The sequence below is a fragment of the Streptomyces sp. NBC_01474 genome, from assembly GCF_035918215.1.
GTDB lineage: Bacteria > Actinomycetota > Actinomycetes > Streptomycetales > Streptomycetaceae > Streptomyces > Streptomyces aureus.
Genome location: NZ_CP109449.1, coordinates 5,671,536 through 6,397,500, shown reverse-complemented (window position 1 = coordinate 6,397,500; position 725,965 = coordinate 5,671,536). Strand labels below are relative to the sequence as shown.

Here is a 725,965-nt window from a genome sequence, read left to right as displayed (position 1 = left end):
GAATAATCCCCACGATTCACTGCGTCCTCGCTAGTGCGCCTCACCCCGGTGTGGGAGTGAGGACTTTTTCAAAGGAACCTCCAACCCACCAAAGGTGGGCCGGGGTTGTCAATCTGGCGTTGACTTTTGGCACGCTGTTGAGTTCTCAAGGAACGGACGCTTCCTTTGTACTCACCCGAGAGACTCTCTCAGGCTTTCCTCCGGGCAGTTTCCCTTCGGTCTTGCGTTTCCGACTCTATCAGACTCTTTCGTGTCCGATTTCCTCGGTGCCTTTCAGGTTTCCGCTCCGGCCTTTCGGCTTTTCGCGTTTCCCTTTCCGGCGGTTCCGACTTTATCAGAAGTTCTCGGCCGGATTGACCGGCGTTCATTTTCCGATTTATCGGGGGTGCGCTTCTGGAGAAGAATTCTCGGAAGCGAGCTAGACCCTAGTCGTTGCGGGTGACTCTGTCGAATCCCAGGCAACTGTTCAAATCTACCTCCCCAGACCGTCAGTGTCAACGGCTTTTTTGGGGCGAGGAGGAGACTAGCAGGTCAGACGCCGTGAACGCACATCAGGCGGCGGTGGGTACGGAGGCACTGCGCTCCGCCTTGTCCAGGTCTCCCGTCTCGCCGGCGCGAGCCGCTCTGCCGCCGAGCACGTAGACGTAGACGAGAAAGGCCAGCTCGGCGAGGACTCCGATGGTGATGCGGGCCCAGGTCGGCAAGCCCGAAGGGGTGACGAAGCCTTCGATGGCGCCCGAGATGAAGAGGATGAGCGCCAGGCCGATCGCCATACCCAGGGCGGCGCGGCCTTCCTCGGCGAGGGCCGCGCGGCGGGTTCGGGGGCCCGGGTCGATGAGGGTCCAGCCGAGGCGCAGGCCCGTACCGGCCGCTACGAAGACCGCCGTCAGTTCCAGGAGGCCGTGCGGCAGGACCAGGCCCAGGAAGGTGTCGAGGCGGCCGGCCGAGGACATCAGGCCGATGCCCACGCCCAGGTTCAGCATGTTCTGGAAGAGGATCCAGAGGACCGGGAGGCCCAGGAAGATGCCCAGGACCAGGCACATGGCGGCCGCCTGGGCGTTGTTCGTCCACACCTGGGCGGCGAAAGAGGCTGCGGGGTGGCTGGAGTAATAGGTCTCGTACTGGCCGCCCGGGCGCGTGAGGTCGCGCAGTTCGGACGGGGCGGCGATCGACGCCTGAACTTCGGGGTGCGTTCCTATCCACCAGCCCAGGAGGGCGGCTATCGCGGTGGAGAGCAGTGCGGTGGGGACCCACCAGTGGCGGGAGCGGTAGACCGCCGCGGGGAAGCCTTGGGTCAGGAAGCGGGTCACGTCGCGCCAGGAGGCGCGGCGGGTGCCTGTCACGGCACTACGCGCGCGTGCCACCAGTTGTGTGAGGCGGCCGGATATCTGGGGGTCCGGGGCGCTGGACTGGATCAGGGAGAGGTGGGTCGCGGCTCGCTGGTAGAGGGTGACGAGTTCGTCGGCTTCGGCGCCGCTGAGGCGGCGTCGGCGGCGCAGCAGCGCGTCCAGGCGGTCCCACTCGGCTCGGTGGGCGGACACGAAGACGTCGAGGTCCATCGGGTCGGCTGCTCCTCGGCTGCTGTTGTTGTGGCTACCTCTGCGGCGCGATGTGCCCTCAGCTTGGCAGACTGGCGGTTCCGAGGGCAGGGCAGGGAAGGACGGCCGGCGTGAGTGAGCTTGTGACGGGCGAGGCGGTGGCTCTTGAGCTGCGCCCCGCGAAGCTGCCCAGTCGGGCATTGGCGGTGGTCATCGATCTCATCGTGGCGTTCACCGTGTACATCGTGGTGACGATGGGGATCGTGGCGTCCACCGCTTCCCTGGACGATGCGGCGGCCGCGGCTGTGGCGGTAGCGACGTTCGTGCTGGTGCTTGTCGGGGTGCCGATCGCGGTGGAGACGCTGAGCCATGGGCGTTCGCTGGGCAAGCTGGCGTGCGGGCTTCGTGTGGTGCGGGACGACGGGGGGCCGATCCGGTTCCGGCATGCGCTGGTGCGCGGGGCCGTCGGGGTCGTGGAGATCCTCATGACGTTCGGGGTGGTCGCGTGCATCGCGTCGCTGGTGTCCGAGCGGGGGCGGCGGCTCGGGGACGTGTTCGCGGGGACGCTCGTCGTGCGGGAACGGGTGCCGGCAGGGCCGGCGCGGTTCGTGCCTCCGCCGCCTCCGTGGCTGGTGGGGCGGTTCGCCGGGCTCGATCTGTCGGGGGTGCCGGACGGGCTGTGGCTGGCGGTCCGGTCGTATCTGACGCGTATGGGGCAGCTGGATCCGCAGGTGGGCTGGGCGATGGCGGAGCGGCTTGCCGGTGATCTGGCGGCGTGTACGGGGGCTCCGGCGCCGCGGGATGTGCCGCCTGCGGCGTATTTGGCCGCGGTGGTGCATGAGCGGCAGTCGCGGGACGCGCAGCGGGCTTTCGGCGGCGGGGCGGTGGGGGTGGCTCCGGTCGGGGTGGGTCCGGTGGGTGGGCCGGGTCCGGTGTATCCGGGTGCCGGGGCGCCGGTTGGGCAGCCTGTGGGTCCGGCTGTCGCGGCGGCTCCTCCCACTCTCGATGTCGCGCCTGCGCGTCCTCGCGAGGACGAGGGGCCGGGTACGGGTTTCGTGCCGCCTGCCTGACGCGGGTCCGCCGTCTCTCAGGCGAAGGTCGAGGGCGGGGATTCGAGGTGTTCGAGCTCGATGCCGGGGGCGGCGAGCACCACGTCGCCGGCTAGGTGGACGGCCTGTCGTTCCCCCGTGTCCAGGTCTGTGACCTGGTATTCGTCGACGTTCAGGGGGCCGGTGTCAGTGGCGTGTGTTTCTGTTTTCAGCAGGGCCCAGGACTGGTCGAGGGTGAGGGGGGCCAGGACGGGGTCGGTGAAGCGGACCAGGCGGACGCGGGTCGCGGGGGAAGCGGGGGTGAGGCGCAGCAGGCGTGCGGTGGCGACGAGGAAGGCAGGCGAGGTGCCGGTGAAGGCGTGGGCGGGGGCATTCCCCTCGGTGGCGTAGGTGCCGGTGGGGTCGGTGCGTACCCAGGTGACGCCGTCGATGGCTGCTCCTCGTACCTGCCAGCTCGCCGCGTTGAGTTCGAGGCGGATGGGGCGGCCGAGTTCGTCGATGGCCAGGTCGACGGAGCCGGAGTGCTCGCCGGAGGGGGTGATGGTCTGGGAGACGTAGCGCCAGCCGGAGGGGCCGGGGGCGCAGTGGAAGTGTTCTTCGCCGAGGGGGGTGTGGTCGTGGGTGTCGTGGAGCGAATAGCGGCCGCGGGGCATGGGGGCTCTCGAGGTCCTTCGGGGTCGTGCGGACGTCGGATGGTGCGGGATGCCGGGCCGGTACGGGGCAGGCCCCCCGCACCGGAGTGCGAGGGGCCTGCGTAGCACCGGGGTCCGCTCGGGATCAGTAGCGGTAGTGGTCCGGCTTGTACGGGCCGTCGACCTCTACGCCGATGTACGAGGCCTGCTCCGGGCGCAGCGTCGTCAGCTTCACGCCGAGGGCGTCGAGGTGGAGACGGGCGACCTTCTCGTCGAGGTGCTTGGGGAGCACGTAGACGTCGGTCGGGTACTCGTCGGGCTTCGTGAACAGCTCGATCTGGGCCAGGGTCTGGTCCGCGAACGAGTTGGACATGACGAAGGACGGGTGGCCCGTCGCGTTGCCCAGGTTCAGGAGGCGGCCCTCGGAAAGGACGATGAGGACCTTGCCGTCGGGGAACTTCCAGGTGTGGACCTGCGGCTTGACCTCGTCCTTGACGATGCCGGGGATCTGCGCGAGGCCGGCCATGTCGATCTCGTTGTCGAAGTGGCCGATGTTGCCCACGATCGCCTGGTGCTTCATCTTGGCCATGTCCGAGGCCATGATGATGTCCTTGTTGCCGGTCGTGGTGACGAAGATGTCGGCCTTGTCGACGACATCGTCGAGCGTCGCGACCTGGTAGCCGTCCATCGCCGCCTGCAGCGCGCAGATCGGGTCGATCTCGGTGATGATCACGCGGGCGCCCTGGCCGCGCAGCGACTCGGCGCAGCCCTTGCCCACGTCGCCGTAGCCGCAGACGACGGCGGTCTTGCCGCCGATGAGGACGTCGGTGGCGCGGTTGATGCCGTCGATGAGGGAGTGGCGGCAGCCGTACTTGTTGTCGAACTTCGACTTCGTGACGGCGTCGTTCACGTTGATCGCCGGGAACAGCAGGGTGCCGTCGCGGTACATCTCGTAGAGGCGGTGGACGCCGGTCGTGGTCTCCTCGGTCACGCCGCGGATCTCCGAGGCGAGCTGGGTCCACTTCTGCGAGCCGTCGGTGATGGTGCGGTTGAGGAGCTCGAGGATGACGCGGTGCTCGTCCGACTCGGCGGTGTCGGCCGAGGGGACCTTGCCGTCCTTCTCGTACTGGACGCCGTTGTGGACGAGGAGGGTGGCGTCACCGCCGTCGTCCAGGATCATGTTCGGGCCGCCGGTGGGGGTGTTCGGCCAGGTCAGGGCCTGCTCCGTGCACCACCAGTACTCGTCGAGGGTCTCGCCCTTCCAGGCGAAGACCGGGACGCCCTGGGGGTTGTCCGGGGTGCCGTTCGGGCCGACGGCGATGGCCGCGGCGGCGTGGTCCTGGGTGGAGAAGATGTTGCAGGAGGCCCAGCGGACCTCGGCGCCGAGGGCGACGAGGGTCTCGATGAGGACGGCGGTCTGCACCGTCATGTGCAGGGAGCCGGTGATGCGGGCGCCGGCGAGCGGCTGCGTGGCGGCGTATTCCTTGCGGATGGACATCAGGCCGGGCATCTCGTGCTCGGCGAGGGTGATCTCCTTGCGGCCGAAGTCGGCCAGGGAGAGATCGGCGACCTTGAAGTCCTGGTCCTGCCGATTGTCGACAGTCGTCATAGGGAGCTTGCTCCTCGTGGTGGTGGGTCGAGGTGGGCATGGCTGGTCTGCGGCGATGGACATACGAGTGCCCGGCGCTCGCAGCGCAGTCCGTCGGAGGCCCTCTCTCCCTCGGCCGGCCCGTCGTGCGGGCCGCCCGACCGCCATCAGCAGCGACGTCTGGCTCAGTGACGAATCTACACCGATCGGCCCAGCCGGACCCAGCCCGCCTCCGGGTCCGGCGGTGAGCGGGGAGGTCAGTTGGCGTCCGGGCCCGGGCTGTCGGGGGCCGAGTTGTCCGGGGTCGGGCTGTCCGGGGTCTTGGCCGGGTTGGTGCCGGTGGAGGCGGCCGCCTCGTTGTAGATGTCCGGTTCGAGGTAGATCACACGGGCGATCGGGACGGCCTCGCGGATGCGGGCCTCCGCGGCGTTGATGGCGTTGGCGACCTCGGTGGCCGTGTCGTCGTGCTGGACGGCGATCTTGGCGGCGACGAGGAGTTCCTCGGGGCCGAGGTGGAGGGTGCGCATGTGGATGACGCCGGTGACGGTGTCTCCGTCGACGAGCGCGGTCTCGATCTTCTTGACGTCGTCGATGCCCGCGGCCTCGCCCAGGAGCAGCGACTTGGTCTCGGCGGCCAGCACGAGCGCGATGGCGATGAGCAGGATGCCGATGCACAGGGTGCCGATGCCGTCCCAGAGGCCGTCGTCGGTGGCGAGGGCGAGGCCGGTGCCGGCGAGCGCGAGGACGAGACCGATCAGCGCGCCGAAGTCCTCGAGGAGGACGACGGGCAGCTCGGGTGCCTTGGCGCGGCGGATGAACTGGGACCAGGTGAGCTTGCCGCGCAGCTCGTTGGACTCCTTGATGGCGGTGCGGAACGAGAAGCCCTCGGCGATGATCGCGAAGACGAGGACGCCGATCGGCCAGTACCAGTTCTCGAGCGCGTGCGGGTGCTTGATCTTCTCGTAGCCCTCGTAGACGGCGAACATGCCGCCGACCGAGAAGAGGACGATGGAGACGAGGAAGGCGTAGATGTAGCGCTCGCGGCCGTAGCCGAAGGGGTGTTGCGGGGTCGCCTCGCGTTGAGCCTTCTTGCCGCCGAGCAGGAGGAGGCCCTGGTTGCCGGAGTCGGCGAGCGAGTGGACGCTCTCGGCGAGCATCGAGGACGAGCCGCTGAAGAGGAACGCCACGAATTTCGCCACCGCGATCGCGAGGTTGGCGGCGAGTGCCGCCACGATCGCTTTTGTGCCGCCTGAAGCGCTCATGTGTTCCCGATGTCCCTTCGTACGCCGTCCCGGTCCTGGTCGTACGGATCTGTCCGCGTACGCCGTCCCGGGCTTTGCCCACCCTTTGCGGTGGGTCATTGTTGCAGCCCGGGACGGCTGGGGCGCGTCAGGCCACCACGGTTGCCCGGAAGAGCGTGCCGACTCCGGACACTTCGGCCTTTTCGCCTGCGGGGACGAACACCGACTGCCCTGCGGTGAGGGCGAGTTCACCGGCGTGGACGGTGCCCGCGGTGCAGAGCAGGATCTGCGGGGTCCCGGCGGTCACGTCGTGCGGGGCTGCGCCCTCGGGCAGGACGTGGCGGGAGAGGCGGAATTCGTCGATGGGGGTCGCGTAGACCTCTTCGCCGTCGGGGGACGCCTCGGGGCGGAGGATGCCGGGGTCGGTGGCCTCGAAGCGGACGATGCGCAGGAGTTCGGGGACGTCGACGTGCTTGGGGGTGAGGCCGCAGCGCAGGACGTTGTCCGAGTTGGCCATGATTTCCACGCCGAGGCCGTCGATGTAGGCGTGCGGGACGCCGGCGCCGAGGAAGAGGGCCTCCCCGGGGTTGAGGCGGACGTGGTTGAGCAGCATGGCGGCGATGACGCCGGGGTCGCCGGGGTAGTGGTGGGCGAGCCCGGCGTAGGGCGCGTAGTCGCCGCCGAGGCGGTCAGCTGCGGCCTCGGCCTCGGTGACCGTGGTGGCCATCTCCGCGGGGTCCGCGCTCAGTACGGCCGTCAGGACCTCGCGCAGCGCGGCCTCTTCGGGGTGGGCGCGCAGCAGGTCTGCGTAGGGCTTGAGGGAGTCGACGCCGAGTCCTTCGATGAGGCGTGCGGCCTCTTCGGGGGCGCGGAATCCGCACAGGCCCTCGAACGGCGTGAGGGCACAGATCAGTTCGGGCTTGTGGTTGGCGTCCTTGTAGTTGCGGTGCGGGGCGTCTATGGGGACGCCGGCGCGCTCTTCGGCCTCGTACCCCTCCTTGGCCTGGGCGAGGTCGGGGTGGACCTGGAGGGAGAGCGGGGCGCCCGCGGCGAGGAGTTTGAGGAGGAAGGGGAGGCGGGGGCCGAACTTCGCGACGGCCTGCGGGCCGAGTTCACGCTGGGGGGCCTGGTCGATCACCTCGTTGAGCGCGCCGCGCCCGGTCTGTGAGGGGGCTCCCGGGTGGGCGCCCATCCACATCTCGGCCTGCGGCTCGCCCGTCGGCTCGGCACCGATGAGGTGCGGGATGGCGGTGGTCGAGCCCCAGGCATAGGGGCGGACGGTGTTGGTGAGGCGGTCCATCAGGTGTTCTTCTCCGTACGCGGGTCAGGGGCCGGCCGGTGTTCGGACCGGCCGGTTCCACGTCATGCGCCCGAGGCGAGCGCGAGGTAAACGGCGGCGAAATCCGTGACGGCGATCAGTTCGGCGAGGGTTTCCAGTTCGTCGCCCTCTTCGGGTTCGAGCTCGCTGATCGGGGTGTCGTGGCCGAGGGCCAGCTCGCGGGCGGCGGGCGCGGCGGTGAGGCCGCCGGGCCGGTCGCGCAGGAGGACGACACGGACGCGCATCGGCTGTTCCTCGTCGACCCGGTCGCGGAAGAAGTCGTCGGGGTCGGCTCCGCCCGCGAGGTCGCCGAGGAGGAGGCGGCCGTGCGCGGGGAGCGCTCCGGGCAGGTCGGATGCGAGGGCCGGGCGGCCGGCGAGTTCGGCGAGCGCGGCGGCGAAGCGGCGGCCTGCCGGGCCCGCGGCGTGCCCTTCGGTCCAGATCAGGGGCAGCGCGTCGGCGAGCTCGGCGGCGAGGGTCTTGGCGGGGTTGCTGTAGGTCGCGATGGCGGGGCCGCAGCGCTCGGCGGTGCGGTCGAGGCGGTCGGCGACCTTCTCCAGGGTCTCGGCCGGCGCGGAGAGCAGGCCGGTGCGGTCCAGGAGGGAGAGCAGCGGGGTGAGCAGGGCCCACAGGGCGCCGGGTGCGGAGGCCGCGGCGGGTTCGTCCTCCTCGTAGGGGGCGGTCGCCATCGGTACGAACAGGCCGTGTGCCCCGGCGACGGCGTCGCTCAGGGGGGCGCCCGCGGGGCTGACGGCGACGATGGTGCAGCCACGCCGGTAGGCCTGCTCGACGAGGAGGCCTAGGCCCGGTTCGGTGCCGTCGGTGGTCGCGATCAGGAGCAGGTCCACGGGGCCCGCCCAGCCGGGCAGCTCCCAGCGCAGGGCGCCCGCGGCGGGGGCGACTCCGGTGGGGCGCAGTCGGGCGACGGGGCAGGAGGCGCCGGCGAGCCTGTTGAGCAGGTCGGCGACGCAGGTGGCGGCGAGGCCGGGTCCGGCGAAGAGGACGGCGCGCGGGCGGCCGTCCGGTTTGAGCTGGGTGATCCCGGCCTCCGCGGCGTGCCGGACCGCGGTGCGGACGCGGGCGCCGGCCTCGGCGGCGCCGCGCAGGAGTCCGCGGCGGTCGACCCTGGTGAGGGCCTCGGGGGCGTCGAGCAGCGTTTCGTCGAGCATGGTGTCAGCCTCCGGGACGGCCCGTGCGGGGCCTGGGGGTGGGACCTATGCGGGGCGGCGGGCCTCGTCCACGAGGAGTACGGGGATGCCGTCGCGGATCGGGTAGGCGAGGCCGCAGTCCGATCCGGTGCAGAGCAGCTCGGCGTCCGCCTCCTTGAGGGGGGCGTGGCAGGCCGGGCAGGCGAGGATCTCCAGGAGGCCGGCTTCGAGCGGCATGGGGTGTCCCTTCGGCAGTGTGAATGTGTGTGCGTGCGGCCTGGTCAGCGTACCGCCGGGGGCGGGGGCACGGCTGCTCGGACGGGGTTCCCGGCGGGTGTGGCCGTGGTCAGGCCCTGATGATCGCCAGGACCTCGTCGCGGATCTTGGTCATCGTGGCTTCGTCCCTGGCCTCCGCGTTCAGTCGGAGGAGGGGCTCGGTGTTGGACGGGCGGACGTTGAACCACCAGTCCGCGGAGGTGATCGTCAGGCCGTCGAGTTCGTCGTGCGTGATGCCGTCCCGGCCGGCGTACTCGGTCTTGATCGCGGCGAGGCGGGCGCCCTGGTCGTCGACCGTGGAGTTGATCTCGCCGGAGCCGCTGTAGCGGTCGTACTCGGCGACCAGGGCGGACAGGGCGCCGCTCTGGCCGCCGAGGGCGGCGAGGACGTGGAGCGCGGCGAGCATGCCCGTGTCCGCGTTCCAGAAGTCGCGGAAGTAGTAGTGCGCCGAGTGCTCGCCGCCGAAGATCGCTCCGGAGGTGGCCATCTCCTGCTTGATGAAGGAGTGGCCCACGCGCGTGCGTACCGGTGTGCCGCCGTGCTCCTTGACCACCTCGGGGACGGACCAGGAGGTGATCAGGTTGTGGATGATCGTGCCCGTGCCGCCGTTCCTCGCCAGTTCGCGGGAGGCGACGAGGGCGGTGACGGCGGACGGGGAGACGGGATCGCCGTGCTCGTCGACGACGAAGCAGCGGTCCGCGTCGCCGTCGAAGGCGAGGCCGAGGTCGGCGCCCTCCTCGCGGACGCGCTTTTGGAGGTCCACGAGGTTCGCCGGGTCGAGCGGGTTGGCCTCGTGGTTGGGGAACGTGCCGTCGAGCTCGAAGTACATCGGGACGAGGTCGAGCGGCAGGCCCGCGAAGACGGTCGGGACGGTGTGTCCGCCCATGCCGTTGCCCGCGTCGACGACGACCTTCAGGTGGCGGATCTCCGTGAGGTCGACGAGGGAGCGCAGGTAGGCCGCGTAGTCGTCGAGGGTGTCGCGCCGGGTGAGGGTGCCCGCCTTCACGGCGGTCTCGGGGGCGCCCGTCTCCAGCCACTTCTCGGCCAGTTCGCGGATCTCCGCCAGGCCCGTGTCCTGTCCGACGGGGGCGGCGCCGGCGCGGCACATCTTGATGCCGTTGTACTGGGCCGGGTTGTGCGAGGCCGTGAACATCGCGCCGGGCAGGCCGAGCGCGCCCGACGCGTAGTACAGCTGGTCGGTGGAGCACAGGCCGATCTCGGTCACGTCGGCGCCGAGGGCGGCGGCGCCGCGCGCGAAGGCCCGGGTGAGGCCGGGTGACGAGGGCCGCATGTCGTGTCCCACGACGATGGCCGCGGCGTCCGTGACGCGCACGAAGGCGGCACCGAACAGCTCGGCGAGGTGCTCGTCCCACTGGTCCGGGACCACTCCGCGTACGTCGTACGCCTTGACGATCTGCGACAGATCAGCAGCCACGGTCACCCAACTCTCCTGAAGTCCGCTTCGGACAGCACAAACTACCCGTACGGACCGACAGTCAGCTGTCAGGGCAGCATCCAGCCCAGGACCGGGGAGCTCTGCGCCATCACGATCAGGCACATCACGAGCAGCAGTCCCGCGCTCCACGGCAGCACCTTGCGCAACAGGTCCCCCTCCTTGCCCGCGAGCCCGACGGCGGCGCACGCGATGGTGAGGTTCTGCGGCGAGATCATCTTGCCGAGGACGCCGCCCGAGCTGTTCGCGGCGGCGAGCAGCTCGGGGGACAGGCCCGACTGCTGGGCGGCGGTGACCTGGAGTGCGCCGAACAGGGCGTTGGCGGAGGTGTCGGATCCGGAGACGGCGACGCCGAACCAGCCGAGTACGGGCGACAGGAACGCGAGGCCCGCACCGGCCGCGGCGACGAAGTGCCCGATGGTGGCGGCCTGCCCGGACAGGTTCATGACGTAGGCGAGGGCCAGGACGCTCGTCACGGTGAGGATCGCGAAGCGCAGCTCGTACACGGTCGCCAGCCACTCGCGTACGGCCACGCGCGCGTGGACGCCGATGACGGCGGCCGTGATCGCGCCGGCGAGGAGGACGAGGGTGCCGCCGGTGGAGACGAGCGGCAGGGTGAAGACGTTGCCGCCGACGGGCTTGCCCTCGGGGTTCGCGACGTTCAGGAAGGGCCAGTCGAAGACGCGTGTCGCCTGGGCGATCCAGTCCTTGACCGCGGGGATCTGCGCGATCGAGAAGATGACGACGATGAGCGCGTACGGGGCGTAGGCGCGCAGGACCTCGGGCCGCGGGTCGTCCTGGTCGAGCTCCTCGCTGCGTACGCCGGTCAGGACGGCGGCGCGTACGGGTTCGGCGGCGGGCCTGCGCGCGTGCGGCACGGCGACGAGGGCGCCCGCGCCGATGAGCGCGGCCCCGATGTCGGCGAGCTGTGCGGAGACGTAGTTCGAGGCGGCGAACTGGGCGGCGGCGAAGGCGACTCCGCAGGCGAGGGCGGGTATCCAGGTCTCGCGCAGGCCGCGCCGCCCGTCCACGAGCCAGACGAGGATGAGCGGCACCAGCAGGGCGAGCAGCGGTGTCTGACGGCCCACCACGGAGGCGACGGAGTCGAGCGGGAGCCCGGTGACCTGGGCGAGGGTGACGACGGGGGTGCCCATCGCGCCGAAGGCCACGGGCGCGGTGTTGGCGACGAGGGCGACGACGGCCGCCTTCACGGGGTCGAAGCCGAGCGCGACGAGCATCACGGAGCAGATCGCGACGGGTGCCCCGAATCCGGCGAGCGCCTCCAGCAGGGCGCCGAAGCAGAACGCGATGACGAGGGCCTGGATGCGCGGGTCGTCGGACAGCCGCCCGAAGGAGCGGCGCAGGATGTCGAAGTGCCGGGTGCGGACGGTCATCCGGTACACCCACAGGGCGTTGACGACGATCCACATGATGGGGAAGAGCCCGAAGAGCACCCCCTGTGCGGCGCTCGACACGGTCTGGCCGACGGGCATCCCGTAGGCGAGGCAGGCGACGAGGGCGGCCACGGCGAGCCCGACGAGGCCCGCGAGGTGGGCCTTCATGCGGACGGCGCCGAGCAGGACGAGCACGGTGACCAGGGGCAGGGTCGCGACTAGTGCGGACAGACCGAGCGATCCGGCCACCGGTTCAAGCTGCTGGACGAACACGGGCGCCTCCCGGGGCTCTGGGTGGCGAAATTGTTGTGTCCGCAACAAACTCAGGTCAATGAGTGGGACGAAGGAGATTCCGTAAAGGGGAAACCGAAGTCCGAATCCGGCCGCCGGCCCGGCTACCGGGTGGGGGTCCGGCTCAGTTGTCCGGTGAGCGCAGCACCCGCAGATGGCCGCGGCGTGCGACCTCCATCGGGTCCGCCGTGCGGGGGCCCGAGCCGCCCGCCTCGGCCGCGCGCTCCTGCGGGCGGGCCGCCTCACGCACGGCGTTCGCCAGGGCCTCCAGATCGTCGCCGCTGGGGCGCGAGGGGCCGGAGGTGTCGGCGAGCCGGACGACCTCCCACCCGCGCGGGGCGGTGAGGCGCTCGGAGTGCTCGGCGCACAGGTCGTAGCAGTGGGGTTCGGCGTAGGTGGCGAGGGGGCCGAGGACCGCGGTCGAGTCGGCGTAGACGTACGTCAGCGTCGCGACGGCGGGACGGCCGCAAGCGGTGCGCGAACAGCGACGTACAGGGCTCACAGCGATGGACGGTACCGCACTCTTGAGCGGGCCGCGACGACTCCCCGGGAGGTCACCCCACCGTGTCGTGGTGCGCAGCGGCGCACACAGGGTTCCGGGAGCGCCCCGCTGACCTGCGCGGACCGGGGGTGGTACGCCCCGCGCCCCTGGTGCGCGTGGTCACCGGGCGGGGCAAATACCGACAGGAGCCGCGCGGTCACCGGTCCGGGAGGGATGCCGAATCGCGCCCAAGTTTGGCTTGATCGGTCAGGAAGCGACATGCCGGTTCCGTGCGGGCCACCGCGGGCGGGTGCGTGCGCGGGAGGACTACGCTGCGTCAGTGATGGAGAACCCCGTACCGCCCCCCGCCGCAGAGCCGAAGCCTCCCCGCCGCCGCGACCGGCACGGCAGGGGCATGCGAGGGCCCGTCGCCCCTCCTCAGGTCCCGCTCTCCGCGAGCCGGGCCGCGGGGTTCGCGGATCTGGTGCAGGACTCCGTGGAGCGGCTCGAGCGGCGCTTCCCGCAGCTCGCCGACATCGATTTCCTCATCCTCGATGTGCCCTCGGTCGGCACGGCCGGCGAGGGCTGGAGCGACGAGTCGGTGACCCTGGGTTCCACGATCGCGGCGCGTGAGGGGCACCCCGCGCGCGTGGTCGTCTACCGTCGCCCGGTCGAGATCCGCACCAAGGGCCGCGACGAGCGCGCGGCCCTTGTGCACGAGGTCGTGGTCGAGCAGGTCGCCGAACTCCTCGGCCTGTCCCCGGAGACGGTCGATCCGCGCTACGGCGACGAGGAGTGACCCGGCGGACCGGGTCACGTCGAGATCACTTCTGCAGTACCGACAGATCCTGGTCCGCGTGCGGCACCGAGACCGTCCCCCGGTCGTCCGGGAGCGTCTGGACCGTGAACATGGGGACGCCTGGGACGTCGGCGTCGGACACGTCCAGCATCCGCGAGCCGTAGACCTCCCCGCCCGACACCTGCTCCACCGTCAGCGCGTACGACCCCTTGAGCCCCGCCGGGACCGGCGGCCGCACGGACATCGTCGTGCCGCCCTTCACGGTGTACGTCTTCGTGACCGGGGTCCCGCCCTCGGTACCCGCCGACGCCGTCACCTTGACCGTGCCCGCCGCGCCCGGCGCCGTCAGCGACAGCGTCGAGCCCTTCGCGCGGTTGTCGGCGACGGTCGCCCGCGCGCCGACGGGCCGGGTCGCCGGGATGAACGCCGACTCCTGGTCGGCGCCCTTGCCGCGCACGACGCGCAGGGCGGCCACGACCGGGGCCGAGTCGCCCGTGGGCGTCAGGACGAGGGAGCCGGCCTCGCCGCGTGTCACGTCGCCGAGGTCGACGGCGGCCGTCATCCCCGACTTCATGTGCAGGCTCTCGTGCCCGGCCGGGGTGATGCGGCCGGTCGGGGTGGCCAGTTGGATCTTCAGGTCCGCGTCGTTGTCGCCGGGCGTGAAGGCGACCAGGCGCACGCTCGTGGCGTCCTTCGGGATGCCGGGCAGGACGACCGTGCCCGCGGGGTCCGCGGACGCCGGGAGCCAGTCGCCGCCGAGCTTGTCGTCCGCGGCGAGGACGGCGGCGGCGACCCGGCCGCTGCGGGCCGTCACGTGGAGCGTGACGTTCGTCTGCGGCTTGTCGGTGAGGGTGGACAGCAGGACCGGCACGCTGGAGTGCGGCTGGACCTGGATGCCCTCGCCCACATCGGACTTGATGGCACCGTTCGCCCCGTACAGCTGGACGTCGACGACTGCTGCCGAGTCGTCCGGGTTCGTGAGGTGGATGTAGTCGCTGCGCTCCTTGGCGGTGGAGGCGCCCGGGAACCAGAAGTCCGTGTCCGGCGCCGAGCAGTTCACCCCGAGAAGACCGCGGCCGGTGCCGGCGGCCACCTCCGTCGTCTGCTGCACGGTCCAGCCGGGCGCGAGATTCCCGTCGGCGCTCCCCACGAGCGCGGGCGACTCGGCGCCCGACGACTCACCGGCGACGGGCTTGCCCGGCTTCAGCGGGGACAGCACCGGCTTGTCGGCCTTGCCTTTGCCGCTCCCGGTGCCGTCCGTCAGCTCGCGCGTGGCCGGCGACAGGGCGGCCTTGCCCGAACTGCCCGACCCCTTCGAGGCCGGTGTGTACGAGGTGTACACGGTCTCGGCGAGGTCCGACGTGCTCGGCGCGGGGCACAACAGGCTGGAGCGCTCCACCGGCAGCCGCGCGGCCGCCTTCGCGGAGTCGCCGCCGCCGGGCGCGGTGGCCGCCGCGAAACCGGTGACGGCTGCGAGGGCCGCGGCCGCGGCGATCAGGGACAGGGTGGTGCGGTTCACTGCTGGCTCCCGTCGGGGCGCTCACTGTCGGTGCCGTGCGGCGGCTGCGCGGGCGGCTGCGGCTGCTCGTACGGGGCGTCGTAGGCCTGCTCCCCGTACTGCTGCTGGGCGTTGTACGTGTCCCCGTAGGCGTACGGGTCGTACTGGCCGGCCTGGTAGGGGTCCGCCTGATAGGGATCCGCCTGCTGGGTCGGGTCGTACGTGCCCTGATAGGCGCCGCCCTGGTACTGCTGCTGATCGCCCGCGGGGTACTGGCCGTAGTCGTCGGCCGCGTACGTGGGGGTGTCCCACTCGCCGTACGACGGCTGCTGCGGCACACCGGCCGCGGCGAGCTCCTCCTCCGAGGGCGGCGGGGGTACCGCGCCGTCCGTGTCCTCGGCCGCGGCCTGTTCGGCCTCCGCCTGGGCGCGCAGGCGGCGGGCCCTGCGGCCCTCGCCCTCGACGGCCTGCGCGGGCACGACGGGCTCCTCGGGGAGGTCGTCGTCCACGTCCCTGCGCCGGCCCGGCAGCGCGAGCACCACTAGGACGAGAGCGAGCACGCCCTGCGCCCACAGCCAGGCCGCGTGCGAGATCGGCGCGTCGAACGTGACGTCCAGGCGGCCACCCGTGGCGGGCAGTTCGAAGCCCTGCGCCCAGCCGTCGACGGTCGTCTTCGTCAGGGGCGCGCCGTCCAGCGTCGCCGTCCAGCCCTCGTCGGCCGTGTCGGCGATGCGCAGGACGCGGCCGGCCTTGCCCTCGGGGATCTTCGTGTGCAGTTCGACGGGGCCCGCGGCGACGGGCTGCGGCTCGTCGGACCCGGACACGATCGCGGCGCGGGAGACCTGCCGGTCCACGCGCCACAGGGCGGTGCCGTCCTGCTGGCTGAGCCGGGACAGGCCGGGCGTGGAGTCGAGGACGCGGCTCATCTGCCGGGGCGCGCCCGCCCGCACGAGGACGTAGCGCACGGCGAAGCCGCCGAGCTGGTCGGCCTGGTCGGCGCCGGAGCCGGCGACGAGGTTGGCGACGACCTTGTCGAGCTTCTTGTTGCTGCCGCCCGCCTCGGTCAGTTCGGCGTCACCGAGGCGCGCGCCGGCGCCGCGCACCAGGGTGTACGACACCCTGGCGGCCGAGTCGCTGTCCATGACGAGGGTGCGGGCCTGGTCCTGGGTGTCGCTCTCCTCGGCGACGAACGCGGGCACCTGGGTGGGGTCGCGGCGCTCCAGGGGGCCGTCGGCCCCGCGGATCATCCAGCCCGCCGCGGCGAGGAGCGGTCCGGCCACCGCGGCGAACGCGATGAGGGCCGCCACCGGCTGCCGCCAGCCGAAGCTCTGCTCGGCCACGCGCGAGCGTGCCCCGTCGGCGCCGAGCACGGCGGCGGCGAGGAGGGCGATGCCGTAGACGAGGGTCGCGGGCCCGGCCCAGGCCGAGCTGTTCGACAGGGCCGCGAAGACCAGGGCCACCAGGGCGATCGCCCAGGCGGTGAGGACGGCGGCACGGCGCTCGGTACGCAGGAGCGCGGCGAGCCCGGCGAGGACGATGCCGATGAGCAGCAGTCCGCCGAGGGTGCCGGAGCCGCCGGGCGAGGCGCCGAGCAGGCCGAGTGCGGACGCCGACCCCTTCCCGTACGGAAGGCCCGCCTCCTTGAAGAAGCCGAACGGAAGCAGCGTCAGCGACCAGGGCGCGAGGATCAGGAGCGGGGTGCCGAGCGCGGCCAGGAAGCGGAGCCCGTACGCGGTGATGTCGCCGCGGCGCACCGCGAGGAGCGCGATGCCGAGGACGAGCGCGATCGGCCACACGATGGGCGTGAAGGCCGTCGTGAGGGTCAGCAGGAGGGCGTACGCCCAGGTGGCGCGCCAGCTGCCGCGCGCCCCCGCGTGGTTCATCAAGCCGCTGGCGGACAACCCCGCGCGCGCGATGAGCGGCAGCACGATCGCAAGGACCGCGGTGCCGATCCGGCCGCCGGCGAGCGCGCCGGTGGCGGCGGGCAGGAAGGCGTACGCGACCGAGGCCCACGCGCGCAGCAGGCGCGAGGTGACCAGGGGGCGCGAGGCGAAGTAGGCGGTGAAGCCGGCGAGCGGCACCGAGCAGACGAGGAGCACGGTGACGGCGAGTCCGGTCGAGCCGAACAGGAGCGTGGAGAACGCGGCGACGAGCGCCAGGTACGGCGGCGCGGACTGGGTGCCGCCCGTGCCGGCCGCGTGCCAGCCGTCGAGATAGCGCGACCACAGGGCGGACGCGTCACCCGGAGCGGGCAGCAGCGCGCCGCCCGCGAGCGCCCCGCCGCCGAGCAGCGCGCGGCAGGCGATGAGCGACACGAACAGCAGCACCACGAAGAGCACCGGTCCCGGCTTGCGGGCGATGCGCTTGAGACGGGCGAACTGCTCGATCTCCAGGAAGTCCGCGTCGTCCCCGCCGGGGCCGGACTCGACGGCGCTGCCGTGCCGTCCCGCGGCGTTGATCTCGGGGTCGGACGCGCCGAAGACGCTGCCCGCGACCTGCTCGACGGTGAGCCGGACCGTGGCGCCCGGCGGCGGGAAGAGCGGCCGCAGTTCCTTGGCGTCGACCACTCCCTTGCCGCGCCTGCGGCGGGCCGCGAGGATCCGCTCGGGCCGCAGCAGGGTGCCGAGGAGTCCGGTGATCTCGTCGAGCGCCTGGCCGGGAACCTTGCCGACCAGGTACGCGAGCGTACGCGCGAGCGTGCCGATGACGAGGCGCAGGAGCACCCAGGGCAGCACGGCCGTAGGGGCGTTGACGAGCAGGGTGTAGACGGCGCCGGCCTTGTCGACCTTGTGCGGCGACGTCGCCGTGCGGCCCACGCAGTCGACGGTGCGGCGCTCGCGCGAGGAGGCCTCCGCGTGCCGGACGACGGCGTCGGGGGCGATGACGACGCGGTGCCCGGCGGCCTGGGCGCGCCAGCACAGGTCGACGTCGTCGCGCATCAGGGGCAGCCTGCGGTCGAACCCGCCGAGCTGTTCGAAGACATCGCGCCGGATCAGCATGCCGGCGGTGGACACGGACAGGACGGGTCGCACGTGGTCGTGCTGCCCCTGGTCCTGCTCGCGGCGGTCGAGGCCGGTCCAGCGGCGCCCCGAGTTGGCGATGGAGACGCCGACCTCGAGGAGCTGCCTGCGGTCGTACCAGCCGAGCAGCTTGGGTCCGACGACGGCGACCTCGTTGCCGATCTCGCGCTCGTTCTCGACGACGCGCAGGAGTTCGGCGAGCGCGTCGGGCTCGGGCGCGCAGTCGTCGTGCAGGAGCCACAGCCACTGCTCGGGCTCGCCGTGCGGCAACTCCGGCATGTCGTAGGCGTCGTCGCGCCAGCTCCGGCTGACGGGGTCCCAGCCGCTGGGGCGCTTGAGGTACGGCAGCTCCTCCTGGGTCAGCACTCCCGCGGTGCGCGCCGCTTCGTCGACGGCCTGGCCGAAGCCGGTACGGCGGGCCAGGTGGAGAACGCGCTCGTCGCCGATGGCGTCGGCGATCAGCGTGGCGGAGGCGTCCGCGCTGCCGGTGTCGGCCGCTACGGCGCTCTGTACGGGGCGCTCCTGGCCGAGCAGTCCTGACAGGACGTCGGGCAGCCAGCGTGCTCCGTCGTGGGAGACGAGCACGGCGGTGACGACATGTCTGGGGAACTCGGGTGGCCTGGCCGGGTCTGGCCCTGCGGCGTGCCCCGGGTTGAACGCGGCTGCGGCAGTGTCGAATTGGCCTGCCGAATGGCTGTGCACGGACATCGAGGTACGGGCCCCGGTTCGTTGGACTGCGGTGGACGCCTGTGCCCCGCGGGGCGCTGGGTCGTCTCGGACGGGGCCCCACACTAACGGCTGACAACAACGGCGGCCCGCCCCCTGTGGACAACCCAGGGCGACGGGCCGATCGCTACGCGGAAAAGAGTCTTCGGACGGCGTCCTTGCTGCGGTCCTCGGTGCGGCCCCGGCTCCGGTCCCGGCTGCGGGCCTTGGTTCGGGGCTTCGTGCGGCCTTGCGGCGTTCCGCAGTCTTTGTCGCCTCAGACCGCGGCCTTCTTCAGGCGGCGCCGCTCCCGCTCCGAGAGGCCGCCCCAGATGCCGAACCGCTCGTCGTTGGCGAGTGCGTACTCGAGGCACTCGGACCTGACCTCGCAGGCGAGGCAGACCTTCTTGGCCTCCCGGGTGGAGCCGCCCTTCTCCGGGAAGAAGGACTCGGGGTCGGTCTGGGCGCACAGTGCGCGCTCCTGCCAGCCGAGTTCCTCTTCCGCGTCCTCGACCAGCAGTTGCTGAAACGACTCGGTCATAGTGCGCCCCTCGTCCGTCTGTGCGTCCCCGTGATGCTGCCGTCACCGATTTCGGCTGAACGACACGAGTGAAATTACAAGTGTGCCGATACGAGCCAGTCAAGCCGAGATCTGCTATTGGGTCCCTTATTCACTCTGCGGAACCAAGGGTATGCGGAAAGTGTTCAAATCGGCCTAAATCTTGACACTTGCCAGAGGCCCATCCCGGCCGTCGCTCCCCCAAGAGCTCCGGCAGACCTCACGCGGGCCTCTGCAAGGAAGGACGCCTCGGGCGTTGATCTCGTTCCGGGAGCGGCGCCGGAGCGTTCCGGATCACATTCGGATCACGGGAACGCGACGGCGTTTGCACGCCCGGTTGATGCGCCATGTGTCCCGGCCGGAAGGTGAACAAACCTTTCGCCTGGCAGGGTAACCGGATGAGGTGAAACATATCCCACAATCCGGACACCTAGTTGACAGAGGAGGAATGAACCGGTGTCCTGGTGGGCATGCTCGCGAACTTGGCGCTTTCCGTGACCCGACCCGGGTCCCTCGGTGCTGCCCACGCGCGCTGTCGCTGTTGCTGTCCCAGCTGTTGAGCCCACCGCGCTCCGGCTGAATCCCCTCGCTCCACTCCCCCGGCAGTTCACCTGTGCCGGGCGCCGTCAAGCGACATCCCCCAGCACACCGCACTCCGCCGAGGAACCCCCATACCCATGAACAGCAACAGCGACCTCCAGATCGCCGGCGACATCCTCGAAGTACCCCACCTGCTCCAGCCCGCGCGCGAGCACCCGGCCACCGTCGCCGAGTTCGCCGGCCTGGCCCGCACCATCGCCGCCGACCGCGGCCGGTGGGAACACCTCGTCGAGTACGACGCCACCAGCCGCTGGTACCACCGCCTGCAGACAGGTCCCGGCTACGAGGTCTGGCTCCTGTCCTGGGTGCCCGGACAGGGCAGCGGACTGCACGACCACGGCCGCTCCTCCGGGATACTGACCGTCCTCCAGGGCGAGCTGACGGAGCGTTCGGAGCGCGGCTCCCGCACCCTCGCGCCCGGCGCACAGCGCGTCTTCGCCCCCGGCTACGTCCACGAGGTCGTCAACGACGCGCTGGAACCCGCCGTCAGTCTCCACGTGTACTACCCCGGCCTCACCGAGATGCCCATGCACGCCCCCCGCTGCGTCAGCGACGCCACGCGAGATGCCGTGACCGCCTGACGAACTGTCGTACCCGCCTGCGATGCTGGACACATGCGCATTGTGGTTCTGGCAGGCGGCATCGGTGGTGCCCGGTTCCTTCGCGGTCTCAAGCAGGCGGCACCGGACGACGCGGTCATCACGGTCATCGGCAACACCGGGGACGACATCCATCTCTTCGGCCTGAAGGTCTGTCCCGACCTCGACACGGTGATGTACACGCTCGGCGGCGGCATCAACGAGGAGCAGGGCTGGGGGCGTACGGACGAGACGTATCTGGTCAAGGAGGAGCTCGCCGCGTACGGGGTGGGGCCCGAGTGGTTCGGTCTCGGCGACCGGGACTTCGCGACCCACATCGTCCGTACGCAGATGCTGGACGCCGGCTATCCGCTCAGCGCGGTCACCGAGGCGCTGTGCGAGCGCTGGAAGCCAGGCGTGCGGCTCATCCCGATGTCCGACGACCGCATCGAGACCCATGTCGCGGTGACCCTCGACGGGGAGCGCCGGGCCGTGCACTTCCAGGAGTACTGGGTGAAGCTGCGGGCCTCCGTGGACGCGCACGCGGTGGTGCCCGTCGGCGCCGAGCAGGCCAAGCCCGCGCCGGGTGTCCTGGAGGCCATCGCCGAAGCGGACGTCATCCTCTTCCCGCCGTCCAACCCCATCGTCAGCGTCGGGACCATCCTCGCCGTGCCCGGCATCCGCGAGGCCATCGCCGAAGCCGGTGTGCCCGTCGTCGGGCTTTCGCCCATCGTCGGGGACGCGCCCGTGCGCGGCATGGCCGACAAGGTCCTCGCCGCCGTCGGCGTCGACTCGACGGCCGCCGCGGTCGCCGAGCACTACGGGTCGGGACTGCTCGACGGGTGGCTCGTCGACACGGTGGACGCGGGCACCGTGGAGCGCGTCGAGGCGGCGGGCATCCGCTGCCGCGCGGTGCCGCTGATGATGTCCGACCTGGACGCGACGACGCAGATGGCGCGTGAGGCGCTCACGCTCGCGGAGGAGGTCCGCGCGTGAGTGACGCTCCCTCCTTCCGCGCCTGGGCACTCCCCGGCATTCCCGAGGTCCGGGAGGGCGACGACCTCGCCAAGCTGATCGCCACCGCCGAGGCCGGCCTCGTCGACGGGGACGTACTGCTCGTCACCTCGAAGATCGTCAGCAAGGCCGAGGGCCGGATCGTCGAGGCCACCGACCGCGAGGCGGCCATAGACGCCGAGACCGTACGCGTCGTCGCGCGCCGCGGCACCCTGCGCATCGTCGAGAACAAGCTGGGCCTGGTCATGGCCGCCGCCGGCGTCGACGCGTCGAACACGCCCGCGGGCACCGTGCTGCTGCTCCCGGAGGACCCCGACGCGTCCGCCGCGGCGATCCGGGACGGGCTGCGGGACGCGCTCGGCGTGGACGTCGGGGTCGTCGTCACGGACACCTTCGGCCGCCCCTGGCGCAACGGCCTGACCGATGTCGCCATCGGCGCCGCGGGCGTGCACGTCCTCGACGACCTGCGCGGCGGCACGGACGCGTACGGCAATCCGCTCAGCGCCACCGTCGTCGCCACGGCGGACGAGCTGGCCGCCGCCGGGGACCTGGTGAAGGGCAAGGCGGCCGGGCTGCCCGTCGCCGTCGTGCGCGGGCTCGCGCACGTGGTGGGCGAGGGCACCGGCGCGCGTGAGCTGGTGCGCGTCGCGCGTGACGACATGTTCCGGCTCGGCACGTCCGAGGCCGTACGGGAGGCCGTGACGCAGCGGCGTACGGTGCGGGCGTTCACGGACGAGCCGGTCGACCCGGGAGCCGTACGGCGCGCGGTCGCCGCGGCCGTGACCGCGCCCGCCCCGCACCACACGACGCCCTGGCGGTTCGTGCTCCTGGAGTCGCAGGACTCGCGGGTCCGGCTGCTCGACGCGATGCGGGACGCGTGGGTGGAGGACCTGCGGCGCGACGGCAAGAGCGAGGAGTCCGTCGCCAAGCGCGTGCGCCGCGGTGACGTGCTGCGCCGGGCGCCGTATCTGGTCGTGCCGTGCTTGGTGATGGACGGGTCGCACACGTACGGGCACGCGCGGCGGGACGCCGCCGAGCGGGAGATGTTCGTGGTCGCGGCCGGTGCGGGCGTGCAGAACTTCCTGGTCGCGCTCGCCGGTGAGCGGCTCGGCTCCGCGTGGGTGTCGTCGACGATGTTCTGCCGCGATGTCGTGCGCGAGGCGCTCGGGCTTCCGCAGGAGTGGGACCCGATGGGCGCCGTGGCCGTGGGGCACGCGGCCGCCGCCCCGGCCGAGCGCCCGGCGCGTGACGCCGGTGACTTCGTGGTCGTGCGCTAGGAGAGCGGCTACCAGTCGGCGATGTTCGTACGGCGCATCTTCGGCTGTCTGCGCGGGGGTGTGCGGCCGCTGAGGAGGATGAGGCGGGCCGCGCGGTGGCGCTGGCCCTGCTCCTCGTACGGGGCGAGGAGCCGCAGCATCTCCGCGTCGTCGGCGTCGCGGTTGCCGGCGAGGGCGTAGCCGACGATGCCGGGCAGGTGGACGTCGCCGGTCGTCACGGCGTCGGCGGCGCCGTTGCTGCGCTGGACCGTCTCGGCGGAGGTCCAGGGGCCGATGCCGGGGATCAGTTCGAGGCGGGCGCGGGCGTCGGCCGGGGTCATCGCCGCGGCCTCCTCCATACGCCGGGCCACCTTGACGGCCCGCAGGATGGTCGAGGCCCGCTTGTTGTCGACGCCCGCGCGGTGCCACTCCCAGGACGGGATGAGAGACCAGACGCGCGGCTCCGGCATGACGTGGAGACCGAGCCCGGCGGTGGGGCCGGGCGCCGGGGTGCCGTACGTACGGAGCAGGATGCGCCAGGCGCGGTACGCCTCATCCGTCGTGATCTTCTGTTCCAGGATCGACGGAATCAGCGATTCCATGACCAGACCCGTACGCAGCAGGCGCAGTCCCGGCCGGTGGTGGCGGGCGTGGGCGAGGAGCCTGTGGCGCGGCTCGAACGCCTCGGGCTCGTCCAAATCACCGAGAAGTGCCGGGAGTTGGGCAAGGAGCCAGGTCGCGCCGGGGCCCCACGCCTCCGCCTCGATGACTCCGCCGCGCAGGGCCACGTGCAGGGTGCCGGGGCCTTCGGGGGTGCGGGTGGCCCGCCAGACCGAGCCGTCCGGTGTGACACGGAAGGCGGGGTCGGCCGGCCCCCGGCGCAGCGGGCCCAGGGTCAGGCCCAGGTCGAACGGGCCCCTCGGTAGCCAGCGACGGGTGTGCACCTCGGTCGCCGGGCGCGGCACGACGGCTCGGGGCACGACGGCCCTGGGCACGACGGTCTCGCCGCCGCGCACCGTGGTGCGCGTGGGGCGGGGGGCGTATCGGCCGGCCAAGGGGTCCTCGTCGGGTGGTGGGGTGCTCCTTGCAGCGTAGGGGGTCGGGCTCGCCGGCCCCTACTGGTCCGAGGAGAAGCGCACCGCCGCCGCCGGGATACGGGCGTCGCACCACACCCGTACGCCCGACTGGAGTTCGTTGTCCGCGCCGACCGTCGCGCCGTCGCCGATCACCGCGCCCGTCAGGACCGTGCGGGCGCCCACGTGGGCGCCGTGGCCGATCAGGGAGTCGGTGACGACCGCGCCCGCCTCGACCGTCGCGCCCGCGAGGATCGCGCTGCCCGAGATGCGGGCGCCCTCGCCGACCGTCGCGTTCTCGCAGACGACCGTGCCGCCCGTGAGCTTCGCGCCGGGGGCGACGGAGGCGGTGGGCAGCGTGAGGCTGTCGCCGCGCCGGCCGGGGACCGCCGGGGACGGCGCGCGGCCGAGCACGAGGTCGGCGGAGCCGCGCACGAAGGCCTGGGGGGTGCCCAGGTCCAGCCAGTACGTGGAGTCGACCATGCCCTGGAGGTGGGCGCCGGACGCGAGCAGGCCGGGGAACGTCTCGCGTTCCACGGAGACGGGGCGGCCCGTCGGGATCGTGTCGATGACCGAGCGGCGGAACACGTAGGCGCCCGCGTTGATCTGGTCGGTGACGATCTCCTCGGGCGTCTGGGGCTTCTCCAGGAAGGCCTGGACCCGGCCCGTCGCGTCCGTGGGGACCAGACCGAACGCCCGCGGGTCCTCGACCCGGGACAGGTGCAGGGAGACGTCCGCGCCGGTGGTCTCGTGCTCGTGCACCAGGGCGCGGATGTCGAGGCCGGTGAGGATGTCGCCGTTGAAGATGAGGACCGGGTCGTCGGGTCCCGAGTGGAGCCGGGACGCGACGTTGCGGATCGCGCCGCCGGTACCGAGGGGCTCCTCCTCGGTGACGTACTCCAGATGCAGTCCGAGGCGTGAGCCGTCACCGAAGTACGGCTCGAAGACCTCGGCGAGATACGAGGTGGCGAGCACGATGTGCTCGACGCCCGCGGCTCTCGCCCGGGCCAGCTGGTGGGTGAGGAACGGGACGCCCGCCGCCGGGACCATCGGCTTGGGTGTGTTCACGGTGAGCGGTCGCAGTCGGGTGCCCTTGCCGCCGACCAGGAGGATCGCTTCTGTCACCTGTCGTCTCTGCTTCCTGCTGGGGCCGGTCGAACTGCCTTTCGGCCGGCCAGTGTATGCAGACTGTGCGGTGCGGCCGGGCGTCAGCGGCCCTGGAGACTGGCCGATGTGGACCGGGCGGTGCCGAGCTTGTTGTAGAGGAGGCGCCCCGGACACTCGGTCGCGTAGCCGTCCCGGTGCCCCGAGATCACGTTCAGCCGTACGCTCTTTCCCTTGCGGTACAGATTGCCACCGGCTGACGTGAGATATGTCTTGCCGCTCGGATTCACCCCGTAGAGCCCAAGCTTCCAGGCCGCCAGACGGGCGAGGCCCTTCACCGCGGCGGCCGACGGCTTCGAGGTGCCGAAGGTGCCGAGCACCGCGACTCCCATGCTGTTCGTGTTGAACCCGAGGGTGTGGGCGCCCTTGACCGGCTTCGCCACGCCACCGGCACGGCCCTCGTAGATGTTGCCGCACTTGTCGACGAGGAAGTTGTAGCCGATGTCGCGCCACCCCAGGCTCTTCACGTGGTAGCGGTAGATACCGCGGATGAGTGAAGGGGCTTGCGAGCAGGTGTAGTTGTTGCCCGTGGCGCTGTGGTGCACGAAGGCCGCCTTGACCTTCGTGGTGTAGGCGAAGGTGCGCTCGCGCAGCGTCTCGTCGGCGCCCCAGCCCTTGCGCGTGACGATGCGCGGGCGCGGGCCGATGTAGGGGCTGACCTTCGCGTCGGCCTCACCGCCGCGGGCCTCGATCAGTTCGCTCTCGGTCTCCTTCTTGCCGAGGGCGGGGACGGCGTCCGCGCCGAGCGGGGCCAGGTCCGCGTTGACGGCGGAGGCAGCCGCCGACTCTGCGGTCAGCGCTCCGGTGCGGGGGCCCTCGGCGGGGGCGCCGCCGGGCGGGGGCTCGTCGCCGGGGTCGACCAGTTCGAGGCGCAGACCCTTGGGCAGAGCGGCCTGAGCGGCGGAGTTCGCGGCGGGCGCGGCGGCCTGGTGCGCCGGGGCGGCCTGGGGACGCACGCGCACCTCGACGCCGTCGGAGGCGCCGACCCACAGCGGGGCCGTGGAGCCGCGCAGCCGGCCCGAGTCGTGCTCGGCCGTCCCGGGGTCGGGGGCGTGGTCGCCGTTGTGGGTCTCCAGCTCCTGCCAGCCGGACCAGCGGGCGGTGCCCGTGGCGCGCGTACGCACCTGAACGCGGCCCTCCAGCGCGGCGGCCGGGTCGTCCCAGACGACGCCGACGAGGGAGAAGGGGTGCACATCACGCTGCGTCAGACCCTGTTCGCCCGGGGCGCGCAGGCCGCGGTCGCGGGGCAGCACGGACAGGGGCAGCGACTGGGTGCTGCCGGATATGGCTCCGGCGGTCAGGGCCCTGGCGGCCGAAGGGGTCGTGGCTGCCCCGACTCCGGAAGACAGGGCGAGCGGAAGGGACAGGGCGGCCGCACACGCGACGCCGATCGAGGAAGCTATGAATCCACGCATGCCAACGATCGTGGACATAGCCGTACATATCTGTCCATCGGGAAGTGTCATTGGTGGACAGGGGAATTGACGGCTCATCGGGCCGACACGACGTCGAGGTTCCCCCGTCCGGCCGCACGGCACCGCACGCCCCGCGTACCCTTGCGCCCGTGAACGCCACCGACCGCACCCCCGCCGACCTGCTGCGATCCGCGCTCGCCGCCGATCCAGGACGCCCACTGGTGACCTTCTACGACGACGCCACGGGCGAACGCGTCGAACTGTCCGTGGCCACCTTCGCCAACTGGGTGGCCAAGACCGCCAATCTCCTCCAGGGCGACCTCGCCGCACAGCCCGGCGACCGGCTCGCGCTGCTGCTGCCCGCGCACTGGCAGAGCGCCGTGTGGCTGCTCGCGTGCGCGTCGGTCGGAGTCGTCGCCGACGTCGACGGCGACCCGGCCGCCGCCGACCTCGTCGTCAGCGGCCCCGACTCGCTGGAGCGGGCGCGCGCCTGTTCCGGCGAGCGGGTGGCGCTCGCCCTGCGTCCGCTCGGCGGCCGCTTCCCGCAGCCTCCGGAGGGCTTCGCCGACTACGCGGTCGAGGTGCCGGGGCAGGGCGACCGGTTCGCTCCGTTCTCGCCGGTGGACCCGGAGGAGCCCGCGCTCGTCGTCGCGGGGGCCGAGCTCACCGGCGCCGAGGTCGTCGAGAAGGCGCGGGCCGACGCCACGGACCTCGGCCTGACGGGCCCCGGCTCGCGCCTGCTGTCCGGACTCCCGTACGACACCTGGCGCGGTCTGAGCGCGGGCCTGTACGCGCCGCTCGCCACCGGCGGTTCCGTCGTCCTGTGCCGCCACCTCGACGGCCTGGACCAGGAGTCCCTGGCCAAGCGGGTGGAGAACGAGCGGGTCTCGGCGACCGCGCGCTGAGACACCCGGGCCGGCGTCACCCGTTCGGCCCTGTCCACCCCTGGGCCGCCGGGCCCCGGGCCCCGTGCCGGGCGATGGTCGAAGGGGCGCACCTGCGCACCGTCGTCGTCATGAGGGGTGGACTCACGTGACCGAATCCGCAGGCCCGCCCCCTGAACCGCGGCACCCCGGCGACGACGACGCGGCGGGGCCGGCCACGCACGGGCCGGGCGCGGGCTCGTCCCCCACGGGGGCGGGCACGGCCCGGCGGCGCCGGCGCTGGCTGCGGTACACGGCGATCGGCGTCGGCGTCGTGGTGCTCGCCGCGGGCGGCACCGGCTGGGCGGTCTACGAGAAGCTCCAGGGGAACATCACCGAGGACACCGACGCGGCCGCCGAGCTCGCCCGCTACGAGAAGGAGCGGCCCACCTCGCTCGTGCGCGGCGCGCAGAACATCCTGCTGATCGGCTCCGACTCTCGGGCCGGCGCCGGCAACCGCAAGTACGGCCGCGACTCGGGCACCCAGCGCTCGGACACGACGATCCTGCTGCACATATCCGCCGACCACAAAAGAGCCCTCGCGGTCTCGCTGCCCCGCGACCTGATGGTGGACATACCGAGCTGCCGCACGCGCAAGGGCACCCGCAGCGGCCCCATGTTCGCGATGTTCAACTACGCCTTCGAGCAGGGCGGTTCGGCCTGCACGATCCGTACGGTCGAGAAGCTCACCGGCATCCGCGTCGACCACCACATGATCGTCGACTTCAGCGGGTTCAAGGACATGGTCGACGCCGTGGACGGCGTCGCGGTCTGCCTGACGGAGCCCATGAACGACCGCGCGGCACACCTGAAGCTGCCCGCGGGCAAGCAGACGCTCAACGGCGAGCAGGCGCTCGGCTACGTGCGGGCCCGCAAGAGCCTCGGCAACGGCAGCGACACCGACCGGATGGACCGCCAGCAGCAGTTCCTCGGCGCCCTGGTGAACAAGGTGCAGAGCAACCAGGTGCTGCTCAACCCGACGAAGCTGTACCCCGTGCTCGACGCGGCCACCTCCTCCCTGACCACGGACCCCGGGCTCGCCAGTCTGCGCGGTCTCTACAACCTCGTACGCGGAATGCGGGACATTCCGACCGAACACGTCCAATTCCTGACGGTGCCGCGGCGCAGTTACATCTACAACGCCAACCGCGACCAACTCGTCCAGCCCGCGGCCGAGCAGCTCTTCACGCAACTGCGCACCGACGCCCCCGTGGTGGTCGCCAAAAAGACCCCGAAGGAGAGTTCCGCCCAGAGTTCCTCCGACGGCTCCGGCGAGGACGGCTCGGACACGGACAACATGGCGTACGAGCACGACGGATACGACGACGGGAAGCCCGGCGACCCCTCCGTGTTGTCCGGTTCCTCCCCCAGTCCGGCACCCACATTCCGCGGCAACACGGCCGCCCAGGATGCCTGTGGGTAAAGCGATACCCAAGGGGTTCGCGCCACGTCCAAAGAAATAGGACGGATTGCCCAGTTGTAGGGGAGTGGAATTTGTCACCGCCGTCGCTCGACGCTGAACTGGGCGGATAGTGTGAGCGATCCGGTGCACCCGGCCAATGCCGGTCGCGCACTGATTACCGACTGACCGAGCGCCTTCTTGAGGGGGACAAGGCGCCGCGTGGCCCCGACGGAGGATGCAGACAACCGTGGACGCGCAAGGCCGTGGGCGGGCGGACAACATCGACCCCGCAGACCAGTGGGTACTCAACCCGAACACCGGCGATTACGAACTGCGACTGAACCCTTCCTCTGGGCAGTCGGCCGTACCCGGACCTCGCAGGCCTTCCCAACGCCCCACCGGGCAACGGGGACGGACCGGGCAGAACGGGCAGAACGGCAGGACCCGCGAGGAACAGGACAGCCGCGAGGTACCCGGCCAGCGCAGGCGGCGGGCCCCGCAGCCGGAGCCGGCCGGCAGGCGCCGGTCGAGGCCGAAGAAGAAGTCGCGGGCGAAGAAGGCGCTTCTGTGGACGGGCGGCACGATGGCCTTCGTCCTGGTCGCCGCCGTGGGCGGGGCGTACCTGTACCTCCGCCATCTCGACGGCAACATCAACACCACCGACGTCGTGGGCGCCAAGAACGGCTTCAGCAAGGACGAGGCCTTCAACCTGCTCATCATCGGCACGGACAAGCGCACCGGGAAGGGCAACGAGGGCTACGGCGACAAGGGCAGCGTCGGCCACGCCGACACCAACATCCTGCTCCATGTCTCCAAAGACCGTACGAACGCGACCGCGTTGAGCATTCCCCGCGACCTCATCGTGGACATCCCGGCATGCCAGGTGCGTGACAAGGACGGCTCGCTCAGGACGATCGACGGCACGCCGGACCAGCGCTTCAACACCAGCCTCGGCCAGGACGACCGGGACCCGGGCTGCACCATGGAGACCGTCAAGAAGGTCACGGGCATCACCCCCGACCACTTCATGATGGCCGACTTCAACGCGGTGAAGACGCTGTCGAGCGCGGTGGGCGGTGTCGACGTCTGCGTCGCCAAGCCCGTCGACGACGCGGAGTCGCACCTCAAGCTGCCGAAGGGCCACAGCGTCGTCGAGGGCGAACAGGCCCTCGCCTTCCTGCGCACCCGGCACAGCTTCGGCAACCAGGGTGACCTCGACCGCATCAAGGTGCAGCAGCAGTTCCTCGGATCGCTGGCGCGCAAGATGAGTTCGGGCGACACCCTGACCAGCCCCACCAAGCTGACGAGCCTCGCGGAGGCGGCCACCAAGGCCCTCACCGTCGACAAGGGGATAGGCAGCCTCAGCCACCTCAAGGACATCGCGCTCGAGCTGAAGAAGGTGCCGCCGAAGAACATCTCCTTCATCACGACGCCGGTCATCGACAACCCTGCCGACGGAGTCGTCCACAAGACGGTCATCGTCAACCCGACGCTCGCGCCCCAGGTCTTCTCGATGATCAAGAACGACGTCTCGCTGACGGAGACGAAGAAGAAGGAGAAGGCCGCCGAGGCCGCCAAGCTCAAGGGCCCGAAGTCCGCCGCCTCCGACGTGCGCGTCGACATCTACAACGGCAGCGAGACCGTGGGTGCCGCGCAGCAGACCCTCACCTGGCTCCAGAACAACGAGGGCGTCACGAAGTCCACCCAGCTGGGCAACGCGCCGAAGAAGCTGTCGAAGACGACCCTCGAGTACTCTCCCGACCAGGCCGACCAGGCGCGGCGGCTGGCCGACATCATGGGGCTGCCGGCCTCCGCGCTGAAGCCCGGCAAGAGCGAGAAGAACGATCAGGGCCTGCCGGCCATGATCCTCACGCTCGGTGGTGACTTCCAGAGCGCCGGCACACCCATCGCCGCTCCGTCGAAGGCTCCGGACAACGTCGAGAAATCGACGGCTGACAAGACTGTGTGCGCCAAGTGACCAACCTCGGCCGCCTCTTGACTGTCTAACAGACAGGATCGGGGCGGCCGACGTGTAGGCCGGGGCGGGGAGGGGTGGGGCATGAGGCAGAGCAGTGTGCGCGGCGACGGGCCGCGAGCACGGGTCCGTCAGCGAGGCAACGCGGTCGGCCCGGGCAGGGTCGGCCCGCCGCGCGAGGCCGGGGGGCCGGAGCGCGGACAGGGCCAGGACAAGGGGCAGGGTGACGGCGGCAGGCCGCGCGGTCACCGGCGCGCCGGCGCGCGCCCGCGGCGCCGCAGACACCGGATACTGCGCTGGTTCTCGATCACCCTCGCCGTACTGACGGTCGGCACCGCGGGAGCGGGCTACCTCTGGTACCAGCATCTCAACAGCAACATCAAGACGGACAAGCTCAACATCGGTGAGCACCATGCGGCGAAGCCGACGCCGAATGCGGCGGGCCAGACCCCGCTGAACATCCTGCTGATCGGCTCGGACGCGCGGGACTCCAAGGCCAACCAGAAACTCGGCGGCGCCAAGGACACCTTCGGCGGCGTGCCGCTCGCGGACGTGCAGATGCTGGTCCACCTCTCCGCGGACCGCAGCAACATGTCGGTGGTGAGCATGCCGCGCGACACCCTGCTCAAGCTGCCGAAGTGCACCGACCCGAAGACGGGCACGGAGTACCCGGCCACGGTGGGGCGGCAGATGACGAACGAGTCGCTCGGCCGCGGCGGCCCCGGCTGCACGGTGGCCACCTGGGAACTGCTGACCGGCATCCACATCGACCACTTCATGATGGTCGACTTCGCGGGCGTGGTCTCCATGGCGGACGCCATCGGCGGCGTACCGGTGTGCGTCGACGCCAACATCTACTCCAAGGACCGCCTCGGCCACGGCTCGGGCCTGAAACTGGCCAAGGGCACCCACCCGGTCAAGGGCAAGCAGGCCCTGCAGTGGCTGCGCACGCGCTACGGCTTCGAGGACGGCAGCGACATCGCGCGCACCAAGGCGCAGCACATGTACATGAACTCGATGGTGCGCCAGATGCGGGAGAACGCGACCATCACCAACCCCGGCAAGCTGCGCAGCCTCGCCGAGGAGGCCACGAGGGCGCTCCACGTCGACGAGGGCCTCGACACGGTCAAGAAGCTCTACGACCTCAGCAACGAGCTGAAGAAGCCGGCGCCGAAACGCATCACGATGACGACGATGCCGTTCGTGTACGTGGGCGCGCGCGTGGCCCCGAAGCCGGGCGACGCGGACAAGCTGTTCCGGCTCGTGCGCGAGGACGTGGCCCTGGACGGCAAGGACAAGAAGAAGGCGCCGCCCAAGGAGTCGGACGATCCGGCGGCGGCCGACGGCGAGATCGCGGTGCAGGTGCAGAACGGCACACGGACGGCGGAGCTGCCCGCGGCGTCGGGCCGGGCCGGCACGGTGGCGCAGATCCTGACCGCGAAGGGCTTCACGAAGGCGTCCGCCGACCAGTCGCAGTCACTGAGCGAGGAGAAGACGGTCATCCGCTTTCCCAGCGTCGATCTGGAGGGCGATGCCCAGCGGGTCGCCAAGTCCCTTGGTATTCCGCTGGACTCGGTGAAGAAGTCGACCGATGTCTCCGGGGTGACGCTCGTCGTGGGCGACGACTGGCGGGAGGGCAACACCTACCCGAAGTCCTCGAAGGACGACGACACCACCCCGGACACGGCGCTGGCGCTGAACGGTTCGGACACGAAGGCCTGTATGAAGGTGAACAAGAACTTCACCTGGTGACGCGTGCTCCGGGGCCGACGGACTCGGCCCCGGAGAGACCGGCCTCTCAGAGACCGGCCCCCTCAGAGACCGGGGAAGAAGCTCACGCCTCGCTGAGTACGGCCGGGCGCCGCGACGCGATGACCCTCTTCGCGAGGGAGCGCGGGCTGGTCAGGAAGCCCCAGCCCCACGACATGTGCATCGTGGCGAGCGCGACCGGGATCTGCAGGCGCGCCTTCAGGGGCAGCCCCTTGCCAGCCGGCACCGAACCGGCCGCGATGGCCGCCAGGTAGCCGCCGGGGATCACGAAGCCCCACGGCGTCACGAGCACGCCCACGACGACACCCGCGGCGATCGCGCACACGGCGACCGGCGGCGCGAGGTAGCGCAGGTTGATCGAGCCCGAGTGGTAGCGGGCGACGACGTGGCGCCAGCGACCGTAGTCCTTGTACTGCTTGGCGAGCGCCTTCACGCTGGGCCGCGGCCGGTACGAGACCTTCAGCTCGGGCGAGAACCAGATCAGGCCGCCGGCCTCGCGGATGCGGAAGTTCAGCTCCCAGTCCTGGGCGCGGATGAACTCGACGTTGTAGCCGCCCTGCCGCTCAAGGGCCTCGCGCCGGAAGACACCGAGGTAGACGGTCTCGGCGGCCTGCGCCTCACCGCCCGTGTGGAACGCGGCATTGCCGACGCCTATCTTCGAGGTCATCGCGGCGGCGACGGCCTTCTCCCAGTCGTTCGTGCCCTGGGCGTGCATGATGCCGCCGACGTTCATCGCGCCGGTCCCCTCCAGGAGGCGGACGGCGGTGGCGATGTAGCCCTGCGAGAGCGCGGCGTGCCCGTCGACGCGGACGACGACCGGGTGACGGGACGCCTTGATCGCGGCGTTCAGCGCGGCGGGGGTGCGGCCCGTCGGGTTGGCCACGGTGTGGACGCGGGGGTCTTCGGCGACGAGCTGTGCGGCGATCTCGTCCGTGCGGTCGGTGGACGGGCCGAGGGCGACCACGACCTCCATCTCGCCGTCGTACTCCTGCGCCAGGATCGCCTCGACGGCCTCACGCAGATGCCGCTCCTCGTTGAGGACGGGCATGATCACCGATACGGGCGGAAGCTGCTTGTCGGAATTCGCGTTCATCAGGCGTCACGTTACCGCTAATGGGGGACACCGGCGCGCGCCGCCGTGGTCGCTACCGCGGGCAGGAGATCGTATCGGCCTACGGTGCTCGCGATCCCACGCCCACCTTCTCGGAGGTGTCCCCCACGTGCCCAGTCCGCCGACCCGATCCCCCGCACGCCCACCACGTCCCCCACGGCAGGAGCGCGGCCGTCCCCCCGTGCCCGCCCCCGTACGGAGGAAGAAGTCCCGGTGGGCCATGCGGGTGGCAACGACGGTCTCGGTCACGGTCCTCGCGGCCGCCGGGATCGGGCACGCGGTCGTCACCGGCCTCGACACCGAGATCAACCGCATCGACCCCTTCAAGGACATGAAGAACCGGCCCTCCGGCGGTCACGGGATGAACGTGCTGCTCGTGGGCACCGACGGCCGCGACAAGATCACCCCGGCGGAGAAGAAGAAGTACCGGCTGGGCGGCGCGCCCTGTCACTGCACGGACACGATCATGATCGTGCACCTCTCCGCCGACCGGGACCGCGCGAGCATCGTCAGCCTGCCCCGGGACTCGTACGCCGAGATCCCCTCGCACACCGACCAGACGACGGGCCAGCTGCACCACCAGCACCCGGTGAAGATCAACGCGGCGTATGCGGAGGGCGGGCCCCATCTGACCGTGCGCACCGTCGAGCACATGACCGGCGTGAAGATCGACCACTATCTCGAGGTCGACTTCACCAGCTTCATGAAGACGGTGGACGTGCTCGGCGGCGTCGAGATCTGCACGGCCAAGCCGCTCAAGGACTCGTACACCGGGCTCGACATGGCCGTCGGCACACACACGCTCGACGGCGGCCAGGCCCTCCAGTACGTGCGCGCCCGGCACACCGACGGGGCGGGCGACCTGGGCCGGATGCAGCGCCAGCAGCGCTTCCTCGCCGCGCTCATCGCGAAGACCACGTCGTCCGGGGTGCTCCTGAACCCGGTCAAGTTCCGTGATGTGGCTCACACCCTGCTCAGCTCCGTGCGCGCGGACCGGGAGTTCGGCACGGACCAGATGGTCGAGCTCGGGCAGGCGATGCGGAGGTTCTCACCGTCGTCCTCGGAGTTCACGACCGTGCCGATCGGCAACGTCAGCTTCCCGGTCCAGGGCATCGGCTCGACGGTGAAGTGGGATCCGGTGAAGTCCGGGAAGCTGTTCGAGGCGCTGCGCGAGGACAAGCCGCTCGCCGTGCACCACAAGAACAAGAAGGAGACGGTCGTCGGCGTCGCCCCGCAGCAGATCCGCGTCCAGGTCGAGAACGGCACGATGACACCGGGTCTCGGCAGGAAGGTGGACGCGGGGCTGCGGGCGACGGGGTTCCGCACGAGCGGTACGCCGATGAACGCGGCGCAGCGCACCGCCCAGCACACCGTGGTTCTCTACGACCCGCGCTGGGACCGGTCGGCGAAGGCGCTGGCGACGGCGCTGCCCGGCGCGCAGCTCCAGGCCGTGAACGGACAGGGCGCGGTACTGAAGGTGGTGGCGGGCCCCGACTTCAAGGCGGTCAGCGCGGTGCGGGCCGAGGACGACCGCCAGGGCCAGTTCGGGGCGGTCACCGGGGACCAGGTCGCGTGCGGTTGACGCCCCGCCGCCGCCGAGCAAAAGGGCCTGGTCCTGGGCCTAGTCCTCGATGCCGTCGGCCGCGCGCTGCTCCCGCAGTTCCTTGATCGCGCGGCGGCGCGCGAGCCGGTGCTGGCGGCGGATCTGGGCCTCCTGGTAGCGCCGCTTGTCGCGCTCGCTCTCCGGGAGCACGGGCGGCACCGAGCGGGGCTTGCCGTCGGCGTCGACCGCGGCGAACACGAGATACGCGGAGCCGACCTGCTGGGCCGGCGTCGACTCGTTCCAGCGTTCGGCGAGGACCCGGACCCCGACCTCCATGGAGGTGCGGCCCGTCCAGTTGACCTGTGCCTTCACATGGACCAGGTCGCCCACACGCACCGGCTCCAGGAAGACCATCTCGTCCATCGAGGCGGTGACGGCGGGTCCGCCCGAGTGCCGTCCGGCCACGGCGCCCGCCGAGTCGTCGACCAGTTTCATGATCACGCCACCATGTACCGTTCCGAGCAGGTTGGTGTCGTTGTGGGTCATGATGTGCGACAACGTCGTACGGGAAGCTGAGGTCGGCTTACCCGGAATTTCGGATTCCGTGCCGCGGGCCTGGTCTGTCATGGCCTCCACCTTATGCCGGGCAGGACACGGGCTGCTTTGTGTCAGCTCTGCAACAGCCCTGGCCCGATTCGCTACCCACCCTTGTGGGGCACACAGCCCAGGACTGCACACTGGGGCCATGAACGATTGGCCAGAGGGTTGGGGCGACAGTCAGGGCGGCGGCGACCGCGGTTACGGTCGCGGCAGTGCCAGCGCGCGCCCCGAGGGCGCCCGCGCGATGCCGCATGTGCAGCGCGGACAGGGCGGCGGCCCCCGCCGCTCCGCGCCGCCCCGGCCCACGGTCCCGGCGCAGCCCTCGTACGGCGAGGGCTACGGGGACCAGTACGACAGCGGCTACAACACCGGCCAGGTCTACGGCGGTGGCGGCGGACGCGGCGGCGGCTACGTACCGAACGACAACGATCCGGCCGACGGGTACGCGCCCCCGCGTCCGCGGCCGAACTGGCGCCGGCGCATCAAGTGGGCCGTCCTCACCCTCGTCGTCGTGTTCGTCGGTGTGAGCATCGGCACGTACTTCTGGGCCGACTCCAAGCTCCACCGTGACGTCGACCTCGCCAAGGTCATAGACAGGCCCGAGACGGGCCAGGGCACGAACTACCTCATCGTCGGCACCGACAGCCGGGCCGGAATGTCCGACGCGGAGAAGAAGAAGCTGCACACCGGGTCCGCCGAGGGCAAGCGCACGGACACGATGATGATCCTGCACACCGGCGACAACGGCAGCACGATGATCTCCCTGCCGCGTGACTCGAACGTCACCATCCCGTCCTACAAGGGCTCGGACTCCGGCAAGCTCTACCCGAACCAGGGCCGCCAGGTGAAGCTCAACGCCGCCTACGCGGAGGACGGCCCCGAACTGCTCGTTCGGACCGTCGAGTTCAACACCGGGCTGCACATCGACCACTACGCGGAGATCGGCTTCGGCGGCTTCGCGAAGATCGTGGACGCGGTCGGCGGCGTCGAGATGAACCTGAAGGAGGGCTTCAAGGACAAGTGGTCCGGAGCCGACTTCCAGAAGGGCAAGCAGACGCTGAACGGCCAGCAGGCCCTGGCCTTCGTCCGTACGCGCCACGCGTTCGCGGCGAGCGACCTCCAGCGCACCAAGAACCAGCAGGCGTTCCTGTCGGCGCTGGCCCACCAGGTGGCCACCCCGTCGACGGTCATGAACCCGTTCAAGCTCTACCCGACGATGGGCGCGGGCCTCGACTCGCTCGTCGTCGACAAGGACATGAGCCTGTGGGACCTGGGCTCGATGTTCTTCGCCATGAAGGGCGTCACGGGCGGCGACGGCAAGTCGATGAACATGCCGGTCTCCGGCTCCGTCAACGGCAACCTCGTCTGGGACAAGACCAAGGTCAAGCAACTGGTGGGCGAGCTCAAGAACGACGAGACCGTGACGGTCTCGGGCAACTGACGCGAGAGACGGGGCAGTTGGCCGGTTCGGATCTCCGGCTCAGGCCGGCTGCCCCGGTCCTCCCCGGCCGTTCAGCTGTATCGTGCCGCGCTGCCGGGCGGTGTCGAACATCGAACGGTCGACCGCGGGGCGGGGCGCCGGAGCGGCCGCGATCAGCTTGATCGTCTCGCGTCCGGCGAGCGCGGTCTGCCACTGCCCGAGATCGGGCCGGCTCCCGTAGGGACCGGCCGCGCGGGCCCAGAGGCCGCGCACCGCCGCCTCGCGCCGGTCGTCGAGGACGCCGGAGAGCGGCACCATCGGCCGGCCCGGATGCGCGTACGGGTCCCGCATCAGCACCCGCCCGATCATCAGTGACGCCTTGTACCGGTCGCTGTCGACGGTGGCCGTCCCGGCCGGGGCGAGCGGGTCGTGCCAGTCAGGGGTGTCCGCCTGGTCGAGCACGGCGGGCCGGCCGACGAGCCGGATGCCGTCGCAGTCGAGCAGGAAGACGGCGGGCTCGGGCGTGAGGGTCCACAGCACATTGGCCTGCGACAGGTCACCGACCACGAGCCCCGCCGCGTGCAGCCGCCCGAACAGCCCGGCCAGGGCGACGGCGATCCCGAGCCGGGCATCCGGCTCCGGCTGCGGCACCGCCTGCCAGGCCGCCTTGGGCTCACGGAGCAGATAGGACAGCTCGATGAGCTTCGTATCGCCTCTGGGCGTGCGCCAGTTGGTCGTCGCCGGCGCCCTGCGCATCAGGAACCCGGTGACCGTCCCCGCGTCGAGGACCCTGCACAGCGGCCACGCGGTCTCCGCGTCGAGGCGTTCCCTGTCGGCGGCGGCAAGAGCCTGACGGTACGCCACCAGGGCCGCCAGGGAGGATCCATCGACCTTGTGCGGCTCGCGGTAGCTCTTGTAGAGGAGGTCACCGGGGCCGCCGACCGCGTGCACCTCGCCCTGCCCGCCGTCCCCCGTCTTGCCGAGCAACTTGAGCCCGCTGTACGGGAGATCGGCGCCGTTGTGGAACGTCACTGCGCCTCCCCGTGCTCCCACAGGACGACGGCGGTGCGATCGTCGTCGTAGGACTTGACCCGGTACTGGAACTGCCAGAGGAAGTCGGCCGGCGCCGGGACCTCGTCGCCGTTCCACGCCTCGGCGAGGAAGTCCCGCATACCGGCGTCGCCCGCCAGCGGGGACGACAGGCCGTCCGTGCTGAGGACGAGGACGTCGCCGGCGTGCGCGTGGAGCAGGCGCGTCACGGCGCTGCGGGCGCGCGGCAGCGCCGCGGTGCGCGTGTCGATGACGTCGCTGTCCTTGTCGCCGTCGGCGTCTGTCACGACGTCCAGGTGCCAGTAGCCGCGGCGCAGCAGGGCCGTGCCGCCGTCCCCGACCGCCAGGAAGCCGCGGGTGCGTATGCGCGGGTCGAGCGGGACCAACAGGATCCGCAGTGTGGTGGCGAAGGCGTCCGGGCGCTCGCCGTGCTGCAACGCGAGGTCGCCCAGCAGGTTGCCGATCTGGCGCACCACGTCGTCGGCCGTGCGCTGGAACCGCTCGGCGTCGCCGGTGCGGATCGACTCGTGCAGGGACGTGGAGCGGTCGAGGTAGCGCGCGGCCAGGCGGCAGGCCTCGTTGGACCCGACGTGTGAGCGCGGGGCCGAGCCCACTCCGTCGGCGACCGCGAGCATCAGCAGCTCACCGCCGTGCTCGTCGCCACCGACGCGGGTCACGCACAGCGCGTCCTGCCGCGGCTCCCCGGCATAGCGGTGCGAGTCCCCGCGTACGGAGGCGGCGCGGACGCTCAGTCCCGGGTACGCGGCACCGTCGAGGACGATGTCCGGCAGCACGGCCGCCGCCAGGTCCCCTGTCACGGCGGGCAGTCCCTGCGGGACGGGCGGATAGCTCGGCGCCTTCGGACCGCTGTGGGCGGGCGCGCCGAGAGCGGGGACGGGAGATGAGGTGAGGGCCGGACCGTCGGCGCCCTGCACCGACGCCGGCAGCTCATAGTCGTCCCGCACCGCCGGGGCGCCGTCCGACACCACGAAGCCGTGCGGGTCGGTCGGCGTCCAGTGCCGCCGGGCCGCTTCCTCGCTCTCGTTCATCCGCGTACGCCCTTCGCTCACAGCTTGTCGAGGGAGACGGTGGAGAAGCCCGGGACGGTCTCGTCCACGGCCAGGGTGAAACCGCTCCCGCCGTCGGCCGGGATGCTGCTCGCCGACCGGACGATGGAACGGGTCAGGCTGGAGGCGAACTCCCGCAGGGCCTTCGCCGGTGACACGGTCGAGTCCTGCTGCATGAACGCGCGGAAGTTCGCCACCTGCCCGATCGTCGAGGCCTCCGCGTCACCGATCCCGAAAGCGATGATCTTCGGGGCGTACTTCGAGCCGAGCAGGTCCTTGTGGTCCTGCTCCCAGCCGTCGTCGGTCGGAATGCCGTCGGACAGGAAGAACGCGACCGGCCGGTACACCTCGTGCCCCTGCGCCTTCAGCGACGCGACGTCCGCCTCGACACAGCGCAGGAGCTCGCGGAAGGCCGCGCCGTACGACGTCAGTCCGCCCGCGGCGAGCGCCGGGACCTCCTCGATGTCGCTCAGGTCGACCAGGGGTTGCAGCACCTTCGCGTCGTCGGAGAAACCGATCAGGCAGAACCGGGTCTTGTCGGCGACCGTCGGATTGGTGCTGATCTCGTGGTGAAGCTCGGGCAATGCGCTGTTGATCGCCTCGATCGGGTCCCCCGTCATCGAGCCCGACTCGTCGCACAGCAGGTAGAACGGCAGAATCTGCATGGCCTCGTGCCTCCGGAAAGCCTGTCGTCAGTTCGCGTAGGTGTAGAAGTAGATCTCGATGTCGGCATGGCCCCCGGTGGCCGCGCCCTTCCAGAAGTCGCGGGTGGTCGCGTTCCTGAACATGTCCGGACGGGCCTTCGTCAGCAGCGAGTTGACCTGGTGGGCGTACGCGCCGCCGGCGCCCGGGTCGCTGTTGCGGCCGAAGGTGAGGACGAACGCCGCCTGCCGTCCCCGGTACTTCTCCGTCACCGCGCGCAGCCGCTCCTCGATACGGTCCCGGTCCCCCTGAGCGGCGTCGATGGACACCTTGACGGGCGTACGGGTCACCGCGCGCGGGCCCTTGTGCTCGGGGCTCTTCGACGGTGCGGGCTTCCCGCTCGCGGACGCCGAGGGCGTCGGTCGGGCCTCCGCGGCCTGGGGGTCGCCCTGGTCGCCCATCGCGACGAGCGCGAGGACCAGCAGCATGTCGGCGAAGAGCCAGCCCGCCAGGTGCAGCGGGTTGAACCCGCGCGCCCTCATCCCGCGGAGCCCGGCCGGCCCGGCACCGCGTCCTCGACGGAGTGCCCCCTGGCCTCACCCGCGTCGCCGGGCTTGCCGAGATCCACACCGCGCGCGGGCCACGACGGTACGGGCTGCGCCGGCGGCGCGCCCTCCGGCGGCCGGGGGACGGGCAGACCGACTCCCCCGGAGGTCTGCACCACCGCCACCAGCTGCGCGAACTTCTCGGCGGTCTCGCGCAGGGCACCGGTCTGCTGGGCCATCGCCCGCACCACGGTCCGGGTCTCCTGCGCGGCGCTCTGGGAGTCCCGCACGGCGTCCTGCGTCTCCTCCGCCACCTTCCGGGACTCCCGTACCGACTCCTCGGCGGCGGCGAAGAGCCGCGCGGACTCCTCCGCGGCTGCGTCAAGGCGCCCCAGAACCTGCGCCGACACATCGGCGGCGACCTCGACGCCGGTCGTGAACGACCGCTGCGAGGCGGCGAGTACGGTCACGGAGTCCTCGACGCGCTCCCCGGCCCTGCCGAGGCTGTCGCGGACCTCGCCGTTCACGGCCCGGACCTCCTCCAGCGCCTCGCGCACCATCGCGCCGCTGCCGCTGACGGCCGTCTCGATCCGTCCGGCAGCCTCCTCCAGCGGCCGTACGGAGGTGCCGACCGCGCCCAGCTGGCGCTCCGCCTCCTTGAGGGCCGCGCCGACCGTCTCGGCGGCGGCGGCGAGTTCGGCGTTGGTCTTCGCGGCCCGGTTGCCGAGCCGGGTCAGCGTCTTGGCTGCCCCCGTCAGTTCGGCGGCGAACCTGACCGGGGACGACATCCTGTGTTCGTTGAGGACGAGCTGGGCACGGCTGAGGGCCGGCACCAGACGCGCCATCAGCTGCTCGGCGGCACGGCGCGCGGCCTCCTCTCGACGGTCGACCGCCGCCTTGCGGAAGCTGTGCACGAGCGCCAGCGCGAACAGCACGCGATCGCGACCGTCGCGCTCATCGCGACCGTGCCGAAGGTGTAGAGCCCGGCGAGGTGCCCCTCGAACCCGGACTGCCACAGCTGGAGGAAGGGCCGCGCCGCGGCCTTCGGGTTGTCGCCCGTAAGGGCCCCGTACGCGCTGGACGCCTGGGTCAGACCGTGCCAGGTGAACAGCAGCGGCAGGAAGACCAGCGCGCCGAGCCCGGCCTCCAGCCAGCCCCACGCCTTGTGTTCGACGGCCGGGTCGACCGCCACGCTCTCGGGCCGCCCGTACGCGGCGAGCAGGTCGAGGTCGGCCCAGGTACCGAGGCCGTCGGTGTCCGCGGCACGCAACGCCTTGGCAAGCGCCTGGAGCTCCTCGGCTCTCGGTGCGAGCCCGCCCTCGTCGGCCAGGTCACCGATCCGCTGGCCGACCACGTGCCGGTCCGTCAGGCCCCCCATGACCATCCCCCAACTCCCTTGTAAGCACCGGGAGTGCGCGTCACGAGCCGGCCCGCAGGTACGGCGGCCCCCCGGCCCCACGCGGCCCGCGCCCCTCGGGGCGCGACCACAGGCGCACAGCGTACGACACACGTCACAGACCGCGTACGGTCCTTGCCGCATTGGGAGTTGGTGAGATCGGCCGGGCGTAGAACAGCCCCCGGCGCGGCGCCGGGGGCTGTTTCAGAGGTCTGGACTACGGCAGGTTGCGCGCCATGACGATGCGCTGGACCTGGTTCGTGCCTTCGTAGATCTGCGTGATCTTCGCGTCGCGCATCATGCGCTCGACCGGGTAGTCGCGGGTGTAGCCGTAGCCGCCGAGGAGCTGGACGGCGTCCGTGGTGACCTCCATGGCGACGTCCGAGGCGAAGCACTTGGCCGCGGCGCCCTGGAAGGTGAGGTCCGCGTCGCCTCGCTCCGACTTGGCCGCGGCCTGGTAGGTCAGGGCGCGGGCGGCCTCGATCTTCATGGCCATGTCGGCGAGCATGAACTGGATGCCCTGGAAGTCGGCGATCGGCTTGCCGAACTGCTTGCGCTCCTTGACGTAGCCCTTGGCGTAGTCGAGGGCGCCCTGGGCGATGCCGAGGGCCTGCGCCGCGATGGTGACGCGGGTGTGGTCCAGGGTCTTCATCGCCGTGGCGAAGCCGGTGCCCTCTTCCCCGATCATGCGGTCCGCGGGGATGCGGACGTTGTCGAGGTAGACCTCGCGCGTCGGGGAACCCTTGATGCCGAGCTTCCTCTCCGGGGCGCCGAAGGAGACGCCCTCGTCGGACTTCTCGACGACGAAGGCGGAGATGCCCTTCGAGCGCTTGGTCGGGTCGGTGACGGCCATGACCGTGTAGTACTCGGAGGCGCCGGCGTTGGTGATCCAGCGCTTCACGCCGTTGAGGACCCAGAAGTCGCCGTCGCGGACCGCACGCGTCTTCATGCCCGCCGCGTCCGAACCCGCGTCCGGCTCGGAGAGGCAGTACGAGAACATGCCCTCGCCCTTGGCGAGCGGCGTCATGTACTTCTTCTTCAGTTCCTCGGAGCCGGAGAGGATGACGGGCAGCGAGCCCAGCTTGTTCACGGCCGGGATGAGGGAGGAGCTGGCGCAGACGCGGGCCACCTCCTCGATCACGATGACGGTCGCGAGGGCGTCGGCCCCGGCGCCGCCGTAGGACTCCGGTACGTGCACCGCCTGGAGGTCGTTGGCGACCAGTGCGTCGAGGGCCTCCTGCGGGAAACGCGCCTCCTCGTCCACCGCCGCGGCGAACGGCGCGATCTTCGCCTCGCACAGAGCCCGCACGGACTCGCGGAGCATGTCGTGCTCTTCGGCCGGACGGTACAGGTCGAATTCGGGCGAACCTGCCAAGGTGACTCACGCTCCAAGGACGCTAATTACCGTTAAGTAACCCAAATTTTATGCCTCTGCCCACCTAAGGGATACGTGAGCTACGCGACAGGGGAAACGTGCCCTGTGAGGGGCCGTGCCACGCCCGACTATGCTCGGGGCCGCACTGCAGCCGTACACCTCTGGAGCTCCCATGGCCTTGAAGATCACCGTGATCGGCACCGGCTACCTCGGCGCCACGCACGCCGCCGCCATGGCCGAACTCGGCTTCGAGGTGCTCGGGCTCGATGTCGTGCCCGAGAAGATCGAGATGCTCACGCGGGGCGAGGTCCCCATGTACGAGCCCGGTCTCGAGGAGCTGCTGCGCAAGCACGTCGCCGGCATCGAGGGGTCGACCGGGCGGCTGCGCTTCACCATGGACTGGGCCGAGGTCGCCGAGTTCGGTGACGTCCACTTCGTGTGCGTGAACACCCCGCAGAAGCACGGCGAGTACGCCTGCGACATGAGTTACGTCGACGCCGCGGTGGAGTCACTGGCCGAGCACCTGGCCAAGCCGGCGCTCGTCGTCGGCAAGTCGACCGTGCCCGTCGGCAGCGCCGAGCGGCTCGCGGCCCGCATCCTGGAGCTGGCGCCCGCGGGCGGCGAGGTCGAGCTGGCCTGGAACCCGGAGTTCCTGCGCGAGGGCTTCGCCGTGCAGGACACGCTGCACCCGGACCGGATCGTGGTCGGCGTGCGCAGCGACCTCGCCGAGAAGACCCTGCGCGAGGTGTACGCGACGCCGGTCGGGCAGGGCTCGCCGTTCGTGGTGACGGACTTCCCGACGGCCGAGCTGGTCAAGACGGCCGCCAACTCGTTCCTCGCGACGAAGATCTCCTTCATCAACGCGATGGCCGAGGTGTGCGAGGCCGCGGGCGGTGACGTCGCGAAGCTCGCCGAGGCGATCGGCTACGACGAGCGGATCGGGTCCAAGTTCCTGCGGGCCGGGATCGGCTTCGGCGGCGGCTGTCTGCCCAAGGACATCCGCGCGTTCATGGCGCGAGCCGGTGAGCTGGGCGCCGACCAGGCGCTGACGTTCCTGCGCGAGATCGACTCCATCAACATGCGGCGCCGCGGCCAGATGGTCGAGATGACCCGCGAGGCGCTCGGCGGCGGCTCGTTCCTGGGCAAGCGGGTCGCAGTGCTCGGTGCCACGTTCAAGCCGGACTCCGACGACGTACGGGACTCCCCCGCGCTGAACGTGGCCGGGCAGATCCACCTCCAGGGCGGCCAGGTCACGGTCTACGACCCGAAGGGCATGGACAACGCGCGGCGCCTGTTCCCCACGCTCGGCTACGCGGAGTCCGCCGAGGCGGCCGTGCGGGGCGCGGACGTGGTGCTGCACCTGACGGAGTGGCGCGAGTTCCGCGAGCTGGACCCGGCGGCGCTCGGTGACCTGGCCGGCACGCGGCTGATCCTCGACGGGCGCAACGCGCTGGACCCGGTGCTGTGGCGCAAGGCGGGCTGGACGTACCGGGCGATGGGCCGCCCGGCTGCCTGAGCCTCTATTTCGCGCGGTAGCGGCGCATCTTCGCGCGCGCTCCGCACACCGCCATCGAGCACCAGCGACCGCGGCCCGCCGGGCTGCGGTCGTAGTACACCCAGTGGCAGTCGGGGGCCTCGCAGGCCTTCAGGCGGGGCCAGGTGCCGTCCGCGTGCGCCTGGGCGATCGCCGCCGCGACGCGCGAGACGAGAGCGTGCGGGTCCGCCGGCGCGAGAGAGGCCGAGCCGTCCGTCGCGTCGACGGCGACCAGGAGCGGGGCCTCCGCGAGCAGCCGGTGCAGGGGTGTCACCGAGCGATGGGGGGCGTGCCCGCCGTGTGCGAGGCAGGCGACGCGCAGTGATTCGCGCAGTTCGCGCGCCGGTTCCGTCTCCTCCTGAGTGAGGCCGAGGGCCCCGCGCCCCTTCTCCGTGTCGAGTGCGTCGGCGCCCGTCTCGATGTCGAGGGTGTTCACCAGGGCCTGGATCAGGGCCAGTCCCCCGGGTGCGGGCACGCGGTCATTCATGGTTGCGACGTTACCTCTACTGCGGGAGCATGCAGTAACGCGGTTACCTCTTGAAGTCCTCTATGGGTAACCCTCACACCGAGGAGATGTCATGGCTCTCGCCACGCTGGGTGTCGTCGTCCTGGACTGTCCCGAACCGCGCGCGCTCGCCGATTTCTACGCGGAGGTGCTCGGCGGCGAAGTGACGAGCGACGACGGCACATGGGTCGACCTGGAGGTGCCGGGCGGCCGACCGCTCGCGTTCCAGGCGGCACCCGACTTCGAGCCGCCGGCCTGGCCCGCGCGCGACCGGCCGCAGCAGTTCCATCTGGACCTCACGGTCGAGGACCTCGACACGGCGGAGAAGGGCGTCCTGGCCCTGGGCGCGAGGGTCCTCGACGCGGAGGACCGCTCGCGCACCTGGCGGGTCTACGCGGACCCGGCGGGGCACCCGTTCTGCCTGTGCGCCTGCTGAGTCCGCTCCCCCGCGCACCCTTCAGGTGTCGAGGCGTTCGCTCCTCGCCGTCGACGGCGGGCGGCGCAGCGCGGCAGCCCGTGCCGCGAACTCCGTCTCGCGCAGCACGCGCTGGACGTTGCCCCACGTGAGCTGTGCCAGATCTGACTCCGGCCAGCCACGCTCGATCAGTTCCGCGATGAGGTACGGAAAGCGCGAGACGGCGGCGAGGCCGTCCGGGTGCACGGCTCCGGTGTCGTACGCGCCGCAGAGGCCGACGGACTGCGGGCCCGCCACCCGTCTCACACCCCTCGGTCGGTGAGGAGAGCTCGGCGAGCTCGCCCACCTCGGCGGTGGCGGTCAGTTCGTCCTGCAGGTCTGCCATGGCAAAGCTCCGGGCGTCGACGGTGTCGGCAGTGACGTTCACCGTCACATGGCCCGCACCCACCTGGTGGGCGACGCGTTCGGGCGACACCTCGGGCCGCGCAAACCTCCGGAGCGGCATCACTCCGGAGGTTTCCGCAGGTCGCCCGGCCGTCGAGCCAGGTCGCCCGGCCGTCGAGCCCGGTCGCTCAGCCGTCGAGCTGGTCGAGCGTCGCGTTCGACGGGCCGCGCCGCGCCTGCTCGTCGCGGGCCACGTCCTCCGCCGCACCGAGGACCCGTACCGCGTTCTGCCAGGTCAGCTTGGCGAGGTCGGCGTCCGACCAGCCGCGGTCGACGAGCTCCGCGATCAGGTTCGGGTAGCCCGAGACGTCACCGAGGCCGTCCGGCAGGAACGCCGTGCCGTCGTAGTCGCCGCCGATGCCGATGTGGTCGACGCCGGCGACCTCGCGCATGTGGTCGAGGTGGTCGGCGACCGTGGAGACGGTGGCGACCGGGCGCGGGTGCTCCTCCTCGAAGGCGCCGTGGAGCTTCATGGCCTCCGCCGACGTGTCCAGGTGGTGGAAGCCGTGCGCGCGCAGGTTGTCGTCCGCGGCGGCCGTCCAGTCGACGGCGGCCTGGAGGACGAACTTCGGCACGAACGTGGCCATCGCGACGCCGCCGTTCGCGGGCAGCCGCTCCAGGACGTCGTCCGGGATGTTGCGCGGGTGGTCGCACACGGCGCGCGCGGACGAGTGGGAGAAGATCACCGGCGCGACCGACGTGTCGAGCGCGGCCCGCATCGTGGTCGCCGCCACGTGCGAGAGGTCGACGAGCATGCCGGCCCGGTTCATCTCCCGCACGACCTCGTGGCCGAAGGGCGAGAGCCCGCCGACGCCCGGCTCGTCCGTCGCCGAGTCCGCCCACGCGATGTTGTCGTTGTGCGTGAGCGTCATGTAGCGCACACCCAGGGTGTGCAGCGCGCGCAGCGTGGCCAGCGAGTTGTCGATGGAGTGGCCGCCCTCGGCGCCCATGAGGGACGCGATACGGCCCTCGGTGCGGGCGGCCTCCATGTCGGCGGCCGTCAGCGCGCGGCGCAGGTCGGCCGGATAGCGCTCGATCAGCTGCTGGACGCAGTCGATCTGCTCCAGGGTGGCGCTGACGGCCACGTCGCCGGCCATGTCGGAGCGCACGTACACGGACCAGAACTGCGCGCCGACCCCGCCGGCCCGCAGCCGGGCCAGGTCGGTGTGCAGATGCGCGCTCTGGTCGACGGCGATGTCCCGCGCGTCGATGTCGTACGCGACCTGCTCGCGCAGTGCCCACGGCAGGTCGTTGTGGCCGTCGACGACGGGGAAGTCGGCGAGTATCGCGCGGGCCCGCTCCAGGGAGGTGGTCATCGGGTCACTTCCCGAAGCCGAAGCCGGACGCGCCCTCGACCTTGGCGCGCAGTCGCTTGCCCTTCTCCGTGGCCTGGTCGTTCAGCTCCTGCTGGAACTCCCGCATGCGGCCGAGGAGTTCCTCGTCGTGGGTGGCGAGGATACGGGCCGCGAGCAGGCCCGCGTTGCGCGCGCCGCCGACGGAGACGGTGGCGACGGGGACGCCCGCGGGCATCTGCACGATGGACAGCAGGCTGTCCATGCCGTCGAGGTACTTCAGCGGGACCGGGACGCCGATGACGGGCAGCGGGGTCACGGAGGCGAGCATGCCCGGCAGGTGGGCGGCTCCCCCGGCACCCGCGATGATCGCCTTGAGGCCGCGGCCGTCGGCGTTCTCGCCGTACGCGATCATCTCGCGCGGCATGCGGTGCGCGGAGACGACATCCACCTCGTAGGGGATCTCGAACTCGTCGAGAGCCTGGGCGGCGGCCTCCATGACGGGCCAGTCGGAGTCGGAACCCATGACAATGCCAACGACAGGGGACGTGCTCATTCGGTGATCGTTCCTCTGAGGTAGCCGGCTGCGTGACGGGCGCGCTCCAGCACGTCGTCCAGGTCGTCGCCGTAGGTGTTGACGTGGCCCACCTTGCGTCCGGGCTTCACGTCCTTGCCGTACATGTGGATCTTGAGCTTCGGGTCGCGGGCCATGCAGTGCAAGTACGCGGAGTACATGTCCGGGTAGTCGCCGCCGAGGACGTTGCACATGACCGTCCAGGGGGCGCGCGGGCGCGGGTCGCCGAGGGGGAGGTCGAGGACGGCGCGGACGTGGTTCGCGAACTGCGAGGTCACGGCCCCGTCCTGGGTCCAGTGGCCGGAGTTGTGCGGGCGCATCGCCAGTTCGTTGACGAGGATGCGGCCGTCGCGGGTCTCGAAGAGTTCCACCGCGAGGTGCCCGACGACACCGAGCTCCTTCGCGATGCCGAGGGCCAGCTGTTCGGCGCGCAGGGCGAGATCCTCGTCGAGGCCGGGGGCGGGCGCGATCACCGTGTCGCACACGCCGTCGACCTGCTGGGACTCGACGACGGGGTAGGCCACGGCCTGGCCGTGCGGGGAGCGGACGACATTGGCCGCGAGCTCCCGTACGAAGTCGACCTTCTCCTCCGCCAGGACGGGGACGCCGGCCTTGAAGGGCTCGGCCGCGTCCTCCAGGGACCGTACGAACCACACCCCCTTCCCGTCGTAGCCGCCGCGCACCGTCTTGAGGATCACGGGGAACCCGTCACTGGTGGAATCGCCGCCAGGGACGCCCTCCGTCGCGAAGGCCGCCACGTCGGCGGGGTCCTTCACCATGCGGTGGCGCGGACAGGGAGCACCGATCTGCGTGAGCTTCGCGCGCATCACACCCTTGTCCTGGGCGTGCACCAGAGCATCGGGTCCGGGGCGCACAGGGATGCCGTCCGCCTCCAGGGCCCGCAGGTGCTCCGTGGGCACGTGCTCGTGATCGAAGGTGATCACGTCACAGCCCCGCGCGAAGTCACGCAGCGTGTCCAGGTCGCGATAGTCGCCTATGACGACATCGCTGACCACCTGCGCCGCGGAATCCTGAGGAGTGTCACTGAGGAGCTTGAACTTGATGCCGAGCGGGATGCCCGCCTCGTGTGTCATACGAGCGAGCTGCCCCCCGCCGACCATGCCGACTACCGGGAACGTCACACCCCCAGGGTATCGGCCGCCCCGCGGTGCCAGGATTACCGGCGTCCCCAGGCGCCCGACCAGCCGCCTGGTTAGCATGACGGGGTCGATATATCGGAATCTACGGGGGCTGGGGCAAGCACGATGAACGGACCTGCCACATGGCGTGCGCGGCTCGACCAGCTCGGCCGTGAGGTCGCCAAGTTCGGTGCCGTGGGCGCGCTCGGGACCCTGGTGAATTTCGGCGTCTCCAACTTTCTGTGGCACACCACGAACCTCCAGGCCGTGCGGGCCAACATCATCGCCACGGTCATCGCCATCGCCGTCAACTACGTGGGGTTCCGCTACTTCACCTACCGTGACCGCGACAAGAGCGGCCGGACGCGGGAGCTGTCGCTCTTCCTGGCGTTCAGCGCGGTCGGCCTGGTGATCGAGAACGGCGTCCTGTACGTGGCGATCTACGGCTTCGGCTGGGAAAGCTCGCTCCAGCGCAACATCTTCAAAGTCATCGGCATCGGCATCGCGACGCTGTTCCGCTTCTGGTCGTACCGCACGTGGGTCTTCAAGACCCTGCCCGGCCACGAGACCGCCACGCGGGCTGAATCGTTCCTGGAGACCCGGGACGGCCGGGACGGGCCGGAGGGGCGCGAGGACCGCCGCTCCGACGTGCAGCGCACCCACCGCTGACCGGGCCGGGTCCGCTCACCGACCAGCCGGCCGGTCATCAGCCGACTGGCCGACTGGTCAGCTAGCGGACCGTCTCGGGCCCGTCACCGGGCGCCGGCTTCTTCAGCGGCGTACGCGACAGGAACAGCCCGAACACCGGCGGGTTCGTCTGGAGCATCTCCAGGCGGCCGCCGTCCGCCTCGGCCAGGTCGCGGGCGACCGCGAGGCCGATGCCCGTCGAGTTGCGGCCGCTGATGGTCCGCTCGAAGATCCGCGCACCCAGATCTCCCGGCACCCCCGGCCCCTCGTCCGTGACCTCGACGACGGCCTGGTTGCCGGTGACGCGGGTGCGCAGCGCGACGGTGCCGCCGCCGTGCATGAGCGAGTTCTCGATCAGCGCGGCAAGGACCTGGGCGACGGCGCCCGGAGTGCCCACGGCCTTCAGATGCCGCTTGCCCGAGGAGACGATGGCGCGGCCGGCGCTGCGGTAGGCCGGGCGCCACTCCTCCAGCTGCTGCTTGATGACCTCGTCCAGGTCGAAGGAGACCGCGGACCCGGTACGCGGGTCGCGCGAGTTGGTCAGCAGCCGCTCCACGACGTCCGTGAGGCGCTCGACCTGCGCGAGCGCGATCGTCGCCTCCTCCTTCACCGTGTCCAGGTCGTCGGTGACGGTGATCTCCTCCAGACGCATGGAGAGCGCCGTGAGGGGCGTACGGAGCTGGTGCGAGGCGTCGGCGGCCAGGCGCCGCTCGGCGGTCAGCATGCGGGCGATCCGCTCGGCGCTGGAGTCGAGGACGTCGGCGACCCGGTCCAGCTCGGTCACCCCGTAGCGGCGGTGGCGGGGGCGGGGGTCGCCCGAGCCGAGGCGCTCCGCGGTGGAGGCGAGGTCGGTGAGCGGGGACGTGAGCCGGTTGGCCTGGCGTACGGCGAGCAGGACCGCGGCGATGACGGCGAGCAGCGCCACCCCGGCGATGATCAGCAGGGTGCGGCCGACCTCGCGGGTGACGGAGGAGCGCGGCTCCTCGACGGTGACCGTCTCGCCCTTCTCGCCCTTGGCGGTGGCCTGGATGACTTCCCCTGCGGGGCGCTCACCGATCTCGATGGGGGTGCGCCCCGGCAGCTCGATCCTGGCGTACCGGTCGGGGCCGACCTGGTTCCGCAGGATCGCGCCGGTGACCTGTTCGTCACCGAGGAGCCGGCTGTCGACGATGCTGACGAGCCGGACCGCCTCGGAGTCCACCCGCTCCTGGGCGCTGTTGGTGATCGTGCGGGTCTCGACGATGACGAGCGAGACCCCGAAGACAGCGATCACGACGAGCACGACGGCGAGCGTGGAGTTGATCAGACGGCGGCGCATAGCTGTACCAGTACGTCAGCTCTTCTCGAAACGGAAGCCGACGCCGCGCACCGTGGCGATGTAGCGGGGATTGGCGGCGTCGTCGCCGAGCTTCTTGCGCAGCCAGGAGATGTGCATGTCGAGGGTCTTCGTCGAGGACCACCAGGTGGTGTCCCAGACCTCGCGCATCAACTGGTCGCGGGTGACGACTCGGCCGGCGTCGCGCACCAGGACCCGCAGCAGGTCGAACTCCTTGGCGGTGAGCTGGAGTTCCTCGTCGCCCATCCACGCGCGGTGCGACTCGACGTCGATGCGGACGCCGTGCGTGGCGGGCGGCTGCTGGGGCTCGGCGGCGCCGCGGCGCAGCAGCGCCCGTACACGGGCGAGCAGTTCGGCGAGGCGGAACGGCTTGGTGACGTAGTCGTCGGCGCCGGCGTCCAGGCCGACGACGGTGTCCACCTCGTCGGCGCGGGCGGTCAGGATGAGGACGGGCACCGTGTGCCCCTCGGCGCGCATCCGCCGGGCGACCTCGAGGCCGTCCATGCCGGGCAGCCCCAGGTCGAGTACGACGAGGTCGATGCTGCCCTGAAGTCCGGCGTCGAGCGCGGTCGGGCCGTCCTCACGCACTTCGACCTCGTAACCCTCCCTGCGCAGGGCACGGGCCAGTGGCTCCGAGATGGACGCGTCGTCCTCGGCGAGCAGTACACGGGTCATGCAGTGATGGTAGTCCGCGCCGGACCGCGGCCGGGGGGCGATCCACCAGGGCCGTGACCCGGCCGGGCGGGCCTGCGGCTGTGGGATGAGATCCTGGCGGGCGCCTTCGAATCCGCGCGAACGGTTCCGTCGAGACCTGTGATCCATGTCTCAAGTCCTTCCATATGCCGCACTGTGGTGTCGTATGGTGAATCAACGCCTGATGCACTAAAGAACGACCTTTGAGCGCACTGCGCTGCGAAGGTCTCTTTCATGTGTGAGCTGGTTACCGCCAGCGTTGAAGGAATGACCTGTGGGCCGGACCCCGGACGCTAAGACGCGCACGGGGTGTGGATCCCGGAACAGCCGTACCTGGCCTCCGTAAGCGTCTTCGCACGCGGAGGCGATCCCCTGTGGGCGTGGGGAAGAGGACGGCATGTTGCGGTGCCGGCCACCCCCCTCACTGGCCGCGCGGTCACCCACGACCCGCGACCCGTACCAGCAAGGAACTTCCATGGCGACCAGCCTGACGAAGGAATCCACCGGGGCACCCTCCGGCGGCAAGACCTTCTTCGGCCACCCTCGCGGTCTGGCCACTCTGTTCATGACCGAGATGTGGGAGCGTTTCTCCTACTACGGCATGCGCGCCCTGCTTCCGCTGTACCTGGTGGCCCCCGAGGGGCTCGGCCTCGACGCTGCCACCGCGATCGCCATCTACTCCGTCTACGTCTCGACGGTGTACCTGCTCGCCATGCCCGGCGGCTGGTTCGGCGACCGCGTGTGGGGTCCGCGCAAGACGACCGCGATCGCCGGTGCGGTGATCATGGTTGGTCACCTGCTGCTGGCCGTCCCGTCGAACGGCGTCTTCTACGTCGGTCTGCTCTTCGTGGCCGTCGGTTCGGGTCTGCTGAAGTCCAACATCTCGACGATGGTCGGCCACCTGTACAACGGCCCGGACGACCCGCGCCGTGACGGCGGCTTCACCGTCTTCTACATGGGCATCAACCTCGGTGCGTTCGCCGCGCCGCTGGTCATCGGCACCGTCGGCCAGAACGTGAACTGGCACATCGGCTTCGCGCTCGCCGCGGTCGGCATGGCGATCGGCCTCGGCCAGTTCCTGCTGGGCACCCGCCACCTGTCGGAGAAGTCGTCGGTCGTCCCGAAGCCGCTGGACGCCGCCGAGCGCGCCGCCACGCTGAAGAAGTCGATGATCTGGCTGCTCATCGCGGTCGTCTTCTACGGCATCGTCGTGGGCACCGGCACCTACACCCTGAACTGGGTGATGGTCCCGCTCATGCTGATCGGCCTGATCGTCCCGATCATGGTCCTCGGCCGCATCAAGCGCGACAAGGAACTGACGAGCGCCGAGCAGTCGAAGGTCTCCGGCTACATCTGGTTCTTCGTCGCCGCCGCCGTCTTCTGGATGATCTACGACCAGGGTGGCTCGACCCTGTCGATCTTCGCCGACAGCCACGCCAACACGAGCGTCTTCGGCTGGGACTTCCCGGTCTCCTGGTTCCAGTCCGTGAACCCGGTGATCATCATGGCGCTGGCCCCGGTCGCCGCCATGATCTGGCTGGCGCTGGCCCGCAAGGGCAAGGAGCCGAGCACGGTCACCAAGTTCTCGCTGGGTCTGGCCCTCATCGGTATCTCCTTCTTCGTCTTCCTGCTGCCGCTGACGGCCGCGGGCGACGGCAAGGTCAGCCCCTGGTGGCTCGTCCTGATCTACTTCGTCCAGACGGTCGGCGAGCTGACGCTCTCCCCGGTCGGCCTCTCGGTGACCACCAAGATGGCCCCGGCGAAGTACGGCTCCCAGATGATGGGTGTCTGGTTCCTCGCGGTGACGGCGGGCGACGCGGTGACGGGTCTGCTCTCCACCTACGGCGCCGACCTCAACGGCTCGGGCGTCGTGGCCCTGGAGGCCGCACTCGCGGTGATCGCGGGTGGCGCGGTCTTCATGTACCGCAAGAAGGTCAAGGAGCTCATGGGCGACGTCCACTAGTCGCTCCGCTCTGCCGGCAGGCATCTGATCGGCCTGTGGACATCTGAAGGGCCGCCGCACCGGATTCGGTGCGGCGGCCCTTCGGCGTTACGGGGTGTGCCCGGTCAGCGCAGTCGCGCCCGCCGCTTCGGCAGGAACGTGAAGACCGCTCCACCCAGGAGGATCACCGTGCCTGCCACCAGGCCGAGGGCCCGCAGGATGCCGTCGTTCGAGGAGCCCGTTTCCGCGAGGCCGCCGGACGTGTCCGAGCCGCCCGCCGAGCCGGAGCCCGAGCCGCCGGCCGCGCCGCCCGGCTGGGCCGCCGTGTCGATCTCCAGGGAGACCTCCGTCTTCGACGGGGTGCAGGTCGTCGTCGTGCCGAGGGCCTTCACCGTGAGGACTCCGGGCGACAGGGTCGACTTGCCGTCGGCGCCCGGCTTGTAGGTACCCGTCAGGTCGGGGATGTTGATGGGCTCACCGGACTTGATGGGCTCCTTGTTCGTGGGGCCCTCCACATGCACCGTGCCCTTGTCGGCGCCGCCCAGCTTCACCTCCATCGACGGCTTGACCGAGTCCGCGGGGATGTCGGCCGGGCTGTCCATGACGGACTTCTTGAACTGGACCGTGAGGCCGTAGTTCCCGCCGTCCTTCTTGGCGTTGATCTGCACCGGCGAGGTGGCGTCCTTGTCGCCGATCGGTGTCTTGCACTTGTAGGGGATCTGGACTTCCTTGCCGGTGAAGTCGCTCTTCCCGCTGCCGCCGGTGTCACCGCCACCGGAGCTGGAGCCGCTGGTGGGAGTGGCGCCGGCGCTGCCTGTCGGCAGACCCGTGGGGAGCCCGGTGGGAAGCCCCGTCGGCACGCCCGTGGGCAGGCCCGTCGGGAGACCCGTGGGCAGCCCGCCTGTGGTGCCGCCCGCGTCGGTGACCTTGATGGTCGCGCCGGGCTTCACGGTCTCCTTGGGCGAGCACTTGGTGTCCGTCGAGATCGGCTTGCTGACGTTGATGTTGTACTTGTCAGGGGTCAGCGTCACCTCGCCGGGCGCCGTCAGCTTGATCTTGCCCTTCATGTCGGAGAGCACCATCGGGCTGTTCTTCTTGATCGGCGGGTTGGAGCGGGCGCCCTCCACCGCCAGGTCCGCGGTCTGCGCGCCGCCCACCTTCACCGTGCCCGTCGGCTTGACGGTGTCCTTGTCCAGGTCGAGGACGTCAGGGTTGTTCGAGGCGGCCTGTGTCGTCTTCCAGACGACCTCGACCTCGTCCCCCACCTTCGCCTCGGCGGGCGCCGTGATCTCCACCTTGGTCGTGCCCTCCACGGGGGGCAGGCCGGAGATCGAGGGCGGGATGCACTCGGTCTTGTACGCGACTTCGGCGGCCTGTGCCGGTGCGGCGGCGAGCAGGAGGCCCGCACCGCCCAGCATCAGGGCGACGCCGGCCGCGCTCACTCTCCGTTGGGTGCTCACGTGTTTCCCTTCGTTGTCGGGCTGTTGTCTGACGGTGCGGAGAGCTGACCGGCCGGTGCGCCCGGATCGGTGTCCGGGGTGAACCAGGGCAGGGCCGTAGTGGTGTGGGTGCCGGTTCCCGTGGTGTCGCGCGGCGGGCTCGCGGCGCGCCGGGAGGACTCGGGCAGGCGCAGCTTCGGTACGCGCGCGGCCAGTTCGGGAAAGTGCAGCGCGCCCCGGTGCCGGCCCGCGCCGCCGGAGCGCCGAGGGCGTACGCGGTCGACGACGGCCATCCCGATCCGGAACACGGCGGCCGGTACGACGACGCAGAGCAGGATCCAGAAGAGCGTCACGCCCCAGGGGCGGCCGACGCCCCACGGCTGCTCGGCGAGGACCTTGCCGCCGAACTTGAGGGAGACCAGGTAGTTGCCGTGTGCCCCCGAGGTGAGCTCGACGGGTAGCTTGATCTGCGCCTTCCTGCCGGGGTCGATCGTGCCGCGCCACTGCTGGTCCTCCCACTGCGGGGCGAACACGCCGTGGGAAGTGCCGACCTGGAAGACCGGGTCCTTGAGGGGGGCCGAGCCGACGTTGCCCACGGTGAAGACGAAGGTGCGCGACGCCGGGGCGCCGAACCAGGTCAGGACGCCGCTCGAACCGTCGAGCCGGGTGTCGGTGAGGACGGACAGCTTGCCGGCGCCCGACTGCGCGGGGAGCGCCTTGACCGGATGGCCCGCGACCTCGAGCACCGCGTCCGCCTGCGCCTTGTCGCCGGTGACGGTCGCCACGTGGACGACGCACGGGCAGGGCACGGGCGGCTCGGCGACCGGGAGCTTCTTGCTGAAGGTGCCCTTGTCCCCGGTGGTGACGGCGCGGCCGTCGGCGTTGGCGCAGGAGTTCGTGCCGCCGATGACTCCCCTGCCGGGTTCGGACTGACCGCAGATCAGCATCATGAGCAGCGTCCTGGGACGCCAGCCCGAGCCGCCGACGGTGATCGAACCGCCCGTGCCCGCCTGGGACTTGGAGAGGGTGACGACCGGCCCCTCGGCGGCGGAGGCGGCCTGCAGCGGCAGGGCGGCGAGGCCGAGCGCGGTGACGAGGACGAGCGCTGCCGCCCACAGCCGGGGCCCGCAGCGGTGGCGGCGGTTCATGACCAACTCCCTTGGATCTCTTGGCTCCCGTGGTTCCCGCTGTTCGCGCCGTTCTCGCTGCTCTCGCTGTTCTTGCCGTTCTTGCCGTTCCCGGCATGGCCACCGGTCGAATGCCGCCGTCGGCGTACGAACCAGAAGGCCGCGCCCCCGGCGGCCAGGATCACGGCGCACGTTCCGGCGACCGCCGCCCACGGCACGAACCGCTTCGTCGCCGTCGCCTCGTCGTGCGCTCCGCCCCCGGCCGTGACCGTGAGCCGCACCCGGACCGAGTCGAGGGCGGGGGCGTTCTTCCAGGGCTCGCTGAGGGTGACGCGTCGGCCCGGCAGCAGCTCGACCGGCAGGGTGCGCGGGCGCCGGTCGAGCGCCCGGCCGAGTACGCCGTCGGCGCGCACGGCGAGCCTCGGGGTCAGGACGGTGTTGCCGCGGTTGACGAGGTCGTACGAGATCCGGCCGCCGGCGACCCGGACCCGCTCGACGGTGAGCGCCGAGAGGGTGGGGCCGCTGACCCGCAGATGGACGCTGACCCCGGAGTCCCGCCCGTTCGCGCTCGCCACGACGGCGCCCGGGTGGTCGCCGGGCGTGGCGTCGGCCGGGACGGTGACGGTGAAGGGCACCTCGGCGCGGGTGCGCGCCGGGATCTTCACCTCGCGCCGGGCGAAGGTGATCCACGCGCCCGTGTCGGTCGACCTCGCGCGCAGGGAGAGGGCGCCGGTGCCGGTGTTGTCGGCGTCGGCGCCACGCAGCCGTACGGTCAGGGGGCGGCTGCCGGGGTTGGTGACGGCCACCTCGTCCTGGAGCACGGTGCCGGGCACCCCCTCCGCGTAGAAGTAGGGGCGCCCGTCCTGCGCGGGTCTGGTGCCGCCGCCGGCCGACGGCGAGACGGACCAGGCGGGCGCCGTGCCGGCCGCGGCCGCCGGGACCCCCGCCCCCGCGGTCAGCAGGACGGCGGCCCCGCACAGCGCGCGCAGGCGGGCGCGGGCCCGGGCCCGGGGACTGGACGGCATCGGCGGCTCCAGGTCGTCGCGTACGGATGTCGGACGGGCACGGCCGCCGAGGTCAGCGCGCCGCCTGGTTACGCCGCGTCAGCCACAGCACGCCCGCGGCGCCCGCGAGCAGCACCGTGCCGCCGAGGGTGCCGAGCGCGATCGCGGAGTCCTCGGGTCCCGTCTGCGGCAGTTCGCCGCCGGACGGGGTGCTCTGCGAGCCGCCCGAAGTGCCGCCACCCCCGGCCGACTTGACGTCCAGGGTCAGTGACGGCTTCGGGCTGTTCGCGGGTGTGCACGTGGTCGTGGTGCCGAGCGCCTTGATGGTGAGGACACCCGCCGTGAAGGTGACCTTGCCGCTCTTCGCCGGGGTGTAGGTGCCCGACAGGTCGCTGATCTTGATGGGGGTGTTGGCGGGGACCGCTTCCGCGTTCGGCGGCCCGGACACCGGCAGGGAGCCGGTCTCCGCGCCCCCCAGTTTGATGACGGCGCTGGGCTTCATGGCGCCCTTGCCGAGCTCGACCGGGCTGGACGAGACGCCCTTCTGGAAGGACATGGTGATCTTGTAGCCGCTGCCGCTCTTCACGCCCTTGATGTCGATCGGGGAGACCGCTCCCTTGTTCCCGATCGGCGTCTTGCACTGGTAGTTGACGTCCTGCACATCGGCCTGGGCTGCGGGGGCGGCCATCAGCACCCCGGAGCCGGCCAGGGCCGCGGCCAGCGCGAGCGCTGCCGTTCGCTTCTGGTACGTCCGGTACGACACCTCGAGTTCCCCTCATGCCGGGAGTTCCTGAGTTGCACGCGCCAAGTTACTGACGGCACATCAGATTGGGCGCTCAAGGTACGCCGGGGACCTTGTCGAGGGAAGACATAAGTGCGCGCCGGATCCGAAGGGATCCGGCGCGTGCGAAGAGACGTGCGAACCCGGGGTAACCCCAGGCCCCCCAAGGGCTCCCGTCAGGCGGGTGCCCCGACTTCGGCCCACACGGTCTTGCCGGGGAGGCCTGCGGTCCTGACGACCCCCCAGTCCACGCACAGGCGCTGCACGATGAACATCCCGTGCCCTCCGGGGCGGCCGGCGCGGTGCGGGGTCCGGGGCGCAGGCTGTCCGGACCCCCGGTCGGAGACCTCGATGCGCAGCACCTTGCCGTCGCAGGAGATGCGCAGCTCCTCGGGGCCCTCTGCGTGCAGACAGGCATTGGTGACCAGCTCGGAGACGACGAGCAGGACATCCTCGGCGGCGGCCCGCCGGTCGGCGGTGTCCGCCGGCATCCAGCCCCACGCGTGCAGCGCCTCGCGGGTGAAGTCACGGGCCAGGGGGACGATGCCGGCCGCCCCGACCAGGTTCAGCCTGCGGCTCTGGTGCCCGGCTGCCCGCCCGACGTCGACGGGGGGCAGACCTGGCGTGCCACCGGTTTCGCCGGCGGCTTCCGGCTCCGGGCCGCGGTCGCCCGGCGAGTAAGGCCGGGTGGTGCCCATCAGCACTTCACCTCACCGAGACTCTTGACGTGTGATGTGTGGAAAAGATCCGCCGTGGCGGCGTGGTCCGGCGTGGGACCCAGCATGTCTCCTGCCCGACCGATCCGTGAGAACACCCACTTGTTCGGCATGGCTGGTGTGACGCTGGTAACGCCTCGATCACGTAGAGACAACTGACGCGTAACTTCCGTGCTTCACCTGCGTACGCGTCCCGTCAGTCGTCGAGAGCCGCGCTCAGCGACTCATGGACGGTGAAGACGGCTTCCGCGCCGGTGATCTCGAAGACCCGGGCCACCACGGGCAGCATCCCGGCCAGATGGACTCCGCCGCCGGCGGCCTCCGCCTTGAGACGGGCACCGAGCAGCACATTGAGCCCGGTCGAATCACAGAACTCGAGCCGTGAGCAGTCGATCACCAACCGTGAGAATCCGGCGGTGAGACAGCTCTCCAGGGGTTCTCGCAATAGATCGGCGGTGTGGTGATCCAGCTCACCCGCCGGAGTCACGACGGCGCTGACGCCCTCTTCCCGCACCTCGACCAGAAGCCGGCCCCGATGCGCGCTGCCGACTGTCCCGCGGTCCATGACGTCTCTCTCTTCCGAGTCTGCTCGACCGTCGTGGCTGTTCATTGACGCCCTCGAACACTACGCCTTCAGTATGCCCTCCGGTACCCGAACAACCCCTAGGAATCGGACATTTACGCACAGAACGCACTTGCGGGCGGAGCGTAAAAGCGGGTAGGCCTAGTAAGGACAGCTATCGACCACGGCCGGCTTTGGAGGCGCCGCACACCGTAGTGCACGTATTGGCACCGGCAGCCATATGCCGAGAACGATGGAGGACATCATGTCACCCCGGCTCGACGAATCGCGTACTGACCAGGCGTCGACGTCGACACCCCCACCGGAACACGAGGCCTTCGACAACCTGGCCGGCCTGCCGGAGATCCCGCCTTTCGACGAGGTGGGCCCCGTGGATGCCCGGGCCCTGTCCAAAACGCTTTTCGAACGGCTGGAGTCCCTCGAAGAGGGCACCCACGAGTATTCGTATGTCCGCAACACGCTGGTTGAACTCAATCTCGCCCTGGTGAAGTTCGCGGCGTCCCGGTTCCGCTCCCGCAGCGAGCCGATGGAGGACATCATCCAGGTCGGCACGATCGGCCTGATCAAGGCGATCGACCGCTTCGAGCTGAGCCGCGGCGTCGAGTTCCCCACGTTCGCGATGCCGACCATCGTCGGCGAGATCAAGCGCTTCTTCCGTGACACGTCCTGGTCGGTCCGCGTTCCGCGGCGGCTCCAGGAGCTTCGTCTCGACCTTGCCAAGGCGGGCGACGAACTCGCCCAGCAGTTCGACCGCGCACCGACGGTGGGCGAGCTCGCCGAGCGCCTGGGCATCACGAACGACGAGGTCGTCGAGGGCATGGCCGCCTCCAACGCCTACACGGCCAGCTCCCTGGACGCACAGCCCGAGGAGGACGACTCCGAGGGCGCCCTCGCGGACCGCATCGGGTACGAGGACCACGGACTCGAGGGCATCGAGTACGTCGAGTCCCTGAAGCCCCTGATCGCCGAACTCCCGTCCCGGGACCGGAAGATCCTCTCCCTGCGCTTCGTCGCCAACATGACGCAGTCGGAGATCGGTGAGGAGCTGGGCATCTCCCAGATGCACGTGTCCCGGCTGCTGTCGCGCACGCTGGTACGCCTGCGCAAGGGCCTCACGCTCGAGGAATAGCCGTCACGCCTGAGCCATGACCTCCGTCGCCTCCGCGCACGCAGCGCGGAGGCGACGTGTGTCACGGCTCAGGCGGCGCGTACTCCGCGCCGCCAGACCGCCGACACCAGCGGCACGCCCGGCCGGTACGCCAGGTGCACATGGCTCGGCGCGTCGAGCAGGGCCAGGTCCGCGTACGCGCCCGGCGCCACGCGGCCGATGTCGTCGCGGCGCAGCGCCCGCGCGCCACCCGCCGTCGCGGACCAGATCGCCTCGTCCGGCGTCATCCCCATGTCCCGTACGGCCAGGGCGATGCAGAACGGCACCGAGGACGTGAAGGACGAGCCCGGGTTGCAGTCCGTGGACAGCGCCACGGTCGCTCCCGCGTCCAGGAGGCGGCGGGCGTCGGGCCACTCGGCGCGCGTGGAGAACTCGGCGCCGGGCAGCAGCGTGGCGACCGTCGCGCTGTTGGCGAGGGCGTCGACGTCCGCGTCCGTGAGGTGCGTGCAGTGGTCGGCGCTCGCCGCGTCGAGTTCGACGGCGAGCTGGACCCCGGGGCCGTGGCCGAGCTGGTTCGCGTGGACGCGGGGGTGCAGGCCGCGGGCCTTGCCGGCCGTGAGGATCGCGCGGGCCTGGTCGCCGTCGAAGGCGCCCTTCTCGCAGAAGACGTCGACCCAGCGGGCGTGCGGGGCGCAGGCGTCCAGCATCTCGCCGGTGACGAGCGCGACGTAGGCGGCCGGGTCGTCCGCGTAGTCCGGCGACACGATGTGCGCGCCGAGGTAGGTGACCTCGTCGGTGTGCCGCGCCGCGATGCGCAGCGCCCTCTCCTCGTCTTCGGTGGTCAGCCCGTAGCCCGACTTCGTCTCGAACGTCGTCGTGCCCTGGCGCAGCGCCTCGGCGAGGTAGTGCGTGAGGTTCGCCTCCAGCTCCGCGTCCGTGGCGGCGCGGGTGGCCGCGACCGTCGTACGGATGCCTCCGGCGGAGTAACTGCGGCCCGACATACGGGCGTTGAACTCCTGGGTGCGGTCGCCCGCGAACACCAGGTGGGAGTGCGAGTCGACGAAGCCGGGGATGACGGCGCGGCCCTCGGCGTCGTGGGTGGCGTCGGCGGCGGGGGCCTTCGCCTGCGGCCCCACCCAGACGATCCGGTCGCCCTCGACGACCACCGCCGCGTTCTCGATGAGCCCGAGCGGGCTGTCGCCGTGGGCCGGGTCGTTGGTGACCAGGGAGCCGATGTTGGTGATGACGGTGGTGGTCATGGTTCCTCTCCGTGGGTGGAAAATCCTCAAACGCCGGAGGGCTGTCGTGTCAGCCCGTCCGGCGTTCGAGGACATTCGGGAAGAGGCGGGCTGAGGGAGAGGGGACAGCCTTACGCCCGCAGCGCCCCGATCGCCGCGGCCAGCGCCCCGGGGACGTCTCCGACCAGCTCGTGCCGGCCGTCACGGACGATGTGCCGGCCGCCCACGACCGTGTGCCGCACGTCCGCGGCCGACGCCGCGAACACCGCCGTCTCCGCCCCGAGGCGCGGCACCGGGCCCGCCGTCCGTACGGAGTCCAGCGCGACCGTCGTGAGGTCGGCGAGGGCCCCGCGTTCGATCCGGCCGGCGTCGTTCCAGCCGAGCGCCGCGTGACCGTCGGCCGTGGCGGCGCGCAGCAGCGCCGCCGCCGTCCAGTGGCCCCGCGTCCGCGTGCGCAGCCGCTCGTTCAGCTCCATCGCCCGCGCCTCTTCGAAGAGGTCGATGACGGCGTGGCTGTCCGAGCCCAGGGAGAGCGGTGAGCCCTCCTTCTGGAGGGCGACGGCGGGACCGATGCCGTCGGCCAGGTCGCGTTCCGTGGTGGGGCACATGCACGTGCCCGTCCCGGAACCGCCGAGCAGGGCGATGTCCTCGTCGGTGAGGTGCGTGTTGTGGACGCCCGTGGTGTTCGGGCCGAGCACGCCGTGGTCCGCGAGGAGCCGGGTCGGCGTGCAGTCGTGCGCGGCCAGGCACGCCTCGTTCTCCGCGGTCTGCTCGGAGAGGTGGACGTGCAGGGGCGCGCCGCGCGTCCCCGCCCACTCGGCGACCGTGTCGAGCTGGTCCGCGGGGACGGCCCGCACGGAGTGGATCGCCGCGCCGATGCGCGCGTGGTCGCGGTCCTTGAGGAGCGTGGCCCGCTCGGCCCACGCCTCGGTGGTGCCGTCGGAGAAGCGCCGCTGGTGGCGGTCCGGCTCCTTGCCGAAGCCCGACGAGACATACGCCGTGTCGAGGAGCGTGATGCGGATGCCGGCCTCGGCGGCCGCCGCGATCAGGGCCTCGCCCATCGCGTTGGGGTCGTCGTACGGGGTGCCGTCCGGCGCGTGGTGCAGATAGTGGAACTCGCCGACGGTGGTGATCCCGGCGAGCGCCATCTCCGCGTACACCGCCCTGGCCAGCGCGTGATACGTGTCCGGGGTCAGCCGGTCCGCGACCGAGTACATGACCTCGCGCCACGTCCAGAACGTGCCCGAGCCCACCTGGACGGTGGAGCGCAGGGCGCGGTGGAAGGCGTGGCTGTGGGCGTTGGCCAGGCCGGGGACGGTCAGACCGCGCAGAACGGTCGCGCCGGGGGGCGGGGTGTCGACGCCGGTGCGCACGTCCGCGATGCGGCCGTCCTGCGACACCTCGACGACCACGCCCGGCTCGACCTCCGGGTCGAGCCAGGCATGCTCCAGCCAGTACGTCACCTGCACGCCAAGCCCTCCAGTACGTCGGCGAGTGCGCTCACTCCGGCGAGGCAGTCGTCCTCCGCGGCGTGTTCGGCCGGGGAGTGCGAGACGCCCGTGGGGTTGCGCACGAACAGCATGGCGGTCGGCACGGAGTCCGCGAGGATTCCGGCGTCGTGTCCCGCGCCGGTGCCGAGCACCGGGACGGTGAGCTGGTCGTCGGTGCCGAGGATGCGGCCGAGCTCGTCGCGCAGCGCGTGGTCGAACTCGACGACCGGCGTGAACGACTCGCGCACGGTCTCCAGGTCGATGCCGTGCGCGTCGGCGTACTCGCGGGCCGCCTTCTCGACGGCCGTGACGACCGTGTCGAGGGTCTGCTGGTCGGCGGCGCGGGAGTCGAGCCAGCCGCGGACCAGGGACGGGATGGCGTTGACGCCGTTCGGCTCGACGGAGATCTTGCCGAACGTGGCGACGGCGCCCGCGAGTTCCGCCTCGCGGCGGGCCGCGAGGACGGTCTGCGCGTACGACAGCATCGGGTCGCGGCGGTCCACGAGACGCGTGGTGCCCGCGTGGTTGGCCTCGCCGCGGAAGTCGAAGCGCCAGCGGCCGTGCGGCCAGATCGCGCTCGCGATGCCCACGGCGTCGCCGGACAGGTCCAGGGCACGCCCCTGCTCCACGTGCAGCTCGACGAAGGCGCCGATGCGCGCGAGCCGCTCGGGGTCGGGGCCGATCGTCTCCGGGTCGTGGCCCGCCCGCTCCATGGCCTGCGGGAGGCTGACGCCGTCGCCGTCCCGCAGCTGCGCCGCCTGCTCCGGGGTGAGCCGGCCCGCGGTGAGGCGGGAGCCGACACAGGCCAGGCCGAACCGGGCCCCCTCCTCGTCACCGAAGTTGGTGAGGGCGAGGGGGCGGGTGAACTCCGCTCCCCTGCGGCGGAGTTCGTCGAGGGCGGCGAAGGACGACACGACCCCGAGGGGCCCGTCGAACGCGCCGCCGTCCGGTACGGAGTCCAGGTGGGAGCCCGTGACGACGGCGTCCCCCGCGGCGGGGTCGCCGAGCCAGGCCCACTGGTTGCCGTTGCGGTCGAGTTCGTAGGTCAGGCCGCGGGACTCGGCCTGGTCCTTGAACCAGGCCCGGCAGTCGGTGTCGGCGGCGGTCCAGGCGAAGCGTCGGTAGCCGCCGCTCTCGTTGTTGCGGCCGATGGGCGCGAGGTCGCGCCACATCTCGCCGAAGGAAGCACTCGTCACGCGTCGTCACCCTCGCGCATCGGCACCCGCACCCCGCGCTCGGCCGCGACGTCGGCCGCGTGCTCGTAGCCCGCGTCGACGTGACGGATGACGCCCATGCCGGGGTCGTTGGTCAGGACGCGCTCGATCTTCTGCGCGGCCAGCTCGGTGCCGTCGGCGACGCACACCTGGCCGGCGTGGATGGAGCGGCCCATGCCGACGCCGCCGCCGTGGTGGATGGAGACCCAGGAGGCGCCGGAGGCCGTGTTGACCAGGGCGTTGAGCAGCGGCCAGTCGGCGATGGCGTCGGAGCCGTCCTTCATCGCCTCGGTCTCGCGGTACGGGGAGGCGACCGAGCCGGAGTCGAGGTGGTCACGGCCGATGGCGACCGGGGCGGAGAGCTCACCGGAGGCGACCATCTCGTTGAACTTCAGACCGGCCAGGTGGCGTTCGCCGTAGCCGAGCCAGCAGATACGCGCCGGGAGACCCTCGAAGGCGATCCGCTCGCCGGCCATGTCGATCCAGCGGTGCAGGTGCTTGTTCTCCGGGAACAGCTCCTTGATCGCCTTGTCCGTCTTGGCGATGTCCTCCGGGTCGCCGGACAGGGCGGCCCAGCGGAACGGGCCGAGGCCCTCCTCGAACAGCGGGCGGATGTGCGCCGGGACGAAGCCGGGGAAGTCGAAGGCGCGCTCGCAGCCGGCCTTGCGGGCCTCGTCGCGGATGGAGTTGCCGTAGTCGAAGACCTCGGCACCCTTGTCGAGGAAGCCGAGCATGGCCTCGACATGGAGGCGCATCGAGTGGCGCGCCTTGTCGGTGAAGCCGGCCGGGTCGGCCTCGCGCTCCTTGTCCCAGTCCTCGACCGAGATGCCGACGGGCAGGTAGGCCAGCGGGTCGTGGGCGGAGGTCTGGTCGGTGACGATGTCGATCGGGGCCTCGCGGCGCAGCAGCTCCGGGAAGATCTCGGCGGCGTTGCCGACGACGCCGATGGACAGGCCGCGGCGCTCGTCGCGGGCCTGGACCGCGAGCTCCAGGGCGTGGTCCAGGTTGTCGGCCTTGACGTCCAGGTAGCGGGTGCCGATGCGGCGGTCGATGCGGGTCTCGTCGACGTCGACACAGATCGCGACGCCCTCGTTCATCGTCACGGCGAGGGGCTGGGCGCCGCCCATGCCGCCGACGCCGGCGGTGAGGGTGATCGTGCCGGCGAGAGTGCCGTTGAACTTCTTGCGGGCGACCGCGCCGAAGGTCTCGTACGTGCCCTGGACGATGCCCTGCGAGCCGATGTAGATCCACGAGCCGGCCGTCATCTGGCCGTACATGGTGAGGCCCTCGGCCTCCAGCTTGCGGAACTCCTCCCAGTTGGCCCAGTCGCCCACCAGGTTGGAGTTGGCGAGCAGCACGCGCGGCGCCCACTCGCTGGTGCGCATGACACCGACCGGCTTGCCGGACTGCACGAGGAGGGTCTCGTCCGACTTCAGCGTCTTCAGCGTGCGCACGATCGCGTCGTACGCCTCCCAGGACCGGGCCGCCTTGCCGGTGCCCCCGTAGACGACCAGCTTGTCGGGGTACTCGGCGACCTCTGCGTCGAGGTTGTTCATGAGCATCCGCAGGGCACCCTCCTGCTGCCATCCCAGGGTGTTCAGTTCCGTACCGCGCGGGGCTCGTACGGGGCGGGGTCCTGACATGGCTGCCTCCTAGAAACTGTTGCCGTAGTTATTCACATCCTGGCGTTCTGAATAGAGCTAGTCAATACATCTCGGCGGCCGGTTGCCGTGGCGGCGCGCCGGGCATGGGTGATTACCTGGTCACAGAGATCTTCAGGAGGTCCGGCGGGCAACGCTCCAAAGGCGCTGCCGGGGCTCCGGGAGGGCCGCGCGGAGGAGCTTCCTCCGGGTAGGGCGGTGCCTCGACTCCCGCGACTATCAGGCCGGTTGGCGGATTTTAGTCGCTCCGCGCATGTTCCACTGGAAAATGCCAGAACCCTCACCTGGCCTCCGTACGTTGCGTAGCGTCGTGCACACGGCCGAACGTCACGTACGGGAGGAGTCCGGTGTGCCCGGAATCGACGAGTGCCTGCTGGAAGCCATGCGGCTGCCCGGTGCGCGGGGTGCCTCCGTGGTCGACTGGACCAGCGGACTCGCCCTCGGCACCGTCGGGGACTCGCCGAACGGGGACCACGAGGCGACCGCGGCGGAGGCCGCCGAGCTGGCCCGGATGACGGCCGAGCACCGCGCCTTCGCACCCGCAGGCGGCGCCGACTGGTCCGCCGGCGAGCCGCCGGTCGAGGACGTCATCGTCACCAGCCGGGACGGCTATCACGTACTGCGCTTCGTGCGGACCACGTTCGACAGCAGCGTCTTCCTCCATCTCTGGCTCGACCGGGAACAGGGCAACCTGGCGCTGTCCCGCATCCGGCTCGGCGAGATGGCGGACCGGCTGGTGCTCGGGTGACCACGACGGCGGCGGCCAGGGCCGAGGGCCGCACCACGACACCGGCCGGGGTCTCCCCCATGCTGCGCCGCCTCGCCGAGGAGCGGGCCACCGGCGCCCTGCTGCGCGACCGCGGCACGCTCTACCTCGCCGACGGACAGGTCGTGCACGCCGAGAGCCCCGCGACGCCGGGCATCGACGTCCTGCTCACCACCGGCGGCGCCCTGCACCCCGACGGCTGGTGGGAGGCCGTCGACGCGGCCGGGACACGGCAGCGGGTCGGCCGGTACCTCGTGGAGAGCGGCCGGCTCACCGACGGGGCGCTCGAACTGTGCCATCTGGGCGCCCTCTACGACGCCGCGTTCTTCGCACTCGCGCCCAGCGGCGCTCCGGCCCGCTTCCGCTACGGCGCCGCCCACTGGTTCGGCACCGTCCACCCCGTCTCCGTCGCGTCCGTGGAGGCCGAGACGCTGCGCCGGCGCGAGCTGCTGCACGGCATCTGGCCCGACGCCGCCGCCGACACCGCACCCCTCGAACGGGGCGGCGGCCACAGCCCCGCGGTCCCGCCCCGCCAGCGCGCCGTGCTCGCCCTGGTCGACGGGGCGCGCACCGCGGCCGACATCTCCCACGTCCTCGGCAGGCCCGCCTTCCACACCCTGGTGGATCTGCGCAGGCTCGCCGCCGCCGGCCTCGTACGGGCTGCGGCGCCGCGTCCGCTGCCGCCCCCGGCCACGCCCGCCTGGGCGGGCGCGGCGTCGACCGACCCCGATGTCGCCCTGTTACGCCGCCTCAGAGACGCGCTGGAGGCCCTGTGAGACGCGCGCTCCGCCAGCGTGCCGAGAGGAGACAGCTGATGACGGCCGAGGCCGAAGTCCTCGAAGAACTGCACCGGTTGAGAGCCCGCGTGCCCCGCCTCACGGGTGCGCTCGCGGCAGGTGTCGACGGGCTCGTCCTCGCCCACGACACCCCGGGCGTGGAGGCCGAGGGCATCGCCGCGCTCACCGCCGCCTCGCTCGGTGTGGCCCTGCGCATGGCCGACGCGACGGGGCGCGGTGACCTCCGCGAACTCCTCGTGCGCGGCACGCACGGCTATGTGGCCACCTACGCCGCCGGCCCGTCCGCGGTCCTGACGCTGCTCGCGGACGACCAGGTCAGCGTCGGCCGCCTGCACCTGGAGGGCCGCCGCAGCGGGGCGCGTATCGGCGAACTCGTGGCGGACGTCCTGACACCCGTCGAACCGCCCGCGCCCGACCGGCGCCAGCCCCGGCCGTCGACCCGGCAGCAGCGGCTGCCCACCCGCCCCGTACCGCCCCAGTCCGCTTCCTGAACGAAACCACCGCACACGCGATCCCCCGAAAGGACCGACCATGGCCAACACCGAAGCCGCCCTCAAGGACGCCGTCACCTCGATCGAAGGCGCCGCCGCCGCCGCGCTCGTCGACTACACGAGCGGCATGGCGCTCGGCACCATCGGCGGCACCAAGGACTTCGACCTCGAAGTGGCCGCCGCCGGCAACACCGACGTCGTACGGGCCAAGCTCCGCACCATGGAGCACCTCGGCCTCAAGGACGAGATCGAGGACATCCTGATCACGCTCGGCACCCAGTACCACCTGATCCGCCTGCTGTCGGGGCGCTCAGGCAACGGCCTCTTCCTCTACCTGGTCCTCGACAAGAGCCGCGCCAATCTGGCGATGGCACGCCACCAGCTGAAGAAGATCGAGGCCGAGCTCGAGGTCTGAGCCTCCCGCCGCCCGGAGCGCCGCGCCCCGCCGGGCGCGGCGCTGGCGGTAACGGGTCTCAGTCCTCCCAGTCCGACGTCTCGCGCTGCTTGCGCGTCGCCCCGAAGCGCGGCATCCACCGCACCGCGTGCAGCGCGTTCACCCCGACGATGCCCGTCCAGGCGATCAGCAGGCCGGGCAGATCAGCGTTGACGACGGCGATCGCGGACAGCGGGATGGCGAGGACCAGGGAGACGATGCCGAAGCCGAAGCGCTCGCCCCAGCTGTCGCCGTCGCCGCTCGGGGAGCGCGCGCCCCGGGCGACGACCATCTGCTGCTCCGCCAGCTGCCGCCGCACGCGGCGGTCCACGGCACCGTCGAGGCGCTGCTCGACCTTGTCCAGGAACGAGTCGACGAGCGCGGACTCGTACTCTTCGCCGAGTTCCCTGCGTGCGTGCAGGGTGGCGTCGAGTTCCTTCTTGAGTTCGGCGTCACGGGCTTCCATACCGGCCAACGTTACGGAGCCGGCGCCGCCGTGACAGTGGGGCTAACCCCCCTCTTGTCCCTGGGCCGTGCCCTACTCGGCCGCCACCGGCTCACGCAGCGTCCGCTCGGGGATGTGCGCCGTGTTGCGCCGGGCCACGGCCCAGTACAGGACGGCCGGCACCACGAGCCCCACGATCCAGGAGATGTCGGCGCCGCCGAGCGGCCCGACGAGCGGACCCGTGTAGAAGGCCGTGGCGAGGAACGGGAGCTGGGCCAGGAGCCCGACGCCGTACACGGTGAGCGCGTCCCAGCGCCAGGCGCCGTAGCGCCCGTGCGGGTCGGAGAGGGCCGGGATGTCGTACCGCTCCTTGGAGATCAGGTAGTAGTCGACCAGGTTGATCGCCGACCAGGGCGTGAAGAACGTCAGCAGGAACAGCAGGAAGTCCTTGAAGGACGACAGGAAGCTGTCCTTGCCGACCAGCGCGACCGCCGTGCCCGCGATCATGATCAGCGCGATGTACGCGGCCCTGGCGCGCTGCGAGAGGACCTTCTGCCCGCGGAATCCGCTGACGCTCGTCACCATCGACATGAAGCCGCCGTACGTGTTGAGCACGTTGATGGTCAGCTTGCCGAGCGCGATCACGAAGTACAGGAACGAGGCGATGATCCCGGCGCCGCCGAGGCCGACCACGTAACTGACCTGGTTATCGAGGAACTTCGCGCCCGCCGTCGCCGCGACGAGGACGCCGAACGTCATCGACCACTGCGAGCCGATCGCCGACCCTGACAGCGTCCACCAGAACGTGGACTTCGCCGACGTCGTGCGGGGCAGATAGCGCGAGTAGTCCGCGACGTACGGGCCGAAGGCGAGCTGCCAGGACGCGGAGAGCGAGATGGCGAGCAGGAACATCGGGGCGTCGAAGTGCGCATCGTGCAGCAGCGCGGACAGGTCGACCCGGTCCAGGAGCCGGATGCCGAGGTAGACGAAGGCGATCGCGCACACGATGCTGGCGACCCGGCCGAGCGCGTGGATGACGCGGTAGCCGACGGTCGCCATCGCCCCGGTGACCAGGGCGAACACGACGATGCCCGTGGTGTCCCCGGTGTGCGTGAGCTCGCCGACGGCCTGCCCGGCGAGCACGCTGCCGCTGGCGAAGAACCCGACGTACATCAGGATCACCAGGAGCAGCGGGACGACCGCGCCGCGCACACCGAACTGGGCGCGGGACTGGATCATCTGCGGCAGGCCGAGCCTGGGGCCCTGCGCCGAGTGCAGCGCCATGACGGCGCCGCCCAGCAGGTTGCCGACGACGAGACCGACGAGCGACCAGACCACGTCGCCGCCGAAGACGACGGCGAGCGCGCCCGTCACGACGGCGGTGATCTGGAGGTTCGCGCCGAGCCAGAGCGTGAACTGCGAGAACGCCGTTCCGTGGCGTTCCGCGTCGGGTACTACGTCGATGGAGCGGCGCTCCACGAGTGCTTCGGCCATGATCCGACTCTCCTTCAGCCCTTGCTGATCCCGTGCTGACGCGCGTACGCGTCGGCGACGTCCTGGGGATCCTTCTTGTCCTTGTCCACCTGCCGGTTGAGCTCGGTGAGCTGCTCCGTCGTCAGTACGTTGCCCAGGCGCGCGAGCGCCTTGCGGACCGTCGAGTCGGCCTTGCGGTCGGCGACGAGCGGGACGACGTGCTGGCCGGGGACGAGGTTCTTGGGGTCGGTGAGGACGACCCAGTGGTTGTCGACGATGTCCGTGTCGGTGGTGAAGAGGTTCGCCACGTCGACGTCGCCCTTCTTCAGGGCGCCCTTGACCAGCGGCCCCGACGAGTCGAGGGACTTGAACTCCTTGAACTCGACGCCGTACACGTCCTTCAGGCCGACCGCGCCGACCTGGCGCTTCTTCACCTCGGGGGCGGCGCCGATGACGAGCTTGCCGTTGTGGTTCGCCAGGTCGGCGAGCGAGGTCAGCTTGTACTTCCTGGCCGTCTCGCGGGTGACGACGAACGCGTCGGAGTCCTCCGCCAGGCCGTAGGGCAGGATCTGCAGGCCCTTGGGCAGGGCGACGGCGAGGGCGTTCTGCATCTCGCCCTCCTCGGTGGCCGTCGACTTCGGGTCGAGGTAGTGCAGGAGGGCGCCCTGGTACTCGGGGAGCAGGTCGATGTCCCCGCCCTCGAGGGCGGGGATGAGGATCTCGCGGGTGCCGAGGTTGGGGCGGACCTTCGTCTTCACGCCGGCCGCTTCGAGAGCGGCCGCGTACAGGTAGCCGAGCACCTGGTTCTCGGTGAAGTTGGCGGTGCCGATGGTGACGCCGTTCTTGCTGGAGCCGCCGCCCCCGCCGCCCGAGCCCTGGCCGTCGAGAGAGGTGATGCCGCCGCCGCATGCGGCGAGCGCGGGGACGGAGGCTGCGGCGAACAGGCCGCCGATGACAGTCCTGCGGTTCATCTTGCGTGCTCCTAGGCCGACTTGGCGGGGCGGTGGCGGAAGAGGGCGCGCTGCAGTGCGGAGAGCGCGAGGTCGAGTACCACGGCGACGACCGCCACGAGGACGGCACCGCCGAGCACCTGCACGAGGTCGCGCTGGGCGAGCCCGTCGAAGACGTAGCGACCGAGGCCGCCGAAGGAGACGTACGCGGCGATGGTCGCCGTGGCGACGACCTGGATCAGGGCGAGCCGCAGGCCGGTCATGATCAGGGGCATCGCGAGCGGCAGCTCGACCTGGAACAGGACCTGGTGGCCGCGCATGCCCTGGCCGCGCGCCGCGTCCTTGACCTCCGGGTCGACGGCGCTCATGCCCGCGTACGTGTTGGTGACGATCGACGGGACCGCGAGGGCCACGAGCGCGATGTAGACCGGCCACATGGACAGGCCGCTCGCCAGGAAGACGAGGACGACCAGGCCGACGGTCGGCAGCGCGCGGCCGAAGCTGGACAGGTTGATCGCGAGGAACGCGCCGCGCCCGGTGTGGCCGATGAGCAGGCCGAGCGGCAGGGCGATGACGGCCGCGATGAGCGTGGCGAGCAGCGAGTACTGCAGGTGCTCGGCGAGGCGGTGCCCGATGCCGTCGGGGCCCGCCCACTGGTCGGCGTCGACCAGCCACGCGCCGAGGTTCTTGAAGAGCTCGTACATCTCAGGCACTCCTCCGGCGGCGGGTCCAGGGGGTCAGCACGTACTGCACGGCGACGAGGACCGCGTCCGCGGCGAGCGCGAGGAGCAGGGTCAGCACGACGCCGGCGATGACCGGGGTCGGGAAGTTGCGCTGGAACCCGTCGGTGAACAGCTGGCCGAGCCCGCCGTCGCCGATGTACGTCGCCACGGAGACCAGGGAGATCGCCATGACGGTCGCGATGCGCACCCCGGCCATGATCACCGGCAGGGCGAGCGGCAGTTCGACGGTGAGCAGGGTGCGCAGCGGGCGCGTCCCCATGGCCTTCGCGGCCTCCTTGGTCTTCGCCGGCACCGAGTCGAGGCCCTCGACGGTGTTCCGCAGGAGCACCACGAGCGTGTAGATCGTCAGGCCGATGACCGTGGTGGTGCGGGTGAGACCGGAGACCGGGAGCAGCAGGACGAACACCGCGATCGACGGGATCGTGAACAGGACGTTCGAGAACCCGAGCAGGAAGCCGCGCAGCGGCTTGACGCGATGGGCGACGACGGCGAGCGGCAGCGAGATGACCAGGCCCAGCACGACGGCGGAGAGCGCCGCCTGGAGGTGCGAGAGCGTGAGCGTGGTGAGGTCGGAGGTGTGCTCCGATATCCAGGACCAGTCGATGGTCATGAGGCCACGTCCGTGTCCTCGTGGACGGCGGTGTCACTGGTGTCGCCGGCGTTCTCGGGGGTGTCCAGGCGGGTGCCGGCGGCTATGTGGGCGAGGCCCGCGCGGTCGTGGATCTCGTCGCGGGACGTGACGCCGGTCAGGACCCCGTCGGCGTCGACCCGGGCCACGAGGCCGCCGGGCGCCGCGATCGACTCGTTCAGCGCCGACAGGAGCGAGTCCGAGTCCCGCAGCGGGCGCACCGGCACCTCGGCGGAGGTGCCCTCGTCGCGCCACAGCAGCGGCTTGCGGGCCGCGTCGAGGACCAGTTCCCAGCCGGTGCCCTCGGGGGCCGGCCCCTGGCCGACGTCCGCGAGCGTGGTCAGGGACAGCAGCTTCAGGCCGCGCTCGGCGCCCAGGAAGTCGGCGACGAAGTCGTCCGCGGGGCGGGCGAGCAGCTCGGCGGGCGGCGCGCACTGCACGAGGTGACCGCCCGTGCGGAAGACGGCTATCCGGTCGCCGAGCCGCACGGCCTCGTCGATGTCGTGCGTGACGAAGACGATGGTCTTGTTCAACTCCTGCTGAAGACGCAGGAGTTCGTCCTGGAGCTGCGTACGCACGACGGGGTCGACCGCGCCGAACGGCTCGTCCATGAGCAGCACCGGCGGGTCGGCTGCGAGCGCGCGGGCCACGCCGACGCGCTGCTGCTGGCCGCCGGAGAGCTGGTGCGGGTAGCGCTTGCCGGCCTCGGCGGTGAGGCCGACGGTCTCCAGGAGCTCGGCCGCCCTCGCCCGCGCCTTGCGCCGGCCCCAGCCGAGCAGGAGCGGCACGGTCGCGATGTTGTCGAGGACGGTGCGGTGCGGGAAGAGGCCCGACTGCTGGATGACGTACCCGATGGAGCGGCGCAGCTCGGCCGCGTCCTGCTCAAGGACGTCGCGGCCGCCGACGCGGATGGTGCCGGAGGTCGGGTCGACCATCCGATTGATCATCCGCAGACTGGTCGTCTTCCCGCAACCGGAAGACCCGACGAAGACGGTCACGCCCCCTTCCGGCATGTCGAGCGTCAGGTCGTGCACTGCCGTCGTGCCGTTCGGGAAGCGTTTGTGGACCGTATCGAACTGGATCATGTGGAGTCCCCTTGCCCGGGCTGCATATCGTCATGCAGAGTTCTCTGTATCTGAATAAGTTGTCAATGCCCCGGCACACATCGCCAGGTAAATCGCTGGTTAACGCGGCCGAGGAACGAGACAAGACGTCCGGTTAAGGAGGGTTTGGCGCATCATGTCGTCTCACATCGCGGACACCGCGGGTAAGCCCCGCATGACGGCCCCCCAGCGTCCCACGCCCGTCGTCGTGCTCGACGGCCACGGGCTCCCCGTGCCCGACGTCGTCCGGCTGGCCGACTCCGCCGCCAGACCCGTCCCCGGCACCGACGCCATGAAGCGCGTCGAGGAGTCCTGGAACGCCGCCCGCGAGATCGCAGCCTGGGGCCGCGTCTACGGCCGCTCCACCGGCGTCGGCGCGAACCGGAACGAGGACGTGCCCACCGAGGCCGCCGCCGACCACGGCCTGCGCCTGCTGCGCAGCCACGCCGGCGCCATCGGTGAAGAGCTCCCCGCACGCCAGGTCCGCGCCATGCTCGCCGTCCGCGCCAACCAGCTCCTCGCCGGCGGCGCGGGACTACGTCCCACCGTCGTGACGGCCCTGTGCGAAGCCCTGGAGACCGGCGCCCACCCGGTCGTCAACGAATTCGGCTCCGTCGGCACCGGCGACATCGCCGCCCTCGCCCAGATGGGCCTCGCCCTCGCCGGCGAACACCCCTGGCGCGGCGACGGCGCCCCCGAGGCCCAGCCCCTCGACAACAACGACGCCCTCGCCCTCATCAGCAGCAACGCCCTCACCCTCGGCCAGTCCGCCCTCGCCCTCCACGAACTGCGCGACCTGATCTCCGCCACCCAACTCGTCGCCGCACTCTCCCTGCTGGCCGTCGACGGCTCCTACGAGGCGTACGCCCTGCCCGTCCACGAGGCCCGCCACCACCGCGGCTCGTACGACGTCGCCGCACGCATGCGCGCCATCCTCGGCGCCCCCGAACGCCCCACCCCGCCCCTCGGCCGCATCCAGGACCCGTACGGCTTCCGCTGCGTCCCCCAGATCCACGGCCCCGCCCAGGACGCCGCCGACGCCCTCGAAGACGTACTCACCGTCGAGATCAACGCCGCCGCCGAGAACCCCCTCATCTCCCCCCAGGACATGGCCGCCTACCACCACGGCGGTTTCTACATGGCCCAACTCGCCCTGGCGCTCGACCACTTCAGGCTCGCCATCGCCCAGGTCGCCCGGCTCTCCACCTCACGCCTGTCCACCCTCAACGAACCCTCCTACACCCGCCTGCGCCCCTTCCTCGCCGACGGCGAGGCCGCCTCGTCGGGCGTGATGATCCTCGAATACGCGGCCGGAGCGGCCCTCGGCGACCTGCGCGCCTTCGCCGCCCCCGCGTCGCTCGGCCACGCGGTCCTCTCCCGCGGCGTCGAGGAACAGGCCAGCTTCGCGTCCCTCGCCGCCCGCCAGACCCTGCGCGTCTGCGACGCCTACCGCCTCGTCGTGGGCTGCGAACTCGTCGCCGCGGTACGGGCGTTGCGCCAGCGCGACATGCGCCCCGAGCCCGAACTCCCGGTCGGCCGCGCCTTCGCCCTAGCGGATTCGGTCCTCGACCCCGACGCCACCGACCGCCCCCTGACGGAAGATGTCACCCGGGCGGCGGGGCTCCTGGACAGCTTCACCCGCATCGCCGACGGAACAGACGGACCGGCCGCGACATCCACCGCGGCCGGATCAGACCGCCCTGGGGGGACGGAATGAACGACAGCCCAGCCGCACGACTGCAACAGCTCTTCGAGGTTCACCGCCTGACACCCACTCAGCGCCGCATCGCGCACTGCATGGTGCGCCGCGCCGCCGACGTCCCGTTCCTCTCCTCCGTGGAACTCGCCGAACTCGCCGGGGTCAGCCAGCCGTCCGTGACCCGCTTCGCCGTGGCACTCGGCTTCGACGGCTACCCCGCCCTGCGCAAACACCTGCGCGAGGTCGCCCCCGTCGAACCCACCACGCCCGCATCGGCCAACGAGTACCAGCAGGCCGTCGAGGCCGAGATCGAGAACCTCCGCCACCTCGCGCAGCTCCTCGCCGACCCCGCCCCCATCGAACGCGCGGGACGCCTCCTCGCCGCCTCCCGCCCGCTCCCCGTCCTCGGCCTGCGCGCCGCCGCCTCCCAGGCCTACGGCTTCTCGTACTTCGCGGCGAAGGTCCACCCCGACGTACGGCTCCTCGACGAGGGCGGCACGATGCTCGCCGACCGCGTGGACGCCGCCGTCCGCGCCGGAGCCACCGCCCTCCTCTGCTTCGCGCTGCCCCGCCACCCCAAGGAGGTCGTCGACGCGCTCGCCTACGCCAAGTCGGCCGGCCTCGCCGTGGTCACCGTCGCCGACTCGGCCTTCGCCCCCGTCGCCAAGCACTCGGACCTGCTCCTGCCCGCCGCGGTCGGCGAGGGCCTCGCCTTCGACACGGCGTGCTCACCGATGCTGCTCGGCCGCGTACTCCTGGAAGCGATGTGCGACAACCTGCCCGAGGCGCAGGCCCGCCTGGAGGAATTCGACGTACGCGCCGCGGAGCGGGGCCTGTTCGCCGAATAGAGGAGTGTGGCGCGGGGACCGCCGCACCCCCGCGAACGGGGGGCGGGACGACGGCGGTCCCCGCGAAGGACACGGAACCGGGTCAGGACCGGGTCACCGCGTCCGCAGGCGTCCATGGAGGTCCGGGAGCCGCTCCGGAGGTCCTTGACGCCGCTACGGTGCCGGCCTGGGCGGGGAGCCGCTCCCACCCCTGCCGACACCCACCAATGTGCCGGACCCGTGTTAAGCGGGTGCTGCGCGCACGTGTCGCGCTCGTACCGATTGCACGAACCCGCTCCGCCTTACTTCCCGCCGCTCTTCGCGAGGAAGGCCAAGAGGTCCTGACGGCTCACCACACCCTTGGGCTTGCCCTCCACCAGGACGATCGCCGCGTCCGCGGAGCCGAGCACGGACATCAGGTCCTCCACCGGCTCACCCGAGCCGACCTGCGGCAGCGGGGACGACATGTGCTTCTCCAGCGGGTCGCCGAGCGAGGCGCGCTGCGTGAACAGGGCGTCGAGCAGCTCCCGTTCGACGACGGAGCCGATGACCTCGGCCGCCATCACGTCCGGGTGTCCGGCTCCCGGCTTCACGATGGGCATCTGCGAGACGCCGTACTCGCGCAGCACCTCGATGGCCTCGCCGACGGTCTCCTCCGGGTGCATGTGGACGAGCGACGGCAGCGCGCCGCCCTCCTTGTCCTGGAGGACGTCGCCCACGCGCGCGCTCGTGCCCGTGTCGGCGAGGAAGCCGTAGTCGGCCATCCACTCGTCGTTGAAGATCTTGCTGAGGTAGCCGCGGCCGCTGTCCGGGAGGAGGACCACCACCACGTCGTCCGGGCCGAGGCGTTCGGCGACGCGGAGGGCCGCCACCACCGCCATGCCGCAGGAGCCGCCCACGAGGAGGCCCTCCTCCTTGGCGAGGCGGCGGGTCATCTGGAAGGAGTCCTTGTCGGAGACCGCGACGATCTCGTCCGCGACCGTGCGGTCGTACGCCGTCGGCCAGAAGTCCTCGCCCACGCCCTCCACGAGGTACGGGCGCCCGGAGCCGCCGGAGTACACGGAGCCCTCCGGGTCGGCGCCGATGACCTGTACGCGGCCCTCGCTCACGTCCTTCAGATAGCGGCCGGTCCCGGAGATCGTGCCTCCCGTGCCGACGCCCGCCACGAAGTGCGTGATCTCGCCCTCCGTCTGCTCCCACAGCTCGGGGCCGGTGGAGTGATAGTGCGAGAGGGGGTTGTTGGGGTTGGAGTACTGGTCCGGCTTCCAGGCGCCGGGCGTCTCACGCACCAGCCGGTCGGAGACGTTGTAGTACGAGTCCGGGTGCTCCGGGTCCACGGCCGTCGGGCAGACGACGACCTCCGCGCCGTACGCCCGCAGCACGTTGATCTTGTCCGTGGAGACCTTGTCGGGGCACACGAAGATGCACTTGTACCCCTTCTGCTGCGCCACGATGGCCAGGCCCACGCCCGTGTTGCCGCTGGTCGGCTCCACGATCGTGCCGCCGGGCTCGAGGGCACCGCTCTCCTCCGCCGCCTCGATCATGCGCAGGGCGATGCGGTCCTTCACCGAACCGCCGGGGTTGAAGTACTCGACCTTGGCCAGGACGGTCGCCTGAATGCCTTCGGTCACGCTGTTGAGCCTGACGAGCGGGGTGTTGCCGACGAGGCTGATCATCGAGTCGTGGAATTGCACCGTTGTCTCCGGGCTGCGATGGATCTGTGAGGGATCCGCGATGTGATGTGCGGTCAGCGTAAGCCGAGTGCCGCCGCTTCATCGCCTGTTGCGATTGGCCGACGGTGCTTACGGGGCAATGACTGGATGTACGGCTGAAAAGGACTACGCAGAGGCAGGTGGCTGCGACGTATGTCGAGGGCGAGGGTGGCACGGCGGATCGCCGCGGGCGCGGCGTACGGCGGCGGCGGGATCGGTCTGGTCGGCGCGGCCGCGGTCGGTCTGCTGATCGCGGAGGTCCAGCTGGCGAAGCGGCAGGTGGGCAACCACGGCAGGGGAAGCGTTCAGGTCCCGTCGGCGAACGGTCTGTACGGGAGGGTGTTCGCCGAGCGCCAGGGCACCGAGGTGGCGGAGACCGAGCCGCTGCGGTTCGCGATGCTGGGGGACTCGACGGCGGCGGGGCAGGGTGTGCACCGGGCCCGGCAGACGCCGGCCGCGCTGCTTGCGTCGGGGCTCTCGGCGGTGGCCGAGCGGCCCGTGGAGATGCGCAACGTGGCTCTGCCGGGGGCCATGTCCGACGATCTGGACCGCCAGGTCGCGGTGATCCTGTCGGATCCGGACTGGGTGCCGGACGTGTGTGTCGTGATGATCGGCGCGAACGACGTGACGCACCGGATGCCGGCGACCCGCTCGGTGCGTCATCTGTCGGCGGCGGTGCGCAGGCTCCGGACGGCGGGTGCGGAGGTGGTCGTGGGGACGTGCCCGGATCTGGGCACGATCGAGCCGGTGAACCAGCCGCTGCGGTATCTGGCGCGGCGGGCCTCGCGGCAGCTGGCGGCGGCGCAGACGATCGGCGCGGTGGAGCAGGGCGGGCGCACGGTGTCGCTGGGTGACCTGCTCGGCCCGGAGTTCCTGGCCAACCCGCGGGAGCTGTTCGGCCCCGACAACTACCACCCGTCGGCCGAGGGCTATGCGACGGCGGCGATGGCGGTGCTGCCGACGCTGTGCGCGTCGCTGGGCCTGTGGCCGGAGGAGGAGCGTCCGGACGTGTCGCGGCGCGAGGGATTCCTGCCGGTGGCCAGGGCTGCGGCCCAGGCGGCGGAAGAGGGCGGCACGGAGGTCACGGCGGCGATGCCTACGGGTCCGAGGGGACCTTGGGCGTTGCTGAAGCGCCGCAGGCGCCGGCGGGTGACGACCCAGGACCCGGCGCCGCTGAACCTCTGACCCGTCCGGGAGCGAGGTCCGGGGCGGAGCCCTCGTGCCCTGGACCCCGCTCCCGGGCCGGAGAACCGCTACCCGGACATCGCCCTGAGCAAGCGCTTAGAAAAATGCGGCAGGCATCACACGCGCACACCGGTGACCTGGACTGTACGTACAGGTAACTTCCCTCACGGTCCTGCCTTTAGCTCGTAGGCGAATAGCTCGTACGTAGACCTCTTGGAGCCGTGATGCCCGAAGCCGTGATCGTCTCGACCGCCCGCTCCCCCATCGGCCGCGCTTTCAAGGGGTCCCTCAAGGACCTGCGCCCGGACGATCTGACCGCCACGATCATCCAGGCCGCGCTGGCCAAGGTCCCCGAGCTCGACCCGCGGGACATCGACGACCTGATGCTCGGCTGCGGTCTGCCCGGCGGCGAGCAGGGCAACAACCTGGGCCGCATCGTGGCCGTGCAGATGGGCATGGACCACCTGCCGGGATGTACGGTCACCCGCTACTGCTCCTCGTCCCTGCAGACCAGCCGCATGGCGCTGCACGCCATCAAGGCCGGCGAGGGTGACGTCTTCATCTCGGCCGGCGTCGAGATGGTGTCGCGCTTCGTGAAGGGCAACTCGGACTCGCTGCCGGACACGCACAACCCGCTGTTCGCCGACGCGGAGGCCCGTACGGCCGCCGTCGCCGAGTCCGAGGGCGCGTCCTGGCACGACCCGCGCGAGGACGGCCTCGTACCGGACGCGTACATCGCGATGGGCCAGACCGCCGAGAACCTGGCGCGGACGAAGGGCGTCACGCGCGCGGACATGGACGCGTTCGGTGTGCGTTCGCAGAACCTGGCCGAGCAGGCCATCAAGAACGGCTTCTGGGAGCGGGAGATCACCCCGGTCACCACCCCCGACGGCACGGTCGTCTCGCAGGACGACGGCCCGCGCGCGGGTGTCACCCTGGAGGGCGTCTCGGGCCTGAAGCCGGTCTTCCGCCCCGACGGCCTGGTCACGGCCGCGAACTGCTGCCCGCTCAACGACGGCGCCGCGGCCCTCGTGATCATGTCCGACACGAAGGCCCGCGAGCTCGGTCTGACGCCGCTCGCCCGCATCGTCTCCACCGGCGTCTCGGGCCTGTCCCCCGAGATCATGGGCCTCGGCCCGGTCGAGGCGTCGAAGCAGGCGCTGAAGCGCGCCGGCCTCGGCATCGGCGACATCGACCTGGTCGAGATCAACGAGGCGTTCGCCGCGCAGGTCATCCCCTCCGCGCGCGACCTCGGCATCGACGAGGACAAGCTGAACATCAACGGTGGCGCGATCGCCGTGGGTCACCCCTTCGGCATGACGGGCGCCCGCATCACCGGCACCCTGATCAACAGCCTCCAGTTCCACGACAAGCAGTTCGGTCTGGAGACCATGTGCGTCGGCGGTGGCCAGGGCATGGCGATGGTCATCGAGCGCCTCAGCTGAGCTGACGACCCCGGGGCCGGGTTGCGCCTCTGCTGAATCGTGATCCAATCTCCCCCAGGATGTGACGTATCTCCTGGGGGAGACGGTTCTTGCAGGTCAGCAGGGTTCCCAGGGCATAACACCCCGAAACACCCGGCCAAATAACTGTCCATTTCGTGACGTAATGCACTGACAGCGGGATGGTCCAGGCTTCAAGCTGATGTAGGAAGTCGGGGGTCGACTTGAAACCGGGAGTACGTCAGTGAGCGCCATGCCTCTTGCTCTGCTCATCGCCACGGCCGCCGCCACGGCCGTGGGCGCCGCTGCCCTGCACACCGTCCACGGACTGCGCAGGCAGATCACCGAACTGCGGGACGAGCTCGCCCATGACCGCGCCGTCGGCGCCGGTCGTGGCGTGCCCGCCGCGCGCACCACGCCCGACACGGAGGAGATACGCGCGGCCGTCGCCGACGCACTCGCGGAGGAGCGGGAGCGCGAGCTCGCCGAAGCGCGTGCCTTCTGGGCCGCGCAGGAGGCGCGGGACGCCTCCGACACGCCGTCCGTGCTCGGTGGCGCGCTGGGCCTCGGTGACGATCTGTTCATGCCGCGCCAGGCCGATTTCGCGGGCCTGGAGCCGGGTCTCGCGGCGGGCCTCGAGCCCGTGGTGGAGCCGGCCGACGCGGGCGCCGACGAGTTCTCCGGGGAGTCCGCGGAGCTCGCGGCCGCCCGTCGCCGTCACCCCTCGCACCCCGACTTCGTGCCGGTGCAGTCGCCCGTCTCGGGCGGAAGCAGCGACCACGAGCGGACGGTGACGTGTCTGGAGGAGCTGGCCGACGCCCGCACCGCCCTGGCCGATGTGCGCCCGGGCCCGCTGGGCACGCTCGACGTGTACGTCTTCGTGGACGGCACCACGCTCTGCATGACCCCCGGCCACCGCGAGACCGCGGAGCAGCTGGCCGCGGCGCTGCGCGAGGGCGAGTCCCCGGTGCTGCTGGGCGGCTCGGGTGTCTCGGGCGCGTACGCGCTCACGTTCGCCTGCGGCCGCGAGAACGTCTACATCCTGGCCGACCGGGTCATAGCCTCCGTCTGAGCACCCCCGCTCGGCTTCCGCCCCCACCCATCGAAGAACGCGCCGGGTCGGCTCACACCCCGGCGCGTTTCTGTGCCTCCTCGACGAGCGTGAGCGCCTCGCCCAGTTGGGTGGGGTTCTGAAGGACGACGGACAGGTCGCGTGCGGCGACGGTGATCTGGTCGGCCCCGGCGAACATCCCGGCGTCCGGCATCTCCCGTACGGGTCCCTCGGGGTCCTCCAGGCGCTGCGCCCACGCGGACAGTTCCCTGGCGAGGGCGAGCGCCTCGGCGGCGGCCCCCCGCTGGAGCCTGCTCTGCGGCGCGGCGCGCAGCCGGTCGGCGAATCGGTCCACTGCGTCCGTCAACGGCGTCGTATCGAGCATGCCGCGACCCTATGCGCCTTCCCTCGACTGTTGCCAACAACCGAACGCTCAGGCACGGTGGCCTGAAGGACCGGCTACATCGCAACGCGTCCGGAGGCGCCGATGTCCCAAGTGTTCTCGCAGGAGACCCACCAGAATCTGTTGGCTCGCATCCCCCACTGCACCGGTCGTGAGATCTCCGACTGGCTGCGCACCGTCGAGGAAGGCCCCTGCTTCCTCCGCTTCGAAGACAAGGTCAGCTGGCTGCGCGGGGAGCACGAACTCGCGTACGGCCATGCCAAGGCGATCATCCACGAGTACGACCTGCGGCGGGCCGCCCGCCGCCTGGGCTGAGCGTTCCACCCCCGACCCCATCGTCCCCACGACAGCCGCAATCATGAAAAAAGGGCCCGCACACCGATGGTGCGCGGGCCCTTTCAGGTCTGACTGCCGGGTGATCAGTCGTTGCCCTGCAGGATCGCGATGAGGCGCAGGAACTCGAGGTAGATCCACACGAGCGTCATCGTCAGGCCGAAGGCGGCGAGCCAGGCCTCCTCGCGCGGGGCGCCGTACGCGATGCCGTCCTCGACCTGCTTGAAGTCGAGGGCCAGGAAGCACGCGCCGAGCAGCACGCCGATGATGCCGAAGACGATGCCCAGGCCGCCGCTGCGGAAGCCGAGGCCGTCACCGCCGCCGAAGACGGCGAACAGCAGGTTCACCGCCATGAGCAGGATGAAGCCCATGGCCGCGGCCATCACGAAGCCGTAGAAGCGCCGGTTGACGCGGATCCAGCCGGCCTTGTACGCGACGAGGACGGCCACGAAGACCGCCATCGTGCCGAGCACGGCCTGCATGGCCGCGCCGCTCGCGATGTAGTTGTCGACGATGCTCGACAGGACGCCGAGGAAGACACCCTCGAGCGCCGCGTACGCCAGGATGAGCGGCGGCGACGCCTTGCGCTTGAACGACTGGACGAGGCCCAGCACCATCGCGACGAGGCCTGCGCCGATCGCGATGCCGTACGACTTGTTGATGTTCGCGGTGTCGACCGGCAGCAGCGCCCAGGCGAGCGCGGCCGTCAGGACGAGGACACCGAGCGTGGTGGCGGTGCGCATGACGACGTCGTCCATCGTCATACGGCCGGTGGTGGCCGGGGCCTGCGGCGGAGCGCCGTACTGCAGGTCCTGCTGGGCGTAAGGGTTCTGCGCGTACGGGTTGTTGCCGGCGTAGGCGTTGCCCTGTGTGCCGACTGCGGGTCCCCCGGCCTGCGGCTGCGCGTTGAAGCCCGCGTAGCCGTTGTCGCGGCTGAACCCCCGTCGCGAGAAGACCGGGTTACTGCTCCTCATCTCACTCCTCCATAGCCACCCTGCGCGGCCTTGGCTCAAGGGTAATAGGCAGGCAAAGACCCCAGCCTAGTGCTCAGGGAGGATCTTTCCCATCCTGTTACCCGAAACGTCCGGGGCATGCCCGGTGTTCCGCCGAACGAGGGGCACCAGGGAGATGGCGACGGCGCCGAGGACCGCGGCCGCGGCGAAGGTGGTGAAGCCGAGGCCCGCGTTGCCTCCGGCAACGACCGCGCCGCCCAGCCAGGGGCCGACGACGGCTCCGGTGCGGCCCACGCCCGTGATCCAGCCGAGGCCGGTGGCGCGCTGGCCGGGCGTGTACACGGACGGGGCGGCCGCGTAGACCATGACCTGGGCGGAGAACAGCCAGACGCCGGTGACGAAGACCAGGGCGTACGCGACGCCGAGCGGCAGGTGGGCGCGGAGCAGGAAGGCGCCGCAGGCGGTCAGGACGAACCAGAGCGCGGACACCTTGACCGCGCCGAACCGGTCGGCGGCGCGGCCCGCGACGAGCATGCCGACGATCCCGCCCGCGTTGATCACCATGAGGAAGGTGACGGACGAGGAGAGCGAGTAGCCGGAGGCGCGCATCAGCTCGGGCAGCCAGGTGGAGACGCCGTAGACGAGGAGCAGGCCGGCGAAGGAGGCGACCCACAGGAGCGGGGTCGCGGCCCGGGTACCGGGTGCGAAGAGCGAGGCGACGGCGGCGAAGCGGCCCTTGGCGCCGGCGGCGGGGGCCTCGGCGCGGGTCGGCTCGGGCAGCCCGTAGCGGGCGGCGACGGCGCTCGCGTCGGCGGTACGCCCCTTGGCGAACAGGACGGCCGGGGATTCGGGCAGCCACTTCAGGACGAGGGGGACGGCGATGACGGCCGGGATGACGCCCGTCCAGAAGACGACGCGCCAGCCGTGGTCGGGGCCGAGCGCGAGGCCGAGGCCCGTCGCGACCATGCCGCCGGCGTGGTACGAGGTCATCATCAGGCCGGTGGCGAGGGCGGCCCTGCGGGGCGGGGCGAACTCGGCGACGATCGCGAGCCCGATCGGCATCAGGCCGCCGAGTCCGAGCCCGGCGAGGAAGCGGCCCCCGCCGAAGACGGCGGCGCTCGGGGCGAGCGCGCACACGGCGGAGCCGGCGGAGAAGAGGGCGACGGAGCCGGTGACCATCGGCTTGCGGCCGAGCCAGTCGGTGAGTGTGCCGCAGCCGAGTGCGCCGATCAGCATGCCGAACGTGGTCCAGGAGCCGATCGTGCCGGCGGTGGACGCGGTGAAGCCGAAGCCCTTGTCGTCGAGGAGGTGCGGCATGACGGCGCCGTAGATGTTGACGTCCATGCCGTCGAAGAAGACGACGAGCCAGCACAGAGCGATGACGGGGGCGACGGCCCTGAAGGTGCGGGGCGGCGAGGGTATGGCGGTGCCGTGGGAGGTGTCGGGGGACATGAGCACTCACTTCGTCGTGGGTACGCGGGGACGGGTGTGCGGCGGTACGTGGACGGGACTCAGTCGAGGGGGAAGCCCGTGTAGCCCTCTGCGAGGTCGGACTCGGCGGCGCGCGAGGCCGTGATCCGGTCGAGGCGGGCGCGCTGGATGCGGTCGTCGAAGGGCGTCGCGTCGGGGGCGCGGTGCAGCATCGTCGTCATCGCGTACGAGAACCGCTCGGCCTGCCAGACGCGGCGCAGGCAGGTCTGCGAATAGGCGTCGAGGAGCTCGGTGGAGCCGGTCTCGTGGCGGTGGGTCAGGGCGCGGGCGAAGGTGACGACGTCGCCGACGGCGAGGTTGAGGCCCTTGGCGCCCGTCGGCGGGACGATGTGGGCGGCGTCCCCGGCGAGGAAGAGCCGTCCGTGGCGCATCGGCTCGTGGACGTAACTCCTCATCGGGGTGACGGACTTGGAGGTGATGGGGCCGCGCTCCAGCTTCCAGCCGTCCGAGGTCTCCAGGCGGCGGTCGAGCTCGTCCCAGATCTCCTCATCGCTCCAGTCGTCGGCGTTCGTGCCCTCGGGGACTTGGAGGTAGGCGCGCGACACGGACGGGGAGCGCATGGACAGGAGGGCGAAGCCGCGGTCGTGGCGGGCGTAGATCAATTCGTCGTGGGACGGGGCGACATCGGCGAGGATGCCGAGCCAGCCGAAGGGGTACGTGCGCTCGAAGACCTGGGAGACGTCGGCGGGTACGGCCTTGCGGCCCACGCCCCATGAGCCGTCGCAGGCGACGACGTAGTCGCAGTCGAGGACGTCCTCGCGGCCCTCGTGGCGGAAGCGGACGCTCGGGCTCTCGGTCTCGGCACCCTCGACGGCCAGCGCCTCCGCCTCGAAGAGCAGCGGGCCTCCCTCGGCGAGCTGGAGGGCGATGAGGTCCTTGCACACCTCGGTCTGGGCGTAGACCATGACCGACCTGCCGCCCGTCAGGGCGGGGAAGTCGACGCGGTGGCGGCGCTTGTCGAAGCGCAGCTCGATGCCGTCGTGCGGGAGGCCCTCGCGGTCCATGCGCTCCGCCACGCCCGCCTCGCGCAGTACGTCGACGGTGCCCTGCTCCAGGATCCCGGCGCGCTGGCGCTGTTCGACGTACGCGCGGTCGCGGCCCTCCAGGACGACGGAGTCGATTCCGGCGTTGTGCAGGAGCCGGGCGAGGAGCAGTCCGGCGGGGCCCGCTCCGATGATGCCGACGGTGGTGCGCATGGGTACCTTCTTTTTCGCTCAGCCTTGTTCGCGTGGTGAACTTTCGTTCATAATGTGCTCAGCGGAGTCTCCGCCCGGCTCGAACCGCTGTCAACGGTCCCGAGCGGAGAAAACGGCCACTGGACTCCGGAGGGCACGAAAAAACGCCGCGGCGATCGGATGCGATCGACACGCGGCGACAGGAAGCGGCTCAGAAATGATGTGGTTCGAGAGCGAGGAGGAGAAGCGGGAGGTGCCCGGAACCGGACTTGAACCGGTACGCCCGCGAAGGGGCAGCGAGGTTTAAGCTCGCCGTGTCTGCATTCCACCATCCGGGCAGGCCGTGGGCTCCGCAACGAGGTTCCGAGCCTATCGGGACAGATCCCCCGAACAGCGGAACGCCCGCTCGATGTTGTCTTATTTTATTGGCGCCTGAGGGTGCATCAGACCACGGTAGCCGCCATCCGCACATGCCGCAGGCCCTTCCACGCCCCTCGGCGCCCTCGTCCCCGTCACCGTGGATTGACGGGATTTCACCTCCCGCGGTGATCTTCGCTCTCAGGGTCCCGGGTCATCCCCAGGTATGACCCGGGCGGCCCCGGTCCCCCCGAAGTCGCCCCCAGGAACCGGAACAGCGGCTGACTTCACGGCCCGAGACGGCCACGACGATGGAGAGGTCCCCCCAACGGGACCCCGTCCCCACCCGTCGACCGACAGGAGCCCCCTTCCGTGACCACCACCCCCATCGCCGGCAAGGCCACCGCAGTGGCCGCGCGCGCCACGGATCTGTCCAAGGTCTACGGACAGGGCGAGACCCAGGTGGTCGCGCTCGACCGGGTCTCCGTCGACTTCCGGCAGGCCGAGTTCACCGCGATCATGGGCCCGTCCGGGTCCGGCAAGTCGACCCTGATGCACTGCGTAGCCGGCCTCGACAACTTCTCGTCGGGCTCCGTGCGCATCGGCGACACCGAGCTCGGGTCCCTCAAGGACAAGCAGCTCACCAAGCTCCGCCGGGACAAGATCGGCTTCATCTTCCAGGCGTTCAACCTGCTGCCCACCCTGACGGCCCTGGAGAACATCACGCTCCCCATGGACATCGCGGGCCGCAAGGCTGACAAGCAGTGGCTGGAGAACGTGATCACGATGGTGGGCCTGTCCGACCGGCTCGCCCACCGGCCCTCGGAGCTCTCCGGCGGCCAGCAGCAGCGCGTGGCCGTCGCCCGTGCCCTCGCCTCCCGGCCCGAGATCATCTTCGGTGACGAGCCGACCGGAAACCTGGACTCGCGCTCCGGCGCCGAGGTCCTCGGCTTCCTGCGCAACTCCGTGCGCGAGCTGGGCCAGACCGTCGTCATGGTCACCCACGACCCGGTCGCCGCCGCCTACGCGGACCGCGTGATCTTCCTCGCCGACGGCCGCGTCGTCGACGAGGTGTACGCCCCGACCGCCGACTCGGTCCTGGACCGTATGCCGCGTTCTTCCGGGGGGTCCCCCCGGACCCCCGAGTTCGACGCCGAGGGACGCACGAGCTGACGCCCGCCCGCACAGTCGCCGCCCCGCCGCCCCACCGCCTCGTCGCCGTACTCCTGGACTGAGAAACCCCATGTTCCGTACCGCCTTGCGCAATGTGTTCGCGCACAAGGCCAGGCTCCTGATGACCGTGCTCGCCGTCATGCTCGGCGTCGCCTTCGTCTCCGGCACCCTGGTCTTCACCAACACCATCTCCGACGCCTTCCAGAAGAGCTCCGCCAAGGGCTTCGACCAGGTCGACGTCGCCGTCACGCCCAAGACCGCCGAGTCGAAGGGCGACCGGGTCGCCAAGGCCCCGAAGCTCACGCAGGCCACCCTCGACCGGGCCGCGAAGACACCCGGCGCCGCCTCCGCCATCGGCGTCGTCAGCGGCTTCGCGGCCGTCGCCGACAAGGACGGCAAGCTCGTCGGCAACGGCTTCTCCACCCAGGGCGCCAACTACTGGGGCGACCGCGACCCGCGCTACCCGCTCAAGAGCGGCAAGGCGCCCAGCGGCAAGGGCGAGGTCGCGCTCGACTCGCGGACCGCGAAGCGCGCGGGCTACAAGGTCGGCGACACCGTACGGATGTCCATCGACGGGCCCGTCCTGACGCCCACCGTCACCGGCATCTTCACCACCGAGGACGGCAACGTCGCGGCCGGCGGCAGCCTCGCCCTGTTCGACACGGCGACCGCGCAGCAGCTCCTGCACAAGCAGGGCAGTTACGACGAGATCGACGTCAAGGCCGCGGCGGGCACCGGCCAGGCCACCCTGCAGAGCGCCCTCGACAAGGCCCTGCCGAAGGGGCAGGCCGAGACCACGACCGGCAAGCAGCTCGCCGACGACCAGGCCGAGCAGATCTCGTCCAGCATGAGCTCGATGAAGTCGAGCCTGCTGGTGTTCGCCGGTATCGCGCTCTTCGTCGGCGTCTTCATCATCGCCAACACGTTCACGATGCTCGTCGCCCAGCGCACCAAGGAACTCGCGCTCATGCGGGCCGTCGGCGCCTCGCGCAGGCAGGTCACGCGCTCCGTCCTCGCGGAGGCGTTCGTGGTCGGCGCGGTCGCGGCCGTCACCGGTCTGGCGGCGGGCATCGGCATCGGCGCCGGGATGCGCTCCCTGATGGGCGCGACCGACGCGCAGATCCCCGACGGGCCGCTCGTGGTCTCGCCCGGCACGGTCGTCACGTCCCTCGTGGTCGGTGTCGTCATCACCATGCTGGCCGCGTGGCTGCCGGGCCGCCGCGCCGCGAAGATCCCGCCGGTCGCGGCGATGAGCAGCGTGCACGCCACGGCGACCACCCGCTCCCTCGTCGTACGGAACACGATCGGCGCGCTGTTCGCGGCGGCCGGCATCGCCTCCTCCCTGTACGCGACGACGATGAGCGACGGCACCTCGGCGCAGGCCCCCCTGGGCCTCGGCGCGGGCCTCCTCGTGATCGGCGTCTTCATCCTCACCCCGCTGCTGTCCCGCCCGCTGATCGCGGCCGCGGGACCGGTCCTGCGCGTCTTCGGGATCTCCGGCAAGCTGGCCCGCCAGAACGCCGTCCGCAACCCGCGCCGCACCGCCGCGACCGCCTCCGCCCTGATGATCGGCCTCACGCTGATCACCGGCATGACGGTCATCGCGGGCAGCGCCCAGCAGGCCATCGACAAGATGGCGTCGTCCGCCCTCAAGGCCGACTACGTCGTCTCCATGGCGAACATGAACTCCCTGTCCCCGGAGGTCGCCGGCAAGCTCGCCGAGGTCGACGGCGTCACCGCCACCAGCGGCCTGGGCAACTCGCCCTCGCGCATCGACGGGAAGACCGAGTTCCTGACCGGTGTCAACGGCGCGACCATCGGCTCACTGACCGATCTCAAGGTCGACAGCGGCATCTTCCGGATCGGCGGCCGTGACGTCGTCGTGGACGACAAGACCGCGAAGGACCACGGCTGGCGCACCGGCTCGACGTTCACCACGAACTTCGAGGACGGCAAGAAGCAGCAGCTGACCGTCGCCGGGGTCTACGAAGGCAACGACATGATGCGCGGCATCATGCTGGACTCCGCCGTCCTGACCCCGCATGTCACGGACCCGTCCGACATGCAGGTCATGGTGAAGACCGACGGCGGCACGTCCGCCGCCGCCAAGGACCGGATCGAGAAGGCGCTCGGCGACAACCCGGCGATCCTCGTCCAGGACAAGCAGGACATCTCCAACGCGATCTCGAAGATGTTCACGCTGATGCTGAACATGCTCTACGGCCTGCTCGCCATGGCGGTCATCGTCGCCGTCCTCGGCGTCATCAACACCCTCGCCATGTCGGTGTTCGAGCGCTCGCAGGAGATCGGCATGCTGCGCGCGATCGGCCTCGACCGCAAGGGCATCAAGCGCATGGTGCGCCTGGAGTCCCTGGTGATCTCGCTGTTCGGCGGTGTGCTCGGCGTCGGCCTCGGCGTGTTCTTCGGCTGGGCGGCCGGCCGGCTCATGGCGATGACCCTGTCGACGTACGAGCTGGTCCTGCCCTGGGGCCGGATCGGGATCTTCCTCGCCCTGGCCGCCCTCGTCGGCATCCTGGCGGCCCTGTGGCCGGCCCGCCGCGCGGCCCGGCTGAACATGCTCGCGGCCATCAAGTCGGAGTAGCGGGACGGGGGATGGGGCGCACCGGCCGAGTGCCGATGCGCCCCATCCGTGTGTCCGGGCCGTCAGTTCCAGGTACGCGCCCGCAGGGGCATACCCGGGTCGCCCGACAGGGGCGTCTTCACGGCGAGGATCTGGTTCACCCCGATCTTGTTGCGCTCGAAGCTCAGCGCGCACGCGGCCATGTACAGGCGCCAGATGCGGGCCCGGCCGGGGCTCGTGAACTTCACGGCCGCGGGCCAGCCCGCCTCCAGGTTGGCCACCCAGCGGCGCAGGGTGAGCGCGTAGTGCTCCCGGATCGCCTCCAGGTCCCTGACCTCGAACCCGGCCCGCTCCAGGAGCCCGGTGGTCGTGCCGACCGGCGCGAGTTCCCCGTCCGGGAAGACGTACGCGTCGATGAACTCGTCGACCTCGTACGTCGACTCGTCCTTCTGGGGGCGCCGGCCGATCTGGTGGTTGAGGAGCCTGCCGCCCGTCTTGAGAAGGGCGTAGAGCGCCTCGGCGTACTCCAGGTACCGCTCGGAGCCGACGTGTTCGGCCATGCCGATGGACGAGATCGCGTCGAAGGGGCCGTCGCGCACGTCGCGGTAGTCCTGGACCCGGATCTCCACCCGGTCGGTGAGCCCCTCCTCGGCGACCCGCTTACGGGCGTACGCGGCCTGCTCCTGCGAGAGGGTGACGCCGACGACGCTGACGCCGTACTCGCGGGCGGCGTGGATGGCCATGGAGCCCCAGCCGCAGCCGACGTCGAGCAGGCGCTGACCGGGCGCCAGGCCGAGCTTGCGGGAGACGAGTTCGAGCTTGTCGCGCTGGGCGTCCTCGAGGGTGCCGTCCGGCGAGTCCCAGTACGCGCACGAGTAGACCATCGAGGGGCCGAGGACCAGCTCGTAGAAGTCGTTTCCGACGTCGTAGTGGTGGCTGATGGCCCGTCGGTCGCTGCCCTTGGTGTGCAGATGCAGGCGGCCGCGCCTGCGCATCTCCTCGCCCGGCGGCGCGGGCGGCAGGAAGGGCGCGGCGAGCTTGACCAGCTCGGCGACGGCGGCCCTGACCCTGGGCTCCTTCAGGGCCTCGACGAGGCTCCTGCCGTCCCCCTCGGGGCGCTCCCAGATGAGCCCGGCCATCCGGCCGAGGGCGTCGTACAGATCGCCCTCCACGTCCAGGTCACCGGCCACCCAGGCGCGGGCCAGGCCGAGTTCTCCCGGCTTCCACAACAGGCGGCGCAGGGCGCGGCGGTTGCGTACGACGAGAATGGGTCCGGCGGGCGGCCCGGCCTCCGAACCGTCCCAGGCGCGAAGCCTTACGGGAAGCGGTACTCCGAGTAGCTGTTCGGCGAGGTTCTTCAGCCGCTGTGCGGCGTCCTGCATGGCGCACACCTCCGTAATGGGAGACGATCCCGGAATCGTCCAACACCACGTAAACACCAACGGAGCGCTCTCGCAGTCCCGTTACTGCGTTACGGATCGGCAAAATACATGTAGCCGCCACGTATATCGATGGACCGGAGTGCCGGCCGGGCGGATCCGGGAACGCCGAAGGGGCGCTCGCACCACGGATGGCGAGCGCCCCTTCAGGGGTGTTACTGGACCGGGGTCAGGAGGCCTTGGCCTTCTCCTCGACCTTCGGAGCCTCGGCCGGGGTCGGGGCCGGCGCCGGCTTGGCGGCCTCGTAGAACTCCTCGCGCGGAGTCTCCAGGGCACCGAGCGCGGTGATGTCGCGCTTCTGGAACATGTTGATCGTCCACTCGGCGATCACACGGATCTTGCGGTTGTACGTCGGCATGGCGAGCCCGTGGTAGCCACGGTGCATGTACCAGGCGAGACGGCCCTTGAGCTTGATCTTCATCTTGCCCATGACGATCATCGCGACGCCCTTGTGCAGGCCGAGACCCGCGACCGCGCCCTTGTTGCTGTGGCTGTACTCCTTCTGCGGGAAGCCCCGCATGCCGGAGACCACGTTGTCGCCGAGGACCTTGGCCTGACGCATGGCGTGCTGCGCGTTCGGCGGGCACCAGGCGTTCTCGTTGCCCGCCTTGCGGCCGACGAGGTCCGGGACCTGGGCGTTGTCGCCCGCGGCCCAGATGTAGTCCGAGCCCGCGACCTGGAGGGTGGCCTGGGTGTCCACGTGGCCACGCGGGCCGAGCGGGAGACCGAAGCGCGCGAGGGCCGGGTTCGGCTTGACGCCGGCGGTCCACACGATGGTGTTGGCGTCGACCTCGAGGCCGTTGCTGAGCACCACGTGACCGTCGACGCAGGACGGCATGGTGGTCTTCAGGTAGACCTCGATGCCACGGGATTCCAGGTGCTTCCTGCCGTACACGCCGAGCTCGGGGCCGACCTCGGGCAGCACCTTGTCGGCGGCGTCGACGAGCACGAAGCGCATGTCCTCGCGCTTCACGTTCTTGTAGAACTTGGCCGCGTCGCGCGCCAGGTCCTCGACCTCACCGATCGTCTCGGCGCCCGCGAAGCCACCGCCGACGAACACGAAGGTGAGCGCCTTGCGGCGGATCTCCTCGTCGTTCGTGGACTCGGCCTTGTCGAGCTGCTCGAGCACGTGGTTGCGCAGGCCGATGGCCTCCTCTACACCCTTCATACCGATGCCGACCTCGGCGAGGCCCGGCGTCGGGAAGGTGCGGGAGACCGCGCCGAGCGCGATCACCAGATAGTCGAAGGGAACCTCGTACGCCTCGCCGACGAGCGGGGCGACCGTGGCGACCTTGCGGTCCTGGTCGATGGTGGTGACCCGGCCGGTGAGAATCTCGGCTCCGGGCACAGCGCGTCGCAGCGGGACGACGACGTTGCGCGGCGAGATGCTGCCGGCGGCGGTTTCGGGGAGGAAGGGCTGGTAAGTCATGTACGAGCGCGGGTCCACGACCGTGACGGTCGCTTCCGCATAACGCATCTTCTTGAGAATGCGTCGTGCTGCGTACAGGCCTACGTACCCACCGCCTACTACGAGGATCCTGGGACGCTCCGTGGTGCTCATGCCATCGAGTATCCACCCGTCCGGAGGGGGTCGCTCGTGCGCCCCTTCACAAGCATGGGCGGGGCCTCTGCTACACTCCGCCGCCCACGTGACCGAGGTCATGGCCCTGGCAGGGAACCACGGTATGACGCCGGTCGTTTCACACCCCTCTTGAGCTGCCGCTCCGGGCATTCGGCGGGGGTGGACCACTCATCCGGTTCATCCGCCCGCAACAAGCTTGGAACGCCCCGCGTGGCAGCCGCCAGAGCCCGAAGACCCCCTCCCACGGGCCATCTGGCCCGGAACCTTGCCCCATGAGGCCGAATTCCTTGTGAAGAACTTCACGAACTTTCCCGACGGGGTGTCGCCGCAGCGTGTCGCCCCCCTCCTCGACCGCGCTCAGACGACGTCCTGAGCGCTCAGGGGAGTCAGCCACGGGCGGTACCGGCAGCTCGGAAGGGGGGCCGGGAAGGGGTCGGGAAAAGGCCTGGACCGGGCCGGGAACGGGCTAGGCGATCGACCAGGCGATGCCGTCGAGGATGTCGTGCTCGCTCACCACGACCTCCTTGGCCCCGATCCACTCCATGATCAGGCGCAGCACCAGCGCACCGGAGGCGATGACGTCGACGCGGCCCGGGTGGATGACCGGGTTCAGGGAGCGCTGGTCGTGCGTGGACGTCATCAGCCAGTCCGTGAGCTCGGCGACGCGCTCGTAGGAGATACGGGAGTGGTGGATGGCCACCGAGTCGTACTCGGTCAGGCCGAGCGCGAGCGCGGCGACCGTCGTCACGGAACCGGCGAGACCCACGAGGGTGCGGGCCGCGGTCAGCGGGACGGTCTGCGTCACGAGGTCGAGGGCCTCGACGATGTCCTCGCGGATGGCCTCGATCTGCGCGGGCGTCGGCGGGTCGGTGACCTGGCCGTCCTCCCCCATGAGGTGGCGCTCCGTCATACGGACGCAGCCGATGTCGACGGAGCGCGCCGCCACGACCGTGTCCTCGCCGACGACGAACTCCGTCGAGCCGCCGCCGATGTCCACGACCAGGTAGGGCCTGTCGAGGTCGGCCCGGCCCGTCAGCTCCTTCGTCGCCCCGGTGAAGGAGAACTCGGCCTCCTGGTCACCGGTGATGACCTCGGGTTCGACGCCCAGGATGTCCATGACCCCGCGCACGAAGTCGTCCCGGTTCTCGGCGTCGCGGGACGCGGAGGTGGCCACGAAGCGGATCTTCTCGGCGCCGTGTGCCTTGATGACCTCGGCGTACTCGCGGCAGGCCGCGAAGGTGCGCTCCAGCGCCTCGGGCGCGAGGCGTCCCGTGCGGTCCACGCCCTGCCCGAGCCGCACGATCGTCATGCGGCGGTCCAGTTCGACGAGTTCACCCGTGGTGGGGTCGGCGTCGGCGACGAGCAGCCGGATCGAGTTCGTGCCGCAGTCGACGGCGGCGACCCTGGTCACTCGCTCTCCTCGGGCGCGGCCGACACGCAGGGACCCTTCGCCCACCACTCGGGCAGCATCGCGATGGCCTCGTCGCCGAGCGGGTTCACGCCCGGGCCCGCGGCCAGGGAGTGGCCGACCAGGACGTGCAGGCACTTCACCCGGTCCGGCATGCCGCCCGCGCTCGGGAAGCCCTCGAGGACCTCGATGGCGTCGCGGCGCGCGATGTAGTCCTCGTGCGCCTTGCGGTACGCGTCCGCGAGCTCGGGGTCCGTCTGAAGGCGCTCCGTCATCTCCTTCATGACGCCGTTCGCCTCCAGCGTGCCGATCGCGGACGCGGCGCGCGGGCACGTGAGGTAGTACGTCGTCGGGAAGGGCGTGCCGTCCTCGAGGCGCGGCGCCGTCTCGACCACGTCCGGGTTTCCGCACGGGCAGCGGTGCGCGATGGCCCGCAGGCCGCGCGGCGGGCGGCCGAGCTGCTCCTTGAACGCCTGGATGTCGGCGTCCGTGGGCGCGGTCGGCTCGGTCTGGGGCGGGGGCGTGTCCATGCCTGGGGGCTTTCCTTCAGTGAACTTCGGTGGGGGTACTGCGGATTCGGGATTCGGGGCTTCGGGCTTCGGTGAGCGCGGGTCAGTTGTCGGGGCGGTCGGCCTTGTCGACGCCGTCCCAGACATTCGAGTACCAGGGCCGGCCCTTGGCGTCCCCCTCGGAGCGGGTGCGCTTCGCCGCGTCGGGGTCGCGCGCGACGTAGCCGGTCTCGCCCGGCATCACCAGGTGGAGCCGGTCGCGGATCCGCTGCTCGGCGTACGAGTCGTCCTGCCAGCGTGCCTTCTCGTCACGCAGCCTGTCGACCCTGCTCTGGGCCTCCTGCTGCCGGCGCTGGAGGTCGGCGATCTCCCCGCGCTGGGAGACGTACTGCCTTATGGGGTAGGCGAGCGCGACGACCAGGGTGCACAGGACGAGGGCCAGGAGTGCCGCCCGGCCGGTGAGGCGGGAGCGGCGGGCCTGGCGTCTGGTCTGGGAGCGGTAGACGCGCTCGGCGGTCTGCTCGCCGAGCAGACGCAGCCGGGTCGCGGTGGAGAACCGGTCACGGTCCCTGTCCCGGACTCTCCCGGCCATGTTCGCGCCTCCCCTTTACGTGCGTACGTCCCCGCACACGGTACGGGACCGGGTGCGGGGACGTACGTACGACGCTTCCTAAGGCAGTGCCTTACGGGTGTGCTCAGCCCTTGAAGCGGGGGAATGCGCTGCGGCCGGCGTAGACCGCGGCGTCGTCGAGGATCTCCTCGATGCGCAGGAGCTGGTTGTACTTGGCGACGCGGTCCGAGCGGGCCGGGGCGCCGGTCTTGATCTGGCCGCAGTTCACCGCGACGGCGAGGTCGGCGATCGTGACGTCCTCGGTCTCGCCGGAGCGGTGGGACATCATGCACTTGAAGCCGTTGCGCTGGGCCATCTCGACGGCGTCCAGGGTCTCGGTCAGCGAACCGATCTGGTTGACCTTGACGAGCAGGGCGTTGGCGGAGCCCTCCTCGATGCCGCGGGCGAGGCGCTCGGGGTTGGTGACGAAGAGGTCGTCGCCGACGATCTGGACCTTGTCGCCCAGCTTCTCGGTGATGACGTTCCAGCCGGCCCAGTCGTCCTCGTACAGCGGGTCCTCGATGGAGACCAGCGGGTACGCGGAGACGAGCTCCTCGTAGTACTCGGTCATCTCGGCGGCCGAGCGGGACTTGCCCTCGAACTCGTACTTGCCGTCCTTGTAGAACTCGGACGCGGCGACGTCGAGCGCGAGCGCGATCTGCTCGCCGGGGACGTAACCGGCCTGCTTGATGGCCTCGACGATGAGGTCGAGGGCCTCGCGGTTCGAGCCGAGGTTCGGGGCGAAGCCGCCCTCGTCGCCCAGGCCGGTGGACAGACCCTTGGTCTTCAGCACCTTCTTGAGGGTGTGGTAGACCTCGGCGCCCCAGCGAAGGGCCTCGGAGAAGGACTCCGCGCCGATCGGCGCGATCATGAACTCCTGGATGTCGACGTTGGAGTCGGCGTGCGACCCACCGTTGAGGATGTTCATCATCGGGACGGGCAGCAGGTGCGCGTTCGGACCGCCGAGGTAGCGGAACAGCGGCAGGTCGCTGGCCTCGGAGGCGGCGTGCGCGACGGCGAGGGAGACGCCGAGGATGGCGTTGGCGCCGAGCGAGCCCTTGTTGTCGGTGGCGTCCAGGTCGAACATCGCCTGGTCGATCAGGCGCTGCTCGGTGGCGTCGTAGCCGACGAGCTCCGGGCCGATCTGCTCGATGACGGCGAGGACGGCCTTCTCGACACCCTTGCCCTGGTAGCGGTTCGGGTCACCGTCGCGGAGTTCGATGGCCTCGAACGCGCCGGTGGACGCACCGGACGGGACAGCGGCACGACCGGTGCTGCCGTCGTCGAGGCCGACCTCGACCTCGACCGTGGGGTTGCCTCGGGAGTCCAGGATTTCCCGGGCTACGACGACGTCGATGGACGGCACGAGCATCTCCTTCTGGGATGTGACGCAACTACGCCGGGCCGCATGGTCCGGCAACACCTGAGCCTAACCGGCTCCGGGCCTCAGACCAGCCGACCGACCGGCCCGTGGACAAACCGAGAGCGAATTGTTTCCGAACGGAACAAAAAGCCCCGGCCGACAACGGACGAAAGCCCAGGGCCTCTCACGCACCAAAACCCCGCCCCGGGTGCGACGGGGGAATGCGCACCCGGGGCGGGGAGTCTTGGGGGCCTGGCGTGGTACCGGTCGTCCGCCGAAAGCCGGTACCCGAGCGGCCTGAGGGCCGCCGCCCTCCTCTATTACTTACTTGAGGTGGAGCTGCTGGCCCGGGTAGATCAGGTCGGCGTCCTCGACGATGTCCTTGTTCAGCTTGAAGAGCTTCGCCCAGCCGCCCTTGGTGTGGTGCGCCTCGGCGATGGTGCTGAGGGTGTCGCCGGCCTTCACCTTGTACTCGCCGTCACCCTTCTCGACCTTCTTGCCGGCCGGGGTCTCGACGGTCTTCTTCGACTGCTGCTTCGGGGCGGCAGGCGTCGTGCGCTCCTGGCTGCGGGTGGTCGGCTGCTCGGCCTTGCGCTCCGGCTGCGGGGCGGCGGCCGGGGCGGAGCCGGTCGAGGCGGCGGACAGGCCCACGCCGCAGCTCGGCCAGGCACCCTTGCCCTGGCTGGCCAGGACCTTCTCGGCGACGGCTATCTGCTGCGCCTTGGAGGCCTTGTCGGCGGTGGAGGCGTAGGCGGTGCCGCCGTACGCGGCCCACGTGGACGAGGAGAACTGGAGGCCGCCGTAGTAGCCGTTGCCCGTGTTGATCGACCAGTTGCCGCCGGCCTCGCACTGCGCGACCGCGTCCCACTCGGAGGCGGTGGCGGCGGAGGCGCCGGTGGCACCCATCAGCGGGACGGCGACAGCGGCACCGGCGACACCGGCGAGCGTGGCGACACGGACGGCCTTGGACGGGCGGCGGTGCTTGCCCTTGCTGGAAAACAGCATCGAGAGATCCCCTCACCGACGCCTACGAGGTGAGCTGTCGGGTTCGGGCCGGATGAGTGCCCGGTCGCACGTCCTGCGTGCGACTTAACCCCAAGCCGGTCGTTCGGCCGTCTCTCGACGGCCGGGGCCGGCACTTACCTTGGGTCCCCCGCTCCTGCCTACGGCGCTTACGCGACGACTGTTCCCGTACGGACATTGGCAGGATTCGGCGTGACATCCGACGGGGCCCGCTGTGGCGAGCGGTGATGACCGTAAGCAGTGGATCGCCCGAATTTCAAAGACGATCAGGGCCTTGAGACCCATCTCTCACTCTCGCCAAAGCGGACATTCGGCCCGAACTCCCGCTACTTTTCGCCCGATTCGAGCCCAAGATCCAGACTCTGACCAGGAAGGATGAGGTCGGGATCGGCGCCGACCGTCTTCTTGTTCTCGGCGTACAGAGCGGCCCATCCGCCGTCCACGTCATGGGTGTCGGCGATGTCCCAGAGGTTGTCGCCGGCGCGCACGGTATAGGCGCCTTCGTCCGCATTCGCTCCCTTGCGCCCGCTTTCACCACCGCGCGAGGCGTGGCGGCCCGAGCTGTCGTCGGCACGCGAGGAGCCCGTGGCGTCGTCCTCGGCGGCGCCGCCGCGGTGCCGGCCGGAGGCGGGCGGAGTGGCGGAGTCCGGGCTGCCGGAGGCCTCCGACGAGGGCGCACCGGGGGTCGAAGTCGAGCCGTCCCGGCCGGACTTGTCACCCTTGACGTCATCCACGGTGTTACCCGAGGTATCGCCCGAGTTGTCGTGATTCTTCTCTCGGGAGTCGCCCTTCGCGCCCGAGGACACGGAGTCCGCCGGCTCGTCGCTCGCGTCATCCTTCGTGGTGTCGCCGTTCGCCGCGTCGTCACTGCCGGAGTCGCCGGCGGACGCGGACGGGGTCGGCAGGGCCGCGCCGGGATCGACCTTGGCCGCCGCGTCGTCCGTCGTGAGGCCCGAGGTGACCGAACAGACCGGCCACGCCCGCGGACCCTGGTCGGCGAGGACCTTCTCGGCGACGGCTATCTGCTGCGAGCGGCTCGCCTGGTCGGCGCGCGGCGCGAAGTCGAGGCCGCCGTAGTCCTCCCAGATCTCCTGCGAGAACTGGAGCCCGCCGTAATAGCCGTTGCCCGCATCGGCGCTCCAGGAGCCGCCGCTCTCGCACTCGGCGAGCTTGTCCCACGTGGCCGTCGACGCGGCGCTCGCGCTGGTCGCGCCGAGCAGGGGAATCGCGATGGCGGAGCCGGCCACTCCCGCGGCGACGATGAGCGCGGGAGCCTGGCGGGGGCGACGGTGACGACCGTTCCCGGTGAGCATGGAGGCGCCTTTCGGGGGCTCGGGGAATGCTGCGGCGGGTGGTGCCGCGATGACTGGTGAACGTAGCGGGAGTCGAACGCTTGTCACAAGTCGATGCAGCCGAGATCACATGAAAGTCACAGTCTTGACGGACCGTCAGTTACGGGGCTTCGTCCGGGCCCTCCTGATGCGGCGTGAACTCGACCGGAAGCGTGCGCAATCCCCGCATGATGAGCCCGCCGCGCCAGCGCAAATCGGCAGGATCCCCCGCGAGTCGCAGGTCCGGAAGACGCGTCAGAAGCGTCGCCAGGGCGGTCTGCCCCTCGAGGCGCGCGAGCGGGGCGCCGAGGCAGTAGTGGATGCCGTGCCCGTATCCGAGGTGCTGATTGTCACGCCGGGAGAGGTCGAGGGTGTCGGGCTCGTCGAAGCGCGCCGGATCACGGTCGGCGGCGGCGAGCACGACGAGGACGGGGTCACCGGCGGCGATGTCCTGCCCTCCGACGGTCAGCGGTTCGGTCGCGAAGCGCCACGTGGCGAGCTCCACGGGGCCGTCGTAGCGCAGGAGTTCCTCGATTCCGGTCTCCAGAAGGCCGGGTTCGTCGGCGCCGGGGGCCAGCGACCGCTGGAGCCGCTCGCGCTGCTCGGGGTGGGTGAGCAGGGCGTACGTGCCGTTGCCGATCAAGTTGACCGTGGTCTCGAACCCTGCGAACAAAAGGATGAAGGCCATGGCGGCGGCCTCGTTCTCCGTGAGGTGCTCGCCGTGGTCGGAGGCGCGGATGAGGCCGGAGATGAGGTCGTCGCCCGGGTCGTTGCGCTTGCGGTGGATGAGTTCGGCCAGATAGCCACGCATCTTCTTGACGGAGCGCGCGACGCCCCCGCGCGGGCCCCCGCCGTGGCGGATCATCATGCCCGCCCAGTCGCGGAAGTCGTCCTGATCCTCGCGCGGGACGCCCAGCAGGTCGCAGATCGCGTAGATGGGGAGCGGGAAGGCGAAGTCGTGGATCAGGTCGGCCTCGCCCTCAGTGGCGAACCGGTCGATGAGCTGGTCCGTCAACTCCTGCACGCGGGGGGCGAATTCGGCCACGCGGCGCGGGGTGAACGCCTTCGAGACGAGGCGGCGCAGGCGGGTGTGGTCCGGCGGGTCGATGTTGAGCAGATGGGTCATCAGCTCGGCCTTGCGTTCGCCCGGAATGCCGGTCTTGCCCTTGGCGTGGGCAGGCTCGTCATGGTGCGCCGGATTCTTGGACAGGCGCTGGTCGGCCAGTGCCTGCTTCGCGTCCGCGTACCGCGTGACCAGCCAGGCCTCGACACCGCTGGGGAGCGTCGTGCGGTGAACGGGCGAGTGCTCGCGCAGCCAGGCGTAGGCAGGGTACGGATCAGTGGCGAACTCCCAGGTGAAGAGTTCGGGAGCGGTGCGCTGCGCGGGCTTGTCGGTCACGCCTCGACGGTATCCGGCCCGGGACGCCCCCTCCTGCCGGACCCCGCCGCGGACACGACCTAGGCCAGCCCCTCCGCCGCCCGGATCGCGTCCCGGTACGCACGGGCCGCCGCGCGCAGCGCCGCTTCCGGGTCGACGCCGTCGGCCTCGGCGCTCAGGGCGAGCGTCAGCAGTTCGTAGCCGACGCCCTCGCCGCCCGGCGCCGGCACGTCGAGGCCGGCCGTGCGGACCCGGGATCCCAGCTTCGCCGCGAGCGCGAGGCCGGGCTGTCCCACCGGCACCCCGTCCGTGACGGACTCGCGCTGCTTCTCGACGGCCTTCGTACGCAGCCAGTGCTCCTTCACGTCCTCCGGCGTGAGCGCCGTGTCGTCGCCGAAGACGTGCGGGTGACGGTGGATGAGCTTCTCGACGATGCCGCCGGCGACATCGTCCACGGAGAACGCCTCGTCCCCTTCCTCACCGGAGGCCTCCTCGGCGATCCGGGCGTGGAAGACGACCTGGAGGAGCACGTCCCCGAGCTCCTCGCGCAGCTCGTCCCGGTCGCCGTCCTCGATCGCCTCGACGAGTTCGTACGCCTCCTCGATCGCGTACTTCGCCAGGCCCTTGTGGGTCTGCTGCGAGGACCACGGGCACTCGCGGCGGATGCGGTCCATGACCTGGACCAGATCGAGGAGGCGGGCGCCCGGCAGGTCGTAGGAGGCGGGGAGCAGTTCCAGGTCGGGCATCGCGACACGGCCCGAGCCGGCGAGCGCGGCCAGGCCGTCGGTCAGGCGCCGGTCGCCCTCGGCGGTGGCGACGACCACGACGGTGCGGCCCCCGGCACAGGCGTCGACGAGCTCGTGGGCCGTCGGGGCCGCCTCCCGCACCTCGATACCTGCCTCCCGCAGATACGGCAGCTGTGGGTGCGCGGCGTCGGCGCACAGGACCTCGTCGGCGGCGTGCAGGAGCTGCCAGGCCGACCAGGACAGCAGGCCGGGGGCGACGCGGTGGCTGGTGGTGAGCAGGACGATGCGGCCGGTCGGGGCGGCGTCGGGTGCGTTCTCGGCGTTCACGCCTCGAACGTAACCCAGGCCGCCTGCCGCGCCCTACGCCGTCTGCTCGTCCCCCGTCTTCGGGGACGTGACCTCGCGCACCCACGGCGTCTTCGCGTCGGCGCGGCCGTGGCTCTTGGCGATGTCCCAGGTGCCGTAGCGCGGGTTCAGGTCGACGTGCAGCTCCTTGGAGGCCTGGTCGAGCGCCTTCCAGAAGGGGGCCTGGTCGCTCGCGGACTGGGACTGCATGTTCGCGCCGACCTTCTGGGCGAGGCCCATGACCTCGAGGTCGGTGCGGGCGCTGTCCGCGATGCGCTCGGGCGCGATGTTGTACTGCTCGAGCAGGGCGAGCCGCATCTGCCGGACGCCGCCGGCCTGCTGCGCCATCGCGGCTACCCGCTCCTGGATCTGCCTGCGGCTCACCCCGACGCCCGCGTCGGCGGCCGCGCGGTGCAGGACCCGGTCGAAGACCATGGAGTGCAGCGTGTTCCGGGTGAGGCTGCCGGACTTGGCGATGGCCTGCTCGTACTGCTGGTCGTCCTTGGTGGCGGTCTGCTGGGCGTCACGCACCTCGTTCACCCGGTTCTCCAGCTGGGAGACGGTGATGCGGTCACTGCCCACGACGGCCGCGGCGCCGGGATGCGCGTCGTCGCCGCAGGCGGTGAGGAGGGGGACCGCGGCTACGGCGGCGGCGGAGAGGACGAGCGCGGTGCGGCGGCTGTTGCGGCGATGCAAGGTGGGCCTCCCTGCGAAGAGTTTGTGCGTCGGTGCACAAAGTCCGGCGGTGATCGATGTTAGGCAGTGGCCGAGCTCTCGGCCACCTATTCGACCCAACGATTCGCCGGGAGTTGAGGCACTCCCCCGCGCCCGGCCCGCCCCGGCTCAGCCCCGGACCTGCCCCAGCCACTGCAAGGTGCGGCGGATTTCGGCCGGGAACGGGTGTCCCGGCCCGTGGAGACGCTCCGCGTCGTGCAGGAGACGTACGAGGGTGTCGTGCGCGGCGGCCCGGTCGCCGAGCGCGAGGAGCAAGTGGCCGATGCGGCGCCGGACTTCGAGGGGCAACGTGATGTCCGTCGTCGCGTACTGGTTCTGGTAGTACGGGAGCAGTGCCCGGTATTCGGCGAGCGCGGCGGCCGGTTCGCCGAGCTGTTCCAGGCACTGCGCGGCCTCGTAGCGGAACTGGAGGGACTGCGGGTCGGCCTGGCCCGCCTCGGCGGAGCGCTCGTCGGCGAGGTGGCGCAGCTCGGGCAGGGCGCGGCGGTACTGGCCGTCGTCCATGAGCGTCGCGGCGTACTGCTTGCGCAGGGTCCGGACGACCGGTGAGTGCTCGCCGTGCTGGGCCGCGGCGGCGGGCAGGATCGCGCCGAGGATGTCGACGGCCTGCGTGATGCGGCCCTCGCCGAGCAGGCGCTTGACCTCGTCGACGGCGCCCGCGACGTCCGGCTTGTCGGTGTGGGGCGTGGGCGCGGCGGGCTGCGGGGCGGGGGTGCGGGCGCGGTCGGGCCAGGGGGCGTGCGGGCGCAGGAAGGGGCGGGTCGGGTCGAGGGGACCGCCGCTCGGTACGCCGCGCGCGGGCAGCAGCGGGAGCAGGGCCTCGTACGTCTCCTGCGCGGAGGCGGGCCGGTGCTGCGGGTCCTTGGCGAGCAGGCGCAGGACGAGCGCCTCCAGGGGTTCGGGGACCTCGGGGCGCAGGCGGCGGACCGGCAGGGGCGGCTCGTAGAGGTGGCGGTGCAGGACGCCGAGGGCCGTGGAGCCCGCGAACGGGACGTCTCCGCTGAGGAGTTCGTGCAGCAGCACCCCGAGCGCGTACAGGTCCGTGTAGGGGCCCACCGCGCCGCCCATGGCCTGTTCGGGCGCCATGTAGGCGGGGCTGCCGATGGGGGAGCCGGTGTGGGTGAGGCGGGTGGTGTCGGTGTCGAGCACGGAGGCGACGCCGAGGTCGAGGACGGTGACGGTGCCGTCCTGCTTGACCATCACGTTCCGCGGCTTGAGGTCGCGGTGCACGATCGGCACGGCGTGCACCGCGCACAGGACGGCGCACAGCTGGGCCGCGACGGAGACCGCCCACTGCCACGGGTAGGGGTCGTGTTCGGCGAGGTGGTCGGAGAGGTCGGCCCCGTCCACGTACTGCATGACGAGGTAGAGGTCCTCGCCCTGGGTGCCCGCGTCGTGGACGGTGACCAGGCCGGGGTGGTCGACCTGGGCCGTGACGCGGCACTCGCGCACGAAGCGGCGGCGCAGCTCGTCGGCCTCCTGGCCGGCGACGCGGTCGGGGCGCAGCAGCTTCACGGCGACGCGCCGGTCGAGCCGCTGGTCGTACGCCGTCCAGACCTGGCCCATGCCGCCCTGGCCGATGAGGGTGGACAGCTCGTAGCGCCCGGCGACGAGTTGTCCGCCGGACGCGTTCAGGGGGTGGGTCACCGTCCGCCTTCCTGCTTTCGCAGGTAGTCGCTGAGTTCGTCGAGTTCCGCGCGGACCTGGTCGATGCGGTGGGGCGGCGGCGCCTGGGGCTGCGGGGCGGGGGTGGGCACGGGTGTGGGGGCCGGGCCCGCGGTCTGGGTCAGCTGGTCGTGCACGGGCGGCGTGGAGGGCGGCGCGTAGTGCTGCGCCTGCGGATACCCGTACGCGGGTTGCTGGAGCGGGGGTTGCTGGAGCGGCTGCTGCTGCGGGTGGTACCCGCTCGCGTAGCCGCCGTAGAACCCGAGGCGCCCTTTGCGGCAGTGGAGGATGTCGGCGACGAGGTAGTACAAGACGACTCCGGCGAGCGTGATCAGAAGCATCATCATGCCCGCGTCGCCGCGCCACGTCGTGAAATCGTCGACGCCCGGGTCCGTGGCGAGCAGCGCGACCGTGCCGACCTGGAGCGCGGCGACGGACGCGAAGATGATCCAGTCCGTCCTGCTGCGCGTCGTCAGCGCGAGGCGCAGCAGCGCCGCCCACGCGAGGAAGCCGATGCTCAGCACGGCGAGCGCCACGAACAGGACGCGCAACCCGATCTGCACGCCATGCGACGGGCGCTGTGGCGGTGGCATGTAGCCCTGGCCGTGCATGGTTTCTCCTGCTGCTCCTGCTGACGGACCCTTTGTGTGTCGAGCGTATAGGCCGACTCCGACAACCCGCGCCGGGTTGTACGGAACCGTTGTCGTACGGATGTCAAACGCGTCACTCGGGGCCGAGTGTGCCGTCCGTCAGTCCGTCGTGCAGGCCCTGCACGAGTTGTTCGCCGAGGCGCGCGGCCTGGCGCAGGGCGTCCTCGAACCCGGCCAGGGCGCGGAAGCGTTCGCCGTAGCGGCGCTGGTCGGCGAGTGGCAGGCGCGGGAGTTGGAGGCGGCGCACGTCCAGGCGCGTCGCGGTGGACGCAAAGCTGCTGGCCTGCCGGTTGTTGGCGGTGCCGCGCAGGAACCCGGCGAGGAACCAGGGGTCGAGCGCGGCCCGGTCGGGGCGCAGCAGCGTCAGGCCGCGGCCGAGCGCGGAGCCCGCGGTGGCCTCGTCGACGACACGGACGACCGCCCCGCCGCCCGCCAGCGGCACGACGACGTCGCCCGCCTCGACGAGTACGGGCTCCTCGTCGCCGCCCTGGGGTGAGCCGGAGGGTGCGGTGCCGGCGAGGACGTCGTGGTCGGTGAGGACGGGCACGCGCGCGGAACCGCCGGTGGCGGGCCCCGATGCCGCTGCGACCGCCGTGGCGGTCCGCACCAACAGGGCGCCCGCGCGGGCGAGTTCACCCACCGTCGTCTGGGGCCAGCGGGCCGGGCTCTGCGCGGCGGGCGGGGTGTCGGGGGCGCGGTCGGCGGTGAGGCGCAGGGTGTCGCCGAGGCGGGTGCGGACCGCGGCGAGCTCCTCGGCGCCGCCGGCCGCGGCCGGGGGCGGCAGCCGGCGCGCGGGCGCGAGGTCGACCTCGTCGTCGAGCAGTTCGATCACGGGCACGGAGCGGGCGACGCCGGGCAGTTCCTCGATCGTGCCGTCGCGGTCGAAGGGCCGCCAGGCGTCGAGGACGGCCTGCTGGACCTGCTCCCACGGCAGCCTGTCGCGTCCGTCACCGGAGCCCGCCGGGCCGCCCCCGGTCGTCTCGACGAGGAGGAGTTCCGGCGCGGGCGGTGTGCCGGCGCCGGGCCTGCGCAGGACCCACAGGTGCAGCGGGATGTTGTTGGGCGGGACGGAGCCCGCGGGCAGGGCGATCACGGCACGCAGGGCGCCGCGGCGCAGCAGGTCGGCGCGGATACGGCGGCCCGAGCGGCGGGAGGCGGCGGCGGGAGGCATCAGCAGGACGGCGGTGCCGCCGTCGCGCAGACGGGCCAACGCGTGCTGGATCCAGGCGAGTTCGGACTCGGTGCGGGCCGGGAAGCCGTACTCCCAGCGCGCGTCGTAGGCGAGTTCGTCGTGGCCCCAGTTGCGTTCGTTGAACGGCGGGTGGGCGAGCACGGCGTCGGCGCGGACGTCGGGGAACGCGTCGGCGCGCAGGGTGTCGCCGGCCGCGGTGCGCACGGTGGCGCCGTCGGCGGCCGGGGTGCCGAGCGCGAGACGGAGCGCGGTGAGGGCGGCGAGGTCGGGGGCGCTGTCCTGGCCGTAGAGGCGCTGGTCAGGCTCGGGTGAGAGGTCGCGCACGGCGCGCAGCAGGGCGCCGGTGCCGCAGGCCGGGTCGAGGACGGTGCGGGCGGGTCCGGCGAGGGCGGCCATGAGCTGGGCGGGGCCCGCGGGCGTGAGCGTGTACTGGCGCGGGTTGGCGTCGAGATGACGGCCGAGCAGGAACTCGTACGTCTGGCGGGCGCCCAGTTCCGCGGCGAGTTCGGCGGCGCCGCGCAGCAGCGGGACGGAGGGCAGGAGCCCGGTGTCGGGCAGGCGCACGGCGCGCTCGTCGCGGGGGCCGAAGCGGCGGTTCAGGACGTCGTCGAGGGCGGCCGGGAGGCGCTGGGCGAGGTGCTCGTCGGAGACCGCGGCGAGTTCGAGCCAGTCGGTGGGCCGGTCGTGCACGAGGAGCAGGGCGCAGCCGGCGTGCAGGAGTGCGACGCCGGGGCCCGCGGGGTGCCCGGCGAGTTGCTGCCAGACGCGTTCGCGCAGCGGGACCTCGGCGAGCTTGCCCTGCTCGCGCAGCCAGTTCTCGACATCGGTGAGGGCGAAGGAGGGGCTGGTCTCGCTCCCGCCGACGGGCTTGGGGAAGTCGGGGTGGCGGCGGCGCCAGTTGCTGACGGCGGCGCGTCCGACCCCCGCGAGCCGGGCGATCCCGGCCGCGGTCACTTCTGTGGCGTTGTCCTGCACCCGGCGTGCTCCCCTCGGCTCCCCACATGACTGTTGCGCCGAGCATACCCGCGAGCACGTAAGCGCCCCATTCACGGCCGTGTACACACTCGACTCCGTAAATCGTGTTGACTCGGTTCACAAGCTCTGCTCTTATTGACCCATCGAAACAAGCGGTCGCCGGAATCGAGGGGCCGCCTTCTGTTGGGGGGATCAGCCATGGGCATGAAGACCAAGGTCGCGCTGGGTGCGGTCGTCGGGATCGTCGTCATCGGCGTCGTATCGGCCAACTCCGGCGACAACGGCGACAACGGAGGGAAGGGCGGCGGCACCTCCGCCGCCGCGGACAAGAACGCGGGCGGCTCCGGCGGCAAGGCGGCCGGCAAGGGCGACGACGCCGCCAAGTCCGACGCCGGTGACAAGGGCGCTTCGAAGGCCTCGCAGGCCGAGCAGTTCAAGGCCTTCGTGGCGAAGAACGGCACGCCCAAGGAGAAGGACGCCGTCGCCCACGTCCTCAAGGTCCAGGGCGCCGACCAGCAGAACGACATCCTCGACAGCGCCGACGTCTACACCGACTTCACCGGCGGCCTGATGGGCGAGGGCTCCGGCCCCTCCAAGCTGATCGCCTCCGCGTTCGCGGACTGGAAGGACAGCAAGAACGGCCTCGTCACGGTCTACGACGCCGACGGCGAGATCATCACCAACGGCAACTTCTGACGGCCGTGCACCACCGCTCCGCCTCCACCACCTCAACCACCTCCCGGAGGAGAACTCCCATGCGTCGCAGCACACTTGCCGCCCTCTGCCTCACCGCCGTCACGGCCACCCTCTCGCTCACCGCGTGCGGGACCGGCGGCCCCGGCGACGCCGCGGGCCCGGGCGACAAGCCCAAGGCCCCCTTCGCCGACCTGTCGGGACCGCAGATCGCCAACAAGGCGATGAAGGCCACCCGCGGCGCCTCGTCCCTCACCATCAAGGGCAACGCGGCCGACGGGGACGGCGGGCAGATCGCCCTCGACGTCGCCCTCGACAAGAAGGGCGACTGCGCCGGCTCGATGGGCATGAAGGGACAGGGCAAGGTCGACCTGATCAAGACGGGCCCGACCATGTACCTCAAGTCCGACGAGGCGTTCCTGCGCGCGCAGAGCGAGGGCGAGTCCAAGGCGGACACCGACGCCGTCGTGAAGATGCTCGCGGGCCGCTGGATGAAGTCGAAGGCGGACAGCCCCGACACCAAGGACATGGCGGACTTCTGCGACCTCGACTCGATGCTCGCCGAGTTCAAGAGCAATGACACCCTCGCCCGCAAGGGCAGGGCGACGACGGTCGACGGCACCCCCGCGTTCACGGTCACCGAGACCGACGGCAAGGACGAGTACACGCTCTACGTCGCGACCGAGGGCAAGCCGTACGTGCTCAAGCTCGTCACCAAGTCCGCCAAGGAGCCGGGCGCGCTCACGTTCTCGGACTACGACAAGCCGGTCGAGGCAGCGCCGCCGGCCGACAAGGACATCGTCGACCTGGACAAGATGGGCGGCTGACCGGGCCCGAAGGCTCAGCGCGCGTGGAAGCGATCCGGCGCCGACGTCGGGTTGCCGCCCGTGGGCAGCGCCTGGTCCGGGCAGGTCGACAGCACCCGCTTCATGGCGTCCCGCTCACCGGCCGTCACCCACAGCCCGTACTTCTTCTTCACGGCGACCTGCCCGGCGACATACGTGCACCGGTACCCCTTGCGGGGCGGCAGCCAGGTCGCCGTATCGCCCTCGCCCTTGCTGCGATTGGGGCCCGCGTCGACCGCGAGGAGGTTGAGCGGGTCGTTGGCCAGGGCGATGCGCTTGCTCGGGTCCCACTTCTGGGCGCCCTTCTGCCAGGCGTCGGAGAGGGCCACCAGATGGTCGATGTCGACCTGACTGCGGCCGCGCGCGAACGCGATCTCCTTGCCGGTGTACGGGTCGGACGCGAGCGTCCCCGACACGACCGTGCAGCGCCCGTCGCGGAACTTCACCCCCGTCAGGTCCCGCTTGAGTATGTCGTCCCGGGTGTCGCAGCCGTTCGAATCGGTGTCGGCCCAGGCGCTGCCGAAGCGGCCCCGGTCGTAACCGGTCTTGGGCGCCCGCCCCTTGACGGCCAGCGAGTTCACGGCGTCGAGCGCACCGCCCGCCTTGTACTCGGGCCCGGACCCCGACTCGCCCTGCTGCTCCACGGTGCATCCGGTGGCGGCGGCCACGGTCACCAGTACGGCGGCGACGGCCCGCCCAGCGCCTCGCATCACGACGCTCCCCCCTGCTAGTCCGGCTTCGGTGTCACCGTATCGGGTGAGCGCGCCCGTCACCCGGGCGCACCGGGGCGCGCTCAGGCAGCCGCCTTCCCGTCGCCCCTCCCGGTCACGCCTTCCCGGGCCCGTCCCGGTCACGCATTTCCGAACGCACCTTCTCGGGCCCGTCCCGCGAGACTCTACGAACCGAGGATCGACGTCAGGAACTCCCCCACCCAGCCCAGGAGTTCGCGTCCGACCAGCGGCTTGCCGCCCACCTTCGCGGTCTTCGGGCGCGGGACGAGTACCTGGTGCGCCGCCGCCTTGATGACCGTTCCCGGGTAGAGGCGCTTGAGGCGCAGCTCCTGCGACTCCCTCAGCTCCACGGGGGCGAAGCGGATGTTGTTGCCCTGGAGGACGATCTCGCCGACGCCGCACGCCCGCGCGAACATGCGCAGACCGGCGACGAGCAGCAGGTTCTCGACCGGCTCGGGCAGCTTGCCGTAGCGGTCGGTGAGCTCCTCACGGACCGCCTTGACGTCCGCTTCCGTGTTCACGGAGGCGATGGCGCGGTAGGCCTGCAGCCTGAGCCGCTCACCCGGCGCGTAGTCGTGCGGGACGTGCGCGTCGACCGGGAGCTCGATCTTGACCTCCAGGGGCGGCTCCTCCTCGACGCCGCCCTCGACGGCGGCCCGGTAGTCGGCCACCGCCTCGCCGACCATGCGGATGTAGAGGTCGAAGCCGACGCCCGCGATGTGGCCCGACTGCTCACCGCCGAGCAGGTTGCCCGCTCCGCGGATCTCCAGGTCCTTCATCGCCACGTACATGCCCGCGCCCATCTCCGTGTGCTGGGCGATGGTGGCGAGACGCTCGTGCGCGGTCTCGGTCAGCGGCTTCTCCGGCGGGTACAGGAAGTACGCGTATCCGCGCTCGCGGCCTCGGCCGACGCGGCCGCGCAGCTGGTGGAGCTGGCTGAGGCCGAAGTTGTCGCCGCGCTCGACGATCAACGTGTTCGCATTGGAGATGTCGATGCCCGACTCGACGATCGTCGTCGAGACGAGGACGTCGAACTTCTTCTCCCAGAAGTCCACGACCACCTGTTCCAGGGCCTGTTCGGACATCTGGCCGTGGGCCGTCGCGATGCGCGCCTCGGGGATGATGTCGCGCAGGCGGGCCGCCGCGCGGTCGATGGACTCGACGCGGTTGTGGATGTAGAAGACCTGGCCCTCGCGCAGCAGTTCACGGCGGACGGCCGCGCCGATCTGCTTCTCCTCGTACGGGCCCACGAAGGTGAGCACCGGGTGGCGCTCCTCGGGCGGCGTGGTGATCGTCGACATCTCGCGGATGCCGGTGACGGCCATTTCGAGCGTACGGGGGATGGGGGTCGCGGACATCGTGAGGACGTCGACGTTCGCGCGGAGCTTCTTCAGCTGCTCCTTGTGCTCGACGCCGAAGCGCTGCTCCTCGTCGACGATGACGAGGCCGAGGTCCTTGAACTTCGTCTCGGAGGAGAACAGGCGGTGCGTACCGATGACGATGTCGACCGCCCCGTCGCGCAGGCCCTCCAGGGTGGCCTTCGACTCGGTCTCGGTCTGGAAGCGCGACAGTGCCCGTACGTTCACGGGGAACTGGGAGTAGCGCTCGGAGAACGTGCCGAAGTGCTGCTGGACGAGGAGGGTCGTGGGCACGAGGACCGCGACCTGCTTGCCGTCCTGGACGGCCTTGAAGGCCGCGCGAACAGCGATCTCTGTTTTGCCGTAGCCGACGTCGCCGCAGATCAGGCGGTCCATCGGGACCGTCTTCTCCATGTCCTCCTTGACCTCGGCGATGGTCGTGAGCTGGTCGGGCGTCTCCACGTACGGGAAGGCGTCCTCCAGCTCGCGCTGCCAGGGCGTGTCCGGGCCGAAGGAGTGGCCGGGCGCCGCCATGCGCGCCGAGTACAGCTTGATCAGGTCCGCGGCGATCTCCTTGACCGCCTTCTTCGCGCGGGCCTTCGTCTTCGTCCAGTCCGCGCCGCCCAGCCGGTGCAGCGTCGGGGCCTCACCGCCGACGTACTTGGTGATCTGCTCCAGCTGGTCGGTGGGGATGTAGAGGCGGTCGCCGGGCTGGCCGCGCTTGGCGGGCGCGTACTCGACGACGAGGTACTCGCGGGTCGCGCCCTGGACCGTGCGCTGCACCATCTCGATGTAGCGGCCCACGCCGTGCTGCTCGTGGACGATGTAGTCGCCGGACTCGAGGGTGAGCGGGTCGATCGTCTTGCGGCGGCGGGCCGGCATGCGCTGGCCGTCCTTGCCCGCCGCCTTCTGGCCGGTCAGGTCGGTCTCGGTGAGGACCGCCAGCTTCAGGGCCGGGTCCACGAAGCCGTAGTCGATGGAGCCGCAGGAGACCTGCACGACCGCCGGGGTGAGCTCGGTGAGGTCCTGGTCGAGGCGGGCCGGGACTCCTTCGCCGCCGAGCACCTCGACGGTGCGGGCGGCGGGGCCGTGGGCCTCGGTGACGTAGACGGTGCGCCAGCCGTCGGACAGCCAGCCCTTGGTGTCGGCGAGCGCCCGCGCGGTGTCGCCGCGGTACGTCTCCGGGGCGTGCATGCCGAGCTTCAGGGTGTCCGAGCCCAGCTCCTCGTCGGCCGCGAACGGGGACACCGACCACCACATCATGTCCAGCTCGCGGGCCCGGTCGCGGACGTCGGCGATGGACCGCAGGGACGCCGCGTCCACGTCGATGGGGGCCTCGCCGCCGCCTGCCGTGGCCGCCCACGACGCCTGGAGGAACTCCTGCGACGTGGCCACCAGGTCGGCCGCGCGCGTGCGCACCCGCTCCGGGTCGCACACCACGGCCATGGAGCCCTCGGGCAGCACGTCGACCAACAGCTCCATGTCGTCGACGAGGACCGGGGCGAGGGACTCCATGCCCTCGACCGCGATGCCCTCGGCGATCTTGCCGAGGAGTTCACCCAGCTCGGGGTGTTCCTCGGCGAGGGCGGCGGCGCGCTCGCGCACCTGGTCGGTGAGCAGCAGCTCACGGCAGGGCGGCGCCCACAGGCCATGCTCGGCGACCTCCAGGGAGCGCTGGTCGGCGACCTTGAAGTAGCGGATCTCCTCGACGTCGTCGCCCCAGAACTCGATGCGCAGGGGGTGTTCCTCGGTCGGCGGGAAGACGTCGAGGATGCCGCCGCGCACGGCGAACTCGCCCCGCTTCTCGACGAGTTCGACCCGGGAGTAGGCGGCTGCCGCCAGCGACTCGACGATCTCGTTCAGATCGGCGCTCTGTCCGGTGCTCAGCGCCACGGGCTCCAGGTCGCCGAGCCCCTTGACCTGCGGCTGGAGCACGGACCTGACGGGGGCGACGACGACGGAGACCGGTCCGGTCTCGGGGTCGTCGGTGCGGGGGTGCGCGAGACGGCGCAGGACGGCGAGGCGGCGGCCCACGGTGTCGGAGCGCGGGGAGAGCCGCTCGTGCGGGAGCGTCTCCCACGAGGGGTATTCGACGATGCCGTCCGGCGGCAGCAGCGAGCGCAGCGCGGCGGCCAGATCCTCGGCCTCCCGTCCGGTGGCGGTCACGGCCAGCACGGTCCGCCCGGTCCGCCGCGCGAGAGCGGCCACCGCGAAGGGCCGCGCGGCGGGCGGGCCGACGAGGTCGACGTGGGGGCGGTGCCCGTCGGTGGCGGCCTTCACCGCTTCGGCGAGCGCCGGGTCTCGTACTACGGCGTCCAGCAGACCGTGCAGGCTCATGAAGGGCTTCCATCCCGGGGAGTGGGCAACGCGAACCGCCCGACACGTCGAACGGGCCGGGGGTCTCCCAGACTACGACGCGCCGCCGACACCCGCGTGCGGATCATTCGCGGATCACATCCATGGTCCCCAGGGCGCACGGCGGCCCCGGAGTGTCCGGGAAGGACACTCCGGGGCCGCCGGCCTCGTTCCCCCGTTCGCATCGCCCCGCGCAGCTACTCCGTGGCGATCGCGTTCAGTACGTTCATCCGGCCCGCCCGGAACGCCGGGATCAGGGCGGCGAACAGGCCCACGAAGGCCGAGCCGATGAAGACGCCGATGATCGTCGGCCAGGGGATCTCCAGGACGTCCAGGCCCTCCAGGGCGAGGAGCTTCTGGGCGGTCGCGCCCCAGCCCATGCCCAGCCCGAGGCCGAGGAGGGCGCCGAAGAGGGCGATGACCACCGACTCCAGGCGGATCATGCGGCGCAGCTGCCGGCGCGAGAGGCCGATGGCCCGCATCAGGCCGATCTCACGGGTGCGCTCCACCACGGACAGGGCCAGCGTGTTCACGACGCCCAGGACCGCCACGATGATCGCGAGGGCCAGCAGGCCGTAGATCATGTTGAGGAGCTGGCCGATCTGGTCCTTCAGGGTCTGCTTGTAGTCGGTCTGGTCCTTGACGTGGACCGTCGGGTCGGACGCGACCGACGACTTCAGTGCCTTGTAGGCCTGGTCGGCCTTGCCGGCGTCCGCCTTGGCGAACATCATCCCGTTGAGCGGCAGCCGGTCGGCGGGCAGGTACCGCTCGGCGGTCGTGAGGTTGATGTACATCGCGCCCTTGTCGAACGTGGTGTCGTCCGACGTGATCGCCGCGATCTTCAGGTCGGCGGTACGGCCGCGCTCGAACGCGACGTTCATGGTGTCGCCGACCTTGAGGTGGTTCTTCTCGGCGAACTCCGAGCCGACCGACATCGCGTTCTTCCCGTACGCCGCCGACAGCTCACCGGCGGTCGTCTCGCGCCGCAGGTCCTGGGCGTAGGTGGGCGTCGCGGCGACGAGCGACTCGTCCTCCTTCGCACCGTCCGGCGTGGTCAGCTTCGTCTTGACGAACTTGACCTCCGTGACATGGGAGACGTACGGGGCCTTTTTCAGGGCCTCGGCGGCCTGCGGCTTCAGCCCGTTCTGTCCCTCGATGATGAAGTCGGCGCCGACGGACCTGTCGAGCTCGCTGGTGGCCGAGGCGACCATCGAGGAGCCGACGACGGACAGGCAGGCGACGAGCGCGAGGCCGATCATCAGGGCCGCGCCGGTGGCGCCTGTGCGGCGCGGGTTGCGCAGCGCGTTGCGCTCGGCCATGCGGCCGACGGAGCCGAACATCCGCAGGAGTACGGCGCTGATGACGCGCACCACACCGCCCGCGAGCAGCGGTCCGACGACGACGAACCCGATGAGCGTGGCGACGATGCCGACGCCGAGCCACAGGGAGCCCTCGCTCGCCTCGGCGGCCTGCGTGGCGGTGTAGAGCGCGAAGCCGCCACCGCCCGTGAGGACGAGACCGATCAGGGCGCGGACCAGGCCGGCCTTGACGTCGGCGGGGGTGCCGGCGTCCCTGAGGGCCGCCATCGGCGAGACCTTGCCCGCGCGGCGGGCCGGAACGTAGGCGGCGAAGACGGTGACGACGGTGCCGAGGAGCAGCCCGACCACGGGGGTCGTCCACCGGACGGTCAGGTCGTCGGTGGACAGGTCCATGCCCGCCGCGGACATCATCTTCATCAGGCCGACGGCGAGTCCGACGCCCGCGCCGACGCCGATGACCGACCCGAAGACGCCGAGCAGCAGCGCCTCGACGAGGACCGAGCGGTTGACCTGCTTGCGGCTCGACCCGATGGCGCGCATCAGGCCGATCTCGCGGGTCCGCTGGGCGACCAGCATGGAGAACGTGTTGATGATCAGGAAGATACCGACGAGGAAGGCGATCCCGGCGAAGCCGAGCATGGCGTACTTGATGACGTCCATGAACTCGCCGACGTCCTTGCGGTTGGCGTCCGCGGCTTCCTTCTGCGTCTGGAACTTGTACGGGCCGTCGAGGGACGCCGCGACGTTCTTCTTGAGGACGCTGTCGCTGACGCCGGTGGCGGCGGCGACGTTGATCTGGGTGAACCGGCCGCTCCGGCCGATGAGTTCGCGCTGGGCGGTGGCCGTGTCGAAGTAGACGACGGCGGCACCGGGGTTGGTCACCTTGAAGGAGGCGATGCCGACGATCTTCGCCCTGAAGTCACCGGTGGCCGCGATGGTGCGCAGCTCGTCGCCCATCTTCAGGTGGTGCTTCTTCGCCGTGTCGGAGTCGACCATGACCTCGGTGGGCCCGCGCGGGGCGTGGCCTGAGGTGATGTCCATGGAACGCAGGTCGTTGCGCGTCCAGTTGCCCGCGATCGTGGGGGCGCCGTTCTCGGAGCCCATGTTCTTGTTGTCCGCGTTCACGACGGTCACGTTCATCGAACTGACCGCGCCCTCGGCCGACTTGACGCCGTCGGCCCGCTCGACCTGCGTGAGGGCGGAGGCCGGCAGCGACTCGGGGCGCCCGGTGTCGCTGCCCTCGCTCTTGGCGGCCTTCGGGCTGACGGTCACGTCGGACGACGTCGCAGCGAACAGCTTGTCGAACGTCGTGTCCATCGTGTCGGTGAAGACGAGCGTGCCGCACACGAACGCCACCGACAGCAGGACCGCGACGGCCGAGAGGGCCATGCGTCCCTTGTGCGCGAAGAAGTTGCGCAGGGAGGTCTTCATCACGGTGTTCGCGCTCATGACGTGCGCCCCCGCGCGTCGAAGTCCTTCATGCGGTCGAGGACGGCGTCCGCGGTGGGGCGGAGCATCTCGTCGACGATGCGGCCGTCCGCGAGGTACAGCACCCGGTCCGCGTACGAGGCGGCGACCGGGTCGTGGGTGACCATCACGATGGTCTGGCCGAGCTCGTCGACGGACTGCCGCAGGAAGCCGAGCACTTCGGCGCCGGCGCGGGAGTCCAGGTTTCCGGTCGGCTCGTCACCGAAGATGATCTCCGGCCGGGCGGCGAGTGCGCGGGCCACGGCGACGCGCTGCTGCTGTCCGCCGGAGAGCTCGGCGGGCCGGTGCTTCAGGCGCTCGGCCAGGCCCACGGTCCGCACGACGCGGTCCAGCCACTGGTTGTCCGCCTTGCGGCCCGCGATGTCCATGGGAAGCGTGATGTTCTCGAGCGCGTTCAGCGTCGGCAGCAGGTTGAACGCCTGGAAGATGAAGCCGATCCGGTCCCGGCGCAGCTGCGTGAGCTTCTTGTCCTTGAGGCCGGTGATCTCGGTCTCGTCCAGGTAGATCTGCCCCGACGTGACGTTGTCGAGCCCGGCGAGGCAGTGCATGAGCGTGGACTTGCCGGACCCCGAGGGGCCCATGATCGCGGTGAACTGGCCGCGGGCGATGTCCACATCGACGTGGTCGAGCGCGACGACCCGGGTCTCGCCCGAGCCGTAGGCCTTGACGACCTGACGCGCCCGCGCGGCGACGGCCGTTTGCCCTCCAGTGCCCCCGGTCCTGGGAATGGTCACAGCCGTTGTCACGGTAAGTCTCCTATGTCGGTCATGCGGAATATCGGGTGTGTGCAACGCACTTCAGGTCTGAGCCCGGAGGGCGGTGAGGTCTCTGCGACGTGCTTCAGTCTGGTGGCGGGAGGTACCCCGGCGCGCTGGTGTAGGTCACCCTCTTTCCCGGGGGAAAACCCCACCCCTTGAAGGTAGGAAGAACCCCCCACCCCTCTCGTCCTCCGGGGGTACGAACCGTCCCCTGTCCGCAGTACGGAGGTCCCCCTAGGGGGAGTCCACCCAACGGTGGAGCACCTCTCAGGGTTCGCTCCACCTTCCTGCGCAGTCGCGCTGCGCCCTCCCGCCCCCGCAGGGTCAGGTGAGAAGGTGTCGGGGGCGAGATAGATGCAGGGGGAAGGAATCCGGTGGGCGGCGCGACAACGCAGGCGGGCAAGGGGAAGGACCGGCGCCGGGGCGCGGTCGTCGCCGCGCTGATGCTCTCCATGGCACTGGCGGCACTCGACTCCACCATCGTCTCCACGGCGGTCCCGCAGATCGTCGGCGACCTCGGCGGCTTCTCCGTCTTCTCCTGGCTCTTCTCCGGCTACCTGCTCGCCGTCACCGTCACGCTGCCGGTCTACGGGAAACTGTCCGACACCTTCGGCCGCAAGCCCGTCCTCATCGGCGGCAGCGTCCTCTTCCTCGTCGGATCGGTCCTGTGCGCGGGCTCCTGGAACATGGGCGCGCTCATCGCCTTCCGCGTCGTCCAGGGCCTGGGCGGCGGCGCCATCCAGGGCACCATCCAGACCCTCGCCGCCGACCTCTACCCGCTCAAGGAACGCCCGCGCATCCAGGCCAGGCTGTCGACGGTGTGGGCGACCTCGTCCGTCGCGGGCCCCGCACTCGGCGGACTGCTCGCCTCGTACGCGGGCTGGCGCTGGATCTTCCTGATCAACGTGCCCGTCGGCGCGATCGCCCTCTGGCTCGTCGTGCGCCATCTCCACGAACCGGTACGGGAGAAGGGGCCGCGCGCCCGCATCGACTGGGCCGGCGCGCTCACCGTGTTCGCGTGCGGCGGGGTGCTCCTGACCGCGCTCGTGCAGGGCGGCGTCGCCTGGGACTGGCTCTCGGCTCCGTCGATCGCCATGTTCGGTACGGGAGTCGCGCTGATCGGCGCCGTCGTCGCCATCGAGCGGCGGGCCGTCGAACCGATCATCCCCGGCTGGGTCTGGCGCCGGCGCACCATCGCCGCCGTCAACCTCGCGCTCGGCGCGCTGGGCCTCCTGATGGTCGCGCCGACCGTGTTCGTGCCCACGTACGCGCAGGCCGTCCTCGGACTCGCGCCCATGGCCGCCGGGTTCGTGCTCTCCGTGATGACGCTGAGCTGGCCCGTCTCCGCGGCCCTCAGCCAGCACGTGTACCGCAGGATCGGCTTCCGCAACACGGCCGTCGTCGGCATCGCGGCCGCGCTCCTCATCCTGCTCGCGTTCCCGATGCTGCCCTATCCCGGGGCCGCCTGGCAGCCCGCGCTGGTCATGCTGCTGCTCGGCGCGGCGCTCGGACTCTTCCAACTACCCCTGATCGTCGGGGTCCAGTCGACCGTCGGGTGGGCCGAGCGCGGCACGACGACCGCGTCCGTCCTGTTCTGCCGGCAGATAGGCCAGACGGTCGGCGCCGCGCTGTTCGGCGCCGTCGCCAACACCGTGCTCGCCGGGCGCCTGGGCGGCGCGGGGTCCCTCGACTCGGTGGCCAAGGCCCTGCAGGACCCCGCCTCCGTGGCCGACCCGGACCGGCTGCGGCGGGCCGTGGCGGCGGCCGTCGACTCGGTCTACGTGGGCGCCGCGTGCGCGGCCGCGCTCGCGCTGATCGCCCTGCTGTGCCTCGCGCCGCGACGTTTCCCGGTGCTCGACCAGGACGGCGAGGGGGGCGGCGAGCGGCCGGGTGAGGCGACATCAGGGGCCGCCGGCAACTCAGCCGGCTCACAAGATGCGCATCAGCATCACTCACCCTCCTCACAACGAACCGACTGAACAGTTCGCGAGAACCGTCGCGGAAAGCGCCTACCTACGAGTAACGTTCCGGCTCCCCCCTCGCTCCCTGCGTCCGCAATCCCCGGCGGACCCAAGCCGCGCAAGGAGAACCGGGATGTCCGACACACCGCACCGCTCATATTCCGACCCCCAGAACGAGCCATGGCAGGCCCCCTTCCCCACGGGCCGGAGCCAGTACGGAAACCAGAACCGGCACGGGTACCAGCAGCCACAGCAGCCGTACTCGCAACAGCAGCCGCACCCGCAACAACCGCCGCACCCGCAACAGCAGCCCGACCCCGCCCTCACCTATCCCTGGGCACCCCCTCCCCCACCACCCGCGCCCACGCACCGGCTCCCGCGCCACCCCGCGCTCGGCCACCACAGCGACCTGCGACTGCTGCGCAGCGCCTACCGCTGGCAACGGCGCGTCGCCACGCTCACCGCCCTCGGCTACTTCACCCTCTTCCTCGTCCTGTCGGCGTTCGCGCCCTCCCTGATGACGAGCACGCTCCCCGGCGGCTTCTCCACCGGCCTCTTCCTCGGCCTGTGCCAGCTCCCGGTGACCGCGCTCGCGCTCTGGCTCTACGAGTACACCGCCCGCCGCCGAGTCGACCCACTCGCCCACCGGCTGCGCAGACAAGCCGAGTTGGACCAGCGTCCGGCTCCCGGAACGGCCGGGGGAAACTTCCGATGACGGACTTCAGCAGCTCGGCCCAGGGCATGTCCCTGGTCGCCTTCACCGCGGTCGCCACCATCACGCTGCTCCTGTGCGTCATGACCGGCCCCGACCGCGACAACCTCGACGAGTTCTACACCGGCTTCGGCTCCCTCACCCCGATGCGCAACGGCCTCGCCATCGCGGGCGACTACATCTCCGCGGGGACCGTCCTCGGCACCGGCGGCATCATCGCGCTCACCGGTTACGACGGGATCGTCCTCGCCCTGAGCACGTCCCTGTCCCTGATGCTCCTGATGTTCCTGCTGGCCGAACCCCTGCGCAACGCGGGCAGGTTCACCATGGGCGACGTGATCGCCCGCCGCCTGCCAGGACGCGCCGTACGCATCACCGCCTGCGCCGCCACCCTCGCGGCACTGCTCCCGCTGATGCTCGTCCAACTGGCGGGCGCCGGTGACCTGCTGGCGTTCGTCCTCGGCTTCACCAGCGAGGGGTTCAAGACGGGCTGCGTCATCGCGCTCGGCGCCCTGATGATCAGCTACGCGGCGATCGGCGGCATGAAGGGCACCGCCCTCATCCAGATCATGAAGACCGTGATGCTGCTCGGATCGGGTCTGACCGTCGCCCTCCTGATCCTGTACCGCTTCGACTGGAACCCCGGCGCCCTCGCCTCACAGGCCGCGCAGGCCAGCGGCGTGGGCAACGCCTTCCTGCACTCGGGCCTCCAGTTCGCCGGCACGGCCAACCCCCGCCTGGACATGATCAGTTCGGAGCTGACCGTCGTCCTGGGCGGCGCGTGCCTGCCCCACGTCACGATGCGCATGTACACGGCGCGCAGCGCGCGTGAGGTGCGCCGCTCGATGTCCTGGGCGGTGTCGGCGGTCGGCCTCTTCGTCCTGATCATCACCATCGTCGGGTTCGGCGCGACGGCGTTCCTCGGCCGGGCCGCCGTCGCGGCGGCCGACCCGCAGGGCAACACCGCGTATCTGCTCGGGGCGCGGGCCGCGTTCGGCGCGGATGCCTCCACGGCGGAGACGCTGGTGTTCACCACGGTCACCACGGCGCTCTTCCTCACGCTGCTCGCCTCGGTCGCCGGAATGATCCTGGCCTGTGCCAACTCCCTCGCGCACGACGTCTTCGCGCACCGCAAGGCGCCGCTCACCGCCCGCAAGGAGATGACGCTGGCCCGCGTCTCGGCGCTGTCCGTCGGCGTGCCCGCGATCCTCCTGGCCACGTTCGTCCAGCACTACAACCTCCAGCCGCTGGTCACGCTGTCGTTCTGCCTGGGCGCCTCGGCGCTCGCGCCCGCGCTCGTCTACAGCCTGTTCTGGCGCCGCTACACGAGTACGGGCCTGCTGTGGACGCTGCTCGGCGGCACGGCGTCCTGCCTCGTCCTGATGACGGGCACCAACCTGGTGTCGGGCTCGCCCACCTCGGCGTTCCCCGGCCAGGACTTCAACTGGTTCCCCTTCACCACGACGGGCATCGTCTCGATCCCGCTGGGCTTCCTCTTCGGCTGGCTCGGCACGCTGGCCTCCGGCCGCCGAACGGCCGACGGCCAACGCCGCCAGTACGAGGCGGTGGAGGCGTGGATCCTGGCGGGCGCGACGCGGCAGGTCCCGAAGGGGGAGGACGGGTAGGCCCGCCACGGTCCACGCGCCCGGCTACGACGCCCCGCCGGCGGGGTTGCGGCCCGTGAGCGTGGCCAGAGTGGTGCGGACGTGTTCCATGTGGGCGCGGACCTCGTCCCACTTCTCGCCGTGCGCGCGCAGCACCCGCTCCGTCTCGCGGCCCGCGCCCTCCTCGTGCAGGGTCGCCTCCGCGAGGAGCTCCGCGGCGCGGGCCTCGGCGTCCTCCTCGCCGTGCCGGGCCGACTCCTCCGTCTCGGCGAACGCCCGCCGCGCCTCGGACAGCCGCCCGTCGGCCAGTTCCAGGCGCTCCGCCTCGCGCGCGTCCGCCGCCGCCTCCTGCCCGGCGATCTCCCGCTCGGCCTCGTCCCTCCGCTCGGCGTGGTCCTTCTCCTGCGCGGCGAGGGTCGCCGCGGTCAGCTCCCGCACGTCGTCCAGCGCGGCGAGCGCTTCCTCGCGCCGTTCCTTCGCCTCGTCACGTGCGGCGACGCGGACCCCGTCGGCCGTGGCCCGGCCGGCGCCCAGCCGCTCGTCGGCCCACTGCCCGGCCTCGGCCAGTACGGCGTCGGCCGCGGCGCAGGCCGCCTCACGCGTCTCCCGCGCGTGGGCCTCCGCGTCCTGCGTGATCCGCCGGACGTCGTCGGCGGCAGCCGCCCGTACCCCGTCCGCCTCCTCCTCGGCGAGGGCGAGGATCTCGCGGGCGCGGTCGCCGAGGGACTCGTACGTCTGCGGGGCGAGCTGCGTCACGGCCAGCCGCAGCCGCTGCGCCTCGGCCTCCAGCTCCTCGACCTCGGCGGTCAGCCGGGCGACGCGCTCACGGGCGTCGTCGCGGCCCTGGGACAGCTCGGCGGCCAGCGCGTCCACCTGCCCGGGACGGTAGCCGCGGCCCCGTCCCGTGACGAAGCCATGGGGCGACACCGACGCACCGCTGCTCATCCTTGATTCCCCTCTTCGCCTCTTCGGCTCTCCTACCCGGCACCCGGCCGGGCTGAAGCGCTCAAATCAAGACACTCCGCCCAACCCACTCGACAAGGATGCGCCAAATACTGCCGAAAGTCGGAATCGAGAGCCTTGAGGGCGAGGCAGGTCACACTCCGCCCGAAAGAGGAGAGGCGCGCGACCGATACGGTCGCGCGCCTCTCCAGTACCTCTGTACGCGGGTTACAGCAGGCCGTCCCACATCTGCTCGAGCAGCACCGACCACCAGCCCTCCGGCGACGCGAGCGCCGCCGGGTCGACAGCGGCCAGCTGCGCCTGGAAGTCGACGGTCCAGCGGCCCGCCTGCTCCTGGTTGAGCCCGAACCGCAGCGGCCACATCCGGCCGAGCACCGCGAGGCTGCGCGCGAACTCGGGCAGGCCCGTGTTCACGAACTGCGGCGGCACCGGCGCACCGCCGGGACCCGCCTCCACCGGCACGGCCACGATGTTCGCCGTGCCGTACTGGACACAGATCGCCCGCCCGAAGTCACTGCCCATCACGAGGTACGAACCCGCGTCCGACGCGGGCTGCGCCCCCCGCTCCTGCGCCAGCTCGGCAAGCGTCGGCACCGGGCGGCCCGGCTGGGCCTGCGCCCAGAAGAACGGCCCGAAGTCGGCGGGCAGCCCCGCCACGACGAGGGTGTGCGCCACGATGTCCGGCACGCCCTGACGGGACACGGCCCGCTGGTCGAACCGGAACACCCCGGGACCGAACGCCGCGGCCAGCTCATGCCCGATCGCCTCCGGCGGAACCGGCGGCATCGGCTGCGCGGGCGGCAGCGGCGCACGCACCGGCGCGAGCCGCGCCGGACCGTCCGCCACCTGGTGCAGCTCACCCTGGTGCGCGATCAGTTGCTGCATACCCTGCTGGCGCGACGCGTGGTCCCTGCCGTACGGGGCGATGGACGTGATCCTGGCCTGCGGCCACTGCTCACGGATCATGCGGGCGCAGTACGCACCCGGCAGCTCGCAGGACTCCAGCTCCGTGTGCAGCTCCAGGACCTGGTCCGGCGGGATGTTCATGCCGCGCAGCTCATGGAAGATCTGCCACTCCGGGTGCGGCGTACCGGGCGCCGAGCGGCGGATGAGCTGCTGCTCGGAGCCGTCGGGCGCGCGGTAGCGCAGCACTGCCTGATAGCCGGGCCCGACGGTCGGCTGACCCGTGGGCTGCGGATACCCGTACGAGGCCGGGGGCGGACCCCCCGGAACCTGCTGCCCGGGCATCGGCGGCGGCATCGGCATACCGCCCGGCGCCTGCGGCGGCGCGGGAGGAGGCATGCCGGGACCGACCTGACCGGGACCGGCCAGCATCGTCGCGGCGTGATGGACACCACCACCGGGAGCACCAGGCGCACCGGGTGCCGCCGGCGGGGGCGGCGTGCCGGGACCGGCCGGTCCCGGCTGGGCCAGCATCGTCGCGGCATGGTGCACACCACCGGGCGGCGTCCCCCCGGGCGGGCCGGGAGGCTGCGGCGCGCCGGGGACGCCGGGCGGACCAGGAGGCTGCGGCGCGCCGGGGACGCCGGGCGGACCAGGAGGCTGCGGCGCGCCGGGAGTTCCAGGGGCACCGGGCGGCTTGGGAGCACCGGGGCCACCCAAGCTCGGGTCGGCCAGCATCGTCGCGGCATGGTGCACACCGCCGGGCGGCGTACCACCCGGGGCGGGCGGCGCCTCGGGCCCGTCGGGGCCGAGCTGAGACACGAGCTGCGTCGGAACGTAGCCGCCCGCCGGGGTACCCGGAGCGCCGGGCCCCGAGGGACGCGCACCGGGAGCGCCCGGGGCACCGGGCGGCGGCGGAGTCGTCGCGCCGCCACCGCGCGCACCGCGGGGCGGACCCTGCGCCTTGCTGGTCGCGGCGTCGGCGATGTCACCGGCCCCGGGCGCGAGCGGCCGCCCGGGCGCGCCCTGCCCACCCGGCGGCGGAGTCTGCTGCGCACCGGCACCCTGCGGATAGCCGTACGCGTCGGGAACACCCGGCGGCGGCGTCTGCTGCCGGCCCGGACCCTGCGGGTAGCCGTACGTGGGCGGCGGAGTCTGCGGCACACCGCCCTGTGAACTCCCGGGCGCCTGCGGCACGTTGGGCGGGGGCGGAGTGCCAGGCCCCTGCGGGTAGCCGTAGTTCGGCGGGGCGCCGGGCGGCGTCTGCTGCGCACCGGCACCCTGCGGATAGCCGTACGCGTCGGGAACACCCGGCGGCGGGGTACCCGGAGCGGCGGGAGCCGGCCCGTCGACCGCCGGGGCCACCGCCGTACGCGGAAGCCTGCTGCCGCCCGACATCAGCGCCGTCTTGGCCTCCGGCGCGGCGGTGGGCGCAGGCACGTCGCCCTCGTCCGCCAGCGGCGGCGCGAACACCGTCGCCGGAGGCGCGACCGAGCGGTCCTCCTCCTCGTCCGCGTTCGTGTCCGTACCGGCCCACGGGGTAGCCCCGGAAGGCGCCGCGGGCGAGGCGGGCCACGGCGTCGCACCACTGCCCGCGTCGGCGGCCACCGGCGCCGGGGCGGCCGGCCCAGGCACGGACGCCCCCGACCCCGTACCGGGGACGGCACCAGAAGACGCGCCAGACCCGCCGGCCGAAGACGCATCCCCCCGCCGATCCGGAATACCCAGCTTGTCCGCCGCCTCCTGGAGCCACTCCGGAGGGCTCAACAAGAACGACGTCTGATTCAGGTCCACCCGCTCCGGCGGCGCGTCCGCCGGCTCCGGCGAAGCCTCCGGCAGCCCGTACTCCTCCTCGTACCGCCGGATCACCTCACCCACCGGCAGACCCGGCCACAACGAGGCGTCCCCGCTGTCGCGCGCGATGACGAGCCGCTGCCGCCCGCCGTCGGACACCGGACCGCCCTCGCGGTCCTCGGCCCACACCACGAACCCCAGCTCGAACTCCCGCACCCGCACCTCACGGTGCTGATAGCCGGGCACATCGCCGTTGATCCACTCTTCGGCGCGCTCCTGCGCCTGCGCGAACGTCACCATCGGACACTCACCCCTCGTCCGGGACAGTCGAAGCAGCCGGCACGGCCGCGCCCGAGGCGTCGACCGCACTCGCGAAACCGCCGTCCACCATCAGGTTCGCCACCGTCTCCAGCTCCGGCGGATTGCCCGCGAGCCGGGCCAGGAACGCGTCGAAGTCGTCACCGCACGGCAGCAGCAGACGCTCCACCCGCTCCGCGACCGACCAGCCGGCCGTGTCCGCGCCGTCCCGCGCGTCGTCGTACGCGCAGAACCACACCGAACCCGCCCGGTCACCCTTGACCTTCACGGCGAGAATGCCGCCCTGCACGAACCCGACACCCAGATAGTCCTTGGTCAGGTGATCACGCAGACACTTGTTGACGTACACCAGATCGTTGACCGCGGCCTCGTCCCGCACCGTGAAGAACGGCTGGTCCACCAGAAGCCCCAACTCGGCGTCCAGCGCCGCCCCCACCGGAGCGCACCCGCCCGCCGCCTTCAGGAACGCCCGGTACGCGCCCGGCAACCGGTACCCCAGATCCTCCTCGGCACCGAGAACCTGCTGCTCCGTCACCGCCACCGACGACTTCGGCAGCCCGAAGTGCGCCGGCCGCGTCTCCTGCAACGGACGCGTCCCCCGCTTGCCGTGATCCACCGCCGCCGTCGCGAGACCGCCGTGATGCCGCAGCAGCGCCTTCACCTCGACCGGGACCAACTCCATGCGACGACTGCCCGGCACGTGATGCCAGGTCCAGCCGTGCGGCGTCGCCACCGGCACGATCGTGTCCCACAAGTCATGCCCGGCGGCGGCCATCGCCGCGTTCGCCGACACATAGTCCGTCAACCGCAGCTCATCGACCCCGAACCCCTCCGGGGGCTCGGCGATCTCCGCCGCGGCACGCGCGTAGGCCGAAAAATCCGGATAGCCGTTCCCGTCGATCCGTACGCCCCTGGGATGGCGCGCTGCACGGACCGGGTCCGGGAAGTGCACGACCTGCCCGGCGTAGGCCGCGTTCGGCGGCGCGGCTTGCTGCCCGAGCCGACCTGTCGTCATGGCGGTTGCCCCCTGCGGCACTGTTATGGATCGCGGATAGCGACAGCCTATGCGGTTGTACGACACCGGTCACCGGCCCTCCGGTTCCATGACCAGCAGTCACCCCACCGTGACGATGAGCCCACGCTCCCGCGTGTCGCCGCGCCCCAGCTTCCGCACCACCGGCCGCATTTGGCAGTCTGTGCACGCAACCCGGGGGATTGCAGGAGGGGAAGCGCCACATGCAGAGCAGCACCGCACCGTCATCCGACACAGCCGTCGTTCCGTCCCAGGAGCCCGACACCGGGCACCCGGCCACCGCCGACGGCGCCTCCGGCGACCCACGCGTCGGCTGGAGCAGCGCCGAGGACGCGCCCGCCCCGGCCCTGCGCCAGCGCCGCGACGGCATCCTGCCCACCGTCGCCGCCGCCCTCTCCGTCCGCGGCGCCACACTGACCAGCACCGCCGCCCGCGGCGAACACGCCCCCGCCCTGCACCCCCTCGTCCAGGACTTCCTCGACACCCTCACCAGCGCCCAGCGCGACCGCTTCACCGGACGCTGCGCCGAAACGATCCTCATCTCCCGCCACCTCACGGCCGCCGACGAGGAACGCTCCAAACGCGCCCGCCGCAAACCCATGACCAACGGCGAAGCCCGCAAAACCCTCAAACACGCCAAACTCACCACCCGCCGCATCCGCGAGGACGGCGACCCCTTGCACGGCGGCTTCGCCCGCCCCTGCCGCGCCTGCGCCGCACTCACCGCTCACTTCGGCGTCCACGTCGTGGACCCGGCCACGGACACCACCGACTGACCGGAACCGGCGCACTGCAGCACCCAACGCACGACCGCAGGCAGCAGCAGAACAGGACGAGGCCACCCCACATGACCGCCGACCGCACCCGCTTCACCGCCCCCGTCGACGCAGCACTGCGCGCCGCCGGCTGGCAGCCCGGACGCTGGGACATCAAACAGGCCGAATTCTGGGCCGACGCCCTGCGCACCCACGTATCCCCCGCCGGCCACCGCCACACCGTCTTCCCCGCCGCCGTCGAGGCCTGGGCCGAATTCGGCGGCCTCCACCTCACCCCGCAGGGCCCCGGCCGCCAGATAGCCCCCGCCCAGCCCCACCTCGACCCGCTCCACGGCCTCCACATGGCCCGCACCCTCGGCGACCTCGGCCGCGCCCTCGACACCGAGGTCTGCCCCCTCGGCGCCGAATCCGGCTCCGAAGCCCTCCTCGCCATCGACACCGAAGGCCGCGTCTACGCCCTCGACCACAGCGGCGACTGGTACCTCGGCCCCGGCATCGACCACGCCCTGGAAACCCTCGTCAACGGCACCCAGCCGACCCGCCTGACCGCGACATAGCCCCACACGCACGCGCCGAACCCGGCCACAGCGCACCGGCACACGACAGACAGCCACAGCGCAGCCTCGGGGCCGCGAGACCCCGAGACCCCACCGGCCGCCACGCGCCTACGAGACGCGAGGGGACGTGCCGGGATGTGCGCGCGGAGCCACCAGCACCACACGCGGATGGCATGGGCCCGGCGACGAAGCCCCGTAGAACAGCGAGCACGTACATCCCGGCGCGGCCCCGCCATGACCGACACCCGGCGCGGACCACCGCCCGCGAGGGGAAAACCCACAGCCTCAAGCGCCCACAAGCAGCGGCGCAGCCCTACACCCGCACCCCCTAAGCCGCGGGCAACACAGCCGACACCCGATACCCACCCGCATCGGTCGGCCCGCACACGAAGACCCCGCCCAGGCCCGTCACCCGCTCCTTCATGCCGACGAGCCCGTTCCCCCCGCTCGGCAACCGCACATCCGACGCCGGATCCGCGTCCGGCGGCGGCTCGTTCTCCACCTGCATCGCGATCTCCGACACCCGGTGAGCCAGCCGCACATACGTCTTCGCGCCCGCCGCATGCTTGTGCACGTTCGTCAGCGCCTCCTGCACCACCCGGTACGCGGCCTGCTCCACCGCCGCGACATACGACCGCATATCGCCCTCGACGAGCAGCTCCACCACCATGCCCGCAGCCCGCGACTGCCCCACCAGCTCATCGAGATCACCCAGAGACGGCCCGTCCTCGTCATCGACGGCACGCGACGCCGCAGCCGCGGCCGCCACCCCCACCGCCGCCAACGGCACCGCAGCGCCCGGCTCACGCCCGCCACCACCGGACCGCATCACACCGAGCATCTCCCGCAACTCGGTCAACGCCTGCCGCCCCATGTCCCCGACCAGCGCCGCGTTCTTCACGGCCTTCTCCGGATCCTTACGGGCCACCGCCTGCAACGCCGCCGCATGCACCACCATCAGACTCACCCGGTGCGCCACCACGTCATGCATCTCCCGTGCGATCCGCGTCCGCTCCTCACCCCGCGCCCACTCGGCCCGCTCCTCCGCGCGCTCCGCGAGCAACTGAAGCTCCCGCTCCAGCGAATCGTTCCGCTCCCGCAGACTCTCCATGAGACGCCGCCGCGCACCGACATAAAGCCCCAGCAGCAACGGCGGAGCGGTCACACCCAACGACGTCGTGATGGCGACGAACGGAACGAACCAGTCCCCCACCCGCACGAGATTCCCGTGCCCCATGTCCTGCTGCGCCCGCACCACCGACACGATCAGCGTCCCGACGAACGACATCCCCGCCAGGGCCCCGATGATCCGCCGCGGCATCTCGGACGCGGCCAGCGTGTAGAGACCCACCACGCTCAGCAGCACACCCATCCGGGCCGGAGTCACCGCGACCCCGACCAGCACCACCGCGATCGGCCACCGCCGCCGCAGCACCAGCATGGCCCCGGCAAGCACACCGAAAACAACGCCCACGGCCGCCGGCACCCCGGCGTCCCGCGCGAACCCGACCCCTTCCACCCCGCACTCCGCCGCCGACGCGACGGCCAGCCCGACATCGAGCACGGCACTACGCCGCCGCTCCCACCACCACGGCCCCCCGGCCGCCCGGTGCATTTCCCCCGTCGTGGTCATGTCGTCCAGCCTACGGGCGCGAGGTGCCCGATTTCCGGTGAGTTTCCGCGCCGCCCTTCACCACAGTCCGCGTTCGAACAGAAGCGAAACCAACCGGCATCCCTCGAACTGTTGGCCCATATGCAAATACGACCCACCCGAGCTCATCCCGAACGAGCCTGCGCCTATGACACAGACCACAGGCAAATACACGGACTTCGAGGGACTGCGGGAACGGGCGGTGGCGCTGCGACGCGAGGGGTTGAGCCTTCGGCAGATCGCCGACGAACTGGGGGTGCGCAGCAAGGAGACCTTGAGCCGCCTCGTCAGGGGCGAACCTCCGGCCGAGCGGGAACCAGCGCCCCAACGCAAAAAATGATCTACGGGCTCAGGCGCGGGACCTGCGTCGACTGGGACGGACGTACAACGAGATCCAGGCCGAGCTGGGCTGCTCGAAGAGCTCGGTCTCGCTCTGGGTACGGGACATGCCCAGACCCGAGGCCAAGTGCACGCCCGAGGAGCAGCGCGCCCGCATGAATGCGGGCCTCGCCCAGCTGCGCGCCACTCAGGAGAGCGAGCGCCAGGAGACGAAGCGTGAGGCCGCAGAAGCGGTCGGCCCTCTCTCCGATCGCGAACTCTTCCTGACCGGCGTCGCTCTCTACTGGGCCGAAGGCGCCAAGAGCAAGTCCTATCGCCGCTCCGAGGTGCTTCAGTTCATCAACAGCGACCCCGACGTGATCCGGCTCTTCGTGCGCCGGCTCGAGGTGCTCGGCGTCACCGCCGACCGCCTGACACTGTGCGTCAGCATTCACGAGTCGGCCGACACTGCCGCAGCGGAGACACACTGGGCGGAAGTTGTCGGCGTCGACGCTTCCGCATTCAGCAAGCCCACGATCAAGAAACACAACCCTCGAACCGTCCGGAAGAACACCGGCGAGAACTACCACGGCTGCCTCGTGATCTATGTCCGCCAAAGCGCCGAGTTGTACCGTCGCATGGAAGGCACTTGGTACGGCATAGTGTTGGGAGCCCGGCCGACAGCCTGACGAAATGTCCGACTTAGGCCGTTTCCATCCCCCGTGGTGTAATTGGCAGCACTGTGGCTTTTGGTGCCATCTGTCCGGGTTCAAGTCCTGGCGGGGGAGCTCACGGAGTGGCGCGGCCCGGCGGGCCCGCAAGGCCCGCCCCCATTTCGCGCCCACAACGCCCCGGTATCCTGCGGATGTCCACCCCACACAGCATCCGAAGCCGAAGGGCCACCCGTGAGCGCCAATTGCCCGGCCGCCGTCGTCGTTCTTGCAGCGGGTGAGGGCACCCGTATGAAGTCGGCCACACCCAAAGTCCTGCACGAGATCAGTGGCCGCTCCCTCGTCGGGCATGTGCTCGCCGCCGCGCGGGAGTTGAGTCCCGAGAACCTGGTCGTCGTCGTGGGTCACGAGCGGGACCGGGTGCGTGAGCACCTCGCCGGGATCGATCCGGACGCCCGTACCGCCGTGCAGGAGCAGCAGAACGGCACGGGGCATGCCGTGCGCATGGGGCTCGAGGAGCTCGGTGGCGCTGTCGACGGCACGGTGATCGTGGTGTGCGGTGACACGCCGCTGCTGACCGGCGAGACGCTGAAGCACCTGTCGGCGACGCACACCGGTGACGGCAATGCGGTGACGGTGCTGACGGCCGAGGTTCCGGATGCGACCGGTTACGGCCGGATCGTGCGGGACGGTGCGTCGGGTGAAGTGACGGCGATCGTGGAGCACAAGGACGCGAGTGAGTCGCAGCATGCGATTCGTGAGATCAACTCGGGTGTGTTCGCGTTCGACGGTGCGCTGCTGGCGGATGCGCTGGGCAAGGTGCGTACGGACAACAGTCAGGGCGAGGAGTACCTGACGGATGTGCTGGGGATTCTGCGGGAGGCCGGGCACCGTGTGGGTGCTTCGGTGGCGGCGGATCACCGTGAGATCGCGGGTATCAACAACCGTGTGCAGTTGGCGGAGGCGCGTCGGACGCTGAACGAGCGCCTCCTTGAGCGGGCGATGCTCGCGGGTGTGACGATCGTGGATCCGGCGTCGACGTGGGTCGATGTGACGGTGGGGTTCGAGCGGGACGCGATCGTGCATCCGGGTACGCAGCTGCTGGGTGAGTCGTGGCTGGGTGAGGGTGCCGAGGTGGGGCCGAACACGCGGCTGAGGGACACGAAGGTCGGTGCGGGGGCGCGGGTCGACAACACGGTGGCGGACGGTGCCGAGGTGGGCGAGGGGGCGTCGGTGGGTCCGTTCGCGTATCTGCGGCCGGGTACGCGGCTGGGTGTGAAGGCCAAGATCGGTACGTACGTGGAGACGAAGAACTCGACGATCGGTGAGGGTACGAAGGTGCCGCATCTGTCGTACGTGGGGGACGCGACGATCGGTGACTTCACGAACATCGGTGCCGCGAGTGTGTTCGTGAACTACGACGGCGAGAGCAAGCACCACACGACTGTCGGGTCGCATTGCAAGACGGGTTCGGACAACATGTTTGTGGCGCCTGTCACGGTCGGGGACGGTGCGTACACCGCTGCGGGGTCTGTGATCACGAAGGATGTGCCGGCGGGTTCGCTGGCCGTGGCCCGTGGCCAGCAGCGGAATATCGAGGGTTGGGTGGCCCGTAAGCGTCCGGGGAGTGCGGCTGCGAAGGCGGCTGAGGAAGCGTCCCGGGAAGCCGGCAGCGAAGGCTGACCGGAAACAGGTGCGTCCGACACGGCGTACCGTGATAGGTGCACACGATTCGGCTGCCTCGCTGCTAATGGGACGAGCGGGCGCAGCGGCGGAAGAACGCGTCTGAGGAGACAAGTGCTGTGAGCGGGATCAAGACGACCGGCGAGAAGAAACTGATGCTCTTCTCCGGCCGCGCCCACCCCGAGCTTGCCGAGGAGGTCGCGCACGCTCTCGGTGTCGGGATCGTTCCGACCAAGGCATTCGATTTCGCCAATGGCGAGATCTATGTCCGCTATCAGGAGTCCGCTCGCGGCGCCGACTGCTTCCTGATTCAGAGCCACACGGCTCCGATCAACAAGTGGATCATGGAGCAGCTCATCATGATCGACGCGCTGAAGCGTGCGTCGGCCCGCTCCATCACGGTGATTGTGCCGTTCTACGGTTACGCCCGTCAGGACAAGAAGCACCGTGGACGTGAACCGATTTCGGCGCGTCTGGTGGCGGACCTGATGAAGACGGCGGGTGCGGACCGCATTCTGACGGTGGATCTGCACACGGACCAGATCCAGGGCTTCTTCGACGGCCCGGTCGACCACCTGTTCGCGCTGCCGATCCTGGCGGACTACGTGGGGGCGAAGGTCGACCGCGACAAGCTGACCGTCGTCTCTCCCGACGCCGGCCGCGTGCGCGTCGCCGACCGCTGGTGCGACCGCCTCGGCGCGCCGCTGGCGATCGTGCACAAGCGTCGTGACAAGGACGTGGCGAACCAGGTCACCGTGCACGAGGTCGTCGGTGATGTGAAGGGCCGCGTGTGTGTCCTGGTCGACGACATGATCGACACGGGTGGCACGATCTGTGCCGCGGCGGACGCGCTGTTCGCGCATGGTGCGGAGGACGTCATCGTGACGGCGACACACGGTGTGCTTTCGGGTCCGGCGGCGGACCGTCTGAAGAACTCGAAGGTGAGCGAGTTCGTCTTCACGGACACGCTGCCGACGCCGGGTGAGCTGGAGCTGGACAAGATCACGGTGCTGTCGATCGCGCCGACGATCGCGCGTGCGGTGCGTGAGGTCTTCGAGGACGGTTCGGTGACGAGCCTGTTCGAGGAGCAGGCGTAGTCGCACTGAGGCTCTTCTAGATCGATTTTGGGGCGGCCTTCCCGCCGGGTAGACTCACGGAGTTGCTCGGCGAGGGAGGCCGCACTGTTATGTGCGGCGGTCCGTTATCGACGCGCTCTTCGTAGCAGGCCCGTTCGTGGCCGGGTGACCACCTTTCCCCTTTTCTACGAGGAGTGCACATGGCTGAGATCAAGCTTGCCGCCGAGATCCGTACCGAGTTCGGCAAGGGTGCTTCCCGCGCCATCCGCCGTGAGAGCAAGGTTCCCGGTGTCATCTACGGTCACGGCGCCGAGCCGGTTCACGTGACGCTGCCGGGCCACGAGCTGCTGCTCGCCCTGCGTACCGCGAACGTCCTGCTGTCCCTGGACATCGACGGCAAGACCGAGCTGGCGATCCCGAAGGCCGTCCAGCGTGACGCCATCAAGGGTTACCTGGTCCACGTCGACCTCCTCACCGTCAAGAAGGGCGAGAAGGTCACGGTCGAGGTTGCGGTCGAGACCGAGGGTGACCTGGCTCCGGGCAGCTTCCTCGTCGAGAACGTGCTGAACACGCTCTCCGTCGAGACCGAGGCCACGCACATCCCGACCTCCGTCACCGTGTCCATCGCGGGCCTGGAGGGCGGCGACGCCATCCACGCCAAGGACGTCACGCTGCCGTCCGGTACGACCCTGGTCACGGACCCCGACGCGGTCGTCATCCAGATCCTGGCCGCGCAGGCCGAGGAGCCGGCTGCCGAGACCGAGGCCGAGGGCGCCGAGGCCTGAGCCGTACGCTCTGCTTGACGGGGTGGCGGGCCACTGCGGCCCGCCACCCCGTTTTTTCATGTTCGTGTCCGTCTGTTGTACGTGAGGAGACGCGGTCCCGATGACGACCGATGCCACTGCCCCCTGGCTCATCGTGGGTCTCGGGAACCCCGGGCCCGAGTACGCGATGAACCGGCACAACGTGGGCTTCATGGTGGCCGATCTGCTCGCGGAGCGGATCGGCGGCAAGTTCAAGCGGGCCGGCAAGGCTCAGGCGCAGGTGCTCGAGGGGCGGATCGGTGCGCCGGGTCCGCAGAACCGCCGGGTGATCCTGGCGAAGCCGATGTCGTTCATGAACGTGTCGGGTGGTCCGGTGACGGGTCTGCGGGACTTCTACAAGGTGCCGGTCGGCAACATCGTGGCGATCCATGACGAGCTGGACATCGACTACGGAACGATGCGGCTGAAGCTGGGCGGTGGCGACAACGGGCACAACGGTCTGAAGTCGATCACGAAGTCGATGGGTGCGGACTATCACCGGGTGCGGTTCGGGATCGGGCGTCCGCCGGGGCGTATGCAGGTCGCGGACTTCGTTCTGAAGGACTTCTCGTCGACGGAGCGCAAGGAGCTGGACTACCTGGTGGACCGGGCGGCGGACTCGGTGGAGTGTCTGGTCACGGAGGGCCTGGAGCGGGCGCAGAGCGCGTACAACTCCTGAGTTCACCGGGCATCTCGACAGGTCACGGGGCATCTCGCCCGGGGCCTGCCGGCTCTTCTTGACTCCTCGCGGGGCCATGGCCAAGGATCGCCGCCATGCTCTCGTACACCCGGCGGGCCGCGATGACGGTCGTGGCCCTGCTGATCCTGATCGCGGGCGTCCGGGCGTCCTGGGCGTCGGCTCAGCACGTGATGCTCGCCAAGGGCCGTGAGCGCGGCACGATGACGGTGACGCGGTGCACCGACGACACGTGCACCGGCCCTTACGCGCCCCTGTCGCCGGGTTCGCAGCCCCGCGACCGCGTCGTCATCGACCGGTCGATCGCGGAGAAGAAGGGCGCGCGTATCCCCGTGGTGGTGAAGCCCGGGACGGGCGAGGTGGTGCGGACGGGGGCCGCGGGGTTCTTCCACGCGTGGGTTCCCCTGGGCGGTGCGCTGCTGCTGGCCGCCGTGGTGATCGCGGGCGGGCTGCGTCTGACGCGCTGGGCATGGGTGACGGCAGCCACCGGGGTCGCGTTGCTGAGTGCCGCGTTCGCGACGCTCACCTGGTGAACTGCCGTCGTCCATCGTCCGGTCGGAGTGATCAGCCCGTGTTGCGCAGGCCCGCCGCCACTCCGTTCACGGTGAGCAGGAGCGCCCGCCCGAGCAGCGGGTCCGGCTCGGAGCCGGCGGCCGCGTCGTCACGCTGGCGCTTGAGCAGGGCCACCTGGAGGTACGAGATCGGGTCCAGGTAGGCGTCGCGGATCGAGAAGGTCTGCTGGAGCACCGGTTGCGTGTCCAGGAGTTCCTGGCCGCCGGTGATGCGCAGCACCTCTCGTACGGTCAGCTCGTGCTCCGCCTCGATGTCGGCGAAGACGTGCTTGAGCTCGTCGGGGACGAGCGTGTCGACGTAGTGGCGGGCGATCCGCAGGTCCGTCTTGGCGAGCGTCATCTCGACGTTCGACAGGAAGTTGCGGAAGAAGTGCCACTGCTCGCTCATCTCGTCGAGCACGCTGCCGAGACCGGCCTCGCGCAGCGCCTTGAGTCCGGAGCCGACGCCGAACCAGCCGGGCACGATCTGCCGCGACTGGGTCCAGCCGAACACCCACGGGATGGCGCGCAGGCCGTCGAGCGAGACGCCCGAGCCGGGGCGGCGGGAGGGCCGGGAGCCGAGGTGCAGATCGGCGAGCTGGTCGACCGGCGTGGAGGCGAGGAAGTACGTCGGCAGGTCCGGGTCCTCGACCAGCTTGCGGTACGCGGCGTGCGCGGCGTCGGAGACGACGTCCATGGCCGCGTCCCAGCGGGCGAGGGCCTCGTCGGACTGGCGGGGCGCGGTGTGCAGGGCGGATGCCTGGAGGGTGGCGGCGACGGTCAGTTCGAGGTTCTCGCGGGCCAGGGACGGCACGAGGTACTTGTCGGAGATGACCTCGCCCTGCTCGGTCACCTTGATCTCGCCCTCGAGGGTGCCCCACGGCTGGGCGAGGATCGCGTCGTGCGAGGGGCCGCCGCCGCGGCCGACGGTGCCGCCGCGGCCGTGGAAGAGGCGCAGGCGCACGCCGTAGCGGTGGGCGACGTCGCGCAGTCGGCGCTGGGCGCGGTGGATCTCCCACTGGGAGGTGGTGATGCCGCCGAACTTGGAGGAGTCCGAGTAGCCGAGCATGACTTCCTGGACGTCGCCGCGCAGGGCGACGAGGCGCCGGTAGGACGGGTCGGCGAGCATCTCGTCGAGGATGACGTCGGCGGCGCGCAGCTCGTCGGTGGTCTCCAGGAGCGGCACGATGCCGATCTTGGCCCAGCCGCCGTGCAGGTCGACGAGTCCGGCCTCGCGGGCGAGGACGGCGGCGGCGAACACGTCGTCGGCGCCCTGGCACATCGAGATGATGTACGACTCGATGACCTCGGGTCCGAAGACGTCGAGGGCGCGCTTGACGGTGTGGAAGACGCCGAGGGTCTTCTCGCCCGCGGCGTCGAGGGGGGCGGGCGAGGGGGCGAGGGGCCTGCGGGACCTGAGTTCCTTGGCGAGGAGCTTCTGGCGGTACTCGCGGGGCATGTCGGCGTAGCGCCAGGACTCCTCGCCGAGCCGGTCGAAGAGCTGGCCGAGGGCGTGGTGGTGGGCGTCGGCGTGCTCGCGTACGTCCATGGTGGCCAGCTGGAGGCCGAACGCGGCGAGCGTGCGGATGGTGCGGTTCATCCGGCCGTCGGCGAACAGTGCGCCGCGGTGCTCGCGCAGGGACGTCTGGATGAGCGTGAGGTCCTGGAGGAGCTCGCCGGTGCCGAGGTAGTCGCGGCCGTCCACGTGCGCGGTGCCCCTGGCGAGGCGCTCCTTGGTGTTCTCCAGCTTCTGCCGGATGCAGGTGGCCTTGAGCCGGTAGGGCTCCTCGGCGTTGAGGCGCTTGTAGCGGGGGCTGATCTCCGGGAGGCGCTCCAGGTCGTTCTGGAGGGAGGCGAGGAGTTCCTCGGTGGCGCCGGTGTAGCGGATCGAGTTCGACAGGAAGCCGCGCAGCTCGTCGATGAGCTCCAGGGCGTCGTTGATGCCGTGCTCGTGCTGGAGGATCAGGACGTCCCAGGTGACGGCGGGGGTGACGTTCGGGTTGCCGTCGCGGTCGCCGCCGATCCAGGTGCCGAAGGTGAGGGGGCGGGTGGCGGCGGGCAGGGTGACGCCGACGCGCTCCAGCTCGGCGGTGAGGTCCTCGAGGACGTCACCGACGGCGCCGGCGTGCAGCTCGTCGAGGTAGTAGATCGCGTTGCGTGCCTCGTCGGTGGGCTCGGGCCGCACGACGCGCAGTTCGTCGGTCTGCCACACCAGGTCGATGTTCTCGGCGAGGCGGGTGTCGTAGCGGCGGCGGTCGGCCTCGATGACGGGGGTCTCGAGAAGTGCGGCGACGCGGCGCAGCTTGTTGAGGACGGAGCGCCGGGCGGCCTCGGTCGGGTGGGCGGTGAACACCGGCCGTACGTTCAGGTTCCGGACCGTTTCGCGCAGGTGGTCGGCGTCGGCGTCCTTGAGGCGGTCGGCGGTGCGGGCGAGGAGGCCGCCCTCGGCGGCGCGACGGGCGCGCAGCTCGCGGCCTCGGTGGACCTGCTCGGTCACGTTCGCCAGATGGAAGTACGTCGAGAAGGCGCGGACCAGCTTGGCCGCGGTCTCCAGTTCCGTGTCGCCGAGCAGGCGGGCGGCGGCTTCGCCGTCCTCCCGGGTGAGGCGGCGGACCTTCTCGACCAGTTCGAGGAGCTCGGGGCCCTCCTGGCGTACGAGTGTCTCGCCGAGGAGGTCGCCGAGTCGGCGGATGTCGGCGCGCAGCTCGGCGCTGGAGGTGGCCTCACGGCTCTGGTCGTCGGCACTGCTCACAGGTGCGGCTCCTTGCAGTGTTGAAGCACGTCTGGGAGGGAAACCCGGGATCCGGGTATGAGTTCCCGGGTGGAGATACAGAGCGGACCGCGCTGTCCGACCGTTTCCAAGGATAGGTGTCCGCCCGGTCGGGCCGTTTCCGGGCCTCTTGCCGCTGGCCTGCGCGCTGCCATACTTACGACGCCGTAGGTTACGCACGCGTAGTAAAAGTTCTCCGTACACCCCCCAGCACCACATCCCCGTTCTCGACCCTCGACCCCACAGGGGACGCCCCATGACACCAAGCCCCGATCTGATCGATGACGCCCCGGACGCGTCGTCGAGTGACTCGACCGGCGCTCCGCTGCCCTCCGCCACGCTCGGCGGTGAGCAGAAGCGTTCGCTGGAGCAGCTTGCGCTGCTGCTCTTCATCACCGTCCCGTTCCTGGCGCTGGTCGCGGCGGTGCCGCTGGCCTGGGGCTGGGGTGTGAGCTGGCTCGACCTCGGCCTGATGGTGTTCTTCTACTACCTGGGCTGCCACGGCATCACGATCGGCTTCCACCGGTATTTCACGCACGGTTCCTTCAAGGCGAAGCGGCCGCTGCGGATCGCGCTGGCCGTCGCCGGCTCGATGGCGGTCGAGGGTCCTCTCGTGCGCTGGGTGGCGGATCACCGCAAGCACCACAAGTTCTCCGACGCGGAGGGTGACCCGCACTCGCCGTGGCGGTTCGGCGAGACTCTGCCCGCGCTGATGAAGGGCTTGTGGTGGGCGCATATCGCCTGGATGTTCGATGAAGAGCAGACGTCGCAGGAGAAGTACGCACCCGATCTGGTGAACGATCCCGCCATAAGGGCGATCTCGCGCCAGTTCATTTTCTGGACGATGCTCTCGCTGGCTCTGCCGGCGCTGATCGGCGGTCTGGCGACGATGTCGTGGTGGGGCGCGTTCACCGGGTTCTTCTGGGGCTCGCTGGTACGGGTGGCGCTTCTGCACCACGTCACGTGGTCGATCAACTCGATCTGCCACGCGGTGGGCAAGCGCCCGTTCAAGTCGCGTGACAAGTCCGGCAACGTGTGGTGGCTGGCGGTCCTGTCGTGCGGCGAGTCGTGGCACAACCTGCACCACGCGGACCCGACGTCGGCGCGGCACGGTGTCATGCGCGGCCAGGTGGACTCGTCCGCGCGGCTGATCCGCTGGTTCGAGCAGCTGGGCTGGGCGCATGACGTGCGCTGGCCTTCGAAGGAGCGGATCGCCTCCCGCCGCAAGCCGCAGGCCGCTGACGCGGCATGATGGAACACGTGGCGACCGATCCGAACACTGCGAGCCCAGCCGGCAACAACAAGCCCCGGCGCGCGCGCCGCACCCGGATGACCGGTGCGGAACGCCGCCAGCAACTGCTCGAGATCGGTCGCACCCTCTTCGCCGCGAAGGGCTTCGAGGGCACGTCGGTGGAGGAGATCGCGGCCAAGGCCGGGGTCTCCAAGCCGGTGGTGTACGAGCACTTCGGCGGCAAGGAGGGCCTGTACGCGGTCGTCGTGGACCGTGAGATGCGCCAGCTCCTCGACATGGTGACCGGCTCGCTGACGGCCGGGCATCCGCGGGAACTGTGCGAGCAGGCCGCCTTCGCGCTCCTCGACTACATCGAGGAGTACACGGACGGCTTCCGCATCCTCGTCCGCGACTCCCCCATCCCGCAGTCCACGGGCTCTTTCGCCTCGCTGATCTCCGACATCGCGACACAGGTCGAGGACATCCTGGGCCGCGAGTTCAAGAACCGCGGCTTCGACCCGAAGCTGGCGCCGCTGTACGCGCAGGCGCTGGTCGGCATGGTCGCCCTGACGGGCCAGTGGTGGCTGGACGCCCGTAAGCCGGAGAAGGCCGAGGTCGCGGCGCACCTGGTGAATCTGGCGTGGCACGGCCTGGACGGCATGGAGGCGAACCCGCACCTGATCGGGCGGCGCAAGGCTTAGACCGCGTCGCGGTCCGGGACTTCGCCGTCACTTCTGGTAGCCGAGGATGGTCATCATCCCGGATTCGGAGTGGTACTGGTTGTGGCAGTGGAGCATCCACAGGCCCGGATTGTCGGCGTTGAAGTCGATGACGAGTTTGCGGTGCGGTCGCACGTAGGCGGTGTCCTTGCGGGCTCCGCATGCGTCGATGCCACTGAGGGCGAAGGTATGGCCGTGCAGGTGCACGGGGTGCCACATGTCGGTGGTGTTGATGAGGGCCAGGCGGACCCGCTCGTCCTCCCGGATCGGGCGGCGTTGCTCGATGGAGTAGGGGCGGTGATCGAAGCCCCAGTCGAATCTCCTCATGCCGCCGGTCAGCTTGATGCGCATCTCGCGGTCCGGCCGGCGGTCGCTGAGGGCTACGGAATCCTGGGGCACGAGGCGTGTGGCCGGCACGATCCGGCCGTCGAGCTCCTGCGGATGTACGCCGGGCCCGGGGGCGCCCCCGCTGCCGGTGCGCAGGACGGCCAGGGCTTTCGCGCCCTTGCCCTCGGCCAGCGCGACCAGCGGGAACACCCCGTCCTGTGCGGTGATCAGCACGTCGTAGCGTTCGGCCATGCCGAGCAGCAACGCGTCCGTCTCCATGGGTTCGACCGGGTAGCCGTCGGTGTGCGTCACCGTCATCGTGTGGCCACCCAGTGCCACCCGGAAGGCCGTGTCGCCTCCGGCGTTGATGATGCGCAGCCGGACGCGGTCCCCGGGGCGGGCCCGGAAGACCGAAGGAGCCTGCGCGATGCGGCCGTTGACCAGGTAGAACGGGTAGTCGACATTGCCGCCCGCACTGTGCAGCAGACGGCTGCCGGAGTGCCGTAGGACGCGGTCGGGGCCGGCGGGCCTGCCGCGGCCCGAGGTGTGCGCGCCGCCGGACCTGTCGCGACCGGAACCGTCACCCTCGGCGCCCTCCCCCATGTCCATGCCCATTCGCGCGCTGCCGTGGTGCAGCTGTGCGAGCACGCCGTCCGGGGTGGAGCCGCCCACGCCGTCGACCCAGTCGTCGAGGACGACTACCCACTCCTTGTCGTAGGACAAGGGCTCACTGGGGTCCTCGACGATCAGCGGGGCGTACAGACCGCGGTCGAGTTGCAGTCCCGAGTGCGAGTGCATCCAGTACGTGCCCGGGTGCGTCACGGCGAAGCGGTAGTGGAAGTCCGCGCCGGGCTGGATCGAGTTCTGGGTCAGGCCCGGTACGCCGTCCATGTCGCAGCGCATTCGGACGCCGTGCGAGTGCAGGGTCGTCACCACGGGCAGGTGGTTGGCGAGCGTGAGATCGAGGACGTCGCCCGCGGTGATGCGGACCTCCCTGCCGGGCAGCGAGTCGCCGTACGCCCATGACCTGACGGTCGGCCCGCCGAGGTCGAGGGACGTCTCGGCGGCGGTGAGCGTGTACCTGCGGAGGGGGCCGGACCCACGGGCCCGCTCGGCAGCGAGGACCTCGGGATCGGACGGGTTCACGTATCCCTCGGGCCCCTTGGGGACGAAGGGGCGTCCGCCGTGATCCGAGAGGCCGGTCCGCGTGTGCGAACCGGCCTCGGGACGGGGAGCGGACTCCGGGTGAGGAGTCAACCCGGAGTGAGGAGCCGCGGAGTCGGCCCCGGAACCGGAACAGGCTGACAGGGCTGCCGAACCGACGGCCGCGAGCGAGGCAGCGATCACGTTGCGTCGCGTATGTGTATTCATAACCAAATAACACATGCTTCGCGATGATATGTCCGTGCACCGAGGCGGCGTGTCCCGCCACCGGACCGGGTCTCGGCTCACGCAGGCTCAGGGCGCGATCGGTTCGAGGAATTCGAGCCGGTTGCCCACCGGGTCGTCGGCGTAGAACCGGCGGTGACCCGGCAGGTCCCCGTCCCAGGTGATCCGCACACCGTGCGCCGCGAGCCGCGCCGCGTAGGCCTCGATCCCCGTGACCCGCAGCCCCGGGTGGGCCTTGCGGGCCGGCCGGAAGTCCCGCTCGATCCCCAGGTGCAGGCGCACCTGGCCCGCTTCGAACCAGCAGCCGCCGCGCGCCGCCAGCGCCGGGGGCTTCGGCGTCTGAGTCATCCCGAGCGCGTCCCCGTAGAACCGGCGCAGCGCGTCCTCCGATCCCGCGGGGGCGGCGAGCTGTACGTGGTCCAGGGCCCGGAGCATCAGGCGTCGGCCGGCTTGCGGGCCACCGCGAAGAGGCGGCGGAAGGGGAAGACCGTGCCGTGGGGTGTCGCGGGGTAGGCGGTGCGGAGCAGGGCGCGGTAGGCGGTCAGGAATGCGTCGGTGGCCTCCGGATCGTCCGCGAGGGCGGTCAGGACGGGGCGCAGGCCCGTGCCCTTGACCCAGTCGAGGACGGGGTCCTCGCCCTGGAGGAGATGCAGATACGTCGTCTCCCAGACGTCCGCGTGGCAGCCGAGCGCGGTGAGCTCGTTCAGGTACTGCTCCGGGGTGTGGACGGCGTCCGCGTGGCGCAGGGTGTCGCCGAGCCGGTCCCGCCACCGCGCCGACTGTGCGAGTTCGCGCATGAGGACGTGGCTGGGGGCGTCGAAGTTGCCGGGGACCTGGAAGGCGAAGGTGCCACCGGGGGTGAGGCCGGCGAGCCACTCGGGGAAGCGGCCCGTGTGGCCGGGGACCCACTGGAGCAGGGCGTTGGAGACGATCAGGTCGAAGGGCTCGCCGGGGGTCCAGGTGGCCGCGTCGGCTGGGGCGAAGTCGAGCAGGTCGGTAGCGTGGGCGGCGGCCTTCTCCAGCATCTGCGGGGAGTTGTCGTAGCCGGTGATCCTGGCCTTCGGCCAGCGCTCGGCGAGCAGGGCGGTGACGTTGCCGGCGCCGCAGCCGAGGTCGGCGATCCTCGCGGGGGCGCCCTGGACGCGGGCGAGGAGATCGGCGAAGGGGCGTGTGCGGTGGTCCGCGTGCCGGAGATACTGCTGGGGGTCCCAGGTGGGTGCGCTCATGGCGGCCAGGATCCTCCCGGATTTATCTCGATGTCAAGATAGTTGAATTCAAGAGACTTCATGTCGAGGGACCCACTAGACTGATCGTCATGGAGGACGAGGTCGACCGGCTGGTCGCAGCGTGGCGTCGAGAGCGCCCTGACCTCGACGTGGAGCCCCTCGAGGTGCTCAGTCGGGTCAGCAGGCTGGCGCGTCATCTTGACCGGGCCCGGCGCCTGGCGTTCGCCGAGCACCAGTTGGAGCCGTGGGAGTTCGACGTACTGACGTCCCTGCGGCGGGCCGGCGCCCCCTACCAGCTCTCCCCCGGACAGCTCCTCACGCAGACCCTCGTCACCTCCGGCACGATGACGAACCGCATCGACCGGCTCGCCAAGAAGGGTCTCGTCGAGCGCCTCCCCGACCCGAGTGACCGGCGGGGCGTCCTCGTCCGGCTGACGACCGAGGGGCAGGACCGCGCCGACCAGGCACTCGCCGGCCTCCTCGCACAGGAGCGGGCGATCCTCGCGGAGCTGTCCCGCACCCAGCGCGGTGAACTGGCGGGCCTGCTGCGGCAGTTGACCGCGCCGTTCGACAACATCCCCGGCTAGGGCCCCAGCCGTACGCGTTCCCCTACGACGCCGCTTCCAGGTCCGCGGGCCCGACCCCGGCCCTGCGCGCCAGAGCCACCGCCGCGAGCGTGGAGTGCACCCCGAGCTTGCCGAGCACGTTCTGCATGTGCGTACGGACCGTGTGCGGGGACAGGAAGAGGCGCTCGGCGACCGCCTTGCGGCCGAGACCCGCGACCATGCAGCGCAGCACCTCGCGCTCCCGCGGCGTCAGGGACTCCACCAGGCGCTCCGAATCGGTGCGGTGCTTGCGGGCCGCGGTCAGCTCCCGCAGGACGCTGGTGAGCAAGGCGGGCGGCAGATGCGTCTCGTCGCGCAGGACGCCCCGGATGACCGTGAGCAGCCGCGAGAGCGAGCAGTCCTTGGCGACCCAGCCGGAGGCGCCCGCCTGGAGCGCGAGCGCCGCGCGGCGCGGGTCGTCCTTCTCGGCGAGGACCACCGTCCGGACGGTGGGCTGGCCCGAACGGACGCCCGCCACCAGGGAGATCCCGTCGACCAGGCCGTCCTGGCCGGGCGCCGCGTCGGGCACGGCCATCGCCGGGCGCGGGCCGTGCAGGGCCGCCCCCAGGTCGGCGTCCACGAGGAGGACGTCGAAACGGCGCCCTTCCGCAGCCGCGCGGTCCATGCAGCGCAGTGCGGCGGGGCCGCTGCCGGCCGCGGACACGTCCACGTCGGGCTCGGCGGCGAGAGCCGCGGCGAGCGACTCGGCGAAGATGCGGTGGTCGTCGACGACCAGGACTCGGATGCGAACCACGTGTATAACCCCCTCCCCCAAGCTCCTCGCGGAGCAGGGGATTCCCCGGCGCCGGGAGGCTGTCCGGCACGGGTACGGCGCCCGAAGAGGCAGGTCGACGCGGTCGCACGGCCGCCGCCGTACTCGTACCGCCACCCCCACTCCGGGCGCGTACCCGGCTGTCTCGCCCCCTGAACAGCACCGGCCCCCACCGGCGCTGCCCCTCAGAGTAGGGCTGCGCGCCAGGAGCGGAAGGCAATTTGCAGAACTGATTGGCCCGCGCGTTTATGGTGAGGCGTATGTTTCGTATTGAGACAGAAGTCGACAAACAGCGGCGCGATCTTCTTCACTTCCGGCTGCGTGAGGCGAATACCGCGGCGTCGGCGGAGCTCAGGTCGCTGCGCGGAACGTCCGAGGACCGCGAAGTTCCGCTCCAGGTATGGGCGTTGGACGAGAGCGGCGAGATCGCCGGCGGCCTGGACGGACACACCTGGGCGACCTGGCTCCACGTGAACCTGCTCTGGGTGGACGACCGCCACCGCACGAAGGGCCTGGGCTCCCGCCTCCTCGCAGAGGCTGAACGCATCGCCCACGAGGACCGCGCCTGCCGCGGCGCCCGAGTGGAGACCTGGGACTTCCAAGCACCGGGCTTCTACCGCCAGCACGGCTACGAGCTGGTGTGCGTGATCCCCGACTACCCGCCAGGTATCAAGGAGTTCACCCTCACCAAGCGGCTCGACTGAACACACCCGGCCCACCCGAGGAGACCTGGGCCCGTGCGCGGAGCGCACTATGAGACACAGCCAAGCGCCTGGCTTCTACCGCCAGCACGGCTACGAACTCGTGTGCGTGATCCCCGACTACCCGCCAGGGATCAAGGAGTTCACCGAGTTCACCCTCACAAGCGGCTCGGCTGATCCCCGGCCGTCCGCCGGGGATCAGGGAGCTCGCACCTACGAAGCCGCTGGAGTGAGTCTGTGGGCTCCTGCTGACGGGACCGCCGGGAAGACTCGTGGCGCCGTGCAGCCCGCCGCGGCGAACGCCTCTGTGATCGACTTCGTCACCGCGTCCGCGTCCGGTTCCTCCACCAGGACGATCGCCGAGCCGCCGAAGCCGCCGCCGGTCATCCGGGCGCCGAGCGCGCCCGCCGCGTTCGCGGTGTCGACGACCAGGTCCAGCTCGGCGCAGGAGATGCGCAGGTCGTCGCGGAGCGAGACGTGGCCCTCGGTGAGGACCGGGCCGATCGCCCGTACGTCGCCGGCGTCGAGGAGCTCGATGACCCGCTCGACGCGGTGGTCGTCGCAGACGATGTGGCGGACGTAGCGCACGATCCGCTCGTCGGTGAGGTCCGTCAGCTCGGCGAGCGCTTGAGGCAGTTCGGCGTAGGACACGTCGCGCAGGTGGGAGACGCCGAGCGCGCGGGCGCCCTCTTCGCAGCCCGCGCGGCGCTCCGCGTACGCGCCGTCGCCGAGCTCGTGCTTGACGCGGGTGTCGACGACGAGGAGCTGGAGGCCGTGGGCGGCCAGGTCGAAGGGGACCTGGCGGACGGACAGGTCGCGGCAGTCCAGGTGCAGGGCGTGGCCCTCGGTGGCGCACGCGGACGCCATCTGGTCCATGATCCCGCAGGGCACGCGCACGAAGTCGTTCTCCGCACGCTGCGCGATCCGCGCCAGCTCGGGCCCGGTGAGCCCCAGTTCGAACAGGTCGTTGAGCGCGAGCGCCGTGACGACCTCGAGCGCGGCCGACGAGGACAGGCCCGCGCCGGTCGGCACGGTCGACGCGAGGTGGATGTCGGCGCCGGTGACGGTGTGCCCGGCCTCGCGCAGCGCCCATACGACGCCCGCCAGGTACGCGGCCCAGCCGCCCTGCCCGAACTCGGAGAGCGGGGTCAGTTCGTCGGCCCGCAGTTCGGCGATCGGCGCGTCGATGTCCGCGGAGTGCAGCCGCAGGATGCCGTCGGTACGGCGCGCGACGGCGGCCACCGCGGTGTGCGGCAGCGCGAGCGGCATCACGAAGCCCTCGTTGAAGTCGGTGTACTCGCCGATGAGGTTCACGCGTCCGGGCGCGGCCCAGACTCCCTCGGGCTCGTATCCGTACAGTTCGCTGAACTGCGAGGCGACGGACATGACTTACCCCTCCTGGCGTGCCTGGGCGAAGGCCCAGGCGTCGGCGACGATTCCCGCGAGGTCCGCGCGGGACGGGTTCCAGCCGAGGCGCTCGCGCGCGGTGGCGGCCGAGGCGACGAGGACGGCCGGGTCGCCGCCGCGGCGCGGGGCGGTGACCTCGGGGATCGGGTGGCCGGTCACCTGGCGGACGGTCTCGATGACCTCGCGCACGGAGAAGCCGTTGCCGTTGCCGAGGTTGCAGATGAGGTGCTCGGCGGGGCGGGCGGCGTCCAGGGCGAGCAGGTGGGCCTCGGCGAGGTCGGCGACGTGGATGTAGTCGCGCACGCACGTGCCGTCGGGCGTCGGGTAGTCGTCGCCGTATACGGAGATCGCGTCGCGCCGGCCCTGGGCGACCTGGAGGACGAGCGGGATGAGGTGCGACTCGGGGTCGTGGCGCTCGCCGCAGCTGCCGTAGGCGCCCGCCACGTTGAAGTAGCGCAGCGACACGGCGGCCAGCCCGTGCGCGGCCGCCTCCCCGGTGATCATGTGGTCGACGGCGAGCTTGGAGGCGCCGTACGGCGAGGTGGGGGCGGTGGGGTCGGACTCGGTGATGGGGGTGCTGACGGGCTCCCCGTACGTCGCCGCGGTGGAGGAGAAGACGAGCTTGCGGACGTCCGCCGAGCGCATCGCGGCGAGCAGCGCCATGGTGCCGCCGACGTTGTTGTCCCAGTACTTCTCGGGCTTCACGACGGACTCGCCGACCTGGGAGAACGCGGCGAAGTGCAGGACGGCGTCGAAGGACGGGTCGAGCCACTTGGCTGCGTCGCGGATGTCGCCCTCGACGAACGTCACCCCTGCGGGCACGCCCTCACGGAAGCCGGTCGAGAGGTTGTCGAGCACGGTGACGTCGTGCCCCGCCTCGACCAGGTGCTGCGCGACCACGCTGCCCACATATCCCGCGCCGCCGGTGACCAGGTACTTCCCGCTCATGTACTCGCTACCTCTCGCAGTCTCTCGGCCGCGGTCTCCGGCGGCACGTCGTTGATGAACACGCTCATGCCGGATTCGGAACCCGCGAGAAACTTCAGCTTGCCGGAAGTGCGGCGGATGGTGAAAAGCTCGAGGTGGAGCGCGAAGTCGTCCCGCTGGACGCCGGGGAAGTCGTCCAGGGTGCCGAACGGCGCCTGGTGCCAGGCGGCGATGTACGGCGTCGGGGACTCCCCCGTTCCGAAGAGCCGGTCGAAGCGCCTCAAGAGTTCCAGATAAACCTGGGGGAACTCTGTGCGCGCGCCGTCGTCGAGGGCGAGCAGGTCGGGCACGCGGCGCTTGGGGTAGAGGTGCACCTCGTAGGGCCAGTGGGCCGCGTACGGGACGAAGGCCACCCAGTGGTCGCCCTCGAGGACGACCCGCTCGCCGGCGCGCTCCTCGGCGAGTACGTCGTCGAAGAGGTTGCGGCCGCCGGTCTGCTCCTTGTGCTCGGCGAGCGAGCGCAGCATGAGGGCGGTGCGCGGCGTGGTGAACGGGTAGCCGTAGATCTGGCCGTGCGGGTGGCCGAGGGTGACGCCGATCTCGGCGCCCCGGTTCTCGAAGCAGAACACCTGCTCCACGGAGTCCAGGTGGGACAGCTCGGCGGTGCGGTCGGTCCAGGCCTCCAGGACGAGCCCGGCCTGTTCCTCGGTGAGGTCGGCGAAGGACGACGTGTGGTCGGAGGTGAAGCAGACGACCTCGCAGCGGCCGGCGTCCCCGGCGAGCGAGGGGAAGCGGTTCTCGAAGACCGCCACGTCGTACGAGGAGTCGGGGATCTCGCTGAGCCGGTCGTCCTCGGACGGGCACAGGGGGCACTCGTCGGCCGGCGGGTGGTAGGTGCGGCCCTGGCGGTGCGAGGCGATGGCGACGCTGTCCCCGAGGAGGGGGTCGCGGCGGATCTGCGAGGAGGAGGCGACGGGGTCCAGCGGACGCCGGTCCACCGCGTCCCGCACGACGTCGTCACGCGAGTCGTAGTAGATGAGCTCGCGACCGTCGGCAAGCCGGGTCGACGTCTTCTTCACGTCCGATGCTCCTCATTCGCATCAACTCAACATAATCAAACATAACAAAGCACGCTTCAACGGGATGGTCAAGGCCACGGACGCATCCTTCCGTGCGTGACGTGTCACTCGCATCACAATCAAACAAAGAACCTCAGCGGAAGTGTTCATTTATTGAACATAGACGCGTAGGTTCCGGTCTGATCAGTTCGCGCAACGAAGCGAGTTCTCCATGCTGTCCCCCACACAAACCCTGGCCGCGGGGCTCCGGCTGCCCACCAACGGCCTCGACTACGCGATCCTGGCGATCTACTTCGCCGTGGTCCTCGGCATCGGGTTCGCCGCCCGGCGCTCCGTGAAGACCAGCCTCGACTTCTTCCTCTCGGGCCGCTCCCTGCCCGCCTGGGTGACCGGTCTGGCGTTCGTCGCGGCCAACCTGGGCGCCACCGAGATCCTCGGCATGGCGGCGACCGGCGCGCAGTACGGCGTCTCGGTCGTCCACTGGTACTGGATCGGCGCCATCCCGGCGATGGTCTTCCTGGGCCTCGTGATGATGCCCTTCTATTACCGCTCCAAGGTGCGCTCGGTCCCCGAGTACCTGCTCCAGCGGTTCGACAAGAGCGCGCACCTGCTGAGCTCCATACTCTTCGCCTTCGCGGCGATCCTGATCGCGGGCGTGAACCTGTACGCCCTGTCGATCGTCGTGGAGGCGCTGCTCGGCTGGCCGCAGTGGCTGGCGATCGTCGTCGCGGGTCTGTTCGTGCTCGCGTACATCACCATCGGCGGACTCTCCTCGGCGATCTACAACGAGGTCCTCCAGTTCTTCGTGATCCTCGCCGCGCTCATCCCCCTCTGCATCATCGGCCTCAAGCGGGTCGGCGGCTGGGGTGGCATGACCGACTCCCTGAAGAGCGCGCACGGCGACAACTTCCTCTCCGCCTGGGGCGGTACGGGCATCGGTGAGGCCAACCCGCTCGGCGCGAACTGGCTGACGATCATCCTCGGCCTGGGCTTCGTGCTCTCCTTCGGCTACTGGACGACGAACTTCGCCGAGGTGCAGCGCGCCCTGTCCGCGAAGAACCTCTCCGCCGCCCAGCGCACCCCGCTCATCGCCGCGTTCCCGAAGATCTTCATCGTCTTCCTGGTGATGATCCCGGGCATGGTCGCCGCGGTGCTCGTTCCGAAGATCGGCATGGCCGGTTCGGGCCTGACGTACAACGACGCGATCCCCTACCTGATGCAGGAGCTGCTGCCCAACGGCGTGCTCGGCATCGCGGTGACCGGTCTGCTCGCCGCGTTCATGGCGGGCATGGCGGCGAACGTGTCGTCCTTCAACACCGTGTTCACGTACGACATCTGGGCCAAGTACGTGAAGACCGGCAAGCCCGACGCGTACTACCTGAAGTTCGGCCGCCTCATCACGGCCGTCGGTGTCCTCGCGTCGATCGGCACGGCGTTCATCGCCTCGTCGTTCTCGAACATCATGGGCTATCTCCAGACGCTGTTCTCGTTCTTCAACGTCCCGATGTTCGTCGTCTTCATCATCGGCATGTTCTGGAAGCGCGCCTCGGTGAAGTCCGGCGTGTGGGGCCTGCTCGCGGGCACCACCGCCGCGATGGTCAACTACTTCTGGATCTACAAGCAGGGCGTCATCGACATCCCGACCGACCAGGGCGCCAACTTCGTGTCCGCGATCGTCGGCTTCGTCGCCGGTGCGGTCGTCATGGTCGTCGTCACCCTGTTCACCGCGCCCAAGCCGGAGGCCGAGCTCGCGGGCCTCGTGTACGGGACGACGGCGCCGGGCCTGGAGGAGCCGCCCGCCGAGGGCGACGACGCCTGGTACCGCAAGCCCGCGCTGCTCGGCTGGGGCGCGATCGTCCTCGCCGCACTGTGCTACGTCCCCTTCTCCCTCTGATCGGAGGCGCGATCAACCATGTCTGAACTCCACAACGAAGTAACCGAGTTGGAGCGCAAGTCCGCGACCGCGGCGCGGCTCTTCGACATCCGGCGCATCATCGGCGGACTGTTCGCGGTCTACGGGGTCATCGTCACGATCGCCGGCATCACGGCGTCCGACGCGGACCTGAAGAAGGCCGAGAACATCAACATCAACCTGTGGACGGGCCTCGGCATGCTCGCCCTCGGGCTGTTCTTCCTGGTGTGGCTGAAGCTGCGGCCGACGGCCCCGCCGACGCCCGACGCCGCCGAGTAACCAGCGCGCCAGGGGCCGGAGTTCACCGCACAGGTGACTCCGGCCCCTGCGGCATGCCGGGGTGGTCGGGGTGGCTCGTCACCTGCACCGGCCCCGCCCGGTCGAGGAGCCCCGTGCGCGCGGCCAGCGCCGCCGCCTCCAGCCGCGAGCCGACCCCCAGCTTCATCAGGACACGCTGCACATGCGTACGGGCCGTGCTCGGGGCGATGCCCATGCCGGCCGCGATCAGCCGGGTGTCCTCGCCGTCCCCGACCCGCATCAGGACCTCGACCTCGCGCGGCGTCAGCATCTGCAGGAGCCGCTGCCCCTCGTCGTCGGGCTGCGCGGCCGGATTGAGCAGCTCGCTGAAGGCCCCCTGCAGCAGCTGCGGCGCCACGGCCGCCTCTCCCGCCCGGGCCTTCATGAGGGCGCGCTCGACCCCCTCGATCCGCTCGTCGTGCCGTACGTAGCCGGAGGCGCCGGCCGCGAACGCCGCCGCGATCCCGCGCGGTGACGGCACGGGCCCGAGGACGACCACCGCCACCTGCGGGCGCTCCCGCTTGATGCGCACGATCGGGTCGAAGATGCCCGGCTCCGCGGGCGTCGCCGTACCGATGAGACAGACCTCGGGCGCCCTCGAGATCACCAGCTCGGCCGCTCCCGCGGCGGGCGCGGCCGCCGCGAGCACCCGGTGCCCGCGCAGCTTGAGAGCCGAGGCGAGCGCCTCGGCGAGCAGTCGATGGTCGTCGACCACCATGAGCCGCACACCCATAGAGTCATCCCCCCACATCCCCGGGATCCCGTGGGACCCCCAGAACCCCCTTGATGCGGAAAGCCCCCCGACTCCCCGACCTCCTCCATCTCCCGGAAGCTACACGCTCGTTCGGCGTTGCGCTTCCCCTACGGGTGAGAAGTGACCCGGAATGCCGGAATCTCCCGGCGGGCGGCGCATATGCCGACGGCCCCGCACCCTGTCCCCAGGTTCTAGTGGTCGTTGCAACACCCCAGTTCAAGGGGTGCGATGGACTTCGAGATTCGGGAGGACCGGGGTAAGTCTCGGGGTCCCAGAGCCCTGGTTCGTGAGCGGGAGGAATACTTCCGGCTCATGGACCAGGGCCTGACCAGCTATGACGCGTGCCGGATCGTGGGGATCAACTACCGGACCGGCAAACGCTGGCGGAACGGCCGGAACGCGAGGGGCACGACGGGGACCTATCCGGCGGTGCGTCGTCCCTTGCCTACTCAGGGACCGTCGCGTTACCTGCGCCAGGACGACCGGCTTTTCATCGCCGACCGGCTGCAGGAACGCGCGTCCGTCCGCCGGATAGCAGCTGAGCTGGGCCGCAGCCCGTCCACCATCAGCCGGGAGATACGCCGCAACAGCGCCACCGATTCCCGCGGCAACAGGCACTACCGTCCGCACGCCGCCCAGGTCAGCGCTGACGAGCGCCGCCCACGCCCCAAGCCGGGGAAGATCGGCTGCAATCCCGAACTGCGCGCCTTCATCCAGGACCGCCTGAATCTGCGCTGGAGCCCGGAACAGGTCTGCCAGGCTTTGCGGACACGGTTCCCGAGCCGGCCGGAGATGCACGTGGTCCACGAGACGATCTACCAGGCGCTCTACATTCAGGGCCGGGGTGAACTGCGCCGTGAGCTGGCCCGGGCCCTGCGCACCGGGCGAGCCCGCCGCAAGCCGCGCCGTCAGGCCCAGCAACGGCAGAAGCGGTTCATCGACCCCATGGTGATGATCAGCGACCGGCCGGCCGAGGCCGAGGACCGGGCCGTTCCCGGTCACTGGCTGGGCGATCTCATCATCGGCAAAGACGGCGGCTCCGCGATCGGCACCCTGGTCGAGCGAGCGACCCGCTATGTGATGCTGCTGCACCTGCCCCAGGGCCGCAGCGCCGAGCACGTCCGCGACGCACTGGTCGACACCGTCCAGACGTTGCCCAGTCACCTGGTGCGGTCCCTGACCTGGGACCAGGGATCGGAGATGGCCGCCCACGCCTCCTTCACCGTCGCCACCGGCATACCGGTCTACTTCTGCGACCCGGCCAGCCCCTGGCAGCGTGGATCGAACGAGAACGCCAACGGCCTGCTACGGCAGTACTTTCCGAAAGGCACCGACCTCGCGGTCCACCCCCACGAACACCTCACCGCCATCGCCGCAGAACTCAACGGTCGCCCACGCAAAACGCTCGGCTGGGAAACCCCAGCCGAGCGTCTGCATAAACTGCTCACGACCTGATCAACCGACCGTGTGTTGCAACGATCCCTGGAATCTGCCGTCCGGGTGCGGGGCCGTCGCGTGGCCGCGGTGAGCGGCCCGGAGTCACTTCGCCGCGAAGACCACGGCCTCGTACTCCTTCTCGTCCGCCGAGTACGGCTTGGAGATCAGTTCCTTGCCCATGGCCAGCCTGCCGTCGGTGTAGAGCAGTTCGGACTGGGTGGGGGTCATGCTGCTGATGACACTGGTCACGGCCTCCGTCGCCGGAGTGACCAGGAGCGTCTTCTGCTTCAGCGTCTTCGGGTCGATCGTGACGATCTCGGCACCCTTGTCGTAGGGGCCGTCCTTGTACGCCAGGACGTTCCCGCCGTCCATGCGGACCGGGAAGAGCGTGTACTCGCCGCCGTCGACGCGGTCGCCGGTGAGCCGGCCGTTCGCCAGGGAGAACGACACGATCTCGTTGGTCTGGCCGGACGCGCCGCCGCCGTCGTGCTCGCGGGTCGGCATGTAGACGCGGTCGTTGCCGACCGTGATGCCACGGCAGCCGTGCATCTCGCCGACCTCGCAGTCGAAGTCGTACCGGTCCTTCTCCAGCGAGACCTTGGCGCGCAGCTTGCCGGTGTCGTCGAGGGAGAACAGGTCCGACATCTCGACCTCCTCGCCGGTGGCGATCACGAAGGTGACCGGCTTGGTGGAGACGACGGAGATGACGTTCACGTCGGCCGGGATCTTGTAGGTCCACTTCGGCTTGCCCGTCGCCGGGTCGAGGAGCTGCACCTGGTGCTTCTCGTCGCCGTAGTCACCGCACTTGCGCACGGCGACCAGCTGCTCGCCGCCGCGGTAGCCGACGTCCTCGCAGGAGCCGGTCTGCGGCTGCCACAGGATCTTGCCCGACTTGATGTCGAAGGCCGCGCCGCCGTCGTAGCCGCCGCCGACCGCCAGCGTGGAGCCGGTGATCGACAGTTCCTTGAACGGGATGTCACGCCCGCCGCTGCCGACGCTCTTCGTCCACAGCTTCTTGCCCGTGTCGACGTTGAAGACCGTGATCTTGGTGCACGGCTGGTATTCGTACTCCTTGGGCTTGCGCGGGGCCGCCTCGCTGATGACCGCGCTCAGGCCGTCCTGGGTGACCTCGGGGGCGCCGCCGCACGTCTGGCCGGGCAGCGGGAGCGTCCAGGACCTCTTGCCGGTGTCCGCGGCGTAGCCGTTGATCTCGCCCACACCCGCCTTGGCGTACGTCGTGTCCGTGAGCCAGGAGCCCTTGGTGCTGAACACCTCGTCCTTGGGCACCTCGTGCTGGGGCAGCTGGAAGAGGACCTGGGAGCTGGTGTTCCCCGGGACCTTCTCCTTGCTCGCGCCGCCGGTGGTGGTGCCGCCGGAGCCGCCCTTGTCCCCGCCGTCGCCCTTGCCGCCGGTGCCACCGGTCGGGCCCGCGGTGCTGGCGTCGATCTTGTCGCCACCGGACGAGGCCGAGTACCAGACGCCGCCGCCGATGATCAGGGCGACCGCGACGACAGCGCCGATGATGATCATCATCTGGGAGCTGATCTTCTTGCCGGCGCCGCCGCCCGCCGCCTGCATGGGCGTGGTGACCGGCGGCGGGTAGGCGCCGTACTGCGGCGGCTGCTGGCCCGGGTAGCCGTAGCCCTGCGGGGGCGTCGGCGGCTGGCCCTGGGGGGCCTGCGGGTAACCGTAGTTGGGGGCCGGCGGCTGCGGGTGGCCGTAGCCGCCGGGCGGGCCCTGCGGCGGCGTCGGCGGCTGGGCCGGAGGCGGCGTCTGGGGCGCCTGCGGGTAGCCGTAGCCGGGCTGCTGCCCGGGCGGGGGCGGCGGCGTGGGCGCGCCGAACCCTCCGGGCGGGGGGTCCTGCGGAGCGCCGAACCCTCCGGGCGGCGGGTCCTGCGGCTTGCCGAAGCCCACCGGCGGCGGGCCCTGCGGCGGCTCGTTGGGCGGCTGGGGCGGCTGCGTCATGACGTCTGTACCTCGGGTGACGGGGAGAAGGAGCGGGCGGCGGTGCGGTGGGCGGTCACTGGGGCTGCGGCGGTCACTTGCCGTACGCCAGCATCAGTTTCTCCTCGCCCTTGGCGGTGCCGGACAGACGCGTCGTGGAGATGTAGAAGCGCCCGTCGACGTAGTCGATCGCCTTGGAGTAGAAGCCGTTCTCGATCTGCGCGGTTCCCGCCGGGTTCTGCAGCAGCGTCTTCGGCGTGTGCGAGCCCGCCGTCGCGATCGACACGACCCGGCCTCCGGCGTCGTACGAGGCGTTGACGTAGGCGATCACCGCGCCGCCCGAGGTCTTCAGCGGCAGCATGTTCTGCGCCACCGGCGACTTCGCGCGCCAGCGCTCCTTGCCGGTCTCCAGGCTGATCGCGACGACCTCGTTGGCGGTGCCGCTGGTGGCCTTGGTCGGCAGGTACAGGGTGTTGGTGTCGGCCGCGACGCCCGTGCAGCCCTGGAGGTCACGGTCGAGGATCGCCCAGCCGCACTCGGGCGCGAAGTCCTCGTCGACCGAGACCTCGGAACGCACCGCGCTGCTGCCGTTCTTCAGCGTGGTGATGTTCCACTTCTTCTTGTCCTCGTTGGTGAGGTAGAGGACGACCGGCGAGACGGAGTAGGCGCGGGCGACCTTCCAGCCCTTGGGGAACGGCTTGGTCCACTTCGCCTTGCCCGTCGCCGGGTCCAGCTCCTGGATCTCGTCGTGCTCCTTGTCCGTGGAGGCTCCGCACGAGGAGACGGCCAGGAGGCGCTCACCGCCGGCGAACGCGCCGGGGAAGCAGGCCGCGCCGTACTTCTTCTTCTCGAAGAGCTGCTTGCCGTCGCTGACGCTCAGGCCGAGGCCGGACATCTGGCGGCCGACCATCAACGTGCTGCCCGCGTACGTGAGTTCGACGCCGGTACCGGTGCCGTCGAAGAGGTCCCCCTCGGGGATCTTCTTCTCCCAGTCCTTCTTGCCGGTCTTCAGGTCGATCTGCTGGACCTGGTTGCACTTGGCCCGGTCGGTGACACCGCTCATGTACGCGAGGGCGACCTTGTCGTCGTCCGACTTCTGCACGCTGGCGCCGCAGATCTTGTGCGGCAGCGTGATCGTCGGCCAACTCGGCTTGCCGTCCGAGATGTTGTACGCGACGAGCTCGTTGTAGACCGCCTTCGCGGCGAGCGTGTCGGTGACCCACATGCCGGGCGCGTCCGCGCCGTCGCCGGGGGCCTTGGGCGCCGTCTTGTACCAGAGGACCTTCGACTCACCGGCCTGGCGGCCCGCGTTGAGATCCTCCTTGCCGTCGCGTCCGTCACCGGAGCCGTCACCCGGGTCGACCGGCGCGGAACCGGTGGGCTTGGGGTCCTGGCTCTTGTCGGCGACGGGGTCCTTCTTCTTGTCGTCACCGCCGCCCACGACCGCCCACACCACACCGCCGGCGATCACGACGACGGCCACCGCGGCGGCCACGATGATCCCGGTCCGGCCCTTGAAGGGATTCTTGCCGCCGCCGCCCGGGGCCGCGGGGCCACCGGGGAACGGGGGCTGCTGCTGGGGGTAGCCGTACTGGGGCTGCTGCCCGTAGGGGCCGGGCTGCTGCGCGCCGTACGGGCCGGGCTGCTGCGGAGGCGGACCGTAGGGCCCCGGCTGCTGCTGCGGCTGACCGTAGGGACCCGGCTGCTGGGGCTGACCGTAGGGGCCGCCCTGCGGGGGCTGACCGTACGGGCCCGGCTGCTGCGGGTAGCCGTATCCGGGCTGCGGGGCCGGCGGCGTCTGCGGCGGCTGCCCCGGAGGCTGCGGCGGCTGGGCCGGCGGCTGCTGTGGATCCTGTGGTGCTCCGAAGCCGCCTTGCGGCGGCTGATTGGGCGGCTGAGTCATCAGCGCTCCCCCCGTCTTCACTGATGTGTCTGCTCGCCTGGTCGATTTCAGGACGTTCTCTGGTCGTTCTCAGGCAATTCCCAGAGCGACCTTTCTATCACCCTGTGCAGTAGCACATCGGGCCGGTCGCTCCCCTGTTCCCAAGGGAGCACCGGCCCGTGATGGGTCTGTTACTGGAGCTTCACGCGTCCTCCGCGAGCTCGAGCCAGCGCATCTCCAACTCCTCGCGCTCCCCGACCAGTTCACGCAGCTCCGCGTCCAGCTTGGCCACCTTCGCGAAGTCCGTGGCGTTGTCGGCAATCTGTGCGTGCAGCTTGGTCTCCTTCTCGGACATCTTGTCCATCTGCCGCTCGATCTTCTGGAGTTCCTTCTTCGCGGCACGGGCGTCCGCGGCGGACACCGTCTTCTCCGGCGCGCCCGCGGCGGGAGCCGGGGCGGCGGCCGTCATCGAGGCGGCGACAGCCTCCTCCATGCGGCGGCGGCGCTCCAGGTACTCGTCGATGCCGCGCGGCAGCATCCGCAGCGCGGCGTCGCCGAGCAGGGCGAACACGCGGTCCGTGGTGCGCTCGATGAAGAACCGGTCGTGGGAGATCACGACCATGGAGCCGGGCCAGCCGTCGAGGAGGTCCTCCAGCTGCGTGAGGGTCTCGATGTCGAGGTCGTTCGTCGGCTCGTCGAGGAAGAGGACGTTCGGCTCGTCCATGAGCAGGCGCAGGATCTGGAGGCGGCGGCGCTCACCGCCGGAGAGGTCACCGACGGGCGTCCACTGCTTCTCCTTGTTGAAGCCGAAGGTCTCGCAGAGCTGGCCCGCGGTCATCTCACGGCCCTTGCCGAGGTCGACACGGTCGCGGACCTGCTGCACGGCCTGGATGACGCGCAGTTCGGGGTTGAGCTCGGCGACCTCCTGGGAGAGGTAGGCGAGCTTCACGGTCTTGCCGACGGCGACGCGGCCCGCCGCGGGCTGCTCCTCGCCGTCGGTGCGGGCGGCCTGCGCCATGGCGCGCAGCAGGGAGGTCTTGCCCGCGCCGTTCACACCGACGAGGCCGATGCGGTCGCCGGGGCCGAGCTGCCAGGTCAGGTGCTTGAGGAGCACCTTGGGACCGGCCTGCACGGTGACGTCCTCGAGGTCGAAGACCGTCTTGCCGAGCCGGGAGCTGGCGAACTTCATCAGCTCGCTCTTGTCGCGCGGCTCCGGCACGTCGGCGATGAGCTCGTTGGCGGCCTCGATGCGGTAGCGGGGCTTGGAGGTGCGGGCCGGGGCGCCGCGGCGCAGCCAGGCCAGCTCCTTGCGCATCAGGTTCTGCCGCTTGGTCTCCTCGGTCGCCGCGATGCGCTCGCGCTCGGCGCGTGCGAAGACGTAGTCGCTGTAGCCGCCCTCGTACTCGAAGACGTCGCCCTTCTGCACGTCCCACATGCGGGTGCAGACCTGGTCGAGGAACCAGCGGTCGTGGGTCACGCAGACGAGGGCGGAGCGGCGGGCCTGGAGGTGCCTCGCCAGCCAGGAGATGCCCTCGACGTCGAGGTGGTTGGTGGGCTCGTCGAGGACGATCAGGTCGGGCTCGCCGATGAGGAGCTTGGCGAGGGCGATGCGGCGGCGCTCGCCGCCGGACAGCGGCGCGATGACCGTGTCGAGGCCCTGTGGGAAGCCGGGCAGGTCGAGTCCGCCGAAGAGACCGGTGAGCACGTCGCGGATCTTGGCGTTGCCCGCCCACTCGTGGTCGGCGAGGTCGCCGATGACCTCGTGCCGGACGGTCGCCTCGGGGTCGAGGGAGTCGTGCTGCGTGAGGACGCCGAGGCGCAGGCCACCGCTGTGGGTGACGCGGCCGGTGTCGGCCTCCTCCAGCTTGGCGAGCATCCGGATGAGGGTGGTCTTGCCGTCGCCGTTACGCCCGACGACACCGATCCTGTCCCCCTCGGACACGCCGAGCGATACGCCGTCGAGCAGGGCACGGGTGCCGTACACCTTGCTGACTGCCTCGACATTGACCAGGTTGACTGCCATTTCGCTCCTGACAAGGGGGTGGATCAGTCTTCCAGCGTAGTCGCCGCGAGGGATCGGCCGGCCTGCGCCTTCGTTGTGACAGCTCGGACACGGGCGGGACGGACGGGGGTGCGGGGTGCGGGTGCCGCGACGGCTTGCGCTGTGCGACGCCACGCCCCATGCCGAGAAGTTCGCGACGGCCGCGTTCAGGGCCTTCGTGCGGCGCGCCGTCGAGCGGCACGGCTGCGGGGGCCTGCGCCTGCCCGGCTGAGCACCGCGGCGACCTCGCGCGGCCGCGCCACCCTGCCCTGCCAGCCGCCACCGGCGGGCGGAGGCAGGAGGTGGCCGCGGGTGGCGAGCGCGGAGTGCAGCCCGACGAGGGCGATCGCGCCGAGCGGTACAAGGACCTGCCCCCGGCCGATACGTCGTCTGCGGCGCCGGCGCCCGGCGCTCGTGATGTCGGTGGTCATGGGGACCACGGTGCCGCAGCGCCCGTTGCGGCCGACAGCGCGGACGTACTCAGTTACCCGTGAGTACGTCCGGCTGCGTCAGCGCTGGACGACCGTCGCGCCCTGCGCCGGAGACGTCGTGACCCGCACGGAGCGACAGGTGCCGGACGCCGTGAGGGCGGCGGCGACCGCCCGCGCCGACTCCTCGTCCGCGCAGAGGAACGCCGTGGTCGGGCCCGAGCCGGAGACGAGGCCCGCGAGGGCGCCCGCCGCCGTGCCCGCGTCGAGGGTGTCCTTCAGCGCGGGGAACAGGGAGAGCGCGGCAGGCTGGAGGTCGTTCGTGAGCGTCGCGGCCAGCGCGCTCGCGTCGCCGCGACGCAGCGCGTCGAGCAGGGCGGGCGAGGCCTCCGGCTCGAGGATCGCGCGCCCCTGTGCGAGGCGGTCGAACTCGCCGTAGACGGCGGGCGTCGAGAGCCCTCCGTCGGCGGCCGCGAACACCCACCGGAACTCGCCGCCCACGTCCAGGAGTTGAAGCTTCTCGCCGCGTCCGGTGCCGAGCGCCGCCCCGCCGACCAGACTGAACGGCACATCGCTGCCCAACTCGGCGCAGATGTCGAGGAGTTCGTCCCGGGTGGCACCGGTTCCCCACAGTGCGTCGCAGGCCACGAGCGCGCCTGCGGCGTCCGCAGAGCCGCCCGCCATGCCGCCGGCGACGGGGATGTCCTTGTCGATGTGGAGGTGGACGCGGGGCTCGATCCCGTACCGCTCGCCCAGCGCGATCGCGGCGCGGGCCGCGAGGTTGGTGCGGTCCAGCGGGACCTGGTCCGCGCCGGGGCCCTCGCAGGTGAGGGTCAGCTCGTCGGCGGCGGTCGCCGTGACGTCGTCGTGGAGGCCGACGGCGAGGAAGACGTTGGCGAGGCCGTGGAAGCCGTCGGGGCGGGCGGCGCCCACCGCGAGCTGGACGTTGACCTTCGCGGGGACCCGTACCGTCACGCTCACTGCTTGTTCTCCGCGATCCGCGCGAACTCCTCGACCGTGATGGCCTCGCCGCGCGCCTGCGGGGAGACACCGGCCGCGACCAGGGCGGCCTCGGCGGCGGCGGCCGATCCGGCCCAGCCGGACAGGGCGGCGCGCAGGGTCTTGCGGCGCTGGGCGAAAGCGGCGTCGACCACGGCGAAGACCTCGCGCTTGGAGGCGGTCGTCGCCACCGGCTCGGTGCGCCGGACCAGGGCCACAAGACCGCTGTCGACGTTCGGCGCGGGCCAGAAGACGTTCCGGCCGATGGAGCCGGCGCGCTTCACGTCCGCGTACCAGTTGGCCTTGACCGACGGGACGCCGTAGACCTTCGAGCCGGGGGCTGCCGCGAGGCGGTCGGCGACCTCGGCCTGCACCATGACGAGCGTGCGCTCGATGGTGGGGAACGTGTCGAGCATGTGCAGCAGGACCGGCACGGCGACGTTGTAGGGCAGGTTCGCGACGAGCGCCGTGGGCGCGGGGCCCGGCAGTTCGCGTACCTGCATCGCGTCGGAGTGGACGAGCGCGAAGGCGTCCTTCTTCTGCGGGAGGCGGGCCTCGATCGTCGCGGGCAGCGCGGCGGCGAGCACGTCGTCGATCTCGACGGCGGTGACATGGGCCGCCGCCTCCAGGAGCGCCAGGGTCAGCGAGCCGAGGCCGGGGCCTACCTCGACGACGTTGTCCTCGGGGGTGACCTGCGCGGTGCGGACGATGCGGCGGACCGTGTTGGCGTCGATGACGAAGTTCTGGCCGCGCTGTTTCGTGGGCCGCACGCCCAGGGCTGCCGCCAGTTCGCGGATGTCGGCGGGGCCAAGCAGGGGGCCCTGGGGGTCAGTGGTGCTCACGGTCTCAGGGTACGGGGCGCCGCGGCCGGGTCCCGACCGGACCGCGGGCCCCCGCACCACCCCGGCTACCCGTGCAGGCGGCCACCGCAGTGCGGCCACGGGCTCGCGCCGCGCCGCACGTACAGCTTCTTCGCCCGGTACGTCTGCTCGGAGGCGGACGCGTCCTGGGGCCGGCCGCCGCCGCCCAGGCTGCGCCAGGTCTGTACGTCGAACTGGTAGAGGCCGCCGTAGGTGCCGGTGGAGTCGGTCGCGCCGGGGCGCCCGCCGGACTCGCACCGGGCGAGTTCGCTCCAGTGCAGGCCGTCGGCACCGGCGACGGAGGACGGCGGGGGCTTGGTGCCGACCTTCACGAGCCGGCTGCGGGGCTCACGCACGACCTCGGCACTCAGGCGACGCGGCTTCTGCCTGACGCCGTTGACGGTGCGCAGGGCGTAGGTGACGCGCCGGGCGCCCTGGCGGCCCGCCCGTTCGACGACCTCGGTGCCGCGGAACAGGGTCGGGTCCAGGATGCGCTCCACGACGTACGCGATGACCTCCTCGCGCACCTCCCTGCTGCCCTTGATGCGCATGACGCTGATCGTCTGTCCGTCGCGCGGGAAGCTGTCCTGCGGCACGGACGTGGTGTCCTGGCCGTGCAGCGAGATGCCCGCCTCGTCGACGGCGTCCCGGACGGTGGCGGCGTTGGTGCGGATGGTGCGCTCGCGGCCGTCGGCCATGACCGTGACGCTGCGTTCGGTGCGGACGTCGAGCGCGAGGCCGTCGCCGGCGATGCGGCGCGAGCGGGACGTGGAGAGGTAGGCGCCCTCGGCGCGGACGCCGAGCTGGTGCAGGGCGCCGTCGACGGTGGCCGAGGTGGTCCACACCTTGCGGCGCTCCCCGTCGAGGGTGAGGTGGACGAGCCTGCCGTAGCGCACGGCGACCTCGTCGCCGCTGGACAGGGCGGTCCCGGGGGCGGGGGCGACGACATCGTGCGGGCCGACGTCGACGCCCTCGTCGGCGAGCAGCTCGCTGACGTCGTCCGCGAAGGTGTGCAGGGTGCGCGGCCTGCCGTCGACGCTGAGCTGGATCGTCTTGTCGGCGGCGACGAAGGCGGTGGTTCCGCCGGCCAGGAACGCGACGACGAGGGCCTGCGGCAGCAGGCGCCTGAGGGTCTCGGGCCGTTCGGGCCGTTTCCTGCGCCGGGCCGCTCTGCGGGCCTCGGCGCGCCCCGCGGTCTGCGGGGCGGGGTCTGCGGCCGGGGCGGACGGGCGCGGCAGCAGCGCTTCGGGCACGGGCCAGGCGGGCTGGGTCTCCATCGACTCGTAGCCGGGGCGGTAGGTGTCCGCGTGCGGGTGCGGGCCGGGCGGTGGTTCGTATGTTCCGAGCGCGACGAGCGTTTCCTGCGGCTCATACGTCCCGTACGGCGAATTGCTCACGACGACGCTCCTGGGTCCGGATCGGCGAGGAGAACCTAGCGGAGCGATCGTCACTCTCCAAAGCGGCGCGACTACGCTGTGTCGCGGCTCATTTCCGGCCCTCCCCTCCCGGCGCCGCCCCGGGGGCGCTGCCGGTCAGTAAGCGAAGGCGCGGGCCGTGTTGGCGGAGACGGCCGCCGCGAGGGTGTCCTCGTCGAGGCCCTTCACCGCGGCCATCGCGCGCAGCGTGACCGGAATGAGATACGGGGCGTTAGGCCGTCCGCGGTAGGGCGCGGGGGTCAGGAACGGTGCGTCGGTCTCGACCAGGACGAGCTCGCGCGGGGCGGCCACGAGCGCGTCGCGCAGGGGCTGCGCGTTCTTGAAGGTGATGTTCCCGGCGAACGACATGAAGTAGCCGTTCTCTGCGCAGATCCGGGCCATTTCGGCATCTCCGGAGTAGCAGTGGAAGACGGTGCGCTCGGGAGCGCCCTCCTCCTTGAGGATGCGCAGCACGTCGTCATGGGCGTCGCGGTCGTGAATCACGAGCGCCTTGCCGTGCCGCTTGGCGATCTCGATGTGGGCACGGAAGGAGCGCTCCTGCGCGGCGATGCCTTCAGGTCCCGTACGGAAGTGGTCGAGTCCGGTCTCGCCGACGCCCTTCACGTGCGGGAGGGCCGCGAGCCGGTCGATCTCCGCGAGCGCCTCGTCGAGGGCGGCGTCACCGCCGGCCGGCCGCTCGCCCTGCCGCGACCAGCCGTCGGGGTCGCCGAGGACGATGCGGGGCGCTTCGTTCGGGTGCAGCGCGACGGTGGCGTGCACGCTCGGGTGCGCGGCCGCGGTGTCGGCGGCCCAGCGGGAACCGTTCACGTCGCAACCGACCTGGACGACGGTCGTCACACCCACCGACGCGGCCTTGGCGAGGCCCTCCTCCACCGTGCCCGACTGCATGTCGAGATGGGTGTGCGAGTCGGCGACCGGCACCGCGAGGGGCGCGGGCAGCGGCGGCGGGGTGACGTCCTTCGAACGGTCAGAGCTCATGCCCCGATCCTACGAAGCCGGGGTCGGTGGGGTCGTCGGGGTCCGGTCGCGGTCCGGTGGGTGATCAGCCGGTGATCAGTCGGTCTTGCGGTTCTGGAAGGGGTGCAGCAGGTCGGAGAGGTGCCAGTGGTGTTCCTTCGCGGGGTGCTCGTCGCCCTCGCCCTGCTCCGCCGGCATGATCCCCTCGCGTTGCATCACGCCGCGGATCGACGAGACCCGCCCCGCCCTCATGATCCGTACGACATGGCCGCCGCAGTTCTGGCACGTGGGCCGGGTCAGCGGCGACGGGACACGCTCGCCGCCCGCCACGTACATCACGAATTCCGCGCCGTCGCCGTCGATGTGGTGCTCGATCTCGAAACTCTGCTCCCAACCGTGACCGCACCGCATGCAGGCGAAGGCGTACGACTCGTGGGCGATGGCTGTGGCCGCGCTCCGGTTCGGTATCTGGGGTGCGGCAGCACCGGTCGGGGTCGGTACGGCGCCTGCGATCTCACTCATGCCTGCTCCTCTTGCCCTCTGGACAAGGCACTTCGGGGCGGGGCATTACATCCGCCCTGAAGCGTGGGACGGGTGCGTCCCTTCAACCAGTGGACGCTTCTCCCGGCGCGATCGCATCAGGCCTGTCGACTATTGGATCCGATTTGGCCTTTCCTTATCGGAAGGGGCCCGATGCGCGGCCTGCGCTTTGCCTTTCACGATAGTCCTTTGCTCCCCGATGGGGCGCCCCGTGCGGCATTCTTTGCCGCGACCACGGCATCGAAGACCTCACGCTTGGGTAGCCCGGCCTCGGCGGCCACGGCGGCGATGGCTTCCTTTCGCCGCTCCCCCGCCTCCTCGCGCACCTGCACCCTGCGTACCAGCTCGGACGCGTCGAGTGACTCCGCGCCCTTTTCCGGGGCACCCTCCACGACGACGGTGATTTCGCCGCGTACGCCTTCCGCGGCCCATTTCGCGAGTTCCCCGAGCGGGCCCCGCTTCACTTCCTCGTATGTTTTGGTGAGCTCGCGGCACACGGCCGCCCGGCGATCGGCGCCGAATGCCTCCGCCATCGCGGCGAGGGTGTCGTCGAGGCGGTGCGGGGCCTCGAAATAGACGAGAGTGCGGCGTTCCTCCGCCACTTCCCGCAGCCGGCCCATGCGCTCGCCGGCCTTGCGGGGCAGGAAGCCCTCGAAGCAGAACCGGTCGACGGGCAGCCCGGACAGCGCGAGCGCGGTCAGCACGGCGGACGGCCCCGGCACGGCGGTGACCTTGATGTCCCGCTCGACGGCGGCCGCGACGAGCCGGTACCCCGGGTCGGACACGGACGGCATGCCCGCGTCGGTCACGAGCAGCACCCGGGCCCCGCCCGCGAGCGCCTCGACCAGTTCGGGCGTACGGGCGGACTCGTTCCCCTCGAAGTACGACACGACGCGCCCGCCCGGGGTCACCCCGAGCGCCTGCGTCAGGCGCCGCAGCCTGCGGGTGTCCTCGGCGGCGATGACGTCGGCGTCGGCCAGCTCCTTGCTGAGCCGGGGCGGCGCGTCCGACACGTCTCCGATGGGCGTGCCCGCGAGCACGAGCGTTCCGGGGGAATCTGGGCTTGATGTCACGGATCCATCCTCGCAGGGGCGGGGCGGGCCGACACGTCCCGCCCCGGGGCCGGCCGACTCGGCGGGGCCGCACACGGGACTCGCACAGTGACGTTCCCTACGATGGCGCGGTGACCAGTACTGCGTCCTCGCCGCACTCGCCCTCGACCAGCGCCCCGCCGGGCCAGAACCCCGGCGAGGCGCGGCAGCCGTCGACGTGGGAGCGCCGGCTGCGGCGGTTCGGTCACGTGGCGCGGCCCAGGGGTGACGTGGGCACGCGGCTCGTGCCGCCGTACGCGCCGCCTTCGTCGCGGGTGTGGGCGACCCTCGGTCTCTCCGACAGCCTCGCGCGGGGCGTGACCCGCTGGTCGGGCTGGCTCGGTCCGCTGCTCGTGACGCTGATCGCGGGCCTGATGCGGTTCTGGCATCTCGGCAGCCCCAAGGCCGTGATATTCGACGAGACGTACTACGCGAAGGACGCGTGGGCGCTGATCCACCGCGGCTTCGAGGTCAACTGGGACAAGAACGCCAACGATCTGATCCTGAAGACCGGCGGCCATGTGCCGCTCCCGCACGACGCCGCGTACGTCGTGCATCCGCCGGTCGGCAAGTACGTCATCGGGATCGGTGAGTGGCTGTTCGGTTTCGATCCGTTCGGCTGGCGGTTCATGACCGCGGTGCTCGGCACGCTGTGTGTGTTCCTGGTGTGCCGCATCGGGCGGCGGCTGTTCCGCTCGACGTTCCTCGGCTGCCTGGCCGGTCTGCTGCTCGCCGTGGACGGCCTCGCGTTCGTGATGAGCCGCACGGCGCTGCTCGACTCGGTCCTCGTGTTCTTCGTCGTCGCCGCGTTCGGCTGCCTGGTCGTGGACCGTGACAAGGCGCGCGGGAAGCTGGCCGCCGCGCTCCCGAGGGGCGAGGACGGCGTGCCGCGCCCCGACGCGCACATCGCCGAGACGCTGCGCCTGGGCTGGCGCCCGTGGCGGCTGCTCGCCGGTCTGTGCCTGGGGCTCGCCGCGGGCACGAAGTGGAACGGCTTCATCTACCTGGCCGCGTTCGGCGTGCTGACGGTCCTGTGGGACGTCGGCGCGCGCCGCGTCGCCGGGGCCGGCCGGCCGTACGTCACCGTGCTCAAGCGGGACCTCGGCTGGGCGTTCCTGTCGACGGTGCCGGTCGCGGTCGCCACGTACGTCCTGTCCTGGCTCGGCTGGATCCTTTCTCCTGCCGACGGGACCGGCGGCTACTTCCGCAACTGGGCGGCGACCGACGGCCGGGGCGGCTCCTGGACCTGGCTGTTCCCCGACTGGGTGCGCAGCCTGTGGCACTACGAGCACGAGGTCTACAAGTTCAACGTGGGGCTCAGCTCCCCGCACATCTACCAGTCGAACCCGTGGAGCTGGCTCGTCGACGGCAGGCCGGTCTCGTACTTCTACGAGTCCCCGCTGCCCGGCAAGGACGGCTGCCCGGCCGGCGCGGGCGACAAGTGCGCCCGCGAGGTCCTGGCACTCGGCACCCCGCTGCTGTGGTGGGCGGCGGCGTTCGCCGTGCTCTATCTGCTGTGGCGCTGGTTCTTCCGCCGCGACTGGCGGGCGGGCGCCATCACGTGCGCGATCGCCGCGGGCTATCTGCCCTGGTTCAACTACCAGGAACGCACGATCTTCTTCTTCTACGCGGTCGTTTTTGTGCCCTTCCTGTGTCTCGGCGTCGCGATGCTGGTCGGCGCGATCCTGGGGCCACCGGGGTCCGGGGAGCGGCGCAGAGTCGTGGGCGCGGCGAGCGCCGGCGTGCTCGTCCTGCTGATCGTGTGGAACTTCGTGTACTTCTGGCCGATCTACACCGGTCAGGCGATCCCGTTCAGCTCCTGGCAGTCCCGGATGTGGCTGGACTCCTGGGTCTGACCTCGGACGTCCCGCCCCCTCGCAAGCGGTCTCCGTTCGGACAAGTTCGGACAACATCTGCGCACTCCCGTCACACCGGGCCCGGCCGCCGCCTAAAGTTCCCCACCGGAACCTGGGGAGGGGACGCAGCATGCGCAAGGGGGCCAAGGCGGCTGTGATCGGCGGGGTGTTCGCCATCATGGTCGGGGGCGCGGGATACGGCGCGTACAACGTGGTGACGGCCGTGACCGGTTCGGGCGGATCGAGTACGGCGGGGGCACCCTCGCCCCGCAGGACCGGGCCGCCGACGGCGGACGAGATCAAGGACGTGTCGCAGAAGTTCCTCGCGGCGTGGGCGAAGTCCGACCCGGACTCCGCGTCGCACTACACGAACAACGCGGAGGCGGCGCTCTCGGCGCTGACCGGCTGGCACGACGACGCGCACATCACGCAGACCACACTGACGGCGGGAGCGCCTTCGGGGGCCGAGGTGCCGTTCAAGGTGAAGGCCACGGTGTCGTTCGAGGGGAAGAAGAAGACCCTCTCGTACGACTCGTCGCTGAAGGTCGTGCGGGGGCTCAACACCGGCCGGGCGCTGGTCGACTGGCAGGCTGCCGTCGTGCATCCGGACATGCGCAGGGGCGACACCCTCGTCACGGGTGAGGCCTCGGCGCCGCCCATCGAGGCCGTGGACCGCTCGGGCGCCGTCCTGACGAAGGAGAAGTACCCCTCGCTCGGGCCGATCCTGGACCAGCTGCGCGAGAAGTACGGCGACACGGCCGGCGGCCGCGCGGGTGTGGAGACGTACATCCAGCGCGAGAGCGAGGACGCCGGCACCAAGACGCTGCTCACGCTGGTGAAGGGCAAGGCCGGCGCGCTGCGCACGACGCTCAGCGCCACCGCGCAGGCGGCGGCCGAGCGGGCCGTGAAGAGCTTCGACGAGTCGTCCGTGGTGGCCGTGCAGCCGAGCACGGGTCAGGTCCTCGCGGTCGCCAACCACCGCCAGGACGGCTTCAACGCCGCCTTCCAGGGCGAGCAGGCCCCCGGCTCCACGATGAAGGTCATCACCGCGGCGATGCTCATCGACAACGGTGTCGCCTCGGTCAACAGCCCCGCGCCCTGCACGGACACCGCGACCTGGCAGAGCCAGACCTTCCACAACCTGCCGGGCATGAAGGCCAACGAGGGCGCCAACCTCGCGGACAGTTTCGCCCGCTCCTGCAACACCGCGTTCGTGAAGCTCATCGACGAGAAGCCGCTGACGGACGAGTCGTTGACGCGCGAGGCGCAGGACCGTTTCGGTCTCGGCCAGGACAACTGGAAGACCGGCATCGCGTCGGCGGACGGCAAGATCCCGCCGTCCGGCGGCCCCGACCGCGCGGCCAACGCCATCGGGCAGGGCCAGATCCAGATGAACCCGCTGAACATGGCGTCCGTCACGGCGACCGCGAAGACGGGTGTCTTCCGGCAGCCGGTGATCGTGCCGCGCTCCCTCGACGACCGGGAACTCGCCACCGCCCGCGGCCTCGCGCCCAGCACTGCCGCGCAGCTGCGGCAGATGATGTACCGCACCGCGACGCTCGGCACCGCCGCGCAGGTCATGGCGGGTCTCGGCCCCGACATCGGCGCCAAGACCGGCTCGGCGGAGGTCACCGGACAGACCAAGTCGAACAGCTGGTTCACCGGCTACCGCGGGGACGTCGCGGCGGCCGCTGTCACCGAGGAGGGCGGCCACGGCGGCGACGCCGCGGGCCCGATCGTGGCGGCGGTGCTACGGGCGGGTAGCTGAGCCGCCGTAGGGGGCACCTGGCAAGACGCCTTAGTCTGAGCCGTCCGCGAGGAACCCAGTGGACCGGGCAGACAGGCAACGACGGAGGACCGGTGGGCAGCAGAGGCAGGCAACCCGAGCGCAAGAAGGCGAACGCGGCCGTGATCGGTGGCGTGGTCGCCGTCGTGGTGCTCGGCGCCGGGGTCAGCGCCTACGCCCTCTTCAGTGGCGACTCGGACTCATCGACCGCCGCCGACGACAAGCCCCACGTCAAGACGGGCCCCGTCACCCCGGCCGAGGTCCGCACCGCGGCCGACCGGTTCCTGACGGCGTGGGCCGCGGGCGACACCGCGAAGGCGGCGGCCGCCACGGACGACGCCACCGCGGCGACGGCCGCCCTCACCTCGTACCGCAAGGACGCCCATCTGTCCGGGGTGAAGCTGACGCCGGGGAAGCGTGCCGGGGCCAGGATGCCGTTCGCGGTGTCGGCGAACGTCTCGTACGGGGGAACGTCGAAGCCGTTCGCCTACGGCTCCGAACTGACCGTCGTACGGCGGGTCAAGGACGGCAAGCCGCTCGTCGAGTGGCAGGCGTCCGTCGTGCACCCGGACCTCAAGGACGGTGACCGGCTCGTCACGGGCGCGGCCGGCGACCCCCCGATCAAGGCGACGGACCGCTCGGGGAACGAGCTGACCGCGGCCAAGTACCCCTCGCTCGGCACCGTGATCGACGGGCTGCGCGAGAAGTACGGCAAGAAGGCCGGCGGCACGGCGGGCATCGAGCTGCGCGTCGTCCACAAGGACAGCGGCAAGAAGAGCGAGCACACGCCCGACAAGACGCTCGTCACCCTCTCCAAGGGCACGCCCGGCACCCTGCGCACGACGATCAGCCCGACGTCCCAGGCCGTCGCCGAACGCGAGGTCGCCAAGCGGGAGAAGGCCGCGGTCGTCACCATCAAGCCGTCGACCGGGGAGATCCTCGCGGTCGCCAACTCCCGCCCCGAAGGCTTCAACACGGCCTTCCAGGGCTCCCTCGCGCCCGGTTCCACGATGAAGATCGTGACGTCGTCCATGCTCCTGGAGAAGAACCTCGCGGGCGTCGACAAGAAGCACCCGTGCCCCAAGTACGTGACGTACGGCGGCTGGAAGTTCCAGAACGACGACAAGTTCGAGATCAAGGACGGCACCTTCCGCGCCAGTTTCGCGCGCTCCTGCAACACGGCCTTCATCAGCCAGGCCAAGAAGCTGGACGACGGCGATCTGACGAAGCAGGCCCAGGAGGTCTTCGGGCTCGGCCGCGACAACTGGTCGATCGGCGTGCCCAGCTTCGACGGCGCGGTCCCGGTGCAGTCGCAGGCGCAGATGGCGGCCTCGCTGATCGGTCAGGGCGGGGTGCGGATGAATCCGCTCAACATGGCGTCGGTCGTCGCCACCGCCGAGACGGGCGAGTTCAAGCAGCCCTACCTCGTCTCGCCCGACGTCGACCACCGCACGCTCGCCACGGCCTCCCGCAAGCTGTCCCCGTCGACCGTGAGCGCCCTGCGCGATCTGCTGCACTACACGGCGGTCGCCGGTACGGCGGTCGAGCCGATGTCGGGGCTCGGCACCGACATGGGCGCGAAGACCGGCTCGGCGGAGGTCGACGGGCAGAAGAAGCCGAACGGCTGGTTCACGGCCTGGCGCGGCGACCTGGCCTCGGCGGCGGTCGTCCAGCAGGGCGGCCACGGCGGTGACTCGGCGGGTCCCGTGGTGCGGCAGATGCTGCTCGCCGGGGACTGACGGCGGGGCCGATACCTGGTCGCGTGGTGGGTACACCGGGCGCTACGGTGCGGCCATGAGCACCCCGGAATCCGCTGCATCCGCCGCCACGGCCGCCACGGCCGCGCACCCCCGTTTCGCCGAAGCCCTCGCCGGGCTGGGCCTGGCCGACGTGCTCCCGCTCGTCCGCCGCTTCCCAGAGGCGACCAGGACCGCGCAGGAGGCGGCGGCCGCGATCGGCTGCGAACTCAGCCAGATCTGCAAGTCGTTGATCTTCGCGGCGGACAACGTGCCGGTGCTCGTCCTGATGGACGGTTCGTCGCGGGTGGACGTGGAGCTGGTCCGGCGCGAGCTGGGCGCCGAAAAGGTCACCCGCGCCAAGGCGGACGTCGTGCGCGCGGCGACAGGGTACGCGATCGGCGGCATCCCGCCCTTCGGGCACGCCACCAGGACGCGGGTCCTCGCCGACCGTTCGCTCCTCGACCACGACACCGTGTGGGCCGCCGCCGGCACCCCGTACGCCGTGTTCCCCATGGACCCCAAGTCGCTGGTCGCACACGCCGGAGCGGCCCTCGTGGACGTGCGCGAGAGCACTCAGTGACCCCTGTGGTCGCGGCGGCCGTGCTCCTCGCGGCCGTCACGCACGCCAGCTGGAACGCGATCGCCCACCACATCACCGACAAGCTGGTCGGCTTCACGCTGATCTCGGGCGGCGGCGCGCTCATCGGGCTCGTGTGCGCGCCGTTCGTGCCTTTCCCGCACGCCGCGGCCTGGCCGTACCTGATCTTCTCCGCCCTCCTCCACGTCGCCTACTACGCCCTGCTCATGCGGTCGTTCAAGCTCGGCGACTTCGGCCAGGCGTACCCGATCGCGCGCGGCACGGCGCCGCTCGTGGTGACGGTGCTCGCGGCGGTGTTCGCGGGCGAGATCCCCGACGGCTGGCAGGCGGCGGGTGTCGCGGTCTCGTGCGCGGGCCTGACCGGGCTCGCCCTGTGGGGCATACGGGGCTCGGGGCGCAGGCCCGACTGGGCGGCCGTGGGGGCGGCCGTCGCGACGGGCGTGTCCATCGCCGCGTACACCGTGGTGGACGGCCTCGGCGTGCGCGCCTCCGGGAACTCGCTCGGCTACATCGCGTGGCTGATGATGCTCGGCTGCCTCGGCGTCCCGGTGTACGCGGCCTGGACGTGGCGCGGCGAACTGACCGCCCGCCTGCGACCGTTCGCGGCGGTCGGGCTGCTCGGCGCGGCGCTGTCCGTGTCCGCGTACGGGCTCGTCCTGTGGGCACAGACGCGCGCGGACCTCGCCCCGATCTCGGCGCTGCGCGAATCGTCGATCATCGTGGGCGCGGCGATCGGGACGGTGTTCTTCAAGGAGCGGTTCGGTACGCCGCGCATGGTGGCGGCGGGGCTGATGGTGGCGGGGATCGGGCTGATGCTGCACACCGCCGGCTGAGCGGGGACGTTACTGGAGCTGCGCGCGGAATCCCAGGTTCGCCGAGGTCAGGCCGCCGTCGACCGGGAGTGTGACCCTGTACCCCTCGAAGCGCCTCATGCGCCGACGCTACCCGGCGCCGGCCCGGGCGACACGGGGGCTATGCGGCGAGAGAGGAGCGCACGGCCCGCACCAGCGCCTGGGCGCGCGGGTCGGCGGTGACGCCCTTCTGCTGACCGTTCGTGACGTATCCGAAGGCGATCCCGGACTCGGGGTCCGCGAAGCCGAGCGCGCCACCCCGGCCGGGGTGGCCGAAGGAGCCGGGGCCGAGGAGAGGGGAGGCGACGCCGTGGAGCATGTAGCCGAGTCCGAAGCGGGTCGGGACGACGAGGACGCGGTCGGCGCCCGAGGACGCCTCGGCGCGGGCCGCCTCCACGGTGGCGGGCGTGAACAGGCGGGCGCCGCCGTCCACTTCGCCGATCAGGGACGCGTAGAAGCGGGAGAGTCCCTCCGCCGTGGCGACGCCGTTCGAGGCGGGCAGCTCTGCCGCGCGGTAGGCCGGGTCGTTCTCGTCGGGCGCGGGGTGGATGGCGCCGAAGGCGCGGCGGGTCAGGGAGTCGGGGTCGGTGTACGCGTCGGCGACGTTCCTCTTGGGGCGGGTGCGCAGGCCGCCGGGCGCGGCCGGCGGTTCGACGGGTCCGACGAGACCGGCCCGGTGCGCCTCGGCATCGGGCAGCCCGACCCAGAGGTCGGCGCCGACGGGGGCGGCTATGCGCTCGGCGATCCAGGCGCCGACGGTGCGGCCGGTGACGCGGCGCACGAGCTCGCCGGTGAGCCAGCTGTAGGTCTGCGCGTGGTAGCCGTGGTCGGTGCCGGGTTCCCAGGCGGGGGCCTGGGCGGCGACGGCCGCGGCGCCGGTGTCGGGGTCGGCGGCCTCGGCCGGGGTCAGCGGGCGGTCGAGCGCGGGAACGCCGGCGCGGTGCGCGAGGACGTCGCGGACGCGGACGTGCTCCTTGCCGTGCTCCTTGAACTCGGGCCAGTAGGCGCCGACCGGCGCGTCCAGGTCGAGCTCTCCTCGCTGGTGCAGGAGGAGCAGCGCGGCGGCGGCCACGCCCTTCGTGGCGGAACGCATGATCTGGGCGGTGCCGCGCTCCCAGGGGGCGCCGCCGCTCACGTCGCGGGTGCCGGCCCACAGGTCCACGACCTTGTGCCCGTCGCGGTGGACGACCACGGCCGCGCCGCGCTCGCCGAGCGCCTCGAAGTTGTGGGCGAAAGCTTCCCTGACCGCTTCGAACCCGGTGGCCACTGTGCCGTTCATGTCACTCACCTTGCGTGCAACAGCCATGGATCGTTGGGGATTCCTCGGCCGCTCAGACCTTCACGGACTTCGGGTCGAAGCCGAAGGGGAGCTCCAGGCGGTGTGCGCGCATGAGGTCCTCGTCGGCGAGGAGGTCGCCGGTCGTCCCGTCGGCCGCGATCACGCCCTCGCTGAGGATCACCGAGCGCGGGCAGAGTTCGAGCGCGTACGGCAGATCGTGCGTGACCATCAGGACGGTGACGTCCAACGACCGCAGGATGTCGGCGAGTTCGCGGCGCGAGGCCGGGTCGAGGTTCGACGACGGCTCGTCCAGGACGAGGATCTCGGGCTCCATGACGAGGACGGTGGCGACCGCGACGCGGCGGCGCTGCCCGAAGGAGAGGTGGTGCGGCGGCCGGTCGGCGAAGTCGGCCATGCCGACCTGGGCCAGGGCCTTGTGCACGCGGGCCTCGAGTTCGGGCCCCTTCACCCCGGCCGCGGCGGGCCCGAAGGCCACGTCCTCGCGGACGGTCGGCATGAAGAGCTGGTCATCGGGGTCCTGGAAGACGATGCCGACCTTGCGCCGGATCTCGGCCATGTGCCGCTTGCCGACGGGCAGACCTGCGACGGTCACGGTGCCGGCGCCGCCGGTGAGGATGCCGTTGAGATGCAGTACGAGGGTCGTCTTGCCCGCGCCGTTGGGCCCGAGCAGGGCGACGCGCTCACCGCGGCCGATGGTCAGGTCGACGCCGAAGAGGGCCTGGTGACCATCGGGGTAGGCGTAGGCGAGGCCGCTGACCTCGAGCGAGGCAAGGGAGAGCGGGGCGGGGGAAACAGTCACAGCAGCCATCCCAGCAGACAGACGACAAGAGCGGCACAGGGGAGGGTGAGGGCGTACGACCATTGCGCGCGGGACGCGCTCACGTCGTCGATGACGGGCATCGATCCGGCGTACCCGCGGCTGACCATGGCCATATGCACGCGCTCACCGCGCTCGTAGGAGCGGATGAAGAGGGCGCCCGCGGACTTGGCGAGGACGCCCCAGTGCTTCACGCCGCTCGCCTCGAAGCCGCGCGACTCCCGGGCGATCTTCATGCGGCGCATCTCGTCGGTGATCACATCGCCGTAGCGGATCATGAACGACGCGATCTGGACGAGGAGCGGCGGCAGCCTGAGCCGTTGCAGGCCGAGGAGCAGCTCGCGCAGCTCGGTCGTGGAGGCGAGCAGGACGGACGCGGCGACGCCGAGGGTGCCCTTGGCGAGGACGTTCCAGGCGCCCCACAGACCGTTGACGCTGAGGGACATTCCGAGGACGTCGACGCGCTCGCCCTGCGCCACGAACGGCATGAGGACGGCGAAGGCGACGAACGGGATCTCGATGAGGAGCCGCTTGAGGAGGAAGGCGGCCGGGACCCTGGCCGCGTACGCGACGGCCGCGAGCAGGACCGCGTACAGGGCGAACGCCCACATCGCCTCGCGGGGCGTGGAGACGACCACGATCACGAAGCAGAAGACGGCGGCGAGCTTGGTGTGCGGCGGCAGGCCGTGCACGGGCGAATGCCCGTGCCGGTAGAGCTTGTGCGCGTGCCCCGCACCCATGTCAGACGGTCTCCGTGATCTGGCTCGGGGAGGTGTCCGCGGTGCGGCGCCTGCGCAGCACCCAGAAGATGCCGCTGCCCGCGACGACGGTGACGCCGACGCCGATCACGCCGGCCAGGCCGCCGGAGAGCCGGGCGTCGCCGACGTCCTTGACGCCGTACCCGGCGAGCGGGGAGCCGTCGGAGGCGTGCTTCTCGGTCTTCTTGTCGATGCCCTTGTCGTGGGCGACCTTCTCCAGGCCGTCCGGGTTGGCGGAGGCGTAGAAGGAGACGAAGCCGGCGAGGACGAGGGAGGTGACGAGGCCGGTGATCCAGACCTTGCGGTGGGAGCCGCGGGCGGCGACGGGTGCGGGCGCGGTGCCCGGGGCGTCGACGAGTTCGCCGGCCACACGGAGCTTGAGCGGCCGGTGCAGGCCGCGGGCGCCGTACACGAGGTCGGGGCGCACGGCGACGACGGCGCCGACGGTCAGCGCGGTGATGACGGCCTCGCCGATGCCGATGAGGACGTGCACGCCGACCATGGCGGTGGCGACCTTGCCGATCGAGACGTCGGTGGTGCCGCCGATCGCGTAGATCAGGGTGAAGACGACGGCCGCGGCCGGTACGGACAGGAGCGCCGCGACGAAGGAGGCGACGGTGATGGAGCGTCGCCCCCGGGGCAGCACCTTCACCAGGCCGCGGAAGACGAGGTAGGCGACGACGGTCGTGGTGATCGCCATGTCGGTGATGTTCACGCCGAGCGCGGTCAGGCCGCCGTCGGCGAAGAGCACGCCCTGCATCAGGAGCACCACGGACACACACAGGACTCCGGTATAGGGGCCGACGAGTATCGCGGCCAGCGCGCCGCCCAGGAGGTGCCCGCTGGTGCCTGCGGCGACGGGGAAGTTGAGCATCTGCACGGCGAAGATGAACGCGGCGACGAGGCCCGCGAGCGGGGCCGTGCGCTCGTCGAGTTCGCGCCGCGCGCCCCGGAGGCTGACGGCCACGGCGCCCGCGGCGACGACACCCGCGGCCGCCGAGACAGGGGCGTTGATGAATCCGTCGGGGACATGCATGAGTGAGGGCTCCGCTTCGGGGCACGCGACAGGTTTGGTGACCGTCCGATGATAGTGCCTTGTTGCGAACCGCTTGCAAGAGCGTCGTGGACACGATTAACCCCGAAGCTGCCCCTGAACGCATAGCCGCACATATGACTTATATGGGACATTAGATGACAGCACGCACAAAAAGACGACGAGGAGTCCCCGATGTCTGACGTCGAGCAGTACGCACGCGCCCGCCTCGTCAAGGACTCCCCCGACGAGGCGCCGGCCGTCCCCGCAGTCCTGAGTTACGACGGACGCGTCCACGTCACCGTCCCCGAAGAGGGCGACTGGTACTTCCCCCGCGAACTCCTGGAGCAGGGGCTGCGCGCGCCGACCACCGTGGGCGACATCCACATCTGGCCCTGCGGCCGCGTCCAGGCCGTCATGGAGTTCCACTCGCCGAAAGGGGTGGCGGTCGTGCAGTTCGAGAAGAAGGCGCTGGTGCGCTTCCTTCGCCGGACGTACACGACCGCCACCCCGGTGGCTCACTGAGAGCCCTCGAACTCCCGGTCAGGAATGGGACCCGGTCACACGCGGGCCAGTTCCCGGTCCTCCTCCGCGGGGTCGCCGCCGCCTGAGGCCGTCTTCAGGCCCTCGCCCTCGACGTCCACGTTCGGCAGGATCCGGTCGAGCCACTTCGGCAGCCACCACGCCCGCTTGCCGAGCAGCGCGAGCACGGCCGGCACGATCGTCATGCGCACCAGGAACGCGTCGAAGAAGACCGCGATCGCGAGTCCGAAGCCGATCATCTTGACCATCTGCTCGCTGGAGCCGATGAAGCCCGCGAACACGGCGATCATGATGACGGCCGCGGCCGTGACCACCCGGGCCCCGTGCCGGAACCCGGTGACGATGGCCTGCGCGGGCCGCTCCCCATGGACGTACGCCTCCCGCATGCGGGTCACGAGGAAGACCTCGTAGTCCATCGCGAGGCCGAAGACCACACCCACCATGAAGATCGGCATCATCGACATGATCGGCCCGGTCTGCTGCACGCCGAACAGCGAGCCGAGCCAGCCCCACTGGTAGACCGCGACGACGGCGCCGAGCGCGGCGACCACCGAGAGTAGGAAGCCGAGCGCCGCCTTCAGCGGGACCAGGACCGACCGGAAGACCACCATCAGGAGCAGGAACGCCAGGCCGACGACGAGCGCCAGGTACGGCACGAGCGCGTCGTTCAGCTTCTGCGACACGTCGATGTTCATGGCGGTGGTGCCGGTGACGAGGACCTCGGCGCGGGTGTCCGCCTTGATGTCCGCACCCTTGTCGCGGATCGTGTGGACGACGTCCTCGGTCTGCGTGGAGCTGGGCTTGGACGACGGCACGACGGTGATCGTCGCCGTGTCACCGGCCTGGTTGAACGCGGGCGGGGTGACTGTCTTGACGCCGTCGGTCGCCGCGATGTCCTTGGAGACGCGGGCGACCGCGTCCTTCGGGTCCTGCGAGTGCTTCACGTCGACGACCGCCACCAGCGGACCGTTGAAGCCGGGCCCGAAGCCCTCGGAGAGCAGGTCGTACGCCTTGCGCTGCGTGGTGTCCGTGGGCTGGACCCCGTCGTCGGGCAGGCCAAGCTCCAGCGAGGACACCGGCACGGCCATCACGCCGAGCCCGACCACCGCGGTGAGCAGCACGGCCACCGGCCGGCGCAGCACGAAGCTCGCCCAGCGCGTGCCCATGTTCGTCTTCGGCTCGGGCTTCTTCTCGGCGGCCAGGACCTTACGGGCCTTGCGGCCGTGGACCCGCTTGCCGGCGTAGCCGAGCAGCGCCGGGATGAGGGTGAGCGCGATGAGGACGGCGATGGCGACCGTGCCCGCGGCCGCGATGCCCATCTTCGTCAGCATCGGGATGTTGACGACGGCGAGCCCGACGAGTGCGATGACGACGGTCAGACCGGCGAAGACCACCGCGGACCCCGCGGTGCCGACGGCCCGTCCGGCCGCCTCCTCGCGGTCGCGGCCCTCGGCCAGTTCGGCGCGGAAGCGGGAGACGATGAACAGCGCGTAGTCGATGCCGACCGCGAGGCCGATCATCATGGCCAGCGTCGAGGTGGTGGTGCCCAGGTCGAGCGCGTTGGCGAGCGCGGTGATCGACGAGACGCCGATGCCGACGCCGATCAGGGCGGTGAGCAGCGGAAGCCCGGCCGCGACTAGCGAGCCGAAGGTGATCACGAGGACCACGGCGGCGATCGCCACACCGATGATCTCCGTGGCCCCGGTCTCCGGCATGGCCTGGAGCGCGTCACCGCCGACCTCGACGGTCAGCCCGGAGTCGCGCGCCTCGTCGACGGTCTTCTGGAGCGCGCCCCGGTCGGTGTCCGTCAGCTCCATCGAGGAGACCTTGTAGGAGACCGAGGAGTACGCGATCGTGCCGTCCTTGCTGACGGTCTTCGCGACGAACGGGTCGGCCGCGGCGGCGACCTCCTTCGAACCGGACTTGAGGTCCGCGACGGTCTTGGTGACCTCGGCCTTGTTGGCCGCGGACGTGATCTTCTCGCCGTCGGGCGCCTGGAAGACGACGCGCGCGGTGGCGCCGTCGGCGCTGGAGCCCGGGAAGCGCTGGTCGAGCAGGTCGAAGGCCTTCTGGGCCTCCGTGCCCGGGATGGAGAAGGAACTGGAGGCCGCCGTGGGCGCGGAGGCGGCGCCCACCCCCGCGAGGGTGAGCAGCGCCACCCAGATCAGGGCGACGAAGTGCCGCCTGCGGAAGGCGAGCTTGCCGAGTTTGTAGAGGAACGTGGCCACGAGGGCGTACTCCCGGTCAGTCGTATGGGGGCAGGGGTGATCAGCCCGACGACGTGAGCGGTCGCGTCAGGTGCTCGGGTGGGACGGGTCTTGGGTGGAGAGGGGTCAGGCGCCGAGAGCGGGGAGGACCACGGCGTCGATGTACGAGGTGACGAAGGCCTGGGTGGGCGGCTGTTCGTCGATGAGGGTCCGCGCCGTGAAGGCGCCGACGATCATATGGAGGACGTAGTCGAGTGCCGGATTGTCCGCACGGATCTCGCCCCGGTCGACGGCGCGCCCCAGCACATGCCGGAGCTCCTCCATCTCGGGCTCGATCAGCAGCTCGCGGAAAGCACGCAGGAGATCCGGGTTCTCGTGGACCGCCATGGCCAGGCCCCGCATCAGGGCGGATCCCTGGGCCATCTCGCAGTCGTCCTCACGGAGGACCAGTTCGTGGAAGTCGCCCCGCAGCGACCCGGTGTCGATCTCGCTCAGGCGCGACGGCTTCTGGTGCCGCAGCGCTTTCACGACCAGCTCGGCCTTGCTGCCCCACTGGCGGTAGAGCGTGGCCTTGCTCGACCGGGTGCGGGCGGCCACGGCGTCCATGGTCAGGGCGTCGTAACCGACCTCTCGGAGCAGTTCGAGCACGGCGCCGTACAGCTCGGCCTCGCGCTCGGGCGTGATCCGGCTGCGGCGCGTCGTCGCGGCTTCAGCCATGGGGCACTCCTGTTCCGGTCCGGACGGTGTGTACGAAACCGTTTCGTACAGAAGTACTGTACGGCCGCCCTTAACGAAACGAAACCGTTTCGTACGTGTCCTGTGCCACAAGCCACGAGAGGAAACGGGGCAGCCCACAAGTTGCCGGGGCCCGTGGAGCGGAAAAGCATGGGTGGGTGAGCGACAACGCGTACCTGCGGTTTCCCCATCTGCACGAGGACCGGCTCTGCTTCGAGACCGAGGACGACCTCTGGGTCGCCCCGCTCGACGGACGGGGCCGGGCCTGGCGGGTCACGGTGGACCGGACCAAGGTGAGCAGCCCGCGGTTCTCGCCGGACGGCCACCACATCGCGTACACGACCTGGCGCAGCCTGGACCCTGAGATCCATCTCGCGCCGGTGGACGGCGGCCCCGCCCGGCGGCTCACCTACTGGGGCAGTACGGACACCCGGGTCCGCGGCTGGACACCGCCCGACAAGGACGGGCGGACCGACATCCTCGCCGTGGCCTCGCACGGCCAGCCCTTCTCGTACTTCACCTGGGCCTACGACGTCCCCACCGACGGCTCTCCCGGCGGCAGGCTGCCCTGGGGCCCGGTCTCCGACATCGCGGTCGCCGAGTTCGACGGCGAGCGCAGGACCCTGCTCCTGACCGGCACCGCCCCGCACGATCCGGCCGCCTGGAAGCGGTACCGGGGCGGCGCCCAGGGCCGCCTGTGGCTGCACGGCGAGCAGCTCGTCGCCGACCTGGACGGGCATCTGGAGGCACCGATGTTCGTGGCGGGACGCATCGCGTTCCTCTCCGACCACCAGGGCATCGGCAATGTGTACTCCTGCCTGCCCGACGGCTCCGACCTGCGCCGCCACTCCGACCACGACGCGTTCTACGCCCGCAACGCCTCCAGCGACGGAACCCGGATCGTCTACCAGTGCGCCGGCGACCTCTGGATCATCGACGATCTCTCCGCCGGCTCCGTGCCGCGCAAGCTGGACGTGCGCCTCGGCGGCCCGCGCGTCGGGCGCCGCCCCTACCAGGTGCCGGCCGCCCTCCACGTCGACGGGCTCTCCGTCGACGAGACGGGCCGGGCCAGCGCCGTCGTCGTACGCGGCAGCCTGTACTGGCTCACCCACCGCGACGGCCCCGCCCGGACCATCGCCGACAACCCGGGCGTGCGGGTCAGGCAGCCCGAGATGCTCGGCTCCGGCGGGCAGGTTGCGTACGTCACCGACGCGGAGGGCGAGGACACGGTCGAGATCTCGTACCTCCCGCGCGCGAGCGGTGAGCGCGAGCCGCGCCGCCTCGCGTCCGGGGAGCTCGGACGGGTCCTCGAAATGGTCAGCGACCCGGACGGCGAGCGCCTCGCCATCGCGTCGGACGACGGCCGCCTCCTCCTCATCGACACGACCGAGGAGGAAGCAGAGGAAGAAGCAGGAGCAGAACAGACCGGCGGCGAGGTCACCGAGCTGATCCGGTCGATCAACGGACCCGTGCGCGACCTGGCGTTCTCGCCGGACGGCGCCTGGCTCACCTGGTCCCACCCGGGCATCGGGCGCTCCCTGCGGCAGATCAAGATGGCCCGGATCAAGGACCGGACGATCATCGACGTCACCAACGGCCGCTTCGAGGACGAGAATCCGGTCTTCACGCGCGACGGCCGCTATCTCGCCTTCCTCTCCTGGCGCGGCTTCGACCCGGTGTACGACGTGCACACCGGCGACCTGTCCTTCCCGCTCGGCTGCCGCCCGTACCTGGTGCCGCTGTCGTCGGCGACGCCCTCCCCGTTCGCCCTGTCGCCCCACGGGCGCACGGCCGCCGGCGGGCTCGACCCGACCGAGGACTCGGGGGCCGACGGGACTCCGAGCGTGGAGATCGAGGGTCTGGCGGACCGTGTCGTGCCGTTTCCCGTCTCGGCGTCCAAGTACTCGGCGCTCCATCCCGTCTCGGGCGGCGGCCTCGTGTGGCTGCGCTGGCCGATCTCCGGCGCGCTCGGCGAGACCTTCGTCAACCCGGCCGACACCTCGGGCCGACCCACCCTGGAGCACTTCAACCTCACCAAGGGCAAGAAGACCGAACTGGTCACCCACCTCGACTGGTTCGCGGTCAGCGGCGACGGGACGCGCCTGGTCGTCGTCGACGAGGGCGAGCTGCAGGCCGTCCCCTCCACGGAGGCCGGCGACAGCGACTCCACGGTCTGGATCGACCTGCGCCGCATCCTGCACGAGGTGGACCCGGCCGCCGAGTGGCGCGGCGCGTACGAGGAGGCCGGGCGCATCATCCGCGCCTACTACTGGGACCCGAAGATGTGCCACATCGACTGGGACGCGATCCTCGCCCAGTACCGGCCGCTCGTCGAACGGGTCGCGTCCCCCGACGAGTTCGCCGACCTGCTGCGCGAGGTGCTCGGCGAACTCTGCACGTCGCACGCCTACGTCTCCGCCGCCCGCCGCAACGAGGGCCCGCCCCACTACCAGCGCGCCCAGGGCCTCCTCGGCGCCAACTTCGTGCACCGCGACGAGGGCTGGCAGCTCGTCCGCGTCCTGCCCGGCGACTCGTCCGACTCCAAGGCGCGCTCCCCGCTGGCCGGCAGCGGCATCCGCGAGGGCGCCGTCCTCACGCATGTCGACGGGCGCCCGGTCGACCCGGTCGCCGGCCCCTACCCGCTGCTCGCGGGCTCGGGCGGCACGACGGTCGAGCTGACGTTCCGGCCCGCGGAGGGCGAGGGCAGCCCCCGCCGCGTCGCGGTCGTCCCCCTCATCGACGAGCGCCCGCTGCGCTACCAGGACTGGGTCGCCAAGCGCCGCGCGGTCGTACGGGAGCTGAGCGGCGGCAAGTGCGGCTACCTGCACATCCCCGACATGGGCGGCTCCGGCTGGGCGCAGTTCAACCGCGACGTGCGCATGGAGGTCTCCCGGCCCGCCCTGATCGTCGACGTACGCGGCAACGCGGGCGGCCACATCAGCGAGCTGGTCATCGAGAAGCTCACGCGCAAGATCCTCGGCTGGGACCTGACGCGCAACGCCCAGCCCGTCTCGTACGCGTCGAACGCCCCGCGCGGTCCGGTCGTCGCCCTGGCCGACGAGGCGACCTCGTCCGACGGCGACATGATCACTGCGGCGTTCAAGCTCCTCGGGCTCGGCCCGGTCGTGGGCCAGCGCACCTGGGGCGGCGTCGTCGGCATGACGGGCCGCCACAAACTCGGCGACGGCACGGTCATCACGGTCCCGATGAACGCGGCCTGGTTCCCCGAGTACGGCTGGTCGGTCGAGAACAAGGGCGTCGAACCGGACATCGAGGCCCTGCGCACCCCCTTGGACTGGGCGGAGGGCCGCCACGCCCAGCTCGACGACGCGGTCTATCTGGCCCTGGACCTCTTGGTGGCCTCCCCGGCCAAAACTCCCCCGGACTACACGAACACCCCGAACCACGCCCGCCCCGAGCTCCCGCCGCGCTGACCCGCACAGGCCCCGCCCGCGCTGACCGCACAAGCACGCCCACGCCGACCCGCACAAGCACGCCGCACAGGCCCCGCCACGCCGACCCGCGCGCGCAGCCGACCCGCACAAGTACGAGGGCCACCCGGCGTCCCGGGTGGCCCTCGTACGACTGGCTCAGCGAAGCGAAGCGTCAGGCGTCGTAGTCCTGGTCGAACCTGTCCTGCGCTTCCTGTCGCCGCCGCTCGGAGTCCTCGGACTGCGAGCCACGCTCACGCATGCTGTCCTGAGTCTGCGAAGAGCGCTCACTCGCCTCGTCCCGGCGGTCCCGGCCTTGACCGGACCGCTTCTTGGCCTGGTCGGCGAGCTGCTCAGCCTTGTCCTGGAACTGGTCCTTCATGCCCATGCGATTTCACTCCCGTTTTTGGGTGAGGGGGTCGGGCCTCGACCAGAGTTACACGCTGGGACAGAGCACGCATTTCGATCAGTAACGGACCGTGCCCGACCCCTAAAACCGCAGGTCAGAGCAGCTGAGTGACCGTCAGCCGCCCCTGACCGATTCGTCGGCGGCGCCGCCCGCCCCGACAAGCCCCGTCGAGACACTGCCCAGGCGCGGCTCGAACCGCCGCATCTCACGCTGCCCGACCGCCCCGATGACCCCGGGCAGATATCCGCGGATGCCCTGCATGCCCCGCAGCCACCACTGCGCGTACACATGGCTGGAGCGCCGCTCGATGCCCGCGACGATCCGGTCCACGGCCGGGCCCAGCGGATACGTCTTGTTCGACGGCCACGGCAGCCGCTGCCGCAGCTCGCGCATCACGTCGTCCTGGTCGGCGCCGCGCACCATGTCGGTGTCGGTCCACGACAGGTACCCGACGCCGACCCGCACGCCCTTGTAGCCGACCTCGGCGCGCAGGCTGTGCGCGTACGCCTCGACGCCCGACTTCGACGCGCAGTACGCGGTCATCATGGGCGCCGGCGTGATCGCGGCGAGCGACGCGATCTGGAGCAGATACCCGCGGCTCTCCATGAGCACCGGCAGGAACGCCCGCGCCGTGACAGCGGACCCGATCAGGTTGACCTCGATGACGCGGCGCCAGGCGACCGGGTCGGAGTCGAGGAACGGGCCGCCGTTGGCGACGCCCGCGTTCGCGACGACGATGTCGACCTTGCCGAAGCGCTGCTTGACCTCGGCGGCGACCTGCGCCATCGCCACATGGTCGGTGACGTCGGCGTGCCAGAAGTCGCTGTCGGTGTCGAGGCGTTCCGACACCGCCTTCAGCTCGTCCGGCTCCAGACCGACCAGCGCGATCCTGGCGCCGCGCGCCGCCAGCTTGCGCGCGAGCAGCTCCCCCACGCCGCGCGCGGCACCCGTGACGACCGCTACCTGTCCTTCGAGACTGACCCTGCTCATGCGGATGCCGCTCCCTTCAACTCGTCGTTCGTCTCGTCGTTCGTGACGTACCCGGCCAGTTCGCGGATGCGCTCGGTGACCAGGTCGGGCGCTTCGACGGGCGTCATGTGCCCGAGCCCGGTGAGTTCGGTGAGCCCCACGCACTCCGGCAGCGTCGCAGCCAGGCGCCGCGCGTGCACGACGGGCGTGAGCCGGTCGGCCGTACCGGCGATGACCGCTGTGGGCACCCGCAACTCGGCCACGCCCTCGTCGAGTTCGAGCTCGGCGAGGACGTGCGACCAGTGGTGGCGCACCTTCGTCGGGCAGGCGTGCACGATCCGCGCGCAGGCCTCGACCTTGTCCGGCGACGACCCCGCGCCCATGGTCGCGTAGCGCAGGACCTTCTTGCCGAGCGGCGTGACCGGCCCGAGCGGGGCCCGCGCGCCGAGCACGGCCGTCGTGATCCGGGTCCGCAGCCGCCCGGGCCTCAGCGGCAGCACGGTCGACTCGGCCACCAGGTGCGAACTGCCCGTGCTGCACAGCAGGACCGCGGCCGCGTGCTCACGGAACTTCGGCCGCCGCGACGCGGCCATCATCGTCATGCCGCCCATGGAGTGCCCGGCGAGCACGGCCTTCTCCCCCGGCGCGAGCGTCGCGCCGAGCACGGCCTCCAGGTCGTCGGCGAGCATCTCCGTCGAGTACGGGGCCTGCGCCGCGGGGCTGCGACCGTGGCCGCGCTGGTCGTACGCGACCACCCGGTGGTCAGCGGCAAGAGAACGTATCTGCGCGGCCCAGAACGCGGTCGAGCACGTCCACCCGTGGGCGAGCACCACGGTGGGCGCCGCGGCATTGTCGACGGTTCCGTGCACCTCGACGTGCAGCCGGGCGCCGTCGGCGGAGACCGCCGTCAGCTCACGCGCGGCCGCCGGCGGCGCGTAGGGTCCGCTCACCACATGCATCAGCCTGCTCATGCCGCTCCCGCCTCCACCTTGCCGCCACGGCCCTTCTTCGTACGTGCTGCGGGTACCGCTTCCGGCTTGGCCGCCGGCGCCCTGACCACCTCGTACTCGCCGAGGTCGACCCGGCGCGTGGCGGACCGGAACTCGGTCGTCGTGCCCGGCCACAGCGTGGTGTTCACGCCGCTCTCGTCGAGGTACCAGCTGCTGCAGCCGCCGGAGCTCCACACTGTGCGCTCCATCCGGTCCTGCACGCGGCGGTTCCACGCGTTCACCGCCGAGGCGCGCGGGTCGAGGGCGACGCGGCCCCCGAGCACGTCCAACTGGCGTACGTAGTCGGCCAGATAGTTCAGCTGGGACTCGATCATCAGGATCATCGAGGAGTTGCCGAGGCCGGTGTTCGGCCCGATGACGGTCATGAAGTTCGGGAACCCGGCCGCGGTCGCGCCGCGCAGCGCCTTCATGCCGTCCTTCCAGGACTCCATGAGCGTGTGCCCCTCGGCGCCCACGACCCGGTCGGCGATCGGCATGTCCGTGACGTGGAAGCCGGTGCTGAAGACGATCGCGTCGACCTCGACCTCGCTCCCGTCGGTGGCGACGAGCGTGGAGCCGCGGATCTCGCTGAGCCCGGAGGCCACGACGTCGACATTCGGCTGCGCGAGCGCCGGGTAGTAGGCGTTGGACAGCAGGATGCGCTTGCAGCCGATGCGGTAGTTCGGGGTGAGCTTGGCGCGCAGGGCCGGGTCCTTGATCGACCGGTGGATGTTGCGCTTGGCGAGCTGCTCGACCAGGCCCAGCTCGTTGGGCCGCTTCGTGAACGCCTGTACCTGGAGCTCGCGGATGCCCCACAGCAGGCCGCGGCGGGCCTGTGTGGTGAACGGCAACTGGCGGTGCAGCCAGCGCTCGGCGCCGGTGATCGCGCGGTCGGCGCGCGGCATCACCCACGGCGGGGTGCGCTGGAAGAGGGTCAGCTGCGCCACGTCCGGCTGGATGGCCGGCACGATCTGGATGGCGGAGGCGCCGGTGCCGATCACGGCGACGCGCTTGCCGCGCAGGTCGTAGTCGTGGTCCCAGCGCGCGGAGTGGAAGACCTTGCCGGGGAAGGCGTCGAGGCCCTTGATGTCCGGCACCTTCGGGTCGGACAGCGGGCCGGTCGCGGAGATGACGACGTCGGCGGTGAGCGTCCCCTGCGACGTCTCGACCTCCCACCACAACTCCTCGGTGTCCCAGCGCGCCTGCTGCACCTCGTGGTCGAAGCGGATGTGCGGGCGCAGCCGGAAGGTGTCGGCGACGCGCTCCAGGTACTCGCGGATGTGCTCCTGGCCGGAGAAGGTGCGTGGCCAGTCGGCGTTGGGCGCGAAGGAGAAGGAGTACAGGTGGGAGGGTACGTCGCACGCGCACCCCGGGTAGCTGTTGTCGCGCCAGGTGCCGCCCACGGCGCCCGCCCGCTCCAGGACCACGAAGTCGGTGATGCCTTCGCGCCGCAGCCGGACCGCGGCCCCCAGGCCGCCGAACCCGGACCCGATCACCGCCACCCGTACGTGCTCATGCTCGTGCTCAGTCATCCCGGCGCCTCCCTAGCCGCACGACCCTGCCAGTGAACACTGGCGCAATGGGGAGAGTAGAGCAGCCGCGTACTGATGGGTAGGGGGCGGGGCCACGAAAGTTACCGGCGGTACAACATAGGGTTCTCACGTGGCGAAGGAAGCGGCGAAAGCATCCGTGGAAGAAGCGGCGAAAGAGGCGGCGAAAGGCACCGGCACCCGGGAGTTCCGCATGGAGGAGCTCGCACGGGAGGCCGGCATCACCGTGCGCACCCTGCGCTTCTACCGCGAACGCAAGCTCATCCCGCCCCCGCGCCGCGAGGGCCGCATCGCCTGGTACGACGAGAGCCATCTGGCCCGCCTGCGCACCATCGCCGCCCTCCTCGAACGCGGCCACACCCTCAGCGGCATCGCCGAACTCTCCGAGGCCTTCGACCGTGGCCGCGACGTCGGCGAACTCCTCGGCCTCGGCGAACCGTCCGAGGAGACCCCTGTCCGCCTCACCCCCGAGGAACTGGCCGACTACTTCGCGGGCCAGGTCACCCCGGAAAACCTCGAAGCCGCGATGGACCTCGGCTACGTCGGCGTGGACGGCGAGGAGATCGTCCACGTCAGCCGGCGCCTGCTCGACGTGTCGGCCGCCCTGGTCCGCGAGGGCGTCCCGCTCGCCGACGTCCTCTCGGCCGCCAAACGCGTCCGCGCCCACGCGGAGGACCTGGCCGAACTCTTCACCGACCTGGTCCTCTCGCACGCCACGGAAGACGACCTCCAGCGCCTGCGCCCGCTCGCCAAGAGCGTGGTCGAGGCGGAACTGTCCCTGGCCCTGGACCGCGCCCTGGCCAAGAAACCCGGAGAGTGAGCAGCCGCGCCGCCTACCTCGGCAACCACCAACGCGCCTTGTAGATCCCGCCGTTGACGAGGGTGTACGAGCCCGGCGGCCGGTGCACGCCCACCCTCGTCGTCCACCACGTCTCACCCAGGCCGCTCTCCGGCACCGTACTGAGCGCCTGCCCGGTCCGCGGATCGTCCCCGATCGACTTCACCCCGGGCCGCACGATCTCGGCCGCACCGGCGAAGTCCTGCACGAAGGCCCCGCCCGCGATGTCGTACTGGAACACGGAAGCGCTCGTGGTCACCCACAGCCGCCCCGGGTGCCCCGCCACCGGGAACAGGTCGTGCCCGCCGGGCGACTTCCCCGGCTTGGCGACCGGCAGCCCCACCGACGACAGCCGCGTCAGCGCGGGCCGCACCCGACTGCCACCCACCCGGTACACGACCAGCTCGTCGTCGCCCAGCGCCCACAGCACCTCACGCCGGGCGTCCCAGTGCAGCCCGTGCGCACCCTTCAGCGCCACCTCGGCGAACCGCTGGGCGTGCGGGCCGAGCGACGCGGCGTAGAGCCTGACGAGCGCCCCCGTACTGCACGCGACGGCCACGTTCCCGTCCGGCAGGATCTCGATGCTGTGGGGGTTGAGGAGATCGTCGCCGGGCCCGAGCGTCGCACCCCAGTACCGCCGCCCCGACGGATACGAGACGACGGCCGCGAACCCGAAGGACGCCGCGGTCAGCAGATACGTCCGCCCGCGATGAACCCGGACCTTCGCCTCGGCGGGGTACACCCAGCTCTCGTCCGGCACGAGATCCCGATAGCGCGGGTCCCCGACGGGCGAGAACTGCCACCGCACACAGGACGGATCGACCGCCGGATCCCAGACGGTCCGCCCCGGATCGAGCACGAGGATCCGCTTGCTCGCCTGCTCGGTGACCATGACCGCGGGTGCCCCCGAGGCCACCGCGCGAGCCGCCCCCGGCGCCACCACAGCCGCAACCCCGGCCCCGGCGGCCCCGAGCAGCACACGACGCCTGGAAGGAAGAACGGACATGAAGTCCCCCCGCAACGTTGCCAGTTGACCACTCGGACCACTCGTCACGCACACGCCGAAATCTGCCACGCCGCTCGGACGCGGGGACAGCCCTCTACCGGACTTTGTGGCGCGGGCCTGCTCGCGCCTCAGAGGCCTACTCGTAGACGACGGTCACCGGCGCGTGGTCCGACCACCGCTCGTCATGCGTGGCGGCCCGCTCGACGAACCCCTTGACCGCCCGCCCGGCGAGCCCCGGCGTCGAAAGGTGGTAGTCGATCCTCCACCCTGAATCATTGTCGAAAGCCCGCCCCCGGTACGACCACCACGAGTACGGGCCCTCCTCGTCGGGGTGCAGGGAGCGCACCACGTCGACGTAGCCGCCGTCTGCCTCGTCGAGGACCTGCCCGAGCCAGTCACGCTCCTCGGGGAGGAAGCCGGAGTTCTTCTTGTTGGACTTCCAGTTCTTGAGGTCGGCCTCGCGGTGGGCGATGTTCCAGTCGCCGCACACGAGCACCTCGCGACCCTCGGCGGCGGCCCGCTCGCGCAGGCCCTTCAGATAGGCCAGGAACTCGCCCATGAAGCGGATCTTCTCGTCCTGACGCTCGGTCCCGACCTCGCCGGAGGGCAGATAGAGGCTGGCGACGACGACGCCGGGGAGGTCCACCTCCACGTACCGCCCGCTCCCGTCGAACTCCTCGGACCCGAAGCCGATCTGTACGCGCTCCGGCTCACGGCGTGTGTAGAGCGACACACCGGCCCGCCCCTTCGCGCCGGCGGGGGCGTGCACGACGTGCCACCCCTCGGGCTCGCGCACCTCGTCGGGCAGCTGCTGGGGCTCCGCCCGCACCTCCTGGAGGCACAGGACATCCGCGGAGGTCCCGGCCAGCCACTCCACGAAGCCCTTCTTGGCGGCGGCCCGCAGTCCGTTCACGTTGACACTCGTCACAGTCAGCACCGGGGCACCATACCGGCACACTTGAAAGGACAGCCGCATTCACCAGCATAGAGATACGATACTCAGCATGACTATTCAGCCCATGGCGCCCACCCTCCAGCGCGTCTCCTTCGGGCACCCCGACGCGATCAAGCTGAACGACCGCGTCCAGCTCGAATACGCCGAGCGCTACGGCGACGACGGCGACGTCACCCCGCTCGACCCGACGATGTTCGACGCCCCGCGCGGCCTCTACCTGATCGCGTACGACGACGGGGGCACCCCGCTCGCCACCGGCGGCTGGCGCACCCAGGAGCAGAACGACGAGGGATATTCGGACGGCGACGCCGAGCTGAAGAGGATGTACGTCACACCCGAGGCCCGGGGGCTGGGTCTGGCCCGGCGCATACTCGCGGCCCTGGAGGACGACGCCCGCGCCGCCGGCCGTTCCCGCATGGTCCTGGAGACGGGCCTCAAGCAGCCGGAGGCCATCGCTCTCTACGCGTCGAGCGGCTACACGCCCTGCAACAAGTTCGGCCACTACCGCTTCGAGGAACTGAGCCGCTGCTTCGCCAAGGCCCTGTGACGCGCGCGACATCACGGAAAGGGCGCCACGGGGGAGGGAGCGAGCAGGCAAGGCAAGAGCCCCACCGGACGAATCCGGTGGGGCTCTTAATTGCGGTGGGCCGTTCGCGGGTGGGGCTGACCTGCACCTACGGAGGCTCCGTTCTGACCTTTCCCAACCACTCGGAGATCATTTCCCGACCATGTGTACGGCACACCTACAGAGGTCTACACGCTCGTCGGCGCGGCAGCGCCCAGGATTTGCAGAGCCTGCGGATGGCCCTGTTCGGCGAGGGCACGTACCACCTTGCCCACCGCTGCGTCGGTGACCTCGTGTTCCCAGATCCGTATGGGCACCAACCCCATCCGGACGAGGCGGGTGGCCGTATCGGTGTCCCGTCGAACGTTGCCCTCGAACTTTTCGCGCCACCACTCCGCATTGTGCACCGGCACGTGCATGTGCTGCGGGCAGGCATGCCAGAAGCACCCCCTGCACGAACACCACGGTGCGCCACCACGAACGTCAGGTCCGAACGTCGACGACGCATGCCCGGAAGCGGCAGGTCAACGCGATAGCGGAAGCCCAGCGCATGCAACGCCCGTCTCAGCGCCATCTCCAGAGCGGTGTTCCGGCTGCTCTGCGCCAACATCACACGCCGTACGTTGGCGCCCTTCGGCTCAGGAACTCCGGATCGGCACACTCCATCTCCCATATGGGCACCAACTCCAGCACCGCGGAGTTCGTCACCATCCCTGACGGTAGTGCGCGCGGGCCTCACTGGAACATCGGCAACAGCACACCAGTTTGTGACCACGGGCTGGGCCGGAGCGCGGAGACACACTGGCTACAACGCGCTGTGCTGGACCACACCCGGGCAGCCTCAATCCGTACGGGTCGGCTGAACCGACGCACCGCCGGACCCGGATCACGGTAGCGAGGGCACCACGAACTCGGGTCCCATTGCGGCAGATTACTGGGCAAGGACCGTATCTACGCACGGAAGATGCGTAAGAATGGCGGCCCGCGATCACGATTCGTTGAACGGTATTGGGGGCGGAGCGTGGGAGGGGATTTCGCGACGGACCGGGTGGGTCGATGCTTCCCTGCCGTTGACCGCAGGGAGTCGATCGTCGTGTGCGGTTCCAAGCGCCCCTCGGGCGACTCGAGGTTCCATGCCTGAGTCCGTGGCGGCCCAACCGGCGGCAGAGCCCGCTGCCAGAGCGGTGAGGGCCCGGCATGGAGCAGTTCGCGCCTGGACGTCGCCGCGGGCCGCTATCCGCTTTCGGTGGAGCGGCACGTGATGCGCATGGTCGATCGGTTGGTGGATGGCAGGTCGAAGACTGCCGCGGGGCAGTGTGCCCTGTTGGAGCGGCGCAACGCTCTTCGGCTATGCGGCGATGGATCAGCCGCGGCCATTCCTCGCCTGGCCCACCGCGAGACCGAACTCGTGAAAGTCAGGCTCGGGGATAGGCCGCACATGTCACTGGATTTCTGCACACAAGGCTGTGCGCAGTGCAAGTTGTCCTCTTCGTGAGGTGCAACGGATCTGGAGGGGAAATAGTGAACCACGCGGCAGACGAGCTCGAACCGTCTCGGCTCCAGAAGGCCGTCGAGATGATCGCCATCACGCCGGAGGCGGCCACTGAGCTCGTGGGCGGTTACCGTGCGACATTCGAGGCCAAGTTCAAGCGGGAGCCCAAGAGTCTGGAGGACAAGCGCCGGATCGCTTCCAAGATCATTGGCCGGTACTCCAAACTTTCGGCAGCCGCTGGAGCGGTCACCGCAGCCCCGAGCGTCATTCCGGGGGTCGGGACGGCGGTCGCAGTCTTGGGTGGCGGTGTCACTGATATCGCCGTGGTGCTCAAGCTCCAGGTCGACATGTGCATGTGCCTGGTTGAGGTGTACGAGACCGAGCTGAGCAGTGAGGACAAGAAGCACCTCGCCTTCGTGCTCGCGTTGGCGGGTTCGGCAGAACAGATGGCGGCGAAGGGCGGCAAGGCAGCGGTCCTGAAGATCGCCGAGAAGCTGGTCTACCAGTACCTGCGAGGCCCCGCCTTGATCACGATCAAGCAGTTGTTCAAGCGGATATCCATCACCTTCACCCAGAAGGCTATGGCTAAGGCGATACCAGCCGGCGTAGGTGTCGCTTTCAGTAGCTCAACCAACTACGTCCTGACGACGGTGGTGGGCAAGGTCGCCGTCGCCGTCCTGGCCAAAGATGTGAAGTAGCAACGCTGCATCGGATCCGGTACCGCCGACTCAGTTGCCAGACCGGACCAGCCCTTATCACGAACGCTTTCCACGTCCGCGTGGACCGAGCCGAGATGCTCCACCGCGAATTGCCCCGCCACTGAATCGCAGCCATCACACACGGTCAACGACCTCGTGACCGCCTATTCAGCGATCCCACCGTCCCGACGGCCTTCTCAGCCTGACGAACCCGTTAAGACCGGCACCCACCCGGCGCAACGGCCTGGCCCTCTCTTGCCCAACCCCCAAAAAAGCTACGCCCACCGAACACAACGTCCTCGACAGAGAACTGCCGAGGACTCATGCAAAATCGGTGTTAGCGCTGTCACCTAATTGGTCACGCGCCCTCGAAGATCGCTCGAACACGGGTGAGAAGTCCAGTCCACTCGCGGGCGAGCATCGCCTCAAGCTGCACCTCGAGCTCTTGACGGGCAGCGTGCTGGAACCACTTGCGATTGTGATCCAAGATGCGCTTGCGGTATCCGGGCCCCTTCCCCCATTCCTCCGCACTATCATGCCAGAGGTGAGGATCCTGTTTAAACTGCTCTCGATAGAGAGTGACACTGGCGAGTTGAATTCTACGCAGGAGTTCTTCGTAAGCTGTAGTCAACAGTCGTGAGGCTTGTGCCAACAATTCTCCAGCTCCAGAATGAGAGACGCATAGCATCTCATTTGTGCTCGTGAATCCAGTGACCACGTCCTGCAGTGCTTCCACTGCAAGCCGACGGGCCCCGTGGCCGAGTTGGTGTGAATAACTCAGCGACCGCCACTCACCCTCGCGGTGGACTGCCGCATTCACCGTGCTGACGTGGGCTGAAGCGATTTCGTCAAGCAAGTCGTCGTGGACGTGACCATCAAACTTTACCGGTGCCGAATTCAGATCGATCCAAATAGACAGTTGTCGGCCTGCTTCGCGCTGAACTTCTTGCACTTGTTCCTTCTCGACGTTGTCAAGCAGGCTCTGAGCTTGCATCAGAACGTTACACAATTGCCTCTTGAACTCGCCGCGGGTATGCAGTACTCGCCCACGAAGGAACTCTTTAAGCCGGGCAGGATCATCTTCAAAGGCATTGAAAAAGTCGATGGGTAGATCACTCAAGCGATAGGCATTGAGCGCCGCGCTGACCTGCTCCCGCTTAAGTTCATACCCTTCCTCATTCGACTCGACGAGGAGCCCTGATTCATCTTTTACCGCCGCCGCCTCATCGGGACGCGGCAAGACGAGGACACCACAGTTTGACTCGATCTGCCTATTGTCGATCTCCCGCGCCCGCTTGAGCAAGTGCTGAACCGAAGGCCCCGGGGCCTCATTGAACCCAGAACACAAGATCGCAACCGTGTGCGGGTCCTCCAGGTGTGATTCCAGATCGGCCCGTGCAGTTAGCTGATCAATTCCCCTCGTGTCAATCATGCTAATTTCGAGGTCCTCGATCTGCACCAGATTCGGAACGATGAGATCGATGCGAGCGGGAAGGGAAAACTCTGGGTGTCGGCCATTATTAATCTGCTCAAACGTGGCCTTCATCCATTCCAGAGGGTTCGAGGCGAGCGAGGGCTGGAACCACTCTTCGCGTCGGTCCCTTCGATGAAGGCCCATCCTCGTCAGCACTTCGACCACGAGGTCTCGCTTGGACGACGTCTCGGCTGCAAGTGTCTTTGCTGGGTCCGTGCGCTTTCCTTCGGCGTCTTTAGACCTCTTTCGCTGAAGGCCTGCCATGTTGCGAATCGCGCGCTCGATCTCCCGTGGAACGGCCTGGACCGTCTCGCCATCGGTCGATTCGGTCGAGGTGTGATTCGCCTGCAGCAACTGATCAACGAAGTCAGTCACATCGGCACGGATGTCGTCGTGTGTGCGTGGTACGACAATGACGCCGTACCCGGGTCCGGTGCCGAGGTGCACCTCGCACAACGTGACGCCTCCAGCACCTGCCTCGAGAACAGGCACTGGGCGCCCCTGACGGCCTGGTACCTCAAGCGCTGTCGCTCGGCAGATTGCTGTCGACTTGCCGATTCCGATGTTGCCGATGAAGGCGATTCGGTGTTCACGACGGAGCAGAAGCTCCGCACGGTGACAGATCTCTTCGACATATTCCTTCAGTCGCTGCTGGAAGGCCGGGTGCGCGTGGGGCACGACGGAGAGTTCAGCCAAGGACACAGCGCGTTGCTCGGCCTCCCACAGTAGGTACTGATCCGGATGGTCGAGCGCCGGGCGCGGGAGGTGCTTCCAGGTCCGTTCAAGAGTGGCCGCCAATTCTGAGGCTTCCTGAGTACCAATAGCCGCCAGGAGGGCCTGGAGTTCATCGTCAGCGACGGCACGTTCGCCGGCCTCGATCCGCGAGAGAACTGCCTGACTCCAGGCAACCTGCCGAGCCAATTCTGCCTGCTTCATTCCGGTTCGCTCGCGCAGTTGAGCTAGCCGATGACCGAGCTGCACAGCGCCTACGTCTCCAGTGACCGACACAAGTCCCCCAAGATAGGTTGCAACAAGCTTTCAGCAACGTTGCTACAACCACACCAGATAGCCAATCAACTTGCCTAGCTTTGAAGGAAATTGAGGCAGATCCGCACACGGCGTGATATGGCGCCTCGAGGGAAGTCGCCCCATCGACCGAACGCGTCGTCGAAGCGGCCCACTCCAGCCCTGGCGCGCCGAAGGAACGACGGGGAGCGTCGGTGACTACTCACTGGTGAGCATGACAAAACGCACGGACTCAGCAAGGACCTTGCCGGCTCCCTCCTCGTCCCCGGTACGTGCGGCGAGGGTGGCTTCGGCCAAGCGGGGCGGGAGAGCTTCTCCAAACTTGAGGCCACGAACCGCGCTGCCGTCGACCTCGGGCAGGCACAGCCCCGTCCCTGTACCAGTGAGGGCGACCTGCCAGCCCTCACTGGTGAGGTCTTCGCGGAGCTTGATCCACTGGTCGTTGACACGCCGACGCGGGGCCACGACGGAGGCCATCGAGGCGGCCAGGGTGGCGTTGGCGCGGTGGCCGGCCCAGGTCCACCAGCGGATGTCGCCGTCGGTGTGCCGGGTGATGACTGTCCCTCCGGGGTGGACGCTGTGCAAGTACGTGTCCCGCGCCTCGGCGAGCTGGGCCGTGGCCCTCTTGGTCAGGCGCACTGGCGGGTCCTCGCCGAGGAGGACGTCTCGAGCGGCCCGGGTGAGGGCGAACGAGCGGATCCGGTCCGCGCCGAAACCGTTCCATCGGGCGCGTCCGCCCCCGTCGGTCGGTTCCACAAAGCAGCGCTTGCGGCGCCAGTCGATATACGTCACCAGCCAGTTGCGGCCCGCGAGCAATAGTTTGCGGGGGCCCTCGATCTCTTCTGTCAGCAGGTCGGGGTCGGTGCGGCCGATCTCGGACCGACCGTTAAGGACGGTGAACTCGGGCGGGGCTGTAAAAACGGCCGTCAGGTTCATGAAGTGGCGGTGCCCGTAACGGCGTTCGGCTTCCGGACCGACGAACAGCAGCCCACCGTCCTGGTCCAGATACCCCTGCTCCACGAGGTGACGTACGACGGGGGCTGCTCCCGGCCCGAAAGGCCCGATGCCGCCCCACCACTCCTGCCACAGGTTCTCGCCCACCCGGTGCTCCTGCAGGCACAGAGCCAGGAGCTGCTGGGCAACCAAGTGGCGCGGCTCGGGAGGAGCGACGACTGTTTCCACCCAGCCGCGGGACCACTGCAGGAGGAGCGCAGCCGCGGAGAGCAGGCCTTCGGCGTCGAGCGCGAGGAAGAGGCAGTTGCGTGCGGTGCCGGGGCGGCGGCCGGTACGCCCGAGACGCTGAAGGAAGGAGGCGACGGTTGCCGGTGCGTCGAGCTGGATAACTCGGTCCAGGTCTCCGACGTCGATGCCCAGTTCCAGCGTGCTGGTGGACACGATCACACAGTCTCGGGCTTCGGCGAACGCGGTTTCGGCGCGCCGCCGCTCGTCCACGGAAAGAGAGGCGTGGGACAGGAATGTCGTCACGCCCTTCAGCCGCAGTTGCTCGCCCAGCTCCTCGACGGTGCGGCGGCTCTCGCAGAAAACCAGCCTCTTCTCGCCTCGGTGCAGGGCCGCGATGACGGTGGCGGCGTTCGCGACGGATCCGACGTAGTCGAGTTCGATGTCGCCGGGGGGCGGCGCGAGGGGAGCCGCTCCGTCCGCCGGTCGTTCGCGAAGGTGGGGCGCGACCACCCGGGCCGGGCGGCGGCCGTGTCCGGAGCCCTGGAGCCACGCCAGCAGTTCGTCGGGGTTGCCGACCGTCGCGGACAGACCGATCCGCTGGAGGGGGTGGCCAACGACGCGGCTCAGGCGCTCCAGTACGGCCAGCAGGTGCCAGCCCCGGTCGTCACCCGCGAAGGCGTGCACCTCGTCGACCACGACAGCGTTCAGCCCCGAGAAGAAGGCCTGGTGGTCGACATGCGTGCTGACCAGCATCGACTCCAGCGACTCGGGAGTGGTGAGGAGGATGTCCGGGCGCTGCGCGAGGATGCGGCGCCGTTTGCCGGTAGTGATGTCGCCGTGCCAGAGCGAGGCCGTGCGGCCCAGCCAGTCCGCGTACGTCTCCAGGCGGGGGTGGAGGTTGTTGAGCAGGGCCTTGAGCGGGCACACGTAGAGCACGCTGGTGCCCTTCCAGCCGCGCCGGTTCATACGGGTGAGCAGCGGGAAGGCTGCGGCTTCGGTCTTTCCGCCTGCGGTGGGCGCCAGCAGTACCGCGTCCTCGCCGCTGAGGAGCGCCTCGACGGCCTCTTCCTGCAGGGCACGCAGGGAGCGCCAGCCGAGGGTGTTGACGATGTGGTGGCCGAGAACGGGGTCGAGGAGATCGAAGGGGTCGGCCGATTCCGTCATGGCAGATCCAGTTCGATGTCTCCCGCGCCGGTGGCCGCGCTGCGTTCGGTCTCATTCAGCTCGGAACTGCTCAGAGTGAGGGCGTAGTGGGCGCGTGGATCGAATTCCTCGAACTCGTCGACCCTGTCCATCACATCGGCGACGAGCTTGCGCAGGTACAGGCGCGGGGCGATACCGACCTTCCCTCCGAGCGACCCGGTGACCGCGCGGGCCAGTTCCCCGAGGTAAGCGTCGTCGACGCGCGCGGCCAGCCGTTCGGGGTGGCGGGCTGCCCCTGCATAGACGTCGCGCACTTTGGCGCCCAGTTCGGCCAGGGACTCCAGGTCGAAGCCTGCCAGGCGCAGTTGTACGGCGCGCGGGGAGTCGAAGCGGGGATCGGTGGTGAAGTCAGTGGCGAGGCGCTGGGCGAGAGGCGCGAGACGTTGGACGCCTTGCTGACCGTCGTAGAAGGCGGGGGTGCCGGTGATGACGAGGAACAGGCCAGGGAAGCGTCCGGCGTCGATCTCGTCGAGAAGCTGGCGGAGCGCGTTGAGGGACTTCTCGCGTACGTCGCCGCGCACCCGTTGCAGGGTTTCGACTTCGTCGAGTACGAGCAGGAGGCCGGGGTGCCCGCAGTCCCGCAGGACGGTGAGAAGCCCCTGGAGGAACCCGAGGGCGCCGAAGTGGTCGAGGTCGCCCCGGATACCCGCGGCGCGTTTCGCGGAGGCGGCCACGGACTTCTGGCCGCCGAGCCAGGCGATGAGCGCCTCGGCCCGGGCGCCGTCGCCCGCGGCAACGGCCTGGCGGTAGCCACGCAGCGCAGCGGAGAAGGCCGGTGTGGTGCGGGCGACATCGGCGAGGCGGCGCTCCAGCAGTTCGTCGACGGCCTCGGCCAGAGCGTCCTCGTCGTCCTCGGAGATGTCACCTCCGTCGAGGACTTCTTCCTCCAGCGCGTAGAACCAGGAGTCGATCACCGACCGGAGGGCGGAGGGCTGGTGGGTTGCGGTGGTGAGGCGTTCGGTGAGCCTGCGGTAGACAGTCTCCAGCCGGTGCAGCGGGGTCTCGGTCTCGGAGATCTGCACTTCGCTGACGGCGAGACCGCGCCGCTTGGCGCGTTCGGCGAGCCAGCGGGCGAAGAAGGTCTTGCCGGAGCCGTACTCGCCGCGCAGGGCGTGGAAGGCGGAGCCGCCGCGGGCGACGGTACCCAGGTCGTCGTCGAGAGTGGCTTCGAAGCGGTTCAGGCCTACGGCGAACAGTCCGAGCCCGGACTGTGGCACCGTTCCGCGCCGCAGGGCGTCGATCACGTCGCGCCGGCGTGCCGTGCTGATCTCCGAGGCCTCGGTGGTCATGCGGCGCCCCCAAGGAACTGCTGCTGAAGCAGAGACTTGTCGAGCTGAACGGTCCGCCCGGATTCGATGAGCTGGAGTACGGGGTATCCGTCGATGTTCAGCAGCCGCTCCAGGACGGTCACGAAGCGCTCCGGGTTGCGCTGCGACTTGCCGGTGGCGGCCTGTGCGGCGGCGGCCACCGCGCCCGGGGAGAGCTTTCCGCCTGCTGCGAGCAGGGCATCGAGAACTGCGGCGACGGCCTTCTCCGTCGGGGCGAGACGGACGAACTCACGCTGCGCCTTGAACAGGGTGGACTGCACGGCCTGTTCGCCGAGCGTGCCCTGTCCGGGCAGCATGAAGATGCCTTCGCCCTGCGGGGCCTGCGCCGTCTTCCTTCCGCGCGGCTTTTCTGCGGGGGCTGCGGAGCCGGCCGGCACGGGCGCGGCGTCGCCGCCGCCTCGCCACCAGTTCGGAGCGGTGCGTTCCGCGGGCAGCAGTGTCCAGCCGGCCGGGATCAGTTCGGCGGACGGGACGACGGTGATCACGGGAACGGTGACCTCTGCGAGAGCGGCACCGCCGTGGTATCCGGCCTGTCTGCCGGTGTAGCGCAGATCGTCCCGCCAGGCGGCGATGATCTGTCCGCCGCCCGCGAGGACACGGGGGCCTGCCAGTGTGATCTCCCCCTGCTGCGGGGTACCGGTGCGCCAGCGGGCGCCTCCCACCCCTTCTGCATCGGTCTGCTGGTAGCCGCGCGGGGTGCGGTCCAGGACATGGCCGTGGTCGGAGACGAGGACGACGGGGCGGCCGTAGTCGCGTGCCGCGTTGAGCAGGTCGGAGAGTTTGGCGATGTCGCCGATGTTCCACCGGCCGCGGGCGCCTTCGCGGCCGTCTGCCAGCGCGTCGTCGATGGTGTTGACGACGACGGCGACGACGGCGTCGGACGCGAGGGTGTCCAGCAGTTCGGGGGCCAGGCGGTGTCCCGGTGGTCCTTCGTAGCCGCCCTTGTGGAAGAGGTGGGCGACACGGTGACGCTTGCGCCAGAACGTGACGAACCCGGTGCGTTCCACGCTCTGCCCGCCCTGGGCTGGTTCGCCGCTCAGGAGTGATGCCCTGCTGATCGTGGTGAGGGACGGCAGCATGGATACGGCCGCTTGGCGGGCCGCCTCCTTGCCGGGGCGTGGCTTGGGGATCACTTCGGTCCACACCCTGCGGTCCAGTTCACCGGCGAGCTGGACGGCGACGTCCGCGCTCATGCCGTCGAGCACGAGGATGAGCGGCCGGCCTCCGTCGCGGGCGAGCGGCGCCACTGCTTCGGCGAGCACGTTCTCGATGAGGAGCGCGCCCCCGGTCGACTGCTGGGACGCGATCTCCGTCCAGTCGGCGAGGGTGTGGGCGAATTCCTCGTCGAGGAGGGTGCGCCGCTCGCGGACTGCCCCTATCAGCCGGTGGTAGGCCTCGCCGACGGCGGTGTCGAGTGAAGTGTCGCCCTCGGACAGGATTCCGACGGCCAGGTCGGCCCAGCCCGCCGAGGCCATGTGCTCCTGCACGGCCTGGCCCGTCGACCCCGTCTTCGCCATCGGTGCGTTGAGCCAGCGCACCAGGCGTACGGCGGTGCGTGCCATGTCCGTGGACTCGGCGTTCAGCTCGGAGAGCTGGTGTTCGGTGAGTTCACGCAGGGCGGTCTCGGCGTGCGCGACATCGCCGTCGAGGGTGGCGGCGAGTGCGCGCAGCCTGGCGCGGTAGCCGGAAGGCAGCATGCGGTCGGTGCCGATGAGCGGGCTGAGCCGGGCGTCGGCGGCGAGCTGATCGGCCCGGTCGAGTACAGCGAGGACGCGGCTGCGCGCCTCGGTCCCGTGCGCACTGTTACTTTCGGCCTGGGCGATCCAGCGGGTGACGACTCCGGTCGCGGCGTCGGCGAAGGGCCGCAACGCGTCGAAGGAGGCGAGGGCCGAGCCGTACAGGGTGCCCAGGGCGAATCCGGCGGCCTCCGCCGAGGAGGCGGCGAGCGCCGCCGATGCGAGCGCGCCCAGCGGAAGTGCGTCGGCACCTCGCTGGTCGGCGGCCAGCGCGAGGAGTGTGGGCGCGGCCGGCCCGACGGTCTCCTCCAGCCACTCGCTGAGGCCGGCTCGTTCGGCAGCCGGCAGTGCGGCGAACAGGACAGGTCCTGCGCCGGTTCGTGTCCAGGCGAAAAGCGTGTCGGCGTCGAAGTCCAGGGTGTCGGATGTGGTGTCGCCGAGTCCGAGCCGGGCGGCGAGCAGGGCCCGTACGGCACGGTCGCGGGTGAGTACGGCTCCGCTGCGCGGCCAGTGATCCGCGGGTTCGGCTTCGAGCAGGGCGTCCAGGAGCCACTTCTCGCCGGCCATCCGGGCGTCGAGATCCGCGGCGCCGAAGAGCTGCTTGACGACGTCCGCCGGGTCGACGGCGAGGGAACGCCTGCGTACGGCGTGGGCGCGTAGGTCCCAGCCGATCTGGTCGGCGGGGACCGCGCCGGTGACGACGAGGACGCTGTCGCCATCCGGGTCCTCCTGGGACCGGTGGCGCTGCCAAGCGTCGACGATGCCTAGCGGGGAGTTCTGCTCGGTGATGCGCACCTGGCGCTTGCGTCCGTTGATCTGGACGGTGAACTCGGTTTCCCTGTCCCCTCCTTCGTAGGTGGCGTCGACCAGGACCAGTCTCCGGCCCTCCGCGTGCGGGAGTTCACTCTCCAGGAGCACCTCGATGGCGCGTCGGCCGGCGGCGGGGCGTACGGCCATCAGTTGCCCTCTTCCGCGTTCTGCTCGTCGCCGTTCTTCACCGCACGCCAGATGATCTCCACCGAGGTGTCCGGGTGGATGGCGCGGAACTGCTCGATCTCCGCGCGAACGGCGCCCAGCTCGTCGCTGAGCAGTGACTCCAGCGGGGAGGGGCCGGAGGCAATGACCCGACGGGCGGACTGTGTGCCCGGGCCGGCCTCTCCCTGTGGCTGCTGGGGCTTCGGCACCGCCGGGGGGAGTGCGGGGTCGGAAGACACGGGCGGGTTCCCGTGCTGCGAAAGGGGAATCCGGTCCGGCCCGGGAACAGGGGACGGCGGCTGAGGGGCCGCTTGCTCCACATGAAGGGCCGCCTCCACGATGGCCATACCGGTCTCCGGGACGCCGCCGAGCACGGGTACCAGCGAGCGCTCGAACTCGGAGGCCCGGGCCGCCTCGGCGACCTGGGTCAGCAGCCGGCGTGCCCGGTCGCCCAGGCTGTCGTCGCGGTCGCTGAGGCGCCGGACGTTCTTGAGGACCCGCCAGGCCGCGTCGGCGTCGTCCAGGGCCTGAAGCACCGCTTCCGCGGTGGTCATGGTGTGGGCCAGGTCCCGGTCCGGGGTCTCGTAGGAGAGACCGGAGAGTTCCCGGACGAGGGCGGTCGCGTCGCTGCCGTGACGGCTGAGCCGGGCGAGCACCCCAGCGGCCTCGCGCAGCATCGCCGTACGCGGGGCGGGGGCGTCGCCGTCGAGGCCCAGCAGCGACGCGTGCTGGTCCAGTGAGGCACGGACCCCCGTCACGAAATTCTCGTACTCCGCAGCCTTGTCCCGGACCTCTTCGGCGAGCTTGTTGACGTTCCGGGCGAACAGGGCGGGCTTGGCACGGGCTCCGAAGAGCCGCCCGGCGCGGTCCCGGGCGCGGGCGTACTCCTCCTCGCTGGGCAGCGGCTGGGAGCGCAGCGCCCAGCCGGGGCCGATCGCGGCGAACTCGGGTGCGGCGGTCTCCGGGCCGGAGTGATACACCCAGGCGCGGTCATCGAGCAGCGCGTAGGCGGCGATCAGAAGGTTCGTCGTCTGCTTGTCGAGGCCGTCGTAGCCGAGGTCCTTGGTGATCCAGCCGCGGATATCCTCGACGTTGAGCGGCCCGCGTTCCTTGTGCTGGGCGGCGGCCTGCTTGATACGGGTGCGCCAGTCGGCACGCAGCACGAGCGGGCCGTCATGGACGGTGCCGAGCTCCAGGGGTTCCACGATGCGTTTGACGGTCTTCAGCTGGTGGCTGTCGACCTCCGCCCGTCCGCCTTCGTCCATGGCCCGGGTGATCCACTCCAGGGCCGTCCGCAGCTCACCCGTGGTGACGGCTTTGCGCTGGCCGCTGTGGTGGGGGCCGAAGTCGGGGTGCTTGGGGTACAGCGCGGCGAGCAACCCTCCGGCGAGGTGCAGCGCGTTGTCGGCGAACGGCTTCCCGCCCTCCGGCTGGGGGCGCGGGAAGCGGGGGTCCATGCAGAGCACATGACGCCCCTCCACCACTTCGGCGGCCCTGGTTCCGTCCTTGACCTCAGCGATCCCGTACACCTCGGCGAGCGCGCCGGTGAGGGTCCGGGTGAGGGTCTCGCGGCCGACCTCCAACTGACGGCGGGCCTTGGCCCGGTCGTCCGGCGGATAGTTGCGGGTGTAGTCGGCAAGCCGGTCGCGCTCCAGCAGGAAGTTGATCCGCATGAGCCGGCCGAGCTGGGCCTTGCGCTGCTCGGAGAAGAAGTCGGGCAGCCAGACGAGGGTGGCGGCGGTGTACCCGTCCCTGATGAGTTCGACCACGCGCTGGTAGTCGTCGGTGGGGTACTTGCCGTCGTCATCGAAGGGGTAGTCGATGACGAAGCGGATGTTGCCCGGGGTAGCCGGTGCGAACTGTTCGTCCGACAGGTCGCGCGGGTCGCGTACGTTGCCGAACACGAACTCCGCGGTGCGCCGGGTTCCGTGCCAGATGATCTCCTTCTCGGGGACGAGTTGGCCTTCCCTGACGCCGAGCTCCTCCCACAGCCTGTCCCGCAGCCACACCCGGCGCACGCCCGACCTGTCCTCGCCGGCGACGGCGTCGAGGAGGGGTTCGACGTCCAGGTCAGACAGGTGCAGGGAGAAGACGGGGTCGGTGTCGCCCTCTGCGCGCAGTTCAGTGGGGTACTCGCCCTGCAGGGCCCGCATCCGGTCGATGACCTTCTGCCCGACGGGCACGGTCCGCGACCGTACGGAGCCGTGGTTGAGGGCAGCGAGCCGGGTCCCGGTGAGGCGGCGCAGCGCGGGCACGTCGGGGGCGAGCGCGGCCAGCAGCAGGGTCTTGACGAAACGGTCGTCGGCGAGGAAGTCGGGGTGGTCGTCCCGTCCGTACTTCTCCAGCAGGTGGAGGCGGGCCTTGGCGTGGAAACGCTGGGCCGCCTCCGACTCGTGCTTCAGTTTGTCGGTGAAGGCCGCCCCGGTCCCGTCGATCAGGACGTCCCACAGGTCGCCGAGCGGGATCAGCTGCCCGAGCTGGGCGTTGGCGTTCTTCTCCAGGAGCTGCTGGACGAGCTTGAGGCCGGTCCGTTCGCGCTGGAGGGCGCCGGAGAGGGCGACGAGGACGTTCAGCAGGGCGGGCGAGAGCGGGTAGACGGTCCGGAAGTCGTCCCAGCCCGCGTGGGTGGCACCGCCGTCGTCCAGCAGGACGTCCTTCACCAGCGGGCTGAACCGGTCGACTCCCTCGAAGGCGGCGTCCAGCGCGTGCTCGTGCCCGGCCCGGGGCTTGAGCACCCGCTCCTTGATGATCTCCGGAAGGTTGCGGTCCTCCAGGTCGACGACGGTGACGCGCTCCTTGAGGTACTCCAGCGCCTGCTCCATGTTCTGCACGTCGGAGCCCAGGATGTCGGAGCCGACCAGCTGGGAGAGGTCGCGCTGGCGGGAGATGAAGGAGACGATCGGCACCGGCCGGTTCGGGTTGCTGGACTCAATCAGCTTGACGAGTTTCTGGATCTCGTCGTTGACGAAGGTCCGCTCCCGCATTCGGGCCTGCAGCCACAGGATCAGTTCGTCGAGGAAGAGCACCACGCCGTCGTAGCCGAGCGACTGGGCGTGCACGCTCATGGCACTGAGGCCGTCGTCCAGGGACACGTACGCGGCCGCGTCGCCCCGGATGCTGTCCGCGTACGCCTTCATGGGCCCGCTGACCAGGGCGGACACCAGTTGTCCCCGACGCTCGTCCCCGTCTGGCGCGGCGAAAGCCGCGTCGAGCTCCGCAGAGGTCCACGCGGTGTCGGCAACGGCCCCGATCGGGCTCAGCCCGTCCTCGTCGTCCACTGCAGGCCCGGTGCCGGTCCCGGCGGTGGGCAGCAGCCTAGCGAAGGCGTCGTCCCCGAGGGAGGCCCGCAGGTTGCGGGCGTCGGACAGCAACGAGTCCGCCTTGAACACCAGCGCCGTGGGCGCCTCGGGGTGCCGTTCGCGGACCGTCTTGACGTATCCCCCGAGCAGCGCCGAGTCCAGGTTGGCGGCCCCGACCAGGTGGTAGGGGACCATCAGGAACTTCTTCCCGCGCAGCCACTCGTCGTGCTCGGCGACCACCTCGCGCAGCCGGGGCTTGGTGCGGGTGGCGGGCTCACCGTTGAGCACGGCGTGCAGCACGCTCAGGAAGTGGCTCTTACCGGCTCCGAACGAACCGTGCAGGTAGGCGGCGTACGAGCTGTTTTTCCGCACGGCACCACGGATCAGCTTCAGCGCGGTGTCGAACTGCTCCTGCAGCTGCGGGGTGACGACGTACTCGTCGACCGTGCCTGCGGAGGACCCTGTGAAGCCCTTCGACAGTTCGATCTTGAAGTCGCCGGCGTGGATGTCCTCCTTGATGTCGAGGACGTCCCTCAGCACGATGTTGCTGCCCCTGGCCATCAGCCGCTCCCGCTCCCCAAAACATCCCGCCCGGCCGCCGCAGTCGGACACACAGCGGAGTCACGCTGTCACTCGCGTCCCGAACATCCACCCCCTCCATCCTGCCAGCTCGGATGTGCGGGCGGAGCAGTGCGGAACAGAGCGGATCAGCGAGGCGGAATAGAGCCCGAGCGATTCCCGCCAACGCCGGCACTCGACTACCCGAGCTCCTGTTCACTCAGTTGCCCGAAGGAACGGCGCTTGAGCTGTTGCAGCTCCCTCCCCAGGAGCGCCACGGAGAACGACTCCTGGTCCGCGGACAGCGTGACCGCCCCTGGAGGTGGGCGCTGTTCGTGCGGATGGCTCGCGCGGCTGACACGTCTTTACGCACATGTGGGCGGGTCCGGATTCCGGTCCCGCCCACATGTGCGTGATAAGGACTTACTTGGCGGCCTTCTTGAGGCCGCCTCGCCTCTTATCGGGGCGCCAGTCACGCAGGTCGGACTCGGAAAGGTGGCGTTCGGTACGGCCCAGGTTGAGGGCGCTCTGGAACTCCTCGGCCGGGTTACCGTCCCACTCCGCGTCGAACTCGTCGTACCACTGGTGCACCCAGGGCATGGCCTCCTGGAGACCAGCGAGAAGGGGCACGAAGCGGGGGTCATCCTTCGGCCAGCCGTCCTTCTCCACACGGTCATGGACGAGGTTGGCCAGGGTCTCGGCCTGCTCCCGGTGGTTCCAGCCGGCCCAACCGAGCAGGAGAGACTGATCGTTGTCGGTGGACGCGTCCGGGTAGGAGATGAACCGCTCCTTGGGGACATCGAGCTTTCCCCGGTTCGACCAGTAGGAGTGCCTTAGGAAGTCGGCGCCCGTGTACTTCGGCGGGACCGTGATGTCGAGCCGCTGCCCGGTACGGTCCTCCTCGCGCTGGTGCTCCCAGACCTGCTCCCACTGCACGCGCTTGCGGAGACCAGTCTCCTTGTAGCGCAGGACGCTGAGGTACGGGACGTGCTCGGGCTCGATCACAGCGGCGAGCACGGTCGCCAGGGAGGCGTCCCGCTTGCCGAGGTGGTCGGCCGCATAGATGGCGGCGACGGACTGGACGTCCTCGTCATGGCGGAGGGCGTCGGCGAGCTGGCTCACGGTAAGGGGGCGCGGGGACGTGAACTCGTCGCGCTCCTCGAACCACAGGTCCTTGCGCTCGGCAGCGTCGAGCAGCCAGGCACGCAGGGCGGCGGCTTCGCGCTTCTCCCAGGGTTCAGTAGACCAGCGGCGCTTGTATTCGGGGCGCTCGATGAGTCGGATGTCCTTGTGGGACTCGATGAGGTCGAGGCGGGCCTGGACGACGTTCTTGTAGGCGTCGGGCCATTCGGCGGGAATCTCGGTGATCGGCGTGGAGCGGTGCCTCTCGAACCAGGTGGTCTCGGCCTCCTCGTCGCGCACTCTGCGCGCTAGCGCAATCTCGAACGCACGCTGTCCGAGAGCTAGCTGTGGCACGTCGGCATCGGTCAGTTCGGCGGGCTCACGGGGGAGCGTGGTCCGGGCAACCTCTACCGGCGTGAGGAGGCCATAGGCCTCGTAGACGGTCCAGTCCAGTTCCTCCTGCACCCCCATCATCCGGGCACGGATCGCGACCTGCTCGGCCCGCGCCGCGCCGAGCGCGGCACGAGTCGGGACGGTGTCAGACGCAAGAGCTGATGGCTCGTACGTAGCTAGCTTCTGGGCTAGGGCATCGAGTTCCCGGCCATACACGAGCGGAAGTAGAGCGGGCAGCGGGAACTCCTGGAGCTTGGTTCCAGTGAATTCATAAAATCGCTCCCAATCATCGCTGGTAAATCCCCCTCCTTCGCCACGAATTCCCTTATCATGGCTCACCTGCTTCAGCCAGAAGCAGGCCGTTGAGGAATTCAGAACCCCCAGCAGCTCCAGATACTGCTCCTCACTAGCCCCCTCAGGAAACTTGACGACTGGCGCGGTACGAATACACGCTACTTCATTTTGAACGAGCGAGAAATTGTTATGCGTAGAAACAAACGGGTAGGTCAGGAAAATGGGAGGCTTCAACCTTCGGAAATAAAACTCCCGGAATTCCATCCACGAGATGCCCTCAATATCCTGCACCGCGATACCGAAACGTTTTCGTGAATTGAGAGTGGCTCGCGTTCGCCACAGGCGGCGGTACATCGGGTGCTTGTCACCGAAAGCGACTGGCTCAAAATCATCATCATAGGGCCACAGGACTACATCCTCCGAGCGGACACCAAAGTCACGGACAAGCTCGCCGGAAACCAGCGCGCGAGAGGGGAGCTCGGGCTCCCGGGCGACCGTTGCCCGGGGAACGACGAAGGAATCGTCGTCGCCTGTGATGCTGACGAACCCCAAATCGTCGGTGAGGGCAATGAGCCGACGTTCGGCAGCAGAGCCGATCTTCTCGAAGAGGCCGCCTGCGCCACCTCCAGACAGCGACCATGGAAAGACTGCAAGACGGCGCCTCTCCAAGTCCTCCACCGAAACCCAATCCGACTCGCTCCCCGCCCTCCCCACCTGCTTAACGATCGCCTGCCACACCAGCCCCCGCGCCGCATCATCCGGCTGACTCGGCTCCCCCCGCACGCCCAGCACGGCCCGGATCTTGTCCGCCTGCAACTGGTTCTGGTTCCGCCCAGCCAGAATGGCCGTCGGCGTCCCGTGCCCCGGGATAAAGGCCCCCGACGTGTCGATCACGTGCGTCAGGTCCACCTTCGGGAAGAACTCCTCGATCAGCTTCTTCCCGAACTCCCGCTTCATGAAAGAGTTCGCGGTGATCTGCCCCGTGAAGCCACCAGTGCGCTCGCCACCGCCCGCCCGTACCGCAAGCTCGAAGATCCGCTGGGCGAACGGCACCGACAGGGCGTACTGGCGGTAGCAAGCGCTGTACGCAGCCTTGTAGTTGGCATTCTCCTGCTTGTCCTTCACCGTGATATACGGCGGATTCGCCACCACCACGTGGTACGTCCCCCGCCCGAGCAGGTCCACGTCCCGTGCGTACTCCTGCGCGTCCTCTGTGCGGTAGTAGAACGTCTCCCGCTCCGCGAACAGCGACTCCGTGACGCTCTCCGCCCCCCGGCCGTGCAGCAGCGAGTCCCCCACTGCCACGCGGATCGGCATCTCCGGGGCGCCGCGCAACTCCCTTACGCCGCACTCCTTCAGTGCCGCCACCAGCAGGCGGAAACGGGCGATGGACGCCGCGAACGGGTTCTTGTCCGCGCCGTGGACCGACTCCAGGGCGCGGCGGATCAGGACCCAGTCGTCCGTGCCGGGCTCCATCTCGCGCCACTTTGCCAGGACGCGCGCGAACATTCCGAGCAGGAAGTGGCCCGAGCCGCAGGCCGGGTCGATGCAGCGCAGGCCGCGGACCTCGCCGTCCGTGAGTTCGCCGTGCCAGCCGTCCGGCCTGTGCTTCCAGACCGGGTCGAGGCCGAACTCCTCAATCGCCGGGTCCAGCGTCAGATCGAGGATGAACTCCTCGACGAACACCGGGGTCTGGAGCAGGGCGTACGTCTTGCGGGCGTGCTCGGAGAGGTCTTGGTACAGGTCGCCGAGGAAGCGGGTGTTCAGCTCGGGGTCGGAGAAGTCGTAGCGGACCTCACCGTCCGCACCGCGTTCGCGCCAGAACGCCAGCAGCCGGGTCGCCGCCTCGTAGGACGGCGTGACCTCCCACAGCGGGTTGTGACGGCGGTCGAAGAGGCCGGCCGCGGTCGTGTGCTCGTCGGCGAGGGCGCCGAACGACTCCGTGAGCCAGTCGCGGTCGTTCAGCTCGGGGCTGCGCCGGAAGAAGTCGTCGTGACGGTCCTGCGCCTCCGCCAGGCGCTCCCCAGGGCCGGAGAGCCAGGCGTCGGGGGTCAGGCCGTTGTCCTCGCTGAAGCGGACGAAGACGCAGGCCAGAATCCAGGCTGCCGCGATCTGCACCACACGCTCGTCACGCCACGTCTCGTACGGGGAGCCGGTGCGTTCGGACAACAGGGCGCGGTCGTACTCGGCGTGCAGGGCCGTCGCGTACTCCTGCTCCGACTCCGTGCGCTCCCTGAGGTCCTCCTGCAGAAGCACGACCTGCCGTTGCAGGTCCTTGAGCAGGGCAGCCTGGTCGAGCGACCCGGCCCTCGTACGGTCTTCCTCGGACGACACCGGCGGAACCTCTCCCATCCCTGACGAGCCTGCCGTGACCTCACGGCATATGCGTACGCATACGCGTACGCATACGCGGAGTATGCATACCGCCATCCTGCCAGCCCGGACAGGGCTCCCGGGAGCTGAGGCCCGCAGCCGTCACCCCGCCGACATCGGCACCCCGCCCCGACGCCCCACCCGGAACGCGATCCGGTACACATCCGGCAGGTCCAGGCGCACGTCGCTGCGGCGGCTCATCACGCCCAGGGCGATCAGTTCCTCGATCAGGCGGGGAAGGTCGTCGGGGTGACGGGGGCCGGTGCGGACGTGGTCGGGGCCGTCGGTCTGTGCGTACCGGGCGGACTCGCCGTGCAAGGCGGCGGGCAGCCCGTGCTCCTTCCACACCTCGATCACCCTGGCCTCCTCGATGGGGACCTGGCAGCCGCTGAGCGGCTCTATGGCCAGCTTCACCCACGGGGTGTCCTCGCTGACCTCGTACACCCGGGTCTCCGAGGCCGCCTGCACCCCCTTGCGGATGGCTTCGTGGTGCAGGGCCCGGTTGTGGGACGGGCGCTCGGAGCGGGTCGCTTCGGCCGCTGTGCTCAGGGCGTGCAGGAAGCTGCGGGGGCTGACCTGCTCTCGACCGTCCATGAGGTGGTTGGGGAGCCAGGTGTAGGGCCGTCCCTTGCGGAAGTTCGCGCCCATGTAGGGATCGGCGATCTGCTCGAACAGCTCGGTCTGCGCCCGCTCCTCGTTGCGAAGCGCCATCGGCGGTACGTACCGCAGTCCGCCGGCGTCCTCCCAGCCGCCGGTGAGCTTGCGGAAGCGTTCCGACGGCTCGGCCCCCTCGTTGCCCATGCAGTGGAAGAGGAGGCCGAACAGGTCGGTCTGCGACCACTCGAGCCGTGCCGCGTTGCCGGAGAGCTTGGAGGCGTCGGGGAAGTGGTGTTTCGCGCCGTCGAACATGTCCGGCCGGATGAATACCTTGAAGCGGATGTTCCGCGTGCCGAACCGCATCTGAAGAGCAAGCTGGAGAATGCCTGCGACCAGCCGGTCGGCCTGCTCTCGCTCGCCGTGCAGGTGCTCCAGGGCGTCGAAGAGGAGCAGGTGGACGGTGTTCTCCTCGTGCGCCTGCTGGTCGGCCTGCTCGATGGTGCGCTGGGCCTGGCCGGGGTTCATCCGCACCCAGGCGACCTTGTCGCTCCACTCGGGCAGATCCCGCAGCTCAGGCTGGCCCAGCGCGGTCAGCAGCACCGTGTACCAGATCTCGTACGGCGGTGTGCCGGCCTCGATCAGGGACCGCAGGATGAACTGCCCAGGGTAGCGGGCGGAGTTCAGGTCCATACCGTGGCCTGGGGCGACGTTCAGTCTCCGCAGGCGTGCGATGCGGTACTCGTCGGCCGCGAAGCCCCGCAGGTCGCCGTCGAGCAGCGAGCGGTACCAGAACGTCTTGCCGACGCCCCGCCCGCCCTGCACCACTGTGTTGTCGACGTAGAGGGCGGTGCGGTGCGCGTCCGGCATGAACAGGGTGTGCGCGGTCGGCCGCCGAGTGTCGGCCTCCGTGGCGTCCCGCAACGCGTCCGACAGCAGGTCGCGGTACTCGCGCGCGGTGAGCGGATCGGTCATCGCGTCCCTTCCTCGTCGCCGGGGCCGGCCGTGATCAGCCGGACGGCGGTGTCCAGGAATTCACCGTACGCGGCCTTGACGAACGCGCGGTCCTGCCAGTTGCGGGAGTCGCCCGCGCCCAGTCCCACCAAGCCGGGCTCGAAGAGGACGGGGATCGGGTGGTGCGGAGCCGAGTCATCCTTCTCGCTCGGCGCGAATGCGTATCGGGCACCCTCATCCGCCGCGCTGGGCGGCTCCCCCGGCGCCAGCTCGTCGTAGAGCGCGGTGAAGCACTCGTACGAACGGGCCGTGAAGGCGTCCAGATAGTCGTCCATAGAGTGGTGCACGGTGTCCGGCACCATCGACGCGACCATGCGGAGCTTCTCGCGGATGTCCGGGGCCCGGCCCGAGGACTGCCAGGCCGCGAAGAGGTCGCCGTAGCCCGCCCAGGTCTGGGCGCTGTCCGCACCAAAGAGGAGCGCGAGGTCGCACAGGCGGGAGATGGTGACGGCGGCCACGTCGTGGATACCGGCCCGGCTGTCCAGGAGCACCACGTCAGGCCGACGGCCGCTGTCCCCGAGCGTCACCGCCCTCTCGCAAGCCTCGACCGCGTCGGCCAGTCGGTCGGCGAAGGAGGAGCCCGGGAGATCGGCGTAGACGCGGTTGAGCTTGTCGACGTACGCGTACGGGACTCCGTCCGTCCCCTGCCCGCGCGCGGGCGCCACCCACAGTTCGCCGCTGCGGCTGCGCGGGGCGTAACCGGTACGGGTCACCAGCTCCAGCCCGTCGGCACTGCCCACGGCAGCCTCGACGAGATGGTCCACGATCCCGTTGCGGGGCAGCCCGTTCGGGCCCGCGAGCAGTGGGCCCGCTCCCGGGGACTCCAGGTCAAGGTCGACGACGAGCACGATGTTGCCGTCGTCGGCCAGCCTGCGGGCCAGCATCGCGGTCGCCGTCGTGCGGCCCACACCACCCTTGAAGCCGTACAGGGCAGTGCGATGGGTGCGGGTGCCGTCGACCTCGGGCCCGGGTGTGGACACATTGGCCCAGTCCTCGCCGACCACGGTGTTGTCGAGGAGCCGGACGCTGCCCGCGCCGCCGGAGGGGCGCAGGGTGTCGGGCGCCGCTCGCTTGGAGTTCAGCAGGGCGTCGGCGGTGATCATCTGCGAGGCGAGGGTGAGCGGGCGGCCCGTGACGTAAGGGGTGAGCTGCTCGACCAGTGCGGCGTGCCAGCGTTCGCGCCGGTTCTCGTCCACCGACTGCTCGCGGTCGTCGACGATCAGGGTGAACCGTCCCCGCACGTCCCTCACGAGCAGCACCATGAACTCCTCGTCGGCCACGGAGCGGGCGAGGGAGAGGGCAAGCGGTCCGGCTTCGTCGAAGCGGACGGGGGTGGTGCGGGGGCTCATGACAGGCTTCCGTTGATCAGGGCGGACTCGTGCAGGCCGACGATGGCGCGGGTCGCTTCGTAGAGCGCCGCGACCGTCTCCTCGGTGATGTGCTCGCAGTGCAGGTAGCGGTCCTGCTCGCTCCAGTTCCCGAAGGCGTCGAGGTGGTTCTCCAGAGCGACGAGCAGTTGATTGCCCAGCTGGCCGTGGGCAAGCACCGCCAGGTCAGTCTCGGTCCAGGGCAGGTGCCCGTACTCCTGCGTCCCCCCGGTCTCTTTACGTATCCAAGGCATCTTGGCCGGTTTGCCATTCGGCTTGGGGTCCAAGCTCGCCTCGGTGAAGAGCAGCAAGAGGCTCTTGAGCGCACACTCCGCAGCGAAGCCGAGATGGTGGTCCGCGTTGGGCCACCTGCCGTCGTCCTGGAGGTACTCGGCATCCCGGAAGTGGCGCTCTGCGGCGCTGGCGAAGTGGTCCTCTACCGAACGGTTCGACACCCTGGGGATCATATGGTGATCGCGCAGGTGCGGGGTGAGGGTTCGTCAACGCAACTTCAACTGCTCACGAAGGCACGTCACTTGGGCCGGGATAGCGCGCTCGACGCCGGAGGCCTCCGCGGGTGCCGGATCCGTGGCGGGGTCCTGCGCGGGTCCCGACGCTCAGGTCCCGAGGCCCAAGACTCGGGCCGGGCCCCTCCGCGTACCCACGAAGGAGTGAACGGAGCCTGTCAAAGCTCGGATACCGGCGCTTGGGCCTCGAAGCCCGGGGCCCGAGCTCCGGGGACGGGACCCTCTCCGCAGCTGGCAAGGGCGGCGAGGGATCGCTACGCCACCGCCTCCGCCCGCAACTCCTTCAGCGACAGCCCGTCCAGTACGGCCCACTCGCTCGCCCGGTCCACGACATCGACCGTGCGTCCGTCCAGCGCCGGTGTCGCGTGCGCGTCCTCCGCCGGTACGAGCAGCCACAGGCCGTGCGGGGCGTCCGCGGGACGCCGGGCGGCCTCCTGCAACGCGACGAGGAGCCCGCGGCCTCCGGCCTCCCAGTAGCGGGCGGCCATACCGGCCTGATGAGCCAGGAGCACCGTGCGCGGACCCGCCTGCTCGGCGAGCGCGGTGACGCGTTCAGTCACGCGCTCCGCCGCGAGACGGGTGTAGGACGCGAGCGCAGCACCGATGATCCCGGTGGCCGCGAACTTCGCGTCCGCCTTCAGCAGCGCGGGCCACCGCACCCCCTGTTCCTCGGCCAGTTCGCGCATCGCGGTGAGGAACAGCTCGTCGAGCGAGACCGGAACCACTCCGTAGCGAACAGCCAACCTGGTGGCCAGACCCGGGAGTTCCGCACCCTTGAACGTCAGCGCCAGGAAGCCGCCTCGCCTACGAGCGGTGTCCAGCCGTGCGGCGAGCACCTGGCGGGGGTCCCGCCCCTTCGCCAGGTCGCCCTGCGCTGCGGCGATCAGAGTGCCCGTGCTGGTGAGCGCCGAAACGGACACCTCGTGACGGCTCCCCCGCGGCTCCGGGGCGCGCGGCAGGAAACGCTTGCGCTGCGCCACGTATTCGAGCGGGAAGTCCGCCTGCGTCAGGGCCTCCGCCAACTCGACGTACGTGGTGTCGGCCAGGACCGCCAGACCGGGGAACCGGGAGCGGACCCGGGCCAGCAGATCGGTAGTGGAGATGCCGACGTGGGCCCGCACCCCGGCAGGCGCTTGCGAGATCCGCAGGGCACGCGGCAGATCGAGATCCAGCGGAAAGAGCTCCAGCCGCGGGGAGAAACCAACGCCACGGGCCAGGGCCGCGGCAAGCTCCACCAACCGCGTATCGGCCGGCGGCACTATTCCGTCAGGCGCCTTCACCGCGCGCAGCTCACGCAGCACGGTCGCCCGGCCCGGCAGCGGGTCCCGGTACGCCACCGCCGTCGCGGCCTCGCCGAGGCGTGCCGCGTACTCGGCCAGCTCGACCGGCGTCGGGTCATCAGCGCCCGGCTGGTCCTCCAGCGCCAGGACGACGCGCCCCGCACGCCGTAGCACGGCCAGCCTGGCCGGGGCCTCGACCGCGGCACCACCCGTGTCATCGGGCCGTCTGCGGGCCTCGGTCTCAGCCGCCGCACGGACCACGGCGAGCGCCATGCCCAGGGTGTCGGCGGGACTGGCGTCCCCCGCACCGTGCCGGGCACGCAACTCGGTCGCGAGCTCCTCGGCCGTCATGACCCTGCCCTGCTCGGCCAGGATCGTCACCAGCTCGTCGCGGATACGGCCGAGCCACGGCAGGAGCGCCCACTGCTCGATCGCGGCGAGCTGGTTCTTCGAAACAGTGGTCTGGCTGACACCTAGCGCCTTCGCGATGGCCGACTGGGCGGGCCATGGCTCCAGCAGCTCGGCGTCCGGAAGCTGAAGGGTGGCACGTACGACGTCGGGCCGCGGCTTGGTGCGGCTGTTGCCCTGCGCCGGAGCGAGGCGGGTCACCAGCGTGTCCACCGACTCCAGCGCAACCTCGGGAGCGTCCGCGGCGACCGGAGCGAGTGCCTTGGGCGCGGGCTTCCTGCGCAGGTCGTGCGTCCACTGACGGTGGCGCCGGTTGAGTTCCTTACGGATCACGTTGCCCGCGCCACGGGCGCGGGAGATCGTGTGGGGCGGGATGTCCAGCAGCGCGTCGACCGTGGCCGCACCCAGCCCGGCCGCGACGGAGACGGCCCGCGGCGACAGCCCGGCGGCCTCCAGCGGAGTCGTCAGGCCCGCAGCTGCGGCCGCCTGTTCGCGTGCGTCCTCGACGTCCTCGGCGTTCACACCGACGGTGGCCGGAGTGGTCGCCGGGCGGGCCGAGTCCGCCGTCCGGAACAACTGCCGCCATGCCTCAGTCATCTGGCGCAGGCTGTCGTAGCGCTCCTCTACGTCCCGGTGCAGGGCGCGCTCGAAGAAGGCGGTCAGCCCGTCGCTGAGTGCCGGATCGAACAGTTCACGCGCCACGTACAGCGTGGCGTCGAGGACGGTGCGCGGGTCACCCTGGCCGTCCCCCCACACCGGGCGTTCACCGGACGCCATCTCGTGCAGGGTCACGGCGGCGGCGTACCACTCGGCGTGATCATCGTAACGAGCCCGGCGGCTGTCACCCAGAAACGGATCGAGATAGCCGCGCGTGCCCGCGTGGACGTCCTGGTCGGGGGCGTTCGCCAGCGAGAAGTCGAACAGCATCAGCTGCCAGGAACCGTCACTGCGCTTGAACAGCCCCAGGTTGTCCGGCTTGATGTCCCGGTGGCGCACCCCACGGGCGGCGAGACTGTCCAGCGCGTCGAGGAGGTCGTTCCCGAACCGCTCCAGCTGGTCGTACCCCAGCGCCCCCTGACCGCGCAGCCGGGAACCGAGGCTGACCGGGTCCTGGTCACCCGGTGGGCGGAATCCACCGGCGTACTCGATCTCCAGGACGGTACGGCCGGCCACCTCGCGGGGCTCCGCGAGCAGCTTCGCGATGTGGCCGCCGCCCACCTCCTTGAGCGCCTCCGCCTCAGCGAACAGACGGGAGCCCTTCTCATGGTCCAGGGCGACCTTGAAGACACGCGGGAAATCCTGATCGGCCGGCCCATCGGCCTCCATGCGCCGCACGAGAAGCGCACGTGCGGTGGCTCCGGTGCCCAGCACCCGGGTGACCGTCCAAATGCCGTCCAGCGGCTGGCCGGGCTGTACGGTCAGCGGATCCGCGACCACACCCCCCGGCTGGTCGGCCGGTGCGTCATCGGCCTCCGCGGCATCCAGGAGACGCAGGAAGTCGTCGGGCGACGAGAGCCGCTCCTGCAGGTCGGCGGCGGTCGACTGGAAGACCACATCGTCCAGGGCGGCCGAGACGCTGTCCGCCACCGCGTACGGGTGCAGTCCGCCCTCGGCGGCCAGCCGGTCGACCAGGGTGCTGCGCCGGTCCGCGGGCGGGCGGCCGGTCAGCAGGAGGTAGGCGAGGCTGCCCAGGCCGAAGACGTCGAGGTCGACAGGATCGGCGAACTCCTGATCCGTCTCGGGGGCGAGATACACCTGGGCGATGTCCGCGATCAGGCCGGCATCCAGCGGTGTGTCCCCGAGCGACCGGTGCAGAGACGTCTCAAAGTCGCGGGCCGCGGTCTGCCAGTCCGCGATACGCAGGACCGGTTCGCTGCCGTCCTCCCGCGCGGAGACGTACACCGAGCGGGCGGAGAGGGCACGGTGGTAGAGCGACCGATTGTGGGCGTAACGCACGGCCTCGGCCAGCTGCCGCACCAGATCCAGGCGGACCGACGGAGTGAGCCGGCCCCCGTACGCGTCCAAGTAGGCGTCCAGACGCAGATCCGCCTCACGGTGCCGGAACAGGATCGCCGGGCCGCCCTGGTGCTCGTAGATCTGCACGGCCTGCACGATGCCGCGGTGGTTGATGCCCTGCAGCACCTGGTACTCGCGGCGGGCCGCCCGGTCAACGCGGCGCCGCTGCTGCCCGGAGGCGGCCTCGCCGGCCAGATAGATCCTGACCCGGCCAGCTTCCTGGACCAGGCCGTCGTCGCGTACGGCGAGACGGTCCTCCCATCCGGGCCCGGCATCCAGGGCCCGCGGCTCCAGGCGCCAGCCGTCCCCGAAGCGGAGATGAGCCGTCGACTGACTGACGCCGATGCGCTTCATCAGCCTCTCGAGCAACTGGCTATCCTGCGGGGTGACCCGCCGGCTCTCCCGCTCGGGCGGCAGTGCCAGCAGACCGTCCCAGATGCCCGGCAGCCCGCTCGCACCGTCATTGCGCCCGAAGACCGCCGTGCGCTGGAACTCGTCCAGCTCGCTCACCAGGTCCGCGTCATGGAGGAAGACCGCAGGCTTGATGTACGGAATGCGCTTCGGGTCCTCCTTCATGGCCCGCGCGGCCCGCTCCAGCCGGCCCTTGAGCTCCTTGGCCTTGAGATCGGTGAGATGCAGCGGGTTCTTCAAGGTCCGCACCCGGTCGGCGTGGAACTGCCACGTGTCCCCGTGGTTCACCACCCGCCCCGGGTGCCCCTTCAGCTCCACCAGATACAGACCGCCCGGCACGGCGATCAGCAGGTCGCACTCGTTGACCCGGCCGGAGTCCGCCGTGAACTGAAACGTCGCCCACGCCCGGTACGGCTCGGCCCTCGGCATCAACTGCCGGACGTGATCAAGCCCTTCCTGCTCCCACCGGAAGCCGGAACGACGTGGCTGGTACCAGTGCTCACGTGGCGCAGGAGGACCCGACTTCGGAGCGGGCGGCCGCGGAGCTGACGTCACCGGAAGACCTCCTGGGGTCTGATTGGCGTGGGCGCGGACAGGGGCGGAAAGCGCCTTCGACGCGGCCAGCCTTCGTACGGCTCGGCGAGCCCCACCACACGGTCACCACGCCCATCCCTCGGCGCCCCGACCGGCATCCTAGTCGTCCGGCTGCACAGTTCAGGAGCCCTCGGCGGACTGCCGAGGACCGCTGGGTACGGCGCGGAGCCGGGGCCCCAGGCGCAGGTCATCCATGGCGCACAAGACCGTCAACCGGGACCGGCATTCCAGACGAGAGCCCAAATAGCCTGCGCGCACCAGCATGTGGCGAGGGCATCACCAAGCCGGCTGTCCCAGGGGGCGAGGAGCCCGCTTCCCCATCTCTCCGGAGTGCCGGTGGCGAGCGCAAACATCCCCATGACGCCAAAGAGCCCCTGCCGGGTTCCCAGGCAGGGGCTCTGAGCTGCGGTGGCGCGTTCGCGACCGCTTGAAACAGGGACTGGTGACAGACCTACTTCTTCGTCAGCACCATCCGCCATCCAGTCCAGCCTGCTGGCTATTCATATAGCCAGCACCGATGGTAATTCCATGCATCTCCCCGGACCCCGCTTTCATCGCACAGTGACTCTCGTCGTGATCGATGCACACGAGCGTGTAGCCCTCTTTCCACTCTTTGATTCCGTCCACAAGCACTGGGCCTTGCCCCACGCCCCGGTCCGGCTGGTCGAGTCCTACACCGAGGCCGCCCTGAGGCTGGGAACGCGTTGCTTCAGCGGCTCGGCCATCCGATGGGGTCCAGTTGTCGGACGAAGATGGGCCACCGTTCCCTCGAGCAGCGAGCCACGGGTGCGGATGGAGGAGCATGTGTTCCTCACTCGCGCCAGGGCACCCTTGGCCTCCAACTCGACCCACGGAGGAGGGCGGTCTGGGCCGGCTGTCGTGTGGGCAGCACGAGCGATGCTCTCGTCACTCCTGCAGGAGCCCCACCTCGACAGCACGGCGACCCTGATCGACGGCTACCTCGACGGCTGGCTGCCCGACGGTCCAATCACCCTTGATTGAGCTGCATGTTGGCGCTCACCTGCACGAGTCCCCATCGGCGTCGCAAGGCCAGTCCACCAACCGCACCCCCGGAACCAAAAGACCCGTGCGGCGCCGCCCCCACGGGGCGCAGAGAAGGACGAACGCTCCTAGCGGGCATCCCCACTGCGGTTACGCAAGCCCCCTTCGACGCAATGGTTTGCGCGCCCCCCTCTTGCGTGGGTGAGATTCAGCAAGGGGTCCCGCGATGGCACACGGTGGCTCTAGAGTGACGCTTGCATGCAAGGTTGCGGGCGGATCCGCGCACAACAACGGTTGGGCGTAAGGGGTTTGATGGGAGGTCAGCAATGAGCGAGATGCTCTTCCATCGTCTCGACGCGGAGGAACACGCCGCTCGGGAGTTGGTTGCCCGGCTGCGCGCTGAGATCGCCGAGACCGAGGAGCGGCTGGCGGCACTTGCAATCACGCGGCGCACTGCAGCGCAACTCCTCGAAGAGGTACCCCCTAAGAAGCCAACTGCGAGTGGGGGATCAGCAGAAAGCAGCAGGAGGGTTCATGCTCGGTCCTCCACGGATGGCGCTTCAGAACCCGCCGAGTCGGACCCCGACAGGCAGCCAGGTCCACAGCGGCACAGGACGGACGAGCGGCAGGTCTCGAAGCCCTCTGGTCAGCTGACCGAGCTGAACCGGAAGGTAGTCACTGTGGTGGGCTCGGCAGATCGACCGCTGAGCCCCAAGGACGTAGTCATCCCCCTCGTCGACAAGAGTGCGCCTCGAGCAGAGATCGAGCGGATGCGTCACCGCCTCAACCGCCTGGTGGATAAGGGGTATCTGAAGCAGGTCGGACCGGGCCTGTACATCGGGGCGGAGGTGGATCAATAAGTAGCAGCGCCTAGCAGCACGTCCGTTGCCGTGAAGGATCAGCACGGCGTTGGACGGTGAATTGGTGGTGCCGCCAAGGGATCAGTCTCGGCGGCACCGAGCATGTGAGTCCGGTTAGGGGCTTCTGCATGCCGTTTTTGAGGGTAGCCCACCGTCGGGCCACCTGTGGCGTGCTGAGCCCAATCCGTCCTGCCTGCACAGATGACGTGCGGGTTTCGGAGGTTCAGCAATGCATCGATCCCGGATCCTTGGTACCCGGGTAGAGACCCACGCCGAGCCCGTCCTCCAGACGGCTCAACGTGGCTACGTCCGGCCAGCTACTGCCGGCGAGCAGATTCGCGACCGCTTGACGGTTGACGCCGCTGAGAGCGGCGACGCCTCGCAGCCCCAGCCCTTGAAGGGTCATTTGCCTGGCCAGAGCTTGTGCGACCGCCTGCACCACCCTGGCCTGGGGCTGGTCAACGAACGTCGACTCGGGCCAGTTCTCCGGGTCCCGAGCCAGCTCCCGCGGCGGCCTACTACGGCCTCGCCCTCCGGTCATGCGCATGCGCTCCTGACTGTCGAAGTGCACACTCACGAAACAGATGGCCACTTGTGTAGCCATTTTTCGTGGTGTGTTCCTTTGGAGACGGCTATGAGCGGCGCGATCCTCGGCTACCAGCCGTTGGAAAAGCCATCCGAGTGGCCCTTGGTCGCCGATGGCGTTCGCATGGTGGCCGCCGCGACCTGCGATTCCGTCCCATATCCGGTGCCGAAAGTGATGCTGGCTCTTTCCGGTCTGGCTATGTACGCCGAGCGCGTCGGCATTGCCCGCGACCCGCTGGCCTGGCTGGCGCCAGAGATGATGACGCGTTACCTGCTCGCACGGACGAAACTCGAAGGCAGTTCCGTCCAGACGTACCGGAGCATCCTCCTGCGCATCCGCGAGGCTTTGCTGTGGTTGGAGTACGGCCAGCAGCCCACGCCCCGAATGAGCGCCAAGCGCCAGCGAACAGCCCCGTACACCCCGCCTGAACTCGCCCGCTACCTGATGTGGGCCCGCACGCTGCCCCCTACGTCCCCCCTCGGGGGCAGCGCCCTGGCCCTGCTGGCCCTCGGCGCCGGCTGCGGACTGGCACGCCGCGAGGTACTGGCCACCCGCGGCACCGACATCACCGTGCTGCCGTCGGACGCGGTGGTAGTCGCAGTGCCAGGCAGCGACCGGCTGGTGGTCTGCCGAGCGATGTGGGAGGAGGCCCTCGCCGCAAGGGCGTGTGCTGCCGGCGACGGATACCTGTTCCTGCCCCAACGCCAGGTCGCCGACCCTAAGAACGGTGTGTCCAACTGGGCCGAGCGAACTCTGAAGGGTGCATCGGGGCTTCCCGAACTGAAGCTGGCCCGGCTGCGCAGCAGCTGGATCGTTGAGCTCCTGCGCCAACGTGTCCCAGAAGATGTCATCGCCACGGCAGCTGGCATGAAGTCGACCGCCGCCCTGGCCCCCTACCGGGCGTCGGTCCCCCCGCTCACCACTGCGGCCACCGCCCGCATGCTGCGCGGCTCGGCATGAGAACTCCCGCCGACGACCCCCGCTATCAGCCTGGCAACGGTCGCCCTCGCCGCCCGTACCCGCGCTCACACGAGCCGTCCGAGATGGCCGACAGCAAGGTCATGAAGCTTCGGCGCACGCTCCATCAGAGCGGCGTCATGGAGATGATCGAGGCACAGTTTGCAGGACTCCCGGGCCCGCCCGGATACCCCGTCCGTCTGGTTCTGCTCGGTCTGGTCTGCGCGAGCTACGAGAGAACCAGTGGAAACCTCGACGACGCCTTCGAGATCATGACGTTCGGCATCAGCGAGCGGCTGCGCGCCCACCTCGCCATTCCGACCTGCGACATCGAGGACCAGGACGCGGTCAACGCGCTTTACAACCGCTTCCACCGCGCCTGGACTCGCATGAACCGGCTGCTGGACGCTGCACCGCACCAGCGCCGCAGTCGGCTTCCCAGGGCGGCAGGCCGCAAAGTGGCCGCTCAGTGGAACGGTGAACACGGACAGCCCGCTCTCCGCCGTCTGGAAGAACTCGCCAACCGGCTGGTCACCGCCCCTGTCCGCATCGCCTTCGTGAAAGGTCTGATGCGTCACTGGCGCGGCGACACTGCGATCGACACCACCTGCGTGCCAACTTGGGCCCGTCCCCACACACGCAAGCGCTCCGCTCTGGAGGCGAGCGCAAACTGGCATTACAAGGGGGGCGGCGACCGGGAGTTCGGCTACAGCGCCACGCTCGCCATCGCGGCCCACGCCGACCCGGACCGAGCCGGCCGCTACCCACAGCTGATCCTCGGCATGGTGCTGCACACGCCAGAGAAGGAAATGTGCCGCCACGCCCACTACGTCAGCGCTGTGCTGGCGCAGCTCACCGAGCTCCGTGGCTTCACGGCGGCCGACCGCGCCTACACCAAGCTCCTCCCCGAGAACTTCCACCGGCCGATGCGCGCCCTTGGCTACATGCCCGTGCTCGACTTCACTGAGCCACAGGTCACTTCCGCCAAGGCGGAAGGCCATCACCAGGGCGCGATCACGAAAGTCGGCCGACTCTTCTGCCCCCTCACGCCACGCCGCTTGCTCGACCTGTACTCGCAGATCCGCAGCGCCAAGAACGAGCGTGAACGCATCCCGCTTCGAGAGCGGCTGCAGGAGATCGAGGCCTACGCACTCACCCGTAAGGACACACTCGACGATCGCGGAACCGAGCGGTTCGCCTGCCCCATTACCAAGCTCAACTGCCCTTGGGCACAGGAGCGTGAGGGCCGCGGAACACCGCCGAAGAAGGGGCCCGTACCGGTCGTCATCAACCTCGATGCCCACAGGGAGCGCACCGCACACCCCGCCAGCCGGCCCACCGTAGAGCCCCCAACCCTGCCGCTCGCCGAACGCCCCAAATGTTGCCGCCAGTCCTCCGTCGCCGTGCAGGCGCACGTCATGCCCCGCACGCGCCAGGAGCTGCCTTGGCAGACGCCCTCCTGGGCCCTGGCCTACCAGACGTTGCGTGCTCACATCGAAGGTGGCAACGGGCGGCTGAAGTCCGTCGACTCCGCCCTGCACGCCCGCGAGAGACGCCAGCCCCGTGGCCGTGTCGCCCAGACCCTCCTGTCCGCCATCACCGTCATGGTCCACAACATCAAGGAACTCGAGCAGTATCTGGCCGCCAGCAAGCAGAGCGCGATCACCGGCCTCGACCTCGAGCCGAACGATGTCCTTCTGCCCTACCCGACGATCAGCTTGACGGTCCCGCCCCGCCCTCAGGTGCTGAGCCGCAGCCCCTGAGCGGGCACGTTCCGGATAATTGAAGATCGACACGTCGCGAGACCGCAGGAGCCTGCCTCCACACCTGCGGTCCCCGCGGCATGTCCACATCCCGACCCCCGGTCCGCTCCAACGCGGACCGCCGCGCTTCCCGGCGGCCCGGCAGGCTGACTTTCACACAAGCAGGAGCTCAAACGGCGAGATCCCGGTCAGACGGTGACCGTCTGACCGGGATCTCGTGAACCGTTCCGGGATGAACCCGTGAACGGCCCTTGCGGTGGACCTGTGGGGATTTGAACCCCAGACCCCCTCGATGCGAACGAGGTGCGCTACCAGACTGCGCCACAGGCCCTTGCAACGAGTGAAACTCTAGCATCCCGATCGGGGTGCTCGGAAATCCGTTCCTGGCTGGTCAGCCAGGGTGGCCCCGGACGGGTCTCACTCGTTGGCCGCGCGGGGGCGGCCGCCGTCGTCGTACTGATCGAAGAGCGGGGTGCGGCCGCGCTCGCGCGAGCGGCGCGCGGAGGCGGCCCGGCGGGCGTCACAGCGCTCGTCCCCGATCCCGTCCGCGCCGTCGCACTCCTCGGACGCCGCCGCCGGCTCCTCGCCGGTGTGCCGGTCCGGCTCCTGCTGCGCCGCGCCCGCCGTGCTGGAGCGGGCCGAGCTCCACGCGTCGGGGGCGCCGAGGTCGACGCTGCCCGCGGCGCGCGGGGCGACCGGGGCGGTCACATACGTCGGCAGCGGCACCGGGACCGGGTCCCAGCTGTCGCCGTGACCGGGGCGGCGCTGCCGCTCGCGCTGCTGGTCGACCCACTCGGCGTGGTCGGTCTGCTCGACGAGCGCGCGCCGGTCGGCTGCGAGCGCCTCGAGACCGGGGTCGGTCTCCACCTCTGGCGCAGGCCCCTCTTCGGCCTCCTCCGCGGCGGCCCGGCCCGCGGCGGGCTGGCGCCTGCGGGGCTGCCGTTCGCGCAGCCGCTGCGCCGCGACCTCGGCCTGGCGCCGGTCCATCGTGTACGCGAAGCGCCGCCGCTCCTGGGCCCGCAGATAGAAGATGTACGAGCTGAGCAGCACGGCGGGCACCGCGGGTGCCCACAGGAACGCGAGCCCGCCGACGGCGGCGACGACCGCGCCGGCCGTGAAGGCGAGGAAGAGCATGACGGTCGTGCGGCGCCTGCGCGCGAGCACCTTGGAGCGGCGGGCACGGGCGGCGGCGTCCGCCGAGGCGGCCTGTCGCTCGGCCGCGGACCGGTCGGACGGCTGCCGGTCCGACTGCTGGCGGTCGGGGCCCGGGCGTCCGGTTGCCGACCTGCCGTTCGTGTGCGTGTCGTTGGCGGGCCGGTCGCGGTTCGGCCGGTCGTGCGCCTGCTGGTCGTGGGGGGTCCGGGCGGAGACCTGGCGGTCGGGTGCCTGCCGGGCGGGCGAGGTCCTGAGCCGGGGCTCGGGGCGGGACTCGGATCCGGGGTGCCGCTCGTGGCGGGCGTCCCGGTTCTCGTTCCTGCGCTCCCCGCGGACCGGAGGCGCGGCGAAGGCCCGGACGTCCACCGAGTCGGTGGCCGCGTCCGGGACGGACGGGTCGCTGCGCTGCTCCTCCCCTTCGGGCGAGCGCGTCTGCAGGTCCTTGGCGTATCGGCGCTCCATGCCCGCCCGTCCGGACAGCAGCCGGATGGCGGTACTGAAGCGTTCCGTCGGACGGGCCTCGTTCAGCTCGTCCTGCCTACGGAGCCACATCGGCACCAAGTAGGCGGCCCAGGCCCCGACGATGACTGCGTAGATGAGGCCGCTGCTGCTCACGCCTCACACGGTAGAGGGGTTTGCATGGGGGCATCCGCCAATTGAGCCGGTGTGTCGCACGATCTGGCTGATATTTCGAGCTTTTTTTCCGACTGAGGCATCAACGCGCCACCCGTCGAGCGAATTTAATGCCTGCGGCGGGCGATCCCCGATCAATTTCGAACACTTATTTCATTTTGGCGATGTGCCGGGCCGCCCCGCGGTGTTCGGACCACCCGGACCAGCGGCGTTGCCGCCACGCTTGCGACGCCAGCGGCTCAGGAGGCCTTCCGGGACCTCCTCCGCGGTGAGCGCGAAGACGAGATGGTCGCGCCATCCGCCGTCGATGTGGAGATAGCGGGGCCGCAGCCCTTCCTCGCGGAATCCGAGTTTTTCGACGACCCGGCGGCTCGGCCCGTTCTCCGGGCGAATACAGACCTCGATACGGTGCAGGCCCACCGTGCGGAAGCAGTGGTCGACCGCGAGCGCCACCGCCGTCGGCATCACGCCGCGCCCGGCCACCGACTCGTCGACCCAGTAGCCGACATGGCCCGAACACATCGAGCCCCAGGTGATCCCCGCCACCGTCAACTGCCCGACCATGCGCCCCTGGTACTCGATGACGAAGGGCAGCATGCGCCCCGCGTTCGCCTCGGCGCGCAGATGGCGGACCATCTGACGGTAGGTCGGACGGTGGGCGATGGGTCCGCTGGGCGTGGGCGGCGGGATGGTCGCTTCCCAGGGGCGCAGCCAGTCGCGGTTGCGGCGGTTGACCTCGCGCCAGGCCCGTTGGTCGCGCAGTTTTATCGGGCGCAGGCAGACGTCACCGTCCGTCAGCTCGACCGGCCAGGATGGGCTGTTCAGCTCGCACCCCCGTCAGGTCTGGGGTGGTCGCCGCCGCGCAGCTGGTCGACGGCGTGGGTCAGCAGGGTGCCGAGTACGGCGAGGCCGTCCTTGACGCCGCCGGACGACCCGGGCAGGTTCACGATCAGGGTGCGTCCCGCGACGCCGGCGAGGCCCCGGGAGAGCGCGGCCGTGGGCACCTTCTCGCGTCCGAACGCGCGGATGGCCTCGGGGATGCCGGGCACCTCGTGGTCGAGCACGCTGCGGGTGGCCTCGGGGGTCCGGTCGGTGGGCGAGATGCCGGTGCCGCCGGTGGTGAGGATGACGTCGTACCCGGCGTCGACACCGGCCCGCAGCGCCTCGGCCACCGGGTCCCCGTCGGGCACGACCTGCGGTCCGTCGACCTGGAAGCCCATGGCTTCGAGGCCCTTCGCGATCCGGGGGCCGCCCGTGTCGGCGTAGACCCCGGCGGCGGCACGGTTGGAGGCGGTGACGACCAGGGCGCGGTAGGGGCTCATTCCCCGGCCTCCGGGCGGGTCCAGTGGCCCGACTTGCCGCCCGTCTTCTCCTCGACGCGTACGTCCGTGATGACGGCGCCCTTGTCGACGGCCTTCACCATGTCGATCACCGTGAGCGCGGCCACCGAGACGGCCGTCAGGGCCTCCATCTCGACGCCCGTGCGGTCGGTGGTCTTCACCGTGGCCAGGATCTCGACCGCGTCGTCGGCGACGGACAGGTCCAGTTTCACTCCGGACACCGCCAGCGGGTGGCAGAGCGGGATGAGGTCGGGGGTGCGCTTGGCACCCATGATTCCGGCGATGCGCGCCGTGGCGAGGGCGTCGCCCTTGGGCACTCCCTCACCGCGCAGCAGCTCCACCACGCGGGGCGATACGAGGACGCGGCCGCTGGCACGGGCGGTGCGCGCGGTCACGTCCTTGGCGGACACGTCGACCATGCGGGCCGCGCCCGCCTCGTCGATATGCGTCAGTCGGTCCTGCGAACTGCTCATGGTGCTCTGGCGCTCCCGGTCCGTGGGCCGCGCGGTGCGGCGCGCGGCCTGTTGTGCGCGACACGGTATCGCGCGAACGGAGCGCTCAGCCGAGGAGGACCACGTCCACTTCCGCACCGGGCTCGGCCGACGTGGTCTTCTCGGGCAGGACGATCAGCGCGTCCGCGTGGGCGAGCGCGGCGACGAGGTGGGATCCGGAGCCCCCCACAGGGGTGACGGTCCCGGCCTCGGCGTCGTACGTCCCGCGCAGGAACTGGCGTCGTCCCGCGGGCGAGCTGAGTGCCTTGGCCGACTTCAGGACCGCGCGGGCCGACGGCCGGTGGACGTCCGCGGCGGGCAGGCCCATGAGCGTGCGCACCGCGGGGCGTACGAACAGCTCGAAGGAGACGTACGAGGAGACGGGGTTGCCCGGCAAGGCGAGGAGCGGGGTGTGCTCGGGGCCGATGGTGCCGAAGCCCTGGGGCTTGCCCGGCTGCATGGCGAGCTTGCGGAACTCGACGCCGCTGCCGGCTCCGATGCCGGTCTCGTCCTCGGAGTCGCCGACGGAGGTCAGCGCCTCCTTCACGACGTCGTACGCGCCGACGCTGACTCCGCCCGTGGTGACGATGAGGTCGGCGCGGATCAGCTGGTCCTCGATGGTGGAGCGCAGTGTCTCCGCGTCGTCGGCGACCGCGCCGACGCGGTACGCGATCGCTCCGGCGTCGCGGGCGGCGGCGGTGAGGGCGAAGCTGTTGGAATCGTAGATCTGGCCCTCGGCCAACTCCTCGCCCGGCTGGACGAGTTCGCTGCCGGTGGACATGACGACGACGCGCGGGCGCGGGCGCACGCGTACGGTGCCGCGGCCGATCGCGGCGAGGAGGGCGATCTGGGGCGGTCCGAGGACCGTGCCGGCCTCCAGCGCGCGGTCGCCCGCCTTCACGTCGCTGCCCTTGGCGCGCACGTGCGCGCGCGCCTCGGCGGGGCGGTGCACACGGACCTCGCCGGAGGCACCCTCGGGGGCGGCGCTGTGGGCGCGCATCCCGGAGACCGGGCCCTCGCCCAGGCCGCCGTCGGTCCACTCGACGGGGACGACGGCCTCGGCGCCGGGCGGGAGCGGGGCGCCGGTCATGATGCGGGCGGCCTGGCCCGGCCCGACGCGGAGCGGCCGGGCCTGGCCCGCGGCGACGTCCCCCACGACCGTGAGCACCGCGGGGAAGTCCTCGCTCGCGCCCGCCACGTCGGCGGCCCTGACCGCGTACCCGTCCATCGAGCTGTTGTCGAAGGGGGGCAGCGAGAGGGGCACCGTGATGTCCTCGACGAGGACGCAGCCCTGTGCGTCGAGGAGCTGGAGCTCGATGGGCTCCAGCGGGCGGACCGTGGCGAGGATGTCCTCCAGGTGCTCCGCCACCGACCAGACGTGCTGCTGACCGGTGACGTGCGTGGTCGTGCTGCTCAAGGTGCTACATCTCCTCGGTGACGTAACTGCGAAGCCAGGCGCGGAAGTCCGGGCCCAGGTCCTCACGTTCGCACGCGAGTCTGACAATGGCACGCAGATAGTCGCCACGGTCTCCGGTGTCATACCGGCGGCCCTTGAAGACGACGCCGTGGACGGGGCCGCCGGCCTTCTCGTCGTCGGTGAGCTGCTGGAGGGCGTCGGTGAGCTGGATCTCGCCGCCGCGGCCCGGCTCGGTCCGGCGGAGTATCTCGAAGATCGCGGGGTCGAGGACGTAGCGGCCGATGATCGCGTAGTTCGACGGGGCGTCCGCGGGGTCGGGCTTCTCGACGAGGCCGGTGATCTTGACGACGTCGCCGTCCTCGGTCGCCTCGACGGCGGCACAGCCGTAGAGGTGGATCTGCGAGGGCTCGACCTCCATGAGGGCGATGACGCTGCCGCCGCGCTGCTCCTGGACGTCGACCATGCGGGCGAGCAGGGGGTCACGCGGGTCGATCAGGTCGTCGCCGAGGAGGACCGCGAAGGGCTCCTGGCCGACGTGGGGAGCCGCGCACAGGACGGCGTGACCGAGGCCCCTGGGGTCGCCCTGGCGGACGTAGTGCATGGTCGCGAGGTCGCTGGACTCCTGGACCTTGGCGAGGCGGCCGGCGTCGCCCTTCTTCTGGAGAGCCGACTCGAGCTCGTAGTTGCGGTCGAAGTGGTCCTCCAGGGGCCGCTTGTTGCGGCCTGTGATCATGAGTACGTCGTCGAGGCCGGCGGACACGGCTTCCTCGACGACGTACTGGATCGCCGGCTTGTCGACGACCGGCAGCATCTCCTTGGGCGTTGCTTTGGTGGCCGGCAGGAACCGGGTGCCGAGGCCCGCGGCGGGGATGACAGCCTTGCTGATCCTGGGGTGCAACTCAGTCATGCGGTGAACCATATCCGTAGCGTCTGGGCGGAAGATTTGCTTCCAGTTAAGTTGATGCCTATATGAGGGGTTTGTGAGCTGGCTATGTGTTTGTCAAAGGCTGACAAGAACGCGTTGCGGGCAGAACTCCTCCAGGTGAGATCGGGGTTGCCCGCCGATGACGTCGAGACGGCGGCCGGGGCGCTCGCCCGCCAGGCGCTTGAACTTCCCGAGCTGGCCGGGGCGCGGACCGTCGCCGCTTACGTCTCCGTCGGCCGGGAACCGGGCACGCGCGCGCTGCTCGACGCGCTCCACGCGCGCGGGGTACGCGTCCTGCTTCCCGTGCTCCTCGACGACAACGACTTGGACTGGGGCTCCTACGACGGACAGGGGTCCCTCGCGCGCGTGCAACATGCGGGAAAGATGGCCCTGTTGGAGCCCTCCGGGGAGCCGCTCGGCACCGAGGCCGTCGTGGAGGCCGACGTGGTGCTGCTGCCGGGCCTCGCGGTCGACGGGCGCGGCATGCGGCTCGGCCGCGGTGGCGGCTCGTACGACAGGGTCCTCGCGCGCCTCGAGCGCGCGGACGCGGATCCGGCGCTCGTGGTGCTCCTGTACGACGGCGAGGTCGTGGAGCGCGTCCCCGAGGAGCCGCACGACCGTCCCGTGCACGCCGTGGTGACGCCTTCGGCCGTGCGCCGCTTCCGGTGAACCGTCTGCCCCGGTGACATGAAAGGGCCCTCCACGCGCGTGCGTGGAGGGCCCTTTCATGCGGTGTCGCCCGTTGTCACGGCCGCAGCACCAGGGTGTCCTTCGTGTTCGCGACGACCGCCTTCTCCGAGGAGACCCACGGGAGGAGGTCGCCCTTGGACCACTTCTCGGTCTGGTCGGTGTAGTGCGCGCTGAACGCGTGCCCCGAGGCTCCGGTGAGGTTGATCCACTTGGACTTGTCGAGGTCCGCGAGGTTGACCACCATGCGCATCGACGGGACCCAGATGACGCCGTAGCCGCCGGCCGCGTTCCAGCCGGTCGCGTCCACGGCCGCCTCGCCGCCGCCGAGCTTCCACGGGCCGCGGTTGAGCACGTACTGGAGCCAGCCGGGCCCGTCGGTGCCGAGGGTCTGGTTCTTCAGGCTCAGCTGGTGCAGCCGGCCCCAGCTCCAGGTGTCGATGTCCTTGCCGAGCTTGGCCGTGACGTCCCAGCGCGCGTCCTCCATGGCCCGCGCGAACAGCTGGTCGCGGGTCTTGGTCTCGGCGTCGGTGCGGGTGGCCGGGGCCTTCCACCAGTCGTTGTTCTCATCGTTGATGATCTTGCGGACGACCTCGAACCAGCGGTCGCCGCCGTCCGGCTGCGCCGAGTCCGCGTCGCGCTCGCCGCACTCGCGCACCCGGCGGTCCTCGTCCGCCGGGCCGGTGTCACCGGCCGGCTCGACGCTCAGGCACTGGCCCTTGACCCGCAGCTCCTTGGGGAGCTTGTTGCCGAAGGACAGCTTGAGGATGTTGCGCCAGACCGAGTTGAAGTACGCGGCGGCGGCCGAGTCCGGGTTCTGGGTGTAGTCCCAGTTCTCCAGGAGCTTCTGCGCCTCACGGACGTACTTGTCCGAGACATCGATCTTGAGCAGCTTGGGCACGAGCAGCTTGGCGATCTCGCTGCTGTTGTCCATCTGCATGGTGCGCATGTCGTCGGTGGAGATCTTGCCGCCGCCGGCGATCTTCGACTCGATCAGATCGGTGATGCGCTGGCTGCGCGTGCCGTAACCCCAGTCGGAGGTGAGGTGGTACGGGTACTTGTCCTTGTCGATGACGGCCTGGTTGGCGGTCACGATGTAGCCGCGTTTGGGGTTGTACTCGTACGGCAGCGCGGACTGCGGGATGTAGCTCTTCCAGCGGTACGCGGCGTCCCAGCCGGGGGCGGGCAGCGAGCCGTCGCCCTTGCCGCGGACCGGGATCTTGCCGGGCGCCTGGTAGCCGATGTTGCCCTTGGTGTCGGCGTAGATCAGGTTCTGCGAGGGCACCTCGAAGTCGGCGGCTGCCTTGCGGAAGTGCGTCCAGTCCTTCGCCTTGTCCAGCTCGAACACGGCGTCCATGGACTTGCCGGGGGTCAGCGCGGTCCAGCGCAGCGAGACCCCGTAGCCGTCGCCCCGGTCGGGGGCGGCCGCGTCGACCTTCGCCTTCTTGCCGACCTTGACCAGCTCGTCGTCCCGGTCGGAGATCAGCGGACCGTTGTTGGTCTCGCGGACGGTGATGGTCTTGTCGTCGCCGCCGGCGACCTTGATGGTCTCCTTGCGGGTCTTGAACGGGACCGTCTTGCCGTCGTACTGGTACCCGCCGCCGCTGTTCAGCTTCTCCAGGTACAGGTCGGTGACGTCGGCGCCGAGGTTCGTCATGCCCCAGGAGATGTCCTGGTTGTGGCCGATGATCACGCCGGGCATCCCGGCGAACGTGTAGCCCGTGACGTCGTACTGGCACGAGGGAGACAGGCTCCGGCAGTGCAGGCCCATCTGGTACCAGACCGACGGGAGCTGCGGCGACAGGTGCGGGTCGTTGGCGAGCAGCGGCTTCCCGGTGATGGTGTGCGCTCCGGAGACCACCCACGAGTTGGAGCCGATGCCGTTGCCGTTCGGGCCGACGGCCGCGGGGACCTGGTCCAGGGCGTCGGAGAGCCCGGTCAGCTGACTCTGGAGGCCGTCGGGGGCCTCGGTGTTGCCGGCGAGACCGGTGCCGGTGGCGCCTTCCGTGCTGGTACCGGCGCCGGTGGAGGTACCCGTTCCGGTGCTCGTACCCGTACCCGTACCCGTGCCGGTTTGATTTCCGGACCCGCCGGAACCCTCCCCGTAGGAGTCGGTCGCGCTGTCGTAGGAGCCCGACCGGACGATCGCCTTGTTCCGGTCGTACGGGTAGTCCGGGTACAGGTCCGCGATCTGCTGCGGGCCGAGGCGGCTCGTCATCAGGGAGCGGTCGATCTCTTCCTGCATGTTGCCGCGCAGGTCCCACGCCATCGCCTTGAGCCAGGCCACGGAGTCGGCCGGCGTCCACTTCTGCGGCGCGTAGTCGTTGGTGAACCCGAGCGCCGCGTACTCGACGGAGATGTCCGCGCCGTCCTTGCCGGCGAGGTAGGCGTTGACTCCCTTGGCGTACGCCTGGAGGTACTTCTTCGTCTCGGGCGAGAGCTTGGAGTCGTACTCCTTCTGCGCCACCCGGTGCCAGCCGAGCGTCCGCAGGAACTCATCGGTCTTGACCTGGCTCTTGCCGAACATCTCCGAGAGCCGGCCGGAGGTCATATGGCGGCGGACGTCCATCTCCCAGAAGCGGTCCTGCGCCTGCACATAGCCCTGGGCCATGAACAGGTCCTCGTCGGACGAGGCATAGACCTGAGGGATCCCGTAGGAGTCCCGTTTCACGTCCACTGGACCGGAGAGCCCGTCGAGCTTGATCGAGCCCTTCGTCTGCGGGAGGGAGGCACGCACGGTACTGACGCTCCAGTACGTGCCGTAGCCGATGCCCGCGACAATGGCCAGAACCAGCACGATCACGATCAGTCGGGCTCTGCGGCCCTTCTTCTTGCCGGACGAATGGCCGGAAGAGGCGTTGGTGTTCGAGGGCATCGCTGTCCTTGCTGTCCTTCGCGAGCGGCAGAGCGGGCTGCAGGCGGGCTGTGGGGTCACGGAGCGCTGGAGCAACCATAGGCGCAGGGCACGGCGGCCTCGGACGCGGTGTCAAGAACCCGGGGCCCCAAACCGCCCGAGGTCACCCTGGACGGCGTCAAGAAAGCGTTAACGATTAGGTAAGGTAATGAAGTACCTGGTCGTTCCGCGGCGTCCCGTACACCCGTACGGGCCCTCCCGTACGGCCTTCGGAGGAAGGAAACAGCCCCTGACTGTCCACCACCTCAACCAGCTCCTGCTCGTCTGTTCGCTGGTCCTGCTGATCGCCGTGGCCGCCGTGCGCATCTCCTCGCGCAGCGGTCTGCCGAGCCTGCTCCTCTACCTCGGCATCGGGGTGGCCATGGGTCAGGACGGCATCGGCAACGTGTCGTTCAGCAACGCCGAGCTGACGCAGGTCATCGGCTACGCGGCCCTCGTCGTGATCCTGGCCGAGGGCGGCCTCGGCACGAAGTGGAAAGAGATCGAACCGGCGCTGCCGGCCGCCGTCATGCTGTCGCTGGTCGGAGTCGCCGTCAGCGTGGGCGTGACGGCCGCCGGGGCGCACTACGTCGTGGGCCTGGAGTGGCGGCAGGCGCTCATCATCGGCGCGGTGGTGTCCTCGACGGACGCCGCGGCCGTCTTCTCCGTGCTGCGCAAGGTGCCGCTGCCGTCCCGCGTGACGGGCGTCCTGGAGGCCGAGTCCGGCTTCAACGACGCCCCTGTGGTGATCCTGGTGGTGGCCTTCTCCACGGCCGGACCCGTCGAGCACTGGTACGCCCTCATCGGCGAGATCGCTCTCGAACTCGCGATCGGCGCCGCGATCGGGATCGCGGTGGGCTGGCTCGGCTCCTTCGGCCTGCGGCACGTCGCGCTGCCCGCCTCCGGCCTCTACCCGATCGCCGTCATGGCCATCGCCGTCACCGCGTACGCCGCCGGAGCCATGGCCCACGGCAGCGGGTTCCTCGCCGTCTACCTCGCCTCGATGGTCCTCGGCAACGCGAAACTGCCGCACTGGCCCGCCACGCGCGGCTTCGCCGAAGGGCTCGGCTGGATCGCGCAGATCGGCATGTTCGTCCTGCTCGGCCTGCTCGTCACCCCGCACGACCTCGTGGACGACGCATGGCCCGCGATCGTCATCGGCCTCGTCCTGACGATGGTGGCGCGCCCCCTCAGTGTCGTCCTGAGCCTTCTGCCGTTCCGGATGCCCTGGCAGGAGAAGGCCCTCATGTCCTGGGCCGGACTGCGCGGCGCGGTGCCCATCATCCTGGCGACCATCCCGATGGTGAACGGCGTCGAGGACAGCACCCGGATCTTCAACATCGTCTTCGTCCTCGTAGTCGTCTACACGCTCATCCAGGGACCGACCCTGCCCTGGCTCGCCCGGAAGCTGCGGCTCGGCAGCGACTCCGCGTCCGCCGCCGACCTCGGCATCGAATCGGCGCCCCTGGAGCGACTGCGCGGACATCTGTTGTCCGTGACCATCCCCGAGGAGTCCCGGATGCACGGCGTCGAGGTCAGCGAGCTGCGGATGCCCTCGGGCGCCGCCGTCACGCTCGTCGTGCGCGAGAAGCAGTCCTTCGTACCGCTGCCGACGACCGTCCTGCGGCACGGCGACGAACTGCTCGTGGTGGCGACGGACCAGGTGCGGGACGAGGCCGAGGCCCGGCTGCGAGCCGTGGCACAGGGCGGCAAGCTCGCCGGATGGCTCTCGGGGAACGGGGCCCCGGGGCGCGGACGGCGGGCTCAGTAGGCGGGGAGCCGGGACTCCGGGCGGGAACTTGGGCGCCTGGGCGGGAGCGAGGACGCCGGGTCGGGAACTTGGGCGCCTGGGCGGGAGCGAGGACGCCGGGTCGGGAACTTGGGTGCCGGGGCAGAAGCCAGGGCTCCTTGCGGGAGCCGGGACTCCTTGCGGGAGCCGGCGGGTGGATGGCGGGCCGATTGCCGGTGGATGAAGTTCCGCTACGCGGAAGAAAGCGGCCCGTCCGACCGTTAGCATGGTCGGTACACACTTGAAGTTCCACCGACTCTGCCTGATGTAGAGCCGGCGCGACCGCAAAGCGGCCGCGGTTCCCTTGCATACCCTGCATGGCCCAGGCCCTCCTGGCGCGGACCCCGGTATCACTCGGTTCCCGGCGCATGAGGACGGCTCTCGGCGCACCCCACCGGGTCAGCGCTACCAGGCGGCAGAAAGGCAAGGGCCGTGCCAGAGAATTACACGGCCACGGTCACCGACAAGCGCCCCGGATACGGGCAGCTGCTGCGCACCCGCGGCGCCTGGACGTTCCTGCTCCCCGGCTTCGCCGCCCGGCAGCCGTTCGCGATGCTCACCATCTCGACGGTCCTGCTCGTGCAGCACACCACCGGCTCGTACGGCACCGCCGGAGCCGTCTCCGCCACCACCGGCGTCTCCATGGCGCTGTTCGCCCCCTTCACGGGCAAGCTCGCCGACCGCTTCGGGCAGCGCGCCGTCCTCGTGCCCGGCGTCCTGCTGCACACGGCGTCCGTGCTCCTGCTGACGCTGCTCGCGCTCAGCGACGCCCCCCTGTGGGCCCTGTTCGTCGCTGCGGTCCCGACCGGCGCCTCCACGCCGCAGATCGGGCCCATGGTGCGGGCCCGCTGGGGCGTCAAGCTCCAGGGCTCGCCCCTGATGACCACGGCCGCCGCCTTCGAGTCGGTCACGGACGAGTTCACGTTCGTGCTCGGCCCGCTGTTCGCGACCGCTCTGTGCACCGGCGTGCACCCCGCCGCCGGTCTCGTCACGGAGGCGTCCCTGACGCTCGTGGGCGGCTTCCTGTTCGCCGCGCAGCGCGGCACGCAGCCCCGGCCCTCGCGGTCCGCGGGCGACGTCCACGCACGCGTGGAGCATGTTTCCGCACTCCGCGTCCCCGGCGTGCGCGTCCTGATCGTGGCGTTCCTCGGCATCGGCTCCGTCTTCGGCGGCATGCAGGTCGCCCTGGCCGCCTTCACCGAGTCGATCGGCGAGCCGGGCCTGAACGGTGTCCTGTACGGGACGTTCGCCGCGGGCAACATGCTCTCCGGCATCGTCTGCGGAGCCGTCGCCTGGAAGATCGCGCCCCAGCGCCGCCTCCTGCTCGCCTACACCGCCCTCGCCGTGACCGCCTCCGGCCTCTGGGCCGCGCAGTCCGTTCTCCTGCTCGCCGGGATCGGCCTGCTGGTGGGCACGTGCATCGCCCCGGCCCTGATCACCGGGTACACGCTCGTCGAGAAGCTGGTCCCCCCGACCGCCCGCACCGAGGCCTTCACATGGCTCACGGGCGCGGTCGCGCTCGGCCAGGCAGCGGCCGTCACGGTCGCCGGCCAGCTGGAGGACCACCTCTGGGACGGCGCCGGATTCCTCGTCCCGATGGGCGGCACGGTGCTCGCCCTGCTGCTCCTGGCGACCCTGCGATCCCGGCTCGTCCCGCCGTCGACAGGCCTGACCGTGGCGCGTGGCGTCGGTCACCGAGTGCCCGTGTCAGTGGACTGATCTCGCGGAATACGTCACTATGGATTGTCGTTAGCACTCATCGAGTGAGAGTGCCAGGAGGAAGCAAGTGCCGACGTACCAGTACCAGTGCACCGAATGCGGCGAGGGCCTCGAGGCGGTGCAGAAGTTCACCGATGACGCCCTGACCGTGTGCCCCAGCTGTGACGGACGCCTCAAGAAGGTGTTCTCGGCGGTCGGCATCGTCTTCAAGGGATCGGGCTTCTACCGCAACGACAGCCGCGGCTCCTCGTCGAGCAGCTCGCCGGCGTCGTCGGCGGCGAAGTCGGCCTCGGACACGAAGTCTTCGTCCTCGGACTCCAAGTCGTCCGGGTCGTCGTCCTCCACGTCGACGTCCTCGGCCTCCGCTTCGTCTTCTTCTTCGAGCTCGTCCTCGAGCTCTTCCGCCGCGTAAGGCCGCTCGGCCGCTTCGGCCAAGTTCTTACGGAACCCTGTCGTCCTCCGACGACGGGGTTTTCGGCGTTCCCGGGCGGATACTGTGCCGGACATGGCGAATACAGTTCCGGGCACGGCTAACACGGCGAACACACGGGTCACGGCCGAGATCGGCGTCATCGGCGGCTCCGGCTTCTACTCGTTCCTGGACGACGTGACCGAGGTCCAGGTCGACACCCCGTACGGAGCGCCGAGCGACTCTCTGTTCCTCGGCGGGATCGCGGGCCGCAAGGTCGCCTTTCTGCCCCGCCACGGCCGCGGCCACCATCTGCCGCCGCACCGCATCAACTACCGCGCCAACCTCTGGGCCCTGCGCTCCGTGGGCGTCCGGCAGGTCCTCGGCCCCTGCGCCGTGGGCGGCCTTCGGCCCGAGTTCGGACCGGGGACGCTTCTGGTGCCGGACCAGTTCGTGGACCGGACGAAGGCTCGTGCGCAGACGTACTTCGACGGGGAGCCGCTGGCGGACGGGACCGTGCCGAACGTGGTGCATGTGTCGCCCGCCGACCCGTACTGCCCGGCCGGGCGCCGGGTCGCCGTGAAGGCGGCGCGCGGCCGCGACTGGGAGCCGGTGGACGGCGGGACGCTCGTGGTCGTCGAGGGGCCACGGTTCTCGACCCGCGCCGAATCCCGCTGGCATGCCTCTCAGGGGTGGTCGGTGGTCGGCATGACCGGGCACCCCGAGGCGATGCTCGCGCGTGAACTCGAGCTCTGCTACACGTCGTTGACCCTCGTCACCGACCTCGACGCGGGCGCCGAATCGGGCGAGGGCGTGTCGCACCACGAGGTTCTCCAGGTCTTCGCCGCCAATGTGGACCGGCTGCGGACGGTGCTCTTCGACGCGGTGGCGGGGCTGCCGACAGAGGGCGAGCGGGACTGCCTGTGCGTGAGGGCGCTCGGGGGGATGGACCCGGGGATCGTGCTGCCGTAGCCGCGTACTGAACGGTGTTGGCCGGTGCTGGCCGGTGCTGGCCGGTGCTGGCCGGTGCTGGCCGGTGCTGGCCGGTGCTGAACTTCGCCTTCGGGTGAGGGAGTTGTCCACAACCGGCGAGTAGTGCACGGGGCTCAGCGGGAATCTGCGCGGGCCTGGATCGTGGAGCGCGAGGCGAGCTTTCGAGCTTGCGCGTTCCGAGGCTTCTCGATGTTCTCCGATGCCTCTCGATCCAGGTGGTGGTCGCCCATGTCCCCGTTCAGCACTCCCCCGACGTGCGAGGTCCCGCATTTCGCGCCGCTGCGGGTGCGCGGTGGGCGGTGGCGGCCACGGCGTGCGGGCCGGCACCGGCGGCGGGCGGTCGCCGCGGGGCTCGCCGTGACGGCGGCGGTGCTGGTGGCCGCGGGGCCGTCGGGGGCGGGGTCCTCCGGTTCCGGGTCCTCAGGCGCGGGATCCTCAGGCTCCGAGATCTCGGGCTCCGGGCGGGAGCGGGTGCGGCGGTCGGTCGTGACGGTGTCCGCGCCGGTGCGGATCGCGGACGCGGCGGCGGTGCGGCTGCTGCGGCCCGGTGACCGGGTCGACGTGGTGGCGGCGGGGCCGGGAGCCGGTGACGGGCAGGAATCCGGGGGCCGGGGCGGCAGGGTCGTCGCGGCGGGGGCGCGGGTCAGTTCCGTTCCGGATTCCGCGGAGTCGGCGGAGTCCGCCGGCGAAGTTGCCGCGGAGGGCGGCGCTCTGGTCGTCCTGTCCGTGCCCCGAGAGACGGCGGCGCGGCTCGCCGGGGCCGGTGCCACCTCGCGGCTGGCGGTGACCCTGTGGTGATCGATTTCGGGTGCCCGGACGGGCCGGTCCGCACGGTTTCGAAGTCAAGTCCCTCGTTCGAGTTGGCGAATTGGACAGGCCGGCCAGGCGCTGTCGTAGGTTGCGGAGCTGTTTGCTCCACATCCTGCACAAGTGAAGAGAGGCCTTCTGGTGAGCGAGAAGAAGAAGCCGAGTCTGTGGGAGGGCTTCAAGGCCTTCTTGATGCGCGGCAATGTGATCGACCTTGCGGTCGCCGTCGTCATCGGAGCCGCGTTCACCAACATCGTGAACTCCGTCGTGAAGGGCGTCATCAACCCACTGGTCGGCGCGTTCGGCACGAAGGACCTGAACGGCTACACGTCGTGCCTGAAGGGCACCTGCCCGGGCGACGACGGCATCGAGATCCTGTGGGGCTCGGTACTCAGCGCCACCCTCACGTTCCTGATCACGGCCGCGGTCGTGTACTTCCTGATGGTGCTGCCGATGGCCAAGTACCTCGCCAGGAAGGCGGCCCGGGATGCCGCGAAGGAAGGCGCCGCGGAGGTCGTGGAGCTGTCCGAGCTGGAGGTCCTGAAGGAGATCCGCGACGCCCTGGTGGCGCAGCGCGGCTCTGGGCACAGCGAGCAGTAGCCGCGGCTCAGAGGTGGTGGGGCGGCTTCTCGTCGAGGAAGCGTGCCAGGTCGGCGGCGCTGTCGCTGCCGAGAGTGGGCCGCTCGCCCCACCCTTGGTCCGTGTCGTCCGAGGACTGCGTGCTCAGCGGATCGTCGAAGACCAGCGCGCTCTTCGGATCGCGCGGTTCGGGGTCGGGGGCGGTGCTCATGCCCCCAGCGTACGTCCGTCGGGGGGCGGGGCGTCAGGAGCGGGGTGCGGAGGTGCGGAGGTACAGGGGTACAGGGGTACGGAGGTACAGGGGAGCGGGCCGCTCGGGTCGTCGGCCGCTCGGGTCGTGGGGGCAGCTGGGGGATACGGCGCCCTTGCGGACCTAGAACGACCAGCAGACGCCGATGGACGTGGCCGTAGGAGCCCACGAAGCACCGCAGTTAGCTGGTCACGGCGAAGTTCGCGGACATCGCCGGCGGGCATCGTGGCCGCGCTCACCGTCGCCGTGGGCGTGAACATCACGCCCGCAGGGCGTGCGCGGAGGCGGTCCCCGGGCCCAACTCGCGTGATACGCATGCCGTATGACGACGCCCACGCGCAATGCCCTGACCGATGTCTCCGGCCTGCGGGTCGGTCATGCCACCCGCGCCGGCGAAGGCGGCTGGCTGACCGGGACGACGGTGGTGCTCGCGCCCGAGGGCGGGATGACCGCCGCTGTGGACGTGCGAGGCGGCGGCCCGGGCACGAAGGAGACGGACGCGCTCGACCCGCGCAATGTGGTCCGGTATATCGACGCGGTGACCCTGACGGGCGGCAGCGCCTACGGCCTGGACGCCGCGTCGGGTGTCATGGCGTGGCTGGAGGAGCAGGGCCGGGGCGTACGTGTGGGGGCCGGGCCGCGCGAGGTGGTGCCTGTCGTCCCCACCGCGTGCGTCTTCGATCTGGGGCGCGGAGGGGAGTTCCGGGCCAGGCCCGACGCGGCGACGGGCCGCGCGGCGGTGGAGGCGGCGGCCGCCTCCGCGCCGGGCTCGCCTGTCGCGGAGGGCTCGGTGGGCGCGGGCACGGGCGCGGTGATCGGCGGGCTGAAGGGCGGCGTGGGCACGGCGAGCACGGTGCTCGACTCGGGGGTGACGGTCGCGGCGCTGGTAGTGGCCAACGCGGTGGGCTCCGCGGTCGATCCGGCGACGGGCGCGCTCTATGGGCGGTTCTTCGCCCCGGACCGGGCCGACGCGCGGGACGGCGGACCCCACCCGCACTCGCACCCGTATCCGTACCCCTCGCCGGAGACGCACGCGGCGGCGCAGGAACGGATCGCGCGGACCAAGGAGGAGGCCGCCGGACAGGCGCCGCCGATGAACACCACGCTCGCCGTCGTCGCCACGGACGCGGTGCTCACCCGCTCCCAGGCGCACAAGCTCGCGGGCACCTCGCACGACGGCATCGCGCGCGCCGTCCGTCCGGTGCACCTCCTCAACGACGGGGACACCGTCTTCGCCGTCGCGACCGGTACGCGCCCGCTCGACGAGGCCAACCCCCTAGCGCTGAACGACATCCTCGCGGCGGGCGCGGACATGGTGACACGGGCGATCGTGCGGGCGGTGCTCGCGGCGGAGTCGGTGCGGGGGCCGGGCGGGACGTTCCTCTCGTACGGGGATCTGTACGGGAGTTGAGGCACGGGCGCCCACCACCCGGGGGCGCGCCAAGGCACACGGAACACACGTCCCACGGAGCACGCGGCTCACGGAACTCATGACTCACGAAGCCCAGGATTCACGTAGCGCCCGGCCCGTCCGGTTCCTGGCGTGACCTGTGTCTCCGTTCACATCTTCCCGAAGGAACCTTTACGGTCAGTTCGCCCTCTCTACACGCACTGGAGTAACTGACGAATCATGGAGTATCTCGTGACAACCCCGGACACAGCCGCGCACCAGCAGCACCCCCGGCAGCCCGAGCAGGGCCGCAGGCGTACCGCGCGGCGGGTCCTGGTGGCGACGGCCGCGGTCGCCGTCGGCGCGCTCGCACTCACCGCCTGCGGCGGCAGCGCCGACGCGGAGAACGCCGATGGCAAGAACGGCGACACCAAGGCCAAGGGCTCGTCCGCCGCGCAGATCACGATCTCGGCCAAGGACGGCTCGACGGGGGCGTCCATCAACGCGACGGGCGTGAAGGTCGAGTCCGGCAAGCTCACCGACGTGAAGATGACGGAGCCCGACAGCGGGAAGACCGTGCCGGGCTCCCTCACCGCCAACGGTTCGACGTGGAAGCCCAAGGAACAGCTCGAGCGCGGGACGAAGTACCGCATCTCGGCCACCGCCAAGGATTCCGACGGCCGTACGGCAGCCGCCAACTCGATCTTCACCACGGTCACCACGTCGGGCAGCTTCATCGGCACGTACACGCCGGACGGCGGCACCACCGTCGGCGTCGGCATGCCGGTCTCGTTCACCTTCGACAAGGCGATCACGAACAAGAAGGCCGTGCAGTCGCACATCACGGTCTCCTCCAGCAGCGGCCAGCAGATCGTGGGCCACTGGTTCGGCGCGCAGCGGCTCGACTTCCGCCCCGAGGAGTACTGGAAGGCCGGTTCCAAGGTCACGATGAAGATCGACCTGGACGGCGTGCAGGGCGCGAACGGCGTGACGGGCGTCCAGAACAAGACGGTCAGCTTCACCGTGGGCCGCTCCCAGGTCTCCACGGTCGACGTCAACACCCAGACGATGACGGTCGTACGGGACGGCAAGACGATCAAGACGATCCCGATCTCGGCCGGCAGCGCACAGCACACCACGTACAACGGGCAGATGGTGATCTCCGAGAAGTTCGTGCAGACCCGGATGAACGGGTCGACGGTCGGTTTCGGCGGCGAGTACGACATCCCTGATGTCCCGCACGCGATGCGCCTGTCCTCGTCCGGCACGTTCATCCACGGCAACTACTGGTACCCGAAGGGCAATCCGCCCTTCGGCCGCTCCGGCACCAGCCACGGCTGCATCGGCCTCGCGGACGTCCAGGGCGCGGGCGGCGCGACGATCGCCAAGTGGTTCTACGACAACTCGCTCGTCGGCGACGTGGTGACCGTCAAGCACTCCCCCGACACCACCATCGCGCCCGACAACGGCCTCAACGGCTGGAACATGTCGTGGAGCCAGTGGACGGCGGGCAGCACCGTCTGACGGGCTCATCAGGACGGGCCGCGCGGGAACTTCCCCGCGCGGCCCGTTCGTTTCTGATTTCGAGGACATGATGTCCGACCTAGGGGCTACGGTATGCACCCACAAGGTGACATGTAGCAACGCCGGGAGATGCCTTGAGCGTTCCGTACGACACCGCAGCGTACGAGCCACCCGAGTCGCACGAGTCGCATCAGCCGGACGGCACGCACCAGCCGGATGAGCACCTCGGGCGCCTGCTGGGCCGGGCCCTGAACTCCTTCGAGCTGCCCGACGAGGTCCTCGCCCGCCTCGACTGCGCGCTCGCGTACGACAGTTCGCTGCACTCCGCACACCACAGCGCGGGCCTGCACCGCGAGACGTACCGGCACACGTGGCTGCTCGCGGACGGCAGCGCGCTCACCCTGTGGGAGCTCGTCCACAACACGATGCCCGGGCGGGGGACCCAGCACGAGGTGTACACGTCGGAGGAGGACCTCCACCTGGCGACGGACCGCCTCCCGCTGCCCCGCGAGGCCGCCCCCGACTTCGAGCTGCCGCTCCAGGTCCCGTCGATCCCCGAGCCGCGCCGCAGTTACGCGGCCGACGGCTCGGCGGACCACGCCCGCCGCCTGCTGCGCCGCGCGGAGAACGAGGACCGCCCGGGACCCGACACGGCCCGGCTCCTGCACACCGCCTACGCGCACCAGATCACGCAGGCGTTCGGCCGCCCGCGCCTCGGCTTCACGCTGTACGAGCACGCGTTCCTGCTGCACGACGGCAGCGAGATCAGTCTCTGGGAGATCGAGCACACGGCGACGCCGGACGGCCGTCACATGTGCGAGGTGTACGCCACGCAGGACGAGGCCCGCGCGGCGATGCAGCGCCGCGCCACCGACCGCTCCCGCCCCAGCTGCGGCTAGCTTTACAAGCGCCGGCCGCGGCCGGCGACTAACGGCGGCTGAACTGTCGTACCAGGCCCGCGAACGCGTCGCGCTCGTCCGGCGTCAGCGGCACGGACTCCTGGGCGGGCGGACCGCCCTGGACCGGCAGCGAGGCGAGGGGCTGCTCGGCGCCCCAGCCCACATGGCGCACCAGCCGGACGAGACCCACCACCCACACCACGGTGGCGGCCGCGAGGAACGCCACGCCTATCTGCTGGAAGTACGACAGGTGTTCAGGCATGGGCCCAGTCAACACCACGGTCCCGGACTTTGGCCCCGGACCGTGACGTATCTCGCATGAGCGGACAGTTCCGAACTACAGGGGGCAACCGGCATCTTCGGCTCCTCTTCCCTCTCGGCAACCGCCAGCGGGACCACGGAATCCAAATAATGCTCTCGAAGGGGTGTCGGGACAGCACGTAAATGCGCGGTCAACGAAATAAAGGTCACCTATGCGCACTTCTATCCAGCGGCCATCCAGCCGTCCTGATCGGCGTGCACACTGAAGATCATTACTGAAGGTCGCGCAATCCGTGATGGATGCCGTGACTCTCGGCATCCGCCGCCGCTGGTCTCCGGGAGCGCCATGCGGCGGAACCAAAATCAAGTCGAAGCCCTTGACCGCCTCTCACGCACGACGGACCCGAAGCGCCTCGCGCGTCTCTTGCCGGGGTGCGACGATAGAACGACTCAGTTCACTCACGGCTTTCGGGGTGATGAGGATGATGAAGGCAGCATTGCGGAGTGTCAGCATTGTCGCCGCAGCCGCCTGCTGTTTTGCGCTCGGTGAATGGAGCGCATCAGCGAGTGAGTCAGGTGCCCTGCCACAGAAGTCGCAGGCCGCACCGACGAAGTCGACACTTCGGTGTTATGCGACGCGCAGCAGTCCGGAAGCGATCACCTGCTACCGGTTTTCCGCGAAGGCCGAGTTCAGGCACGGCGACATGGTCTATGTGCCGATGCTCATCCAGGTGCCTGCGCCTGCACATCCGCCGTCCGTGACTATCGTCAACAGCCTGAACGACGTTCGGCCCGAGTAACACGGTTCGGGCGGCCGACCCAGTGGCGAAACGCCGGGGGTGCCGGGGCCGGTGCCCGTACTTGGCGGAGTCGGCGAGCGTCTCCGTAGCCGTACAGGCACAAGAGCCCGGCCTCCTCGCGGAGAACCGGGCCCTTCGGGGTACCTACCGTGCCTGCGGCACCTGCGGCCCCTACTGACCCATCACGTACTTGACCGTCGGGCCCGTGGTCCAGCCGCCGTCCACGGCGAGCTCGGCGCCGGTGACGTACGAGGAGTCGTCCGAGAGCAGGAACACGGCCGCCTTGGCGATCTCGTCCGCCTCGCCGACGCGGCCCATCGGAGTGTTCGGGTAGCCGCCGTCGCCCTGCTGAATGCCGAGCTGGGCCGTCATCGGGGTGTAGATCATGCCGGGATGCACGGAGTTGACGCGGATCTTCGCCGTACCCTGCTCGACCGCGGCGAGCTTGGTCAGGCCGCGCACGCCCCACTTGGAGGCGCCGTAGGAGCCGGTGAGGGCGAGGCCCATGAGGCCGGCGGCGGAGGAGATGTTGACGATGGAGCCGCCGCCGTTGTCCTTCATCGCGTTGATGGCCGTCTTCATGCCGATGAAGACGCCGGTGAGGTTGATGTCGAGGACCTTGCGGAAGTGCTCGACGGTCTCCGTCTCCAGGGGCTGGCCCGTGGAGATGCCCGCGTTGTTGACCAGGCCGTCGATCCCGCCGAACTCGGCGATGGCGAACGCGGCGACGGCCGTCCAGTCCTCCTCCGACGTCACGTCGTGCCGCATGAAGCGGGCGCGCTCGCCGAGCCCCGCGGCGAGGGCCTTGCCCTCGTCCTCCAGGACGTCGGTGACGACGACGTTGGCACCGGCCTCGACGGCGCGGCGCGCTGTCTCGGCGCCGATGCCGCGGGCTCCGCCGGTGACAAGGACGGTCTTGCCGGTGAGGTTGTTCATGGGTGCTCCAGAAGAAGTCGAGGGAGAAGTCGAGGGTGGAACAGGGGAGTTCAGGGGATGCGGGCGCGGACGGGGGCTAGGCCGGGGCCCAGGGGAAGTCGCCGAGCGACGCGAGGCACCGCGCGGCGAGCGCCGCGGGCCCGAGCTCCCCGCCGGCCGGGGCGTCGCTCGTGGCCCAGGTCTCCACGCCTACGCGAATGGCCGTGCAGGCGACCCCGGCGGCCAGGCGCAGGGCGAGTGACGGGGGTACCCCCGTGTCACCCCCGCCCCCCACCCGCTCCTCAAGGGCCGCCAGCAACGTGGCTTCCGACGCGTGGCAGGCGGTGCCCCACACCGCTTGCAGCGCCGGGCTCTCCGCCGCCATGCGCAGCAGGGACCTGACCCACTCCAGGGATTCCACGTTCGCCGCGTCGTCCGCGGTGAGCGACCGGGCGACCGCGTGCCGCAGCGCCTCGGGCACGGAGAGTGCAGCCGGGGCGTCACGCACGGCCTCCGCCCACTGCTGGGCTCCCGCGGCGAAGAGCGGGGCGACCGCTTCTTCCTTGGTCGCGAAGTAGCGGTAGAAGGTGCGCGGGGCGACCCCCGCGGCGCGGGCGATGTCCTCGGCGCGGGTGGCGCGCAGGCCGTCCTCCACGAAGAGCGCCGCCGCTGTGCGGGCGATGTCCAGGCGGGTGGCGGCCTTGCGTCGTTCCGTCAGCGTCTCAGTCGTAGAGCTACCTGGCATGAAGTCATGGTATGCCTATGTGGCAGAATCTGCCACCGATCTGGCGTGCAACCAAGGGGTGGGCGAGAGCAGTGCGGCGGCGACGTTTCCTTCTTCAGACGGCCGGGCTCGCCGGCGCCGCGGCCTACGGGCTCAGCGGCTGCGGTTCCGGCTCGTCGAAGTCCTCCCTCGACCTGATGGTGGCGAGCTACGACCAGAGCGTCGGTTCCGCGATCGGAGACCAGTGGGACCAGGTCGTCAAGGCGTACAAGAAGGTGAAGCCGGACGTCACGGTGCATGTCGAGCGGATCCCGTTCGCCAAGCTGGACCGGACCCTCGCCCAGCGGGTGAAGGACGGCAAGGCGCCCGACATCGCGCAGTCCAACGCCTTCGCGACGTTCGCCGACCAGCGCAAGCTCTACCCGGTGTCGGAGCTCTTCGACATCCCCACCCAGGCCGACTTCACGCAGTCGTTCGCCCAGGCGGGCACGGCGCACTACGTCCAGTACGGCATCCCGTTCATGGCGAGCACCCCGCGCCTCTTCTGCAACACGACACTCTTCGAGCGCGCGGGCATCTCCGCGCCCGGCTCGTGGGACGAACTGCACTCCGCGGCAAAGGCGTTGAAGGCCATCGACGTGACGACGCCCTACGGCCTCCAGCTCGGCCCCGAGGCCGCCGAGGACGAGGCGCTCGCCTGGCTGCTGGCCGGCGGTGGCACCTACGCGGGCGTCACCGGCTACGACTTCGCGACCAGCAGCAACATCGCGACGCTGACCTGGCTGCGCGACCGCCTCGTCGGCGAGGGCCTGGCCGGCGCCGCGCCCCAGCTCCTCGACCGGACGGCCGCGTACGAGCAGTTCCTGCGCGGGCAGATCGGCATGATGATCGCCCACCCGGTCCTGATGAACGCGGCCGACGAGGCGAAGGTCCCGTACGCGCACGCGGCGTTCCCGCAGCGGGACGGGGGCGCGGCGGCACCGCTCGGGCTGAGCGACTGGCTGCTCGCGTTCAAGCAGAACGGCCGCAGGGCCGAGTGTGGCGAGTTCCTGACGTACCTCTACAGCCGTAAGTCGGCCCGGACGTACGGGGGCGGCCAGGCGGCGCTGCCCGTGACGGCGTCCGCGTCGGACTCCCTGCGCTCCGACCCGGCGCAGCGCCCGCTGTGGAAGTTCATCGACCAGATGCCGCGGGCGGAGTTCCAGCCGGTGAACCAGGCGTCCTGGCCCGACGTGCGGGCCGCGATCCGCGAGGACATCGGCTCGGCGGTCGTCCGGGGCGGCAACCCGCGCGCGGTGCTCCAGGCTCTGGACACGAAGGCGAACCGCGCGGAGATCCGCACGGCCGGCTGAACAACGAGCTGGAACGGAGAGTGGGCGGGCCCCCGCGCCATTGCGCGAGGGCCCGCCCACTCGAAGTCCCGCGGGAACTAGACCAGTTCCGGCGCCTTCTCCACCGGTCCGGCCTCCGGGTCCGCCTCCTGCGCGCCCCCTTCGACGTGCTGCGCGGGCCGCCCCGGCAGCGCGAACATCAGCAGGAAGATCACGGCGAGCACGCCGACGACGTACCACAGCGAGTTGCTGAACGCGTCGGTGAACGCCTGCCCGACCTCGGTCGGCGCGAGGTGGTCGCCGATCGTCCCGAAGAACACCACGGAGACCAGGCCGAGCCCGAGCGCCGTACCCATCTGCTGCGTGGTGTTGATCAGCCCGGACGCCGAACCGGCGTGCTCGCGCGGCACGTCGGAGAGCACCGCGTCGGTCAGCGGGGCGACGATGAGGCCCATGCCGACGCCCATCACGACGAGCGGCAGCGCCATCTGCCAGGACGTGATCCCGGCGCCGTAACGCCCGGCCTCCCAGATGTAGATCAGCAGTCCGGCGATCATCGCCAGCGCGCCGGTCTGGAGCACCTTGCGCCCGAACCTCGGCACGAGCTTCTGCACCGAGATCCCGGCCGCAGCCGACACGGCGATGGAGAACGGCACCCCGGTCAGACCCGCGTGCAGCGCCGTCCACCCGAGGCCGACCTGCATGTACATCGTCCACACCAGGAAGAACACGCCGAGCGCGACACCGAAGACGACCTGCACGGCGATACCGGCGGCGAAGCTCTTCACCTTGAACAGGGACAGCTCGACCAGCGGCGAACCGTCGCGCCGCGTCTTGTACTTCTCGTACACGACGAGCGCGCCGAAGACGAGGACGCTGGAGCCCATCACGACGTGGCCCCACACGGGCCAGCCCAGCTCGCGGCCACGCGTCAGCGGATAGATCAGCATGAGCAGGCCGAGCGTGACCAGCACGACGCCGACGAGGTCGAGCTTGAGGGCGCGGGGCGCCTTGGACTCGCTGATGAACCTGCGGCCGAGGAGCAGTCCGGCGATGCCGACCGGCAGGTTGATCAGGAAGATCGGGCGCCATTCGAGACCGAACAGATTCCACTCGGTGAGCAGCGCGCCGAGCAGCGGGCCGGAGACCGCGCCCAGGCCGACGATCATGCCGAAGAGGCCGAAGACCTTGCCGCGCTCCTCCGCGGGGAACGTGGCGTGCACGATCGACAGGACCTGGGGCACCATCATCGCGGCCATGCCGCCCTGGAGGATGCGCGAGGCGACCAGCATCTCGGGGTTCGCGGCGAAGCCGCAGAGCGCCGAGGCGAGCGTGAAGCCGGCGATCCCTACCAGGAAGAGCCGCTTGCGGCCGTAGATGTCACCGAGCCGCCCGCCGGTGATCAGGCCCGCGGCGAACGCCAGCGCGTATCCGGCGGTGATCCACTGGATCTGGCTCACGGTGGCGCCCGCGTCGCGCTGGATGGACGGGATCGCGATGTTGACGATCGTGACGTCGACCAGGTCCATGAAGGCGGCGGTCATCACGATGGCCAGGGCGAACCAACGTCGCCTGTCGGGGGTGGTCACGGGTGAAGTCATACGAGGAGACTAGGAGGCATGTAGGTCACACCATGTCCTACATGGCGCGCACCCTGGAATCTCCCGATAACGAATGCGCCGCGAAAGTCACGAGCGAGGGCGCCGCGAGCGGGACGGACACGACAACGGGACGCGAACGAGAGGGGACGCACCATGACCACCGACACCCCGGCCCGGCTGCTTCAACTGCTCTCCCTGCTTCAGACCCCGCGCGAGTGGCCCGGCGGCGAGCTCGCCGCGCGCCTGAGCGTCTCCCGGCGCACGGTGCGCCGGGACGTGGACCGGCTGCGTGATCTCGGCTATCCGGTGCAGGCGTCGATGGGCGCGGAGGGCGGCTACCGGCTGGTCGCGGGCAAGGCGCTGCCCCCGCTGGTCCTGGACGACGAGGAGGCGGTGGCGATCGCGGTCGGCCTGCGGGCCGGGGCGGGGCACGCCGTCGAGGGCGTGGAGGAGGCGTCCGTACGGGCCCTCGCCAAGCTGGAACAGGTGCTGCCCTCGCGTCTGCGGCACCGGGTCTCCACGCTCCAGGCCGCCACGATGCCGCTGACCGGCGGGGACGGCGCGTCCATCGCGACGGAGACGCTCACGGTCCTCGCGTCGGCGACGGCGGGGCAGGAGCGGCTGCGGTTCCGCTACCGCTCGGGCGACGGCACGGAGTCACGCCGTCTGACGGAGCCGTACCGGATGGTGTCCACGGGGCGGCGCTGGTATCTGGTGGCGTACGACATCGACCGGGACGACTGGCGCACCTTCCGTGTGGACCGGGTCGAGGAGCCGTTCGCCACGGGTGCGCGATTCGTTCCGCGGGAGCTGCCGACGGGGGACGCGGCGGAGTATCTGCGGCGGTCCATGTCGGGGCGCGGCAGGCCCTCGTACGACATCGACGTGACGTTCGAAGCGCCGGCGGACTTCGTGGTGGCGCGGCTGCCCTCGGCGCTGGGCGCGCCCGAGGCGCAGCCCGACGGGACCTGCCGGCTGCGCGCGACGGCGACCGACTCGGTGGAGTGGCTGGCGCTGCGGCTCGCGCTGGTGGACTGCGAGTTCACGGTGCACGGGCCGGTGGAACTGGCGGACTATCTAAGAGAGTTGAGCAGCCGTCTGGCCCGCGCCACGGACGGGCCGGTGACATCCGGCCCGTCCGGCGCCTGACGACGAGTGGCGCGGGGGTCCGGGGGCAGCGCCCCCGGAACCTCACGCGGCGGCATCGAACCCGGTGTCCCGAGCCAGCTTCTTCAGCTCGAGAAGAGCGTGCTTCTCGATCTGCCGGATCCGCTCGCGGGTCAGCCCGTGCTCCTTGCCGACCTCCGTGAGCGTGCGCTCACGGCCGTCGTCGATCCCGTACCGCATCTTGATGATGGACGCCGTGCGCTGGTCGAGGCGTCCGATGAGGTCGTCCAGCTCCTCGCTGCGCAGCAGCGTGAGGACGGACTGCTCGGGCGACACGGCGGACGTGTCCTCCAGGAGGTCGCCGAACTGGGTCTCGCCCTCGTCGTCCACCGGCATGTTCAGCGAGACCGGGTCGCGGGCCCAGTCCAGGACGTCGACGACGCGCGCGGGCTTGGATTCGAGCTCGGCGGCGATCTCCTCGGGCTCGGGATCCCGCCCGTTCTTCCGGTTGAACTCGCGCTGCACGCGCCGGATGCGCCCCAGCTCCTCCACCAGGTGGACGGGGAGCCGGATCGTGCGCGACTGGTCGGCTATCGAGCGCGTGATGGCCTGCCGGATCCACCACGTCGCGTACGTGGAGAACTTGAAGCCCTTGCGGTAGTCGAACTTCTCGACCGCGCGCACCAGGCCCGCGTTCCCCTCCTGGATGAGGTCGAGGAGCGGGAGACCGCTCCTCGGGTATCGCCGCGCGACGGCCACGACCAGGCGCAGATTGGACTTGATGAAGACGTCCTTGGCCCGCTCACCCGCGGCGACGAGCGCTTCGAGTTCCTCGCGGGACGCCTTGCCCGCGGCTTCGCTCTCCGCCTCGCCGCCGAGGATCTGCCGGGCGTACACGCCCGCCTCGATGGTCTGGGAAAGTTCGACTTCCTTGGCAGCGTCCAGCAGCGGTGTACGCGCGATCTCGTCGAGGTACATGCCGACCAGGTCGCGGTCGGCGATCTCGCCGCCTACGGCGCGAACACTGCGTCCGCCGTCGGTCTCGCCGGAGACGGCGGACTTACGACGGGCGACGGCACGGGTTGCCATGCGTGCTCCCTTGCGATGGTGGGCGGGGGCCTGCGGTGGACAGGTCCTGTGGTCCTGTGGTGTGGCACACCCTCCCGGGTGCCCTGCATCCGATGGAAACAACGACTGGAATCCGGACAGAATTCCCAAGCTGACCATCGATTTTCGTGATCATGCAGTACCCTGTGCCACCACCGGCCGGATACGGGGAGGCCCACAGCGTGACGGAGTCCACAGAAGTGCTGGTCAGGCCGGGCGGCGAAGCGGATCTCGACGCTCTCACCGACCTCTACAACCACTATGTGCGTGAGACGCCGATCACCTTTGACACGGCCGTCTTCACCCCGCAGGAGCGCCGTCCTTGGCTGCTCTCCCACCTTGAAGACGGCCGGCACCTGCTGCTGGTTGCCCAGGAGCGCGATTCCGGCCGCATCCTCGGCTACGCGACCTCGGGCCCCTTCCGCGCGAAGGCGGCGTACGACACCTCGGTGGAGGTCAGCGTCTACTGCGCGCCCGACTCGGGCGGCCGCGGCATCGGCACCCTGCTCTACGACGCGCTCTTCAAGGCGCTCGCGGACCAGGACGTCCACCGCGCGTATGCGGGCATCACCCAGCCGAACGAGGCCTCGGCCCGCCTGCACGCCCGATTCGGCTTCACCCACGTCGGCACGTACCGCGAGGTCGGCCGCAAGTTCGACCGCTACTGGGACGTGACCTGGTACGAGAAGCCGCTGAACGGGGTCTGAGCGGCGCGGGTGAGTGCGCCTGTCGGCCCGGGTTCGGAGGAGCCCCCGAAGGGGCGCGGGGAACCGCGCGACCAGCCCCCGCAGCCCTTGACCCGGCCACTCACCGACCGAACTGCACCGACCGCTTCGCCAGCCCCATCCAGAACCCGTCGATCACGCTCCGCTGCGCGTCCAGCTCACCGGCCTGGTCCGCCGCCCCCATCGCCACGAACAGTGGCGCGAAGTGTTCGGTCCGAGGGTGCGCCAGCGCACCCGCCGGGGACTTGTGGGTGAAGTCGAGCAGACCGTCCACGTCGCCGCTCTCCAGGGCGCGGTGCCCCCAGTCGTCGAACTCCGCCGACCAGGCCGGGATCCCGCCCTGCCGCAGCGCGGCGAGGTTGTGCGTGAAGAAGCCCGAGCCGACGATCAGGACCCCTTCGTCACGCAGCGGCGCGAGCTTGCGTCCGATGTCCATCAGCTTCTGCGGGTCGAGCGTCGGCATGGAGATCTGCAGGACCGGGATGTCGGCCCCGGGGTACATCTCGACGAGCGGGACGTACGCGCCGTGGTCGAGGCCGCGGTCCGGGATGTCCTGGACGGGGGTGCCGGGCCCGCGCAGCAGCTTCCGTACGGAATCCGCCAGTTCGGGGGCGCCGGGGGCCTCGTACCGCACCTGGTAGTAGTGCTCGGGGAAGCCCCAGAAGTCGTACACGAGCGGCACGGTCTCGGTGGCGCCGAGGGCGAGCGGGGCCTCCTCCCAGTGCGCGGAGACCATCAGGATCGCCCTGGGGCGCGGCAGTTCGGCCGACCACGCGGCGAGCTGGCCGGTCCACAGGTCGTCGTCGGCGAGCGGCGGCGCGCCGTGGCTGAGATAGAGGGCGGGCATACGCATGGCGACACTCCTGGATGACGTGACCCTGGATTGCTTGAAGTCTCAAGCTATGCCAACAGGGTAGCTCCGGGTTGTTTAATCTTCAAGAAGGAGGTACGTACAGTGGAACCCATGACGACGGCACGCACCCAAGCCCCTCGCTGGCTCTCGGACGAGGAACAGCGCACCTGGCAGGCGTATCTCCATGCGACCACGCTGCTGGAGGACCACCTCGACCGCCAACTCCAGCGGGACGCGGGCATGCCGCACATCTACTACGGGCTGCTCGTCCAGCTCTCCGAGGCGCCGCGCCGGCGTCTGCGCATGACCGAGCTGGCCATGAACGCGAAGATCACCCGCTCCCGCCTCTCCCACGCCGTCGCGCGCCTGGAGAAGAACGGCTGGGTGCGCCGCGAGGACTGCCCCTCCGACAAGCGCGGCCAGCTGGCGTGCCTCACGGACGAGGGGTACGAGGTCCTGACGCGGACGGCGCCCGGTCATGTCAGCGCCGTCCGGCAGGCGCTCTTCGACCGCCTCTCCCCGGAACAGCAGAAGTCCCTCGGCGAGATCATGAGGATCGTCGCCGAGGGACTTCAGCCGAAGGAGGCGGGGGCGGATCTCCCCTGGCTCCGGTAGTGCCCTGCGTCTTCTACGGGGTCAGTGCGCGATCACCGGGATCTGCACCTCGTCCTGAGCGCCCTCCGTGGAGCCGGAGGCCTTCGGGGCGGCGCTGCCCGGGACACCCGTGTTGATGAGGGTGAGGGCGATCGTCGCCGCCGCGGCCAGGATGCCGACGGCCCACCAGATGGCGTGGGTGTAGCCGTTCACCATGGCCTGCGCCTGGAGGAGCTTGGGGTTGGTGGCGCCGGCCGCGTGCGCGGCGACGTAGGCGGTGGTCGCCGACGCGGCGATCGTGTTCAGCAGGGCCGTGCCGATCGCGCCGCCGACCTGCTGCGAGGTGTTGACCATCGCGGAGGCGACACCGGCGTCACGCGGCTCGACACCGTGCGTGGCCAGGGACATGGCGGGCATGAACGCCGTACCCATACCGAGGCCGAGCAGCAGCTGCGCCGGCAGGATCAGGAACGGGTACGAGGAGTCGATCTCCAGCTGCGTCAGGATCAGCATGCCGAGCGCGGCGAGCAGGAAGCCGGGACCCATGAGCAGCCGCGGGCGGACCCGGGTCATCAGCCGGGCGCCGATCTGCGTGGAGCCCGTGATCATGCCGACGATCATCGGCAGGAACGCGAAGCCGGTGGTCACCGGCGAGTATCCGCGTACGACCTGGAGGTAGTACGTCAGGAAGAGGAACAGGCCGAACATCGAGATGACGGCGAGACCGAGCGACATGTAGACGCCGCCGCGGTTGCGGTCGAGCAGGACGCGCAGCGGCAGCAGCGGCGAGCGGACCCTGGACTCGGTGAACACGAACGCGAGCAGCAGCACGGCGGAGGCCACGAACATGCCGACCGTCGTGGCGTCGGACCAGCCGTTGGACTCGGCGCGCGTGAAGCCGTACACGAGGGAGACCAGGCCGAGGGTCGACAGGACGACGCCCGGGATGTCGAGCGACGAGCGGTTGCGGGAGCCGGCCGGCTCACGGATGACGAAGTAGGCGCCCGCGGCCGCGACGATCGCGAACGGGATGTTCACGAAGAACGTCCAGCGCCAGTCCAGGTACTCGGTGAGGAAGCCGCCGAGGATCAGGCCGACGGCGCCGCCGCCACCGGCGATCGCACCGTAGATGCCGAACGCCTTGGCGCGCTCCTTGGCGTCGGTGAACATCACCGCGAGCAGGGAGAGCGCGGCGGGCGCGAGCAGCGCGCCGAACACGCCCTGGAGGGCGCGGGCGCCGAGCATCATCGCCTCGCCCTGGGCCGCGCCGCCGAGCGCGGACGCGAAGGCGAAGCCGAGCAGGCCGGTGACGAAGGTCCGCTTACGGCCCCACATGTCGGCGATCCGGCCGCCGAACAGGAGCAGTCCGCCGAAGGCGAGCGCGTAGGCCGTGATGACCCACTGCTTGTTTCCGTCGGAGATGCCGAGGTCCTGCTGGGCCCACGGCAGCGCGATGTTCACGATGGTCGCGTCGAGCACGACCATCAACTGGGCGAGCGCGATGAAGACGAGCGCCTTCCAGCGCATGGGGTCTGCCTTGGGCAGATCTATTTTTGGCAAGGGGGTAGCCACGACGGCACTCCAAGTCTCAAATAAGCGTGAAATATCGGGTGTTACGGAAGCTGCTGAGGATGCTTGTGGGCTCCGCCGACGAGCCGGCGACGGCGGGGCGCGGGATGGATCAGGCCTGCCGGAGGTCCTCCAGAGTCGCGGGCGCTCCCGGAAGCTCCGAGCGGGCCGGTGCCATCAGGCCGTCGAGGAACAGCTGCAGATGACGGTGGACGAAGCGGTCGATGTCCAGGCAGGCGATGCCGGGCAGCGGCCGGGTGAGCTGGGAGAGGGCGACCATCAGATCCCCGACGGCGATGTCGGTGCGCAGCTGACCGGCCGCGCGGGCCCGCTCCATGAGGCCCTCGGTGCCGGCCTCGAGCCGGTCGCGGGCGGCCAGCAGATCGGGATGGTCCTTGTCGAAGCCGGCCGTGAGCATCGGGCACAGGGCGCCGATCCGCTCGTCGGCGGCCGCGTGCACGAACGTGCGCAGGGCGCCGAAGGACGCGTCCGGATCGGCGTCCGCGACGGCGAGCGCCCGTTCGGCGTGTTCGGTGACGCTGTCCATGACGGAGAGGACGACGTGCCGGAGCAGGTCGGCCCGGTCCGCGAAGTGCCGGTAGACCGTGGCGTTGCCGACGCCCGCGCGGCGGGCGATCTCGTCGATCGGCACCTCGGCCCCGAACTCGACGACCATCTCGCGGGCGGCGGCGACGATCCGCTCCCGGTTGCGCAGGGCGTCGGCACGCGGCTTGGGCACGCGCTTTCCCGTCGCGGGTGCGGTGGTGGCTGCGGCGCTCACGATTCTGGCTCCTTCCGGCGGACGTTGCGGTCATTCTCCGTTGCCTGCAAGTTCCGGGGAGTCGCTCCCCGTTTCGTGCGGACGTAGGGCTAAACGGGGAAGGTGTCCCCGGTTATTTCCCGCCATTCGTGTGACCTGAGTCACGCCTTCGAAAAACCCCACGATCGGCGCACCCAGCGAGCGACCCGGCACACCCCGTCACAGGGTGATCGAAGGACGCAGCCCGCTCCCGGAGCTGCCGGGGACCGAGGGCGAGGCGATCTCATTGCGGCACCGCATACGCAGGGCCCGGCGCAGCGCGGGGCTCGCGGGGCTCGCCGCCGTGGCCCTCGCCGTCACCACCTCTGCGAGTACGGGCCGCTTCATGGAACAGTCCCCGTCCACGTCCAGCTCGGGCTCCACGTCCCTGTCCCGGCCGGCCGCGCTGAACCCCTGCATGATCCAGGGCCCAGTGGCCGTACAGATGTCGGAGAGCATGCCCACACAGGCGGGTTACGCCCGCTCCACGGGCACCGTCCACGCTCTGAACCTCATGGTCGACTTCCCCGACGCCCGCGGCCAGGGCACCGCGCTCGACCGCCTCGGCGAGTTCTTCCCGCAGACCCAGGACTGGTTCCGCACCGCGTCGTACGGGAAGCTCGACTACCGCCCGGAGGCGCCGATCCGGCACTGGCTGCACATGCCGAAGACGTTCGCCGCGTACGGGATAGAACGGGGGGCGCCCTTCGACCCCGGCTACCGCGACCTCATCGACGACATCGTGGCCAAGGCCGACCCGGACGTGGACTTCCGCGACTACGACCTGGTCAACATCCTGGTCACCCCGAACGCCGGCCCCTCGGCCCTGGACACGGTGCTGTCCGTGACGTTCGCCGGCAACCACGATGCGCCGATCGCCGACGGCGTCCCGATCGCCAACGCGTCGTTCGTCTACAGCCGCCAGGACGACGGCTCCGGTTCGTACGCCGAGACCGGCTACCGCGTACTCCCCCACGAGAACGGCCACACCTTCGGCCTGCCCGACCTCTACACCCAGGACGGCGGCGGCGCCGTCGGCCACTGGGACATCATGAGCGAGGACTGGGGGGCCGACAACGACCTCCTCGGCTGGCACAAGTGGAAGCTCGGCTGGCTCGGGGACGACCAGATCAGCTGCGCGTCGGCGCACGGCACGAGCGAGCACGTACTCTCCCCGCTCGGCCGCCGGGGTGGCCTGAAGCTCACCTTCGTACCGCTCACCGCCAAGACCGGGTACGCGATCGAGGTCCGCACGCGCGCGGGCAACGACGAGGCCGTGTGCCGGCCCGGCGTCCTCATCTACCGGGTCGACGCCGGAGTCGACACCGGCGACGGCCCGATCACCGTCGAGGACGCCACCAAGGACAGCGGCGGCTGCACCCGCAGCCCGAACGTCCACGCGGAACTCTCCGACGCCGCCTTCACCCCCGGCGAGACCTTCAAGGACCCCAGGACCGGGGTGAAGATCAAGATCGCGGGGACGGATCCGAAGGGGGACTACCGGGTGCTGGTCACGCGGAAGTGACCTGGCCTAGGCGGGGGCAGCCGGGGTACCCGGCGCCGGGCGGACGGCCTCCCCCACCGGCCCGCGCAGTTCCCGCTTCAGGAGCTTGCCCGTGGCGTTGCGCGGGAGCGGGGCGTCCCGCAGGAGCACGTGCGCCGGGACCTTGAACGCCGCGAGCGACTTAGCGACGTGCGCCCTGACCGCGTCGGCGTCCAGCTCCGACCCGGGCCGCACCTGCACGACCGCGGCGACCTCCTCGCCGAGCACGGGGTGCGGCACGCCGAGCACCGCCGCGTCGAGGACGTCCGGATGGTCGTGCAGGACGGCCTCCACCTCCACGCAGTACACGTTCTCGCCACCCCGGATCACCATGTCCTTGATCCGGTCGACCACGCTGACCCGCCCGTCCCGCAGCGTCGCCAGATCCCCGGTTCTGAACCAGCCGTCCGGCGCGAACGCCGCGGCCGTCGCCGCCTCGTCGCGCCAGTACCCACGGATCACCGACTGCCCGCGCAGCCACAGCTCCCCCACCTCGCCGTCGGCGACAGCCTCGCCGCCGGGCCCGGCGACCCGCACCTCCACGGCGGGCGCGGGCCTGCCCACGCTCTCCGGGTGGGCCCGGTACTCCGCACCGAAGTTGGCGGTGACCCCGCCGAGCGTCTCGGTGAGCCCGTATCCGTTACGGGGCTCCACGCGCTCCCCGAACCGCTCGGTGAGCCGGGCCACCAGGTCGGGCCGCGCGGCCGCGCCCCCGGTGTTGAACATGGCGAGCGTCGGCATCTCGTCGCCCGCGGCCTCGGCGGCTTCCAGGAGTTGCAGCGCGGTCGCGGGCACACCGCCGTAGTTGGTGATCCCGTGCTCCCGGATCGCCTGGAGCGCCTTGACCGCGTCCCACTTGCGCAGCAGGACGAGCGTGCCGCCCGCCGCCATCGCCGCGTAGAACCCGGTGAACGCGGCGACATGGAAGAAGGGGAAGGTGAGCAGCGCGACGGGCGCGGGCCCCTGCCCGGGAATCTGCCCGCGCCGCAGAGCCGAAAGCGCCGCGAAATAACGGGGGTTGGCGATGGCACCGACATGTGCGCGGTGCGTGGCGACGGCCCCCTTGGGCCGCCCGGTCGTCCCGGAGGTGTAGATGATGGTGGCGTCGTCGTCGGGTGTTACGTCGATGTCGGGCGGCCCGAGCGCGGGATCGGCGGCGGGCAGGTCCTCGTACCGCTCGACGCGGTCGCCGGGGAGGTCGCCGTCGTGATGGAAGACAAGGGTCCAAGGCCGACCCACCCCCTCCCTCTCCTCCAGCCACGGCTGGACGCGCTCCAGCCGCTCGCCGTCGACGAGGAGCACGCCTGGCTCGCAGTCGTCGAGGGCGTACGTGAACTCGCCGGCGGTCCACCAGGCGTTCAGCGGAACGGCGACCAGGCCCGCCAGCTGGGCGGCCCAGAAGGCGATCTGCCACTCGGGGTGGTTGCGCATGGCGACCACGGCGCGGTCGCCGGGCCGCAGTCCGTACACGTCCACGAACCGGCGGGCGAGAGCGGACGCCTCGGCGAAGAACTCCCCGTAGGTGAGCCGCCCGCTCCCGGCGATCAGGAAGGGCGTGTCCCCGTAGGCCCAGGTCGTCTCGACGAACTCACGCAGGGTCCGCGGCCCGTCGGCGTACTCGAGCCCACCGCTCTCGCTGCGTACGACGGCGAAGGGTGCACCGGGTGAGGTGAGCAGGTCGACAGCGGGGTCGGCGGGTTGCGGCTCCATGGACAAGGCCCCTTCCAACTGGCCGGACACGATCTACAGGCGTTCACGATCCGCAGGCGTTACGGACGCTACGTCGCCGGTGACGCGTGCCACAGGGGGATCCGGAGATTTCCGCGAGTCCTCCTGCGTCGGCCACCTCGACGCGCCCCGGAACCGTCCTCGGCCCGGACCGCGAAACACGAGCGAGCCCCGACGATCGCATCCGCTACCCTGTCAGTGGTCGCACGCCTTCGTAGCTCAGGGGATAGAGCACCGCTCTCCTAAAGCGGGTGTCGCAGGTTCGAATCCTGCCGGGGGCACCGACAGAAGGGCCAGTTCGGAGGCTTGATCCTCTCGAACTGGCCCTTCGTCATGATCGCGGCCGTGCCACACACGTGCCCCAAGGTCCGCTACGAGTCCGCGTCACCTCGCGCCTTGCGGATCATCGATCCGAGCCGGTCGGCGATCTCCCGGTCACGACCGCTGACCATGTGCTGATAGATCATCCTCCGGGCGGGCCCACGGAGCACGAGGTCAGAACACGTCGTGGCTGGGGCGGTCGGACCAAGCCCGCCCCCCCCGGCCCCTCTCGGCCTGACGTGATCAAAAATGCGGGGCCGAACCATGCCGAAGCCCTGGGAGCCCACCCGACACAACAGCCGGATCGCTCACCTGCCTGCCAACGCCCCGACAAGCCAAGCGGTCCGGCGGGCGAACCGCCGGACCGCTATGGAAGATCAAGACTTGAAGGTGACGATGTAGACGGGGCTGTTAGAGCTGCCCTCGTTGTGCACTACCGGACAGGACGTCTTCTGCTCGCTGTGCTTGGTCTTGACCTGAATTCCGCAGAAGGGCGAATCGTCCCAGTTGAGCGTGTTGATGTTGCTGAGTACGGGGATGTTGTCCCCCCCGTTACCGGTGTCAGCGCTGGCCGCGCCGATGCCGGCGAAGAGGATTCCGCAGGTGGCCACGGCCACCGCTGCAAGCTTCTGGACGTTCCTCATATGTTCTCCTCCGCTGCTCTGCCCCAGATCGGGCAGACACCTGAAGAACAGTGCGCAAAAAGGATCGGAGCGTAACGTCATTCACGCTTTGATCACTCCTACAGCCGTACAAATCACGAAGCTGCTGGACGAACCGAGCGGGCAAGAGGCGTCGTTGCCCGTCGCGCCTGGCGTGACGCTGCTCAAGGCGGTGAGGTGTGCACCTGTCTGCTCGTGATCGATTCTCCGGGCTGTACGTGGATTGCCTGCAGATTGACGACGAATCAGAGCGAGTGCGCGGATACCTCACGTTCCACTCATGCGGTTGTGGCGGTCCCGGCTACCAGCCGCGGTCGACTGCAGAAATCCGGGAGCGACGCCGGGCGGCGAAACGGCTCGGGCTGCCGGAACAGACGACACTCAAGCGCTACCGGCCCCTGGGTGGGCCCAGCTCGGTGAGGTCGTACTCGCGGCAGGTTTCGCACGTCAGAGCCGCAGTCGCCTCACCTCGCTCCTCGCTCCTCGCTCCTCGCTCCTAAAGCGGGGTGTCGCAGGTTCGGATCCTGCCGGGGGCACCAGCCAAAAGGCCACCTACCGATCTTGGTAGGTGGCCTTTGACATCCAGGTCTGACATCAACGCGGGTGGCTCAGTATCCGCCGTATCCGCCGTATCCGCCGTATCCACCGGGTACGCCCACCACGACGATGGCTACGCCACCGTAACCGTTGGCGTAGCCGTAGCCGTTGTCGTAGCCGTACCCGTTGGCGTAGCCGTAGCCGTACCCGTTGTCGTAGCCATAGCCGTAGCCGTTGTCGTAGCAGTCATCCCACCAGCCGCACCGGTCGTAGGAGTGGCTGGCCGCGGAGGCCGTGTGGGCAGGGGCGGCCGCAGCCACCCCTGCGGCACCAACAGCGGCGCCACCAGCCAGCATCACACCGGCGGCGGCTACAGCGAGGGGACGCTTGATATGAGGTGCGCGCATGAGTCTCTACCTTTCCTTCCGCCACCGAGAATCGAAGGCGGGTGGCCACAGCGCATGCAAGCCATACGGTGCGGTTCGCAGAGGTCACAGTCCTGAGTGGGAGCACGTCCCGCCGCTCATTGGTTCCGGTCTTTCCGGAATTCCGCCCGGGCGTGCCCCCGGTTGCGACTCTCACAGACTTCACGTTAGTAGCACATACCCTCTCCAGCATCTTGAGTGGAAGTCTGCTCAATTCCGCAGGTCAGCGGTCGGCGGTCAGGCCCGAGCCATGACGTCCCCCCTGACGCCGTCCCTCTTCGACGGTGACGCCCCAGAGCCCACACCACCCGCATGGAGTATGGGCAGAGAAGCGTCGGAGGCGACTTCCTTCTCTCAGAAACGCGCACGACGTCGCACCACCTCCGCACCATCTGCGGCGGAGAACCACGGTCACCAGCGGTCAACCCCACCGAGGCGCGAAGCGGCATTGACGCTGGGCGCGGATGGCGCTGCTGGGTCACTCGTGGGGCGCTCAACTGGCATTGCAGTACGCGCTGGAGCCTCCCGACCGCGTGAGCGAGCCGGCCTACGTGTCCGGCACCGGGATCGATCAGGACTCGACCCGGCACGCGGCGTACATGCAGAACCTGCGCGCCGATTGCGGGGCCCACCTGGGTCGCTGGGAAGACTTGCCCAGGTGGCCGGCTCTTGCCAATCCGTACGTAGGTCGCCTGGGCGCTGCGCGCTGCCGGCCCGTGAAACGGCCCATGGCCGAGCAGGCGAGCCCCCATCTGAGAGGCGATTGGCAGTAGTTGGCCATCGGCTGTGCGGGCCCCCGCCGTCGCCGCGTCTTGGTCAGCTCGTCTTTCAACGCCGGCTCGGGTTCGTCGAGAAGGGGCGGCTGCGCGATCGAGTGCTCCACGGCAGTCGCCGTCACGATCTCGTTCTGCTGGGGATGCCGGGGCAGGAGTTCACCCCCGGTCATCGGACGTGAGGCGGTTCCCCTGCTTCACGCGGTCAGGACGTCCTCGTAGCGGGCGTGGGCGACCACCGCGCGTACCGCTTCGTCGACGCTCTCCAGGCCCGAGGAGATCTCGTCCGTGGTGAAGATCCGGCCGGGGCGGACCCGTGCGTAGGCGCTCCAGGTTCCCGTGCGGGACGAGATGACGTAGCCGACCGGGTAGCCGCCGGGAAGGCCGTCGTCCACGCAGACGTACACCACCTCGGCGGCGTCGCTCCGTTCCACGCTGAGGAAGAGTCCGCGTCCTTTCAGCATGCGCTCCACAGGGCTGCTCGCTGCTTGCATGTTCCGCTCCTTCCGCAGGGGCGGCGGCCGTTCCCCGGCTACGGCCGCCGCCGGTCCAGCGCACCCCGACCGCCGGTGAACTCCCGGAGATCGATGGGCACTTGCAAACCATCGCGGCACACGCTGCAATGCCGATGAAATTCTGATGATGCGCGGATCGGGCGCTCGGTGAGCGTGGAGCGGAGGCTGCGGGTCGGCGACGGCTCTCGTCGGGCGGTTCGGCTCACCGTGCTCGGGCCGGTGCGTGCCTGGCGCGGCGGTACGCCGCTGCCGCTCGGCCCCGTCCGGCGGCAGGCGGTCCTGGCGGCGCCGGCTCTGCGGCCCGAATTCCTCGTCAGCCACGAGCAGTTGCCCGACGGTGTCCGGGGCGCCGGTCCCCCGAACTCCGGTCGCAAGGTACTGCCCAGCTACGTCTGCGCGCTACGCCAGGCCCTCGACGCCGAGAGCGCCGGCCCGGCCCCGCGCAGCCCCTGATCCGCGGGGAGCACGGCCACCGGGCGCAATGCACCGACGGCCCCGGGCGACGGTGACCCGTCCGGTCATCGAGCCGCGATCCCAAGTTCCTACGCGGCCTTCCCCACCGCCGGCTCGATGTTCTGGTTGGCGTGGAACAGGTTGTTCGGGTCGTACTTGCGCTTGACCTCCGCCAGGCGGTCGTAGTTGTGGCGGTACGTCGCCTGGACGCGGTCCTGGTGCTCGTCCTCGCCGATGTAGTTCACGTAGGCGCCGCCCATCGAGTACGGGTGCAGGTCGTGCCAGTACGCCCTCGCCCACTGCTTGACCACATCCGCGTTCGCCGGGTCCGGGTCGATCCCCGCGATGACGCCCGACCAGACCGCTTCCCGGTAGCCCCAGGCCGTCGCGTCCTCGGAGACCCGGGCCGCGGCCGCGTTCACCGGGTAGAGGTGCATCGTCGACAGCGCGGTGGGGAGGTTCTCGGCGAACTTGACGTGTACGTCGATCGCCTCGTCCGTGATGCGGTCGAAGAAGTCGCCGCGCCAGTACCACTGCAGGCCCTTGGGGAGCATCTCGTCGAACATGGTCTGCAGCGCCGGGTACGGCATCGGTGCCGTGAACCGGAAGGCGGGCGGGCCCGCTTCCTCCACCGCCGCGATCGCCTCGTCCGTGCGGGCCAGGTCTCCCGTCCAGCACCACACCACCCCGCACATCTTCTTGCCGTGGATCTCCTCGGGGAAGGGCGGTCCCGGCGGCACGGCCAGCACGGCGAAGAAGCCGTTCAGGTCCTCGGGTGCCTGCGGCAGGAACTCCCGGTACCACTCCAGGACTTCACGTGTCTTCTCGACCGGCCACAGTGTCAGCGCGACGCCCACCGTGTGCACCGGATGCAGCTGGAACTTGAACGCGGTGACGATGCCGAAGTTGCCGCCGCCACCCCTCACCGCCCAGAACAGGTCGGAGTGTTCGGTCTCGTTCGCCGTGACGAAGCTGCCGTCCGCGAGGACCATGTCCACGCCGAGGAGGCTGTCGATCGTCAGGCCGTACTTGCGCGTCAGGTGGCCGTGGCCGCCACCGAGGGTCAGGCCGCCGATGCCGGTCGTCGACATGATTCCGGCGGGTATCCCCAGGCCGAACGCGTGCGCCGCGTGGTCCAGGTCGCGCAGTTGGCTGCCGCCGCCCACCCACGCCGTCTTCTGCGCGGGGTCCACGCGCACCCAGCGCATCGGTGACAGATCGATCGTGATCGCGTCGTCGACGAGGCACAGGCCGCCGCCGCTGTGGCCGCCGCCGCGGACGGCGAGTTCCAGTCCGTGGTCGCGGATGAAGTCGACCGCCGTCATGACGTCCGCCGCGTCCGAGCAGCGCACCATCGCGGTCGGCTGCCGGTCGATCATCCCGTTGTAGATCTTGCGCGCCTCGTCGTACTCCGGGTCGCCCTGCGCAATGACCGGGCCACGCAGCTCGGTTCGCATCAGGCCGACGACGTCCGTGGCAGTCGGGTCCGTGGCGGTGGAGTCCGGGGCAGGGGTGCCGGTATCGGTACCGGTGTCGGTCTCGTTCATGGCGCTCTCCTCGACGGGACGCATCGCTGGGCGGACCGCTGTCCCCCCGTCCCGTCTCCCCGCCTCTCGGCGGGCGTCGGTGAGCGGTTCGTGCGCCGGCGCGCGGGCACCCCCGTCAGCCACGGACACACCTCATCGAGCGCCGGCTGACACTTCAAGGATCCGCCCGCCCGGCAGGCCCCGCAATCGCGGAGCACCATGAAGACATGGACGGAGCGGACCAACTCATGAACGGACCTGACGGTCTCGGTGGCGTCAGTCGTCCCGGCCGGCTCGCCGCCCCCGGCGAAGGCATCACGCCCGATGAGCTCGCGCTCGCCGCACGTAATCACGGCCTCCCCCTCGAAGCCCTCCGCTACGACGTCACCCCGCCCGGCCTGCACTACGTCCTCGTCCACTACGACATCCCGGACGCGAGCGCCGACGACTGGCGGCTCGCGGTCGACGGCCTGGTCAGGACGCCGCTGACCCTCGACCTGGCGGCCCTGAGGTCCCTGCCCGCCGTCACCCGCCGCGTCACTCTGGAGTGCGCGGGCAACGGGCGCGCCCTGCTCACGCCCCGGCCGGTCAGCCAGCCCTGGCTGGTCGAGGCGGTCGGCACCGCGGACTGGACCGGCGTGCCGCTGCGCGTCCTCCTCGACGAGGCCGGGGTGGACGACGGCGCCGTCGAGGCCGTCTTCACCGGCGCCGACCACGGGGTCGAGCGCGGCGTCGAGCAGGACTACCGGCGCAGCCTGCCCGTCGCGGTGGCCGCGGGTGACGTCCTCGTCGCGTACGCGATGAACGGCGCTCCGCTGCCCCCGCAGCACGGCTACCCGCTGCGGCTCGTCGTCCCCGGCTGGTACGGCATGGCGCATGTGAAGTGGCTGCGCGGGATCACCCTCGTCGACGCCCCCTTCGACGGGTTCCAGCAGGCCGTCGCGTACCGCTTCCGCTGGAATGCCGACGATCCCGGCGAGCCCGTCACCCGGATCCTGCCGCGCGCCCTGATGATCCCGCCCGGGTTCCCCGACTTCATGTCGCGGGCCCGCGTCGTCCGCCCGGGGCCGGTACTCCTCGAAGGCCGGGCCTGGTCCGGGTACGGACCCGTGACCAGGGTCGACGTGACCACGGACGACGGCGCCACGTGGAGCGACGCCACGCTGGACCCGGCGGACGACGACCCGTCGGACGGGCACGCGGCGGCCTGGCGCCACTGGCACGCCACGTGGACCGCCGCGCCCGGCAGCCACGTCCTCGGCGCCCGCGCCACCGACGCCACCGGCCGCACCCAGCCGCTCACCCAGCCGTGGAACCGCGGCGGCTTCGCCAACAACCTCGTCCAGCGCATCCCTGTCCACTGCCTCTGACGGCCGGTCCGGTCACGCCGGTACCGTCACCGCCGAGGCCGTCACCGCCGGTACCGTCACGGACGGGGCCGGATCCAAGGAACCTGGCGCTTCACCAGGAACCACTCCGCCGCCGTCTCCGGGCGCTCGCCCGAGTCGTGGCGGGCCAACGGGTCGTGGTGGACGCGGTCGGGCGGTACGCGGTGCAGCATGGCCAGTTGGGTCTCCACCGTGTCGACCATGGCCGGGGGGCCGCTGACGTACACGTGCGGCCACTCGGCGGGCGCGTGGCGCAGGCTCTGCGCGGTGGCGTAACGCGTCAGTTCCCGCAGGAGCGTCGCGTCCGCGTCGGGCCGGTCACGCGCGGGCAGGGCGCCGGCCAGGCGCAGCCACGGGTGCGCGCCGCCGAGGAGTTCCAGGACGCCGCGGTCGTACACGTCGTCTTCCGTGCGGGCGCCGATGAGCACCGTGGCGGTCGCGGAGCCGCGGCGGACGGCGAACTCCTCGATCAGCGCCTTGATCTGCGCCCAGCCCGTCCCCCCGGCGACGAAGAGCAGCTCCCCCTGCGGGGCTTTCGGGAGCGTCGTCGTGCCCAGTGGCGGGCCGAGGCGGACGGTGCCTCCCGGGGCGACCTCGTCGACCAGGGCGCCGCTCAGGAGGCCGCCCTCGACGCGGCGTATGTGGAAGTCGAGGGTGCCGTCGGCGCGCGGGGCGTTCGCGATCGAGTAGGGGCGCCAGACCTGCGGCACCTCGGGGGCCGTCAGCGTCGCGTACTGGCCCGGTACGAAGGGGTACGGCCGGTCCGGGCGCACGGTGAGGACGGCGATGTCCTCGGCGCGGCGCTCGTGGCGGAGCACCTCCGCGTTCCACCAGGCCGGTTCCGACTCCGGCACGGACTCCGCTCCGGCGATCATGATCTTGGAGATGAGTTCGTACGCCGCGCGCCAGGCGGCCTCCGTCCTGGGCGTCCACGCGCTGCCCGAGAAGAACTTCAGGGTCGCTATCAGGCTGCGCCCGACGGCCGGGTAGTGCTCGGTGCGGGCCCCGAACTTGCGGTGGTCGAAGCCGAGCGTGCGCAGGTGGCCGACGAGGGCGTCGGTGTCCTCCAGGTTCAGGATCGCCGTGGTCAGCGCGGCGAAGAGGCGGTCGCGCTGTTCCTCCATGCGCTCCGGGAACATGGCCCGTAGACCCGGGTTGTGTTTGAACAGATGGGCGTAGAAGTACTTGGTCAGCGCGTCGGCCCGGCGTTCCACAACCGCGAGACTGGAGCGGATCAGGGCCGGGTTCAGGGCGGCGTACGGTCTGGTGCCGGTACTCGTCGTCACTGGCCGGGGCCTCCATTCCACGATCAGGCCGGAGGCCTACGCACGGGCGCCATCCGGACGCCGCGCCCCTATCCTGAGGCAGCATGCAGGGGGACGCGGGAGCAACCGGAGAATTCAGGGGCGGCCGATGACGGCGTCCTCCGGTCCGCTGTTCGTCATGCCGCCTCCGGACGGGCCGCGGGACGCCTGGGTCACGCTGCCCGACGAGGGGCCCGATCCGACGGCGCTGCCCGAGGTCAGGCCGCGCGACGACCGGGGCCGGGCCGAGGGTCCCGTCGAAGCCGCCCTGGAACAGGGCGAGTTACTGGCCGGGCAGTATCAGGTCGTACGGCGTCTCGGGCGCGGCGGCATGGGCGACGTATATCTCGCGCTCGACAGGAAGGTCGACGACCGCGAGGTCGCCCTGAAGACCCTGCGGCCTGAACAACTCGCCCCGAAACTGGGCTCGTTGGAGGACGAGCGGCAGGCGTTCGCCGACCTCCACCACGAGGGGATCATCCCCGTCTTCAACTACGGCCGCCACGCCCGCGTCGGCCCCTTCCTCGTCCTGCCGTACGTGGACGGGCTCAACCTCGACGAGATCCGCGCACTGGCCCTGCACGACCCGGACCGGTTCGGCGGCGCCCGCTTCCACGAGTTCGTGCTCGCGTACGGGCTGCGCGTCCTGTCCGCACTCGACCATCTGCACGCGCGGCCCGGACCCCGCAAGGTGTACGGCGACCTGAAGCCGCAGAACGTGATGCACGACGGCGCCACCACCAAGGTCATCGACGTGGGATCCATCCGCGAGGAAGGCGCGCCCGGCCTGACGACCGAGGGCTTCCGCGCGCCGAACGTGCCGCTCGCCCCGCCCGCCCTGTCCGGCGCGTCCGCCCCGCGCGACGACCTGTTCAGCCTGGGCGAGACGCTGCGCACGCTGAGCGGACTCGGCTTCGGACCCCACTCGCTGGCCGAACTCGGCGCCCTGGACCGGATGCACGACGGCGACCCGGTGACGGCGCAGGCCGCCGCGCTGACCACGACCCCGGCCCCGGAAGGCCTCGGCCTCGTCTCGCTGGCCCGCGCCCTGCGCCGCGCCACCCGCCCCGAACCGGCCGAGCGGTACGCGGACGCGGACGAGATGGCGGACCAACTGCGCGGTGTCTTCCGGGAGTTGCGATCACTGCGGACCGGGCAGGAGACGTTCGAGCCGTCGCCGCTCTTCATGCAGTCGCCGTACGCCCTGGACGGAGCGCTCGGGGTCGCGCCGGTCCTGCCCCGGTGGGCGACGCCCGCCGGGGGCGTCCCGCCCGCCCCGCTGCACGAGCCGCCGTCCGCCGCCGATGCCGCGGCCCGTCTGCCCGTGCCGCGCCCCGACCCGCACGACGCCCACCACGACGGCCTCAGCCGCCTCGCCGACGCCGACCCCGCCGCGCTCCTCCAGCACACCGGTGACTGGCGGGACTCCCCCGAGGTGCGGCTCCTGCGGTGCAGGCTCCGGCTGCGCGTCGCCGTACGGGCCGAACGCGCGGAGGGCGAAGGGCCGGACCTGGCGTCCGCCGCCGAGGAGCTGCGCGGCGCGGTCGACGGCATCGGGCGCGAACTGTCCCGGCACGACTGGCGCATCGACTGGCACCGCGGCCTCCTCGACCTCGCCTCCGGCGACGTGGCGTCCGCGCGCGACTACTTCGACCAGGTCTACGGCGCCATCCCCGGCGAGTACGCGCCCAAGCTCGCCCTCGGCCACTGCGCCGAGCGGCTCGGCCACTGGCACGAGGCGCTGACCTTCTACGAGGCCGTACGGCTGCGCAACCCCTCGCTCGGCAGCGCGGCGTTCGGCGCGGCACGGGCCCGCCTCGCGCTCGGGGGCGCCACCCCCGACGCGCATGCCATCGAGGCGCTCGACGCGGTGCCGCAGCACTCGCGCCACCGCACCGGCGCGCGCACCGCGACGGTGCGAGTCGCCGTCGGGTACGCGACGACGGCCGACGGGCTGCGCACCGCGCTCACCAGGCTCGCCCGCCTCTTCAACGAGCACGGGCTCACCGACGAACAGGCCCGCGTACGGATGAAGGCCGAGGTGTGGGAGGCCGCGCAGCGCCTCGTGGCGGACGGGACGGTGGGGGCCGAGGCGCTCGGGCGGCTCTCGGAGGCGGCGGCCCGGCGCGACCAGGACGCGCGGGACGTGGGCGGACGGCTCGAATTCCCGGACGAGGACATCACGTTGAGGCGTCAGCTCTCGCAGTTCTACCGGGCGCTCGCCCGGCAGGCCGCCCGCTCCGACAGCCCGCACGCCGAGGCCGTCGCCGAACGCCTCCTGGACCGCGCCTACTTGGTCAGGCCCCTCGGGCTGTGGCACCGCCGGGCCCGGTCCCGGCCGCCCTTCCTGCGGCCCTGGCCCACCGGACGGCGACCGGCGGCGGACCGGTGACGTCCGTCCGGGGGCGGTCCCGGCGGGCAGGGGCGTCGGCGAAGCGTTTCGCCCGCGCCGCGCTCAAGGGCGCGCGCATGCTGTGGCGGTACGCGTGGGCCCCGCCGGTGCGGGCCACGGACCGGCCGGGCCCACGGGCCGCGGACCCGCCCCGCAACCGCGCCTACCTCCACGACCGGCTCGTCGCCCTCCCCCTCCTCGCCGCCGTCGCCTTCGCCGGACTCGGCTTCACCGCCACGTCCCTGCGCGACGACTCCGCCGAGATCCGCACCCACATCGCACCCGCGCTGCGCGACCTGGCCGACGCGCGGATCTCGCTGCGGATCGCCCAGCGGGAGGCCGAGGTGAGCCTCGACGCCGGGGACGCCGTCGAGCTGAGCGGGCTCACCCCCCGTTACGGCTCCCGGATCACCGGCGCCGCCCAGGACCTCAGCCAGGTCGCGCGCAGCGGCGCCCTGACCGCCGCCGAGCGCCAGGAACTCGACGTCGTCTCGGGCCTCGTCGACGGCTACGAGCGCTGGATCGCCTGGGCCCAGACGAACGTCTCCGACGAGTCCCTGCGCAAGGCCGGACTCTCGTACGCCCAGAGCATGCTCTGCTCACCCGATCCCGGCGATCCCTACGAACCCGCCACCGCCCGCTACGCCACCTACCCCCGCTGCGCACCCGTCACCGGCAGCGAGGCGACGACCGTCGTCGACCGCATCTCGGACCTCGAACGCGCCCTGCGCGACCGCCTGGAGGCGCGCGCCGCGCTCGGTCCCGCCGCCGTCACCGCCGCCGCCGTGTCGGCCCTCGCGTTCGTGCTGCTGATCGCCGGCCTGTGGCGCACCCTGCGCTTCCTGCGGGTCCGCTTCCGCATCTCGGCCAGCGTGCCGCTCCTCGCCGCCGCGCTGCCGCTGCTCGCCGTGCCCGCGATCGCCCTCGACGGGCTGTACGCGTACACCGCCCAGGAGGACACCGTGCCGATCGCCCGCAGCCTGTACGCGGTGACCTCGCCGGCCACCGAGGTCGCCGTCGAGGAGCACCGCATCGACCCGCCCGGTGACACCGCCGTCGTCACGCTCGCCGACTTGATGGACGACGTCCTGGACGACGGCCGGCTCGCCGCCGTCGACGGGGTGGCCCCCTGGGTGGCGCCCGCCGGTCTGCTCGTCGCCGCCGTCACCGGCGTCACCCTCCACGCCTACCGGCGCGAGTATCTGCTCGTGGGGCGCCCGGGGACCGCCGTATGAGGCGCCGGTCCAGGGTGCTCCGCCTCGCGCTCGCCGCCTGCCTGCTGGCCCTCGCCGCGCTCACCGGCGGCTGCGCGGGCGGCGACGCGCACCGGACCGTCGTCGTGCTCGGGCCGTGGACCGGACCCGAGGGCGCCGCGTTCGAGGACGCCCTCGCCCGCCTGTCGCACCGCAGCGGTCACCACTACGTCTACAAGGGCACCCGCTCCCTGCGCGAGACCCTCGTCGCGCAGCTGGAGGCCGGCGCCCCGCCCGACGTCGCGATCCTCAACAGCATCGGAGAGCTCACCGAGTACGCGGCCGAAGGCAAACTCGAACCGCTGTCCCCACAGGCCGCCGAACGCGGCTACCCGCCCTGGTCCCCCACCCTCACCCTCGACGGCAGGCACCGCACCTACTGGGTGCCGCTGCGGGTCAACCTCAAGAGCGTGGTGTGGAGCAAGCGCGCCACCGGGACCAAGGCGCCCGACTGGTGCGTGGGCATGGCCGCGCAGGCCACCTCCGGATGGCCCGGCACCGACTGGATCGAGGACATCCTCCTCCACCAGGCGGGCCCCGACACGTACACGCGGTGGGCCACCGGCCGCCTCGACTGGAAGCACGACCCGGCCGTGCGCCGCGCCTTCACGACCTGGTCCGAGATCCTCGGCCCACGGTCGCCGAAGTCCGTCGAACGCTCCTTGACCATGTCGTTCGAGGGCACACCCGACCCCGAGCACCCGAACGCCCCCAAGCGCGGACTCCTCGGCGGCTCCCTCCCGGGCTGCACCCACGAACACCAGGGCTCCTTCATCCGCTCCCTCTACCCCGGCGCCATGGCCGACAACACCCTGCGCGTGGAGCCGGCCGCCCGGTTCCTGCACGGGCGGGCCGCGTACAAGGACACGTACGAGGTGTCGGGCGACATGGCCGCCGTGCTCACCGACAACCCGGCGGCACAGGACCTTGTGACGCTCCTGACCAGCGAGGACGGCCGTAAGACCTGGTCACGGTCCACCGACGCGCACCTGCGGCCCTTCTTTCCCGACGCGACCGACCCCCGACCGGACGACCCGACCGGCCGGGCCGTCGCCTCGTATCTGACCCACGACGCGGACACCCTGTGCTTCGACGCGTCGGACGTCATGCCGCCCGTGCTGCGCGACGCGTTCTACCGGGCCGTCCTGACGTACTTCCAGGACCCGCGGACGGGGACGCTCGACACGCTCCTCGGGCAGCTGGAGACCGTCCGCAGCCAGATCGCCGGAACACCGTCGGGCCGGTCGGGACGGGTGCACGCGCCGGACGACATCTGCGCGTCGCCGGGCGGCTAGCGGCGTCGGACTCCGACTGCACTGCGTAGATTTGCCGCAAACATCAGGGGCGCGTCAACCAACTCTCGGGCCACGGCTAGCGTCTTTCCGAACACAATTGCCCGTCCGACCGGAACGGAACGCCGCAGTGGCCTCTGCCGAACTGTCTCCACCCCCTGCCGCACGCGCGCGCCGGTCCCCGGACATCCCCGAGCCCTGGCACGGCCGGCACCGTACCGCCCTGCTCGTCACCGCCTGCATACTGCCGCTGCACGTCCTGTGGCTGGCGTTCCTCGCGACCGGCGGCGGCGACCTCGCGGCACAGGTGGCGTGGGCCGAGTTCGCCAAGATGTACCCGGGCTCCGCGTACAACCTGTTCTGGTACGGCGGCCTCCACATCGCCAACTACAGCCTCATCTCGCCCTATCTGATGGCACTGTTCGGCGTCGTCCCCGTCACGCTCCTGTCCGGTGTCTCGTCCACCTGGCTCGCCGCGTCGATCGTCGAGCGCACCGGCATCCGAAGACCTCTGTGGCCGGCCCTCGTGGTCGGGTTCTCGCTGTGGTGCCAGGTCGTGTCGGGGCGCTCCACGTTCATGCTGGGCGTGGCCTTCGGACTCGGCGCCGTCCTCGCGCACATGAACGGCCGGCGCGTCGTCATCGCCACGGTGTGCGCCGCGCTGTCCACGATGGCGAGCCCCGTCGCCGGGCTCTTCCTCGTCGTGGCCGGCGCCGCGTGGCTCCTGGACCGGCAGTGGGGCAAGGCCCTGTCGCTGCTCCTGCCGCCGGTCCTCATCGTGGGCGTGACGACCTGGCTGTTCCCGTTCAAGGGTGAACAGCCCATGCCGTTCGGGCGGATCTTCCCGCCCCTCATCCTGTGCGCGGTCGTCCTGCTGTGCGCGCCCCGCGCCTGGCGCGTGGCACGCCTCGGCACCGGCGTGTACGCGCTCGGCGTGGTGCTCACCTATCTGATCGCCACCCCGATCGGCACGAACGTGGAGCGGCTCACGGAGATCGTGGGGCCCGCGCTGCTCCTCGCCGCCGTGATGAACCGGAACCGCGGGCCCCGCTACGACGGCAGACTCGGCGGGTTCTTCCCGCCCCACCGGCAGCGCGTGATGTGCATCGTCGCCATCGTCCTCTCCCTGGGCTGGCTGTCCGGCAAGACCATCGCCGATGTCGTCGCCAACACCGAGGTCCCCGAGTGGGCGATCAAGACCGACGGCGTCGTCTCCACGCTCAAGAAGCTCGGCGCCGAACGCACCCGCGTCGAGGTCGTCCCCGCCCGCGACCACCGCGAGGCGGCCGTCCTCGCGCCCTACATCAACATGGCGCGCGGCTGGAACCGGCAGGCCGACGTCGAGCGCGGGCGGCTCTTCTACGAGGGACACGGCGGCACCGACGTACCCGAGGGCGCCTTCTCCTCCGCCTCGTACCACGCCTGGCTCTCCGAGTGGGCCGTCGGCTTCGTCGTCGTCTACAACGGCGAGCCTGACGGCCCCGCGGAGCTGGAGCACAAGCTGGTGTCCAGTGAACCGGACTACCTCGAATCGGTGTGGCAGGACACCAACTGGCGGATCTACCGCGTGAAGAACGCGGTGCCGCTGGTGGACGCGCCCGGCTCGGTGGCCCGCTCCGACGGCGCCAACCTCGTCGTACGGATGCCGAAGGCCGGCTCGATCATCGTGCGGATCGCGTACTCGCCGTGGCTGTGGGCGGACAACGGGTGCCTGCGCGAGGAGGGCGAGTTCACGCGCCTGACGGTGAAGGAGCCGGGCGACGTCCGGATCAGCTCGCAGTACGGGGGGCCGTCCGGCAAGACGGCACCCAAGTGCGAGCCGCAGAAGACGAAGTGAGCGGTCCTCCTACGGAAGCGCCCCCACGGCTGTGTGCCGTGGGGGCGCTTCTGCGTGGGGCCGGCCGGTAGGTCAGCCGACGCGGGTGAGCTTCTCGCCGAAGCCGGGTTCGGCCAGGTCCTTCTGGAGGGCGACCGGGACGGTGACCGCACCGCCCGAACCGTCTCCGACCTTCAGCTCGCCGACCTGCGTACCGGCCTTCGCGCTGTGCGGGATGGCTGCGCCCTTGGCGCCGTCCGCCAGCTCCAGCTTCACCGTCAGGCCCGCCCAGCCGACCGCCGAGACGTTCTTCGTCACCACGACCGGGGTCTGGCCGCCGAGCCCGTCGTCCACGTAGCCGACGACGTCGCCCTTCTTCAGGATCGTCGACGCCTTCACGGCGTCCTGCGCCGCGAGCATCGCCGTCTTGCTGACCGCGTTCACGGTGTCGATGATCGGCGCCCGGTGCTGCCCGAGGATCGCGCCGACGACCGTCACGGTCTCGCCGCCGGCGTCCTTCGTCGCGGCGAAGAGCAGGTTGCCGCCGGCCTTGGTCGTCGAACCGGTCTTCACGCCGACCGCGTTGTTGTACGGGACGAGGCGGTTGTAGTTCTGCCACGTCTTGCCCGACGGGTCCTTCCACGTCGGCAGCTTGGTGATGTCCATCAGTGCCTGGATCTTCACCAGCTCGTTGCCGAGCTTGACCTGGTCCTGAGCGGTGGAGACGGTCGTCTCCTTCAGCCCGGACGGGTCCGTGTACGTCGTGCCGGTCATGCCGAGGTCCTTGGCGGTGGCGTTCATCTTCTTGACGAACGCCTCCTCGGAACCGGCGTCCCAACGGGCCAGCAGCCGCGCGACGTTGTTCGCGGACGGAATCATGATGGCCGAAAGGGCGTCCTTCTGGCTGAGCTTGTCGCCCTCCTTGACGGTGTTCAGCGTCGACTCGCCCTCGGAGTCGTAGCCGCCCTCCTTCTCCGCCTTCGCGTCCACGTCGATGGACGGACCGTCCTTGCCCGGCTGCAGAGGGTGGTCCTTGAGCACGACGTACGCCGTCATGGCCTTGGCCACGGACCCGATCGGTACGGGCTTCTGCTCGCCGAACCGGTCCATCGAGCCGATGCCGCTGACGTCCATCGAGCCCTGGCCCTCGGCCGGCCACGGCAGCGAGACCTTGTCCCCGTCGAACGCGAACGTCGACTTGGCGGTCAGCGCCAGCGTGGGCGCGGGCAGCGGTCGGACAGCCTGTACGACCGCAAACACGACGGCGAGCAGCAGGACGATCGGCGTCCAGATCTTGACCCTGCGCACGGCTGTGCGGACCGGGGTCTCCGCGGGCGGCGGCGTGTTCGTGAGCTCGGCCAGGAGGTCGAGCGGGGGCAGCGGTGGGAGCGGCTGCTGGGTGGTGCGCTCGGGCCCGACGTAGGGCTTCGCGGGCGGCGGAGCGGTGGGCTGCGCCTTGGGCTTGGCCGGGGTGCCCGAGTCGAGCCCCTTGAGGGGCACGAACTTGCTGGTGCGCTCGGCATCGGACTCGGCCTTGCCCGCACCGGCGGGCTTGGACCCGAGCGACTTGAGCATCTGGGTCGGCTGATCGACGGGCGGCTTGACGGCCTTGAAGACGGCGGTGGCCTGGTCGACGGGGGGCTTGGCATCGCCACCGGCGGGCTTCGCGTCGGCGGGCGTCTTGGCCGCGTCGGACGGCTTGGCGTCGGCCTTCGCATCGTCGGACGGCTTGGCGTCAGCCTTCACGTCGTCGGCCGACTTGGCGTCGGCGGGCGCCTTGACCTCGCCGGACGGCTTCGCGTCGGCGGGCGTCTTGGCCGCGTCGGACGGCTTGGCGTCAGCCTTCACGTCGTCGGACGGCTCGGCGTCGGCAGGCGCCTTGACCTCGCCGGACGGCTTCGCGTCAGCCTTCGCATCGTCGGACGGCTCCGCGTCAGCCTTCACGTCGTCGGACGGCTTCGCGTCGGCGTCGGGCGCCTCGGCTTCCGGTGCCTCAGGGGCATCGGCCGGCTCGGCGTCGTCGCTGGTTGCCTCGGGGGCGTCAGCCGATTCGGCGTCCGCGTCGTCGCCGCCGGACCCCTCGCGGGCGTCCGTGGCCTCGGCGTCGGCCGAGTCCTCAGCGGCGTCGGCCACGGCGTCATCGCCGTCGCCGTCGTCCTCCGCCGCGTCCGACGCTGTGTCTGCCGCCTCCGGCTCGTCCGCCTCGGACGCCTCCGCGGCACTCTCCGCCACGTCAGCGGCGCCGTCACCGGCCGCCTCGGGCCCGTCGGCGGAGCCGTCCCGCGGACCGGACACCCAGGCCGCCACAGCGGCACGCAGGCGCGCGTCGCCCGCCTCGTCGCCGGAACCCGGCTCCGTACCGTCCCCGGAACCCGCCTCGGGCTCCGAGTCCGCCCCGGGCTCCGATGCCAATTCCGATTCCGAACCGGAAGCCGAGCCCGAGTCCCCCGCGGCGGAGGCATCCGCGTCCGAATCCGAATCCGAGCCCGCCGGGGAATTCTCCGCCGAACCCGAACCCGAACCCGATTCCGTCGCCGCCGGAACGTCCCGGACGGAGAACACCGCCGTCGCCTGATCGACCCGGTCCGGCGACTGCCTCGCCATCGCGAGCCTCGGGTCCCGTTCCTCCGGGATCGGTCCTCCCGACGACTCCTGCTGCTTCGACCTGTCGGGGGTCCCCGCCACCGATGCCTCCTCGCTACGCGCCACGCGCTACGCCGCTGCTGTCCGAACCATGTACCAGTGTCCTGTGTGGGGGCTTCACCCAGGTGGTAGACGAGAACGACATACCTACTGGTTCCCGCACAAAGCACCCACGCACCCTCGACAGACCAATGTGAGAGGGGTCACCCTGTCATTCATCCACGCGGGGAGGCATGGATGGGCAGGAGCCGCAGAACAATTCCGGAGGAGCTTCTGCTGCTCGCTCTGGACCCGGCCACGGGTACCACAGCGCAGCCGCAGTCGCTCGACCTAGGTCTGGCCGGAGCACAGCTAGTAGAGCTGGCGCTGGCCGGACGGATAGCCCCAGACGGGGATCGTATCGCCGTGGTGGCACCACGGCCGACCGGAGATCCGACTTTGGACTGCGCACTGGAGTTGCTGCGAAGGCGCGGCACCCCGGTACGCGCGGTGCACTGGATCGGCGGGCCCCGACTGGGGTTGCGCCAGACGTATCTCTCTCATCTGGAAAGGTGCGGCATGGTCCATGCCGTGGCCGGCCAGATGTGCGGGGTGCTGCCGACGACTCGCTACCAGGCGACGGAGACGGCCATCAGCCGGGAGATCAAGTCCCGGCTGGACACCGCGATCCGTACCGGCGTACCGCCGGACCCACGGACCGCGGCGCTCGCCGCACTGGCCCACGCGGTCGGACTCGGCAAGCACCTGTATCCGGGGAACGAGGGACGATCGTCCCGCTCCCGGCTGCGGGACCTGATCAGGCACGACCCCATGGGCGGCCTCGTGGCGCACGCCGTGATGGACGTCCAGAACGGTGTGGCCGCTCAGCCACGCCGCAGCCCGGCCCCGCCGGGCAGGGGAGCGCCGGAGCCCGGCAGGGTTCCGATGCAGCCGCATCACGGGCCGATGGCCCGCGCCGTGGCGCACTGAGCACCGCACCAACTGAACAGCCCGCACCGCAACAGCGCCGCACCGCAGTCCCCAAAGACCGGTCCGGGAGCCGCTGAGCCGCGCGGGGTGCCGGATCCGGACGTCGGGACGACGACACGGACCGGCGCCCCGCGCGGCCGCATGTCCGGCCACGCCGCCCCAAGTCCGCCCGCACGTCCGGCCGCACGCCCAACTGTCGTGTCCGCTGCGCATATCCGCCGTTTCCCAGCGGTATGAAGCCCAGGGTGGCAATCTGCTGAGCAGCAGATTCGCAAGATACGCAAAGAATCACAGAGGCACGCAGCCGGAGGTGCACGTCCCGTGGCGTCCAATGTCAATCCCACCGTCAGGCGACGCCGGTTGGGCCAGGAGCTGCGCCGGCTCCGCGAGCTCAAAGGCATGACCGCCGAAGAGGTGGCAGAGCGGCTCCTGGTCTCACAGTCGAAGATCAGCAGGCTCGAGAACGGGCGGCGCAGCATCAGCCAGCGCGACGTCCGCGACCTGTGCGGGGTCTACGAGGTCGAGGACCACCGCATCGTCGACTCGCTCATGCAAATGGCCAAGGACTCCCGCCAGCAGGGCTGGTGGCACTCCTTCGGCGACATCCCGTACAGCGTCTACATCGGGCTGGAGACGGATGCGGCGAGCCTGCGCGTCTACGATCCGCAGGTCGTGCCCGGTCTGCTGCAGACCCGGGCGTACGCGGAGACACTGATCACGGGCGCGCTCCCGGAGACCATGCCGACCGACATCGACAAGCGGGTCCAGGTCCGCCTCCGCCGCCAGGAGCGCATCGCGGCCCCGGACAACCCGCTGCGGCTGTGGACCGTGCTCGACGAGTCGGCGCTGCGCCGCGTCGTCGGCAGCCGCGCCGTCATGCGCGAGCAGCTGGAGCACCTGGTCGAGCAGTCGCAGCTGCCCCATGTGACCGTGCAGGTCATTCCGTTCGACATGGGCGCACACCCGGGCCTGAACGGCCAGTACGCGATTCTGGAGTTCCCGGACGCCGCGGATTCGAGCGTCGTCTACATCGAGGGCGTCACCAGTGATCTCTACCTGGAAAAGGCCAACGATGTACAGAAGTACAGCGTGATGTACGAGCATCTGCGGGCACAGGCGCTGAATGTGGAACAATCCCGACAGTTCATCGCGAAGATCGCCCAGGATTACGCGCTCCAGGAAGCCCTCTAGGGCGCCGCAGAGGGGGCCCCTAGGCGGTCCAGAGGGACAGAATCCGCCCCGCGCGAGAAAAGTGCCGCACGGTACACCTTCGCCGCGGCGGGGCGGAAGACCCGCTGGAATATGCCATCCGGTCGAGTGAACGGCCTCTTCGCGCACCGATGTTGGCGAGTAGCGTCGATCACGCCATCAAGTACCACGTTGGCGCAAACCGCTTCACAGGAGCGGTGGCAGCAATTCGACCACTGGCTAGACCGGAGCAAAAAATGGCAATTCAGCAGGGCGGCACGAATTCCTGGACCAAGTCCTCCTATTCGACGGGGAACGGCGCGTGCGTCGAGGTCAAGTCCCCCCTCCTGGCCGCGATCGCGGTGCGGGACTCGAAGGCCCCCGAGGGGCCCTCGATCGGCTTCGCCCCCGATTCATGGAACTCCTTCGTGACCGAGGTCGGCCGGGGCGCCTTCGACGCCGCCTGAGGCATCGGAGAGCTCCCCATCACAGCCCAGCACCAACTCAGCATCACAGCACCATTTCGGCACCAACAGAGCACCACAGCGGTACTGAAAGAGCCCTCTCGACTGGCCCGCCGTCCTGGCCGAGGGGGCTCGGCTTTTTCACCGGATCACCCGCGCAGCCGGTCCACGTACGTGTCGGTGCCGGGGATCGTCGGGATGAACGGCGCCACCAGCTCGACGCGGCCGAGGCCCGACTCGTGAACGGCCGCGTCCAGACCCGTGAAGTGGTCCTCCCAGCAGAGGGCCGGGTCCGCCTCCAGGAACCACAGCAGGGTGAGGCGGGTGTCGACGCCCTCGACCTGCTTCACGTACGACATCCGGTCGCCCGGCAGCGGCGTCGGGCGGAAGACCGTGACCATCGCCGCCGGTGAGCCGGCCAGCCGCTTCGGCAGGTGCCGCGAGCGCAGCCACTCCAGCAACTCGTCGCGCCGCTCGGGTCCTTCGGCGTCGATGACCTCCACGACCAGACCCCGGTAGGGGTGGTCGAGGGCGTGGTAGTCGCGCGGTCCGGCCGCCCCGTCCCGGTACACGGTCGCCGCGTGGTCCTGGAACGCGGTGAAGACGTGCGTGCGGTCCTGATAGACGCGCCCGTCCCGGTTGAGCCGCTTGTTGATGCCGACGGTCCACTTCATGTGGTCGTCGTAGCGGCCGTCGGTGATCCAGTACGTGGAGATGTAGCAGCCCGCGGTGACCGGCTGCGCGACCGCCGACTTCTCCGGGTAGCGCAGAAGCTGGAGTTCGCGCGTGGCCACCCAGCGGCGCCCCGAGTTCATCCAGGGCATCGCCATCGCGCCGGCGTAGTAGTGGTCGTCCTCGTACCAGCGGTTGTACGCGTACTCATGGCCGGGGTGCGGCTCGACCATGGTGATCAGGGCGTGCCCGGGGCGCACCCCGTACGGGCCGACCGATGCCAGCTCCGCGTACACCTCACTCCTCGTGTCCTCGCTCACGACGCTCCCCTTCCTTCCTCCACCGGACGGGCCTACTCTGACGCCCCGTCAGAAGAACTGCCATAGCCGGGAGGCGACCGGATGCTCCTGAACGGAAAGACAGTGGTCGTGTCGGGGGTCGGGGCCGGGCTCGGCCACCAGGTCGCCGCGGCCGTGGTGCGCGACGGCGGCAACGCCGTGCTGGGCGCGCGCACGGAGGCGAACCTCGCCAAGTCGGCCGCCCAGATCGACCCGGACGGTACGCACACCGCGTACGCGGCGACGGACATCACCGACGAGAGCCAGTGCGAGGCGCTCGCGGGGCTCGCGCGCGAGCGGTTCGGCGGGGTCGACGCCGTGGTCCATGTCGCCGCCTGGGACAGCTACTTCGGCGGCCTGGAGGACGCGGACTTCTCGACGTGGCAGCAGGTCATCGACGTGAACCTGCTGGGCACGCTGCGCATGACCCGGGCCTGCCTGCCCGCGCTCAAGGAGGGCGGCGGCTCCGTCGTCGTCATCGGCACACAGTCGGCCGTCGCCGCGCCCTCCCAGGTGTGGCAGGCGGCGTACGCGGCCTCGAAGGGCGCGCTGACCTCGGCCATGTACTCCATGGCCCGCGAGCTCGGCCCGCACCGCATCCGGGTCAACACCGTGCTGCCCGGCTGGATGTGGGGGCCGCCGGTCGAGGCGTACGTCCAGTTCACCGCGCACACCGAGGGCGTGTCGCAGGACGAGGTCCTGGGGCGGCTCACCGAGCGGATGGCGCTGCCCGAACTGGCCACGGACGGGGACGTGGCGGACGCCGCCGTGTTCCTCGCCTCCGACCGGGCGCGGGCCATCACCGGCCAGTCGCTTCTGGTCAACGCGGGTGAGCTGATGCGGTAGTTCCGCACCACAAGCCAGGATCCGACCGCACGGCGCCCACCGCCGTGCGGTCCTTTTTGCCCCCATCTCAATTCATAGACATGAACACAGGTCAATAAGTAGAACGATTTTACTGTCCCTTGACCCTCCGGTGCGTTGTCCTGGCCCTTCGGCTCCCCACACCATGAACGGCGTTCATAAGTAGGACCAGACCCCTGGAGGGGGCTCAATGAACAGTCTCGACTGGGCCGTGCTCATCGGCTATTTCGGCGTGATGATCGCGATCGGCGTCTGGTCCCACAAACGCGTGGACAACGTCTCCGACTTCTTCACCGCCGGCGGCAAGATGCCCTGGTGGCTGTCCGGCATCTCGCACCACATGTCCGGCTACAGCGCCGTCATGTTCACCGGATACGCCGGCATCGCGTACACCTACGGCGTGACGTCCTTCGTCACGTGGTCGTTCCCGATCGCGCTCGGCATCGCCATCGGCGCGAAGCTGTTCGCGCCGCGTGTCAACCGGCTGCGGTCACGGCTGCACGTGGCGTCGCCGCTCGAATACCTCAAGAACCGTTACAACCTGGGCACCCAGCAGGCCCTCGCCTGGTCCGGCATGCTCCTGAAGATCGTGGACGTGGCCGCCAAGTGGGCCGCCATCGCCACCCTGTTGTCCGTCTTCACCGGCATCTCCATCAACCAGGGCATCCTGATCACCGGCGTCATCACGGCGATCTACTGCACCATCGGCGGACTGTGGGCCGACGCGCTGACCGAGCTGGGGCAGTTCATCATCCAGCTCATCGCCGGTGTCGCCATGTTCGTCGCCGTCGTCTCCAAGCTCGGCCCGTTCGGGGGCATCTTCGGCGTCTGGGACGAGCCCGAGCTCGCGGGCCACGGCAAGCCGCTCGTCGGCCCGTACGGCACGGTGTTCCTGCTGGCGTTCCTCTTCATCAAGCTCTTCGAGTACAACGGCGGCATGCTCAACCAGGCCCAGCGCTACATGGCCACCGGCTCCGCCCGCGAGGCCACGCGCTCGGCCCGCCTCTCGGCGATCCTGTGGCTGGTCTGGCCCGTCGTCCTCTTCTTCCCCATGTGGGTGTCGCCGCTCCTGGTGCACGCGCAGAAGCCGGACGGTTCGGACTCGTACGGCCTGATGACCGAACAGCTTCTGCCGCACGGCCTGTTGGGCCTGGTCATCGTCGGCTTCTTCTCGCACACGATGGCCATGTGCTCCTCCGACGCGAACGCCATCGCCGCCGTCTTCACCCGTGACGTGGCGCCCGCGGTCTCGGAGAAGGCGAAGGAGCAGTGGGTCGGGAACAAGGGGCTGCTCGCCGCCCGCCTCACCACGGTGATCTTCCTCGGTCTGTCCATGGCGGTGGCCACCCAGGTCAACTCGCCCACGTTCAAGGACATCATCACCGTCGTCATCAAGTGGGTCGCGGGCCTGATGGGTCCGATCGCGATCCCGATGATGCTGGGTCTGCTGCGCACCTTCCGCAAGTCCGGCCCCACGGCGGCGCTCACCAGCTGGGCCGCGGGTCTGCTCGCCTTCTGGCTGGTCAACTACCCGATCAGCTGGAACGTCGAGGGCGGGGTGCCGCTCGAGTACCAGGTGTCGATCCCGCTGGCCGTCTCGCTCGTGCTCTACATCCTCATCGGCTACCTCAAGCCGGAGGACACCCCGGAGCGGGACGCGCTCATCGAGCGCATCAACACGGACGACGACGGGTCCACCGGGGCGGCGGCGGTTCCCGCGCCGGCGGAGCCGCAGGACGGGGCGGTCGGCTCGCAGCCGCCCGGCCGGCTCTCGTAACGCTTGTTCCTCACCGGGCGCCGGGCGGGCTGATCACAGCCTGTCCGGCGCTTCGGCTTTCACGCCCGCGGATAGCGGGCCAGCCACCCCGGCGACGAGGCCGCGGGGCTGTGCAGGGCGGGCCCCTGCGTCATCTCCATCGCGAAGTCGTCGGCGAGCTCCAGGACCGTGGGGCGGCCCTCCAGCTCGGTCACCCAGCCCGGCGGCAGCGCGGTCTCCCCGTGCAGCGCGCCGAGCAGGCCCCCGCACAGCGCGCCGGTCGCCTCGGACGGGCCGCCGTGGTTCACCGCGAGACACAGTCCGTGCCGTATGTCCTCGCCCACGAGGGCGCAGTACACCGCCACGGCGAGCACGCCCTCCGCGAGCCCGTCACCCACGAGTTCGTCGACGCGGGCGGCCGACGGCATGCCCTGGCGGACCGCGCCGAGCGCGTGCTTGAGCGCGTCCGTGACCGGCTGGTGCCCCGGGCGCGCGGCCAGCAGGACGAGGACGCGCTGCACCGCGCCGTCCAGGCTCTCGCCTCGCGCGAGTCCGTGCACCACGACCGCGTACGCACCCGCGCAGAGGTAGGCCGCGGGGGCGCCGTGCGTCTGGACCGCGCACTCGGCGGCGAGCTGGAAGACGAGCTGCGGCTCCCAGCCGACGAGCAGCCCGAACGGGGCCGAGCGGGCGGCCGCCGCGGATCCGGCGGCGGCCACGTTCTTCGGCTTGTCCAGGGTCCCCATGACGTCGTTGCCGAGTCCGAGGAGGCAGTCGCGGGACGGGCCGCGGCGCGAGTACAGCCACTCCTCGCGGGCCAGCCAGCCGTCCTCCTTGCGCCGCTCGTCCGGGCCCCAGTCACGCTGGGTCGCCGCCCAGCGGAGATAGGCGCGGTGCACGTCGGTCGGGGGATGCCAGGCGCCCGTGTCGCGCCGCACCTGCGCCCTTATCAGGCCGTCCACCGTGAAGAGGGCCTGCTGGGTCGCGGCGGTGACTGCGCCTCGGCGCCCGTACGCGGGAGCGAGGTCCGTCAGTCCCTGCGGACCGTGCGCGGCCCTGACCTCCTCGAGGGAGAGCTCGGCGAGCGGCGCCCCGAGGGCGTCGCCGAGCGCGGCCCCGATGAGCGTGCCGCGGACCCGGCTGCGGAAATCCTGCTGCTCGGCGCGGCCCCATACGGCCGATGAGGGTCCCCCCTGCTGGGGGGTCAGTGAGGCTGCCACGGGGAGCTCTCCCCTCCGGGTCTCGTTACGCGTGCGACGACTGCGCAGCACTGTAATCGACGGGGCGTACACGGTTGAGAGCCGAAGCGGCACAGGCGAAGTCGCCCTTGAGATCAATTCACCCGCTTTTCTTCCGCAAACCGGACGATGTCCCGGGACGCGGCCCGGGAACCCGCGGCGCGCCGTCGCTCGACGGCCACCCGACGCCACGCTCCTGACCGCCATCACCATGCCGCGCGACACGGTGATGGACGACTACCTGGCCGGCAACACGTACCGCGCGAAGGAGAACGCGGCGGCGCTCGCCGCGATGCCGCTCGCGCAGGCCGCCGTGTACAAGCCGATGCCGGACGTCCGCCCCGAGTACCTGAACTCGGGCTTCCAGGACGTGACGAGCCGCTACGGCACGTTCGACCGCTACCTGGACAAGGCCCTCGGCCACCGCGACGTACGCGACCTTCGCGAGGACCTGCCGGTCGGCTGACGGACGCCCCTCTGTGTTCAGGCGCCCGTTCGGGACGCACATCCCGAACGAGGGCCTCCGCAGGCCCTGTTACAGGCTTGGGACGTACGTACTCCGGGGCGCGTACAACGTTTTCCTTCGGCGGCCCGTCTTTCTCCACGTAACCAAGAACACCCCCACAGGACACCAAGAAGGATGGGAACAGTGCGCCGCACACTCGTCACAGCTCTCGCCGTCACCGCGCTCGCCGTGCCGCTCGGCCTCGTATCCGCCGCCGGTACCGCCGCCGCTGCCACACCCGTTCCGCCTCGCGTCCCCGCCACCGACTTCAATCACGACGGGTACCAGGACCTCGTGCTCGGGGCGCCGGGCGCGACCGTGTCCGGCAAGGAGAACGCCGGGGCCGTCTCCGTGGTCTACGGCGGGAAGAACGGGCCGGACATCGCACACGCCAAGGTCCTCACCCGCTCCACCACCGGGATACCCGGGGCCGCCGAGGAGGGCGGTTACTTCGGGGAGCGCGTCACCAGCGGGGACCTCGACGGGGACTCGTACACCGACCTCGTCGTCGCCGGGCTCGGCGGCGCGCCGAGCGTCGTGCTGTGGGGTTCGGCCGCCGGGCTGAGCGGGCAGGGCAGTGTCGCGCTGCCCACGTCGACCGGGATGTTCGCCGTCGGCGACTTCAACGGCGACGGGCACCGCGACCTCGTCACCGACGACTACCCTCGCAGCGACGACCCGGACGACGACGCCGCCGGGATGACCATCTCCTACGGCCCCTTCGACCGCGCGAGCGGCAAGCCGGCGAGCCAGGACTCCATCGCCACGAGCCAGACCTTCGGGCCCGCCGACATCGTCGTCGGCGACATGACCGGGGACGGCGCCGACGACATCGTGACGAGCCACGGCTTCGAGGAGTCCGCGTACGCCAGCAAGTTCTGGAAGGGCGGCAAGTCCGGTGTCAGCCACACCGCGAAGTCGCTGACGTCGTCGTTCCGCGGCACCGTCGGTGACGTCGACGGTGACGGGTACGGCGACCTCGTCGTCCACGACATCGGCGACAACTACGAGGACATCCCGTACGAGAAGGGCACCGTCCTCGTCATGTACGGGACCGCGGACGGGCCGTCCACGACCCGCACGAAGACCATCACGCAGGACACGGCCGGCGTGCCCGGGGTCGGCGAGAGCGGCGACATGTTCGGCACCGACCTCTCCGCCGGTGACGTGAACGGCGACGGTTACGCGGACATCGCCGTCGGCGTGCCCGGCGAGGCCATCGGCACCATCAAGGGCGCCGGCAGCGTCGTCCTGCTCAAGGGCGGCCGCGGCGGCCTGTCCGGCACGGGCTCGCAGGCCTTCAACCAGTCCACGACCGCGGTGCCCGGCGCCTCGGAGAAGGGCGACGGCTTCGGCCAGAAGGTCCTCCTGTCCGACCTGAACGGCGACGGCAAGGCCGACCTGACGGCCACCGCTCCCCTGGAGGACGGCACGTACACCGACTCCGGCGCCGCCTGGGTGCTGCGCGGGGCCACCGGCGGGCTCACCACGAGCGGCATCACGTCGTTCGGCGCGGCCGCCGTCCATGTCCCCGAGAAGAACGCCCAGTTGGGGCAGGACCTCATCGGACACTGACGGACGGGGGTGGGTGAGCCCATGGGTTCACCCACCCCCTCGCGCATGATCCCGCTCAGTCCCCCAGCACCGGCAGCAGTTCCGGCAGGTGGCCGTCGGAGGCCGTCGCCGCGTGCTGCCGCTCCAGCGGGACCTCCCCGTACAGCGTCGTGCGCGGCTTCGCCGGGCGGCCCGCTTCCTCCGCGATCGTGACGAGGTCCTTGATGGAGCGGTACGAGCCGTAACTGGAGCCCGCCATCCGGGAGATGGTCTCCTCCATCAGCGTGCCGCCCAGGTCGTTCGCCCCCGAGCGCAGCATCTCCGCGGCGCCCTCCGTGCCCAGCTTGACCCAGCTCGTCTGGATGTTCGGGATGTGGGGATGCAGGAGGACGCGCGCCATGGCGGTGACGGCCCTGTTGTCGCGGGTCGTCGGGCCCGGACGCGCGATGCCCGCCAGATAGACCGGCGCGTTGGTGTGGATGAACGGGAGCGTCACGAACTCCGTGAAGCCGCCCACGTTTTTGGACAGGGCGGCCTGCTGGATGCCGGCCAGCGTGCGGAAGTGGCCGAGCCAGTGGCGGGGCTGGTCCACATGCCCGTACATCATCGTCGACGACGAGCGGATGCCCAGCTCGTGGGCCGTCGTGATGACCTCGGTCCACGTCGCCGTGGGGAGCTTGCCCTTGGTGAGGACCCAGCGGACCTCGTCGTCGAGGATCTCGGCCGCCGTGCCGGGGATGGAGTCGAGGCCGGCCTCCTTCGCCGCGGTGAGCCAGTCCCGGATCGACATGCCCGTGCGCGTCGCGCCGTTCACCACCTCCATCGGGGAGAACGCGTGCACATGCATGCCGGGGACGCGCTCCTTCACCGCCTTCGCGATGTCGAAGTAGGCCGTGCCCGGCAGGTCGGGGTGGATGCCGCCCTGCATGCACACCTCGACCGCGCCCACGTCCCACGCCTGCTCGGCCCGGTCGGCGACCTGGGAGAGCGAGAGCGTGTACGCGTCCGCGTCCGTGCGGCGCTGCGCGAAGGCGCAGAAGCGGCAGCCGGTGTAGCAGACGTTCGTGAAGTTGATGTTCCTCGTGACGATGTACGTGACGTCGTCGCCGTTGACCGTCTTGCGGATGTCGTCCGCGACGCGGCAGAGGGCGTCGAGCGCCGGGCCGTCCGCGTGCAGCAGGGCGAGCGCCTCGTCGTCGGTGAGCTTCGTCGGGTCGTCGGCCGCCGTCGCGAGCGCGGCGCGCACGTCGCCGTCGATGCGCTGCGGGACCATGCCGGGCGCGGCCTGCTCACGCAGCGCCTCCCAGTCGCCGTACACGTCGTCGAAGTCGTCACGCCGGTCGGACGTGCGGCCCGTCGTGTCGATGGTGCGGTGCAGGTCCGTGCGGCCGGTGGCGGTGAACCCCTCGTCGGGCTCCTGCCAGGGCAGGCCCTCGGGGCGCGCGTCCTCGTCGGCGAGGCCGGTGTCGGCGGAGGCGAGGGCCCGCACGTGCGGCAGGAGACGCGGGTCGAGCCACGGCTCGCCGCGCTCGATGAACTCCGGGTAGATCGTGAGGCGTTCGCGCAGCTCGAAGCCCGCTTCGCCCGTCTTCGCGGCGAGCTCGTCGATGTGCGGCCAGGGGCGCTCGGGGTTCACGTGGTCCGGGGTCAGCGGCGACACCCCGCCCCAGTCGTCGATGCCGGCGCCGATCAGGAGCGCGTACTCCTCGTCGACCAGGTTCGGCGGGGCCTGGATGCGGGCGGAGGGGCCGAGGATGTGGCGGGCGACCGCGATGCACGCGGCGAGCTCCTCCAGCTCGGCGTCCGGCATGCCGCGCATCGCCGTGTCCGGCTTGGCCCGGAAGTTCTGGACGATGACTTCCTGGATGCCGTGGTAGCTGCGCTGGATGCGGCGCAGCTGGAAGAGGGAGTCGGCGCGCTCCTCGTAGGACTCGCCGATGCCGATGAGGACGCCGGTGGTGAACGGGACGTTCGACCGGCCCGCGTCCTCCAGGACCCGCAGGCGGACGGCGGGTTCCTTGTCGGGCGAGCCGTGGTGCGGGCCGCCCGGCTCGGACCACAGGCGCGTCGCCGTCGTCTCCAGCATCATGCCCATGGACGGCGCGACCGGCTTGAGGCGCTGGAGATCGGTCCATGTCATGACACCGGGGTTGAGGTGCGGGAGCAGTCCGGTCTCCTCCAGGACCCGGATCGCCATGGCGCGCACATAGGCGAGCGTGTCGTCGTACCCGTGCGCGTCCAGCCACTCGCGGGCCTCGGGCCAGCGGTCCTCGGGCCGGTCGCCGAGCGTGAACAGCGCCTCCTTGCAGCCCATCTCGGCGCCGCGGCGGGCGATGTCGAGGACCTCGTCCGGCGACAGGTACATCCCGTGGCCGTCCCGGCGCAGCTTGCCGGGGACGGTCACGAACGTGCAGTAGTGGCATTTGTCCCGGCACAGCCGGGTCAGCGGGATGAAAACCTTCTTCGAGTAGGTGATGACGCCCGGGCGGCCCGCGGCCTTCAGGCCCGCGTCGCGCACGCGCGCGGCGGACGCCGTCAGGTCCCGCAGGTCGTCGCCGCGGGCCTGGAGCAGGACCGCCGCCTCGGCCGTGTCGAGGGCAACGCCGTCGCGGGACCGCTTCAACGCGCGGCGCATCGCGTTGGCAGTGGGTCGTACAGCCTCCGGATCAGTCATGCTCCCGAGGATACGAGCGCCCACCGACGACGTCTGCGCCGCGCTGACGTGCGTGGGATCACGCGACGTACACGTTTCACCTGCGCCCCGCGCCGCCCCTTACAGGTACTGCTCGTACTCGTCGAGGATCTTGAGGACCGATGTCTCGTCCGCCGGGGGCAGTTGGAGGACGACCTCGTCGATGCCGAGCTCCGCGTAGTGCGCGAGCTTGCCCGGGCTCGGCAGGACCGCGTACGGGACGACGTGCAGGTCCGCCGGGTCGCGGCCCGCCTCCTCCCAGCCGGCCCGCAGCACGGGCATCGACTCGGTCAGGCCGCGCCCGCCGATGGGCAGCCAGCCGTCGGCGTACTCGGTGATGTGCGCGAACAGCTTCGGGCCCGCCGCTCCCCCGATCAGCGTGCGGGGCGCGCCGCCCACCGGCTTCGGGTAGGCGTGGCTGGCCCGCACCGACACTCCGAACTCCCCGTCGTACGCGGTCGGTTCCTGCGCCCACAGGGCCCGCATGAGGCCCATCCGCTCCCAGCCGAGCTCGCGCCGCGTGCGCCATTCGACGCCGTGGTCGGCGGCCTCCTCGACGTTCCAGCCGAAGCCGAGACCGAGCGTGAAACGGCCGCCGGAGAGGTGGTCGAGGGTGGCGATCTGCTTCGCCAGGTCGATGGGGTCGTGCTGGGCGATCAGCGTGATGCCGGTGCCGAGCCCGAGCCGCTCGGTGACGGCGGCGGCCTGCCCGAGCGCGACGAACGGGTCGAGGGTTCGGCCGTACTCGGCGGGCAGGTCACCCCCGGCCGGATACTGCGTCGCCCGCTCCACCGGAATGTGTGTGTGCTCGGGCAGATACAGCCCGGCGAACCCGCGTTGTTCCAGTTCACGCGCGAGCCGCACGGGCGTGATGGTCTCGTCGGTCAGGAAAATCGTGGTCGAGATCCGCATGGGGCATTACTACCGGCCCGCCCCTCAGGAGTCCATGGACTCCCCGGGCGGACAGACGTAAGACTCCGATCCCCTTCCCTTACAGGGGAGTTCACGGCTCAATACCAGAGTTGCATGCACCACCCACGTCACAGACGGAACGTCACAGGACCCTGGGAGCCGCAGCATGTGCGAGGACGACCACACCACGACCGGCATGGGCAGACGCGCGCTGTTCGTGACGGGAGCGGCCACCGCGCTTACGTTGAGCAGTGTGAGCTTCGCGAGCGCGGCCGACGGCCGCACACCGGCGGACGGAACGAAGGCTACGAAGACCGTGAGGGGGACGCTGCCGCCCGGCGCGCCCGACTTCGTGTACGTGCCGGTCGAGGTGCCGCGCGGGGTCCGCGAGATCCACGTCGCGTACACCTACACGAAGGCGACCGTCCCGGCCGGCACGCAGAACAACGCCCTGGACATCGGGGTGTTCGACGAACGGGGCACCGAGCTCGGCGGGAAGGGCTTCCGCGGCTGGTCGGGCGGCGCGCGCACCGAGTTCTTCGTACGGGCGGACGACGCGACGCCCGGCTACATCCCCGGGCCGGTCCGCGCGGGCACCTGGCACATCGCGCTCGGCCCGTACACGGTGGCGCCCGAGGGCCTCCCGTACGAGCTGACCGTCACGCTCACGTACGGCGAGCAGAGTCAGACGCCTCGCCCGGTGTACCCGCCCTCGCGCGCCAAGGGCCGGGGCCGTGCCTGGTACCGCGGGGACTGCCACATCCACTCGTGGTTCTCGGACGGCAGGCGCACGCCCGCCGAGATCGCGGCGCTCGCGCGCGCGGCGGGCCTGGACTTCATCAACTCGTCCGACCACAACACGCACTCGTCGCACGCCCACTGGGCCGACCAGGCGGGCGACGACCTGCTCATCATGCTGGGCGAGGAGATCACGACCCGTAACGGGCACGTGGTGGCGCTCGGCACGGACCCGGGCACGTTCGTCGACTGGCGCTACCGCGCCCGCGACAACCGCTTCGGCACGTACGCGCGCGAGGTCCGCCGGGCCGGCGGCCTGGTCGTGCCGGCGCATCCGCACGCCACCTGCATCGGCTGCAACTGGAAGTTCGGCTTCGGTGAGGCGGACGCCGTCGAGGTGTGGAACGGCCCGTACACGCCGGACGACGAGATCTCCCTGGCCGACTGGGACAACACGCTGGTGGCGTCCGCGCGGGGTTCGCGTCGGTGGATCCCCGCGATGGGCAACAGCGACGCCCACCGCGACCCGGACCGCATCGGCGGCCCGCAGACGGTGGTCCTCGCCGACGACCTGACCCGGGAGGCCATCCAGGCGGGCATCAAGGCGGGCCGCTCGTACGTCGCCGAGTCGAAGTCCGTCGAGCTGACGTTCACGGCGTCCGGCTCGCGCGGTGAGCACGCGGGCATCGGCGAGCGCCTCCCCGTGGACCCCGACGCGCCGGTCACCGTCCGCCTCGAGGTCAAGGGCGCCCCGGGCTGCACGCTCCACGTGGTCACGGACCAGGGCACGCTGTTCACGTCGCCGGCGCTCCCCGAGTCCGGGTCGGGCACGGCCGAGTGGCGCACGACGGCGTCGTACGCGGCCTATGTACGGGCCGAGGTCCGGCACGCGCCGACGGTCCCGGGCCTGCCGGGGGCGCTCACGGCGTTCACGAACCCGGTGTTCCTCGGCAAGTAGGCCAGGCCTGATCCGAACGAAAGGCCCTAGTCCTCGACGACCAGCACCGGCGTCTCCCGCGTCAGCACCTCGCCGCGGAAGAACGCCGGGCTGCGCCGCCCCATCACGAGCATGATCACGAAGCCGACGAGCAGCAGGCCGACGCCGATCACGAAGACGGAGCCGACGCCGAGGACGGAGGAGCCACTGCCGTACGCCGGGTTCCACATGTCGACGAGGGTCTTCACGAACACGGCGGACAGCAGGACGCCGCCGAGGACCGGGAAGAGGGCCTTGAAGAAGAAGTCCCGGGGCGAGCGCAGCAGCTCGGAGCGGAAGTACCAGGCGCAGGCGAACGCCGTGAGCGCGTAGTAGAAGCAGATCATGAGGCCGAGCGCGTAGATCGTGTCGACGAGGACGTGCTCGGAGACCAGCGTCATGACCGTGTAGAACACGCCGGTGGCGACGCCCGCGGTGACCGTGGCGCGGCCCGGGGTCTTGAAGCGCGGGTGGACGCGGGCGTAGGAGGCGGGCAGCGCCTCGTACGTCGCCATGGCGAGGACCGTGCGGGCGACCGGGATGAACGTGGTCTGCAGGCTGGCCGCGGCCGAGGCGAGGACGGCGACGAAGAGCAGGATGCCGAGGGTGGGGCCCATGACAGGGCCGGCGAGGGCGGCGAAGACGTTGTCGGACGTCGCGGGGTTGGCGAGACCGAGGCCCTTGCCGCCGGAGCCGACGACCATCTGGGCGGCGACGCCGGTCGCGAGGTAGGAGCCGACGAGGACGACCATCGCGATGAGGGCGGCGCGGCCGGGCGTCTTCTCGCTGCCGATGGTCTCCTCGTTCGCGGTGAGGCAGGTGTCCCAGCCCCAGTACATGAAGATCGACAGGGACAGGCCCGCGGTGAACGCGCCGAACGACTTCACCGAGAACGGGTCGAGCCACGTCCAGGAGAACGGCACGGACGTGGGGAAGTCCGCCGATCCCGCCTTGACGACGGCCATCACGACGAACACGGCGAGCACGACGAGCTGGAGGCCAACCAGGGTGAACTGGACGCCCTTCGTCGCCGTCATGCCGCGGTAGCTGATCGCGGTCGCGGCGGCGATCAGGGCGAGACAGGTGACGATGTGGACGGCCTTGTTGTCGTCCAGGGCGCCGATGGACGTGTTGCCGGTGATCTCGCCCGCGAGGAGCCAGAAGTACGACGTCGCGACGCCGGCCAGGTTGGACAGCACGATGATCGTCGCGATGACGAGGCCCCAGCCGCACATCCAGCCCACGCGCGGGCCGAAGGCCTTCACGGTCCACGTGAAGGACGTGCCGCAGTCCGGCATGGCCTTGTTCAGCTCGCGGTACGCGAAGGCGACGAGCAGCATCGGCAGGAATCCGGCCAGGAACACGGCGGGCATCTGGAGGCCGACCTCGCCGGAGGTGGAGCCGAGCGTCGAGGTCAGGCAGTAGACGGGCGCCACGGTCGAGATTCCGATGACCGCGCTGCCGACCAGCCCGACGGAATTCCCGCCGAGGCCCTTGCTGCGGACGCCCCCGTCGGGGGCGCCGCCTGCCGTGTCGTGGGCAGCCTCTGTCGGCCGCGCGTCCAGCTGAGTCATGAACAGGACGTTAAATGCTGCGGTTTCCGCATAAGGGGGACAAGAGATGAAACCGGCCACCTTTGAATCGATGGCTGATTCACGTAACTATCCCACGCCCTCAAGGCATCTTCAGGTTAACCCCATTCATCGGAAGGAATTACCGACGACGTCCGATATTCGGTAATCGCAGCAGCGCCCGATTTGCCGGGTTCAAAATTTTCCGTGTGATGTTTCCGGCGGTTACCCCGCCATCCCCCGCCGTCACCCCTGCCACACGATCGACTGGAGCTCGCTGTAGGCGTGCAGCGCGTACGAACCCACGTCCCGACCCACCCCGCTCTGCTTGAATCCGCCGAACGGCGCCTCCATGTTCCGGCCGACCGTGTTCACGCCGACCCCGCCGGCCCGCAGCCGCCGAGCCACGCGGAACGCCCGCGCCACGTCCCCCGACCACACGTAGTCGATGAGCCCGTACTCGCTGTCGTTGGCGAGGGCCACCCCCTCCTCCTCGTCGTCGAAGGGCACCACCACCACGACCGGGCCGAAGATCTCCTCCCGCACGACCCGCATGTCGTTCGTGCAGTCCGCGAGAAGCGTCGGGGCGACGTAGAAACCCTTGTCGAGAGCGGGCCGCTCGCCGCCCGCGACGACCCGCGCCCCCTCCTTGCGGCCCAGCTCGACGTACGACTCGACGCGGTCGCGGTGCGCCGCCGAGATCACCGGCCCGACGACCGTCCCCCGCGCCCTCGGATCGCCCACCTTCATGTAGCCGACGTACTCGGCCAGCTTCGAGACGAGCGCGTCGTACACCCTGCGCTGCGCGATCACCCGCGTCGGCGCCGTGCAGATCTGCCCGCTGTAGAAGGCGTACGTCGTGCCGATCCCCGATACCGCCGAGGCGAGACCCACCTCGTCCAGGTCGTCGAAGACGAGCGCCGCGCCCTTCCCGCCCAGCTCCATCAGCTGCCGCTTCATGCCGCGCCCGCACACCTCGCCGATGCGCCGGCCGACCGCGGTGGAGCCGGTGAAGCTGACCATGTCGACGTCCGGCGAGTCGACGGCCGCCTCGCCCACGTCCACAGCCGTCCCGCTGACCACGTTCACCACACCGGGCGGCGCCCCCGCCTCCTCCAGAGCGGCCGCCATCCGGTACACCGACAGCGGGTCCTGCGGGGCAGGCTTCACGACGACCGTGTTCCCCATGGCGAGCGCGGGCGCGACCTTGCCGGCCGGATTCGCCCACGGGTTGTTGTACGACGTGATGCAGGTGACGACGCCGACGGGCTGCCGTACGGCGAGCGCCCCGAGCACGCCCGCCTTCCCCATGGGTCCCGCCTCGTTGATCTGCGGCGGCAGCCCCTGCTCGACCGGTTCGAGCGCGCCCTTCGCATAGCGGCGGAACCGCGCCACCCCCACCGCGACCTGCATCCCGCGCGCGGTCCCGCTCGTCGCGCCGCTCTCCGCCTGCGCGAGCTCCGCGTTCGCCGCGAAGTCGCGCTGCATCACGTCGGCGGCCCGGTCAAGGATCGCGGCGCGCTCCTCCGGCTTCGTACGCGACCACGAGGCGAAGGCCTCGCGGGCCGCCGACGCCGCGTCGTGAACCTGCGCGCGGGACGCCTCGGGGGCGAGCCCGACGACCTCCTCCGACGCGGGGTCGACGACCTCGTAGTGCCCACCGTCCGGCTCGGTCCACTCGCCGCCGATGAACAGCCTCTGCGCGCCCGTCATTCGGTGCCGTCCGAGGTCTCACTCGCCGCGCCCCGGACCGCCTTCTCGTCCGGCCGTGGGTCCAGGGATTGCCCCCCGGGAAGCTGCAGCGTGCTCACCGTCCTGGTGTCACGTCCGGACCGCAGCACGGTGCCGGGCACGGCCCCCGTCACGACGTCCTCGCGGATGACCTCGACGCCGTTGACCCAAACGGCGTTGATGCCGATCGCCTTCGAGTCGAGGCGCGGGCTGTCGCCGGGCAGGTCGTGGACGAGGGTGGCCTTGCCCGCGTCGATCCGCTCCGGGTCGAACAGGACGAGGTCCGCGTGCCAGCCCTCCTCGATCCGGCCGCGTTCACGCAGCCCGAAGAGCCGCGCCGGATCGTCGGTGAGCATCTTCACCGCCTCCTCGATCCCGGCCAGCTTCCGCCCGCGCAGACAGTCCCCGAGGAAGCGCGTCGTGTACGGCGCTCCGCACATCCGGTCCAGGTGAGCCCCCGCGTCGGACCCGCCGAGCAGCACGTCCTCGTGGCTCCAGGTCTCGGCGCGCAGAGCCCACGAGTCCGGGTCGTTGTCGCTGGGCATGGGCCAAAGCACCGTCCGCAGCCGGTCGTTGGCGCAGATCTCGACGATGCACTCGAAGGGTTCCTGGCCGCGCTCGGCCGCGATGTCGTTCACCACGCGCCCGGTCAGGCCCTCGTTCGCCTCCGAGTACGTGTCGCCGATGACGTACCGCCCGAAGTGGGCGAGCCGCCGGAAGACGCCGGCCTCCTTGCTGCCCGCGCGCCGCAGCATCTCCGCTCGCACGTCCGGGTCGCGGAGCTTCGCGATCCGCTCGTCGACGGGCAGGGAGAGGACCTCGCCCCAGCCGGGGATGAGGTTGAGGGCGCAGAACGTGCCGAGCGACATGTTCATGGGGGTCAGGATCGGCATGGTCAGCGCGACGATCCGGCCGCCCGCCTTGCGGGCCCGCTCGCTGGGGATCAGCTGGCGCGGCACCCGCTCGGGGACGGCCGCGTCGATGGTGAGGACGTTCCAGTTCAGGGGCCGCCCGGCGGCCGCGCTCATCTCGACGAACAGGTCGATCTCGTCGTCGCTGAACTGGTCGAGGCACCCGGCGACGATCGCCTCGATCTGGGTGCCCTCGTGCTCGGCGACGGCCCGGCTCAGCGCGAGCAGCTCCTCGGGCCGCGCGTGCCGCGACGCGACCGGCTGCCCGTCGCCGTCCGAGTGCGTGGACGACTGGGTGGTGGAGAACCCCCACGCTCCCGCGTCCATGGCCTCGTGGAACAGGGCGAGCATCTGCTCCAGCTGCTCGGGCGTCGGCTGCCCGCCGACCGCGTCCGCGCCCATCACGTACCGGCGCAGCGCACAGTGCCCGACCATGAAGCCGGCGTTGACGGCGATCCGCCCGTCGAGGGCGTCGAGATACTCACCGAACGAGTTCCACGTCCAGGGCGCGCCCTCCTCCAGCGCGACCAGCGACATGCCCTCGACCTTGGACATCATCCGGCGCGTGTAGTCGGCGTCCTCGGGCCGCTCCGGGTGCAGCGGGGCGAGCGTGAAGCCGCAGTTGCCGCCCGCGACGGTCGTCACCCCGTGGTTCAGGGACGGCGTCGCGTACGGGTCCCAGAACAGCTGGGCGTCGTAGTGGGTGTGGGGGTCGACGAAGCCGGGGGCGAGGATCCGCCCGCGCGCGTCCTCGCTGCCCGCGGCGGGCTCGGTCACGGCCCCCGGCTCGGCGATGACGGCGATACGCCCGTCGCGTATCCCCACGTCGGCGACGTAGGCGGGGGCTCCCGTCCCGTCGACTACGGTCGCTCCTTTGATCAGGTGGTCGAGCACGAGGTCGTCCCCCTCCTGAAGGGTGAGTACTGGCGAGTTCGCGTGGGTCCGGGGTGCGGCCGCCGGTTCGGCCCGTCCGGCGCTTGAGGACGAGCCCGAAGGGCGACAGGGGGTCCGGGGCACAGCCCCGTGTCGGTCACCCATGACCCGCAACCCCAGGGGCCCCGGCCCCCGTCCGGGAAAGGAGGGGCCGGGGCGGTCCATGGGCCGGGCGGGATCAGACGGCCTCACGGAAGCGCGTCGTCCGGTGCACCGGATCCGTGTCGATCTTCGGGATGACGTGCTCGCCGATCAGCTTGATCGACTGGAGCGTGTCCTCCTTGGAGATGCCGATCGGCATGCCGAACGACAGCTGGTCGGCGCCCGCCTGCTCCCAGCGCTTGCACTGCGTGAGCACCTCGTCCGGGTCGCCGCAGATCAGCAGCTCCTCGGCGATGAGGAGTTCGATGATCTCCTCGTTGAACTCGGGCAGCGTCTCGGGCCACACGGGGAAGCCCTCGGGGCGCGGGAACGTGTCGTGGTAGCGGAAGACGAGCGACTGGAGGTAGTGCAGCCCGCCGGTCGCGGCGATCCGTACGGCCTCCGCGTGGGTCGGCGCGCAGATCGCGGTGGAGGTCACCATGACGTTGTCGTTGACGAACGCCCCGACGGGCTCCGCCTTGCCGATGTTCGACTTGTACTGGTCGAGCACCCATTCCATGTCGGAGACCTTCTGGACGCTGAAGCCCAGGACGCCGAGGCCCTTCCTGGCGGCCATCGCGTACGAGGGCGGGGAGCCGGCCGCGTACCACATGGCGGGGTGCGCCTTCCCGTACGGCTTGGGGAAGATCTTGCGCGGCGGCAGCTGCCAGTGCTTGCCCTTGAACCCGACGTACTCCTCCTGGAGCCACATCTTCGGGAACTCGGCGATGGTCTCTTCCCAGATCTCCTTCGTGTAGTTCATGTCGGTGACGCCGGGGATGAAGCCGAGGATCTCGTGGCTGCCCGCGCCGCGCCCGCTGCCGAACTCATGCCGCCCCTCGCTGAGATGGTCGAGCATGGCGACCTTCTCGGCGACCTTCACGGGGTGGTTGACCGGGGCGAGCGGGTTGAAGATGCCGGAGCCGAGGTGGATGCGTTCGGTGGCGTGGGCGAGGTAGCCGAGGAAGACGTCGTTGGCGGAGAGGTGCGAGTACTCCTCCAGGAAGTGGTGCTCGGACGCCCAGGCGTACTTGAAGCCCGACTTGTCCGCCTGGATGACGTACTCGGTCTCCTCCATCAGCGCCTTGTGCTCGGCGAGCGGGTCGGTCTCGGCCCGCTTGCCCACATATCCCTGTACAAAGAGCCCGAATTCCAAGGAGGTTCACCGTCCCCTGTCTGTGACCGGCGGCTGCGTCAGAAGCTCCTGCGCTCTTTCTGACGTACCGTCAGATTCGATGTGCCGACTGTTTCACCGTGCCCGTACAGCGTCAATACCTGATGCAGCGTCAGATCTTGTGGGATCACAGCACGCTGACGCCCGCCAGCCACCCGCCGTCGATGACGAACGGCTGGCCCGTGATGTACGCGGAGTCCTCCTGCGAGGTCAGGAACAGCGCGAGCCGCGCCACCTCCTCGGGCTGCCCGACCCGCCCCAGCGGCACGAGCTTGCGGTACAGCTCGTCGAGCGCCTGCGAGGCCTCCTCGGTGTCCGCGCCCGGGTCCAGCTGCGAGGGATTGCTCATGGCGGTGTCGATGGCACCGGGGCACACGGCGTTCACGCGGATCTTCTTCGCGGCCAGCTCAAGGGCCGCCACCTTCGTCAGCCCCACGATCGCGTGCTTGGTGGCGGTGTACGCGCCGACGTACGCCATGCCCGTCACACCCGTATAGGAGGCCGTGTTCACGATCGTGCCCCCGCCGGCGGCCTCGATCTCGGGCGCGACGGTCTTGATCCCGAGGAAGGCACCCACCTGGTTGACCTGGATGATCTGCTGGAACTCGTCCAGGGGCGTGCTGACCAGCTCGTTGAACCGCAGGATCCCGGCGTTGTTCACGAGCCCGTCGATCTTCCCGTACGCCTTCTTCGCGGCGGCGACGGCGGCCGCCCAGTCGTCCTCGCGGCTCACGTCCAGATGGACGTAGAGCCCGCCTATCTCCTTGGCGAGCGCCTCGCCCTGGTCGTCGAGGACATCCCCGAGCACCACCTTGGCGCCCTCCGCGGCGAACAGCCGCGCCTCCTGCTCGCCCTGCCCGCGCGCCGCGCCCGTGATGACGACGACGCGCCCGTCCAGCTTGCCCATGCCGGTACTCCTAGTCTTTGAGGTGCCTAGTCGTTCAGGTGCACGGCGACGTCGGCGGCGAACGCCGCCATCTGGTCGGTGAGCTCACCGAGACTCCGGGAGCGGAACCGGACCTGGATCTGGTCCACGCCCATCGCGCCGTACGCGCGCAGCGACTCGGCGAGGGCCTGCGGGGCGCCGGACAGGGTGCGCCGCCCGACGTGCCACGCGGGTACGCCCACGTACAGGGGCTCGGCGATCGCTCCCACGGTCACGGGAGCCTCGATGCCCGCCTCCTCCCGCAGCCGCTTCAACTTCGCTATCTGTCCGGGCAGTTGCTCGCGGCTGTCCCCCTGCGGCAGCCAGCCGTCCCCCTTCACGGCGGCGCGGCGCACCGCCGGGGCCGAGGAACCGCCCACCCACACGGGGACCCGGCTCTGCGCGGGACGCGGCCGCTGCCCGAGCCCCTCGAAGGCGTATCGCTCCCCCTTGAACGACGGATACTCCTCCGGCCCGAGCGCCGCCTTCAGCGCGTCCACGGCCTCGTCGAGCACGGCCCCGCGCCGCGCGAAGTCGACCCCGAGCGCCTCGAACTCCTCCTGTACGTGACCTGCCCCTACCCCGAGGATCAGCCGGCCCCCGGAGAGATGGTCGAGGGTGGCGTACTGCTTGGCGGTGGCCAGCGGATGGCGCAGGCCGATGATCGCGACGTGGCTCATGAGGCGCACGTTCTCGGTGATGCCCGCGAGGTACGCGAGCGTGGCCACCGGGTCGTACCAGGTGGTGCTCATCGCGTCGGCGAGGCGGCGCGGGATGGCGACGTGGTCGCAGCAGGCGATGTAGTCGAAACCGGTGCGGTCGGCGGTGCGGGCGATCTCGGCGAGGTCGGCGGCGCCGGCCCCGGCCTCCCAGCTCTCCGCATACATCGTGGACTGGGACTGGACCGGGAGCTGGATGCCGTAGGTCAGACGCCCCGGCGCCCGGCCGCTCACCGCTGTCCCGCCCAGAGTCCGTCGTCGGTCAGCCCCAGCAGGTCGATGGCGTTGCCGCGCACGATGCGCTCGACGGCCTCCGCGTCCAGGTGCCCCATCTGAGCCTCGCCGACCTCCTTGGACTTCGGCCAGGTGGAGTCGGAGTGCGGGTAGTCGGTCTCGTAGAGCACGTTCGCGACGCCGATCGCGTCGAGGTTCTTGAGGCCGAACGCGTCGTCGAAGAAGCAGCCGTGGACGTGGTCGGCGAAGTACTCGGAGGGCCGCTTGCGGACCTTGTCGGCGACGCCGCCCCAGCCGCGGTTCTCCTCCCAGACGACGTCCGCGCGCTCCAGGATGTACGGGATCCAGCCGATCTGGCCCTCCGCGTACATGATCTTCAGGTTCGGGAAGCGCTCGAACTTGCCGCTCATCAGCCAGTCGACCATCGAGAAGCAGCAGTTGGCGAAGGTGATGGTCGAGCCGACGGCGGGCGGCGCGTCGGGCGAGGTCGACGGCATCCTGCTGGACGACCCGATGTGCATCGCGATGACGGTGCCGGTCTCGTCGCAGGCACGCAGGAAGGGGTCCCACTCGTCCGTGTGGACGGACGGCAGGCCCAGGTGCGGCGGTATCTCGGAGAAGGCGACGGCACGTACGCCCCGGGCGGCGTTGCGCCGCACCTCCGCCGCGGCGAGCTCGGCGTCCCACAGCGGGACGAGGGTGAGCGGTATGAGCCGCCCCTGGGCCTGCGGCCCGCACCACTCCTCCACCATCCAGTCGTTGTACGCGCGCACGCCGAGCAGCCCGAGTTCACGGTTCTTGGCCTCGGTGAACGTCTGCCCGCAAAAGCGCGGGAAGGTGGGGAAACAGAGCGCGGACTGGACGTGGTTGACGTCCATGTCGGCGAGGCGGGCGGGCACGTCGTACGAGCCCGGACGCATCTGCTCGTACGTGATGACCTCGAGCCTGATCTCGTCACGGTCGTAGCCGACGGCGGTGTCGAGGCGGGTGAGGGGCCGGTGCAGGTCCTCGTAGACCCACCAGTCGCCTATCGGCCCCTCGCCCCCGGGCGCGCCCATGACCGGCGCGAACTTGCCGCCCAGGAACGTCATTTCCTTCAGGGGCGCGCGCACGATGCGCGGACCCTCGTCCCGGTATTTGGCCGGGAGGCGGTCCTGCCAGACGCCGGGCGGTTCCACAGTGTGGTCATCCACCGAAATGATCCGGGGGAAGCCCTGCGGGCTCTCCTTGGTCTCCTTGGTCTCCATGTCGACCACGGTAGCGCCCATCTGACGACCCGTCAGCTCTCCGGACAGCGGGGACCTGAGGTGAGGTGTCTGTGATGGCTGTCTCGCGTGGCTGACGCATCCGCCATGAACAAGGCAAACTGGCCTCGTCGTCTTTGGATCCGACGCGTGCGGCAGGGGGCAGCGATGGACGGTGTACCGCGAGTACCGGAGCAGCGGTACGCCGGGACCTCCAAAAGCACCGGGAGCAGTGAGCTGCCCGAGGCCACGGAAGTCCCGGCGGGCCTGCGCTTCAGTGTGCTCGGCCCGGTGCGCGCCTGGCGCGGCGACGAGCCCCTGACCACGGGCTCTCCCCAGCAGCGCGCCCTGCTCGCGGCACTCCTGCTGCGCGAGGGACGCACCGCGACCGCCGCCGAGCTGATCGACGCCCTGTGGGGCGACGAACCCCCGTCGCAGGCCCTCGCCGCCGTCCGTACGTACGCCTCCCGACTGCGCAAGATCCTCGACCCCGGCGTCCTCGTCAGCGAGTCCGGCGGTTACGCGATCCGCTCCGTGAGCGGCGACGCGCTCGACCTGGCCGCGGCGGAGGCGCTGCGCTCCGACGCGGAGAAGGCCCGGGGCGCCGGGGACCTGTGCAAGGCACGCGAGCTGGTCAGCCGGGCGCTGGCCCTGTGGGACGGCGAGCCTCTCGCCAACATCCCCGGCCCCTACGCCGAGACCCAGCGCGCCCGCCTGGAGGAATGGCGCCTCGGCCTCCTCGAATCCCGCCTCGACATGGACCTGGAGCAGGGCTGCCACGCGGAGGCGGTCTCCGAACTCACCGCCCTCACCGCCGCCCACCCCCTGCGCGAACGCCTGCGCGAGCTCCTCATGCTGGCCCTCTACCGCTCCGGCCGCCAGGCCGAGGCCCTCGCCGTCTACGCCGACACGCGCCGTCTCCTCGCCGACGAACTCGGCGTCGACCCGCGCCACGGCCTCGCCGAACTCCAGCAGCGCATCCTCCAGGCGGACCCGGCACTCGCGGAACCGTCCGCCCCGACGGCGGAACCCTCGGCGAGCCCACTCCGCCCCGCGCAACTCCCGGCGACGGTCCCGGACTTCACCGGCCGGGCGTCATTCGTGACCGAACTGCGCGACATCCTGTCGTCCGCCTCCTCCCCCGACGGGGAGGGCCAGGTCATGGCGGTGTCGGCGGTGGCCGGAATCGGCGGCGTAGGAAAGACGACGCTCGCCGTCCACGTGGCCCACGCCGCCCGCCCGTCCTTCCCCGACGGCCAGCTGTACGTCGACCTCCAGGGCGCCGGCCCGCGCGCGGCGGAACCGGAGACGGTCCTCGGCTCGTTCCTGCGGGCACTCGGCACAGCCGACTCCGCGATCCCGGACTCCCTGGAAGAACGCTCGGCGCTCTACCGTTCCACGCTCGACGGCCGCCGCGTCCTGATCCTCCTGGACAACGCCCGCGACGCCGCCCAGGTCCGCCCTCTGCTCCCCGGCACGGAAGGCTGCGCCGCGCTCATCACGGGCCGCGTCCGCATGGTCGACCTGGTGGGCGCGCATCTCGTGGACCTCGACGTGATGTCGCCGGAGGAAGCGCTCCAGCTCTTCACGAAGATCGTGGGCGCGGAACGGGTGGCCTCCGAGCGGGAGGCGGCCCTCGACGTGGTCGCCGCGTGCGGATTCCTCCCCCTCGCCATCCGTATCGCGGCGTCGCGCCTGGCGGCGCGGCGCACATGGACGGTCTCGGTCCTCGCGGCGAAGCTCGCCGACGAGCGCCGCCGCCTCGACGAACTCCAGGCGGGCGACCTGGCGGTCAAGGCGACGTTCGAACTGGGCTACGGCCAGCTGGAGCCGGCCCAGGCCCGCGCCTTCCGCCTCCTGGGCCTGGCAGACGGCCCGGACATCTCCCTGGCGGCGGCAGCAGCGGTCCTGGACCTCCCGGTCGAGCCGACGGAGGACCTCCTGGAGTCCTTGGTCGACACGTCCCTCCTGGAGTCCGCGGCCCCCGGCCGCTACCGCTACCACGACTTGGTCCGCCTCTACGCGCGTGCGTGCGCCGAGCGGGACGAGCTGCCTCCGGAGGAGCGGGAGGCGGCGATGTCCCGGCTGCTGGACTTCTATCTGGCTACCGCGGCCAGGGTTTATGCGATTGAGCGGCCGGGGGATCGGACGGTGGATCACCTGGAGGCGACCCGCCACCCGGGCCAGGAATTCACGGACGACAGCACGGCATTGGACTGGCTGCACGCGGAGGCGGCTTGCATTCTGGCTTGCGTTCAGCAGTCGCTGGGGGCACCGACGCTCCGCAGGGCGGTCGACCTTCTGTTGGCGGCGAAGGATCTGACCGAGTCCGGAGCGAGCTCGCTGCGCTACGAGTCCGCGACGGTGGCCGCACGGGATGCTGCCCACGCAGCAGGCGAGGCACGGGCGGAGGGACGCGCCCGAGTCACACTCACCCAAGTACTCATCGCCTCCGGCCGGTTCGAGGAAGCCAGTGTGGAAGCAGCCACTGCGACCGCCCTCAAGGAGGCGGCGGATGATCCGTGGCTCAGCGCCAACGCACCGAATGAGCAGGGCATCATCGCCATCTGCAAGAACGAGCATGCCGAGGGAGAGGCCTACCTCCTCAAGGCGATCGAGGCCTTCCGCGACGACGGCAACCGTCCGGGTGAGGCAAGCGCCCTGTGCAATCTCTCCCGCGTCCTGGTCTCCATGGGCCGTGCCGAGCCGGCTATCGAACTGGTCGCGCAAGGCATGGCGATCTACGACGAGTTGGGTCTGACACTGCGTCTCGCCAACGCGCGCTATGCCCTGGGGATCGCCCTTAACTACGCGGGGCGACAGTCCGATGCCTTGGAGCAGCTCTCAGAGGCGCTGAAGGTATTCGTGGAAAACCGACAACGCCTCTGGGAAGGGACTACGCACTTCCGATTGGCACAGGTCCATCTCTCCTCCGGCCGTTCGGCACAGGCCGCGCAGCATGCCGAACAGGCGCTGGCCACCGGCTGTATAGGCGGTGACTGGATGCGTGCCAACGTTCTGACGCTCCTCGGGCGCTCCCTCGACAGCCTCCGGCAGGCCGACCGTGCGCGGGCCTGCTGGCGCGAGGCGCTGAGTATTCACGAGGCGGCCGGCGCGTCCGAAGTCGCGGATCTGCGCAGCCTTTTGTCCCCGCCCATCGCCGCCTGACCTCCCCAGGACTGGGCGTTCATCGAACGTTTATGGCGCACTGCCACTCTCAACTCATCGAGCCGTCGCGTCGGGGGGCAGACGGATCGCCATGGGCCCCACAGATATGGTGAGCGGCCCCAGGAACGCCCGTTCGGAGACCCACGGGGGAGTCGCTGAACGGGCGTTCCGCATCCCACTGCACCACCCAGTCCAGCAGGAGGTCTCGACCATGAGCGCAGAGAAGAAGAACGAGGAAATCACCACCCTGGACAGCCACGCGCCTGCCCCGCCGGCCGACGGCCCCATCACCACGATGGACAGCCACGCGCCCGCGCCGCCGGTCGACGAGACCATCACGACGAAGGACAGCCACGCGCCGGCTCCGCCCAAGGACGCCTAAGACTTTCTTCCCGACGGGGATCGGCCGCGGCGGCGCGGAGGGGGAGCCGTCGCGGCCGAGTCATGTCCGGGCGGGGTGAGCGACTCGCTCAGGCCAAACTCCTGCAGAAACTGTTCGATTTCATCGAATATCCATCTCCAGCCACTAGCGTCACTTGATGTCCGAATGACCACTCGCATCACAGGAGTTGCCATGACGCACACCAAGAGGATCCTCGTCACCGCTGCCATGGTCGTCGGCGTGGCAGCCGGCGCGGCTACTCCGGCACTGGCGGACCAGCACTCGCCCGTGCCCCCGCAGGACAGCCACGCCACGTTTGTGCCGCTGGACAACCACGCCCCGGTTGCGCCGCAGGACAGCCACGCGACCTGATCCAGCACCTCTCGATGGGTCCGAGCTCACCGAGCTCGGCCCCATCGTCGTGTCCGCGCCCTAAGCGCGGGGCGCCCCGAAGCGCGCCAGGTAGTGCCACACCTTCTTGACCGACTGCGGGTCATGGCGGCCGTCGCGGGCCGCATCTCCGATGATGCGGGGGTCGAGTACACCGCCGACGGCAATCCGCGCCGCCAGCTCGATGTACTCCTGGCCTCGGTAGTCCGGGTGACGGCGGAGTTCCTCGACCGCTAGACGGAAGCCGCCGTGCCACTCCACCGGGCAGCCGAGGCGCAGCGCCGCGGCCTCGACCGGGGAGTCGCGGTAGCACGGGTCCAGGACCACCGCCTCCACATGGCGGTTCAGCCGGACCGGCCCGTGCACCTGGGCCTCGATGTAGTCGTCCAGGTCGTCCCGGCTGTCCGCCAGGGCGAGGTCGATGAGCCCCATACGGTCGGCGACACCGAAGTCCGACGGCTCAAGGAAACTGTCCGGATAGCAGAACGTCGTCCGCCTCACCGTCTCGGCCCTGAGCCGAAAATGGGCCGACCCGAACCGCGGCGCCCCTCCGACCGCCTTACGACGGAAGTTCAACGCCCCGTAGACAGGCCGCTCTTGAGCCGGTGCCTCGTCGTACGAACCGTCGAAGATCCGGCTCTCCCAGCGCCACCGGTCCCCTCCGGGATGCGCGGTCAGGCCGCCATTGCTCGTACCCGTGACGAACTGTGAACGGTAGAGGCCGTCGTCGGCCAGTGCGTCCAGGATCGGCTTACCGTGCAGCAGGCGGTCCGGGTGGAAGTTGAGCGTCACCCGCAGCGCCGGATCAAGCGGAGGGCCCGACGCCACTGACGCGACATGGCGAAGGGCCCGTTCCTGCGGTTTCCGGAAGGCCTCGGAGCTCATCCGGGCAGTGTTCCCCACGCCACTCAACCGGCGCACGTGGATTCCGTCGCGCGGTAGTGGCGGTAGTAGGGCCGCGTCAGCGGCTCGTCGGACACGTCGACCCGGTAGTCCGCCGCCGCCTCGCGTGCGTAAGGGCTGCGGGGCCGCGCACGCGGGGGCGACGCCACTGACCTCGCCCCCGGCGCCGGAACGGCCCGGCGCCGAGTGCCCCCGCCCGGCAGCAACCACGCGAGCAATCGCCCCAGCAAGGTAAGCAGCACTACGCCTCCCCCGCTCCGACCTCACACCACACCGTCTTCGACGCCGCGCCCTGTTCCACGCCCCATCGCCGCGCCACCGCGTCGAGCAGTACGAGGCCCCGCCCCGACTCGTCCTCCCCCGTCGCGTGCAGGAGCACGGGGAGCACGCGTGGGTCGGGGTCCGTGACCTCGACCCGGATCCCGACGCCCTCCACCCGCGCCACCCGCACACGAACCGGCGTCCCCTCCCCCACATGCCGAATCACGTTCCCCAGCAACTCGCTTACACAGAGCTGCACTTCGGGGCACGCGACACCCAAGTGCCCCCGTACCGCCCGGCGCATCTCCGGCACGGCTTTCGGGACGGCGAGCAACTCGACCTCCAGGCCAGACGGGGTCACTACCTTCGCGCCGACGGCGGTGGGGGGTTGGCGATGCATGCGTACGCCCTTCCTGTCGAGTGCATTCCGTGATGAATCAGTCACACAGTGACGCGAGGCGGCGTAGCGTGAAAGGGGTTTGGGTTACGCAGAGCAACTGACAAACGGTGGTGGTGAGTCGTGTCCTCTCGCAAGGACCCCGACGCGTCGGCGAACGTCCCCTCGTTCTACGGCGCCGAGTTGCGCTTCAAGAGGGAACTGGCGGAGCTCACCCTCGAACAACTGGCGGAGGGAAGCTTCCGTGGGGTTCCGTTTCTCAGCCAGATCGAGCGCGGCGAACGCCGTATGCCTCTGGACCTGGCCAGGCACGTCGACGAGAAGCTTGACACCGACGGCTTTTTCCAAAGGCGTTGTGAAGATGCACGCAAGGCCCGGCAGTCGGGGCACGCGGAGTACTTCGCTGACGTCGCCGAGATGGAACAGCATGCGGAGACCATCGAGGACTGGGCTCCGATGATCGTGCCTGGGTTGTTGCAGACCGAGGCGTACGCCATGGCCGTCGTGCACACCTCCCTGCCGTGGCTACGGCCAGAGACCGGCGAGAACCAGGTCAGCGCCCGTATGAAGCGGGCGAAGCTCTGGGAGCGTGAGGACCACCCGACGTTCTGGGGAATCGTTCACGAGTCGGTGATCCGAAACCCACTGCTGCCGCCCGGCGAGATGGCTGAGCAGTTGGAGCACATCGTGCGTGTGGTCCGATCCACGCAGAGCGTTTTACAGGTCCTTCCGCAAACTGCGGCCGCTCACCCCATGATGATGGGCATGATCCGGGTCATGACTTTCCCGGACGCTCCGCCCGTGGTGTACACGGAGGGTCTCCACAGCGGCCAACTCATCGACTATCCAGCCCTCGTGAAGGACTATCGCAGGTCGTACGATCTGCTCAGGGCCGCCGCTCTGCCGCCGGCGGCGTCCCTCGCCCTGATCGAGGAAGCGGCTGAGGACTACCGAGATGGCAAGTAACGAGTTCGACTTGAGCGCCGCGCGCTGGAGGAAGAGCAGCTACAGCAACGGCAGCGGCGGCGAATGCGTCGAGATCGCCGAAGCCTTTCCCGGCGCCGCCCACTGGACGAAGAGCACCTACAGCAACGGCGACGGCGGGAACTGCGTCGAAGTAGCCCAAGGCCACTCCGCCCTCGTGCCCGTCCGGGACTCGAAGACCGCTCGCTCCGGCGGCCCCGTCCTCCTCTTCCGCACCCCGGCCTGGGCCGCCTTCGTATCCGACCTGAAGCGCTGACCCGGCACGGCCACACACAGGCAGATCCCGGCCACCCCACCCCCGCCCACAGCGCACACCCCTGACCCAAATCCGCCAATCCCACCCCGCCAGCCAGCCAGCCACGCAGGCCCCACCCACCCGGCGCCCGCCTCACGCGCTGGTTATCCACAGGCCCGAGCGCCACATCCCCCGCTCCGGCAGAGTCATCTCATGGCGGGGACGGAGTTGCGGGCGTTGGCGCGGGGCGGGGTGTTGCTCACCTCGGCCGCGCTGGAAGCCGGGTGGGCGGGGCGTACGCTCACGCGGCGGTTGCGTGACGAAGGGTGGGTTCGGCTGCGCGCCGGGGCGTGGGGCGAGCCCGGGCGGAGGCCCGACCTGCCGATACGGCTGCGCGCCGTACAACTGCTCAAGCCGGGGCTCGTCGTCAGTCACCGCAGCGCCGCAGCGCTCTGGCGGATCGAGACCCTCACTCCCGCGCGCGGCGCCCACACCCTGCACTTCACCGACCCCGGGCTCACACTCCGCCGGGAGGGTACGGGGGTGCGCGTGCACCGGATGCCCCTCGCGGCGAGCGAGATCGCGGTCCGATGGGGGCTGCGCGTCACGCACGTGAATCGCACCGTCGCCGACCTGCTCCGGGCAGGCGGTCCTACGGACGACGCGCTGGTCGCCGTCGAGTCGGCGCTCACCCGGCGCACGGTGGGCCGAGTGCGCCGGGCCCCGCTCACGACCGCCGCCGCGCTCGCCGCAGAACTGGACGCGCCGCTGCTCGGGGCGTCCCGGGCGCGGGGCCGGCTGAAGCTCGTGGACCCCGGTGCCGGGTCCCCCGCCGAGACCGTCGCCCGCCTGCGCCTGCACGACGCCGGCCTACGGCCCGAGAGCCAGGTGGAAGTACGCACGCCGGACGGGCGGCGCCGCTTCCTGGACTTCCTGTTCCGGGCGGAAGGGCTCGCCGTCGAGATCGAGGGCTACGCGTACCACGGCTCCCGAGAAGCCCACCGGCGGGACATCGACCGCTTCAACCAGGTCCTCCAGTGCCCGGAGGTCCGCCTCCTCCTGCGCTGCACCGCCGCCGACGTGTTCCAGCGGCCCGAGCGGATGATCGAGGAGATCCGTGCCGCCCTCGGCTAGCTGCCGACTACCGTGACTTACCGGCCCGCAGCTCCCCCTTCACCACCTTCCCGCTCGCGTTGCGCGGAAGTTCGGCCAGGAACTCCACCTCTCGCGGCACCTTGTAGTTCGCCATCTCGCGGCGGGACCAGGCGATCAGGTCGTCGGCCGTGAGGACGGAACCCGGGCGCCGTACGACGTATGCCTTGCCGACCTCCCCCAGCCGCCCGTCCGGGACGCCGATCACGGCGACGTCGGCCACGTGCGGGTGGAGGCCGAGGAGCTGCTCTATCTCGGCCGGGTACGCGTTGAAGCCGCCGACGATGAACATGTCCTTGATGCGGTCGGTGATACGAAGGTTCCCCGAGTCGGACAGGACCCCCACGTCGCCCGTGCGCAGCCAGCCGTCCTCGGTGAACGCCTCACGTGTCGAGTCCTCGTCCTCGAAGTAGCCGCTCATGACGTTGAACCCCCTGACCAGGACCTCGCCGGGTTCGCCGGGGCCGGGCGAGTCCACACGCACCTCCGTGCCGGGTATCGCCCGGCCGGACGTCGACGCGATCACCGACGCCTCGTCGCCGCGGCGGCACATCGTCACGATGCCGCTCGCCTCGGAGAGGCCGTACGCCGTCAGGACCGTGCCCACACCGAGTTCCCCGCGCAGGCGTTCCACCAGTTGCAGGGGGACCACCGCCGCTCCCGTCACCACCAGGCGTAGGGCCGACAGGTCGTGGGCGGTGCGGTTCGGGTGGTCCAGGATCGACTGGTGGAGCGTGGGCGGGCCGGGGAGGACGGAGATGCGTTCGGCGGCGATGTTGGCGAGGACCGTGTCCACGTTGAAAACTGGCTGCGGGACCATGGTCGCGCCGCGCATCAGGCAGGCGATGATGCCCGCCTTGTAGCCGAAGGTGTGGAAGAACGGGTTCACGATCAGGTAGCGGTCGCCTTCGCGCAGGCCGGCCAGGTCGGACCAGATCGCGTAGCCGCGCAGGGTCTGGGCGTGGGTGATCACCGCGCCTTTGGGGCGGCCCGTGGTGCCCGAGGTGAAGATGATGTCGGAGGGGGAGACCGGGGCGATTCCCGCCGCGCGGGCCCGGACCGTCTCGCCCGAGACGCCCTCGCCGCCCGCCAGGAAGTCCTTCCAGGTCCGCCAGACGCGCGGGTCCTCGTGATCGGATGAGGTGTCAGGGGCCGTGTCGGAGAGGACGACCACCTGTTCCAGGCAGGGGAGTTCGGCGTTGGCCCGGCGCAGGGACGCCACGTAGGACGTGCCGAGGAACGTGCCCGTGACGAAGAGGAGCTTCGCGCGGGAACGGGCCAGGACGTAGGCCGCCTCCGCTCCCTTGAAGCGGGTGTTGAGGGGGACGAGGACCGCGCCCGCGCTCACGGCGCCGAGGGCGGAGACGATCCAGTCGAGGGTGTTGGGCGCCCAGACCGCGACCCGGTCGCCGGGTTCGACGCCGCTCGCGATGCACGCGGCGGCGGCCCGTTCGACGCGGTCGCCGAGTTCCGCGTACGAGATGCGCGTACGGCCCTCGACGACGGCCTCACGCTCCCCGTACCGTTCGGCTGCCGTATGCACCAGTTGGGGAACGGTGCCCCACTCCAGGTCCCCGCGCATCGCACGACCTCCACACCTGTAGCCGACCCGTAGCTGACTATCCGTCAGATTAACGGTAGCCTGACGCGCTGTCAGCAGACGGGACGATCGTGGTGGCATCACGGCGTGCGGAGGTGGCTTGCGATGGCGGGGCTCAAGGACGCGACGGCCATAGTGGGGATCGGGCAGACGGCCTTCGGCAAACAACTCCCGGAGAGCGAAAAGACTTTGGCCTGCCGGGCCATCCTCGGCGCGCTCGACGACGCGGGTATCGCGCCTTCCGAGGTCGACGCCTTCGCCTCGTACACGATGGAGGAGACCGACGAGGTCGAGGTCGCCAAGGCCGTCGGCGCGGGGGACGTGACCTTCTTCAGCAAGGTGGGGTTCGGGGGCGGCGGATCGTGCGCGACCGTCGCGCATCTGGCCGCCGCCGTCGCCACCGGGCAGGCGAGCGTCGGGGTCGCGTGGCGGTCGCGCAAGCGGGGGTCGGGGCCGCGTCCGTGGAAGAACACGGCGGTCCAGCTGCCGACGCCGGCACAGTGGACCCGCCCGTACGGGCTGCTGCGCCCCGCCGACGAGATAGCGATGCTCGCGCGGCGCTACATGCACGAGTACGGGGCGACCAGGGACCACCTCTTCAACGTCGCGCTCGCCTGCCGCAACCGCGCCAACCAGAACCCGGCCGCGATGATGTACGAGCGGCCGCTGACGCGCGACATGTATATGACGGCCCGCATGATCAGCGAGCCGCTCTGCCTCTTCGACAACTGCCTTGAGACCGACGGCGCGTTGGCGTGCGTCATCGTCTCCGCCGAGCGGGCGCGCGACTGCCGCCAGAAGCCGGTGTACGTGCACTCGGTCGCGCAGGGGCTGCCGTCCCAGCACCACGGGATGGTCAACTACTGGAACGACGATCCACTGACGGGGCCGGCGTGGACCGCGGCCCGACACCTCTGGAAACAGGCGGACTTCGGACCGGAGGACGTGGACGTCGCGCAGATCTACGACGCGTTCACGCCGCTGATCCCGCTGTCCCTGGAGGGCTACGGGTTCTGCGGGCGCGGCGAGGGCGGCGCGTTCACGGAGGGCGGGGCGCTGGAGATCGGCGGACGGCTGCCGCTCAACACCGGTGGGGGCGGGCTCAGCGAGGCGTACGTCCACGGTTTCAACCTGATCAACGAGGGCGTGAAACAACTGCGCGGCATCAGCACGGCGCAGGTACCGGGCGCGGGGACGTGCCTGGTGACGGCGGGCGAGGGGGTTCCTACGTCGGCCTTGCTGCTGCGGGGGGCGTGACTTTGTCGCTGCGGGGCGGCGTGGCCACTGCTGTTGCCGCGGCCGGGGCAGTTGCCGCGGCGGGGCAGTTGCCGCGGCCGGGGCAGTTGCCGTAGCCGCTGCCGCCGCCCTGGCGGAGTTGGACTCACCCATGACAAAAAGGGAAGTTGGATTGACCAATGACAGAATCTGAAATCTGTTATCTGTCACCTGTCATCGATGACGACGGTGCACCCTTCTGGCACTACGCCGCCCAGTCCCAACTCCGCATACAGGCCTGCGCCTCTGCCACCTGCGGTGAGCTGCGCTTCCCGCCTCGGCCCTGCTGCCCGCACTGCGGGTCGTTCGAGAGTGAGTGGCGGCTCATGAGCGGGCGGGGGCGGATCTGGTCCTACGTCGTCCCGCATCCGCCGCTGCTGCCCGCGTACGCCGCCGTCGCCCCGTACAACGCGATCATCGTCGAGCTGGCGGACGCGCCCCGGATCCGGCTCGTCGGGAATCTGGTCGCCTCCGCCGACGCGGCCCTGAACTCCGTCGACCCCGGACGGCTGCGCATCGGCGCGAAGGTGCAGGTCGTCTTCACCGACGTGGACGGCGTGACGATGCCCCGCTGGGTTCTGGAGCGGCCGTGAGCGTGCGCGTCGAGACCGACAAGGAGACCGGGGTCGCCGTCGTCACCCTCGACCGGCCCGAACGCCACAACGCGATCGACCTGGCGACCGTCGATGAACTCACCGCCGCCTGGCGGGGGTTCAGGTTCGACGACTCGGTGCGCGCCGTCGTCATCACCGGCGCCGGCGAGCGGGCCTTCTGTACGGGCATCGACCGCGACGCCGAGGTGCCGCAGCCGCAGTCCCCGTACAGCATCGACGATCCGCTCGTCGCGGTCGGGCCCAAGACCAACGATCTGTGGAAGCCCGTCGTCGCCGCCGTCAACGGGATGGCGTGCGGCGGGGCGTTCTATCTCATCGGCGAGAGCGAGTTCGTCGTCGCCGACGAGAGCGCCACGTTCTTCGACCCGCATACGAGCTACGGCATGGTCAGCGCCTACGAGACCATCCACCTCGCACAGCGCATGCCGTTCGGCGAGGTGGCACGGATGGCGCTCATGGGGACCGCCGAACGGATCTCGGCCCGGCGCGCGTACGAGACCGGGCTCGTTTCCGAACTGACCGCGCCCGGCGGCGCGTTGGCGGCATCGGTACGCTGCGCCGAGACGATCGCGTCGTATCCGACCGAGGCCGTGCAGGGCACGGTGCGGGCGGTGTGGGCGGCCAAGGAGGCGGCGCGCACGCAGGCCCTCGCGCACGCGCCGCAGTTGATCGCCCTGGGCAATCTGTCTCCGGAGCGGCAGGCCGAGCTGTTCTCCGCGCGGCGGCCGGGCGGGTTCCGGGTGCGGTGACCGACGGCGGGGAAGCAGGGCCTCAGCTCGGGGCCGGGGCTCCGTCGAGCCGGCAGTGGTCGATGGACTGGAGCAGGTCCGCGCCGCCGCCGGGCCTCACCTTGGCGATCTTCGTGCCGTTGGCCGGGACGGTGACGGACGTGGTGCCGTCGATGACGGTGATGTCGCTCGCGTCCTGGAAGTGAAGGGTGAGGTTGTAGCGGCCGTCCCGGCTGCCGCGGTTCCTGAGCTCGACGGACGCGTACGCGGAGTCCTTGCCCGCACACGTGAGGACCTTCGCCGTGATGTCGGCGCTCCGGCCGCTCCCCGAGGTGCTGGAGGTGCTGGGAGTGCGGGTGGGACGCCTGTTGTAGCTGCTGCCGCCTGACGTGTAGCCCGAGGAGCCCGAGCCGGAGCTGCCGTACGAGTCGTCGTCATCGTCGTAACTCGAACCGCCTGTCGTGCTCGACGACGATCCGCTGTGATTCTGCTTCGAGCTGGAGCAGCCGCCTCCGCTGCTGCTACTGCTGCTGTGTCCCCTGCTCTTGGACGACCCGTGACCGCGGCCCGTCGAGAATCCGGTCAGTGCGAGTACGACCACGGCCGCCAGTGCCGTGAGCTTCAACCCTCGTCGCAGCATCCTTCTGCTCCCCCGAAAATATGGTGATCCTTGCGTTCCTTTTGGCGACCCGACACCGTAGCAGCGCCGCGTGGCGAGGGGTGTGGTCCCGGCGTAGCGTCGGGACCGAGAGCCGAACCGGGCCGGACTCAGGAGGCTGCGCATGGTCCGCAACGTCCTTGGGTCGATCCTCGCTCTCATCGGAGCGACGGCCGCCGTTTCCAGCCCCTTCCGTGCGTGGTACGACGGCCGTCACGGGCGCTATTACCGTCTCGGTGACCTGTTCACGGGTGCCGGAGTGACCGACGCGCGCGCGGCGTTGCTCGGTTCCCTCCTCCTGCCGTTCGTGGTGGCCGCCGCGGCGACGCTGATCGGGATCGCGCTGCGGTCGCGGCTGCTCGTCGCGTTCGCGGGCGTGGTGGTGCTCGCCTTCGCCGTGCTGTGGATGGTGCGGGTGGGGCAGGCCGAGGGGCGGATGGTGGTGGCCGGTGACGGTTCCGGGCTCGGGCTCGGAGTGGCCGGCGCGGTCGTCGGCGGCGCACTGCTGCTGCTCGGTGCGGCCGTGATGAGCGGGCGGCAGAAGCGGCAGCCCGAGTACGCGGACCAGGGGTACGCCGGTGACAGCGGCCCGGAGCCCACGCACTTCACCGACCCGGTGCCTCCCCCGGCGCCCACGCTCGACGGGCCCCAGCACACGCTGGAGGGCCCGATGCAGCCGTACGCCGAGCAGCCCCCGTACCCGGATCCCCCTTACGAGGAGCCCCCGTACGAGGAGGGGCAGCAGGGGCACCCGGGTGGGCAGCCCGGCGACAAGCCCTAGCGCGCCGAAGCCGTCCCGGTGCCCTTTTCCGCGTCCAGCGCGTACACGCAGCGGTCCTTGCTGCACGCGTACACCACGCCGTCCTTGACCACGGGTGCGCCGGTGATCTCGCCGCCCGTGGCGAGCTTCCAGCGGAGGCGGCCGTCGTCGGCCTTGAGGGTGTAGAGCAGGTGGTCGGTGGCGCCGAAGTGGATGCGGTTGTCGGCGACCACGGGTGAGCCGACGACCTCGCCGCCCGCCTGGAAGCGCCACTTGGGCGTGCCGGTGACGGCGTCGAGGGTGTAGAGGCCCTGGCCGCTGCCCACGTGGACGTGGCCGTGCGAGACGAGGACCGGTTCGATGGAGGAGGGGCGGGGCTCCGTCGCGATGCGCCAGCGGTCGCGGCCGTCGGTGGCGTCGAGGGCGTAGACGGTGCCGAGATGGTCGGCGAGGTAGACGCCGCCGCCGGTGACGGCGGGTCCGGGGGCGAAGGCGGGCGGGCAGAGGAACACGGCGGGCGCCTCGAAGTGCCAGCGGACATGGCCGCTCACGACGTCGACGGCCAGGACGCGGGTGCCGGCGGCCACGTAGACGTAGCCGTCGGAGGCCTGGGTGAGACGGACGGGGACGCCGCCGCAGGAGGCCGCGTCGCCGATCGGGTACGACCAGCGCTCCTCGCCGGTACGGGCCTCCAGCGCGCGCAGCCGGGCGTCCTGCCAGACGTAGACGGTGCCGTCGTGGATGACGGGTCCGGCCTCGGGGGACTCGAAGTCGGTCTGGGCGCCGGTGATCTCCCACAGCTTGTCGCCGTTGACGGCTTCCCAGGCCTGGACGCCGCCGCCGCGGGTGCCGGTGACGACGGTGCCGCGGTCGGCCTTGAGGGAGTACACCCAGGCGTCGGTCTGGAGCCGCCACAGGTCGTGTCCCTCGCGGGCGTCGAGCGCGTAGAGGGTGGGGCCGTCGGAGGCGTGGATCCGGCCGTCGGCGACGGCCATGGACCAGGCGACGTCGCGCGTCTTGAAGCGGCGGCGGCCGGTGGACACGTCGAGCGCGTGTACCTCGAAAGAGGTCACGTAGACGAGGTCGCCGGCCACGGACGGGGTGCCCCACACGTCGTTCGACATGCGGAAGCGCCATGGGCGCCAGGCGGCGCCCGCCTCGGGGGCCGGGGCGGGGACCACGGGATCGGGGGTGCCGTTGACGCCGGTCTTGGGGCGGGACCAGGACGCGGCGAGGCCGGCGTCGGCGGGCGGTGCCTTCACGGCGGCGGCGCGGGCGTCGGCGACACGGGGGCCGGGGCCGATCGGGACCTTTGCCCCGGCCAGGCGCACGGGTCCGGCGTCGGGTGCGAGGCCCGCGGTGGCGGCGACCGGTGGGGGTACGGGCGCGGGGCGCCAGCCGCCGGTGCCGGGGGCGTGGGACGGGGGCGGGCCGGGGGGCTGCGCGGGCATGGCCGGCATGGGGCCGGGGCCGGGGCCGCCGCCGTGCACGCCACGGCCGCCGCTGCCGCCGCGGCCGCCGCGGCCGGGACCGCTGCTCTTGACCGGGGGCCGTCCGCCCCTGCGTTCCTCGATGAGCGCGACGGAGCGCTCGGGAAGCCAGGCGGACGCGGTGCCGCTGTCGTCGCTGCCGGAGCCGAAGAGGTGCGGGGCGAGCTGGGCCTGGAGGTCCGCGGGCGAGGGCCGCAGCGGGGCCTCCATCTTCATGCAGGACTCGATGAGGGGCCGCAGTTCGGCGGGCAGTCCTTCGATGTCGGGGCCTTCGCGCAGCAGCATGAAGACGGTCTCGACGGGGTTGGCGCCGTGGAAGGGGGCGTGTCCGGTGGCGGCGAAGACGAGGGTGGAGCCGAGGGAGAAGACGTCGGAGGCCCCGGTGACGCTCCGGGAGTCCTTGGCCTGCTCGGGCGACATGTAGGCGGGGGTGCCGACGGCGACGTTCGTCATGGTCAGGCGGGTGTTGGAGACGCCGGAGGCGATACCGAAGTCGATGACGCGGGGGCCGTCCTCGACGACGAGCACGTTCGACGGCTTCAGGTCGCGGTGGACGAGGCCCGCGCCGTGGATGGACTGGAGGGCCTCGGCGATTCCGGCGGCGAGCCAGCGCACCGCCTGGGCCGGCAGCGGCCCGCACTCGTTCACTATTTCTTCGAGGGAGGGCGCGGGGACGTAGGCGGTGGCGAGCCACGGCACGGCGGCGCGCGGGTCGGCGTCGACGACGGCTGCCGTGTAGAAGCCGGATACGGCGCGGGCCGCCTCGACCTCGCGGGTGAAGCGGACGCGGAAGAGCTGGTCCTCGGCGAGTTCGGTCCGCACGGTCTTGATCGCCACGCGCCGGCCGGAGGCCGAGCGCGCGAGATAGACGAGTCCCATGCCGCCGGCGCCGAGCCGTCCGAGGACCTCGAACGGGCCGATCCGCCTCGGATCGTGCTGCGTCAGCTGATCCACCACTTGCCTGCCTCCCCGTACGGGACCGGGTCGCTGTGCACAGTCCCCGCTCAGCGTCTCACCACCGAAGCGCTACGGCGGCACGCACCCCGATTCTTCCTGTACGGGCCTCCGGTTGCGAACCCGGGGGCAAATCGGGGTGTCACGGGAGAGGTGCCGCATTACGGGTGGATTCCGCGGGAGCGGGAGGGGCCGGGAGGGAAGCGGGAGGGGCCCCTTCAGCCCTGGTGGACGGCGAAGGCGGCGCCCTGGTTGTCGGTGAGGACGGCCACGCGTCCGTACGGGGTGTCGAACGGTTCTTCCTTCACGCGGCCGCCGAGGCGGGTGGTGGCGTCGGCCGTGGCCTCGCAGTCGGTGACGGCGAAGTGGACGAGGAAGCGGGCCGGGGCGTTACCGGCGGCGGAGATGCCGAGGTCAGCGGCGCCCTGCCGCAGGACCGAAGCGTAGAAGGGGGCGACGGTCGTCCTGTCGCGTGCGTGGAGCTCTGTGCGGCGGAACGTCCCGGGTTCCCCCTGGGTCTCGAAGCCGGTGTGGGTGCCGGCCTGCCAGAGGCCGAAGACGGTTCCTTCGGGGTCGGCGGCGAGCGCCATGGTGCCGAAGGGGCCGATGGAGAGGGGTTCGACGAGGAGGTGTCCGCCGCAGCCCCTTACGGCGGAGGCGGCGGTCTCGGCGTCGCGGGCCTTGAAGTAGACGGTCCAGCCGGTGGGCGTGCGCCCGTCGCGGTCCGGGGTGAGGGCTGCGACGTTCCTTCCGTCGCGGTAGGCCTGGGTGTAGTAGCCGTACTCGGCACCCGCGCCCTCGTCGAAGGTCCAGCCGAAGAGGTCGCCGTAGAAGCGCTTGCCCGACTCCACGTCGGGGAGCGCGGCGTCGGCCCAGCAGGGGGCGCCCTCGGCGAACTCCATCGGCGTGCGTCCTTCCTGTTCACCTGCCGTACGCGGGCGTGCCGTCCGTCACTGCGGGGAGGGGTGTCCCCTGGGTGGCAGGGTGTCGCGTCCGGGGGCCGGCGGCACAGCCAATTCGAACACTTGGCCAATTTTATCCACCGGGTTTTCCACAGGCTGTTGATAACTTCTGCGACCCCACCGGCCCCCACATGCGCAAAAGCCCCGGGCGACCCCTCATCAACCCATGTGCCGGAGCCCTCAACCCCATTTGCAGTCGGCCGAATCGCGCTCCGATCACCCCTCGGTAAGCTGACGGCATGACAGGACAAGTACGTACCGTCGACGGCCGCGTGGCCGGACGGCGTGGTCAGGCGACGCGTCAGAAGCTGCTGGAGTGCCTCGGCGAGATGCTCAGCTCCTCGCCCTACCGGGACGTCAAAGTCATTGATGTGGCCCGGAAGGCAGGCACTTCACCGGCGACCTTCTACCAGTATTTCCCGGACGTCGAGGGCGCCGTTCTGGAGATCGCCGAGCAAATGGCCACGGAGGGCGCCGGGTTGACCCAGCTCCTCGAGGGCCGCTCATGGGTCGGCAAGGCCGGCTGGCAGACCTCGCAGGAACTCGTCGACGGATTCCTCGAGTTCTGGCGGAAGAACGATGCGATCCTGCGCGTCGTCGACCTCGGCGCGGCCGAGGGCGACAAGCGCTTCTACAAGATCCGCATGAAGATCCTGAACTCCGTGAACAACTCCCTTACGGATACGGTCAAGGAGCTCCAGGCCAAGGGCAAGGTCGACAAGGACGTGAGCCCCGCCGCGATGGCCGGCTCGCTCGTCGCGATGCTCGCGGCGGTGGCCTCGCATCAGAAGGGCTTCCAGACCTGGGGCGTCAAGCAGGCCGAACTCAAGCCCAATCTGGCCCTGTTGGTGCACCTTGGCGTCACCGGCAAGAAGCCGACGAAGTAGCCCTGGAGCGGTCCTTCGGGGTTTTCCAGTTCCTGTCGAGCAGCGGCGGTTCGCGTGTCACGTGAGCCGCCGCTGTTGCAGTTCCCTCCCCGGGTCCGCCCTATCGGCGTTCCAGCCGGAAGAGCCTGATCTCCCGTTCCACCCTCGCCTGGTACGTCGCGTACGGCGGCCAGAACTTCAGCACCGCCGCCCAGGCCTCCTCCCGCTCCGCGGAGTCGAGCAGCCGCGCGGTGACCGGGATGTCCTCGCCCTTCCAGTTGATGTCGGCGTCCGGATGGGCCAGCAGGTTCGCCGTCCAGGCGGGATGTCCCGGGCGGCCGAAGTTGGACCCGATCAGCAGCCAGGTGCCGGCCCCCTGCTCGGGCATGCAGGCGAGTGGCGTACGCCGTGGGAGTCCGCTTTTCGCGCCCTGCGCCGTCAGGATGACCCCCGGCAGCATCTGCGCGCTGAGCAGCACCTTTCCCCGGGTGAGCCGGTGCACGGTGCGGTCCATCGCGGGGATGAAGTGGGGGGCGACGCGGGCGAAGGCGCGGGTCGACGAGACCTTCTGCAGAAGTCTCACTCCAGGTGGTGCCATCAGGCCGTCGCCTCCTGACGGGTGAAGAGCTCGGCGGATTCCGCGGCGCGTGCGCGCAGCAGGTGGACGGGGCCGAAGAGCAGTTCGTCTCCGGTCGCGCGCTTGAGGTAGAGGTGGGCGTCGTGCTCCCAGGTGAAGCCGATGCCGCCGTGCAGCTGGACGGCCTCGGACGCGGCGGTGCGCAGGGCTTCCAGGGCCTGGGCGAGGGCGAGGCCGCCCGTCCGCTCCCCGCTCCCGGAGCCCGCCGCCCAGGCCGCGTAGTACGCCGCGGAGCGCGCCGCCTGCACCTGGACGTAGACGTCCGCGAGGCGGTGCTTGACCGCCTGGAAGGAGCCGATGGGCCGCCCGAACTGTTCGCGCCGGCGCACGTGCTCGACGGTCCGTTCCAGGGCGCGCTCGGCGGCGCCGACGGCTTCCGCGGCGAGTACGGTCGCGGCCGCGTCACCCATGGCCGCCAGAGCCGCGGCCCCCTCGCCGCCCTCGCCGGAGCCCAGCAACTCGGCTGCCACGTCCCGTAGTTCGACCCGGGCGCGGGGACGTGTCTCGTCGAGGGACGTCCGGCGGGTCCTGACGACTCCCTGCGCGTCGCCGTGCACGAGGAAGAGCAGGGTGCGTGAGCGGGCGAAGCCGCCGGTGTGCGCGGCGACGATCAGGAGGCCGGCGCTGTGTCCGTCGAGGACCTGGTCGGCCTGTCCGTACAGGCGCCAGCCACCGTCATGCCGGTCGTCCTGCCTGGCCTGGACGCCGCCCGCGCGGCCGCCGCCCGACCAGTCGCCGCGGTTGTCGCCGGTCAGGCCGAGGGCGGTGGCGAGAGCCTCACCGGGCACGGCGAGCGTCGCGGTCAGGGCGCCCGACGCGATGCGGGGCAGCAGTTCGGCGCGCTGTGCCTCGGTGCCGAGGGCGAGGACGAGCGGGGCGGCGAGCGCCGCGGTGGCGACGAGCGGGGAGGGGGCCAGGGCGCCGCCCGACTCCTCGCAGGCCAGGGCGAGTTCGGTGATTCCGCAGCCGACTCCGCCGTATCGCTCGGGGAGCGCCAGGCCGGGCAGGCCGAGTTCGCCGCCGAGAGCCGACCACAGGGCCGGGTCGTAGCCGGCGGGGGTGGCGACGGCGGCCTTGACGTCTTCGGGGCCGCAGCGTTTGTTCATGAGTTCGTGCAGGGTGCGGCGGATCTCGTCCTGTTCCGCGGTGAAGGCGGCGTCCATACGGGCTCCTCCCCTGGGGCCCGGCGACCCCGGAACCCCTGTTCTGACGGTGCGTCATGCTAGGGCGGCGAGGTCGGGAAGCACAGAGATGTGCACAGAGAGAGCGTCTGGCGGATCCGGGGATCTGATGTACCGTCAGATTCATGACTGCCGCACTTCACGGTTCCCGCCGGGTCGCCATCGCCGGCATCGCCCTCTCCGACTGCGGCCGCGTGGACGAGGCCACTCCGTACGCCCTGCACGCCCAGGCCGCCCGCCGCGCCGTTGCCGACGCCGGGCTCCCCCCCGATGTCGTCGACGGGTTCGCCAGCGCGGGCCTCGGGACCCTCGCCCCGGTCGAGGTCGCCGAGTATCTCGGCCTCAAGCCCCGCTGGGTGGAGTCGACTTCGGTCGGCGGCTCCACCTGGGAGGTCATGGCGGCGCACGCCGCGGACGCCATCGCCCAGGGCCATGCGCGCGCCGTCCTGCTCGTCTACGGGTCGACGGCCCGCTCCGACGTCAAGGCCGGGCGACGCACGTCGAACCTGAGCTTCGGCGCCCGCGGACCGCTCCAGTTCGAGGTGCCGTACGGGCACTCGCTGATCGCCAAGTACGCGATGGCGGCGCGGCGCCACATGCACGAGTACGGCACGACCCTGGAGCAGCTCGCCGAGGTCGCCGTGCAGGCGCGGGCGAACGCGGCGCTGAACCCGGAGGCGATGTTCCGCGATCCCGTCACCGTGGACGACGTGCTCGACGGGCCGATGATCGCGGACCCGTTCACGAAACTGCACTGCTGCATACGCTCGGACGGCGGCGCCGCCGTGCTGCTCGTCGCCGAGGACCTGCTGCCCGACTGCGCCAAGTCACCGGTGTGGGTGCTCGGTTCGGGGGAGTACGTGTCGCACACGACGATGTCCGAGTGGGACGACTTCACCGTGTCCCCGGCGGCGGTCAGCGGGAAGCTCGCCTTCGAGCGGGCGGGCGTCACACCCGACGAGATCGACCTCGCGGAGATCTACGACGCCTTCACCTACATGACGCTGGTGACGCTGGAGGATCTGGGGTTCTGCGCGAAGGGCGAGGGCGGATCGTTCGCGGAGAAGGGGCGGCTGCTGCGGGACGGCGGGCTCCCGACGAACACGGACGGCGGCGGCCTTTCGGCCCAGCACCCGGGAATGCGCGGGCTGTTCCTGCTGGTGGAGGCGGTGCGGCAGCTGCGGGGCGAGGCCGGGGAGCGCCAGGTGCGCAAGGCGGGCGGGCGGCTTCCGAGGCTCGCGGTGGCGTCCGGCACGGGCGGATGGTTCTGCTCGTCGGGGACGGTGGTGCTCGGTACGTCCTGAGGCCGCGTCCATAAGAAACCGTAAATCGGCACAATAAATTTGCAATTTCAATAAACCGATCCCGGACCGCTCAGGTTCCGCGTCATAAACGACCCGGAACCTGTTATTTCGGATGCACAGTTTCCGTAGGGCATGAACCTGAGTAGGGTGCTCCCCGTCGTCCGTACGGAAAAGCAGAACAGTGGCAGGGGAGCATGACCGCCGGCTCGTTCGAAGGACAGTACGTCTGGCATCCCGCCGCCGACGACCGAGAGCTGGCCAGGGCCTGCACGGATTTACGGGCGGGCCGCTACTTCGGCGCGCACTCGGTACTCAAGGAGACCCACGGCGACTTCGGACTGCGCGCCCACCGCTCCCTCGTGCTGGCCTCCGTCGCCGCCGACTCCGACCTCACCGAACGCTGGCTCGAGGAGGAGCCCGGCCCCGACGCCGCCCTGCTGTGGGCGCGTGTCGCCGTGTTCCGGACCCTGCGCGCCGCCCAGTCGCACGACCGGCGCATCGGTGCGCTGGGCCGGATAGCGCTCGCCGCCTGCGACCGGGCCGCGGACCTCGCGCCCAAGGACCCCACCCCGTGGGCCGCCCGGCTCTCCCTGGCCCGCCTCCAGCGGCCCCGCGACCGTGCGCCGCAGGGCCTGCTCACCGAACCCCGCGGCCCCTGGGCCCAGTTCGAACACGTCACGCGCCTCGACCCCTGGCACCGCGAGGCCCACCACCAGTTCCTGGCGTTCTTCTTCACCCGGCACGGCGGCAGCGCGAACGCGGCCTGGGACGTGGCCGCGTATCTGAGCCAGCGCGCCCCGGCCTCGTCCCCGCTGCGCCTGCTGCCCCTGGTCACCCTCGTCGAGGGCCACAACCCGGCGCACCTCCTCGCGGAGCACACCTGGGACCAGCCGCAGTGGAAGGCGACGGCGCTCGGCGCGTACCGGAACTGGCTGCCGCAGGTGCCCGGTTACCGCTTCACGCCGGTCCTCGACCTGGCGTATCTGGCGCACGCGCTGCACATGGCCCAGTGCGCCTTCGAGGCGCGGGCGGTGTTCACGGCCATGGGCCCGTACGCGTCCCGGATGCCGTGGAGCGTCTTCGGCGACCCCGAGGAACAGCTCAGCAGGGCGCGGCGTGCGTGCGGCCTGCCGGTCCCCCACAGCACCTGACCGCCGCCGCCCCACAGGTTTCGGAAATTCCCCCACACCGGAAGGCCGAGGTTGTGTCCGACCCCCTGACCAGCGCACCCACTCCCCCCACGTCCCCCACCAGATCCGGGCGGCCCTCCGCCGCGCTCGACGACGACGCGACGCTGCACGCGATGGGCTACCCGCGGAAGCTGACCCGGCGCTTCAAGGCGTTCGACAATTTCGCGATTTCCTTCACGATCATCAACATCATCTCCGGCATCTTCTCCTCCTTCGGGTTCGGAATGAACGCCGGCGGGCCGCGCATTCTCGTGTTCGGCTGGATAGCCGTCGCGGCCATGGTGCTTTTCGTCGGAGCGTCGATGGCCGAAATTGCATCGGCGTATCCGACGAGCGGGGCGCTCTATTTCTCCGCGGGAAAGCTGGCGAAACGGCACAAGGGCGCCTGGTCCTGGTACACGGGCTGGCTGAATTTCGTGGGGCAGGTCGGCGGCACCGCGGCGACGGGCTACGCGGCGGCGACGTTCATCCAGGCGTTCCTCGTCATGCAGTGGCCGTCGTACCACGCGACGGCGCAGCAGACGGTCCTCATCACGGCGGTGATCCTGCTGCTCCAGGCGCTCGCCAACACGTACACGGTGCAGCTGGTGGCGCTGGTCAACCGGATCTCCGTGTGGTGGCTCCTCGTCGGCATGGTGGTCATCGTGGTCGCGCTGATCGCCGTACCGGACCATCACCAGTCGGCGTCGGTCGTCACGCAGTTCACCAACAACACCGGCTTCTCCAACGGGATTTACGCGGCTCTGCTCGGCCTCCTCGTGACCAGCTGGACGTTCACCGGCTTCGACGGCAGTTTCCACATGTCGGAGGAGACGGTCCAGGCGACGGTCAACGCGCCGAAGGGCATCATGCGGTCGATCGGCTACTCCGCCGTCACCGGCCTGATCCTCATGCTGGCCCTTGTCTTCGCGATCGGCGACTACGCGGCGCAGGCGAGCGCGTCGGCGCCGCCCGTGCAGATCCTCATCGACGCGCTCGGCATGACGACCGCGAAGCTCCTGCTGCTGATCGTGATCGGCTCGATGCTGTTCTGCGGCCTGGCCAACATGACGAGCAACACCCGCCAGATCTTCGCCTTCTCGCGTGACGGCGCCATGCCGGGCTCGCGCTGGTGGCACTCGGTCTCCTCGCGTACGCGCACGCCCGTGAAGGCCGTGTGGCTCGCGGCGGCCTGCTCGCTGGTCCTCGTGGTGCCGGGCTGGTGGTCGCACACGGCGTTCACCGCGATCGTGAGCGTCAACGTCGTGGGTCTCTACCTCGCGTACGCCGTTCCGATCTATCTGCGCCTGCGCCACGACGACTTCCAGCAGGGGCCGTGGAACCTGGGCCGCTGGGGCAAGCCGGTGGCCGCGGTCGCGGTGGTCTGGATCGTGGCGAGCAGCGTCCTGTTCATGCTGCCGCAGGCGTCCCCGATCAACGCGACATCGTTCAACTACGCGCCGATCGCGCTGGTCGCCGTCCTCGTGATCGCGACGGTGTGGTGGTTCGCGACGGCCCGCCGCCGCTTCCAGGGACCGGTCAGTTACGGCAGCCCGGACGAGGTCGCGGCGATGGACCTGATCTGACAGGCCTCGCCTGACGGGCTTCACTCATCTGGCGTACGGGTCGCCCCGCCTTCCGGACCCACCGGTCGGCGGGGCGATCGCGTCCACCGCCAGAATCGGTGCATGCCGGAACTGCGAGAGATCCTGAAGTCCCTGCGCGTCTGGGACACCGAACTGCCCGGGTTCGACCCGTCCGCGGCCCCGTCCGCCCCGCTGCCGCTCTTCGTCGAGTGGTTCGCCGAGGCCGTCGCCGCGGGCCAGTCAGAACCGCACACCCCGTCCCTCGCCACGGTGGACGGCGACGGACTGCCCGACGTCCGTACCGTGATGCTGCACGGCGCCGACGAGGACGGCTTCCACTTCGCGTCCCACGCGGGCAGCGCCAAGGGCCGCCAGCTCGCGGCGCACCCGCAGGCCGCGCTCGGCTTCTACTGGCCGGCGCAGGGCCGCCAGATCCGCGTACGCGGTGATGTCACCACCCAGTCGCCCGAGGTGAGCCAGGCCGACCTCCACGTCCGCTCGACGGGAGCGCTGGCGGCGGCCCTGGTCGGCCACCAGAGTGAGGTCCTCGGCTCGCAGGAGGAACTGGAGTCGGCCTCGGCCGCCGCCTGGGAGCACGCGCAGGCCGACCCGAAGGCCCCCGCCCCGACCTGGACGGCCTACGCGCTGGCGCCGCGCGAGGTGGAGTTCTTCCAGGGCGACGCCCGCCGCCGCCACATCCGCCTCAGGTACCGCGCCACGGAGGCGGGCTGGGTACGGGAGCTGCTCTGGCCGTGACGCGGGCGGCTCACGCCGGCCGGGGCTCGGGGTCCGAGGCGAGGCGGGCGTGCAGGTGCGCGTCACGGAAGGCGTCCTGCCGCCCCGCCTCGAACATCGCGCCCCGCAGCGTGCCCTCGTACCGGTATCCGCCGCGCTCGGCGACCCGGCAGGACACCTCGTGCCCGAGGGCGTGCCCCAGTTCGAGCCGGTGGAGGCCGAGTTCACCGAACGCCAGCCGCGAGGCGAGGCTCAGCGCACGCGTCGCGACCCCGCGCCCCCGGGCCTCGGGCAGCACCCAGTAGCCGACGTGTGCGGTGCTGAACTCGGGAATGATCATGTTGACTCCGACGTGCCCGAGCACCTCCCCCGTGCTCTCGTCGGTGACGCAGCAGGACACGGATTCGCCGCTCGCCAGCGCCTCCTGGCGTGAGCGCAGGTACGCATGGGCGCCGGCGAGGTCGTCGACCGGGGTGAGCGGGGTGTTCCAGCGCCGGAACTCGGGGTCGCCGAGCCCGCGCAGCACCGCGGCGGCGTCCCCTTCGTCCCCGGCCCGCCAGCCCCGCAGAAGGAGTCCGTGGCCGCGTATCTGAGGGGTGTCGGTCATGAGCGTCAGCCGTTCTCAGGTGCGGTGAAGGTGTGGACGGCGAAGTCCCGCACGGGACGGTAGCCGATGCGCTGGTACAGGCCGTTGCTGGTCGCGTTGGCGAGGTCGGTGAAGAGGAGCACCTCGCTCGCGCCCGCGGCCCGGGCGGCGCGGCTGACCTCGGCGGTGACCGCTCCCGCGTAACCGCGGCCGCGCAGCTCCTTCGGTGTGTACACGGGCGCGACCCGGACCGCTCCGGCGGCCTCACGGGTCACGCCGGCCATGGAGACGGGCACGCCGTCCGCGGTCTCCCAGAGGGTGACGCCGCCGTACGAGATCCGCTCGTCGGCCCATTCCTCCGAGCCCGAGGCGCCGCCCGGAGTGCCGGCGTCCGCGGCGAACTCGTTGTGCCACCGGACCAGCAGCTCCCGGTCCGCCCCGGTGGCGACGCGGGGCCGCCCGGCGGGTGCGGACAGTGGCGGGGTCAGGTCCCCGAGCCGGTACAGGCGCTGCTCGATGGCGCGGTGGGCCCGCGCTCCCGTGCGGGACTGCCAGGCGTCGGCGAAGGCGGCAGAGGCCGCGTCGACCCCGAACACGCCGGTCACCGGCCGCCCCTGGAGCGCGACGGCGAGAGCGTCCGCCTGGTCCCGGTCCAGGGGGCTGACATGGAGCCGGAAGGGCTTCGTCCACAGGAACGTCCCGCTCACGCCGCCGTCCGGCCCGTACAGCACGCCGAAGAGCTGTCCCTGCGCCCCGTACACCGACGGCCCCCGTTCCCGCAGGCTCGCGGTGACGCTGAGGACGACCGTGTGCAGGGCGGGCTCGGCGCGCAGGTAGTCGCCCGCGCGGGCGAGGAAGTCGTCGACGTCAGCGGTGAGGTGCCAGCCGGGCACGGGGCTCTCTGTCATGACCGCATGGTGCCGCCCGTCCCCTCACGTCCGCGAGCGAAATACGGGAACGGAGAAGCCCTCGACCTGACGGAAGGTGACCTCCAACGGCATTCCCACGCGCAGATCGTCGCCCTCGGTAGCCACGATCTCCGTCATCATCCGCGGGCCCTCCGCGAGGTCGACGACGGCCGCGATGTACGGGGTGCGGGTGCCGAAGGGCGGCAGGTCGTTCCGGTGGACGACGGACCAGGTGTAGAGGACGGCCGTCCCGGACGCCCGCTCCCACACCACGTCCTCGCTCCAGCAGTGCGGGCAGAACTCGCGCGGATAGTGATGGGCCCGCCCGCACGCGCGGCAGCGGCGGAGCAGCAGCGTCCCGTCGGCGGCCGCGTCCCAGTAGGGGCGGGTGAAGGCGTCGGGCTCGGGGAGGTCGAACCGTACGGTCGCGGGAAGAGTCACAGGAACAGTCCGATCGCCGCGTCGAGGGACCATGCCTGCCAGGACATGGCGAAGAGCGCCACGAGCGAGATGAGGGCCATCATCGCGTTCTGTCCCTGCTCGGCCCAGTCGTGGATCATCAGGACCAGGTACAGGAGGTTCAGGAGCAGCCCGCCGATGAGGGCCACAGGTGTCAGCAGGCCCACCACGAGCCCGAGGCCCAGGGCCAGTTCGGCGTAGACGACGATGTACGCCATCACTTTCGGCCGGGGGGTGACGACCGCGCCGAAGCCGCTGCGTACGGCGTTCCACCGGTGCTTCGCGGCGACGTCGGCGGCCCAGGCGATGCCGGTGCCCCGCTCGAACCAGCCCTTCTTGTCCTTGTGCCGCCAGCTCTCCAGCCACCACAGTCCGAGGCCTATGCGCAGCACGGCCAGCCATTCGACGCCGTCGAGCCAGATCGAGTCCACGACCGGGGCCCTCCTCTCCGTTTCTGACGGAACGTCAGTTCAGCGCACGCGAGGGCGCTGACGCAAGGGGCGTACGCCGTGATGAATTCGCAACCGATTCCGGCCTTGACCGAGACCCATCAAATCGAACCGTGATTACGCTCGCACTCATGGTCACCGAGCCCGCGCCCGCCGCACGCACCCAGGACCGCCCCGTGTACGTCATCGGGGGCGGCCCGGGCGGCCTCGCCGCGGCCGCGGCGCTGCGCGAGCGGGGCGTACGGGCCGTGATCCTGGAGAAGTCGGAGCACGTCGGGGCTTCCTGGCGCCGCCACTACGACCGCCTCCACCTGCACACCACCCGCAAGCTCTCCGGGCTCCCCGGCCTCGCGATCCCGCGCCGCTTCGGCCGCTGGGTGTCCCGCGACGACGTCGTGCGCTACCTGGAGAAGTACGCCGAGTTCCACCAGCTGGAGATCGTCACGGGCGTGGCGGTCTCCCGCGTGGAGCGCACGGAGGACGGCTGGCTCGTACGCGCCTCGGGCGGTCGCGAACTGGCCGCGAGCGCCGTCGTGGTCGCCACGGGCTACAACCACACCCCCCGCCTGCCCGACTGGCCGGGCCGCCCCTCGTACGCGGGCGAGCTCCTCCACGCGGGCGACTACCGCAACGCCAAGCCCTACGCGGGCCGCGACGTGCTCGTCGTCGGCGTCGGCAACACGGGCGCCGAGATCGCCGTGGACCTGGCCGAGGGCGGCGCGTCCCGCGTCAGGCTCGCGGTCCGTACGGCGCCCCACATCGTGCGCCGGTCCACCGCGGGCTGGCCCGCGCAGCGGACCGGCATCCTGTGCCGCAGGCTGCCCGTGGCGATCGTGGACCGCCTGGCCCGCCCCATGGCGAAGCTCAGCGTGCCCGACCTGACGGAACAGGGCCTGCCCAGACCCACGACCGGCCTCTACTCGCGGGTGCGCGAAGGCGCGATCCCCGTGCAGGACGTCGGCCTGATCGACGCCGTCCGCACGGGCAAGGTCGAACCGGTCGCGGCCGTCGAGTCGTTCGAGGACGGCAAGGTGGTCCTCGCGGACGGCACGCACATCGCCCCCGACGCGGTGATCGCGGCGACGGGTTACCGCCGCGCGCTGGAGGACCTGGTGGGTCACCTCGGCGTCCTGGACGCCCGGGGCCGCCCGACCACGCACGGCCGGCGGACGGACCCCGCCGCGCCCGGCCTCCACTTCACCGGGTACACGAACCCGATCAGCGGCATGTTCCGCGAACTGGCCCTGGACGCACGGAAGATCGCGAAGGCCGTCGCGGGCTGACCCCGGCCACCGCCGTCCCGTCACCTGCACGCACGCAGGGCGTCATCCGCCCGCGTCCCGTCCATCACATCCGCCCACAGTGGCCACATCCCGCCGTTCCAACCCGCCCGCCCGCGGGAACACCCGTAACAGCCTTTGCGTGCAGCCCTGTTCCTGACACAGCGTCAGTTCAGTAATCTGACACTACGTCAGTTAGTGAGCACCAGTCGAGGAGCGGGCGGACCCGATGCTTGGATCGACATACGGCACCCTGACCACCGACCCCCGCCGGGCCCGCACGATCGCCTGCGGAGAGCAGCCGGCACCTGCCGTGCACGGCAGGACGGACGACCTGGACGTGAGCGGCAGGCCACTGCACCGCGAGGTGCCCGACCTGGACCGTTTCTTCCGGCCCGAATCGATAGCGGTCATCGGCGCGTCCGATGCCGAGGGCCGCCCGAACACGGGCATCACGCGCCAGCTGATCGCGTGGGCGGAGCGCGTGGGCGCCCGCCTCCACCCCGTGCACCCCACCCGTGAGACCGTCTTCGGCATTCCGTGCTCGCCGGGCGTCTCCGCACTGCCCGAACCCGTCGACCTCGCCGTACTCCTCATCTCGGACCCGCTGCCGGTCATTGAGGAACTGGCCCAGGCCAAGGTGAAGTTCGCGGTGGCGTTCGCGTCGGGCTTCGCGGAGACCGGCGAGGAAGGGGCGGCCGCGCAGTCGTCCCTGTCCGCGGCGGTCGCCCGCTCGGGCATGCGGCTGCTGGGCCCGAACACGAACCTGAACGCGTTCTCCGAGTTCCGCGACGACCTCGAAGGACCGGCGATCGCCCTCATCACGCAGTCGGGCCACCAGGGCCGCCCCCTCTACACGATGCAGGAGCTGGGCGTACGGCTCTCGCACTGGGCACCCACGGGCAACGAGGCGGATCTGGAGACGGCGGACTTCATCTCGTACTTCGCCGAGCAGCCCGAGGTCGGGGCGATCGCGTGCTACGTGGAAGGCCTGAAAGACGGCCGCGGGTTCCTCCTCGCGGCGGACCGCGCGGCGCGGGGCGGCGTACCCGTCGTGGCCGTCAAGGTCGGCCGGACCGAGACGGGCGCCCGCATGGCGGCCTCGCACACGGGCAAGCTGACCGGAGCGGACACGGTGGTGGACGCGGCGATGCGGCAGTTCGGCGTGATCAGGGTCGACGGACTCGACGAGCTCCAGGACACCGCGGCCCTGCTGGCCCGGGCCCGGCCCCCGCGGGCGGACGGCGTGGCGGTCTACTCGATATCGGGCGGCACCGGCGCCCACTTCGCCGACCTGGCCACCCGCGCGGGCCTGACCCTGCCCTCGCTGTCCGAGGCGAAGCAGCAGGAGCTCCACCAGTGGATCCCGGAGTACCTCAACGTCGCGAACCCGATCGACAACGGCGGCCACCCGGTGGGTGACTGGCGCGGCCCCAAGATCATCGAGTCGATCCTCCAGGACCCGTCCATAGGCGTCCTGATCTGCCCGATCACCGGCCCGTTCCCGCCGATGAGCGACAAACTGGCCCGCGACCTGGCGGAGGCGGCGGAGCGCACGGACAAGCTGATCTGTGTCGTCTGGGGCTCGCCGCTGGGCACCGAGGACGCCTACCGCGAGACGCTCCTCGGCTCCTCGCGCCTCGCGACGTTCCGCACATTCGGGAACTGCATCACGGCCGTCCGCGCCTATCTGGACCACCACCGCTTCACCGCCGCCTACCGCTCCCCGTTCACCGATGCGCCCCGCACGCCCTCCCCCTCCTTCCGCAAGGCGCAGGCCCTCATGCGCCCAGGCCGCCAGCTCAGCGAGCACGCCGCGAAGCAGCTCCTGCGCGCGTACGGCATCCGCGTACCGCGCGAGCAGCTCGTGACCAGCGCCGCGGCGGCGGTACGGGCGGCCGGGCAGGTCGGCTACCCCGTCGTCATGAAGGCGTCCGGCGCGCGGCTGGCCCACAAGTCGGACCTGGGCCTGGTCAAGGTCGGCCTGACCTCGGCCAGTCAGGTCAGGGACGCCTACCGGGAACTCACCGACATCGCCCGCTACGAGGGCCTCGACCTGGACGGCGTCCTGGTCTGCCAGATGGTCGAGCGGGGCGTCGAGATGGTCGTCGGGGTCACCCAGGACGACCTGTTCGGCCCGACGGTGACGGTGGGCCTGGGCGGCGTACTCGTGGAGGTGCTGCGGGACACGGCGGTGAGGGTGCCGCCGTTCGCCGAGGACCAGGCGCGGGCGATGCTCGACGAACTACGGGGCAGGCCCCTCCTGGACGGGATGCGGGGGGCGCCGCCCGTGGACCTGGACGCGCTGGTGGAGGTCGTCCTGCGGGTCCAGCGCATGGCCCTCGAACTGGGCGACGAACTCGCCGAGTTGGACATCAACCCGCTCATGGTGCTCCCCCGGGGCCAGGGCGCCGTGGCGCTCGACGCGCTCGCCGTCTGCCACTGAGATCCGCCGGTACCGTCCGCCGCCCGCGCCCGCCTGCGAACAGGGAAGAAGAGGTCATGTCCGCCACCATCGAGTGCACGACCGCCGACGCCGTCACCTGGATCACGCTCAATCGCCCCGAGGCCATGAACGCGCTGACCTGGGACCAGCGCGAGGAGATCATCGGCATTCTGAACAGCGCCTCGGCGGATCCGGACGTGCGCGCCGTCGTCATCACGGCGACCGGCAGGGGCTTCTGCGCCGGCGCGGATCTGCGGGGCGCTCCGGCCACCGGGCCCCGCGTGCCCGGCGACGTCGCCCGCACGATCCGGCTCGGCGCTCAGCGTCTGATCGCGGCGGTCATGGACTGCGAGAAGCCGGTCGTCGCGGCGGTCAACGGGACGGCGGCCGGCATCGGCGCGCATCTGGCGTTCGCCTGCGATCTGGTGCTCGCGGCGGAGTCGGCCCGGTTCATCGAGGTCTTCGCGCGCCGCGGGCTGGTCCCGGACGGGGGCGGCGCCTATCTGCTGCCGCGCCTGATCGGGCCGCAGCGGGCCAAGGAGCTGATGTTCTTCGGCGACGCGCTCTCCTCGGCGGACGCGGAACGCCTGGGCCTCGTCAACCGCACGGTCCCGGACGGGGAGCTGCGCAAGACGGCCCAGGAGTGGGCGGCGCGCCTGGCGAACGGCCCGACCCGGGCCATCGCCATGACCAAACAGCTGGTCAACGCCTCCCTGGAGTCGGACCGCGCGACGGCGTTCGCGGCGGAGGCGACGGCACAGGAGATCAACATGACGACGGCGGACGCGCAGGAGGGCGTCGCCTCCTTCAAGGAGCGTCGCGACCCGACGTACAGGGGCCGGTAGCTTTCCCACAACTGGCCGCCGTCATCGAATTCGGCCCCACCACTTCCTATCTGACACGTCGTCAGCTTCAATCGTAGGTGTGATGGGACACGCAGGAATGGCAGCGACGGTGGTCAGGTACCTCCGGTCGGTCGGTGCGCCCACGTCGGCCGAGCCGGTGGACGCACTGCCGCGTCCGGAGCTACGGGCCGTGGGCGAGGACGAGCGGGCGCCACTGGACCCCGGCGAGTTCCGCCGCGTCCTCGGGCACTTCGCCACCGGCGTCACCGTCGTCACGGCGCCGTCCCCGCACCCCGGCGCTCCACCCGCGGGCTTCGCCTGCCAGTCCTTCTCCTCGCTCTCCCTGGACCCGCCACTGGTGGCGTTCATGGTGGCCCGTACGTCCACGACCTGGCCGCGCATCGCGAGCGCCGGCGTCTTCTGCGTGAACGTACTGGGCGCGGACCAGGGCGCGCTGTGCCGGTCCTTCGCCGCGCGCGGCACGGACAAGTTCGCGGGCGTCGAGCACGACGCGGCGCCCGTGACGGGCTCGCCGCGGATCGCGGGCGCGCCCGCGTGGGTCGACTGCACGATCCACGCCGTCCACACGGGCGGGGACCACCTCATCGTGGTGGGCCGGGTGGAGGCGCTCGGGACGGGGGACGGCGAGGCGCCCCCGCTGCTGTTCCACAAGGGCGCGTTCGGCCGCTTCGAGCACTGATCAGGCGAGTCCGGCCACCAGGCCCGCATCGGCATCGGCGTGACGGCGACGGATGACCAGCGCCATCAGGGCCGCCGCGGCGCACAGCGCGCCGGACGCGTACCAGACGACGTCGTACGAGCCGAACGTGTCACGGGCGACGCCGCCGAGGAAGGCCACGAGCGCGGCACCCACCTGGTGCGAGGCGAGCACCCATCCGAACACGATCGCGCTGTCCTCTCCGTAGTGCTCACGGCACAGGGCCAGGGTGGGCGGCACGGTGGCGACCCAGTCGAGCCCGTAGAAGACGATGAAGAAGATCATCGGCGGGTGGACCGACGGCGCGAGGAGCATGGGCAGGAACAGCAGGGAGATCCCGCGCAGCGCGTAGTACACCGCGAGCAGCCGTCGCGCGTCGAAGCGGTCGGTGAACCAGCCCGACGCCACCGTTCCGACGACGTCGAAGACCCCCACCACCGCCAGCAGCGAGGCTGCCGCGGTGATCGGCATCCCGTGGTCGTGCGCAGCCGGCACGAAGTGTGTCTGGACGAGCCCGTTCGTGGAGGCGCCGCAGATCGCGAAGGTCCCGGCGAGCAGCCAGAAGGGCCCTGTGCGGACGGCCTTGAACAGCACGCCCACGGTGCGGCGGGCGGCCCCGGTGACGGGCGGCGGCTTCTCGACGAACTCCTCGGAGCCGTACGGGGTGGTGCCCACGTCGGCCGGGTGGTCGCGCAGCAGCAGCCACACGAACGGCACGACGGCGAGCGCCGCGAGCGCCACCGTCACGGCCGCCGGCCGCCACTTGTGCGCCTCGACGATCCACGAGAGCAAGGGCAGGAAGATGAGCTGCCCCGAAGCGGACGCGGCCGTGAGGATGCCGGTCACGAGCCCGCGCCGGGCGGTGAACCAGCGGTTGGTGACGGTCGCGGCGAACGCGAGGGCCATCGAGCCGGAGCCGAGCCCGACGAGCAGGCCCCAGCACAGCAGGAGCTGCCACGCCGAGTCCATCCACACGGTCAGGCCGGAGCCGGCCGCGATGACGACCAGGGCGACGGCGACCACGCGCCGGATACCGAACCGGTCCATCAGGGCGGCGGCGAAGGGCGCGGTCAGCCCGTACAGCGCGAGGTTGATGGAGACGGCGAGCCCGATGGTGCCGCGGGACCAGCCGAACTCCTCGTTCAGCGGGTCGATCAGCAGCCCCGGCAGGGACCGGAAGGCGGCGGCGCCGATGATCGTCACGAAGGTGACGACGGCGACGAACCAGGCGCGGTGGATACGAGGACGGGAGGCGCCCGCGCCGGGCGGGCCGTCGGCCGCGGTGGTCGGTGTCATGTCCCTTGTGTGCGTCACAGCAGACAGCATCGGATCACCGGCCCACCCCGGACGAGTGGCCCGAAAGACAGCCTTCGCTAGGATCGGGCCATACACTCGGAGCCATGCCCGAGACTCCCGCAGCCCGCACCCGGCGCCCCCACCGCGTGGTCGTCCTGGCCCTCGACGGCGTGCTCCCCTTCGAACTCGGCATCACCCAGCGCATCTTCACCCGCGCCAAGGACCCCGAGGGCCGGTCACTGTACGAGGTCGTGACGTGCTCGGTCAGGGAACCCGGCCCCGTGGAGACGGACGCCGACTTCGCCGTCCTGATCAGGAACGGCCCGGAGGCGCTCGCGACCGCGGACACGGTGGTCGTGCCCGCGTCGTACGAGCACGGCCCCGTCCTCGACGAGGGCGTACTCACCGACGAGCTGGCGGCGGCTTTCGCACAGGTCAGGCCCGGTACGCGGATGGTGTCGATCTGCACCGGCAGCTACGTTCTCGCCGCGGCGGGCTATCTGGACGGGCGCCCGGCGACCACGCACTGGGCGTCGGCGGAGCACTTCCAGCGGCTCTTCCCCAAGATCAAGGTCGACGCCGACGTCCTCTACATCGACGACGGGGACGTCCTGACGTCGGCCGGGGTCGCCGCGGGCATCGACCTCTGCCTGCACCTGGTCCGCCGCGACCACGGCACGGCGGTGGCCAACGAGGTGGCCCGCCGCACCGTCGTCCCGCCCCACCGCGACGGCGGACAGGCCCAGTACATCCACCGCCCCGTCCCCGAATCCCAGCTCGCGACCACGACCAAGGCCCGCGCCTGGGCCCTCGCCCGCCTCCATGAACCGCTCCAGCTGCGGGACCTGGCCGCCCAGGAGGCGATGTCGGTCCGCACCTTCACGCGCCGTTTCCGCGAGGAGGCCGGCGTCAGCCCGGGCCAGTGGCTCACCCAGCAGCGGGTGGAGCGGGCCAGACACCTGCTGGAGTCGAGCGACCTGTCGATGGACCAGGTGGCGCGCGAGTCGGGCTTCGGCACGGCGCAGTCGATGAGGCAGCACCTCCAGACGGCGCTGGGCGTGACCCCCACGGCCTACCGCCGCACGTTCCACGCGACGAACACGCACGGCGGCGGCGCGTAAGCAGGTCCCCCGGGTCAGAACACAAGCACGCCCCGCGCCACCCTCCCCTGCTGCGCGTCCTCCGCCGCCTTCGCGAAGTCCTCGACCGGGTAAGTCTCCGTGACCAGCTCGTCGAGCAGCAGCCGGCCCTGGCGGTACAGGTCGGCGTAGAGCCTGATGTCGCGCTGGGGCCGCGAGGAGCCGTAGCGGCAGCCCAGGATGGACTTGTCGAGGAAGAGCGAGGCGACGACGAAGGACGCCTCCGCGTCGGCGCCCGGCATGCCGAGGAGTACGGCCTGGCCGTGCCGGTCGAGGAGGTCGACGGCCTGCCGGACCAGCTCGACGCGGCCGACGCACTCGAAGACGTGGTCGGCGCCGTGCGGCAGGACCTCCCTGACCCCGTCGGCCGAGGTCAGGAAGTCGGTCGCGCCGAACTGCCGTGCCACCGCCTCCTTGTCGGGGTTCGCGTCGACGGCGACGATCCGCGAAGCGCCCGCGATCCGGGCCCCCTGGAGCACGTTGAGGCCGATGCCGCCGGTCCCGATGACGACGACGGTGTCGCCCTGGCCGACGCGCGCCCGGTTGAGGACGGCCCCGACGCCGGTCAGCACCCCGCACCCCATGAGCGCGGCCGACGTCAGCGGGATCTCCGCGGGGATCGGCACGGCCTGCACCGCCTTCACGACGGTCCGTTCGGCGAACGAGGAGTTAGCGGCGAACTGGTAGAGCGGCGTGCCACCCCGCGAGAACGGCTGCGTGGGCCTCCCGATCGCCTTGCGGCACATGGTCGGCCGCCCCCGGTCGCAGTCCGCGCAGGCGCCGCAGTTGGCGAGCGTGGACAGCGCCACATGGTCCCCGGGCGACACATGCGTGACGCCCGGGCCGACGGCCTCCACGACCCCCGCGCCCTCGTGCCCGAGCACGACCGGCGCCGGGAACGGGATGGTCCCGTCGATCACCGACAGATCGCTGTGGCACAGCCCCGCGGCCGCGACGTCGACGAGCACCTCCCCCGGCCCCGGATCGCGTATCTCGAGATCGTCGACCACGTCGGCCCGGACCCCGTCGAACACGACACCCCTCATGACGACTCCCTCGTCTCCCTGGGCAGCCCGAGCACGCGCTCGGCGATGATGTTGCGCTGGATCTCGTCCGAGCCGCCGTAGATCGTGTCGGCCCGGCTGAAGAGGAACAGCCGCTGTGCGGCGTCGAGTTCGTACGTACGGTCAGGCGTCCAGTCCCCGGGCCCGGCGGCGGCGAGCGCGCCCCGCGCCTGGAGGGCGAGCTCGCCGAGGCGCTGGTGCCAGCGGCCCCACAGGAGCTTGGCGACGCTCGGGGCGCCCGGGTCCTGCGCGCCGCCGAGCGTGCGCAGCGCGTTGCACCGCATGACGCGCAGCTCGGCCCACTGCCGCACGAGGCGGTCCCTGAACAGCGGGTCCTCGGCCGCGCCCGTACGCACCGCGGTCCGTACGACCTCGGCGAGTTCGGCGGCGAAGCCGATCTGCTGGGCGAGCGTCGAGACACCGCGCTCCAGGGCGAGCAGCCCCATGGCGACCCGCCAGCCGTTCCCCTCACCGCCGACGACGTGCTCCACGCGCGCGTGCGCCCCGTCGAAGAACACCTCGTTGAACTCGCTCGTGCCGGTCAGCTGCCGGATGGGCCGCACCTCGATCCGGCCCGGCTGGTCCATCGGCACGAGGAGGAACGACAGGCCGTGATGGCGCCGCGAGCCCGCCTCGGTGCGCGCGAGCACGAAGCACCAGTCGGCCTCGTGCGCGAGCGACGTCCACACCTTCTGCCCGGTCACGCGGTACGTGTCACCGTCGCGCACGGCGGTCGTGCGCAGGTTCGCGAGGTCGGAACCGGCGCCGGGCTCGCTGTACCCCTGGCACCACAGCTCCTCGCCGGAGGCGACGGGCGGCAGGAAGCGCTGTTGCTGCGCCTCGTCGCCGTAGGCGATCAGGGTCGGGGCGAGCAGGTTCTCGCCGATGTGCCCGTGGCGTGCGGGCGCCCGGGCCCGCGCGTACTCCTCGGCCCAGACGACCTGCTGCGTCAGCGAGGCGACCCGGTTGCCGTACCCGCCGCGCTGCCAGCCGAGCCCGATCCACCCGGACGCGCCCAGCTCCCGTTCCCAGGACCGCCGTACACCGGCGTCCTCATGCTCGCTCCCGGGCCCACCGCGCCCCCGGGCGACGGCGTACTCGCCGGTGAGGTGCTCCGCGAGCCACGTGCGGGCCTCCCGCCGGAACGCCTCGTCCTCATCCCCGAACCCGAACTCCACCACGCGCCTCCGCCCCCGGCCTCGACCTCGACGTCACTGATTGGGCCGCGCTTTCGCCGCGGCCGCCTCGGCCATCGCCTCCAGCTGCGCCAGCATCGGCATCGGATCGACGCCGACGGTGCCCGGCAGGAAGTCCGCGATCTTGTCCGGGGTCCAGCCGCCCTCCGCGTAGCCCGAGCGCAGCTCCCTCGGCTGGGCCCACACCGCGATCTTCGGGCCGGCGATCGTGTACACCTGCCCGGTGATCTTCTCGGCGCGGGCGCGCTCGCTGAGCAGATAGACGACGAGCGCGGCGACGTCCTCCGGCTCCCCGATCTCCTTGAGCTCCATGGGCACGTTCGCCGACATGCGGGTACGGGCGACGGGCGCCACCGCGTTCGCCGTCACGCCGTACTTGTGCAGTCCGAGCGCGGCGCTGCGCACGAGCGAGATGATCCCGCCCTTGGCGGCGCTGTAGTTGGCCTGCGCCACGGAACCCTGGTGGTTGCCGCTGGTGAAGCCGATGAGCGTGCCCGACCCCTGCTTGCGCATGACGGCGGACGCGGCCCGGAACACGGTGAACGTGCCCTTCAGGTGCGTGGCGACCACCGGGTCCCACTCCTGCTCGGACATGTTGAACAGCATCCGCTCGCGCAGGATCCCGGCGACGCAGACGACGCCGTCGATCCGTCCGTACCGGGCGAGCGCCACGTCGACGATCCGCTGTCCGCCCGCCATGGTCGAGATGTCGTCGGCGACGGCGACGGCCTCGCCGCCGGCCGCCTCGATCTCCTTGACGACGGCCTCGGCGATCTCGCTCGCCGGCTCGCCGCCCTCGATGGACACCCCGTAGTCGTTGACCACGACCCGTGCGCCCTCGGCGGCGCAGGCGAGCGCGACGGCCCTGCCGATGCCGCGCCCGGCCCCGGTGACGGCCACCACCTTGCCTGCCAAGAAGTTCCCCACGTCCGGCCCCTTCCCGCGGTTTCTGACGGACCGTTAGATTCTATGACCCGTCAGATACCCGAAGACAAGCCCCCGGGGAGCACTCATGTCGTTGCCTGCCGAGTTCCACGAGATGGCCAAGCGCGTCAACAACTGGGGCCGTTGGGGCGCCGACGACGAGATCGGCACGCTCAACCTGGTCACCGACGAGGTCGTGCGCGAGGCCGCGGCGACCGTCCGCACCGGCCGCCGGACACCGCTCGCGCTGCCCCTCAAGGAGGACGGGGTACAGACCGGGATGATCCCCGGCCGGGTCAACCCGCTCCACACCATGGTCCAGATCAACCACGAACTCTTCGGCCCCGGCACCGTCGCCACCAGCGACGACGCGGTGACCATGGGGCTCCAGACGGCCACCCACTGGGACGCCCTCACCCACGTCTCGCACTCGGGCCGGATCTACAACGGCCGCCCCTCCGACACGATCACGGCGCACGGCGGCGCGCGGTTCAGCGGCATCGACAAGGCCCCGCACATTGTCTCGCGCGGCGTACTGCTCGACGTCGCCGCGGCGAAGGGCGTGGACCGGCTGCCCGGCGACCACGCCGTGACACCCGACGACCTGGACGAGGCCGCGGAGTTCGGCCATGTCACCGTTCGCCCCGGCGACATCGTCCTCGTCCGCACCGGCCAGATCCAGACGTATCTGGCGGGCGACAAGCACGCGTACGGCTATCCGTCGCCCGGCCTTTCCGTGCGCACGCCCGAGTGGTTCCACGCGCGCGACGTGGCCGCGGTCGCGAACGACACCCTCACCTTCGAGATCTTCCCGCCGGAGATCGAGAACCTCTGGCTGCCGGTGCACGCCCTCGACCTGGTCGAAATGGGCATGCTCCAGGGCCAGAACTGGAATCTGGAGAACTTGTCCACAGCCTGTGCACAAGAATCGCGCTACGCGTTCCTGCTGTCGGCGATGCCCGAGCCCTTCGTCGGCGGCACCGGCACACCCGTGGCCCCGGTCGCGATCCTGTAGGGCTCAATACGCATGTTCTGCAAGGGAGTTCGGAACCGGACGGCGATGCGACCCGCACCGCCGTCCGGCCCCCGGCGCCCGGGCCCTGCTCCCCCGGCCCCTGGGGGAGCCGGCCGCCGCGGCACGACCCGCACTCGCCGAGGGCCCCCGTCACCGGAACCCTTGGCGTCCCCTCGCCACGAATCGCCGACCACAAGCGTGATCAAACGGACACCCGGCGTCAACACCCGTAAGGAGATTTGCCAGTTATGCGACATTTATGACGGCGCACGCCCGGCTCGAACCGACGCGCTCAGGCGCACTCAGAGGCACGGGGAGGCCCACTGCCCCCGAGGGGGCACCGGGAGCCGGAACTACACCGCCTCGTACGCCATCCCCTGATACGTCCCCGCCCCCGCGCCCTGAGCGCCGCAGCGGTCGATCTCGCACCAGATGGCCTTGCCCGTACCCTCGGGCCGCCAGCCCCAGCGGTCCGCCAGGCCGTCGACGAGTTCCAGGCCGCGACCGTTGGTCTCTTCCCCGCCGGCGTGCCGCGGCGCGGGGGGCCGGTCGCTGGCGTCGGCCACCTCCACGCGGACCGTGCCGACGCTGGCCTCCGCCGGGACGCCCGGCAGCAGCATGCGCAGAACGGCCGGACAGCCGGTGTGCACCACGGCGTTGGTGACGAGCTCGGAGACGATCAGGATGAGCGTCTCCGCCAGTGGCTCATCGGCCTCTATCCCGGACCCTGCGAGGCGCGAGCGCACCCACCTGCGTGCTCGCCCCACCTCCGCGGGATCCGCCCCGACCTCCAGCTGAACTTGAAGCACCTGCACCGCTCACACCATCCGAACCGGCGGACACATCGCCTCGGGACTGTGACAAGTCAAGGAGCTCACGGACCGTGATCCCCTTGGAAGACAGCATGGTTGACGTACAGTCACCCCAACAAGCGCTTCGGGCATATTCCAGCGCGAAGGAGTACGCGTGCGCCATACTGTGCGACGCGTCCTGCGGGGAGTCGAACGGGCGGGCACGCGGCCCTCCCGTGCGCTGCGAACGGCGCGCATCGCCGGATCCGGAGCCGCCTCAGGGGCAACACCGGGATGGCTCGGACTCGGAACCACTCGCATCCCACACAAGGTACCCGAGCGGGGCCCCGACTCCGTGCCGTGACGAGTCCCGCGCAGGACACAACCCGATATCGACGTTCCGTGACTGTCCGTACACGGGTTCGCCCCGCGCCGCACAGGTCCCCGGACGTCACAGCGCCGCCGCCAGCGCCTCCTCCGTCTCGCGCGCCGTACGGCCCGTTCCGGCGCGCACCCAGGCCCGCTTGAGATGCAGATGCACGTCCGCCTCCCAGGTGAAGCCCATGCCGCCGTGCACCTGGACGCAGTCGCGCGCGTTGCGCACGGCCGCCTCGTCGGCGAGCAGTTCGGCGGCGGCGATCTCGACCGGGTCGGCCGTGACAGCCGCCGCGTAAACGGCCGCACGGGCCACCTCGGCCCGTACGAGCATCTGGGCGCACAGGTGCTTCACGGCCTGGAACGCGCCGATGGGCTGCCCGAACTGTTCGCGTTCTCCCGCGTATTGGACCGCCAGCTCGCAGGTGCGCGTGGCGGAGCCGAGCTGTTCGGCGGCGGTGAGGAGTACGGCCTCGGGGCTGCGGGGCGCGTGCGGGCCCGGCAGCTTGTGCAGGGGCGTGAGCGGGTCGACGGAGGCCAGCGGTACGGCGCCGGTCGCGTCGCCCTGGACGACGTCCGACGCGTCGCGCCACGGAAGGAGTTCCCCGGCGGGCGCCGTCACGACGCTCTCGCCGGTCGCGGCGCCCGGCACGGTGCCCGCGGCGAGGTGCGTGGCGACGAGCGGGCCCGGCAGCAGGACCCGGCCCGCCTCCTCGAAGACGAGGACGGCCTCGGGCAGCCCCAGGCCGACGCCGCCGTCCGCCTCCGGCAGGCACAGGGCGAAGAACCCCGCGTCACCCAGAGCCCGCCACAGCGCCCGGTCCAGGTGCCCGGGCGTGTCCACGGCGCTGCGCAGGGCGTCGCGGTCGAAGCGGCCGGTGAGCAGGTCGCGTACGCCGTCGCGCAGGGCGCGCTGGTCGTCGGTGAGCTGGAAGCGCATGCTCACCGCCCTCCCTTCTGAAGATCCCCCCGAAGGCCCTTCGGCCGGTCCTTGGGCAGGCCGAGGATGCGTTCGGCGACGATGTTGTGCTGGATCTGGGAGGTGCCGGCGGCGATCGTGTAGGAGAGGGACGACAGGCGGTCGAGCGTCCACTCGTGGTCCGTGTCGAGGGCGCCCGCGACACCGAGCACTTCGGCGGCGGCATCGAACAGTTCCTGACGGGCGTGCGAGTACCGCAGCTTGAAGACCGAGCCGCCGGCGCCGGGGACGCCGCTGGCCAGCTCCGCCTCGCTGACGTTCCACTGGGTGAGCCGCCACAGGGCGCGGAACTCGGCGTTGAGGCGGCCGAGCCTGCGGCGCAGTACGGCGTCGTCCCAGCGGCCGTTCTTGCGGGCCTGCGCGGCCAGCTCGCCGAGGACGCGGCGGCAGGCGACGACCTCGCCCACGAACGCGGTGCCCCGTTCAAAGGACAGCGTCACCATCGTCACGCGCCAGCCGTCGTTCTCCTCGCCGACCCGGTTGGCGACCGGGACGCGTACGTCGTCGAGGAACATCTCGGCGAACTCGGCGGACCCGGCGAGCGTGCGCAGTGGCCGTACGGTGATCCCGGGCGCGTCCATCGGCATGGCGAGCCAGGAGATGCCCCGGTGTTTCGGAGCGGACGGGTCGGTGCGCACGAGGAGTTCGCACCAGTCGGCGACCTCCGCGTGCGACGTCCATATCTTGGACCCGCTCACCACATAGTGGTCACCGTCCCGTGTCGCGCGCGTGCGCAGCGCCGCGAGATCGGAACCGGCGTCGGGCTCGCTGAACCCCTGGCACCACACGTCGTCGCCGCGCAGGACGGGGGGCAGCCAGCGCGCCCGCTGCTCGGGTGTCCCCTCGGCCGCGATCGTCGGCCCCGCGTGCAGCAGCCCGACGAAGTTGGCGCCCACGTAGGGCGCGCCCGCTTTCTCGGTCTCCTCCAGGAATATGAGGTGCTGCGTGGGCGTGGCACCGCGGCCGCCCGCGTCGGCGGGCCAGTGCAGGCCCGCGTACCCGGCGTCGTACAGCCTGCGCTGCCAGCCGAGGTCGTAGGCGCGCCGGCCCGGCCAGTCGTCGGGGGACGGCTTCGGGGGGAGCCCCGGAAGCACGGACGCGAGCCACTCCCGCAGCCGCGCCCTGAACTCCTCTTCCTCGTCCGTGTACGTGAGATCCACGGCGCGGCCCGCTACCTGTCGAGGTCCAGGTCGAGCATGCGGATCGCGTTGCCCCGCATGAGCTTGTAGACCGTCTCGGAGTCGAGGCCCTTCACATGGTCGAGGGCGACCTCCTTGGTGTGCGGGAAGGTCGAGTCGACGTGCGGGTAGTCCGTCTCGAAGGTCGCGTTGTCCCGGCCGACGACGTCGAGGGAGGCCACCCCGTGCTTGTCGCGGAAGAAGCAGCAGAACATCTGGCGGTAGTAGTACGTCGACGGCGGCTCGGGGATGAGGCCGCGCACCCCGCCCCAGGCCCGGTGCTCCTCCCAGACGTCGTCCGCGCGCTCCAGGGCGTACGGGATCCAGCCCATCTGGCCTTCGGAGTAGGCGAGTTTGAGCGTCGGGAACTTGACCAGGACCCCGGAGAAGAGGAAGTCCATCATCGACGCCATCGCGTTGTTGAAGCTGAGCGAGGCCTGCACGGCGGGCGGGGCGTCGGGGGACGCGGCGGGCATCTGCGAGCTGGAGCCGATGTGCATGTTCACGACCGTCCCGGTCTCCTGGCACACGGCGAAGAACGGGTCCCAGTAGCCGGAGTGGATCGACGGGAGCCCCAGGTGGGTGGGGATCTCGGAGAACGTCACGGCCTTGACGCCGCGCGCGGCGTTGCGCCGGATCTCGGCGACGGCGAGGTCGATGTCCCACAGGGGGATGATGCAGAGCGGGATGAGGCGGCCCCCGCTGTCGCCGCACCACTCCTCGACCATCCAGTCGTTGTAGGCCCGCACGCAGGCGAGCGCCACCTCCTTGTCCTTGGCCTCGGCGAACGTCTGGCCGCAGAAGCGCGGGAAGGTGGGGAAGCAGAGGCTGGCCTCGACATGGTTGAGGTCCATGTCCTCCAGGCGGGCCTTCGGGTCCCAGCAGCCGCGCCGCATCTCCGCGCGCGTGATGCCTTCGAGGGTCATGTCGTCGCGGTCGAAGCCGACGGCGGCGATGTTGCGCTTGTACGGGAACTTCAGGTCCTCGTAGATCCACCAGTCCGTCGGGGGCCCGTCCGGGTCCATGGTGATCTGGTACTTGCCCGCCACGTAGGCGAGCTCGCCGATCCCGGCGGTGAGCGGCTGCGGCCCCCGGTCCCGGTACTTCGCCGGAAGCCAGGTCGAGAAGAGGTGCGCGGGCTCGATCACATGGTCGTCGACGCTGATGATCCGGGGCAGTTCCATCGGGTCCATCGTGTCCCCTCACCTGACAGTTTCTGATGGCGTTGCTGACGCGGCTTCTATCGCCGTTTCTGATGGGTCGTCAGATAGCAGGCTAGCCCCGCACCCCTGGACCGACAAGGCGCAGCGCTCTACGCTCTTCGCACGATCTGACTATCCGTCAGGTACGGCCTGCCTTTGCGAGGGGGAGCAGTGAACGACACCGCACACGCCCTGGGCGCCGCCGGGACGCTCTGGGAGCTGATCGAGCGCCGCGCCGCCCTCACCCCCGACACCCCCGTGCTGATCCAGTCCGCCCCCGACGCGCAGGACGACCGGCGTCTGACCTTCGGCGAGCTGCGCGACCGCGGCGAGCGGGTCGCCGCCGGCCTGTACGACATGGGCGTACGCCCCGGCACGGTCGTCGCCTGGCAGCTCCCGACCCGCATCGAGACCGCGCTGCTCTCCTTCGCCCTCGCCCGGATCGGCGCCGTCCAGTCCCCCGTCATCCCCTTCTACCGGGACCGCGAGGTCGGCTTCGCGCTGCGCGAGTCGAAGGCCGAGTTCTTCGCGACCCCGGGCGTGTGGCGCGGCTTCGACCACACGCAGATGGCCCGGCGCCTCGGCGCACGCGGCATCTTCGAGGCGTACGACACGCTGCCCGACGGCGACCCGTCCGTACTGCCGCCCCCGCCCTCCGACGGCACGTCCGTGCGCTGGATCTACTGGACCTCCGGCACGACCTCCGACCCCAAGGGCGTCCTCCACACCGACCGCTCACTGATCGCCGGCGGCTCCTGCCTCGCGCACGCCCTGCACCTGTCGGCGTCCGACGTCGGCTCGATGGCGTTCCCCTTCGCGCACATAGCGGGCCCCGACTACACGGTCATGCTGCTCCTGTACGGGTTCCCCGCGGTGATGTTCGAGCAGTTCGCGCTGCCGGACGCGCTCGACGGCTACCGGCGCCACGGGGTCACCGTCGCGGGCGGCTCCACCGCCTTCTACTCGATGTTCCTGACCGAACAGCGCAAATCCCCGGCGGACCGGCTCATCCCGACGCTGCGGCTCCTCGCGGGCGGCGGCGCGCCCAAGCCACCCGAGATCTACCACGCGGTCGTACGGGAGATGGGCTGTCAGCTCACCCACGGATACGGCATGACCGAGGTCCCCATGATCACGATGGGTGCCCCCGACGACACCGCGGAGAACCTCGCCACGACGGAGGGACGGCCCCCCGAGGGCATGGAGATCCGGGTGACGGACGCGGACGGCAAGCAGCTCCCGTACGGCGTTGACGGCGAGGTCAGGCTGCGCGGGGAGGCCGTCTGCCAGGGCTATCTGGACCCCGTGCAGTCGGCGGCCGCCTTCGACGGCGAGGGGTTCCTCGTCACCGGCGACCTCGGGCACGTGAGGGACACGGGGCATCTGGTGCTCACCGGGCGGGCCAAGGACATCATCATCCGCAAGGGCGAGAACATCTCCGCGAAGGAGATCGAGGACCTGCTGCACGCGCACCCCGCGGTGGGCGACGCGGCGGTCGTCGGGCTCCCGGACCCCGAGCGCGGCGAGCGGGTGTGCGCGGTCGTCGTCCAGCGCGACGGCACCGAGCCGCTGACCCTGGAGGCGATGGCGTCCCATCTGCGGTCGGAAGGGCTGTCCACCCACAAGCTGCCGGAGCAGCTGGAGCTGGTGGACGCCCTTCCGCGCAACGACACCCTGCGCAAGGTGCTCAAGTACAAGCTGCGCGAGCGCTATTCGGGCACGAGCCCGGTGAACGCTATTCCGAAACGGTGAAGTAGTGGGCGAAGGCGGTGACGATCTCCTCCTCGGAGATCCGCCCGTCGCCGTCCGCGTCCAGCGCGGCGGCGACCGGGCCCACCAGGGACGGGGCGACGCCGAGGACGCGAAGGACACGCTCCGCGGCGGCCGGCGTGAGGCCCGAGCCGTTCTGGTCCGCGACGGCGATGGCGGCCCGCAGGAAGGGGCGGGCGATCTCCGCGAACCGCTCCGGGTTGTCCCGCAGCCGCTTCACCGCGCCCGTCACGAACTCCTCGCGGTTGACGCGCTGGTCGCCGTCCACGTCCGCTATGCCGGCCATGCCCTGCCAGAAGGCCTCGGCACCCGCGTAGAGCGCCTGGCCCTTGTCGCAGCGCGCCGTCGTGGTGAACTCGGCGAGCAGACCTTTGGCCGCGGTCACGAAGTCCTCGCGGTCGATGTAGCCGTTGCCGTCCTGGTCGAAGCCGGCGAAGCGGGCAGCGATCCTGCGCTCGTACTCGGCGTGATCGGTGCTCTCGGCGTGGTCCATGTCCCCTCGGCCGCCTCTCGCATCGGTGGTGGTACGGGTCCTGCCCGTACTCTCGCCAGGGAGCGTACGTCGTGGAGCGGCGCCGGGGGCCCTCACAGCGACGCTTGTGCCAAAACCGGAGAAATTCCGCAACAACTTCCGTGCCCGGCCGCCCGGACGCACGGGTGTGCGTCAGGCCGAGAGGGGCGACGCCTCGTCGTTCACCGCGGACAGCACGTCCGGGTACACCTCGAAGAGGCGGCGCACGCCGAGCGCCGACAGGACGCGGTTGACGTGCGAGCCGTCCTCGGCCCCCTTGGCGGGCAGGATCAGCCGGAGCTCGCCGCGGCAGGAACGCATCAGACGGCGGGCCGCGATCAGCACGCCGACCCCGCTCGAATCGCAGAAGAGGACCTGCGAGAGATCGAGGACGAGGCTGTGCCGGCCGTCCGCGACCGCGTCGTGCACCTGCTGGCGCAGCGCGGGAGAGGTGGCGAGATCCATCTCGCCCGACACCCGCACGACGGCCCAGCCACCCTGCTGTCCCTCGGTCACCCTGAGCGTCACGCGCCACGCCTCTCGTTGATCCGGAACCTCTGCTTACGGTTGTCTTCTCTCGCGGCTGCCCGACCGCGAGGTGCTGAAACACCACTGCAGGCGTATCACATATGACCTGGTTAAGACCCAAGTGTTCTGATTTTGGGTCGCTCACGGCGCCAAAGGTCCTCGCATCGTGACCGTCTCCTTACCATCCGCATCCGGGCAGGTCGACCTTTGCCGCAAAGAACACGTGCGTTGTCGGCGGGTCCGACTACATTCGAGGGAAGGCACACGGTGAGGGGGCCGCATGGCCAAGGAGACTCCGACCCGGTGGGACCGGAGGATGCAGCAGCGGCTCGCGCACGGGGAGGCCGCCGCGCTCGGCGAGCTGTACGACCGCTTCGCGTCACTCGTGCACGGGCTCGCGCACCGCGTGCTCGGTGACGAGGACGCGGCCGACCGCATCACGCGCGACGTCTTCACCCACGTCTGGGAGAACCCCGACGCCTACGACCCCAAGCAGGGGCCGCTGCGCTCCTGGATCGCCACACTGACCCACCGGCGCGCGGTCCACCGCCTGCGCCAGACCGAGTCCGCCGCGCTCGTCCGCAGCGGCAAGGGCACCACGGAGGAGCTGGAGCGCAGGGTGCGGCACGCCTCCGCCTCCGCCCGCGCCGACTACATCGTCACGTCGATGCCCGCCCCGCTGCGCGCCGCGCTCGAACTGGCCTACTTCCAGCGCAGGGACTACCGCCAGACCGCGGTCGACCTCGGTGTCACCGAGGACGAGGCGCGCCGCCGCCTGCGACTCGGCCTCCAGCTCCTGTCCACGGCGCACGACAGCGGCACCTCCGGCACCCCGCCGGGATCTCCCGGACACGGGAGGACGCTGTGAGCGGGCCCAGCCCCTTCGGCAACGCCGAACAGCCCGACAACCCCGACAACCGTGACGGCTCCGGGGAGCCCGAGGGCGCCGGGCGTTCCGACGCCGCCGCGAGCGCCCGGATACCCACGCCGCGCTCGTCCGTGGAGGACACCGGGCGCCCGTTGCCGGACCACGTCCCCGAGCCGCTCGTCCTGGAGCACCGCGTCCTCAAGTCCCTCCTCGGCGCGTGGGCGCTGGCCGCGTGCTCGGCCGAGGAGAGCGTCGCCGTGGAGGAGCACCTCGGCGACTGCGGCCCGTGCGCCGAGGAGGCGCTGCGGCTGCGGGACGCCGTGGGACTGCTGCATGCCGAGGAGAGCCTCGACCTCGACCCGATGCTGCGCTCCCGCGTCCTCGAAGGCTGCCTGAACCGGCGTCCGCCCCGCATCCCGGTCCCCGAGTGGGCCGCTCCGTACGACGCGGAGACCGCCCGCCTCGACGCCCTGCTCCAGGACATCGGCGACTCCGAGTGGCACGCGCCCGTACGGCTTCGCTGGTACGAGGGCGACGACCGGGTCAGCCGCAAGACGACCGTCGCCGGGGTGCTCACGCACCTGATGAGCGTGGACGGCCTGGTCGCCGTCGCACTCGGCCTCGACGACCCGCTGTTCGGCGTCACGCCCGAGGAGCGCCGCACTCCGGAGAGCCGCACGGAGACGTTCTGGAAGGCCTCGCACTTCCCGCCGACCCGCGCCGTGCGCGGCCCCTGGCGCGAGCAGTCGCACGCCGTGATCCGCACGGTGTCGTTCGCGGCCGACCCGAGCGGCTCCGCGGGCCGCACCCGCACCTCCGGGCAGCTGTCGGTCCCGTACGGGGACTTCACGCTGCCGCTGCGCGACTCGATGCTGGACCGCGCCTTCGAGTGCTGGGTGCACGCCGAGGACATCGCCGAGGCGGTGGACTACCCGTACGAGCCGCCGTCGCCCCGCCATCTGAACCGCATGATCGACCTGGCGGCCCGGCTCCTGCCCGACTCCCTCGCGGGGCGCCGCCGCGCGGGCCTCGCCGCACCGGCCCGCGGACTCGTCGCCGCGGGCGCGCCGGGCCGCACCCTGCGCCTTGAGGTCGAGGGGGCGGGCGGCGGCGAGTGGCTCATCGCCCTGGACTCCCCCGGCGCGGTCGGCTCGGCGGAGCACGAGGTGGCCCATGTCGCCCTGGACGGCGTCGAGTTCTGCCGCCTGGCGGCCGGTCACGTCACCCCGGAGGAGGCGGCCGCAGGACAGGACGGCGACCGCGAGGCGATCCACGACGTCCTCTACGCGACGGCGTCGCTCAGCAGGATGTGACGGCGCGCCGCGGCACGCGTCATCCCTTGCTGACCGCCGCGAGGATCTCCGGCAGGCGGGCCGCCGTGCGCGGGGCGGCCAGGCGCAGGCCCGCCAGGGTGATCCCCGCTCCGTACGCGGCCCCGACCGGCAGCAGCAGCCAGGTCGCGGACTCGGCGCCCGACACGTGCAGCCAGATCGCGACGGCGATGACCGGGGCGCACAGCAGGGCCGCCGCGACCATCCCGCCGAAGATCGATATCCAGGCGAGGCCCGCCTGCCCCGGGGCGACGTTCTTGTAGCCCTCCTGGGGGATCGAGTACGGGAAGCGGGCCGACGACCAGGCGCCGGTCGCGAGCATCGCGCCGAGCAGGGCGAAGGAGAGGCCGAGGACCTCGGGCAGGGCCCGCCAGTCGCCGAGCATCGCCGTCGTGACGACGGTGACCAGCGTCGCGTACGGCAGGGTGATCGTCAGGAGGGCGAGGGCGCGGCCGCGCAGTTCGACGTAGGCGTCGTGCGGCGAGGAGATGGTCATGGCGACCATCCAGAACGCCGAGGTGTCCTGCCCGAACTGGTTGTACATCTGGATGCCGAGCATTCCGGCGGCGAAGCACGCGAAGTAGATGGAGCCGGTGCCCTGGAGCGCGTTGAAGACCGGCACGATCAGGCCGATGGCGAGGGACGTCACCCAGGCCGCCTTCGTCTTCGGGTCGCGCCACACATAGCGCAGGGCGCGCTCCATGACCGTGCCCGTGCGGCCGTCGGGCAGGAGGCGGGGGCCGCGGGACGTGCGCCTGCGGCGGGTGGGTTCGGCGGCCTGGAGCGTGGAGCCGTCGGGGGACGTCATGAGGCGCGTCAGGGCGCGCTGCCAGGCGTACAGGAGTCCGGCGAGGGCGGCCGCGCACAGGACGAGGCGGGCCGCCGCGACGCCGTACGAGCCGTGGCTGACCGAGTCGACGGCGCCGATCGCGGACGCCGGCGGGATCCAGGCCAGTACGTCGCCCGCCGGGTCGAGCGCCCCGAGTCCGCCGGACGAACCGAGCTTCTGCGCACCGAAGTTGACGACCTGTGCGCCGACGGCGATGACGAGCCCGCTGAGCACGGCGAGGTCGCGTCCCTTGCGGCTGGTGAGCAGCCGGATGTTGGCGGCGGCCACGGCGCGGGCGAGGGCGACGCAGGTGAGCAGGGTGAGGGCGACGGCCAGGACCGCGACGGCGTACGCGGCCGCCCCGTGTGCCAGGGCGATCACCGCGCCGACCGCGAGGCAGAGCGTGAACAGGGGGCCGATCCCGACGAGGGACGCGATGAGCAGGCCCCTCACGAGCGGGCGCGGACGCAGCGGGAGCATGACGAGGCGGGTCGGGTCGAGGGTCTCGTCGCCGGAGGGGAAGAAGAGCGGCATCACCGCCCAGCCGAGGGCGAGTACGGCGGTGAGGATGACGCCGAGCGTCGCCGCGTGCGTGCTGCCGCGCAGGGCGATCAGGCCGATGAGCTGGAGCGCGGCGACGAGGAGTACGACGACGAGCGTGGTGATGTAGGCGGCGCGGCGGCCCGTGGATCCGCGCAGGCCGTTGCGCAGGAGTGCCAGCTTGAGGCGGACCAGCGTGACGGTCATCGTGGTCACCGGGCCCCTCCCAGCCAGTCCAGGTCGGAGGTGGTGTCGCGGCTGTTCGCGCCGACGAGTTCGAGGAACGCCTGCTGGAGGGAGGGCGCGTCGCCGCGTACTTCGGCGAGGGGCCCCTGCGCGCGGATGCGGCCGGCGGCCATGACGGCGACCCAGTCGCAGAGCGACTCCACGAGCTCCATGACGTGGGAGGAGAAGACGACGGTCGCCCCGGAGCCGGTGTAGCGCTCCAGGACGCCGCGGATGGTCTGCGCGGAGACCGGGTCGACGCCCTCGAACGGCTCGTCGAGGAAGAGGACTTCGGGATTGTGGAGGAGCGCGGCGGCGAGCCCGATCTTCTTGCGCATGCCGGTCGAGTAGTCGACGACGAGTTTGTGCTGGGCCCCGGAGAGGTCGAGCACGTCGAGGAGCTGTGCGGCGCGCTTGTCGACCTCGGCGCCGGGCAGGCCGCGCAACCTGCCCGTGTACGCGAGAAGTTCGCGCCCCGACAGCCGCTCGAACAGGCGCAGGCCCTCGGGGAGCACGCCGATGCGGGCCTTCACCTCGACGGGGTCGCGCCACACGTCGCGGCCGACGACCTCGACGGTGCCCCGGTCGGGCCGGAGCAGTCCGGTGACCATGGACAGGGTGGTCGTCTTTCCCGCGCCGTTCGGCCCGACGAGGCCGATGAACTTGCCTGCGGGAAGGGTGAGATCGATCCCCGCGACGGCGACGCTCTGGCCGAACGCCTTCCAGAGGTCCTTCACGCGTACGGCCGGCGCACCGGCCTCGGTCCCCGCCTCGGTCACTGTGCCGCCCGCCGTCCTTCGTCGCCGTCACCCTCCCCAAGCTCTCGACTCCGCTGTCGAGCAAGGGCCCCGTCCGCACGATACGTGGCCGCGGGACGCCCTGTTGTGTTCTACCGGCGGCCTTCCCGCCCGCACGCGTACGCCAGTGGGGAGATGAGCTCCTCGGCGTCCGGCAGCCAGCGGTTCGCGGCGGTGGGGCGGCAGGCCCACTGGACGGCGCCCCGGCCGCCGAAGCGGGTGGGCGGCGCGGCGACGTAGGAGCCCTCGCCGAGCGCGTCCAGGTCGAGGGAGGCGGGCGGCCAGCCCAGCTTGCGGACCAGGCCGGGGACCTTCGCGGCGGCGCCCGGCAGGACGAAGAACTGCATCCGGCGGTCGGGGGTGCAGGTGACCGGGCCGAGGGTGAGTTCCATGCGCTCCATGCGGGCCAGGGCCAGGAACCCGGCGGTCTCGGGCACGTCGATCGCGTCGAACGTGCGCCCCGTCGGCAGCAGGATCGCGGCGGCGGGCTGCCTGGACCACAGCCGGCGGGCGGCGGTCGCGCTCCCGGTGGCCTGGTTCGCCCAGTCCTCGCGCGCGTGGTGGGCACCGGGGGCCGCGCACCCGGCGTCGCCGCAGGAGCAGTACTGCCTGCCCTCGTCGACCTCCAGCCAGGTGCCGGGGAACACGTCCCAGTGGCGTTCCTCCGCGTAGCGCACGGCTGCGTCGAGGAGGGCCTCTCCGCGCTGCTTGGGGATGTGAGGAGGCGAGGTGACTGCCGAGGTGACTCCGATGGTCTCTTCCACGACGTTCTCAACTCCCGCCGCCATCCGGGGTTACGGGCGCACGCGCGCGGGGCCCCGCAGCACCGATCCTGCACGTGGGGCGCATGGGTGCATGGGCGGGGGCGCGCGGGAGGAATGGCCCCGGCCGGGGGGTAGCCAGCCCGGAGGACCAGACGAGGTGCTGTCCACCGACCGGTTACCAGTTGGGGCTCTTGCTTGTTTTTGCCCTTCTTTGTGGCGCATCTTCCGTTTGATCTCAGGGCATTGATCACCTCAAGGCGGGCCCGACCGGGAGTGTGACGACAGGCCCGAGTCCGCCCGATGGTCCACGGTGCACACAGGGGGTATACGCCATGGCCGCAAGGCCTCTCGTAGCGCGACAGCCCAACGAACGGCTGCAGGCGCTCATCCAGGAAGCCGGCTGCTCGAACGCCGGACTGGCCCGCCGGGTCAACATGTGCGGATCGGAGCACGGCCTCGACCTGCGCTACGACAAGACGTCGGTGGCGCGCTGGCTGCGCGGCCAGCAGCCGCGCGGCCGGGCGCCCGGCATCATCGCCGAGGCCATCGGCCGCAAGCTCGGCCGCACGGTCACGATCGACGAGATCGGCATGGCCAACGGCAAGAACCTCGCCTCGGGCGTCGGCCTCCAGTTCTCGCCGACCGTCCTCGGCGCCATTGAGCAGGTGTGCGAGCTGTGGCGCAGCGACGTGGGGCGCAGGGACTTCCTGTCCGGGTCGTCGGTGGCCTCGTCCGCACTGGTCGAACCGAGCCGGGACTGGCTGATCTCCGTACCCGACTCACAGGTCGCGCGGTCGGCGGGACCGCGGGTCGGGACGTCGGACGTGGCGGCCGTGCGGGCGATGACCCAGGCGCTGACGGACCTTGACCACCAGTACGGCAGCGGGCATGTGCGGCCGGTGGTCGTCCACTATCTGAACAGTGTGGTGTCGGGGCTGCTCGCGGGCTCGTACCGCGAGGCCGTGGGGCGTGAACTGTTCGCGACGGTCGCCCGGTTGACGGAGCTGGCCGGGTACATGGCCGTCGACACGGGACAGCCGGGTCTCGCCCAGCGGTACTACATCCAGTCGCTGCGCCTCGCCCAGGCCGCCGGGGACCGCGGATACGGCGGATACGTACTGGCCGCGTCCATGAGCCACCTGGCGGCGCAGCTCGGCAACCCGCGTGAGATCGCCCAGTTGGCGCGCGCGGCGCAGGAGGGAGCGCGCGGGCGGGTGACCCCGCGCGCGGAGGCGATGTTCTACGCGGCCGAGGCGCGCGGGCACGCCCTGCTCGGGGACGCGCGGGCCACGCAGGCGGTGGCGGGCAGCGCGCTGGCCGCGCTGGAGCGGGCCGAACCGGACTCGGGCGACGACCCGGCCTGGATCGCGCACTTCGACGCCGCGTATCTCGCGGACGAACTGGCGCACTGCTACCGGGACCTGGGGCAGGCGGAGGCCGCGCGGCGGCAGGCCGAGGCGTCCCTGGCCGGGCATCCTCAGTCGCGGGCGCGGCGCAGGGCGATCGGTCTGGTGCTGCTCGCCACGGCGCAGGTGCAGCAGCGCGAGATCGAGCAGGCCTGCCAGACGGGGACGCGCGCGGTGGAACTCCTCGGCACGCTGCGCTCCAACCGGGGCGCCGAGTACCTGGACGACTTCAGGCGGCGCCTGGAGCCGTACCGGGACGAACCCGTGGTCCGGGAGTTCGGTGCGCGCCTCGATCTTCAGGCGGCGTGAAGTTTTGTGAGCGGCGTGCAGGAGACGTACGCGTGAAGCTTGTGTGACGGACGCCTCAACCCGCTCGGGGAGGGCGCTAATCAGCGTTCCGCAGGCTCGTTTTGTTACTTGAGGGTGTGGGGAGGCTGTGGGGTTCTGAGCTGCGTGGCACGTGTGTGCGGGGACCCGGTAGCGTGAGCCGACGATTCCGAAGGTCCCCCAGTCGTAGGAGTCCCGGTGACGCAGCAGAGCGGACAGGGCGAGGATCCGCACCTTCCCTCGGTGCGGCAGGCGCACGAAGGCGTCGTGCTGCCCGCCGACGGCAGCGAGCCCTTGCTGCCGGGTACCTTCGGCGACCAGTCGCACGTCGCCCCCTCGGGCGGCAGCCCCTGGGGCCAGCCGTGGGGCCCCGAGTCCGCGCAGGCGGCCTCCGGCGGCCCGATGCCCACGTACGAGTGGGGTGCGCCGTCCGCGTCGCCCGCGCTGCCGGGTGAGAACGCGCCGCATGCCGCGGCCCCGCTGCCCCCGGCCGCGCCGCAGCAGCACTACTCCGCGCCGCTGCCGCCCGCCGGCGCCCCGGCCGCCCCGCTGCCGATGGACGCCGCACCGTACGGCTCCGCGCCCATGCCGCCGGCCTCCGCCTCGGACGCGACGCAGTACATGGCCCCGACCGCGCCCTCCGACGCGGCCGCCACGCAGTACATCGCGCCGGTCGCGCCCGGGGCCCTGCCGCCCGAGGTGCCCGCCGACGCCACCCAGTACCTGGGCCGCGTGAACGCCCCCGGCCAGATGCCGCCGTCCCAGCAGCAGCCGTACGGCTCCGCGCCCATGCCGCCCGCGGGCACCGACAGCGATGCCACGCAGTACATCGCGCCCGTGCCCTCGCCGCCGCCGAGCGCGCCCTACGGCATCCGCCCCGGCGCCCCCGGCGACCGCCAGCCCCCGGCCGAGTTCGACAGCCTCTTCCGCACCGAGCCGGAACCGGACGCGCCCGCCTCGACTCAGCAGATGCCCCGCTTCGACCCGCGCGCCGGCGGACCCGCGGGCCCCGGCGGACCGGGCGGACCCGGCCCGGCCGGGCAGCCGCAGGCTCCGTACGAGCCCACCGGGCGGGCCGCCGCCCGCAAGGGCCAGAGCCGCACCGGCTCGAAGGTGCCGCTCATCGCCGCCATCGGCGTCGGCATCCTCGTCGTCGGCATCGGCGCGGGCGCCCTCATCAGCAGCGGGGGCGACGAGAACAAGGGCGACGACGCCAAGCCCGCCGCCGCGACCGGTGCGCCGGACAGCTCGTCCCCGACGCCCGCCGACCCGGCCAAGGCGCAGGCCGTCGCCCTCGACAAGCTCCTCGCCGACTCGAACAACAGCCGCGACACGGTGATCAGGGCCGTGGCAAACATCGGCGCCTGCAAGGACCTCGGCAAGGCGGCCAGCGACCTGCGCGGCGCCGCCACCCAGCGCACCGGGCTCGTGACCCGGCTCGCCGGACTCTCCGTGGACAAGCTGCCCAACCACGCGGCGCTCACGCAGGCCCTCACCAAGGCGTGGCAGGCCTCCGCCTCCGCGGACAGCCACTACGCGGCGTGGGCCGACCAGGCCGCGGGCAAGAACGGCTGCAAGAAGGGCCACCCCAAGCCCACCCCGCAGCGCCGCGCGGGCGACCAGGCCAGCGGCACGGCCTCCACACAGAAGACCCAGGCGTCGAAGCTGTGGAACAGCATCGCGACGCAGTGGAACCTCCCGCAGCGCAAGCCGTTCCAGCTCTAGCTGACGTGCCGGCTCCGGCCGGTACCGGAGGCGGCCTGGGCGGGCTCAGCCCGTGGGGGTCGCCTCCAGCGTCCGCGACACGTCGACGAGTCCGCGGCGCGCGGCCACGAGCCGCCCGTCGCGCACCACCTGGAAGGTGACGTCGGCGTTGACGAGCCGCGGGAAGCCGCGTGCCGCGATCATGTCCTCGAAGCGCCAGCTCAGCGTCGGCGTCAGCCCGCCCGTGCGCACCTTCAGGCCGCCGTCCAGGGCCCCGCGCACCGTGTGCGCCGTCACGTCACCGCCACCGAGCGACTCGACGACCTGCTTCAGGACCGTGTACGCGATCCACGTCGTCTGCACGCCCGCGTCCGCCGGGTCGATCCGGTTGTCGCCGAACGCCTGCTCGCTGATGACCTTGCGCATCGTCGCCCACCGCCGGTCGGTCGCCACCGGGTACCAGCCGGTGACGTACGCCCCTTCGTAGACGCCCGACTTGCCGCCCGAGCGGTCGATGACCGTCTGGTCGACGCTGCCGAGGACGGTCGAGATCCGCACCTTCGGATAGGAGTCGCGGGTGCGGCGGAACGAGTCGAAGAACGTGTCCGTGCGGTCGCCGAGGACCGCCGTGACGCAGCCCTTCCCGACCGGGTCGGCGCCGGCCCGCAGGAGGGCCTGACGGGCCTGCTCCGTGTAGTCGGTGGCGTCCTCGGCGGCACGCACGTCGGACGCGCGGTTGCGGCCCGCGGACAGGCCCGTGTCGAGGAGCAGCGGCAGCTGGTCGCCGGCGACGGTGTCGGGGCGCACGAGCGAGGTGCGGTCGCAGCCCGCGGCGGCCAGCTGCCGGCCGTTCCCGGCCATCAGGGCCGGCTGGCCGCCGTTGACCGGATACGACAGGGGGCTGGCGAACTCCTCGTCGGTGACGCCGTAGCCGCCGATGTAGGGGATGCCTGCGGACTCCAGGGGACCGAGGAAGGAGCGGGCGTGCTGGCTGTAGGAGCCGACGACCGCGACGGCGTTCTGCTCGACGGCGTCCCTGGCGCAGCGGGCGGCGCCCACGGTGTCGTTGTTGTCGTTGCAGGTGATGACCCTGAGGTCGCGGCCGCCGATGCCGCCGTGGGCGTTGACCCAGCGCGCGTAGGCGCGTGCCATGGCGGGCATGCCGGGCATGTTGGTCGCCTGGGTCTTCTCGGGCGCCCATGTCATCACCGTGATGGGGTCCTTGGAGCCCCCGGTGACGTCGGAGACGAGTCCGCATCCGGCGGCGAGCGACGCACAAGCCGCCCACACCGCCGCCGAAAGCACGGTGGAACGAAGGGTGCGGGAGGTGCGCGGGATGGTGGTGCGACGCCGGCCAGTCATGAACCTGCACGATTCCCCCGCATCCCTAACCCACGAGTGACCCGCGGTCAACGTGCGGTGACGTGGAGGTGAATTACGGGGGTCGGGACGGGCCGAATCGAACGGCACGTACGATCGATGACCGTGCAAAGCTCGGAGAAGTCTTCCCGTCGCGGCCGTCGCTCCTCCACCATGGGCGGCATGCCACTCAACGACATGCCGTGGTGGCGCTGGCGCAGCAATGTGCGCTCCGCGCTGCACATGCTCTCCGACCCCGCGTTCCAGCGAAACGTCTGGCTCGCGGGTGTGGACGGGTTCGGGGACGTCACCGACGCCGTGTACCGCCTCGTCGAGGACACCTGGCTCGACAACTGGTCCGCCGAGAAGTACGTCGGCACGATCTTCCGGGACTCCCAGGAGGCACAGCTCGTCGACACCGCCGTGCTGCGCGTGCTGCGGATCATGCACCAGGTGGGCCCCGACGCCCCCGTCTCCGCCTATCTCGACCACCACGCGTGGCCGGAAGCAGTGCACTCCGCGCGGGACGCGCACGTCGCGCTCGCCACGAGCGACGGCGACGACCCCGACGCGGCGCCCCGCACCCTCGAAGTCCTGCGGATCATGACGCGCGCGGCCTGAGCGCCGCGCGGCTGCCGTCCGAACAGCGGGACGGCGGCCCGGCGGGGGTTACGTGTATGGGACCCTTGCCTGCATGAATGAGCCGTCCCCCGCGTCCGGCGCCGCCGGCGGCGAGCAGTACGTCCTGACTCTCTCCTGCCCCGACAAGCAGGGCATCGTGCACGCCGTGTCGAGCTATCTCTTCATGACCGGCTGCAACATCGAGGACAGCCAGCAGTTCGGCGACCACGACACGGGCCTGTTCTTCATGCGGGTCCACTTCTCGGCGGACGCGCCCGTCACGGCGGAGAAGCTGCGGGCCAGCTTCGCCGCGATCGGCGACTCCTTCCACATGGAGTGGCAGATCCACCGCTCCGCGGAGCGGATGCGCGTCGTCCTGATGGTGTCGAAGTTCGGCCACTGCCTGAACGACCTGCTGTTCCGCGCCCGGATCGGCGCCCTGCCCGTCGACATCGCGGCGGTCGTCTCGAACCACACGGACTTCGCGGAGCTCGTGAAGTCGTACGACATCCCCTTCCACCACATCCCGGTGACGAGGGACAACAAGCCCGAGGCCGAGGCGCAGATCCTCGACCTGGTGCGCGCCGAGGGTGTCGAACTGGTCGTCCTGGCCCGCTACATGCAGGTCCTCTCGGACGACCTGTGCAAGGAGCTCAGCGGCCGGATCATCAACATCCACCACTCGTTCCTGCCGAGCTTCAAGGGCGCCAAGCCGTACCACCAGGCACACGCGCGGGGCGTGAAGCTGATCGGCGCGACCGCGCACTATGTGACGGCCGACCTCGACGAGGGCCCGATCATCGAGCAGGAGGTCGAGCGCGTCGGCCACGACGTGACACCGGACCAGCTCGTGGCGATCGGCCGCGACGTGGAGTGCCAGGCACTGGCCCGCGCCGTGAAGTGGCACGCCGAGCGCCGGATCCTGCTGAACGGGCGCCGGACGGTCGTCTTCGCCTGATCACAGGCATCCGCGCCCGTCCGCACACGCAGACGACCCGCGAGCCAGGTCTCCTCCCGTACGGAACGGGCGGAAGCCGGCCGGACGTACCGGCGGCTCGCGGGTCGGGCGACTGCTTGGGATTGGGCCGGCTGCACGCAGCTCTCACGTGCTGGTCCGGCGCCGAAACCGAGATGCGACGCCGGGCTGCTAGCCCGCAGTCACCTCACGCGTCCGGTATTCATACATCTGCCGAACCACCTCCCTTCGTGTGTACCTCCACCCTAAGAAGGGTCCGGGAAGCCTTCAAGTGAATTAACGGGCCCACGGCTCGGCCCGTGCGCGAGGTCGTAGGCTGTGATCAAGGACGGAACGTTCCCCCCGGATCTCCGGGTCGCAACGATTTCCCCGAACTCCGTGTGTGCTGCGTCACGTTCGAGTTGAATGATTTGAAGTGCGGAACACGCGGACACAGCCTGCAGGGGGTGCCAGGTGAGTGCTTCCCGGCGTAGCGGGTCCACCGACGAGCTCGGGCCCGACGAGCCCGAGCGGGACGGGGCCGATCTTCTTGCCGCGTTGCTCGACGGGATGGACGCCGCGCTCTGCGCGTTCGACGCCGACGGGATCGTGACCCATTGGAACCGGGAGGCCGAGCGGATCCTCGGCTGGTCCGCGGCCGAGGCCGTGGGACGGCGCGGGTTCTCCGGATGGGCGGTGCGCACCGCCGACGCCGACGAGGTCGAAGCCCGGCTGATGGCCGCGATGCGGGCGCCGGGCCGGCAGGTCCACGAGTTCGCACTGCTCACCAAGGACGGCGGGCGGATCCTCGTACGTACGCAGTCCGCCGCGGTGCGCGGGCCCGACGGCAAGCCGGCCGGGCTGTACTGCGCGTTCAGCGAGGTGCACACGCAGATCGATCTGGAGCGGTCGATCGCCCTGAGCGAGGCCCTCTTCGAGGACGCGTCCTGGGGAGTCGTCATCGTCGACGCCGACCTGCGGCCCGCCGTCGTGAACGTGCATGCCGCGCGGGCGCTCGGCTCCGGCCGCACCGCGCTGCTCGGACGCCCTCTCGGCGACCTGATCTCGCAGGGCGTCGAGGAGCTGGAGAGCGCGCTCGCCCATGTGCTCGCGGAGGGCGCCCCGCCGGTCCCCGCCGAGCTGTGGGTGACGGTGCGGCTCCCGGAGGGAGACGCGCGCAGGTGCTGGCGCAGCGGCTTCGTGCGGCTCGCCTCACCGCTGGCCGAGGAACCCGTACCGCTGGGCGTCGGATGGCTGTTCCAGGACGTCACCGAGGCCAAGCAGACGGAGCAGGAGGCGGCGCAGCTGCGGTTCCGGGCCAACCAGCTGCACCGGGCCACGCGGGCCGCCGCCGAGTGCGAGGACCCGGCGGAAGCGGCGACCATCCATCTGGACTTCGCGCTGGCCGGGTTCGCCGACCACGCGCTGATCGACCTGGTCGTCGGCGACGAGCAGGCAGGCCAGTCGGAGCGCGACGCCGACGGGGACCCCACGGAACCGGTGCGCCTCGCGCGGGCGGCCGCGACGCCTTCGGGGGCGCCGGGGCCGAGCCTGCTGGTGTCGCGCACGACGCTGCCCGTGCGCTATCCGGAGGGCCACCCGGCGCTGCAGTGCGTGGAGCGCACGGGTTCGGTCCGGGCGAGCGCGAGCGGGCGGGACGCGGCGCGGGCGCGCGAGTGGGCCGAGGCCAGACAGTGGCCCGAGGGCACGGTGCACGCCCTGTGCGCGGTGCTGCGCAGCCGGGCGCGCACGCTGGGCGTGGTGACGTTCCTGCGCGGGCCCAGCCGTACGCAGTTCGAGCGGACCGACGCCACGTACGCGGAGAGCGTCGCGGCCCGGATCGCCGGGACGCTCGACCTGGCGCGGGTCCTCGGCCGGTAGCCGCGCCCCTGGCGTCAGTGGCGGTAGAAGATCCGGTCGGCGTACTCGGTGAAGATGCGGCCGTTCCACTCGTGGCCGCCGTCCACATTCCCCGAGCGCAGGAGCGGCGGCTGGATGCCGCGGTCGGCGAGCTCGGCCGCGGCCGTCGCCATGGTGGCCTGCATCAGAGCGCTGGCCACCATCGTGGAGGCCGGCCCGAAGGGGGCGTCGACGGTGTCGTACGTGAGCTCCGCGTCACCGACCTCGATCTTGGAGTCGAGGACGATGTCGCAGTGGTCCTTGAGGAACGTCCCCGACGCATGGCGGGACTTCGTCTCCTCGGCGTACGCCACGGACGTCACGCCGATCACGCGCAGGCCCAGCGCGCGGGCGTTCATCGCCATCTCCACGGGCAGGGAGTTGCGGCCGGACAGCGAGATGATCACGAGGGTGTCGCCCGCCCGGACCGGGCTGGAGTCCAGGACGGCGCCCGCGAGCCCGTCGACGCGTTCCAGGGCGGAGCCCAGCGTGGCGGGCATGACGTCGACGCCTACGACTCCGGGCACGGACAGCAGGTTCATCAGGGCGAGTCCGCCCGCGCGGTAGACGACGTCCTGCGCGGCGAGCGAGGAGTGCCCCGCGCCGAACGCGAAGAGCCGGCCGCCGTCGGCGACCGTGTCGGCGATGAGCGTGCCGGCGGCCGCGATGTTGCGGTCCTCCTCGTCGCGCACCCGCCTCAGCAGGCCGATCGCGGCGTCGAGGTACTGACCGGCCAGCTTGCTGTCGCTCATCGGCGAAGCCCCCTTCGTGGTCCTGACTGCGTCCCTTACTGCCCGCATGCCGCGCATCACGTTGCGGTCCGGACCAGTGCCCTGTCAATACGTTCCCGCCGCACGGAGCCCGGTTCCCCCGGCGCGGCACGGTTGTCAGCGCTATGCGTCAGAATTGGGTTCAGGGCCAGCGCACGAGCTAGCGGTGAGCTAGCAGAGCTAATCGAGGGGCACGTATGTCCGGACTGATCGACACCACGGAGATGTATCTCCGCACCATCCTCGAGCTCGAAGAGGAAGGTGTGGTCCCCATGCGCGCCCGGATCGCCGAGCGGCTGGACCAGAGCGGCCCGACGGTGAGCCAGACCGTGGCCCGTATGGAGCGCGACGGCCTGGTGGCCGTGGCCACGGACCGCCACCTGGAGCTGACGGACGAGGGCCGCCGGCTGGCCACGCGCGTGATGCGCAAGCACCGCCTCGCCGAGTGTCTGCTCGTCGACGTGATCGGCCTGGAGTGGGAGCAGGTGCACGCGGAGGCCTGCCGCTGGGAGCACGTGATGAGCGAGGCGGTCGAGCGCCGCGTGCTCGAGCTGCTGCGGCACCCGACCGAGTCGCCGTACGGGAACCCGATCCCGGGGCTCGAGGAGCTGGGCGAGAAGGACGGCGCGGACCCGTTCCTCGACGAGGGCATGGTGTCCCTCGCCGATCTCGACCCGGGCACGGACGGCAAGACGGTCGTGGTGCGCCGGATCGGTGAGCCGATCCAGACGGACGCGCAGCTGATGTACACCCTGCGGCGTGCGGGCATCCAGCCGGGATCCGTGGTCAGCGTGACGGCGTCGCCGGGCGGGGTCCTGGTGGGCAGCAGCGGTGAGGCGGCGGAGCTGACGGCGGACATCGCCTCGCACGTGTTCGTCGCCAAGCGCTGAGCCGGACACCGGGCGCCCCGGCCCGGGGCAACTTACCGACGCGTCAACTCCTGTTCCCACAGGCACAGTTGTGACGTCACCGCATTCCGTGAGAACTCTCGCAGAAAGCAAGATTCACTGCACGGAATCGCAGCGCGCGGACGTTTTGCGTGCAAGGCTGTCGCGAGAGGCATATGACCTGAGGACTCTTGACCGTCTCGGTTTCGGGTCCGCACCGGTCCGGCCGCACGGGCGGGGAGGGGGCAGGACGATGTGCCGACGTACCCAGACAGGACGCAGTCAGACAGAGGGCCCCGGCGCCTTGCGGCGCCGGGGCCTGTCCTCCCCTGTGCTGACCCGGAGCCCCGAGCTCCCAGGGTCATCCCCTTCGGACCGATTTCCCCGAGCGGTCCGCCTCCCGCTGAAGATCTCCCCTCGACGGCGGCGGTCAATCCTTGAGCGAGGTCACTCGAACGAGGGGTGTTGCCGAGAACGACCGCGTTTTCGAAAGAGAGTTCGATAACGTGCGCGGGTACGCGACTGCAGGCGCGACCACAAGGGGGTGCCAGGACCTATGGTGCGACGCATCGACGTGACCGGGGCGGGCGGCGTGAGTCTCGCCGCGTGGGAGTTCGCCGACCCTCCCAAGACGGGCGAGGGCGACCAGTCCCCAGGCGTGCTCTTACTGCACGGCCTGATGGGCCGGGCCTCGCACTGGGCGGGCACCGCCCGCTGGCTCTCCGAGCGCCACCGCGCCGTGGCGCTCGACCAGCGCGGCCACGGCCAGAGCCAGAAACCCCCCGAGGGCCCCTACGACCGCGAGGCGTACATCCAGGACGCCGAGGCCGCCCTCGTCCAGCTCGGCCTCGCGCCCGCCGTCGTCATCGGCCACTCCATGGGCGCGCTCACCGCCTGGCAGCTCGCCGCGCGCCGTCCCGACCTCGTACGCGCCGTGATCATCTGCGACATGCGGGCCTCCGCGCTCGGGGCGGCGTCCCAGCGGGAGTGGGAGGACTGGTTCGACGCCTGGCCCACACCCTTCGCCACGCTCGCCGACGTACGGAAGTGGTTCGGTGAGGACGACCCGTGGGTGGAGCGGCCCCAGCCCTCGCGCGGCGAGTTCTACGCCGAGGTCATGGCGGAGCGCCCCGACGGCTGGCGGCCCGTGTTCGACCACCGGCAGATGCTGGTCTCCCGGGCCACATGGGTCTACGACGCGCACTGGGAGGAGCTGGCCCAGGTCCGCTGCCCTACCCTCGTCGTCCGCGGTCTCGACGGCGAGCTGGGCCGCGCCGAGGCGCAGGAGATGGTCCGCGTCCTGCCCAGGGGCGAGTACGCGGAGATCGCGGACGCCGGGCATCTCGTCCACTACGACCGGCCGGAGGCGCTGCGCTCCGCCATCGAGCCTTTCCTGGACGGCGTACTCACCTCGTAGCGGCGCGGCCTCGTGGCGGCGGATCCGCGGGTCAGGGGCCGAGGCGTTCGACGCGCCAGGCGCCGGACGGCTCGTGGACGTAGCGCAGCCGGTCGTGGAGGCGGTTCTCGCGGCCCTGCCAGAACTCGACCGTGCGCGGGGTGACGCGGAAGCCGCCCCAGTGGTCGGGCACCGGGATGTTCTCGCCCTCCGGGTAGCGCTCGGTGAGTTCGGCGTACGCGGTGTCGAGTTCGGCGCGCGAGGTGAGGATCTGCGACTGCGCGCTGGCCCACGCGCCGAGCTGGGAGCCGCGCGGGCGGGAGCGGAAGTACGCGGCCGTCTCCTCGCGGCTCGTGTGGGCGACGGTGCCGGAGACGATGACCTGGCGGGCCATCGGGTGCCAGGGGAACAGCAGCGCGATCTCGTGGTTCGCCGCCAGGTCGCGGGCCTTGCGGGAGCCGTAGTTCGTGTAGAAGACGAAGCCCCGGTCGTCGTAGGCCTTGAGCAGCACGGTGCGCGAGCTCGGCCGGCCGGCCGCGTCCGCCGTGGAGACCACCATCGCGTTCGGCTCGTACAGGACGCCGCGCGCCCGCGTGGCCTCGTTGAACCAGAGCTCGAACAGTTCCATCGGGCGCGCGGGGACGTCCTCCTCCAGGAGTCCCTCACCCGGCGGGCGGTACTGCGCACGCATGACGGCGGGGTTCTGGGGTGCGTGGTGGTCGTGGTCGCTCACGCGGTCATCCTGCCGTACGCGTGGGGCAGTCGGCCGCGTGGAGTTCATCACTGAGTGGCACTGAGTGCCGCGCACTCTCCCCAAGGGTGGCACCAGCGGATATTGTCGTCGGTCCCGCCGCCCCTTCGGTTGGGTGACCGCCTGCCGAACGGGGCATCACCGGGGTGACCGATCCGGCCCCTGAGCCCCCGGAGCCGCCACCACCGCGGATCCGGACAGACCGGAACAGGACAGCACAGCCCGGAACAGTCCGGCGCATACTGCCGCAGAACCGTTACGCCCATGCGGACCGCACACGACCACCGCGGTCCTCCGTCGTACACACGCAAAGTCGTACACCCGCAGAGTCGAAAACCGCAGAGTCGTACACATTCAGAGGAGCCGCCTGATGTCCGACCCCGGCCTTGACCCCGGCAGTGCCCCCGGCTTCGTGCCCGGCCTCGAGGGAGTCGTCGCGTTCGAGACGGAGATCGCCGAACCGGACAAGGAGGGCGGCGCCCTGCGGTACCGGGGCGTCGACATCGAGGATCTGGTCGGCCAGGTCTCGTTCGGCAACGTCTGGGGCCTGCTCGTCGACGGGGCCTTCAACCCGGGCCTGCCGCCCGCCGAGCCGTTCCCCATCCCCGTCCACTCCGGCGACATCCGCGTCGACGTACAGTCCGCGCTCGCCATGCTCGCGCCCGTGTGGGGCCTGAAACCGCTGCTCGACATCGACGAGGCGCAGGCCCGCGAGGACCTCGCCCGCGCCGCCGTCATGGCCCTCTCCTACGTCGCCCAGTCGGCCCGCGGGCAGGGCAGGCCGATGGTGCCGCAGCACGAGATCGACAAGGCGGACACCGTCGTCGAGCGGTTCATGAAGCGGTGGCGCGGCGAGCCCGACCCGAAGCATGTCGCCGCCGTCGACGCGTACTGGACGAGCGCCGCCGAGCACGGCATGAACGCCTCCACGTTCACCGCGCGCGTCATCGCCTCCACGGGCGCCGATGTCGCGGCCGCCCTTTCGGGCGCCGTCGGCGCCATGTCGGGCCCCCTGCACGGCGGCGCGCCCTCTCGCGTCCTCGGCATGATCGAGGAGATCGAGCGCACCGGCGACGCGGAAGCGTACGTCCGGCGGGCCCTCGACAAGGGCGAGCGCCTCATGGGCTTCGGGCACCGCGTGTACCGCGCCGAGGACCCCCGCGCGCGCGTGCTGCGACGCACGGCCCGCGAACTGGGCGCACCGCGCTTCGAGGTCGCCGAGGCGCTGGAGAAGGCGGCCCTCGCGGAGCTGCACGCCCGCAGGCCCGACCGGGTCCTGGCGACGAACGTGGAGTTCTGGGCGGCGATCATGCTGGACTTCGCGGAGGTCCCGGCACACATGTTCACGTCGATGTTCACGTGCGCCCGCACCGCCGGCTGGTCGGCGCACATCCTGGAACAGAAGCGCACCGGCCGCCTCGTACGCCCCTCGGCCCGCTACATCGGGCCGGGCAGCCGCGACCCGCGCGACATCGAGGGGTACGGGCAGATGTCGGGCTGAGCATCACCCCCGGCAGGCCCAGGCACGACAGACGGCGCCGCACGGATTTCCGTGCGGCGCCGTTCCCGTGCGTCACCTGCCCCGGGTCACCCCAGCGCCCCGTCCAGAATCGCCGCCCACTGCGCGACGACCCGCTCGCGGCGCGGCCCGTCGTCGGTGAGGAGGTTCGCGAGGCCGAGGCCGCGCGCCATGTCGAGGAGTCCCTGCACGGTCTCGCGGACGCCGGGGTGCGACTCGTCGGCGGACAGGAGCTCCACGGCGATGCGGTGGGTCTCGCGGCCGACGCGGGCCTCCAGTTCGGTGACGCGGCCGCCCAGCTGCGGCTCGTTCGACGCCGCCACCCACAGGTGCAGGGCGGCCCGGAACAGCGGGCCCGTGTACAGGTCGACGAGGGCGGCGACGACCTCGGTGCGGCCGCGGGGGCGCAGGGCGCGCAGCGCGGTCGAGCGCTCCTCGGCGACGTACTCGACGGCGGCCGTGAACAGGTCCTCGCGGGTCGGGAAGTGGTGCTGCGCGGCGCCGCGCGAGACCCCGGCCCGTTCGGCGACGACGGAGACCGTCGAGCCCGACCAGCCGCGTTCGGCGAGGCACGACACGGCCGCTTCGAGGAGCCGCCGGCGGGTGGCGCGGCTGCGGTCCTGTTTGGGGGCGCGCTCCACCGCCGTACCGGATGAGGTCACAGCACCCATGCGGGATCCCGTCGTTCGAGGAAGGCCGTCATCCCTTCGCTTGCCTGCGCGGAGGAGAACAGCCGGGCCGAGAGCGCGCTCAGGTCGGCCGCGTCCCGGTCGAAGGCCTCCAGCACCTTAGCCGTGAGCAGCCGTTTCGTCTCGGCCAGGCCCTGCGGGGACGACCTGCGCAGCCCGTCGAGGACGGGGGCGAGGGCGGCGTCGACGTCGTCCCCGGCCGTCGTCAGGAGCCCGATGCGGACCGCCTCCGCCGCGTCGAAGCGCTCGCCCGTCAGGTAGTAGCGGGCGACGGCGCGCGGGTCGGTGCGCGGCAGCAGGGGCAGCGAGATGACGGCGGGCGCGACCCCTATGCGGACCTCGGTGAACGCGAACGAGGCGGCGTCCGACGCGGCCGAGATGTCGCAGGCCCCGAGCAGACCGAGCCCGCCCGCGCGCACGTGCCCGGCGATCCGCGCGACGACAGGCCGGTCGAGCGCGACGATCTGCCGCAGCAGCGCGACCAGGGCCTCGGGCGGGGGCGGGGACTTCAGGTCGGCGCCCGCGCTGAACGTGTTGCCCGTGTGGGTGAGGACGACGGCCCGTACGGCGTCGTCCTTGCCGCATGCAGTGAGCGCGTCCGACAGCTCGGCGACGAGCGCGGCCGAGAGGGCGTTGCGGTTGGCCGGGGAGTCGAGGGTGAGGGTGGTGATCCCGCACTCGTGCGAGGAGCGGACCAAGGTCTTTTCGGTGCTCACGATGTCTCCCTGAGCTGTCGGCGGAGGATCTTTCCCGAGGCGGCGCGCGGCACGGCCCCTCTCCGCTCACGTGGGTGCGACGTTCAGAGAGTGGCAGCGGGCACAGAAACAATCAAGCATGCCTGCATGAATCAGGATCCGGCCGCCCGGCCGCGGGTCAGAGCGTTCTGCCGTCGGGCCCGGTCACGCCCGGCCGGGTGTTCAGGGACCACATATGAGTGCACTGGGGGCACTGGAGGTGGAGGACCGGCCCCTGACTGGAGATCAGGTAGCGCCAGTGCTCCCGGCAGTTGCGGCGGTCGGCGCAGGGTGTGCAGTGGCGGGCGTCGTCGCAGACGGGGCAGGCCACCCAGGCGCGCCGGGCGATGTCCGCCTGCGGATCAATGGGAAGCCGCACGGCCCGGCTCCTCTCCCGGCAGGACACCGGCGGCCACCAGGAGGTCGTAGGTGTGCTGCTGCTCGGCGTCCAGACCCGAGTAGAGGAGGGCGTGCGCCTCGTCCTCGCCCCGCAGGACGGCCGCCGGATCCCAGTCGGGGCCGAGCGCGGCCACGACCTCGGCACGGCGCCGGGCCTCCTCGAAGGTCAGGTCGATCGTGAAGGGTATGAGGCCAGGGGAATTGTCTTGGTTCATGGCGAGACTTCCGACGAGCTGAGCAGAACCCGACCATCAGTACCAGGCACCCCCGACCGCAGGGAAGGGTTACCTAAGTCGCCCTGCCGTGACCGTGGGCGACATACCGCCCGGACGGTCGACGGGGCGCCCTCGGATTCACCTACGAGGGTGGGCCGTTGCCGATGACAGCCACGAAGAGACCGGCACGGCCCGCCGACGGAACTATGACGTACTTCACGGCGCCCCACGGGGCGAGCCCGGCCATGATCCGCGGACACTCCCCAGGGGCCCGGATCTCCGGCTCAGGTCGCTAGTACGACTTCGGCAGTCCCAAGGTCTGGTGGGACACGTAGTTCAGGATCATCTCCCGGCTCACGGGCGCGATGCGGGCCACGCGGGACGCCGTGATGAGCGAGGCGAGGCCGAACTCGCGGGTGAGCCCGTTGCCGCCCAGCGTGTGCACCGCCTGGTCGACGGCCCGCACGCAGGCCTCCGCTGCCGCGTACTTGGCCATGTTCGCGGCCTCGCCCGCCCCGATGTCGTCGCCCGCGTCGTACAGATGGGCCGCCTTCTGCATCATCAGACGGGCTGTCTCCAGCTCGATGTGGGCCTGCGCGAGCGGGTGCGCGATGGCCTGGTGCGCGCCGATGGGCGACTTCCAGACGCTGCGCTCCTTCGCGTACCCGACGGCCCTGGCCAGCGCGAAGCGGCCCATGCCGATCGCGAACGCGGCCGTCATGATGCGCTCGGGGTTGAGGCCCGCGAACAGCTGGAGCAGCCCGGCGTCCTCGTCACCGACGAGCGCGTCGGCCGGGAGCCGCACGTCGTCGATGACGAGCTCGAACTGCTTCTCCGGCGCCTGGAGCTCCATGTCGATCTGCCGCCGCCCGAACCCCTCGGCGTCGCGCGGCACGATGAACAGGCACGGCTTGAGGCTGCCCGTACGGGCGTCTTCGGTGCGGCCCACGATGAGGGTGGCGTCGGCTATGTCGACGCCTGACACGAACACCTTGCGCCCGGACAGGATCCAGTCGCCGCTGTCCCCGTCACGGCGGGCGGTGGTGGTGATGCGGTGCGAGTTGGAGCCCGCGTCGGGCTCGGTGATCCCGAACGCCATCGTGCGGCTGCCGTCGGCGAGACCCGGCAGCCAGGCCGCCTTCTGCTCGGGCGTGCCGAAGCGGGAGATGACGGTGCCGCAGATCGCGGGCGACACGACCATCATCAGCAAGGGCGCGCCGGAGGCACCCAACTCCTCCAGCACCAACGCCAGTTCATACATGCCACCGCCCCCGCCGCCGTGCTCCTCGGGCAGGTTCACGCCCAGGTACCCGAGCTTCGCGGCCTCCGCCCACAGCTCCTCGGGGTGGCCCCCCTCACGGACGACGCGGGTCATGTAGTCGCGCCCGAAGCGGCTGCCGAGAGCGGCGACGGCGGAGCGCAGGGCCTGGTGCTCCTCGGATTCGAGGACGGGAGCGTTCATGACTGATCCTCCTGTACGACGGCGAGCAGGGCGCCGACCTCGACCTGGCGGCCGGGCGCGGCGTGCAGAGCGGTGAGCGTGCCGGAGGCGGGAGCGGTGATGCGGTGCTCCATCTTCATCGCCTCCAGCCAGATGAGGGGCTGTCCCGCGACGACCGTGACGCCCTCGGCGAGGCCTTCGGCGAGCCGGACGACGGTGCCGGGCATCGGCGCGAGCAGGGACCCCGGCTCCTGGCGTGCGACGGGCTCGGGCAGACGGGGCAGGACGGTGAGCGCGGCACCGTTCACATACACGCGCTCCCCGTGGGCCGCGACGTCGAACTTCCGCACCACGCCGTCCACTTCGAGCACGACGAGCGCCGGCGTCGCGCGGACGACACGTACCCCGTCCGCGGCCAGACCGTCGCGGGTGTGCCGGTAGCGCACCTCGTGCTCGGCCCCGTCGGGTTCGGTGCGGTAGTGCTTGACCTGCGGCTGCGAGGCCACATTGCGCCAGCCGCCGAACCGGGACCGGCCGTGCGCGTCCGCGAGCGCCGCGGCGAGCGGTGCGTACGGATCCGGGCTCGGCGCCGTGAGCGCGGCCAGATGCCAGTCGTAGAACCCGGTGTCCGCGCCGCCCGCGATGAACTCGTCGTGCCGCAGCGACCGTACGAGAAGCTCCCTGTTGGTGACCGGTCCGTGCACGACGGCCCGCTCCAGGGCGCCCGCCAGCTTGCGCAGGGCCCCTGCGCGGGTCGGCGCGTGCGCGACGACCTTGGCGAGCATCGCGTCGTAGTGCACCCCGATCGGATCACCGTCGGTGAACCCGGTGTCCAGGCGTACGGCCTCCGGGACGGACAGCCGGTGCAGCGTGCCGGTCTGCGGGGCCCAGCCGGCGGCCGGGTCCTCCGCGTACAGACGGGCCTCGACCGCGTGGCCTCGCGCGGTGGGCGGCTCCTCGTCCAGGGGCTCACCCTCGGCGACGCGCAGTTGCAGCGCCACGAGGTCGACGCCGAACACGGCCTCGGTGACGGGGTGTTCGACCTGGAGACGGGTGTTCATCTCCAGGAAGTGCGCCTTGCCGCCGGCGACGAGGAACTCGACGGTCCCAGCGCCCCGGTAGTCGGTGGCGCGAGCGGCCCGCGCGGCCGTCTCGCGTAGAGATGCCTCTAGTTCAGGGGTGAGACCTGGCGCGGGCGCCTCCTCGATGACCTTCTGATGGCGCCGCTGGAGCGAGCAGTCACGGGTACCGAGCGCCCACACGGTGCCGTGCGCGTCGGCCATGATCTGCACCTCGACGTGCCGGCCGCCCTCGATGTACGGCTCGACGAACACCTCGCCGTCCCCGAAGGCACTCAGCGCCTCCGCGCCGGCGGCGGCCAACTGTTCGTCCAGGTCGCCCAGTTCACGTACGACGCGCATGCCGCGCCCGCCACCGCCGGCCGCCGCCTTCACGAGGACGGGCAGGTCTCCCGCCGTGATGTCACCGGTCTTCAGGGGCTCGATGCCCATGAGTTCCTTGGCGCGCGTCTTGGACGCCATGGCCTCGATCGCCTCGGGCGGCGGCCCGATCCAGGTCAGGCCCGCGTCGGCGACGGCCCGCGCGAAGTCGGCGTTCTCGGACAGGAACCCGTACCCGGGGTGCACGGCGTCCGCGCCCGCGGCAAGGGCCGCCTTCACGATCAGGTCGCCGCGCAGATACGTCTCGGCGGGCGACGCCCCGGGCAGCCGTACGGCGGCATCGGCCACGCGCGCGTGGAGGGCGTCCTCGTCGGCGTCCGAGTACACGGCGACGGTCCGGATGCCCAGCTCGGCGCAGGTACGGAAGACGCGGCAGGCGATCTCGCCGCGGTTGGCGACGAGTACAGAGGTGATCATTCGCGTGGTCATGGGCCTCACATCCGGAACACGCCGAATCCACCGCGCGCGCCCTCCACGGGCGCCGTGTGGATCGCGGACAGGCACAGGCCGAGCACGGTCCGGGTGTCGCGCGGGTCGATGACCCCGTCGTCGTACAGCCGCCCGGAAAGGAACATCGGCAGGGACTCGGACTCGATCTGCTGCTCCACCATGGCCCGCAGGGCGGCATCCGCCTCATCGTCGTACGGCTGCCCCTTCGCGGCGGCGGACTGGCGGGCCACGATCGACAGGACACCGGCGAGCTGCTGCGGCCCCATCACAGCCGACTTGGCGCTCGGCCAGGCGAACAGGAAGCGGGGGTCGAAGGCCCGCCCGCACATCCCGTAGTGCCCGGCCCCGTACGAGGCGCCCATGAGGACGGACAGGTGCGGCACGCGGCTGTTGCTGACAGCGTTGATCATCATCGAGCCGTGCTTGATGATGCCGCCCTGCTCGTACTCCTTGCCGACCATGTAGCCGGTGGTGTTGTGCAGGAAAAGGAGCGGGATGTCGCGCTGGTTGGCCAGCTGGATGAACTGGGCGGCCTTCTGCGACTCCTCGCTGAACAGGACGCCCTGCGCGTTGGCGAGGATGCCGATCGGATAGCCGTGAAGTGACGCCCAGCCGGTCGTGAGGCTCGACCCGTACAGCGGCTTGAACTCGTCGAAGTCGGAGCCGTCCACGATCCGGGCGATCACCTCACGCGGGTCGAAGGGGACCTTGAGGTCGCCGGGCACGATGCCGAGGAGTTCATCGCTGTCGTACTTGGGCGGCTCCACAAGCTGTGGATCCCCGTACGCCTTGCGGTGGTTGAGGCGGGCGACGACGCGGCGGGCCTGCCGGATCGCGTCCCGCTCGTCGACGGCGAAGTAGTCGGCGAGCCCGGACGTACGGGCGTGCATCTCGGCGCCGCCGAGCGACTCGTCGTCGCTCTCCTCACCGGTCGCCATCTTCACCAGGGGCGGCCCGCCGAGGAAGACCTTCGCCCGCTCCTTGACCATGATCACGTGGTCGGACATGCCGGGGATGTACGCGCCGCCGGCGGTGGAGTTGCCGAAGACGACGGCGACGGTGGGGATCCCGGCGGCGGAGAGGCGCGTGATGTCGCGGAAGATGCCGCCGCCCGGGATGAAGATCTCCTTCTGGGACGGCAGGTCGGCGCCACCGGACTCGACGAGGCTGATGCAGGGCAGCCGGTTGGCGAACGCGATCTCGTTGGCGCGCAGGGCCTTCTTCAGGGACCACGGGTTACTGGCTCCACCGCGCACCGTCGGATCGTTCGCGGTGACCAGGCACTCGACGCCCTCGACGACCCCGATCCCCGTGACGAGGGAGGCACCGACGGTGTAGTCGCTGCCCCAGGCCGCGAGGGGGGAGAGTTCGAGGAAGGGAGTATCGGGGTCGAGCAGCAGCTCGATACGTTCGCGGGCAAGCAACTTGCCGCGCTTGCGGTGCCGTTGGACGTACTTCTCACCACCGCCCGCGAGCGCCTTGGCGTGCTCGGCGTCGAGGGCGTCGAGCCTGCCGAGCATGGCCTCGCGGTGAGCGGCGAAGTCGGCACCGCCGACATCCAGAGCCGAGGCGAGAACGGTCACAGGAGCACCTCCGGTATGTCCAGATGACGGGAGCGCAGCCACTCGCCGAGCCCCTTGGCCTGAGGATCGAACCGGTGCTGGGAGGCGACGCCCTGGCCGAGGAGGCCGGTGACGGTGAAGTTGAGGGCGCGGAGGTTGGGCAGCACGTGCCGGACAACTGTCAGATGACGACTTTCAGATATCAGACTCTGAAATCTGTCAGCTGTCATCTCATGGACGAGCCACCGCCAGGTCTGGTCCCCGCCCCTGTCTCCGTCTCCGTCCCCACCCCCGCCTCCGTCTCCCTCCACCCACACCCCCACGTTCGCGTCCCCGCCCTTGTCGCCGCTGCGGGCGCCCGCGACGAGGCCGAGGGGAACACGCCGGGTGGGGCCGGGTGGCAGAGGTGTGGGCAGGGGTGGTGCGGGCACGTCCACGAGGGCGCGGGTGGCACCGTCGTACGCGATCGCCTTCCGCTCCCCGTCCGGCAGCACCGCCACGTGGTCGACGTCAGCCCGGTCCACGTACGCCGCCTCGAACACCCCGTAAGGCGCGCCCTTGCCCGGCGGGGCCGTCACGTGGAAGCCGGGGTAGCTGCCGAGGGCCAGCTCGATCACGGCGCTGCTGAGGGTGCGGCCCACCGCGTCCGCGTCGCCGTCCCGGACGACGAGCCGCAACAGCGCGCTCGCGGTCTCCTCGGTGTCCGCGTCCGCCCGATCCGTGCGCGCCAGCTCCCACGTCACCTGCGCGGGGCGGGACTTGGCACGGTCGAACGCCTCGTCCATCTGCTCCCGTACGAGCGCCGCCTTGGCCTCGATGTCGAGACCGGTCAGCACGAACACGACCTCGTTGCGGAAGCCGCCGAGCCGGTTGAGCCCGACCTTGAGGGTGGGAGGGGGTGCCTCGCCTCGTACGCCTTCGACGCGGACGCGGTCCGGGGCTTCCTGCGTGAGCCGTACGGTGTCCAGCCTCGCCGTCACGTCGGGTCCGGCGTACCGGGCACCGCCGGTCTCGTAGAGGAGCTGTTCCGTCACCGTCCCCACGGTCACGAGCCCGCCCGTGCCGGGGTGCTTGGTGATGACGCAGGAGCCGTCCGCGTGGAGTTCGGCGAGCGGGAAACCGGGGCGCCGCAGATCGCGGGCCCGCCCGGCGAAGCGGGAGTAGTTGCCGCCCGTCGCCTGGGTCCCGCACTCCAGGATGTGCCCGGCGACGACGGCCCCCGCGAGCCGGTCATACGCGTCCTGCTCCCACCCGAAGCGCCAGGCCGCGGGCCCGGTGACCAGGGCGGCGTCGGTGACGCGGCCGGTGACCACGATGTCGGCGCCGGCGGCGAGGCAGGCGGTGATCCCGGCGCCGCCGAGGTAGGCGTTGGCGGTGAGGGCGCCCCGGAAACGCCCGCCCGGGGAGAGGTCGTCGCCCTCGACGTGCGCCACGCGCGCGTGGAGGCCGAGCCGGTCCGCCAACTCCCTTATGGAGTCGGCGAGTCCGGCCGGGTTGAGCCCGCCCGCGTTCGCGACGATCCGCACGCCCCGGTCGAGCGCCAGGCCGAGGGTCTCCTCCAGCTGGCGCAGGAACGTGCGGGCATAGCCGCGCACGGGGTCCTTCAGGCGGTCGCGGCCCAGGATGAGCATGGTCAGTTCGGCGAGGTAGTCGCCGGTCAGGACGTCGAGGGGGCCGTCTTCGAGCATTTCGCGCAGGGCGTCGAAACGGTCGCCGTAGAAGCCGGAGGCGTTGCCTATGCGCAGTACGTCCTCGATCACCGTCCGGCCCCCTTCGCCACACGCCCCGGCCCCGGCGGCCCCGCGAAGGCCTGGGCGATGTCCAGCCACCGGTCGGCGTCGGCGCCTTCGGCCCGTACGTCGACGTCGTCGCGGTGCGCCCGCTGCGTCACCAGCAGGCAGAAGTCGAGCCCGGATCCCGTCACGCGCTGCGCCGCGTCCTCGGGCCCGTACGTCCACAGGTCGCCGGAGGGAGCGGTCAGTTCGACGCGGAACTCCTCGGCGGGCGGGGTCAGCCCGCGTACGGCGAAGGCGAAGTCGCGGGCCCGGATCCCGATGCGGGCCACATGCCGCAGCCGGTCGCTGGGCTCGCGTTCGACACCCAGCGCGTCGGCCACGTCCTGCCCATGGGCCCAGGTCTCCATGAGGCGGCCCGTCGCCATGGAGGCGGCCGACATGGGTGGCCCGTACCAGGGGAAGCGCGTTCCCGCGGGGGCGGCGACCAGGGACCGGAGCAGTTCCTCGCGGCCCGCGCGCCAGCGGGCGAGGAGTTCGACGGGCGGCAGCGCGGCGCCCTCCTTCGCCCCCGCGTCGACGAAGGCATCGGGCGCGGCGACGGCTTCCCGCACGAGGGCGGCGAACGCGTCGGCGTCCGTGACGGCGAGCAGGGCGGAGTGGTCGGTCCAGGCCAGATGCGCGATCTGGTGGGCCACGCTCCAGCCGGGCGCTGGCGTGGCGAGGGCCCATCGGTCCTCGCTCAGCTCAAGGACGATCCGGTCGAGTTCGGCGCTCTCACTGCGCAGATCCTCGAGCACGGCCAACGGGTCGGACACGATGCGCTCCCCTCGGGGCACGACGGCGTGCCCCGGAGCATGGCAGTGCCCGGAGAAACAATCAAGCGTGCTTGTATGAAAATTGGCCAGGTGAAGGCGATGCGAAACGGGTGCGGCGGACATCGGGGGCTCCGCTCAGCCCGTCATCGACGTCCGCCGCACCCGCGCGTCAACCAGCCTGACGCTCGGCCTACTTGGCCTACTCGGCCTCCGGTGCGGGCACCTTCCCGGCCTCCGGCTCGGGCATCTTCGCCCGCCCCCGGCCCACCTGCGTGCGCACCGCGCCGATGCTGGCCGCGATGACCAGGGCGATCGCCAGGGCGCCGAGGGCGGACATCGCCTGGTCGAGGATGAGGAATCCGGCGAGCGCGGCGATGGCCGGTTCGAGGCTCATCATGACCGCGAAGGTGGACGCGGGCATGCGGCGCAGCGCGAGGAGCTCGAGGGTGTACGGGAGGACCGAGGACATGACGGCGACGGCCGCGCCGAGCGCCAGCGTCGTCGGCACGACGAGCTTCGAGCCGGACTCCGCGATACCGAGCGGCAGGCAGAGCACGGCCGCGACCGCCATCGCGAGGGCGAGCCCGTCCGCCTGCGGGAACCTCCGCCCCGTACGGGCGCTGAAGATGATGTACGTCGCCCACATGCCGCCCGCCGAGACGGCGAAGGCCGCGCCGACCAGGTCGAGTCCGCCGAAGCCGCCCCCGCCGAGGAGGAAGACGCCGCAGAGCGCGAGGCCGGCCCAGATGGCGTTGACCAGACGGCGGGAGGCGAAGACCGACAGGGCGAGCGGGCCGAGCACCTCCAGGGTGACGGCCGGGCCCAGGGGGATCCGCTCGACCGCCTGGTAGAAGAGCATGTTCATGCCGCCCATGGCGACGCCGAAGGCGACGACGGTGCCCCAATCGGCGCGCGAGTGGCCGCGCAGCTTGGGCCGGCACACGATGAGCAGCACGATCGCGGCGAACACCAGCCGCAGGGTGACCACGCCGACCGCACCGGTGCGCGGCATCAGGGTGACCGCGACGGCCGCGCCGAACTGCACGGACACACAGCCGCCGAGCACGAGTCCGACCGGGCCGAGCGCACCCCAGCGGGAGCCGTTCGGCGCGGCACCCTCGGGTGCAGCGGGAGCGCCCGCCACTTCCGGCTGCGCCACCGCGGACTCCGGCTGCACCAGTGCGGCGGCCGCCGCGTCGGCGCCGGTCGCCGCCCGGTCGGTCCGTGAGACGTTCACGTCTGAGCCTTCCCTTTCACCGCCACCCCCCACAGTTCAATAGGGTGGACTCCACCGTCCAAGGTAGTACACCACGTCATGATCGTGGACCCCTTTTACGGCTGACGTTCCACCGCCCGTACGTTCAGCGCGGCGCAAGCCCACCTGCCACGCTAAGACCGCCGCGCGCGGTCCGTGAAATGCCGACTGTGCTCCCGTTATGCTCCGCAGACATGAGCGGTCCGTACGCCCTCCACTCGCTGGAGCTGCGCCATCTGCGCTGCTTCCTCGCCATCGCCGAGGAGGGCAACGTCACACGCGCCGCCGCCCGGCTCCGCCTCACCCAGCCCGCCGTCTCGCGCACCCTCGCGATCCTCGAGGACGCGCTCGGCGTACGGCTCGTCGACCGCTCCACCCACCACCTCGCGCTGACCGCCGAAGGGCGCGCGTTCCAGGAGAGCGCGGCGGCCGCCGTCGCCGCGTTCGAGGACGCCCTGGACTCCGTCCGCGCCGTGCGGCGCCCGCTGCGGCTCGGGCACGCCTGGTCGGCGGCGGGCCCGTACACCACGCCCCTGCTGCGGTGCTGGCGCGAGCGGTACCCCGACGTGCCGCTCGAACTCCTGCGCATCGACGACCGCACGGCCGGGCTGACCCGCGGCGCCGTCGACGTCGCACTGCTGCGCGGGCCCGTGGACGCGCCGGGCCTGGTCACCGAGCTCCTGCACACGGAGAGCCGGGTCGCGGCCGTACCGTCCGACAGCCCCCTCGCCCCGCGCGACGCGCTCACGCTCGCCGATCTCTCCGGCCACACCATCGCCGTGAACACCGTCTCCGGCACCACCGCCCTCGACCTCTGGCCGCCCGCCGCCCGGCCGACCGCGACGATCACCGTGGCGAACACGGACGACTGGCTCGCGGCCATCGCGGCCGACCGCGCGGTGGGCGTCACGACGACGGCCACTCCCGGCATGCACCCGCACCCGGGCGTCGTCTACGTCCCGCTGACCGACGCCCCCGACCTGCCCGTCGTCCTCGCCTGGCGCGACGGCCCACGCCACCCCGCCGTACGGGACCTGATCGAACTCGCCCACGAGGTCGTGCCGTCCGACGGGGCGCGATCTACGGAGTGAGCCAGGAGGTCGTGCCGTCCGACGGGACGCTTCCTACGGAGCGACCCACGAGGACATGCCATCCGACGGAACGCGCCCTACGGAGTGATCCCCAGCGCCTCCGCGAGGACCTCGACCAGGTGCCGCCCCGGCCGGCCCCCTTCCCGCTCCAGCTGCTCCAGCTGGGTGCGGCACGAGAAGCCGTCCGCGAGGACCACCGCCCCGTCGTCGGCGGCGCGGACGGCCGGCAGAAGCTGCTCCTCCGCGCAGGCCACCGACACGTCGTAATGCCCCTCCTCGAAGCCGAAGTTGCCCGCGAGGCCGCAGCAGCCGCCGCTCAACTCACCGTCCAGGCCGGCCCGTTCGCGTAGTCGGCGCTCGGCCGCGTCGCCGAGGACCGCGTGCTGGTGGCAGTGGGTCTGGCCGACGGCGGGGCGGTCGACGCGGGGCGGGTCCCAGTGCGGGGCGAACCGCTCAAGGGCCTCGGCGAACGTGAGGACCGAGTCGGCGAGGTGCCGGGCGCGTGGTTCGTCCGGCAGCAGCTCCGGCAGGTCGGTGCGCAGGGCGGCGGCGCAGCTCGGCTCCAGGACGACGACAGGCAGGCCCGAGTCGATGACCGGCCGCATCAGGTCGAGGGTGCGGCGCAGGACGGCGCGGGCGCGGTCGAGCTGGCCCGTGGAGACGTAGGTGAGGCCGCAGCAGACGCGGCCGCGGCGCGACGGGAGGAGCCCGGCGACCGCCGAGAGGCCGTCCGGCCGGTAGTCGAAGACGCGCGTCGGGGGCAGCAGGACGGAGAGCCCCGCCTCTTCGAGGACTCGCACGGCGGCGCGTCCGACCTGCGGCGCGAGGTGCTCCGTGAACGTGTCCGGCCACAGGACCACCTCGGGCCCGTCGCCGCCGAACCGCGCCGCGCCGCCCCGCCGGGCCACCTGCACCCTTCGCCGCAGATCCCGCCGCCACCACGCGCTGAACGTCTCGGGGGCCACCCGCGGAATCCTCCGCTCCGAGGCGATCCCACCGAGCCGCTTGCCGAGAGCGGCCAACGGCCCTACGCGCGCCAGGGTGTTGACGACGCCCGCCGCGCGCGCGTGCTGCACGAGACGCAGCCAGCGCGGCAGCCACCCCATGGAGTAGTGCGCCGCGGGCCGCCTGCGGCCTTCGTAGTGGTGGTGCAGGAACTCCGCCTTGTACGTGGCCATGTCGACGCCGACGGGACAGTCCGTACGGCACCCCTTGCACGACAGGCACAGGTCGAGCGCGTCCCGTACCTCCGTGGACTGCCAGCCGTCCGTGACCACCTCGCCGGCGAGCATCTCGTGCAGCAGGCGCGCGCGCCCGCGCGTGGAATGCGCCTCCTCGCCGGTCACCCGGAAGGACGGGCACATCACGCCGCCCGAAGGGGCCGCTTCCGTACGGCACTTGGCGACGCCCACGCAGCGGCGTACGGCGGCGGAGAAGTCGCCGCCGTCGTGCGGGTAGGCGAACTCGACGTCGACGGGACCGCGCGGCAGGACGGCGAAGCGCAGGTTCTCGTCGAGGCGGGCGGGGCGCACGAGGACGCCGGGATTGAGGAGGCCGTGCGGGTCCCACACGTCCTTGATCCGCCCGAAGAGGTCCACCAGCTCGGGCCCGTACATCTTCGGCAGGAGTTCGGCGCGGGCCTGCCCGTCGCCGTGCTCCCCGGACAGCGATCCGCCGTGCGCGACGACGAGTTCGGCGAGATCCTCGGAGAAGCGCCGAAAGCGCCGCACGCCGGTCTCGCTGAGCAGGTCGAAGTCGATGCGTACGTGGATGCAGCCGTCGCCGAAATGCCCGTACGGGGTGCCGCGCAGACCGTGCTGCGACAGGAGCCCCCGGAAGTCCCGCAGATACGGGCCGAGGCGGGCGGGCGGCACGGCGCAGTCCTCCCAGCCGGGCCACGCCTCGGTGCCGTCGGGCATGCGGGTCGCGGTGCCGGAGGCGTCCTCGCGGATGCGCCACAGGGCGCGCTGGCCCGCGGGGTCGTCGACGATGAGGGAGTCCGTGGTGCCGTCGGCCGCGGCCCGCACGATCGCCTCGGCATGCGCGCGTGCCTGTGCCGGGGTGTCGCCGCCGGTCTCGACGAACAGCCAGGCGCCCCCCTTCGGCAGGCCGGCCTGTTCCCGTACGAGGTCGGCGGCCATGCCCTCGACGGTGAGCGGCCCGTGCGGCAGGAGCCCCGCGGCGGCCTCGGCGGCGGCGCTCTCGTCGGCGTAGGCGAGCACCGCGAGGGCACGCGCGCGTGGCGCCTCGACGAGCCGGACGGTCGCCTCCGTGACGATGCCGAGGGTGCCTTCGGTGCCGCAGAAGAACCGGGCGAGGTCGACACCGTTCTCGGGAAGCAGGGCGTCGGCGGCGTACCCGGAGATACGGCGTGGCAGGTCGGGGAATCCAGTGCGCAGGAGCGCCAACTCGCCCTCGATCAGCGGACGGAGGCCGTCGGGGGCGCCTTGCCAGCCACGAGCCAGGGTGCGCTGACGAATGTCACCGTTGGATTGACAGATGACAGATGACAGAGAACAGATATTGTCAGCTGTCGTTCCATAGGCCACCGAATGCGACCCGCACGAGTTGTTCCCGATCATCCCGCCGAGCGTGCACCGACTGTGCGTCGACGGGTCGGGCCCGAACCGCAGACCGTGCGGCGCGCCCGCTTCCTGGAGCCTGTCGAGCACAACTCCCGGCTGCACCACGGCAGTTCGCGCGTCCGGATCAACGTCCACAATCCGGTTCATGTGCCGCGTGAAGTCCATGACGACGCCCGTCCCGGTCGCCTGCCCCGCGATCGACGTACCGCCCCCGCGCGCCACGACCGGCACCCCGTGCTCCCTGCAGGCCGCGAGCACGGCCGCCACGTCCTCGGCGTCTCGCGGCGCCACGACGCCGACGGGAACTCTCCGGTAGTTCGACGCGTCCATGGTCATCAGGGCCCGCGCGGCCGCGGAGAAGTCGACCTCCCCGCGCACGACGCCGCGCAGTGCCCTCGCGATACCTTCCGGGTCCTGGTTTCCCGCGGTGGCAGTCATGCCTCCCAGCATGCATCTCCCCCGGGAACGACAACAGTTCGCCACGACAGGAGCAACTCCCATGCCCCGCATAGCCCTCGACCCGTTCGTCACCGACCTCGACGCCGAGAGCGCCGCACTGCGCGCCGCGGGGCCCCTCGCCGAGGCCGAGCTGCCGGGCGGCGTACCCGTATGGGCGGTCACGCACCATGCGGAGGCACGTCAACTCCTCACGGACCGGCGCCTGGTGAAGGACATCGAGGTGTGGGACGCGTGGCGGCGCGGCGAGATCCCGGCCGACTGGCCGCTGATCGGCCTCGCCAACCCGGGCCGTTCCATGCTGACGGTCGACGGCGAGGACCATCGCAGACTGCGCACGCTCGTCGCGCAGGCCCTCACGTCCCGCCGGGTGGAGCTGATGCGCGACCGGATCGCGCGGCGCACCGGGGAACTCCTGGACGCCCTGCTCAAGGACGGCGCCACCGTCGATCTCAAGGCCGCGTTCGCCTATCCGCTCCCCATGTACGTGATCGCCGACCTGATGGGCATCGACGACTCGGCGCTGCCCCGCCTGAAGGTCCTGTTCGAGAAGTTCTTCTCGACGCAGACCCCGCCGGCGGAGGTCGTCGCGACGCTGACGGAGCTGGCCGGGATCATGGCGGCCACGGTCGCGGCCCGGCGCTCCGAGCCCGGCGACGACCTGACGAGCGCGCTGATCCTGGCGGCGGGCGACGACGGCGACCGGCTCACCGACGAGGAGATCGTCTCCACGCTCCAGCTCATGGTCGCGGCAGGCCACGAGACGACGATCTCGCTGATCGTCAACGCCGTGGTGAACCTGTCCGCCCACCCGGAGCAGCTCGCCCAGGTCCTCTCCGGCGAGGTCCCGTGGGAGGCCGTGGTCGAGGAGACGCTACGCCACTCCACACCGACGTCGCACGTCCTGATCCGCTTCGCCGCCGAGGACGTACCGGTCGGCGACAAGGTGATCGCGAAGGGCGACGCGCTGATCGTGTCGTACGGGGCGATCGGCCGGGACGAGGCCGCCCACGGCCCCAGCGCGGGTGACTTCGACATCACACGCACCTCCCCGAACCGCCACATCTCGTTCGGCCACGGCCCGCACGTGTGCCCGGGGGCGGCGCTCTCCCGCCTGGAGGCGGCGGTGGCGCTGCCCGCGCTCTACGCCCGCTTCCCCGGCCTCACCCTCGCCGTCCCGCCCACGGCCCTGCGCCACAAGCCGGTGGTGACCCAGAACGACCTGTTCGAGCTGCCGGTACGGCTGTTCGGCTGATGCGAAGCGCCGGGGTGCCGTTCCAGCCCCTCCAGCGTTTGAGGAGAGGAGCCGGGGGCCGGGGCGGTGCCCCGTGGCGGGACCGTGAGTCTCACCGGGCGGACACGGTGATTCCAGGCTCCCGCGAGCCGCTAGGCTCGCCCCGTGGCTGAGATCCAGATTCCCGCTGACATCAAGCCCGCCGACGGACGTTTCGGCGCGGGCCCCTCCAAGGTGCGCACGGAGGCGCTGGACGCCCTGGCCGCCACCGGCACGTCCCTGCTCGGCACCTCCCATCGCCAGGCCCCGGTGAAGAACCTGGTCGGCCGGGTGCGCGAAGGGGTCAAGGACCTCTTCCAGCTCCCCGAGGGCTACGAGGTGATCCTGGGCAACGGCGGCTCCACCGCCTTCTGGGACGTGGCGACGCACGGCCTGATCGAGAACAAGTCGCAGCACCTGAACTTCGGTGAGTTCTCGTCCAAGTTCGCGAAGGCCTCGAAGCTGGCCCCGTGGCTGGCCGAGCCGACCGTCATCGCCTCCGACCCCGGCACGCACCCCGAGCCGCAGGCCGAGGCGGGCGTCGACGTGTACGGCCTCACGCACAACGAGACCTCCACCGGTGTCGCCGCCCCGATCAAGCGCGTGGCGGGTGCCGACGAGGGCGCCCTCGTCCTGGTGGACGCGACCTCCGGCGCCGGCGGTCTGCCCGTCGACATCGCCGAGACAGACGTCTACTACTTCGCTCCGCAGAAGTCGTTCGCGTCGGACGGCGGCCTGTGGCTGGCGGCGTTCTCGCCGGCCGCCCTGGAGCGCGCCGAGCGCATCCACGCGTCGGGCCGCCACATCCCGGAGTTCTTCTCGCTGCCGACGGCGATCGACAACTCCCGCAAGAACCAGACGTACAACACCCCGGCGCTCGCGACGCTGTTCCTGCTCGGTGAGCAGCTGGAGTGGATGAACAGCCAGGGCGGTCTGGCCTGGACGACGGCCCGCACCAAGGACTCCTCGACGCGCCTGTACAGCTGGGCCGAGGACTCGAAGCACGCGACGCCGTTCGTCACGGACGCGGCGAAGCGTTCGCAGGTCATCGGCACGATCGACTTCTCGGACGAGATCGACGCGGCCGCGGTCGCCAAGGTGCTTCGCGCCAACGGCATCGTCGACACGGAGCCGTACCGCAAGCTGGGCCGCAACCAGCTGCGCGTCGCGATGTTCCCGGCGATCGACCCGGCGGACGTCGAGGCACTGACGAAGTGCATCGACTACGTGATCGAGAAGCTCTAGTCACACCGGTTCTACGCCGATGGGGCGCCCGGCACTTCCGCCGGGCGCCCCATCGGCGTAGAGGGTGACAGAACGCCCGGGGAGTGCCTGCCCCGGCCGCGCTACTTCTTCGGCCGCCTCAGCAGCCGCCCGATCCCGAAGACGGCGATGACCGCGACGACGAGCCCGACCGCGCTCGCGCTGAGCCCCGTGTCGATGGGTCCGTCGCCCGAACCACCGCTCCCCGAGGGCGACTTCGAGTCGCCGCCGGACCCGTCGCCAACCTGTACGGGCTGCACCGAACTGCCCCGGCCCTCGCTCCCGTAGAGCAGCGTCTTCCCGTCGGCGGTGTACGTGACGGACTCGCCCTGGGGCTGCACCGGCACGTTCAGCTGCCCCTCACGCTCGGGCTTGCCGTCCTTCCAGGCGTACGAGATCCCGCCGAAGTAGCCGCGCAGGGCGAGGTGTTTGCCGTCGGGCGAGAATGCGCCGTCCGTCACCCACAGGTCGATGCCGGAGACGCGGCGGAAGACGTTCGTGCCCGACGCGGACAGGTTCTGGGGGCCCTCGTAGAGGCCGCCGCCGTCCTCGTTCTTCTCGGCGATGTAGACGCGTCCGGTCTTCGGATGGACCATCAGCGCCTCGGCGTTGCGGGGCCCGTCCGCGTACTGCACGGTGAACTGCGTCGCCCGCACGGTCTGGTCGCGCAGTTCCTTCGGCTCCGGCAGCTTGTAGATCCACACGTGGGACCACTTGCCGCCGAGGTTGTCGCCGATGTCGCCGACGTAAAGGTTGTTGTCGGGGCCGATGGAGATGGCCTCGACGTCGCGTGGGGCGCCGACGCCGGTCAGGGTGAGGGTGGCGACGGTTTTGCCGGTCCTGCCGTCGATCGCGTACAGGTACGCGCCGTCGCTGCTGTCGTTGTGGGTCCAGTAGATGCCCGGGTGGATCCGGGACGCGGCGAGGCCGCTGGACTCGGTGATGCGGGGGTCCTTGATGGTGAACCCGTCGCTGCCGGGGTCGTCCGCCACGGCGGGAGCGGTGACACCGAACGCGAGAACGACGGCGGCTCCGGCCGCACCCAGAAACGAACGCATGCCCCCAGCTTGCCAGGGCGTGCTCAGCGTCACACACTCCGCCCGCCCGTGATCCGCGATGATGAGCGGATGCTCAGGTTCACATTCGTCGGCGACTCCATGACGATAGGCAGCGCGGGCGAACTCACCTGGCGTTACCGGATGTGGCAGCATCTGCGGGCCGCGTACGGCGACGGCGCGTTCGAGATCGCCGGGCCGCGCGAGACGCTCTACGACAAGACGGCGAACGCCGCGGTGTCGCACGACTACGCGGACGCGGACCCCGCATTCCCGCGCGCCCATCTCGCGGGCTGGGGCGAGGGCTGGCTGCACATGGCGCCCGTCATCGAGGAGGCGGTCGCGCTCGCCCGCACCGACGTCCTGCTGATCTCGCTCGGCCTGATCGATCTGGGCTTCTACACGAACGCTGAGCAGACCGCGCAGAACGTGCGCCGCTTCGTCGCCGGCGCCCGCGCCGCGAACTCGCGGGTGCGGATGGTCCTGCTGCCGGTCATACCGAACGTGCGCGCCGAGACGGACGCGCCGTTCGCCGCGGAGGTCGCGCACTTCAACACGCTCCTCGCGAAGGCGGTCGCCGACCTCGACTCGGGCCGCTCCCCCCTGCTCCTCGCGTCGGTGCCGGAGTCGTACGACATCCACGTGGACACCTACGACGGCACGCACCCGAACGCGAGCGGTGAGCGCAAGCTCGCGGACACGTTCGCGCGTGCGATGCGACAGGCGTGGGGTCCGCCGAACGCCCGGCCCGGGGGCCTTGCCTAGAGTCCACTCCACGTCGTTGGCTGGGGACTCATGAAGTACACGCAGCTCGGACGCACAGGACTCAAGGTCAGCCGGCTCGTTCTCGGCACGATGAACTTCGGTCCGCAGACCGACGAGGCCGACAGCCACGCGATCATGGACACGGCGCTGGCCTCGGGGATCAACTACTTCGACACCGCCAACGTCTACGGCTGGGGCGAGAACAAGGGCCGTACCGAGGAGATCATCGGCAGCTGGTTCGCCCAGGGCGGCGACCGGCGGGACAAGACGGTCCTGGCCACGAAGGTCTACGGCAACATGGCCGGCGCGGGCACCGATTCGCCCTGGCCCAACCACGACAAGCTCTCCGCGGTCAACATCCGCCGCGCCGTCGAGGCCAGCCTCAAGCGGCTGGGGACGGACTACATCGACATCTACCAGTTCCACCACGTCGACCGTGAGACCCCCTTCGAGGAGATCTGGCAGGCCGTCGACGTCCTGATCCAGCAGGGCAAGATCCTGTACGCCGGATCGTCGAACTTCCCCGGCTACAAGATCGCCCAGGCCAACGAGAAGGCGGCCGCGCGCGGCACCCTCGGTCTCGTCAGCGAGCAGTGCCTCTACAACCTCGCGGAGCGCCGCGCCGAGATGGAGGTCATCCCGGCCGCGCAGGAGTACGGCCTCGGGGTCATCCCCTGGTCGCCGCTGCACGGCGGTCTGCTGGGCGGGGTCATCAAGAAGGAGGTCGAGGGCGGGCGTCGCGCGAGCGGCCGGGCCGCGGACGCGCTCGCGAACCCGGAGACGCGTGCCCAGCTCCAGGCCTACGAGGACCTGCTCGACAAGCACGGCCTCGCGCCCGGCGAGGCGGCGCTGGCCTGGCTGCTGACCCGTCCCGGCGTCACCGGGCCCATCGTCGGCCCGCGCACCTCGGAACAGCTCGACTCGGCGCTGCGCGCGGTCGAGCTGGAACTGAGCGAGGAGGTCCTCACGGGCCTGGACGAGATCTTCCCTGGCCCGGGCCCTTCACCGGAGGCGTTCGCCTGGTAGGGCGGGGCCTCGCGCGGCCTGGTAGCAGTGCGGCCGCGGGTACGGCGCGGCGCGGCCGCGGTCACTTTCCGACCGCGGCCGCCACTGCGACGACGGCGAACATCAGCATCAGCACAACGGCCATGATCCGGTTACGGCTCTTCGGGTCCACGCTTCGAGATTAACCCGTGGCCGAAAGAGGCCAGCCGCCGACCTTCTCGTAGCGGGGCCGCTCGCCGCGTACCCCGGACGTCGGCAGCCGGCTGCGGACGAGTGCCAGCTCGCCGACCGTCCACTGTTCACCGGTGAAGGTGTCGAGGGCGGCCGCGTACGGCGTGAGGTGGACGGCGCCGGAGCCGCGGGCCAGCGTGAGGTGCGGCCGGTAGTGGCGGTGCTCCTCCGTGTCGAGGCCGGCCTTGCGGGCCGCGGCCCCGGCCCGCTCGGCGAGCCGCCGAAGCGCCGCCACGTCACCGGCCGCGCCCACCCACAGGGCCCGGTCCCCGAAGTGCCCGCCGCCGCGCAGGGCGAGCGGGAAGGGCGCGGTGCGGGCCGCGGCCCGTTCCAGGCGCCGCGACAGTTCGGGCACGGTCTCGTCGGGCACTTCGCCGTAGAAGGCCAGCGTGAAGTGCCAGCCCGGAGGGCCGGTCCACCGCAGGCCCTCGGCCCCCTCGGAACCCGTCAACCGGTCGACGGCGCGCCCCAGTTCGGCCACCGCCTCGTCCGGCGGAAGCACTGCTGCGAAAAGTCTCACGGGATTAGTGTCCCCGTATGGAGATCAGAAAGGGCAGTACCGCGGACATCCCTGCCATAGTCGGCCTGTTCGACGGCGCCATGGAGTGGCTGGTGTCACAGGGGCGCACGGGGCAGTGGGGCGAGAGGCCGTGGTCGCAGCGTCCGCGGGCCGTGGCGATGGTCGAGGAGTACGTGGCCAAGGGCCAACCATGGATCGCCGAGGTCGACGGCGCCCCGGTCGGCACGCTCACGCTCTCCGAGGGACCCGGCTCGTACGTGGAGCCGGCCGGTGAGCCCGAGCGCTACGTCCATCTGCTCGCGGCCCGGCACGGCAGCGGGGCGGGCGCCGCGCTGCTCGCCCACGCCGTACAGGAGACGCGCAGGGCGGGCGTCCCGCTCCTGCGCGTCGACTGCTACGCGGGCGACGACGGCAAGCTCGTCGCGTTCTACGAGGCGAACGGCTTCGTCCGCACCGAGGCGTTCATCGGGCCCGACGGCGTCTGGCCGGGCCAGGTCCTGGCCCGGCGCGTCTGACGGTCGGGCCCCTCGGCTCAGGCCGCCGTGGCCAGCTGCTCGCGCGGTACGAACTGCACGTGCTGCTGTCCGCGGCGCAGGTCGAGCTTGAGCCGCAGGTTCGCGGCGCGGGCCAGCATCAGTCCGACGCCGACCGCGGCCGTGGCGCACACGAGGCCGCCGAGGGCGAAGCTGATCCGGACCCCGTACTGGTCGGCGATCCAGCCGAACAGGGGCCCGCCGAGCGGCGTACCGCCCGTGAACACCATCATGAACAGGGACATGACGCGGCCCCGCATCTCGGGATCGGTGGCCATCTGGACGGACGAGTTCGCGGTCACGTTGACCGTGAGGCCGAGGATGCCGAGCAGCACGATCAGCGGCGCGAAGACCCAGACGTCGGGCGCGAACGCGGCCACGACCTCCAGGACACCGAAGCCGACCGCGGCTCCCGCGAGGACGCGCAGCCGGGTGGAGCGGCGCCGCGCGGCGAGCAGCGCACCGGCCAGCGAGCCGAGGGCCATGAGCGTGTTGAACACGCCGTACATGCCGACCCCGCCGTGGAAGACGTCGTCGGCGTAGGCGCTCAGCCAGATCGGGAAGTTGAAGCCGAAGGTGCCGACGAAGCCGACGAGGACGATCGGCCAGATCAGCTCGGGGTGCTTGGAGACGTAGTCGAGGCCCTCGCGGAGCCGGCCCTTGCCGCGCGGGGCGCGCGGGGTGTGGTGCAGCTCGCGGGTGCGCATCAGGCAGAGGCTGGTGAGCGGGGCGAGGAAGGACAGTCCGTTGGCGAGGAACGCCCAGCCCGGACCGACGGCAGCGGTGAGTGCACTCGCGACCGCGGGACCGATCAGGCGTGCCGACTGGAAGTTCGCCGAGTTCAGGCTGACCGCGTTGCGGACCTGGTCGGGGCCGACCATCTCGGAGACGAAGGACTGGCGGGTCGGGTTGTCGACGACGGTGACGAGGCCGGTGAAGAAGGCCGCGACGTAGACGTGCCAGACCTGGACGTTCCCGGTGAGAGTGAGCGCGGCGAGGAAGAGCCCGGACAGGCTCATGGCGCCCTGGGTGACGAACAGGAGGTTCCGCTTGGCGAAGCGGTCGGCTATGACGCCGCCGTAGAGGCCGAACAGGAGCATCGGCAGGAACTGCATGGCGGTGGTGATACCGACGGCCGCCGAGGAGCCGGTGATGCTGAGCACCAGCCAGTCCTGGGTGATGCGGGCCATCCAGGTGCCGGTGTTGGAAACGACGGCCCCGGTCGCGAAGAGCCGGTAGTTACGGATCTTCAGCGAGCTGAACATCGAGCTCTTGCGGGGGTGGTCGGTCTTGTCGAGGGCGGTTGGTGCGGGGGCGGAGTCTGCTCCGGGTCCCGTACTCAATGCGGGTTCGCCTCCTTGGCGGCCGTGAAGGCAGGTCGACGACGCCCCGAGGGGCATGGCACAGGGGCTTACAGGTGGGCGAGCTTCTCCAGGACGGGGGCGGCGGCGCGGATCTTGGCCCACTCGTCCTCGTCCAGGTTCTCCACGAGCGAGGCCAGCCACGCGTTGCGCTTGCGGCGGCTCTCTTCGAGCATGGCCTCGGCCTGCTCGGTGGAGGTGACGACCTTCTGTCGCCGGTCCTCGGGATGCGGCTCCAGCCGGACGAGCCCCTTGGCCTCCAGCAGCGCGACGATGCGGGTCATCGACGGCGGCTGCACGTGCTCCTTGCGGGCGAGTTCGCCCGGAGTCGCGCTGCCGCAGCGGGCGAGGGTGCCGAGCACCGACATTTCTGTGGGGCTCAGCGACTCGTCGACCCGCTGGTGCTTGAGTCGGCGCGACAGGCGCATCACCGCTGAGCGCAAGGCGTTCACTGCGGCCGCGTCGTCGCCATGGGAGAGATCCGGCATGTCCTTAGCTTAACTCATTACTCTTTCTAAAGACCACTCGGGTTCCCGTGACTCCGCCCACTGAATCCTCCGCGACCCCCTCCGTCACCCGTATGAGTGACGTGGCCACGAAAAGTGACACACGGGCGGACAGGGGCCCGCGACCCTGTTGCGCATGGGATCGACAGTGCTCAGCCTGCGGATAGACGGTGAGCTGCTCGACCGGCTCAAGACCCACGCCGCCAAAAGAGGAATGAGCGTCCAGGACTATGTGATCCGGACGCTCATTCGAGACGACTTCGACGAACGCTTCGCGACGTCCGTCGAGAAGACAGAGGCTTTCTACGGGGCCGCGTGAGACCTGCGGGCCGTCAGGAGCCGGGTGCGCGGTTTGCCGCGCCCCGTCAGGGCGCTCAGGTCAGGCCCAGCGCCGGCATCAGGTAGTAGAAGGCGAAGACACCCGCGACGATGTACATCGCGACCGGCACCGAACGGGCACGGCCCGCCGCGACCCGCAGCACGGTGAAGCTGATGAAGCCCATCCCGATGCCGTTGGTGATCGAGTACGTGAACGGCATCATCAGCATCGTCACGAAGGCCGGGATGGCGATCGTGTAGTCGCTCCAGTCGATGGCCCCGATCGACCCCGACAGGATCAGGAAGCCCACCGCGAGCAGCGCGGGCGTGGCGGCCTGGGACGGGACCATCGTGGCGATCGGCGTGAGGAACAGCGCGACGGCGAAGAGACCGCCGGTGATCACGTTGGCGAAACCGGTGCGGGCGCCTTCGCCGACACCGGCGGTGGACTCCACGAAGCAGGTGGTGGCCGACGAGGACGAGGCGCCGCCCGCGGCGACGGCGATGCCGTCGATGAAGAGGACCTTGTTCATGCCGGGCATCTGACCGTCCTTGTCGGTCAGCTTGGCCTCGTCGCTGATGCCCATGATCGTGCCCATCGCGTCGAAGAAGCACGACAGCAGCACGGTGAAGACGAAGAGGATGCCGGTCAGCAGGCCGACCTTGTCGAAGCCGCCGAACAGGCTGACCTGGCCGACCAGACCGAAGTCCGGCATCTCGACCGGGTTGCCGGGCCACTTGGGCGTCGTCAGGCCCCAGCTCGGGACGTTGGCGACCGCGTCGATGAACACCGCGACGAGCGTCATGACGACGATGGAGATCAGGATGGCGCCCGGCACCTTGCGCACGATCAGCGCGAGGGTGAGGAGCACACCGAGCACGAAGATGAGGACGGGCCAGCCGTTGAGGTGACCGTCGCTGCCGAGCTGGAGCGGCACCGTGGTGTGCGCGGCGTCCGGGATGCGGGAGACGAAGCCCGAGTCGACCAGGCCGATCAGCATGATGAACAGGCCGATACCGATCGCGATGCCCTTGCGCAGGCCGAGCGGCACGGCGTTCATGACGCGCTCACGCAGACCGGTCGCCACCAGGAGCATCACGACGAAGCCCGCGAGGACGACCATGCCCATCGCGTCCGGCCACGACATGCGGGGCGCGAGCTGGAGGGCCACGACGGTGTTCACGCCGAGGCCGGCGGCGAGCGCGATCGGGACGTTGCCGATGACGCCCATGAGCAGGGTGGTGAACGCGGCGGTGAGCGCGGTCGCGGTGACCAGCTGGCCGTTGTCGAGCTGGTGCCCGTACATGTCCTTCGCGCTGCCGAGAATGATCGGGTTCAGCACAATGATGTAGGCCATCGCGAAGAAGGTGGCGAAGCCGCCACGGATCTCCCGGCTGACCGACGAGCCCCGCTCGGAGATCTTGAAGTAGCGGTCGAGGCCGCTCTTGGGGGCCGACGGCGGCTCGATGAGATCGACCGGGGCGGGGGCCGAGCTGGACATGGATGACCTCTGGATCGTGTGCTTGTGGGGGCGCTGTTTGGCGTTTTCTACGAACAGAAGTGGCCAGACTCAGGCCGTTTCAGTATGAACATATGAGCAAGAATTCGCTATCTCCGCGCGTAGACCCTTGACCCATAAGGGGTCCGGGGCGACTGAAGACGTCGTTTCGTGCTCCTCGTAAGCTGTGCCCATGGAGAAGTGGACCCCCAAGCACGAGGCACCCGAGCCCCTTGAAGGGCCCGTGGTCGCCACCATCACGGGCGGCACGATCCTGTGGTTCGTCCTCTTCCTGGTGCAGCTGCCGTTCTACGGCTGGTTCGACGAGCACGGCCACACCTGGTGGGTGTGGACCTGCCTGGCCGGCGCCGGACTCGGGCTCATCGGCATCTGGTACGTACGGGGGCGCGACGCGGCGCTCAAGCGCGCCGCCGCCGAGGCGGGCCCGGCACCCGAGTAGCGGCCGGCCCGGCACCCGGGCGGCGGCCGGCGCGCCGCCCGCGTACAACCACGGGACCGGCCCCCGCCCCTCCATGTCCTCCCCTGGTCGGATCTTTGGCGCACCCGAGGGGTGAAGCCGCAAATCCGCCCGTACTGTCGTTTGCATGACGCACATCGACGCGGGCGCCGAGCTGGACCCGGTCCACCCGGTGCCGCTCCCCCAGCGGGCGAGGGGGCTCACCACCGGCGAGGTGGCCGAGCGCGTCGCGCGCGGCGAGGTCAACGACATACCGGTCCGCAGCTCCCGCTCCACCACCGAGATCATCCGCGCCAACGTCTTCACGCGGTTCAACGCGATCATCGGCGTCCTCTGGCTGGTCATGCTGTTCGTCGCGCCGTTCCAGGACAGCCTCTTCGGCTACGTCATCCTCGCGAACACCGGCATCGGCATCATCCAGGAGCTGCGCGCCAAGAAGACCCTCGACTCACTCGCCGTCATCGGCGAGGCGAAACCGACGGTCCGGCGCGAAGGGCGCGCCACCGAGATCTCCACCTCCGCCATCGTCCTGGGCGACCTGATCGAGATCGGGCCGGGCGACAAGATCGTCGTGGACGGCGTGTGCGCCGAGGCCGACGGGCTCGAGATCGACGAGTCCCTGCTCACCGGCGAGGCCGACCCCGTCGTCAAGCACCACGGCGACCAGGTCATGTCCGGCAGCTTCGTCGTCGCCGGCGGCGGCGCGTTCACCGCCACGAAGGTCGGCCGCGAGGCCTACGCCGCGCAGCTCGCCGAGGAGGCCAGCCGCTTCACCCTCGTCCATTCCGAGCTGCGCACCGGCATCTCCACGATCCTCAAGTACGTCACCTGGATGATGATCCCGACCGCGATCGGCCTCGTCATCAGCCAGCTCGTGGTCAAGCAGACCGACTTCAAGGACTCCGTCGCACGGACCGTCGGCGGCATCGTGCCGATGGTCCCCGAGGGGCTCGTCCTGCTCACCTCCGTCGCCTTCGCGATCGGCGTGATCCGCCTCGGCCGCAAGCAGTGCCTCGTCCAGGAACTCCCCGCCATCGAGGGCCTCGCCCGCGTCGACACCGTCTGCCTCGACAAGACGGGCACCCTCACCGAGGGCGGCATGGACGTCACCGAGCTGCGCCCGCTCGGCGACGCCGACGAGGGCTACATACGCAAGGCCCTCGGCGCACTCGGCGAGTCCGACCCGCGGCCCAACGCCTCGCTCCAGGCGATCATCGACGCCTACCCCGACAGTGAGGAGTGGCGCTGCACCGAGTCGCTGCCCTTCTCCTCTGCCCGCAAGTACAGCGGCGCCGCGTTCAGCGAGGGCGACGGCACCTCCAGCGCTTGGCTGCTCGGCGCGCCCGACGTCCTCCTGCCGGCCGGGCACCCGGTGCTCGCCGAGACCGAAGAGCTCAACCACCGGGGCCTGCGTGTCCTGCTGCTCGCCCGCGCCCGTGGCGACCTCGACGACCCGGCGGTCAAGGAGGGCGCCGAGGCCGTCGCCCTGGTCGCCATGGAGCAGCGGCTGCGGCCCGACGCGGCGGACACGCTGCGGTACTTCGCCGACCAGGACGTCCACGCGAAGGTCATCTCCGGGGACAACGCGGTGTCGGTGGGCGCCGTCGCCGGGAAGCTGGGCCTCGCGGGCGCGCAGGACACGGTCGACGCCCGCACGCTCCCCGCCGACCAGCCCGGGATGGCCAAGGCCCTCGACGAGAACACGGTGTTCGGCCGCGTCACCCCGCAGCAGAAGCGCGACATGGTCGGTGCGCTCCAGTCCCACGGGCACACGGTCGCGATGACGGGCGACGGAGTGAACGACGTGCTCGCCCTCAAGGACGCCGACATCGGCGTCTCCATGGGCTCGGGCTCGGAGGCGACCCGCGCCGTCGCGCAGATCGTGCTCCTCAACAACAGCTTCTCCACGCTGCCGTCGGTCGTCGCCGAGGGCCGCCGCGTCATCGGGAACATCACGCGCGTCGCGTCCCTGTTCCTGGTCAAGACGGTCTACTCGGTGCTGCTCGCCGTCCTCGTGGTCTGCTTCCAGGTCGAGTACCCGTTCCTGCCGCGGCACCTGACGCTGCTGTCGACGCTGACGATCGGCATCCCCGCGTTCTTCCTTGCGCTCGCGCCCAACAAGGAGCGGGCCAAACCGCAGTTCGTGAGGCGGGTGATGCGGTACGCGATCCCGGGGGGCGTCGTCGCCGGGGCCGCCACCTTTGTGACGTACATGATCGCCCGGCACTCCTACACGGGCTCCGGCATGCTCGACGCCGAGACGAGTTCGGCGACGCTGACGCTGTTCCTCGTGTCGATGTGGGTCCTCGCCATCATCGCGCGGCCCTACACCTGGTGGCGGGTGTGCCTGGTGGCCGCGATGGGCGCGGCGTTCCTGCTCGTCCTCGTGGTGCCGTGGCTCCAGGACTTCTTCGCGCTGAAGCTGGTGGGCGTGTCGATGCCGTGGACGGCGGTCGGCATCGCGGCGGTGGCGGCGGTCGCCCTGGAATTCCTGTGGCGCTGGGTCGACCGCCGCTTTCCCGTCTAGGACTTCTACCGCACGTCGACGAAGTCACCCGTGGCCTTGACGGCCGGGGTGGTGGAGGTGCCGAGGAAGTTGTAGCGCCAGTAGCCGTCGTACGTGGCCGTGGACGTGGTCTTCAGCGAGCCGGTCGAGGACGACGTGACCGACTTCAGGTACGTCGTCGGGTACGTCGAGGAGCTCGTCTTGCGGAACTGCAGCTTCACCGACTGGCTGGTGTAGCCGGCGTACTTGTGGGTGTCCCAGTTCGCGCGGGTCAGGGCGCCCGTGATGGTGAGCGTGCCGCCCTTCTTCACGGGCTCGGGGGACGCGTTGACGGTGAGCTTGGAGTAGCGCTGCAGGGCGTTGGACGACACGGCGTCCTGGTACGCGGTGCCGATCTTGCTCGGGTCGCTGGGGCTGTCCGGGTCCTGGCCGTTGTACGCGACGGCGAACGCCTCGCCGGTCCATTTGGCTCCGGCGTCGACGTTGGTCAGCGCCTCCTGCGGGTTGATGTCGATGCTGCCCTTGCAGTTCGCGACAGTCGACGAGGCGGCCGTGCAGGTCGCCGGGGCGTCGCCGAACAGGGCGTTCCCCTCGTCGGTGCGGTAGAGGTCGACGCCCGGGACGAAGTCGTCGGCCGTCGGGTCCACGTCCGAGCCGTGGGTGAAGGTGAAGCTGTACGAGACGTGCACCGTGTTGGTGGTGCCGACAACGATGGCGGACTTACCGCTGTTCACCTTGATGTTCGAGAAGGTGGCGTCCATCACGTATGGGTCGCCGGCCTCGGTGGCGGTCAGCGAACGGGCCTGCGGAGCCGAGTGCCCCGCAGCCTTCTGGGCGACCTGGTGAGCCTGCGCCAGGCTCGGCTGGTCGGTGGCCTGCGCGGCCGGCACGGCGAAAGCGGCCAGGGCGAGAGAGCCGGTCACCGTCGCGGCGGCCATGGTGGCACGTATGCGCATGTGTTCCCCAAGTTGGAGAAGGGGTCCCACGGTGTTGATGCCGTCACGCGGGACCCAAGTGATCTAGGAGCCTGTTGGCTCGCAAGATCAGACATGCGACTGGAGGGATCGGTTGTACGGGCGGTGAACTCTTGTGATCACCTTTACCTTTACTTGCCCGCACTCGCCCGTGCCCCTGAAGCACACTCAGTCGAACCAGCGGTCCCGGGCCAACTCCGCGGTGCGGGAAGGGTCCTCCAGCAGGGCCGCGACCTCGAAGCGGCGCGGCCACTGGCCCGCCGCCCACGCCAGGCCCGCCGCCACGCCCTCCAGGGTCGAGGCGTGGACCGTGCCGTCGGACGTGCGCCGCCAGTCGACCTCCACCCCGGCGACGAACAGCTCCTCGTGCTCGACGTACCTCTGCGGGGTCGCCGGTCCGAGCAGGGTGCGTACGGACTGCGGCACCGGATGTCCGGCGCCCTCCTGGGTGACCTCGGCGTCCGCGGTCGCGCTCAGCCGTCGCACCTGGAACAGGTCCGCCAGATCCGCGGCCCGTTCCGGACTCACCGGCAGCAGGGCCAGCCCGCCGGCCAGAGGCAGCAGATCGGGCGCGTCCGCGACGACGGCGTCGGCCGCGTCCACGACCCTGACCTCACCGTCCACCACGGCCCGCAACTCGTCGGGCAGGGTCACCTGCTCCGGGTCGAGGTCGGCCAGCGCCCCGTACAGGGCGTGGAGTTGGGCCGCGCCGACCTCGCGCTCCGGGTCGGCGAGCCGGTCGAGGAGCTCGGCCGCGCCGCCGGGCTCGTCGAGGAGCGCGGCGACGGAGGTGCGTACGCCGAGTGCGCGCAGCACCTGCTCGTCCTCGAACCCGGTCGCGTCCGCCGGGTCGTAGAGCCCGGCGAGCAGCGGGTCTCCGCCCGCCGCGCGCAGGCCGGCCGGCCGGCGGCCGTCGAGGACGGGGTGGTCGCGCAGCCACCAGGCCGTGTACGGGCGGACGATCTCGTGCGTGCCGTCGGGCAGCAGGACCCGTACGGGCTGGGTGAGGGCGTCACGCAGCGGCGGACGGGACAGCAGGGCGAGGGCCTGGGGCCAGCGGTCGTCGTCGACGAGGTCCAGGTCGCGTACGGCGACGAGTTCGGTGGCGACGGGCGGCACGGGGGTGTCGGGCAGCCGGTCGAGTACGTCCTCGCACCACACGTCGACCGCGTCGAGCAGGCCCGCGTCGTCCGGCTCCGCGAAGTCGCCGTCGCGCGGGTCGAGTTCGTCCGGGTCGAGGACCACGTCGGCGGCGCGGACCAGGGCGAACCCGGCGAGGACACCGCACGCGGCGAGCGGCTGCTCACCCCACCGCTCGGCGAGGTCGCCGTCCACCATGGCGAGTTCGCCCTCGCGGACGACCTGCGCGAACGGGCTGCCGGGCAGCACGAGTTCACCGGCGGGCGCCAGCTCGCCCTCGTCGTCGGGCAGCGCGAGCGCACCCAGCCACGGCTCGTCCCCGGGCTCCAGGTTCGCGTCCCGTACGAGGGTGAGGACCAGCTCGGCCAGCTCGTCCACGCCGACCGGGCCGTCGTCGTCGAGGGACCAGACGTCGTCGTCGAGCGAACCGGCGACGGCCGCCCGCACCTGAGGGGTCGTCAGAACGGCGCGGGGCGTCGCGGGCAGTGCGCCCAGCTTTTCGAGCAGCGGGTGCGCGGCGTCCACGTGGGCGACCTTGAGGCCGAGCCGGGCGAGCGACTCACCCGGTGTCGCGTCCGGCATGGGCAGCAGCACCTGCCGCGGCCCGATGGTCGTACGCCCACCGGCCAGCGGCACCGGGAGCCCGGTGAGCCGGTCCGGGTCGACGCCCGCGAGGCTGTCGTAAAGGCGCCGCCACCAGCCCGGCTCCTTCTCCAGGCCGGCGAGCCGGTCGACCGCCTCCGTCAGCGGGACCCGGGCGACCTCCAGGGTCCGCAGCTCGACGCGGCGTTCGAGTCCGGCGGGCAGCAGGCACGGCAGGACCTCGGCGAGGACCCGCACGGTCTCGGCGCCGGCGCCCTCGACGACCTCGGCCTCGCGCGGCCGCAGCGTCTCGGGCAGTCCGTCGGCGTCGTCCTTCGTGCGCGGCAGCGCGGGCGGCAGGAACGCGGTGCGCGGCAGCCGGGCCAGGATCGCCCCGCGCAGGCTGCCGTCCAGCTCGCCCCGGCCGAGCGGGCCCGGCACCAGGCCGAGGACAGCGGTGCTCACCGGGCGCCATCCGGCGAGGAGTTCGGCGTAGGCGTCGGCGGCGCGCTCCACCAGGAAGTCGGTGAGCGGCCCGGGGGCGGCGTGCCGCCGGGTCGTGTCGAGGGGGAACGAGGCGATGAGCAGGGCGGGCACGCCGAGCGGTTCGTCGCTGGGGGTCGGCGCGTGGAGCACGGGCGCGCTGCGGGGCGGCTCGGGGGCGCCGTCCGTGTCCACGGGCACGGCCCAGGTCACGGACCAGTGCGGGCGGAGGCGCTCTTCGAGGGGCCGGTCGGCGAGGAGTGCGGCTTCGAGCGGGCCGTTGCGGACGAGGACACGCCAGCGGGTCGTGACGCTCTCGCGCCCGCCGGACGCGGCGTCCTCGCGCTCGTCGTCCACCGCCACGTACGGCCCGTCGGTCCTGCGGCGCAGGATGCGGGTCCCCGACCCGGTCTCCACGACGACCTCGTCGAGACCGGGCAGGGCGAGGAGGAGCGTGTCGTCGATGGCGTCGATGAGCCGCGCTGCGAGCGCCTCCGCCGCGGCGTCGCGCAGCGGCAGGATCACGACGGTCTCGTACGGGTCCGGGGCCGAGCCCTCCGCGGCGAACGGGAGCCTGAGCAGCGGCACATGGCCGTCCCGGCGGCGCAGTTCGTCGCCGAGGCCGGGGCTGTGCCGCGCCGTGTCGGCGGCGAGGCCGCGCGCCTCGGCCAGCGACCAGCGCACCCCGCCCGTGCGGCCGACGACCGCGGGCTCGTCGGTCACGGCGAGGACGGCGGCGAACCCGACGCCGAACCGGCCCACCGCTCCGTCGCCCTGTTCACGCTTGGCGGAGGCCCGCAGCGTGGACAGCGACTCGACACCGGCGGCGTCCAGCGGCGCGCCGGTGTTCGCGGCGACGAGCACGCCGTCGCGCAGGGTCAGGGAGAAGCGGCCGGGGACACCGGCTCGGGCGGCTGCGTCGGCGGCGTTCTGGGCGAGTTCGACGACGAGACGGTCGCGGTAGCCGCCGAGGGCGAGGTCCTCCTCGGCGTTGGCGTCCTCACGGAAGCGGGCCGGGCTGCCGGCCCAGGCGTCGAGGACCCCACGCCGCAGACGGGCCGTCCCGAACGGGTCCATCCCCTCGGCTGCCGGGCGCACGATCTTGCTCACGCTCACGGTGTGGTCTCCCTCTGCCGTTCACCCAGGCCAACCCTGGCGACGCAGACGCTACCGCGCGAGAGCCCGCGGCCCGCAATGAGCGGGCTGGTCAGGATGTACGGGCGAGTTTCCCGAGCTGGGCTTCGACGAGGGCGTGAGCCGAGAGCCTGACGTCACGCTCGGCCTGGGGCCCGGCCCCCATCACCTGACCCTTCACGATCACCACGACGGACCCGGCGCGTACGACGACAACGACGGACGTGTCGAAGCGGGGATGCTTCTTGTTCCACTCGGCGGCAACCCGGTACGACACCGCCTCGTCGCCGAGCTTCTCCGCACGGCTCGACACCGTCCTGTGCGCGCCGTCGTCGTCCCTGAAGCCCGGACAGTCGGCCAGATCGGCGCGCAGGCCCTTCATCACCGCCCGCGCGTCCGCGCCGTTGTGCGCGAACAGTGACATGATCAGCGCGCTGTGCCGCTTGCCGTCGAAAGCCCCACGCGACACGCGCACCTTGGTCTTCGGGTCGGTGTTCTGGGAGAGCCCGAGGCCGACGGCTCCGCAGTACGGGACGGCGTTCGCAGGCAGCGACGGCACCTCCTTCTGCGGGACTTCCAGGATGTCGACGCCCCGCGCGTCGCCCTCGCCGAGCGCCGCCCTCTCCAGGACCTCCCGGCTCAGCCGCTCCTCGGTCACCTTCGGTGCCGGCTTCACCGACGGGACGGCCTGCTTCGCGACGGCCGGGGGCTTCCCCCCGCTCTCGCCGCACCCCACCGCAAGACCGAGTACGGCCACCGCCGTCACGACACGCAGAACTGAACGTCTCAAGGTCCCCACCCCAATGCCCCCACCAGCGCACCCCTAGCACGCCGGAGGGGGACGCTACTGCCTATGAGGGCCCTGTGTGACCAGGGAAATCCTGCGCGGCCGGTGGCTACGAGTGCCCCAGGTCCTCCGTGCCGTCCGGGATCGTCGGGACCGAGCCCGAGTCCGCCGCCGGGCGCAGCGGGAAGGGGTCCACGCGCGTCTCGTCGATCACGTGGGGAGCCGGCCGGGGAGGCTTCGGCATGACGGCCGCCTCGGAGTGCCCCCCGCAGCCGTACGCGAGGGAGACGACCCGGCCGTCCGCCGGGGAGAACTCGTTGGCGCAGACGCCGAAGGCCTGGCCGAGCGAGCCGCCGATCCGGGCCAGGAAACCGCAGGACACGCAGGTGGCGGGGGCCGCCTGCGCCATCTGGGTCTTCGCCCCGAACGCCTCGTCCCAGCGGTCGGCCGCGACGTGGAGGCCGTAACGGGACAGCACCCGGGCGCGCCGCATGCCGAGCTCCTCGGCGACCGACGCGATGGAGCCGCGCTCGGGCACGACGGGCAGTTCCGCGGGCGGTCCCACCGTCAGCTCGGCGTCCTCCGCCTCGACGAGTTCGGCCATCTCCTCGGACACCACGGAGTTCGGCGGCGGGGCGTCCTCACCCGAATAGCCGGGCTCCAGCCGAAGATCCTCGGCGTCGGTCGGGAGCAGGTCGCCGGGGCCCATGTCGCCGGGCCGCAGCCGCTCGCTCCACGGCACCCACTCGGGGGCGAGGAGCGCGTCGGGGCCGGGCAGCAGTACCGTCTCGTCGAGGGTGACGACCTTGGCGCGCGAGGCCCGCGCGACCGTCACGGCCCACCGCCAGCCGCGGTAGCCGAACTCCCTGCACTCGAAGAGATGCGTGACGACCCGGTCGCCCTCGACGACCACGTCGACGTGCTCGCCCACGACTCCTGGCGCGGCGGCCTCCTCGGCCGCGGTCCGCGCGAGGCCTACCGCCTCGGCGCACAGACGGTCAGGGGTGCGGCTTCGCGTTGTCGCTGCGCTCACAGGTATCGCTTCTCTCCTACGCCGTCTCACGAGTGCGCCACCCTTGCGCGGGGGTACGAACGGAGCGGACCAGGGGGCCGCGTCGACGTCCGCGCCCGAACGTCCCCGGGCGCACCTACGTCACCCATTCTGCGGGATGACCGAGAGGCGCGCGGCCGAGCACAGCTGCCGCAGGCGCGTTACGCACGCTACCTTCTCCTGGCCCGTGCGCCCACACCGACGTACAAGTAGCTGTGTCCTGCACCACGCGGCGGGGCGGTTCCAGGGGGCCGTACCGGCGACCCGCTCCGCCGATATCGGCACTAGTCACCACCTTCCGGGGGCACTATGGCTGGGTGACTTCCGCAAGGTCGTCCTCGCGCGCAGCAGGCGGATCGGGCCCGGTACGCAGGGCGGTCCGCGGGCTCGGGCGCGCCCTGCACCTGCCGTTCACCGGCACGGCGCGCGGAATCCGCAAAGCGACCCACGCGCACGGCGCGGGCGAGTCGGGTCTCGGAAAACTGATCGAACTGCACGCGGTGAACGGCGCCGGCGACGTCATGATCACCATCGCGCTCGCGTCCACGGTGTTCTTCTCGGTGCCGACGGACGAGGCGCGCGGGCGCGTCGCCCTGTACCTCGGCATCACGATGGCGCCCTTCGCCATCCTCGCGCCCGTCGTCGGGCCGCTCCTGGACCGGCTGCCGCACGGGCGGCGCGCCGCGATGGCCGCTTCGATGCTGGCGCGGGCGCTGCTCGCGATCGTCCTGTCCGGGGCGGTGATCAGCGGCGGCGTGCAGCTGTACCCGGCGGCACTGGGCGTCCTGGTGGCGTCCAAGGCGTACGGCGTGGTCCGCAGCGCCGTCGTGCCGCGCCTGCTGCCACCCCGCTTCTCCCTGGTCAAGGCCAATTCGCGGGTGACGCTCGGCGGGCTCCTCGCCACCGGTGTGGCCGCGCCGGTCGGCGCCGGGCTGCAGATCCTCGGGCCGCGCTGGCCCCTCTACGGCGCGTTCGTGATCTTCATTTCGGGGATGGTCCTGTGCTTCCAGCTGCCGCACAAGGTGGACTCGGCGAAGGGCGAGGGGAAGGCGCTCCTCGCGGCCGACGAGCAGCATCTGCACGGCCCGCGCAAGGAGACGACGAAGCAGAAGCGCCCCGGTCTGCGCACGGTCGGCCCGGCCGTGACGCACGCGCTGTTCGTCAACGCCTCGCAGCGCTGCCTCTCCGGCTTCCTGATCTTCTTCCTGGCGTTCCTGCTGCGCGAGCACCCCATGCCGGGGCAGAGCGCCGCCGTGTCGCTCAGCATCGTCGGCATCTCGGCCGGCGCGGGCAACGCGCTGGGCACGGCCGTCGGGGCATGGCTCAAATCACGGGCGCCGGAGATCATCATCGTGACGGTGGTGGCGGCGGTCCTGGGCGTGGCGATCACGGCCACGCTGTTCTTCAGCGCTGCCCTCACGGCGTGCCTGGCGGCCGTCGCCGGGTTCGCGCAGGCCCTCTCCAAGCTGTCCCTGGACGCCCTGATCCAGCGCGACGTCCCGGAAGAGGTCCGCAACTCCGCGTTCGCCCGCTCCGAGACCCTCCTCCAGATGGCGTGGGTCGTCGGCGGCGCCATCGGCCTCGCACTGCCCCTGAACGGAGCACTGGGCCTCGGCGTCGCCGCGGCGATCGTCGGAACGGGCTGGCTGACGACCGTACGGGGCCTGCTGGCCGCCGCGCGCCACGGCGGCCAGGGACGCAGCCGCGTGGCGTGAGGGACGGCCGGGAGAGCGGGAGATCCACTCCGGATGGCGTGAGCATGCGGCACGCCGTACCCGCATGGCGAGTGTGTGCGAGCCGCCAGATAGCCTGCCCGCATGACCTCCCTGCGTTTCACCGTGCGCAACCGCCGCACCGTGGCAGCCGCCGGCGCCGTCGCTGCCGGGCTGCTCGTCCTCTCGGCCTGCGACAAGCCGACGCCGCTGGCGACCATCACGGTCGGCCGCTCCACGGTGACGTCGGAAGCCGCCTGCTACAACGACGGCAAGGCCCTGAACGCCTCCGCGCTGAAGGACTGCCTCAAGAACAAGGACATCAAGTCCATCAAGGTCGACCCCGACGCGACAGTCCGCTTCGGCGTCGACCCGAAGATCGCGGACAAGGGCTGGACCCTGCTCATGAACGGTCAGCCGCTGACCGACTCCAGCCACAAGACGTACCGCACCGTCCCGGGCAGCGTGTTCTTCAACCAGCAGTACGGCGCCACGGGCAGCTCCACGACGGTCTCCATCGTCGAGGGCAGCGGCTCGAACGCGACCGGCCTGTGGTCGTTCAAGCTCAAGAAGGACGCCTGACGGAGCGTGGGCGGGTCCTGATCGCCACCGCCGTCCCCGCGGAGCGGGACGCGGTGGCCAGGGGCCTGTCCGAGGCGGGCGCCGCGCACCCTGCCGTCGATGTCGTCGCGGTGGGCGTCGGGCCCGCCGCCGCGGCGGCCGGTACCGCCACCGCCCTCACCACCGCCGCCCTGTCGGGGCGGCCGTACCGTCTCGTCGTCTCCGCCGGGATCGGCGGCGGATTCCAGCCGGACGCGCCCATCGGCTCCGTCGTCGTCGCCGACGCGCTGACCGCCGCCGACCTGGGCGCCGAGACCCCCGACGGCTTCCTGCCCGTCACCGAACTCGGCTTCGGCACGGTCACGCACCTCCCGCCGCCCTCCCTCGTAACGGACGTCGCCGCGGCCACCGGCGCGCTCACCGGCACCGTCCTGACCGTCTCCACGGTGACCGGCACCGCGGCCCGCGCCGCCGAGCTGCTGGGCCGTCACCCCGGCGCCGCCGCCGAGGCGATGGAGGGCTTCGGGGTCGCCGAGGCGGCCGCCGCGCACGGCGTGCCCGTCCTGGAGATCCGCGCCGTCTCCAACGCCGTCGGCCCCCGCGACCGCGCGGCCTGGCGCATCGGCGACGCACTCGCGGCGCTCACCGAGGCGTTCGGGAAGTCCGCGCCCGTACTGGAGAGTTGGAACCGCACATGACGCACCCCGAAGATCTCAGGATCGCCTTCTCGCCCTGCCCGAACGACACGTTCGTCTTCGACGCGTGGGCCCACGGCCGCGTCCCCGGGGCGCCCGCCCTCGACGTGACCTTCGCCGACATCGACATCACGAACGGCGTCGCCGAGCGCCGCTCCCCCGAATTCGACGTGCTGAAGGTGTCGTACGCCGTCCTGCCGTACGTCCTCGACGACTACGCGCTGCTGCCCTGCGGCGGCGCGCTGGGCCGGGGCTGCGGCCCGCTCGTGCTCACGCGCGAGCCGGGCGTCGACCTGACCGGGAAGACGGTCGCCGTCCCCAGTGAGAAGTCGACGGCGTACCTGCTGTTCCGCCTCTGGACCGCGGACGTCGTGCCCGGCGGGGTCGGCGAGGTCGTCGTGATGCCGTTCGACGAGATCATGCCCGCCGTGCGGGACGGCAAGGTCGACGCCGGACTCGTCATCCACGAGGCCCGCTTCACGTACCAGAACTACGGCCTGCACTCCCTCGCCGACATGGGCGAGCACTGGGAGAACACGACCGGACTGCCCATCCCGCTCGGCGCGATCATCGCGAAGCGGAGCCTGGGCGAGGACCGGCTGCGCCGACTCGCCGAGGCGGTCCGCACATCGGTGCGCATGGCCTGGGACGACCCGGAGGCCTCCCGCCCCTACGTCCAGGAACACGCCCAGGAGATGGACCCGTCGGTGGCGGACCAGCACATCGGCTTGTACGTCAACGAGTTCACGGCCGACCTGGGCGAGAACGGCTATGCGGCGATCCGCGGTCTGCTCACGCGCGCGGCGGCCGAGGGGATCGTGCCCGCCCTCGGCCCGAACGCGCTCGCGTTTCCGTAGAGGTCGTGCGTCAGCGGCAGTTACACGTCCAGTTGGTCGGCCACCGCTCGCAGCAGGCCCGCGATCTTCGCGCCGGAGGCCTTGTCCGGGTAGCGGCCCTTTTCCAGCATCGGCGTGATGTTCTCGAGGAGAGTCGTCAAGTCCTGGACGATCGATGCCAGTTCGTCCGGCTTGCGGCGCTGCGCCGCGGCCACGGACGGGGTCGGATCGAGGATGGTCACGGAGAGCGCCTGGTCGCCGCGCTGTCCCGCGACGACGCCGAACTCGACACGCTGGCCCGGCTTGAGAGCGTCCACGCCGGCCGGGAGTACGGAGGAATGCACGAAGACGTCGCCGCCGTCGTCGCGGGAGAGAAAGCCGAAGCCCTTCTCGCTGTTGAACCACTTGACCTTGCCGGTAGGCACGTGAAGTCCTCGTCCTCGTACTCGTCATGCCGTTTCGTGCGATGAAGAACGGCGCTGGAAACGGCTCTGGATAGCACTGCAGCGGGCCGCCCGACCCGCCGGCACCAGGCTAATGGCCCAGGAGCCCGTGACAAGACGGCCCGAGGAACCCGGATTGTTCCTTCGCGCTGGGAACTACCCTGGTCGGGTGCGTGACAAAACCCAAGCGAATTCCGCCGGACCCGGCGACGGCCTCGTCAAGACCGGCGGCATCGTCTTCATCGTCGGAGCCGTGGCCACCCTGGCCACGATGGCTCCCCTGTTCCTCGGAACCGACCCGTTCCCGCCCATCGCCTACGCGGTGTGCATGCTGATGGGTGTCGGCTTCCTGATCTCCGCGGCCGGAGTGCTGCGCGGGATCGCCGCGCAGCGCCGTCAGGCCCGCTCGGCGACGTAGCGCTCCAGCCAGGCGGGGAACTCCGTCAGATCCGCGAGCACGACGTCCGCGCCGGCCTCGCGCAGCTCCGCCGCGTCGCACGGCCCCGTCGTGACCGCCACGGACAGCGCGTCGGCGGTGCGGGCGCCGCGCACGTCGCCGGTGTGGTCACCGACGTACACGGACGCGCCGTGCTCGCGCAGCGCCGTCGCCTTGCCCTCGGCCCACAGGTTGCCGATGACCTCGTCGGCGGCGATGTCCAGGTGTTCGAGGTGGAGCTTCGCGTTGGGCTCGTACTTCGCCGTGACGACGATCGCCCTGCCGCCCGCCGCGTGCACCGCGCCGACGGCCTCGTGCACGCCCGGCATCGCGTACGTCCCGGTGATGGCGTGTGCCGGGTAGAGCTCCCGGTACAGGTCGGCCATCTCCGGGATCCGCGCCTCGGGGAACCAGTACGCGAGCTCCTGCTCCAGCGGCGGGCCGAGCCGGGTCACGATGAGATCGGCGTCGAGCTGCGCGCCCGTACGGTCGGCGAGTTCCAGCCAGGTGTCCCTGATCCCCGGCCGTGAGTCGATCAGCGTCATGTCGAGGTCGAAGCCGACCGTCGGTCCCGCGGCTGATCCGTTCGCGCTCTCGTATGCACCCATGAGGGCCATTGTGCCTGGGCGTACGATTGCCGCTTAGCTAAGCCTTACCAACCTCGGATTGGTCCATGGGTCAGATCTCAGCCGCCCCCGCCGCGCGGCGACGCATCGTCTGGACGGCGGCCGCGCTCGTGGCCCTCGTTCTCGCGGTCCTGCTCAGCCTCGCCGTGGGCGCCCGCGCGATCGCCCCGTCCGCGGTCCTCGACGCGCTCGTGCACGGCGGCCACAGCGACGACGCCGAGGTCATCAGGGGCCTGCGGCTGCCGCGCACGCTCGTCGGCCTGATGGTCGGCGCCGCGCTCGCCCTCGCCGGGACCGTCCTCCAGGGCATCACCCGCAACCCCATCGCCGACCCCGGGATCCTCGGCATCAGCCAGGGCGCGTCGGTCGGCGTCGTCCTCGCGATCGCCTTCGCCGGCATCCACACGCTCACCGGCTACGTCTGGTTCGCGTTCGCGGGCGCGGCGCTCGCCTCCGTCGCCGTCTACGCCGTCGCCTCCAGCGGGCGCGGCGGCGCGACGCCGGTGAAACTCGCGCTCGGCGGTGCCGCGATCAACGCGCTCCTGGTCTCCGTCACCACGGCCGTCCTCACCACGAAGGCGTCCGCCATGGACGAGTTCAGGTTCTGGCAGGTGGGCTCGCTGTCCGGCCGGGACACCCACATCGTGGGCCAGATCTGGCCGTTCCTCGTCGTCGGCGTACTCCTCGTGCTGTCCGTCGCGCGGGGCCTCGACGCGCTCGCGCTCGGCGAGGACGTCGCCAAGGGACTCGGTCAGCGGGTCGCGACCGTACGGATCGTCGGCGGCCTCGGCGCGACCGTCCTGACCGGCGTCGGGGTGGCCGCCGCGGGACCGATCGCCTTCATCGGCCTGGCCGTTCCGCACATAGCCCGGGCCGTCGTGGGCAGCGACCACCGCTGGGTCCTGCCGATGGCGGCCCTCATCGGCCCCGTCATGCTTCTCGTCTCCGACACCGTGGGCCGCGTCGTCTTCCCGCCGAGCGAGGTGCCCGCGGGCGTGATGACCGCGCTGATCGGCGTCCCGTTCCTCGTCACCCTGGTCCGGCGCAAGGCGGTCCCCGCATGAGTACGACCACCGCGCCCCGGGTCCGCCCCGCCGGGTACTCCGTCGTCCGCGCGGGACGTGCCGCGTTCCTCCTGCACCGCAGGGCCGCCGTCGTCGCCGTGTCCCTCGTGGTCCTGCTCGCGGCCGCCAGCCTCGCCTATCTCTGCGTCGGTGAGTCCTTCGTCGCCCCCGCCGAGGTCCTCAGGGTCGTCACCGGCCGGCCGTCCCCGGACGAACTCGTCGTCGGCACGCTGCGCGCCCCCCGCATGGTCGTCGGGCTCCTCGTCGGCGCCGCGTTCGGCGTCGCGGGCGCGCTCATCCAGACCGTCGCCCGCAACCCGCTGGCGTCCCCCGACATCATCGGCATCAGCCAGGGCGCGAGCGCGCTGACCGTCGGCGCCATGACGTTCGGCGTCACGTCGTACGCGGTCCTGCCCTACCTCTCCGTACTCGGCGGCCTCCTCGCCGCGCTCCTCGTGTACGCCTTCGCGTGGCGCGGCGGACTGCACGCGACGCGCTTCGTCCTCATCGGCATCGGCTTCGCCATCGCGCTGCGGTCGGTGACGACGCTGTTCATGACGAAGGGCGACTACCTCGTCGCCCAGCAGGCACAGATCTGGATGACGGGCTCCCTCAACGGCCGCGGCTGGGCCGAGGCCGCTCCGCTCGGCTGGACCCTCCTCGTCCTCGTCCCGTTCGTCGCGTGGGCCGCCCGCGCCCAGCGCACCGTCTCCATGGACGACGACACGGCGACCGCGCTCGGCGTGCGCCTCGGCCGCGTACGCCTCGGCCTCGTGCTCCTGGGCGTCGTCCTCGCTTCCGTCGCGACCGGCGCCGCCGGACCCGTCGACTTCGTCGCGCTCCTGGCCCCGCAGATCGCCCGCCGGGTGACCCGCACCGCCCAGATCCCGCTCCTGTGCTCGGCGCTCCTGGGCGCGTTCATCGTCGTCGTGGCCGATCTGCTGGCCCGGCGCCTGTTCTCCCCCACCGAACTCCCGGTGGGTGTCCTCACGGCCGCCGTCGGGGCGCCGTACCTGATCTGGCTCATCATCCGCAGCCGTACGGGAGGAAACCGGTGACCCGGCTCAGCACCAGCGCGCTCACCCTCGCCTACGAGGACCGCACCGTCGTCCACGACCTCGACCTCGCCGTCCCCGACGGCCGCGTCACCGTCATCGTCGGACCCAACGCCTGCGGCAAGTCGACCACGCTGCGCGCTCTCGGCCGGCTGCTCAAGCCGAGGAGCGGCTCCGTGCTCCTCGACGGCGAAGCCCTCACCAGGCTGCCCACCAAGAAGATCGCCCAGCAGATCGGGCTGCTGCCGCAGACGCCCGTGGCGCCCGAGGCGATCACCGTCGCCGACCTCGTGGCCCGCGGCCGCCAGCCCCACCAGCACTGGTGGCAGCAGTGGTCCGACGCCGACGAGCGCGCCGTCACGGAGGCCATGGAACGCACCGACGTAGCGGCCCTCGCCGACCGCTCCGTCGACGAGCTCTCCGGCGGCCAGCGCCAGCGCGTGTGGATCGCCATGGCGCTGGCCCAGGAGACAGAGCTGCTGCTCCTGGACGAGCCGACGACGTATCTCGACATCGCCCACCAGGTCGAAGTCCTCGACCTCGTACGCCAGTTGAACCACGACAAGGACCGCACCGTCGTCCTCGTGCTGCACGACCTCAACCAGGCGGCGCGCTACGCCGACCATCTCGTCGCCATGAAGTCGGGCCGCATCGTCGCCGAGGGTCCGCCCGCCGAGGTCGTCACGGCGGATCTCGTACGGGAGGTGTTCGGCCTTGACTGCGTGGTCGTCCCCGACCCGGTGACCGGATCCCCGCTGATCGTCCCCGGCGCGCCCTGGCAGGCCGGTGCCCGGTCCGGCGCCGCGTCCGACTCCCTTTCCCGAAAGGCAGCCTCATGACCCGCAGCGCCCGCCCCGCCCTGACCGCCGGTGCCCTCGCCCTGACCGGCGCCCTGGCCCTGACCGCCTGCGGCTCGTCCGACGGGGACTCCGGCTCCGACGCGGCCGCGTCGGCGTCCGCGAAGACGCACACGGTCAGTACGGCGATGGGCGACGTGAAGGTGCCCGAACACCCCACCCGCGTCGTCGTCCTGGACACCGGCGAGCTCGACTCCGCCCTCACTCTCGGCGTGAAGCCGGTCGGCGCGACCCACGCGGCGACGGAGGAGGGCTTCCCGTCCTACCTGCCCGGAGACGAGGTGAAGGGCATCAAGGAGGTCGGCGAGATCGCCAACCCCGACATGGAGGCCGTCGCCGCCCTCGAGCCCGACCTCATCCTCACCAGCAAGGTCCGCGACGGCGCGCGCTACAAGCAGCTCAGCGCCATCGCCCCGACCGTGATGACGGAGTCCACCGGCACCGCCTGGAAGGAGAACTTCCAGGTCCACGCCGACGCGCTCGGCCGGACGGCCGAGGCGAAGAAGGTCGTCGCCGACTACGACGCGCACGTCGCGAAGGTGACCACCGCGATCGGCGGCAAGGAGAAGGCCGCCGCGACGGACATCAACTTCGTCCGCTTCGTCGAAGGCGCCGACATCCGCATCTACGGGAAGCAGAACTACATCGGCTCGATCCTCGGCGACCTCGGCGTGGGCCGCCCCGCCATCACCGACAAGGCCAAGGACGGGTTCTCGTACGACGTGAGCCCCGAGAAGATCGACCTCGCCGACGCGGACGTCGTCTTCACCTCGACCTACGGCGACCCGGGCAAGGCCAGGGCGACCGGGACGATGAAGAGCGGGCTGTGGAAGAACCTCAAGGCGTCCAAGGACGGCAAGGTCTTCAAGGTCGACGACAACCTGTGGATCGCGGGCATCGGTTACACCGCCGCGCACCAGATCCTCGACGAGTTCCAGAAGGACCTGACCGCGTAACAGGCCCTTGCGTCAGGGCCGTTGCCGCTGCGACCTCCACACCACGAAGAGCGCGGAGGCGACGGCCGCGCCCCGCACCACCCATGGCCACGTCGTGCCGATCGCGTCGCTCATCCGCCCGTCCGCGATCGGCTCGCCCCACCGCCCGGTGTTACGGCCCCACAGCCACACGAGCCCGGCCGTCACCGCAAGTCCCGGCAGCCACAGCACGGCCACCTTCGACTCGCCCTCGCTCAGCCGCCGCGACGCGTACGCGATGATCCAGCCGAGGCCCAGCGCGAACCAGTTGCCCATGACCGCGCCGGCGACCAGGAGTGCGGCGGCGAGCAGCAGGAGCGGGTTGGACCAGCCGGGCACGGACGGGAGGCGACGCCGTCCGGACGCCTTCCCCGTTCCCTTCTCCGTTCCCTTCCCCGTTCCCGTCTCCCGCTCGTCGTCCGGGAGTTCCTCCTCCGTCTCGGCCTCGGCCCTGCGTGCCCTGGGCGGTCGCGGGTCGTCCTTGCCCGGCGGCCTGAGTATCTCCGGGATCTCCACGCCGCCCACAAACCCCGGCACGCTGTCCGCAACTCCGAACGGGCTGCTGTCCACCCGCCACCAGTCCGGCTCCGAACCCGGCTCCCCCAGCTCGTCCGTCCCCGCCAGATGCGGCGGCGACGGCGCGTCCCGCGACGTCTCGTCCTCCTGCGGCTCCGCGCGCGGGCCCGGCACGATCCGCCGCAGGCCCTTCGGGCGCGGCTCCTTGGGCCGCTGCTCCTTCGACCGCTGCACGGGCACCGCCGCCCGCGGCGCCTCCGGCTGCGCCGAACCGCGGCCCGTGCCCGCGCCCGTGACCACCTCGTCCGGCGAGCCGAGGCCTTCCAGGATCCGGCGCACCGCCGCCGGACTGTCCACCGTCGTCTTCGCGCGCCGCGCCTCGATCTCGTTGCGCAGCTCCGACACCAGGCGCATCCGGGTGCCGGAGGGCAGTTGACGCTGCTGGGCCAGGTCGCCGACCCGGCTCAGATAGTCGAAGACGAGCTGATCGCTCTCGATCCCCACGAAGTCCCCTCCGGGGTGGTGGCGTTGACGGTTCGTTCACCCGTTTTACGACGTTACCGTGCCCGGCCCGGCACCGGGGGCCTCTTCCGGGCCCAGCGGGGCCGCCGCCCGCCGGGCCGGTCAGGCGCTACCGTGGCCCGGATGAGCACTCACGAGCCGGCCCGCGCCGCCGAGGACGGGAGCGGGGCGGGGAGTACGGCCCCCCGGTCCCTCGCCGAGGCGTTGCGCGCCCGCGACGACGCCTCCCTCGGCGCACTCCTGCGCGCCCGCCCCGATCTGCTCAGTCCCGTCCCGAGCGACCTCACCCAGCTGGCCACCCGCGCGGGCACCCGCGCCTCCGTGATCCGCGCGCTCGAGCACCTGGACCGCTTCACGCTCCAGACCGCGGAAGCGCTGGCCGTCGCCCCGGAACCCACCACGTACGGCACGCTCCTGGCCCTGCTCGCCGGCGACGAAGGCGACGACGCGGGCGTGGACGCCCGCACCGTTTCCGCGGCCCTGCCGCACGCCGTCGCCTCCCTGCGCGAACAGGCCCTGCTATGGGGGCCCGACGACCGGCTCCGCCTCGTGCGCACCGCCCGTGAGCTGCTCGCCCCCGCGCCCCAGCGGCCCTCCCCCACGGGCCTCGGCCCGACGGTCGCCGAGGCCACCGCGGGCATGTCCCCCGGCCGTATCCAGGAGATCGTGACGGCCGCGGGCCTTCCCTCCACGCACGACCCGGTCTCCGCCGTCGCCTCGCTGACCGCGCTCTTCACCGAGCGGCCCCGCATGTCGGCCCTCCTCGACGAAGCGCCGGCGGACGCCGTAGAGGTCCTCTCCCGGCTCGTCTGGGGCCCGCCCTACGGCCAGGTCACCGCCGAACCCGCCGCCCATCTGCGCTGGCTCCTCGACCGCGGCCTCCTGCTGCCCACGGCTCCCGGAACCGTCGTCCTGCCCCGCGAGGCCGCCCTCCATCTGCGCGGCGGACGCGCCCACCGCGCCCTGGAACCCGTACCTCCCGCCGTCGATTCGGCCGCCACCCACCGGGCCACCGTCGTGAACGCGACCGCCGCCGGGCAGGCCTACACCGCGCTCGCCACCGTCGAGGAGCTCCTCAAGGACTGGGACGAGGGCGGGCCCGCCGTCCTCCGGGCCGGCGGGCTCAGCGTGCGGGACCTCAAGCGCACCGCCGCCGCACTCGACACCACCGAGCCCCTCGCCGCGTTCTGGGTCGAACTCGCCTACGCCGCCGGGCTCATCGCCTCCGACGGCGAGGCCGACGAGCAGTACGCCGCGACGCCCGCCTACGACAACTGGCTGGAGCAGCCCGCCGCCGAGCGCTGGGTCCGGCTCGTCGCCGCCTGGTTCCCCGCCACCCGCACGTCCGGCCTGGTCGGCGGGCGCGACGGTGCCGTCTCCGCCGCCGGGCGCACCCTCTCCGTGCTCGGGCCGCACCTCGACCGCTCCGCCGCTCCCGAGGTCCGCCGCCGCGTGCTCGCGCTCCTGTCCGAGCTCCCCGAGGGCGCCTCCCCGGACCCCGAGACCCTGCTCGCCCGGCTCCGCTGGGAGCGGCCCCTGCGCGGTGCCGCCTCCTCCGACGACGCCGGTGACCCCGACGACCTGCGCGCCCGCATCGCCCGGTGGACCCTCACGGAGGCGGAGCTGCTCGGCGTCACCGGGCGGGGTGCCCTGTCCGAGCACGGGCGGACGCTTCTTGACGGCGGGGGCGCAGCCGCCACTTCGGCGGAGGCGGCCGCTGTCGCCCTGCTCGCGCCGCTGCTGCCCGAGCCGCTGGACCATGTCCTCCTTCAGGCCGACCTGACCGCCGTCGCCCCCGGGCCCCTGGAACGGCCGCTCGCCGAGGCGCTCTCCGTCCTCGCCGACGTCGAGTCCAAGGGCGGGGCGACCGTCTACCGGTTCACGCCGGGGTCCGTACGGCGCGCCCTCGACTCCGGGCGCACCGCCTCCGACCTGCACGACTTCCTGAACACGCACTCCCGTACGCCCGTGCCGCAGCCCCTCGCGTACCTCATCGACGACGTGGCCCGTAAGCACGGGCATCTGCGCATCGGCGCCGCCTCCGCGTACGTGCGCTGCGACGACGACGTGCTCCTGGGCGAGATCCTCGCCGACAAGCGCTCGGCCGGCCTGCGTCTGCGGCGGCTCGCGCCGACCGTCCTGGCCGCGCAGGCCGATCCCGCGGCGCTCCTGGAGGGCCTGCGTCAGATGGGGTTCGCGCCCGCCGCGGAGAGTCCCGAGGGCGATGTCCTGATCACCCGCGCCCACGCCCGCCGCACCGGGCCGCGCAGCGCCCCCGAGCCCGTCCCGGAGGGGCCGCCGGTTCCGGACGGCACGCTCCTGACCGCCGCCGTGCGCGCGATCCGCGCGGGTGACCTCGCCTCCACGACCCCGCGCAAGCACGCGCCGGGCGAGCAGAGCGGGGCGCTTCCCCGCACCAGCGCGGCGGAGACGCTGGCCACGATGCAGGCGGCCGTCCTGACCGGCGAGGCCGTGTGGATCGGCTATGTGAACGCGGAGGGCTCCGCCAGCCAGCGCGTCATCGCCCCGATCCGGGTGGAGGGCGGGTTCGTCACCGCCTACGACCACACCGCGGACGAGGTCCGGACGTATCCGCTGCACCGGGTGACCGGGGTGGCCGAGCTGGAGGCCGAGGCCTGACGCCGGGCCCGTGCCCCCGCGTCCCGTCGGCGACCGACCGTACGCGGTTCGTACGCGCCATGCGGCACACTGGACGTTTGGCCCCGCGCCTCGCGGAGCGCGGTGGAAGGGATACACGTGAACGGACCGCTCATCGTCCAGAGTGACAAGACGCTGCTCCTGGAGGTCGACCACGACCAGGCCGACGCCTGCCGTCGCGCCATCGCGCCCTTCGCCGAGCTGGAGCGCGCCCCGGAGCACATCCACACCTACCGGCTGACGCCGCTGGGCCTGTGGAACGCGCGGGCCGCCGGCCACGACGCCGAGCAGGTCGTGGACGCCCTCGTCGAGTACAGCCGCTACCCCGTCCCGCACGCGCTCCTGGTCGACATCGCCGAGACCATGGACCGGTACGGGCGTCTCACGCTGTCCAAGCACCCGGCGCACGGTCTCGTCCTGACGACCACGGACCGGCCTGTGCTTGAGGAGATCCTCCGTTCCAAGCGCGTGGCCCCGCTGGTCGGCGCCCGCATCGACGCCGACAGCGTCGCCGTGCACCCCTCGGAGCGCGGGCAGATCAAGCAGACGCTCCTCAAGCTGGGCTGGCCGGCCGAGGACCTCGCCGGTTACGTGGACGGCGAGGCGCACCAGATCGATCTCGCGGAGGACGGCTGGGCGCTGCGCCCGTACCAGAAGCAGGCCGTCGAGGGCTTCTGGCACGGCGGGTCCGGCGTGGTCGTGCTGCCCTGCGGCGCCGGCAAGACGCTCGTGGGCGCCGGCGCGATGGCCGAGGCCAAGGCGACGACGCTCATCCTCGTCACCAACACCGTCTCCGCCCGGCAGTGGAAGCACGAGCTGGTCAAGCGGACGAGCCTGACCGAGGACGAGATCGGCGAGTACAGCGGGACGAAGAAGGAGATCCGGCCCGTCACCATCGCCACGTATCAGGTCCTGACCACGAAGCGGAAGGGCATCTATCCGCATCTGGAGCTCTTCGACTCCCGCGACTGGGGGCTCGTGATCTATGACGAGGTGCATCTGCTGCCCGCGCCCGTCTTCAAGTTCACCGCCGATCTCCAGGCCCGGCGGCGCCTCGGCCTCACCGCGACGCTGGTGCGTGAGGACGGGCGCGAGTCGGACGTCTTCTCGCTGATCGGGCCCAAGCGCTTCGACGCTCCGTGGAAGGAGATCGAGGCCCAGGGCTACATCGCCCCCGCCGACTGTGTCGAGGTGCGCGTCAATCTCACCGACAGCGAGCGGCTCGCCTACGCGACCGCGGAGGCCGAGGAGAAGTACCGCTTCTGCGCCACGACGGCGACCAAGCGGAAGGTGACGGAGGCCCTCGTGCGTAAGCACCAGGGCGAGCAGACCCTCGTCATCGGGCAGTACATCGACCAGCTCGACGAGCTCGGCGAGCATCTGGACGCCCCCGTCATCAAGGGCGAGACCAGCAACGCCCAGCGCGAGAAGCTCTTCGACGCGTTCCGCAACGGCGAGATCTCCGTCCTCGTCGTGTCCAAGGTCGCCAACTTCTCCATCGACCTGCCCGAGGCCACGGTCGCGATCCAGGTGTCCGGCACCTTCGGGTCCCGGCAGGAGGAGGCCCAGCGCCTCGGCCGCGTCCTGCGCCCGAAGGCCGACGGGCACGAGGCCCGCTTCTACTCCGTCGTCGCCCGCGACACCATCGACCAGGACTTCGCGGCCCACCGCCAGCGCTTCCTCGCCGAGCAGGGCTACGCGTACCGCATCATCGACGCCGACGAACTCCTCGCGGGCGGGCAGGGCAGCTGACCGGTCAAGGGTGAGGGCCCGTCCACCGTGTGGGGACGGGCCCTGCTTGCTTGCTTGCTTGCTCCTACGCCTGCGGCCTGAAGTTCCTCAGCCGCAGGCTGTTGCCCACGACGAACACCGATGAGAACGCCATCGCCGCGCCCGCGATCATCGGGTTCAGCAGGCCCGCCGCGGCCAGCGGCAGCGCGCCGACGTTGTAGGCGAACGCCCAGAACAGGTTGGTGCGGATCGTCCCCAGCGTCCGCCGGGACAGGCGGATCGCGTCGGCCGCCGCCCTCAGGTCGCCGCGGACCAGCGTCAGGTCGCCGGCCTCGATCGCCGCGTCCGTGCCCGTGCCCATCGCGAGCCCCAGGTCGGCCTGTGCCAGGGCCGCCGCGTCGTTGACGCCGTCGCCGACCATGGCCACGGAACGCCCTTCGCCTTGCAGCCTCTTGACGACGTCGACCTTGTCCTGCGGCATGACCTCCGCGATCACCTCGTCGATGCCCACCTCGGCGGCCACCGAGCGTGCCACGGCTTCGTTGTCACCGGTGAGGAGGATGGGCGTCAGGCCCAGGCCCCGCAGTCGCCGTACCGCCTCCGCGCTGGTCTCCTTCACCGCGTCCGCGACTTCGAGGACGGCCCTGGCCTCCCCGTCCCAGGCCACCGCGACGGCCGTACGCCCCGCCGCCTCTGCCTCCGCCTTGGCCCTCTCCAGCTCCACCGGCAGCCGGATCTCCCACTCGCCCAACAGCTTTACGCGGCCGACGAGTACGGCGTGGCCGTCCACGACGCCCTGCACGCCGAGCCCGGGAAGGTTGGCGAAGTCCTCGACGACGCCGAGCTTGCCCACCTTCTCGCGGGCCCCGTCGGCGATCGCCCGCGCGATCGGGTGCTCCGAGGAGTGCTCCAACGCCCCCGCGACACGCAGGACTTCACCCGCGTCCGTGCCGTGCGCCACATGCGTGGCGAGCAGTGTCATCCGGCCGGTCGTGACCGTTCCGGTCTTGTCCAGGACGATCGTGTCGACCGCGCGCGTGGTCTCCAGGACCTCCGGGCCCTTGATGAGGATGCCGAGCTGCGCGCCGCGCCCCGTGCCGACCATCAGCGCCGTCGGTGTGGCGAGGCCCAGGGCGCAGGGGCAGGCGATGATGAGGACGGCGACGGCCGCGGTGAAGGCGGCGGTGATCCCGGCGCCGTTGCCGAGCCAGAACCCGAGCGTGGCCAGCGCGAGCCCGATGACGACCGGCACGAACACGGCGGAGATCCTGTCGGCGAGGCGCTGCGCCGCCGCCTTGCCGTTCTGCGCGTCCTCCACGAGGCGTGCCATACGGGCGAGTTGGGTGTCGGCGCCGACGCGGGTGGCCTCGACGACGAGGCGTCCGCCGACGTTCAGCGTCGCGCCGGTGACGGCGTCCCCGACGGCGACCTCCACGGGCACGGACTCGCCGGTCAGCATCGAGGCGTCCACGGCGGAGGCGCCCTCGACCACGGCCCCGTCGGTGGCGATCTTCTCGCCGGGCCGTACGAGGAACCGGTCGCCGACCTTCAACTCGCTGACGGGGACGGTCTCCTCACGTCCGCCCTCGCGCACCAGCGTGACGCTCTTGGCGCCGAGTTCGAGCAGCGCCTTGAGTGCCGCGCCGGCCTTCCGCTTGGACCTGGCCTCGAAGTAGCGCCCGGCGAGGATGAAGGCGGTGACGCCTGCGGCGGCCTCCAGGTAGATGTTCCCGGCGCCGTCGCTGCGGGCGATGGTCAGCTCGAAGGCGTGCGTCATCCCGGGCGTGCCGGCGGTTCCGAAGAAGAGCGCCCACACCGACCAGAGGAACGCGGCCGACGTGCCGACGGAGATGAGGGTGTCCATGGTCGCGGCGCCGTGCCGTGCGTTGGTGAAGGCGGCCTTGTGGAAGGGCCAGGCCGCGTACGTCACGACGGGCGCCGTCAGCGTGAGGGACAGCCACTGCCAGTACTCGAACTGGAGGGCGGGGATCATCGCCATCGCCACGACGGGCACGGCGAGTGCGACGGCGGTGACCAGTCGCTGCCGGAGCGGCGCGAGCGGGTCGGCCGACGCGTCCGGCTCCGCTTCCTCCGCCTTTTCCCCGACGGTCCGGGGCGGCTCCTGGGCCGTGTACCCGGTGGCCTCGACCGTGGCGATCAGGTCGGCCACCGCCACCCCGTCGGTGAAGGTGACCTTCGCCTTCTCCGTCGCGTAGTTGACGGTCGCCTCCACGCCGTCCATCCGGTTCAGCTTCTTCTCGATCCGGGCGGCGCACGAGGCACAGGTCATGCCGCCGATGGCGAGTTCCACCTCTGCCGCCTGGGCGGCGGAGGGCGCGGTGGCGGCTGGATGCGCCGACATGAGGCCTCCTCGGTTGCGGTCTGCTCCGGTACCCGGGGCGGGTATCGCTCACGAGATCCAATCTATACCCATGGGGGGTATCCGACGCAAGTGTTCCCGCCGCTTGACTTAATACCCCCTGGGGGTATGGTCGGGCTATCAGCCACCGGACACCGACACCGTCCGCACACCAGGAGCCGTCATGCAGACCGGACTGAAGATCACCGCCTTCGCGGCCGCCGTCGCCGCGACCTTCGGCACCGCGTACGGGGTGGGCAAGAGCGTGGACCCCGTCACCGCGGGCGAACAGAAGGCGGCAGGGCACGCGGAGGAAGGACACGCGAAGGAAAAGGAAGCGGAGGAAGCACGGGACGGGCACGCCGGCCACGGCGCATCGGCCGCCGGGGCCGTTGCCGTCCCGGGCGGGCTGCAGATCTCCGAGCGCGGCTACACGCTCGACCTGCGGACCCGGCACCTCGCGGCCGCCGGCGAGCGCACCGAGCTGAGTTTCGCGATCACCAAGGACGACACGGGCCGCAGGGTCACCGCGTACCGCACGGAGCACGGCAAGCAGCTGCACCTGATCGTGGCCTCGCGGGACCTCACGGTCTACCGCCATCTGCACCCGGCCCGAGCGGCCGACGGCACCTGGAAGACACCGGTCGAGCTGCCGAAGGCGGGCGGTTACCGCGTCTTCGCCGACTTCACCCCGCAGGCGGAGAAGGAGGGCCTCACCCTCGGGGCGGACCTGGCGGTCGCCGGAAAATACGCGCCCCGGGACCTTCCGGCGGCCTCCCGGACCGCCGGCGCCGGCGACGGCTACGAGGTGCGGCTGAGCGGCGGCCTCGGCGCGGGATCGGCGAGCGAGCTGACCCTGAGCGTCGCGAAGAACGGGAAGCCGGTCACCGACCTCCAGCCCTACCTCGGCTCGTACGGGCACCTGGTCGCCCTGCGCTCCGGCGACCTCGCGTACCTCCACGTGCACCCGAACAAGGGCGGGCCGGGGCCGGAGGTGTCGTTCACGGCGACGGCGCCCAGCACCGGGACGTACCGCCTCTTCCTGGACTTCAGGCACAACGGCACCGTGCGGACGGCGGAATTCACGGTGCACGCCGGGAAGAGCGCGGGTGATCATCCGAAGGAGCACGGCCACTGATCACCTGTCGGCGCGGGCCGTCTGCGCGTAGGCTGACCTATTGGACTAGACCTCTAGGCCCTGTTGTGACGACAGGCCGGAGGCCCGGCCGCCACCGCATCCGCACCCGCCTCCGTAACCGACAAAGGGGTCCCATGAGCAAGCGTGCAGTCCTGGAGGTGATCGCGCTCGGCGCCGAGGACGCCGTCGCGGCCCAGGCAGGAGGGGCCGACCGGCTTGAGCTGGTCACCGACATGGCGGCGGACGGGCTCACCCCGTCGCACGAGACGTTCGGCCGGATCCGCGCGGCCGTCGGCATCTCGCTGCGGGTCATGATCCGGCTCGCGGACGGTTTCGCGGCGGGCGACCTGGACGCGCTGGCCGAGACCGCGCGTGGGCTGCGCGCGGAAGGGGCCGACGAGTTCGTGCTCGGCTTCCTCGACCCGGCGGGCGGCCCCGACCTCGCGGCGGTCGAACGGATCACGGCGGAGCTGGACGGCTGCCGCTGGACCTTCCACCGCGCGATCGACCGGGCCGCCGACCGCGACGCCCTGCGCAAGCAGCTCGCGCACGCGCCGGGCCTCGACACGTATCTGACGGCCGGTTCACCGGACGGCGTGGACGCCGGGCTCGACGTCCTGGCGGCGGAGGCGGCCCGCTCGGGCGAACCGGGTTACGAACAGCGGATCCTGGTCGGCGGCGGCCTCCGCCTCGACCACCTGCCGCGCCTGAAGGCGGCGGGCATCGACGCCTTCCACATCGGCGGCGCGGCCCGCCCCCAGGGCTGGACGGCCCCGGTGTCGACGGACGCGGTCCGCACGTGGCGGGAAGCGGTCGACGCGGGGCTGTAGGGCCCCCGGCCCCCTACAGCGCTCCCCCGAGCTGCTCCGGCAGCTCCGCGGCGTGGACCACCACCAACCCGGAGACGGCTCGGGTCAGCGCCACGTACAGGCGACGCAGTCCGGTCCGCTCGTCGGGTTCGCCGTCGACCACGGCGGCGGGCTCGTCGAGGACCACGTAGTCGTATTCGAGGCCCTTCGCGAGTGAGGCCGGCACGAGGGTGAGGCGGGTCTGCGCGGTGGTCTCCTCGCCGGGGCCCAGGTAGGTGAGCCCGCCGTCGGCGAGGGCCGCGGCCAGGGCCGGGATGCGGGCGTCGGCCGCGATGAGGCCCACGGACCCCTCCCGCTCCAGCGCCTCGGCGCAGGCGGCGACCACGTCGTCGGCCCCGTTCGCCGCCTCCCGGACCTCGAAGGCGCCGGGGTTCTCACGGACGGACGAGACGGGCGCGAGACCGGGCGCGATGTGGGGCAGCAGCCGGGACGCGTACGCGATGACGTCGCGCGGCACGCGGAATCCGACGGTCAGCTCCTCGACCACGGCCTCCTCCTTGCCCAGATGCCGCAGCGCCTCGGCCCAGCTGCGCGTGGCCCAGGGCGTCGTGCCCTGCGCGAGGTCGCCGAGGACGGTGGCGGACCCGGTGGTGCAGCGCCGCCCGACGGCCCGGTACTGCATGGGCGAGAGGTCCTGTGCCTCGTCGAGCACCACATGCCCGAGGGAGTGCGTACGGGCGACGAGATCGGTGACCTCGTCGATCAGCACCGCGTCGGCGGAGGACCACTTGGCGGCCCGCACGCTGCGCGCCGGCCGCTCCCACAGCACGCACTTCTGCTCGTCCTCGCTGAACACACCCTCCGCGTGCTCGGCGAGGAACTCGGCGTCGGACAGCAGCCGCAGCACGAGCTTCGCGGGATCGACGGCGGGCCACAGGACCTTCACGGCGGCCTTGACGGCCGCGTTCCTGGCCACGGAGTCCTGCACACGGTCGTCGGGGGCTTCGCCCGACCGCTCCATCTGCACGAGAACGGCGTGGGCGATGCGCTGCGGAAGGGCGTCGCGGGCGGCGCCGTACCGCATGTCCCGGGCCATCAACTCCCGCACGATCTCCTCGAGTTCATACGCGGGCACGCGCCAGCGCCGGGACCCGCGCACGACCACGACGGGCTCCACGGGCAGCGTGATGTGCGAGCGCACGGCCCGCCGCAGCACCTCGGCCATCCGCGCGTCGCCCTTGACCACTGCGGCGTCCGCGCCGTCGGCGCCCCGCACCTCCACATGGGCGACGAGGTCGTCGACGGTTGCCTGCTTGACCTCCAACTCACCCAGGGCAGGGAGCACTTGCTCGATGTAGTGGAGGAAGGACCGGTTCGGCCCGATGACGAGGGTCCCGGTACGGGCCAGCCGCTCGCGGTGGGCGTAGAGCAGGTAGGCGACACGGTGGAGGCCGACAGCGGTCTTCCCGGTCCCGGGCCCTCCCTGGACACACACGGACCCCGAGAGCCCGCTGCGCACGATCTCGTCCTGCTCGGGCTGAATGGTGGCGACGATGTCGCGCATGGGTCCGACGCGGGGGCGCTCGATCTCGGCCTGGAGCAGCGCGCTCACGACCTCGGCCTCGGCGGGGTCGGACAGCCGCTCGTCCTCGTACGCGGTGAGATCCCCGCCCGTGTAACCGAACCGCCGCCGCAGCCCGACGTCCATCGGGTCCTTCTTCGAGGCGCGGTAGAAGGGCTGTGAGACGGGGGCGCGCCAGTCGATGACCATCGGATCGCCCACCGCGTCGTGAACATGCCGCCGCCCGATGTAGAACCGCTCCCCCTCGGCTCCCTCGGCCTGGTCCGCGCCGGGGGCGTGCAGGTAGTCGAGCCGCCCGAAGAACAAGGGGGTGTGCGACAGATCGGCCAGGGCCTTGATCCGGTCGTCGATCTGGCGCTGCAGAACAGCGGCGTTCACCCAGTTCGCGGTGACGTCGGCGATGTCGAGGGATTCCACGTCCTCGCGCATGGCGCGCAGGGCGGCACGGGACGACGTGAGGTGGGCGCGCTCGCGGGAGAGCGGGTCGTCGAGGGACACGGGCTATGCCTCCGGGCTCCGGGGGTTCGGTTACACACGGCAGCCGGCCGGTTTCCGTCCGGGCGGCGGCGCTCCACGGAGGGAGGCGGGCAAGGCGGACCACCTTACTCCCGCCCCGGCACACGACCAACACATTTATTTCCCCGGGGAGCCATGGAGGGCCGGGCCCTAGGGGGCGGATCACCCCCAGGACGCACCCCGGCCGCCGCAACCTACACCTCCGGACCGATGTGCACGGAATGCCCGTATTCCACCATGGAGCCATGACAACCATGACCTTCACCCACGGTGCCACCGCAGCCACGGAAACCCACCACCCCCACCGCCTCGGAAACGTCCTGCGCGCGGCCAAGGTCATCGTGACCACGGCGCTCGGCGTGGTCCTTCTGGGCGAGTACGACGAGGAGGCCGGCGTACAGAAGCGAACATCCGCGTACGAGCCACCCCCGGACTAGAGCGAAAGGGCCCGCCGACAGGGCCCGCCGACAGGGTCTAGGGTCGCCGCATGCGGGACGACCTGAGGAAAGCCTGGGCGGACACACTCGCCGCGGCGCAGCCCACGACAGCCACCCCGACGACCCCGGAGGCCTACGCGGACAACCTCCTGGCCCGCTGGGCGGAGCCACAGCGCCGCTATCACACGACGACGCACCTCAAGGCGGTCCTGGACCACATCGACGCACTGGAGGACCACGCGGACGACCCGGCCCTGGTCCGTCTCGCGGCCTGGTTCCACGACGCGGTGTATCTCCCCGAGCGCTCGACGAACGAGGAGCGCTCGGCGCGCCTCGCGGAACGGGCCCTGGCGGAAGCGGGCCTGACAGAGCGGCAGATCGACGAGGTGAGCCGCCTGGTCATGCTCACGGTGACGCACGACCCGGACGGGGACGACCACAACGGCGCGGTCCTGTGCGACGCGGACCTGGCGATCCTGGCGGCGTCCCCGGGCGCGTACGCGGCCTACGCGGCGGCGGTCCGGGAGGAGTACGGCTTCGTACCGGACGAGCCGTTCCGCGAGGGCCGCGCCGCGGTCCTGCGCCAGCTTCTCGCCCTGCCCCGCCTGTTCCGCACCCCGTACGGCGCGGCGCACTGGGAGGAGCGGGCCCGCGAGAACCTCACAGCCGAGCTGGCCCTGCTGACTCCGCAAACCGGTTGATCGGCGCGCGCCGCTGTCGCATCCTCGGCCCATGACACTCCTCACCATCGCGGCCGCGCGTGTACGCCTGCACGAGCTGTCCCTGGAGTCGGCCAGGGACCTGAATGCGGACAGCGGGTCGGGCGGCTTCGCCTGGCTGGACGGCGACGCACCGGACGGCACCCGGACCGGCTCGGGGAACACGGTGAAGGCGCACGCGGCGGGCACGTACCGCGAGGGCTGGGGAACGTACGCGATCGTGCGGGTCGAGGACGGACGCGCGGTGGGCGGGATCGGCTTCCACAGCGCGCCGGACGAGGAGGGCCGCGTGGAGATCGGTTACGACGTGACGGAGGGGGCGCGCGGCCGGGGCTACGCGACGGAGGCGGTGACCGCGATAGCCGCGTGGGCACTGTCGCAGCCGGGCGTCACGGCGGTGACGGCGAACACGGACCTGGACAACGGGCTGTCGCAACGGGTACTTGAGCGCGTCGGTTTCGTACGGATTTCGACGACGGCGGACCTCTGCGCCTACGAACTGTCGGGAATTTAAGCAACGCTGCGTCGCGTTGTGTCACGTCATGCCTGACTCTGCTCGAAAAGCTCCCGGAGACACCGCCGAAGACACCCCTGCGGGCGGCTCCACCCGTATGCCGTCGGCCGTCTACATCCTGGGCCTCGCGGTGTTCGCACTGGGCACGTCCGAGTTCATGCTGTCCGGCATCCTGCCCGCGATCGCCGACGACATGGACGTCACGATCCCGCAGGCGGGCCTGCTGATATCGGCGTTCGCGATCGGCATGGTGGTGGGCGCGCCGCTGCTCGCCGTGGCGACGCTGCGCCTGCCGCGCCGCACCACACTCATCGCACTGATCTCGGTGTTCGGCCTGGGCCAGGTCGCGGGCGCGCTGGCGCCGACGTACGCGGTCCTGTTCGCGTCGCGGATCGTGAGCGCGCTCGCCTGCGCCGGGTTCTGGGCCGTGGGCGCGGCAGTTGCCATCGCGATGGTGCCGGTGACACAGCGGGCGCGGGCCATGGCGGTGATGATCGGCGGTCTGTCGATCGCCAACGTGCTGGGCGTCCCGGCGGGCGCGTTCCTCGGTGACGGTCTGGGCTGGCGGGCGGCGTTCTGGGCGGTGGGCGTGGCATCGGCGATCGCGCTGGTGGGGGTGGTGGCGCTGATCCCGCGGATCCCGCTCCCGGCGCAGAGGCCGCGGCCGCGGCGCGAGCTGGCGATCTACCGGGACAGCCAGGTCTGGCTGTCGATCACGGTGACGGCGCTGGCCGCGGGCGGCGTGTTCTGCGCGTTCAGTTATCTGTCGCCGCTGCTCACGGATGTGGCGGGCCTGGACGAGGGCTGGGTCCCGACGGTCCTCGCGCTCTTCGGTGTCGGCGCGCTGGTCGGCACGACGGTCGGGGGCCGGGTCGCCGACGCGCATCTCTTCGGAGTGCTGCTGAGCGGGATCACGGCGTCCACGGTGTTCCTGGTGGCACTCGCGCTGCTCGGCGGGTTCGCGGTGGCGGCGGTGATGCTGTCGTTCCTGCTGGGCTTCTCGGCGTTCTACACGGCACCGGCGCTGAACGCCCGCATGTTCAACGTGGCGGGCGCGGCCCCCACGCTCGCCGGGGCGACGACGACGGCGGCGTTCAACCTGGGCAACACGGGCGGGCCGTGGCTCGGCGGCACGGTGATCGACGCGGGGCTCGGCTACCCGGCGACGGCGTGGGCGGGCGCGGCGATGACGGTGACGGCGATCGGCGCGACGGCGGTGTCGCTGCGCCTGCACCGCGGACCGGCCACGAAGCTCGTGGCGTCGTCCGGCCCCAAGGACCTCAACTCCCCACCGCGGGACGCCCCTTCGGCCTCCGCAGCCCCGCCTCGGTGAGCCTGCGCACCAGCTCCTTCGAGCCGACCTTCACGGCCCCGGCCCGCACCGCGTCCTCGTAGCGGTGCGACGGCAGGTCGTAGTGGTCGCGCTCGAAGGCGCGGGGCGGGACGCCGAGCCGCTCGGCGAAGAGATGGAGCTCGTCGAAGGAGAGGTCGCTGACCACGTGGGACCACATGCGCCCGTGGCCGGGCCAGGTCGGCGGATCGATGTAGACGGTCATCGCGCGACGGTTCCGAGGGACCCCACGGGCGCCACGACCACGCCCGCCTCGCTGCACACCCAGTGCGGGTCGGGGCCCAACTCCGGTTCCACATCGAGGGCGTGGGGTTCGCCGGAGCCGCACACCGGGCACAGGGGCCAGCGGCCGAAGCGTTGGAGGAGTCCGTCCTGGACGTCCTGCGCTACGAGCCCGGCGACGTAGTCGACCCCCTCCGGCCACTGCTCGACCCACCAGCGACGGTGCACTATGGAGTCCTCGACCAGGGAGACGACGTCGGCGTGGGCGACCTCGCCGGAGCCGAGGTCGGCGAGTACGAGGGCGCGGGCCGCGTGCAGTGCCTGTTCGAGGGGGCTGATGTGGTCCATGCAGCCCATTGTGCTCCCTCGGCGTACGGGCCCCTCAGAACGTCCGAAGGACCCTGAGTGACGTGCCGTACGGCACAGTCGAAGGACTCTTGACGTCTCACCCCCCTGAAAATATCTTTCAAATGTGACCAGCAACGTGAAGGAAATTTTCGCAGGCGACGCGCCGCCCGCCCCGGCCGCCCTCGCGGCCAAGGTGCGGACCCTCGCGCCGTCGATGACCCGCTCCATGCAGCGGGTCGCCGAAGCCGTCGCCGGCGACCCGGCCGGCTGCGCGGCCCTCACGGTCACCGGCCTGGCCGAGCTCACCGGCACCAGCGAGGCGACGGTGGTCCGTACCGCCCGCCTCCTCGGCTACCCCGGATACCGGGACCTGCGCCTCGCCCTCGCCGGGCTCGCCGCCCAGCAGCAGTCGGGCCGCGCCCCCGCCGTCACCGCGGACATAGCGGTCGACGACCCCATCGCCGACGTCGTCGCGAAGCTCGCGTACGACGAGCAGCAGACCCTCGCCGACACCGCGGCCGGCCTCGACACCGTGCAGCTCGGCGCGGCCGTGAACGCGCTGGCGGGCGCCCGCCGCATCGACATCTACGGCATCGGCGCGTCCAGCCTCGTCGGCCAGGACCTCGCCCAGAAGCTCCTGCGCATCGGGCTGATCGCCCACGCCCACGGCGACCCGCACCTGGCGATCACCAACGCCGTGCAGCTGCGCGCCAAGGACGTCGCCATCGCCATCACGCACTCCGGATCGACCGGTGACGTGATCGAACCGCTGCGCGTCGCCTTCGAGCACGGGGCCGCCACGATCGCGATCACCGGCCGCCCCGACGGCCCGGTCTCGCAGTACGCCGACCACATATTGACCACGTCCACGGCGCGCGAGAGCGAGCTGCGGCCGGCCGCGATGTCGTCCCGCACGAGCCAGCTGCTCGTCGTGGACTGCCTGTTCGTGGGCGTCGCGCAGCGTACGTACGAGACGGCGGCCCCCGCCCTGTCGGCGTCGTACGAGGCGCTCGCGCACCGTCACACGCCGCGCGGCTCCCGCTAGGCGACGCGCGCCCCCTCCCCCCTCCGACCCCATCGCCGCACCGGAAAGAGCCGCACACGTCATGACCTCCACGACCGACGCCGCCGACAACTACAGCGAACTGCGCGCCCAGCTCGCCACGCTCACCACGGAGGCGTTCCGCCCGGAGCTCTCCGAGATCGACCAGCTGTCGACGCTGGAGATCGCGCAGATCATGAACGGCGAGGACGCGAGCGTCCCCACCGCCGTCGCCGAGCAGCTCCCGCAGATCGCCGCCGCGATCGACGGCACGGCCGAGCGGATGGCCCGCGGCGGCCGCCTCGTCTACGCGGGCGCGGGCACGGCCGGCCGGCTCGGCGTCCTGGACGCGTCCGAGTGCCCGCCCACGTTCAACACCGACCCGAGGGAGGTCGTCGGCCTGATCGCGGGCGGCCCGAGCGCCATGATCAAGGCGGTCGAGGGCGCCGAGGACTCCAAGGAGCTCGCGGCCCAGGACCTGGACGCACTGGGCCTGACGGCGGACGACGTCGTGGTCGGCATCTCGGCCTCGGGCCGCACCCCGTACGCGATCGGCGCCGTCGAGCACGCGCGCGACCGGGGCGCCCTCACGATCGGCCTGTCCTGCAACGCGGACAGCGCGCTCGCGGCGGCCGCGGACCACGGCATCGAGGTCGTCGTCGGCCCCGAGCTCCTCACCGGTTCCACCCGGCTGAAGGCGGGCACGGCCCAGAAGCTCGTCCTCAACATGCTGTCGACGATCACCATGATCCGGCTCGGCAAGACGTACGGGAACCTGATGGTGGACGTCCGCGCCTCGAACGAGAAGCTGCGCGCCCGCTCCCGTCGGATCGTCGCCCTGGCCACGGGCGCGGACGACGCCGACATCGAGGCCGCACTCGCCGCGACGGACGGGGAGGTGAAGAACGCCATCCTCGTGATCCTCGGCTCGGTCGACGGCCCGACGGCCGCCCGCCTCCTGACCGACAGCAAGGGGCACCTGCGCGCCGCGCTCCGGTCCTCGGCCACGACCGCGTAGTCCAGCAGTACCGCAGTACCGCAGTCCCGCAGTCCCGTATTGCTCCACCCCCCACGCACCACGCACAGCAAGGCACCACGACCCATGGCTGACTCAAAGAACCGCGCCACGGCCGCCGCGATCCTTCCTCTCGTCGGCGGCGCATCGAACATCACGTCCGTAGCCCACTGCATGACCCGGCTCCGTCTCGGCCTGGCCGACCGCGCGCTCGTCGACGAGGACGCGCTGAAGGCGCTCCCCGACGTCATGGGCGTGGTCGACGACGAGACGTACCAGATCGTCCTCGGACCGGGAAAGGTCGCCCGGGTCACCCCGGAGTTCGAGACCCTGGTCGAGGAGGGGAAGGCCGCCGCACCCGCCGCCGCCCCCGGGCCGCACGCGGTCACCGCGGACGAACTCGCCGCCCAGGGCGCCGAGTTGAGGGCGGCCCGCAAGGCGAAGAACGCGACGCCGTTCAAGCTGTTCCTGCGCCGGATCGCGAACATCTTCGTGCCGCTGATCCCGGCGCTGATCGGCTGCGGCATCATCGCCGGCATCAACGGCCTGCTGATCAACCTGCACTGGCTGCCTGGCGTCACCCCCGCCCTGGCCGCCATCGCCTCCGGCTTCATGGCGCTGATCGCGGTGTTCGTCGGCCACAACACGGCGAAGGAGTTCGGCGGTACGCCGATCCTGGGCGGCGCGGTTGCGGCGATCATCGTGTACGCGGGCGTCGCGAACATCGAGGCGTTCGGCCAGAAGCTGTCGCCCGGTCAGGGCGGCGTGCTGGGCGCGCTGGGCGCCGCGGTCCTCGCGACGTACATCGAGAAGTGGTGCAGGAAGTGGGTCCCGGAGGCGGTGGACGTTCTGGTCACGCCCACCCTCACGGTCCTGGTCTCCGGCCTGGTCACGATCTTCGGCCTGATGTTCGTGGCGGGTGAGATCTCCACGGGCATCGGCACCGCGGCGAACTGGCTCCTCGACAACACGGGCGCCTTCGCGGGCCTGGTCCTCGGCGGCCTGTTCCTCCCCCTGGTCATGCTGGGCCTGCACCAGGCCCTCATCCCCATCCACACCACGCTCATCGAGCAGCAGGGCTACACCGTCCTGCTTCCCGTCCTGGCGATGGCGGGCGCGGGCCAGGTCGGCTGTGCGATCGCGGTGTTCAAGCGGCTCAAGCACAACAAGTCGATCCGCAAGACGATCAAGTCCGCGCTCCCCGCGGGCTTCCTGGGCGTCGGCGAACCCCTGATCTACGGCGTCTCGCTCCCGCTCGGCCGCCCCTTCATCACGGCGTGCGTGGGCGGCGCGGCGGGCGGCGCGTTCGTCGGCTTCTTCTCGATGATCGGCGACAAGGTCGGTTCCACGGCGATCGGTCCTTCGGGCTGGGCCCTGTTCCCCCTCCTCGACGGCAACAAGGGCCTCGGCACGACGGTCGCGATCTACGGCGCGGGCCTGCTGGTCGGCTACATCGTGGGCTTCGTGGCGACGTACTTCTTCGGCTTCAGCAAGCAGATGCTGGTGGATCTGAACGTGGACACCCAGGAAGCAGCCGCGGGCGGCTCGCCCGAGCCTCTCGCCCCGAGCGAGCCGACACCGTCGAAGGTGACAGCCTCGGCCTGACCCCGACATCCACTGCTGAGGGCCACCCGGTCACCTACCGGCGTGGCCCTCGTCGTTTCCCACCGCACCACCGGGCCGCCTTGACGGCGCCCGGCGCTCCACATGCGCCCGCGCGAGCCGTCCCGCATTCTGAAGTCATGGCTGAGAGCACGTTCTCGAAGATTTCCTGGACCGAGTTCCGTCCCGACCAGAGGCGGCTGACCACCGGTGCGGCGCTGACCGGCGCCGGGATGCTGGTCTCCGCGGCCGGCGTCGGCCTGCTCGTCTTCGAACTGGTCCGCGCGGGCCGGACCTGGACCGGCGGCTGGGAGGTGTCACCCGGCGAGCTCGCCTCCCGGACGCTCCACCAGGCGCAGACCGCGGCGCAGGCCGGGCGCGACGCCTGGCGCACATACGAGGAGCAGGCGGTCTGACAACACGCCGTCGGCCCCCGGGACCAAGTGGTCCCGGGGGCCGACAGAGATGTACTTACCGATCCATCAGGATCAGAAGTCCATGTCACCGCCCGGCATGCCGCCCGGAGCGCCGCCCGCGGCGGCCTTCTCCGGCTTGTCGGCGATGACGGCCTCGGTGGTGAGGAACAGCGCGGCGATGGACGCGGCGTTCTGCAGCGCGGAACGCGTGACCTTCGCCGGGTCGAGGATGCCCTCGGCGATCATGTCGACGTACTCGCCGGTCGCGGCGTTCAGGCCGTGGCCGATGGGAAGGTTGCGGACCTTCTCCACGACGACGCCACCCTCGAGACCACCGTTGACGGCGATCTGCTTGAGCGGGGCCTCCAGCGCGAGCTTCACGGCGTTGGCGCCGGTCGCCTCGTCACCGTCGAGCTCGAGCTTCTCGAAGACCGCGGAGGCCTGGAGCAGGGCCACGCCACCGCCGGCGACGATGCCCTCCTCGACGGCCGCCTTCGCGTTGCGAACGGCGTCCTCGATGCGGTGCTTGCGCTCCTTGAGCTCGACCTCGGTCGCGGCACCGGCCTTGATGACCGCAACACCGCCGGCGAGCTTCGCCAGGCGCTCCTGCAGCTTCTCGCGGTCGTAGTCGCTGTCCGAGTTCTCGATCTCGGCACGGATCTGGTTGACGCGGCCCTGGACCTGGTCGCTGTCACCGGCGCCGTCGACGATCGTCGTCTCGTCCTTGGTGATGACGACCTTGCGGGCGCGGCCGAGCAGGTCGAGACCGGCGTTCTCCAGCTTGAGGCCGACCTCCTCGGAGATGACGGTGCCACCGGTGAGGATGGCGATGTCGCCGAGCATGGCCTTGCGGCGGTCACCGAAGCCCGGGGCCTTGACGGCGACGGACTTGAAGGTGCCACGGATCTTGTTGACGACCAGGGTCGACAGGGCCTCGCCCTCGACGTCCTCGGCGATGATCAGCAGCGGCTTGCCGGACTGCATGACCTTCTCGAGCAGCGGAAGGAGGTCCTTCACGTTGCCGATCTTCGAGTTGACGATCAGGATGTACGGGTCGTCGAGCGACGCCTCCATACGCTCCATGTCGGTGGCGAAGTACGCCGAGATGTAGCCCTTGTCGAAGCGCATGCCCTCGGTGAGCTCAAGCTCGAGCCCGAAGGTCTGCGACTCCTCGACGGTGATGACGCCTTCCTTGCCGACCTTGTCCATCGCCTCGGCGATGAGCTCGCCGATCTGGGTGTCGGCGGCGGAGATGGAGGCCGTGGAAGCGATCTGCTCCTTGGTCTCGACATCCTTGGCCTGCTCGAGCAGGGCGGCGGAGACGGCCTCGACGGCCTTCTCGATGCCGCGCTTGAGGGCCATCGGGTTGGCGCCGGCCGCGACGTTGCGCAGGCCTTCCTTGACGAGCGCCTGGGCGAGGACGGTCGCGGTCGTCGTGCCGTCACCGGCGACGTCGTCCGTCTTCTTCGCGACCTCCTTGACCAGCTCGGCGCCGATCTTCTCGTACGGGTCCTCGAGCTCGATCTCCTTGGCGATGGACACACCATCGTTGGTGATCGTGGGGGCGCCCCACTTCTTCTCGAGGACGACGTTGCGACCCTTGGGGCCCAGGGTCACCTTGACGGCGTCGGCGAGCTGGTTCATGCCGCGCTCGAGGCCGCGCCGTGCCTCCTCGTCGAACGCGATGATCTTGGCCATGTGAAGTGGTCCTCCCGGACGGGGTGGAAACGCAAAACGGACCGTGCTGGTGCCCGCGACGGACGGCCTGCGTGCCGTGTGGTTCCTTGCCCCACCCGGCCTGCGAGCCTCACCGACCCGATCCAAGTTCTGTCACTCTCACCTTCAGAGTGCTAACGCAATGATTAGCACTCGGCCTAGGAGAGTGCAAGCGCCTCCGGCAGACGCGCGGTCCCCGCGGGCGGTGTGCGCGGGTCGCGCGCACACGCACGAGAGGCCCGCACCCCTCGCGGGGTACGGGCCTCTCGGCGTGAGTGTGTCGGTGGCCGATCGCGCCGAGATCAGACGGCGAGCTTGACCATGTCCGCCTGCGGACCCTTCTGGCCCTGCGAGATCTCGAATTCGACTCGCTGACCCTCTTCAAGGGTGCGGTATCCGTCCATCTGGATGGCGCTGTAGTGGACGAATACATCCGCACCACCGTCGACCGCGATGAAGCCGTACCCCTTCTCCGCGTTGAACCACTTGACGGTGCCCTGAGCCATGACTAACTCCCCTATTACTGGCCCTTGCACAGGCCCGCACTTCGCGGACCCGGGTCAGACCTCACGCCCCATTGGTTGGAGGTGTGCGCCGGAACGCGTCGACCGCGGCTGAATGTATCTGCCCAACTGCCGTCTGCAACAGGTCAATCGGACGAGAATTCTGGGCACGGCAGAGCGGTAATAAGCGGCGGAGTCATTGGATTCCGGGGCAACTCGGGCCCGACAAATGCCACGAACACCCGATAAGGGCTGGGCACTTTGGCTGCTTCTTGTCGGACGGCGGCCGACTTCATATATGCGCGCGGCACAGGCGCGAAGCTCGCTTCCCAACTCTACCGCGCTCAACCCTGCAGAATTGCCCCCTCCGCTTCTCTCGCGGAGGGGGCAATTCAGGTGACTCTGTGTGGCCTTGGTAAGGCCGGGCGATCAGCCGCCGGCACTGTGTCCGACGCTCAGCCTCCGGCGACGGCCGGGATGATCGAGACGCCCGCGCCTGCCGGCGTCGCCGTCTCCAGGCCCTGCTCGAAGCGCACGTCGTCGTCGTTGACGTACACGTTCACGAAGCGGCGCAGCTTGCCCTGGTCGTCCAGGACGCGGGCCGCGATGCCCGTGTGGTTCTTCTCCAGGTCGGCGATGACCTCGGAGAGGGTCGCGCCCTCGGCGGCGACCTCGGCCTTGCCGCCGGTGTAGGTGCGCAGGATGGTGGGGATGCGGACGTTGACGCTCATGGGGGCTGCAGCCTTTCCGTGCGGGAGTCGCGGGAGTGCGCGGGTCTTCAGTGGGCGAGGCCCGCGTCGCGGAACGCGTCCAGGCTCGGGCGGATGGTGGCGGTCGCCTGGGACGTCTCGGCGACCGCGTCGAGGGTCTTGAGGCCGTCGCCGGTGTTGAGGACGACGGTGGTGAGCGTCGGGTCGATCAGGCCGGCCTCGATCAGCTTCTTCGTCACGCCGACCGTCACACCGCCCGCGGTCTCCGCGAAGATGCCCTCGGTCTGCGCCAGGAGCTTGATCGCCTCGACGACCTGCTCGTCGTTGACGTCCTCCACGGCGCCGCCGGTGCGGCGGGCGATGTCGAGGACGTACGGGCCGTCGGCCGGGTTGCCGATGGCCAGGGACTTGGCGATCGTGTTCGGCTTCTGCGGCCGCACGACGTCGTGGCCGCCCTTGTAGGCGACGGACACCGGCGAGCAGCCCTCGGCCTGGGCGCCGAAGAGCTTGTACGGCTTGTCCTCGACGAGGCCGAGCTTGATCAGCTCCTGGAGGCCCTTGTCGATCTTCGTGAACTGGGAGCCGGACGCGATCGGGATGACCAGCTGGTCCGGGAGCCGCCAGCCGAGCTGCTCGCAGATCTCGAACGCGAGCGTCTTGGAGCCCTCGCCGTAGTACGGGCGAAGGTTGACGTTGACGAAGCCCCAGCCCTCGCCGAGCGGGTCGCCGATGAGCTCGGAGCAGAAGCGGTTGACGTCGTCGTAGTTGCCCTCGATGCCGACGAGTTCGCCGCCGTAGACCGCGGCCATGACGACCTTGCCCTGCTCCAGGTCGTGCGGGATGAACACGCAGGAGCGGAAGCCGGCGCGGGCCGCGGCGGCGCCGACGGCGCCGGCGAGGTTGCCGGTGGAGGAGCAGGACAGGGTGGTGAAGCCGAAGGCGCGGGCGGCCTCGATGGCCTGGGCGACGACGCGGTCCTTGAAGGAGTGCGTGGGGTTGCCGGAGTCGTCCTTGACGAAGAGCTTGCCCTGCTCGACGCCGAGTTCACGGGCGAGGTTGTCGGCCTTGACGAGCTTGGTCCAGCCGGGGTTCAGGTTCGGCTTCTCGGCGACGTCGGCCGGGACGGGCAGGAGAGGGGCGTAGCGCCAGATGTTGGCGGGGCCGGCCTCGATCTCCTTGCGCAGCGACTCGGGGTCGCCGACCGGCAGGTCGTAGGAGACTTCGAGCGGCCCGAAACACTCGGCACAGGCGAAGATCGGTCCGAGCGGGAAGCTGGTGCCGCACTCGCGGCAGGAAAGCGCCGAGGCGGGTCCGAGATCAACGGAAGTGGTGGTGGCGACAGTCTGCGCAGCCATGATGGCGAGGCCCTTTCTCCTCATCTTCCTCGCGGCGCATCTCGCCACGAGACGGAATTGGCACCTTCCCCACCTGGACCTCGACAAGGTCGGCGGGAGGGTTGCCGGGACTTCAACGGGCCGTATCCCTCTGTCCCTCTGGATGAGCGCTATTCGGTTGTTGAGCTGGCACTTGATCACTCAAGCGCGGCGGCGACCCCGACATGCGATGGTCACCGGCGTTGTTCAAGACTGTAACCGAAGGCCTGGACGCTTGAGATAGTCGTCCGAACCGCGAGATGGATCACAGTTCGTGATCAGATAGTTCAGACAGTGAGGAGCCGCGCACCGTGCTGGAAGAAGTAGAGCGCTGGCTGAGCAGGCGTTCCTGGTCGGTGTCGGACCGCCCGCTCTCTCAGCTGATCGCCGCGAAGCGCGCCTCGGGCACCTCGGTGAGCGTGGTACTGCCCGCGCTGAACGAGGAGGAGACGGTCGGCGAGATCGTCGCCGAGATCCGGCGTGCCCTGATGACGGAGCGGGTGCCGCTGGTCGACGAACTGGTGGTGATCGACTCGGGCTCGACGGACCGTACGGCCGAGGTCGCGCGGGCCGCCGGGGCGCGCGTCGTGCACCGGGACACGATCCTGCCGAGGATCCCGGCCGTGCCCGGCAAGGGCGAGGTGCTGTGGCGCTCGCTGCTCGTGACGGGCGGCGACATCGTCTGCTTCGTCGACGCGGACCTCAAGGAGTTCTCCGCGGACTTCGTCTCGGGGATCGTGGGCCCGCTGCTCACGGATCCCGGCGTGGACTTCGTGAAGGCGATGTACGACCGCCCGCTCGGTTCCGCCGCGGGCCAGGGGGGCCGGGTCACGGAGCTGGTGGCGCGCCCGGTCCTCAATCTGCACTGGCCGCTGCTCGCGGGGTTCGTGCAGCCGCTCGGCGGCGAGTACGCGGCCCGCAGATCGCTCCTGGAGCGCCTGCCGTTCCCCGTCGGTTACGGAGTTGAGCTCGGTCTTCTCGTCGACGCGCTGCACACGGTGGGCCTGGACGCGCTCGGGCAGGTCGACGTGGGGGTGCGCAAGCACCGGCACCAGGACGGGCAGGCGCTCGGGCGGATGGCCGCGGCGATCTACCGCACCGCGCAGCTACGGCTCGCGCGCGGGCACCTCGTACGTCCGGTGCTCACCCAGTTCGAGCGCGGGGAACAGGGATTCGAGCCACGCACGCACGACGTGGACACAGAGGAACGCCCCCCGATGACCGAAATCACCGAGTACGCGGAGCGCCGCGTGGCGTAGCCGGGGGCAATCGTATGTTTTGCCTACATTGCCCTTTATGTGGCTCAGACAAGTTTCGGGTGAGCGACGGCTGCGCGCAGCCGCGACCCGCACCGCCGGGGCGCTCGTCGCCACGGTCACCGCACTGACGGCGCTCGGCGCCGCGGCCCCCGCCTCGGCGGACGTGGTCGCGCCGTTCACCAAGCGCTACGACGAATCGCTGTACGGCGGCTTCGTGACCATCGGCAACACGGTCATGGGCTGCCCGGCCGCGCCGGCCGACCTGGCGACACGCTGCTCGGTCGCCGCCGGCGGCCGGGGCGGCGACAACGACACGTTCGTGATGCAGCGCGTCAACACGGCCGGTACGACGGCCGGTTACGGCTCCAGCACCGGCCGGGTGACGATCCCGCCGGGCGCGAAGGTGGCGTACGCCCGCCTGTTCTTCGGCGGCAACGACGGCACGTACAAGGGGCCGAGCGGCGCGCAGCTCGCGCGGTGCGACATTTCCGGCGCCGATGTGCGGACCTCGCCGGGCGCCCCGCTCGCCGCGGTGCCCGTGCTGGGCGTGAACGGCGGCGCGGCGGCGAAGGTCTCCGCCGAGGACCTGGTCCAGGACCCGGCGACCACCGACGGCCCGCACTACTACACGGGCGAGGCCGATGTCACGAGCATGTTCGCCGGCGTCACCGGCACCGGCGCGCCCGTCCCCGTCGCGGTCGGCGGCGTCTGGGCGCCCGACGGCAAGGGCTGCGTGGCCGGCTGGTCGATGACCGTCGTCTACAGGTACGGCGCCCCGAACGCGCTCGCGCTGTCCGTCCCGGTCCCCGACCTGGAGGTCACCAAGACGGCGAGCCCGGAGACGGTAGGCCCCGGCGACACCCTGACGTACACGGTCAGGGTGAAGAACATCAGCTCGCTCGACCACCCGAACGCCCAATTCAGCGACGACCTGACCGGCTACCTCGACGACGCCGCGTACAACGGCGACGTGCGGACGGACCTCGGCCACGTCTCGTACAGCGCGCCGAGGATCGGCTACACCGGTGACATCCCCGCCGGGAAGACCGCCACCGTCACGTACTCGGTGAAGATCCACGACCCGGTGCGCGGCGACGGGAAGCTGCCCAACGGCATCGCGGTGCAGTCACCGCGCTCCAACTGCGCGGCCGGCAGCACCGACCCGAGCTGCGGGACCGCCCCCGAGATCGAGAAGCCGCAGCCCCCGCCGCCGCCCGCCCTGCGCATCACGAACGTGCCGCAGCGGGCCGCCGTGCCGCCGTGCCAGGAGACCGGGAACACCGTCACGATCTCCGACTTCTCGGCCAGGAAGCGCACCGGCGCCACCGTCGAGTGGCCCGTGACGGCGGGCTCGGCCCCGGTCGCCTCCGTCGGGAGCATCACGAAGCGGGGGTCCGTGTACGTCTGGAAGGGTGACGTCGCGTCCCACGGCAAGGTCGTCATCACACAGCGCGTGAAGGCGTCCTGCACGGCGGGAGAGGCCACCGTGGTCACCGTGACGGCCGGCGTGCCGCGCACCAACTGCCCGCAGGCCCGGCCCGGCGGGGCCGACCCTTGCACCTCGGTCATCACCGCCAGGCGGGAGCAGGCGCGCCCGGCCCCACCTCAGCAGTCGCCCCGGCCGCACGGCAGCAAGCTGGCCGACACCGGTGACTCGGACACGCTCCTGTACGGCGGTCTCGCCGCGGCCCTGTGCGCGCTCGGTGTCCTCGCGGTGGCGGCGGCGCGCAGCCGGCGTGACTGACCCGCGCGGATAGCCGTCGCGGCAGGCGAACGGCGGATCGTATACGGCCGGGCTCCCACGGAGTCCGGCCGTACGTTTGAGCGTTTACGGACCGGGCTACGTTTGCCCGTATGGCTTCCACGCAGGGTGCACAGATCCTCGTCGCGTCCAACCGCGGTCCGGTCTCGTACGAGCTCGGGGCCGACGGGACGCTCGACGCGCGGCGCGGCGGCGGCGGGCTCGTCTCCGGGCTCTCCGCGATCGGACAGGACCCGGACGGCGCGAGCGCGGTGTGGGTGTGCGCGGCCCTCGGCGAAGGCGACCGCGAGGCGGTGCGGCGTGGCGTCGGAGAGCCGGGTGTGCGGATGCTCGACATCGCCCCCGAGGTGTACGCAGACGCGTACAACGGCATCGCGAACTCGGTCCTCTGGTTCGTCCACCACATGCTCTACCAGACGCCCCTGGAGCCGGTCTTCGGGCCACGGTTCCGTGCGCAGTGGGCGTCGTACGAGGCCTACAACCGGGCGTTCGCCGAGGCGCTGGCCGCGGAGGCCGGGCCGGGCGCCGCGGTCGTCGTGCAGGACTACCACCTGGCGCTCGTGCCGGGGATGCTGCGGGAGCTGCGCGACGACCTGCGCATCGGGCACTTCTCGCACACCCCGTGGGCGCCGGTCGACTACTTCCGGATGCTGCCGGACGACATCGCCGGGCAGCTGCTGCGCGGGATGCTGGGCGCGGACCGGCTCGGGTTCCTGACGCGGCGCTGGGCGGACACGTTCACGGCGTGCTGCGAGGCCGTGGTGGGCGGCACCTTCGGTACGGAGATCGGGGTGCACGGCCTCGGCGCGGACGCGGACTTCCTCCGGGAGCGCTCGCGCCGCCCCGACGTCGAGGAGCGGCTCGCCGCGCTGCGGGAGCAGACCGGCGGCCCGGACCGCAAGGTGATCGTCCGCGTGGACCGCACGGAGCTGTCGAAGAACATCGTGCGCGGCCTGCGCGCGTTCGGCCTCCTCCTCGATGAGCACCCCGAGTGGCGCGAGCGGGTGGTGCACGTCGCCTTCGCGTACCCGTCACGGCAGGACCTCGCGGTCTACAGGGAGTACACCGACGAGGTGTCCCGCGTCGCCGGAGAGATCAACTCCCGCTTCGGCACAGAGAGTTGGACGCCTGTCGTGCTCCATGTGAAGGACGACTTCGCCCGCTCCCTGGCCGCGTACCGGCTGGCCGACGTGGCACTGGTCAACCCGATCAGGGACGGCATGAACCTCGTCGCCAAGGAGGTCCCGGTCGTCTCCGACGAGGGCTGCGCGCTGGTCCTGTCGCGGGAGGCGGGGGCGTACGAGGAGCTGGGCGACGACGCGCTCGTGGTGAACCCGTACGACGTGTCGGCGACGGCCGAAGCCCTGCACACCGCACTGCTCATGGGCGACGGGGAGCGCGCCGAGCGCACGAAGCGGCTCGCGGCCGCGGCGACCGCGCTGCCGCCCGCCCAGTGGTTCCTGGACCAGCTCGACGCGCTGCGGGGTTAGACCGGGCCGAGACCGGGGGCCGGGGTCTTCCGTTCGGATCGGGCCGGACCCCGCGAGCCCAGCATGATCCGAACGAGAGGCCCTAGGTCCGGGAGCTGATCGCGCCGGCCAGACCCGACAACAGCCCGACCACTCCCTCCGGCCCGTCCACCACCACGTCGGCCCGTTCCGCCAGCTCCGTGACCTCCGAGCTGCCGCTGCACACCAGCAGGCCCGGCACCCCGTCCTTGCGGAGCTCGTCGACGGCGGCGAACGCGGACAGGTCGCCGAGGTCGTCGCCCCCGTAGAGGACCGACGTCGCGCCCACTTCCCGTACGTAGGCGCTGAGCGCGGCGCCCTTGTCCATGCCGGGCGGCCGCAGTTCCAGGACGAGACGCCCGGGCTCGACGATCAGGCCGTGCCGGGCCGCGAGGTCGGACAGGGGCGCGCGCAGCGCCTCGAACGCCGCCTGCGGGTCGGCCGCGCGGCGCGTGTGGACGGCGACGGCCCGGCCCTTCTCCTCGATCCAGGTGCCGCGCCAGGCGCCCACGGACTCCAGGACTCCGGGCAGTTCGGCGCGGACGGCCGCGACGCCGGGGTGCGGGGCGGGGGCGTGGACCGTGCCGGTGACGGCGTCCCAGCGCTCGGCGCCGTAGTGGCCGAGGACCACGAGGTGTTCGAGGCCCGGGACGCCCGCGAAGCCGCCGTGGCGCACGGCGACGCCCGCGGGCCGGCCGGTGATCACGGCGACGGAGGCGACCTGCGGTGCCAGCGCGGCGAGCGCGCCGACGGCGCCCGGGTGGGCGCGGGCCTGTTCGGGGTCGGGCACGATCGGCGCGAGCGTGCCGTCGAAGTCGAGCGCGATCACGGCCCGCGCGGGGTCCGAGAGGAGTACGTCGAGGCCGTCGCGCCCGGCGGAGGTCACAGGCGACGGCAGGTCGTGCTGCTGAGGGCTGCCCATGCGCCGAGCCTATCCGCGGGAGGCGGACCATACGCCTGGCGTGCGGGTCAGCGTTCCTCGCGGCGCGCGTCCCGTACCCGGCGCAGCCGGTTGACGGTGACCGGGTCATGGGCGAGGGCCCTCGGATCGTCGAGGAGCGCGTTGAGCAGCTGGTAGTAGCGCACCGGGGCGAGCCTCAACTCCTCGCGCACAGCTCGCTCCTTGGCCCCGGCCGATGCCCACCCGCGCCGCTCAAGGGCGAGGACGCCCTGCTCACGGGGGGACAGGGCGCCGGACGTCTCCTCGGCGGACTCGGGCTCCGGCCCTGACTCCGGCCCTGACTCTGCGTACGGCGGTTCGCTCACGGCAGCGACGCTACTCCGCGTTCTCCGCCGCGTCGGCGGAGCGCTGAATGCGGCCGAGGGTGGCGCCCGGGTTGCCGTTGGGGCCGACGGCCGAGCCGATCTCGCGCTTGATGCCGGCGCTGACCTGGGCCCAGGACGTCTTGCCGACGGGGTAGAGCTGCGAGTTCGGCAGTTCGCCGAGGAACTGCGAGAGCTTCTGGTCGCGCTTGTCGTCGGCCATCGTGTCCGACGCGGAGTTGGTGACCGGCAGGAGGTCGTACTCGCGCGAGAAGTCGAGGACGTTCTTCTCGCTGTAGACGAAGTCGAGGAACTTGCCGACCTGGTCCTTGTGGCCGTTCTGCCGGAACGCCATCATCCAGTCGGCGACGCCCATGGTCGAACGGGCCCTGCCGTGGATGCCGGGCATGGGCACCGTGCCGAACCTGACGCCCTTCTTGGCGGCCATCTGCATCAGCGTCGGGTGCCCGTTGAGCATGCCGACGTCACCGCGTGTGAAGGCCGCGAAGGCCTGTGCGCGGTCGAGCTTGGCAGGCGGGGTCGGACCGGTGAGGCCCTGGCCGACCAGGTCGTTCTTCAGCCACTCGAAGGTCTTGACGTTCTGCGGGGAGTCGATGCTGTAGGTGCCGACGTCGTCGGTGTACCCGGAGCCGCCGCTCAGCATCCACATCATCGTCTCGGCCTGCGCCTCCTCGCGGCCCAGCGGGAGCGCGTAGGGGATCTTCACGCCGCGCGCCTTGAGGGCCTTGGCGTCGGCCTGGAGCTGGTCCCAGGTCTGCGGCGGGGTCAGGCCGGCCTTGTCGAAGAGGGTCTTGTTGTAGAACAGCAGCCGCGTGGAGGACGCGAAGGGCATGCCGTACTGGACGCGGGAGACCTCGCCGGCGTCGGCGAGCTGCGGCAGGAAGTCGGACTGCACGGGGATGGAGAGCAGGTCGTTCGCGCTGTAGAGCTTGCCGCTCGCGGCGTAGTCGGAGTACGCACCGATCTGCGCCATGTCGGGCGCGTGGCCGTCCGCGACCATCTTCTTGACCTTGGCGTCGACGTCGTTCCAGGAGTAGACGCTGACGTCGACCTTGATGCCGGGGTTCTTCTTCTCGAAGGCGGCGGACAGCTTGTCCCAGTACTTCTGGGAGCTGTTCGCCGGGGAGTCGCCGTAGTCGGCGGCCACCAGCTTCAGGGTCACGTCGTCGGAGCCCGGGCCCCCGCAGGCGGCCAGCGTCGCCGCCATGCCGAGCGCGGCCACCGCCGCCGTCAGACCTGTCATGCGCCGCTGCACAGCCGGTTTCCCACCCTCTTGATGTCGCTCGTCAGGATTTCGGACCCGGAATGCTCACGAGGCCCGGCCATAAGGTCTACACCACACGGGTTTCGCACCCGCAACGGGCCTTCGCCGGGGAAGCGGAAACGCGCCATCCGTACACATCGACGCAAGATCCATGCAAGTGGACTAGACCTCTCGCGGGTTGAGGCGCGACACTGTCCCCCGTGAGACATGTCATCGCCCTCGATGTGGGCGGCACCGGAATGAAGGCCGCGCTGGTCGGGGCCGACGGCACCCTGCTCCACCAGTCGCGGCGCGCCACCGGCCGCGAGCGCGGGCCCGACGCGGTCGTCGAGACCATACTCGGCTTCGCCGCAGACCTGCGCGCGTACGGCGAGGAACGCCTCGGGGAGCCGGCCGCCGCGGCCGGCGTCGCGGTACCGGGCATCGTCGACGACGAGCACGGCATCGCCCTGTACGCGTCGAACCTCGGCTGGCGCGACGTGCCGATGCGCAGACTGCTGAGCGAGCGGCTCGACGGCATCCCCGTCGCCCTCGGCCACGACGTGCGCACCGGCGGCCTCGGCGAGGGGCGGCTCGGCGCGGGCAAGGGCGCCGACCGCTTCCTGTTCGTCCCGCTCGGCACGGGCATCGCCGGCGCCATCGGCATCGGCGGCCGCATCGAACCCGGCGCGCACGGCTCGGCCGGCGAGATCGGCCACATCGTCGTACGCCCCGGCGGCACGGACTGCAGCTGCGGCCAGCGCGGCTGCCTGGAGCGCTACGCGTCCGCCTCGGCGGTCTCGCTCGCCTGGGCCGAGGCCACCGGCGACCCGGAGGCGGACGCCGCGGACTGCGCCAAGGCCGTCGAGTCCGGTGACCCCAGGGCGCGGCAGGTCTGGCTGGAGGCCGTGGACGCGCTCGCCGACGGGCTCGTCACGGCGCTCACTCTGCTGGACCCGCGCACCCTGATCATCGGTGGCGGTCTGGCCGAGGCGGGGGAAACCTTGTTCACACCACTGCGGGCCGCCGTCGAGGAACGCGTGACGTTCCAGAAGCTGCCCACGATCGTCCCGGCGGCCCTCGGGGACACCGCCGGCTGCCTGGGCGCGGGCCTGCTCGCCTGGGACCTGCTCGCCCGGTCCACCGATTCCACGGAGGTAGTCGCCTGATGGCCGCTCTGAATGTTCTCTCCGGCGCCCGCGTCGTCCTGCCGGCCGGCGTCGTCGAGAACGGACGCGTGATCGTGGACGGCGCGAGGATCGCCGGCAGCGCGCCGGCCGGCGCCCCCTCCACCGATCTCACCGGCCACTGGGTCGTGCCCGGCTTCGTCGACATGCACAACCACGGCGGCGGCGGGGCCTCCTTCACCTCGGGATCGATCGACGACATCCTCAAGGGCGTCCGCACACACCGCCTGCACGGCACCACGACGGTCGTCGCGTCCTTCGTCACCGGCGAGACGGACTTCCTCACCCAGCGCGCTGGCCTGCTGTCCGAGCTGGCCGAGCAGGGCGAGATCGCGGGCATCCACTTCGAGGGCCCGTTCATCTCCCCGTGCCGCAAGGGCGCCCATGACGAAACGCTCCTGCGCGACCCCGACCCGGCCGAGGTCCGCAAACTGCTCGACGCGGCGCGCGGCCGGGCCAAGATGCTCACCCTCGCCCCCGAACTCCCCGGCGGCATCGACTCCGTACGCCTACTCGCCGAGCACGGCGTGATCGCCGCGATCGGCCACACCGACGCCACGTACGAGCAGACCGTCGAGGCGATCGACGCGGGCGCCACCGTCGCCACGCACCTCTACAACGCCATGCCGGCCATCGGCCACCGCGCGCCGGGCCCCATCGCGGCGCTCCTGGAGGACGAGCGGATCACCGTCGAACTCATCAACGACGGCACGCATCTGCATCCGGCCGCCCTGGAGCTGGCGTTCCACCACGTGGGCAGCGGGCGCGTCGCGTTCATCACCGACGCCATGGACGCGGCGGGCTTCGGCGACGGCCGCTACATGCTCGGCACCCTGGAGGTCGAGGTGAAGGACAGCGTCGCACGGCTCGTCGAGGGCAACTCGATCGCCGGCTCGACGCTCACCCTGGACCGCGCGTTCAAGCGCGCCGCCACCATCGACAAGCTGCCCGTCGAGGACGTCGTCCGCGCGATCTCCGCCAACCCGGCCCGCCTCCTCGGCGTGGACGACAGGGTGGGCTCGCTGGAGCCCGGCAAGGACGCCGACCTCGTGGTCCTCGACGAGGACTTCGAGCTCAAGGGCGTCATGCGCAAGGGCCGGTGGATCGTGGAACCCCGGCTGGCGTGAGGTCTGGGCCTACCGCCCGGTCTTTGGCATGATCAGGCCGCGTTACTGAAGGCAGTTCCGAACTGAGGGGTGGGCTGGGGTCTCGTGATCCTCACGGTCACACTGAACGCCGCGCTCGACATCACCTACGACGTGCCGGCGCTGCACCCGCACGCGTCGCACCGCGTCACCAAGGTCACCGAACGCCCAGGCGGCAAGGGCCTCAACGTCGCGCGCGTGCTCGCCGCGCTCGGCCACGACGTGACCGTCACCGGCTTCGCCGGCGGCGGCACGGGCCGCGCCCTCAGGGAACAGCTCGTGGACTCCCCCGGCATCCGGGACGCGCTCGTCCCGGTCGCGGGCGCCACCCGCCGCACCATCGCGGTCGTCGACGCCACGACCGGCGACACGACCCAGCTCAACGAGCCGGGCCCGCTCGTCTCCCCCGCCGAGTGGTCCGCGTTCACCGAGGCCTACGAGAAGCTCCTCGCGTCCGCGTCCGCGGTGGCCCTGTGCGGCAGCCTCCCGCCGGGTGTCCCCGTCGGCGCGTACGCCCAGCTGGTCCGCGCGGCCCGCGCCGCGTCCGTGCCCGTACTGCTCGACTCGTCCGGGGAACCCCTGCGCCGGGGGCTCGCGGCCCGCCCCGACATCATCAAGCCGAACTCCGACGAGCTCGCCGAGCTCACCGGCTCCCACGAGCCGCTGCGCGCCACGCGTGACGCCCGCCGCCGCGGCGCGCACTCCGTGGTCGCCTCACTGGGCCCTGAGGGCCTCCTCGCGGTCACCCCGGACGGCAGCTGGCGCGCCCCCGCCCCGGACCGGGTGAAGGGCAACCCGACGGGCGCCGGCGACTCGGCGGTCGCCGGCCTGCTCTCGGGTTACGTGGAAGACCTGCCGTGGCCGGACCGCCTGGCCCGCGCGGTCGCCCTGTCCGCGGCGACGGTACTGGCCCCGGTGGCCGGGGAGTTCGACCGCGCGGCGTACGAGGAACTGCTCGGCCGGGTCGCGGTGACGCAACAGACGACGACAGCGGCCTAGGGCACGCCCCGGGCCGCTGTCGGCAAGCCTCTGTCGATCAGCCGTTGGTGCCCTTGACCAGCCACATCTGGTCGAAGTTGGCGTCACACTGGTTGCCCTGCTCGCACGAGATCGCGATCGCGTTCGTGCCCTTGCTGAGCTGGACGACGGACCAGGTGTTCGTCCACCCCTTCTCCCAGTCGCCTTCCTTGGCGTGGGAGAAGTTCTCCATGTTGAGCGGGCGGGTCTGCACCTTGCCGTTGACCGTGATGGTCGCGTTGGCGTCCTTGCCGGGCACGCCGTAGTTGACGCGCAGGCTGTACGCGCCGTCCTTCGGGATGCCGTTGACCGTCCAGGTGAGCTTGGCGCCCACCTGGTTGAAGCCGGCCACATAGGTGCCGCCGTCGGCCTTGGCGCCCTGGACGTCCGACGCGGTGGCCGTGCCGCCCTCGAGCTTCAGCGCCTTGGCGTCCGTCTTCGGGAGGTCGACCGGCTTGTCGGCGCTCTTGGACGCCGTCTCGCTCGGCTGGACCGACTGGGAGCCGCCGGACGGCTGGCCGCCCGCGTCGCCCTTCGCGTCGTCGTTCGAGTCGCCGCCGAGGACCGCGACACCGATGCCGATGACCACGGCCGCCACGACGGCGAGCGCGCCGATCAGCAGGCCCTTGGTGTTGGGCCCCCGTCCCCGGCCGCCACCGCCGCCGTGCTGCGTGGGCGTCACCGTGGTCGGTGTGCCGCCGGGCAGCGTCTCGGGGGCCGAGTAGTGCGCGTTCGGCTGGCCGTAGGTCTGTGGCTGCTGCTGGGGCGCCTGACCGTACGCGGCGGTCGGCTGCGGCTGCTGCCCGTACTGGGGCTGCTGCCCGTACTGCCGCTCACCGACCGGCCTGACCTGGTGGTAGGACCGGGGACCCGGATAGCCGTAGCCGCCGCCCCCGCTGGGCGGTGTCGCCCCGGCCGCCTGTCCGTCGGCGTACAGATAGCCGAACGGATCGTCGTCCTCGGGCGTGCTCGCGCCGTTGTCAGCGGGCGCCATCCCTGATCACTCCCTACGTATCGCTTACCCGGCGAGCGTACCCGCTGGGAGTGGCCCCAAGGGGTGGCGTTGACCTCACCGATACCCGCGCAAGGAGATCATCCGGCCCGTCGTTGCTGCTTGGCACGCGACCGTTTCTCGATGTACATCCGCTGGTCAGCGGATTTCAACACCTCGTCGGCCGTCATCCCGCAGTGCGCCCAGCCGATGCCGAAACTGGCGCCCACACGGACCGCCCTCCCATCGACCCGGATGGGCGGAATGATGGCGTTCCGCAGACGGACGGCGAGGTCCTGTGCGTCGGCACGGCCGAGCCCGTCGGCGAGCACGACGAACTCGTCGCCGCCGAGCCTCGCGACGGTGTCCCCGTCACGGACACCGCTGGTCAGACGCCGTGCGACCTCGATCAGAACGGCGTCTCCGGTGTGGTGCCCGAACCGGTCGTTGATCGACTTGAAACCGTCCAGGTCGCAGAAGAGGACCGCCAGGCCCTTCGTGCCGTCGTCGGTCTCCCCCTCGGGCGCGACGATGTGGACGTGGTGATCGAAGCCATAGTCGTCGTAGATCCCGCCGGAGGGCCCGGACCCGCCGTTCTGCTGTCCGGCCGCGGCGGCAGCGGCGGCCCCCGCGAAGTCGAATCCGTGCCCGTTCGTGTCGTACGAGCTGCCGGTGCGGTCCCCGTACGCCGCGTCCAGGGAGTCCACGGCGCTCGGCTCGGGCAGCTGGGGGCGGCGGCACAGGCGGGCCGAGAGGCGGGAGCGCAGCTCCGCCGAGTTCGGCAGGCCGGTGAGGGAGTCGTGGGACGCGCGGTGCGCGAGGTGCAGCTCGCGGCGCTTGCGCTCCTCGATGTCCTCGACGTGGGTGAGCAGGAAACGCGGCCCGTCGGCGGCGTCGGCCACCACCGAGTTCCGCAGGGACACCCAGACGTAGGTGCCGTCGCGCCGTCCGAGGCGCAGCTCGGCGCGGCCTCCCTCGGCGGAGGTGCGCAGCAGCGTGCCGATGTCCTCGGGGTGGACGAGGTCGGAGAACGAGTAGCGGCGCATGGCGGACGCCGGGCGGCTGAGCAGCCGGCACAGGGCGTCGTTCGTGCGCAGGAGCCGCCCGTGCTGGTCGCCTCCCATCTCGGCGATGGCCATGCCGCTGGGGGCGTACTCGAAGGCCTGGCGGAAGGACTCCTCGCTGGCGCGCAGGGCCTGCTGCTCGCGTTCGAGCCGGACCAGGGCGCGCTGCATGTTGGCGCGCAGCCGTGCGTTGCTGATGGCGATGGCGGCCTGGAAGGCGTACATCTGCAGGGCCTCGCGGCCCCAGGCGCCGGGGCGCCTGCCGTTGCGCGGGCGGTCCGCGGAGATCACGCCCAGGAGTTCGCCTCCGGAACCGCCGGTGGCGTACATCGGGGCGAAGAGGCGGTCCGCGGGATGCCACTCGTCCTCGAAGCGGGGCGGCGGCCCGTCGGTGAACCACTGCGGTACGTCGTCCTCGTCGAGGACCCAGCCCTCGGTGTGCGGGATGAACCGCAGGTCGCCCCAGGCCTCGCCCATGGACAGGCGGCGGTCCCAGGAGGCGCGGGAGCCGACCCGGCCGGTGATGAGGGCTTCGGCGGAGGAGTCGCCGGAGAAGGCAGCGACGACGAGGTCACCGTCGGGGCGTACGAGATTGACGCAGGCCAGCTCGTATCCGAGGCCGTTCACAACTCCGTCGGAGACCGTCTGCAGGGTGTCGGCCAGGCTGCGGGCGGTGTTCATGTCCGCCATCACCTGGTGAAGCTGCCGCAGGGTCGCAAGACGGACGTACGGCTCCGACTCGGTCTCCATGCTCAGCTCTCCCCGAGACCTCGACAGCACTCCAGAATTCTGATCGCCGATTCCGCACGTGCGTGTGCACGCTCTTCTTGCAGTGTCTTTGCCACTGAATCACAGCGAGCTGTGCACCCGGTACACAGGGTCAACAAAATATGGCTCCTGTGACTCAAGTCACAAGAGGAGATGAAGGGTTGAGGGGTGCTCCGGCGCACGCTCCCTGCACTTCCTGAACGGAGAACACCCCCGAACACCTCCATATCCGGACGGAATCCACCACAGGTCCTAGGACCGTCCTCGGCCCAAGGCCCGATGTGGCGGGCACGGCACCGAAGCTAGCGTCGAGACGTGCTGAAGACTCCCCCGCTGCTGAAGAATCCCCCGCTCTCCCCCACCACCCGCACGACCCCCACGCACCCCACAACCCCCACGGCCGCTTTCGTCCCCGCGCCCGCCCCGGCCGGGCATGCTGAGGGGGTGAGCAACGACGAGTTCCGCGCCGCCATGTCCCGACTGGCCGCGGGCGTGGTCCTGGTGACCGCGCGCGAGCTGCCGCTCGACCCGGACGACCCGTCGGCCCCCCTGGGCGAGGACGTCGGCATGACGGCGACGGCGTTCCTGTCGGTCTCCCTCGACCCGCCACTCGTCCTCGTCAGCCTGCGCAACGGCTCCCGCATGGACGACCTGCTCGACGAGCAGCCCCTGTGGGCGGTGTCCGTGCTCTCCGAGAGCCAGCGCCACATCGCGGGCCGCTTCGCGATGAAGGGCCGCATCAGCGACCGCCTGCTCTTCGAGGACATCCCTTACGTACGCGGCGAGGTGTCAGGCGCGCCCCTGGTGGGCGGCACGCTCGCGACGCTGGAGTGCCGCACGGAGCAGCGGGTGACAGCCGGGGACCACACGCTGGTGATCGGCCGGGTACTCACGGCCGCGCTGCCCAGCGCCGACGGCGGACCGCTGGCCTACTTCAAGGGGAAGTACCGGCAGTTGGGATGAAGCCCCCCCCCGCCCGGACCCCGTGAGGCCGCTCAGTCCCAGCCCTGCCCCGACCTGCCCCGCTTCGTGTCCGACCGTGCCTTCTTGTTGCGCAGGCGGCGCTCGTTGATCCCCCGGGGGATGCGGGTCGCGCGGCGCGGCTTGGGCGGCGGGGCGGTGGCCTCGGCGAGGAGGGACGTGAGGCGTACGGCGGCGGTCTCGCGGTTGCGCCACTGGGAGCGGTGTTCCGAGGACCGTACGGAAATGACGCCGTCGACGAGTCGGGAGGCGAGCCGCTCCAGCGCCCGCGCCTTCCACACCTCGGGCAGCGCCTCCGTCCCGGCGAGGTCGAAGCGGAGCTCGACCTGGGAGTCGCTGGTATTCACATGCTGGCCGCCCGGCCCGGACGACCGGGAGAATCGCCAGAGAAGCTCGGCCTCCGGAAGGACCACCGAGCCGCGGATGAAGTAAGGACCGGACATGGGTTCCATGGTCGCGCCTCGACACGCGCCGCGTCACCCCCTTTTCCCGGCGCCGCACCCATCCCGGGGAAAGCGGGTAAAGAAAGTAAAGACACCTGGAACCCTGGATCCTCCCTTGGCGTTCATAGGGGTACGAGTAGCTTCGTCTACGAAGCGCACGCATCGCTAACGAGGGAAGGACTCCCAACAATGGCTGTAAGCCTGTCCAAGGGTGGCAACGTCTCGCTCACCAAGGAGGCTCCGGGCCTGACCGCCGTCACCGTGGGCCTCGGCTGGGACGTCCGCACCACCACCGGCACCGACTTCGACCTCGACGCCTCCGCGATCGCGGTGAACCCGCAGGGCAAGGTCTACTCGGACGGCCACTTCGTCTTCTTCAACAACAAGGCGACGCCGGACCAGACCATCGTCCACACCGGTGACAACGTCACGGGCCAGGGCGAGGGCGACGACGAGCAGATCAACGTCAATCTGGCGGGCCTCCCCGCCGACATCGACAAGATCGTCTTCCCGGTCTCGATCTACGACGCGGAGAACCGCTCGCAGAACTTCGGCCAGGTGCGCAACGCGTTCATCCGCATCGTCAACCAGGCCGGCGGCACCGAGATCGCCCGCTACGACCTCTCCGAGGACGCCGCCACCGAGACCGCCATGGTCTTCGGCGAGCTGTACCGCAACGGCGCGGAGTGGAAGTTCCGCGCCGTGGGCCAGGGTTACGCGTCGGGCCTCGTCGGCATCGCGCAGGACTTCGGCGTGAACGTCTGATCACGGACACTCTCGCTCGGGACGCGGGCACGGCCGGCGTGACCGGCATGGCCGCCATGGATGTCATGACCGCCTGACGCCCGCAGCACGGCAGTTGAAGGGCCCCGGCCGGGGAGACCCGGCCGGGGCCCTTCTGCGCGCCCGCACGCTCCGCCCCCACCCCCTCGTCGCCCTCAACCGACGCATTCCGGCCGGCACTTCCCTGTCAAGCGGCAAATAACGGACAGTCACCACCCGCATTCGGACACGAACTGTTAAATCTTTGACGGCGCCCTGTCAAACGCAGTGCGCCTGGTGTCACTCTCTCCTCCGCGCCCCCCACCCCCGACGGGTCACCACCCACGGGTCGTTGGACACAGAAGGAGTCCGAGTGACACACCACTCCCCCGCTCCCCGCACCACCGGCCGCAGGACCGCCGCACGAGCCACCGCGCTCGCGGCATCGGCCGCCATGGTCGTGCTGGCTCTGCAGAGCGGCACCGCGGCAACCGCCGCCGGCCACACCGCAAGCAACCGCGACGCCGGGGCCACCGCCCTGCCGCTCAGCGCGCCCCAGCGGGCCACGGCCCTCAAGGACGCACAGGCCGACGCCCCGGCGGCCGCCCGCCAACTCGGGCTCGGCAGCGGGGAGAAGCTCGTCGCCCGTGACGTCGTCAGGGACGCGGACGGCACGACGCACACCCGCTACGAGCGCACCTACGACGGTCTGCCCGTGCTCGGCGGCGACCTCGTCACGCACACCGCGAAGAACGGCGACCTCAAGGGCGTCTCCAAGGCGCACAAGGGCGCGATATCCGTGGCGTCGACGGACGCCTCCCTCGCCCCCGCCGCCGCCAAGAAGTCGGCCCTCGCCGTCTCGGACGCCAAGAGCGCCACCGCGAAGAACGTCCGCAAGGTCGTCTGGGCCGCCTCCGGCAAGCCGGTCCTCGCCTACGAGACGGTCGTGACCGGCACTCAGGCCGACGGGACGCCGAGCGAGCTGCACGTCGTCACCGACGCCGCCACCGGCAAGAAGCTGTACTCGTACGAGGGCATCGAGAACGGCACCGGCACCAGCGAGTACAGCGGCACCGTCACGGTCGGCAGCACCGCATCGGCCGGCGGCGGGTTCGACCTCACCGACGGCGGGCGCGGCGGCCACAAGACGTACGACCTGAACGGCGGGACGTCCGGCACGGGCACGCTCTTCCACGACGCCGACGACCAGTGGGGCGACGGGACGGTGACGAACCGGCAGACCGCCGCGGTCGACGCCGCGTACGGCGCGGCCGAGACGTGGGACTACTACAAGAGCGCGTTCAACCGGAACGGCATCGCGGGCGACGGCAAGGCCGCTTACTCCCGTGTCCACTACGGCAACGCCTACGTCAACGCCTTCTGGTCGGACGCCTGCTTCTGCATGACGTACGGCGACGGGCAGAGCAACCAGCACCCGCTCACGGCGCTCGACGTGGCCGGCCACGAGATGAGCCATGGCCTGACCGCGTCCACCGCGGGCCTCAACTACAGCCGCGAGTCGGGCGGCCTGAACGAGGCGACGTCCGACATCTTCGGCACGTCGGTGGAGTTCTTCGCGAACAACAGCAGCGACGTCGGCGACTACCTCATCGGCGAGAAGATCAACATCAACGGCAACGGCACCCCGCTGCGGTACATGGACAAGCCCAGCAAGGACGGCGGCTCCGCCGACTACTGGTCCAAGACGGTCGGCCGCCTCGACGTGCACTACTCGTCGGGCGTCGCCAACCACTTCTTCTACCTCCTGAGCGAGGGCAGCGGCGCGAAGACCATCAACGGGGTCTCGTACAACTCCCCGACCTCCAACAACTCCACGCTCACCGGCATCGGCCGGGCCAAGGCCGAACAGATCTGGTACAAGGCCCTCTCGACGTACATGACGTCGACGACGAACTACGCGGCCGCCCGCACCGCCACACTCCAGGCGGCGAGCGACCTGTACGGCGCGAACAGCGCCGAACAGCAGGCCGTCGCGGCGACCTGGACCGCGGTGAACGTGAAGTAACCCTCACCGCAGGGAAGTCCGGCCGGGCCATCCGGGACTACGGGTGGTCCGGCTTTCCGTTTCCGTACAGCCAGTCGTCCCAGACGGGCCCCAGATCCTTGCCCGGGTTCTGCTTCTCCACGTACGCGGTGAAGTCGGCGGTGTCCGCGTTGCCGTACTTGTGGTCGGCGGGCCAGCTCTTGAGCAGCTCGAAGAACTTGGCGTCGCCGACCGTCTCGCGGATCTTGTGCAGCACCATCGCGCCGCGCTCGTAGACGGGCGGGGCCGAGATGCTCGCGGCCCCGGACGGCTTGGCGGGCGGGAAGGCCCAGATCGCGTTCCCGCCGCCCTTCGCGTAGTAGCGGTCGAACGTGTCCTGCGCGCTGTCGCCGCCGTGCTGCTCCTGCCAGAGCCATTCGGCGTAGGTCGCGAAGCCCTCGTTGAGCCACATGTCCCGCCAGGACTTCGGCGTGACGGAGTCCCCGTACCACTCGTGGGACATCTCATGGACGAGCGTGGACAGAGGGGGGGTGCCGGGGAAGACGGGCCGGTTCTGGGTCTCCAGCGCGTACCCGGCGTCGTTCTCCCGGTCGACGACCGCGCCGGTGGAGGAGAAGGGGTAGGGGCCGAAGGTCTTCGACTCCCAGGCCATGACGTCCGGGAGCCTGGCCAGGACCTTGGCGCTCGCGGCCGCCTCGACCGGGTCCACGGCGGTGTACACGGGCAGCCCGTCGGGCGTCTTGTATGCCTTGGTCTCGAACTTCCCGATCGCCAGCATCGCCAGGTAGCTGGCCATGGGCTGCGGGACGTGCCAGTCGAACGCCGTCCGTCCGCCGGCCGTCCGCTCCTTCGTCAACTCCCCGTTGGACACGGCCTGCAGGCCCTTGGGGACGGTGACATGGATGTCGTACGTCGCCTTGTCGGAGGGGTGATTGTTCCCGGGGAACCAGGCCATGGACCCGGTGGGCTCGCCGAGCGCGAGGACCCCGTCCTCCGTGGGGAGCCACCCCTCCTCGGAGCCGTCCGGGTCGGTGATCGTCACGGGCTTCCCGGAGTACCGCACGACCGTGCGGAACTCGGAGCCCTTCCGCAGCGCCTTCGCCGGACGGATCGTCAGCTCGTGCCCGGCCCGCTCGAACGTGGCCTTCTCCCCGTCGACGGTGACGCCTTCGACGGTCAGGCCCTTGAGGTCGAGGTTGAACGCGCTGAGGTCCTGGGTGGCCTTCGCGGTGATGTCGGCGGTACCTGTCAGCCGGTGCCGGTCGGCGTCGAGGGCGAGCGTGTAGTGCGTGGCGTCGTAGCCGCCGTTGCCCAGCTTCGGAAAGTACGGGTCCCGCAGCCCCGCGGCACCCGGCGTGCTGTGCACACCGGCGGAACAGGCGCTGAGGGCCAGGACGAGGGCGAGGACGGCGGGGGCGGACCGTGGACTGGGGGGCACTGAATGATCGTAGGCGCGAACGCCGTGGAGGCGCCTGCCGGTCGGCGGGCGCCTCCACGTCGGTGGGGGGGTGGCGACTAGCGCTTCAGCGCGGCGACACCGGCCTGCGCGAACTTCTCGTCCAGGTCGCCCGAGGGGGCACCCGCGACGCCGATGCCCGCGACCGGGGCGCCGTTCGCCGCGACGGGCGCGCCGCCCGCGAGGAACAGGGTGCCCGGGATGTCCTTCAGGTTCGGGGCCTGCTCGAGGCGCTTGGCGAGCTCGGACGTCGGCGCGTTCCAGGACACCGCGGTGTACGCCTTCTTCACGGCGGACTCGTACGACTGCGGGCCGGCGCCGTCGCCGCGGAGGGTGACGATCGTGTTGCCGTTGCGGTCGACGACGGCGACGGAGACGCGCTGGTTCTCCTTCTTCGCGGCGTCGAGGGCGGCCTGCGCGGCCTTCGTGGCGGCGGCCGTGGTCAGGTGCGTGGACTGGGTGAGGTTCCTGGCCGGGGCGTCCGCGGTCACGGCGGCGGGGGCGGCGGCCGGGGCGGACGCGCTGGCCGAGACCGCGCCGAAGGTACCGGCGACGACGCCGGCGAGGACGGCGCCACCGGTCAGGACACGGGCGCGCTTCGAGATCTTCTTCATGACGGGTGCTCCTTGGAGGCGGTCGGGTCGGTCAGAGGCGGTCGGTGAGTCGCTCTGGTATCGATCCTCGGGCCGGAAACCGGGCCGCACCGTCGACGTACCGGCTGCGACCGGAGCGCGGCTCGGCTGACGTCCGGGTCAGCCGATCGGTTGACCCGCGTACCGCCCGAGCGGGCCACAATGGGGGTGTTTGACCAGTTCAGCAGCGCGATGGCGGAAGCGGAGAGGGGTACGGGCGTGGCACCTGAGACGCGGGATCCGGACGCCCGCTGGCTGGCCGCGGTGATGCACACCGCGTTCTTCCTGCTGCTCGGCGGAGCCCTCGCCCGGTTCCTGCTGCGCCACCCCGGAGAGGCCCGCACCCCGTGGATCATCGCGCTGTCCGTGGTCCTGGCCGCGCTGTACGTGCTCGGCCCCGCGCTCGGCCCGGGCCTCGGCACCCGCCCCACCCCGCGCCGCCTCACCTGGCTGGCCCTGGTCGTCGCCGTGTGGGTGGTCCTCGTCGTCCTCGCGCCGAGCTTCGCGTGGTGCGCGGTCCCGCTCTTCTACACGGGCCTGCGCACCCTGCCCGCCCGTGCCGCGCTCGTCCTGATCGGCGTCCTCACGGTGTTCGTCGTCGGGGCGCAGCTGCGCCTCGCGGGGGACTTCGACCCGAACCTGCTGCTCGCGCCGCCGGCCGTCGCGGCCCTGGCGACCGCCGTCTTCGTCCACATGGAGCGCCAGGCGGAACGCCAGCGCGCCCTGATCGACGACCTGGTGCGCACCCGCAGGGAACTCGCCGCGACGGAGCGCCGCGAGGGGACCCTCGCCGAGCGCCAGCGCCTGTCGATGGAGATCCACGACACGCTCGCCCAGTCCCTGTCCAGCCAGCAGATGCTGCTCCAGGCGGCGGACCGGCTGTGGGACGCCGACCCCGAGCGGGCCCGCGCCCATGTGCGGACCGCGGAGTCGGTGACCGAGCGGGGCCTCGTGGAAGCGCGCCGGTTCGTGCACGACCTGGCGCCGGCGGATCTCGCGGGCGGCGGCCTGGACGAGGCGCTGCGCACGCTGGCGGCGCGGGAGTCGGAGGCGGGGCTCGCGGTCCGCTTCCACGCGGAGGGCCCCCCGGCCCCCCTGCCCGACCGGGTCGAGTCCGCGCTGTTGAGGATCGCGCAGGGCGCCCTGGCGAACGTACGGGAGCACGCGGACGCGACGGCCGCCGCGATCACGCTGACGCACCTCGGCGATCAGGTCGTCCTCGACATCGCGGACAACGGCCGCGGCTTCACACCCGAGCTCCCACGGGAGTCAGGCGTGCGCGGGCACGGCCTTCCGGCGATCCGGGCGCGCACGCGGCAGCTGGGTGGCACGCTGACGATCGAGTCGGCGCCGGGCGAGGGCACGGTGCTGTCGGTGGCGATTCCGCTGGAGGCCTCATGAGCGACCCCGTACGGCTGCTGGTGTGCGACGACCACGTGGTGGTGCGCGCGGGACTGCTCGCCCTGCTCGGCAGCGCACCCGGCATCGAGGTGGTCGGCGAGGCCGGCACGGGCGACGAGGCGGTGGCGCTCGCCTCGAAGCTGACGCCGGACGTCGTCCTCATGGACCTCCAGCTGGGCGAGGGCATCGACGGCGTGGAGGCGACGCGGCGCATCACGACCGCGCCGCCCGAGGCGGGCCCGCACCCGCACGTCCTGGTCCTGACCACGTACGACACGGACGCCGACATCACCCGGGCCATCGAGGCGGGCGCCACGGGATACCTCCTCAAGGCGGAGCGGCCCGAGGAGCTGTTCGCCGCGATCCAGGCCGCAGCCGAGGGCCGTACGACGCTGTCCCCGCCGGTCGCGAGCCGCGTCATGGCCCGTATGCGCAGCCCGCGCCCGTCCCTCACGGATCGCGAGCGCGACATCCTCGGCCAGCTTGCCCAGGGCCTGGGCAACCGGGACATCGCCCGCGCCCTGTTCATCAGCGAGGCCACGGTGAAGACCCACCTGGGCCGGATCTACGACAAGCTCGGCGTGGACACCCGGGCGGGCGCGGTGGCGGTGGCGAAGGAACAGCGGCTGCTGGGCTGAGCGCGTGCCGACCACCGGGGCCGCCTGTGTGGGCGTGACGGCTGCGGTGACCGTGACAGCCGTGCGCGCACCCCCGCCCGCCCATGAACGGCGCCCCCTCCCGGCCGTGACACCATCACTCACGTGCTCGACATCGGCTACGCCCTCTCCCGCCGCTTCCCCGACCCTCCGCAGACGGACTTCCGTCGCGCGGACGTCCACGCGCTGCGGCACGACCTGTTCGCCGGCGACGTCTACCTCGCCGACACCAAGGCCGACCGGGAGCTGTCCACAGCCTGGGGATGGGTTCCGGTGCTGGACTTCGCGTGGGCGCTGTGCGACATCGTCGAGCAGCTGGACCGTGACCCGCGCGGCAGCCGCGCGTCGAGGCCGCAGTACGCCGAGCTCGACTTCACCGAGTCGACGGACCGGATGCTCTTCGAGCGCCGCTTCGGATGGGTCGACATCGAGGCCGACTGGATGGAGGCCGACGAGCCGCCCCTGACGTTCTCCCACACCGAGCTGCGCCGTGAGGCCCGCGACTTCCTGCACGACGTGATCGCCGACCTCACCGACATGCACGAGGACCTGGCGGACAACCCGGCGATCTGGGACCTCCAGGCCCGCTTCCCCCGCGTCCCGGACGAGCGCTAGCTCCCGCCTCTCGGTCAGCAGCCCTACTCCACCCGCACCCCGATCTGCGCCGCGAACGCCGGTGCCAGGTCGAAGAGCTGGGCCGGGCTGATCACGGCCCCGGCCAGCCGGTCCACGCCGCGCGCGATCCCCAGCTCGGCCACGCCCCGCAGATCCACGTCCGCCATCACGGCGCCCGTGAAGTCCGCGCCCCGCACCACACAGCCCTGGAACTCCACCCGGTCCAGACGCGCGCCCCCGAAGTCCGGCTCCACCAGCACGCATCCGTCGAAGACGACGTCCTTAAGGCGCGCCTTGCGCAGATTCAGGTACTCGATCTTCCCGCCGCGCACCACGACCCGCTCCAGCACGCTCCCGTGCAGCTGGACCCCGCCGAGCCGGGCGTCCACCACCTCGACGTCCCGCAGGGTCGCCTCCGCGAGGTCCGTGCCCACACCCCGTATCCCCGTCAGCGTGGAATCGAGGATGCGGGCGCGGGTCAGCCGCGTCTCGTCGAGCCCGCACCCTTCGAGCGCGCAGTCCATGAAGCGGGCGCCCCCGCCGTCCTGCCCGGTGAAGTCGGCCGCCGCGAACTCCACCCCGTCGTAGTCCCCGTCCGGCTCGAGCTCGCCGCCGGTCCAGGGCGCCAGCGGGGGCAGCCGCACCTCGGGCCGCCGCGCCTTCTTCACCGCCGCCGGTTTCGCCGACGCCGCCTTCGCCGGCCTCACCGCTCGTTTCTCCGCCATGCCCCCATGCTGCCCGCCGCCACTGACAATCGGTGACCGCCGCCCTTCCGCCACCCATGTCACATTCCGCCGCGCACAGCCGTCGTAAGACGTAGAGGCACAGACATAGGCACAGCACAGCCAACCGAAGGGGAACAGCGGCATGGCAACGACCACCCCCGACCTCACCGTCATCGGCGGCGGATTCGCCGGCCTCACCGCGGCCGTCACCGCCGCCGAGGCCGGAGCGAGCGTCACGCTCCACGAGTCGCACCACACCCTCGGCGGCCGCGCCCGCACCGCCGAAGGCCCGTACCGCACGCACGACGGACCGCACGCCCTCTACAGCGGCGGCCCGCACTGGACCTGGCTGAAGCAGCGCGACCTGCTCGGCCCGCTCGCCCCGATCCCGCCCGTCGAGGGCTCCCGCCTGCGCTTCCACCACCGCGGAGCCCTGCGCCGCACCCCTCCGCTGGCCCTTCTGCGCCTCCTTCGCCGCCGGTCCGAACACGCGCCCGTGGACGTGGACTTCATGACGTGGGCGACGCGCCACGTCGGCGAGGAGGGCGCCCGCGCGGCCGCCCACTACACGTCCGTGGCGCTCTTCCACCACGACCCGGGCTCCCTCTCCGCGGCCTTCGTCCAGGAGCGTCTGCGCCGGTCCGCGAAGGTGCCGCCCGAGGCGCACTATCCACGCGGCGGCTGGGCGTCCGTGATCGACCGGATGGCTGCCCGTGCCTGGAATCTGGGCGTGCGCGTGGAGACGCTGTCCCGCGTCGACTCCGTGCCCACGGGCGGCGGGCCGGTGATCGTGGCGACGTCCCTCGACTCGGCGCGCCGCCTTCTCGGGGACTCGTCACTGACGTGGACCAGCGGCCGTACGACCCTGATCGACCTGGCCGTGCGCACCCGCCGCGGCGACGCCTTCATCGTGTCCGGGCTCGACTTCCCGGCCTGGCTGGAGCGGTTCACGGCCCAGGACCGGAGTCTGGCGCCGCGCGGGCAGCAGCTCGTCCAGGGCCACATCCCCGTGGCGCCGCACGAGTCGAAGGCCGACGGCACGGCACGCGCCGAACGCCTGCTCGACCTGGGATTCCCCGGCTGGCGCGACCGCGTGACCTGGCGCAGGGACGCGCTCGCGAACGGGCGGACGGGGGCGGTCGACCTGCCCGGCACGACCTGGCGGGACCGGCCCGCGATCGACCGCGGGGACGGTGTGTATCTGGTGGGCGACCAGGTCGCGGCGCCCGGCGTGCTCTCGGAGGTGTCGTTCAACAGCGCCGTCGAGGCGACCACGCTCGCGCTCACCGGGTCCCGGCCGGGGCTCCGCGCGGCCTGACGCCCGCACTTGACCTCAAGTCCGCTCGAGGTTGAAAGGTGGTGGGCGCACCTGAGCCGTCAAGAGGCCGCACGCCCAAGGGAGCCCGCCATGCACGCCGTACGACTGCACGCCTTCGGACCCGCCGAGAACCTCACCTACGAGAAGACCGGCGACCCCCTGCCCGGCCCCGGCCAGGTCCGGATCGCCGTGGCCGCGGCCGGCGTGCACCTCCTGGACACCGCCCTGCGCGAGGGCATGAAGGGCCCCGCGCCCGAACCGCCCGCGCTGCCCACCGTTCCCGGCCGCGAGGTCGCCGGCACCGTCGAATCGCTCGGCGAGGGCACCGACGCGTCCTGGCTCGGCAAGCGCGTCGTCGGCCACCTCGGATTCGCCCCCGGAGGCTACGCCGAGCTCACCGTGATCGACGCGGCCCGCCTGCACGAACTCCCGCCCGACCTGGACTTCGCCGAGGCCGTCGCCCTGATCGGCACGGGCCGTACGGCGATGGGGATCCTGCAGTTCGCCCCGCTCGGCCCCGCGTCGGTGGCCGTGATCCCGGCCGCGGCCGGAGGCATCGGCACCCTGCTCGTCCAGTACGCGAAGCACGCGGGCGCCACCGTCGTCGGCCTCGCGGGCGGCCCCGAGAAGGCGGCCCGCGTCCGCGCGAACGGCGCCGACCTGGCCGTCGACTACACCGCCCCCGACTGGCCCGGGCAGGTCCGCCGGTTCCTCAGCGGCCGCCCGGCGACCGTCGTCTTCGACGGGGTGGGCGGCGACGCGGGCCTGGCCGCCGTCGACCTGCTCGGCCCCGGCGGCGTCCACGTCGTCTTCGGCTGGTCCGGCAAGGGCCTGCACGACGGCGAGCCCCTCACCTTCTCCGCGGACGAACTCACCCGGCGCGGCATCACCCAGGAACAGGTGCTCGGCCCGCCGATGATGCGGCGCGCGGGCGGCGACAACCCGGTCCGCACGCTGGAACTGGCCGCACTGAGGGAGGCCGGGGCGGGCCGCCTGCGTCCCGCAGTGACCCGCTTCCCGCTCGCCGAGGCCGCCGCGGCGCACCGTGCCCTGGAGAACCGCGGCACGATCGGCAAGGTGGTCCTGATCCCGTGACCCGAGCCCGGGTCCCCGGTCGCGCTACGACCCGAGCCGGGCCAGCGCCTCATCCGTCAGCCGGTACACCGTCCACTCGTCCTGCGGCGCCGCGCCGAGCGCCTTGTAGAAGTTGATCGACGGCTCGTTCCAGTCGAGGACCGACCACTCCAGGCGCTCGTAACCGCGCTCGACGCAGATCCGCGCCAGCTCGGTCAGCAGCGCCTTGCCGTGGCCGCCGCCGCGCGCCTCGGGCCGTACGTACAGGTCCTCCAGGTAGATCCCGTGCACCCCGCGCCAGGTGGAGAAGTTCAGGAACCACAGGCAGAAGCCGACGGGCTCGCCCGTCGTGTCGTCCTCGGCGATGTGGGCGAACGCGGCGGGCCGCTCCCCGAACAGCGCCTCGCGCAGCTGCTCCTCGGTGGCCCGCGCCTCGTGCAGCGCCTTCTCGTAGTCGGCGAGTTCACGGACCATGGCGTGGATGACGGGGACATCGGCGGGCGTGGCGGTACGAATCATGACGGCAGGCTAACCACTCACCACGGGGCGGCCCGCACGGGCCGGCCGACCACTCACCACGGGCCGCACACGCACGCCCGCGCCCCCGCGCACCGCAGCGCGCCCCGCACGGGCCCGCTCACCGCCCGAGCAGTCTGCGCGCCGTCTCCAGATGGTCCGGCACCAGTGGCCGCCCGTCCTCGATCTCCCACAGGGAGTCCTGAAGCACCCGCCCGAGCGTCCAGGCGCGCGCCCGCTCCCGGTCGAGCCCGAGCACCCCGCTCATCGCGTCGAACCGCCACACCACCTCGTCCGCGTCGAAGCGGTTGTCGATGGCGGGCTTCAGATCGAAGCCCGGGTCGCCCGCGAGCGGCTTCGGGTCGATGGCCAGCCACGGCTCCCTCTCGGCTGCCAGCACGTTCTCGAAGTGCAGATCCCAGTGCAGCAGCCGGTCACCCGCCTCGCCCGCGACCTCGCGCACGGCCGCCGCACAGTCCGCGAGCAGCGCGCGGTCGGCCGGGCCGGGCACGGCCGCGAGCGCCGACGGCATCTGGGCGAGCATGCCGGCCGCGATGTCGGACAGCCGCCGCATCCCGTCCGGGGCGGGCCCGGACGTGAGCCGGGCCAGCAGTTCGGCGATGACGAGGACGGCCTTCCGGGAGTCCTCCACGGAGTCCAGCATCCGCCCGGGGTCGAGCCGTTCGAGGAGCATCGTGCCCGTGGCGGCGTCGTGGTCGAGGAGCCGGACGGCGCCGTCGCCGTCCCAGACGCGCAGCGCGACCGGCTCGCCCTCGGTCTCCTCGTCGAGGATCTGGAACTTGACCGCGGCGGGCGTCCCGTCGCCCCGCACCACGGGCAGGACCAGGGCGGCCATGCCGTGCATCGCGGGCCCGTCGACGCGCAGATCCCAGCGTTCGACGAACTCCTCCACGCGCGCCGGGAGCCCGGCGATGAAGGCGCGACCGGGCTCACCCGCGTAGGTGTACTGGGACTCGACCAGGCCGTCCGGGATGTCGATCACCCGAACGACCCTATGTGCGTGCCTGAATGCAGTCCATGCGCCGTTTCCCCCTCGCCGTGTGGTCGTACGTACGGCACGCCCCCGGCACCTATCTCTGGCTGGCCGCCCTGTTCTTCACGACGGTCGCCATGCACCACATGGACCCGCACTTCGAGCACGAGTTCCTGCGCCAGCGCTCCACGAACCTGATCGAGCTGTCGACCAACCCGGTCCGGGTCTTCGTCGCCTCATTGTTCTGGATCGACGACAGCAGCTGGTGGCCCTACGCCGTCCTCTACACGGTGTTCCACGCGCAGGCCGAGCGCTGGCTCGACACCTGGCGCTGGCTGGCCGTCGTGGGGGCGGCGCACGTCCTCGCGACCCTGATCAGCGAGGGCGCCCTGCTGTGGGCGATCCGCCACGGCCACGCGCCCGCCTCGTCGGTCGACACCCTCGATGTGGGAGTGAGTTACGCGCTCGCGGGCGTCGTCGGCGTCCTCACGTACCGGCTCGTCCCGCCCTGGCGCTACGTCTGTCTGGCCGTCGTCCTGATCGTCTACGGCGGCCCGCTCCTCACCAGCCGCACCTTCACCGACCTGGGGCACTTCGTCTCGGTCCTCATCGGCCTGTCCTGCCACCCCCTCGTACGCGACCGGGGCGAGCCCTGGAACCCGCTGACGGTCCTGCGGCGACGGGACAGGACAGCGCGGCGAAACGATCACCCAAATCAGGAAGGCGTCCGTCCCCCCTGCCCGAACCCCCCTGCCGAGCGCTAACGTCCGAGGCCATGAGCAGCAAGAACGGCACCCACGGCGCCCAGGCCACCGTCAACGGCGGCATATCGTTCTGGTACGCGGACGACGGCATCCCCACCGCCCGCGAGCCCCTCCCGGGTGACGCGTCCGCCGACGTCGTCATCGTCGGCGGCGGCTACACGGGCCTGTGGACCGCCTACTACCTGAAGAAGGCCGCGCCCTTCCTCCGCATCACCGTCCTGGAGCAGAAGTTCTGCGGCTACGGCGCGTCCGGACGCAACGGCGGCTGGCTCTACAACGGCATCGCCGGCCGCGACCGCTACGCGAAACTCCACGGCCACGACGCGGCCGTCCGCCTCCAGGAAGCCATGAACGACACCGTCTCCGAGGTGATCCGCGCGGCCGCCGAAGAGGAGATCGACGCCGACATCCACCAGGGCGGCGTACTCGAAATCGCCTACACACCGGCCCAGTTGGCCCGCCTCAAGGCCTTCCACGCGGCGGAACTCGCGTACGGCGAGAAGGACCGCACCCTGCACGGCGCCCGCGAGACCGCCGAGCGCGTCCGCGTCTTCGGGGCCGTCGGCTCGACCTGGACCCCGCACGGCGCCCGCCTGCACCCCGTCAAGCTCCTCAAGGGCCTGGCCGCCGCCGTCGAGGCGCTCGGCGTCACGATCCACGAGTCGACACCCGTCACGGAGATCAAGCCGAAGCACGCCGCCACCCCGTACGGCACGGTCCGCGCGCCCTACATCCTGCGCTGCACCGAGGGCTTCACGGCCTCTCTCAAGGGTCAGCGCCGCACCTGGCTCCCCATGAACTCGTCCATGATCGCCACGGAGCCGCTGACCGACGCGCAGTGGGAGTCCATCGGCTGGGCGGGCCGCGAGACCCTCGGCGACATGGCGCACGCCTACATGTACGCCCAGCGCACCGCCGACGGCCGCATCGCGCTCGGCGGCCGGGGCGTCCCGTACCGCTACGGCTCGAGGACCGACAACGACGGCCGCACCCAGCCCGCCACCATCGAGTCCCTCACCGCGCTCCTGACCCGCTTCTTCCCCCAGCTGGCGGGCATCGCCGTGACCCACGCCTGGTCCGGCGTCCTCGGCGTCCCCCGCGACTGGTGCGCCACGGTCACCCTCGACCGCGCGACGGGCCTCGGCTGGGCTGGCGGCTACGTCGGCTCGGGCGTCGCCACCACCAACCTCGCCGCCCGCACCCTGCGCGACCTGGTCCAGCAGGACTCCGGCCAGTCCGGCCCCACCGACCTCACGACCCTCCCCTGGGTCAACCACAAGGTCCGCAAGTGGGAACCGGAACCCTTCCGCTGGCTGGGCGTCCACGGCATGTACGCCACCTACAACGCGGCCGACCACCGCGAACTCACCACCCACACGACGGACTCCTCCCGCCTGGCCCGAGCCGCGGACCGGGTGGCGGGCCGCGGCTGACAAGCCCCCCACGCACGACAAAGGCCCAGGTCACACCCGTGACCTGGGCCTTCGTCCCATGGGAGCCCCCTGTCGGATTCGAACCGACGACCTACGCATTACAAGCTGTCCGGGCTTGTTCCACAGGGGTCCAGGGGCATCCGGTAATCGGTTCGCGCTGCAGGTCAGGCGCCCTACCGAACGTCCACGGACGAGCGCGTACCGCACCGGATTGAGCAGCAATCGAGACTAGAACTGAGACTGACCCAAGTCCGCATGGATGTCAGCGCAAGCGACGACTCTCGCTCGCGAGGTCACCACTGGCAGAACGCGACGGTTGCGTCATCGCCTGACTTGTAGCGAGGCCACCGCCGACCCGTCGGGTCCGTCGCTTCCACTTCGCGCACGTTATCCACGTCGCCATTCATGAGTCGCCAGGCATCGATCACTGTCCGCCCCCTGTCACGTGTTCCCCGTGACCGTCAGCCGACCGGCACGGTCATGGCACGGAGCTCGCTGTACGGCGAGTAGTTCCCGGCCGCGTCGTAGGTACGGGCCCGGTACTCATAGCTGCGCCCGTCGGCGGGCAGCGGGTCGCAGACGGTGGCCGTGGCGGCGAAGCGCGGGTCGTAACCCTGGTGCAGGACGACCGACCAGGTGTCCGTCCCCGCCTCGCGGCGCTCGATCTCGAAGCCGGTGAAGTCGCGGATCGGGGCCGGCGTGTAGTCGGTGGCTGTCGCCTGGATTCCGCTCGCGCAGGAGCCCAGGGTCAGGTCGGGGGCGTAGGCGGGGGCGATGCCGTCGGGGATGTCGAGCCAGAGCTCATTGGTGGCGGTGGCGTCGAGCGAGCCCGGGTTGTAGGTGGTGGTGCCGCCGTCGTTGGTGACGAGGACGCGGTAGTGGCCCCACTCGCCGTCGGCGGTGACGGGGCCGGTGGTCCAGGTGTTGCCCTTGGTGGTGCCGAGCGGGACCCAGACCCAGTAGCCGTCCACCTTGTCGTTGCTCAGGACCGTGTAGTGGTCGAAGTGCGGCTCGGTGTTGAGGGGCCACTTCAGGGTGACCTTGCCGGTCGCCTTGTCGTAGGTGCCGGTCAGGGAGGTGACGACGGGCAGGGGACGGACGATGGTGTCCGTGCTGCCCGACGAGGTGTTGCCCGCCTTGTCCTTGGCGCGAACCTCGTAGTAGTAGGGCGTGCGGTCGTCGGGGTTCACGAGGGGGTCGGTGTGGCTGCGGGCGGTGGTCGTGGTGACCTTCGTCCAGGTGCTGGAGCCGACGGACCGCCGATAGAGGGAGTAACTCGCCAGGTCCATCTCCTTGTTGGCGGACCAGGAGACGGTCGTCCTGCGGGTCGTGGTGTTGTAGGCGGTCTTCGCGCCGGTGGGGGCGAGTGGCTTCGTCTTGTCGTACGTGGCCGAAATCCGGGGCGTGTACGTGTACGCGACCTTCGCGGCGCCTGACCAGTTCACGTAGTCGACGCGGATGGTGTGCTTGCCGGACGGCACGGTGAGGTTGAGGCTCGTGGAGCGGGCGGTGTCACCGGTGCCGTGCCACATGTCGATCTGGCGGACACCGTCCAGGTAGACGCGGACGCCGTCGGTGGCGGAGGCGGTGAACGTGAAGGGGCCGCCGGAGCCGAAGTCGCGGGCTACCGACCAGCGGACACCGAAGTTGTTCGACGGCACGCCGGAGACCGGGCTGCCGGACCAGCTCTGGCTGATGGTGCTGTCGCAGTCAGTCCTCACCGGGGAGCCGGAGAACGAGGTGTTCTTGTAGAACGTCCGCTTGTAGACGTTGGTCGAGCAGGTGACGTCGGCGGCTGCCGCCTGCGGGGCGGCGGCTAGCAGGCTACCGAGGACGACGGCGGACATGGCACCACCGGTCCGGGCGGCGAGGAGACTCTTCTGGCGCACGGGGACCTTTCGCGCTGTGAGGGCAGGACGTACGGCGTGGAGACTCGTGAGGTGGGAGGAAGGTTGCACGGCGCGCCCGATGACGTGAAGGGGCCCAGAGGCGATCGCGACGCTGCTGACGTGGGGGACAGCGCGATGTGGGTCGCAGCTTTCACCGGCGGCACGGCCGTCTTCGCGAGCTGGGTGACCAATCTGGGGAACGTGCGGGCCGCCCGGGTCCAAGCCGAGGCTTCGGCACAAGTGCAGCACCGGGGACACGTGCGGGAGCTGTGACGGGTGGCGTACCTCGAGCTGATGGAACGCGCAGCGAAGAGCACCTACTGATTCAGTGGGTGCCACTTTTCCCTTGTACCCCCGGCAGGATTCGATCCTGCGATACCCGCTTGCAGGCGGGAGGGCGGTTCCGCGCGTAGCGCGTCCCGTTCCAAGATGCGGTGAACGGGTGACAGCGGTGAGCATAGAGAGGTGACGGTCTGCCCCTCGGCAGACCGTAAGTCTCGCCGTACCCGGTGATGCCGGGCCCCTGTCGGCGACCGTCGTTTCCTGGCGGGAGAAGTCATGAACGACTACCCTCCGATCGCGGACCACGGGCTGGTGGGCGACCTGCAGACTGCGGCGCTGGTGGCCGCCGACGGGACCGTCGACTGGTGGTGCACGCCCCGCTTCGACTCGCCGAGCCTGTTCGCGTCGCTGCTCGACAGTGACCGTGGCGGCCACTGCCGCCTCGCCGCGGATCTCGGTGAACAGACCACGGTGCGCCAGCTGTACATGCCAGAGACGCCCGTTCTCATCACCCGGTTCATGGCCCCGCAAGGTGTCGGAGAAGTCATCGACTTCATGGAACCCATCGCCGCGCGCGTCCCCGTCGACAGGCACCGGCTCATCCGTGTCGCCCGGGTGGTCCGCGGCAGCCTTCCCTTCGAGCTGGTGTGCCGGCCCCGCTTCGACTACGGCCGCGCCTCACACACGCTCAGCCGCCTCGATGACGACAGCGTCGTCTTTCACGGTCCGGATACCGACCTGCATGTCCAGGCGACCGCACCGGTGTCACTCCACGCCGACGGCGTCGACGTGACCGGCCGCTTCACCTTGAACGCAGGTGAGAGTGCCGCAGTGATCCTCACCAGTGAGACGGGCGAGCCAGGCTCGCGCAGCGGATGCCCCGGTGGGCCGCGGCCGGCCGTCGAGGACGTGACGGCGGCACTCGATGCCTGCCGTGACTTCTGGCTCAGGTGGCTGCGGTCCTGCCGCTACAAGGGCCGCTGGCACGAGATGGTCGTCCGGTCCGCGATCACCCTCAAGCTGCTCACCTACGCCCCCACGGGTGCCCCGATCGCGGCGGCCACCATGGGCCTGCCCGAGCAGATCGGCGGCGAGCGCAACTGGGACTACCGCTACACCTGGGTACGGGACGCGTCTTTGTCCGTGCGTGCGCTGATCGATCTCGGCTTCACCGCCGAGGCGGATGCGTTCCGCCGGTGGATGCGCGAGCGGCTGGAGGCTGGGGGCACCGCTTCCGGCGAGCCCTTGCAGATCATGTACCGCGTGGACGGCGAGCCCCACCTGACCGAGGAGGTCCTTGACCACCTGGAGGGCTACCAGCGCTCGGCCCCGGTCCGGGCCGGCAACGCGGCGGCCGACCAGATCCAGCTCGACATATACGGCGAGGCCGCCTACGCCATCGCCCAGACCGACGACATCGGCGGACTCCGCGGCTGGCGCGTGTTCGCCGGGCTCATCGACTGGCTGTGCGACCACTGGGACCGCCCGGACGAGGGCATATGGGAAACCCGCGGCGGGCAGAAGGAGTTCACCTACAGCCGCCTGATGACCTGGGTCGCCTTCGACCGGGCGATTCGCCTGGCCACTGTTCACGCCCGGCCCGCCGACCTCGCCCGCTGGCGCGAAGCCCGCGACACCGTCTTTCGGCAGATCACCGAGCGCGGCTGGAGCGACAAACGCCGCGCCTTCGTCCAGCACTACGACACCGACGTCCTTGACGCCTCACTGCTTCTGATGCCCCGCGTCGGGTTCCTGTCCCCGACCGACCCGGACTGGCTCAGCACCCTCGACGCGATGACCAACGAGCTCGTCAGCGACAGCCTCGTCTACCGCTACGACCCCGCGGCTTCGCCCGACGGACTGCAAGGCTCCGAGGGCACCTTCAGTCTGTGCAGCTTCCTCTACGTCGAGGCCCTCGCCCGTTCCGGCCGCGTCCACCAGGCCCGCTACGCCTTCGACAAGATGCTCACCTACGCCAACCACGTCGGCCTGTTCGCCGAGGAGATCGGCCCCTCCGGAGAGCAACTCGGCAACTTCCCGCAGGCCTTCACTCATCTCGCGCTCGTCGCCGCAGCCCTCGCCCTCGATGAGGAACTCGACCGCGTCGACCGATCGGACGCCTGAGCCGCCCGCCCCGAAGAGAGGCCAGGTCCCATGACCGAAGATGCCGCCGCCAACGGGCGTGCCCAACCGGCCCGTAGCGGCAGGATGCTGGCACCGCTCGCGCTGGCGCAGTTCATCTGCAGTTTCGCCGGCTCCAACATGAACGTGATGATCAACGACATCAGTCACGACCTGGACACAACCGTTCAGGGCGTACAGGTCGCGATCACGGTGTTCCTCCTGGTCATGGCCGCCCTGATGATCCCTGGCGGCAAGGCGACCGACCGCTTCGGCCGCAAACGCTGCTTCCTCGTCGGCCTCGTCGTCTACGGCATCGGCGCCGTCCTCAGCGCCGCAGCACCCGGACTCGGTGTGCTTATCCTGGGCAACTCCATCTTTGAAGGCGTCGGTACAGCCCTGCTCATCCCGCCGGTCTACATCCTCACCACGCTGCTGTTCACCGACCTCACGTCCCGAGCCCGCGCGTTCGGAGTCATCATGGCCGCCGGCGGCGTGGGAGCGGCCGCAGGGCCCTTGATCGGCGGGCTCATCACCTCCGCGATCAGCTGGCGTGCGGCCTTCGTCTTCCAAGCCCTGGTGATCGCGCTGATCATCGCGCTGAGTCGCACGATCACCGACCCCCTGCCGCCCGATCCCGACCGCCACTTCGACGTCCGAGGCGCCGTCCTGTCCGCCGGCGGGCTGGTCCTGGTCGTCATGGGCATCCTCGCCGCCGACAACAACCTGGGCCTGATGCTCGGCCTGCTCGCTGCCGGCCTTCTCGTACTGGCGTGGTTCGTGCACTGGATCCGCAGCGAAGAGCGCGCCGGAAGAGAGCCGCTGCTGTCCACCAGCCTCTTCCGTGACCGCACCTCCAACCTTGGTCTGATCACCCAGAACGCCCAGTGGCTGCTGCTCATGGGCACTTCGTTCACTGTCGCCACCTATCTCCAGGTCGTGCGCGGCTACGACGCCATCGAGACAGGCGTCATCTTCACCGCGGCCACCCTCGGAGTGCTCGCGTCCTCACTCGCTGCGGAACGCCTCGCCAAGCGCCTTCCGCAGCGGACACTGATCATCGCCGGGTTCGCCCTCGCCATCGTCGGCATCGGCGTCCTGATCGCCCTGGTCGCCGGTACACCGAACCCGTGGGCATTCGCTCCCGGCCTGCTGCTGATCGGCCTAGGGCTCGGCGTCATGCTCACCCCGTCCGTGAACGTGGTCCAATCCGCCTTCCCGGAGGATCAACAGGGTGAGATCTCCGGCCTGTCCCGGAGCATCTCCAACCTCGGCTCCACCTTCGGCACGGCCATTGCCGGCACCATCCTGGTCGCCAACCTCACCAAGAACGCCTACGCCGCCGCCATGGCGACCCTCGCCCTCGGCGCCCTCGCCGGCCTCGTCACCGCCACACGCCTCCCCCGCGGCGGCCCCACCGGCCCGGCCCCGGCCAACCTCCCACCTCAGCCACCCGCTGCCCGCTAGCCGCAGAGGGACTTGCCTGTCGGCCGCGGGCTTCAGCCTCCACCCCGGCACTGATCGCACTGACACCCACCAGGCACCCGGCAGCGCTCCACACGGCGCGGATACGGACATCGTCCACACCTGAGGGGTGAGGTCTCCGCCGCTGGTCGCTGCCCCGGCCAGGGCGAGCATCGAGGCGTCGGCCGCGAATTCACCCACACCGTGTGAGGCAGCCGGCTCCCTTGGGGCCCAGCGTGGAGTCAGAACGCCGTCCCGGGTGAGGCCGGGCAGGAGAGGAAGGACTACGCAGATGTACCTCGCCTACGACTACCCGCTGCTGAGCGTCTTCTGGACCATGCTGTGGTTGTTCCTGTGGATCATGTGGTTCTACCTGCTGTTCAAGATCGTCTTCGACATCTTCCGGGACGACTCGCTCAGCGGCTGGGGAAAGGCCGGCTGGCTGGTCTTCGTGTGCTTTCTGCCGTTCCTCGGGGTCTTCGTCTACTTGATCGCCCGCGGCAAGGGCATGGGGCGACGCGAGATGCAGCAGATGATCGACCAGCGCAACGCATTCGACTCCTACGTCAAGGAGACGGCAGGCAGCGCCAAGCCCGCCAGCGCTGACGAACTCGCCAAGCTTGCGGAGATGCACACTCGGGGCGACATCACGGAGGAAGAGTTCCTCAGGGCGAAGGCACTGGTACTGAGCGGAGGCAGCCCCACAAACAATGCCGCCTCGATCAACACGCCTAACCCTCGCTGATCACCGGACGAAGGCAACCGAGGCACGCGCTGATCATCCCCATGCCCGCCCCCTCATTGCCCGCCTCCTGACGGTGGGGGCTGCGTCCCGGGCTGCTCCGTCCCCGGCAGCGTCCACTCTGCTCCGGTGCGCACACGGAAGCCGGCGACAGCGGCCTCCACAGTCGGGAAAAAGTGACCCGGGTCGATGGTGCGGGTCAGCCCATAGCGCTCGATCTTGCGCCGCACGGGATCCTTGAGCTCGGCGAAGACCAGATGGACCTGTTCGGCGTTGAGCGCCTCGTCCAGCTCCTCCAGCATGTCGGCGGCTGTGGTGTCCACATCGGTCATCGGCTCGGCGGCGATGACGATCCACTCGGGCCGTGGCTCGCTGACGGCCAGCCGCCGCACCTCGTCGCGGAAGGTCTTGGCGTTGGCGAAGAACAGCGGTGCGTCGAACCGGTAGATCACGAGTCCGGGCAGCCGCTGGGCCTGTGGGTAGGACCGTACGTCGTGGTATCCCTCCAGCCCCTCGACTTTCCCGAGCGTGGTGTCGTATGGCCACCAGGCTCGCCGGAAAACGTTGAGTACGGACAGGGCGACGGCGATGGCGATGCCCTGCAGGACGCCGAGCAGGGCCACCCCGAGGAAGGCGGCGGCAGACAGCAGGAACTCGGTCCGGCGCTGCCGCCACAGCCGTACGCCTCCCGCTACGTCGGCCAGTGACAGCGAGGCGGTGATGACGACGGCGGCGAGGGCGGGCTGGGGCAGATTGCGGAACATCCCCGGGGCGAGCAGGAGCATGAGGACGATCAGCGCCGCTCCGATGACGCCGGTGAGTTGGCTCCTCGCCCCGGCGCGCTCTGCCACGGCCGTCCGTGAGCCGCTGGTGCTGACAGGGAAGCCCTGAAAGAGACCGGCGGCCAGATTCGCGGCCCCTACGCCGACCATCTCCTGGTTGCCGCGCACCTCCTGCCCGGTCCGGGCCGCGAAGGCGGACGCATTGGAGATTGTGTCGGCCAGCGACACGAGGGCGATGCCCAACGCACCGCCGAACAAGGGGGCCAGGTCGGACGCACGGACGTCAGGGATCGTGAATGGCGGGAAGCCCTGGGGAAGTTCCCCGACCAGGCTGACGCCGTGCTCGCCCAAGCCGAACACGGCGACCGAGGCGATCGCCAGGACCACCATCACCAGCACCGCGGGGATCTTCGGCATCGTGCGCTGCAGCACCAGAATCAGAGCGATGCCGCCGACTCCGATCGCTGCCGAGGCCGGTACCACCGCCCCGTCGGCGATTTTCTGCACCAGCCTGACGCACTCGCCGACCAGGTTGTCTGCCTCGACCTTGAACCCGAGCAGTTTGGGCAATTGACCGATGAGGATGGTGAGCGCGAGGCCGTTCACGTAGCCGATCATCGTCGGCTTGGAGATCAGGTCGGCGATGAAGCCGAGTTTCGCCACCGATGCCAGGATCATGATCCCTGCCACCATAATGGCGAGCATCGAGGCCAGTGCCACGGCACGGTCGGGGTCCCCGCCCGAGGCCACCAAGGGCAGCACGGTGGCGGCGATCATCGGCCCCAGCGACGAGTCAGGGCCCAGGACCAGGATCCGAGACGGTCCGCACACCGCGTAGCCGAGCAGGCAGAGAACGGTCGTGTACAGGCCGGTAATGGAGGGCAGGCCCGCCAGCTCGGCGTACGCCATACCCTGCGGCACGAGCAGGGTAGTGAGCACGATGCCTGCGACCACGTCCTTGGCCAGCCACGCGCGGCGGTAGGACGCCACGACGCGGACGCCGGCAACGGCGCGCAGCCGGAACCGGACCCCGTGGCCGCTGCGGCGGGCCATCACGCGGGCCTGCCCGCGCCCTTCGGCCGGCGGGCCGCGCTCCTGGACGAACGGAAGCCCGAGGGCGCGCAGCTAGACCTGGCCGGACTGCCTGGTGTTGCTGGCAAACGCACCATTCAGGGATTGCTCCGGCTCTGGGCCTCCGCCTCGGCTATGGCCTCGGCCTCGGCAGCGGCAAGTCCGATGGCGACACCGAACGCCTGGCCGATGTGGGTTGCCGCCGACATGACGCGTGCCGTCCCCACAACTGGGGCGATCGCAACGAGAAGATCCTGTAGCTGCTCGACCGTGAAGTCGGCCTTGATCGCAGGGTCGATGTGGGCCAAATAGGAGACTGCTGGTGCGTCCATGGCCACGAGTGCGGCAATACGGGCTTGAATCAACGACCGCTTGTCCATGTGGCAATGCTCGATGGAGTCAATGGTCATGGCAGTGATCGTGTCGAGGACGGGAGTCTCAGATGCAGTGGCCATATCGGGACCGCCTTCCAGTGCTTTGGGAAGTTGGACGCGAATCCCGCTGAGCGTGGGAATCCCCCTGCGCGCCAGGCAGTTTGCCCCTCCAGCGTAGGCAGCCCCGACCGGTGCCGCGCGTTGAGCCGGACACCCTTCTCCTGCACTGTTCCAAGGTCCCGGCTGGGGGCGGAGGGTACGGGGTGGTGATGCGCACCGAGGGGACGCGGCGCTGGGGCGCGTACGGGCCGCCGCCGAGTCCGGCGAGCTGCCCGCGCCCGACCACAGCACCACCACTGTACGAACGACCTGGACTCCAGGAGCCGCGTCTGCTCAGCTCTGCCTGGGGCGATGGCATACGGGACGGGAGCTCCCTGCGTCAGCCACAACGGGCCCGCGGTCGGCGACGGCGCCCCCTCCCGGTGCTGGCCGATCCCCTGCCGGAGGCACTGGCCTGACCGTCGCGTACGCGGTGATCGACTCATGGCCACAGGCCTATCCCCTAGTGGGCGCGCGTCGGCGCAGCGCGGGCGGAGCGGGCCGGAGGCAGGAGCGGCGCCCGCAGCGGAGCCGGGGCTTGATGAGGCAGGGAAACCTGTAACAACTGCTCCACCTGTGCGGATCGATCCTCAGTTCCTACCCACGGCCAAGGGCTGGCCTGGGAGAGCGATTACGTCTGACGACCTCTGGGCAAGCCATCCGGATCGACGGTGCGACGGCGCCTCTGTCCGGACATGCTTGAACCCCAAGCGCTCGTAGTAGGCGTGCAGTTCCGTGTTCGTGCGCCAGGTGTCGATGCGAACCCAGTCCCGCCCCTCCAGCGCAGCAACACGGCTAGCCCAGTCAACGATCCGGGCACCGAGCTGCCTGCCGGCCGCGGACCTCGATGACAAGCCGGAGTCCGCCTCCTATCTCTACAAGCTGATCGTGGCGACTCCGCTGCATGGTCACGATCCTCCCAGGAGACAGGCACAAGATCCTCTATGAAGTCGATGCCGACTGAGTACCTTCGCCCTGCCGCAGCCGTCGACTACGACCAGCCGCGAGGACGCCGCCAAGGGCCCCGCGCTCTTGTCGGCCGTGCGGCCGAAGGGCGACGCCGAAGGCGTCCTTTCAGCTCGACGGGAGCCGCCACACGGCCGGCACGATCCTGAACGAGCTGGGCGTCGGCATGCCCACGATCATGGAGATCCTTCGGCATACCCAGATCAGTCAGACCCGGCGCTACGTGAAGGGCAGATCACACCTGTCGAAGGACGCGATGCGTCGCATGGGCGAGTTCTTCGCCCCCGCTCCCGCAGAACCCGATCCGGGCCCCAATGAGACCGAAACTGAGACCGTCGACAGCCGAGCGGCCCGCTCCAGGCGCCGTCGCCGCATCCGCTGAACGACAAAACCCCAGGTCGGAGCAGTTCCGACCTGGGGTTTCGGGTAGAGCCCCCTGTCGGATTCGAACCGACGACCTACGCATTACAAGTGCGTTGCTCTGGCCGGACTGAGCTAAGGAGGCAGCAGCCCGAGCAGTGTAACCAACGACGGGCGACACCCTGTCGAATATTTCGTCGAAGGTCACTTCGCTCCGACTACTGACAGACCCGACACCCGACAGGTACCGTCCAGAAGCAGTTCACCCGTGTGGACTAAACCACTGCGGCATCAGCCGTAGCGGATCACCACCTTTACTCGGATCGTCCGGCACGTTCCTGCCGGTGAAGGGGGCTTCACAGCCATGGCAACTGTTTCGTTCGACAAGGCGACCCGGATCTACCCGGGCTCCACCAAGCCGGCCGTCGACGGCCTGGAGATCGAGATCGAGGACGGCGAGTTCCTCGTCCTCGTCGGCCCGTCCGGCTGCGGCAAGTCGACCTCCCTGCGCATGCTCGCGGGTCTCGAGGACGTGAACGGCGGAGCGATCCGCATCGGCGACCGCGACGTGACCCACCTGCCGCCCAAGGACCGGGACATCGCCATGGTGTTCCAGAACTACGCGCTCTACCCGCACATGTCGGTCGCCGACAACATGGGCTTCGCCCTCAAGATCGCCGGCGTGAACAAGGCCGAGATCCGCCAAAAGGTCGAAGAGGCCGCGAAGATCCTCGACCTGTCCGAGTACCTGGACCGCAAGCCGAAGGCCCTCTCCGGCGGTCAGCGCCAGCGCGTGGCCATGGGTCGCGCCATCGTGCGTGAGCCGCAGGTCTTCCTCATGGACGAGCCGCTGTCGAACCTCGACGCCAAGCTCCGTGTGTCCACGCGTACGCAGATCGCGTCGCTGCAGCGCCGCCTCGGCATCACCACCGTCTACGTCACCCACGACCAGGTCGAGGCCATGACGATGGGTGACCGTGTGGCGGTCCTCAAGGACGGCCTGCTGCAGCAGGTCGACACCCCGCGCAACATGTACGACCGCCCGGCCAACCTCTTCGTCGCCGGCTTCATCGGCTCCCCCGCCATGAACCTGGTCGAGGTCCCGATCACCGACGGCGGCGTGAAGTTCGGCAACTCGGTCGTCCCGGTGAACCGCGATGCGCTGAAGGCCGCCTCCGACGCCGGCGACCGCACCGTCACCGTCGGTGTCCGCCCGGAGCACTTCGACATCGTCGAGGCGGGCGGCGCCGAGGCCGCGAAGTCCCTCTCCAAGGATGCCGAGGACTCCCCGGCCGGCCTCGCCGTCTCGGTGAACGTCGTCGAGGAACTCGGCGCCGACGGCTACGTCTACGGCACCGCGCAGGTCGGTGGCGAGGCCAAGGACCTCGTCGTCCGGGTCAACGGCCGCCAGGTCCCCGAGAAGGGCACCCAGCTCCACGTCGTGCCGCGTCCGGGCGAGACCCACGTCTTCTCCTCGTCGACCGGTGAGCGCCTCACCGACTGACATCCCGCCTGTTCCGCTGTGGAGCCCCGCACTTCGGTGCGGGGCTCCTCCGCGTTCCGGCCGCTGTCCACCCTCCACGCACGCCGCGTTGTCGACAAATACCCCGGCACATCCGCCATTTCGACCCCCGTGCGTCAACACGCGTAAATCAAAACCGGATTACCCATCCCTCGACCGAGTGACTAAATGTCGCCAAATCATCACCGACCGCTACGCTCACTCGCGTGACGCACTCCGCCAACTACACCCAGAAGCCGCGCCGAGGCCGGGGCCCCGCCCGCCGCGTCGGCCGCACCCTCGCTCTCGTCCTGCCGGTGATGCTGGTGCTCTCCGGCACACTCGCGGTCACCCGAGTGAACTGGTCCGGCAGTTCAGCGGACTCGATCCTCACCGCTTCCTCGCAGAACGTCTCGGCGCGCGCCAAGTCGCGTGCCCCCCAGGACGTCCTGCGCGACAAGCTGCTGCTCGAGCTCCAGGACAAGGACCCCGGTATCGCCCTCACCCACCTCCAGCAGGAGATGCACGAGCGGCCGTCCCTTGCCGAGCACTGCGTCTCCATCGCACGCGCCCTGGGCCGCGCCGCCGTGCAGGCCTACGGCCCCTCCCGCGCCCAGTCCTTCGCCCGCCCCGTCTGCGACACCGCGTTCGCCACGGGCGTCGCCACGGCGGCGCGCGGCTGACGCCCTCACGACCGGCCGGGAAGGGGCCGACGTACAGTGCGGGCATGACGAGCGCCCAGGCCCAGGACCCGCACACGCACAGCCAGCACCACCCCACACAGGCCGTCGTCCTGGCCGGCGGCCAGGGCTCGCGCCTGCGGCCCTACACCGACGACCGGCCCAAGCCGATGGTCGAGATCCCCGGCACGGGGACCCCGATCATCGGCCATCAGCTTGCCTGGCTCGCCGAAGAGGGCGTGACGGACGCGGTCGTCTCCTGCGGGCATCTCGCCGAGGTGCTCCAGGAGTGGCTCGACGGCGCCGAACTCCCCCTGCGCGTCACCACGGTCGTCGAGAAGGAACCCCTCGGCCGTGGCGGCGGCCTCAAGTACGCCGCCGCGCACCTGCCGCACCCCGACCGGCCCTGGTACGCGACGAACGGCGACATCTGGACCCGGTTCTCGCTGCGCGAGATGGCGGACTTCCACGCCGAGCGCGACGCCACCGCCACCCTCGCCCTGGCCCGTCCCCGCATCCCGTGGGGCGCTGTGGAGACCGACGCGTTCGGCCACATCACGGACTTCGTCGAAGCCCCGCCGTCCCCGTATCTGATCAACGCGGGCGTCTATGTCTTCTCCCCCGATTTCACGGGCCTGCTCCCGGACCGCGGTGACCACGAGCGCACCACGTTCCCGCGCCTGGCCCGCGCCAAGCGTCTGGCCGGGTTCCCGATCCCGCAGGGCGCGTACTGGAGGGCCATCGACACGGCGAAGGACCTCACCGAGGCCGCCAAGGAGCTGGCCGCGCCGGGGCGTTGAGCCCGTAGCCCCCGAAACCTGAAGGGGCCCGCACACAGCGTGTGCGGGCCCCTTCAGGCTTCTACGGGGTGTGGTCAGCCGCCGAGTACTCCGCCGAGGAGGCCCCCCGGCTTGTCCCCGTCGCCGGAACCGCCGGAATCGCCGGTGCCGCCACCGGTACCGGTGCCGCCGCCCGTGCCCGTACCACCGCTGGAGGCGGGACCGCTGCTGGACGCCGGAGGCTGCTGCTGGGCCGGCGGGACCGACCGCGGGGGCACCTGGCCCGTGCCCTGCGTCTGGCTGGGCTGGCCCGCGCCGCTGGCGGTGCCCGTCGCCGGGGCGGATCCCGCTGAGCTCGCGGCGCCGGACGGCTTCGCCGAAGTGGCGCCCTGTGTCGGCGTGTTGGACGCCGACGGGCTCTGCGAGCGGTGCTGCTTGCGGCCGGGCTCCGACGGGAGCGGGGAGCCGGGCAGTTCGTTGCGCGGGGCCTCACCGGGACCGGGGGCGGTGACGCGGCCCGCGTCGCGCACGGCGCCGCCGAGCAGCGAGCCGATGAGCAGGGTCAGGCCGACGACGACGGTCGTCACGACGGTGCCGCGGCGCAGCACGTACCGCCGCAGATCCCACAGTTCGGCGCGCGGGCCGAGCCGGCGCCAGGCGCCGCCCGCGAGGCGTCCGTCGATGGAGTAGACGGGCGCGCCCGCGATGATCAGCGGGGACCAGGCGGCCAGGTAGATGATGTCGGGCGCGTCGTAGGCGGGCACCGTCTTCCAGCTGACGGTGACGATGAGGGCGGCCGAGAGCAGTACGCCGAAGACGGCCGCGACACGCTGCCAGAGGCCGAGCACGGTGAGCACGCCGACGACGACCTGGAGGAAGGCGATGCACAGCCCGGCGCCGACGGGGTGCTGGAGGGCGAAGTCGCGCAGGGGTTCGGCGAGGGCCCACGGGTGCAGCGAGTTGAGCCACTTGACCATGGAGCCGCGGTCGCCGCCGTCGAAGTAGACGGGGTCGCAGAGCTTGCCCATGCCGGCGTACATGGAGATGAAGCCGAGGAAGACGCGCAGCGGGAGGAGGACGACGCCGAGGTTCATCCGGCGGCCGGGGTAGTACGCGTGCCGCACCGGGTCGGCGCCGTGCCGCCGGGAGGCGTTCCGCTCGCCCCCGTCGCCGTACTCGTCGTCGCCGAACTCGCCCTCGTCGTACGGGGGTTCCACGTACGACGGCTCTTCGAAGGCGCTGCCGGACTGGCGCATCTTCGGGAGGAGGCGGGTCCCCTGCGCGGTGACCGTGGGCAGTTCGCCGGTGGCGTCGTCCCTGAGGTCGCTGTCGAGGTCGATGCGCGGGATGACCTGGGTGGCGCCGCCCTCCCCGCCCTCGAAGCCGTGCCGGGGATGCGTGCTCTCGCCTGCTCTGCGGGCCGCCTGGAGGAGACCGGTCGCCCCGGGGTCACCGGGCGCGGACCGGCCGCTCCAGACGACCGGGGCGCGGCGGCGCGCGGCGGCCGCGCCGACGACGGGGATGCGGGCGGTCTGGTCCAGCGAGCCCAGTTGCCGGGCGACGCGAGGGGACTGCGTCTGCTGCGCCCTGGGCAGCTGCACGCGGAAACTCGCGTGATTGACGACGACCTGCGCGGGATCGCACGGCACCTTCACCATGCTCAGCGCGGGGCCGTCGTCGAATCCGGAATCGAATCCGGGGCCGAATCCGGGCGAGCGGTCCCCCGTAGGTGTGCGGGGTGTTCTGGTGTCCACACTCATCTAACCGAGTGATGTGTGTTTAGGACACTGCCTCGAGCGCGTGCAAATGTCCGGACCGCGTCAAGATCGCGGCCCGGACACCCGGCTCAGGACCGGCGGCGCGCAGCCTCGTACAGGACGACGCCCGCCGCGACACCGGCGTTGAGGGATTCGGTGCCGCCCGGCATCGGGATCCGCACTCGGTAGTCACAGGTCTCGCCGACGAGACGGGACAGGCCCTTGCCCTCGCTGCCGACGACGATGACGACAGGCCCGCCGAGGGCTTCGAGGTCACCGACGGTGTGCTCGCCGTCGGCCGCGAGACCGACGATGGCGATACCCGCCTTCTTGTACCCCTCGAGAGCGCGCGTCAGGTTCGTGGCGCGGGCGACGGGCGTACGGGCTGCGGCGCCCGCGGACGTCTTCCAGGCACCGGCGGTCATGCCGGCCGCGCGCCGCTCGGGCACGACGACGCCGTGGCCGCCGAACGCGGAGACGGAACGCACGACGGCGCCCAGGTTGCGCGGGTCGGTGACGCCGTCCAGGGCGACGATCAGCGGGTCCTGGCCCTGGTCGTACGCGGCGGCGGCGAGGTCCTCCGGGTGCGCGTACTCGTACGGCGGGACCTGGAGGACGAGGCCCTGGTGGTTGAGGCCGTTCGTCATGCGGTCCAGCTCGGGGCGGGGGGCCTCCATCAGGTGGATGCCACCGCGCTCACCGGCGAGCTGGAGCGCCTCGCGCACCCGCTCGTCGTTGTCGATGAACTGCTGGACGTAGAGCATCGAGGCGGGCACGCCCTCGCGCAGCGCCTCGACGACGGAGTTGCGGCCGACGACCATCTCGGACGTGCCCTTGCCGCCGCGGCCCTTCAGCGTCGCGGTGCGGCGGGTGGCAGTGGTCTGCTTCGCCTTGGCGCCCGCGATGCGGTTCTTCTTGTGTCCCTTGCGCATCTCGGCGGGCGGCGTCGGACCCTTGCCTTCGAGTCCCCGGCGTCGCTGGCCGCCACTGCCGACCTGCGCGCCCTTCTTGCCGGACATGCGGCGGTTGTTCGCGGCCATGATCTACCTGTCTGTGTGATGCGTATGTGCGTACGTATATGAAGTGTGCCGCCCGGAGGCCCGAGCGGCACATTCGCGCAGGTCGTCAGCGCGGGCCGAGCGTCCAGCGCGGCCCGGTCGGGCTGTCCTCGATGACGAGCCCGGACTGGCCGAGCTGGTCGCGGATGGCGTCGGCGGTCGCCCAGTCCTTGCGGGCGCGAGCGGACTCGCGCTGCTCGAGGACGAGCCGTACGAGGGTGTCGACGGCGCCGTGCAGGTCCTCGCCGCGGTCGGTCTCGCCGGCCCAGTGCGGGTCGAGCGGGTCCAGGCCGAGGACGCCGAGCATCGCGCGCACCTCGGCGAGGCGGGCGACGGCGGCTTCCTTGTCGTCGGCGGCGAGGGCGCTGTTGCCCTGGCGGACGGTGGTGTGGATGATCGCGAGTGCCTGCGGCACGCCGAGGTCGTCGTCCATGGCCTCGGCGAAGGCGGGCGGCACCTCGTCGGCGGGGGCGACGACGCCCCCGGCCTTCTCCACGACGCGCTGCACGAAGCCCTCGATCCGCGCGAACGCCGACTCGGCGTCGCGCAGGGCCTCCTCGCTGTACTCGATGGTCGAGCGGTAGTGCGGGGTGCCGAGGTAGTAGCGCAGCACGATCGGGCGCCAGTCCTTGACCATCTCGGACACGAGGACCGAGTTGCCCAGGGACTTCGACATCTTCTCGCCGCTCATGGTGACCCACGAGTTGTGCACCCAGTACTTGGCGAACTCGTCGCCGAAGGCCTTGGCCTGGGCGATCTCGTTCTCGTGGTGCGGGAAGATCAGGTCGATGCCGCCACCGTGGATGTCGAAGGCGGTGCCCAGGTACTTGTGGGCCATCGCCGAGCACTCCAGGTGCCAGCCGGGCCGGCCGCGGCCCCACGGGGTCTCCCAGCTGGGCTCGCCGGGCTTGACGGCCTTCCACATGGCGAAGTCGCGCGGGTCGCGCTTGCCGGTCTCGCCGTCGCCGGACGGCTGGCGCAGCTCGTCGAGGTCCTGGTTCGAGAGCTCCAGGTAGCCGGGGAAGGAACGCACGTCGAAATAGACGTTCCCGTCCGCCTCGTAGGCGTGGCCGCGCTCGATGAGGCCGCGCATCATCTCGACCATCTCGGTGACATGACCGGTGGCGCGCGGCTCGTAGGTGGGCGGCAGGCAGCCGAGGGCGGTGTAGCCGTCGTTGAACGCGCGCTCGTTCTCGTACCCGATCGACCACCAGGGCCTGCCCTGTTCGGCGGCCTTCTTGATGATCTTGTCGTCGATGTCGGTGACGTTCCGCACGAACGTCACTTCGTAGCCGCGGTACGTGAACCAGCGGCGCATGATGTCGAAGTTGAGGCCGGACCGGATGTGCCCGATGTGCGGAGCGGCCTGCACGGTCGCGCCACAGAGGTAGATCGAGACACAACCCGGTGTCAGCGGGACGAAGTCACGGATCTTCCGGGCGCTGGTGTCGTGCAGGCGAATAGTCACGCCTCCAGGGTAGTGGGCCCAAGGCAGTGCCCCGCGACCCCTTGGGGACACGGGGCGCAACCGTGACGTTGTGACGTGTGTCAGGCAGCCGTTCAGATCCGGCCGACGACCTTGCGGGGTGTGATGCGCACGACGACACGCGCGGCGTCGTCGGCGGAGCGGGGGTTGAAGTCCGCGTACTGCTTGCCCGTGTACTTGAGCGACAGCTCGTCGATGAGCTCCTGGCCGCCCTCGGTGGTGAGGTCGGCGGTGCCGCGGATCTCGGCGTACGCGTAGGGGTTGTCGGTGGGTTGCACGACGACGGTGACGCGGGGGTCGCGGCGCAGGTTCTTCTCCTTGCGCCGGTCGACGGTCGTGGAGAACAGCACGTCGTCCCCGTCCCGCTTCACCCAGACAGGCGACACCTGCGGGCTCCCGTCGGGCTGGATGGTGGCGACGGTGATGAAGACGGGGGTGTCGAGCAACGCCTTGAGCTCGTCGGACAGCTGGGCGGACATGGAGCCTCACTCCTTGGGGGGATGCCTGTACGAGTACCCGATACTGCGCCAACATCCGCCCCCGGAGCGGTATTTCAGCCCGTCCTGACGACCAGTGCCGTGGCGATCGCCGCGAGGCCGTCGCCGCGGCCGGGGAAGCCCAGGCCGTCGGTGGTGGCGCCAGAGACGGAGACCGGGGCGCCGGCGGCGTCCGACAGCACCTTCTGCGCCTCCTCGCGCCGCTTCCCGATCTTCGGCCGGGGGCCGATGACCTGTACGGCGACGTTGCCGATGGTGAAGCCCGCCTCGCGCACGATGCGGGCGGCCTCGGTCAGCAGGGTGAGCCCGGACGCGCCGGACCACTCGGGACGGCCGGTGCCGAAGTGGGCACCGAGGTCACCGAGCCCGGCGGCGGAGAACAGCGCGTTGCACGCGGCGTGCGCGACGACGTCGGCGTCGGAGTGCCCGGCGAGACCGGGGCCCTCGCCCTCCCACTTCAGGCCGGCGCACCACAACTCGCGGCCCTCTTCGAAGGCGTGGATGTCGGTGCCGATGCCGACGAGGGGGATGACCGGCGGCTCAGAACCCATCGTTGGCCCTCCTGCGGGCGAGTACGGCTTCGGCGAGCACGAGATCGAGGGGGCGGGTCACCTTGAAGGCCTCCTCGTGCCCGGGCACGACGACGACCGGTACGCCGAGCTGCTCGACCATGCCGGCGTCGTCCGTCACGTTGTCGGTGACGGTCTCGTGGGCGCGCATGAGCGTCGCGCGGTCGAAGCCCTGTGGGGTCTGCACGGCACGCAGCCGGGCCCGCTCGGGCGTCGCGACGACGAGCTCGGGGCCGCCGTCGGTGCGGGCCTCGACCTGCTTGACGGTGTCGGCGAGGGGCAGCGCGGGGACGACGGCGGGGGCCCCTTCGCGTACGGCTTCGATGACGCCGTCGACCGTGTCCACGGGCACCAGGGGGCGGGCCGCGTCGTGGACGAGGACGACGTCGATGCCGGGCGGCAGGGCGTCGAGGCCGAGCTTCACGGACTCCTGGCGGGTCTCGCCGCCGGGGACGACGACGAAGTCGGTCCGCTCGGGCAGCGCGTGGTCGGCGAGGAGGGTCTTCACCTCGGCGGCGGACGCCTCGTCGGGCGGGGCGACCACGACGACGAGGGAGACGGACCGCGAGGCGGCCATCGCCCGGACGGCGTGGATGAGCATCGGGGTGCCGTTGAGCGCGCGGAGCGCTTTGGGGGCGCCCGGGCCGAGGCGTACGCCCCGTCCGGCGGCCGGAATCACGGCCGCGGTGCGCGAGGGCCGCGTTTCGTCAGACATCGCTTCCGTTCAGGTTTGTGTGCTCGACCGAGGTGGGTATGGCCAACACCAGTGCCGGGCGCGACGCCTCGACCGGACCCCTTCCGTGACACCGGTCGAGCCAGCTGCCCGGGCCCGGCACACCAACTGAGTCAAGCGGGTCAGGGCGCCACGAGTAGACACAGAGTGCGGGTACGAACATGCCGCAGCGCCCGGCGACACCATCAGGGTCAGCGGGCACCGCGGCATTATTCATGCGCCTGGACTCTCGCCCGGGACTTCTTGTCGCAGCCGCGTGCCGGTCAGGGCACGCGTCAGGACGCGAGAACCTCGTCGAGCAGGGCCTCGGCCTTGTCCTCGTTCGTGTTCTCAGCGAGCGCGAGCTCGCTCACCAGGATCTGCCGCGCCTTGGCGAGCATGCGCTTCTCACCTGCGGACAGTCCGCGCTCACGCTCCCGACGCCACAGGTCACGGACGACTTCCGCGACCTTGATGACATCGCCGGAGGCGAGCTTCTCGAGATTTGCCTTGTAGCGGCGCGACCAGTTCGTGGGCTCTTCGGCGTACGGCGCGCGAAGCACCTCGAAGACCCGGTCGAGACCGTCCTGACCGACCACATCACGTACGCCGACGAACTCCGCATTGTCCGCTGGCACACGCACCGTCAGGTCACCCTGCGCGACCTTCAGCACCAAGTAGGTCTTGTCCACGCCTTTGATCTGGCGAGTTTCGATAGCCTCGATCAGCGCGGCCCCGTGATGGGGATAGACCACGGTGTCGCCAACCTTGAACGTCATGTGACAGGTACCCCTTCCGTGGCTATCCAGGGTAACACGGAAACGGCGTCTTCTGAATGGCGTTTTCGCAGGTCAGGGCATATCTCGGGGCTTGACAACCACAACCGGAACGTGCTGCGGAGGGCCTGCGGAAGGAGGTATTCGCAGGTCGGAGCGGCTCTTCGGCAGAGCCGAAACGCGCACGTTACACCTACCTGGAAGGGTCCGCAGGGGGTCGAACGTCCCGGTTTGCGCGGTTCGAAGCGCCGCACTTCCGCTACTCCGTTCGGTGACTCGGAGGCGCGTGCGACCTGAATCCGGAATTGATCACCGTGGCGGGTGATCGATTTTCCGTACCGCCACGCATTCCTTACCGGAAATCCGCAGGAGCGGCCCCGCGGCCCTTATGTGAATGGTGAACGGGCGGCCAATGCGGCTGTCACGTTTGGTGAGGTGAGAGGGGCCGAGGGGGGCAGGCGGGGGTGTGATCGCGAGTGGGGCGGGCCGTGCGCGCAGCGGTCGGAGCGGGGGATCGGCCGGTGCCGAGATCCATCCGAAACCCCCTAGGGGCGGGTCGGGTGCAGCGGCGCGCGAACGGCTCGGTAACCTAAGCCCGCTGACAGACCCTTAGGGCGGCTTTACACCCGTCCAGGGCGTCCAGACCCTTACCGCCCACGTTCAAGGAGTTGCCGCCGCCGTGAGCAGCAGCCTTCGACGCGGCGCCCTCGCCGCCGCCGCCCTCGCGTTCTCGATCGCCTCGCTCGCCGCGTGCGGCGCCGGAAACAATGCCCAGACGCTGGAGGTCAAGCCGGACAACGCGGAGACCTCCGTCGGGGACATCCGGATCCAGAACGCCACCGTGATCACGCAGCCCGACCTGAAGTCCACGGGTCCGGCCGTCGTGACCGCGACGCTCTTCAACAATGGCTCCAAGGCCCAGACCCTCGACTCGATCGTGCTCGACGGCGTCGGCAAGAAGGCCGAGCTGTCGGCCGCCGACGGCAAGAAGACCGTGACGATCCCGGCCGGCGGCTCCCTCGTGCTCGGCGGGAAGGGCAACGCGTCCGCGCAGCTGCCCAACAGCAGCACCGCCGACCTCGACGGTGACGTGAAGGCGCTGACCTTCACGTTCAGCACCACGGGCGCCGTCAAGATCCAGTCGTTCGTCGTGCCGGCCGAGAGCTACTTCAAGAAGTGGGGGCCGAGCGAGATCCCGGCCGTGCCGAGCACGAAGCCGTCGGAGTCCGCCTCCGGCTCCGCGACGCCCTCCGGGTCGGCCACCCCGTCCGGCTCCGCCTCGCCGTCCGAGTCGGCCTCGGGCAGCCCCGCCGCCGGGCACTGATCAACGTACGCAATGGCGAAGGGCGGGACCCCCGGTGGGGGTCCCGCCCTTCGGCGTTCCGTGGCTGGGTCACCGCCGTGACCCGGCGCTCTACGGCTCGAATTTGTAGCCCAGGCCGCGCACCGTCACCAGGTAGCGCGGGGCTCCCGGGTCGGGCTCAATCTTGGCGCGCAGGCGCTTGACGTGGACGTCGAGGGTCTTGGTGTCGCCCACGTAGTCGGCGCCCCACACGCGGTCGATGAGCTGCATGCGGGTCAGGACGCGGCCCGCGTTGCGCAGGAGCATCTCCAGGAGGTCGAACTCCTTGAGGGGCAGGTCGACCTTGGAACCGGAGACCGTGACGACGTGGCGGTCCACGTCCATGCGGACCGGGCCGGCCTCCAGGGCCTGCGGGGCGACCTCCTCGGGCTCGCCCCGGCGGCGCAGGACCGCGCGGATGCGGGCGACCAGCTCGCGGGACGAGAAGGGCTTGGTGACGTAGTCGTCGGCTCCTATCTCGAGGCCCACGACCTTGTCGATCTCGCTGTCCTTGGCGGTCACCATGATGACGGGGACGTTGGACCGGCCGCGCAGCTGGCGGCAGACCTCGGTGCCGGGCAAGCCCGGCAGCATCAGGTCGAGCAGGACGAGGTCGGCGCCGTTGCGCTCGAACTCGTCGAGTCCGTCGGGGCCCGTGGCCGCGATGGCGACCTCGAAACCCTCCTTGCGAAGCATGTACGACAGGGCGTCGGAGAAGGATTCCTCGTCCTCGACGACGAGCACTCGGGTCACGGAAGGACCTCCGGGGCGGCAGGAATGGGATCGTATGCGGTTGTCTCGTCGGGCCCGTCGGCGTCGTTGCCGTCGTGGTGTCCGTATGCGTCGCCGCCTACGTGTCCTGGGCCGCGGTCGCGGGTCGCGCCTGCCTCCGGCAGCCGCAGGGTGAACGTGGAGCCCTGGCCTTCGGAGCTCCATACGGTGACTTCCCCGCCGTGCGAGGCAGCCACATGCTTGACGATGGCAAGGCCGAGGCCGGTGCCGCCGGTGGCCCGGGAGCGGGCCGGGTCGACCCGGTAGAAGCGCTCGAAGATGCGCTCCTTGTCCTTGTCGGAGATGCCGAGACCCTGGTCGGTGACCGCCACTTCTATGAGGTCTCCGCCGGGTGCGCTGACCCGGCGCGCGGCTATGCCCACGCGGGTTCGGGCCGGGCTGTAGTTGACGGCGTTCTCGACGAGGTTGCCGAGAGCCGCGGCGAGCTGGCCGCGGTTGCCCCAGATCTGGAGGTCCGCGGTGCCTCCCGCGGCCATGGTGATCTGCTTCGTGCCGGCCTGGTGGCGGCAGCGGTCGATCGCCTCGGCGACGAGTTCGTCGACGCGGACCGGCTCGGCGTCCTCCAGCGGGTCGTCGTTCTGCACCCGGGACAGGTCGATGAGCTCCTGGACCAGGTTCGTCAGGCGGGTCGCCTCGATCTGCATCCTGCCTGCGAAGCGCTCCACCGCCTCCGGGTCGTCGGACGCGTCCATGACCGCCTCGGAGAGGAGGCTGAGCGCGCCGACCGGGGTCTTCAGCTCGTGGCTGACGTTCGCCACGAAGTCGCGGCGGACCGCCTCGATGCGGCGGGCCTCCGTCAGGTCCTCCACGAGGAGCAGGACCAGGCGGGAGCCGAGGGGTGCCACCCGTGCGGAGACCGCGAGGGCGTCCCCGCGGCCGGTGCCGCGGCGGGGCAGGTCGAGCTCGACCTGTCGTATCTCTCCGTCACGGCGGGTGTCCCTGGCCATGAGGAGCATCGGCTCCACGGCCAGCTTGCCGCCTCTGACCAGGCCGAGGGCGTACGCCGCCGAGCTGGCCTTGACCACGCTGTCCGCCTCGTCCAGGACGACGGCGGAGGAGCGCAGCACGGAGAGGACGGTGTCGACGCCGGGCGGAAGGACCGGATCCGTGTGCAGGGAAGTACGGGTGGGGCGTTTCTGGTCGCGTTCGCTCCAGCGAAACGCCAGCATGGCGATCACGCCGGTGCACACCCCGGCGATCGCTGCCGCTGCGGCGACCGCCGCGTTCACGTCCATGCCCCCAGGTTATGCGCCTCGTAAGCGCTGCCCACAGCCGTCCGAGTGGTACCTCGAACACTCGTCGCCCAGAGTTCACCTTGGGTACAGGGGTGATTCATTTGAGGTGACGGAAACGGACGCGTACAGGGCCGAACGTGGGAGCGTGGGGCACAGCAGCCCCACGCAGTGAGTGAGAGGGACAGTTGTATGCGTGACGCGTACCACGAGGAACTTGACTCGATCGGCGAGGGCCTGGTCGAGATGGCCCGCCTTGTCGGGTCGGCGATCGGGCGCGCCACCACGGCCATGCTCGACGCCGACCTGAAGCTGGCCGAGAGTGTCATCGCGGCGGATCAGAAGGTCGACGATCTGCAGCATGACCTGGAGGCGAGGGCGATAGCCCTGCTCGCGCGCCAGCAGCCCGTCGCCACGGACCTGCGGATCGTCGTGACCTCGCTGCGGATGAGCGCGGACCTGGAGCGCAGCGGTGACCTGGCGCAGCACGTCGCCAAGCTCGCCCGGCTGCGGTTCCCGGACCAGGCCGTTCCGCACGACCTGCACGCGACCGTCCTGGAGATGGGGCAGCTCGCGCAGCGGCTCATGGCGAAGTCCGCCGAGGTCATCATCACCAAGGACGTCGACCTCGCGCTTCAGCTGGAGCAGGACGACGACGAGATGGACCTGCTGCACCGGACGCTCTTCCAGCACCTGATGGACGACCGGTGGAAGCACGGCATCGAGACCGCCGTGGACGTGACGCTGCTGGGCCGTTACTACGAGCGCTTCGCCGATCACGCGGTCTCCGTGGCCAAGCGTGTGGTGTATCTCGTGACCGGTGAGCACGCCGACGAGATCCAGGCGCCGCAGCCGCAGCCTGTCGACGGCAGCTGAGCCGGTCCCCCTCTCGGGGTGACCTGCCGGACGGGGGCCCCGCACCTGTGTGGTGCGGGGCCCCCGTCCATGTTCCGTCGTGTCAGCCCGTACAGCCGCCGCACTGGCACGGCGCGCCCGACTGGCAGCCGCAGCCGCAGCCCGAGCCGCAGCCGCAGGCGCCTAGCAGGACCAGCCGGTGCGGCTGCGCGACTTCCGTGGGCTGCTCTGCGACGGCTTCGGGGGTGGGGGACTCGGCCATGGTGTTCCCTCCTCGGGGCGAACTGCCTGTCCCTCAGTTCATGCCCAGCCCGGCGGGCGCGTCAACGGCGCACACGCGCGCGGGCGTTCATCTTTCCGGCCACTGTGTGACCGATGGTCCCGATGAGCAGCAGGGCGACCACCGTGCCCAGCGTGAATGCCTCGAACGCCGTCCGCGACACCCCCCACGTCTCGTGGAAGTCGTACGTGATGCCGAGCAGCGCCTCCAGCGTGCCCGGGAACAGGGCCGTCCATGAGCCGGTCAGGATCCACGCGTAGACCAGTGCCGCGCAGATCATGAACCCCTTTGTCCCGAAGGGCACTTCGTACGGGCGCGGTACGTCCCTGTGGCGCAGGCGCAGGACCGCCAGGGCCGGGATCACCGTCAGGTACGAGAGCAGCAGCGTCGTCACCGCGACGGTCAGGACGACCGAGAACACCGCCGCCGCGTCGCCGTCCGCGAGCCGCATCGCCGCCACCATGAACACCGTCGCGATCGCCCCCGACAGCAGGTTCGTGCGCACCGGTGTGCCCAGCGTCGGGTGGAACGCGCCCAGCTTGCGGCTGAAGAAGCCGCCGTCCGCCGCCGCCATCGCCTGCATCCGGTCGCTGACGATCATCCAGGCGCTGCCCTGGGTGAGGAGCGCGAAGACGAAGAGGAGCGCGGTCGCCTTCAGGAGTGCGCCGCTTGCGCTTCCGTAGATCGTGAAGATGGTCTGGGCACCCTCCATGAAGCCGCCGATGCCGGTCACCTTGCCGGGCGGGACCACGGAGAGGATCGCCAGGACGGGGAGCAGGTAGCAGGCCGCCGCGATCGCCGCGGAGCGTCCGAGGGCTGTGGGGACGTCACGTTGCGGGTTGTGCATCTCCTCGCCCGCCGCGTTCGGAGCCTCGAAGCCCACGTACGCGAAGAGGAGTACCGGGACGAGCGCCAGGAAGCCGGCTGTCGTGGGGGTGAAGGTGGCGGTGGTGCTGTCCGCCGTCCCTGTCAGGCCCTGGAAGCCGTGCTCCAGTCCGTACGCCACTGCCGTCGCCGTGAACACGGTGAGCGCGAGGACCTTGGCCGCCGCGCCCGCCGTGGTGATCCATTTGCCTTTGCGCAGCGAGACCACCGCCGTGAGGATCGCGGTCCAGATGAACACCGTCTTGAACGCGTAGTCCGGATACGTGCCCTGGCCCAGGCGGAACACGAAGCCGTCCCAGGTCTGGGCCGCGATGAACACGAGCGAGCCGCCCAGCCAGATCGGGTTCGTCACCCAGTAGAAGAGCGTCGTGATCGCCGCCGTCAGCCGGCCGAACGCCAGCTTCACCCAGACGTAGGGGCCGCCCTCCTGGGGGAAGGCCGCGCCGGTCTCCGCGAAGAGCAGCGCGTACGGGATGAGGAACGCGACCGCGATGACCGCCGTCCACGTCACCGCCTCTCCGCCGCCCGTCGCGATCTGGCCCACCGTGTCGAAGGAGATCACCGCGGCCACCGCCATGGCCGTGATGTCGAAGCGGCGGAGACTTCTGTGGAGGTTGGGGGTGGAGGTGGCGGTGCCTTCGGCGTCCGCGGGGGTGAGGGTGCTTTCCGCGTCCGCGCGGGTGGTCGTGCTGGGTGGAGGTGCTGCTTGTTCTTTGTGGTCGGGCACGTCTGTGTCCTCGTGAGCTGGGGACGGGTGGGACGGTGCGGGTGGCTTGGGGGCGCTCGGTGGTTCGTGGGGCAGGGCCCCGGGGGCTACTTGGTGATGTCGCCCGCCGGTGTCGTGCGTTCGAGGACCGAGCGCATCGCCGTCGCCGCCTCCTTCGCCTCCTGCTCCGTCATGATCAGCGGCGGGGACAGGACCAGGCTGTGGGCCGAGTCGCGGACGATGACGCCCGTCTCCCTGCGGATCACGTCGTGCGGCATGCGGGCCGGGTTCATGGGGAGGGGCGTGCGGGTCTCGCGGTCCGCGACCAGCTCCACCGCCAGCATCATGCCGACCGAGCGGATCTCGCCGACGATCGGCAGGTCGCCCAGCGCGTCGGCGAGCTGGGCGTGGAGATACTCGCCCATCGTGACGGCGCGCGACAGGAGGTTCTCCCGCTCGATGATGTCGAGGTTCGCGAGCGCCACCGCCGCCGCCACCGGGTGCCCGTTGTACGTGTAGCCCATCGGGAAGCCGTGGTCCTGGAGCAGCGCCTCGGTCACCTCGTCGGAGACCAGGAGTGCGCCGAGCGGTGTGTAGCCCGACGTGATGCCCTTGGCCGTCGTGATGATGTCCGGCTTCACGTCGAAGTGCTGGGCCGCGAACCATTCGCCCACGCGGCCGTACGCCGTCACCACCTCGTCGAAGATGAGGAGGATGCCGTGGCGGTCGAGGACCTCGCGTACGCGCGGCCAGTAGTCCGCCGGCGGGACCAGCATGCCGCCCACGCCCATGATGGGCTCGCCGATCATCGCCGCGATGTTGGAGGCGCCGATCTCCGCGATGCGGCCCTCCAGTTCGGCGATCAGGAAGTCGGTGGGGTCGGCGTCGCCGTAGAGCTCCGTGCGGTACGGCCACGGGGGCGTCAGGTGGCTGACGTGCGGCATCATCGGGGCGAAGCCCTCGTGGTAGACCGGGAAGCCGGTGGCCGAGCCGCCGCCGTAGCCGATGCCGTGGTACGCCTTGTCGCGGGCCAGGATCCAGGTGCGGGAGCCCTCGCCCCGGCGGTGGTGGTAGTAGCGGGCCATCTTGATGGCCGCCTCGTTGCCCTCCGAGCCGCCCGACGTGAAGTAGACGTGGTTGAGGTTGTCGGGGGCCAACGTGGCGAGGCGTTCGGCCAGTTGGATCGCCTTGTCGTTCGAGAACTCCCAGAAGCTCGTGAAGTATTCGAGCTGCTGCATCTGTGCGTGCGCTACGTCGGCGATCTCCTTGCGGCCGTGGCCGACCTGGGCGAGCCAGAGCCCGCCGGTCGCGTCGAGGTAGCTGCGGCCTTCCGCGTCGGTGAGGCGGCAGCCCTTGCCCTCCGTCATCACGACGCGTTCCTCGGCGGTGCCGGGGAGGTAGGGGTGGATGATGTGCGCCCGGTCCGTGGCGGCGAGCTGCTGTGCGGGGGTGAGGGTCATGCTGTTCGTCCCTTCGTGAGGTCGTGTGGAGGGTCGGGGAGCCGTCCGGGCGGTCGCCGGCGGGCCAGGGTGCGTGTCCGGGTTCACGCGTACGTGATCCACGTCGTCTTCAGGCCCGTGTACTTGTCGAGGGAGTGGAGCGACAGGTCCCTGCCGTGGCCCGACTGCTTGAAGCCGCCGAACGGCGTGAGCGGGCTCAGCGCGTCGACCGTGTTCACCGAGACCGTCCCGGCGTGCAGGGCGTCCGCCACGCGGTGGGCGCGGGCCAGGTCCCTCGTCCACAGCGAGGCCGCCAGGCCGTACGGGGAGTCGTTGGCGGTCCGTATCGCCTCCGCCTCCGTGGTGAAGGCGTGGACCGTCAGAACCGGGCCGAAGAGTTCCTCGCTCGCCAGGGGTGCGTCGGGGCGCAGGCCGGTGACGATCGTGGGGGTGAGGTACGCGCCGTCGCGCGTGCCGCCCGTGATCACCTTGCCGTCCGATGCCTCGATCGCGCCGAGGACCCTGATGGCCTGGGCTTCGTCCACCAGCGGGCCGAGGTTCGTGTCGGGGTCCAGGGGGTCGCCCGGCAGGAAGCGTGCCGCGTGTTCCGCGACGCGGGCGGTGAACTCCTCGGCGATCGAACTCTCCACCAGGAGGCGGGTGTTGGCCGAGCAGACCTGGCCGGCGTTGTACGCGAATCCCCAGGCCGCGCGCTCTGCCGCCGCGTCCAGGTCCGCGTCGGCGAAGACCACGTTCGGGCTCTTGCCGCCCGCCTCCGGCCAGACCTGCTTCATGTTCGACTCGGCGGCGTAGGCCTGGAAGAGGCGGGCGACCTTCGTCGAGCCCGTGAAGACCAGGGTGTCGACGTCCTTGTGCAGGCCGAGGGCCCGGCCCGCCGTGTCGCCCATGCCGGGGACGACGTTCAGTACGCCGTCGGGGAGACCCGCCTCCGCTGCCAGTTCGGCCAGGCGCAGGGCCGACAGCGGGGACTGTTCCGCCGGTTTGAGTACGACGCTGTTGCCCGTCGCGAGGGCCGGCGCCAGCTTCCAGCTCGCCAGGTCGAGGGGGAAGTTCCACGGGACCACGGCGCCCACCACGCCCAGCGGGGTGCGGCGGACCGTCGCCAGGCTGCCCGGGGGCGTCGGCGCGATCTCGTCGTACAGCTTGTCCGCGGCCTCCGCGTACCAGGCGAAGACGCCGGCCGCACCGGGCACGTCCGTGCCGTACGACTCGGCGATCGGCTTGCCCATGTCGAGGGTGTCGAGGAGGGCCAGTTCCTCGGCGTTGGCGGTGATCAGGTCGGCGAGCCTGAGCAGGACGCGCTTGCGGGCCGCGGGGTCGGTGCGGGACCAGCGGCCGTCGTCGAAGGACGTGCGGGCCGCGCGGACCGCCGCGTCGATCTCGGGCGCTTCGCCCCGGGCGACGTGGGCGGTGACCTTGCCGTCGGCCGGGTTGACGGTGGGGAAGGTGGCCCGGGACTGCGCCTCGGTCCATGTGCCGTTGATGAACGCCCGGGTGCGTGGCGTCAGTTCGGCTGCTCGGCGCTGCCAGTCTGCGTAGGTGTTCATGCGGCGGCTCCCTCTACTTCTTTGAGATCGGATTCAAACAATGGGGTGCCGGGCCGTCAATGCCCTGGACGCAAGGAACTTGATTTACTTGAACTGAGTAACAGAGAATTAACCCATGGGGAACAAGCCTGGGAGACCGAAGAACCAGACGGCGCGCCGCGAGGCCCTCGTCGACGCGGCGGGGCGCGCCATCGCCGAGCGGGGCCTGGAGGGGCTGCGCATCAAGGACATCGCCGCCGAGGCGGGCATGTCCGCGGGGTCGGTTCTGTACTACTACCCGGAGATGGACGAGCTGGTCCTCGAAGTGCACCGGGGCGCCGTGGAGCGCTATCTGGCCGCACGGCAGGGTGCCGTGGACGGGGCGACCGGGGCCGTCGCACGGCTGCGGGCCCTCGTGGGGAGCGGGCTGCCGGGCGGCTCGGGGGACGCCGTGCACGGACTGCTCTTCGAGCTGCACCGGCGCGCCGACCGCAGCTCCGGGCACGCGACGCTGATGGCGTCGCTCTTCGCGCGCGAAGTCGCCCTGTACGCGACGGTGCTCGAAGTCGGCGCGGCAGTCGGCGAGTTCACGCTCACCGAGCCCGTCGCCGACCTCGCGCGCAACCTCGTCGCGCTGGAGGACGGCTACGGGCTGCACATCGTCAGCCGCAACGCCGAGCTGACGCCGGACGTCGCCCGGCGTCTGCTCCTCGGCTACGCGCGGACGGTCACCGGCTGCCCGGAGCTGTGAGCCGGGCCCGCTCCCGGTCGTCGCCCGCGAGGGCCACCGCGGTGAGCGCCATGCCCAGCGCGCCGTCGAGGACCGCCCGGTCCGCGTCCGGGGTGACGCACGCCGCCGCGAACTCCCTCTGGTGGTTCACCGCGGGCAGTGAGTTGATGCCCAGGTAGGGGTGGATGGCGGGCAGGACGCGGGAGACGTTGCCCATGTCCGTGGAGGCGCGGTTCATCCGGGCCGCCGGGGATCCGGAGCTGTCGAAGGTGCGGCCGAGGGATTCGGCCGCCTGCCGGTAGGCGGCCAGCATCGCGGCGTCGTTGCGGAACTCCGAGTACGGGCGGGACTCCGGCTCTATTTCGAGGTCGCAGGCCGAGGCCAGGGCGCCGGCCTCGAAGCACTTCTCGACGCGGGGCTGGAGCGCGGACAGCTCCTCAAGACTTCCCGCGCGCACGTACCAGCGGCCCTCGGTCAGCTCCGGGATCGCGTTCGGGGCCTCCCCGCCGCGCGTCACCATGCCGTGCACGCGCGTGGTGGACGGGAGCTGCTGGCGCAGGAGTCCGATGGCGACCTGGGCGACCGTGAAGGCGTCCGCCGCGTTGCGGCCCCGCTCCGGGTAGGCCGCCGCGTGCGCCGCCTTGCCGTGGTAGCGGACCTTGAGGTGCGCGACCGCGTACGGGTCGGCCTCGGCGACGTCCGCGGGACCGGGGTGCACCATCATCGCCGCGTGCACCCCGTCGAAGGCACCGCGCTCCAGCATGAGGATCTTGCCGCCGCCGCCTTCCTCGGCCGGGGTGCCGAAGACGGTGACCTTGAGGCCCAGCTCGGCCGCCACCGGCGCCAGTCCGGCCGCGGCACCCACCGCGGCCGCCGCGATGACGTTGTGCCCGCAGGCGTGGCCGAGGCCGGGCAGCGCGTCGTACTCGGCGCAGATCGCGAGGTGGAGCGGGCCGCTGCCGACGGTGGCGGTGAAGGCGGTGGGCAGGCCCGCGGTGCCGGTCACGACGTCGTAGCCGAGGTCGTCGAGGGCGTACGCGGTCCAGCGCGCCGCCTTCTCCTCCTCCCACGCCACCTCGGGGTTCGCGTGGATGCGATGGCTCAGGGCGAGGAGTTCGGGCGCCGCCTTCGCGACGGCCTCGCGCACGGGCCTCACTCGTCCCCCGGCACGCCGTAGTTCGGCGCCGCGTCCGGGGCGAGCGCCCGTTGTACGTACGCCTCCTGCTGTGGCTCCCACAGTTTCCACAGCTCCGCGAGCTCCGCGATCGGGTCGCCCTCGGTCCAGTCCACGCGCAGGTCCGTCACCGGCCACCGCTGTACGTCGACGACGAGGAGCCCGGCCGAGTGGACGGGGCCCGCCTCGCCGCCCGCCGCCGCACCCGCGGTCAGCGCGTCGACGAGGCGGCGGGCGAGCGGAGCCCGAGGGTCCGCGCCCGTGAACGCGTCCAGTACCGCCTGGGGGACCCCGGGGCCCGACAGGAGGTTCCCCGCGGCCACGGCGTCGGGGCCGACCGCCTCCGCGTACGTGCCGAGGGTCCGGACGCCCGAGAAGACCGCGCCGGGACCGGAGGCGCCGACGGCCGTCAACTGCCGCCATTCGGCGTGGGGCTGGGCGGCCACCTCGCGTACGGCCGCCTTCGCGGGCATCCCTGATTCCAGAAGGTCGAGCAGGCGGGTGCCCAGGCGCGGGTCGGTGACGTTCTGGGAGCAGACCGCACCCACTCCGGGCCGTACGTGCGCGCAGCGCGCGGCGACGGCCGGCGAGGACGAGGTGACGGCCACCCCGAACTGACCCGTGCGCGGGCACCGCGCGGCGATCGAGAACGTCATCGGCGCTCCTTCGGGATGACGGCCGTCGCGTCGATCTCGACGAGCCACTCCGGGCGGGCGAGCGCCGCGACGACCAGGCCCGTGGAGACGTAGTGGACGCCCTTCAGCCAGCGGCCCATGACGCGGTAGACGGGCTCGCGGAAGCGGATGTCCGTCAGATAGACGGTGATCTTGACGATGTCGTCGAGGCGGCTGCCGGACTCCTCCAGGAGCATCGCGATGTTCGCCATGGCCTTCTCGGCCTGGGCGGAGACGTCCCCGACGCCGACGTTCTCGCGGGTGTCGAGATCCTGGCCGATCTGGCCGCGCAGATAGACCGTGCCGTCGGCGACGACCGCCTGCGCGAGGTCGTTGGACAGGTCCTGCTCGGGATAGGTGTCCGCCGTGTTGAAGGGGCGGATGCGCCGGTGGGTCGTCACTTGGCCTTCCTCCCGAGGGTGCCGAGGACGTTGTCGCTGAGGCCGGCCGCGTCCTTCACCAGGTCGAGCGGGCCCTCCCAGTCGAAGTTGCGGTACACCGCGCCGAGGTGCGCGAACGGCGGGGACTGCGCGAAGAGCTGGAAGGTGAGGCGGTGGCCCGCGTAGTCCGAGTTGAGCAGGTCACGGGCGTACGCGAGGAGCTTGCGGCGGTCCTCGGCGACCCAGTGCTCGTTGATCGAGTAGAACTTGTCGAGCCAGGGCTTGGTGTCCGGGTGGTCGAAGGACGCCTTGTCGGGCGTGATGCAGATCTGCCCGCCGCACAGCTCGCGCGCGATGTGCATCATCTCGTGCAGCTGCGAGCAGGCCAGGACGCGGCCGGTGTACAGCAGCGACTGGTTCGGCATGAGGAGCCCGCCCGGGCTGGGCTCGGCCATCGCGATCGACGCGGTCAGGTGCGCGTTGATGCCCTCGCGGTAGCAGGCCAGCGTCGCGAGCTTCTCCTGTACGGCCTGCTGCTTCTCCAGGCCGGTCTGCTTCACGTTCCACAGCGCGGCGCCGATCATCAGGTCCGCGAGCCGCAGGTTGCGCTGCGTGAACGCGAACGCGCTGTAGCGGTGGAGAGTGGCGCGGATGAAGGTCGCGGCCTTGGTGTCCCGGTAGAAGAGGACGTTCTCCCAGGGGATCTCGACGTCGTCGAAGACGACCAGGGTGTCGACCTCGTCGAAGCGGCTGGAGACCGGGTAGTCGGCGGGCGGCTTGGTGCCGGCGAAGCCCGTACGGCAGATGTACTTCAGGCCCGGCGAGCCCATGTCGGCGATGAAACCGAGGGCGTAGTCGGAGAGTTCGGAGTCGCCCCAGTTCGCGATCGTCGGCTTCGTGAACGCCTGGTTGGAGTAGGCGGCGGCCGTCTCGTACTTGGCGCCGCGCACGACGATGCCGCTGTCCGTCTCCCGCACGACGTGCAGGAGCATGTCCGGGTCCTGGTCCTGGGGGCGCTTGGAGCGGTCACCCTTCGGGTCGGTGTTCGCCGAGACGTGGAACGGGTCGGCGTACAGCGCGTGGTCGATGTGCCGCTTGACGTTCTCCGCGTACGTCGGGTTGATCGCGTTGAGGACGTCCTGGCCGTCGATGAGCGACCAGACCTCGCCGATCGTCTCGTCCCCGACGCGCGTGACGACCCCGCCGACGTCGCTCAGCACGGCGTCCGTCGCCGCCCGCTTCGCGTCCCAGTCCTCATGGGTGCGCGGCGGCTTCTGCTGGATCGCGTTGACCTCACCGGTCGACTCGTCCTGGTACGTCATCGAGTCCCGGGTCGCCGGGTCGTGCGCCATGTCGTAGATCCGGGCGCGTATGTCGACCAGCGGCTTGAACGCGGGGTGCGTGGTCACGTCGGTGACCTTCTCGCCGTTCATCCATACGTCGCGGCCGTCGCGGATCGACTCGCGGTACTGGTCTCCGGTGCGGATCATGCGCCGTGCTCCTTAAGGGAGTTGAGGGGGCTCGGGGTGGCGTACGTACGGGCGTGGTGGACGAGCGGGTGGGCGCCGGACGCCGCGGAGGCGACGACGGCGCCGAACAGGACCTGGTGGGTGCCCTGCGTGACGGAGTCGGCGAGCCGGCAGTCGAAGGCGGCGGCCGCGCCGCGCAGGACGGGCGCGTCGGTGGCGAGTACGTCCCACTCGGCGCAGTCGAAGTCGTACGGGCCGCTGCCGTGGGCGGGGCGGCCCGCGAACACGTCCGAGACGTGGGCCTGGCCGGCGGCGAGGACGCTCACGGCGATGACGCCGTTGCGCACGGCGGCCGCGGCGAGGGGGCTCCGCTCGTTCACACAGACCAGCAGCGAGGGCGGGTCGGCGGAGACGGAGCACATGGCGGAGACGGTCTGGGCGAAGCGACCGGCCGGTCCTTCTGTGGAGACAACGGTCACGCCCGTCGCGGCGTTCCCCATCGCGGCCACGAAGTCCTGGCGGGATGTGAGGAGTTGGTCCGGAGCAATGGTCATGAGCGGCCTCCCTCGGAGCGAGTGGGCTGTGGTGCGACCACTATGCGAGGGGAAGCCTGCATCCGTACAACAGATCTTTTCGTGTTACTGGATCTGTTTTGGAGATGCTTTCCGCGGTGCCGTCCTGAGCTGGGCTCTCAGGATCTGAGCGCCTCGCGGCACGCCGTCGCGAACGCCTGCGCGCGGCCCGTCAGCCGGACCCCGCGCAGCTTCGCCAGGACGACGGGGAGCGCGGGCAGCGGGTCGGCGAGCGGCAGGGCGACGACGCTCGAACCGTCGTACGTGCGGTCGTGCGCGGGCCGCTGGTTGAGCAGCGACCAGCCGTATCCGGCGGCGACCAGGGCGCGCACGGTCTCGTAGCTCCTCGTGCGGTGGCTGATGCGCGGCTCGACACCGGCCTTGGTGGCGACGGAGCGGAAGTAGTCACGGCTGGCGGGCAGGTCGAGCAGGATCATCGGCTCGTCCGCGAGGTCCGCGAGGCGGGCCCGGCCGCCGCCCGCGAGCCGGTGCCCCTCGGGGACCAGGGCATAGGGCGGGGCCATCGCGAGGACCTCGCACTCGATGTCGGCGTCGAGATCCATGTCGTAGAGCAATGCCAGTTCGCAGGCGCCCGTGCGCAGGCTCTCCTGCACGGCCGGGATGTCGCCCTCGACGACCTCGACGCGTACGGCGGGCTGACGCTCGCCGAACTCCCGCAGCAGGCGCGGCAGATAGAACGGGGCGAGCGTCTGGAAACAGCCCACCGCCAGCTCGCCCACGAGGTCGGCACCCAGGCTCCTGGCCGATTCGGCGAGTTCGTCGGCGTGGGTGAGAAAGCCACGCAGCTCGTGCAGGAACCGCTCCCCCGCGGCCGTCAGCTCCAGGCCCTTCGCATGCCGGCGGATCAGGAGCTGCACGCCGAGCTCGCGCTCCAGGTGGTGCACGGCGGTGGAGACCGCGGACTGCGAGACGTTGATGCGGTGCGCGGCGGCGGTCATGCTGCCGAGCTCGGCGGCGGCGAGGAAGTACCTCAGCTGCACGAGGGTGAAGTTCGCGTCCTTGGCCATGGCGGGATTGTGCCCCGGGCGCCTGCGAGCTGTCTGCATCTCGAAAACAGATGTAACCCCCGGGAAATCGATGTTTGACCGGGGATCGCGAGGGTGGCGAGACTCCCCAACCAACCCGCACGCCCGAACACCCCCGCCCGCCCCCTCGTTTTCCGGACAGGGAGTCCGTATGCCCGCCACACCCGAGGCGGCCCCGGCCGTCGAGCAGCACACCATCGACCATGTCCCCGAGAACGAGCGCCACGGCCGCGTCCGTGACCTGTTCACCATGTGGTTCGGCACGAACATCGCGCCGCTGCCGCTGGTCACCGGCGCCATGGGCGTGCAGGTCTTCCACCAGTCGTTCTGGTCGAGCGTCGCGGCGATCCTGGTGGGCCAGCTCGTCGGCGCCGTCTTCATGGCACTGCACTCGGCGCAGGGCCCGCAGCTCGGCGTCCCGCAGATGATCCAGAGCCGGGCGCAGTTCGGCAGCGTGGGCGCGCTGCTCATCGTGGTCGTGGCGGCCGCGATGTACATAGGCTTCTTCGCCTCGAACATCATCCTGGCGGGCAAGTCGCTGCACGGCCTCGCGCCCGCCGTGCCGGTCGACGCGGGCATCGTGCTGGGGGCGCTCGGCTCGGCGCTGATCTGCTGGGTCGGCTACCGCCTCATCCACACCCTCAACAAGATCGCGACATGGGTGCTCGGGGCGGGCATCCTGGTCGGCCTCGCCGTGGTGGTCGCGCGCGGCCTGCCCGACGGCTTCTTCTCCACGGGCTCCTTCACGTGCGCGGGCTGGCTCGCGACGGTGTCACTGAGCGCCCTGTGGCAACTGGCCTTCGCCCCGTACGTCTCCGACTACTCGCGCTACCTGCCGCGCACCGTCCGTACGGCGTCGACCTTCTGGGCCACGTACTGGGGTTCGTGTCTCGGCTCGACTCTGGCATTCCTCGCGGGCACGGTGATCGGCCTCGCGTCGCCCGGCACGGACGACACGGTGGCGGGCTTCGACAGCGCGGCGGGTGGTTTCGGCCCGGTCGTGCTGCTCCTCTTCCTCTTCTCGGTCATCAACCACAACGCGCTCAACCTCTACGGCGCGGTGCTGTCCCTGATCACCATCTGCCAGACCTTCCGCCCCGCGTGGACCCCGCGCCAGAGGGCACGCGGCGTCGTCTCCGCGGTGGTCCTCGTGGGCGCGCTCCTCATCGCGACGGCGCTGTCCAGCGACTTCGTCTCCAGCTTCGTGAACCTCGTACTGGTCCTGCTCGTCGTCCTCGTCCCCTGGACGGCGATCAACCTCATCGACTTCTACCTCGTCCACCGCGGGCGCTACGCGCTCGGCGACCTCTTCGCGCCCGACGGCGGGCGCTACGGCCGCTTCAACCCGGTGGCCCTGACCTCGTACGCGATCGGCATCGCGGTCCAACTCCCCTTCGTCGCCACGTCGCTGTACACGGGCCCGCTGGTCGCCCCGCTCGGCGGCGCGGACCTGTCATGGCTCGTGGGCCTGTTGGTGACGGCGCCCGTGTACTACGTGTGGGCGCGCCGGGTGGCGATGCGGGGCGGGACCGCGGTGACGGAGGCCGAGACGACGGCGACGGAGTCCGCTTCTGCGACGGCGTGACCGCGGCTTGCCCAGCGGCGCACCACGAACAACGCCTCGCCTGGCGACAACGTCAGCTCAACGACGCACGGCGCCCGGGGCGCAGCCACTGCGCGCAGTAATCCGTTGGTTGGATGGGCCTTGTCGAATGACAGGGCCCATCCGTTCGTCCGGGACCATGCCCGTTCACGCAACCGCTGTCGCCCCGCCCTTGCAGCAGTCGGTGAAGCCCATGACGCCGTTCGCGCACCTCGGGCTCAAGGAGCCGGAGACGCTTGCCGGCGTCCGCAGCGGACCCGTGTGCGCGCCCTGCGCCGGCGAGCTGAACTCCCTTGAGGTGACGGTGCATCCCCTCGATGCGCGGACCAGCCAGGTCTATCTGCGTGGGGTCGACTGACGGGGCCGGGTCCGCCGATCAGCATTTCGGGCCGCGCGGTGGTGGCGTTGAACGGGGCTGCTGGAGAGGCACTGACCCGCGCTGACCTCAGTGACCGCAGGGGCTGTGGTGGCTGGAGAGGCGGTGCATGAGGCCCCGCCCTACGATGGTCTGGGTTCTTCCTGTGGGTTCCTCCTCACATGGTTGGAGTCAGCTCATGACGCATTCGACCCGGGGATTGCGCAAGGGGGCTGTGACCGCCGTAGCGGTGGGAACGCTCGCGGTGCCGATGGCGGGTGGGCCCGCGTTCGCCACGCCGGCCTCCGTGTCCGCCGGCTCCAGCTCCGCCTCCTTCGTCCGCGCCGCCGACCCGCCCTCACCGTCCGATTCCGGGTCGGCGACCCCGGGTCAGGTTCAGAAGCTCACTCCTGCCGTGGAGAAGGAGCTCGACACCGCCGTGCAGAAGGTCATGGCCGAGGCGGACGTCCCGGGTGTGACCGTCGGGGTGTGGACGCCGGACAAGGGCGAGTACGTGAAGTCCTTCGGCGTCGCCGACAAGAGCACCGGCCAGAAGATGTCGCCCGACCTGCACATGCGTATCGGCAGCGAGACCAAGACCTTCACCGTGACGTCGATACTGCAGCTGGTCGACGAGAAGAAGGTCGGCCTCGACGATCCGATCGGGAAGTACATCGACGGCGTCCCCAACGGGGACAGGATCACGATCCGTCAGCTCGCCGAGATGCGCAGCGGACTCTTCAACTACTCGGCGGACGACGACTTCTACAAGGCGCTGACGTCGAATCCGGAGCGGCCGTTCACCCCGCAGCAGCTCCTCGGCTACTCGTTCAAGCACCCCGTGCTGTTCGAGCCGGGCAAGCAGTTCTACTACTCCAACACCAACCTCATCCTGCTCGGCCTCGTGGTCGAGAAGGAGAGCGGCCGGCCGCTCCACGACTACATCCAGGACAACATCCTCACCCCGGCCGGCATGAAGCAGACGCTGTTCCCGACCGGCAACGAGTTCCCGGAGCCGCGCTCGCAGGGCTACACGAACCAGACCGCGAGCGGGAAGGTCGAGGACACGGTCGACTGGAACCCGTCCTGGGGCTGGGCGGCAGGCGCGATGATCTCCACGCTGAACGACCTGCGCATCTGGGCACCCACGGTCGCCACGGGCACGTTCCCCAACGGTGACGCGATGATCAGCCCCGCCACGCAGAAGCAGCGCCTCATCACCCCGAAGACCACGATCCCGGGTGCGGGCTACGGCCTCGGCATCTTCAACGTCCAGGGCTGGATAGGCCACAACGGCTCCCTGCCGGGCTACGAGTCCCTGACGATCTACCTGCCGTCGGCCAAGGCGACGCTCGTGGTGGTCCTGAACACGGACATCAACCACGACAACTCGGAGCCGAGCACCCTCTTCGGCCAGGCGATCACCAAGATCATCTCTCCGGACAACGTCTTCAACCTGCCGGCCCAGCCTGCGGCGCGGTGACGGACCCTCAATCCCCGGCCCGGCTCATGTGATCGGCCGGCCGGTCCCAGCCCCGGTCCCAGCCCTCGCCCTAGTCCTCGTCCCGCAGCCGCCGCCAGATGCGGGTGCGGTGCAGGACGTAGAAGGCCACGAACAGGACGGCCACCTGAAGCCCCACGGCGAGCAGCCAGAAGACGACCTTGCTCTCCAGTTCGTCGGTCAGGTAGGTGAAGTTCATGCCGAAGAATCCGCTCAGGAACGTCAGCGGCAGGAAGATCGTCGACACGATGGCCAGCCGGTTGATCACGCCGTTCTGCTCGCCCGCGGCGAGGGAGGAGTAGCTGGCGAAAGCACGACGGGAGGCATCCTGGAGGGACTCGATATGCGCCAGGACCAGCCTCGCCGCGTGCTGGAACTCCTGGGCGAGTCTTTGCCGCTCCTCCGGGAAGTTGGGGTTCAGCATCCGGCGGGTGAAGACCTCGTCCACCACCTGAAGGTAGGGAAGCAGCGAGTGGTGCAGGAGGGCGGAGCGCCGTCGCAGCTTCGACAGGCGGTAGACCTGCTCGGGGCGCCGTTTCTGGAACATGTCGTCCTCGAGTTCCTCCGTCAGCAGCAGGTCCTGAACGGCGGCCCGGCGGAAGGTCGCCAGCGCCCCCTGGAGCAGCAGGAAGAGCACCGCGACGACGTCCGGGGGTCTCTCGTGCCGGAGCTGCGCGGAGATGTTCGACGCCAGGCCCGCCTGGCCACGGTGAACGGTGACCAGGAACTGCTCGGTCACCAGCGCGTGGATGTAAGCGACCCGGTCGTCGTGGATCACGGGCACGACGAAGCCGGCCTTCTCCCCCAGGAAATCGGCCCGCGCGGGCTCGTCCTTCCTGCCGAACCAGTCCAGGTCGTCAGCCTCAAGGCCGAGCTGACGGGCCACACCCTCATCATCCGCCGGCGCTTCTTCCGGCAACTCGACGTCGACGATCAGAAATCGGGCCGTGGCGAGCCGCTCACGTGCCTCGGACACGTCCGTACGGGTGACGGTCACCTCTGGCATCGACACCATCGTTACGATCATGGCCCTCACCGTTGGTTACGACTCCGAGGGTCCCAGCGTGAGTGCGGTCCGGCAGCTCCGCACTCGGACACAGTCATGTGCCGCACCGTGCGGACCGGACGGGTGACGAGATGTACGCCTCGTACTGATCCCATGCACGGTCGAGTGCCTCAATAGCTGCCCTGACGGCGCCGCACTCCTCCTCCAGGTAGTCGAGCCGACCCTGCCGCCCCTTGCGCGAGGGCCAGTCGGGATCAGCGGAGACATCCCGAGCGAGATCCCCGATGGCGTTGTGTTGATCGGTGCGGGTCTTCAACCAGGCAGTGAAACTTGCCGGCTTGGGCATGACCGCATCCTGCCGCCGCCGCGTTCGTGGGCAGCTCCCGGTGGTCGCCGCGCACCGTGTCAGGGCCTGTCCGACGGGTCGCGTCACCGACCCCGCACCCGACAGCACTGTCACCCCAATGCCGCAACATGACGTGCCGTCCACATGGCGATTAAGCTGATTAGTGCCCCAACCGGGACAATCCGTGAAAGGGGAACCAAATGCGCATTCGACGAGTCCTCCCCGCCCTCATCGCCACGGCAGCCCTCGCCGGACTCGGCCTCACAGGCGCCGCCAGCGCCACCGCACCCGCACAGGGTGCCGCAACCTACGTCACCCCTTCTCAGTGCAAGCAGGGCGGCGGAATGGCCGATCTGGCGGACAACCTCTGCAAGGGCGGTATGCACAACGGGGAGACGATCGACTGAACCCCACAAGGCGCCCCGCAGCCACGCGCCGCGGGGCAGTCCGGCGCGCAGCCCGCTTCGCTCGCGCGCCAAAACGGGCAGGCCGTGCTCTTGTTGCTTGCGAGACATGAGCTCGCGCCGGACGACTGCAGGCGCCTGAAGAACACCACTCGTTCCCCTCGTGCCGCTCTACGCTGCCCATGTCCGGATGCGTCAGAAGCTTGAAGAGTTCGATGAACTGGCCACGGAGTACTGGGACTCCCAAGGCACCCCGACGGCTCTGTCGTCGAAGCACGCCTACGAGGCCGAACCCACATTGCCCAGCAGCCGGGACCGCGCGCGGAAGACTCTCGGGCGGGCGCTGCGACCACAGGACCCGAGGGGCTGAGGGCCCAGCGAGGTCCCCGAGAGGTTCCAGGCCATGAAAATGCCCCCGAGTCGCGCCGTATGCGCGACTCAGGGGCATGATCGTGAAAGCTACTTCTTCTTGCCCTGGTTCTTGACCGCCTCGATCGCCGCCGCGGCCGCGTCCGGGTCCAGGTACGTGCCGCCCGGGTTCAGGGGCTTGAAGTCCGCGTCGAGCTCATAGGACAGCGGGATGCCCGTCGGGATGTTCAGGCCCGCGATGTCGGCGTCGGAGATGCCGTCGAGGTGCTTGACCAGGGCGCGCAGGCTGTTGCCGTGGGCCGCGACCAGGACCGTCTTGCCGTCCAGGAGGTCCGGGACGATGCCGTCGAACCAGTACGGGAGCATGCGGACGACGACGTCCTTGAGGCACTCCGTCTGCGGGCGCAGCTCCGGCGGGAGGGTCGCGTAGCGCGCGTCGTCGAACTGGGAGTACTCCGCGTCGCGGGCCAGCGCCGGCGGCGGGGTGTCGTACGAGCGGCGCCAGAGCATGAACTGCTCCTCGCCGAACTCGGCCAGGGTCTGCGCCTTGTCCTTGCCCTGGAGCGCACCGTAGTGCCGCTCGTTCAGGCGCCAGGAGCGGTGGACGGGGATCCAGTGGCGGTCCGCGGCCTCCAGCGACAGCTGGGCCGTGCGGATCGCGCGCTTCTGGAGCGAGGTGTGGACGACGTCGGGGAGCAGGCCTGCGTCCTTGAGCAGCTCACCGCCGCGGACTGCCTCCTTCTCGCCCTTCTCGTTGAGATTGACGTCCACCCAACCGGTGAACAGGTTCTTCGCGTTCCATTCGCTCTCGCCGTGGCGGAGGAGGATCAGCTTGTACGGTGCGTCGGCCATGGCTCTGAGCCTAATCCAAGCCTCCGGCGCCCTGCGCGCCCGGCCACGGGCCGGACGGTACGGAGGCGGGTCCCGCCGACGATTGACGGCCACCGTCAATTGAGTGGCTGCCGCCGCCCTCCCCCACGTAAGTTACGGACATGGCCGGCGCCGCTTACAGGCCCATCAGGCCGCACTCACGCCGCACGCGCCCCAGGGGGGATCCGTCCCGATGTCCGTCACCGCACTCAGACGGGCCGCACACGAGAGTGTGTCCGGTCTGCCGCGCCAGTTCTGGTGGCTGTGGACCAGCACCCTGATCAACCGCCTGGGCGGCTTCGTCCTCACGTTCATGGCGCTGTACCTGACCACCGAGCGCCACTTCTCCGCGTCGTACGCGGGTCTGGTCGCCGCGCTCATCGGGCTCGGCGGCATGATCGCGTCGCTGATCGGCGGGGTGCTCACGGACCGGATCGGGCGGCGCCCCACGCTCCTCGGCGCGCAGCTCGCGACCGCCGCGACCGTCGCCGCCCTCGCCTTCGTGCGTGACCCCGCCGGGATCGCGGTGACCGGCTTCCTGCTCGGCGTCGCCTCGAACGCGTCGCGTCCCGCCGTGCAGGCGATGATGGCCGACCTCGTCGCGCCGAAGGACCGCGTGCGGGCCTTCTCCCTCAACTACTGGGCCATCAACCTCGGCTTCGCCGTCTCCTCCGTCTACGCCGGTTTCCTCGTCGCCGCCAGCTACACCGCCGGCTTCCTCCTGGAGGCCGCGATGACGCTGGCCTGCGCGGTCCTGGTGTTCGTGAAGGTGCCCGAGTCGCGGCCCGAGCGGGCCGAGCCGAAGCCCGACGCGGCGCCCGTCGCCGACGTGACCATGCTGACCGTCCTGCGCGACGGCCGGTACATGCTGATGGTGGGGCTGTCGTTCCTCATCTCCGTCGTGTTCACGCAGTCCTCGTCCGGGCTGCCCATCGTCATGGGGCAGGCGGGGCTGAGCAGTTCGGACGTCGGGCTCGTCGCCGCCGTCAACGGCATCGTCATCGTCGCGCTGCAGATCCCGCTGACCCGTTTCATCGAGAAGCGCAACGCGGGCCGGCTCCTGACGGTCTCCTCCCTCCTCATCGGCTACGGCTTCGCGCTCACCGCGTTCGCCGGGTCGATGGCCGCGTACGCCCTGATCGTCGTCGTGTGGACGCTCGGCGAGATGGTCAACGCGCCCACGCAGTCCGGCCTGGTGGCGCGGCTCGCCCCGGCCCATGGGCGCGGCCGCTACCAGGGCATGTACTCCATGTCGTGGTCGGTGGCGGCCCTGGTCGCGCCGCTCGCGTCGGGCGTGACGATCGACCGGTTCGGCGCGGGGTGGCTGTGGGCGGGCTGCGCGGCGATCGGGACGGCCGCGGCGGCCGGGTACTGGATCCTGATGCGGGGGCTGCCCGCGGACGACCAGCCCATCACTCCCGTCCCCAGGCCCGAGAAGACCGGGGCCGAGCCCGAACTCACCGCCTGACGCTCACCTCCTGACGCTCACCGCCTGGCCGACGACCGCTGCGCGTCGTACAGGTTCCGCGGCCGGACCGTGTCCGACACCCCGTCGCCGTAGAGCTCCAGTCGCGCATGCAGATCCCCGGTGAAGTCCGGGACGTCGGTCTGGTCGAACTCGCGGACCGTGTTGACGGCGACGGTCGCGCTGTACGGCGCGAGTCCGTCGAGGCGCATCAGACCGGCGCGCTGGTTCGTGACGCGGATGTTCCAGTGAGTGAAGCGCGCCCCGAAGAGCGGTCCCGCAGAGGCGTCCCCTCCGTGGCGGCCGTTGTTGTTCACCGTGATGTCCGTGCGCACGTTCGCGAAGGGCATGCCGCGGTGCGAGTCGAACGTGCCCATCTTCATCTCGCCGCGCGACCACACGTTGTACGACGACAGGCCCTCGACGTTGATGCCGTGCAGCTGCGTGCCCGCGGGGGCGGGGACGGTGCGCTGCTCGATCGTGAACGACTCGACGAGGTTGTCGTGGGAGCCCTCGCGGCAGAAGTAGGGGTGGTGCGAGCCGCGGCCCGCGACGCGCGTGCGGCGCAGCGTGCACGCGGACGCGGCGACCAGGCCGAAGCCGTTGTCGACGTGGCGCACGGTGACGTCGTCGGCCCAGCAGTCGTACGCGCACTGGAACGCGACACCGTTGTAGCCCTTGTCGAGCAGGTGCTGCGACTGCGGGGTCTCGACGGCTTCGAGGGTCAGCGCCTCGACGCCCGAACCGGTCAGGGCGCCGACGTGCGTGGTCAGCCGGGGGTCCCACTCGGGGCGTACGTCGAGGGGGAGCGGGCGTTCGAAGGTGACGCGGCGGCCGTGCACGGAGGCGATCCGTACGGGCCATTCGTAGGGCACGTACGAGGTCAGCTTGGTCTTGTCGTCCCAGAAGTACGCCTCGGGGCCCGCGCCGCCGCCCGCCATGTGTTCGAGGAGGGTGTGGCCGGGGTCGTCGGCGAGGCGCAGGAGGACCAGGTCGCCGCGGGACAGGCGGGACGCGTCCGCGACGGTCACCGACCAGGAGCCGCGGGCGGCGGGCTCGACCGCCGTCAGCGTGTCCCACTCGTCGCGCTTGTTGCCCGTCCAGCCCTCGAAGGGCCAGGCCTTCGCCCTGATCGCGTCGGTGAGGGTGCGGAAGCGGTCCTCGGGGCAGAGCCAGATCAGGCCGCCCGCCCAGGACCAGCTGGACTTGTCGCCGCCGTAGCGGGAGCCGTAGACGCCGACGAGTTCGGTGAGGCTGCGGGTCGCGTACAGCTTGGTGCGGGTGCTGCCCGCGCCGCGCAGGACGACGCCGGAGTGGCCGATGCGGATGAGGTCGTCGATGCGGTACGTGCCCGGGGGCAGGTGGACCGTGCCCCCGCCGGCCCGTCCGGCGTCGGCGAGGGCACGGTTGATCGCGGGGGCGGCGTCGGCCGAGCCGTCGGGGCGCGCGCCGTAGTCGCGCACGACGTCGGCGACGACGCGGGGGCGGGCGAAGCCTTGCCGGCCCCCGCGGTATCCGGCCCGTCCGACGTACGGGATCTGCGGGTGCGTGTAGGGGGTGCGGGTGAACTCGCGCCAGACGGACGGGACTTCACCGGAGTGTGCCGTGGCGGCCCGCGCGCCGGTTCCCGTCACCGTCACGGCCGCCACCGCTATCGCGCTGCCCAACAACCCGCGTCTGCTGAGGTTCTCCACCGTCGCCACCCTCCGCACGATTCAGTTCGAGGACGTTCAAAGACATGAACGTTGTTCATGTCCGCGTCGGCCGCGAGCATGCCACGGCGCCCCCTGCGGCGGAAGGGGTCGCGCAACAGTCAACCGGCAGGAGAGGAGCGCTACTTAACGGGGCGCTGGGTCAGATTCGTGAACGCGTCGAGGTTGCGCGTGGACTCGCCGCGCGACACCCGCCAGGCGTACTCGCGGCGGATCGCGCTCGCGAAACCGAGCTCGAGGAGCGTGTTGAACGCGCCGTCCGCGGCCTCCAGGACCGAGCCGAGGAGGCGGTCGACCTCGTCGGGGGTGACGGCCGCGAGGGGCAGCTTGCCGGTGAGGTAGACGTCGCCGAGCTGGTCGACCGCGTAACTCACGCCGTACAGACGGAGGTTGCGCTCCAGGAGCCAGCGGTGGACGCCCTGCTCGTTCTCGTCCGGGTGCCGGATCACGAACGCGTTCAGCGAGAGCGAGTGCTTGCCGACGAGCAGCGAGAGCGTCGTCGACAGCTTGCGCGTCCCGGGCAGCTTCACGACGTACGACGAGCCGGGCTCGGGGCTCTCCCACTCGAGCTCGGCCTCGGTGAGGACCCGCTCGATGACCGCCGCCGCGCCGGCCATGGTGCTGTCAGCCATGCAGCGAGGGTACGTGACGGGGGTGGCGGTGCTCGTAGGTGGCCGCCGTGTACACATCGGCCGTCGCGGAGGCCGCGGTGTCCCAGCCGAAGCCCTGCGCGTGCGCCGCGGCGGCGGCACCCATGCTGTCCACAAGCTGTGGACGGTCGGCGAACTCGCCCAGCCGGCGCGCGTACGCCGCCGGGTCGTGGCCCGGGACCAGGAAGCCGGTCGTCTCGTCGCGCACGGCGACGGGCAGACCGCCGACCGCGGCCGCGATCACCGGCGTACCGGCCGCCTGCGCCTCTATGGCGACGAGCCCGAAGGACTCGCTGTACGACGGCATGACGAGGACGGAGGCGGCGCGGAACCAGTCCGCGAGCTGGTCCTGCCCGACCGGCGGGCGGAAGCGGACGACGTCCGCGACACCGAGCTTGGCGGCTAGCTTCTGCAGCCCCTCCGGCTTGGCCAGACCGCTGCCGCTGGGGCCGCCCACCACGGGCACGACCATCCGCGCGCGCAGCTCGGGCCGCTCGTCGAGGAGGACGGCGACGGCCCTGAGCAGGATGTCCGGCGCCTTGAGGGGCTGGATGCGGCCCGCGAAGAGCGGAATGAGGGCGTCCTGGGGCAGGCCGAGGCGGTGCCGGGCGGCGGCGCGGCCGTCGGCGGGACGGAAGCGGTCCAGGTTCACGCCGGGGTGGACGACGGCGACCTTGGCGGCGTCCGCCTCGTAGTGGCGTACGAGCTCGTCGGCCTCCCCCGCGGTGTTCGCGATGAGGCGGTCGGCGGCGCGGACGACCTGGGTCTCGCCGATGACGCGCGCGGCGGGTTCGGGGGTGTCTCCCGCGGCGAGCGCGGCGTTCTTGACCTTGGCCATGGTGTGCATGGCATGCACGAGGGGGACGCCCCAGCGCTCGGCGGCCAGCCAGCCGACGTGACCGGAGAGCCAGTAGTGCGAGTGGACGAGGTCGTAGTAGCCCGGCCGGTGGCCCGCCCACGCCTGCATCACGCCGTGCGTGAAGGCGCACAGCTGGGCCGGCAGCTCCTCCTTGGCGAGACCTTCGTACGGGCCCGCGTCCACGTGCCGGACCAGGACGCCGGGCGCCAGCTCGACGGAGGGGGGCAGCGCGCCGGTCGTGGCGCGCGTGAAGATCTCAACCTCGATGTTGATCGCGGCGAGGCGCTTGGCGAGCTCGACGATGTAGACGTTCATGCCGCCCGCGTCGCCCGTGCCGGGCTGGTGGAGCGGTGACGTGTGCACGCTCAGCATGGCCACGCGACGCGGTCTGCGGTGCGCGCCGGGGAACCTGAGCCGCGGGGACGAGGCCCCGGAACGGCGGAGCCTGGACACGTACTGGCTCACGTGGCGGTCCTCCTTGTTGCGGGCACGACGCTGGGGGGCGCGGAACCGCGGGCGCGGAGCCCGGGCACGAACCCTCCTTCAGCCCCTCCAACACCGGAGGTCTCCGCTCCATTTCCATTTTGCCGAATCATTACCGGCGGGGACTCAACCCTGGGGCGCTCGGGGCGGGCGCATACCCTCGTACCCATGAGCCCGCGCCCCCCGTCCCGCCCCGTGGGAACGGTCACCCGCGGGACCACCAACCCCAATCGCCTGCGTCGCATGGACCGCTGGATCGCTGCCACGCACGGCGCCGCCCTGCGCCGCGCCGACCACCCCGTCGCCGTCGACCTCGGCTACGGAGCCGCGCCCTGGACAGCGGTAGAGCTGCTGCACCGGCTGCGCACCGTGGCGCCACGCGCGCGCGTGGTGGGCATCGAGATCGAGCCCGCGCGGGTCGCCGCCGCCCTCCCCTATGAACAGGACGGCCTCACCTTCCGCCACGGCGGCTTCGAGGTGCCCCTCCCCCACGACCCGCTCCTGATCAGGGCCGCGAACGTGCTGCGCCAGTACGACGAGGACCAGGTCGCCGACGTATGGCGGCGGCTGACCGCACGGCTCGCGCCCGGCGGGCTCCTGGTCGAGGGGACCTGCGACGAGATCGGCCGCCGCCACGTGTGGGTGGCGCTCGGACCCGAGGGCCCCCGCACGGTCACCTTCGCGACCCGCCTCGGCTCCCTCGACCGCCCCTCCGACCTCGCCGAGCGCCTCCCCAAGGCGCTGATCCACCGCAACGTGCCGGGCGAGCCGGTCCACGCGTTCCTGCGCGACTTCGACCGCGCCTGGGCGGCGGCCGCCCCCTACGCCTCGTACGGGGCGCGGCAGCGGTGGATCCGGACGGCACGGGCGCTGAGCGCGGACTGGCCGGTGCTCGACCGGCCTGCGCGCTGGCGGCAGGGTGAAGTGACGGTCGCCTGGGGGGCGTTGGCTCCTCGGGACTGACGAAGGCGCGCCCGGAGCCCGAGGGAACGATCTCCGGGGGCCGTACGTCAGACGGTGCGGGGCAGGGGCGTGCGGGACCGATGGGGCGGGCCGGGAGCGGATAGGGAGTTGTTGCCCGGCTCTGTCACATTCGGCGCCGGCGTGGCACCATCCCCAGGGCATCCGTAAGTTACTGACGGTAAATCAGTTTTGGTGGGTCTTCACGGCTTGGGGGCGGAGCGCGATGAGCAGGCGGAGCACGACAGTCATGGCGGCCGTGGCACTGGTCAGCGCGTTGACCGTACTGACGGCGCCAGGCGCCGCGTACGCGAGTCCCGCGCGGCCCGCGCCGCCGTCAACGTCCGACAGAAGCACGGACCTTGAGCAGGTCCGCGCCGAACTCGACGGGCTCTACCACGACGCGGCCGTCGCCACGGAGGCGTACAACGCGGCCGAGGAGAAGGCCGAGAAGCAGTCGGGACAGATCGTCCAGCTGGCCAAGGACATCGTCGCCGGCCAGAAGAAGCTGGACCGGCTGAAGTCCCGCGCGGGCGCCGCGGCCCGCCAGCAGTACCGCGACGGCGGGATGCCGCCGGAGGCGCAGCTGATGCTCTCGGACGACCCCTCGCGGTTCCTGGACGGCGCGGACCGGATGCGGCAGGGGCAGCACGCCACCAAGGGACTCCTGGGCGAGATGGCCCGGACACAGGAGGACCTGCAGACCTACGCCCAGGACGCCACGCGGAACTGGAAGAAGCTCGAGGCCGGCCGCAAGGAGAAGGCCCGGGCGCAGAAGAAGGTCAAGAGCAAGATCGCGGCCGCCGAGAAGCTCGAGTCACAGCTCGAGAAGAAGGAGCGGGAGCGGCTGAAGGAGCTGGAGCAGCAGGCCGAGTACAAGCAGCAGACGGCCTGGCTCAGCTCGGGGGTCCTGAAGGACATCAAGGGCAGCGCGTCGGCGCGGGGCAAGAAGGCGGTCGCGTTCGCCACCGGCCAGCTCGGCAAGCCGTACGTGTGGGGCGCCGAGGGGCCCGGCTCCTACGACTGCTCGGGCCTGACCTCGCAGGCGTGGTCGGCGGCCGGACGGCCGATCCCGCGGACCTCGCAGGAGCAGTGGAAGCAGCTCAAGCACATCGACATCAAGGACATGCGCCCCGGCGACCTGATCATCTACCACGACGACGCCAGCCACGTCGGGATGTACATAGGGGACGGCGCCATCGTGCACGCGCCGCGCCCCGGGCGGAACGTCACGATCGCGGGCGCGGGCTCGATGGCGATCCTCGGGGTCGTCCGCCCCGACGCGTAAAGGGCCGCGGGGGGGCGTCGTCGTGAGCTGGGCCACGTGACCCACCGCACTCCGACGCCTCCGGTTGCAGTGAACCGACGTGACCTTCGTCATCCCCGAATCCGCCGGTGGCCCTTTGGCGTGCCCAATTCCGTTATCTGATGCGGCATATGACAGTGGCGGTTTGCCTCTCACCATTCCGTTGCGACGCCGCCTACCGCTAAGGTCCACCGTCGGTGGTGCGACGATCCTTCGCTCCACCACGCCCTCGGGGGGAGGGAAGGAACCGAGCGATGCCCGTACCCGTACCGCGGCAGAGAGCTATCCCGGCCGTGGAAGGTGGTCAGGCTGCGACAGTGCCGACGCCGCCCGTCACGCTGCCCCGGCAGCCCACGGCCTCCGGCGCCCAGAGCGGCGGAGGTGGCCCTCTGACGCTCCTCGTCATCGAGGACGACCCCACCGCCTCCCTCGGCGTGCCCGAACTGACCGACTCGGCGGGCAAGCCGATCCGCGTCCGTACCGCCCGCAACCTCACCGAGGCCGAGCGGCTCCTCACCGACGACGTCCACTGCATCCTGCTCGACCTCGCCCTGCCCGCGCCCGGCGCAGCCACGGACGCCGACGAGCTGGAGACGCTCCGGCACGTCCTGCGCCTCGCGCCGCGGCACGCCGTCCTCGCCCTCACCGCGTCCGGCGACGCGGAGCGCGGCGCCGAGGCCGTGCGCGTCGGCGCCCAGGACTATCTGTTCCGCGACGAGCTGGACGGCCGACTGCTGGGCCGTGCCGTGCGCTACGCCGTCGAGCGCAGGCGCGCCGACGTCGCCCAGCGCAAGCTCGCCGAGTCCCGGCTGCGCGCCCAGGAGAACGCCCGCCTGGAGCGCGGCCTCCTCCCGACGCCGCTTCTGGACGGCTCCCCGCTGCGTTTCGCTGCCCGCTACCGCCCCGGCCGCTCCCGCGCGCTGCTCGGCGGCGACTTCTACGACGCCGTCCGCACGCCCGACGGCACGGTGCACGCCATGATCGGCGACGTCTGCGGGCACGGCCCCGACGAGGCGGCGCTCGGCGTCGAGCTGCGCATCGCCTGGCGGGCGCTGACGTTCGCCGGCCTGTGCGGCGACGAACTGCTCTCCACGCTCCAGCAGGTCCTCGAACACGAGCGGGCGGACGACGAGATCTTCGCGACGCTGTGCACGGTCGACATCTCCCCCGACGGCCGCCGCGCGGGCCTGTGCCTGGCGGGCCACCCATCGCCGCTGATAGCGCGCCCGGGGCGGCGCGCCGAGCTGCTCCCGTACGAGGACAACGGCCCGGCGCTCGGTCTGCTGCCGCGCGCCCGCTGGCCGCGCCGTCAGGTCGAGCTCGGCCCGACGTGGAGCCTGATGCTCTACACGGACGGCCTGATCGAGGGACGGGTCGGCGACGGCAAGCAGCGCCTGGGCCAGGACGGCATGGTGGACATGGTGCGCCGCAGGCTCACGGAGGGGCTGCGCGGCGAGGAACTCATCGACGCGACGGTGAACGAGGCCCGCGACCTCAACGGCGGCGACCTCACGGACGACGTGGCGGTCGTCCTCCTGGACCGGGGCAACTAGCCCCTGATCCCGGGGCGCGACCGCGCCCCCGGGAGCCGGAGGGCTCAGCGCCCGCCGTTGTACGGCCCGTACGGACCGTCACTGCTGGAGCCGCCGCCACGGCGGCCCCGGCCGCCGCCCGACACCTGCTGGAGCGCGGGCCGCACGTCCACGAAGAAGACGATCGTCGCGACGAGCCCCGCGAGCTGGAGGAACAGCATCGGGACGAGCAGATTCACCGCGACCGCGATACCGAGGATGATCAGCCAGAACATCTTGTTCTGCTTGTCCGCCGCACGGAACGCGTCCTCGCGCGAGAACGCCGCCATCACCAGAGCAACCACCGCGAGCACGAGCATGGCGGTGTAGAGCAGCCACATCAAGCCGCCGAAAGCCGACATCAGCACAACGCCCACCACCCGAGTCAGGTCAGTCCTACGCGGTCACCGTACCCGGTGAACGGGCCGGACACTCGGTAAGTGCCCGGCCCGCCCCTCAGTACGTTCCGTACCGTTCTGTTCACCCCGCCGTGCCGCTACTTGCCGGAGGGCGCGGTCTTCTTCGCGGTCGTCGTCTTCTTGGCCGGGGCCTTCTTCACGGCCTCCGGCTTCTTGACGGACGCCTCGGCCGGCCCGGGCTTCGCGGCGGCCGGCTCGCCGGCCACGGGCTCCGCGGCGGGCTCGACGGCTTCGGCGACCTCGAGGATGTCGTCGGCCGCCTCGCCGCGCCAGGCCCGCACGGTCTCCTCGCCGTGCTCGGCGACCTTCTCGTACGTCTCGCGGGCCTTCACGGCGTACTCGGCGGCGACGCCCACGCCGCGCAGGGCGAGGTCCTGAGCGGACTCGCCGATCTTCTTCAGGTCGGTGTCGAGCGTGCCGAGCACCTCGGTGACCTTGGCCTGGATGGCCGCCTGGGCCTCCTTGGCGCGGCCGGCCGCCTTCTCCTGGACGTCCTTCGGGTCGGTGTTGCGCACGGCCTCGAACCGGGCCGGGGCCTCGGCGCGCAGCTGCTCCACGATGCCGGGCACCTTCTTCGCCTGCTGATAGGCGAGCTCGGCCGTGCCGGCGGCGAAGTAGAGGGGGGTCGGGTTGCTGAGGGTCTTGCGCAGGTCGTCGGTGATGGCCATGGCGTGGTCCTCCCGGATCACATCGGCTTCAGCTTGAGGGTTCGGCACCGCTGCTCCCGGCCGTGCGGGGGCCGTCGGCGGGGTGTTCCTGCCTGTCGTGCTGCACCTCGGTCCCGTTCTCTTTCCTGAAGGACTCGTAGATCTGCAACAGCACTTGTTTCTGGCGCCCGTTGAGCGAGGGGTCGGCGAGGATGACGGCGCGCGTCTCCACCTCTTCCCGCTCCCGCTCCGCATCGAGGATCCCGGCCCGCACGTACAGCGTCTCCGCGGAGATCCGCAGGGCCTTGGCCACCTGCTGGAGTACCTCCGCGCTCGGCTTGCGAAGACCGCGCTCGATCTGGCTCAGATACGGATTGGACACCCCGGCGGCATCGGCGAGCTGCCTGAGCGAGAGCTGCGCACTGCGGCGCTGCTCGCGCAGGTACTCACCGAGATTGCCGACGTTGAGCGATGCCATGTTCCGATAGTGCCTCGTCATTGCTAACTATTGCAAGCGACTGCTTGCAAAAGTGCGCCATGCCACCCGGAAGGCGGCGTGAGGCCTACGCGCGAGGGCCCGTTTCCGGTTATCCGTCGAGGACTTGGGCGTCGATGACGTGCCCGCCCCCGGCCGGTCCGTTGCGGACGGGGCGGGTGAGGATCTTGGCCACGCACGCGGGTATGACCGCGCCCGGCTCGTGACTGCGGGCCCGGTACGCGCTCGGGGTCTCGCCGACCAGCTCGGTGAAACGCGAACTGAACGACCCCAGTGACGTACAGCCGACCTCGAAGCAGACCTCCGTCACGCTCAGATCGCCCCGCCGCAGCAGCGCCTTGGCCCGCTCGACACGGCGGGTCATCAGATAGCTGTACGGGGTTTCGCCGAAGGCCGCCCGGAAGCTGCGGGAGAAGTGCCCGGGCGACATGTGCGCGGCACGCGCCAGGGCCGGGACGTCGAGGGGCTGCGCGTAGTCGCGGTCCATCATGTCCCGGGCCCGGCGCAGCCTTACGAGGTCATCGAGCGTCACGCTGCCAGCGTACGGGCGGGCCCGCGCCCGCGTCCGGCCACTCGCCGCAGGCCTCCATTCCTCGTACAACCCCGACAGCCCTATTCCCCGTCCGGACCGCTCGGATCACCGTCGAGGACGGTGATGTCCAGGTGGCGCAGGCGCTCCGGTTCCGCGATCACGTCGATGCCCGCGATCAGGTCGCCGGTGACCGTGAAGACGAGCACCAGGAGCAGACGGCCGCCGGGGGCCATCACGAGGCCGGCCGAGCCGTCGATCAGCGCGGGACCGGTGAACAGGGCGCGGCCCGTGGCTGCCATCGCGCCGCGGGCCACCGTGGCGGCGCCGCGGACCACGACGGGCTCGGGGGTCGGGACGACCGTACGGTCCGCGTGGAGCACCACGTCCGGGTGAAGCAGGGCGACCAGCGCGTCGAAGTTCCCGCCGCGCGTGGCGGCCAGGAACGCCTCGACGACCTGGCGCCTGCGCGGCAGATCGGCGCCGGGCGCCGGGGCGACGCCCCTGACCCGGCGGCGGGCGCGGCTGGCGAGCTGCCGGGTCGCGGCCGGGGTCCGCTCGATCAGCGGCCCGATCTCGTCGAACGGCACGGCGAACATGTCGTGCAGCACGAAGGAGAGCCGCTCGGCGGGGGTCAGGGTGTCGAGTACGACGAGGAGGGCGACGCCGACCGAATCGGCGAGCAGCGCCTCCTCCTCGGGGTCACGCCCGTCCTCGGGGGCGGCGTCCGGGTCGGGGACGTACGCGTCGAGGGGGTCCTCGCGGCGGTTCTCGCGGGCGCGCAGCATGTTGAGGCACACGCGCGACACGACCGTGGTCAGCCAGCCGGTGAGGTTCTCGATGCCGGCCGGCGCGTCCCCGTCTCCCCGCTCCTCCCCGTCCTCGTGATCCGCGTGATCCGCGTGCGCGTCGGCCGTACGGCTGAGCCGCAGCCAGGTCTCCTGCACGGCGTCGTCCGCCTCGGTCACCGAGCCGAGCATCCGGTAGGCCACCGCGCGCAGCCGGATCCTGTCCTTCTCGAAACGCTCGGGCAGGGACGCGTTCTCGTCCATCGGTCACATTCCTCGCTCGGCGCGGGTCAAAGAAGCAGACGTCGAGAACCTACCGACCCGGACCGGGGCGCGAAGCCCCGGTCCGCGCAACCAACGGGAGTAGCCATGACTGCACCGATCCTGGTCACCGGCGGCACGGGCACGCTGGGCGGCCACGTCGTGCCCCTGCTGCGCAAGGCCGGCCACCCGGTCCGCGTGCTCAGCCGGCACGGCCGCGAGTCCGCCGACGGCGTCGAGTACGTGACCGCCGACCTGCTCGACGAAGGGGACCCGGGACTGCGGACGGCACTGACGGGGACCGAGATCGTCCTCCACCTCGCGGGCGGCCCCAAGGGCGACGACGTGGCGACCCGGAACTTGGTGCGGGCGGCGCGGCAGGCCGGGGTGAAGCACCTCGTCCACATCTCGGTGACCGGCGCGGACACGGTCCCGGTGGCCTGGCTCAAGAACAAGCTGGCCGCCGAGCGGGCCGTCGCCGAGTCCGGCATACCGTTCACGACGCTGCGGGCCGCCCAGTTCAACGACCTCGTCCTCGGCGTGGTCGAGAAGATGACGAAGCTGCCGGTGCTCCCGGTCCCGGGCGGGCTCCGCTTCGAACCGGTCGACTCGCGCGACGTCGCCGCCCGCCTGGTGGAGCTGGCACTCGGCGAGCCGGCCGGCCTGGTACCGGACCTGGCCGGTCCCAAGGTGTACGGGATGGCCGAACTGAGCGCCGGCTACCTCCAGGCCAAGGGCAGGCGCAGGCCGAAGCTGGCTGTCCGCATCCCCGGGAAGGCGGGCCGCGCGTACCGGGCCGGGGAGAACCTGGCGCGCGAGGGTGCGGCCAGGGGCGAGCGGACGTGGGAGGCGTTCCTCGGCGAGCGGGTCGGCAGGTGACGGGGTGCACCGGACGCGCGCCCAGGGTGCGCCAAGTTGCAGATAATCCGTAACGGATCAAATTGGCTACCCTGGCACTCATGACCTCCATGGCGCCCACCCGCACCGAACCGGACCTCTCCTTCCTGCTCGACCGCACCAGCCATGTGCTGCGTACGCAGATGGCGGCGGCCCTCTCCGAGATCGGCCTCACGGCCCGGATGCACTGCGTACTGGTGCACGCCCTGGAGGAGGAGCGCACCCAGGCGCAGCTCGCGGAGATCGGCGACATGGACAAGACCACGATGGTGGTGACGGTCGACGCCCTGGAGAAGGCGGGCCTCGCCGAGCGGCGCCCGTCCGCGCGGGACCGGCGGGCGCGGATCATCGCGGTCACGGAGAAGGGCGCGCAGGTCGCCGTGGAGAGCCAGGCGATCGCCGACCGCGTACACGAGGAGGCGCTCGGATCGCTCCCCGGGGCAGAGCGCGAGGTTCTGCTCCGCGCGCTGAACCGCCTGGTCGACGGCCACCTGGCCACCCCGCCCGAGAGCCCGCACCCGGCACCCCGGAGGGCACGCCGGCACTAGCCACCCGCCCCGCCCGCCTACCCACCGCCTACCCACTCGCATATGCGCCCGTAAAAGATAGTCTGCAACAAAACCATCTGCTACGGTCATTCCTGTTGGCCCACAGCGGCTCCCGCAGTGGCCCTTTGACAGGAGATGACCGCAGATGCCTGCCGTTTCCGCACCACTCCGCGCCCTTCCGGCACTCCTCACCCCCCAGCGCTCCAGGTGGCCGGCCCTCGGCGTCCTGGCCACGGGGATGCTGATGACGGTCCTCGACGGCAGCATCGTGACCGTGGCGATGCCGGCCATCCAGAGCGATCTGGGGTTCACCCCGGCCGGCCTCAGCTGGGTCGTCAACGCCTACCTGATCGCGTTCGGCAGCCTGCTGCTGCTCGCCGGGCGACTCGGCGACCTCGTCGGACGCAAGCGGCTGTTCCTCGTGGGCACGGCGGTCTTCACCGCGGCCTCGCTCCTGGCGGGCGTGGCCACGAGCCCCGCGGTCCTGATCGCCGCGCGGTTCCTCCAGGGCGTCGGCAGCGCACTGGCGTCCGCCGTCAGCCTCGGCATCCTCGTCACGCTGTTCACCGAGCCCCGCGAACGCGCCAGGGCCATCGCCGTGTTCAGCTTCACCGGCGCCGCCGGGGCCTCGATAGGGCAGGTTTTGGGCGGCCTGCTCACCGACGGCCTCAGCTGGCACTGGATCTTCTTCATCAACCTGCCCATCGGGCTCGCGGCCCTGGCGGTCGCCGTGCCCGCCCTGCCCCGCGACCGAGGCCTCGGGCTCAGGGCGGGTGCCGACACCGCCGGCGCGCTGCTCGTCACCGGCGGCCTGATGCTCGGGATCTACTCCGTCGTCAAGGTCGAGGAGTACGGCTGGACTTCGGCGCGCACGCTCGGGACCGGGGCCGTCGCCGCGCTCCTGCTCGCCGGGTTCTTCGTCCGGCAGGCAAGGGCCCGTACGCCGCTCATGCCGCTGCGGATCCTGCGCTCGCGCAGCGTCGCCGGGGCGAACCTGGTCCAGATGCTGATGGTGGCCGCGCTGTTCTCCTTCCAGATCCTGGTCGCTCTCTACCTCCAGCAGGTCCTCGGCTACGGCGCCGCGGAGACCGGCCTCGCCATGCTCCCCGCGGCCGCCGTCATCGGCGCGGTCTCCCTCGGCGTCTCGGCCCGTCTGGGCGCCCGATTCGGCGAACGGAACGTGCTGCTCACCGGGATCGCGCTCCTCATCGGCGTACTCGGACTCCTCGCCCGGGTCCCCGTGCACGCGCACTACGCCACCGACATCCTCCCGGTGATGCTCCTCGCGGCCGGCTTCGGCCTCGCCCTGCCCGCGCTGACCTCGCTCGGCATGTCGGGGGCGAACGAGGCCGACGCCGGGCTCGCCTCCGGTCTCTTCAACACCACCCAGCAGATCGGCATGGCCGTCGGCGTCGCCGTGCTCTCCACGCTCGCCGCGTCCCGCACCCGCTCGCTCACCGCACAGGGCGGCACCCGCGCCGAGGCCCTCACCAGCGGCTACCACCTGGCCTTCACGGTCGGTACGGGTCTGCTCGTCGCCGCGTTCGTGATCGCGTACGGGGTGCTGCGCGGCCCCCGCACGACGACGGCCTGACCCGCATCCCCTGTCCCGCGTCCCACGCCGGCCGCATCACACACCAGCTCGAACTCGATCCCCATGGAGTTGTCATGGCAGCGAAGAGCGGTCCCGCGCCCCGGGTCCTCACCGACGAAGAACTCCAACTGCTGCTTGCCCGCGGCCGGTTCGGGACGCTGGCGAGCGTCCGGCGCACCGGGCACCCGCACCTGTCCACCGTGCTCTACCACTGGAGCCCCGGCGAGCGCGTCCTGCGCGTCTCCACCACGACCGACCGCCTCAAGGCCCGTCAGCTGCGGAGCGACCCGCATGCCGCGCTGCACGTCACCGGCCCCGACATGTGGTCGTTCGCCGTCGCCGAGGGCGAGGCCGAGGTGTCGGACGTGACGGCCGCGCCCGGGGACGCCGTCGGGCGCGAACTGCTCGCCATGACGCCGGGGTTCGACGACCCCGTGCAGGAGGCGGACTTCCTCGGCCGGCAGGTCGAGGAGAGCCGCGTGGTGATCAGGCTCCGGGTGACCCGGCTCTACGGGACGGCGCTCGACATCCCGAAGTGAGCGGACGGCTCAGGATGCCGCGGCGAACGGCAGCGGCCGGCTGTGCACGACGTCGAGGCGGGACACGGCGCGGGTCAGGACGACGTACAGCCGGTGCAGACCGCGGCGCTCGGCCTCGGCCACGGCGGCCGGCTCGACGGCGACGACATGGTCGCACTCGAGCCCCTTGGCGACGGACGCCCCGAGGACGGTCACGCGGGCCCGCGGATCATCCGCTCCGCCCACCTCGATCCCCGAATCCGTCAAGGCGGTTCGCAGCAGCCGCACGCCGACACCGTCGGCGAAGTCGAGGCGCCCGAAGAAGAGCGGGACCTCGGGCAGTTCGTGCAGCTCCTTGGCCTTGCTGCGCAGCTGGTGCCCGAGCACTTCGGCGTCGGCCCCGGAGGCGGAGGCGTTCTCGCCGATGACGACCTGTTCGTCGGCGCCCTCGATCATCGCGGCGAGGGCGGCGCGGCAGAGGTCGCGGTGGTGGCGTCCCGGACGAGGGCACGGAGATCGGCGGAAGCGGTCACCGAACGAGATAACGTAACCGAGTAACATTTTTCACTAACCCTCACCATGCCTGGGCGCCCCGAGCCCGTCCTCCAACTGACGGAACCCCAACTCGGCAGCCTCCACGGCATCCGGCCACACCTCGTCGGCACTCTCCCCCGCCGCGATCCGCCGCCAGTTCTCCATGGCGAGAACCCGCTGTACGGCCACGATCTGCCCGGCCGCGAGCCGCGCCCCGGCCCCCTCGCCGAGCGCGTCGGCCAGGATCTTCTCCGACCGCTCCTGATACCCGTAGGCCCGCGCGACCAGCGAAGGGGTGCCGTAGAGCAGCCGGTGAAAGGCGAGCACCGCGGGGTGGTCGCTCAGCCCGGTCACCGGGTCGCGCCGCTCGAGCCCGTCGAGAAAATGCGCCCGCAGCGCGGCGAGCGGCGTCACGCCCTCGCCCCTCCCGGCGACGACGCGTGCGGGCTCGTCCTCGTGATCGGCGAACCGGTGCAGGACCAGGTCCTCCTTGGTGGGGAAGTACCGGAACAGGGTCGGCTTGGAGATCTCGACGGCGGCCGCCACCTCGGCGACGGACACCTTGTCGAACCCCTTCTCCAGAAACAGCCCGATGGCCGCCTCGGAGATCGCCTGATACATCCGCCGCTTCTTCCGCTCACGGAGGCCCATTTCACCGGTGTCGCCACTCATGGGCGAAAGCGTACGCAGGGCCGCCCCGCCCCCTTCACTCCTCGGCGCCGGCCAGCCAGCGAGCGAGCATGTCGGCGATCCGGGGAACGGAGGGGACAGTCTCCAGCCCCAGAGGGACGGCCGCCGCGGCCACGATGCCCCGCAGTTTGACGGCAGTCAGCCAGAGCAGCGAGCTGTCCCGGGCCGGAGAGGCGCTGAGCTTCGTCGCGGACCTGATCACATCCGTGTACACCGACTGTGCCTTCTTGAAGTCGATCAGGAGCGGAAGATCCTTCTCCCAGCCCTGAGAACTTCCCGCCCTGACATCCTCGACGCTTCTGCGCCATGAGGTGATGACGCCGGGCACCTGCGCTTCCGGGTACCGCATGAGGTACAGATGCGTTGCCAGGTCATACAGGGGGTCACCGAACATCGCCAGTTCCCAGTCGATCACCCAGAGCCGGGACGACCGGTCCACGATCAGGTTCTCTCGGTGGAGATCCGCGTGCAGAAGGCAGAAGGGCCGCTCCACCAGCCCCAGAACGTGCTTCCGCAGACGCGTGAAGGCTTCACCGTCCAGACCCAGGCGGCCGAAGAGTCCGCCGAACCGCTCCAGGTTCTTTTCGTATACCTGTTTTTCGGTGAACCTGATCAGCCGTTCCAGAAATTCCGCGGAGTCCCCCTCCGGCGCCTGGTCCTCTTTTGTGCATTTTCTGGCAATGGAGAGCGAATCGGGTCGCACCTCGGCCATTTCGCGAAACAGGGAGCCCAGCTGACCGGTCAGGTCGGAGGGAGCGGACTTGCCCCTTTTCGCGAGCGATCCGAGCGTGCTGCCCTCGATGAACTGCTGCAGCTTGGCACCTTCGACCTCGACCACCTCAGGAATGCGCGAGATCCGCCCCGACAGGGCGCCGAGCAGCGCTTCTTCCGATTCGAAGCACCGACGGTCGAACCAGAAGAGGCCACTGCGAGGATCCCGGCACTTCCACCGACCGGTCCGGGACAGGTCACCCGTAGGCAGAAAAGGGAGGACATACGTTTCATGGTGGTAACCCTTGAGCGGCCCTTCGATCGACTGTTCGCCGCCACTCAATTCGACAGCCCGTCGCCAGGCTGTCGTGGTCGGGTCCGTTGCCATCGCCCATTCTTTCGCCAGGAGTAGCGCCAGCGTTATTGAAGAGGAGGCGTACGGTACTCCGCCACGCGGCAGCATCCCAGAACCCACTCAGGTACGACTCGCAAGGACCGGGCGGGCCGCACGACCGGGATCACCCGGTCAGCCACTTTTCCCCCGCTCCCGCAGCACTCCCAGAAGCGGCTCCAGCGACGACACCACCACCTCCGCCCCCGCCTCCCTCAGTACCTTCGCCGTGCGTTCATTACGCGCGTAGCCGAGGAACGCGATGCCGGCCGCGGTCGCCGCCCCGAAGTCCGAGGGGGTGTCGCCGATCATCAGGGAAGCTTCGGGGGTCGCTCCCAGGGCGCCGAGGGCGCGTTGTACGCAGTACGGGTGGGGTTTGAGGAGGTGGAGGTCCTGGGTTCGGCCGTAGACGTGCGGGGCGAAGCAGGTCGTGAGGCCGCGCGTGGCCAGGTAACGGGACGCCACCACCGGGGAGTTGTTGGTCGTGACGGCCAGGTGGGCGCCCACCGCATACCACGTCCTGATCAGCGGGTCGGCGTACTGCGTGGGCCAGGCCGAGGCCACCGCCGTGAGCTCCTGCTGGGTGAGGCGCTCCTCCAGTTCGACGACCAGGTCGCTGCCGGGGCGCCGCCGGTCGACGGCGCGCAGGACGGCGTGCGGGTCCGGTTCCGCGCGCTCCTCCTCGGTGAGCAGACCGTGCAGGCCGCGTTCCTCCAGCCACCGGACCTGTTCGACGGCCACCCGCTCCGCCGAGTGCCCCGCGAAGAGCCGGCAGATCGGCCCGTCGAAGTCGAAGAGCACGAACCGCGCCCTTTTGATCAGTTCCCGAAGTGATTCCGTCGCTTCAGCCACCGGAACAGTCTGCTTCGTTGCATCAGAAGTCACTAGGAGAGTGTCAGGTCCGTGGTGATGGTTTCCCAGAGGGCGTCGAACCACTTCTGCGATTCCTCCACGAACGCCGTGTCCCGCTGCCCCGCCCGCTTCTCGAACGAGAACAGCAGCGACTCCGTGCCGAGCGTGTCGTACATGTCGAGCGTGCCGCTCTCGATCTCCTCCTCGCGCCGCGTGACCAGGTAGTACGAGAGGAGCGCCTCGTTCCCGTTGAGCAGGTAGAGCTTGACCGGCGGGGTGAAGGGCAGCGCCCGGAAGGCGACCCGTACGTCGATGCCGTGCGAGGACCGCAGCGAGCGCAGATTGTGGCGCAGAACCTGGCCCTGCGCGTTGCGCTGGTCGAGCCAGCGCTTGTGGACGAGTGCGGCGTCGCCCTCCTCCGTGGCCGATACCGGGAAGGCGAGATTGATGTCCCTGCCCGGCAGCAGGATGCGCACATCGACCGAGTCGGGGCGTATGCGGCCCTCGTGGATGAAGCGCAGCGGCTCGGCGAGCGCCAGCATCAGGGTCTCCGCGGTGAGGCAGACGGCGTCGATCCGCACCTGCGGAGACCCGAACGCCTCGGACAGCCGCGGGGCAAGGCCGACCATCGTGCGCTGCGGCTCGTCGCGCGCCGGGGTCTGCTCGGCGATCCTCGGCGGGCTGCCCTTGCTCACGTTGCTGAGCAGTCCGTCCTCCTGGAGGGAGCGCAGGGCCTGCCGTACGGCGCCGCGTTCCACGCCGAACTCCTCGGCCAGCTCCGCCTGTGTCGGCAGCCGCTCGCCCGCGCGGAGCTCACCCGCCTTGATGCGCTCCCGCAGGACGTCGGCGATCTCCTGGGGTGAGGACCTTCTGCTGCCGTTCACTGCAACGCTCTCCTGAGTCACAACCAAACGCTACAACTAACCATCATTTGGCGGGAGTTGTTGAAGAGTTGTTTATCCATCACGACCAAGTGGGGACAACTTCATAGTAGTTGGTTGCCAACTTTGAGCAAGATGGCCGAAGGAGGAACCACCATGCCCGTCCTCACCTTCTTCTCCGCTGTGTTCGTGATCACTTTCGAGCAGCTGGTCCAGTGGCGCTACGGTCCCGTCGGGATCACCGGCCTGCTGCTCCTCACGATCGGCGTCAAGACGAAGAGCCCCACCTGCAGCTCCATCGGAGCCGTACTCCTGGCCCTGATGCTGGCCGGACCCGCGCTCTGACACAGGCCCGCGGGTCCGCGCGCCCTCACGGCGTGAGCGTCAGGTTCGAACTGATCGTGTTCCAGAGGCTGTCGAACCACAGGTGGGACTGCTCGACGAACGTCGTCTCCCGCAGCCCCCGCCCCTGTTCGAACGGGAAGAGCACCGACCGCGCGCCCTGCACCCCGTACGTCTCCAGGTACTCCTGGTCGATCTGCTCGCCCCGCCTGGTCAGTGTGTAGTACGCGAACAGCGCCTCGCCGCCGTTGAGCAGATAGAGCTTGATCGGTGGCGTGAACGGCAGCGCCCTGAACGTGACATGGACGTCGATCCCGTGCGTGGAGCGCAGGGCGAGGAGGTTGTGGCGCAGGACCTGCCCCTGCGCGTTGCGCTGCGCCAGCCAGTTCCGCTTGAGCCGGGCGTCCGCCGCGCCCACCCGCGTCGGGAACGCGAGGTCGATGTCGCTGCTCGGCAGCAGGACGCGGACGTCGACCTTGGCCGGATTCGAACGGCCGGCGTGGATCTGGCGCAGTGGCTCACCCATCGCGAGCGTCAGCGAGACCGCGGTCAGGCACAGGGCGTCGATCTGGACGTGCCGGGCGCCGAACGCGGCGGTGACCCGCGGGCCGAGCCCCACCATCGTGGGCTGGGGCGACGCCCCTGGGCCGGCGAAGGCGGGGCCCGTGTGCTGCGCGACGGTGGCCGGGGTCCCCTTGGACACATCGGCGAGCAGGCGTTCCGAGCGCAGGATGCGCAGGGCCTGGCGCACGGCGGCGCGCTCCACGCCGAACTCGTCGGCGAGGCGGGCCTGGGTCGGCAGGCGCTCGCCCGGCCGCAGCCGGCCCGCCCTGATCCGGGCGCGCAGCTCGTCGGCCACCTGGCGATACGTCGCCGGTGGCTTCCGGTGACCGTCGACCGCGGCATGTTCCGGACCCACAGACAAACCCTACAACTTCCCGCCATCTTTGGGGAGTTGAGGGAAAGGTGGTTATGAGTCGGCGCTAGGCGGAGATAAGTTCAGTGGAGTTGGTTGCCAACTTGAGCCACATGGTCGGATACCCGAAAGGGTTGGCCCGGTTGGTCATCGCTCCCGAACTGAAGGGGGACCAGACATGCCGTTCATCGCCATCGCCGTTGCAGCCCTCGCCATCGGGTTCGAGCAGCTGATCCAGTGGAAGTACGGGCCGATGGGCATCATCGCGTTCGTCGCGCTCTCCATCGGCCTCAAGGCCAAGAACAACCTCATCAGCGGCATCGGGGCCGTGATCCTCGTGATGCTGCTGGCCCAGAGCGGCTGACCGGGCTCCCTTCCGGAGGGGAGCCGGGAGCCCGGTCACGCCTCGGCGTCACAGCGCGCCGGAGCACCACAGCACGTCAGCACGGTTCAGACGCACGCCGGCACACCTCAGCAAGTGCGCCTCAGAAGATGTCCGGGCACCACGGGCGCCTGGACGTACGCAGCAGGGCGTCGGCAATGGCGGCGGCGCCCGCCCTCTCCTCCCTGACGCGGCCGAGCGCGGCGAGCCGCACCGCGGACTCGTCGCCCAGCCACAGCGTCCCCAACTCGCTCACGTCCAGCGTGAGTTCGGGTTCCTCCGAGGTCGGTGCGCACACCGCACCCCCGGGCTCCGCGTCCAGCCGGTAGCGGCCCCCGGAGAGGCCGGCCGCGTCGCCGACCTCGAGGACCAGCGATCCCGTCCCCGCGTACGTACGCGCCTCCAGGGCCCGTACGACATCCAGGATCCGCACCCACAGCCAGTCCGCGTGCGTGACGACGCGGGCCGCGCGCGGGTCGGGCAGCAGATGCGGCAGCAGGTCGTCCGGGGCCCGGTGGCCGGTGCGGACGGTCGCGATCCAGTCGACGGAACAGACGTAGTGCCACAGCGCGCGCTCGGCGGCCGGGGTGACGGCGATCAGGTCGCGCACGGTCGCCGTGTTGTGCGGCTGCTTGGTGTCGCTCCATTTGTCGTCGACGGAGTAGACGATCAGGCCCTCGGCCTCGCCGTTCGGAGCGCGGTAGACCGCGTAGAAGGGCTCTTTCCAGGGCTCTTCCGGGGTTTCGAGGAGTCCGGTGTTACGGCGCCACCAGAACCCGTCGCGGTCGATGACGCCGGGCCGGCTCGCGCGCAGCCGCTCGTGCAGCTCCGGGCCCGTCTTGCGGACGTCCTCGCCGTCGACGAGATCGATACGGCCCCCGTCGTCCGGGACCGGCCGGCGCGGGTCGAGCCCGGCGCGCGGCACGTCCACCGCCCACTCGCTGAGCGACGTGGCGGGCCCGAAGCCGAACCGGCCGTAGATCGGGTACTCGGCGGCGATGAGCGTCGCGACGACGTCACCGCGGGCCTTCGCGTCGGCGAGGTCGTCCGCCATCATCCGGCTCAGGAGGCCGCGTCGGCGATGCGTGGCGCTGACCGTGACGTTCGAGATCGCGTCGGCGGGGACGGCCGCGCCGCCCGGCACGGTGAGCTCCTGCGGGAACGAGCGGAAGGTGGCGACGCAGCGCCCCCCGTCGAACGCGCCCAGGATCCGTGAGCCGCGCGCCAGTTCCCTGCGTTTGTCGAGGGTTTCGCGCGAGTCGGGGGTGCTCCGCAGGAAGCCGGTGTTCAGCGCGCGGGACCAGTCGGCAAGCTCGTCATCCGTGATGGGCCGTACGTCGATGTCGTCGCGGGTCATCCCGTCACGCTAAGCGGGGGGCGCGGGGTGAGGCCACCCGATTACCGCGCGGCCCCGCCCCCGGTGGCGACAGGGCCTAGAAGACCGCGCGGATCTCCCCCACGACGCCCCCGCCGCCGTGCAGCGGCGCCTCGCCGATGCGGGCCACGACCCCGCCGTCCACGCCCAGCATCCGCAGCACGCGGGCCAGGACCGGGCCGAGCGCGCGCGTCGCGCCGTCGTCGATCTTGAAGGCGAGCGCCCGTCCGTCCGGGAGCGCCACGGCCTGGACCGCCTCCGCGCCCATCTTCGACAGGACGCCGGGCACCTCGCGCATCAGCCAGGTGTCGGGGCGGCGGGTACCGGCGACGTACTCGGGGTGCGCGCGCATCGCGTCGGCGACGCGGCGCTCCGCCGAGCCTTCGGGGGCGAGCACGAAGTGGCGGAAGGCGCGGGCGAGGCCGGTGAGGCTGATCGCCATCAGGGGCGCCCCGCAGCCGTCCGTACCGACCGCGGCGACGGGCTCGCCCGCGGCCTCCTCCACCACCTCGTGGATGAGCTTCTGGAGCGGGTGCTCCGGGTCCAGGTAGGAGTCCTTGGGCCAGCCGTTCAGGTCGCAGGCGGCCAGCATCGCGGCGTGCTTGCCGGAGCAGTTCATCGTGACCCGGTCCCGTACGGCACCCGCCGCCAGGTACGTCTCGGTCTCGACGGGGTCGAGCGGCAGATCGGGCGGGCACTGGAGCTCGGCCGGGGTCAGCTCGTGCTCGGACAGCATCTTCTGGACGAGATCGCGGTGGAAGGTCTCGCCGGAGTGGCTCGCGGCCGCGAGCGCGAGCCGCTCGCCCGACAGGTCGAGCCCCGCGCGCAGCACGCCCGCCGCCTGCATCGGCTTGTTCGACGAGCGGGGGAAGACGGGAGCGGTCACGTCCCCCAGGGCGAGCTCCACGGTCCCGTCCGCGGCGAGCACGACCAGGCTGCCTCGGTGATGGCCCTCGACGAAGCCGGAACGGACGACCTCGGCGAGGACCGGGGGTATGGCAGCGGCGGAGGAGGGGGACATCGGTGGCCTTCCGGGGCGGGTCCATGGCGGGCCATGGACAGACCCGCCCCGCAGCGGGCCACCGGGGTCACCGGTGCGGCCGCGTCACGCGAGCAGGTCGTCTACTTGTGCTTCGCCTTCACGGTACCTGCGGGCGATCTCGGCGCTGCAATCGTCGGCCGTCGACTGGAGCAGGTGGCGGCGGCGCGAGACCTGCTGCTCGTAGCGCACGAGGCGGCCCATCGCCGTGTGCAGCTCATCGTCCGTTCGGGCGTCCAGGTCGGACAGCTCGACCTCGGCGAGCATCTCGGCGGCGAGGTCCCGGTACTCCTCGCTGCGGGGCGTGCCGAGGGTGACATGGCGGGCGGAGGAGCGGTGCGTGGCGGCCTTGTCGGTGAGGATCTCGGAGAGCCGGTCCACGACCGGCGCCTCGGGGTCCCTGCGGCGGCCGACCTCGGCCCGCAGGATGTCGATCCGGCCCTGGAGCAGCCGTCGTACGTAGCTCAGGTCGGCCTCGTCCTGCTGGGCGTCGCGGCGCAGCGTGCGCAGCTCGGGAAGGCGCAGCGCGGACAGGTCGTGGCCGGGCGGCTCCGGAAGGTCCGGGCCGGCGACCCGCTGCTTCGGCGGGCGCGCCGTGCTGAGGCGGTTCGTACCGGTGATGCGACTGGCGTGCGTCAACGAAACGGGGGCCCCTGGAGGCTGCCCGATGCTCGATGTGTGGCTCATTGCGTCCCTACCGTCCCCTCGACCGGACCGACGCGGTGCACCGCGTGGGAGCATCGTGCCACTCCGAGTGGCCGCTCTGTGCACGAGTGCCCCCAATCCGCCCCGGATGGGCGGTTCGGGAGCACGGCATGATGGTCCGTATGCGTGCAGTGGTGCAGAGGGTGGACGGCGCGAGCGTCGTCGTGGACGAGGACAACCAGACGAAGACCGTCGGCGAGATCAAGGGCGAGGGGCTGTGCGTCCTCGTGGGGGTCACTCACGAGGACACCAAGGAGAAGGCCGCCCAACTGGCCCGCAAGCTCTGGTCCGTACGGATGCTCGCCGACGAGAAGTCGTGCAGCGACATCGACGCCCCGCTCCTGGTGATCAGCCAGTTCACGCTCTACGGGGACGCCCGTAAGGGCCGTCGCCCCACCTGGAACGCGGCGGCGCCGGGACCGGTGGCCGAGCCGCTGGTCGACGAGGTCGTGGCGCAGCTGCGCGCCCTGGGCGCGACCGTGGCGACGGGCCGGTTCGGGGCGAAGATGCGGGTGTCCCTGACGAACGACGGCCCGTTCACGGTGCTTCTGGAGATGTAGCCACGGCGTGGCTAGGGCTCGACGACGACTTCCTGCGCGGCCGCGGTCGTGTCCACGATGAGGTCGGCGTCCACCGGCACGTTCCGCTTCACCAGCGCGAGCGCGATCGGACCGAGTTCGTGGTGGCGTACCGACGTCGTGACGAAGCCCAGCTTGCGGCTCTCGGGGCCGTCGGACGCGAGACGGACCGGGGCGCCGTGCGGGGGCAGGTGCACCTCGCTGCCGTCCAGGTGCAGGAAGACGAGGCGGCGCGGGGGCTTGCCGAGGTTCTGCACGCGGGCGACGGTCTCCTGGCCGCGGTAGCAGCCCTTCTGGAGGTGGACGGCGGTGCCGATCCAGCCGAGCTCGTGCGGGATGGTGCGGTGGTCGGTCTCGAAGCCGAGGCGCGGCCGGTGGTTCTCCACGCGCAGCGCCTCGTGGGCGAGGAGCCCGATCGCGGGCCCGTTCTGCTCCGCGTACGCCTCCAGGTCGGCGCGCGGCAGGAACACGTCGCGGCCGTACGCCGTCTCGCGCACCGCGACACCGTCCGGGACCGGGGCGATGGAACCGGCCGGCAGCTGGACGAGGGCGAACTCCTCGGTGCGGTCGGCGACTTCGACCCGGTAGAAGAACTTCATCGACTCCAGGTAGGCGATCAGCTCCTCCTGCGTGCCGGGCTCGACGTGCGCCCACGTGGTGGTGCCGTCGTCGACGATGTAGAGGGCGTGCTCGATGTGGCCGTGGGCGGAGAGGACGAGCGCCTCGGTGGCCTGGCCGGCCGGGAGGTCGCTGACGTGCTGCGTGAGCAGCAGATGCAGCCACGCGAGCCGGTCGTCGCCGGTGACGGTGAGGACGCCGCGGTGGGAGAGGTCGACGAGGCCGTTGCCGTCGGCGAGGGTGCGCTGCTCGCGGAACAGGTCGCCGTAGTGCGCGGCGACGCCTTCGTCCACGCCCTCGGCGGGAACGGCGCCGGGCAGGGACAGGAGGGGGCTCTTCATGTTCACAGACACTACGACGAGCGCACCGGCCGGCTTATTCCTTGCCGGAGGGTCCGGCTTCCTTGGCGGCACAGTCGGCGCAGCGGCCGAAGATCGCGAAGTGCTTGAGGTCCGTGTCGAAGGCGAACGTGTCGCGGAGCTTCGCCGTGAACTCGGCGGCGACCTCGACGTCGGCCTCGATCACGTTCGTGCAGTCCCGGCACACCAGGTGGATGTGGTGGTGCCGGTCGGCGAGGTGGTACGTCGGCGCACCGTGCCCGAGGTGGGCATGGCTGACGAGCCGCAGCTCCTCGAGCAGCTCAAGGGTGCGGTAGACCGTCGAGATGTTGATCCCCGACGCCGTCTTGCGCACTTCGCAGAGGATGTCGTCGGGGGTCGCGTGCTCGAGGGTGTCGACAGCCTCGAGGACCAGCTGACGCTGGGGCGTCAGCCGGTAGCCGCGCTGCCGCAGGTCGCTCTTCCAGTCGGTGCTCACCACACCGCCGAGTGTAGGTCCACTTGCCGGGGACGGCTTCGGGACTGCTCGAAGAACGGGAACGGGAACGGGGCGGCTCGACGGGACTACTTGAAGAAGGCGATGCCGTCGTCGGGCAGGTCCGGGAGGTTGCGGGCCATCTCGGCCACCTCGTCCGGGGAGACGACCTTCTTCAGCTGGGCCGACATGTAGGGGCGCAGCTCGACCTCGGGGGTCTGCTTCTCGCCGACCCACATCAGATCGCTCTTCACATAGCCGTAGAGCCGCTTGCCACCGGTGTACGGGCCCGAGGCCGCGGTGCGCGCGACGGCGTCCGTGACCAGGTCGATCTGCGGCTTCTTGTCGGCGAGCTCGCCGTACCAGACCTCGACGACGCCGTCGTCACGGACCATGACGACCTCGACCTTGCGGTCCTTGTCGATCCGCCAGTACCCGGACTCGGACTCCAGGGGCTTCACCTTGTTGCCCTCGGAGTCGAGGATCCAGGTGTGCGAGTGGTACTCGAGGAAGTCCCGCCCGTCGTGGGTGAAGGAGGCCTCCTGCCCGAAGTTCGCCTTCTCGGCGCCGGGGAAGTCGGTGACACCCGCGCCCGCCCAGTTACCGAGGAGGAACACCAGGGGGACGAGGTCGGGGTGCAGGTCGGACGGGATCTCGATCATGGTCTGCGAAGCGTCTCTCTGGTGGGGGTCAGCGCTGGCCCTGGTACAGCTTCTTCACGGTCAGCCCGGCGAACGCGAGAACGCCGACGCAGACCAGGATGAGCAGAGCGGAGAAGAAGGCCTCAAGCACGGGGTGCTCCTCGGTGAGCGGTGGTCGGTACAGAGCCGGGCCCCACTTTAGTCGGGTGGGGCCCGGCTCTCTCGATGAGGTCACCCAAGCGGGGTGCGGGCGGTCAGCCGAGGAGCTGGCTCTGCAGGACGACGGTCTGCTGGAAGGTGATCCGGGGCGGCAGGGCCGCCTTCCCGGACTGGATCACCAGGGCGATGACGTCACCGGCCTCGATGTAGGCGTATCGCACGGCCGTCCTCCCGTACGGCTTCGCCTCCGTGAAGACGTTCCGCTTCGTGTACTGGACGTTGACCTTCTCCGCCCAGCCGCCGTACTCCTCGTCGGCGTACGGCGCGTCCGCCGGGGAGGCCACGTTGTCCGTCAGGTCGGCGTGGACGATCCGTGTGAAGGCCGCCGAGGTGAAGCGCAGCGCGTAGATCCGCGTGTGCGTTCCGTCGGGCGTGGTCCAGCCGCGGGCCGCTGTCTGCCGCAGCCCGTCGTCCTTGAGCTGCTGCCCCAGGTCCTGGCGCGCCTCCTTCTCGTACGCGTCGAGATACACGGACGTGGGCAGCCACCCGTCCTTCCCGGCCAGCGCCTTGTCGGGCGTGGCGCCCCGGGGCAGGGGCAGGACCAGCTTGCGCAGATCGGCGTAGTGGGTCTCGCTGTCGTTGCCGTCGGCGAAGGGGGCCGGGGAGCCGTCGGGCAGCGGGGGCTTCTCGATCGCCGGAAAGGTCCAGCGGCCGTCACTCTCGGTGGCCAGGCCGGGCAGATCGGTGCGCTTCTGCTCGGTGACGCCGTACGCGGTGGCCGCGCCGATCACGCCGAAGACGGCGACGGCGGCGGTCCAGCGCAGGACGGCGCGCAGGACGCGCCGGTCCTTGGGGGCGTGCGGGGCCTCCTCGGCAGGGACGCGACCCGGCTGCTGCGGGGAACCGGCGGCAACGGGGTCCTGCTGCTGCGGCTCCTCAGACTGCTGCGGCGTCTCGGCCTGCTGCAGTGTCTCGGCCTGCTGCGGCGTCTCTGCCAGTTGCCGCGTCTCTGCCAGTTGCGGCGTCGCGGCCTGCCGCGACTCTTCGGCCGGTTGCAGTGTCTCGCTCATACGAGCTGCCCTCCCTGCGACGTCAGGCGGTCGAGCTGCTGGGCGAGCAGGTCGGCGACCTCGGCGGTGTTGAGCGGCTTGGGGCCGTAACCGGTGGCGGTGACCAGGACGTCGTCCTCGTACGCGCTGCAGAGGACCATTGCGAGCTTGCCCTTGCTGTCCTTGGGCGCGAGGAAACAGTCGGCGTTGCGATGGCCCTTGACCTTCGGCCCCTTGGGGAACACGCCCACCGAGCGCAGGAACTCGCTGCGGAACTCCTTGAGCTCACGCCCGGCCCTGCGGTTCTGCATCTGGGCGAGCTGCATCTCGACGACGAGGGACTTCTTGTCGTCGTCGGCCGCGAATCCCATGGAGCCGCTCAGCTGGTAGCTGCGCATGGCCATGCCCCTGAGCTTCAGTTTGTCGATGGCCTTGTCCTGTGCCTCGCGCTGGCGGGAGGGCAGGTTGCGCGCGCCCCTCTTGAGGCGGGCGGCGGCTTCGCTGCCACCGAGGGTCTTGTCGTTGCCGTACTCGTCGATGTCCGGGCCCGGCCGGTAGGCCTTGGGGACCGGGAGCAGCCGGGCGCTGAGCCCCTGGGCCTTGGCCCGGCCGGGCTTCGCCTGCTTCTGCTCCTTCGGCTTCGCCCACACCTTGGTGGGCGCCGAGCGGTCGGCGGCGTTGACCTTCATGACGGTGAGGCCGGTGCCGGCCCCGACGGCGAGCACGACGGCGCAGGCCACCGCCACGGCGGGCCAGCGGCGGGCCGCACCCCCCGCGACGGGCGCGGGATCCGGGGCGACGGGGGCGGGATCCGGGGTGGGCCCGGGTTCGGGAAGCTGTGTGTCCAGGTCGCTCACAGTCGCTCCAACTGGCGCTTCGCGAGAGACATCACGGTCTTCTCGGGGATCGGCCTGGTGTCGTACAGCCGGATGTCCATGACGATGTCGCCACGGGCGGCGAGCGCCCTGGCCTGGTAGATCGGGAGGTAGCCGGCCTCGGTGTGCGGCTTGTCGTAGACGTAGACGCGCCCGTTGCCGCTGCCGGTGAGCGGCACCCCCTCGTTGCCCGCCCAGTCGCTGTCACCCATGTAGCTCTGCTGGCCGTCCAGGAACTTGCGCGAGCCGGAGTCGGTGTCGTCCCGGAACTGGATGAGCTGGACCTCCGTCGTGGACTGGCCGCGCCGCCAGGCCTCGATGGTGGCCCGGCGGAAGCCGCCCTCGGCGAGCTGCCCGAACATCCAGCGCGGATCCTTGAAGCGGTTCGCGAAGGCGTACTGGTTCATCCAGCCCTGCCGCGCGTCCGCCTTCTGCGTCCCGGCAGGCCTGGGCACGAGGAGCTTGCGCAGATCGCCGTCCTGGACCCGGGGCGCGACCTCGGGCCCCTCGCCCTTCGCGTTCGCGACCGTCGTCAGGGACAGCGACGGCAGCGCCGTCGGCTCCCGGTCCGCCTGTACGACGTAGCCGGTGCACACGCCCGCGACGGCGCCGAGCAGGGCGGCGCAGGCGATCAGCAGGGTGGTGCGGCCGCGGCGCCGCGGCCGCACCGGCACCGCGGGCCCGGACGGCTCCGGCGCCCCTTGCGGTGTTCGTTCGTCATCCAACGGGTCCCCCCACGGAACTCGAAGCGCGGATTCCGTATCCGCGCGCACAGGAGACCCACAGGCAACATCCCTGGTTGTACGGGAGTTGATTACGATTCAGCCATGGCGAACAAGCTCGTGATCAAGGTGACCGCGGGGGCCGATGCCCCCGAACGCTGCTCGCAGGCCTTCACGGTCGCGGCGGTGGCCGTGGCCAGCGGGGTGGAGGTCTCGCTCTGGCTGACCGGTGAGTCGTCGTGGTTCGCGCTGCCGGGCCGCGCCGCCGAGTTCGAGCTGCCGCACGCCGCGCCGCTGCCCGACCTGATCGAGTCGATCCTGGCGGCCGGGCGGATCACGTTGTGCACGCAGTGCGCGGCCCGCCGTGAGATCACGGAGAAGGACGTCATCGAGGGTGTCCGGATCGCCGGCGCGCAGGTCTTCGTGCAGGAGGCGATGACGGACGGGACGCAGGCGCTCGTCTATTGACGCGGCGCGGACCTACGCTTGAAGCATGTACTCGCGGCGTCGTCACCTGTACTTCGCCATGATGGGCCTCTGCATCGGCCTGTTCGTCCTGGCCTGGGCCGTCGTGCGCCTCTGGTCCGTGCCCGCCGCGGTGGCGATGTGCATCGTGGCGATGGTGATTCCGCCCGTCGCCGCGATCGTCGCCAACCGCCGCGGGCCCGACGACCGCTGGTGGGACGACCCCTCCGGCGACGCGAAGTCCGACGAGTGGTGGGACGAGCTGGACGGCAAGAAGCGCCCCCAGGACCCGTACGACCGCTAGGCCACCCAACGATCCCTAGGACCTGTAGGACCCCTAAGGTCCCTGGGAGCCCTAATACCCTTAAGACCCGTAAGACCCAGAGGCCCGCTAGACCCCCAGGTTGCGAGGCACCCCTAGGAGTTCTCGGCCCCCTCGTCCCTGCTGGCGCGGCGCATCGCGACGATCTCCGCGACCGTCTCCTGGGTCGGTGCGCGGGGAGCGGTCCTGGACCATGGTCACTCCGTTCCGTTCCGTCGTTCCGTTCCCGTGCAGGTCAGCGGACGGTGATCGTGTAGACGTAGTAGGCGACCTGGTCGTCCGACTTCGTCGGGGCCGCCGTGTGCGTGGCGGTCGGTACCGGGCTCGCGCTCACCTCCGCGGCGCTCCCGCACAGGCCGTGCGGGCAGAACAGCAGCTTCACCGTCGTCCTGCCGGCCGCGCGCCTCGAAGTCGAAGAACTGGGCACCGTCACCGCTGCCGAAAGGGTGACGAGGGCGGCGGCTGAAGCGGCCGCGGCACGCACAACGTTTCGCATTCGCACGGTGGGTCCAGTCCTGCTGGATGTAGACGCGGTTGACGTCGCCGTGGTGGGCCTCGGAGCAGCGGTCGTCGGCGGCGGACTCGAGATCACCGTTGATGACATCGTCCTCGCTGATCCAGGACGTGGTGCCCCGCGGGTTGTAGACCTGCAGCTTGCCGTTCTCCTGACGGTGATCATCAGGCTGTGGCCATGGCCGGTCCCCCGGTTTTCTTGAGTCCACGACCTCGACGCGCCTTCCGCACACGGAAGTTGGGTCAGGCCACAGCCTTCAAGAGAGCTGGCAGAACGCCGCCATGTACACGCCTTTCAGCACGGGCTCCGCACAAAGCCGAGGGACCGCACCTCGATTCCGTAGGCGTCCAACCCCCGGAGGTGCGGCCCCTCGGCCGTATCTGCGCCGCCGTCACACGGCGAGCCGTGTCAGACGGCGATGGCGACCTCGGAGAGACCACCGGTCTGGGCGACGACCGTGCGGTCCGCCGAGCCGCCGGGGACCAGGGCGCGCAGCGTCCACGTGCCCTCGGCCGCGTAGAAACGGAACTGGCCCGTCGCCGAGGTGGGGACCTCGGCCGTGAACTCGCCGGTCGAGTCCAGCAGGCGCACGTAACCGGTGACGGGCTCGCCGTCGCGGGTCACCTGGCCCTGGATGGTGGTCTCACCGGGCTTGATCGTCGAGGCGTCGGGGCCGCCGGCCTTCGCTCCACACATGTGTTTCTCCAAAAAGGTCGGTCAGGTCTGTCTGAGGGGTCCGGGAGGGTTACTTGTTGGCGCCGAGCTCGATCGGCACGCCGACGAGGGAGCCGTACTCGGTCCACGAGCCGTCGTAGTTCTTGACGTTGGCCTGGCCGAGCAGCTCGTGCAGGACGAACCACGTCAGGGCCGAGCGCTCACCGATACGGCAGTACGCGATGGTGTCCTTGGCCAGGTCGACCTGCTCGTCCTCGTAGAGGGCCTTGAGCTCGTCGTCCGACTTGAACGTGCCGTCGTCGTTGGCGTTCTTCGACCACGGGATGTTGCGGGCGGACGGGACGTGGCCCGGACGCTGCGACTGCTCCTGCGGGAGGTGCGCCGGGGCGAGGAGCTTGCCGGAGAACTCGTCGGGGGAGCGCACGTCGACGAGGTTCAGGCTGCCGATCGCGGCGATGACGTCGTCACGGAAGGCGCGGATCGAGGTGTCCTGGGCCTTGGCCTTGTACTCGGTGGCGGGGCGCTGGACGATCTCGGCGACGAGGTCGCGCGAGTCGAGCTCCCACTTCTTGCGGCCGCCGTCGAGGAGCTTGACGCTGTCGTGGCCGTAGAGCTTGAAGTACCAGTAGGCGTAGGACGCGAACCAGTTGTTGTTGCCGCCGTAGAGGACGACCGTGTCGTCGTTGGCGATGCCGCGCGAGGACAGGAGCTTCTCGAAGCCGGCCTGGTCGATGAAGTCGCGGCGGACCGGGTCCTGGAGGTCCTGCTGCCAGTCGACCTTGACGGCGTTCTTGATGTGGTTCTTGTCGTACGCCGAAGCGTCCTCGTCGACCTCGACGATGACGACCTTCGGGTTGTCGAGGTTCGCCTCGACCCAGTCGGCGTCTACCAGGACGTCGCTGCGGCTCATTGTTTCTCCTCCGGGGCAGTTGCGGCGGGGTGCGGGAGTGCGGGTGCGGTGCGGGCACGGTCCCTGCATGCGAACAGGGACGGCATTCGGCGCGCGCGGGGGAGGCCTCAAAGGGGCCTGGGGAAGCGGGAGTTGCCGTCCCGCTCAGGCGGTGCGACAGAGCATGGCGGCGACGCGGCACAGGTCTACTGCCCGCCGCTTCGTGAGATCCGCCTGTCGCTTCATGCCACCGATCGTAGGTACGCACGGGCGGCCGTGTCACCGGCGTGTCGCATCCTGAGACACGATCGTCCGCGATGCGAGACGCACGCGGCCCCGGAGCCTCTTCCTTCGGGCTCCGGGGCCGCTGCGGCTCCCCCGATTGCTGCTGTGCGGACGGCGTCGTCTCGCAGTGCGGACGCGCCGTTCCGGGTGCTACCCGACGAGGTCGAGTTTCGAACCCTTCACCGAGATCTCGACACCGTCCTTGACCGCCTCGACCCGGTCCAGCTTGATCCCGGCCGGCAGGTCGTCGATCGCCTGCTGGAAGTCGGTGACGGCGCGGATCCTGCCCTCGGCCAGGTCGAGCGCGCCGGCCTTGGGCAGGCTGTCGGCACGCGCCGAGACCTTGCCGTCGGTGACCTTGATCGAGCTGAGGACGGAGGGGTGCAGGGTGCCCAGTGCCGTGTGCACGGTGATCGCGACCTTGACCTTGTCGCCGCCGCCGTAGGAGAGGCCGTCGATCTGGGCCGTCACGCCCGGGGCGACCTGGGCGGCGTCCTGCTTCCTGACGGCCTTGAGCAGCTCGGCGTAGGAGATGCGGGCGGTGCCGGTGGCCGACTCGGCGGTGGCGGAACTGAAGCTGCTGTTGAACTCCACGCCGTGCATCTCGGCGTTCAGATCGGCGATCCGGATCGACTCGCCGCCGCTCTTCGCGTCGTAGTCCTTGATGCCGATCTCCACGTCGTCCAGCGTGCCGCCCGCGACCTGGGTCAGGAACGGGAAGCCCTTGATGGACACGTCGGGCGTGCCGGCCAGGCCCTCGCTGGTGCGCACGCGGTCGGCCGCCTCGCCCTCCGCGTAGTTCACCGCGACCCGGTCGGCGATGACGAACAGGCCGCCCAGGATCACGACGACGATCAGAAGTATCCGCAGAGCACGCATGGCCCGGTGCTTCCCCCCACCTGGACGACAGTTCCTGATCGCGAGAGTACGGGCCGGGCCCCCTCGAAGGGGGCCCGGCCCGATTCTTGTCGATCAGCTGTGACAGGCCGCATGCCCGCCGGACGCTCAGCCCACGACCCGCCCGAGCAGGTAGACGGCCGGGGCCGCGGCGGCCAGCGGCAGGGCCACGCCCGCCGTCATGTGCACGAAGCGGGACGGATAGTCGTAACTCGCGACGCGGTGGCCGATCAGCGCGCAGACACCGGCGCCGAGGCCGAGGAGCGCGCCCTTGGACCCCATGTCCGTCATACCCCCGGCCGCGATTCCGGCGCCCGCGGCGGCGAGGAGCGCGACGCCCACGGAGGCGGGCGTCGGCAGCGGGAGCGCCCGCGCGAGGACGGCGACGGCGACGGCCACGGCGCCGACGGTCACGGCGTCCGGGTCGGCCGCCAGGTGTCCGGTCGCGACGATGGCGAGCGCCGCCGAGGCGACCGTCGCCATCAGGCCGTACATGCGCTCGTCCGGTGCCGCGTGACTGCGGAGCTGGAGGACGAGGGTGAGCAGGACCCAGACCCCGAGGGTGCCGAGGATCGCGGCGGGCGCGTTCTCCCGGCCGGTGACGAGCAGCGCGGCGTCGGCGGCGAGGCCGCCCGCGAAGGCGAGCGCGATGCCCTGCCGGGCAGGCCACATGCCGTTGAGCCGGAACCAGCCGGCGGCCGTGACGGCCTGGAGCAGCACGAGCGGGACGAGCAGCGCGTACTGGCCCACCGCGGCGCCGCCCGCGAGCAGCAGCCCGAGCAGCGCGGTCAGCGCGGCGGGCTGCATCCCCGGCTCCATGATCGGCGACCGCCCCTCGGCACGGGCGCGCTGCGCGTCGGTGACCCGGGGGTTGCCGGTGACGGTGGCGGGCCCGTAAGCGGCGGCCTCCGGCTCGGCGACGGGCAGCGGCTGGGCTGCCGCCACCGTCCCGAAGACCTGCGTCTGCTGGTCGACTCCGGAGGCGTGGGAGGCCTGCCCGTACGCGGCCGGTTCGCCGTACGCGGCGTGCGCGGGCGGCGGCGTGGTCTGCCCGCCCGGCGTCCGCACCGCCGGCCCCTGCCCGTACGGCGCCTGCCCATAGTCGTAAGCCTGCTGGTCACCGCCGTAGACCTGCTGGTCGCCGTACGCCTGCTGCTCGCCGTACGCCTGCTGGTCGCGGTAGGCCTGCTGCTCGCCGTACGCCTGTTGGTCGCCACCGGTCTGGCTCGCCGGGCCCTGCCCGTACGCGGCCTGCCCGTGCGGGGCCTGGCCGGGCTCGAATCCCTGGGGCTGCGAGTACGTCGACTGGACCTGGGTGTCCCAGGTCTGGCCCTGCCACTGCTGCGTCTGCTGGGGCGGCTGCTGCTGCCCGTACTCGTCTTCGTACGGCTCGTTACTCATCGCGGTCACCCTCCTGCGAACGGTGGGAGCACCTCGACCGTGCCGCCCTCGGCAAGCCGTACCGTCTCATGCCCGCGCCTGCCGACGGGATCTCCGTCGATCAGGAACGAGGAACGCTGCAGGACGCGCACCAGGTCTCCGGGGTGTCGCGCACGCGCGCCGTCCAGCGCGTCGGCCAGCGTCTCGGCCTCGTACGGCTCCTCGGCGACACCGGCGGCCGCCTTGGCCGCGGCCCAGTAGCGGATGGTCCCGTTGGCCATGTGCGGCGTTCCTCCCATGCGGTCTGTCCATGCGGTCTATTCGGCGGTTGCCGTCGTCCATGATGCCGTGGCCCAGTCGCCGATCCGCGCGAGGAGCCCGTCGTCCGCCGCGTGCTCGGCGTGCCCCATGCCCGGTTCCAGCCACAGCTCGGCCCCGCCGGACGCGGCCGCGGCGAGCATCCGCGGGTGGTCGAGGGGGAAGTACGGATCCCGGTCGCCGTGCACGATCAGGAGCGGCGTCGGCGCGATCAGCGGCACGGACTCGACCGGCGAGAGCGGCACCGGGTCCCACTCGTGCGGGTGAATGCGGGTGCGGAGTCCGATACGGCCCACGATCCGGCCGGCGGGCCGCGTCACCAGCCAGTGCAGCCGCCGCATCGGCGCGGTCCCGCGGTAGTACCAGCGGGCCGGGGCACTCACCGCGACCACGGCGTCGGCGCGCGCTTCCGTGCGCCCCCTGTGCAACGCGGCGTGCCGCAGGACGACGGAACCGCCCATCGAGAAGCCGACGGTCACCACTTGTTCATGCCCGAGTGACCTCGCCCACTCCACGGCGGCCACCAGGTCGAGTACCTCCCGGTCACCGACGGTGGACCGCCCGCCCGACCGCCCGTGCCCGCGGAACGAGAACGTGACCACGGCGGCACGCTGCGCGAACATCCCCGCCGCCCGCCGGACGTGCGGCCGTTCCAGATCGCCCGTGAACCCGTGCGCGACCACGATCACCGGGCCGCCGGCGAGGCCCGGTCCGGGGTCGTGGGCGGCCTCGATCGGGACCCCGTCCCGCGTGCGCAGCATCACACGGCGTGAGCGGGCAGTGATCGGCTGCACAGAAGATCGTGCGTCTTGACCTGCCGGACCGGAACTCATGTGGGCTATTCTCCTAGGCAGAGGATCCGGGCAGCGAAGCCCCCGGGTCCTTTTGTGCTTTCGGACCGCGTTGTATACGAACGCCGGCCGCGAGGCGCACAGGGCCCCGGGGCGCGGGACCCGAAGCACCACGAAGCAGTACGAACAAGCAGTACGAAGCAGTGCCGTAAACGTCCTCGCAGGGACCGAGGAGGAACCGACGTTATGGGCGAGCGAAACGTGCACGACCGCAGGACGACCCAGGCAGGTGGGCCGCGATGAGTTCATTGCTGCTCCTCACGAATGCCCTTCAGCCGTCGACGGAGGTGCTCCCCGCTCTCGGCCTGCTGCTGCACAACGTGCGGGTCGCCCCCGCCGAGGGCCCGGCCCTCGTCGACACCCCCGGTGCCGACGTCATCCTCATCGACGGGCGCCGCGACCTCCCGCAGGTACGCAGCCTGTGCCAGCTCCTCCGCTCCACCGGGCCCGGCTGTCCGCTGGTCCTCGTCGTGACGGAGGGCGGCCTCGCGGCCGTCACCGCCGACTGGGGCATCGACGACGTACTTCTCGACACGGCGGGACCGGCCGAGGTCGAGGCGCGGCTGCGCCTCGCGATGGGCCGCCAGCAGATCGTCTCCGACGACTCCCCGATGGAGATCCGCAACGGCGACCTGTCGGTCGACGAGGCCACCTACAGCGCGAAGCTGAAGGGGCGGGTCCTCGACCTGACCTTCAAGGAGTTCGAGCTCCTCAAGTACCTCGCGCAGCACCCGGGCCGCGTCTTCACGCGTGCCCAGCTGCTGCAGGAGGTGTGGGGCTACGACTACTTCGGCGGCACCCGCACCGTGGACGTCCATGTGCGGCGCCTGCGCGCGAAGCTCGGGCCCGAGCACGAGTCGCTGATCGGCACCGTGCGCAACGTCGGCTACCGCTTCGTGACGCCGGAGAAGGTCGAGCGGGCGGCGGACGGGGCGAAGGCCAAGGCGGCGGCTCCGAGGCCGGACCACGCGGAGCACGCAGCACCGGCGGAGCCCGCTGCGCACACCGACAACACGGGCTCCGCGGCGGATTCCCGTGCCGGGCGGGAGCCGGCCGAGCAGCCCCGGGCGGGCGCTCACCAGGCCGCCGCCGGACGCCCTGCCCAGCGGTAGGTCCATCCGCGTAGACTCCGCGCGTGGCCAAGGTGACTCGGGATGATGTGGCGCGACTGGCGGGTACTTCGACCGCGGTCGTGAGCTACGTCATCAACAACGGACCTAGGCCGGTTGCCCCGGCCACGCGCGAGCGTGTACTCGCCGCGATCAAGGAACTGGGGTACCGGCCCGACCGGGTCGCCCAGGCCATGGCGTCGCGGCGCACCGACCTCATAGGCATGATCGTGCCGGACGCGCGCCAGCCGTTCTTCGCCGAGATGGCGCACGCCGTCGAACAGGCGGCGTCCGAGCGCGGAAAGATGGTCCTCGTCGGCAACTCCGACTACGTCGAGGAGCGCGAGGTCCACTATCTGCGGGCCTTCCTCGGCATGCGGGTGTCCGGCCTCATCCTCGTCAGCCACGGCCTGAACGATCTGGCCGCGGCCGAGATCGAGGCGTGGGACGCGCGCGTGGTCCTGCTGCACGAGCGCCCCGAGGCGATCGACGACGTCGCCGTCGTCATCGACGACGTCGGCGGCGCCCAGCTCGCCACCCGCCATCTGCTCGAGCACGGTCACCCGTACGTCGCCTGTGTCGGCGGCACCGCCGAGACGCCGTCCGTCGGCGACCCGGTCTCCGACCACGTCGAGGGCTGGCGCCGGGCCATGCACGAGGCGGGACTCTCCACCGAGGGGCGGCTGTTCGAGGCGCCGTACAACCGCTACGACGCCTACAAGATCGGGCTCGAGCTGCTCGCCGGGCCCCAGCGGCCGCCGGCGATCTTCTGCTCCACGGACGACCAGGCCTTCGGCATCCTGCGGGCCGCGCGCGAGCTGCGGATCGAGGTGCCGGGCGAGCTGGCCGTCGCCGGGTTCGACGACGTGAAGGAGGCGGGTCTGACGGATCCGCCGCTGACGACGGTCGCGTCCGACCGCTCGGCGATGGCGCGCTCCGCCGTCGACCTCGTCCTCGACGACTCGCTGCGCGTCGCCGGGTCCCGGCGTGAGCGCCTGAAGGTGTTCCCCTCGCGGCTGGTCGTCCGCCAGTCCTGCGGCTGCCCCTGACCTCACACGACCGCGCGCCGGCCCGAAAACACCGGACCGGCGCGCGTGCTGTGTTCCGGGTCGCTCAGAACATCAGGTTGTACTGGTTGAACCCGGTGCCCAGGCTCTTGCGGGCGCCGAAGACGTCGGCGGACGCCTTGTTGGTGCCCGGGTAGAGCCAGAGCGTGCCGCCCGAGTCACGGGCCATGACGTCGGCGATACCGTCGCCGGTCACGTCGCCGCTCGTCACGTACGAGGTGAAGTTCCAGCCCGTACGCGCCTGGATGCGCGCGGCGAACGGGGTCTTCTCGACCTGCGTGCCCCGGTAGAGGTACAGGACGCCGGAGCTGTTGCGGACCAGGAGGTCGGCCTTGCCGTCGCCGGTCAGGTCGCCGCGGCCGAAGATCTTGACGCCCTTCCAGGCCTTGTCGACGATCTTGACCTTGCCGTAGAACTCGCCGTTGCCCTTGCCCGGGTAGAGGTACGTCGAGCCGTCGGCGTCCACCGCCACCAGGTCGGGGCGGGAGTCACCGGTCATGTCGCCGGGGACGGCGTACGACTTGTAGCCGCCCCACACCGAGGTGATCTGCATCCACTCGAAGGCGTCCGACGCGTGGTTGTAGTAGCTGCGGTACAGCTTGCCGTCGGTGCTGTCGCGCATGATCAGGTCCTGGAAGAAGTCCCGGTCCAGGTCGGCCTGGAGGGCCCAGCTCGCGGTCTGCCAGCCGGCGCTCTGGTAGGCGCGCGTGGCGAGCGACGTGCCCTTGCTGTCCTGCTCGAACAGGCCCCCGGAGGGGGTGCGCGCCAGCAGGTCGGCCCGGCCGTCGAAGCTCAGGTCCGTGTCGTCGATGCGCGGCTGGGCCGCCCAGACGTACGAGGACACCTTGGTGAAGACGGGGTAGGCGCCCTTCGCGGTGCAGCCGGAGACGCCCCACGAGACGATGCCGACGACGCGGCCGCCGACGACCACCGGACCGCCGGAGTCACCGCTGCAGGTGCTCTTGGTGCCCTCGTCGGTGCCCGTCGCCGGGGTGCCCGCGCAGAACATCGAGCCCTCGACGAAGTCGTCCTCGCCGAGGACGGACTGCATCGCGGTGTTGCAGGTGGAGTCGGAGACCAGCGGCAGGGTCACCTTGCGCAGGGTCGCCGACAGGTCGGCGTCCTGCGCGCCCGAGGTCAGGCCCCAGCCGTAGACGGTGGCGGAGGTGCCGGCCTTGTAGGACGCGGTGTCGTTGCTCTGGACCAGCTTCGTCCACTGGTCCTCCAGCGGACGGTCCAGGGTGAGGACCGCGATGTCGTTCTGGATGGTCGCGTCGTTGTACCGCGGGTGGTTCCACTGGCGCCAGACGCCCGCGACGGTGCCGTTGGCGCTGTCGAGCAGGCCGGTGGCGCCGGCCACGACCGCGCCGTTGTTCACCCAGTCCAGACCGGCGACGCAGTGGGCCGCGGTGAGGACCTTGTTCGGGGCGACGAGGGTGCCCCCGCAGAAGTAGCCGTCGCCGGACGCGGGGTCGTAGTACGAGAGCTGGACCATCCACGGCGCGGAGGAGATCGACGTCTCGGTGCCGCCGATGATGAACGGCGTCTTCTTGGGCTTCGTCTCCGGGGTCGCCCGGGTCTTCGCGGCCTCGACGACCCGCTTGCGCAGTTCGGCGTCGGAGGCGGAAGGGGCCGGATTCGCGGTGCGGGCGATGCTCGCGTCGGGCAGTCCGGGCGGATCGTCGGCCGCGGTGGCGGGGTGCGCCACGAGGGCGCCGGCGCAGCTCAGCGCCAGCGCGAGAGCGGCCGTGGACAGCGCCGTGACGGGGCGTCTCCAGCGGTCGCGCAGGGCAGGTATCACTCAGGGCTCCTGGTGTGAAGAGTGGCTTCAGGGCCCGAGAAGAGGCATACGGCGCGCACCACGGCAGGTACCGGACACCGAGCGGACAAGACATCGGATTCGGGCTCGGACCCGGGCACCACCGCAGACCCCCCTCCGGCGCACGGATCGTAGATCCCACGGGCCCCTCGGCACACGGCCTTCACAGCAGGCAGGTGAGAGTTGTTCCGGCGCCCTCCCGCATCTCACCCTCAGTCAACCCGCCGTTTTCCGGGGCGTCTTTATTTCGGGCAAACAGGGTTCTCGCGGGACTCTCAGGGCACGCTCAGGTGGCTCTCATGAACGCGGTTCAGGCTTGCTGCCATGACCGAGAGCTTCCGCCGAAGCGGCGAGTACCCCCAGGGCCAGCAGCAGCACTCGCAGTCCTCGTATCCGGGGACCCCCGAGGCGGGCGGCGCCTTTCCGCCCCCGCCCGCCTACGACCCGCCGCAGCCGGTGAACGCCGCCCCGGGTTCGGCGATGTGGCCCGCTCCCACACCGGAGGGCTCCCCCGCGCCGCCCGCCCCGCCCGCACACCGGCGGCGGGTCAGGGGTCCGCTCGGGCTGCTCGCCGCGGTCGCCATCGCCGCCGCGGCCGTCGGCGGCGGCACCGCCTACGCCTTCCAGGAGCTGACCGGCAAGCAGTCCACCTCCGCCTCCGCCGGCACGGCCGTCGTGCCCACCAGCCGGAAGGGCACCGTCTCCGGTGTCGCCGAGGCCGTCAGCCCCGCCATCGTGGAGATCAACGCGACCTCGAACGCGGGCAGCTCCACCGGCTCCGGCGTCGTCATCACGAGCGACGGCGAGATCGTCACCAACAACCACGTCGTCTCCGGCGCCTCGACGGTCAAGGTACGGACGAGCGACGGCAAGACCTACACCGCCGAGGTCGTCGGCACCGACGCCAAGAAGGACCTCGCCCTCATCAAGCTGAAGAACGCGTCCGGCCTCAAAACCGCGTCCCTCGGCGACTCCGACAACGTCAAGGTCGGCGACGAGGTCGTCGCCATCGGCTCCCCCGAGGGCCTGACCGGCACCGTCACCAGCGGCATCGTCTCCGCGCTCGACCGCGACGTCACCGTCTCCACGGACGAGGAACAGCAGCAGCAACAGGGCGGCGGCAGCGACGGCCGGTGGCCGTTCGAGTTCGGCGGGCAGCAGTTCAACGGCGACACGGGCTCGTCGAAGACGACGTACAAGGCCATCCAGACCGACGCGTCCCTCAACCCCGGCAACTCCGGCGGCGCCCTCATCGACATGAACGGCAACATCATCGGCATCAACTCCGCGATGTACTCGGCCAGTTCTGACAGCGGGTCGGGCTCGTCGAGCGCGGGCAGCGTCGGACTCGGCTTCGCCATCCCCGTCAACACCGTCAAGGCCGACCTCGACGCGCTGCGCAGCGGCAGCTGACCCCGGCCGCGCACCGCCGCGCCGCACGCACCCGTAGCGCCACCGTGCGAGGCTGATACCGGCCCCCCACCACCGTCCGCACCCCCGAGGAAGCCCGCCCATGAGTCCCGCCGAAGGCGACCGCGAACCCCAGCGCATTCTCATCGTCGACGACGAACCCGCCGTCCGCGAGGCGCTGCGGCGCAGTCTCGCCTTCGAGGGGTACGGCACGGAGGTCGCGGTCGACGGCGCGGACGCGCTCGACAAGGCGGCCGCGTACCAGCCCGACCTGGTCGTCCTCGACATCCAGATGCCGCGCATGGACGGCCTCACGGCCGCCCGGCGACTGCGGGCCGGCGGGTCCAGGACGCCGATCCTGATGCTCACGGCCCGCGACACCGTCGGCGACCGCGTGACCGGGCTCGACGCGGGCGCCGACGACTACCTGGTCAAGCCCTTCGAGCTGGACGAACTGTTCGCGCGGGTACGGGCGCTGCTGCGGCGCAGCGCCTACGCCTCCGCGGCGGGCCCGGCGGACGACGCGGGTGACGTCCTGTCCTTCGCGGACCTGCGGATGGATCTCGCGACCCGCGAGGTCACGCGCGGCGCGCGCACCGTCGAACTGACCCGCACGGAGTTCACGCTCCTGGAGATGTTCCTGGCCCACCCGCGCCAGGTCCTCACCCGCGAGCAGATCCTCAAGGCGGTGTGGGGCTTCGACTTCGAGCCCAGCTCCAACTCCCTGGACGTGTACGTGATGTATCTGCGGCGGAAGACGGAGGCGGGCGGCGAGCCGAGGCTGGTTCATACCGTGCGGGGTGTGGGGTACGTGCTGCGGGCCGGGGGCGCGGAGTGATCAGGCGGGTCCGTGCGCTTCCCCTGCGGTCGCGGCTCGCGCTGCTCGTCGCGGTGGCGGTGGCCGTCGCGGTGGCCGCGGTCTCGGTCACGTGCTGGGTGATCGTGCGGGGGAAGCTGTACGCGGAGGTGGACGACCAGCTGCACTCGACGGACAAGACGCTCCAGCCCGGCGAGGTCAACAACCTCCTGCAGAACTGCCGTCAACGGCCCAGCGCCCGTCCGAACGCCCTGCGGAGCACGTCCTACGCCCAGCTGATCAAGGCGGACGGCACCCCCTGCGTCTTCGACAATTCCAGCGGCACGGTGGAGGTGACCAGCAGCGACAAGGCCGTGGCCCGAAACCCGAACCCGGGCGTCGAGACCTACCGCAACGGCACGGACACCGACGGCAAGCCCGTCCGGGTGGTGACCGTCCCCGTCGTGCTCGGCGGCCCCGGTCAGCCGGTGATCGCCGGAACGGCGCTGCTCGTCGCCCTCCCCCTCGAGGACACCCGGTCCACGCTCAACGAACTCGCCCTGGTCCTCCTCCTCGTCTCCGGAATCGGAGTCGTGGGCGCCGGCGCCGCGGGCCTGTGGGTCGCCCGGTCCGGACTCCGCCCCGTCGACGAACTCACCGACACCGTCGAACACGTGGCCCGTACCGAAGACCTCACCGTCCGCATCCCCGTGGAGGGCGACGACGAGATCGCACGCCTCTCCGCGTCCTTCAACTCCATGACCGCCTCTCTCGCCTCGTCGCGTGACCTCCAGCGGCAGCTCATCGCCGACGCCGGGCACGAGCTGCGCACCCCCCTCACGTCCATGCGCACCAACATCGAGCTGCTCACCCGCAGCGACGAGACCGGCCGGGCGATCCCGCCGGACGACCGCAAGGCGCTGATGGCCTCACTGAAGGCCCAGATGACCGAACTGGCAGCGCTCATCGGGGACTTGCAGGAACTGTCCCGTACGGGCCTGGCCGGCGGGGACGACCCGCTCAAGGTCGTCTCGCTGCACGACACGGTCCGCACCGCGATCGAGCGGGCCCGGCTGCGCGGCCCCGAGCTGACGATCACGTCCGAGCTCGCCCCCTGGTACGTACGGGCCGAGCCCGCCGCCCTGGAGCGCGCGATCGTCAATCTGCTCGACAACGCCGTCAAGTTCAGCCCGCCGGAAGGAACCCTCGAGGTCCACCTCATGCGCGGCCGGCTGACCGTGCGCGATCACGGTCCCGGCATCCCGGCGGATGAACTCCCGTACGTCTTCGACCGGTTCTGGCGTTCGCCGACGGCGCGGGCACTGCCGGGGTCGGGCCTCGGCCTGTCGATCGTGGCCCGCACGGTCGAGAGCTACGGCGGCACCGTCGAGCTCGGGGCCGCGGAGGGCGGCGGCACGGTCGCGACGGTGCAACTGCCGGGCGCGCCCACACCTCCGCCGGAGGTCCCCGAAGGGGCCTAGGGCGGCCTACCGGCCGAAACCGAGGCCCTCCCCCGTCAGGCCGACCCGGATCCCGTCCTTCTCGACCCGCACGTCACTCAGCCGGACGTCGCCCATGCCCGCGCCCGGCAGTTTCGGCAGCCGGAACGCCAGCGAGAGGCGGTCGGCGAGTTCGGGGCGGGTGAGCCGGGTCAGGCCCTGGAGCAGCGCCGGGTCGAGGCCGAACTCCTTCAGGAGCGCCGGGTGCGCGAGCGCCAGGTCGACCAGGTTCAGGGACATCAGCTGGTGCACGAAGCGCGGCGATCCGGTGAGTTCGCTCAGGCGCCGGTCGCTGCGCAGCGCCGCGCGCACGGCCGAGTCGGGCACGCCGAGCCGGTGCACGAGGGACGGCACGGACAGCAGGGCCTTCGCCTTCGCGGTCTCGGTCGCGAGGCGCGCCACGGAGCGGCGGCTCAGGTGCAGGCCCTCGGAAGGACGCGTACCGGGCCGGTACGTGGCGAGGTCGCCGATGTCGAGCCGCATGCCGCCGATGTCGGTGGCGATGCCGGTGTCGCCGATGCGCCGGATCGTGGCGTCGGCGCGCACCTTCAGGTCGTGTCCGGCGACGGGCAGCGTGCCGCGCGCGAGGACCCGGTCGCGGCCCTGGCCGCTGAACGTGACCTGGGAGGCGCCGAGTTCACGGTTCAGGTCGTCGAAGGTGAGCAGGACCTCGCCGGTCATGCCGCCGATGCGGGCGCCGCGCACATCGGTGGGCCCGTCGCCGTCGATGCGTACGTCGCGGATCGTCGCGGAGACCTTGGCGAGGGAGACGCGGCTCGCGGCGACGTCGGGGACGGTGACCCTCACCTCGTCCAGGCGCCGGTCGGCGAGCTGGGTGAGGAACGGGAAGCCCTCGATGTCGACCTCGGGCGCGGCGGTCAGGTGCAGCTGGTCCTTGAGCCGGTCCGCGGCGCGGTGCTCGGCGTAGAGGAGGGCCCAGCGGTCCGCGAGGGTGACGAAGGCGGCGAGGACGAGGATCCCGACGACGGCCTTCGTGGCGAGCGGCAGCCCGGCGAACCGGTTGCGGCGGCGGCTGCCGCGGCGGTGGTTGGGCCTGGCCCAGGGCTGGTCGTCCGGCCCCGCCTCGGGGTCTTCCTCGTGCAGGAACTCGTCGAGCGGATGGTCCGCGAGGGCGCCCAGCTCGTCGTACGGGTTGTGCGGCACGGTGCCCGATGGAACGGATTCCTCCGTGCGTACATCAGACAGTTCGGCGGACTCGGACGTGAACGTGGCTATGCGGTGGGGGGAACGCATCGTGAGATTTCACCACACGTCCCGACCCCACCGCTAAGCATTACTCCCAGTAAGGGACGGTTCAGGTCCCCGACCCGGCCGTGCGATACGTCACTTCACGATCGTGATCCGGTCCGCCTTCGGGGGCGCGATCGGTGACGTGGCCGACGAGTTGGCCGTCAGGTAGTCGTTGAACGCCTTCAGGTCGTCGCTGCCGACCAGCGGGTTCTTGCCCTGGCCGAGCGCCGCGAAGCCGTCGCCCCCGCCCGCGAGGAACGAGTTCATCGCGACGCGGTACGTCGCCGCCGGGTCGATCGCGGCGCCGTTCAGCTTGATGGAGTCGACGACGACCCGGGCCGCGCCCGTCTTCGTCATGTCGAGCGTGTACGTCAGGCCCGCCGACGGCTGGAGGATCTTCGGCGAGGCCTCGTTGGAACCGCTGACCTGCTGCTGGAGCGCGGTGATGACCTGCGCGCCGGTCAGGTCGGCCAGGTTCACGGTGTTGCTGAAGGGCTGCACGGTGAAGCCCTCGCCGTAGGTGACGACGCCGTCGCCCTCGCTGCCGCTCGCCTTGTACACGAGGTCGGAGCGCACGCCGCCGGGATTCATCAGGGCCAGCGAGGTCTTCGGGTCGAGGGTCCTGGCGTGCGCGAGCTGCGCGTCCGCGATCAGATCACCGAGCGGCTCCTCCGGCGAAGCGGCGCCGCGGCCCGGGATGTCCGCTGAGATGTACCCGACGGGCTGATTCGCGACGGGCGCGGCGAGCTTGTTCCAGCGGCCGATGAGCGCGGTCATGTCCGCGGCCTTCGGCTGCGTGCGGCTCACCACGTGGTTGGCCGACTTCACCGACGTACGCACGATGTCCTTGGTGCGGCGGTCGTACGTCAGCGTCGTGTCCGTGTAGAGCTTCCCGTACGAGGACGCCGAAGTGACCATGCGGGGCTTGCCGGACGGGTCGGGGATCGTGCAGACGTACGCGTTGTGCGTGTGTCCGGTGACCAGGGCGTCGACCTTCGGCGAGATGCCCTTCGCGATGTCGACGATCGGGCCCGAGATGCCTGCGCCGCCGCTCGGGGAGTCGCAGTCGTAGTTGTACGAGCCGGAGGCCGGCACGCCGCCCTCGTGGATGAGCGTGACGATCGACTTCACGCCCTGCTCGTCGAGGATCTTGGCGTACTTGTTGACGGTCTCGATCTCGTCGTGGAACTTCAGGCCCTTGACGCCGTCCGCGGAGACGATGTCGGGGGTGCCCTCAAGGGTCACGCCGATGAACCCGATCTTCACGCCGTTGTGCTTCCACACCCAGTAGGGGGCGAGGATCGGCTTGCCGGTCTTCTCGTCCGTCACGTTGGCGGCGAGGTAGGGGTAGTCGGCGCCCTTGAACTTCCTGCCGTCCTCGAAACAGCCGTCCTTGGGGTGGCAGCCGCCGTTCTGCATGCGCGCCAGCTCCGTGGCGCCCTCGTCGAACTCGTGGTTGCCGACGCTCGTGACGTCCAGGTCGAGCTTGTTCATCGCCTCGACGGTGGGCTCGTCGTGGAAGAGCCCCGACAGCAGCGGGCTGGCCCCGATCAGGTCGCCGGCCGCGGCGGTGACGCTGTACGGGTGGCTCTTCCTGGCGGTCCGCAGGGACGTGGCGAGGTACTCGACGCCGCCCGCGTCGACCTTCCTCGTGGTGCCGTCCGGCAGGTTCTCCGTGACCTGGCCCGACGAGCCGGCCGGCGGCTCCAGGTTGCCGTGGAAGTCGTTGAAGGAGAGCAGCTGCACGTCGACCGTGCGGCCGCCCGTGCCCCCGTGGTGCCGGTCCTGCGTGGCGTTCGCGGGCAGCGCCGCGACGAGCGCGCCGACGGTGGCGAACCCGGCCGCCGCGGCGAGTATCCGCGACGCGGCGCGGCGTCTGGTCCTGTGCGGTGTCAGCGGAGTCATGGGTACGTCCCCCTGTGTGGGTGCTGTGAGACGGAAGTGCCTGCGGTGTGTCGTGACCAAGTCGGCAGCCTAGGGTCAACGCGCGTAGCACAACAGGTGTTTGCCGGTTACGAGCTGATTGCCATCACCCGGCAGCAAGCCCGGCGCGGGCACGTCGCCGTACCCTCTTGTCCATGACCAGCGATGCCGTGCCCACCACCCCCGACCGCCAGATCGAGACGCTCACCGCCCTCACTCCCGACCAGGCGGAAGCCGTCCTGGAGATCCTCTCGGACGCCGCCCGCGCCGACGGGCAGCAGGCGGTGTCGGAGCAGGGCAGGCTGCAGTTGCGCGGCGGCCCCCGCGAGGCCGTGCGCCACTTCCTGCTGACCGTCGACGGCAAGCTGATCGGGTACGGCCAGCTGGAGGACACCGACCCGATCGAGGCGCCGGCCGCCGAGCTCGTCGTGCACCCCGCGCACCGCGGGCACGGGCACGGGCGGGCGCTCGGCTCGGCGCTGCTCGGCGCTTCCGGCAAGCGGCTGCGGGTCTGGGCGCACGGCGGCCACTCGGCGGCCCGCCACCTCTCGCAGGTCCTCGGCCTGACCCTGTTCCGCGAACTGCGCCAGATGCGGCGCCCGTTGGCCGAGGGCCCCGCGCTCGCCGAGCCGGTGCTGCCCGAGGGCGTCATCATCCGCACCTTCGTGCCCGGCGAGGACGACGCGGCCTGGCTCGCGGTGAACGCGGCGGCGTTCGCCCACCACCCCGAGCAGGGCGCGCTGACCCAGCGCGACCTGGACGACCGCAAGGCCGAGCCGTGGTTCGACCCGGCCGGCTTCTTCCTCGCCGTCCGGGAGGCCGACGGCGAGGTCATCGGCTTCCACTGGACGAAGGTCCACGCCGAGGAACAGCTCGGCGAGGTGTACGTCGTCGGGGTCGCGCCGGGCAACCAGGGCGGCGGCCTCGGCAAGGCGCTCACCGCGGTGGGCCTGCGGCATCTGGAGAGGTCGGGTCTGCCGACGGCGATGCTCTACGTGGACGCCGACAACAAGCCCGCGGTCACGGTCTACGAGCGCCTCGGCTTCGTCACCCACGAGACGGACCTGATGTACCGCACGGAGTCGTAGTCCGCGGGAGCGGAGAGCGACCGGCCGGCACCCGAGGGGCAGTCGTCACTTGACACTGCCCCTCTCTTGCACCACCCTTTCACTACTTGATTAGTGAAAGGGTGGTGTTGAGGAACGTGGTCGAGTACCGGATCGACCGGCGCAGCGGCGTCGCCACCTACCTCCAGATCGTCCAGCAGACCAAGCAGGCCCTGCGCCTCGGCCTGCTGGAGCCCGGCGACAAGCTGCCCACGGCCCGCGAGGTCGTCGAAGCCACCGCGATCAACCCGAACACCGTGCTCAAGGCGTACCGCGAACTGGAGCGCGAGGGCCTGGTCGAGGCCCGCAGAGGTCTCGGCACCTTCGTCCGCAGGACGCTCGGCGCGGCCCCGGCCGACTCGCCGCTGCGGGCCGAACTCGCGGACTGGGCCCGGCGGGCCCGCGCCGCGGGCCTCGACCGCGAGGACACGGCCGCCCTGTTCGGCGCCGTACTGGACGAAAACTTCCCGAAGGGGGATCAGTGAGTTCCACCAGCACCACCCCGGCCGTCGCCATCGAGGCGACAGGGCTCGACAAGCGCTACGGCCGCCACGGCCAGGCCGCGCTCGACCAGTGCTCCTTCCGTCTGCCCGCCGGGCGGATCAGCGCCCTGGTCGGGCCCAACGGGGCGGGAAAGTCGACCCTCCTCGCGATCGCCGCCGGGCTCCTGCGCCCCACCTCCGGACACCTCACCGTCCTCGGCGGCGCCCCCGGCGCGCACCGCGACCGTGTCGCCTACCTCTCGCAGGACAAGCCGCTGTACCCCCAGCTCTCCATCGCGGACACCCTGCGCATGGGCGCCGAGCTGAACCCGGGCCACTGGGACGCCGCGTACGCCGACCGGATCGTCGAGCAGGGCGACCTCGACCCCAGGGCCCGGGTCCGCTCGCTCTCTGGCGGACAGCGCACCCGCGTCGCGCTCGCCCTCGCGCTCGGCAAGCGCCCCCGGCTGATGCTCCTCGACGAGCCGATGGCGGACCTCGACCCGCTGGCCCGCCACGAGCTGATGGGCACGCTGATGGCGGACGCCGCCGAACACGGCACCACCGTCCTGATGTCGTCGCACATCGTCGCCGAACTGGCGGACGCCTGCGACCACTTGCTGCTCCTGGGCGCCGGCCGCATCCGGCTCGGCGGCGGCATCGACGACCTGACGGCCGCGCACAGCCTGGTCACCGGGCGCGGCACGGCCGCCGACCTCGCCCCGCACACCGTGGTCGAGTCCCGCCCCGCCGGCCGCGGACTGACCGCCCTGATCCGCCGCGACGGACCGCTCGACAGCGCCTGGGAGGCACAGGAGCCGTCCATGGAGGAGCTGATCCTCGCCCATCTGCGCAACCCCGGCGCCCCGGCGCTGATCACCCCGGGCACGACCGCGTCCGCCGTGGCGGTGACGGCATGACCTCCACGACCCCGACGCTTGAGCGCCCCGCCCAGAGCCCCGCCCGGCGCAGCCTGCCCGGCCCCGACGGCCTCGTCTGGACCGTGCTGCGCCTGCACCGCACGGCACTGTGGGTGTGGACCGCCTACGTCGCCATCACCGTCGGCCTGCTCCTGTGGCTGTGGGGCCCCGGCGCGAACGCGGCACAGAAGGCGTTCGACACGTTCGGCTACGCCGGGGCGCAGGACAACGCGTTCCAGGGGTCGGCCCCGGTCGTCCTCGTCGGCGGCTCGTTCGACTCGCTCTTCTACGAGCCGTCCACGCTGATCGGCATCGCCTCGTGCGCCATCGCCGTGTTCGCGGCGGGACCGCTGATCGCGCGCGAACTGGAGCTGGGGACCGCCCAACTGGCGTGGACCCAGTCCGTGTCGCCCGCCCGCTGGCTGGCCGCGAAGCTGGCGGTGCCCGCGGTGCTCGTCACCGTCGGCACGGGCCTGATCGTCGTCCTGTACCGGCTCGTGTGGAACGCGCACAACCACCTGCTCGTGGCGGGCATCGGCCCCCGCTCGTTCTCCTTCTCCATCGGCCCCGCCACCGTCGCGACCGCCCTGTTCGGCCTCGCCGTCGGCGTGCTTGCCGCGCTGGTCCTGAGCCGCACGCTGCCCGCCCTCGTGGCCGCCGGACTCGTGCAGTTCCTGGCCGGCGCGATGCGCGGCAACAACTGGCCGTTCCAGCACTCGCCGTTCTCGCGCCTGCAGCCCGAACTGCCCGTGTACAGCAAGGCGATCACGTCCTCGGGCGCCAAGGTCCCCGACCCCGGCTGCTATCTGAGCCAGAAGTGCCTCGACCGGCACGACATCACCGGCTTCACCCGCACCTACCTCCACTCCCCCGACTACTGGCCCCGCCAGCTCACGGAGACGGGCATCCTGCTCGCCCTGACCGCGCTCGCCGTCGTCGGCGCGTTCCTCGTCCTGCGCAGGTACCAGCCGCGCACGCGCCGGCCGAAGAACACGCACGAGCCGAAGAAGGAGACCGCCGCATGAGCACCGCCACCTTCTCCCCCTCGACCGGGCTGACCTGGACGGTCCTGCGGCTGCACCGGCTCGCCCTGTGGGTGTGGGCCGCGTACGTCGCGCTGACCGGGGCACTGCTGCTGTGGCTGTGGGGACCGGGCAGCTCCGGGTGGCACATCAACGGCAAGTGCGTCGCGGGCGTCATGAACGCCTGCACCGCCACGGGGCCGGGCGCGGGCACGTACACCAACCTGCTCGGGCTCACCACGAGCCTGATCACGATCGTGCCCGCGATCGCCGCCGCCTTCGCGGGCGGGACGCTCATCGGCCGCGAGCTGGAGCGCGGCACGGCCGCCCTCGCCTGGACGCAGTCCGTCTCCCCGGCCCGCTGGCTGGCGGCGAAGCTCGCCGCGCCCGCCGCGTTCCTCGTCGTGGGCACCGGCATCCTCGTGGCGCTGCGCCGCCTGGTCGCCTCGGGGGCGAGCGGCCTTCCCGAGAACCAGTGGTTCACCGACGGCGTCTACGGCTCCCTCGGCACGACCGCCGTCGCGCTCCCGCTGCTCGGTCTGGCCCTCGGCGCGCTGGTGGCGTTCATCGCCCGGCGCGTGATCTCGTCGATCTGTGTCTCGCTGGCCCTCACCGGCATCGTGATCACAGCGCTCGGCGAGATCCGCGGCCACTTCTGGACCACCTCCACCGTCACGGGCGACGTCCACCAGGGCTACCGGGGCTTCACCGGGCTCTTCCTCGACGAGGGCGCGGTCACCGCGAGCGGCGCCCGCATCGCCGACCCCCTGTGCGTCAGTGACAAGAGCTGCCTGGCCCAGCACAACATCACGGGCTTCTACCGCGAATTCCAGCCGGCCTCCCACTTCTGGCCGCTGCAGCTCGTCGAAACCGGCATTCTCCTCGCCCTGACGGCGCTCGCGGTGACGGCGGTCTTCGCCCTCCTGCGCAGGGACCAGCGGATCTAGGGCCTCTCGTCCGGATCATGACGGGCGGATCCGGCCGACGCCGGGCGCCGGGGCGTCCCATGGACGCCCCGGGGACGCCCCGCCATGCCCCGCACGTCATGTCGCCGTAACCAACCATTCAGACGGGCTTGCCACCCTCACAGAATGCAGCCCGCCGCGCCCGACCCCGCCGGGGCCCCGGCGGAGCACTCCCCGAACGGGAGACTCCGTCTCACGCCCGCGCTCTCCGACGCGCCCATCGTGGTCCGGGCGCGGAAGAATGGGTCCATGAGCCAGCAGAACGCCGAGGACCAGGCCTCCGACCGGCAAGCGCAGCCGTCCGTCGGCTCGATAGCCGCGCACCGCCCGCACACGGTCGCGGGCGGTGACTTCGAACCCGAGCTCCCCGAGCTCACCTCCGACATCGACGCCGACCCCGACGAGTTCGAGGACTACAGCGCCGAGCTGCCCCAGGGCCGTTTCCTCGACCGGGAGCGCAGCTGGCTCGCGTTCAACGAGCGCGTACTCGAACTGGCCGAGGACCCCGACACCCCGCTCCTGGAGCGGACGAACTTCCTGGCGATCTTCGCGTCCAACCTGGACGAGTTCTTCATGGTCCGCGTGGCCGGCCTCAAGCGCCGTATCGCGACCGGCGTCGCCACCCGTTCGGCCTCAGGGCTCCAGCCCCGTGAAGTCCTCGAACTGATCTGGAACCGCTCGCGCGAACTCATGGCGCGGCACGCCGCCTGCTACCAGGAGGACGTCGCCCCCGCGCTCGCCGACGAGGGCATCCACGTGGTGCGCTGGGAGGAGCTCACCGACAAGGAGCAGTCCCGGCTCTTCACGCTGTTCAAGCAGCAGATCTTCCCGGTGCTCACGCCGCTGGCCGTGGACCCCGCGCACCCCTTCCCCTACATCTCCGGCCTGTCCCTGAACCTCGCCGTCGTCGTGCGCAACCCGGTCTCCGGGCACCGCCACTTCGCGCGCGTCAAGGTGCCGCCGCTGCTCTCCCGCTTCCTGGAGGCCTCGCCGCAGCGCTACGTCCCCATCGAGGACGTCATCTCCGCGCCCAAGCACCTGGGCGAGCTGTTCCCCGGCATGGAGGTCCTGGAGCACCACATGTTCCGGCTGACCCGGAACGAGGACCTGGAGGTCGAGGAGGACGACGCGGAGAACCTCCTCAAGGCGCTGGAGAAGGAGCTCATGCGGCGCCGCTTCGGGCCGCCGGTACGGCTCGAGGTCGAGGAGACCATCGACCGGTACGTCCTCGACCTCCTCGTGCGCGAGCTGAAGATCAGCGAGTCCGAGGTGTACCCGCTGCCGGGTCCCCTGGACCTCACGGGCCTCTTCGGCATCTCCGGCCTCGACCGGCCCGAGCTGAAGTACCCCAAGTTCATCGCGGGCACCCACCGCGACCTGGCCGAGGTCGAGTCCGCGTCCGCGCCCGACATCTTCGCCGCCCTGCGCGAGCGCGACGTGCTGCTCCACCACCCGTACGACTCGTTCTCCACGTCCGTGCAGGCGTTCCTGGAGCAGGCCGCCTCCGACCCGGACGTCCTCGCCATCAAGCAGACGCTGTACCGGACCTCGGGCGACTCGCCGATCGTCGACGCGCTGATAGACGCCGCGGAATCCGGCAAGCAGGTCCTCGTCCTCGTCGAGATCAAGGCCCGCTTCGACGAGCAGGCCAACATCAAGTGGGCGCGCAAGCTGGAGGAGGCCGGCTGCCATGTCGTGTACGGCCTCGTCGGCCTCAAGACGCACTGCAAGCTGTCGCTCGTCGTGCGCCAGGAGGGCGACACGCTGCGCCGCTACAGCCACGTCGGCACGGGCAACTACCACCCGAAGACGGCCCGCCTCTACGAGGACCTGGGCCTGCTCACCGCCGACTCGCAGGTGGGCGCCGACCTCTCCGACCTCTTCAACCGGCTGTCGGGCTACTCGCGCCGCGAGACGTACCGCCGTCTCCTCGTCGCCCCCAAGTCCCTGCGCGACGGCCTCATCTCGAGGATCAACAACGAGGTCCAGCACCACCGCGCCGGCCGCCCCGCCTACGTCCGCTTCAAGGTCAACTCGATGGTCGACGAGGCCGTCATCGACGCGATGTACCGGGCGGCGCAGGCCGGTGTGCCCGTCGACGTGTGGGTCCGCGGGATCTGCGCCGTGCGACCCGGCGTCGCGGGCCTGTCGGAGAACATCCGCGTACGGTCCGTGCTCGGCCGCTTCCTGGAGCACTCCCGGGTCTTCGCCTTCGGCAACGGCGGCGAGCCCGAGGTCTGGTTCGGCAGCGCGGACATGATGCACCGCAACCTCGACCGCCGCATCGAGGCCCTGGTCCGGGTCTCCGACCCGGCTCACCGCGGCGCCCTGAACCGGCTCCTGGAGACGGGGATGTCCGACACCACCGCCTCCTGGCACCTGGGACCGGACGGCAACTGGGTCCGGCACGCCAAGGACGCGGAGGGCCGGCCCCTGCGGAACGTACAGGAGATGCTCATAGACGCCCGGAGGCGCCGGCGTGGCAAAGCAACACCTTGAGACATCGGGAGCGGAGGGTTCCGCGGGCGAGGCCGTCGCGACCTATCTGCGCGAGCAGGCCACGGAGTTCCTGCGCTCCCTGCGGCAGCACCGCGAGAGCGGTGGCTCCGCGCCCGGGGGAACCGCCGAGGAGGCGGCCGGAGCGGCGCGCGCCCTGCGCCGCTCGGCCCGCCGCGTCAGCGGCACCCTGCACACGTTCCGTCCCCTGCTCGACCCCGAGTGGTCCGACGCGCTGCGCCCCGAACTGGCATGGCTCTCGGGCACGTTGGCGCAGGAGCACGCGTACGCGGGCCGCCTGGAGCGGCTGCTGTCGGCGCTGCACCGGCTCTCCGGCGCCCACGCGGTACCGGCGCAGACCCCCGCGGCTCCCCCCGGGCGGGTGGGCACGGCCCAGCTGTCGCGGACCGAGAACACGGCGTCGGGGAATCTGACCGTGGGCGCGGCAAAGGCGGGCGCCCTGCTCGAACGCCAGCTCACCCTCGCCCGGACCAGAGCCCACTCCACGGCGCTGCAAGCACTCGGCTCGTCCCGCTTCCACGCGGTCGCGGACAACGTCGCCGTACTCGCCAGCGAGGTCCCGCTGCGCGCCACCACGGCCGACCTCGACGCGCTGGCCGCCTCCGCCAGGTCCCGCCTCGCCGAGGCCGTCGCCGCGCTGCCCCTCCACCGGGCGGGCCACCCCTACAACGCGGAGGCCCTCGTCCAGGGCCTCACCGCCGACACGGCACCCCCGTCCCAGGACGCCCCCTGGCACCACGTACGCCTCCTGCTGCGGCTGCACCGCTACGCCCAGGAGGTCGTGCCGTGCGGACCCGGTACCGGTGACGGGCCGGCCGACGCGGAGACCGAGGCGGCCGGCGCGCTGGACCGGCACCGGGACGCCGCCGAGGCCGCGGCCGCCGCCGCCCACGCGGCCCGCACCCCGCGCATCGCCCCGGCGACGGCCTACGCGCTCGGCGTCCTGCACGCCGACCAGCGCCACGACGTGGAAGCGGCCCGTTTCGCGTTCCAGCGGGCCTGGCTGAAGGAGGCGGTCCACACCACATGAGCAGCGGCGACAACGACGTCATCCGCGCCGCCGGCTGTGTCCTGTGGCGCCGCTCCCCGTACGACGACGGCCTCGAAGTCTGCCTCGTGCACCGGCCCAAGTACGACGACTGGTCACACCCCAAGGGCAAGCTGAAGCGCGGCGAGGAGGCCCTCGCGGCCGCGCTGCGCGAGGTCGAGGAGGAGACCGGCTTCCGGTGCGCTCCCGGCGCCCGCCTCCCCACCACCCGCTATGTCGCGGGCGGCCGCCCCAAGCGCGTCGACTACTGGGCCGCCGAGGCGACGGACGGCGGATTCACGCCGAACCGCGAGGTCGACCGTGTCGCCTGGCTCTCCCCGACGGCCGCCCGCCACCGCCTGACCCAGCCCCGGGACAAGTCGCTCGTCGACGCGCTGCTGAGCGCCCTCCACCTGGCATAGTCGCAGCGTGTGCTTGTGTCGTCACAAAACGTCACACAGTACCTCACCGCACCGACCGCCGAGGTTCACCCTCCGTTCACTCATGCCCTTCGGTCGCTTCACCTGTCCTGCCTAATTTCGGCCTTACACGGTGCGAGTCGCTCACACGGGCGAACACCGCACCGCCTACCTGGAACGAACAGACTTCGCACGCCGTCCCGGATCACCGACCGGCGGCTCCTGGAAGGAACATCCGAAAGTGAAGCTTCAGCGCAAGAACCGGCTCCGCGCCCTTTCCCTCGGCGCCATCGCCGTCTCCGGCGCCCTGGCCCTCACGGCGTGCGGCTCGGACGACACGAGTGCCAACGGCGGGTCGAGCAGCGGCCCGACCGCCAAGGCCGGCAGCATCAAGTGCGACGACGCCAAGGGCCAGCTCCTCGCCAACGGTTCCTCCGCGCAGGCCAACGCCATCCAGGCCTGGGTCAAGGCGTACACCGCCGAGTGCAAGGGCGTTCAGATCAACTACAAGCCCGAGGGTTCGGGCGCCGGTGTCACGGCGTTCACCCAGGGCCAGGTCGCCTTCGCCGGCTCGGACTCCGCGCTGAAGCCGGAAGAGGTCGCCGCCTCCAAGAAGGTCTGCTCCGGCGGCCAGGGCATCGACCTCCCGATGGTCGGCGGCCCGATCGCGGTCGGTTACAACGTCCCGGGCGTCGACAACCTGGTCCTGGACGCCAAGACCCTCGCCCAGATCTTCGACGGCAAGATCAGCACCTGGGACGACGCGGCCATCGCCAAGCTGAACCCCAAGGCGAAGCTGCCCAAGACCAAGATCCAGGCGTTCCACCGCTCGGACGAGTCCGGCACCACGGACAACTTCACCAAGTACCTCAAGGCCGCCTCCCCGGCGGACTGGAAGTACTCGGGCGGCAAGGCCTGGCAGGCCAAGGGCGGCCAGTCGGCCCAGGGCTCCTCCGGCCTCGCCCAGCAGGTCAAGCAGACCGCCGGCGCGATCTCCTACTTCGAGCTCTCCTACGCCAAGGACGGCATCAAGACGGTCGACCTCGACACGGGCGCCTCCGCGCCGGTCAAGGCCACCGTCGAGAACGCCACCAAGGCGATCTCCGAGGCCAAGACCGTGGGCACCGGCAAGGACCTCTCGCTCGAGCTGAACTACGCGACGAAGGCCGACGGCGCCTACCCGATCACCCTCGTCACCTACGAGATCGTCTGCGACAAGGGCAACAAGGCCGACACCTTCCCGGCCACCAAGTCCTTCCTCACCTACATCGCGAGCCAGGACGGCCAGGACTCCCTGGCGGCCCTCGGCTACGCGCCGATCCCCTCCGAGATCAACACCAAGGTCCGCGACACCATCGCGAGCCTGAGCTGACCCAGCGTGCGGCCCGTCCCCCATCGGGGGCGGGCCGCACCGTCCGGTGCACCGCCGCCTGGAGCCGCCCGACCGCGGCTCCGCAGACCGGAGAACCCCATGGATATATCCACGAAGACGACTGCTCCACCCGCCCCCACCGATCCGCCGACGCCCTCGCTCGACAAGCGCGGGGCCCGCGGCGCCACCCGCCCCGGTGACCGGATCTTCCTCGGTCTCTCGCGCGGCTCCGGCATCCTGCTTCTGGTGATCATGGCCGCCATCGCGGCCTTCCTCACCTACCGCGCGTCGATGGTGCTGTCCAAGAACGACGGCAACTTCCTCACGACCTTCGAGTGGAACGCCAACGCGACCCCGCCGGTCTTCGGCATCGCGGTCCTCGCCTTCGGCACGATCGTCTCCTCGGTCATCGCCATGGCGATCGCCGTCCCGGTCGCCGTCGGCATCGCGCTGTTCATCACGCACTACGCACCGAAGAAGATCGGCGGCGCGATCGCGTACGTCGTCGACCTGCTCGCCGCCGTACCGTCCATCGTGTACGGCCTGTGGGGCGCCCTCTTCCTGGTGCCACACCTCACCGGCTTCTACAGCTGGCTCGACGACTACTTCGGCTGGACCGGCATCTTCGAGTGGCAGGGCGGCGCCCCGCGCACCCTCCTCGCCGTCGGCATCCTGCTCGCGATCATGATCCTCCCGATCATCACGAACGTCAGCCGTGAGGTCTTCCGGCAGGCGCCCCTGATGCACCAGGAGGCCGCACTCGCGCTCGGCGCCACCCGCTGGGAGGTCATCCGCATGTCGGTGATCCCCTTCGGCCGCTCCGGCGTCATCTCCGCCTCGATGCTCGGCCTCGGCCGCGCGCTCGGCGAGACCATGGCCGTCGCGACGGTCCTCTCCCCCAGCTTCGAGATCAACGCCAGCCTGCTCGACCCGGGCGGCGGCACCTTCGCGCAGAACATCGCCGCGAAGTTCAGCGAGGCCACCGAGCAGGGCCGTGACGCGCTCATCGCCTCCGGTCTGGTCCTGTTCATCATCACGCTGGTCGTGAACGGCGCGGCCCGCGCGATCATCGCCCGCCGCAAGGAGTACTCGGGGGCCAACGCATGAGCAACGCAACGATCACCCCGCCGGCCCCCGGCACCAACTCCCTCAGCGCCGCGCGCCTGCCGCGCTGGTCCCCGTACGCCATCGCCGTCGGCGCCGTCGCGATCGGCTGCGCGATCGGCCTGGGAGCCGGACTCGACAGCCAGATCCAGTGGGGTCTGATCGCCGCGGTCCTGTTCGTGCTCGGCACGTTCGGCATCGCCACCGCAGTCGAGGGCAAGCGCCAGGCCAAGGACCGTGTCGCGACCAGCGTCGTCTGGGTCGCGTTCATCCTCGCCGTGATCCCGCTGGTCTCCCTGATCTGGGAGACCGTCTCGCGCGGCGTGAAAGTCCTGGACGTCTTCTTCCTGACGCACTCGATGGGCGTCGTCACCGACTACGAGCCGGGCGGCGGCATCTACCACGCCATCATCGGCACCCTGGAGCAGGTCGGCCTCGCCACCCTGATCTCCGTGCCGATCGGCCTGCTCACCGCGATCTACCTGGTCGAATACGGCCGGGGCAAGCTCGCGAAGGCGGTCACCTTCTTCGTCGACGTCATGACGGGCATCCCGTCGATCGTCGCGGGCCTGTTCATCCTCAGCTTCTGGATCCTGATCCTCGGCTTCAGCTACTCCGGCTTCGCCGGGTCGATGGCCCTTTCCATCCTGATGATCCCGGTCGTCGTCCGCTCCACCGAGGAAATGCTCAAGCTCGTCCCGAACGAGCTGCGCGAGGCCTCCCTCGCGCTCGGCGTACCGAAGTGGCGCACGATCCTCAAGGTCGTCCTGCCGACGTCGATCGGCGGCATCACGACCGGTGTGATGCTGGCCATCGCCCGTATCGCCGGTGAGACCGCGCCCGTACTGCTGCTGGTCTGGGGCAACCCGCTCATCAACACGGACCCGTTCCAGGGACCCCAGTCCTCGCTGCCGCTGTACATCTACCAGCAGTACCAGAACAGCGGCGGCAGCCCGGCGGCGTACGACCGTGCATGGGCGGCGGCTCTCGTCCTCATCGCCTTCATCATGATCCTCAACCTGGTGGCCCGCGGCATCGCCCGCTGGAAGGCCCCCAAGACCGGCCGCTGACGCGGCATCTGGAAGTGAATTAGTTATGGCCAAGCGAATCGACGTCAGCGGCCTCACCGCGTACTACGGCTCCCACAAGGCGATCGAGGACATCTCGATGACCGTGGAGCCCCGCTCCGTGACGGCCTTCATCGGCCCGTCCGGCTGCGGCAAGTCCACCTTCCTGCGCACCCTGAACCGCATGCACGAGGTCACCCCCGGTGGCCGCGTCGAGGGCAAGGTGCTCCTGGACGACGAGGACCTCTACGGCACCCACGTCGACCCGGTCGCCGTGCGCCGCACGGTCGGCATGGTGTTCCAGCGCCCGAACCCGTTCCCCACCATGTCGATCTTCGACAACGTGGCGGCGGGCCTGCGCCTGAACGGCTCGTACAAGAAGAGCGAGCTCGGCGACGTCGTCGAGAAGTCCCTCAAGGGCGCCAACCTCTGGAACGAGGTCAAGGACCGCCTCAACAAGCCCGGCTCCGGCCTCTCCGGCGGCCAGCAGCAGCGTCTGTGCATCGCCCGCGCCATCGCGGTCGAGCCCCAGGTGCTCCTCATGGACGAGCCCTGCTCGGCCCTCGACCCGATCTCGACCCTCGCCATCGAGGACCTGATCGGCGAGCTCAAGGAGCGCTTCACGATCGTCATCGTGACGCACAACATGCAGCAGGCGGCCCGCGTCTCGGACCGCACGGCGTTCTTCAACCTGTCCGCGGTCGGCCAGCCCGGCAAGCTCGTCGAGATCGACGAGACCGAGCGGATCTTCTCCAACCCGTCGGTCCAGGCCACCGAGGACTACATCTCGGGCCGCTTCGGCTAGACACCACCTGCTCCTTGCGGTGCTGCATGGCGGTGCCACCGCAAGGCAAAGGGCCCGCCCCCTGGCTCCCGGGGGGTGGGCCCTCTTTCGTTCTACGAAGACTGCGTACGAAACGCCGCGGCCGGCATCGTGATACTGCATCAACCCGGGGGACGACCCCCGAACCCCCAGCCGCATCACTTCACCCGCGGTCAGCCGAACGCGAGATTCACGATCCAGTAGCTCCCGGCCGCGACCAACGCCGCGGCCGGCATCGTGATGAACCAGCCGAGGACGATGTTCTTGGCGACGCCCCAGCGGACCGCCTTCACGCGCTTGGTGGCGCCCACGCCCATGATCGCCGAGGTGATGACGTGCGTCGTCGAGATCGGCGCGTGGAACAGGAACGCCGAGCCGAACATGATCGACGCACCGGTCGTCTCGGCCGCGAAACCCTGCGGCGGGTCGAGCTCGATGATCTTGCGCCCGAGGGTCCGCATGATGCGCCAGCCACCCGCGTACGTACCGAGGGACAGCATCAGCGCGCAGACGAGCTTGACCCAGACCGGGATCGGGTCGCTGTAGGTCTCGTGCCCAGAGATGACGAGGGCCATCACCACGACGCCCATCGTCTTCTGCGCGTCCTGCAGACCGTGGCCGAGCGCCATGCCGGCCGCCGACACCGTCTGCGCGATACGGAAGCCGCGCTTGGCCTTGTGCGGGTTGGACCGCCGGAACAGCCACAGGATCGCGCACATGACGAGATAGCCGACGATCAGACCGATCACCGGCGAAGTGAGCATCGGGATGACGATCTTGTCGAGCACGCCTGACCAGTGGACGGCCGTCCCGCCCGCGAGCGCCGCACCGACCATGCCGCCGAACAGCGCGTGCGAGGACGAGGACGGCAGGCCGAAGTACCAGGTGACCAGGTTCCAGATGATCGCGCCGACGAGCGCGGCGAAGAGGATGCCCATCCCCTTGTCGCCCTGCGGCGTGGCGATGATGCCCTCACTCACGGTCTTGGCGACGCCGCTGCCCATGAAGGCACCGGCGAGGTTCATCACCGCGGCCATCGCGAGCGCCGCCCGAGGCGTCAGCGCACGCGTGGAGACCGACGTGGCAATCGCGTTCGCCGAGTCGTGAAAGCCGTTCGTATACGTGAATCCGAGCGCGACGCCAATCGTCACGATCAGTGCGAAGGTGTCCATGAGAAGGCCTCAGGACTCCTTGACGGCGATGGTCTCCACCGTGTTCGCCACGTGCTCGAAGGCATCCGCCGCCTCTTCGAGCACATCCACGATCTGCTTGAGCTTCAGGACCTCTATGGCGTCGTACTTGCCATTGAAGAGTTGCGCGAGCAGCTTGCGGTGGATCTGGTCGGCCTGGTTCTCGAGGCGGTTGACCTCGATCCAGTACTCGGTGAGGTTGTCCATGGTCCGCAGGTTCGGCATGGCTTCGGCCGTCAGCACGGCCGCGCGCGCCAGAACCTCGATCTGCTGCTCCACACCCTTGGGCAGCTCTTCGACCTGGTAGAGGACGACGAGGTCGACGGCCTCCTCCATGAAGTCCATGATGTCGTCGAGGGACGACGCGAGCTTGTAGATGTCCTCGCGGTCGAAGGGCGTGATGAACGAGGAGTTCAGTTGGTGGAAAATCGCGTGGGTGGCGTCGTCACCGGCGTGTTCCGCTGCCCGCATCCGCTCCGCGATCTCGGCCCGGGCGGAGGAATCCGCCCCGAGCAGTTCCATCAGGAGTTTCGAGCCCGTGACGATGTTGTCCGCGGATGCGGCAAACATGTCGTAGAAGCTCGTCTCCCTGGGGGTCAGACGAAAGCGCACGTGGGGTCCTCGGGGTGCTTTGGATTCGGTCAGGCTGATGCTAGGCGCATCATCCGGCCACGGCTAACCGGCAATACCCCAGTGTCGCCCATCAGACACTGTGATCAGCACGGGGTCCCGCGAACCCGTCGGACCCCCTCGGAATTCGGTACCATATACCCAGTAGGGGTATACAACGGGAGGACGCGATGACCACGGAAGCGACCGAGATCGTGACCGACCACGACGGCGAGAACGTGACGGACCACGACCGTGGAATCCACGGGTACCACCACCAGAAGGCCGAGCACCTCAAGCGCCTGCGCCGCATCGAGGGCCAGATCAGGGGCCTGCAGCGCATGGTCGACGAGGACGTCTACTGCATCGACATACTCACGCAGGTCTCCGCTTCCACCAAGGCCCTCCAGTCCTTCGCGCTCCAGCTCCTCGAGGAGCACCTGCGCCACTGCGTCGCCGACGCGGCGGTCAAGGGCGGCGACGAGATCGACGCGAAGGTCGAGGAGGCGACGAAGGCGATCGCACGGATGCTGCGCACCTGAGACGCCCGGGACGCGCACCGCGCGCCCTGCCCCTGTGAGGTACGTGACCCGGAGCCGGGGCGCGCCGGACAGCCGGCCGCGCCCCTCACGGGTTCAGGACTCCCCGGGGTCCTCGTCCCGGGGCCACCGCTCCTCGGCGACCCTCAGCACCTCGTCGATACGGTCCGCACTGAGCCGGTCCTCATCCGCGGCGGACGCCGCGATGATCAATTCACCGCACAGCTCGATCTCGGCGAGGGCGACGTGGTCATGAACCGCCGTGCCGCCCACCGGAGCCACGTTCATCACCTCTTCCAGCCGTAAGCCGTAGCCGTAACCGACTTCCTAGAGTAGGGAGCGGCCTACGCGCTGCGCATGGCACGGACGGACCATTTCCGGACGGCTAATTGTCGGCGATCTTCCCGGCGAAGATGTCCTTTGTGTCGGGAAGTTCGATATTCGCCGAAATCCCGAAGCCGTCGAGAAGAGTGGTGGACGCCACATCGACGACCTCCCTCTTCCCGCCCTTCCCCGCAGCCGTCACCTTCGTATTCACGAAGCTGAACCGGTGGCACACCTTCCTGATCCGGCCCTCGTCGTCGAGGTACACGTCGAACGGCACCTGGTCCTTGGCGAACCCTTTCGCCGCGGCCGCCAGCGACTGCCGGCTGGCCGGGGAGGCGGCACGGGCGGCGGCCGCCATGTCGACGGTCCCGCGGTAGTGCCGGACCTCGGTCCCGGCGAGCTCGCTCTCCCCCACATACGTCACCTTGCGCGCGCCCCGCAGCAGTTCGGCCGCGGCCAGCGGATCCGTGGCGCCGCCCGTGACCAGGTTCCCGTCCGACATCGTGGCCGTGTCGACCCGCACCCACTTGTCGGCGGGCACCCCCGCGCCCCGGTTCTTCATGTACAGGGCGCCGGGCACGAGGAGTTCGGTGATGGGCCGGTGCTCCTCGGCGCCGGAAGGATCCTGCGGAAGCACGACCTTCAGCTGCCCGACACGCGCCCGGTAGTCGTAGACGCCCTCGCCCCTGATCGTGACGCGGGTCCCGCCGCTCGCCATCTCCATGGACGTACGGGCCTTGGAACTGCCCTCCCTGACCAGGCGGTCGGCCGCGTCGTGCACGGCGGCGGCGGACTCGGCCGGGCTCTCGTTGTCCGCCTCGGCGGCGGCCGAACAGCCGGTGGCGAGGCCCATCAGTCCGACCGTCGCGGCCGCCGCGACCGCTCGTGCTGCGCGTCCGTGCTGCACCATCGCCTGTCTGCCCCCAAGCCCTGTCCGAGCGTCCGCGGCCCCGCTGTTGACCGGATAACGACAGTTGCCTGCACCCGTCACGCGTACCGTTGAGCTGTGGCGCAAGAGCAGTCCGAACCCCCCGAGACCCACCGAACGACCACGGCCGAACAAGGCCGCTTCTGCCTGGCCCGCTGCACGTGCGGCTGGCGTGGCCCCTCCCGCAGAGCCCGCTCGAAGGCGAGAACCGACGCCGAGGAGCACACGGCCCGCCCCTGACCCGACCGCCCGGCGTGGAACCCCGCGCTTCCCCGAGACGTCTCGTACCCCGGGAAACAACGGGAGGCGTCCATGGATCGGCGTACGTTCATCGCAGTCGGCGCGGCCACCGTCACGGCAGGCGCGGCCACGGCATGCAGCACCGGCTCGGCGGGGGCCGGCGGGCGGACCACGCCCAGCGCGACGACCAGCGCGCCCGTCCGCGCCACCAGCGCGAGCGCCTCCGCCGCGGCGAACCTCAAGGCACTCGCCAAGGACCTCGACGGCACCCTCGTCACCCCCGGCCAGGCCAAGTGGGCGGCCGCGCGCCAGCTCTACAACACCCGCTTCGACAGCCTGAAGCCGACCGCCGTCGCCTACGTCGCCCACCCCGACGACATCCGCACCACGCTCGCCTACGCGCGGGCCCACCACGTCCCCGTCTCGATCCGCAACGGCGGCCACTCGTACGCGGGCTGGTCGTCCGGCGACGGCCGCCTGATCCTCGACGTGTCCAAGCTCTCCGCGATCAGGGCCTCCGGGAGCGAGGCCGTGGTGGGCGCGGGCGCCAAGCTCATCGACGTGTACCGCGCGCTCGCCGCGAAGGGCGTCACCATACCGGCCGGCTCCTGCCCCACCGTCGGCGTCTCCGGCCTCACCCTCGGCGGCGGCCACGGCGTCGTCTCCCGCGCCTACGGCCTGACCTGCGACAGCCTCACCCAGGCCACGCTGATCACGGCGGACGGCAAGCAGGTCGTCGCGAACAAGAGCGAGAACAAGGACCTGTTCTGGGCCCTGCGCGGCGCGGGCAACGGCAACTTCGGCGTGGTCACCGAGCTCCGCTTCCGCACACACCCCGCCCCGCAGGCCGTCTCCGCGTACATGACCTGGCCCTGGTCGAAGGCCACGGCCGTCCTCAGGGCCTGGCAGGAGTGGGGCCCCTCGCAGCCCGACGAGATCTGGTCGTCCTGCCACATAGCCAACGCGGTGGGTGGCCGGCCGACCATCTCGATCGCCGCGTTCTCCCTCGGCACGTACCGCGAGCTCCAGAACGCCGTCGACCGCCTCGCCGACGGCCCCGGCGGCCCCGGCCCCGCGTCGAACGTCTCCCTCAGGCGGCGCTCCTACGAGGAGTCGATGGAGGTGTACGCGGGCTGCTCGGCGTTCGCCGAGGACGCGATGTGCCATCTGCCGGGCACCACCCCGGGGCGCAGCACGCAGGGGGCGCTGGGGCGCGAGACGTACGCGGCCCGCTCGGACTTCTTCGACCGCTCCCTCTCCTCGGCCGGCATCCGCGCCATGTTCGCCAAGATGGAGAACGTCACCTCGGGCGCCGGCAGCATCGCGCTGACCGCGCTCGGCGGAGCGATCAACCGCGTCGACCCGACCGCCACCGCCTTCGTGCACCGGCGCTCCCGGATGCTCGCGCAGTACATCGTGTCCTGGCGGGCCGGAACGTCCGGCTCCATGGCCCGCGGCTGGCTCGATTCCACCCACGCGGCGATGCGTCCGTACGCGTCGGGGGCGGCGTACCAGAACTACACGGACCCGACGCTGACGGACTGGCGCAAGGCGTACTACGGCGACGCGGCCGCGCGCCTGACGACGGTCAAGAAGCAGTACGACCCGAACCGCTTCTTCACGTTCCCGCAGGCACTCTGAGCCCGCTCCGACGCGCCCCGTCAGGGACGCGGGGAGCTGCGCGACCAGCCCCCACCGGCTCGCACGTACACACGACCGTTCCAGCGGTATGCGACACGAACGGCTCACCCGACACGCCCTCGACTGGCCCAAAGCGCAGCGCAGCGTTATCGCTGGAACCATGAACAAGCCCCGGATACCCCGGATAGCCGCCGTCTTCGCGATCGCCGCCGCCGCGTTCGCCCTGGGCGTCACGACCGCCGCCGTCACGGACGACGGCTCGGACCACCCCGCTGCGGGCTCCCTCGCGGTCACGTCCGGCGCCGTGGCGCTCGCCGGTGCCGCCGGCGGCACCGTCCTCCTGTGCCGACGTGCGGCAGACGAGGCTAAGCGGCCAGATCCCGCTCTTCCGACTCACGAGCCTCAGGAATCTCCACCGTCTCCCGAGCCGACGACGCAGCGCTAGGCGACCACACCAGCCACCGCAGCCGCGTCGTCCGGCCGACAGCGCGCGCCAGCGGGGTGAGCAGCGCGGACGCGAGCGGCGACAGAAGCAGCGCCACCGCCGTGCCGAGGGCGAATCCGCCGACGACGTCCGTCGGGTAGTGCACGCCCATGAAGACCCGGCAGAACCCTTCGAGCACCGCGAGCCCCAGCCCGATCAGCCCGAACTTTCGGTGCGCGACGAAGAGACCGGCGCCGATGGCCATGGCGAGCGTCGCGTGATCGCTGACGAAGGAGAAGTCCGACTTGCCGCTGACCAGGACGTCGAGGCCGTCGTGGTCGGTGAAGGGCCTGGGCCGTTCGACGAAACTGCGGATCGGCACGTTCACCAGGACGGCGATCCCGGCGGCGAGCGGCGCCCACACGACGGAGGCGACGGACGAGGCGGCGTCGTCGAGCGAGTCCCGCTTCCGCACGCCCCACCAGCACCACAGCGTGAGCAGCACGAGCGCGAGCAGCAGCCCGTACTCACCGACGAACGCCATGGTGCTGTCGACCCAGCCGGGGGCGTCCTTCGCCAGGCCGTTGATGTCGTAGAGCAGACCGACGTCGGGGTTGGACCCGGATGCCCCGAGTGCCGAGAGTCCAGCCAGTCCAGCCATCTCGCCGCGGCCCCTTCGTCTTGCTGCTCAGTGGGCGCACACTGTCGTGCGCCGCTCGTCCACCCCCGTGGTCATAGATCCGCGGTCTTCGTCGATCCGCGACCGGCTCAGGAAAAGGAACGCACGGTCCCCTCTCCTTCGTTCCGCAATCCACCGAATGATCACGCAGACGTTATCGAAGAGAGACACGAAGCCGCAGCTCAGGGCAGGGCTCTGACGGAGAGTTCCGGCCACGTCACACTTCGGGGCTTCCGTCCGGACTCTCGCTCGGCACGGCCTTCGCACCATCTTCGGTCACCCGCGTCGCCCCGAAATAGTCGGGTGTGTCGACCGGGTCGAACCGGATCACGGCACCCGGACGCGGCGCGTCGATCATGTAGCCGCCGCCCACATAGATCCCGACGTGCCGGATCGCACGGCTGTCGGCGAGATCGTCCGAGAAGAAGACGAGATCCCCCGGCAGCAGCTCGTCCCGCGCGGGATGCGGCCCGGCGTTGTACTGGTCGTTCGCGACACGTGGCAGCTCGATCCCGACCTCCCGGTACGCGGCGAGCGTCAGCCCCGAGCAGTCGAACCGGCCACCCTGATCGGCAGTCCCGTTCCCGCCCCAGAGGTACTCGGTCCCGAGCTTCTTCTGCGCGTAGTAGATGGCACCCGCCGCCTGCTGCGACGGCTGCACCCGGCCGACCGGCCGGGCGAAGCTCTTCTCCAGGTTCGTGATCGTCTTCACGTAGTTCTGCGTCTCGCGGTACGGCGGCACGCCCCCGTACTTGATGACGGCGTACGCGCCCGCGTTGTACGCGGCGAGCATGTTCTCGGTCTGATTGCCCGGCGCGTCCTTCACGTACTTGGCGAGCGAGCAGTCGTACGAGGCCGCGGACGGAATGGCGTCCTTCGGATCCCAGATGTCCCGGTCCCCGTCCCCGTCCCCGTCGACCCCGTGCGCGGCCCACGTCCCCGGGATGAACTGCGCTATCCCCAGTGCCTTCGCCGGGCTCTTCGCATTCGGGTTGAACCCGCTCTCCTGATACAACTGGGCGGCGAGCAGCGCCGGATTGATCGCGGGGCAGAGGTTCCCCCACTCCTGCACGATCGACTGGTACGCACTGGGCACGGCGCCCTTGGCGAGCCCCACGGCCCCCTTGCCGACCCCGCTCGCAAGACTGCCGGCGGCCATGAACGTACCGACGACGAGCAGCGTCACGAACCCGGTCCCCCCGGCGGCGAGCGCGCCCCCGACGACCCACGCCTTACGCACCGTCAACCGCCCTCCGTCGCAAGGCCATCAGTCTAGATGCGGGCCCGCCGGACGGGGTGGACCATCTCCACACTCGGGAGACTTGGTCCGCGTCTTCGCTGACCACGCCATGACTCTGATCGAACGTGGCGACGTCGCTTGTTTGCCGACCTGGGACGTCGCGCGCTTGTTTGAGCAGGCGACGTACTCGAGTATCGAGGTCACTTGAGGGCTTGCAGTGACGGGTCCGATCGTTCCTGGGGAGGACTTGTGCGAGTGCGGGTCACCTGCTGCGCGATGGCCGTCGGTTTGCTGATGGCGACGGGGTGCGGCATGAAGAGCACAGGCCCTGGCGCAGACGGCGGTGGCAGGCCGCCCTCCGCCACGTCCTCAGCGCCGCGCAGCACCACGCCCCCAGAACCGGATCTCGGCACGCTCCCGATGCCGTCGCACCCGGTGGCTGGGGTGGACGGAACACCGGCCGATGGGCAGACGTTCAACGTCACGCAGGTCAAGAGCGCGCTGCTGCGGCCCGGGGAGATCCATCCGGCCGGGACCACCAAAGCAGAGGCGTACGAGGGCGATATCAACCAGTGGTCGGGGCTGTCGGCAGGCTGGGAGGACTGCGGGACGCAGGTGAACAGCCTGCTCGAGGAACTGCGGGGGTTGCACGGCCCGAGAGCCCAGTACATTGCGCGGCGGCCGATGACCAGCAAGGAAGCGAGCAAGCGGGACGCCAGCCGTACGGCCGTCGGGTTCGAGCGGGTGGCCTCTTTGCCGGACTCGCAGGCCAAGCGCTATCTCGGGCTGCAGTATCAGCTGCACAAGTCCTGCCCCAGCTACGCCAGGGACACCGACGGTGCGCCGGAGGCGGAGTTCCGCGCTGCGGAGCGGCTCACGGGTCTCGGCGACCAGGCGATCCTCACGGCACGCGGGAGGCATACCAACCCGAATGACCCGGCCAACAGCGGCGTGAGCTGGTCGTACACCGTCGAGGTGCGCATCGGCACCGTCATCGTCACCGTCTCCACCCAGGAGGCCGAGGAGAGCAGTCCCGACGGCGTCGTGGCCCTGGCCGCCCGGGCAGCCCAGCGCGTCCGGGACACGCTTTATGCCCAGGCTCCGACACCAACCGCCTCCGGGGGCGCCGGCTGACGGGCAACACCTCGGTGCAACCTCGGGTGCAACGTAGAGCTGCCGAGTGCGGATCGTCTGCGCGGGACACCTGACCTGGCTACTCCCACGGATTCGGAGACGGCCACGGCCGCTTGGATATCCGCGATGGTGACCACGCCGAGCCATAGGCCCGGGGCCGACACCGACCGGGCCCACGCGACGACCGCAGGGGCCTGCCTCGCCCCCCCCCTGCGCATGCGGCTCGGCGGGACCACGGTGACAGAGTGTCAGCTCCAGCACCTGATCGACATGAGCGAGCGCGAACGGGAAGAGGCATGCCCAACCTCACCTGGCAGAAGTCGTCTTCGCCACTCTGATTCGGCGGGTGCGGGTTCCCGATCAAAAGCAGATTGGGTAGCTGGGGTAACTGGCTGGTTGCCGGCGGCCTCCGTACGCCGTCGTTCCGTCCGCGGCTCGGTGGGGGCTGACTTTCGTCGGCTGATCTTCGTACGGGGTTGGGGGTGGCCAAATTTCCCTTCAACCCCCAATGGGCTCCCGGCCAAGGACCAAAGACGAAAAGCAGGCAGCAACAGCAGGAAGAGCACGCGGCGGGTGGTGGGCCGGTCTGACGTCTCAGTCGCGGCTGCGGCCCGTCCGGGGAGAGCAGATGACCGCTCCGGAGGCCGAGATCTGCCACTCGTATCCATATGGACGGCACGCCCCAAGGCTCCCGCCACGAATGCCCAGCTAGGGGCAGCGCCCTCCTGGCAGCACTCTCATGACTGGCAGATTCGGGCCAGTTCCGCTCCCGCCGACGAAGAAATCAGCGGCCCCGACAGCTGCCCCACCCCCAGCCCAGGCCCTCACCTGCACACACCCACACACCCGCACACCCGCACACCCGCATACGGACCGGCCCGCACCCGGCAGCCCACCCGGCCCCTCCCCTCCCTCCCCGTAGCCGCCGCCTTTGGTCTTTGTCTTCTTGGCCGGGAGCCCATTGGTGGTCGGAGCGGATGAGGAACCCCCTCCCCCGTACGAACATCAGGCGACGAAAGTCAGCCCCCACCGAGCCGCGGACGGAACGACGGCGTACGGAGGCCGCCGGCAACCACCCACGGGCCCCAGCCACCCAATCCGCTTTTCATCGGTGACCTCCGGGAAGGACGGCCCATGCCCCACGACGAGACCCCATCCCCCACCCAGCTCGACCGGACCCGCGCCGCCCCCGAGGACGCGGCCGGCGACGGCCCCTGGATCGAGATCGCGTTCGGCCCGGACGATCAGGTGTACCTACGCGAGACCTCCGCCCCTGAAAAGGCCGTCACGGCCACGCGCCAGAAATGGGACGCCTTCGAGCTGGGCGTACAGGCGGGCGAGTTCGACCACTTCGCCGAGGGCGCCTGACGCGTCCGTCGATGGCCGGTGAGTGGCCAACGAACCGTCACGCTTCAGGTCACGGCGCAGACCTGGCGTTCATTGCCCGGAGTGACGCAGCGTGATACACAGAGTGACCATACGTTCCGTCGTATACGCAACCCTGTGAAGACGTTGGAACTCAGCCAAGGAATGGCGCCAAGTCGGCAGGCATCCGCGGCGATCTGGGCAAGAATGGGCCTGACCTCTGCGCTGCGGCGGGGGCGACAGAACTACCCACTTGGGGCGGTGAGTTACACATGCTGCTGGCAGCCGGCAAGGGAAACATCGACACCATCATCGGCGGGATCGCCCCCGACTGGGGCCCATTCCAGAACCTGGGCAAGGAAGCACAGGTGATGGTCGAGGTCGTGATGGCGGTGGCGATCCTGCTGTGCCTGGGCATCGCCATCTGGGGCGCGGCCAAGCAACGGATCGGCGCGACGGCCCTGCGCGACACGTTCAGCGCCGAGCAGGGCAAGGGCCTCATCATCGCGGGCCTGACCGGCGTATTCATCATCGGCTCACTCGGCACGCTCTTCACCATCGTGTACGGCATGGCGATCTAGCCCCTGTTCCGCCCGCTCCGGTCTCATCTGCACTGAGGTTGCAACTCCCTGATGTCGAGTCACCACACCGCGCCCGCGCGGAAAGCAGCGCGGCTACCGTCGTACGTGGCGGTTCAGCACGAGCCTGAGGGGGCGTACGCGGGATGAGTCCGGGCGACGGCAACGACGACGACCTCTACGGCGGCACAGGTCAGACCCGCACGCGCCTGCCCGACGGGGGGCAGGGCGACGTGTACGGGGGCGCTGCGCGCAGACCTGCCCGCTCTTCGTCGCGCAGCCTCATCACGGTGGTCGGAGTAGTGGTCCTCCTCATCGCGGCGATCGCCTTCGCCAACCGGGGCGATTCCTCTTCGGACGACGGCGCCGCGAAGAAGCCGGATACGTCTCCGACCGCCCCTACGGGGACGAAGCCGGTCACGTCCGGGTTCGCCCATGACAAGCAGGGGGCGCAGAGCGCTGCCGCGAATTATGCGGTGGCTCTCGGCTCCGCCGAGATGTTCGACAAGAATCGCCGTCACGCGATCGTCGATTCCGTCTACGCCCCGGACGTCGCGGCCGACCGTCAGGCCAGTCTCGACAAGGTCTATGCCCAGGAGGCCTTCCTGTCCAGCATCGGCCTGAACAGTGACGGATCGGCGCCCAACGGCTCGAAGTTCGTCTCGCGGATCATCCCTGTCGGAACGAAGACCATGAAGATCGGTAGCGGCAGCGCCACCGTCGACATCTGGTACTCGTCCCTTTTCGGCCTGGCCGGCACGGACACGAAGAACCCCGTGTCCGAGAGCTGGTTCACCAACACTTACGAGCTGCGCTGGGTCGGCGGCGACTGGAAGGTCACAGACTTCCAGCAGAAGGACGGGCCTGTCCCGGTCGGTCGCGACCAAAGGGCCTCCACGGCCGACGACATGGCGAAGGCTGTCGAGCAGTACGGAGGGTTCACGTATGCCCGGTAGCCGATGCCGCACCCTCGCTCTTGCCACAACCGTGACCACGGTGCAGACCGCGGCAGTACTTCTGGCCACGCGTGCCTTCGCGGCGCCCGACCCCAAGTCGTCGAACGACCCCTGCGACCTGATCCGAGGCCCCGCCAAGGCCTACTGCGAACGCGGCAACGGCAAATCCGGAGGCGGTGGATCCCCCGCCACACCCCCCGGCACCACCAACCCCCTGGACCCCCTCTCCTCCCTCGCCAAGGGCTGTGCCGACGCCGCGTCCTGGACCGTGGACATGCTCAGCAAGTCCATCAAGCAGACCGCCAACGTCGACTTCACCAACCCGAAGTTCCTCCAGCAGTACGCCATCGTGTTCGCGGCGTCGGCGATTCTCACGTTGCTGCTGTGGCTGCTCGCCGTGGCCAAGAGGGCCGTCCGGGGTGTCCCCCTCGGTACCGCCCTCTCCGAGGCCATCGGGTTCCTCTGGCTCACGGTCATCGCGTCCGCGTTCACGCCGCTGATCCTCTACACCGTCGTATCCGCGACGGACGGTGTCTCGGATGTGCTGGCGAAGGCGACGGGGGATCAGACGGACGCGTTCTTCGGGACGTTCTCCGGTGCGCTGAAGAAGGGCGACGACATAGGGGGCGGGCCGATCATGCTGATCGTCGTCTCGCTCGTGTCGATCCTCGCCGCGGGCGTGCTGTACCTGGAGCTGTATCTGCGGGCCGTGCTGCTGTACGTGGGCGCGCTGCTCGGGGTCGTCGTCTACGCCGGTCTCGTCGACAAGAACCTGTGGGGACACGTCCGCCGCTGGGCCGGCGTGATGATCGCCGTGATCCTGGTGAAACCGGTGATCGTCATCGTGCTCGGGCTGGCCGGCGCGTTGTCCGGGTCGGAAGGGCCGGACTCCCTCGCCGCCGTCGTCTCCGGCCTCGCCATCGTGCTGCTCGCGATCTTCGCCAGCGGCATGATCTACCGCTTCGTACCCGGCTTCGGCGACGAGATCGCCAACGGCCGTAACAACCGCATCATGCGCGGCGCCGAGAGCAAGGCGGCCGCCGTGATCAGTTCGCCCGCCGCACTCGTCTCGCAGGGCATCAAGACGCACAGCGCCCGCGCGGACGGTGGCGGCGGCAGCGGTGGCGGCCAGTCCCAGGCCCGCCCCGCGAACCCCGTGTCGGGAGGCGTGGCCGCACACAGCACACGCCCCTCCTCCGGGGGCAGTGGCGGTGGCGGCGGATCTGTCCCCTCCGCCGCACCTCCGCCCCGTACGAGTCCCACGAACACGCCGCACGCGAGAAATACGCGGAGCGGCGGTAACACCGGCAACAGCAATCGGCAAGGAGGTGCAGGGCGTTGACGACCCCGTCCCATGTGTCCCCATCGGTCACGCCCCGCCGTACGTATCTGATCGGCCGTGCCCGGCCGAACGCCATCGTCGGCAAGAACCGCGAGACCGGCGAGATCGCCCTCATCATCGGGGGCGCTTTCCTGGGCATGATGTGCGGGCTTCTCGTCCCCGCCCTGTCCCTGCGCATCACGCTGCTCCTGGGCTTCCCGCTGATCGCGCTCGCGGCCGTCTACATCCCGTACAAGCACCGCACCTTCTACAAGTGGTTCGAGATCAACCGCAGTTACAAACGGCAGCTGAAGCGCGGCACGACGTACCGGTCGCGGGCCATGGACGCCGGCGTCCGGCTCGACGGGCGCGAGGTGGAGATCGGGCCGCCGCCCGGCATCGGCCGGCTGACGTGGCTGGCGGCGCCGTTCGGGCCGGACGAGATCGCCGTGCTGCTGCACGCCGACCGGCGGACGGTCACGGCCGCGATCGAGATCGAGGGGCCCGGCGTCGGGCTGCGGGACAGTGAGGACCAGGAGGCGCTGGTCGACCGGTTCGGGACGCTCCTGAAGCACGTCGCCAATGGGGACGGCTTCGTCACGCGGCTCCAGATGCTCGCCCGTACGCTCCCCGCCGACCCCGACGCGCACGCCAAGGACGTCGCCGTGCGCGGGGACGACCGCACGCCGGGCTGGCTGCAGCAGTCGTACAACCAGCTCCAGTCGATGGTGTCGACGAGCAGCGAGCAGCACCGCGCCTACCTCGTGGCCTGCATGCACTACACCCGCGAGCTGGCCGCCGAGGCCCACGCCATGGCCCGCGCGGCCCGTCCCCACAGCGGCCGCAAGGTCGACCGGGACGCCGGGCTCGCGGTCGTCATGGCGCGCGAGCTGACCGATATCTGCTCGCGCCTCCAGGAGGCCGACATCCGGGTGCGGCAGCCGCTCGGGCAGGGGCGGCTCGCCTCGCTCGTGCACTCCATGTACGACCCGGATCATCCGATCGACCACATCCAGGCCATGACCAAGCGCAATGCCTGGCCGGCTGAACTCGACGCGATGGAGCCGACGTACCTCCAGGCCAAGACGCGTGAGTCGTCGACGCGCGCGCCCTGGTGCCACGCCACCGCCTGGGTCAAGGAGTGGCCGATGACGCCGGTCGGCGTGAACTTCCTGGCGCCGCTCCTCGTCCACACCCCCGACGTGATCCGCACCGTGGCCGTCACGATGGACCTGGAACCCACCGAGGTCGCCATCGAGCGGATGCTCACGGAGAAGACGAACGACGAGGCGGAGGCCAGCCGCGCCGCCAAGATGAACCGGACCGTCGACCCGCGTGACGTCGCCGCCAACACCCGCCTCGACCAGCGGGGCGAGGACCTCGCGAGCGGCGCGGCCGGGGTCAACCTCGTCGGTTACATCACCGTCTCCTCCCGCTCGCCGGAGAGCCTCGCGCGCGACAAGCGCACGATCCGCGCCTCCGCCGGCAAGTCCTATCTGAAGCTGGAGTGGTGCGACCGCGAGCACCACAGGGCCTTCGTCAACACATTGCCGTTCGCGACCGGCATCCGACGGTAGAGGCAGGGCTCTGAGATGCGGGATCCGCTGTCCATGGCCACGGACGCCTTCACCTCCTTCCTGTTCGGGAAGGTGGAGACGACCCGGCTTCCGGTCCGTACGTCGACGGGGCAGGCCCAGGCGGTCTACCTGCCGACGGCCGCCCCCGGCCTCGGCGACTCGGGCGTCATCATCGGCCGCGAGGTGTACTCCGGCAAGGGCTACATCTACGACCCCTTCCAGCTGTACGGGCAGCAGCTGCCCGCCCCGCACTGGCTGGTCCTCGGCGAGTCCGGCAACGGCAAGTCCGCGCTGGAGAAGACGTACGTCCTGCGGCAGCTGCGGTTCAAGGACCGCCAGGTCGTCGTCCTCGACGCGCAGGGTGAGGACGGGGTCGGCGAGTGGAACCTCATCGCCCAGGAGCTGGGTATAACTCCCATCCGGCTGGATCCGACGGCCGCTCTGGACATGGGGATCCGGCTCAACCCGCTCGACCCGGCGATCACGACGACCGGGCAGCTCGCCCTGCTCCGGACGATCATCGAGGTCGCCATGGGGCACGGCCTCGACGAGCGCTCGGGCTTCGCCCTCAAGGTGGCGCACGCCTACGTCAACGAGACCATCGTCGAGCGCCAGCCCGTCCTGACCGACATCGTCGAGCAGCTCCGCCACCCGGAACCCGAGTCGGCGGAAGCGATGAACGTGGCCATAGACGACGTACGGGCGTGGGGACTTGATGTCGCCCTCGTCATCGACCGTCTCGTGGACGGTGACCTGCGCGGCATGTTCGACGGTCCGACGACGGTCGGTATCGATCTCGACGCCCCGCTGATCGTCTTCGACCTCTCCCACATCGACCGCAACTCCATCGCGATGCCGATTCTGATGGCGATCGTGGGTGTGTGGCTGGAGCACACCTGGATCCGGCCGGACCGCAAGAAGCGCATCTTCCTGGTGGAGGAGGCGTGGCACATCATCAACTCGCCCTTCGTGGCGCAGCTGTTCCAGCGGCTCCTGAAGTTCGGCCGGCGCCTCGGTCTGTCGTTCGTGGCCGTCGTCCACCACCTCAGTGACGTGGTGGACGGGGCCGCGGCCAAGGAGGCGGCCGCGATCCTGAAGATGGCCTCGACCAGGACCATCTACGCCCAGAAGGCCGACGAGGCACGGGCCACCGGTCTCGTACTCGGCCTGCCACGCTGGGCCGTGGAGATCATCCCCTCACTGACCCCGGGCATCGCGGTCTGGGACGTGAACGGGAACGTCCAGGTCGTGAAGCACCTCATCACCGAGACGGAACGGCCCCTGGTCTTCACCGACCGCGCCATGACGGAGTCCTCCGCCGAGACGCTCGGCGACGACGACGCCATGCGCGCCGCCGACCTGGAGGCTGAGGAGCGGGCGGCCGCCTTCGTGGAACAGCACCTGGGCGACCGACTGAAGGACTCGTCGGAGTCGACGGTGGCCTGAGGTCTGAGGTCGGTGGCCTGAGGTCTGAGGTCTGGGAAGTTACTGGTAGGGCTCGGCGAGAGCGAGAGCGGCATGCGGCGGCACGACGCCTACGAGCAGGACGACAGGTACGGGTACCGGGGCCGGGGTGGCCCCGCCCCGCGGGAACGGGAACGCGGTGTTCCCGACGGGCTGCTCCTCGGCGTGCTCGCGTTCCTGCTCGGCATGACCGTCATGGTGTGGACGGCGACAGGCCTGTCGGGCCTGTTCTCCAAGGGCGCCTGGCCGGACGCAGTGACGATCCGCCACACGCCGGTGGCGATGCGCGCCCTCATCGGCCGCCCGCACGACCTGCCGGGCGCGTGGCCGGACACCCCGGACGGGCAGCTCTCCGGGTACGGGCTGTTCTGGGGCCTGTTCATCGGCCAGGTCCTTGTGCTGGTCGTGCTCACGGTGTTCGTCGCGGGGACGGTGGCGCGGTGGCGGGCCGTACGGCGGAGGGGCCGGGCGGAGGCGGCCGCTGCTTCTTCGGCCGAGCCGGCGCCTGTGGCCGACCCCGCTCCCCGGGCCACGGTCTCCGAGGTCCCGGCAGCCGGGCCGGAGCTCCATGAGAACCATGAGAAGCCGGAGAAGCCGGAGAACCACGAGAAGCAGGAGCGTCACGAGAGTTCCGCCGCCCCGGCCGCCCCCACGACCGTCCCCGCCCCCCGCGGTCCCGTCGTCCTCGGGCCCGCCGAGACCCGTGCCCCGCGGGCCATTCAGGCCATCAGGGACGCCGAGGGCCCCGTCCTCGTCGTCACGTCGTCGGCGAGCGTCTGGGCGGAGACCAAGGACGCCAGGTCGAAGCTCGGCCCCGTCCTCGTCTACGACCCCACCCACCTGTGCGACACCCCGGCCCGCCTCCACTGGAACCCGGCGCAGGGCTGCGACGACAAGCCCGCGGCCGCGTCCCGGGCGGCCGCCCTCCTCGCCCCGATCCGGCCCACCGCCAAACTCGACACGGCCACCGCCGACACGGCGGAGACGCTGCTGCGCAGCTTTCTGCATGCCGCCGCCGTGGACGCGAAGCCGTTCCGGCATGTGCACCGCTGGGCGCAGGGCACCCAGGTCCAGGAGGCCGTACGCATCCTGCGTACGAGCCCGAAGGCGGCGGCCGGCTCCGCGGGCGAGCTGGAGGCCGCGCTCACCTCGCACCCCGAACGCCGGGACATGGCACAGGAGTTGACGGCCCGCGCACTCTCCTCGCTGTTCTCGGTCCACATCCGCGAGGCCTGCACCCCAAACCGAACTGATGCGCTCACCCTGGATTCCTTCGTGAACGAAGGGGGCACGCTTTATGTGGTGGGTGAAGCCATCGAGGATCCCAAGGCGGACCCGGGCGCGATGCCCCTCCTCACGGCCCTCGCCTCAAGCGTGGTCGAGCACGGCCGGCGCATGGCCGAACGGTCATCTGCCGGTCGGCTCGACCCACCAATGACGCTCGTCCTCGACGACGTCGCCGCGGTGGCTCCGCTTCCCCAGCTTCCGGAGCTGCTGTCCACCGGAGCGGACCGGGGTCTGCCGACCCTGGCCCTCCTCCGGTCCCGGGAGCAGGGCCGGGCTCGCTGGCCGCACGCCGAACTCCCGGCCCCTTAAGGCCTGTTACCGACCTTCCAGCACCATCTCGTACTCGACCTTCGACGAGTCGCCCGGCACCGCCACCCTCGCCCCGCTGCGGCCGAAGCCGAACCGCCGGTAGAACGCCTGCGCCCGCGCGTTGTCCTGGTGCACGTACAGCCGCACCCGCTCCAGGCCCTCCAGCGAGCGCGCCCACTCCACGGCCGCCAGGAACAGGGCTTCGGTCACGCCGCTCCCCCGGTGCTCGGGCCGCACGTACACGCCGACGAGATGCGCCTGCCGCACGTCGCTCGTGTCGCCGAACGCGAGCGGCGCCCCGGCCTCCTCCACCCGCACGGTCACGGACCCCCACCACCGGCCGTCCGCTCCCTCGGCGACGAACTGATGTCCGGAACCGTCGAGTTCGAACCGTCCGGCCCGCTCCCGCCAGAACTCCTCGGGCCGCGCGACCGCGGTCTCGTACGTCTCCAGGAAGGCGATCGGCGCCGCCGGGTCACGCAGGGCGGCGAGCCGGATCTCCCGCACCGCCTCCCACTCCTCCGACCGGACAGGACGTACGACGTACTTCTCGGCAGGCTCCATGGGCCGGACCCTACGGGACCGTCGTACCGGGGTACTACAGCATTTCGGCAGCTCCGGACCGCGGTCGGACGCCCCGTCCCCGCCCCTCTCCCTACCGTCGGAGCATGACGATCAGGGCACACGGACTCACCAAACGCTACGGCGACAAGACCGTCGTCCAGGACCTCACCTTCACGGTCAACCCGGGCACCGTCACCGGCTTCCTCGGCCCGAACGGCGCCGGCAAGTCCACGACCATGCGCATGCTCCTCGGCCTCGACACCCCCACCGCGGGCCACGCCACCGTCGGCGGCCGCGCCTACGCCGCCCACGCCGCGCCCCTCCACGAGGTCGGCGCCCTCCTGGAGGCCCGCTCGATCCACCCGGGTCGCACCGCGTTCCACCACCTCATGGCACTCGCCCACACGCACGGCGTGCCGCGCTCCCGCGTCGACCACGTCCTCGCTCTCACCGGGCGGCGTGTTCGCGGCCGTGGCGTTCGGCCTGGGCTTTCTGACGAACGTGATCACGTTCCTCGTCGCGCAGATCTGGCTCTCCGACGGCGACAAGGCGACCTCGCTCACCGACCCGGGCGTCCTCGGCGCCCTCGCGGGCAACGCCGCCGGAATCACCCTCATGAGCCTGATCGCCCTCGGCCTCGGCGCCCTGCTCCGCTCGGTCCCGGCCGCGATCGGCGCGTTCGTCGGCGCCGTGCTGATCCTCCCCGAGATCCTCGGCATGCTCCCGTACGACGCCGTGGACAGCGCCGTGAACCACTTCCCGACCCAGTCCGCCGAATCCCTCGGCTCCGCCACCCACCTTGCCGGCGCGGCCTCCCCCGCCATGGGTTGTGGGCCGCCGCGGTCCTCACGGCCGCGGCCCTGCTCCTCAGGCGCCGTGACGTATGACCCCCGCGGACCCCTTTCCCGTACGAGGATGAACCGGTGACGGACGACAGGACCCAGGGGCCGGAGAGAGCCCCCTTCCCCCTCACCGCGTACGTCCAGCGGCTCACCGAGCGGGTGCGCGCCTTCGACCGGCGCCGACCGCTCGGCTGGGACCTGGTCCTGACGGGCTTCTTCGTGATCGCCGCCCTCGTCGACTACACCGGCGGCGGCTGGCGCAACATCGCCCACAACACCGACGTACCCGGTCCGCTGGTCCTGTGCCTGAGCCTCGCGCTGACGGTGCCCCTGCTGTGGCGCCGCACGTGCCCGATGACGGTACTCGCGGTGATGGTGGCGGCCGGGGCCGTCAACAGCTGGACGGGCGCCCTGCTCCAGGCGGCCCTGGTCCAGCTCATCGTCGTGTTCAACATCGCGCTGCGCCGCCCGCCGAAGCTCCTTGCGGCCGCCTGCGCGCTGACGCTGGTGCCGGTCGTCGTGGGCGTCGTCCGTTATCCGAAAGGCAGTTGGGACCAGCAGATCGTCCCGCAGGTGTGGGCGATCACCCTGGTGGCGCTGCTCGGCATCGCTGTCCGCAGCCGCCAGGAGTACACGTCGTCCCTCGTCGAGCGCGCCCGCCGACTCGAAGTCTTGCGCGACCAGCAGGCCCGGCTTGCCGCGGCGGCGGAACGCACGCGCATCGCCCGCGAGATGCACGACATCATCGGCCACAACCTCTCCGTCATCACAGGCCTCGCCGACGGAGGCTCCTACGCGGCGGCCAGGAACCCCGAACGCGCGGGACAGGCACTGGAGGCCATCGCCACGACGAGCCGCCAGGCCCTCGCGGAACTGCGCCGCCTCCTCGACGTACTACGCGAAGAGGCCACGCCCACAACCGCGTTGGCACCGCAGCCGGCCCTCACGGACCTGGACCGGCTCGTGGACGGGGTCCGCGCGGCAGGCCTGCCCGTGCGTCTCGCACTGCGCGGCCGGCCCGACTCCCTCGCCCCCGGAAAGGAACTGACGGTGTACCGGGTCGTACAGGAGGCGCTCACCAACACGCTCAAGCACGCCGGCCCGGGCGCCGCCGCTGCCGTCGACGTCTTGTACGGGGACGACGGGGTACGCGTCAGCGTCACGGACACGGGCCGCGGAGGCCGGGCTCCGGAGCCGGGCGCGGGGCGCGGCCTGACCGGCATGCGCGAGCGAACTTCCCTTTACGACGGCACACTTGAGGCAGGCCCGCTGCCCACGCCCCCGGGCGGCTGGCGCGTCCACCTCCACCTCCCGAAGGAACCCTCCCCGTGACCAGCGTGCTCATCGTCGACGACCAGCCCATGCAGCGCTTCGGCTTCCGCATGCTGCTGGAGAGCCAGGACGACCTGACGGTCGCCGGCGAGGCGGGCGACGGCGCCGAGGCGGTCCGCCTCGCGGCACATCTCCACCCGGACGTCGTCCTGATGGACATCCGCATGCCGGGCCTCGACGGCATCGAGGCCACACGCCGCATCGTCGCCTCCGGCGACCGCACCCGCGTCCTGATCCTCACGACGTTCGACCTCGACGAGTACGCGTACGACGGCCTGCGTGCGGGAGCGTCCGGATTCCTCGTCAAGGACGCGCTGCCGGAGGAGCTCCTCTCCGGGATCCGCGCGGTGGCGACAGGCGACGCGGTGGTCGCGCCGAGCCTGACGCGCCGTCTCCTCGACGCGTACGTACAGCACTTGCCGGCCACGCACGCGCCCCAGGGCCCCGACCCCCGGATCGCCGCCCTCACGGACCGGGAGCGCGAGATCCTCACGGTCATCGCCCAGGGCTGGACGAATTCGGAGATCGCCGCGCGCCTGCACCTCGCCGAATCGACGGTGAAGACGCATGTGAGCCGCATTCTGGCGAAGACGGGAGCCAGGGACCGAGTGCAGGCGGTGATTGTGGCGTACGACGCGAAGCTGGTGGAGCCGGCGTGAATCCGAAAGAGCCTGAACGCAAAAAAGCCTCATTCCCCGAGTTTTCACTCGGGGAATGAGGCTTCTTATCAAAGATAGTTCGGCGGCGTCCTACTCTCCCACAGGGTCCCCCCTGCAGTACCATCGGCGCTGTGAGGCTTAGCTTCCGGGTTCGGAATGTAACCGGGCGTTTCCCTCACGCTATGACCACCGAAACACTATGAAACTGTCAACCGCACCACGCTCTGTGACAAACGTGGGGTTGTTCGTGGTTTCAGAACCAACACAGTGGACGCGAGCAACTGAGGACAAGCCCTCGGCCTATTAGTACCAGTCACCTCCACCCGTTGCCGGGCTTCCAGATCTGGCCTATCAACCCAGTCGTCTACTGGGAGCCTTAACCCCTCAAGGGGGTGGGAATACTCATCTCGAAGCAGGCTTCCCGCTTAGATGCTTTCAGCGGTTATCCTTTCCGAACGTAGCCAACCAGCCATGCCCTTGGCAGGACAACTGGCACACCAGAGGTTCGTCCGTCCCGGTCCTCTCGTACTAGGGACAGCCCTTCTCAATATTCCTACGCGCGCAGCGGATAGGGACCGAACTGTCTCACGACGTTCTAAACCCAGCTCGCGTACCGCTTTAATGGGCGAACAGCCCAACCCTTGGGACCGACTCCAGCCCCAGGATGCGACGAGCCGACATCGAGGTGCCAAACCATCCCGTCGATATGGACTCTTGGGGAAGATCAGCCTGTTATCCCCGGGGTACCTTTTATCCGTTGAGCGACGGCGCTTCCACAAGCCACCGCCGGATCACTAGTCCCGACTTTCGTCCCTGCTCGACCCGTCGGTCTCACAGTCAAGCTCCCTTGTGCACTTACACTCAACACCTGATTACCAACCAGGCTGAGGGAACCTTTGGGCGCCTCCGTTACTCTTTAGGAGGCAACCGCCCCAGTTAAACTACCCATCAGACACTGTCCCTGATCCGGATCACGGACCCAGGTTAGACATCCAGCACGACCAGAGTGGTATTTCAACGACGACTCCCCCTGAACTGGCGTCCAGAGTTCAAAGTCTCCCACCTATCCTACACAAGCCGAACCGAACACCAATATCAAACTGTAGTAAAGGTCCCGGGGTCTTTCCGTCCTGCTGCGCGAAACGAGCATCTTTACTCGTAGTGCAATTTCACCGGGCCTATGGTTGAGACAGTCGAGAAGTCGTTACGCCATTCGTGCAGGTCGGAACTTACCCGACAAGGAATTTCGCTACCTTAGGATGGTTATAGTTACCACCGCCGTTTACTGGCGCTTAAGTTCTCAGCTTCGCACACCCGAAAGTGCACTAACCGGTCCCCTTAACGTTCCAGCACCGGGCAGGCGTCAGTCCGTATACATCGCCTTACGGCTTCGCACGGACCTGTGTTTTTAGTAAACAGTCGCTTCTCGCTGGTCTCTGCGGCCACCCCCAGCTCGAGGAGCAAGTCCTCTCACCAGTGATGGCCCCCCTTCTCCCGAAGTTACGGGGGCATTTTGCCGAGTTCCTTAACCATAGTTCACCCGAACGCCTCGGTATTCTCTACCTGACCACCTGAGTCGGTTTAGGGTACGGGCCGCCATGAAACTCGCTAGAGGCTTTTCTCGACAGCATAGGATCATCCACTTCACCACAATCGGCTCGGCATCAGGTCTCAGCCTCAATGTGCGACGGATTTACCTATCGCACGGCCTACACCCTTACCCCGGGACAACCACCGCCCGGGCTGGACTACCTTCCTGCGTCACCCCATCACTCACCTACTACAAGTCTGGTCCGTCGGCTCCACCACTTTCCTTTCCCCGAAGGGTCCGGAACGGCTTCACGGACTTAGCATCGCCTGATTCAATGTTTGACGCTTCACAGCGGGTACCGGAATATCAACCGGTTATCCATCGACTACGCCTGTCGGCCTCGCCTTAGGTCCCGACTTACCCTGGGCAGATCAGCTTGACCCAGGAACCCTTAGTCAATCGGCGCACACGTTTCTCACGTGTGTATCGCTACTCATGCCTGCATTCTCACTCGTGAACCGTCCACAACTCGCTTCCGCGGCTGCTTCACCCGGCACACGACGCTCCCCTACCCATCCCAGCGGGCGTTGGCCCTACATGCTGGAATGACACGACTTCGGCGGTACGCTTGAGCCCCGCTACATTGTCGGCGCGGAATCACTAGACCAGTGAGCTATTACGCACTCTTTCAAGGGTGGCTGCTTCTAAGCCAACCTCCTGGTTGTCTGTGCGACTCCACATCCTTTCCCACTTAGCGTACGCTTAGGGGCCTTAGTCGATGCTCTGGGCTGTTTCCCTCTCGACCATGGAGCTTATCCCCCACAGTCTCACTGCCGTGCTCTCACTTACCGGCATTCGGAGTTTGGCTAAGGTCAGTAACCCGGTAGGGCCCATCGCCTATCCAGTGCTCTACCTCCGGCAAGAAACACACGACGCTGCACCTAAATGCATTTCGGGGAGAACCAGCTATCACGGAGTTTGATTGGCCTTTCACCCCTAACCACAGGTCATCCCCCAGGTTTTCAACCCTGGTGGGTTCGGTCCTCCACGAAGTCTTACCTCCGCTTCAACCTGCCCATGGCTAGATCACTCCGCTTCGGGTCTTGAGCGCGCTACTGAATCGCCCTATTCGGACTCGCTTTCGCTACGGCTTCCCCACACGGGTTAACCTCGCAACGCACCGCAAACTCGCAGGCTCATTCTTCAAAAGGCACGCAGTCACGACTGTATGTGCAAGCACATACAGCGACGCTCCCACGGCTTGTAGGCACACGGTTTCAGGTACTATTTCACTCCGCTCCCGCGGTACTTTTCACCATTCCCTCACGGTACTATCCGCTATCGGTCACCAGGGAATATTTAGGCTTAGCGGGTGGTCCCGCCAGATTCACACGGGATTTCTCGGGCCCCGTGCTACTTGGGTGTCTCTCAAACGAGCCGCTGATGTTTCGACTACGGGGGTCTTACCCTCTACGCCGGACCTTTCGCATGTCCTTCGCCTACATCAACGGTTTCTGACTCGTCTCACAGCCGGCAGACTGTGAAAGAGAGATCCCACAACCCCACATGCGCAACCCCTGCCGGGTATCACACGCATATGGTTTGGCCTCATCCAGTTTCGCTCGCCACTACTCCCGGAATCACGGTTGTTTTCTCTTCCTGCGGGTACTGAGATGTTTCACTTCCCCGCGTTCCCTCCACATACCCTATGTGTTCAGGTATGGGTGACAGCCCATGACGACTGCCGGGTTTCCCCATTCGGAAACCCCCGGATCAAAGCCTGGTTGACGGCTCCCCGGGGACTATCGTGGCCTCCCACGTCCTTCATCGGTTCCTGGTGCCAAGGCATCCACCGTGCGCCCTTAAAAACTTGGCCACAGATGCTCGCGTCCACTGTGCAGTTCTCAAACAACGACCAACCACCCGTCACAACCCACCGAAGCGGATTTTTACCGGGGTCGGCACTGAAGGCGACCGATTCGGCCGTACCTTCAGACACCCAACAGCGTGCCCGACCCGGTCCCGCCCGGAGATCATGCTTTCCACGCCCCGAAGAGCAGTACTCACAGCCTCCGACCCGTGAACCCGGTCGAATAGTCAACGTTCCACCCTTGAGCAACCACCGTCGGACATTTGCCGACGAAATGGCTCTTGGACCACCAGGTGAAACCCGGCAGCCAAAGTGCTCCTTAGAAAGGAGGTGATCCAGCCGCACCTTCCGGTACGGCTACCTTGTTACGACTTCGTCCCAATCGCCAGTCCCACCTTCGACAGCTCCCTCCCCACAAGGGGGTTGGGCCACCGGCTTCGGGTGTTACCGACTTTCGTGACGTGACGGGCGGTGTGTACAAGGCCCGGGAACGTATTCACCGCAGCAATGCTGATCTGCGATTACTAGCAACTCCGACTTCATGGGGTCGAGTTGCAGACCCCAATCCGAACTGAGACAGGCTTTTTGAGATTCGCTCCGCCTCGCGGCATCGCAGCTCATTGTACCTGCCATTGTAGCACGTGTGCAGCCCAAGACATAAGGGGCATGATGACTTGACGTCGTCCCCACCTTCCTCCGAGTTGACCCCGGCAGTCTCCTGTGAGTCCCCATCACCCCGAAGGGCATGCTGGCAACACAGAACAAGGGTTGCGCTCGTTGCGGGACTTAACCCAACATCTCACGACACGAGCTGACGACAGCCATGCACCACCTGTATACCGACCACAAGGGGGGCACCATCTCTGATGCTTTCCGGTATATGTCAAGCCTTGGTAAGGTTCTTCGCGTTGCGTCGAATTAAGCCACATGCTCCGCTGCTTGTGCGGGCCCCCGTCAATTCCTTTGAGTTTTAGCCTTGCGGCCGTACTCCCCAGGCGGGGAACTTAATGCGTTAGCTGCGGCACCGACGACGTGGAATGTCGCCAACACCTAGTTCCCACCGTTTACGGCGTGGACTACCAGGGTATCTAATCCTGTTCGCTCCCCACGCTTTCGCTCCTCAGCGTCAGTAATGGCCCAGAGATCCGCCTTCGCCACCGGTGTTCCTCCTGATATCTGCGCATTTCACCGCTACACCAGGAATTCCGATCTCCCCTACCACACTCTAGCCTGCCCGTATCGACTGCAGACCCGGGGTTAAGCCCCGGGCTTTCACAACCGACGTGACAAGCCGCCTACGAGCTCTTTACGCCCAATAATTCCGGACAACGCTTGCGCCCTACGTATTACCGCGGCTGCTGGCACGTAGTTAGCCGGCGCTTCTTCTGCAGGTACCGTCACTTTCGCTTCTTCCCTGCTGAAAGAGGTTTACAACCCGAAGGCCGTCATCCCTCACGCGGCGTCGCTGCATCAGGCTTTCGCCCATTGTGCAATATTCCCCACTGCTGCCTCCCGTAGGAGTCTGGGCCGTGTCTCAGTCCCAGTGTGGCCGGTCGCCCTCTCAGGCCGGCTACCCGTCGTCGCCTTGGTGAGCTTCTACCTCACCAACAAGCTGATAGGCCGCGGGCTCATCCTGCACCGCCGGAGCTTTCAACCCCCTCCCATGCGAGAGGGGGTGTCATCCGGTATTAGACCCCGTTTCCAGGGCTTGTCCCAGAGTGCAGGGCAGATTGCCCACGTGTTACTCACCCGTTCGCCACTAATCCACCCCGAAGGGCTTCATCGTTCGACTTGCATGTGTTAAGCACGCCGCCAGCGTTCGTCCTGAGCCAGGATCAAACTCTCCGTGAATGTTTCCGGGATATCCCGGTGAACACCACGAGAGCGGAACCGTCGGGAGGAATAATCCCCACGATTCACTGCGTCCTCGCTAGTGCGCCTCACCCCGGTGTGGGAGTGAGGACTTTTTCAAAGGAACCTCCAACCCACCAAAGGTGGGCCGGGGTTGTCAATCTGGCGTTGACTTTTGGCACGCTGTTGAGTTCTCAAGGAACGGACGCTTCCTTTGTACTCACCCGAGAGACTCTCTCAAGCTTTCCTCCGGGCAGTTTCCCTTCGGTCTTGCGTTTCCGACTCTATCAGACTCTTTCGTGTCCGATTTCCTCGGTGCCTTTCAGGTTTCCGCTCCGGCCTTTCGGCTTTCCGCGTTTCCCTTTCCGGCGGTTCCGACTCTATCAGATCCTTTCGGGCCTGACTCCCAGTCAGTGGGGCTTGTCTTCGCGGCTGTTGGGCCGTTCCGACGTCCCAAACTTTAGCGGATTCCCCCGGCGGCGCCTAATCGGGCCGCCGCACCGAAATCGAATTGAATTCGGGCACGCCGAATTCGATCCCGGAGGGAGATCGTGCTGGTGGTGGGGTTGCCGCTTCAGCGGCGGAGGTGCTGTCGCAGAACCGTTACGGCTCCGTGGCAACTCGAAGAACCTTACGTAGCGAGGAGGGGCATGTCAACACTCTCCTGGCAACTTCTTTTCAGTCGAGGTCCGTGAGGCGGCCGCCGGCGTCCGGCTGGGCATCCTCCACGCGGCGCAGCAGGCGGGTCAGGACTTCGCCGAGGACGCCTCGCTCGTCGGAGGAGAGGTCCTGGAGAAGGTCCTCCTCGAAGCCGGAGGCGAGGCGCATCGCCTCGAGCCACTTGGCGCGGCCCTCGGTGGTGAGCTCGACGATGACGCGTACCCGGTTGGACTCGTCGCGGTCGCGGGTGACCAGGCCCTCGCCGACCATGCGGTCGATGCGGTGGGTCATGGCGGCGGGCGTGAGGCCCAGGCGCTTCGCCAGGTCGCCGGGTCCCATGCGGTACGGGGCGCCGGAGAGTACGAGGGCCTTGAGGACCTCCCACTCGGCGTTGGTGATGCCGAGGTTCGCGGTCTGGCGGCCGTAGGCGACGTTCATGCGCCTGTTGAGGCGGCCGAGCGCGGAGACGATCTGCTCGACCTGGGGGTCGAGGTCCTGGAACTCGCGCTGGTACGCGGCGATCTGCTCGTCGAGGGTCGGCTCACTGTCGCCGGGGTTGTCGCCCATGGCCCGCAGTATGGCACGGGCGGCTTGGCATTGAAGTCCTTCGGTGTGTATTGTTTAGCTCCTAAGTTTAGCTTCGAAGTCTTCACTTCTAACTCCTAAGGCAGGTGAAAGTGACCAGGGCGATGGGCGCAGCGATGCGTCGGATCCAGGTGGGCAGCGCGCTGAGTTCGTTCGGCGTCGGGTTCACGGTCCCGTTCCTCTATGTGTACGTCGCTGAGGTGCGAGGTCTGGGGGCCGGAGCGGCGGGCATCGTGCTCGCCGCCTTCGCCATGGCCGCTCTGGTCGTCCTGCCGTTCACGGGGCGGGCCATCGACCGCCGCGGTCCGGTACCCGTCCTGGTCGTCGCCACGCTGGTGGCGGCGGTCGGTGCCCTCGGGCTCGGGCTCGCCGGCAGTCAGACGACCGCGATCCTGTCGGCGGCGGTGCTCGGTGCGGGCACCGCGGTGATCCAGCCGGCGCTCGCCACGATGATCGTGTGGACGTCCACGCCGGACACCCGTACGCGCGCCTTCGCCATGCAGTTCTTCCTGCAGAACCTCGGCCTGGGCATCGGCGGGCTCATCGGCGGCCAGATCGTCGACGAGAGCCGCCCGTCGAGCTTCACGCTGCTCTTCGGTATCGAGGCCGTGATGTTCCTGGTGCTCGCCGGGGTCGTGGGTTTCGTGCGGATGCCGTACGCGCCGACGATCGGCGGGGCGGTGCCGAAGGGTGGCTCCGGGACGGGCGGCGGGCTGCGGGCGCTGTTCCGGCACCGGGCGATGGTGCAGCTGTGCGTCCTCGGGTTCGTGCTGTTCTTCGCCTGCTACGGGCAGTTCGAGTCGGGCCTGAGCGCGTACGGCGTGGAGGCGGCCGGGATCTCCCCGTCGACGCTGGGCATCGCGCTCGCCGCCAACACCGCGATGATCGTGGTCGCGCAGTTCGCGGTCCTGAAGTTCGTCGAGCGGCGCAGGCGGTCCCGGGTGATCGCCGCAGTCGGGCTCGTGTGGGCGATCGCGTGGCTCGCGGCCGGGTACGCGGGCGTGGGGCACGGCAGTCAGGCCATGGCGACGGCCGCGTTCATCTCGACGTACGCGCTGTTCGGTCTCGGTGAGGCGATGCTGTCGCCGACCGTGGCCCCGCTGGTCGCCGATCTGGCGCCGGCCGGGATGGTCGGGCAGTACAACTCGGCGTTCGCGCTGGTCAAGCAGCTCGCTCTGGCCGTCGGTCCGGCGGTCGGCGGGCCCATGGGGGCCGCGCTGCACGGTCCGTACATCGTGACGTTCGTGCTGTTCTCGCTGGGGATCACGTTCCTCGCGGTGCGGCTCGGGCGGCATCTGTCGCCCGTGCAGGACCAGCCGTCGCTGGCGAAGAGCCGGATCGTGGCGGAGGGCGGGGCGTCGGCAGAACCGATGCCCGCGGCCGCGTCCGTCTGAGGCTCCGTCCGGATTACGGGGTCCGCGGCAGGGCGAATTCGCACCAGACCGCCTTGCCGCCGCCCGGGGTGCGCCGTGATCCCCAGTTCGAGGCGATCGTGGCGACGATGGCGATGCCCCGGCCCGCCTCGTCGGCGGGTTCGGCACGGCGGCGGCGCGGGAGGTGGTCGTCGCCGTCGGTGACCTCGATGATCAGTCGGCGGTCGGTGCGGCGGAGCCTGAGGCGCATGGGCGGGGTGCCGTGCTGGAGCGAGTTGGCGACGAGTTCGCTGGCGGCCAGGACGCCCAGGTCATGCAGCTCGGGCGAGAAGCGCCAGCTGGCGAGTACCCCGGAGGCGAAGGCACGCGCGCGTGGGGCCGCTTCGACGCCACCGAGGAGTTCCAGGGCGGCGTTGCGGAACAGCTCTCCGTCGGGTCCCGTGCGCGCCGGGTGCTGGAGGACGAGGACGGCCACGTCGTCGTCGTGGTCCGCGGTGACGCCTGCCGCGCGGATCAGGCGGTCGCACACGACCTGGGGTGTGCCGGTGGCGCCGGCGAGCGCGCGCTCCAGGGCCGCGACGCCCTCGTCGATGTCCTCGTCCCTGCGTTCGACCAGGCCGTCGGTGTACATGACGGCGGTCGATCCGGGGCCGAGCGGCACCGATCCCGAGGCGTGCAGCCAGCCGCCGGTGCCGAGCGGGGGCCCGGTGGGCTCTTCCGCGCGGTGGATCGTGCCGCTCTCGTCGCGTACGAGGATGGGGAGGTGGCCTGCCGACGCGTACACGAGGCGGCCCTCGTTCGGGTCGTGGACCGCGTAGACGCAGGTGGCGATCTGATTGGCGTCGATCTCGATGGCGAGGCCGTCGAGGAGCTGGAGCACCTCGTGCGGCGGCAGGTCGAGGCGGGCGTAGGCGCGGACGGCGGTGCGCAGCTGGCCCATGACGGCCGCGGCGCGCACCCCGCGGCCCATGACGTCGCCGATGACGAGGGCGGTGCGGCCGCCACCGAGGGTGATCACGTCGTACCAGTCGCCGCCGACCGCGGCCTCGGTGCCACCGGGCTGGTAGGTGGCCGCGATGCGCAGGTCGTCGGGCTGTTCCAGCTCCTGGGGCAGGAGGGAGCGCTGGAGGGTGACGGCGGTCTCGCGCTGGCGGCGCTCGCTGGCGCGCAACCGCTCGGCGGCCTCGGCGTGGTCGGTGACGTCCGCCGCGAAGACCAGCACACCGGAGCCGCCCGCCCCTTCGTGTGCACCCTCTGCGCCGTCGGCCGGCACCGTCACGGGTGTGCAGGTGAACGTGTACGAGCGGCCGCCGGCCACCTTGCGGGACTTGACCGTGCGCGGCTTGGCGCTGCGCAGGACCTGGTCGAGCAGTGGCAGCAGGCCGAGTTCCTCCAGCTCGGGCAGCGCCTCGCGCGCGGGCGCGCCGGTGGGGCGGTCGCCGAAGGCCGCGACGTACGCGTCGTTCACGTACGCGATGCGGTGGTCGGGGCCGTGGACGAGGGCGACGAGGGCGGGGATGCGGTCGAGGACCTCGCGTGCGGGCAGTGCGTCGATGCCGGCAGCGGGCGTGGACGCGTCGCCGTCGGAAGCGTGTTCGTGGCGGGCGGCGGGCACGGCGCCTTCCCCTCGCTGGCTTTGGGAGACGCCATGGTCGGACCGCGCTGCCGCGCGGCGCTGCGTTCCGGGGAGCCGGGCGCTCCAGCGCGTGAAGTTCACTATGGGGAAAGCCTCGTGAGGTCGGGTGGGGGCTCCCCTGCCCGGCCGGGGCCGGGAGCAGCGGGGAAGGGCAACGTGGCGGTCGGTCCGCCCACGGTCTGGGGCCGGCCTGGGTCATGGACCAGTCTGACCGACCGGACTGACATCCGTCAGACGCCGGTGCTTGAGGGGGAGTTCCCCGGTCCGGTCAGGTCGACCCCTTCGGGTCCCGCGGCGGGTGCGACGGAGGGCTGCCGGGCGGGTTTCCCCCGGCCGCGAGTTCGAACTCCGCACGCGGTCGTTCGAGCGAGCCGAGGGAGACGATCTCGCGCTTGAAGAGCCCGGAGAGTATCCATTCGCTCAGGACACGGGCCTTCCGGTTCACGGTCGGCACCCGGCTCAGATGGTAGACGCGGTGCATGAACCAGGCAGGGTAGCCCTTCAGCCTGCGCCCGTAGACATGGGCGACACCCTTGTGCAGGCCGAGCGAGGCGACGGAGCCGGCGTATTCGTGCGCGTAGTCCGTCAGGGGCTCGCCGCGCAGGGAGGCCGCGATGTTGTCGCCGAGGACTCTGGCCTGGCGCACCGCGTGCTGGGCGTTGGGCGCGCATTCCTTGCCCTCCTCGCCGGCCGTGATGTCGGGGACCGCTGCCGCGTCGCCCGCGCCCCATGCGTGCGGGGCGCCGTCGACGGCGAGCTGGGCGGTGCATTTGAGGCGGCCGCGTTCGTTGCGCGGCAGGTCGGTCGCGGCGAGCACGGGGTGGGGTTTGACGCCCGCGGTCCACACGACGGTGCGGGTCGGGAAGCGGGAGCCGTCGTCGAGGACGGCGACCCGGTCCTCGCAGGATTCGAGCCGCGTCCGCAGGCGTACGTCGATGTTGCGGCGGCGCAGTTCGCTGACGGTGTAGCGGCCCATTTCCTCGCCGACCTCGGGGAGGATGCGGTCGCTGGCCTCGACGAGGATCCATTTCAGGTCGTCCGCGGTGACGTTGTGGTAGTAACCCGCGGCGTAGCGGGCCATGTCCTCGAGTTCGCCGAGTGCCTCCACACCGGCGTAACCGCCCCCTACGAAGACGAAGGTGAGGGCCTCGTCGCGGATGGCGGGGTCGCGGGTCGAGGAGGCGATGTCCAGCTGTTCGATGACGTGGTTGCGCAGCCCGATGGCCTCTTCAACGGTCTTGAAGCCGATGCCGTGGTCGGCGAGTCCCGGCACGGGCAGGGTGCGCGAGACGGAGCCGGGGGCCAGGACGAGTTCGTCGTACGTGATCTCGACGGCGCCCGTGCCCTCCTCCTCGGTGGCCAGGGTGGTGAACGTGGCGGTGCGCTTGCTGTGGTCGACGGATTTGACCTCGCCGACGATGACGCGACAGCGGCCGAGGACGCGGCGCAGCGGCACGACGACGTGGCGCGGCGAGATGGATCCGGCGGCGGCCTCGGGCAGGAACGGCTGGTAGGTCATGTACGGGTCGGGGGTGACGACGACGATCTCGGTCCGGCCGCTTCTCAGTTCCGGTTTGAGTTTCTGCTGGAGGCGCAGGGCGGTGTACATCCCGACATAGCCGCCCCCTACGACGAGGACGCGCGTACGCGGGACTTCCGGGGCCGTCCCCCGGGAAGAAGCAGTCTTCGGCATCGACACCACCCCATGACGCATCGGCCACTTGAGTTTGTCCACAGCCCCGGCAAATTGTGTGACCGGCACTTACGCCGGCCGCCGGGTGGGCGAATTGCCGGAGTCCGGGACATGTCCGCAGGTCAGCGCACATGTGACGGGTGAGGTGCGGGGGTGCAATCGGGGTGGAATCGCCGCTTACTCCGTTCGGGGGGCGCTCCGTGCGGAACCTGCCCCTTCTGAATTGACTCCGGCTCAACTATGTTCGTGTGCTGTCGGGGTGTCGGGGGATGCGCTGACGGATCCGTCGGACGGATCCGTGGAACTGGCCTGTTCCTCACGCTCCGGTTGCCGATGGCGGGGAGAGTCTCCGGGGGGAGACGTCATTACCGGGGGAACACATATGCACATTCAGGACTCTCAATGGACTTCGACGGCTTCCGCTTCGGCCGTGGCCGGCGGACCGGCCGCCGCGGGCGGTAACGGTCGCGGCGCGGGCGACAGTTCGCGTGCGGCGCCGCTCCGGGTGGATGCCCAGCGCAATCTTGAGCACGTTCTGCGCGCGGCGCGCGAGGTCTTCGGCGAGCTGGGGTACGGCGCGCCGATGGAGGACGTGGCGCGGCGCGCCCGGGTCGGTGTCGGCACGGTGTACCGGCGCTTCCCGAGCAAGGACGTACTGGTGCGGCGCATAGCCGAGGAGGAGACCTCCCGGCTGACCGACCAGGCGCGTGCCGCCCTCGGCCAGGAGGACGAGCCGTGGTCGGCGCTGTCGCGCTTCCTGCGCACGTCCGTCGCCTCCGGTGCGGGGCGGCTGCTGCCTCCGCAGGTGCTGCGCGTCGGCGTCGCCGACGAGCCGGCCGACGCGGCGGGCGCGGTCCGGGACGAGACGCGGGTTCCGCAGCAGCGGCACGCCGTCGTCCCGCCCGACCTGCGTCTCGTGGAGCAGCGCACGTCCCCGGTCACCGAGGCCGTACCGGCGGACGACGCGGGCGTCGCGGCGCTGCTCGACGTCGTCGGGCAGCTCGTGGACCGGGCGCGCGCGGCGTCGGAGCTCCGCGAGGACGTGACGGTGGCGGACGTGCTGCTGGTCATCGCCACGGCGGCGCCTTCGCTGCCGGACGCGGCACAGCAGGCCGCGGCGTCGTCGCGACTTCTGGACATCCTGCTCGAAGGGCTGCGGTCGCGGCCCGCGTAGGGGCGGGCGGCACGGCGTAGGGCTGGGCTCCGCGAGGGGCCGCGGCAGGTGTGGGGACGGCCGTGGGTGGCGCATGTGCGTCGCGCGCGGCCAACTCCCGTTTTTGGCACGCCCGTTGATCACTACCCGTACGAGTGAAAGCTAGTACTTCGTTGTACGAAGTTTCCACGGATGAGTGGTTGCCGAGCACGGGCAGGCGGTGTGGGCCACCCGTGTGGCACTCTTTCCCGCGTGTTCGGGTCTGAGTGTGCATTCGGGGGCTTTCCGCGATGAGCGTTGACGGGCGGGACGAGCCACTCGAGAGCAGTGGTGCGGGCGGCACCGAGACCGGTGGGCTGTCCGCGCGGCAGGTGCCGAGCCAGGGAGGTCCACCCCGGGACGACTCGCCGGGCTCCGAACCCTCCGGCTCTTCCGGTCCCTCCGAGACCTCCGAAGCCCCGGGCGGGGACCTCTCCGGCCCGAGCGTCCCGCAGCAGCGCGAGCCCGGCGCCGGCTCCGGCACGTCCGCCCTGCCGCCCCCGCGGGACACGCCTCCGGCGGACGCCGACCTGATCGCCCGTATGCGGTCCGGCGACGACACCGCGTACGAGGAGCTGTACCGCCGGCACTCGGCCGCCGTCCACCGTTACGCACGCACCTGCTGCCGGGACGGGCACACCGCCGACGACCTCACGGCCGAGGTGTTCGCGCGCATGCTTCAGGCCGTGCGCGGCGGCAGCGGGCCCGAGCACGCGGTGCGCGCCTATCTGCTGACCACCGTGCGCCGCGTCGCCGCGGGCTGGACGAAGTCGGCGAAGCGCGAACACCTGGTCGAGGACTTCGCGGTGTTCGCCCAGCAGGCCGCCCGCTCCAGCGAGGTCTCCGACGACGACACGCTGGATCTCGGCGCCGACGTCCGCGCGATGCACGAGGCCGAGCAGTCCATGGCCATGCAGGCCTTCCGGTCCCTGCCCGAGCGCTGGCAGGCCGTCCTGTGGCACACGGAGATCGAGGACGAGTCGCCCAGTGAGGTCGCCACGCTCTTCGGGCTCGACGCCAACGGCACGCGCGTGCTGGCCAAGCGCGCCCGCGAGGGCCTCAAGGAGGCGTACCTCCAGGCCCACGTGAGTACCACCCTCACCCAGGACGAGGAGTGCGCGCGCTACGCCGACCGGCTCGGCGCGTACGCCCGCGGCAGCCTGCGCACCCGGGCCGAACGCGGTCTGCGCAAGCACCTGGAGGAGTGCGTCAGGTGCCGGCTCGCCGCCGGTCAGATCAAGGAAGTGGCCAGCGGGATCCCGGGTGTCGTGCCGGTCGCGGTCATCGGCTGGTTCGGTGCCGCCGGGTACGCGAAGGTGGTCGCGCTCATCGGGGGCGGCGCCGCGAGCGTGGCGGGCGCCGGTGCGGCGGCCGCGGCGGGCGGCAGCTCCGGAGGGGGCGCGGGCGGTGGCGCCGCGGCGTCCGAGGGGCTCGGCGCGCCCGTGAAGGCGGGCATCGCAGCCGGTGTGGTCGCGGCGGGCGTGGCCGTGGCGGTGGCGATCGCCCTCGCGGGTGACCCGCAGAAGCCCAAGCCGGAGGCGCACAAGGAGAAGCCGGCGGTCTCGCAGCCCATCACCCCGCCGAAGCCGACGCCTCCCCCCGAGCCGAAGCCCGAGCCGCCGGCCCCGCAGCCGACGCCTCCCCCCAGGCCCGCGCCGAAGCCGACCCTCATCTCGAACCCGGCGCCGAAGCCCACGCCCAAGCCGACGCCGCCTCCGAAGCCGACGCCGGAACCCACCCCGAAGCCCACGCCTCCCCCGCCGCCCGCCCCGGCCGTCTACCAGCTGAACCAGCTGTCGTACGCCGGACTCGGCGACGGCACCAAGCCGGAGATCCGGCCCGGCGAGAGCAGCTGGGTGTGGCAGCGGTGGGGCCTGCGCGTCGCGGACAAGGAGTACGCGAACGGGGTCACCGTCCACGCGAACTCCTCCGTGACCATCGACCTCAACCGCAGCTGCGCCGCGTACGACGCCTTCGCCGGTGTCGACGACATGACGCTCGGCACGGGAGCGGTGCGGTTCTCCGTGTACGCGGACGGGGTGCGGCTGTGGAAGTCGCAGGTCCTCAGGGGTGGGGACCCGGCCGTTCCGGTTCATGTGAATCTCGCGGGACGCAAGGCGATCCGGCTGGTCACCGAGCCTCAGACGAAGCTCGACTCGCTCGCGGTCGGGGACTGGGCGGAGTCCCGTTTCACCTGCCGGTGAGCTGCCTCAGTTGAGGGGCCTCAGTTGAAGCGGCTGACGCGTTCCGTCAGGAACGTGACCTCCTCGGCCGCCGTGTGCCCCGCGCCCGCGGCGCGCGCTTCGGCGTACCGGGCGGCGCCCAGCGCGGCGGCCGCCTCCGTCTCCAGCGCCTCGATCTCGGCGCGTTCGGGCTGGGGCCGCTCGGAGACACCGCGCCAGCCGTCGGACGCGGCCACCACCCGTACCGCGCCCTCCGTGTCGCCCAGCTGGGCCAGGAAGATCGCCCCGCGGCCCGCGAGATCCGCGTTGACACTCTCCGCGCAGCGGTTCTCGACCGCGTACCGCAGGGCCTCCGTGAGGACCGCGAGGCCGCGCGCGGGCCCCGACTCGGCCGCCGTGATCCGCGCGTCGACACCGCCGACGAGCGCCGTGAACTGCGGTGGCGGGGTGCCCCGCGACGACTCCGTGGCCGCGTCGTCGCACAGCACGCGGGCCCGCGCCACCTCGCCGTCCTCCACCGCCATCAAGGCGTTCAGGAGCAGCACGTACGCGTGGGGGTCCGGCACCCCGTACCGGTCGGCCTCCCCGATCGCCTCGGTCAGGAGCTTGCGCGCCGCGTCGCGTTCGCCGGAGCGGTAGGCGATCTCGCCGAGCCGGGCGATGAGGAACGGCGCCTCCGCGTACGCGCCGACCTCGTAGGCGAGGCGCAGTGCCTCCTCGAACTCGCCCTTCGCCTCGTCGAACCGGCTGCGCGCGACGGCCGCCTCCCCGGCTGCGCTGCACACCTGGGCGCGCATCCACCGGTCCCCGACGCGGCGGCTGATGGTCCGCAGCTCGGCGACGTCGTCGTCGACGCCCGTGAGGTTGCCCGGCCCGTCTACGGCCGTGTGCGTACGGAACATCAGGGTGACGCCGATCTCCCACGCGCCGCCGTACACACGGCAGTTGGCGACGGCCTGGTCGAGGGCGGTCCTGACGTCCTCCGGATTGTCCAGGAAGTGCACGGTGAACGGCCAGATGATGCCAGGGAAGCGGGCACCCGCGGGCCCGGGCCGAGCGAAGGCGTCGCGCACCCGCATGAGGTACTCCCGGTCGGCCTCCCCTCGCAGGGCGCTCTCGGGCAGGGTCTGGGCCACGAAGAAGATGTGCAGCAGCCGCAGCTCCATGAGCCGCCAGTACAGGGGGTCGTCCTCGTCCGCCAGATCGCCCACCACCGGGAACGTCCGGCCGTCGCGCGGGGGAACCCGGCAGTCGGACGGGGACGGGCGCTCCGGGCGGGGCGTCGGGAGCAGCTCCCGCAGGATGTGACCGATCCACTCCGCTCCCTCTCTGCGGTAATTACGCAGCCACCAGAACCAGCCGGTGGAGAGGGCGAGTTCGACCGCGGACTCCGTGTCGCCGGTGGCCGTGGAGCGGTGGAGCGCGGCGCGGAGGTTGTCGAGCTCCGTCTCCAGGCGCTCGATCCACGGGAGTTGCTCGGCGGAGCGCAGGAGCGGGTCGGCCTTCTCGACGAGGGCGCGGAAGTAGGCGACGTGGCGCCGCTCGGCCTCGGTACGCAGTTGTGGTGTCTCGGCGGCGCGTTCGGTCGCGTACTCGTGGATCGTCTCCAGCATCCGGTACCGCATGCTGCCGTCGCCCGGGGTGGCCACCAGGAGGGACTTGTCGACGAGCGCGCCGATCAGGTCGGATGCGGGTCCGGTGCAGACGGCCTCCGCGGCTTCCAGGTCCCAGCCGCCGGCGAAGACGGACGCCTCGCGCAGGACCGTGCGCTCCTGCTCGTCGAGGAGGTCCCAGGACCAGTCGACGACGGCGCGCAGGGTCTGCTGGCGGGGCAGTACGGTGCGGCTGCCGCTGGTCAGCAGGCGGAAGCGGTCGTCGAGCCGGTCCGCGATCTGGCGGGGGGTGAGCAGCCTGAGGCGGGCCGCGGCCAGCTCGATGGCGAGCGGCAGGCCGTCGAGGCGGCGGCAGATCTCGGCCACGGCCTCGGGGTCGCCAGTGACGTCGAAGTCGGGGCGCACGGCGCGGGCGCGCTCCGCGAACAGGCGGTGCGCCGGGTCGGGTGGCAGGGGTTCGACGGGGCGCACGGCCTCACCGGGCACGCCCAGGGGTTCGCGGCTGGTGGCGAGGACCGTGAGGCCGGGGCAGTGGGTGAGGAGGGTCTCGGCGAGCGCGGCCGCCGCGCCGATGACGTGTTCGCAGTTGTCGAGGATCAGGAGCAGGCTGCGCGCGGCGCAGTGTTCGACGAGCAGCGCCACGGGGTCGTCCTGCGGCGCCGTGTGTTCGCTGGTCATCAGGACGGTCTCGCGCAGGCCGAGGGCGCTGACGACGGCGCCGGCCACGGCCTCGGGCTGGTCCAGCGGGGCGAGTTCGGCGAGCCAGGCGCGGGGGTGTTCGGCGGCGGCCTCCTCGGCGAGGCGGGTCTTGCCGGAGCCGCCGGGTCCGGTGAGGGTGACGAGTCGGGCCGCACGCAAGTCGCCACGGATGGCTTCGAGTTCGGGTTCCCGGCCGACGAACGAGTTGAGGCGTGGCCGCAGGTTGCCGTCGCGCTGGGGCTGCCGGGGTGGCGCCGGGCGGCCGGAGTCGCGGGCGGGGTCGAGCAGGTCGGCGTACAGGGCGGCCAGTTCGGGTCCGGGGTCCGCGCCGAGGCCGTCGGCGAGGGTTCGGCGGGCCGTCTCGTAGGCGGCGAGCGCGTCGGCGCCGCGGCCCGCGTCACGCAGGGCGCGGATGAGCAGGGCGTGCAGCGGCTCGTCGTACGGGTGGGCGTGCGTGAGTTCGGCCAGCTCCGGTACGACGTCCGCGGCGCGGCCGAGTTGCAGATCGGCCGCCACGCGCGCGCGTGCCGCTTCGAGGCGCCGGGCCTCGGGGCGGGTCGCGGCGGTGCGGTCGGCGAGGTCGGCGAGGGCGGGCCCGCGCCACAGGGCGAGCGCGTCGCCCAGGGCGCGGGAGGCGGTCGCCGGGTCGTGTGCCGTGAGAGCGGCCGTTCCCGCACGTACGAGGCGCTCGAAGACGTACAGGTCCACGTCCTCGGGGCGGGCGGCGAGGCGGTAGCCGCCGCCCGCCTCCGATGTGACGGCGTTCTTGCCGAGGGCGCGGCGGAGCCGGCCGACGAGGGCTTGGAGGGCGGCGGTCGCGTCGGCCGGCGGCTCGTCGGCCCATACGTCGTCGATGAGCGCGTCCGCGGGGGCGGTTCGGCCGGCGTGCAGGGCGAGCGACGTGAGCAGGGCGCGCAGCCGCTGTCCGCCGACGGGCAGGGGGGTGCCTTGATCGTCGTACGCCTCGGTGACGCCCAGAATTCGGTACCGCACGGGTCCATTCTCACGGGTGGGGGCGGCCTCAGTCGCGCGGATTCCGGTTCGAGGGTGCTGGGGGTACGGCTCTTCAGCGCCCGGCGCCCAGCGCGCCCCGCTGCGGTGCGACGCTCCCCGTGGGGACGGCGCGCTGACGGGCCGGGGTGCCGGTCCAGCAGGTGCCGCGGCGGGCGATGAGGCGACGCAGCCAGAGTTCGAGGGAGACCAGGTCGGCGAGGCCGTCCAGCGGCAGGGGTTCGCCGTCGGCCGCCGCGCGCAGGGCCTTGCGGACGACGCGGGCCTCGATCAGGCCGGTCTGGGCGAGGAGCGGGGTGTCGAAGAGCTGGATGAGGTGGTCGGCAGCGACGCGCAGGCCGGTGCGGGCCGCCGCGGCGGACGACGCGTGCGAGGGCGCGCCCCATCCGGCGGGGAGTTCGCTGACGCCGGCGCCTTCGAGGACGGCGCGCAGGATGTCGGCGCGGGCACCGGGCCGCACGCGGAGCGCCTCGGGCAGGGCGCGGGAGGCGCGGACGACCTGGTTGTCCAGGAAGGGGGCGTGCAGGCGCTGGAAGCGGACCTCGGCGGCCTGTTCGAGGACGCGCAGGTCGGCCGCGTGGCGGGCGAGGGCGGCGCGGGCCCGGAACACACCCGGCCGCTGCCCCGGTCCTGGCCCCGGACGCGTCGCGCCGTCCTGGAGACGAACCGATACTTCAGCGAGGGCCTCGCCCGTCAGCCAGCGCGCGGCGGGCCCCGGTCTCGCCCACGCGAGGGCCGCGAGCGATGCGCCGACGGCGCCCGCCTCGCCGTCCGGATCCTCGAAGTTCCGCTGCAACAGCCGCTCCGCAAGGCTTTCGACGCCCGCCCTGTACGGCGTGCGGGCCAGCTTGCGCGCCGCGCCGTACACGCGCGCGGGCACCAGCACGGAGCCGCCGTCCGCCTTGGCTAGCGCGGCGACCGGCTTGACCATGTGGCGCCGGCGCCGGTCCATGAGGAGGTCGGCGAGGCGGGCCGGGTGCGCGTCGAGGACCTGGCGGGCGCCGTAGCCGGTGAAGTGGTCGGCGCTGCCCGACAGGAGGCGCGCGCGGTGGCGGGCGGCGGTGATCAGGGAGGGGCCGGGTTCGTCGGTGAGGTGGCCGTCCAACTCGGCGTAGGGGAGGGCCTCTTCGCCCGCGGTGACGACGACGTGGTGCAGGCGCGGGTTCGCGGCGATGGCGCCCGCGCGCTGGAGTTCGGCCTCGCGTCCGTCGGCGCCCGCGGACAGGTCGTTGAAGGTGACGGCGAGGAGGCGCTCGCCCGCGCCCGTGCCGTGGCCGAGGACCGTGCCGGGCAGTCCGGGCAGTCCGGCCGCGAGCAGCGCGAGTGTCCCGGACGCGGGTCCTCCGGAGAGGTCGGCGCCGATGCCGGGCACAGGCATCCCGCGGGCGGCGCGCCGCTCGGCGGGGCCCATGCCGGGGACGGGCCCCGGGTCGATGTCGGCGCCGGGGACATGCCGGGGCGCGGCGAGCCGGGCGCGTACGGCCTCGACGAGCGCGTCGCGCAGGGCGTCCACCGCGCCGGCCGGGTCGGCGGAGGGGGCGGCGACGGCGAGCGATGCGACCGGTTCGTAGCCGGCGATCTCTCGGGCACCGGCGCGCAGGATCAGCGCGTGGCCCGGCGGGATGCGGCGTACGCCCTGGTACGGCGTCGAGTCGTGCAGGGCCTCGGGCACGTCGGGGGCGGCGAGCAGGGCCGCGAGATGGCCGATGTCGAGGTGGGCCTCGATGAGGTCGGCGAGCGGCAGGGCGGCCGTCGCGTACGCGGTGCCGCCGGCCCACGGCGTGTAGAACACGGGGCGCGCGCCCGCGAGATCACCGGCGACCATGAGGCGCCTGCCGACCTGGACGACGGCGGTGTAGCTGCCGGACCAGGCGGTGAGGTGACGCAGGGCGCCCCCGCGCGCGGCGAACAGGCCGACCCGCAGCTGCTCGTCGGTGGCGCCGCAGGTGCCGAGTACGGCGATACGGGTCTGCTCGTCGGCGCTGACGATCCTGACCTCGTCCGGGCGCCAGTCGCCGACCGCCCACAGCGGGTCGGGGTCACCCCACAGGAGCTGGGAGCCCACGGGGTGGACGGTCTCCCCGTCGGGTCCGGTCGAGCCCGCGGACCCGAACCGCACGGGCCCGGCGGCGGTACTGCTCCACCCCACCAACCACCGCATCGCCGCCTCCACAGGTTGTGGACAGAACCTCGTCAGAAGGAATCAGAGGAAATCACAGGAACAGAGTCCCCATGCTGCCACGAAGGAGGCTTGCGGGAGGGGCGACCGGGCGGCACGTGCGCCACCGAATGCGCCCCTTTTGAGCGGCAGTTGAACCCCCCGAGGGCCGCTCGGGGGCATCGGTGACGCCGTACGGCACCGTCGATATTCGGCCAAATCGGCTGTGGATGGCCAGACCTGTGCACACCACATCGGCCACAGCGCGCAACGCACGGTCCGGGAGGTGCCCTTCACCTCCCGGACCGGTCCACCGCCCGCGGGGATGAAGGCGGCGGTATCCCCCAGCCCGCTGGATCCAGTACAGCGGGCCGACCCACGCACCATCATGGAAGCCCTCCCCCCATGGCCGCAGAAGAGCGCACGCACAGGCGCACGGCCACACGGGCGGAGCACACCGTGACGGCGCCGCCCCGGGCACGTACTCCCGTGCGGACAATATTCCCGCCATCCGGAACTATGCCCCTTAACGCTTGGGATCCGGCGAACTACGCTGGGTGTACGAATGCCGCGCGCTTATGCCACCGCGGCAGCCGGCTGTGTCGAGGGGTGGCGCATGTCCAGGGAGCAACGCGGGCCGAACGAGAAACTCGGCACCGTTCTCGCCCTCGCGGGAATCAGCAACGCAGGCCTGGCGCGGCGCGTCAACGACCTTGGCGCCCAACGCGGTCTGACGCTTCGCTACGACAAGACCTCGGTGGCCCGCTGGGTCTCCAAGGGCATGGTGCCGCAGGGCGCGGCGCCGCACCTCATCGCCGCCGCCATCGGCCAGAAGCTGGGCCGGCCCGTGCCGCTGCACGAGATCGGCCTGGCGGACGCGGACCCCGCGCCCGAAGTGGGCCTCGCCTTCCCGCGCGACGTGGGGGCGGCGGTGAAGTCGGCGACGGAGCTGTACCGCCTCGACCTGGCGGGCCGCCGTACGGGCGGCGGCATCTGGCAGTCGCTGGCCGGATCCTTCGCGGTGAGCGCGTACGCGACGCCCGCGTCGAGATGGCTGATAACGCCGGCCGACTCGTCGGTCGCACGCGAAGCGCAACCGCTGGAGAGCGGCGGCGACAACACTCCTCAGAAGGTCGGCCACAGCGACGTCCAGAAGCTGCGCGAGGCGGCCGAGGACGCGCGGCGCTGGGACTCCAAGTACGGGGGCGGTGACTGGCGTTCGTCGATGGTCCCCGAGTGCCTGCGGGTGGAGGCGGCCCCGCTGCTGCTCGGCGCCTACTCGGACGACGTGGGGCGCGCCCTGTTCGGGGCGAGCGCCGAACTGACGCGCCTGGCCGGGTGGATGGCGTTCGACACGGGCCAGCAGGAGGCGGCACAGCGGTACTACATCCAGGCGCTGCGGCTCGCGCGCGCAGCGGCGGACGTGCCCCTGGGGGGCTACGTGCTGGCGTCGATGTCGCTCCAGGCGACGTACCGCGGGTTCGGCGACGAGGGGGTGGACCTCGCGCAGGCCGCCCTGGAGCGCAATCGCGGGCTCGCCACCGCCAGGACGATGAGCTTCTTCCGGCTCGTGGAAGCACGCGCGCACGCGCGCGCCAGTGACGCGCACGCCGCGGGGGCCGCGCTGCGGGCCGCGGAGGGCTGGCTGGAGCGGGCGCGCGACGGGGACCACGACCCGTCGTGGCTCGGCTTCTACTCGTACGACCGCTTCGCCGCCGACGCCGCCGAGTGCTACCGCGACCTGAAGGCACCCCGCCAGGTGCGGCGCTTCACGGAGCAGGCCCTGTCGAAGCCCACGGAGGAGTTCGTGCGCTCGCACGGGTTACGCCTCGTGGTGTCGGCGGTCGCCGAGCTGGAGTCGGGGAACCTGGACGCGGCGTGCGAGCAGGGCACGCGCGCGCTGGAGGTGGCGGGGCGGATCTCGTCGGCCCGGACCACCGAGTACGTGAAGGACCTGCTGCACCGCCTCGAGCCGTACGGGGACGAGCCGCGCGTGGTGGAGCTGCGGGAGAGGGCGAGGCCGCTCCTGATGGCGCCGGCGTAGGGCAGCGGTGTGAAGGTACCGGCGCAGCCGAACCCATACCGCCCGGGTTTGAACGCGATGTCAGTGGCGCAGTGCAGTATCGGGGGCGGGAGGTGAGGCACGGTGATGACGAGCGGGCACGACTGCGACGTGCTGGTGATCGGCGGCGGGATCGTCGGTCTGTCGACGGCGTACGCCCTCACGCGCGCGGTACCGGGCACCCGTGTGACCGTCCTGGAGAAGGAGCACGGCCCAGCCAGACACCAGACGGGGCGTAACAGCGGGGTCATCCACAGCGGCGTGTACTACCGCCCCGGCTCGCTCAAGGCCCGCTTCGCGGTGCGGGGCGCGGCCGAGATGGTCGAGTTCTGCGCGGAGTTCGGCATCGCGCACGCGGTCACCGGCAAGCTGATCGTGGCCACCGAACGCGACGAGCTGCCCCGCCTGCACGCCCTGGTCCAGCGCGGCCGGGAGAACGGGATTCCGGTGCGGGAGCTCGGCCCCGCCCAGATCGGCGAGTACGAGCCGTATGTGCGCGGCCTCGCCGCGATCCACGTGGGCACGACGGGCGTCGCCGACTACGTCTCCGTGGCGCGGCATCTCGCCGAGGCCTCGGGCGCGGACATCCGGTACGGCGCGGAGGTGGTGCAGATCGACCGCCGCGCGGAGCGTGGCGTCGCGGTGCGCACGGCCGCCGGGGACATCGTCCGCGGGCGCGTCCTGGTGAACTGCGCGGGGCTGCACTGCGACCGGATCGCCCGGCTCGCGGGGGACGACCCCGGCATGCGGATCGTCCCCTTCCGGGGTGAGTACTTCGAGCTGGCCCGCCCCGAGCTGGTGCGCGGCCTGGTCTATCCGGTGCCGGACCCGGCGTTCCCCTTCCTCGGCGTCCATCTCACGCGCGGCATCGACAAGAGCGTGCACGTCGGACCGAACGCGGTGCCCGCGCTGGCCCTCGAGGGCTACGACTGGTCGACGGTCAGACCGCGCGAGCTCGGCGCCACGCTGGCCTGGCCCGGCTCCTGGCGGATAGCGCGCCGGCACTGGCGGTACGGGGCCGGTGAGCTGCGCCGCTCGGTGTCCCGGGACGCTTTCACGTCGGCGGTGCGCAGGCTGCTGCCCGCGGTGACCGCGGACGACCTGGTGCCCGCGCCCGCCGGTGTCCGGGCGCAGGCGGTCCTGCGGGACGGGACCCTGGTCGACGACTTCATGATCCGCGAGGCCCCGCGCACGGTGCATGTGCTGAACGCGCCGTCCCCCGCGGCGACGGCCTCGCTCCCGATCGGCCGGGAAGTCGCCCGGCGGGCCCTGGCCGCGCTCGGGCCCTGAGCCCCGGGACCTCGGCTCGGGCCCTGAGCCCCGGGACCTCGGCTCGGGCCCTGAGCTCCGGGCTCCGGGTTCTGGGCTTGGGCCCCGGCCGGATCCGGCGTCTAAAATCGCCTCACTGTGTCTGAGTCACCCCGCACCCCCGAAGCCCACACCCCTGAGGCCCCCGGTCCCGAAGCCTCCGGTCCCGTACGCGCAAAGGGCGAGCCGCGCTTTCCCGACGGGCCCGCGCCTGACCCCGCCGGTTCGCACTTCGAGCGGCGCATCCGCAGCTTCCAGCCCCGCCGCAGCCGCGTCACGACCGGCCAGGCGGACGCCCTCCAGCGGCTGTGGCCCTTGTGGGGCCTCGACATCGACGGGCAGCGCGTCCTCGACCTCGACGAGCTGTTCGACGGCAGGAAGCGCGTCGTCATGGAGATCGGCTTCGGCATGGGTGAGGCGACGGCGCAGATGGCCGCCGACGACCCTGACACCGGCATCCTCGCGGTCGACGTGCACACGCCGGGCCAGGGCAACCTCCTGGGCCTCGCCGAGCGGAACGGCCTGACGAACGTACGGGTGGCGAACGGCGACGCGATCATCCTGCTCCGCGAGATGCTCCCCGCGGCCTCCCTCGACGGGCTGCGCGTCTACTTCCCCGACCCCTGGCCGAAGAAGCGCCACCACAAGCGGCGCCTGATCCAGCCGGAGTTCCTCAGCCTGGCCAAGGTCCCCCTCAAGCCGGGCGCACTGGTGCACTGCGCGACCGACTGGGAGCCGTACGCCGAGCAGATGCTCGAAGTCCTGACCGAACACCCCGACTACGAGAACACGCAGGCCGACGGCGGATACGCACCCAGGCCCGCGTTCCGCCCCCTCACACGCTTCGAGGGCCAGGGCCTGGACAAGGGCCATGTGGTCCACGACCTGCTCTTCCTGCGCGCGCAGCACGCACCGCAGTCCCCACCGGTCACCGCCGCGGACTGACACCCCGTCGCGGCCGGGCCCGTCCCTCGTTAGGGTCAACGCTGTGGCGACCTATCCCTCGTATCCGAATGCGTTTCCGCACGCGCAGCCCGGAGCAGGCGCTCCCGGGCCCGGCACGCTGCGGCATCCACGCTGGTGGGAGCGGAAGGCCGTGCACGCCTGGGCGCTCGTCTCGCTCCTCGCGCTCTCCGGCCTGGTGATCCTCGCCCTCGTGCGTGAACAGACCGGCACCGAGGGGTTCCTGGTCGGGCTCTGCCTCGCGATCCTGCCCGTCCCGCTGCTGATTGCCGCGTTCCGCTGGCTGGACCGGGTCGCGCCCGGCCCCTGGCGGAACCTGCTGTTCTCGTTCGCCTGGGGCGCCTGCGCCGCCGCGCTCATCGCGATCGTCGCCAACAGTTTCGCGACCCACTGGATCGCCACGAACTCGGCCGACCCCTCGAACGCCGACACCCTCGGCGCGACGGTCATAGCGCCCATCGTCGAGGAGTCCGCGAAGGCCTGCGCCGTCCTGCTCATCTTCCTGTTCCGCAGACGGGACTTCACCGGGATCGTCGACGGCGTCGTGATCGCCGGGGTCACCGCCACCGGCTTCGCGTTCACGGAGAACATCCTCTATCTGGGCAACGCCTTCGGCACCGACCGGCTGAACAGCGGCACCGGCATGGCCTCGGTGACCGCCGCCACCTTCTTCGTACGCATCGTCATGTCGCCGTTCGCGCACCCCCTGTTCACGGTGCTCACCGGCATCGGCTTCGGCGTCGCGGCGTGGACCGCGCCCGGCCGCGGGCCGGTGCGGCGCGTCCTGCTGCCCATCGCCGGACTGCTGCTCGCCATGGGCATGCACGCCACGTGGAACGGCTCGTCGGCGTTCGGCCAGTTCGGGTTCTTCGGGGTCTACGCGCTGTTCATGATGCCCGCGTTCGGACTGCTGACCTGGCTCGCGATCGGGACCCGCCAGCGCGAACTGCGCACCGTGCGCTCCGAGCTGCCGGCGTACGCGGTGGCCGGCTGGGTCGGCCCGGACGAGCCGTTCGCCCTCGGTTCGATGCGGGCCCGCCGCCTGGCCCGCGAGTTCGCGCAGCACCACGGCGGCAAGGAGACGGGCAAGGTCGTCGCGCAGTACCAGCAGTACGCGACGTCACTCGCGCTCCTGCGCCACCGCGGCCGGCGCGGCCGGGCCGGCACGGACTATGTCGTACGGGAGCGGGAGCTGCTCGACGAGCTGTGGGCGCGGCGCCACGCGGCCCGCCCCGCCCTCGCCTACGCGTCCCGCGCCACCGCGCCTCCCGTGTGGGTACCGCCGGTGTACGCGGGGCCGGCGTACGCGGGGCCGGTCGCCCAGTTCCCCGCGCACAACGCGCACACCGCCCACAACCCGTACCGCTACTGAGAGCGCCTCCGGATCACGTACTGAGAGCGCCTCCGGATCAGGCGGACGCCTTCGTGAGCTTCGAGAGCTCCGCGTCCGTCAGCTCCAGGTCGGCCACGGCCACCAGCGCCGGCAGCTGCTCCACGGTGCGGGCGGACGCGATCGGGGCGGCCACCGTCGGGCGGGACGCGAGCCAGGCGAGGGCGACCGTCGCGACCTCGGCGCCGTGCGCCTGCGCCACCTCGTCGAGCGCCGTGAGGACGCGCACACCGCGCTCGGTCTGCAGGTGCTTGCCCGCGCCCGCGGCCCGCGCGCTGTCGACCTCGGTACCCGGCCGGTACTTGCCCGTCAGGAACCCGGCCGCCAGGGCGTAGTACGGGACGGCCGCGAGACCGCTGCGCGAGGCGACCTCCTGGAGCCGGCCCTCGTAGGTGTCGCGCGAGACGAGGTTGTAGTGCGGCTGGAGCGCCGCGTAGCGGGCGAGGCCCTCGCGGTCGGAGAAGTCCAGGGACTCCTGGAGGCGCTCCGGGGTCAGGTTCGACGCGGCGATGGCGCGCACCTTGCCGGCCGTCACCAGGTCGTCGAGGGCGGAGATGATCTCCTCGACCGGCACGGACGGGTCGTCGAAGTGCGTGTAGTAGAGGTCGATGTAGTCGGTGCCGAGGCGGCGCAGGGACTCCTCGGCGGCGGACTTGATGGTGTGCGCGGACAGGCCCTTGAAGTCGGGGTGGGCGCCGACCTTGGTGGCGATGACGACATCGGAGCGGTTGCCGCGCGCGGCCAGCCACTTGCCGATGACGGTCTCGGACTCGCCGCCCTTGTTGCCCGGGACCCACGCCGAGTACGCGTCGGCCGTGTCGACGAAGTTGCCGCCCGCGGCGACGTACGCGTCGAGTACGGCGAAGGACTGCGCCTCGTCGGAGGTCCAGCCGAACACATTGCCGCCGAGGGCGAGCGGGAACACCTCGAGGTCTGACGAGCCGAGCTTGCGAAGAGAAGTCATGGCCTGTCACAACACCGATATGGATCAAGATATTCCGGGCACGGCGAACCGGCAGCCCTGACGTCGGGGGGTTGCCGTCAGGACCACCGGGGTTCGGAGGGTTACGAGCCTCAGATCGTCAGGCCGTTGGAGCGCAGCCACGGCGCGGGGTCGACCCCGGTCGCCTGGCCGCCGGGGTGGACCTCCAGGTGGAGGTGCGGCCCTGTCACGTTGCCGGTGGCGCCGACCCGGCCGATGACGTCGCCGCTGGTCACCTTCTGGCCCGCGCTGACGTTGAGGGACGACTGGTGGCAGTACCAGAGCTCGGTGCCGTCCGGCAGCTCCAGGACGGTGCGGTAGCCGTACGCGCCCGCCCAGCCGGCCTCCTTGACGGTGCCGGAGTGGATCGCCTTCAGCGGCGTACCCGTCGGAGCGGCGAAGTCGAGACCCGTGTGGTAGCCGGAGGACCACATCGAGCCGGGCTGACCGAAGGTGCCGGTGATCGTGTAGGAGGCGACCGGCAGCGTGAAGCTCTTGGCGAGCTTGGCGAGGCGCTCGGCCTCGGCCTTCTTCTTCGCGGCCTCCTCCGCCGCCTTCTTGTCGGCGGCGGCCTTGGCCTTGGCGGCGTCCTGCTCCTTGGCGGCGTCCTCGGCGGCCTTCTTCGCGGCGGCCTCCTCGGCGGCCGCGGCCTCGGCGTCGGCGGCCTGGTCCTGCTGCTGCTCGGCCTGCTGCATGATGCGGGCGCGCAGGGCCTCGCCGGCGGTCGTGCCCTGCTGGGCGTCCGCGGTGGTGATGCCGGCGCCGGTCAGCGGGGTCGCGTCGGCGCCGGACTCGTCGTCATCTCCGGAGACATCGGATATCAGCGCGCCCACGCCGGGCAGGGACTTGGCGTCGGGCAGCGAGTCCTTGACGGCCGAGAGGTCGGGCATCGAGATGTGTACGGGAGGCTTGCCGCCCTGCGCGGTGGCGATGCCGCCCGCGCCGACGGCCGCGATCACACCGACACCGAGAACAGTGGAGCTGCGCGCGAGACCGCCGCGCTGCTTGGCTACGCGGTGCCTGCCGCGTACGGGACGGACGGACTCCTCGGTGGGATTCCACTCCTCCCAGGTCCGCTCGTCCGTTTCGCCGAACTCTTCGTCGATCGGCGCATAGGAGAACTCTGGGGCAGGCCGGTTGGACGCCACTGGGGCGCGCTCCTTTCCTTCCTTCTCGCCTACCGGGTTAGCTGACGGGTTCGGAGCAGGAAGGTCTCCTACCGACGCCTTCCGCAAGGAAAGACGTCCGATTCACCCCAAGTTGGTGGTTCCCCGGCTCCCTTGCGGGATTAGGCGCGTGCGCACGGAGCCATCTCTTGTGACGGCTGGGACGACCGCGCTGCGTTATCGAACGTTAATAGACACCGGGGCCCGATTCCAAGCCGTTCCGACTGATCGTTAACGCCTTTGGCCTGGACTTAACGGGGCACGAGCGGGCGGAATCGGGCGAGTTGACCCGTCACCGGAACGCGCCGTTCATCTGACGGTTTGTCAAATGTTATGCACAGCGACGCCGTTCGACTACGTAAGGTGATGACGGTGCTCACCGCTGCTTCACGGCTGCTTCACGGCCGCCTCACCGCGAGCAGCGCCATGTCGTCCGTCGTGCCGCCCCCGGTGTGCCGTCGGACCTCGGCGGTGAGCGCGGCCAGCAGCGGATCGGGCCCCGAGAACATCCGCCCCGCGAGCCGGGCCGCCGGGTCGTAGAAGGTGCCCTGCGCGTCGCGCGCCTCCGAGAGACCGTCGGTGTGGAGCAGCAGCGTCGCCCCGCTCGGGAACTCCGTCTCGGACGCCCGGTCGGGCCAGGTGCCGAGGTCCCCCATCCCGAGCGGCAGCGCGGGCTCCGGAGCCGACAGGACCTTGAGCGCCCCGTCGCCGCCCAGGAGCAGGGGTTCCGGGTGGCCGCGGTTGATGACGCGTACGAGGCCGTTGCCGTGCGGGATCTCGGCGAGCACGGCCGTGGTGAAGCCCTCGAACTCGTCGAGGCCGTTGCGCCGCAGCCCCTCCCGCGCGAGCGCCCGCTCCAGGCGCTGCGCGACCGCCTCCAGGGTCGCCTCCTGCTCGGCCGCCTCCCGGAAGGCGCCGATGACGACGGCCACGGCGGCCACCGCGCCCATGCCCTTCCCGCGTACGTCGCCCACGACGAGCCGCACACCGTGCGGGGTGTCCTGCACCGCGTACAGATCGCCCCCGATGAAGGCCCCCTCCTGGGCGGCCTCGTAGCGGGCCGCGATCTCCAGGCCGCCGATGCGCTCGGCGGGCTCGGGCAGGACGGCGCGCTGGGCCGCCTCGGCGATCTGGCGCACAGAGGTGAGCTGCTCGCTGCCGCGCCGCACGACGCGGTTCATGACACAGGCGAGTACGGCGACGGTGGCGACCGTGACGAGTTCGGTGATGGCGTCACTGTCGTAACTGCGGGTGTATCTGAGATGCACCCCGAGTACGACGGCGACGGTCGCGAGGCCGGTCAGGAGAGTGCCGCGGGGCGAGAAGAACGGGGCCGCGACGAGCGGGGCGGCGGTGAACAGGGGCACGCCGGTGAACGTCGACGGCGTGACGTAGTCGTAGACCGCCCCGGCGACGATGAGCAGCACGGTCACCAGACGTACGAAGAACCGGGCCCGGGACAGGCCCTGCTCCGCCTCTCGCCCGTGTCCTCCTCGCTGCCCCACCACTCGTCTCCCGCCACCGTCCGCGTCGGTCCCGCGTCTGCGCACGTCATCGGGCCCCACCCCAGGGTTCACCCCGGACAGACGGCGGGCGACCTGGTGGGACCGACCGGGTGAAAGGGGTCCCAGGCGGCGGATCACGGAACTCCGGGCAACCGATTCGCGTTCTGTCGCCGCAATGGCGTAGAGTCGTGTTTACCGACGCGGGGTGGAGCAGCTCGGTAGCTCGCTGGGCTCATAACCCAGAGGTCGCAGGTTCAAATCCTGTCCCCGCTACTGAAGGCCGAAGGCCCGGAACCAATGGTTCCGGGCCTTCGGTGTATCCCCCTACAGATCGAACTCGTGCGGCGGCAGGTCGAGCATCAGGCAGGCCTCGCGGACGACGGCCTGCTCGGTCTTGTCGAAGTCGCCGTCGGCGCCGCCGATGACGATGCCGATCTGGATGACCGCGCGCGCCTCGGCGGGCTTCTTCTTCGCCTTGGCGATCTCCTGGAGGACGCTGACCTTGCCGAAGTCGAAGTCGGCGGTCAGCTTGTTCAGGTTCGCGTCGAAGCGGCTCTGGAGCTGGTCCGCCGGGAAGTTCTGCAGCACCTCGTTCGTGGAGATGAGCTGGGCCACGCGGCTGCGCTCGGCCGGGTCGACGTTCCTGTCGGCCGCGGCGACCAGCGCGCACATCGCCATGCTCGCGTCACGGAAGGCGCCGCTCTTCAGGTCGTTCTTCTTCGCCATGAGCTGCGTCTGCATCGTCGACGCGGACTCCTTGAAGCGATCCCACAGGGCCATGACTCTCCTCGTTCGGCGTGTACTGATCTTCTACAGCTCTGTAGAAACTAGCGGGGAGCGGCAAAAGTTCCGCCTCTAAACTGAAGGCCCGAACTCTCTGCTGGGGAGCCTTTCGTGGTCCGATGAACGGGAGAAGACGACGGTGCCGACACCCGAGAAGCCCTGACGGCGCCCGAAAGTGACCGACACCGCCCCGGCCGACGTCGCCGCCCCGTCCTCAGGCCGTACGACCCTCCAGCTCCTGCGCTCCCTCGGCAGCGGCCCGCGCGGCCTCACCGAGGCGGAGGCCGAGCGACGCCTGGCCCGGCACGGCGAGAACGTCCTGCCTGGTACGCGCCCCCTGTCCTGGCCCTTGCTCGCCGCCCGCAGCCTGCGCGACCCGTTCACCGTGGTCCTGCTCTGCCTCGGCCTCGTCTCGGCGACCGTCGCGGCCTGGGGCACCGCCTGCGTGATCCTCGTCCTGGTCGCCGTCAGCTGCTGCCTGCGCTCCGCGGGCGAGCGCCGTGCGGACAGCGCCATGGCGGGCCTGCGCGAGCTCGTCGCGACGACGGCGACCGTGCTGCGCCGCCCCGGCGCCGACGCGGCAGCCTCACCGGCCGAACGCGAGCTCCCGGTGAGCCAGTTGGTGCCCGGCGACGTGGTGCGGCTCGGCCCCGGCGACCTGATCCCCGCCGACGTACGCCTTCTGAGGGCGCAGGGCCTGACCGTGCAACAGGCGGCGTTCACCGGGGAGTCCGTGCCGGCCGACAAGCGTCCCGTGGACCTGCCCGCGGACGGCGAGTCGGCGCATCTGTGCTTCCAGGGCGGCAGCGTGGCCTCCGGAAGCGCGAGCGCCGTGGTGCTCGCGACGGGCGCCGGTACCCGCTTCGCCGCCGCCCACCCCACGGTCGGCTCGGAGCGCGGGGCGAGCGCCTTCGACCGCTCGGTGCACGGCATCTCCTGGACCCTGATCCGCTTCATGCTGCTGACGCCGCCGCTGGTCCTGATGGCCGGCGCCGCGCTGCGCGGCCGCGGCCTGGAGACCCTGCCGTTCGCCGTCGCGGTGGCCGTCGGGCTCACCCCGGAGATGCTGCCGGTCATCGTCACGACGGCGCTCGCCCGCGGCTCCGCGCTGCTCGCCCGCACCCACGGCGTCATCGTCAAACGGCTCCCCGCGCTGCACGACATCGGCGCCGTCGACATCCTCTGCGTCGACAAGACGGGCACCCTCACCCAGGACCGCCCGGCCGTCGACCCGGCCCGCACCGACCCCGACGCCCTGCACTGGGCGGCCGTCTCCGCCTGGTGGACACTCCAGCTCGCCGACCTGCCGACCGCGGACGCGCTCGACGAGGCGGTCATCACGCACGCTCTCGCAAAGGACCCGGCCGTCACCGAGGCGTACGACGGCATCACCGCCCTGCCCTTCGACCCCGTACGCCGCCTGGCGACCGCCGTCGTCCGTCGGCCCGGCGCGCTCGGCACCGTCACGCTCGCCGTCAAAGGCTCCGTGGAGAACGTCCTGGAGCGGTGTGCCCTCGACGACGCCGAGCGCGCGAGCCTGCTCGCCCGGGCCGCGGAAATGTCCGGCGACGGGCTGCGGCTCCTCGCGGTGGCAACCGCCGAACGCCCCGCCCGGCACCGCCCGGGGATCCTCCCGAGCCCTTCAGGCGGTGGGGGAAGCACCGCCGACGAACGCGGCCTCACCTTCACCGGCTTCGTCGCCTTCACCGACGCCCTCGTGCCGACCGCCGCGCAAGCCCTGCGCGACCTGGGCGAGCGTGGCGTCACGGTCAAGGTCATCACCGGCGACCACCCCGGCACCGCGGCCCGCGCCCTGCGCGATCTGGGCCTCGCCCCCGGCGACATACACACCGCGGACACCCTCGACGCGCTCACGGACGAGGAACTGGCCCGCCTCGCCCGCCGCACCACCGTCTTCGCCCGCTGCGCCCCCGCCCACAAGGCGCGCATCGTCACCGCCCTGCGCGCCGGCGGGGAGACGACCGTCGGCTTCCTGGGCGACGGCGTGAACGACCTGCCCGCGCTGCGCGCCGCCGACGTCGGGATCTGCCCGCGCGACGCGGTCGCGGCGGCGCGCGACGCCGCGGACATCGTGCTCGCGCAGCCCGCGGACCGGCCGGGCAAGGACCTCACCGCGATCGGCCACGCGATCACCGCGGGACGTCACAGCAGCGGCAACATCGCCACGTATCTGCGCGTCACGCTCTCCTCGAACCTCGGCAACGTGATCGCGATGCTGTCGGCGGGCCTCCTGCTGCCGTTCCTGCCGATGCTCCCGGCGCAGGTGCTCGCCCAGAACCTGTGCTTCGACGCGGCCCAGCTGTCGTTCGCCTTCGACCGCCCGGCGGCCGCCTCCCTGCGCCGCCCCACGACGCTGCGCCCGCGCGACTTCCTGCGCTTCATCACCGGGTTCGGCGTCCTCAACGCCGCCGCCGACCTCGCGACCTTCGGCGTCCTCGCACTCGCCCTGCGCTCCACGGCGGGCCCGGCCGACGAGGCGGCGTTCCACTCGGGCTGGTTCACCGAGAACCTTCTGACGCAGGCTCTGGTGATGCTGCTCCTGCGCACCGGCCGCGCCCCGCGCACCCCGGGCCCGGTCCGCTGGGCGGTCGCGTCCCTGGCCGTCGTCGGCGTCGTGCTGCCACTGACCCCCGCGGCCCACCCGCTCGGCATGACTCCCCTGCCACCCGTGTACTACGCGCTCCTCGCGGCGGTCCTCGCCCTGTACGCGGTCGCGCTGACGGCGGTGAAGAGGCGGTACGTACGGCAGGCGTGAGGGGCACCGAAGTTCGGCGGGAACAGGGCAGCGGCCCGGCCGGCCGAAGCCGTCCGGGCCGCTGTTCACGCGGTAGACCCTGTGGGACTCGAACCCACAACCAATGGATTAAAAGTCCACTGCTCTGCCAATTGAGCTAAGGGTCCACGCGCCGGCCCGCGCCGACGCATCCCCGAGCATAGCCCGCCGGGGCCGGGAGGCCGATCGGGTATCGGCCTCCACGGCCTGTCGGAGGTCACACGGGCGGCCGGGCGGCGCACCCGACGCTCACGGATCGACCGGTTCCGGCGCTCCCACGCGCCCCGCCTCACGCGCGACGGTCCGCGCGTGCTCCGGGTTGAGGAACCAGTGCCGGGCCGACACCAGCCACCACACGCCCGCGAACCCGAGGACCACAAGGACCGCGATCGGGGCGTAGTTGAACGTCTCCCACGTGACCGGCGAGACCTGCGGCAGCATGAAGAGGACCGTGATGACGGCGACCCACACCACGGCCACGATCCCGATCGGCCGCGACCACCTGCCCAGGTGCCAGGGCCCTCGCTCGAAGGCGTCGCCCTTGCGCAGCCGCAGCAGGGTCGGCACGACATACGCGATGTAGAGACCGATGACGGCGATCGAGGTCACGGCCGCGTACGCCGTGACGTTGATGAGGTACGGCAGTCCGAGCACGAGGGCGCCCAGCGCGGCGAGCCACACCGCGGCCACGGGGGTGCGGGTGCGCGGGCTGACGGTGTGCCAGACGTGCGAGTACGGCAGCGCGCCGTCACGCGAAAAGGCGTAGATCATACGGCTGTTGGCCGTGACGGAGGCCATGCCGCAGAAGAGCTGCGCGCCGATGACGACGAGCAGCAGCAGCTTGCCGGCCGTCGCCCCGAGCGCGTCGAGCAGGATCTGCGCGGGCGGTGCGCCCGTGGCCGAGCCGAGGGCTCCCTGGTACGACTGGATGGCGAAGGTGAAGCCGAGCAGCAGCACGAACCCGGCGATCCAGGACGTCCAGATGGAGCGCACGATGCCCTTCGGCCCCGCGGTGGACGCGTCGTGGGTCTCCTCGGTCATGTGCGCGGAGGCGTCGTAGCCCGTGAACGTGTACTGGGCCATCAGCAGACCGATCAGGACTACGTAGAACCCGCTGCCCCAGCCGGTGTTGTTGACGAACTTCGTGAAGACGAAGGACGCGGACTGGTGGCTGTCCGGCGCGAAGGCGAGCGCGCCGACGATGACGGCGACGCCGACGACGTGCCACCAGACGCTGACGCTGTTGAGCAGCCCGACGATGCGCACGCCGAAGGTGTTGAGGAGCCCGTGCAGCACGAGGATCGCCGCGAACAGAAGGATCGTCCGCCCCGGCGTCACCTCGAAGTCGAACTGGAGGTTCAGATACGCGCCGAGGAAGGACGCGGCGCCGAAGTCGATACCGGCGGTCACCGCGACCTGTCCCAGGACGTTGAACCAGCCCGTGAACCACGCCCACGCGGCGGCCGTCCGCGTGGGTGCGAGCCGGTGCGCCCAGAAGTAGAGGCCGGCGGAGGTCGGGTAGGCCGAGCAGATCTCCGCCATCGCGAGCCCGACGAACAGCGTCATCAGCCCGACCCCGACCCACCCCCAGGTGATTAGGGCGGGGCCGCCGGTGTTCATCCCGAACAGATACATCGTCAGGCACCCGGAGAGCACCGAGATGATCGTGAAGGAGACGGCGTAGTTGGAGAACGCCGACATCCTGCGGGCGAGGACCTGCGTGTAGCCGAGCTGGGCGAGACGTTCCTCGTCGGTCGAAGGCGGCGGTTGCTGCGCCGCTGGGTCGCTTGTCATGCCCCCAGCGATTCCCGTGCCGGGGGCAGGGCATGCGCGGGCCTTGGCCAAATGATGCCCGCGGGTGGACGCCGGTACGAGGGCGGAAAAGGAGAAGGGCCCGGGAGACGTGATCGTCTCCCGGGCCCTTCTCGGCTCAAGCCGTCAGGCCATCAGGCCTTGCGGCTGTCAGCCGTTGCGCTTCCAGCGCGGCTTCTCGTCGCGGCGGAACGAGGAACCGCCGGTCGAGCCGGAGCCCGCACCGCGGTGGTCGTCACGGCGGCCGTACGGACGGTCGTGGCCACCGGCGCGGAAGCCGCCGCCGGCAGGACGGTCGTCGCGACGGTCACGGTTGAACGGACGGTCGCTGCCGCGGTGGCCGCCGGAGGGGCGGTCGTCGCGACGGAAGCCACCGCCCGAGGGGCGCTCGTCACGACGGTCACGGTTGAAGCCGCCACCGGCGGGACGGTCGTTGTCACGACGGTCACGGTTGAAGCCACCACCGGACGGACGGTCGTCACGGCGGAAGCCGCCGCCCGAGGGGCGCTCGTCCCGACGGTCACGGTTGAAGCCACCACCGGACGGACGCTCGTCACGACGGTCACGGTTGAAGCCGCCACCGGCGGGACGGTCGTTGTCACGACGGTCACGGTTGAAGCCACCACCGGACGGACGGTCGTCACGGCGGAAGCCGCCGCCCGAGGGGCGCTCGTCCCGACGGTCACGGTTGAAGCCGCCACCGGACGGACGGTCGTCGCGACGGAAGCCACCACGGTCGTTGTCACGACGGTCACGGTTGAAGCCGCCCGACGGACGGTCGTCGCGACGGTCGCGCTTCTCGTAGTTGCCCCGCTCGTCACGGCGCTGCGGGCGCTGCTCGTACGAGGACGAACGCTCCTGGCGCTCGGCCGGCGCGGCAGCCTGCTCCGGGACGGACGCCTCGGCGGCCTTCTCGGCAGCGGCGGCGACGGCGGCGACGACACCCTCGGCGTCCTCGCCACGCTCACGGGCGGCACGCGCGGTGAGGCGGTCGGCCTCCTCGCGCAGCTCGCCGGCGCGGCGCGTGGCACGCTCCAGCTCCTTGGTGAGGGAGGTGACCTCACGCTCGGCCTGCTGCGCGGCGTTGCCCGCGGACTCGGCCTGGACCTCGGTCATGGACCGGGCACCGGTGATCTCGGCGACCTCCGGGTCGAAGGCCGCACCGCCCTGGATGATGTGGCGCGAGGCGTCGACGCCCGCGTCCTCCATGAGGCGGAAGATCTGGCGGCGCTGGTGCGGCAGCGACAGCGAGACGACGACACCGGACTTGCCGGCACGCGCGGTACGGCCCGAGCGGTGCAGGTAGTCCTTGTGGTCACCGGCCGGGTCCACGTTCAGGACCAGGTCGATGCCGTCGACGTGGATACCGCGGGCGGCGACGTCGGTGGCGACGAGCGTGTTGACGTAGCCGTCCTTGAAGTCGGCGAGGACGCGGGTACGAGAACCCTGCGTCATGCCGCCGTGCAGCGCGTCGGCCTTCACACCGGCGTCCTGGAGCTGCTCGGCGATGCGGTCGGCGCCCAGCTGGGTGCGGACGAAGATGATCGTGCGGCCCTTGCGGGAGGCGATCGCGGCAGTGACCGGCGCCTTGTCCTTGGGCTTCACGATCAGGATGTGGTGGGTCATGGTCGTGACGGCGCCCTGGGCGGCGTCGACCTCGTGCGTGACCGGGTTGGTCAGGTAGCGCTTGACCAGCGTGGAGATCTCGTTCTCCATCGTGGCCGAGAACAGCATGCGCTGGCCGTCGGCCGGGACCTGGTCGAGCAGCTCGGTGACCTCGGGCAGGAAGCCCAGGTCGGACATCTGGTCGGCCTCGTCCAGAACGGCGATCTCGACGTTCGCGAGCGAGCAGGCGCCGCGGTTGATGATGTCGCGCAGACGGCCCGGGGTGGCGACGAGGACGTCGACGCCGCGCTCGAGGGCGTAGATCTGGTTGCCCATGGACGTACCGCCGCAGACGACCTTCATCTTCAGGCCGAGGACGTCGCCGTAGGGCTGGAGGGCGTCGGCGACCTGCATCGCCAGCTCGCGGGTCGGGGTCAGGATGACCGCGCGGGGCTTCTTCTTCTCGGTGTGACCGCCGGCGAGGCGCGCCAGGGTCGGCAGACCGAAGGAGAGGGTCTTGCCGGAGCCGGTGCGGCCACGGCCGAGGATGTCCTTGCCGGCCAGGGCGTCCGGGATGGTCGCGGCCTGGATCGGGAACGGCGCGGTCACGCCGTTCTGCGCGAGCTTGCGGACGATGCCCTCGGGCAGACCGAGGTCGCCGAAGGTCAGGGTGGGCTCGGCGGGGGTGTCGTCGTCGGTGTCGGCATCGGCCGAGGCGCTGACAGCGGCCTCTCCGACGGCAACGGCAGTCACGTCCTCGTCGACGGCGAGAACCTGCACGGCCTCGTCGTTCTCGGGCATGACGGTGTGGTCAGAACTGGAAATGGACATACGAAATGCGAAACCTTCCGGAGTCTCGGCACGCGCCCGTCAACTCCGTGAATTTCGCAAACGACCGCCTCAATGCGGTCCAGCCACGGCTGGGGAGAGAACGCGCCACGCGGCGCTCTCTTAACGGCGCCGGGCAATTGGTATCAAACGATCTACCACCATAGTCAGCCACCACCCTCCAGCGCAAACCGATCCCCTGAGACCCCGCTCACATCCGCCCCCGAGGTCACTCCTACGCGGGCATCCCCGCCTGCGGCGCCGGCTCCGGGACGATCCGCACCCGGGCCGACGCCTGCTCGTGCGCCGACGACGAGGGCTCCGCGGTGGTCGGGTCGGGCGTCGGCGTGGGGGTGTCCTGGGTCGGCGTGGGCGTGTCCGGCGGGGTGCGCGTCGGGGTCGGCCGGGACGGCGGGGTGGTCCGCCCACTCGCCGACGGCTTCACCGGACCCGTCGGCCCGCCCTTGGTGGCGCTCGCGGAGGGCGAGGCGGCACCCGAGGCCGCGTCGGACGCGGTGCCGCTCGACCCCGCCGACGGCGACCCGTCCGCGCCCTCCCGGCCGCCCGCCCGCGCCCCGCCGCCCCCTGGGACCACCGCGCCGCCGTCCGGGGCCGCCCGCCCGCCGTGCCGCCCCGCCGAGTGCGACGGAGCGGGCCCGCCCCCCTCGTGGGCGACGCTCATGCAGCCGGTGGTCGCCGCGGTGACGGCCACCACCGTCGCGGCCAGTCGAACCAGACGAGGGGGTACGGACAGCTGGCGCACGGGCGAGCACCTCCGGGGCGCTGAAAAGCTGGGGCTGAAGCTGAAACGGGAACGGCAACCGCCGGAAAATCGACGTCACCGTTCCCAACTCCCGCTCCCCGCAAGAGGACACGCCCGCTCACGGCCCGGCCGTCACCCGTATCCGAGGGCGTGCAGCCGCGCGTCGTCGATCCCGAAGTGGTGGGCGATCTCGTGGACCACGGTGATCTCCGTCTCCCGGACGACGTCCTCGCGGGCCTCGCACATCCGCAGCGTGGGTCCCCGGTAGATGGTGATGCGGTCGGGCAGCACGCCCGCGTACCACTCGCCCCGGTCGGTCAGCGGCGTCCCTTCGTAGAGGCCGAGCAGCCCAGGGTCCTCGGCGGGGGGCTCGTCCTCGACGAACACCGCCACGTTGTCCATGAGCCGCGTCAGCTCCGGCGGAATCCGGTCCAGGGCTTCGGCGACCAGTTCCTCGAACTCCTCGCGCGTCATCTCCAGCACACGGCCATTGTCGGCCACCCGCCCGCAGATCGGCCTGTCCGTCCGGGTATACGGCACCATCCGCATGGGCATACGGGACCAATGGCCCGCGCCCTCGCTGTCGCCGCCCTGTCCGCCCTGCGGAACATCCCCTCCGCGGTCGGCCGCCGCCGTCGCGGCCGCCGCCCCCGCCCCACCGGCGATCTCACCCTCCAGCCCCGCCCGTACCTCCGCGCCCTGGGCCTCGCCGCCGTCGTCCTCGTAGGCGCGTGGCTCGGCCTGCTCGCCGTGGGGAACGTCCGCGTCCCGGTCGGCCCGATGGACACCCGGATGACGCTGCGCCCGTCCCTGACCGGCGGCACGAAGATCAATGTCTCGCCGCTCGGCTCCCTGGAGCTGAAGTCGCACACGGCCCCCGTCCGCCTCGACGTGGACGTCGACCGCCTCGACCCGGTCCGCTCCGAGGCCCTGGTCAACCACCCCGAGCGCCTCTCGGGCCTCCAGGACGAGGTCACGCGCGACATCGAGCACGGCACCCTCGACCTCGCCCTGCGCTCCTGCGTCGCCGTCGTCTCCGGCGCCACCGCGCTCGGCCTCGCGGTCTACCGCCGCCCCCGCCGCGCACTGGGCGCCGGCGGTCTCGCGCTCGCCCTCCTGACGGCCTCGGGAGGGGCGGCGTACGCGACCTGGAACCCCAATTCGGTCCTGGAGCCGAAGTTCTCCGGCCTGCTCTCCTCGGCCCCCTCGGTCGTCGGCAGCGCACGCTCGATCGTCACCGAATTCGACGTCTACCAGAAGGAGTTGGCGCGCCTGGTGACCAATGTGACGAAGCTCTACGACGTGACGTCGACGCTCCCCGCGTACCGGCCGGACCCGTCCACGATCCGCGTCCTGCACGTCTCGGACATCCATCTGAACCCGGCCAGCTGGAAGATCATCTCCTCCCTCGTCGAGCAGTACGACATCTCGGTCATCGTCGACTCCGGCGACACGATGGACCACGGCTCGGCGGCCGAGAACCCGTTCCTCGACCCGATCAAGGACCTCGGCGCCCCGTACATCTGGGTCCGTGGCAACCACGACTCGGCGACCACCCAGCGCTACCTCGAACACATCAAGAACGTCCGCGTACTCGACAACGGCAAGGCGGTCACCGTCGCCGGGCTGCGCTTCGCCGGCACCGGGGACCCCCAGTACACGCCGGACCGGGCGGTCAAGGCGCAGGGCGACCCGGCCGAGCGCATGGCAGGCATCCGGCTCGCCTCCGCGCTGCGCGACCAGCGGGCGGCGGGCACGCCGGTGGACATCGCGATCGCCCACAACCCGGTGGCCGCCCGCGAGACGGACGGCACGGTCCCACTGGTCCTCGCGGGCCACATCCATCACGAGCAGACCGAGGTGATGAAGCTGGGCACGCGGCTGCGCGTCGAGGGCTCGACCGGCGGCAGCGGTCTGCGCGCCGTCGACGACGCGTCCCCCGACCCGGTGCAGGCGTCGGTCCTCTACCTGGACCGCGACACCCGCCGCCTGCAGGCCTGGGACGAGATCGAACTGGGCGGCCTCGGCCTGACGACGGCACAGGTCAGCCGCCACCTGCCCAAGGAGAACCAGCCGGGCGCGACCCCCTCGCCGACGGCGCCCACGGGCTCGTCCGCGCCCTCTCCCTAAACCGTTTTGGCGATCCCTCCCCGCATCCCATATGCTTCTCACGTCCCCGACGCGCTGCGAAGCGCCCAGGCGGGCCAATTAGCCCTCATCGTCTAGTGGCCCAGGACGCCGCCCTTTCAAGGCGGTAGCACGGGTTCGAATCCCGTTGGGGGCACGCAACACCTTGTGCGACACTTGTGTCGCACAACAGCTTGGTCCTGTGGAGCAGTTTGGAGTGCTCGCCACCCTGTCAAGGTGGAGGCCGCGGGTTCAAATCCCGTCAGGACCGCTGCGATTCGTTCGCGAACCGCGTGGCTGGGTAGCTCAGTTGGTACGAGCGATCGCCTGAAAAGCGATAGGTCGCCGGTTCGATCCCGGCCCCAGCCACAAGATTCAGGCCCCGTCCCCGGACGGGGCCTGTTGCGTTTCCCCGGCGGACCACGGCCCGAGCCGTCTCCCGCCGCCCGAAGGCCGCGCCCAGCCACCTCCCGAAAGCCCTGCCTCCGACGGGGCTTTCGGCGTATCCGGGTGCGGTCACCCGACCGGGTCACGCCCCCGGCGCCACCGCGTGGGCCGCTTCCGTGGTGCGGCCACCCGGATGGCGGTGGCGCCAGACCCAGAAGATCGTGGTCGACAGGAGGGCCCAGGCCGTGAGGACCACGAACGGGAACACGTGCTGGTGCCCGCCGAAGTACACAGCCGTGTGCTGAGCGTTCACGGACGCGCCCGGCGGGAGCCAGCGGCCGATGCGGCCGAGCGCCGACGGCAGCAGCGGCCACGACACCGCGCCGCCCGACGACGGGTTGCCGAGGAGCACCATCAGCCCCCACGTCGGGATCATCGCCCATCGCCCGAACAGCGTGTTGAACATCGTGAAGACCATCCCCGACGTGAACATCGTCAGCGCGAGGATCGCCCAGGACGAGGCGAACGGCAGATCGAGCGCGCCCAGCCACCAGTCCACGACCGCCGCGATCACGAAGGCCCCGAGCAGCGCGTACGCCACCGTGTACGCGATGCGCTCCAGCGGATTGAGGGCACGCGCGTGCACGCTCAGCTGGATCGCGCCGACGAAGCCGATGATGACCGCGGCCAGCGAGATGTAGAAGATCGCGAGGCCGCGCGGGTCGCCCTTCTGGAGCGGCTTGATGTCGGTCACGGTGACGGGGACCCCGAGCCCGGCCCCGACCTCCGGGGCGGTCTCGGCCAGGACCTGCGCGACCGAGGCACCGGAGGCGCCCGAGACCTCGAGCGCGACGCGGTCACCCTGCCGCACGTCGAGGATCGCGAAGACCTTCTGCTGGTCCACGCCCTCCACGGCCGCCGCGATGCTGTCGTAGGGGTGCACTTCGAGGGACGCGTTCAGCGCCTTCTCCATGCCGGCCAGGAACGCCCCGCCGTGCGTCGCGTTCGCCGCGCCCACCACCGCCACGGGAATCCGGTGCGGCGTCGGGTTCGCCATCGTGTACGTGTACGAGCCCGCGAAGAGGCCTGCGGCGGCGGCCAGGATGAACACGAGGACGGTCGCGGGCAGGAACGGCGACTTCTTGAAGTCTTCCCAGCGCTCCCCGCGCGTGGGCGCCCGCCCGTGGGCGCCGTGCTCATGATCGTCGTCGCTCGGCTCCGGCATACGGACACGTTAAAACACCTATAACGGACCTTCAGTGGCAATCGCCTAGGTATCAGCCGAAACCGGCCCACCTCAAAACCATTCGCCACCCGTTTCTCCGAGGTGAGATCCTGGAGGACGTATGTCTACGCAGCCTGCCCCCGTCCTCGGCACCCTCGCCCAGCGCCTGTCCGAGCTGTCCCTGCGCGATGCGCACCGGCTCGGCCGCAGGCTCGAAGGTGCGCGCCGCATCCGCAAGCCCGAAGCCCGGGCCGCCGTACTCGCCGAGATCGAGGCGGAGGCCGAGAAGGCCGAGGCCCGGACGGCGAAGCGTCACGGCCGGTACGAGGCGCTCGAGATCACGTATCCCGAGCAGCTTCCCGTCAGCCAGAAGAAGGACGAGATCGCCGACGCGATCCGCGACCACCAGGTCGTGATCGTCGCGGGCGAGACCGGCTCCGGCAAGACGACCCAGATCCCCAAGATCTGTCTCGAGCTCGGCCGCGGCGTGCGCGGCATGATCGGCCACACCCAGCCCCGCCGGCTCGCGGCCCGCACCGTCGCAGAGCGGATCGCGGACGAGATGGACACCCCGCTGGGCGAGGCCGTCGGCTGGAAGGTCCGCTTCACGGACCAGGTCAACCCGGACGCGACGTTCGTGAAGCTGATGACGGACGGCATCCTGCTCGCCGAGATCCAGACGGACCGCGAGCTGCGCGCGTACGACACGATCATCATCGACGAGGCCCACGAGCGGTCCCTGAACATCGACTTCCTGCTCGGCTATCTGGCGCAGCTGCTGCCCAAGCGCCCGGACCTGAAGGTCGTCATCACCTCCGCGACGATCGACCCCGAGCGCTTCTCGCGCCACTTCGGGGACGCGCCGATCGTCGAGGTCAGCGGCCGTACGTATCCCGTCGAGGTGCGCTACCGACCGCTGCTCGAAGAGGACTCCGACGAGGCCGACCGGGACCAGATCACCGCGATCACGGACGCCGTCGAGGAGCTCCAGGGCGAGGGCAAGGGCGACATCCTCGTCTTCCTGTCCGGGGAGCGCGAGATCCGCGACACGGCGGACGCGCTGGAGAAGAAGAAGTTCCGGTTCACCGAGGTCCTGCCGCTCTACGCGCGCCTGTCGCACGCGGAGCAGCACCGCGTCTTCCAGCGCCCCTCGGGATCGGTGCGCCGCATCGTCCTCGCGACGAACGTCGCGGAGACGTCCCTGACCGTCCCCGGCATCAAATACGTGATCGACCCGGGCACCGCCCGCATCTCGCGGTACTCGCACCGCACGAAGGTGCAGCGCCTGCCCATCGAGGCGGTCAGCCAGGCCAGCGCCAACCAGCGCATGGGCCGCTGCGGCCGTACGTCGGACGGCATCTGCATCCGCCTGTACTCGGAGGACGACTTCCTCGCCCGCCCCGAGTTCACGGACGCGGAGATCCTGCGGACGAATCTCGCCTCCGTCATCCTCCAGATGACCGCGGCCGGGCTCGGCGACATCGAGAAGTTCCCCTTCATCGACCCGCCGGACCACCGCAACATCCGCGACGGCGTGCAGCTCCTCCAGGAGCTGGGCGCGCTGAACCCGGCGGAGAAGGACGTCCGTAAGCGCCTCACCGAGCAGGGCCGCAAGCTCGCCCAGCTGCCGGTGGACCCGCGCCTGGCCCGGATGGTCCTGGAAGCCGACAAGAACGGCTGTGTGCGCGAGGTCATGGTGATCGCGGCCGCACTGTCCATCCAGGACCCGCGCGAGCGCCCCAGCGAGAAGCAGGCGCAGGCGGACCAGCAGCACGCCCGCTTCAAGGACGAGACGTCCGACTTCCTGGCGTTCCTCAACCTCTGGCGCTATGTGCGCGAGCAGCAGAAGACGCTCGGCTCGTCCGCGTTCCGCCGCATGTGCAAGTCGGAGTACCTGAACTTCCTGCGCATCCGCGAGTGGCAGGACATCTACACGCAGCTGCGCACGGTCGCGAAGCAGATGGGCATCCACCTCAACGAGGACGACGCCCCCGAGCAGCAGGTCCACATCTCCCTCCTCGCCGGTCTCCTCTCCCACATCGGGATGAAGGACGTGAAGGAGTCCACGGACAAGGACCCCAAGCAGCGCGGCGGGCGGAACGAGTACCTGGGCGCGCGCAACGCCAAGTTCGCGGTCTTCCCCGGCTCCGCCCTCTTCAAGAAGCCACCGCGCTTCATCATGTCCGCCGAGCTCGTCGAGACGTCGCGCCTGTGGGCCCGCGTCAACGCGAGGATCGAGCCGGAGTGGGTCGAGCCCCTCGCCGAGCACCTCCTGAAGCGCACATACAGCGAGCCGCACTGGGAGAAGGACCAGGCCGCCGTGATGGCGTACGAGAAGGTGACGCTGTACGGCGTCCCGCTCGTCGCCCAGCGCAAGGTGAACTACGGGCGCATCGACCCCGAGGTGAGCCGCGAGCTGTTCATCAGGAACGCGCTGGTCGAGGGCGACTGGCGCACGCACCACAAGTTCTTCTCGGACAACCGCAAGCTGCTCACCGAGGTCGAGGAGCTGGAGCACCGCGCCCGCCGCCGCGACATCGTCGTCGACGACGAGACACTCTTCGACTTCTACGACCAGCGGGTCCCGGAGCATGTCGTCTCGGGCGCCCACTTCGACAGCTGGTGGAAGCAGAAGAAGCGGGACGAGCCCGAACTCCTGGACTTCGAGCGGTCGATGCTCATCCGCGAGTCCGCGGAGGCCATCACCAAGGACGACTATCCGGACTCGTGGCGCCAAGGCCCGCTGAAGTTCCGGGTGACGTACCAGTTCGAGCCGGGCGCGGACGCGGACGGCGTGACCGTCCACATCCCGCTCCAGGTCCTCAACCAGGTCACCGACGAGGGCTTCGACTGGCAGATCCCCGGCCTGCGCGAGGAGGTCGTGATCGAGCTGATCCGTTCCCTGCCGAAGCCGGTCCGCCGGCACTACGTCCCGGCGCCGAACTACGCGAAGGCGTTCCTGGAGCGGGCCGTGCCCCTGCAGGAGCCGATGCCCACCACGCTCGCCCGCGAGCTCCAGCGCATGGTCGGCGTCCCCGTCACGGCGGATGACTTCGACCTGTCCCGCGTACCCGACCACCTGAAGATCACGTTCAGGATCGTCGACGAGCGGCGCAGGACCCTCGCCGAGGACAAGGACCTGGAGGCACTCAAGCTGCGCCTCAAGCCGAAGGCCCGCAAGGCGATCTCGCAGGCGGCAGCGGCTACGGCCGAACGCTCGGGCGGCGAGTCCGTGGAGCGCTCGGGCCTCACGGACTGGACGATCGGCACGCTGAGCCGCGTCTTCGAGACCCGGCGCGCCGGCCAGCCCGTCAAGGCGTATCCGGCGCTGGTCGACGACGGGGACACCGTCTCGGTTCGGCTCTTCGACACGGAGGCCGAGCAGCAGCAGGCCATGTGGAGGGGCACGCGCCGGCTGATCCTGCGCAACATCCCGGTCAACCCGGGCAAGTTCGCCTCGGACAAGCTGACCAACCCCCAGAAGCTCGCCCTGTCCGCGAACCCGCACGGCTCGGTCCAGGCGCTCTTCGACGACTGCGCCATGGCCTCCTGCGACAAGCTCATCGCGGACTTCGGCGGCCCCGCCTGGGACGAGGAGTCGTACCGCAAGCTCTACGACAAGGTGCGCGCCGAGATCGTCGACACGACCGTACGGACGGTGGGCCAGGTACAGCAGGTCCTCGCCGCCTGGCAGGCCTGCGAGCGCCGCCTGAAGTCGACGAAGAGCCCGACGCTGCTCGCCAATCTCACGGACGTACGGGCGCAGTTGACGGCGCTGATCCGCCCCGGCTTCGTCACGGACACGGGCCTGCGGCGCCTGCCCGACCTGGTGCGTTACCTGGTCGCCGCGGACCGGCGCCTGACCCAGATGCCGACGAACGTCCAGCGGGACACGTCGCGCATGGAGAAGGTCCACGAGATGCGGGACGAGTACGCGTGGCTGCTCGAACAGATGCCGCAGGGGCGGCCCGTGCCGCAGGAAGTCCTGGACATCCGCTGGATGCTGGAGGAGCTGCGGGTCAGCTACTTCGCCCACGCGCTCGGCACCGCGTACCCGGTCTCGGACAAGCGGATCGTGAAGGCGATCGACGCGGCAGCGCCGTAACGGACCCGGCACGTTAAGTGAGTTCGACCGCCGGGCCTGCGCTGCTGTACAGTCTCATCTCGCAGCACAGAGCAACACCAAGTGCCGCGAGCAAGGTCCTGTGGAGCAGTTTGGAGTGCTCGCCACCCTGTCAAGGTGGAGGCCGCGGGTTCAAATCCCGTCAGGACCGCACGTAAGACTGAGGCCCGCATCCCGCAAGGGGTGCGGGCCTCAGTCGTGTGCCGCCAACCCGCGTCATGCGCCCCCAACCCGCAGGCCACGCCCGCGGCGTAGCCGCCGTCAAACGCAGCACCTCCCGTCAGGACCGCACGCAGAACTGAGGCCCGTACCCCGCAGAGGGGTGCGGGCCTCAGTCGTGTGCGCGCACGCGCGTAAGGCCCCGCCCCGCCTGTCCGCGCCTCCGCACCCCACCCCCTGCCGTCTTGACGGCATCCCGCTCCCCCGGTACTCAGACAGCAAGGGATTCCCGACCCGGAGGTGGCGCATGGCGGCATCCGCCCGGCACGAGACGCGCGCCCTGCTGCGCGCCCACCTCTCCGCCGCCTCCGGCTACCGCCATCTGACCCGGCACTGCCCCGTCTGCCACCAACTCCTGCGCCTCGCCCTGGAGCCCGGCAGAGAGCCCACAGGAGGCCCCGAGATGGACTACGGGGCCCCGGAGGACGAAAGTCCCTCCACCGCCTGACCGAAGGCGCCGGACGGCGGCCCCAACCGGTGGGAGCCGGGGGGGAGCACGGCGGACACCGCGACGCGAATCCCCTCTAACCCAAGGGCCGCACCAGCAACAAGTGTGCGAGCGTGTGACGGGTGTCACGGGACCAGTTTTAGAAACAGCGTTTCTTACACCCGCCCTACAACACCTCAATTTAATATGTGCAATTGCACTACCCCTGGGGCCCGCCCGGGCACTCGCGAAGATCCACCCCGGGACCCCTCGGACGAACCTCCCCGACGGCCCGCCGAGCACCCGCCCGCGGCCCCCGGCAAGACGCCGCCGGTACTCGATCAGGGACCCACAGGGCCGCCCACAAAGCCACGCGCCAGACCCGGCGGACCGCCCCACCCGCACGGATCCGCGCATAAAAAAATCGCGCTGGACCCGGCGGAGTCCAGCGCGATCGACGACGCACCCGTGAAGCATGAGTAGGCGTGGGCCTGTTGGGGCAGGACCCGCGTCGTATGGAGCTATAGGTTGGGCGCGAAATGGGCTGGGGAGCCCGGAACGCCCGGTTTATTCAGTTGTTCAGGCCTCGCTGCGCTGCTGCGGAATGCCCGCGAGCAGTGCGCGGACCTCCGCCTCGCGGTAGCGGCGGTGCCCGCCGAGCGTGCGAATCGACGTGAGCTTGCCAGCCTTTGCCCAGCGCGTCACCGTCTTCGGGTCGACGCGGAACATCGTGGCGACCTCAGCCGGGGTCAGCAGCGGCTCGGCATCAGGGGTGCGAGCGGTCATGAGCGGCCTCCTCGGGAGAACCGAACCTTCTCGGTTCATTCCTCTAAATTCTGCACCTTGACCCGCGTTGCCCGAAATGGCGGACGCGGGTCGAGTCGGTTATAGGACGAACGGCTTGTCCTCGGCACTACAACTACACCATCCGTCCAGCCACGTCGGCCAAACCGATGGAATTGCCCTCCCAGGTGTTCATCAGCGACGGAAGCCGATGGACCATGCCATAGCGGACAGTCACGCCACTGTGACGATCAGTCACAGTGGCGCCAGGAGTCACGAGACCCCCCATAGCGTGCAATGCTGAGATTTCGGCTGAACGCGGACGAAAGCAGCCGAGCGGAGCCCTCCCCGAACTCCTTGTCCTATTTTGGCACGAGGAGGGGTGATGGGCGCAAGGGCGTAGTAAGTGCGGTCCATCACGCTTAGGGCAAAAGCCCGGATCGGGACCTACGTCCCCGCACACCCGTACGGTCAGTTCGCGAACTGCCGGTCCCGCACGGCACGCCAGCGTTCCATCAGCCGCGCGTACGCCGCCTCGGCCCCGTCACCGTCACCGCGCCGCAGCGCCTCGATCCCCTCCGCCACGTCCGCAGCGGAATGATCACCATCCAGATCCTCCGCGGACAAAGCGTGCACCAGGCCGCCGTAGTCGAGTTCGACGAATGAACGCGGATGGAACTCTTCGAGCCAGCGCCCCACATCCACGAGACCGTCGATCAGCGGCCCTTCGTCCATCGTGTCCCGCAGCGTGCGAAGCCCCCGCGCCACCCGGCGCCGCGCCTGCACCATCGGCGTCCGGTAGCGCAGCACCGGCGCCACTCCGTCAGCGGCCCCCTTGCCGTACTCACGCTCCTCGTCCGAGACGAGCACGAACCAGTTCAGCGGGATCTGCCAGGTGGACGTGCGGATCCAGGGGCGGGCGTCCGGGTTGCGGGCGAGCCAGCGCTCGTAGTCCGCGGCGGACTGCCGGCGCACCACCGGCGGGAGCACCGCGTCCAGCACCGGTGTCGGCAGGCGGCCCGGCAGCTCGTCCAGCGCCTGCCAGCCGCGCAGCCGCGTGCGCCACGGACACACGCACACCACCCCGTCCGTCTCGATGACGAACGCGTCGTCGCTCTCGTGCACCGGCACGGGCACCGGCGGCGTCGGCAGCAAGTCGGCCAGCGAGCGGCGCAGTTCGTCCTGGTAGGACGGGCGTTCGCGGCGCTGCGCGTAGCGCTCCCAGTGGCTCCGCTCGGGCTCGGGGAACGCCGCGAGGGGTTCGTACACGCGCAGATACGACGCGTAGGGCACGGTCACCGAAGACACCTTGGGCACGGCTGCTCCCTCCCCCGGACTGCGCCTGGAAAACACTGCAAATCGTCCCATGGCCGAAGGTGAACGCACCTGGCCGGACACGCGCGTACTCCAGGAGAGGGTGATCCTCGGCACTGCGCGTCTGGCGGCTCGGCGCAGGCTCTAGTGCTGCCCCGCGCAAGTTCGTGGAGGGGTGTTGGGCCTGATCAGGCGGTCTTGAGTGGGCTGCCGTCATAGGTCCACCTGAACGGCTTCGCGGTCTCGTTGCGGCCGATGACGTAACTCTCCAGCTTGTCGATGAGGTCATCGCGGCTGGAGAAGTCACCGTGTCGCAGCACGCGGCGGGTCAGGACGGAGAAGAACAGCTCGATCTGGTTGAGCCAGGAGGCGTGCGGCGGGGTCCAGTGCACGTGCCAGCGCGGGTGGTCGGCGAGCCACGCCTTGGTGTGTTTGGCGGTGTGGGAGGAGCCGTTGTCCAGCACGACATGGATGTCCTGGTCTGGGGCGATGACCGTGTCGAGCTGGTCGAGGAAGGCGGTGAACGTCGCTGCGTCGTTGCGGGCGATGATCTCGGTGAGGACCTCGCCGGTGCGCACGTCCAGGGCGGCGACCAGCGAGGCGGTGCCGTGGCGGCGGTACTCGAACTCCTCGCGAGCGGGCTCGCCTGGCCTGACGGGACGACCGGGGTGGCGCCTGGCGCGGGCGGCGATCGCGGTCTTCTCGTCGATGGACAGCACCACCGCCCCTTCAGGTGGGTCGCGGTACAGGTCGCACACGTCCGCGACACGGTCCCAGAAGTCAGGGGTGTCTCGGCGGGTGAGCCAGCCGCGGACCCGGTGCGGCTTGAGGTCCAAGTCGGCCAAGATCCGGCCGACTTGGGAGGCAGAAATGGTGGCGAAGACAGTGCCGGCGACCTGGGCGGCGATCGTGCGGTGCGACCAGGTCGCTTCCGGGTGCGGGGGCACACTGGTGGCGGCGGCCACGATCGCCACCGTCACCTGGGGCCCGTATGCCTTGGGCCGGCCCGAGCGGGCGGCGTCCTTCAGCCCGTCCCGGCCCAGAGCGGCGAACCGTCCGCGCCACTTACGGACCGTGTTCACGCTGACCGCCAGGTCCCGCGCGATAGCCCCATTGCTCAGGCCCTCACCCGCCGCCAGCACAATCCGCGCCCGGAGCACCGCCCGCACCTGCGCTTTCAGGGAGACCGCTGTACGGATCAGACACTCGCGCACCCTCTCGTCCAACTCCACCACGACCGCCTCGACCATCCCGGCCACACCCTCGCCCACCCCGACCAAAGTGATGATCATGGCGTATGCGGGGGTAACCCAGCAGGATGGACCCGTGCCGAAGAATCCGCCCGAGTCCATGCAGGATCACCTGCGCCACCGTCTGAACGTCCGCGCCAAGGAACGCTGGCCCCAGCTCGCCCGCGTCCAGGTGCGCTTCCGCTCCGGATTCGCCTACGTGGCAGGGGAACTGCCGGGCGAGGAGGAACCGCTGCCGCTGTGCCGCCTGCGCTTCACCGGCGTCCTGCACACCTGGGGCTTCGCCCTCTACCTCGCCAGCCGAGGCAAGTACGAGGACAACTTCCTGCCCACCGGACTGCCCTTCGGCTCACCCGAAGACGCCCTGGACTGCGCCTGCGGCTTTTACCTCGGCGACCCGACACCCTGATCAACACCCCTCCACGAACTTGCGCGGGGCAGCACTAGTCTCTTGCCCAACGGGACCCGCCACCCGTACGGGCACCGTCTCCAACCGCCGCTACTTACCCGGGAGTCACCACAGTGACCGACGTAACCGGCGCCCCTGCCGATGTTCTGCACACCCTGTTCCACTCGGAACAGGGCGGCCATGAGCAAGTCGTGCTCTGCCAGGACCGCGCCAGTGGCCTCAAGGCCGTCATCGCCCTCCACAGCACCGCCCTGGGCCCCGCCCTCGGCGGCACCCGCTTCTACCCGTACGCGAACGAGGCGGAGGCCGTCGCCGACGCCCTGAACCTCGCGCGCGGGATGTCGTACAAGAACGCCATGGCCGGCCTCGACCACGGCGGCGGCAAGGCCGTGATCATCGGTGACCCCGAGACGATCAAGAGCGAGGAACTGCTGCTCGCCTACGGCCGCTTCGTCGCCTCGCTCGGCGGGCGCTACGTGACGGCGTGCGACGTCGGCACCTACGTCGCCGACATGGACGTCGTCGCGCGCGAGTGCCGCTGGACGACCGGGCGCTCCCCCGAGAACGGCGGCGCCGGCGACTCGTCCGTGCTCACCGCCTTCGGTGTCTTCCAGGGCATGCGGGCCTCCGCCCAGCACCTGTGGGGCGACCCGACGCTGCGCGGCCGCAAGGTCGGCGTCGCGGGCGTCGGCAAGGTCGGCCACCACCTCGTGGAGCACCTCCTCACGGACGGCGCCGAGGTCGTGATCACGGATGTGCGCGAGGAGTCCGTACGGCGGATTCAGGACAAGCACCCGTCCGTGCAGGCGGTGGCGGACACCGAGGCGCTCATCACCACCGAGGGCCTCGACATCTACGCCCCGTGCGCTCTGGGCGGCGCGCTCAACGACCACTCCGTCCCGGTCCTCACGGCGAAGATCGTCTGCGGCGCGGCCAACAACCAGCTCGCCCACCCGGGCGTGGAGAAGGACCTCGCCGACCGCGGGATCCTCTACGCGCCCGACTACGTCGTGAACGCCGGCGGAGTGATCCAGGTCGCCGACGAGCTGCACGGCTTCGACTTCGACCGGTGCAAGGCCAAGGCGTCGAAGATCTTCGACACGACGCTGGCCATATTCGCGCGTGCGAAGTCGGACGGGATTCCGCCGGCCGCCGCGGCCGACCGGATCGCCGAGCAGCGCATGGCGGAGGCCCGCCGGCGCTGACGTTCGGGGTGCCCGGGAGCGGCCCGTGGGCGGATGCGGGAGACAAGACTCACGCCCGTCGGCGGGTCGCTCGCCAAGAAGAGGTTAAAATCGCAGCTGACCAGCGAGGACAGGGCACCTTGCTGGTTCTGCGCCCAGGCGCGTCCTGCGGGCGACGTACCGTATGGCCGCGGGAGCAGGTACCGTGGAAGCCCTAAGGACGGGTCTCTCTGCGGAGAGCCCGTTCGAGATCATGAACGCGTGTCAAGACTCTGGGGCCGTCGAGCCCCGTCACCGAGGGGGTCGAGCCATGGGGCGCGGCCGGGCAAAGGCCAAGCAGACGAAGGTCGCCCGCCAGCTGAAGTACAGCAGCGGCGGGACTGACCTCTCGCGTCTGGCCAATGAGCTGGGCGCTTCGACCTCGAATCAGCCGCCGAATGGCGAGCCGTTCGAGGACGACGACGAGGAAGACGACCCGTACGCCCAGTACGCGGATCTGTATAACGACGACGAGGATGACGAGGACTCTGACGAGTCCGGTCCCTCGTCGCAGCGCCGCGGCGCTTGACCTCGCAGTCCTGCAGTCTGCAGTCCAGCAGTAGTTCTTCGCAGTTCTCGTTTTCGTAGCAACTGCACTTCACCCGGTCCGGGGTGGTAACACCGCCGGACCGGGTTTTGTGCTGCCCTGCGGGTCTTACTTGCTGTAGTCACCCGTGAGCGCCGCGCCCGTGGCGTGCTCGCCGCGCTCGGTGATCTCACCGGCGACCCACGAGTCCACGCCGCGGTCGGCGAGCGTCGCGAGCGCGGAGTCCACCGCGTCCTGCGGGACGATCGCCATCATGCCGACGCCCATGTTCAGCGTCTTCTCGAGCTCCAGGCGCTCCACGGCGCCGGCCTTGCCGACGAGGTCGAAGATCGCGCCGGGTGCCCATGTGGAGCGGTCCACGGTGGCGTGCAGGCCGTCCGGGATGACCCGGGCCAGGTTGGCCGCGAGGCCGCCGCCCGTGATGTGGCTGTACGCGTGGACGTCCGTGGTGCGGGTCAGCGCCAGGCAGTCCAGCGAGTAGATCTTGGTGGGCTCCAGAAGCTCCTCGCCGAGCGTGCGGCCGAGCTCCTCGATGTGCTGGTCGAGCTTCAGGTTCGCGCGGTCGAAGAGGACGTGGCGGACCAGCGAGTACCCGTTCGAGTGAAGACCGGAGGACGCCATGGCGATCACCGCGTCACCCGTACGGATACGATCCGGGCCGAGCAGCCGGTCGGCCTCCACGACGCCGGTGCCGGCGCCCGCGACGTCGAAGTCGTCCGGGCCGAGCAGGCCCGGGTGCTCCGCGGTCTCGCCGCCGACGAGGGAGCAGCCGGCGAGGACACAGCCCTCGGCGATGCCCTTCACGATGGCGGCGACACGCTCGGGGTGCACCTTGCCGACACAGATGTAGTCGGTCATGAACAGCGGCTCGGCGCCGCACACCACGATGTCGTCCATGACCATCGCGACAAGGTCGTGACCGATGGTGTCGTACACGCCGAGGCGGCGGGCGATGTCGACCTTCGTGCCGACTCCGTCCGTGGCGGAGGCGAGCAGCGGACGCTCGTAACGCTTGAAGGCGGAGGCGTCGAAGAGACCGGCGAATCCGCCGAGACCGCCGAGGCCGGCGACCTCGGGGCGCTGCGTCTTCTTCACCCACTCCTTCATCAGTTCGACGGCGCGGTCGCCCGCTTCGATGTCGACGCCCGCGGACGCATAGCTGGCACCAGGTGTCTCAGACATGGCTTGAGAACTTTCGTGTCGTACGACGGGGGTCTTACGGGCGACGGAGGGCGTCGGTGGCGGCGGTGTTCGCCGGTCCTGCCGCGAGCTCGGTCTCCAGGAGCTGCTTGCCGAGCAGCTCGGGGTCGGGGAGGTCCATCGGGTACTCGCCGTCGAAGCAGGCGCGGCAGAGGTTCGGCTTGTCGATGGTCGTGGCCTCGATCATGCCGTCGATGGAGATGTAGGAGAGGGAGTCGGCGCCCAGGGACTTGCCGATCTCGTCGATCGACATGCCGTTGGCGATCAGCTCGGCACGCGTCGCGAAGTCGATGCCGAAGAAGCACGGCCACTTCACGGGGGGAGAGGAGATCCGGATGTGGATCTCGGCCGCGCCCGCTTCGCGGAGCATGCGGACCAGGGCGCGCTGGGTGTTGCCGCGCACGATCGAGTCGTCGACGACGACCAGCCGCTTGCCCTTGATGACTTCCTTGAGCGGGTTGAGCTTCAGCCGGATACCGAGCTGCCGGATGGTCTGCGAGGGCTGGATGAAGGTCCGGCCGACGTACGCGTTCTTGACCAGTCCCGCGCCGAACGGAATGCCGGAGGCCTCCGCGTAACCGATCGCGGCGGGGGTGCCCGATTCCGGCGTCGCTATGACCAGGTCGGCCTCGACCGGTGCTTCCTTGGCGAGTTTGCGGCCCATCTCCACGCGGGAGAGGTACACGTTCCGCCCGGCGATGTCGGTGTCGGGGCGGGCCAGGTACACGTACTCGAAGACACAGCCCTTGGGCTTCGCTTCTGCGAATCGAGAGGTGCGCAGGCCGTTCTCGTCGATGGCGACGAACTCGCCCGGCTCGATCTCGCGCACGTAGCTCGCGCCACAGATGTCGAGGGCGGCGGACTCGGAGGCGACGACCCAGCCGCGCTCGAGCCGGCCGAGGACCAGCGGGCGGATGCCCTGCGGGTCGCGGGCCGCGTAGAGGGTGTGCTCGTCCATGAAGACGAGGGAGAAGGCGCCCCGAACATCCGGAAGGATCTTGGCGGCGGCGTCTTCAATGGTCAGCGGCTTGCCGTCGTCGTCGACCTGGCCCGCGAGGAGCGCGGTGACGAGGTCGGTGTCGTTGGTCGCCGCGAGCTGGGTGTTGCGGCCGTTCTCCTTGGGGAGGGCCGCGACCATCTCGGCGAGCTGCGCCGTATTGACCAGGTTGCCGTTGTGGCCGAGCGCGATCGAGCCGTGCGCGGTGGCACGGAACGTCGGCTGGGCGTTCTCCCACACGGAGGCGCCGGTGGTCGAGTAGCGGGCGTGACCGACCGCGATATGACCTTGGAGCGAACTGAGGGAGGTCTCGTCGAAGACCTGGGACACGAGGCCCATGTCCTTGAAGACGAGAATCTGGGAGCCGTTGCTCACCGCGATTCCCGCGGATTCCTGACCTCGATGCTGGAGGGCGTAGAGCCCGAAGTAAGTGAGCTTGGCGACCTCTTCACCGGGAGCCCAGACACCGAAGACGCCGCAAGCGTCCTGGGGGCCTTTCTCGCCGGGGAGCAGATCATGATTGAGTCGACCGTCACCACGTGGCACGCCTCCGAGTGTAGGCGAGATCGACCACTGGTCCGAATTGGCGAACGTGATCCCGCGCCTGATCGAGCCGGGCGCGCCCGGCTCTGAGGCCGTGGCCCGGGGGTGCTTCGCCCCTCACCGGCCCCCTTTCCGCCCGCCCCGCCCCTTCGGCGCGATCATGGCGCTGACCTGGTTCTTCTTGTGCTACGGGCATCGCTGTGCGGGCTCGGGGGCGGCGTCGGCGGCGGGTGCGGGGCGGTGGGCACCGGAGGGGGCGGCGCCGGGCGCGACGGCGGGTGCGAGTGTGACGGAATTCGCTGCGGAGGTGCGGGGGCGGGGGCCGGGGATGGGGAGCCAGGGCCGGGAGCCGGGGGTGCCGTCGGGTCAGCCGCGGCCTGCCCCCGCCACGGCCCCGGTTCCGTCGGGGGCCGTCAGCGTGAGGGTGCGGCCCTGGATCTCGTACGACAGCTTCTGGGCGAAGAGCTTCAGGAGGGCGCGTTCGGTGGCCATGCGCGGGCCCTGGCAGAGCACGCGGGTCGTGACCGGCCTGCCGAGGGTGAGGTGGCCGTCGCGGAACTCGGCCTTCGCGCGGAAGCGGTTGCAGCCGAGGCTGCCGGTGGCTGCGCCGTCCTTGCCCGCCTCGCCGGACTTTTCGAAGGTCATCCTGGCCCGGCCCGCCACCTCCGGCGGGAGCGAGGTCGCGACGTCGTCGGAGAGCAGGCTCGTGACGGTCCACTCGGTGCCGGTCAGCGGGGCCGGACGCTCCTTGACCAGGGCGATCGTGTCGCCGTCGTCGGTGGTGAGCGTCAGGTGGTCACCGTCGGTCCTGGCCTCGTTGCTGCCGCCGATGGCCCGGCTGAAGGTCTTCTCGAAGTCCCGCTGCTTCTTGTCCATGCACATCGACATCGTCATGGTGCTCCTGCCGATACGGATCGTGTCGCCGTCGATCTCGGCCTCCGCGTCGAAGCTGTTGCAGCCGTTGTAGCCGCGGGCCCGGTCAGCCGAGGGGAACTCCACGTACGCGCTCTCGGGGGCCTGCGCGGTGGCGCCGTCGACGGTGACGCTCTCGACGTTCCAGCGGACCCCGGTGACGGGCGTACTCCCGACGGACACGGTCTGTGATCCGCACGCTGCGACGGCCGCGAGGGGCAGGAGCGCGGCCAGGACGGTGAGGTTCCGGGATTGCGTGTGCATGGCGGTTGGACGGGCGGGGTGGGCGGATCGGTTCCCACCGGTCCGCCGTCCGGGTCAGCCCATGATCGGCAGCAGCTTGCTGAGATCGGCCCGTTCGCCGCTCGCGCTGACCTTCGCGTCGTCCAGGGCGGCGCGCCACCCGACGCGTCCGGTGGCGAGGCGGATCCAGGTGAGCGGGTCCGTCTCGACGACGTTCGGCGGGGTGCCGCGGGTGTGGCGGGGGCCCTCGACGCACTGGACGACGGCGAACGGCGGGATCCGCACCTCGGTCGACGCGCCGGGCGCCTTCACGGCAAGGGCGTCGGCGAGCAACCGGGTGCAGGCGGCGAGCGCCTGGCGGTCGTACGGGACGTCGAGGCCGGGCAGCGCGTCGTTGAGGTCGTCGGTGTGGACGACGAGTTCGACGGTACGGGTGACGAGGAAGTCGGCGAGGGTCATCGCGCCGAAACGGGTGGGGATCAGCCGGGTGTCGGGGGCCTCGCCCAAGGCCTCTTCGATACGGGCCGTGGTGCGCGCGAAGAGCTCGGACGGCTGTGCGCTCGCGGCGAGTTCACGGGTGCCGTCGGCGATGGCGCCGGACTCGGTCGCGGTTCCCGACGGCCAGTCCAGGAGCGGGAGTTCATGCTGGGCCGGCTCCGGCATCTCCAGCCCCCTGGCCACCGCGCCGACCGCCATCGTGAAGTGCGCCGCCAATTCCCGTACGGTCCAGTCACCGAGCCGGGTCGGGGCGCTGAGCTGCTCCGGGGTGAGCGTGAACACCGCGTCCCGCACCTGCCCGAACTGCGCGAGAACGGCCTTCCGGATCTTGGCGGAATCATAGGAACGCGCACGCTTCTTGGCCGGAGACATGGGGCGAGCCTATGCCTTGGGCGCCAGGCGCATGCCGTACGAACGAGAGCCCCCACCCGGCACTTCACAGCCCGGGTGAGGGCTCTTGTTCGTAAGGACGATCGTCAGGCCAGCAGTGCCGGGATCGTTGCCTCGTGGGCCTCTCGGAGGGCCGTGAGGGGGAGGGTGAACTCGCCCTGGAGCTCCACCGCGTCGCCGTCGACCACGCCGATGCGGGTGGCCGGGAGGCCGCGTGCGCCGCACATGTCGGTGAAACGCAGCTCCTCGCTCCGCGGGACGGCGACGACCGCGCGGCCCGCCGACTCGGAGAACAGGAACGTGAACGCGTCCAGGCCGTCGGGCACGATGAGCCGCGCGCCCTTGTCGCCGAGCATCGCCGACTCGACCACGGCCTGGATCAGGCCGCCGTCGGACAGGTCGTGCGCGGCGTCGACCATGCCGTCGCGGGACGCCGAGATCAGGATGTCGGCGAGCAGCCGCTCCCGCTCCAGGTCGACCTGCGGGGGCAGACCGCCGAGGTGGTCGTGGACGACCTGCGACCAGGCCGAGCCGCCGAACTCCTCGCGGGTGTCGCCGAGCAGGTAGAGGAGCTGGCCCTCTTCCCTGAAGGCGACCGGCGTGCGGCGGGCGACATCGTCGATGACGCCGAGCACGGCCACGACGGGCGTCGGGTGGATCGCCGCCTCACCCGTCTGGTTGTACAGCGAGACGTTGCCGCCGGTCACCGGCGTGCCGAGGATCTGGCAGGCGTCGGCGAGACCGCGGATGGCCTCGACGAACTGCCACATGACGTCCGGGTCCTCGGGCGAACCGAAGTTCAGGCAGTCGGAGATCGCGAGCGGCTTGGCGCCGGTCGTCGCGACGTTCCGGTACGCCTCGGCGAGGGCGAGCTGCGCGCCGTGGTACGGGTCGAGCTTCGCGTACCGGCCGTTGCCGTCGGTCGCGATGGCGACGCCGAGCCCCGACTCCTCGTCGATACGGATCATGCCCGAGTCCTCGGGCTGCGCGAGGACGGTGTTGCCCTGCACGAAGTGGTCGTACTGCGAGGTGATCCACTTCTTCGACGCCTGGTTCGGCGACGAGACCAGCGCGAGGACCTGCTGCTTCAGCTCGTCCGACGAGGACGGCCGCGGCAGCTTGTTCGCGTCGTCGGCCTGGAGCGCGTCCTGCCACGCGGGGCGGGCGTACGGGCGCTCGTAGGTCGGGCCCTCGTGGGCGACCGTGCGCGGGTCGACGTCGACGATCTTCTCGCCGTGCCAGAAGATCTCCAGGCGGTCGCCGTCGGTGACCTCACCGATGACGGTGGCGATGACGTCCCACTTCTCGCAGATCTCGAGGAAGCGGGCGACCTTCTCCGGCTCGACGACCGCGCACATGCGCTCCTGCGACTCGCTCATGAGGATTTCCTCGGGCGAGAGCGTGGAGTCGCGCAGCGGTACGTCGTCCAGCTCGACGCGCATGCCGCCCGTGCCGTTGGACGCCAGCTCGCTGGTGGCGCAGGAGATTCCGGCGGCTCCGAGGTCCTGGATGCCGACGACGAGCTTCTCGGCGAAGGCCTCCAGGGTGCACTCGATGAGGAGCTTCTCCTGGAAGGGGTCACCGACCTGGACGGCGGGACGCTTCGAGGGCTTCGCGTCGTCGAAGGTCTCGGAGGCCAGGATCGAGGCGCCACCGATGCCGTCACCGCCCGTCCGGGCCCCGTACATGATGACCTTGTTGCCCGGCCCCGACGCCTTCGCGAGGTGAATGTCCTCGTGCCGCATGACACCGATGGCGCCAGCGTTGACCAGCGGGTTGCCCTGGTAGCAGGCGTCGAAGACAACCTCGCCGCCGATGTTCGGCAGGCCTAGGCAGTTGCCGTAGCCGCCGATGCCGGCGACGACACCCGGCAGCACCCGCTTGGTGTCGGGGTGGTCGGCCGCGCCGAAGCGCAGCGGGTCGACGACCGCGACCGGGCGCGCGCCCATCGCGATGATGTCGCGCACGATGCCGCCGACGCCGGTGGCCGCGCCCTGGTAGGGCTCGACGTACGACGGGTGGTTGTGCGACTCGACCTTGAAGGTGACGGCGTAGCCCTGGCCGACGTCCACGACACCGGCGTTCTCACCGATGCCGACGAGCAGCGCGTCGGACTGCGGCGCCTTCTCGCCGAACTGGCGCAGGTGGATCTTGGACGACTTGTACGAGCAGTGCTCGGACCACATCACGGAGTACATGGCGAGCTCGGCGCCGGTCGGGCGGCGGCCGAGGATCTCCACGACCCGCTCGTACTCGTCCTTCTTCAGGCCGAGTTCGGCCCAGGGAAGCTCGACGTCAGGGGTCTTTGCGGCGTTCTCAACGGTGTCGAGGCTCATGAGGCGGCGACCAGCTTCTTGAGGATCGAGGTGAAGAAGGGGAGGCCGTCGGTGCGACTGGAGCCGACGAGCGGCTCGACGGCGTGCTCCGGGTGCGGCATCAGACCGACGACGTTGCCCGCCTCGTTCGTGATGCCGGCGATGTCACGGAGCGAACCGTTCGGGTTGAAGCCCACGTAACGGAAGGCGACGCGGCCCTCCGCCTCCAGCATGTCCAGCGTGTGCTCGTCGGCGACGTAGCGGCCGTCCATGTTCTTCAGCGGGATGTGGATCTCCTGGCCTGCCGTGTAGTCGGCGGTCCAGGCGGTGTCCGTGTTCTCGACACGCAGCTTCTGGTCACGGCAGATGAAGTGCAGATGGTCGTTGCCGAGCATCGCGCCGGGGAGCAGGTGCGCCTCGGTGAGGACCTGGAAGCCATTGCAGATACCGAGAACGGGAAGACCCGCCTTGGCCTGGTCGACGACGCTCTCCATCACCGGCGAGAACCGGGAGATGGCACCCGCCCGCAGATAGTCGCCGTAGGAGAATCCACCGGGCAGGACGACCGCGTCGACCTGCTTCAGATCCTTGTCCTTGTGCCAGAGGGCTACGGGTTCCGCGCCGGCGAGTCGGATCGCGCGCTGCGTGTCCCGGTCGTCGAGGGATCCAGGAAAGGTGACGACTCCAATACGAGCGGTCACTTTTCTGCCCCCACCGCGGGCTCTTCCACCTTCACGGTGAAGTTCTCGATCACAGTGTTGGCGAGGAACGTGTCGGCCAACTCATGGATACGGGCGAGGACGGCATCGTCGACGGGCCCGTCAACCTCGAGTTCGAATCGCTTTCCCTGACGTACGTCGGAGATGCCCTCGAAACCGAGGCGCGGCAGTGCACGCTGCACCGCCTGGCCCTGGGGGTCGAGGATCTCCGGCTTGAGCATGACGTCGACTACGACGCGTGCCACTGGCACTCCCGGTGTGTGGTGCTGAGCAGGTCCCTTCAGACTACCCGGACAAAATTTCTACTCGCGTAGACCGTAGGAAGCTACGAGAGCCGGATCACGTTACTGCAACAGCGCGGTGACCCCGTGGAAAATCGGGGGAAAGATTTCGGAGACCCATTGCCTCCGGACACGCGGAGGGATTTAGTCGGTCTTCACAATGCAATGCCAGGCAAGGTAAAAAGGAAATGGCGAAAGCGAGCAGTTCGCCTCTGCTTTGCCCCATAACAGCCGGACAGTCGACATCGGCGCACGTCAAGGTGCAGATGTCGCACGAAGGGACCGATATTCGTGGCGCAGCGTGTCGTGGTCACTCTCTCCGACGACATCGACGGCGGAGATGCCGCAGAAACGGTCGCGTTCGGTCTCGACGGCAAGTCGTACGAGATCGACCTGAATCCAGCCAATGCCAAGAAACTGCGCACGGCCCTGGCCCCCTTCCTCCAGGCCGGCCGCAAGCAGACCGGCTCGGGCAAGGGCGCCTCGGGGAAGACCGTCAGGAGCTTCAAGCACACCGCGGTGTCCGCCGACCCGGCGGCCGTCCGCGCCTGGGCGCGCTCGCACAAGATGGACGTCCCGCCGCGCGGCCGCATCCCCAAGCGGGTCTACGAGGCGTTCGAGGCGGCCAACTGACCCCCTCGGGCAGCCCGCAGAGCAGCCGACTTGCGCTCCACCCCTGTTGATCAGCTAAAGTCTGGAGCACGCCGAGGGGCGAGGCCGAAAGGCCGGACCTCACGGAGTCTTGCGGGTGTAGTTCAGTAGTAGAACATCCCCCTTCCAGGGGGAAGGCGCAGTGTGCAATTCCTGTCACCCGCTCTGCATGGCGTACCGATCACTCTCCGGAGTGCGGTAGGCTGGTGCTCGCGCCGATCGATGAGAGTCGATCGGAGGCAGTGCGAACGTAGCTCAGTTGGTAGAGCGCAACCTTGCCAAGGTTGAGGTCGCGAGTTCGAACCTCGTCGTTCGCTCCAGTTGAAGGCCCCGGTCCATCGGACCGGGGCCTTCTGCATGTCCGAACCCCGCTCTGACATTTGTCATGCGGTCCGGTGACAGCGCGCACTGCTCCTCGCCTCCGTGTCGGGAGAGGCTCGGAGCATGGAAACGAACGAGCACGTGATCGACGTCACCGATCTGCGACGCGTGTACGGGGGCTCGTACGAGGCGGTGCGCGGAGTGACCTTCTCCGTCGCCCGCGGAGAACTCTTCGCCCTCCTCGGCACCAACGGCGCGGGCAAGACCTCCACCGTCGAACTCCTCGAAGGACTCGCCGTCCCGGCCGGCGGCCGTGTACGGGTCCTCGGGCACGACCCCTACACGGAACGCGACCTGGTCAGGCCGCGCGTCGGGGTCATGCTCCAGGAAGGCGGCTTTCCGTCCGAGCTGACCGTGGCCGAGGCCGTCCGGATGTGGGGTGGGTGCACGAGCGGTGCCCGGCCCGCCGGTGAGGCCCTTGAGCTCGTCGGGCTCGAACGGCGGTCCCGGGTCCGTGTGAAGCAGCTGTCCGGCGGCGAGAAGCGGCGCCTTGACCTGGCGCTCGCACTGCTCGGCCGGCCCGAGGTCCTCTTCCTCGACGAGCCGACCACCGGCCTCGACGCCGAGGGGCGGCGCGCGACCTGGAACCTGGTGCGCGAGCTGCGCGCCGAGGGCACCACCGTGCTGCTGACCACCCACTACCTCGAAGAGGCCGAGGAGCTCGCCGACCGGCTCGCCATCCTCCACGAGGGGCGGATCGCCGCCGAGGGCCGCGTCGACGAGGTCGTCGCCGCCCAGCCCTCGCACATCTCCTTCGAACTGCCCGACGGCTACTTCCCCGGTGACCTCCCGCCGCTCGCGGAGCTCGGGGTGAGCCGCCACGAGACGGACGGTCGCACCATCCGGCTGCGGACGGACGAGCTCCAACGGGCCGCCACCGGGCTCCTGCTGTGGGCCAGAGACGCCCGGGTCGAGCTGCGGGGGCTCGACGTGCGCAGCGCGTCCCTCGAAGAGGCGTTCCTGCGGATCGCTCAGGACGCGCGTACGGAAACCATGGCCGGCCCGGAGAACAGGGACGAGGTGGCGGCGCGATGAGCGCGGTCGTGACGGACAGGACGAAGCCCACGGCCACGGCCGGCACGACGGCCGCCGGGCGGATGCGGGCGCTCGCCCGCGCGGAGCTGACGCTGATCGGCCGCAGCAAGGGCACGCTCTTCACCGCGGTGTTCGTACCGCTGGTGCTGCCGTTCAGCGTGCGCTCGTCGATCGACAGCATGGACCTGAAGGGCGCGGGGCTCACCGTCGGCTCGGTGCTGCTGCCGTCCGCCATCGGCTTCTCCCTCCTCTTCGCCGTCTACAGCGCGCTGGTCGGCGTCTACGCGGCCCGGCGCGAGGAACTCGTCCTCAAGCGGCTGCGCACCGGCGAGCTGCGGGACGCGGAGATCCTCGCCGGTGCCGCCGTGCCCTCCGTCGCCATCGGCCTCGCGCAGAGCCTCGTGCTCGTCGCCGCCTGCACGGCGTTCCTCGACGTGGGGGCTCCGCAGGCGCCCTATTACGCCGTACTCGGGCTGCTGCTGGGCCTGGTGATGTGGCCCGCGCTCGCCGCCGTCACCGCGAGTTTCAGCAAGAGCGTCGAGAGCGCGCAGGTCGCGGCCATGCCGCTGCTGCTTCTCTCGATGCTCGGCTCCGGCACCGTCGTGCCCCTCGAAGTCATGCCGGACCGCCTCGCGTCGCTGTGCGAACTGCTGCCCCTCACACCGGTGATCACCCTCGTACGGGGCGGCTGGACCGGGGACCTCTCCGCGTACGACGCCCTGGGAGCCGTCGCCACCGCTGTGGCCTGGACCGTCCTCGCCGTGTTTGCTGTACGACGGTGGTTCCGCTGGGAACCACGGCGTTGATCCGACGGAGCGGGGACATGAGGCGGCCTGGCGCATGGTGGCGGGGGAAGAGCACCCCGGCGAAGGTGGAGACGTACACACGGTGGTCTCTGCAGTCCTTCGGGCTCGTCGAGATCTTCTGGCTCGGCCCGCTCGCCTTCGGTGAGGTACCGGCCGCGCTCGCCTGGTCCCTGCTCCTGGCGCTCTGCGCGCACGCCGTGCTCGGCGCGGTGACCACGTCCAAGGCGCTCGACTGGACGCGCGGCCGGCGCGAGCAGCCGGTCCGCCTGGTCATCGCGTACGGGGTCGCCACCGCCGTGATCTCCGTCGGGACGCTCGGCGTGATGCTGCGGGTGCCCGCGGACGAGGAGGCCGGCACCCGCACGGCGCTCGTCCTCTTCGTCGGCATCCTCATGGTCGGCGCGGGCTGTGCCACGCCCGGACTGCGCACCCGCAGGCGGGTGATCGGCGCGGCGCTCGGCGCGTCCCTCGGCGCCGGGGCGGCGTCCGTGCCGTCCGGGCTGCCCGCGCCGGCCGCCCTCATCACGGCGGCCACCGTGCTGTTCACCACCGCGATCTTCGCCCTGACCGCCGGATTCTCCGTCTGGCTGCTGAACGCCGTCCACGAACTCGACGAGGCCCGCGAGACCAGGGCGCGACTCGCCGTCGCCGAGGAACGGCTGCGGTTCGGGCGCGATCTCCATGACGTGATGGGCAGGAATCTCGCCGTGATCGCGCTCAAGAGCGAGCTCGCGGTGCAGCTCACGCGGCGCGGGCGGCCCGAGGCCGTGGACCAGATGACCGAGGTCCAGCGCATCGCCCAGGAATCGCAGAAGGAAGTACGGGAGGTCGTACGCGGCTACCGCGAGGCCGATCTGTCGGCCGAACTTGCGGGCGCGCAGGGTGTGTTGACCGCGGCGGGGATCTCCTGCGACGTGGCGGGCCCGGCCGCCGGGCTGCCCGGCCCCGTGCAGTCCGCCCTCGGCTGGGTCGTGCGCGAGGCCACGACGAACGTCCTGCGGCACGGGGACGCCCGGCGCTGCGACATCGGCGTACGGGTGGGGCCGGACGCGGTGGTCCTGAGCGTGGAGAACGACGGGGCCAAGGCCCCGGGGGCCCTGAGCGGCGGGTCCGGGCTCGCAGGACTGAGGGAGCGCCTCGCCGAGGTCGACGGGACGCTTGAGGCGGGTGTGGTGGCAGATGCGGACGGGGTGTTCCGGGTGGTGGCCGAAGTGCCGCTGGCCGGGCGCACCGTGGGACCGCGGCGCGACGCCGCGTACGAAAGGAGCGCCGGGTGACCGTGCGCGTGCTGCTCGCCGATGACGAGCACCTCATCCGCGGGGCGCTCGCCGCGCTGCTCGGCCTCGAGGACGATCTGGTCGTCGTCGCCGAGGCCGCCACCGGGCCCGAGGCGCTCGCCATGGCGCGGGCCCACCGGCCCGATGTGGCCGTGCTCGATCTGGAGATGCCGGGCGCCGACGGTGTGAAGGTCGCCACAGCGCTGCGCGGTGAACTGCCCGCGTGCCGGGTCATGATCGTGACCGGCCATGGGCGTCCCGGGCATCTGAAGCGGGCCCTGTCCGCCGGGGTGCGCGGGTTCGTGCCGAAGACCGTGAGCGCCCAGCGGCTCGCCGAGATCATTCGGACCGTGCACGCGGGAAACCGTTATGTGGACCCGGAGTTGGCGGCCGACGCGATCGCCGCGGGCGACTCCCCGCTGACCGCGCGCGAGGCCGAGGTGCTCGAATTCGCCGCCGACGGGGCGCCCGTCGCGGAGATCGCCGAGCGCGCCGCGCTCTCGCAGGGGACCGTGCGGAACTATCTGTCGTCCGCCGTCTCGAAGCTCGGCGCCGAGAACCGGCACTCGGCGGTGCGGCTCGCACGGGAGCGAGGTTGGGTATAGTTGCTCTCGCGCCACGGCGCAGTGCGAACGTAGCTCAGTTGGTAGAGCGCAACCTTGCCAAGGTTGAGGTCGCGAGTTCGAACCTCGTCGTTCGCTCCACAGAAAGCCCCCGGCACCTCAGGTGCCGGGGGCTTTCGCGTGTCTGGCGCGCCGTCGCTACCAGCTGACGCCGGTCAGGCGCTCGTACGCCTCGATGTACTTGGCGCGCGTCGCGTCCACGACCTGCTGCGGCAGCGCGGGCGGCGGCTGCTCGCTCTTGCGGTCCCAGCCCGACTCGGGGCCCGTCAGCCAGTTCCGCACGTACTGCTTGTCGAACGACGGCTGCGCGTGACCCGGCTCCCACTCGGCCGCGGGCCAGAAGCGGGAAGAGTCCGGGGTGAGGACCTCGTCGCCGACGATCAGCGTCTCGCCGTCGAAGCCGAACTCGAACTTGGTGTCCGCGAGGATCACGCCGCGCTCACGCGCGATGTCCCGGGCCCGGCCGTAGACGGCGAGAGTCATCCGGCGCAGCTCGGCGGCGGTCTCCGCGCCGACCTGGCGGACCACCTCCTCGTACGACACGTTCTCGTCGTGCTCGCCGACCTCGGCCTTCGTGGCGGGCGTGAAGATCGGGGCGGGCAGCTCAGAGCCGTCGGTCAGGCCCTCGGGCAGGGCGAGGCCGCAGACCGTGCGCGACTCGTTGTACTCGACGAGGCCGGAGCCCGTGAGATAGCCGCGGGCCACGCACTCGACGGGGACCATGCGCAGCGACTTGCAGATGAGGGTGCGGCCCTGCCAGTCGGCGGGCGCGCCGGGCGGCAGCTCGGTCGACAGGACGTGGTTGGGGACCAGGTCGGAGAGCTGGTCGAACCACCACAGCGACAGCTGCGTGAGCACGCGGCCCTTGTCGGGGATGGGGGTGGGCAGTACCCAGTCATAGGCGGACATGCGGTCGGAGGCGACCATCACGAGGTCGCCCGCCTCGTTCCGGTACAGGTCCCGCACCTTGCCGGTGTGGAGGTGTACCAGGCCCGGCACCTGCTGAGGTTCGGGCTTTTCGACGAATCCGGACACGGTTCCTCCCCGTGGATATGTACGAGTGCACCTGATTCTCGCTCATACGGGGATGAGTTTTGGCCACGGGTCCGGCGGGTGCGGCAGCGGTGGGGCGGGACGGGTCAGTCGCGTTTGCAGATCCGGTCGAGGAGGTTGGCCGTCGCGCGCTGGATCCGCGGGTCGACGTGGCCGGGGCGGTCGAGCGCCGGGGACCAGGCGAACGTGCCGGACGCGAAGACCAGCGATCCGGACGGCGCCCGGTACAGGGACGTCTCCTGATGGCGCGGCGCCCGCTCGCTGTCACGGTAGGGCGAGTGGGCGAGCAGGATGCGGTCCTCGTGCTCGGGCAGCGCGGTGCGCGGGAAGTAGCGGTCGGCCTCGCCGGCGACCAGTCCGTCGATCTCGTCGCCCTCGTGTGCCCCGGTGGCCTCCCACAGCCAGTGGTCCGCGTTCCGCACGACGAGGGGGTGCGGCTCGGGGACGCGGCCCGCGTACTGGATGCCCATGAGCTGCTGCTCGGGGCGGTCGATCTCGCGCCACAGGGCGGACTTCCCGGGTGCCCTGCGCTTGTGGCAGGTGAGCAGCCGGTCCGGCACCCCGGACGGGGACGGGCCCAACTCCACCTGCCAGTACATGGTGTTGGCGGAGAGGAACACGAGTGAGGTGCCGTGCTCGCGGGCCGCTTCGGTGGTGCGGCGCATCGGCGTCGACCAGTACTCGTCGTGTCCGGGGAAGACGAGGCCCCGGTAGCGGGTCGGGTCGATGCGGCCCGCGTGCAGGTCGCGGGCGTCGGCGTACGCGAGGTCGTAGCCGTATCGCTCGGCCCAGCGGATGAAGTCGTAGGCGTGACCGACGTGCAGGGGGAGGCCCGCGCCGGCGTACGGGCGGTCGAAGGAGACCGTCGTGGCGGAGTCGCCCTCGCCGAGCAGCCGCCCTTCCTCGTCCCACGCGTGGTAGAGACTCGCCCCCGTGTGCCCGTCCTCCGGGTAGAGGTTGTACGCCTGCCAGGTCACGTCTGGCAGGAGCAGGAGGAGGTCGGCGGGGCGGCTGTCGCGGACTGTGAAGGGGACGTGCGAGCGGTAGCCGTCGACGGTGGTGAGGACGGCCACGTACGCCCCCACGCTCCAGAACGACGGGATCTGCAGGCGCCAGGACAGCCACCAGTGGTGGCAGGAGACCGTGCGGTCCGCGGTGAGCGGGGGCGGCTGGACGATGCCGGAGAGCCGCGGGCTGGTGATGATCTTGCTGGCACCGTCGCCGCCGTAGTGGCCGATGCGGTAGATGTCGACGCTGAACTGCTGGGGCGGGTCCACCGTGATGTGGAAGTCGATCGCCTCGCCGGGCGCGGCCGCTCCGGTCGACGTGAAGCCCTTGATCTGGCGGTGCACGTCGTCGGCCATGCGGGGGCCGCTGGTGCGGGGGCTCGGGATGCTGGTCGCGATGTTGCTCGCGCCGGGCTGAGGGACGTGGTCGACGTACCAGGGGACCACCTGGCCCGTGTCGTCGAAGTAGTGCTCGCTGCCGCGCAGCCACGGCAGGGGGCCCTGGCCGAAGGGGTCGCTCACGGCGTGGGCGAGCGCGCCCGACTCCCAGCGGCGGATGGTGCGGGGTGACCGCGCGTGTTCCGGCCGTCCGGCCTTCTGCCCCTCCCGTTCCGGCCCCATGCCCGCTTCCCTCCTTCGCTACCCGAGCTCTTATGCGCTCCGTCTGTCAGCGACCGGCCCCAGCACATCACATTACGCACGCACTCCGTCACCGTTCGTCGCGAATTGACGTGAACGGAACGTGGGCCTCCGGAGGTTGGGGGTTGGCGGTGCGGATGCGAGGGGTGCGGGTGTGCGGCGATCGCTGTCGCGGCCTACGCCAGTCGGACCGGCTTCTCGGGGCGGATGCCGAGGCGGGTGAGCCAGGCGCGCAGAGGCTCCGGGTCTCCCTCTTCCACGAGGCTCAGGATTCGCGGGGTCAGGTCCTTGGCGCGCTCGCCGTCGACCAGGAGCGAGGGGCCGTCCAGCCAGTCGAGGCCGGGGGCGGCTCCGGCCGTGTCCACGGCGGCGCAGCACACCATCGCCGTAACGTGGTCGGCCACCAACTCGCGTCCCGTACGAGGCGGTTGGAGCGGGAAGAGCGGGAGCATGCCCTCGTCCCACAGCGCGCCGTCGGGCCCCTGTCCGGCGGCGGGCACGGGCGGGGCAGGGCGCTCACTCTCCTCGCGGGCCGACTCGGCACTCAGGCCGGCGGCGAGCAGAGCGGTGGGGGTGTCCTCGCGGTCCTCGGCGTCTTCGAAGTGCTCGAGGGCGGTGGAGTCGTCGTCGGGAAAGACGGTGGGGTCGGTCTCGGCGACGGTGAAGTCGGTGTCGGCGGGGACGGTGAGGTCCTCGGCGGGGACGGTGGGGTCTTCCGGGTCTACGGGGGCCACGGGTCTTATGGAGTCCCCGGCGCGCGTCGCCGTCGCGAGGTGGTCCATCACCCGGGCGAGTGTCGGGCCCTCCGGGTCGGGGGACGCGGGGTCCGCGGAGCCACGTACGCCCAGTGCGTCGAGGACTCGGTGGAGGCGCGCCGCGTCCATGCGCCACTTACGGTCCACGACCTCGTCCGGATACTCCTGCCAGTCGACCGGCGCCCAGTCGGGGCCCGGCTCGGCGGGGCCTCCGTGGAACAGCCGGGCCGCGAGCAGCGACGCGGCCTCGTCCACCATGCCCGGCTCCTCCAGCAGATCGCAGGCGGGCCGCTCCCCGAGCCGGGAGGCGAAGCCCTCGGCGAGGCGGTCGCGCCGGGACAGCTCGGTGAGGGCGGCGACGACGCCCACGTCCAGACGCGAGGGCCAGCGCCCCATGCGCCAGGCGGGCAGCGCGACCCGGGTGAGGAGCCGGTCCCAGCCCGCGTAGGCCAGACCCACCTGCTCCTGGGCGACGATCCGCACGCCGTAGTCCACAGTCTGTGCGCGCTCGGCGGCGGCCGCGGCGACCCCGCGCTCCATCTCGCCCGCGTGACCCCGGCAGCTGCGAAGGAGCAGGCGCGCGACCCAGCCGACGCAACCGAGGACCGCCCGCCCCAGCGGTCCGCGACCGGGCGTCGCGGCGACGGCGACCGCCGCGTCCAGGCCCCGCACGAAGCGGCGCGCGGCCGCTATGTCCGGGTGCGCCGACGGCCCCGTACCGGCGACGACCGGGGCGAGTACGGCGCGCAGCTCGCCCACGCGCATCCACCACAGGAAGGGGGAGCCGATGACCAGGACGGGCGCGGCGGGCACCCGGCCTCTGCCTGCACCGCCCCGGATCCCCAGGTCGTCGGCGTCACGCGGGATCCGGCCCTCTTCGTCCTTGGACCTGGGCGGTCCGTGCGCGGGATGCGTACGGTCCTCCAGCCAGCTGTCGCAGTCCGGGGTGAGCGCTATGGCCGAGGGGGCCGGTACGTCGAGCCGGTCGGCCAGATCGCGCACCAGGCGGTAGAGATCGGGGGCCCGCTCCTCAGCGATCGGCACCGTCGGGCTGACCGCCGGGCGGGCGCGGGCCACCACGAGGGCGATGCCCGCCGCCGCGGCCAGGACGACCAGGGAGATGACCGTGACGATCCACCGCGCCGTCCGCCAGCCGTCGCCGGCCATGTGCCCGGTGGCGGCGCCCGCGGCCAGCACGACCGCGAAGGCCGCGGGCAGCAGGGCGACGGCCAGCGCTCTACCGCGGATGCGCAGCACCGCGAGAGCTCGGGAGCGCGCGGCCTGCGCGCCCACCTCCGCACCCATACCGGACACGACCGACGTCACCCCCTGCTGCCTATGTTGCCTGCACCCATGGCGTTGTCCACTCCCCCACTGTGGCACCCGCCACTGACATCGCAATGCCGGTGGGCCAAGTGCCGGAACGCCTGCGCCGCACCCTAGTTGGGGCACACGGCATCGTCAGCCGGATGGACGAGCGGTCACTCGATGGAATGGCTTTGGGTAGAGGTGGATGACATTCAGGCCCCTGATCCGCTTCGGATCAAGGGCCTGAGGTTCACACAGGTGAGGCTTCGGTCAGGCCTCCGCGGCCGCCTTCGCCGCGATGTCGGTGCGGTGCTGCGAGCCGTCGAGGCCGATGCGCGACAGCGCCGCGTACGCGCGTTCGCGGGCCTGCGTGAGGTCCGAGCCGGTCGCGGTCACCGAGAGCACGCGGCCGCCGGCGCTGACGACGGCGTCCCCGTCCCGCTTCGTCCCGGCGTGCAGGACGTACGCGTGGGGCGCATCCTGCGCGGCCACGTCGGCGAGCCCGGTGATGGGGTCGCCGGTGCGCGGCGTCTCCGGGTAGTTGTGGGAGGCCACGACCACGGTCACGGCCGCCTCGTCGCTCCAGCGCAGGGGCGGCAGGTCCGCGAGCGTGCCGTTGGCCGAGGCGAGGAGGACGCCCGCGAGCGGGGTCTTGAGGCGGGCCAGGACGACCTGGGTCTCCGGGTCGCCGAACCGGGCGTTGAACTCGATGACCCGTACGCCGCGCGAGGTGATCGCGAGCCCCGCGTACAGCAGACCCGAGAAGGCCGTGCCGCGGCGGCGCAGTTCGTCGACGGTCGGCTGGAGGACGGTCTCCATGACCTCGTCGACCAGCTTCGGGTCGGCCCACGGCAGCGGCGAATAGGCTCCCATGCCACCGGTGTTGGGGCCCGCGTCGCCGTCGAGCGCGCGCTTGAAGTCCTGCGCGGGCTGGAGGGGGACGACGGTCACGCCGTCGGTGATCGCGAAGAGCGACACCTCGGGGCCGTCGAGGAACTCCTCGATGACGACGCGGTCACAGGCGTTGGCGTGCGCGCGGGCGGCCTCGAGGTCGTCGGTCACGACGACGCCCTTGCCGGCCGCGAGGCCGTCGTCCTTGACCACGTACGGGGCGCCGAAGGCGTCGAGCGCCTCGTCGACCTCGTCCGGGGTGGTGCAGACGTACGAGCGGGCGGTCGGCACGCCGGCCCCCGCCATCACGTCCTTGGCGAACGCCTTGGAACCCTCCAGCTGTGCGGCTTCCCCGGAGGGGCCGAAGCAGGGGATGCCCGTGGTGCGTACGGCGTCGGCGACCCCTGCGACAAGGGGTGCCTCCGGGCCGACCACGACGAGGTCCGCGGCCAGCTCACCGGCCAGCCGGGCCACGGCGGCGCCGTCGAGGGCGTCGACCGGGTGCAGCTCGGCGACCTCGGCGATTCCTGCGTTGCCGGGCGCGCAGTGCAGCGCGGTGACGTCGGGGTCGAGGGACAGTGAGCGGCACAGGGCGTGTTCGCGGGCGCCGCTGCCGATGACAAGGACCTTCACGCCAGCCAGCATAGGCGGCGGGCCGGTGTGCTCTTGTACGGGCCACCGAGCACGGGGGCGGTGGGGGTTCGTGCGTTTCTCCATGAGGCGGGGTGCCGGGGCCCGGCCCGGCGGCTTTCCGGGGGCGAAAGGGTGCGGCTCGGTGGGCCTGGCTGCTCTACGTAGGCATGGCCGCCTGCCCCCTGCTGCTGCCGCCGCCTACTCGTTCGTGAACTCCTCGACGACCGTCGCGCCGAGCTCGCGGACGATCAGGTCGTGGCCGGAGAGGACCGACTCGTCGAGGTCGGGGTCGTCGTCCGCCGGGATGTCGTCCTCGATGGAGACCGGGGGCGGCTCCGGGGCGGTCGGTCTCGGCGCGGGGGCCGGGGCGGACGCCTGCGGCGCGGACCGGTCCGGGGATCTCGGCGCGGCCGGGGCCTGGGCCTGCGGGGCCGGCGGGCGCGGCGAGGTCGGGGCCGCGGGAGCGCCACCGCCGCCGTGGCCCGGATAGCCGCCGCCCGGCGCGGGGGGCGGTGCCTGGCCACCGCCACCGCCGCCCGAGGGGTCGACGACCGCCTCGACCTTCCAGTGGACGCCGAACTGCTCGGCCAGCGCCGTCCGCAGGACGTCTTCGCTGCCGCTGCTCGCGAAGTTGTCCCGCGCTCCGGCGTTCAGGAAGCCGAGCTGGAGGGTTGTGCCGTCGAAGCCGGTCACCTGCGCATTCTGGCTGAGCAGGATCCAGGTGAAGCGGCGCTTGTTCTTGACCACTTCGAGGATGTTCGGCCACAGGCTGCGCGGGTCGAGCCCACCGGCGGCGGGCGGTGCCGCGGCGGGGGGCTGAACGGGTGCCTGAGGCTGGGGCTGGGCGGGGGGCGGCGGGGGCGCCGCGGCGGAGGGCTGGCCTCCACCGGCGCCTCCACCAGTGCCTCCGCCGGTGCTTCCGCCGGTGGGCGCGGCCGTGGGCCACCCGCCGGGGCGCCTGCCGCCACCGGCCGGGGCGGCGGTGGGCCATGCGCCGGGTGCGGCCCCGGCCGGCGCGGGTTCGGCGGGAGCGGCGGGCGCGGCCGGAGGCGCGGACACCTGCGGAGCGGGCGCGGCCTGAACAGCGGGAGCCGGGGCAGGAGCAGGAGCCGGGGCAGGAGTGGGCGCCGGAGCAGCAGGCGCGGGCGCGCTCTCGCCGCCCGGTCCAGGTCCCCGCACCGCCGCCCGGGCAGCGGCAGGACCGCCGCCCGCAGGGACCTGCGCGGCCGCACCGGGATGGGCGTCGGGCGCGGGCACGTACCCCATGGCAGGACCGGAGCCCTGTCCCGCGGGTACGAACTGGCCGCCGCGCTCCAGACGGTCGAGCCTGGCCATCACGGAGCGGGCGTCGTCGTACGCGGCGGGCAGCAGCACGCGCGCGCAGATCAGCTCGAGCTGGAGGCGGGGCGAGGTGGCGCCCCGCATCTCCGTGAGCCCCTCGTTGACCAGGTCGGCGGCACGGCTGAGCTCGGCGCCGCCGAAGACTCCGGCCTGGGCCTGCATCCGCTCGACGACGTCCACGGGGGCGTCGATGAGGCCCTTCTCGGCCGCGTCCGGGACGGCGGCCAGGATCACCAGGTCCCGCAGCCGCTCCAGGAGGTCGGCGACGAACCGGCGCGGGTCGTTGCCCCCCTCGATGACGCGGTCGACGACCTCGAAGGCGGCCGCGCCGTCACCCGAGGCGAAGGCCTCCACGACGGAGTCGAGGAGCGAACCGTCCGTGTATCCGAGGAGAGACGTCGCCATGGCATACGTCACACCGTCCTCGGCCGCGGCGGCGAGCAGCTGGTCCATGACGGACATGGAGTCACGCACGGAACCGGCGCCGGCCCGCACGACCAGTGGCAGCACACCCTCAGCGACGGGGATGTCCTCCTTGCCGCAGACCTCACCGAGGTACTCCCGGAGCGTCCCGGGCGGCACGAGGCGGAAGGGGTAGTGGTGCGTACGCGACCGGATGGTCCCGATGACCTTCTCTGGCTCGGTGGTGGCGAAGATGAACTTGAGGTGCTCCGGGGGCTCCTCGACGACCTTCAGAAGGGCGTTGAACCCCGCCGACGTGACCATGTGGGCCTCGTCGATGATGTAGATCTTGTAGCGGCTGCTCGCGGGCCCGAAGAAGGCCTTTTCGCGCAGGTCACGGGCGTCGTCGACACCACCGTGCGAAGCGGCGTCGATCTCGATGACGTCGATCGAACCCGGACCGTTCCTCGCCAGGTCGCGGCAGGACTGGCACTCGCCGCACGGCGTCGGCGTGGGCCCCTGCTCGCAGTTCAGACACCGCGCGAGGATGCGCGCGCTCGTCGTCTTGCCGCAGCCGCGCGGGCCACTGAACAGGTACGCGTGATTGACCCGGTTGTTCCGCAGCGCCTGCTGCAGCGGGTCGGTCACATGTTCCTGCCCGATGACCTCGGCGAACGACTCCGGGCGATAGCGGCGGTAGAGCGCGAGAGACGACACGTATACGAGGTTATAGGCGCCCACTGACAACCACGGCCGCCGAGGGCGAACCGCCCCGGAACGCAAGACGCCCCTCACGCACCCGCCAGAGCCGACCTACCCTTGCTGCCTTCCGGCCCTGGGGGAGTTCAGTCAGATAGCGCCACGTGAGGGGCTGAGCTCCACAGTAGCGGATGCCCGGCCGGAATCACGAGCCCGGCCCCCGGCCCGATCACCGCCCCCGGATCATGTTCGCGAGCACCCCCCAACGTCTTGTATTGTTTGCGGCGGAGGATTCGCCTAGTGGCCTAGGGCGCACGCTTGGAAAGCGTGTTGGGGGCAACCCCTCACGAGTTCGAATCTCGTATCCTCCGCCATTGCTCTCACCGGGCAATACGTCGAAGGGCCCCACCGCTTGCGGTGGGGCCCTTCGACGTTGTCTCAGCCGTCGTTGTCCTGGTCTTTGTCCACAGAGGCCGCTCCGGGGGCTCCCCAGATCGCCGCTCCGATCTTCCGGGCGACCTCCTTGAGGAGCTCATCGGGCACGTGGAGGTACCGTGCTCGCATCCTGGCGGCGCCGCCCGGCTCCCACCCCATGATCTGATCGATGACCCGGTCGGGAACACCGAGCAGCATCAGCACTGTCCCCGCTGTGTGCCGAGCATCGTGCAGGCGGCCGTCACGGACCCCGGCGTCCTCCAGCAGCCGTTTCCAATCGTGGTAATCCGTGTTCGGGCTGAGGGCTCCGCCCAATGGCTTGGTGAACACGTAGGTGGATTCGGTCCACAGGTTCCCAGCCGTCACGCGCTCGCGGCCTTGGGCTTCCATATGCGAACGAAGCATCACAACGAGCGGCCCCGGGAGCGGAACGGCGCGTCGGCCGGCGCGGGACTTGGTGTTCTTCGTCTCACGGCGCACTTGAATCCGGGTCGGGCAGTACCCGGCTTTCCGCCCGCAGGGCGCTGCCTCACTGCATCCGTGCTCGTACTTCGGCCGCAGCCGGTTACGGCGCAGCTTCAGGTACTCGTTGGCCAGGTCCACGTCGGACCACCGCAGTCCGAGCGTTTCGCCCTGTCGAAGCCCCAGCGCCAGGGCCAACATCCAACGCGCGCTGTTGCGGCGCTTGTTCACCTCAAGTAGGAGGCTCTGCACCTCGTCGACCGAATAGGGCTCTACCTCTGTCTCGTCCTCCTCCATCCGGGGAGGCTTCGCCAAGGCCGCAGCATTCTTCGTCGCGTGACCACGCCGGACCGCCTCTCCCAGGGCAGTGCGTGCTGTCCGGTGGGCCTGGTGAGCAGTACCCGCCCTACTGCCGGTGTTCTGCATCCGGCGGTAAAGACTCTCCAGGTGTTCGGGCTCCAGGCGGTCGATACGGTGCCTGCCGATACCCGGTACCAGGTGCACACGGACCGCCACCTCGTAGCCGTCGTACGTGTTCTCGCTCACCACGGGCTTGGCGATGTTTTCGACCCAGTGCTCCAACCATTTCGCCACCGTCCACGGCTTGCCAGGCTGACGAGCCGAACCCTCGTCTCGTTGCTTCTCCAGGCGCCGGACTTCATCCACGAGTTCCTTGCGCGTCGGACGCGTCAGGTGACGGCGATAGGGCGTTCCATCGTCCTTGTACCCCATCGGCACCCGGGCGTGCCAACGTTCGTCTTTGCCGAGATAGATGGCTGACTCCCCGTTGGCGCGACGGGTGCGCTTCTTCTCCTCTGTCATGGACAACTCCTCTGTTAAGCGCGGAACAGGCCGAGACAGAGCGCCGCCCAGATCTCGGGCGGCGCTCTGGGGGTGGTGTGATCAAGCGGCGCGATGCGCAGCGCGTCGGCGGGCGACGTATGCGGCGGGAGCGTCGGCGGGGATTCGACGCAGCGTGCCGACAGGGACGGACTCCAGCTCACCGGTGCGGATGAGGCCGTAACAGGTCGTACGGCCGATGCTGAGGCGGCGGGCCGCCTCTTCGACTGTGAGCAGGACCAGGGTGCTGTCGACAACGGGGCTGAGTTCGGTACTCATGAAGTCCCTTCGTGGCCGGCCCCTCTGGGGCCCTTCTGGAAGTCCGCTACTTCCGCTACCGCCGCTACCTCGCAGGTCAGAGGCCCTATGGGAGGTAGCGGACGGGGTAGCGGTAGCGGATAGGTAGCGGCAAGCACGACGGCTTGCCGCTACCGCGTTGGCGCAGGTCAGGCCAGGTTTTCGGTGCCAGGTAGCGGAGGTAGCGGACTTTCTGGGGGTGGGGGGCAGTAGCGCTGCCACGCGTCGTGGAGATCGGCGGCGTAGTAGCCCTTGAGGACGCTCGCGCCGGTCTTGATGTTGCGGGAGGCGATGGGCTCGTTGTCGGCCGTCATGTACTCGGTGAGCATCTTGGACAGCCGCCGGTTGTCGAGCGGCCTGCCGTTCAGGTCGGCCCAGGGGGCGTCATCCATGGAGTTGAGCCGGTCGAGGATGGCGACGGTGGGCAGGCGATCAATGCCGGTCATGACGTGGTCGCGCAGGTCCGTCAGCAGCCGGACGCCGATGCTGCCCTTGTCGTTTGCGCGGGAGGCGGTCACCAGGGTCACGCAGGCAGCGCGGGCCCGGTCGGGCCAGTGACCGCCAACCGCATCGGCGATGGCGAGCAGGGGCTCCCACACGTCGGCCGGCCGGTCGGAGACTCCGTCGGGCATGTCCGGCCAGGCCCCCATGACGAAGCCACGGGCGTGCTCGGCCCATGCGGCGAGCCGGTCACGGAGCTTGTGCCCCTCCGCCTCGTGAACGCGAGCCCGGAAGGGCTCCACAGTCTCGTTCCTTGCCCGGCGGCGCATTCGGACGATGACGGAACGGCTCAGGATCGTGTCCGGCAGTGAGCCGAGTCCGGCGACCGCAACCGCGCAGTACGACGGAAACGCCTGCACGCTCTGGTTCCCGCCGTCGCCGATGCACCGGTACGTGACTCCGGTCCGACGGTGCCCGGCGTTCAGGAAGCCGCGCAACTCCTCGTTGTCCCCGGCCTTGGGGCCGAAGACGGTGTCGATCTCGTCGAACAGGATCGTCGGCTTCCCGTTCCCGGAGGACACGGACCGAAATAGGGCGGCGGCGGACGCGTTGACGGCCGTCATGGGCTGCGGCACGAGCGTTTCCACGATCTCCAGTGCCCGCGTCTTGCCTGACCCTGGTTCGGGGGACAGGAAGGCGATGCGGGGGGTGGAGTCGAAGCAGTCGAGCAGGTGGGCGTGGGCGTCCCATAGGGCCACGGCGACGTAGGCGGCCTCGTGCGGGAAGACGTTGAAGCGGCGGTGGAAGGCTTCCACCTCGTCGAGCAGTGCGGCGCCGTCGATGTGGTCGGTCATGCGGCGGCCCTTCCTTCCTGGGGAGTGCGCAGGGGGCACGCGGTGCGGTGGAATGCGTGGTCGTCGATCAGGTCGAGCACCCGGGCCTTGCCGACGGCGCTGCGGTCACGGCCGCACTCGCACCTCGAGGTGGCGGTGGAGATGACGCCCTTGGGGGCGACGATGTGCAGCCACGCGACGGGGTACCGTCCGTCGCCGCGCGGCGGGTCAGGGCGAACAGCAATGGGGACGCCTTCGGCGACGCCCTTCGGCTCGCCCACGACCGTCAGGAGCGAGGCCGGTTCGGCGGCGCGTGGGGCGGTCGTGCGGTCGGTGACGCTCTTCAGAGGGGGGCGGGTCGGCTTGCTCATGCCGCACCTCGCCGGCGCTGGTTGTGGGCGATGGACCAGTTCAGTGCGCTTCGGAGGGTGGCGCGGCACTGCGCTGACGGCAGTCCGGCCGCTTCCCCTGCCTCCTGAAGAGCCTGTTCAACCACGTGCCGGGGGAGGTCGCCCCATGCGACGAAGCGCCCCAGGGCTCGCGCCGCTCGAAACAACTTCGCCTCGCGCTCTCCGAGTTGGGCCCCCGCGACGCTGCGCGTCTCACACGCGAGCGCGGTGTCCGCGTATCGGCGGGATTGCCCCGGTACGGCCGTCGAGGGCGCCTGAGACGGCTTGGGGGCCGGTTTCAGGATGCTCAGCAGCCACAGCGGCAGACAGGCCGCCACAGGGCCGCCTGCGGTCTCGTAGTCCCCAGTAGGGGTGGTGCTGCCGGCGGCGACGACGTATCCGCCCCACGCCCGGGTGTCGACCAACGAGGCAATGGTCCCTGCCGTGTTGGTCAGCCGTGTCCCGGTCGGGGCGGTGAAGTACAGGTGGTGTCCGCCGCTCGCGGTCCGGGTCCGGTAGGTGGTGGGGACTGCGTGGCCGGTGCGCTCGCAGAGCGCCTCGAAGGTCGTCGCGCCGTCAGGCGTGTCGCCATTGCTGTTGGGCTTGGGCATGTCGAGGTCGACGACCAGCAGCCCGGAAGGGCCGGTGGCGATGCCGACGTTGAACGGGCCCCGCGCCCAGGTGGCGCGGATGCGGTCCGGGTCGGTCGTGGCGCGCTGCTCCCACTTGCGGTGGCCGCTCTTGCAGACTCCGGTGCGGGGGCAGGCGGCTTCGCCGTGCAGGGCGGGGCGCTTGGTGCCTGGCCGGAGCGGGAAGACGTGCCAGCCCTGCTCAGCCGCGCTTAGGGCGGCGTCCGCGAGGGTCGCTCGACTGTTGTCGGAGGGTTGGGTCATGCTGAGGGTCTCCAGTTCCTTCGTGGGTTCTGGCTGGCAAGGGCGGCCCCGGATCATTGGCGTGAGAGGGGGCCGCCCTTGGCGTAGCTACTGCTTGCAGGCGGGGTAGCGCTCGCCGATGGAGCACTGGTCGTAGTCGTCGATGTAGACCTGGAAGTCCTTGCGGTCGCCGTCGGCGGTGCGCACGGTGAGGAAGTACGGGCGGTTCTTGCTCGCCGGGGGTGTCCGTTCGGCCCTGGCGACGACGACGCCGGCCGGGCCGTCGGGCAGGGAGCATCCGGCGAGCAGCGCCAGAGCGCATGCGGTCACGGCGACCGCAGCGGCGCGCGTTCGGTAGGTCACGTGAACTCCTTGTCAGCTGTGGAAGCGGCTGGAGTTGGGGTTCTGGTCGCACCAGTCCTCGGCGCACACCTTGTGGACCGGTTCGCGGTCGTGTGAGCGCATCGGGGTGGGCCTGCCGCACAGAACGCAAGGCAGGTCTCGGGTGGCGTCGAAATGGCGAGCGTCCCGCCAGTTCAGGAGCGCCATGGCCGTTCAGCCGTGGAACTTGTTGCGCTTGAACACGGCCTTTCGGATGTTGACCGTGGTGCCGCCGCGCGAGCTGCCGAGGACCTGCACCGCGATGAACCCGCCGAAGACGACGGCGGCCAGGATGATGAGTTGCTGGATCAGCGCGGCCAGAGCGGCGATGAACGTGGTGAGCAGGACCAGGCCGCCGCACACGGCGCCGAACCCGATCCCTCCGAGGGCGATGTTCACGGCCGTGCGGGAGACGAGCGGCTTGGCCGTGACCGGTTCGGGCTTGGCGGGCTCGATGGCGTAGCCGGTGACGACCCGTCCGTCGGGCAGGACGACGCTCGCCACGGCCGGCACGCTCCCCGACTGCACGGGCATGAGCGGTGCCGCCTGTATGGGGGTGGGTTGGTGGATGGTCACGGCCCGTTCGGCGGGCAGTTGACCGGGGGTCTCGGGGTACATCCGGAATCCCTTCGAGGGGCGGGGCAGGGAGGCGGAAGCACCCCCTGCCGGGGCGTCTGTGGAGGGGGTTTCAGGGGTGCTGACCTGCGGGCCTCCCTGACTCCCTGATGGATCATTCGTGCTGGTCAGGGCCAGGGAGGCGGGCCAGGGAGGGGTTCAGGGAGTTCTCCCTGCCTCCCTGACCCGCCGGGGCGCGCCTCCCTCTACTCAGAGGCAGAAGCGGAACCCTCGTCGCCCTGGTTGGTGAGGGCGCGGGCGACGCGGTCACGGCCGACGACCATGCGCCCGTCGGACTTGTAGGGCTCGGCTCCGGTGCCGTCGAGGACGCGCTTGAGGTCGATGAACGACCACTTGCCGTAGGCGTCCTGGTTGAGAGCGGCGAGCCGCTTGAGGACGTCCTGGGTGAGCACCCGCGAGGCGTCCCCGAGCACGGAGAAGATGTCACGCAGCGGGTCACGCTCCTCGCCCCGCTCGATGACGTGCAGGGTGGTGACCCCGTCCCGCATGGCCTTGGCCCGCTCGGCGATCACCTTGGCGTCGTCGGTGCTGATGTAGTGCGTGCGCACCGTGATGGAGGACTGTCCGGCGGGGATGGCGATTCCGTCGGAGGCGATGACGAGGGTGCCCTTGTCCAGGCCCTGCCGCAGCAGGTGCGGGGCGGCGCCGCCGTCCACGGCCTTGTCTCCCAGCGCCATGCGGGCCTGGGACTCGGTGCCCAGGGCGAGCGAAGCACGGGTGTGGGCACCCTCGCGGACCAACTTGGGAAGGTTCTGGTCGGTGGGGTCCTGAGTGCCCTGCCACAGCAGCACGTTGACCGCTCGCCCCTGGTTGTGGACCTTGCGGCAGCCCATGAAGTACCGCGATGTGGCCTTGGATCCGCCGTAGGGCCGCTTGTCCTCATCCGTGAGGGGGCACATGAACGCGACCTGCGCCTCATCGACCACGAGCAGCAGCAGTGGGAAGACCGTGCCGGGCGGAGCCTGAAGGCGGCGGTTCATCTCCTCCACCCCGGCCTCGACCATCTCGGTCGCCTCGATCACGTGCTCATCGGTCGGCCCCTGGATCAGGACGGTGGCCAGGCCGTCGAACATGGCCCAGTCGCCTGCCCCCTTGAGGTCGGCGATACGGAACTCCACCGACCGGTCCAGGGCGAGCCACAGGACCAGCGCCCGCAGGGCGGCGGTCTTGCCCTGGTTGGACAGCCCCGTGATCAGAAGCATTCGCTGAAACAGGCTCAACAGGCCTGCGTCGCCGCGCAGGTCCTGCCCCCAGGGGGCGCGACCCTTGGCGTAGTCGGCGGTCATGGTCTCGTCGGTGACCAGCGGAGACGGCCCGATCGGCTCATCCAGCGCCCCGGAGTCGGCGATCCACAGCCGGACCGTGCGGGCCGCCTCAGGGAGAGTGATGAACACCTCGTGCTCGTGCCGGGTCAGGTTCTCCGCGAGCTTGCGGCGCTTGTTCTGCACCTCGATCGTGGAGACCCCGGAAGGAAGCATGACGTCGACTTCCACGCCGCATCCGGCGATCCGGATCGGCCCGAGCATGCCGGCGCCCGCGTCGCCCATCTCCTTGATGGCGTTGCGCAGAGCAGGAACGCCCAGGTCACGCAGGGCCTTGACCACGATCGACGGCGTGATCGGCTCACCCTCGCCGGAGCGGACGTTGTCGGGCAGGGCCCATGCCGGGGCGGCCTGTTGCTTGCTGCCGACCGTCCACAGCGCGAGCAGCGCGAGGAACGGGCCGATCGTGACGGCGGGACCCCAGACGACCTGCACGATCCGGATCAGCAGGCCGATGAAGTCGATGACGGCCGCGAGCGGGGTGATGACGTCACCGATGTCGTGATTGTTGATGGCCATCACGACCCCGAGCGCGACCAGCACCCCAACGCTCATCCCGGCGCCGACCGCGACGCCCTTGGCGGCATCGACCGGGGAGTGCAAGAGGTCCATGCGGCGGTGGTGGCGGGCCTGGCGGAAGCGCTGCAACCGCTCTTCCCACTCCTCTGCCACCTCGAGGTTCCCGGCGGCTTCCGCAGCGCGGATCATGCGCTCGTAGCGGGCCCCGGTCTTGCCGTCCCAGGTGCGGCGGGCCACGATCCGGCCCCCGTTGAAGGTGTAGAGGCTGTGGCGGGCTACCGCGCGGGCGGTCGTCTTCGTGGTCTCGTGGGTGACGGCCGTACGGATGGCGCGGCCGGAGCGCACCCACAGCGGCACGGGCTTGGCCGGCGCCGGTTCGGGGACCACAGACAGCGTGGTCACCGTCGCCGTCTCGGTGGTCGGTTCGGGGTTCTTGTGCAGGTGAACGACGTTCTCGGACATGCGGGAATGACTCCTGACTGCCCTGATCGGGGCGGAAGTTGAGGGGTGCCGGGGTGGCCAGGCATGTGGGATGCGCGGCCACCCCAGCGGCGAGATTTAGCGCCTCTGACGGGCGCGGTTCTCGATGTGGCTGAGCTGCGACGGCTCGATGCGTGGGCCGTCAACCCAGCAGAACGGGCGGAGGCCGGCGGCAGCCTTGAAGGTGCGGATGGCGGCGCCGGATGGGGCGTCGGGTAGGGCGTAGACGCGTCCGCGGTCGAGGGAGGCCAACAGTCGGGCGCCGTGGTGTTCGCACCCGTTGGCCCCCGCGTTGACCGCGTCCAGCACGGTCACGACGACCGGACCGACGCAGGACGTGGGGTCTTGGGGATGCGCGGCGGGGCAACGGTGGTGGTCCGTGCTCACCACCAGCTCGACTTCTTCTTCGGCGCGAGGGACGGGCAGCCGTTGACCATGTGGTCGACGCACTGCGGGCAGTCCTGCCGGGGACGGAGGTTGCGGTGTGCGCGCCGGTCGTGGGCGTGCTGCCAGCACTGCGGGCACTCGCCGGGAGGCGTTTCCTTGCCGGTCATGGTCACCACCAGCCCGACGACTTCTTGGCGGCCTTGGCCTTGGCGTCCTCGTTCACGATCCGCTGACGCTCGGCCGTGAGCGCGGCGATCTCCGCGATGAGCCGGGTCTCGGCCGCGCTCCACGCGGTCTCCACCTTGCGTTCCGCGCGGTCGGTGCTCTTGTGCCGCACGACCCTGTAAGAGCCGCCGGCGATACCGGCGGCGACCGCGCGGCGCTCGCGGCCGTCCAGCGGCCACATCTCGCGGTTCTGCACGGCTTCGAGCTTCCGGTTCACCTGCCGGATGGCGCGGTCCATGCGACGGGTATCGGGCTTACCCATGTCAGTCACTCCTCGGGGAGTCGGACGAAGCGGGATAGGCGCAGGTCACGCACATGCCGAGCGAAGTCGGGATCACGTATCCGGCGTCGAGTCGACAGGCGGGGCAGGTACGGCGGGCCACGTTGGCCTTGGCCAGCGCCGCCCAACGGCCCGGCGTCATCGGCCGCACCGGCATGGCGCGGTCGATGCGGTAGAGATAGGCGACCAGCGGGCCCCGCCTGCGCCGGCGCCGTTCGAGCTGTGCGGCGACGCCCTGCCCGCCCGGCCTCAGGCCGAGCGCGCGGAGTTGGCGGTAGGTGGCGTAGCCGTCCGGGGCCAGTCGCCACCGGTAGACCGGCAGCGTGGCCATCAGGCGGCCTGGAGTCCGCGCTCGGAGCGCAGCGTGTCGCGCAGCGTGCGGGCCCTCGCCGGGGACGTGCGGACCTCACGCCGAATGCCCTCGGCCGTCAGCCGCCCATCCGGCCAATCCGCCGTGGCCTCCCGTGCCTCAGCGAGCAGTTGATCCTGCGTGCGCTTCGGACGGGGAGTGCGTGCCACGTCGGGCACTCGGCCCGTGGCGCGGCGCGATCGACTCGATTCGGCAGCCACTGTCCGCTGCTCGATCGGTTTCACCGGGGCCGACACGATCGAGGGCACCGGCTTGACCGAGGAGGTCGACTTCAGAAAGCCGACGGCCACCGGTCGGGGCAGAACGATCGGGTTCGAGGAGACCGGTTCCGGGGTCGATACCGGCAGGTCAGAACTAGACCGATTCCTCATGGACTGTGTAGATTCCTCCGCATTTACGGTCGAGGGCTCGATCGGGGCGGGACGGTGGTGCAGCACCTTCGCCACGAGGTCGGAGCCGAAGTAGATCGACCCGACCGGAAGGCTCGTGGCAAGCAGAACGAGCGCCCAGTTCGCCGGGTCCCAGTCGGCGAGTCGACCCCAGTCGACCGATCGGCCGTGCAGCTCCGGGGCGAGGCCGTGCACGTAGTTCAGGACCAGCGAAGCGATCGTGTAGGTGCCCAGCACTCGCAGCGCGAACGTCCGGTCCTTCCCGGCGAGCACGAGCGTGGCGATTAGGGCCAGGGCCATCAGGCCGTCGACCACGAACGGGTAGAGCGTCGCCGCCGTGTGATCGGCGCCAACCGCGCCCGCGATGTCGCGCAGCGCGTTCCAGGACACCCGGAACGCCATGGCGACCACGACGACCAGGGCGAGTACGAGGGCGGTGCGGCCCTTACGGTGAAGATTCATGCCGCACCGCCCGTCTGACCGGTGACCGTGTTGACCTGGTCGCGGTGGGCGGCGAGCACGCGCCGCCGGGCCCGACGGATACGCCGCTCGTCCAGCTCGGTCGGGGTGCGGTCGATGGTGACGATCTGCGCGTCGAGCAGGTCCATCTCGGCCCGGATGACGGGCATCTCGCACTCGATGGCATCCAGCTCAGCGTTCGTGGGCTCCATGAACGGAGCGAATGCGGTAACAGCGTCCTGAACAGTGACGATGTGTTCCATGGGTCGTGTTCTCCCTAGCAGGTAGCAACGGCCCAAACAGCGGCCCCGGTGTTCCAGCACCGGGGCCGCGCGCCGTTGAAGTCGGTAGATCCGGCTCCCCTCAGCGCCGCTCGTACGCGACGAGCAGCGGAGGCAACCGGCCGCAGTCAGGTGAGCTGCGGAGAGGTCGGCTTGCGCTGTGCCACGCACGGGACAGGACCCGTGCGCGCCCGCCCGCTTGTTGCGAGGTGGGGCGGGATTTCCTCAGCACTCTGTTCAGTTCTCAAGCCGCATCGCTGCGACGCAACCGCTTCCGACAAGCGCGGTAACCCCAGGTCAGGGCCCCCGTCTTCACGGGACTCATCGGGCGCTTCCAGTGCAGGCGGAGGCAACTCAAGGGAATTGCACCGCTTGCTCAACTTGTTGGTACAAGCTGATGTAGTGATGCTGCACCCACGGACAGTGAGACGTCAAGCGATTGGGGCCCACATGTACCAACAAGTTGAGCGAGTGCGTCATGATGAGGGCATGAGCAAGCAGCCGAAGTACCGGCAGGTGGCCGATGCCCTGCGCCGCGAGATCGACAACGGCACGTACGCGCCGGATGCGCGGCTGCCGTCAGAGAGCGACTTGATGAAGCGTTTTGACGCTTCGCGGAACACGGTCCGGAACGGGCTAAGCCTCCTGGTCAGCCAGGGGCTCGTGTCGTCGAGCCAAGGGCTTGGGTACGAGGTGCGGTCGCACGAAGTGTTCAAGCTCAATGCGTCTCGTTTCGAGAATCTGACCTTCCCGCAGAACGGCGACGCGTACAGCACGGACGTCACCAACGCCGGCCGTCGACCTCACCAAACGTTTCGAGTCGAGATGACTCCGGCGTCCCTCGACGTCGCGGAGCGACTCAAGGTCGATGCCGGTTCGACCACTGTCCTGCGCTTCTGTCACCGCTACGTGGATGACGTGCCGTGGTCCACGCAGGCCACTTGGTACCCGGGGTGGCTTGTCGAGCGGTCGCCGCGCCTTACTGAGCCAGGCGACATCGCAGAGGGGACCACCAGGTATCTCGCCTCCTACGGAATCGAGCAGGTGGGGTACTTCGACGAGATCGCCACACGTATGCCGACTCCCGAAGAGGCGAGGCTCCTAGAGATCGGCGCGGGCGTCCCGGTGCTCCTTTGGACGCGTACCGGCTACTCGGAGGACCGCCCGATTCGCTGCACGGTCACGACCTTCCGAGGTGACCTCAACCAAATGAACTACGAGATCGGCAACCTGGCCGGACGAGAAGAGAACGAGCCTCAGTGAAGATCTGCCCTGCGGAACCGCATGACTTGGCCAAGCTGCTCGCCTTCCGCGAGGAGGCGGCGGCTTGGCTGTCGCGCCTCGGCACGGACCAGTGGCAGCGGCCGTATCCGGCAGACAAGCTGCTAGCCACGATCGAGGCCGGGCATGTCTTCATGCTGCGCGACGGGCACGCGACGGCGGCCACAATCACGCTGACCCCATATGCCGAGGAAGGCCTCTGGACGGATGAGGAGCTGCGGGAGCCCTGCATGTTCGTCAACAAGCTCACCGTGGAGCGGGAGTACGCCGGGCGAAACCTCGGCGGCCGTCTTCTGGACTGGGCTGGAGATCGAGCACACCGCGCCGGGGCGCGATGGGTGCGATTGGACGCCTGGACGACGAACGAGGCTTTGCAGCGTTACTACATCGCTCAGGGATTTAAGCACGTGCGCACAGTGAACGAGGGCGCCGCAGTGAACGGCGGTCCACGGGTATCCGGTTGGCTCGCACAGCGTGAAGCACGCCCGGCGGTTCACGATTTTCACGACCTCACGTCCGCACCGGCGAAGTTGCCTTTCGCTGCATAACCGGTACGCCCGAGACTAAGGCTCGCCCCACCCGCCAGCCGCGCCTACACCATTTCCACTTCGCGCCTCTTCTTGATGCGATCCATCGCGAAGCGAATAAAGGTAATAAACAACAACTTCAAGCCGAAGGAAGGGACAAGCACGCCAGCCCAAATCCAAAATGTTCCCCACCAGCCAGGATCCCCGTCAGGGTCCATTACAGGGAGCCAGAAAAAGTTGGCAGCAATCATCCACAGCCACTTTCCGGTTTCCATAGGGACCCTACCCGCCCTGAACTCGAAGAAAATAACCAGGGCCATGATGAACATGAACAGGTAGAGGTTGGAAACCCACAACCACGGATACATGTCAGACGAACCCTCGACGAAGCGAATTTGATACGGCCACGCCCACAACATGAGTACGACCAGGATCATCATCGGCAGGGATCTGACGAGATCCTTACTGATGGACGTTATGCGCTCCTCGTATTTAAGCGCAATGTCCGCAAGCCCCTCAAACAAGGGGTTGGGAGCAGTCGAGGGGTCCAGTCCTTGCCTGGCCCGAACCGCTTCGCTCAGTGCTTCTTCTTCGGTCGCCGCACGGATGCGCATTCTTGCGTCGCCGGCATAGGTGGCTACTTCCGTATAAAAGTGCTCGACGGTTTCAGAATTTAGCAGAGAAGTGTTCGCTATCTGGACCCACCCGGGGCTTTCCTCCGTGGACTTCAACCGCTCCGTGAGATTAACCCAGAATAACTCTCGCTTCTTCATGTCGTACACGACACCAAGAATGGGAATGCGGCTCTGCCGCCAATCGTCGAAGTGATCCTCAACGGGAATCGCGTACCCGTTCACCCGCTTGTACTTCTTGCCGCTCTTCACCTGAATGGCGATCCAGTACGGCGTTCTCTTACCGTTGCGCGTGAAGTTTACGATCATGTCCTCGCCATGATCGTTTCCTCCGTCGATCTCCTGAACGATGTGCTCGTGATCCTCAAGGAGCGCACGCAGGGCGTTGACGCCCGCCCTCTCGATCTTGCGACTCGCACGAACAGTTGACACTGCCGCCCCCCCCTGAAGTCAGTCACCTCAGGGTAGTAGCAGGCACTGACAGCTGGGGATAGTTGTGGTGTCCAGCCGCGTGCTGACCTGGCGCATTGGGAGCGCTCGTTGTCCTGGTCTTTGTCCAGTGCGCCGACGGCCGCCATCGTTCGCTGGCGTACGCGCACCGCCTCTGACCTGATGTTTGAACCCTCGTGAACGCCTCCGGACGATCACGCGCACAGTTGGAAAGCGTGTTGGGGGCAACCCCTCACGAGTTCGAATCTCGTATCCTCCGCCATTGCTCTCACCGGGCAATACGTCGAAGGGCCCCACCGCTTGCGGTGGGGCCCTTCGACGTTCTGTGATTGCGTAGCCGGACACCCGACAGGGAGGTCCTGACATGACCAGCAAGTTCACCGAGCTCGCGATCGACTGTGCCGATCCCGACGCCCTCGCCCGGTTCTGGTGCTCGGTGCTCGGCTACGAGGTGCAGGACGTGGAGGACGGACTTGTCACCATCGGCCCGCCCGCGGTGCCTGAAGGCAAGGACCGCCCCGGCCCGGTGCCACCGGCGTTGACCTTCGCGCGCGTGCCCGAGGGCAAGACCGTCAAGAACAGGCTCCACATCGACGTCAATCCGACGGACAGGGAGTGGGACGAAGAGGTCCGTCGCCTGCTCGACCTGGGTGCCCGGCACATCGACGTCGGGCAGGGCGATGTGAGCTGGGTCCCACTCGCCGACCCGGAGGGGAACGAGTTCTGCGTCCTTGCGACCCGTCACCCCTGACCGGGGTGCGCACGGCGGTTCCTGGCTCAGGGTTCGTCGGGGTTGGCGACGAGGAGTTGTGCGGCCTCGGTGATGTTCTCGTCGCGAACCGCGCGGGCCATCGCGGCGCGGGCCGCTGCGGGCTCCGACTCCGGAGGCACGACCAGCAGGACGAAGTAGTCCCCGTCGCCGCGGGTGACGAGGGCGGTGCCGTCGCCGACCTCGTGGGCGTCGAGATGCACGACTCGGTCGTCGATGATCAGACGGGTCGGGAGTGCCTCCCAGGCGGCGGAGTCGAGTCCGACCCGTGTGATGGGGCCGAGATGTGAGGTCAACTCCGTGATCAGGGCGGGCAGCTCGGCCGTGATGCTGTGGGACCGGGGCCACCATGCTCCGTCGAGGAGCCCTTCGCGGGACTGGGTGGTCTCGAGCCTCAGCGGGGCCGTTCCGGGGGGCGCCCCTTGTTGGGCCGCGTCCGGCAGAAGCAGTGGGGGCTGGTGGGGGGTGTCGGATTCAGCCATGGTCGTTCGCCCGCCTCGGTCGTACGGACGGCGCCCACCGTGTAGCCGTACCGATGACGGGGCAGGCGTCGACCGGCGCGATGCCGTCGTAGCTTCACGGTAACCCCGGGGGGCCGCGCCCAGCGCGTCGCAACGGGCCGCGACCGGCGGCGGCCGGAGTTACGGTTAAAGCAGTGGAAAGCGGGAGGTGACGGCCATGGAGGCGATCATCCTCATCGGCGCCATCGTTCTCGTGACCCTCATGGGCATGCGCCTGATCCACCGGATCAACGCCCGGCACGACGCACGCATCGCCTCGCACACCTTCAGCGATGCCATGCCGGGGGTCGGCAGACGGAGCCGCAAGCACCACCGGCGGGTCCCCGAAGACCCCTCCGGCCCGGCCGACCCCGACTGACCCCGGCTACGTCATTCCTCCTGCCGTGGCGCCGCCAGGTGTTCCACCACTTCCGTCAGGTCGCTGACCGCCTGCTCGATCTTCCGGCGGACGCTCTTCTGTTCGGTGACGATCGCCGCGAGCAGGAGCCCGGTGAGCGCGGCCGAGCCGTTGAGTGCCTGGAGGTTGACCATGACCTCGAAGAGGGTGTGATTGGCGAACGGGCCGACGTGGTCGGTGGCCGCCGAGATCCCCAGTACGGACACGAACAGCACGCACGGCGCCGCCCCCGCGAGCTGGAAGCGCAGCGCCGCCCACGTGAGCAGCGGGAAGACGAGGAAGAGCAGGGCGAGCGCGCTTCTCGTGGCCAGGGGCGTGATGACGGCGGCGGTGACCACCAGGGCCGTGACCTCCGGCCACCGGTGGGTGTTCCAGGGGAGTCGGGCCCTGCTCAGCGCGATCAGCAGCGGGGTGCCGACGAGTACGCCCATCGCGTCGCCGGTCCACCACGCCGCCCACACCGGCCAGAACGCGCTCCACGCCAGCTTGCCGCTGAGCGCCAGCACTCCCGTACCGACGGTGGCGCTGAGCAGTATCGGCAGCAGTCCGCCCAGGAAGACCAGGGCGACCCCGTCCCGCAGCCGGTCCATCGCGATACCGAAGCGGACCTTGCGCAGCAGCAGGTAGGCACACACCGGAGCGAGCGTGTTCGCGGCGACGATCCCGAGGTCGGACAGGCTGAAGGGGCCGATCGACTCGATGAGCAGGAAGGCGCCGAGCGCGATGCCCGGCCAGATCCGCAGGCCCATCCAGAGCAGGCAGGTGACGGCGACGCCGGTCGGGAGCCAGAGCGGGGTGACGACCGCGCCTTCGAGGACGATCCGCTGCCACAGGCCGAGCCGGCCGGTCGCGTAGTAGGCGGCGGCGACGGCGAGGACCTTCAGCAGGGCCTCGGAGAGGCGTCGGAGTTCCTCGGTGCGCACCACTGGATCACATAATCACTCCCGTCCCGTGGCGGAGCGTGACACGCGCCGCCGGGGGCCCACTGTCACCCGGGCAGGACCGCCGGTGGCGCGTCGTGGCGCAGGACGAGTACCGCGGAGTCGTCCTGGTGGCCGGTGCAGTCGGCGACCTTCATCACCGCGGCGGCCAGTGCCGCGGGTTCGGCGCCCGCCCCGGCCGCGACGACCCGGGCCACCCGCTCCAGGCCCGCCTCGATCGGGAACGAGGGACCTTCGACCACGCCGTCGGTGACCAGGACGTACGCGCCCGGCGTCGAGAGGCGGTGCCGGGTGACCGGGTAACTGGACCCGGGCAGCATGCCCAGCGGCAGCCCGCCTTCGTCCACCGAGATGCCGTACCGGCCGTCGACCGTGGCCCAGATGGCGGGGACGTGACCCGCGCGGGCGGACTCCAGTACCCAGGTCGTCGGGTCGAAGCGGAGAAAGCTGCAGGTCGCGAAGAGATCGCGGTGCATCGACAGCAGCAGGTCGTTGGCCTGGGCGAGCGCCTCGCCGGGGTCCGGGGCGAAGGCGGCCACCGCACGCAGGGCGATGCGGATCTGCCCCATGAAGGCGGCGGCCTCGACGTCGTGGCCCTGTACGTCCCCGATGGAGAACCCGAGGGCGCCGTCGGGGGTGGCGAAGGCGTCGTACCAGTCCCCGCCGATGTCCAGTCCGTGGCGGGCCGGCGAGTATCTGGCGGCGGTCCGCAGTCCCGGCAGGGCCGGCAGGGAGACGGGGAGCATCTCGCGCTGGAGCGCTTCCGCCAGTTCGACCCGCGCGTGCTGGAGTTCCGCCCCGGCGCGTGCCTGTGCGGCAAGGCGGCCGAGCCTGGTCAGCAGGTCGTCGGCGCTCTCGGGCTGGCTGGGACGACGCTGCGTCATGGACCGCTCCGGATACGGAAAACCCCGGGTTCATCATATTTCCGTGGCGTCCCCACCGCCGCTCAGCTCCTGGACCTCGCCGTACGTCGGCGCCGCGGGGGCTGCGACGTACCGGCCCGCCCGAATGTCGAGCGCCGCCGTGACCGCGGCGCCGAGTGCCGCGCGGAACAGGAGCGAGCCGAGGCTGACCCGGCGGACTCCCAGGGCGGCGAGCTCGGACACGGTGGGGCCTGTGGGGGAGTAGAGGATGTTGAGGGGGACGCCGGACGGGCGCAGGTACGCCACGAGTTCCTGGATCGCGGCCGGGTCGGTCAGGCCCGGTACGAAGACGCCGTCGGCGCCCGCCTGCCGATAGGCGTCGAGCCGGTGCCGGGTCTCCGGCTCCCGCGCGGTCCGCGGGTCCGGGAGCCAGTACGTGTCCGTGCGGGCGTTGACGAACAGGTCCGGTACGGCGGCCTTGACCGCGGCGATCTTCGCCGCGTGGACGGGTGCCGGGGTGAGGGTGCCGTCGGCCCTGCCGTCCTCCAGGTTGATCCCCACCGCGCCCGCCTGCGCCAGCTCACGGGCGAGGCCGGCGACCTCGGCCGGGTCGTCGCTGAAGCCGCCCTCCGCGTCCACGGACAGCAGGAACGCTCCCCCGCCCAGGCGGCGGGCCAGGCGCAGGGTCTCCTCGCGGGTGGCGGCGTGACCGTCGGGGAGCCCGGCCGCGGCGGCCACGCCGAGGCTCGTCGTACCGATCGCGGCGAACCCCTGACCGGCGAGCGCGGCGGCGGAGGCGTGGTCCCAGGCGTTGGGGAGGATGAGGGGGCCGTCGGGGTCGTGGTGCAGGGCTTTGAAGACCATGCGGCCCACGCTAGGCGCGGAACGGTTCGGCGCCCGCCGAAATGTCCGGGAGGGGCGGGCGCCCCTCAGTCGTTGACCGCCGTCAGCAGTACCGCCGCGTCCGTGACCGCGCGCAGGCCGTGCCGTTCCTGCGGGAGCGCGTGGAGCCGGCCCTCCGTGAGCGTCACGTCGCCCGAGACCGCCGTCAGCACGACCTCGCCCCGCAGGATCTGGAGCGTCGCGGCGGGCGGCGCGTTGTGCTCCTCCAGGACCTCGCCCGCCGTCAGGGCGATCACGCTCTGGCGGAGGGTCTCCTCGCGGAGCAGGAGATGCGCGCTGCGGCCGTGGGGGGAGGTCCGGGCTGCGGCGACGTGCTTGTCGGCGAGAGCGTTCAGGTCGTACGTCGTGGTCATGCTTCCAGCGTCCCCCGGGGACCGGCCCCCCGCCACAGGCGCGTGCAGCCCCTACCTCCCGCAGTGCTCCGCCACCAGGTCGGCGAAGGCCCTCGCCAGCGGGGTGAGCGTGGACCAGCGCCGGACCGCCCAGCCGACGGCGAGGGGCGGCAGGTCCGGTACGGGGACGAGGACCGGGCCGCCGGCGCGGTCCGGGTCGCGCCAGCCGGGCAGTTCGGGGACGAGGGCGTGGCCGAGGCCCAGTTCGGCGAGGTGCACGGCGGTGGCCCAGTCGGCGACGCCCGCGTCGGACCCGGCCGTCCCGGCGATCCCGAGCCCGGTGAGGTGCCGGTCGAGATGGGAGCGCGACGTGGACTGTTCGGGCGGCCTGATGAGGTGGGCGGCGGCCAGGTCGTCGGGGCCGATCCGGGTCCGGCCGGCCAGCGGATCGTCGGGGCGCACGGCGAGGACCCAGGGGAGCTCGACGACGGGGCGCTGCTCGACGCCGCGTTCCGGCGCGCCGATGGTGACCCACGCGAGGTCGAGGTCGTGCGCGGCGAGCGCCTCGTAGGCGCTGTGGCTGGAGCTGACCGTCTGGAACTCCAGGCTCGCCCGGGGGTGGTGGCGCCGGAAGCCGACGATGGCCTCGGACATGAAGTGGCGCACGGTCGTCGCGCCCGTGGTGACGCGCACCGCGCCGCTCTCGCCGCGGGCCAGGTCGCGCAGGCGGCGCAGCGCGACGTCGATGCCTCCGATGCCCTCGGCGGCCGCGGTCTGCAGGATGCGCCCCGCGGGGGTCGGCAGGACACCGCGGGCGTGCCGTTCGAGGAGGCTGACGCCCACCTCCCGTTCGAGGCGGCGGATGTGCTGGCTCACCGCCGACTGCGTGCAGGAGAGGTCGCGGGCGACGGCGCTGAGGCTGCCCGCCGCGCACACGGCGACGTAGACACGGAGATCGTCGAGGGTCACGGCGCCAACGTAGCCATGCAGCCCCTTCCAAGCCAGGGCTTGGTGCTTACCAAGTAGTTCCTAGGATTGACTTGGATCTTGGGCTCCGAAACGATCTCGGACGTGGATGCACTTGAAGCAGTGGCCGTCGGAGCGGCCGGTGTCGCCGCCGGCGCGATCAACGCGGTGGTCGGCTCCGGAACGCTCATCACCTTCCCTACGCTCCTCGCGTTCGGCTATCCGCCGGTGCTCGCCAACGTGTCGAACAACATCGGCCTCGTACCGGGCGTGCTCAGCGCCGCGTACGGCTACCGGCGCGAGCTGAAGGGGCAGAAGAAGCGGCTGCTCCGGTTCGGTACGGCCTCGCTGATCGGCGGGATCACGGGCGCGCTCCTGCTGCTGAAGCTGCCGGCCGACGCGTTCACCTCGGTGGTGCCCGTCCTCATCCTGACCGCCTGTGTCCTCGTCGTGCTCCAGCCCCGGCTCAGCCGCTGGTCGAAGGACCGCCAGGCCACGGCGACGCGCACCGACGGCGGCGTGCCCATGTGGCTCGGGGTGCTGGGGACGGGCGTCTACGGCGGCTACTTCGGCGCCGCGCAGGGCGTGCTGCTCATGGGCATGTTCGGCAGCTTCCTCCAGGACGACCTCCAGCGCCTCAACGGGGCGAAGAACGTCCTGGCCTCGATCGTGAACGGGGTCGCGGCGGTCATCTTCATCGCCGTCGCCGACGTCGACTGGGTGGCGGCCGCGGTGATCGCCGTCGGCTCCACGCTGGGCGGCCTGACCGGCGCGAAGTTCGGCCGCAGACTGCCCCCGGCGGTCCTTCGCGCGGTGATCGTCGTGGTCGGCGTCACCGCCTCGGTGATCCTGCTCGTACGGGGCTGAGCCTGCGGGCCGTCAGCGCTTGAGGAAAGCGATCCGGGCCCGCTTCTCCGGGAGGAACACCTCCGGCAGGTCGATCTCCGGGAGCACGATCTCGGGGCCGAGTTCGAAGCCCGCGCGCTCCAGGAGCGTGACGGCCTTGGTGTTGCGCGCGTCGGGCTCGACCACGATCCGCCGCTTGCCGTGCCCTTCGAGCGCGTACGTGACGAGGACGGTCATGAGCGCTCCGGTGAAGCCGCGGACGGCTCCGCCGGTGGCCGGGGCGATCAGGAAGTGCACGCCGATGTCGCCGTCCTCGACCTCGTAGCACTCGCTGACCCGGTCGGCCTCGGGCTCGTACGTCTGGAAGAGCGCGACGGGTTCGCCGTCGAGGCGGACGAGGTGGGCGTGGTGTGTGGTGAGCGAGTCGAGGTGTTCGTACGTCTCGCGCACCTGCTCGCGGCTCGCGCCCTCCATGCCCCAGAACCGAGCGCGCTCCTCGCGCACCCAGCCGTGGATCACGTCGAGGTCGGCTGCGGGGTCGACCGGGCCGACGCGGACGGTGCCGAACCCTTCGACGGTCTGCTCGTACACGGCGTTCTCGCGCATGGGGGTCTCCTTGGTGAGGCGGTTCCAGTCGGTGATCACGGGGACCAGGCCGCCCCCCAGCCACAGGGGGAGCTGGTCGCGGCGGTGCGGGGAGCCGGGGATTCCGGAGGCGCCGAGCGGAACGACCCACAGGCTGTTCGCACGGTCGGCGACGTCCCACACGTAGCGGGCGGCAGGACCGCGGGCGCTGAGGTCGGTGACGCCGGGAACGCTCGACGTGGACAGGACGCAGTCGTGGTCGCCGGGCAGGCCCGGACCGGCCTCATCGCCGTCAGGGAGTGCCCGCCAGGCGGTGAGGCGGTGCCGGTCGCCCCAGGTCTCCCCGGTCGCCGTGGCCCCGGCGGCTTCCTCGACCCCCTCGCGGACGACCGTCTCCCGGTCGACATCCGGGAATTGATCGGTCGTCAGCAGGGTCTCCAGCGCGTACGCGATGCGCGGCGCGAGGGCCAGCCACGGCCGGAAGACCTCCGGGTACGCCTCCCCCATCCCCGTGAGCGGCGCGAACGCCGGGTGCGCGGCCAGCTTCCGTACGACCGCCGCCCGCACCCGCGCGTACGCGGCGGCGTCCACGCTGTCCGCGTCCATGTGCCGGTCCCAGGCGAGCAGCCGCTTCCTCAGTGCCGCCGCTGCGGGGCTGAGGCCGTCGAGGCGGGCCACCAGGTCGAGCAGCGGGCGGGCGGAGGCGAGGCGGGTGTCGGTGTGGACGGCGGCCATGGCGGGCGCCGTCCACACCTCCCGCGCGTCGAGCAGCTCCCGTATGCGGTCCGCCCGGTGCGGCGGCGCGAACTCGATGCCGAGGGGCGCGGCGAGGCCCCGCTGGTTCGCCATGACCGCGACGGTGCCGACCGGCTCGCGGGGCAGCTCGCGCAGGCCGCGCCAGGCGTGCCGGGGCTCGTGGGCGGGGACGACGCGCAGCAGGTTCTCGGGGTCGCGCTCGGGCACGGCGCCCGCGACGCGGTGCAGGAGACCGCCCTCGGTGTCGGCGGCCTGGACGACGTTGACGGGCTCGGCCCAGCGGTCGAAGGCCCGGTCCACGTCGGCGACGGTGCGGGCGCGGAGCAGGGCGGGCAGCGCGGCGAACCCCAGGTCCTCGCGTACGCGCGGTGGCTGGCGCAGCGCGATGCCCTGGCCCTCGTCGGGACCGCCGATGACGACCGTCCCGCGCTCGGTCTCGACGACCTCGACCTCCTGCGGCCGCGCGCCCGCCACCTCGAAGGTCTCCACGCTGCGGAACGCGGGCCGCCACCCGTCGGGCCCGAGCGCCTCCACGCCGCCGTCCGGGAGCCGCCGCAGCCTCTCCCGGTACAGGTCCTGGTAGTCGGCCATCGCGTTGGTGATCGCCCAGGCAACGGTGCCGGTGTGGCCGAAGTGGCCGATGCCGGGCACGCCGGGGACGGCGAGGCCCACGACGTCGTACTCCGGGCAGGCGAGCCGTATCTGCTGGTAGACGCCCGGGTCCTCGATGTAGCGGTGCGGGTCGCCCGCGATCAGGGGACCTCCGGTGGCGGTGCGGTCGCCGGTGACGAGCCAGCCGTTGCTGCCGGAGGTGCCGGGGCCGTCCGTGGCGAAGAGACCGACGGCTCCGGGCCCGATGCGGCGTACGACCTCGTCGCGCCAGAGCTTGCCGGGGAAGCCGGTGAACAGGATGTGAGTGGAGAGCCAGATACCGAGGGGCGTCCAGGGCCGCCACCGGCCCGGTTCGAGGCCGGCGCGGGCGAACTCCGGTGCGGCGCCGCCGAGTTCACGCAGTCCGGCGTCGACCCCGGCCACGTACGCGTCGAGCCAGCCGCGCGTCTCCTCGTCGAGCGCGCGGTAGCAGCGCCGGGCCGTGTCGTCGATACGGGCCTGCCGGGCGAACCGGTCCCAGCCGGCGGCCTCCGGGCCGAGGGAGGCGGCGGACGTGCCCTGGGAGCGGTGCCGCTCGACCTCGATCTGCCAGGCCCGGTCGGCGGCGGCGTTGTGCCCCTGGGCGTGGGCCAGTTCCCGCACGCTGTCGGCACGGAGGTGAGGTATGCCCCACTCGTCCCGGTAGACCTCGACGCTCACGCTTTCCCCGCCCCACCTTCACCCGCCTTACAGATTAGGGCAGCCTAACCTAAGTCGGAAAGGGGTGCGCCGTGGCCCACGCCGCGCGATCATCGACACATGGACGTCACTCTGCACCTCGCCCAGGAGCCGGACGCCGACGCACTCCTCGGCCGGAGCCCGCTGGCCGCGCTCGTCGGCATGCTGCTCGACCAGCAGGTCCCCATGGAGTGGGCGTTCGCGGGCCCGCACACGATCGCCCAGCGCCTCGGCGCCGACGATCTCGACGCGCACGAGATCGCCTCGTACGACCCCGAGGCCTTCGCCGAGCTGCTGTCCACGAAGCCGGCCGTGCACCGCTACCCCGGCTCCATGGCCAAGCGGATCCAGCAGCTGTGCCAGTACCTCGTCGAGCACTACGACGGGGACGCGAGCGCCGTCTGGGCAGGCGTCAAGGACGGCAGGGAACTGCTCAAGCGCCTCAACGACCTGCCCGGCTTCGGCACGCAGAAGGCCCAGATCTTCCTGGCCCTGCTCGGCAAGCAGCTCGGGGTGCGCCCCAAGGGCTGGCGCGAGGCCGCGGGCGCGTACGGCGAGGCGAAGTCCTTCCGGTCGGTCGCGGACATCACGGGACCCGACTCGCTCACGAAGGTGCGGGCGCACAAGCAGGAGATGAAGGCGGCGGCGAAGGCGGCCAAGGAGGCGGCCAAGGAGGCGGGGAGGTAGGACCCGCGACGCGTCAGCACACGTCGCGTCCCGTAGCCCATGAGGGCGGATCTGGCCTGCGTTGATCGTCTCCGGGGCGCCGCCGGGGGACATTGACGTCCATGAGCACGCACGCCTCCCCCGCGGGTGCGGGCCGCCGCACCGCGCGCCGGCCCGCGTTGACCCGGGCGCTGCTCATCCTCATCGCGCTCCTCGGCATGGCGTTCGCGTCCGCTGTCCCGTGCGCCGAGGCCGCGGCCGGGCACGCCGCGTCCTCCTCCACCCAACCCGGCGAGCTCCACCAGGACGCTCCCGACACCGCACTCCGCCTGCCGACGGCGCACGCGACGCGTCTCCCCGCTGAACGCGCCACCCCTGTGCCCCGTGCGCGCCCCTCCGCGCCATTCGCGCGCCCTCGTGCGCCCCGCGCCACCCTCAACTCCCTGAATGCCCTGCGCTGCGTCGTCCTGCGCTGCTGACAGCACGGCTCCGCCCTCCCGGCGGACCGAGCCTGCTCACCCCCCACACGCACGACAAGGACGACACCCTCATGCCCATCGACCCTTACGCGGTCCTGCGCGCCCTCCTGCTCGCCGAAGCGGCACGCGACGGACGCGCCGTACTCCCCGCGCGCGAGACCCCGGACCCCGAGCAACCGACCGACGACAAGGACCAGGACACGGACCCCCAGGACCGCGCCTGATATCTCACGGCGATGGTCCCGGCCCCGCACCCGCGGGACCGGGACCATCGCCGAGGCGTCAGGCCTTACCTCCGCCGCGTCCCGAAGAGCGACCGCGAGATCTCCCGCCCCAGCTGCGTGCCGACCGACCGGGCAAGCGACTTGAAGATCCCGCTGCCCACCACCTGTTCCACGACCGACGTGTCCTCCTTGGGCTTCCCGCGCCCCCCGGAACCCCGCGCCGCCGCCTTCTCGGCCTTCGCCGCCTGCGCCTCGGCGTCCTTGCGCGCCTGCGCCTCGGCCTCCTGGGCCGTCAGCTTCTCGTACGCGGACTCACGGTCGACGGCGTTCGCGTAGCGCGGGTAGAGGACCGACTCCTTCACGGCCCGGTCGAGCGCGGCCGCGTCGATGGGCCCCATCAGCGACTCGGGCGCCCGCAGCCGGGTCGCGGCGACCGGCGTCGGCGCACCCTTCTCGCTCAGCACGGTGACCACGGCCTCGCCCGTACCGAGCGAGGTCAGCAACTCCTCGAGGTCGTACGCGGAGTGGGGGAACGTCCTGACCGTCGACTTCAGCGCCTTCTGGTCGTCGGGCGTGAAGGCGCGCAGCGCGTGCTGGACGCGGTTGCCGAGCTGGGCGAGGACGTCGGACGGCACGTCCTTCGGTGTCTGCGTCACGAAGAACACGCCCACACCCTTGGACCGGATCAGCCGCACGGTCTGCGTGATCGCCTCCAGGAACGCCTTGGACGCGCCGCTGAAAAGCAGATGTGCCTCGTCGAAGAAGAAGACCAGCTTCGGCTTCTCCACATCGCCGACCTCGGGAAGGTCCTGGAAAAGATCCGCGAGCAGCCACATCAGGAACGTCGAGAAAAGGTGCGGCTTGTCCTGCACGGCGGGCAGTTCGAGTACGGAGACCAGGCCGCGGCCGTCCGGGGCCGTGCGCAGCAGCTCGCTGCTGTCGAACTCGGGCTCGCCGAAGAAGTCGCCCATGCCCTGCTGCTCGAACGCGGTCAGCGCGCGCAGGATCACCCCCGCCGTCGCGGTGGAGAGCCCGCCGATGGTCTTCAGCTCCTGCTTGCCCTCGTCGGAAGTGAGGAACGTGACGACCGCGCGCAGGTCCTTGAGGTCGACGAGTTCGAGGCCCTTCTGGTCCGCGTAGTGGAAGATCAGGCCGAGCGACTGCTCCTGCGTCTGGTTGAGCTGGAGGCACTTGGAGAGCAGGACCGGGCCGAAGCCGGTGATGGTGGCCCGCAGGGGGATGCCGGGGCCGATGCCGCCGAGCGCGTAGAACTCGCTCGGACAGCCGCTCGCCCGCCACTCCTGACCGACCTCGGACGCCCGCTGCGTCACCCTGTGGCCCGGCTCGCCCGGGGCCGAGATGCCGGAGACGTCGCCCTTGATGTCGGCGAGGAAGACAGGGACGCCCTGCGCGGCCAGCTGCTCGGCGATGAGCTGGAGCGTCTTGGTCTTGCCGGTGCCGGTGGCGCCCGCCACGAGGCCGTGCCGGTTGAGCATCCCCAGCGGAATCCGGATCTGCGCGTCCGGCAGGCACTGCCCGTCCCACACGAGCGCGCCGAGATCGAGCGCGGGCCCGGTGAAGGCGTACCCGGAGGCGATCTCCAGGGCGGGGGCGGGGAGGGCGGCGGCGGTCGTGACGCTTTCGGGGGCGGTGGTTCCGGGCGTCAACCCGGTGCCCGCGTCTACCCCTGAAGAAGGGTCCGCATTCGCCGGCGCAGCCGGGATCGGCTCACTGTCACTCATTTCTGGCCCCTGTCCCCGGATTGAGTGTTCCCGGTTTGCCCTTGTTTAGGACGTCATTTCCCAGCCTCGCACTCCGTCTCCATGGCTGCGCCCGGAGAGCCGGGCCCGGTAGGCTTTCCGTGTGATCTTCAAGCGCATCGGAAACGGCCGGCCGTACCCCGACCACGGCCGGGAAAGCACCCGGCAGTGGGCGGACGTCGCGCCGCGCCCGGTCCGCCTCGATCAGCTCGTGACGACCAAGGGCCAGCTCGACCTCGAGACGCTCCTCGCCGAGGACTCGACGTTCTACGGCGACCTCTTCGCGCACGTCGTGAAGTGGCAGGGCGATCTCTACCTCGAGGACGGTCTGCACCGCGCCGTGCGCGCCGCGCTCCAGCAGCGCCAGGTGCTGCACGCCCGCGTCCTGGAACTGGGCTGAGCGGCGGGCCATGAGCCCGCGTTGACCCTTTCGGGTAGTACCTGGCGCGGGCCAATGATCATTTAGTAGGAATCACCGCCGGGGCGCACTACGCTGCGCCCATGAGCATGCTCACTCCCCCCGGCATGGGCGGCAAGTACCGCATCACGGGAGACAAATATCCGCGTATGCGCCGGAGCCGCGGGCGCAGCAGGATCGTGCTCGCCGTCGTCGCCTCCGTCGTGGCGGTCGGCCTGATCGGCTGGGGCACTCTGCAGCTGATCGACGTCTTCACCGGCGGCGGTGACAAGGCCTCGGCCGCGGGCGCCACCGGCGACTGCCGGACGAAGACCTCCGCATCCGCGAGCTCGAATATCCTGCCGAAGCCCGGCCAGGTCACGGTCAACGTCTTCAACGCCACGCCCCGCAGCGGCCTCGCCAAACAGACGGCGGACGAGCTGAAGAAACGTGGCTTCACGATCGGCGACGTGGGCAACGCGACGAAGGCGTACGACAAGAAGGTCAAGGGCCCCGGGCTGCTGCTCGGCGCCAAGGGCGCCACCGATGCCGCGCTGCCGGTCGTCGGCACGCAGCTCTCCGGCGCCGAGCTGAAGACCGACACGCGCGCCAAGCCGGCCGAGGTCGACCTGATCATCGGCACCTCGTTCAAGCAGCTCACGACGAAGGCGGACGCCGACAAGGCCCTGGCCGCACTGGCCAAGCCCTCACCGACGCCCGCCACATCGAAGAAGCACTGCTGAACCGCTGAACTGCTGAACCGAACGGCCGAGATCCCGTGAGGGGTCCCGTACGGGGTGGCTACTCGGCCGCCCCGTACATCCGGTCGCCCGCGTCGCCGAGGCCCGGGACGATGTAGCCGTTCTCGTTGAGCCGCTCGTCGACCGAGGCCGTCACGACCGTCACCGGCGTGCCGGCGAGCTCGCGCTCCATGATCTCCACGCCCTCGGGGGCGGCGAGCAGCACCACGGCCGTCACGTCGTCCGCGCCGCGCTTGATCAGCTCCTGGATCGCCGCGACGAGCGTGCCGCCGGTGGCCAGCATCGGGTCGAGGACGTAGACCTGGCGCCCGGACAGGTCGTCCGGCATGCGCGTCGCGTACGTGGACGCCTGGAGCGTCTCCTCGTCGCGGACCATGCCGAGGAAGCCCACCTCGGCGGTCGGCAGCAGCCGCACCATGCCGTCGAGCATGCCGAGACCGGCCCGCAGGATCGGCACGACCAGGGGCCGCGGGTAGGAGAGCTTCACGCCGGTCGTGCCCGAGACCGGGGTCTCGATGTCGACCTGCTCGGTGCGCACGTCCCTGGTGGCCTCGTAGGCGAGCAGGGTGACCAGCTCGTCGGCGAGACGCCGGAAGGTCGGGGAGTCGGTGCGCTTGTCGCGCAGCGTGGTGAGTTTGTGCGCCACCAGCGGGTGGTCGACGACGTGGATCCGCATGTCCTCAACAGTAACCGGGTCCGGGCCGCACTCGTGCTGGCATCAAACCCGCCATCGGAGGGAACGTGGAAATGGCGGACTGAGGTGGTGTGCCTATGCCGGAACAGGGACAGCACGACCGGGGACAGGACCCGGAGCGGGAGGGGACCGAGGACGAGCGCCTGCGGCGCCGAGCCCAGTTCCTGCGGGAACTCCGGGAGGCGCGCGAGCTGCGCGACCGGGTCCGCCCACGCCGTGCCAGGGCGGCACGAATGCGGCAGCAGATGCGCATGCGCACGTTCCGCTGGTGACGCCGCGCGAACACAGCGGGCGGAAGACCTCTCCTGAAGCGATGGTTTCTGCCACGATTCCGATTGGGCGGGGCTCGGAACTGCACACCCCGCCTCCCGAGTCCGCCGGGGGGAACTCCAACCGGCACACCTGAGACCAGTGGGAGAGTCACGGTGTACTTCGCCGCACTGCTCGCGCGCACCGAAGACGGGTGGGAAGCGAGCGATACAGAGCTCGACGACGTGGAGGCCCTGTCGGATCTGACCGACCTGGCCCGTGAAGCCTTGGCCGGCGGTGCCGAGGACGACACAGTGCTCGTCTTCATCGAACAGGAGGACGCCTGGTTCGGCGTCCTCCGTGTGGACGGCGAGGAGGATCCTCGTATCTACGTCTCCGACGCGGCAGCGGCCGCCCGGAGTTCGTACGGCGAGATCCTGCTCACCGACGAACTGCTCGGAAAGGATCCCGACCAGGACGAGCTGGATGCCCTGGACCTCGACGGGACCGAGGACGGCGAGCCCGACCCGGCCGACGAGGACGAGGCCGGGGACGACGACGCGGCGGGCGCCACCGCCGAGGCCGTGCCCCCGGGCCCGATCGGGGACCGGCTGATCCTCGCCGACCTCGGAGTCTCCGAGAAGGAGCTCCTCGCCCTCGACCCCAACGACGCCCTCAGCGAGATCGCCGAGGTCCTGGGAGCGGCGGAGGTCCTCGAAACGGTCCGATAGGTCCCGCCCGTCCATCATTCGTCCATTTCTCCACGACGATGCCGGTGCCGGCCACGGTCGGCTACATTCCGCCCGTGAGCACCGCAGAACAGGCACCGGACCCCGTACGCGACCCCTGGCGGCAGGCCATGCGCCTCGCCGTCCGGGAGGCGCGGCTCGCCGCCGAGGGCGGTGACGTGCCCGTGGGGGCCGTCGTGCTCGCCCCGGACGGCACGACCGTGCTCGCCTCGGGGCACAACGAGCGCGAGGCGACCGGGGACCCGACCGCGCACGCGGAGGTGCTCGCGATCCGGCGGGCGGCCGCGGCGCTCGGGGAGTGGCGGCTCACGGGGTGCACGCTCGTCGTGACCCTGGAGCCGTGCACGATGTGCGCGGGTGCCCTCGTGCAGTCCCGGGTCGACCGGGTCGTCTACGGGGCGCGCGACGAGAAGGCCGGGGCGGCCGGGTCCCTGTGGGACGTCGTCCGCGACCGGCGCCTCAACCACCGCCCCGAAGTGATCGAGGGCGTACTCGCACACGAGTGCGCGCAGCAGCTCACGTCCTTCTTCCGGGACCGCTAGCCGGGACGCCGGACGCCCCGCGGGCGGGCCTGTGACGGGCCTCCCGGATACGGATTTCAGACCACGGCCCAACTTGGGCTAGGATCTCTCTCGGTAGCGTGTCCGAGCGGCCGAAGGAGCTCGCCTCGAAAGCGAGTGTGGGGAAACTCACCGAGGGTTCAAATCCCTCCGCTACCGCTGACAACGCCCCTCTTCCCCGGGTCACCGGAGAAGAGGGGCGTTCTGCATGTCCGACCATGTCCAGCCGCACGCAGACCGATCGGGCAAAACGCCCCGCCCGCAGGGCCGTTGGCGGGAAAAACCGGATAACCAGCTGAACAGACGTCCGGGATACACTCACGCCCGGCAACAGGGGTCACACGGGCACGGGGAGGCCAGAGCGTGGTGCAGACGAAAAAAATAGGTCTCTTCGTCGTCGTCGTGTTCGTTCTCTACGTGATCATCACGGACCCGGCCAAGGCCGCGGACTACGTCCAGATAGGCTTCGAGGGCGTCTCGACCGCTGCTCAGAGCATCGGCGACTTCATGACCTGGGTCGTCAACGGCGGCGGGAACTGAGCTACCTCGTAAGCGTCTGCAAGGAGTGCCCGTGATCCGCCATCTGGTCCTCTTCAAGCTCAACGAGGGCGTCGAGCGCGACGAGCCTCGCGTCGTCGAGGGCGTCAAGGCCTTCCGCGCACTCGGCGGGCAGATCCCGGAGCTGACGTTCTGGGAGTGCGACTGGAACATCACCGACCGCCCCATCGCGTACGACTTCGCCATCAACTCGGCGGTCGAGGACACCGATGCGCTCAAGCGGTACATCGAGCACCCGGCGCACCAGGCGGGCGTCGCGCAGTGGCGCGAGTTCGCCACGTGGGTGATCGCGGACTACGAGTTCTGAGCCAATCGCACGGCAATGCGGCCCTTCACCGGAACGGTGAAGGGCCTTTCTGTGCCTTATGCCCCAACTTGCCCTTCAACACGTGGTTATGCGGTGCTTGCACACAGTGCACCTGTCTTGTGATGCTATGACCGCTTTTGACGGATGAGTAGACGGACGAGCTGACAGAGACAGAGGTGGCGTTGACCGTGCCGGCCAGTACAGCGCCCCAAGCACCGCCCGCGAAGAGCCGGGGCGCCGACACCCGCGCGCTCACCCAGGTCCTCTTCGCCCAGCTCAAGGACCTGCTGCCGGGGACTCCCGAGCACACCAGGGTGCGCGCCGCCCTCATCGAGGCCAACCTCCCGCTCGTGCGCTACGCGGCGGCCCGTTTCCGCAGCCGCAACGAACCGATGGAGGACGTCGTCCAGGTCGGCACGATCGGGCTCATCAACGCGATCGACCGCTTCGACCCCGAGCGGGGCGTGCAGTTCCCGACGTTCGCGATGCCGACCGTCGTCGGCGAGATCAAGCGCTACTTCCGCGACAACGTGCGCACGGTCCACGTGCCGCGCCGGCTCCATGAGTTGTGGGTGCAGGTGACCGGCGCGACCGAGGACCTCACCACGGCGTTCGGGCGCACCCCCACCACCGCGGAGATCGCCGGGCGCCTGCGCATCGCCGAGGACGAGGTCCTGGCGTGCATCGAGGCCGGGCGCTCGTACCACGCGACCTCGCTGGAGGCGGCCCAGGAGGGCGACGGGATGCCCGGCCTCCTCGACCGGCTCGGCTACGAGGACCCGGAACTCGACGGCGTCGAACACCGCGATCTCGTACGGCATCTGCTCGTCCAGCTGCCCGAGCGTGAGCAGCGGATCCTGCTGCTGCGCTATTACAGCAATCTGACGCAGTCACAGATCAGCGCGGAATTGGGCGTTTCCCAGATGCATGTGTCAAGACTGCTGGCCAGAAGCTTCGCGCGGCTCAGATCCGCAAACAGGATCGAAGCGTAACCGGAACGGGTGGAGTGCCCTTTCCGGCACTTCCTCGCCGAAATACGTCAGTTCCCCGCCACACCCCCCTTTTCCTGCACCGATTCACCCCATCCATGTCGACATGTCACTACAGCGTGTTGCCGACATGTGACATTCTGCTGGAACCGCGTTTGCCGCAGCCCCGCCTCCGGTATTCAGGTGGAGGCTGCGTTCCTTCCAGACGGGAGCGCCCGCCGCGACCGTCCGCGACCTCAAGGGGGTGGCATGTCCGCAGACCAGGGCAGCTCGAAGGTGCTCACGCTCAGCAAGAGCGCGTCCGCGCCCGACGTGCTTCACAGCTCGCCTGTATCCGGGGCTTCCGAAGCCATCGACACCCGCACCCTGTCCCGCTCCCTCTTCCTGCGGCTCGCCGCACTCGACGAGAACAGCCCCGAGCGTGCCTACGTGCGGGACACCCTCATCGAGCTGAACCTCCCGCTGGTCCGGTACGCGGCGGCGCGCTTCCGCAGCCGTAACGAACCGATGGAGGACATCGTCCAGGTCGGCACGATCGGCCTGATCAAGGCGATCGACCGCTTCGACTGCGAACGCGGCGTGGAATTCCCGACGTTCGCGATGCCGACCGTCGTCGGCGAGATCAAGCGCTTCTTCCGCGACACGTCCTGGTCGGTGCGGGTGCCGCGCCGCCTCCAGGAGCTGCGCCTCGCGCTGACCAAGGCGAGCGACGAGCTGGCCCAGAAGCTGGACCGCTCGCCGACCGTGCCCGAGCTGGCCGCGGTGCTCGGCGTCTCCGAGGACGACGTGGTCGACGGGCTCGCGGTGGGCAACGCCTACACCGCCTCCTCCCTCGACTCCCCGGCGCCCGAGGACGACGGCGGCGAGGGCTCGCTCGCGGACCGCCTCGGCTACGAGGACACCGCCCTGGAGGGCGTGGAGTACCGCGAGTCGCTCAAGCCGCTGCTCGCCAAGCTTCCGCCGCGCGAGCGCCGCATCATCATGCTGCGCTTCTTCGCGAACATGACGCAGTCGCAGATCGGCGAGGAGGTCGGCATCTCGCAGATGCATGTGTCGCGCCTGCTCACGCGGACCCTGTCGCAGCTCAGGGAAGGCCTGATCGCCGACTGAGGCAGCGTACGCGGCGCCGGTGCCGTTGACGGGGTTCCGAATTGACGGACCGTCAGACACACTGGCGCGATGCGACGAGGATCGATACGCGGCCGCCGGGGCGCCCTGACGGGCGCGACGGCGGCCGTGGTCTGCCTGGGCGGTCTCCTTGCGGCGTGCGGGAGTTCCGGCGGCGGGGACGGTTACGTGGCGGTCGGCGCGGCCGGCGCCACGCCCGACAGGACGCCGGGACGCACGGTGGCGCCGACCGGTGACGTGGAGCTGGTGCCGCTGGACGGGGCCGCCTCGGATCCGCCGGGCCCGTCGGAGTCCGGGACGGGCAGCGGCGAAGGTGGCGGCGGCGACAAGTCCCCTGGCGGCGGCAGTTCGGGGGATACGGGCGCCGGGGCTGGAGCGGAGGCGCGTACGGGCACTGGCTCCGGGACAGCCGAAGCATCGGGACCCGACGGGTCCGGGCAGCCGTCCACCAGCGCGGGCGGGTCCGGAGGCAGCGGGTCCGGAGGCAGTGGCTCCAGCAGCAGTGCCTCCGGTGGCGGGGCGACGACCACACCATCCGCCCCCGGCACCGGCACCCCGAGCGGGCCCGCCGCCTTGAAGGTCGGGGACCCGGAGCGCAAGGCCGCGGACAAGCGGTGGTGCGAGGACGTGACCCTGGACATGGTCAACACCGGTGGTGCCGCGGTGCGTTCGGGCACGGTGACGTTCGGGACGCACATCATCGGCGCGCTCGGCATCGACTGGGCCACCGTCGAGTCCACCCAGGACCTCCCCGTGCCGATCGGCGCGGGGAAGCGGAAGAAGAAGACCTGGACGGTGTGCGTCGACGCCTGGCGGGTGCCGCTCGGCATGCACGTGGAGACGCGGGACGTCTCCGTCAAATGGAAGTGAGCCGCTCTCCGGTAACGGAAATGTGAGCGGCTCTCCGGTGAATGGAAGTGGACGGCTCTCCGGCGAGAGCCGCAGCGACCTACTTGAGGGCCAGCCAGGCCACGCCGGCCACGATGACGACGGCGAGCACGATGCCGATGATCAGACCCGCGCCGGGTCCCGACTTCGCCGGGGCGGCCTGCTGGCGCGTCTGCGCGGCCGGTTCGTCGACGAAGGCGCGGAACATCTGGGTGCTCCCCGCGGGGTCGTAGTTGCCTTCGGGGGCCGGGCCCTGGGGGTTGTGTGCCATGGGGAAGGACCCTAGCGAATACGTGCGGGCAATGCCATACCCATGCTGAGCTGCGACTTTACATGTGCAACCCCTCCCCTTTACCGGGTTTTTAGGCTCGTACACCCCTTTTAGTTTGCCTGCGGCAACCAACTGTCTCTATGGTTGCCCTAAGCAACGAATGTAGGAGGTGCCGTGGCGGAGCAGAGTCAGTACGAAGAGCTCGCCCGACAGTTCAGTGCCTTCGGTGCCGTCAAACGAGACCTCCAGCGGTCCCTGCCGCACGACTGTCCGGCCGGTTCGGCCGCGGTTCTCATGCTCCTCGGCCGGTACGGCGAGATGCGGATGAGCCGCCTGGCGGAACTGCTCGCCGTCGACATGTCCGTGACCAGCCGCCACGTGGCGCACGTCGCCGATCGCGGCTGGATCGACCGGTCGCCCGACCCCGCAGACAAGCGCTCCCGCATCCTCAGCCTCACCGATCAGGGCCTGAAGCAGATCGAACTGCTCTCCGAGCGTTCGACGGAACTGCTCGCCTACCGGTTGAGCGACTGGTCCGACGACGAGGTCGGGCAGCTGATCGCGATGATGAGCCGGCTCCGCGACAGCTTCGGCGACTGCCGGTACACACCGGGGCTCGTGCAGGCACTTCCGGACGCCACCGAAGAGACCACCCGTACACCCGCTTAAGTAAAGGAACCCCATGGCAACAACCACACCGGCAGGTGTGCGGGGCAGCCACGCCAAGCATGGAGGCGCAGCCCCCGGCAGCGGCGCTCCGATGACACACAAGCAGATCATGGAGGCGCTGTCCGGGCTGCTGCTGGGCATGTTCGTCGCGATCCTGTCGTCGACGATCGTCACCAACGCCCTTCCGGAGATCGTCGGCGACCTGGGCGGCGGCCAGTCCGCCTACACCTGGGTCGTCACCGCCTCGCTGCTCGCGATGACCGCGACGACGCCCCTGTGGGGCAAGCTCGCCGACATCTTCAGCAAGAAGGCGCTCGTACAGATAGCCCTGATCGTCTACGTGGGCGGCTCGGTCGTGGCCGGCCTCTCGCAGAGCCCGACCATGCTGATCGCCTGCCGCGTGGTGCAGGGCATCGGCGTCGGCGGTCTGTCCGCCCTCGCGCAGATCGTCATGGCCGCGATGATCTCCCCGCGTGAGCGGGGCCGCTACTCCGGCTACCTCGGTGCGACCTTCGCCGTCGCCACCGTCGGCGGCCCGCTGCTCGGCGGTGTCATCACCGACACCTCGTGGCTCGGCTGGCGCTGGTGCTTCTACGTCGGTGTGCCGTTCGCGATCATCGCGCTCATCGTCCTGCAGAAGACGCTGAAGCTCCCCACGGTCAAGCGCGACAACGTGAAGGTCGACTGGGCCGGTGCCTTCTTCATCACCGCCGCGGTCTGCACCCTGCTCCTGTGGGTGACCTTCGCCGACGACAAGTACGACTGGCTCTCCTGGCAGACCGGCGCGATGGTGGGCGGCGCCGTCGTCCTCGCGCTGATCTTCATCTTCGTGGAGACCAAGGCCGCGGAGCCGATCATCCCGCTGCGGCTCTTCCGCAACCGCACCATCACGCTCGCCTCGATCGCCTCGCTCTTCGTGGGTGTCGCGATGTTCACGGGCACCGTGTTCTTCTCGCAGTACTTCCAGCTGGCGCGCGGCAAGTCGCCGACGATGTCCGGTGTCATGACGATCCCGATGATCGGCGGCCTGTTCATCTCGTCGACCGTCGCGGGCCAGGTCATCACCAAGACCGGCAAGTGGAAGGCGTGGCTGGTCTCCGGCGGCGTGCTCATCACGGCGGGCCTCGGCCTGCTCGGCACGATCCGCTACGACACCCCGTACTGGCACGTCGCGATCTTCATGGCGCTCATGGGTCTCGGCATCGGCATGATGATGCAGAACCTCGTGCTCTGCACCCAGAACCAGGTCGCTCCGGAGGACATCGGTTCGGCCAGCTCCACGGTCACCTTCTTCCGCTCCCTCGGTGGTGCGATGGGTGTCTCGGCGCTCGGTTCGATCATGGCCACGCGCATCACGCACTACGTCAAGGACGGCCTCACCGACCTCGGTCCCAAGGGCGCCGCCCTGGGCCACGGCGGCACCGGCGGCGGCGCCATCCCGAACCTGGACAAGCTCCCCGCGCCGCTGCGCACGATCATGGAGAGCTCGTACGGGCACGGCATCGCGGACGTCTTCCTGATCGCCGCTCCGATCGCGCTGCTCGCGCTCATCGCCACGCTGTTCATCAAGGAGATTCCGCTGCGTACGTCGAACTCCCAGGCTGTTCCGGCCGCCGAGGCCGAGGCCGAGGTGCCCGCGGTCGCGGGTGCCGGCGCTCCCCAGGCGGAGGAGCTGGTTCCGGCCATGGCGGGCGCGGTCTCCGGGCCGTCCTCGGACGGCGCGACCCAGCGTCTCCAGGCGGTCGTCACGACGGCGGGCAGCGTCCCGGCGACGGCGTCCACCGGTGGCGGCACCCCGGTCCGCGGCTTCGTCCGCGGCTCCGAGAGCGCCCCGGTCCCGCGGGCCGCGGTCACGCTGATCTCGCTCGGCGGACGCCAGCTGGGCCGCGCGGTCTCCCAGGGCGACGGCGCCTACGGCCTCGACGCCCCCGGCGCGGGTTCGTACGTCCTGATCGCCTCGGCCGACGGCTACCAGCCGCAGGCCTCCACGGTCGTCGTCGGCGAGGAGCCGGTCACGTACGACATCCTGCTCAGCGGCACCAGCGGTCTGAGCGGCGTCGTGAAGTCCGTGGACAGCAAGCTGCCGGTTCCCGGCGCCATGGTCATCGTGACCGACGTCCGCGGTGACGTCCTCGCCACCGGGCTCTCCGGCGAGCAGGGCGAGTTCACCTTCGCCGAGCTGGTCCCGGGTGCGGTGACCGTGGCGGTCACCGCGGCAGGACACCGTCCGCTCGCGCTGCCCGTCGAGGTCGGCGGCACCGGGGTCACCCGGGTCGAGATCGGGCTGCACTCCGGTGCGCAGGTCGCCGGTGTGGTCCGGGCCGCGGGCGGTCCGCTGAACGACGCGCGGGTGACGCTCGTCGACGCGGCGGGCAACGTGGTCGCCACGGCGACGACCGGTCACGACGGCGCGTACGCCTTCACCGACCTGGACAGCGGCGAGTACACGGTCATCGCGACCGGCTACCCGCCGGTGGCCACCGGTCTGACGGTCAACGGCGGCGGCGCCGAGGGCCACGACATCACGCTCGCCCACCCCGGCGAGTGACGACCCCGGGCAGGGGCGCGCTTCGAGCGGAGACGCGCCCCCGCCCGGTAGTGGGAAAAGGACCCCGGAACCGGTGGCGGCACTACGGCAGGGGACGGCCGGCCGCCACCGGACCGGGGTCCGGCCCGTTTACGGGCCATCGACCAAGGGGCCTCAGCCATCGATTGAGGGCCCCAGCGGCGGGCGACCACGTCCGCGAGAGCGGCGCCGGTATTCGGCGCAAGGGAGAAGCATGGGACTGAGCGCGCGGATCCGTACCAGGGACGGATGGGCTCTGCCGCACGCCGTCGTGACGGTGACCGACATGACGGGTGCGCAGGTGCTGCGGGCCGAGGCCGACGACGAGGGGGCCGTGCACGACGCGGTGACCCTGACCCCGGGCCCGTACGTGGTGATCGTGACGGCGGTCGGTTACGCGCCGACGGCGTCCACGGCGATGGTGACGGCGAGCGGCCGTGCCGACGTCGGCACGGTGGTCCTCGCCCGGCAGGGCGGCGCGGAACTGCCGCCGCCCGGACCGTGGACGATCGACCCGGTGCACTCCTCGGTGGGCGCGGTCGCGCAGCACCTCGGCATCTCGAGCGTGCACGGCCGGTTCACGGAGTTCGGCGGCCGGATCGAGATCGCCCAGGACGTGGAGAAGTCGCGGGTGGAGGCGGTCATCAAGGCGTCCTCCATCGACACGGGCAACGGCATGCGGGACGGGCACCTGAAGACGCCCGACTTCCTGGACGTCGAGACGTTTCCGGAGATCACGTTCCGTTCGACCGGCCTGGAGCCGGCGGGGTCCGACCGCTGGACGGTGCACGGCGAGCTGACGCTGCACGGCGTCGTACGGCCCGTGGACCTGGACCTCAGCTACCTCGGCACGGGCGCGGACCCGTGGGGCGGCACCCGGGCGGCGTTCCGGGCGACGACCGAGCTGAAGCGCGAGGACTTCGCGATGAACTACAACCAGGTCGTCCAGGCGGGCATCTCCGCGATCGGCACGACGCTGAAGGTGGAGCTCAACATCCAGGCCGTGCAGGGAGACACGCTGCCCCAGGCGTGATCGGGGGTTCGAGCGCGGGCGCCGCCGGCCGTCGTAGGGTGCTGGACATGGCACCCAGCATCGCGACCAACACCCGTGTGTCCCTCGACGAGTTGCTCGACTTCGTCCGCCCGCGCCACCGCGCGCTCCTGCTGACCGCCCGGACCGACGGAACCCCGCAGGCCTCCCCCCTGACCTGCGGGGTCGACGACTCCGGGCGGATCGTCGTCTCCACCTATCCCGAACGCGCCAAGACCCGTAACGCCAAGCGGAATCCGCGGGTGAGCGTGGTCGTCCTGAGCGACGACTGGAACGGCCCGTGGGTGCAGATCGACGGCACCGCGGAGGTCATCGACTCGCCCGAGTCGGTCGAGCCGCTGGTCGAGTACTTCCGCAACATCTCGGGCGAACACCCGGACTGGGACGAATATCGCGCGGCGATGCTCAAGCAGGGCAAGTCCATCATCCGGATCACGCCCGAACGCTGGGGCCCCGTGGCGACCGGCGGATTCCCGGCGCACCTGGCCTGAGCACCTGGCCTGACACGCGCTCTAGCGCGAGGGCTGCTGCTGGGCGGCGACCATCGTGTCGATGCCGGCCACCAGCAGGTCCAGCGCCACCTGGAAGTCGGCCTCGCGGATGTCCTCCACCTTGTGGCCCTCGGTGCCCGCCATCAGCGCCCGCGCGTTCTCGTAGTCCTCGGCCATCTCCGGGGCCAGCTTGCCGAAGGCGCCCATCGCGTGGTGGTAGTACTCGTCCTGGGTCATCCCGGCGTCCGCGCAGCGCTGTACGAAGTGGCCCTCGATGGTCCCGTACCCGTACACGAACTGGAAGACGGCGGCGATCGCGCCCCGCTGGCCCTGCAGGTTGAGGCCGGTGTCCTCGATGATGCGCTGCACCTGGCGCGAGAAGGCCAGCGAGTGCGGGCCGATGTTGAGGAAGTGGCCCGTGAGCGGGGAGGTCCAGGGGTGGCGTACCAGGCTCGCGCGGTACACCCCGGCGAGCTGCCTCAGCGGGGTGCGCCAGTCGCCGCCCGGCGCCGCGGGCTCGGGCAGTTCCATCTCGCCGAAGACGCGGTCGAGGGCCAGCTCCAGGAGGTCGTCCTTGGTGTCGACGTACCAGTAGACGGACATCGCGGTCACGCCGAGCTCGGCCGCGAGGCGCCGCATCGAGAACTTGGCGAGGCCCTCGGCGTCGAGGAGTTTCACCGTGGCCGCGGTGATCCGCTCCCGGTCGAGCGTGCTGGGCGCCTCGCTCCTGCGGGTACGCGGCGTCTTGCCCTCCAGCCAGACGCTCGTCCGCGCCGGACGCCCCGCACGGTCGGCTGCCTTCGCCATGGCGCACCTTCCCAAAGTCCTCGTACCGGCCCGGTTCCGGCAGCGGACCGGAATGGCCCGGTCCGCCACCACCGATGCTAAGTGCAGCTACGCCGCGGCCTTCACCGCTGAGTCTGCCCGCTCCGCCCTCCTGAGCAACGCCGCGGCGAGGAGGCCGCCCACGAGCACGGCGACCGCGCCGACCAGCTGGCTGGTCTCCAGGCCGGAGGAGAACGCGTCCGCGATCCGCTCCCGCTCCGCCCCCGACTTCGCCGCGGCGAGCGCCGCCGGGAGCGAGGCCGCGGAGACGGATACGAGCGCGGCGAACCGGGAGTTCAGCACGGCGCCGAGGACGGCCACACCGAGACCGTTGCCGAACTCGGCGAGCGTGCCGTTGACTCCGGCGCCGACGCCCGCCTTCTCCGGCGGGATCGCGCTCATGATGGCGTTCGCCATGGCGGGCATGGCGACGGAGATGCCCGCGCCCATCACGACGAGGCCGAGCAGCATGCCCCCGTACGAGTCCCCGCCGAGCAGGGCGATCGCGGCGAGGCCGGCCGCGAGACACGACATGCCGGTGGCGATCGTCGCGGGGGTGCCGAGCTTCGGCAGGATGCGCGCGCCGACGCCGGTGAGGTTGAGGACGACGACCGTCAGCGCCATGGGCGCCGTGCGCAGACCGGCCTCCAGGGCCCCGTAGCCCAGCACGAACTGGAGGTGCTGGGTGAGCAGGAAGAGCGAGCCACCCATGCCGAAGGCGACCAGGATCGCGCCGGCGACGGCCCCGGTGAACTGCTGGTTGCGGAAGAAGTGCATGTCCAGCATCGGGTACGGGATCCGCAGCTCCCACACGACGAACGCGGCCAGGACCACGAGGCCGACCAGCGCGGAGAAGCCGACGTGCGCGGACGTCCAGCCGTGCTGCGGGCCCGAGATGATCGCGTAGACCACGCCCGTCATACCGACCGTGGACAGGAGCGCGCCGACCAGGTCGGGCCGGTCGCCGAGCGGGTTCTTGGACTCGGGGACGAGCGCGAGGACGGCGATCAGGCCGATCACCGCGACCGGGATGTTGATCAGGAAGATCGCGCCCCACCAGAAGTGGTCGAGCATGACGCCGCCGATGAGCGGGCCCGCGGCGAAGCCGAGGGAGTTCACGGTGGCCCACAGGCCGATCGCCCTGACGCGCTCCGTGTCGTCGAAGATCTGCACGACGACGGCGAGCGTGGTGGTCATCAGGAGCGCGCCGCCGACACCCATGCCGGCGCGCGCGGCGATCAACTGGCCGGTGGACTGGGCGAGTCCGGCGACCAGCGATCCGGCGCCAAACAGGACGAGCCCGGCCGCGAGCATCTTCTTGCGTCCGTAACGGTCGGCCGAGCTGCCCGCGGTGAGCAGGAGACCCGACTGGACCAGCGAGTACGCGTTGATCATCCACTGGATGTCGGAGGTCGAGGCGTCCAGCTCCCGGGTGAGGGAGGGGATCGCCACGTTCAGGACGGTGTTGTCGAGCAGCACGGTGAGCTGGGCGAGGCAGATGACGCCGAGGATCAGCCAGCGCTGCGGATGGCCGCCGCCGGTGGCGGCCGTTGAGTTCTCGGCGGTCGTCGCCGTCATGTTCAGATTCCCCTATACGGTGTACGTCGAGTGGCGTCGTACACCGTATAGCCGTCCGCGTGCGGCGGCCAAGTCACTTTTCGGCGCCTGACACCCGCTAGCGTTCTCCCGCCTGAAACCTGACGAGTGAGGGGTCGGATGTCCAAGCACCGCCGCACACCGCAAGTTCTGCTCGCCGCCGCACTGTTGGGGGGACTCGCCGCCGCGCCGCAAGCGCAGGCCGCCGGGGGACCACCGCCCGTCCCGCTGCGCATCGCCACGTACAACATCCACGCCGGTTCCGGCATGGACAACGTCTTCGATCTCGACCGCCAGGAGGCGGCGCTGCGCGCCCTGCACGCCGACGTCATCGGGCTCCAGGAGGTCGACGTCCACTGGGACACGCGCAGCCAGAACCGGGATCTCGCCAAGGATCTGGCGGACCGGCTCGGGATGCATGTGTCGTTCGCGCCGATCTACAGCCTCGCCCCGGTCGTGGAGGGAGGGCCGCGCCGCGAGTACGGGGTCGCGATCCTGTCCCGGTATCCGGTCCGGGGCGCCGTCAACCACGAGATCACCCGCCTGTCGACGCAGGACCCGAACCCGGTCCCGGCGCCCGCCCCCGGCTTCGGGGAGGTCGAGCTGAAGGTGCGCGGGGTGCCGGTCCAGGTCTTCGTGACGCACCTCGACTACCGGTCCGACCCGTCGGTACGGGCGGCGCAGGTCGCCGACACCCGCAGGATCATGGCCGGGGAACGTACGTCACCCGAGGACCGCCAGATCCTGCTCGGCGACTTCAACGCGGAGCCGGGTGCCCCCGAACTCGCCCCGCTGTGGAAGGAGCTGACACCGGCCGACCCAGGGGCGTACACCTTCCCGGCGGCGAACCCGGTCAAGCGGATCGACTACGTCGCGGTGGGCGAGGGCGTCCGGGTACACGACGCGGCGGTGGCCGAGACTCTCGCCTCGGACCACCGCCCGGTTGTCGCCGATCTGTCGCTGAACAGGAGTTAGGGCAGGCCTAGGACTTCGGCTGCGTCAGGTCGTAGAAGGTCGCACTGCCCACGGTGACCTTCGTGTAGTTCTTCTCGACCCAGGACTGGATCTTGGAGGCGGAGCCGCTGCCGCCGCCCATCCCGCCCATGCCGCCGCCGATGAAGTAGTGGATCTTCCCGTCCTCGACGTAGCTCTTGAACTGGGCGAGCGTCGGGGACGGGTCACTTCCGTTGAAGCCGCCGATCGCCATGACGGGCTTGCCGGTGGAGAGCTGGTAGCTCGCCGCGTTCTGCGAACCGATGGCCGCGGCGGCCCAGGTGTAGTCGTCCGCGTTCTTCTCGACGAGGGCCTTGGCCTTGGCGTTGACCTGGGCGCCGTTGAGGAGCCCGCCCATTCCGCCGCCGCCCATGCCGCCCGCGAAACCGCGTTCGCCCATGCCGGCGCCGCCCGGCATCGTCCCGGTGCCGCCGGGCATGGCGCCGGTGCCGCCCTGCTGCTTGCCGTTGCCTGTGCCCTGATTCTGGCCCTGGCCGGGCATGCCGCCGGTCGGGGGCTGGCCCATGCCGCCGGCCTGCCCGCCCTGGCCGGCCTGCCGCCCCTGGCCGGGCGGCTGCATCCCGCCGCCGCGCATGCCGCCTTCGCCGCCACCGGGGCCGCCGCCCCGGCCGCCCATCGTGCTCGCCCCCGCAGGACCGGCCGTCACGATCGACCCGCTGTGCCCGGTGTCGAGCGTGCTGATGGTGTACGCGGTCGGCCCGGCCAGCGCGGCCACCAGGCCCACCCCGGCGGCGCCGAGCGCCAGTTGACGGTTCAGCCGGCCCGCGACGGCGATGCCGAGGCCCGCCGCGACGCCGCAGACGAGGATCACCCAGCGCAGCCACGGCACATAGTCGGGCGTCCGGTTCAGCAGGACGTACGACCACACGGCCGTCACCGCCACCGTGACGCCGAGCGCGGCGGACGCCGTGAACCTGGCCCGCTCCTCCCACAGCACACTCGCGCCCATGCCGACGAGCGCGGCGGCGTAGGGGGCGAGGGCCACCGTGTAGTACTGGTGGAAGATCCCGGCCATGAAGCTGAAGACGACCATGGTCATCACCAGCGAGCCGCCCCACGCGAGGAACGCGGCGCGTGCCGTGTCGGTGCGCCGCGCCTTCCAGGTGACGACGACACCGGCGACGAGCAGCAGCAGCGCTGCCGGCAGGAGCCAGGAGATCTGGCTGCCGATCTCGGAGTTGAACATCCGGTCGATGCCGGTCTCGCCCCACTGGCTGCCGCCTCCGCCCATTCCGCCACCGCCGCCGACGCTGCCGGTCTCCTCGCCGTTGATCCGGCCGAGCCCGTTGTAGCCGAAGGTCAGTTCGAGGAACGAGTTGTTCTGGGAGCCGCCGATGTACGGGCGCGAGGACGCGGGCCACAGCTCCACGACCGCGACCCACCAGCCGCCCGCGACGACCATCGCGAGCCCGGAGAGCAGCAGCTGTCCGATCCGCTTGAGCGGCCTGCCCGGTGCGAACACCGCGTACAGGACGGCCAGCGGCGGCAGGATCAGGAACGCCTGCAGGGTCTTCGCGAGGAACGCGAGGCCGACGGCGACGCCCGCCCACACCAGCCACTTCGTCCGGCCGTTCTCCATGCCGCGCAGGACGCAGTAGACCGTGACGGTCATCAGGAGCGCCAGCAGGGCGTCCGGGTTGTTGAAGCGGAACATCAGGGCGGCGACGGGCGTGAGCGCGAACACCGCCACGGTGAGCAGCCCGGCCGCCGCGCTGAACCGGCGCCGCACGGCCGCGTACAGGACGCCCGCCGTCGCCACGCCCATCAGGACCTGCGGGACGAGGATCGCCCAGGAGCTGAGGCCGAAGATCCGCACCGAGAGCGCCATCGGCCACAGCGACGCCGGGGGCTTGTCGACGGTGATGGCGTTGGCCGAGTCGAGCGAGCCGAAGAACATCGCCTTCCAGCTCTGGCTCCCGGCCTGCACGGCAGCGGAGTAGAAGGAGTTGGCGTAACCGGAGGCGCTCAGGTTCCACAGGTAGGCGAGTGCCACGACGAGCAGCAGGCCGAGGAACGCGGGGCGCGCCCAGCGCGGGTCGTCGGACCGGCCGCGCCAGACCCGGGTGAGCGGGGGCTGCTTCGGGCGGCCGTGGCCCTGGCCCTGAACGGCCGGTGCGGCCGGGGGCGGTGGCAGCGCGGGTGCGGCGGCGGGGAGGTGGGGCTGGGTCATCGTCCGGTCCTCAGTTCGTGGTCGTACGTAGGTCGGGAGGCGTCCGGCGCACCGGGTACGGGCAGCGACGCGGCGGCGGGCGGCTCGGGGAACACCCAGGCCCGGAAGAGCAGGAAGCGCAGCACCGTCGCCGCGAGGTTGGCGGCGACGAGCACCGCGAGTTCCGTGGAGTGCGCCGGGTCGGCGGAGGCGGCGCCGAGCGCGGCGAGCGAGCCGCTGGTCAGGGCGAGCCCGATCGCGAACACGACGAGGCCCTGCGCCTGGTGGCGGACGGCCCGGTCCCGGCCGCGGACGCCGAAGGTGAGGCGCCGGTTGGCGGCCGTGTTGGCGACGGCCGAGACGAGCAGGGCCAGCGCGTTGGCGACCTGCGACCCCGTGAACGTACGGAATCCGGAGTAGAGCAGCAGATAGACGAGGGTCGACAGGGCGCCCACGACGCAGAAGCCGACCAGCTGGCGGGCCAGTCCCCGTGGCACGCCCGGGACCTGGCGGTCGCGCGGGTCGTCGCCGAAAGGGCGGGCGATCCGGTCCAGGGGGAGCGCGCCGACCGCGAGCGCCCGGCCCACGCGCCACACGCCCTTGAGGTCGTCGGTGGCCGTCTTCACGATGTGCACCGTCGAGTCCGGGTCGTCGACCCAGTCGACCGGGACCTCGTGGATACGCAGCCCGGCCCGCTCAGCCAGGACGAGCATCTCGGTGTCGAAGAACCAGCCGCTGTCCTCGACGAGCGGCAGCAGGACCCGCGCCACATCGCGCCGGATCGCCTTGAAGCCGCACTGGGCGTCGGAGAAGCGGGCCTGGAGGGAGCCGCGCAGGATCAGGTTGTAGGCACGGGAGATGAACTCGCGCTTCGGCCCGCGCACGACGCGTGAACTGCGCGCGAGGCGCGAGCCGATCGCCAGGTCCGAGTGGCCCGAGATCAGGGGCGCGACCAGCGGGAGCAGCGCGTTGAGGTCGGTGGACAGGTCGACGTCCATATAGGCGAGGACGGGCGCGTCGGACGCGGACCAGACGGTGCGCAGGGCACGCCCGCGGCCCTTCTGCTCCAGGCGGGCGTTCCGCACCTCGGGGAGCGCGGCCGCCAGGGCGGCGGCGACGTCCGGGGTCGCGTCCGTGGACGCGTTGTCCGCGATCGTGATGCGGAAGCGGTAGGGGAAGGTCCCGACGAGGTGCTGATGCAGCCTGCGCACACAGGGACCGAGGTCCCGCTCCTCGTTGTAGACCGGGATCACTACGTCCAGAACCGGTGCATCGCCCACGCCGGCCGGGAGGTGCTCCCGTGCCGGCAGCACCCCCAGGGAGGGGTCGGTGCCCGGAGAAGAGTCGGTTCGCATGACACCGACATTCGCCAACTGCCCTGTCAGACCTGTGTGGTGAGACTGTGGCCCGCCTGTGAGTGCGTGACGGGTTCGGCACACGCCGGCAGATGGACGGTGAACACGGTCCGGCCGGGCACGCTGTTGACGGTCACCGCGCCGCCGTGCGCGGCCGCGACCGCCTGCACGATGGCGAGGCCGAGACCGGTCGAGCCGTGGGCCCGGGAGCGGGAGGTGTCGCCGCGCGCGAACCGCTCGAAGACGTGCGGGAGCAGCTCGGGCGGTATGCCGGGGCCGTTGTCCTGGACGTCCAGGCAGACCCACGGCCCGTGCCGGTGCACGCGCGCGGTCACGGTGGTGCCCGGCGGCGTGTGCGTACGGGCGTTGGCCAGGAGGTTCACGAGCACCTGGTGGATGCGCGGTCCGTCGGCGAGCACGAGAGCGGGGTCGTCCGGCAGTTCGAGCCGCCACGCGTGGTCCTGACCGGCCGCGCGGGCATCGCTCAGCGCGTCCACGACCAGCGGCGACAGGTCGGTCGCCTCGTACGACAGGGGGCGGCCGGAGTCGAGCCGCGCGAGCAGCAGCAGGTCCTCGACGAGCCCGGTCATGCGGTGGGCCTCGGACTCGATACGGCCGAGCGCGTGCCGGGTGTCGGGCCCGGTCTCCTCCCGGCCGCGCCGGGTGAGCTCGGCGTAACCGCGGATCGAGGCGAGGGGTGTACGCAGCTCATGGCTGGCGTCCGCGACGAACTGGCGCACGCGCGTCTCGCTCTGCTGGCGCGCCTCCAGCGCTCCGTTCACGTGGTCCAGCATGCGGTTGAGGGCGGCGCCGACCTGTCCGACCTCGGTGCGCGGGTCGGCCTCGGTGTCGGGGACCCGTTCGTGGAGGGCCACTTCGCCGCTGTGCAGGGGGAGTTCGGAGACGCGGGTCGCGGTGGACGCGACGCGACGCAGGGGCCGCAGAGCTACGCCGACCATGGCGGCGCCGGCGAGCGACGCGGCGACGAGACCGGCCGCGGTGACGCTGACCTCGACGACGACAAGGGTGCTGAGGGTGTCCTGCACCTCGGTCTCGGGCAGGCCGACCATGGTGTTTCCGCCCGGCTTCGAGGCGATCCGGTAGTCGCCGAGCCCGGGCACGCTGACGCTGTGTGGCGTCTCCCCGTCCTGCGGCACGCTCTCCAGCGCGGTGATCTGCGCGTCCGTCAGCGGGACGATCGGATTGTCCCGGTCGGCGACACTCTTCGCGGCCTCGGTGACGCTTCCGTCGGACTCGACGAGGGCGCCGATGGTGCCCGGCCTGCTCGGACCGCCGAGAAAGTTCAGGTTCTGCGCCTGCCGCTCCGGACCGGGTCCGCCGGCGGACTGGACGACCGCGCCGCGCACCTGCTTGTCGAGCTGGTCGTACAGATAGGTGTGCAGCGCGATGGTGGTCACCGTTCCGATGACGGCGCACACCAGGGCGATCAGCGCGACAGCCGTGATGACGAGCCTCTTGCGCAGGCTGCGCGGCTGCCGCGGCCTGCTCATGAAGCGACGGGGACAGCGGGCTTGATGAGGTATCCGGCGCCGCGCCGCGTGTGGATCATCGGCTCGCGCCCGGCGTCGATCTTCCGGCGCAGGTACGAGATGTACAGCTCCACGACGTTGGCCTGGCCGCCGAAGTCGTAACTCCAGACGCGGTCCAGTATCTGCGCCTTGCTCAGGACCCGGCGCGGGTTGCGCATCAGATAGCGGAGCAGCTCGAACTCGGTGGCGGTCAGATGGATGCCGTCCCCGCCGCGCGACACCTCGTGACTGTCCTCGTCGAGCGTCAGGTCACCCACGACGAGCACGGACTCGCTGCGCCGGTCGGCCGCGCCCGAGCGGCGGATGAGCCCGCGCAGCCGGGCGACGACCTCCTCCAGGCTGAACGGCTTGGTCACATAGTCGTCGCCGCCGGCCGTGAGCCCGGCGATCCGGTCCTCGACGGCGTCCTTCGCGGTCAGGAACAGCACCGGCACGTCCTGGTGCTCGCGCCGCAGCCGGCCGAGCACGGACAGGCCGTCCATGTCGGGCAGCATCATGTCGAGCACGATGGCGTCGGGCCGGAACTCGCGCGCGGTCTGCACCGCGCCCATCCCGTCCGCGGCGCTGCGGATCTGCCAGCCCTCGTAGCGCAGGGCCATGGAGAGCAGCTCGGTGATCGACTGTTCGTCGTCCACGACGAGGACCCGGACGGGGCTCCCGTCCGGCCTCAGCAGTTCGGTACGCCCCTGGGGCGAGGTCGCGGTCATGTTCCACACCTTGCGCGCCCGCTCTGAGAACCGGCTTTCGGCAACCTGTGAATTCCCTGAGAAACGCACAGCGGTCTCTTAGGAGCGTCAGTCCAAGGGTTACGCCAAGGGGTCAAGGCCGAACAGCCGTGCCCCGTTCCCGTGACACACGGCCCGCAGCCACTCCTCCCCGAGACCGAGCCGCTCCAGGGCCTCCAGCTGGTGGACATAGGGGTACGGAATGTTCGGGAAGTCGGTGCCGAGCAGGATCCGGTCACCGAGATCGGCGAGCCGGGCCAGCTCGCCGCGGGGGAACGCGGCAAAGCGTTCACTGAAATCGGTGAACGCCATCGTCGTGTCGAGGCGCACCTCCCCGTACCGCTCGGCCAGGTCGAGGAAGTCCGTGTACTCGGGCATCCCCATGTGGGCCACGATCACCGGGAGCCGCGGATGCCGGGCGAGCAGCCGCGCGACCGGCTCGGGCCCGGTGTGCTTGCCGGGAGCCGGCCCCGAGCCGCAGTGCATGACCACGGGGATACGGGCGTCGGCGAGCATCGCCCACACGGGGTCGAGCAGTTCGTCGTTCGGGTCGTACGCCCCGACCTGTACATGCGCCTTGAAGACGCGCGTGCCCGCCTCGACGGCCTCGCGCACATACCGGTCGACGCCCGGCTCGGGGAAGAACGTCGACGTGTGCAGACAGCCGGGGGTCCGGCGCGCGAAGTCGACGGCCCACCCGTTGAGCCACTCGGCCATGCCCGCCTTGTGCGGATAGAGCATGGACGTGAAGGCACGCACCTCGAACTCCCGCAGCCGCGCGAGCCGTTCCTCCTCTTCCTCCCGGTACGCGATGGGCCAGGCCATCCCGGTCAGCGGCCCCGCCGCGTCGAAGTACTCCCACACCTTCTTCAGGACCCTCTCGGGCATGAAGTGCGTGTGCACGTCGACGATCCCGGCCAGGCCGTGCCGCTCCCTGAACCGGGCGACCCGCTCCGCCTCGCCGCCGTCCGCCGCGCCGCTCTCCGCGTTACTCTCCGCGCTCAAATCCGTGACTCCGTTCGACCTTGGCGACGTGGAGCGAGTAGCTCTCGTACCACTCGGCGCGGCCGCGCCGCTGTGCCTCCCGGTGCTCCCCGTTCCCGGCCCACTCCCTGAGCCCTTCCTCGTGGCGGAAGTAGGCGACGGTGATCCTCAGCCCGCTCCCCGAGGCCGCGAAATCCTCCCCCAGGAACCCGGGTATCTCCCTGACCAGCTCCGACATCCGCTCGGCGGTCACCCCGTATCCGTTGTCCCCCGGCGTGCGCACCGAGGTGAACACGGCGGCGTAGTAAGGCGGTTCGAAGACGGGCACGGGCCGGACGGTACGGGTGGGCCCGGCGCCGCTCTCCGGCCCGACAGGCGCTACTCCGTGATCACTCATGTCCCTCACGATGCGGCCAGGCGACGGACGGTGTCCACCCCCATTGCCCTACGGGAAGCGAGACTTGACCATTCGGTCGACGAAGCCTGCCGACCTCTCCTCGCCTGGCCGGAGAACGGAACGGCCGAGGCCGCTCAGAACAGCCCACCCTGCAGCGCGGGCGCCTCTTTCACCGGTTTCACCGGCACGGAGGACACCACGTCAGCCGCCGCCCCCTCCGCCTTCCCCAACGCCTCGAGCTGCCACCCGCCGAGCAGCCGGGTGTCGACCACGAGTCGCCGCCCGCGCCGCTCCACGAGATGCAGATCCGGCCCCGCGGCGGCGACCAGCGTCCCCACGACCACCCCGCCCTCGACCAGCTCGCTCACAACGGCCCCCACGCCCCCGAGCCGCCCGACCTCTGCCGCGCCCTCTGCCCCGCTCCCTGTTCCTTTCCCTGTTCCGCCCTCGATCCCGAAGACCTCCGCGTGATCGACCACCTCGCACGGAAGCCGCTCCAGCGACTCGGGCCACCCGGCGAGCGCGACGGCGGTGGCATGCGCCGTCGCCAGCTCCGCGGCCCGCTCACCGGCCGGGGGCAGCGCCGCCCGTACGGCCCGCTTCTGCGCGTACGGAATCCGGTCCGGAACGCCGAGGGCGCTACGCAGCAGCTCCTCCGCACGCCGCGCCGCCATGAGCGGCCCGCGCCCCAACCACGTGAACGCGACGGCCCCTTGTTCGAGCAGCCGGGCGGAACCGCGCCCGACCCCGGTGATCCCCACCTTCACCATCCCGCTCCCGAACCAGGCGAGATACACGTGGTACGGCCTCGGGTCGTCCGCCATCGTGTCCGCGGCGACGGAGTGCGCCCGGTCGATCCCGGCGCACTCGGCACACTGTGCGCGTGTCCCCCGCCCGGACAGCAGCGCCCCCGCCGGACACGGCGTACGCCGCCCGCCCCGCCAGACCCCGAGACATCTGCGCCCGCCCACGGCCCGGAAAGCCAGCACGTCCCCGAAGGCGAGGGGACTCTCGCGCTCCCCCTTCCCCTCCCCGTACCACCCCAGCGCGGGCCCGCCCCCGACCCGCCACCGCACCCCGGTGCACCACCACGTCATGCTCAGGACGCTACTCCCGGGCACTGACATCGCCGGGGGCTGCGGTACGTTCCTGCCGCTCGGAGTCGTGATCAAGGGGTAGACCCTGGCAGCGCCGGTCTTCTTCCTCATCACCTTGCCGTGCCTCGCGATCGCCGCCTTCACGGGCTTCGCCGCCTGCCGGGCCCAGCGCCGGAGGGCGTACAAGGCCCTGGCCGCCGTAGTCCTGACCGCCGGCCTGGCCTGCGCACTCATACCGATCGGGATCATCGTCTGGTTCCTGACGCTCTAGCCGGAGCGGGAGCACATCGGAAACCATGAAGCATGCGACCGGATGACTGGCACCTCACCGAAGACGTCGACGACTTTCTCGCCCGAGCCGGGGACTTCCTGCGCTCACGCCCCGCTCTGCACACCACACCCCTGACAACGACCGAGAAACTGCGAACGCTCGGCACGGAGGCATACAAGGCCGATGCCCCCGTCTTCGGCTCCCTGGAGCGGGCGGGCGAGGTCCGCGCCGTCTTCTACCGCCGCACCCGGCACGGTCCCCTGAGCCTCACCCCTGTCACCCCCGCGGACGCCGACGCCCTCGCCGCCCGTCTGGCCGGCCTCGGCCTCGTTCTGCCCGTCGTGAGCGCCGCCCACGACACCGCCACCGCCTTCGCCGAGGCCTGGCAGCGGCACACCGGCGCGACGCCCACACTCAGCACACGGATCCGTCTGTACCGCCTCGGCACGCTCACCGCACCGGAGCCGGTCCCGGCGGGCCGGGGCAGACGCGTGGGCGAACAGGACCGCGAGCAACTCTTCCGCTGGCACCGCGAGTTCGCCGCCGACGTCGGGGAAGACGTCACCATCGACGCCGACACCTGGGCCGACACCCGCTTCGGCGACAAGCACTACACGTTCTGGGAGACCCCGGACGGCACCCCTGTCTCCATGGCGGGCATGACCTCGCTGATCGGCGGCATGGTCCGGGTGGACCCCGTCTACACCCCGGCCCGCCTACGCGGTCGCGGCTACGCGGGCGCGGTGACGGTCGAGGTGAGCCGAGCCGCCCTGGCCGCAGGCGCCAAGGAAGTCGCGCTCTACGCAGATCCGGCCAACTCCACCAGCAACGCCCTCTACCGACGCATCGGCTACGTCCCACTCACCGAATGGGCCGTGTACGACTTCGCACGCTGACGGCGGCACGGCCGGCGTCCCGGCACACCGTCACGACGTGAACTGATCAGTCGCTGTCCTTGTCGCTACCGCTTTCGTGCCCACCGCTTCTCGCCCCAGCGCCCCGCAACCCGTATGGCCGTGTTGGTAACGGCGGCGGTCGCCGCAGAGCTGATCCAGCCCATCGGCCTGCCGTGCATGACCATGGTCCCGAACCGGAGGAAGAACGTGAGCAGCACCCAGGATGCCCGCCCAGTCCTCGACAGCTCGCCGATCAGGGCGCCGGATCTTCATGCGCCGCAGGCTAAGGGTTTGTGATGCCGGGTTGCCAGACCCCGTCATGACATAACGCAAGAGGCCCCCGGATCTCTCCGGGGGCCTCTTACCTGTGTGCACTCGGCAGGATTCGAACCTGCAACCTTCTGATCCGTAGTCAGATGCTCTATCCGTTAAGCTACGAGTGCTTGTTCTGTTTTTGTCTCGGTCCCGGCCCCTTCGGCCCGTTCCCGGCGACAGGAAGAACATTACATGACTGCCGCCGTCATGTGAAATCCGTTTGCCGCACCCCTTGTGAGCTGGGCAAACACTGTCTTGCGGGTCCGAAACGCCGAAGCCCCGGTCCATCAGGACCGGGGCTTCGGATCTTGGAGCGGAGGCGGAGGGATTTGAACCCTCGATGGGCTTTAAGGCCCAAACCGCATTAGCAGTGCGGCGCCATAGACCGGACTAGGCGACGCCTCCAGCACGACCCCCCGCGCGAGCGCGAGTGGTGCGTCCAGATGATGACACAGCATCGCGCGGTGTCACCAATCGGCCCCCACGGTACTAGGCGTCCAGGCCGGAGAGCAAAGCCCTTCTGTTCGTCCTCGTGTCCCGGGGCTCACCGCAACATCGCGGGCCGCCCGGCGTTAGACGCGGTGGAGCCGCTCGGGACGGTGCGGTTCCTCAGTCTTCTCTTCTCACTCATTCGTGGAGCCCCTCATGTTGCTGCGCCGCATCGCCCTCACCGCCGCATCCGCCGCCGCGCTCTGCGCGGTCCCCGCCGCCGCCCACGCCGACACGGGACCGCTCGGTCTCCCCCAGTTGTTCGCCGGGCCCGCCGCCCAGGACCGGCTACGGGTCACCGTCACCGACACGGGTGACGGAAGGGACGGGACGTACGAGCTGGAGTGCGGGCCCTCGGGCGGTACCCATCCGGAACCCGCGAACGCGTGCGCCCGGCTCGACGAGCTGTCGGCGAACGGCCACGACCCGTTCGCGCCGCTCTCGTCGGACGCCCAGTGCACGATGCAGTACGGAGGCCCCGCGACGGCCCACGTCACCGGAACATGGCACGGCCGGCCCGTCGACGCGACCTACAAGAGGACCGACGGCTGTGAGATCTCGCGGTGGCAGAGCCTCGTTCCCGTGCTGCCCGCGACCGGTCGGTGAACGCGGGCGGGCCATTGTGTGGGGAACGTGCCAAGGTGCGGCGCGGCTCCGGACACCCTGTGACCAGGCATATGCCCGGACATCCGCCGCCGTCACGCGGCCGGGTGGGGCCACGCACCCACGCATCTTCATTCCACGGGCACATCTTCCGCGTGCGACCTCCCTCTCATCCGGCGCCGCGACCGCAACCTCTGCCCGTAGACTCCCTCCCGTGACATGCCGCGAGCCACGTAGGAAGATGGCTCGCGCGGTCGGCAAGGTGCGGTAATCAGGGAGGAAGCGTCGTCGTGAGCAGCAGGCCATCCCGAGGCGCTGCTCGCCTCGCAGCCATACTCGACGCGCTCCCGGACGCGCTGGTGCTGGTCAACGCCAACGGGACCGTCGTCAACGCGAACACCATCGCCCTGGAGGCCTTCGAGGCCCCGGGCACCGCTCTCGTGGGGCGCGGACTGCTCGATCTGCTGCCCGAGTTCGACTCGCGGCTCATCCCCGGATCGATGCGCAGGCCCGACACCACGGACGAGCGCGGGCGCACCAAGCCGACCCGGATGATGGCCCGCCGCACCGACGGCAGCGAGTTCCCCGTCGAGGTCACCAGCGCCAATCTCGCCGACGGCCGCGACGCCGTCGACGGCTACGGCAACAGCTCGTACGGGAGCGGGAGCTATGGCAGCGGCGCCTCCGAGCTCCTGATGCTCGTCGTGCGCGACCTGTCGGGGACCGTCGACACCGAGGCCGAACTCGCTCGTTCGCAGCGCCAGACCGAGATGATCCTGCGCGCCGCCGCCGAGGGCGTCGTCGGCACCGACACCGACGGCCGGATCGTGCTCGTCAACCCGGCCGCCGCGCAGATCCTCGGCTTCCGCGCCAGTGACCTGGGCGGGCAGGAACTGCACGCGCTCGTCCTCCACTCACGCGCCGACGGCGAGCCGTTCCCGTACGAGGAGTCCCCGCTCGCCGACACCCTGCGCTCCGGGCGCAAGCACCGGGTGCGCGGGCAGGTCCTGTGGTCGAAGAGCGGCGCGCAGGTGCCCGTCGACATGACGACGGCGCCCGTGCGTGACGGTGACCAACTGGTCGGCGCCGTGATGACGTTCACCGACCGGCGGCCCTACGACGAGCTCGTCGTGGCGCACGCGGAGGAGATCGACCGGCGCGACAAGGAGGCGGAGCGCGCCGCCACGGAGCACGCGGAGACGCTCGCCCGCACCGTCGAGGAGCATGAGGCGCAGACCGCGCGTACCGAAGAGGAGCACGCGACCGAGCTCGCCACGATCACCGAACAGCACGCTGAGGAACTCTCCGCCGAGAAGGACCGGATCGCCGCTCTCGCCGAGCGCGAGAAGGACCGTTACGAGGCGCTCGCGGCCCGGCACGAGCAGCTCCTCGCCGTCCTCGGCCAGTCGCTGCGCGGCCCCCTCGACGAACTGCGCGGCCAGCTCACCACCCTGGCCGCGGACGACGCGGGCCAGTTGTGGCCCGAGGCCAACCAGATCCTGCACCACCTCGCGGCCGGCTACAGCCGCATGACCACGCTCGTCGACAACGTGCTCGGCTATCAGCTCCTCGACTCCGGCGACGCGCAGCTGACCCGTACGAACGTGATGCTCGACGCGGTCGTCGCCGCGGGCGTCGACGGGGCGGTCGAGCTGATCGGGCCCGGTCGCGCGCAGTTCGCCGTGCACGCCCCGCCCATCGAGGCCGAGGTCGACGCGGCACGCCTGGCCACCGCGCTCGCCCACCTCGTCGCGGACGTCGCAGGCATCGACGCCACCGGCAACGCGCGCGTGGGCGTCGTTCCTACGAGCGGAGTCGGCGGATACGTGGACTCGACGATCGTCGTGGCGGCGGCGCTGCGCGGCGAGAGCGTCCGTATCGAGGTACGCGGGCCCTACACGGGCGGCGACCCGGTGCACGAGCCGATCGTGCGCGGCATCGTGCGGGCGCACGGCGGTGTGCTCCAGACGCACGAGGTGCCCGGGATGAGCGGCAGCGCGTATGTGCTCGAGGTGCCGATCGGGGGCGGGGCCGGGGCGGTTCCGGTTGCCGATCCGTCGGGTGTCGTCGGGGTGGCCGGTCCTGGTACGTCTGTTCCCGGTACGGCTGTCGAGGTCGCTTCGGCGGCTGGTGCCGCCCGTGCGGAGGCCGCTGCCGAGGTCGGTGCGGGGCTGCCCGAGCAGGCGTCGGGTACGCGCGGCGGGCGGCGGCGGGCACGGCGCGCTTCGGGCGCGTCGGTGGACTCGTTCCTGGAGAGCGGTGTCGCGGAGGCCGCGGGTGCGGTGCCGGGTGCCGACGAGACCGGACAAGGCGGCGGCTCGGAGGCTGCCGTTCCGACCGGGCGGCGCAGGCGGCGGGCCGAGGAGTCCGCGGCGTCGGGTGCGCCCGGGAGCGCTCAGGTTCAACTGCCGGCGCAGGCCACGCCGACTCCGGCCGGCGGGACGCCTGCCGGTGACGCGGGCGCCGGGACCGGTACGGGGCGTCGGCGCGGGAGGCCCAATCCGGCCGAGGTCGCCGTTCCGGCGGGAGCCGATGCCGGTCCCGGTGCCACCGAGGGTTCCGTGGTGACCGCTGCCGAACACGCGGCTGGATCCCCCGCCCTGGGTGAGACCGTGCCGCCACAGGGTGTGCCGGTCGGAGCGTCGTCCTCGGGCCGGCGGGCGCGGCGCAACCCCGAGCAGGCCGCGCTGCCTGCCGGTGGTTCGGGTACATCCAGTACATCGGGTGCATCGGGGGATTCCGATGCGTCCCAGGCCGGCCAGAACGTCCCCGCCGGGCGTCGCGCGCGCCGCGCTCTCGGTAGTGCTCCGGAGCGGGAAGCCGAGCAGGCCGGCGCCGCGCGCACCGTATTCGCGCTGCCGCCCGCGGAGGCCGACCGGACGACACCCGAGCCGGCCACCGCCACGGACGCCGACGCAGGTACGGGAACGGGTGCTGGCGGCGAGCGGCACGACGCCGCGCAGCGTCACCCCGCCGACGACCACACTCCGCCGCAGCCCCACCCTGTCCAGACGGTTCCGGGCGCGCGCACCGCGCTGCCGCCGGAGAACGGTGCCAAGCCCCGCGCCGCGCAGCCCCTCCCCGCGGAAGCCCCGTCCGCTGACCCCAACTCGACTCAGGGCCGCGCCATAAGCGTACGAACGCTGGGGCAGGGCGTTCCCTTCGGACGTCAGATCGCCGAGCAGCAGCGCCCGCCGCGGCAGCAGCCGCCGGCCCCCGGCACGACCCAGCCCCTGCCGAACCCGGCGGTCCCGAACCAACAGGCGAACCCACGGCCGAATGCGCAGGCGCCCGCACAGCCGAACCAGGCCGGCCCGGCGACGGGCAAGCAGCCCGGTCCACAGGCGAAGCAGCCGTCCGGCGCGCAGGGCGGTCCGTCCGGCCCGAAGACCGGGCAGCAGCCCGTTCAGTCGCCCGGCGGCAACCCGTCGCTCCAGGTCCCGCTGCCCCCTCAGGTCCCGCAGCCCGCGGCGGCCCCGCAGGAGCAGACGCAGCACACGCTCGGCGGCTCCGGTCGTCGCCGCAGGCTGTCCACCCGGCCGGATCCCGCCGGCACCCAGCCGGAGATCGCGGCCCGCCCGCACCCGCAGTCCCCGTCGCAGTCGTCGCCGGCGCAGCCGAAGGCTCAGCCCCAGACGCCGTCCGGCCAGTCCCAGCCAGGTCAGCCGCAGTCGCTGCTGTCGTCGTCATCGGAGGGCCGCGGACGTTCGTACGCGATCGGCGCCCCCGACCAGGACGCCGACGAGGGGCCCGAGCCGCTGGACGGGCCCGGTGGCGCCGTCGAGGTGGCGATCCGGCCCCAGCCTCAGCCGATGGACGACGAGCTGCCCCCGGAGCCGCTCGACAACCCACGCCGTCTCCTGGTCTGGCCCGCGCCCGACGCGCCCACGCAGCAGGCCCTGAGCGACCGCGGCTACCGACCGGTGACCGTGCACTCCCGCGAGGAGGTCGACGCTCAGATCGCGGCCTTCCCCGCCGCGCTCTTCGTCGACCCGCTGACCGGACCGATCACGCGCACCGCCCTCCAGTCGCTGCGCCAGGCCGCCGTGGCCGCCGAGGTTCCCGTCCTGGTGACGGCCGGGCTCGGACAGGCGACGCGCGAGGCCGCGTACGGGGCCGATCCCGCCGTCCTGCTGAAGGCGCTCGCGCCACGGGACAGCGAGCAGCACCCGTCGCGCGTCCTGCTCATCGAGGAGCGCGAGGAGATCGCGATCGCGCTCACCGCGACGCTGGAACGACGCGGGATGCAGGTCGCGCGGGCGAGTTCCGACGCGGACGCGGTGACGCTGGCCGCGCAGATGCGGCCGAACCTGGTGGTGATGGACCTGCTCCAGGTACGTCGCAGGCGCGCCGGAATCGTCGACTGGCTGCGCGCGAACGGCCAGTTGAACCGCACGCCCCTCGTCGTCTACACCGCCGCCGTCGAGGAGGCCGATCTGCCGCGCCTGGCCGCGGGCGAGACCGTCCTGTTCCTGGCGGAACGGTCGACGAGCGACGAGGTGCAGGGCCGGATCGTGGACCTGCTCGCGAAGATCGGCACCAACTGAGGAAGCCGTCACTGCGAAACCTGCAACTGACAAACAGGGGCGGCCCGTTCGGGCCGCCCCTGTTTCACGTGAAACCGTCGCCGAGCTCTGGGCTCGGAGCAGTAGCGCTGCGGGTTCAGAGCCGTGGTGCTGCGGGTTCAGAGCCTTGGTGCCGTGGGCTCAGTTCCGTGGCGTTGCGGGCTCAGAGCCGCGTGATGTCCAGCTCCCCGTCCGCGTACTGCTTGCGCAGTACCTTCTTGTCGAACTTGCCGACGCTCGTCTTCGGCACCGCCGTGATCACCGTCCAGCGCTCCGGGAGCTGCCACCTGGCGACCTTCTCTCCGAGGAACGCGCGCAGGATCCCGAAGTCGGCACTCGCGCCATCCTTCAGGACCACGGTGGCGAGCGGGCGCTCGCCCCACTTCTCGTCGGGGACGGCGACGACGGCCGCCTCGGCGACGTCCGGGTGGGACATCAGGGCGTTCTCGAGGTCGACGCTGCTGATCCACTCACCGCCGGACTTGATGACGTCCTTGGCGCGGTCGGTGAGGGTGAGGAAGCCGTCGGGGCTGATCGTGCCGACGTCGCCCGTCTTGAGCCAGCCGTCGTCGCTGAACTTGTCGGAGGGGCGCAGCGGTTCGCTGTCGGGGCCCGAGTAATACGCGCCGGCGATCCACGGCCCGCGGACCTCCAGCTCACCGGCCGACTCGCCGTCCCAGGCCAGCAGTTCGCCGCCCGGACCCGACAGGCGCGCCTCGACGCCGGCCGGGAACCGGCCCTGGGTGAGGCGGTACGCGAACTCCTCGTCGGTGCCTACCGCCGCGGCCGGCGGCCGGGCGACCGTACCGAGGGGAGACGTCTCCGTCATGCCCCAGGCGTGGCAGACCCGCATGCCGAGCTCGTCGAAGGCCTTCATGAGGGAGGGCGGACAGGCCGAGCCGCCTATGGTGACCTGCCCGAGCGAACTCACCTCGCGGGGCTTCGCGGTGAGCTCCGCGAGCAGGCCCTGCCAGATAGTGGGAACGGCCGCAGCGTGCGTGGGGCGCTCGCTCTCGATCATCTCGGCGAGCGGCGCGGGCTGGAGGAAGCGGTCCGGCATCAGCATGTTCACGCCGGTCATGAACGTCGCGTGCGGCAGGCCCCACGCGTTCACATGGAACTGCGGCACCACGACGAGCGAGGTGTCCTCGTCGGTCAGGCCCATGGACTGCGTCATGTTGACCTGCATGGAGTGCAGGTAGATCGAACGGTGCGAGTAGACGACGCCCTTGGGGTCGCCGGTGGTGCCGGACGTGTAGCAGAGCGCGGCGGCCTGGCGCTCGTCGAGCTGCGGCCAGTCGTACGTCACCGGCTTTCCGGCGATGAGCTCCTCGTACTCGTGGACCTGGGGGCGCGCTCCGTCGAGGAGCGAACGGTCACCCGGCCCGGAGACGACGATGTGCTCGACACCCGTCAGGGACGGCAGGAGCGGCGCGAGCAGCGGCAGCAGGGAGCCGTTGACGATGATCACGCGGTCGGCGGCGTGGTTGACGATCCACACCAGCTGCTCTGCGGGGAGGCGCAGGTTCAGGGTGTGCAGTACGGCGCCCATGGAGGGGATCGCGAAGTAGGCCTCGACGTGGTCCGCGTTGTTCCACATCAGGGTCGCGACACGGTCGTCGTCCACGATGCCGAGGTCGGCGCGCAGAGCGTGCGCGAGCTGGGCGCTGCGGTCGCCGATCTCGGCGAAGCTCCGGCGCTGCGGCCCGCTCTCACCGGTCCAGGTCGTCACCTGGGAAGTGCCGTGGATCGTCGACCCGTGGGTCAGGATCCTCGAGATCAGCAGTGGTACGTCCTGCATCGTGCTCAGCACGGCGTCCTCCCGGTGGGCGCTACGGCGCAGTAATGTTCCGCCGATTCTCACCGCATACCATTCGGTATGTCACTAGCCCAGGGAATGATCGATCAGTGAATCGTCCCGTTCAGCCCTTGGCCGGGCGCAGTTCCGGGTCCTCACGGAGCTTGCCGAGGGCCCGCGAGACCGCGCTCTTGACCGTACCGACGGACACCCCGAGCACCTCGGCCGTCTGCACCTCACTCAGGTCCTCGTAGTACCGCAGCACGACCATCGCACGCTGCCGGGCGGGCAGCTTCATGATCGCGCGCCACATCGCGTCGTGCAGGACCTGGTGCTCGGCCGGATCGGCCGCCGCCACGGTCTCCGGCTCGGGCAGCTCGTCGCAGGCGAACTCGTCGACCTTCCGCTTACGCCACTGCGACGTACGCGTGTTCAGCAGGGCCCGGCGCACATAACCGTCGAGCGCCCGGTGGTCCTCGATGCGGTCCCACGCCACATACGTCTTGGTGAGCGCGGTCTGGAGCAGGTCCTCGGCGTCGCAGGGGTTCGCGGTCAGCGACCGGGCGGTCCGCAGCAGTACGGGCTGCCGCGCCCGTACGTACGACGCGAACGACGGGTACGACTTGTGCGGCGCGTACGGCGTCGAACGGGCGGCCGGCACGTACGGCACCGGGTGGGAAGAGTGAGGCGTCATCGCGGCTCGCGGCGCGCTGCGCGTCGCGGCATCCGATGCACTGGAGCAGACAGGCGCCATGGTTGCGGTCATGGCTCCACGCTAGGAGCGCCCCCTACCCTCGCGGATCGGCCGCAGGTCCCGAAGCGGTCTCCGCCTCAGGTTGTAGGAGTGGTGGTATCCCCACCTCCTGAAGGTGGAGGACGCGGTACGCACCCCTGAGGGTTCATCCCTGAGAGCCATTCCATGGGCGTCCTTCCACTCTGCCACTGCCACGGTCCGGCGAGACTCATCGGATGCGGGCCACCGGCGCGTGCACCAGATTCCGGTCGATGACGAGGGTCCGCCCGCCGTGCCGCTCCTTCACGTTCCCCGCGTACTGGTGGATCCTGCGCCGCGAAGTCCAGGCGGACCCCCGCAGCACGGGCTCCCGGGCCAGCCGGGGCCGCGTGTGCCAGCGCGCGAACCAGATCACCGATGGCAGATCCCGCACCCCCGCCCGCGCCGCGGCCCGCATGTGTACCACCCCGGAGTCGGCACTGCTGTAGAACCCGGGCATGTAGCCCTTCCGGCGCACCTGCCGGTCCCAGCCCCGCACAAAGGTGAGCGTCGTGCGGGCGCACTTCTTCTGCCGGTACTTGTATGCCTCCATGTCGAGATAGAGCGGGCTGCCCGGCCGGATGCCGACGGCACGCGCCCTGCGTACGGCGTCCCGCCCCTCCCGCACGCCCTGGCTCCAGGCGTTACCGCCGATGCGGTAGGCCTTCTTGGGGCCCGCGACGACACACGGCGACTGCGAACCGACGTACACCGGCAGCACCCGCCACCCCAGCCGCTGCACCCCCTTCATCCAGCGGTGCCCGAGCCGGGGCTGACGAGGACAGGCCCGCCCACGACCCCCGTAGTACACGCCCACCGCGCCGTACTTCGACGCCCGCCAGCGCCGCATCGTGTCGAGCGACGGCGCCATGCACGTGTCGAACGCCAGCCCGCGGAACATCCGCGGATCGGAGAGGGCAGGGAGCGGGGGTTCGGAGGAGGGATCGCCGGCGGCGGCCGGCACCCGCGGGGCACCGCCTGCGGCGGCCGGTGCCTCCGGGGCCCAGGCCGGGCCTGTGGCTCGGCCGTCGGGTGCAAAGTCTCCGAGTGCGGAACCGGGGACGGTGGCGAGGTCGGGCAGGGCGATGTCGGGCAGGGTGAGTCCGGCCAAGGGGTCGGGGTGGGGGTCGGACGTCGGGGACGGCTGGGGGAGGCCGGGTCCGGACCACGCCGACGCGGGGAGGGCGGTCAGCGCCATCAGGAGCAGCACAAGACCCACGACCAGCTTCAGGCGGCGCCTACGGCGAGTGCGGTGCATAGGGCGAGTGAAGGGGGCGGGGTGCGGACCGGACCCGGGACACACCCCGCGTTCATCCGTCCGCTCCCAGAATCAGACCCGATGTGGGGACGCCGGTCCCCGCGGTCACCAGTGCCGTGGCGGCGCCGGCTATCTGGTTCACCGCCGTGCCCCGCACCTGTCTGACCGCCTCCGCTATGCCGTTCATCCCGTGCAGGTACGCCTCGCCGAGCTGCCCGCCGTGGGTGTTGAGCGGGAGCCGACGCTCCGCCACGAAGTCCGCCGCCTCACCCGGCCCGCAGAACCCGAATTCCTCCAGCTGCATCAGCACGAACGGCGTGAAGTGGTCGTAGAGGATCCCCACGTCGATCTCGCCCGGCGCCAGCCCCGCCGACCGCCACAACTGCCCTGCCACGACCCCCATTTCGGGCAGGCCCGTCATGTCGTCCCGGTAGAAACTCGTCATCTGCTCCTGGCCGCGCCCCGCCCCCTGGGCCGCCGCCGCAATCACGGCGGGACGGTGCGGGAGGTCGCGGGCCCGCTCGACGCTGGTGACGACGATCGCCTGCCCGCCGTCGGTCTCCTGACAGCAGTCGAGCAGCCGCAACGGCTCCACGATCCACCGCGACGCCGCATGGTCCTCCAGCGTGATCGGCTTCCGGTGGAAGTACGCCGCCGGATTGGTGGCCGCATACGCGCGGTCCATGACGGCGACATGACCGAACACCTCCGGTCCAAGCCCGTACGCGTGGAGGTAGCGCTGCGCCGCCATCGCCACCCACGACGCGGGCGTGAGCAGCCCGAACGGCAGTGCCCAGCCGAGTGCCGCCCCCTCCGCCGACGGCTCCCGATGCTGCACCCCGGAGCCGAACCTCCTGCCTGAGCGCTCATTGAACGCCCGGTAGCAGACGACCACTTCGGCCACGCCGGTCGCCACGGCGAGCGCGGCCTGCTGAACGGTGGCGCAGGCCGCACCTCCGCCGTAGTGGACCCGGGAGAAGAACGAGAGGTCCCCCATCCCGGCCGCCTGCGCGACGGTGATCTCCGGACTGGTGTCCATGGTGAACGTGACCATGCCGTCGACATCGGCGGGGGAGAGCCCGGCGTCGTCGAGCGCCGCACCCACCGCCTCCACCGCAAGCTTCAGCTCACTGCGACCGGAGTCCTTGGAGAACTCGGTCGCCCCGATCCCGACGATCGCCGCCCGCCCACCGAGACTGTCCTTCGCCCGCACACTCATGCCGGCCTCCCCGACGCCGAGGGACGGGACGGCGTACCCGTGGGGTTCGCAGGGCTCGCGAGACTCGGGAGCGTGACCGTCACCGTCCCGGTGACGTGCGTGCCCAGCCCGTTGACCCCGATGATTCGCACGACCACCGTGGCACCCCCGCCGTCGGGCGCCCCGCTCCCGTCTTCGACGTCAGTGACCGTCCCCGTCAACACCATCGTGTCCCCCGGGTAGTTGGGCGCCCCGAGTCGTATGGCGACCTTGCGCAGAACCGAGGCTGGGCCGAAGTGATCGGTGATGTAGCGGCCGACGAGTCCGTTCGTCGTCAGGATGTTCATGAAGATGTCGGGGGAGCCCTTCTCTTTGGCGAGCTCCGCGTCGTGGTGCACGTCCTGGTAGTCACGGGACGCGATGGCCCCGGAGACGATCAGCGTCCGGGTGACCGGGATCTCCAACGGCGCCAGCTTCGCGCCGACCCCGGCCCCGACCCCTGTCATGGCATCCACCATCGCCACTTTCCCCTCCTCCCGATCCCTTGCCGCCCGGCCCATTCCCTCCGCCTTCACTTCCGCGCTGCCCACGTCGCCCCCGCCTCCTCCGTACCGCTCCCCTCGCCACCGGCGATCAAGGCGCCCAGCTCCGCGAGCAGTTCACCCCCGCATCCCAGATACGCGTCGAGCTGCCTGCCCCACAGGAAATGCCGGTGCACGGGATGCTCCAGGTCGGCGCCCATGCCACCGTGCAGATGCTGTCCGGCGTGCACGACCCGCCTGCCCGCTTCCGACGCCCACCAGGCCGCGGTCAGCGCATGGCCCGCGCACGGCAGCCCTTCGTCCCGTCGCCATGCCGCCTCGTACGCGGTGACGCGGATGGCCTCCGTGTCCATATAGGCGTCGGCCGCCCGGAGTTGAACCCCCTGCTTCGCGGCGAGCGGTCTGCCGAACTGCTCCCGCTCGTTCGTGTACTCCACGGCACGCGCCAGCGACCCCTCGCAGACCCCGGCCTGGAGCCCCGCGAACGCGGTCCGCGCCATCGCCAGGATGTCGTCGTACGCACCGGGCCCGCCAATCCTCTCCGCCGGCGCCCCGTCGAGAACCAGCCGGCCCGCCGACCAGGGCGCGGTGAGCTCGACCGCGTCGCAACCGGCATCGGCCGTACGCACTCTCCACAGGCCCCGGTCGGCCGCCGCCACCAGAACCCAGGACGCGTCCCGGAGCCACGGAACCCAGGGCACCACCCCCGTGAGCCGCCCCGTGCCCCCGTCCGACCCCGTCTCCCCGGTCTCCGCTCCGTCGACCCGCACCCCCGCCCGCGCGGGGAACGCCCCCGTCGCCACCTCCGTCCCGTCCCGCAGCCCCGGCAGCAACCGGTCCCGCTGCTCGGACGTGCCATGCCTCGCCACCGCGAGCAGCCCGTACGCGCAACTGGCGGCGAACGGCACCTGCGCCGTCGTCCGGCCCTGCTCCTCCAGCATCAGCACGAGCCCGAGCAGCCCGGTCTCCTCCACCGCCCCCGGCAGTCCCGCCGAGCCGAGCGCCTTCCACAGCTCGGGGTCCGTTCCCGTGCCGGCCGCCGCGAGGCGCTCGGGGGTCGACAGATCACCGAAGATCCGCGCGGCCAGGTCGGCTGCGGCCACCTGGTCCTGCGTAGGTGTGAAGTCCACGTCAGCCCTCCCGTCCCGCGGCGACACCCGTAGCGACCCCCACAGCGGCACCGTCACCGGCCCGGAAGACCGGCAGCTCCAACTCCTCGTCAACCCGAAGGAATCCGAGCCGCACCGGCATCCCTATTCGGACCTTGTCGTACGGCACCCCCACAACGTTGCTGATGATCCGGACGCCTTCGGCCAGCTCGATCAGGCCCACCGCGTACGGCGGGTCGAAGGCGGGGAAGGACGGGTGGTGCATCACCACGTACGAGAAGACGGTCCCCTCGCCGCTCGCCTCGACCGTGCTCCAGTCCTGCGAGGCGCACGCGCCGCACCCCGGCAGCCAGGGCAAGCGCAGCGTCCCGCACGCCTCGCAGCGCTGGATGAGGAGACAGTGCTCGCGGACCCCCTCCCAGAACCCGGCGTTGTCCCGGTTGACCACCGGACGGGGCCGCCGGGCCTGCTGCTCCCGCGCCTGCCCCAGCGCCAGCCCTGCCCGCGCCGCCGGGGCGTACTTGAGGATCCGGAAGCGATGTGTCCCGGCGAGCTCGCCGTCCGCCCTGACATCCATGCGTGTCGTGACGAAGTGCCCCGTGCCCAGCTTCGTCGTCTTGCGCTCGGACACCGACTCGATCACCGCGTCGAAGGTGATCGCGTCACCGGGCCGCAGCGGACGCAGGTACTCCTGCTCACAGTCGGTGGCGACGACCGAGGTGTACCCCGCGCCGTCCAACAGCGCGAACAGCTCGTCGTAGGCGCCGCTGCGCCCCTGATGCCCGGAGAGCCCGCCCATCGTCCAGGCCTGGAGCATGGTCGGAGGCGCTATGGCGTCGGGCCCCTCGTATGCGGGATTGATGTCACCCATCGCCTCGCACCAGTGCCTGATCATCGGCTCGTTGACCAGGTCCTTGCCGACCCCCGCGGTGGCCGCGGGCAGCCCTTCGAAGGCCTTCAGCGCCGCGTAAGTCATCTCGCCCGTCACCGCCGCCCCCTCCTCATCCCGAGCCGCATCGTCGCCACGATCTCCCTCTGCACCTCGCTCACGCCGCCCCCGAACGTGTTGATCTGCGCCGCCCTGTTCATCCGCTCCAGCTCCCCCTCCGCCGTCCCGCCCCGAGCACCACCGCCCGACCCACCACCACCGGACCCAGCACCCGCGTCACCACCAGCCCCACCCCCGAACGCCCCAGGCGACCCGGCTCGAACCAGCGCCGCGTCGCCCGCGATCTCCTGACACATTCGGTACACCTCGACCGCCGATTCGGTTCCCATGACTTTCACGCCGCTCGCGTCGCCCGGCGCGAGCCGCCCCGCCCCGACATCCCCCACCAAACGCCAGTTGAGCAGGCGCGTTGCCGCGAGACGGGCATGCACCTCGGCCAGCCGCGACCGCACCCACGGCAGGTCGATCCGACGTTCCCCCGTCACCGGATCGGGTGAACGAACCGCTTCGAGCACCGCCGCGTAGAAGTCCTCCGCCTGCATCCCGATCGCGGCGAGCGCGACCCGCTCGTGGTTGAGCTGATTGGTGATGAGACCCCAGCCGCCGTTCTCCTCCCCGACGAGATTCGAGGCGGGGACGCGGATCCCGTCGTAGTACGTGGCGGTGGTGGTCAGCCCGCCCACGGTCTCGATGGGAGTCCAGCTGAAGCCGGCGGCGTCCGTCGGCACGAGAACGATCGAGATGCCCTGGTGCTTGGCGGCTTCGGGGTCCGTGCGGCAGGCCAACCAGATCCAGTCGGCGTTCTGCGCGTTCGACGTGAAGACCTTCTGCCCGTCGATGATCCAGTCGTCGCCGTCACGGACCGCCCGCGTCCGCAGCGAGGCCAGGTCGGTCCCCGCCGACGGCTCGCTGTACCCGATCGCAAAGACCAGCTCGCCCTTGAGGATCCTCGGCAGGAAGTACGCCTTCTGTGCCTCGGTCCCGTACTTGATCAGCGTCGGACCGACGGTGTTCAGGGTCACCATGGAGACAGGCGCGCCCGCGCGATACGCCTCGTCGAAGAAAACGAACTGCTCGTCGGGCCCCCGGCCTTGGCCTCCGTACTCGACGGGCCAGCCGAGCCCGAGGAGGCCGTCGGCACCGATGCGGCGCAGCAGGCGCCGCTGGGCCGTTCGGTCGTCGTGGGCGGGCGGCCCGCCCGGCATCAGTTCCCGGAAGTAGGTGCGCAGTTCGGCGCGGAGTTCATGCTGGCGCGCGGTGGGGGCGAGGTGCACGGCGGCGGCCCTCCCGGACCTCGTACGAACAAGGGTCTCTGACCATTCGTTTCTGACTGACCGTCAGATTCGGTACGACTGTCCGCCAGGTTCGGTACGGGTGTCAAGGGATCAGCACGCGCGCGTGAAGGGCTGGCGTGTGCGCGAAAACGCCTGTGCGGCGATGCCGAAGCACCGCCGCACAGATGTCACGCACCCCTGGCAATGGCTCCGCCGACAGGAGCCTGCGGGTCACCAGAGCTTGGTGAAGTGCACCGAGATGTTCTCGTTCGACTGGTCGATGGCCGTGAACGCGGAGCCGTTCACCTGGGCCGTGTTGTTCTGGTTCGAGGCGCCGGAGCCCACCGCCTGCTGCTGCGTGGTGGACGAGTTGCCGTGGTTGTTGCCACCGACACCACTGCCGCTCACGGTCGCCACACCCGCGTTTGATCCGTTGTCCGCGAAGGACCCGTTGTCGGCCATCGCCACCCCCGAGAAGAGGGCTGCCGCGAGGGGCAGAGCGGCGACGGCGGCGAGGGCGCGGACGGTACGGATGCGTGCCATGTCAATTCCTCCAGGAACAGGTAACTACTGGTTGACCCAAGGCAGTTGGCCGACCACCTCGGTCGTTGCTCACGACGTCGCGAGATCAGAATTGCCCACCGAATCTCCATCGAACCAGGGCGGAAGGCCGTATTCCCTCGCAAGCGTGAGGACATGTCGATAAACCTGCTCCACGCCCTTAAAGCCCCAGCTCAGCCCGGATTACGTCCGCCCGGTGCGGGACGGGTCAGCCACCGGAGGGGCTGAAGCGTTTCGGCGCATTTTTGGTAAATACGCTCCACCCGGGCGAGCCCCTCTTCCTTTAGTCGAACATTCGTACGAACATGGATGCATGGCCACCACCGACCGGCATGCCGTACCCCTTGCGACCCTGGCCCTCGCCCACGCCCTCTCCGCCGCCGAGCGTGGACTGGCCGTGATCCCGCTCTCCCGCACGAAGCTCCCCGCCCTGCGCTCCCCGCACCGCGACGAACCCGACCCGGCCCCGTGCCACGGCGAATGCGGCCGCCCCGGCCACGGCGTGTACGACGCCACGACCGACCCGGGCCGTATCCGTGACCTCTTCGCGGCGGCGCCCCGCGCCACCGGCTACGGCATCGCGTGCGGACTGCCCCCGCACCACCTCATCGGCGTGGACCTCGACACCAAGTCCGGCACGGACTCCTCGTCCGCACTGCGCGAACTGGCGCTGCGCCACCTCTTCACGATCCCGGACACCGTCGTCGTGGCCACCCCCAGCGGCGGCCGTCATGTGTGGCTCTCCGGACCGCCGGACGTCGTGGTCCCCAACTCGGCGGGACGCCTCGCGCCGGGCATCGACATCCGCGGCGCGGGCGGCTACCTCGTGGGCCCCGGATCGCGCACGGCCCAGGGCGTCTACAGCGCCGTCCCCGGCACCGCCCACCTGCCCGTCGCGCCCTGCCCGCCGGCACTCCTGCGCCTGCTCACGCCCCCGCCACGCGTGCACCACCCGTCACCGGCACATGCGGGCCAACACGGCCAGGGCCTCGTCCAGTTCGTGCTGGCCGCACATGAGGGGCAGCGCAACACCCGTCTGTTCTGGGCCGCTTGCCGCGCCTACGAGAGCGGCCTCGGCGACAGCCTCACGAACGCCCTCGTGGAAGCCGCGACTCGCACGGGCCTGACGGAACGCGAAGCCCGCTCGACGATCGCCTCAGCGGCCCGCCTGACCCAGCGCAACGACGCGGAGGCGTAGGACGCGACGTCCCGGAGGGCAAGCCCTCCCCGCACCCGGCCGAACCCGCCTCCCCCAGGACACGCGTAAAGGGCGCCCGCCATAGCGAACGCCCCTTACGAACACCTACCTACCGGCGGTGGGTGTGGGATTTGAACCCCCGGTGACTCGCGCCACGACGGTTTTCAAGACCGTGGAGCTTGCGGCTGTCGCACCCACCTGACCAGCCAAAACCAGCTCACCCTCGAACGTGTATCCACATTTGGCCCGCCCCTGGCCCACAGGGTGATCAGAAGGGGTTCAGTAGGGCGCGGTGTGGACACGATGAGCGGCATGACGTCCGACGAGGAAGCCATAGCAGTAGGGCGCACTCTCGCCGCGCGGTCACACGAGGTGGGGTTCGTCCGTGAGCCGTGGCGCGCAGCTCTTCAGTGGGTTAGCGGGGTCAGGCCCGCGCCCAGTCATTCTCGGTGCATGACCTGGATGAGTAGCGCTATCACGGTGCATGCCCCCACCACCGCTGCCCCGACATCGGGAGCGCAAAGGGTGAGGCCCCCGGTCACAAGTCCGACCAGCACGACGAGAGCATGACGCGACTTTCCTGCCTTCATGTGGATCTACCTTCCGTGTCCCAAGTACCTTTCACATCAAGCGTGTTCGCATTGCGATGGGTGCTGACAGCCTCAGGACAAGCGTTGACAGCCTGAGACAGGAGCCGCCTGAGCTTGACGGCGTATGACACGCCCTGACTGTGGCGCCCTGGCTTCAAGCACCTGACAGGTGTTCGTCGGAAGGAGAGCTGATGGCTACCGCTCAGGCCTGGAGGAGACCCGAGCTGGCCGGTCAGCCTCATCTGACAAAGCTCAACGGTGAACTTCACGATCTACGGCTCGACGCCGGCCTACCGTCTGCGCGTTCCATTCGGGATCGGGTGGGGAAGGACGCGCAGGACTACTGGATCGTGAACCATCAGGCGGTGTTGGACGCGTTTCAGAAACCCAACCTGCCGACGTGGGGGCGTCTGGAAGTCATCGTCGACGTTCTGGCCAAACTTGCGCGTCGTGAAGATGCAGAACGTGAAGTCAACCGGTTCAAATATCTATGGAAGCGAGCATTCCAGGAAACGGCCGCTCAAGCTTCGGTCGAGCCGCCTGAATCCGAACCTCTTGGCGAAGGCGACCGCGACAATGGACCGGAAGTTGCCGATCGTCCAGAGGAGTCAGCCAGCCAGAGCAGGGACGAGGACGCGCGGGGCCCTTCAACTACAGATGCCGAAACACCTGCGGACCCCGACGACTTCGAGAGGCGCATCAACTACGCGGAGGAGTCGCTCAAGGGACTAATCATCAATGCATCGCAAGCACTGTGGAACGACAAAGACGCTTTGAGAGTATTCCTAGGTATCGTGCGCCGCAGCCCAGGGTTTGTTCGACTGGCCGATGCGAGTGCAG

At 70.8% G+C, this 725,965-nt stretch carries 632 protein-coding genes, 19 tRNA genes, 3 rRNA genes, 1 other RNA gene, 7 pseudogenes and 3 riboswitches (1 of these 665 running past the window's edge); of the genes and pseudogenes, 289 read left to right on the top strand and 373 right to left on the bottom strand.

Going from position 1 to position 725,965, the window contains the following annotated elements; translation table 11 throughout:
* Positions 1–551 precede the first annotated feature (551 nt).
* Positions 552–1,559, bottom strand: a complete 1,008-nt coding sequence (locus tag OG758_RS29305) for a stage II sporulation protein M (RefSeq protein ID WP_326712687.1) — start codon at positions 1,557–1,559, stop codon at positions 552–554.
* 110 nt (positions 1,560–1,669) lie between these two features.
* Between OG758_RS29305 and OG758_RS29300 the strand changes: the two genes are divergently transcribed.
* Positions 1,670–2,608 (top strand): RDD family protein, encoded by a 939-nt coding sequence (locus OG758_RS29300; protein ID WP_326712686.1) that lies wholly within the window; start codon positions 1,670–1,672, stop codon positions 2,606–2,608.
* 17 nt (positions 2,609–2,625) lie between these two features.
* Here OG758_RS29300 and OG758_RS29295 read toward each other — a convergent pair whose 3' ends face one another.
* From OG758_RS29295 to OG758_RS29255, 9 genes are all read right to left on the bottom strand, one after another.
* Positions 2,626–3,240 (bottom strand): hypothetical protein, encoded by a 615-nt coding sequence (locus OG758_RS29295; RefSeq protein WP_326712685.1) that lies wholly within the window; start codon positions 3,238–3,240, stop codon positions 2,626–2,628.
* 124 nt (positions 3,241–3,364) lie between these two features.
* Positions 3,365–4,828 (bottom strand): adenosylhomocysteinase, encoded by a 1,464-nt coding sequence (gene ahcY, locus OG758_RS29290; RefSeq protein ID WP_326712684.1) that lies wholly within the window; start codon positions 4,826–4,828, stop codon positions 3,365–3,367.
* A 236-nt stretch (positions 4,829–5,064) separates the two neighbouring features.
* Positions 5,065–6,069 carry a cation diffusion facilitator family transporter gene (locus OG758_RS29285; RefSeq protein ID WP_326712683.1) on the bottom strand — a complete coding sequence of 335 codons (1,005 nt, stop codon included), beginning with the start codon at positions 6,067–6,069 and terminating at the stop codon, positions 5,065–5,067.
* 127 nt (positions 6,070–6,196) lie between these two features.
* The gene (manA, locus tag OG758_RS29280; RefSeq protein WP_326712682.1) at positions 6,197–7,348 is read right to left on the bottom strand and encodes a mannose-6-phosphate isomerase, class I; all 1,152 of its coding nucleotides are present in this window, start codon (positions 7,346–7,348) and stop codon (positions 6,197–6,199) included.
* A gap of 62 nt (positions 7,349–7,410) precedes the next feature.
* The gene (locus OG758_RS29275) at positions 7,411–8,535 is read right to left on the bottom strand and encodes an SIS domain-containing protein (protein ID WP_326712681.1); all 1,125 of its coding nucleotides are present in this window, start codon (positions 8,533–8,535) and stop codon (positions 7,411–7,413) included.
* A gap of 45 nt (positions 8,536–8,580) precedes the next feature.
* Positions 8,581–8,751: a Trm112 family protein gene (locus OG758_RS29270; RefSeq protein ID WP_100597970.1), complete on the bottom strand. Its 171-nt coding sequence runs from the start codon at positions 8,749–8,751 to the stop codon at positions 8,581–8,583.
* Between the two features lie 109 nt (positions 8,752–8,860).
* Entirely contained in the window at positions 8,861–10,225 is a 1,365-nt protein-coding gene (locus OG758_RS29265) for a phosphomannomutase/phosphoglucomutase (protein ID WP_326716071.1), read from the bottom strand.
* A gap of 68 nt (positions 10,226–10,293) precedes the next feature.
* Complete coding sequence (locus OG758_RS29260; protein ID WP_326712680.1) at positions 10,294–11,910, bottom strand: L-lactate permease; 1,617 nt, start codon at positions 11,908–11,910, stop codon at positions 10,294–10,296.
* Between the two features lie 142 nt (positions 11,911–12,052).
* Positions 12,053–12,430, bottom strand: coding sequence for a DUF3499 domain-containing protein (locus OG758_RS29255; protein WP_206302118.1), 378 nt, complete (start codon positions 12,428–12,430; stop codon positions 12,053–12,055).
* Between the two features lie 322 nt (positions 12,431–12,752).
* On the opposite strand from OG758_RS29255, the gene OG758_RS29250 reads away from it, so the two are divergent.
* A complete protein-coding gene (locus OG758_RS29250; protein ID WP_326716070.1) occupies positions 12,753–13,208 on the top strand; it encodes a metallopeptidase family protein in 456 nt (151 codons plus the stop codon).
* Positions 13,209–13,233: 25 nt separating this feature from the next.
* Here OG758_RS29250 and OG758_RS29245 read toward each other — a convergent pair whose 3' ends face one another.
* From OG758_RS29245 to OG758_RS29235, 3 genes are all read right to left on the bottom strand, one after another.
* Positions 13,234–14,727 (bottom strand): DUF5719 family protein, encoded by a 1,494-nt coding sequence (locus OG758_RS29245; RefSeq protein WP_326712679.1) that lies wholly within the window; start codon positions 14,725–14,727, stop codon positions 13,234–13,236.
* Entirely contained in the window at positions 14,724–18,434 is a 3,711-nt protein-coding gene (locus tag OG758_RS29240) for a glycosyltransferase family 2 protein (RefSeq protein WP_326712678.1), read from the bottom strand. The genes OG758_RS29245 and OG758_RS29240 overlap by 4 nt, the downstream gene beginning before the upstream one ends.
* Positions 18,435–18,708: 274 nt before the next feature.
* Entirely contained in the window at positions 18,709–18,972 is a 264-nt protein-coding gene (locus OG758_RS29235) for a WhiB family transcriptional regulator (RefSeq protein ID WP_093617031.1), read from the bottom strand.
* Between the two features lie 695 nt (positions 18,973–19,667).
* Here OG758_RS29235 and OG758_RS29230 point away from each other — a divergent pair.
* From OG758_RS29230 to OG758_RS29220, 3 genes are read left to right on the top strand one after another with little or no spacing between them, the layout of a single operon-like run.
* Positions 19,668–20,171: a cysteine dioxygenase gene (locus OG758_RS29230; protein WP_326712677.1), complete on the top strand. Its 504-nt coding sequence runs from the start codon at positions 19,668–19,670 to the stop codon at positions 20,169–20,171.
* A 33-nt stretch (positions 20,172–20,204) separates the two neighbouring features.
* Positions 20,205–21,164, top strand: a complete 960-nt coding sequence (cofD, locus tag OG758_RS29225; RefSeq protein ID WP_326712676.1) for a 2-phospho-L-lactate transferase — start codon at positions 20,205–20,207, stop codon at positions 21,162–21,164.
* Entirely contained in the window at positions 21,161–22,459 is a 1,299-nt protein-coding gene (locus OG758_RS29220; RefSeq protein ID WP_326712675.1) for a coenzyme F420-0:L-glutamate ligase, read from the top strand. The genes cofD and OG758_RS29220 overlap by 4 nt, the downstream gene beginning before the upstream one ends.
* Positions 22,460–22,467: 8 nt before the next feature.
* On the opposite strand, the gene OG758_RS29215 is transcribed toward OG758_RS29220, so the two are convergent.
* The 3 genes from OG758_RS29215 to OG758_RS29205 all read right to left on the bottom strand — a co-directional run bounded on the left by OG758_RS29215 (position 22,468) and on the right by OG758_RS29205 (position 26,090).
* Positions 22,468–23,493 carry a DNA-3-methyladenine glycosylase family protein gene (locus OG758_RS29215; RefSeq protein WP_326712674.1) on the bottom strand — a complete coding sequence of 342 codons (1,026 nt, stop codon included), beginning with the start codon at positions 23,491–23,493 and terminating at the stop codon, positions 22,468–22,470.
* 60 nt (positions 23,494–23,553) lie between these two features.
* Positions 23,554–24,636, bottom strand: a complete 1,083-nt coding sequence (locus OG758_RS29210) for an NDP-sugar synthase (RefSeq protein ID WP_326712673.1) — start codon at positions 24,634–24,636, stop codon at positions 23,554–23,556.
* A gap of 83 nt (positions 24,637–24,719) precedes the next feature.
* A complete protein-coding gene (locus OG758_RS29205) occupies positions 24,720–26,090 on the bottom strand; it encodes a peptidoglycan recognition protein family protein (protein ID WP_326712672.1) in 1,371 nt (456 codons plus the stop codon).
* A 149-nt stretch (positions 26,091–26,239) separates the two neighbouring features.
* Between OG758_RS29205 and OG758_RS29200 the strand changes: the two genes are divergently transcribed.
* The 4 genes from OG758_RS29200 (at position 26,240) to OG758_RS29185 (ending at position 32,142) form a co-directional block, all read left to right on the top strand.
* Positions 26,240–26,995, top strand: a complete 756-nt coding sequence (locus OG758_RS29200; RefSeq protein ID WP_326712671.1) for a TIGR03089 family protein — start codon at positions 26,240–26,242, stop codon at positions 26,993–26,995.
* A gap of 262 nt (positions 26,996–27,257) precedes the next feature.
* Positions 27,258–28,436, top strand: a complete 1,179-nt coding sequence (locus OG758_RS29195) for an LCP family protein (RefSeq protein WP_326716069.1) — start codon at positions 27,258–27,260, stop codon at positions 28,434–28,436.
* Positions 28,437–28,662: 226 nt separating this feature from the next.
* Positions 28,663–30,393 (top strand): LCP family protein, encoded by a 1,731-nt coding sequence (locus OG758_RS29190; protein WP_326712670.1) that lies wholly within the window; start codon positions 28,663–28,665, stop codon positions 30,391–30,393.
* A gap of 81 nt (positions 30,394–30,474) precedes the next feature.
* Entirely contained in the window at positions 30,475–32,142 is a 1,668-nt protein-coding gene (locus OG758_RS29185; RefSeq protein WP_326712669.1) for an LCP family protein, read from the top strand.
* 82 nt (positions 32,143–32,224) lie between these two features.
* On the opposite strand, the gene OG758_RS29180 is transcribed toward OG758_RS29185, so the two are convergent.
* On the bottom strand, positions 32,225–33,253 hold the full coding sequence (locus OG758_RS29180) for a glycosyltransferase family 2 protein (protein ID WP_326712668.1): 1,029 nt from the start codon (positions 33,251–33,253) through the stop codon (positions 32,225–32,227).
* A gap of 127 nt (positions 33,254–33,380) precedes the next feature.
* Between OG758_RS29180 and OG758_RS29175 the strand changes: the two genes are divergently transcribed.
* Complete coding sequence (locus OG758_RS29175) at positions 33,381–34,853, top strand: LCP family protein (protein ID WP_442810355.1); 1,473 nt, start codon at positions 33,381–33,383, stop codon at positions 34,851–34,853.
* 39 nt (positions 34,854–34,892) lie between these two features.
* Here the strand turns inward: OG758_RS29175 and OG758_RS29170 are convergent, their stop codons facing one another.
* Complete coding sequence (locus OG758_RS29170; protein WP_266563471.1) at positions 34,893–35,441, bottom strand: acyl-CoA thioesterase; 549 nt, start codon at positions 35,439–35,441, stop codon at positions 34,893–34,895.
* Between the two features lie 118 nt (positions 35,442–35,559).
* Between OG758_RS29170 and OG758_RS29165 the strand changes: the two genes are divergently transcribed.
* The gene (locus OG758_RS29165) at positions 35,560–36,855 is read left to right on the top strand and encodes an LCP family protein (protein WP_326712666.1); all 1,296 of its coding nucleotides are present in this window, start codon (positions 35,560–35,562) and stop codon (positions 36,853–36,855) included.
* Positions 36,856–36,894: 39 nt separating this feature from the next.
* On the opposite strand, the gene OG758_RS29160 is transcribed toward OG758_RS29165, so the two are convergent.
* The 7 genes from OG758_RS29160 to OG758_RS29130 all read right to left on the bottom strand — a co-directional run bounded on the left by OG758_RS29160 (position 36,895) and on the right by OG758_RS29130 (position 42,909).
* Entirely contained in the window at positions 36,895–37,866 is a 972-nt protein-coding gene (locus OG758_RS29160; protein ID WP_326712665.1) for a hypothetical protein, read from the bottom strand.
* On the bottom strand, positions 37,863–38,933 hold the full coding sequence (locus OG758_RS29155; protein WP_326712664.1) for a protein phosphatase 2C domain-containing protein: 1,071 nt from the start codon (positions 38,931–38,933) through the stop codon (positions 37,863–37,865). The genes OG758_RS29160 and OG758_RS29155 overlap by 4 nt, the downstream gene beginning before the upstream one ends.
* Positions 38,934–38,950: 17 nt before the next feature.
* Complete coding sequence (locus tag OG758_RS29150; protein ID WP_326712663.1) at positions 38,951–39,616, bottom strand: vWA domain-containing protein; 666 nt, start codon at positions 39,614–39,616, stop codon at positions 38,951–38,953.
* A 27-nt stretch (positions 39,617–39,643) separates the two neighbouring features.
* A complete protein-coding gene (locus OG758_RS29145; RefSeq protein WP_326712662.1) occupies positions 39,644–40,135 on the bottom strand; it encodes a hypothetical protein in 492 nt (163 codons plus the stop codon).
* Positions 40,132–41,073, bottom strand: a complete 942-nt coding sequence (locus tag OG758_RS29140; RefSeq protein ID WP_326712661.1) for a hypothetical protein — start codon at positions 41,071–41,073, stop codon at positions 40,132–40,134. The genes OG758_RS29145 and OG758_RS29140 overlap by 4 nt, the downstream gene beginning before the upstream one ends.
* A complete protein-coding gene (locus OG758_RS29135) occupies positions 40,983–41,516 on the bottom strand; it encodes a hypothetical protein (RefSeq protein WP_326712660.1) in 534 nt (177 codons plus the stop codon). The genes OG758_RS29140 and OG758_RS29135 overlap by 91 nt, the downstream gene beginning before the upstream one ends.
* A gap of 235 nt (positions 41,517–41,751) precedes the next feature.
* Positions 41,752–42,909, bottom strand: coding sequence for an acyl-CoA dehydrogenase (locus tag OG758_RS29130; RefSeq protein WP_326712659.1), 1,158 nt, complete (start codon positions 42,907–42,909; stop codon positions 41,752–41,754).
* Between the two features lie 172 nt (positions 42,910–43,081).
* Between OG758_RS29130 and OG758_RS29125 the strand changes: the two genes are divergently transcribed.
* Positions 43,082–44,425 (top strand): UDP-glucose dehydrogenase family protein, encoded by a 1,344-nt coding sequence (locus OG758_RS29125; protein WP_326712658.1) that lies wholly within the window; start codon positions 43,082–43,084, stop codon positions 44,423–44,425.
* 4 nt (positions 44,426–44,429) lie between these two features.
* Here OG758_RS29125 and OG758_RS29120 read toward each other — a convergent pair whose 3' ends face one another.
* A complete protein-coding gene (locus OG758_RS29120; protein WP_326712657.1) occupies positions 44,430–44,930 on the bottom strand; it encodes a CGNR zinc finger domain-containing protein in 501 nt (166 codons plus the stop codon).
* Positions 44,931–45,021: 91 nt separating this feature from the next.
* Here OG758_RS29120 and OG758_RS29115 point away from each other — a divergent pair, with 91 nt between their 5' ends.
* On the top strand, positions 45,022–45,384 hold the full coding sequence (locus OG758_RS29115) for a VOC family protein (protein ID WP_326712656.1): 363 nt from the start codon (positions 45,022–45,024) through the stop codon (positions 45,382–45,384).
* 21 nt (positions 45,385–45,405) lie between these two features.
* Here the strand turns inward: OG758_RS29115 and OG758_RS29110 are convergent.
* The 4 genes and pseudogenes from OG758_RS29110 to OG758_RS29095 form a co-directional block, all read right to left on the bottom strand.
* Positions 45,406–45,669 (bottom strand): annotated as a pseudogene (locus OG758_RS29110) (membrane dipeptidase); the annotation flags it as partial.
* Between the two features lie 266 nt (positions 45,670–45,935).
* A complete protein-coding gene (locus tag OG758_RS29105) occupies positions 45,936–47,123 on the bottom strand; it encodes a dipeptidase (RefSeq protein ID WP_326712655.1) in 1,188 nt (395 codons plus the stop codon).
* A gap of 4 nt (positions 47,124–47,127) precedes the next feature.
* The gene (gene purE, locus OG758_RS29100; protein ID WP_326712654.1) at positions 47,128–47,655 is read right to left on the bottom strand and encodes a 5-(carboxyamino)imidazole ribonucleotide mutase; all 528 of its coding nucleotides are present in this window, start codon (positions 47,653–47,655) and stop codon (positions 47,128–47,130) included.
* Positions 47,652–48,815 carry a 5-(carboxyamino)imidazole ribonucleotide synthase gene (locus OG758_RS29095; protein ID WP_326712653.1) on the bottom strand — a complete coding sequence of 388 codons (1,164 nt, stop codon included), beginning with the start codon at positions 48,813–48,815 and terminating at the stop codon, positions 47,652–47,654. The genes purE and OG758_RS29095 overlap by 4 nt, the downstream gene beginning before the upstream one ends.
* 123 nt (positions 48,816–48,938) lie before the next feature.
* On the opposite strand from OG758_RS29095, the gene OG758_RS29090 reads away from it, so the two are divergent.
* On the top strand, positions 48,939–49,481 hold the full coding sequence (locus OG758_RS29090; RefSeq protein WP_326712652.1) for a GtrA family protein: 543 nt from the start codon (positions 48,939–48,941) through the stop codon (positions 49,479–49,481).
* Between the two features lie 61 nt (positions 49,482–49,542).
* Here the strand turns inward: OG758_RS29090 and OG758_RS29085 are convergent, their stop codons facing one another.
* Both OG758_RS29085 and OG758_RS29080 read right to left on the bottom strand, forming a co-directional pair.
* A complete protein-coding gene (locus OG758_RS29085) occupies positions 49,543–50,817 on the bottom strand; it encodes an ATP-binding protein (RefSeq protein WP_326712651.1) in 1,275 nt (424 codons plus the stop codon).
* Between the two features lie 15 nt (positions 50,818–50,832).
* A complete protein-coding gene (locus OG758_RS29080; RefSeq protein WP_100597941.1) occupies positions 50,833–51,510 on the bottom strand; it encodes a response regulator transcription factor in 678 nt (225 codons plus the stop codon).
* Between the two features lie 493 nt (positions 51,511–52,003).
* Between OG758_RS29080 and OG758_RS29075 the strand changes: the two genes are divergently transcribed.
* Entirely contained in the window at positions 52,004–53,491 is a 1,488-nt protein-coding gene (locus OG758_RS29075; protein WP_326712650.1) for a peptide MFS transporter, read from the top strand.
* A 104-nt stretch (positions 53,492–53,595) separates the two neighbouring features.
* Here the strand turns inward: OG758_RS29075 and OG758_RS29070 are convergent, their stop codons facing one another.
* The 6 genes from OG758_RS29070 to OG758_RS29045 form a co-directional block, all read right to left on the bottom strand.
* Positions 53,596–54,888, bottom strand: coding sequence for a hypothetical protein (locus OG758_RS29070; protein ID WP_326716068.1), 1,293 nt, complete (start codon positions 54,886–54,888; stop codon positions 53,596–53,598).
* A gap of 38 nt (positions 54,889–54,926) precedes the next feature.
* Positions 54,927–56,057 (bottom strand): hypothetical protein, encoded by a 1,131-nt coding sequence (locus OG758_RS29065; protein WP_326712649.1) that lies wholly within the window; start codon positions 56,055–56,057, stop codon positions 54,927–54,929.
* Positions 56,054–57,061 (bottom strand): COG1470 family protein, encoded by a 1,008-nt coding sequence (locus OG758_RS29060; RefSeq protein ID WP_326712648.1) that lies wholly within the window; start codon positions 57,059–57,061, stop codon positions 56,054–56,056. Before OG758_RS29060 ends, OG758_RS29065 begins: the two co-directional genes overlap by 4 nt.
* A 52-nt stretch (positions 57,062–57,113) precedes the next feature.
* Positions 57,114–57,803 carry an LPXTG cell wall anchor domain-containing protein gene (locus OG758_RS29055; RefSeq protein ID WP_266671263.1) on the bottom strand — a complete coding sequence of 230 codons (690 nt, stop codon included), beginning with the start codon at positions 57,801–57,803 and terminating at the stop codon, positions 57,114–57,116.
* Positions 57,804–57,997: 194 nt separating this feature from the next.
* Positions 57,998–58,519, bottom strand: coding sequence for an ATP-binding protein (locus tag OG758_RS29050; RefSeq protein WP_326712647.1), 522 nt, complete (start codon positions 58,517–58,519; stop codon positions 57,998–58,000).
* Positions 58,520–58,733: 214 nt separating this feature from the next.
* Positions 58,734–59,102: an STAS domain-containing protein gene (locus OG758_RS29045; protein ID WP_326712646.1), complete on the bottom strand. Its 369-nt coding sequence runs from the start codon at positions 59,100–59,102 to the stop codon at positions 58,734–58,736.
* A gap of 262 nt (positions 59,103–59,364) precedes the next feature.
* Here OG758_RS29045 and OG758_RS29040 point away from each other — a divergent pair, with 262 nt between their 5' ends.
* Positions 59,365–60,249: an RNA polymerase sigma factor SigF gene (locus tag OG758_RS29040; protein WP_326712645.1), complete on the top strand. Its 885-nt coding sequence runs from the start codon at positions 59,365–59,367 to the stop codon at positions 60,247–60,249.
* 68 nt (positions 60,250–60,317) lie between these two features.
* On the opposite strand, the gene hutI is transcribed toward OG758_RS29040, so the two are convergent.
* From hutI to hutU, 4 genes are all read right to left on the bottom strand, one after another.
* Positions 60,318–61,487: an imidazolonepropionase gene (gene hutI, locus OG758_RS29035; protein WP_326712644.1), complete on the bottom strand. Its 1,170-nt coding sequence runs from the start codon at positions 61,485–61,487 to the stop codon at positions 60,318–60,320.
* Positions 61,488–61,597: 110 nt separating this feature from the next.
* Positions 61,598–62,935, bottom strand: a complete 1,338-nt coding sequence (locus tag OG758_RS29030; protein WP_326712643.1) for a formimidoylglutamate deiminase — start codon at positions 62,933–62,935, stop codon at positions 61,598–61,600.
* Positions 62,926–64,128: an allantoate amidohydrolase gene (locus OG758_RS29025; protein WP_326716067.1), complete on the bottom strand. Its 1,203-nt coding sequence runs from the start codon at positions 64,126–64,128 to the stop codon at positions 62,926–62,928. The genes OG758_RS29030 and OG758_RS29025 overlap by 10 nt, the downstream gene beginning before the upstream one ends.
* A gap of 20 nt (positions 64,129–64,148) precedes the next feature.
* On the bottom strand, positions 64,149–65,813 hold the full coding sequence (gene hutU, locus OG758_RS29020; protein ID WP_326712642.1) for a urocanate hydratase: 1,665 nt from the start codon (positions 65,811–65,813) through the stop codon (positions 64,149–64,151).
* Between the two features lie 367 nt (positions 65,814–66,180).
* Here hutU and OG758_RS29015 point away from each other — a divergent pair, with 367 nt between their 5' ends.
* The 4 genes from OG758_RS29015 to OG758_RS29000 are packed head-to-tail and all read left to right on the top strand — an operon-like array spanning position 66,181 to position 68,300.
* Entirely contained in the window at positions 66,181–66,579 is a 399-nt protein-coding gene (locus OG758_RS29015) for a hypothetical protein (RefSeq protein ID WP_100597931.1), read from the top strand.
* A 59-nt stretch (positions 66,580–66,638) separates the two neighbouring features.
* A complete protein-coding gene (locus OG758_RS29010; RefSeq protein ID WP_326716066.1) occupies positions 66,639–67,373 on the top strand; it encodes a transcriptional regulator in 735 nt (244 codons plus the stop codon).
* 38 nt (positions 67,374–67,411) lie between these two features.
* The gene (locus OG758_RS29005) at positions 67,412–67,885 is read left to right on the top strand and encodes a roadblock/LC7 domain-containing protein (protein ID WP_326712641.1); all 474 of its coding nucleotides are present in this window, start codon (positions 67,412–67,414) and stop codon (positions 67,883–67,885) included.
* 40 nt (positions 67,886–67,925) lie between these two features.
* The gene (locus tag OG758_RS29000) at positions 67,926–68,300 is read left to right on the top strand and encodes a hypothetical protein (RefSeq protein ID WP_116512599.1); all 375 of its coding nucleotides are present in this window, start codon (positions 67,926–67,928) and stop codon (positions 68,298–68,300) included.
* A gap of 58 nt (positions 68,301–68,358) precedes the next feature.
* Here the strand turns inward: OG758_RS29000 and OG758_RS28995 are convergent, their stop codons facing one another.
* The 6 genes from OG758_RS28995 to OG758_RS28970 all read right to left on the bottom strand — a co-directional run bounded on the left by OG758_RS28995 (position 68,359) and on the right by OG758_RS28970 (position 73,642).
* A complete protein-coding gene (locus tag OG758_RS28995) occupies positions 68,359–68,784 on the bottom strand; it encodes a hypothetical protein (protein ID WP_326712640.1) in 426 nt (141 codons plus the stop codon).
* Between the two features lie 72 nt (positions 68,785–68,856).
* Positions 68,857–70,257 carry a purine-cytosine permease family protein gene (locus tag OG758_RS28990; protein WP_326712639.1) on the bottom strand — a complete coding sequence of 467 codons (1,401 nt, stop codon included), beginning with the start codon at positions 70,255–70,257 and terminating at the stop codon, positions 68,857–68,859.
* Between the two features lie 14 nt (positions 70,258–70,271).
* Positions 70,272–71,207: an ABC transporter substrate-binding protein gene (locus OG758_RS28985; protein WP_326712638.1), complete on the bottom strand. Its 936-nt coding sequence runs from the start codon at positions 71,205–71,207 to the stop codon at positions 70,272–70,274.
* 11 nt (positions 71,208–71,218) lie between these two features.
* Positions 71,219–71,890, bottom strand: a complete 672-nt coding sequence (locus tag OG758_RS28980; protein WP_326712637.1) for an ABC transporter permease — start codon at positions 71,888–71,890, stop codon at positions 71,219–71,221.
* Between the two features lies 1 nt (position 71,891).
* On the bottom strand, positions 71,892–72,539 hold the full coding sequence (locus OG758_RS28975) for an ABC transporter permease (RefSeq protein ID WP_266563407.1): 648 nt from the start codon (positions 72,537–72,539) through the stop codon (positions 71,892–71,894).
* Positions 72,536–73,642: an ABC transporter ATP-binding protein gene (locus OG758_RS28970; protein ID WP_326712636.1), complete on the bottom strand. Its 1,107-nt coding sequence runs from the start codon at positions 73,640–73,642 to the stop codon at positions 72,536–72,538. Before OG758_RS28970 ends, OG758_RS28975 begins: the two co-directional genes overlap by 4 nt.
* Before the next feature lie 154 nt (positions 73,643–73,796).
* Here OG758_RS28970 and OG758_RS28965 point away from each other — a divergent pair, with 154 nt between their 5' ends.
* Positions 73,797–75,377 (top strand): aromatic amino acid ammonia-lyase, encoded by a 1,581-nt coding sequence (locus OG758_RS28965; RefSeq protein ID WP_442810354.1) that lies wholly within the window; start codon positions 73,797–73,799, stop codon positions 75,375–75,377.
* Positions 75,374–76,207, top strand: coding sequence for a MurR/RpiR family transcriptional regulator (locus tag OG758_RS28960; protein WP_326712635.1), 834 nt, complete (start codon positions 75,374–75,376; stop codon positions 76,205–76,207). Before OG758_RS28965 ends, OG758_RS28960 begins: the two co-directional genes overlap by 4 nt.
* Before the next feature lie 281 nt (positions 76,208–76,488).
* Here OG758_RS28960 and OG758_RS28955 read toward each other — a convergent pair whose 3' ends face one another.
* Positions 76,489–77,880 carry a cystathionine beta-synthase gene (locus tag OG758_RS28955; RefSeq protein WP_326712634.1) on the bottom strand — a complete coding sequence of 464 codons (1,392 nt, stop codon included), beginning with the start codon at positions 77,878–77,880 and terminating at the stop codon, positions 76,489–76,491.
* Positions 77,881–78,051: 171 nt separating this feature from the next.
* Between OG758_RS28955 and OG758_RS28950 the strand changes: the two genes are divergently transcribed.
* The 3 genes from OG758_RS28950 to OG758_RS28940 all read left to right on the top strand — a co-directional run bounded on the left by OG758_RS28950 (position 78,052) and on the right by OG758_RS28940 (position 81,597).
* Entirely contained in the window at positions 78,052–79,083 is a 1,032-nt protein-coding gene (locus OG758_RS28950; protein WP_326712633.1) for an SGNH/GDSL hydrolase family protein, read from the top strand.
* A 224-nt stretch (positions 79,084–79,307) separates the two neighbouring features.
* Entirely contained in the window at positions 79,308–80,528 is a 1,221-nt protein-coding gene (locus tag OG758_RS28945; protein ID WP_266563392.1) for an acetyl-CoA C-acetyltransferase, read from the top strand.
* A gap of 250 nt (positions 80,529–80,778) precedes the next feature.
* Positions 80,779–81,597, top strand: coding sequence for a hypothetical protein (locus tag OG758_RS28940; RefSeq protein WP_326716064.1), 819 nt, complete (start codon positions 80,779–80,781; stop codon positions 81,595–81,597).
* 52 nt (positions 81,598–81,649) lie between these two features.
* Here OG758_RS28940 and OG758_RS28935 read toward each other — a convergent pair whose 3' ends face one another.
* Positions 81,650–81,961, bottom strand: coding sequence for a hypothetical protein (locus OG758_RS28935; RefSeq protein ID WP_266563390.1), 312 nt, complete (start codon positions 81,959–81,961; stop codon positions 81,650–81,652).
* 102 nt (positions 81,962–82,063) lie between these two features.
* On the opposite strand from OG758_RS28935, the gene OG758_RS28930 reads away from it, so the two are divergent.
* A complete protein-coding gene (locus OG758_RS28930) occupies positions 82,064–82,294 on the top strand; it encodes a DUF4287 domain-containing protein (protein WP_326712632.1) in 231 nt (76 codons plus the stop codon).
* Positions 82,295–82,398: 104 nt separating this feature from the next.
* On the opposite strand, the gene OG758_RS28925 is transcribed toward OG758_RS28930, so the two are convergent.
* The 4 genes from OG758_RS28925 to OG758_RS28910 all read right to left on the bottom strand — a co-directional run bounded on the left by OG758_RS28925 (position 82,399) and on the right by OG758_RS28910 (position 86,269).
* Positions 82,399–83,286 carry a Bax inhibitor-1/YccA family protein gene (locus OG758_RS28925; protein WP_326712631.1) on the bottom strand — a complete coding sequence of 296 codons (888 nt, stop codon included), beginning with the start codon at positions 83,284–83,286 and terminating at the stop codon, positions 82,399–82,401.
* A 66-nt stretch (positions 83,287–83,352) separates the two neighbouring features.
* The gene (locus OG758_RS28920; protein ID WP_326712630.1) at positions 83,353–84,717 is read right to left on the bottom strand and encodes an MFS transporter; all 1,365 of its coding nucleotides are present in this window, start codon (positions 84,715–84,717) and stop codon (positions 83,353–83,355) included.
* Between the two features lie 59 nt (positions 84,718–84,776).
* Positions 84,777–85,952: a 4-hydroxybenzoate 3-monooxygenase gene (locus OG758_RS28915; RefSeq protein WP_326712629.1), complete on the bottom strand. Its 1,176-nt coding sequence runs from the start codon at positions 85,950–85,952 to the stop codon at positions 84,777–84,779.
* 233 nt (positions 85,953–86,185) lie between these two features.
* Positions 86,186–86,269 (bottom strand) — tRNA-Leu (locus OG758_RS28910).
* A gap of 391 nt (positions 86,270–86,660) precedes the next feature.
* On the opposite strand from OG758_RS28910, the gene OG758_RS28905 reads away from it, so the two are divergent.
* Positions 86,661–87,461: an ABC transporter ATP-binding protein gene (locus tag OG758_RS28905; RefSeq protein ID WP_326712628.1), complete on the top strand. Its 801-nt coding sequence runs from the start codon at positions 86,661–86,663 to the stop codon at positions 87,459–87,461.
* Positions 87,462–87,531: 70 nt separating this feature from the next.
* Complete coding sequence (locus OG758_RS28900) at positions 87,532–90,063, top strand: ABC transporter permease (RefSeq protein ID WP_326712627.1); 2,532 nt, start codon at positions 87,532–87,534, stop codon at positions 90,061–90,063.
* A gap of 62 nt (positions 90,064–90,125) precedes the next feature.
* Here the strand turns inward: OG758_RS28900 and OG758_RS28895 are convergent, their stop codons facing one another.
* From OG758_RS28895 to OG758_RS28830, 14 genes are all read right to left on the bottom strand, one after another.
* Positions 90,126–91,424, bottom strand: a complete 1,299-nt coding sequence (locus tag OG758_RS28895; RefSeq protein WP_326712626.1) for a cyclopropane-fatty-acyl-phospholipid synthase family protein — start codon at positions 91,422–91,424, stop codon at positions 90,126–90,128.
* Between the two features lie 226 nt (positions 91,425–91,650).
* On the bottom strand, positions 91,651–93,042 hold the full coding sequence (locus OG758_RS28890; RefSeq protein WP_326712625.1) for an NAD(P)/FAD-dependent oxidoreductase: 1,392 nt from the start codon (positions 93,040–93,042) through the stop codon (positions 91,651–91,653).
* A gap of 487 nt (positions 93,043–93,529) precedes the next feature.
* Positions 93,530–94,474, bottom strand: a complete 945-nt coding sequence (locus tag OG758_RS28885) for a Ppx/GppA phosphatase family protein (protein WP_326712624.1) — start codon at positions 94,472–94,474, stop codon at positions 93,530–93,532.
* Complete coding sequence (locus OG758_RS28880; RefSeq protein WP_266563371.1) at positions 94,471–95,001, bottom strand: DUF501 domain-containing protein; 531 nt, start codon at positions 94,999–95,001, stop codon at positions 94,471–94,473. Before OG758_RS28880 ends, OG758_RS28885 begins: the two co-directional genes overlap by 4 nt.
* 82 nt (positions 95,002–95,083) lie before the next feature.
* Positions 95,084–95,572 (bottom strand): FtsB family cell division protein, encoded by a 489-nt coding sequence (locus tag OG758_RS28875; protein WP_326712623.1) that lies wholly within the window; start codon positions 95,570–95,572, stop codon positions 95,084–95,086.
* A 103-nt stretch (positions 95,573–95,675) separates the two neighbouring features.
* Complete coding sequence (gene eno, locus OG758_RS28870) at positions 95,676–96,962, bottom strand: phosphopyruvate hydratase (RefSeq protein ID WP_116512577.1); 1,287 nt, start codon at positions 96,960–96,962, stop codon at positions 95,676–95,678.
* 315 nt (positions 96,963–97,277) lie between these two features.
* On the bottom strand, positions 97,278–97,958 hold the full coding sequence (locus tag OG758_RS28865) for a transglycosylase family protein (protein ID WP_326712622.1): 681 nt from the start codon (positions 97,956–97,958) through the stop codon (positions 97,278–97,280).
* Between the two features lie 4 nt (positions 97,959–97,962).
* Positions 97,963–98,134, bottom strand: a riboswitch (cyclic di-AMP (ydaO/yuaA leader).
* 168 nt (positions 98,135–98,302) lie between these two features.
* A complete protein-coding gene (locus OG758_RS28860) occupies positions 98,303–99,289 on the bottom strand; it encodes a transglycosylase family protein (RefSeq protein ID WP_326712621.1) in 987 nt (328 codons plus the stop codon).
* A gap of 139 nt (positions 99,290–99,428) precedes the next feature.
* Positions 99,429–100,706 (bottom strand): cytochrome P450 family protein, encoded by a 1,278-nt coding sequence (locus tag OG758_RS28855; RefSeq protein ID WP_326712620.1) that lies wholly within the window; start codon positions 100,704–100,706, stop codon positions 99,429–99,431.
* 59 nt (positions 100,707–100,765) lie between these two features.
* On the bottom strand, positions 100,766–101,758 hold the full coding sequence (locus tag OG758_RS28850) for a nucleoside triphosphate pyrophosphohydrolase (protein WP_326712619.1): 993 nt from the start codon (positions 101,756–101,758) through the stop codon (positions 100,766–100,768).
* Between the two features lie 33 nt (positions 101,759–101,791).
* Positions 101,792–102,472, bottom strand: coding sequence for a SurA N-terminal domain-containing protein (locus OG758_RS28845; protein ID WP_326712618.1), 681 nt, complete (start codon positions 102,470–102,472; stop codon positions 101,792–101,794).
* 147 nt (positions 102,473–102,619) lie between these two features.
* Positions 102,620–104,104 carry a serine/threonine-protein kinase gene (locus OG758_RS28840; RefSeq protein ID WP_326716063.1) on the bottom strand — a complete coding sequence of 495 codons (1,485 nt, stop codon included), beginning with the start codon at positions 104,102–104,104 and terminating at the stop codon, positions 102,620–102,622.
* Positions 104,105–104,154: 50 nt separating this feature from the next.
* Positions 104,155–104,787 carry a hypothetical protein gene (locus OG758_RS28835; RefSeq protein ID WP_326712617.1) on the bottom strand — a complete coding sequence of 211 codons (633 nt, stop codon included), beginning with the start codon at positions 104,785–104,787 and terminating at the stop codon, positions 104,155–104,157.
* Positions 104,788–104,899: 112 nt separating this feature from the next.
* On the bottom strand, positions 104,900–106,993 hold the full coding sequence (locus OG758_RS28830) for an N-6 DNA methylase (RefSeq protein ID WP_326712616.1): 2,094 nt from the start codon (positions 106,991–106,993) through the stop codon (positions 104,900–104,902).
* 198 nt (positions 106,994–107,191) lie between these two features.
* Here OG758_RS28830 and OG758_RS28825 point away from each other — a divergent pair, with 198 nt between their 5' ends.
* Both OG758_RS28825 and OG758_RS28820 read left to right on the top strand, forming a co-directional pair.
* A complete protein-coding gene (locus OG758_RS28825) occupies positions 107,192–107,689 on the top strand; it encodes a hypothetical protein (protein ID WP_326712615.1) in 498 nt (165 codons plus the stop codon).
* A 59-nt stretch (positions 107,690–107,748) separates the two neighbouring features.
* Positions 107,749–108,513, top strand: a complete 765-nt coding sequence (locus OG758_RS28820) for a hypothetical protein (RefSeq protein WP_326712614.1) — start codon at positions 107,749–107,751, stop codon at positions 108,511–108,513.
* A 14-nt stretch (positions 108,514–108,527) separates the two neighbouring features.
* On the opposite strand, the gene OG758_RS28815 is transcribed toward OG758_RS28820, so the two are convergent.
* From OG758_RS28815 to OG758_RS28800, 4 genes are all read right to left on the bottom strand, one after another.
* A complete protein-coding gene (locus OG758_RS28815) occupies positions 108,528–109,241 on the bottom strand; it encodes an HNH endonuclease family protein (protein WP_326712613.1) in 714 nt (237 codons plus the stop codon).
* Between the two features lie 185 nt (positions 109,242–109,426).
* On the bottom strand, positions 109,427–112,957 hold the full coding sequence (gene mfd, locus OG758_RS28810) for a transcription-repair coupling factor (protein WP_326712612.1): 3,531 nt from the start codon (positions 112,955–112,957) through the stop codon (positions 109,427–109,429).
* A 215-nt stretch (positions 112,958–113,172) separates the two neighbouring features.
* Positions 113,173–115,743, bottom strand: a complete 2,571-nt coding sequence (locus OG758_RS28805; protein WP_326712611.1) for an ABC transporter permease — start codon at positions 115,741–115,743, stop codon at positions 113,173–113,175.
* The gene (locus tag OG758_RS28800; protein WP_326712610.1) at positions 115,740–116,528 is read right to left on the bottom strand and encodes an ABC transporter ATP-binding protein; all 789 of its coding nucleotides are present in this window, start codon (positions 116,526–116,528) and stop codon (positions 115,740–115,742) included. The genes OG758_RS28805 and OG758_RS28800 overlap by 4 nt, the downstream gene beginning before the upstream one ends.
* Before the next feature lie 386 nt (positions 116,529–116,914).
* Between OG758_RS28800 and OG758_RS28795 the strand changes: the two genes are divergently transcribed.
* The 3 genes from OG758_RS28795 (at position 116,915) to OG758_RS28785 (ending at position 120,838) form a co-directional block, all read left to right on the top strand.
* Complete coding sequence (locus tag OG758_RS28795; protein WP_326712609.1) at positions 116,915–118,519, top strand: MFS transporter; 1,605 nt, start codon at positions 116,915–116,917, stop codon at positions 118,517–118,519.
* Between the two features lie 115 nt (positions 118,520–118,634).
* Entirely contained in the window at positions 118,635–119,216 is a 582-nt protein-coding gene (locus OG758_RS28790; RefSeq protein ID WP_326712608.1) for a DUF485 domain-containing protein, read from the top strand.
* Entirely contained in the window at positions 119,213–120,838 is a 1,626-nt protein-coding gene (locus tag OG758_RS28785) for a sodium/solute symporter (RefSeq protein WP_326712607.1), read from the top strand. The genes OG758_RS28790 and OG758_RS28785 overlap by 4 nt, the downstream gene beginning before the upstream one ends.
* 24 nt (positions 120,839–120,862) lie before the next feature.
* Here OG758_RS28785 and OG758_RS28780 read toward each other — a convergent pair whose 3' ends face one another.
* The 3 genes from OG758_RS28780 to OG758_RS28770 all read right to left on the bottom strand — a co-directional run bounded on the left by OG758_RS28780 (position 120,863) and on the right by OG758_RS28770 (position 125,810).
* Complete coding sequence (locus OG758_RS28780) at positions 120,863–121,762, bottom strand: cellulose-binding protein (protein ID WP_326712606.1); 900 nt, start codon at positions 121,760–121,762, stop codon at positions 120,863–120,865.
* A gap of 225 nt (positions 121,763–121,987) precedes the next feature.
* A complete protein-coding gene (locus tag OG758_RS28775; protein WP_326712605.1) occupies positions 121,988–124,777 on the bottom strand; it encodes an SUKH-4 family immunity protein in 2,790 nt (929 codons plus the stop codon).
* 7 nt (positions 124,778–124,784) lie between these two features.
* The gene (locus OG758_RS28770; protein ID WP_326712604.1) at positions 124,785–125,810 is read right to left on the bottom strand and encodes an SMI1/KNR4 family protein; all 1,026 of its coding nucleotides are present in this window, start codon (positions 125,808–125,810) and stop codon (positions 124,785–124,787) included.
* A gap of 221 nt (positions 125,811–126,031) precedes the next feature.
* Here OG758_RS28770 and OG758_RS28765 point away from each other — a divergent pair, with 221 nt between their 5' ends.
* Together OG758_RS28765 and OG758_RS28760 are read left to right on the top strand one after the other, a co-directional pair.
* The gene (locus tag OG758_RS28765; protein ID WP_326712603.1) at positions 126,032–126,604 is read left to right on the top strand and encodes a YwqJ-related putative deaminase; all 573 of its coding nucleotides are present in this window, start codon (positions 126,032–126,034) and stop codon (positions 126,602–126,604) included.
* Positions 126,605–126,675: 71 nt separating this feature from the next.
* A complete protein-coding gene (locus tag OG758_RS28760; protein WP_326712602.1) occupies positions 126,676–127,161 on the top strand; it encodes an SUKH-3 domain-containing protein in 486 nt (161 codons plus the stop codon).
* Positions 127,162–127,489: 328 nt separating this feature from the next.
* On the opposite strand, the gene OG758_RS28755 is transcribed toward OG758_RS28760, so the two are convergent.
* On the bottom strand, positions 127,490–128,794 hold the full coding sequence (locus OG758_RS28755) for a sensor histidine kinase (protein ID WP_326712601.1): 1,305 nt from the start codon (positions 128,792–128,794) through the stop codon (positions 127,490–127,492).
* A gap of 166 nt (positions 128,795–128,960) precedes the next feature.
* Here OG758_RS28755 and OG758_RS28750 point away from each other — a divergent pair.
* From OG758_RS28750 to OG758_RS28720, 7 genes and pseudogenes are all read left to right on the top strand, one after another.
* Positions 128,961–129,819, top strand: a pseudogene (locus OG758_RS28750) (hypothetical protein).
* A 27-nt stretch (positions 129,820–129,846) separates the two neighbouring features.
* Positions 129,847–129,918: transfer RNA gene (locus OG758_RS28745), tRNA-Gln, on the top strand.
* 117 nt (positions 129,919–130,035) lie between these two features.
* Positions 130,036–131,484, top strand: a complete 1,449-nt coding sequence (gene glmU / locus OG758_RS28740) for a bifunctional UDP-N-acetylglucosamine diphosphorylase/glucosamine-1-phosphate N-acetyltransferase GlmU (protein WP_326712600.1) — start codon at positions 130,036–130,038, stop codon at positions 131,482–131,484.
* A 119-nt stretch (positions 131,485–131,603) separates the two neighbouring features.
* A complete protein-coding gene (locus tag OG758_RS28735) occupies positions 131,604–132,581 on the top strand; it encodes a ribose-phosphate diphosphokinase (RefSeq protein ID WP_266563317.1) in 978 nt (325 codons plus the stop codon).
* 179 nt (positions 132,582–132,760) lie between these two features.
* Positions 132,761–133,345, top strand: a complete 585-nt coding sequence (locus tag OG758_RS28730) for a 50S ribosomal protein L25/general stress protein Ctc (protein WP_326712599.1) — start codon at positions 132,761–132,763, stop codon at positions 133,343–133,345.
* Positions 133,346–133,445: 100 nt separating this feature from the next.
* A complete protein-coding gene (gene pth / locus OG758_RS28725; protein WP_227295189.1) occupies positions 133,446–134,042 on the top strand; it encodes an aminoacyl-tRNA hydrolase in 597 nt (198 codons plus the stop codon).
* Between the two features lie 95 nt (positions 134,043–134,137).
* Entirely contained in the window at positions 134,138–134,593 is a 456-nt protein-coding gene (locus tag OG758_RS28720; RefSeq protein ID WP_326712598.1) for a hypothetical protein, read from the top strand.
* Positions 134,594–134,624: 31 nt separating this feature from the next.
* On the opposite strand, the gene ppc is transcribed toward OG758_RS28720, so the two are convergent.
* The gene (gene ppc, locus OG758_RS28715; protein ID WP_326712597.1) at positions 134,625–137,363 is read right to left on the bottom strand and encodes a phosphoenolpyruvate carboxylase; all 2,739 of its coding nucleotides are present in this window, start codon (positions 137,361–137,363) and stop codon (positions 134,625–134,627) included.
* Between the two features lie 274 nt (positions 137,364–137,637).
* On the opposite strand from ppc, the gene OG758_RS28710 reads away from it, so the two are divergent.
* Together OG758_RS28710 and OG758_RS28705 are read left to right on the top strand one after the other, a co-directional pair.
* Entirely contained in the window at positions 137,638–138,633 is a 996-nt protein-coding gene (locus tag OG758_RS28710; protein WP_326712596.1) for an acyl-CoA desaturase, read from the top strand.
* A complete protein-coding gene (locus tag OG758_RS28705; protein ID WP_266563305.1) occupies positions 138,630–139,313 on the top strand; it encodes a TetR/AcrR family transcriptional regulator in 684 nt (227 codons plus the stop codon). Before OG758_RS28710 ends, OG758_RS28705 begins: the two co-directional genes overlap by 4 nt.
* Before the next feature lie 27 nt (positions 139,314–139,340).
* On the opposite strand, the gene OG758_RS28700 is transcribed toward OG758_RS28705, so the two are convergent.
* The 3 genes from OG758_RS28700 to OG758_RS28690 form a co-directional block, all read right to left on the bottom strand.
* Positions 139,341–141,029: a multicopper oxidase family protein gene (locus OG758_RS28700; RefSeq protein ID WP_326712595.1), complete on the bottom strand. Its 1,689-nt coding sequence runs from the start codon at positions 141,027–141,029 to the stop codon at positions 139,341–139,343.
* An 87-nt stretch (positions 141,030–141,116) separates the two neighbouring features.
* Positions 141,117–141,482 carry a VOC family protein gene (locus OG758_RS28695; protein ID WP_326712594.1) on the bottom strand — a complete coding sequence of 122 codons (366 nt, stop codon included), beginning with the start codon at positions 141,480–141,482 and terminating at the stop codon, positions 141,117–141,119.
* Positions 141,482–142,273, bottom strand: coding sequence for a trans-aconitate 2-methyltransferase (locus OG758_RS28690; RefSeq protein WP_326712593.1), 792 nt, complete (start codon positions 142,271–142,273; stop codon positions 141,482–141,484). Before OG758_RS28690 ends, OG758_RS28695 begins: the two co-directional genes overlap by 1 nt.
* An 89-nt stretch (positions 142,274–142,362) precedes the next feature.
* Between OG758_RS28690 and OG758_RS28685 the strand changes: the two genes are divergently transcribed.
* Positions 142,363–142,860, top strand: a complete 498-nt coding sequence (locus OG758_RS28685) for a MarR family winged helix-turn-helix transcriptional regulator (RefSeq protein WP_100596154.1) — start codon at positions 142,363–142,365, stop codon at positions 142,858–142,860.
* Here OG758_RS28685 and OG758_RS28680 read toward each other — a convergent pair.
* A pseudogene (locus OG758_RS28680) lies at positions 142,822–143,632 on the bottom strand (LuxR C-terminal-related transcriptional regulator); the annotation flags it as partial. The gene OG758_RS28685 and the pseudogene OG758_RS28680 sit on opposite strands and share 39 nt — an antisense overlap.
* A 266-nt stretch (positions 143,633–143,898) precedes the next feature.
* Between OG758_RS28680 and OG758_RS28675 the strand changes: the two are divergent.
* Entirely contained in the window at positions 143,899–144,354 is a 456-nt protein-coding gene (locus tag OG758_RS28675; protein ID WP_326712591.1) for a GNAT family N-acetyltransferase, read from the top strand.
* A 210-nt stretch (positions 144,355–144,564) separates the two neighbouring features.
* On the opposite strand, the gene galK is transcribed toward OG758_RS28675, so the two are convergent.
* From galK to galT, 3 genes are read right to left on the bottom strand one after another with little or no spacing between them, the layout of a single operon-like run.
* Positions 144,565–145,737, bottom strand: a complete 1,173-nt coding sequence (gene galK, locus OG758_RS28665) for a galactokinase (protein WP_326712590.1) — start codon at positions 145,735–145,737, stop codon at positions 144,565–144,567.
* Between the two features lie 3 nt (positions 145,738–145,740).
* Positions 145,741–146,706 (bottom strand): UDP-glucose 4-epimerase GalE, encoded by a 966-nt coding sequence (gene galE, locus OG758_RS28660; protein WP_266563293.1) that lies wholly within the window; start codon positions 146,704–146,706, stop codon positions 145,741–145,743.
* Entirely contained in the window at positions 146,703–147,764 is a 1,062-nt protein-coding gene (galT, locus tag OG758_RS28655) for a galactose-1-phosphate uridylyltransferase (protein ID WP_326712589.1), read from the bottom strand. Before galT ends, galE begins: the two co-directional genes overlap by 4 nt.
* Before the next feature lie 211 nt (positions 147,765–147,975).
* Here galT and OG758_RS28650 point away from each other — a divergent pair, with 211 nt between their 5' ends.
* Positions 147,976–149,658 (top strand): sodium:solute symporter family protein, encoded by a 1,683-nt coding sequence (locus OG758_RS28650; protein ID WP_266563290.1) that lies wholly within the window; start codon positions 147,976–147,978, stop codon positions 149,656–149,658.
* Positions 149,659–149,676: 18 nt separating this feature from the next.
* Positions 149,677–149,955, top strand: coding sequence for a hypothetical protein (locus tag OG758_RS28645; protein WP_227295200.1), 279 nt, complete (start codon positions 149,677–149,679; stop codon positions 149,953–149,955).
* A 22-nt stretch (positions 149,956–149,977) separates the two neighbouring features.
* Here the strand turns inward: OG758_RS28645 and OG758_RS28640 are convergent, their stop codons facing one another.
* The gene (locus OG758_RS28640) at positions 149,978–150,706 is read right to left on the bottom strand and encodes a helix-turn-helix transcriptional regulator (protein WP_326712588.1); all 729 of its coding nucleotides are present in this window, start codon (positions 150,704–150,706) and stop codon (positions 149,978–149,980) included.
* 249 nt (positions 150,707–150,955) lie between these two features.
* Here OG758_RS28640 and OG758_RS28635 point away from each other — a divergent pair, with 249 nt between their 5' ends.
* Complete coding sequence (locus OG758_RS28635) at positions 150,956–152,182, top strand: IS30 family transposase (protein WP_326712587.1); 1,227 nt, start codon at positions 150,956–150,958, stop codon at positions 152,180–152,182.
* An 84-nt stretch (positions 152,183–152,266) separates the two neighbouring features.
* Here the strand turns inward: OG758_RS28635 and OG758_RS28630 are convergent, their stop codons facing one another.
* The 10 genes from OG758_RS28630 to rsmI all read right to left on the bottom strand — a co-directional run bounded on the left by OG758_RS28630 (position 152,267) and on the right by rsmI (position 164,324).
* Entirely contained in the window at positions 152,267–154,129 is a 1,863-nt protein-coding gene (locus OG758_RS28630) for an outer membrane protein assembly factor BamB family protein (RefSeq protein ID WP_326712586.1), read from the bottom strand.
* A 73-nt stretch (positions 154,130–154,202) separates the two neighbouring features.
* Positions 154,203–156,011, bottom strand: coding sequence for an outer membrane protein assembly factor BamB family protein (locus OG758_RS28625; protein WP_326712585.1), 1,809 nt, complete (start codon positions 156,009–156,011; stop codon positions 154,203–154,205).
* 181 nt (positions 156,012–156,192) lie between these two features.
* Complete coding sequence (locus OG758_RS28620; RefSeq protein ID WP_326712584.1) at positions 156,193–158,013, bottom strand: ABC-F family ATP-binding cassette domain-containing protein; 1,821 nt, start codon at positions 158,011–158,013, stop codon at positions 156,193–156,195.
* A gap of 185 nt (positions 158,014–158,198) precedes the next feature.
* Positions 158,199–158,462: a hypothetical protein gene (locus OG758_RS28615; protein WP_326712583.1), complete on the bottom strand. Its 264-nt coding sequence runs from the start codon at positions 158,460–158,462 to the stop codon at positions 158,199–158,201.
* Positions 158,463–158,540: 78 nt separating this feature from the next.
* Positions 158,541–159,440 (bottom strand): 4-(cytidine 5'-diphospho)-2-C-methyl-D-erythritol kinase, encoded by a 900-nt coding sequence (locus tag OG758_RS28610; protein WP_326712582.1) that lies wholly within the window; start codon positions 159,438–159,440, stop codon positions 158,541–158,543.
* Positions 159,437–160,300 (bottom strand): 16S rRNA (adenine(1518)-N(6)/adenine(1519)-N(6))-dimethyltransferase RsmA, encoded by an 864-nt coding sequence (gene rsmA, locus OG758_RS28605; protein WP_227295208.1) that lies wholly within the window; start codon positions 160,298–160,300, stop codon positions 159,437–159,439. Before rsmA ends, OG758_RS28610 begins: the two co-directional genes overlap by 4 nt.
* Positions 160,301–160,365: 65 nt before the next feature.
* Positions 160,366–161,715: a ubiquitin-like domain-containing protein gene (locus OG758_RS28600; RefSeq protein WP_326712581.1), complete on the bottom strand. Its 1,350-nt coding sequence runs from the start codon at positions 161,713–161,715 to the stop codon at positions 160,366–160,368.
* 135 nt (positions 161,716–161,850) lie between these two features.
* Positions 161,851–162,732, bottom strand: coding sequence for a TatD family hydrolase (locus OG758_RS28595; RefSeq protein ID WP_326712580.1), 882 nt, complete (start codon positions 162,730–162,732; stop codon positions 161,851–161,853).
* A 75-nt stretch (positions 162,733–162,807) separates the two neighbouring features.
* A complete protein-coding gene (locus OG758_RS28590; protein ID WP_326712579.1) occupies positions 162,808–163,233 on the bottom strand; it encodes a hypothetical protein in 426 nt (141 codons plus the stop codon).
* Positions 163,234–163,427: 194 nt separating this feature from the next.
* Positions 163,428–164,324, bottom strand: a complete 897-nt coding sequence (gene rsmI, locus OG758_RS28585; protein ID WP_326712578.1) for a 16S rRNA (cytidine(1402)-2'-O)-methyltransferase — start codon at positions 164,322–164,324, stop codon at positions 163,428–163,430.
* A 110-nt stretch (positions 164,325–164,434) separates the two neighbouring features.
* On the opposite strand from rsmI, the gene OG758_RS28580 reads away from it, so the two are divergent.
* From OG758_RS28580 to OG758_RS28560, 5 genes are all read left to right on the top strand, one after another.
* Positions 164,435–166,198 carry a dolichyl-phosphate-mannose--protein mannosyltransferase gene (locus OG758_RS28580; RefSeq protein ID WP_326712577.1) on the top strand — a complete coding sequence of 588 codons (1,764 nt, stop codon included), beginning with the start codon at positions 164,435–164,437 and terminating at the stop codon, positions 166,196–166,198.
* 130 nt (positions 166,199–166,328) lie between these two features.
* Positions 166,329–167,966 (top strand): penicillin-binding transpeptidase domain-containing protein, encoded by a 1,638-nt coding sequence (locus tag OG758_RS28575; RefSeq protein ID WP_326712576.1) that lies wholly within the window; start codon positions 166,329–166,331, stop codon positions 167,964–167,966.
* Between the two features lie 92 nt (positions 167,967–168,058).
* Positions 168,059–169,723 carry a penicillin-binding transpeptidase domain-containing protein gene (locus tag OG758_RS28570; protein WP_326712575.1) on the top strand — a complete coding sequence of 555 codons (1,665 nt, stop codon included), beginning with the start codon at positions 168,059–168,061 and terminating at the stop codon, positions 169,721–169,723.
* A gap of 55 nt (positions 169,724–169,778) precedes the next feature.
* On the top strand, positions 169,779–170,303 hold the full coding sequence (locus OG758_RS28565; protein ID WP_326712574.1) for a YbaK/EbsC family protein: 525 nt from the start codon (positions 169,779–169,781) through the stop codon (positions 170,301–170,303).
* Positions 170,300–171,154, top strand: a complete 855-nt coding sequence (locus tag OG758_RS28560) for a DMT family transporter (protein WP_326712573.1) — start codon at positions 170,300–170,302, stop codon at positions 171,152–171,154. Before OG758_RS28565 ends, OG758_RS28560 begins: the two co-directional genes overlap by 4 nt.
* A 139-nt stretch (positions 171,155–171,293) precedes the next feature.
* Here OG758_RS28560 and OG758_RS28555 read toward each other — a convergent pair whose 3' ends face one another.
* The 4 genes from OG758_RS28555 to OG758_RS28540 are packed head-to-tail and all read right to left on the bottom strand — an operon-like array spanning position 171,294 to position 175,083.
* The gene (locus OG758_RS28555; protein ID WP_326712572.1) at positions 171,294–172,451 is read right to left on the bottom strand and encodes a serine hydrolase domain-containing protein; all 1,158 of its coding nucleotides are present in this window, start codon (positions 172,449–172,451) and stop codon (positions 171,294–171,296) included.
* 52 nt (positions 172,452–172,503) lie between these two features.
* Positions 172,504–173,280: an energy-coupling factor ABC transporter ATP-binding protein gene (locus OG758_RS28550; RefSeq protein WP_326712571.1), complete on the bottom strand. Its 777-nt coding sequence runs from the start codon at positions 173,278–173,280 to the stop codon at positions 172,504–172,506.
* On the bottom strand, positions 173,268–174,029 hold the full coding sequence (cbiQ, locus tag OG758_RS28545) for a cobalt ECF transporter T component CbiQ (RefSeq protein WP_326712570.1): 762 nt from the start codon (positions 174,027–174,029) through the stop codon (positions 173,268–173,270). Before cbiQ ends, OG758_RS28550 begins: the two co-directional genes overlap by 13 nt.
* 1 nt (position 174,030) lies before the next feature.
* A complete protein-coding gene (locus OG758_RS28540) occupies positions 174,031–175,083 on the bottom strand; it encodes an energy-coupling factor ABC transporter permease (RefSeq protein ID WP_326712569.1) in 1,053 nt (350 codons plus the stop codon).
* Positions 175,084–175,275: 192 nt separating this feature from the next.
* Here OG758_RS28540 and OG758_RS28535 point away from each other — a divergent pair, with 192 nt between their 5' ends.
* Positions 175,276–175,605 carry an SsgA family sporulation/cell division regulator gene (locus OG758_RS28535; protein WP_266563242.1) on the top strand — a complete coding sequence of 110 codons (330 nt, stop codon included), beginning with the start codon at positions 175,276–175,278 and terminating at the stop codon, positions 175,603–175,605.
* A 35-nt stretch (positions 175,606–175,640) separates the two neighbouring features.
* Here the strand turns inward: OG758_RS28535 and OG758_RS28530 are convergent, their stop codons facing one another.
* Positions 175,641–177,851: an MMPL family transporter gene (locus OG758_RS28530; protein ID WP_326712568.1), complete on the bottom strand. Its 2,211-nt coding sequence runs from the start codon at positions 177,849–177,851 to the stop codon at positions 175,641–175,643.
* 105 nt (positions 177,852–177,956) lie between these two features.
* Positions 177,957–178,547, bottom strand: coding sequence for a TetR/AcrR family transcriptional regulator (locus OG758_RS28525; protein ID WP_227295224.1), 591 nt, complete (start codon positions 178,545–178,547; stop codon positions 177,957–177,959).
* A gap of 176 nt (positions 178,548–178,723) precedes the next feature.
* On the opposite strand from OG758_RS28525, the gene OG758_RS28520 reads away from it, so the two are divergent.
* Entirely contained in the window at positions 178,724–181,999 is a 3,276-nt protein-coding gene (locus OG758_RS28520) for a S41 family peptidase (protein ID WP_326712567.1), read from the top strand.
* 172 nt (positions 182,000–182,171) lie between these two features.
* Here the strand turns inward: OG758_RS28520 and OG758_RS28515 are convergent, their stop codons facing one another.
* From OG758_RS28515 to OG758_RS28500, 4 genes are all read right to left on the bottom strand, one after another.
* Positions 182,172–182,384: a hypothetical protein gene (locus tag OG758_RS28515; RefSeq protein WP_326712566.1), complete on the bottom strand. Its 213-nt coding sequence runs from the start codon at positions 182,382–182,384 to the stop codon at positions 182,172–182,174.
* A gap of 135 nt (positions 182,385–182,519) precedes the next feature.
* Entirely contained in the window at positions 182,520–183,395 is an 876-nt protein-coding gene (locus tag OG758_RS28510) for an SDR family oxidoreductase (protein ID WP_266563232.1), read from the bottom strand.
* Positions 183,392–184,345, bottom strand: coding sequence for an alpha/beta fold hydrolase (locus tag OG758_RS28505; RefSeq protein WP_326712565.1), 954 nt, complete (start codon positions 184,343–184,345; stop codon positions 183,392–183,394). The genes OG758_RS28510 and OG758_RS28505 overlap by 4 nt, the downstream gene beginning before the upstream one ends.
* Positions 184,342–185,895 (bottom strand): flavin-containing monooxygenase, encoded by a 1,554-nt coding sequence (locus OG758_RS28500; RefSeq protein ID WP_326712564.1) that lies wholly within the window; start codon positions 185,893–185,895, stop codon positions 184,342–184,344. Before OG758_RS28500 ends, OG758_RS28505 begins: the two co-directional genes overlap by 4 nt.
* A gap of 211 nt (positions 185,896–186,106) precedes the next feature.
* Between OG758_RS28500 and OG758_RS28495 the strand changes: the two genes are divergently transcribed.
* Complete coding sequence (locus OG758_RS28495) at positions 186,107–186,733, top strand: MerR family transcriptional regulator (protein ID WP_326716062.1); 627 nt, start codon at positions 186,107–186,109, stop codon at positions 186,731–186,733.
* A gap of 13 nt (positions 186,734–186,746) precedes the next feature.
* Here the strand turns inward: OG758_RS28495 and OG758_RS28490 are convergent, their stop codons facing one another.
* Complete coding sequence (locus OG758_RS28490) at positions 186,747–187,757, bottom strand: DUF6528 family protein (RefSeq protein WP_326712563.1); 1,011 nt, start codon at positions 187,755–187,757, stop codon at positions 186,747–186,749.
* A gap of 136 nt (positions 187,758–187,893) precedes the next feature.
* Entirely contained in the window at positions 187,894–188,715 is an 822-nt protein-coding gene (locus OG758_RS28485; protein WP_227300393.1) for an exodeoxyribonuclease III, read from the bottom strand.
* A 46-nt stretch (positions 188,716–188,761) separates the two neighbouring features.
* Between OG758_RS28485 and OG758_RS28480 the strand changes: the two genes are divergently transcribed.
* Complete coding sequence (locus tag OG758_RS28480) at positions 188,762–189,259, top strand: GNAT family N-acetyltransferase (RefSeq protein ID WP_326712562.1); 498 nt, start codon at positions 188,762–188,764, stop codon at positions 189,257–189,259.
* Positions 189,260–189,465: 206 nt separating this feature from the next.
* Here the strand turns inward: OG758_RS28480 and OG758_RS28475 are convergent, their stop codons facing one another.
* A complete protein-coding gene (locus OG758_RS28475) occupies positions 189,466–189,696 on the bottom strand; it encodes a hypothetical protein (RefSeq protein ID WP_326712561.1) in 231 nt (76 codons plus the stop codon).
* A gap of 1,102 nt (positions 189,697–190,798) precedes the next feature.
* Here OG758_RS28475 and OG758_RS28470 point away from each other — a divergent pair.
* The gene (locus OG758_RS28470) at positions 190,799–191,467 is read left to right on the top strand and encodes a hypothetical protein (protein WP_326712560.1); all 669 of its coding nucleotides are present in this window, start codon (positions 190,799–190,801) and stop codon (positions 191,465–191,467) included.
* Positions 191,468–191,825: 358 nt separating this feature from the next.
* Here OG758_RS28470 and OG758_RS28465 read toward each other — a convergent pair whose 3' ends face one another.
* The 10 genes from OG758_RS28465 to pglW all read right to left on the bottom strand — a co-directional run bounded on the left by OG758_RS28465 (position 191,826) and on the right by pglW (position 216,602).
* On the bottom strand, positions 191,826–193,922 hold the full coding sequence (locus OG758_RS28465; protein ID WP_326712559.1) for a helix-turn-helix domain-containing protein: 2,097 nt from the start codon (positions 193,920–193,922) through the stop codon (positions 191,826–191,828).
* Between the two features lie 243 nt (positions 193,923–194,165).
* Positions 194,166–196,313: a DEAD/DEAH box helicase gene (locus tag OG758_RS28460; RefSeq protein WP_326712558.1), complete on the bottom strand. Its 2,148-nt coding sequence runs from the start codon at positions 196,311–196,313 to the stop codon at positions 194,166–194,168.
* Positions 196,310–197,641, bottom strand: a complete 1,332-nt coding sequence (gene brxD, locus OG758_RS28455) for a BREX system ATP-binding protein BrxD (RefSeq protein ID WP_326712557.1) — start codon at positions 197,639–197,641, stop codon at positions 196,310–196,312. The genes OG758_RS28460 and brxD overlap by 4 nt, the downstream gene beginning before the upstream one ends.
* The gene (pglZ, locus tag OG758_RS28450; protein WP_326712556.1) at positions 197,638–200,373 is read right to left on the bottom strand and encodes a BREX-2 system phosphatase PglZ; all 2,736 of its coding nucleotides are present in this window, start codon (positions 200,371–200,373) and stop codon (positions 197,638–197,640) included. The genes brxD and pglZ overlap by 4 nt, the downstream gene beginning before the upstream one ends.
* Entirely contained in the window at positions 200,373–204,251 is a 3,879-nt protein-coding gene (locus OG758_RS28445; protein WP_326712555.1) for a hypothetical protein, read from the bottom strand. Before OG758_RS28445 ends, pglZ begins: the two co-directional genes overlap by 1 nt.
* Before the next feature lie 420 nt (positions 204,252–204,671).
* Positions 204,672–208,391, bottom strand: coding sequence for a BREX-2 system adenine-specific DNA-methyltransferase PglX (gene pglX / locus OG758_RS28440; protein ID WP_326712554.1), 3,720 nt, complete (start codon positions 208,389–208,391; stop codon positions 204,672–204,674).
* Positions 208,392–208,532: 141 nt separating this feature from the next.
* The gene (locus OG758_RS28435; RefSeq protein WP_326712553.1) at positions 208,533–209,999 is read right to left on the bottom strand and encodes a hypothetical protein; all 1,467 of its coding nucleotides are present in this window, start codon (positions 209,997–209,999) and stop codon (positions 208,533–208,535) included.
* Positions 209,996–211,387 (bottom strand): KGGVGR-motif variant AAA ATPase, encoded by a 1,392-nt coding sequence (locus tag OG758_RS28430; RefSeq protein WP_326712552.1) that lies wholly within the window; start codon positions 211,385–211,387, stop codon positions 209,996–209,998. The genes OG758_RS28435 and OG758_RS28430 overlap by 4 nt, the downstream gene beginning before the upstream one ends.
* On the bottom strand, positions 211,384–211,860 hold the full coding sequence (locus OG758_RS28425) for a hypothetical protein (protein WP_326712551.1): 477 nt from the start codon (positions 211,858–211,860) through the stop codon (positions 211,384–211,386). The genes OG758_RS28430 and OG758_RS28425 overlap by 4 nt, the downstream gene beginning before the upstream one ends.
* A gap of 326 nt (positions 211,861–212,186) precedes the next feature.
* On the bottom strand, positions 212,187–216,602 hold the full coding sequence (gene pglW / locus OG758_RS28420; protein WP_326712550.1) for a BREX system serine/threonine kinase PglW: 4,416 nt from the start codon (positions 216,600–216,602) through the stop codon (positions 212,187–212,189).
* Between the two features lie 1,367 nt (positions 216,603–217,969).
* Between pglW and OG758_RS28415 the strand changes: the two genes are divergently transcribed.
* Positions 217,970–218,503 (top strand): hypothetical protein, encoded by a 534-nt coding sequence (locus OG758_RS28415; protein ID WP_326712549.1) that lies wholly within the window; start codon positions 217,970–217,972, stop codon positions 218,501–218,503.
* A 223-nt stretch (positions 218,504–218,726) separates the two neighbouring features.
* On the opposite strand, the gene OG758_RS28410 is transcribed toward OG758_RS28415, so the two are convergent.
* On the bottom strand, positions 218,727–219,107 hold the full coding sequence (locus OG758_RS28410; protein ID WP_326712548.1) for a helix-turn-helix domain-containing protein: 381 nt from the start codon (positions 219,105–219,107) through the stop codon (positions 218,727–218,729).
* 30 nt (positions 219,108–219,137) lie between these two features.
* Between OG758_RS28410 and OG758_RS28405 the strand changes: the two genes are divergently transcribed.
* Together OG758_RS28405 and OG758_RS28400 are read left to right on the top strand one after the other, a co-directional pair.
* Positions 219,138–220,049, top strand: coding sequence for a hypothetical protein (locus OG758_RS28405; RefSeq protein WP_326712547.1), 912 nt, complete (start codon positions 219,138–219,140; stop codon positions 220,047–220,049).
* An 83-nt stretch (positions 220,050–220,132) separates the two neighbouring features.
* Positions 220,133–221,809 carry a hypothetical protein gene (locus tag OG758_RS28400; protein ID WP_326712546.1) on the top strand — a complete coding sequence of 559 codons (1,677 nt, stop codon included), beginning with the start codon at positions 220,133–220,135 and terminating at the stop codon, positions 221,807–221,809.
* A 257-nt stretch (positions 221,810–222,066) separates the two neighbouring features.
* Here OG758_RS28400 and OG758_RS28395 read toward each other — a convergent pair.
* The 7 genes from OG758_RS28395 to galU form a co-directional block, all read right to left on the bottom strand.
* Positions 222,067–222,140: transfer RNA gene (locus tag OG758_RS28395), tRNA-Ala, on the bottom strand.
* A gap of 86 nt (positions 222,141–222,226) precedes the next feature.
* On the bottom strand, positions 222,227–223,579 hold the full coding sequence (gene sepX / locus OG758_RS28390; protein WP_326712545.1) for a divisome protein SepX/GlpR: 1,353 nt from the start codon (positions 223,577–223,579) through the stop codon (positions 222,227–222,229).
* A gap of 171 nt (positions 223,580–223,750) precedes the next feature.
* Positions 223,751–224,422 (bottom strand): GNAT family N-acetyltransferase, encoded by a 672-nt coding sequence (locus OG758_RS28385; RefSeq protein WP_326716061.1) that lies wholly within the window; start codon positions 224,420–224,422, stop codon positions 223,751–223,753.
* A complete protein-coding gene (locus OG758_RS28380) occupies positions 224,419–224,919 on the bottom strand; it encodes a MogA/MoaB family molybdenum cofactor biosynthesis protein (protein WP_116512508.1) in 501 nt (166 codons plus the stop codon). Before OG758_RS28380 ends, OG758_RS28385 begins: the two co-directional genes overlap by 4 nt.
* Complete coding sequence (gene moaC / locus OG758_RS28375) at positions 224,916–225,410, bottom strand: cyclic pyranopterin monophosphate synthase MoaC (RefSeq protein ID WP_326712544.1); 495 nt, start codon at positions 225,408–225,410, stop codon at positions 224,916–224,918. The genes OG758_RS28380 and moaC overlap by 4 nt, the downstream gene beginning before the upstream one ends.
* A gap of 85 nt (positions 225,411–225,495) precedes the next feature.
* Positions 225,496–226,845 carry a molybdotransferase-like divisome protein Glp gene (gene glp / locus OG758_RS28370; RefSeq protein ID WP_326712543.1) on the bottom strand — a complete coding sequence of 450 codons (1,350 nt, stop codon included), beginning with the start codon at positions 226,843–226,845 and terminating at the stop codon, positions 225,496–225,498.
* A gap of 4 nt (positions 226,846–226,849) precedes the next feature.
* Positions 226,850–227,752: a UTP--glucose-1-phosphate uridylyltransferase GalU gene (galU, locus tag OG758_RS28365; protein ID WP_326712542.1), complete on the bottom strand. Its 903-nt coding sequence runs from the start codon at positions 227,750–227,752 to the stop codon at positions 226,850–226,852.
* Positions 227,753–227,836: 84 nt separating this feature from the next.
* Between galU and OG758_RS28360 the strand changes: the two genes are divergently transcribed.
* On the top strand, positions 227,837–228,439 hold the full coding sequence (locus tag OG758_RS28360; protein ID WP_326712541.1) for a 5-formyltetrahydrofolate cyclo-ligase: 603 nt from the start codon (positions 227,837–227,839) through the stop codon (positions 228,437–228,439).
* 76 nt (positions 228,440–228,515) lie between these two features.
* Here OG758_RS28360 and OG758_RS28355 read toward each other — a convergent pair whose 3' ends face one another.
* Positions 228,516–231,332: a penicillin acylase family protein gene (locus OG758_RS28355; RefSeq protein WP_326712540.1), complete on the bottom strand. Its 2,817-nt coding sequence runs from the start codon at positions 231,330–231,332 to the stop codon at positions 228,516–228,518.
* A gap of 187 nt (positions 231,333–231,519) precedes the next feature.
* Here OG758_RS28355 and OG758_RS28350 point away from each other — a divergent pair, with 187 nt between their 5' ends.
* The 6 genes from OG758_RS28350 to mscL all read left to right on the top strand — a co-directional run bounded on the left by OG758_RS28350 (position 231,520) and on the right by mscL (position 237,667).
* Complete coding sequence (locus OG758_RS28350) at positions 231,520–233,121, top strand: potassium/proton antiporter (RefSeq protein WP_326712539.1); 1,602 nt, start codon at positions 231,520–231,522, stop codon at positions 233,119–233,121.
* 450 nt (positions 233,122–233,571) lie between these two features.
* Positions 233,572–234,858, top strand: coding sequence for an MFS transporter (locus tag OG758_RS28345; protein ID WP_326712538.1), 1,287 nt, complete (start codon positions 233,572–233,574; stop codon positions 234,856–234,858).
* 67 nt (positions 234,859–234,925) lie between these two features.
* Positions 234,926–235,270 carry an FmdB family zinc ribbon protein gene (locus OG758_RS28340; RefSeq protein ID WP_326712537.1) on the top strand — a complete coding sequence of 115 codons (345 nt, stop codon included), beginning with the start codon at positions 234,926–234,928 and terminating at the stop codon, positions 235,268–235,270.
* A 93-nt stretch (positions 235,271–235,363) separates the two neighbouring features.
* Positions 235,364–236,239: an S-methyl-5'-thioadenosine phosphorylase gene (locus tag OG758_RS28335; protein WP_326712536.1), complete on the top strand. Its 876-nt coding sequence runs from the start codon at positions 235,364–235,366 to the stop codon at positions 236,237–236,239.
* 249 nt (positions 236,240–236,488) lie between these two features.
* Positions 236,489–237,058, top strand: a complete 570-nt coding sequence (locus tag OG758_RS28330) for an RcpC/CpaB family pilus assembly protein (protein WP_326712535.1) — start codon at positions 236,489–236,491, stop codon at positions 237,056–237,058.
* Positions 237,059–237,208: 150 nt separating this feature from the next.
* A complete protein-coding gene (gene mscL, locus OG758_RS28325) occupies positions 237,209–237,667 on the top strand; it encodes a large conductance mechanosensitive channel protein MscL (protein WP_326716060.1) in 459 nt (152 codons plus the stop codon).
* Between the two features lie 7 nt (positions 237,668–237,674).
* Here mscL and OG758_RS28320 read toward each other — a convergent pair whose 3' ends face one another.
* Positions 237,675–237,857 (bottom strand): hypothetical protein, encoded by a 183-nt coding sequence (locus tag OG758_RS28320; RefSeq protein WP_326712534.1) that lies wholly within the window; start codon positions 237,855–237,857, stop codon positions 237,675–237,677.
* A gap of 361 nt (positions 237,858–238,218) precedes the next feature.
* Here OG758_RS28320 and OG758_RS28315 point away from each other — a divergent pair, with 361 nt between their 5' ends.
* The 3 genes from OG758_RS28315 to OG758_RS28305 all read left to right on the top strand — a co-directional run bounded on the left by OG758_RS28315 (position 238,219) and on the right by OG758_RS28305 (position 241,709).
* Positions 238,219–239,307: a P1 family peptidase gene (locus OG758_RS28315; RefSeq protein ID WP_326712533.1), complete on the top strand. Its 1,089-nt coding sequence runs from the start codon at positions 238,219–238,221 to the stop codon at positions 239,305–239,307.
* A 219-nt stretch (positions 239,308–239,526) separates the two neighbouring features.
* Entirely contained in the window at positions 239,527–240,810 is a 1,284-nt protein-coding gene (locus OG758_RS28310) for a L,D-transpeptidase (RefSeq protein ID WP_442810353.1), read from the top strand.
* A gap of 134 nt (positions 240,811–240,944) precedes the next feature.
* On the top strand, positions 240,945–241,709 hold the full coding sequence (locus OG758_RS28305; protein WP_326712531.1) for a DUF6227 family protein: 765 nt from the start codon (positions 240,945–240,947) through the stop codon (positions 241,707–241,709).
* A gap of 28 nt (positions 241,710–241,737) precedes the next feature.
* On the opposite strand, the gene OG758_RS28300 is transcribed toward OG758_RS28305, so the two are convergent.
* Entirely contained in the window at positions 241,738–241,971 is a 234-nt protein-coding gene (locus tag OG758_RS28300) for a hypothetical protein (protein ID WP_326712530.1), read from the bottom strand.
* Positions 241,972–242,452: 481 nt separating this feature from the next.
* Here OG758_RS28300 and OG758_RS28295 point away from each other — a divergent pair, with 481 nt between their 5' ends.
* Positions 242,453–242,770 carry a hypothetical protein gene (locus OG758_RS28295; protein ID WP_326712529.1) on the top strand — a complete coding sequence of 106 codons (318 nt, stop codon included), beginning with the start codon at positions 242,453–242,455 and terminating at the stop codon, positions 242,768–242,770.
* Positions 242,771–242,941: 171 nt separating this feature from the next.
* On the opposite strand, the gene OG758_RS28290 is transcribed toward OG758_RS28295, so the two are convergent.
* The gene (locus tag OG758_RS28290) at positions 242,942–243,706 is read right to left on the bottom strand and encodes a glucose 1-dehydrogenase (RefSeq protein WP_326712528.1); all 765 of its coding nucleotides are present in this window, start codon (positions 243,704–243,706) and stop codon (positions 242,942–242,944) included.
* A 76-nt stretch (positions 243,707–243,782) separates the two neighbouring features.
* Positions 243,783–244,430: a TetR family transcriptional regulator gene (locus tag OG758_RS28285; RefSeq protein ID WP_326712527.1), complete on the bottom strand. Its 648-nt coding sequence runs from the start codon at positions 244,428–244,430 to the stop codon at positions 243,783–243,785.
* 71 nt (positions 244,431–244,501) lie between these two features.
* Between OG758_RS28285 and OG758_RS28280 the strand changes: the two genes are divergently transcribed.
* On the top strand, positions 244,502–245,761 hold the full coding sequence (locus tag OG758_RS28280; RefSeq protein WP_326712526.1) for an ABC transporter substrate-binding protein: 1,260 nt from the start codon (positions 244,502–244,504) through the stop codon (positions 245,759–245,761).
* 77 nt (positions 245,762–245,838) lie between these two features.
* On the opposite strand, the gene OG758_RS28275 is transcribed toward OG758_RS28280, so the two are convergent.
* Positions 245,839–247,341: an MFS transporter gene (locus OG758_RS28275; protein ID WP_326712525.1), complete on the bottom strand. Its 1,503-nt coding sequence runs from the start codon at positions 247,339–247,341 to the stop codon at positions 245,839–245,841.
* 153 nt (positions 247,342–247,494) lie between these two features.
* On the opposite strand from OG758_RS28275, the gene OG758_RS28270 reads away from it, so the two are divergent.
* Positions 247,495–248,490 (top strand): helix-turn-helix transcriptional regulator, encoded by a 996-nt coding sequence (locus OG758_RS28270; protein ID WP_326712524.1) that lies wholly within the window; start codon positions 247,495–247,497, stop codon positions 248,488–248,490.
* 42 nt (positions 248,491–248,532) lie between these two features.
* Here the strand turns inward: OG758_RS28270 and OG758_RS28265 are convergent, their stop codons facing one another.
* Complete coding sequence (locus OG758_RS28265) at positions 248,533–249,537, bottom strand: sigma-70 family RNA polymerase sigma factor (protein WP_326712523.1); 1,005 nt, start codon at positions 249,535–249,537, stop codon at positions 248,533–248,535.
* A 152-nt stretch (positions 249,538–249,689) separates the two neighbouring features.
* On the opposite strand from OG758_RS28265, the gene OG758_RS28260 reads away from it, so the two are divergent.
* A complete protein-coding gene (locus OG758_RS28260; RefSeq protein ID WP_382060638.1) occupies positions 249,690–250,262 on the top strand; it encodes a GNAT family N-acetyltransferase in 573 nt (190 codons plus the stop codon).
* 100 nt (positions 250,263–250,362) lie between these two features.
* Here OG758_RS28260 and OG758_RS28255 read toward each other — a convergent pair whose 3' ends face one another.
* A complete protein-coding gene (locus OG758_RS28255) occupies positions 250,363–251,133 on the bottom strand; it encodes a dioxygenase family protein (RefSeq protein ID WP_326712521.1) in 771 nt (256 codons plus the stop codon).
* A 102-nt stretch (positions 251,134–251,235) separates the two neighbouring features.
* Here OG758_RS28255 and OG758_RS28250 point away from each other — a divergent pair, with 102 nt between their 5' ends.
* Entirely contained in the window at positions 251,236–251,748 is a 513-nt protein-coding gene (locus OG758_RS28250) for a MarR family winged helix-turn-helix transcriptional regulator (RefSeq protein ID WP_326712520.1), read from the top strand.
* Positions 251,749–251,769: 21 nt separating this feature from the next.
* On the opposite strand, the gene OG758_RS28245 is transcribed toward OG758_RS28250, so the two are convergent.
* Together OG758_RS28245 and OG758_RS28240 are read right to left on the bottom strand one after the other, a co-directional pair.
* Positions 251,770–253,254, bottom strand: a complete 1,485-nt coding sequence (locus tag OG758_RS28245) for an MFS transporter (protein ID WP_326712519.1) — start codon at positions 253,252–253,254, stop codon at positions 251,770–251,772.
* Positions 253,255–253,408: 154 nt separating this feature from the next.
* A complete protein-coding gene (locus OG758_RS28240) occupies positions 253,409–254,080 on the bottom strand; it encodes a TetR/AcrR family transcriptional regulator (protein WP_326716059.1) in 672 nt (223 codons plus the stop codon).
* Positions 254,081–254,342: 262 nt separating this feature from the next.
* Here OG758_RS28240 and OG758_RS28235 point away from each other — a divergent pair, with 262 nt between their 5' ends.
* Complete coding sequence (locus tag OG758_RS28235) at positions 254,343–255,620, top strand: M6 family metalloprotease domain-containing protein (protein WP_326716058.1); 1,278 nt, start codon at positions 254,343–254,345, stop codon at positions 255,618–255,620.
* A 6-nt stretch (positions 255,621–255,626) separates the two neighbouring features.
* On the opposite strand, the gene OG758_RS28230 is transcribed toward OG758_RS28235, so the two are convergent.
* The gene (locus OG758_RS28230; protein ID WP_326712518.1) at positions 255,627–257,348 is read right to left on the bottom strand and encodes a class I adenylate-forming enzyme family protein; all 1,722 of its coding nucleotides are present in this window, start codon (positions 257,346–257,348) and stop codon (positions 255,627–255,629) included.
* Between the two features lie 226 nt (positions 257,349–257,574).
* On the opposite strand from OG758_RS28230, the gene OG758_RS28225 reads away from it, so the two are divergent.
* Positions 257,575–257,647 (top strand) — tRNA-Arg (locus OG758_RS28225).
* 90 nt (positions 257,648–257,737) lie between these two features.
* Here OG758_RS28225 and OG758_RS28220 read toward each other — a convergent pair.
* From OG758_RS28220 to OG758_RS28205, 4 genes are all read right to left on the bottom strand, one after another.
* Complete coding sequence (locus tag OG758_RS28220; protein WP_326712517.1) at positions 257,738–257,833, bottom strand: integrase; 96 nt, start codon at positions 257,831–257,833, stop codon at positions 257,738–257,740.
* Between the two features lie 231 nt (positions 257,834–258,064).
* Entirely contained in the window at positions 258,065–258,331 is a 267-nt protein-coding gene (locus OG758_RS28215) for a hypothetical protein (protein ID WP_326712516.1), read from the bottom strand.
* Positions 258,332–258,957: 626 nt separating this feature from the next.
* Positions 258,958–259,293: a hypothetical protein gene (locus tag OG758_RS28210; RefSeq protein ID WP_326712515.1), complete on the bottom strand. Its 336-nt coding sequence runs from the start codon at positions 259,291–259,293 to the stop codon at positions 258,958–258,960.
* Between the two features lie 988 nt (positions 259,294–260,281).
* On the bottom strand, positions 260,282–260,578 hold the full coding sequence (locus OG758_RS28205) for a hypothetical protein (RefSeq protein ID WP_326712514.1): 297 nt from the start codon (positions 260,576–260,578) through the stop codon (positions 260,282–260,284).
* A gap of 168 nt (positions 260,579–260,746) precedes the next feature.
* Here OG758_RS28205 and OG758_RS28200 point away from each other — a divergent pair, with 168 nt between their 5' ends.
* Positions 260,747–261,052, top strand: a complete 306-nt coding sequence (locus OG758_RS28200) for an AfsR/SARP family transcriptional regulator (RefSeq protein ID WP_326712513.1) — start codon at positions 260,747–260,749, stop codon at positions 261,050–261,052.
* An 89-nt stretch (positions 261,053–261,141) separates the two neighbouring features.
* Here OG758_RS28200 and OG758_RS28195 read toward each other — a convergent pair whose 3' ends face one another.
* Positions 261,142–262,509, bottom strand: coding sequence for an FAD-binding oxidoreductase (locus tag OG758_RS28195; RefSeq protein WP_326716057.1), 1,368 nt, complete (start codon positions 262,507–262,509; stop codon positions 261,142–261,144).
* Positions 262,510–262,826: 317 nt separating this feature from the next.
* Between OG758_RS28195 and OG758_RS28190 the strand changes: the two genes are divergently transcribed.
* Positions 262,827–263,948: a sulfite oxidase gene (locus tag OG758_RS28190; RefSeq protein WP_326712512.1), complete on the top strand. Its 1,122-nt coding sequence runs from the start codon at positions 262,827–262,829 to the stop codon at positions 263,946–263,948.
* Between the two features lie 56 nt (positions 263,949–264,004).
* Here OG758_RS28190 and OG758_RS28185 read toward each other — a convergent pair whose 3' ends face one another.
* Positions 264,005–265,252 carry a globin domain-containing protein gene (locus tag OG758_RS28185; RefSeq protein WP_326712511.1) on the bottom strand — a complete coding sequence of 416 codons (1,248 nt, stop codon included), beginning with the start codon at positions 265,250–265,252 and terminating at the stop codon, positions 264,005–264,007.
* 127 nt (positions 265,253–265,379) lie between these two features.
* Between OG758_RS28185 and OG758_RS28180 the strand changes: the two genes are divergently transcribed.
* The 4 genes from OG758_RS28180 to OG758_RS28165 all read left to right on the top strand — a co-directional run bounded on the left by OG758_RS28180 (position 265,380) and on the right by OG758_RS28165 (position 272,044).
* Positions 265,380–267,662, top strand: a complete 2,283-nt coding sequence (locus OG758_RS28180) for a serine/threonine protein kinase (RefSeq protein WP_326712510.1) — start codon at positions 265,380–265,382, stop codon at positions 267,660–267,662.
* The gene (locus OG758_RS28175; protein ID WP_326712509.1) at positions 267,659–268,897 is read left to right on the top strand and encodes a hypothetical protein; all 1,239 of its coding nucleotides are present in this window, start codon (positions 267,659–267,661) and stop codon (positions 268,895–268,897) included. The genes OG758_RS28180 and OG758_RS28175 overlap by 4 nt, the downstream gene beginning before the upstream one ends.
* Positions 268,894–270,210 carry an extracellular solute-binding protein gene (locus tag OG758_RS28170; RefSeq protein WP_326712508.1) on the top strand — a complete coding sequence of 439 codons (1,317 nt, stop codon included), beginning with the start codon at positions 268,894–268,896 and terminating at the stop codon, positions 270,208–270,210. Before OG758_RS28175 ends, OG758_RS28170 begins: the two co-directional genes overlap by 4 nt.
* 127 nt (positions 270,211–270,337) lie before the next feature.
* Positions 270,338–272,044 carry a hypothetical protein gene (locus OG758_RS28165; protein WP_442810352.1) on the top strand — a complete coding sequence of 569 codons (1,707 nt, stop codon included), beginning with the start codon at positions 270,338–270,340 and terminating at the stop codon, positions 272,042–272,044.
* A 72-nt stretch (positions 272,045–272,116) separates the two neighbouring features.
* Here the strand turns inward: OG758_RS28165 and OG758_RS28160 are convergent, their stop codons facing one another.
* Positions 272,117–274,435, bottom strand: coding sequence for a D-alanyl-D-alanine carboxypeptidase (locus tag OG758_RS28160; RefSeq protein ID WP_442810351.1), 2,319 nt, complete (start codon positions 274,433–274,435; stop codon positions 272,117–272,119).
* Positions 274,436–274,903: 468 nt separating this feature from the next.
* On the opposite strand from OG758_RS28160, the gene OG758_RS28155 reads away from it, so the two are divergent.
* From OG758_RS28155 to OG758_RS28145, 3 genes are all read left to right on the top strand, one after another.
* Positions 274,904–275,635: a GOLPH3/VPS74 family protein gene (locus OG758_RS28155; protein WP_326712506.1), complete on the top strand. Its 732-nt coding sequence runs from the start codon at positions 274,904–274,906 to the stop codon at positions 275,633–275,635.
* 321 nt (positions 275,636–275,956) lie between these two features.
* Positions 275,957–276,826 (top strand): helix-turn-helix domain-containing protein, encoded by an 870-nt coding sequence (locus OG758_RS28150; RefSeq protein ID WP_326712505.1) that lies wholly within the window; start codon positions 275,957–275,959, stop codon positions 276,824–276,826.
* A gap of 254 nt (positions 276,827–277,080) precedes the next feature.
* Positions 277,081–277,290 carry a DUF397 domain-containing protein gene (locus OG758_RS28145; RefSeq protein ID WP_326712504.1) on the top strand — a complete coding sequence of 70 codons (210 nt, stop codon included), beginning with the start codon at positions 277,081–277,083 and terminating at the stop codon, positions 277,288–277,290.
* A 146-nt stretch (positions 277,291–277,436) separates the two neighbouring features.
* Here the strand turns inward: OG758_RS28145 and OG758_RS28140 are convergent, their stop codons facing one another.
* Positions 277,437–278,279 carry a hypothetical protein gene (locus OG758_RS28140; RefSeq protein ID WP_326712503.1) on the bottom strand — a complete coding sequence of 281 codons (843 nt, stop codon included), beginning with the start codon at positions 278,277–278,279 and terminating at the stop codon, positions 277,437–277,439.
* An 81-nt stretch (positions 278,280–278,360) separates the two neighbouring features.
* Between OG758_RS28140 and OG758_RS28135 the strand changes: the two genes are divergently transcribed.
* Positions 278,361–279,143 carry an SDR family oxidoreductase gene (locus OG758_RS28135; protein WP_326712502.1) on the top strand — a complete coding sequence of 261 codons (783 nt, stop codon included), beginning with the start codon at positions 278,361–278,363 and terminating at the stop codon, positions 279,141–279,143.
* Positions 279,144–279,351: 208 nt separating this feature from the next.
* The gene (locus tag OG758_RS28130) at positions 279,352–280,938 is read left to right on the top strand and encodes a sodium:solute symporter family protein (protein WP_326712501.1); all 1,587 of its coding nucleotides are present in this window, start codon (positions 279,352–279,354) and stop codon (positions 280,936–280,938) included.
* A gap of 59 nt (positions 280,939–280,997) precedes the next feature.
* Here OG758_RS28130 and OG758_RS28125 read toward each other — a convergent pair whose 3' ends face one another.
* Positions 280,998–282,137, bottom strand: coding sequence for an ADP-ribosylglycohydrolase family protein (locus tag OG758_RS28125; RefSeq protein WP_326712500.1), 1,140 nt, complete (start codon positions 282,135–282,137; stop codon positions 280,998–281,000).
* Between OG758_RS28125 and OG758_RS28120 the strand changes: the two genes are divergently transcribed.
* Together OG758_RS28120 and OG758_RS28115 are read left to right on the top strand one after the other, a co-directional pair.
* Entirely contained in the window at positions 282,037–282,621 is a 585-nt protein-coding gene (locus tag OG758_RS28120) for a tyrosine-protein phosphatase (protein WP_326712499.1), read from the top strand. The genes OG758_RS28125 and OG758_RS28120 overlap by 101 nt on opposite strands.
* Positions 282,622–282,795: 174 nt before the next feature.
* Positions 282,796–284,235 carry an FG-GAP-like repeat-containing protein gene (locus tag OG758_RS28115; protein WP_326712498.1) on the top strand — a complete coding sequence of 480 codons (1,440 nt, stop codon included), beginning with the start codon at positions 282,796–282,798 and terminating at the stop codon, positions 284,233–284,235.
* 55 nt (positions 284,236–284,290) lie between these two features.
* Here the strand turns inward: OG758_RS28115 and OG758_RS28110 are convergent, their stop codons facing one another.
* Positions 284,291–286,888 (bottom strand): bifunctional FO biosynthesis protein CofGH, encoded by a 2,598-nt coding sequence (locus OG758_RS28110; RefSeq protein WP_326712497.1) that lies wholly within the window; start codon positions 286,886–286,888, stop codon positions 284,291–284,293.
* A 99-nt stretch (positions 286,889–286,987) separates the two neighbouring features.
* Positions 286,988–287,818: an LLM class F420-dependent oxidoreductase gene (locus tag OG758_RS28105; RefSeq protein WP_326712496.1), complete on the bottom strand. Its 831-nt coding sequence runs from the start codon at positions 287,816–287,818 to the stop codon at positions 286,988–286,990.
* A 166-nt stretch (positions 287,819–287,984) separates the two neighbouring features.
* Here OG758_RS28105 and OG758_RS28100 point away from each other — a divergent pair, with 166 nt between their 5' ends.
* Positions 287,985–289,514, top strand: coding sequence for a CehA/McbA family metallohydrolase (locus OG758_RS28100; RefSeq protein WP_326712495.1), 1,530 nt, complete (start codon positions 287,985–287,987; stop codon positions 289,512–289,514).
* A gap of 26 nt (positions 289,515–289,540) precedes the next feature.
* On the opposite strand, the gene OG758_RS28095 is transcribed toward OG758_RS28100, so the two are convergent.
* The 7 genes and pseudogenes from OG758_RS28095 to OG758_RS28065 form a co-directional block, all read right to left on the bottom strand.
* Positions 289,541–291,106: an APC family permease gene (locus OG758_RS28095; protein WP_326712494.1), complete on the bottom strand. Its 1,566-nt coding sequence runs from the start codon at positions 291,104–291,106 to the stop codon at positions 289,541–289,543.
* A gap of 243 nt (positions 291,107–291,349) precedes the next feature.
* Entirely contained in the window at positions 291,350–292,816 is a 1,467-nt protein-coding gene (locus tag OG758_RS28090) for an aldehyde dehydrogenase family protein (protein ID WP_326712493.1), read from the bottom strand.
* Positions 292,817–292,905: 89 nt separating this feature from the next.
* Positions 292,906–294,639, bottom strand: a pseudogene (locus OG758_RS28085) (N-acyl-D-amino-acid deacylase family protein); the annotation flags it as partial.
* A 217-nt stretch (positions 294,640–294,856) separates the two neighbouring features.
* Positions 294,857–295,975, bottom strand: coding sequence for an LLM class flavin-dependent oxidoreductase (locus OG758_RS28080; RefSeq protein ID WP_326712492.1), 1,119 nt, complete (start codon positions 295,973–295,975; stop codon positions 294,857–294,859).
* Positions 295,976–296,120: 145 nt separating this feature from the next.
* Positions 296,121–296,900 carry an SDR family NAD(P)-dependent oxidoreductase gene (locus tag OG758_RS28075; protein WP_326712491.1) on the bottom strand — a complete coding sequence of 260 codons (780 nt, stop codon included), beginning with the start codon at positions 296,898–296,900 and terminating at the stop codon, positions 296,121–296,123.
* A gap of 26 nt (positions 296,901–296,926) precedes the next feature.
* Positions 296,927–297,805, bottom strand: coding sequence for a TIGR03619 family F420-dependent LLM class oxidoreductase (locus tag OG758_RS28070; RefSeq protein ID WP_326716055.1), 879 nt, complete (start codon positions 297,803–297,805; stop codon positions 296,927–296,929).
* A gap of 62 nt (positions 297,806–297,867) precedes the next feature.
* Positions 297,868–299,118, bottom strand: a complete 1,251-nt coding sequence (locus OG758_RS28065; protein ID WP_326712490.1) for an amidohydrolase family protein — start codon at positions 299,116–299,118, stop codon at positions 297,868–297,870.
* A gap of 165 nt (positions 299,119–299,283) precedes the next feature.
* Here OG758_RS28065 and OG758_RS28060 point away from each other — a divergent pair, with 165 nt between their 5' ends.
* The 3 genes from OG758_RS28060 to OG758_RS28050 all read left to right on the top strand — a co-directional run bounded on the left by OG758_RS28060 (position 299,284) and on the right by OG758_RS28050 (position 303,037).
* Positions 299,284–302,283, top strand: coding sequence for an AfsR/SARP family transcriptional regulator (locus OG758_RS28060; RefSeq protein WP_326712489.1), 3,000 nt, complete (start codon positions 299,284–299,286; stop codon positions 302,281–302,283).
* Positions 302,284–302,494: 211 nt separating this feature from the next.
* Entirely contained in the window at positions 302,495–302,665 is a 171-nt protein-coding gene (locus tag OG758_RS28055; RefSeq protein ID WP_326712488.1) for a sigma-like protein, read from the top strand.
* A 192-nt stretch (positions 302,666–302,857) separates the two neighbouring features.
* Positions 302,858–303,037, top strand: a complete 180-nt coding sequence (locus OG758_RS28050; protein ID WP_326712487.1) for a hypothetical protein — start codon at positions 302,858–302,860, stop codon at positions 303,035–303,037.
* A 60-nt stretch (positions 303,038–303,097) separates the two neighbouring features.
* On the opposite strand, the gene OG758_RS28045 is transcribed toward OG758_RS28050, so the two are convergent.
* The 3 genes from OG758_RS28045 to OG758_RS28035 form a co-directional block, all read right to left on the bottom strand.
* Positions 303,098–303,940 carry a DUF3626 domain-containing protein gene (locus OG758_RS28045; RefSeq protein WP_326712486.1) on the bottom strand — a complete coding sequence of 281 codons (843 nt, stop codon included), beginning with the start codon at positions 303,938–303,940 and terminating at the stop codon, positions 303,098–303,100.
* A 23-nt stretch (positions 303,941–303,963) separates the two neighbouring features.
* Complete coding sequence (locus tag OG758_RS28040) at positions 303,964–304,107, bottom strand: hypothetical protein (protein WP_326712485.1); 144 nt, start codon at positions 304,105–304,107, stop codon at positions 303,964–303,966.
* Positions 304,108–304,199: 92 nt separating this feature from the next.
* On the bottom strand, positions 304,200–304,619 hold the full coding sequence (locus OG758_RS28035) for an ATP-binding protein (RefSeq protein WP_326712484.1): 420 nt from the start codon (positions 304,617–304,619) through the stop codon (positions 304,200–304,202).
* A 120-nt stretch (positions 304,620–304,739) separates the two neighbouring features.
* On the opposite strand from OG758_RS28035, the gene OG758_RS28030 reads away from it, so the two are divergent.
* The 3 genes from OG758_RS28030 (at position 304,740) to OG758_RS28020 (ending at position 306,969) form a co-directional block, all read left to right on the top strand.
* Entirely contained in the window at positions 304,740–305,582 is an 843-nt protein-coding gene (locus tag OG758_RS28030) for a helix-turn-helix domain-containing protein (protein ID WP_326712483.1), read from the top strand.
* Entirely contained in the window at positions 305,572–305,856 is a 285-nt protein-coding gene (locus tag OG758_RS28025; protein WP_326712482.1) for a DUF397 domain-containing protein, read from the top strand. The genes OG758_RS28030 and OG758_RS28025 overlap by 11 nt, the downstream gene beginning before the upstream one ends.
* A 192-nt stretch (positions 305,857–306,048) precedes the next feature.
* A complete protein-coding gene (locus OG758_RS28020) occupies positions 306,049–306,969 on the top strand; it encodes a hypothetical protein (protein ID WP_326712481.1) in 921 nt (306 codons plus the stop codon).
* A gap of 7 nt (positions 306,970–306,976) precedes the next feature.
* Here OG758_RS28020 and OG758_RS28015 read toward each other — a convergent pair whose 3' ends face one another.
* Complete coding sequence (locus tag OG758_RS28015; protein ID WP_326712480.1) at positions 306,977–308,569, bottom strand: FadD3 family acyl-CoA ligase; 1,593 nt, start codon at positions 308,567–308,569, stop codon at positions 306,977–306,979.
* A gap of 123 nt (positions 308,570–308,692) precedes the next feature.
* On the opposite strand from OG758_RS28015, the gene OG758_RS28010 reads away from it, so the two are divergent.
* From OG758_RS28010 to OG758_RS28000, 3 genes are all read left to right on the top strand, one after another.
* Entirely contained in the window at positions 308,693–309,844 is a 1,152-nt protein-coding gene (locus OG758_RS28010; protein WP_266563100.1) for a lipid-transfer protein, read from the top strand.
* A 158-nt stretch (positions 309,845–310,002) separates the two neighbouring features.
* On the top strand, positions 310,003–310,455 hold the full coding sequence (locus tag OG758_RS28005; RefSeq protein ID WP_326712479.1) for a Zn-ribbon domain-containing OB-fold protein: 453 nt from the start codon (positions 310,003–310,005) through the stop codon (positions 310,453–310,455).
* Positions 310,452–311,225 (top strand): enoyl-CoA hydratase/isomerase family protein, encoded by a 774-nt coding sequence (locus OG758_RS28000; RefSeq protein ID WP_326712478.1) that lies wholly within the window; start codon positions 310,452–310,454, stop codon positions 311,223–311,225. The genes OG758_RS28005 and OG758_RS28000 overlap by 4 nt, the downstream gene beginning before the upstream one ends.
* 22 nt (positions 311,226–311,247) lie before the next feature.
* Here OG758_RS28000 and OG758_RS27995 read toward each other — a convergent pair whose 3' ends face one another.
* Positions 311,248–311,844 carry a hypothetical protein gene (locus OG758_RS27995; protein ID WP_326712477.1) on the bottom strand — a complete coding sequence of 199 codons (597 nt, stop codon included), beginning with the start codon at positions 311,842–311,844 and terminating at the stop codon, positions 311,248–311,250.
* Positions 311,845–311,986: 142 nt separating this feature from the next.
* Here OG758_RS27995 and OG758_RS27990 point away from each other — a divergent pair, with 142 nt between their 5' ends.
* Positions 311,987–312,643, top strand: coding sequence for a hypothetical protein (locus OG758_RS27990; protein ID WP_326712476.1), 657 nt, complete (start codon positions 311,987–311,989; stop codon positions 312,641–312,643).
* Here OG758_RS27990 and OG758_RS27985 read toward each other — a convergent pair.
* Together OG758_RS27985 and OG758_RS27980 are read right to left on the bottom strand one after the other, a co-directional pair.
* On the bottom strand, positions 312,640–315,069 hold the full coding sequence (locus OG758_RS27985; RefSeq protein ID WP_326712475.1) for an outer membrane protein assembly factor BamB family protein: 2,430 nt from the start codon (positions 315,067–315,069) through the stop codon (positions 312,640–312,642). The genes OG758_RS27990 and OG758_RS27985 overlap by 4 nt on opposite strands.
* 215 nt (positions 315,070–315,284) lie before the next feature.
* Positions 315,285–315,968 carry a VOC family protein gene (locus OG758_RS27980; RefSeq protein ID WP_326712474.1) on the bottom strand — a complete coding sequence of 228 codons (684 nt, stop codon included), beginning with the start codon at positions 315,966–315,968 and terminating at the stop codon, positions 315,285–315,287.
* Positions 315,969–316,267: 299 nt separating this feature from the next.
* On the opposite strand from OG758_RS27980, the gene OG758_RS27975 reads away from it, so the two are divergent.
* Positions 316,268–316,915, top strand: coding sequence for a TetR family transcriptional regulator (locus OG758_RS27975; RefSeq protein ID WP_100596046.1), 648 nt, complete (start codon positions 316,268–316,270; stop codon positions 316,913–316,915).
* Positions 316,916–317,015: 100 nt separating this feature from the next.
* On the opposite strand, the gene OG758_RS27970 is transcribed toward OG758_RS27975, so the two are convergent.
* Positions 317,016–317,492 carry a nitroreductase family deazaflavin-dependent oxidoreductase gene (locus OG758_RS27970; protein WP_326712473.1) on the bottom strand — a complete coding sequence of 159 codons (477 nt, stop codon included), beginning with the start codon at positions 317,490–317,492 and terminating at the stop codon, positions 317,016–317,018.
* Positions 317,492–318,694 carry an acyl-CoA dehydrogenase family protein gene (locus tag OG758_RS27965; RefSeq protein ID WP_326712472.1) on the bottom strand — a complete coding sequence of 401 codons (1,203 nt, stop codon included), beginning with the start codon at positions 318,692–318,694 and terminating at the stop codon, positions 317,492–317,494. The genes OG758_RS27970 and OG758_RS27965 overlap by 1 nt, the downstream gene beginning before the upstream one ends.
* 143 nt (positions 318,695–318,837) lie before the next feature.
* On the opposite strand from OG758_RS27965, the gene OG758_RS27960 reads away from it, so the two are divergent.
* The 4 genes from OG758_RS27960 to OG758_RS27945 all read left to right on the top strand — a co-directional run bounded on the left by OG758_RS27960 (position 318,838) and on the right by OG758_RS27945 (position 323,527).
* Positions 318,838–320,016, top strand: coding sequence for a thiolase C-terminal domain-containing protein (locus OG758_RS27960; protein ID WP_326712471.1), 1,179 nt, complete (start codon positions 318,838–318,840; stop codon positions 320,014–320,016).
* A 194-nt stretch (positions 320,017–320,210) separates the two neighbouring features.
* Entirely contained in the window at positions 320,211–321,167 is a 957-nt protein-coding gene (locus OG758_RS27955) for a hypothetical protein (RefSeq protein ID WP_326712470.1), read from the top strand.
* Positions 321,168–321,319: 152 nt separating this feature from the next.
* Entirely contained in the window at positions 321,320–322,771 is a 1,452-nt protein-coding gene (locus OG758_RS27950) for an amino acid permease (protein ID WP_326716054.1), read from the top strand.
* A gap of 102 nt (positions 322,772–322,873) precedes the next feature.
* Complete coding sequence (locus OG758_RS27945; RefSeq protein ID WP_326712469.1) at positions 322,874–323,527, top strand: pyridoxine/pyridoxamine 5'-phosphate oxidase; 654 nt, start codon at positions 322,874–322,876, stop codon at positions 323,525–323,527.
* Between the two features lie 10 nt (positions 323,528–323,537).
* On the opposite strand, the gene OG758_RS27940 is transcribed toward OG758_RS27945, so the two are convergent.
* From OG758_RS27940 to OG758_RS27925, 4 genes are read right to left on the bottom strand one after another with little or no spacing between them, the layout of a single operon-like run.
* Entirely contained in the window at positions 323,538–324,113 is a 576-nt protein-coding gene (locus OG758_RS27940; RefSeq protein ID WP_326712468.1) for a GNAT family N-acetyltransferase, read from the bottom strand.
* Between the two features lie 5 nt (positions 324,114–324,118).
* Positions 324,119–325,000, bottom strand: coding sequence for a GNAT family N-acetyltransferase (locus OG758_RS27935; protein ID WP_326712467.1), 882 nt, complete (start codon positions 324,998–325,000; stop codon positions 324,119–324,121).
* 24 nt (positions 325,001–325,024) lie between these two features.
* Positions 325,025–325,474 carry a Zn-ribbon domain-containing OB-fold protein gene (locus OG758_RS27930; protein WP_382060632.1) on the bottom strand — a complete coding sequence of 150 codons (450 nt, stop codon included), beginning with the start codon at positions 325,472–325,474 and terminating at the stop codon, positions 325,025–325,027.
* Positions 325,438–325,890, bottom strand: coding sequence for a DoxX family protein (locus tag OG758_RS27925; protein ID WP_116512441.1), 453 nt, complete (start codon positions 325,888–325,890; stop codon positions 325,438–325,440). Before OG758_RS27925 ends, OG758_RS27930 begins: the two co-directional genes overlap by 37 nt.
* Positions 325,891–326,039: 149 nt before the next feature.
* Between OG758_RS27925 and OG758_RS27920 the strand changes: the two genes are divergently transcribed.
* The 4 genes from OG758_RS27920 to OG758_RS27905 all read left to right on the top strand — a co-directional run bounded on the left by OG758_RS27920 (position 326,040) and on the right by OG758_RS27905 (position 331,179).
* On the top strand, positions 326,040–327,191 hold the full coding sequence (locus OG758_RS27920) for a flavin-containing monooxygenase (protein WP_326712465.1): 1,152 nt from the start codon (positions 326,040–326,042) through the stop codon (positions 327,189–327,191).
* A 226-nt stretch (positions 327,192–327,417) separates the two neighbouring features.
* A complete protein-coding gene (locus OG758_RS27915; RefSeq protein ID WP_326712464.1) occupies positions 327,418–329,634 on the top strand; it encodes an acetate--CoA ligase family protein in 2,217 nt (738 codons plus the stop codon).
* Positions 329,635–329,690: 56 nt separating this feature from the next.
* Complete coding sequence (locus OG758_RS27910; RefSeq protein ID WP_326712463.1) at positions 329,691–330,479, top strand: enoyl-CoA hydratase/isomerase family protein; 789 nt, start codon at positions 329,691–329,693, stop codon at positions 330,477–330,479.
* An 82-nt stretch (positions 330,480–330,561) separates the two neighbouring features.
* Positions 330,562–331,179 carry a flavin reductase family protein gene (locus tag OG758_RS27905; RefSeq protein ID WP_326712462.1) on the top strand — a complete coding sequence of 206 codons (618 nt, stop codon included), beginning with the start codon at positions 330,562–330,564 and terminating at the stop codon, positions 331,177–331,179.
* On the opposite strand, the gene OG758_RS27900 is transcribed toward OG758_RS27905, so the two are convergent.
* Positions 331,180–332,493: an MFS transporter gene (locus OG758_RS27900; protein ID WP_326712461.1), complete on the bottom strand. Its 1,314-nt coding sequence runs from the start codon at positions 332,491–332,493 to the stop codon at positions 331,180–331,182. It lies immediately after the preceding gene.
* 104 nt (positions 332,494–332,597) lie between these two features.
* Here OG758_RS27900 and OG758_RS27895 point away from each other — a divergent pair, with 104 nt between their 5' ends.
* Entirely contained in the window at positions 332,598–333,614 is a 1,017-nt protein-coding gene (locus OG758_RS27895) for a GlxA family transcriptional regulator (protein WP_326712460.1), read from the top strand.
* Between the two features lie 14 nt (positions 333,615–333,628).
* On the opposite strand, the gene OG758_RS27890 is transcribed toward OG758_RS27895, so the two are convergent.
* From OG758_RS27890 to OG758_RS27880, 3 genes are read right to left on the bottom strand one after another with little or no spacing between them, the layout of a single operon-like run.
* A complete protein-coding gene (locus OG758_RS27890) occupies positions 333,629–334,678 on the bottom strand; it encodes a Zn-dependent alcohol dehydrogenase (protein ID WP_326712459.1) in 1,050 nt (349 codons plus the stop codon).
* On the bottom strand, positions 334,675–335,874 hold the full coding sequence (locus OG758_RS27885; RefSeq protein ID WP_326716053.1) for an acyl-CoA dehydrogenase family protein: 1,200 nt from the start codon (positions 335,872–335,874) through the stop codon (positions 334,675–334,677). Before OG758_RS27885 ends, OG758_RS27890 begins: the two co-directional genes overlap by 4 nt.
* Positions 335,875–335,907: 33 nt before the next feature.
* Positions 335,908–336,819, bottom strand: coding sequence for an SDR family NAD(P)-dependent oxidoreductase (locus OG758_RS27880; RefSeq protein WP_326712458.1), 912 nt, complete (start codon positions 336,817–336,819; stop codon positions 335,908–335,910).
* 85 nt (positions 336,820–336,904) lie between these two features.
* On the opposite strand from OG758_RS27880, the gene OG758_RS27875 reads away from it, so the two are divergent.
* Positions 336,905–337,831 (top strand): cyclase family protein, encoded by a 927-nt coding sequence (locus OG758_RS27875; RefSeq protein WP_326712457.1) that lies wholly within the window; start codon positions 336,905–336,907, stop codon positions 337,829–337,831.
* 353 nt (positions 337,832–338,184) lie between these two features.
* On the opposite strand, the gene OG758_RS27870 is transcribed toward OG758_RS27875, so the two are convergent.
* From OG758_RS27870 to OG758_RS27855, 4 genes are all read right to left on the bottom strand, one after another.
* On the bottom strand, positions 338,185–338,646 hold the full coding sequence (locus OG758_RS27870; RefSeq protein WP_326712456.1) for an ATP-binding protein: 462 nt from the start codon (positions 338,644–338,646) through the stop codon (positions 338,185–338,187).
* 427 nt (positions 338,647–339,073) lie between these two features.
* Positions 339,074–339,937: an acyl-CoA dehydrogenase family protein gene (locus OG758_RS27865; protein WP_326712455.1), complete on the bottom strand. Its 864-nt coding sequence runs from the start codon at positions 339,935–339,937 to the stop codon at positions 339,074–339,076.
* Positions 339,938–339,939: 2 nt separating this feature from the next.
* The gene (locus OG758_RS27860; protein WP_326712454.1) at positions 339,940–341,136 is read right to left on the bottom strand and encodes an acyl-CoA dehydrogenase; all 1,197 of its coding nucleotides are present in this window, start codon (positions 341,134–341,136) and stop codon (positions 339,940–339,942) included.
* 11 nt (positions 341,137–341,147) lie between these two features.
* Positions 341,148–342,338 (bottom strand): amidohydrolase family protein, encoded by a 1,191-nt coding sequence (locus OG758_RS27855; RefSeq protein WP_326712453.1) that lies wholly within the window; start codon positions 342,336–342,338, stop codon positions 341,148–341,150.
* A gap of 189 nt (positions 342,339–342,527) precedes the next feature.
* Here OG758_RS27855 and OG758_RS27850 point away from each other — a divergent pair, with 189 nt between their 5' ends.
* A complete protein-coding gene (locus OG758_RS27850) occupies positions 342,528–344,108 on the top strand; it encodes a class I adenylate-forming enzyme family protein (protein ID WP_326712452.1) in 1,581 nt (526 codons plus the stop codon).
* Here the strand turns inward: OG758_RS27850 and OG758_RS27845 are convergent.
* Both OG758_RS27845 and OG758_RS27840 read right to left on the bottom strand, forming a co-directional pair.
* Entirely contained in the window at positions 344,092–344,619 is a 528-nt protein-coding gene (locus OG758_RS27845) for an EF-hand domain-containing protein (protein ID WP_326712451.1), read from the bottom strand. The genes OG758_RS27850 and OG758_RS27845 overlap by 17 nt on opposite strands.
* Positions 344,620–344,790: 171 nt before the next feature.
* Positions 344,791–345,165: an STAS domain-containing protein gene (locus OG758_RS27840; protein ID WP_100596019.1), complete on the bottom strand. Its 375-nt coding sequence runs from the start codon at positions 345,163–345,165 to the stop codon at positions 344,791–344,793.
* 280 nt (positions 345,166–345,445) lie between these two features.
* Between OG758_RS27840 and OG758_RS27835 the strand changes: the two genes are divergently transcribed.
* The gene (locus OG758_RS27835) at positions 345,446–346,033 is read left to right on the top strand and encodes a sigma-70 family RNA polymerase sigma factor (RefSeq protein WP_326712450.1); all 588 of its coding nucleotides are present in this window, start codon (positions 345,446–345,448) and stop codon (positions 346,031–346,033) included.
* Positions 346,030–347,346: a zf-HC2 domain-containing protein gene (locus tag OG758_RS27830; RefSeq protein ID WP_326712449.1), complete on the top strand. Its 1,317-nt coding sequence runs from the start codon at positions 346,030–346,032 to the stop codon at positions 347,344–347,346. Before OG758_RS27835 ends, OG758_RS27830 begins: the two co-directional genes overlap by 4 nt.
* Before the next feature lie 19 nt (positions 347,347–347,365).
* Here OG758_RS27830 and OG758_RS27825 read toward each other — a convergent pair whose 3' ends face one another.
* From OG758_RS27825 to OG758_RS27815, 3 genes are all read right to left on the bottom strand, one after another.
* On the bottom strand, positions 347,366–348,940 hold the full coding sequence (locus tag OG758_RS27825) for a transporter (protein WP_326716052.1): 1,575 nt from the start codon (positions 348,938–348,940) through the stop codon (positions 347,366–347,368).
* Positions 348,941–348,945: 5 nt separating this feature from the next.
* A complete protein-coding gene (locus tag OG758_RS27820; RefSeq protein ID WP_326712448.1) occupies positions 348,946–349,737 on the bottom strand; it encodes an ABC transporter ATP-binding protein in 792 nt (263 codons plus the stop codon).
* 110 nt (positions 349,738–349,847) lie between these two features.
* A complete protein-coding gene (locus OG758_RS27815) occupies positions 349,848–350,519 on the bottom strand; it encodes a bifunctional DNA primase/polymerase (RefSeq protein WP_326712447.1) in 672 nt (223 codons plus the stop codon).
* Between the two features lie 332 nt (positions 350,520–350,851).
* Between OG758_RS27815 and OG758_RS27810 the strand changes: the two genes are divergently transcribed.
* Both OG758_RS27810 and OG758_RS27805 read left to right on the top strand, forming a co-directional pair.
* A complete protein-coding gene (locus tag OG758_RS27810; RefSeq protein WP_326712446.1) occupies positions 350,852–352,234 on the top strand; it encodes a transcriptional regulator in 1,383 nt (460 codons plus the stop codon).
* 216 nt (positions 352,235–352,450) lie between these two features.
* The gene (locus OG758_RS27805) at positions 352,451–353,977 is read left to right on the top strand and encodes a hypothetical protein (RefSeq protein WP_326712445.1); all 1,527 of its coding nucleotides are present in this window, start codon (positions 352,451–352,453) and stop codon (positions 353,975–353,977) included.
* 45 nt (positions 353,978–354,022) lie between these two features.
* Here the strand turns inward: OG758_RS27805 and OG758_RS27800 are convergent, their stop codons facing one another.
* A complete protein-coding gene (locus tag OG758_RS27800) occupies positions 354,023–355,318 on the bottom strand; it encodes an ABC transporter substrate-binding protein (RefSeq protein ID WP_326712444.1) in 1,296 nt (431 codons plus the stop codon).
* Positions 355,319–355,435: 117 nt separating this feature from the next.
* Between OG758_RS27800 and OG758_RS27795 the strand changes: the two genes are divergently transcribed.
* The 3 genes from OG758_RS27795 to OG758_RS27785 all read left to right on the top strand — a co-directional run bounded on the left by OG758_RS27795 (position 355,436) and on the right by OG758_RS27785 (position 358,772).
* Positions 355,436–355,936 carry an SCO4402 family protein gene (locus OG758_RS27795; RefSeq protein ID WP_116512416.1) on the top strand — a complete coding sequence of 167 codons (501 nt, stop codon included), beginning with the start codon at positions 355,436–355,438 and terminating at the stop codon, positions 355,934–355,936.
* Positions 355,937–356,009: 73 nt separating this feature from the next.
* Entirely contained in the window at positions 356,010–356,894 is an 885-nt protein-coding gene (gene purU, locus OG758_RS27790) for a formyltetrahydrofolate deformylase (protein WP_326712443.1), read from the top strand.
* A 471-nt stretch (positions 356,895–357,365) separates the two neighbouring features.
* Positions 357,366–358,772, top strand: a complete 1,407-nt coding sequence (locus tag OG758_RS27785) for a PAS domain-containing protein (RefSeq protein ID WP_326712442.1) — start codon at positions 357,366–357,368, stop codon at positions 358,770–358,772.
* 14 nt (positions 358,773–358,786) lie between these two features.
* On the opposite strand, the gene OG758_RS27780 is transcribed toward OG758_RS27785, so the two are convergent.
* Entirely contained in the window at positions 358,787–359,542 is a 756-nt protein-coding gene (locus OG758_RS27780; protein WP_326712441.1) for an SIS domain-containing protein, read from the bottom strand.
* 215 nt (positions 359,543–359,757) lie between these two features.
* Here OG758_RS27780 and OG758_RS27775 point away from each other — a divergent pair, with 215 nt between their 5' ends.
* Positions 359,758–360,450: a metal-dependent transcriptional regulator gene (locus tag OG758_RS27775; protein WP_326712440.1), complete on the top strand. Its 693-nt coding sequence runs from the start codon at positions 359,758–359,760 to the stop codon at positions 360,448–360,450.
* 553 nt (positions 360,451–361,003) lie between these two features.
* Positions 361,004–361,864 (top strand): alpha/beta fold hydrolase, encoded by an 861-nt coding sequence (locus tag OG758_RS27770; protein WP_326712439.1) that lies wholly within the window; start codon positions 361,004–361,006, stop codon positions 361,862–361,864.
* Positions 361,865–361,895: 31 nt separating this feature from the next.
* On the opposite strand, the gene pdxH is transcribed toward OG758_RS27770, so the two are convergent.
* Positions 361,896–362,534 (bottom strand): pyridoxamine 5'-phosphate oxidase, encoded by a 639-nt coding sequence (gene pdxH / locus OG758_RS27765; RefSeq protein WP_326716051.1) that lies wholly within the window; start codon positions 362,532–362,534, stop codon positions 361,896–361,898.
* A 430-nt stretch (positions 362,535–362,964) separates the two neighbouring features.
* On the opposite strand from pdxH, the gene OG758_RS27760 reads away from it, so the two are divergent.
* The gene (locus OG758_RS27760; protein WP_326712438.1) at positions 362,965–364,095 is read left to right on the top strand and encodes a citrate synthase 2; all 1,131 of its coding nucleotides are present in this window, start codon (positions 362,965–362,967) and stop codon (positions 364,093–364,095) included.
* An 86-nt stretch (positions 364,096–364,181) separates the two neighbouring features.
* On the opposite strand, the gene OG758_RS27755 is transcribed toward OG758_RS27760, so the two are convergent.
* From OG758_RS27755 to OG758_RS27710, 10 genes are all read right to left on the bottom strand, one after another.
* Positions 364,182–364,784, bottom strand: a complete 603-nt coding sequence (locus tag OG758_RS27755) for a TetR/AcrR family transcriptional regulator (protein WP_326712437.1) — start codon at positions 364,782–364,784, stop codon at positions 364,182–364,184.
* Positions 364,772–365,518 (bottom strand): enoyl-CoA hydratase family protein, encoded by a 747-nt coding sequence (locus tag OG758_RS27750; RefSeq protein WP_326712436.1) that lies wholly within the window; start codon positions 365,516–365,518, stop codon positions 364,772–364,774. The genes OG758_RS27755 and OG758_RS27750 overlap by 13 nt, the downstream gene beginning before the upstream one ends.
* A 157-nt stretch (positions 365,519–365,675) precedes the next feature.
* Positions 365,676–365,915: a hypothetical protein gene (locus OG758_RS27745; RefSeq protein WP_326712435.1), complete on the bottom strand. Its 240-nt coding sequence runs from the start codon at positions 365,913–365,915 to the stop codon at positions 365,676–365,678.
* Complete coding sequence (locus OG758_RS27740) at positions 365,899–366,150, bottom strand: DUF6400 family protein (RefSeq protein ID WP_326712434.1); 252 nt, start codon at positions 366,148–366,150, stop codon at positions 365,899–365,901. Before OG758_RS27740 ends, OG758_RS27745 begins: the two co-directional genes overlap by 17 nt.
* Before the next feature lie 292 nt (positions 366,151–366,442).
* Positions 366,443–367,612, bottom strand: coding sequence for an acyl-CoA dehydrogenase family protein (locus OG758_RS27735; RefSeq protein WP_326712433.1), 1,170 nt, complete (start codon positions 367,610–367,612; stop codon positions 366,443–366,445).
* Positions 367,609–369,468 (bottom strand): acetyl/propionyl/methylcrotonyl-CoA carboxylase subunit alpha, encoded by a 1,860-nt coding sequence (locus OG758_RS27730; RefSeq protein WP_326716050.1) that lies wholly within the window; start codon positions 369,466–369,468, stop codon positions 367,609–367,611. The genes OG758_RS27735 and OG758_RS27730 overlap by 4 nt, the downstream gene beginning before the upstream one ends.
* Before the next feature lie 17 nt (positions 369,469–369,485).
* A complete protein-coding gene (locus OG758_RS27725; protein ID WP_326712432.1) occupies positions 369,486–371,084 on the bottom strand; it encodes an acyl-CoA carboxylase subunit beta in 1,599 nt (532 codons plus the stop codon).
* Complete coding sequence (locus OG758_RS27720; RefSeq protein ID WP_326716049.1) at positions 371,081–372,820, bottom strand: acyclic terpene utilization AtuA family protein; 1,740 nt, start codon at positions 372,818–372,820, stop codon at positions 371,081–371,083. The genes OG758_RS27725 and OG758_RS27720 overlap by 4 nt, the downstream gene beginning before the upstream one ends.
* Positions 372,820–373,614, bottom strand: a complete 795-nt coding sequence (locus OG758_RS27715; protein WP_326712431.1) for a TIGR03084 family metal-binding protein — start codon at positions 373,612–373,614, stop codon at positions 372,820–372,822. The genes OG758_RS27720 and OG758_RS27715 overlap by 1 nt, the downstream gene beginning before the upstream one ends.
* Before the next feature lie 199 nt (positions 373,615–373,813).
* Entirely contained in the window at positions 373,814–374,794 is a 981-nt protein-coding gene (locus OG758_RS27710) for an EamA family transporter (RefSeq protein WP_382060695.1), read from the bottom strand.
* 236 nt (positions 374,795–375,030) lie between these two features.
* On the opposite strand from OG758_RS27710, the gene OG758_RS27705 reads away from it, so the two are divergent.
* Positions 375,031–375,960 carry a LysR family transcriptional regulator gene (locus OG758_RS27705; RefSeq protein ID WP_382060627.1) on the top strand — a complete coding sequence of 310 codons (930 nt, stop codon included), beginning with the start codon at positions 375,031–375,033 and terminating at the stop codon, positions 375,958–375,960.
* 77 nt (positions 375,961–376,037) lie between these two features.
* Here the strand turns inward: OG758_RS27705 and OG758_RS27700 are convergent, their stop codons facing one another.
* Positions 376,038–378,983 carry an FAD-binding and (Fe-S)-binding domain-containing protein gene (locus tag OG758_RS27700; RefSeq protein ID WP_326712429.1) on the bottom strand — a complete coding sequence of 982 codons (2,946 nt, stop codon included), beginning with the start codon at positions 378,981–378,983 and terminating at the stop codon, positions 376,038–376,040.
* Positions 378,984–379,044: 61 nt separating this feature from the next.
* Between OG758_RS27700 and OG758_RS27695 the strand changes: the two genes are divergently transcribed.
* Entirely contained in the window at positions 379,045–380,256 is a 1,212-nt protein-coding gene (locus tag OG758_RS27695; protein WP_326712428.1) for a cytochrome P450 family protein, read from the top strand.
* Between the two features lie 144 nt (positions 380,257–380,400).
* Complete coding sequence (gene serC / locus OG758_RS27690; protein ID WP_326712427.1) at positions 380,401–381,519, top strand: phosphoserine transaminase; 1,119 nt, start codon at positions 380,401–380,403, stop codon at positions 381,517–381,519.
* A gap of 101 nt (positions 381,520–381,620) precedes the next feature.
* On the opposite strand, the gene OG758_RS27685 is transcribed toward serC, so the two are convergent.
* A complete protein-coding gene (locus OG758_RS27685; RefSeq protein ID WP_326712426.1) occupies positions 381,621–382,595 on the bottom strand; it encodes a WD40 repeat domain-containing protein in 975 nt (324 codons plus the stop codon).
* A gap of 69 nt (positions 382,596–382,664) precedes the next feature.
* Here OG758_RS27685 and OG758_RS27680 point away from each other — a divergent pair, with 69 nt between their 5' ends.
* Positions 382,665–383,357: a GDSL-type esterase/lipase family protein gene (locus OG758_RS27680; RefSeq protein ID WP_326712425.1), complete on the top strand. Its 693-nt coding sequence runs from the start codon at positions 382,665–382,667 to the stop codon at positions 383,355–383,357.
* Between the two features lie 30 nt (positions 383,358–383,387).
* Positions 383,388–384,383 (top strand): aldo/keto reductase, encoded by a 996-nt coding sequence (locus OG758_RS27675; RefSeq protein WP_227295449.1) that lies wholly within the window; start codon positions 383,388–383,390, stop codon positions 384,381–384,383.
* A gap of 160 nt (positions 384,384–384,543) precedes the next feature.
* Here OG758_RS27675 and thpR read toward each other — a convergent pair whose 3' ends face one another.
* Complete coding sequence (gene thpR, locus OG758_RS27670; protein WP_326712424.1) at positions 384,544–385,113, bottom strand: RNA 2',3'-cyclic phosphodiesterase; 570 nt, start codon at positions 385,111–385,113, stop codon at positions 384,544–384,546.
* Positions 385,114–385,130: 17 nt separating this feature from the next.
* Between thpR and OG758_RS27665 the strand changes: the two genes are divergently transcribed.
* Positions 385,131–385,628 (top strand): GNAT family N-acetyltransferase, encoded by a 498-nt coding sequence (locus OG758_RS27665; protein ID WP_326712423.1) that lies wholly within the window; start codon positions 385,131–385,133, stop codon positions 385,626–385,628.
* A 17-nt stretch (positions 385,629–385,645) separates the two neighbouring features.
* Here OG758_RS27665 and OG758_RS27660 read toward each other — a convergent pair whose 3' ends face one another.
* Together OG758_RS27660 and OG758_RS27655 are read right to left on the bottom strand one after the other, a co-directional pair.
* Complete coding sequence (locus OG758_RS27660) at positions 385,646–386,989, bottom strand: MFS transporter (protein WP_326712422.1); 1,344 nt, start codon at positions 386,987–386,989, stop codon at positions 385,646–385,648.
* 68 nt (positions 386,990–387,057) lie between these two features.
* A complete protein-coding gene (locus OG758_RS27655; protein WP_100595753.1) occupies positions 387,058–387,495 on the bottom strand; it encodes a MarR family winged helix-turn-helix transcriptional regulator in 438 nt (145 codons plus the stop codon).
* A 154-nt stretch (positions 387,496–387,649) separates the two neighbouring features.
* Here OG758_RS27655 and OG758_RS27650 point away from each other — a divergent pair, with 154 nt between their 5' ends.
* Positions 387,650–387,832, top strand: coding sequence for a ribbon-helix-helix protein, CopG family (locus tag OG758_RS27650; RefSeq protein WP_326712421.1), 183 nt, complete (start codon positions 387,650–387,652; stop codon positions 387,830–387,832).
* 55 nt (positions 387,833–387,887) lie between these two features.
* Here the strand turns inward: OG758_RS27650 and OG758_RS27645 are convergent, their stop codons facing one another.
* Entirely contained in the window at positions 387,888–389,333 is a 1,446-nt protein-coding gene (locus OG758_RS27645; protein WP_326712420.1) for an NCS2 family permease, read from the bottom strand.
* A gap of 190 nt (positions 389,334–389,523) precedes the next feature.
* Here OG758_RS27645 and OG758_RS27640 point away from each other — a divergent pair, with 190 nt between their 5' ends.
* The gene (locus OG758_RS27640; RefSeq protein WP_326712419.1) at positions 389,524–389,790 is read left to right on the top strand and encodes a DUF2530 domain-containing protein; all 267 of its coding nucleotides are present in this window, start codon (positions 389,524–389,526) and stop codon (positions 389,788–389,790) included.
* 145 nt (positions 389,791–389,935) lie between these two features.
* Positions 389,936–392,335 carry an HAD-IC family P-type ATPase gene (locus OG758_RS27635; RefSeq protein WP_326712418.1) on the top strand — a complete coding sequence of 800 codons (2,400 nt, stop codon included), beginning with the start codon at positions 389,936–389,938 and terminating at the stop codon, positions 392,333–392,335.
* Positions 392,336–392,340: 5 nt separating this feature from the next.
* Here OG758_RS27635 and OG758_RS27630 read toward each other — a convergent pair whose 3' ends face one another.
* The 4 genes from OG758_RS27630 to OG758_RS27615 all read right to left on the bottom strand — a co-directional run bounded on the left by OG758_RS27630 (position 392,341) and on the right by OG758_RS27615 (position 398,447).
* Positions 392,341–393,270 (bottom strand): hypothetical protein, encoded by a 930-nt coding sequence (locus OG758_RS27630; protein WP_326712417.1) that lies wholly within the window; start codon positions 393,268–393,270, stop codon positions 392,341–392,343.
* Positions 393,271–393,456: 186 nt separating this feature from the next.
* Positions 393,457–396,603, bottom strand: a complete 3,147-nt coding sequence (locus tag OG758_RS27625) for a sacsin N-terminal ATP-binding-like domain-containing protein (protein WP_326716047.1) — start codon at positions 396,601–396,603, stop codon at positions 393,457–393,459.
* A 97-nt stretch (positions 396,604–396,700) separates the two neighbouring features.
* A complete protein-coding gene (locus tag OG758_RS27620; RefSeq protein WP_326712416.1) occupies positions 396,701–397,417 on the bottom strand; it encodes a hypothetical protein in 717 nt (238 codons plus the stop codon).
* A gap of 106 nt (positions 397,418–397,523) precedes the next feature.
* Positions 397,524–398,447: a DUF3027 domain-containing protein gene (locus OG758_RS27615; protein ID WP_326712415.1), complete on the bottom strand. Its 924-nt coding sequence runs from the start codon at positions 398,445–398,447 to the stop codon at positions 397,524–397,526.
* 335 nt (positions 398,448–398,782) lie between these two features.
* Here OG758_RS27615 and OG758_RS27610 point away from each other — a divergent pair, with 335 nt between their 5' ends.
* From OG758_RS27610 to OG758_RS27595, 4 genes are all read left to right on the top strand, one after another.
* Entirely contained in the window at positions 398,783–400,180 is a 1,398-nt protein-coding gene (locus tag OG758_RS27610; protein WP_326712414.1) for an MFS transporter, read from the top strand.
* Positions 400,181–400,282: 102 nt separating this feature from the next.
* The gene (locus OG758_RS27605) at positions 400,283–400,759 is read left to right on the top strand and encodes a DUF2771 domain-containing protein (RefSeq protein WP_326712413.1); all 477 of its coding nucleotides are present in this window, start codon (positions 400,283–400,285) and stop codon (positions 400,757–400,759) included.
* Positions 400,729–401,436, top strand: coding sequence for a futalosine hydrolase (locus tag OG758_RS27600; RefSeq protein WP_326712412.1), 708 nt, complete (start codon positions 400,729–400,731; stop codon positions 401,434–401,436). Before OG758_RS27605 ends, OG758_RS27600 begins: the two co-directional genes overlap by 31 nt.
* On the top strand, positions 401,433–402,290 hold the full coding sequence (locus tag OG758_RS27595) for a 1,4-dihydroxy-6-naphthoate synthase (protein WP_326712411.1): 858 nt from the start codon (positions 401,433–401,435) through the stop codon (positions 402,288–402,290). Before OG758_RS27600 ends, OG758_RS27595 begins: the two co-directional genes overlap by 4 nt.
* 20 nt (positions 402,291–402,310) lie before the next feature.
* Here OG758_RS27595 and OG758_RS27590 read toward each other — a convergent pair whose 3' ends face one another.
* On the bottom strand, positions 402,311–402,694 hold the full coding sequence (locus OG758_RS27590) for a cold-shock protein (RefSeq protein WP_116512381.1): 384 nt from the start codon (positions 402,692–402,694) through the stop codon (positions 402,311–402,313).
* A gap of 154 nt (positions 402,695–402,848) precedes the next feature.
* Between OG758_RS27590 and OG758_RS27585 the strand changes: the two genes are divergently transcribed.
* The gene (locus tag OG758_RS27585) at positions 402,849–403,130 is read left to right on the top strand and encodes a hypothetical protein (RefSeq protein ID WP_442810350.1); all 282 of its coding nucleotides are present in this window, start codon (positions 402,849–402,851) and stop codon (positions 403,128–403,130) included.
* On the opposite strand, the gene OG758_RS27580 is transcribed toward OG758_RS27585, so the two are convergent.
* Positions 403,109–403,756, bottom strand: coding sequence for an HAD family hydrolase (locus tag OG758_RS27580; protein WP_326712409.1), 648 nt, complete (start codon positions 403,754–403,756; stop codon positions 403,109–403,111). The two genes, OG758_RS27585 and OG758_RS27580, sit on opposite strands and share 22 nt — an antisense overlap.
* Before the next feature lie 65 nt (positions 403,757–403,821).
* Here OG758_RS27580 and OG758_RS27575 point away from each other — a divergent pair, with 65 nt between their 5' ends.
* From OG758_RS27575 to OG758_RS27560, 4 genes are read left to right on the top strand one after another with little or no spacing between them, the layout of a single operon-like run.
* Complete coding sequence (locus OG758_RS27575; protein WP_326712408.1) at positions 403,822–404,838, top strand: FecCD family ABC transporter permease; 1,017 nt, start codon at positions 403,822–403,824, stop codon at positions 404,836–404,838.
* Positions 404,835–405,896: a FecCD family ABC transporter permease gene (locus OG758_RS27570; RefSeq protein WP_326712407.1), complete on the top strand. Its 1,062-nt coding sequence runs from the start codon at positions 404,835–404,837 to the stop codon at positions 405,894–405,896. The genes OG758_RS27575 and OG758_RS27570 overlap by 4 nt, the downstream gene beginning before the upstream one ends.
* Entirely contained in the window at positions 405,893–406,732 is an 840-nt protein-coding gene (locus tag OG758_RS27565; RefSeq protein WP_326712406.1) for an ABC transporter ATP-binding protein, read from the top strand. Before OG758_RS27570 ends, OG758_RS27565 begins: the two co-directional genes overlap by 4 nt.
* Positions 406,729–407,706: an ABC transporter substrate-binding protein gene (locus tag OG758_RS27560; RefSeq protein ID WP_326712405.1), complete on the top strand. Its 978-nt coding sequence runs from the start codon at positions 406,729–406,731 to the stop codon at positions 407,704–407,706. The genes OG758_RS27565 and OG758_RS27560 overlap by 4 nt, the downstream gene beginning before the upstream one ends.
* Before the next feature lie 12 nt (positions 407,707–407,718).
* On the opposite strand, the gene OG758_RS27555 is transcribed toward OG758_RS27560, so the two are convergent.
* Positions 407,719–408,744, bottom strand: coding sequence for a hypothetical protein (locus OG758_RS27555; RefSeq protein ID WP_326712404.1), 1,026 nt, complete (start codon positions 408,742–408,744; stop codon positions 407,719–407,721).
* 141 nt (positions 408,745–408,885) lie between these two features.
* Here OG758_RS27555 and OG758_RS27550 point away from each other — a divergent pair, with 141 nt between their 5' ends.
* Together OG758_RS27550 and OG758_RS27545 are read left to right on the top strand one after the other, a co-directional pair.
* Entirely contained in the window at positions 408,886–411,402 is a 2,517-nt protein-coding gene (locus OG758_RS27550; protein WP_326712403.1) for a helicase C-terminal domain-containing protein, read from the top strand.
* Between the two features lie 117 nt (positions 411,403–411,519).
* Positions 411,520–413,172 (top strand): DNA repair helicase XPB, encoded by a 1,653-nt coding sequence (locus OG758_RS27545; protein ID WP_326712402.1) that lies wholly within the window; start codon positions 411,520–411,522, stop codon positions 413,170–413,172.
* Between the two features lie 64 nt (positions 413,173–413,236).
* Here OG758_RS27545 and OG758_RS27540 read toward each other — a convergent pair whose 3' ends face one another.
* Positions 413,237–415,513, bottom strand: coding sequence for a heavy metal translocating P-type ATPase (locus tag OG758_RS27540; protein ID WP_326712401.1), 2,277 nt, complete (start codon positions 415,511–415,513; stop codon positions 413,237–413,239).
* A 181-nt stretch (positions 415,514–415,694) separates the two neighbouring features.
* Between OG758_RS27540 and OG758_RS27535 the strand changes: the two genes are divergently transcribed.
* Positions 415,695–416,648 (top strand): hypothetical protein, encoded by a 954-nt coding sequence (locus OG758_RS27535; protein ID WP_326712400.1) that lies wholly within the window; start codon positions 415,695–415,697, stop codon positions 416,646–416,648.
* A 134-nt stretch (positions 416,649–416,782) separates the two neighbouring features.
* Positions 416,783–417,478, top strand: coding sequence for a copper homeostasis protein CutC (locus OG758_RS27530; protein ID WP_266562930.1), 696 nt, complete (start codon positions 416,783–416,785; stop codon positions 417,476–417,478).
* 13 nt (positions 417,479–417,491) lie between these two features.
* Here OG758_RS27530 and OG758_RS27525 read toward each other — a convergent pair whose 3' ends face one another.
* Positions 417,492–419,537, bottom strand: coding sequence for a HelD family protein (locus OG758_RS27525; protein WP_326712399.1), 2,046 nt, complete (start codon positions 419,535–419,537; stop codon positions 417,492–417,494).
* Between the two features lie 263 nt (positions 419,538–419,800).
* On the opposite strand from OG758_RS27525, the gene OG758_RS27520 reads away from it, so the two are divergent.
* From OG758_RS27520 to OG758_RS27505, 4 genes are all read left to right on the top strand, one after another.
* On the top strand, positions 419,801–419,992 hold the full coding sequence (locus tag OG758_RS27520; RefSeq protein WP_326712398.1) for a hypothetical protein: 192 nt from the start codon (positions 419,801–419,803) through the stop codon (positions 419,990–419,992).
* A 50-nt stretch (positions 419,993–420,042) separates the two neighbouring features.
* Complete coding sequence (locus OG758_RS27515) at positions 420,043–420,693, top strand: HD domain-containing protein (protein ID WP_326712397.1); 651 nt, start codon at positions 420,043–420,045, stop codon at positions 420,691–420,693.
* A gap of 31 nt (positions 420,694–420,724) precedes the next feature.
* Complete coding sequence (locus OG758_RS27510; protein ID WP_326712396.1) at positions 420,725–421,225, top strand: GNAT family N-acetyltransferase; 501 nt, start codon at positions 420,725–420,727, stop codon at positions 421,223–421,225.
* 97 nt (positions 421,226–421,322) lie between these two features.
* Entirely contained in the window at positions 421,323–422,558 is a 1,236-nt protein-coding gene (locus OG758_RS27505) for a Cmx/CmrA family chloramphenicol efflux MFS transporter (RefSeq protein ID WP_326716046.1), read from the top strand.
* On the opposite strand, the gene OG758_RS27500 is transcribed toward OG758_RS27505, so the two are convergent.
* Positions 422,506–422,781: a DUF4031 domain-containing protein gene (locus tag OG758_RS27500; protein WP_326712395.1), complete on the bottom strand. Its 276-nt coding sequence runs from the start codon at positions 422,779–422,781 to the stop codon at positions 422,506–422,508. The genes OG758_RS27505 and OG758_RS27500 overlap by 53 nt on opposite strands.
* Positions 422,778–423,146, bottom strand: a complete 369-nt coding sequence (locus tag OG758_RS27495; RefSeq protein WP_326712394.1) for a hypothetical protein — start codon at positions 423,144–423,146, stop codon at positions 422,778–422,780. The genes OG758_RS27500 and OG758_RS27495 overlap by 4 nt, the downstream gene beginning before the upstream one ends.
* A 124-nt stretch (positions 423,147–423,270) precedes the next feature.
* On the opposite strand from OG758_RS27495, the gene OG758_RS27490 reads away from it, so the two are divergent.
* The 4 genes from OG758_RS27490 (at position 423,271) to OG758_RS27475 (ending at position 427,221) form a co-directional block, all read left to right on the top strand.
* Positions 423,271–424,191, top strand: a complete 921-nt coding sequence (locus tag OG758_RS27490) for a MurR/RpiR family transcriptional regulator (protein ID WP_116512367.1) — start codon at positions 423,271–423,273, stop codon at positions 424,189–424,191.
* A gap of 61 nt (positions 424,192–424,252) precedes the next feature.
* Complete coding sequence (gene murQ / locus OG758_RS27485; RefSeq protein ID WP_326712393.1) at positions 424,253–425,206, top strand: N-acetylmuramic acid 6-phosphate etherase; 954 nt, start codon at positions 424,253–424,255, stop codon at positions 425,204–425,206.
* A gap of 84 nt (positions 425,207–425,290) precedes the next feature.
* On the top strand, positions 425,291–426,808 hold the full coding sequence (locus tag OG758_RS27480; protein WP_326712392.1) for a PTS transporter subunit EIIC: 1,518 nt from the start codon (positions 425,291–425,293) through the stop codon (positions 426,806–426,808).
* A 137-nt stretch (positions 426,809–426,945) separates the two neighbouring features.
* On the top strand, positions 426,946–427,221 hold the full coding sequence (locus OG758_RS27475; protein WP_326712391.1) for a hypothetical protein: 276 nt from the start codon (positions 426,946–426,948) through the stop codon (positions 427,219–427,221).
* A gap of 72 nt (positions 427,222–427,293) precedes the next feature.
* On the opposite strand, the gene groL is transcribed toward OG758_RS27475, so the two are convergent.
* From groL to thrC, 4 genes are all read right to left on the bottom strand, one after another.
* Complete coding sequence (groL, locus tag OG758_RS27470; RefSeq protein WP_116512355.1) at positions 427,294–428,919, bottom strand: chaperonin GroEL; 1,626 nt, start codon at positions 428,917–428,919, stop codon at positions 427,294–427,296.
* 320 nt (positions 428,920–429,239) lie between these two features.
* Positions 429,240–429,443: a cold-shock protein gene (locus OG758_RS27465; RefSeq protein ID WP_005315736.1), complete on the bottom strand. Its 204-nt coding sequence runs from the start codon at positions 429,441–429,443 to the stop codon at positions 429,240–429,242.
* A gap of 452 nt (positions 429,444–429,895) precedes the next feature.
* Entirely contained in the window at positions 429,896–430,171 is a 276-nt protein-coding gene (locus OG758_RS27460; RefSeq protein ID WP_100595710.1) for a MoaD/ThiS family protein, read from the bottom strand.
* A gap of 47 nt (positions 430,172–430,218) precedes the next feature.
* Positions 430,219–431,505 carry a threonine synthase gene (thrC, locus tag OG758_RS27455; protein ID WP_266562902.1) on the bottom strand — a complete coding sequence of 429 codons (1,287 nt, stop codon included), beginning with the start codon at positions 431,503–431,505 and terminating at the stop codon, positions 430,219–430,221.
* A 17-nt stretch (positions 431,506–431,522) separates the two neighbouring features.
* Positions 431,523–431,654: riboswitch (SAM riboswitch) on the bottom strand.
* Between the two features lie 180 nt (positions 431,655–431,834).
* Between thrC and OG758_RS27450 the strand changes: the two genes are divergently transcribed.
* The 3 genes from OG758_RS27450 (at position 431,835) to OG758_RS27440 (ending at position 436,034) form a co-directional block, all read left to right on the top strand.
* Positions 431,835–432,782, top strand: coding sequence for a glucosyl-3-phosphoglycerate synthase (locus OG758_RS27450; protein WP_326712390.1), 948 nt, complete (start codon positions 431,835–431,837; stop codon positions 432,780–432,782).
* 37 nt (positions 432,783–432,819) lie between these two features.
* Positions 432,820–434,526 (top strand): DUF7927 domain-containing protein, encoded by a 1,707-nt coding sequence (locus tag OG758_RS27445; protein ID WP_326712389.1) that lies wholly within the window; start codon positions 432,820–432,822, stop codon positions 434,524–434,526.
* Positions 434,527–434,636: 110 nt separating this feature from the next.
* The gene (locus tag OG758_RS27440; protein WP_326712388.1) at positions 434,637–436,034 is read left to right on the top strand and encodes an alpha,alpha-trehalose-phosphate synthase (UDP-forming); all 1,398 of its coding nucleotides are present in this window, start codon (positions 434,637–434,639) and stop codon (positions 436,032–436,034) included.
* An 82-nt stretch (positions 436,035–436,116) separates the two neighbouring features.
* On the opposite strand, the gene otsB is transcribed toward OG758_RS27440, so the two are convergent.
* The 3 genes from otsB to OG758_RS27425 all read right to left on the bottom strand — a co-directional run bounded on the left by otsB (position 436,117) and on the right by OG758_RS27425 (position 438,591).
* The gene (gene otsB, locus OG758_RS27435; protein WP_326712387.1) at positions 436,117–436,974 is read right to left on the bottom strand and encodes a trehalose-phosphatase; all 858 of its coding nucleotides are present in this window, start codon (positions 436,972–436,974) and stop codon (positions 436,117–436,119) included.
* Between the two features lie 47 nt (positions 436,975–437,021).
* Complete coding sequence (locus OG758_RS27430; protein ID WP_326716045.1) at positions 437,022–437,240, bottom strand: DUF3263 domain-containing protein; 219 nt, start codon at positions 437,238–437,240, stop codon at positions 437,022–437,024.
* 88 nt (positions 437,241–437,328) lie between these two features.
* Positions 437,329–438,591, bottom strand: a complete 1,263-nt coding sequence (locus OG758_RS27425) for an ABC transporter substrate-binding protein (RefSeq protein WP_442810349.1) — start codon at positions 438,589–438,591, stop codon at positions 437,329–437,331.
* A 209-nt stretch (positions 438,592–438,800) separates the two neighbouring features.
* On the opposite strand from OG758_RS27425, the gene OG758_RS27420 reads away from it, so the two are divergent.
* The 3 genes from OG758_RS27420 to OG758_RS27410 all read left to right on the top strand — a co-directional run bounded on the left by OG758_RS27420 (position 438,801) and on the right by OG758_RS27410 (position 441,910).
* Positions 438,801–439,748, top strand: a complete 948-nt coding sequence (locus OG758_RS27420) for an ROK family protein (protein WP_326712385.1) — start codon at positions 438,801–438,803, stop codon at positions 439,746–439,748.
* Positions 439,748–440,893, top strand: coding sequence for an N-acetylglucosamine-6-phosphate deacetylase (gene nagA, locus OG758_RS27415; protein ID WP_326712384.1), 1,146 nt, complete (start codon positions 439,748–439,750; stop codon positions 440,891–440,893). The genes OG758_RS27420 and nagA overlap by 1 nt, the downstream gene beginning before the upstream one ends.
* Before the next feature lie 84 nt (positions 440,894–440,977).
* Complete coding sequence (locus OG758_RS27410) at positions 440,978–441,910, top strand: 1-phosphofructokinase family hexose kinase (RefSeq protein ID WP_326712383.1); 933 nt, start codon at positions 440,978–440,980, stop codon at positions 441,908–441,910.
* Between the two features lie 37 nt (positions 441,911–441,947).
* Here OG758_RS27410 and OG758_RS27405 read toward each other — a convergent pair whose 3' ends face one another.
* Both OG758_RS27405 and cdgB read right to left on the bottom strand, forming a co-directional pair.
* Positions 441,948–442,922, bottom strand: coding sequence for a carbohydrate-binding protein (locus OG758_RS27405; RefSeq protein ID WP_326712382.1), 975 nt, complete (start codon positions 442,920–442,922; stop codon positions 441,948–441,950).
* A gap of 98 nt (positions 442,923–443,020) precedes the next feature.
* The gene (gene cdgB / locus OG758_RS27400; protein ID WP_266562880.1) at positions 443,021–444,733 is read right to left on the bottom strand and encodes a diguanylate cyclase CdgB; all 1,713 of its coding nucleotides are present in this window, start codon (positions 444,731–444,733) and stop codon (positions 443,021–443,023) included.
* Between the two features lie 462 nt (positions 444,734–445,195).
* On the opposite strand from cdgB, the gene OG758_RS27395 reads away from it, so the two are divergent.
* A complete protein-coding gene (locus OG758_RS27395) occupies positions 445,196–445,714 on the top strand; it encodes a flavin reductase family protein (protein ID WP_326716044.1) in 519 nt (172 codons plus the stop codon).
* Between the two features lie 32 nt (positions 445,715–445,746).
* On the opposite strand, the gene arfB is transcribed toward OG758_RS27395, so the two are convergent.
* Positions 445,747–446,184, bottom strand: a complete 438-nt coding sequence (gene arfB, locus OG758_RS27390) for an alternative ribosome rescue aminoacyl-tRNA hydrolase ArfB (protein WP_326712381.1) — start codon at positions 446,182–446,184, stop codon at positions 445,747–445,749.
* Between the two features lie 180 nt (positions 446,185–446,364).
* On the opposite strand from arfB, the gene OG758_RS27385 reads away from it, so the two are divergent.
* Both OG758_RS27385 and OG758_RS27380 read left to right on the top strand, forming a co-directional pair.
* Positions 446,365–446,940, top strand: a complete 576-nt coding sequence (locus OG758_RS27385) for a TerD family protein (protein WP_100595698.1) — start codon at positions 446,365–446,367, stop codon at positions 446,938–446,940.
* Between the two features lie 370 nt (positions 446,941–447,310).
* The gene (locus OG758_RS27380) at positions 447,311–448,963 is read left to right on the top strand and encodes a M4 family metallopeptidase (protein WP_382060619.1); all 1,653 of its coding nucleotides are present in this window, start codon (positions 447,311–447,313) and stop codon (positions 448,961–448,963) included.
* A 37-nt stretch (positions 448,964–449,000) separates the two neighbouring features.
* On the opposite strand, the gene OG758_RS27375 is transcribed toward OG758_RS27380, so the two are convergent.
* Together OG758_RS27375 and OG758_RS27370 are read right to left on the bottom strand one after the other, a co-directional pair.
* Positions 449,001–450,380 carry a M1 family metallopeptidase gene (locus OG758_RS27375; RefSeq protein WP_326712380.1) on the bottom strand — a complete coding sequence of 460 codons (1,380 nt, stop codon included), beginning with the start codon at positions 450,378–450,380 and terminating at the stop codon, positions 449,001–449,003.
* 77 nt (positions 450,381–450,457) lie between these two features.
* On the bottom strand, positions 450,458–451,012 hold the full coding sequence (locus OG758_RS27370) for a GlcG/HbpS family heme-binding protein (protein ID WP_326712379.1): 555 nt from the start codon (positions 451,010–451,012) through the stop codon (positions 450,458–450,460).
* Between the two features lie 285 nt (positions 451,013–451,297).
* Here OG758_RS27370 and OG758_RS27365 point away from each other — a divergent pair, with 285 nt between their 5' ends.
* The 3 genes from OG758_RS27365 (at position 451,298) to OG758_RS27355 (ending at position 453,702) form a co-directional block, all read left to right on the top strand.
* Positions 451,298–452,431: a sensor histidine kinase gene (locus OG758_RS27365; protein ID WP_326716042.1), complete on the top strand. Its 1,134-nt coding sequence runs from the start codon at positions 451,298–451,300 to the stop codon at positions 452,429–452,431.
* Positions 452,428–453,069, top strand: coding sequence for a response regulator transcription factor (locus OG758_RS27360; RefSeq protein WP_326712378.1), 642 nt, complete (start codon positions 452,428–452,430; stop codon positions 453,067–453,069). Before OG758_RS27365 ends, OG758_RS27360 begins: the two co-directional genes overlap by 4 nt.
* A 123-nt stretch (positions 453,070–453,192) precedes the next feature.
* Positions 453,193–453,702 (top strand): hypothetical protein, encoded by a 510-nt coding sequence (locus OG758_RS27355; protein WP_227295543.1) that lies wholly within the window; start codon positions 453,193–453,195, stop codon positions 453,700–453,702.
* Positions 453,703–453,725: 23 nt separating this feature from the next.
* On the opposite strand, the gene OG758_RS27350 is transcribed toward OG758_RS27355, so the two are convergent.
* Positions 453,726–454,427, bottom strand: coding sequence for a pentapeptide repeat-containing protein (locus OG758_RS27350; protein WP_326712377.1), 702 nt, complete (start codon positions 454,425–454,427; stop codon positions 453,726–453,728).
* Between the two features lie 142 nt (positions 454,428–454,569).
* Here OG758_RS27350 and OG758_RS27345 point away from each other — a divergent pair, with 142 nt between their 5' ends.
* Together OG758_RS27345 and OG758_RS27340 are read left to right on the top strand one after the other, a co-directional pair.
* Complete coding sequence (locus tag OG758_RS27345; RefSeq protein ID WP_326712376.1) at positions 454,570–455,745, top strand: FAD-dependent oxidoreductase; 1,176 nt, start codon at positions 454,570–454,572, stop codon at positions 455,743–455,745.
* Between the two features lie 90 nt (positions 455,746–455,835).
* Positions 455,836–456,840, top strand: a complete 1,005-nt coding sequence (locus tag OG758_RS27340) for a zinc-binding dehydrogenase (protein ID WP_326712375.1) — start codon at positions 455,836–455,838, stop codon at positions 456,838–456,840.
* A gap of 24 nt (positions 456,841–456,864) precedes the next feature.
* Here OG758_RS27340 and OG758_RS27335 read toward each other — a convergent pair whose 3' ends face one another.
* Positions 456,865–457,338, bottom strand: coding sequence for a GNAT family N-acetyltransferase (locus OG758_RS27335; RefSeq protein ID WP_127832419.1), 474 nt, complete (start codon positions 457,336–457,338; stop codon positions 456,865–456,867).
* A 118-nt stretch (positions 457,339–457,456) separates the two neighbouring features.
* Positions 457,457–458,338 (bottom strand): aminoglycoside phosphotransferase family protein, encoded by an 882-nt coding sequence (locus OG758_RS27330; RefSeq protein WP_326712374.1) that lies wholly within the window; start codon positions 458,336–458,338, stop codon positions 457,457–457,459.
* A gap of 26 nt (positions 458,339–458,364) precedes the next feature.
* On the opposite strand from OG758_RS27330, the gene OG758_RS27325 reads away from it, so the two are divergent.
* Entirely contained in the window at positions 458,365–459,093 is a 729-nt protein-coding gene (locus tag OG758_RS27325) for a rhomboid-like protein (RefSeq protein WP_326712373.1), read from the top strand.
* An 11-nt stretch (positions 459,094–459,104) separates the two neighbouring features.
* Positions 459,105–460,526, top strand: a complete 1,422-nt coding sequence (locus OG758_RS27320) for an NAD(P)/FAD-dependent oxidoreductase (RefSeq protein ID WP_326712372.1) — start codon at positions 459,105–459,107, stop codon at positions 460,524–460,526.
* Positions 460,527–460,987: 461 nt separating this feature from the next.
* On the opposite strand, the gene OG758_RS27315 is transcribed toward OG758_RS27320, so the two are convergent.
* Positions 460,988–462,415, bottom strand: coding sequence for a PA14 domain-containing protein (locus OG758_RS27315; RefSeq protein WP_326712371.1), 1,428 nt, complete (start codon positions 462,413–462,415; stop codon positions 460,988–460,990).
* 120 nt (positions 462,416–462,535) lie between these two features.
* On the opposite strand from OG758_RS27315, the gene OG758_RS27310 reads away from it, so the two are divergent.
* From OG758_RS27310 to OG758_RS27295, 4 genes are all read left to right on the top strand, one after another.
* Positions 462,536–462,688, top strand: a complete 153-nt coding sequence (locus OG758_RS27310) for a hypothetical protein (protein ID WP_326712370.1) — start codon at positions 462,536–462,538, stop codon at positions 462,686–462,688.
* A 270-nt stretch (positions 462,689–462,958) separates the two neighbouring features.
* Entirely contained in the window at positions 462,959–464,821 is a 1,863-nt protein-coding gene (locus OG758_RS27305; RefSeq protein WP_326716041.1) for a glycoside hydrolase family 15 protein, read from the top strand.
* Between the two features lie 30 nt (positions 464,822–464,851).
* Positions 464,852–466,285, top strand: a complete 1,434-nt coding sequence (locus tag OG758_RS27300; protein WP_326712369.1) for an MFS transporter — start codon at positions 464,852–464,854, stop codon at positions 466,283–466,285.
* A 289-nt stretch (positions 466,286–466,574) separates the two neighbouring features.
* Positions 466,575–467,027 (top strand): SHOCT domain-containing protein, encoded by a 453-nt coding sequence (locus OG758_RS27295; RefSeq protein ID WP_326712368.1) that lies wholly within the window; start codon positions 466,575–466,577, stop codon positions 467,025–467,027.
* 53 nt (positions 467,028–467,080) lie between these two features.
* Here the strand turns inward: OG758_RS27295 and OG758_RS27290 are convergent, their stop codons facing one another.
* Together OG758_RS27290 and OG758_RS27285 are read right to left on the bottom strand one after the other, a co-directional pair.
* Entirely contained in the window at positions 467,081–468,859 is a 1,779-nt protein-coding gene (locus OG758_RS27290; protein WP_326712367.1) for a SulP family inorganic anion transporter, read from the bottom strand.
* A 116-nt stretch (positions 468,860–468,975) separates the two neighbouring features.
* The gene (locus OG758_RS27285; protein WP_326712366.1) at positions 468,976–469,332 is read right to left on the bottom strand and encodes a carboxymuconolactone decarboxylase; all 357 of its coding nucleotides are present in this window, start codon (positions 469,330–469,332) and stop codon (positions 468,976–468,978) included.
* A 1,099-nt stretch (positions 469,333–470,431) separates the two neighbouring features.
* Here OG758_RS27285 and OG758_RS27280 point away from each other — a divergent pair.
* Positions 470,432–470,698: pseudogene (locus OG758_RS27280) on the top strand (tyrosine-type recombinase/integrase); the annotation flags it as partial.
* Between the two features lie 48 nt (positions 470,699–470,746).
* Here OG758_RS27280 and OG758_RS27275 read toward each other — a convergent pair.
* Positions 470,747–470,821, bottom strand: a tRNA-Thr gene (locus tag OG758_RS27275).
* Between the two features lie 219 nt (positions 470,822–471,040).
* On the opposite strand from OG758_RS27275, the gene OG758_RS27270 reads away from it, so the two are divergent.
* The 3 genes from OG758_RS27270 (at position 471,041) to OG758_RS27260 (ending at position 473,657) form a co-directional block, all read left to right on the top strand.
* Positions 471,041–472,180 (top strand): ABC transporter ATP-binding protein, encoded by a 1,140-nt coding sequence (locus OG758_RS27270; RefSeq protein ID WP_326712365.1) that lies wholly within the window; start codon positions 471,041–471,043, stop codon positions 472,178–472,180.
* 224 nt (positions 472,181–472,404) lie between these two features.
* A complete protein-coding gene (locus tag OG758_RS27265; RefSeq protein ID WP_326712364.1) occupies positions 472,405–472,860 on the top strand; it encodes a hypothetical protein in 456 nt (151 codons plus the stop codon).
* Between the two features lie 44 nt (positions 472,861–472,904).
* Positions 472,905–473,657 (top strand): nucleotidyltransferase family protein, encoded by a 753-nt coding sequence (locus tag OG758_RS27260; RefSeq protein WP_227295560.1) that lies wholly within the window; start codon positions 472,905–472,907, stop codon positions 473,655–473,657.
* A gap of 74 nt (positions 473,658–473,731) precedes the next feature.
* Here OG758_RS27260 and OG758_RS27255 read toward each other — a convergent pair whose 3' ends face one another.
* From OG758_RS27255 to OG758_RS27225, 7 genes are all read right to left on the bottom strand, one after another.
* Positions 473,732–475,390 carry a DoxX family protein gene (locus OG758_RS27255; RefSeq protein ID WP_326716040.1) on the bottom strand — a complete coding sequence of 553 codons (1,659 nt, stop codon included), beginning with the start codon at positions 475,388–475,390 and terminating at the stop codon, positions 473,732–473,734.
* Between the two features lie 92 nt (positions 475,391–475,482).
* Entirely contained in the window at positions 475,483–476,433 is a 951-nt protein-coding gene (gene rlmB / locus OG758_RS27250; protein WP_266562836.1) for a 23S rRNA (guanosine(2251)-2'-O)-methyltransferase RlmB, read from the bottom strand.
* Positions 476,434–476,518: 85 nt separating this feature from the next.
* The gene (gene cysS / locus OG758_RS27245; RefSeq protein ID WP_326712363.1) at positions 476,519–477,919 is read right to left on the bottom strand and encodes a cysteine--tRNA ligase; all 1,401 of its coding nucleotides are present in this window, start codon (positions 477,917–477,919) and stop codon (positions 476,519–476,521) included.
* A gap of 92 nt (positions 477,920–478,011) precedes the next feature.
* Entirely contained in the window at positions 478,012–478,416 is a 405-nt protein-coding gene (locus OG758_RS27240) for a PPOX class F420-dependent oxidoreductase (RefSeq protein ID WP_116512320.1), read from the bottom strand.
* Between the two features lie 74 nt (positions 478,417–478,490).
* Complete coding sequence (ispF, locus tag OG758_RS27235) at positions 478,491–478,985, bottom strand: 2-C-methyl-D-erythritol 2,4-cyclodiphosphate synthase (protein WP_266671845.1); 495 nt, start codon at positions 478,983–478,985, stop codon at positions 478,491–478,493.
* Positions 478,975–479,718 (bottom strand): 2-C-methyl-D-erythritol 4-phosphate cytidylyltransferase, encoded by a 744-nt coding sequence (gene ispD / locus OG758_RS27230; protein ID WP_326712362.1) that lies wholly within the window; start codon positions 479,716–479,718, stop codon positions 478,975–478,977. The genes ispF and ispD overlap by 11 nt, the downstream gene beginning before the upstream one ends.
* Before the next feature lie 293 nt (positions 479,719–480,011).
* Positions 480,012–480,494, bottom strand: a complete 483-nt coding sequence (locus tag OG758_RS27225; protein WP_003953493.1) for a CarD family transcriptional regulator — start codon at positions 480,492–480,494, stop codon at positions 480,012–480,014.
* Positions 480,495–481,170: 676 nt separating this feature from the next.
* On the opposite strand from OG758_RS27225, the gene OG758_RS27220 reads away from it, so the two are divergent.
* Positions 481,171–481,815, top strand: a complete 645-nt coding sequence (locus OG758_RS27220) for a DUF461 domain-containing protein (protein WP_326712361.1) — start codon at positions 481,171–481,173, stop codon at positions 481,813–481,815.
* A gap of 90 nt (positions 481,816–481,905) precedes the next feature.
* On the opposite strand, the gene OG758_RS27215 is transcribed toward OG758_RS27220, so the two are convergent.
* Together OG758_RS27215 and OG758_RS27210 are read right to left on the bottom strand one after the other, a co-directional pair.
* Complete coding sequence (locus tag OG758_RS27215; RefSeq protein ID WP_018527980.1) at positions 481,906–482,586, bottom strand: response regulator transcription factor; 681 nt, start codon at positions 482,584–482,586, stop codon at positions 481,906–481,908.
* A complete protein-coding gene (locus tag OG758_RS27210) occupies positions 482,583–483,860 on the bottom strand; it encodes a sensor histidine kinase (RefSeq protein WP_227295580.1) in 1,278 nt (425 codons plus the stop codon). Before OG758_RS27210 ends, OG758_RS27215 begins: the two co-directional genes overlap by 4 nt.
* Positions 483,861–484,049: 189 nt before the next feature.
* Between OG758_RS27210 and phoU the strand changes: the two genes are divergently transcribed.
* Positions 484,050–484,733 (top strand): phosphate signaling complex protein PhoU, encoded by a 684-nt coding sequence (phoU, locus tag OG758_RS27205; protein WP_326712360.1) that lies wholly within the window; start codon positions 484,050–484,052, stop codon positions 484,731–484,733.
* Between the two features lie 82 nt (positions 484,734–484,815).
* Here phoU and OG758_RS27200 read toward each other — a convergent pair whose 3' ends face one another.
* From OG758_RS27200 to OG758_RS27185, 4 genes are all read right to left on the bottom strand, one after another.
* Positions 484,816–484,974: a hypothetical protein gene (locus OG758_RS27200; protein WP_326712359.1), complete on the bottom strand. Its 159-nt coding sequence runs from the start codon at positions 484,972–484,974 to the stop codon at positions 484,816–484,818.
* A 61-nt stretch (positions 484,975–485,035) separates the two neighbouring features.
* Positions 485,036–486,604, bottom strand: a complete 1,569-nt coding sequence (locus tag OG758_RS27195) for an APC family permease (RefSeq protein WP_326712358.1) — start codon at positions 486,602–486,604, stop codon at positions 485,036–485,038.
* Positions 486,605–486,690: 86 nt separating this feature from the next.
* Positions 486,691–488,043, bottom strand: coding sequence for an aminotransferase family protein (locus OG758_RS27190; RefSeq protein WP_326712357.1), 1,353 nt, complete (start codon positions 488,041–488,043; stop codon positions 486,691–486,693).
* 83 nt (positions 488,044–488,126) lie between these two features.
* Positions 488,127–489,590: an aldehyde dehydrogenase gene (locus OG758_RS27185; protein WP_326712356.1), complete on the bottom strand. Its 1,464-nt coding sequence runs from the start codon at positions 489,588–489,590 to the stop codon at positions 488,127–488,129.
* A gap of 115 nt (positions 489,591–489,705) precedes the next feature.
* Between OG758_RS27185 and OG758_RS27180 the strand changes: the two genes are divergently transcribed.
* The gene (locus OG758_RS27180; RefSeq protein WP_227295603.1) at positions 489,706–490,320 is read left to right on the top strand and encodes a TetR/AcrR family transcriptional regulator; all 615 of its coding nucleotides are present in this window, start codon (positions 489,706–489,708) and stop codon (positions 490,318–490,320) included.
* Here OG758_RS27180 and OG758_RS27175 read toward each other — a convergent pair.
* From OG758_RS27175 to OG758_RS27150, 6 genes are all read right to left on the bottom strand, one after another.
* Positions 490,298–491,446, bottom strand: coding sequence for a M20 family metallopeptidase (locus OG758_RS27175; RefSeq protein ID WP_326712355.1), 1,149 nt, complete (start codon positions 491,444–491,446; stop codon positions 490,298–490,300). The two genes, OG758_RS27180 and OG758_RS27175, sit on opposite strands and share 23 nt — an antisense overlap.
* Before the next feature lie 5 nt (positions 491,447–491,451).
* A complete protein-coding gene (locus OG758_RS27170; RefSeq protein WP_326712354.1) occupies positions 491,452–492,129 on the bottom strand; it encodes a DUF1028 domain-containing protein in 678 nt (225 codons plus the stop codon).
* Positions 492,126–492,548: a RidA family protein gene (locus tag OG758_RS27165; protein ID WP_326712353.1), complete on the bottom strand. Its 423-nt coding sequence runs from the start codon at positions 492,546–492,548 to the stop codon at positions 492,126–492,128. The genes OG758_RS27170 and OG758_RS27165 overlap by 4 nt, the downstream gene beginning before the upstream one ends.
* Complete coding sequence (locus OG758_RS27160; RefSeq protein WP_326712352.1) at positions 492,545–494,017, bottom strand: 4-hydroxyphenylacetate 3-hydroxylase family protein; 1,473 nt, start codon at positions 494,015–494,017, stop codon at positions 492,545–492,547. The genes OG758_RS27165 and OG758_RS27160 overlap by 4 nt, the downstream gene beginning before the upstream one ends.
* Positions 494,014–494,550: a flavin reductase family protein gene (locus tag OG758_RS27155; RefSeq protein ID WP_326712351.1), complete on the bottom strand. Its 537-nt coding sequence runs from the start codon at positions 494,548–494,550 to the stop codon at positions 494,014–494,016. The genes OG758_RS27160 and OG758_RS27155 overlap by 4 nt, the downstream gene beginning before the upstream one ends.
* Positions 494,551–494,687: 137 nt before the next feature.
* A complete protein-coding gene (locus OG758_RS27150) occupies positions 494,688–495,596 on the bottom strand; it encodes a LysR family transcriptional regulator (protein ID WP_326712350.1) in 909 nt (302 codons plus the stop codon).
* Between the two features lie 169 nt (positions 495,597–495,765).
* Here OG758_RS27150 and OG758_RS27145 point away from each other — a divergent pair, with 169 nt between their 5' ends.
* The 3 genes from OG758_RS27145 (at position 495,766) to OG758_RS27135 (ending at position 499,055) form a co-directional block, all read left to right on the top strand.
* Positions 495,766–497,199 (top strand): purine-cytosine permease family protein, encoded by a 1,434-nt coding sequence (locus tag OG758_RS27145; RefSeq protein WP_326712349.1) that lies wholly within the window; start codon positions 495,766–495,768, stop codon positions 497,197–497,199.
* A gap of 157 nt (positions 497,200–497,356) precedes the next feature.
* Positions 497,357–497,575 (top strand): hypothetical protein, encoded by a 219-nt coding sequence (locus OG758_RS27140; protein WP_326712348.1) that lies wholly within the window; start codon positions 497,357–497,359, stop codon positions 497,573–497,575.
* A 196-nt stretch (positions 497,576–497,771) separates the two neighbouring features.
* A complete protein-coding gene (locus OG758_RS27135) occupies positions 497,772–499,055 on the top strand; it encodes a serine hydrolase domain-containing protein (RefSeq protein WP_326712347.1) in 1,284 nt (427 codons plus the stop codon).
* Between the two features lie 70 nt (positions 499,056–499,125).
* On the opposite strand, the gene OG758_RS27130 is transcribed toward OG758_RS27135, so the two are convergent.
* Together OG758_RS27130 and OG758_RS27125 are read right to left on the bottom strand one after the other, a co-directional pair.
* The gene (locus OG758_RS27130; RefSeq protein WP_326712346.1) at positions 499,126–500,100 is read right to left on the bottom strand and encodes a magnesium transporter CorA family protein; all 975 of its coding nucleotides are present in this window, start codon (positions 500,098–500,100) and stop codon (positions 499,126–499,128) included.
* 73 nt (positions 500,101–500,173) lie between these two features.
* A complete protein-coding gene (locus OG758_RS27125) occupies positions 500,174–500,425 on the bottom strand; it encodes a YozE family protein (RefSeq protein ID WP_326712345.1) in 252 nt (83 codons plus the stop codon).
* 200 nt (positions 500,426–500,625) lie between these two features.
* Here OG758_RS27125 and OG758_RS27120 point away from each other — a divergent pair, with 200 nt between their 5' ends.
* A complete protein-coding gene (locus tag OG758_RS27120; protein WP_326712344.1) occupies positions 500,626–500,832 on the top strand; it encodes a hypothetical protein in 207 nt (68 codons plus the stop codon).
* Positions 500,833–501,019: 187 nt separating this feature from the next.
* The gene (locus OG758_RS27115; RefSeq protein WP_326712343.1) at positions 501,020–501,199 is read left to right on the top strand and encodes a hypothetical protein; all 180 of its coding nucleotides are present in this window, start codon (positions 501,020–501,022) and stop codon (positions 501,197–501,199) included.
* Between the two features lie 89 nt (positions 501,200–501,288).
* Here the strand turns inward: OG758_RS27115 and OG758_RS27110 are convergent, their stop codons facing one another.
* Entirely contained in the window at positions 501,289–502,050 is a 762-nt protein-coding gene (locus OG758_RS27110; RefSeq protein WP_326712342.1) for a phosphoglyceromutase, read from the bottom strand.
* A 211-nt stretch (positions 502,051–502,261) separates the two neighbouring features.
* Here OG758_RS27110 and OG758_RS27105 point away from each other — a divergent pair, with 211 nt between their 5' ends.
* Positions 502,262–503,536 (top strand): MDR family MFS transporter, encoded by a 1,275-nt coding sequence (locus OG758_RS27105; protein WP_326712341.1) that lies wholly within the window; start codon positions 502,262–502,264, stop codon positions 503,534–503,536.
* A gap of 17 nt (positions 503,537–503,553) precedes the next feature.
* Here OG758_RS27105 and OG758_RS27100 read toward each other — a convergent pair whose 3' ends face one another.
* The 3 genes from OG758_RS27100 to mshA all read right to left on the bottom strand — a co-directional run bounded on the left by OG758_RS27100 (position 503,554) and on the right by mshA (position 507,219).
* A complete protein-coding gene (locus OG758_RS27100) occupies positions 503,554–505,227 on the bottom strand; it encodes a glycoside hydrolase family 55 protein (RefSeq protein WP_326712340.1) in 1,674 nt (557 codons plus the stop codon).
* A gap of 140 nt (positions 505,228–505,367) precedes the next feature.
* Positions 505,368–505,862: a YbjN domain-containing protein gene (locus OG758_RS27095; protein WP_405656625.1), complete on the bottom strand. Its 495-nt coding sequence runs from the start codon at positions 505,860–505,862 to the stop codon at positions 505,368–505,370.
* Between the two features lie 7 nt (positions 505,863–505,869).
* Entirely contained in the window at positions 505,870–507,219 is a 1,350-nt protein-coding gene (mshA, locus tag OG758_RS27090; protein WP_326712338.1) for a D-inositol-3-phosphate glycosyltransferase, read from the bottom strand.
* 186 nt (positions 507,220–507,405) lie between these two features.
* On the opposite strand from mshA, the gene OG758_RS27085 reads away from it, so the two are divergent.
* The 3 genes from OG758_RS27085 (at position 507,406) to OG758_RS27075 (ending at position 511,056) form a co-directional block, all read left to right on the top strand.
* On the top strand, positions 507,406–508,200 hold the full coding sequence (locus OG758_RS27085; protein WP_326712337.1) for a class I SAM-dependent methyltransferase: 795 nt from the start codon (positions 507,406–507,408) through the stop codon (positions 508,198–508,200).
* A gap of 247 nt (positions 508,201–508,447) precedes the next feature.
* Positions 508,448–509,485 (top strand): C40 family peptidase, encoded by a 1,038-nt coding sequence (locus OG758_RS27080; RefSeq protein WP_326712336.1) that lies wholly within the window; start codon positions 508,448–508,450, stop codon positions 509,483–509,485.
* Between the two features lie 272 nt (positions 509,486–509,757).
* Positions 509,758–511,056 (top strand): PP2C family protein-serine/threonine phosphatase, encoded by a 1,299-nt coding sequence (locus tag OG758_RS27075; RefSeq protein WP_326712335.1) that lies wholly within the window; start codon positions 509,758–509,760, stop codon positions 511,054–511,056.
* Between the two features lie 44 nt (positions 511,057–511,100).
* Here OG758_RS27075 and OG758_RS27070 read toward each other — a convergent pair whose 3' ends face one another.
* The 5 genes from OG758_RS27070 to OG758_RS27050 form a co-directional block, all read right to left on the bottom strand.
* Complete coding sequence (locus tag OG758_RS27070) at positions 511,101–511,442, bottom strand: DUF2516 family protein (RefSeq protein WP_116512297.1); 342 nt, start codon at positions 511,440–511,442, stop codon at positions 511,101–511,103.
* Positions 511,443–511,570: 128 nt separating this feature from the next.
* A complete protein-coding gene (locus OG758_RS27065) occupies positions 511,571–512,161 on the bottom strand; it encodes a hypothetical protein (RefSeq protein WP_326712334.1) in 591 nt (196 codons plus the stop codon).
* Between the two features lie 28 nt (positions 512,162–512,189).
* Positions 512,190–512,618, bottom strand: coding sequence for a helix-turn-helix domain-containing protein (locus tag OG758_RS27060; protein WP_326712333.1), 429 nt, complete (start codon positions 512,616–512,618; stop codon positions 512,190–512,192).
* 109 nt (positions 512,619–512,727) lie between these two features.
* Positions 512,728–513,168 carry a helix-turn-helix transcriptional regulator gene (locus tag OG758_RS27055; RefSeq protein WP_326712332.1) on the bottom strand — a complete coding sequence of 147 codons (441 nt, stop codon included), beginning with the start codon at positions 513,166–513,168 and terminating at the stop codon, positions 512,728–512,730.
* A gap of 80 nt (positions 513,169–513,248) precedes the next feature.
* A complete protein-coding gene (locus tag OG758_RS27050) occupies positions 513,249–514,217 on the bottom strand; it encodes a sigma factor (protein ID WP_326712331.1) in 969 nt (322 codons plus the stop codon).
* A gap of 105 nt (positions 514,218–514,322) precedes the next feature.
* On the opposite strand from OG758_RS27050, the gene OG758_RS27045 reads away from it, so the two are divergent.
* The 4 genes from OG758_RS27045 to OG758_RS27030 all read left to right on the top strand — a co-directional run bounded on the left by OG758_RS27045 (position 514,323) and on the right by OG758_RS27030 (position 517,792).
* Entirely contained in the window at positions 514,323–515,093 is a 771-nt protein-coding gene (locus OG758_RS27045; RefSeq protein ID WP_326712330.1) for an SDR family oxidoreductase, read from the top strand.
* An 80-nt stretch (positions 515,094–515,173) separates the two neighbouring features.
* Complete coding sequence (locus tag OG758_RS27040) at positions 515,174–515,659, top strand: MarR family winged helix-turn-helix transcriptional regulator (RefSeq protein ID WP_326712329.1); 486 nt, start codon at positions 515,174–515,176, stop codon at positions 515,657–515,659.
* A gap of 145 nt (positions 515,660–515,804) precedes the next feature.
* On the top strand, positions 515,805–517,253 hold the full coding sequence (locus OG758_RS27035) for an MFS transporter (RefSeq protein ID WP_326712328.1): 1,449 nt from the start codon (positions 515,805–515,807) through the stop codon (positions 517,251–517,253).
* Positions 517,254–517,327: 74 nt separating this feature from the next.
* Positions 517,328–517,792, top strand: coding sequence for a pyridoxamine 5'-phosphate oxidase family protein (locus OG758_RS27030; protein ID WP_326712327.1), 465 nt, complete (start codon positions 517,328–517,330; stop codon positions 517,790–517,792).
* A gap of 9 nt (positions 517,793–517,801) precedes the next feature.
* On the opposite strand, the gene OG758_RS49110 is transcribed toward OG758_RS27030, so the two are convergent.
* The 5 genes from OG758_RS49110 to OG758_RS27005 all read right to left on the bottom strand — a co-directional run bounded on the left by OG758_RS49110 (position 517,802) and on the right by OG758_RS27005 (position 521,860).
* Positions 517,802–518,332 (bottom strand): hypothetical protein, encoded by a 531-nt coding sequence (locus tag OG758_RS49110; RefSeq protein ID WP_442810348.1) that lies wholly within the window; start codon positions 518,330–518,332, stop codon positions 517,802–517,804.
* 6 nt (positions 518,333–518,338) lie between these two features.
* Positions 518,339–518,977, bottom strand: a complete 639-nt coding sequence (locus tag OG758_RS27020; RefSeq protein ID WP_326712326.1) for a TetR/AcrR family transcriptional regulator — start codon at positions 518,975–518,977, stop codon at positions 518,339–518,341.
* Positions 518,978–519,011: 34 nt separating this feature from the next.
* Complete coding sequence (locus OG758_RS27015) at positions 519,012–520,094, bottom strand: aminoglycoside phosphotransferase family protein (protein ID WP_326712325.1); 1,083 nt, start codon at positions 520,092–520,094, stop codon at positions 519,012–519,014.
* Between the two features lie 138 nt (positions 520,095–520,232).
* Complete coding sequence (locus tag OG758_RS27010) at positions 520,233–521,033, bottom strand: HAD family hydrolase (RefSeq protein WP_326712324.1); 801 nt, start codon at positions 521,031–521,033, stop codon at positions 520,233–520,235.
* Positions 520,982–521,860, bottom strand: coding sequence for a GntR family transcriptional regulator (locus OG758_RS27005; protein WP_326712323.1), 879 nt, complete (start codon positions 521,858–521,860; stop codon positions 520,982–520,984). Before OG758_RS27005 ends, OG758_RS27010 begins: the two co-directional genes overlap by 52 nt.
* A gap of 126 nt (positions 521,861–521,986) precedes the next feature.
* Between OG758_RS27005 and OG758_RS27000 the strand changes: the two genes are divergently transcribed.
* Positions 521,987–522,175 carry a hypothetical protein gene (locus tag OG758_RS27000; RefSeq protein WP_266562747.1) on the top strand — a complete coding sequence of 63 codons (189 nt, stop codon included), beginning with the start codon at positions 521,987–521,989 and terminating at the stop codon, positions 522,173–522,175.
* 25 nt (positions 522,176–522,200) lie between these two features.
* Here OG758_RS27000 and OG758_RS26995 read toward each other — a convergent pair whose 3' ends face one another.
* Positions 522,201–523,097, bottom strand: a complete 897-nt coding sequence (locus tag OG758_RS26995; protein WP_326712322.1) for a winged helix-turn-helix domain-containing protein — start codon at positions 523,095–523,097, stop codon at positions 522,201–522,203.
* A gap of 169 nt (positions 523,098–523,266) precedes the next feature.
* Between OG758_RS26995 and OG758_RS26990 the strand changes: the two genes are divergently transcribed.
* Positions 523,267–523,452 (top strand): hypothetical protein, encoded by a 186-nt coding sequence (locus OG758_RS26990; RefSeq protein ID WP_100595631.1) that lies wholly within the window; start codon positions 523,267–523,269, stop codon positions 523,450–523,452.
* A gap of 121 nt (positions 523,453–523,573) precedes the next feature.
* Here OG758_RS26990 and OG758_RS26985 read toward each other — a convergent pair whose 3' ends face one another.
* From OG758_RS26985 to OG758_RS26975, 3 genes are all read right to left on the bottom strand, one after another.
* Positions 523,574–524,827, bottom strand: a complete 1,254-nt coding sequence (locus tag OG758_RS26985; RefSeq protein ID WP_326712321.1) for a GNAT family N-acetyltransferase — start codon at positions 524,825–524,827, stop codon at positions 523,574–523,576.
* A 76-nt stretch (positions 524,828–524,903) separates the two neighbouring features.
* A complete protein-coding gene (locus OG758_RS26980; RefSeq protein WP_326712320.1) occupies positions 524,904–525,866 on the bottom strand; it encodes an asparaginase in 963 nt (320 codons plus the stop codon).
* Between the two features lie 84 nt (positions 525,867–525,950).
* Positions 525,951–526,571: an RsiG family protein gene (locus tag OG758_RS26975; protein ID WP_326712319.1), complete on the bottom strand. Its 621-nt coding sequence runs from the start codon at positions 526,569–526,571 to the stop codon at positions 525,951–525,953.
* Between the two features lie 140 nt (positions 526,572–526,711).
* Between OG758_RS26975 and dtd the strand changes: the two genes are divergently transcribed.
* On the top strand, positions 526,712–527,149 hold the full coding sequence (gene dtd, locus OG758_RS26970) for a D-aminoacyl-tRNA deacylase (protein ID WP_326712318.1): 438 nt from the start codon (positions 526,712–526,714) through the stop codon (positions 527,147–527,149).
* A gap of 11 nt (positions 527,150–527,160) precedes the next feature.
* On the opposite strand, the gene ygfZ is transcribed toward dtd, so the two are convergent.
* The 6 genes from ygfZ to OG758_RS26940 all read right to left on the bottom strand — a co-directional run bounded on the left by ygfZ (position 527,161) and on the right by OG758_RS26940 (position 532,047).
* On the bottom strand, positions 527,161–528,126 hold the full coding sequence (ygfZ, locus tag OG758_RS26965; protein WP_326712317.1) for a CAF17-like 4Fe-4S cluster assembly/insertion protein YgfZ: 966 nt from the start codon (positions 528,124–528,126) through the stop codon (positions 527,161–527,163).
* 34 nt (positions 528,127–528,160) lie between these two features.
* A complete protein-coding gene (locus OG758_RS26960) occupies positions 528,161–528,604 on the bottom strand; it encodes a Fur family transcriptional regulator (RefSeq protein ID WP_326712316.1) in 444 nt (147 codons plus the stop codon).
* An 83-nt stretch (positions 528,605–528,687) separates the two neighbouring features.
* The gene (locus tag OG758_RS26955; protein ID WP_326712315.1) at positions 528,688–529,260 is read right to left on the bottom strand and encodes an FABP family protein; all 573 of its coding nucleotides are present in this window, start codon (positions 529,258–529,260) and stop codon (positions 528,688–528,690) included.
* A gap of 233 nt (positions 529,261–529,493) precedes the next feature.
* Positions 529,494–530,468: a hypothetical protein gene (locus OG758_RS26950; protein ID WP_326712314.1), complete on the bottom strand. Its 975-nt coding sequence runs from the start codon at positions 530,466–530,468 to the stop codon at positions 529,494–529,496.
* Positions 530,465–531,304 (bottom strand): hypothetical protein, encoded by an 840-nt coding sequence (locus OG758_RS26945; RefSeq protein ID WP_326712313.1) that lies wholly within the window; start codon positions 531,302–531,304, stop codon positions 530,465–530,467. The genes OG758_RS26950 and OG758_RS26945 overlap by 4 nt, the downstream gene beginning before the upstream one ends.
* Positions 531,301–532,047 carry a hypothetical protein gene (locus OG758_RS26940; RefSeq protein ID WP_326712312.1) on the bottom strand — a complete coding sequence of 249 codons (747 nt, stop codon included), beginning with the start codon at positions 532,045–532,047 and terminating at the stop codon, positions 531,301–531,303. The genes OG758_RS26945 and OG758_RS26940 overlap by 4 nt, the downstream gene beginning before the upstream one ends.
* A gap of 102 nt (positions 532,048–532,149) precedes the next feature.
* Between OG758_RS26940 and OG758_RS26935 the strand changes: the two genes are divergently transcribed.
* Together OG758_RS26935 and OG758_RS26930 are read left to right on the top strand one after the other, a co-directional pair.
* On the top strand, positions 532,150–532,512 hold the full coding sequence (locus OG758_RS26935; protein WP_100595624.1) for a DsrE family protein: 363 nt from the start codon (positions 532,150–532,152) through the stop codon (positions 532,510–532,512).
* 25 nt (positions 532,513–532,537) lie between these two features.
* Entirely contained in the window at positions 532,538–532,813 is a 276-nt protein-coding gene (locus OG758_RS26930; RefSeq protein WP_326712311.1) for a DUF3099 domain-containing protein, read from the top strand.
* A gap of 253 nt (positions 532,814–533,066) precedes the next feature.
* Here the strand turns inward: OG758_RS26930 and OG758_RS26925 are convergent, their stop codons facing one another.
* From OG758_RS26925 to OG758_RS26895, 8 genes are all read right to left on the bottom strand, one after another.
* A complete protein-coding gene (locus OG758_RS26925) occupies positions 533,067–533,327 on the bottom strand; it encodes a hypothetical protein (protein ID WP_326712310.1) in 261 nt (86 codons plus the stop codon).
* A 426-nt stretch (positions 533,328–533,753) separates the two neighbouring features.
* The gene (locus OG758_RS26920; RefSeq protein WP_100595620.1) at positions 533,754–534,041 is read right to left on the bottom strand and encodes a DUF1416 domain-containing protein; all 288 of its coding nucleotides are present in this window, start codon (positions 534,039–534,041) and stop codon (positions 533,754–533,756) included.
* A 49-nt stretch (positions 534,042–534,090) separates the two neighbouring features.
* A complete protein-coding gene (locus OG758_RS26915; RefSeq protein WP_326712309.1) occupies positions 534,091–534,930 on the bottom strand; it encodes a sulfurtransferase in 840 nt (279 codons plus the stop codon).
* 144 nt (positions 534,931–535,074) lie between these two features.
* A complete protein-coding gene (locus OG758_RS49105; RefSeq protein ID WP_351257108.1) occupies positions 535,075–535,155 on the bottom strand; it encodes a putative leader peptide in 81 nt (26 codons plus the stop codon).
* Between the two features lie 189 nt (positions 535,156–535,344).
* On the bottom strand, positions 535,345–536,073 hold the full coding sequence (locus OG758_RS26910; protein WP_326712308.1) for an LmeA family phospholipid-binding protein: 729 nt from the start codon (positions 536,071–536,073) through the stop codon (positions 535,345–535,347).
* 126 nt (positions 536,074–536,199) lie between these two features.
* On the bottom strand, positions 536,200–537,492 hold the full coding sequence (locus tag OG758_RS26905) for a hypothetical protein (protein WP_326712307.1): 1,293 nt from the start codon (positions 537,490–537,492) through the stop codon (positions 536,200–536,202).
* Between the two features lie 5 nt (positions 537,493–537,497).
* A complete protein-coding gene (locus OG758_RS26900; protein WP_326712306.1) occupies positions 537,498–537,752 on the bottom strand; it encodes a MoaD/ThiS family protein in 255 nt (84 codons plus the stop codon).
* Positions 537,753–537,788: 36 nt separating this feature from the next.
* On the bottom strand, positions 537,789–538,622 hold the full coding sequence (locus OG758_RS26895) for an alpha/beta hydrolase (protein ID WP_326712305.1): 834 nt from the start codon (positions 538,620–538,622) through the stop codon (positions 537,789–537,791).
* Between the two features lie 257 nt (positions 538,623–538,879).
* Between OG758_RS26895 and OG758_RS26890 the strand changes: the two genes are divergently transcribed.
* Together OG758_RS26890 and OG758_RS26885 are read left to right on the top strand one after the other, a co-directional pair.
* Positions 538,880–539,752: a response regulator transcription factor gene (locus OG758_RS26890; RefSeq protein WP_326712304.1), complete on the top strand. Its 873-nt coding sequence runs from the start codon at positions 538,880–538,882 to the stop codon at positions 539,750–539,752.
* 23 nt (positions 539,753–539,775) lie between these two features.
* The gene (locus OG758_RS26885) at positions 539,776–540,798 is read left to right on the top strand and encodes a LacI family DNA-binding transcriptional regulator (protein WP_266562700.1); all 1,023 of its coding nucleotides are present in this window, start codon (positions 539,776–539,778) and stop codon (positions 540,796–540,798) included.
* A gap of 64 nt (positions 540,799–540,862) precedes the next feature.
* Here the strand turns inward: OG758_RS26885 and OG758_RS26880 are convergent, their stop codons facing one another.
* A complete protein-coding gene (locus OG758_RS26880) occupies positions 540,863–542,617 on the bottom strand; it encodes a trypsin-like serine protease (protein ID WP_326712303.1) in 1,755 nt (584 codons plus the stop codon).
* Between the two features lie 342 nt (positions 542,618–542,959).
* Between OG758_RS26880 and OG758_RS26875 the strand changes: the two genes are divergently transcribed.
* From OG758_RS26875 to OG758_RS26865, 3 genes are all read left to right on the top strand, one after another.
* Positions 542,960–544,048, top strand: coding sequence for a S1C family serine protease (locus OG758_RS26875; RefSeq protein ID WP_326712302.1), 1,089 nt, complete (start codon positions 542,960–542,962; stop codon positions 544,046–544,048).
* Between the two features lie 100 nt (positions 544,049–544,148).
* Entirely contained in the window at positions 544,149–544,883 is a 735-nt protein-coding gene (locus OG758_RS26870; RefSeq protein ID WP_266562694.1) for a response regulator transcription factor, read from the top strand.
* Entirely contained in the window at positions 544,880–546,322 is a 1,443-nt protein-coding gene (locus tag OG758_RS26865) for a HAMP domain-containing sensor histidine kinase (RefSeq protein ID WP_326712301.1), read from the top strand. The genes OG758_RS26870 and OG758_RS26865 overlap by 4 nt, the downstream gene beginning before the upstream one ends.
* A 6-nt stretch (positions 546,323–546,328) precedes the next feature.
* Here OG758_RS26865 and OG758_RS26860 read toward each other — a convergent pair whose 3' ends face one another.
* The gene (locus OG758_RS26860) at positions 546,329–547,594 is read right to left on the bottom strand and encodes an LmeA family phospholipid-binding protein (protein WP_326712300.1); all 1,266 of its coding nucleotides are present in this window, start codon (positions 547,592–547,594) and stop codon (positions 546,329–546,331) included.
* Between the two features lie 90 nt (positions 547,595–547,684).
* Positions 547,685–549,496, bottom strand: coding sequence for a bifunctional metallophosphatase/5'-nucleotidase (locus tag OG758_RS26855; RefSeq protein ID WP_326712299.1), 1,812 nt, complete (start codon positions 549,494–549,496; stop codon positions 547,685–547,687).
* Between the two features lie 173 nt (positions 549,497–549,669).
* Here OG758_RS26855 and mshD point away from each other — a divergent pair, with 173 nt between their 5' ends.
* The 12 genes from mshD (at position 549,670) to pstB (ending at position 562,320) form a co-directional block, all read left to right on the top strand.
* Positions 549,670–550,602 (top strand): mycothiol synthase, encoded by a 933-nt coding sequence (gene mshD / locus OG758_RS26850; RefSeq protein ID WP_326712298.1) that lies wholly within the window; start codon positions 549,670–549,672, stop codon positions 550,600–550,602.
* A 116-nt stretch (positions 550,603–550,718) separates the two neighbouring features.
* Positions 550,719–551,105, top strand: coding sequence for a GntR family transcriptional regulator (locus OG758_RS26845; protein ID WP_372564280.1), 387 nt, complete (start codon positions 550,719–550,721; stop codon positions 551,103–551,105).
* Positions 551,102–552,022, top strand: coding sequence for an ABC transporter ATP-binding protein (locus OG758_RS26840; protein ID WP_326712296.1), 921 nt, complete (start codon positions 551,102–551,104; stop codon positions 552,020–552,022). Before OG758_RS26845 ends, OG758_RS26840 begins: the two co-directional genes overlap by 4 nt.
* Positions 552,019–553,047 (top strand): hypothetical protein, encoded by a 1,029-nt coding sequence (locus OG758_RS26835; protein ID WP_326712295.1) that lies wholly within the window; start codon positions 552,019–552,021, stop codon positions 553,045–553,047. Before OG758_RS26840 ends, OG758_RS26835 begins: the two co-directional genes overlap by 4 nt.
* On the top strand, positions 553,044–553,991 hold the full coding sequence (locus OG758_RS26830) for an ABC transporter permease (protein WP_326712294.1): 948 nt from the start codon (positions 553,044–553,046) through the stop codon (positions 553,989–553,991). The genes OG758_RS26835 and OG758_RS26830 overlap by 4 nt, the downstream gene beginning before the upstream one ends.
* A 144-nt stretch (positions 553,992–554,135) precedes the next feature.
* Positions 554,136–556,508, top strand: a complete 2,373-nt coding sequence (locus tag OG758_RS26825) for an RNA degradosome polyphosphate kinase (RefSeq protein WP_372564253.1) — start codon at positions 554,136–554,138, stop codon at positions 556,506–556,508.
* A complete protein-coding gene (locus tag OG758_RS26820) occupies positions 556,489–557,556 on the top strand; it encodes a CHAD domain-containing protein (protein WP_326712292.1) in 1,068 nt (355 codons plus the stop codon). The genes OG758_RS26825 and OG758_RS26820 overlap by 20 nt, the downstream gene beginning before the upstream one ends.
* On the top strand, positions 557,553–557,975 hold the full coding sequence (locus OG758_RS26815) for an NUDIX hydrolase (protein WP_326712291.1): 423 nt from the start codon (positions 557,553–557,555) through the stop codon (positions 557,973–557,975). Before OG758_RS26820 ends, OG758_RS26815 begins: the two co-directional genes overlap by 4 nt.
* A gap of 238 nt (positions 557,976–558,213) precedes the next feature.
* The gene (pstS, locus tag OG758_RS26810) at positions 558,214–559,344 is read left to right on the top strand and encodes a phosphate ABC transporter substrate-binding protein PstS (RefSeq protein WP_326712290.1); all 1,131 of its coding nucleotides are present in this window, start codon (positions 558,214–558,216) and stop codon (positions 559,342–559,344) included.
* Between the two features lie 99 nt (positions 559,345–559,443).
* The gene (pstC, locus tag OG758_RS26805; protein WP_326712289.1) at positions 559,444–560,451 is read left to right on the top strand and encodes a phosphate ABC transporter permease subunit PstC; all 1,008 of its coding nucleotides are present in this window, start codon (positions 559,444–559,446) and stop codon (positions 560,449–560,451) included.
* Positions 560,448–561,518: a phosphate ABC transporter permease PstA gene (gene pstA, locus OG758_RS26800; RefSeq protein WP_326712288.1), complete on the top strand. Its 1,071-nt coding sequence runs from the start codon at positions 560,448–560,450 to the stop codon at positions 561,516–561,518. The genes pstC and pstA overlap by 4 nt, the downstream gene beginning before the upstream one ends.
* A gap of 25 nt (positions 561,519–561,543) precedes the next feature.
* Entirely contained in the window at positions 561,544–562,320 is a 777-nt protein-coding gene (pstB, locus tag OG758_RS26795) for a phosphate ABC transporter ATP-binding protein PstB (protein ID WP_100595598.1), read from the top strand.
* Between the two features lie 191 nt (positions 562,321–562,511).
* Here pstB and OG758_RS26790 read toward each other — a convergent pair whose 3' ends face one another.
* Entirely contained in the window at positions 562,512–563,510 is a 999-nt protein-coding gene (locus tag OG758_RS26790) for an inorganic phosphate transporter (protein ID WP_326712287.1), read from the bottom strand.
* A gap of 9 nt (positions 563,511–563,519) precedes the next feature.
* Entirely contained in the window at positions 563,520–564,140 is a 621-nt protein-coding gene (locus tag OG758_RS26785; protein ID WP_326712286.1) for a DUF47 domain-containing protein, read from the bottom strand.
* Between the two features lie 188 nt (positions 564,141–564,328).
* On the opposite strand from OG758_RS26785, the gene OG758_RS26780 reads away from it, so the two are divergent.
* Positions 564,329–564,679 (top strand): metal-sensitive transcriptional regulator, encoded by a 351-nt coding sequence (locus OG758_RS26780; RefSeq protein WP_266562661.1) that lies wholly within the window; start codon positions 564,329–564,331, stop codon positions 564,677–564,679.
* 93 nt (positions 564,680–564,772) lie between these two features.
* On the opposite strand, the gene OG758_RS26775 is transcribed toward OG758_RS26780, so the two are convergent.
* Together OG758_RS26775 and OG758_RS26770 are read right to left on the bottom strand one after the other, a co-directional pair.
* On the bottom strand, positions 564,773–564,964 hold the full coding sequence (locus OG758_RS26775; protein ID WP_326712285.1) for a hypothetical protein: 192 nt from the start codon (positions 564,962–564,964) through the stop codon (positions 564,773–564,775).
* Between the two features lie 97 nt (positions 564,965–565,061).
* The gene (locus OG758_RS26770) at positions 565,062–565,913 is read right to left on the bottom strand and encodes a hypothetical protein (RefSeq protein ID WP_326712284.1); all 852 of its coding nucleotides are present in this window, start codon (positions 565,911–565,913) and stop codon (positions 565,062–565,064) included.
* A gap of 330 nt (positions 565,914–566,243) precedes the next feature.
* Between OG758_RS26770 and OG758_RS26765 the strand changes: the two genes are divergently transcribed.
* Positions 566,244–567,812, top strand: a complete 1,569-nt coding sequence (locus OG758_RS26765; protein ID WP_326712283.1) for an FAD-binding oxidoreductase — start codon at positions 566,244–566,246, stop codon at positions 567,810–567,812.
* A gap of 365 nt (positions 567,813–568,177) precedes the next feature.
* On the opposite strand, the gene OG758_RS26760 is transcribed toward OG758_RS26765, so the two are convergent.
* Both OG758_RS26760 and OG758_RS26755 read right to left on the bottom strand, forming a co-directional pair.
* Positions 568,178–568,897, bottom strand: coding sequence for a phosphatase PAP2 family protein (locus tag OG758_RS26760; RefSeq protein WP_326712282.1), 720 nt, complete (start codon positions 568,895–568,897; stop codon positions 568,178–568,180).
* A 235-nt stretch (positions 568,898–569,132) separates the two neighbouring features.
* Positions 569,133–570,155 carry a C40 family peptidase gene (locus tag OG758_RS26755; protein WP_326716039.1) on the bottom strand — a complete coding sequence of 341 codons (1,023 nt, stop codon included), beginning with the start codon at positions 570,153–570,155 and terminating at the stop codon, positions 569,133–569,135.
* 435 nt (positions 570,156–570,590) lie between these two features.
* Here OG758_RS26755 and OG758_RS26750 point away from each other — a divergent pair, with 435 nt between their 5' ends.
* The 8 genes from OG758_RS26750 to OG758_RS26715 all read left to right on the top strand — a co-directional run bounded on the left by OG758_RS26750 (position 570,591) and on the right by OG758_RS26715 (position 580,146).
* The gene (locus OG758_RS26750; protein ID WP_326712281.1) at positions 570,591–571,289 is read left to right on the top strand and encodes a hypothetical protein; all 699 of its coding nucleotides are present in this window, start codon (positions 570,591–570,593) and stop codon (positions 571,287–571,289) included.
* A 1,134-nt stretch (positions 571,290–572,423) separates the two neighbouring features.
* Entirely contained in the window at positions 572,424–572,657 is a 234-nt protein-coding gene (locus OG758_RS26745; RefSeq protein ID WP_326712280.1) for a DUF397 domain-containing protein, read from the top strand.
* 269 nt (positions 572,658–572,926) lie between these two features.
* A complete protein-coding gene (locus OG758_RS26740) occupies positions 572,927–573,235 on the top strand; it encodes a hypothetical protein (protein WP_116512240.1) in 309 nt (102 codons plus the stop codon).
* 143 nt (positions 573,236–573,378) lie between these two features.
* Positions 573,379–574,188 carry a hypothetical protein gene (locus OG758_RS26735; RefSeq protein ID WP_326712279.1) on the top strand — a complete coding sequence of 270 codons (810 nt, stop codon included), beginning with the start codon at positions 573,379–573,381 and terminating at the stop codon, positions 574,186–574,188.
* The gene (locus tag OG758_RS26730; RefSeq protein ID WP_326712278.1) at positions 574,178–575,530 is read left to right on the top strand and encodes a hypothetical protein; all 1,353 of its coding nucleotides are present in this window, start codon (positions 574,178–574,180) and stop codon (positions 575,528–575,530) included. The genes OG758_RS26735 and OG758_RS26730 overlap by 11 nt, the downstream gene beginning before the upstream one ends.
* Positions 575,527–577,086, top strand: coding sequence for an SCO6880 family protein (locus OG758_RS26725; protein WP_326712277.1), 1,560 nt, complete (start codon positions 575,527–575,529; stop codon positions 577,084–577,086). The genes OG758_RS26730 and OG758_RS26725 overlap by 4 nt, the downstream gene beginning before the upstream one ends.
* A gap of 15 nt (positions 577,087–577,101) precedes the next feature.
* Positions 577,102–578,532 (top strand): ATP-binding protein, encoded by a 1,431-nt coding sequence (locus OG758_RS26720; RefSeq protein ID WP_326712276.1) that lies wholly within the window; start codon positions 577,102–577,104, stop codon positions 578,530–578,532.
* Between the two features lie 72 nt (positions 578,533–578,604).
* Positions 578,605–580,146, top strand: coding sequence for a TraM recognition domain-containing protein (locus OG758_RS26715; protein WP_326712275.1), 1,542 nt, complete (start codon positions 578,605–578,607; stop codon positions 580,144–580,146).
* 6 nt (positions 580,147–580,152) lie between these two features.
* On the opposite strand, the gene OG758_RS26710 is transcribed toward OG758_RS26715, so the two are convergent.
* Positions 580,153–580,710: a GNAT family N-acetyltransferase gene (locus tag OG758_RS26710; RefSeq protein WP_326712274.1), complete on the bottom strand. Its 558-nt coding sequence runs from the start codon at positions 580,708–580,710 to the stop codon at positions 580,153–580,155.
* 104 nt (positions 580,711–580,814) lie between these two features.
* Between OG758_RS26710 and OG758_RS26705 the strand changes: the two are divergent.
* The 4 genes and pseudogenes from OG758_RS26705 to OG758_RS26695 form a co-directional block, all read left to right on the top strand.
* A pseudogene (locus OG758_RS26705) lies at positions 580,815–581,180 on the top strand (ATP-binding cassette domain-containing protein); the annotation flags it as partial.
* A pseudogene (locus tag OG758_RS49100) lies at positions 581,170–581,597 on the top strand (ABC transporter permease); the annotation flags it as partial. The pseudogenes OG758_RS26705 and OG758_RS49100, both read left to right, overlap by 11 nt.
* A gap of 36 nt (positions 581,598–581,633) precedes the next feature.
* Entirely contained in the window at positions 581,634–582,884 is a 1,251-nt protein-coding gene (locus OG758_RS26700; RefSeq protein WP_326712273.1) for a sensor histidine kinase, read from the top strand.
* Positions 582,881–583,543, top strand: coding sequence for a response regulator transcription factor (locus tag OG758_RS26695; protein WP_326712272.1), 663 nt, complete (start codon positions 582,881–582,883; stop codon positions 583,541–583,543). Before OG758_RS26700 ends, OG758_RS26695 begins: the two co-directional genes overlap by 4 nt.
* Before the next feature lie 77 nt (positions 583,544–583,620).
* On the opposite strand, the gene rrf is transcribed toward OG758_RS26695, so the two are convergent.
* The 4 genes from rrf to OG758_RS26675 form a co-directional block, all read right to left on the bottom strand.
* Positions 583,621–583,737: ribosomal RNA gene (gene rrf / locus OG758_RS26690) — 5S ribosomal RNA — on the bottom strand.
* A gap of 89 nt (positions 583,738–583,826) precedes the next feature.
* A 23S ribosomal RNA gene (locus tag OG758_RS26685) occupies positions 583,827–586,950 on the bottom strand.
* Between the two features lie 317 nt (positions 586,951–587,267).
* A 16S ribosomal RNA gene (locus tag OG758_RS26680) occupies positions 587,268–588,795 on the bottom strand.
* The 16S, 23S and 5S rRNA genes sit together here, the layout of an rRNA operon.
* Before the next feature lie 678 nt (positions 588,796–589,473).
* Positions 589,474–590,022 (bottom strand): MarR family winged helix-turn-helix transcriptional regulator, encoded by a 549-nt coding sequence (locus tag OG758_RS26675; RefSeq protein ID WP_100598978.1) that lies wholly within the window; start codon positions 590,020–590,022, stop codon positions 589,474–589,476.
* 122 nt (positions 590,023–590,144) lie between these two features.
* On the opposite strand from OG758_RS26675, the gene OG758_RS26670 reads away from it, so the two are divergent.
* Complete coding sequence (locus OG758_RS26670) at positions 590,145–591,434, top strand: MFS transporter (RefSeq protein ID WP_326712271.1); 1,290 nt, start codon at positions 590,145–590,147, stop codon at positions 591,432–591,434.
* Between the two features lie 13 nt (positions 591,435–591,447).
* Here OG758_RS26670 and OG758_RS26665 read toward each other — a convergent pair whose 3' ends face one another.
* Complete coding sequence (locus OG758_RS26665) at positions 591,448–593,130, bottom strand: ATP-binding SpoIIE family protein phosphatase (protein ID WP_326712270.1); 1,683 nt, start codon at positions 593,128–593,130, stop codon at positions 591,448–591,450.
* Between the two features lie 187 nt (positions 593,131–593,317).
* A complete protein-coding gene (locus OG758_RS26660; RefSeq protein ID WP_326712269.1) occupies positions 593,318–594,742 on the bottom strand; it encodes an NAD(P)/FAD-dependent oxidoreductase in 1,425 nt (474 codons plus the stop codon).
* Positions 594,743–595,124: 382 nt separating this feature from the next.
* On the opposite strand from OG758_RS26660, the gene OG758_RS26655 reads away from it, so the two are divergent.
* Complete coding sequence (locus tag OG758_RS26655) at positions 595,125–595,916, top strand: TetR/AcrR family transcriptional regulator (RefSeq protein ID WP_326712268.1); 792 nt, start codon at positions 595,125–595,127, stop codon at positions 595,914–595,916.
* 269 nt (positions 595,917–596,185) lie between these two features.
* Positions 596,186–598,138 carry a sigma-70 family RNA polymerase sigma factor gene (locus tag OG758_RS26650; protein ID WP_326712267.1) on the top strand — a complete coding sequence of 651 codons (1,953 nt, stop codon included), beginning with the start codon at positions 596,186–596,188 and terminating at the stop codon, positions 598,136–598,138.
* 20 nt (positions 598,139–598,158) lie between these two features.
* On the opposite strand, the gene OG758_RS26645 is transcribed toward OG758_RS26650, so the two are convergent.
* Together OG758_RS26645 and OG758_RS26640 are read right to left on the bottom strand one after the other, a co-directional pair.
* Positions 598,159–601,422: a BTAD domain-containing putative transcriptional regulator gene (locus OG758_RS26645; RefSeq protein WP_326712266.1), complete on the bottom strand. Its 3,264-nt coding sequence runs from the start codon at positions 601,420–601,422 to the stop codon at positions 598,159–598,161.
* 73 nt (positions 601,423–601,495) lie between these two features.
* The gene (locus OG758_RS26640) at positions 601,496–603,601 is read right to left on the bottom strand and encodes an asparagine synthase-related protein (RefSeq protein ID WP_326712265.1); all 2,106 of its coding nucleotides are present in this window, start codon (positions 603,599–603,601) and stop codon (positions 601,496–601,498) included.
* A gap of 613 nt (positions 603,602–604,214) precedes the next feature.
* On the opposite strand from OG758_RS26640, the gene OG758_RS26635 reads away from it, so the two are divergent.
* The 4 genes from OG758_RS26635 (at position 604,215) to OG758_RS26620 (ending at position 609,303) form a co-directional block, all read left to right on the top strand.
* Entirely contained in the window at positions 604,215–605,642 is a 1,428-nt protein-coding gene (locus OG758_RS26635) for an MFS transporter (protein WP_326712264.1), read from the top strand.
* A gap of 105 nt (positions 605,643–605,747) precedes the next feature.
* Positions 605,748–606,950, top strand: coding sequence for an L-2-hydroxyglutarate oxidase (lhgO, locus tag OG758_RS26630; RefSeq protein ID WP_326712263.1), 1,203 nt, complete (start codon positions 605,748–605,750; stop codon positions 606,948–606,950).
* A 117-nt stretch (positions 606,951–607,067) separates the two neighbouring features.
* Positions 607,068–607,913, top strand: a complete 846-nt coding sequence (trmB, locus tag OG758_RS26625; protein ID WP_326712262.1) for a tRNA (guanosine(46)-N7)-methyltransferase TrmB — start codon at positions 607,068–607,070, stop codon at positions 607,911–607,913.
* A 43-nt stretch (positions 607,914–607,956) separates the two neighbouring features.
* Positions 607,957–609,303, top strand: a complete 1,347-nt coding sequence (locus tag OG758_RS26620; protein ID WP_405653461.1) for a PrsW family intramembrane metalloprotease — start codon at positions 607,957–607,959, stop codon at positions 609,301–609,303.
* A gap of 37 nt (positions 609,304–609,340) precedes the next feature.
* Here OG758_RS26620 and OG758_RS26615 read toward each other — a convergent pair whose 3' ends face one another.
* The 3 genes from OG758_RS26615 to OG758_RS26605 form a co-directional block, all read right to left on the bottom strand.
* Positions 609,341–610,285, bottom strand: a complete 945-nt coding sequence (locus OG758_RS26615; RefSeq protein ID WP_326712261.1) for an aldo/keto reductase — start codon at positions 610,283–610,285, stop codon at positions 609,341–609,343.
* A gap of 110 nt (positions 610,286–610,395) precedes the next feature.
* Positions 610,396–611,451: a M23 family metallopeptidase gene (locus OG758_RS26610; RefSeq protein WP_326712260.1), complete on the bottom strand. Its 1,056-nt coding sequence runs from the start codon at positions 611,449–611,451 to the stop codon at positions 610,396–610,398.
* Positions 611,452–611,462: 11 nt separating this feature from the next.
* Positions 611,463–611,608: riboswitch (cyclic di-AMP (ydaO/yuaA leader) on the bottom strand.
* Between the two features lie 259 nt (positions 611,609–611,867).
* Positions 611,868–612,974 carry a PP2C family protein-serine/threonine phosphatase gene (locus OG758_RS26605; protein WP_326712259.1) on the bottom strand — a complete coding sequence of 369 codons (1,107 nt, stop codon included), beginning with the start codon at positions 612,972–612,974 and terminating at the stop codon, positions 611,868–611,870.
* Positions 612,975–613,173: 199 nt separating this feature from the next.
* Here OG758_RS26605 and OG758_RS26600 point away from each other — a divergent pair.
* Positions 613,174–613,247 (top strand) — tRNA-Met (locus OG758_RS26600).
* A 51-nt stretch (positions 613,248–613,298) separates the two neighbouring features.
* Here OG758_RS26600 and OG758_RS26595 read toward each other — a convergent pair.
* Positions 613,299–613,754: a tellurite resistance TerB family protein gene (locus tag OG758_RS26595; RefSeq protein WP_116512218.1), complete on the bottom strand. Its 456-nt coding sequence runs from the start codon at positions 613,752–613,754 to the stop codon at positions 613,299–613,301.
* Between the two features lie 178 nt (positions 613,755–613,932).
* Between OG758_RS26595 and mgtA the strand changes: the two genes are divergently transcribed.
* On the top strand, positions 613,933–616,533 hold the full coding sequence (gene mgtA / locus OG758_RS26590) for a magnesium-translocating P-type ATPase (RefSeq protein WP_326712258.1): 2,601 nt from the start codon (positions 613,933–613,935) through the stop codon (positions 616,531–616,533).
* A 73-nt stretch (positions 616,534–616,606) separates the two neighbouring features.
* Here the strand turns inward: mgtA and OG758_RS26585 are convergent.
* The 5 genes from OG758_RS26585 to OG758_RS26565 all read right to left on the bottom strand — a co-directional run bounded on the left by OG758_RS26585 (position 616,607) and on the right by OG758_RS26565 (position 622,042).
* A tRNA-Lys gene (locus OG758_RS26585) sits at positions 616,607–616,679 on the bottom strand.
* 121 nt (positions 616,680–616,800) lie between these two features.
* On the bottom strand, positions 616,801–618,345 hold the full coding sequence (locus OG758_RS26580) for an amino acid permease (protein ID WP_326712257.1): 1,545 nt from the start codon (positions 618,343–618,345) through the stop codon (positions 616,801–616,803).
* A 168-nt stretch (positions 618,346–618,513) separates the two neighbouring features.
* Positions 618,514–620,799, bottom strand: a complete 2,286-nt coding sequence (locus OG758_RS26575; protein ID WP_326712256.1) for a DEAD/DEAH box helicase — start codon at positions 620,797–620,799, stop codon at positions 618,514–618,516.
* Between the two features lie 232 nt (positions 620,800–621,031).
* Positions 621,032–621,559: a hypothetical protein gene (locus OG758_RS26570; protein ID WP_326712255.1), complete on the bottom strand. Its 528-nt coding sequence runs from the start codon at positions 621,557–621,559 to the stop codon at positions 621,032–621,034.
* Between the two features lie 132 nt (positions 621,560–621,691).
* The gene (locus OG758_RS26565) at positions 621,692–622,042 is read right to left on the bottom strand and encodes a metallopeptidase family protein (RefSeq protein ID WP_326712254.1); all 351 of its coding nucleotides are present in this window, start codon (positions 622,040–622,042) and stop codon (positions 621,692–621,694) included.
* A gap of 81 nt (positions 622,043–622,123) precedes the next feature.
* Between OG758_RS26565 and OG758_RS26560 the strand changes: the two genes are divergently transcribed.
* From OG758_RS26560 to OG758_RS26545, 4 genes are all read left to right on the top strand, one after another.
* Positions 622,124–623,689 carry a metallophosphoesterase family protein gene (locus OG758_RS26560; RefSeq protein WP_326712253.1) on the top strand — a complete coding sequence of 522 codons (1,566 nt, stop codon included), beginning with the start codon at positions 622,124–622,126 and terminating at the stop codon, positions 623,687–623,689.
* A gap of 81 nt (positions 623,690–623,770) precedes the next feature.
* A tRNA-Glu gene (locus tag OG758_RS26555) sits at positions 623,771–623,843 on the top strand.
* A 39-nt stretch (positions 623,844–623,882) separates the two neighbouring features.
* Positions 623,883–623,957: transfer RNA gene (locus tag OG758_RS26550), tRNA-Asp, on the top strand.
* Between the two features lie 24 nt (positions 623,958–623,981).
* Positions 623,982–624,055, top strand: a tRNA-Phe gene (locus OG758_RS26545).
* 160 nt (positions 624,056–624,215) lie between these two features.
* Here the strand turns inward: OG758_RS26545 and OG758_RS26540 are convergent.
* Positions 624,216–625,298 (bottom strand): ABC transporter permease, encoded by a 1,083-nt coding sequence (locus tag OG758_RS26540; protein ID WP_326712252.1) that lies wholly within the window; start codon positions 625,296–625,298, stop codon positions 624,216–624,218.
* A 121-nt stretch (positions 625,299–625,419) separates the two neighbouring features.
* Here OG758_RS26540 and hrpA point away from each other — a divergent pair, with 121 nt between their 5' ends.
* The 3 genes from hrpA to OG758_RS26525 all read left to right on the top strand — a co-directional run bounded on the left by hrpA (position 625,420) and on the right by OG758_RS26525 (position 630,088).
* Positions 625,420–629,403 carry an ATP-dependent RNA helicase HrpA gene (gene hrpA / locus OG758_RS26535; protein WP_326712251.1) on the top strand — a complete coding sequence of 1,328 codons (3,984 nt, stop codon included), beginning with the start codon at positions 625,420–625,422 and terminating at the stop codon, positions 629,401–629,403.
* A 94-nt stretch (positions 629,404–629,497) separates the two neighbouring features.
* Positions 629,498–629,572, top strand: a tRNA-Asp gene (locus tag OG758_RS26530).
* 315 nt (positions 629,573–629,887) lie between these two features.
* Positions 629,888–630,088: a DUF6274 family protein gene (locus tag OG758_RS26525; protein WP_326712250.1), complete on the top strand. Its 201-nt coding sequence runs from the start codon at positions 629,888–629,890 to the stop codon at positions 630,086–630,088.
* 558 nt (positions 630,089–630,646) lie between these two features.
* Here the strand turns inward: OG758_RS26525 and bldC are convergent.
* From bldC to OG758_RS26510, 3 genes are all read right to left on the bottom strand, one after another.
* A complete protein-coding gene (bldC, locus tag OG758_RS26520; RefSeq protein WP_003949541.1) occupies positions 630,647–630,853 on the bottom strand; it encodes a developmental transcriptional regulator BldC in 207 nt (68 codons plus the stop codon).
* A 468-nt stretch (positions 630,854–631,321) separates the two neighbouring features.
* Positions 631,322–632,167 (bottom strand): hypothetical protein, encoded by an 846-nt coding sequence (locus OG758_RS26515; RefSeq protein WP_326712249.1) that lies wholly within the window; start codon positions 632,165–632,167, stop codon positions 631,322–631,324.
* 185 nt (positions 632,168–632,352) lie between these two features.
* Complete coding sequence (locus OG758_RS26510) at positions 632,353–633,456, bottom strand: IS630 family transposase (protein WP_266569624.1); 1,104 nt, start codon at positions 633,454–633,456, stop codon at positions 632,353–632,355.
* Positions 633,457–633,490: 34 nt separating this feature from the next.
* On the opposite strand from OG758_RS26510, the gene OG758_RS26505 reads away from it, so the two are divergent.
* The 3 genes from OG758_RS26505 (at position 633,491) to OG758_RS26495 (ending at position 635,575) form a co-directional block, all read left to right on the top strand.
* Positions 633,491–633,823: a hypothetical protein gene (locus OG758_RS26505; RefSeq protein ID WP_266569625.1), complete on the top strand. Its 333-nt coding sequence runs from the start codon at positions 633,491–633,493 to the stop codon at positions 633,821–633,823.
* Between the two features lie 113 nt (positions 633,824–633,936).
* Positions 633,937–635,028 carry a Leu/Phe/Val dehydrogenase gene (locus tag OG758_RS26500; RefSeq protein ID WP_326712248.1) on the top strand — a complete coding sequence of 364 codons (1,092 nt, stop codon included), beginning with the start codon at positions 633,937–633,939 and terminating at the stop codon, positions 635,026–635,028.
* Between the two features lie 289 nt (positions 635,029–635,317).
* Positions 635,318–635,575, top strand: a complete 258-nt coding sequence (locus OG758_RS26495; protein ID WP_116512208.1) for a DUF3073 domain-containing protein — start codon at positions 635,318–635,320, stop codon at positions 635,573–635,575.
* Positions 635,576–635,701: 126 nt separating this feature from the next.
* Here OG758_RS26495 and purM read toward each other — a convergent pair whose 3' ends face one another.
* The 7 genes from purM to purS form a co-directional block, all read right to left on the bottom strand.
* Positions 635,702–636,775 carry a phosphoribosylformylglycinamidine cyclo-ligase gene (gene purM, locus OG758_RS26490; RefSeq protein WP_326712247.1) on the bottom strand — a complete coding sequence of 358 codons (1,074 nt, stop codon included), beginning with the start codon at positions 636,773–636,775 and terminating at the stop codon, positions 635,702–635,704.
* 34 nt (positions 636,776–636,809) lie between these two features.
* On the bottom strand, positions 636,810–638,336 hold the full coding sequence (gene purF, locus OG758_RS26485; protein WP_227295805.1) for an amidophosphoribosyltransferase: 1,527 nt from the start codon (positions 638,334–638,336) through the stop codon (positions 636,810–636,812).
* A 363-nt stretch (positions 638,337–638,699) separates the two neighbouring features.
* Positions 638,700–639,509, bottom strand: coding sequence for an META domain-containing protein (locus OG758_RS26480; RefSeq protein WP_326712246.1), 810 nt, complete (start codon positions 639,507–639,509; stop codon positions 638,700–638,702).
* A 54-nt stretch (positions 639,510–639,563) separates the two neighbouring features.
* Entirely contained in the window at positions 639,564–640,358 is a 795-nt protein-coding gene (locus OG758_RS26475; protein WP_326712245.1) for a maleylpyruvate isomerase family mycothiol-dependent enzyme, read from the bottom strand.
* Positions 640,359–640,462: 104 nt separating this feature from the next.
* Positions 640,463–642,712 (bottom strand): phosphoribosylformylglycinamidine synthase subunit PurL, encoded by a 2,250-nt coding sequence (gene purL / locus OG758_RS26470; RefSeq protein ID WP_326712244.1) that lies wholly within the window; start codon positions 642,710–642,712, stop codon positions 640,463–640,465.
* Complete coding sequence (purQ, locus tag OG758_RS26465) at positions 642,709–643,392, bottom strand: phosphoribosylformylglycinamidine synthase subunit PurQ (RefSeq protein ID WP_326712243.1); 684 nt, start codon at positions 643,390–643,392, stop codon at positions 642,709–642,711. Before purQ ends, purL begins: the two co-directional genes overlap by 4 nt.
* Positions 643,389–643,655, bottom strand: a complete 267-nt coding sequence (gene purS, locus OG758_RS26460) for a phosphoribosylformylglycinamidine synthase subunit PurS (protein WP_100598945.1) — start codon at positions 643,653–643,655, stop codon at positions 643,389–643,391. The genes purQ and purS overlap by 4 nt, the downstream gene beginning before the upstream one ends.
* 327 nt (positions 643,656–643,982) lie before the next feature.
* On the opposite strand from purS, the gene OG758_RS26455 reads away from it, so the two are divergent.
* From OG758_RS26455 to OG758_RS26420, 8 genes are all read left to right on the top strand, one after another.
* A complete protein-coding gene (locus OG758_RS26455) occupies positions 643,983–644,324 on the top strand; it encodes a histone-like nucleoid-structuring protein Lsr2 (RefSeq protein ID WP_326712242.1) in 342 nt (113 codons plus the stop codon).
* A 111-nt stretch (positions 644,325–644,435) separates the two neighbouring features.
* Positions 644,436–644,507, top strand: a tRNA-Gly gene (locus tag OG758_RS26450).
* Between the two features lie 79 nt (positions 644,508–644,586).
* A tRNA-Gly gene (locus OG758_RS26445) sits at positions 644,587–644,662 on the top strand.
* Between the two features lie 124 nt (positions 644,663–644,786).
* Positions 644,787–645,758, top strand: coding sequence for an ABC transporter ATP-binding protein (locus OG758_RS26440; protein WP_326712241.1), 972 nt, complete (start codon positions 644,787–644,789; stop codon positions 645,756–645,758).
* Positions 645,755–646,564, top strand: a complete 810-nt coding sequence (locus OG758_RS26435) for an ABC transporter permease (RefSeq protein WP_326712240.1) — start codon at positions 645,755–645,757, stop codon at positions 646,562–646,564. The genes OG758_RS26440 and OG758_RS26435 overlap by 4 nt, the downstream gene beginning before the upstream one ends.
* A 17-nt stretch (positions 646,565–646,581) precedes the next feature.
* On the top strand, positions 646,582–647,841 hold the full coding sequence (locus tag OG758_RS26430; RefSeq protein ID WP_326712239.1) for a sensor histidine kinase: 1,260 nt from the start codon (positions 646,582–646,584) through the stop codon (positions 647,839–647,841).
* Entirely contained in the window at positions 647,838–648,446 is a 609-nt protein-coding gene (locus tag OG758_RS26425) for a response regulator transcription factor (RefSeq protein ID WP_266562544.1), read from the top strand. The genes OG758_RS26430 and OG758_RS26425 overlap by 4 nt, the downstream gene beginning before the upstream one ends.
* Before the next feature lie 23 nt (positions 648,447–648,469).
* Positions 648,470–648,545: transfer RNA gene (locus OG758_RS26420), tRNA-Gly, on the top strand.
* Positions 648,546–648,602: 57 nt separating this feature from the next.
* Here the strand turns inward: OG758_RS26420 and OG758_RS26415 are convergent.
* From OG758_RS26415 to ffs, 6 genes are all read right to left on the bottom strand, one after another.
* Entirely contained in the window at positions 648,603–649,499 is an 897-nt protein-coding gene (locus OG758_RS26415) for a phosphoribosylaminoimidazolesuccinocarboxamide synthase (RefSeq protein WP_326712238.1), read from the bottom strand.
* A gap of 104 nt (positions 649,500–649,603) precedes the next feature.
* Positions 649,604–651,145: a N,N-dimethylformamidase beta subunit family domain-containing protein gene (locus tag OG758_RS26410; RefSeq protein ID WP_326712237.1), complete on the bottom strand. Its 1,542-nt coding sequence runs from the start codon at positions 651,143–651,145 to the stop codon at positions 649,604–649,606.
* Positions 651,146–651,339: 194 nt separating this feature from the next.
* Positions 651,340–653,223, bottom strand: a complete 1,884-nt coding sequence (locus tag OG758_RS26405) for a hypothetical protein (RefSeq protein ID WP_326716037.1) — start codon at positions 653,221–653,223, stop codon at positions 651,340–651,342.
* 273 nt (positions 653,224–653,496) lie between these two features.
* A complete protein-coding gene (gene purD, locus OG758_RS26400) occupies positions 653,497–654,750 on the bottom strand; it encodes a phosphoribosylamine--glycine ligase (RefSeq protein WP_326712236.1) in 1,254 nt (417 codons plus the stop codon).
* A 198-nt stretch (positions 654,751–654,948) separates the two neighbouring features.
* Positions 654,949–657,210: a DNA polymerase III subunit gamma and tau gene (locus OG758_RS26395; protein ID WP_326712235.1), complete on the bottom strand. Its 2,262-nt coding sequence runs from the start codon at positions 657,208–657,210 to the stop codon at positions 654,949–654,951.
* Between the two features lie 63 nt (positions 657,211–657,273).
* An RNA gene (ffs, locus tag OG758_RS26390) (signal recognition particle sRNA small type) lies at positions 657,274–657,368 on the bottom strand.
* Positions 657,369–657,478: 110 nt separating this feature from the next.
* Between ffs and OG758_RS26385 the strand changes: the two genes are divergently transcribed.
* Positions 657,479–657,566: transfer RNA gene (locus OG758_RS26385), tRNA-Ser, on the top strand.
* 64 nt (positions 657,567–657,630) lie between these two features.
* On the opposite strand, the gene OG758_RS26380 is transcribed toward OG758_RS26385, so the two are convergent.
* The 14 genes from OG758_RS26380 to OG758_RS26315 all read right to left on the bottom strand — a co-directional run bounded on the left by OG758_RS26380 (position 657,631) and on the right by OG758_RS26315 (position 667,472).
* Positions 657,631–658,911 (bottom strand): tyrosine-type recombinase/integrase, encoded by a 1,281-nt coding sequence (locus OG758_RS26380; protein WP_326712234.1) that lies wholly within the window; start codon positions 658,909–658,911, stop codon positions 657,631–657,633.
* An 81-nt stretch (positions 658,912–658,992) separates the two neighbouring features.
* Positions 658,993–659,208, bottom strand: a complete 216-nt coding sequence (locus OG758_RS26375; RefSeq protein WP_326712233.1) for an excisionase family DNA-binding protein — start codon at positions 659,206–659,208, stop codon at positions 658,993–658,995.
* Positions 659,209–659,375: 167 nt separating this feature from the next.
* Positions 659,376–660,521 carry a DUF3631 domain-containing protein gene (locus tag OG758_RS26370; RefSeq protein WP_326712232.1) on the bottom strand — a complete coding sequence of 382 codons (1,146 nt, stop codon included), beginning with the start codon at positions 660,519–660,521 and terminating at the stop codon, positions 659,376–659,378.
* A complete protein-coding gene (locus OG758_RS26365; RefSeq protein WP_326712231.1) occupies positions 660,518–660,871 on the bottom strand; it encodes a hypothetical protein in 354 nt (117 codons plus the stop codon). The genes OG758_RS26370 and OG758_RS26365 overlap by 4 nt, the downstream gene beginning before the upstream one ends.
* Positions 660,868–661,782, bottom strand: coding sequence for a bifunctional DNA primase/polymerase (locus tag OG758_RS26360; protein WP_326712230.1), 915 nt, complete (start codon positions 661,780–661,782; stop codon positions 660,868–660,870). Before OG758_RS26360 ends, OG758_RS26365 begins: the two co-directional genes overlap by 4 nt.
* Before the next feature lie 87 nt (positions 661,783–661,869).
* On the bottom strand, positions 661,870–662,124 hold the full coding sequence (locus OG758_RS26355; protein WP_326712229.1) for a hypothetical protein: 255 nt from the start codon (positions 662,122–662,124) through the stop codon (positions 661,870–661,872).
* A gap of 192 nt (positions 662,125–662,316) precedes the next feature.
* The gene (locus OG758_RS26350; RefSeq protein WP_326712228.1) at positions 662,317–662,760 is read right to left on the bottom strand and encodes a hypothetical protein; all 444 of its coding nucleotides are present in this window, start codon (positions 662,758–662,760) and stop codon (positions 662,317–662,319) included.
* A 203-nt stretch (positions 662,761–662,963) separates the two neighbouring features.
* A complete protein-coding gene (locus OG758_RS26345; RefSeq protein ID WP_326712227.1) occupies positions 662,964–665,081 on the bottom strand; it encodes an ATP-binding protein in 2,118 nt (705 codons plus the stop codon).
* A gap of 96 nt (positions 665,082–665,177) precedes the next feature.
* Entirely contained in the window at positions 665,178–665,486 is a 309-nt protein-coding gene (locus OG758_RS26340) for a hypothetical protein (RefSeq protein WP_326712226.1), read from the bottom strand.
* Positions 665,483–665,653, bottom strand: a complete 171-nt coding sequence (locus OG758_RS26335) for a pRL2-8 (RefSeq protein ID WP_326712225.1) — start codon at positions 665,651–665,653, stop codon at positions 665,483–665,485. The genes OG758_RS26340 and OG758_RS26335 overlap by 4 nt, the downstream gene beginning before the upstream one ends.
* 2 nt (positions 665,654–665,655) lie before the next feature.
* Positions 665,656–665,973, bottom strand: coding sequence for a hypothetical protein (locus OG758_RS26330; protein WP_326712224.1), 318 nt, complete (start codon positions 665,971–665,973; stop codon positions 665,656–665,658).
* Between the two features lies 1 nt (position 665,974).
* Positions 665,975–666,322: an RRQRL motif-containing zinc-binding protein gene (locus OG758_RS26325; RefSeq protein WP_326712223.1), complete on the bottom strand. Its 348-nt coding sequence runs from the start codon at positions 666,320–666,322 to the stop codon at positions 665,975–665,977.
* Positions 666,322–667,212 (bottom strand): DUF2637 domain-containing protein, encoded by an 891-nt coding sequence (locus tag OG758_RS26320; protein ID WP_326712222.1) that lies wholly within the window; start codon positions 667,210–667,212, stop codon positions 666,322–666,324. The genes OG758_RS26325 and OG758_RS26320 overlap by 1 nt, the downstream gene beginning before the upstream one ends.
* The gene (locus tag OG758_RS26315; RefSeq protein WP_326712221.1) at positions 667,209–667,472 is read right to left on the bottom strand and encodes a DUF6284 family protein; all 264 of its coding nucleotides are present in this window, start codon (positions 667,470–667,472) and stop codon (positions 667,209–667,211) included. The genes OG758_RS26320 and OG758_RS26315 overlap by 4 nt, the downstream gene beginning before the upstream one ends.
* A 507-nt stretch (positions 667,473–667,979) precedes the next feature.
* On the opposite strand from OG758_RS26315, the gene OG758_RS26310 reads away from it, so the two are divergent.
* Both OG758_RS26310 and OG758_RS26305 read left to right on the top strand, forming a co-directional pair.
* Positions 667,980–668,753, top strand: coding sequence for a GntR family transcriptional regulator (locus OG758_RS26310; RefSeq protein ID WP_326712220.1), 774 nt, complete (start codon positions 667,980–667,982; stop codon positions 668,751–668,753).
* Positions 668,750–669,319, top strand: coding sequence for a GNAT family N-acetyltransferase (locus OG758_RS26305; protein WP_326712219.1), 570 nt, complete (start codon positions 668,750–668,752; stop codon positions 669,317–669,319). The genes OG758_RS26310 and OG758_RS26305 overlap by 4 nt, the downstream gene beginning before the upstream one ends.
* Positions 669,320–669,363: 44 nt before the next feature.
* Here the strand turns inward: OG758_RS26305 and OG758_RS26300 are convergent, their stop codons facing one another.
* On the bottom strand, positions 669,364–670,362 hold the full coding sequence (locus tag OG758_RS26300) for a DUF4365 domain-containing protein (protein WP_326712218.1): 999 nt from the start codon (positions 670,360–670,362) through the stop codon (positions 669,364–669,366).
* A gap of 382 nt (positions 670,363–670,744) precedes the next feature.
* Here OG758_RS26300 and OG758_RS26295 point away from each other — a divergent pair, with 382 nt between their 5' ends.
* On the top strand, positions 670,745–671,131 hold the full coding sequence (locus OG758_RS26295; RefSeq protein WP_326712217.1) for a VOC family protein: 387 nt from the start codon (positions 670,745–670,747) through the stop codon (positions 671,129–671,131).
* Positions 671,132–671,157: 26 nt separating this feature from the next.
* Here OG758_RS26295 and OG758_RS26290 read toward each other — a convergent pair whose 3' ends face one another.
* A complete protein-coding gene (locus OG758_RS26290) occupies positions 671,158–671,631 on the bottom strand; it encodes a DUF5994 family protein (RefSeq protein WP_326712216.1) in 474 nt (157 codons plus the stop codon).
* A 196-nt stretch (positions 671,632–671,827) separates the two neighbouring features.
* Between OG758_RS26290 and OG758_RS26285 the strand changes: the two genes are divergently transcribed.
* Entirely contained in the window at positions 671,828–672,028 is a 201-nt protein-coding gene (locus tag OG758_RS26285) for a hypothetical protein (RefSeq protein WP_326712215.1), read from the top strand.
* An 11-nt stretch (positions 672,029–672,039) separates the two neighbouring features.
* Here OG758_RS26285 and OG758_RS26280 read toward each other — a convergent pair whose 3' ends face one another.
* The 5 genes from OG758_RS26280 to OG758_RS26260 form a co-directional block, all read right to left on the bottom strand.
* Entirely contained in the window at positions 672,040–672,993 is a 954-nt protein-coding gene (locus OG758_RS26280) for an MASE1 domain-containing protein (RefSeq protein WP_326712214.1), read from the bottom strand.
* A 62-nt stretch (positions 672,994–673,055) separates the two neighbouring features.
* Positions 673,056–673,892, bottom strand: coding sequence for a PP2C family protein-serine/threonine phosphatase (locus OG758_RS26275; RefSeq protein WP_326712213.1), 837 nt, complete (start codon positions 673,890–673,892; stop codon positions 673,056–673,058).
* Positions 673,893–673,925: 33 nt separating this feature from the next.
* Positions 673,926–674,735, bottom strand: coding sequence for an isocitrate lyase/PEP mutase family protein (locus tag OG758_RS26270; protein ID WP_326712212.1), 810 nt, complete (start codon positions 674,733–674,735; stop codon positions 673,926–673,928).
* A gap of 65 nt (positions 674,736–674,800) precedes the next feature.
* Positions 674,801–675,127 (bottom strand): cupin, encoded by a 327-nt coding sequence (locus OG758_RS26265; protein WP_116512189.1) that lies wholly within the window; start codon positions 675,125–675,127, stop codon positions 674,801–674,803.
* Between the two features lie 51 nt (positions 675,128–675,178).
* Complete coding sequence (locus tag OG758_RS26260) at positions 675,179–676,075, bottom strand: LysR family transcriptional regulator (RefSeq protein ID WP_326712211.1); 897 nt, start codon at positions 676,073–676,075, stop codon at positions 675,179–675,181.
* Positions 676,076–676,177: 102 nt separating this feature from the next.
* On the opposite strand from OG758_RS26260, the gene OG758_RS26255 reads away from it, so the two are divergent.
* Entirely contained in the window at positions 676,178–676,939 is a 762-nt protein-coding gene (locus tag OG758_RS26255; RefSeq protein ID WP_326712210.1) for a sulfite exporter TauE/SafE family protein, read from the top strand.
* A gap of 12 nt (positions 676,940–676,951) precedes the next feature.
* On the opposite strand, the gene OG758_RS26250 is transcribed toward OG758_RS26255, so the two are convergent.
* On the bottom strand, positions 676,952–679,570 hold the full coding sequence (locus OG758_RS26250; RefSeq protein WP_326712209.1) for a GNAT family N-acetyltransferase: 2,619 nt from the start codon (positions 679,568–679,570) through the stop codon (positions 676,952–676,954).
* Positions 679,571–679,669: 99 nt separating this feature from the next.
* Between OG758_RS26250 and OG758_RS26245 the strand changes: the two genes are divergently transcribed.
* From OG758_RS26245 to OG758_RS26235, 3 genes are all read left to right on the top strand, one after another.
* On the top strand, positions 679,670–680,275 hold the full coding sequence (locus OG758_RS26245; protein ID WP_326712208.1) for an HhH-GPD-type base excision DNA repair protein: 606 nt from the start codon (positions 679,670–679,672) through the stop codon (positions 680,273–680,275).
* Positions 680,276–680,376: 101 nt separating this feature from the next.
* Positions 680,377–680,733 carry a hypothetical protein gene (locus OG758_RS26240; protein ID WP_326712207.1) on the top strand — a complete coding sequence of 119 codons (357 nt, stop codon included), beginning with the start codon at positions 680,377–680,379 and terminating at the stop codon, positions 680,731–680,733.
* Between the two features lie 71 nt (positions 680,734–680,804).
* Positions 680,805–680,957, top strand: coding sequence for a hypothetical protein (locus OG758_RS26235; protein ID WP_326712206.1), 153 nt, complete (start codon positions 680,805–680,807; stop codon positions 680,955–680,957).
* A gap of 65 nt (positions 680,958–681,022) precedes the next feature.
* On the opposite strand, the gene OG758_RS26230 is transcribed toward OG758_RS26235, so the two are convergent.
* The gene (locus OG758_RS26230; protein WP_326712205.1) at positions 681,023–682,699 is read right to left on the bottom strand and encodes a helicase HerA-like domain-containing protein; all 1,677 of its coding nucleotides are present in this window, start codon (positions 682,697–682,699) and stop codon (positions 681,023–681,025) included.
* A gap of 121 nt (positions 682,700–682,820) precedes the next feature.
* On the opposite strand from OG758_RS26230, the gene OG758_RS26225 reads away from it, so the two are divergent.
* Together OG758_RS26225 and OG758_RS26220 are read left to right on the top strand one after the other, a co-directional pair.
* Positions 682,821–683,117, top strand: coding sequence for a type II toxin-antitoxin system VapB family antitoxin (locus OG758_RS26225; protein ID WP_003955420.1), 297 nt, complete (start codon positions 682,821–682,823; stop codon positions 683,115–683,117).
* Positions 683,118–683,218: 101 nt separating this feature from the next.
* Positions 683,219–683,857 carry a LytR C-terminal domain-containing protein gene (locus OG758_RS26220; RefSeq protein WP_326712204.1) on the top strand — a complete coding sequence of 213 codons (639 nt, stop codon included), beginning with the start codon at positions 683,219–683,221 and terminating at the stop codon, positions 683,855–683,857.
* Positions 683,858–683,915: 58 nt separating this feature from the next.
* Here OG758_RS26220 and upp read toward each other — a convergent pair whose 3' ends face one another.
* On the bottom strand, positions 683,916–684,551 hold the full coding sequence (upp, locus tag OG758_RS26215; RefSeq protein WP_266672158.1) for a uracil phosphoribosyltransferase: 636 nt from the start codon (positions 684,549–684,551) through the stop codon (positions 683,916–683,918).
* A gap of 95 nt (positions 684,552–684,646) precedes the next feature.
* Between upp and OG758_RS26210 the strand changes: the two genes are divergently transcribed.
* The 9 genes from OG758_RS26210 to OG758_RS26170 all read left to right on the top strand — a co-directional run bounded on the left by OG758_RS26210 (position 684,647) and on the right by OG758_RS26170 (position 689,979).
* Complete coding sequence (locus OG758_RS26210; protein WP_266562496.1) at positions 684,647–684,841, top strand: hypothetical protein; 195 nt, start codon at positions 684,647–684,649, stop codon at positions 684,839–684,841.
* A 153-nt stretch (positions 684,842–684,994) separates the two neighbouring features.
* Positions 684,995–685,549 (top strand): tRNA adenosine deaminase-associated protein, encoded by a 555-nt coding sequence (locus OG758_RS26205; protein ID WP_326712203.1) that lies wholly within the window; start codon positions 684,995–684,997, stop codon positions 685,547–685,549.
* Between the two features lie 38 nt (positions 685,550–685,587).
* Positions 685,588–686,109 (top strand): tRNA adenosine(34) deaminase TadA, encoded by a 522-nt coding sequence (gene tadA, locus OG758_RS26200; protein WP_382060366.1) that lies wholly within the window; start codon positions 685,588–685,590, stop codon positions 686,107–686,109.
* 92 nt (positions 686,110–686,201) lie between these two features.
* Positions 686,202–686,286: transfer RNA gene (locus OG758_RS26195), tRNA-Ser, on the top strand.
* Positions 686,287–686,490: 204 nt separating this feature from the next.
* Complete coding sequence (locus tag OG758_RS26190; protein ID WP_116512180.1) at positions 686,491–686,667, top strand: hypothetical protein; 177 nt, start codon at positions 686,491–686,493, stop codon at positions 686,665–686,667.
* Positions 686,668–686,698: 31 nt separating this feature from the next.
* Complete coding sequence (locus OG758_RS26185) at positions 686,699–686,992, top strand: Dabb family protein (RefSeq protein WP_116512179.1); 294 nt, start codon at positions 686,699–686,701, stop codon at positions 686,990–686,992.
* 176 nt (positions 686,993–687,168) lie between these two features.
* Positions 687,169–687,984, top strand: a complete 816-nt coding sequence (locus OG758_RS26180; protein ID WP_266569338.1) for an RNA polymerase sigma factor SigF — start codon at positions 687,169–687,171, stop codon at positions 687,982–687,984.
* Positions 687,985–688,230: 246 nt separating this feature from the next.
* A complete protein-coding gene (locus OG758_RS26175) occupies positions 688,231–689,091 on the top strand; it encodes an RNA polymerase sigma factor SigF (protein WP_227295863.1) in 861 nt (286 codons plus the stop codon).
* Between the two features lie 69 nt (positions 689,092–689,160).
* Positions 689,161–689,979, top strand: a complete 819-nt coding sequence (locus tag OG758_RS26170) for a hypothetical protein (RefSeq protein ID WP_326712202.1) — start codon at positions 689,161–689,163, stop codon at positions 689,977–689,979.
* 79 nt (positions 689,980–690,058) lie between these two features.
* Here OG758_RS26170 and OG758_RS26165 read toward each other — a convergent pair whose 3' ends face one another.
* Complete coding sequence (locus OG758_RS26165; RefSeq protein WP_266562486.1) at positions 690,059–690,268, bottom strand: hypothetical protein; 210 nt, start codon at positions 690,266–690,268, stop codon at positions 690,059–690,061.
* Between the two features lie 174 nt (positions 690,269–690,442).
* Here OG758_RS26165 and OG758_RS26160 point away from each other — a divergent pair, with 174 nt between their 5' ends.
* The 4 genes from OG758_RS26160 to OG758_RS26145 all read left to right on the top strand — a co-directional run bounded on the left by OG758_RS26160 (position 690,443) and on the right by OG758_RS26145 (position 695,045).
* On the top strand, positions 690,443–690,937 hold the full coding sequence (locus OG758_RS26160) for a MarR family winged helix-turn-helix transcriptional regulator (RefSeq protein WP_266562484.1): 495 nt from the start codon (positions 690,443–690,445) through the stop codon (positions 690,935–690,937).
* A gap of 13 nt (positions 690,938–690,950) precedes the next feature.
* Entirely contained in the window at positions 690,951–693,485 is a 2,535-nt protein-coding gene (locus tag OG758_RS26155; protein WP_326712201.1) for an MFS transporter, read from the top strand.
* A 232-nt stretch (positions 693,486–693,717) separates the two neighbouring features.
* Positions 693,718–694,536, top strand: coding sequence for a YceI family protein (locus OG758_RS26150; protein ID WP_326712200.1), 819 nt, complete (start codon positions 693,718–693,720; stop codon positions 694,534–694,536).
* A 47-nt stretch (positions 694,537–694,583) separates the two neighbouring features.
* A complete protein-coding gene (locus OG758_RS26145; RefSeq protein ID WP_326712199.1) occupies positions 694,584–695,045 on the top strand; it encodes a PPOX class F420-dependent oxidoreductase in 462 nt (153 codons plus the stop codon).
* Positions 695,046–695,066: 21 nt separating this feature from the next.
* Here OG758_RS26145 and OG758_RS26140 read toward each other — a convergent pair whose 3' ends face one another.
* Together OG758_RS26140 and OG758_RS26135 are read right to left on the bottom strand one after the other, a co-directional pair.
* Positions 695,067–695,852 (bottom strand): TetR/AcrR family transcriptional regulator, encoded by a 786-nt coding sequence (locus OG758_RS26140; protein WP_326712198.1) that lies wholly within the window; start codon positions 695,850–695,852, stop codon positions 695,067–695,069.
* Between the two features lie 87 nt (positions 695,853–695,939).
* The gene (locus tag OG758_RS26135; RefSeq protein ID WP_326712197.1) at positions 695,940–697,448 is read right to left on the bottom strand and encodes an MFS transporter; all 1,509 of its coding nucleotides are present in this window, start codon (positions 697,446–697,448) and stop codon (positions 695,940–695,942) included.
* Positions 697,449–697,586: 138 nt separating this feature from the next.
* Between OG758_RS26135 and OG758_RS26130 the strand changes: the two genes are divergently transcribed.
* Positions 697,587–698,441 (top strand): endonuclease/exonuclease/phosphatase family protein, encoded by an 855-nt coding sequence (locus OG758_RS26130; protein ID WP_326712196.1) that lies wholly within the window; start codon positions 697,587–697,589, stop codon positions 698,439–698,441.
* A 7-nt stretch (positions 698,442–698,448) separates the two neighbouring features.
* On the opposite strand, the gene OG758_RS26125 is transcribed toward OG758_RS26130, so the two are convergent.
* The 7 genes from OG758_RS26125 to OG758_RS26095 all read right to left on the bottom strand — a co-directional run bounded on the left by OG758_RS26125 (position 698,449) and on the right by OG758_RS26095 (position 706,737).
* Entirely contained in the window at positions 698,449–700,650 is a 2,202-nt protein-coding gene (locus tag OG758_RS26125) for an ArnT family glycosyltransferase (protein WP_326712195.1), read from the bottom strand.
* Positions 700,647–701,984 (bottom strand): bifunctional glycosyltransferase family 2/GtrA family protein, encoded by a 1,338-nt coding sequence (locus OG758_RS26120; RefSeq protein WP_326712194.1) that lies wholly within the window; start codon positions 701,982–701,984, stop codon positions 700,647–700,649. Before OG758_RS26120 ends, OG758_RS26125 begins: the two co-directional genes overlap by 4 nt.
* 26 nt (positions 701,985–702,010) lie before the next feature.
* Positions 702,011–703,495, bottom strand: coding sequence for a sensor histidine kinase (locus OG758_RS26115; protein ID WP_326712193.1), 1,485 nt, complete (start codon positions 703,493–703,495; stop codon positions 702,011–702,013).
* Positions 703,492–704,241, bottom strand: a complete 750-nt coding sequence (locus tag OG758_RS26110; protein WP_266562461.1) for a response regulator transcription factor — start codon at positions 704,239–704,241, stop codon at positions 703,492–703,494. The genes OG758_RS26115 and OG758_RS26110 overlap by 4 nt, the downstream gene beginning before the upstream one ends.
* 99 nt (positions 704,242–704,340) lie before the next feature.
* A complete protein-coding gene (locus OG758_RS26105) occupies positions 704,341–705,264 on the bottom strand; it encodes an amidohydrolase family protein (RefSeq protein ID WP_382060360.1) in 924 nt (307 codons plus the stop codon).
* Complete coding sequence (locus OG758_RS26100; protein ID WP_326712192.1) at positions 705,248–705,571, bottom strand: antibiotic biosynthesis monooxygenase family protein; 324 nt, start codon at positions 705,569–705,571, stop codon at positions 705,248–705,250. The genes OG758_RS26105 and OG758_RS26100 overlap by 17 nt, the downstream gene beginning before the upstream one ends.
* A gap of 203 nt (positions 705,572–705,774) precedes the next feature.
* Positions 705,775–706,737 (bottom strand): DUF2797 domain-containing protein, encoded by a 963-nt coding sequence (locus OG758_RS26095; protein WP_326712191.1) that lies wholly within the window; start codon positions 706,735–706,737, stop codon positions 705,775–705,777.
* Positions 706,738–706,852: 115 nt separating this feature from the next.
* Between OG758_RS26095 and OG758_RS26090 the strand changes: the two genes are divergently transcribed.
* Both OG758_RS26090 and OG758_RS26085 read left to right on the top strand, forming a co-directional pair.
* Positions 706,853–707,008, top strand: a complete 156-nt coding sequence (locus OG758_RS26090; RefSeq protein WP_326712190.1) for a hypothetical protein — start codon at positions 706,853–706,855, stop codon at positions 707,006–707,008.
* Positions 707,009–707,040: 32 nt separating this feature from the next.
* On the top strand, positions 707,041–707,904 hold the full coding sequence (locus tag OG758_RS26085) for a GNAT family N-acetyltransferase (RefSeq protein WP_326712189.1): 864 nt from the start codon (positions 707,041–707,043) through the stop codon (positions 707,902–707,904).
* A 370-nt stretch (positions 707,905–708,274) separates the two neighbouring features.
* On the opposite strand, the gene OG758_RS26080 is transcribed toward OG758_RS26085, so the two are convergent.
* A tRNA-Arg gene (locus OG758_RS26080) sits at positions 708,275–708,347 on the bottom strand.
* Positions 708,348–708,533: 186 nt separating this feature from the next.
* Positions 708,534–708,624 (bottom strand) — tRNA-Ser (locus tag OG758_RS26075).
* 243 nt (positions 708,625–708,867) lie between these two features.
* Between OG758_RS26075 and OG758_RS26070 the strand changes: the two genes are divergently transcribed.
* Together OG758_RS26070 and OG758_RS26065 are read left to right on the top strand one after the other, a co-directional pair.
* A complete protein-coding gene (locus tag OG758_RS26070; RefSeq protein ID WP_326716034.1) occupies positions 708,868–709,314 on the top strand; it encodes an SSI family serine proteinase inhibitor in 447 nt (148 codons plus the stop codon).
* Positions 709,315–709,601: 287 nt separating this feature from the next.
* A complete protein-coding gene (locus OG758_RS26065) occupies positions 709,602–713,858 on the top strand; it encodes a PAS domain-containing protein (RefSeq protein ID WP_326712188.1) in 4,257 nt (1,418 codons plus the stop codon).
* A 181-nt stretch (positions 713,859–714,039) separates the two neighbouring features.
* Here OG758_RS26065 and OG758_RS26060 read toward each other — a convergent pair whose 3' ends face one another.
* The 9 genes from OG758_RS26060 to OG758_RS26020 all read right to left on the bottom strand — a co-directional run bounded on the left by OG758_RS26060 (position 714,040) and on the right by OG758_RS26020 (position 723,319).
* Entirely contained in the window at positions 714,040–715,689 is a 1,650-nt protein-coding gene (locus tag OG758_RS26060) for a long-chain fatty acid--CoA ligase (protein WP_326712187.1), read from the bottom strand.
* A gap of 109 nt (positions 715,690–715,798) precedes the next feature.
* The gene (locus OG758_RS26055) at positions 715,799–716,368 is read right to left on the bottom strand and encodes a SigE family RNA polymerase sigma factor (protein WP_382630124.1); all 570 of its coding nucleotides are present in this window, start codon (positions 716,366–716,368) and stop codon (positions 715,799–715,801) included.
* Between the two features lie 268 nt (positions 716,369–716,636).
* A complete protein-coding gene (locus OG758_RS26050; protein ID WP_326712185.1) occupies positions 716,637–717,704 on the bottom strand; it encodes a glycoside hydrolase domain-containing protein in 1,068 nt (355 codons plus the stop codon).
* 52 nt (positions 717,705–717,756) lie between these two features.
* Entirely contained in the window at positions 717,757–718,923 is a 1,167-nt protein-coding gene (locus OG758_RS26045) for a lipid-transfer protein (protein WP_326712184.1), read from the bottom strand.
* Positions 718,920–719,420, bottom strand: coding sequence for a MaoC/PaaZ C-terminal domain-containing protein (locus OG758_RS26040; RefSeq protein ID WP_326716033.1), 501 nt, complete (start codon positions 719,418–719,420; stop codon positions 718,920–718,922). The genes OG758_RS26045 and OG758_RS26040 overlap by 4 nt, the downstream gene beginning before the upstream one ends.
* 53 nt (positions 719,421–719,473) lie before the next feature.
* Complete coding sequence (locus tag OG758_RS26035; protein ID WP_326712183.1) at positions 719,474–720,574, bottom strand: acyl-CoA dehydrogenase family protein; 1,101 nt, start codon at positions 720,572–720,574, stop codon at positions 719,474–719,476.
* 1 nt (position 720,575) lies between these two features.
* The gene (locus OG758_RS26030; protein WP_326716032.1) at positions 720,576–721,529 is read right to left on the bottom strand and encodes a bifunctional MaoC family dehydratase N-terminal/OB-fold nucleic acid binding domain-containing protein; all 954 of its coding nucleotides are present in this window, start codon (positions 721,527–721,529) and stop codon (positions 720,576–720,578) included.
* Between the two features lie 8 nt (positions 721,530–721,537).
* Positions 721,538–722,776, bottom strand: coding sequence for an acyl-CoA dehydrogenase family protein (locus OG758_RS26025; protein WP_326712182.1), 1,239 nt, complete (start codon positions 722,774–722,776; stop codon positions 721,538–721,540).
* A gap of 231 nt (positions 722,777–723,007) precedes the next feature.
* On the bottom strand, positions 723,008–723,319 hold the full coding sequence (locus OG758_RS26020; RefSeq protein ID WP_326712181.1) for a hypothetical protein: 312 nt from the start codon (positions 723,317–723,319) through the stop codon (positions 723,008–723,010).
* A 331-nt stretch (positions 723,320–723,650) separates the two neighbouring features.
* Between OG758_RS26020 and OG758_RS26015 the strand changes: the two genes are divergently transcribed.
* Complete coding sequence (locus OG758_RS26015; RefSeq protein ID WP_326712180.1) at positions 723,651–724,535, top strand: bifunctional DNA primase/polymerase; 885 nt, start codon at positions 723,651–723,653, stop codon at positions 724,533–724,535.
* A 116-nt stretch (positions 724,536–724,651) separates the two neighbouring features.
* On the opposite strand, the gene OG758_RS26010 is transcribed toward OG758_RS26015, so the two are convergent.
* Positions 724,652–724,734 (bottom strand) — tRNA-Ser (locus OG758_RS26010).
* Between the two features lie 582 nt (positions 724,735–725,316).
* Here OG758_RS26010 and OG758_RS26005 point away from each other — a divergent pair.
* Positions 725,317–725,965: the start of an AAA family ATPase gene (locus OG758_RS26005; protein WP_326712179.1), read on the top strand. Its footprint extends 1,019 nt past the window's final position; only the first 649 of its 1,668 coding nucleotides appear in the window; the start codon lies at positions 725,317–725,319; its stop codon lies off the right edge, out of view.

Coding starts and splice junctions, on each gene's coding strand:
- OG758_RS28155 (WP_326712506.1), top strand. CDS start 274,904: ATGGGCAGGAGCCGCAGAACAATTCCGGAGGAGCTTCTGCTGCTCGCT.
- arfB (WP_326712381.1), bottom strand. CDS start 446,184: ATGGAACCCATGTCCGGTCCTTACTTCATCCGCGGCTCGGTGGTCCTT.
- OG758_RS27030 (WP_326712327.1), top strand. CDS start 517,328: ATGGCAGCGAAGAGCGGTCCCGCGCCCCGGGTCCTCACCGACGAAGAA.
- OG758_RS27575 (WP_326712408.1), top strand. CDS start 403,822: ATGGGTCAGATCTCAGCCGCCCCCGCCGCGCGGCGACGCATCGTCTGG.
- OG758_RS26575 (WP_326712256.1), bottom strand. CDS start 620,799: ATGTCCATTTCCAGTTCTGACCACACCGTCATGCCCGAGAACGACGAG.
- OG758_RS28595 (WP_326712580.1), bottom strand. CDS start 162,732: ATGAGCTCTGACCGTTCGAAGGACGTCACCCCGCCGCCGCTGCCCGCG.
- ispD (WP_326712362.1), bottom strand. CDS start 479,718: ATGTCTGACGAAACGCGGCCCTCGCGCACCGCGGCCGTGATTCCGGCC.
- OG758_RS29235 (WP_093617031.1), bottom strand. CDS start 18,972: ATGACCGAGTCGTTTCAGCAACTGCTGGTCGAGGACGCGGAAGAGGAA.
- OG758_RS27595 (WP_326712411.1), top strand. CDS start 401,433: ATGACGCACCCCGAAGATCTCAGGATCGCCTTCTCGCCCTGCCCGAAC.
- pstA (WP_326712288.1), top strand. CDS start 560,448: ATGAGCAACGCAACGATCACCCCGCCGGCCCCCGGCACCAACTCCCTC.
- OG758_RS26370 (WP_326712232.1), bottom strand. CDS start 660,521: ATGACCGACCACATCGACGGCGCCGCACTGCTCGACGAGGTGGAAGCC.
- OG758_RS28100 (WP_326712495.1), top strand. CDS start 287,985: ATGTGCGAGGACGACCACACCACGACCGGCATGGGCAGACGCGCGCTG.
- purM (WP_326712247.1), bottom strand. CDS start 636,775: ATGTCTGAGACACCTGGTGCCAGCTATGCGTCCGCGGGCGTCGACATC.
- OG758_RS28105 (WP_326712496.1), bottom strand. CDS start 287,818: ATGCGGATCTCGACCACGATTTTCCTGACCGACGAGACCATCACGCCC.
- OG758_RS28835 (WP_326712617.1), bottom strand. CDS start 104,787: ATGCACGGCCAGGGCTACATGCCACCGCCACAGCGCCCGTCGCATGGC.
- OG758_RS27320 (WP_326712372.1), top strand. CDS start 459,105: ATGAGCAGCAAGAACGGCACCCACGGCGCCCAGGCCACCGTCAACGGC.
- OG758_RS26265 (WP_116512189.1), bottom strand. CDS start 675,127: ATGACCACGACGTACGACCTGAACGCTCTCGCCGACAAGCACGTCGCC.
- OG758_RS27905 (WP_326712462.1), top strand. CDS start 330,562: ATGGGACACGCAGGAATGGCAGCGACGGTGGTCAGGTACCTCCGGTCG.
- OG758_RS27285 (WP_326712366.1), bottom strand. CDS start 469,332: ATGGCCACTGCATCTGAGACTCCCGTCCTCGACACGATCACTGCCATG.
- OG758_RS28825 (WP_326712615.1), top strand. CDS start 107,192: ATGGGCATGAAGACCAAGGTCGCGCTGGGTGCGGTCGTCGGGATCGTC.
- OG758_RS29180 (WP_326712668.1), bottom strand. CDS start 33,253: ATGAACGCGAATTCCGACAAGCAGCTTCCGCCCGTATCGGTGATCATG.
- OG758_RS29010 (WP_326716066.1), top strand. CDS start 66,639: ATGCTGCGCCGCCTCGCCGAGGAGCGGGCCACCGGCGCCCTGCTGCGC.
- OG758_RS49110 (WP_442810348.1), bottom strand. CDS start 518,332: ATGTTACTCGGTTACGTTATCTCGTTCGGTGACCGCTTCCGCCGATCT.
- OG758_RS28405 (WP_326712547.1), top strand. CDS start 219,138: ATGAGCGGCGCGATCCTCGGCTACCAGCCGTTGGAAAAGCCATCCGAG.
- OG758_RS27495 (WP_326712394.1), bottom strand. CDS start 423,146: ATGGACCACATCAGCCCCCTCGAACAGGCACTGCACGCGGCCCGCGCC.
- OG758_RS26835 (WP_326712295.1), top strand. CDS start 552,019: ATGACCTCCACGACCCCGACGCTTGAGCGCCCCGCCCAGAGCCCCGCC.
- OG758_RS27945 (WP_326712469.1), top strand. CDS start 322,874: ATGCCGGAACTGCGAGAGATCCTGAAGTCCCTGCGCGTCTGGGACACC.
- OG758_RS27980 (WP_326712474.1), bottom strand. CDS start 315,968: ATGGAGTTCGCCGAGGGCGCCCCCTGCTGGGCCGACGCCGCGCTCCCC.
- OG758_RS27300 (WP_326712369.1), top strand. CDS start 464,852: ATGACCGAAGATGCCGCCGCCAACGGGCGTGCCCAACCGGCCCGTAGC.
- OG758_RS28515 (WP_326712566.1), bottom strand. CDS start 182,384: ATGGGCATGAAGGACCAGTTCCAGGACAAGGCTGAGCAGCTCGCCGAC.
- OG758_RS26040 (WP_326716033.1), bottom strand. CDS start 719,420: ATGGTGGATGCCATGACAGGGGTCGGGGCCGGGGTCGGCGCGAAGCTG.
- murQ (WP_326712393.1), top strand. CDS start 424,253: ATGACCTCCACGACCGACGCCGCCGACAACTACAGCGAACTGCGCGCC.
- OG758_RS28050 (WP_326712487.1), top strand. CDS start 302,858: ATGACGCACACCAAGAGGATCCTCGTCACCGCTGCCATGGTCGTCGGC.
- OG758_RS26050 (WP_326712185.1), bottom strand. CDS start 717,704: ATGCACCGCACTCGCCGTAGGCGCCGCCTGAAGCTGGTCGTGGGTCTT.
- OG758_RS27385 (WP_100595698.1), top strand. CDS start 446,365: ATGGCTGTAAGCCTGTCCAAGGGTGGCAACGTCTCGCTCACCAAGGAG.
- OG758_RS28490 (WP_326712563.1), bottom strand. CDS start 187,757: ATGTCCGTTCTTCCTTCCAGGCGTCGTGTGCTGCTCGGGGCCGCCGGG.
- OG758_RS28095 (WP_326712494.1), bottom strand. CDS start 291,106: ATGACTCAGCTGGACGCGCGGCCGACAGAGGCTGCCCACGACACGGCA.
- OG758_RS28120 (WP_326712499.1), top strand. CDS start 282,037: ATGAGCGTGCCGCGGACCCGGCTGCGGAAATCCTGCTGCTCGGCGCGG.
- purL (WP_326712244.1), bottom strand. CDS start 642,712: ATGAGCCTCGACACCGTTGAGAACGCCGCAAAGACCCCTGACGTCGAG.
- OG758_RS27365 (WP_326716042.1), top strand. CDS start 451,298: ATGCACACCGCGTTCTTCCTGCTGCTCGGCGGAGCCCTCGCCCGGTTC.
- OG758_RS28555 (WP_326712572.1), bottom strand. CDS start 172,451: ATGAACGGCACAGTGGCCACCGGGTTCGAAGCGGTCAGGGAAGCTTTC.
- OG758_RS26175 (WP_227295863.1), top strand. CDS start 688,231: ATGTCCGCAGACCAGGGCAGCTCGAAGGTGCTCACGCTCAGCAAGAGC.
- OG758_RS27185 (WP_326712356.1), bottom strand. CDS start 489,590: ATGAACACCTACGCAGACTGGCAGCGCCGAGCAGCCGAACTGACGCCA.
- OG758_RS26475 (WP_326712245.1), bottom strand. CDS start 640,358: ATGTCTCCGGCCAAGAAGCGTGCGCGTTCCTATGATTCCGCCAAGATC.
- OG758_RS28415 (WP_326712549.1), top strand. CDS start 217,970: ATGAGCGAGATGCTCTTCCATCGTCTCGACGCGGAGGAACACGCCGCT.
- OG758_RS27115 (WP_326712343.1), top strand. CDS start 501,020: ATGCGTCAGAAGCTTGAAGAGTTCGATGAACTGGCCACGGAGTACTGG.
- otsB (WP_326712387.1), bottom strand. CDS start 436,974: ATGGGCAGCCCTCAGCAGCACGACCTGCCGTCGCCTGTGACCTCCGCC.
- OG758_RS26720 (WP_326712276.1), top strand. CDS start 577,102: ATGCGGGATCCGCTGTCCATGGCCACGGACGCCTTCACCTCCTTCCTG.
- OG758_RS27045 (WP_326712330.1), top strand. CDS start 514,323: ATGACTGCACCGATCCTGGTCACCGGCGGCACGGGCACGCTGGGCGGC.
- OG758_RS26745 (WP_326712280.1), top strand. CDS start 572,424: ATGCCCCACGACGAGACCCCATCCCCCACCCAGCTCGACCGGACCCGC.
- OG758_RS27875 (WP_326712457.1), top strand. CDS start 336,905: ATGTCGTTGCCTGCCGAGTTCCACGAGATGGCCAAGCGCGTCAACAAC.
- OG758_RS27325 (WP_326712373.1), top strand. CDS start 458,365: ATGCAGTCCATGCGCCGTTTCCCCCTCGCCGTGTGGTCGTACGTACGG.
- OG758_RS28575 (WP_326712576.1), top strand. CDS start 166,329: ATGCGCAAGGGGGCCAAGGCGGCTGTGATCGGCGGGGTGTTCGCCATC.
- OG758_RS28230 (WP_326712518.1), bottom strand. CDS start 257,348: ATGGAGCCGCAACCCGCCGACCCCGCTGTCGACCTGCTCACCTCACCC.
- OG758_RS26320 (WP_326712222.1), bottom strand. CDS start 667,212: ATGAATCTTCACCGTAAGGGCCGCACCGCCCTCGTACTCGCCCTGGTC.
- OG758_RS26975 (WP_326712319.1), bottom strand. CDS start 526,571: ATGAGCCACACATCGAGCATCGGGCAGCCTCCAGGGGCCCCCGTTTCG.
- OG758_RS26020 (WP_326712181.1), bottom strand. CDS start 723,319: ATGGCACGCATCCGTACCGTCCGCGCCCTCGCCGCCGTCGCCGCTCTG.
- OG758_RS26825 (WP_372564253.1), top strand. CDS start 554,136: ATGCAGCCCGCCGCGCCCGACCCCGCCGGGGCCCCGGCGGAGCACTCC.
- OG758_RS28710 (WP_326712596.1), top strand. CDS start 137,638: ATGACACCAAGCCCCGATCTGATCGATGACGCCCCGGACGCGTCGTCG.
- OG758_RS27975 (WP_100596046.1), top strand. CDS start 316,268: ATGACAGGACAAGTACGTACCGTCGACGGCCGCGTGGCCGGACGGCGT.
- OG758_RS26230 (WP_326712205.1), bottom strand. CDS start 682,699: ATGAGTGACAGTGAGCCGATCCCGGCTGCGCCGGCGAATGCGGACCCT.
- OG758_RS26950 (WP_326712314.1), bottom strand. CDS start 530,468: ATGAGCGAGACACTGCAACCGGCCGAAGAGTCGCGGCAGGCCGCGACG.
- OG758_RS28895 (WP_326712626.1), bottom strand. CDS start 91,424: ATGCAGGACGCCGCACAGCGGCTGAAGAACCTCGCCGAACAGCTACTC.
- OG758_RS27260 (WP_227295560.1), top strand. CDS start 472,905: ATGACGAGCGCCCAGGCCCAGGACCCGCACACGCACAGCCAGCACCAC.
- OG758_RS26595 (WP_116512218.1), bottom strand. CDS start 613,754: ATGGCCCTGTGGGATCGCTTCAAGGAGTCCGCGTCGACGATGCAGACG.
- OG758_RS27340 (WP_326712375.1), top strand. CDS start 455,836: ATGCACGCCGTACGACTGCACGCCTTCGGACCCGCCGAGAACCTCACC.
- OG758_RS27160 (WP_326712352.1), bottom strand. CDS start 494,017: ATGATCCGCACCGGAGACCAGTACCGCGAGTCGATCCGCGACGGCCGC.
- OG758_RS26155 (WP_326712201.1), top strand. CDS start 690,951: ATGGCAACAACCACACCGGCAGGTGTGCGGGGCAGCCACGCCAAGCAT.
- OG758_RS27405 (WP_326712382.1), bottom strand. CDS start 442,922: ATGGCGCCCGCTGACAACGGCGCGAGCACGCCCGAGGACGACGATCCG.
- OG758_RS26985 (WP_326712321.1), bottom strand. CDS start 524,827: ATGACCCGCGACGACATCGACGTACGGCCCATCACGGATGACGAGCTT.
- OG758_RS28245 (WP_326712519.1), bottom strand. CDS start 253,254: ATGCGCTGGAAGGCGCTCGTCTTCATCGCGCTCGCCCAGTTGATGGTC.
- OG758_RS28920 (WP_326712630.1), bottom strand. CDS start 84,717: ATGTCCCCCGACACCTCCCACGGCACCGCCATACCCTCGCCGCCCCGC.
- OG758_RS28055 (WP_326712488.1), top strand. CDS start 302,495: ATGAGCGCAGAGAAGAAGAACGAGGAAATCACCACCCTGGACAGCCAC.
- OG758_RS28135 (WP_326712502.1), top strand. CDS start 278,361: ATGCTCCTGAACGGAAAGACAGTGGTCGTGTCGGGGGTCGGGGCCGGG.
- brxD (WP_326712557.1), bottom strand. CDS start 197,641: ATGACCACCGAGGCCTCGGAGATCAGCACGGCACGCCGGCGCGACGTG.
- OG758_RS26380 (WP_326712234.1), bottom strand. CDS start 658,911: ATGACAGAGGAGAAGAAGCGCACCCGTCGCGCCAACGGGGAGTCAGCC.
- lhgO (WP_326712263.1), top strand. CDS start 605,748: ATGACGAGCGGGCACGACTGCGACGTGCTGGTGATCGGCGGCGGGATC.
- OG758_RS28765 (WP_326712603.1), top strand. CDS start 126,032: ATGCAGAGCAGCACCGCACCGTCATCCGACACAGCCGTCGTTCCGTCC.
- OG758_RS26220 (WP_326712204.1), top strand. CDS start 683,219: ATGAGCATGCTCACTCCCCCCGGCATGGGCGGCAAGTACCGCATCACG.
- OG758_RS29155 (WP_326712664.1), bottom strand. CDS start 38,933: ATGAACGAGAGCGAGGAAGCGGCCCGGCGGCACTGGACGCCGACCGAC.
- pstB (WP_100595598.1), top strand. CDS start 561,544: ATGGCCAAGCGAATCGACGTCAGCGGCCTCACCGCGTACTACGGCTCC.
- OG758_RS27635 (WP_326712418.1), top strand. CDS start 389,936: ATGACGCACATCGACGCGGGCGCCGAGCTGGACCCGGTCCACCCGGTG.
- OG758_RS28110 (WP_326712497.1), bottom strand. CDS start 286,888: ATGACTGATCCGGAGGCTGTACGACCCACTGCCAACGCGATGCGCCGC.
- OG758_RS27515 (WP_326712397.1), top strand. CDS start 420,043: ATGCGGGACGACCTGAGGAAAGCCTGGGCGGACACACTCGCCGCGGCG.
- OG758_RS26920 (WP_100595620.1), bottom strand. CDS start 534,041: ATGTGTGGAGCGAAGGCCGGCGGCCCCGACGCCTCGACGATCAAGCCC.
- OG758_RS28720 (WP_326712598.1), top strand. CDS start 134,138: ATGCTCTCGTACACCCGGCGGGCCGCGATGACGGTCGTGGCCCTGCTG.
- OG758_RS26055 (WP_382630124.1), bottom strand. CDS start 716,368: ATGACGCCTCACTCTTCCCACCCGGTGCCGTACGTGCCGGCCGCCCGT.
- OG758_RS27060 (WP_326712333.1), bottom strand. CDS start 512,618: ATGGCATCGCTCAACGTCGGCAATCTCGGTGAGTACCTGCGCGAGCAG.
- OG758_RS28310 (WP_442810353.1), top strand. CDS start 239,527: ATGGAGTATCTCGTGACAACCCCGGACACAGCCGCGCACCAGCAGCAC.
- OG758_RS26875 (WP_326712302.1), top strand. CDS start 542,960: ATGACCGAGAGCTTCCGCCGAAGCGGCGAGTACCCCCAGGGCCAGCAG.
- OG758_RS28170 (WP_326712508.1), top strand. CDS start 268,894: ATGAGGCGCCGGTCCAGGGTGCTCCGCCTCGCGCTCGCCGCCTGCCTG.
- OG758_RS26030 (WP_326716032.1), bottom strand. CDS start 721,529: ATGACTTACGCGGCGCTGAAGGCCTTCGAAGGGCTGCCCGCGGCCACC.
- OG758_RS27290 (WP_326712367.1), bottom strand. CDS start 468,859: ATGGCCCGCCGCAGCGGCCACGGGGTCCGGTTCCGGCTGCGCGCCGTT.
- OG758_RS27955 (WP_326712470.1), top strand. CDS start 320,211: ATGACCGCCGGCTCGTTCGAAGGACAGTACGTCTGGCATCCCGCCGCC.
- OG758_RS27920 (WP_326712465.1), top strand. CDS start 326,040: ATGGTCACCGAGCCCGCGCCCGCCGCACGCACCCAGGACCGCCCCGTG.
- OG758_RS28925 (WP_326712631.1), bottom strand. CDS start 83,286: ATGAGGAGCAGTAACCCGGTCTTCTCGCGACGGGGGTTCAGCCGCGAC.
- OG758_RS28760 (WP_326712602.1), top strand. CDS start 126,676: ATGACCGCCGACCGCACCCGCTTCACCGCCCCCGTCGACGCAGCACTG.
- galK (WP_326712590.1), bottom strand. CDS start 145,737: ATGTCCGTCGCCTCGCAGTTCAGCGAACTGTACGGATACGAGCCCGAG.
- OG758_RS29135 (WP_326712660.1), bottom strand. CDS start 41,516: ATGGGGGGCCTGACGGACCGGCACGTGGTCGGCCAGCGGATCGGTGAC.
- OG758_RS27845 (WP_326712451.1), bottom strand. CDS start 344,619: ATGGACCACGCCGAGAGCACCGATCACGCCGAGTACGAGCGCAGGATC.
- OG758_RS27080 (WP_326712336.1), top strand. CDS start 508,448: ATGGCGGCCGTGGCACTGGTCAGCGCGTTGACCGTACTGACGGCGCCA.
- OG758_RS28270 (WP_326712524.1), top strand. CDS start 247,495: ATGACCACCGACACCCCGGCCCGGCTGCTTCAACTGCTCTCCCTGCTT.
- OG758_RS27705 (WP_382060627.1), top strand. CDS start 375,031: ATGCCGACTGTGCTCCCGTTATGCTCCGCAGACATGAGCGGTCCGTAC.
- OG758_RS28195 (WP_326716057.1), bottom strand. CDS start 262,509: ATGCGAACCGAGCTGCGTGGCCCGGTCATTGCGCAGGGCGACCCGGAG.
- OG758_RS28935 (WP_266563390.1), bottom strand. CDS start 81,961: ATGCTCGATACGACGCCGTTGACGGACGCAGTGGACCGATTCGCCGAC.
- OG758_RS27810 (WP_326712446.1), top strand. CDS start 350,852: ATGGCCGCAAGGCCTCTCGTAGCGCGACAGCCCAACGAACGGCTGCAG.
- hutU (WP_326712642.1), bottom strand. CDS start 65,813: ATGTCAGGACCCCGCCCCGTACGAGCCCCGCGCGGTACGGAACTGAAC.
- OG758_RS28625 (WP_326712585.1), bottom strand. CDS start 156,011: ATGACTCAGCCGCCCAATCAGCCGCCGCAAGGCGGCTTCGGAGCACCA.
- OG758_RS28315 (WP_326712533.1), top strand. CDS start 238,219: ATGACGACGCCCACGCGCAATGCCCTGACCGATGTCTCCGGCCTGCGG.
- OG758_RS27935 (WP_326712467.1), bottom strand. CDS start 325,000: ATGACAGAGAGCCCCGTGCCCGGCTGGCACCTCACCGCTGACGTCGAC.
- OG758_RS29115 (WP_326712656.1), top strand. CDS start 45,022: ATGGCTCTCGCCACGCTGGGTGTCGTCGTCCTGGACTGTCCCGAACCG.
- OG758_RS26770 (WP_326712284.1), bottom strand. CDS start 565,913: ATGGTGCAGCACGGACGCGCAGCACGAGCGGTCGCGGCGGCCGCGACG.
- OG758_RS27530 (WP_266562930.1), top strand. CDS start 416,783: ATGAGCAAGCGTGCAGTCCTGGAGGTGATCGCGCTCGGCGCCGAGGAC.
- OG758_RS28350 (WP_326712539.1), top strand. CDS start 231,520: ATGAAGTACCTGGTCGTTCCGCGGCGTCCCGTACACCCGTACGGGCCC.
- OG758_RS26640 (WP_326712265.1), bottom strand. CDS start 603,601: ATGCGGTGGTTGGTGGGGTGGAGCAGTACCGCCGCCGGGCCCGTGCGG.
- OG758_RS26290 (WP_326712216.1), bottom strand. CDS start 671,631: ATGGCTGAATCCGACACCCCCCACCAGCCCCCACTGCTTCTGCCGGAC.
- OG758_RS28035 (WP_326712484.1), bottom strand. CDS start 304,619: ATGCATCGCCAACCCCCCACCGCCGTCGGCGCGAAGGTAGTGACCCCG.
- OG758_RS28115 (WP_326712498.1), top strand. CDS start 282,796: ATGGGAACAGTGCGCCGCACACTCGTCACAGCTCTCGCCGTCACCGCG.
- OG758_RS28145 (WP_326712504.1), top strand. CDS start 277,081: ATGGCAATTCAGCAGGGCGGCACGAATTCCTGGACCAAGTCCTCCTAT.
- OG758_RS27695 (WP_326712428.1), top strand. CDS start 379,045: ATGCCCCGCATAGCCCTCGACCCGTTCGTCACCGACCTCGACGCCGAG.
- OG758_RS26930 (WP_326712311.1), top strand. CDS start 532,538: ATGTACTCGCGGCGTCGTCACCTGTACTTCGCCATGATGGGCCTCTGC.
- OG758_RS27890 (WP_326712459.1), bottom strand. CDS start 334,678: ATGAGGGGTGTCGTGTTCGACGGGGTCCGGGCCGACGTGGTCGACGAT.
- OG758_RS26210 (WP_266562496.1), top strand. CDS start 684,647: ATGCCGGAACAGGGACAGCACGACCGGGGACAGGACCCGGAGCGGGAG.
- OG758_RS28275 (WP_326712525.1), bottom strand. CDS start 247,341: ATGACTTCACCCGTGACCACCCCCGACAGGCGACGTTGGTTCGCCCTG.
- pglZ (WP_326712556.1), bottom strand. CDS start 200,373: ATGGCCGTACGCCCCGCCGCCGGCCGACGCGCCATCGAGGTGCTCCTG.
- OG758_RS28525 (WP_227295224.1), bottom strand. CDS start 178,547: ATGGCTGAAGCCGCGACGACGCGCCGCAGCCGGATCACGCCCGAGCGC.
- OG758_RS28945 (WP_266563392.1), top strand. CDS start 79,308: ATGCCCGAAGCCGTGATCGTCTCGACCGCCCGCTCCCCCATCGGCCGC.
- OG758_RS27770 (WP_326712439.1), top strand. CDS start 361,004: ATGGTGCGACGCATCGACGTGACCGGGGCGGGCGGCGTGAGTCTCGCC.
- OG758_RS26635 (WP_326712264.1), top strand. CDS start 604,215: ATGTCCAGGGAGCAACGCGGGCCGAACGAGAAACTCGGCACCGTTCTC.
- OG758_RS28445 (WP_326712555.1), bottom strand. CDS start 204,251: ATGGCCAGGGGCAGCAACATCGTGCTGAGGGACGTCCTCGACATCAAG.
- OG758_RS28780 (WP_326712606.1), bottom strand. CDS start 121,762: ATGAGCAGCGGTGCGTCGGTGTCGCCCCATGGCTTCGTCACGGGACGG.
- galU (WP_326712542.1), bottom strand. CDS start 227,752: ATGACTGAGTTGCACCCCAGGATCAGCAAGGCTGTCATCCCCGCCGCG.
- OG758_RS28075 (WP_326712491.1), bottom strand. CDS start 296,900: ATGGGCAAGCTGGACGGGCGCGTCGTCGTCATCACGGGCGCGGCGCGC.
- OG758_RS26615 (WP_326712261.1), bottom strand. CDS start 610,285: ATGACTTCTCTTCGCAAGCTCGGCTCGTCAGACCTCGAGGTGTTCCCG.
- OG758_RS27825 (WP_326716052.1), bottom strand. CDS start 348,940: ATGACCGTCACGCTGGTCCGCCTCAAGCTGGCACTCCTGCGCAACGGC.
- cofD (WP_326712676.1), top strand. CDS start 20,205: ATGCGCATTGTGGTTCTGGCAGGCGGCATCGGTGGTGCCCGGTTCCTT.
- OG758_RS26345 (WP_326712227.1), bottom strand. CDS start 665,081: ATGTCCGAGAACGTCGTTCACCTGCACAAGAACCCCGAACCGACCACC.
- OG758_RS27895 (WP_326712460.1), top strand. CDS start 332,598: ATGCCCGAGACTCCCGCAGCCCGCACCCGGCGCCCCCACCGCGTGGTC.
- phoU (WP_326712360.1), top strand. CDS start 484,050: ATGCGTGACGCGTACCACGAGGAACTTGACTCGATCGGCGAGGGCCTG.
- cdgB (WP_266562880.1), bottom strand. CDS start 444,733: ATGGAGACCGAGTCGGAGCCGTACGTCCGTCTTGCGACCCTGCGGCAG.
- thrC (WP_266562902.1), bottom strand. CDS start 431,505: ATGGCTGCGCAGACTGTCGCCACCACCACTTCCGTTGATCTCGGACCC.
- OG758_RS27965 (WP_326712472.1), bottom strand. CDS start 318,694: ATGGACGCCGCCTTCACCGCGGAACAGGACGAGATCCGCCGCACCCTG.
- OG758_RS28025 (WP_326712482.1), top strand. CDS start 305,572: ATGGCAAGTAACGAGTTCGACTTGAGCGCCGCGCGCTGGAGGAAGAGC.
- OG758_RS28965 (WP_442810354.1), top strand. CDS start 73,797: ATGTCGTCTCACATCGCGGACACCGCGGGTAAGCCCCGCATGACGGCC.
- OG758_RS26910 (WP_326712308.1), bottom strand. CDS start 536,073: ATGCGTGCTCTGCGGATACTTCTGATCGTCGTCGTGATCCTGGGCGGC.
- OG758_RS28790 (WP_326712608.1), top strand. CDS start 118,635: ATGTCCGACACACCGCACCGCTCATATTCCGACCCCCAGAACGAGCCA.
- OG758_RS26015 (WP_326712180.1), top strand. CDS start 723,651: ATGGCCACCACCGACCGGCATGCCGTACCCCTTGCGACCCTGGCCCTC.
- OG758_RS26935 (WP_100595624.1), top strand. CDS start 532,150: ATGGCGAACAAGCTCGTGATCAAGGTGACCGCGGGGGCCGATGCCCCC.
- OG758_RS28635 (WP_326712587.1), top strand. CDS start 150,956: ATGGACTTCGAGATTCGGGAGGACCGGGGTAAGTCTCGGGGTCCCAGA.
- OG758_RS28130 (WP_326712501.1), top strand. CDS start 279,352: ATGAACAGTCTCGACTGGGCCGTGCTCATCGGCTATTTCGGCGTGATG.
- OG758_RS27930 (WP_382060632.1), bottom strand. CDS start 325,474: ATGGTCCCTCGACGCGGCGATCGGACTGTTCCTGTGACTCTTCCCGCG.
- OG758_RS28460 (WP_326712558.1), bottom strand. CDS start 196,313: ATGACGGAATCGGCCGACCCCTTCGATCTCCTCGACCCCGTTCTCGGC.
- OG758_RS28900 (WP_326712627.1), top strand. CDS start 87,532: ATGTTCCGTACCGCCTTGCGCAATGTGTTCGCGCACAAGGCCAGGCTC.
- OG758_RS28410 (WP_326712548.1), bottom strand. CDS start 219,107: ATGGCTACACAAGTGGCCATCTGTTTCGTGAGTGTGCACTTCGACAGT.
- OG758_RS27570 (WP_326712407.1), top strand. CDS start 404,835: ATGAGTACGACCACCGCGCCCCGGGTCCGCCCCGCCGGGTACTCCGTC.
- OG758_RS27150 (WP_326712350.1), bottom strand. CDS start 495,596: ATGGCCAAGGACGCGAACTTCACCCTCGTGCAGCTGAGGTACTTCCTC.
- OG758_RS26980 (WP_326712320.1), bottom strand. CDS start 525,866: ATGTCCCCCTCCTCCGCCGCTGCCATACCCCCGGTCCTCGCCGAGGTC.
- rlmB (WP_266562836.1), bottom strand. CDS start 476,433: ATGGCCGCGAACAACCGCCGCATGTCCGGCAAGAAGGGCGCGCAGGTC.
- OG758_RS28435 (WP_326712553.1), bottom strand. CDS start 209,999: ATGACCGATCCGCTCACCGCGCGCGAGTACCGCGACCTGCTGTCGGAC.
- OG758_RS28775 (WP_326712605.1), bottom strand. CDS start 124,777: ATGGTGACGTTCGCGCAGGCGCAGGAGCGCGCCGAAGAGTGGATCAAC.
- OG758_RS28010 (WP_266563100.1), top strand. CDS start 308,693: ATGGCGGGGCTCAAGGACGCGACGGCCATAGTGGGGATCGGGCAGACG.
- OG758_RS28505 (WP_326712565.1), bottom strand. CDS start 184,345: ATGAGCAGGCTGATGCATGTGGTGAGCGGACCCTACGCGCCGCCGGCG.
- OG758_RS27125 (WP_326712345.1), bottom strand. CDS start 500,425: ATGCCCAAGCCGGCAAGTTTCACTGCCTGGTTGAAGACCCGCACCGAT.
- OG758_RS26045 (WP_326712184.1), bottom strand. CDS start 718,923: ATGAGTGTGCGGGCGAAGGACAGTCTCGGTGGGCGGGCGGCGATCGTC.
- OG758_RS26660 (WP_326712269.1), bottom strand. CDS start 594,742: ATGCCGAAGACTGCTTCTTCCCGGGGGACGGCCCCGGAAGTCCCGCGT.
- OG758_RS27145 (WP_326712349.1), top strand. CDS start 495,766: ATGCCCGCCACACCCGAGGCGGCCCCGGCCGTCGAGCAGCACACCATC.
- OG758_RS28475 (WP_326712561.1), bottom strand. CDS start 189,696: ATGCACGTGCCGGTGCACAATGCGGAGTGGTGGCGCGAAAAGTTCGAG.
- OG758_RS27685 (WP_326712426.1), bottom strand. CDS start 382,595: ATGCGTTCGTTTCTGGGTGCGGCCGGAGCCGCCGTCGTTCTCGCGTTC.
- OG758_RS26525 (WP_326712250.1), top strand. CDS start 629,888: ATGGCGGCATCCGCCCGGCACGAGACGCGCGCCCTGCTGCGCGCCCAC.
- OG758_RS26895 (WP_326712305.1), bottom strand. CDS start 538,622: ATGAGTTCCGGTCCGGCAGGTCAAGACGCACGATCTTCTGTGCAGCCG.
- OG758_RS27240 (WP_116512320.1), bottom strand. CDS start 478,416: ATGTCCGCCCAGCTGTCCGACGAGCTCAAGGCGTTGCTCGACACCCCC.
- eno (WP_116512577.1), bottom strand. CDS start 96,962: ATGCTCGTGCCGTCCATCGACGTCGTCGTAGCCCGGGAAATCCTGGAC.
- mfd (WP_326712612.1), bottom strand. CDS start 112,957: ATGAGCCTGCACGGTCTGCTGGACGCCGTAGTACGAGACCCGGCGCTC.
- OG758_RS27505 (WP_326716046.1), top strand. CDS start 421,323: ATGCCGTCGGCCGTCTACATCCTGGGCCTCGCGGTGTTCGCACTGGGC.
- purU (WP_326712443.1), top strand. CDS start 356,010: ATGAATGAGCCGTCCCCCGCGTCCGGCGCCGCCGGCGGCGAGCAGTAC.
- OG758_RS28690 (WP_326712593.1), bottom strand. CDS start 142,273: ATGAGCGCACCCACCTGGGACCCCCAGCAGTATCTCCGGCACGCGGAC.
- OG758_RS27015 (WP_326712325.1), bottom strand. CDS start 520,094: ATGGCAACGGACCCGACCACGACAGCCTGGCGACGGGCTGTCGAATTG.
- OG758_RS28045 (WP_326712486.1), bottom strand. CDS start 303,940: ATGAGCTCCGAGGCCTTCCGGAAACCGCAGGAACGGGCCCTTCGCCAT.
- OG758_RS27040 (WP_326712329.1), top strand. CDS start 515,174: ATGACCTCCATGGCGCCCACCCGCACCGAACCGGACCTCTCCTTCCTG.
- pdxH (WP_326716051.1), bottom strand. CDS start 362,534: ATGCGTGCGCAGTACCGCCCGCCGGGTGAGGGACTCCTGGAGGAGGAC.
- OG758_RS29105 (WP_326712655.1), bottom strand. CDS start 47,123: ATGACCACCTCCCTGGAGCGGGCCCGCGCGATACTCGCCGACTTCCCC.
- OG758_RS26790 (WP_326712287.1), bottom strand. CDS start 563,510: ATGGACACCTTCGCACTGATCGTGACGATTGGCGTCGCGCTCGGATTC.
- OG758_RS28070 (WP_326716055.1), bottom strand. CDS start 297,805: ATGTATGCGGAGAGCTGGGAGGCCGGGGCCGGCGCCGCCGACCTCGCC.
- OG758_RS27535 (WP_326712400.1), top strand. CDS start 415,695: ATGCAGACCGGACTGAAGATCACCGCCTTCGCGGCCGCCGTCGCCGCG.
- OG758_RS29075 (WP_326712650.1), top strand. CDS start 52,004: ATGGCGACCAGCCTGACGAAGGAATCCACCGGGGCACCCTCCGGCGGC.
- OG758_RS26375 (WP_326712233.1), bottom strand. CDS start 659,208: ATGAGTACCGAACTCAGCCCCGTTGTCGACAGCACCCTGGTCCTGCTC.
- OG758_RS28755 (WP_326712601.1), bottom strand. CDS start 128,794: ATGACCACGACGGGGGAAATGCACCGGGCGGCCGGGGGGCCGTGGTGG.
- OG758_RS27370 (WP_326712379.1), bottom strand. CDS start 451,012: ATGAAGAAGATCTCGAAGCGCGCCCGTGTCCTGACCGGTGGCGCCGTC.
- OG758_RS28960 (WP_326712635.1), top strand. CDS start 75,374: ATGAACGACAGCCCAGCCGCACGACTGCAACAGCTCTTCGAGGTTCAC.
- OG758_RS26480 (WP_326712246.1), bottom strand. CDS start 639,509: ATGCACACGCAATCCCGGAACCTCACCGTCCTGGCCGCGCTCCTGCCC.
- OG758_RS29250 (WP_326716070.1), top strand. CDS start 12,753: ATGGAGAACCCCGTACCGCCCCCCGCCGCAGAGCCGAAGCCTCCCCGC.
- OG758_RS29025 (WP_326716067.1), bottom strand. CDS start 64,128: ATGTGGCGCGACCTCGCGCCCATCGGCCGCAACAACGAGAGCGGCGGC.
- OG758_RS26655 (WP_326712268.1), top strand. CDS start 595,125: ATGCACATTCAGGACTCTCAATGGACTTCGACGGCTTCCGCTTCGGCC.
- OG758_RS28645 (WP_227295200.1), top strand. CDS start 149,677: ATGTCTGAACTCCACAACGAAGTAACCGAGTTGGAGCGCAAGTCCGCG.
- OG758_RS28695 (WP_326712594.1), bottom strand. CDS start 141,482: ATGCTCCGGGCCCTGGACCACGTACAGCTCGCCGCCCCCGCGGGATCG.
- OG758_RS26140 (WP_326712198.1), bottom strand. CDS start 695,852: ATGGCGAAGGCAGCCGACCGTGCGGGGCGTCCGGCGCGGACGAGCGTC.
- OG758_RS26350 (WP_326712228.1), bottom strand. CDS start 662,760: ATGTACCCCGAGACCCCCGGTCAACTGCCCGCCGAACGGGCCGTGACC.
- OG758_RS27970 (WP_326712473.1), bottom strand. CDS start 317,492: ATGGCACCACCTGGAGTGAGACTTCTGCAGAAGGTCTCGTCGACCCGC.
- mshD (WP_326712298.1), top strand. CDS start 549,670: ATGACCAGCGATGCCGTGCCCACCACCCCCGACCGCCAGATCGAGACG.
- OG758_RS28510 (WP_266563232.1), bottom strand. CDS start 183,395: ATGAGCAGGGTCAGTCTCGAAGGACAGGTAGCGGTCGTCACGGGTGCC.
- OG758_RS26715 (WP_326712275.1), top strand. CDS start 578,605: ATGCGGCGGCACGACGCCTACGAGCAGGACGACAGGTACGGGTACCGG.
- OG758_RS27155 (WP_326712351.1), bottom strand. CDS start 494,550: ATGACCATTGCTCCGGACCAACTCCTCACATCCCGCCAGGACTTCGTG.
- ahcY (WP_326712684.1), bottom strand. CDS start 4,828: ATGACGACTGTCGACAATCGGCAGGACCAGGACTTCAAGGTCGCCGAT.
- OG758_RS26315 (WP_326712221.1), bottom strand. CDS start 667,472: ATGGAACACATCGTCACTGTTCAGGACGCTGTTACCGCATTCGCTCCG.
- OG758_RS29000 (WP_116512599.1), top strand. CDS start 67,926: ATGGCCAACACCGAAGCCGCCCTCAAGGACGCCGTCACCTCGATCGAA.
- OG758_RS28430 (WP_326712552.1), bottom strand. CDS start 211,387: ATGAGCCCCCGCACCACCCCCGTCCGCTTCGACGAAGCCGGACCGCTT.
- OG758_RS27210 (WP_227295580.1), bottom strand. CDS start 483,860: ATGGACGTGAACGCGGCGGTCGCCGCAGCGGCAGCGATCGCCGGGGTG.
- OG758_RS29145 (WP_326712662.1), bottom strand. CDS start 40,135: ATGAGGGCGCGCGGGTTCAACCCGCTGCACCTGGCGGGCTGGCTCTTC.
- OG758_RS28330 (WP_326712535.1), top strand. CDS start 236,489: ATGTCCCCGTTCAGCACTCCCCCGACGTGCGAGGTCCCGCATTTCGCG.
- OG758_RS27680 (WP_326712425.1), top strand. CDS start 382,665: ATGCTCAGGTTCACATTCGTCGGCGACTCCATGACGATAGGCAGCGCG.
- dtd (WP_326712318.1), top strand. CDS start 526,712: ATGCGTGCAGTGGTGCAGAGGGTGGACGGCGCGAGCGTCGTCGTGGAC.
- OG758_RS28975 (WP_266563407.1), bottom strand. CDS start 72,539: ATGACCATCGACTGGTCCTGGATATCGGAGCACACCTCCGACCTCACC.
- OG758_RS26675 (WP_100598978.1), bottom strand. CDS start 590,022: ATGGGCGACAACCCCGGCGACAGTGAGCCGACCCTCGACGAGCAGATC.
- OG758_RS26310 (WP_326712220.1), top strand. CDS start 667,980: ATGAGCAAGCAGCCGAAGTACCGGCAGGTGGCCGATGCCCTGCGCCGC.
- OG758_RS29080 (WP_100597941.1), bottom strand. CDS start 51,510: ATGACCCGTGTACTGCTCGCCGAGGACGACGCGTCCATCTCGGAGCCA.
- OG758_RS28020 (WP_326712481.1), top strand. CDS start 306,049: ATGGCGGGGACGGAGTTGCGGGCGTTGGCGCGGGGCGGGGTGTTGCTC.
- OG758_RS26170 (WP_326712202.1), top strand. CDS start 689,161: ATGCGACGAGGATCGATACGCGGCCGCCGGGGCGCCCTGACGGGCGCG.
- OG758_RS27540 (WP_326712401.1), bottom strand. CDS start 415,513: ATGTCGGCGCATCCAGCCGCCACCGCGCCCTCCGCCGCCCAGGCGGCA.
- OG758_RS27630 (WP_326712417.1), bottom strand. CDS start 393,270: ATGCGCATACGTGCCACCATGGCCGCCGCGACGGTGACCGGCTCTCTC.
- OG758_RS28705 (WP_266563305.1), top strand. CDS start 138,630: ATGATGGAACACGTGGCGACCGATCCGAACACTGCGAGCCCAGCCGGC.
- OG758_RS28980 (WP_326712637.1), bottom strand. CDS start 71,890: ATGTACGAGCTCTTCAAGAACCTCGGCGCGTGGCTGGTCGACGCCGAC.
- OG758_RS26125 (WP_326712195.1), bottom strand. CDS start 700,650: ATGACCCAGCCCCACCTCCCCGCCGCCGCACCCGCGCTGCCACCGCCC.
- OG758_RS27580 (WP_326712409.1), bottom strand. CDS start 403,756: ATGGGTGCATACGAGAGCGCGAACGGATCAGCCGCGGGACCGACGGTC.
- OG758_RS26540 (WP_326712252.1), bottom strand. CDS start 625,298: ATGCCGGAGCCGAGCGACGACGATCATGAGCACGGCGCCCACGGGCGG.
- OG758_RS28320 (WP_326712534.1), bottom strand. CDS start 237,857: ATGAGCACCGCCCCCGACCCCGAACCGCGCGATCCGAAGAGCGCGCTG.
- OG758_RS29230 (WP_326712677.1), top strand. CDS start 19,668: ATGAACAGCAACAGCGACCTCCAGATCGCCGGCGACATCCTCGAAGTA.
- OG758_RS28990 (WP_326712639.1), bottom strand. CDS start 70,257: ATGGCCGAAGCACTCGTGGAGCGCCGCTCCATCGACGTAGTACCCGAC.
- OG758_RS28950 (WP_326712633.1), top strand. CDS start 78,052: ATGTCGAGGGCGAGGGTGGCACGGCGGATCGCCGCGGGCGCGGCGTAC.
- OG758_RS28480 (WP_326712562.1), top strand. CDS start 188,762: ATGACTATTCAGCCCATGGCGCCCACCCTCCAGCGCGTCTCCTTCGGG.
- OG758_RS29150 (WP_326712663.1), bottom strand. CDS start 39,616: ATGCAGATTCTGCCGTTCTACCTGCTGTGCGACGAGTCGGGCTCGATG.
- OG758_RS29040 (WP_326712645.1), top strand. CDS start 59,365: ATGTCACCCCGGCTCGACGAATCGCGTACTGACCAGGCGTCGACGTCG.
- OG758_RS28995 (WP_326712640.1), bottom strand. CDS start 68,784: ATGGAAGCCCGTGACGCCGAACTCAAGAAGGAACTCGACGCCACCCTG.
- OG758_RS28805 (WP_326712611.1), bottom strand. CDS start 115,743: ATGAGCGCGAACACCGTGATGAAGACCTCCCTGCGCAACTTCTTCGCG.
- OG758_RS26335 (WP_326712225.1), bottom strand. CDS start 665,653: ATGACCGGCAAGGAAACGCCTCCCGGCGAGTGCCCGCAGTGCTGGCAG.
- OG758_RS26710 (WP_326712274.1), bottom strand. CDS start 580,710: ATGGAGCCTGCCGAGAAGTACGTCGTACGTCCTGTCCGGTCGGAGGAG.
- OG758_RS27350 (WP_326712377.1), bottom strand. CDS start 454,427: ATGGCGGAGAAACGAGCGGTGAGGCCGGCGAAGGCGGCGTCGGCGAAA.
- OG758_RS27200 (WP_326712359.1), bottom strand. CDS start 484,974: ATGGCCGAGTCCCCCACCCCCGAAGCCGTCGCAGAGCAGCCCACGGAA.
- OG758_RS28890 (WP_326712625.1), bottom strand. CDS start 93,042: ATGAGCACCACGGAGCGTCCCAGGATCCTCGTAGTAGGCGGTGGGTAC.
- OG758_RS29045 (WP_326712646.1), bottom strand. CDS start 59,102: ATGGACCGCGGGACAGTCGGCAGCGCGCATCGGGGCCGGCTTCTGGTC.
- OG758_RS26780 (WP_266562661.1), top strand. CDS start 564,329: ATGACCACGGAAGCGACCGAGATCGTGACCGACCACGACGGCGAGAAC.
- OG758_RS27440 (WP_326712388.1), top strand. CDS start 434,637: ATGGCTTCCACGCAGGGTGCACAGATCCTCGTCGCGTCCAACCGCGGT.
- OG758_RS27605 (WP_326712413.1), top strand. CDS start 400,283: ATGACCTCCCTGCGTTTCACCGTGCGCAACCGCCGCACCGTGGCAGCC.
- OG758_RS49105 (WP_351257108.1), bottom strand. CDS start 535,155: ATGAAGCGACAGGCGGATCTCACGAAGCGGCGGGCAGTAGACCTGTGC.
- OG758_RS27000 (WP_266562747.1), top strand. CDS start 521,987: ATGCCCGTCCTCACCTTCTTCTCCGCTGTGTTCGTGATCACTTTCGAG.
- OG758_RS27655 (WP_100595753.1), bottom strand. CDS start 387,495: ATGCCGGATCTCTCCCATGGCGACGACGCGGCCGCAGTGAACGCCTTG.
- OG758_RS26085 (WP_326712189.1), top strand. CDS start 707,041: ATGCGACCGGATGACTGGCACCTCACCGAAGACGTCGACGACTTTCTC.
- pth (WP_227295189.1), top strand. CDS start 133,446: ATGACGACCGATGCCACTGCCCCCTGGCTCATCGTGGGTCTCGGGAAC.
- OG758_RS27865 (WP_326712455.1), bottom strand. CDS start 339,937: ATGCGCTTCCAGCTCACCGACGACCAGCGCGCCCTGCGCGACGGCGTA.
- OG758_RS27700 (WP_326712429.1), bottom strand. CDS start 378,983: ATGACTGCCACCGCGGGAAACCAGGACCCGGAAGGTATCGCGAGGGCA.
- OG758_RS26435 (WP_326712240.1), top strand. CDS start 645,755: ATGAGCGCGGTCGTGACGGACAGGACGAAGCCCACGGCCACGGCCGGC.
- OG758_RS27050 (WP_326712331.1), bottom strand. CDS start 514,217: ATGGACGAGAACGCGTCCCTGCCCGAGCGTTTCGAGAAGGACAGGATC.
- OG758_RS27460 (WP_100595710.1), bottom strand. CDS start 430,171: ATGAGCGTCAACGTCCGCATCCCCACCATCCTGCGCACCTACACCGGC.
- OG758_RS26855 (WP_326712299.1), bottom strand. CDS start 549,496: ATGACTCCGCTGACACCGCACAGGACCAGACGCCGCGCCGCGTCGCGG.
- OG758_RS27130 (WP_326712346.1), bottom strand. CDS start 500,100: ATGATCGTAACGATGGTGTCGATGCCAGAGGTGACCGTCACCCGTACG.
- OG758_RS28730 (WP_326712599.1), top strand. CDS start 132,761: ATGGCTGAGATCAAGCTTGCCGCCGAGATCCGTACCGAGTTCGGCAAG.
- OG758_RS29060 (WP_326712648.1), bottom strand. CDS start 57,061: ATGCCGTCCAGTCCCCGGGCCCGGGCCCGCGCCCGCCTGCGCGCGCTG.
- OG758_RS28190 (WP_326712512.1), top strand. CDS start 262,827: ATGAACGGACCTGACGGTCTCGGTGGCGTCAGTCGTCCCGGCCGGCTC.
- OG758_RS27520 (WP_326712398.1), top strand. CDS start 419,801: ATGACAACCATGACCTTCACCCACGGTGCCACCGCAGCCACGGAAACC.
- OG758_RS27550 (WP_326712403.1), top strand. CDS start 408,886: ATGAGCACTCACGAGCCGGCCCGCGCCGCCGAGGACGGGAGCGGGGCG.
- nagA (WP_326712384.1), top strand. CDS start 439,748: ATGGCCGCTCTGAATGTTCTCTCCGGCGCCCGCGTCGTCCTGCCGGCC.
- OG758_RS28180 (WP_326712510.1), top strand. CDS start 265,380: ATGACGGCGTCCTCCGGTCCGCTGTTCGTCATGCCGCCTCCGGACGGG.
- OG758_RS27775 (WP_326712440.1), top strand. CDS start 359,758: ATGTCCGGACTGATCGACACCACGGAGATGTATCTCCGCACCATCCTC.
- OG758_RS27950 (WP_326716054.1), top strand. CDS start 321,320: ATGGGCTACCCGCGGAAGCTGACCCGGCGCTTCAAGGCGTTCGACAAT.
- OG758_RS27740 (WP_326712434.1), bottom strand. CDS start 366,150: ATGAACCAAGACAATTCCCCTGGCCTCATACCCTTCACGATCGACCTG.
- OG758_RS29085 (WP_326712651.1), bottom strand. CDS start 50,817: ATGCGCCGCCGTCTGATCAACTCCACGCTCGCCGTCGTGCTCGTCGTG.
- OG758_RS27645 (WP_326712420.1), bottom strand. CDS start 389,333: ATGTCCAGCTCGGCCCCCGCCCCGGTCGATCTCATCGAGCCGCCGTCG.
- OG758_RS28550 (WP_326712571.1), bottom strand. CDS start 173,280: ATGGCTGCTGTGACTGTTTCCCCCGCCCCGCTCTCCCTTGCCTCGCTC.
- OG758_RS26150 (WP_326712200.1), top strand. CDS start 693,718: ATGGGACTGAGCGCGCGGATCCGTACCAGGGACGGATGGGCTCTGCCG.
- OG758_RS28860 (WP_326712621.1), bottom strand. CDS start 99,289: ATGCTCACCGGGAACGGTCGTCACCGTCGCCCCCGCCAGGCTCCCGCG.
- OG758_RS26285 (WP_326712215.1), top strand. CDS start 671,828: ATGGAGGCGATCATCCTCATCGGCGCCATCGTTCTCGTGACCCTCATG.
- OG758_RS29005 (WP_326712641.1), top strand. CDS start 67,412: ATGACGGCCGAGGCCGAAGTCCTCGAAGAACTGCACCGGTTGAGAGCC.
- OG758_RS28215 (WP_326712516.1), bottom strand. CDS start 258,331: ATGAGGAACGTCCAGAAGCTTGCAGCGGTGGCCGTGGCCACCTGCGGA.
- OG758_RS27140 (WP_326712348.1), top strand. CDS start 497,357: ATGCCCGTTCACGCAACCGCTGTCGCCCCGCCCTTGCAGCAGTCGGTG.
- hutI (WP_326712644.1), bottom strand. CDS start 61,487: ATGACCACCACCGTCATCACCAACATCGGCTCCCTGGTCACCAACGAC.
- OG758_RS27190 (WP_326712357.1), bottom strand. CDS start 488,043: ATGACCCTCACCCCCGCACAGCAGCTCGCCGCCACGGACCGGGCGCAC.
- OG758_RS28060 (WP_326712489.1), top strand. CDS start 299,284: ATGGACGGTGTACCGCGAGTACCGGAGCAGCGGTACGCCGGGACCTCC.
- OG758_RS28355 (WP_326712540.1), bottom strand. CDS start 231,332: ATGCCCTCGAACACCAACGCCTCTTCCGGCCATTCGTCCGGCAAGAAG.
- OG758_RS26830 (WP_326712294.1), top strand. CDS start 553,044: ATGAGCACCGCCACCTTCTCCCCCTCGACCGGGCTGACCTGGACGGTC.
- OG758_RS26730 (WP_326712278.1), top strand. CDS start 574,178: ATGCCCGGTAGCCGATGCCGCACCCTCGCTCTTGCCACAACCGTGACC.
- galE (WP_266563293.1), bottom strand. CDS start 146,706: ATGAGCGGGAAGTACCTGGTCACCGGCGGCGCGGGATATGTGGGCAGC.
- OG758_RS26240 (WP_326712207.1), top strand. CDS start 680,377: ATGAGCACGCACGCCTCCCCCGCGGGTGCGGGCCGCCGCACCGCGCGC.
- moaC (WP_326712544.1), bottom strand. CDS start 225,410: ATGAGCAGTTCGCAGGACCGACTGACGCATATCGACGAGGCGGGCGCG.
- OG758_RS28620 (WP_326712584.1), bottom strand. CDS start 158,013: ATGGCAGTCAACCTGGTCAATGTCGAGGCAGTCAGCAAGGTGTACGGC.
- OG758_RS27960 (WP_326712471.1), top strand. CDS start 318,838: ATGACTGCCGCACTTCACGGTTCCCGCCGGGTCGCCATCGCCGGCATC.
- OG758_RS26270 (WP_326712212.1), bottom strand. CDS start 674,735: ATGGTCTTCAAAGCCCTGCACCACGACCCCGACGGCCCCCTCATCCTC.
- OG758_RS28820 (WP_326712614.1), top strand. CDS start 107,749: ATGCGTCGCAGCACACTTGCCGCCCTCTGCCTCACCGCCGTCACGGCC.
- OG758_RS28090 (WP_326712493.1), bottom strand. CDS start 292,816: ATGACGGGCGCGCAGAGGCTGTTCATCGGCGGCGAGTGGACCGAGCCG.
- OG758_RS27465 (WP_005315736.1), bottom strand. CDS start 429,443: ATGGCTCAGGGCACCGTCAAGTGGTTCAACGCGGAGAAGGGGTACGGC.
- OG758_RS28675 (WP_326712591.1), top strand. CDS start 143,899: ATGGTGAGGCGTATGTTTCGTATTGAGACAGAAGTCGACAAACAGCGG.
- OG758_RS28640 (WP_326712588.1), bottom strand. CDS start 150,706: ATGGGTGTGCGGCTCATGGTGGTCGACGACCATCGACTGCTCGCCGAG.
- OG758_RS26740 (WP_116512240.1), top strand. CDS start 572,927: ATGCTGCTGGCAGCCGGCAAGGGAAACATCGACACCATCATCGGCGGG.
- OG758_RS29205 (WP_326712672.1), bottom strand. CDS start 26,090: ATGCGTGGATTCATAGCTTCCTCGATCGGCGTCGCGTGTGCGGCCGCC.
- upp (WP_266672158.1), bottom strand. CDS start 684,551: ATGCGGATCCACGTCGTCGACCACCCGCTGGTGGCGCACAAACTCACC.
- OG758_RS27135 (WP_326712347.1), top strand. CDS start 497,772: ATGACGCATTCGACCCGGGGATTGCGCAAGGGGGCTGTGACCGCCGTA.
- OG758_RS27270 (WP_326712365.1), top strand. CDS start 471,041: ATGGCAACTGTTTCGTTCGACAAGGCGACCCGGATCTACCCGGGCTCC.
- OG758_RS28015 (WP_326712480.1), bottom strand. CDS start 308,569: ATGCGCGGGGACCTGGAGTGGGGCACCGTTCCCCAACTGGTGCATACG.
- OG758_RS26095 (WP_326712191.1), bottom strand. CDS start 706,737: ATGACGTGGTGGTGCACCGGGGTGCGGTGGCGGGTCGGGGGCGGGCCC.
- OG758_RS28210 (WP_326712515.1), bottom strand. CDS start 259,293: ATGCGCGCACCTCATATCAAGCGTCCCCTCGCTGTAGCCGCCGCCGGT.
- OG758_RS26765 (WP_326712283.1), top strand. CDS start 566,244: ATGGATCGGCGTACGTTCATCGCAGTCGGCGCGGCCACCGTCACGGCA.
- OG758_RS26120 (WP_326712194.1), bottom strand. CDS start 701,984: ATGCGAACCGACTCTTCTCCGGGCACCGACCCCTCCCTGGGGGTGCTG.
- OG758_RS27795 (WP_116512416.1), top strand. CDS start 355,436: ATGACCGTGCAAAGCTCGGAGAAGTCTTCCCGTCGCGGCCGTCGCTCC.
- OG758_RS27020 (WP_326712326.1), bottom strand. CDS start 518,977: ATGAGTGGCGACACCGGTGAAATGGGCCTCCGTGAGCGGAAGAAGCGG.
- OG758_RS27335 (WP_127832419.1), bottom strand. CDS start 457,338: ATGATTCGTACCGCCACGCCCGCCGATGTCCCCGTCATCCACGCCATG.
- OG758_RS26890 (WP_326712304.1), top strand. CDS start 538,880: ATGAGTTCATTGCTGCTCCTCACGAATGCCCTTCAGCCGTCGACGGAG.
- OG758_RS27915 (WP_326712464.1), top strand. CDS start 327,418: ATGCTTGGATCGACATACGGCACCCTGACCACCGACCCCCGCCGGGCC.
- OG758_RS27995 (WP_326712477.1), bottom strand. CDS start 311,844: ATGCTGCGACGAGGGTTGAAGCTCACGGCACTGGCGGCCGTGGTCGTA.
- OG758_RS26775 (WP_326712285.1), bottom strand. CDS start 564,964: ATGAACGTGGCTCCGGTGGGCGGCACGGCGGTTCATGACCACGTCGCC.
- OG758_RS27180 (WP_227295603.1), top strand. CDS start 489,706: ATGGGGAACAAGCCTGGGAGACCGAAGAACCAGACGGCGCGCCGCGAG.
- OG758_RS27475 (WP_326712391.1), top strand. CDS start 426,946: ATGGCTGAGAGCACGTTCTCGAAGATTTCCTGGACCGAGTTCCGTCCC.
- OG758_RS28290 (WP_326712528.1), bottom strand. CDS start 243,706: ATGAACAACCTCACCGGCAAGACCGTCCTTGTCACCGGCGGAGCCCGC.
- OG758_RS27500 (WP_326712395.1), bottom strand. CDS start 422,781: ATGACCGTCTACATCGATCCGCCGACCTGGCCCGGCCACGGGCGCATG.
- OG758_RS27675 (WP_227295449.1), top strand. CDS start 383,388: ATGAAGTACACGCAGCTCGGACGCACAGGACTCAAGGTCAGCCGGCTC.
- OG758_RS29125 (WP_326712658.1), top strand. CDS start 43,082: ATGGCCTTGAAGATCACCGTGATCGGCACCGGCTACCTCGGCGCCACG.
- OG758_RS27760 (WP_326712438.1), top strand. CDS start 362,965: ATGTCCGACCCCGGCCTTGACCCCGGCAGTGCCCCCGGCTTCGTGCCC.
- OG758_RS29120 (WP_326712657.1), bottom strand. CDS start 44,930: ATGAATGACCGCGTGCCCGCACCCGGGGGACTGGCCCTGATCCAGGCC.
- ispF (WP_266671845.1), bottom strand. CDS start 478,985: ATGGGTTCTGAGCCGCCGGTCATCCCCCTCGTCGGCATCGGCACCGAC.
- OG758_RS28380 (WP_116512508.1), bottom strand. CDS start 224,919: ATGAGCCCCTACCGCGCCCTGGTCGTCACCGCCTCCAACCGTGCCGCC.
- OG758_RS28285 (WP_326712527.1), bottom strand. CDS start 244,430: ATGCCAGGTAGCTCTACGACTGAGACGCTGACGGAACGACGCAAGGCC.
- OG758_RS29240 (WP_326712678.1), bottom strand. CDS start 18,434: ATGTCCGTGCACAGCCATTCGGCAGGCCAATTCGACACTGCCGCAGCC.
- OG758_RS27510 (WP_326712396.1), top strand. CDS start 420,725: ATGACACTCCTCACCATCGCGGCCGCGCGTGTACGCCTGCACGAGCTG.
- OG758_RS28300 (WP_326712530.1), bottom strand. CDS start 241,971: ATGCCTGAACACCTGTCGTACTTCCAGCAGATAGGCGTGGCGTTCCTC.
- OG758_RS26905 (WP_326712307.1), bottom strand. CDS start 537,492: ATGAGTAACGAGCCGTACGAAGACGAGTACGGGCAGCAGCAGCCGCCC.
- OG758_RS28065 (WP_326712490.1), bottom strand. CDS start 299,118: ATGGAGACCAAGGAGACCAAGGAGAGCCCGCAGGGCTTCCCCCGGATC.
- OG758_RS27990 (WP_326712476.1), top strand. CDS start 311,987: ATGGTCCGCAACGTCCTTGGGTCGATCCTCGCTCTCATCGGAGCGACG.
- OG758_RS29285 (WP_326712683.1), bottom strand. CDS start 6,069: ATGAGCGCTTCAGGCGGCACAAAAGCGATCGTGGCGGCACTCGCCGCC.
- purE (WP_326712654.1), bottom strand. CDS start 47,655: ATGAGCACGTCCCCTGTCGTTGGCATTGTCATGGGTTCCGACTCCGAC.
- OG758_RS26330 (WP_326712224.1), bottom strand. CDS start 665,973: ATGGGTAAGCCCGATACCCGTCGCATGGACCGCGCCATCCGGCAGGTG.
- OG758_RS27910 (WP_326712463.1), top strand. CDS start 329,691: ATGTCCGCCACCATCGAGTGCACGACCGCCGACGCCGTCACCTGGATC.
- OG758_RS26815 (WP_326712291.1), top strand. CDS start 557,553: ATGAGCAGCGGCGACAACGACGTCATCCGCGCCGCCGGCTGTGTCCTG.
- OG758_RS27480 (WP_326712392.1), top strand. CDS start 425,291: ATGGCTGACTCAAAGAACCGCGCCACGGCCGCCGCGATCCTTCCTCTC.
- OG758_RS28500 (WP_326712564.1), bottom strand. CDS start 185,895: ATGACTGAGCACGAGCATGAGCACGTACGGGTGGCGGTGATCGGGTCC.
- OG758_RS28685 (WP_100596154.1), top strand. CDS start 142,363: ATGGAGGACGAGGTCGACCGGCTGGTCGCAGCGTGGCGTCGAGAGCGC.
- OG758_RS26860 (WP_326712300.1), bottom strand. CDS start 547,594: ATGCGTTCCCCCCACCGCATAGCCACGTTCACGTCCGAGTCCGCCGAA.
- OG758_RS27780 (WP_326712441.1), bottom strand. CDS start 359,542: ATGAGCGACAGCAAGCTGGCCGGTCAGTACCTCGACGCCGCGATCGGC.
- OG758_RS28650 (WP_266563290.1), top strand. CDS start 147,976: ATGCTGTCCCCCACACAAACCCTGGCCGCGGGGCTCCGGCTGCCCACC.
- OG758_RS26165 (WP_266562486.1), bottom strand. CDS start 690,268: ATGGCACACAACCCCCAGGGCCCGGCCCCCGAAGGCAACTACGACCCC.
- OG758_RS28985 (WP_326712638.1), bottom strand. CDS start 71,207: ATGAACCGCAGGACTGTCATCGGCGGCCTGTTCGCCGCAGCCTCCGTC.
- OG758_RS26870 (WP_266562694.1), top strand. CDS start 544,149: ATGAGTCCCGCCGAAGGCGACCGCGAACCCCAGCGCATTCTCATCGTC.
- OG758_RS28335 (WP_326712536.1), top strand. CDS start 235,364: ATGGCGAATACAGTTCCGGGCACGGCTAACACGGCGAACACACGGGTC.
- tadA (WP_382060366.1), top strand. CDS start 685,588: ATGCCGGTGCCGGCCACGGTCGGCTACATTCCGCCCGTGAGCACCGCA.
- OG758_RS27560 (WP_326712405.1), top strand. CDS start 406,729: ATGACCCGCAGCGCCCGCCCCGCCCTGACCGCCGGTGCCCTCGCCCTG.
- OG758_RS29295 (WP_326712685.1), bottom strand. CDS start 3,240: ATGCCCCGCGGCCGCTATTCGCTCCACGACACCCACGACCACACCCCC.
- OG758_RS26580 (WP_326712257.1), bottom strand. CDS start 618,345: ATGACAAGCGACCCAGCGGCGCAGCAACCGCCGCCTTCGACCGACGAG.
- OG758_RS27360 (WP_326712378.1), top strand. CDS start 452,428: ATGAGCGACCCCGTACGGCTGCTGGTGTGCGACGACCACGTGGTGGTG.
- OG758_RS27855 (WP_326712453.1), bottom strand. CDS start 342,338: ATGGAACTGCCCCGGATCATCAGCGTCGACGACCATGTGATCGAGCCC.
- OG758_RS28255 (WP_326712521.1), bottom strand. CDS start 251,133: ATGCGTATGCCCGCCCTCTATCTCAGCCACGGCGCGCCGCCGCTCGCC.
- OG758_RS28400 (WP_326712546.1), top strand. CDS start 220,133: ATGGCCGACAGCAAGGTCATGAAGCTTCGGCGCACGCTCCATCAGAGC.
- OG758_RS27735 (WP_326712433.1), bottom strand. CDS start 367,612: ATGAACGCTCCCGTCCTCGAATCCGAGGAGCACCAGGCCCTGCGCTCC.
- OG758_RS26560 (WP_326712253.1), top strand. CDS start 622,124: ATGGCCCGCGCCCTCGCTGTCGCCGCCCTGTCCGCCCTGCGGAACATC.
- OG758_RS29090 (WP_326712652.1), top strand. CDS start 48,939: ATGAACGGACCTGCCACATGGCGTGCGCGGCTCGACCAGCTCGGCCGT.
- OG758_RS28770 (WP_326712604.1), bottom strand. CDS start 125,810: ATGACGACAGGTCGGCTCGGGCAGCAAGCCGCGCCGCCGAACGCGGCC.
- bldC (WP_003949541.1), bottom strand. CDS start 630,853: ATGACCGCTCGCACCCCTGATGCCGAGCCGCTGCTGACCCCGGCTGAG.
- OG758_RS27665 (WP_326712423.1), top strand. CDS start 385,131: ATGGAGATCAGAAAGGGCAGTACCGCGGACATCCCTGCCATAGTCGGC.
- OG758_RS26145 (WP_326712199.1), top strand. CDS start 694,584: ATGGCACCCAGCATCGCGACCAACACCCGTGTGTCCCTCGACGAGTTG.
- OG758_RS29185 (WP_326712669.1), top strand. CDS start 30,475: ATGAGGCAGAGCAGTGTGCGCGGCGACGGGCCGCGAGCACGGGTCCGT.
- OG758_RS29165 (WP_326712666.1), top strand. CDS start 35,560: ATGAACGATTGGCCAGAGGGTTGGGGCGACAGTCAGGGCGGCGGCGAC.
- OG758_RS26115 (WP_326712193.1), bottom strand. CDS start 703,495: ATGAGCAGGCCGCGGCAGCCGCGCAGCCTGCGCAAGAGGCTCGTCATC.
- OG758_RS26135 (WP_326712197.1), bottom strand. CDS start 697,448: ATGACGGCGACGACCGCCGAGAACTCAACGGCCGCCACCGGCGGCGGC.
- OG758_RS27085 (WP_326712337.1), top strand. CDS start 507,406: ATGAGCCCGCGCCCCCCGTCCCGCCCCGTGGGAACGGTCACCCGCGGG.
- OG758_RS26955 (WP_326712315.1), bottom strand. CDS start 529,260: ATGATCGAGATCCCGTCCGACCTGCACCCCGACCTCGTCCCCCTGGTG.
- OG758_RS26245 (WP_326712208.1), top strand. CDS start 679,670: ATGGACGTCACTCTGCACCTCGCCCAGGAGCCGGACGCCGACGCACTC.
- OG758_RS27800 (WP_326712444.1), bottom strand. CDS start 355,318: ATGACTGGCCGGCGTCGCACCACCATCCCGCGCACCTCCCGCACCCTT.
- OG758_RS26915 (WP_326712309.1), bottom strand. CDS start 534,930: ATGAGCCGCAGCGACGTCCTGGTAGACGCCGACTGGGTCGAGGCGAAC.
- OG758_RS28540 (WP_326712569.1), bottom strand. CDS start 175,083: ATGCATGTCCCCGACGGATTCATCAACGCCCCTGTCTCGGCGGCCGCG.
- OG758_RS26735 (WP_326712279.1), top strand. CDS start 573,379: ATGAGTCCGGGCGACGGCAACGACGACGACCTCTACGGCGGCACAGGT.
- OG758_RS27295 (WP_326712368.1), top strand. CDS start 466,575: ATGTACCTCGCCTACGACTACCCGCTGCTGAGCGTCTTCTGGACCATG.
- OG758_RS28535 (WP_266563242.1), top strand. CDS start 175,276: ATGTCTGACGTCGAGCAGTACGCACGCGCCCGCCTCGTCAAGGACTCC.
- OG758_RS28590 (WP_326712579.1), bottom strand. CDS start 163,233: ATGAGTGAGATCGCAGGCGCCGTACCGACCCCGACCGGTGCTGCCGCA.
- OG758_RS28875 (WP_326712623.1), bottom strand. CDS start 95,572: ATGGCCGGGAGAGTCCGGGACAGGGACCGTGACCGGTTCTCCACCGCG.
- OG758_RS29305 (WP_326712687.1), bottom strand. CDS start 1,559: ATGGACCTCGACGTCTTCGTGTCCGCCCACCGAGCCGAGTGGGACCGC.
- OG758_RS26440 (WP_326712241.1), top strand. CDS start 644,787: ATGGAAACGAACGAGCACGTGATCGACGTCACCGATCTGCGACGCGTG.
- OG758_RS27445 (WP_326712389.1), top strand. CDS start 432,820: ATGTGGCTCAGACAAGTTTCGGGTGAGCGACGGCTGCGCGCAGCCGCG.
- OG758_RS26410 (WP_326712237.1), bottom strand. CDS start 651,145: ATGGGGCCGGAACGGGAGGGGCAGAAGGCCGGACGGCCGGAACACGCG.
- OG758_RS27345 (WP_326712376.1), top strand. CDS start 454,570: ATGGCAACGACCACCCCCGACCTCACCGTCATCGGCGGCGGATTCGCC.
- OG758_RS28565 (WP_326712574.1), top strand. CDS start 169,779: ATGAGCACCCCGGAATCCGCTGCATCCGCCGCCACGGCCGCCACGGCC.
- OG758_RS28260 (WP_382060638.1), top strand. CDS start 249,690: ATGCAGTACCCTGTGCCACCACCGGCCGGATACGGGGAGGCCCACAGC.
- OG758_RS27105 (WP_326712341.1), top strand. CDS start 502,262: ATGTCCGTCACCGCACTCAGACGGGCCGCACACGAGAGTGTGTCCGGT.
- OG758_RS26670 (WP_326712271.1), top strand. CDS start 590,145: ATGGGCGCAGCGATGCGTCGGATCCAGGTGGGCAGCGCGCTGAGTTCG.
- OG758_RS26495 (WP_116512208.1), top strand. CDS start 635,318: ATGGGGCGCGGCCGGGCAAAGGCCAAGCAGACGAAGGTCGCCCGCCAG.
- OG758_RS26900 (WP_326712306.1), bottom strand. CDS start 537,752: ATGGCCAACGGGACCATCCGCTACTGGGCCGCGGCCAAGGCGGCCGCC.
- OG758_RS27640 (WP_326712419.1), top strand. CDS start 389,524: ATGGAGAAGTGGACCCCCAAGCACGAGGCACCCGAGCCCCTTGAAGGG.
- OG758_RS27940 (WP_326712468.1), bottom strand. CDS start 324,113: ATGACCGACACCCCTCAGATACGCGGCCACGGACTCCTTCTGCGGGGC.
- OG758_RS28915 (WP_326712629.1), bottom strand. CDS start 85,952: ATGCGCACCACCGTCGGCATCATCGGAGCGGGCCCCGCCGGACTGCTC.
- OG758_RS26990 (WP_100595631.1), top strand. CDS start 523,267: ATGCCGTTCATCGCCATCGCCGTTGCAGCCCTCGCCATCGGGTTCGAG.
- OG758_RS28630 (WP_326712586.1), bottom strand. CDS start 154,129: ATGACGCAGCCGCCCCAGCCGCCCAACGAGCCGCCGCAGGGCCCGCCG.
- ygfZ (WP_326712317.1), bottom strand. CDS start 528,126: ATGAAGAGCCCCCTCCTGTCCCTGCCCGGCGCCGTTCCCGCCGAGGGC.
- hrpA (WP_326712251.1), top strand. CDS start 625,420: ATGTCTACGCAGCCTGCCCCCGTCCTCGGCACCCTCGCCCAGCGCCTG.
- OG758_RS26510 (WP_266569624.1), bottom strand. CDS start 633,456: ATGATCATCACTTTGGTCGGGGTGGGCGAGGGTGTGGCCGGGATGGTC.
- OG758_RS28940 (WP_326716064.1), top strand. CDS start 80,779: ATGCCTCTTGCTCTGCTCATCGCCACGGCCGCCGCCACGGCCGTGGGC.
- OG758_RS26430 (WP_326712239.1), top strand. CDS start 646,582: ATGAGGCGGCCTGGCGCATGGTGGCGGGGGAAGAGCACCCCGGCGAAG.
- OG758_RS27110 (WP_326712342.1), bottom strand. CDS start 502,050: ATGGCCGACGCACCGTACAAGCTGATCCTCCTCCGCCACGGCGAGAGC.
- OG758_RS27835 (WP_326712450.1), top strand. CDS start 345,446: ATGGCCAAGGAGACTCCGACCCGGTGGGACCGGAGGATGCAGCAGCGG.
- OG758_RS26405 (WP_326716037.1), bottom strand. CDS start 653,223: ATGGGTGCGGAGGTGGGCGCGCAGGCCGCGCGCTCCCGAGCTCTCGCG.
- OG758_RS28970 (WP_326712636.1), bottom strand. CDS start 73,642: ATGATCCAGTTCGATACGGTCCACAAACGCTTCCCGAACGGCACGACG.
- OG758_RS26760 (WP_326712282.1), bottom strand. CDS start 568,897: ATGGCTGGACTGGCTGGACTCTCGGCACTCGGGGCATCCGGGTCCAAC.
- OG758_RS27075 (WP_326712335.1), top strand. CDS start 509,758: ATGCCCGTACCCGTACCGCGGCAGAGAGCTATCCCGGCCGTGGAAGGT.
- pstC (WP_326712289.1), top strand. CDS start 559,444: ATGGATATATCCACGAAGACGACTGCTCCACCCGCCCCCACCGATCCG.
- OG758_RS27035 (WP_326712328.1), top strand. CDS start 515,805: ATGCCTGCCGTTTCCGCACCACTCCGCGCCCTTCCGGCACTCCTCACC.
- OG758_RS29065 (WP_326712649.1), bottom strand. CDS start 56,057: ATGAACCGCCGCCACCGCTGCGGGCCCCGGCTGTGGGCGGCAGCGCTC.
- OG758_RS28700 (WP_326712595.1), bottom strand. CDS start 141,029: ATGAATACACATACGCGACGCAACGTGATCGCTGCCTCGCTCGCGGCC.
- OG758_RS28360 (WP_326712541.1), top strand. CDS start 227,837: ATGTGTTTGTCAAAGGCTGACAAGAACGCGTTGCGGGCAGAACTCCTC.
- OG758_RS26925 (WP_326712310.1), bottom strand. CDS start 533,327: ATGCGAAACGTTGTGCGTGCCGCGGCCGCTTCAGCCGCCGCCCTCGTC.
- cbiQ (WP_326712570.1), bottom strand. CDS start 174,029: ATGGGTGCGGGGCACGCGCACAAGCTCTACCGGCACGGGCATTCGCCC.
- OG758_RS28220 (WP_326712517.1), bottom strand. CDS start 257,833: ATGATCTATCAGCACATGGTCAGCGGTCGTGACCGGGAGATCGCCGAC.
- OG758_RS27730 (WP_326716050.1), bottom strand. CDS start 369,468: ATGATCACCTCTGTACTCGTCGCCAACCGCGGCGAGATCGCCTGCCGC.
- manA (WP_326712682.1), bottom strand. CDS start 7,348: ATGGACCGCCTCACCAACACCGTCCGCCCCTATGCCTGGGGCTCGACC.
- OG758_RS29275 (WP_326712681.1), bottom strand. CDS start 8,535: ATGCTCGACGAAACGCTGCTCGACGCCCCCGAGGCCCTCACCAGGGTC.
- OG758_RS26365 (WP_326712231.1), bottom strand. CDS start 660,871: ATGAGCAAGCCGACCCGCCCCCCTCTGAAGAGCGTCACCGACCGCACG.
- OG758_RS27650 (WP_326712421.1), top strand. CDS start 387,650: ATGGGATCGACAGTGCTCAGCCTGCGGATAGACGGTGAGCTGCTCGAC.
- OG758_RS28880 (WP_266563371.1), bottom strand. CDS start 95,001: ATGGACACGCCCCCGCCCCAGACCGAGCCGACCGCGCCCACGGACGCC.
- OG758_RS28295 (WP_326712529.1), top strand. CDS start 242,453: ATGATGAAGGCAGCATTGCGGAGTGTCAGCATTGTCGCCGCAGCCGCC.
- groL (WP_116512355.1), bottom strand. CDS start 428,919: ATGGCCAAGATCATCGCGTTCGACGAGGAGGCACGGCGCGGCCTCGAG.
- OG758_RS26130 (WP_326712196.1), top strand. CDS start 697,587: ATGTCCAAGCACCGCCGCACACCGCAAGTTCTGCTCGCCGCCGCACTG.
- OG758_RS27095 (WP_405656625.1), bottom strand. CDS start 505,862: ATGGCCGGCGCGGCGGCGGTCATCGAGCGGGTCCTCACCGAGGCCGAG.
- OG758_RS29270 (WP_100597970.1), bottom strand. CDS start 8,751: ATGCCGCTCGAAGCCGGCCTCCTGGAGATCCTCGCCTGCCCGGCCTGC.
- OG758_RS27170 (WP_326712354.1), bottom strand. CDS start 492,129: ATGACGTTCTCGATCGCCGCGCGGTGCCCGCGCACGGGTCAGTTCGGG.
- OG758_RS26360 (WP_326712230.1), bottom strand. CDS start 661,782: ATGACCCAACCCTCCGACAACAGTCGAGCGACCCTCGCGGACGCCGCC.
- OG758_RS27065 (WP_326712334.1), bottom strand. CDS start 512,161: ATGGCCATCACCGACGACCTGCGCAAGACCCTCAGCAACCCGACCCCC.
- OG758_RS26650 (WP_326712267.1), top strand. CDS start 596,186: ATGAGCGTTGACGGGCGGGACGAGCCACTCGAGAGCAGTGGTGCGGGC.
- OG758_RS28005 (WP_326712479.1), top strand. CDS start 310,003: ATGACAGAATCTGAAATCTGTTATCTGTCACCTGTCATCGATGACGAC.
- OG758_RS29170 (WP_266563471.1), bottom strand. CDS start 35,441: ATGACAGACCAGGCCCGCGGCACGGAATCCGAAATTCCGGGTAAGCCG.
- OG758_RS28865 (WP_326712622.1), bottom strand. CDS start 97,958: ATGCTGTTTTCCAGCAAGGGCAAGCACCGCCGCCCGTCCAAGGCCGTC.
- OG758_RS28785 (WP_326712607.1), top strand. CDS start 119,213: ATGACGGACTTCAGCAGCTCGGCCCAGGGCATGTCCCTGGTCGCCTTC.
- OG758_RS29050 (WP_326712647.1), bottom strand. CDS start 58,519: ATGGGCACCACCCGGCCTTACTCGCCGGGCGACCGCGGCCCGGAGCCG.
- OG758_RS28815 (WP_326712613.1), bottom strand. CDS start 109,241: ATGCGAGGCGCTGGGCGGGCCGTCGCCGCCGTACTGGTGACCGTGGCC.
- OG758_RS27225 (WP_003953493.1), bottom strand. CDS start 480,494: ATGACGTTCAAGGTTGGCGACACCGTGGTCTATCCCCATCACGGGGCC.
- OG758_RS27120 (WP_326712344.1), top strand. CDS start 500,626: ATGCGCATTCGACGAGTCCTCCCCGCCCTCATCGCCACGGCAGCCCTC.
- OG758_RS27900 (WP_326712461.1), bottom strand. CDS start 332,493: ATGACACCGACCACCGCGGCCGACGGCCCGCCCGGCGCGGGCGCCTCC.
- OG758_RS26235 (WP_326712206.1), top strand. CDS start 680,805: ATGCCCATCGACCCTTACGCGGTCCTGCGCGCCCTCCTGCTCGCCGAA.
- OG758_RS26110 (WP_266562461.1), bottom strand. CDS start 704,241: ATGACCGCGACCTCGCCCCAGGGGCGTACCGAACTGCTGAGGCCGGAC.
- OG758_RS28930 (WP_326712632.1), top strand. CDS start 82,064: ATGTCCCAAGTGTTCTCGCAGGAGACCCACCAGAATCTGTTGGCTCGC.
- OG758_RS28265 (WP_326712523.1), bottom strand. CDS start 249,537: ATGGCAACCCGTGCCGTCGCCCGTCGTAAGTCCGCCGTCTCCGGCGAG.
- OG758_RS27755 (WP_326712437.1), bottom strand. CDS start 364,784: ATGGGTGCTGTGACCTCATCCGGTACGGCGGTGGAGCGCGCCCCCAAA.
- OG758_RS26295 (WP_326712217.1), top strand. CDS start 670,745: ATGACCAGCAAGTTCACCGAGCTCGCGATCGACTGTGCCGATCCCGAC.
- OG758_RS28495 (WP_326716062.1), top strand. CDS start 186,107: ATGGAGGAGCTCGCACGGGAGGCCGGCATCACCGTGCGCACCCTGCGC.
- OG758_RS28615 (WP_326712583.1), bottom strand. CDS start 158,462: ATGACCACCGACATCACGAGCGCCGGGCGCCGGCGCCGCAGACGACGT.
- OG758_RS26325 (WP_326712223.1), bottom strand. CDS start 666,322: ATGGCCACGCTGCCGGTCTACCGGTGGCGACTGGCCCCGGACGGCTAC.
- OG758_RS26275 (WP_326712213.1), bottom strand. CDS start 673,892: ATGACGCAGCGTCGTCCCAGCCAGCCCGAGAGCGCCGACGACCTGCTG.
- OG758_RS29070 (WP_326716068.1), bottom strand. CDS start 54,888: ATGCTGGGCGGTGCGGGCCTCCTGCTCGCCGCCGCACCGGCACAGGCC.
- OG758_RS28205 (WP_326712514.1), bottom strand. CDS start 260,578: ATGCAAGCAGCGAGCAGCCCTGTGGAGCGCATGCTGAAAGGACGCGGA.